Annotated in this window: 692 protein-coding genes, 9 tRNA genes, 2 pseudogenes and 2 riboswitches (1 of these 705 only partly in view); of the genes and pseudogenes, 300 read left to right on the top strand and 403 right to left on the bottom strand. The window is 44.9% G+C overall.

The annotated features are described in order from the left end of the window. Together FLA_RS07850 and FLA_RS07845 are read left to right on the top strand one after the other, a co-directional pair. Positions 1–1,050, top strand: the 3' portion of a protein-coding gene (locus FLA_RS07850; protein ID WP_076381271.1) for a PKD domain-containing protein. The gene continues 3,717 nt to the left of window position 1, outside the view; 1,050 of the gene's 4,767 nt are visible here — the last part of the coding sequence; its start codon lies beyond the left edge, outside the window; the stop codon is at positions 1,048–1,050. A gap of 39 nt (positions 1,051–1,089) precedes the next feature. After that, the gene (locus FLA_RS07845) at positions 1,090–2,115 is read left to right on the top strand and encodes a PorP/SprF family type IX secretion system membrane protein (RefSeq protein WP_076381272.1); all 1,026 of its coding nucleotides are present in this window, start codon (positions 1,090–1,092) and stop codon (positions 2,113–2,115) included. Positions 2,116–2,120: 5 nt separating this feature from the next. On the opposite strand, the gene FLA_RS07840 is transcribed toward FLA_RS07845, so the two are convergent. Together FLA_RS07840 and proB are read right to left on the bottom strand one after the other, a co-directional pair. Continuing rightward, positions 2,121–3,362, bottom strand: coding sequence for a glutamate-5-semialdehyde dehydrogenase (locus FLA_RS07840; RefSeq protein ID WP_076381273.1), 1,242 nt, complete (start codon positions 3,360–3,362; stop codon positions 2,121–2,123). 15 nt (positions 3,363–3,377) lie between these two features. Further along, positions 3,378–4,412 (bottom strand): glutamate 5-kinase, encoded by a 1,035-nt coding sequence (proB, locus tag FLA_RS07835; protein ID WP_076381274.1) that lies wholly within the window; start codon positions 4,410–4,412, stop codon positions 3,378–3,380. 338 nt (positions 4,413–4,750) lie between these two features. On the opposite strand from proB, the gene FLA_RS07830 reads away from it, so the two are divergent. Both FLA_RS07830 and FLA_RS07825 read left to right on the top strand, forming a co-directional pair. Then, positions 4,751–5,791 carry a sensor histidine kinase gene (locus FLA_RS07830; protein WP_076381275.1) on the top strand — a complete coding sequence of 347 codons (1,041 nt, stop codon included), beginning with the start codon at positions 4,751–4,753 and terminating at the stop codon, positions 5,789–5,791. 22 nt (positions 5,792–5,813) lie between these two features. After that, complete coding sequence (locus tag FLA_RS07825; protein ID WP_076381276.1) at positions 5,814–6,587, top strand: helix-turn-helix transcriptional regulator; 774 nt, start codon at positions 5,814–5,816, stop codon at positions 6,585–6,587. A gap of 90 nt (positions 6,588–6,677) precedes the next feature. Here the strand turns inward: FLA_RS07825 and FLA_RS07820 are convergent, their stop codons facing one another. Further along, the gene (locus tag FLA_RS07820) at positions 6,678–8,438 is read right to left on the bottom strand and encodes a cytochrome-c peroxidase (protein WP_197705872.1); all 1,761 of its coding nucleotides are present in this window, start codon (positions 8,436–8,438) and stop codon (positions 6,678–6,680) included. Between the two features lie 90 nt (positions 8,439–8,528). Continuing rightward, entirely contained in the window at positions 8,529–10,097 is a 1,569-nt protein-coding gene (locus FLA_RS07815) for a purple acid phosphatase family protein (RefSeq protein WP_076381277.1), read from the bottom strand. A 169-nt stretch (positions 10,098–10,266) separates the two neighbouring features. Between FLA_RS07815 and FLA_RS07810 the strand changes: the two genes are divergently transcribed. Next, on the top strand, positions 10,267–11,214 hold the full coding sequence (locus tag FLA_RS07810; protein WP_076381278.1) for a GlxA family transcriptional regulator: 948 nt from the start codon (positions 10,267–10,269) through the stop codon (positions 11,212–11,214). Between the two features lie 219 nt (positions 11,215–11,433). On the opposite strand, the gene FLA_RS07805 is transcribed toward FLA_RS07810, so the two are convergent. From FLA_RS07805 to FLA_RS07795, 3 genes are read right to left on the bottom strand one after another with little or no spacing between them, the layout of a single operon-like run. Beyond that, a complete protein-coding gene (locus FLA_RS07805) occupies positions 11,434–12,201 on the bottom strand; it encodes a lysophospholipid acyltransferase family protein (protein ID WP_076381279.1) in 768 nt (255 codons plus the stop codon). A gap of 17 nt (positions 12,202–12,218) precedes the next feature. Then, the gene (locus FLA_RS07800) at positions 12,219–13,040 is read right to left on the bottom strand and encodes an SAM hydrolase/SAM-dependent halogenase family protein (RefSeq protein WP_076381280.1); all 822 of its coding nucleotides are present in this window, start codon (positions 13,038–13,040) and stop codon (positions 12,219–12,221) included. Between the two features lie 18 nt (positions 13,041–13,058). Then, complete coding sequence (locus FLA_RS07795) at positions 13,059–13,865, bottom strand: SDR family oxidoreductase (protein ID WP_076381281.1); 807 nt, start codon at positions 13,863–13,865, stop codon at positions 13,059–13,061. Between the two features lie 177 nt (positions 13,866–14,042). Between FLA_RS07795 and FLA_RS07790 the strand changes: the two genes are divergently transcribed. After that, a tRNA-Lys gene (locus FLA_RS07790) sits at positions 14,043–14,115 on the top strand. Between the two features lie 125 nt (positions 14,116–14,240). On the opposite strand, the gene FLA_RS07785 is transcribed toward FLA_RS07790, so the two are convergent. The 6 genes from FLA_RS07785 to FLA_RS07760 all read right to left on the bottom strand — a co-directional run bounded on the left by FLA_RS07785 (position 14,241) and on the right by FLA_RS07760 (position 18,970). Beyond that, positions 14,241–15,182 (bottom strand): hypothetical protein, encoded by a 942-nt coding sequence (locus FLA_RS07785; RefSeq protein ID WP_076381282.1) that lies wholly within the window; start codon positions 15,180–15,182, stop codon positions 14,241–14,243. A gap of 236 nt (positions 15,183–15,418) precedes the next feature. Beyond that, entirely contained in the window at positions 15,419–17,077 is a 1,659-nt protein-coding gene (locus FLA_RS07780) for a M56 family metallopeptidase (protein WP_076381283.1), read from the bottom strand. Between the two features lie 14 nt (positions 17,078–17,091). Continuing rightward, the gene (locus tag FLA_RS07775) at positions 17,092–17,493 is read right to left on the bottom strand and encodes a BlaI/MecI/CopY family transcriptional regulator (RefSeq protein WP_076381284.1); all 402 of its coding nucleotides are present in this window, start codon (positions 17,491–17,493) and stop codon (positions 17,092–17,094) included. 345 nt (positions 17,494–17,838) lie between these two features. Beyond that, positions 17,839–17,911: transfer RNA gene (locus tag FLA_RS07770), tRNA-Lys, on the bottom strand. Positions 17,912–17,969: 58 nt separating this feature from the next. After that, positions 17,970–18,042, bottom strand: a tRNA-Lys gene (locus FLA_RS07765). 229 nt (positions 18,043–18,271) lie between these two features. After that, positions 18,272–18,970: an Imm43 family immunity protein gene (locus FLA_RS07760; protein WP_076381285.1), complete on the bottom strand. Its 699-nt coding sequence runs from the start codon at positions 18,968–18,970 to the stop codon at positions 18,272–18,274. Between the two features lie 247 nt (positions 18,971–19,217). Here FLA_RS07760 and FLA_RS07755 point away from each other — a divergent pair, with 247 nt between their 5' ends. After that, complete coding sequence (locus tag FLA_RS07755) at positions 19,218–19,436, top strand: hypothetical protein (RefSeq protein ID WP_076381286.1); 219 nt, start codon at positions 19,218–19,220, stop codon at positions 19,434–19,436. Positions 19,437–19,441: 5 nt separating this feature from the next. Here the strand turns inward: FLA_RS07755 and FLA_RS07750 are convergent, their stop codons facing one another. Further along, the gene (locus FLA_RS07750) at positions 19,442–19,924 is read right to left on the bottom strand and encodes a GNAT family N-acetyltransferase (protein ID WP_231940406.1); all 483 of its coding nucleotides are present in this window, start codon (positions 19,922–19,924) and stop codon (positions 19,442–19,444) included. Between the two features lie 137 nt (positions 19,925–20,061). Then, positions 20,062–20,134 (bottom strand) — tRNA-Lys (locus FLA_RS07745). A 106-nt stretch (positions 20,135–20,240) separates the two neighbouring features. Here FLA_RS07745 and FLA_RS07740 point away from each other — a divergent pair. Next, positions 20,241–20,900, top strand: a complete 660-nt coding sequence (locus FLA_RS07740; protein ID WP_144264116.1) for a hypothetical protein — start codon at positions 20,241–20,243, stop codon at positions 20,898–20,900. Here FLA_RS07740 and FLA_RS07735 read toward each other — a convergent pair. Further along, positions 20,897–21,121 (bottom strand): hypothetical protein, encoded by a 225-nt coding sequence (locus FLA_RS07735; protein ID WP_076381289.1) that lies wholly within the window; start codon positions 21,119–21,121, stop codon positions 20,897–20,899. The two genes, FLA_RS07740 and FLA_RS07735, sit on opposite strands and share 4 nt — an antisense overlap. Before the next feature lie 567 nt (positions 21,122–21,688). Between FLA_RS07735 and FLA_RS07730 the strand changes: the two genes are divergently transcribed. Together FLA_RS07730 and FLA_RS07725 are read left to right on the top strand one after the other, a co-directional pair. Next, positions 21,689–23,704: a sugar phosphate nucleotidyltransferase gene (locus FLA_RS07730; RefSeq protein ID WP_076381290.1), complete on the top strand. Its 2,016-nt coding sequence runs from the start codon at positions 21,689–21,691 to the stop codon at positions 23,702–23,704. 35 nt (positions 23,705–23,739) lie between these two features. Continuing rightward, positions 23,740–24,732 (top strand): glycosyltransferase, encoded by a 993-nt coding sequence (locus FLA_RS07725; protein ID WP_076381291.1) that lies wholly within the window; start codon positions 23,740–23,742, stop codon positions 24,730–24,732. A 227-nt stretch (positions 24,733–24,959) separates the two neighbouring features. On the opposite strand, the gene FLA_RS31400 is transcribed toward FLA_RS07725, so the two are convergent. Next, on the bottom strand, positions 24,960–25,115 hold the full coding sequence (locus FLA_RS31400; protein ID WP_159445160.1) for a hypothetical protein: 156 nt from the start codon (positions 25,113–25,115) through the stop codon (positions 24,960–24,962). A 267-nt stretch (positions 25,116–25,382) separates the two neighbouring features. Here FLA_RS31400 and FLA_RS07720 point away from each other — a divergent pair, with 267 nt between their 5' ends. The 10 genes from FLA_RS07720 to FLA_RS07675 are packed head-to-tail and all read left to right on the top strand — an operon-like array spanning position 25,383 to position 37,350. Then, on the top strand, positions 25,383–26,801 hold the full coding sequence (locus FLA_RS07720) for an oligosaccharide flippase family protein (protein ID WP_076381292.1): 1,419 nt from the start codon (positions 25,383–25,385) through the stop codon (positions 26,799–26,801). Between the two features lie 42 nt (positions 26,802–26,843). After that, entirely contained in the window at positions 26,844–28,472 is a 1,629-nt protein-coding gene (locus FLA_RS07715) for a hypothetical protein (RefSeq protein WP_076381293.1), read from the top strand. After that, positions 28,460–29,410 carry a glycosyltransferase family 2 protein gene (locus tag FLA_RS07710; protein ID WP_076381294.1) on the top strand — a complete coding sequence of 317 codons (951 nt, stop codon included), beginning with the start codon at positions 28,460–28,462 and terminating at the stop codon, positions 29,408–29,410. The genes FLA_RS07715 and FLA_RS07710 overlap by 13 nt, the downstream gene beginning before the upstream one ends. A 1-nt stretch (position 29,411) precedes the next feature. Beyond that, a complete protein-coding gene (locus FLA_RS07705; RefSeq protein WP_076381295.1) occupies positions 29,412–30,566 on the top strand; it encodes a glycosyltransferase family 4 protein in 1,155 nt (384 codons plus the stop codon). Beyond that, on the top strand, positions 30,520–31,665 hold the full coding sequence (locus FLA_RS07700) for a DUF1972 domain-containing protein (RefSeq protein WP_076381296.1): 1,146 nt from the start codon (positions 30,520–30,522) through the stop codon (positions 31,663–31,665). Before FLA_RS07705 ends, FLA_RS07700 begins: the two co-directional genes overlap by 47 nt. Further along, positions 31,625–32,872 carry an O-antigen ligase family protein gene (locus FLA_RS07695; RefSeq protein ID WP_076381297.1) on the top strand — a complete coding sequence of 416 codons (1,248 nt, stop codon included), beginning with the start codon at positions 31,625–31,627 and terminating at the stop codon, positions 32,870–32,872. The genes FLA_RS07700 and FLA_RS07695 overlap by 41 nt, the downstream gene beginning before the upstream one ends. After that, positions 32,865–33,821 carry a nucleotidyltransferase domain-containing protein gene (locus FLA_RS07690; protein WP_076381298.1) on the top strand — a complete coding sequence of 319 codons (957 nt, stop codon included), beginning with the start codon at positions 32,865–32,867 and terminating at the stop codon, positions 33,819–33,821. The genes FLA_RS07695 and FLA_RS07690 overlap by 8 nt, the downstream gene beginning before the upstream one ends. A gap of 4 nt (positions 33,822–33,825) precedes the next feature. Then, positions 33,826–34,599 carry a glycosyltransferase family 2 protein gene (locus tag FLA_RS07685; protein WP_159445161.1) on the top strand — a complete coding sequence of 258 codons (774 nt, stop codon included), beginning with the start codon at positions 33,826–33,828 and terminating at the stop codon, positions 34,597–34,599. Continuing rightward, complete coding sequence (locus tag FLA_RS07680; RefSeq protein ID WP_076381300.1) at positions 34,596–36,242, top strand: ATP-binding cassette domain-containing protein; 1,647 nt, start codon at positions 34,596–34,598, stop codon at positions 36,240–36,242. Before FLA_RS07685 ends, FLA_RS07680 begins: the two co-directional genes overlap by 4 nt. A gap of 1 nt (position 36,243) precedes the next feature. Then, a complete protein-coding gene (locus FLA_RS07675; protein ID WP_076381301.1) occupies positions 36,244–37,350 on the top strand; it encodes a glycosyltransferase family 4 protein in 1,107 nt (368 codons plus the stop codon). On the opposite strand, the gene FLA_RS07670 is transcribed toward FLA_RS07675, so the two are convergent. Beyond that, positions 37,277–38,308: a glycosyltransferase family 9 protein gene (locus FLA_RS07670; protein ID WP_076381302.1), complete on the bottom strand. Its 1,032-nt coding sequence runs from the start codon at positions 38,306–38,308 to the stop codon at positions 37,277–37,279. The genes FLA_RS07675 and FLA_RS07670 overlap by 74 nt on opposite strands. Beyond that, positions 38,305–39,471, bottom strand: coding sequence for an amidohydrolase family protein (locus FLA_RS07665; protein WP_076381303.1), 1,167 nt, complete (start codon positions 39,469–39,471; stop codon positions 38,305–38,307). The genes FLA_RS07670 and FLA_RS07665 overlap by 4 nt, the downstream gene beginning before the upstream one ends. A 140-nt stretch (positions 39,472–39,611) precedes the next feature. Between FLA_RS07665 and FLA_RS07660 the strand changes: the two genes are divergently transcribed. From FLA_RS07660 to FLA_RS07650, 3 genes are read left to right on the top strand one after another with little or no spacing between them, the layout of a single operon-like run. After that, positions 39,612–40,370, top strand: a complete 759-nt coding sequence (locus FLA_RS07660) for a class I SAM-dependent methyltransferase (protein WP_076381304.1) — start codon at positions 39,612–39,614, stop codon at positions 40,368–40,370. Positions 40,371–40,381: 11 nt separating this feature from the next. Further along, positions 40,382–41,857: a B12-binding domain-containing radical SAM protein gene (locus tag FLA_RS07655; protein WP_076381337.1), complete on the top strand. Its 1,476-nt coding sequence runs from the start codon at positions 40,382–40,384 to the stop codon at positions 41,855–41,857. An 8-nt stretch (positions 41,858–41,865) separates the two neighbouring features. Continuing rightward, complete coding sequence (locus FLA_RS07650) at positions 41,866–42,678, top strand: class I SAM-dependent methyltransferase (RefSeq protein WP_076381305.1); 813 nt, start codon at positions 41,866–41,868, stop codon at positions 42,676–42,678. A 75-nt stretch (positions 42,679–42,753) separates the two neighbouring features. Here the strand turns inward: FLA_RS07650 and FLA_RS07645 are convergent, their stop codons facing one another. After that, positions 42,754–43,452 (bottom strand): nitroreductase family protein, encoded by a 699-nt coding sequence (locus FLA_RS07645; RefSeq protein WP_076381306.1) that lies wholly within the window; start codon positions 43,450–43,452, stop codon positions 42,754–42,756. Between the two features lie 115 nt (positions 43,453–43,567). Here FLA_RS07645 and FLA_RS07640 point away from each other — a divergent pair, with 115 nt between their 5' ends. Further along, complete coding sequence (locus tag FLA_RS07640) at positions 43,568–43,969, top strand: winged helix-turn-helix transcriptional regulator (RefSeq protein ID WP_076381307.1); 402 nt, start codon at positions 43,568–43,570, stop codon at positions 43,967–43,969. Between the two features lie 181 nt (positions 43,970–44,150). Further along, complete coding sequence (locus FLA_RS07635) at positions 44,151–44,507, top strand: hypothetical protein (protein WP_076381308.1); 357 nt, start codon at positions 44,151–44,153, stop codon at positions 44,505–44,507. On the opposite strand, the gene FLA_RS07630 is transcribed toward FLA_RS07635, so the two are convergent. After that, complete coding sequence (locus FLA_RS07630; protein WP_076381309.1) at positions 44,500–45,072, bottom strand: helix-turn-helix domain-containing protein; 573 nt, start codon at positions 45,070–45,072, stop codon at positions 44,500–44,502. The genes FLA_RS07635 and FLA_RS07630 overlap by 8 nt on opposite strands. 22 nt (positions 45,073–45,094) lie before the next feature. Next, positions 45,095–45,373 carry a hypothetical protein gene (locus FLA_RS07625; protein WP_076381310.1) on the bottom strand — a complete coding sequence of 93 codons (279 nt, stop codon included), beginning with the start codon at positions 45,371–45,373 and terminating at the stop codon, positions 45,095–45,097. Between the two features lie 137 nt (positions 45,374–45,510). Here FLA_RS07625 and FLA_RS07620 point away from each other — a divergent pair, with 137 nt between their 5' ends. The 4 genes from FLA_RS07620 to FLA_RS07605 all read left to right on the top strand — a co-directional run bounded on the left by FLA_RS07620 (position 45,511) and on the right by FLA_RS07605 (position 48,868). Continuing rightward, a complete protein-coding gene (locus FLA_RS07620) occupies positions 45,511–46,212 on the top strand; it encodes a hypothetical protein (RefSeq protein ID WP_076381311.1) in 702 nt (233 codons plus the stop codon). A gap of 98 nt (positions 46,213–46,310) precedes the next feature. Then, the gene (locus FLA_RS07615; protein ID WP_197705871.1) at positions 46,311–47,135 is read left to right on the top strand and encodes a hypothetical protein; all 825 of its coding nucleotides are present in this window, start codon (positions 46,311–46,313) and stop codon (positions 47,133–47,135) included. Between the two features lie 378 nt (positions 47,136–47,513). After that, the gene (locus tag FLA_RS07610; RefSeq protein WP_076383029.1) at positions 47,514–47,912 is read left to right on the top strand and encodes a hypothetical protein; all 399 of its coding nucleotides are present in this window, start codon (positions 47,514–47,516) and stop codon (positions 47,910–47,912) included. Beyond that, positions 47,909–48,868 (top strand): IS3 family transposase, encoded by a 960-nt coding sequence (locus tag FLA_RS07605; protein WP_096510712.1) that lies wholly within the window; start codon positions 47,909–47,911, stop codon positions 48,866–48,868. Before FLA_RS07610 ends, FLA_RS07605 begins: the two co-directional genes overlap by 4 nt. Positions 48,869–49,096: 228 nt before the next feature. Here the strand turns inward: FLA_RS07605 and FLA_RS31125 are convergent, their stop codons facing one another. Then, positions 49,097–49,462, bottom strand: coding sequence for a hypothetical protein (locus FLA_RS31125; RefSeq protein WP_148666362.1), 366 nt, complete (start codon positions 49,460–49,462; stop codon positions 49,097–49,099). Positions 49,463–49,894: 432 nt separating this feature from the next. On the opposite strand from FLA_RS31125, the gene FLA_RS07595 reads away from it, so the two are divergent. Further along, positions 49,895–50,515: a hypothetical protein gene (locus FLA_RS07595; RefSeq protein ID WP_076379862.1), complete on the top strand. Its 621-nt coding sequence runs from the start codon at positions 49,895–49,897 to the stop codon at positions 50,513–50,515. A gap of 125 nt (positions 50,516–50,640) precedes the next feature. Here the strand turns inward: FLA_RS07595 and FLA_RS07590 are convergent, their stop codons facing one another. The 5 genes from FLA_RS07590 to FLA_RS07570 are packed head-to-tail and all read right to left on the bottom strand — an operon-like array spanning position 50,641 to position 60,872. Then, a complete protein-coding gene (locus FLA_RS07590) occupies positions 50,641–53,922 on the bottom strand; it encodes a DUF6055 domain-containing protein (protein ID WP_076379863.1) in 3,282 nt (1,093 codons plus the stop codon). A 19-nt stretch (positions 53,923–53,941) separates the two neighbouring features. Next, positions 53,942–54,931 (bottom strand): hypothetical protein, encoded by a 990-nt coding sequence (locus FLA_RS07585; RefSeq protein WP_076379864.1) that lies wholly within the window; start codon positions 54,929–54,931, stop codon positions 53,942–53,944. Positions 54,932–54,966: 35 nt separating this feature from the next. Continuing rightward, a complete protein-coding gene (locus FLA_RS07580) occupies positions 54,967–56,064 on the bottom strand; it encodes a DUF4859 domain-containing protein (protein ID WP_084206283.1) in 1,098 nt (365 codons plus the stop codon). A gap of 27 nt (positions 56,065–56,091) precedes the next feature. Beyond that, positions 56,092–57,615: a RagB/SusD family nutrient uptake outer membrane protein gene (locus FLA_RS07575; RefSeq protein WP_076379866.1), complete on the bottom strand. Its 1,524-nt coding sequence runs from the start codon at positions 57,613–57,615 to the stop codon at positions 56,092–56,094. Between the two features lie 35 nt (positions 57,616–57,650). Next, a complete protein-coding gene (locus FLA_RS07570; RefSeq protein WP_197705870.1) occupies positions 57,651–60,872 on the bottom strand; it encodes a SusC/RagA family TonB-linked outer membrane protein in 3,222 nt (1,073 codons plus the stop codon). Between the two features lie 294 nt (positions 60,873–61,166). Between FLA_RS07570 and FLA_RS07565 the strand changes: the two genes are divergently transcribed. Together FLA_RS07565 and FLA_RS07560 are read left to right on the top strand one after the other, a co-directional pair. After that, positions 61,167–62,564 (top strand): family 43 glycosylhydrolase, encoded by a 1,398-nt coding sequence (locus FLA_RS07565; protein WP_231940405.1) that lies wholly within the window; start codon positions 61,167–61,169, stop codon positions 62,562–62,564. An 84-nt stretch (positions 62,565–62,648) separates the two neighbouring features. Further along, entirely contained in the window at positions 62,649–63,461 is an 813-nt protein-coding gene (locus FLA_RS07560; RefSeq protein ID WP_084206284.1) for an ATP-grasp domain-containing protein, read from the top strand. 69 nt (positions 63,462–63,530) lie between these two features. Here FLA_RS07560 and FLA_RS07555 read toward each other — a convergent pair whose 3' ends face one another. The 6 genes from FLA_RS07555 to FLA_RS07530 form a co-directional block, all read right to left on the bottom strand. After that, positions 63,531–64,604: a hypothetical protein gene (locus FLA_RS07555; protein ID WP_076379869.1), complete on the bottom strand. Its 1,074-nt coding sequence runs from the start codon at positions 64,602–64,604 to the stop codon at positions 63,531–63,533. A 17-nt stretch (positions 64,605–64,621) separates the two neighbouring features. After that, positions 64,622–65,569 carry a putative zinc-binding metallopeptidase gene (locus FLA_RS07550; protein ID WP_076379870.1) on the bottom strand — a complete coding sequence of 316 codons (948 nt, stop codon included), beginning with the start codon at positions 65,567–65,569 and terminating at the stop codon, positions 64,622–64,624. A gap of 28 nt (positions 65,570–65,597) precedes the next feature. After that, positions 65,598–67,046: a RagB/SusD family nutrient uptake outer membrane protein gene (locus FLA_RS07545; RefSeq protein WP_076379871.1), complete on the bottom strand. Its 1,449-nt coding sequence runs from the start codon at positions 67,044–67,046 to the stop codon at positions 65,598–65,600. Between the two features lie 24 nt (positions 67,047–67,070). Continuing rightward, on the bottom strand, positions 67,071–70,745 hold the full coding sequence (locus FLA_RS07540; protein WP_084206285.1) for a SusC/RagA family TonB-linked outer membrane protein: 3,675 nt from the start codon (positions 70,743–70,745) through the stop codon (positions 67,071–67,073). A 135-nt stretch (positions 70,746–70,880) separates the two neighbouring features. After that, positions 70,881–71,999, bottom strand: coding sequence for a FecR family protein (locus FLA_RS07535; protein ID WP_076379873.1), 1,119 nt, complete (start codon positions 71,997–71,999; stop codon positions 70,881–70,883). A gap of 68 nt (positions 72,000–72,067) precedes the next feature. Next, on the bottom strand, positions 72,068–72,652 hold the full coding sequence (locus FLA_RS07530) for an RNA polymerase sigma factor (RefSeq protein WP_076379874.1): 585 nt from the start codon (positions 72,650–72,652) through the stop codon (positions 72,068–72,070). A 238-nt stretch (positions 72,653–72,890) separates the two neighbouring features. Here FLA_RS07530 and FLA_RS07525 point away from each other — a divergent pair, with 238 nt between their 5' ends. The 10 genes from FLA_RS07525 to FLA_RS07480 all read left to right on the top strand — a co-directional run bounded on the left by FLA_RS07525 (position 72,891) and on the right by FLA_RS07480 (position 84,405). Next, the gene (locus FLA_RS07525) at positions 72,891–73,931 is read left to right on the top strand and encodes a sensor histidine kinase (protein WP_076379875.1); all 1,041 of its coding nucleotides are present in this window, start codon (positions 72,891–72,893) and stop codon (positions 73,929–73,931) included. Continuing rightward, the gene (locus FLA_RS07520; RefSeq protein ID WP_076379876.1) at positions 73,906–74,670 is read left to right on the top strand and encodes a LytR/AlgR family response regulator transcription factor; all 765 of its coding nucleotides are present in this window, start codon (positions 73,906–73,908) and stop codon (positions 74,668–74,670) included. Before FLA_RS07525 ends, FLA_RS07520 begins: the two co-directional genes overlap by 26 nt. Before the next feature lie 177 nt (positions 74,671–74,847). Beyond that, on the top strand, positions 74,848–76,107 hold the full coding sequence (locus FLA_RS07515) for a TolC family protein (RefSeq protein WP_197705869.1): 1,260 nt from the start codon (positions 74,848–74,850) through the stop codon (positions 76,105–76,107). 8 nt (positions 76,108–76,115) lie between these two features. Continuing rightward, on the top strand, positions 76,116–77,177 hold the full coding sequence (locus tag FLA_RS07510; protein ID WP_076379878.1) for an efflux RND transporter periplasmic adaptor subunit: 1,062 nt from the start codon (positions 76,116–76,118) through the stop codon (positions 77,175–77,177). Positions 77,178–77,185: 8 nt separating this feature from the next. Beyond that, on the top strand, positions 77,186–80,302 hold the full coding sequence (locus FLA_RS07505) for an efflux RND transporter permease subunit (RefSeq protein WP_076379879.1): 3,117 nt from the start codon (positions 77,186–77,188) through the stop codon (positions 80,300–80,302). 1 nt (position 80,303) lies between these two features. Continuing rightward, positions 80,304–81,245 (top strand): DUF6268 family outer membrane beta-barrel protein, encoded by a 942-nt coding sequence (locus tag FLA_RS07500; RefSeq protein WP_076379880.1) that lies wholly within the window; start codon positions 80,304–80,306, stop codon positions 81,243–81,245. Positions 81,246–81,490: 245 nt separating this feature from the next. Further along, positions 81,491–82,564: an SDR family oxidoreductase gene (locus tag FLA_RS07495; protein WP_076379881.1), complete on the top strand. Its 1,074-nt coding sequence runs from the start codon at positions 81,491–81,493 to the stop codon at positions 82,562–82,564. Positions 82,565–82,773: 209 nt separating this feature from the next. Beyond that, positions 82,774–83,355, top strand: a complete 582-nt coding sequence (locus FLA_RS07490; RefSeq protein ID WP_076379882.1) for a Crp/Fnr family transcriptional regulator — start codon at positions 82,774–82,776, stop codon at positions 83,353–83,355. 192 nt (positions 83,356–83,547) lie between these two features. Continuing rightward, positions 83,548–83,868 (top strand): RNA recognition motif domain-containing protein, encoded by a 321-nt coding sequence (locus FLA_RS07485; RefSeq protein ID WP_076379883.1) that lies wholly within the window; start codon positions 83,548–83,550, stop codon positions 83,866–83,868. An 81-nt stretch (positions 83,869–83,949) separates the two neighbouring features. Then, complete coding sequence (locus FLA_RS07480) at positions 83,950–84,405, top strand: cold-shock protein (RefSeq protein WP_076379884.1); 456 nt, start codon at positions 83,950–83,952, stop codon at positions 84,403–84,405. Here FLA_RS07480 and FLA_RS07475 read toward each other — a convergent pair whose 3' ends face one another. From FLA_RS07475 to FLA_RS07460, 4 genes are read right to left on the bottom strand one after another with little or no spacing between them, the layout of a single operon-like run. After that, positions 84,406–85,470 carry a 3-oxoacyl-ACP synthase III family protein gene (locus tag FLA_RS07475; protein WP_076379885.1) on the bottom strand — a complete coding sequence of 355 codons (1,065 nt, stop codon included), beginning with the start codon at positions 85,468–85,470 and terminating at the stop codon, positions 84,406–84,408. Between the two features lie 10 nt (positions 85,471–85,480). After that, positions 85,481–85,777, bottom strand: a complete 297-nt coding sequence (locus FLA_RS07470) for a hypothetical protein (protein ID WP_076379886.1) — start codon at positions 85,775–85,777, stop codon at positions 85,481–85,483. Positions 85,778–85,801: 24 nt separating this feature from the next. Further along, positions 85,802–86,077 (bottom strand): hypothetical protein, encoded by a 276-nt coding sequence (locus tag FLA_RS07465; RefSeq protein ID WP_076379887.1) that lies wholly within the window; start codon positions 86,075–86,077, stop codon positions 85,802–85,804. Positions 86,078–86,131: 54 nt separating this feature from the next. After that, on the bottom strand, positions 86,132–86,407 hold the full coding sequence (locus FLA_RS07460; protein ID WP_076379888.1) for an RNA recognition motif domain-containing protein: 276 nt from the start codon (positions 86,405–86,407) through the stop codon (positions 86,132–86,134). 332 nt (positions 86,408–86,739) lie between these two features. Here FLA_RS07460 and FLA_RS07455 point away from each other — a divergent pair, with 332 nt between their 5' ends. The 11 genes from FLA_RS07455 to FLA_RS07405 all read left to right on the top strand — a co-directional run bounded on the left by FLA_RS07455 (position 86,740) and on the right by FLA_RS07405 (position 97,539). Then, positions 86,740–87,483: an NUDIX hydrolase gene (locus tag FLA_RS07455; RefSeq protein ID WP_076379889.1), complete on the top strand. Its 744-nt coding sequence runs from the start codon at positions 86,740–86,742 to the stop codon at positions 87,481–87,483. A 219-nt stretch (positions 87,484–87,702) separates the two neighbouring features. Continuing rightward, positions 87,703–89,382: a GMC oxidoreductase gene (locus FLA_RS07450; RefSeq protein ID WP_076379890.1), complete on the top strand. Its 1,680-nt coding sequence runs from the start codon at positions 87,703–87,705 to the stop codon at positions 89,380–89,382. 24 nt (positions 89,383–89,406) lie between these two features. Further along, the gene (locus tag FLA_RS07445; RefSeq protein ID WP_076379891.1) at positions 89,407–89,979 is read left to right on the top strand and encodes a gluconate 2-dehydrogenase subunit 3 family protein; all 573 of its coding nucleotides are present in this window, start codon (positions 89,407–89,409) and stop codon (positions 89,977–89,979) included. 11 nt (positions 89,980–89,990) lie between these two features. After that, positions 89,991–91,145, top strand: coding sequence for a Gfo/Idh/MocA family protein (locus FLA_RS07440; RefSeq protein WP_317043530.1), 1,155 nt, complete (start codon positions 89,991–89,993; stop codon positions 91,143–91,145). Between the two features lie 3 nt (positions 91,146–91,148). After that, positions 91,149–92,204: a sugar phosphate isomerase/epimerase family protein gene (locus FLA_RS07435; protein WP_076379893.1), complete on the top strand. Its 1,056-nt coding sequence runs from the start codon at positions 91,149–91,151 to the stop codon at positions 92,202–92,204. A 15-nt stretch (positions 92,205–92,219) separates the two neighbouring features. Next, positions 92,220–92,657, top strand: a complete 438-nt coding sequence (locus tag FLA_RS07430; protein WP_076379894.1) for a c-type cytochrome — start codon at positions 92,220–92,222, stop codon at positions 92,655–92,657. A 7-nt stretch (positions 92,658–92,664) separates the two neighbouring features. After that, positions 92,665–93,918 (top strand): nucleoside permease, encoded by a 1,254-nt coding sequence (locus FLA_RS07425; protein ID WP_076379895.1) that lies wholly within the window; start codon positions 92,665–92,667, stop codon positions 93,916–93,918. A 20-nt stretch (positions 93,919–93,938) separates the two neighbouring features. Then, the gene (locus FLA_RS07420) at positions 93,939–94,823 is read left to right on the top strand and encodes a hydroxypyruvate isomerase family protein (RefSeq protein WP_076379896.1); all 885 of its coding nucleotides are present in this window, start codon (positions 93,939–93,941) and stop codon (positions 94,821–94,823) included. A gap of 33 nt (positions 94,824–94,856) precedes the next feature. Continuing rightward, positions 94,857–95,729: a sugar phosphate isomerase/epimerase family protein gene (locus tag FLA_RS07415; protein ID WP_076379897.1), complete on the top strand. Its 873-nt coding sequence runs from the start codon at positions 94,857–94,859 to the stop codon at positions 95,727–95,729. 17 nt (positions 95,730–95,746) lie between these two features. Next, complete coding sequence (locus FLA_RS07410) at positions 95,747–96,523, top strand: 3-keto-disaccharide hydrolase (RefSeq protein ID WP_076379898.1); 777 nt, start codon at positions 95,747–95,749, stop codon at positions 96,521–96,523. Between the two features lie 191 nt (positions 96,524–96,714). After that, entirely contained in the window at positions 96,715–97,539 is an 825-nt protein-coding gene (locus tag FLA_RS07405) for an aldo/keto reductase (protein WP_076380203.1), read from the top strand. Between the two features lie 91 nt (positions 97,540–97,630). Here the strand turns inward: FLA_RS07405 and FLA_RS07400 are convergent, their stop codons facing one another. Beyond that, complete coding sequence (locus tag FLA_RS07400; RefSeq protein ID WP_076379899.1) at positions 97,631–99,928, bottom strand: family 78 glycoside hydrolase catalytic domain; 2,298 nt, start codon at positions 99,926–99,928, stop codon at positions 97,631–97,633. A gap of 619 nt (positions 99,929–100,547) precedes the next feature. On the opposite strand from FLA_RS07400, the gene FLA_RS07390 reads away from it, so the two are divergent. The 5 genes from FLA_RS07390 (at position 100,548) to FLA_RS07370 (ending at position 106,000) form a co-directional block, all read left to right on the top strand. Beyond that, positions 100,548–101,321: a class I SAM-dependent methyltransferase gene (locus tag FLA_RS07390; RefSeq protein ID WP_076379901.1), complete on the top strand. Its 774-nt coding sequence runs from the start codon at positions 100,548–100,550 to the stop codon at positions 101,319–101,321. Between the two features lie 498 nt (positions 101,322–101,819). Further along, on the top strand, positions 101,820–103,067 hold the full coding sequence (locus tag FLA_RS07385) for a hypothetical protein (RefSeq protein WP_076379902.1): 1,248 nt from the start codon (positions 101,820–101,822) through the stop codon (positions 103,065–103,067). A gap of 22 nt (positions 103,068–103,089) precedes the next feature. After that, entirely contained in the window at positions 103,090–103,521 is a 432-nt protein-coding gene (locus FLA_RS07380; RefSeq protein WP_084206286.1) for a Rieske 2Fe-2S domain-containing protein, read from the top strand. Between the two features lie 7 nt (positions 103,522–103,528). Continuing rightward, on the top strand, positions 103,529–104,614 hold the full coding sequence (locus FLA_RS07375) for an imelysin family protein (RefSeq protein ID WP_084206287.1): 1,086 nt from the start codon (positions 103,529–103,531) through the stop codon (positions 104,612–104,614). Positions 104,615–104,635: 21 nt separating this feature from the next. After that, a complete protein-coding gene (locus FLA_RS07370; protein ID WP_076379905.1) occupies positions 104,636–106,000 on the top strand; it encodes a di-heme oxidoreductase family protein in 1,365 nt (454 codons plus the stop codon). 101 nt (positions 106,001–106,101) lie between these two features. Here FLA_RS07370 and FLA_RS07365 read toward each other — a convergent pair whose 3' ends face one another. After that, on the bottom strand, positions 106,102–107,109 hold the full coding sequence (locus tag FLA_RS07365; RefSeq protein ID WP_076379906.1) for a YncE family protein: 1,008 nt from the start codon (positions 107,107–107,109) through the stop codon (positions 106,102–106,104). 197 nt (positions 107,110–107,306) lie between these two features. Here FLA_RS07365 and FLA_RS31940 point away from each other — a divergent pair, with 197 nt between their 5' ends. The 6 genes from FLA_RS31940 (at position 107,307) to FLA_RS07340 (ending at position 113,518) form a co-directional block, all read left to right on the top strand. Next, positions 107,307–107,441 carry a hypothetical protein gene (locus FLA_RS31940; RefSeq protein WP_262495963.1) on the top strand — a complete coding sequence of 45 codons (135 nt, stop codon included), beginning with the start codon at positions 107,307–107,309 and terminating at the stop codon, positions 107,439–107,441. A gap of 117 nt (positions 107,442–107,558) precedes the next feature. Then, complete coding sequence (locus tag FLA_RS07360; protein WP_076379907.1) at positions 107,559–108,239, top strand: response regulator transcription factor; 681 nt, start codon at positions 107,559–107,561, stop codon at positions 108,237–108,239. A gap of 103 nt (positions 108,240–108,342) precedes the next feature. Then, entirely contained in the window at positions 108,343–109,038 is a 696-nt protein-coding gene (locus FLA_RS07355; protein ID WP_076379908.1) for a phosphatase PAP2 family protein, read from the top strand. Positions 109,039–109,105: 67 nt separating this feature from the next. Beyond that, on the top strand, positions 109,106–111,577 hold the full coding sequence (locus tag FLA_RS07350) for a TonB-dependent receptor domain-containing protein (RefSeq protein ID WP_076379909.1): 2,472 nt from the start codon (positions 109,106–109,108) through the stop codon (positions 111,575–111,577). A gap of 61 nt (positions 111,578–111,638) precedes the next feature. Continuing rightward, entirely contained in the window at positions 111,639–112,223 is a 585-nt protein-coding gene (locus FLA_RS07345; protein WP_076379910.1) for an HD domain-containing protein, read from the top strand. Positions 112,224–112,237: 14 nt separating this feature from the next. Next, positions 112,238–113,518 carry a sensor histidine kinase gene (locus FLA_RS07340; protein WP_076379911.1) on the top strand — a complete coding sequence of 427 codons (1,281 nt, stop codon included), beginning with the start codon at positions 112,238–112,240 and terminating at the stop codon, positions 113,516–113,518. Here FLA_RS07340 and FLA_RS07335 read toward each other — a convergent pair. Together FLA_RS07335 and FLA_RS07330 are read right to left on the bottom strand one after the other, a co-directional pair. Then, entirely contained in the window at positions 113,508–114,539 is a 1,032-nt protein-coding gene (locus FLA_RS07335) for a sulfite exporter TauE/SafE family protein (RefSeq protein ID WP_076379912.1), read from the bottom strand. The two genes, FLA_RS07340 and FLA_RS07335, sit on opposite strands and share 11 nt — an antisense overlap. Positions 114,540–114,619: 80 nt before the next feature. After that, positions 114,620–115,468, bottom strand: a complete 849-nt coding sequence (locus FLA_RS07330) for a helix-turn-helix transcriptional regulator (protein WP_076379913.1) — start codon at positions 115,466–115,468, stop codon at positions 114,620–114,622. A gap of 137 nt (positions 115,469–115,605) precedes the next feature. Between FLA_RS07330 and FLA_RS07325 the strand changes: the two genes are divergently transcribed. From FLA_RS07325 to FLA_RS07310, 4 genes are all read left to right on the top strand, one after another. Continuing rightward, positions 115,606–115,986 carry a MauE/DoxX family redox-associated membrane protein gene (locus FLA_RS07325; RefSeq protein WP_076379914.1) on the top strand — a complete coding sequence of 127 codons (381 nt, stop codon included), beginning with the start codon at positions 115,606–115,608 and terminating at the stop codon, positions 115,984–115,986. A 192-nt stretch (positions 115,987–116,178) separates the two neighbouring features. Continuing rightward, a complete protein-coding gene (locus tag FLA_RS07320) occupies positions 116,179–117,186 on the top strand; it encodes a sensor histidine kinase (protein WP_159445118.1) in 1,008 nt (335 codons plus the stop codon). After that, a complete protein-coding gene (locus FLA_RS07315; RefSeq protein WP_076379916.1) occupies positions 117,161–117,928 on the top strand; it encodes a LytR/AlgR family response regulator transcription factor in 768 nt (255 codons plus the stop codon). Before FLA_RS07320 ends, FLA_RS07315 begins: the two co-directional genes overlap by 26 nt. Positions 117,929–118,059: 131 nt before the next feature. Then, entirely contained in the window at positions 118,060–119,082 is a 1,023-nt protein-coding gene (locus FLA_RS07310; protein ID WP_144264057.1) for a DUF6268 family outer membrane beta-barrel protein, read from the top strand. Positions 119,083–119,444: 362 nt separating this feature from the next. Here FLA_RS07310 and FLA_RS07305 read toward each other — a convergent pair whose 3' ends face one another. Then, positions 119,445–121,220, bottom strand: a complete 1,776-nt coding sequence (locus tag FLA_RS07305) for a hypothetical protein (protein ID WP_076379918.1) — start codon at positions 121,218–121,220, stop codon at positions 119,445–119,447. Positions 121,221–121,470: 250 nt separating this feature from the next. On the opposite strand from FLA_RS07305, the gene FLA_RS07300 reads away from it, so the two are divergent. Further along, positions 121,471–121,902 (top strand): hypothetical protein, encoded by a 432-nt coding sequence (locus FLA_RS07300; RefSeq protein ID WP_076379919.1) that lies wholly within the window; start codon positions 121,471–121,473, stop codon positions 121,900–121,902. 285 nt (positions 121,903–122,187) lie between these two features. Here FLA_RS07300 and FLA_RS31395 read toward each other — a convergent pair whose 3' ends face one another. The 5 genes from FLA_RS31395 to FLA_RS07280 all read right to left on the bottom strand — a co-directional run bounded on the left by FLA_RS31395 (position 122,188) and on the right by FLA_RS07280 (position 125,220). Next, positions 122,188–122,337, bottom strand: a complete 150-nt coding sequence (locus tag FLA_RS31395) for a hypothetical protein (RefSeq protein WP_159445119.1) — start codon at positions 122,335–122,337, stop codon at positions 122,188–122,190. Further along, complete coding sequence (locus FLA_RS07295) at positions 122,330–122,587, bottom strand: hypothetical protein (RefSeq protein WP_076379920.1); 258 nt, start codon at positions 122,585–122,587, stop codon at positions 122,330–122,332. Before FLA_RS07295 ends, FLA_RS31395 begins: the two co-directional genes overlap by 8 nt. Positions 122,588–122,591: 4 nt before the next feature. Then, positions 122,592–122,990 carry a DUF5675 family protein gene (locus tag FLA_RS07290; RefSeq protein ID WP_076379921.1) on the bottom strand — a complete coding sequence of 133 codons (399 nt, stop codon included), beginning with the start codon at positions 122,988–122,990 and terminating at the stop codon, positions 122,592–122,594. Between the two features lie 12 nt (positions 122,991–123,002). Continuing rightward, a complete protein-coding gene (locus FLA_RS07285) occupies positions 123,003–123,626 on the bottom strand; it encodes a hypothetical protein (RefSeq protein WP_076379922.1) in 624 nt (207 codons plus the stop codon). Positions 123,627–124,023: 397 nt separating this feature from the next. Further along, the gene (locus FLA_RS07280; protein ID WP_076379923.1) at positions 124,024–125,220 is read right to left on the bottom strand and encodes a hypothetical protein; all 1,197 of its coding nucleotides are present in this window, start codon (positions 125,218–125,220) and stop codon (positions 124,024–124,026) included. Between the two features lie 732 nt (positions 125,221–125,952). Between FLA_RS07280 and FLA_RS07275 the strand changes: the two genes are divergently transcribed. After that, on the top strand, positions 125,953–126,387 hold the full coding sequence (locus FLA_RS07275; protein WP_076379924.1) for a hypothetical protein: 435 nt from the start codon (positions 125,953–125,955) through the stop codon (positions 126,385–126,387). 96 nt (positions 126,388–126,483) lie between these two features. Here the strand turns inward: FLA_RS07275 and rpiA are convergent, their stop codons facing one another. Continuing rightward, a complete protein-coding gene (gene rpiA / locus FLA_RS07270) occupies positions 126,484–127,173 on the bottom strand; it encodes a ribose 5-phosphate isomerase A (protein ID WP_076379925.1) in 690 nt (229 codons plus the stop codon). 117 nt (positions 127,174–127,290) lie between these two features. Here rpiA and FLA_RS07265 point away from each other — a divergent pair, with 117 nt between their 5' ends. Further along, positions 127,291–128,271, top strand: a complete 981-nt coding sequence (locus FLA_RS07265; RefSeq protein ID WP_076379926.1) for a CobW family GTP-binding protein — start codon at positions 127,291–127,293, stop codon at positions 128,269–128,271. A 206-nt stretch (positions 128,272–128,477) separates the two neighbouring features. Here FLA_RS07265 and FLA_RS31390 read toward each other — a convergent pair whose 3' ends face one another. From FLA_RS31390 to FLA_RS07225, 10 genes are all read right to left on the bottom strand, one after another. Then, positions 128,478–128,642: a hypothetical protein gene (locus FLA_RS31390; RefSeq protein ID WP_159445120.1), complete on the bottom strand. Its 165-nt coding sequence runs from the start codon at positions 128,640–128,642 to the stop codon at positions 128,478–128,480. Between the two features lie 10 nt (positions 128,643–128,652). Continuing rightward, positions 128,653–128,934 (bottom strand): DUF6934 family protein, encoded by a 282-nt coding sequence (locus tag FLA_RS07260; protein WP_096510824.1) that lies wholly within the window; start codon positions 128,932–128,934, stop codon positions 128,653–128,655. Continuing rightward, positions 128,895–129,110, bottom strand: coding sequence for a DUF6934 family protein (locus FLA_RS32035; RefSeq protein WP_084206289.1), 216 nt, complete (start codon positions 129,108–129,110; stop codon positions 128,895–128,897). Before FLA_RS32035 ends, FLA_RS07260 begins: the two co-directional genes overlap by 40 nt. Before the next feature lie 248 nt (positions 129,111–129,358). Continuing rightward, positions 129,359–138,031 carry a hypothetical protein gene (locus FLA_RS07255; RefSeq protein ID WP_076379927.1) on the bottom strand — a complete coding sequence of 2,891 codons (8,673 nt, stop codon included), beginning with the start codon at positions 138,029–138,031 and terminating at the stop codon, positions 129,359–129,361. Positions 138,032–138,089: 58 nt separating this feature from the next. Next, positions 138,090–139,286 carry a ComEC/Rec2 family competence protein gene (locus tag FLA_RS07250; protein WP_076379928.1) on the bottom strand — a complete coding sequence of 399 codons (1,197 nt, stop codon included), beginning with the start codon at positions 139,284–139,286 and terminating at the stop codon, positions 138,090–138,092. Positions 139,287–139,304: 18 nt separating this feature from the next. Further along, positions 139,305–142,775, bottom strand: coding sequence for a hypothetical protein (locus FLA_RS07245; protein ID WP_076379929.1), 3,471 nt, complete (start codon positions 142,773–142,775; stop codon positions 139,305–139,307). Between the two features lie 103 nt (positions 142,776–142,878). After that, positions 142,879–143,601, bottom strand: a complete 723-nt coding sequence (locus tag FLA_RS07240) for a hypothetical protein (protein WP_076379930.1) — start codon at positions 143,599–143,601, stop codon at positions 142,879–142,881. 249 nt (positions 143,602–143,850) lie between these two features. Then, positions 143,851–144,084 (bottom strand): response regulator transcription factor, encoded by a 234-nt coding sequence (locus FLA_RS07235; RefSeq protein ID WP_076379931.1) that lies wholly within the window; start codon positions 144,082–144,084, stop codon positions 143,851–143,853. Between the two features lie 169 nt (positions 144,085–144,253). After that, positions 144,254–146,668: a sugar-binding domain-containing protein gene (locus FLA_RS07230; protein ID WP_076379932.1), complete on the bottom strand. Its 2,415-nt coding sequence runs from the start codon at positions 146,666–146,668 to the stop codon at positions 144,254–144,256. A gap of 244 nt (positions 146,669–146,912) precedes the next feature. Next, complete coding sequence (locus tag FLA_RS07225; protein ID WP_076379933.1) at positions 146,913–147,230, bottom strand: rhodanese-like domain-containing protein; 318 nt, start codon at positions 147,228–147,230, stop codon at positions 146,913–146,915. Between the two features lie 278 nt (positions 147,231–147,508). Between FLA_RS07225 and FLA_RS07220 the strand changes: the two genes are divergently transcribed. Continuing rightward, a complete protein-coding gene (locus FLA_RS07220; protein ID WP_144264058.1) occupies positions 147,509–148,042 on the top strand; it encodes a hypothetical protein in 534 nt (177 codons plus the stop codon). A gap of 61 nt (positions 148,043–148,103) precedes the next feature. On the opposite strand, the gene FLA_RS07215 is transcribed toward FLA_RS07220, so the two are convergent. Further along, entirely contained in the window at positions 148,104–149,012 is a 909-nt protein-coding gene (locus FLA_RS07215; RefSeq protein ID WP_076379935.1) for an EamA family transporter, read from the bottom strand. A 319-nt stretch (positions 149,013–149,331) separates the two neighbouring features. Here FLA_RS07215 and FLA_RS07210 point away from each other — a divergent pair, with 319 nt between their 5' ends. Continuing rightward, positions 149,332–149,688, top strand: a complete 357-nt coding sequence (locus FLA_RS07210) for a hypothetical protein (protein ID WP_076379936.1) — start codon at positions 149,332–149,334, stop codon at positions 149,686–149,688. Positions 149,689–149,705: 17 nt separating this feature from the next. Here the strand turns inward: FLA_RS07210 and FLA_RS07205 are convergent, their stop codons facing one another. Then, on the bottom strand, positions 149,706–150,680 hold the full coding sequence (locus tag FLA_RS07205; protein WP_144264059.1) for a DUF6454 family protein: 975 nt from the start codon (positions 150,678–150,680) through the stop codon (positions 149,706–149,708). A 115-nt stretch (positions 150,681–150,795) separates the two neighbouring features. Further along, a complete protein-coding gene (locus FLA_RS07200; protein WP_076379937.1) occupies positions 150,796–151,686 on the bottom strand; it encodes an alpha/beta fold hydrolase in 891 nt (296 codons plus the stop codon). 91 nt (positions 151,687–151,777) lie between these two features. On the opposite strand from FLA_RS07200, the gene FLA_RS07195 reads away from it, so the two are divergent. Continuing rightward, positions 151,778–152,137 (top strand): MerR family DNA-binding protein, encoded by a 360-nt coding sequence (locus FLA_RS07195; protein ID WP_076380205.1) that lies wholly within the window; start codon positions 151,778–151,780, stop codon positions 152,135–152,137. A 38-nt stretch (positions 152,138–152,175) separates the two neighbouring features. Here FLA_RS07195 and FLA_RS07190 read toward each other — a convergent pair whose 3' ends face one another. The 7 genes from FLA_RS07190 to FLA_RS07160 all read right to left on the bottom strand — a co-directional run bounded on the left by FLA_RS07190 (position 152,176) and on the right by FLA_RS07160 (position 158,385). Next, complete coding sequence (locus FLA_RS07190) at positions 152,176–153,201, bottom strand: threonine aldolase family protein (RefSeq protein ID WP_076379938.1); 1,026 nt, start codon at positions 153,199–153,201, stop codon at positions 152,176–152,178. Positions 153,202–153,450: 249 nt separating this feature from the next. Beyond that, positions 153,451–153,789: a hypothetical protein gene (locus tag FLA_RS07185; RefSeq protein WP_096510820.1), complete on the bottom strand. Its 339-nt coding sequence runs from the start codon at positions 153,787–153,789 to the stop codon at positions 153,451–153,453. 40 nt (positions 153,790–153,829) lie between these two features. Next, positions 153,830–154,393 carry a DUF4274 domain-containing protein gene (locus tag FLA_RS07180; RefSeq protein WP_076379940.1) on the bottom strand — a complete coding sequence of 188 codons (564 nt, stop codon included), beginning with the start codon at positions 154,391–154,393 and terminating at the stop codon, positions 153,830–153,832. Between the two features lie 16 nt (positions 154,394–154,409). Continuing rightward, complete coding sequence (locus tag FLA_RS07175) at positions 154,410–154,904, bottom strand: hypothetical protein (protein WP_096510818.1); 495 nt, start codon at positions 154,902–154,904, stop codon at positions 154,410–154,412. 240 nt (positions 154,905–155,144) lie between these two features. Then, the gene (locus tag FLA_RS07170) at positions 155,145–155,819 is read right to left on the bottom strand and encodes a GDSL-type esterase/lipase family protein (RefSeq protein WP_076379942.1); all 675 of its coding nucleotides are present in this window, start codon (positions 155,817–155,819) and stop codon (positions 155,145–155,147) included. Between the two features lie 40 nt (positions 155,820–155,859). Continuing rightward, positions 155,860–157,221 (bottom strand): endonuclease/exonuclease/phosphatase family protein, encoded by a 1,362-nt coding sequence (locus FLA_RS07165; protein ID WP_076379943.1) that lies wholly within the window; start codon positions 157,219–157,221, stop codon positions 155,860–155,862. A 27-nt stretch (positions 157,222–157,248) separates the two neighbouring features. Then, complete coding sequence (locus tag FLA_RS07160) at positions 157,249–158,385, bottom strand: FecR family protein (RefSeq protein ID WP_076379944.1); 1,137 nt, start codon at positions 158,383–158,385, stop codon at positions 157,249–157,251. A gap of 180 nt (positions 158,386–158,565) precedes the next feature. Between FLA_RS07160 and FLA_RS07155 the strand changes: the two genes are divergently transcribed. Next, positions 158,566–159,108 carry an RNA polymerase sigma factor gene (locus tag FLA_RS07155; RefSeq protein WP_076379945.1) on the top strand — a complete coding sequence of 181 codons (543 nt, stop codon included), beginning with the start codon at positions 158,566–158,568 and terminating at the stop codon, positions 159,106–159,108. A gap of 141 nt (positions 159,109–159,249) precedes the next feature. Here the strand turns inward: FLA_RS07155 and FLA_RS07150 are convergent, their stop codons facing one another. The 10 genes from FLA_RS07150 to FLA_RS07105 all read right to left on the bottom strand — a co-directional run bounded on the left by FLA_RS07150 (position 159,250) and on the right by FLA_RS07105 (position 176,621). Continuing rightward, positions 159,250–160,578 (bottom strand): DUF5689 domain-containing protein, encoded by a 1,329-nt coding sequence (locus FLA_RS07150; protein ID WP_076379946.1) that lies wholly within the window; start codon positions 160,576–160,578, stop codon positions 159,250–159,252. Positions 160,579–160,608: 30 nt separating this feature from the next. Further along, positions 160,609–162,042 (bottom strand): SusD/RagB family nutrient-binding outer membrane lipoprotein, encoded by a 1,434-nt coding sequence (locus FLA_RS07145; protein WP_076379947.1) that lies wholly within the window; start codon positions 162,040–162,042, stop codon positions 160,609–160,611. Between the two features lie 15 nt (positions 162,043–162,057). Further along, positions 162,058–165,525, bottom strand: coding sequence for a SusC/RagA family TonB-linked outer membrane protein (locus FLA_RS07140; protein WP_084206294.1), 3,468 nt, complete (start codon positions 165,523–165,525; stop codon positions 162,058–162,060). A 181-nt stretch (positions 165,526–165,706) separates the two neighbouring features. Then, positions 165,707–166,627: a DUF1684 domain-containing protein gene (locus FLA_RS07135; protein ID WP_084206295.1), complete on the bottom strand. Its 921-nt coding sequence runs from the start codon at positions 166,625–166,627 to the stop codon at positions 165,707–165,709. After that, a complete protein-coding gene (locus tag FLA_RS07130; RefSeq protein WP_076379949.1) occupies positions 166,620–168,062 on the bottom strand; it encodes a RagB/SusD family nutrient uptake outer membrane protein in 1,443 nt (480 codons plus the stop codon). The genes FLA_RS07135 and FLA_RS07130 overlap by 8 nt, the downstream gene beginning before the upstream one ends. Before the next feature lie 18 nt (positions 168,063–168,080). Beyond that, positions 168,081–171,254 carry a SusC/RagA family TonB-linked outer membrane protein gene (locus FLA_RS07125; protein ID WP_076380207.1) on the bottom strand — a complete coding sequence of 1,058 codons (3,174 nt, stop codon included), beginning with the start codon at positions 171,252–171,254 and terminating at the stop codon, positions 168,081–168,083. Positions 171,255–171,885: 631 nt separating this feature from the next. Next, complete coding sequence (locus tag FLA_RS07120; protein ID WP_076379950.1) at positions 171,886–172,557, bottom strand: peroxiredoxin; 672 nt, start codon at positions 172,555–172,557, stop codon at positions 171,886–171,888. 121 nt (positions 172,558–172,678) lie between these two features. After that, positions 172,679–175,252 carry a PIG-L family deacetylase gene (locus tag FLA_RS07115; RefSeq protein WP_076379951.1) on the bottom strand — a complete coding sequence of 858 codons (2,574 nt, stop codon included), beginning with the start codon at positions 175,250–175,252 and terminating at the stop codon, positions 172,679–172,681. 55 nt (positions 175,253–175,307) lie between these two features. Next, positions 175,308–175,820, bottom strand: a complete 513-nt coding sequence (locus FLA_RS07110) for a DinB family protein (protein ID WP_076379952.1) — start codon at positions 175,818–175,820, stop codon at positions 175,308–175,310. A 24-nt stretch (positions 175,821–175,844) separates the two neighbouring features. Continuing rightward, a complete protein-coding gene (locus FLA_RS07105; protein WP_076379953.1) occupies positions 175,845–176,621 on the bottom strand; it encodes a DeoR/GlpR family DNA-binding transcription regulator in 777 nt (258 codons plus the stop codon). Positions 176,622–176,765: 144 nt separating this feature from the next. Between FLA_RS07105 and FLA_RS07100 the strand changes: the two genes are divergently transcribed. From FLA_RS07100 to FLA_RS07055, 10 genes are all read left to right on the top strand, one after another. Beyond that, complete coding sequence (locus FLA_RS07100) at positions 176,766–178,334, top strand: glycerol-3-phosphate dehydrogenase/oxidase (protein WP_076379954.1); 1,569 nt, start codon at positions 176,766–176,768, stop codon at positions 178,332–178,334. A 36-nt stretch (positions 178,335–178,370) separates the two neighbouring features. Beyond that, positions 178,371–179,873 carry a glycerol kinase GlpK gene (gene glpK, locus FLA_RS07095; protein ID WP_076379955.1) on the top strand — a complete coding sequence of 501 codons (1,503 nt, stop codon included), beginning with the start codon at positions 178,371–178,373 and terminating at the stop codon, positions 179,871–179,873. Positions 179,874–179,911: 38 nt separating this feature from the next. Next, the gene (locus FLA_RS07090; RefSeq protein WP_317043531.1) at positions 179,912–180,643 is read left to right on the top strand and encodes an MIP/aquaporin family protein; all 732 of its coding nucleotides are present in this window, start codon (positions 179,912–179,914) and stop codon (positions 180,641–180,643) included. A 65-nt stretch (positions 180,644–180,708) separates the two neighbouring features. Beyond that, positions 180,709–181,500: a hypothetical protein gene (locus tag FLA_RS07085; RefSeq protein WP_084206297.1), complete on the top strand. Its 792-nt coding sequence runs from the start codon at positions 180,709–180,711 to the stop codon at positions 181,498–181,500. Positions 181,501–181,644: 144 nt separating this feature from the next. After that, the gene (locus tag FLA_RS07080; RefSeq protein WP_076379957.1) at positions 181,645–182,109 is read left to right on the top strand and encodes a hypothetical protein; all 465 of its coding nucleotides are present in this window, start codon (positions 181,645–181,647) and stop codon (positions 182,107–182,109) included. A 21-nt stretch (positions 182,110–182,130) separates the two neighbouring features. Continuing rightward, complete coding sequence (locus tag FLA_RS07075) at positions 182,131–183,879, top strand: hypothetical protein (protein WP_076379958.1); 1,749 nt, start codon at positions 182,131–182,133, stop codon at positions 183,877–183,879. Between the two features lie 10 nt (positions 183,880–183,889). Then, the gene (locus FLA_RS07070) at positions 183,890–184,078 is read left to right on the top strand and encodes a hypothetical protein (protein ID WP_076379959.1); all 189 of its coding nucleotides are present in this window, start codon (positions 183,890–183,892) and stop codon (positions 184,076–184,078) included. A gap of 2 nt (positions 184,079–184,080) precedes the next feature. After that, the gene (locus tag FLA_RS07065; protein WP_076379960.1) at positions 184,081–184,608 is read left to right on the top strand and encodes a hypothetical protein; all 528 of its coding nucleotides are present in this window, start codon (positions 184,081–184,083) and stop codon (positions 184,606–184,608) included. A gap of 2 nt (positions 184,609–184,610) precedes the next feature. Further along, positions 184,611–186,161, top strand: a complete 1,551-nt coding sequence (locus FLA_RS07060; RefSeq protein ID WP_076379961.1) for an ATP-binding protein — start codon at positions 184,611–184,613, stop codon at positions 186,159–186,161. 317 nt (positions 186,162–186,478) lie between these two features. Further along, positions 186,479–186,667, top strand: a complete 189-nt coding sequence (locus FLA_RS07055) for a hypothetical protein (protein WP_144264060.1) — start codon at positions 186,479–186,481, stop codon at positions 186,665–186,667. A gap of 136 nt (positions 186,668–186,803) precedes the next feature. Here FLA_RS07055 and FLA_RS07050 read toward each other — a convergent pair whose 3' ends face one another. Then, positions 186,804–187,562, bottom strand: a complete 759-nt coding sequence (locus FLA_RS07050) for a hypothetical protein (RefSeq protein WP_096510812.1) — start codon at positions 187,560–187,562, stop codon at positions 186,804–186,806. A 357-nt stretch (positions 187,563–187,919) separates the two neighbouring features. On the opposite strand from FLA_RS07050, the gene FLA_RS07045 reads away from it, so the two are divergent. After that, positions 187,920–189,221 carry a Glu/Leu/Phe/Val family dehydrogenase gene (locus FLA_RS07045; protein ID WP_076379964.1) on the top strand — a complete coding sequence of 434 codons (1,302 nt, stop codon included), beginning with the start codon at positions 187,920–187,922 and terminating at the stop codon, positions 189,219–189,221. 99 nt (positions 189,222–189,320) lie between these two features. Here FLA_RS07045 and FLA_RS07040 read toward each other — a convergent pair whose 3' ends face one another. The 7 genes from FLA_RS07040 to FLA_RS07010 are packed head-to-tail and all read right to left on the bottom strand — an operon-like array spanning position 189,321 to position 204,407. Continuing rightward, positions 189,321–191,048 (bottom strand): RagB/SusD family nutrient uptake outer membrane protein, encoded by a 1,728-nt coding sequence (locus tag FLA_RS07040; protein WP_231940404.1) that lies wholly within the window; start codon positions 191,046–191,048, stop codon positions 189,321–189,323. 20 nt (positions 191,049–191,068) lie between these two features. Continuing rightward, positions 191,069–194,209 carry a SusC/RagA family TonB-linked outer membrane protein gene (locus FLA_RS07035; protein WP_076379965.1) on the bottom strand — a complete coding sequence of 1,047 codons (3,141 nt, stop codon included), beginning with the start codon at positions 194,207–194,209 and terminating at the stop codon, positions 191,069–191,071. Positions 194,210–194,234: 25 nt separating this feature from the next. Then, positions 194,235–195,617: a fasciclin domain-containing protein gene (locus FLA_RS07030; RefSeq protein ID WP_076379966.1), complete on the bottom strand. Its 1,383-nt coding sequence runs from the start codon at positions 195,615–195,617 to the stop codon at positions 194,235–194,237. 9 nt (positions 195,618–195,626) lie between these two features. Beyond that, a complete protein-coding gene (locus FLA_RS07025) occupies positions 195,627–197,123 on the bottom strand; it encodes a RagB/SusD family nutrient uptake outer membrane protein (protein WP_076379967.1) in 1,497 nt (498 codons plus the stop codon). A gap of 19 nt (positions 197,124–197,142) precedes the next feature. Then, a complete protein-coding gene (locus FLA_RS07020; protein ID WP_076379968.1) occupies positions 197,143–200,439 on the bottom strand; it encodes a SusC/RagA family TonB-linked outer membrane protein in 3,297 nt (1,098 codons plus the stop codon). A 20-nt stretch (positions 200,440–200,459) separates the two neighbouring features. Further along, entirely contained in the window at positions 200,460–202,703 is a 2,244-nt protein-coding gene (locus FLA_RS07015; RefSeq protein WP_076379969.1) for a fasciclin domain-containing protein, read from the bottom strand. A 33-nt stretch (positions 202,704–202,736) separates the two neighbouring features. Continuing rightward, positions 202,737–204,407, bottom strand: coding sequence for a fasciclin domain-containing protein (locus tag FLA_RS07010; RefSeq protein WP_076380210.1), 1,671 nt, complete (start codon positions 204,405–204,407; stop codon positions 202,737–202,739). A 579-nt stretch (positions 204,408–204,986) separates the two neighbouring features. Between FLA_RS07010 and FLA_RS07005 the strand changes: the two genes are divergently transcribed. Continuing rightward, on the top strand, positions 204,987–205,343 hold the full coding sequence (locus FLA_RS07005) for a DUF1622 domain-containing protein (protein ID WP_076379970.1): 357 nt from the start codon (positions 204,987–204,989) through the stop codon (positions 205,341–205,343). Positions 205,344–205,366: 23 nt separating this feature from the next. On the opposite strand, the gene FLA_RS07000 is transcribed toward FLA_RS07005, so the two are convergent. Then, entirely contained in the window at positions 205,367–206,050 is a 684-nt protein-coding gene (locus tag FLA_RS07000; RefSeq protein ID WP_076379971.1) for a hypothetical protein, read from the bottom strand. Positions 206,051–206,203: 153 nt separating this feature from the next. Between FLA_RS07000 and FLA_RS06995 the strand changes: the two genes are divergently transcribed. Together FLA_RS06995 and FLA_RS06990 are read left to right on the top strand one after the other, a co-directional pair. Continuing rightward, positions 206,204–206,644 carry a YqgE/AlgH family protein gene (locus FLA_RS06995; protein WP_076379972.1) on the top strand — a complete coding sequence of 147 codons (441 nt, stop codon included), beginning with the start codon at positions 206,204–206,206 and terminating at the stop codon, positions 206,642–206,644. A gap of 202 nt (positions 206,645–206,846) precedes the next feature. Next, a complete protein-coding gene (locus FLA_RS06990; protein ID WP_076379973.1) occupies positions 206,847–207,956 on the top strand; it encodes a pectate lyase family protein in 1,110 nt (369 codons plus the stop codon). A 102-nt stretch (positions 207,957–208,058) separates the two neighbouring features. On the opposite strand, the gene FLA_RS06985 is transcribed toward FLA_RS06990, so the two are convergent. From FLA_RS06985 to FLA_RS06970, 4 genes are read right to left on the bottom strand one after another with little or no spacing between them, the layout of a single operon-like run. Then, positions 208,059–210,056 (bottom strand): alpha-L-arabinofuranosidase C-terminal domain-containing protein, encoded by a 1,998-nt coding sequence (locus FLA_RS06985; protein ID WP_076380211.1) that lies wholly within the window; start codon positions 210,054–210,056, stop codon positions 208,059–208,061. Positions 210,057–210,091: 35 nt separating this feature from the next. Then, positions 210,092–211,570: an arabinan endo-1,5-alpha-L-arabinosidase gene (locus FLA_RS06980; protein ID WP_076379974.1), complete on the bottom strand. Its 1,479-nt coding sequence runs from the start codon at positions 211,568–211,570 to the stop codon at positions 210,092–210,094. Positions 211,571–211,602: 32 nt separating this feature from the next. Next, positions 211,603–213,153, bottom strand: a complete 1,551-nt coding sequence (locus FLA_RS06975) for a RagB/SusD family nutrient uptake outer membrane protein (RefSeq protein WP_076379975.1) — start codon at positions 213,151–213,153, stop codon at positions 211,603–211,605. A 27-nt stretch (positions 213,154–213,180) separates the two neighbouring features. After that, positions 213,181–216,261, bottom strand: a complete 3,081-nt coding sequence (locus tag FLA_RS06970; RefSeq protein WP_076379976.1) for a SusC/RagA family TonB-linked outer membrane protein — start codon at positions 216,259–216,261, stop codon at positions 213,181–213,183. Positions 216,262–216,524: 263 nt separating this feature from the next. Between FLA_RS06970 and FLA_RS06965 the strand changes: the two genes are divergently transcribed. Beyond that, positions 216,525–219,686 carry a ligand-binding sensor domain-containing protein gene (locus tag FLA_RS06965; protein WP_096510808.1) on the top strand — a complete coding sequence of 1,054 codons (3,162 nt, stop codon included), beginning with the start codon at positions 216,525–216,527 and terminating at the stop codon, positions 219,684–219,686. A 19-nt stretch (positions 219,687–219,705) separates the two neighbouring features. Next, the gene (locus FLA_RS06960; protein WP_084206300.1) at positions 219,706–220,482 is read left to right on the top strand and encodes a response regulator transcription factor; all 777 of its coding nucleotides are present in this window, start codon (positions 219,706–219,708) and stop codon (positions 220,480–220,482) included. A gap of 19 nt (positions 220,483–220,501) precedes the next feature. Here FLA_RS06960 and FLA_RS06955 read toward each other — a convergent pair whose 3' ends face one another. Both FLA_RS06955 and FLA_RS06950 read right to left on the bottom strand, forming a co-directional pair. Further along, positions 220,502–221,803 (bottom strand): PI-PLC domain-containing protein, encoded by a 1,302-nt coding sequence (locus FLA_RS06955; RefSeq protein ID WP_076379977.1) that lies wholly within the window; start codon positions 221,801–221,803, stop codon positions 220,502–220,504. Between the two features lie 129 nt (positions 221,804–221,932). Further along, the gene (locus FLA_RS06950; RefSeq protein ID WP_076379978.1) at positions 221,933–222,814 is read right to left on the bottom strand and encodes an STM4504/CBY_0614 family protein; all 882 of its coding nucleotides are present in this window, start codon (positions 222,812–222,814) and stop codon (positions 221,933–221,935) included. Positions 222,815–223,086: 272 nt separating this feature from the next. Here FLA_RS06950 and FLA_RS06945 point away from each other — a divergent pair, with 272 nt between their 5' ends. The 3 genes from FLA_RS06945 (at position 223,087) to FLA_RS06935 (ending at position 228,483) form a co-directional block, all read left to right on the top strand. Beyond that, complete coding sequence (locus FLA_RS06945; RefSeq protein ID WP_076379979.1) at positions 223,087–225,843, top strand: TonB-dependent receptor domain-containing protein; 2,757 nt, start codon at positions 223,087–223,089, stop codon at positions 225,841–225,843. 43 nt (positions 225,844–225,886) lie between these two features. Further along, complete coding sequence (locus FLA_RS06940; protein ID WP_076379980.1) at positions 225,887–227,422, top strand: hypothetical protein; 1,536 nt, start codon at positions 225,887–225,889, stop codon at positions 227,420–227,422. A 68-nt stretch (positions 227,423–227,490) separates the two neighbouring features. Next, complete coding sequence (locus FLA_RS06935; RefSeq protein WP_144264061.1) at positions 227,491–228,483, top strand: hypothetical protein; 993 nt, start codon at positions 227,491–227,493, stop codon at positions 228,481–228,483. Between the two features lie 58 nt (positions 228,484–228,541). Here the strand turns inward: FLA_RS06935 and FLA_RS06930 are convergent, their stop codons facing one another. After that, entirely contained in the window at positions 228,542–229,357 is an 816-nt protein-coding gene (locus tag FLA_RS06930) for a hypothetical protein (RefSeq protein ID WP_076379982.1), read from the bottom strand. Between the two features lie 273 nt (positions 229,358–229,630). On the opposite strand from FLA_RS06930, the gene FLA_RS31385 reads away from it, so the two are divergent. Continuing rightward, positions 229,631–229,783, top strand: a complete 153-nt coding sequence (locus FLA_RS31385; RefSeq protein ID WP_159445121.1) for a hypothetical protein — start codon at positions 229,631–229,633, stop codon at positions 229,781–229,783. Positions 229,784–230,152: 369 nt separating this feature from the next. After that, the gene (locus tag FLA_RS06925) at positions 230,153–230,518 is read left to right on the top strand and encodes a SnoaL-like domain-containing protein (protein WP_076379983.1); all 366 of its coding nucleotides are present in this window, start codon (positions 230,153–230,155) and stop codon (positions 230,516–230,518) included. 145 nt (positions 230,519–230,663) lie between these two features. On the opposite strand, the gene FLA_RS06920 is transcribed toward FLA_RS06925, so the two are convergent. The 3 genes from FLA_RS06920 to FLA_RS06910 all read right to left on the bottom strand — a co-directional run bounded on the left by FLA_RS06920 (position 230,664) and on the right by FLA_RS06910 (position 233,908). After that, the gene (locus FLA_RS06920) at positions 230,664–232,088 is read right to left on the bottom strand and encodes an aldehyde dehydrogenase family protein (RefSeq protein WP_076379984.1); all 1,425 of its coding nucleotides are present in this window, start codon (positions 232,086–232,088) and stop codon (positions 230,664–230,666) included. 201 nt (positions 232,089–232,289) lie between these two features. After that, entirely contained in the window at positions 232,290–233,267 is a 978-nt protein-coding gene (bioB, locus tag FLA_RS06915; RefSeq protein ID WP_076379985.1) for a biotin synthase BioB, read from the bottom strand. Positions 233,268–233,284: 17 nt separating this feature from the next. Beyond that, on the bottom strand, positions 233,285–233,908 hold the full coding sequence (locus FLA_RS06910) for a hypothetical protein (RefSeq protein WP_076379986.1): 624 nt from the start codon (positions 233,906–233,908) through the stop codon (positions 233,285–233,287). Positions 233,909–233,968: 60 nt separating this feature from the next. Between FLA_RS06910 and FLA_RS06905 the strand changes: the two genes are divergently transcribed. Continuing rightward, positions 233,969–235,480, top strand: a complete 1,512-nt coding sequence (locus FLA_RS06905) for an aminotransferase-like domain-containing protein (RefSeq protein WP_076379987.1) — start codon at positions 233,969–233,971, stop codon at positions 235,478–235,480. 136 nt (positions 235,481–235,616) lie between these two features. Here the strand turns inward: FLA_RS06905 and FLA_RS06900 are convergent, their stop codons facing one another. The 3 genes from FLA_RS06900 to FLA_RS06890 all read right to left on the bottom strand — a co-directional run bounded on the left by FLA_RS06900 (position 235,617) and on the right by FLA_RS06890 (position 237,601). Further along, positions 235,617–236,267 carry an HD domain-containing protein gene (locus tag FLA_RS06900; RefSeq protein WP_076379988.1) on the bottom strand — a complete coding sequence of 217 codons (651 nt, stop codon included), beginning with the start codon at positions 236,265–236,267 and terminating at the stop codon, positions 235,617–235,619. Between the two features lie 67 nt (positions 236,268–236,334). Next, positions 236,335–237,198 (bottom strand): AraC family transcriptional regulator, encoded by an 864-nt coding sequence (locus FLA_RS06895; protein ID WP_076379989.1) that lies wholly within the window; start codon positions 237,196–237,198, stop codon positions 236,335–236,337. Positions 237,199–237,226: 28 nt separating this feature from the next. Next, positions 237,227–237,601 (bottom strand): Rid family detoxifying hydrolase, encoded by a 375-nt coding sequence (locus FLA_RS06890; protein WP_076379990.1) that lies wholly within the window; start codon positions 237,599–237,601, stop codon positions 237,227–237,229. A 132-nt stretch (positions 237,602–237,733) separates the two neighbouring features. On the opposite strand from FLA_RS06890, the gene FLA_RS06885 reads away from it, so the two are divergent. Further along, on the top strand, positions 237,734–239,161 hold the full coding sequence (locus tag FLA_RS06885) for an aminotransferase-like domain-containing protein (protein ID WP_144264062.1): 1,428 nt from the start codon (positions 237,734–237,736) through the stop codon (positions 239,159–239,161). 52 nt (positions 239,162–239,213) lie between these two features. Continuing rightward, positions 239,214–240,401 (top strand): aminotransferase class V-fold PLP-dependent enzyme, encoded by a 1,188-nt coding sequence (locus FLA_RS06880; RefSeq protein WP_076379992.1) that lies wholly within the window; start codon positions 239,214–239,216, stop codon positions 240,399–240,401. 163 nt (positions 240,402–240,564) lie between these two features. On the opposite strand, the gene FLA_RS06875 is transcribed toward FLA_RS06880, so the two are convergent. The 26 genes from FLA_RS06875 to FLA_RS06750 all read right to left on the bottom strand — a co-directional run bounded on the left by FLA_RS06875 (position 240,565) and on the right by FLA_RS06750 (position 282,867). After that, entirely contained in the window at positions 240,565–243,381 is a 2,817-nt protein-coding gene (locus FLA_RS06875) for a M16 family metallopeptidase (protein ID WP_076379993.1), read from the bottom strand. A gap of 3 nt (positions 243,382–243,384) precedes the next feature. Next, positions 243,385–245,460, bottom strand: coding sequence for a TlpA disulfide reductase family protein (locus FLA_RS06870; protein ID WP_076379994.1), 2,076 nt, complete (start codon positions 245,458–245,460; stop codon positions 243,385–243,387). A gap of 39 nt (positions 245,461–245,499) precedes the next feature. Next, the gene (locus FLA_RS06865; protein WP_076379995.1) at positions 245,500–246,903 is read right to left on the bottom strand and encodes a RagB/SusD family nutrient uptake outer membrane protein; all 1,404 of its coding nucleotides are present in this window, start codon (positions 246,901–246,903) and stop codon (positions 245,500–245,502) included. Positions 246,904–246,905: 2 nt separating this feature from the next. Then, on the bottom strand, positions 246,906–250,247 hold the full coding sequence (locus tag FLA_RS06860) for a SusC/RagA family TonB-linked outer membrane protein (protein WP_159445122.1): 3,342 nt from the start codon (positions 250,245–250,247) through the stop codon (positions 246,906–246,908). Positions 250,248–250,545: 298 nt separating this feature from the next. Then, a complete protein-coding gene (locus FLA_RS06855; protein ID WP_076379997.1) occupies positions 250,546–251,760 on the bottom strand; it encodes a FecR family protein in 1,215 nt (404 codons plus the stop codon). Between the two features lie 96 nt (positions 251,761–251,856). Continuing rightward, on the bottom strand, positions 251,857–252,453 hold the full coding sequence (locus FLA_RS06850; protein WP_076380212.1) for an RNA polymerase sigma factor: 597 nt from the start codon (positions 252,451–252,453) through the stop codon (positions 251,857–251,859). A gap of 187 nt (positions 252,454–252,640) precedes the next feature. After that, the gene (locus FLA_RS06845) at positions 252,641–253,723 is read right to left on the bottom strand and encodes an alpha/beta hydrolase family protein (RefSeq protein ID WP_076379998.1); all 1,083 of its coding nucleotides are present in this window, start codon (positions 253,721–253,723) and stop codon (positions 252,641–252,643) included. Next, positions 253,724–255,742, bottom strand: coding sequence for a TlpA family protein disulfide reductase (locus FLA_RS06840; protein WP_076379999.1), 2,019 nt, complete (start codon positions 255,740–255,742; stop codon positions 253,724–253,726). 11 nt (positions 255,743–255,753) lie between these two features. Then, on the bottom strand, positions 255,754–257,130 hold the full coding sequence (locus FLA_RS06835) for a RagB/SusD family nutrient uptake outer membrane protein (protein ID WP_076380000.1): 1,377 nt from the start codon (positions 257,128–257,130) through the stop codon (positions 255,754–255,756). A gap of 9 nt (positions 257,131–257,139) precedes the next feature. After that, positions 257,140–260,688, bottom strand: a complete 3,549-nt coding sequence (locus tag FLA_RS06830; RefSeq protein WP_084206305.1) for a SusC/RagA family TonB-linked outer membrane protein — start codon at positions 260,686–260,688, stop codon at positions 257,140–257,142. A gap of 30 nt (positions 260,689–260,718) precedes the next feature. Next, the gene (locus tag FLA_RS06825) at positions 260,719–261,756 is read right to left on the bottom strand and encodes a FecR family protein (RefSeq protein WP_076380002.1); all 1,038 of its coding nucleotides are present in this window, start codon (positions 261,754–261,756) and stop codon (positions 260,719–260,721) included. A gap of 69 nt (positions 261,757–261,825) precedes the next feature. Further along, positions 261,826–262,434, bottom strand: coding sequence for an RNA polymerase sigma factor (locus FLA_RS06820; RefSeq protein WP_076380003.1), 609 nt, complete (start codon positions 262,432–262,434; stop codon positions 261,826–261,828). 197 nt (positions 262,435–262,631) lie between these two features. Next, a complete protein-coding gene (locus FLA_RS06815; RefSeq protein WP_076380004.1) occupies positions 262,632–263,789 on the bottom strand; it encodes an FAD-dependent oxidoreductase in 1,158 nt (385 codons plus the stop codon). Positions 263,790–263,857: 68 nt separating this feature from the next. Beyond that, entirely contained in the window at positions 263,858–264,622 is a 765-nt protein-coding gene (locus FLA_RS06810) for a helix-turn-helix domain-containing protein (RefSeq protein WP_076380005.1), read from the bottom strand. Positions 264,623–264,807: 185 nt separating this feature from the next. Then, positions 264,808–266,880 (bottom strand): S9 family peptidase, encoded by a 2,073-nt coding sequence (locus FLA_RS06805; protein ID WP_197705867.1) that lies wholly within the window; start codon positions 266,878–266,880, stop codon positions 264,808–264,810. Continuing rightward, the gene (locus FLA_RS06800; RefSeq protein ID WP_076380007.1) at positions 266,837–267,964 is read right to left on the bottom strand and encodes a thioredoxin family protein; all 1,128 of its coding nucleotides are present in this window, start codon (positions 267,962–267,964) and stop codon (positions 266,837–266,839) included. Before FLA_RS06800 ends, FLA_RS06805 begins: the two co-directional genes overlap by 44 nt. A 12-nt stretch (positions 267,965–267,976) precedes the next feature. Further along, on the bottom strand, positions 267,977–270,322 hold the full coding sequence (locus tag FLA_RS06795) for a zinc-dependent metalloprotease (RefSeq protein WP_144264065.1): 2,346 nt from the start codon (positions 270,320–270,322) through the stop codon (positions 267,977–267,979). A gap of 18 nt (positions 270,323–270,340) precedes the next feature. Further along, positions 270,341–272,776 (bottom strand): zinc-dependent metalloprotease, encoded by a 2,436-nt coding sequence (locus FLA_RS06790; RefSeq protein WP_076380009.1) that lies wholly within the window; start codon positions 272,774–272,776, stop codon positions 270,341–270,343. A 25-nt stretch (positions 272,777–272,801) separates the two neighbouring features. Then, positions 272,802–273,746: a hypothetical protein gene (locus FLA_RS06785; RefSeq protein ID WP_076380010.1), complete on the bottom strand. Its 945-nt coding sequence runs from the start codon at positions 273,744–273,746 to the stop codon at positions 272,802–272,804. A 29-nt stretch (positions 273,747–273,775) separates the two neighbouring features. Further along, a complete protein-coding gene (locus FLA_RS06780; protein WP_076380011.1) occupies positions 273,776–275,266 on the bottom strand; it encodes a RagB/SusD family nutrient uptake outer membrane protein in 1,491 nt (496 codons plus the stop codon). 11 nt (positions 275,267–275,277) lie between these two features. Beyond that, positions 275,278–278,856, bottom strand: a complete 3,579-nt coding sequence (locus FLA_RS06775) for a SusC/RagA family TonB-linked outer membrane protein (RefSeq protein ID WP_197705866.1) — start codon at positions 278,854–278,856, stop codon at positions 275,278–275,280. A gap of 231 nt (positions 278,857–279,087) precedes the next feature. Then, on the bottom strand, positions 279,088–280,323 hold the full coding sequence (locus tag FLA_RS06770) for a FecR family protein (RefSeq protein WP_076380012.1): 1,236 nt from the start codon (positions 280,321–280,323) through the stop codon (positions 279,088–279,090). A 49-nt stretch (positions 280,324–280,372) separates the two neighbouring features. Beyond that, entirely contained in the window at positions 280,373–281,059 is a 687-nt protein-coding gene (locus tag FLA_RS06765; protein WP_076380013.1) for an RNA polymerase sigma factor, read from the bottom strand. Between the two features lie 70 nt (positions 281,060–281,129). After that, positions 281,130–281,519, bottom strand: a complete 390-nt coding sequence (gene tssD / locus FLA_RS06760) for a type VI secretion system tube protein TssD (protein WP_076380014.1) — start codon at positions 281,517–281,519, stop codon at positions 281,130–281,132. 118 nt (positions 281,520–281,637) lie between these two features. Beyond that, entirely contained in the window at positions 281,638–282,033 is a 396-nt protein-coding gene (gene tssD, locus FLA_RS06755) for a type VI secretion system tube protein TssD (RefSeq protein ID WP_076380015.1), read from the bottom strand. A gap of 93 nt (positions 282,034–282,126) precedes the next feature. Next, positions 282,127–282,867 carry a response regulator transcription factor gene (locus tag FLA_RS06750; protein WP_076380016.1) on the bottom strand — a complete coding sequence of 247 codons (741 nt, stop codon included), beginning with the start codon at positions 282,865–282,867 and terminating at the stop codon, positions 282,127–282,129. A 196-nt stretch (positions 282,868–283,063) separates the two neighbouring features. Between FLA_RS06750 and tssO (FLA_RS06745) the strand changes: the two genes are divergently transcribed. From tssO (FLA_RS06745) to FLA_RS06685, 13 genes are read left to right on the top strand one after another with little or no spacing between them, the layout of a single operon-like run. Continuing rightward, positions 283,064–283,573, top strand: a complete 510-nt coding sequence (gene tssO, locus FLA_RS06745; RefSeq protein ID WP_076380017.1) for a type VI secretion system TssO — start codon at positions 283,064–283,066, stop codon at positions 283,571–283,573. A 26-nt stretch (positions 283,574–283,599) separates the two neighbouring features. Then, complete coding sequence (tssO, locus tag FLA_RS06740; protein WP_076380018.1) at positions 283,600–284,124, top strand: type VI secretion system TssO; 525 nt, start codon at positions 283,600–283,602, stop codon at positions 284,122–284,124. Positions 284,125–284,181: 57 nt separating this feature from the next. Beyond that, complete coding sequence (locus FLA_RS06735) at positions 284,182–285,087, top strand: PKD domain-containing protein (protein WP_076380019.1); 906 nt, start codon at positions 284,182–284,184, stop codon at positions 285,085–285,087. 25 nt (positions 285,088–285,112) lie between these two features. Further along, entirely contained in the window at positions 285,113–287,524 is a 2,412-nt protein-coding gene (gene tssR / locus FLA_RS06730; RefSeq protein ID WP_076380020.1) for a type VI secretion system protein TssR domain-containing protein, read from the top strand. 27 nt (positions 287,525–287,551) lie between these two features. Continuing rightward, positions 287,552–290,029 (top strand): ATP-dependent Clp protease ATP-binding subunit, encoded by a 2,478-nt coding sequence (locus tag FLA_RS06725; protein WP_076380021.1) that lies wholly within the window; start codon positions 287,552–287,554, stop codon positions 290,027–290,029. Positions 290,030–290,039: 10 nt separating this feature from the next. After that, entirely contained in the window at positions 290,040–290,897 is an 858-nt protein-coding gene (locus FLA_RS06720) for a lytic transglycosylase domain-containing protein (protein ID WP_076380022.1), read from the top strand. A gap of 9 nt (positions 290,898–290,906) precedes the next feature. After that, positions 290,907–291,347 (top strand): GPW/gp25 family protein, encoded by a 441-nt coding sequence (locus tag FLA_RS06715; protein WP_076380023.1) that lies wholly within the window; start codon positions 290,907–290,909, stop codon positions 291,345–291,347. Positions 291,348–291,375: 28 nt separating this feature from the next. Next, positions 291,376–293,259 carry a type VI secretion system baseplate subunit TssF gene (locus tag FLA_RS06710; protein WP_076380024.1) on the top strand — a complete coding sequence of 628 codons (1,884 nt, stop codon included), beginning with the start codon at positions 291,376–291,378 and terminating at the stop codon, positions 293,257–293,259. A gap of 3 nt (positions 293,260–293,262) precedes the next feature. After that, on the top strand, positions 293,263–294,195 hold the full coding sequence (locus tag FLA_RS06705) for a type VI secretion system baseplate subunit TssG (RefSeq protein ID WP_076380025.1): 933 nt from the start codon (positions 293,263–293,265) through the stop codon (positions 294,193–294,195). A 3-nt stretch (positions 294,196–294,198) separates the two neighbouring features. After that, positions 294,199–295,098 (top strand): TssN family type VI secretion system protein, encoded by a 900-nt coding sequence (locus tag FLA_RS06700; protein ID WP_076380026.1) that lies wholly within the window; start codon positions 294,199–294,201, stop codon positions 295,096–295,098. Positions 295,099–295,137: 39 nt separating this feature from the next. Continuing rightward, positions 295,138–296,274 (top strand): hypothetical protein, encoded by a 1,137-nt coding sequence (locus FLA_RS06695; RefSeq protein WP_076380027.1) that lies wholly within the window; start codon positions 295,138–295,140, stop codon positions 296,272–296,274. Positions 296,275–296,320: 46 nt separating this feature from the next. Beyond that, positions 296,321–296,914 (top strand): type VI secretion system contractile sheath small subunit, encoded by a 594-nt coding sequence (locus tag FLA_RS06690; RefSeq protein WP_231940403.1) that lies wholly within the window; start codon positions 296,321–296,323, stop codon positions 296,912–296,914. 38 nt (positions 296,915–296,952) lie between these two features. Next, on the top strand, positions 296,953–298,302 hold the full coding sequence (locus tag FLA_RS06685; protein WP_076380028.1) for a DUF5458 family protein: 1,350 nt from the start codon (positions 296,953–296,955) through the stop codon (positions 298,300–298,302). 112 nt (positions 298,303–298,414) lie between these two features. Here the strand turns inward: FLA_RS06685 and FLA_RS06680 are convergent, their stop codons facing one another. Further along, positions 298,415–299,287 (bottom strand): alpha/beta hydrolase, encoded by an 873-nt coding sequence (locus tag FLA_RS06680; RefSeq protein ID WP_076380029.1) that lies wholly within the window; start codon positions 299,285–299,287, stop codon positions 298,415–298,417. Between the two features lie 205 nt (positions 299,288–299,492). On the opposite strand from FLA_RS06680, the gene FLA_RS06675 reads away from it, so the two are divergent. The 3 genes from FLA_RS06675 (at position 299,493) to FLA_RS06665 (ending at position 301,288) form a co-directional block, all read left to right on the top strand. Continuing rightward, positions 299,493–299,708, top strand: coding sequence for a hypothetical protein (locus FLA_RS06675; protein ID WP_076380030.1), 216 nt, complete (start codon positions 299,493–299,495; stop codon positions 299,706–299,708). A 210-nt stretch (positions 299,709–299,918) separates the two neighbouring features. Continuing rightward, on the top strand, positions 299,919–300,368 hold the full coding sequence (locus FLA_RS06670) for a KTSC domain-containing protein (RefSeq protein ID WP_076380031.1): 450 nt from the start codon (positions 299,919–299,921) through the stop codon (positions 300,366–300,368). Positions 300,369–300,496: 128 nt separating this feature from the next. Further along, positions 300,497–301,288: a glucose 1-dehydrogenase gene (locus FLA_RS06665; protein WP_076380032.1), complete on the top strand. Its 792-nt coding sequence runs from the start codon at positions 300,497–300,499 to the stop codon at positions 301,286–301,288. Positions 301,289–301,409: 121 nt separating this feature from the next. Here FLA_RS06665 and FLA_RS06660 read toward each other — a convergent pair whose 3' ends face one another. After that, a complete protein-coding gene (locus FLA_RS06660) occupies positions 301,410–302,414 on the bottom strand; it encodes a family 43 glycosylhydrolase (RefSeq protein ID WP_076380033.1) in 1,005 nt (334 codons plus the stop codon). A gap of 88 nt (positions 302,415–302,502) precedes the next feature. Here FLA_RS06660 and FLA_RS06655 point away from each other — a divergent pair, with 88 nt between their 5' ends. The 4 genes from FLA_RS06655 to FLA_RS06640 are packed head-to-tail and all read left to right on the top strand — an operon-like array spanning position 302,503 to position 305,615. Beyond that, on the top strand, positions 302,503–302,916 hold the full coding sequence (locus FLA_RS06655) for an EamA family transporter (protein WP_076380034.1): 414 nt from the start codon (positions 302,503–302,505) through the stop codon (positions 302,914–302,916). Between the two features lie 13 nt (positions 302,917–302,929). Next, entirely contained in the window at positions 302,930–303,607 is a 678-nt protein-coding gene (locus FLA_RS06650) for a response regulator transcription factor (RefSeq protein ID WP_076380035.1), read from the top strand. Continuing rightward, positions 303,604–304,866, top strand: a complete 1,263-nt coding sequence (locus FLA_RS06645; RefSeq protein WP_076380036.1) for a sensor histidine kinase — start codon at positions 303,604–303,606, stop codon at positions 304,864–304,866. The genes FLA_RS06650 and FLA_RS06645 overlap by 4 nt, the downstream gene beginning before the upstream one ends. Before the next feature lie 23 nt (positions 304,867–304,889). Next, positions 304,890–305,615, top strand: a complete 726-nt coding sequence (locus FLA_RS06640; RefSeq protein WP_076380037.1) for a hypothetical protein — start codon at positions 304,890–304,892, stop codon at positions 305,613–305,615. Positions 305,616–305,619: 4 nt separating this feature from the next. Here FLA_RS06640 and FLA_RS06635 read toward each other — a convergent pair whose 3' ends face one another. The 9 genes from FLA_RS06635 to FLA_RS06595 form a co-directional block, all read right to left on the bottom strand. Beyond that, a complete protein-coding gene (locus FLA_RS06635) occupies positions 305,620–306,435 on the bottom strand; it encodes a DJ-1/PfpI/YhbO family deglycase/protease (protein ID WP_084206308.1) in 816 nt (271 codons plus the stop codon). 32 nt (positions 306,436–306,467) lie between these two features. After that, positions 306,468–307,190 (bottom strand): putative quinol monooxygenase, encoded by a 723-nt coding sequence (locus FLA_RS06630; protein ID WP_159445123.1) that lies wholly within the window; start codon positions 307,188–307,190, stop codon positions 306,468–306,470. 48 nt (positions 307,191–307,238) lie between these two features. Then, the gene (locus FLA_RS06625) at positions 307,239–308,051 is read right to left on the bottom strand and encodes an alpha/beta fold hydrolase (RefSeq protein WP_076380039.1); all 813 of its coding nucleotides are present in this window, start codon (positions 308,049–308,051) and stop codon (positions 307,239–307,241) included. A 38-nt stretch (positions 308,052–308,089) separates the two neighbouring features. After that, positions 308,090–308,677: a carboxymuconolactone decarboxylase family protein gene (locus tag FLA_RS06620; protein ID WP_076380040.1), complete on the bottom strand. Its 588-nt coding sequence runs from the start codon at positions 308,675–308,677 to the stop codon at positions 308,090–308,092. A gap of 3 nt (positions 308,678–308,680) precedes the next feature. Beyond that, on the bottom strand, positions 308,681–309,262 hold the full coding sequence (locus FLA_RS06615) for a cupin domain-containing protein (protein WP_076380041.1): 582 nt from the start codon (positions 309,260–309,262) through the stop codon (positions 308,681–308,683). 10 nt (positions 309,263–309,272) lie between these two features. Continuing rightward, positions 309,273–309,494 (bottom strand): 2TM domain-containing protein, encoded by a 222-nt coding sequence (locus tag FLA_RS06610; RefSeq protein ID WP_076380042.1) that lies wholly within the window; start codon positions 309,492–309,494, stop codon positions 309,273–309,275. A 198-nt stretch (positions 309,495–309,692) separates the two neighbouring features. After that, entirely contained in the window at positions 309,693–311,654 is a 1,962-nt protein-coding gene (locus FLA_RS06605; protein ID WP_076380216.1) for a sigma 54-interacting response regulator, read from the bottom strand. Between the two features lie 13 nt (positions 311,655–311,667). Continuing rightward, positions 311,668–314,163 carry a histidine kinase dimerization/phosphoacceptor domain -containing protein gene (locus FLA_RS06600; protein ID WP_076380043.1) on the bottom strand — a complete coding sequence of 832 codons (2,496 nt, stop codon included), beginning with the start codon at positions 314,161–314,163 and terminating at the stop codon, positions 311,668–311,670. 424 nt (positions 314,164–314,587) lie between these two features. Further along, a complete protein-coding gene (locus tag FLA_RS06595) occupies positions 314,588–317,014 on the bottom strand; it encodes a TonB-dependent receptor (RefSeq protein WP_076380044.1) in 2,427 nt (808 codons plus the stop codon). Positions 317,015–317,378: 364 nt separating this feature from the next. Here FLA_RS06595 and FLA_RS06590 point away from each other — a divergent pair, with 364 nt between their 5' ends. Then, positions 317,379–318,107, top strand: coding sequence for a phosphatase PAP2 family protein (locus FLA_RS06590; RefSeq protein WP_076380045.1), 729 nt, complete (start codon positions 317,379–317,381; stop codon positions 318,105–318,107). A 19-nt stretch (positions 318,108–318,126) separates the two neighbouring features. Here the strand turns inward: FLA_RS06590 and FLA_RS06585 are convergent, their stop codons facing one another. Next, a complete protein-coding gene (locus FLA_RS06585) occupies positions 318,127–319,440 on the bottom strand; it encodes an acetylxylan esterase (protein WP_076380046.1) in 1,314 nt (437 codons plus the stop codon). 136 nt (positions 319,441–319,576) lie between these two features. Between FLA_RS06585 and FLA_RS06580 the strand changes: the two genes are divergently transcribed. Further along, entirely contained in the window at positions 319,577–320,482 is a 906-nt protein-coding gene (locus tag FLA_RS06580; RefSeq protein WP_076380047.1) for an RpnC/YadD family protein, read from the top strand. Positions 320,483–320,579: 97 nt separating this feature from the next. Here FLA_RS06580 and FLA_RS06575 read toward each other — a convergent pair whose 3' ends face one another. The 12 genes from FLA_RS06575 to FLA_RS06520 all read right to left on the bottom strand — a co-directional run bounded on the left by FLA_RS06575 (position 320,580) and on the right by FLA_RS06520 (position 340,218). Then, complete coding sequence (locus FLA_RS06575) at positions 320,580–321,848, bottom strand: pepsin/retropepsin-like aspartic protease family protein (RefSeq protein WP_159445124.1); 1,269 nt, start codon at positions 321,846–321,848, stop codon at positions 320,580–320,582. Positions 321,849–321,965: 117 nt separating this feature from the next. Further along, the gene (locus FLA_RS06570; protein ID WP_076380049.1) at positions 321,966–325,526 is read right to left on the bottom strand and encodes a glycosyl hydrolase; all 3,561 of its coding nucleotides are present in this window, start codon (positions 325,524–325,526) and stop codon (positions 321,966–321,968) included. Positions 325,527–325,696: 170 nt separating this feature from the next. Next, the gene (locus FLA_RS06565) at positions 325,697–326,575 is read right to left on the bottom strand and encodes an SH3 domain-containing protein (protein ID WP_084206311.1); all 879 of its coding nucleotides are present in this window, start codon (positions 326,573–326,575) and stop codon (positions 325,697–325,699) included. A gap of 48 nt (positions 326,576–326,623) precedes the next feature. After that, entirely contained in the window at positions 326,624–328,030 is a 1,407-nt protein-coding gene (locus tag FLA_RS06560; RefSeq protein WP_076380051.1) for an MATE family efflux transporter, read from the bottom strand. 19 nt (positions 328,031–328,049) lie between these two features. After that, complete coding sequence (locus tag FLA_RS06555) at positions 328,050–329,369, bottom strand: lysine N(6)-hydroxylase/L-ornithine N(5)-oxygenase family protein (RefSeq protein WP_076380052.1); 1,320 nt, start codon at positions 329,367–329,369, stop codon at positions 328,050–328,052. An 18-nt stretch (positions 329,370–329,387) separates the two neighbouring features. Next, the gene (locus FLA_RS06550; RefSeq protein ID WP_076380053.1) at positions 329,388–331,523 is read right to left on the bottom strand and encodes a prolyl oligopeptidase family serine peptidase; all 2,136 of its coding nucleotides are present in this window, start codon (positions 331,521–331,523) and stop codon (positions 329,388–329,390) included. Beyond that, on the bottom strand, positions 331,520–333,349 hold the full coding sequence (locus tag FLA_RS06545) for an IucA/IucC family protein (protein ID WP_076380054.1): 1,830 nt from the start codon (positions 333,347–333,349) through the stop codon (positions 331,520–331,522). Before FLA_RS06545 ends, FLA_RS06550 begins: the two co-directional genes overlap by 4 nt. 32 nt (positions 333,350–333,381) lie before the next feature. Further along, positions 333,382–335,217: an IucA/IucC family protein gene (locus FLA_RS06540; RefSeq protein ID WP_076380055.1), complete on the bottom strand. Its 1,836-nt coding sequence runs from the start codon at positions 335,215–335,217 to the stop codon at positions 333,382–333,384. 21 nt (positions 335,218–335,238) lie between these two features. Then, positions 335,239–336,786, bottom strand: a complete 1,548-nt coding sequence (locus FLA_RS06535) for a pyridoxal phosphate-dependent decarboxylase family protein (RefSeq protein WP_076380056.1) — start codon at positions 336,784–336,786, stop codon at positions 335,239–335,241. A 14-nt stretch (positions 336,787–336,800) separates the two neighbouring features. Further along, on the bottom strand, positions 336,801–337,988 hold the full coding sequence (locus FLA_RS31380; RefSeq protein WP_084206312.1) for a GNAT family N-acetyltransferase: 1,188 nt from the start codon (positions 337,986–337,988) through the stop codon (positions 336,801–336,803). 13 nt (positions 337,989–338,001) lie between these two features. After that, on the bottom strand, positions 338,002–339,129 hold the full coding sequence (locus FLA_RS06525; protein WP_076380057.1) for a Fe(II)-2OG oxygenase family protein: 1,128 nt from the start codon (positions 339,127–339,129) through the stop codon (positions 338,002–338,004). 117 nt (positions 339,130–339,246) lie between these two features. Further along, positions 339,247–340,218 (bottom strand): helix-turn-helix transcriptional regulator, encoded by a 972-nt coding sequence (locus FLA_RS06520; protein ID WP_076380058.1) that lies wholly within the window; start codon positions 340,216–340,218, stop codon positions 339,247–339,249. Positions 340,219–340,594: 376 nt separating this feature from the next. On the opposite strand from FLA_RS06520, the gene FLA_RS06515 reads away from it, so the two are divergent. Beyond that, positions 340,595–342,991: a TonB-dependent receptor gene (locus FLA_RS06515; protein WP_076380059.1), complete on the top strand. Its 2,397-nt coding sequence runs from the start codon at positions 340,595–340,597 to the stop codon at positions 342,989–342,991. A gap of 78 nt (positions 342,992–343,069) precedes the next feature. Here FLA_RS06515 and FLA_RS06510 read toward each other — a convergent pair whose 3' ends face one another. Further along, positions 343,070–343,633: a Crp/Fnr family transcriptional regulator gene (locus FLA_RS06510; RefSeq protein WP_076380060.1), complete on the bottom strand. Its 564-nt coding sequence runs from the start codon at positions 343,631–343,633 to the stop codon at positions 343,070–343,072. A 116-nt stretch (positions 343,634–343,749) separates the two neighbouring features. Between FLA_RS06510 and FLA_RS06505 the strand changes: the two genes are divergently transcribed. Together FLA_RS06505 and FLA_RS06500 are read left to right on the top strand one after the other, a co-directional pair. Next, positions 343,750–344,496 carry a type 1 glutamine amidotransferase domain-containing protein gene (locus tag FLA_RS06505; protein WP_076380061.1) on the top strand — a complete coding sequence of 249 codons (747 nt, stop codon included), beginning with the start codon at positions 343,750–343,752 and terminating at the stop codon, positions 344,494–344,496. Positions 344,497–344,604: 108 nt separating this feature from the next. Continuing rightward, positions 344,605–345,648, top strand: coding sequence for a tetratricopeptide repeat protein (locus tag FLA_RS06500; protein WP_096510802.1), 1,044 nt, complete (start codon positions 344,605–344,607; stop codon positions 345,646–345,648). A gap of 79 nt (positions 345,649–345,727) precedes the next feature. On the opposite strand, the gene FLA_RS06495 is transcribed toward FLA_RS06500, so the two are convergent. The 3 genes from FLA_RS06495 to FLA_RS31375 all read right to left on the bottom strand — a co-directional run bounded on the left by FLA_RS06495 (position 345,728) and on the right by FLA_RS31375 (position 347,402). After that, complete coding sequence (locus tag FLA_RS06495) at positions 345,728–346,366, bottom strand: peptidase associated/transthyretin-like domain-containing protein (RefSeq protein ID WP_197705865.1); 639 nt, start codon at positions 346,364–346,366, stop codon at positions 345,728–345,730. Between the two features lie 114 nt (positions 346,367–346,480). After that, complete coding sequence (locus tag FLA_RS06490) at positions 346,481–346,897, bottom strand: hypothetical protein (protein ID WP_144264066.1); 417 nt, start codon at positions 346,895–346,897, stop codon at positions 346,481–346,483. Positions 346,898–347,249: 352 nt separating this feature from the next. Next, on the bottom strand, positions 347,250–347,402 hold the full coding sequence (locus tag FLA_RS31375; protein WP_159445125.1) for a hypothetical protein: 153 nt from the start codon (positions 347,400–347,402) through the stop codon (positions 347,250–347,252). A gap of 90 nt (positions 347,403–347,492) precedes the next feature. On the opposite strand from FLA_RS31375, the gene FLA_RS06485 reads away from it, so the two are divergent. The 8 genes from FLA_RS06485 to FLA_RS06450 all read left to right on the top strand — a co-directional run bounded on the left by FLA_RS06485 (position 347,493) and on the right by FLA_RS06450 (position 360,337). After that, on the top strand, positions 347,493–349,487 hold the full coding sequence (locus tag FLA_RS06485; protein ID WP_159445126.1) for a sensor histidine kinase: 1,995 nt from the start codon (positions 347,493–347,495) through the stop codon (positions 349,485–349,487). Further along, a complete protein-coding gene (locus FLA_RS06480) occupies positions 349,474–350,115 on the top strand; it encodes a response regulator transcription factor (RefSeq protein WP_076380064.1) in 642 nt (213 codons plus the stop codon). The genes FLA_RS06485 and FLA_RS06480 overlap by 14 nt, the downstream gene beginning before the upstream one ends. Before the next feature lie 784 nt (positions 350,116–350,899). Next, entirely contained in the window at positions 350,900–351,694 is a 795-nt protein-coding gene (locus tag FLA_RS06475) for an MBL fold metallo-hydrolase (RefSeq protein WP_197705864.1), read from the top strand. A 178-nt stretch (positions 351,695–351,872) separates the two neighbouring features. Beyond that, positions 351,873–354,701 carry an outer membrane beta-barrel protein gene (locus tag FLA_RS06470; protein WP_076380065.1) on the top strand — a complete coding sequence of 943 codons (2,829 nt, stop codon included), beginning with the start codon at positions 351,873–351,875 and terminating at the stop codon, positions 354,699–354,701. 104 nt (positions 354,702–354,805) lie between these two features. Next, positions 354,806–356,203 carry a 3' terminal RNA ribose 2'-O-methyltransferase Hen1 gene (locus FLA_RS06465; RefSeq protein ID WP_076380066.1) on the top strand — a complete coding sequence of 466 codons (1,398 nt, stop codon included), beginning with the start codon at positions 354,806–354,808 and terminating at the stop codon, positions 356,201–356,203. Positions 356,204–356,205: 2 nt separating this feature from the next. After that, positions 356,206–358,749: a polynucleotide kinase-phosphatase gene (locus FLA_RS06460; RefSeq protein ID WP_076380067.1), complete on the top strand. Its 2,544-nt coding sequence runs from the start codon at positions 356,206–356,208 to the stop codon at positions 358,747–358,749. Positions 358,750–358,876: 127 nt separating this feature from the next. Beyond that, complete coding sequence (locus FLA_RS06455) at positions 358,877–359,455, top strand: TetR/AcrR family transcriptional regulator (RefSeq protein WP_076380068.1); 579 nt, start codon at positions 358,877–358,879, stop codon at positions 359,453–359,455. A gap of 96 nt (positions 359,456–359,551) precedes the next feature. Continuing rightward, positions 359,552–360,337 carry an SDR family oxidoreductase gene (locus FLA_RS06450; protein WP_076380069.1) on the top strand — a complete coding sequence of 262 codons (786 nt, stop codon included), beginning with the start codon at positions 359,552–359,554 and terminating at the stop codon, positions 360,335–360,337. An 84-nt stretch (positions 360,338–360,421) separates the two neighbouring features. Here FLA_RS06450 and FLA_RS06445 read toward each other — a convergent pair whose 3' ends face one another. Both FLA_RS06445 and FLA_RS06440 read right to left on the bottom strand, forming a co-directional pair. Beyond that, positions 360,422–362,698: an InlB B-repeat-containing protein gene (locus FLA_RS06445; RefSeq protein WP_076380070.1), complete on the bottom strand. Its 2,277-nt coding sequence runs from the start codon at positions 362,696–362,698 to the stop codon at positions 360,422–360,424. 116 nt (positions 362,699–362,814) lie between these two features. After that, positions 362,815–365,127, bottom strand: a complete 2,313-nt coding sequence (locus FLA_RS06440) for a T9SS type A sorting domain-containing protein (protein ID WP_076380071.1) — start codon at positions 365,125–365,127, stop codon at positions 362,815–362,817. A 525-nt stretch (positions 365,128–365,652) separates the two neighbouring features. Between FLA_RS06440 and FLA_RS06430 the strand changes: the two genes are divergently transcribed. Continuing rightward, the gene (locus FLA_RS06430) at positions 365,653–366,420 is read left to right on the top strand and encodes a helix-turn-helix domain-containing protein (protein ID WP_076380072.1); all 768 of its coding nucleotides are present in this window, start codon (positions 365,653–365,655) and stop codon (positions 366,418–366,420) included. A gap of 164 nt (positions 366,421–366,584) precedes the next feature. Further along, positions 366,585–367,463 carry a hypothetical protein gene (locus FLA_RS06425; protein WP_096510798.1) on the top strand — a complete coding sequence of 293 codons (879 nt, stop codon included), beginning with the start codon at positions 366,585–366,587 and terminating at the stop codon, positions 367,461–367,463. Positions 367,464–367,471: 8 nt separating this feature from the next. On the opposite strand, the gene FLA_RS06420 is transcribed toward FLA_RS06425, so the two are convergent. Next, positions 367,472–369,103 (bottom strand): carboxylesterase/lipase family protein, encoded by a 1,632-nt coding sequence (locus tag FLA_RS06420; RefSeq protein WP_076380074.1) that lies wholly within the window; start codon positions 369,101–369,103, stop codon positions 367,472–367,474. 136 nt (positions 369,104–369,239) lie between these two features. Here FLA_RS06420 and FLA_RS06415 point away from each other — a divergent pair, with 136 nt between their 5' ends. After that, complete coding sequence (locus FLA_RS06415) at positions 369,240–370,583, top strand: lipopolysaccharide biosynthesis protein (RefSeq protein WP_076380075.1); 1,344 nt, start codon at positions 369,240–369,242, stop codon at positions 370,581–370,583. Here FLA_RS06415 and FLA_RS06410 read toward each other — a convergent pair. Genes FLA_RS06410 through FLA_RS06400 form a run of 3 tightly spaced genes read right to left on the bottom strand, consistent with a single transcriptional unit; the run spans position 370,570 to position 381,760 of the window. Further along, a complete protein-coding gene (locus FLA_RS06410; protein WP_144264067.1) occupies positions 370,570–371,280 on the bottom strand; it encodes a 4'-phosphopantetheinyl transferase family protein in 711 nt (236 codons plus the stop codon). The two genes, FLA_RS06415 and FLA_RS06410, sit on opposite strands and share 14 nt — an antisense overlap. Continuing rightward, positions 371,255–375,280, bottom strand: a complete 4,026-nt coding sequence (locus FLA_RS06405; RefSeq protein ID WP_076380077.1) for a non-ribosomal peptide synthetase — start codon at positions 375,278–375,280, stop codon at positions 371,255–371,257. The genes FLA_RS06410 and FLA_RS06405 overlap by 26 nt, the downstream gene beginning before the upstream one ends. A gap of 12 nt (positions 375,281–375,292) precedes the next feature. After that, a complete protein-coding gene (locus FLA_RS06400) occupies positions 375,293–381,760 on the bottom strand; it encodes a type I polyketide synthase (RefSeq protein ID WP_076380078.1) in 6,468 nt (2,155 codons plus the stop codon). A 616-nt stretch (positions 381,761–382,376) separates the two neighbouring features. Here FLA_RS06400 and FLA_RS06390 point away from each other — a divergent pair. Continuing rightward, positions 382,377–383,576: a GTP-binding protein gene (locus tag FLA_RS06390; RefSeq protein ID WP_076380080.1), complete on the top strand. Its 1,200-nt coding sequence runs from the start codon at positions 382,377–382,379 to the stop codon at positions 383,574–383,576. A gap of 77 nt (positions 383,577–383,653) precedes the next feature. Here FLA_RS06390 and dctA read toward each other — a convergent pair whose 3' ends face one another. The 7 genes from dctA to FLA_RS06355 form a co-directional block, all read right to left on the bottom strand. Continuing rightward, the gene (gene dctA / locus FLA_RS06385; RefSeq protein WP_076380081.1) at positions 383,654–384,901 is read right to left on the bottom strand and encodes a C4-dicarboxylate transporter DctA; all 1,248 of its coding nucleotides are present in this window, start codon (positions 384,899–384,901) and stop codon (positions 383,654–383,656) included. 132 nt (positions 384,902–385,033) lie between these two features. Further along, positions 385,034–386,281 (bottom strand): DUF2264 domain-containing protein, encoded by a 1,248-nt coding sequence (locus FLA_RS06380; protein WP_076380082.1) that lies wholly within the window; start codon positions 386,279–386,281, stop codon positions 385,034–385,036. 67 nt (positions 386,282–386,348) lie between these two features. Further along, positions 386,349–387,479: a hypothetical protein gene (locus FLA_RS06375; protein ID WP_076380083.1), complete on the bottom strand. Its 1,131-nt coding sequence runs from the start codon at positions 387,477–387,479 to the stop codon at positions 386,349–386,351. Continuing rightward, positions 387,476–388,108, bottom strand: a complete 633-nt coding sequence (locus FLA_RS06370; RefSeq protein ID WP_076380084.1) for an ABC transporter ATP-binding protein — start codon at positions 388,106–388,108, stop codon at positions 387,476–387,478. Before FLA_RS06370 ends, FLA_RS06375 begins: the two co-directional genes overlap by 4 nt. Positions 388,109–388,291: 183 nt before the next feature. Beyond that, the gene (locus tag FLA_RS06365) at positions 388,292–390,877 is read right to left on the bottom strand and encodes an alpha-L-arabinofuranosidase C-terminal domain-containing protein (protein WP_076380085.1); all 2,586 of its coding nucleotides are present in this window, start codon (positions 390,875–390,877) and stop codon (positions 388,292–388,294) included. 91 nt (positions 390,878–390,968) lie between these two features. Then, positions 390,969–391,955 (bottom strand): family 43 glycosylhydrolase, encoded by a 987-nt coding sequence (locus FLA_RS06360; protein ID WP_076380086.1) that lies wholly within the window; start codon positions 391,953–391,955, stop codon positions 390,969–390,971. 2 nt (positions 391,956–391,957) lie between these two features. After that, positions 391,958–393,751: an alpha-L-fucosidase gene (locus tag FLA_RS06355; protein ID WP_197705863.1), complete on the bottom strand. Its 1,794-nt coding sequence runs from the start codon at positions 393,749–393,751 to the stop codon at positions 391,958–391,960. Positions 393,752–394,467: 716 nt separating this feature from the next. On the opposite strand from FLA_RS06355, the gene FLA_RS06345 reads away from it, so the two are divergent. Beyond that, a complete protein-coding gene (locus FLA_RS06345; protein WP_076380088.1) occupies positions 394,468–394,674 on the top strand; it encodes a hypothetical protein in 207 nt (68 codons plus the stop codon). A 13-nt stretch (positions 394,675–394,687) separates the two neighbouring features. Here FLA_RS06345 and FLA_RS06340 read toward each other — a convergent pair whose 3' ends face one another. Beyond that, a complete protein-coding gene (locus tag FLA_RS06340) occupies positions 394,688–395,125 on the bottom strand; it encodes an SRPBCC family protein (RefSeq protein ID WP_076380089.1) in 438 nt (145 codons plus the stop codon). A gap of 133 nt (positions 395,126–395,258) precedes the next feature. Continuing rightward, a complete protein-coding gene (locus tag FLA_RS06335; protein ID WP_076380222.1) occupies positions 395,259–395,660 on the bottom strand; it encodes a DUF4870 domain-containing protein in 402 nt (133 codons plus the stop codon). A 177-nt stretch (positions 395,661–395,837) separates the two neighbouring features. On the opposite strand from FLA_RS06335, the gene FLA_RS06330 reads away from it, so the two are divergent. Next, entirely contained in the window at positions 395,838–397,148 is a 1,311-nt protein-coding gene (locus FLA_RS06330) for an amidohydrolase (RefSeq protein ID WP_076380090.1), read from the top strand. A gap of 798 nt (positions 397,149–397,946) precedes the next feature. After that, positions 397,947–398,204 (top strand): DUF6520 family protein, encoded by a 258-nt coding sequence (locus tag FLA_RS06325; RefSeq protein WP_076380091.1) that lies wholly within the window; start codon positions 397,947–397,949, stop codon positions 398,202–398,204. Between the two features lie 49 nt (positions 398,205–398,253). Here FLA_RS06325 and FLA_RS06320 read toward each other — a convergent pair whose 3' ends face one another. The 6 genes from FLA_RS06320 to FLA_RS06295 all read right to left on the bottom strand — a co-directional run bounded on the left by FLA_RS06320 (position 398,254) and on the right by FLA_RS06295 (position 407,695). Next, complete coding sequence (locus FLA_RS06320) at positions 398,254–399,624, bottom strand: RagB/SusD family nutrient uptake outer membrane protein (RefSeq protein ID WP_084206314.1); 1,371 nt, start codon at positions 399,622–399,624, stop codon at positions 398,254–398,256. A gap of 4 nt (positions 399,625–399,628) precedes the next feature. Next, positions 399,629–403,096 (bottom strand): SusC/RagA family TonB-linked outer membrane protein, encoded by a 3,468-nt coding sequence (locus FLA_RS06315; protein WP_076380093.1) that lies wholly within the window; start codon positions 403,094–403,096, stop codon positions 399,629–399,631. A gap of 153 nt (positions 403,097–403,249) precedes the next feature. Next, positions 403,250–404,203 (bottom strand): FecR family protein, encoded by a 954-nt coding sequence (locus FLA_RS06310; protein WP_159445127.1) that lies wholly within the window; start codon positions 404,201–404,203, stop codon positions 403,250–403,252. A gap of 205 nt (positions 404,204–404,408) precedes the next feature. Then, positions 404,409–404,843, bottom strand: a complete 435-nt coding sequence (locus FLA_RS06305; protein WP_076380095.1) for a MauE/DoxX family redox-associated membrane protein — start codon at positions 404,841–404,843, stop codon at positions 404,409–404,411. Positions 404,844–404,975: 132 nt separating this feature from the next. Beyond that, positions 404,976–406,673: a ribonucleoside-diphosphate reductase subunit alpha gene (locus FLA_RS06300; RefSeq protein WP_076380096.1), complete on the bottom strand. Its 1,698-nt coding sequence runs from the start codon at positions 406,671–406,673 to the stop codon at positions 404,976–404,978. A gap of 47 nt (positions 406,674–406,720) precedes the next feature. Continuing rightward, the gene (locus FLA_RS06295) at positions 406,721–407,695 is read right to left on the bottom strand and encodes a ribonucleotide-diphosphate reductase subunit beta (RefSeq protein ID WP_076380097.1); all 975 of its coding nucleotides are present in this window, start codon (positions 407,693–407,695) and stop codon (positions 406,721–406,723) included. Between the two features lie 757 nt (positions 407,696–408,452). Here FLA_RS06295 and FLA_RS06285 point away from each other — a divergent pair. Further along, positions 408,453–408,908 carry a YhcH/YjgK/YiaL family protein gene (locus tag FLA_RS06285; RefSeq protein WP_076380099.1) on the top strand — a complete coding sequence of 152 codons (456 nt, stop codon included), beginning with the start codon at positions 408,453–408,455 and terminating at the stop codon, positions 408,906–408,908. 94 nt (positions 408,909–409,002) lie between these two features. Here FLA_RS06285 and FLA_RS06280 read toward each other — a convergent pair whose 3' ends face one another. The 7 genes from FLA_RS06280 to FLA_RS06250 form a co-directional block, all read right to left on the bottom strand. After that, a complete protein-coding gene (locus FLA_RS06280) occupies positions 409,003–413,274 on the bottom strand; it encodes a hybrid sensor histidine kinase/response regulator transcription factor (protein WP_159445128.1) in 4,272 nt (1,423 codons plus the stop codon). Between the two features lie 180 nt (positions 413,275–413,454). Then, complete coding sequence (locus FLA_RS06275) at positions 413,455–415,620, bottom strand: hypothetical protein (RefSeq protein WP_231940402.1); 2,166 nt, start codon at positions 415,618–415,620, stop codon at positions 413,455–413,457. Positions 415,621–415,640: 20 nt separating this feature from the next. Continuing rightward, complete coding sequence (locus tag FLA_RS06270; RefSeq protein WP_076380102.1) at positions 415,641–416,978, bottom strand: glycoside hydrolase family 28 protein; 1,338 nt, start codon at positions 416,976–416,978, stop codon at positions 415,641–415,643. 81 nt (positions 416,979–417,059) lie between these two features. Continuing rightward, positions 417,060–418,877, bottom strand: coding sequence for a RagB/SusD family nutrient uptake outer membrane protein (locus FLA_RS06265; protein WP_076380103.1), 1,818 nt, complete (start codon positions 418,875–418,877; stop codon positions 417,060–417,062). A 12-nt stretch (positions 418,878–418,889) separates the two neighbouring features. Then, entirely contained in the window at positions 418,890–422,114 is a 3,225-nt protein-coding gene (locus FLA_RS06260) for a SusC/RagA family TonB-linked outer membrane protein (RefSeq protein WP_076380104.1), read from the bottom strand. A gap of 524 nt (positions 422,115–422,638) precedes the next feature. Then, entirely contained in the window at positions 422,639–422,962 is a 324-nt protein-coding gene (locus FLA_RS06255; protein WP_076380105.1) for a nuclear transport factor 2 family protein, read from the bottom strand. A gap of 16 nt (positions 422,963–422,978) precedes the next feature. Continuing rightward, positions 422,979–423,761, bottom strand: coding sequence for an SDR family oxidoreductase (locus FLA_RS06250; protein ID WP_076380106.1), 783 nt, complete (start codon positions 423,759–423,761; stop codon positions 422,979–422,981). 134 nt (positions 423,762–423,895) lie between these two features. On the opposite strand from FLA_RS06250, the gene FLA_RS06245 reads away from it, so the two are divergent. The 10 genes from FLA_RS06245 to murB all read left to right on the top strand — a co-directional run bounded on the left by FLA_RS06245 (position 423,896) and on the right by murB (position 434,097). Then, positions 423,896–424,261 carry a winged helix-turn-helix transcriptional regulator gene (locus FLA_RS06245; protein ID WP_076380107.1) on the top strand — a complete coding sequence of 122 codons (366 nt, stop codon included), beginning with the start codon at positions 423,896–423,898 and terminating at the stop codon, positions 424,259–424,261. 213 nt (positions 424,262–424,474) lie between these two features. Next, on the top strand, positions 424,475–425,110 hold the full coding sequence (locus FLA_RS06240; RefSeq protein WP_076380108.1) for an NAD(P)-dependent oxidoreductase: 636 nt from the start codon (positions 424,475–424,477) through the stop codon (positions 425,108–425,110). A 168-nt stretch (positions 425,111–425,278) separates the two neighbouring features. Further along, complete coding sequence (locus tag FLA_RS06235) at positions 425,279–425,797, top strand: hypothetical protein (RefSeq protein WP_231940401.1); 519 nt, start codon at positions 425,279–425,281, stop codon at positions 425,795–425,797. Positions 425,798–425,851: 54 nt separating this feature from the next. Then, positions 425,852–426,706, top strand: a complete 855-nt coding sequence (locus FLA_RS06230) for a DUF4846 domain-containing protein (protein WP_076380110.1) — start codon at positions 425,852–425,854, stop codon at positions 426,704–426,706. A 54-nt stretch (positions 426,707–426,760) separates the two neighbouring features. Further along, entirely contained in the window at positions 426,761–427,480 is a 720-nt protein-coding gene (locus FLA_RS06225) for a hypothetical protein (RefSeq protein WP_096510792.1), read from the top strand. After that, on the top strand, positions 427,480–427,959 hold the full coding sequence (locus FLA_RS06220; protein ID WP_076380112.1) for a DUF2062 domain-containing protein: 480 nt from the start codon (positions 427,480–427,482) through the stop codon (positions 427,957–427,959). The genes FLA_RS06225 and FLA_RS06220 overlap by 1 nt, the downstream gene beginning before the upstream one ends. Before the next feature lie 50 nt (positions 427,960–428,009). Further along, the gene (gene dusB, locus FLA_RS06215; RefSeq protein WP_076380113.1) at positions 428,010–429,047 is read left to right on the top strand and encodes a tRNA dihydrouridine synthase DusB; all 1,038 of its coding nucleotides are present in this window, start codon (positions 428,010–428,012) and stop codon (positions 429,045–429,047) included. A 36-nt stretch (positions 429,048–429,083) separates the two neighbouring features. Continuing rightward, a riboswitch (Fluoride riboswitch) is annotated at positions 429,084–429,153 on the top strand. Positions 429,154–429,189: 36 nt separating this feature from the next. Further along, positions 429,190–430,512, top strand: coding sequence for a voltage-gated chloride channel family protein (locus FLA_RS06210; RefSeq protein ID WP_076380114.1), 1,323 nt, complete (start codon positions 429,190–429,192; stop codon positions 430,510–430,512). A 24-nt stretch (positions 430,513–430,536) separates the two neighbouring features. Further along, on the top strand, positions 430,537–433,032 hold the full coding sequence (gene priA / locus FLA_RS06205; RefSeq protein ID WP_076380115.1) for a replication restart helicase PriA: 2,496 nt from the start codon (positions 430,537–430,539) through the stop codon (positions 433,030–433,032). A gap of 21 nt (positions 433,033–433,053) precedes the next feature. Then, on the top strand, positions 433,054–434,097 hold the full coding sequence (gene murB / locus FLA_RS06200) for a UDP-N-acetylmuramate dehydrogenase (RefSeq protein ID WP_076380223.1): 1,044 nt from the start codon (positions 433,054–433,056) through the stop codon (positions 434,095–434,097). Here murB and FLA_RS06195 read toward each other — a convergent pair. From FLA_RS06195 to FLA_RS06185, 3 genes are all read right to left on the bottom strand, one after another. Beyond that, positions 434,094–435,635: a sigma 54-interacting transcriptional regulator gene (locus tag FLA_RS06195; protein ID WP_076380116.1), complete on the bottom strand. Its 1,542-nt coding sequence runs from the start codon at positions 435,633–435,635 to the stop codon at positions 434,094–434,096. The genes murB and FLA_RS06195 overlap by 4 nt on opposite strands. 45 nt (positions 435,636–435,680) lie before the next feature. Then, on the bottom strand, positions 435,681–436,778 hold the full coding sequence (locus FLA_RS06190) for a vWA domain-containing protein (RefSeq protein ID WP_076380117.1): 1,098 nt from the start codon (positions 436,776–436,778) through the stop codon (positions 435,681–435,683). A gap of 117 nt (positions 436,779–436,895) precedes the next feature. Then, a complete protein-coding gene (locus FLA_RS06185; protein ID WP_076380224.1) occupies positions 436,896–440,177 on the bottom strand; it encodes a glycosyltransferase family 117 protein in 3,282 nt (1,093 codons plus the stop codon). A gap of 189 nt (positions 440,178–440,366) precedes the next feature. On the opposite strand from FLA_RS06185, the gene mtaB reads away from it, so the two are divergent. The 3 genes from mtaB (at position 440,367) to FLA_RS06170 (ending at position 442,469) form a co-directional block, all read left to right on the top strand. After that, positions 440,367–441,641: a tRNA (N(6)-L-threonylcarbamoyladenosine(37)-C(2))-methylthiotransferase MtaB gene (gene mtaB / locus FLA_RS06180; protein ID WP_076380118.1), complete on the top strand. Its 1,275-nt coding sequence runs from the start codon at positions 440,367–440,369 to the stop codon at positions 441,639–441,641. A gap of 222 nt (positions 441,642–441,863) precedes the next feature. Then, complete coding sequence (locus FLA_RS06175; protein ID WP_076380119.1) at positions 441,864–442,133, top strand: hypothetical protein; 270 nt, start codon at positions 441,864–441,866, stop codon at positions 442,131–442,133. A gap of 45 nt (positions 442,134–442,178) precedes the next feature. Then, a complete protein-coding gene (locus tag FLA_RS06170) occupies positions 442,179–442,469 on the top strand; it encodes a hypothetical protein (protein WP_076380120.1) in 291 nt (96 codons plus the stop codon). Positions 442,470–442,492: 23 nt separating this feature from the next. Here the strand turns inward: FLA_RS06170 and carA are convergent, their stop codons facing one another. The 13 genes from carA to FLA_RS06105 form a co-directional block, all read right to left on the bottom strand. Further along, positions 442,493–443,587: a glutamine-hydrolyzing carbamoyl-phosphate synthase small subunit gene (gene carA, locus FLA_RS06165; protein WP_076380225.1), complete on the bottom strand. Its 1,095-nt coding sequence runs from the start codon at positions 443,585–443,587 to the stop codon at positions 442,493–442,495. Between the two features lie 146 nt (positions 443,588–443,733). After that, positions 443,734–444,252, bottom strand: a complete 519-nt coding sequence (gene rplQ, locus FLA_RS06160) for a 50S ribosomal protein L17 (RefSeq protein WP_076380121.1) — start codon at positions 444,250–444,252, stop codon at positions 443,734–443,736. A 74-nt stretch (positions 444,253–444,326) separates the two neighbouring features. Beyond that, positions 444,327–445,325 (bottom strand): DNA-directed RNA polymerase subunit alpha, encoded by a 999-nt coding sequence (locus tag FLA_RS06155; protein WP_076380122.1) that lies wholly within the window; start codon positions 445,323–445,325, stop codon positions 444,327–444,329. A 49-nt stretch (positions 445,326–445,374) separates the two neighbouring features. Beyond that, a complete protein-coding gene (gene rpsD, locus FLA_RS06150) occupies positions 445,375–445,980 on the bottom strand; it encodes a 30S ribosomal protein S4 (protein WP_076380123.1) in 606 nt (201 codons plus the stop codon). Positions 445,981–446,119: 139 nt separating this feature from the next. Next, positions 446,120–446,521 (bottom strand): 30S ribosomal protein S11, encoded by a 402-nt coding sequence (rpsK, locus tag FLA_RS06145; protein ID WP_076380124.1) that lies wholly within the window; start codon positions 446,519–446,521, stop codon positions 446,120–446,122. Between the two features lie 146 nt (positions 446,522–446,667). Then, the gene (gene rpsM / locus FLA_RS06140; RefSeq protein ID WP_076380125.1) at positions 446,668–447,048 is read right to left on the bottom strand and encodes a 30S ribosomal protein S13; all 381 of its coding nucleotides are present in this window, start codon (positions 447,046–447,048) and stop codon (positions 446,668–446,670) included. Between the two features lie 31 nt (positions 447,049–447,079). Then, positions 447,080–447,196, bottom strand: a complete 117-nt coding sequence (gene ykgO, locus FLA_RS06135; RefSeq protein ID WP_076380126.1) for a type B 50S ribosomal protein L36 — start codon at positions 447,194–447,196, stop codon at positions 447,080–447,082. A 6-nt stretch (positions 447,197–447,202) separates the two neighbouring features. Continuing rightward, positions 447,203–447,361, bottom strand: coding sequence for a translation initiation factor IF-1 (gene infA / locus FLA_RS06130; protein ID WP_432803738.1), 159 nt, complete (start codon positions 447,359–447,361; stop codon positions 447,203–447,205). Positions 447,362–447,534: 173 nt separating this feature from the next. Continuing rightward, positions 447,535–450,366 carry a TolB family protein gene (locus tag FLA_RS06125; protein WP_076380128.1) on the bottom strand — a complete coding sequence of 944 codons (2,832 nt, stop codon included), beginning with the start codon at positions 450,364–450,366 and terminating at the stop codon, positions 447,535–447,537. A gap of 29 nt (positions 450,367–450,395) precedes the next feature. Next, entirely contained in the window at positions 450,396–464,591 is a 14,196-nt protein-coding gene (locus FLA_RS06120; protein WP_076380129.1) for an Ig-like domain-containing protein, read from the bottom strand. Between the two features lie 192 nt (positions 464,592–464,783). Next, positions 464,784–465,191 (bottom strand): hypothetical protein, encoded by a 408-nt coding sequence (locus FLA_RS06115; protein ID WP_076380130.1) that lies wholly within the window; start codon positions 465,189–465,191, stop codon positions 464,784–464,786. 69 nt (positions 465,192–465,260) lie between these two features. After that, a complete protein-coding gene (locus FLA_RS06110) occupies positions 465,261–466,262 on the bottom strand; it encodes an aldo/keto reductase (protein WP_076380131.1) in 1,002 nt (333 codons plus the stop codon). A 145-nt stretch (positions 466,263–466,407) separates the two neighbouring features. Beyond that, the gene (locus FLA_RS06105; RefSeq protein WP_076380132.1) at positions 466,408–467,565 is read right to left on the bottom strand and encodes a homogentisate 1,2-dioxygenase; all 1,158 of its coding nucleotides are present in this window, start codon (positions 467,563–467,565) and stop codon (positions 466,408–466,410) included. A gap of 185 nt (positions 467,566–467,750) precedes the next feature. Between FLA_RS06105 and FLA_RS06100 the strand changes: the two genes are divergently transcribed. Together FLA_RS06100 and FLA_RS06095 are read left to right on the top strand one after the other, a co-directional pair. Next, positions 467,751–468,158: an NUDIX hydrolase gene (locus FLA_RS06100; RefSeq protein ID WP_076380133.1), complete on the top strand. Its 408-nt coding sequence runs from the start codon at positions 467,751–467,753 to the stop codon at positions 468,156–468,158. Positions 468,159–468,165: 7 nt separating this feature from the next. Continuing rightward, positions 468,166–468,660, top strand: coding sequence for a metallophosphoesterase family protein (locus FLA_RS06095; protein WP_076380134.1), 495 nt, complete (start codon positions 468,166–468,168; stop codon positions 468,658–468,660). Between the two features lie 196 nt (positions 468,661–468,856). Here FLA_RS06095 and FLA_RS06090 read toward each other — a convergent pair whose 3' ends face one another. Further along, positions 468,857–470,521 (bottom strand): M28 family metallopeptidase, encoded by a 1,665-nt coding sequence (locus tag FLA_RS06090; protein WP_076380135.1) that lies wholly within the window; start codon positions 470,519–470,521, stop codon positions 468,857–468,859. Between the two features lie 361 nt (positions 470,522–470,882). Here FLA_RS06090 and FLA_RS06085 point away from each other — a divergent pair, with 361 nt between their 5' ends. Further along, complete coding sequence (locus FLA_RS06085; RefSeq protein WP_170022673.1) at positions 470,883–471,383, top strand: hypothetical protein; 501 nt, start codon at positions 470,883–470,885, stop codon at positions 471,381–471,383. A 77-nt stretch (positions 471,384–471,460) separates the two neighbouring features. Here FLA_RS06085 and FLA_RS06080 read toward each other — a convergent pair whose 3' ends face one another. The 3 genes from FLA_RS06080 to FLA_RS06070 all read right to left on the bottom strand — a co-directional run bounded on the left by FLA_RS06080 (position 471,461) and on the right by FLA_RS06070 (position 475,761). After that, a complete protein-coding gene (locus FLA_RS06080; protein ID WP_076380137.1) occupies positions 471,461–472,216 on the bottom strand; it encodes an SDR family NAD(P)-dependent oxidoreductase in 756 nt (251 codons plus the stop codon). 100 nt (positions 472,217–472,316) lie between these two features. Beyond that, a complete protein-coding gene (locus tag FLA_RS06075) occupies positions 472,317–475,199 on the bottom strand; it encodes a DEAD/DEAH box helicase (RefSeq protein WP_076380138.1) in 2,883 nt (960 codons plus the stop codon). Positions 475,200–475,293: 94 nt separating this feature from the next. After that, the gene (locus FLA_RS06070; RefSeq protein WP_076380226.1) at positions 475,294–475,761 is read right to left on the bottom strand and encodes a hypothetical protein; all 468 of its coding nucleotides are present in this window, start codon (positions 475,759–475,761) and stop codon (positions 475,294–475,296) included. 114 nt (positions 475,762–475,875) lie between these two features. On the opposite strand from FLA_RS06070, the gene FLA_RS06065 reads away from it, so the two are divergent. From FLA_RS06065 to FLA_RS31370, 7 genes are all read left to right on the top strand, one after another. Further along, positions 475,876–476,703 (top strand): tetratricopeptide repeat protein, encoded by an 828-nt coding sequence (locus FLA_RS06065; RefSeq protein ID WP_076380139.1) that lies wholly within the window; start codon positions 475,876–475,878, stop codon positions 476,701–476,703. Between the two features lie 25 nt (positions 476,704–476,728). Beyond that, complete coding sequence (rpe, locus tag FLA_RS06060) at positions 476,729–477,376, top strand: ribulose-phosphate 3-epimerase (RefSeq protein WP_076380140.1); 648 nt, start codon at positions 476,729–476,731, stop codon at positions 477,374–477,376. A gap of 183 nt (positions 477,377–477,559) precedes the next feature. Further along, positions 477,560–478,531 (top strand): PhoH family protein, encoded by a 972-nt coding sequence (locus FLA_RS06055; protein ID WP_076380141.1) that lies wholly within the window; start codon positions 477,560–477,562, stop codon positions 478,529–478,531. A 145-nt stretch (positions 478,532–478,676) separates the two neighbouring features. Then, on the top strand, positions 478,677–479,015 hold the full coding sequence (locus FLA_RS06050) for a nuclear transport factor 2 family protein (RefSeq protein WP_076380142.1): 339 nt from the start codon (positions 478,677–478,679) through the stop codon (positions 479,013–479,015). Beyond that, entirely contained in the window at positions 479,016–479,438 is a 423-nt protein-coding gene (locus FLA_RS06045) for a DUF4878 domain-containing protein (protein WP_084206318.1), read from the top strand. It abuts the gene before it with no gap. A gap of 86 nt (positions 479,439–479,524) precedes the next feature. Then, positions 479,525–480,067, top strand: a complete 543-nt coding sequence (locus FLA_RS06040; RefSeq protein ID WP_076380143.1) for an inorganic diphosphatase — start codon at positions 479,525–479,527, stop codon at positions 480,065–480,067. Between the two features lie 45 nt (positions 480,068–480,112). Next, positions 480,113–480,274, top strand: coding sequence for a hypothetical protein (locus FLA_RS31370; protein WP_159445129.1), 162 nt, complete (start codon positions 480,113–480,115; stop codon positions 480,272–480,274). A 200-nt stretch (positions 480,275–480,474) separates the two neighbouring features. Here FLA_RS31370 and FLA_RS06035 read toward each other — a convergent pair whose 3' ends face one another. Further along, positions 480,475–480,693, bottom strand: a complete 219-nt coding sequence (locus FLA_RS06035) for a hypothetical protein (protein WP_076380144.1) — start codon at positions 480,691–480,693, stop codon at positions 480,475–480,477. Between the two features lie 498 nt (positions 480,694–481,191). On the opposite strand from FLA_RS06035, the gene FLA_RS06030 reads away from it, so the two are divergent. Beyond that, the gene (locus tag FLA_RS06030; protein ID WP_076380145.1) at positions 481,192–483,855 is read left to right on the top strand and encodes a DUF6055 domain-containing protein; all 2,664 of its coding nucleotides are present in this window, start codon (positions 481,192–481,194) and stop codon (positions 483,853–483,855) included. A gap of 55 nt (positions 483,856–483,910) precedes the next feature. Here the strand turns inward: FLA_RS06030 and FLA_RS06025 are convergent, their stop codons facing one another. Next, entirely contained in the window at positions 483,911–484,666 is a 756-nt protein-coding gene (locus FLA_RS06025; protein ID WP_076380146.1) for a C40 family peptidase, read from the bottom strand. 72 nt (positions 484,667–484,738) lie between these two features. Here FLA_RS06025 and FLA_RS06020 point away from each other — a divergent pair, with 72 nt between their 5' ends. Both FLA_RS06020 and FLA_RS06015 read left to right on the top strand, forming a co-directional pair. Beyond that, positions 484,739–485,401, top strand: coding sequence for an RNA polymerase sigma factor (locus FLA_RS06020; protein WP_231940400.1), 663 nt, complete (start codon positions 484,739–484,741; stop codon positions 485,399–485,401). After that, on the top strand, positions 485,398–485,775 hold the full coding sequence (locus FLA_RS06015; protein ID WP_076380147.1) for a hypothetical protein: 378 nt from the start codon (positions 485,398–485,400) through the stop codon (positions 485,773–485,775). Before FLA_RS06020 ends, FLA_RS06015 begins: the two co-directional genes overlap by 4 nt. A 4-nt stretch (positions 485,776–485,779) precedes the next feature. Here FLA_RS06015 and FLA_RS06010 read toward each other — a convergent pair whose 3' ends face one another. The 3 genes from FLA_RS06010 to FLA_RS06000 all read right to left on the bottom strand — a co-directional run bounded on the left by FLA_RS06010 (position 485,780) and on the right by FLA_RS06000 (position 488,460). Then, positions 485,780–486,253, bottom strand: coding sequence for a nucleoside deaminase (locus FLA_RS06010; RefSeq protein WP_076380229.1), 474 nt, complete (start codon positions 486,251–486,253; stop codon positions 485,780–485,782). 95 nt (positions 486,254–486,348) lie between these two features. Further along, entirely contained in the window at positions 486,349–487,602 is a 1,254-nt protein-coding gene (gene metK / locus FLA_RS06005) for a methionine adenosyltransferase (RefSeq protein WP_076380148.1), read from the bottom strand. Positions 487,603–487,641: 39 nt separating this feature from the next. After that, positions 487,642–488,460: a glycogen/starch synthase gene (locus FLA_RS06000; RefSeq protein WP_076380149.1), complete on the bottom strand. Its 819-nt coding sequence runs from the start codon at positions 488,458–488,460 to the stop codon at positions 487,642–487,644. A gap of 77 nt (positions 488,461–488,537) precedes the next feature. On the opposite strand from FLA_RS06000, the gene panC reads away from it, so the two are divergent. The 9 genes from panC to FLA_RS05955 all read left to right on the top strand — a co-directional run bounded on the left by panC (position 488,538) and on the right by FLA_RS05955 (position 497,127). Further along, positions 488,538–489,395, top strand: coding sequence for a pantoate--beta-alanine ligase (gene panC, locus FLA_RS05995; RefSeq protein ID WP_076380150.1), 858 nt, complete (start codon positions 488,538–488,540; stop codon positions 489,393–489,395). A gap of 13 nt (positions 489,396–489,408) precedes the next feature. Further along, positions 489,409–489,753, top strand: a complete 345-nt coding sequence (gene panD, locus FLA_RS05990; protein ID WP_076380151.1) for an aspartate 1-decarboxylase — start codon at positions 489,409–489,411, stop codon at positions 489,751–489,753. 64 nt (positions 489,754–489,817) lie between these two features. Next, entirely contained in the window at positions 489,818–490,840 is a 1,023-nt protein-coding gene (locus FLA_RS05985; RefSeq protein ID WP_076380152.1) for a lysylphosphatidylglycerol synthase transmembrane domain-containing protein, read from the top strand. Next, the gene (gene rfaE2 / locus FLA_RS05980) at positions 490,812–491,309 is read left to right on the top strand and encodes a D-glycero-beta-D-manno-heptose 1-phosphate adenylyltransferase (RefSeq protein WP_076380153.1); all 498 of its coding nucleotides are present in this window, start codon (positions 490,812–490,814) and stop codon (positions 491,307–491,309) included. The genes FLA_RS05985 and rfaE2 overlap by 29 nt, the downstream gene beginning before the upstream one ends. Positions 491,310–491,387: 78 nt before the next feature. Beyond that, positions 491,388–493,475 carry a polyphosphate kinase 1 gene (gene ppk1, locus FLA_RS05975; RefSeq protein WP_076380154.1) on the top strand — a complete coding sequence of 696 codons (2,088 nt, stop codon included), beginning with the start codon at positions 491,388–491,390 and terminating at the stop codon, positions 493,473–493,475. Further along, positions 493,456–494,355, top strand: coding sequence for a Ppx/GppA phosphatase family protein (locus tag FLA_RS05970; RefSeq protein ID WP_076380155.1), 900 nt, complete (start codon positions 493,456–493,458; stop codon positions 494,353–494,355). Before ppk1 ends, FLA_RS05970 begins: the two co-directional genes overlap by 20 nt. 55 nt (positions 494,356–494,410) lie before the next feature. Continuing rightward, complete coding sequence (gene panB, locus FLA_RS05965; RefSeq protein WP_076380156.1) at positions 494,411–495,226, top strand: 3-methyl-2-oxobutanoate hydroxymethyltransferase; 816 nt, start codon at positions 494,411–494,413, stop codon at positions 495,224–495,226. Positions 495,227–495,596: 370 nt separating this feature from the next. After that, positions 495,597–496,430, top strand: coding sequence for a sensor histidine kinase (locus FLA_RS05960; protein ID WP_159445130.1), 834 nt, complete (start codon positions 495,597–495,599; stop codon positions 496,428–496,430). A gap of 1 nt (position 496,431) precedes the next feature. Beyond that, complete coding sequence (locus FLA_RS05955; protein WP_076380158.1) at positions 496,432–497,127, top strand: LytR/AlgR family response regulator transcription factor; 696 nt, start codon at positions 496,432–496,434, stop codon at positions 497,125–497,127. A gap of 66 nt (positions 497,128–497,193) precedes the next feature. On the opposite strand, the gene FLA_RS05950 is transcribed toward FLA_RS05955, so the two are convergent. Beyond that, positions 497,194–498,246: a S41 family peptidase gene (locus tag FLA_RS05950; RefSeq protein WP_084206319.1), complete on the bottom strand. Its 1,053-nt coding sequence runs from the start codon at positions 498,244–498,246 to the stop codon at positions 497,194–497,196. Positions 498,247–498,456: 210 nt separating this feature from the next. On the opposite strand from FLA_RS05950, the gene amaB reads away from it, so the two are divergent. The 3 genes from amaB to FLA_RS05935 all read left to right on the top strand — a co-directional run bounded on the left by amaB (position 498,457) and on the right by FLA_RS05935 (position 502,323). Beyond that, a complete protein-coding gene (amaB, locus tag FLA_RS05945) occupies positions 498,457–499,983 on the top strand; it encodes an L-piperidine-6-carboxylate dehydrogenase (RefSeq protein ID WP_076380160.1) in 1,527 nt (508 codons plus the stop codon). Positions 499,984–500,098: 115 nt separating this feature from the next. Further along, the gene (locus tag FLA_RS05940; RefSeq protein ID WP_076380161.1) at positions 500,099–501,802 is read left to right on the top strand and encodes a S8 family peptidase; all 1,704 of its coding nucleotides are present in this window, start codon (positions 500,099–500,101) and stop codon (positions 501,800–501,802) included. 8 nt (positions 501,803–501,810) lie between these two features. Further along, positions 501,811–502,323, top strand: coding sequence for a DinB family protein (locus FLA_RS05935; protein WP_076380162.1), 513 nt, complete (start codon positions 501,811–501,813; stop codon positions 502,321–502,323). An 89-nt stretch (positions 502,324–502,412) separates the two neighbouring features. On the opposite strand, the gene FLA_RS05930 is transcribed toward FLA_RS05935, so the two are convergent. Next, a complete protein-coding gene (locus FLA_RS05930; protein ID WP_096510786.1) occupies positions 502,413–502,958 on the bottom strand; it encodes a hypothetical protein in 546 nt (181 codons plus the stop codon). A gap of 111 nt (positions 502,959–503,069) precedes the next feature. Continuing rightward, positions 503,070–505,238, bottom strand: coding sequence for a prolyl oligopeptidase family serine peptidase (locus FLA_RS05925; RefSeq protein ID WP_197705862.1), 2,169 nt, complete (start codon positions 505,236–505,238; stop codon positions 503,070–503,072). Between the two features lie 230 nt (positions 505,239–505,468). On the opposite strand from FLA_RS05925, the gene pfkA reads away from it, so the two are divergent. From pfkA to FLA_RS05910, 3 genes are all read left to right on the top strand, one after another. Next, positions 505,469–506,452, top strand: coding sequence for a 6-phosphofructokinase (gene pfkA, locus FLA_RS05920; RefSeq protein WP_076380165.1), 984 nt, complete (start codon positions 505,469–505,471; stop codon positions 506,450–506,452). An 11-nt stretch (positions 506,453–506,463) separates the two neighbouring features. Next, entirely contained in the window at positions 506,464–507,960 is a 1,497-nt protein-coding gene (pyk, locus tag FLA_RS05915; protein WP_076380166.1) for a pyruvate kinase, read from the top strand. Between the two features lie 132 nt (positions 507,961–508,092). Beyond that, positions 508,093–509,970 carry a CocE/NonD family hydrolase gene (locus FLA_RS05910; RefSeq protein ID WP_076380167.1) on the top strand — a complete coding sequence of 626 codons (1,878 nt, stop codon included), beginning with the start codon at positions 508,093–508,095 and terminating at the stop codon, positions 509,968–509,970. Between the two features lie 239 nt (positions 509,971–510,209). On the opposite strand, the gene FLA_RS05905 is transcribed toward FLA_RS05910, so the two are convergent. Continuing rightward, positions 510,210–510,866, bottom strand: coding sequence for a metal-dependent transcriptional regulator (locus tag FLA_RS05905; RefSeq protein ID WP_076380168.1), 657 nt, complete (start codon positions 510,864–510,866; stop codon positions 510,210–510,212). Positions 510,867–511,009: 143 nt separating this feature from the next. Between FLA_RS05905 and FLA_RS05900 the strand changes: the two genes are divergently transcribed. The 6 genes from FLA_RS05900 to galB all read left to right on the top strand — a co-directional run bounded on the left by FLA_RS05900 (position 511,010) and on the right by galB (position 523,085). Beyond that, entirely contained in the window at positions 511,010–513,049 is a 2,040-nt protein-coding gene (locus tag FLA_RS05900) for a TonB-dependent receptor plug domain-containing protein (RefSeq protein ID WP_076380169.1), read from the top strand. Between the two features lie 323 nt (positions 513,050–513,372). Beyond that, positions 513,373–515,961 (top strand): PKD domain-containing protein, encoded by a 2,589-nt coding sequence (locus FLA_RS05895; protein ID WP_144264068.1) that lies wholly within the window; start codon positions 513,373–513,375, stop codon positions 515,959–515,961. Between the two features lie 92 nt (positions 515,962–516,053). Beyond that, the gene (locus tag FLA_RS05890; RefSeq protein WP_076380171.1) at positions 516,054–518,699 is read left to right on the top strand and encodes a TonB-dependent receptor; all 2,646 of its coding nucleotides are present in this window, start codon (positions 516,054–516,056) and stop codon (positions 518,697–518,699) included. A 61-nt stretch (positions 518,700–518,760) separates the two neighbouring features. Then, the gene (locus FLA_RS05885) at positions 518,761–519,831 is read left to right on the top strand and encodes a sensor histidine kinase (protein WP_076380172.1); all 1,071 of its coding nucleotides are present in this window, start codon (positions 518,761–518,763) and stop codon (positions 519,829–519,831) included. After that, on the top strand, positions 519,809–520,540 hold the full coding sequence (locus FLA_RS05880) for a LytR/AlgR family response regulator transcription factor (protein WP_076380173.1): 732 nt from the start codon (positions 519,809–519,811) through the stop codon (positions 520,538–520,540). Before FLA_RS05885 ends, FLA_RS05880 begins: the two co-directional genes overlap by 23 nt. 88 nt (positions 520,541–520,628) lie before the next feature. Further along, positions 520,629–523,085: a beta-galactosidase GalB gene (galB, locus tag FLA_RS05875; protein ID WP_231940399.1), complete on the top strand. Its 2,457-nt coding sequence runs from the start codon at positions 520,629–520,631 to the stop codon at positions 523,083–523,085. A 204-nt stretch (positions 523,086–523,289) separates the two neighbouring features. On the opposite strand, the gene FLA_RS05870 is transcribed toward galB, so the two are convergent. The 3 genes from FLA_RS05870 to FLA_RS05860 all read right to left on the bottom strand — a co-directional run bounded on the left by FLA_RS05870 (position 523,290) and on the right by FLA_RS05860 (position 526,706). Further along, entirely contained in the window at positions 523,290–523,628 is a 339-nt protein-coding gene (locus tag FLA_RS05870) for a HigA family addiction module antitoxin (RefSeq protein WP_076380174.1), read from the bottom strand. Positions 523,629–523,670: 42 nt separating this feature from the next. After that, the gene (locus FLA_RS05865) at positions 523,671–523,949 is read right to left on the bottom strand and encodes a type II toxin-antitoxin system RelE/ParE family toxin (RefSeq protein WP_076380175.1); all 279 of its coding nucleotides are present in this window, start codon (positions 523,947–523,949) and stop codon (positions 523,671–523,673) included. 138 nt (positions 523,950–524,087) lie between these two features. Then, positions 524,088–526,706: a T9SS type A sorting domain-containing protein gene (locus FLA_RS05860; protein WP_144264069.1), complete on the bottom strand. Its 2,619-nt coding sequence runs from the start codon at positions 526,704–526,706 to the stop codon at positions 524,088–524,090. A 759-nt stretch (positions 526,707–527,465) separates the two neighbouring features. Here FLA_RS05860 and FLA_RS05855 point away from each other — a divergent pair. Further along, positions 527,466–527,864, top strand: coding sequence for a hypothetical protein (locus FLA_RS05855; RefSeq protein ID WP_144264070.1), 399 nt, complete (start codon positions 527,466–527,468; stop codon positions 527,862–527,864). 213 nt (positions 527,865–528,077) lie between these two features. Here FLA_RS05855 and FLA_RS05850 read toward each other — a convergent pair whose 3' ends face one another. From FLA_RS05850 to FLA_RS05725, 26 genes are all read right to left on the bottom strand, one after another. Next, a complete protein-coding gene (locus FLA_RS05850; RefSeq protein ID WP_076380178.1) occupies positions 528,078–530,900 on the bottom strand; it encodes a glycoside hydrolase family 95 protein in 2,823 nt (940 codons plus the stop codon). Positions 530,901–530,930: 30 nt separating this feature from the next. Then, a complete protein-coding gene (locus FLA_RS05845; RefSeq protein ID WP_076380179.1) occupies positions 530,931–531,923 on the bottom strand; it encodes an alpha/beta hydrolase family protein in 993 nt (330 codons plus the stop codon). Continuing rightward, positions 531,923–533,497 carry an MGH1-like glycoside hydrolase domain-containing protein gene (locus FLA_RS05840; RefSeq protein ID WP_076380180.1) on the bottom strand — a complete coding sequence of 525 codons (1,575 nt, stop codon included), beginning with the start codon at positions 533,495–533,497 and terminating at the stop codon, positions 531,923–531,925. The genes FLA_RS05845 and FLA_RS05840 overlap by 1 nt, the downstream gene beginning before the upstream one ends. Positions 533,498–533,520: 23 nt before the next feature. Further along, positions 533,521–536,271 (bottom strand): alpha-d-galacturonidase, encoded by a 2,751-nt coding sequence (locus tag FLA_RS05835; RefSeq protein ID WP_076380181.1) that lies wholly within the window; start codon positions 536,269–536,271, stop codon positions 533,521–533,523. A gap of 93 nt (positions 536,272–536,364) precedes the next feature. Next, positions 536,365–538,338 carry a sensor histidine kinase gene (locus tag FLA_RS05830; protein ID WP_076380182.1) on the bottom strand — a complete coding sequence of 658 codons (1,974 nt, stop codon included), beginning with the start codon at positions 538,336–538,338 and terminating at the stop codon, positions 536,365–536,367. A 78-nt stretch (positions 538,339–538,416) separates the two neighbouring features. Then, positions 538,417–542,016, bottom strand: coding sequence for a malectin domain-containing carbohydrate-binding protein (locus FLA_RS05825; RefSeq protein WP_084206320.1), 3,600 nt, complete (start codon positions 542,014–542,016; stop codon positions 538,417–538,419). Between the two features lie 9 nt (positions 542,017–542,025). Next, on the bottom strand, positions 542,026–545,283 hold the full coding sequence (locus tag FLA_RS05820; protein ID WP_197705861.1) for a glycoside hydrolase family 2 TIM barrel-domain containing protein: 3,258 nt from the start codon (positions 545,281–545,283) through the stop codon (positions 542,026–542,028). 8 nt (positions 545,284–545,291) lie between these two features. Beyond that, a complete protein-coding gene (locus FLA_RS05815; protein WP_076380232.1) occupies positions 545,292–547,307 on the bottom strand; it encodes an aceric acid hydrolase in 2,016 nt (671 codons plus the stop codon). A gap of 27 nt (positions 547,308–547,334) precedes the next feature. After that, positions 547,335–549,479 carry an alpha-L-rhamnosidase-related protein gene (locus FLA_RS05810; protein ID WP_231940398.1) on the bottom strand — a complete coding sequence of 715 codons (2,145 nt, stop codon included), beginning with the start codon at positions 549,477–549,479 and terminating at the stop codon, positions 547,335–547,337. Positions 549,480–549,515: 36 nt separating this feature from the next. Continuing rightward, complete coding sequence (locus FLA_RS05805; RefSeq protein ID WP_076380185.1) at positions 549,516–551,111, bottom strand: SLC5 family protein; 1,596 nt, start codon at positions 551,109–551,111, stop codon at positions 549,516–549,518. Between the two features lie 37 nt (positions 551,112–551,148). Further along, entirely contained in the window at positions 551,149–552,246 is a 1,098-nt protein-coding gene (locus FLA_RS05800) for a Gfo/Idh/MocA family protein (RefSeq protein ID WP_076380186.1), read from the bottom strand. 35 nt (positions 552,247–552,281) lie between these two features. Next, positions 552,282–554,822, bottom strand: coding sequence for an L-rhamnose mutarotase (locus FLA_RS05795; protein ID WP_076380187.1), 2,541 nt, complete (start codon positions 554,820–554,822; stop codon positions 552,282–552,284). Positions 554,823–554,833: 11 nt separating this feature from the next. Further along, positions 554,834–555,709, bottom strand: coding sequence for a sugar phosphate isomerase/epimerase family protein (locus tag FLA_RS05790; RefSeq protein WP_076380188.1), 876 nt, complete (start codon positions 555,707–555,709; stop codon positions 554,834–554,836). A 3-nt stretch (positions 555,710–555,712) separates the two neighbouring features. Continuing rightward, positions 555,713–557,104 carry an alpha/beta hydrolase family protein gene (locus tag FLA_RS05785; protein WP_076380189.1) on the bottom strand — a complete coding sequence of 464 codons (1,392 nt, stop codon included), beginning with the start codon at positions 557,102–557,104 and terminating at the stop codon, positions 555,713–555,715. Next, complete coding sequence (locus FLA_RS05780) at positions 557,091–560,882, bottom strand: family 78 glycoside hydrolase catalytic domain (RefSeq protein WP_076380190.1); 3,792 nt, start codon at positions 560,880–560,882, stop codon at positions 557,091–557,093. The genes FLA_RS05785 and FLA_RS05780 overlap by 14 nt, the downstream gene beginning before the upstream one ends. Positions 560,883–560,901: 19 nt before the next feature. Then, positions 560,902–563,670, bottom strand: a complete 2,769-nt coding sequence (locus tag FLA_RS05775; protein ID WP_076380191.1) for a glycoside hydrolase family 2 — start codon at positions 563,668–563,670, stop codon at positions 560,902–560,904. 16 nt (positions 563,671–563,686) lie between these two features. Then, positions 563,687–565,516, bottom strand: coding sequence for a sialidase/neuraminidase family protein (locus FLA_RS05770; RefSeq protein WP_076380192.1), 1,830 nt, complete (start codon positions 565,514–565,516; stop codon positions 563,687–563,689). Positions 565,517–565,537: 21 nt separating this feature from the next. Beyond that, complete coding sequence (locus tag FLA_RS05765; protein ID WP_076380193.1) at positions 565,538–566,296, bottom strand: SGNH/GDSL hydrolase family protein; 759 nt, start codon at positions 566,294–566,296, stop codon at positions 565,538–565,540. Positions 566,297–566,326: 30 nt separating this feature from the next. Then, on the bottom strand, positions 566,327–567,247 hold the full coding sequence (locus tag FLA_RS05760) for a glycoside hydrolase family 43 protein (RefSeq protein ID WP_076380194.1): 921 nt from the start codon (positions 567,245–567,247) through the stop codon (positions 566,327–566,329). A gap of 27 nt (positions 567,248–567,274) precedes the next feature. Next, positions 567,275–568,645: a glycoside hydrolase family 140 protein gene (locus tag FLA_RS05755; protein WP_076380195.1), complete on the bottom strand. Its 1,371-nt coding sequence runs from the start codon at positions 568,643–568,645 to the stop codon at positions 567,275–567,277. A 4-nt stretch (positions 568,646–568,649) separates the two neighbouring features. Then, positions 568,650–571,745, bottom strand: a complete 3,096-nt coding sequence (locus tag FLA_RS05750; protein WP_076380196.1) for a DUF6298 domain-containing protein — start codon at positions 571,743–571,745, stop codon at positions 568,650–568,652. A gap of 70 nt (positions 571,746–571,815) precedes the next feature. Then, positions 571,816–573,465 (bottom strand): polysaccharide lyase, encoded by a 1,650-nt coding sequence (locus tag FLA_RS05745; RefSeq protein WP_076380197.1) that lies wholly within the window; start codon positions 573,463–573,465, stop codon positions 571,816–571,818. Positions 573,466–573,508: 43 nt separating this feature from the next. After that, positions 573,509–575,335, bottom strand: coding sequence for a RagB/SusD family nutrient uptake outer membrane protein (locus tag FLA_RS05740; protein WP_076380198.1), 1,827 nt, complete (start codon positions 575,333–575,335; stop codon positions 573,509–573,511). Positions 575,336–575,353: 18 nt separating this feature from the next. Then, positions 575,354–578,506, bottom strand: a complete 3,153-nt coding sequence (locus FLA_RS05735) for a SusC/RagA family TonB-linked outer membrane protein (RefSeq protein ID WP_076380233.1) — start codon at positions 578,504–578,506, stop codon at positions 575,354–575,356. 141 nt (positions 578,507–578,647) lie between these two features. Beyond that, a complete protein-coding gene (locus FLA_RS05730) occupies positions 578,648–579,316 on the bottom strand; it encodes a DUF3826 domain-containing protein (protein WP_197705860.1) in 669 nt (222 codons plus the stop codon). Positions 579,317–579,556: 240 nt separating this feature from the next. Further along, on the bottom strand, positions 579,557–582,334 hold the full coding sequence (locus FLA_RS05725; RefSeq protein ID WP_076380200.1) for a family 78 glycoside hydrolase catalytic domain: 2,778 nt from the start codon (positions 582,332–582,334) through the stop codon (positions 579,557–579,559). 138 nt (positions 582,335–582,472) lie between these two features. Here FLA_RS05725 and FLA_RS05720 point away from each other — a divergent pair, with 138 nt between their 5' ends. The 4 genes from FLA_RS05720 to FLA_RS31120 all read left to right on the top strand — a co-directional run bounded on the left by FLA_RS05720 (position 582,473) and on the right by FLA_RS31120 (position 585,425). Beyond that, on the top strand, positions 582,473–583,381 hold the full coding sequence (locus FLA_RS05720) for an AraC family transcriptional regulator (protein WP_076380201.1): 909 nt from the start codon (positions 582,473–582,475) through the stop codon (positions 583,379–583,381). A 100-nt stretch (positions 583,382–583,481) separates the two neighbouring features. Next, entirely contained in the window at positions 583,482–583,880 is a 399-nt protein-coding gene (locus FLA_RS05715) for a hypothetical protein (protein WP_076383029.1), read from the top strand. Then, on the top strand, positions 583,877–584,836 hold the full coding sequence (locus FLA_RS05710; protein WP_096510712.1) for an IS3 family transposase: 960 nt from the start codon (positions 583,877–583,879) through the stop codon (positions 584,834–584,836). Before FLA_RS05715 ends, FLA_RS05710 begins: the two co-directional genes overlap by 4 nt. A 262-nt stretch (positions 584,837–585,098) precedes the next feature. Then, the gene (locus FLA_RS31120; protein WP_144264186.1) at positions 585,099–585,425 is read left to right on the top strand and encodes a hypothetical protein; all 327 of its coding nucleotides are present in this window, start codon (positions 585,099–585,101) and stop codon (positions 585,423–585,425) included. Between the two features lie 65 nt (positions 585,426–585,490). Here the strand turns inward: FLA_RS31120 and FLA_RS05700 are convergent, their stop codons facing one another. Then, complete coding sequence (locus tag FLA_RS05700; RefSeq protein ID WP_144264187.1) at positions 585,491–586,627, bottom strand: hypothetical protein; 1,137 nt, start codon at positions 586,625–586,627, stop codon at positions 585,491–585,493. A 475-nt stretch (positions 586,628–587,102) separates the two neighbouring features. On the opposite strand from FLA_RS05700, the gene FLA_RS05695 reads away from it, so the two are divergent. Beyond that, positions 587,103–587,636, top strand: a complete 534-nt coding sequence (locus FLA_RS05695) for a hypothetical protein (RefSeq protein WP_076382577.1) — start codon at positions 587,103–587,105, stop codon at positions 587,634–587,636. Positions 587,637–587,834: 198 nt separating this feature from the next. Here FLA_RS05695 and FLA_RS05690 read toward each other — a convergent pair whose 3' ends face one another. From FLA_RS05690 to FLA_RS05655, 8 genes are all read right to left on the bottom strand, one after another. Then, positions 587,835–588,071: a hypothetical protein gene (locus tag FLA_RS05690; protein WP_076382578.1), complete on the bottom strand. Its 237-nt coding sequence runs from the start codon at positions 588,069–588,071 to the stop codon at positions 587,835–587,837. Positions 588,072–588,144: 73 nt separating this feature from the next. Then, complete coding sequence (locus FLA_RS05685) at positions 588,145–589,152, bottom strand: Gfo/Idh/MocA family protein (RefSeq protein WP_076382579.1); 1,008 nt, start codon at positions 589,150–589,152, stop codon at positions 588,145–588,147. Positions 589,153–589,188: 36 nt separating this feature from the next. Next, positions 589,189–590,217, bottom strand: a complete 1,029-nt coding sequence (locus FLA_RS05680) for an L-rhamnose/proton symporter RhaT (protein ID WP_076382580.1) — start codon at positions 590,215–590,217, stop codon at positions 589,189–589,191. Between the two features lies 1 nt (position 590,218). Then, entirely contained in the window at positions 590,219–591,064 is an 846-nt protein-coding gene (locus FLA_RS05675) for an amidohydrolase family protein (protein WP_076382581.1), read from the bottom strand. A 50-nt stretch (positions 591,065–591,114) separates the two neighbouring features. Then, positions 591,115–592,260, bottom strand: coding sequence for a CaiB/BaiF CoA transferase family protein (locus FLA_RS05670; RefSeq protein ID WP_076382582.1), 1,146 nt, complete (start codon positions 592,258–592,260; stop codon positions 591,115–591,117). Further along, positions 592,260–593,417 (bottom strand): CaiB/BaiF CoA transferase family protein, encoded by a 1,158-nt coding sequence (locus FLA_RS05665; protein ID WP_076382583.1) that lies wholly within the window; start codon positions 593,415–593,417, stop codon positions 592,260–592,262. Before FLA_RS05665 ends, FLA_RS05670 begins: the two co-directional genes overlap by 1 nt. Further along, the gene (locus FLA_RS05660; protein WP_076382584.1) at positions 593,414–594,586 is read right to left on the bottom strand and encodes an ABC transporter substrate-binding protein; all 1,173 of its coding nucleotides are present in this window, start codon (positions 594,584–594,586) and stop codon (positions 593,414–593,416) included. The genes FLA_RS05665 and FLA_RS05660 overlap by 4 nt, the downstream gene beginning before the upstream one ends. A 14-nt stretch (positions 594,587–594,600) precedes the next feature. Further along, positions 594,601–595,038, bottom strand: a complete 438-nt coding sequence (locus FLA_RS05655; protein WP_076382585.1) for a MaoC family dehydratase — start codon at positions 595,036–595,038, stop codon at positions 594,601–594,603. A 252-nt stretch (positions 595,039–595,290) separates the two neighbouring features. Between FLA_RS05655 and FLA_RS05650 the strand changes: the two genes are divergently transcribed. Further along, positions 595,291–597,681 carry an ABC transporter permease gene (locus FLA_RS05650; protein WP_144264188.1) on the top strand — a complete coding sequence of 797 codons (2,391 nt, stop codon included), beginning with the start codon at positions 595,291–595,293 and terminating at the stop codon, positions 597,679–597,681. Between the two features lie 4 nt (positions 597,682–597,685). Here FLA_RS05650 and FLA_RS05645 read toward each other — a convergent pair whose 3' ends face one another. Then, positions 597,686–599,992, bottom strand: coding sequence for a DUF5703 domain-containing protein (locus FLA_RS05645; RefSeq protein ID WP_076382587.1), 2,307 nt, complete (start codon positions 599,990–599,992; stop codon positions 597,686–597,688). 6 nt (positions 599,993–599,998) lie between these two features. After that, positions 599,999–601,120, bottom strand: coding sequence for a glycoside hydrolase family protein (locus FLA_RS05640; RefSeq protein ID WP_076382588.1), 1,122 nt, complete (start codon positions 601,118–601,120; stop codon positions 599,999–600,001). Between the two features lie 103 nt (positions 601,121–601,223). On the opposite strand from FLA_RS05640, the gene FLA_RS05635 reads away from it, so the two are divergent. Further along, positions 601,224–601,646 (top strand): hypothetical protein, encoded by a 423-nt coding sequence (locus tag FLA_RS05635; RefSeq protein WP_076382589.1) that lies wholly within the window; start codon positions 601,224–601,226, stop codon positions 601,644–601,646. A 151-nt stretch (positions 601,647–601,797) separates the two neighbouring features. Beyond that, on the top strand, positions 601,798–604,212 hold the full coding sequence (locus FLA_RS05630) for an ABC transporter permease (RefSeq protein ID WP_084206545.1): 2,415 nt from the start codon (positions 601,798–601,800) through the stop codon (positions 604,210–604,212). Positions 604,213–604,319: 107 nt separating this feature from the next. On the opposite strand, the gene FLA_RS05625 is transcribed toward FLA_RS05630, so the two are convergent. From FLA_RS05625 to FLA_RS05565, 13 genes are all read right to left on the bottom strand, one after another. Next, entirely contained in the window at positions 604,320–606,695 is a 2,376-nt protein-coding gene (locus FLA_RS05625) for a glycoside hydrolase family 2 TIM barrel-domain containing protein (RefSeq protein WP_084206553.1), read from the bottom strand. 13 nt (positions 606,696–606,708) lie between these two features. Beyond that, the gene (locus FLA_RS05620) at positions 606,709–609,978 is read right to left on the bottom strand and encodes a glycosyl hydrolase (RefSeq protein WP_076382591.1); all 3,270 of its coding nucleotides are present in this window, start codon (positions 609,976–609,978) and stop codon (positions 606,709–606,711) included. 116 nt (positions 609,979–610,094) lie between these two features. After that, complete coding sequence (locus FLA_RS05615; protein WP_076382592.1) at positions 610,095–610,748, bottom strand: TenA family protein; 654 nt, start codon at positions 610,746–610,748, stop codon at positions 610,095–610,097. Beyond that, a complete protein-coding gene (gene thiD / locus FLA_RS05610; RefSeq protein WP_076382668.1) occupies positions 610,735–611,568 on the bottom strand; it encodes a bifunctional hydroxymethylpyrimidine kinase/phosphomethylpyrimidine kinase in 834 nt (277 codons plus the stop codon). Before thiD ends, FLA_RS05615 begins: the two co-directional genes overlap by 14 nt. Positions 611,569–611,645: 77 nt before the next feature. After that, positions 611,646–612,281, bottom strand: coding sequence for a thiamine phosphate synthase (gene thiE / locus FLA_RS05605; RefSeq protein ID WP_076382593.1), 636 nt, complete (start codon positions 612,279–612,281; stop codon positions 611,646–611,648). Further along, positions 612,268–613,083 (bottom strand): hydroxyethylthiazole kinase, encoded by an 816-nt coding sequence (gene thiM, locus FLA_RS05600; protein WP_076382594.1) that lies wholly within the window; start codon positions 613,081–613,083, stop codon positions 612,268–612,270. Before thiM ends, thiE begins: the two co-directional genes overlap by 14 nt. Before the next feature lie 52 nt (positions 613,084–613,135). Beyond that, a riboswitch (TPP riboswitch) is annotated at positions 613,136–613,230 on the bottom strand. Positions 613,231–613,366: 136 nt separating this feature from the next. Beyond that, positions 613,367–613,774, bottom strand: a complete 408-nt coding sequence (locus tag FLA_RS05595; RefSeq protein ID WP_076382595.1) for a hypothetical protein — start codon at positions 613,772–613,774, stop codon at positions 613,367–613,369. Positions 613,775–613,803: 29 nt separating this feature from the next. After that, on the bottom strand, positions 613,804–614,334 hold the full coding sequence (locus FLA_RS05590; RefSeq protein WP_076382596.1) for a YceI family protein: 531 nt from the start codon (positions 614,332–614,334) through the stop codon (positions 613,804–613,806). 84 nt (positions 614,335–614,418) lie between these two features. After that, a complete protein-coding gene (locus FLA_RS05585; protein WP_076382597.1) occupies positions 614,419–614,988 on the bottom strand; it encodes a YceI family protein in 570 nt (189 codons plus the stop codon). Positions 614,989–615,114: 126 nt separating this feature from the next. Next, entirely contained in the window at positions 615,115–616,248 is a 1,134-nt protein-coding gene (locus tag FLA_RS05580) for a DUF1624 domain-containing protein (protein ID WP_076382598.1), read from the bottom strand. A 63-nt stretch (positions 616,249–616,311) separates the two neighbouring features. After that, positions 616,312–618,870, bottom strand: a complete 2,559-nt coding sequence (locus tag FLA_RS05575; protein ID WP_076382599.1) for a zinc-dependent metalloprotease — start codon at positions 618,868–618,870, stop codon at positions 616,312–616,314. A gap of 310 nt (positions 618,871–619,180) precedes the next feature. Further along, the gene (locus FLA_RS05570) at positions 619,181–619,408 is read right to left on the bottom strand and encodes a hypothetical protein (protein WP_076382600.1); all 228 of its coding nucleotides are present in this window, start codon (positions 619,406–619,408) and stop codon (positions 619,181–619,183) included. An 87-nt stretch (positions 619,409–619,495) separates the two neighbouring features. Continuing rightward, positions 619,496–620,074: a nitroreductase family protein gene (locus FLA_RS05565; RefSeq protein WP_076382601.1), complete on the bottom strand. Its 579-nt coding sequence runs from the start codon at positions 620,072–620,074 to the stop codon at positions 619,496–619,498. A 482-nt stretch (positions 620,075–620,556) separates the two neighbouring features. On the opposite strand from FLA_RS05565, the gene FLA_RS05560 reads away from it, so the two are divergent. From FLA_RS05560 to FLA_RS05515, 10 genes are all read left to right on the top strand, one after another. Next, on the top strand, positions 620,557–621,426 hold the full coding sequence (locus FLA_RS05560; RefSeq protein ID WP_076382602.1) for a phytanoyl-CoA dioxygenase family protein: 870 nt from the start codon (positions 620,557–620,559) through the stop codon (positions 621,424–621,426). A 21-nt stretch (positions 621,427–621,447) separates the two neighbouring features. Then, positions 621,448–622,290: an SDR family NAD(P)-dependent oxidoreductase gene (locus tag FLA_RS05555; RefSeq protein WP_076382603.1), complete on the top strand. Its 843-nt coding sequence runs from the start codon at positions 621,448–621,450 to the stop codon at positions 622,288–622,290. 51 nt (positions 622,291–622,341) lie between these two features. After that, positions 622,342–622,902, top strand: a complete 561-nt coding sequence (locus tag FLA_RS05550; RefSeq protein WP_076382604.1) for a sigma-70 family RNA polymerase sigma factor — start codon at positions 622,342–622,344, stop codon at positions 622,900–622,902. A 53-nt stretch (positions 622,903–622,955) separates the two neighbouring features. Then, a complete protein-coding gene (locus FLA_RS05545; RefSeq protein WP_076382605.1) occupies positions 622,956–624,137 on the top strand; it encodes a FecR family protein in 1,182 nt (393 codons plus the stop codon). A gap of 235 nt (positions 624,138–624,372) precedes the next feature. After that, complete coding sequence (locus tag FLA_RS05540) at positions 624,373–627,723, top strand: SusC/RagA family TonB-linked outer membrane protein (protein ID WP_084206554.1); 3,351 nt, start codon at positions 624,373–624,375, stop codon at positions 627,721–627,723. Positions 627,724–627,741: 18 nt separating this feature from the next. Beyond that, complete coding sequence (locus FLA_RS05535; protein WP_076382606.1) at positions 627,742–629,223, top strand: RagB/SusD family nutrient uptake outer membrane protein; 1,482 nt, start codon at positions 627,742–627,744, stop codon at positions 629,221–629,223. Between the two features lie 16 nt (positions 629,224–629,239). Further along, positions 629,240–630,049 (top strand): DUF4843 domain-containing protein, encoded by an 810-nt coding sequence (locus tag FLA_RS05530; protein WP_159445198.1) that lies wholly within the window; start codon positions 629,240–629,242, stop codon positions 630,047–630,049. Between the two features lie 6 nt (positions 630,050–630,055). Continuing rightward, a complete protein-coding gene (locus tag FLA_RS05525) occupies positions 630,056–631,480 on the top strand; it encodes a PKD-like family lipoprotein (protein WP_076382608.1) in 1,425 nt (474 codons plus the stop codon). Between the two features lie 19 nt (positions 631,481–631,499). Continuing rightward, positions 631,500–633,152, top strand: coding sequence for a PKD domain-containing protein (locus FLA_RS05520; RefSeq protein WP_076382609.1), 1,653 nt, complete (start codon positions 631,500–631,502; stop codon positions 633,150–633,152). Between the two features lie 7 nt (positions 633,153–633,159). Then, positions 633,160–634,293, top strand: a complete 1,134-nt coding sequence (locus FLA_RS05515) for a TlpA disulfide reductase family protein (RefSeq protein WP_076382610.1) — start codon at positions 633,160–633,162, stop codon at positions 634,291–634,293. A gap of 79 nt (positions 634,294–634,372) precedes the next feature. Here the strand turns inward: FLA_RS05515 and FLA_RS05510 are convergent, their stop codons facing one another. From FLA_RS05510 to FLA_RS05500, 3 genes are all read right to left on the bottom strand, one after another. Next, the gene (locus tag FLA_RS05510) at positions 634,373–635,704 is read right to left on the bottom strand and encodes a sensor histidine kinase (RefSeq protein ID WP_076382611.1); all 1,332 of its coding nucleotides are present in this window, start codon (positions 635,702–635,704) and stop codon (positions 634,373–634,375) included. Positions 635,705–635,859: 155 nt separating this feature from the next. Continuing rightward, the gene (locus FLA_RS31935; protein ID WP_076382612.1) at positions 635,860–636,423 is read right to left on the bottom strand and encodes an RNA recognition motif domain-containing protein; all 564 of its coding nucleotides are present in this window, start codon (positions 636,421–636,423) and stop codon (positions 635,860–635,862) included. Between the two features lie 134 nt (positions 636,424–636,557). Then, positions 636,558–637,517, bottom strand: coding sequence for an NUMOD1 domain-containing DNA-binding protein (locus tag FLA_RS05500; protein WP_076382613.1), 960 nt, complete (start codon positions 637,515–637,517; stop codon positions 636,558–636,560). A 982-nt stretch (positions 637,518–638,499) separates the two neighbouring features. On the opposite strand from FLA_RS05500, the gene FLA_RS05490 reads away from it, so the two are divergent. Continuing rightward, positions 638,500–639,396 carry a pirin family protein gene (locus tag FLA_RS05490; protein ID WP_076382614.1) on the top strand — a complete coding sequence of 299 codons (897 nt, stop codon included), beginning with the start codon at positions 638,500–638,502 and terminating at the stop codon, positions 639,394–639,396. Next, entirely contained in the window at positions 639,396–639,881 is a 486-nt protein-coding gene (locus FLA_RS05485) for a GNAT family N-acetyltransferase (RefSeq protein WP_076382615.1), read from the top strand. Before FLA_RS05490 ends, FLA_RS05485 begins: the two co-directional genes overlap by 1 nt. Positions 639,882–639,884: 3 nt before the next feature. Here the strand turns inward: FLA_RS05485 and FLA_RS05480 are convergent, their stop codons facing one another. After that, a complete protein-coding gene (locus FLA_RS05480; RefSeq protein ID WP_076382616.1) occupies positions 639,885–641,171 on the bottom strand; it encodes a WG repeat-containing protein in 1,287 nt (428 codons plus the stop codon). Positions 641,172–641,321: 150 nt separating this feature from the next. On the opposite strand from FLA_RS05480, the gene FLA_RS05475 reads away from it, so the two are divergent. Next, on the top strand, positions 641,322–641,720 hold the full coding sequence (locus tag FLA_RS05475; protein ID WP_076382617.1) for an OsmC family protein: 399 nt from the start codon (positions 641,322–641,324) through the stop codon (positions 641,718–641,720). Between the two features lie 106 nt (positions 641,721–641,826). Here FLA_RS05475 and FLA_RS05470 read toward each other — a convergent pair whose 3' ends face one another. From FLA_RS05470 to FLA_RS05415, 12 genes are all read right to left on the bottom strand, one after another. Continuing rightward, the gene (locus tag FLA_RS05470; protein ID WP_076382670.1) at positions 641,827–643,971 is read right to left on the bottom strand and encodes a glycoside hydrolase family 97 protein; all 2,145 of its coding nucleotides are present in this window, start codon (positions 643,969–643,971) and stop codon (positions 641,827–641,829) included. A 300-nt stretch (positions 643,972–644,271) separates the two neighbouring features. Beyond that, positions 644,272–646,728: a zinc-dependent metalloprotease gene (locus tag FLA_RS05465; RefSeq protein ID WP_076382618.1), complete on the bottom strand. Its 2,457-nt coding sequence runs from the start codon at positions 646,726–646,728 to the stop codon at positions 644,272–644,274. 31 nt (positions 646,729–646,759) lie between these two features. Continuing rightward, a complete protein-coding gene (locus FLA_RS05460; RefSeq protein WP_076382619.1) occupies positions 646,760–648,193 on the bottom strand; it encodes a RagB/SusD family nutrient uptake outer membrane protein in 1,434 nt (477 codons plus the stop codon). Positions 648,194–648,210: 17 nt separating this feature from the next. Continuing rightward, positions 648,211–651,882 carry a SusC/RagA family TonB-linked outer membrane protein gene (locus FLA_RS05455; RefSeq protein WP_076382620.1) on the bottom strand — a complete coding sequence of 1,224 codons (3,672 nt, stop codon included), beginning with the start codon at positions 651,880–651,882 and terminating at the stop codon, positions 648,211–648,213. 111 nt (positions 651,883–651,993) lie between these two features. Then, positions 651,994–653,190, bottom strand: a complete 1,197-nt coding sequence (locus tag FLA_RS05450; protein WP_076382621.1) for a FecR family protein — start codon at positions 653,188–653,190, stop codon at positions 651,994–651,996. 68 nt (positions 653,191–653,258) lie between these two features. Then, positions 653,259–653,828 carry an RNA polymerase sigma factor gene (locus tag FLA_RS05445; protein ID WP_076382622.1) on the bottom strand — a complete coding sequence of 190 codons (570 nt, stop codon included), beginning with the start codon at positions 653,826–653,828 and terminating at the stop codon, positions 653,259–653,261. 164 nt (positions 653,829–653,992) lie between these two features. Then, positions 653,993–654,895: a helix-turn-helix domain-containing protein gene (locus tag FLA_RS05440; protein WP_076382623.1), complete on the bottom strand. Its 903-nt coding sequence runs from the start codon at positions 654,893–654,895 to the stop codon at positions 653,993–653,995. 145 nt (positions 654,896–655,040) lie between these two features. Next, the gene (locus tag FLA_RS05435) at positions 655,041–656,051 is read right to left on the bottom strand and encodes a GntR family transcriptional regulator (protein ID WP_096510774.1); all 1,011 of its coding nucleotides are present in this window, start codon (positions 656,049–656,051) and stop codon (positions 655,041–655,043) included. Positions 656,052–656,258: 207 nt separating this feature from the next. Continuing rightward, on the bottom strand, positions 656,259–658,103 hold the full coding sequence (locus FLA_RS05430) for a M1 family metallopeptidase (protein WP_076382624.1): 1,845 nt from the start codon (positions 658,101–658,103) through the stop codon (positions 656,259–656,261). 27 nt (positions 658,104–658,130) lie between these two features. Continuing rightward, positions 658,131–658,829, bottom strand: coding sequence for a GNAT family N-acetyltransferase (locus tag FLA_RS05425; protein WP_076382625.1), 699 nt, complete (start codon positions 658,827–658,829; stop codon positions 658,131–658,133). Between the two features lie 97 nt (positions 658,830–658,926). Then, complete coding sequence (locus FLA_RS05420; protein WP_076382626.1) at positions 658,927–659,352, bottom strand: organic hydroperoxide resistance protein; 426 nt, start codon at positions 659,350–659,352, stop codon at positions 658,927–658,929. A gap of 10 nt (positions 659,353–659,362) precedes the next feature. Then, positions 659,363–659,836 carry a MarR family winged helix-turn-helix transcriptional regulator gene (locus FLA_RS05415; RefSeq protein WP_076382627.1) on the bottom strand — a complete coding sequence of 158 codons (474 nt, stop codon included), beginning with the start codon at positions 659,834–659,836 and terminating at the stop codon, positions 659,363–659,365. A gap of 206 nt (positions 659,837–660,042) precedes the next feature. Between FLA_RS05415 and FLA_RS05410 the strand changes: the two genes are divergently transcribed. The 7 genes from FLA_RS05410 to FLA_RS05375 all read left to right on the top strand — a co-directional run bounded on the left by FLA_RS05410 (position 660,043) and on the right by FLA_RS05375 (position 672,874). Beyond that, on the top strand, positions 660,043–660,516 hold the full coding sequence (locus tag FLA_RS05410; RefSeq protein WP_076382628.1) for a carboxymuconolactone decarboxylase family protein: 474 nt from the start codon (positions 660,043–660,045) through the stop codon (positions 660,514–660,516). A 27-nt stretch (positions 660,517–660,543) separates the two neighbouring features. After that, positions 660,544–660,888, top strand: a complete 345-nt coding sequence (locus FLA_RS05405) for a YciI family protein (RefSeq protein ID WP_076382629.1) — start codon at positions 660,544–660,546, stop codon at positions 660,886–660,888. A 53-nt stretch (positions 660,889–660,941) separates the two neighbouring features. Next, positions 660,942–662,177, top strand: a complete 1,236-nt coding sequence (locus FLA_RS05400) for an RNA polymerase sigma factor (RefSeq protein WP_076382672.1) — start codon at positions 660,942–660,944, stop codon at positions 662,175–662,177. Positions 662,178–662,432: 255 nt separating this feature from the next. Then, a complete protein-coding gene (locus tag FLA_RS05395; protein WP_159445199.1) occupies positions 662,433–667,880 on the top strand; it encodes a beta strand repeat-containing protein in 5,448 nt (1,815 codons plus the stop codon). Between the two features lie 118 nt (positions 667,881–667,998). Continuing rightward, positions 667,999–671,160: a histidine kinase dimerization/phosphoacceptor domain -containing protein gene (locus FLA_RS05390; RefSeq protein ID WP_076382631.1), complete on the top strand. Its 3,162-nt coding sequence runs from the start codon at positions 667,999–668,001 to the stop codon at positions 671,158–671,160. 6 nt (positions 671,161–671,166) lie between these two features. Next, positions 671,167–671,904 carry a LytR/AlgR family response regulator transcription factor gene (locus tag FLA_RS05385; protein ID WP_076382632.1) on the top strand — a complete coding sequence of 246 codons (738 nt, stop codon included), beginning with the start codon at positions 671,167–671,169 and terminating at the stop codon, positions 671,902–671,904. Between the two features lie 325 nt (positions 671,905–672,229). After that, positions 672,230–672,874, top strand: a complete 645-nt coding sequence (locus FLA_RS05375; protein ID WP_076382634.1) for a Crp/Fnr family transcriptional regulator — start codon at positions 672,230–672,232, stop codon at positions 672,872–672,874. 367 nt (positions 672,875–673,241) lie between these two features. Here the strand turns inward: FLA_RS05375 and FLA_RS05370 are convergent, their stop codons facing one another. The 6 genes from FLA_RS05370 to FLA_RS05345 all read right to left on the bottom strand — a co-directional run bounded on the left by FLA_RS05370 (position 673,242) and on the right by FLA_RS05345 (position 682,795). Further along, the gene (locus FLA_RS05370; protein ID WP_076382635.1) at positions 673,242–674,918 is read right to left on the bottom strand and encodes an RNA-directed DNA polymerase; all 1,677 of its coding nucleotides are present in this window, start codon (positions 674,916–674,918) and stop codon (positions 673,242–673,244) included. Between the two features lie 532 nt (positions 674,919–675,450). After that, positions 675,451–676,965, bottom strand: coding sequence for a TIR domain-containing protein (locus FLA_RS05365; protein ID WP_076382636.1), 1,515 nt, complete (start codon positions 676,963–676,965; stop codon positions 675,451–675,453). A gap of 131 nt (positions 676,966–677,096) precedes the next feature. After that, complete coding sequence (locus tag FLA_RS05360) at positions 677,097–677,495, bottom strand: hypothetical protein (RefSeq protein WP_076382673.1); 399 nt, start codon at positions 677,493–677,495, stop codon at positions 677,097–677,099. Positions 677,496–677,506: 11 nt separating this feature from the next. Beyond that, complete coding sequence (locus tag FLA_RS05355; RefSeq protein WP_076382637.1) at positions 677,507–678,043, bottom strand: toll/interleukin-1 receptor domain-containing protein; 537 nt, start codon at positions 678,041–678,043, stop codon at positions 677,507–677,509. A 152-nt stretch (positions 678,044–678,195) separates the two neighbouring features. Then, positions 678,196–682,245, bottom strand: coding sequence for a leucine-rich repeat domain-containing protein (locus FLA_RS05350; RefSeq protein WP_076382638.1), 4,050 nt, complete (start codon positions 682,243–682,245; stop codon positions 678,196–678,198). Positions 682,246–682,360: 115 nt separating this feature from the next. Beyond that, complete coding sequence (locus FLA_RS05345) at positions 682,361–682,795, bottom strand: helix-turn-helix transcriptional regulator (RefSeq protein ID WP_076382639.1); 435 nt, start codon at positions 682,793–682,795, stop codon at positions 682,361–682,363. A gap of 259 nt (positions 682,796–683,054) precedes the next feature. Between FLA_RS05345 and FLA_RS05340 the strand changes: the two genes are divergently transcribed. From FLA_RS05340 to FLA_RS32030, 11 genes and pseudogenes are all read left to right on the top strand, one after another. After that, positions 683,055–683,798, top strand: a complete 744-nt coding sequence (locus tag FLA_RS05340) for a sensor histidine kinase (RefSeq protein ID WP_076382640.1) — start codon at positions 683,055–683,057, stop codon at positions 683,796–683,798. Positions 683,799–683,886: 88 nt separating this feature from the next. Further along, complete coding sequence (locus FLA_RS05335; RefSeq protein WP_231940397.1) at positions 683,887–684,747, top strand: HEPN domain-containing protein; 861 nt, start codon at positions 683,887–683,889, stop codon at positions 684,745–684,747. Next, complete coding sequence (locus tag FLA_RS05330; protein WP_076382642.1) at positions 684,731–685,006, top strand: helix-turn-helix domain-containing protein; 276 nt, start codon at positions 684,731–684,733, stop codon at positions 685,004–685,006. Before FLA_RS05335 ends, FLA_RS05330 begins: the two co-directional genes overlap by 17 nt. A 63-nt stretch (positions 685,007–685,069) precedes the next feature. Then, positions 685,070–685,855, top strand: coding sequence for a hypothetical protein (locus FLA_RS05325; RefSeq protein ID WP_076382643.1), 786 nt, complete (start codon positions 685,070–685,072; stop codon positions 685,853–685,855). A gap of 205 nt (positions 685,856–686,060) precedes the next feature. Continuing rightward, positions 686,061–686,429, top strand: coding sequence for a hypothetical protein (locus FLA_RS05320; RefSeq protein ID WP_076382644.1), 369 nt, complete (start codon positions 686,061–686,063; stop codon positions 686,427–686,429). A 23-nt stretch (positions 686,430–686,452) separates the two neighbouring features. Then, on the top strand, positions 686,453–686,716 hold the full coding sequence (locus tag FLA_RS05315) for a hypothetical protein (protein WP_076382645.1): 264 nt from the start codon (positions 686,453–686,455) through the stop codon (positions 686,714–686,716). Positions 686,717–686,780: 64 nt separating this feature from the next. After that, complete coding sequence (locus FLA_RS05310) at positions 686,781–687,431, top strand: hypothetical protein (protein ID WP_144264190.1); 651 nt, start codon at positions 686,781–686,783, stop codon at positions 687,429–687,431. Positions 687,432–687,467: 36 nt separating this feature from the next. Beyond that, entirely contained in the window at positions 687,468–687,719 is a 252-nt protein-coding gene (locus FLA_RS05305; RefSeq protein WP_076382647.1) for a hypothetical protein, read from the top strand. A gap of 79 nt (positions 687,720–687,798) precedes the next feature. After that, on the top strand, positions 687,799–688,026 hold the full coding sequence (locus FLA_RS05300; RefSeq protein ID WP_076382648.1) for a hypothetical protein: 228 nt from the start codon (positions 687,799–687,801) through the stop codon (positions 688,024–688,026). Between the two features lie 7 nt (positions 688,027–688,033). After that, positions 688,034–688,315, top strand: a complete 282-nt coding sequence (locus FLA_RS05295) for a hypothetical protein (RefSeq protein WP_076382649.1) — start codon at positions 688,034–688,036, stop codon at positions 688,313–688,315. Beyond that, positions 688,284–689,180, top strand: a pseudogene (locus FLA_RS32030) (recombinase family protein); the annotation flags it as partial. The gene FLA_RS05295 and the pseudogene FLA_RS32030, both read left to right, overlap by 32 nt. A 616-nt stretch (positions 689,181–689,796) precedes the next feature. Here the strand turns inward: FLA_RS32030 and FLA_RS05285 are convergent. Next, a tRNA-Arg gene (locus FLA_RS05285) sits at positions 689,797–689,870 on the bottom strand. 25 nt (positions 689,871–689,895) lie between these two features. On the opposite strand from FLA_RS05285, the gene FLA_RS05280 reads away from it, so the two are divergent. From FLA_RS05280 to FLA_RS05265, 4 genes are all read left to right on the top strand, one after another. Next, positions 689,896–690,210: a hypothetical protein gene (locus FLA_RS05280; protein ID WP_144264191.1), complete on the top strand. Its 315-nt coding sequence runs from the start codon at positions 689,896–689,898 to the stop codon at positions 690,208–690,210. Then, on the top strand, positions 690,204–690,557 hold the full coding sequence (locus tag FLA_RS05275) for a VOC family protein (RefSeq protein ID WP_084206550.1): 354 nt from the start codon (positions 690,204–690,206) through the stop codon (positions 690,555–690,557). Before FLA_RS05280 ends, FLA_RS05275 begins: the two co-directional genes overlap by 7 nt. A gap of 236 nt (positions 690,558–690,793) precedes the next feature. Beyond that, positions 690,794–691,987, top strand: coding sequence for a THUMP domain-containing class I SAM-dependent RNA methyltransferase (locus tag FLA_RS05270; RefSeq protein WP_076382651.1), 1,194 nt, complete (start codon positions 690,794–690,796; stop codon positions 691,985–691,987). A 153-nt stretch (positions 691,988–692,140) separates the two neighbouring features. Beyond that, positions 692,141–692,797 carry a hypothetical protein gene (locus FLA_RS05265; protein ID WP_096510772.1) on the top strand — a complete coding sequence of 219 codons (657 nt, stop codon included), beginning with the start codon at positions 692,141–692,143 and terminating at the stop codon, positions 692,795–692,797. A 14-nt stretch (positions 692,798–692,811) separates the two neighbouring features. Here the strand turns inward: FLA_RS05265 and FLA_RS05260 are convergent, their stop codons facing one another. After that, positions 692,812–694,026 carry a PepSY-associated TM helix domain-containing protein gene (locus FLA_RS05260; RefSeq protein ID WP_076382653.1) on the bottom strand — a complete coding sequence of 405 codons (1,215 nt, stop codon included), beginning with the start codon at positions 694,024–694,026 and terminating at the stop codon, positions 692,812–692,814. A 199-nt stretch (positions 694,027–694,225) separates the two neighbouring features. Here FLA_RS05260 and FLA_RS31930 point away from each other — a divergent pair, with 199 nt between their 5' ends. From FLA_RS31930 to FLA_RS05235, 6 genes are all read left to right on the top strand, one after another. Continuing rightward, positions 694,226–694,351, top strand: coding sequence for a hypothetical protein (locus FLA_RS31930; protein WP_262496041.1), 126 nt, complete (start codon positions 694,226–694,228; stop codon positions 694,349–694,351). Between the two features lie 160 nt (positions 694,352–694,511). Continuing rightward, complete coding sequence (locus FLA_RS05255) at positions 694,512–696,575, top strand: TonB-dependent receptor plug domain-containing protein (RefSeq protein ID WP_076382654.1); 2,064 nt, start codon at positions 694,512–694,514, stop codon at positions 696,573–696,575. A gap of 18 nt (positions 696,576–696,593) precedes the next feature. After that, positions 696,594–697,679, top strand: a complete 1,086-nt coding sequence (locus FLA_RS05250) for an HmuY family protein (RefSeq protein ID WP_076382655.1) — start codon at positions 696,594–696,596, stop codon at positions 697,677–697,679. 107 nt (positions 697,680–697,786) lie between these two features. Continuing rightward, positions 697,787–698,599, top strand: coding sequence for a heme/hemin ABC transporter substrate-binding protein (locus FLA_RS05245; RefSeq protein ID WP_076382656.1), 813 nt, complete (start codon positions 697,787–697,789; stop codon positions 698,597–698,599). 3 nt (positions 698,600–698,602) lie between these two features. Further along, complete coding sequence (locus tag FLA_RS05240) at positions 698,603–699,655, top strand: FecCD family ABC transporter permease (protein ID WP_076382657.1); 1,053 nt, start codon at positions 698,603–698,605, stop codon at positions 699,653–699,655. After that, a complete protein-coding gene (locus FLA_RS05235) occupies positions 699,652–700,464 on the top strand; it encodes a heme ABC transporter ATP-binding protein (protein ID WP_076382658.1) in 813 nt (270 codons plus the stop codon). Before FLA_RS05240 ends, FLA_RS05235 begins: the two co-directional genes overlap by 4 nt. Here FLA_RS05235 and FLA_RS05230 read toward each other — a convergent pair. Together FLA_RS05230 and aroQ are read right to left on the bottom strand one after the other, a co-directional pair. After that, positions 700,439–701,119: a toxin-antitoxin system YwqK family antitoxin gene (locus FLA_RS05230; RefSeq protein WP_076382659.1), complete on the bottom strand. Its 681-nt coding sequence runs from the start codon at positions 701,117–701,119 to the stop codon at positions 700,439–700,441. The two genes, FLA_RS05235 and FLA_RS05230, sit on opposite strands and share 26 nt — an antisense overlap. A 31-nt stretch (positions 701,120–701,150) precedes the next feature. Next, entirely contained in the window at positions 701,151–701,597 is a 447-nt protein-coding gene (gene aroQ / locus FLA_RS05225; protein WP_231940396.1) for a type II 3-dehydroquinate dehydratase, read from the bottom strand. A gap of 136 nt (positions 701,598–701,733) precedes the next feature. Here aroQ and FLA_RS05220 point away from each other — a divergent pair. Continuing rightward, positions 701,734–701,808, top strand: a tRNA-Val gene (locus tag FLA_RS05220). A gap of 56 nt (positions 701,809–701,864) precedes the next feature. Here FLA_RS05220 and FLA_RS05215 read toward each other — a convergent pair. The 5 genes from FLA_RS05215 to FLA_RS05195 all read right to left on the bottom strand — a co-directional run bounded on the left by FLA_RS05215 (position 701,865) and on the right by FLA_RS05195 (position 708,886). Further along, complete coding sequence (locus FLA_RS05215) at positions 701,865–702,470, bottom strand: TetR/AcrR family transcriptional regulator (RefSeq protein ID WP_076382660.1); 606 nt, start codon at positions 702,468–702,470, stop codon at positions 701,865–701,867. Positions 702,471–702,646: 176 nt separating this feature from the next. Next, on the bottom strand, positions 702,647–705,751 hold the full coding sequence (locus FLA_RS05210; RefSeq protein WP_076382661.1) for an efflux RND transporter permease subunit: 3,105 nt from the start codon (positions 705,749–705,751) through the stop codon (positions 702,647–702,649). A gap of 12 nt (positions 705,752–705,763) precedes the next feature. After that, positions 705,764–706,783 carry an efflux RND transporter periplasmic adaptor subunit gene (locus tag FLA_RS05205; RefSeq protein WP_231940395.1) on the bottom strand — a complete coding sequence of 340 codons (1,020 nt, stop codon included), beginning with the start codon at positions 706,781–706,783 and terminating at the stop codon, positions 705,764–705,766. Positions 706,784–706,843: 60 nt separating this feature from the next. After that, on the bottom strand, positions 706,844–708,205 hold the full coding sequence (locus FLA_RS05200; protein WP_084206551.1) for a TolC family protein: 1,362 nt from the start codon (positions 708,203–708,205) through the stop codon (positions 706,844–706,846). A 54-nt stretch (positions 708,206–708,259) separates the two neighbouring features. Beyond that, on the bottom strand, positions 708,260–708,886 hold the full coding sequence (locus tag FLA_RS05195; protein WP_144264193.1) for a TetR/AcrR family transcriptional regulator: 627 nt from the start codon (positions 708,884–708,886) through the stop codon (positions 708,260–708,262). 205 nt (positions 708,887–709,091) lie between these two features. Here FLA_RS05195 and FLA_RS05190 point away from each other — a divergent pair, with 205 nt between their 5' ends. Continuing rightward, on the top strand, positions 709,092–709,370 hold the full coding sequence (locus FLA_RS05190; RefSeq protein WP_076382664.1) for a Rossmann-fold NAD(P)-binding domain-containing protein: 279 nt from the start codon (positions 709,092–709,094) through the stop codon (positions 709,368–709,370). Positions 709,371–709,638: 268 nt separating this feature from the next. Beyond that, on the top strand, positions 709,639–710,616 hold the full coding sequence (locus FLA_RS05185) for an alpha/beta hydrolase (RefSeq protein WP_231940394.1): 978 nt from the start codon (positions 709,639–709,641) through the stop codon (positions 710,614–710,616). Between the two features lie 199 nt (positions 710,617–710,815). Here FLA_RS05185 and FLA_RS05180 read toward each other — a convergent pair whose 3' ends face one another. After that, positions 710,816–711,481: a hypothetical protein gene (locus FLA_RS05180; protein WP_076382665.1), complete on the bottom strand. Its 666-nt coding sequence runs from the start codon at positions 711,479–711,481 to the stop codon at positions 710,816–710,818. Positions 711,482–711,934: 453 nt separating this feature from the next. Then, entirely contained in the window at positions 711,935–712,420 is a 486-nt protein-coding gene (locus tag FLA_RS05175; protein WP_096510770.1) for a hypothetical protein, read from the bottom strand. Between the two features lie 423 nt (positions 712,421–712,843). Here FLA_RS05175 and FLA_RS05165 point away from each other — a divergent pair, with 423 nt between their 5' ends. Both FLA_RS05165 and FLA_RS05160 read left to right on the top strand, forming a co-directional pair. Then, positions 712,844–713,542 carry a hypothetical protein gene (locus FLA_RS05165; protein ID WP_096510766.1) on the top strand — a complete coding sequence of 233 codons (699 nt, stop codon included), beginning with the start codon at positions 712,844–712,846 and terminating at the stop codon, positions 713,540–713,542. Positions 713,543–714,243: 701 nt separating this feature from the next. Beyond that, positions 714,244–714,867, top strand: a complete 624-nt coding sequence (locus FLA_RS05160; protein ID WP_076383027.1) for a hypothetical protein — start codon at positions 714,244–714,246, stop codon at positions 714,865–714,867. A 55-nt stretch (positions 714,868–714,922) separates the two neighbouring features. Here the strand turns inward: FLA_RS05160 and FLA_RS05155 are convergent, their stop codons facing one another. From FLA_RS05155 to FLA_RS05115, 9 genes are all read right to left on the bottom strand, one after another. Next, positions 714,923–715,336 carry a hypothetical protein gene (locus tag FLA_RS05155; RefSeq protein WP_076382301.1) on the bottom strand — a complete coding sequence of 138 codons (414 nt, stop codon included), beginning with the start codon at positions 715,334–715,336 and terminating at the stop codon, positions 714,923–714,925. A 51-nt stretch (positions 715,337–715,387) separates the two neighbouring features. Then, positions 715,388–716,509: a TlpA family protein disulfide reductase gene (locus FLA_RS05150; RefSeq protein ID WP_076382302.1), complete on the bottom strand. Its 1,122-nt coding sequence runs from the start codon at positions 716,507–716,509 to the stop codon at positions 715,388–715,390. Further along, positions 716,506–717,888: a RagB/SusD family nutrient uptake outer membrane protein gene (locus FLA_RS05145; protein ID WP_076382303.1), complete on the bottom strand. Its 1,383-nt coding sequence runs from the start codon at positions 717,886–717,888 to the stop codon at positions 716,506–716,508. Before FLA_RS05145 ends, FLA_RS05150 begins: the two co-directional genes overlap by 4 nt. A 12-nt stretch (positions 717,889–717,900) precedes the next feature. Further along, positions 717,901–721,149 carry a SusC/RagA family TonB-linked outer membrane protein gene (locus FLA_RS05140; protein WP_076382304.1) on the bottom strand — a complete coding sequence of 1,083 codons (3,249 nt, stop codon included), beginning with the start codon at positions 721,147–721,149 and terminating at the stop codon, positions 717,901–717,903. A 239-nt stretch (positions 721,150–721,388) separates the two neighbouring features. Beyond that, the gene (locus tag FLA_RS05135; protein ID WP_076382305.1) at positions 721,389–722,564 is read right to left on the bottom strand and encodes a FecR family protein; all 1,176 of its coding nucleotides are present in this window, start codon (positions 722,562–722,564) and stop codon (positions 721,389–721,391) included. A gap of 72 nt (positions 722,565–722,636) precedes the next feature. Next, complete coding sequence (locus FLA_RS05130; RefSeq protein WP_076382306.1) at positions 722,637–723,233, bottom strand: RNA polymerase sigma factor; 597 nt, start codon at positions 723,231–723,233, stop codon at positions 722,637–722,639. A 117-nt stretch (positions 723,234–723,350) separates the two neighbouring features. Further along, positions 723,351–725,738, bottom strand: coding sequence for a histidine kinase dimerization/phosphoacceptor domain -containing protein (locus FLA_RS05125; protein WP_076382307.1), 2,388 nt, complete (start codon positions 725,736–725,738; stop codon positions 723,351–723,353). A gap of 156 nt (positions 725,739–725,894) precedes the next feature. After that, positions 725,895–726,791 (bottom strand): LysR family transcriptional regulator, encoded by an 897-nt coding sequence (locus tag FLA_RS05120; protein WP_076382308.1) that lies wholly within the window; start codon positions 726,789–726,791, stop codon positions 725,895–725,897. A gap of 218 nt (positions 726,792–727,009) precedes the next feature. Next, a complete protein-coding gene (locus tag FLA_RS05115) occupies positions 727,010–728,962 on the bottom strand; it encodes a sigma 54-interacting response regulator (RefSeq protein ID WP_076382437.1) in 1,953 nt (650 codons plus the stop codon). A gap of 200 nt (positions 728,963–729,162) precedes the next feature. On the opposite strand from FLA_RS05115, the gene FLA_RS05110 reads away from it, so the two are divergent. Beyond that, the gene (locus FLA_RS05110) at positions 729,163–729,804 is read left to right on the top strand and encodes a putative quinol monooxygenase (RefSeq protein WP_084206510.1); all 642 of its coding nucleotides are present in this window, start codon (positions 729,163–729,165) and stop codon (positions 729,802–729,804) included. Here FLA_RS05110 and FLA_RS05105 read toward each other — a convergent pair. Further along, positions 729,782–730,591 carry an alpha/beta fold hydrolase gene (locus FLA_RS05105; RefSeq protein ID WP_076382438.1) on the bottom strand — a complete coding sequence of 270 codons (810 nt, stop codon included), beginning with the start codon at positions 730,589–730,591 and terminating at the stop codon, positions 729,782–729,784. The genes FLA_RS05110 and FLA_RS05105 overlap by 23 nt on opposite strands. Positions 730,592–730,793: 202 nt before the next feature. Here FLA_RS05105 and FLA_RS05100 point away from each other — a divergent pair, with 202 nt between their 5' ends. The 4 genes from FLA_RS05100 to FLA_RS05085 are packed head-to-tail and all read left to right on the top strand — an operon-like array spanning position 730,794 to position 733,571. Beyond that, positions 730,794–731,750, top strand: coding sequence for an alpha/beta fold hydrolase (locus tag FLA_RS05100; RefSeq protein WP_084206511.1), 957 nt, complete (start codon positions 730,794–730,796; stop codon positions 731,748–731,750). 21 nt (positions 731,751–731,771) lie between these two features. Then, a complete protein-coding gene (locus FLA_RS05095) occupies positions 731,772–732,389 on the top strand; it encodes a pyridoxamine 5'-phosphate oxidase family protein (protein WP_076382310.1) in 618 nt (205 codons plus the stop codon). Beyond that, on the top strand, positions 732,386–732,829 hold the full coding sequence (locus FLA_RS05090) for a DMT family transporter (protein ID WP_076382311.1): 444 nt from the start codon (positions 732,386–732,388) through the stop codon (positions 732,827–732,829). Before FLA_RS05095 ends, FLA_RS05090 begins: the two co-directional genes overlap by 4 nt. 46 nt (positions 732,830–732,875) lie before the next feature. After that, complete coding sequence (locus FLA_RS05085) at positions 732,876–733,571, top strand: hydrolase (protein WP_231940393.1); 696 nt, start codon at positions 732,876–732,878, stop codon at positions 733,569–733,571. A gap of 87 nt (positions 733,572–733,658) precedes the next feature. Here the strand turns inward: FLA_RS05085 and FLA_RS05080 are convergent, their stop codons facing one another. Continuing rightward, the gene (locus FLA_RS05080; RefSeq protein WP_076382312.1) at positions 733,659–734,702 is read right to left on the bottom strand and encodes a proline iminopeptidase-family hydrolase; all 1,044 of its coding nucleotides are present in this window, start codon (positions 734,700–734,702) and stop codon (positions 733,659–733,661) included. 170 nt (positions 734,703–734,872) lie between these two features. Between FLA_RS05080 and FLA_RS05075 the strand changes: the two genes are divergently transcribed. Beyond that, complete coding sequence (locus FLA_RS05075; RefSeq protein ID WP_076382313.1) at positions 734,873–735,727, top strand: alpha/beta fold hydrolase; 855 nt, start codon at positions 734,873–734,875, stop codon at positions 735,725–735,727. Positions 735,728–736,021: 294 nt separating this feature from the next. Here FLA_RS05075 and FLA_RS05070 read toward each other — a convergent pair whose 3' ends face one another. The 5 genes from FLA_RS05070 to FLA_RS05050 all read right to left on the bottom strand — a co-directional run bounded on the left by FLA_RS05070 (position 736,022) and on the right by FLA_RS05050 (position 744,315). Continuing rightward, positions 736,022–737,155, bottom strand: a complete 1,134-nt coding sequence (locus FLA_RS05070; RefSeq protein ID WP_084206513.1) for a redoxin family protein — start codon at positions 737,153–737,155, stop codon at positions 736,022–736,024. A gap of 126 nt (positions 737,156–737,281) precedes the next feature. Then, positions 737,282–738,748 (bottom strand): RagB/SusD family nutrient uptake outer membrane protein, encoded by a 1,467-nt coding sequence (locus FLA_RS05065; protein ID WP_076382315.1) that lies wholly within the window; start codon positions 738,746–738,748, stop codon positions 737,282–737,284. Between the two features lie 22 nt (positions 738,749–738,770). Then, on the bottom strand, positions 738,771–742,226 hold the full coding sequence (locus FLA_RS05060; protein ID WP_076382316.1) for a SusC/RagA family TonB-linked outer membrane protein: 3,456 nt from the start codon (positions 742,224–742,226) through the stop codon (positions 738,771–738,773). Between the two features lie 221 nt (positions 742,227–742,447). Then, positions 742,448–743,680 (bottom strand): FecR family protein, encoded by a 1,233-nt coding sequence (locus FLA_RS05055; protein ID WP_076382317.1) that lies wholly within the window; start codon positions 743,678–743,680, stop codon positions 742,448–742,450. Positions 743,681–743,751: 71 nt separating this feature from the next. Next, positions 743,752–744,315, bottom strand: coding sequence for a sigma-70 family RNA polymerase sigma factor (locus tag FLA_RS05050; RefSeq protein ID WP_159445189.1), 564 nt, complete (start codon positions 744,313–744,315; stop codon positions 743,752–743,754). A gap of 346 nt (positions 744,316–744,661) precedes the next feature. On the opposite strand from FLA_RS05050, the gene FLA_RS05045 reads away from it, so the two are divergent. The 3 genes from FLA_RS05045 to FLA_RS05035 all read left to right on the top strand — a co-directional run bounded on the left by FLA_RS05045 (position 744,662) and on the right by FLA_RS05035 (position 750,377). Continuing rightward, positions 744,662–745,249 (top strand): RNA polymerase sigma factor, encoded by a 588-nt coding sequence (locus tag FLA_RS05045; protein WP_084206515.1) that lies wholly within the window; start codon positions 744,662–744,664, stop codon positions 745,247–745,249. Between the two features lie 555 nt (positions 745,250–745,804). Then, positions 745,805–747,496, top strand: coding sequence for a hypothetical protein (locus tag FLA_RS05040; protein ID WP_076382320.1), 1,692 nt, complete (start codon positions 745,805–745,807; stop codon positions 747,494–747,496). A 28-nt stretch (positions 747,497–747,524) separates the two neighbouring features. After that, positions 747,525–750,377 (top strand): glycoside hydrolase family 31 protein, encoded by a 2,853-nt coding sequence (locus FLA_RS05035; RefSeq protein WP_076382321.1) that lies wholly within the window; start codon positions 747,525–747,527, stop codon positions 750,375–750,377. 145 nt (positions 750,378–750,522) lie between these two features. On the opposite strand, the gene FLA_RS05030 is transcribed toward FLA_RS05035, so the two are convergent. From FLA_RS05030 to FLA_RS05025, 3 genes and pseudogenes are all read right to left on the bottom strand, one after another. Further along, on the bottom strand, positions 750,523–751,146 hold the full coding sequence (locus FLA_RS05030) for a DJ-1/PfpI family protein (RefSeq protein ID WP_076382440.1): 624 nt from the start codon (positions 751,144–751,146) through the stop codon (positions 750,523–750,525). 21 nt (positions 751,147–751,167) lie between these two features. Next, a pseudogene (locus tag FLA_RS32025) lies at positions 751,168–751,287 on the bottom strand (hypothetical protein); the annotation flags it as partial. Between the two features lie 75 nt (positions 751,288–751,362). Further along, positions 751,363–752,298 carry a GlxA family transcriptional regulator gene (locus tag FLA_RS05025; RefSeq protein ID WP_076382322.1) on the bottom strand — a complete coding sequence of 312 codons (936 nt, stop codon included), beginning with the start codon at positions 752,296–752,298 and terminating at the stop codon, positions 751,363–751,365. Between the two features lie 309 nt (positions 752,299–752,607). On the opposite strand from FLA_RS05025, the gene FLA_RS05020 reads away from it, so the two are divergent. Beyond that, on the top strand, positions 752,608–753,072 hold the full coding sequence (locus tag FLA_RS05020) for a Crp/Fnr family transcriptional regulator (protein ID WP_231940392.1): 465 nt from the start codon (positions 752,608–752,610) through the stop codon (positions 753,070–753,072). A gap of 52 nt (positions 753,073–753,124) precedes the next feature. On the opposite strand, the gene FLA_RS05015 is transcribed toward FLA_RS05020, so the two are convergent. After that, positions 753,125–753,922 carry an alpha/beta hydrolase family esterase gene (locus FLA_RS05015; RefSeq protein ID WP_076382323.1) on the bottom strand — a complete coding sequence of 266 codons (798 nt, stop codon included), beginning with the start codon at positions 753,920–753,922 and terminating at the stop codon, positions 753,125–753,127. A 252-nt stretch (positions 753,923–754,174) separates the two neighbouring features. Here FLA_RS05015 and FLA_RS05010 point away from each other — a divergent pair, with 252 nt between their 5' ends. The 3 genes from FLA_RS05010 to FLA_RS05000 all read left to right on the top strand — a co-directional run bounded on the left by FLA_RS05010 (position 754,175) and on the right by FLA_RS05000 (position 756,784). Continuing rightward, positions 754,175–754,963, top strand: a complete 789-nt coding sequence (locus tag FLA_RS05010) for a PKD domain-containing protein (protein ID WP_084206517.1) — start codon at positions 754,175–754,177, stop codon at positions 754,961–754,963. A gap of 143 nt (positions 754,964–755,106) precedes the next feature. Further along, on the top strand, positions 755,107–755,847 hold the full coding sequence (locus FLA_RS05005; RefSeq protein ID WP_096510760.1) for an SDR family oxidoreductase: 741 nt from the start codon (positions 755,107–755,109) through the stop codon (positions 755,845–755,847). 19 nt (positions 755,848–755,866) lie between these two features. Then, positions 755,867–756,784 carry a helix-turn-helix domain-containing protein gene (locus FLA_RS05000; RefSeq protein WP_076382325.1) on the top strand — a complete coding sequence of 306 codons (918 nt, stop codon included), beginning with the start codon at positions 755,867–755,869 and terminating at the stop codon, positions 756,782–756,784. A gap of 83 nt (positions 756,785–756,867) precedes the next feature. Here FLA_RS05000 and FLA_RS04995 read toward each other — a convergent pair whose 3' ends face one another. Then, positions 756,868–758,082, bottom strand: coding sequence for an aldo/keto reductase (locus FLA_RS04995; RefSeq protein WP_231940391.1), 1,215 nt, complete (start codon positions 758,080–758,082; stop codon positions 756,868–756,870). 107 nt (positions 758,083–758,189) lie between these two features. Between FLA_RS04995 and FLA_RS04990 the strand changes: the two genes are divergently transcribed. Then, on the top strand, positions 758,190–758,996 hold the full coding sequence (locus tag FLA_RS04990; RefSeq protein ID WP_076382326.1) for a DUF5984 family protein: 807 nt from the start codon (positions 758,190–758,192) through the stop codon (positions 758,994–758,996). Positions 758,997–759,148: 152 nt separating this feature from the next. Here FLA_RS04990 and FLA_RS04985 read toward each other — a convergent pair whose 3' ends face one another. Then, positions 759,149–761,956 carry a bifunctional aconitate hydratase 2/2-methylisocitrate dehydratase gene (locus tag FLA_RS04985; RefSeq protein ID WP_076382327.1) on the bottom strand — a complete coding sequence of 936 codons (2,808 nt, stop codon included), beginning with the start codon at positions 761,954–761,956 and terminating at the stop codon, positions 759,149–759,151. 404 nt (positions 761,957–762,360) lie between these two features. Between FLA_RS04985 and FLA_RS04980 the strand changes: the two genes are divergently transcribed. Further along, entirely contained in the window at positions 762,361–762,876 is a 516-nt protein-coding gene (locus tag FLA_RS04980) for a DUF3347 domain-containing protein (protein ID WP_084206518.1), read from the top strand. A gap of 74 nt (positions 762,877–762,950) precedes the next feature. Here FLA_RS04980 and FLA_RS04975 read toward each other — a convergent pair whose 3' ends face one another. The 12 genes from FLA_RS04975 to FLA_RS04920 all read right to left on the bottom strand — a co-directional run bounded on the left by FLA_RS04975 (position 762,951) and on the right by FLA_RS04920 (position 776,215). After that, positions 762,951–763,106: an acyltransferase gene (locus FLA_RS04975; RefSeq protein WP_197705859.1), complete on the bottom strand. Its 156-nt coding sequence runs from the start codon at positions 763,104–763,106 to the stop codon at positions 762,951–762,953. Positions 763,107–763,290: 184 nt separating this feature from the next. After that, a complete protein-coding gene (locus FLA_RS04970) occupies positions 763,291–763,905 on the bottom strand; it encodes a Crp/Fnr family transcriptional regulator (RefSeq protein WP_076382329.1) in 615 nt (204 codons plus the stop codon). Between the two features lie 16 nt (positions 763,906–763,921). Beyond that, a complete protein-coding gene (locus tag FLA_RS04965; RefSeq protein ID WP_076382330.1) occupies positions 763,922–764,635 on the bottom strand; it encodes an alpha/beta fold hydrolase in 714 nt (237 codons plus the stop codon). 192 nt (positions 764,636–764,827) lie between these two features. Continuing rightward, positions 764,828–765,019 (bottom strand): hypothetical protein, encoded by a 192-nt coding sequence (locus FLA_RS04960; protein WP_076382331.1) that lies wholly within the window; start codon positions 765,017–765,019, stop codon positions 764,828–764,830. Positions 765,020–765,028: 9 nt separating this feature from the next. Next, the gene (locus tag FLA_RS04955) at positions 765,029–766,426 is read right to left on the bottom strand and encodes a TlpA family protein disulfide reductase (RefSeq protein WP_076382332.1); all 1,398 of its coding nucleotides are present in this window, start codon (positions 766,424–766,426) and stop codon (positions 765,029–765,031) included. Between the two features lie 14 nt (positions 766,427–766,440). Beyond that, on the bottom strand, positions 766,441–768,054 hold the full coding sequence (locus FLA_RS04950) for a PKD-like family lipoprotein (protein WP_159445191.1): 1,614 nt from the start codon (positions 768,052–768,054) through the stop codon (positions 766,441–766,443). A 22-nt stretch (positions 768,055–768,076) separates the two neighbouring features. Further along, positions 768,077–768,859 (bottom strand): DUF4843 domain-containing protein, encoded by a 783-nt coding sequence (locus tag FLA_RS04945; RefSeq protein ID WP_076382334.1) that lies wholly within the window; start codon positions 768,857–768,859, stop codon positions 768,077–768,079. 37 nt (positions 768,860–768,896) lie between these two features. Beyond that, the gene (locus FLA_RS04940) at positions 768,897–770,321 is read right to left on the bottom strand and encodes a RagB/SusD family nutrient uptake outer membrane protein (protein ID WP_076382335.1); all 1,425 of its coding nucleotides are present in this window, start codon (positions 770,319–770,321) and stop codon (positions 768,897–768,899) included. Between the two features lie 11 nt (positions 770,322–770,332). Beyond that, complete coding sequence (locus FLA_RS04935) at positions 770,333–773,647, bottom strand: SusC/RagA family TonB-linked outer membrane protein (RefSeq protein WP_084206520.1); 3,315 nt, start codon at positions 773,645–773,647, stop codon at positions 770,333–770,335. A 54-nt stretch (positions 773,648–773,701) separates the two neighbouring features. Next, complete coding sequence (locus tag FLA_RS04930) at positions 773,702–774,886, bottom strand: FecR family protein (RefSeq protein WP_084206521.1); 1,185 nt, start codon at positions 774,884–774,886, stop codon at positions 773,702–773,704. A gap of 107 nt (positions 774,887–774,993) precedes the next feature. Next, positions 774,994–775,566, bottom strand: coding sequence for an RNA polymerase sigma factor (locus tag FLA_RS04925; RefSeq protein ID WP_159445192.1), 573 nt, complete (start codon positions 775,564–775,566; stop codon positions 774,994–774,996). A gap of 184 nt (positions 775,567–775,750) precedes the next feature. Then, positions 775,751–776,215 carry a hypothetical protein gene (locus FLA_RS04920; RefSeq protein ID WP_096510756.1) on the bottom strand — a complete coding sequence of 155 codons (465 nt, stop codon included), beginning with the start codon at positions 776,213–776,215 and terminating at the stop codon, positions 775,751–775,753. A 915-nt stretch (positions 776,216–777,130) separates the two neighbouring features. Between FLA_RS04920 and FLA_RS04915 the strand changes: the two genes are divergently transcribed. The 3 genes from FLA_RS04915 (at position 777,131) to FLA_RS04905 (ending at position 779,134) form a co-directional block, all read left to right on the top strand. After that, positions 777,131–777,712, top strand: a complete 582-nt coding sequence (locus FLA_RS04915) for a Crp/Fnr family transcriptional regulator (protein ID WP_076382444.1) — start codon at positions 777,131–777,133, stop codon at positions 777,710–777,712. Positions 777,713–777,791: 79 nt separating this feature from the next. Further along, the gene (locus FLA_RS04910) at positions 777,792–778,157 is read left to right on the top strand and encodes a DoxX family protein (RefSeq protein WP_076382340.1); all 366 of its coding nucleotides are present in this window, start codon (positions 777,792–777,794) and stop codon (positions 778,155–778,157) included. A 2-nt stretch (positions 778,158–778,159) separates the two neighbouring features. Next, positions 778,160–779,134 carry a quinone oxidoreductase family protein gene (locus FLA_RS04905; RefSeq protein WP_076382341.1) on the top strand — a complete coding sequence of 325 codons (975 nt, stop codon included), beginning with the start codon at positions 778,160–778,162 and terminating at the stop codon, positions 779,132–779,134. A gap of 92 nt (positions 779,135–779,226) precedes the next feature. Here FLA_RS04905 and FLA_RS04900 read toward each other — a convergent pair whose 3' ends face one another. The 4 genes from FLA_RS04900 to FLA_RS04885 all read right to left on the bottom strand — a co-directional run bounded on the left by FLA_RS04900 (position 779,227) and on the right by FLA_RS04885 (position 785,084). Then, positions 779,227–782,394, bottom strand: coding sequence for a glycoside hydrolase family 2 TIM barrel-domain containing protein (locus tag FLA_RS04900; RefSeq protein ID WP_084206522.1), 3,168 nt, complete (start codon positions 782,392–782,394; stop codon positions 779,227–779,229). Positions 782,395–782,516: 122 nt separating this feature from the next. Then, a complete protein-coding gene (locus tag FLA_RS04895; protein WP_076382342.1) occupies positions 782,517–783,080 on the bottom strand; it encodes a cysteine hydrolase family protein in 564 nt (187 codons plus the stop codon). A gap of 13 nt (positions 783,081–783,093) precedes the next feature. Further along, positions 783,094–784,350, bottom strand: coding sequence for an MFS transporter (locus FLA_RS04890; protein ID WP_076382343.1), 1,257 nt, complete (start codon positions 784,348–784,350; stop codon positions 783,094–783,096). Positions 784,351–784,424: 74 nt separating this feature from the next. Then, the gene (locus FLA_RS04885; RefSeq protein WP_197705858.1) at positions 784,425–785,084 is read right to left on the bottom strand and encodes a TetR/AcrR family transcriptional regulator; all 660 of its coding nucleotides are present in this window, start codon (positions 785,082–785,084) and stop codon (positions 784,425–784,427) included. Positions 785,085–785,233: 149 nt separating this feature from the next. On the opposite strand from FLA_RS04885, the gene FLA_RS04880 reads away from it, so the two are divergent. Beyond that, complete coding sequence (locus FLA_RS04880; RefSeq protein WP_076382345.1) at positions 785,234–786,118, top strand: DMT family transporter; 885 nt, start codon at positions 785,234–785,236, stop codon at positions 786,116–786,118. Positions 786,119–786,248: 130 nt separating this feature from the next. On the opposite strand, the gene FLA_RS04875 is transcribed toward FLA_RS04880, so the two are convergent. The 18 genes from FLA_RS04875 to FLA_RS04790 all read right to left on the bottom strand — a co-directional run bounded on the left by FLA_RS04875 (position 786,249) and on the right by FLA_RS04790 (position 810,936). Further along, on the bottom strand, positions 786,249–787,430 hold the full coding sequence (locus FLA_RS04875; RefSeq protein WP_076382346.1) for a metallophosphoesterase family protein: 1,182 nt from the start codon (positions 787,428–787,430) through the stop codon (positions 786,249–786,251). Positions 787,431–787,686: 256 nt separating this feature from the next. Then, positions 787,687–788,025, bottom strand: coding sequence for a hypothetical protein (locus FLA_RS04870; RefSeq protein ID WP_076382347.1), 339 nt, complete (start codon positions 788,023–788,025; stop codon positions 787,687–787,689). A 404-nt stretch (positions 788,026–788,429) separates the two neighbouring features. After that, positions 788,430–789,431, bottom strand: a complete 1,002-nt coding sequence (locus FLA_RS04865; protein WP_076382348.1) for an NADP-dependent oxidoreductase — start codon at positions 789,429–789,431, stop codon at positions 788,430–788,432. A 29-nt stretch (positions 789,432–789,460) separates the two neighbouring features. Beyond that, positions 789,461–790,228, bottom strand: coding sequence for an SDR family oxidoreductase (locus FLA_RS04860; RefSeq protein WP_076382349.1), 768 nt, complete (start codon positions 790,226–790,228; stop codon positions 789,461–789,463). An 8-nt stretch (positions 790,229–790,236) separates the two neighbouring features. Then, positions 790,237–791,049 (bottom strand): SDR family NAD(P)-dependent oxidoreductase, encoded by an 813-nt coding sequence (locus tag FLA_RS04855; RefSeq protein ID WP_076382350.1) that lies wholly within the window; start codon positions 791,047–791,049, stop codon positions 790,237–790,239. Positions 791,050–791,190: 141 nt separating this feature from the next. Next, positions 791,191–791,781 carry a TetR/AcrR family transcriptional regulator gene (locus tag FLA_RS04850; RefSeq protein WP_076382351.1) on the bottom strand — a complete coding sequence of 197 codons (591 nt, stop codon included), beginning with the start codon at positions 791,779–791,781 and terminating at the stop codon, positions 791,191–791,193. A gap of 317 nt (positions 791,782–792,098) precedes the next feature. Then, a complete protein-coding gene (locus FLA_RS04845) occupies positions 792,099–793,883 on the bottom strand; it encodes an FG-GAP-like repeat-containing protein (protein WP_159445193.1) in 1,785 nt (594 codons plus the stop codon). A gap of 6 nt (positions 793,884–793,889) precedes the next feature. Continuing rightward, positions 793,890–795,434 carry a RagB/SusD family nutrient uptake outer membrane protein gene (locus tag FLA_RS04840; protein WP_076382353.1) on the bottom strand — a complete coding sequence of 515 codons (1,545 nt, stop codon included), beginning with the start codon at positions 795,432–795,434 and terminating at the stop codon, positions 793,890–793,892. A gap of 18 nt (positions 795,435–795,452) precedes the next feature. Continuing rightward, on the bottom strand, positions 795,453–798,803 hold the full coding sequence (locus FLA_RS04835) for a SusC/RagA family TonB-linked outer membrane protein (RefSeq protein ID WP_076382354.1): 3,351 nt from the start codon (positions 798,801–798,803) through the stop codon (positions 795,453–795,455). A 234-nt stretch (positions 798,804–799,037) separates the two neighbouring features. After that, positions 799,038–800,048, bottom strand: coding sequence for a FecR family protein (locus FLA_RS04830; RefSeq protein WP_076382355.1), 1,011 nt, complete (start codon positions 800,046–800,048; stop codon positions 799,038–799,040). 81 nt (positions 800,049–800,129) lie between these two features. Beyond that, a complete protein-coding gene (locus tag FLA_RS04825; RefSeq protein ID WP_076382356.1) occupies positions 800,130–800,720 on the bottom strand; it encodes an RNA polymerase sigma-70 factor in 591 nt (196 codons plus the stop codon). A 103-nt stretch (positions 800,721–800,823) separates the two neighbouring features. Then, entirely contained in the window at positions 800,824–801,549 is a 726-nt protein-coding gene (locus tag FLA_RS04820; protein ID WP_076382357.1) for a DUF7003 family protein, read from the bottom strand. Positions 801,550–801,586: 37 nt separating this feature from the next. Continuing rightward, on the bottom strand, positions 801,587–802,021 hold the full coding sequence (locus FLA_RS04815; RefSeq protein WP_076382358.1) for a hypothetical protein: 435 nt from the start codon (positions 802,019–802,021) through the stop codon (positions 801,587–801,589). Between the two features lie 158 nt (positions 802,022–802,179). Next, on the bottom strand, positions 802,180–807,027 hold the full coding sequence (locus FLA_RS04810; protein ID WP_197705857.1) for a DNA repair ATPase: 4,848 nt from the start codon (positions 807,025–807,027) through the stop codon (positions 802,180–802,182). A gap of 3 nt (positions 807,028–807,030) precedes the next feature. After that, positions 807,031–809,061 (bottom strand): flotillin family protein, encoded by a 2,031-nt coding sequence (locus FLA_RS04805; RefSeq protein ID WP_076382359.1) that lies wholly within the window; start codon positions 809,059–809,061, stop codon positions 807,031–807,033. A gap of 68 nt (positions 809,062–809,129) precedes the next feature. Further along, positions 809,130–809,807, bottom strand: a complete 678-nt coding sequence (locus tag FLA_RS04800) for an OB-fold-containig protein (RefSeq protein WP_076382360.1) — start codon at positions 809,805–809,807, stop codon at positions 809,130–809,132. 3 nt (positions 809,808–809,810) lie between these two features. Continuing rightward, the gene (locus FLA_RS04795; RefSeq protein WP_076382361.1) at positions 809,811–810,524 is read right to left on the bottom strand and encodes a PspA/IM30 family protein; all 714 of its coding nucleotides are present in this window, start codon (positions 810,522–810,524) and stop codon (positions 809,811–809,813) included. A gap of 13 nt (positions 810,525–810,537) precedes the next feature. After that, the gene (locus FLA_RS04790) at positions 810,538–810,936 is read right to left on the bottom strand and encodes a YbjN domain-containing protein (protein ID WP_076382362.1); all 399 of its coding nucleotides are present in this window, start codon (positions 810,934–810,936) and stop codon (positions 810,538–810,540) included. A 97-nt stretch (positions 810,937–811,033) separates the two neighbouring features. Between FLA_RS04790 and FLA_RS04785 the strand changes: the two genes are divergently transcribed. Then, entirely contained in the window at positions 811,034–811,711 is a 678-nt protein-coding gene (locus FLA_RS04785; RefSeq protein ID WP_076382363.1) for a helix-turn-helix domain-containing protein, read from the top strand. 132 nt (positions 811,712–811,843) lie between these two features. After that, positions 811,844–812,584, top strand: a complete 741-nt coding sequence (locus tag FLA_RS04780) for a type 1 glutamine amidotransferase (RefSeq protein WP_076382364.1) — start codon at positions 811,844–811,846, stop codon at positions 812,582–812,584. Here FLA_RS04780 and FLA_RS04775 read toward each other — a convergent pair. From FLA_RS04775 to FLA_RS04760, 4 genes are all read right to left on the bottom strand, one after another. Beyond that, complete coding sequence (locus FLA_RS04775; protein WP_076382365.1) at positions 812,581–813,297, bottom strand: AAA family ATPase; 717 nt, start codon at positions 813,295–813,297, stop codon at positions 812,581–812,583. The two genes, FLA_RS04780 and FLA_RS04775, sit on opposite strands and share 4 nt — an antisense overlap. Before the next feature lie 57 nt (positions 813,298–813,354). Then, positions 813,355–814,128 (bottom strand): polysaccharide deacetylase family protein, encoded by a 774-nt coding sequence (locus FLA_RS04770; RefSeq protein ID WP_084206523.1) that lies wholly within the window; start codon positions 814,126–814,128, stop codon positions 813,355–813,357. 63 nt (positions 814,129–814,191) lie between these two features. Beyond that, a complete protein-coding gene (locus tag FLA_RS04765) occupies positions 814,192–814,824 on the bottom strand; it encodes an MgtC/SapB family protein (protein ID WP_076382367.1) in 633 nt (210 codons plus the stop codon). Positions 814,825–814,876: 52 nt separating this feature from the next. Beyond that, complete coding sequence (locus FLA_RS04760; RefSeq protein WP_076382368.1) at positions 814,877–816,049, bottom strand: FAD-dependent oxidoreductase; 1,173 nt, start codon at positions 816,047–816,049, stop codon at positions 814,877–814,879. Positions 816,050–816,128: 79 nt separating this feature from the next. Here FLA_RS04760 and FLA_RS04755 point away from each other — a divergent pair, with 79 nt between their 5' ends. After that, entirely contained in the window at positions 816,129–817,085 is a 957-nt protein-coding gene (locus FLA_RS04755) for a helix-turn-helix transcriptional regulator (RefSeq protein WP_076382369.1), read from the top strand. Between the two features lie 98 nt (positions 817,086–817,183). Here FLA_RS04755 and FLA_RS04750 read toward each other — a convergent pair whose 3' ends face one another. From FLA_RS04750 to FLA_RS04715, 8 genes are all read right to left on the bottom strand, one after another. Next, positions 817,184–819,199 carry a DUF2207 domain-containing protein gene (locus FLA_RS04750; protein WP_076382370.1) on the bottom strand — a complete coding sequence of 672 codons (2,016 nt, stop codon included), beginning with the start codon at positions 819,197–819,199 and terminating at the stop codon, positions 817,184–817,186. 11 nt (positions 819,200–819,210) lie between these two features. Then, on the bottom strand, positions 819,211–819,768 hold the full coding sequence (locus FLA_RS04745; protein ID WP_076382371.1) for a LemA family protein: 558 nt from the start codon (positions 819,766–819,768) through the stop codon (positions 819,211–819,213). 134 nt (positions 819,769–819,902) lie between these two features. After that, positions 819,903–820,265, bottom strand: coding sequence for a hypothetical protein (locus FLA_RS04740; RefSeq protein WP_076382372.1), 363 nt, complete (start codon positions 820,263–820,265; stop codon positions 819,903–819,905). A gap of 40 nt (positions 820,266–820,305) precedes the next feature. After that, positions 820,306–821,214 carry a helix-turn-helix domain-containing protein gene (locus FLA_RS04735; protein WP_076382373.1) on the bottom strand — a complete coding sequence of 303 codons (909 nt, stop codon included), beginning with the start codon at positions 821,212–821,214 and terminating at the stop codon, positions 820,306–820,308. A gap of 10 nt (positions 821,215–821,224) precedes the next feature. Further along, on the bottom strand, positions 821,225–822,136 hold the full coding sequence (locus tag FLA_RS04730) for an alpha/beta hydrolase (RefSeq protein WP_076382447.1): 912 nt from the start codon (positions 822,134–822,136) through the stop codon (positions 821,225–821,227). A 161-nt stretch (positions 822,137–822,297) separates the two neighbouring features. Beyond that, complete coding sequence (locus tag FLA_RS04725; RefSeq protein ID WP_159445194.1) at positions 822,298–823,437, bottom strand: TlpA disulfide reductase family protein; 1,140 nt, start codon at positions 823,435–823,437, stop codon at positions 822,298–822,300. A gap of 31 nt (positions 823,438–823,468) precedes the next feature. Beyond that, entirely contained in the window at positions 823,469–824,875 is a 1,407-nt protein-coding gene (locus tag FLA_RS04720; RefSeq protein WP_084206525.1) for a RagB/SusD family nutrient uptake outer membrane protein, read from the bottom strand. An 11-nt stretch (positions 824,876–824,886) separates the two neighbouring features. Continuing rightward, complete coding sequence (locus tag FLA_RS04715) at positions 824,887–828,246, bottom strand: SusC/RagA family TonB-linked outer membrane protein (protein ID WP_159445195.1); 3,360 nt, start codon at positions 828,244–828,246, stop codon at positions 824,887–824,889. 370 nt (positions 828,247–828,616) lie between these two features. Here FLA_RS04715 and FLA_RS04710 point away from each other — a divergent pair, with 370 nt between their 5' ends. Together FLA_RS04710 and FLA_RS04705 are read left to right on the top strand one after the other, a co-directional pair. Beyond that, positions 828,617–829,162 (top strand): RNA polymerase sigma-70 factor, encoded by a 546-nt coding sequence (locus FLA_RS04710; RefSeq protein ID WP_076382376.1) that lies wholly within the window; start codon positions 828,617–828,619, stop codon positions 829,160–829,162. A gap of 42 nt (positions 829,163–829,204) precedes the next feature. Continuing rightward, a complete protein-coding gene (locus tag FLA_RS04705) occupies positions 829,205–830,347 on the top strand; it encodes a FecR family protein (protein ID WP_076382377.1) in 1,143 nt (380 codons plus the stop codon). Between the two features lie 45 nt (positions 830,348–830,392). On the opposite strand, the gene FLA_RS04700 is transcribed toward FLA_RS04705, so the two are convergent. From FLA_RS04700 to FLA_RS04630, 16 genes are all read right to left on the bottom strand, one after another. Then, positions 830,393–831,436 carry a FecR family protein gene (locus FLA_RS04700; RefSeq protein ID WP_076382378.1) on the bottom strand — a complete coding sequence of 348 codons (1,044 nt, stop codon included), beginning with the start codon at positions 831,434–831,436 and terminating at the stop codon, positions 830,393–830,395. A gap of 12 nt (positions 831,437–831,448) precedes the next feature. Continuing rightward, the gene (locus FLA_RS04695; protein WP_076382379.1) at positions 831,449–832,084 is read right to left on the bottom strand and encodes an RNA polymerase sigma factor; all 636 of its coding nucleotides are present in this window, start codon (positions 832,082–832,084) and stop codon (positions 831,449–831,451) included. A gap of 49 nt (positions 832,085–832,133) precedes the next feature. Further along, on the bottom strand, positions 832,134–832,328 hold the full coding sequence (locus tag FLA_RS04690) for a response regulator transcription factor (protein WP_159445196.1): 195 nt from the start codon (positions 832,326–832,328) through the stop codon (positions 832,134–832,136). 57 nt (positions 832,329–832,385) lie between these two features. Then, the gene (locus FLA_RS04685) at positions 832,386–834,182 is read right to left on the bottom strand and encodes an OmpA family protein (RefSeq protein WP_076382381.1); all 1,797 of its coding nucleotides are present in this window, start codon (positions 834,180–834,182) and stop codon (positions 832,386–832,388) included. 9 nt (positions 834,183–834,191) lie between these two features. After that, complete coding sequence (locus tag FLA_RS04680; protein WP_076382382.1) at positions 834,192–835,193, bottom strand: PorP/SprF family type IX secretion system membrane protein; 1,002 nt, start codon at positions 835,191–835,193, stop codon at positions 834,192–834,194. 22 nt (positions 835,194–835,215) lie between these two features. Beyond that, positions 835,216–838,560, bottom strand: coding sequence for a PKD domain-containing protein (locus tag FLA_RS04675; protein WP_076382383.1), 3,345 nt, complete (start codon positions 838,558–838,560; stop codon positions 835,216–835,218). A gap of 7 nt (positions 838,561–838,567) precedes the next feature. Then, positions 838,568–846,634, bottom strand: a complete 8,067-nt coding sequence (locus FLA_RS04670; protein ID WP_076382384.1) for a right-handed parallel beta-helix repeat-containing protein — start codon at positions 846,632–846,634, stop codon at positions 838,568–838,570. A gap of 469 nt (positions 846,635–847,103) precedes the next feature. Then, a tRNA-Pro gene (locus FLA_RS31115) sits at positions 847,104–847,179 on the bottom strand. A 196-nt stretch (positions 847,180–847,375) separates the two neighbouring features. Next, positions 847,376–847,451: transfer RNA gene (locus FLA_RS31110), tRNA-Pro, on the bottom strand. Positions 847,452–847,792: 341 nt separating this feature from the next. Next, the gene (locus FLA_RS04660; protein ID WP_076382449.1) at positions 847,793–848,350 is read right to left on the bottom strand and encodes a cysteine hydrolase family protein; all 558 of its coding nucleotides are present in this window, start codon (positions 848,348–848,350) and stop codon (positions 847,793–847,795) included. 41 nt (positions 848,351–848,391) lie between these two features. Next, a complete protein-coding gene (locus tag FLA_RS04655; RefSeq protein WP_231940390.1) occupies positions 848,392–849,999 on the bottom strand; it encodes a GH39 family glycosyl hydrolase in 1,608 nt (535 codons plus the stop codon). Between the two features lie 63 nt (positions 850,000–850,062). Beyond that, a complete protein-coding gene (locus FLA_RS04650; RefSeq protein WP_076382385.1) occupies positions 850,063–852,801 on the bottom strand; it encodes an outer membrane beta-barrel protein in 2,739 nt (912 codons plus the stop codon). A 164-nt stretch (positions 852,802–852,965) separates the two neighbouring features. After that, positions 852,966–854,951, bottom strand: a complete 1,986-nt coding sequence (locus FLA_RS04645; RefSeq protein WP_076382386.1) for an OmpA family protein — start codon at positions 854,949–854,951, stop codon at positions 852,966–852,968. A 51-nt stretch (positions 854,952–855,002) separates the two neighbouring features. Further along, complete coding sequence (locus FLA_RS04640) at positions 855,003–856,025, bottom strand: PorP/SprF family type IX secretion system membrane protein (protein ID WP_076382387.1); 1,023 nt, start codon at positions 856,023–856,025, stop codon at positions 855,003–855,005. A 41-nt stretch (positions 856,026–856,066) separates the two neighbouring features. Further along, positions 856,067–860,227, bottom strand: a complete 4,161-nt coding sequence (locus tag FLA_RS04635) for a PKD domain-containing protein (protein ID WP_076382388.1) — start codon at positions 860,225–860,227, stop codon at positions 856,067–856,069. Positions 860,228–860,330: 103 nt separating this feature from the next. Then, a complete protein-coding gene (locus tag FLA_RS04630) occupies positions 860,331–873,587 on the bottom strand; it encodes an Ig-like domain-containing protein (protein ID WP_144264174.1) in 13,257 nt (4,418 codons plus the stop codon). 507 nt (positions 873,588–874,094) lie between these two features. Between FLA_RS04630 and FLA_RS04620 the strand changes: the two genes are divergently transcribed. The 7 genes from FLA_RS04620 to FLA_RS04590 all read left to right on the top strand — a co-directional run bounded on the left by FLA_RS04620 (position 874,095) and on the right by FLA_RS04590 (position 885,572). After that, positions 874,095–876,143, top strand: a complete 2,049-nt coding sequence (locus FLA_RS04620; RefSeq protein WP_076382390.1) for a tetratricopeptide repeat-containing sensor histidine kinase — start codon at positions 874,095–874,097, stop codon at positions 876,141–876,143. 9 nt (positions 876,144–876,152) lie between these two features. Beyond that, on the top strand, positions 876,153–876,785 hold the full coding sequence (locus tag FLA_RS04615) for a response regulator (protein ID WP_076382391.1): 633 nt from the start codon (positions 876,153–876,155) through the stop codon (positions 876,783–876,785). Positions 876,786–876,939: 154 nt separating this feature from the next. Beyond that, positions 876,940–880,116, top strand: a complete 3,177-nt coding sequence (locus FLA_RS04610; protein ID WP_076382392.1) for a SusC/RagA family TonB-linked outer membrane protein — start codon at positions 876,940–876,942, stop codon at positions 880,114–880,116. 20 nt (positions 880,117–880,136) lie between these two features. Continuing rightward, positions 880,137–881,981, top strand: a complete 1,845-nt coding sequence (locus tag FLA_RS04605; RefSeq protein ID WP_076382393.1) for a RagB/SusD family nutrient uptake outer membrane protein — start codon at positions 880,137–880,139, stop codon at positions 881,979–881,981. Positions 881,982–882,017: 36 nt separating this feature from the next. Beyond that, positions 882,018–882,956 (top strand): hypothetical protein, encoded by a 939-nt coding sequence (locus FLA_RS04600; RefSeq protein ID WP_076382394.1) that lies wholly within the window; start codon positions 882,018–882,020, stop codon positions 882,954–882,956. A gap of 148 nt (positions 882,957–883,104) precedes the next feature. Then, positions 883,105–885,222 (top strand): penicillin-binding protein 2, encoded by a 2,118-nt coding sequence (gene mrdA / locus FLA_RS04595; RefSeq protein WP_076382395.1) that lies wholly within the window; start codon positions 883,105–883,107, stop codon positions 885,220–885,222. Between the two features lie 74 nt (positions 885,223–885,296). After that, positions 885,297–885,572 (top strand): hypothetical protein, encoded by a 276-nt coding sequence (locus FLA_RS04590; RefSeq protein ID WP_076382396.1) that lies wholly within the window; start codon positions 885,297–885,299, stop codon positions 885,570–885,572. On the opposite strand, the gene FLA_RS04585 is transcribed toward FLA_RS04590, so the two are convergent. After that, positions 885,526–886,419 (bottom strand): alpha/beta fold hydrolase, encoded by an 894-nt coding sequence (locus FLA_RS04585; RefSeq protein ID WP_084206527.1) that lies wholly within the window; start codon positions 886,417–886,419, stop codon positions 885,526–885,528. The genes FLA_RS04590 and FLA_RS04585 overlap by 47 nt on opposite strands. A gap of 96 nt (positions 886,420–886,515) precedes the next feature. On the opposite strand from FLA_RS04585, the gene FLA_RS04580 reads away from it, so the two are divergent. After that, positions 886,516–886,956 carry an HD domain-containing protein gene (locus FLA_RS04580; protein WP_076382398.1) on the top strand — a complete coding sequence of 147 codons (441 nt, stop codon included), beginning with the start codon at positions 886,516–886,518 and terminating at the stop codon, positions 886,954–886,956. A gap of 5 nt (positions 886,957–886,961) precedes the next feature. Here FLA_RS04580 and FLA_RS04575 read toward each other — a convergent pair whose 3' ends face one another. Then, positions 886,962–887,543 carry a hypothetical protein gene (locus FLA_RS04575; protein ID WP_076382399.1) on the bottom strand — a complete coding sequence of 194 codons (582 nt, stop codon included), beginning with the start codon at positions 887,541–887,543 and terminating at the stop codon, positions 886,962–886,964. Positions 887,544–887,698: 155 nt separating this feature from the next. Between FLA_RS04575 and FLA_RS04570 the strand changes: the two genes are divergently transcribed. Further along, positions 887,699–887,773, top strand: a tRNA-Val gene (locus tag FLA_RS04570). On the opposite strand, the gene FLA_RS32020 is transcribed toward FLA_RS04570, so the two are convergent. From FLA_RS32020 to FLA_RS04530, 7 genes are all read right to left on the bottom strand, one after another. Then, positions 887,733–889,220 (bottom strand): recombinase family protein, encoded by a 1,488-nt coding sequence (locus tag FLA_RS32020; protein ID WP_394337496.1) that lies wholly within the window; start codon positions 889,218–889,220, stop codon positions 887,733–887,735. The two genes, FLA_RS04570 and FLA_RS32020, sit on opposite strands and share 41 nt — an antisense overlap. A gap of 116 nt (positions 889,221–889,336) precedes the next feature. Continuing rightward, entirely contained in the window at positions 889,337–889,612 is a 276-nt protein-coding gene (locus tag FLA_RS04560) for a hypothetical protein (RefSeq protein WP_076382400.1), read from the bottom strand. 291 nt (positions 889,613–889,903) lie between these two features. Continuing rightward, positions 889,904–890,311, bottom strand: a complete 408-nt coding sequence (locus FLA_RS04555; protein ID WP_076382401.1) for a hypothetical protein — start codon at positions 890,309–890,311, stop codon at positions 889,904–889,906. 383 nt (positions 890,312–890,694) lie between these two features. Further along, positions 890,695–890,949: a hypothetical protein gene (locus tag FLA_RS04545; protein WP_076382403.1), complete on the bottom strand. Its 255-nt coding sequence runs from the start codon at positions 890,947–890,949 to the stop codon at positions 890,695–890,697. Continuing rightward, positions 890,946–891,161: a hypothetical protein gene (locus FLA_RS04540; RefSeq protein ID WP_076382404.1), complete on the bottom strand. Its 216-nt coding sequence runs from the start codon at positions 891,159–891,161 to the stop codon at positions 890,946–890,948. Before FLA_RS04540 ends, FLA_RS04545 begins: the two co-directional genes overlap by 4 nt. A gap of 12 nt (positions 891,162–891,173) precedes the next feature. After that, entirely contained in the window at positions 891,174–891,536 is a 363-nt protein-coding gene (locus FLA_RS04535) for a hypothetical protein (RefSeq protein ID WP_076382405.1), read from the bottom strand. Positions 891,537–891,546: 10 nt separating this feature from the next. Further along, complete coding sequence (locus tag FLA_RS04530; protein ID WP_076382406.1) at positions 891,547–892,449, bottom strand: HEPN domain-containing protein; 903 nt, start codon at positions 892,447–892,449, stop codon at positions 891,547–891,549. A 506-nt stretch (positions 892,450–892,955) separates the two neighbouring features. On the opposite strand from FLA_RS04530, the gene FLA_RS04525 reads away from it, so the two are divergent. Further along, the gene (locus FLA_RS04525) at positions 892,956–893,210 is read left to right on the top strand and encodes a helix-turn-helix domain-containing protein (RefSeq protein WP_076382407.1); all 255 of its coding nucleotides are present in this window, start codon (positions 892,956–892,958) and stop codon (positions 893,208–893,210) included. Positions 893,211–893,334: 124 nt separating this feature from the next. Here the strand turns inward: FLA_RS04525 and FLA_RS04520 are convergent, their stop codons facing one another. After that, positions 893,335–893,982, bottom strand: coding sequence for a TetR/AcrR family transcriptional regulator (locus FLA_RS04520; RefSeq protein ID WP_144264175.1), 648 nt, complete (start codon positions 893,980–893,982; stop codon positions 893,335–893,337). 147 nt (positions 893,983–894,129) lie between these two features. Here FLA_RS04520 and FLA_RS04515 point away from each other — a divergent pair, with 147 nt between their 5' ends. From FLA_RS04515 to FLA_RS04480, 8 genes are all read left to right on the top strand, one after another. Then, positions 894,130–894,747: a Crp/Fnr family transcriptional regulator gene (locus tag FLA_RS04515; RefSeq protein WP_076382409.1), complete on the top strand. Its 618-nt coding sequence runs from the start codon at positions 894,130–894,132 to the stop codon at positions 894,745–894,747. A 120-nt stretch (positions 894,748–894,867) separates the two neighbouring features. Next, entirely contained in the window at positions 894,868–895,188 is a 321-nt protein-coding gene (locus FLA_RS04510; RefSeq protein ID WP_076382410.1) for a DUF1330 domain-containing protein, read from the top strand. A gap of 11 nt (positions 895,189–895,199) precedes the next feature. Further along, positions 895,200–895,946, top strand: a complete 747-nt coding sequence (locus FLA_RS04505) for an SDR family oxidoreductase (protein ID WP_076382411.1) — start codon at positions 895,200–895,202, stop codon at positions 895,944–895,946. Between the two features lie 32 nt (positions 895,947–895,978). After that, entirely contained in the window at positions 895,979–896,845 is an 867-nt protein-coding gene (locus FLA_RS04500) for an enoyl-CoA hydratase/isomerase family protein (RefSeq protein WP_076382412.1), read from the top strand. Positions 896,846–896,873: 28 nt separating this feature from the next. After that, positions 896,874–897,305 carry an OsmC family peroxiredoxin gene (locus FLA_RS04495; protein WP_076382413.1) on the top strand — a complete coding sequence of 144 codons (432 nt, stop codon included), beginning with the start codon at positions 896,874–896,876 and terminating at the stop codon, positions 897,303–897,305. A gap of 25 nt (positions 897,306–897,330) precedes the next feature. Next, entirely contained in the window at positions 897,331–897,951 is a 621-nt protein-coding gene (locus FLA_RS04490) for an isochorismatase family cysteine hydrolase (protein ID WP_076382452.1), read from the top strand. Between the two features lie 14 nt (positions 897,952–897,965). Continuing rightward, entirely contained in the window at positions 897,966–898,712 is a 747-nt protein-coding gene (locus FLA_RS04485; protein ID WP_076382414.1) for an SDR family NAD(P)-dependent oxidoreductase, read from the top strand. 102 nt (positions 898,713–898,814) lie between these two features. Then, on the top strand, positions 898,815–899,609 hold the full coding sequence (locus FLA_RS04480) for an alpha/beta fold hydrolase (RefSeq protein WP_084206528.1): 795 nt from the start codon (positions 898,815–898,817) through the stop codon (positions 899,607–899,609). 149 nt (positions 899,610–899,758) lie between these two features. Here the strand turns inward: FLA_RS04480 and FLA_RS04470 are convergent, their stop codons facing one another. Next, on the bottom strand, positions 899,759–900,610 hold the full coding sequence (locus FLA_RS04470; protein WP_076382415.1) for an SDR family oxidoreductase: 852 nt from the start codon (positions 900,608–900,610) through the stop codon (positions 899,759–899,761). A 142-nt stretch (positions 900,611–900,752) separates the two neighbouring features. On the opposite strand from FLA_RS04470, the gene FLA_RS04465 reads away from it, so the two are divergent. After that, the gene (locus FLA_RS04465) at positions 900,753–901,118 is read left to right on the top strand and encodes a winged helix-turn-helix transcriptional regulator (RefSeq protein WP_076382416.1); all 366 of its coding nucleotides are present in this window, start codon (positions 900,753–900,755) and stop codon (positions 901,116–901,118) included. Positions 901,119–901,188: 70 nt separating this feature from the next. Here FLA_RS04465 and FLA_RS04460 read toward each other — a convergent pair whose 3' ends face one another. Both FLA_RS04460 and FLA_RS04455 read right to left on the bottom strand, forming a co-directional pair. Further along, entirely contained in the window at positions 901,189–901,638 is a 450-nt protein-coding gene (locus tag FLA_RS04460) for a peroxiredoxin (protein ID WP_076382417.1), read from the bottom strand. Between the two features lie 23 nt (positions 901,639–901,661). Further along, a complete protein-coding gene (locus FLA_RS04455) occupies positions 901,662–902,474 on the bottom strand; it encodes an alpha/beta fold hydrolase (RefSeq protein WP_076382418.1) in 813 nt (270 codons plus the stop codon). Positions 902,475–902,610: 136 nt separating this feature from the next. Here FLA_RS04455 and FLA_RS04450 point away from each other — a divergent pair, with 136 nt between their 5' ends. Then, positions 902,611–903,216, top strand: coding sequence for a Crp/Fnr family transcriptional regulator (locus FLA_RS04450; RefSeq protein ID WP_076382419.1), 606 nt, complete (start codon positions 902,611–902,613; stop codon positions 903,214–903,216). Between the two features lie 39 nt (positions 903,217–903,255). Here FLA_RS04450 and FLA_RS04445 read toward each other — a convergent pair whose 3' ends face one another. Next, on the bottom strand, positions 903,256–903,660 hold the full coding sequence (locus tag FLA_RS04445; RefSeq protein ID WP_084206529.1) for a hypothetical protein: 405 nt from the start codon (positions 903,658–903,660) through the stop codon (positions 903,256–903,258). Continuing rightward, positions 903,657–904,307 carry a TetR/AcrR family transcriptional regulator gene (locus tag FLA_RS04440; protein ID WP_231940389.1) on the bottom strand — a complete coding sequence of 217 codons (651 nt, stop codon included), beginning with the start codon at positions 904,305–904,307 and terminating at the stop codon, positions 903,657–903,659. The genes FLA_RS04445 and FLA_RS04440 overlap by 4 nt, the downstream gene beginning before the upstream one ends. A gap of 172 nt (positions 904,308–904,479) precedes the next feature. Here FLA_RS04440 and FLA_RS04435 point away from each other — a divergent pair, with 172 nt between their 5' ends. The 3 genes from FLA_RS04435 to FLA_RS04425 are packed head-to-tail and all read left to right on the top strand — an operon-like array spanning position 904,480 to position 906,979. Next, positions 904,480–905,409, top strand: a complete 930-nt coding sequence (locus FLA_RS04435; RefSeq protein ID WP_084206530.1) for an alpha/beta fold hydrolase — start codon at positions 904,480–904,482, stop codon at positions 905,407–905,409. An 18-nt stretch (positions 905,410–905,427) separates the two neighbouring features. After that, the gene (locus tag FLA_RS04430; RefSeq protein ID WP_076382421.1) at positions 905,428–906,294 is read left to right on the top strand and encodes an alpha/beta fold hydrolase; all 867 of its coding nucleotides are present in this window, start codon (positions 905,428–905,430) and stop codon (positions 906,292–906,294) included. Between the two features lie 4 nt (positions 906,295–906,298). Beyond that, complete coding sequence (locus FLA_RS04425; RefSeq protein WP_076382456.1) at positions 906,299–906,979, top strand: metal-dependent hydrolase; 681 nt, start codon at positions 906,299–906,301, stop codon at positions 906,977–906,979. A gap of 91 nt (positions 906,980–907,070) precedes the next feature. On the opposite strand, the gene FLA_RS04420 is transcribed toward FLA_RS04425, so the two are convergent. Continuing rightward, positions 907,071–907,946 carry an NmrA family NAD(P)-binding protein gene (locus tag FLA_RS04420; protein ID WP_076382422.1) on the bottom strand — a complete coding sequence of 292 codons (876 nt, stop codon included), beginning with the start codon at positions 907,944–907,946 and terminating at the stop codon, positions 907,071–907,073. A gap of 272 nt (positions 907,947–908,218) precedes the next feature. Between FLA_RS04420 and FLA_RS04415 the strand changes: the two genes are divergently transcribed. Continuing rightward, on the top strand, positions 908,219–908,824 hold the full coding sequence (locus FLA_RS04415) for a TetR/AcrR family transcriptional regulator (protein WP_076382423.1): 606 nt from the start codon (positions 908,219–908,221) through the stop codon (positions 908,822–908,824). 198 nt (positions 908,825–909,022) lie between these two features. Here the strand turns inward: FLA_RS04415 and FLA_RS04410 are convergent, their stop codons facing one another. Then, a complete protein-coding gene (locus FLA_RS04410; RefSeq protein WP_084206531.1) occupies positions 909,023–910,543 on the bottom strand; it encodes a catalase in 1,521 nt (506 codons plus the stop codon). Between the two features lie 217 nt (positions 910,544–910,760). Between FLA_RS04410 and FLA_RS04405 the strand changes: the two genes are divergently transcribed. After that, a complete protein-coding gene (locus tag FLA_RS04405; RefSeq protein WP_076382424.1) occupies positions 910,761–911,246 on the top strand; it encodes an ankyrin repeat domain-containing protein in 486 nt (161 codons plus the stop codon). Positions 911,247–911,273: 27 nt separating this feature from the next. Next, the gene (locus tag FLA_RS04400) at positions 911,274–911,759 is read left to right on the top strand and encodes an ankyrin repeat domain-containing protein (protein WP_076382425.1); all 486 of its coding nucleotides are present in this window, start codon (positions 911,274–911,276) and stop codon (positions 911,757–911,759) included. Between the two features lie 43 nt (positions 911,760–911,802). On the opposite strand, the gene FLA_RS04395 is transcribed toward FLA_RS04400, so the two are convergent. The 3 genes from FLA_RS04395 to FLA_RS04385 form a co-directional block, all read right to left on the bottom strand. Further along, positions 911,803–912,720, bottom strand: coding sequence for a hydrogen peroxide-inducible genes activator (locus FLA_RS04395; protein ID WP_076382426.1), 918 nt, complete (start codon positions 912,718–912,720; stop codon positions 911,803–911,805). 100 nt (positions 912,721–912,820) lie between these two features. Then, entirely contained in the window at positions 912,821–913,471 is a 651-nt protein-coding gene (locus FLA_RS04390) for an HD domain-containing protein (RefSeq protein WP_084206532.1), read from the bottom strand. Between the two features lie 90 nt (positions 913,472–913,561). After that, positions 913,562–914,431, bottom strand: coding sequence for an AraC family transcriptional regulator (locus FLA_RS04385; RefSeq protein ID WP_076382427.1), 870 nt, complete (start codon positions 914,429–914,431; stop codon positions 913,562–913,564). A gap of 355 nt (positions 914,432–914,786) precedes the next feature. Between FLA_RS04385 and FLA_RS04380 the strand changes: the two genes are divergently transcribed. Both FLA_RS04380 and FLA_RS04375 read left to right on the top strand, forming a co-directional pair. Further along, positions 914,787–915,434, top strand: a complete 648-nt coding sequence (locus tag FLA_RS04380; protein WP_076382428.1) for a putative polyvalent protein kinase domain-containing protein — start codon at positions 914,787–914,789, stop codon at positions 915,432–915,434. A gap of 62 nt (positions 915,435–915,496) precedes the next feature. Then, a complete protein-coding gene (locus FLA_RS04375) occupies positions 915,497–915,931 on the top strand; it encodes a hypothetical protein (RefSeq protein ID WP_076382429.1) in 435 nt (144 codons plus the stop codon). 713 nt (positions 915,932–916,644) lie between these two features. On the opposite strand, the gene FLA_RS04370 is transcribed toward FLA_RS04375, so the two are convergent. Next, positions 916,645–917,022, bottom strand: coding sequence for a winged helix-turn-helix transcriptional regulator (locus FLA_RS04370; RefSeq protein ID WP_076382431.1), 378 nt, complete (start codon positions 917,020–917,022; stop codon positions 916,645–916,647). 104 nt (positions 917,023–917,126) lie between these two features. On the opposite strand from FLA_RS04370, the gene FLA_RS04365 reads away from it, so the two are divergent. The 6 genes from FLA_RS04365 to FLA_RS04340 all read left to right on the top strand — a co-directional run bounded on the left by FLA_RS04365 (position 917,127) and on the right by FLA_RS04340 (position 922,565). Continuing rightward, positions 917,127–917,879, top strand: coding sequence for an SDR family NAD(P)-dependent oxidoreductase (locus FLA_RS04365; RefSeq protein ID WP_076382432.1), 753 nt, complete (start codon positions 917,127–917,129; stop codon positions 917,877–917,879). Positions 917,880–917,941: 62 nt separating this feature from the next. Further along, entirely contained in the window at positions 917,942–918,565 is a 624-nt protein-coding gene (locus FLA_RS04360) for an NADPH-dependent F420 reductase (protein WP_076382433.1), read from the top strand. A 197-nt stretch (positions 918,566–918,762) separates the two neighbouring features. Continuing rightward, the gene (locus FLA_RS04355) at positions 918,763–919,347 is read left to right on the top strand and encodes a Crp/Fnr family transcriptional regulator (RefSeq protein ID WP_076382434.1); all 585 of its coding nucleotides are present in this window, start codon (positions 918,763–918,765) and stop codon (positions 919,345–919,347) included. Between the two features lie 450 nt (positions 919,348–919,797). Further along, positions 919,798–920,556, top strand: a complete 759-nt coding sequence (locus tag FLA_RS04350; RefSeq protein WP_076382435.1) for an SDR family NAD(P)-dependent oxidoreductase — start codon at positions 919,798–919,800, stop codon at positions 920,554–920,556. Positions 920,557–920,756: 200 nt separating this feature from the next. Beyond that, positions 920,757–921,308 (top strand): hypothetical protein, encoded by a 552-nt coding sequence (locus FLA_RS04345; RefSeq protein WP_076382436.1) that lies wholly within the window; start codon positions 920,757–920,759, stop codon positions 921,306–921,308. 45 nt (positions 921,309–921,353) lie between these two features. Then, positions 921,354–922,565, top strand: a complete 1,212-nt coding sequence (locus FLA_RS04340) for a hypothetical protein (protein ID WP_096510740.1) — start codon at positions 921,354–921,356, stop codon at positions 922,563–922,565. Positions 922,566–922,746: the final 181 nt, after the last annotated feature.

Here is a 922,746-nt window from a genome sequence, read left to right as displayed (position 1 = left end):
ATCAACGAACATGGTTGTATAGGTACGGCGCAACATACCGTTACCGTGTTATCCCTGCCCGCATTGGATGCAGGAAGTGACACTTCTATCTGCCTGGGCCAGCCGTTAACCCTGCAACCGTCAGGCGCTGATAAGTATGTATGGACCAGCAAAGCCACTATCAGCTGTAACACCTGTGCCACTGCTGTTACACAACCCACCAGCGGCACACGTTACTACCTCAAAGGCAGCAGTGCTTTTGGCTGTGTATCGTACGACTCGCTATTTGTAGATGTGAAACAGCCTGCCCAACTGATGCGCATGGCTGCCGATACTTTATGTACCGGCGAAAGCGCCCAGCTGCAAACCTCCGGTGCGGAAACTTACCAGTGGTTTCCGGCCAAAGGTTTAAACAATGCCCATATCCCCAACCCGGTAGCTTCACCTGCCGAAACCACTACCTATACGGTCATTGGTCGCGATACTAAAAATTGTTTCTCCGATTCACAATCAGTGGTAATAAAAGTATATCCCATACCACAGTTTACAATAGTAGACAGCGTACACAATGTAAACGTAGGCTATCCCGATACCCTGCAAACCATCAACTCAGCTGACATTACCCGTTGGCGATGGGTTCCGGCTACAGGTTTAAGTTGTGCCACCTGCCCTAACCCGGTAGTGTTAAGCAAACAGGATATCACCTATGTAGCCCACGCTTATAATGATGGCGGTTGCACCTCGCAGGACGAAGTAACCGTACACGTACTATGCAACGGGATAAACGTGTTTATGCCTAACACCTTTTCCCCCAACAGCGATGGCATGAACGATCAGTTTTATCCACGCGGCAGAGGTTTGTACAACATACGCGCCCTGCGCATTTTCAACCGCTGGGGGCAGCCCATGTTTGAAAAGCTGAACTTCCTTGCCAACACAGCATCTTACGGCTGGGATGGCACCTATGGCGGTCAACCGGCACAGTCGGGCGTGTATGTATATGTAATGGAAATAGAGTGCGACAATGGCACCGTAATGACTTATAAAGGCAATGTGGCATTGCTTCGATAATAATAACCAACTAAACACTAGTAAACCGTGAAAGTGACAATGAAGAAGAATATAACTTTAGTAGTACTGCTAATAAGCTCGATATTATCGGCAAAGGCGCAGGATGTGCATTTTAGCCAGTTTTTCGAAGCGCCTATATTACGTAACCCCGCCCTGGCTGGTTTGTTCGATGGCGACTACCGTATACAAGCTTTGTACCGCACACAGTGGGGCAATGTTACCGTGCCCTATAAAACCGGCTCGTTAAGCGCAGAATACAAAGCCCCCATTGGCAACAATAACGATTTTATTACCTACGGGCTGCAACTGTTATACGATAAAGCAGGTACGGTAAACTTCACTACCACCCATATATTACCGGCCATCAATTACCATAAATCACTCAGCGACGATAAAACCAAATACCTCTCACTGGGTGTTACCGGCGGCTTTATACAACAAAGCATCGACCGCAGCAAAATGACCACCAACAACCAATATGATGGTTTCGGCTGGAACCCTGCCGTATCCGACGGCGAAACGCTGGCAGCCAACAGCTATCACCATTGGGATGGTGGTATAGGTATGTCGTTCAACTCTTCTATCAACGGCAATCCTGCCGATAACTATTATATCGGTATTGCTTACCAGCATATTAACCGTCCTAAGAATTCGTTCTATAAAAACCCGCTGATTGAGCTGAATGCCAAATGGGAATTCACTTCTGGTGTAAGATTCTCTATGGATGAAAAGCAGTTTTTTACCATGTATGGTAACTACAGCAGACAAGGCACCTATTCCGAAACATTAGTGGGCGCATTGTATGGTTATAATCTGGGAGATGATATAGAAAAGCCCGACTACACGGTGCAGTTTGGCGCAATGATGCGCTTAAAGGATGCTATTATCCCTATGGTAAAGCTGGATCACAAACCGTATTCTGTAACCTTTAGCTACGATGCCAACACATCTACACTGGCTACAGGAGCAGGTAAGCCCAATGCGTTTGAAATATCGCTTACGCTTACCGGCTTCACCAATGCCAGCAACAGCACCTTACAGGCTATCACCTGCCCTCGATTCTAGTATAATTAACGGGTTTGACCGTTGCCGGTTATCATCCATTTTTCGGTAACCAGCTTTTCCAGGGCAAACGGACCACGGGCGTGCAGCTTTTGGGTAGAGATACCAATTTCTGCCCCCAGCCCAAACTCTTCTCCATCTGTAAAGCGGGTAGAAGCATTGGAATACACGGCCGCAGCATCTACCTCCTGCATAAAGCGGCGGCACTGCTTTTTGTTTTCAGAAACAATGGCTTCGGAATGGCGGGTAGAGTGTTCCTGGATGTGTAATAAAGCTTCGTCTAAATCCTTTACCACTTTCACAGCGCAACGCAGGCTTTGAAACTCGGTATCGAAATGTTCAGGAGTGGCTTTTTGTAAATGTTTGTAGCCTTTCAGTAGTTTATAGGCAGCTGCATCTGCAAACACTTCCACACCATACTTTTCCAGCTGTGGCTGCACGGCTGTTAAAAAGGCGGGAGCCACCGCTGCATCTACCAGCAACGTGTCTGCTGCATTACAAACGGATGGGCGCGATACTTTGGCATTCACCGCAATGTTTATCGCCTTGGTAATATCTGCCTCTTTTTCAACGTATACATGACAAACGCCTGCACCAGTTTCAATAACAGGCACCTGGCTGTTTTTACGCACAAACTCAATTAACGAAGCCGAACCACGCGGAATGAGCACATCAATATAACGGGTAGCTGTAAACAGCTCCTGCACCACTTCCCTTTCCGAAGGCAACAGGCTTACACAATCCGGATCAATACCATTTTCCTGCAATGCCTGCTTGATCAGTTTAATAGCTGCTTTGTTGGTGTTGTCGGCTTCGCTGCTGCCTTTCAGCAAACAGCCATTACGGCTGCGGATGCATAAAGCAGCAATATCAAACGTAACATTGGGGCGCGATTCATAAATAGCGCCTACCACGCCCAAAGGCACTGCTACTTTTTCCAGTAACAGCTTATTAGGCAACACTTTTTTCTCCAGCACTTTTCCGGCTGGGTCTGGCAAACGGCTGATGTTACGCACTGCATTGGCAATAGCCTTAATGCGTTGTTCGTTCAGCAACAACCGGTCGTTACGCGGGTTATTGGGGTCTTGTTTAGCCAGGTCTTTCTCATTGGCTTTTATCAGCACTTTGCTGTTTTGCACCAATAAACCGGACAGTAGGCGTAAAGCGTCTTTTATCTGTTTTTCGCTGGCTCTGCGTATATGCACAGCCGCTTTGTACGTTTTTATAATAAGAGGTTCTACCTTTTTCATTACAAGCAGTTTAGTTTAAAACACAACAATATCATCCGCATGGGCGGCTATCACATTTTTCTTAGCTACACTTTCCATAATAGCAGCAGTGCCCAGCTTCACCTTGGCCACCCCTATAATAGTACTTTCTTCATCCATCAGCTGCACTACTTCCCCTGCGGTAAACTTACCCTGTAAAGAAGTAATGCCCACGGTAAGCAGGCTGCGGCGCTGATGCAATGCTTTGGCAGCACCTTTATCAACGAATATGCTACCCAACGTAATAGATCCGCTGGCTAACCATTTCTGACGAGCTTTCAGGTTGCTGTTCTGCGCTTTAAAGGTAGTACCGCTGCGGCCTTCCAGGGCAGCTGTTAACGGCGCTTTACCACTCAGGCCACAGATAACCACCTTTATACCCAGCGAGCTTGCCAGGCGTGTAAACGTAAGTTTGGAAGTCATGCCGCCTAATCCCAGGCTGCTTTTATCCGTGCTTACATAGCCCAGTATGGTATTGTCTATTTTTTCAACGTAAGGGATGATGTTCTTTTCTCCATCCATAAAGCCACCGGCCGAGGTACCTATCACCAGCGTTTCTGCATCAAAGCCTATGGCTATTAAAGTAGCCAGCTCATCGTTATCCGAAAACTTCAACTCCACCGTGCTTACCAGGTCATTTTCGTTTACAATAGGCAGAATGCCGTTTTGCCAGAAGGCCGCAAACGTATCTTTCAACTGTAAAAACTGTTGCCTGTTGCTAAAATGATGACGCTCGCACAAGGCCTGCGCCACAGGGATATTATATTTGGAAAAGAATTTCTGATACAGGAGAATAAGAATAGGATTGCCCACAGCCGCAGCCGCTTTACGCTCGGTAATGCTGCCCTTGTAATGCTGAATATAAGCCTTGCCGCTGCCTACCGCCCCGCTGGAAACCAGCACAATTCTATATTGTTCGCTCAATGCTGCAATGCCGGCAGCTACTTTTTGCACCACCGGTCGGCTGATGGTTCCATCGCTTCCGGTTATCACTGCTGTTCCTAATTTAATAACTAATACAGGCTTTTGCATGCAACAAAAATAACATCTGCAACTGATAATTGTATGGATGCAAGCGTACGCGAAGAATAAAGGCGGAGAAAACGCGTACATACGATAAAAAACCATATATGGTTTGCCATGAACACTACTAAAAAAACATTCTGTTCCTTGCTGTCAACTGGCTTTATTTTTGGTTACATTCGGCTGATTCTTAACATGAAAATCCGTATCCGATGAAAAAGACTTCACTCCTCCCAAGGCGACGTGTGCCTTATTAATCCACACACTCAACGCACCCTGCTTCATACTAACCATCATTCTTACCCGTACCACAAAGTGTTCCGTAACACGGAACAGGAGATAATCGTATGAAGACTACAATACACCAATTAATCCGCAAAAACATCCCGCAAATTGATGCTTACACCCCTACCGACAATGTAAGAGAATGGGTCATCAGCATTAAAGCAGCTATTGTAACAGAACAACAGAAACCGATAGGGTTAATTACCACGGTAGACATTGCCAAAAAGCAATGCCTGCGGCTAATAGATTGTCTGGTGCCCAAACCCTTTGTGCAACCGCAACACACGGTGCAGGATGTATTACAGATCATGAAACTATCCGGGTTTCCGGCCCTGCCTGTTCATAACGAAAACAGCGAGATCACCGGTGCCGTTTTTATTGAAGACATTGTACAATTCCTGTATCAGAGAACCGAACAGCAGCAGGCCGTAGTGCAAACCATGGCGCACGATTTAAAAAGTCCGCTGGCCAATATCAGCAGCATTAACGAGCTGTTGCAGCAAAACGACAGCCCTATAGAAGAGAATAAAGAGCTACTCAACTTTGTAAGCCTTTCGGTGGATCTGGCCCGCGAAATTATCAACGACTTACTATTAAGCGAAAAACTGGAAACAGACGACCTGGTGCTGATTCCGCTGGAGGTAAATGAATTTATACAATCCTGTTTACCGCCGCTCAAGGGGCTGCTCACCCGCAAAAACATAACCCTGCATACTTTATCTCTCCCCGCTCCCCGCTACTTTATGGGCGATAGGGTAAAGCTGCACCGGGTAATACACAACCTGCTGTCCAACGCTGTTAAATACAGTAGCAGCAATAGCTTTATTCAACTCTCCTGTCATGAGTCGGAGAATAGCTTTACCGTTACTATTTCCGATAACGGCATTGGCATACCTGCTGATTTGAAGCAATATGTATTTGATAAGTTTTCCCGCGCCCGCCGGGCAGGCACAGCCGGCGAAGGATCTACCGGGCTGGGCATGTACATTACTAAGGAAATCATTAAAATGCACAAAGGAGAAATCAGTTTTATAAGCGAAGAAAACAGGGGAACCACCTTCTCCATAAGGCTACCATTCAACCCATTTACTGCGCCTTTTTGAGGTAAAACAGTACATTTGAGGTATGAACCGGATTGACCGACTATTTGCCATTTTAACAACTTTGCAATCAAAGAAATTTGTAACGGCCGACTTCATTGCCGAAAAGTTTTCTATGAGTGTAAGAACCGTGTACAGGGATATTAAAGCCCTGGGCGAAACCGGCATCCCTATTAGTTTTGAACAAGGTAAAGGATACTTTATTGTACAGGGCTATTTTTTGCCCCCGGTATCCTTTACCAATGAAGAAGCCAATGCCCTGCTGTTGATGGAAGCCATCACCAATCGCTTTGGTGATAAATCGGTTCAAAAGCATTATGCCAGCGCCCTGAATAAGGTAAAAGCCGTATTAAGAGGAACGCAAAAAGACAAGCTGGAACAACTGGAGGACAATATTGCCACCTGGTCACCCTGTGGTAGTAGCAACGACTTTTCGTGGCTTACAGAAATACAAAGCGCCATTACCAGCAAAACCGTACTGGAAATGGAATACCAGAACCTCGCCGGCACCGTTAGCAAACGCAACGTAGAAGTGATAGGTCTGATATTTTACTCCCTCAACTGGCATCTCATAGCCTGGTGCTGGATGCGCAACGAGTATCGTGATTTCAGGGCCAGTCGTATATTACGACTGCGCACCACCACTGCTCCTTTCCGGAAAAACGACCATATTGAACTGCAACAATACATGCGCCAGATGGAAGACGAATACAAGGCTGTAGCCAATAGCGGCCAGTATGCCGGCCACCCAAACGCTAACACTGCCAATAACCCTCAAATGCAGGCTCAAAACACATAACCCGTAATGAGATAATTCACTATTAACTAAACATTACTATTGAACTTTACCTAAAGCCCTCCCGCAGCTTGTTTCCAGTAAACTTTGCCCTTACCGGGGTGTCTTATATGCGGGTATTGTTTTGTTGCTATCCGTCAACGCTTCCATAAACGCCACCAGCGCTTTCTTCTCCGCATCTGTTAAATGCAAAGGCGTTGTAGCCAGCGTTTGGGTTTCAGTGGGCACACCAAGGCCTTCTCCACCTCCTTTATCATAAAATTCTATCACCGATTCCAGCGTAGGAAAACGGCCGTTATGCATATAAGGCCCCGTAACCGCCGCATTGCGCACCGTAGGTGTTTTAAAGGCCTGTTTATAAAACGAAATAGGAAATACATCGTATCTGCCATTATCTGTATCTGCTATAGCCGCAGTGGCAGCATCGGTAGCTGTGGTGCCCAGCACTTCAAATTCAGTGAGCTGGTATAATGGCGGGGTAAGCCCATTAAACAAGGGAGCGAAATGACAGGAGCCACACTGCGCCTTGCCCATAAACAAATTAAAGCCCCATTGCTGGTTAGCGGTTAATGCGGTGGTGTCTCCCTGGATATATCTGTCAAATGGCGAATTAAAAGGCGCTAATGTACGTACATAGGCCGCGATAGCCCTCGCAGCTTTATCCATAGTAATATCACCGCTTTCTGCCGGAAAAGCCTTTTTAAACGACTTTTGCCATACCCCTTTCTTTTGCAAACGTTGCATAGCCACCAATGTATCGGCATTCATTTCTGCCTTGCTCAACATCACTGCCCGCACCTGCTTTTCCAGGCTACTTGCCCTGCCATCCCAAAACTGTGCATGCTGATAGCCGGAATACAATAATGTAGGAGTATTGCGCGGCAATTCGCCACGGCCATCAACAGTTTGGCTGCGCGCCAGACCATCGGCAAAATAGGCATCAGGCTTATGGCAGCTTATACAGCTTCGTTGCTGATTACCAGATAAAGCATTCTCTGCAAACAGCTGCCGGCCTAAACTCACCAACGCGCTGTCCATTACTACTTTGTTGCTATCAAACGCAGTGATATCCAATGCATCTGCACTAAACAAATGAGAAGCTTTATAACTCAACGCTGAAATACTGTGCATATTGTTACCACTGGCAGCAATCATCACACCTAAACAACGCTGTAAAGGCAGCAGGTAACAACGCAGTAAATACAGCCGGTTAAAACTATCAAAGTCAACCGGTGTATGTAAATAGCGGATAGCCCCTTTTACATAGTAAGCCACACTATCGCTATACGGCACTTTATTTTCTGTAAACGGTAGCAGGTTATGTTCAAAAGCAGTTAAAGCCTCGGCTGCTTCTGCCACACCCGACTTCAGTAAGGGGGCATCATACCCCGAAATATGCAGGGCAATTACCCGCACCAGTTCCAGCCGCATACTTTCCAGTAACTGTGCATCACTTGCTTTAAAGCCATATAATAAAGAGGATAAAGCACTGGCCGAACTACTCACCAGCTCAGCCTGCTCATTCAGTTCTTTCCGGTGCAGCCACACGCTATCCTCGTATAATAACGCTTCTATTACCTGCAAACCTGCGGGATGCTGGTATTCCATATAAGGCTCTTCAATCTCATACTTGGGAGGGGCATTGTACACCGTGCTTTCACTAAAAAAGAAGTACGCAAGAAAATACTCTATCCTTTTATAATACAGCCGGCATTGCACCAATGCTTTACGTGCGGCAATCACACTGTTCGAATCTTCATTTACCAGTAATACTTTCTGGTAGAGGTCGCCGGCAGCGGTGGCAAAACTGTCAGCCTGCAGCCGGAAATGAAAAACGGCCCTATCAACAGCCATGGAAGGCGTTGAAGGGGCCGTGGTTAGTGCTAGACTAGCAACCAGAAATCCTATAACTATAAAAAACTTCACAAGATTGCGCATCACTCATCACTTTTCCAGGATCACCTCAATAGTATCTTTCAAACAGCCGTTATCATCTGTAACTGTGTATACAGTTTTAGACGCGGTAGGCTTCACCGTTATGCTTTTAGTAGTTTCACTGCTTTTGCTCCAGTGGTAATTACCGGTAACATAAGAAGCGGTTAATGTAACACTTTCGCCACGCTTTGCTTTTACTACAGAACGTTTATTTACGTTCTTCATCATAGTAAAATGATCACGCTGCACCCCATCTGCACAAATCCATTTCATATCCAAACGGTTGCCTTGTACTTCCAGTACGGCAGCACCACCATCGGTAGCATTGGAATAAAACATGGCATCATGCGGAAAGCTTTTTTCCATACCGCCCAGTTGCCCGGCCGATCCGCTCACCACGTAAACGGTACCATTGCCATGTAAGGAGTCTTTGATATAAGGACAGGAATTAGCACTACCATCAAACAAAGCGGAAGAACTGCTTACATTGTGCTTAGCCGCATTAAACGTAGTTTCCATACCGTAGTTGCCTTCCATTAAACGCGACCTTTCATACACATGGCTATGGCCACATAAAATAAGGTCCACATTATAACGCTCTAATATGCGGATAAAATTCTCTCTTATCTTCACCAGTTCATCTTCTGTGTCCGAGTTGTGCGAGCCCATGGTGTAAGGCGGATGATGCCAGTAAGCTACTACCCAACCCTTGTTGGCATTGGCTTCCAGATCTTTCTTCACCCACTGCACCTGCGGCCCCAATGTATCATACAAACGGTATTCGTTGGCCTCTTTACCATAGGAGTCCAGCGATAAAAAGTGCACGTTACCTACATCAAAAGAGTAGAAAGCCTGTGTATGTGAAGGCACACCACCCGCTTCTGCTTCCGTAGGCATGGAAAAATTCTTGTAATAATCTATCGCGTGTGTTCTCTGTGCCGATTCTGTCGCTGCCGGAAAATCCACATCATGATAATCGTGGTTGCCCGGTGAAGGATACACAGGATAACGCTTTAACAGGTCATCCTTATATATATTAAAGAACTTCGCCTGAAACTCGGCATCCGTTCCATTGTAATAAGCATTATCACCCAGCAAAATCCAGGCATCCATATACTGCTCGCCTAAGTATTGCAAAAACTGATTTTTTACATTCCGTTGGTTTACCGAGTTGTTGCCACAATCGCCAAACACACCAATGCGGTAAAAGCTTTCCTTGCCTGCTTCCGGCAATGTATAAAAATAGGTATCTGCTCCACCTTGCAACGTGTCGTTAAAACTGCCTATGCTGTAGTAGTACCTGGTATGCGGCGTTAAGTTGCGCAGGGTAACAATATGTTCTGTTGTTAAGGTAGAATCATCTGTAAGTTTATCCAGCTTGCCGGCTGCTGCCCCAAAACGCACCCTGCTTCTGCACGATACATCGGTTCGCCAACGCACCATTATACTTGTTTCTGTAGCTACCTGTAAATAAGGCCCACGCACCAATCCATTGGGCACCGAAGCTTTTCTCTGTCCATGTGCAGCTCCTGTAATCGCCATAATGCCACTTAACAGCGGCCATATCCGTTTCAACATTGGGGGAGAATTTTGGCGAAGGACATGGATTTGGGGTATATTCTATTCAAAGCTATGTTATTAAATCATTAATCCATATTTGATAGATATAAATTATTGAAACGGCATGTAAAAGATGTTATTTATCTAAAAATAGCTAATTTGTCATTGTCTAAAACATTCGCTTCATATGATACATCTAGCCGTAGCCCAGCCATGCGAAAACCGTTTATTAAGCACCGCGTCTATTATTGACGTTTTTGAATCGGTGAACTGGTTATACCAACAACAAGGGCATCCCCCGTTTTTTCATATAGAGATGGTAGATGAAAGCCAGCTTGCTTCGGGTATACAATACCAGCTTATTCTGCTGCCTGCTTTTGGCATGATACCAATAGCTGATGCGCTGCAGGCCAACCAGCAGTTTATACCCTGGCTACAACAACAATATGCGCAGGGTGCAGCTATTGGTAGCTTTTGTAGCGGGGCCTTTCTGCTGGCTGCATCCGGCCTGCTTAATGGCAAAAAGGCCACTACCCATGTGATGTATGCCGATGCCTTACAAAACAGCTTTCCCGAAATAAAGCTATGTCCCGAAGCAGTGGTTACACACGATAGCAATGTGTATACCAGTGGCGGCGCTACCTGTAGCTTTCATCTGATGTTGCACCTGTTAGAGAAATATTGCGGCAGGCCCATTGCTGTGCAGATAGCCAAACTATTTTCTATTGATATGGACCGCAACCAACAGGCATATTTCTCCGGCTTCCAGCCCAGTAAAAGCCATTCAGATAGCCTGGTAAAAGAAGCCCAGCAGGAAATTGAAAGTAAGTACATGGAAATAGCCACCATCGATGGCATGGTGAAGAATATGCCTGTTAGTCCGCGCAACTTCATGCGCCGTTTTAAGCAAGCTACCGGCATTACCCCCATCAATTACCTGCAAAACACACGTATTGAAGCTGCCCGTAATTTGCTGGAACATACCAATGATAGCATTACAGACATTATGTATAGTGTGGGCTATGGCGATATGAAATCTTTCCGCATCCTTTTTACACGCATCACCGGCCTTTCGCCCAAAGCATACCGCGAAAAGTATGCACTCACCACCCAGGCGGCTGTGTATGCGGATTAAAAGTGCGGTAACACATTGATAGACAGAAGAACGTCACTTATGGATAAAAAAAAGCCGGAAGAGTAGAAACAATTCCGGGGTATATACATGAGAAAACTAAACACTTTTGATAGGAATCCAACTTCCTAGTGTTATAAAGACGTTCGAACCCCCAAAAAGGGCTATCGAAAATCTACCTTTTTGTTTTTTTTAACATTTCAGGGGTTCCACCCCTGAAATTCAGGTAGCCTGTTGGGTAGAAACATCTTTATAATGGCGGTATCTGCGCATGCCTGCGTCCATAATACCATGCACTTTATTGCGTAACATAGACACATCTGCCATCGTTAAACCGGTAACATCCACTTCTTCCAGGAAAACGGTTCTGTTTTTACCTGGTGTTAGCTCCAGTAAACCGCGATAATGCAAACGGTCAATTGCATCAACAAACAATATGGGCTTAATAGGAGTTTGCGTTTCTATGGCAATACGAAAAGCGCCATCGAAAAAATTCTTTAATGGATGCGGGGTTTCATTAAAAGTACCCTCCGGGAAAATAAACACTGAAATTCCACTATGCACAGCTGCCTTTAAATGCAGCATACTTTCTGCCCGGCGTTTGGCACTACTTCTATCTACCAGTATCACCGCCATGCGGTAAATAATGCCAAACACGGGATATTTTACCATTTCAGCTTTTCCCAGCACCCGCATAGGTTGGTGAATACACCGTACCGCACAGGGGATATCCATATAACTACTGTGATTGGCTACAAATATGTGCTGACGCTTTTTGTCGTGCGGCGCCTCATACACTTCTTTATGGCGAATACCGGTTATTATATACCAAAGCCTTCCCCACCACCGGCATAAAAAATACACTACCGGCCCGCCACGTTGTTTACCTAGTAAAGCAGTGAGTAACACCAGTGGCAACACCACTATCATCAATAGTACAAACCAGAGCAGCGCCCAAACAGAATAGATATATTGTAAAAAACGCCGCATATACAGTAGGGTTGTTGTTATTCAAAAAAGATACGTACCGTCTGGTAAAACCATTTATTGTGAAGTGTAGCATGTTTAGCCGTTTCTGAAAAGCCCTGCAAACCAAACAGGCCCGCCACGTTACCTTTGTTGATAGCTATTTCCAGGTAACCGGCCGAGTTAAACCAGGCCAGCTTTTCGCCTGCGGCCACCGAAGCATAGTTGCGGCTTAGCGTATCAATCATCTCATTACGGGTAAACACTATCTTAAACTTACGTCCTTTCCGCTGTTCTTCAAATTCCTGCTGCGTAATGTTCACCACTACGTTCTCAAAGTTGTCAATAAAAATAATCTGTCCTTCCATCCAGTCAGGCCCAACGGTAGCACGTAACGGATACTTTTCTTCCATCTTCACACGCGGATCGCCAATTTGCGGCAATGCAGCCCCTTTCATCAGCAGCCCCAATGCAGCCGCCAGCGACTGGGTTATTTGCAACACGCCCATACTGCTTTGCTGCTCTATCGGAACGGCCACTATGTCTGCAGGTTTGGCCCCTGTTATCAGTGTAAGTATACCGTTATCAGGGCAGGCAATATATTGGTTGTTATGCGATGCCACCAGCATATGATCCGGATGGGTATCAAAAAGGTTTACCAGCAATATATGTATAGTGCCGGCAGGATAATATTTATAGGCATTGCCACATATATACGCAGCCTGCAGATAATTGAAGGGCGATAAACAGTGTGTTATGTCCACAATATTGCAGGAAGGATCAGCAGTTAATAACTGTCCTTTAATAGCACCAACAATGTAATCATTCTGGCCTATGTCTGTTGTAAGCGTGATAATGGGCATGCGTTAGCTATGGTACAATTACTTTACCAGTTTGCCTTCCTTGTAATAGAATTTTCTTACCAGCTTATCAGCCAACGCCGGAAAAAAGCGATTCATAAATACCGCCTGTTTGCCGGTGCCTGTAAGCACCAATGTTCTTTTGCGCTTTTCAATGGCCTGTAAAATGTAACCAGCACACTCTTCCGCTGTCATCATCTTGCCTTCATCCATCAGGCCCTCACCCATGGGTTTGGCATCTTCGTTCAATGCTGCATTGCGTATGTTGGAAGCAGTAAAGCCCGGACACACCCATATTACATTCACTCCCGACTCCATCAGTTCGGTACGCAATGCTTCCATCCAGCCATTCACGGCAAACTTAGAAGCCGAGTAACCGCTACGACCCGGCAGGCCACGGTAACCCGCTACAGAAGAAATACCCACTATAGAGCCTTTCTGCTGTAATATGTAAGGCAGTGCAAACTTGGTGCAGTATACGGTGCCCCAGAAGTTAACGTCCATCACCTTGCGCAGGGTTTCCAGATCTGTTTCTGCAAATAAACCGCGCATGCTAATGCCGGCGTTGTTCACTAATATATCAATAGTGCCGTACAGCTTCACTACTTTATCAATAAAAGTGTGACAATCCTGCTCGCTGCTAACATCGGCCTGGTAAATGAATAATGGTTTGTTGGGATTCAAGGTTTGCAACTGATACAGCTTATCATAGTTTCTGCTGCAGGTAGCTACTTTAGCACCCTGCTGTAACAAAGACTCCACTAAGGCCCTGCCTATTCCTTCCGAACCTCCTGTTACCACCACTACTTTATTTTGTAATGAACTCATGATATGTGCTTATGGTTATACGCACAAAAATAAACACTTCACGCATCTAACTGTATGAAAGACAAGAAGAGAAGAGAAAAAATATTTTGAGATAAATTTGGAAGGAATACAAATACTCCTATCTTTGCACTCCCAATTACGGAACACATCACTGCAAAGTGATAAAGTAATCAGGAAGATTTGGTAGCTCAGTTGGTAGAGCAATACACTTTTAATGTATGGGTCCTGGGTTCGAGTCCCAGCCGAATCACAAAAGGCGCTGAAACAGCGCCTTTCTCGTTTTTATACCTATCCGCAAAACCAGGTCGCCCATAAGGCACGCCCGGGATCATGTACAAAAGCTGCGGGACTGAATAAAAATCAGAGACAACTCCTTTAACGATCACCTCCTATTTTCACTTGCGTACTCATACCATTCACGCTATAACTCAACCCACCTTTCACTAAACGACTATATTTTGCCTGATACTTTTTAGCCACACTATCGGGCTGCTTCACACCATTCAACGTCATTTCATTGTTGTTCAGCGTAAGTTCATGCAGTTCTTTTTTATCGGCTATCAACCTATCACTTACAAGATCGCTTCTAAGATCCTCCAACAACTGCCTGTCTGCTTCCGCCTGTGCACGATCTTTATCTGCCTGCACACGATCCAGCTTCGCCTGTTCCCTATCCTTTGACGCCTGTACCCTGTCCTTATCTGCCTGAACACGATCAAGAGCGGCCCGCTGCCGGTCTTTTTCCACCTGCGCCCTATCTCTATCAACCTGCTGACGATCTTTTTCTGCCTGTTCGCGATTCAACTTTGCCTGCTCTATGTTTTTCACGGCCTGTTCCTGATCTTTTTCTGCCTGTATACGATCAAGCTCCGCCTGCTCCCTGTCTTTCTCTGCCTGTAGCTTATCCAATTCCGCCTGCTGCCTGTCCTTGTCAGCCTGCACCCTGTCTTTTGCAGCCTGCTGTCTATCTTTCTCCGCCTGCACCCGATCCTTATCAGCTTGCTTCCTATCCTCCTCCGCCTGTATACGATCACGCTTCAACTGCTCACGCACCTCTTTAACAAACGAATCATATTCACTCCATTTCTCTTCCGGAACCACCACACCATCCACCTTCAACGAGGTGAGCTTATCATTCACAAACTCAAGCTGCCACACCTTCCCGTCCTTATCGATAGAGATTTGCTCTTTACCGGCATTGGCATCCCTGCCGTATTGAGTTACTGTACGAACTTTTGTTCGCTGCGCCTGCAATGTCATTGAAAACACCAGGCACGCAGCCAGCATAAAGCCATGTTTTAAATGGAATCGTTTCATCTTAATAATAATTTTAAATTTTATAAATAATACCAGGCCGCACAGACAATAAACCTTCTGCTACCACCGGGGTTGTAAAAAAAAAATGAACAGAACAGGCAAAACACACCCTGTTACAGATGATTACTGTAAAAAAATCAACACATAATTATTGGTTTTAGAATAGTAATGGCAATAACCCGCCAGCCGCGCCATAGCACAGCATTCAACGCTTCTGATAAATAAAAGAAATTGTATTACAAATGCGAAGTAATCTCGCGATCTTTCATAGCCTGCAGCCTGTCTTTTTCAGCATTTGCGCGATCCCTGTCCGCCTGCACACGATCTCTATCTGCTTGCGCACGGTCTTTATCCGCCTGTATGCGATCTTTTTCCGCCTGTAACCTGTCCAGCTTTGCCTGCTCACAGTCTCTTGCAGCCTGTTGGCGATCTTTAGCAGCTTGCACCCTATCCCGTTCCGCCTGCACTTTATCCATTTCCGCCAGCAGCCTGTTCCTTTCCGCTTGCACAGCATTCAACATTACCTGCTGCCTGTCTTTTCCCGCCTGAGTTTGATCCAACTTCCGTAACTCTTGCTGACATAATACCTCTTCTTTAATAGCAGCCCTCTTATACTCCAATTTCTCCCGGACAACACTCAACACCACCGCTTCAACAACAGTCGCCCCGCTTCGCGTAGCCACAGGCCCGGTAACCACCACATTACCAACCGGCTGTTTCGTTGCCACAAACCCTCGCTTTTCCTCCTTTGTAAACAACGTTGTATTATCATCTGAAACCACTGACATCAACTCCGGCTGCATAGCAACACTATTCACATCATCAGATACAACACCTCGCCTGCTCAACACCTCACTTTCCACACTCCGCAGCTGCGCAATAGCCGCCACTAACAAAGCAAACGATAACAACAGCACACCAGCCACGCAAAACATCTTTTCTCCCGCTGCCAGCGATTGATTTTTATTATCAATAATGCGACTTACCCTATGCAACAACTGGTTCTTTTTACCAGGAAAAGCCACGGCTGCACCAGGCCCACTCATAGCATGTTCTTTAAAACGAATCAACGCTTCTATAAACCCTCTTTTGTTACCTGTTTGCTCCAACGCTACATCATCACAACAATGCTCCCGCTCATCCCGCAACAAAGCAGACACCCACAAGAAACCCGGATTAAAAAAGAACACCGTTTCACTTACTACCTGCAACAGGTTCACCAGGTAATCACACCTGCGTATATGTGCCAGTTCATGCAACAACACCGCTTCTACTTGCTCAACAGGCAACCCGGCCAACAATCCCACCGGCATCAGCACCACCGGTTTCAAATGCCCTATTACCATAGGAACCTTAACCCATGCCGATTCCAGCAACCGGATACGCCCTTTAATATGCAGCTGACCGCAAAGCACCGTAAAGCGCTCCTGCCAGTCAATCGCAATTTGTGTATACCGATACTTTGTCCTCTGCAAATACCTCACCCCCTGCACCATCTTTACACTACGCCAAACAAAGAATACCGCCCATATCAACACCAGCCAGAAAGCATGAGCAGAGATAAAATCCACACTCACTACCACCCACCCCTGAACAGATGATAAGTACACCCACCCCGAGGCATTGTGCCCTATAGTTTCTGCCAGCGGCACTATGGCATGAGCCGCACCGCTTAACTCATGAATAAAAGTGCAGCCACACGCTATTATAAAAAGCCCCAGCAATGCAAGCACAACCGCATACCTTACACGAGCCACCCCTCTTTTACTCAGCTGCATCCAAACAGCCGCCACAATAGCCAGCAACAATCCCTGCCACAGCGAATGTATCAGCATCCAGCTAAAAGCCTGCAAAAGCCGGTCACCTATAATAGAGAGGTTTACACACAATCGCATAATTATACGTTTGATTATTTACTGTCCATCTTTTTCAATAACTCCTTTACCTTGTCAATTTCTTCCGGCGAAGTTTTGTCATTGCCCAGCAAAGCCACTATCAGATCAGCCGGCGACCCGTTATACATAGAGTCCACAAAGCGGTTCAACATAGTGCTTTTGATCCTCTTTTCTTCCAGCACAGCACTATACACATGCTTCATACTACTCTCATCACGATCCAACATTCCCTTTTCCTTCATCACCTGCATCAGCTTTAAGGTGCTGGTATATATTACCGCTTCTTTCTGCTCGTTCAGTTTATCATGTACAAAACGAACCGTTGAAGGACCATACTGCCACAACACCTGCAACACATCCAACTCCCCTTTTGTAGGCACCACTTCAACAGATGTATCTTTCTTAAACAAACTCATAAACTAAAGGTACGTAAAAAAACGTACGTTAAAAATACAAGGTTCATTTTTTCTAAAAAAACTTGTACCACCTTCATTCTCAGACTCAAAAACCAAACACCCTTGATCCTTAAACCTACCTGAAACACAAAAGGCGCCAGTAATAGCGCCTTTTGTGTTCACCTGACAGGCAAACACCACCTTCACCAAACAAAAACATCACTCTTACCAACCAGCCAGACACACTACCACTTGATATAGCAACAAGGGCAGAGACGGGATCATGTACAAAAGTTATGGAGTCAGAGAAGAGAACATAACCAGCAGATAGATAAAATAAAAAAGGCGCTACTACTAGCGCCTTTGTGATTCGGCTGGGACTCGAACCCAGGACCCATACATTAAAAGTGTATTGCTCTACCAACTGAGCTACCAAATCGAACCTATATATTTTTGTGAACTGTAGAACAAAAACCGCTTACGCTATTCTTGTTTTGTGATTCGGCTGGGACTCGAACCCAGGACCCATACATTAAAAGTGTATTGCTCTACCAACTGAGCTACCAAATCATTCCGTTCATCTTAATTCCGAAGAATATTTTTCTGAAACGGAGTGCAAATGTATAAGTTTATAACATTCCACCCAAAGTTTTTTCAAAATACTTTGATAATGATTAACTTCTGAAGATTATACCACCTGCTGAAACCTACCCTATACAGCAAGCTTTATTGCAAGCGGTACAACATCCCTGCCGTACAACAACACAATGAAAACATAGAGAACTGCACAAAGCATTCCTCAACGCTGCTTATAATCATTCATTGCCGGCAATACATCCCACTTATACTGGTTGTTGAATACAAAAGGGAAGTCTGCTACTTTGTATATTTCCGGGCTGATAAACTGCGTCAATATAACATCCTTTACCTGTTGTGTAAACACCAGTGTATTGTTGTAACAAAATTCAAACAACACAAAAAGCCCCTTACCTTCCACAGGCGCTTTTAACTGCATGTTCGGGTAAAGAAAAAAGTCTTTAAAGCCTGCAGCACGCTTTCGCGTTTCTACCGGCCAATTCAACAACTGATCATCAAATTTTCCAAACCGCAAAGCATGGTAACCCTGGTTTGCCAGAGAATGGCCTTGTATATCCACTATATGCAGTAACGCCTTTTCGTAATAATCAGCAGTTACTCCCTGTTCCTCCATAAAGCTCAAAAACCGGCCGGATACCAGCTTCACATAATAACCGTAATCAAAATAATCAAAGTGTATAGCAGGATATTTTTTAGTAACCACCAGGTACATCTCTTCCGGAAACTGATGTGTGCCTGTTGGCGGAAAAGACATAGTATGATGATTGAATGTTTTCCAGGCCTGATCCGGCATTTTTGTAGCACTCTTTGCATCATATGAAGACTTCAACACCGTATCTTCTTTCAATGGATAACCCGATGGCAATTGTGTTCTGTTAAACCAGATAAATAAGTCTTCCATTGTTGGTTCCTGTTTTATAGGTTACATTCTGCGGCTATCCGATAGCACTATTGATGACAGATGATAAACAGCAAATGGTAAAAATTGTTTTGACAGCAAGCTTCTGTTCCGGCAACGCTCCACTGTTCAGCCCCTGAATTGGATGCATGAAAGCCCATTTTGTCCAGTTCACAACCAACCTGCTTCCTGCCGGCATAAAATCACCGAATATTGTACTCCATATCATTACCTTATAACCATTGCCAACATGATACTGATATATTATACGAATATCAACACCAGGCAAGATCACTCCAAACTGAAAGCAATACTCGACCCTATAGATGGTATAGAAGATTGGCATGTTGACCTGGAAGATTGCGACAAAGTATTACGTATTATAAGTGCCGGCGACCTTTCGCAGCATATCAGTCAGTTATTGCCCACACTCGGTTTCACTGGCACCCTCATGTTAAAAAGCGAATAGCAACCTTACGCCTTTGCCGGGTTATGGATAATATATTTAGCCACGCTGTTTTTATCTTCCTGCTTCACCATGTGATTACGTACCAATACCCGTTCAGAACCTTTATTATCCACATGACACTCTGCAAAAATGGAAGCAAGTGCCAACTTTTCAAACCCAAAACGTATCACTGCTTCCACCGCTTCAGTGGTGATACCCTGCCCCCAAAAAGGCTCTCCTATCCAGTAACCTATTTCCGCAACACTGCCAGTACCGTTCAGGTGAAGACTCACTTCCCCTACCAGTTCTTCCGGTTCTGCGTCCCGGAATATCATGGCAAAAACATAGTGACTCTTTTTTACAAAACCCTGGTACACATAGCTTAACCTATGCACTGCATGATACTCCAGGTAAGGATAAGGAAAGTTGACAATATTGTCGGTTATGTGGGGGTTGTTGACATACTTCAACAAGGCAGGCAAATCGTCTGTGTGCAATTGCCTTAACATTAACCGCTGGGTGTATAATACGGGAAAAGTACTGGCCATGCTCAAAGATCAGGATAGTAAGGTTTATTTGCGCAAATATTTCCTGGTAACTCTTCCCCACCGGGCAATAAAAAAGGCACTGATAACAGCGCCTTTTGTGATTCGGCTGGGACTCGAACCCAGGACCCATACATTAAAAGTGTATTGCTCTACCAACTGAGCTACCAAATCGTCGGGGTGCAAATGTAGGGGTTTGATTGCAATAAGCAAAAGGAAAACTAAAACTATGCAGCAGATTTTCCTAGATTTGTGTAACAACATCCCTAACCATTCTTACATGAAAAAATTAGCCCTGATAGGCCGCATCACACAAATTGCCCTGATAGTAGTCGTTTGCTTACTCTGTTACAAAACTCAATGTAATAAGCCAGCCCCCACGCAGGATAACCCCAAACCGGAAAAAACAGCGGAAGCCTCCCCCTTTTTTAAGCCGGACGAACTTCTAACCTTTCAGCTGAAAGATGGCAGTTACCGCGCAGCCATTTGCACACAGGTAAGGCTTGTGGGAGCAGAATGGATGTACGACCTGGTAATGACCACTTACACAGGCGCCACCAAAGCAACCTATCCTAACATGTTACACAGTTTTGTTGCAGGTAAACTGGTTCCATCAGAACATAATACAGATAGCCTGCTTGCCATGCAGCCCACTATTGGCGAGATATGGAAATACGCCGGAAAACGCAACCTGCTATTCACTTTACGTTATCATGCTGTAGCACATAACGAACTGGCTACTTTCAAAGATAAATTTGAAGTGACAGGTAAACTGCCCGTTAAAGACAGCTTTAAAAAGCAAGTCAGCTATAGCAGGGAATACTCTTTTAAAGATTTCGAAGAAGTGTTTACAGATACGGATAGCTACATGAAGCTTTTGGAAGAACAAAAATACCCGGTCCATCTCATTTGCCAAACAGGCGACTACTGCGGTGGCTAACTCTCCAGCTCATCCCACCAGAAAGTATCATCGCTGTTAGCCTGTCCGGTTGCAACAGTAGAAGCCGCAGATCCACCGGAAAAAGAACCTGTAGCAGAAGATACTTCGGCCTGCAGACTTTGTACCAGGCGAGCTATCAATGCCAGTCGGGTGCTTACATCCAGGTGTTTTAAAAGCTCCCAGTAGCTTTCTATAATATTTTCGTTCTGAGTGGATTCCATTACAAGCACAATATTAGCACAATTGCTGGCTTTTCCCTTTGCACATTGGTACTTTCTCTATCTGCCATTGCTTATATTTAAAAAATAACCATGAGATTTCCAATACTTTCTAACATCACTACCAATACGATTCGTCCCAAAAACATTACCCCATTCAAAAACAAAGAAACCGTTGCGTTCTGATTATGATCAAAGTTATTATACTTTACGTAGCCTGCGATTCGTCTGTTTTCTAACCACTGATAGTTTTACTCACTACCTAACCTGCATCTGTTGTTAAGTAGTTGACCGTTCTTCATATGATCTTTTTCCTACGCACGAAATTGGCATCTTTATCAGTTTTGTTGTAACTGCTTCTTTTATCGCTTATTACTTTTGCCGCTGCTCATACTTTGTCATCTGAACAAACATAAGGCAATGGTAACTGCTGGCACAGCCACCCGCATTGCATTTTACACACCTGTGCATTTTACTCACACCCCCCTTATTTAAATGAAAAAAGCCAAAACAAAATAGATTATTTTCATATATATTCGCAATTTACCCTTGCACCCACTCAACTGATCTATGTCATTTACTATTTCATCCGAACTCGTGATACTTATTGTAGCAGGAGGCACTGGAACAAGACTTTGGCCTATAAGCACTGCTAAAAGTCCCAAGCAATTCACGCGCCTCATTGCAGAAAAAACAATGTTACAGCTGACCGTACAACGGGTAACAGACATTGTCCCCTTTCACAGGATATTTGTATCTACAGCTGCGGAATATGTTCACCTGGTAAAGCAACAGCTGCCTGAACTTCCTTTTGAAAATATTATAGTAGAGCCCGATGCAAGAGACACTGCTCCTGCTATCGGATACGCCTCTGTCTTTATCAGGAAAAAAGTACCAGGCGCTACTGTAGTATTGCTGGCATCAGACCAGCATATCAGCCCCGTTACACAATTCCAGGAAAGCATTCAGGAAGCCGCCTTTATAGCCAGGCAAGGAAAATACCTTGTTAGTGTGGGCATAGCCCCTACCTACGGCCATACCGGCTATGGTTATATGCAATGCGGTGCAACTGCCCCCTTTTCAGAAAAAGCTTTTTATGGTCTGGCATATATTGAAAAGCCCGATCAGAAAACCGCAGATGAATTTGTAGCAGCCAGACAATACCTGTGGAATACTAATATTTTCAGCTGGACAGTTGACAATATCCTGGACGCTTTTAACACCTATCAGCCACAGGAATATCAGGTTTTGCAGGAAATAGAAAGGAGAATGGATACCCTTTCTATAAACGAGCTGGAAACGCTATACAATCAGCTCACTAAAATTTCAATTGATTATTCCGTTTTAGAGAAGATACAACCTGAAGATTCTTTACAGCACATTTTTCTCAGAGCTCAGATGGAATGGAGCGATGTGGGCAGCTACGAAGAACTGTCAAAAATGCTTCAGCAGGATGATGCTCAAAACAGAATCAAAGGCGCCATTACCACATCTGAAACCACGCGCTGCCTGCTAATGACAGAAGCCCCTTACGAGCTGATAACAGAAGGAATAACAGACCTGACGGTAGTAGTAAACAGCAACGGCGACATTCTTGTTATGCCTGCAAATTCGAAAAAGAAAATAAAAGAAATCATCCAGGCAAAAGAAACAAGATTTGCCGCCAATCCTGCATCCCAAAAACAACCTGTTCTTTTTGATTGCGAAAACATCATTGTTCAGATCAATGAAAACAAAACTGTTTTAATGACAGATGTAAAAGATCTTTGGATAAGAGAAAGCAATCACAAAATTTATGTACACTCTTTTAAGCAACCAGACATACCCGCTATTCTTCAAAAAAGCAGGCACTATGTAATCAATAATATCAACATAAGAATAGTAAAAGACTATATCTTATTAAGCAACCTCGCCGTAGATGCACTCGTCAATGAAATTACCCAGGCTATTGCTAAATATCAGAAAGCTGTAATAGTACTGTCTGCCGGGGGCACACCGGAAGGAGTATATCAGTTACTCATCAATAATTACAAACACCGGTTAGATTGGAGTAAAGTGGTTCTTTTTCAAATGGATGAATACTTAGGCTTATCAGATAACCATCCACTAAGCTATGCCTTCTTCCTGAAAAAGAAAATCATAGAACCATTAGGTATCCGGGAATATTATTTACTGAACAACGATAACACCAGCTATCTCGAAAATTATGAGCAGGCCATCAGAAAGGCAAATGGTATAGATGTTATATTGCATGGCATAGGCCACAACGGCCACATCGGCTTTAATGAACCCGGCTCCGCTTTTGATTCAAAAACAAGAGTAGTCGCATTAAGCGATAGTACCATCGAAGCCAATAGTCGCTTTTTTGACTGTCGCTCACAGGTTCCTGTAAAAGGCATTACGCTTGGACTGGATATCATTTCCCAGGCCAAAAAAACCATTCTGATTGCATCAGGAAAAGGCAAAAAACAAGCTGTAAAAAGTGCTGTTCAGGACTCTATGAATGAAGCTATTCCGGCATCTATATTACAAGGCTGTTCAAACGTCACATATGTTTTAGACGAAGAAACATGGGTAGATAATTAATTTTTCCATTTACATAACTAACTAAAAGCCACACTATGAAAGCAGTCAGACTCATTTTCCGAAAACCGTTTCCAACCGCCTATAGTATTGAATATTTATTCAATCAGCTACATAAAGAGTTTATACAAACAGGTATACCCGTTAAAGGGGAAACCTTACCTCATTATAGCAAAGGCCTGTTACCCAGACTAAAAAATCTTCTGTCACTATTTAAACACAAAAACGAAATTGTGCATGTAACCGGTGATGTACATTATGCCTTACTGGGTGCACTACGAAGCAAAAGAATGTTAACCATGCACGATGTTGCTTTTATAGGTCGCACCAAAGGCATTGCCCGGCTTATATACAAATGGCTATGGGTAAAAATCCCTGTGGCTCTGGCCCATAAAGTGGTAGTTATTTCTGAAGAAGTAAAAACAGATTTACTGGAACATGTTACCATTAAACCCGGCAAACTTGCGGTAGTCACCAACTTCATAGATGACATTTATCAACCTGTTGAACGAAAGTTTAATGCAGAAAAGCCCCGCATACTGCAAATAGGAACCGCTTATAATAAAAACGTAAACCGCCTTATTCGCGCGCTGGAAAACCTGCCCGTAACACTTGTAATTATAGGAAAACATAATAGTGAAATAAAAGAGCTGTTATTGCAGTGTAAAATAGACTACATCTGGCTTTCCGGACTTACCCTTCAGGAAGTACACGCCGAATATCTGAAAGCAGACATCCTCACCTATGTTTCCCTTAAAGAAGGTTTTGGAATGCCTATCCTGGAGGCCCAAAGCACAGGCCTCCCCCTGGTAACCAGCAATTGTTCAGCGATGCCCGATGTAGCAGGTCAGGGCGCAGTATTTGTTGATCCGTATAATGTTGACTCTATAAGATCCGGCATAGTTACGGTTATAAAAGACAATGCACTCCGTGAAAAAAATACTTCACTGGCCTACTTAAATGTCAGAAGATACTCCCGGGAAAGGGTGGTGGCAGACTATATGGAGATATACAAAGAATTATCAGCATAAAAACGCCTTCCTAACTATACCAGGAAGCAAGCATAAAAACAACTCTTATGCCTGCTTCCTATTCATAAAATCAAAAAGGGCAAAGGAAATAAGAAAAAGGAATGCTAACCGGCTAATCTTCCAGCTCATCCCACCAGAAAGCATCATCCTTTCCGGTTTGCCCTTTTATTACAGCAGAAGCGCCCGAAGAATTATCACCTGAAAACATTCATAAACAATAAGACATTTTATTTCAACAATCCCAGCTTCTTCATCTCTTCCAATAGTTTATCTGGTATGGGGCGACATGCACAGTATTTTCTATGCGCCAAATGCCACTTCATCCTCTCTTCTTTAGTAGCGGGCTGCGGCATCGGATGTTTTAAATGCCATTCTTTATTCATAAGTATTCATTGTAAACATATTAGCGAATGAACCGGTTAGTACAGCAGTAAAGATAAATACACTCATCTCCATATGTAATGACTGCCATCACCTGTTTCACTGATACACATTAAAAAGCCCTTCTATTCACCCCAAAGCATAAACACCTATTATTCCTCCACCAGTCATCTCAACCGCAAGCCAAGGAATATTTTTCTCCCCTCCCAGGCAACCACGCTGCACTATATACGTATACACTATACACAACCTGGCCGCTATATACTATCATGCAAAAAAAACTGTTCAAAAACATTTCAGCCAATATCCTGCAACAAATAGCTAATCAGCTGTTTAGCCTGGTGATATTCTATGTTTTGTCCAGGCAGTTAAGCAAACCCGGTTTTGGGCAGCTCAATGGCTGCCTGGCATTGCTGTTGATATGTTTCAGCATTCTCTCTTTCGGGCTAGACCAGCTTACAGTGAAAAAAATAGCTGCTGGCGAATCACCCTCTACTATAGTATCTCTTTATATGATACATATACTGGGTATGGGCGCACTTTTCTATAGCCTGCTGGCGATGATATGGCTGCTGTTTCCCGCACAGCCTTTGCTGCCGGTTATTTTCCTCCTTAGCCTGGGTAAGTTTCAATCATTTATAGCTACTCCTTATAAACAAGTAACTGCAGGACGCGAGCAGTTTTCAACACTGGCAGGCATGTCTATTGTATCCAACGTGGTAAAAGGCATTGCACTGGTAATAGCACAAGCCTTGCACAGCATTCAGCTGCACACCGTAATAGTATTGTTTATCCTGGGCGATACGGCAGAACTATTATGCACCCTATATCTATATCATCGCCATAGCATACAATCCATCCGGTTTGTTCCTGATAAAAAAGCCTATAGCCTTCTGCTACGCGAAGCCCTGCCACAATTAGGCATTGTCATCTGTACCGCTATCTTATCACGGTTCGACTGGTTATTGCTGGGGATAGCCGTATCAGATACACAATTGGCTGAATACAGCTTTGCCTATAAAGTATACGAGATTATCACGCTTCCACTGTTGGCTATTGCCCCTTTGTTAATTCCACGCTTTGTACAACACTATCAGCAGCAGCGCAAAGATCTTTCTGGTATTTATGCCATACTGCGCCTGGAAATGCTGATCGCTTCTTTCCTTATCGTTATCACCAATATGCTGTGGACGCCATTGGTAGACCTGGTAACCGCCGGCAAGTACGGCGCCGTCAACAGCAATACTATACTCATTCTCACCTTCTGTACACCTTTACTATATGTATCCAACGTTTTGTGGACAAGTGGTTTTGCGCAACATCGCCTGCAAGGCCTGCTGGCGGTAATAGCCATTACCTGTGCAGTAAATATAGCAGGCAACTGCCTGCTGATACCACTATTGCAAAAAGAAGGTGCAGCACTCGCCTGCCTGTTGTCACTACTGGTGCAAACAGTACTGTATTTCCGCCAGGATAGGCAAATACGGTTTGCGCGGGTAAGCTATGCCATCGTGTGCCACCCATTGTGTGCGCTCACCTCCATTATACTGGTGCGGCTAACCCCGCTTGCTTTTATACCGGCTTTAGCCGCAGCTATAATACTATACATACTGCTGGCAAGCCTGTGTGGATTGCGAACGAAGAAAGAGTTTTCACTAGTGTCACATTTTTTGACGGCCGATACCTGAACTAAACCAGCAGGCTCCGGCCATTACCTATATTAACTATACATGCATCGTATACAAACTTATATCCGGCAATGGCTTCAGCAGGTAGATGGTAAATTGCTCCTGTTTTTATTGCTATTGATGAATGTAAAGCTGGTGATAAAGCTGGCAGCACTGGCATTTATCTATTGTGTACGGCCCGATTTCCGTTTCCGGTTTGGTTATATCAAAGAAGGCATGCCCCCTTTCTACCTGTATATAATAGGCATTGCCTGCATAGACTTACTGCTGTATAAAGGCTTCGCCAACACACATTATCTGGTGGCATTTGCCATTGCCATCGGCTTTTGGGCTGCGTGTATACTGGCAGTGCATCAGTTACAGCTGGCAGTAAAAATGAACACCACTACGGTATTACACAACACCCTGATAGCCTTCTTTACCATTAACGCACTGGTTTCCTTTGCACAAATCGCCATCATTATGCTGGACGCAGGCGTAATCAATCCTTACCGCTTCCAGGGAATGTACCAGAAGTATTTTATCAGCACAGGCGACCGTATCAAAGGCATCTCGTTCGATACTTCTACCACTAATGCCGTTATCAGCGCTGCAGGCGTTATATACAGCCTATACCGGCGTAAGGCCCTGCTAACGTTACTATGTATGGTAAGTGTACTGCTTGCCTGCAGCAACTTCACCTGCCTGATGCTGATAGTGGTGTTATTGTACTGCTTTATTGCGGCCAGCGACCGCGCTCAAAAAAGCATCATTATTTGTTGCTGTACACTCGTGATCATTTTTATGGTGAAGGTATCTCCGCAAAACGATGATTACGCACTCAAATTGATACGTAAAATAACCACTGGTAGCAGCAAGGCACCCGCTATAACTTCCGATACTGTAACAGACACGATACCTCCTACTGAAGAGCAACAAAGGATGTCCTTTGCCAAACATTACCTCGATAGCATCAGCCAGCTGATAGCACGGCAACAGCTGCCAAAAAGCACATCCACCGTCACCACACAGGCAGCCATAACACCCTTGTTTGTGGCCCGGCCCGAAATACCACAACCCAGTATTCACTCGCAACCGTTTCAACGCATAAGAGATACAGCCACTATCCTTCAAAAAACATTGCTTACTTATATAAAGCAACATCCCAATGACAATGCACTTAACAATGATAGCACGTACCATTTACCGGGCAAGCTGCTTGCCTTCCAACAAACCTGGCAATACTTTCAGGCACACCCCGGCAGATTACTCACTGGTTGCGGCCCTGCCAACTTCTCGTCTAAACTGGCTTTTCGCGCTACCGCGCTAAACATTGCAGGCAGCTATCCCGCCAGCCTGTCTTACAGCCATCCCGATTTCAGAAGTCATCACCTGGCCATACACCTGGGTTTCTTTAGCAAAGATGCCGAGTTGCACTCCATAGCCAATACACCCAATGCCGTTTACAACCAGGTAATAGGCGAATATGGCATAGCTGGCTTGTTGGTGTTTATCACCGGCTATGTATGGTTCTGGGCCAGACGCTATCGCATTCTCAGCTTTGGCATTCCCATACTGTTATTAACAGCAGGAGTGTTGTTAATGGATTACTGGTTTGAACAATTATCCGTTCTGTTCGTGATAGAGCTATTGCTTTTCGTGGATATAAAAGAAAACGTATGCACCCGGTAAAAGTAACTGTATTAATGCCTGCCTATAATGCAGCACCTTATATAGGGGCAGCCATTGCTTCGGTGCTGTCCCAAACCATGCCGCATTTTGAACTATTGATAGTGAACGACGGGTCTACCGATAACACCACAGCAGTTATTCAATCTTTTAACGACACCCGCATCCGGCTTATTTACCAACCGAACAGTGGCGTAGCCGCTGCCTTAAACAAAGGCCTGTCATTAGCCCGGGGAGAATATATCGCCCGTTTTGATGCAGATGATATTTGCCAGCCCAACCGGCTACAGCAACAAATGACTTACCTGGATGCACATCCTGATTATGTGATCACCGGCAGCGATGCAGAGTACATTTCCGAACAGGGCGAGTACCTGTGCTACTACTCCTGCCATGCACATTCCAATGATGCTATTAAGCAACACCTGCATACCAGCTGCCCCTTTACACATTCCAGTGTCATGTACCGCAGGCAGGCAGTGTTACAATGTGGCGGTTACCCGGTTTTAGCCATGAATATGGAAGACCACCTGTTGTGGGTAAAACTAAGCTCAGCAGGCAAGTTTTATAATTTCCCTGCCCCACTTATCCAGGTGCGGTTTAACCCCGCATCTGTTACTATCGATGAAAAGTGGCGGGGACGGCGGTTTCGCGTGTTAAAGTATGGCATATTACAACGGGGCGTTATCACCGCTGCTGAAGGTGCAGAACTCACCGGCATAGTACAAAAGCAAAACGCCACTGCCAGCATACGGCACGGGGCTTATTTTGCCTTATGCGGCAAAAAGCTGCTGCTCAACAATCACATGCCTGTAAAAGCCAGAAGCTATATCCGCAAAGCCATTCAATCTGCCCCCTTCCGGCTCGATAACTATGCACTGTTTGTTATCAGCTATTTTCCAGAGAAATACATTCAATGGTTGAATAAAAAAATGAATTAGTATGATACGTTACCTGTATCCCCCTATGCCTTTGCGTATAGCGCTGATAGCCCGATCCACTTTATACCGGGTACCTGGTGGCGACACTATACAAATACAACAAACTGCCCGTTTGCTCAACGCGTCCGGGATTAAAGCAGATATCTGCTTAACCCATGAAAAGATTACGTATAACCGGTACGATCTGTTACATTTTTTCAATATCACCCGGCCGGCAGATATTCTCTATCACATTAACAAAACCCCGCAACGCTTTATAGTATCTACCATCCATATCGATTACCGGGAGTATGACAGTATTTACCGCAAAGGCTTATCTGGCTTTATCCTGCGCATGCTGCCTGCACATGGTTCGGAATATATCAAAACACTGTTACGCCGTTTAAAAGGACAAGATCAATGGAAAGGCTGGCAATTTGTGTGGAAGGGGCAATACAAAACTATTCAGGAAATACTGCGCCGCGCTGCCATTGTGCTGCCCAATTCCTATTCCGAATACACACGACTTGCTAAAACCTACCACTTGCAGCCGGCATACAAAGTAATACCCAACGGTATCGACCCACAGCTATTTCAATACAACCCCCAAATTGCCAAAGACCCAAACCTGGTTATTTGTGTAGCAAGAATAGAAGGTATTAAAAACCAACTTACCCTTATACAGGCTTTAAACAATACAAAATATAAGCTGCTGCTCATTGGTTCGCCTTCGCCCAACCAGCAGGAATATTATATGCGCTGCCGCAAAGCAGCGGCCAGCAATATTCGTTTCATCAACAACCTTTCCCAACAGGAGTTACTGCAGTTTTATCAGCAGGCATCTATCCACATATTACCCAGCTGGTTCGAAACCACGGGGCTTAGTTCGCTCGAAGCGGCCGCCATGGGTTGCAAAGTCATCATCACTGATAAAGGCGATGCTAAAGAATACTTTCGCTCACTGGCCGGCTATTGTAACCCCCAATCGCCCGAAAGCATGTATGCAGCTATTGAAGCAGCAGCGGCGCAACCTTACGACAATACATTAAGAAATAAAATATTATCTAATTATATCTGGCAAGAGGCAACCGATGCCACTGTTGATGCGTATAAAGAAGTAATACAGTCTTATGAAGCTACGCATCGGCATTCTTGGCACAAGAGGTATACCCAATAACTATGGCGGGTTCGAACAAATATCGGCCTACCTTGCTAAAGGGCTGGTACAGCTTGGACACCACGTAACCGTATACAACTCACACAAACACCCCTACTCCTGTTCAGAATGGAACGGTGTGCAAATAATACATTGCTACGATCCCGAATACCTCATTGGCACTGCAGGCCAGTTCATTTACGACTTCAACTGCATCCGGGATGCGCGCAAACGCAATTTTGATATTGTATTATTCATGGGTTATACCAGTAGCTCGGTATGGGGCTGGATGAACCCACGCAACAGCATTATCATTTCCAACATGGATGGCCTGGAATGGAAGCGTTCTAAATATTCCCGGCCGGTACAGCATTTCCTGCGTTATGCCGAAAAGCTGGCTGTTCGTTACAGCCACGCCCATATAGCCGATTCACTGGCTATCAAAACCTACCTGAACCATAAATACCAGATCACTCCAACTTATATTCCCTATGGAGCCGAAATACTCACACAAATAGATGAAAGCGTGTACGACGAGTTACACCTGGTGAAAGAAGACTATTTTTTACTCATTGCCCGCATGGAACCGGAAAACAATATAGAAATGATTTTATCCGGTTTTCAAAGCAGCACCACCCACAAACAAATGGTGGTGGTTGGCAATACCGATAATAATTATGGTAAATACCTGGTACACCAATTCCGCAGCGATAAACGTATCCGCTTTGCAGGTCCCGTGTTTAACCTGGCCAAACTGCATGCGTTGCGTTCTGCTGCCTGCGTATACTTTCACGGGCACAGCGTAGGTGGCACCAACCCTTCCCTGCTGGAAGCAATGGCCAGCCATACTTTTATAGCAGCACACAATAACGCTTTCAACAAAAGCATACTGGAAGCAGATGCCACCTATTTTGACACGAGCGAAGATATCCGGGAAATTATCATGTACAACAATGAGCAGCACAGCAGAAGACAGGCCGTGCAAAACAATTTCCGGAAAATTATGAGCAAGTATAACTGGGAGCATATTGTTAACCGGTACGAGCATTTCATTCTATCATGTTGTAATACCACTATTCATGAACAGCCTGTTGCGCATAAACGATACGCTACCAAATAAAATCAGCTACTTCCTGCTGCTGCTGTTCCTGGCGTACCTGCCCTTCGACAGGTTTTACGCCGAACTCATGCTCATCAGCTTTGGCATACACACGCTTATACAGGTGCGTGACTTACGCTGGCGTCAATTGCCCATAGGCGTTCTGTTGCAGTTGCAACTGGTGTTTCTGCTGGGCGTGCTATGTCTGCTCTATTCACATTACCGGTCAGACGGCATTAACCAACTAGGCAAACAAATGGCCATATTGCTATTCCCTATTTTATTTGCCATTACCACTATCGACATCAGCCAGTATAAAGAAAAACTATTAAAAGGCTTTTCGCTCACTTGTGTGTTCACTATTCTGTACTTATATATCGATGCTGTTAAAACTATCGTGGTTACGGGCCTGCCCCTGTCTTCTCTTTTCAGTAAAGCATTTATCAATCATAATTTTTCACAACCTATCGATTTGCATGCCACCTACCTGTCCATGTACGCCTGCCTTTCTTTTACCTACCTGTTGCAGCAGTTGCTGCATACCAGGCAACGCTTACATCAGTTGCTGTACCTGGCAGCCTGTTGTCTGTTAATGGCGGGCATGATACAACTGGCATCCAACGCAGTGCTAATAGCTGCCTTTATCATTATCAACAGCCTGCTACTACTGGCATGGCCCACCAAACAAAAAACCTTTGTACGCCTGCTTACCAGTTTATCAGTAACAGCGGTAATACTGGCAGCTATGTATGCAACACCTGGCATCCGCAACCGCTTTTTCCTCCATTTTAAGCAGGAGTTCGCTACAAAAAATTACGAACCGGTAATACCTGAGCCACGCGCGGCCCGTTGGCAATCGGCCCTTACAGCTATTCAACAAGCTCCCTTGCTGGGCTATGGAACGGGTTCAGAAACCGCCATATTGAAACAACAGTATTATAAAGACAAGCTATACATTGCTTATTACGATGAGCTGAATACACACAACCAATACCTGAGTCTTGCCATTCATTTTGGCTGCCTGGGCCTGCTGTTGTTTGTATGCATATTGAGCGCTAGTTTTCTTACCGCTATCCGCCGGAAAGAGTTAGTATTCCTGGGTTTCCTGATCATCATCACCATCACGTCTTTTTCAGAAAACATACTGTCTGTAAACAAAGGGATCTTTTTCTTTAGTTTCTTCTATCCCCTATTTCTAATACCTGCCAACACACAAAAGCATGCCTGAGGTAAAAGAAGACATATTAACCACGCTTACGTATTTCGATAACTTCCGTTATCCGCTCACAGCTGCCGAAATTCTGTCCTTTTTGCCCAACATCTGTAGCAGGGCCACCTTAGAAATACACCTGGCAGCATTGCTGCAAACAGGTACTGTTTTCCAGGTACAGGGCTACTATAGCCTGTGCAACGATGCAGGTATGGTGCAACGCAGAATCACCGGCTACCAGAAAGCCATGCCCCTGATACGCACAGCAGAGAAGATAGCCGGCCTGTTATCCGCCTTTCCCTATGTAAGAGGCGTGGCCATATCGGGCTCCCTATCCAAAGGCTATGCAGATGAGCATTCCGATATAGATTTCTTTATCATCACTGCCGGCAACCGTTTGTGGCTGGCACGCACGTTTACACATATTGCTAAAAAAATCAGTTTCCTGCTTCATAAGCAGCACCTGTTTTGTATGAACTATTATATAGATGAGTATTACCCCGAAATAGTAGAACAGAACATTTTTACGGCTACAGAAGTAGTAACACTGATGCCTGTAAAAGGCATGGCTGCATTTATAGTATTTAACCAGGCCAATGGCTGGGCACGCCGTTTTTTGCCCAACCATCCTTTACCTGCGGTGCCTACTAAAATGCTCCGCCACAATCTGCTGGCACGGGGTATTGAAAAATTACTCAACAGCACTATTGCCGACTGGCTCGATAACCGGCTTATGCTACTCACTGAAAAACGTTGGACAGCCAAAAAGCAAGCCGGCAAGCGCGACGATCATGGTAGGGTAATGAGCATGCACTCGGGCAAACATTACTCCAAGCCCGACCCCACTTTTTTCCAGGAAAAACTCATGAACAACTATCGCCAGCGTGCCCGGGAAATTATACGTAAAGCACAGCCGCACTGGATGGCAGCTATACATCCCGATGCTACAGAACCTTATAACTCCTGATACTATGCTACCCTTATCCGTTGTTATCATTACCAAAAACGAGAGCGCTCATATACAGGAGTGCATACGCTCGGCACAAGCTATTACCAGCGATATAGTAGTGGTTGATTCGGGCAGCACCGATAACACCCCCGCCCTGGCAACAGCAGCCGGTGCAACGGTCATCACTACCGGGTGGGAAAGCTATGCCGCCGCCCGTAACAAAGGAGCAGCCCATGCGCATAATAACTGGATTCTGGCAATGGATGCAGATGAGCGCATTACCAGCGACATAATAGCGGGCCTGCGGCAGCTATCCCTGCAGCAGCCGGCGTATATGGTCTATGGCTGGAAAAGAGTAAATTTTTTTGGAGATAAAAAGATACGTTTTGGCAACTGGGGTCACGATACCGTATACCGCCTGTATAACCGGCAAAACACGCGTTGGCCTGATGTGCCGGTACATGAAACATTAGCAGCCACCCGCATGGTAAAACGGTTGCTGCCCGGCACCTTGTTGCACTATACCGTAAGCGATACGGAAGAATGCGCGGCCAAAGCCATGCGTTATGCCCTGCTCAGCGCTCAAAAATATAACAGCCGGCACCTGAAGCCCAGCTACCTCAAAAAAACACTGTCCCCCCTGTTTAATTTTATAGCCTGTTACATTTTCCGGCTTGGCTTTCTCGATGGCCGGGAAGGTTTTATCATAGCCTTATACACCAGCTACTATTCGTGGCTAAAATGCTTTTATCATCAACTGCTGTACAACGGCAGCCAACCACCTGTAATAGTATGACAGCCTTGCAACCGGCTTTTTACCGCAAGCTCTTCAAGGGCATTTATCACATTCTGCTACCAGGCGAGCAAAAACGCTTTCGCCTGCTAACAGCATTCAACCTGTTCATCAGTGTGTTGGATATTGCCGCTATAGCCCTGCTATTTATCATCATCCGGTGGTATACCACCCACTGGATACTACCTGCCGTATGGCCTGCACTAGTGTTGCTGGCCTGCTTCCTGGCCAAAAGCATCAGCGGCTATTTATTTTACCAGGCGCAATACCGTTTTGCCTTTTCCGTATCAGCCCGTTTATCTGCCACCCTGCTCGAAAACTTTATGGAAGGGGAATATGACAACTACACACAGCACGACACTGCTGAGTTTGTACGCCGCATTGTATACGCACCGGTAGAGTTTGCACAGTTTATTTTATCCGGTGCTCAACAGCTGATCACCGAATGGCTGCTCATTGCCCTGTCTGTGGCTGCTTTGTTATGGTACAATGGCAAACTACTGGCCATCGTGTTTTTCACCCTTTCCCCTGCCGTTATCGCCTTGTATTACATCACTAAAAAAAAACTGTCAGGTATACGCCGCCATATTAAAACCGTGAACGAAAACGCCCTGCAATATTTGCACGAAGCCCTGCACGGCTATGTAGAAAGCAATATCTATGGCCGCAATACCTTTTTCACACAACGCTATGCCGGCAAGCAACAAACAGTAAATACCTATATCGCCAACCTGCAAATAACACAGGGCCTGCCCACCCGCTTCTTCGAAGTATTTGCTGTACTGGGCATGTGCCTGTTAATACTAGCCGGTAAGACCACCAGCCCCGGGCATGCCGGCGACGTCCTAACACTGGGCGCTTTTGTGGCGGCCACCTATAAAATTATCCCGGGCATTTCGCGGGTCATGAACCTTACCGCGCAAATGAATACCTATCAATATGTGTTAAATGAACTTGCCGGGCAAACAACACAAAAACAGGCTACTACTACCACACCTTTCTTAACGCCTGTTATCTCTATCGAAGCCCGGCAACTTTCCTTTGCCTATACCACACATACCGCATTTCACGCCCTCAACTTTACCCTGCGTACAGGACAGTTAAGAGGCATCAGCGCACCATCAGGTAAAGGCAAAACCACTTTATTGCATGTACTCCTCGGCTTTCTTACCCCGCAATCGGGCCATGTGTTACTGAACGGACAACCCACTACAGCAGCAGAACGCAAAGCCTGCTGGCAGCAGGTGGCCTATGTAAAGCAGGAACCCTTGCTACTGCACACTTCCCTGCTCAATAATATTGTATTGTTTGAACAAGCATATAAAGAAGAAAAGCTGCAACAGGTGTTACAGGTAACCGGTTTGCTGCCCATGCTTCAACAGCACCCGGAAGGCATACACCAGGTGATTGCCGAGCATGGCCGCAACATCAGCGGCGGACAACGGCAACGCATAGCCATTGCCCGCGCCCTGTATAAAGAAGCAGGCATACTGTTGCTGGACGAGCCCTTTAACGAACTGGACGAGGCTTCGGAAACACTGCTGCTTCAACACTTACAACAACTGGCACGGCAGGGAAAAATGGTAGTGCTTATCACACACAACAGTCAAAGCCTTTCCTATTGCGATAACGTCATAACCCTGTAGCATGTATAACGGCAAAACCATAGTAATACTATCCCCTGCCTTTCCTGCCAACGAAGCAGATAGCGTTTGGGTACCTTCGAAGCAGTTGTTCGTTAAAATGCTGCAACGCCAAAATCCGCAAAGCCGCATTATAGTACTGGCATTTAATTACCCGCATCATACACACACCTATCAATGGCATGGGGCAACCGTTATTCCCTTTGCTATGATGCCGCATAGCAAACTGCAACGATGGCGTCGCTGGGCAAAAGTGTGGTTTACTCTACAACAACTGCACCGGCAGCACACCATAGCAGGTATTATCAGTTTTTGGTGTGGCGAGTGTGCGCTGATAGGCAGCTACTTTGGCAAATGGAAACATATACCACACCGCTGCTGGGTATCGGGGCAGGATGCCCGCGCAGGCAATTACCTGGTAAAATGGATCAGGCCACAACCAGAGGAACTGGTACCCATATCCGACTTCCTGGTAGATGAATTTGAAAAGCACCATGCCATACGGCCACGTTATATGGTGCCTATTGGCATTGATCCGGAAGCATTTCCTTCCATGCCTGCCAAACGGGATATTGACATACTGGGTGCAGGCTCGCTCATTCCCCTGAAACGTTACGATCTGTTTATACATCTGATCAAAAACCTGTCCTGCACCTTTCCGCATATTAAAGCAGTGATCTGTGGTGGCGGGGCTGAATACGATGCCTTGCAGCAGTTGATTCAATCCCTACAACTGCAACAGCATATCACCCTGCTGGGCGAGCAATCGCACGCTACAGTGCTGCAACTCATGCACCGCAGCAAAATACTATTGCACACCTCCTCTTATGAAGGCTTTGGAAACGTGTTGCTGGAATCGCTGTATGCAGGTTGCCGCGTAGCCAGTTTTGTACAGCCCGTGTATCAAAAAGTTACCAACTGGCATATTGCCACCGACGAAACGCACATGCAGGATATCCTGCACCAGCTGCTGCAACAAACTCCCGCCATATACGAAAGAGTATTGGTATACCGTATGGAAGACAATGTAAAAGCTTTTATGCGCCTGCTGTTGCAGCAGCCACCAGCGCCAGTGCCGCCGCCAGCACCTGTTCAGGAGTATAACGGGTAAGGCAGGGCGTATTGCCATGCAGGCATTGCTCCCGCATGCAACTGCCACAAGGCAAATCGCCGGAATGCAACAACAGGCTATGCCTGCCTAATGGGGCCGACCAATCACTTCGGGTGGAGCCAAACAAAGCCAGCGTAGCAATTCCTTGTACCCACGACATATGCATCAGTCCCGAATCTTCTGTTAACGTCAGCCTCACCTGCTGCAACAAAGCAAATGCTTCAACCGGCGTAGTTTTCGATACCAGGTTAATCAACCGCCCACCCAGTTGCCGTTGAAAAAAAGTAGCCTTCTCAGCCACCAATGGCACCCCTATTACCAGGAATTGAGTTTGTGGAAAATGTTGTAACCATTGCCGGGCAAAAGAAACATAATTCTCCACCGGCCAATGGCGCGTAGCAAAAGCACCTGCGGGGTTCAACACTACCAGCCCCGAAACGCCATCCCATCCGTTACGGCGTAATAAACCTGCGGTATCCACGGGCTCACGTAAACACAAATGAAACGCAGCAGCATGGTTACCTAACCCTACCGCTGCAATGGTGTTCTGATTTCGCAGCCCTGCCGATATAGGCGATAGCCTGTCAAACTCTGTCCAGGCCCGGGGCCGCAATACGAGCCTTACCATACGGCTTAGCTTGTTGTTTTGTAAATCCAACACCACATCATAACGGCGCAGCATCAGGCGGGGCAGTAAAAAAATGGCATATAAAAACTGTCGCTTAAACACCCTGCCACCCCCAATAGCAAACACCCTGTTAAATAAATGCAGGTGCTGTGGTATAGCAGCTACTTCCTGCCGGGTAAGCAAATCCAGCTGTGTACCTGGCGGCAAACTATCGCGCAATGCCTGTAAATAAGGCAGGGTAATTACCAGGTCGCCCATTGCCTGCAGGCGAATAGCCAGCACACGCTTAGGCGGCACAGATCGTTTCCATATGCGGGCTTTATGGTTCATGATACCAGGTCTATTGGAAAAGAAATATCCGCGTAATATTGCCGGATGCCGGTAAGCAAAGCAGGCACATCTCCCCATACATACTTACCCGTATTGGCAGTAAACACTTTGCTGTACTCTTGCAAATGCGCCTGTTGCCATGTTAGCTGCGGCAACAATGCTTCATCAAACAACACTATCCTCCCGTCTTTCACCACCAATGCTATATCCTGCGGCTCAATGGCAAAAAACGCATCAGGCCCCGGCTCCTGCCCCTCTTTCATCTTCACCACTACCAGGTCGGCCACCGCGCCGGGTGTTAGCATCCCCTTACCAGGCAGTCCCCACACCTCCGCAGGCGCACGCCATACACTCCGCATCAATTCAGCATCGGTAAGCATCCCTGTGCGCCGGGCCATACGCAAATGCTCCCATATACTCCAATGGGCACTCACGGTAGAATCTGTTCCAAACAATACAGCCGTTTCTCTTTTTAAACTATCTATAGCAGCAGTGGCACCCAGTAAAAACTCGTTAGAATCCGGACACCACACCAAGGCAGCAAATGCGCGCGCCTGCTGTGGCTGCATAGCCACGCCATGCACGCCTATCAACTTCCTGTGCAGGATATTCCATTGCATCAGCCGGTCTATCTCCTGCCTGCTGCCTGCATCCGTTCCTTCCCCTACATGTATCACAAAAGGATGCGCCGGTAAAAAAGGATTGTTCAGCTTGTAACGCCAGCGCTTTTCCAGCTGTACAGAATGCAGGGAGTGGCAATGTGTAAACACATCCATCACCGGTGAAGGCACTTGCAGGCTTTCTCCATGATGCACCACAGTGGTTACACCATTCAAAAGGTTTTTATAAACACCCCATTGCGTGCGCATAGCCTTGGGCACCGCCAGTACAGCCGCTATGGTTGCTTTGTTATGAATATGAATGTCTTCGCCCCAGGCCACATAGTTCGGATACAAACGATTGCCCAGCCGTGGAAAGAGATTGAAATGTAAATGATCGTGTGAGTTGATCAAACCCGGAAAAACAAGATGGTGATGAAAATGCAGCTGCGGCACACCCGCCGCAGCTGGCATACCGGCAGATGTGATACCCGCAACAAGGCCCTGCGCCAGCGTGATATTCACCCGCCTGCCATCTATTGTATACACTTGCTGTAACACCATCTTAACTACGATATTAGGGCATTTACGGCATGTACATCCTACTATACAAGTGTTTTGTAACTATATTTTTTTTCACGTATTACCAAGGCAACCATCCGCATTTTTAACCGTATCTAATAAGTTGGAAGTGTTATATACGCATGAATTCAACCAACTACCATAAGCAGAATGGCGTGTTTTGCCGGAAGGCGCTTACACTGGCCGGCGATTTTGAGCAGTCCTATGTTTCTGTACGCGCACAGGAACAAAGACTATACCCCGATGCAGTATTGCGGCAACTGCCACAACTGCCCCACACACATGCAGCCGGTAAAGAGTGGCAGATAAGAAAACAATCATCCCGTAACCTGCTGCGGTATTGCTACCGGCAACAGGCCCGGCAAATATTGGAAATAGGCTGTGGCAACGGCTGGCTCAGTCACCAGTTCAGCACCCTTCCACAGGCCGAGGTAATTGGTATGGATATTAATTTCACAGAACTACAACAGGCTGCAAGGGTATTTGCCAAACCCAATCTCTCTTTTGTATACGATGTATTTACCGCCAATTTCCTACCCTACCGGCAATTTGATGTTATTGTGTTTGCCGCTTCTATACAATACTTTCCTTCGCTGCACGGCATATTACCTGTTGCCCTGCAAAAGCTGGCGCCAGGCGGCTCCCTGCACATTACCGACACTTATTTTTATGCTTCTGCCGCCGCACAGCAACAGGCTATTCACAACACAAAAGACTATTATCATCAACTGGGACACCCACACATGAGCAACTATTATCATCACCATACACTGGCCGATCTGCAACCTTATCATTACCAGGTAAAGCAACATGCACCCACCTGGCTGCGCAGGTTGAAAAAACAAACCACCGCTTTTCCCTGGATCATCATTACCCCATGAACACAAACAATATGAGCCTATCCTCTACCATATTATTTACTCATTCTTATTTTCTCCGGTTCGATCCCAAACAGTGGAAAACAGGGCAGCCTTATGCGCCACTGGGCACCTTATATGCCGCCGCGCTATTGCGTGAAGCGGGCTACCCGGTAGCCCTGTTCGATACCATGTTTGCCACCAGCGCCGAAGAAATAACACCAGCTATTACACAGCACCGCCCCCGCTTTCTGGTTATTTACGACGATGGCTTTAATTACCTTACTAAAATGTGCCTGACCAATATGCGGGAAGCAGCTTTTCGCATGATGCAGTTAGGAAAGGAGAAGGGTTGCACGGTAATAGTTGCCAGCTCAGATGCCACCGACCACTACGAAGCTTACCTGCAGGCAGGCGCCGACTTCGTGCTGCCGGGCGAAGCAGAACACACTCTGCTGGAACTGGTACAGGCTATTGAGCAACAGCAAACCGATTATCATACTATACACGGGTTGGCGTATCAACAACAGCAACAGGTGCTGAAAACTCCACCCCGGAATGTATTAAAGTTTTTAGATGGCCTGCCTTTCCCGGCCTGGGACCTCGTAAACATCGCACCCTACCGCAACATGTGGCTACAACATGCTGGGTACTTTTCTATCAACATGGCCACCACAAGGGGCTGCCCCTTTAAATGTAACTGGTGCGCAAAGCCTATTTACGGTAACCGTTACAACAGCCGCAGTCCTGAGAATGTGATACAGGAGATACAGCTATTGAAAGAACGTTTTCAGTTTGATCATATCTGGTTTTGTGACGACATTTTTGGCCTGAAACCCGGATGGGTAAACACCTTTGCACAGCTGACAGCCACTGCCGGGCTTACTTTTCGTTATAAGATACAGTCCCGTGCCGATTTGCTGGAAGAAAACTATATACAAGACCTCGCACGAAGCGGCTGCGACAACATATGGATAGGCGCCGAAAGTGGTTCTCAGCAAATACTGGATGCTATGGATAAAGGCACTACTATAGCACAAATACGCAGCGCCACAAAGCTGATACGCCAATACGGCATGCATCCATCCTTCTTTATACAATTCGGTTACCTGGGTGAAACCAGGCAGGATATTCAGCAAACCATTCACATGATCAATGAGCTGTTGCCATCCAGCATTGGCATATCCGTATCCTACCCCTTGCCCGGCACCCGCTTTCACGAGAAGGTAAAAACCCAGCTTACCTTAAAAAGCAACTGGACCCATTCTGATGAAATGGCGCTAATGTTTCGCAATACCTATGCACCTGCATTTTACAAACACTTGCATAAGTATGTACACCATACCTACCAGCAACACCTGGTGGCTCATACGCTGGCTTCTACCCTTCAACGCCCCGCGCAGCTACGCCCCAGGCATGTAAAAAAAGTTATGCAGCTGCTATACTTGCTGCCTGCCACCTTTTTTGCCAAAATAAAACTGAACCGGCTACAAAAACTGCCTAACGCTTAACTCATTGTATGCAGCAAACAATACACAAAACCCCGGCACAGCATGCATTTAATAAGCAGTCTGCAATATTCGATCATATTTATACACCCAACCTTATTATTCAATACAAGCGACAGGCCGTACGCGATCATATGGCAGCTTACCTGGCCCCACACAGTCATATACTGGAATTGAATGCCGGCACGGGGGAAGATGCCACCTATTTTGCGCAGCAGGGGCATAGCGTACATGCCACAGACATTGCAGAAGACATGCAACAAGTGCTGCGCGAAAAGGTGCAGGCACGGGGGCTTACCCACCAGGTAAGCCAGGAAATATGTTCTTATACCAGCCTGAACAACCTGCAACAGCAAGGCCCTTATGATGCTATCTTCTCCAATTTCGCGGGACTGAACTGCACCGGCCAGCTGCATCAGGTATTGTCATCCTTCTCCCCTTTATTAAAACCGGGTGGACTGGTTACCCTGGTAATTATGCCACGTTTTTGTCTGTGGGAGGTACTGCTGTTATTAAAAGGAAAGTGGCGTACAGCCTTCCGCCGCTTCAAAGGCAAAAATGGCGTGCCAGCACGTGTAGAAGGTATTGACTTTACCTGTTGGTATTACCCGCCCCGGTTTATACAAGGCTGTTTACAGGAAGAATTCGAACTGCTGCAAACAGAAGGCTTGTGCACCATTGTACCGCCTTCTTACCTCAACACCTTTCCGGTAAAATATCCCAGGTTATATCAACAATTGATAAAATGGGAAAAACGCTATAAGCACACATGGCCCTGGCGGCTAATAGGCGATTACTATATCATCAGCCTGCGCAAAAAGTAACACATGCCGGTGTTTAAGGGCTGTTCACTATACCAAACACACAAAAGGCGCTAGAGTCAGCGCCTTTTGCATTATTTACTTCTGTGTAAAACTATCCAATGATTGTGTCACCGGTAAATCGACCATATCTGCTGCATCTGTTATTGTCATCTCTGTAACAAAAGCTTCTTTGGGTGTTCGCACTTTTTTCATATTCACCAGCCAGTCGTTCTCTGCTTCCCGGTAGCCTAAAGGCAGTAGCACTGTACTTTTATACCCTGTACCTTTTAACTGTAACAGCTCATCCATCTTATCCGGCAAAAAGCCTTCAATAGGCGTTGCGTCCACCTTCTGTTCTGCGGCGGCCGCAATAGCCATCGCAAACGAAATATAACTCTGCTTGGAGGCATGGTGAGCCTGCCACTCCCGACCTAACGGACCATACAGGTTTAAGATAATCTCTTTATAACCGTCCATCGTATTATGTGGCAAACTCCGTTCGTCCATCATATGATTAAACACCTGGCTCACCCGTTCCTCACTATAGCCATCCCAGGCCACAAACACCAGCAGATGCGAGCAATCTGTAATCTGGCTTTGATTATAGGCAATGCCTTTTATTTTCTCCAGCAAAGCCTTATCAGTGATCACGATAATCTTATACTGCTGCAAACCCGAAGAAGAAGGTGCCAAACGGGCTGCTTCCAAAATATAATCCAGCTTTTCCTGCGGCACTTTAGCTCCGTTCATTTTCTTCGTAGCATAACGCCATTGCAAATCATCCAATAAGCTCATATTGTTCTAATTTTTTACAAAGCTAATCACGGTTGCCGCAATCCAGTAACTTCGTAACCAAAACCAGTAGTGACATCTGAGGTATCCAAGTGACAAAAAAGTAACCTGATAACGTATGCAGAAATCTAATTCCATATATCCCGGTGACAGTGATTGTGTAAGAAAAGTAAGGGCCATTGATGATACCATACACATACTCAGTGGCAAATGGAAAGTAGCTATTATATCCCATCTCTGCTTTAAACAAATGCGGTATTCCGAGCTGCTGAAAGATATTAACGGCATAGCCGGCAAGGTACTGAGCAGGGAACTGAAAGACCTGGAAATGAACGGCCTTATTATACGGGAAGTTACGGCAGGCAGCCCCGTATCGGTCACTTATGCCATATCAGAATACGGAAAAACATTAAAGGAGTTAACAGATGCCATGGCAGCCTGGGGCTTGCAGCATAGGGAAAGGATATTTAAACTACACAAAGCAGAGGTGGCCGAAGCCTGCTTTAACACCAATGTCTGAACAGGTTGTCCCCCTCGTCCCCGCCAGCATGTAAGGTGTATTCAATGGACGAATGTAAGATGGCGTATAAATTCAGGTCTGTCTTTTGTACTATAGTAAGTGATCATAATAACACACATTAGGCATGAAATACCTGAATCCATTTCAACACGCAAATCAACATCTTAGCACCCGTTTGAAAATGAACCACTTATACGTAGCGGAAAGCAACACCTGTTCCAGCATCAACAATGATTACTACCATACCCTGCTTTTATTGCGCGACGATTTGCGCTGTCAGCCACAGGATATGATAGCATTGCGGCTTTTACTAACACGCATTTGTAGCACTTTTGCCACATGTTTGCATGCCGATCAGCCCATGAGTCTACAGATTTTACTAAAAACAGAATTTGCAAAGTTGCAGAACACCTATCAACAACTGGATAGCGCCGTGAACCCGGCTGAAAGGCAGAAAATAGTGCACACCTTCCTGGAATCAGTAGATGATGTACTGGTTATTTTAGAGCAGCGCTATATGGAGGTTTCCGTTAATTAAACGATTGCCTGAACTCCAATGGCGATAAATTAGTTTTGGATTTAAACAACTTGCTAAACGACTGGGAATGTTCAAATCCCAGCCGGTAGGCTATTTCACTTATCGATAAGCTGGTAGCAGAAAGCTGTTCTTTGGCTTTTTCAATCAGCTTTTCATGTATGTGTTGCTGTGTGGTTAAGCCTGTAAGCGCTTTAAGCAATCCACTTAAATAATCAGGCGACATATGCAGTTGTTGTGCCAGATACCCTACGGTAAGTAAGCCTTGTTGCCCCAGTTCCTCACCATCAAAATAAGCATTCAGCAGGCCATTGAGCCTGTCTAATACCTGGTGACTGGTTATCCGTCGCGTCATAAACTGACGCTGATAAAACCGCTCAGAATAACTAAGCAGCGATTCCAGTTGTGTGATGATAATATCATGGCTGAACCTATCCATATTATCACTACATTCCTGCCGGATGTTGTTGATAATCTGAGTAAGTACCAGTTCTTCTTTATCAGAAAGAAACAAAGCTTCATTCACCGAGTAATCAAAGAATTCGAAATCTGGTATTGTTGTAGCCATAAACGGATACAGTGCTGTACTATCAGTTTTTAGGCAACCGTTTATTATCCAGTCCTGTTTTATAGATATCATCAAACTTGCCTTTAATCCACTGCACCTGCCCTGCCGTCATCACCTCCGGTGCAATAACGTATTGGCCAGTGTGCACATCCAGTATAATAATGCCTTTCTCCCCCATTTTAGTTTCGTAACGTCCCGTGTCAATAGTAGTTTGCTGAGCACTAAAGCTAAAAGCGGCAACAATAATAATAGCTACCACAGCGCCGGCAATAGCCGACCTCACGTCAATCTGTATTTTCATATGTCATTTTGATTTATAGAATCTAATATACCTATCTATTACATAGCAATAATATCCCATACATACCTCTAACCTATTTTAACATACAGATAGCACATTTACATTATTTCACCGAAATTTGGCCCACATTTACACGTATGACATCCATATCCGACCCAGGTTATCAGGCAACCAAAAAGATTATGCAGGGCAAAGAAGTGATGAACCCGCACTTTCAACCATTAGCTGAATGGATAAAAGAAACCTATGGCGTACAGCCCATCAATATACTCTATGAAAATATAGAAGACGGCCTGGTACAACAATTAGCAATTTGGTTTGAACATAAAAAAACAGAAGCACATTTTTTGAACAAAGACGGCTATTCGTTCGATAAAAACAAAATCAAAGCCATCACCCAAAAGTTTCAGCAACTCCTGCGCGAACAAGGTCTGGAAAAGAAAAAAGACCAGCCAGATACATGGGAAAGCATCCGCGAATACCTTACAGAAGAAGTATTGATCACTTATAACTATTTTGATAAGCTGGCTATAACAGAAGCGAATGAAGCCATTACCACAGCACAGGTAAAACAGCTGGAGCAACAATTGAGTGCAGAAGGCTTGTGGCAGATTTCCCGGTTGTATGGTTCCACTACGTTTTTTGCACACACGCAACAACAGGTAAAAGATTTTACCGACAACGGAACCTGGAAACGTTGGGGCGACACCTGGTTTGCATTGTTACAACAGCAGGATGAATTTGGGTATATTAAGCGGGATAAGCTTTATCTGGTGCTGGATAGTAAGGAGAACTTTATGGATAATTACGAGGGGAAGTGGTATTACTATTATAAATAAGAGATATAAAAGAAAACGCTCCTTACCTGGGGCGTTTTCTTTTTCATATGCTTTATGGAAAATCCCACGTCCTGCATCTGTGATAAAAATACCATTTTATGTATAGAATGTTATGGTGCGCTTTCCTGCTTATGAACTGTTGCTCAGGCACCTCTCAACCTCCTGAACCCCAACCCTCCGTTCTGGTTTCATCAAACCCTAATATCGCCTTTGATTCGTCTTATCAGTATATCCATGTATTTGTTGCCCTGTGCGATAATAAATACCAGGGCATTGTACCTGTTCCGCCAGCTATCGGAAACGGGCAAAGCCCCAGTTCTAATCTATATTGGGGATGCGACTATGGCATCCTCACCTATTTCAGAAAAAGCAAAGAGTGGACAATGGTGAGAAAATATAGAGTAGACAGCCTGCGGCTGGAACGGGCGATTTTTAGGCATGCGAAAGAAAAGTATTACCTGGTGGCAGATGCCTATGACGGAAAACACATTAAGCAATGCACAGTTGATTTCTTAAAAAGCTGTGCCGGCCTGCAAAAAGATACTATTCAGACAAAAGAAAGGGTATTGGGCATCAATGGAAATGCCCGGCTACTTGCCTATATAGGTCATGACGGATTAATGGACTTTAGATTGAACCAGCATTTTCAAAACACAGATAGCGTTAAGCGCGACGCCATCATACTAGCCTGTATCAGTAGAAATTATTTCACTCCTCATCTCCGCCCTACGCAGGTGCGTCCACTTGTGTGGACCACCGGGCTCATGTGCCCGGAAGCGTATACACTGCATGATGCACTAAGTAGCTATATACGTAACGAAACTGCCGAAGCCATCAGAAGCAGTGCAGCGAAGGCCTATGCCACATTCCAGAAATGCAGTGAAAAAGCAGCCAGGGCTTTGCTGGTAACCGGATGGCAATAATATTATTGATTCAATAGCAACTACAAGCATATAAAAGACATACTGAGTAACTATTATAACCAGTGCCTGGAAGGATTATTTAAGCTAGAAGAAAAAGATACACGGCTGCCTAAACAAAAAGCAAATACAACATACGCTGGCAAGCTTAAACCCTAACGTAACCAACTCCAATTATCATCAAACCAGCCGTTACCAGTAACCAGATTGCTGGCAACAGCTTTATCCATCATCTTTTCTAACCCTGCATTTTCTTTACTCCACGTTTACCGACACGCTTTACAAAATAACCCCACCCATCAATATATAAAGGTGGATTTTGCTACAGTGTGTCTCGTCCTGAAATAGCTTGACAGTTAAGAGCCTAAATCTGAAAAGAAGATGGCTAAAAACAGTCAGATCAAGAGTTTTAAAAACGTAATTGGGGTGAAGCTGAGTGATGATCCCCGTATCAATCATTACGAAGTAAGTTTTCGGCGCTGGCTGGCGCGTGAGATTCATTATGGACGCGTTAGCGTAGCTCAGGCAACGGTTGAATTGAGTATAAGCGACACACAGATTCGTTTGATTTGTAAGCAATATCCTCCTGAGGTAGTAACTTTACCTGCAATGACTGAAGCGGAAAAAAAGAAGCTGGAAGAATTAGAGAAGCAGGTAAAACTGCTTCAAAAGCAGCTTGAACACGCTGAGATCAAGAATATTGCCCTCGAAACGCTCATTGATGTAGCGGAAAATGATCTCAAAATTCCCATCCGAAAAAAGCCTGGTGCCAAACAGTGAACCTGCTTACAGAACTGCACCCTCATATTGGGGTAGGTCAGTTTTGTACAGTGTTTGGCAAGACCCGTCAAGCCTGGTATTATGCTACACGCACCCAGGCTGAGCAGGAAATGACAGATTCTATTGTAGTAAAAATGGTGAAAGAAATACGGGAGGAACAACCTCGCTTGGGTACCCGTAAGCTCTACTATCTGTTGGAACCTCAGCTACAGGCGCATGGAATTAAAATGGGCCGTGATGCTCTATTTGATATGCTGGAACGCTATGACCTGCTTATCCGTCATCGCAGACGGCGTGCTATTACCACCGATAGCAACCATCCTTACCGTAAATATGATAACTTAATACAGCACTTGATATTAACAGGTAAAAATCAACTTTGGGTTAGTGATATTACCTATCTGCGAGTATCAGAAGGCTTTTGCTACCTGAGTCTTGTAACTGATGCTTTTAGTCGTAAAATAGTTGGCTACCGCCTGTGGCCTAATCTGGCAGCGCGTGGAAGCATAGAAGCGCTAAACATGGCTTTAAATGAACAGCAGCCTGGGCGGAACATGCTCATACACCATTCTGATCGCGGTGTACAATACTGCTGTTCTGATTATGTTGGACAGTTGCAAAACTATCAGATCAATATTAGTATGAGTCATAAAGGAGATCCCTATCAGAATGCAATAGCAGAGCGGGTTAACGGTATTCTAAAGCATGAATATAGTCTTAATAAAGAGTTTGAAGATCTAGTTCAGGCCACCAAAGCTGTACAGGCTGCCGTAAACTTATACAACAGCCGCAGACCCCATGATAGTTTAAGTTATCTGACGCCGGACCAGGCACATGAACTAACCGGAATAATCAAAAGGAACTGGCGGACTTACAGTAAGCATATTATTAAGAATCAGGACTTAGAAGTAAGCAACGTAGGATTAGGGAAGCTCTGTAACGCCAAACAGGATTAAGTTTATCATAAACAGGACTAAGCGCAAGCCTGTTAAGGAAGCCCGGATGAGCTGGCTGGAACGTAACAAAAAACAGGATTTTGAGAATCCTGTTTTTGACAGCAGGTTTATGCGCTCATCCTGACAGATCAGGATAGGATCACTGAGACCCCTGTAAACTGATGTTAGAATTAAATTTTATCTTGCAACAACTACTTATTATTAACTGCTCTCTACTGTCAAGTTTTTTTAGGACGGGTCAGTGGGGATCAGCCCCATTACTGTGGTGATGAATTTAGTTACTGTGGGGCTCATCCCCACTACTATGGCGATGAATTTAGCTACTGTGGGGCTCATCCCCACTACTATGGCGATGAATTTAGCTACTGTGGCGATCATCCCCACTACTATAGTGATGAATTTAGCTACTGTGGCGATCATCCCCACTACTATGGGGATGAATTTAGCTACTGTGGCGATCATCCCCACTACTATGGGGATGAATTTAGCTACTGTGGCGATCATCCCCACTACTATGGGGATGAATTTAGCTACTGTGGCGATCATCCCCACTACTATGGGGATGAGTCTGGCTACTGTGGGGATGATCCCCACAGTAAAAAAAGTGCCCCAAAAGCATTTACAAATACATAATATGTTCGCTGTATCTCTTGTACAGTATGAGTTTCAGAAAAAAACATGGGTCTAACCTGTACAAATTATATTTTTAAAAAACCGTACACAATTGATTATCACTCCACATAAAACACATTCGCTATATCTTCTAACTTTCTTTTTTACTATTTTAAAATGATTTTTCCGCGCCAGCACTGCGTTTGAGGCCAACACACCTGTGACACAGGTTTTGTACATTTTTCATCTCTCCGCAATTTTACATCGTCAACAGCGGCAAACAAACAGAACGGCCGTTCGCCCTTAATAAGCTTACCTGTTTAACCGGTTACTGCGCAGCAAAACAGGGAAAGCTTAGGAAGGGATCAAAGTCCGCCGCGCCATTTATTAAAATATTGAAAAAGTAAAATAATTATGAAATCATATACCTATTTCGTTCCTACTATTGATGCACAAGCCAGTGTTTGGGCAGGCAACGTAAATGAAACCGTAACCACTGTAGGCCCTCAGTTAGGCCTGACTGCAACGGAAGTATCCGAAGTGCAAGCAGCAGCCATGAGTTATAAAACATCTGTGGAATTAGTGGAAGCCAAAAAACGCGAGCTGGAAAATGCAGTAGCAGCTAAAAACCAGAGTCGCAAAACAGATGTACAGGTAATTGCGCGATACGCTGCACGTATGAAAACCCACAAGGATTACACAGATGCATTAGGTGGCGCTTTAGGCATTGTAGGAACTGTAACCTCCGTAGATCCAAAAGACCTTCGCCCTACCATTACTCCCCGGGTATTCCCCGGACAAGTGGAAATTAGCTTTAACCTCCAGCAAATGGTAAGCATTAGCATTTACAGCCGCCTTAAAGGCACCAACGGCTGGGAAAAGCTGGGTAATGATAAAACTTCTCCCTATATCGATGCACGTCCGCTTTCAGTAGCTCATCAGGCAGAAATAAGGGAATATTCTGCCCGCTATTTCGACGGCAAGGAAGATGTGGGAGAAATGAGTGCTATTGAAACCGTAGTATTTGGCGGTTAAAAATCACACATGCACATTACTGAACAAAGGGCTCAGGTAATAAACCCATAGCCCCTGGCAGACAAAATAAAATCCCCTTGCGGCAAAGCAAGGGGATTTTTTATATCATAAACCCAGGGGAAGGCTTAACGCACTACTACCATAGAAGCGGTATACTTGTTACTGTTGCGGGTAACTACCTGCACATAATACATACCCGCATGCAAAGCACTCACATTCACCTCTTCCGATACTGCACCGGCAGCCAATGCTTTGGTAAAAACAGTGCTTCCTTTACTATCATATATCAGTATGTTCCCTCCTGTTACAACAGGAAAGGTAAGATGCACGATTCCACTGGCAGGGTTGGGCGATACATGTAAGGTGGTATAGTTGCCCTCTTCTGTGCTGGTAGCAACTGCAGGTAATACGGTAACCTTTATAGAATCCTCAGCCGCTTTTTGTTTATTATCCGTAGCACGCAAAGCAAACCGGTACACACCCTCCTGCAAATTGCGAACCGTGGTAGATAAGCTACCAGGGGTAACAATATAGCATCGGGCATCACCAGCCACCCGGTACCACCGTACAGAATCAATATATCCATCTGCATCACTGGCCGTTGCCCACAGGGTTAGATAATTTACCGGTAACGTAACTGTTATGCCGGAATCTACTGCAACCACCGGCGCATCGTTGGGTTGCAACACATATACCGTTATCCTTGCCGTGCTTTTAGTGCCGGTGTTATCTGTGGCTGTTAATGCAAACACATAGGTGCCATATACCAAACCGGTAACCGTTGTGCCGGCTTCTGTAGCCGCCGCAAAGGCATAACTATCCGGGCCAGATACCTTTTTCCAGCTATAAGCCACTACTGTACCATCCGGATCACTCGCTACGGCATGCAGCGAAACGCTGTTAACAGGCAGCTGTACGGTAATGGAATTGGTGTCCAAAATAATCACAGGTGGTAAAGAAGCCTTCCCTACGCTATCGCCACACGCCACCACTTTAGCAAACGACATAGTAGCATCATCAAACGCCGTGTATGCCTGGTTCACATCCGTGTTCACCGGTGAGTTATCCAAGCCATCACACTCCGTGCGGGTGTTGGTGCCATCTGTAATGCCTAAACACTGCAGGTAGGTTCCCTTAGCACAGGTACCTCCTATTTCTGCATCACCGCCTATTTTAATGTTACCAGATAAACTGGTAGAACCGGTAGAGAAAGCATTACCATACACTTTGGCTCCGCCTGACAAATTATTGTATTGCAGAAAAGCGCCTTCACTTACCGAAGCACTATCTGATACTTTAGAATAATAAACAGTAGCAGCGCCGCCAATAACAGCCTTGCCCGAAATGGCGCTGTTACCACCCACTATAGCAAAATCTTTCACTACCGCATTACCTGATAAGGTTACATCATCTCTCACCTCTGCACGGCCTTCAACACGTGCGTTGCCGGTAACCCTGGCACGGTCCAGTACAAAAGCACCGGGTGCCACATAAGAAGTAGCATCTACCTTAGCCGTGCTGGCTACCCAGCCGCCGCCGTTGGCATGTCTGGCACCTGTAAGGCCGGTGGTATCGGCACTTCTAAACCCTTTTTCATAACCCTGCGGCACCGCCCCTTGCAGTTGTATGTCCCAGGCATACCGGTAAATTTTTGGAAAGCCGGGTTCAAACAAAGTACTCTTTTGAAAGTGCATTTGCGTAGGTGCCCCCATTACTACCAGGTAGGTTTCGGAGGTGTTGGCGGGTAGCTTGTATATGATCTCAGCGGCGTCCTCTTTATAGAAGTCACTAAATACAGAATTGCCGGTGGTGGAATCTACTGTTACAAAAGCATAACGCCAGCCGGAGGAAGCATTGGCATCCACATGCCCTTTAAACTTCATATACACATAAGGCTGCTGGCAGCCATCTTCCGCCTGCGGATACAGCCGTACGATATTAAAGCCAAACTGTTGTGGCGCCTGGTTATCGGGGATAGCAAAATGCCCCTCGCCCAGTGAATCTAGTAGAACAGTTTTTCTAAATTTCCACACCCTGTCTAATGATTTTTCAGAAGCCACCAGGTAGTTTTTATTAGAGAAATCCCATTTCACGCTTTTTGCCGCATACCGCATCATGTAATCGCTAAACGCAGTCTGATCCATGCCCAGCAGGCGCTTAGCCACTTCCAGTGGTGTTTCTGCTGCCGTGGCATTGGCTTCCCGCCACAGGCGCGAAACGAAGTCGATACCATAATCATCCTTAAACTGTTGCAGAAAGTAAAACTGTGCGTAATGCTTACGGCCCGATCCTAAAAAGTAGCTGGATAAGTTAATAGCCCTGGGCATATCGGCTGCGGTAGCAAACGTGGGGTAACGCTGAAAGGCCATGAAATTGGCATGCGTTTCCCAAAAGAAGCCGGAGTTAGTATTGGTGTATCCATGCCCCGGATACATTACCGTAATCATCGATTGAATGGTGTGCGTAAACTCATGCGTAGCTGTCCAGGCATTGTCTTTGAATACACCGGGATCAACCCACATAGCGGGGGCCTGGTTTTCGTAATTACCACCATAGGCCCAGCCGGTATACAATCCATCGCGCCAGGTGTTATTCATTACTATTATCAGTTTGTATTTAGCCCACTGGCCGGCATCTGGTATTATCTTCATGGAGTCCATCAGAAAATCATACACGGCTTCCATGGAGTCCAGAATCTTTTGCGGCTCAAAACGTAAGGCGGTATTCGTGGCCTGCGTAGGATCATTACCTGCCAGTGGCCCCCAGAATACCACACAGTTGGGAGATTGCTTCATTCTGTTGGTAGAATCCCATTGAATGTTATTAGCCGCTATTTTCCACTCATTGGGGATGTAAATGGTTTTGCCTGTGGCAGGCGCAGCCGATGAAATACCATAAAACTGTAGCTGCGTGAAAGTGATGAATGTTTTTGTATTGAGCAGGCGCACATACTTATAACTGTTGAGATTGCTGATGGCAAACTCCTGCCAGTAACTGTTGGTAACAGTACCTACCGTAGCCAGATCTACCGGGTTGGTAAATAAAGAATCCTGCGAAGCCTGAAACTTAGCTCCTTCCAGGTATTGATACATCCAGCTACTCCAGGTAGTGTCGCCACTACCCGATACAGCATACTCCTGCCGGGGCAAAACCCGGATCTTTGTTATCTGTGCAGGTGCCGCTAACGCCAACCCTATCCAGGGCATGTTACTGGCATCGCCTGTGTTAAAATCCACCTGGTTACCCATAGTGGCGATGCCGTTAAAAGCCAGTACCGGCTGGCTATCGCCCCAGCCATCGCCTTTACCCGCCATGCTGCCATACCCCGTGCCTGTTAACAGCTGCTGTGCCTGTGTGCTTACAAAACCCGCCATTAACAGTGCCCATAAAAACCCGATTTTAATCATATAGAAATAGTTTAGGGATTTATCGGTGTGTAATAGTATTCAGGTGAGCTGTTACATAATAAGTACCACTGGTAATACCATAAGTAAGTGAAGTCATACTTTTTACCACATTTGTTTCAGTGGTGTTAAATATCTGGTAGTCTAAGCGGCAGCTAACATCAGGTAAAGTTTGCCCGTTATCCAGTAACACATTGGTGTAATAAGGAAAGGCTAAACCCGAATAAGGCAGTTGTTGCACTAATGTTGAATCGGTAAGCACCAAAGGATAGTACGGTGCCCAGTTATGTAAGGTTGGTAAACTGGTTGACCAGGCTTTTACTTCCCCGTTTTTAGGGTTAAAAGCTTTTCCGTTCTTATCAACAAACTTGTATACAATAGCAGCCTGCTCGGTACCACTTACATATTGCACATCCACCGGGCAATTGGCATCATTATCCCACCCCTGCAACACAGTAGTTTTGGTAACATCCCATATTTGCACACGACGCCAGTTGATTTTATAAGGCTCAGCAACAGGTTTAATAGTTATCTGGCAGGCATCTTTCAGGTATTTCTCACCGTTGATATTAGATACCACCAGGTCCATATTATACGTTCCCGCAGGTACGTAAGTGGTTGCAGCCGTAAACTGCAAACGCCCGCCAATATCTGCAATATTGAAAGGACGCACCAGGCTGTCGTTCAGCTTGGCGTTGAACAACGCCAGTGTAGAATCGGTATAATCGAGTGTGCCTTTAAACGTTTTAATAGAACGCGGTGTGCGCAATATGCTATCCGCATCGTTACCATCTGCATCGCGCAAAGCAGCCAGTTCCACATGCAAAGGCGCAGAAGAACCGTTCAGTACCAACGAGCCCGAAACAGCGGTAACCCCCTGTTGTACTTCAAACGGATTTACCGTGTAAAAAATATCATCGCTCAGATAACCGCGCACTTTTTTTTGACACGCTATGCCTGCCAACAGCATAACGGATATTCCCATCACTTTTTTTATAGTAAGCTTACGCATATAGTAGCCGTTTTAAATGTTAACTGATAGTAGCACTATACAAGTGTTACATGAATGGTGATAATCACCGATAATACAGTTCCGTTAGACTTGGTATAGGCAATCACCTGCTTCAACGTATAGGTGTCGCCCACTTTAGCGTGATCGGGATATTGCCCCACATTCACGATAAAAGTACCCGGTGTAAATTCTGCAAAAAGATAAGCGTCATCGCCCCAGTTAGCCACATAGCCATTTTTATCAAACCAAAAGCCAGGAGCATTGGCAGTATAACCGCTGTTTAAATTACCATTAGGCTCTAACGCATAATATTTCCAGTCGGCATTTCCGGCATTGATCATATCTCCAATAGTAGCGGCATCTACGCCAAAGAAACCGGCTATTTTATCCGATTCCAGTTGCACCGGCGATAAGGTATAATCAGTACTGCTCTGCGTCACGTTTACATTGTACAACAAATCCAGTTCGGTAGGCAATTTGTCACCTATCAGGTTTAACGCTGCGTTATTCACCAGCACATTCAAATTGGTACCCGTGGCTGTTTTAATGCCCGTGGTCTGGCATTTGAGTATAGCATCGGTTTCGTCATTGGCAGGAGCATCGGGACTACCATCTAATACACCGTTTATTTTAACATACTGCAAGGTGTAATAAGTAAAGGTGGTGGTAGCCACATAGTACGAAGATGCCAGCTTGGAAATGCCCACTTCAGTACCTGCCCAGTTTTCGTGCGTTTGTACCGTGGTAGTAGCATTATCCAATGTAAGCGAAGCATCCGCAAACATGTACTGCGTTAAAAATTTGGAATTGATCTTTGCATATAAATCTTCTAACGTAACAATGTTATTCGCGCTCATAACCCGTTGTATGGCATAATCAGTAGGTGCGAAAAAAGAACCTGCCTTATTCACAGAATCCTTCAGCCCAAAATGATCTACAATTAGCAGCAGGGTGTCAAAATAGTGATACGCATTCGCTGCCAGGTAATCGTAGGTGCTTAGCGAAGTATTGGCCGAAGCCAGTCCGCCATCTGTGCGGTAACTGTCCTTTTTGCATGAAGCCAGGCTTAGCATTACTACCAATACTCCCATCCAGAAACGAAAGCTGCCTGCTGTATATATTCTCATTTTCATTGTATCAAGTTGTGGTGAACAAAAATGCTAGTTGGTTAACAGTTGCTGCCAGTAAGGCGTTTGCTTTAACCCGGTGTTGGTAATCATTAAAGAAGGATCTACCGGCCAATAATATTTCCCTTTCAGAAACTCAGCATGAGTGATAAATAAAAATTTACTCACACCGGTTAAGCGTTCATTACGCACCAGGTCGTAATACCTGCTTCCTTCCAGAAACAACTCCCGGCCTCTTTCAGCCGTTACAGAATCAATCAGGGCAGTTCTTCCGGCTATATCTGCTACCTGAAACTCCTTCACACCGGCACGGCTTCTTACCTTGTTAATATCGGCAACTGCCGCACCGTAGTCCGGCGCCGCTGCCGCAGCATTGGCTTCTGCACGCAACAGGTATATATCTGCCAGCCTGAACACCACAATATTATTCTTCGACAAATAATAGGTAACATTATTCGCCAACACAGTAGAAATATTAGAATACTTGGTGCAATAGTAAAACTTGTTAGAACCGGAGTTTACATACGTGAACTCACTTACATACCTTTTATCCGTGGTATCGGAAAACAACTGTCCCAGCATATTGGCGCTGATTTGCCAGTTAGGAGTAGCTATGTTAGGCAAATAAGGAGTAGCCAATGTAAACTTGGCAATACTACCATCTGCATCCGTGCTCATAGCTTCGGTGGGAGCACTTTGCGCTATTTCAAAAATACTCTCGGCAGATTGGCCGCTGTATATGGATGGATAGCTGGCTCCGTTTACCAATGCATATCCTCCATGCAGGATCACCGAATCGCAAGCCATGCGGCAACTGTCGTAAGCGCCTTTCCAGGCATAGATATGCGCCAGCAAAGTAAACACGGCACCTTTATCGGCACGCACCGCGCGATCGGCAGCAATTCCGTCTTTATAATCCAGCCATTTACGGGCATCGTTTAAATCACTGATAGCAGCCTGCAACACCTTTTCCTGTGCCACACGCGGATCGCTGGTAATAGCCGAAATATCATCCTGGTAAGTAGTATCCAGTGGCACATCGCCCCATACACGGCTCATATAGAAATAATTAAAGGCACGGCAAAACTTAGCTTCGGCCAGGTACTTGTTTCTACGGGCTTGCTGCTCTTTGCGGGTATCCCCGGCAAAAGCTTCATCCGGCATCTGTTGCAGATAATGGATACAACGGTTGCTTTGCTGAACAGAAGTATAAAAAGGAGTCCACACCCTCAATTTCAACTTGGGATCTCCCGTAGCAGCATAAGACACCGAAATGGCCCAGTTAACCGAGTACATGTTTTTATAATCACCATTAGCCACATCCCCCCAATAGTCAGTAGGCAAATCGCCATAGGTATAAAAAGAACAGGCTGCATTAAAAGCCGACCGTATCAACGAATAGCAACCCGCTACCTGCGAATTAGCATCATCGTCCGATTTCCAGGAAGTAGGGTCTGTAACGGCACTTACAGGCTCCTGGTCCAAAAACTTATTACAGGCGGTGCAGTGCATCACCACAGCCAGCAACAGGTAGTAATATATATTTCTCCGTTTCATTGTAGCAATTTTTAAATGAGTGCAGGTAAGTGTTTTTACAAATCGACATTTAACCCTACAATTGTTTTTACACTGGTAGGATACGTAACGTTGCTCGATCCTGTGGTATAATCAAACACCGTAGGATCAACCAGCGCTTTAGACTGTCTGAACGTATGCACGTTGTTGACAGAAGCATACACACGAATACGCCTTACATGTAAACGATTCGCCAACTGGTTAGGCAATATATAACCCGCCGTTATCTGCTGAATTTTCAAATACCCGCCTTTGTTTAAGAAATAGTCCCGGGCCACATTCCAGGGGTCCTGCGCAGTGCTGCCAGTGCCATACACCAGGCGTGGATACGTGGTTTGATCGCCGCTGGTTTGCCAGAACTGGTTGAGCATATTACTGTATACACCTGCCGGGCCAGCCACGCTGCCCCAGGCTGAGTAAGCACCACTACCATTTAAAGCATCAGAAAAAGTACCATTGATTAAATAATTACCCAGCGAATAATTGGCGAATATCGAAAGGCTGAAACCTTTATAGGAAAACGTGTTGGTAAAACCACCGGTAACACGCGGCATAGCACTTTTACCCGTATTTACTTTATCATCCAGGTTGATATTATAATCACCATTCTGATCTATTATTTTACTATCCCCGGCGTGCATGGTCGAGCCCATATAAGTCATCTTTTTACCGGTGATAGGGTCAGTAGGCACATCGGCTTCCGTAGCATACACACCACTGGTAATATAATCGCGGTAGGTAAACAACGGCTCGCCCATAGAAAGCGTTTTTTGCCACCACGATTCACCATATAACAAATCCTGTCCCCCATTGGGCAAACGCGTAATAAACCCATCGTTGAAAGAGATATTAAAGTTGGTATTCCACTGGAAATCCGATTTAGGCCCCATGTTGTTGGTGTTTACCGAAATTTCTAAGCCACGGTTAGTTAAATCGGCATAGTTACCGGAATAGTAAGCATACCCCGTGGTAGCTCCTGCCGGAATCATCCATAAATATTTATCTTTTGAATCTTTTTGATACCAGTCCACTACAAAGTTCACCCTGTTGTTAAACATAGACCAGTCCACACCTATATCCAGCTGCGGGTAACGCTCCCAGCGCACATCATTGCTCGATTTGGTAGCGCTGCTGCTATACCAGTTACCAAACGGATAGGGCGACACCACCGTAGTGCCATTATAGGTAGAGGGCGTTCCGGTTAAATAAGGACTTGTGGCCGTGCCACCCAGCGAACCTGTGGTGGCTCCGTAAAAGCCCGCATCAGCATATAACTGCTGGTACTTGGCATACCACGAACCAGGATCTTGCCCGGTAACGCCATAGCTGGCGCGTATTTTAAATGTATTCACCACCTTTTTCAAAGGCTCGAAAAATGCTTCATCTGCCACATTCCATCCTGCCGATACGGCATAGAAAGTACCCCAGCGATGATCGCGGCTGTAGATAGAGCTGGCATCCCTTCTTAACGAACCCGCCAGCATGTATTTGCCTTTGTAATCGTAATCGAAACGGCCATAATACGATTGCGTGGTTTTGGTTTGAATAGAAGAATACGTATTCAGATTAGCGCCTGCAGGAACCGTTTGCAGCGTATACACGCCCGATACATTGATACCCGCCGCAGAACTGCTGGTGTAGTACTGCTTTGCCTGGTAAGCCGAAAAACCACCCACCAGCGCAAGGTTATGATTGCCTATGTGCTTAAAATATTGCGCGTAGGTTTCCCAGGTCCAGTTAGGGTTGGACGCAGAAATATCATAAGCCACATTCTGAATACCATTCAACTCTTTGGGCGAAAAATACGCGTATTTGTCTATCGTGTTATTCATACCATACACCGTTGTCAGTGACAGATCGCGGGTGATGGTATCCGTCAGGCGCACACTGGTATTGTATAAGAACAGGTTGTTATCATCAAACCGGTTGCCCTTCCCGGAATATAATTCCACCAGCTTTTGCGACAGCTGGGCCAAAGAAGTAGGAAACACCCAGGAGGTGAACAAATACGGGTTACCCGCAATGCCAGCACCGTGATTACGTCGCTCCTTTGACATTTGCAGCGTTAAGCCTACCGACATTTTAGGGGCAGGGTTCAACTGCAAATCCAGGTTGGGCGCTATACGGTCAATACCATACCCACGCACAGCCCCCTGCTCGTTGTAGTGGTTAATGCCAAAGCGATAGTTATTTTTATTATCAAAGCCACCCGCCACAGTTAACTCTTCATTGTTCAGGTAAGTAGCTTCCCGTAACAACATACCCTGCCAGTCTACACTATTATTAAATGCCGGGTTTAAACTATCGGTTAGTTGAATGGGAATATTACCATTGTAAATATCTCCATAGCCCAACTGGCTGTTTAATAACTGTAGCTTGGCCCCACGCTCGGCATTACCCGTAATTACCGACATAAGCCTGGGTGAGGTAACCAGCCCCCCATACGCATTGAAACTCACCTGCGGACGGTTGGAAGGTGCACGGCGGGTTTTTACAATAATTACCCCGTTACCACCCCGGGCACCATAAATGGCAGCTGCCGAAGCATCTTTTAATACATCAATCGTTTCAATATCGTTGGGGTTAATCAGGCTTAACGGGTTAGCCAGCGAGTACGAGCCCACCATGTTATTCAAATCAAATATTACTCCATCTATCACATACAAAGGCTGGGTATTACCCCCATTGGCGTTGCCATAGTCTACGTTGGTAGAACCCCGTATAATAATATTGGTTTTAGCCCCCGGTTCGCCCGAACTGGACTGCACACTTACGTTAGGTATGCGGCCTTCCAACATGGCATCAAAACTTACGGCAGGCGTGTTTTTAATAACATCACCGCTTAAAGAAGAAATAGCGCCTGTTACCTTCTTGCGCGATTGGGTGCCATAGCCCACAATCACCACATCATCCAAAGCAGCGGATGCCTGTGTTAACACAATTTTACCCAGCTTATCTACCGCAACAGATAATGGTTTATACCCTACGTAGTTTACCTTAATACTTTTTAGGGTACTAAGCACATCAATAGTAAAGTCGCCATTTTTGTCGGTCTGGGCCAGGTGCTTACCGTTCCCGTCCTGTATGGTGGCCCCGATAACCGGTGCGCCATTGGCTTCCTGAACGTGCCCTGTCAGTTTTCTTTTTTCCTGTGCCTGGGATGCCAGCATGAGAAAGCATAGACATAGCGAGATAAAGCATGTTTTCGCCATGCCTGTAATAGGTTGTACCCGTCGCATAAACAGTCAGTTTTTAATAAATAATAGTTTCAAGCAATCGATTAAGCCGTTTAATATGTAAACCGCATTTTAGTAAAACTATTTATTAAAAAAAAACCAACTGCACTATTATTTAACAGATGCTAATTATAAATTAACTAAAAAATATCTCCGGCAATTATAGTTTAAACTTTGTGCCAATTCTCCGATCTATTCCCCAAAGAACCGGTTTCACTTCCAAACCTGCCTGGCAACACTTGCAGGTTTGAGCGTGAATAGCCTGATTACCAATACAATTTTAAAAACATTCCTACATTGGCAAAACGAATTGCGCCGCTTACGCTTGTCTTATTATTGTTTATGCAACCTGCCTTTGCACAAGCTCCCGGAAAATACAATGCTATCTATTCAGGCACGCCATGGCTGGATGACAAGGGCAATGCCGTAAGCGCCCACGGTGCTAATATTATTAAAGAAAAGAACAGGTATTACCTGTTTGGCGAACGGCACAGTGATACCAGTAATGCCTTTGTGGGTTTTAACTGCTATTCTTCCCCCGACCTTATTAACTGGACCTTTGAATCCATAGCCCTGCCACAGCAACCATCCGGCAAATTAGGCCCTAACAGGGTGGGCGAACGTGCTAAAGTAATGAAGTGCCCCGCTACTGGCGAATTTATCATGTATATGCACGTAGATACCATCGGCTATAAAGATCAGTTTGTAGGCTATGCCACGGCCAAACGCATTACCGGCCCCTATCTATTTAAAGGCCCCCTGCTGTTCAACGGCAAGCCCATCAAAAAATGGGATATGGGCACCTTTCAGGATAAAGATGGCACTGGATATGTGTTGCTGCATGGCGGCGACATTTATAAACTGAGTAACGATTTCACCTCGGTTACCGAACAGGTAAATAAAGCCATGGAACGCGGCTTTGAATCGCCCGCTATATTCCGCAAAGACAGCCTGTACTATTTCCTGGGCTCGCACCTCACCGGCTGGGAACGTAACGATAATTACTATTTCACCTCCCGTTCACTCAGCGGTCCCTGGACACAGCGAGGAACTTTTGCACCTGCCGGCACCCTTACCTGGAATTCGCAAACCACTTTTGTGCTACCCATTGAAAGTGAGCAAGATACCCTGTATATGTTTATGGGCGATCGCTGGTCGTATCCCAAACAAGCTTCTGCCGCCACTTATGTATGGCAGCCCTTTACCGTACAGGGCGATTCTTTATTCCTTCCGCAATACCTGCCCGCCTGGAAGCCCGGAGCCAGCAACAGCGCCGTAACAGCCCTGCCCATCACCGGTGAAACCATCCAGGCCGCCGACCAAAAAATCGCCTATACAGGAGAATGGAAGCAAGACACCTTAGCTGTGCGCAGCGCTGCCATAAAAGGCAACACCTTTACCACAACCTTTACAGGCACACGTATATTATTATATAGCCTGGCACGGCCCGATGGTGGCTATGCCGGCATAACCCTACGCAACAGTAAAGACAAGCAAATACTGCATGCAACGGTTGACATGTATTCTCAATACCCCACCTCTACCCTTTCTTTTGCCAGCCCATCGCTACCGCGCGGCACCTATACTTTACAGGTAACGGTGTTAGGAGAAAACTGGTATTGGACAGATAAACGTAATGGCCGAACGGGCAGCAAAGGCTATAACATCAGTGTAGAAAAGATAATAGTAGAATAAAGCCCCCCGATACACGCACAGGTAAATCCCCTTGCAACAAGCGAGGGGATTTCTTATTTTGCGCACAAATGGGCCTGATTATTCATGACAACATATAACCACATTCAATGGGTGGTACAGCGCAATCTCACCAGCCACGAAGACTATTCACACCTGCACAATAGTTGTGTTGCCCTGGGTATTCCTTTTATCGGGCTGGACATTATTCCTTTCACCCACGCCCTACCCGATTTTGATAAGCAAAAAAGGTCTGTTATATATGGCTCAACCACCTTCAACAGGCTGGCTTATGAAGACCAACAGTTGAAACCCGGATTATTTTTTGATGAAGCATCCTTTTCCATTCAAAACTACCTGTATCACTGGGGAAGCCATATGCTTAATCACAGCGCCACCGTTACCACGTTTCGTGAACTATTCCTCAATGCTAACTGGCCTGGCGACAAGCAATTGTTTATACGTCCGGATGATGACAGTAAATCATTTTCTGGTGGTGTAAAACGTTTTGATGAACTCACCACCTGGTACCAGCAGTTAACACAGACCGAAGATACCGGGCTAACACCCGATACTAAGATTGTAGTAGCCCAACCCTGGAATATCGCCTGTGAATGGCGGTTATGGATGGTTAATAAAAAGATGGTAGCCGCATCGCAATACCGCCGGTATTTTAAACTCAGTAAGCAGGAAGGCTGCCCACCCGAAGTGCAGGCATTTGCCGAAGCCAGAGCCCTGGAATACACCCCGCACGATATATTTGTAATGGACATATGCCAGTGCGGTGATGGCTATTATATTGTAGAATGCGGCAGCATGAACGGCGCTGGATTTTACCATGCCCGCATACATGATATTGTAAGGAATGTATCGGACTATTTTGCGGCACAAGAGGCATAAACATCAACTACACTAAATAAAAAAGCCGGACAAATGCCCGGCTTTGCAATATAACCACAACCTACATTTCTAGCTTTTAATAAACTCCACCACTTTACCATCCAACTCGCCAGTGCTGTTAACACCCGCCAGCGACACCAGTACCGTTCCAACAGGAACGGTGTTTACATCGCCTGAATAAGCAGATTTTACCACGTAGAAGTTAGAAGCTTTTAAAGCTGCCGGAACGTTGGCAGTACTACTTACCAGGCTAAAACCAAACTGTGCAGCGCCAGGAATAAACTGTTGACCGTAGAAGCTGTAAAACAGGCTTAAACCGGTATATCCGGCAGGCACAGCTACCGTAGCGCCATTGGCTTTGATAGAGCAATTGCCTATACGCAAACTGGCTTCCGGAACAAACAGGTTAGAACCCGCTGCAAACAAAGCAGTGGAATTGGTAGCTGCTGAGTATAAAGAAGTCTCCTTATTGGTATTGCTGGTATAATAACCATTTAAATCAATCTTTTCCGGTGCAAAAGAGAAAATGCGGAAATCAAAGTCCAATACCCCTTCCTGCTTCAACAAGGGAAACAGTTCGGTATTGGTAAACGTAAGGCTCAACTGTACCGGTCCGTTGACATTATAGCGAAATCCCTTTTCAGCATCCGCAATATAAATGGGATTAAAATACTGAAAGTTAGGTAACACATACTTTGTATAAGTAACCAGCGAGGCATTCGCTGTGTTATTGAAAAGCAGGTCGCGCAGGTACCAGTCTGGGTAGCCGTTAAAAATATCCGCTAACTGAGAAGCCAGATCCTCCGTATCTACATCCAGTTTACCCGTGGCTATGGCTGCCACCAACTGATCGTAGGTTGATTTTTTGAAGATGGCTAGCGCATCTGCAGTAGAGTCTTTTCTAAATTTAGTCACAAAGCCCATCGACTCATCATTAAACTGTTCTGAACCGAGGGTCATAGGCCATACCCATTCTTTGTTTTCTGCACTGATAATATCAAAAGTGGCCTTAATATCCTTCTGTATGGTGTGCTCCTCTGGTGGCACCGTATTATCTACTTTCTTCTCGCAGGCACTGAATGTAGCCAACACCAGGCTTGCTACCAGCAACGCTTTGCTCCATTTATATATCTTGATTGTCATGGTAATTGCATTTAGTGTTATTCGTATTTTCTTTTCAGCAATAGCAACCTGTCTTTTACCGATTGCTGGTTCAGGTAGGCCTTTAACTTATCGATAGGTATTTTCAGCTTGTCAAAATACTTTGTTACCAGCCTGTACTTTTCAATGGTAGCCGGGTTGGTCAGGTACACACTGTTTAACACACTCTGCGATTTCCATATGATCGTTTGCACGTAGGTGGCAAAGTCTTCATGCTCATTTTGCATACCATAAGGGATAAAGAAGCCTTTGGCTATAGCTTGTGTCAGTGATACTGACTTATACTGATCACTACCTCTCAGATATTCTTTGCGGGCAGGCACTTCAAAACCATCCGGTATCTGGTGTTTGCTATCCAGGTAATGGGTGTATTCGTGATACACAAACCCTACCAAACCTGCATCGGCAGGAAAACTGCTGGGTGCCTGATCGTAAATAGCAGTGAAGTAATCCGCATCCGCATCTGCTCCTTTGGCACGCAATACCTGGCCAAAAGAACTAAGTCCTCCCAGGGTTAAACGGTTAGGCTGAATGTTACCTGCCTGGCCTGCCGTGCTTTCGCCAAAACTTTCACTACCTCCGTAGTTAATACCACTACCTATTAACATGATGGTTACCGGCGTTTCTTTTACACTGGTAATGCCAGGACCGGAAACGGTATCCATCGCTTTAAAAAACAATTCATCTACCAGCTCTATATAAGGCAATACATCTTCCTCTTTAGCAGGGTCGGCCACTACGTTAGGGGCAAATGCATAACGGTTCCATTCATATTCAAACAATACACCGTATTTATCAAACATTTCTTTACGCTTGCGGCCAAGTTCTGTGCTTTCGTCAAAAGTGGGTGCAGGCTCTACCTCTGCTGATAGTTTTGCTTCTGTTTTCCGGCATCCTACGCTGGCTGTAAGCAGCAGCAGGGATAACAGGCAGTATTTATAGTTCATACGTTATTATTTATAGTGTTGGTAATGGTTAATTTAATCCCATGTTACGGGTTATTTCTTCCAGCGGCAGCTTAATCACATAGTCCTCTGCCTTACTTACGGTATAAGTGCCTGAGCGACCCAGGTGCGATACGGCAATGTTATGCCTGCGTATATCAAACCAACGCATGCCCTCACTGCTAAAGCGAATGCGCTTAATCAGCAACAACATATCAATAGCTGGTTTGCGGGTAGTAAGGCCTGCCAGCTGGCTTTTCTTATTATTCCCCTCGGCAGTGGTAAATGTTTGATTATCTATCAGCAAGCTCAGGTCGGCAATAGCAACGCTGTTCATACCATTGTTCTTTTCAATAGAAGCCTCTGCCCTGTTAAAGTACACTTCATCCGCTGTTAACAAAGGCAGGTTGAAGTTGCGGGTAGAACTGTTGAAGAACTTACCAAACTTCTGAGGTACATAATCCCGGAACAAAGGACTGGTTTGAATGATATAGTTATTAGTGGGATCGGCACTGTTAGCCTGCATTAACTGCAACGCAGGGTAAGGATAAAAGCCATGAAAGAAATAGGCAATTAACTGGTAAGTGTTGCTACCCATTAAAATATCCGATTTGTTAGCCGGATCAAAATATAAGCCGGAATAAGCCGCATAGTCTGTATTTTCTGTACGTAATTTTCTTACGTTCAGCACAGATGGTCTGCGGTCAATAAGCATATTAGAGTATTTAATACAGTTGTCCCAATCTTTCTTGTTCAGGTATACCCTGCTTAACAAAGCCAGCACCGCATCTACACCAAATGAGAAAGGATCACCATCTACATCCTCCTCCTGTAACAGACTGTAAGCCTGCAACAGGTCGTCTTCTATTACATCATATAGTTTAGCAACAGTGGTAGTGGCATAGGGCACTATAGCTTCCCCGTTGTACTTTTCTATAAAAGGCACCGCCACATCTGTTGCAGCAGTAGAAGCATTATACTGTTTAGCAAATAAGCTCACCAGCATATAATTACAATAAGCACGTATCGCTTTTGCCCTGCCCAGTATCACTTTAACACGCGCTTCATCCTGTGCATTCCTGCTAGGGTAGGCTTTGGCCCTGTCTATTACCAGCAATGAATTAACCATGCAATAGTAATACCTTCTGAATGCCGTTACCGGGTTAAAACCGGATGACAGATACTGGTTAGACGAAATATTCTCCCGGTTACAGGCAAACTCAAAAATAGGCAGTAAGGCATCGGTAGCCGATGCTACTATATGGCCCGACAAGTCGCGGAAGACATAATCATCTGTCATCAGATCGGTAAAATGATGATCGGAATAAGGCAGGTTGGAGTTCAACACCTTTTCCATATCCGGCAATGTTTGTATCAGTGTACGGTTATCTACCGGTTCTTCCAGGAATTTGTTACAGGAAGTAGCACCTGTTGCCAGCAGTAGCACAAGCGCGATATATTGTATGTATTTACTTTTCATTCTTGAACAATTTAGAAACTGCTATTAAAAAGTGGCTGCCAGGTTAAAGGTGATAGACTTTACAGGCGGCGTGTTTAAACCCGTTAACAATGTTTCAGGATCCATACCATTTAATTTGCCGGAAGCAAATACAGCCAGGTTACTCACTTCTACACCCAATGCCAGGTTTTGCATATGCAGCCTTTTAGCAATTTTGCCCAGGTTATATTGTGCAGTAACGTTTCTTAAACGCAGGTAAGAAGCGTTAATAGTACGTATATCACTCATGTTATAAGCTGAGAAAATAGAAGCATTAAAATAGCCCTGGTTGTTGTAGTCGTTAATGTCTTCCTGTAAAATCAGTCTTGGAATATTGGTAAACTTTTCGTTGCCGGTAGCCTTCCAGCGATACGCATAATCACCTGGTGAATTCAAATCATCCCGGTACAGGCTGGTGATAGTACCACCACGGTAAAAGTCAGCCTTACGTACCACATGCCCTGCATTGAACACAAACGAAACACCAATGGTAAGATTCTTATACATGAAATTGTTAGAGAAACCACCGGAGTATAAAGGATCACGACTACCCTGGTATTCTACATTGGTTAAATCCCTGTCGCTATCCACAAAAGAACGCACTACTGTGTTTTTAGAATTATAATAAGTAGGTAAACCTCTTGTGTCCAGTCCCGCAAAACGGAAAGAATACAAACCTGTTAACGGACGGTTTTGCAAAGCAAAGCCAGAAGAAACCGCAGCATTAAACACCGAAGGGTTGTTGCCCTGGTAATCGCTCACTACCGTATTTTTAGAATAACCTACGTTAAACTGACCTGACCATTTTACATTGCCCACCAGTGTAACCGGACGCACGGTAACAGATACCTCATATCCTTCATTCCTCATATCGGCCCAGTTAAACAATTTGTTAACAAAGCCGGAAGAAGGCTGTACCGGACGTAAGCCCACCAGGTCGAAGTTAGAGCGGCGGTAATAGCTTAAGCTAATATCAAAATGCTTATACAGGTTGAAATCAACACCACCGCTGATAGAATACTCTTTCTCAAATTCCAGTGCAGAGTTTTCTGCTTCCACCACTGTTACACCGGTAGAATTATAACCCGGATACTGGCGAATCAGATTTTCGTAATAAGCCAACAGGTCAGGGCCTCTTAAACCCGCGTTACCCCGTAAACCATAGTTGGCACGGATGCGCATGTCGTTGATAGGATTGTGCTCCCCTTTCATAAAGTCTTCACGGCTGATGTTCCAGGCAAGCCCTACGGACCAGGTGGGTAAAAAGCGCTTGCGCGAAGCGGCACCCGATACGTTAGTGGCATCGTTACGTAAAAAACCATCTAACACGTATTTACCTTTATAGGTGTAAGCCATAGTAGAGAAAAACGATACAGCATTACGCTGAAACTCGGTAACATAGGCAGAAGTACCCTGCAACAGGTTACGGCCATTGTACATGCGCAATTCATCGGATGGCAGTGAAGTACTTACCAGCAGGCGCTCATAAGCCAGCGGTGCAGAAGCAAATGTTTTGCTTTCGCTTCTGTAACCATAGTTACGGGCAAAATTCGTGTTCTGTTTATTCTGGGTAATTTCCATACCACCAAATAACTCCACACGATGATCGTGTTTGTCCAGCGCAATCCATTCTAACTGCCCACGCAGTGTGTAAAAACGGGAAGAAGCAGTTTCCCTGTCCAGGATACCCCCTTCCGGCAGCACTACCCCGGGCAGTTCGTAAGAAGGTGCATCAGGACTCTTATACAAACGCTCGCTATTTTCACGCAACCTGAAATCACTTACTCTAAACTGGCCTGCATAGTTGGAATACTCCGTTTGAATTTCGTCGATAGTAGATTCTGAATAACGGGTATTGAATAAAGTGGTCAGTTTCAGTTTAGGCAACACCTGGTAGTTCAGGTTTAACTGTGCCGTAAAATCATTGTTATTTAAATGGATATAGTTATTATCTATTTCTTCCAGGATATTAAAATCGGCATATCCTTTTTTGTAATACTCATATTTACCATCGGCAGCATAAGGCTTCATAGCACGGCTGGCATCCCTGGCATATGTAAACGGGTTTACCTGTGTACCAGCGTTATTCTGGCCGCGTCTGGCGTACTTGATCATAATCTCCGCCGAAAAGTCTTTTGTCACCTTCATAGTGTTTACCAGGTTGGCTGTTAAGCGTTTGGTATTCTCGCCACGCATTCTGCCCGGATCGCCATAATAACTGAAAGATAAACGGGTGGCGTTTTTTTCGCCGCCGTTGCTCACACTTACCGAATGCTGCTGCATCAACGAGTTCTTATACACCACATCAAACCAATCAGTATTCTCTACTTTCAAATCCCTTACCGCTTCCCTGAATTGCTGGTTAGTCAGTTCACGCCTGTTATACAAGTCTAATGTTTTAGAGTAAGCACCAGTAGTGCTGGCCGTAAAGTTCATCAGGCTGTTCTGATAAACCTGGAACAACTCCTCGTTCAGTTCAATCTGATCCTTGGAGTTCAATACATCAAAATCGCGGATGCTGGGTTTCAGGCTATACGTAGTGTTTAAGGTATAGTTTACACGGGTAGGCTGGTTGCTTTTAGGGCGTTTGGTGTTTACCACAATTACCCCGTTCACTGAGCGGGTACCGTACATAGCTGTAGCAGTAGCATCTTTTAACACGGTAATATCTTCAATATCATCCGGGTTTACGCTACTTAAAGCACTGGCCAGCAGGTTACGGGCGTTACCACCATATAACTCAGAAGGTACAATGTTCAGCGGCGCTTCTAAAGGCACACCATCCAATACCCAAAGCGGTTCGTTAATACCGGAGATAGACGAACTGCCACGCACACGTATTTTAGGAGCCGTACCAAAGGTGGAAGAAGTGTTTTCAATAGCTACACCCGCCACCTGGCCTTGTAACATTTTATCTAAAGTGCCTAAGCTGGCCTGTTTAATGTTATCTACTTTCACGGTAGTGATAGCCCCGGTTACATTACCACGCTTGATAGTTTTATAACCCGTTACCACTGCTTCGTCCAGCGCTTTTACTTCTTTTTCAACAGTAATAGTAACAGGGCCTGCAGATTTCACCACATATTCCCTGGGTTTAAAACCCGTTACCGCAATCAGCAGCACCGATCCCTCGGCAACACTTTTCAGGGTAAACTCCCCTTTTTCATCCGTTACGGTTCCGCGGCGGGTAGTTTTCAGCATTACACTGGCGCCATGTACAGGCACTCCGTTATCATCTACCACAAGCCCCTTCACATCTATATCGGCAGTATAGCGGCTTTGCAAGCTTTGCGCTTGCTGGGCTTCTGCCGCTTCCTTTAGTTGCTTTTCCGTTATAAAAATGGTCTTCTCTTCAATATTGAATTTTAAAGGCTGATTGGCCAATGCCATATTCAACACTTCTATCAGTGGCTTTTCCTTCACTTCAATAGCAATAGGGCCAGCCTTATCAATCAGCTCTTTCCTGTATACCACCACATAACCTGTTTGTGTTTCAATGGCGTTAAACAGTTGACGCAATACCTGTCCTTTGCCGCTGAACGTTACGTTTTGCGAAAACGTGCGGGCATTTACCTGTAAACAAACCATCAGTAGAAAAAAGGCAGTTAGCTTCATAGTGATCAGCATTTTTTGCAGGGCGCAACTATTAATGTTGCGCCGTAGTAGAGCAATGAGCGTCATTTGTGTTAGTTATGGTTAAAAATTGCAGTTATTATTTCTCTTGTTCTCCGGCTGTGTTCCCGGGCAATGTTTGTTTGTATAGCTTCTTAGTATTTTTCAGGTTCTCCTTATCTCATAAAAAATTGGTTTAATAAATTACAGAATAATAAGTGTATGATTATCCAGGCGGTATTGCACGCCCGATTCTTTTAAAAATTGCAGCACGCGCGACAGGTTTACCGATTGGTTCAGGCGGCCTTCAAACTCTATCTGCGGTATGTGGGTTTCGTACTTTATTTCTATATCGTACCAGCGCGACAATCGTTGCATCATTTCGCGAAAAGGCACATTGGTTAAATTAAAATAACCTGCCTGCCAGGCCATCACCTCATCGGCATTCACCTCTTTTACCTCCATTGTTCCATTGGCTGCCACCTGGGCCTGTTGTGCCGGCTCCAGCACCTGCGACACATTGCCTGCGCGGCTGGTTACCCGCACCCTGCCTTCACGCAAAGTGGTTTTTACCAGGCTGTCATCATTATAACTGTTTACATTAAACTGCGTACCCAACACAGTTACGGTTTGCCCGTTACAGCTTACTTCAAAAGGCTTGCTGGCCGATAAAGTGGTTACTTCAAAATACACCTCGCCGGTGATACTCACTTTACGGGCATGCCCGTTAAACACAGCCGGATAAGTAATGGAAGAAGCTGTGTTTAGCCAGGCACGTGAGCCATCGGGCAATACCACCTGGAATTGCTTGCCACGGGTAGTGCTGATGGTGTATGACGCGGCAGGTAAAGCTTTACCGCGGGTGGTTGAGGGTATTGTGTTATGATTGCTGTCCAGCGGCACCTGTTTGCCATCCGGTAATGTAAGAATAGCGCCATTGCCGCCCGGGCGAATATCTTCCGATAAAGCCGTGCGGTCAATTACGTGATCACGATTGATGGCAAGTAATAATCCCAATGCCAGTAAAAACAGCAAACTGGCCGCAGCCCACCACCATTTGCGGCCCACCAGGGGGAAGGAGACTGTGCGCTTTTCATCACGCCGTTGTTGCGCCAGGAATTTCCGGGTGGCTTCCACCTTTTCCGGCAGCAGATCCAACTCTTCGCCGGCCGTATGCCACGCATCCTCTGTCAGTTGCTGCAATAAGGGTTGCAGCTCTTCCTGCATCGATAATGCGGCCAGCTCCTGTTTCTCTAACGGAGACAATTTTCCTTGCAGATGTTGTTGAAATAAAGCAGTTAGTTTTGCCGTAGCAGATACCATGTGTTACATGTTTCGGTAACATATGACGCCGGTGGAAAAAAAAGGTAGTAGTGAAAAAGCCGATTTTTTTAAAAATTTATCAGCAGCGCTATCAAAATGCCATAACGGCCGCGAATTTCTTCCCGCAATATGCGCACGGCAATGCCCATATGCTTTTTAACGGTAAGCACCGAAATATCCAGCTTACGCGCAATTTCTTCCTGTTTCAGGCCTGCTTCCTTGCTTAACAGGAACACAGCCCGCTGCTGTGGGCTCAGTTGGTTTACCAGTTCGAGAATTTGCGCCCTCACCTCTTTAGATAAAAATATTTGTTCCGGATGGGCAGTTTCGGGGGAGGTTTCTTTTTTCAGCTCGGCCATAATCAGCTCTTCCCGGGCCATGCTGCGAAAACCCGAATAGGCGTAGTTATGTGCCATCCGGTGCAGGTAGGCGTTAAAATTTTCTACGTGGCCCAGCCTGGTGCGGTCTTTCCATATTTTTAAAAAGATATCCTGTATAGCATCCTCGGCCAGCTCAGCCGATCCTGTTACTTTAATAATATAGGTATATATGCGGCGCCTGTAGGCATCAAACAACTGCGCAAAAGCTTCTTCGTCGCCTTCCGCCATTTGCTGTAGCCAATGTTTAGTAATATCCAACGCGCCTTTATTCACAGTTAGTAATAGTTTTTCATAGCAATCTGTAGAATGATTGCTGTAAGTTAAGGAACCATTCCGATGTTGAAACAGGGTTGGTAAACAAATAAAAAACAAAATACATAAATGGCCCTAATTATTGGATGAAAGGCATATGTAAACAGGCTTCGGCCAGTATTTGTCCGTTTTAGGCAACAATGTGTCCGTTTAGGGCATACCCCGAAAAAGACGGACGTAATTCGCGTAATTTTACAGCATGGGCAGGAATATACTTATCCGGAAATTAATACTTGCATCCGTTATCACCTCTTTCATACTATCGGGTTATGCGTTTTCATTTATTAATGTGTTTAAGTTAGGCACCTCGGCCAATTACGAATCGGTAATTACGGTATTCATCAGAACTCTGCTGATATCAGGTATTAATATATGGACGTTCCTGCGCTTCACCGGCCATAGCGAAAAGAAGAACCAGGTATTGCGCCTGGTGGTAGGTTTTCTGCTTTGCATAGGCTTGTTTATGCTTACCGAACCCCTGGCCCACCGTTTTTATAGCCATGAAAAAATCCCCTGGCAACTAAGCAGCGCTATTCCCAGCATATTACTACAGTCCCTCATGCAATTTCCTATCATATCCTCTATACATGAGATAGTGATACTGGAACATGAAAAAACAAAGGCACGTATAGAAAACTCCCTGTTAAAACAATCGCAACTGGAATCGGCCAATCAGCTACTCAGACAGCAGATACATCCGCATTTTTTATTCAATGCACTGAGTATGATGAAAAGCCTGTATAAAAAAGATGTGCATGCTGGTGAAGCTTATCTTACGCACCTGGTAAGCTTTATGCGCGCCTCTCTCACCGACAGCCAGCACCAGGTAGCGCGCCTGAAAGATGAGGTAAAGCTTTGTGAAGATTATATTATTATGCAGAAGATACGCTTTGATAATGCACTGCACTGCCAGGTGAGCATACCGGAAGCTGTTCAGCAATCCGGTGCAGTACCAGGGTTTTCACTGCAATCGTTGATTGAAAATGCCATAAAACATAATGAAGCCACCGAATATGCACCGCTACGCATTACCGTGGAGTATCATGATGGCTGGCTTACGATAGAAAACAACCTGCAATTAAAACCACAACTGGATACCCCTAGCAGGAAAGGATTGAAAAACCTGATAGAGCGCTATCAGTTATTATCCGGCGATCCGGTGCCTATGCACCAGGAAAACGGCCTGTTCACCGTACAAATAAAAGTACTTCCTTATGAAGATTATCATCATAGAAGATGAGAAATTAACAGCCAAAGACCTGGCAGATACTATTCTGCAATGCCAGCCCAATGCCAGCATACTAACCATACTTCCCTCCGTCAGGGAAGCTATAGCGTATTTAAACAAAGATATAAACGCCGACCTTATTTTCTCGGACATACAGTTGGGTGATGGCCTTAGCTTTGAAATATTTGCACAGGTGTCGCTGAACATACCGGTGGTATTCTGTACCGCCTTTGATGCCTATGCCCTGGAAGCTTTTAAAGCCAATGGCATTGATTATATACTCAAGCCCTTTACTACAGAAAGCGTTGCCGAAGCCTTACAAAAATATCATGCATTAAAAGAAAAGCTTTCTGCGCCTGCCGTAAACTATGCCGATTTAAAGCAATTGCTGGGCAGTAAAAAAGACCTGGATACTACCGCTATTCTCATTTATCATAAAGACCAGATATTTCCTGTAAACCTGCGCGACATAGCCTATTTCTATCTCAAAAGCAGCACCGTATATGTAAACACATTCGACGGCCGGCAAATGACCACCACTAAAAGTATGGACGAACTCAGCCGGTTAGCCGAGCCTTTATTCTTTCGCGCCAACCGCCAGTTCCTGGTCAACCGTAAAGCCATACAAAATGCCAGCAACTACCTGTCGCGCAAGCTATCTGTTACACTCACCGTAGACACTCCGGAAACCATCACCGTGAGCAAAGAAAAGATGTCGGGTTTTCTCGAATGGCTAACCACCGACTACTAATGTGAAAGCGTACCGCTTCTTTCCGTACGCTTCTTTCACTATTTTGTCCGTTTCGTAGTAAAAGCGTTAGCCGCCAGCAAGGCTAACACGCAGCTTTGCTGCATGAAACGACCTCTTCTTTATTTATCACTGTTTCTATACATCCCCTTTTCAGGCAAAGCGCAGAAAACATGGAATATGAAAGACTGTATCGCCTTTGGTCTTTCCAACCACCGCAGCATAAGGGTATATGAAAATGAGAAACGCGCATCGGAACAAAAAGCCCGGGAAGCACTGGCAGATTACCTGCCTAAAATAGAGGCCACCGGCGGACTGGCAGATAACATTAAGCCACAGGTGAGCATTATTCCCGCCGGCCTGTTCGGCCCCACTGACACGAAGGTAGCATTTACCAAACGCTACAACACCACTGCCCAGGTAGAGCTGAACCAAACCATTTACGACCAGGCTGCCATCACGGGCCTTCAAGCCAGTAAGTACAATAAAAAGAATGCAGACGTTAACATACAGCACAACGAAGAAAGCATCATATACAATATCAGCAATGCCTACCAGCAGGTGCATATTTACCAGTTGCAGCTACAGTTGTTGCACGCCAACGAATACACCTATAGCGAGCAGTTAAAGATTGCTAACCTGGGGGTTGATAAAGGTGTTACTGCGGAAGTGGATCGCAATAAGATACAGGTAAATTACAACAACACCCTGTCGCAAATAAACGTAGCGGAGAAGAATTTATCCCTGGCCAGCACCCAGCTGAAAAACGAAATGGGTTACGCATTAAACGATGTACTCACCATTGACACACTCGCATCTGCCGAAGTAATACCCGTGCTGAATGCGCAAACGGCCGACACCTTTCGTGTACAAAACCGTACCGACTACCAGGCATCTGAAATAGAAGCTGCACTACTGGATATCAGCGCCCGGCAAAAAAACGGCAGCAAGCTACCTACCCTGTCTTTTTACGCACGTTATGGCGCCAATGGCTTTGGCGACAAACTGGGCCAATCGTTCAGCAGTTTTAATGCCCTATCTGTTATCGGCCTTAATCTGAAAATTCCCCTGTTCAATGGCTTTAAAAAGAACGCCCAGTATGCACAGGCGCGCATCGAATACCAGAATGCGCAGGAGAATATGAAAATAGATGCCGATAAATACCGGGTGGAATATGAGAATGCCAAAACCACCCTGTTAAAGGCAGCTGTGAACGTTCAAAACGACTATCGCAATATTGAGCTGGCAAAGTCGGTGTTTAAAAGCACCGATCTGCAATACCAGAAAGGCGTTACAGACCTTACCGACTGGCTGAACTCGCAAAACTCGTTACGCGAAGCGCAGAACAATTTTCTCAACTCGCTTTACAGCTTTTACACTGCGCAACTGGACCTGGAAAAAGCCAACGGCACACTTAAAAACTATTATAACGCCTTATAGAATCTGATATGAAAAAAACATTGATCACGGTTAGCCTGTTGTTGCTTGCCATCCTGTTTATCATCTTCCGGCTGGCCGGCAACAAAAAAGAACTGGATAGCCGCAAAGCACAAAAAGATACTACTGCAGTAGCTATCCCCGTAAAAATAGCAGCTGCCATTACTGATACCCTTACTGTTAACATAGAAAAAACCGGCAACATCTCCGCTTTTAAAGAAGCCAAGGTACTGGCAGGCAAAAGCGGCAACATTACCCACATGTATTTTGAACTGGGCAATCATATAGCACAGGGCAAACTACTGGCCGTTACAGATAACAGCGCCACACTGATAGACATTGAAAAAGCAGCCGCCAACAAAACCAAACTGGCTGGCGATGTGCAAACCTATAAAGAGCTGCTGGAAGGTAAAGCCACTACCGCACAAAAAGTAAAAGACCTGGAACAGCAATACAGTGATGCCGCCAGCCAGGAAGCCACCTACCGCAAACAGTTTGACGATGCCAACATCAAAGCTCCTATCGGCGGCATTATACAAACAAAAGATGTGGAAACAGGCGCTTATGTAAATGCAGGTGCACAAATAGCCACTATTGTCAATACCGAAAAAGTAAAAGTGCAGGTAAACCTTTCTGAAATGGAAGTGTACAAAGTAAAGCAAGGACAGCAAGTGCAGCTGACAGCAGCCGTGTATCCGCAGCATACGTTTACCGGCATCATCACCTTTATCAGCCCCACGGCCGATGCGGCACACAACTATCTTACCGAAATAACCCTGCCCAACAACACCGGCAGCTTTGCGCTGTTACCCGGCACTTTTGTAAAAGTGGTGTTTGCCGGTAATAGCAGCCGTGCGGCACTTACTATACCGCGCGAAGCCATCACCGGCAGTTTCAGTGATGCCAGCGTTTTTCTTATCCGCAACAACCGCGTAACCCTTCGTAAAATTCAAACAGGCGAACAACTGGATGAAAAGATAGAAGTAACAGGCGGACTGGCAGCAGGCGACCAGGTGATTATATCCGGCCAGATTAATTTGAAGGAAGGCGCCCTTATTCGTGTATCCCAATAAAATACAGCATGTCCATTACCGAAATAGCCGTTAAACGGCCGCTTTTAATCACTGTTATATTCAGCGTGTTGATATTGTTTGGAATACAATGTTATTTCAAACTCAACTACAACCTGTTACCCAAAATACAGGTGAACACCGTTACCATAAGTACTGTGTATCCCGGTGCAGCAGTAACAGAAGTAGAAACCTCCGTTACTAAAAAACTGGAAGACATACTGGCTTCTGTAGAAGGGCTGGACCAGATCAATGCCACCTCGCAGCAAGGCGTGAGCGTAGTAACCGTAACGTTAAAGCCCGAGATGAACGTAGATGATGCAGAACGCGACATCCAGCGTAAAATTGACCAAAGCATCAACGACCTGCCCACTACCGCCGACAAGCCCCTGGTGAAAAAAGTAAACCTGGAAGAAACACCGGTGATACAGGCCGGCATCACAGCCAACATGGATGCCCGTGACTTGTATAACCTGGTAGATAAGCAAATGAAACCTGCCCTGCAAAATGTGCCGGGCGTGGGCCAGCTGAACATTATAGGTGGCGATGAAAGACAGATACAGGTAAACATCCGGCAGGATAAACTCAATGCCTACCACATAGGCATTGAACAATTGACACAAGCTATTACCAATGCCAACCAGTCGTTCCCGGCGGGTAGCCTGGAAACAGATAAATCACTGCTATCTATTCATTACGATGCCAATATTGTGTCCGTAGAAGAATTGCGCAACCTTATCATTTACACAGATGATAAAGGCGGAACGGTATACCTGAAAGATATAGCCAGCATCAGCGATGCCAGCGTCGATGCCACTGCCGTCAATGCTATTAACGGCACCCCTTCTATAGGTATACAGGTAATTAAACAGAGCGATGCCAATGCCGTTAACCTCAGCAAAGCAGTAAAAGCAAAGTTTAGCGAGCTGGAAACACAATACGCTACCAAAGGCATACATTTTACCATCTCAGCCGATCAAAGCACCTATACCCTTTCAGCAGCCAATGCAGTAATGGAAGACCTGGGGTTGGCCATACTGATTGTAGGCGTGGTAATGCTGGCTTTCCTGCACAGCGTACGCAGCTCTATGTTTGTGCTGATAGCCCTGCCTTCGTCTATCATTCCCACTTTTATTGCCATGTACTTCTGCGGCTTTTCTTTAAACCTGATGTCGCTGATGGCCATGTCGCTGGTAGTAGGCATTCTGGTAGATGATTCCATAGTAGTACTGGAAAATATTTACCGCCACCTGGAAATGGGTAAAGACAGAAGGATAGCCGCACTGGAAGGACGGAACGAAATAGGTTTTACGGCACTGGCCATTACACTGGTAGACGTGGTAGTGTTTTTGCCACTGGCCCTATCCGGTGGTATTATCGGCGCTATACTGAAAGAGTTTTCGCTGGTGGTGGTATTCTCTACCCTCATGAGCCTTTTTGTATCCTTTACCATTACACCTTTATTGGCCAGTCGTTTTGGCCGCTTAGAACACCTGAACAAAGGCAACTTATGGGGCAGAATGAACCTGGGCTTTGAAGCCTTTATCACCGGGCTAAAAAACGACTACGGTAAAATGCTGGCCTTCCTGCTAGGCAAAAAACGTTGGTTATTATCCGGCGTTATTATACTGTTGATAGGCTCTTTTATGTTACTGGCAAAAGGGTTTATAGGCGCTGCCTTTATTCCCGTATCCGATCAGGGCCAGTTGTTGATTAAACTGGAAACAGCCCCCGGCACTGCTTTGTACCAGACCAATATGGTTACGCGTGAAGCTGAACAAATGATTCGCAAACACCCCGAAGTAATCAACACCTTTGCCAGCGTGGGTTTTGTAGCCGGTACGGTGGCAGGCTCTTCCGGTAACAGCAACCAGGCCGAAATATCGGTTACCATCGTAAACAGGGAACAACGCAGTGTATCTTCTGATGAATTTGGTATTCAACTGCAAAAACAACTGAGTCAAACACTGGCTGGTGTAAAAGTAAGCGCTGCATCCACCTCTATCAGTGGCAACAGTTCTGCCGCTCCTATACAAATAGCTATTGAAGGCACCGATATGGAAAAGGTGCGCCAGGTAGCCAATACGTATAAAAACATCATAAGCTCTATTCCCGGCACCCAATCGGTAGAGCTATCGGTAAAAGATCCTAAACCAGAAATATCCCTGCACCTGCATCGCGATAAAATGATGCTGCTGGGCATTGACGCCCGTAAAGTAGGATCGGCTTTACAGAATGCTTTCAATGGTGACGACAATGGTAAGTTTCGCGAGCAAGGCAATGAATACCCGCTGATGATACGCTTTGAAGCCAGCAACCGCGCCACACTGGAAGATATACGCCGCTTATCTTTCAGTCCCCCGCAAGGTGGCAATGTAACCTTAGATCAGTTTGCGGATGTATACCTCAGTACTGGCGAAACCGTGCTGCAACGCAGAAACCGGTTAAGCAATATCACCGTTAACAGTAACGTGGTAGGTCGCCCTACCGGCAGCGTGGCAGATGATATTAAAAAACAACTGGCCACCGTAACCATACCCGAGGGTATACACTACGAATTCCTGGGCGATACCAAAAACCAGCAAGACGCCTTTGGCAGCCTGGGCATGGCGCTGCTTACCGCCATTCTGCTGGTTTACCTGATTATGGTGGCTTTGTATGAAAATGCGGTCTATCCCTTTGTGGTGTTGTTTTCCATCCCTGTGGCATTGATCGGCTCCCTGCTGGCACTGGCCCTGACTATGGAAACGCTGAACATCTTTTCCATCATCGGCATCATTATGCTGCTGGGTCTGGTATCTAAAAATGCAATCCTGATTGTAGACTTTACCAACCAGTTAAAAGCAGAAGGGAAGCCTGTTCACGAAGCCCTGGTAGAAGCCGGCAAAGAGCGTATGCGCCCCATCCTGATGACAACGCTGGCTATGATATTAGGTATGCTTCCCATAGCACTGGCCAATGGTGCAGGATCGGAAATTAAAAACGGGATGGCATGGGTGATCATTGGGGGCCTTACCAGCTCTATGATCCTTACCCTGTTTGTAGTGCCGGCCATGTACCTCATCATTGACAGGCTCATTCACCGTAAGAAAAAAACACAGCAGTCCCTCACCACACAAACCACCTGATATGAAACAGACATTTCTGTTTATTCTTACCGTAATCTCGGTTCGTAGTTATTCTCAAACCACCACCAGCGACTCGCTCAGCAAACGCCTGAGCCAGCCCCTTACCACTGCCGCGCCCCTATTGGGCGGCGTGAATGTATCTTACCTGGTTTCGGCACCCGGAACAGATAACAACACCTTTACCATGAACCAGGCCGTTGTGGATGTAAGCACCCCTATTTATCGCGCCATGAAAACCAAACACCCCCTGTTTATTAAAACAGGGTTGCGCTACCAGGGTTTATACCTCAATGGCGAAAAGCAGATTGGCATTGATAATTTCCATTCGTTTACTATTCCTGTGTTCATGACCTATGTGTTCAACCGAAACACCAACCTCACCGTGCTGGCCAATGCAGGGGTAGGCTCTGATTTTCGTGGCGACCTGAATGCAGAAGACATTTACTACACAGCCGGCATGCGCTTTGGTTTTCGCCAGTCGAAAAACTTCCGGATAGGTGTAACCCTCATTTATTCCAAAAGCTATGCAGGCACCAACCTACTTCCCTTACCGGATATTGACTGGACTATTAGCAAACACTGGCGCTTAGAAGCCTTTATCCCTTTCCGCACCTCTCTTAAATATAAGTTCAACGAACACCAGACACTAGCCTTTACACAAGGCTTTCAAACAGGCAACTTTCGCGTGCATGACTATACCGGCACTGGCAAGTACTTACAGTTGCAGGGGGTTACCACCGGTCTTATGTATGACCACACCTTTAACAGGCGCTGGAACATCTACCTGATTGCAGGCATGGCCGTTAGTCAAAAGCTGCAAACATTTACCAACGACCAGCAATTAGGCTTGAATCAATTCTCTAAAATGAATGACCGCATTCCTACAGTATCGTACGAAAAAGGCGGCATTGTGGGACAGGCAGGTATTAATTATAAGTTTTAACAGCATGCTTTCTTCGCAAGCTGCTTACAGTAAAAAGCCGGAATATTTTTCCGGCTTTTTACTGTCACATTAAGCTATCCAACTACTTTAAAACGAGTCACTATACCAATAAGTGTTTCCCTGGTAAACAGCCATTACGCTTGATCCAGATCAAGCCTATTTATTGCCACAGATCAACCCCGGCCAGTAAAAGCGGAGATAATTTTGAACCCGTTTTTCAGTGTTTCATTAAAACATACACCGTCATGAGCAACAACAACATAGCCCTGGTAGTAGGCGCCAGTGGCATTACAGGAAGCAATCTTGCCGATCTGCTGGTAAGCAATGGCTGGCAAACCTATGGCTTGTCCAGAAATGCCGGCCTTAACAGTAACGGCGTAATACCCGTAGCCGCCAACCTGCTGGATGTAGCATCCCTGCAAAAAGGATTGGACAACATACATCCCACCCATGTGTTCTTTACCACCTGGATGCGTAACGATACCGAAGCAGAGAACATTCGTATAAACAGTGCGCTGGTGCGCAACCTGCTGGATGTATTATCTCCTAACAAATCCGTAAAGCATGTGGCTCTGGTAACCGGTTTAAAACATTATCTCGGCCCCTTTGAAGCATATGCCCAAGCAGGCACCCTGCCACAAACGCCCGTGCGGGAAGAGCATCCCCGCCTGCCGCTGGATAACTTTTATTACGCGCAGGAAGATGAAGTATACGCCGCCGCCAAACGCGATGGCTTTACGTGGAGCATTCACCGCCCGCATACCGTAATAGGGAAAGCCATAGGCAATGCCATGAATATGGGTAGCACCCTGGCTGTATATGCCAGCATTTGCAAACAGCAAAACCTGCCTTTTGTATGGCCCGGTTCGGAAGCGCAATGGAATGGTATTTCGGACGTAACAGACGCCCGGATATTAGCAGAACAGTTACTATGGGCAGCCACCACCCCAGCCGCACAGAATGAAGCCTTTAACATTGCCAATGGCGATGTATTCCGGTGGAACTGGTTATGGTACCAGATAGCGCAATGGTTTGGCATAGAAGCAGCAGGCTATCAGGGAACCATTCACCCACTGGAGGAAACGATGAAAGACTATAAAGACCTATGGCAAAACATAGCAACAGCGAATGGATTACAGGAAACAGATATCAACCGGCTGACTTCTGCATGGCACACCGATCTGGATTTAGGGCGTCCGCTGGAAGTAATGACAGATATGAGTAAAAGCAGGAAGCTGGGCTTTACCGGCTATAAAAGCACGCGGGATACCTTCTTTGAACTGTTTGAACAAATGCGCAGCGAAAGGCTGATACCATAAATATCGGGGCTTACAGCATTGTAGAGCAGATAAATCATACTTGTAAAACAATGCACCCTCTAATGCCTGCAAACACTTATCCTGTTTGCAGGCATTTTACTATACGCAGTTACCAGCATGCTTTACCAATGAACCCGGAAGTAATTTTTATTAAATTGCACCAAAGAACCATCGTTTAACAGCATTCGTGCATGCCAGCGTAACAACATATGTTCGACTTTCTTTTTACTCATATTGAAACTAAAACCACTTTAACAGAACAGGATAAAGAAGCTGTACCATCCTTTTTCACTGTAAAGAAATTTAGACGGAAACAGTTTTTGCTACAGGAAGGCGAAGTGTGCAAACAGCTAAGCTTTATTGTAAAAGGATTAATCAAAACCTACAACGTAGATGAAAAAGGGGAAGACCACATCAATATGTTTGGCTGGGAAGGATGGTGGATCTCTGACTTTTATAGTTTCCTGCGTGGCACCCCCGCCCTGTTAAATATAGAAGCAATAGAACCTACTGAGATACTGGCCATTACCTTAGACAACTATGAAGCCATGCTGGCTAAAGTGCCTATTATGGAGCGTTATTTCCGTATCTTATACCAGAACAGCATACTTACTAAAGAACGCAGGCTCATGAGCACTATCACGCACACCGCCGAAGAAAAATACCTGCAGCTGCAGCAACAGCATCCCGAAATGTTGCAACGGATACCACAAAACCTGATAGCTTCCTACCTTGGGCTGGCTCCTGAAACCATCAGCAGAATTAAACGGAATATCGCAGATAAAAAATAAGCGGGGCAATACAGATTCCTGCACCCCTGCCTGTTTTTTCAAAATAAAAAGCCTACTTCTAATAAATATTCATTACATTTGCTAAGTATTTATTTTTTGAGCCTCGCATCGACATCATCTTAAGTCTTCTCTAATAGTCGCACACAGCTGGTCAATCATTGCTTTACTCAGTATTATTTTAATTTTTTTTGTATGAAAATTTACGTTTCAAACCTGGACTTTAGTGTTCAGAATGAAGATTTGCATGAAGCTTTTTCCGCCTATGGCAATGTTACTTCCGCAAATATTATTAACGACAGAGAAACCGGCCGCAGCAGAGGTTTTGGTTTTGTGGAAATGGAAAACAAGGCAGAAGCAGAAGCAGCTATCAGCAATCTGAATGAAACTTCCCTGAACGGTAGAAACATCAGAGCAGCCGAAGCACAGGATAAACCAAAATCATCTAATGGTGGTGGTGGATTCAGAGGTGGCAACGGCGGTGGCGGTGGCTATTCTCGCAACAATAAATGGTAATCCATATATAATGCAAACAAGCCCCGTATTGTTCTTTACAGAATAGTACGGGGTTTTGTATTATTCACTTAACAATTCAATATGGCAAAATCGCAAGACACATTTACTAAAAGAGAAAGAGAAAGACAGCGTCTTAAAAAACAAATGGACAAGAAAGACAAGATGCTGGAACGAAAAACCAATAAGGAGAAAGGAAAAAGCCTGGAAGACATGTTGGCTTATGTAGATGAAAATGGCAACCTGGCCGACAAACCAGCCGATCCACGCAAAAAGCAGGTATTCAGAAAAGAAGACATGATGATTGCCATTCCTAAAATGGAAGATATACCGGTTGACTTATTGAGAACAGGCACTATCACCTTCTTCAACTACGATAAAGGTTTTGGCTTTATTACCGATCACGTTTCGCAGGAAAGCATTTTTGTGCATACATCAGAACTTACATTCAATGCACGCGAAAACGATAAGGTTCAGTTTAATATAGGAAAAGGCCCCAAAGGACCTGTTGCTACAAATGTGGAAGCATTTAAACCTTAATTATTTTACATACCTGTAACAAACGGCGTTAATATTCATACCCGCGCCTACTGAAGCAAACAGCACCACATCGCCATTTTCCAGTTTGTGTTGCTGATAGTAATCATGGACTACCATATCATATAATGTAGGTATGGTAGCCACAGAGCTATTTCCCAGGTCGTGAATATTCATAGGCATGCTATTTTCAGGCGCCTCCATATTGTACAGGCGGAAAAAAGCATCCAGGATGGCTTCATCCATTTTTTCATTTGCCTGGTGAATAAATACCTTTTTAATATCTGTGATAGCTACACCGCTTTTATCTACACAAGCCTTCATAGCCAGCGGCACATGCTTTAGTGCATATTCATACACTTTTCTTCCTTTCATTTTCAGTTGCAGGGTTTGAGAACAGGCTTCGGGATGATTACCAGGCGCCATTTGCAAATACCCCAGCTCTTCCTGGCAATGACTTAACGCATTACTGGCCAGTACCCCGCCTTCGGTTTGTATATATTCCAATACGGCTGCTCCGGCCCCATCACTAAAAATCATACTATCCCTGTCGAAAGGATCATATACCCGCGATAAAGTTTCGGCGCCAATAATAAGCGCACTACGGGACATTCCTGCTTTAAAAAAAGCGTCGGCCTGCATTAACGCCATCAGCCATCCGGGACAACCAAACAAAACATCAAAGGCAATGCAGGAAGCATTTTTAATACCTAACGCATATTTTACGCGGCTGGCCAGTGCAGGCACAGTGTCTGCTTGCCGGTTGCCATGCGAAACATCGCCGAAATTATGCGCCACAATAATCAAATCAAGCGCTTCCCTGTCTATCTGGCTATTTACAATGGCTCGCTCAGCTGCAATGGTAGCCAGATCAGAAGCGTTCATGCCATTATCGGCATACCTTCTCTCTTTAATGCCTGTAATAGCTTCAAACTTATCTATTACCACCTTCTTATCCTGCTTAATCTGCAATTTGTCCTCTGCAAAAAAATCCTGTTCTATAAAATCATTATTGGTCACTACCCGCTCAGGAATATAGCTACCGGTTCCTGTAATTACTGTATTCATCTTAACATTTTTAAACGTCCAGGCGATATTTAAATCTAAATTCGCCCAGGTAACGATCTATGTGCACGGTTACGGCCTTCCGAAGCAGAAACACGTCGTACATGTTATTATATTGTTCTATCATTGAAAAGGCAGCTGTTTCCAGGCTGCTTTTTAACAATTCCACATACATAGCATGCAGTTGTATATATTCATTTTCATGCCTGCACCTTCCTAAATCCATTTCAAACCTTTCACATACATTAAAAAAACTTTTCTGCGCTGCTACGTTAAACTCAATATTAATTTGTTCAATATCTTTTTTCATATACAGCTGAATTGCACCGTTAAACTATTCAAGCACAAGTGCTTCAAGACCCGTTTCTTTTCCGTAAAAGTGAAAAGTACAACCATCGGCATGCGCACAATCTATACGCAGGTCGCTTTCTAAAAACACACCGGGCGAAATACTGATGTAGCAACTACCGCTTTCTTCATAAATAAAAAAAGGCACCGAAGCACACCTGTCAATAATTAATCCCCTGGCATCGAACCGGAATTTTTTTGTTCCGTTTTTTTCATAAAAGCTTCTGCTGCTAAGAAGCGCATAAGTATCAGCTACAGTCATCCATCAGAATTGTAAAATAAAAGGAAGCCCATGATTCACTTCCTTTTATTACTGTTAATAGAAAGTTTTATCGCGTCGTGGACGCTCTTCCCTTGGCCTGGCTTCATTTACCTGAATGGTACGGCCTGCCAGTGTAAAGCCATTTAATTCTTTAATAGCAGTTTCAGCTTCCTGCTGCTCCGGCATTTCAACAAATGCAAAGCCACGGCTTTGATTGGTAAATTTATCCGTAACAATGTTTACTGAAGCCACTTTTCCATACTGGGAAAACTGTTTTACTAATTCATCGGTATCTACACCGAAGCTCAAATTGGAAACGTAAATATTCATCCCGTAAGTTTTAATGGGAGAAAAAAGGATCTGAGACGAAAAGCAGGAGGTAAGGAAGGATAAACAGATTAGCGCGAATCGTTCACTACAAGATGCTGATATACTCAAATGATATCCCATTAAAGATAGCGTAATTAAATGGGAAGCCGTATTATTTATTTAACTGATGCATCTGCCCCGCTCAGTCACCGGCCTGTTTCAGCTATAGCAGCACACTGGCCATAGCTAATAATCGCAAAAAAAAGTAAGCTTACTGTCATATTCCTGCATTCACCCGCCATGCAATTGCCCTGCTGTTGTTGCTTCCATTCTTTTTTCATTTATTTTGTACCATGACAATTGCAGACTTATTCGAGCAAGGCAGTAACCGTGCATATGAAATTTGTGTTCCTCACATTTCCATAGACTGTGTGGTGTTCGGATTTCACGAGTCATCCCTGAAAGTGTTATTACTGAAAATGAAGGGTGTGGATAAATGGGGCCTGCCCGGCGGCTATATGAAAAAGAACGAGGACATACACGAAGCCGCCAGCCGCATCTTAAAAGCAAGAACAGGGGCACCACAAATATTCCTGGAACAGTTTAAAGTGTTTAGCGAAATAGGCCGCTCCGAAGGCGATTTCAGCCATTTACCCAAACACTTCTGGCAACGCCAGCGCTTTATTTCCATTGGTTTTTACGCCCTGGTAAACTATGAAGAGATTAAACCACGCGTAGATAAAATATCCGAACAATGTGAATGGTGCAACGTGGATGAACTGCCCGAGCTGATGATGGACCACCACACCATATTCACCAGCGCCCTGGAAACCCTGCGTAAAAACCTCAATAACAGCCCGATAGGTTTTAACCTGCTGCCCAAAGAATTTACCATGCCGCAATTGCAACGCCTGTACGAAGTGATACTGGGCAAATCACTGCACCGTGGCAACTTCCAGCGCAAAATGCACAGCTACGATATACTGGTAAAACAAAGCGATAGCAATACCAGCAACAGCCGCTCTCCTATTGTATACAGCTTTGACATGGCCAAATACAACGAAGCCCTTCGCTACGGCCTGCAACAAAATTTCTAATGTTAAATCTGAAAAAAAATTTGGATATAAAATATCATTCCATGAGATTTGTCTCAAAATGAGACAGTGGCACTGACTCTCATCCTATGACGAAAACTATACGATTGCATTGACCATAGCCTGACTTCATTTGCCACTACCCCATTTATTTCCTGAGAATAACTAACGCAGCTTTTGCCGGCTGTAAACAAGTTGCTGTCATTAAATAAATCATCCAACATGGCAAATAACACGTACGACGCTATTGTTGTAGGCTCTGGCATTTCCGGTGGCTGGGCCGCTAAAGAACTAACTGAAAAAGGGTTAAAGACTTTATTACTGGAACGTGGACGTAACATTGAACACATCAAGGATTACGTAAACGCGAATAAAGAACCCTGGGACTACGAACACCGCGGCGGGCATACCAAAAAAATGGAAGAAGCCTATCCCGTACTCAAACGCGATTATCCGTTAAACGAAACCAACCTCGACTACTGGGTAGACGAAAAAGAAAGCCCGTACATTGAAGCCAAACGCTTTGACTGGTTCAGGGGTTATCACGTAGGCGGCCGCTCACTGATGTGGGGCCGGCAAAGCTATCGCTGGCACAATATCGACTTTGAAGCCAACGCCAAAGATGGTCACGGTATTGACTGGCCTATCCGCTATGCCGATCTGGCCCCCTGGTATAGCTATGTAGAAAAGTTTGCAGGCATTTCGGGCAACCGGGATGGTGTGGACATTCTACCCGATGGCGAGTTTCTCCCCCCTATGGAAATGAACATAGTGGAAAAAGATGTAGCCGCCCGTATTAAAGAATATTACAAAGGCACCCGCCACATGATCATTGGCCGCACCGCCAATATTACCGTACAACACGAAGGCCGGGTGAATTGTCAATACCGGAACAAATGCTGGCTGGGATGCCCGTTTGGCGCGTACTTCAGCACACAGTCCTCTACCCTGCCCGCTGCTACCAAAACAGGCAACCTTACCGTTCGCCCCTGGAGCATTGTAACACGGGTATTGTATGATAAAAACACAAAGAAGGCTACCGGCGTAGAAGTACTGGATGCAGAAACCAATAAAACATACGAATACTACGCTAAGGTTATTTTTCTCAACGCTTCTACCATCAACACGGCTGCCATACTCATGCGCAGCGCCACCGACATATGGCCCGAAGGCTTAGGCAGCAGCAGTGGCGAACTGGGACATAACCTGATGGACCATCACCTGGGCGTAGGCGCTTCCGGCTGGGTAGAAGGTTATGAAGATAAATACTACTACGGCCGCCGGGCCAATGGTATTTACATACCCCGCTTCCGCAACCTGAACGGAGATAAACGCGATTACCTGCGTGGCTTTGGCTACCAGGGTGGTGCCAGCCGCGACAGGTGGAGCCGGGATATTGCCGAACTGAACATTGGTGGTGATTTCAAAGATGCCCTGAGCGAACCCGGACGCTGGAGCATGGGCATGGGGGGCTTTGGTGAAGTACTACCCTATCACGACAACCGCATATACCTGGATAAGGCGAAGAAAGATAAATGGGGTTTGCCTGTTCCTGTCATTGATGCCGAAGCAAAAGAGAATGAGTTGAAGATGCGGATAGATATGATGAACGATGCCGCAGAAATACTCACTGCTGCCGGTGTAAAAGATGTGCATACGTATAACAACGAAGCCATACTGGGTCGCGGCATTCACGAAATGGGCACTGCCCGCATGGGTAAAGACCCTAAAACCTCGGTACTGAATAAATGGAACCAGGTATGGGATGCGCAAAACGTATATATCACCGATGGATCGGCCATGACATCCGCAGCCTGCCAGAATCCTTCTCTTACCTATATGGCCATGACTGCCCGCGCAGCAGACCATGCGGTATCAGAGCTGAAAAAATTAAATATCTGATCATTCTTCTTTAACCATACAACTATGAACAGAAGAGAAGCATTGAGCCGGGTAGCCGTGTTGGTAGGCGGCTCCATCATAGGCGCAGAATTCTTTTTATCGGGCTGTAAAAACCACGGCACCGTTAACACAGAGAATTTGTTTGAAAAAGACACCATTGCTTTTTTAAACGAAGCAGGCGAAACCATCTTACCGCAAACAACCACGCCAGGCGCTAAAGCGGCCGATGTAGGCAGCTTTATGGCTGTGATGGTGCGCGATTGTTACAGCGATAAAGACCAGGAAACATTTAAAAAAGGCTTGACCCAACTCAACAACAGCTGTAAAGAAAAATACAAAAAAGACTTTATGGATGCCAGTAAGGAGCAACGCCTGGAGTTGTTGACCCAACTGGATAAAGAAGCGAAAGAATACAATAAGAACAAGAAAAAAGACGAGCCCAACCACTACTTCACTATGATAAAGCAACTTACACTGCTGGGTTTCTTTACATCAGAAGTAGGTTGTAAGCAAGCCCTGCGTTACGTGCCGGTACCCGGCAAGTACGATGGCAACTATCCGTATAAAAAAGGCGATAAGGCCTGGGCTTTAGCATAAAAGAGATGACTATGAAACTACGATTAGGAATGATAGGCGGTGGCCCCGGTGCATTTATAGGTGCAGTACATCGTATTGCTGCACGTATAGATGATGATTACCAGCTGGTGTGCGGCGCTTTTAGCAGTGATGCCGCCAAATCAAAAGCCATGGGTGCTACCCTTGGCCTGGAAGAAACACGCACCTACGGCAGTTACGAGGAATTGATAGCACACGAGCTACAGTTACCCGAACAGCAACGCGCACAGGTAATCAGTATAGTAACCCCTAATCACCTGCATTTTCAGCCAGCTAAACTGGCATTGAAAAACGGGTTTCATGTAATACTGGACAAACCCGCCACCTTTTCACTCGAAGAAGCGCTTGCGCTGAAAGCAGTGATGCAAGCCAGCGGCAAACAGCTTTGCCTTACGCATACCTACACGGGCTACCCGATGGTGAAAGAAGCACGCAGGCTGGTAGCCACAGGTGCTATAGGCAAGGTGCGTAAAATATATGTACAGTATGCACAAGGCTGGTTAAGCCAGCTGGAAGAAGGCACCGGCAACAAACAGGCCGCGTGGCGCACCGACCCTTCTAAAAGTGGCATCGCCGGCGCTATGGGCGATATAGGCACACATGCTTTTAACCTGGCCGAATATGTGAGCGGTTGCAGCCTGTCGCACCTTTGCGCCGATATCAATACCGTAGTAGCAGGCCGCCAGCTGGATGATGATGGCGCTGTGCTGCTGAAGTTTGAAGGCGGTGCCAGCGGCGTGCTGGTGGCCACCCAAATAGCCACCGGCGCAGAGAACAATATACAGGTAAGTATATACGGCGAGAAAGGCGGCCTGGAATGGCAGCAGAATAACGCCAACTCACTCACTGTACGCTGGCCCGATAAACCGGCTGAAACATGGCGTACCGGCGGCAGCTACACCAGCAGTGTAGCCACGCACAACACACGCACACCTGCCGGACACCCTGAAGGATACCTGGAAGCATTTGCTAACCTCTACCACAATTTTGCGTTAACCATTCGCGCAGCATTGGCCAACCAAACAGCATCTGCCGAAGCACTGGACTATCCCGGCATAGAAGAAGGCATACGGGGCATGGCATTTATTGAGCATGTCATCACTTCCGGTAAAAGTGATATTAAATGGACCCCATTCATAATTGATTAATCTATGGTAACAATTAAAGGCCCTGCGCTATTCATAGCCCAGTTTATAGGAGATGAAGCGCCATTTAACAGTTTATCATCCATAGCAGGCTGGGCTGCCAGCCTGGGTTATAAAGGATTGCAGATACCTACCAACGATGCTCGCTTCATTGATTTGCAAAAGGCTGCCGAAAGCAAAACCTATGCAGAGGAAATAAAAGGCATTGTACAGGAATACGGCCTGGAAATAACCGAGCTATCCACCCATTTACAGGGCCAACTGGTAGCCGTGCATCCCGCATACGACGATTTGTTCGATGCCTTTGCACCAGCCGCTTATCAACGCAACCCGGCCGCACGCCAGCAATGGGCCGTGCAGCAGCTGCGTTACGCCGCCAAAGCTTCCCAAAATCTGGGCCTTAGCGCCAGCGCAACTTTCAGCGGTGCGCTGGCATGGCCCTTTATGTATCCCTGGCCACAACGGCCCGCAGGGCTGGTAGAAACCACCTTTAACGAACTGGCCAAAAGATGGCTGCCCATTTTGAACTATTATGATGAATGCGGTATTGACCTGTGTTATGAAATACACGCCGGTGAAGACCTGCACGATGGCAGCAGCTACGAACTATTCCTGGATAAGGTGAACCAGCACACACGCGCTAACCTGCTGTACGATCCTTCGCATTTTGTGTTGCAGTGCCTGGATTACCTGGAGTATATAGACATCTACCACAGCCGCATTAAAATGATGCATGTAAAAGATGCAGAGTTTAACCCCACGGGTAGGCAGGGCGTATATGGCGGTTACCAAAGCTGGCTCAACCGCGCAGGCCGCTTCCGCTCACTGGGCGATGGGCAGGTGGATTTTAAATCGGTATTCAGCAAACTGGCCCAATATGATTTTCCCGGCTGGGCCGTGCTGGAATGGGAATGCGCTTTAAAACACCCGGAAGACAGTGTACGGGAAGGCGCACCTTTTATTAAAAATCATATTATTCGCGTAACCGATCACCCCTTTGACGACTTTGCCGCCGCTGGCGTTGATCAAACATTACAACGAAAGATATTAGGTATTCAATAACCGTAATTGCGCAAGATGAAACAAACAGGAACAATAGCATTGATCGCATTTACCTGCGCAGCCCTGGTGGCTTGCGGAGGTTCTTCTTCCAATTTGCCTGGCGCCGATAGCGCTTCTGCTAACGATAAAGCAGCCGTGGCACAAAATACCAATGCCGCGCAGGACACTGCCGGCAAACTGGGCACAGAAAACCAGGGCGGGAACGCTCCCAGGGCAGTAGAACTGATGGCTCAATCGGATTGCTTATCTTGTCATAAGGTACGTGAGAAACTGGTAGGCCCCTCCTATGAGGAAATATCGAAAAAATATACCACTGCGGATATAGACACACTGGCTTCTAAAATTATCAAAGGCGGGCAGGGAAGTTTCGGGCAAGTGCCTATGACACCACACCCCGCCCTTTCAACGGATGATGCCAAAGCAATGGTGAAGTACATACTCTCTATAAAATAACGTTGCCATGACAATTGCCATTAAAACCAAACTTTCTACCATGATGTTCCTGGAGTTTTTTATCTGGGGCGCTTGGTTTGTTACACTAGGCACTTACCTTTTTAACAACCTGAAAACCAATGCTACTGACGTAGGAGTAGCTTACCTGACACAAGCCATCGGCGCTATTGTTGCCCCGTTTATCATCGGGTTAATAGCAGACCGTTTTTTTAGCGCCCAAAAAATACTGGGTGTGCTGCACCTGGCAGGTGCAGCCCTGTTATGGCTGATGCCCACCGCCGGCAACTTTGCCGGTTTTTACCCTTATGTGCTACTGTATATGATCGTATACATGCCCACGCTGGCGTTGGTAAACTCTATTTCTTTCCGGCAAATGGCCGACCCCGGGAAAGAGTTTCCTCCTATTCGCGTACTGGGCACCCTTGGCTGGATTATAGCAGGTTTTGCCATCGGATACATGGGCTGGGAAAAAAGCGGCACGCTGGATCTTACTTTTAAAACCGCCGCTGTTGCTTCGCTGATGCTGGGTGTGTTCAGCTTTACGCTACCCGACACCCCCCCTTTAAAGAAAAACACAAAAACATCTGTAAGTGAAATACTGGGCCTGGACGCCATTCGCTTACTGAAAAATAAATCGTACCGCACCTTCTTCGTGGCTTCTGTAGCCATCTGCATCCCCTTGGCTTTCTATTATAATTTCACCAATCCTTTTTTAAACGAGGTAGGCATGAAAGGTGCCGCTGGTAAACAGGCATTCGGACAGGTTTCTGAATTACTGTTTATGGCCCTGATGCCCTTGTTCTTTTCCCGGCTGGGTGTAAAGAAAATGCTGGCCATAGGTATGCTGGCCTGGGTGTTGCGCTATGTATGCTTTGCCTACGGTAATGCCGATGCCAATTACTGGATGCTGATAGCAGGCATTGTACTGCACGGCATCTGTTATGATTTCTTCTTTGTAACCGGGCAGATATATACCGACAACCTTGCCGGCAGCCAGTTTAAAAGCGCCGCACAGGGCTTTATTACATTAGCCACCTATGGGGTAGGCATGTTTATAGGCTTTTCCATATCAGGCCCTATAGTAGATAAACATAAAATTGGCGATGTTCACCAGTGGACACCTATATGGCTGATACCTGCTGCCATTGCTGCAGTAGTATTGGTGTTATTTCTGTTAGGCTTCCGCGATCAGCCGGCTGCTACTGAACACAATCAGGCCAGCAAAGGCACATCGCAAAACCTGCATCCCGAAATCTCGTAACAACAGATAATTGTTTTTGTATGAAATGGAACCGGAGAACCGCTATTAAAAACCTGCTGGGTGGCACAGCTGCCTTATCTACAGGCAATTTATTAAGTGCCTACACGCAGGATAACCCATCAGCTAATACCACCATGACCTTAAAAGGAAACATCAACCACTCCGCCTGCCGCTGGTGCTACAGCGACATACCCCTGGATGCCTTTTGTGCCGGCGCTAAAGACATAGGCTTAAAAGGCATTGACCTGGTAGGCCCCAAAGAATGGGACACCCTGAAAAAGTACGGCCTGCATTCCACCATGTGCAACGGTGCTGAAATAAACCTGGTAGATGGCTTCAACGAAAAAAGCAATCACGACACTTTAGTAAAGCAATATTCCGAAATGATACCGCTGGTAGCCAAAGCAGGCTACACCAACCTTATTTGTTTCAGCGGCAACAAGCGCCACCTCAGTGATGAAGAAGGCTGGCAAAACTGCGTTACCGGTTTGCAAAAAATAATACACCTGGCCGAAAAGCACAACGTGGTGCTGGTAATGGAGCTGCTCAACAGCAAACTCAACCATAAAGACTACCAGTGCGACCGCACCTGGTGGGGCGCTGAACTTTGCCAGAAGGTGGGATCGGAAAACTTTAAACTGCTATACGATATTTACCATATGCAGATAGATGAAGGTGATGTGATCACCAACATCCGCCAATTTCACCAGCACATTGCCCATTATCATACCGGCGGTGTACCCGGCAGGCATGAAATTGACGAATCGCAGGAACTTTACTACCCTGCCATTATGCGGGCTATAGTAGCAACAGGCTTTAAAGGCTATGTGGCACAGGAGTTTATACCACAGGCTACAGATAAAATGGCATCTCTGCGCAAGTGTGTGCAGCTATGCGACATTTAATAACATTGTATTATCCATTAACGATTGTTTATTATGATAACCAGGAGAAACTTTTTAACAAAAGCCGGTTTATTGGGTGCCGGCGTTATTTTAGCCCCTCAATTAGCACATGCAAAAACAAAATCTGTGGCAGGCTTACAACTATATACCTTACGCGAACAACTACCCAAAGATGTAAAAGGTGTAATAGCCAAAGTGGCTGCCGCCGGTTACAACGAGGTAGAATTATACGGCTTTAGCAAAGCCAATGGCTTCTGGGGCCTGAGCGCCACTGAGCTGAAACAACTGTTAAAAGCACATGGTTTAAAAGCACCGAGCGGACACTACAACATGGACCAACTGTTAAGCACCGGCTCACTGGAAGAAGTAGATGCCGCTATAGAAGCCTCTAAAACACTGGGCCATCAATATGTTACCCTGCCTTATGTGAATGCTAAATTCCGCCAGACAGCAGCTGATTTACAATCTATTGCCGCCAAAGTAAACACCGCCGCCGAAAGGATTAAAAAGGCCGGTTTAAAGATGGCTTATCATAACCACGATTTTGAATTTGAACAAATTGGTGGCACTTCCCTGTATCAGGTGTTGTTAAAAGAAACAGACGCCTCCTTAGTAGATTTTGAAATGGATTTATATTGGGTGGTACGCGCCGGACAAGACCCCATCAGCTGGTTTAAAAAACATCCCGGCCGCTTTACCATGGTGCATGTAAAAGACATGGATAAAGCCGACAACAAGCTGAACACGGAAGTAGGCAAAGGACAGGTGGATTTTAAAAGCATTTTCAAAGAAGCGAAGCTGGCAGGCATTCAACACTATATCATTGAGCAGGAGAATTTTAAAATAGATCCTTATGCCAGCATTACAGAAAGCTGCCGCTATTTAAAAAACGTATTATTAGCATAAACCAACAGCAGCCCCGTATGAAAATTCCATTGTTGATAACAGTTATACTGGCAGGCAATATCTGTTGCTCACAGGCACAGCAGCCAGCCAAACCGGAAGACACAGAAGTGTGGCAACCTGTTCCCCCCAAAGTAGCCCCCGGTGCAGCAACGGTAACCACTGCCCCATCGGATGCGATTATCCTGTTCAATGGCAAAGACCTTTCGGAATGGGTATCCAATAAAGACCGCACCCAACCCGCCGGATGGGTAGTAAAAGACAGCATCATCACCGTTAACAAAGCCGCTGGCAATATTGAAACCAAACGCCTGTTCCGCAACTACCAGTTGCATATAGAATGGCGTGTACCCGCCAACATTACCGGCGAAGGGCAGGCACGCGGCAACAGCGGTTTGTTCCTGGCTTCCCTGGGGCAAGGCGATCCCGGTTATGAGTTACAGATACTCGACTCTTATGCCAACAGCACCTATGTAAACGGTATGGCAGGCAGCATTTATAAACAACATCCACCACTGGCCAACCCTTCCCGTAAACCCGGCGAATGGCAAACCTATGATGTTATCTGGACTGCCCCCGTATTTAAACAGGATGCCACCTTACAATCACCGGCAAACATCACCGTATTCTTTAACGGCATACTGGTGCAAAACCATCAAACACTGGAAGGCCCCACACAGTATATTGGCAAGCCCGCTTATACCCAGGCGCATGGCGCGGCCCCAATTAAACTACAGGCACATGGCGATAAAAGTGAGCCCATCAGTTTCCGGAATATCTGGGTAAGGGAGTTATAATAACACATAGTAGTGATAGTTAGATAGCAGCAGCCGGCATTGTATATGCCGGCTGTTTTTATTTGCCGCACACATCTCCTCTCCTGCTTCTTGTAAAAACCGGAATGTTTGTTAATTTACATTCCATCCTGGCACACTACACCTGTATCAGGTGCCGGGCAGCAACCTTCATCACTTCAATTGATCTTATCATGCTTGAACGCACAATTCCTTCCAGTGGCGAAAAAATTCCTGTAATTGGCTTAGGCACCTGGCAAACCTTTGATGTATCCGGCCAGGCAGAACTGGAAAACTGCACAAAAGTACTGCATGCGTGGGATGTACATGGTGGAAGGCTGATAGACAGTTCACCAATGTATGGTAAAGCAGAAGCAGCCATAGGAACAGTAACCAGTAATGCCCCCTTACGCGACAACTATTTTTATGCCACCAAGGTTTGGACAACAGGCCTGCAACAAGGCATCCAACAAATGCAACAATCTTTTGACAGGATGGGTCGTAAAACAGTTGACCTGATGCAGATTCACAACCTGGTAGACTGGAAAGCGCACCTGCCCCAGCTGCGTAAAATGAAAGAAGAAGGTACCATTCGTTACATAGGCATTACCCATTACCGCGATAGCAGCCATAAAGAGCTGGCCAACATACTGAACTCAGAACATGACATTGACTTTGTGCAATTCAACTACTCCCTGTTTAACCGGCATGCCGAAGAATACCTGTTACAAACAGCGATGCACAACCAGGTAGCCACGCTCATCAACCGCCCCTTTGGCGAAGGCAGTATGTTACAAACCGTCCAAAACAAAACCCTGCCGCCCTGGGCCATAGAACAGGATATTACTACCTGGCCCGGCTTTATACTCAAATACATTATATCCCACCCCGCTGTAACCTGCGTAATACCGGCTACCAATAAAAGCCAGCATGCAGCTTCCAACGCATTGGCAGGCAGCGATTTTATACCAAATGAAGCTTTTCGTAAGAAGATGGTAGATTATATTAAAGGGATATAAGTCACATCCCTGATAACGGGCATGCAACAACAGGAATACCGGAATGCATAGCCCATGCAATAGCAATAAGACCATGCATTCTCATACCAACTTATTCAAAATGATGTTTGCCCGATTTTACCTCCGCCATTTTTATCACGGAGCCCTTTACATCTGGCACATACACTGTAGCGGTGGTATTTTCCGGCACTTCCACGTCCAATACTACATGATTGCTTTCTATACGCCAATGCACACTTACGCTACCATATTGCGTTTGCAGGCCGGCCTTACAATAGGTTAGGCCACCACCCGGCTGCGGCTTGATGATGATTTTTTTATAACCCGGTGCGCTGCTGTCTGTGTTAATACCCGCCATCACACGGTACATCCAGTCGCCAATAGCACCATACGCATAGTGATTGAAAGAGTTCATTCTTTCGGTTTGAAACGAGCCATCGGTTTTAATACCATCCCAACGCTCCCAGATAGTAGTAGCTCCTTTTTTCACCGGGTATAACCAGGAAGGAAACGTTTCCTGTAACAATAACTGGTAAGCCACATCTGTATAACCAAAACGGCTTAATACATGACACAGGTAAGGCGTTCCCAGGAAACCTGTAGTAAGATGGTTGCTATAAGCCCGTATATTATCCACCAGGTATCTGGCAGCCGTTGGCCGCAACTGCTCCGGCAACAGATCAAACTCCAGCGCCAGCACATAAGCGGTTTGTGTATTGCTTACCAGCCTTCCGCTGGCAGTTACATACTCGCGGTTAAAGGCCGCTTTAATACGGCTGAGTAACGCTTCATACTTTTTCACATCTTCCGTTTTACCCAGCACCGAGGCAGCATTGGAAAGCAACTGCGTAGAATAAGCGTAAAAACACTGGGCAATCTGGTATTTATCCGTGATGGCATCCGAACCATCATCATCAGGCGAGCGATAACTTAGCCAATCTCCAAAATGACCGCCTTTGTTCCATAGATCATCATTACTGTTAAGGGTCATATAATCTACCCAGCCTTTCATACTGGTATACTGGTTTTCCAACACCTGTTTATCTCCATACACCAGGTACATGTTCCAGGGTATAATGGTAGCTACATCGCCCCAGCCAGCCGAACTTCCATAGTAGCCAATACAGTTAGGCACCACCCAGGGCACACCACCATCAGCACGCTGATCGGCTGCTACATCTTTCAGCCATTTACTAAAGAACTTCTTTACATCAAAGTTAAAAGCAGCTGTTCGGAAAAATACCTGCGCATCTCCTGTCCACCCCAATCGTTCATCGCGTTGTGGACAATCCGTAGGAACATCCAGGAAGTTGCCCCGCTGGCCCCATTGTATATTATGCTGTAACTGGTTCAGCAACGGGTTGGAGCATTCAAAAAAGCCGGTGGGCTTCATATCAGAATATAAGGCTACCGCTGTAAAGTCGTCCGGGTTTAATTCACCAGGATAGCCTTCTACTGCGATATAGCGAAAGCCGAAATAAGTAAAATGCGGTTCTAACAACTCTTCCCCTGTGCCAGCAAGTGTATAGGTGGCAGTGGCCTGTGCTGAGCGCAGGTTTTCGGTATAGAAGTTACCTGCCTTGTCCAATACCTCTGCGTGACGAATAGTAATAACACTACCCGCTTTACCTCTTGCTTTTACCATAACCCAACCAGTAAGGTTTTGTCCAAAATCAATCACCTTCTCTCCTTTGGGCGTGGTGATGATGGGAAGGGGCTTAAAAGTCTCGTGTCTGGTAATCAATTCATTTTCTGTAGCGATAATATTATCATAAGGATAGTTAGTTATCCGAACGGGCTTATCATATACAGCCTGCACTCTTGCATCTACTGTTTCCCCGGCATAAATTTCAGCAGAACGGATAGGCCCTTCTGAACATGCCCAGCTACTGTCAGAACAGATGATATCCTTTTTGCCGTTTTGATAAGTAATTTCCAGCTGACAAAGCAAAGCAAGGCTTTTCCCATAACGATCCCTATGTGCGTTAAAACCCATAGCTCCCCTATACCAGCCATCGCCCAGGCACACATTCCATGCGTTTGCGCCCGTTTTTACTAACGACGTTACATCATACTCCTGGTATTGCAGCCGTTTGTTGTAGCTGGTCCAGCCCGGTGTTAGATAAGCCTGGCCTATACGCTGCCTGTTCACCTGCCCTTCATATAACCCCCGGCTGGTAATATATACACGGGCACTCTTCACCTTCTTATTCAGGATGAAGGCTTTATGAAAATAGATAGCTGGCCGGTGAACACTATCCTCCGGGTACCCTGCTTCTATCCACCGGGCTTTCCAGGTAACTACCGGCTGTGCATAAAGGCTACAGCCTATACATAACAGGCCAAACAGGTAAAGGATTTGTGTACGGAGGGTGGAAGCAAGTTTCATTAGCAATAAGCAATTAAAATGAATGATAATAAATATAATAATTATTCACCACGTTAACACGATAACTTTATATAAAACAAGCCGGCGCGCAACAGGATAGCTGGTTCAACAATTTCTCTGAAAGCAAACAAGCTTCCTAAAAGCTTATCAGTACTATTTCCTAAAGAAAACAAAAAACCCACCTTTTCAATGGACTTTTATTGTTTTATCGTCTCCACTATTGTATTTTTGCCCCGCACATTACCGTAAGTCACCTGTACTTTTATATAAGGGCACGGTATAACAAGGTTGTATATGATATATATGTTCCGCTTTATTCTATATCCCATTACAGGTTGCCTGCCCGCGCAGCACCGATGTTGAACGTACAACAACCCATGCAAGCTTTATACACCTTTTCAGCGCCTGCAATGCAGCAGGTGGCTATTACCTTTTACATCCATGGAATGGTCATATTAAAACAGGCAATTCTTGCTATAATAAACAATAACTTCGCGGCCCGGACATTGGACCGCCAAAGTGACCAAGGAGCAAAACGCTATTTAAACACAACGCGTAATAAAGCTGGCAACAACTTATTAAGCGCAAAGGAATCATTTACATCGAAAAAGAGATTATTATGGTAGAGGAGATCACATACAATTCCATATCCCGCTTTTCTAACCGCGCGGAAAACTATATGAAGTACAGGCCGGGTTATCCCGAAGCCCTGGTACCATTCCTGGAAACAAGATTTGCCCTTCCGGAATCTGCATCCGTAGCAGATATAGGATCAGGCACCGGCTTGTTTGGTGAGTTGCTGTTGAAAAAAGGATATGCAGTTACCGGTGTGGAACCCAACGTGGAAATGGCAGAAGCAGCAGAAGCCAAGCTGAGTAAATATTCCGCATTCACCAGCCTGCGCAACCGGGCCGAAGAAACTGCCCTGCCTGCACAATCGCAGGACCTTATCACCGTGGCCCAGGCTTTCCATTGGCTGGACCCCATTGCTACCAAAGAAGAGTTTCGCCGTATACTGAAACCAGGTGGCCACGTGGTGCTGGCCTGGAATATACCGCAGGTAGATACGCCTTTTATGACCCGCTACCTGCAATTAAAAGACGAATATAAAGGCGAAGAGAAGATGCCGGAAAAAATTAACGAATACGCTATTTCCGATTTCTTCCTGCCCGGTGGTTTTGAAACAGCTATCTTCCCCAACACACAAACGTTGGATTTTGAAGGTCTGAAAGGACAGCTATTGTCCTCTTCGTATATTCCCCTGCCTGGTCACCCATCCTATCAGCAAATGATCAATTCCCTGATTCAATTGTTCATAGCCTGCAACGAAAGCGGTTTTGTACACATGAAATTCAATACCGTATTGTATTGGAACAGTGGCACTGATTTTTAATAACAATCCCTGCAAAGTATAGTTGTAATTGTACTTTGCAGGGATCACTATCTGGCAGCATTGCTCCCTCCAACTACCCCTGCATTCAGCGGATAACTTCATCCCTCCTCACACTGCCCGCTACATCTGCTTTAACATGGCTTCTTTCCACCTATTGTGAAAACAGTAAAAAATAGAATTCAATAAAGTGTTTATATTGAATTCAACAGAACAGAGATCCCTTACCTATATAAATATAGATTCAGAGAAAGAATACCCATAAAAAAAATGATATTTATCAGCATCTCTCTTTTCCGGTTTAGCAGCCCCTTTATACGGCTCATCCATCCCCTCATTCTTACAATAAATCCATAACAATCAATTCTAAAGACTTTCTGAAGATTCGCCATTTATCCATATCGAGATCCGGAAAATTAAAAGAATAATTTATTCCCGATATGGTAAAACCGGGCCTTCTCCCTACCGCTAATTTTGCGCCCTACTACTATAAGACAAGACATGCAAAAGATAACAGGTTGTTTCATTACTGCCTGCCTGGCTTTTTCTGTATCTACCCAGGCCCAGTATCGAACACAAGCCCAGCAATTGGTGATGACCAATGAAGACTCGCTCAACGCCGGCCTTAATAAAAACAAAACAGTGGTTTCCGGTTACGGAAGCGCCTATTACCAACGCAACAACAACCTTTCTGTGGCCAGAGCCAGCCTGGAACGGGCGGTTTTGTTTGTAGGCCACCAGTTTAACCGTAAAATCTCGTTCTTCTCCGAGCTGGAATTTGAAAATGCCAAAGTAACTGCGGGCGAAAGCGGCGCGGGAGAAATTGCGATGGAGCAGGCATTTTTAAAATTCAACCTCAATCCCAAACAATATATAGTGGCGGGCCTTTTTGTACCCCGCATAGGTATATTAAACGAAAACCACCTGCCCGTAAACTTTAACGGCGTGGAAAGAACCCAGGTAGAAACCTATGTGATACCCGCCACCTGGCGCGAGGTAGGTGTAGGCTTTTATGGTTCAGCCAACCGCATGCCCATTAACTATAGCGTGGCGTTGGTCAATGGTTTAAACAGCGCCGGGCTGGAACACTCCACCGGTTTAATGGGCGCACGTGCCGAAGGCAGCTATGCCCTGGCCAATAACCTGGCACTAACCGCTTCTTTACAATACAATCCCGGTAATTTTAAATTCCAGGTATCCGGCTATATGGGCGGTACGGTAGGCTTATCGCAACGCGCTGCCGACAGTCTGAACGTAGGCCTGAAAGGGGGCACTTTTGGTACACCGGTATATCTTACCGAAGGCAATATGCAATGGTCTAACCACGGCCTTTCTTTCAAAGCACTGGCCGTATATGTATCCTACCCCGATGCACATAAAATTTACCAGGCATACGGTAAAGACATTGCATCGGCCATGTATGGCGCTTATGCCGAAGTGGGTTACGACTGGCTGTATCGCCGTCACAAGCAGGATCAGTTTATCACCTTTGTACGTACCGAGCGGCTGGACCTTAATTCCACCCTCCCCAACGGCCAGAAAGACCGCTACGATGGCACATTACAGCAAACGCATGTAATAGCCGGCTTTAGCTACCTGCCTGTTCCTAACGTGGTAGTGAAAGCAGATGTGCGGTTTGTACATACCGGTAAGCAAAACGAAGCCTTGATTGTGAACCCACCACCTAACGCTTTACCTTATCAGCAAAACAACCAGCTCATTAACCTGGGCATCGGTTATTCTTTCTGATATACTATTTAAATATACCGTTATGCAGCGCAGAGACTTTTTAAAATCATCCTGCCGGGTTTGTTTGCTGGGAGCCGCTGGTTACCTCACACATACGTTAGCCGGTTGCAGCCCTGCCACTTACCAGGTAACCAAAACACCGGTAGTGAACAATACCGTGAGTTTACCCGTGGCATTGTTTGCGCAGTCATCCTTACAAATTGTAAGGCCCGCAGGTACTTATTTTGATATCGCTGTACGCAAAAAAGAAGATGGCACCTATAGCGCTTTATTGCTGCAATGCACCCACCAGGAAAACGGATTGCAGGTAACCGGCAATGGCTATGTGTGCAGTGAGCATGGCAGCACTTTTACCAAAGAAGGCAAAGTAACCAAAGGCCCTGCCGAAGAAGCTTTAACACAATACCCGACATCCGTTAACCAGGATGCTATCATTATCTATTTAAAGAAATAACACTTTTATGAAACAATTGAGCATGGGAATATGCCTGGCTACATTAGTGCTGGCATCGTCCTGCAAGAAATCAGATGACACCAGCACCACTACCGACTTCACCACCCTGGAACAACAGGTGTTGAGCGATTTCACCGCCAAGGTGGCTGTAAAAAGCTACCTGGATTTAAAAACAGCTGCAGCCAATCTGAACACTTCCCTGGTGGCATTAAATAGTTCAGCCACAGAAGCCAACCTTACCACAGCCCGCACCAACTGGAAAGCATTGCGCCTGGTATGGGAACAGTGCGAAGGCTTTTTGATAGGCCCTGTAGAAGACAACGACTACGATCCCAGCATGGATACCTGGCCTACAGATTACACACAGATGGATGCTGTACTGGCCGACAACAGCAAAACTTTAAGCCTGGCAGAAATACAGGGTTACGACGATGCTTTAAAAGGTTTTCACCCGATTGAGTATATCATCTTTGGCAACCACGGCGACCGTAAGGCAACCGATATCACTGCCCGCCAAAAGCAATACATGTTAAGCCTGAGCGCCGATGTAGTAAACATCTGTAACAATTTGTACGACAGCTGGACCACCGGCGCAGACAACTTTGCTGCACAGGTAGCTACACCTTCTGCCAACGGCAAATACAAAACCCGTAAAGAAGTATTTTCTGCCCTGGTAGACAATGGCCTTATCGGTATTTGTGATGAAGTAGGCGGCGGTAAAATGCTGGAACCTTTTGAACAAAAAGCCCCGGAAAAAGTAGAATCACCTTACTCCGGTAACTCTACCATCGACTTCAAAAACAACATTATTGGCATCCAGAATGTATATATTGGCATTAATGGCAGCACTGGTTTAAATGTACTGATCGCTGCTAAAAACAAAGACCTGGATAACCGTATACAAGCCAGTCTTACAGCTGCTATCAACTCATTCGACAACATTAAAGGATATTATGAAGATGCGATCCTGAACCAGTCTGCCGCCATCAATCAAACGATGACCCTGCTGGTGAGCGAAAACGCAGCTGATAAGTCGCTGAAATCAACGTTATCAGAACTGGACGCCTTTATCCTGCAATACATTAAAGATTAATTACCCTTTCTTACTCGTCTCATGAAAAAGTTGTTTGTACTCAGCGCCCTTATTATACTGGTAACCTTATTCACCATGTGTAACAAAGCAGGTTTGTTCCCCGACAGCGGGTACGACGACCGGCTGAGTGGTGGTGCAGCAACAGTTTTTGATGAAACGTCCAAAGCCTTCACGCATTCGTTCGATGGTTTAAGCGAACGCAATGCAAGGGTGCATGGTATAGGAGATGGTGATTTTTCTCAAACATTCGTATCCAGCCCGGCACCATTGTTTGGCGGGCTGGGTCCGGTGTTTAACAATGTATCCTGTATATCCTGCCACCACAATGATGGTAAAGGCACCCCTACTGCCGGCGACATACGTTCATCGCTGCTATTCAGAACCAGCTTACCCGGCATGGATGAAAACGGTGGCCCCGTAGCAGTACCCGGCTTTGGTTTGCAATTGCAGGACAGGGCATTGATTAATGTACAACCAGAAGTAAAAATAAATATCAGTTATGCCGATTCATTAGTCACCTACCCTGATGGTAGCGTGGCAACCCTTCGTAAACCTTCCTATACCGTAGCCAGCTCGTACATACCCTTGCCTGCCGGCTACATGCTATCCCCACGCCTGGCGCCACCGGTATTTGGCGCGGGTTTGCTGGAAAGTATTCCAGACCAGACCATCACTGATTATGCGGATGAAAACGACGCCAATGGCGATGGCATCAGCGGCAAACCTAACTATGTGTACAACCCCGCTACCGGCAAAAAAGAGCTGGGTCGCTTTGGTTTAAAAGCCAATACCTCTACCCTGCTTACCCAGGTAGCCGCCGCTTACCAGCAGGATATGGGAATTACCAGCTACCTGTTTCCTAAAGAAAGCGTATATGGTCAATCGCAGGCCGATCAGCTTACCGATGATCCTGAGTTACCCGATACGGTATTGCGTTATGTTACTTATTACGTACAAACACTGGCTGTGCCTGCCCGCCGTAGTGTAAACGAAAACAGGGGTGGCGAACAATTATTTATACAGGTGAATTGCGCCAGTTGCCACAGACAAACCATACAAACCGATGCCAATGTAGCGATACAAATGGGCACACAACGTATTCATCCCTACACCGACCTGCTGCTGCATGACATGGGCAGTGCCTTATCTGACGGACGGCCCGACTTCCTGGCCACCGGCAACGAATGGCGTACCATGCCTTTATGGGGCATCGGGCTATTTGAAAAAACCAATGGCATACCTTACTACCTCCACGATGGTCGCGCACGTACTATAGAAGAAGCCATTCTATGGCATGGCGGCGAAGCCACTAAAGCCAAACAGCAATACATGCAGCTTTCCAAAGCCGACCGTAACCAGCTGTTAAACTTCCTCAAAACCCTGTAGCTATCCATAACCTGCCAGCATTTTCTGGCAGGCTGCAACAAAATCTGTCTCCAAAAGGAGACAGATAAACGATAGATATGGAAACATTAGTTATATCAATTCTATCTGGCAGAACCATAGACAGCCACACCAAACGTGCCTTGCTGTATAGTCCCATCTTTTATTTCAGCACCACTCAGAAAAATCTGGTGAGTATTTCCACTGTATGCCAAAGTTTTCATACCTGGCCGTGTTTGTAAAGTCTGTATTACTTTGTAGCTGTCAGCACCATCCTGTTGAATAATGCTGGCATTACCTTCCCCATTAGAAGTAATGATCAGTTTCAGCTCTTTTTCATACACTACCCCATCTACCTTCCCGCCAATAGGCAACTCATCAACCTGATTACCGGTAGCCGCATCCAGCACAAGCAGGTTGCGGCTTTCTTTACAGGCTACAAATAGTCTGCCCGTAGAGTTATCAATAGTAATACCGGTAGGTGCCACTCCCGTTTTCAGCGCGTAACGGCGCACAATTTTAGCCAGTTTTACATCAATCACCACTACTTCATTTTTATCTTCCAGGTTGTTGAATATAAGCCCCTTGTCATCTGGTACTGCAAACTCAGGTTTCCCCCCCAGTTCGATAGTACCTGTTTCTGTGTTGGTATGAGGATCGATAATAGAAACGCTGTGCGAATCGCCGCAGAAAGCATAGATCTTATCAGATACTTTATCAAAAATCACGCAATCTGGCTTTACACCACTCACCTTAATAGTTTTAATCACTTGGAAAGTATTGTAATCAAATACAGTTACAGTATTGACAGTACCGTTGGTAATATACCCTTTCTCCAAAGCTTTTACCAGGGCAACACCATGCACGCCGTTTAGGCTGTCAATCTCTCCTATTTGTTTACCCGTATTCAGGTCCACTACATGTACTCTATCAAAATGCGATACAAACAAACGCTTTTGTTCATCATCTATTTTCAGGTAATCCCACTTACCATCCCCCGATAAACTTATTTTCTTCACCAGTTGATAAGCAGGTGTATCTATTTGTGCCTCTGTAGTACCTGCTATCAGTAATGCTATCACTAATAGCACTTTCGCTTTTACTCGCTTCATATAATTATTAGTATTAAAATTTAGTATTCATTTGTTGCAAGCTAACGGGTCAATATTGAAGACATTTTGAATTTTGAATCATAAAACTGTTTGTTAATATTCTTATAACCTATAAATAATACAACAGCAACATACCCTGTAATTCAATTTTCCCACAGAATCGACAGTTAGGTTTGCTTCATTTTCAATACTGATGCATGAAAAAGAAGTTACTATTTCTGATTGTGACAGCCGCAGGCATCACTTTCGAAGCATCTGCTCAAACACCACCTGCCGCCATAAAAGCAGGTTTCGAAAAAGGTGGTAAAGAATTTTCTGCCAGAAGTGAATAAAAAAGACCTGTTATTTGACGCCAACGGCAAGTTTATCAAAGCCGTATCAGAAAAAAAAGACTAACATTTAATGGCCGGGTACAGGAAAAATTCAGAATTTGCCATAACATTTACCTTATGAAATTGCTGATTGTAGAAGACGAAAAAGAACTGGCAGATAGCATTAAAGCTTATCTGAGCAGCGAGCATTTTCTTTGCGAAGCCGTTCACGATTACCATTCAGCCCTGGAAAAGCTGGAAGTATTCGATTATGCCTGCATTATATTAGACATTGGTTTGCCTGGTGGCAGCGGCCTGCAACTGCTGAAAACCCTGAAAGCCGACGGCAAATCCGACGGTGTGCTTATTATTTCTGCCAAAGATTCTACCGACGATAAAGTACTGGGCCTGAAATCGGGTGCCGATGATTACCTGGCCAAGCCTTTTCACCTTTCCGAGCTGGGCGCACGGGTAGATGCCATTATACGCCGCAAAGTATTTAACGGCAACAGCATCCTGCAACTCGATCACCTCACTATTGACCTGCACAGTAAAACACTGATGAAGGATGAGGTACCTATCGATCTAACCCGCAAAGAATACGACCTGCTATTGTATTTCATCAGCAATAAAAACAAGGTTATTTCCAAAGACTCTATTATTGAACATTTGTATGGCGATGATATGAGCCTGCCGGATAACTTCGACTTTTTATACGCCCACATCAAAAACCTGCGTAAAAAACTGCAGCAGGCAGGTTGCCCCGATTATATTAAAGCCGTTTACGGCATGGGCTATAAGTTTGCCATTCCTACCTGATAAGTGCTGCAAACTGTTGTATAAAAGCTAAAAAAAGAACGGAAAATCCTTGCAAACCACGGAATTTCAGATTCTCTTCAGAATCTCCGGCTAGGTTTATCCTATGTCACGTAAACACTACCTCCTGTGGCTATTGGTAACTGTATCCAATGCCCCTGCACTTATTGCACAAAATAACGATTCCACCCGATTGTATACCCCCAAAGCCACCACGGTAATTATACCCGCGGCTATGGCAGTTTACGGCTTCACCGCCATGCACGTGTCGCGCCTGCAGCAATGGAGCTATAATGTACACCAGGGCGTTTCGCAAATCAATCCGGCCAACCATGTAAGCGTAGATAATTATTTGCAATGGGCGCCTGCCGTGGCCGTATATAGCCTTAACCTGGCTGGTGTAAAGGGCGCACATAATTTTAAAGACAGAACCCTGCTGTTTGGCATGGCTACTTTGTTACAGGGGGGCGCATCCTTTGCTATAAAAGATGCTACGCACGAAAACAGGCCCGACAACAGCAACCTGATGTCGTTTCCATCCGGCCATACTTCCACCGCTTTTGCCAACGCAGAGTTTTTACGCATGGAATACAAAGATGTATCGCCCTGGTATGGTATTGCGGGTTACGCCGCGGCGGCCACTACCGGCTACCTGCGCCTGTATAACGATAAACATTGGTTACATGATGTAATAGCCGGTGCGGGCATTGGCATCCTTTCTACACAGGCAGCTTACTTCCTGTATCCCCGTATTCAAAAAATGCTTAGCCGGCACAAGCACAGCCCGGCTGCTTCTTACTAAAACAGGCAGAGCAATTCAAAATGTCTACAGATTGCCCTGCTAGTTTTACCCGACTAAAATAATACTCATGAATCTTTTCCTACGCCTGACCCTTTGTTGCATCATGCTGGCAGCAAGCTATGCTAATGCACAAACCAACCCGGCGGGTACCGCCATCACTGGTAACGTGATGGATAAAGACCAACAGCAAGCCATAGCAGCCGCAACAGTAACACTTTATAAAAACAACAATAAAACCAGTATTGCCAGCATTACCACTAAAGCCAATGGCGCTTTTACGCTACCGGTAGCGGGCAGTGGCCTGTATAAGGTGTCTGTTACCTACATAGGCTATGCATCTTTAATAATGGACAGCATAGTGGTTAAAGCAGGTCAGCAAGTGGCACTGGGTAATATATTACTGGTTAAACAGATCAGCGATTTACAAGGCGTAACCATTGTAGCCAGCAGACCACTGGTAGAGAACAAAATAGACAAAGTGGTGTTTAATGCCGAAAAGGATGTTACTTCACAAGGCGGCAGCGCTATTGATATATTAAGAAAGGTGCCACAGGTAAATGTGGATATTAACGGTAATGTGGAATTACAGGGCAATGCCAATATCCGTTTTTTAATCAACGGCAAGCCTTCCAGTTCTTTTGGCAACAGCCTGGCCGATGCCCTGGCTTCTATACCTGCCAGCCAGATTAAAAGCATTGAAGCCATTACCAGCCCCGGCGCTAAATACGATGCACAGGGCACCGGCGGCATTATCAACATTATTTTAAAAGACAACAGGTTGCGTGGCATTAACGGCACTGTAAATGGTTCGGCCGGCACCCGTTTCGAATCCGGTTCGGTAAACCTCAACTATCGCCAGGGCAACTGGGGGTTGAGCGGTTTCTTTAACGCCAATGCGCAACTCAGTTCCCGCACGCCTTCTTACCAGGATCGCACCTCGTACGATACTATTTCTAAAAACTATACCCGCCTTGTTCAGGATGGCAGCAGCGACTTTACCAGGCACAGTTATCAAACCGGGTTAAGTTTTGACTGGAGTCCCGGCAAAAAAGACAATATCACTGCTTCCTTCGGCTACAGCTATTTTGGCAACGCATTGGGGGGGATTACTGCACAACAACAAATGACTACGGATGCCAGCGCTAATCTACTGTCTACCGTAAATACCACCCGTTATTCCAACAGCCGCTCGCATAACAACTCCTTCGACTGGAGTGCAGGTTACCAGAAAAAGCTGCGTAAAGAGGGCCAGGAACTGAACGTGTTATACAGCGCCAGTTTTGGCACACCGCAAAACAGTTACCTACTCAGCCAGAACTATACCGGGCAACCCACCCCTTATACCGGCTCATTCAGCAATAACCCGGGTACCGACCATGAGCATAACCTGAGCATAGATTACACACATCCCCTTAGCGATAAAGTATCTCTGGAAACAGGTGTTAAAACCGTATGGCAGCATATTAACAGCTCTTCTGCCATCAACAACCTGGCGGCTAACGGGCATGATTATGCCTACGACCCCAGCCAGTCGTACCAGTTAGGTTACGACATGAAAGTATATGCAGGTTATGTTTCAGCTTCCTTTCCCCTGTTTAACTACCTCGATGTAAAAGCAGGAGCCCGTTTTGAACATACAGCATTGCAGATTGACTTTCCTAACACCACTATCCCCTCCTACAACACCCTGGTGCCCAGCATTGCTTTTATACGCCACATCAGCGATAAAAAGTTTGTAAAACTTACCTATAGCCGCAGGCTGGAACGTCCGGAATATAAGGAGTTAAACCCCTTTATCAACCGCAGCGATCCGTATAACTTCACCACCGGCAACCCGTTGCTGAAACCTGAAATAGGCAATAATTTTGAACTGGGCTATGGTCTTACCTTTCCCAAAGGCGGCAATATTTACTTAGCAGTGGTGGAACGCATCAACACCAACGACTTAAAGCCATACACCCTGTTTTATCCCACTTATACTGTGGGAGATTCTGTATACACCAATGTATCGGTTACCAACCGTCAGAACATTGGTAAGGAATATAATACCGGCCTTATGTTATCCGGCTCAGTACCTGTTACCAGGCAGTTTAACCTTCGCGGTAACGTAATGGTGTTCCAGAGAAGGGTAGTAAACAACCTGCCTAACGGCAATATAGCCAATGGCACCAACTACCGCTTTAACCTGAATGGCAGCTACACATTGCCTAAAGACCTGATAGTAGAAGCGTTTGGTAATTATAATTCCAGCATTAATACCATCCAGGGTAAACGTCCGCAATCATTAACGTATACACTGGCACTGCGTAAACAGTTCTGGAACAAAAACGCCAGCATCGGCCTTACGGCTACTAATCCATTCAGCAGGTACGTGTCGCAGGTAATTACCATTAACAGCCTTAATTACCTGGCTTATAACACTACCTGGATTCCTTACCGTTCTTTCGGCATCAGCTTCCTGTATAAGTTTGGCAAGCTGGAATTTAAGAAAAGCAAAGACGACAATAACAACTTTATACAAAACATGCCCGGCACTTAATGGCCGGGCTTAGCGCTTTGCTGTTTAGTATTTTTTTAGAATTGAATGTTACTTTGCTTCTATGACCAGAAAAGACCTTAACGATATCAGTATCTATATTGGTTCATTGTTTATGATGAACACACCTCCTTTCCTGGTATACCATAATATACAGCATACCGAAGAGGTGGTAAAGTATGTTACTGAAATTGCAGACCATTATCAGCTGAACACAGAAGACCGTTTTATAGTACTGGCCGCAGCCTGGTTTCATGATATAGGGCATTTATTTATACTGGAAGGGCATGAACAGAAAAGCGTGGAAGTGATGCGCCAGTACTTTGCTGAAACCGAAGAAAGGGTTGAAACCATACAGGCTATTGCTGGCTGCATTATGGCCACCCGCATGCCTACTAATCCGCAGAATTTCCAGGAATCTATCCTTTGCGATGCAGACATTTACCACCTGGGCACCGACCAGTTTTTTATATCCGACAAAAAGGTGAAAAAAGAAATGGAGCTGCGCACCTGTAAAAAGTTTACAGACTGGACACAGCACAGCATACAGTTTTTACGCGCACAACGTTATTTTACAGGCTATTGCAGGCAGCTACTGGAAAAAGGAATAGAAAATAACATAGAGATCCTGAAAAATATGCTTAATTAGCAGTATCGTACCATATGAAGCTGTTAACCAGATATAGCCGTATTAATATTACCCTTATGGGGTGCATCTTTCTGCTGGCCAGTGTTGCTTTCTATTTTGCCTTATACACGATACTACTCAATGAAGTAAATGAAAGCCTGGATGTGACCCGTGATAAAATTACCGGGTATGTAAAGGAACACAACGCACTTCCGGAAAACATGGCCGAGCGTAGCGATGATTTAATGGTTTCTTATACTCCCATCAGTGAAAAGAAAGTATTTAAAAAGAAGGAACGAACCATTAACCTGTTTAACCAATACGAACATAAAGATGAATTATACCGCCAGGCAAGGTTTTGTGTAAAAGCAGGCGATACGTATTACGAAGTATCGATAGCCCGGCCTTTGGAAGGAACTAAAAACCTGTTACGCAATATTGCCGCCATTACCATACTCACCTTATTCCTGATAGCGCTGGCTACTACACTGGCCAACCGCATTATCTTTCAAAAGTTATGGAAGCCTTTTTACGAAGCGCTGGAAGGGCTCAAGAGCTACAAAATTGGTTCTGCTACCCCCTTCAGCCTGCCCCCCAGCAACACCGATGAATTTACCATTATGAATGCGGCTATGGAGCATGCCATGAACAAAGCCGGCAACGATTATTTAACACTGAAGGAGTTTACCGAAAACGCTTCGCACGAAATGCAAACGCCGCTGGCCATTATACGCTCGAAGCTGGACCTGCTGGCGCAGGAATCTGATTTTTCAGAAAAACAAAGCGAACTGCTGCAAAGCACACAAAGCAGCATCAGCCGCCTGTCTAAACTCAATAAATCATTACTGCTGCTGGCGAAGATAGAGAACCAGCAGTTTGACCAGGTAGTATCTATTCAGCTGGATGAAAAGGTGCAGGATAAGATAAACCTGTTTAAAGAGATATGGAACAGTAACAACATTACGGTTTCGGCTTCACTGTCACCAGCCGTAGTGCAAATGGATAACAGCCTTTGCGATATACTGCTCAACAACCTGCTATCCAATGCCATTAACCACAACTATTCCAATGGCAGCATTAAAATAACACTAACGTCTGGCCTGCTGTCTATCACCAATACCAGCCATGCCCCTGAAGCCAATCAACAACAATTGTTCAAACGCTTTTATAAAGCACAAACCAGCAGCACGCACCACGGGCTGGGGCTTTCCATTGTAAAAGAAATATGCGACCTAAGCCATATCGGTATAAGCTATAGTTATCAAAACAACCAACACACCTTTACCCTTCAATGGGCAGCGCCTGCTATTGGTTAATATCATATTTCACTACTTTCTTATCCTCTATTACATATAACTCGTAGTAATGCTTTCTAAAGCCAAACACTTCTTCTATCATATACCGTTTACTTCCCTGTGTTAACAGTGTTACCAGCTCCTGCACCGCTACAGGTACTTCGTTAAACGACACCTTCCGCTCCAGTTCAAACCCTTCGTCGTATTCCAGCTCCAATACAAAACTACTCTGGTTCCATTGCACGGTAGCCTCATGCCCGCCGGTAACAGGCGAAAAGCTTAGCACCAGGTGATTGCTGTCGCTGATATGTCTTACGGCCGAGCCAAACATCAGCACACCACTCAACACCATCGCCACATATCCTATCTTCTGAAATAACGTTTCGCTTAAAAAAGTCAGTACTTTTTTCGTAGCCAGCGATGCCAGTATGGCCGCCACAGAAAGCAACACTCCATATAACAACACACGGGAAGTCAACAACCCGAAAGATGCGTATAAAAAAAGCTTTATCAAATGCAGCAGCAATTCATTGGCTGCCCGGGTAGCAATGATTTCATCTTTATGCAGATTACGGGTTAAATAAAACCGGTTAAACAATAAACCCACCGCCCCGGTTAATCCGGAAATAAACCCGGTTAACGCACCTATCACAGCCACCCCGGCCATATGCTTTTCCCGCACCGCTACAGGCTTTGCTTTCTTCCTGAAAATCATAGGCAGGTTGGTAAGCAGGTATATGCCTATCAGCATTTCTACATACACCGGGTTTAAATACACCAGCAGCTTTGCCCCCAACCATACGGCAGGGATAGCAGGCGGAATAAACCAGGCCACCATTTTCCAGCGGATATTTTTCCAGAATACAATAATGCGCGAAACGGAATTGGTGGCTGTGCCCAGGGTTAAGGCAGCCGGCACTTCGGCTGTGGGCAAAATAACGCCCAACGTAGGTATCAGTAAAAAACTGGCTCCGCCACCACAAATGGCGCTTAGTATAAAAGCAAGGAACGATACAAGGAAGATAAGTATGGATATCAGCATAGCAACGCAAAGTAGCCGCCGATTCTGAAGACAAACTGTATAAGCGCACCGGGCTTGCTTTTCAAAGGCAGTACAGTGGCTTACTTATAAATTTTACTGGGCGAAATGCCGTATTGTTTTTTATAGATATAGGAGAAATGCGAAAGCTGGCTGTACCCAATGAGCTTGGAAGTTTCCCCAATCGTTTTACCCGCCTTTAATAAAGCTTCGGCTTTTTCCATTCTCTTTTTATGATAATACTTATGAATGGTGGTGCCCGTTAGTTTTTTAAACGCCACCTTCAACGTGGTTTCGTTGGTACCTAATTCTTCCGCTAAAGAAACAATGGTGTAATCCACCTTGTCCGGCAACCTGTCCAGGTATTTCCGCGCTTTTTCGGCCAGCGTCAGGTTTCTGTGTTTCAGCTGCACCTCGGGCAGCGGAAGCGACTGCAGGTGCATAACATAAGCCCAAATGCGCATTACATTGGCCTTTACCAGCAGGTTATACACCTGCTTTGCATAAGCACCTGCCAGCAGCATTTCATAAAAGGGCTCTTTTATCAGCTGATCGGCCACCAGTGGCTCCTGCAACAATGCGGCCGGTACATCTGCCAGCACCAGTTGCTGCAGGCGGGCGGTGAGTGAAGCATCCTGTCTCGTTAATTTCAGTAACCATTCCACAGAAAACTGTATCACAAATAATTCCACCTTACCTGGCCGGATAGCCCGTAAGCGCCCTTGCATGCAGGGCAGATATAGCACGGTAAAACGGTTAGGTTTATCTATTACGATAGTTTGTTCATTGTTTTCCAGCATTAGCCCGGGCCCTGTCACACACACCAGCAACAGCAGTGGCCTATGCACATCTGCCGCATAGCTCCACTCCTCGTTTACCGTTTCTTTCAGGTATTGAATAAGTAATTGATCTTTCGAATACAGTTCTATCATACCACTCTGTGAGCTGGTAAAATTCTATTTCGATTCTAAAAACATTCTAAAGCACCCGGCCTGGAAAAAATTTTTGAGAAACCAACCGATTGCACGTAAATTAACAACTGATTGCTTTAACATATAAAACTCTCACTATGAAAGCTAAAATTCTGTTTGTACTATGCCTGTTAATGGGCCTTATGTTTATGAATGCGGGGCTGGATAAATTTTTACACTATATGCCCATGCCTAAAGAAATGCCGGAAAAAATGATGAAAGCAATGGCCGCCTTTAACGAAATTGGCTGGCTGATTCCTTTGGTGGGCTTTGCCGAAATACTCGGCGGGTTATTGCTGATATTTAAAAGAACCCGGGCATTAGGTGCAGTAGTGCTGGTTCCATTGCTAACAGGTATCCTGTTTGCCAACATCAGTATGGCTCCATCCGGCTTGCCTATTGTATGCATCCTTATAGCCATCCTTATTTGGGCAATCGCAGATAACTGGAAAAAATACCTGCCTATGGTAAGCAAATAACAGCGCTACCTGTTTCTTACATAGAATACCGGCAAAGCCTTTCGTTACAAAAGGCTTTGCTGTCCTCTCCCGCCGCCCGATGTCCATTCAGGGGCTATATTGTCCACTTCGGCTTTCACCAGGCACAAAGCCAGGTAACGTAACTACCTTTACACGATGGAAAAAAGGCTTCCGGTTAGAAATTTAATCCGTATGAACGTTCTGCTTACGATCATTGTAAGCATAACGGTGTTTTTATTCCTGTTGTTAAGTCAGCCGTTCTACCTGTCTGTATTTTACCTGTTCACCGCTTTAATTATCATTTCCCTGGTAGGTTTTGTAAACCTGTACCTGCTTGTTTTTTTTCAGCGTCGCTTTGAGCAGTCTAAAACCCAGGCAAATACTATCCGCTATATTGCCAGTTATGCCGCCAGCACGTTGGTATACCTAGCCATGTGGCCGCTATTTGCCTGGAGAGCGCATTTATCGTGGACCAGCATTCCTTTGCATCAACTGCTTACCTTTCTTATTTCCAATGTAATGATCAACACCTTTGTGCTGTTGATGCAGGACTATGTAATAGTAACCAGCCAGAAAATACGCTCCGACCTGGAGATTGCCCATTTAAAAACAGCGCAGGCAGAAGCAGCCAACCTGTTGTTAAAGCAGCAGATACATCCCCACTTTCTGTTTAACGCGTTAAACACCTTAAAAACCTTGTATAAGAAAGACCAGAAAAACGGGGAAACCTACCTGCTGCACCTCGCTAATTTTTTACGGGCTTCTGTATCTACCCACACTGAGCGACTTTCCAGTGTAGACGAAGAAATAGCCATTTTAAAAGATTATGTAGAAATGCAGCTGATCCGTTTTAAAGGTGCTTTTGAATGCACTATTAACATACCAGCGCACACTTATCACAGCTGTGCACTGCCTACCTTTTCGCTGCAACCATTGGTAGAAAATGCCATTAAACATAACGAGGTTACCAACGAGCAGCCTTTAGCCGTTTCCATTGTACAAAAAGAAGATTACATTATCGTATCTAACAACCTGCAACGCAAAAGCGTTCGGGAAATATCTACCGGTAACGGATTGGCTAATTTATCAGAACGTTACAAGTTGCTTTCCGGTGAGGATATCCTTATCCGGGAAGATGCGGAAGTGTTTTCCGTAAGCATTAAACTATTACCATATGAACATAGTAATTATAGAAGATGAAAGATTGGTAGCAGAAGACCTGGAAGAAAGCATTACTTCTATTGTACAGGAACCCACTGTTATTACACAGTTACATAGTGTAAAAGAAGCCGTAAAGTATTTTAAAAGTCATCCTGCCCCCGACCTTATTTTCAGCGATATACAGCTGGGCGATGGGTTGAGCTTTGACATATTTGAACAGGTGCCTGTTACCGCACCGGTTATATTCTGCACCGCATTTGACGAATATGCCATTACGGCTTTTCGCACCAATAGCATCGACTATATACTCAAGCCTTATTCAGTTGCAGCTATAGAAGCTGCCCTTCTTAAATACCAGCAGTTTAAAGAGGTGTTCACCCCTCCACAGGCCGCCAGTTACAAAGAGCTGATACACCTGTTACATACACAGCAGGCAAGCACTGCCAACACCTCGGTGCTGGTGCATTTCCAGGACAAGATCATTCCTGTTAAAACAGAAGACATTGCCCTTTTTTACCTGGAGAAAGAAGTGATACACCTGCGCACTTTCAACGGCAAAATCTACTTCCCCAATAAAAACCTGGAAGAGCTGGAAAAGGCCACCGGATTCCAATTTTTCCGGGCCAACCGGCAGGTATTGATCAGCCGTAAAGCCATTATTGACGCCAGCAGCTTTTTCTCCCGTAAGCTGTCACTAAACCTTACCATTGAATTTCCGGAACGCATTACCGTAAGCAAAAACCGCATTCCTGCCTTCCTGGAATGGTTAAGTAAATCATAGACGTTTGTAGCGCTTTGCCCTGTACTTTCAGTTGGCATTAGGAACACTGAGGTTGGATTTTGTCCCTTTCGGTTTGTTTTAGCTTGACAGCCATTGCCCTGCACAGCAACTTTGCAGCATCAAATGTATCAATGATGACTACTATAGCTAAAACTTCCGTATTCTCTATCTTTTTCGCCGCCCTGGCAATCACCCGTGTGCAGGCTCAAACCGGCACCACTATCGACCAAACCTCTGTAGCGGATTCATTAAGAAACGAAGGCATGACCAAGGCCGCTATTATGAATCCCTTGCTGCGGCAGATAACCATGTCGGGCGATTACATCAGCAAAAGCAAATTCCATACAGATGTGAATGGCAAACAGGTACTGGAAGGTAAAATGGAACAATACCGCACCGCATCACTTTTTAATATCCCCGTGGTAAGATGGAACAAAAACACGGTAGGCCTTTCGGTACTTACCTTACAGCAGATAGCCCATTTTAGCGAGGTAAACAATGCAACCACCTCTTTGAATAAAGAACAACTGAACTATAATAAATTAACCGTAGGGGTTACTGCTTCTTTTTCCCGGATAGACTCTTTATTTGGCGTGCCTGTATATTATACGGCGGCCGTAACAGGTACTTCCAGCGATGTGCAATCGGTAAAGAAAATGAGTTATCTGGCCGGCGCGGTTTTTACGTTGAAACAAACGCGTAATACCCGTGTATCCCTGGGCGGCATGTTAAACATAGATCCTTCTCTCAACATCCCCTTTCTGCCTGTAATAGGCTACTGGCACCAGTTTAACAACGGACTGGAAATAGATATTAACCTGCCTTCGCGTTTAGCATTGAAGCAACCCCTGGCCCGCAGATTATGGCTAAGCGCTGGCACTAACATTACCGGTAATATCTCCTTCTTCAATGATCAGACGTATGTGGGCATTCCCAACAACGTGAACTACTCCAGCATGGAACTGAAAACCGGGTTAGGGCTGGAATACCTGATAAGTAAGAAAATAATGATAGGCATCAATGGCGGCATTTTCAGCAACCTGAAAAGCAGGGCTTTTGATAAAGATAAAAAGGCGACTGATTATTTTATGGAAAGCAGGTTTGGCGCAGTTCCCTACGCCAACCTCACCGTATCGGTACTGCCTTTCCTGTAATCATTGCAAAGCCTGTAACATATGAATTTGGGCGCCATACCGGTATCGGCCGTTGGTGCGTCCCAGGGTGTCTCCCTGGGATTTTTTATGATATTTCTTTCAGGTATTATTAAGCTTACTGATACAGCAGGCACAACATAGGTTAAAAAGAAATTATAACTACAGCAAAGATTTCGTGGTAATAAAAAACGTTCTACTTTTATATTGCAAAGCACGATAAGCAGCTTCGCAAACAAAGAAAAAGATTTTAATTACCTTATTATAAACTAGGTGTTTTTCATAGGTTAGCAAACGGCCCGCCTTGTCTAAGGCCTGGGCTTATTTTTTTTCAGCCAACCCAAATAGTTTGGATAATATTTTCTTTATTTAGGCTTGGTATCCCATTTATAGCCACCCGATCCTTTTACGGCAGAGTCTGACTTCGTACCAAATCCCGCTATATGCAAAGTGTCTTTATCCACCCAGGCAAAAGCTATCGCGGTGCCGCCTTCCACATGCTGATGTTTCACTTTACGGTTATTAATCTGTTCTGTTTGATTGGTACCGTAACTACTACCAAACCCGTGTGTAAGTACGTTATCAACAGTACCTAAGATATCCGAATCACTATTAATAAATTCTTCCAGCGTAGTAGTTTCGTATGTAATTACTACTGCCGGACCAGCAGCCGCTGCTTTTTTACCAGGTACAAAATCGGGTTGCTTTAATTCATGCAACAATCTCTTATACTGCTTCCTTTCTATATATAAGCTATCCAGCACAACATCTATTCTTCGGATTAATCCCTTATGCCGGGCAGTAAATGGCGCAGCAATGCCTAGTGAACGTTTCATCAATCCCAGCTGAGTACCTATATCCGCAGTATAAATATTCTTTTGGCCTGAGTCTCCTCCATCTTCATGGGCCTTCTCAACTCCATCTGCGCGAAGCGCTTCACCCCCTTCTTCCTTATCATCATCCGAATCCGGCTCACTATCATCTCCCTCATCTGAAATATCATCCACCAAACTACTCGCATCTCCAGCCCCCTCTTTGCCTTTAAGGCCGTTTTCTTTTAATTTCTTTAGCCGGTCTTTTTCTTCCTGCTTTTTCTTTAGTTTCTCCTCTTGCTTCTGCTGTCGCTTTAGCGCTTCTGCTTCCTGTTTTAGAGCAAGTTCCTGCCCGTACACCTTCATAAACGCCGTATCCTTATTCATAATTCTAAGCACATTGGTACCAATACCCGGCTGATGTTCGCCTGCCAGCATTCCCGTAATCATTCCATTCAACGTACCTCTTACCGTATCACGTGAAATATTATCAGCGATATACTTTCTGGCTTCCTTAAAAATTTCGGGGGTCCCTTTTTCATTCCGGGCAATAATATGTAATACATCTATCAGGCAATTACCATCTGCAATAGCTTTTTTTCCTTCCCTAAACCGGTTACCATCTCCATCTATATATTTCCCGGCCACATCACTTACCAGATTGATGTAATGATTCCCCCCTGTAAACAATGCATATCCCTGCCTTCCGCCATTGCCATAATTTAAACCATTAGCATTGATCAACCGCAATTTATCCGCTCGTATCACACCACTATCTACATACACAGTGGCACTCACTCCCCACCTGTTAGCTAACAGGTTACCCTCTCCTTCCTGCAAATAAGCATCCTTTCTTAAATCTGCAATATGACTCAATTCCAGCCCTGTGGTTACTTTCGGGGTCATATTCTCCTTGTTGTCCCCCTGTGTTACCCTCTCTGGTTCAACAGCCATGTAATCCAGTGTACTTTGATACATCCTGCGTAAATAAGGTGCCACCCATGGCAATAAAAAGGAACCTATCATTATTGGCCACCGGTAAGAAGAGGATAAAAATTCGTAGTAAATCATCGCCTCATACACACTCACCGGTATTACTCCCATAATACACTTGATCGCGGCAGAACGCTCTAACTGCACCGGTCCATTGGCCGCAGATATGCCTGTTTTATTTCCGGACTGGTGCGACGTCTTTAAATATTGAGGAAATAACTGAATAGGATTTACTCCTGGCTTCTTTTGTTCCAGCAACTGCATAGGGTTCGATGAATATACGCCCGGCTGATTATCAGCCGCCCTGGCAATTGTAGTAGATTCACTTTGCTTCATCTGTGTTTTTTATGAAAAGAGTGCTATAAATGTAAACATTTTTAACCTGCCCCTATACTACCCTTTCAGCCTGTTCGTTTGATACATTACCGCACAGAAACTGTTCGCTTCCGTTACAACTGCTCTTTACCGACACCACCTCATCAAAAATGATTATCAATCACTTACAATTGGTACAGCGGTTTGGCACTCCGTTGGACTTATCTGTTATGTAATCGCAAAACACAACATCATTATAAAAATTACAATTATGAAAAAGTTTATCATCGCCGCCATCACCTTTATCACTTTAGCTACTACTGCCTTTGCAGCAGACAACAACAGCCACGTAGCCAGCCTGTTTAAAGCAGCTTATCCCAACGCAACCAACGTGCATTATAAATCCATAGGGGAAGTGGTAAGCATCAGCTTTGTTGACAACGGTAACAACATGCAGGCTTTTTATAACGAGGGCGAGCAGATAGCCATTAGCCGCACCATCAGCCTGCAGCAATTGCCCTCCCGCGCCATCACCGCTTTACAAAACAGATTTAACGGATATGCAACAACAGAAGTGATTGAACTGGATCATAACATAGAAGGTACTTCTTACTATGTATCACTGGAAACCAGCAGCCAGAAAGTAGTAGCGCAAGTGAGTGTAAACGGAGAAGTAAGCCTCTTTAAAAAATCAGCTAAATAAACAAGTGATTTATCTGTATAATAACTATGCCGGCAGAATGACTGCCGGCATTTTCTTTCAGTAATTCTTAAGCTTACTGATGAAGCCGGCCTAACATAGATTAAAAAGAAATTATAACTACAGCAATGATTTCATCGTAATAAAAAACGTTCTACTTTTATATCGCAAAGCACGGTAAGCGGCTTCGCAAACAAAGAAAAGATATCAATTACCTTATTATAAACTAGGTGTTTTTCATAGGTTAGCAAACGGCCCGCCTTGTCTAAGGCCTGGGCTTATTTTTTTCTAGCCAAATAGCTTTGTAGTATCTCCTATCTTCAAAAACTTTTGCTGCACCTGTTCCGGAAAACGCGCATCCAGCTCTGCCCATTGCGCAGCAAAAAGCCACCCCGAAAGGTGGCTGTTATTATTATGTTCAACCATTTTGCTATTCATCCAGCTGTTTAGCAGCCTGTAACACTGCATTATCCACGGTGGTTTGACTTACTGCCGATAGCACACCACCTGCCACTGCCAGGTATTTTGCTATCTGTATTACAATATGAGGCAACACATCTGTAGCGGCTATGATAACCGCGCTAACGGCCATCAACGTCAACCCTATTGCACGCAGCTTTTTAAAAAAGGAAGGCGTTGGCGCTTTGATACGCTGTAAAAGCGTTAATAACTGATTATAGAACTTCATTTTTTTAGATTGTGGTAATAGTTAATAAAACACTTTTGTTATTATCCAATGCATGGTACACCATTAGCACTAACGGCTGAAACGCAGCCCTGGACAAATTACCGCAGCCCGGTCCGGTGATGGTGGTAACCGGCGCAATACATCCCTGCAATTGCAGCAGGGCATTGTTAGCGGGATGAATCAGGATAAGGCTTCTGCCTTTTACTCCCTGCACATGCAGGTGGCTCTTAAATTTATCGCTGAAACGTTTCACCAACCGGTAAGTGCCTTCGGGTATGCAGGAGACACAGGTTTTGTTTTGCAGCCACGGCAATTCAATAGTATAACAAAACAACCGGCCATCCACATACAGGTTACCATTGGTGCCATTGGCATAGTAGGTACGTTGTAATATTAGTTGCATCTGTACAGTTTTTTAACCTCCGTAAGTAACTTCTATTATATCACTGGCATACCCCACATCCTGCCGGCCATTAAAGTAAAGTGCCTGGTATTCGCGGGTTTCCGGTTGGTTGGCCACCATTAAAGGGCGCACATCTTCAAACGGCGATTCATAATCGTTGCCCAGCCTGTCCCATCCGTTAGAACCTTTAATTCGGCTGTAAATGGTAATACAATTCATCAGCTGCAGGTTAAATGTAATCAGCACTTTGCCGGGGTATACCGCTGCTTTAATATCAGGTTTCAGCAACAAAGGATCTACCACCTGAGAGGTGCTGTTCAATCCCAGTTCGCTACCTATGCTGGCTTTATAGCCAGGCAGGTTCTTCAGGCGATTTACCAGCACCATAATACCCTTCAGGTTTATCTTTTTCAGTTCATCCCTTTCTGTCAAAGCATTCTTTAACTCATTCCGCTTTATTTCCGCCAGGTTAATGGCACCTATCAGCGCCGTAAGAAATGTTTCCAGTTCGGTAATTTCTGTTGCTGGCATACCAGCGGCTGCACCCGCTGTTCCTATTTTCTCTTTCAGGTTGGTTAACCATAGTAATAATAAACCTTCTTGTTGCGGTATAAAATGCACATGCTTCTTTATCATGTCTTTTGTTTTATGTAATAAAAAATGTAAGTGTTGGCATCTGCTGTTTGTAACCCTCCCCTGCCGCTTTATGCGCAATAACCGGAAGCGAAGCAGGAAAAGGCGAACGGCCGTTCTTTGTGTAACATGCAGCGCCTGTTGACGATGTAAAAAGACATAGAATGCTACAGCTCTGCAAACGGCATACTGCCGGCAGCATAGCTGTAATGCAGTGCAGACAAGGAAATAAATTTTTATATTATTTTATGCGGGAGCGCAACAAAGACGACAAGCATACGTGCATAGGCGTTCCGCAAGGCTTGCAGGCATTTTCCTGGCTATAAATACCCTGACTGCACCTTCCATAAAGAAACAGGAAGGCCAAAATTCAACTATTAACCAAACACTTATACATACACTACTCTTTTTTAGCACGCATACTGCGGCTATTGAGATAGCTTTTGCTGTCTTGCACCAGCCGTGAAAGTTTTGTATGAGTAGGAAAGGAAAGTTGTTTAGCCAGGTTATTTACATGATCGGCTTTGGGTGGCTCTTTCGTATCAGAAAACCTGCTTACCAGCAACAGGGTGCGCAATATGGCTATAAAATCTTTGTTCTTAAACACCTCACACTCCTTCCACATCTTGCAAAAAGCGGCAAACTCCCGGGTAGACATATTCCATACCAGTGGTTCAAAGCTGGGCATGCCGGCAGTGGCAGAAGCTGCATCCCAGGCAACCTGCTCCAGGTGACTGTAGTAATCTTTCAGCTTTTTATAACGCTTTTTCTTCATCTTCCGTGCCGACTTCCCGCCCGGCAACAAGGCTCCCTTATAAGTGAACAAACCTGATTTCACCATTTTCAACTGCCGTTCCAGATGTGCTATTTTTTTATTGTTGGACATATCAGCCAGTTCCGCATCCAACTGCTGCTCGTGCAGGAACAGAATCTCCGGATGATTAAAATTATGATCCAGTAACAACTGCACAATTTCATCGTCGGACTTTGCCTGGCGTATAGCCTGCTCCAGCACGGGAAATATATGCTGGATATACTCTAATACTTCATAGGTAAAATCGCGTGTATCCCTGCCATATAGTATTTTTTTCATGGGCATCAGTACCGCATCGGCAGTAGTTTTATCTCTTCCTTTCCAGTATTGCGCCAATGAATGCAACCTGCGACACAAGCCCATCTTTTCCTTTGCCAATTGTATATCCGGCACCTTTAGGCTGCGACAACCCGCAGCATCCAGTTTTTTCCTGACATCATCAAAGCAATCCTGCAAAAGCAGCATCAGCGACGAATACAGCTGAGAGGTAGCATAGCAGGAAGGATAATGTTTTCTGTAGCTGTACAAATGGTCTAAACATTCAACCAGAACTGTACAGACTTCGGATAGCTTTATCTGTTTTTCGGAATGGTCTCTGCTATCCATCAGCCGGGTAGCTAATTGCATCTGCAAATAAAGAACAGCCAGCTTCATATAGGCATGCAGTTCGGTACGTGTGTGTTGAAGACTATTAGGGTGCGACTTACACAGGGTAGCCAGTTTTAATTGAGCCAGCGCGCACCCAGCAGCGTCAAAAGGCGCGCAAAGTAATGTCAAAGGCATAGCGATCTATTCGGTTATTAATAGCGGCACTTCACAGTAATAAGCAGTTATAGGATAAATGGCAAGGGAAAGGGAGAACACTTTTTATAAGAGTGCAGATAAATATACATATTCCGGGATAATAACTGCACAAAGATACCTCCAGGGAAATACATTAAATAAATCATTATAAATACAATACGCCCAACACTATTTACCCCCTGGCCCACTCACCGCGTAATTTCCAATAGCTATTGGACCCCGTCCAGCAGACACTGCACAGCTTCCAACAGCTATTGGACCGCACCCAGCAGACACTGCATGGCTTTCAATAGCTATTGGACCGCATCCAGCATGCACCGCACGGCTTCCAATAGCTATTGGACCACGTCCAGCAGACACTGCACGGCTTCCAATAGCTATTGGACCGCGTCCAACAGACGCTGCTCAGTTTCCAATAGCTATTGGACCACATCCAACAGACGCTGCTCAGTTTCCAATAGCTATTGGAAAGCAAGCAAACTGATGCTGTACCCTAAAATAAGCCCATACTATTGAGCCCAATGACGCAAGTTTGTCTGTCTGATACATTACCGCACAGAGACTGTTCGCTTCCGTTACAACAGCATCTCCATACCCAATCTCATTCACAATTGATTATCAAACACTTACAACTGGCATAGCGGTTTGGCATTGCGTTGGCCTTATTACTACTGAAAACGAAAAAACAACATCATTATAAAAATTACTATTATGAAAAAGTTCATCATCGCCGCCATCACCGTTATCACTTTAGCTACTTCTGCCTTTGCTGCCGACAATAACGACAGCCGTGTTATCAACCAGTTTAAAACTGCCTATCCGGGTGCCACCAACGTTCACTATAAAACTATAGGTGAACTGGTAAGCATCAGCTTTGTTATGGATAGCACTAACATGCAGGCTTTCTATAATGAAGGGGAACTGGTAGCTACCAGCCGTACTATCAGTTACCAACAGCTGCCCTTACGCGCTATTACTACTTTACAAAGCAAGTACAACGGATATACCACTACAGAAGTGATTGAACTGGATCACAACACAGAAGGTTCTTCCTATTATGTATCACTGGAAACCAACAACCAGAAAGTAGTGGTAAAAGTGACTACAAGCGGAGACGTAAGTGTATTTAAAAAATCAACTAAATAATCAGTATCTCATTTTTTAACGCAAACAGCGCCGGCAGGAAAACTGCCGGCGCTGTTTGTATATGTAAGCAAAGCTTTCCAGGCTAGTAAAGCCTTATCAAAACCGCGAAGCCTGCAATACCTTTACATCACCATAGCTTGCTACAATGGCTTTGGATGCCATTTTGTAAAACAAAGAATGATCCACCACACCCGGCAGCATTTTTAAGCGATCTAGTTCATCCAACCCGGGCAGTACCGGAAAACGGGCTTCTAACAACACATTGTTTCTTGCAGTAAGCACAGGCGCCCCTTCTGCTGTTAGGCGAAAAGTAAGCTCCACGCCAGGAAACATTTTGCCAATAGTGGACTTCACTTTTTGCTGCGCTGCCGGAAGCACTTCCAGTACTAGTGGAAAATGTAAGGTCAGCACATCTACCAGTTTGGAATCATCTGCCAGCAATATAAAATCGGTAGCCATAGATGCCAGTATCTTTTCATCGGTATGAATGCCACCACCGCTTTTCCAGGCATACAATCTTTGATCCAGCTGGTCGCACCCATCAAAGTATACATCCACCTGATCGTGATGGGCGGTGTCGTCTACACGAAGTGCGTTATCTATTAACAACCGGGTGGTTCCGGCCGATGCAGATAAAAAAACAAGCGATTCCGCCAACTCCCTGTCCACCGCAAGAAATTCTACCAGGTAGGCAATGGTTGTACCCGCCCCCAATCCTACCGTCATCCCCTTCTGTATCCATTCGCAGGCAGCCTGCGCCGCTATTTTTCGTACATCCTTCGTCATATCCTGTAAAAGTAAAAAGTTTACTGCAACAACCTGGCAAACAATCCCCCTCCCACTATTGCAACATCATTGCATAAGATATATTACCTTCGCAGCATACGAACACAATACCTGTGTATGATAACAGAAACAAGAATTCCCATTACTATATTAACCGGCTTCCTGGGCAGTGGTAAAACCACTTTACTCAACCAGCTGTTAGAAGACAAAAAGGATAAGAAGATAGCGGTGATTGAAAACGAATTTGCATCTTATGCGTTTGATGCCGATTTGCTCGAGAATAAAGCAGAAGCTATCCGCACCATCAGCTCAGGCTGTATTTGCTGCACGCAAAGCGGCGCTTTAACCGAAGCGGTGTTACAAATGGCAGAAAGCCCGGAAGGCTACGATCACATTATCATTGAAGCAACCGGTGTAGCCGATCCTGCGGGTGTGGCAGGCAGCTTACTGGATGAAATGGTACAGCAACACTGTTATATGGATGCGGTGATTTGTATGGTTGATGTGCAACACATTGAACGTTTGCTGGAAGAAACAGAAGAAGCCGGACGCCAGATAGCTTTTTCAGATGTATTACTACTTAGCAGAACAGATATTCCCGAAGCAGCGGCGCGCAAAAGCGAAGTAACCGCTTTGCTCACTTCCATTAACCCGCTGGCCGCTATACATGACTGTGATTTTGGGGTGGTGAAGGATTGTGATATATGGCAGCTGTTTGCTTACAGAACGGATAAGATGGTGCAGACTACCGAGCAGGTGTTTCAACAAGCCCGTCAACCACACGAAAAAATAAAGGCACTCACTTTCACCCTGGATGAGCCGGTGGTATTTTCGGCACTCAATTTTCTGCTACACTCCCTGGAAGATGTATTTGGCAACAACCTGTACCGGATTAAAGGGTTTGTATATGGCGATAACATACCCAACCGGATGATTATACAATCCGTTGCCGGCACACATTGCTGGATAGCTGGCGCGCCCTGGAAGGAAGAGGAACCCCGCCAAACGCGGCTGGTGTTCATTGGTAAAAACCTGCAGCGGGCTACATTGGAAAAATACATTAACACCTGTATTATACCAGACGAGCAGGAAATATAAACACGCGGTTATACAAACACAAAAGCCGGGCTTACCTACGTGTACAAACAAAAACAGCATTTATACTTTTACGTACAAATGCTGTTAAATATGTTACTGAATCGCTTGTATTATATTAATGCTTTGGCTGCCGTCTGGTATGAAAAAAGCTGTTCGCTATTTAATGTTGATTGCATAATGGTGTTTTTATATTTCTGTAATATAACTTACTTAGGAAGTGACTTCATATTGGAAAGCATCTCATTGACTTTCGCCAATTTTTCAGAAGCCAAAACCTTGCTTCCATGCTTTTCTTTCAAAGCAGGATCAATCGTGAGATTTATTCCCAGCGATTTAGCATAATCAATGATTTCTTGTTTTTTGTCCTTCATACAAGCAAATTTAAACTTTTTTCCTTTTCACAAGAAAGCCGAAATAGTCTAATCCCTTTTGAAAGGGTAGAATAACATAGGATTCCATGTCTTTCAGCAACCCATATATATGAAATTCAGTTGATAACTCCACTAAATTCACTGAAATTGCCATCCTGTACAACCGGGTTCTCTGTGCAGTACTACCGGTAAAAACCACCTGTTTGCCAGGATGTTCCTTGAAAAAAAGCGTAGTAGCATACACCACCGTTGCTAAAATCTTATCCCTGTCTTTATTATCATCAACAGCCATATCATCAATACTCCTATCAGCCTTAAATTACCAAAGGATAAATTGTACGTATCAGGCTGAGAAGTATGTACAAACTGAATCGCCTTTTTAATTTCTCCTTTAGGCCCAACACTTACAAATTCAAATTCCAGAAAATCAGGGGAAACAATTACATCATTGTATTTCTCATATTGCATGTGCTTTTTACTATTACGTGAATGAATGAGCTTTCACAACTAAGATATTTCTATAGCACCTGGCTCCCCTGTTCATTTTGTTCAGAGTCTCATTCTAATTTTGCTCTTTAAACTCCTTTCTAACGCTTAATAACGCCTCTGTGTAATTAACAAGGCTAACGGGGGAGGCTTTTTCCAACTGAATGATTAAGTTGTTAAACTATAGCCCCCCCCTCAATTATCACTGCCCGGCTTTTTCACCTATATACTTACAGTATCGCTGTTAATGGCAAATTAAACTCCCTGCTTAACAAAGGCAGGTTGCTGCCAAAGGCAGAATACACCTGTAAACTGAATGTCCATTGTGCCGTTACAGAAACCGGCGCATGCGCGTTCAGCCAAAGTTGCATACTGGCTGCCAGCATATTGGCAAATGCTGCACCCTTGTCTGCTATTGTTACCGTATAAGGCGGCAACAGTAACACAGGAATACTTACCATCAGCCCACTCGTTCCCATCTGGTATTCATACATACACTCCACCTTTACGGTCAGTGAAGTAAGATCGGTGATGTGTACCGTAAGCGCATTGGCCCAAGCCAATAACTGATCCGGCAATGAACGTTGTTGCGGCAGCGTACCATCCGATGAAGGTATAGACGCGATATTAATAACAGCATCCAGCGAGAACAACGGCTGATAAATGGAATAGAACATAACCAATGGCGTCTGGTACACAAACAGTGGATTGGTGGTTTGCCATTCTGTAGTAGAACCTTTTACCAACAGCAGATCCAGGTTTCTCTTTAACTGCAACCCCGCTACTGCATTCTGGGTTTCGAATACATCCAGCGATTGCAAAGTGGCGCTACGGCCAGGCACTACATTCCGGTTACTATACAATAAAGGAGTTTGATCTGCCTGACTGATATAAGTATAACTGGTGGTATTGCCCACAGTGCTGGCAATCCTGTCATATCCTGCAATATCTACCAGGGGCACCAGTTCACGCGTGTTAGACTTATCCGGTGTAACATTAATGATCAACGGTGGTTGTGGCAACTGCACATTCTCCGTTTCTTCTACCGTATACTTCAATACCACTTTTGCCAGCACATCCGTTCCCGCTTTTACCTTTACCCACTCTTTCGTTACAGAAGGTTTAAAAGGGTTCACCTGGTTGGCACTCAGCTTCCAGGCATTGCCAATAATATTCAGAATGGATACAAATGCATTTACTGCATTGGCTGCGTAAGCCGAGTTACCATCCCCTGCTGCTTTTACATTCACCAGGTAAGCGTCAAAATCGCTGCTTAACTGCGGATACATGGCTGTAAACTGCACCAGTGCCTGGTTCAGGTTTAACGCTGCGTTATTATTATGCAGCGCTGATCTGTCAGGTGGTGTTACATTAAACTGCACTTGCATCACCGTAGTGTCCTGTGCGGCAGCCGGTGCCTGGTAGGTATAAACATAATCCCAGCTTCTGGCCACCGATACGGGGTCTGGTGTATTGGCCGCAACCAGTGATGGATAATTGCCTGACTGACCGGTAACATAGGGTGAGAATGGATACGCCTTTAAAGGAACCGGTATGCTCATTTCTCCCGCACTGGTATAGGTAACCGGTAATGTTTGCGGTATCAGCAACAACAACCACGAAGAAGCCAGGTAACCATCAATACCTTCTACCTGCTCATACTGCCACTCTATATGCGACACCTCAAAATTCACCGCAGAGAAATCGGCGCTTTGCGATTGGCTGTTGTCGATCCGGAACATAAAGGTTAACCAGGAGTCGCCCGCAGCCACCGGTAATTTGGCAGCCGAGAACACAGCGTTCTGCTCGGTACTGCTTTGCTCCCCCGGCTCAAACACACCCGACACTTTACCATACAGCCTTGGAGCCGCGCCTTCGAATGGCGGATCGGTATTTAACCCACCCCAGCACGATTGTACCGACACAGGCCGTTGCACCGCCGCAGAATATTCATAGGCGGCAGACAACTGGATAAGCAATTGCTGATACCATTTTTGCTGTGCATTATTAAAGCCATTGGCATCTGGTGTATCCGAAGGCTCAATAATATAATCTACCATGCCCGCAATCGCTTCTGCTATCAGCTGTTTGGCATCCAGCACCTTTTGCAGGCTGGTACCATTATCCAGTAAAAAGGCAGGTACGGCATAAGCAGGACTTAAAAACTTATCAATGGCTTCCAGCAATTGCAGGCACCAGTTATCCAGGTCGATAGACGTGAAATTAGTAGTTACGCCCTGCGCTTGCGGGTTAAAAGGCACACCTGTTTGATAGCCTATTACCGGCGCACTGATATTTTGTAAAGAAGTAGCCAATGGTATAGGCGCCAGGTAATGCGCTGTATCCTGCTGATAGCTGATGCTGATACCTTGCTTGCCTGCAGTATCAAAACGAACAATCCATACAGGCGCAGCGGCAACCGGATCGCTCGATGCCGTAGTAACATTGGTAGCTGTAGCCACCTTATATACAACAGAAGAAGCCGGGTTGTTAAACGCCGCTTCAAATGTTTGCGCAAAATACAGCAGGGAAGCATCGCCACTGGCAGCACTTTGCATATAAGGCTGCACAGGCGTTACAGCAGAAGCCACCCCAGCCACGCTGGCAAAATCAGGATCTACATTTTGAGTGCGGCTGATAGTGATAGCGGCCGCCAATGCGAAAATATATTGATAGCTGGTAACATTTGCAGGGTCTATCGTTTGAGCTAATACATAACTGCCGGGAGCCGCAGGTGGCGTTGCACCCTGGGCCACTGCATACAGGTAGTCCACCACCGGTGTTACAAACTGTTGCAATAACTGTGTAATGTTTACCGGCTGCACCACACCCGCCGGAAGCGCTGCGGTAGCATTTACTGAAACAGTCCAGGTCATTTGTATATCTGCACTATGGCTTAACTGAAACCATAACCTGGCCCAGGTAATGACATCTGCTGCCGCATTCTCTTTCGAGCTTTGATCGCCCTGTGCATACCTGCCGGTATTAAACACAAAGGATACGTTACAAACAGGGTTAACAGTTCCATCGCCTGCAAACTGATAAGAAACAGATGCAGAAGGCCATTGAGATACCGCCACAATATTATCCGTATACAACACAGGAATATTCAGCTTTTCTTTATCTGCAGGCAGCGGCAGGGTATTACCAAACATATCCTGCCAGTTCAGCAACAACGTAGCTGTTGTGCCAATGCCCGCGTAAGGGTCTGTGATGTTCCATTTATTGGCAATACCCGCTACAAAGCTATTATAGGGCATAATACCCGTATAATGCCACAAACCATCCTCTGTTACCGTTTGCCTGTCCTGCGTATTATCGCCATCTACAGGGCCCGACGGAAGCAGGTTCTGGTATAATGGATTGGCAGGTAAGCTTACACCCAGCAGGTTAAACTGGTTGCCCAGGTAAATGCCATCTTCTGTTATAGAAGGTGGGGTATCAGGATCGGCTGGTGGCGTATATTCACCGGGGTTGGCCCGCTTCAACACATAACCAATATTCCCCTGCAACATCATCGACGATCGTAACATAAACGAAGCCGACTGCGCATATACCGATGTGTTATTATAGTTAATAGCATCACCAATAACCATGCTGTTTAAAAACGGCTGTGCCACAAAACTGTTATAGGTAATTAACAGCTCCAGTTTAGCTGAATTATTGCCATCGAACAGCGCATCCGGCAATCCGGCATTGCCTGCCGCCACATCATTGTAGTATAAATAAAAACCACCTGAACGCACAATACTGCACTCCCATAACAAGGTAACAAAGTCAGCAAAAGTGTTGAGGGTATTAGAAGGCGCGACAACGTCGCCCAAAGCCACTTTATTCAGCATAAACCCTTGCTCCGGATTGGTTTCGGTAGAAAGGTTGGCCTGCACTATGGCAATAGCTACCTTATCAGGCGGCATTGTAGTATTGCTGGCAGCCGATACATAGCCACCCTTGCTGTTAGTAGTAGGGTCTGGCTGATATAACAACTGTACCTGACCGCTAAAGCCCTTGCCTGCTGCACTGTTCAGGTAAGCCACCAGGCTTTCGAGAAAATGTACGCCGGTATCATCGGCTCCTGTAAGGTTGTACATGTTGCCCTGCAATGGCGAGGTGATGACATTGCCAGCCGTAACCTTCTGCACCGTTACTGCAACCGTAGTAGCCCATACATAATTGTTCACCGCCACTGGTTTAGGATCTGCTACCGTAGTATCTAAATACTGCACAGTAAATACAGGAGCAGCACCCTGGTAAGCAGCCAGTTCATTCTGTAAATGAGAAGGCAGTTTCAGTATATAAGGCTGGTTGGCTTCACCCGCAAAATAATCACCGGGATATTGCCACAGGGCAGGGCTGCCCAGGGTAAAGGATTGTTGTCCATCGTAATATACCGGTGCAGGTGCCGGATAACCAGGCTGAATAGCCGCAGCCAGAGTTGCAGCTGCAGTATCTGTTATGCGCGTCATTTCGGTGCTGCTGATCACCACGGGTAATGCAGTGGCTTTCGCGTCTTTATTAAAGCTGATCCAGTTAGTACTTTCTGCTTTTTGTAACGTTACACTAAATGCATCCTTACCGGCCTGTAGGGCCGGGATAGTAAACTGTTGGCCGGTAAGCACATACAATGGCTCAATAGCTCCACTGGCCGCCACCGGTGGTGTTGGTAAACGCAAACCATGCAGCAGGAACCGGGAAGCCATACCGGAAAGACTGATAATATTGCCCGGTGTGCAAACGTTGTTCAACAAATCGCCAATATTAACAGAAGTCACCTGTTGGCCATTGACATAATCCAGTGCCTGCCGGATCATTTGCTTGCCTACCAGGTTGATAAAATCAGTAAAGAAGAAGGTAGCCATTGACAGGTTGGTTTCTATAGCCACCCCGCTGTTGTCTACCGATGATAAACAGGCCGCATCATTCACAGTGGCAGTGTTGCTGCTGTAATTCGCGTTCAGCATGTTCAGAATGGCGGTAACATCCCCAATATAGTTCTGTGTACCCGTCATGTTGGTGGTAGCAAAATCTGCATTGGCTACTGTATTACCATTCAACGTTGCCTGCAATTGTAAATCAGGCATAGGTGGAAATACAGCTGCATTCAAAGTAGTATCGGTATCCTGCGCTACTGCCGAGATATTAATGGTAGTGCCGGCGCCATCTGTAAAGTAAGCCTGTAAAAATCCTTTTACATCGTAGCCATTCGTGATGGGATTATTATAATTGAAAGGTGCCTGGTTATCTTGCTGGTTGTTAAACACGCACATTAAGGCGGTTAACTGCTGCACAGTCACCTCCTGTGCAATCAGCTGGCTGTACGTAGTATGAGCGGTTCCGCTGTTTACAATAGCGTTCACACACCAGGCCAGCACCCCTCTTGCCAGGCTGCCTAACGAACTGTTATCCACGGTAGCCGTTGCCGCCGGCGCATCAATGTACAGCATGGCTACATATTGTGCTGCTGTGGCATTCGCAGCTCCTTCGCCAATAGTAAGATGGGGTATAAAATACAACTGCATGGCGGGTGCCGCAGCCAAACCACTGTCGTATTGCAAAGGTTGCCATACCAGTTTGTACGTTTCATTATCCGCTAACACCAGTGCCGCCGCACCACTACCCACACATGGGTTGTTCCATAAAGCCTGGTTCCAGGTATCGGTTCCTATGCTGAACGAAGCGCTGATGGTAGCACTGAAACTGAGCGAAATGGATATTTTAAATAAGCCGAGGTTAATACGCACCGTAAGCCTGATGGTTACACCCGCCTGGAAATTGATAGGAATAGCACGATGGCTTTCTATTACCAGTGTGGCATAGATATAAGCCAATATATCAAACTGGGCCGAGATGATAGCAAAGTTCACCTGCCCGTAAATATGCCCTACAATGCCCACAGTGGCAGAAAAGCGGTAATAAGTGGCTGTTTTACTGCTATCTGCATAGCAGGTATAAAAGCCTAATACCCCTTCAAATATACCCACCACGGTAAGAGACAAACCAGCTGATAAAATACCGGCTTCAATGGTTTTGCCCACGCCCAGCGACAAGCCCAAACCGGCTACTATTACGGGATTGAACTGCCCATATTGGGTTACCGGCACGCTGGTAGAAGTGGCACCGCTAAGCATGCCAAAATAGAATCCTCCGTATCCCACAAACGGGAATACCTGTATGCTGAAAGAGCGGGAAAAATCGGTGATGCTGGCAGGAAAACCAAAGTCAACGTAGAAGTTGCCATTGGTATACACCTGCACCAATACATTGGGCAGGGTAATAGACACCTCTCCTAATTCAATATGCCTGAATTCATCGGGCAATTGCAGAATCACCTGGTACATGCCAATGGTGTCGGTGATTTTTTTATAGAGTATTTCAAAATCTAGCCCGGCAAAATAAGTAGCTCCGTTGGCTATGCCAATGCGCAAACCATACAGATCAGGATCGTCAAACACAAACTGTAGCTGGTAAAACTTCGCCACTGTAAAATCAGCGGCTATCATCCAGCTGTTATTGGCATTAAACACCAGTGTACCTGTTGTGGGGGTAGCAGGTGTTTGTTTTACCGGCACCGTATTACCTCCCTGATCGGGTGGCGCTAAGTATTTTTCGTAGTTGGCCAATGCCGCCTGTACTTTATTTACCTTATCCAACCCTGTAAGCGATACATGCTGCCCCAACGCCAGAAACTTCAGATCAAACAGGTCGCTACCCGAGCCCGGAACGGCTGGTGGCGACTGGCTGGCCGCATCCCATTTAGGTATTGGCTTACCATCCAGGTAACTTCCTTCCAGCTGCACATTCACCTGCGAGTTGTTTTCTACCGATACAGACAGTCCCGTAATATTGATAAAGAACAGCTTGATAGGTGATGATAAGTTATATTTGAGAGAAACCGTTTTGCTGGTAAGGTTAATACTTAATTCCAGCCCTTTTAAAGAGATGGAGTTGAGCAGGCTCCAGGGATCGGGTAAAGAAAAATCCTGCGAAGGATCTATTTCATTGATCAGCGCCGTTAATATTCCTCCCAACGTCCAGTCACCACCTTTGGCAGTGATGGTATCCGACTTACTATCGTATACAAAACTAAAGCCTTGCCACTCCAATCCTAATGAATAGGTGTTGGTAGTGGTAAAGGCATAAGTAACTTTAAAGGATATGCCAAACACATCCATCGTTAGCCCTATACTACCACTGGTGCCGCCATTATAGGTAACAGAAAAATCGGCCACTGCGTTAATGGCAGGTAACACACCAAAAGTAGTGTTCCAGTTGCCCACGGTAGTGCCGCTTACAGTATACGTAGTTTGCTGAGTAGCTGGGTTTGACACCACGCCCATGCTCAAAGCAGTAATATTTAACGTATCCAAACCTAAAGCCGAATCGGGATTCACCTCGCTGCCAATCAGCTTTTGCGCCAGCTTTATCACATTAATAACCGAACCCGGCGCCAGCGCTGCATTAAAACTCCACGGTCCTCCTTTGGCATAAGCCGCAGCCAGATTCAACACCACATCATCCGGTAGCAATATCTGGCCGGCAGCCGACACACTTAACGGTGGAGGGGATGGCAAGGATGCACCCGGAATATACACCTGCAGCATGGGGTTGGCTATACCAAAGCTTTGGTCTATAATCCACCAGGTAGCATTCACCGCTACCGAAAAGGTGATATAAGATAATTGTAAAGAGCTGGGGTTAAAGGAAATAGTAAAGTAGTTGAGTGCAAGCGTATTGCCCGCTACCGCTGCCGGCAAATTTAAAGAACCTGCATCTATCCCACCGGGTAGCTTATTAAATACAGACACGTTTTTCAAATCCACTTCTCCGTAGGCATTCAACACCCAATCTGCATTACCCGGGGGGATGCTCATGTTAATGCTCAGATTGGTGGTGCTGTCTGTAGGGTCTATTTGAAAATTACCATAAATAAAAGTGCTGATGCTTCTGCTGGCCGAAATGAAAGGGTCTTGCACAGTAATATTGACACCGGCACTGGTTATGGTGAATATAGGCTTATCAGCTGGTCCTACTGGCCAGTTATTACAGCCTATCTGTGCCGCAATTTTTTGAATAGAGAACGAGCCTGCTGATTGTGTAAAATTAATTTGTAACGCTACCAGGCCAAAGCCCCCTACTCCGGACAATCCCGGAGGAAGCTGACTAAACACATTGGTGCCTGCCAGCAAGGTGCTGATGTCGCCCAGGTTTATTAACGTAGCGCCCTGGGCAGCACTTAAACCAATACTCCACACTGGTGTAGCTAAGGTGCTGGTGGGTATGGTAACTGTGATGTTCACCTGTTTGCCTGAGCTGGTATTGGGTAACAGAAAGTTACCTGTAATACCCAGCGAGCTACTTCCACCGGCGCTGGTAGTTAACGCTATACCAATGCCTGTAAGGCTAATACCAATATCAGGTAACAAGGCAGGCCAACTTTCTGTACTGGTTTGTAAACTAACACTTAAAGTAGCATAGCCACCTTTGGGCGGATTAGAAGCTCCTAAAAGTGTTACATTGGGTAAAGCAATGGAAGGTAGCGAGGGGTTGGTAGCAATGAGCCCCAATGTATTTAACTGGGTAATATTCAGAGAAGACAATGTGCCTGAAAATTGTGCAGTTCGGGTAGTTGCCTCTTCCCCTGTTAGTTGCAACATAAAATCGGGCACTGTACCATTATAGAGTGTGGCCGTACCTTTTATAAACAAGGTGGTTCCGGTAATATAAATATCATTGGCAGGCGTTGTTTTATCTACCTGAACAGGAATCTGCGTTACTTTAGCAGCCTGTAGCACCTGTGCATAACAATCACTTTGTATAATACTGTTATCCAGCTGAAGCTGTCCCCCTGCGGAAGAAGCTTTTGCTATCAGGTTTTGCTTAATTTGTTCAAGTGTATTGGCCACGAATCTTTATTTAGAAGTAAAGTAGAATGAATGCTTTCAGAACGCGCAGATGGTTTCATTAATGCGCCTTATCACAGGTGATTGTTACCGGGCTGCTCCACAGACCAAGTGTTAAATTAGTTTTATCACGGCGGGCCTGGGTGGCAGTGAAAGTATGGTTGTTATTAAAAGTGTTTCTATCCACCTTTAAAACCACATCATTATAGGCAGTAACTGTTCCGGTAGAATAAACTGCAATGTTAGATCCGTTTATTTTGGGGAGTTCCGATTTCAGATAGGTATAGAAGAAGTAACTATTATTACCTAAAATATCATTTCTGGCTTTAATTCTTTCCAGTGTTTCTTTACCTGGCAATCTAGTTCCGCTAAAAGAGCGCAAGGCAGAAGGAGTAACCGTCAATGTGGGTTTGGTGTAAAAAACAAAGGTGGGATTGGTGCTATGCGCACTGCCATGATGCGTGGCTTTATATCCGCAAAAGTGAAAATTAGCATCATTCTGGCCCCGGAAGTAATTAACCAGTGGCGTTTCCAAATCGGCATAAGGCGCCCCACCACCAATATCACCGCCTGTAAAATATTTAAACTGCCCCATTTTTAATAAAAAAGAATAAGAATTATCATTCTCATTATAGCCACTCCCAGGCGCTATTCTATTGGGCGATCCGCTCACATTTCTATTGCCTGTAAGTGATACAAAACTGATATCTCCAAATCCAGTAGTATCAAACACCAGGTTTTGGCTGGTATCGAGGTTAATCCACTGTTTCACTTGAAGCGTTCCTACCGCCCCTTCCACAAATGACGCATAACTACTCACCACCTTGCTGGAAGGAATAACAGGCGAAGGATCATTTTGTATAATAGCAGCCGAATCGGCAGCCGAATAACAATCTTCAATATTACCTATTTCACCCGCAGCCCGGTCAATGATATAATCCACCGTCCATCCATTATCCTCCATCTTCTCCAACACCCGCTCCATACCACCTATATGATCGCTATGCAAATGCGACACAATTACAAAGTCAATGTGCTTTATCAGATAAGTGCTGCAAACCTTAAAAACAGCATCCCCCTTGGATTTGCTATTGCCTGCATCAATTAATATGGAGATAGCTTTCGCTTTTGCCCTGCTGCTGAAAATAATAAGGGTAGCATCTCCCTGCCCTACACCTATATGATGAATCATTACACTTTGGGCACGTGTACCAATGCCTGCTAAAAGCAGTACCAGGATAAAAAATATTTTTCTCATACAAATAGATGGGTGTTATCAGGATTTAGGTTTCTGTAAATAACCGGTATACCATCCCACGCTTTGCGGCTGTGCCGGACCATTGGGATTACCGAAAAGGAAAAAGTTGACATTACCACCCGGCGGAAAAGAAAGGCTGAGTAGTTTTAAAGCAATATTGTTAATCTTCATGAGATAAGCAGTGCCATTAGCATCATTACCACCATCGCTATCTGCCACCACCAGCTGAATGCTGCCTATATTTACTTTTATCACTCCCTGTAGGCTAAAGAATGGTGCTTGCGGATTTACACCTGGTAATTTTAACGCTGCTGTTGCACCTGTGCCGCCCACATTCCATACCGCCAGGAAAGTAGTATTAAAGCCCAGCGCGCCGGTTAAATCGCCCAGGGTACCCATATTCAGGTTATACTGTAGTGCATACCATCTAGTGCCTACCGCCTGCTTTTGTTGTAAAGAAGGTAGCTGCACATTCAAATAGCCCAGCGAAGCAGGTGTGGGCGAATAATCGCTGCTGAGTATGCCGGTTAACTGTATGGGAAACTTACTTACCAGGCTATTGCTGCGCGCATAGCTTTGCGCAGGATCAAAAGCCATTTGTGAAATGTCAAATGTAAAAGTGGTAGCCTGCGGCGCTGCCAGTGGAAAAGACAAATCAATGTACATGTTGGTAAAAGCCAGCCCCTGCCCTGCTACAACAGCATCCACTTCACTACCAAATGAAAGCAGGTCGAACCCCGTAAGGCTGTTAAAATCAATAAAACCATTCAGCGAAAAAACCGAGTTCACGGTTTGATTTTGCGATGCTTCCGCGGCTACCAGTGTATTGAAACTGGCCCCCGCAATCTGGATGTTATTGATAATAGCGCTATTGGCATTCAGTATATAATTGCTGGAACTTCCCGTTTGCCCGGACGATGGTGGAATACTATTAAACGTGTACACCGGCGCACCGTTATGATCTTCATAACTGCCCTGGAAAATCACCAGGTTTTGCCGGTTATCCTGTTGAATGCTTTCTCCAAACAGCTTATTAATGGTCATGGCCAGGTAACTGCCATAGTTAGTGATCTTCGAGTTTTCAAACAACACTTTTAAAGAAAGCACCTTAAACACATAATCTGCCGAAGTGTCGATGGGCGCTTGTTGCTGGTAGTCGGATATAGAATAGTTGAACGATTGAAAAATGACATCTTCGTAATCAATCAACCCAAACAGGGAACTATTCTGCTGCATGTTCAGGCTACCACCGGAGAGCAATACATTATTCAGATCAATACCAAAGTGATGGGCGTTAAAGCGGGTAAGATCAATACCGGCAAGCAATCCCTGTAATTGCTCCGGAAAATCGCCCAGATCAATATTCACATTCAACCCTATAATCCCCTGCCATTCCGGGTTGGTTGCGATGTTGGCAAATTTGGCATAATCATTATCATTATTTACCTGGAACCGGTTTACGCCGCTGCTGATATAGCCTTGCAGCCACGAAACCAGGTTATTCAAACTGCCGCTGTCTGCTGTGTAATTAAAATCATCCCGCATAGTCCATTGCTGCGGGGTTTGCACCAACTCAGACAGGCTTACGCCTTTCATGAATTTAAAGATCAGTACGTTATTAAAAATGCCATTAGGATTAGCCGTGGGTATATTAAATAGAAACGGCCATCCTTCTATCGACATTTCATTCCCGTTATTCTTCGTAAACGAATCTGACGTTTCCTGGTTAATGCACGACATTACCAGGAACAGCTGATTGGTTTGAAATGCGGATTGCAATAAAGGCTGCAGGTTAGAAAACTGCAGGGAGTAAGGCACTTTTGTAAGCTTGCCGTTCACCATTTCCTCCACCAGGTTGGCCGCCAGTTGCAGCAAAGTCCACTGGTTGTTACTGGTATCTACGTTGATATACAACCCCTGCGGGCTTGTTGTTTGCAATATCGAACCTGTTGATGGCCCAGGGCCATTAACAGGGGCAGGTGGCCCCGCACTTAACATATCCTGCTGCAAATACCATTTGCGCACCGGGCCAACAATCTGCTGTTCCAGCAACTGACAGTTGGCTACATCATTCTGCACACCACCATAAGGTACAAAAGGAACCGTGATGGAAGTATTAGCAGAGGATAGCGTAAAAGAAGAAGGATAAAAGCCTAATACCGGTTCTGTAGAGGTTTTAAACACATCCTGATTCAAGGCATATAAAGAAGCACCATGTGGCTGTGAAATATATTGAATATTGGGCGATGCATTGTTGAGGAGCATTGCCCAGGAAGTGGTATACTGATTAGTAAGTAAGGTGGAGGGATTTCCGGAAACACTGCTTGTTCCGGAAAAAGGATATAAAGGGGCATAGGCGGGCTTTTTAGAGATAAAGCGTATAGTATCTCCTGTACCAGCAGCCACCTGCGGTGTAACCGTAAAATACTCGGTACCGTTTACACCACATAATAAGTTATAGTTCAGTGCATTGGTTACACCGGGTAGTTGCACTGTAAAATCACCTTCCGGTGAAAATATAAAATTGGTAGTCAGCGTGGCGTTTACAGCCGAGGGGGTAATAACAAGCCGGGCTGGCAATGCAGTTCCGGCATTCACCACCGGCTGCAGGTTGGCCGATATGCCAAAACTATTCATATAATTAGACGCAATAATGGTACTGCCACCACCCAGGTTGGCGCCCGTAAAGGCAAAATAAGTTCTGCGCGAAGCATAAGCATCTGTATTTGTGCAGCTACCCGACGCACAAGGATCAAACACTATATTGTATACATCCGAGGGATCTATACATACAGTAAAACCTATAGAAATATCGTCAGCATCTTCCTCAACAAAAGGTAGCCATTGACCTACCAGCTCTCCGTTCGCGTTGGTATATAAAAACTGGAATCCCCATTGCAGGTATCCATCCAGGGAAGACAACCCGATATAACTGGTAAAATTCACCGTTCCTTTATCAGGCCCGGAAAATGCCAGCGTGCCATAGGTAGCAGACGTGGCTTCTAACGAAGCCTGGTTGCCACTCAGTTGTATTAGTGCACCTGATGTTCCTCCATCAAATTCAAGCACTGTGCCATTTACCGACAATCCCATGCCGCTTTGTATTACCAAAGTAAGGTTGGTACCCAGTACAAAATTAGCAGCAGAATTAGTGGAAGATCCATCATTAGAGAGGGAAAAATAACTACAGGTATCAGCAGTAATATTTTCCGGGTCGTTGAGCCAGATAAACGCACGGGAGCTGCCTACCACATTTATAACAGCTGCAATAAATGTTGCCGCATTAGCAGCCGTGAGTTTGGGTGTAATGGTAGAAAAAACAAAAATACTATTGTAGCTGCCGGTGTTAATCAAGGCATCATTCAGGCCAATAGACGACACATCCACATTATCACCCGGAATTACCAACCCTGCAAATCCCCTGTCGCCGGGCTGCTGTTGTCCTGTATAGAGATTAAAGTCGGTAAACGCTTTCTGAAAGTAGTCCATAGGAATATTGAGAGCCTTTATGCGATAAAATAGCTTCCTTACCTATGCTTACAATAAGTATAGGTAAGGAAGTGGATAAACAGAGAACAGTGTTCCCGTATTATTAAGAAGTAAATTGAAGAGTACAGGCCATAGCCGTTTGTAAGCTACCAATGCCGCCCTTTACCCATCCTGTCATAAACAATGCTACAGAATACAGGGTACCTCTTTGAATTTGAATATTGTTAAATAACAACGGGCCACCTACTGCCGTGTTAGAAGTGATTTGAGAATAAGCAGTAGGAGCCAATGAATAGCTGGGGTTATTGCCTACCCACAAACCAGCCCATGCACCATTGTTGCCGGGAGTTAATCCATTAGGCACGTTATAGTCGATAGAGATATAGTTAGATTCTACATCATTTAAAATAAGGCTGGGCGATGCGTTGGTATATCCGGAACCAGCAGTAGGAATAAAAGCAGTGGCACAAATGTTGGCATAGGTTTGCGCCGGCGCTGTTGCCACTGCACCTACACCATATCCTACTACATAAGAAGTATTTACCAGTATTTGAGCAGGAATGATCAAGCTACCGGAAGAATTGCCATTTACATTGGCAGAAGCCACGACAGGAGTAGTTGCACCAAAAGGAAAATCAGGCGTTGGTGATTGGTAAATAGCAATAAAGTTTTTATTGGCGCCAGGGTTGTTATTAATTAAACCATTGTAACTGATACCAACCTGGTTGCCTGTTACAGAGTTAATGGTAATGCTGGTGGTTGCCTGGGTAGAAGGTGGTAAATAACCCAATTTCCTTTCTTCCAAAACGGTTGTTACGTCGCTCATTTTTTTACAATTTTATATCAATAAATAAATTTTGTTTACGCTACTGTTCAGGTATATCCACGAGAATGCCCTCCCATTCCAGGATCTTTGAAAACAGTATATCAAAAACATGGAAGAGATGTATTCTAAAGAATAGAATAATCTGTAGCAGAGATGACGCATTAAAAGTAGAACTGACCGGCAGCCTGTGCAATACTTCAATTGCAGTATTTATGCAGTATATATGCAGTAGTACAACTGCCTTGCAGTTTATACCAGTTGGCTTACATCATTCCTTAATGCAAATAGTATTAAGCCACCGGTACTGTGTTGCCCGGTGCGGTTGAGTATATTCTGGTGGTGTGTTCTCACAGTGTTAAAGCTGATATTAAGGCTATTGGCTATTTCCTTATCAGTTTTTCCTTCTACAATCATTCGCAAAATCTGAAGTTGCCGTCTGCTTAACAAGTGATAGATGGAGGGGGCATCAATAATCTGTTTCACGGTGTTAAATAGTTTAATTTTTATGCAAAGTTTCTTCTTGTTTAAAGTTGACATAACAGGTATAACAAATATATCTAACTATAACAATAGCCCCCATACCGGAAAACCGGTAATATTAGCGCATTCTTATACGTGCATTTTCAAGTACTTTCATCACCGAAAACCCTGATCAATAGCTGCTTTTCACCGTTAGCTCTGTTGTTTTCAATCCCTCTCCTTCTACTTTTAGCCGGATAGCACCCGCAGTAGTTTTACTTTTTATCACCACCATGGCACGGCCATGCCATGCTTTTCGTGTGTTAGCCACGTATAAACATATATCCTTCAAATCGCCGTTATCTACACCGGCAATTTCGCCCGGCCCTGTAATGGTAAAATTCAATTGATGCGAAGCGTTAGGTTGTAGCACACCCTGTTTATCTTTTATCTCTACTGTTACATAAGACAGATCATGTCCGTTGGCATGAATCACCTTGCGATCGGCCACTGCTGTAATCATTGCTGCCTTATCTGCCGTGCGCAGTAGCACCGGGTTTACTTCCTTACCGTTCTCTATCCCTACTGCCTTTAACACTCCGGACGTATAAGGTACTGGTATCACCGCCTTATATTCCTGCTCTTTACCGGTAGGCTTTTCTGCCACCAACTGGTTATTCAGATACAGGCGAACAGCCGGGTACCGGGAATAGATCTCTACCTCTACAGGCTTGTTTTCATAACCAGGCCATGTCCAGCTTTCCCAGGTAGGCCATACCGCCCATAAAGTGGTTTTAATAACTCCTTTGTGTGGATTAGGCTCTTTTACTGCCATGTATAGCTTTTCCTTATTGTTATACAGCATATCGCGATAATGCGATATGGGCTTTCGCCAGCCGGTTACATCAATATCGCCACAATAGGCACCGTGCCAGGGGTAGAATTCTTTTTCCCAATGCTCCCCTGCCGGCTCGCCCGGGTAATAATAACGGCCTATACCCGATTCGCCCAGGTAGTCCATCGCGGTCCATACAAAATCACCAATGATATAAGGATATTGCTGCACCATGTTCCAGCAAAAGAATGCATCCTTTGGATAAGATTCTGTTTGCATGATAATACGGGAAGGCACACGGGCATGATCAGCCAGTGCACGATGCAACTGGTAGTTATATCCCCCTACATCATGTGCGGCAAACAGGGTATCAAACATCTCCCAGTTTTTATCCCAGGTGGTCATGGCCGAGGTAACAGGCCGGGTAGTATCAATGGCTTTTACAGCCTGCGAAAGCCGGCGGGCAGTGGTTACGGCTTCCGGCTTTTTACGCTCTATAATTTCGTTGCCAATGCTCCAGCAAATAATAGAAGGATGATTGCGGTCGCGCAGTACCATCGACTGCACATCCTGTTCGCTCCACTCATCAAAGTACAGGGAATAATCGTATTTATTCTTGCTTTCACGCCAGCCATCAAAAGCTTCGTCTATCACCAGCAGGCCCAGTTTGTCGCAAGCATTCAAAAAGGCTTCCGAAGGTGGGTTATGCGCTGTTCTTACGGCATTAAAGCCCGCGGCTTTCAACAATTCCGCTTTGCGTTCTTCTGCCCGGTCGTAAGCAGCAGCTCCAAGGCATCCATTATCGTGATGCACACAGCCACCATTGAGTTTAATCGTTTTACCATTCAGCTGAAAGCCATTTTGCGTGGTAAACTGTAAGGAGCGTATACCAAAAACAATTGTTTGTGCATCTATAGCTTTTCCGCCTTTATTCACCTGCACACGGGCCTGGTATAATACCGGCGTTTCCGGCTGCCACAAACGCGGCTTTATTACCTGCACCTCTTGCGTTATCGTTTGTTGCGCATGTGGTGGCAACTCCAGCAGTGTTTTTGTTTTTACCGATTGTTGTTGCTGTTTACCCAGCACCTGTGTTACTACTTCCAGCTTTTCGGCAACATCGCTTTCGTTCTTCACCAACGTTTTCACCACCACCTTTGCGTGGACGTCAGTTACTTCCGGAGTTGTTACCCCTATCCCCCACTGTGCAATATGCACCGGGTTGGTAATGGTAAGCCACACATGCCTGTAAATGCCAGAGCCACTGTACCAGCGGCTGTTAATCTGGTCTGCATTATTTACCCGTACTGCCAACAAATTGACTGCATTGCTTTGGAGATAAGGAGTAAGATCGTAATAGAAAGCAGTATAGCCATAAGGATGTTTACCCAACGATTTACCATTGATAAACACTTCGGCATTCATATATACCCCCTCAAAGTAAATAGCAACTTTTTTCCCTTTCCAGGAAGCAGGTACAGTAAATGCTTTACGATACCAGCCTATACCTGCCGGAAAATACCCGCCGGCGCCTTTCATCGGGTTATCCGGGGAGGTTTGCCCTGCAATACTCCAGTCGTGCGGTATATTCAGGTGTAACCACTCTTTATCGTTATACCCCGGTAATGCGGCTTCCGGGTCGTCTGCCAGCGCAAATTTCCAGCTATTATCCCATAAAACAGAACGTTCATTGCTGGCAACAACCGGCTGAGCTACAATAGCAGCGATAGAAGTGAACAGGCAAAAGCAAACCAATATGGATTTGGAAAACATGATTCAAGGTTTTGGCAATCGTATACATGTCATTACAACATCTAATATAAATTAAATAGCATACATGGGCTTCATTGGGGGTATACTTATTATTTATCTATTCCTGGCGTAACAACTCTAATGAACTTAATACAGGATACTATGCACGCCTGTTCATTTTGTTCAGGTTCACAACCGGTTATCCCATATCATACTTATAACTGATTACAACAGGTTGCACAAAACCTTTCCTGACGCCCGTTATTTACCCCTGTGCCAAACCCGCTTCTACCTGCTTCCAGGTTTTGCCATCCACTACGTTGGAAAAACCATACTGTTCCAATAGCTTTTTGGCCATCCGGCTTCGGCCTCCACTCTGGCAAAAAACAATAATGTTTTTTTGATGGGTTAGTGCAGACAGCTCAGTTTCCAGGTGATCCAGAGGGATATTTACAGAATCCTTTACATGCCCGGCATTATACTCTCCGGCAGTTCTTACATCTACCAATAAAGCCCCCTCTTGTATCAGAGGAACGATGTTTGTTTCCGGAGCTTTGCCCAGAAGTTTTTTAAGGAAATTCATATGTTGTTCAATTGTGTTTTAGCATGTGTTTAAATGCTTTCAACAGCAGGCACAACAAAGATGAGCAGTACCGCACAGGTAAAAAATGACATTAGTCATCATTGCTACTTATTTATCACCTACACTAATAACAGTTGTTAGTAGCCTTTCTGTTTCCATTCCGGGGCAAAGGCGTAGCTAAAAACTACTAATTTCCACACAAAGCATCCATTTATTTATTAATCATAAAAACATCCCTATACCTTAGCCACATTATCAATCAACCAAACTAATAAAGGATGAAGACACTTTCACTAACTGCTTTACTTTCAGTGGCAACACTTTTATCATTATCCTCCTGTTCCAACAAAAAGAAAGATGCCGTTACACCAGCGGTAACGCCTAACGTATTCACTTACGACTCTACCAGTTACACAATAGACAAAGGCTATTTTGTAATACAACACGATGAAACAAAAGACATTGACTATGGTGTTATCCGTCTGTCTTCCCGCAATTTGAGTGAGCTGGCCGGTGGTTCTACTGCCATCACGCATATGCTGGATATTCAATATACACCCACTACCATTGTAACGGGTACCTTTACGTTTAAAGATACCGCTGATGCCAGCTTTAATAAAAGCAGTAATTTCTTTGGCAGCTCGGCCATATTCAACCTGTTTACCGAAAATACCATAGGTTTAAATGCCCTTGCCCCCAGCACCGTAACCATTAGCAAAGAGGGAGAGAATTATAAAATAGTGTATGACCTTACTGTAAGGGAGAATAAAAAGGTTACAGGCACCTTTGTGGGCGCGCTTATTACAGAATAGTTTGTAAAAAGTAAGTGGAGCATTTACTCCACTTACTTTTGGTTACTATATCTAAAAGTTTTCAACTAAAAGGAATTACCCTATTCGTCACCCTTAGTTTAACATAGTTCATTGCTGTTATTGCCACAAGCATTATCGCAATTCCTATTATCTGCACGATATTTAAAGCCTCGCCCAGTACAACATAAGCGCATAAAACCGCCACAGGAAACTCTACCGTCATCAGTATAGCGCTTGTACCTGCACCTATTTTAGGAATTCCCACAGAGAAAAGCGCTGTAGGAATAGTAGTGCCGGCGACTGCCAGAAAGATAGCCCATAATAGAAACTCCTGATTCAAGTAATTACCGGCAACAATAGTTCTGAGATTGACAAGGAAAATCAGCGACGATGAACCTAGCATAATAACCGTGCTTTTCATTTGCCATTTCACTTCTTTTCCCATCCTGCTATTGGCAACGATATACAAGGCATACGTAAAGGAGGTTGCCAATGCCAGCACAATCCCTTTCCACGAAACAGAAAACACATTTGCATGAGTCAACTCCCCTGCCAACACAGTACCAGCCAGTATAAACGCTACTGTAATACATTCAACAGCGCCCGGCTTTTTACGAAAGAACAACCACTCCAGCAGCATGCTTATCCAGGTAAACTGCATCAGGATTACAATAGCTAAAGATGCTGAAATATAACTGACCGACTGATAATAAAGGAAATTGGTTAATCCAATACAACCGCCGGCTAATAGCAGAAAGCCGCCACTCTTTGATGTCATTTTCCTGTAATCAGTTCCGGAAAGTGTGAAGAGGGAATATCCTCCTAATAGCAGTGCCGCTATAAAAGCCTGATAAAACGCGATTTCAGCTGCATGGTATCCTTTAGCATAGGATTGTTTTACAAACGAGGACATTGTTCCATACATGGCTCCGCCCAGCAAAACCATAAAAGCATATCTAAACTTGTTCATTATTCAAGATTGTAAAATAGTAAAATGATAACCACCGTATTACACGAGACTAAACAACCTTGAACAGACTGAAAAAAACAAAAGGAACCTTCTCCCGCAGGCATGCAGGAAATAAAAGTGACTGATACAATCCGGTTATTTAGCCCTTAAGCTACCGGAGGAGGTGTGTTGGCAGAAAATAGATGACGCATTTGCATTTGTTTAATAGACTACTAATATAAAGAAAACTCAGCACTTTACATACCATGCTGATGCGGCAATCCCAAACCACATATCCCTATTAGTTGTATTTTTATCAAACACTGCTAAAAAGCTCATATTGAACACATTCTATACATACCATTTAAGACCTGGCTACGGTTCGGACAAACTACTGCTGGAGTTTTTTATTAATAACCCGGACTCCGGGTTTGAAAAAGACCTGCTAGACACATTACAGGAAATTCGTCCTAACATTGAACACGTAGACGATATGTGGATGAATGATGAGATATTGCTCACTATATCCTGTGATAAGGGTACCTTTTTATATTCAAAAGACATTTGGGGCTTCGCATTCATTATGGCAGAACAAAACCAGCCTTGCATTATAGCCATTGATGCCATATTGAATAAAAGCCCCCTGTTTCAAAAAGAAGAAGTGGACTACGCAATCTATAAAACGCCACGTAACTGATCACTTCCACTATCCCATCACGCTTCAAAAATATAAATGGTGGAATCGTTATCATCGGGCATGAAATAAGCGCGCACCTTCTCTTCCGCCAGTTCAAAGAAACTGGGATTTTGACTGATGACAGCACCAGTAGCAGGTGACCATATATTCAACGGCACCTGGTGAACAGGTAGATGTGTAGTAGCATTTACAATGTCAAATCCACCAATGATAACCGGTGTACTATCCTGTTTTTTAAATGCAGCTAATCCTGTAAATAATATTTCATTCCCACCCAGGTATTGATTGTCCTGGTAATCGATATAATGAGAAGGGTTGACAATTGCTGCATTGCGATGCGGCGGGGCAGGAAGCTCCGGAATACCCTTCGCATCCAGCTGCCATTGGTAAAAGCGGCGCGATCCCCAACTGATAGCGTGCAGCGCATTCGTATGCGGATTACGCAGAATACCACCAATATGATCCTGCCAACGGAACACCTCCTGCAATTGCATAGATGCCACATCAAAGCGATAGATGATAGACTGACTGTCGGGGCGATATTCTGCCGCGGCAATCCAGATATGGCTGCCGTCAAAATCGATGCCGCTGGGATGATACATAGTACCTTCTCCAATGGGAATATCAGCCAGCAGATGCCCACTGGCATCCATACGAAAGAGATGGCCTTTCCCCTTTCGCCAGTCGAAAGTTTCACCGGCGGCAGGCCGTTGCACCTCCACTGATGACACCCAGAAATCATCCCCAATCTTTACCATGCCCTGCGGATGAAAGGTTTTAAACTGAACTTTTACCTGACCAGCAGGCTGCCATGCGGTGGCGCGGGTGATGGATTGCAACCGTTGGCTCAGTGGTGAGGATGTTGCTTGCGGAGCTGCTGCTTTGGATTGTGCCAATACCTGAGCAGGCAGTACGGAAGAAAGACAAAGCGTTCCTGCGGGAATCAGGGATTTTCTGAGAAAACTCCTTCTGTCAAATTGGTTCTCACTCATGGAAAGCAAAGCTATCAGGAATCGAGCGATCCGTCGATGCCGGTTTATTATGAAAACATTACCCTTCCATCAAAGCAAACACCATCATTTGCCCTTACACACAGCTGCCATCATCTTATCCTAAAAACTGCATCATCCATTCTGCCACCTTCCCTGGTTGTTCGGCAAGCATAAAATGCCCGCTATCCTCTATTTTATTCATATTTACCTCTTTGGCCCATTTAGCCAGCCCGCTTTGTAACATACCATAGCTACCACTACATGCTATTCCCAGTACGGGGATATTCATAGCTGCATAGCTTTTACTATCCTGTATATCCTGTGTAAACGCCTGGTACCAGGCATTAGAAGCTCTTATCCCATCGGGGCTGTCATAAGCCTGACAATAAACAGCTTTATCAAACTCATTCATGCTATCCGGGTTCTTTAGCAATGCTTTAAATATCCAATCCATCACCAGGTGCATCCTTCCGGCTAAAAGAGATTCCGGCAGTGCTTTTACCTGGTTAAAAGCAAGCCACCAGGGATAGGTATAATCCAAACCCGGTATAGGTAACATGGGCAACTGGTACATACTTTCATCGGGATGCGGTGTATCCAGCATGATTAATTTCTCTGTTGCCTGGGGATAAGTAGCAGCAAAGCTAAACGATACATGAGCGCCGATATCATGCCCGCAAATGCCTATTTTACCAAGGTTCAATTGTTGCACCAATCCATAAATATCCTTTGCCATATTCTTCTTATCGTAACCATCCAAAGGCTTTTCAGAACTTCCCATGCCCCTCACATCCACCACTATTACTCTATATTTTGCTGACAGAACAGGCATTACTTTATGATACGCCCACCAGGTTTCCGGCCATCCGGGAATTAATACCAAAGGGGCGCCCTCCCCACCTTCTACGTAATGCAACCTGGTTCCATTCGTTTCTATATAATTGTTACTAAACCCGGGAAGCTGTTTTATCAATTCCTGATCTGAATATATGTCACTGGCTTTCATAAAATATTCGCTTGAGGGGCCAAACTTAAATAATACTTTTGGCTCCGAAAACCATACAGTATACTACATAGTTTACATATTTATTTTTATAATGAAACTTATTCATCAACTTTCCAAAGAAACAGGCATTCCGATAGGCACTATACGCTTTTATGAAAAATCCGGTCTTATCAACGGGGAGAAAAAGGCAGAGATCACCACCAATAATTACTTGTATTATGGCGAGGATGTAACAGACAAACTACGGTTTATACAAATGGCTAAAGCTGTAGGGTTTACGTTGAACGAAATTAAAGAGGTGATTGATGTATGGTACTTGAAAAAGATAAGCAAGAAAGCCCAGATAGATGTGTTAGAAAAAAAGCTGCTACAGATTGATGAGAAAATACAGGAGCTGAAAGCCATGAAGCAGCAAATTGCCATTTGCATGAAAAACATCCAAAATCGTTAACGCTGCGCTATTATACAACAGCGCAGCGTTGGCATTTATCAGGAACGTGTCATTACTGGCAAGTCGTTCAGAAACAGTTGTACCATTTCTTCTGTAGTGGCCCAGCTGGTTACCAAACGAACAGCAGAGCTGCCATTACCCAGCTTCTTCCAGGTATAGAATGCATACTTTTCCCGCAACGTATCAATGACTGTATCAGGTAGTATGGGAAAAATCTGGTTGGTTGTGGAGGTAGTGAAAAAAGAAAAGCCTGCCTGTTGAATACCTGCTGTTAATATTGCAGCCATGTTATTCATGTGCGCCCCAATGGCCATGTACCTATCCTCTTTAAAAAGTTCAATAAACTGTATTCCTAACAAGCGGCCCTTTGCCAATAACGCACCTCGCATTTTTAAATGAAAAGCAAAATTCTCCTGTAAGGCTGGATTATTAATCACAATCGCTTCTCCAATCAAAGCTCCGTTCTTGGTACCACCAATATAAAAAGCGTCTGTATATAAGGCAAGATCTTCAAAAGTGATATCACCCGCCTGTAATCCGGAAGCCAAACGCGCGCCATCCATATACAAATACAGATTCTTGCTTTTACAGTAATTCCAAAGCGCCACTAACTCTTGTTTAAGATAATGTGTACCCAGCTCAGTAGAGTTAGAAATATATACCATGCGCGGCAGAGTCATGTGTATAGGGTCATTCACATCAACAATAGAAGCCACATCCGCAGGTGTCACCTTCCCATCCATACACTCCACTGTTTCCACTTTATGCCCTGTGGCTTCAATAGCTCCTGTTTCATGCACATTAATGTGCCCTGAGGTTGCCGCTATAACAGATTCATAAGGCCGTAAAACGGACGAAATGAACACCAGGTTAGCTTGTGTACCACCCGATACCAGGTGAACCGCAGCCCTGGGGTTATTCATTTTCTGCTGAATAAGTTGTGCTGCCTGCAAAGAATATTCATCTTCTCCATAACCAGCCTGTTGCTTGTTATTCGTATCAACCAGCGCCTGCAAAATAGCCGGATGCGCCCCTTCGCTATAGTCGTTTTTAAAACTGATCATATCTTACCTGATTATGAGCTAATGATTTTTGCAAAAATAGAGTAGAACCGCCAGTTTGTGGCACAAGCGAATCACTGACCAGCATCTGCTGGTTGCCATTCGGTTATAGCAGGCAAATTCTGACATCCGCTTTCCCCGGCCTGCCCATAAACAAACATACCCAGACCTCTCAGCCTGGGTATGTTATTACTTTATCGTTTGCACTATAGCTACCATCAGGCAGCACATGAACCGGTGTTATGGCAAATATTATCCCGCATATTGCTTATACAACTGGGATATACGCTCGCTTCCCTGCTCTTTGCCCACAAACAAGGGGCGAAATTTTGATTCTGCATCCGCCAGTTTTAATATAATCTCATTTACTTCATCGTAGTAATGCAGCTTCTGAATTTCTTTTGTTAAACGGTTGGTCATACCCTCTTCCAGCACCTGCCTTACAATGGCTACCCTGTTTTTTAGTTGCTGATATTTGCTAAGGTTGCCTGTAAATATGCTGTCCATGGTAATTCCCTTTGCCTGCGTCCAGGCCAGCAGCTTTTCGTAAACAATAGCCGCAAAATTATCTATACCGGGTTGTTTTTTCATTGCCATTCATTTAACGTAACCGTAAACTAACGAATATTTTTTAATCATCCGCTTCTTCGTCATCTCCGTCAGTATCATACAACTCCAACAATTCGTCCAACTGGGCAGTTAATTCGGGGGGCATACCTTCTTCAAAACCCATCGGTTCTTCTACCTGCTCCCCTTCTATTTTTCGGTACATTTCGGCAGGCAGTTCGCGCACGGCCGGTATATCCAGGTATTCCTTCGCCCATATGGTCCCGCTTTCATCTTCTACATTCGGATCGAAAGCAAAGCAGGCATTGGGATAAAAACCGCTCAGATACTTCGCTTCTATATAGTTTACCGTTTCATATCCCTTTACCAGCGAAGTGTGGCCCAAAGCATCTTCTTTGTTTGTATACTGACACCAGTAACGTGGCCCAAACCGCCAGTATATCATTAACACGGTTCCTTTGTCTGTAGCAGGGTTATCAATAAGCCAGTGCAGGAAAGGACTATCACTATCCCAGTTCCATTCCATAGCCATCTGGTGCCACAGGCGAGGGTTACCCTTTTCAGCAAAAGCCACTACTCTTTCACTGATCATAGCATCCAGCTGTTCTTCGGTAATTTGTTTTTTCATAGTAATAGATAAAGCGTTAATATTTCAGTACCTGTTGAAGTTTGGCCAGTAACTGTAACTCATAAGCATATTCCTGCTGCATGGTTTCACTTAAAGCAGCACCGCTTTTTAGCAGACTGAGTACGTATATCGGATCTTCTGTTTTCAAATAATAAATACCGGTAAGCAGGGCGCCCGCCAGCTGTGCAAGCCGTTGCCTGTAATCATCGGTGTTTTTAATTTTCCGGGAAACCCTGGTGTGCATCTGGTCTATGGTAAGCTGATAATGATCTACCTGGCCATAGGGTCTATTATAAAGATCTGCCGCAGCTGCATTCAGTAAAACCATTATGCCATCTACCTCCTCCCCAAAAATCTTATATATTTTATGCGTGTGCACCACTTCGGCCATTGGAGTATACAAGTTTTCTATAATAGCGTAAGACAACGCCATTAATCGCTGGGGCTGTAAGCCGGCATAATCTTTTGCCAGCATTTCTGTATACTCAAAAAAGTGAAGTGTTCTTCCCATAATAGCGCTGACAGGTTTAGCTAAGTCTGCAAAAAACAAGCCGTTTCCATAAAGCCCATGCTCGTCTGTAAATCATTCATTTTCAAACAATTTCACCTGGTACAGGGAAAGATACTTTTTAAAATGCAGCCCTCTATATATTCTCTTCTGGCAACAAATGCATGACTGCCTGCACTCCGCAAAATAAAAAAGCACAAAGGCGCTGTTTCCAGCGCCTTTGTGCAATAAAATCCCCGGTATTTATAAAGCGTTATACTCCTTCAACACCGCTGCCCAACGCTTGTAGCCTTCGGCAGTTAAATGCAGTCCGTCATAAGTATATTTATCTACCAGCTTATCGCTGTTGTTTAAAAATTTCGGATACAGATCAATCAACTCTACTTGCTCTTCTTTAGCCAGTTTGCGCAGGTTTTCGTTGATGCGCAATATCTTTTCATCCTTATTGTAATGCGCCGCGTGTTTTGCAAAATCTTTGTTCACGGGCAGTAATGTTTGCAGGTATATTTTAGTAGCGGGAGAATGTGCCTTAATATACTGCACCATTCTTTTATGATTGGCTGAGGTTACAGAATCAGGTATGCCCCTGGCCACATCGTTAATCCCAATCAATATAAACACTTTAGCAGGCTGCCCTTCTGTTACCTCATCCAGCCTGTTTAATACTCCAAACGTAATATCTCCCGAAATGCCCCTGTTGCGTACATTAGGGTTTCCCAGCAGTTCCTGCCACTCTACACCCGCGGTGATACTGTTGCCTAAAAAGATAATATCATTTTTAGAGTTGGGAAACATTCTGAACTGTGCCAGGCGAAGATCGTAACTGGGTGGCCTGTAAGTACTGTCCCAGTTGATATTTTGTGCATGACCATTCGCAATGGCCAACAGCAGAATAATGATACTGTTTATAATTTTCATACTCTATGGTTTATTGAATTATCATCGATGCTGTTTACTATTAATATTTAAACACGGCAAAATCATCTACACTTAAACGGCCGTTCTTAATGTTGGCATCCACCTTGTCCGATCCCAGGCCCAGTTTGTTAATGCGAAATCTTACCGGCCCCTGTATGCTTACGGGAAACATGGCCACTTCCTTGCTGCGCTTGTTTTCTGCTACAATAGCATTACCGGTTTGCTGCCAGCTTTTGCCTTTGTCGGTGGAATATTCCAGCGCCCAAACACAGGCAGGATCGGCCTTGGCCGCATAAGAGCTATACGCGATAGTAACTTTGGAGGCTCCCTCTGCTAAATCAAAATCCATTTGCAGGTAGGCTGAGGAGGTGTTATTACCTAAAAAACGGGCGGCACAAGCACCACTGCTGGGTACATCATTAGCCGTGTTTTGTATTACACAGTTGTCCAATATCCAATCGCCTGTTTTCATGGTAATGCCGGCACGGTCGTATTTTAGTTTTTCAGGTGCACTGTCAAAATCTTCCGGGAAAGAAGGATACAGCTTCGCATTCTCATCTACCTTTTTCAGTTGCAGATTTACCAGCACCGGAAAATGATCAGACGGAAACTTACTGCCGTCGTACCTGTCTTTTCCTAAACGATAGCTTTCTACAGCAAAGGCATCGGAAACAAAAATGTGATCAATGCGGTCTGTTCTATGGCGTGCAGTATCAAAACCATTAAAAGTACCTGTGTTCCCATCCTGTAGGTCGGCAGCAATGTCATGCGCATTTTTAAAACCGGTATACTGGGCAAAACCGGTATAAGCTACATCTTTCGGATGCATGTTTAAATCGCCGGAAAGAATCACCGGTGAATTCCCTGCTATCCTGGCTATTTGCAGAAAAACCAGGTCGATGCTTTTTTTACGCGCCTCTGCCCCTTTATGGTCAAAATGTGTGTTAAAGAAGTAAAAGGTAAAACCCGTTTGTTTATCAGCCAGCTCGGCCCAGCTGCAAACACGCTCCAGCTTGGCATCCCAGCCCTTGCTTACCACTTCGGGCGTGGCTGATAACCAGAAATTGCCCGATTGCAGTAAGGTGAATTTATCCCGCTTATACCAGATGGCAGAATGTTCTCCCTCCCTGCCGCCATTACGCCCCAGACCACTGTACTCATAATCGGGCAGCACGCGCAACAGATCGGACAACTGGTGAAACAATCCTTCCTGCGTACCAAACACATCCAGGTTGGCTTGTGTTACCAGCGCAGCAATATGCGGGTAACGTTTGGTCCAGGGATTTTCTTTGGCATCGCCTGCATTATCATAACGGAGATTATAAGAAGCAATATGCAGGTTTTGGGCAAAACCATTTGCTACAGCCAGCCATAAGGCTGCTGCTACCAATAACTTTTTCATATTTGAGTGAATTAAATAGCGGGTGGATTATTGAAAGTGAACTACGCCGTCTTTTAAAGTAGAATGAATATTATCACTAAGCTCCAGGTTTTCGAGGAACACCTGTAAAGGCTGATTTTTTAACAGCGCGCCGCTGAACATTTTATTTTCCAATTCTGGCTTATCAAACTGCACGCGTGTTTTAAACCACCTCGACAGTATACCCGATAAGTTTTGCAAAGGCACCTCATGAAAATAATAAGCGCCCTCCAACCATGACAAAGTTGCTGCTACATCAAAACTATATGTGGTGAAGCTGCTATCAGTAAACACCACTTCCTGACCTGGTTGCAACACCGTGTTTCCTTTAGCGCTGGTGGCACGTACCGAACCACTTACCAATGATGTTCTGGCTTGCCCCGGCTCATACGTGTTTATGTTAAAGCTGGTACCCAGCACCTGTATATCTGATTTTGCAGTGTGCACAATAAAAGGAGATTGCGCATCATGGGCTATATCAAAAAAAGCTTCTCCTTCGATATATACTTCGCGCTTGCCAACGGCAAATTCCAACGGAAATTGAATGCGGGTGCCCGAATTCAGTTTTATCACCGAACCGTCTACCAGCGTTACTTTATAGGTAAGCATATCCGGCACCAGCAATGTTTGCCATCCTGATACGTCAGCCTTGGTGCTATGCACCAGCATGCTGCTGTCGGTAAGCGATAACCTGGCTTCTCCCACCATCACTTCCTGGTTTTGAGCGGTAGTAAGGTTAACAATATCTCCCTGTTCAGTTTGCATTACAATGCTATCGTCGGGCCATTGTTTGGCACGGGCAAAAAAGTCGTTCCGGGAAGTTTTTTCGGCAGGATGAGAAAATACATATCCCAGCACCGCCAATCCAGCCAGGCAGGCAGCTGCTGCCATAGCTATAATGCGGTAATACCGCTTTTTGCGAACGGTTACCGGCTGTAATCGCAGCCAGGCTTCGGCAGCATTATCCAGGTTAAAATGTTTGGCTTCCACGGCAGCTGAAATTTTTGCCTGCATCTGCTCCCACTGCGCACGAACATCTGGTTCCGTTTCAATAAGCTTGTCTATAATGGCTGCGTCATCAGCATCAATAATCCCGGTTAATTTTTCAGTTAGCAACCTGCTGATATACGCCTTACTGTCTTCCATCCACTTCCGTTTTTTAATAAGACAAGTATACATCTAAAAACAGGTGAACGGATGATAAATATTTTTCAAAATATGTGTCAGTTATGTTTGCGGCGCAAACTGATAACTATTACATAACATTAGTTCTTTGATATTATTTTGAAAATTTGCTTTTCGTAAACACAATCCAATATTGGTTGCATGATGCAGGCTATAAATGACACGCACTTGCTGGAGGACTTTAAGAGGGGAAATGTTCAGGCGTTTGAGCAGGTGTTCACCTGTTATTATAGCACATTGAAAACAGCGGCTTTTTTATTACTGGATGATGAACAGGACGCTGAGGATATTGTACAACAGCTTTTTGAGGATATCTGGACTAAAGAGCTGTATAAGAACATTGACATTTCGGTAAAAGCCTACCTGCACACTGCTGTGCGCAATAAGTGCCTTAACTTCCTGGAAAAAAGGAAGGTATATGAAAGGCAAAAGAACAACTACGCAGAAAACCTGCCTGTAGAGGGCGTTGTTGACAGCACCGGCGATGCCGGCTTACCCGATCATATGCACAACGCGTTAAAAGAACTGCCACCACAACGCCAGGCAGCCTTTAAACTGGTGTACATGGAAGAAAGAAGCTATAAAGATGCTGCCGGCGAAATGGGCATCTCCGTAAACTCATTAAAAACCCACCTTAAAATGGGCCTGCGCTTTTTACGCAACGCACTGGAAAAAGCTTATTAAGTACATTCAGCATTTTCACCTCACTATTCGCAACAAAGGACTTCTACCCCAAACCGACTATCTTACCATAAACTACCAACTATTAACTAAAAAAGCAGGTGCTATAAACACCTGCTTTTTAATTGGGGGATGGAAAGCTATTTATTGAATAATGCCGGTAAGCGATAAGCTGTTGGTGTTAACACCCGAAGCATACCTGCCTATAGCAAAAGTGCCGGAACCTACATTACTAAAGCCCCATATATACAGGCGCAACGTAATAGTAGTGCCCGGAGGAACATTTTGCAAACCTGGCGTTTCTGACAAATCAACCGGCGCCTGGTCTACCCCATCTACCGTGCTGGTAAACATAATATCACTGCTGCCTATATCAGTAAAATTAGTGCTGTCCAGGCTATACGTCCAGCGGTACACATTGGCACCAGCTGCACTACGACGCATGCGGGCTGTGATAGAATTCAGGGAAATATTTTCATCCGTGCTGGCCTTTACCCTAAACTGCAGGTAAGAATTATAGGTATTGGCATCGTCGCGGGTTTTAATGATATAAGCGGCGTTGGACGAAAAACCCCTGGCCAATGCAGAACTATTTAAACCACTGCCCCTTGTTAAGGCAGGCGCTACCAGTGACGGACTTACCGTAGTAGCTGTAAAAGATAACTCGTTGCCTAAAGCCGCAGGAGTGGTCAGCTGCCATCCGGCAATAACACTCACTGCTTTTACATCTTCCAGGGTTCTTATCAGCAAACGTTTGCTGGCCCATACATTGGTATTCTCTCCATCGCTGTTATAAAAGGAAGGGATAGCAATAAACGTACCCATAGCTGGTACACTGTCGTTGGCCCAGGAGGTAGCAGGTTCTGTATGCAACATCACGGTAGAAACAGCCGAAACATCGGAAAGAAACTTATCACCCACATACTTATCAGTAGGCCCGGGAACCGGGTTTAAAGAAGCGTTCACCACCCTTACCAGGGTAGCTTCATAACTTTCAAAAGCAGCCGACAGCTGTACCAGTGTTACAATCACCGGCTTTACCGTTTTGCCGGTGCCTACGGTTTGAATGCTATCCGGATGAATGCCGGTTAATACCAGGGTTCCTAACTGGTTGGTAAGCGTATCCCCCGTAATACTGATCAACAGAGAATCGCCGGTAGCGTATTGCAAAGCCTGGCTCTGCGTTAACGACAGGGTGATGCCTTTTTTCCCGTCCTGTATTACCACATAGCCTGGTACAAAGTTACCCGAGGTGGGATTGGAAATAACCGTACCCGTAATTTTATAATGCTTCATCACCACTGCAGTATCTCCATACGCCTTACGCAGGGTATCAATGGAAATAGTGCTGCCGGGCACCCCCAGGTTAGAGGGATCGGCCACCACTTTCACCGGTGTATCCGAATCTTTTTTACATGCCTGTATAGAAAACAATGCCAGCAGGAAGGTATATAGCAGAAAATACTTTTTCATAAAGGATTTGCTTGTTAAGTTGAATTGATATTATGGCTGCCACCAGAGTTTAGTAGTGAGTGCATCGCCGCCCATATTGATAACTGCCTGCTGGTAGTTTTCGGCATTAGTGCTTTGCACCAGCAGCGGATAAGGAATACGGCGTGGATACTCTTTATCTTTAGTTGCATTACCCCGTGGTAAAACAGGATAACCGGTTCTTCTTATTTCGGCCCATTGCTGCATATCGTTAAAGAACAGTGCATAATATTTTTGCAGCATTACTTGCGGAATAGTGCCATTATAAGCTACCCCTGCCCTGCTTAAATAATCGGAAGGCGTAGAAAGACCCCAGTAAGAGAATGACCCCTTAATACCGTTTTCGTAAGCGGTTTTAGCATCACCGCTGGTGTACCCTCTTAATATTGCTTCGGCGCGTATAAACTCCACTTCGGCATATTGCATAATTTGTCCGGTTAAAGAAGAACTCTTTAAATCCAGCAATAACACAGAGGTAGGTATGTCTGTAATGGAATCTGTTTCGGCACGGGTAAAGCCACTGGGCATGCCAACATACTGCCCGCTGGTAGGCGCACACCATTTAGCTAAACGTGTATCGTTCCAGGCATTTAGTGTATCTATAAAAAACTTACCCATAGCCCTGTTGCCATTCCAGTCTACATTACGGGCGTTAAAGTATGGGTTAAGGAAGGTGCCCGTGTTGGTGTAACGAACTGCCGCGCTTTCAGTAGCAGCAGTAAACACAGGATATTTACCAGGATTGGAAAGGATCAGATTAATTTGAGCACGCGCTTCGGCCGACTTAGCCGAAATACGCATCAGCAAACGCAAACGCAGTGAATTGCCCAGCTTTTTCCAGGTGGTAGTTCCTGTGGTGCTGTCCTGCGCATTGTACATAAAATCACTTCCTATCTCCATTTTAGCGGCGGTATTAAACATGTTATTCGCCGTATCCAGCTTGTTTACCAGGTCCTGGTAAATTTCATCCTGCCTGTCAAATTTATTACGCAGCTGGTATTCCGGATAACCTTTCAAAGCCTGGTAATAAGGAATATCCCCATAAGTATCCACCAGGTTTTCAAACAGCCACGCCCACAACACTAAAGAGATGGCTTCGCAGTTTACATATTTATCGCGCTGGGCAGCCAGGCGCATGTCTTTTACGTTTTTTAAAATAGCGTAGTAATTTTCCCAGCTATAATCGTACTCCGTAGTACGGATTAAATAACGCTGTGTTTCGCGGGTATCGGAGGAGTATACCGTAACCTGCGTAAGCTCATTGTTGGTAAACAATGCCTGGCGCATACCCGCATTAGCGCCATCATACAATATTTCGTTTAAGAAATAACCCGCCGCTGTATTTTTCAGTGCTTCCGGATCGGAATAAACGGTGTCAAAGTTTTTGGTGCACGCGCCCAAAGAAAGCGCTACGGGAACCAGTAATAAAAGGATATATTTTTTCATTGCCGTAAATGCTTTTTAGAAGTTAAGTTTCACATTCATGCCCATAGTTCTGGTAGAAGGGAACTGCCCTGTTTCAAAACCTGGTATAATAGTGTTGTTATCCAACGTAGCTGTTTCAGGATCATATAAAGGGAATTTGGTCCATACAAACAGATCTCTGCCATATACTCCAATAGAACCGCCCTGTATAAACTTCAGGCCTTTACCTGCAAACCATTTTTTAGGTAAGGTATACTGCAGGGTAGCTTCGCGTAGTTTTACAAACCCGGCGCTGTAGAGATTGTTTTCTACCACATCCCTGTTATACAAGGCATCGTAGTATTTAGACACATCGGCTGCTGCCACTGTGTTGGTTACATATTTACCATCTACCAGCATCACGCCTTTGCCCACAATAGGTGCATCGCGGCCCGGCAATGATTCTTTCAACTTACCCTGCTCCATAGCTACTGCATGGCTCAGTGAATACATCACACCTCCTACACGGCAATCGAACAGTACGTTTAATGAAATATTTTTATAGGTGAACATGTTGGCTAAACCACCACGCCAGTCAGGCGCTGTATTACCCAGCAATTTGGTATCGGTAGTTTGCTTCGCTAAACCATCTTCAAAAATCACCTGGCCATCAGGACTACGCTGTACACCAATACCATACAAATCGCCTAAAGGACGACCCTCATGCGCTTCCAGCGTACCACGTGCACCTTCATTCAACACCATACTACCACCTACGGCATCTGTTAATTTCAACACTTTATTGCGGTTCAATGCCCAGTTGGCGGTAACCTGCCAGTTAAAGTTTTTAACTACTACCGGAGAACCTTTCAGCATCACTTCCACACCCTGGTTATTCACCTGTCCAATGTTCATTAACACCTTGGCATACCCCACAGATGCATCGGTAGGCGCTTTGATGATCTGGTCTTTAGTAACCTGATGGTAATAAGTAACATCAATGTTGATACGGTTATTGAACAAAGCCCACTGTGTGCCAATTTCGTAAGCGATGTTACGTTGCGGTTTTAAATCGGGGTTAGGTATCAGCACCGGGTTGGTAGCCGTACCAGATATAGCGCCCGACTCAAAAGTGCTTTCCAGGGCATAAGTGCCCAGTGGCGCATCATAACCCGTGCTGGCAAACGATGCTCTTACTTTAACCAGGTTTATAAACTTAGGCATGTTAAACAACTCGTTTAAACTGGCTGCAGTAGACACCGACGGGTAAAAATAGCTGCGGTTTTTAACCGGCAAGCTGCTGCTCCAGTCGTTACGCGCAGTGATATCCATAAACAAAGCATTGCGCCAGGCCAGGTTTACAAAGCCGTAAGTACTATTTACGAATTTGGTATTTCTTTCCGACTGCACTTTATAAGCACCACTGGAGTTGGCCAGGTTATAGACACCCGGCGCTGCCAGGTTATCGGCCATCTGGTTGGTAAAGTACCTTCTTTCATTACGCAGGTTACCACCCACACTGGCAGTGACATTCAGGTCGTGCGCTGCTTTGGTTACATATTTCAACAGGAAATCGTTGTTGTTCTCGGCATTAAACACGGTTTGCTGACGGTACATACCATTCTGAAACTTCTGTGTGTTTTTAGGACGGCGCTGGTTACGGAACTCATACCCCATATCCAGTGAAGAGCGCATCATCAGGCTTAATTTGCTGGTGATCTTTGCATCCAGCGTTACGTTACCGGTTACATTGTGCCTGGTAGAAGCATTGATCATTTCACGGGCAATTACATAAGGGTTATCAATGAGTGTACTGAAAGGATGTACTTGTGCCACCTGTTCCTGTCCCGGCTGCCAGTAGGGGTAATACCAGCCAAGATCAATATTAGGCGACTGGAATAACGTAAAGTAAGAGATTGACTGGTTGTTATAACCTACGTTAGGCAGGTTATCAGCACGCTTATTCGTGTAGTTCATTTTTGCGCTGAGGTTAAAGGTATTGCTCAGCTTAGTGCTACCCGAAAAAGCTACTGTATAACGGTTATAGCCTGTACCGGGTAAAATCCAGTCGTTGCGCATACTGGTTAAACTCAGACGCATGTTTCCATTATCATTACCACCACTGACAGAAGCAGAGTTGGTAAACGTTACCCCATTTTGAAAGAAATCTTTCCGGTTATTTAAATAAGGCTTCCAGGGCACGCGCTCAGCCCTGGCACCTGTTACAGGATCGATAGGTGAGTTATACTGGTAATAGCTCTGCCCCTGAAATTTTGGTCCCCATGCGCTGCTGGTATTGGAAGTACTGGCACCATCAGTAGAAGTGCCATAAGAATAGTAAGAAGCGTTAGACAAGCCCTGACCATATTCATACTGAAAATCGGGCCAGCGGTTAATCTGATCAACAGCAATATTAGAACTGAAGCTAACACCCAGTCCTTTTTTGTTTTTACTGCCCGATTTGGTGGTAATGATAATAGCACCCTGCGAGGCACGCGAACCATATAAAGCCGCTGCCGCCGGTCCTTTCAGCACGTTGAACGATTCTATATCATCGGGGTTGATATCCGTTAAAGCACTTCCAAAATCGATAGGACTGTCGGTATCCTGGTAGCTGCTGCTACCTGTGCCACTGAAACGGGTGCTGATAGGCACTCCATCCACTACTATTAAAGCCCCATCAGACTGCACATCCAGGATGCTTTCGCCCCGCAGGATAACACGGCTCGATCCCATAGGACCGCCCGACTTGGTTAGGTTTAAACCTGCTACCTTGCCTGATAAAGCGTTGATAACACCATTGGTAGGCGCATCAGATCCGGCCGAACCATCCAGTTTTTGCGTACTATAGCCTAAACTCTTTTCTTCTCTTTTAATACCTAAAGCCGTTACTACCACTTCATCCAGCACCCTGGCTGTATGCTTAAGGGTAATGTTCATTTTACCGTTGGCGTTAGGCATTATAAAAGCCGTTTCGTACCCCAGGGCGCTCACCTTCAAAATATTATTTTCATTGATATTGCTGATGGTGAATTCCCCTGCTGCATTGGTAATAGCCTGTTTACCACTATTGCCCGCATGAACAGCAACTCCCGGCAGTAATTCCCCTTTAGCATCACGCACCAGCCCCGTTACCGTAATGCTGCCTTTGGCTGCCGGCGTGTTTTTAGTATCAGGGGCTTTGCCGCCTTCCTTTCTTTGAAAAATGATAAAACCATTTTTATAGGCATAGGCTACTTTTTTTTCTTTCACAATCGTTTCCAGTATTTCGTTCAACGACATGCGGCCACCTTTCAGGGTTATTTTCTCTTTGTCGTTCAACACATCTTTACTGTAAAAGATATTGGTGCCGGCAGAAGCTTTTATCAGCTTAAAAAGCTCTTCCAGCGTTATTTCGTTTTTGGGTACAGTTACCCAGGCCGTTTTATCGGGCTGCTGGGCGTAAGATGCAACAGAAGTGAGAAGCGCTACAGTCAGCAAACAATAAGTAAGACAGACTGCTATCTTCCTGCTACAAGAAATCATAGTCGGTTTGTTTTAGGTAATTGATGATTACTACCTAAAGACAGACCTCTGTTTCAAAACGGGTGAAGCACCCTAACAAGCAATTGCGGAATCGTTTAATGGTAACATTAAGTTAATAATAAGATAACAGCACGCTCACAAGCGAAAAAAAAGCCCCGTCATTTCTAACGGGGCTGCTGCATTAATGATGTGCATGAAAGTCTTTCTCTCCTGCCAGTATTTCCACTGGCAACACGTTCGACTCGGGCGGCAACGGACAAGTAGCATAATCAGTAAACACACAAGGCGGATTGATGGCCTTGTTAAAGTCTATATAAGTAACCCCTTTGTCATCGGCCTTCTCTACAGTAAGAAAACGACCGGAAGCGTAGGTTTGCTCGCCGCTGGTTTTATCGCCGAACACAATAAAATAACCAGCTCTTGATTCACTTACAATGTCCAGTGTATATTGTTTACCTCCAATGGTAAACGAAAGCTTACCTACCGGCTTATTATCAAACGACTGACCTATCTTATTTTTAAAAGAAACAAAGCCATCGTCATCTGCGGCAGGCTGAAAAGTAGCTTTTAGTTTCCAGCTGGTGCTTACCGGAAAACGGGGCACGCCCTTAAACGCCTGTAAAGCAGGGCTGTGATTATCCCATATGCGAAGGCCATATTTATCCTGGCGTTTGATAATGATCCACTTAAAACCATCAATAGTAAAGGTAACCGGCTTACGGTCGCTTTCGCCTACGATAAAACTACTATCAGCACTGGCAAGGTTAGCTACTTTAATACTGCCGGAAGTTTGGTGAAAAACTACCTTTCCTTTAGTCAGCGTATAGCTACCGCCCTGTGCCAGGGGAAAGTTTTTAGGCAATACGATATCACTTTTACTATCTGCCCCGAAAGTGTTGGTTCCTTCTTTCAACCAGTGTAACCCCACCAGGCTTAACCAGCCATCTTCACGCTTCAATTCTTCTTCCCTTTCGTGATGCCATCTGTCAAGGCCATTTACATACTGTGTATCAGCAACATTTTGCGAAAAGCCCTTTATGCTTACCAGCAAAGCCAGCAGTGCCAGGGTATACTTTGTTTTTTGTAATAGATGCTTAATCATGTAATAATGTGTTGGTTGTTAATTCGCCACTTGGTAACGGGAATATATAGTTAGATGCAGAAGAGCTTACCGCAGCGGACTGCAGACTGGCATCTCCTTTAGCAGGAATAGTTTGTAAGTTACGCAATAGGTCGTTAGAACGGAAACCTTCGCCCAGCAGTTCAATACGGCGTTCTTTTAAGATAGTGCTCACCAGTGCATCAGCAGTACCAATTTGCGCATCCGTAAAAGTATAGGAAGCATCAGAACGGCTATGCACCGCTTTTAACAGGTTTTGTGCCAGGGTAAGACTGCCTTTTTTAGCCGCTGCTTCTGCATAATTCAACAACACTTCTGCATAGCGGATAACAGGGATATAATCCACATAAGGGCTTGATTTTGCATACTTCTTCAGGTAATACTTGCTGCCGCTAAGACTAAGAAAGTCGCGACGCGCATCGGTGCTTCCCCACTGGCTATCACCAAATATGCCCGCAGCATTCAGGTAATACTCTTTGTTGATATAATAGATATACCCAATAGCCGACTGACCGCTTAAAGAACTGGAAGAAGTCATAGGCATAGAAAAGATTGATTCTGTAGTAACATAGTTGCTGGAAAACAGGGTAGCAATGCTACTTTGTAAAGCATGCTGCACACCTGTAGTAGTTTTAAACGGCGCACTGGTTTGCGGCACCAGCTTCACTGCTTCGGCAATTGTTTTATCATAATCGCCCTTATTCAGATACACTCTTGTTTTAAGTGCAATGGCCGTGCTTTTGTGGGCGCGCGTGGTATTAAGCAGATCAGAAGAATATACCTGTGGCAGGCCGGCTTCGGCACTGTCGAGATCGGTAATTATTTGCTGATAAATAGCTGCCACAGAGCTGGCAGCCAGGTCGTTATTACCCGAACTGAGTTCAGCCTGCAAACGCAGAGGCAATCCCCTGGAAGCACCGGCATCGGCATTATAAGGTTTGGAATACAGCGTAATCAGGCTAAAGTAACTCAGTGCCCTGGCAAAACGGGCCTCTGCCACATATTGCTTTTTCAACGAATCCGTAATAACACCCGATACCCCATTTAAACCGCTGATTAAGATGTTGGCATCATTCACTACTGCATAAGCTGCAGTCCACACATAGTTAACATCGTTGGAACCAGAGGTGTTAGAGTTGCCCCAGGTTTCATAACCGGTATATAAACTAGCAGTGATATTAAGAAATTCCTCGCCCCGCACATCCTGGAACAACAGGTAACGGCCACCATACAGATTAGCTGCTTTTAAATCGCCATACATGCCATTTACCAGTCCCTCAATACGCTTTGCGGTACTAAAAATGGAAGAAGAACTTAAACTGGCTTCCGGCGTAGTGTCCAGTAATGATTTGTTACAGCTGCTAACCACCGCCACTAAGGGTAATAAAAAAGTATATATATGTTTACGGTACTTCATGATAGTCTCTTTAAAAGATTAAAAACTGGCGTTAAATCCGAAGGTGAACGTTCTGCCTAAACCAACAGAGTTTCTTTCCACACCAATGCTGGTATTGCTGTTACCGTTAGAAGATGACTCCGGATCGGTTCCTGTATACTTGGTAATAATGAAGGCATTGGTAACCTGTGCATACAAACGCAGGGAGGTTATTTTAGCACCTTTTAAAAACTGACCGTTAAAACGATAACCCAGGGCTACGTTTTGCAAACGCAGGAAATCAGCTTTTTCTACGTTGGCCGAAACCGGGAAGGAAGAACCATTAGAAATAAGATCCCCATACACCACACGCGGCACATCTGTTACCTGGCCTTTGGTAGTCCAGCGGTTTAATACTTCTGTAGCATTGTTGTAAGCAGATTGTTCGCGCAAGGTACCCTTGGAGCCGTTCATTACATAGTTGCCGCCAGAGTAAGTGAAATTCAGGTTCAGGTCTAAGCTGCCATAAGTAAAGCTGTTGCTGATACCACCATACCACTTAGGCAACGCGTTAGCCAGCAGGTAATAATCAGACGAGCTGATAGCTGCTGCTGTTGTACCATCCAGGTAGGTCCAGTTGCTTTGTCCACTGGCCACTACCGAACTATATTGCACTTTTTCGCCTTTAGCATTGATAAAGATTCTTCTGCCGTTATCAGGATTTACGCCCGCAGTTTTAGCACCGTACAAGCTACTGATAGAATACCCTACACGTGTTACGTTGTTAGAGTTAGCAGTAGTGTGGGTATATCCCACTACATCGGCATTGCCATTAGCCAGTTCTGTTACCTTGTTTACGATATGTGTATAGTTTACCGCTACGTTCCAGCCAAACTTCTTCTTTTGTATTACCTGGGCATTGATACCTACTTCTATACCACGGTTATACATAGAGCCTACGTTTTGCAGAATGGAACTGTTAGGAATGCCACGGGAAGGCGCCTGCGGAGAATTTAAGATTAACCCGTTTACATTGTTATTGAAATAGGTAACCTCTACCTGGGCCAGGTTGTTTAATACAGACAACTCAGCACCTACGTTTGTTTGCAAACTGGTTTCCCATTTCAGGTTGGCGTTGCCTACCTGGCTTAAATTCCAGGTAGAAGCAGTACCATATAAGCTGGCACTATATAAACTCATAGCAGCGTAGTTGCTGGACAAATTACCATTACCTACCCTACCCCAGCTTCCTTTCAACTTTACACCGGTAAGAATACGGCTCAGTTTCAGCTTCTGATAAAAGTCTTCTTTAGACAGTTGCCAGCCTAATGAAAAACCACCAAAGTTGCCATATTTATTGCCGGCCGCTAAAGCAGAGTTGCCATCACGCCTGAAATTGGCCGATACAAAGTATTTTCTGGCAAAATCGTAATTCACACGTCCGAAAGAAGAGATAAAAGCACTGGTACCCATAGAGTTGCCTGAAGCCGCCACATTGGTCCAGCCACCCTGGTAATATTGAAAATAGTTGTCAGATGCTACAGAAGCCGCTGCACCCCAGGCATTATTTTTAATCTGCTGCTCATCTACACCTGCCAGCACAGATATATTATGATCGTGCCAGTTATAAGTGAAGTTGACGTTATTGGTCCAGTCCCAGTTATTAATAGAAGTAGACACATTGGTAGCGCCACCACCGGTAGAATAGGCCGAAGAACCGATATCAGAACTTAACCAGGTTTGGTTTTCGATTTTAGAGCGGTCTACAGAATACAGCGAGTTAAACTCAAAGTGCTTGAGAAAACGAACGGTAGCACCTACATTCCCGATGAAATGGTCCGTTTCGCTGGTGTAACGGCTGTACTGAAATAAGGCCAGCGGGTTATACAAGGTAAGTGTAGCGTTGTTATTCCCCATTCCGATAGCACCACTGCTACTTAAATTAAACGAGCCGTCGGGATTATAAGCCGCTACATTCGGTGGCAAGGCCGTAGCCAGCCTGGCCGCGCCTATCAGCAACTGCGCTGTGTTAGGCAAAGAACCGGTATTGTATGATTTATTGAACGTATGGTTGTAGTTACCACCTGCTTTTAATTTTAACCACGGCGTTACTGCATGATCGATATTAAAGCGGATGGCTTCGCGTTTGAAGTTATTACCTACCAGGAAGCCATCCTGATCGGAAACGTTGGCCGACAGAAAATAGTTGGTCTTCTCCGTAGCACCAGAAACATCTATATTGAAGTTTTTAGACAATGCAGTTTTGTATACGTAATCGTCCCATTTGGTATCTACAACAGAACTATCCGCATTGTAAGAAGGCAAGAATAAAGGAGTATAAGAAGCTGCATTCCCTGCCAGATCTTTAGCGTTATACACTGCTTCATTTTTAATAGTCATATACTGCTGCGCATTCAGCACCTTAGGCTGACGTGTTGCATTGGTAACACCCACCCAGCCATTAAAATTGGTAACAGCCTGACCTTTCTTGCCACGCTTAGTGGTAATCACCATTACACCAGCAGCGGCACGTGAACCATAAATAGCCGTAGAAGCTGCATCTTTCAGAATGTCGATAGACTGAATATCCTGTGGATTAATATCTCCCAACGGGTTATTTACCACGTTGGTATTGGTAGATACGTTGCCCGTGTTTAAAGGAATACCATCTACTACTATTAAAGGATAAGAGCTTAATGAGATGGAGTTAATGCCCCTGATACGGATAACGGGTGGATTATTTAATACACCATTAGGTAATGAAATGCTTACACCCGCTGCCTTACCGGATAAAGCCTGATCAAAGCTCTGCACTGGTACATCTTTGATTACATCTCCATTAATATGTGCAATAGAGCCGGTTACATCACTCTTAGCCTGCTTACCATATCCTACCACTACTACATCTGACAAACCGGCAATATCCCCACTTAACACAATAGACGCCGGAGAAGCACTAACACTAACCCCCGCGGCTTTGTAGCCTACAATGCTGGCGTTAACAATAACCGGGAAGGCCGGTATTCTTTTGCTGAAATGCCCTTTGCTATCTGTAAGCACTCTTCCGGCAACGCCATTTACTAATATAGTAACCCCTTCTAACGGCTTACCCGTTGCGCTATCGGTAATAATACCCTCCAGCACCTGCTCATTCTTTTTATCCTGTGCCTGTAACGAAAGCGAAAAGGCTCCCAGGAATAAAAACAAAAAGCATGTAGTTAGTTTTCTCTGCATATCTATTGGTTTGGATTTGTTAAACAGTGCGGCGGCTTCACAACAAGGCATACCTCTTCCATGGAAGTGTTGCACCGCTTTTTTGAACACTTCAGAAAATACAATACATGGCCAGGAAGCTGTTGTTACAGCTTCGGCTTACATTACAACCACCTCAATCTTTGTTTGGAATTACAGGGCAGGTAACGGAATTACGTCTTGGTACTTACAACAACTCATCTGCATAGGGATAGTATGGATTTTAATAACCTACTTATTACGTGGACAAATATAGGACATATTTAACAGCCGCCAAAAATCCGGCACATTTTATTCCACCTAGTTTATAGGGTAATAAAAAATACAACAACAACCTCAAACAACTGTTAGTCAACTAATTCACAGGATATATTTGAACTACATATATCAGATATATCATTAACTATATTATAAAATCCGTTAAAATCACCTGCCAACAGGGCTTTATTCCAGACAATCAGAAGCTTTACTCCCCTCTCTGATGATAAAGAAAATAGTGGAGAACGTTCTATTGGCAACACCTGGAAAGACAAACGGGCCTGCTTACGCAAACCCGTTTGTTATAGGTAATAAAATTTTATAAAACAGTTAAGCAGACTGCTGAAATTTCATATTAGTTATTAGATGTAGCGGGTTGCGCAACAATACGCAGGTAAGGCTTAACGGTTTTCCAGCCATCAGGATACTTTTCTTTGGCTTCAGCATCAGAAACAGCAGGAACAATAATTACATCTTCCCCGTTTTGCCAGTTCACAGGCGTAGCCACTTTATGTGCAGCCGTTAATTGCATAGAATCCAGCACACGCAGTATTTCATTGAAATTGCGCCCTGTGGTCATTGGATAAGTCAACTGTAGTTTTATTCTTTTATCCGGACCTACCACAAACACAGAACGCACAGTTTGGTTGGTAGCGGCAGTTCTGCCTTCTGACGTACCTGCTTCTTCTTCCGGCAACATCTCGTACAGTTTGGCAATAGCCAGTGTAGGATCTCCTATCATAGGATAGTTGACAGCAGCCCCCTGGGTTTCTTCAATATCTTTTTCCCAGATCAGATGACTTTCTACCGGATCAACACTTAACCCAATGATTTTGCAGTTGCGTTTGATAAATTCCTGCTCAATACGGGCCATATATCCCAACTCGGTAGTACATACAGGAGTAAAATCTTTAGGATGCGAAAACAACATGGCCCATCCTTCTCCTATCCATTCATGAAACCGGATAGTTCCTTTGGTAGTGTCGGCAGTGAAATCAGGGGCAATGCTGTTTAAACGTAAGCTCATGGCGTTTGTATTTTTATGATGATAGATTATTTGAACATCACAAAAATGCAAAACGTCCAACTGCAATCCTGTAACATTTGTTACAACGGGCTGTAATAAATGTTACAAATCCTTCAACAGCTTAATTGCCCGGCCACGCAATTAAATTAGCAAGCAGTTTATAAGCCATAGCACGCCCCTCGGCTAACTGGCTACTCAAATTCAGGGAGGAGTAAATAAAATTACCGCGCCCATACACTGCCCGCAACAAACTTCCCCTGGTAGATTTGTTTTCCGGATTGCGTGAAAGCGTTATACACGATACAAAAGCAGGATCGTAAGACACAGCTGCAAAACGGCACACATCCTGCCCAAAACTACTCCACTCTTCCGCCGTAATACTGTTGGGAGCCTGCATAGTAGGCAATACTTCGGGCTGTACAGATACCTTACCATCCTTGTTATTGATTCTGAACGGCGCAGAAGTTAATAAAAAAGGCCTGGTGAGCTGCACAGCCACATCCTGCCCCTGCACAATACAATTGCCACCTTCCTGCACATACAAAAGCAAACTATCATAGGAACGCCCCAGGTACGCTTCGGGAGCATCTAATTGCGAGCCTATTACAATAGCATCCAACTGCCGTAAAGTATCCATAGTAAAATCAGTATCTTCCAGCACTTTCACAGTAAACCCCATTTGCTGTAAGGCATACACTATCCTGTCTTCTTTAGAAGAAACAAAACCTATGCGATTACCCCTGGTGTTAATCTCATCTGGTATCAGGCGGCACATCTCCCGGAGATAATAACCCGTTTCAGGAATATACCCATAGCGGATGGTACGCAATAAAGAGTTGTAATTGTTTTTAACACTGTCCAGTTCCAGCACAATAGAAGCACCCAGCATTCGATTCACTTTCTCCCCTTTTGTAAACACCTCACCCTGCACAGGGATATTCACCTGCCGCACTTCACCTGCCACAAAATCCATCAACGTATCTTTCTCAAATAACAGATTGCCTTTTTGTCCGGTCGCCTTAGCCCCATCCACCGAAACACCATACCCCAGCCTGCCCAGCTTAATAGTTGTTTTCACCTGCTTTTGTGTAAAGTAGCTTTTGAAGTATACAATGGCAGATGGATTTTTAGTATACTCATTACCCGGCTTTACATGAATTAAAATATTATCCGGCTTCAATGAAACTGTAAGAGGTAAAATCGTGCGTACCAGTTCGGGTAATCTTTCCTGATATTGCATGGATAGTTGCCCGGAATCCCTGCTGTATTCCACCTGCAGGTTTATCGAAAATTCCTCCTCTCCAATTCTCAATACAAACTGCCCGGGAAACGCCGGCATATTATCAGGCCGCCCTTTCATGAGCCAGTCATCATTCGTGTACATATAATACTCCGAAGACATCGGCTTCTTTAACCAGTAAGGCTGATACGCCTCGGTATACACAGGCACTTTTATTTCGGCTGTAAAACTACGGGTAGTATACTGTGGCAATTCTATGTCAATAGCAGAATCTATTGCCTGGCAGCGGATGCGAGACAGGGATACAGGATACGGACTGTTTTTTCGAATAGCAAAACGCAACGGTAGCTGCCTGCCTGTTACCGCATATCTTTCAGAAGAAGTGATCACAGCTTTAATACCCAGCATGGTAAACAACGCCTGCTGAACCTCCTGCAATTTTCTCCCTTTCCACCCGGCCGTATCTGCCCGCATCACTTTGAACCGGCTATATAATCGCAATAAAGGTTCCACAGCCACTTCGGGACTGATAAAGTTGAAATGTTGTACCATGCTATCCAGCAACGGAATTACATTTCCCGTTGCATAACTGCTTATTCTCGCCAGCGACACATCTATCCCATCCATCATATCTGCACAGTTGTTATCACCGGCAATCACGCGTAAATATTGTACGGGCACATTCAGCAATGAATCGTTTCCTCCTATGCTGCGTTGCTGACCATTGCTATACCGGGCAACATCTGTAATACTCAGGCCTGATATGGCACTATATTGTTCCGGATTAAAGGCAATAGCGTGTGTGCTATCCGCCGTTGTACACAACATACGCTTTACCTGCCAGGGCTTTACTCCTAAATCAAACTGCTCAGCATACTTACTGGTATCAGCGGCCTGTGCAAATGCATCCTGCATTAGCTTTCCCAACACACGGCTACGGGCATCAGGTTTATCAACATCATTTACTGAGAAGGAAGTAATAATAATATCGGGTTTAAACTGGCGAATCATTCCAACCACTTCTTTGGTAAGCTTAGGCATATCCCAGCCTTTTATCACCTCCCCCTCGCTTTCCACCCAGCCAAAATCAACAGCACTGGTAAAAAAGATTTCCGTTTTATCCATACTGGCGGCTGCGATGGCTTCCAGCGCATGCACCAGTCCCAGCTCCTGCCCCTGTTCTGTACTCACCCGGTTTTTAATACCCTCCCCCCGGGTAACACTTAAAAAACCGGTGCGCAAATGTTTGTGTTGGCGCAGGTAAGCCAGTAAAGCGGCATTCCTGTCGGCAGGCGTTGCACCTACCAGTAACACACTGCCTGCTGTTTTTATATCCTGCAACGATGCATATATATCTGTGCTTTTATAACGGGAATACTGAGCAGCTGCATAGGGCAACCGGCATACAATAAATAGGCAGACCGCTATAACGGCTACCCTGGCAACATTCTTCATGATAAGCAGTTGTTTAGGGTGATTTTCCTTTACGGGAAGCAGTAAATTACTTATTTTATAAATATCTTTCCTCTATTACATTTTTATGATGCAGGGCATGTCCTATAGCAATATACCCCAAGGCCCGGCCTGTGATAGCACCATTCACACCATTGCCTTTAAACATTTGCTGCTGCTCGGTAGCATATTCAAATATCTTTTTCATACCGGCACGTACAATTTTAAACTCCTCCAATAAGTCGGCCATTGTTCTGCCTGCCGTACTGGTATTGCTGGCAAACAAATCTTCATCCATCGGGTATAATGGTGTAAAACTATCACCCCTTACACATACTATAGCCCGGTAAGAGTATCCCCTTTCTGTATCTATCAAATGCAACAACACATCTTTAATAGTCCATTTCCCCGGCGCATACCGGTAATCATGTTTTGCTTCATCAATGGAAGCAAAGAATTCAGCCATCACATGGGTATAACTATCCCATATGGGCAACAGATCGGTGGTGGTTACCAACTGAATGTATTTACTATACACTTCCGGGAACTCACTGTTATCAGGCCGTTGCATATTGGTTCATTTTTAAAATGCCATTTACACAATAGTTAATTCCACACCCGCCTGTTCAATTTTTTCACGCGAAGCATGGGTTATTTCATCATCGGTAATAATCTGGTCTATCTCCGACAGATCGCAGATTTTACCAAAGCCCTTTTTACCAAACTTAGATGAATCGGTAAGAATCACCGTTTTCTGCGCTGCATTAATCATCACTTCGTTCAACTGGGCTTCCATCATATTGGAAGTAGAACAACCATACTCAGCATCTATACCATCCACCCCCAGGAACAGCGTTTTAAAAGAGAGCCGGCGCAGCATATCTTCTGCATAAGGCCCCACCACCGAAGTGGACGACTGGCGTATGATACCACCTAGTTGTATAATTTCTGTATTAGGCCGCTCGCGCAATACCATAGCTACGTTCATAGCCGAAGTAACCACGGTTAAATGCTCAGTAGTGTTATGCGCTAATGCCTCGGCCAGTTGCAATACCGTAGTACCAGAGGCTATTAATATAGCATCTTCCGGAGCCACCAATGCCGCAGCCGCTTCTCCTATACGTTTTTTCTGGTCGGTGCGAATACCACTTTTGATATTCACGTTCACGTCCATAATATAGGGGTTGCTTTTGGTGATGATACCGTGGGAGCGATATAATAGTTTTTTGCTCTCCAGCACTTTCAAATCCTTTCGAATAGTTACAGGCGAAACATTCAGCTCGTCCGACAAATCGGACACTTTTACCACTTCCTCCTTATTCAGCTTGTTTAAAATATAGCTATGGCGCTGCGCCATTGATTCGATTTGCATATGACAACCTTTTCCTTTTAGTGCTTAGGTAAAGATAACTAAAAGAAAGAAAAGCCGGTTTTGTCTTAAAGGAATGCCAATTTCATCAGTTTTATTTGTTTCGTATTGTTTCGAATAATTACTTTTGGTTTTAAATTGTTTCATATGAATAGGAAATCCTCCCTCTTGCAACTGGAAACTACTACCGAATGGGATGTCATCATTATTGGGGGCGGGGCTACCGGGTTAGGCGCAGCAATGGATGCCGCTTCCCGTGGATTTAAAACCCTGCTTACCGAGCAGGCCGATTTTGCCAAAGGCACTTCCAGCAAAGCTACCAAACTGGTGCATGGCGGGGTGCGTTACATGGCGCAAGGCGATTTAGGACTGGTAAGAGAAGCTTGTTTTGAAAGAGGCAAACTGCTGCAAAACGCCCCACACCTCACGCGCAATACTAGTTTCGTAATTCCTAACTACTCCTGGTTCGACAATATCAAATATACCGTTGGTTTAAAATTTTACGATTTCCTGGCAGGTAAGCTTAGCCTGGGTAAATCGCGCTATATCTCTGTACGTCATACCCTGGAAAAGCTGCCCAACATTAAAAAGGAAGGCTTGAAAGGAGGTGTAGAATACCACGACGGCCAGTTTGACGATGCCCGACTGGCGCTGAACGTAGCCCAGACCGCAGCAGAAAAAGGAGCCTGTGTTTTGAATTATTTCAAGGTAACGGGCCTGCTGAAGGGTGGCAATGGAAAGATCACCGGTATTAAAGCGAAAGATATCGAAACCGGAAAAGAATACGAAGCGAAAGGAAAAGTGGTGATTAATGCCACCGGTGTGTACGTAGATAATGTGCTGCAAATGGACAAACCTAATGCTCCACACTTTGTGCGTCCCAGCCAGGGCGTGCACCTTACCCTGGACAGATCGTTTTTACCAGGTGAAGCTGCCCTTATGATCCCTAAAACGGATGATGGCCGCGTACTGTTTGCCGTTCCGTGGCATAATAAACTGATTGTAGGTACTACCGATACCCTGCGTGAAGTTCCGGAACTGGAACCCCGCGCACTGGAAGAAGAGATCAATTTTATATTGAATACCGCCACACGTTACCTGGTTAAAAAACCTACCCGTACGGATGTACTGGCGGTGTTTGCCGGCCTTCGTCCGCTGGCCGCCCCACAAGGCGAAGGCAAAAGCACCAAGGAAATATCCCGCAGCCATAAGATCATGGTATCTGACAGCGGCTTAATTACCATCATTGGTGGTAAATGGACCACCTTCCGCCGCATGGCGCAGGATACTATTGACAAAGCCATACAGGTAGCCAGCCTGCCTGCTAATGCCTGCGTTACTGCCGACATGCCTATACATGGTTATGATACAACCGTAGATCATCATAACGAAATGCATGTATATGGCTCTGATATCAGATCATTAAAAGCCCTGGAAGCTGCCGAACCAGCTTTACAAGCTCCTTTGCTGGACAACTATCCTTTTACATTAGCCAATGTGGTGTTTGCCGTGCGTGATGAAATGGCCTTGCACGTAGAAGATGTGTTGTCGCGCCGTATAAGACTGTTGCTGTTAGACTCGAAAGCAGCCGTAGCAATAGCCCCCCGTGTAGCAGCCGCTATGGCCGCTGAGCTGGGAAAAGATGAACAATGGATAGAAAAGGAAATAAAAGACTTTACAGAACTGGCCACTAAGTACGAAATGGAATTTTTCTAATAGCACAATTTTTTAACCATTAATAACGATTGTAACATGAGCAACAGTCAAAAATTCATCCTTGCGCTGGATCAGGGCACTACCAGTTCACGTGCCATCATCTACAACCACGCAGGTGAAATTGTAGCAGCATCTCAGAAAGATTTTGAACAGCACTTTCCTCAACCAGGATGGGTAGAACATGACCCTAATGAAATATGGTCTACTCAATCGTCGGTAGCCGCCGAAGCCATTGCCAAGGCTAATATTACCGGGCTAGACATCGCCGCCATTGGTATTACCAACCAGCGCGAAACCACTATTGTATGGGACCGCGCCACCGGTACGCCTATTTACAATGCCATTGTATGGCAGGACAGGCGCACTGCCCAGTATTGCGATGAGCTGAAAGCAAAAGGTTACGAAGACATGATACGTTCTAAAACCGGCCTGGTGATAGACTCGTATTTCTGCGCCACCAAAATAAAATGGATCCTGGACAAGGTAAGCGGCGCACGCGAGCGCGCAGAAAAAGGCGAACTGTGTTTTGGAACCGTAGATAGCTGGCTGGTGTGGAAGTTTACCCGTGGTAAAATGCACATTACCGATGTAAGCAACGCCTCACGTACCCTGTTGTTTAACATCAACACCATGAGTTGGGATGAAGAGCTGCTGAATCTGTTTGGTGTTCCTAAAGAAATGCTACCCGAAGTAAAAGAAAGCAGTGAAGTATATGGCGAAACAGCCACTACCCTGTTCTCTACCAAAATACCTATCGCTGGTATTGCAGGCGACCAGCAGGCAGCCCTGTTTGGACAAATGTGTGTAGAAGAAGGCATGGCTAAAAACACTTACGGCACCGGATGCTTTCTGCTACTGAACATTGGCGACAAACCTATCCTTAGCAAGAATAACCTGGTAACTACCGTTGCCTGGAAAATCAATGGCAAAACCACCTATGCTTTAGAAGGCAGTGTGTTTGTAGGCGGTGCAGCCATCCAATGGTTACGTGACGGTTTGGAAATTATACATACCTCCGCAGAAAGCGAAGCACTATCCGCTTCTGTAGAAGACAATGGCGGCGTTTACTTTGTGCCTGCACTGACCGGCCTGGGCGCTCCTTACTGGGATCAATATGCACGTGGCGCTATCCTCGGCATTACCCGCGGCACTACTAAAGCACATATTGCCAAAGCGGCTTTACAGGGCATCGCCTTCCAGGTATATGACCTTATCAACAGCATGGAATCAGACACCGGCATGAAGAACCTGGAGTTACGTGTAGATGGCGGCGCAGTAGCCAACAATGCACTGATGCAGTTTCAGGCCGATATACTGCGCAGCGAAGTAGTGCGTCCGAAAATACTCGAAACCACTTCACTGGGAGCAGCTTACCTGGCAGGTTTGGCAGTGGGCTTCTGGAACAACATAGAAGAAACCAAAAGCCAGTGGAGTAAAGAGAAAGTGTTTAATCCGGAAATGGAAGAAGCGAAAGCAAACGATTTATTAAAATACTGGAAAAAAGCTGTTGGCAGAGCGCAATCATGGGTTGAGGAGTAGTAACGATTGCACATTTTTAACCACTAAAATCTTGTTATATGATGTCCCCCATCGCTGCCGAAGTTATCGGCACAGCCATACTTATTCTGCTAGGCGGAGGCGTATGCTCTAACGTTTCATTAAATAAATCATTCGGCCAGAATTCTGGCTGGATAGTAATCACTTTTGGTTGGGCGCTGGCCGTTTTTGCAGGCGTGGTAATAGCCGGGCCTGTAAGCGGCGCACACCTGAACCCCGCTGTAACGGTAGGGTTAGCCATAACCGGTAAATTTGCCTGGGCGCAGGTACCGGCGTTTATAGCAGCCCAGCTGGCAGGCGCTTTTATAGGCGCCATGCTCAACTACCTGATGTACAAAAAACACTTTGATGCCACCAGCGACAGACCCGATGCGCAACTGGGCGTTTTTTGCACCGGCCCCGCTATTAAAAACACGCCGTTGAATATACTGAGCGAAGTGATAGGCACTTTTGTGCTGGTATACTGTGTGCTACATTTCTCTAGCCCGCAAATAGCAGAGGGTGCCGAAATAGGCATGGGTTCCATAGGCGCACTACCCGTAACATTTATTGTATTAGCTATTGGTTTATCATTAGGTGGTACCACCGGCTATGCCATTAACCCCGCACGTGACCTGGCGCCAAGACTGGTACACTACCTCGTGCCTATGCAGGGTAAAGGCAGCAGTAACTGGAGTTATGCCTGGATCCCCGTAGTTGGTCCGGTATTAGGCGCTATCGTTGCTGCGATAATTTACCTGCAGATAGGCTAACATACAAACAATCCAATATTCATTTATTCTTACCTAAGCATTATAGTCATCTAACACAGTTTCATATGAAAACCAGTATCTATATGCGTACCCTGTTAGGGGTGGCCAGTGCGCTCTTTGCCTACACTGTAGCAAACGCACAAACCGACACAACGACTAAACATACAGACAGTACCGTTATTTCTCCCTTATACTTTCACAGCCAGTTAAAAAGCATGCACCTGTGGCGTGGCCTGGCTGTTACCAACACAGCCACTCTGGCAATTGACGGTGGCATCAGCACCCGCGATCAAAAGCTGAAAGCAGGTATATGGGGTGGCTATGGTTTAACAGGCGTGTACAAAGAGTTTGATTATTATGTAGCATACTCACCGTTGAAGAACTTAACCTTTGCCGTGTGGGATATTTATAACTACTCCACCGATGCCACCTGGAACAACCATAACTTCTTTGATTACAAAGACAGCACCAGCGGACATTTTATAGATGTATCGGCCAACTGGAAAGTCTCTGAAAAACTGCCATTGACCTTATATTGGGCCACTGTAGTGCACGGTCGTGATCGGGGCGTTCTGAACCAGAAAAACCTGTACTCTACGTATGTACAGGCATCTTACCCGGTAGTGCAAAATAAGAATGTAAACTTTGACCTGATTGTGGGCGGCGCATTTGCCTTCCGTCATGATGAAGGCTATAAGAACAATTTTTACGGTCCTAATGACGGTTTTACCAACATAGGCTTCAAACTTACCCGTGTGCTGGAACTGGGTAAATATAAAATACCCGTATCTGCCCAACCCAGCTGGAACCCTGTTCGTAAAGCAGGCAATATACAACTGGCGGTGGACCTGTTTTAATCAACATCTGCTGATACAGCATAAGCCCGGCATGCACTTACCGCATGCCGGGCTTATGCTTTTGCTAAATACCACAGCTTGCCAATTTCCGGGAAAATTGTATATTTCGTCTCCATTTGTGTAGAAAAGTCTTATTAAAAAAGAATGGCACGACTTATACTAAATACCGAAAATCAGCAGTTTGATCTCAACAAACAGCAAACTACTGCCGGCAGCGCTTCCAACCCACGCGCGTTGCTCAGAAACCGCTCGAAAAAATACATGGATCTTATCGCGGGTTTAGATACGCATAATTTAACAGATACCAAAGGAATGGCCCTACTGATGAACGCCATACAGGAAGAATTTGGTACCGCTGAATTAGGCAACTGGCCACTGGGCATTGTAGCTAAGTGCTTTTTAGGCCATCCTTACGAGGTACACACCTACGACCTCAGCGCCAGCCAGATTTTACATCACTACAAGGTGGGCGAACCACTACCCGATCAGTTTGAAAAAGCAAGAACATTGGCTAAGCACAATGCCTATGCACTTGTAGAGGTATACAAAGATTACGTAATACTGATAAGAGAAGATGGCTCTGCCAGCACCACTTCCGCAGCACTCTAAACTAAAACAATACTATTTTCTATGTCAGATCGACTCATATCAAGCGCCGACATTAGCGGTATCGAATACAAACTTCGCCAACTTGATTCTAACCTGGACCGGGTAACCAACAACATTAGTCATGTTCGTACAGAAGTAGGTGGCGTGTTAAACGAGGTGGGTACCCTGAACCAAAGACAGGCACAACTGGCAGCAGACCTGAATCAACTGGCTGCCGCTTTTTCCGACTTTGTTAAAAATGATGGTAAACAAAAATCGTTACAGCTGGCAGAAACAAGGCAAGGCAACCTCAAGCAGGATCTGGAAATAAAATTCGGCTATTATGGCGAAGTGCGCAGAATGGCCACAGGTATATTACAAGGCGTAGACACCGGTATTGTAAGCGATGGCACACTACGTGCAACCACGGAAGAAGTGATGCTGAAAGCACCTGGCTACTGGCTGGCTCCCGCTTTAATAACAGTCGCATCCTGGATCAGGAACGACAAAGCCACTGCCGATAAAGCACTCAACGAAAGCTTACGAAGGGATGATTATAAAACCACCCTGTTCTTTATGCTGGTAATGCGCCGGCTTAACAGGTACGAGGCCAGCCTGCAATGGTTGAACAGATATTTTATGCATCAAAACCCGTACAACCTCGACAGGGAATTCGTTATTATACTGGAAGCGGTAACTACAGGCGTTTTCCCTCCTGCTGCCCGCCAACTGATGATGAAGAATGCCAAAAGCTGGCTTGCCCAACTTACACAGTCCGGCGATTATATCAACGATCAAAAAGCGCAATGGCTGCAGTTCTTCCACGCCAAAGCCCCGGTTGTAAGCGGTAAATACCCACTACTGGAGCAATTCTGCAACAACTGGACAGCACTGGAAACTTACTTACAAACAGTAAGCGCACACGAACCTATACAGGCACATTTCAAAAATGTAATAGGCGCATCCACTGATTTATCCAAAGCCATAAAAGTGCAACTGGATGAAATTTTGTCGATGCTGGTAACCAATTTTGATGATGAAGAATTGCCACTTCAGCAACAAGTGCGGCTGAACGAACTGATTATTGACATGGATGGTGATAAAGCGGCTGCACAATCCGTGATGGACGCAGAAAAACATATCTTCCAGGAAAAGGTAGATTTTTTACAGCTGCTTACCAATGCCGCCTTTAACCCGGCTAAAGCAGGTGCTTCTAAAGTAACACAGGCATTGGCTGTATCTATCAGCCAGCCCTGGATTGTAGAAGCGCATGACACCTTTACCGCCAACAGCAGAAACAGCATTCCTAACCTGATTGTATACAATATTGACGGCTTTACCGCCGGCACACAGGATGGCAGTGATGAAGAGTCGCTGTTAGGGCAGCACGAAGGCTATTGGACCAATGTACTCAAAGCAGAATTGGCTAAAGCACCATACCCAACCAGTAATGTTATCCTCGGCGGATTGATAATTGCATTGGGTGCAGGCCTGCTGATCGTAAACCCAATAGTAGGTGTATTAGCAGCAGGTGTAGGTATCTGGCTGGTGTTAAATACACTTAATAAGCACAAAAAAACCATCCAGCAAATCAAAGACAGTACTGCCAACAGGGAGCAAAAATCAAAAGAAGTGTTGAGAGGTTGTATCGCTGAAACAGTGGACTACAGAAAAGAATGCGCCCGGGAAGATGCCAAGGCAGAAGTAGTAAGAGCATTGCTCACTTCTATTACGCCGGAAGATTTTTCCAGTGTTTCTAAAGATACCCGTAACATTTTAACCACTAACTAATCATCCTACTATGAATACAATTCTTTTTAACAATAACGAGCAGCAACGCGACAATAGTAATACCCCTGATAAAAACAAGCAGGCAAAGCCTAACCTGTTTCAGGGTCGCACAGAAACCGAAACACAGGCAGCCAGCTTTCCCAACTGGGACATAGTGCCGCCTAACCAGTTCATCAATCCCAGGATTAAACCGCAATAAGCATGGCTATCACAACCTATGCACAGTGGACAGATGCGCTGGAACGCTTTTCTAATGGCGACAATGCGGTGCTTGCTGAGTTCAACAGCGGGAGTTTTTCGCTGGATGCAGGCACAGCACAACGCTTTTATATAAGAGTGGAGGAAGCCTACAGAAACAGGAAGAAAGTATGGGTAAATTCTTTCCAACGCGCTTTTCATACGCAAACCATTGCCAGTGAAAATGAATTGGGAATAACCTTAAACAACAGCAGGAAAAACATGATACCACTGGTTTCATTTGTAACTGCCAAAGGACTTCCGGAGGATTTAAAGAATACGTTATATAAAGACCTGTGCGAATTTGTAGCAGAAGTAAAAAAAACACTAACAGATAACATTGTAAAGAATAATAAAAGCAGTGACAGGTTGTTGATGGTATTGCATGGATTTGACTTTATGAGCATCATAACGGCAGAAACCAGCAGCGACCCCACTCCTTTACAACAGAATAACGTACCACCTGCCACCGGGAGAAAAATTATATTTTAACTATGGCCAACAAAGCAGAATTTAAAACGTCGCTGCTAAGGATGTTTCGCGCCAGAATACCTTTCATCAGCATCCGCAGCATAGAACGCACCAGGGTATTAGAGGTAGTGCAACAACTCGCAGAAGAAATAAACATCCCCATATACGCACACAGCTTATCCCACGGCACCATTGATATCAAAACACGGAAGCCTGTAAACGACGATCGCTCTGTTGCAGGCGGGATTGACTTTGCTGTGCAGAATATGTCGCAAAGACAAAACCTGACATTTGTTTTCAATGAGGTAAGCGACATAGAAGACGACAATGTAGTATCCCGTCATATTTACGACTGTGTAGTGCAGTCCATAGAGCGGGGCGGTAGCATTTGCGTCATCACCACCAAAAGCGTATGGTCGCAACTGCAGCGCCTGGGCATGACATTAACGCTGGATGCACCCAATGAAGAAGAAATGCTGGAAGTGGTGAAAGAATGTGTTACCCCCTACAAAGGATCTATTCCTATTGACTGGGAAGAAAGCGATTTTAAAATGGCTGCCACCGTTTTATCCAACATGACCAAAATTGAAGCGGAAAACGTGCTGGCCACCCAGATGGCTAAAGGCTCATTGACCAAAGACGACATCAAAGAACTCAGCCAGGCTAAAGACAAATTGTTCAACGATATATCCGGCCTGGAAAAAGTAAAAATAGACGCCAGCACGCTTTCTGTTGCCGGACTAGATGGTTTGCAGCAATGGCTAAGCACCCAACAGCAACTGCTAACCGCCGATTTAAAAGCCCGCAAGCTGCGCCCACCCAGAGGCATGTTACTGGTAGGCGTTCCCGGCTGCGGCAAATCGCTATCCGCCAAATTCGTTGCCGCTTCCTGGAATTTACCGCTATATCGCTTAGACTTTGCTTCCATCCAGGGCATGTATGTAGGCCAGAGCGAAAACAGGCTGAAAGAAGCCTTTGCATCGGCCGACAACGCTGCCCCCTGTGTACTGTGGATTGATGAAATAGAAAAGGGCTTAGCGGCCAATGCCAGCGATTCTTCGGGTGTTACCACCCGGATGGTAGGCCAATTCCTTTTCTGGCTACAGGAAAGCAATGCCAAGGTATTTGTAGTAGCTACCGCCAACGACGTAACCAAACTACCACCTGAACTGCTGCGAAAAGGCAGGTTTGATGAGTTGTTTTTTGTGGACTTACCAGCTCCACAGGAACGAAAGGACATCATTAACCTGTATATCAAGAGAAACCTGCTGCCACCACCTTCCACCTTTACACTGGACAAGCTCGTTGACATATCAGAAGGCTTTGCAGGTTCAGACCTCGAAGGCGCGGTGCGCGATGTGGCTATACAAGCAGTCATTCGCGGAGACGCTGCTATTGACGATAGCCTATTCGAAAAATGCTTTCAGAACATAGTGCCTTTAAGCAAAACCAGTCCGGAAAGAATTGAAGCCATCAGAGCCTGGGGCCGCGAAAGAGCAGTCCCCGCATCTGGCTTAACGTGGAGTAATATCCCCAATGACAAAGCGACCAGTAAACGCTCTATCATCATTTAAATATTACAGGCACCTGTGCAATAAAAACATTGCACAGGTGCCTTTTGGCTTCCGTTACTATATGAAGTAACTGTTAATATTTTCTAATCGCCCCCCAATTCTTTCCAGCACAACCTAACCCGTAAAACACACTGTTTATCTAGCCTTCAACCACATCCATCTATACAATTGCCTTATTTTATTGTTCCTCCTGCTGGCACCACTTTTGTCTAACGATACTACATAAGATGAATTTTACACAGTATGGTAGTATCTTGTTGCACAACAACCCTGTACCCCACTCTGTAGATATTATAACCAACTATTCAACAATGCATATGAAACAGATTCTGATTTATATGGGGGCCTTGGCATTGTGCCTTGCTATGTTTTGGTGGAAGTCTCCGCAAAAGAGCATTTATACTCAGCCAGATGCGCCAGATACCTCATTTGCTCAATCCGGCAGTAAAGCCATTAATGAAGATTTAGCGGAGCAAAAAACGGATTCAGTACCTATAATTGAGTAGTCTGCTGATGGTCTTTCACCTGATGCCCCCTACGCATCGCCCACAAAACCGCCGGTGATAAAAACTAGTGGCAAAAATTGACACCGCTGACAGGCGGCTAATATACCCGTTACAGGAGGTGACCTCTTATAGCTGCCTATTTCTTCACCCAAAACATACTATCTCTAAACTCTAACAGATCATAACGGAAGGAAAAGCCTCCTTCATCTGTAGCTATTGGCATTCGAACTAACCTTCCGCTATCCATTACCTCTATCATGGGAATTTCTTCACGCTTCAGTTTAGATATATCAAATTCTACCAACCAATTGCTTTTATTACCAGGAAACACCTTTTTACGCAGCAATTTCTGCCCATCAATAGCCAAGGCCGATAGTTGTTGCCAGGACAAAAGCGCGCTGCCTTGTCCCGTACCGTATGCTATATATAAGGTTTCTTTCCCTGCCGGAAAACTGTATAAAGTATCGTAAAAGATTAAACTACTGCTGTTCTCTTCCCCAAACAAATGCTCGTTGTCTTGTACCATTTGAGTCTGCAAACTTCCATCAGCTGTGTAAAAAAGGGCCATTGATTCAAACCATTTCAAAGTTCCTCCCAGATGAGTGTTCCAGGAAACCAGACAAAGCTTTTTGTCAGCAGATACAACTATCGATATATCCCCATTATAAATGGTATCAGGCAATAAAAATAACTGTTTACTATGCTGCCGGATAATGTCATATACTTTTTCATTCTCTGTCACTGCAGAGTCAGGATATTCTTTAAGCAGGCTATCAACACGCAAATAATTACGGTCCATTGCTTCAAAAAACGCATTACTAACTTTAGCTTTTTTAGCTGGGTTACAACTGAATAACAGGTAAAATAAGAGCGTTAAGGTTGATAGGTATTTCATACTACTCAATTTACCAATCAATACAGATAAAACAAAATATAAGCAGCCAATCAATAGCACTTTCAGCTCATACGACACGTCATTGCCCAATAGTACATTCCGGTCATACCAGTAGCAATTTTCAACCCCTCTTTTCCCTTTAACAAAACTTATCCGGACAATTAACCCTACTAATTTGGTAGTGTAATAATTTTTATTCTATTTTCGCACTACCAATGAACAACAAGTCCTTTTATATGACATCCGCATTTACAGCTGTTTACTACCGCTGCTGTTGTTGTTGCTAATAACTACACTTACGTTTGACTTGTTTTTATATACCGTACTACTTATCATTTATTCAGGAAAAATCAATATATGACTAATACTCAGCATACAGCAATGTACACCCCTACTACCCCATACGATTCTATGCTGGCCCGCTTTAACAAGGCCGCCGGGCTGCTACAGCTTAGTGAAGAAACAAGAGAAAAGCTGCGTAGACCCGCCAAGCAAATTTTACTCAACTTCTCTATTACTATGGATAATGGCCAGGAAAAGAACTTTGAAGGATACCGTGTTATTCACTCCACTATACTAGGTCCCTCTAAAGGTGGCATCCGCTACGATACAGGAGTGAATATCCACGAAGTAAAAGCGCTGGCCGCCTGGATGACATGGAAATCGGCCCTGGCAGGCATTCCCTTTGGAGGAGCCAAAGGAGGCATTGTATGCGATCCCCAGAAACTATCTAAATCAGAACTTGAAAAATTAACCCGTGCCTATACACAGGCACTGGCCGATACCTTTGGTCCGCATAAAGATGTACCCGCCCCCGATATGGGCACCGGTCCCGACGAAATGGGCTGGCTGATGGATGAATTCTCCCTGCAACATGGTAAAACCATCCATGCGGTAGTTACCGGCAAACACCTGCATTCCGGCGGCTCGCTGGGGCGCGTAGAAGCAACAGGCAAGGGAGTAAGTATTATTACCCTGCTGGCCCTGGAAAAGCGCAATAAAAGGCCCTCTAAAACAAACGTGGCCATCCAGGGCTTTGGTAATGTAGGCATGCACACGGCACTGTTCCTATGGGAAAAAGGCGTGAAAGTGGTTGCCGTAAGCGATGTAGACACTGCCCTGTTCAATCCCGAGGGATTTAATGTGCCTGACCTTATTGCTTATGCACAACGCAACGACAAGTCTATTTATGGCTATTACGATGCCTACCAGATACTACATGAAGAGCTGCTTACACTGCCGGTGGATGTGCTGATACCTGCCGCAAAAGAAGATGTGATCACTGCCGGCAATGCCGCACTCATTAAAGCCCCGATTATTATAGAAGCCGCCAATGGCCCTGTGTCTGCCGATGCCGACAGAATTTTACAGGAAAAGAACACGTTGGTTGTGCCAGATATACTGGCTAATGCAGGAGGTGTAACCGTTTCTTATTTTGAATGGCTGCAAAACACCTTGCACGAATCGTGGGATATAAACCGCGTCAACGAGCGGCTGGCTGCTATCCTCGAAAAAAGCTTTAGTGAAGTATACCAGGCAGCAGGCGAATTAAACGAAACATTAAGAACCGCAGCTTACTACCTTGCTGTAAAAAGAGTAGTAGCAGGACAACAACTAACAGCAGTGCTAGATAAAGAAACACCTCCCGCCCATAACTAGTACTAACAGGTTTAATAGAACAATAAGCAAAAGGGTGTACCGTTTACCGATACACCCTTTTCTATTATCTAAGCCTTACTAAAAGCCTGTTATTTCTTTTTACCAGTTGAAGGGCAAATACCAGTTAGCCTTATTCAGCAATCTTGCTTTTACTTCACTGGCGTGTGCATTCCCCTCCAGTTGCAACTTAGTCCCCACCTTCTCTGCCAGGAAAGAAGCATCATTTTTACGCAGGGCAATACGCAACAGATCGGGCCAGCGATTGCCCTCAAAAGCCAATTCCAGTGCACTTTCGTTTACAATAGCCTCTTCCAGCGCTTCCGCCTGCTGTTGCAAACCGGTGCTTAACGGAGTGAGGTAAGCACGGCCACGAATACCACCATTCCGGTGCCAGGGGCCGCGGAAATAGGGAGCCGTACCATAACGTCCATCAAAATTGTAAGGCGCTGGCTCAAAGGTTTGCTGCAAGTTGGTTTTATCGGTAACACTGGCATTATCGTAAGCAGTAGCTATGCCCTGGTTTAATAAAGCCCAGGCAACTTTTCCTTCCCCATCCCTGTTAGCCGCTTCGGCATAATGCAAATGCACCTGCGCTGCACGGTACAGAAACCAGTTACCGGTTTTCTCCAGTGGCGTAAGTAAGCTATAGTTATAACTATATTTCATTACCACTGGCCGGCCTGAAGAAGTATCTATACTAAACAGTTTACGGGCGTCAAAAGGAAATCCATTGTTCTGCACCTGACTGTTCCAGTTACGAATAACAGCACGGGAAGGCTTCAGCAAATAACTGCCGCCATCTGCCGCAAACAGGTTAATAAACGGATTCTCTGGTGCAAAGCTCTTGCTAAAAGGCAATACCCAAATCCACTCCTCATTCCACAAGGCATCCTGCGAACGAATGAACATCGACTTCCAGCCTTGTGCAGCATTATTAATCAACGATTGCAAGTCCTGCTCGCGATAACGGATATACCCTACCGCCAGATCATTATTATTCGCAACATCTGCATACCGGATTTTATAAGTATTAAACTGTTCATCCGTATTGGTACTGTTTGCCCCTGTTTCCATTACTGCACGATACGTGGTAGCCGCCTTGCGATAGTCGCCGTTCCATAAATACAGATCACCCAGTACACATAAACGGTTAATAAAAAACTTTTGCGTAGCATACCCATCCACTGTAGTTACCAGGCTACTGCCGCTGGGGTATATATCCAGCACAGGAAGCTGCTCCGTAAAAGCAATTAACTGTTGTAGTAAAGTAGCAAAAGGCACCCTGGGATAAGCAGCACTATTTTTAATATCATTGACATTTTCCGGGGCAGTAGTGATATAAGGTACTTCGCCAAAATGAATACCCAGCTGCAGATACAACCAGGAACGTAATGCGCCGATATCAGAATAGCGGGCATTATAATCCGCCTGTGTAATCTTTTTATCCTCCAGCATCACACCCAGGTTCTTCAATACATCGTTACAATTAAAAATCACCTGGTAAAAAGAACGCGGATCAGCATATTTATTACCCGCTACCACTGCATGCTCGTTCAGCTGTTGCAGGCTGGTATCGGCATTCTCTGTTACCGTGATCAGGTCACCCCTTAACTCGTTCAGCACCACATATTGCTCAGCCAACGTTTCCAGCTTACCATAGATACCAATAATAGCCGCATCAGCGTCATAAATATTCCGGTACATCTGCGATTCGTCCAGTGTTGTTTCGGGCAAAACCTCAAACGTTTTTTTGCACGAAAACAAGAGCAGTGCAGCGGCCGGTAATATCCCCCTGGTAAAATTCCTGATCGTTAAATAGTTCATCATGATATTGATTACATTTGATATTACAGCCCTACACGCACACCCAGCTGCAACGATTTATAAATAGGTTCCAGGCCTGTATCCACTCCTTTTGAAAACACGCTGTTATTGGCACTAAACTCCGGATCATAGCCCAGATAATGGGTAAAGGTGAACAGGTTATTACCGGTTACATACACCCTGGCATACTGCAACCATTTTACACCCACCGGTATATCATAAGTAAGTGACACCGTACGCAGCCTTATATAACTTCCGTCCTCTATCCACCGGTCGCTAAAGCGGCTGTTACCCACCGGATCTCCCCAGGTGGCTTTAGGTACATCCGTTATATGCCCGTTCCCGCGCCAGCGACCTGCTACGCGCAGGGTTTGGTTATTGGTACCTGAACCCGCTTCCAGCACCGAACGATTATAATTGTATACATCGTTACCGATGCTATACGTAAACTGGGCATCCAGTGTAAACCTTTTCCATTTCAAAGAGGTAAAAAAGCTACCAAACCAATCAGGGTTAGGATTGCCAATCACCTCCCTGTCGTTATCATTAATCTGTTTATTATTATCATTATCTGTAAAGCGCACATCTCCACCAGTAAAAGGCGTTACTACTCCCTTCGCATTGGTTACTGCATATCCATCCTGCGCCGCTGCCGCATTTGTAGTATACACGCCCCTGGTTTTATATCCGTAAAACAGGTTGGCAGCGCTCCCCTCACGCGTGATATAACCGGCACCCGCATAATTATTGATAATAGCCGCACCCGCCAGCCTGGTAACGCGGTTGTTATACTTACCTACCGTAGCACCAATATCCCATACCAATGGCCCATTTAACGCACGAACATTCACCGCAGCTTCAAAGCCTGTGGTTTGCATCTGCGCATGGTTGCTCACTGTAAAATCTACACCTGAAACTGCCGCAGCCGGCTCATAGGTAAGTAAATGACTGGTTGTATTACGATACACATCCACACTCAGTTGCACACGTTCCTGCAACAATGCCGCATCTATACCGGCATTCAACTTCGTTACCTTCTCCCACTGCAACGCCGGGTTAGGAATGTTACCCCTTACCAGCCCCTGCATTCCCAGGAGGTTTTGCGATACATAGTATTTACGGCTTGTATAATTGCCAATATCATCATTCCCAACTGCTCCGGCACTTACACGCAGTTTCAGCAACTCTATCCAATGCAAAGGAGCCAGCCAGTTTTCAGAGGATAGCAGCCATGAAACGCCGGCAGCAGGAAATAACGCCACCTTATTGCCACCTACAGACAATGCTCCCGGAATATCCCTGCCAAAACGGGATGAAATGTCCCCGGCCAGGGAAGCCGTTACAAAATACTTATCGTTAAAACCATAATCAACCGTTGCATAGTTGTTTAACCAACGCCACTTACCAATATCTCCACCGGTACTGCGCAAAGCATTTACACCCGTGCCAATACTTACCATATCATCAGTGGCGGAGTTATAGCCCTGTATGTAATCTTCCTCTACAGTACTTTGCTGATAACGGAACCCCACAGCAGCAGTTATTTTATGCCTGTTAGCAATACGGGTAGTGTATTGCACACGGGTATCATTATACAACGAAAACAAACGTACTACCCTGCTACCCAAACGACTATCCGCAACAGCATTAGACAACGTATCATTAGCCACACCTTTACGCGGAATAAACAGGTTTTCCCTTACTTTATCATAGGTGATGCTGGTGGTAGAAGCCAGCTTAAAATGACTATCAAAAGTATATTCGGCATTAATCAGCCCCAGGAAACGATAATTTTTATCGGTTTGCTTAGCATTATCAATCAATGCTACAGGATTACTTACATTAAATACATCCGTTTCGGCCAGGTTGGGTGATTGCTGTCCTTTATCATTTATCTCCTGTACTGATAAGAAAGGAGCTTTCACCAACGCCAGGTACAAAGGATTCGTTTTAGCACTCAACCCCTGCGCCTGCAAGCGCTGCTCGTTATACGAAAAAGCAAGGCTGGTAGTAGCCATAAGCTTGCGGGTAAGATTTAAATCGGCATTAAACCGGGCCTGGTAAGCAGTAAGACTGGTGTTACGGGTAACAGGCTGTGTTTTAGCATACCCCAGTGACAAAGCATACCGGGCTATATCATCCCCACCGGTTACTTTCAGATAATAGTTTTGCTGCACACCTTTCTGCAACACTTTTTTTTGCCAGTCTGTATTATTATGATACCGGAAATAATCAGCTGAAGACGCATCATCCTTCATATAAGGTAATGCCTGTATCTGCGCATCACTGTAGCCAGCTGTTTTCAACAGATCAGACAAATAAACCCGGTAATCACCGGCCTGCATCACCGGTAAAGCAGCAGGCTGAAAATTAATACCACTATAAGCAGCAAAGTCCATATGTGTTGCCAGGCTTTTAGCATGTGCGGTTGTAATGAACAATACACCATTAGCCGCCTTACTACCATAAGTAGTTACCGCATCTTTTACCAGCGTAATGTTATCAATATCCTTTACATTAATATTCTGCAAAGGGTTGTGGCTATGACCTCCAATGAATGAATTGCCATAACTGGCATTGTCATAAATAACACCATCCACTACTATCAAGGGCTGATTGGTGGCATATAAAGAAGTAAAACCACGCACCAGCAAATCGGCGCCTATACCCGGTGTACCCGAGCGGCGGGTTGCCTGTAGTCCGGCAATACGTCCCTGCAGATAGCTATCTGCTGTTTCATTATTCAGCTGCCAGCCACCCTGCACGTTAGCCAGCGCTACTGCCTGCGTGCTCCTGTTCAATGGTTTATTGCCGGCAGGAAAAGAAGCTTCATCATATAAGGAAGCAAAACCTTCCTCATACAATACTGCGTTTACCTGGCTATGACCCTTTAAGGGCAATTCTTTGTACTGGTATCCGGCCCCGCTAACAATCAATGTAACATTATAATCCGGCACCCTCAGCGTAAACCCGCCCTTATCATCCGTAAGCGTTACCACCTGGTCTTGCCAGGCCACATTTACACCGGCCAGCGGCTTCCGGGTTAAAGCATCGGTAAGCGTTCCTGTAACAGTAACCAGGGAATCCGCTTTTTGCGCCACTGCCCGGCTACCCATTATCAGCAACAGCAGTAACCATACTATTTTTTGTATTCGAGCGTACATGTCTTTTCTTTTATAAGAAGTAAGTTTATTCAGTAACAGGCACCAGCTTCAGGTAGTCCAGCGTTAAAGTGTTTTGTCCTGTGGTAGCCGTGTTGGCTGCTACCAGGTAAATGGTATTATTGCCATACCGGGTAGTAGTATATTCACCCAGATATACCTCATCATAATTATTCAGGGTAACTGTAGTATAAGGCAGGCTCACTGTTTCCCAGTTATTAAACGCTATCCGTTGCTGAAAAGTAATGGTCTGGCTATCGTAATTGCCCGCTACAGCGCGCCAGTACACCTTATACTTAGCAGCAGGCACCTGCTTAACAGAGTAATAGATATAAAATTGCGCCACCTGGTACCCGTAGGCCATGATATCATTATAGGTATTACCCGCTGCATCCGCTTTAGAGCGATAAAATATGTTCGCATACTTATCCGTACGGCTAAAGCCCGATGGGCTTTCCCCTTGTACTACAATAGCCGGAAACTGATCCTGCAAACGGAACGGGATATTACCTATCACATGTACATATCCGTTACTGGCTTTATAGGAAGCAGTGATAGCAGCCTTATTAACAGGCACCTTCACACCTGAAACAGACACCAGCGTATCAGGCAAATCTGTAGCAGCATAAGCACCTTTCACTACCAGGTTCTTTGCCAATGCCCATTGCGTCAGGGCCAATGTATAAGCTGCGCTGTCTGTGGCAAAAAAAGGTTGCAGGCGCTGCAATTGCAGGTTCCAGCCTTCATCAGCCAGTATAAAAAAGGTAAACTTGCCGGCTTCCTCATTCACAGCCGTTTTATCAGTGTATGTATTAGCCACATAAGCAACACCGGTTGAATCTGTAGCACTGTAATCCAATGAATGCAGGTAATCCTTCTGGGCAGAGGATGTAGTGGCCAGATACTCCCATATGCTCAACCGGGGAGTAACATATCTATCTATTACATGCAACACCCCATTAGAGGCATACTCATCTGCCTGTTCAATGTTGGCCTCTTCAAAACCTGTAGCCGTAAACACCTGGTATTTTCCGTTTAAAGTAGCGATGGATAAGGCTACGGTTGCTGCCCCTGTTGTATACGATTGGTTACTGATATGCCCTGCCACAAAACGGCGTAAAGCAGCAGAATCGTTTATCAGCGAAGCGTCGAGGTTTTGCAACGCTGTATTATCAGGCGCCCACACCGTGTAGCTTTTTGAACCGGCAATTACTTTGTCGTAACCTGACTTCACCAGCAACTCATAAAACCGGCTAATACCGGCATTAGTGCTAACGTGCACAGCAAGGTTACTGGTAAGCCCAGGAAGACTTACCGCATTATGGTCATCCCAATTTTTGCTACAGGCAGTAAAACCGGCTACTAATGCCAGTAACACATAATGCAGTTTATTCAAGATTCTCTTATTCATTGTTACTGGCTATTGGTAAAAAGTATTTTGTTTCAAACTACTGTTGCGCTGTAGTTCTGTTTCGGCAATAGGGAAATAATGGCTGTTATAATCCCTGTATTTATTCAGGGCCGACTGCTGCCTGTCTGCCGGGACGGCAGCAGCTACCATATTCAACAAAATCTCCAGCCGGGCATAGTTATTACGTTTGGCATTACGCAGTACATCATACCAACGCTTACCCTCAAAAGCAAACTCACGCGCCCTTTCTTCCAGTATATAAGTGGTTATTTCATCTGTATCGGCAGCGTCCGGGTTGCGGGCTGTAGCGTCCAGAGCCCCTGCCCTGTCACGGATCACCTGTACCAGGTCCAACGCTTCCTGGCCGCGGTTTACCTGGGCCAGTGCTTCGGCTTTCATCAGCAACACATCGGCATATCTGTAAATGATCCAATGCGCATACGAATCGCCCTGCGCCCGCGCCGTGGCATAGTTAAACCCTACATATTTCCAGATAGTGTTATCGCTGGTGCGCACAGCGGTAGCCGCGCCACGGATATCCACCTTGGTTTCATCATCATAATCAATGGTATACACATCCTCCATCACACGTTCCGATGCCACATAACGCCTTTTAGTGGTGGTGAACATGCTGTAAAAAGGATTTAACTTCTGCGCATCAAACTGAAATTCAAAAATGCCTTCACTGGAATTGCCCGTATAATACAGCGTAGAAAAGAAACCGCTGTTACCGCTTACCAGTGAATAATTTTTACTGTCAATCACTTTATCACAATAAGCGATAGCATTAGTATAATCTTCCAGCCACAGGTACACATCGGCCATAATGGTTTGTACTGTATTTTTAGTAATGCGCCCGGTATTATACTGTTTGGTGCCATAGGTTTCCTTTATTTTGGTTTCAGCAGTCTGCAGGTCTGTCAACACCTGTTGCAACACCTGTTTTTGCGTGCTTTTAGCAATAGGTCTTATATCCTCATCCGTAGAAGTAGAAGTCAATTTCAATGGCACATCGCCAAAGCTGCGGGCCAGGTAAAAATATAGCAGGCTGCGTAAGGCAAGCGCCTCCCCTATATACCCGTTCAGCTGCTCCTGCGTAAACGTATTATCCGTTTCCAGTACATCCGGCGCATCATCCAGCACAGTGTTGCAATAGTTAATGGTGCGGTATAAAGCGCGCCAGCTTACCAAGGAATTAGTAGACAGCAAATTCACATTGATCACTTCCGTTTCTTCATTCGTAATGCCCGCACCTGCGGCAACCAGGTCGGCACGCAGCTCGCCCCACAAAAAAAGGTATTCCGCCAGCGCCTTATCGGTAACGCCTGAGGGGCTGCCCAGCAGGGAAGAATAACAACCTATCACAGCTGCTTCTACCTGTTCCTTCGTTTTCCAGAACTCCTGGCGCACCACGCCATCCTGCGGCTTCTGGTCAAGCCATTTATTGCACGATGTAGAAATCAGTGCCGCCAGCAATATTGTAACGCTATAGATCGCTTTTTTCATACTGTTTTATTTATCCTCCTTAAAAACCAGCCGCAATGCCTATAGTATAAGTCTTTACAGGCGGCGTCATAGAATTGTCCACTACGGTAGAAAATGGCCCTGATATTTTGGTAGTCACCTCCGGATCCTGCCCGGTGTAGCGGGTAAGCGTAAACAGGTTTTCTCCTGTCACATATACACTAAAGCTTTTCAGACCCAGCTTTTTCAGTTGGTCTTTAGTACAGTTATACCGTACTGTAAGTGTACGCCATCTTAAAAACGATCCATCTTCCACATACCGGCTGCTGCCCAACCAGTTATAACCGGCGTTATACAAAGCACGGGGCACATCCGTAACATCCCCTTCATTACGCCAGCGGCGCAGCACTGCTGTACTCTGGTTATCATAACCATACATATTGGTAGTAGACATACGCGTGCCATTGATCAGATCGTAACCGGTACGAAAACTGAAGAAAGCTGAAACACGCCAGTTGCTTTTATACGATACAGAAGGACCAAATCCACCGGTAAAGCGCGGATTACCATTACCCAGGTACACTATATCCCTGTAATCGATATTGCCATCGTGGTTAACATCTTCATAAGCAGCATCACCCGGTTGAAAGACATAATCCACAGAAGGATAATTAAAACGTGTATACACCGTTTCTCCATTCAAACCCGTAATGGGCTTATTGGAAGCATCACTTGCCACAGTAGCTTCTTTATCCTTGTACACACCTTTGTAACGGTATCCATAAAACGATCCGAAAGGATTATTCTCCTGCAGGTAGCTTTTATATACGCCATTTGATGCGGCCGACTTAGCGCTTTCGCGTGGATACATAGGCGAGATATACCGTATCACGTTTTCGTTATGGGCGAGATTGAAGTTGAAATCTACCTGCCACACTTTGTTCTTCACCACAGTAGTGTTCAAACTTATTTCCCAGCCCTGGTTATCCATAGTGCCAGCATTCATATCAATAGCATCATATCCTGTAGTAGTAGCCACCTGCAAGCCGGAATAGATCATATTCTTCGTACGGTTGCGATATACCTCAGCGGTAAGCACAATACGGCTTTTCAACAGGCTGATATCCAAACCCAGGTTCTGCCCTATTACCGTTTCCCATTTCAGGTTGGTGAGCTCAATATTCTGAGAATACACACCCGACAATCCCATATAAGTCCAGTCAAAATTGCCGTAGGTATTATAGAAGGTATAATCTTTCCGCGGCGCATTCCCGCTCTGTCCGTAACTGGCGCGCACGCTCAGGTCGTTGATAAAAGTAAAGTGCTTCATAAAAGGCTCACCTGATATACGCCACCTGGCAGATAAAGAAGGAAACAATCCATAACGGTTGGCAGGGCCAAAACGGGAATTACCATCCCCGCGAATGCCTGCATTGATAATATACCGGTCTAAAAAACTATACTGCGCATTCAGTAAAGCACCTACCGAGCGGGTACTGGTATTGGCAGAACTGGCAATCAATTCATCATTCTGTGTACGGGAGGGTACAGCGGGGTCTTGCAGATTGGAAGAGGCCGTGTTAGAAGTCATCACCTGCTGGTCTATATAACGGTAATCATTCGTTTGCAACATCAGCTGGGCCTGTAAAGTGTGCGACTCCGGTAAATGCGGAGAATAGATAAGACTGTTTTTGGTTTGCACATTATACGCATCAAAATCAGCATCAGAAGCTCTGTTCACCGATGTTTCCGTTACGGGCCTTCCGGTAGCAATCTGCGGCAAAAAGGTATTTACCTTACTGGTATTAATATCAAACTGTACATCCGAGTTTAACAATAACACACCAGGCACAATGCTGTACTGCACCGAAAAATGTGGCGTTACCCTTTCGCCCAGTTGTACATTTTTAGCACTGCGGGCCATCGCCACAGGATTATACGTTCCTTTTATACGACCATTGGCATCGTAGTAAAAGTAGCCCTGCACGTTACTCGCCGGCGAAAAGTAATTAGGTGTTTTATTACCGTACTCGTCATATTCATAAATGCTCATATTGGGCATTTTAGTATAGGCCACGGCCCTCACGCCCACATCGTTAGAACCGGTGAACAATTGGTTATTATCCACATGCGTATAGGCAATATCCGTACGAAAACGTAAACGGTCGCTTACCGTATAATCCAGGTTAATACGTGTAGTAATCCGTTGCAGGCTGGTGCCGATGGTGGTACCGGTTTGGTTAAAATACCCCAGCGAAGCAAAATACTTAGCCCTGGCACCACCACCCGATACAGAGATATTATGATCGTGCAACAACCCCTTTTGCGTAATAGCATCTACCCAGTTGGTATTATTACTATAGTTATAATACCAGTATGGGTCACGCTTATTATAATTAAACTCTTTAATGGTTTGCGGCATAGGCTTGCCCGTGCCATTATTGTACTCTTCCGGAATTAACGTGGAATACTGATCGCCGTTAAGTAACGGCACCGAACCAGGCTGCACCGCTAACGATCCTTTAAAAGTATACGTAATCACAGGCTTTCCCACAGCCCCCCGTTTGGTAGTAATGATAAGTACACCATTAGCAGCCCGAGAGCCCCACACAGCCGTAGAGGCCGCATCCTTTAATATGGTAATGTCCTTAATGTCGGAAGGTGCAATGTTCAGTAATTGCGCAAAACCCTGATCATCCGAAGTGGCAAAATTAAACCCATCAGGAATGGTCACCTCATAAGGCATACCATCTACCACCACCAGCGGATCACTACCGGCACTGATAGAAGAAGTACCCCTGATGCGAATCTGCATCCCTTTACCCGGATCACCGGAAGTAGCAGCAATATCCACCCCACTCAACCGCCCCTGCAATGCCTGATCTATCGAAGCGGCCTGCATTTCTTCCAGCTCTTTAGCACTGATAGAAGTTACTGCCGTTGTTTTATTACGGTCGCTGATGTTTAACCCTGTACCATTATTAATGGTTTTCTGACTGCTGATAATCACCTCATCCAGGTGGTTATCTCCCGGCTCCAGCGTTACACTTATCTTCGTTTTGCCACTAATGCTTTGAATAAAGGTTTTAAAACCAATACCTGAAAAAGAGATCTTATGATTGGAAGCGCCGGAGGTTTTCAATGCGTAGTTACCATCTGCATCTGTTTCCGTTCCGGCTATCGCCCTGTTGGCTCCATCCAGCTCCACCACCGAAACGCCACTCACAGCGCGTTGGTTACGATCCGTTACCGTGCCACGGATTACCACAGGGTCTTGCTTTGCCTGTGCATGGACAACAGAAGCTACCGCTGTTAACAACAGCAGCCATAAACCGGTTATTGTAAAAATCTGTTTCATAATTATAGGAATACCGGTGGTTAATAAATGTATTTTAAGTAATTATCAATCTGATGTATCACCGTTCTGCTGGATAATACATTACTGGCAGCCGGAACGATGTAAGCACTCACACCGGCGCTTACCGCATCGGTAACACCCAGGCTACCCGGCGTATTGGTTATTTTCAACGACACCGTTTCGGCAGCAGCATTCTTCAGCAACGTTTCAAACGCACCCTCTTTCTTTCCATCGGCCACTATCGACGCTTTTGCCAGAATATGGTATTGTAAAAAGCGCGTTACCTTTTCTATATCCTCTGCCGCAGCAGGTGCATACGTGGGCGTTAACACAGCGCCACTACCTGTTCCCGGCAACCATCCGTTGTTCACTGCATTTTGAATAGCCGCATTAGTAGGAATTAACAACGTGTAAAACACACCGGCCTGAATACCTTCAATAGCACCGGTAGTAGCATTATATATTTTGCTGTTCTTTAAAAACTGGAAAAAGGCATAATAAGGATCGGCACTGGTGGCAGCATATTTTTCAATATGCTTTCCCATATTCAGCTCGGTAAAGGTTAACACTCCGTTGCTATAATAGGCAACACCATTGCTTGCTGTTTTAACTGAGTCTAACGCCAGCGTTTGCGCCTGCACATTGGAATTATCCTGCGTGCCTGCCGAAAAAATCCTGTTATTTTGATAACGTATATATTCTCCATCATAGGTTTCCAGTATCCCTTCGCCCGACAAGTCCACCGTTTCATTGTAGGCCAATGGCACAATGTGCGTACTTAATATGCGCTTTAAGCGTGTTACCGCATCTCCCCCGATAGTGACCGTTCCACCGGCAGGTGTATACTGAAATGTACTATTGGCATCATTCCAATCGTATCCTGCCTGTTTTAACGCCTGGTCTGAAACCAGGAACAACAGGTAACGCAGGTTAGGATTGGTTACTGATAGCTTCAGCTCCAGGTTCAGCGCCTTCGTCAATAAGGAATAGGAAGGATGGAGATAAGCTTTCCCATATACAGAATGAAACACATTGGCTTCCTGCACTTTGGTAGTACCATAAAACAATCCATTACTTAATACCTGCTTATCGCTGATATCAACAGCCGCATCAAAACGGGCCTCTTCGTTCAGCGTGTTTACGGTTGCTTTAAATTTAGAAGGCCATACTGTTGTATTCCACATATGCGCATTCAAAAAATCAGTGATCACACCCAGCGGCAGTTGATCTATGGATTTTACCGGGTAATATTCCAGTAACACATTTTGTACATAATTCTTCACTACCTCATTTGTTGGCACAAACAAAGTCCAACCATCACTTTGCCCATCGTTATCCTGTAACTTTAAAAAATTCTCGTTATTAGGTGCAAAAGCAAGTGAAGCATTATAATATTTGGTATACACCTGGTCAGCAGAACCGCTTAATACCTGGTATAAATGGGTCACATCCGTATTAGGCGAGTAAGCCACCATAAAACGGTCGAGAATTTTCTTAAATTCACTGTATTGGGGCTTTGAAGCCAGGTACCTGTCCAGCGATAAAAGCGGCTGTATCACTTTGTTTACTTCATGCACCATACCATTCTCCGCCACTATATCACTGTTTACCACTGCCGCACCTGCCACATTAAAGCCGGTGTAAGTAGTATTCGGATAGAAATAGTTATAATCATACGCATCCAGCTTTTTGCTGTTCATATAACCGGGCAGAAAATAAGGCAGGTATTTGTTATTATAATCCCCGCTTACATAGTTAACAGAAGAAGCAGTGCTGTTACGGTTATTGGCCACTACTTTAGCAGCCACCCCATTTACCGTATCCGTATACACAAAATCGTAGTAGGCTGTGCGGCGCTTAAAAGCTACATCCGCCAGCAAACCAGCATTGGATTGATAGTCATCCAGCTTGTCTTTCTTAAAAGCGTTATACACCAATGCATATTCTACTATGCTGGAAACAGTAGCAGAATCCAGCTTGCTTACTTCAGATACATGCTGCTCTTTTAAAAACGCATTCACCGCATCGTCATTAGGGGCAAACAAAGTCCAGTAACCGGCCTGGCTTAGTACACTTTTATACCCTGCCCGGTCTATCATTTGTAAAAACAAGGTAAAATTGCCGCGACTTTGTAATTGCTGGTAAATAGGATTGGCCAGATTATCGGGCCTTCCATAATACTCATCGAAGGCCTTTTTGCGGCAGGCAGCAAACAACAGTATCACTGCCAGTATGCGCGCAGCAGCTGGTGCAAATAGTTTCATGTCCAGATAAATTAATTCCTGTGTAGTAAAATATTATTGATAGGTGGCGGTGCCGTCCCGTTGAAAACGGGGCCATTTCTGTTCCTGGTCTGCAGGAATAAAATGCACCATGTCCAGGTTAAATGTATTGGCCGATCCGCTTTCATTCGTAAGCGCCACAAACTTCAGCTTATGCCTGTCGCTGGTAGCAATATCCACCACACCTACCAGCTTACCTATATGATTGGCATTGGTAGAAGGCGTTACCACAAAACGTTTTACCCCGGTGGCCTCCGCATTGTCATCATCCAATGTAGTAGGGTAATACACACTTACATCCACCAGTTTGGAAAGCGGCTGGTCATCCACCAACACCTGTATCGTTTGCGCCCGGGCTCTCCTGAAGCAGATCCAGACTTTATATTTTCCTTTCACCAGGAAAGGTGTGGTAAATTCCACCCATTGCGTAACAGCAGTACGCATGTACCAGGTAAGAAAATCGTAATAACAATAATAATCTGTGCTGGTAGTAGCAGTTACGTTATACTTGATAGTACCTCCCTGCCACTTGATACCACTAAACTGGGCAGGGTCAGAAAACTCAGCTACCTGCCCTGGTTTACGAAACACCGATACCAGCTGTCTTATCTCCGGCTGGTCAGCAACATCCCAATACACCGCTGCAGGCTTACGCACCTTTATCTGCAGGTTGCCTGTAGCGGCATGCAGGGCACCATTCGTAGCTATATAGTCGCTATTGGTTCTGTCAAGTGCAATCCCTGGCTCTGTTACTCCGTTAAACACATCTTCATTCAATAGCACAGTCTGGTTATCCAGCTTGGCAGTCACCACTTCCAGCGGTGCCAATGTGGTATGTGAAGGTGCGCTGATAATATCTGCCAGAAATTTAATACCAGTTAATATATGATAAGCAATATATAAATGAAGGCTGTCTGCATGATCGCGTGGGTTACCCGTATTGGAATACTGCGCTTTTAACGCCGCATAATCCGCAATACCAATCGCTTTAAACACCGCATCTGTTTGTGCAATTACGGTAAGCCACTGCCGGGTGGTATCTATAATATTGCTGGTGTTGAGTGTATCGTAATAGCCGGTTTCTTTCAATGCTTGTGTAAATATGCTGTAATCGCTGTTTTGCTCCAGTTGCTGCGCCAATGTTAACGTTGCAGGTTCCAGCACCTGGTCTATTACATGTATAATGCCATTACCAGTAACAATATTACCCTGTAATAACTTCGCCTGGCGGTTAATAATGTAGCCGGCCACTCCGTCACTTACCCCTACACTGGTAGTTAAAAACTGGCCGTACACATTAATATTAGGCAACTTGCCGTCTGTAAACACACTGGTAGTGAGCGTATCCTTAATCAGGTGAAAACGCACTACATCGCGCAACACGCTGGAATCAATATCGTTTACACTGGATTTCCCCTTTTTTAACAGCCAGGCTTTTACAGCAGTATTGGTGGGGGCAAACACCGTATAAGCCCCGTAGGCATTTAAATAACCGGCTGCCCCGGCCCTGCTTATGATAGTATAGAAATCAGAGAAATCGGCGGGATCATTCCTGAGGTAGTCCGCAATATTAGCGTCGGAAGTTGTGGCAATGGTAAAATCTGTTTTTTTACAGCCGGCAATAGCCAGTGCAAAAAACACCACCATGAAAACATGGCTTCTTTTAAGCAGCTTGTTTTTTAACATAATAGGCGATTTAGGCTTTATCAGCAAACGAAAACGGATTAACAACACCATAGTCCAAAAACTACAGTAACAATTAACGGTTTAATACATTTATCAGATGGCCTACAAACGTCAGAATGACAAAAACAGCAGTTAGTAAAGGTTTCAGAAGATATTATTTTTCTGCTCCTCGCTTAGTTAGTCTACTAATTACGTGGGCAAATATAGAATCACATATTATTCGCACCAAATAATCGGCGCTTTATTTCCTACTATTTTTGTAGTGTAATAAAAATCACACACTAATTACGAAGAAATAAAAGTTCAGCGCTATAGCATTTACACAACGCAGCACATTAAAAAACAACAGTATACCGTAAAACAAAACATTCCATCAAAACAAAAGCAGTAACCACCACCACTTCTTTTATGCGCCCCCCTCAGCAAGTATCAATACTATATAAGCACTTTTCAAAATTTACGAAATAACGGCAATACGCATCTACCACCCAAGCGATCAAACAGCTCATTATCAACCACTTACTATCCGGCTCATCCTTTGTAATACCCAACACCTTATTCACTCAATCATTCAATTATATGGATCTGTTTATTCATAACCTGGTACACTGGCTTCGATTTGCATTGGAAATAATGGGCGCTTTGGCTATTGCTGTTGGCACCGGCATGTCGCTATATCAATTTATACAAGCCTGGTTTAATCGCAAGCATACAGACTTTAACCAGGTGCGTCTTTTGTTTGCACGTTACCTGGCATTGGCTTTGGAGTTTCAGCTGGGAGCAGACATACTGTCTACAGCCATTGCGCCCAACTGGGAAGAGATTGGAAAACTGGGGGCTATTGCCATTATAAGAACAGGGTTAAACTATTTTCTGTTCAAAGAAATAAACGAACAGCAAAAGCCGGAGGATAAAGAAGTGCAACCCAAGAACTAATGGCAGTTTATAATAGTGCCCACTCAGGCACGTGTTCGTTTAAAGCTACAATTGAAAAAAGGCAATACACGTTTGCCTATCCGGTTAATCAAACCTATCTGTACCAGTTGCCCTTCTTTGCAATTATTAAACAGGGCTATCTGCAATCCACGGCCCCGGGCAACCTTGTTACGGATACCGGCAATCATCACACCGGAAAAGCTATGATGCAGGTTCACAAATCCCGAAATCTCCAGCCCCTGAACGCTGCCAGCCATAGATATACAACCATTCAGCTGTATACCACGCATCTTTGCCTGCAAAAACATACCTCCACCGCTAATAGCCAAACCATTTATCACTACTCCCTCTATCGTGCTGTCTACATAGTACTTTGGCCCCCTGAAAGGATCTTTTCCGCCCTTACTACTATCCGGAACAGATCGCATAAAAGTGCCAGGCACTGCGTAAAAGGAAAGAAACAGTCCTAAAGGAGATAAATCAACCGAACAACCATGTATTCTTAGCGAGTCTGCCATACCAATGGGCATAGCCATCGCCCCTAATGCAATACCATTCACCGTAGTATTCTTAGATACCGGTGTAGTCCAGGCTATATTGCGGATATGCATAGCGCTGTCTTTTGCTTTTTCCTGCGCAGCAACAGTGGATAAAGCCGACAATACTGTAAAAAAGAGTATGGTAATGAAACGGTTAGTATTCTTCAAGGAATGGAGTTTACATCTAATATAAAACAATTCACACAAATGGATAAATCGATCCCTTCTCATGATAACAGCACGCTACCTGTTGCACTATATGTAAAACATTGCTTTTATATTTGACCTGGCAATACATTGCTCCGTACTAATCTTACTATTATGAATGCAGGTACATTTTTAAACAGTACTGAATTACTGAACGACAGTTTTTTTGAAAAGGCCATTATCTGCCTTACAGAGTATGATACCAAAGGAGCCATGGGCTTTGTAATCAACAAGCCCTTCCCCCGCAAGTTCAACGAACTACAGGAGTTTAAAAAGAGCCTTCCCTTTCCATTGTATGATGGTGGCCCGGTAGATAGGGAACATCTTTTTTTTCTGCACCAGCGCCCTGATCTTATTACCGGAGGCACGCATGTGGTAAACAATATTTACCTGGGCGGTGATTTTAAAGAAGCCGTACGATTGATCAACCATCACCTGATCAGTGAAAAAGACATTAAACTGTTTATAGGCTACTGTGGCTGGGACTATATGGAGCTGGATGAAGAAGTGAAAGAAGGCAGCTGGCTGGAATCCTCTATAGGCGAAGTATTCTAATGCATAGAGAAAGTGTACATTTTCAGGATATGTGCACTTTCTTACCTAATCTGTTAGCTATTCTTATAGTTTCCTATCCAACACCCCGCATGTTACAGTGCTATCTGCTACTTTCGCTCACCTTTATAAACGTAAAGCGCCTATATCATGCCCATGTTAACCTTTCATCCATTTACATTTAGAAAAACAAGTTAACCATTCCATGAAAAATCGTATCATGTACACGGCAGCAATAGCTGCTGTAATGGCCGTGCTGGCCCTGGCCTGTAAAAAAAGTGCCACTACCGAAACTACCCCATTAGAGAGACAAGACCTGCAAGCCACCAGTGCCGCAGCAGCTACCTGCACTGCACCAGGCTGGGCTTCGCAAAACGGAGGTACTACAGGAGGTGGCAGTGCTACCGCCACTGTGGTAACCACTTATGCCGCATTAAAGTCAGCTATTACCAGCTCCAGTGTGAAAGTAATACAGGTAAATGGCACCATTACCATCCCTTCCGGTGGAAGGATCTCTTTCCAGGATCAGTCTGATAAAACCATCTTTGGCAGCGCCGGCGCGAAACTGGTATCTGCCGATCAAACCAAAGACAATTCCGGTATCATTTATATCAAGCGTTGCACCAATATCATTATCCGCAACCTGATATTTGAAGGCCCCGGCGCTTATGATACAGATGGCTGGGACAATGCCACGCTGGATGCCTGCAAAAATGTGTGGGTAGACCATTGCGAATTCAGAGATGGTGTTGATGGCAACTTCGACATCAAAAACACCTCCAATTACATTACCGTTTCTTATACCAAATTCACTTATTTAAAAGCCCCTAAAGCAGGCGGATCAGGCGGTTCGGACGATCACCGCTTTTCTGATCTCATTGGATCCAGCGATGGCGCTACTGCCGACAGAGGAACTTTAAGCATCACCTTTGCACGTTGCTGGTGGGCATCCGGTTGCGTAGCACGTATGCCACGTGTACGTTTTGGCAAAGTGCATATAGTAAACAGTTTATTCAACAGCACAGCCAGCAAAAGCTGCGTGCAGGCCGGCTTTGAAGCCAACCTGTTAATTGAGGCCAATGTTTTTGAAAGCGTAAAAAATCCTATCGACCTGATGGATAACAATTCTACCGCTGTTCAATCTAAAAACAACCTGTTCACCAGCGTTACAGGTACCAGTGCCGGTAATGGAGTTACTGCCTTTACGCCTCCTTACAGCATTACCACTTTAGGTAACTCCTCTGTAAAATCAACGGTTACTGCTTCTACCGGTGCAGGCGCTACCTTATCAGGCAATACCTGCTCATCGTTTTAACAGTACAAAATTGCATGGGTATATATAGCGAAAAGGCTGTCTTCCGATGAAGACAGCCTTCTTTTTTAACCAGCGTAAAGACAGAGAAAAAAACAGATACAGCTAACGCGCCCCCATTGACAGTTTAATAACAGAAAACGTGTATGGCGCTGCAGTATAGTGCAACTTGTTTTTACCGGATAGTGTTACCTGGCTGGTAACAGGGCTAACAGCTGCAGGATTATCAAACGAATTGATCGTATACAAATCCTGGCTACCCAGTACCGTAAGCACTGCATTTTTACTTAATCCGGCAGCCCCTTCCACCACTATATCTTTTGTTTGCGGGGTGGCTGAAGCATTTACTATTTTAAGAATTATCTCTTTCGTGTTTTTATCTACTACAGCAGAAGCATACAGGCTATCCTGCCCTTTCAGTGCTTCTCCATTTACCAGGGCAGGCACTACAGAAGTGCCCTTGTTCAGGCTATACAACTGCTGCACATAATAGCTTGGGGTGCCATAGCTTTGCAGGTTGTTTACCCAGATAAGATCCGGCGTCCATTGCCATCCCTCGCTATGGGCAAATAATGGTGCGTAAGAAGCCATATGCACTACCGCAGCATTACGCTCCAGGCCCGTCATAAACGCAGCTTCCGCCAGGGCAGCCTGCCAGTTGTTCTGCCTTTTGCCATCTACTACCCTGTCGCTATGTCCGGCATATTCACCACCAAAAATCTTTGTCCCCTTGCGCGGATAGTTATCATAACGGCCTGCATTGGAAAGAAACCACGAAGGACTGCGATAGTAGTGCTCATCTATCACATCTGCATTCGCTGCTCTCAGGTTCGTATTGAGGTAATCAAAACGTTGTCCGTCAGGATCAGTACCGCTGCTGTTCACAATAATAAAATCAGGATACTTAGCCTTAATAGCTTTCGTAAACAAAGCCAGCCTTTCCAGGTATTGCGGCCCCCAGTTTTCATTGCCTACACCCATCATCTTTAAATGAAAAGGTGCAGGGTGCCCCATTTCAGCACGCTTTTTACCCCAGGTGGAATTTACATCGCCATTGGCAAATTCTATCAGGTCCAGCGCGTCCTGGATATAAGGGTCCAGCTGATCCATAGGTACCAGCTCGGCTGAATTAAACTGACAGGCCATGCCACAGTTGAGGATGGGCAAAGGCGAAGCGCCAATATCATCCGCCAATTGAAAATATTCAAAGAACCCTACTCCAAACGACTGGAAGTAATCCGGTGCTGCACGATGTGGAAATTCAAAGTTCCAGCGGTTAATGATCAATTGCCTTTCTTCTACCGGCCCAATGGTTTTCTTCCATTGATAACGTTGGCTTAAATCAAAGCCTTCCACAATACAACCACCGGGAAAACGAATAAAACCAGGTTTCATATCCGCCAGCTTCTGCACCATATCGGCACGCAATCCACCGGGGCGTCCCTTCCAGGTATCGGAAGGAAACAGGGAAACCATGTCTATATCTATGCTGCCGTTACCCTTAAAAGCCACACGCAGGCTTCCTTTAGATGCGCTATCGGTAGCCGTAAAACTTACAGCTGCTTTTTGCCAGTTGTTGCCGGCAACATCTACAGGCACTACCGCCGTACCAATTACTTTACCCGTTGTGTTCAACAGTTCCAATGTAATGCTGATACCCGCTGCCGGCTTACGATATAGTACAGAGAAATCGTACCGCAGGTTCTTTTTAATCCCCATGCCCCTGAACCCTTCATTGGTTACGGACAAATGTGTGTCGTTGCTATTTTTAGTCACACGCAGATAGCGAGGGTTAGCCGTGTTCTGCTCCAAACGGTTTAGTACCTGTAAAGCGCTTTCGTCAAAAAAATCCTGCTCTGCTTTCCAGCCCATCAGCGGCCTTGAAAATTCAAAGGAGCGGTTCTTCACTAACTCCGCATACAAACCACCATCTGCCCCCAGGTTAATATCTTCAAAAAACACACCCCACATGGTAGGCTGCACATCCGATACTATCTGGCTTGCTTTTACAACAATAGGTGCAGATTGCTGGGCCTGTACATAGCCTGTTGCTGTAAGGCAGGCAGCCAGCAATGCTTTTTTATACAACTTCGTCCTTTTCATTTTTTCCATGTTGTTCCGTGTTTTCCTTCACACAATTATTTTTTCTTAGCCCAGATAACCGTTCCACCGCCATTATATCCTGTTAATACGATGGTGGATGTTTTCTTGCTTTCCCAGTCCCGCTCACGCGATACATGCAGTTTGTCAACAAACTGGCCCTTATTCCAGTGCAACTCCAGCCAGGGAGCCTTATAGGTCCAGGTATTATTCGCATCGCCATTAATTTTACCATCCGCATTCAGCGTACTGTTAAAGGCTACAGAATACTGTGGGTCTTGTTGCTCCTGCTCATAACCGGGCACCACCGTATAACCTAATACAATCTGATCATAATCTCCTGCTACTTCAGCAGCAGTTACTTCGTTGTCCGGTACATTAGCATAACGCTCCGGCGATACCAGCGGCCATCCGTCGGGCGTCCAGAAAATTTTTCGCACGTGCATGACCATATAGGCTCTGTTCACCGCAGGCCGGCCCTGGTGTGCCATAAAGAAATTTCCAGTACCATCCGCAAATACAGCGCAGTGTGCCGTACCAGCCCATCCACCATGATCAGTGAATTTGTAGGGAGCCACAATCATAGGACCATTATCGGCCTGGTTATCCACGTCTACCCCATTCCAATCCAGGAAAGGCCCATCGGGCTTATCAGAGCGGAATACCCTTACGTTGTATTTAGTGCTTAACCAGTCGTAGGATACAAACAGGTAATATTTTTGTGTAGCAGGGTTGTAAATGATTTCAGCCCCTTCCAGGTTACCATTGTACTTACCGTTGGTAATGCCGCGACGCACAATACGCTTACCTTTATCTCCAGTGCTGGCGGCCAGCCCTGTAGCGGGATTCAGCTTTACTTCAAATAAGCCATCCCAGGCCGAACCATATACCATCCAATGCTCACCCGCCGGTGTTACCACCACGGTAGGATCTATGGCATTGGTACCGGGATAACCATCCGTAGAAGTTACTGCCAGACCTTTTTCCGTCCACGGGCCTTCGGGCGATGTAGCAGTAGCCAACCCTATGGCACTTACACGAAAGGCAGTGGACGCCAGTGAATAATACAGGCGGTATTCGCTACCCACCTTCATAATGTAAGGTGCCCATAAACCACTGTTAGGCGTGCCACCATTGGAAGTAATAAACTGTGAGCCCATAGCAGGCAGCCCTTTAAAAGCCCATCCCACAAACTCCCAATCTACCAGGTCTTTTGATTTTCGCACCTGTATACCGGCCTGCGGAGAAGCGCCAAAAGCCACATCTGTACTATAAGCGTAATACCAGTCGCCCGCTTTTATCACCGAAGGGTCGTGTACGTTATAAGGCCCCCACTGATAGCTCATCGCCAGAGAAGCAACATCTTCATAAGTGTCGTTAATATTATTAATATTAAACGGTATATGCACTACAGGAGGGTCCTGCATATTCAAATCGTCAAACGCATTCTTCCTACAGCTTGTCAAAAGCAACACCGTGCTTGCTATAGAGATATATTTTTTAACAGCAATATTCATACTTCGTTATTTGCAGGGTACTACAAGCCTTGTTAATTGGCCGGATTAGGTTCCAGGTATTTATTCGTATCCAATTCTGCCTGTGGTATAGGCAGGTATTCTTTGCCCGACTTCCAGGTAGTAAAGTCATTATCATGCGTTTTCAGCTCAGCCAGCTTAGTAGCATCATACAGCCATCCCCAGCGGATAATATCATTAATACGGATAGATTCAATAGCAAATTCCAATGCCCTTTCATGTGCAATCTGGTCGCGCATCTGTCCCTGGCTTAAACCGGGCTTTGTAGTGGCCAGGTCTGGCAACTTAGCCCTGTTACGTACCTGCTGAATAAAAGGATAGGCTTCCGAAGTGCGTGTTAACTCATTCAAAGCTTCTGCGTGCATTAACAACACATCTGCATAACGCAGTACACGGTAGTTGATGCCAGAGTTTTCCTGGTCATCATTACCTGGCCAGCTTAATCCATCATGTGTATACTTACGCGGATATATAGCTGTTTGCGCAAAAGGCCAGGCATTGCCATACACAGTAGTAGCGTTATCACCAGGCTCATACGAAGCGATGGTGGCCAGCAAACGTGGATCGCTTTTTCCATCGGTAGTAGCTTCTTTCTTAAACTCGTTATAAATCCAGCGGCTGGGTAAAAAGTCAGAGTAACCATAGCCATCCATGGCATACGTGCGACCGGTGCTGCTTACCTGTTTCCAGTTGGCATTGGGTTCGCCGCCATAATTCATTACAGTTCCTCCTACCTGGTCGGGTTGTCCAAACTGCACTTCAAACAACGATTCTGCGTTGTTTTCATTGATCTCTTTAAAGTTATCCCTGTAATTGGCCATCAGCGAATAAGCGCCGTAAGTGCCACCAATAATAGCCTGGAATTCATCTGCGGCCGCCTGCCAGTTTTTGCGGTACAGATAAGCTTTACCAAGCATGCCTGCTGCGCCACCACGGGTAGCGCGGCCCAGCTGACCTGCATCCACGCCACTAATACCTGCATAGGTGTTGGGCAACCTTTCCTTAGCCGCTTTAAAGTCATTTACAATCTGATCCCACAATACCTCCTCTTTGGCCGTTGGCGCAAAAAACTCTTCAGAAGAAGCCGGCGGAGTTGTGATCACAGGCACTTTTTTAAACATACAGGCCAGGTTAAAATAGGCCAGCCCTCTTAAAAAATAAGCCTGTCCCAGCAAACGCTTTTTCAACTCTTCATCCATGGTAATACCAGGTACATTCGCCAGCACCTGGTTGGCACGCCAGATAATCTGAAAATGCCCACCCCATACCCAGGCTACCGGACCAGATGTAGAAGGGATAATAAAAGCCCCCACCTGCACCAGGTCGCCCCAGGGACTATCACCGTAAAAATCATCTCCCCTGCCATCATTTAACGCCGGATACATACGCATGTAGGTACCATCCTGTATCAGGCTGTTGTAAATAGCATTGGTGCCGGCAACTGCATCATTGGCATTACGCCAGTACACAGCAATAGTAGGTACATTGGGGTTATCCAGTTCCAGCTGCTTGCTGCAACTGCTGGCCAGTAAAGCGAGAGATATATAACAGAATATTTTTTTCATATGCTTTTTTTGCAATGGTGAATGAAACTAGAACGAAGCCTGCACGCCAAACATAATTACACGCGGCGTAGGATAAGAACCTGCATCGTAACCCGGTTCCCATACACGTGATTGTGCGTAATCAGGGTTAAAGCTCTTATACGCCTGGAAGGTGTACACGTTTTGCGCAGTTACATACACACGCAGGCTGCCAACAGCATTACCTGTGAGTTTTTTAGGCAGTGTATACCCCAATGAAAGCGTATTAATGCGCAGGTAATCTCCTTTCTGTAACCAGCCCTTACGGTCACTGTCGCGTCCGTTTTGGTTAGGATCATTCGCCACCAGCCTGCTGTATTCGTTATTAGGATTTTCCGGGGTCCAGCGCTTCAGTGCATCTTCGTGGTAGTTAATGTAGTCAGTAGTGTGCATCAGAGAGCGGTAAAGGCCGCTGTTGATAAGAAAACCACCACTACCCGAAGCAAACAGGGTAAAGTCAAAACCCTTGTAAGCAGCAGTAAAGTTTACACCATAGTAATACTTAGGTAATGCACGGCCTAGTGTAGTGCGGTCATACGCATCAATAACACCATCCGGTTTGCCGTTAGGCCCACTCAGATCTTTAAATTTGAAATCTCCGGGCGCTGTGGCAGCATTCTGAAAAGGGCTATTGGCAATCTGATCCTGGCTTTGGAATATACCATCTGTTACCCAGCCATAGTGCTGCCCCATCGTTTCTCCCACTTTGGTAATAAAACCACCCACTATACGTTGCGATTCGTTGCCACCCAGTTGTAACACCTTGTTGGATAAGGTAGTAAAGTTGGCCCCGATATCAAAAGTAAAATTGCCATTGCGTTTATGGTAAGTAGCAGTAACCTCCATACCATAGTTACGTAAAGAAGCTGCGTTGGTTAATACCGTAGTGTTGGTAGCCCCTACCGAAGCAGGAATAGGCACATCTACCAGCAGGTCGGTTGATTTATTGTTATAGTATTCTGCAGAAAAATCCAGGGCACCGCCCATCAAGGTAGCATCCACACCAAAGTTGGTAGTGGTTTTTGTTTCCCAGCGGATATTCGGATCAACCACGGATGTCTGTAAACCACCCACTACACGCGTGCCACCAAAGCTATATACAATGTTAGGGTTCAGATAAGCCAGGTAACCATAGTTGCGGATATTGGCATTACCCAGCTGTCCCCAGCCACCTCTTATTTTTAAATCGCTGATAAAAGAAGGCATTTTAATAAACTCCTCGTTGCTAATGCGCCATCCTGCCGAAATGCCCGGGAATACACCATATTTGTTTCCGGGAGCAAAGCGGGAAGAACCATCGCGACGAATATTGGCAGTAAGCAAATATTTATTAGCATAACTATAATTCAACCTGCCAAACTCACCAAAGAAACTATACTCATCTTTATAACCGCTGGTGGTTTTGTTATCACCATTATCCAGAACAGTATAATTGGGATCTACGTTTTCGGCATGTGAATAACGGTTCAGCGTACTGTTCTTCGTATAGCTGGTACCCGCTACAACATTCACAGTATGTTTGCCTGCAGTCAAATCGTAAGTAAGGAAGTTTTCAAATAAGCCATTGGTATAGGTTCTGGAATTATCGTCCAGGCGGCTAATACCCTGTTTAAAGAAGAAGCCCAGGTCAAACGTTGGCTGATACAGAAAGTCGCGGGCAATGGTTTTATCATAACTCACATTTATCTTGTATTTCAGGCTGTGATGCTTCAGTTTCAGCAATTGCGCTTCTGCCCATGCTACCCCAAACGTACGATCTACCTCGGTAAAGTTGGTAAACATACTATTCACCGCTACCACGTTTAAAGAAATCGCCCTTTGCAAATCGCTTTGCGTACCACCATAGCCATTAGGCATGGTAGGGTCGTAAATCTTCATAGTAGGAATATTGATCACCAGGTCATTGATCAATGGAGGTCTGCCACCCGTAAGCACATCTGTACGATACGTCAGCGTATTCTCTTTAGAGTGCGTATAAGACAGCGATTGCCCGAATTTAAAAATACCTTTCTCCTGGGTGGAATTGAAACGCGCAGTATAACGGGTATAGTCAGGACCATTCCCCACAAAGTTACCTTCCTGTTTATAGTAATCCAGCGAAGCGTTATAAGTAACATTGGCGCCACCGCCACTCAGGTTCAGGTTGTGGTTCATACGATGCCCTGTTTTCATGGCTTCTTTTTGCCAATCCACATCTACATCATTAATGTATTTAGGGTTCTGCGGGTCGTTGGCAGGCGCCACCGTCTGGCCACCATTAATCTGCGATTCGTTGTTCAGCATCTGGTAGCCTACCCTGTTGGCCACCGGTATTTTCCTGGGCACACGGTCAAAACCATAGTAACCGGCATACTCCACTTTTAACGGCGCATTCTTTTTACCCTGGCGGGTAGTGATGATCACAACACCATTAGCTCCGGTAGCGCCGTAAATAGCCGCTGCCGTACCATCTTTTAATATCTGTATCGATTCTATATCGTTAGGGCTAAAATCCCTGGGCGGGTTCAGTAACATTACACCATCTACCACATACAGTGGCGTTTGATCGCCAAAGGAAGTAGTACCCCGTATCTTAATCACCGGCATAGCGCCGGGTTGTCCGTCACTGGTAACATTAATACCGGAGGTTCTGCCCTGCAACATCTGGCCCACATCACTGGTAGCCACTTTTTTCATTTCTTTAGGGCTTACCACGGAAACAGACCCCGTAAGGTCTTTTTTGCGTTGGGCACCATAACCTACTACTACCACATCTTCCAGCGCTTCCGCCTTTTGTGCCAGCGAAACCGTAATAGCAGTAGCATCTTCCACCGCAATTTCCTTATCCGCATAACCTACACTACTAATCAACAGCGTTTGCCCCTTAGCAGCAGCAATGCTAAAATGGCCCAGCTCATCCGTTACCACACTTCTTTTAGTACCTTTTACGGTTACAGTGGCCGACGCTACAGCATCTCCCTTATCATTGGTAACCGTACCGGCTATTTTACCGGCACCCTGTGCCAGCGTTACAGCAGGCAGCAATAGCAGGCAGGCGCACAGCCAGCATACCAGTTGTTTCATTCTTCGTTGTACAATGGATTCATTCATATGGCAGTTCTTTAAACGTTTATGTAGCGTAAGGCAAAGCAGCAAGCATAAAATAGAGTATAAAGCAATCGCTCTGGCAAACCTACTGAATATACAATGGCAAAATTCTCTGTAAAACTGCAAGGTTCTGTTCATTCCGGCACATCGTTCCGTATCATTCTTTCTGCCAATCTTCTCATACCCTACCCAGCCCCCCTCTTTCCCGCAACAGAAAACAGTATATTCGTACAAACGATTGTCATTTACAATAACAGGTGAAGCCCTTGAAACAGCAACAATATATCTGCCTGGTGGCCATGCTTTTATCCGCAGTTTTTTGCACTGCACAGCAGTATAATTTTAAACACTACCAGGTAGAAAACGGGCTTAGCAACAATGCTGTGATCTGTATGTTGCAGGATAGCAGTCATTATATGTGGATGGGCACCAAAGATGGATTGAACCGTTTCGACGGCTACCGGTTTAAGGTATTTCGCCACAATGTAAAAAGCAATACCAGCATAGGCAGCAATTTTATACATTGCTTACAGGAAGATAAACGCGGCATTTTATGGATAGGCACCGATAAAGGCATTTACCGTTACAACGCCATCCTGGAAAGTTTTGAATTACTGTCCACACAGATTACAGGTGTTATCTCCGAAATAAAATCAGACACTGCTAACAACCTGTGGTTTTTAATGAACAAAACCCTGTACCAGTTTCAGCCGGCACAATACAAACTGGTGTGGTTTGATCCGGAACGCTTTGGCTTCTTTACCTCCTTTACTATACTACCCAATGGCTATTTATGCCTGGGCACACCCGAAGGCATGGCAAAATTGTATCATCCCACACAACGTACTATCAGCAGCATAGACATGTTTGCTCATTCACAACCGGTGAACTCGCACTGGATAGAACGTATTTACCACATCAACAACAACACTATTTTCATAGGCACTTCTAACCAGGGAGCCAAGCTGTTATCACTGGATACCCGCACCTATACGGATATACTTACCCGTGGCAATAATACCGATCTGTTTGTCAGAAACTTTTTGCAGGTATCAGACAGCACCGTATGGATAGCTTCGGAATCAGGCATACTGGTATACAACCTGCGTAGTCAACATTTCACCCCCTTGCAAAAAGCTTATAACAATCCCTTCTCTTTGTCAGATAACGCGGTGTATTCTTTTTGCAAAGACAAAGAAGGCGGCATATGGGCCGGTACCTATTTTGGCGGGGCTAATTACTGCGCCATGCTGGATGCGCCGTTTCAAAAGCTGTTTCCCATGCCCAACCAAAACTCGCTCAGCGGCAATGTGGTGCGTGAAATAACTGCCGATGCTTACCATCATATATGGATAGGCACAGAAGATGCCGGTTTAAACCGGCTGGACCGCACCACGGGCAAACTTACCAGCTACCAGCCCGATGGCCGCAAAGGCAGTATTGCCTATACCAATATTCACGGTCTGCTGGCCGATAGCAACCGGCTATGGATCGGCACTTTTGAACATGGACTGGATGTGATGGATATACCCAGCGAACGTATTGTTGCCCACTATTCTAAAGACACAGAAACCGGTAGCCTGCAAAGCAACTTTATTCATTGCCTTACCAAAACCCGGCAGGGCGATGTGCTGGTGGGCACCACAATAGGAGCTTATCGCTTTAACAGGGCCGCACAGCAGTTTATCCCGCTTCCCTTTATGCCGGTGAATAACTGGTACTCTTTTATCAAAGAAACTACCGATGGCACTATATGGGCTGCCACCTATGGCAATGGCATACGTTACTACAACCCCGGCAGCAAACAAGGCGGCAATATCACCTGGCGGCCCGGTGTTGCAGGCAGCCTGCCTGATAACCGGGTGAACAGTCTATTCGAAGATTCCCGCCATCGCCTGTGGTTTGCCACCGAAAGCGGCCTGTGCCTGTGGAATAGCAAAGACAGCAGCTTTCGCATATATACTGTAGCCGAAGGATTACCTGCCGATTACACACTGAGCATATTGGAAGACGGCAAACAAAACATATGGGTAAGCACTTCCAAAGGTTTAGCTATGTTATCAGCCACCACCGGCCAGTTTACCGTTTACACCACCGCCAATGGCCTGCTCAGCGATCAGTTTAACTTTAACTCTGCCTATAAAGACAATAACGGCACTATGTATATGGGCAGCGTGAAGGGATTAATGCTATTTCAGCCAGATGCTTTTACCGATAACCCTTATGTGCCTCCTGTGTTTATAACAGGTATACAGGTGTTTAACCAGGAACTACAGATTGGAGAAAAAAATTCCCCTCTCCAAAAATCGATCAGCTATACCAGCAGCATCCGTCTGCCCTACGATCAATCTACCATCAGCATTGATTTTGCCGCATTGGGCTTCTCTGCCCCGGAAATGATTGCCTACGCCTATCGCATGAAGGGCCTGGAAGAAGATTGGGTATACCTTACCAAAAACCGGAAAGCCTTTTTTACCCGCTTAAAGCCCGGACACTATGTATTTGAAGTAAAAGCAGCCACCAGCAATGGCCGGTGGAGCCACACACCCACCAGCCTGGAAATAAACATACTGCCGCCTTGGTGGGCTACCAATTGGGCTTACTTCTTTTACATTGTACTGTCTGCCGCCGCGCTGGTATACATACTGCAACTCTATCATAACTATACCGAAGACAAAAACAAACGAAAATATGAGCAGCTGGAAGCCGCTAAAGAAAAAGAAAGGTTTGCTTCCCAGATGGAGTTTTATACCAATGTAGCCCATGAAATAAAAACACCCTTGTCGTTAATAAAAGGCCCGCTGGAAAAGGTAATGAAGAAAACCGGCGATAATGCAGACATCGCCAATTACCTCGGCATTATGGACCGTAACACTAACCGGCTCATAGACCTCACCAACCAGCTGCTTGATTTTCGCCAAACCGAAATCAACGGCTTCAAGCTTAATTTTATTCAAATTAACATCAGCACTTTATTAGCAGAAACCTTCACCAGCTTTCGCCCTATAGCCGAAGAAAGAGGGCTACGCTACCATTTGCAAAGCCCGCCTAATTCTATACAGGCATACATTGATACCGATGTTTTCAAAAAAATCATATACAACCTGTTTAGCAATGCCATTAAATATGCCGGCAAACAAGTAATTGTAACGCTGCAACCTGTGCAGGAAAATGATGTATTCTTTACCATCCATTTTCAAAACGACGGTTTTACCATACCGGAAGAAATGCGTGAAAAGATATTTGAACCCTTCTTTCGTATCAAAGAAACAGCCGGGCAGCAGGGTTCCGGCATTGGCCTTCCCCTATCACGCTCACTGGCACAGTTGCATGGCGGCTCTATAGTGGTAAATACCACGGCATCGGGTGGCAATGTATTCTCGTTGCAATTACCTTTACATCAGCAAAACGAAACAACACCGCTATAAAACCACTAACTCCACACACATGCGCGCAACGATATTACTGGTAGAAGACAATAAGGAAATGCTGGATTTTGTGGCCGATGACCTGTCGGAAAAATACCATGTACTCAAAGCTATTCATGGTAAACAAGCCCTGGAAATATTGAAGGATGAATCCGTGCAGATCATCATCTCCGATGTAATGATGCCCGTAATGGATGGCTTTGAATTCTGCCGCACCGTTAAAAGCAGTTTTGAATACAGCCATATCCCGGTGATACTACTTACCGCACGCACCGCCCTGCAATCGAAAATAGAAGGTCTGGAACTGGGGGCCGATGCGTACATAGAAAAACCTTTTTCACCCGAATACCTGCATGTGCAAATAGCCAACCTGCTTAAAAACAGGGATAAGCTGAAAGAATACTTTGCACAGTCTCCCTTGATTCATATTAAAAGTATTGCCCACTCCCGGTCAGACGAACTGTTTCTGGAAAAACTGAATGAGGTAATCTGTAACAATATAGAAGACGAAGAGCTGGACGTAGAAAAACTGGCGCGCATTATGGCTATGAGCCGCCCTACACTGTACCGCAAAATCAAATCCATCTCTAACCTTACCGCTAACGAGTTAATCAACGTAACACGCTTAAAAAAAGCGGCCGAGTTACTGGCCGCTGATGATTATAAAATTTATGAAGTAGCTACTATGGTGGGCTTTGGATCGCAAACCACCTTTGGAAGAAGCTTTCTGAAACAGTTTGGTATGTCGCCATCGGCTTATCAGCAGAATGTGCGGGGGAATGTTACGGAAGAATAAAACCTGACCATATAACAAATCAATGACGCGAAAAAGCAAAAGCCACGTCTGTTACACCATATCCTTTTTGTGTACGGCAGCTATATCCAAATGCAAAACCCATTTTAGAATGCACATGCCGGTTCTCACTATGATGCATCTCCGGCACATTATATTTACTAAGCCAACCGCTCCATTTACCTGATACCTCATAGCGCAAATTAGCAATCCCCTTACCAGGTACATTATACACCTCTATCCTGCTAACACCATCCCCTTTACCACGTCTGCCATTAATTTTAGAAATCCCTTTCTTTTCATCCGACTCTACAGTTAACTCTACAAAAAACAAGGCAGTTTCAGGATCGGGAACCATATCTATAATATAACCATCCCAATCATTCTGCCCTTCCCATTGATAGGATGTGGCCGCAAAATTTTTGCAGAGGGTAAGTGCCTTGCTGGCAATGATAGGATCTTTGGAATTATTAGGCCCCGGAGCATTGGGATTTAAAACATTAGCATCTTTCCAATCGATGGTGTTTAATGAAATAAAGTTGGGATAACGGCCACCAAACCTGAATGCAAATGACTGTGCATGTTCTATAATCAAAAACGGATCATTGTTTTTGTCCTCCTCTCCCCTACTTACCGGATCGTTGCTGAAATGATTCATAAAAGTATAAGGGTTTTGATAGTCAGAATCAACAGGATCATCTCTAAGATCCACCCAGGTAGTCATTTCAACCGAAGGAGTTCCGTATTTATTCTCCGCAAACACACGGTACATTTCCGGAAACAGATCCTGCTCACCCTCATCTGGCGTTTTTTCAATAAAAGCAAACAAACGCTCCCCATTTATAGCAAGCCTATCCAGGGTATAGTTCATCGCTGCTATCTGTTTTGCCTTCCCACTTATATAACAATCAATTTCCTGTAACGATTTATCCAGGTCGGCCAGAGCACAATCCTGCTTCTTTGATTCAGGACCTGGTAAATAGCTTTCAAAAAACAACGCAACCACTTCGGTCGGATTCGCTTCCAGCCAGCTTTTGATCTCTTCCTTCAGCGGTTCCCAATCATTATAGCTGTCGCCATTGACATTATGCTTCAGATACAAGGAGTGATTACTACCCGGATGTATATCCAATGCCAGGCCCCGCACTCCATGATCTAACAGTTGAGTTACCGATCGTACCTGGTTAGGCGGATTTTGTTTGATATTCCAGCCATTATGTGCCACCAGCCATCGTTGTTGAAGAATATTACCATTATAGTTATTAATATGGGCATAAGGTAAGTTGCCCTGTATCTGTGTAGCGTCATCAGGTTTTGCTTTCAAACTAGTATGTTTTAGACGCTAAATATATAATGGTTATAACTATCTAAAGGCCCTCATCATCAAAAACTCAAAAGAATACCGGTTTACCGTGATGCCTTTTTGCTATAGGTATACATCACGTTAATTGTTCTACAATTGTTCCTCTTCCAACATACCCACCAGCAATTTTATCACTGTAGCCGTCATATCTACCGAAAAAGTAGCCTGCGAAGGTTTTACAAAACGATTCTCTAACAATAACGAAAGCGCCAATAAACTGCCCCGCATAGCATCAGGAAGCAGATAGCGTTGATACAACTTATCTATCAGTTCTTCCATGCCTTCCTCCTGCGCATACACAACATCCCTTATTTCACACACTTTCTGTAAAGTCTTTTTATATGCTTTTGCAGCAGCTGCAATACATTCCGGGTAATTACCTTTTTTCAGGTAATGATGTGCATTTATAAACAACGCGTTTACGGCAGCAAACTTCGGCTTGTCTAAAAGCAGGAATACCGGTTTAGCCACTTCTTCATACAGCCAGTTATTATCTATGCGGATAATGTATCCTTCCATAAAACGATACCCGATGCAATGCTCCTGAAACCGGTCGTTTAAATCTACTACTGCCTGTTCGGGAGAATAGGTATATACAAGTTCTTTTCGTTTATTCAAAAGCTGCTCCCTGCCAATGCTTCTGAAACACAGTTCTATGATGTCTACCACCCTATCGTCAAACATCTGGTTTAACATATAGGTGGTGATATTATGGAGTGTAGGCCCGGCACCTTCATACATAGGCTGGTAAGGATCGGGCTGGTTTAATTTCAGCAGGCCATGCTCGTACAACAACGCTTCTTCCACTTCCGGCCATACATGCGTATCACTCCACTCTTCCATGCCGTTTTTCCTGCAAAATGCCTGTAGTATATGCACCACCTGTATACGGCAAACGCGCGGTATGCTATGGTTTACAGCTGCGCACGGCGGCTTCTGGGTTTTTGAATAGATATCGGATACCGTTCTCATTACACAGTTTTAGGGTATAAAATGATTTTTCTTTCTTACGGAATACAACAAGCAACTATCCGGGATACAGTGGGGTAAAAAACTGTGAATGACGGGTTTTTATGGAAGACGGTGCGAATATATGCCCCTTACTACATCCTGCATTGTCCTTCATATTAACTTATTGTAAACACCGTTAAATAATTGTAACGGAATTATCATCCTATTATTAAATGCACCCAATGATGTTACACCGATGGGCTTCTTAGGATTCCTTTGCACAAAATTTTTCTATGCAGCGTTTTCGCTCTATTATCTGCTTATTCTTACTCACCCTTTCCCTTTCTGGCTTAGCGCAGGTACGCAGCTATAGCATTAAAGGAATTATTAAGGATGCTGTTACCGGCGAAATATTAACCGGTGCTACCCTTCAATTAGGCAATAGTAAAACCAATACACAGCTCGACGGCGCGTTTACATTTAAGAACGTATTACCAGGCACTTACCGCCTTACCTGTCACTATGTGGGATATGCTGATAAAGACACTACTATTACCGTAAACAGCGATATGAACCTGAGACTGCAGGCAGATAACGTTTCAGCAACCTTATCGCATGTTACTGTAAACGGCAGAAGAAATGTGGAAACAGATGCTTTCGCCCGCAAAACAGAAAAAAATGCAGTAGGTGTAATGAACGTAGTATCGGCCAATGCCATTCAGCAATCGCCTGATGTAACCATTGCCAACGTACTGCAAAGGGTTTCCGGTGTATCACTGGAACGCGGCACTAACGGCGAAGGCCGTTATGCTATTATCCGCGGTATGGACCAGCGCTATAACTATACACTGGTGAACGGCATTAAAATACCCAGCCCGGATAATAAATTCCGTTATGTACCTATGGATATTTTCCCTTCCGACCTGGTAGAAAGAGTGGAACTACACAAAACCCTTACACCCGATATGGAAGGGGATGCTATTGGTGGTGCAGTGAACATGGTGATGAAGAACGCACCTGCTAACGGTTTGTACCTGAAAGCCAGCGCTTCTGCCGGCCTTAGCCAAAACCTGCTGGATAACGGTTACGATAAATTTGATGTAAGCGCGGTAAGAAAAAAATCGTTGTATCAGCAGTATGGCCCTGATTATAATGCTACACCAGGCGATTTTAGCCGCGACAACTATAACTACACACACACCTCTGCACCTGTGAACAGCTTTGCTACATTGGCCATAGGCAACCGCTTTCTGAACAAGAAATTGGGGGTAATGCTGGGCGCTTCTTACCAGAACGTTTATAAAGGATATAACAGCCTATACATTCCTGCCGAATCTTTAGGCACGGATGGCACTTTTATAATGAAACATGTAAACGTAAGGAAGTATTCCAGCCATTTAACCAGAACAGGAGGAAGTCTGAAACTGGATTATTCTATCAACCCTAACCACACTATCAGCCTGTATAACCTGTATGTAAACCTGAAAGAGGCACAGGCCCGTCAAACCAACGATACCCTGGCTACCACCCCAAGAACCATTGGAACCGGGCAGGTTTGGTATTATGGAAGATCTAAATACCAGGATCAAACTATTTACAACTCTACTTTACAAGGTAACCACAAGTTTAACAACGGTCTGTCACTGGATTGGTCTGCGGTATACTCCAAAGCCACTAACAACCTGCCTGACTATGGCGAGTATGAATATGATGGTGGTGTATATGAAGACCACAGTTTACGTGATAACGTTATTATGAACTTTAAACGCGACTGGTGGCATAACAGCGACCGCGATTTAGCTGGTTATCTGAACCTGCACTATTCTTCTTCTCTAAATAATATCCCTTATACTGCCAGCATTGGTGGACTATACAGGGATAAAAAACGTGAAACACTTTACGACAGCTATACGCTTACTCCTGTTATTGTAAACAGCCAGGCCCAATTATGGAATGGCATTTACAATTTCAACTGGAACGTTCAAAACCCAAAAGGTTCTTTTGAAAGCGCCAACAACTACACCTCGTTTGAGAAAATAAAAGCAGCATACGGCATGGTGAAGTTTAAGGTGAACAAACTGGAAACCGTGGCAGGTGTGCGCATGGAAAATACGAACCAAGGCTACAATACTAATTTACCGGTTACTGTTGAGGGTAAATCAGCGACTTATAACTACACCGACATATTACCTAGCGTTAACTTCAAATATCTGCTCAACAGCAATGCCAACCTGCGCCTTGTATATTATTCTGCCGTTAACCGCCCGGGCTTCTTTGAACCCGTTCCTTACTCTATTGCAGGGGATGATTTTGACGAACATGGCAATTATAATTTACAACATGCAACCGCACAGAACGTAGATGTGCGCTACGAAGTATTCACCCAGTCTAACGGTCAGTTTATGATTGGTGGTTTTTATAAACACATCAATAACGCTATTGAATACGGATTTGATTTTAACGGCACACAAACACAAACAGCTTACCGTCCAGGCAACTATGGCAATGCCCGTAACCTGGGTGCAGAAGTGGTAGTAGAAAAATACGTAGGCAACTTTGGTATCAGAGCCAACTATACCTACACCAACTCTTCCATCTCTTCCCCCAAAAGACAGCCCTATTTAGATGAAAACACAGCTGCAAAATCACGTATAGTCAATGAAAAACGCCCGTTACAAGGCCAATCGGCACACCTGGCTAATGCAGCAATCTTATATAAAAACACAAAATCAGGAACCGAGTTCCAGTTTAACTGGCAATTAACCGGTAAACGAATAGCACTGGTTTCACCTTATTATGGCATGGACTATTGGATGAAAGCCATGCATGTATTCGATGCTTCTGCCGAGCAAAAGATGAGCAAGCACATATACCTGTTTGCCAAAGTACAAAACCTGTTTAACAATAAATACGAAGTATACATTAACAAACAGCCCACCAACATAGCAGTAATACCTTTTCAGAATATAGCAAGCGGTAAAACACTCAGCCAGTCTACACAAACAGGCAGAACTTACCAATTGGGCATTCGTTTCGATCTCAATAAATAATTACCACTTAACAAGTTATTCTTTTTAAAAACAAACACATACAATGAAAAGAAGTTTCGTAAGAATCAGCTTTCTGGCATTTGCTTCAGCTGGCCTGTTCGCATGCGGCAAATCAGGCGATGGAGCTAACGTATCCAAGCCCTTAACTGTAATTGGCCAGGCTATTTCCAGCGACACCCTGCCTTTAAAAGACGGAAGCGGCAATGCTATTCCTTTGAAAGGAACCATGCTGTCTGGCAAGACATATCACATAATGTCAAACGTGTCTATCAACGCAGGCGACACCCTTTATGTGCAGCCAGGTGTAACTGTGTTAGTACATGGTAATGGCGCTCAGGGCACCAGCCCTATGTTCCTGGTAAATGGCACTATCATCAGTGATGGTACTAAAGACCAACCTAACACTTTTACCGTTTATGAAACTGCTACTACCCCTAAATCAAACAGCAGCTATACAACAGATGCATCTACCGATCCTGCCTATAAAGGTTACTGGAGTGGCTTTCAGGGCACTACCACCTGTAATTTAATGGCATTCCGCTGGACACATATTGAATATACCGGCGGCCCTTATGGCGCTAACAACACTTTATTCGGCAAAGCAGAACCAGGCGATCCAACTCCTACTATCTATATGGCTCCTACAGGTGCTGCTTATGGCAAACTGATTGTAGAAGACTCCTGGTTATTCGGAAGTCTGGACGACTGTATCGGTAAATGTCAGCACGTATACGTGAGCCTGATGAGAAACACCCTGAACAAATTGGGTGGTCAAGGTGGCGAAGGTATCAACCTGAAAAATGATGTATATGGTGATATGGCTTACAACTTCTGTTATGGTGTTGCTACCAACGGTTTAAAAACTGCAGGTATTGACGGTTCTTCTACCGTGGTGAACATTTACAACAATACACTGGTTAATTGTGGTTTCCGTCAGAAAAAAGCAACACGTAACGGTTCTATCAACACAGAAACCAATGCTGGTGGTTTTATCTACAATAACATCATCGTTAACTGTAAGCAAGGTTTACGTATTACTTTTAGCTCTGAAAAAGGTCTGAAAAGCGATACCCTTAACACTTCTTACAACAACAACCTTACTTACGTTGGTAACAGCGTAAAAAGCGGTAACGACTACCTGATGTTGTATATTGAGCCTAAGCAGTTCACTAAAAAGCAGTCTAACGACATCAACGGTTATGTAAACGGAGCGGATTCTTCTAACGGAGTAAACCTGGGTAGCAACGTAGTAGATACTACTAAATACAATCCACAATTCAGAAACTACGATGTAGTAACTAACAGTAAAGGAACTTCTTACCTTAACTCAGTAATTCCTACTGGTGCAGATTTTCACCTGTCCTCTTCTTCACAGGCAGCTAATGCAGGTGTTTACAGAAGCGGTACAGGTGTTAACGCCTATCCTTCTAAGCCTGCAGCTAAATTATTAGTTCAATATGGCTTCCCTATGACTTTGTTAGCTAACACCGGCGGTGTAGATGCAGCGAATATCACTATTCCTAACAAAGACCTGGGTGCGTTCCCTTCAGACGGAACCGGTAACCAGCACACTTATTAATTATCTTATTTAGAAGATAGAAAAGGGAGAACGACTTCGTTCTCCTTTTTCTTACAAGCATGTTTGAAATGAAGAAATTAACACTACTAGCCGGCGCATGCTGGATACTTTGCATGGCCTGTTCCAAATCGAACAGCAAACCAGACGAAATCACTACCCCTCCCATAGACACTACCCCGCCCGTTGTTACCCCTACCGATACCACACCAAGCACTAAGTATGATATTACCCAGCTAAACAACACCCTTCTTTTTGAAACCACCCCTGTTATAACCGTTATGGCCAGGCAGGATTATAACGAACTTTCGGGCGCAGCGGCCAGCCAGTTGAATGCAGGTATTTTATACATGCACAACGATGCTAAAAACTCGCCTGTTATTATTACCAATGCCAAAGGGGAAGACCTGGGAAGGATTGTGCTGGATAATGTATCTACCACTAATCCCGAAGATATTTGTGTAGGCCCCGGCCCTGTAAGTGGTAAAACTTATATATACCTGGCAGACATAGGCGACAACAAAAGCACGCGCACCTCTATCACTGTATACCGTTTTGAAGAACCGGTAATCACCGGCCCCAATGCCCAAACAGAAATACATATCACCGCCACAGCAGCTATCGCGTTGAAATATCCATCGTATGCTTACAACGCCGAAGCCCTGCTGGTTGATCCTATTACTAAAGATCTTTTCATCGCCACTAAAGAAATATACAAAAGCACTATATACAAAGCAGCGTATCCGCAGTCTACCACCAGCACTACTACGCTGGTATCTGTAGTAAAAACGCCTTTCGACCTGCTTACATCCGGCGACATTTCGGCCAACGGCTCAGAAATACTGTTGCGCAACAAAAGCCAGATATGGTACTGGAAGCGCGACACTACTAAAAGCATCGCTGAAACTTTATTAACTGCTCCGGAAATGGCCCCTTACGCCGGTAACGAACACCAGGGCGAAGGCATTTGCTTTGCAGCCGACAACACAGGTTATTATACCAACACTGAAATAAGAGATTATTCCGGTGCGGTATCCAATATATCTTTCTATAAAAGAAAATAACCCATCACAACAAAAGGCGCTTCAACAGCGCCTTTTGTGCTATAAGGTATCGTTACTGTTACGGTAATTGAACTGATGCAGATATGGGTCCGCCCCCACTGAAAAAGCCTTGCCAGTAACCACCCTGCCCGTTATTTATAGCCACCTCTATTGTTCTCTCCGGAATAGACGATACAATAAGCTGCGTTTGAGTAACAACTGTAGCCACTGCAAAATCATCAGCCTGTATCGTCCCGCCGCCCACAACACTTCCGTTAATTAACACAGAATAGTTTTGATCAATGACATATAGCTGCCCCTTATGAAATGAAATTGTCAATTGCAGCGTAGTCTGGCTGGGGTTACCTGCACCACCATTACTGGTATACACAAACGGGTAATTAATGTAAGTAGCAGAATCGTAATCTGTTGTATTGGTATCGTGATTGCTGATCTCCACATCCATCTTAAAATCATATCCGCCCGTAGGATTATTAAAAGGAATATCATAGGTATAGCAAACCCTTTCAAATTCATCAGTAGCCCCATCTGTATAGGATAGCAAACCTGTGGCAGAAGGATAGGAAGCGCTACTTAATAAATTATCATAAAACCATGCTCCACCACCCAGCCAACTACCATCCCAACCTCTGTATCGCAGGGAAAGAATATTGGAATGTTTTGGTTTTAACAGCGCAACACTCAAACTGTTAACTCCCTGCGATATTTGCAGAATTTGCGGCGTATATTTCATTTCGCGCAAAGCTGAATGTGTGTTTCCTTGCGGGGCTTTAACTGTTGTAGCCGCTCCCGGCTGATCTCCTTCTTTTTTACAGGAGGGTAATAAAGCAATGAAAATAAGAGCAAACAGGATAGCGTGTAGGTATTTCATCATTGTTCAGGTTTTGGTTATGGCAATAAAAACAATATAATAAAATTCTATTGCATCTCCTATACGCCGGATCAAGCCTAAAAAACACCTCCATTTCTCCCACCTGCCGGCTCCTTCGTGCGTACTGCTGAGTCATTCGTCCGTACGGATGAGTCATTCATCCCATGGGATGGGCCATCCATCCGTACGGATGAGCGTTCAGGAAGTAAAAATGACTCCCTGCTTCGTACATTTTGCTTGTTGGTCAGTACTACGCCATGCTTCTATTGAGCGGTTTTGTCTCCACTTTTTACCTTCCGGGCCTTCATCCGTACGCACGAATCACTCAGCAAAACGGATGAGTCATCGGGCAGAACACACGAGACTCCCATCCTATGGGAGCAAACGCCCGGCGTTACGCACGAAGGAGCCGGCAGGTGGGATGAATGACTGCTCCGTACTGCCGGGAGACTTCTCCCATGGGAGCAGACGCCCGGCAGTACACACGAATGACTCAGCAGGTGGGATGGATGAGTCATCCGTACTGCCGAGTGATTCCTACCATGGGAGCAAACGCCCGGCAGTACGCACCAATGACTCAGCAGGTAGGATGAATGAGCCATCCGTACTTCCCGGCCATCCATCCTATGGGACCGGCAACTCGTCCGTACGGATGAGTCATGGGAAAGTAGTTTTCTGTCCTATATGCCCCTTTTTTGAATAAAAAAACTTCAATTCCCCCAAAACACACTGCCATAGGGTTGTCACTTCTCCTGCCCAACTTCGCACTACAACAATTATTGAAGCCAAAAAGATAGTATGACAACACAACAAATTGCCGATCGTTATTATGAGCTGGCCAACAAAAGCCAGTGGGTAGAAATTCTGGACGAGTTGCACGACGACAACGCCACCTGCCAGGAGCCGGAAAAGGTAGCCGCTATGGGCGTGCCCGTAATCACCAGCGGCAAGGAAGCCATTAAAGCCAAAGGTGCGGCCAACAGAACAAGAATTGAAGCCATACACAGCCAATCGTGCAGCGAACCATTGGTAGCAGGCGATTTTTTCACCGTAGTGCTGAAAAGAGATCTCACCTTTAAAGAGAAGCCCCGTACACAATTGGAAGAGATTGGTGTGTATCATGTGAAGAATGGCAAAATTGTTTCAGAACAGTTCTTCTATTAACCTACCGGATAACAGCCGCAAACCGGCACCGTTGCTAAGAGGCTAAAACACAAAGAGGGCGAAACTATATATCAGCTTCGCCCTCTTATAATGTATAATGCTCATGATTATATACATCATATTAAGCATTCACAACACACGGCAACTAATGTGTAGCAGTCAATATCACTTTGGGTTCCAACTGTGCTTCTAACCCGAATATCCCCCCTTCACGACCAATACCAGACTGCTTAAAACCTCCAAAGGGCGCATCCATATCATGCCATAGTGTATTGATCAATACCCTGCCGGCATTGATTTGCGCAGCAATGCGGTTGGCCCTTTCGGAGTTGGTAGAACTGATATAAGCCTGTAAACCATATTCCGTATCGTTAGCCATGGCTATTGCTTCTTCTTCTGTTTCGTAGGTAAGCACACTCAGTACCGGGCCAAAAATTTCTTCCTTCACAATGAGCATATCTGCTGTTGCATTTACAAACACAGTGGGCTTTACAAAAAAGCCTTTTTCCAGTCCTTCCGGTTTGCCTTCGCCACCTACCAGCAATTCCGCGCCACTCTGTATTCCGGAACGTATGTAATGTTGAATACGGTCGTACTGTTTCTGGCTGGCCATCGGGCCAATTTGTGTGTCCGGGTTAACAGGCAATCCTACTTTCAGCGCATTCACGGTGGCTTTCAGCATAGGTTTTATTGTTTCCAATAAATGAGCAGGCACCAGCAAACGTGAACCTGCCACACAGGCCTGGCCGCTGTTTTGAAAACAGGCATTGATAGCATACGGGATAGCCTTTTCCAGATCGGCATCATCCAGGATAATATGCGGCGATTTACCACTCAGCTCCAGGGTTAAACGCTTCATGGTATCCACTGCTTTGGTGGCGATGATCTTACCCACCACACTAGACCCCGTGAAGCTGATTCTGGCAACAGCAGCATGGGTAGCCAGCACAGGCCCCATTACATCTCCCCTGCCATTCACCACGTTTATCACACCTGCCGGCAAACCAGCTGCATCAAAGGCTTCGGTCAGTATCTGCGTTTGCAGGCAACTCATTTCACTGGGTTTAATCACCGTAGTACAACCAGTAGCCACTGCGGCCGCCAGCTTCACACAGATAGAAGCGGTATTGGCATTCCATGCCGTCATAATAGCGGTTACTCCAATGGGTGTCATTACTAATGTTGACTTTCCTATCGGGCGCTCAAAAGCATAATCAGATAATATATTTTTGAATTGCAGGAATATATCTGCGGCGTAGCGGTTAGACCATTCTGCCCGTTGTGGAGTAGCGCCATACTCATCCATCGTTACCCTTTTTAAATCATCCATTCGTTGCATTACTGCATCATACAGCTGCTGTAAATACCTTTTGCGATCTTCTATGCTACTTACAGAAAAAGCAGGGAACGATTGGCGGGCCGCTTCAATGGCTTTGCGCACATCTTCTTCGTTGCCTAAAACAGCTTCTCCTATGTGTCCACCATTAGCCGGGTTGATGATCGCTGTTGTTTCTGTACCAACGGAAGCCACAAACTGTCCATTGATATATTGCTTCTCTATCCTTATCATTTTATTTGTTTTTTGATAAGTCAAAGTTAGAAAGCGTATCAAAGGAGCACTTTGTTATACAGCTCAAACTTAGTTTGGTGAAAAGCTCACAATAAACACAGGTGGGAGGGTAACATAAATGATAGCGAAGCAATGCGGAAATAGGAGTTGACACAAAAGAAAAGTCTCCTGTGTTTGTAAAAAACAGGAGACTTCTTTTGTTTATGATACTACTGGTTGCTGCTTTACCAGCGGCTTCAATCCCAGGTTCTGGAACATCTGCATATCTTCCGACACACCCGGGTTAGGTGTGGTTAATAAGGTTTCCCGCTCACCGGTAAAGATGGAGTTGGCACCGGCCATAAAACACCAGGCCTGTTCTGTTTCGGTCATTTCAATTCTTCCGGCGCTCAAACGCACCATGGCTCCCGGCATTACTATACGGGCAGTGGCAATCATGCGCACCATATCCCATACATCCACTTTCGGGTTGTTCTCTAAGGGTGTGCCTTTTACCCTTGCCAGTGCATTAATAGGCACTGATTCCGGATGCTTTTCCATGGTAGCCAATGTAGTAAGCATGGCAATACGGTCGGCGTGCGTTTCCCCTAAACCAATGATGCCGCCGGAACAAACAGTGATGCCTGCTTTACGCACATGCCCAATGGTGTTAATGCGGTCGTCAAAATTGCGGGTGCTGATCACTTCGTTGTAATACTCTTCCGAAGTATCCAGGTTGTGGTTATAGGCGTGCAAACCAGCTTCTTTCAGTCGCACCGCCTGGCTTTCTGTAAGCATACCCAGGGTACAGCATACTTCCAGCCCCATATCATTCACGCCCTTTACCATATCAATGACGCGGTCAAAGTCGCGGTTATCACGCACTTCGCGCCACGCTGCAGCCATACAAAAGCGGGTAGCACCATTGTTTTTGGCTTTCTCCGCATGCTTCATTACCACATCTGTTGGCAGCAAAGCCTGCACTTTAATATCGGTATGATAACGGGCTGCCTGCGAACAGTAAGAGCAATCTTCCGTGCAGCCACCTGTTTTAATAGATAACAACGTAGCTACTTCTACTTCATTAGGCCGCTGCCATTCGCGGTGTATAGTGGCAGCCTGGTGTACCAGCTCCAGCAGAGGCTGGTTGTAAATAGCCTGAATTTCTTCTTTTGTCCAATCGTGCCTTTTGGTTTTCATGATTTGTTAGTTATAATCTACACTATCGCATACCTGTTTATCTCCTGGTGCAATACAGCCACCCAGGCAGTATATAATTGTTCTTCTATCGCCAGCACATCCTTTGCATACTTTTCCCAATCCGGAGCAAAGCCTTCCAGCTGTTTAATCATCTCTTCCAGGTGCCCTTCTTCTTCCAGTATAATAGACTTCACCATCACCTTCTGGTTGTTACGGGTTAACACCTCCTGGTAAACCGGGTACAACATATCTGCACGCACTTCAATAGCATAGGTAACAAACAGGTAGGCCGCATACTTTAAACCTGTTGGTGATAACTGAAAATGCTTTTTCAGGTATTTACAGGTTTGTATATCCAGCTGATGCAAAAAATGACGGGTATATACCGGAGCCAGCAGATCAGCTGCCGCATACCCTTCGCAAAAAGGTACCTCCAGTTTGGTGATCTGTTTTTTCAGGTAGTAAGCATGCCGGTGTTCTTCGGCAGCATGTTTTAACTGGATAATGGACACCTCTTCCGCATGCTCACAAGCCGATATTTTACGGGCACCGGCATTCTCCATAAAAGAAAGCGTATTCAGCCACCTGGCATGCATACGGGGTATTTCTACGATATTTTGAAGCAAATCTCCAAGCTCCATAGCTGTTTTTACCAAATGTAGTACCTTGCCGGACCACCAAAGGGTACCAGTTTTGATATTATGACTAGTCCGGCTGAAATACCTTACAAAAGCCTGGTGCAGATAAACCGGGATGCCAACATGCCGGTGTACCGGCAGATTGCCGACCAGCTGATAGCCGCCATACAACGCGGGCACCTGGTAGCCGGGTTAAAACTACCCGGCACCCGGGCTTTTAGCCAGCTGCTGACAGTACACCGCAATACTATCGTAGCCGTGTATGAAGAGCTGGAAGTGCAGGGCTGGGTAAAAACCCTGCCCAACAAAGGCACTGTAGTACTGCCCGGTATGCAGCAGCGTCCGGTAAAAATTTTGCCGCATCAGCAGGCAGCCGTAACCGCCCATCCGGCAGCCATCTCCCCTATTGCCGCCGCCCGCTACCCCGGTGCTACCGGTTATACTTTCCGGCAAACCAATATTTTAGACAATCCATTCGAATACTCTGATTGTGAATATGTTTTCAATGACGGCATGCCCGACACCCGGCTGCTGCAAATTGACAACCTCTCACAATGGTACAGCGCCAACCTGAAACGTAAATCCAACCAGAAAAAGCTGGCCGGCTACAACCAGGATGGCAGCGAATACTTCAAAGCCAATCTGTGCAATTACCTCAATCTCTCCCGTGGCCTGCACATCTCCGGCAAAAATCTGTTGATCACCCGCAGCACTGAAATGAGCGTGTACATCACCTCACGCATCCTGTTATCCGAAGGCGACCTGGTGCTGGTAGGCGAACTCAGCTATTTCTCTATGAATATGATCTTTCAGAAAAATGGTGCTCATATTCAAACCATTCCTGTTGATAATGAAGGCATTGATGTAGACAGTGTACAACAAATATGTGAGCATCAGCAGGTAAGGATGATTTACATTACCCCGCACCACCATTACCCCACCACGGTAACACTCAGCGCCCAACGCCGGATGCGCCTGCTGCAACTGGCTGCACAATATGGGTTTGTGATACTGGAAGATGATTATGACTACGATTTCCACTACAATAAAGCCCCCATGCTGCCCCTGCTGAGCGCAGATACCGCCGGTATGGTCGTATATACCGGCTCTTTTGGCAAATCGCTGGCTCCCGGCTTTCGCACCGGCTTTATAGTTGCCCCGGAAAACCTGATGACCGAAATGCGTAAATACCTGGGTATTATAGACCGGCAGGGCGATATATTGATGGAACAGGCACTGGGCCAGATGATACAGGAAGGCGAGATACACCGCTACCTGCGTAAATCGATGAAAGTATACCAGGAACGGCGCGACAACTTTGCGGCCCTGCTGCAACAGCATCTGCCTGAAGATGTGGATTTCACTATTCCTTCCGGTGGCCTGGCCTTTTGGTTACGCTGGAAAAAACGGCCTAACCTGCTGCAACTGAGCAAACGTTGTGCTCAAAACAACCTGTTTATTCCTAAAACTTTACTGTATCAAACGCAATCGATGGCAGCCATGCGTGTAGGGTTTGGACATTTAACACCAGAAGAGATGAATACCTGTATTCAAATCATCCGTCAGCATCTCTGACGAATCCCCCAGGCCTGCGTTGACGAATATCGCATGTACCTAAGGCAGGAATATACCCGCCTCTCAACACTGGAATGCACCTATCCCCAATGCAAAAAACCGGATCGCTCCGGTTTGCCTGCAACAACTTTATTCTTTATTCATTCCAGGGCGAGTGCAGGATACAATCACAAAAGTTCTTCCGCTGAAAATTCGGAATCATATACGCACACACATCGGCCTTAATATTCCCGAAAGTGGTGTCCGTTTTATGTTCAAAGCCACGGAAGAATGCAGGGATAATCCTGTTTTTAAAATCATCCCTGGGAAAAGCAGCTACAATCTCGTTTCGGTTAGCTGCACTCAAATGCTCATAGCCCTCTCCCATCACATCCAAACCAACACCCGAATACAACAAAGCCACCTCTGCTTCTTTATGTTCCGCCACGCCAATAGTTGTATGCAGGGCAATAGCATCCCATACCAGCTGTAACGATTCCTTCGGCAATCCATGTCCTTTCATAAAGTCGCGTGCCGCATTCGCGCCGTCTACTTCAAAACGCTTGTCGGGACTGCTATAATGCGGCACCAGGCCCAGATCGTGAAACACGGCACTGATGTATAATAATTCAGCATCGTGCGCCACCTGGTTACGCCGGGCATTTAACGATGCAAACACAAACACACGCAGGGAATGATTATAGATAAACGGGGTGCCATGCTCCAGCAACAACTCTGTTGCCTGTGTGGCAATGCTGCTATCAGGAATAGAAATACCTGCTACTGATTTTACTTTGTTTACAGACATCTTCAATAATTATTTGCCTGTAAAATTAGCCGGGCCCCATAGGCGGGTCAATGTGAAAAACGGCGAATCACCTGCCAATTTTTACAAAACGCTCGCGGAACTCGTTGGCCGAAACACCCGTATTCTTTTTGAAGAAATGACTGAACTGGTCGGGCGTGGAAAAGTTCAACTGAAAAGCAATTTCCTTTACCGCTTTAGCCGAAAACTGCAAAGCTCTTTTTGCTTCGGCTATCAGCTGCCCGTTAATAATATCCTTTGCGCCCCTTCCACCACATTGTTTACACAAATCTGTTAACCTTCGTGCCGTAACACCCAGCATATCTGCATAAGCAGCCACTTCGTGGGTAGAAGAATAATGCTTACTCACCAGCCCGGTAAACTGCCGGAACAACTGGCTTTCATAACTGTCGGTACCACTTACCAAAGCTGCCTGAATATTGGCAATTTTAATCATGATAATTTTCAGATAAGCCGCCAAAGCATCCGGCTTATTAATGTAGTCGCCCAGGTGATACTCACGCAATAACGCCTGGAACAATAAGATCAATTCACGTTCATCTGCAGGGTGCACCGACAATTGCTGATTAGCAGCGGCGTTATTAAACAATACCGCTTTGCAGTTACTGGCACTGGCAGGCGCTTTTTCCCAAAAGCAATCGCCAAACGACAATTCATAGCCCGTAATAACGCTGCCGGGTGCAAAGGCAAACACCTGCCCTTTAGCCAGCAAAAACAACTCGTTACCTTTCAATGGCCAGGTAGTGTCATCTACCACCAATGTACCCTGTGCTTCGCTTAATAAAAAGATACGGTTGTACACAATCCTACAGGCGTCTTCCATGCCCACGGTAGCCTGCTCATGATAACAAACAGCAAATGAATCCTGTATCTCTTTATCCGTTTGAATAGTGCCATACTCCTTCCACTTCATACCTGTTATTTAGCATAGCTAAGGTACATCAGTTGGCCGCAATGGCTGCAATTTCTATATGCGCCTTCCTGGGCAACTCCTTCACCCCAATGCAAACCCGCGCCGGAAAAGCATCTGTGAAATAACCGGCATAAATATCATTCACCACTGCATAATCATCCATCGAGGTAAGATAAATAGTAACACTGGTCAGGCGCTGGTAATGCAACTGGTACTTCGCCAGCACAGCCCCCAGATTATCCATTACCTGTTTTACCTCTGCTTCAAAGCTGTCAGTTACTAATTCACCCGTAACAGGATGCACCCCTACCAGCCCCGATATATACCAGGCATTATTTGCAAACACGGCATCCCTGAATGGTAAAGCAGCTCCGGCGGCAACCGGCTTTCCTTTTTCTATCATACTGTCATTGTTTTGGCTAACAAACCTCCTTATTTTCATAGCACTGCCCCTGGTACAGATGCTGCATATATCACTGTAACAGATACAACAACACCCATTTTTTGCGTACTTTACCCAACAGAACCCGGTTATATGAGAGAACCTGCTTACATAGGCCTGGCCAATAAAATTGCCGGCATGATTGATAAAGGCATTTACAAAGCCGAAGACAAACTGCCTTCTTTACGCAGCCTGCATAAAGAGAACGGATTAAGCATAGGTACCGTATTGCAGGCATTCAACCACCTGGCGGATCAGGGACTGATTACCGCATACGAAAAATCAGGCTACTTTGTAAACCCGCACAAAGCACCTAAACTGCCGGTGCCACAACCTGTTGCCCCCTCTTTGTCTACCAGAAGTGTTCATATAGACCAGCTGTTGCAAAAGCTGGCGCGGGAAAGCACCAGCAGAAACTTTGTTTCCTTTGCCGGGGCATTACCTGATGACAGGCTACTCCCTTTCAATGGCATAAAGCGCGCCATACAACAAACCTCGCGTGACATCAGCGGCGATTACCTGAGAATGGAAACACGGCAGGGCAATGCACTGCTACGTGCTGAAATAGCCAAACGTTCTTTCTTATGGAAGGGGGCTATACATGCCGACGAACTCATTATCACTAATGGGGCCACCGAAGCCATATTATGTGCGCTACAGGCGGTTACTAAACCCGGCGACACCGTGCTGGTACAAGACCCTTGTTATTATGGCATTATGCAGATACTGGAATGCCTGCATCTGAAAATAGCCACCATCCCCTCCCATCCCGAAACAGGTATAACTATAGAAGACTTTACCAATGCCTGCCAACAGCTGGCGGTAAAGGCCTGTATTCTGGTAAGCAATTACAACAACCCAGATGGCGCCGTTATCAGTACCGATATCAAAAAACAACTGGCGGCCTATGCCAATACGCAACAGCTGCCTATTATTGAAGACGACCTGTATGGCGAACTATTTTTTACCGGTAGCCGCCCCGATACCATTAAAGCCTACGATACCGATGGCTGGGTTCTATATTGCAGTTCCTTTACCAAAACACTGGTTCCCGGGTTTCGCATCGGCTGGTGCGCAGGTGGCAGGTTTACCTATGAAATAACACGTATTAAATCCATGCACAACGGTGCTACTTCTAATTTCAGTCAGCGCGTAATACAGCTTTTGTTGTCTTCCGGCAGTTACGACAGGCACCTGCATCAATACCGCCGCGCCCTGCACCACAACCTGGTAAAAACCACCCGCATCATTGAACAGCATTTTCCACCCGGCACACGCATCACCAGCCCCACAGGCGGCCTGGTGCTATGGCTGGAACTACCAGACACCATCCACACTTCCCAATGCCAGGATATTGCTTTTCAGCACCATATCACCTATACGCCCGGCGAACTGTTTTCTTCCAAAGGCGACTATACCCAATACCTGCGCATTAGTCTGGGCAATTTTTGGGAGCCCAGGATAGAAAAAGCATTGATTACACTGGGCGGACTCCTGAACCAGTCATCTGTTACAGTATAATATCCTGTTTCTGTATCTGTTCCCATACCATCTGTTATAGTTTCTTTGATGTATGATTACAGCAAACGAACTCACACAATACAGGGAAGCTACCAGCGGCACCCGGCAAATCATACACTTCAATAACGCAGGCGCCTCACTGCCACCCGATATAGTGGTAAATACCGTAACAGACTACCTGAGAGAAGAAGCGCTGGCAGGTGGTTACGAAACAGAATACAAATACCAGCACCAGCTGGAAGAAACCTACACGCTCATTGCCCGGCTAATCAACGCGCAGGCCAATGAAATAGCCATTGTAGAAAATGCCAGCACCGCCTGGGGCTATGCTTTCAACGGCATACGTTTTAAAAAAGGCGATGTGGTCATTACCTCAGAAATGGAATATATCACCAACCTGCTGGGCTTTCTGCACCTGAAACAAACCCACGGCATTGAAATACAGGTAATACCTAACGATGAGCAGGGCCACTTTCCACTGCACCAGCTGGAAGCTGCCATTACACCTGCCACCCGGTTAATTGCCATTACGCATATCCCCTCTACCGCAGGTACTGTGTTGCCCATAGAAGAGATAGGTAGCATTGCCCGCAAACACGGCATTTTATACCTGGTAGATGCCTGCCAAACCGCAGGACATATACCTATTGACGTAACAAAAATTCAATGTGATATACTATCTGTTACGGGTAGAAAATACCTGCGCGCTCCCCGTGGCACCGGCTTTTTATATGTTAGAGAAGAAGTACAGGACCAGCTGGATGTAATGCTGATTGATGGACATACCGCCACCCTTATCAGCGAACATGCGTATGAACTAAGGCAGGACGGCAGACGTTTTGAACTATACGAGAAAAGCCGCGCACTGGCATTGGGCCTGGGTAAAGCCGTAGCGTATGCATTGGAAATAGGTGTAGACCGCATCTGGCAACGCATTCAATTACTGGCTGGCATCATGCGCGCTCAGTTAAAAAACATACCCGGTGTTACCGTTCATGACATAGGCCCTGTGCAATGCGGCATTATTACTTTTTCAGTAGCAGGTATAGATAGCCAAAACATTAAAACACAACTGGCGCAGCAACACATCAACGTATCGGTAGGGCTGTCCAAATCTACCCTGCTGTATATGAACAAACACCAGCTCATCAGCGTAGTGAGGGCTTCTGTACACTACTATAACACCGAAGAAGAAATAGCCGCCCTTTGCCAGGCGCTCATTAACATTATACGGGCATAATGCCCAAACAGTGCCTGTAACAATATGGATTATGGTAGCGCCTGCTGCACCATTGCGCAGTAACAGCATCACTTATCCTGGTGATAACTATAAAAAAATAAACCCTCAACAGCAGCTTTATGAAGCCGCCGCCGAGGGTTTTCACTTTCACCACTACAACAAACTATTGCTTTTCGGGCAACGACACCAGGCGTATATAGTTATTCCCTCCCAGGTAATCTTTAGCCGCCTGCTGTACCTTTTGCACGGTAACAGCATCCAGCAGCTTACCCTTATTATAAATAGCACCCAATGGCTCATTGTTCTGGTATTGACTATTGATATAATTAATCCAGAAGCCATTTGATTCTAAAGCCGTTTTCAACGAAGCGCGGCTTTCCGCTTTGTACTTATCCAGGTTCACCTCTTCAGGGCCATTCAGCTTCAGTTTATTAATTTCATCCAGTGCAGAAGCTATCAGCTTATCTACATTCGCCGGCGCACAGCCAAAGCCAATGGTAAACGCATAACGCCCGGCAGGATACTTGTTAAAATTAACATCTGCGTTAGGTGTATACACCCCTCCTTCTTCTTCGCGCAAACGCTCCAGCAAACGCAGGTTTATCACCTTGGCCAATGCCTGTAACGTACTGTTATTTTCTTCACTGAACTGGTAATCGCCGCTAAACACCAAACGCACAGTAGCCTTATCTTCCTTACCACTGTATACATTCCTTTCAATCACGCCCGCAGGGATATGAATGCCCAGGTCACGCGCTTCTTCGTGCTTGTGTGTAGCAGGCAATGAACCCAGGTAGGTTTCCAGCAAAGGCTTTAACACCGCTGTATCCACACTGCCTACAAACAGGAATGTGAAGTTGCTGGCATCGGCAAAACGCTCTTTATAAATAGCATATGCCCTGTCCAGGTTAATCTGGTCAATCTTTTCCAATGTAGGCCCGGTACGGCGTACGTTGTAATTACCCAATACTGCATTCACGGTATCGTTATAAATGCTGGATGGATCGCTGGCACGGTTAGCCAGGCTACCTTTTAAACGGGTAATGATATTCTGGAACAGATCTGCATCTTTACGGGGAGCTGTATAAAACAGGTACACCAGTTGCAACATGGTTTCCAGCTCAGCAGGCGCAGCACTGCCATTAAAGCCCTGTGTGCGGTCAGAGATAAAAGGCGCTACATTCAGTTGCTTACCACTCAGATATTTATCTAACTGTTGGCTATTATAGTCTCCTACGCCACCTGCATCAATAATACCTGGTGCATATACCGCCGACTGGTAATCGGCATCACTATATAAAGAAGTGCCGCCCGGCGCAAAGGCCGTAAACCCAATTTCATTGTTCTTAAATGTGGTAGGTTTTACCAGCACCGTTACCCCATTGCTAAGGGTATATTTGGTAACTCCTACTTCTGTTATCTGCTCCGTACGGGTAATTTTACCGGCAGCAGGTTTGGCAGCCAGCAAAGGCTTATCTGCTACTACATCTTTATAGGCATCCATCGGCTCCTGCTCTACTGTATGCAACCAGCCATTTACAGTAGCTTCATCCGGCAGCTTCGCCTTATCTTTTTGTGGTGCCATGATAATGATATCACGGTCTGTGTTTTTACTGTAGGTTTTCAATACTGCATTAATATCTGCCACAGCAATACCGGGCACTATCGCATTCACCAGCTGATACTCTTTATCCAGCCCCGGCACTGCCGTACCTGCTAAAAAGTATTGCATGTATTGTTTCACATATACATCCGACCCTGTTTTATTTTTCTCTTTCCACGCGGCAGCCATTTTGCTCAGGTAATCCTGCTTAGCCCTGTCCAGCTCTGCCTGCGTAAAGCCCAAACGTTTTGCACGTTCCAGCTCCCGCCACACCGCTTTTACGCCGGTTTCCAATCCACCACTGGCTACACCCGCACTGGCGCCGAATATCTGCAGGCCACCCAAAAAGCCCTGTAAGCCCGCGCCCCCTTTTAAGAAAGGAGGATTGGCCTGTTTGCCTAACTCACTGTAGCGTTGACTCAGCATCATGTTAAACAACATCTCTACAATGCTGTTGCGATAATCCGCTTCGGTAACAACAGGCTTTTGCTCAAACTTGGAAACTATTTCAATAGAAGTACTGGGCATTTCCGGATCAGTCACCACCAGGAACTGGTTTTTACCCGTAAGCGGTATGGTATACTTCACGCGCTTCTTTTCTTTCTTAGGATTCACCAGCGTGCTAAAACGGGCCTTAATCACCTGCTCCATTTCATTCACATCAATATCCCCCACCACAATCAAAGCCTGTAAATCGGGGCGATACCAATCGTGATAAAACTCCCGCAATGTTTCCGGCTTGCTGAATTTCAGCACCGTATCAATACCAATAGGCATTCTATCCGCATAACGGGAATGGTTCATGATCACCGGAAAAAACTGCTGCATCATCCTGTCCTGCGCGCCTTTTTTCAAACGCTTCTCTTCCAGTATCACCCCTCTTTCCTTATCAATTTCAGCAGCATCCAGGGTGGCTTCCTGTGCCCATTCACGCATAATAGTAAGACCATTGTCCAGCAGTTCTTTATTATCTGTTGGCAAAGGCAGCTGGTATACGGTTTCGTCGTACGATGTATAGGCATTTAAATCGGCCCCAAAACGTACACCCGATTTTTGCAGGTAGTTCACCAGTTCATTCTTAGGGAAATGCGTGGTGCCGTTAAAGCTCATATGCTCTATAAAATGCGCCAGACCGCGCTGCTCTTCTGTTTCCAGTATAGCACCTGCTTTATTTACCAGGTATAACGTTACGCGCTTTTTAGGCTCTTCGTTATGCCTGATATAATAGGTAAATCCGTTAGGCAGCTTACCCGTGCGCACCGCAGTGTCCAGGGGTAAGGCCTTATGGCCCTTTTGCGCCTGCGCGCCCAGGGCAGCTAATGTGTAACCGGCAGTAAATAGCAGCGCCGGCCGGCTTAACCAATGTATTACGTTCATTCCTTATTGTTTATTTGCACTCAATGAAGCCGACTGTTTTGTCTCTCCTTCTTTCTTCAATAGTTCCACCACATAACTGATCTCTTCCGCCAGTGCAATATGGTTATCGTTACCAGCACTGCTCCACCAACGGATAACACCGTTCTGATCTATAATCACTTTTTCAGGAATGCCATTAAAATGCAGTACCTTTTTAAAGTCCTGGTAAGCCTGATCCAGCTGTTGTGTGCTGTCGTTTTTGTTATCATACAACACTCTGAAATCGTACTTCTTAGCGGTGATAAAAGAATCGATCATACGCTTATAACGCGGGCTTTGCTCCAGGGTGGCAATAAAGTAAAACGCTACATCCTTATCGTTCTTATATCGCTCAACCGCCAGCTGCATGCCCGGCATCGCTGCTTTACAAGGATAGCACCAGGTAGCCCAGAAATCCAGCACCACTATCTTACCCTTCTGTGCTTCCAGCGTTACAGTGGCCCCTTTGGTATCTTTCAGGCTCAGCGCAGGCGCTGCCGCCTTCATCATGGCTTTGCGTATATTAGCATGTTCCCTTTCCGTACCTTCTTTCGACTTCATAGCCACCACATAAGCAGGAAATGCTTTTTCATCACCCTTGTTTTTCCCGTAATCAGCTTTCAGCACTTTCATCATATCACCTGTAAACTCGTTGGCATACACTGCCGCCTTTACATAGGCCACCGCTTCCTGCTCTTTTTTATCGTGCATTAACAGTTTCACATACAAATCGTTAAACGGAGTGCTGCTATAACCAATACTCTCGTGCAGCATAGGATAAAACGTACCCGCTTCGGCATAATCACCCGCTTCGTATAACAGTTTGGCATAGTTAGTAAATACCAGCCGTTGCTGGTTCATATAAACAGCAGGCCATTCAGAAGCAGCATAAATGCCACGGCCCGAAACAGCCGCATCCGTGTTATATAATCTAGAGAGCATATTTTTCATATATGCTTTACCTATGTCATACGCCTGTGCCTCAGTAATAGGTGGCTCTGTCTGATGAAATGGAAATTCTACATAATGCAGGTACAGGTAGGCCAATAAATTCATCGGGGCCTGGTCGGCCATTTTTTTCAAACCTTCCAGATCTTTCTTCCGGAATAAAGTAATGCCTTCAAAATTAAAGTTGTTGGCAAAATAACTGTTACCCCAAACAGGATTACTATAATCAGCAAAAGGATAGGTATTATCAGGATACGTTTGCAAAAAGCTGTACCATTTTTGCAAATGCTCTTCCGCGTTCATGTTCAGGGCTATCTTATTAATCTCTTCCTCCCTGGCCGCCAAACCAGTGGGATACTTAGACAGTATTATTTTCAATACAGAATCAGACGAAGGTCTGTTATGCAATACACTCTGATACACCCTCTTTACAGTTAACATTTCCTTTTCACTTACATCCGGCAGCTCCATAATTTCAGACGCCCCTGCACGCAAGATAGAATCCGTTTTCTCCGGTGTAAAAAAAGCAGCAAACGTGGTAGCTATTTCATAAAACAAATGCCTTCTTACCTGTACGTTTGCCCACTCTTTACCAAGGTATAAACCCACAGCAAACCGGGCCTCAAATAACGACTCCGGGCTAACAATATCTAACATCATGGCATCAGCCTGCGGGCGGCGCATCAGCGCATACTCCGAATAAGCACCCGGGGCTAACTGCCCGCTGTTGTCGTGAATTAAAACAACATAAGGCCATTTATTCCCTCTGTCAATACTATCCCCCGTATAAAAGCGACAGCACAACAAAGAAGCCCCTTCGGGTACCAGCTTAGCACCCACCCACGCCGTATCAGTTTTAGTCATGGGCAGGTCAACTCCCTGCCAGGTAAAATTTTTAAAGAAATAAATATACCCTTTCACGTTAGAGGCAGGAACGCGGGGCCTGTACACAGCACGAAAGGTATCGCCCTGGTTCACTACAGGAACAGTCCACGAAAACACAGGCGGCTCCTGCGGTTGCTGTTGCTGCGGCTGCTGTGCCGCTGCATTAAGGCATGCGAGTGTTAATATACCACCCGCCAGCAGGCGGATGGTACGTACAGATGTGATCATGTTCACGAAATGCTATTTAAATATGGATAATGCTACCTGTTAGGGATTAGGAGTTAAATTAGGATTACCCTGTAATTCATTATAGGGTATTGGAAACAAAGCATAGGAGGATTTCCAGCCTGTTTTTTCTGCCCCCAGCACGGCATCTATTGTACCGGTACGCTTCAAGTCAAAATAACGATGGCCCCACTCGCCAAACAACTCAACCCTACGCTCCTGCATAATTACAGTTGCAGCTGTTTCCAGCGAAGAGATAGAAACATTGCCCAGGCCTGCACGACTGCGAATGCTGTTAACATCCTTTTCTGCATCCGTATAGTTACCCTCATGCGCCCTGGCCTCTGCCCTTACCAGGTACAGCTCTGCCAAACGCAGCGGCGTATGCGCTTCATGTGGGTTAGCCACTGTAACTGCTGAGTTACGCACCAGTTTAAATTTATAAGGATAAGTGTAGGTAACACCACCTACCGTGTTAGATTTCAGCCACTGACTCTTACGCTTATCACCTGTTTCAAAAGCATTGTTCATCCAGGTAGTTACAAAAAATGTAGGCGCTGATAAAGCAGAAAGTGGCACATATGCATTGCCCTGCGCAGTTTCATCCCCTTTAATGGTAGAAGGCACCTGCCAGATGGCTTCGCGGCTGTTTATCAGAAAAGTACTGTCCAGGTTAGTAACCAGTCCATAATTACCACCTATCACCTCTGTAGCCGCAGCTTCCGCCTGCGCCCATTGCTTACGGTATAAATACACCCTTGCCAGGAAAGCCTTTACAGCATATTTATTCACCCTGTATTTAGTAAGCGGTAGCGGATCTGTTTGCAAACGCTGGTAAGCATCTTCCAGGTCGGCTACCACCTGCTGATTGATAGCAGCGGTATCGGCCCTGGGCAGTAATGCAGTAACCCGGTAATCGGTAACCAGGCAAAGCGGCACACCGCCATATAGGTTCATCATCGTAAAATGAAACCAGGCACGTAAAAACTTCGCTTCTCCAATAAGCCTGTTCTTCAGCGCATCATTGATACCTGTGCTGGCATTCACCCCTTCTATCACCGCATTGGCCTGGTAAATAAACTTATAGGCCGGCGTCCACAAATAATTTTGATTGTACACATTCGTAACAGTAATGCTATTAGCTGCAAACTCCTTGTAGGCAGTGATATAAGATACCGCATCATACTCATCGGCCACCATACCCGCAAAAGTGCCTGAAGCCTCATTACCTATGCTTAGCGAGCTGCTGGACTGCCCTATCATACCGATATAAATACCTGTAATGGCTGCAGTAGCATCTGCACTATCTGCAAAAACCTGCGCAGGGCTGATAGTATCCGGTGAGGAAGGAATATCAGAAAACTTCTTACATGAAGCAGCCAGCAGCGCAATTGCTGCACAAACAGCAATGGCTTTACGGCTTATATTTTGATGTAAATACTGCATAATTAAAAGTTGAATTGTAACCCGGTAGAAATTGATTTTAACGGAGGAATACCATAGTAGTTCTGCGTTTCAGGATCATGCCCCTTATACCCTGTTATTACAAACAGGTTTTGCGCATTTACATATACACGGCAACTGCTCATTTTTACCTTCTTCAAAAAGCCCCCATCTAAACTATAGCTGATACCTAAAGTTTTAAAACGGATATAAGAAGCATCACTGTAGGCAAAATCAGACAGCTTTGCATACGTTTGCGTAGTATTGGCAGTAACCGAAGCCCCAAATGCCAACTGGCTGAATTTCTGGTAAGTGGCTTTATCCCCTTGCTTTGTCCAGTTATTCATCACTTCTACAGGCATATTCACCATAGTACCCGGTGTATAACCTAACGAATAAATAAAGTTGGGTCCCATCTGCTTTCTGAACTCCAGGAACATATCCACCTGAAATTTCTTATAGGTAAACGTGTTGCGGAAACCACCAAAATAACGGGTATCCAGGTTGCCCAATATAAACCGGTTATCACCATTCAACGCGCTGGGCGAAGATGTTTTGCTACCGCCTTTGGTATTGAATTGATACAAACCGGTAGTATCATTGATACCCGCATAGCTGTACCCCTGTATAGTGCTGGTAGATTTGCCCAACACGTACATGTTCGCATAATTAGAAGCAGCCAGTCCCGGAAATGCTACCAGCTTATTGCTCGGAACAGTTACATTCAAAGCGGTTTTCCAGTTGAAATTTTTATTCTTAACCGGCGAAGCACCCACCGTAAACTCCCATCCGCTGTTCTGTATCACGGCCTGAAAATTAGTAGTTACCGTAGTAAAACCCGTTTGTGATGGCAACTTATATTGTACCAGCTGATCACTGGTGCGGTTACGATACCAGGTAATACCCAATAAAATTTTATCACCCCACAAACCAGCATCCAGTCCTGCTTCCAGCTTCTTTGTTGTGCTCCAGCTGTAGTCAGGATTATCTGGGTTTTGCGGCGCATAGCCCAGGCTGCCGTTATATATGTTGTTGGCACTGATGATTTTCCAGTTAGAATAATATTGGTAATTATTTACGTTATCATCACCCGTAATACCAAAACTGCCACGCAGTTTACCAAAGCTCAGCACAGGCAATGCCTTTTTCACAAAAGCTTCCTCCGAGAATATCCATCCCGCCCCTACAGCGCCAAACTTCGCGTTACGTCTGTTTTTAATAAACCTGCTGCTGCCATCCATCCTGCCCGTAAGGTTTACAATATAACGGGTATTATATACATAGTTAATGCGGCCGAAAGCAGCACTATACTTATAAGGATTATATGCTTCATCCAATGTAATAACACCGGCCGACTTAATAGAATTTAACAACAGGTCGTTAATAAAACCAGTACCTACCAGCGTGGTTCTGTTACTGGTCATTTTCTGGAAAGTCATACCTGCCAGCACATCCAGCTTACCATTCCCTATTTTACGGTTATAATTCAGTTGCGGCTCTATATTCCAGGTATAACTGCTGCTGTTGTTTTTGGAAGCAACAGCGTCACGGCCAAAAGCGTAAGGACTTTGCGACATCAAAGGAAATTTCCGGTACTCAGTTCCCGTAAACAAACTATACCCTAAGGCTGTTTTAAAAGTAAGCCCTGACAGAATACGGTAATTCAAAGTCAGGTTCAGCAACAGGTTTTGCGAACCCACATTAGCCGTTTGATACAGATAGGCATAAGGGTTTTGAAAACTGGTGGAAATGTTATTAGAAGTAATACCCTTAAACACCCATGCCAGCGACCCGTCTGCATTCAGCAGATCAGGAAAGTTAGGCGGCAAGGTAAACGCAGAGGAAATACCGGGTCCGCCAGGTAAATTATTACGGTTATAAGAGTAGCCCGAAGTAAGATCTACCGTAAAACGCCTGTCTGTAGACTGATGATGAATAGTGGCGTTAAACGACATACGGTCGTTAATAAAACTGCCGGGAAAATTAGTACCTTCCCTGCCATAACCAACCCCCATTGAAAAAGTGTTGGAGGAAGAGCCTCCAGATAAAAACAGGCTGGCATTCAGCGAACCGGCAGTTTCCCCATATAAATCATGTAAAAAATCAGTGTTCTTTGCAGAGTCAAACACCAGCAGGTCCGGTGCATAGTTACTGCCAACATTCAGGCCCGGCGTTTGGTTATCATTGATAAAAGCCTGCTTACGCATTTGTAAATATTGTGCAGTATTCATCAAAGGCATGGTGCGGCTTAACCGGCTAAACCCCGTTGCAATATTGCCCGTTAAAGAAGGTTTACCCGCGGCCGCTTTGCGGGTAGTGATCAAAATCACACCGTTAGCGCCCCTGGCACCATATATAGCCGTAGCATCTGCATCTTTCAGCACCTCTATACTTTCAATATCCGCCGGGTTAATATTCGCCAGCGGACTTAAGCCTGGCACACTGTTAGCATCAGCAGCATTTTGTAAAAAGTTAAATGAATTATTCTGCGGTGCAAAAGGCACTCCATCAATAATGATAAAAGGATTATCCAGCGGCTTGCTACCAGGTGTAGAACCAACGGTATTCTGGCCTCTTATCTGTAGTTTAACAGCCGATCCCGACAACCCGCTTTGCGTGGTAACCAACAAACCAGGCACACGGCCTTCCAGTGCAGAAAGCGGGTTAAACACAGGTTGCGATTGAATATCTTCTTTACTTACTTTAGAAATAGAACCCACATTAAAACGCTTGGTAGTAGTACCGTACGCCTGCACTATCGTTTCATCCAGCGGGTTAGTACTGCTTTTTAAAATCACGATCATTTCCCTGCCACGGTCTTTCCAGGGCGAAACCACTTTTGTTTCATACCCCGTAAAAGATACCACCAGTAACACATCTTCACTCGCATTCCTCAATATAAACGCACCCCGGGCATCCGACTGCACAGCCGCTTTAGCTCCTTTAATCATCACGGTGGCACCTACCAGCGGGTTGCCGGCAGAGTCGTACACCACCCCTTTAATATCCGTAGGCGGAGGCGGGGTATATTCCTCTATCACCGCAGCAGACTTCTCTTTCCGGCTTATTAATATCGTTTTACCCTGGATGGTATACTCTAAACGGTCATCTTTAAAACAGGCACGCAGCAGTTCTGTTATGCTCACATCCTTTACCGCCACACTCACTTTCTTCACCTGCCCCAGGCTGGCATAATCAAAAAACACTACATAGCCGGTTTGCTTCTCAATAGCAGCAAACACCTGTTCTACCGATACATCTTTGCCGGTAAAGCTTACCTTTTGGGTAATGCCTTTAGCGCACACATGTAAAGAGGCCACGAGTAATAAAATAGCTGTTATCCTCATAATTCTCAGCAGTTTTTGCCAGGACGCAGATGGTATACCAACGGCCTGAACACCTGACAATGATTTGGGAGCGAAACGACAAAGCGATGCCCCGTAAAAGTAAAATCGCATACTTTCGTACTAGTTTTGGGAGTCAATAAAAATTGTACTGATTTCGAGTCGGTAACATTCTAAGACGGCCATAACATGTACCGGTTTCCGATTGCCGTCGGTTGCCGGTTTTTTATTGCCATCCAGCAGTAGTCTGGTTTTACGTTCTGTTCATGTTTTTTATGCTTGTGGTTTGAATAATCTATCCTTAAGGAAGTACCGTAAGATGACGGCCCTCTACTTTACAATGCACTTTACTTGTTTCCAGCATTTTCAACACTGCCGATAAAGGCAGGTTGCGTTCCAGCTTGCCACCAAACTCACGCTGTGGCACCGCTCCTGCATAACTCACTTCTATATCGTACCAGCGCTCCAGCTGCCTCATTACATCCGGCACACTGGCATGATCGAACAAAAAATATCCTTTCGTCCAGGCTATGAATTGTTCTGCATGTACATCCCTAACCTGCAACATGCCACCTGCATTGCCGGTAGCCTGCTGACCAGGCTCCAGTATATAACTGGACTGCTTTAACTGCGAGTTGCGTATTTTCACCAGCACACTGCCTTGCAGCAACGTAGTGCGTGCTATGCTTTCGTTGGTATAGGCATTCATATTAAAGCTGGTACCCAGCACCGTAACCTGTTGCTGCGGCGTGGTTACCACAAAAGGCGCATTGGATTTAGCTGCTACTTCAAAATATACTTCACCGGTAACAGACACATTACGCTCCTTACCCGTAAAACTTACCGGGTACTCTATACTGGATGCTGCGTTTAACCAGGCCGTAGTGCCATCCGGCAATACCAGTTTATACTGCCTGCCACGTGGTGTGGTAAGCGTGTTCATCAGTGGCTGCCCCACCGGCGCATTGGCAGCTACACCCGGGGCTTTTCCACCATAACTGATCACGCCATCCCGTTTGGTTATGCTGGCGTTGGCCTGGGTGGCAATGTTGCCGTTGGCAGCGCTATCCAGCACCACCTTGCTACCATCTGCCAGTGTTAGCACTGCCCCACTACTGCCGGGCTGAATATCTTTTGCCGCCGCAATAACGGGCGGGGTTTTCTGTTGTGGTGTCTTTGTCCAAACCCATATACCGCCGGCGGCTACCAGCAAAATAGCTGCTACTGCCCACCAGCGGCGTCTGATCAAGGGTATAGGGGAAGGTGACAATCCAACTTTATTTTCAGTTGCAGGAGAAGCAACAATAGTATCGTACATACCCTCCCAGTTTACCGGGTACAACGGTTCTTCCGGCTGCAGACTGCTCCACTGCTGCTGCAACGCACTGTGCAGCAGCTGGTCGTTTTCTGCCTCGCGCACATACTGCATCAGCTCGTCCATTTCCTGGCGGCTGCAGCTGTTGCCGGCAAATTGTTGCATTAAAAATGTTACCCGTTCCGGTCCTGTTTGGTTCATAAGCATGTATTGAAAGGCTGCACACCGCCCTTCTATATATAATGACGGGCGGCGCAAAAAAATGTCATGACGAAATCCAAAAAAGTTTTAAAAAAGTTATAACTGGTTGAAAACGATTGCAAAAGCAATGGCCAGGGTTACGTTATGCTGTTGCAGGTAGGTTCGCACCTGCAATAATACATCTGACATAATATTCCGCACCGTACCCTCACTCAATTGCAAGCGTTGCGCAATTTCGCGGGTGGATAATCCTTCATAACGACTCAGGTGAAATACCGATCTTTTCTGGGCCGAAAGGCGGCTGAGGGCCGTATCTATCAGCCGGCGCACTTCATTCATCTGCAATTGCTCTTCCGTGCTGTTCTGGGCTTCCGAAATCTGTTTCCATACCTTTTCCAGCATGGCATTTTCGTTAGCCACCTTGCGCAGGTAATCGATACACCGGTTGCGCGCCATAAAAAAAAGGTAACCGGCCGGGTTTTCTACCGTAGTGAGGTTGGTACGGTAAGTCCAGAAACGCATAAAAACATCCTGCACCAGCTCTTCTGTAACATGTGCTGTTTTGGTAAAACGGAATATAAAAGTGTAGAGTTTGTTCCGGTTGCTTTCGAAAAACTCCCGGAAAGCCGCTTCATCCCCCGCCGCAATTAAATGCAACAGCGCCGACTCGTTATATGCAGGAGGTATTGACAACAGGGAAAATGATTTTCTCAATGGCAAATGTACAATAATACATTTTGTCAGCCACAAGCCCCTGTTACCGGCGTTGTATCTATGCGGCAACCTGTTATACATTCCCCCTCCCTGCCTGCCCATGAAAAAGCCCTGCCGCCACCAGGCAACAGGGCTTGTATTGTACCCGTTCCGCAGCCGGAAGCGGTTAAAACTTTTGCTGTATCCAGGATACAATGGTATCCAGCGCCATCGGCGAAAATTCTGTTTTCAGTTGTGGGTATTCGTATAAATCGCATTTTTGACAAGCAAGGAACAAATGGTTTACACCCGGTATTACCACCGTGGTTACATCATGATTACCGCCTGCGGCAATATACTGTTTCCAGTTTTCCAGGTTTTCCTTGCAAGCCACCAGGATATCCTTATCTCCATTCAATGCCAGCACAGGTACTTTTACCTGCGCCATTACTTTAGCAGCATTGTAGCTGATAAAATAACGATACCATGGTCCGATAGCTTTGGCTATATAGCTATAATAAGGAAACCGGAAATGATCAAACTCTATGTGTAGCGATTCGAAATAGATACTGTCTTTATGTTTCCATGTAAAGTAGGTTTCCAAAAGCTTCGCTTCCATGTTGGCAGAATCGGCATACTGCAATGCGGTTCTAAACATAAGCGAATCAATTTCATTAGAACGTTTCTTATCATAATCCGGCAAGGCCGATCCATTGACAATATCCTCGTTCTGCTTTATCTGCGAATCGTAACCACCCATAGCCAGGCCTGCCAAACCTACCAGGAAATGTACATCACTGCTTTGTGCTGCCGCAATACACATAGCTGCTCCACCTTCGCTATGGCCCATCAACCCTATTTTAACGGCATCGATCTCTTTCCGTGTTTTCAGGTAAGCCACCGCAGCCAGTGCATCGGCTGCAAAATCACCCGTGGTAGCTGTTGCGTACTCGCCCGTAGTGCTGCCCACGCCCCTGTCATCTACACGCAGCACAGCAATGCCTCTCTCTCCTAAATAATGGGCAATAGTGCTGAACATTTTATGACCGCCCATATCACCATCCTGGTTTTGCGGGCCAGTGCCCGACAATATCACCACTGCTGCACAAGGTTTGCCTGTTACAGGCAGGCTAAGCGTGCCACCAAAAGAAACAGACTTGTCCCCATTCGCAAAGCGCACGCTATCTTCTTTATATTTCGTAAGCTGTGCCTGGCTTACACCTATACCACCGAACAGCACCATAGCCAGCGCTATATATATCCTTCGCATTTACTTCGCTTTTTTAGTCAGTTCAATCAGTTCCACCATTTCATCGGCTAATGCACTGGCACTGCCTTTATATCCTACCGTAATAAAACGCACATGCCCTTTCTTATCTATGATCAGCTTTTGTGGTATCCCTGATATATGAAACAGCTTACACACCCTTTCAAACACTTCTCCGGTATGCTTGCCATCCGTCATAGGGTTATCAAACAATACCTGGAAAGGGAAATTATTTTTAGTAAGATATTGCGCAATCTGCTGCTTATAATTTTTACCTGGTTCTTCCGTGTCTACAAAATAAAACACCACATCTTTATCATTCTTATACTTTTCCACAGCCAGGTTCATTCCCGGAAAAGAAGCCTTACAAGGCACACACCAGGTAGCCCAGAAATCAAGCACTACCACTTTGCCTTTTAAAGACTGCTGGGTTACCACCTTGTTATTTCCATCACGCATGGTCCATGCAAGCATAGGCACATCTATCATTTCATTGTCGGCATCATTGCTTTTAGAAGCAGCTGCATTTTTCAGTGACTGCAGATACTGATCAAATCCTTCCTCCGAACCATGCACCTTTAGATAGCTTTGCTTTAACAGATCTATCATTGCAGGTGAAGCCTGGTTTTCGTACATGCTTTTGATCAGCGCATCATTCACTTCTTTATCCTGCCCGTTCTTTTGCAGGGCCAACACATAAGCATCATTTAAATCAGCTTTTTTAAAATGCTGTGCCTCCTGTGCCATACGCGCATAAAGCAATGCCTCTGCATAGCGTCCTGTGCTGTTGCATATTTCTACATGCGCAAACAACATTGGCTTAGCCACACCGGCAAAAAAATCATTTTCAAAACGACTTTTCCATTCCCGGGCTGTCATCCAGCTAAATATTGCAGTCTGTTCACCGGCAAACTGCTCCATATGTGTTACCAGCTTTTTAGAATAAGGATACAGGAAACTATCACTCAAATCCTTTCGGGCATGCGCCACATCTATTAAACGGTAATACACGTTAATAGTAGTAACATAAGGTAATTGATCTATGTACTTGTCGGCAGCAGTATAATTCTTATTCATGGCACCAAACAAAATGGTAGCCAGGTAAGCGGTATTATAGTCAATCCTGTTAGCCTCATCCAACCACTCCATTCTTTCGCTGTAAGGATATTTAGCCAGGAAAGTATCGGCCATGGCTGCTCTTTTCGGAAAATCCTTCTCGTTAAAAAAGCGACGATAGTAAGCCAGTTTTTGTAATACATTGTTGGGGAAACGGGTATTCAGCAACATCTCCACCGAATCTTTCCTTACAGCGTCTTTCAATAGCTGTGCAGTAATATACCATGCCTTGGCAAGATCTTCCTGCGAAGCATCGGCACGGGTGAGAAAACGTAGTGCCGCGTTTATTTCAGGCAATTTTTCCATTCCATAAGCAGCATACAAAGACCTGGTATAAGGAATTACAAAAACCGATCTGTCTGCTGCCGTTGTAGTAGGCTTTTTCAATTCCATCGTTAACCAGTAAGCCGTAACGGTATCTCCAATAGCATGGCTACCGTCAACATAACCATCAATTGCATAGCCATATCCCGGCGAGCGTAGCAGGCCCCAGGCAGCATAGGCACAGCGCGCATTCAGTCCCGGGTGTGTGGCATCGCTCAACAGGTAACCATAAGTGAGATTGTTGTTATTATCCACCGAATCGCCTGCCTGAAATTTGAAAGTAACAAAAGCCCAATCATCTTTTGTGGCACAAACGCCTTTCCATTTATTATCCCCTGCTGAATCTATTGTCAGATCAATTCCTTTCCATTGGTAAGTGGCATTGGAAAAATAATATACTATACAGGCAATATCCCGCTTACCCTCCAGCGGCGTACCGGCCGCATCGTATGTAAAAGCAAATGAGGTACCGGCAGGGATTACGTCCGGCGTAAATGTCAGGTTTTTATATTGGGCATAGGATACCGGCATCATCGCCAATAACAAACAGCACAATAACAGCTTCACTTTACAATAATTCATTTTTATTCTCTTTATCTTGGATTTTGTACCAGGTTGGTATTAAAACTAAAGTAGTAATCTGCTATAGGAAACACATAGCGGTTGCTACCCGGAGCCAATGTATATGTAACCCCATTAAAATTGCGGGTAATGGTTTTGGCAAAACGCGCCTCTTTGTTCAAACGTTTCAGATCATTCCATCTGAAACCACGGCAAAACAGTTCCCTTCTACGCTCATCCAGCACCTTACGCAAAGCCTCATCGGCATTGGCAGCCGTTTCAGCCACATAATCCGCGGCAGCAAAACGTTTTACACGCAGCGCATTCACCAGGTCCATCGCAGGTGAAGCCTGCCCTTTTCTCGCTACACATTCCGCTTTTATCAGCATCACCTCCGGCACCGTAACGCCACAGTTACGCGCCTGTGGATAGCTGCTGAAATAATCTACCAGGTACATCCTGCCTGTATAAGAAGGATCTGCGTAAGCATTGGCATCACCTGTATATACCTGGTAGCGCAAATCGGCAGTACCCAAAAGGTTGGCCATTTCATCACTTAACCGTAAAATAGCCGGAGCATATGCCATGCTTGCGTTCGCAAACTTGGTTAATATAACTTCCGGATTATCTGTAGCCCTCGGTATGTTTCCGTTGAGCGTATTCATATCCAGCACCGCGTTTTTAATGGCCAGCGTGCTATCTGCATAAGTAATGGCATCGGTATAGTTGCCCATATCCAGGCTAACGCGGGCCAGCAAAGCAAAAGCCGCGGCACGGGTAGGAAAGGTATTGAGCTGTGTGGTTCTGCTCAGCAAGGGCGCCGCCTGTTTTAAATCTTCCACAATGCGACTGTACACCGCCTGAACAGAAGCGCGCGGTTCGCCCGATTCGGTAGCTGCCTTCAATAGCAAAGGCACTCCTAAATCAGTAGCAGCAGTAGCGGAATCATAAGCCTTACCGTATGCTTTTACCAGCGTCAGATAGGCGTCAGCCCTGTGAACCAGGGCCTCGCCGTAAATCTGATTTTTCTCTGTACTCGTTCCGTTATTACTACCCATCACCCCTTCCAGCACTGTATTGCAGTTATACACAATAGTATACATGCCATTCCAGTTATAATCCTGCGAGCTGGCGTCATACATTTTTTCTGCCCAGGTATAGTAATTATTATAAGGCGTATAATTAGCAAGGCTTTGCTGTTGCGCAAGGTCCACAAAATCTACATCATCTGATGCCAGATCATTGTAACCATCTCCAAAATTCAGCGTAGAAGCCTGGTTCATGATATACCGGTAATTCTCCGTTTCACTGGGAATCAGCTGCCCTTTCGTGCGAATGTCTACATACTTCTGACAACCGGCAGCCAGTAAAGCCGTGATGATATATATGGAAAGAGATACTTTTTTCATACGTACTGTTTAAAAGTTTGCATTAATAGAAAAAGAATACAATGGTGTAGGCGCCAGGCGTAAACCAGTACCTGTTGAACCAACCTGGAAGTCAGGATCTATACCTTCCTTGTTCTTACGCCATATAAGGCCCAGGTTGCGCACCACACCTTGTACATTCACGTTTTTCATACCCAGTTTTTTAAACAGGTTATCAGGCAGGTTATACCCCAGCGACACCTGTTGCAGGCGTATATAACCGCCGGGAAGCACGTTCAGATCAGAATAAGTATAACGCAGATAGCTGGTATAAGTGATGCCACCTAAGCCCGGTACATTGGTAAAAGCTTCATCTCCCGCCTGTTTCCATCTTTTGGCAATATCGCCATTCAGGCTATACGCCACCGTAGAGCGGCTTACATATAATGGAACCGAGTTTTTCAAAAACACATATCCCAGGCGGTAAGTTAACTGCGCCCCCAGCGTAAAATTGCCTACACGTAAGTTTTGATTAATACTACCAAAATACTTAGGTGTAGTAGTTCCTGCATATTTGAGATCGTTGATATCGGTAAGACTTTGTGCAGAAGTTACTTTATTGTTCTTTTGATCATATACCACGCTCTGCCCTTTATTATCCAACCCTGCAAAACGATACACAAACAGGTAAGTGGTAGGATATCCTTTAATATAACCCGCCCCGATAGGACTATTGGCAATACCCACCGGAATTCCATAACGGTTATCAGTGATAGTATTTTTGTTATAGGCATAGGTTACAGTAACACTCCACGACAGGTTTTTCTTACTGATAATATTACCGGTTAAAGAGCCTTCAAAACCTTTGGCATCCAGCGTGGCAGTGTTCCTGTTCAGCTGACTGAAACCCAGCGTAGGATCGGTATTAAAATTGGCAAACAGGTCTTTACCATGTTTAGCATAATATTCAAACGACCCCGTGATGCGTTGATTTAAAAAGGCGAAATCAGTTCCAATATTGAATGTGCTGGTTGTTTCCCATCTCAACTCCGGGTTAGCGGGCGAAACAATAAAAGCAGTGGGGTAATTCGTTACATAATCATTACTTCCAAAAGCTATAGTAGCTTCGGGATGCGCTGTACGATCTATATTACCGCTAATGCCATAGGTAGCCCTCAATGTTAATCCGGATACCCACTTCGCCTGCTGCATAAAGCTTTCACGCAGCACGTTCCAGCTGGCGCCAGAACTCCAGAAAGGCTTTGAGCGGTATTTTACATCTAAACCAAAGTTGTTGTAATCATCAAACCGCACGCTACCAGATACCGTATACTTCCCTTTGAAGGTATAAGCTGCATTGGAAAAATATGACAGGAACCTTCTTTGCTGATCGGAATAACCGCTTGCCAACGGCGCATTAAGATCATAGCCGTACATAGAAGCGTAGGTGGTAGGCACCGCCACCCTCCTTTGCGCATAATCATTCCAGCCATAAGCCAGGTCGGGGGAAATAACATCATACGTTTGTCTTATCTCCGAACCGGCAATCATGTTCAGTTCATGATCATAGCCCAGCTTTCCCGAATAGGTAAGCTGCCCTCTTAAACTATAGTTATTACGTGTGTTTTGCTGCAGACTTAAAATACCACCCTTGGGCACATTCATGGTAGCCACATCCGTGCCGGCATCATAAGAAGTACCCTGGTTCATAAAATCACGGGCAGCAAACGTGTACTCGTTTTGAAAATTGCGCGAATTACTAAACGATTTTTCTATAGAATACAACACATTAGCCGTTAACCCCTTTACCAAAGGCACCGGAGCCGTTACACTAAAATTACCTGTCAGGTTGGTTTCCTTGATCGTGTTGTCCATATTCTGTTGCTCCTGCAGGTAGTTGTACCGGTAATCCAGATACCCCCTGCTTATAAGCTTATCACTAAACGCCTGGTTAAACTTCTGGTAATAACCTATACCATTACCATCCGCATCTACCACATGATCGTAAGGCATAAAAGGTAACGAACGGTTTACCAGCGCACTCAATCCAATGCTGTTATAAGCGGCGTTCACGAACGACAAACGAACATTAGAGCTAAAGTCAATGACCTTCGCTATTTTAAAGGTTTGATTAGACGTAAGTGTGATACGGCTGGTAGCAGAACCTTTTAAATTTGTTTGCTCCCTGGCATAAGAAGCGGAGGTAAAGAACGAATAAGCATTACCGCCACCGTTTACCGACAAATTATAGCTTTGCGTATTAGGCGCACTCATAAAATACTTCCCGAATTCATTATAATTAGTAGAAGCACCTAAAGCAGCCAGTTGCTGGTTTAATTGATCCTGCGTTATTTCTCCACGCTTTGCCCGCTGCAACAAACTCATTCCCTGGCTAATACCCGGCGCAAAATCGTTGGCAGAATAGTCTATCACCAGGTTCTTATCTACCAGTTCCTTTTCAAAATCCAGCATTTGCGCCGAAGTAAGCAGGTGCTGATTATTCAATACTGATTTGGGCGCCCATCCTACGTTAGAGTTAAAACTGATGCCTGTTTTCTGGTTCAGCCGGCCCTTCTTCGTCTGTATCACAATCACGCCATTGGTAGCCCTGATGCCCCATATAGAAGCTGCAGCCGCATCTTTCAACACAGTTACCTGCTCCACATCATTGGGGTTTAAAGTACGCAAATCCACCTCGGCCGGAAACCCGTCAATCACCACCAACGGGTATTGATCTGCATTCAGCGTGCTGGTACCTCTCACCTTCATGGTATAAATGCCTGCTTTAGCCGCAGGATCAGGACTGATCAGATTACCACCATAAGCCATAGTATTATCCCCGTTCAGCATAGTGAGCATCAGCCCCGGCACCTGCGTTTCTAAACGCTGTAATATGTTTGGCGTAGGCGTTTGCTCCAGCTGCTTGCTGCTTACCACACTAAACGAACCTGTAGCCCGTTCTTTGGGTAATTGCTGCAACCCCGTAGACACCACCACCACTTCACTTAAAGAAGCAGATTCAGAAAATAAAATCACATTCGCTTCACCCGAAGCGCCCACCGGCACATGCTGTGTAAGCTTGCCTATATAAGAAATGCCCAGTGTGTTAATACCCTCCGGAATATACATACGGTAAGCGCCATCACCCGCACTCACGGTAGCTACGCGTGCGCCATCGGCCACTACAGTAGCGCCCTCTACAGGCTTACCGCTTTCGTCTGTTATCTTGCCATACACCAACCTGGTTTGCGGGGTGGCACCGGCAGGCGCTTCCAGCTTTTCGGTAGTGCTTTTCTTGCTTTTTATAATGGTGTAATGTGTTTTATCCACAAACAAAAACAGGTAGTTGCGTGGATACAATAGTTCTTTCAACACTTCGCCTATCTCACGTTGTGTGTTGGCAGGCACTTCAAAGCGCACCGCAGGCTCTTTGTCAAACAGGTTATCTTCGTAAATAAAACTGGTGCCATATAACGCCCCTATTTTATCCAGGGCCATCTTAAACGGCATCTCCTTATTCTGGCCATACGCCTGTAAAAACAGGCTATTGCCCAACAGCAGTAGTGCGGGTATTAATATACCCTGTAACATTCTCTTCATAAGCGTGTAAATAAAAAATTCTAACAATGATTATTTATCGGTAATAAGCAGCGTATTCCCCTGCTGTTCTATGTTCACATCCAGTATGTTTTGTAATACGAAAAAGAGATTGCTGATATCTTTAACGGGCACACTGCCACGTATTTTACGCGTAAGTATAGCGGGGTTCTTCACCACTACTTTATAACCATATTCATCTTCCAGCATTTCCACAATGTCTTTTACACCGGTACCTTCCAGTATTAAAGTCTGTTGCTTCCAGGCGCTGGCCTTGTTTACACTGGCAGCCTGTTTAACGGCCTGTGCAGGTGCTGCTTCGTTATAGACATATTGCTCGCCCGGCAACAGGTACACAGGTGCTTGCGTGGCATTGGCAAAATCAATACGCAGCCGGCCCTGGCGCAGTGTTACCGCTGTTTGTCCCCTGCGGCTGCGTACATTGAATTCAGTACCCAGCACAGTAATAGTAAGCTTGTTCACATGCACCCGGAACGAGTCGGCCATGGTAGTTTTACCCGGCACCGCCACATGCTTCACTTTAAAATCGGCTTCCCCGGTAAGCTCCACTTCGCGGGAGCGGGCAGCATTCCACAGCCGGGAGTAAGCAATGCTGGAATGGCGGTTTAACATAATCTCCGATTCGTCGGGCATATTCACCATGGCCTGGCTGCCAAAACCGGTTTTTACTTCACGCGTAGTATGTAAAAACGCTTCATACCCTGCATAGCACAATACCAGTAAAACAGCGGCGGCGGCCAGCAGCGGTTTCCACCTGCGTAATAACAACACAGGTACGCGATGCTTTTTATCAATGCTATTGGCGGTAATCTGCTGCCACAACCATTCCTTTCTATCTGCCAGGGCAGGTGCAGTTTCCTGTGCACCCAGTGCTATGGCCAATTCCCGGGCGCGCTGTATATCGGCTTGTTTTTCAGGAAAAGCAGCTAGTACAGCAGCCCACTCCTGCCCATTCCACTCGTTCGGATATTGCGCCCAACGGATAAAAGCGTCGTCGCCTAAAAAGTCGGCAACCCGGTACTGGCTGTATTTTTGAAGATTTTCGTCCATGCTACTAATAACAAGGACACAGGGTAGAAAATGTTTACCCCACGAAATGAATTATTTTTTGAAAAAATTTTATCCCCTGTAACGTAACGGTTGGGAAACCAGCAGATACAATACCAGCAACATAAAATTGCCCATCTGCTCTTTCAGGGTATCAATAGCGCGGTACATGAGCTTGTAGGTGCCTTTTACGGTGATGCCCATAATATCGGCGATCTCGTCATAACTTAAATTCTCATAATATTTAAGATAGATGACCTCCCGTTGCCTGGCATTCATATTTTGCAGGGCCTTGTGTAGTTGCTGCTGTAGTTGCAGCATTCTTTCTTTACTGATAAGGTCCGATTCCGGACTTAAAGTAAAAGAGAAATGATAGTCGTCTTCCCCATCCTTTAAGGGCACAAATACTTTGGCGCTTTGCAGCTGCCGCAGCAATACCCGGCGAAAACTTACATACAGATAGTTTTTAACGGAAATTGCCGCATCTATACGATCCCTGTTTTGCCATAGTTTTACAAACAAATCCTGCACGGCATGCTCCACATATTGGGCATCTCCCGTAAACCGGTGTCCATAATTGATCAAACCAGGATAATAAATATCATATAGTTGCCGGAACGCGTCCGCATCACCTTCCCTGTAAGCATTCCACAGTAAAATTTCCTCTGTATCAGATTTCATTGCAGAAAGGGGTTACAACAAGAATGTTACCCCAATATTAATACAATAATCACATCCCCCGGGTAAAAAAATGGCTGCACCTCAGCAGATGCAGCCCTGTAATTAATAAGGATAATGGACAAAAAAACGGGGACTCAATATCTATGCTGCCACGACTGGCATATTATAAAGACGTACGAAACAGAAAAAAGGACCCGTCAATTGCCAAATATTTTTATAATTTTTTTCAGCGCTCCCTCCGCATGCATCCAGCGGGTATTTTCCAACGATTCCCGCGCCTTTTCACCCGCCCTTGCACGCATGGCTTTTTCATACGCCCCAATAGCTGTTACTACATCCCCATACACATTACTGGTTAAACATTCACTTAATTCTAATGCGTCCTGCATAGCCATATTCACCCCTTCACCGGCAAAGGGCGGCATCAGGTGCGCCGCATCGCCTAACAAAGTAATATCGGGTTGAGCTTCCCAATATTGATCTACCGGCATGCAGTTGATAGGCCGGGGTACAAAAGGCACGGCAGCATTTTCAAACAACTCCTGCCATACTCCTTCCCACCCGGTAAAGTTTTTCGTAAACCAGGCATGTACCGATGCTTTATTAGAAAAATCAATCCCACTGTTTCCTATCTCCCCTTCTTCCATAGGCAGGCTCACATAAAACGTAACGCTACCATCGCCTTTGGAGCTTAGTATAATACACTTATCACCCTCAAAAGCAAACACCTTTCCGCCTTGTAATAAAGTACTTGCCTGTGGTGCTGCTGTTGCGGCATCATATACACTGCCTTCTACTGCTGTAACGCCGGAGTAAAATGGTGGTATAGGCGTAACCAGTGCACGCAGTTTAGAATTTGCGCCATCGGCTGCTATAATAATATCTGCGGTTGCCGTAGTGCCATTTTCAAATTGCAGCAACCAGCCTTGTGGTGTTCTTTGCTGCGATAACAAACGGCTATCCCACACAATGGTGCCCGGTGTTAAAGATTGAATCAGCAAATCCCGCAAAGGGCCACGATCTATTTCCGGCCTGAAATATTCACTACCAAAATTTTCCTCTGGCTTATGCGCATGATCCTCCCAGGCAATGTTTCCTTTTGCATCTGTAACCCTTGTTTTATCTGCTCCCGGCCTGAAGTACTGTTTAAACGCATCCATTAAACCCGCCTGTTCCAATGCTTTCAGGCCCGATTCTTCGTGCAGGTCTAACGTAGCACCTTGCTGCCTTACCCCGGCGTTCACATCCCTTTCATACACCTGCACGTTAGCACCCTTTAACTGTAAAAGCCTGGCCAGTGTTAAGCCACCTGGTCCACCACCTATAATGGCTATTTTTTTGTTTTCTATTATCATGATTGCCGTTTATATATATGCCTGTGCAGATGACCCACACAAAACATATTTGGTTTGATAACACAAAACTACTGGCGGGTAAGAGGGGAAAATTGTATAAATCGGTCGTTTGGGTTCTTGTATAACTCACCGGGAGTAACACCTGATAAACGTTTAATTTCTTTGATGAAGTGGGCCTGGTCGGTAAAGTTTTGTTCCGGGTACAGTCTGCCCTCGGCTATCTGTTGAAAGGAAGCCCGGAAGCGAAGGATATTGCAATAGGTTTTTAACGATATGCCAAACCTGTCAGTAAAATAACGGTTAATCTGCCGGCTGCTCCAGAATACCTGGTCGGCCAGCTCCTGCACGCCTATATCTCCTTTTGAAGCATATAATAATTGAAACAGTTGGTCTTTCCGGCTATCCGTTTGCAGTGTTACCTGCTTTCGTATCTGCTGTGTGGCTTTGCGGCAAAAAGCATCAAAATTTCCCAGGTCGGCTTCTGTAAAATCCCAGAAACCCGCCGGCAGTTCACGGGCAGCATCTACAATATCTGCAATGCTGGTATGCAATACATATTCAATAGCAGGCAGGTTAAAGCTGATGGCAAACATAAGCCTGCCCGGCATAATAGCCGTAATATCCGGCTGGCTACCCAGGCCCATCAGCATGATATCAAAAGGCTCATTAGTGCCACGGGAAAGAAACAGATCTACCCGCCCATCGGGTAACACCACAATTTCTTTAGACTCAGCGGTGGTGTTGTACAGCATCCAGAAGCTATCCACCCAAGGCAACAGGCCTGCCTCCGGATAAACCACACTATAGTTAATATCGTGTAACACCTGCACCATTTACCCGTTCAAGATAAAACAATTTCCACTATCCATCCGGCAAAGGCACCGGGCAGTATTGTTAACGCTACCGCCCCGGCAAAACAGCTGTAAAAAAATAGCTGCACCTGATACAGATGCAGCTACCTGACAATAATACCGTTTGCATTCTTTTACAATAAAGGACCACGTTACAGCATTATCTATTACTGTAACAGATGCTTTGCAAAAAACGATCTCAATCTCTTTTCATAATAGGTTTTATATACCCCTTCGTACGTATGCGACTGGCCGGGTAACAACAGCAGGTCAAAATCTTTCCCGGCATGTATTAAAGCATCAGCCATACGCATAGTATGGGCAGGGTTTACATTGGCATCCGATTCACCCGCTACCAGCATCAGGCTGCCTTTAATATTCGCAGCCAGGCTTTGATTGTTGGTATAAGGCTTATCAAAGCCCTGGTAAACCTCACCCCAGGTGCGGTTATAAATTTTATTATCGTGGTTACCGGAAGAAGCTACGCCGGCTTTGTAAAAATCAGGATACGTTCCCATAGCCGCCACTGTCATCATACCACCACCGGAGTGGCCGAAAATCCCTACCCGGTTCAGGTCTATATAAGCAAACCGGCTGCCCAGTTGCTCCAGGCCATACTTATCGTCTTCCAGTGCATAGTCACGCAAATTACCATGTCCATATTTATAATAAGCTGCATTGCGTATAGGTGAGTTACCTCTGTGCCCCATACATACTACAATAAAGCCCATTTGCGCCAGCGCCGTGTTGTTATAACGGTCTGTTACCGTAAATTCGCTCCATACCGTTTCTATCTGCGGACCAGGATACACCTGCGATATCACGGGATACTTTTTGGTAGAATCAAAATTAAAAGGCTTCCACATCAGGCCATATAAATCTGTAACACCATCTTTTGCTTTCACTATAAAAGGCTCCGGCGCTTTCCAGCCATAGGCATACAGTTTAGAAACGTCTGCTTTAAAAAATTCCATCATCAGCTCGCCCTTCATATTTCTTACCACGCTGCCTGGGGGCATATCTATGCGGGAATAGTTATCTATGAGGTAATCCAGCTTAGGAGATAAAAACACGTGGTGCGTAGCGTTTTCAGGCGTTAACAACGTAAAACCGGTGCCATCAAAATTCACTTTGTATAAGAAGGAATAATAAGGGTTCCTTTCTTTTTCCCTGCCATAACCATACAAATACACACAACGCTTTACCGTATCGGTAGCACAAAGCTTACCTGCCGTCCAGTTACCCTGCGTCAATGCATTCAACAAACGGCCTTCGCGGTTGTAATGATAATATTGTCCCCAGCCTGTTCTGTCGCTCCACCAGAAAATATCACGGCCTTCATTTACAATCACTACCTGGAACATATCTTCATTAATCACCGGTTTGCTTTCTTCATGAATCACTACACGTAGTACTCCCGTTGTCATATTCACGGCACACAGCTCCATTTCGTCGCGCGTTCTTTTCCGGCGTATCAGAAACATTTCTTCCCCCGGCTGTTTAGTAGTAATCAATTGCACTTCCTGATCGGGCCAGCGGGTAAGGTTCACTTTATACAATGAATCGGCTGTGGTACTGCCTATATACATTTCGTATTGTGTAACAGCGGTATCCATAGGCCATTCATACTTGTAAGTATTGATGTATGGCCTGCCATAGAACAGCGAGTTTAACACCGTCATAGTACCCACCTTCCTGGAATCTTTTCGTAGCATGCAAAAGTGCCGGGAATCTCTCGACCATACTGCATCTGTGATCATATGCCCCTTCATATCATCCCGGTCGGCCACAGAAGCAAAAGAATGATACACTTCCCCGGTATGCGTAAGCTGGCGAAAGGAAGAATCATTTCTTTTCATCAGGTAAAGATTGTGTTGTTCGGCATACAACTCCCACAAGGTATCGGGCGACACATCCGAATGGAATACCTTTTTAAAAGGTCCACCTTCCGGAACTTTACTCAGCAACGTCTTCGTTTTAGCCCGTGGGTCTACCATGTAATACACATCCTTCTTCTCACCTGGCAATGCTTGCCGGTACCAGAAGCTACTATCACCTTTCACAAAAAAAGGAACCTGTTGCAGGCTACCCGCCAGCTCCTGCAAATGCGATGCTTCGTATTTTTCTGCCGCAGCGTAATCAGGCTGTTGGGCTACTGCCCTGCCCGCTGTCAGTAACAACAACAGGCATACAGCTTTACTTTGCACGTGCTTCCAGCTCTTTTTGCTTATACTGTTCACAACTATGAATTAAATAAGGATTAGTAGATGTTTTCTCAATCTTATCTGCAATAACACCGAAGCCCTCATATTTATACCCCTTCACAGATAAAAGACCAAAAATAAAGTCGAACACGACATGCTGATTTGCCTCAGAGAACTTGTCTACATGATCGGCCAGCAATTGAGTGGCCTGGTTGTATTGCTTGTTCACCACCGCTTCTGAAATATCCATCCACGTAAGCAACTGGTCTTTATCAGGCATTTGTGTAGCGGCTATCTGCTTCCGGTATTTTGCCATATCAGCCACTTTATAATTATCGTTTAAATGGCTTTTATAGGCACCGCTCAAATACACACCCATCGTTTTACGATACACTGCTCCCAGCTTTTTATCGATCGTATCCTTGCTGATATGGACAGTAAATTCTTTCCAGTGGTTAGCCAGATAATCAAAATTACCACTACCTGCTTCGCTCAGGTACAACGCATACCTGTTCTCGCCAAACAGGAACCAGTTTTCGGGCAGGGTTTTATCGGCAGCGCTCAGTTGCTTCATATAATCTGCATTCAGCGCTTTAGCAGGTGCTATTTCCATCAGCCGTATCTTCTGCTGAATGTACCGGCGCATCAATGCAGGGGAACGATCTCCCTCATCATACAATCCGTTCAATATCGCCACTTCATTAAAAGGGTTTTGCCCCCCTTTAACTTTAGCCATAAATTCCCCGGCCAGCATACCACCTACAAACTTATATACCAGGTTGCCATCCTTATCAATCAGCAAATAAGAAGGATAAGCGCCTATTCTATATTTCTTACCCAGCGCCACCGCTTCGCCCTTTTCCATATCCATTTTCAGATTGATAAAGGTTTTGTTGAAATAGTCTGCTACGCTATCCACTGTAAACACATTTGCCTCCATATGCTTACAGGGAATACACCAGGTAGTGTAGCAGTCTACAAACACCAGCTGGTTGGTTAAAGCGGCTTTTTTACAAGCCGCTTCCAGGGTGAGGGTATCAAAAACAATTTTCCGGTTCTGCGCTTTCAGCTGACTGGCTGCCAGCAGCAGTACCAGTGTGGCTTTTAGTATTTTTTTCATAAACGTTGCTGTTTAAATAGGCTTTTTCAGGTAATCTTTTTCAATGCTATTCATCATCAGCTGATAACGCATTCTCACCTGGGCGTTCTGATGCGTTTTAGCAAGTCTTTGGATATTTTTAATGGTACGACTGGTATAAAAATGCAATACATCCGTTACATCATTCAAACCCGTGGTAATAGAAGCCTTACCTGCAATCTGCACCAGGTTAGACACAAATGTGCGTTGCATTTCCAGGTTATAATCATCAGGTGTAAAAGCCGCATTAAAATCTTTAAATACCACATGATCCAGCTGTGCAAACAAATCCGAAGCTGTATAAGCAGCGCTGCCCATCGCGTTTTCAGCTGCCACCAGCCTGTCCAGCACTTCCGGGCTGATCAGTTTGTTCAGCACACTGCCCGCCATACGCAAAAAGGTATCGCGGATGGCCTCTTTACCCAGACTTTGCAGCCGTTTGCTGCTCATCCATTCAGGCACCCCATTCAACGCATAGTTACTTATAAACGCAAATGCCTGCTGCTGTTGTTGCTTACTAACATAAAGCACAGGCACTTCATTATATCCCTTTAACACCGGCATATCAGAAATGCCGCCGATATAAGCCGCTGCATTTTTCACATACGTATCATACGTATTGAACATAGCATAACTTAATTTCTTAAACACCATCCAATCTTCATCAGGCACCTGCATCTTACCTGTAATGCTCTCCAGCTGCGGATATAAAACAGACAGATTCTTCATCCCCAGTTCGCCTGCTGCCACCTGGTCGTTGCTCAAATCATCAGACAATGTCAACGGATCGTTCTTAGAAGCAGGTACATAACGTAAAGCCTTATTGGCAAAAGCAACCTGCTGCAAAGCCTGGCGCGCCTGCGCATCATTGGCAAACACATGGTAAGCCCAACCTATGGCCAGCGAATCGTAAGAAGAGATACCGGCTATTAAAGAGGATACCGGCAACTGATCGCCTGGCTGTGCTACATAGTTAAAAGCAATATCATCCGAAACAGAAGCGGTGATACCAAATCGCTTCACAAAGTCAGCATTCCTCAGCTCACTTACACTGTACGCTGTACTTCCCGCCAGGTTATTTTCCATACCCAGCACTTTAGCAAACTGATGCAACACTACCCACTGCATCAGCTCTCCTTTCAGCGATACATCATCCAGGTTGCTTACCACCCGTTTATCCAATAAACCACAGGCTGTAAAATACCGCTGCATTAATGTTTCTATTGCCCCCTCATTGATATTGATCCTGCCAGTTAATATCTCTCCATTACGCGGATCATTGATCACCTCCGCATCCACCTTTGAAGAAGTGTTCACCCATTTAATCAAAATATTGCCATACAATAAACGATTATCTGACTCATCTGCACTGATGGTTAACACATTTTTGAAACCTGCTGCTGCAAACGCCTGGTTCCACTGCTCTACTGCCTTGCGTATATAAGGCATAAACAACACGGGCGTTTGTGGATCTATATACACCTTCACAGGCACAGCCGCATCTACCGGTTTCCCTTGTGCATAAGCGGCGCTATCTTCCGGCTTCACAGCTATGTTCCATTTCTTAATCAGCTTTACATTCCTTACATTATAGGGCGTTTTACCAAAATCCTTATAAGCTACTGTGGCAAATCCAATACGCGGATCGGCCATACGCGTTTTCATAGAACGGTGTAAACGCTGAAACGTAAGGTTTACCAGGAAAGCGCTTGCCACCTCCTGCTTTCCACCCGTCTGGTTCAGCTCATCTGTTTGTGTTCTCAGCACCGTAAAAGTTACCGCATCTTTAGAAGCCCTTACCGCCTGTATACCCGAACGCATAGGGTCCGGATGACTTAAAGGACTAAAATCACGGAACGAAAAAAAACTTCCCCCTTGCTGCAGGTTTTGGGTAAGCTCAATAATATAACTGGCCGAATCTTTACCCATGGCCTCAATCTTCACCACAAAGCTCACCGGCACCAGGTTACTCAATTGTAGCAGTGGCTCCAGATCCTGGTTATATTCCGGCGACACCGCATCGTTATACTCCTGGCGTGTTACATTCAAATGCCCGCCATCTCCCGTGCTAAAACGTACTACACCCGATGAAGGTGCAATCATTTCTGATTGTCCACGGGCTATATCACCCAGCACCAGGATATCCTTCTCCAATGCATCGGCCTTAATTTCCATGAAGTAGCGGTTGCTGTCCTGGTAAACAGTAAACACACCTGGTGTCACCTTCATACTGGCTTTATAAAACTTACTGAAAGGCATTGGCCCATCAAAAGCATACAGCTTGCCGCCGGACAGCAACAGGCCCATAAACGCACCCATAACAAATCTCTTCTTATTCACGGTATATAATAATTTCGGTTATTTCAACATTCCTTCCCTGGAACCTTGCTTAAATATGGTTATCAAATCAGCTATAGCCCGGTAGTGTGCGGCAGTAAGCATGTGTTTATTGGTGGCAGCGGCAGCCCTGGTAGTAGCTGCAATAGCATCCAGCAACTGGTTTATCTGCACACTTACATCAAAAGGCACCGCTATATTATTCGCATGGCGTAATACGCTGTTCACAAAAGCTCCCTGTACAAAACGGTCAAATTCTGATACCGGTTTACCATCCTTTACTTTACCATAAATGGCAGCATACAACTCGTTAAAAAACTCATGAGTGGTATAAGAAGAATCGCCTGTCTCCTTCTTATTAAAGTCGATAAAATAATAGCGGGAAAACAACCTGCCTATCAAATCTTCATAAGGACCAGCTATATCTGTATAAAAATCAAATCCTGTTTTGGCTTTCAATCCCACAGGATATAACCACGGCTGCTCTTTCAGCAAAAACTCTTTCAAATAAGCCACCGCCTCTTTTTGCTGCGCCCTGCCTACCGCCACAAAGTTCAGGCGGTTTTCACTGCGCAAAGCCTGGTCATTAAAAGCACCACCAATATTGCGCATCACATGCTGCATATAGTTGTAATACCGTCCTTCCACTGCACGGTGCATAGAACGTAACTGTGTATAATCCTGCTCTTTATCATTCACCCAGCTTTCCAGGTTTGCCATGGTGCGCTTCAGGTTCTGTATGCCCAGCCGGCTGGCCTTCATGCTGTTATCACCCACATCTTCCGATTGCACACGCGGGTCGTACAAATTCCCCTCATCCATATAAAACATCCGCGGATCTTTACGTTTTCCCGAAACCCATTGCTTCAGATAAGCAGCTTCTGCATTTGTGCTGGCATATTCCGGCAGATAACGGTATCCCCATTCAATAGCAAAATCGTCATACACACCCACACCCGGAAACAGATCATCCTGCTGCATGCCATCTTCAGGTTGTGCCACATAATTAAAACGCATATAGTCCATTACCGAAGGCCCAAAGCCATGCGCACGCACATACTCCGGCTTACGGATACTGTCAATACTATAGGTAGAACTACCTGCAAAATCGTGACGTAAACCAATGGTGTGTCCTACCTCATGCGTAATTACGTTTTTCATCATCTTCCCTATCACATCCTGTTGCATCGGCACATTGTGCGCACCAGTATCCACAGCCGCACACATACTGAAATACCAGCGTTGCAGCAAATTGAGTACGTTATGAAACACCGCAATATGCGAACTCAGTATCTCTCCCGAACGCGGATCTACCACCTCAGGGCCATAAGCATTGGCCATTTCAGAAGGCTTATAAGAAATGAAGGAATATCGCGCATCTTCCATACTAAACAGTGAATCCTCTGCCCGCGTAGGTGCCAGCTTACCTATAATAGCATTCTTAAAACCTACCTTCTCAAAGCTGCGCTGCCAGGCATTTACCCCGCTGATCACATAAGGAATGAGGTAAGCAGGCATATTCCTGTCTACATAAAACACAATAGGTTTCACCGGCTCTACAAGCTCACCACGCAAATACTTCTGCACATCCTCCGGCTTAGGCTCCAGCCTCCACCGGTTAGCAATAGCTGCCAGCTCTACCTGTTGCGGGTTCTTATCATAGTTATACAGAACAGTGGCAAAATAGCCCACACGTGCATCGGACAACCGGGCCCTCATAGGCTTTTCCGGAAGCAAAAACCACGAAGCGCCCACCTCCCACATAGTAGGATTATTCACGGGCTTCTCTGCCGGCGGTTGTCCCGGAGGTGCATCACCACTGGTAGCAGGCGCTTCCGCATAGCTTTTCAGAGTACGGAATACAATGTTGCCCTCAAAACAACTTACTCCCAACACCTTCGATTTCTCTGGCTCATAAGAACCCAGCTTCAGCTCGTCCTTTGCTCCCTTTAAAGAAAGCAAATCACTGTCTGCCTCCAATAATTCTGTCAGATCAATCAGCGAACTGGTATCCGTAGCTGCTTTTACCGGGAAAGATAAGTAGGCCGGCAACAGTCCTGCCTTCAATATCTTGTAATAAATATTGCTGGAATCCGTTGCCTGTGTAAATACAGGTGTGGTAATCTCCAGCCGGTGGCCCGCTGCTTTTCTAAACCGGATCACCCGATCGTTCACCGCATCACCTGCAAAGCCAAAACGCATATTGGGGTTACGCTTACGCTGGGCCGATCCGCGGATAATGGTAATACTGGTTAAAATATCCCTTTCCATTAACCGGTCAGGTACCTCCACAAAATATTTTCCGTCCTGCACATACACGTTAAACATGCCCTTATAAGCTTTGCTGCCGGCTTTCACAAAATCCTTCACGGCAGGCATCGCTTTTTCCCCCTGTGCCTGCACAAATACAGGCACACTGAGGAGGGCCGTTATCAACAGCCATTTTTTTCTTATCATAAATCTTTTTCTTAATTAAAATCTCTTATTGCCCCTTAGCCGCATTCCCTATCTTCTGAAGGTCTACTCCATATTCGTTGATGAAATAATTACGCACCAGGTTATACCGCAGCTTTATTTTACCATTGGAATCCTTTGTTGTGTTTAACATCCCCTTAGGGGTCATATCCGTATTAGCGGTAGAAGTTTTTAGTTCAGTTTCCGAATACGTAACCATTGCCAGCATATACGCATTCCAATCAGCCTGCACCGACAGGGTATTGTAATAGGTAAGAATAATCCCTCTGCTATAAGCCAACGCCTGCGAATTAATTGTTCCGGTGTAAGAAGCCGATCCGGTAAAGGCAGCAATAGGCGCAGAAGCAGAACGTCCGGCAATGCTTTTAATAAACTCACTGTTCACACGTGCCAGAAAATTCCTTTTATCCGTAGCAGTAAACGTGCTGATAGTATCCCTGCCATACCCTATGGCAATGTTATCGTAGCTGTAATAAGCACCGATAGGCTTCACTCCTTTTGCATACGCAAAAGTGGGCGTAAACACATAAGTAGCATAGATAGAATCCAGCTTACCACATAGGAAAATTTTCGACGGCAAAAACTTGTGTAGGAAAGTATCGGTATAATAATTAAACCACTGTTGCTGAACCAGGTCCAGTTGTGCATTAATATAATCAGTATTAGCCAGCGTATACTCAGCACCGGTGCTCCAAAAACCTGCGCTACTGGCTACCGGTTTGGTATTAGCCGTGGGGGTCCAGTACATATCCCTGTCAATAAACTGGTACAGGAAGTAACTGCCATACTTTTGAAAATAATTTACAATACGGGTATCAAAATCATGATTTCCCTGTGGTAAAGTAAAGGCGTTGGAAATACCGGAAGGAGTTGTGTCAGCCGTTTCTTTACTACAGCCTGGCAGCAAGCCGCCAAGCAACAGCATTCCGGCAATAGCTATATATAATTTCATTTTTTTCGTTTTAAAGTAAAAAACTAATCTTAACGTGGGTTTTGTACCAGCTGGTCGTTATTATTCATAGCGGTGTAAGGAATAGGTAACGCATACAGGTTACTGTTAGCCGCCAGTGTAGAAGTAACAGCCAGTCCATCCGTACCCGTAAAAACATGGGTCACAGACAGTCCCCAGCGCTTAATATCTACCCAGCGAAATCCTTCTTCCAGGCACAATTCTCTCCTGCGCTCGTTCTGGCAAAAACTAAACAGGGCGTTACCATCGCTGATATCCACATTCGCATAAGCCGTATTTCTGTTATCATAACGACTGGCACGTAGAGTGTTTAAATCAGCCAAAGCCTGTGTACGGTCTGCCGCATCTCCTTTACTCAGGAAACGCTTACTCAAAGCTTCGGCACGGTTCAGATACAGTTCTGCCACACGCAAGCCCGAGGCACCATACACAGCATTCGCTGTATATTTAGCCGCATAATAAGGGCCGCCATTGCTCAGGGAAAAAAAGATCTTATAACGCAGATCTCCAAAATTGGCAGTGCTGGTTTGCTGATCATATAACTGCGCCAATGAAGAAGAAACGGAATAAGGAGGAGTTTGGGAATACAGACTCGGGAAATAAGTAGTGGCAACGGTAGAGTTACCAAAAGCCCAGATAATTTCTGCGTTAACAATATTATACAAACCCGTATTCGCCACCACACCGCTGGTATTAATAAAACTGGTAAATGGAGTGAGATTGGGGTTTTGTTCCAGCGCCTTTGAGCTGTATTCTACCACTTTATCCCAATTTCCTTTATACAGGTATAAACGTGATAATAAAGTCCATGCAGCCACATTCCCTACCCGGAATATAGTAGCAGGTGTATAATTATCGTTCAGCAAAGTGGCCGCCGTTAACAGGTCACTCTCAATTTGCCCGTACACTTCCTCCAGCGTATTACGCCCCACGCCACCATCTTTTACTTTAGAAGTCAACACCAATGGCACACCTAACGCCTTTGCAGGGTCAATATCCGTGCGTGTATAAGGCTGTGCGTAAGCCGTTACCAGCCGCAGATAATAGTATGCTCTTAAAAACAGGCACTGTCCTTTAATGGCATTTCTTTCTTTATCAGTTCCTTTCACGCCATCCAGGTAATCCATTACTACATTACAGCCTTTTATCTTGCCATAACAAATACTATACACATCTGTACCCGAGGCTATACTACTGGTAGCATCAAACATAGTAACATCGTATTTAAACATAGGCCTGCCGGCTTCCAATGCAGTTAAATATCCCGACACGAAATTACCGGTGCCGTCTTTTGCAGGACCGTTACACATCACATCATCTGTCAAAAGATCAAAGTTATCCATAACGGTCTGCCGGGGATAAGCATCTGAGTACATCAGTGAAGACAGTTCATCCGTAGTGCCGGGCCTGATTTCATCCTGACTGTATTCCTCCAGGAATTTCTTACAAGACCCTAAAGCCAGGCTAAAAAAAAGGATACTATATAAAGTGATTTTTCTCATACTTTTTGTCTTTAGAAGCTAACATTAATATTGCAGCTATAGGTTCTGGTACGCGGTTGACCACCGGTAGCCACTTCGGGATCAATACCCCTGAATCCTTTGCTGTTAATAGAAAACACATTGGAAACACCCGCACCTATATTCACCGTTTTACAAAAAATCTTACGGGCTACTTTACTATTCAGCATATAAGTAAGGTTAATGTTATTACAACGCAGGTTGGATGCATTCACCACTCTATCAGTGCTGTTATTATACATTTCATAGGGGTTCACATAGGTTTTGCCATTGGGCAGCAGTACGTTGGCCACCGATTTATCAGGCAAGCCCGGCACTGTAGCGTTTGAACTTCCAGGCACCCATCTATCCAATATGTTGCGTGACAAATTCTGATATTCAGAAGGCAGATCGTTAACAGTCGTATACAGAGGAGCCAGAAACTTCTTCCCACCTAACTGCAGGTAAAAGCTGGTACCTAATGTAAACATTTTATAACGGAAGTTCATCCCTATACCGGATGTAAAATCAGGATCGGCTTTACCCATATACTGCATGTAAGTGGTAGGATCATTCACCACATCTGCCCCCTGTTTATAACTCAGGTCAATCATGGGCTGTCCGTTTGTCTGGTCTATCCCTTTATAACGGAAAGCATAAAAACCGGTTACTGCCGCCCCGTCTTTCAATAAATTACCTGAAACAGCCGTTTGATAAGTATTCAGTTGGCTCACTCCCACCTTTGTTACCTTGTTGGTGTTTTTAGAAGTATTCACACTCATGGACCAGGTAAAGTTTTTGGTACGTACCGGCACAAAAGCAGCGGTTAACTCATACCCGGTGTTATTCATAGAACCACCATTCACCAGCATAGAGGCCACACCATATTCCACAGGCACATTCAGCGAAGTAATCATATCCTTACCACGCTTGGTATAATACTCTGCACTCACCTGCACCTTGTTATTAAACAGGCTCAGATCCAATCCCAGGTTCACACTCAGGTTCTGCTCCCAACGAAGATCGCCATAAGGTAATTTCGAAATGGTTAACAGGTAATCACCTGTGTAAGGATCTACAGCCGGTGTATTATCTGCATTAGAAGACAATTTCACGATCAGATCGGGGCTTGCACCTGCAGCAATGTTACGCTGGTAACCCACCGAAGCCCTGGCACTTAAAGTAGTAAGCCAGTAGCTGGATTGAAACCATTTTTCGTTGGCAATGTTCCAGCGCACACCACCTGCATATACCGGGTTAAACTTTTCATTGGTAAACTGACCAAAACGGTTGCTACGATCTGTTCTTACACTAAAGTTTGCTACATAACGGTTATCATAACTATAACTACCCGTAAGGTACATACCCATATTATTAGAAAGATTGTCGGTAACCTTAGGATTGATATTTGCAGGTGTAAGCAGGCTGTTGGCAGAAGAAATACCGGAATTGGTAACCGTTACCGGAACATATGCAAAGCTTTTACCCCTGTCAGGCAAATAGCCATATTGAGTAACCTGGAAACCATTATAGCGTGAGCTCTGCAGTTCGTGTCCAAACATAAAGCCTATCACATGCTTCTGACGAAACACTTTACTATAAGAAATACTGTTACGCCAGTTCCAGGCGTTGCTGGTAGAGGTCATTTCATTTAACTCACCACCGCTTGGCAACCTGCTGCCGGCATAGGCGGCATCCGTTGCTTTTACAGTTCCGTAGTCAGAGTAACGTAAAGTAGATGCTACATAGTTAGAACGCTCTGTAGCATACGTTTCCCCATTGGTAGAAATAGAGTTATAACTGAACAACGTTTGAAACTTAAGCCCTGGAATAATTTCATAATTGGCTTCCAGCACCGCGTTAGCCGAAAGTACTTTATTGGTATTGCCTGTATTGTCACGCTCATTCACTGCATTATACAAATACCCCTTTGTGCTTTTATAGTAAGCCAGGCTACCATCTGCATTATAAGCAGGAAGAATACGGTTAATAGTAGAAGCATAACCATAAGCATCAAACTGGTAAAACCCGTTCGTTCTTTTAGAAGAAGCCGACAAACGCGACGAAATAGTTAGTTTATTCGATATACGGCTCATCACAGATACGTTGGCGCTATACCCCTTTGTATCGTTGCCAATAGCCGTACCCGCCGAAGTATTGTAGCCTAAGGAAGTATAATAGGAAGTATTATTGCTACCGCCCGAAATACTGATAGTATGGTTAGTACTGAAAGGCTTTCTGAACAGGATATCAAACCAATCTGTATTCTGCGCCTCCATTGCAGCCACCTTTGCATCAAACTCTTCTGCGCTAATTGTTTTCTTATACAAATAATCATTCAATGCGCCTGCATAACCAATATCATTACCAGCCGAAGAAGCGATCAGCCCGCGGCTGTATATTTCACGCGAAACTGCCACACGCTCTTTCGAGCTCATCATGTTCAGCTTATTGTAGTTCACCTTATCCGTTACACTGAAAGATGTGCTGTAATTAATATTTGCCGGGCCGCTGCGTCCACGTTTGGTGGTAATAACAATAACACCATTCGCAGCTTTCACACCGTAAATAGCGGTAGCTGCTGCATCCTTCAACACGGTAATATCTTCAATATCATTAGGATTCAACCAGTTGATAGAGTTACCTACGAAATTGCGGATATAATCAAAATTATCTTTAGTAATGCCTCCTGAAGTATTCAGCTCCTGTGCCTTAAACGGTAAAGGGTCTTGCTGAATAATTCCATCTACCACCCACACCGGGTCCTGCGAGCCACTCAGTGTACTTACACCACGCACCACCGTACGCTGGCGAACACCTGTTAAACCGGAAGTGTTTTGAATAACCACACCAGCCAGCTTGCCCTGCAATGCCTGCTCCAGTGTGTTCACTCCATTCAGGTATAAACTCTTTCCACTCACCGTGGCAGCAGAACCAATAAAACTGCTTTTGGACAAAATCTGATAACCTGTATTCACTTCCAGCACTACATCTGACAAATTATCTACTTTAGGTACCAGTTTCAGCGTTACTGAATGCACACCGTTCACCACCTGGTAATTGACGGTTTCATGGCCTATTAACGTAATCACCAGCACATCGCCTGGCAACGCTTCTATTACAAACCTGCCCTTTACATCTGTAGAAGTGATTTTATTTTTGCCGCGTACACTTACCGAAACACCGGACAGGGCATAGCCTGCCGTATCGGTGATATACCCCTTTATTTCATGATCTTCGGGGGCAGCAGCCAATGGCAGCTCTTCCAGCACACCTGCATAGTTGTTGGTATGCTGCTCCTGCTTGCGCACCAGCAATATGGTTTTGTCTTCAATACGAAAGGTAAAAGACTGCCCTTTCAGTGCCACACCCAAAAACTGCTCCAGCGGCATGTTGGTGGCTGAAACTGAAACAGGTTTGCCTTCGGCCAGCAGATTTTTGTTATAAAAAACCACATAACCCGTTTGCTGTTTTATTTCCGCAAACAATTCCTTCAGCGATACCTCTTTCTTCGAAAGGGTTACTGTCTGGGCCAGGCCCGCAGCCTGTACCTGGATAAATGCTACTGTAAGTAATAGTACAGTTAGTTTCATGACTAACAGAGTTTTGGCAGGAAGTGATAGCCAGGTTGGCAGCGGCATAAGCACACGCCTTCCCCTACTGCTTCCAATTGCAGTTTTTTGCATAATTTGCATTCTGTTTTGGTTGTTTAGAAATGGTTCACAACACCTCTTTTATCATCCTTAACTATTCGCCGGAAGCGGGCCTAATCGCTTCCGGTTTTTTATTAAGGTGATGTTGCTGTATAGCTAGTTTTAGTTTTTCTACTTGATAATTACAAGTTTCCTTCCCTGTTCCACCCTGAATTTCAAATCAGCCTCGGTCAACATTTTCAATAATCCGTCAAAGCTCACATTCCTGCTGATTTCGCCGCCAAAAGGTATTTCAGGTATACCATTCTCATATACCACTTCTATATCATACCAGCGTTCCAGCTGCTGCATCGCTTCCTGCAGGCTTAACCCGTCAAAATTGAACAGGCCGTTTTTCCACGCCAGTATCTTATCTGTATTTACGTTAGAATATACCGTTATAGACTTATTCAGGTTGGCCGGCATGTACTCCGCAGTAACTACTGCCTGTTGCATAGGCTTCAATACTACACTGTTTTGCACTGTTGCGGTTTGTGCATGATAGTTGTCCAGCACCCGCACGCTGCCCTGCAACAAGGTAGTACGCCACAGCTCGTTGGCATAAGCACTGACATTAAACGCAGTACCCAGCACTTCCACCGCAGCCTTACCGGCAATACTTACCTTAAAAGGTATATGTGCATCCTGGGCTACTTCAAAATACGCTTCGCCCGTTAACTCCACCAGCCTTTCCCTTCCCGCAAAAGCCGTAGGATAGCGCAACTGGCTGCCAGAGTTCATCCAAACCCTTGTACCGTCCGGCAAGGTTAATTGAAACTGGCGCCCCCGGGGCGTTTGCATGGTATTAAACAACATAGCACCGGTAGTGGTATTTGCGCCATTATAAGATAACTTACCGTTCTCCAACAGCACTTTTGTTCCATTTTCCGTGGCTATCACACCCGCATTACCCAGGCTGTCCAGCACTACTTTACGGCCATCAGCCAGTATAAGAATAGCGCCCTGTTGCCCTGGCTGTATATTTTCTTTAACTGCCGCTGTTACCACCTGTTGCGACCCCGCGTGCTGCCGTTTCATCCATAAGTAAGCACCCGAAGCCATTACCAGCAAGGCCGCCGCAGCTGCCCATTTTCTCCAGCCGGCAAAATTCCCCTGGCGCACCACAGCCGGCTGCTGCATACGCATAGCCTGCCATTGCTGCACCAGCTCTGCCTTCTGCGTGGCATCCATCCCTACAAAGCCTTTGCTTGCCGGGGTTTCACCTGCCAGTCCTTCCGCCACAAAATCCAGCTGCTCACCCTCTGCGGCATCTATATATGCCAGTAAAGTGCTTACTTCCGCAGGAGTTGCCTCGTTGTGCAGGTATTTATGCCAAAGCTGTTCTATTTGTTCTTTTGGTATTTGCATGATCCTATATCTATATAAAACGACAAAAAAAGAAGCCAGGACTATCAGGTTATAAAAAAAAGTAGAAAAAAATCAGCAGCACGTCGCCATGCTCCTGTAAAAAGGTGCGTAAGGTGTGCAGGGCGCTCACCATCTGGTTACGTACGGTATTTTTGGAGATGTGTAAAGCAGCAGCAATTTCGTCGTAACTCAGCCCCTCCTGCTTCATTTCAAAAATGCGCCGGCGTTGGGCAGGCAGGCTTTCAATAGCCTGTTGTAATAATTTACGGGTAGTTTCCAGATCAACGTTTTCCGCTGCGGTATTCAATACAGGCGATTGTTGTTGCTGCTGTATAATATATTGTGCTTTTAGCTCCCGCTTATTGCGGCGTATCCAGTCAATGGATCTGTTTTGCGCCATCCGGTTGAGGTAAGCTACCGGGTTGTCCAGTTGCGCAAATACTGCGCGGGCCAGCCAAACCTGCAGCCATACATCCTGCACCAGTTCCTGCGCCCAGTGGTCATTTTTGGTAATGCGTAATATATAAGAGTACAGCCTGTCACTATGGGCCAGCATGAAATCAGCAAAAGCGCGCTCGTTCCCTGCCGCTACCTGTAACAGCTGCTCTTTTTGTTCGTATGTGATATTATTGGTAGACACCATCAACGCTTCTCCAACCTGCAAACTAGCCGAAAAAGTTGATTTGCGTATGAAAACACAGATAGCCGGAAAGAAAAAACGCCCTTTTACAGGCATTTTAACGTTCCACCATTTTTCTGATGTGTAACTCTATAAATACTAACACTGCTTAGTGTAAGCAGGTGGTTTATTTCTTAAACTCGATACCATCAAAGCTGATAGCATTGGCGCTGATGACCAGCGAACTTACCAGGCTACCGGCATTATGCTTATCGCCGTCAAACACATTATCAAACTGCACACAGTAGGCATCTTTAAACTCCAGCAACTGGTGCGTACCCGTGCTGCTGTTCACTTCAAAAAAACGAACCGATCCGCTCTTCTTTTCATCGGGCGTGATCATCCACTGGATAATATCTTTAGGGGCAGGTTCTTCCAGTATAATGGTGATAATACCACCCAGCACCTGCGCATGCGGCGAGCCATCGGGCTTAATATTTTGTTTATAGTTGAAAGAGCAGTGTCTTACATTATACACGGTTCCTTCTATCGTTAATGCTGCTTTATATGAGCTCATGGTATTTGTTTTGAAAGAATGTGCGGGAATAGCCAACGCACCACAAACTTCTTCCCGCAACAGGAACACTTATTGCAGGAAGAAGCAGGTACACTATAATTTTGTGTAAGGAATGCGCTTAGGATGGCCAACAACCATTATACTGAGCACCTCCGTAAGAAATGCTTTCAGCACTCACTACAAAGCTGATGTGCATGCTGTGTGAATTCACGGCATCAAATTTAACTTCATGCCAGATAACATAGCCATTCTCCCAGCCTAACTCAATGAGTTTACCTTCTTCATTAGATTTGTTAAAAGTGATAGCACCTTTGGTGGGCTTGAACTTAGCATTGAGCATGCTTTCGAGAATATCGCTCTTTTCAGTAGCTTCTACTACTACTTTAATGGTAGCGTTAGATGGATCAGAAGCTACACGACCAGAGGCATCGCTGGTACGTGCTACATTGTAATTAACGTCCAGAACTTTGTAGTCACTACCGCCATTGAATTTCAGACTTGCGTTGTACGCCATAATAAATAGATTAAAAATTAAAAAGTAAACAAGATTAGATATATTATATTTAATAACCAAACAATTTACAAATTGTCGTATATATACGACCCACTACACAATACTATGCATCCCCTCCGCAATAGGTGTAAAGATGCTACTGGTATCACATCTTCCGTTTTTACCCACCTCGCAATACAGCTTACATACCCCCTTATTAAAGGCATAAGCAGCAAGCCCGATACGATTACTCACTTCCAGCTTTTTAATCAGCCTTTCTATATAAGTGTCAATGGTTCGTTTACTTAAAGCAAGCGACGATGCTACCTCATGATTGGTAGCCCCTTCTGCGATCAATGCCAGTATTTTTAATTCTACCGGCTTCAATGCTTCAGTGGGTGATTCTTTCTTGCGGCCCGAGATAATAGACAGGGTTCTGTTTTGCCAGTGCTGCAGGTAAGCCTTATACTCTGCATCTTCTTTTTGCATGGGATCATCAATGTAACGCGTAATAAAATCAATACTACGTTCGCAATACATCACATTATTCCATTGAAACAACATATCGGCCATATCTGGCTGATACGTGCTGCTGTAAGCAATGATATTCACTTCTTCACTTACATTTTTAATAAGCCTTACGGCTTCCATACCACTAATAAAAGGGGTATACAAATCAATAACCAGGCAGCTGGTATCATTTACGTTATACAGTTCTAATAACTTACCGCCGTCGGGCGCACAAAAGGAAATCTGATGCTGGGGATCTTTAATTATCTCATCTTTTAAGGCGTTTACAAAATTAGCATCATCATCGGCAATGCCGATGGTTAAGGGTAGCTCTCTGTTTTTCATCGTTTTCTGGTTTTTCCAAGGGATTGTTGAACAATTACAGCGGGGTTAGGTTAATTCCGGGATAAACGTAAAGAGTTTTTCATTAACAAGCAATTTTTTTATTTGCACAAACTTTGTATAAATAGTCGTATTTATACGATTGTTTAATATACATGTTCTGCCTAAGTTTGTCCGCAATACAACATAACCACACCACATGAGGCCAGTTAATTATGAAAACATCAAGAATAAAACCCTTATTTTCTGGGGGTACTTTATATTATTGATTATATGTGCATTTGTTCCTGTATTACTATTCTTTAAAAGCTACAACGTTCAAAAACAATATATAGCCGATGATATACTCGCTTGCAAAAAAGTATTGAACAAGCAGATAGTATTACATAATAAAGTAGATTCACTATACTCCTTAATGCAGATGCTGAATGCCAACCAGGTAAGAAGCGATTTATTCCTAGAAAAATATATAGCAGATAATAAAAAAGATATTACTAGAATTATAGATGCAGATAGCGCAGCTTTCCAACACTACTCTTTACTGCTTACAGAAGTAGACAAAATGTTGATGCTAAAAGATAGTATACGCAATATTGTAGACAGAGAGCAGCTGGCCTTAAAAGATTTATCAGATTGCATTAAGTTTACCCGGAAAATACAAAACGACTTAACCTACGACCCACAACGGAATTTTTCATCAGCCCGATAGCCATCACCCCCTAAACCTACACCAACATGGAAGCACACATTTCAATGGAACAGAAAGAAAGACAGCAGCACTTTATATACCTGTTGTTGTTAACGCTTTGCGGCGTGGTACTTCTTTCGGTAATATTCCTGAGAAAAATGGATTCGCCCTTTAAAAATGATATGGCTTTTGAAATGTATTTACTGGAAGAACACCAGCATTTCAATGCCCGCCAGCAGGATATTGCCCCTTTTATGTCTAAAACCTTCGACAAAATAGAAGTGCTGCCTATAAGCCAGCTACAGGGCTTTTCTGAAACCGACATTACCAATAGCATAGCCGATATAGCAAGCATTACCGAAAACAAACAAATCACCGACATACGCAAAGAGAACTACGGCCAGATAGCTCTTTTTTATAAGATGTACTTTGCCGATAAGAAGATTGCATTTGCCAAATTGCAAAACATTACACAATATGAAAAACAATACACCGAGTGCAGCATTGGCTTTAAGGAGAAAGAGCAACAGCTGTCACAAAAAAACGCAGCCATAGCAGCGCGTAGCAACTAACCTTGCTATCCGTTTGTATTCCCCTTTTTCAACTCACTCTAACCACCCACCCCTTTCATGGATTTTATCCAAAAAAACAAGAAAAACATTGTTGCCCTCACTGTCATTTTATTATTATTGACAGCAGGTCTTTTCGCGTGGCTTCAAAAGAAGGTTATTCACAGCGATAACGATATAGCAGCAACCGTATATCCTTTAAAATTATCCGTAGGCGACACTTTATACTTTGCCGATAACACCCCGTTTGCCACCCATAAAAGATGGAGCTTTGGTGATGGCTCTATGGCCGTTTCCGATAGCGGCACCTACCGCTACAGCAAACCCGGCTATTACCAGGTATCGTTGCTGATTAACGGCCAGTATTCCCGAATCATGAACGTGCAGGTGCTGGAAAAACCGGAAGAAACCGATTTATCCGATTCGCTGGTCAGCGTTAACGCGCCGCATGTAGGTATGCAGTTTGAAAACATTGTTTTCCGCAGCAAAGCGTTGAATGCAACCGCCTACCGGTGGAAGTTTGGAGAGTCGGGCAATATTGATTCCAAAGATCCCTTAGCCATTTACGCCTACCAGCAACCCGGCGACTACACCGTACTGTTGTATACCAACACTACCGAATACCCCGTACTGCATAAGATTACAATACTACCTGCATTTAAAACCGTAAACGATTCTATTTCCTTAGACAACACCTACGAAAAAATAGACAACGATTTTAAAACGCATTTGCAGTTAATAGCCAACGGCAGCAGTTTTAATGCTAATTACAACTACCTGCTCGCTACCTATCTGTGTCAGAACGAAAAGGCCATTATTAAAGTCAACGGAAGTAAGGTCAACGATTTTAATAGCTACTGCCTGGGATTGCAGTTTGACAAAGGCATTACCATTTTTAATGTGAAATGTGGTTTTGACGATAACCAGAAATGCGTAAAAAAAGTAGAGATACAACAAGGCAAGTAATAGCCGTATTGATAAAGCGATAGACATGAACATTGCCCGCCCTTTTATCTGCCTGAGTTTACTGGCAACCTGGATGTTGTCTGGCTGTGCCTTGCTGCAAAGCAAACAGATCAAGGTAAAGAAAACGCCTGCAGATAGCCATTATACCACCTTAAACAATTACACGTTATTGAACGGCTATCCTTACCAGCGCGACTGGTGGATTGCCTTTTCGGACCGTGAACTGAATACCACCTGCATAAGCCCTACCAATAACATGCCCCTGAAAAAGATGGGCTTTATGGATGCGGCTTACATTGTAGAAGAGAACGCACAATATGTAAAGCTGCTGCAATACAGTGCAGATATAGACCTTGCCAATAACAAAGGCCGTTTGCCCCGTAAAACCGCTAAAACAACCGGGTGGATTAAAAAAGATAAATTATTACTGTGGCAGGTAGCCCTGCCGGATAACAGCAGCCGCTTTACCGCTAAAGCTATTATACATTTAAGTGGCCGTGATATACTGGCCAATGCCAACCGGTATGTACTGGGCGATTCTATGATATTATTCAGCTCGCCCTCTTTACAAACTCCCAACGGCATTCACATTGCCCCGGGCTCACTGGTATACCTGTACAAACAATCAGAAGATAAAAAAAGCTTCCTGATAGGTAAAGAGCCTTCTATTACTGTAGAAACCGCCAAACAGAATATGCTGGGCTGGATTAATAAAGACGCCATCAGCATCTGGGGCACCAACAGCGCTTTCAGCTTTAACCCCGAAGCGCTTACAGCCGATAGCACAGGACTACTGTATGCCAACCAGGATGTAGCCCTGTCACAAAAAGGCAAGCCCTTGTTTACCAGTTCGGAAATACCCGGCAGAACCTTTTTCGAAAACATTCACCCGGTACAAAACAGGCCGCTGCTGGGCGACTCCACCATACAAACGGGTTACCTCGAAAACATCATGGATTATTCCAAAAACAGTGTATACAATGTATTGGGTAACCCTATCACCTACCACCAGTATTTGCAGATTATGAAAAACTTCCGGCAAATAAATGTGGTGTTTGTGCTGGATGCTTCTGTAAACAACCGCATGTATTTTCCGTTAGCCAAATCGATTATACAAGACCTGCAAATGTATTTCGACACCGCCACACAGGTAAAGAACTACCGCTTTGGCGCTGTTACTTATAAATACAACAAATGCCGCCTGGACACCTTTCAAAATGTGTTTGGCCTTACCCACAATTTTACCGATGTAGAATACTATCTCGATCAGAAGCTGAACCTGGCCACCTGTTCGGATGAAAATATTTACCAGCCTTTGTACCGCGGCTTGTCCGACGCCTGTAACCTGTTGATGCCGTACAAGAACGAAACCAACATGATCATTGTAATAGGCACTACCGGCAACGGCAATATTGAAGATCGCTTTACCATGGGCAACACCATTAACAAGCTCACACAGGTACGCGCCCGTTTGTTGATGTTTCAAAGCCTGAGCAAACGCAACGATGCCTATAACGACTTTGTACTGGATGCCGAAAAACTGGTAACCAGCTCTGCCGCCAATATTGCTGAATTAAAGAAAGAAATGCTGGTAGATATCAATGATGTGATCTACAACCCTTCCTATAGTATGCGCACGGGCGATTCCGGCATTTACACCATGGACTACCCCCGCAAAAGCATGACACAGGGGATGGTATTGTTTCCGAAAAAAGGCGAAATAATGCCTGCCGGTGTATTGAAAAATTACTTTGACACCTTGCTGATGCAGGTAGCCAGTGACAACAACATCACGGGCACTAAGCTGAAAGAATATTTTTATACCATCGGCGTTAAAAGCACCAGTTTAAAACCTGCCTTTGCCAGCTACGCCAGCAACCTGCAACTAAGCACCGGGTTTACCCGTGCCTTTGCCGGAGCCAAAAACAATTATTTTATACCAGCGTATACCCTGCCTGTGAACAATGACCGCAACACACCTTTCCTGCTTAACTACGGCGTGTTGTTATCAGAAACGGAATACGATAAGCTGATGGATCAGTTTTATACGATCTATAGCATTACGGCAGCCAGCGAAAACTTCAATGCCAAAAAGGCCTGCCGCAGATACAAGACATACGTGCAGGAGTATGTGAAAGTAAATAAGATAACACCACCTTTTAATATTAAGCGAATGACGCTGGCGCAAAATCTGTACCTGTATACCGGTTTTATTTCTGCCGATTCGTTATTTAATACCACGCCGTTGCGCAAATTGAAAAAACGAAATCCGGAAACAGTACTGCGCGTGTTCAACAGTTTTAAATATGCAGCCGATGCCATGCAGGACAACAAAAACAGCAGTAACGTAAAATTCAATAACAACAATATCTTTTACTATTACCTGAACCAGCAGCAAATGCCGCAAGGTGTTTACCAAAAAGAAGAAACTGAATAAAAGCGAGTAATTTATAAAAACACTTTCATGAATATCCTATTTGCCAACGACACCGTAAAAGAAGTACTCCACATAGCACAGGCTATTGCCCGTGAAAACTACCATGCTACCTATGGGGCTCCGCACCTGCTGCGCGCCTTAATGCACAAAGAAACCGGGCTGCACGATTTTTTACATTCCCTGGAAAAAGATCCTGCCTACTTTATCGAATGGGCGGAAGTAAGAATGGAAGACTTCCCTTCTACCATGTCGTTGCCCGAAACCATAGAGCAAGCTCCTGAAATAGAAGATATACTGGAAGAAGCAGATGATATACGTGTAAAGCTGGGACTGGATGAAGTTACCGCCCTGTGCGTGCTCACTGCCCTGGTTAAACCCCACGTAGTGTTTACACCTGCACAGTTAAAATCGCTGCCCTTACGCGAAGGCGAAATTATAGCCAGCCTGAAAGGCACCAGCGAAAACAACGCCACTCCACTGAATGGTGTTAACGGTAAATCGGAACAACATTATGGATCCGATAGCGCGCTGCATAAATATTGTGTAAACAAAACCGCACTGGCTCAAAGCAAAACAATTGACCCTATCATTGGCCGCGAGAAAGAAACCCGCATGCTGATAGAAGTATTGGGCCGTCGTAACAAACCCAACGTTATTATCACCGGCGAACCGGGTGTAGGTAAAACTGCCCTGGTAGATGGTTTGGCGTATGAAATCATTGCCGGCAATGTGCCATTGCATATACAACACGCCGTGCTGCTGGAACTGGACATGGGTACGCTGATGGCCGGCGCTTCTTATAAAGGCGAAGTAGAAGACCGCCTGAAAAAGATTATCACCGAACTGAAAAAGCTGGACAAAGCCATCCTGTTCATTGACGAAATACACCAGCTTCTGGACAGCAAAGGGGCCTTAGGCAGCGGCACCGCCAACCTGTTGAAGCCCGAGCTGGCAAGAGGTGCTATTACGGTGATTGGCGCCACCACCAGCGAAGAGCATAGAAAAATTATAGAGCCTGACCAGGCATTCAGCAGAAGGTTTGAAGTACTGGCCATTTACGAGCCGGATGCTGACACCTGCTATAAAATGATAGAATTCCTGATTCCCCGTTACGAAGCACATCATCATATTAAAATTGCACCAGACGCTATTGCAGAATGTGTACGCCTTTCTAAAAGATACCTGAAAGAAAAGTGCTTGCCCGATGCAGCATTGGATCTGCTGGACAGAACCATGTCGGCCATTCGCATGCTCGACGAAACCTCTGCCAAAGAATTGCAGCAATGGAAAGACAAATACGAAGCCCTCAAAGCTGAAAGTAACGAAGGGGAACAGGCTTCTTTAAGAGATTACAAATGGCACTACCAGCTGTTGCAGAATATGGTAAGTCCTATTTTGTGGGGCAGCCTGCAGGAGCAGCCTGATATCAGCGCCATAGAAAGTGTTGCCGAGCTGCAACAACTTACCGAAAAAACCTTTGCCGAACTGGATACCTTAAAAGAGATCAAAAGAGATACGGTGGGCAAGCAGGAGCTGGCAGCAGTAATGGCGGCCAAAACCAATATCCCTATTGGCAAAATACAGGCGAAAGAAAAGGAAAAACTACTGAACATGGAAACCGCGCTGCAACGCCGTGTAGTGGGTCAGGATCATGCTTTAAAAGTGCTGAGCGATGCCATTGTACAAAGCAGAAGCGGTATTCATAAACCCGGCCAGCCTATCGGTTCCTTCTTCTTACTGGGCCCAACCGGTACCGGTAAAACAGAACTGGCCAAGTCTATTGCCGAGTTGCTGTTCAATGATGAAAAAGCCATGATCCGCTTTGATATGTCTGAGTTTAAAGAAGAGCATTCCGCAGCGTTGTTATACGGTGCTCCTCCCGGCTATGTAGGCTATGAAGAAGGTGGTATGCTGGTGAACAAAATTCGCCGTCAGCCTTATTCTGTGGTGCTGTTCGACGAAATTGAAAAAGCACATCCTTCTGTATTTGATGTGTTTTTACAAATTATGGATGAAGGCAAGGTAACAGATAAGCTGGGCAAAGAAGGTGATTTCAGCAATGCCCTTATACTGTTTACTTCCAATATAGGCAGCCAGTTTATAGTAGAGAAGTTTGAACAGCAGGTTATCCCTACTTCACGCGAGCTGATGGATATAATGGCCCGCAACTTCCGCCCGGAGTTCCTGGCCCGTATTACAGAAATACTTCCATTTGCACCTGTCAATGAAGCCATGGCCGTAAACATATTCAACATACAGCTGACTTCCCTGCTAAACCCGCTGCACCGCCTGGGCATTGCGTTAAACATTACCGATGATGCCCGCAAACAACTGGCATTAAGCGGATTCTCTCCACAGTACGGTGCCAGACAAATCAGCGGCGTTATCCGTTCGCAACTTAGCCGGCCTATATCCAGGATGATAGTGAATGAAGAAGTACAGAAAGGCCATACCATAGTGGTATCGCTGGATGCGGAAGGACAATTACAATGGAACGTACAATAAGCACCATAACATGACTACACTTTTTTCCTATAGTAAACAATTACTGGCAGCCACCTTTTTCCTGGTAGCTGCGGAAAAAGTGTGCGCCGCTACTATAGACACCACCGACCGTAGAATTGCCTGGTACAAAGCAACCGTAGCAGGCAATGCAGGTACTATTCGCTTTGTGGAGTATGCCCTGCAACTGCATGGCATACCCAAAGCCCTGCGTAACCTGGCGTTGATCGAGTCTGATTTTATTGTTAGTACCCTTTCCAGCGCCAACGCAGCAGGCATCTGGCAAATAACGCCAGATGTAGCCAAAGACTATGGTTTAAAAACCAGCAAGGTGAACGACGAGCGGTACGATGTATACAAAAGCACCTATATGGCTTGCCGTAACCTGAACGATCTGTACCAGCTATATAAAAACTGGCTGATTGTAATAGCCGCTTACAACTGTGGGCAGGGCCGGGTGAACAAAGCCATGGCAAGGGCAGGCAGCAGAAAGTATAGTGATTTTTACAGGTATCTGCCGGATGAAACCATACTGCATGTATATAAGTTTATGATGGCCTGCTACGCTACCAATGAATGGCTTTTTTGTGAACAGGAAAGAATAGCAGCATCCGCAGGTACTACAGCACCCACGCATGTGCAGGACAGAAACCCGGATATAGCGGTGGTAACGGTTAGCGCCGGTTACAAATTAAAAGTAATAGCCAACGGCCTGCAATTGCCGCTGGAAGTGTTGCAGTTATTGAACCCGTCATTTGAGAAAGAGCTGTTACAACGTGGCGAAACCCAATTACAATTACCTATTGATAAAATGCCTGATTTTTTAATTACCCAAAACCAGGTATTAAAAACATCACTCGAAACCGAATAAAAAAACACTATGGCAACCTCTGGCAACTATAAACTACCCTTTAACCCCAGCACGCTGTTTTCGGCTACGGGGTTTATAGAATCATGCAGTCAGGAAGAAAGCATTGCACAAAACCTGATGTTGCTGATCACCACCAAACAGGGCGAAAACCGGTTCGATCGCTTCTATGGCAATGCCGTATGGGATATCGACTTTGAAAACGCCAAATCGGAAGGGGAATGGGAAAGGATATTCCGCCAGAGCATGGAAGAGTGCATTCTGAAATACGAACCCCGTTTAAGCAATGCCGAAGTAAAAGTGCGCATCTCTTACCTGGAGCAGTCGAATGCTAAAAAAGCCACCGTGATAAAGAAGAAAGCCAGCATTCACATACAAGCCATATTAAGTGATAGCCGCGAGATATACCAGTTTGCCACAGAAATATTTTTAAGCCCTTTATCCGTAGACTAACAGCAACCCCCTTTTAAAAAACACACGCATGAGCCAGGTAGTGAACAGATACTCTAAAGAAACGATCAAGGCACGTATGTTGCAGAACGCCGCCACTTTATGGGGCGTAAAAAACGAGCGCGCACTGGACCCTTTTGTGAAAATGCTGATTGAAGCGTTTAGCACCGAAATGTTTAAGGTAAGCAACGAGGTAAGCAATATGCAGGCCCGTTTGCTGGAAAAAGTAGCCCGCCTGCTCACCCCTTCTATCTATACCATTCCACAACCCGCACATGCCATTGTGCATGCGCAACCACTGGAAGCCGCCAACATACTCAATAACGAACACGAGTTCTCCTACTCTATTCAGCTGGCGGCCAAAGCCAAAGGCCAAAGCGCTATACAGATAGATTTAAAATATACCCCGGTGGATGCTGTAAAACTGCTAAACACCAATATTACCGCCATGCTGGCCGGCAACAGCTGTTACCTGTTTGATAAAAAGATGAATAAAACGGCGCTGAAAAAATGGAAGCAGGCGCCTGCTAAAAATGGGGAGATGTGGCTGGCGCTGGATATGAGCCAGCTGAAGCAGGATATGCCGCATGAAATAGCCCTGTATTTCTCCAACCCCGCTTTTGAACACCTGGACTGGCTATATACCTTATTGCCTTATATAACCATTGACCTGGGCAATCACCCACTGACAGTGGAGCCTGATATCAGGTATCATTCGCAAACCGAGCAACAAGGCTACGAAGGTATTTTTAATGAATACAATATCCAGAAAAGGGTAACCGATAATATCAAAAACATTTACCGGCAGCAGTTCATTACCATAAAAGGGTTTCCCGAACAAACCGAAGAATACCTCCAAACACTGCCAGCCTTTTTACAGGAGCATTTTGACCAGGGCGATACAAAGAAATTCTTCCCCGGTCAGTACTTCTGGTTAAAGCTCAAGTTTCCGCCACAGTACACTTTTGAAGTGCTGGAGCAGTTTACGGTGTGCACCAATGCCTTCCCGGTATTTAACCGTAAATGGAAGCAGCTGGACTATTCGTTAAATCTTACCGGCAATAACATACCCTTATCGCTGGAGCCTGGCGAACATTTCCTGTCGGTACATAACGTACAGGACAACAACGGTACCAGCTATACCGAAATACCTTACTCTGCCAGCAACAACCTGCAAAAAGGTTTATACTCTGTGCGCAAAGGGGGCATGGAAAGGTTTGATGAAAGAAATGCACTGGATATGGTCAACTACCTGCTGGAACTGATACGGGACGAGGTATCTGCTTTTGGCAGCATGAAAACCGGTAACGTGGTAAAGCCGGTAAATGAGATGGTGGCGCAGATGAAAAAACTGGAACAGGTGGTAGCTTCTGTATCCAACACCACACGTGAGTTATCCAGTTATGTGATCACCGAGCCACGCAATGGCGTAACGCAGGTAAACGTAAGCTACTGGGTAACGCATTGCCGCCTGGGCAACGATTTGCGTGCATCGGAAGAATTAAAGGCCGATAGCGCTACGCCTTTGCAAAATGGCAAAGTGCTGCTGCTTACCAACACCCGTGGCGGCGAAACGCCCCAGCAGGGAACCGATACCATTAATGCTTATCGTTATGCATTAACCTCACGCGACAGGCTGGTGACCATACAGGACATTAAAAACTTTTGCCTGTATGAACTCAGGGATGATATTAAGGATATCACTATTAAAAAAGGCATTGCCCACAGCGCCAAGCCCAAAGAAGGCTTTGTGAGAACCACGGACATTTTTATCACCCTGCAAAACTATGAAGCTTATCCTGAACATTACTGGAAAGCAAAAGAACGGGAGCTGATTCAAAAGATTGATGCACGCGCGGTAGATGGCATTTTACGCCGGGTATTTTTTATTACCGATCAACCCACCTCTTTATAACCTATGCAGGAAGAATTAGACATACCGAGGTTTATCAACCACCTGCACACCGATTTTAAAGCAGAGGTGGTGGCTGCTTCGCTGATGCAATATTTTGATTCGGCCGAAGCTATCTATATAAAACGGTTGGGTGGCAGCGAGCGTGCAGCCAAGAAGGATATTGCCCGTGTACGCGATGGCTATTTCGATTCCACACCCGGCGAACTGGTGATTGAAACCCACCGCGATAGTATATATGATTATATGCCCGAAGGCATATTCCATAAACCTACTTTAGGTGGCATACATAAATCCACCGAAGAAATTGTATCGGCCATTCGCAAACAGCGCAAGCAGGAAGCAGAAAGCCGTATGTTCTTTGGCCCTTTTGAACAGGAAGCCGCTTTTACCGAAATGATGGCAGCACACCTGGAACAGCGCATGGATAACAAAGGCATGTACGACGATCTGTTAAACGTGCTGTCCGATCTGTGGCCCCTGCTGCAACAGCTGGATAAAGAAAACGCCAAGGTGTTCATTTACCTGCTACCCTTTTTTTACATGACCACCGGCAATAAAAAATGGTTTGTAAAAACATTACAGTCCTTGCTGGGCTATCCCGTTACCATACAGGATGTGCCCAACATGGAAAATGTAGATCATATCAAAAACCAGCTATCCCTGCAAAAAAAGCAACTGGGCATCAGCACCGTGTTATGTGGCAGCCATTATGATGGCAACCGGAACTGGGAAATAACCATTGGCCCGGTAGATTCCGGCGCTGCGCACGATTTTTTACCCAACAGCCGATTAAACAAACTACTGCAGGCCATCTACGAAAGCTTTGTGCCGGAAGGCGTACAGGTGGTGCAAAAAATGATTATCAGCCCTACTGCATTTTTCACAGGCAAAAACAATACTCAACCCGGTTATTTAGGATATACCACATTCTTATAAAGTATGATAACATTAAAAGCCATATTTCTTAACTACTTACTGGTTCCATTGGTAGCAGTGCTATTGGCTGCCCTGATGGCTTATGTAAAGAAGAAAAACAAGATATTAAAAAACAAAACGCTGATACTGTACCTGCTGCTGGCCAGCCTGGTGCTGGCATTACCCGGTATTGGCGGTTTGGCAGGGAATACCTTCAGCCCTTATTGGTACCTGTTTGCACAACTGTTATATCTATGCCTGGGCATTTACCACATACGCCTGATGGCGCATTATTTCAAACGCACGGGCACCGATAAAAAAAGCAATGTGTATGCTATCTTATTCGAGCTTCTGCTTACCATCATGTGCCTGCTACTGGGCAGTTACCTGTTCACCCTCCTGTTTAACTGGCTAAGCCCTTACAAAGGCTATGGACTAACTGCATCCACTTCTCTGTGCATCTTTATCATGCCATTGATATTCAACTATACCTATACCCGCTTTCTGGCTATTCCTTTTGCCATTTACAAAGTATGGCAGTATACGCCCGGTGTGACAGCAGGCTTTGAAAACAGGGACCTGGGTACGCTGATGCTGGTAAACCTGGAACTGACTAAAACCCCGGTAGACGGCCACCGTTTTGCCATCAAAGCCAAATCGCCACAGAATCTGCCATTAGGCGAATGGATGAACCGGGTGATTGAAGATTTCAACCTCAAAAATCCTACAGAACCTATTCAAACCACCAGCGACACCGGTGAAGAGCATGGATGGATCTTTTATGTAAAGCCCTCCTTCTTTCATATGCGCCGCTACCTGGATTACGAAAAATCTGTAGCCGACAACAAGCTATCCGAGAAGAACATCGTGATCTGTAAAAGAGTGATCAGGCACGAAGAAGAAAAAGTGATATCAGTAGTATAAACACCTATCAAAAAATATTTAAAACGGTAAACATTCTGTATGATAAGATCCTTACAACATCCGTCCGTTAACTGGGTAGATGGCATGCAAATTTCGGAAACGCACTACACAGCGCAGGAAAGATACATTTCTGACTCGCTGCGGGATGTCACCTCTTTTAAAATCAACAGGTATAATTACGGCCTGTTACCCGCAGAAGGTATAGATTCGGAAAACAGCATCTTTGATATTTACGCCACTGCCACTAACGACGTACAGCTGAACATTAAAAAATGCCACGCTGTTACTGCTGCCGGCTATAGAATTGATATAGAAAACCTGCCGGTGAACATCAATTCCCTGTCGGGTATGGTGCTGGGCGAAATGCAGCAAAGCTATTACGTAATTATTACCGTTAACCCCTTTGAGCGTATCCCTACGGGCGACTTTGATCCGGAAGAGATACCTCCCCGCCACCTTTTTGTAAAACCGCATTATCATATACAACTGGTGCCTGTTACCGCCGTTAACAGCGACCACACTGCCGGTAACTACCTGGTTGCGGGCAAGGTGGTGTTCAGCAACGGTATTATCAGTGCCGACGCCTCTTTTGTACCACCCTGCACCAGCATAGACAGCCACCCCGCCCTGTTAAAGCATTATCACGACTGCATTAAATACATGGCGCTGCTGCAACAGTATGCTACCGCTATCCTGCGCAAAAGCAACCATAAAAGCCAGCACCCGGTTATTACCCGTTGTGTGGCCGATATATGCCGTGTAATGTTAAGCCAGATAAGCAGCAACTATTTTCAGCTGCGTAACATGGCTTCGCAACTACCACCCGTGCATTTCATCAGCAGCTTTGCCAACCTGGCCCACAGCCTGTATATCTGTATCGATACCATGCAGGATGCGGAAAAGGAAATAACACTGAACTATTGTTTTGAGTGGAGCAACATTGCCCCACACGTGCTGATGAAATCGTTATCATCTACCGTGGAAATCAACTACAACCATTACCGCATTGGCGATTACATGAAAACCATACAGGACATGCTGCTGAACCTGCACACCATTTGGGAAAAGCTCAGCAACCTGGAATACATAGGCCAGCAGCGCGAAAACATCATTGTTCAGGAAGAAGCCATTACACAAACCGTTAAAACCAATAAAGGCTGGAGCCCTTTTGATTAAAAGCGGCCGGCAGTGGTAATTACACACATTCACCTAAAAAAACACAATGAGTTACCCCTTTTATGCTGCATTCAGAAAAGTAAGAAGAATGCTGGGCTTTGTGCCAAGAGCGCCGGATGAAAAGGTAGTTGAAAAAGAAGAAGAAAAACAAAACATATCCATTTCAATTAATAATCAAAATACAGATACCATGTCAATGTTTAATTACGGAGTAGGTGGCAACGAAGTAAAAGTAGATGCCAACGAAGCCATCCAGGACATCCAGGAAAACAAAACCCTATTAGCGGCCAAATTAACAGGCGACGATCCTGTTACGCCTGAAATCATCACCGGTTTACGCACCGTGGAAGATGTGTTCCGCTATTTCCGTCCTTCTATTGAAGTAGAGCATGAAACTGCCGACGGACAGTCCAGGAAAGAAGAATTCAACTTCAAAAACCTGGGTGACTTTACTCCACAGGGCATCACGCAGCAAAGTACTTATCTGAAAGAAATGAGTTTACAGCAAGAGCAGTACAACACCATTATCCGCCAGATTAAAACCAACAAAGTACTGCGTGCTTTATTAGAAAATGCAGAAAGCAAAGAAGCATTTATTAAAGCATTAAAAGCAGTAGCAACCGAATTACAATCCGCTTAATCCTTACACCAATACATAACCATTAAAAAACGCATTCTATGGCAAAAGCACAAGGTGCAACATCCGTTGCAGAACATAAAGGACAGGCAGCCGGCACGGCCGAACTTCACCCACTGGCTAAACTGGGAGGTTTCGACTTTCTGGAATCGGTAGTAGAAGGTTTGGCTAACCTTAACCCCGAGCGTAAAGCCAGGAAACAGATTTTCCTGACGGATAAAGAAAAGCAGGGCGAAAGAAAGGCACTGGCCCAAAAAATAAACCTGTGGCTGGAACTGCTGGAAAGCGCGGAAAGCACCGACCAGATGATTGACCACTGCAAAAAGCAGGCAGATCAGGCAAAAACATCTTTACAAAAGAACCTGAAAAACACACTGGACGCCACCCGCGAACTGGAAACTTCTTACAGAACCGTTGCACAGTTTTACAAGAATACCGAACTGGACAAAGTGCCTAACGTAAACATTGTAAACGCATCGCTGGAGCAAATGACCGACCTGGATAACCCTATCTTCATTGATGCTATCTGGGCGGAGTTTAAACAAAACTACGACCGTCTTGATCTGAGAGACAACTACGCCATTTTTGCACTGCCCGGCTATTTAGGCTCTAACAAAGTGGTAGAAAAATGGGCTAAAATCTGTAACGAGAACAAAGTAATGCTGGTTACCGATTTTGCTAACCTGGATAAACCAGATGACGTTATTGACATGTTTGCTGCTGCAAACCTGGCTGGTGGCGAATTACACCGCAGTAATGTTATTATGACCTGTAACTGGTTAATTGGCCGCGGCAAAGCAGAAGAACTGGGCGAGGAAGAAGATGTATGTGTTCCTCCTTCTACTTCACTGGCTGGTAAAATCTACAAAACATTAATGTCGCAGGTTGCTGCCGGTAAAAAGTTCGGCGGCATGAACGAAGTAGACGCTGTACGCTTTGACCTGAAGAAAAGCGAGATTTCGCACCTGGAAAAAGTAGGCCTGGTACCCATGGTAAATGAGTATGGCAAAATCATGGCCTTCTCTGCCAAAACACTGTTTAACGGTGATAACATTGGCTTACAAACCTATTCTGTAGTACGTGTGTTTGACTATGTAACCAAAGTATTGCTCGACTTCCTGAACAGACGTGCGTTTGAAAACTGGAACTCTAAAAACGAAGACAACCTGCGTATGCAGATTGTACAGTTCCTCGACAGCATTAAAGGACCAGACAAACTGATTGAGAAGTTCAAAATTACCCGTTTTGAGCAGGACAGGGTGAAGAAAGACCAGGTATGGCTGGATATTCGTTTAACGCCTTATTTCCCTGCCAAAAGCTTTGTAATTAAGATGGACGGCCATAAAGGTGATGATGGCAACGCCTGGAATGCCGACTACGAGCAAGAGTAATCACAGTTCATCTATAGCTATAATAAAAGCCGTCTCCTATCAGCATGGAGGCGGCTTTTGCATGTAAGTTGTACAAAACCTACTGTTGGTTTACCAGATGCCACTCTATTTTCTAGTGTTGCGGTAATGGCGCAGCGTACATCCATTTCAGCGCATTGTTAATAGCCTGGTGGGCGCTGGTAGCATGATCTTCTTCCGGCAGATAATCGAAGTACACCGAAACCGCTTTGCTACGGGAGTTCTTTATCTTTTCTGCCAGCAAATTTGCATCTACCTCCATCACATGTGGTGTAGCGGTAGGCGCTAAACCCTCTTTACCTACTCCGATATACACAGCCGTTTTTTGCGTAAAGCTATCCTGTAGCATGGCAGAAGGTTGCGACAATAACGATCCGTTGTCCCACCAGATACTGGGGCTAACAATAATGTATTTATTAAAAAGCCCAGGCTGTTTTAATAATACCTCTGTAGCCAGTAATCCGCCCAGCGATTGCCCTATGATGGTGCGGTTAGCGTTGGTTTTATACTTCTTCTCTATAAAAGGCTGCAGCTCTTTGGCTATAAAGTCAATAAACTTATCAGAATGCCCCGTGGTAGGAAAACGCTTTTTATCGGCTTCAATGGTGGTAGGGAAAGTAAAATCCCTTCGTCTGTCTACCGTTGCAATGCCTACGACAATAGATTTAGGTGCCCGGTTCACCCATTCAAAACTATTGAACTGGTAAAGGCCCACTACATGAATAAAGTCTTCATCGGCCGATCCGTCCAGCAAATACGTAACCGGGTAACTAACAGAGTCCCTGGGGTTATAGCCTTCGGGGAGGTAAATATTCAATATCCTTTTTTCGTTCAGCACCCGGGAATCTATTTCATCCACTACACCCAGTACAAAAGGTTTGCTACCTGCAGCGGGCTTCGGATTTTGGGGTTGTGCAAAAGAAGGTAGTGATAAGCAAGTGAATAACAGTGCAGTAGTCCATTTCATTGTCTCAAGATGTTTGCTCTAAAGTAGGTGTTTACACGAATTTTCAGCAATGATACAGCAGGTTATATGGCTATACTGTGGAACAATCTGCGCGCTACTGTAGTAATTTCTACTCCTTTAACATCTGATTAACACACCATACTAAGCTGGAACAAAATTTAAGCGTTATTCAAAAGAACAATTATTGGTAACTAAATAATGTGTTATGAAAAACCAGAAAACAAAATCGCCGCAGGTAAAAGACAGGCACCTGGATGTGCCGGCCGAAGCCAACCGCGATAAGCATGTACGCTTTACAGAAGAGCCGGTAGAGGTGTTTCCGGATGTAAACACCTTAGAACCAATGAGCAAAGAAGATAAAAAAAGACGGGACCAATGGATAGCGGGAGTAGAAGAAGGCAAGCAAATGCGGGAAAAATAAAGCGTAACCTGTTACCACATTACTTTTAATACGGCCGGAAAATGCCTCAAAAAGCCCGGCCGTATTTTACAAACTCTTCTTCCACAACGAAATATCTCCCTCCCCACAGGTCGTTTTCCGTTACATGCAGTCAATAAATCCTTCCTTACCGGGTTAAATTATCCTTAGCAACTTTCTTGTTGCCCGTAACCGTTGTACCTTGCACCCTCCATGAAAAGAATTAGTAATTACAGAAAGCTGTTAAACGTAACACAGGATACCGATTTGAAAGAGCTCAAATCCGTATACCGGAACCTGATGAAAGAGTGGCACCCGGATAAATTCAACGATAATGAAGAAGCAAAACTGGAAGCAGAAGAAAAAAGTAAGGAATTGATCAAAGCCTACCATTTTCTGGTAAGCATAGCGCCGGAAACCATAGAACAGGCTTTACCGGAGTATACCGCTACCATATCTTCTTCACAGGTAATGGACTTTAAATACGAGAAGCAGATATTAACCATTCAGTTTGTAGATGGCAGCAGCTACGAATATTTTGGCGTTCAAAAGAACACATATGTTAAATTATGTCAGACCGATATTCCCGACAGGTTCTGCCGCAGGCATATTTACCACGAGTACATTTACCGTAAAGTAAGCAAAGCCAGCGAAGAAGCGTAAGCAATTCGCTGGTATAGAGCCCCTTACGTTACCGTTTCTTAACATAACGTTATCCCCTTTTGCACAACAATCTTTTGCCCTAAGCTGTTACTATTTGCGACAGGATATTTTTTCTAAAACGAATAGTTATGAAAAGCTTAGATCAAAAAGTGATACTCATTACCGGTGCCGGTATGGGTTTAGGATTAGCCACAGCAAAAGAAGCCGCCGCCAGGGGCGCTAAACTGGTGCTGGTAGATTACAATGAGGAAGCCCTGCAACAGGCGAAAGCGGAGATTACCAAAGAACAGGCAGGCGCAGCCGTAGTTATTGTAAAAGCAGACACGTCAAAGGAAGAAGAGGTAAAGAACTACGTAAACGTAGCCATCAAGGAATTTGGGCAGATAGACGGTTTTTATAATAACGCCGGTATTGAAGGCAAACAGGCTCCCTTAATAGAATACGACCTCGATATTTTCAGGAAAGTGGTGGATATTAACCTTATGGGCGTTTATTACGGCTTGCGATATATTCTACCGCACATGAAAGAAAAAGGCTATGGCCGCGTGGTGAACGTAGCTTCTGTAGGTGGTATCCGGGGTGTAATGAATCAAACGCCTTATGTGGCCACTAAACACGCTGTTACGGGTATTACCAAGAATGTGGCACTGGAATACGGGCAGTTTGGCATTACCGCCAACGCCATCGCTCCGGGTGCCATTCTTACCCCGATGGTAGCCGGCGCTTTTAAGCAGGTGAATCCGCAAGACCCGAAGGCAGCCGAAGCAGAATATGCGAAGGCCAACCCTACCAAAAGGCTGGGTAAGCCGGAAGAGGTGGCTAAAGTGGTTTGCTTTCTGTTATCGGAAGATTGCAGCTATGTAAGTGGTCAGGTCATTGCCATTGATGGCGGCCAGAGCAACAGCTACGGAAATGTATAAATAAGCAGCATTTTTACAGCATATAAAAATCCCCCTGAAGATAAATCAGGAGGATTTTTATTGCAGGTATATACCGCCATTTATACTTGAAACGCTGTTTTAGTGTCAGGAAGCCGGCTTGCTAAAAAAATGGTTCTTTTATTATCCGCTTGAATTTTACCGGTTTCACTTTCTCAAACACATTTACCGGTAATATATGTCCCGTACTATCAAAACGCATAGGAGAAATACAGGTTTCACGGTTATAGCCGTTACCACCTGGAATAATAAACCGGTGATAAGCAATATACCATTCATCCCTGCCTGGTACCCTCAACACCGAATGATGTCCTGCTCCTTTTACCACACCTTTGCCCTTTAATATAGTAGGATTCTCCGCCTTTACAAACGGCCCCATAGGGGAAGAAGAAGTAGCATAGGCAATAGAATAACGTGGGTCTCGGGTATCGTACTCCGACCACATCAGGTAATACACGCCCTTTCTTTTGATCACAAATGAACCTTCATTATAGCCCTGTGGCTTAAAAGACACTATAGCACTGGTGTCGTAGCTAATCATATCCTCATTCAGCTTTACTACATTACACATGCCCTGCCCCCAATACAGATAGGCAGCGCCATCATCATCTACAAACACCATGGGGTCTATCATCTGGCCACGACGGGAACCTTTGGCCACTAAAGGCTTGTTCAGCACTTCTTTAAACGGCCCGGCAGGCTTATCAGCCACCGCAACACCTATGTTTACGTCCGCCGAAAAATAGTAGTAATACTTGCCATTTTTACGGGCAATAGCCGGTGCCCAGGCCCTGGCTTTGGCATACGATACATCTTTAGGTAAGTCCAGTATCACTCCTTCATTTTGCCAGCTCACTAAGTCAGAACTGCTCCAGCAGGTAAAATTGGTACCCATCCATCCTTCCGTACCATCCGTGGTAGGATACAGGTAAAATCTGTTACCAAATGCGGCAATATGCGGGTCGGCATAAGCACCGGGTAATACCGGTGGTGGCGCATGCAGGGTATCGGTGGAATCTATAGCCTGAAAAGCAAACAGGCAGGGCGTAAAAGCAAGGGTTGACAGCAGCAGCAACACTGCCGGCATGAATATCTTCTTATCATTCATTTATGCAATATAAAGCAAAAATATATCTTCAGAATTTCTTCAGATTCACACGTCAATATTGACCTTTTTACATTGCAAATATTAGAATATGTGGTGGATATATGCACTGTTGTCGGCACTGTTTGCAGCTCTTACCGCTGTTTTTGCGAAAAAAGGTGTTCAGCATATTGATAGCGACCTGGCCACCGCCATCCGAACTGTTATAATAGTGATCATAGCCTGGGGCATTGTAATGGCCAAAGGGGCAACCCAGCACCTTGGAACCCTTACCCGGCAAAACTGGCTGTTTCTGATTTTATCAGGAGGCGGCACCGGGTTATCGTGGATATTTTATTTCAGAGCGCTGCAAGTGGGCAAGGTATCGCAGGTGGCGCCGGTAGATAAAATGAGCGTGGCTATTGCCATATTACTATCTGTGTTGTTTTTAGGCGAAGTACTTACCTGGAAGATGGCAGCAGGCGCTTTGCTGATTATTGCGGGCACATTGGTACTTATTCTGTAATTTAATAACAGGTATGAAGCTATTACTGGTAGAAGATGAGCCGGCGTTGCTGGATGAACTGGAAACATATCTGGGTGAACAGGGGCATTTATGCGAGCGGGCGGCAACATTTCACGAGGCGGAAGACAAGATATTGCTATACCATTACGATATGGTGATACTGGACATTACCCTGCCCGGCGGCAGCGGTTTGTCAATATTAAAGCTATTGAAAGATAAAGACCTGCAGGCCGGCGTGCTTATCCTGTCTGCCAAAGATTCTTTAACCGATAAACTGGCCGGGCTGGAATTAGGGGCCGATGACTATCTAACCAAGCCATTTTATATGGAAGAGCTGAATGCCCGCATCAATGCGTTTCAGCGCCGCACTTCCTTTTCGGGCAGCAACATTATCACAGCCGATGCGTTGCAAATAGATACACAAGCTAAAGAAGTTACCTGTAACGGCCGTAAAATAAACCTTACCAAAAAAGAATACGAACTATTACTATACTTCCTGGTAAACAGAAAACGTGTAGTAAGCAAGGAATCTATTGCCGCGCATTTATGGGGCGACAACTACGACATGACTGGTAGCTATGATATCATATACACCCATACCATGAACCTACGTAAAAAAATAAGCAAGTTTACGGGGGAAGATTATATAGAAACAGTATATGGTATGGGCTATAAATGGATTGACAGATGAAACTGCTGCACACCACTATACGCAGCTTTTTGCTGGTAACACTCGCCATACTTACCGTTACGGGCATTGCCCTTTATCTGGTGCTGCGCACACAGATTAAAAATGAAATCTACGAACAGCTGAACCTGCAAACAGAGATGATTGCCCGGGAAATTAGCCAGGGCAAGGCGATTGCTTATCCGCTGGTAGGCGTAGAAAAACTCACCAACAATGCTTCGCAGCAGCGTATACAGGGCGATTCTGTCATATACGATATTGTAACGCATGAAAAAGAAGATTACGAATACCTGTCTACCGTTAAAATCATCAACAATCATACCTACCGGATAACGGTAATGACCACTTTTATTGGATGGAATCAGTATTACAGCACTATTTTTTACCTGTTGCTGGCGTCAGTGTTCTTATTTACCATAGCCGGTATTATTATGAACCTGGTCATCAGCCGTAAAATATGGAAACCTTTCTTCTTAAATCTACAGGCGCTACGTAACTACTCGCTCAGCAATCCCGACAAACTACAGCTGCACCCTTCGGGCATTACCGAATTTACCGAAATGCAGCAAACACTGGAAGACCTCACCGAAAGAAGTAAGCGTGAATACCTGTCGCTACGGGAGTTCACCGAAAACGCTTCGCACGAAATTCAAACACCTTTAGGCATTATACAATCCAAGCTGGACCGCATGAGCCAGCTGCCTGTAAGCGAAGAAATGGCCCGGTACATTGTGCAGGCAAAAGCGGGTGTAGAAAGGCTTAGAAAAATGAATAAAAGCCTGCTGCTGTTAGCCAAGCTGGATAACAACGCTTATACCGGCAAAGAACTGCTGCCCCTGCATGACATTATCAACGACCACCTGGAACAAATGGAAGATCTGTTTGCAGGTAAAAACATCACCATTACCGTACAGGCTACTCCATGCAGCATACGCTCGCACCGTTACCTGGCAGAGGTATGTTTATCCAACCTGCTGGCCAATGCCCTGCACTATACACCGGAAGGCGGTTCCTTAACCATTATTCTGCAACCTCATGCGCTGTTGCTATGCAACACCGGCGCTCCCCTCTCCTTCCCTGCCGTTCAACTGTTCGACCGGTTTAAGAAAGGCGAACAACATATGCTTACCAATGGGCTGGGATTGTCTATTGTGCAACAGATATGCCTGCTGAATCATTGGAGCATTCATTATAACTACCTGCAAGGCCAGCATGAGTTTCGCATACTGTTTCCCCTGCTGCCGTCAACCACAAATAACTAGCTTTACATTTTTAAATACATCCCATGCAAATCCGATCTTCTCTGATAGCCCTGTTATTGTTCAGCATTCTGCCCGTAGTAAGCAAAGCCCACGGTTATTGGCTGGACCTGCACGGCACCGGCAAAATCAACGATACCCTGCACATACAAATATGTTTTGGCGAAATTGATGATTATAATGTACGGCATAGAGAAACCGGGCCTGAACTGGCCTATACCGGCAATTTTCAGCTAACCATTATCAACAGCAAGGGACAACGCACACCGCTTACCTTGCAGCCACGTAAAGACTGCTGGGAAGCTTATTATGTACCTAAAGAAACGGGCACTTACCAGGTAATAGGCACCAACAGCACATTGCCCGTAGTAGACCGGTCGGCCACCGGCGGCATTAATGTACGCCCTATGGAATACCTGTGCAGTGCTTTCCAGGTAGGCAGCACAGAAGCTGTTACTACTCCTGCCCAGTTTCTGGATATTGTAACCAGCCAACGCAACGGTTTAACCGTGGTAAAAGCCTTTCAAAACAACCAGCCCGCAGCAGCAGGCACTAAGCTAAGAGTATTTAACCCCGGTAACTGGGAAAAACAGCTTACCCTGAACAAACAGGGTGAAGCTGTTTTTGCCGCTACTGATAAAGGCCTGTACATTATACGCCAGGATTGGAACGATAACAAAGCAGGCACCTACCAGGGTGTATCGTATACCACCACCCGTTACCGTTGTAATTACTGTTTGTGGATGTGGTAGTTGTTTACTTTTTAATTAACCAGCTTTCTACCGCCCTGGAAAAGTCGGCAACATCAATAGGATGCCTGCTGGTAATAAGGTTGCCATCTGTTACTACAGGTTGATCTGATACAATACCACCCGCGTTTTTCAAATCAACCTGTATGTTCCAGTACCCCGTCAGCTTCTTACCTTTCAGAATATCAGCAGACGCTAAAACAACAGGTGCATGACAAATAGCAGCGATCAGCTTTCCTGATTGATTGAAGTCACGGATAAATTGAATCACATCCTTATCGTTCCGGAGATTATCCGGGTTCCAGGCGCCGCCGGGTATAAAAGCCGCATCATAATCGCTTACTTTTATCTGATCGGCAGTACGGTCAAATTTTATCCAGCCTACCGGCTGCAGATACTGTATAGCCATGATATGTGTTTTTGACATTTCCGGATACATCAGACCATACCTTTCCGGTGCAGGATTATACTTAGGTGCAACAATATCTACCTGCGCCCCCAGCTGTTTAAAATACCATACAGGCCCCAGTAATTCTATTTCTTCGAAACCATCTGCGGCAATAACCGCTATCTTTTTTCCTTTTAACACCGTGGTATCCGCTACCGGGGTAAAAAAGAATGCACGCAAGGCTTCATTGCCGGGAGCATTTAACAGTTGAGATACAGGCATATTCACCACCACTGCGGGCGATGCCAATTGATTCAATACCGAAAGTTCATGACTAGTCATTGTCTTTGTTTTTATAGTAACCTGTGCTGTTGCATTCAATAGTGTAAAAGCACTTACAATACCAGCCAGCACGGTCTGATGAATACATTTCATTTCATTGATTTTTTTATGGTGATGCACTATTGTTATTTACTGAATGGCGCAAATCGTATCAACCTGTGAAGCCCGGCCTGGAAAGGTTGTTTTTTAATACTGCTGTTGAGATAGTCTATTACAGGTTGTATGGGCGGAAAACGGAGATGATACTGGAAAGCATCTTCGTTCCTGAACTTTTCGTAGGTAACGAACTGCGTACTGTCGTCCTGCAGTTGCGAAAGCTGGTAATTGATAACGCCAGGCTCACTTCTGAATTGCGGCATAGCAGTATGGTATACTTCCTTAAACCGGCCCTCGGTTCCCTCCTGGCTATCCACAAATAACATGATAGTTACAGGTGTATCCTTCTCTCCTGGCTCCCTTCTCCATGCTTCTTTGGAAAGCGGTTCCAGGTCTTTTACATACATGGTTTTAACAGGTTGCGCCAATTCCTTTTCAAACAGTTTTTTTACAGGAGTAAACTTTGCGCTGTTTTTCATTTTCTCCAGTTCTGTTTCACTGCTCCATCTTTCTATCACCCATAACACCTCCGGGCTTCCTTCTTCATAATAAGCTTCTGCCATAATGTTATGGGCATTGTCAACAGCGCTGTTCACATACGCACTGAGTAATTTACGAAATTGATCACCGTGATCTTTTTTCACTTCCAATCGAGTTAATACAACTACCTGCTCCATTCTGTTTGTTTTTTGCACTTTTACAGATATGCTGCCCAGCAGCATGCACCATGCGAATATTATATGCGCTGTCATTGTGAATAGCATTTAATGGGATAAGCTTGTTTACGATACAGGCTATTGCTATTGTGCAGCCTTTATTAACAAGTCAGCAACAGCATGTGGTTGTGCCAGAAAAGGCGAATGACTGGTGTTAATAGTATATACCTTATCAATGCCGGCAGCTGCTATCATCCGGTTCTGCATAGCCGGAGAAATCACTATATCCTGTAATGTTTTGATATATACTTTATTCACTGAACCAAAATTCGCTTTAGTAAGCGTAACCTTGCTGGTAAACGGAATTGCCGGCTCTGCGCGGTAATTAGCCAGCAACAGGCTTTTGATGGCAGGTGTGCCATCATTGATAAAGAGATACGTAAGGCTGTCGTGTTTTACATCCAGCGTTAACTGGTTGGCAGAAGGTATCAGCAACGGCCCCAGTCGAGAAGCGGAATCTGAATAAGCAAGATCGGTAAGCGCCTGCCCGGTTGCAGGCAGGAAAGCCCCTATGTAAACCAGTTTGCCTATTTTATGGGGTATTTTTTCTGCCACACCGGAAATTACCATTCCGCCCATACTATGCCCTACCAGGATAACATTACTGTCGGCCTGTGCAATGGCATCTATCACTTTATCCCTGTATACATCAAGGCTCAGCTGATACACTGCTGTAGAATCAGTGCCATGCCCCGGCAGCTTTACTACTATTACCTTGTTCCCGCTTTTAACAAGATCGGCCTGTACAGAATCCCATACATACGAAGCCTGCCAGGCGCCATGTACCAGCACATAAGTTTTAGGCGTGCCTGCGGGTGGCTTTTCATTACCGGCACATGCGGCCAGCATTGCAATAATTGCTGCTATACACAACATCCGCACAATTGACGTTTTCATTATTGTTTTTTTTAGCTGATTTTTAAAGTGGATATCCCTTAAGAGAAAGCCCTCATATCGCTGCCATGTTCAGGCACTGGCATATCAAATCCGTTTAGGATGGTGGCTATCAGACAATACCCTGCAATAAGAAAGAAGAGCTCTGCCACAGCATCCTGCCCCAGCAACAGAACAGCCCGCTTATAAGTAGCATCCGGCACCACACGCCCGGCCACCAGCACACGCGCAATAGTATGCGCAATAGCTTCCTGTTCGCTTAAACCATCAGGATGGTTGCCTGCTACAAGCGATGCTATAATATCGGGAGCTATACCAAAAGCTTCGGCCATTATTTCGTGGGCATACAGCTCGAAACGGGCACTAAAAGCGGCCCCTACAGTGAGTATGGCCACTTCCCGTACACGTTTATCTAATGTGGCATGCATATCAAGCGCCCGGAGAAAACTTAACGCCGGTATACCAAACTGCGGATAATGCAACATGGCCGGGAAAGGCCCCAGCAATGCACCAGTTGCATCTATCATGGTAACCTGGCTTTGGCTTCGTCCTATAAGGTTGGCAATTTCATCATGCACCGGACGAATTTCTTTATCCAGCGTATCCGGAGGTAATGGTTGAATACGCATGTTTTAGTTTTTAGGATGTACTACTTCATCGGTAAACGCTCCGTCGATCAGGATAAACACCATACGGCAAATGTTGCCGGAGCGGTTGGCCCAGGCATGATTGGTACCATTTTGCACAATAATATCCCCCGCCCGGATAATCGCTTCTTCCTTATCCAGCACCAATGTTATTTCGCCTTCCAGTACAATGCCATAATCCACTGTTTTAGTACGGTGCATCAATGGGTGTGGCGCCGCCTCGTTAGAGGTGGAAGCTTTTTCATCCCCCATTGATTTGAATTTAGCTGCCGCATCTGCGCCGGTAAGTTTTTGAATCTCTTCTCCTTCCGGTGGAAATTCAATCACCCGTATACGGGTGCCGTTTTTAGGAGGGGGCAATACCAGCCCATTTTCACCAGGCTCTACCGGCTGCGCATAAATCAATGCCGGCGTTTCCAATGTATGCCATACTTCAAAAAAGGTAGGTCCGCCTGGCCCGCCCACCAGTTGCGTATGTGTAGGTGGCGCATCAGAAATAAGAATGGCGTTACCTGCTGCATCATGCCCGGTTACAATACGTCTGAATGTTTTTTGTTGCTGATTCATAGGTGTGTTTTTAATTATTCTTTGGTTTTTTAAAAACAAACACACCCAGGTAATGAAAAAGCACACCGATGCCCCAGGCTATGGTAGACCATAACGGCCAGGGATAGCTTCTGCTGGTAAAGTACCATACTATCCACATAACAGGTATAGCAAGCACGAAAACAAGGAAATGGATTCTGAAACCTTTTTTAGAATCGACGGTAGCTTCGTTCCATTGCGTTTGATAGGTCATACAATTAGTTTAGATATACGTTTACTATTTGTATGCCATCCGGCAACAACAGGCGCATTCAGGGGTAGGCTATTATGTAACCTGCTGGAATTAAAGGCAATATAAACCGCAGCTTGCTATACCGAAGAATAGTAGCCTAAGCGTGCCCTCCGAAAGTATCGGAGTTTCTTTATTTATATCCGATAATCTCGGAGTGGGTTAATTAAAATCCTGCTTCTTTATATTCAGTTTGGCCATTTTAGATTCAAGAGTGGTAGGTTTGATGTTTAATAACTCTGCGGCACCATTCACTCCACGTATACGCCCTTTTGTTTTTTGAAGAACGGAAGCGATATAGGCTCTTTCTGTTTCCTGCTGCACATGCCTTACCTCATCAAAGGTGTGGATGCCCGGTTTTTCGTTGCTATCAACAATAGCCGGCGAAAACTCCCGCATTAACTGCAATTTTGTTCTGCCATCATTCAAAACAACAGACTGCTCTATCACATTCTCCAGTTCGCGAATATTGCCAGGCCAACTATATGCGTGTATCTTTTGAAGCATAGCGTCTGCAATGCCATGAAAAGGCTTATTGAATGCCTTACAAAATTTATTACCAAAAAATACAGATAGTGCTTCTATATCTGTTTTACGCTCACGCAGTGGCGGCAACGTTATGGGAAACACATTCAGCCGATAATACAAATCAAGCCGGAACCTGCCTTCGGCTACTTCCTTTTCCAGGTCACGGTTAGTGGCCGTTACAATACGAACATTGACTTTCACAGGCACACTGCCACCAACATGCTCAATCTCCCTTTCCTGTAAAACCCGTAATAATTTCACTTGTATGGCCAATGGCAGCTCACCAATCTCATCTAAAAAAATAGTTCCGTTATCTGCCAGCTCAAACTTTCCTTTGCGCTTTTCAATAGCCCCTGTAAAAGCACCTTTTTCATGGCCAAACAACTCCGACTCTACCAATGTTACCGGAATAGCCGCACAGTTCACTTTAATGAACGGGCCTTTGTTCCTGTTGGAAAGCGCATGGATAGATTCGGCCACCTTTTCTTTACCCGTACCGCTCTCTCCCAGTATCAGCACAGAGGTACTATAAGGAGCCACCTGCGTTGCCAGATCTAATGCAGCTAATAAAAGATGATGATTACCAATAATGCTTTTGAAACCGGGACAAAATGCAGCATCCGCCTGCTCCTCACCTGGCGGAACGGACAGCTTATTATATTCAGGCACCGATGTTTCGTAATAGATTATTTTTTCCGACAGGTTTGCCAGCCATGTTTTTATCCGGTTTAGAAAGGCGATATGGCTTTGGTTATATATACCGGGCTGCCTGCTATAGAAAAAATAATGAATGGACAAGCCATAACCCGCAGCAACCGGGAATACCAGGTATGTATCCAATCGCAAACCGTCTAACAACATTCTTTGCAACGAATGGTTGCCGGAATTATCTACTGATTTTTCGCTGTTATAAATACCAGCATCTCTATCCGCATGACTATTTTCGATAACACTATACAAGGCGTCTTTATGCAAACCAGTGATGGTGATTAATTCTTTTTCACCAATCAACTGGTATTCATCAAACCCAACACGTAAATAGCCTATATCACTAAACTTTTCTGTATTCAGTGGCCTTACTCCTGCTGCGATAAAATCAAACGGGATAAAAGATTGAATAACCCCGGCCAGCTTCCGTATTTTTTGTTGTACATCCCCCTCTTCCTTATTGATTTCTGTGAGCTTTATTTGCAAACGCTCTTCATTACGCAATTTCGATTCAAGGCTGTGCGTATGACGATACCAGGCAATATCCAATGCAATCAACAGGTCTTTTTCCCGGAATGGTTTCACTAAAAAACCATAAGGCTCCGTAGCCTTTGCTTCTTCCAGCACTTTTTGATTGGAGTTGGCAGACAAATAAATGAATGCAATATTTTCGTGCTTTAACTTCCTGGCAAGGGCAATTCCCGAGCGCTTTCCATTTAACCGGATATCCAGGATAACCAGGTCGGGAGTTTGCTTTTGCAAATACTCCTCCGCCTCTTCGGCTGAGGCAGCAATACCTGTTATAGCATAGCCCGCCTGCGTTAATATTAATTGCAGGTCATTGGCTACTACAAATTCATCTTCAACAATAAGCAATTTTTTATTCATGGTAATTTGCTGCTTAAGAATGAACGAATGTAACATCTACACTCTGCTTACTCACTACGGCAAATCTGATTGTTACACTTAAACCATTATCACTTACAATAGTAATATTACCTTTTAACTGCTTTACCAGTCCACGCACCAGGTTAATTCCAAGAGATGGATGCGCCATCAGATCAAATCCACCCGGCAAGCCTACGCCATTATCTGAAATATGAAGCTGTATGTACTCATCATCGTCATGTTGTAAATGAATACCAATAATGCCCTTCCGCTCACCAGGAAATGCGTATTTGATGGCATTTACAAAACATTCATTGATGATAAGCCCCAGCGGAACAGCTTGTGATACATCCAGCTCCAGCTCTTCCACCTGCTGTTCAAACACTATGTGGCCGCTGTTAATAAAACTGTCTTGTAAGTAAGTTACCAGGTCATCAATATATCCCTGCATAGCAATGGACGATACATTTTCAGCCTGGTAAAGCTTTTGATGAATCAACGACATCGCCTGCATGCGCCGCAAACTATCTTTTATCGCCAACACAGCAGCATCATTATTAAGATAGGCAGTTTGCGAGTTCAGCAGGCTTGTCACCATTTGAAGATTATTTTTTACCCGGTGATGCACCTCTTTAATAAGCCATTCTTTTTCTTTCAATAATATATCCTGTTGGATATTCAATGCTTCCAGGTAACTATTCTTACGATCTAATTCTTTTCGCTGTGCTTCCAGCTTACGGTTAGTTTTATGCTTTATCAGGTAACGGTTGTATAATAACCCTACAATGATCAGTAATAGAGCCACACAGGCAAGCGTAATATTCCTTGTCCTGTTGGCTTGCTGCACTCCAATACGCTGTAATTGGTTTTGCGTGTTAAGCGTTTCAATATTTTTTTCTCTTTTAGCGGCTTCGTACTGCACCCTTAACTCTTCCATTTGCCAACTTTTGGTTTCATTGAAAATGGAATCACTCAGCTGTTTGTGCCTGAGCAAATGTTGCATGGCCGAAGCATAATTACCCATACCGGAATCGGCTCTGTACAACATCAGGTGAATATCTTTGGCCACTGCCAGCGCATGAGCCGCATCCGTATCCAGCGCCCTTTGTAAATAAACGGCCGCTTTTCCGTATTGCAACTTACCTATAAAGTACCTGCCTATTTCGTAATACACATCGGTAGTGATTTCATTGTTGCCCTGTAGCTGGCCAGACAATTTTATCAATTCAAGATAATATCTGTCGGCCTGCCGTTCTTCTTTTACTGCATGATAGCAATACGCTAAAGAACCTGTAAGGCAAGCCACTGCATACACACCAATGGGCTTGCTTTTTGCCCTGATATCGAGAATATACACCAAAGCATCTTTTTCCCTTTTTACTTTTATAAGCTCCCTTGCAAAAAAGCCGGCATCCCTGAATATGTGCACGTTGTTATCATCTTTAAAACTCCGCTCTCTAAGCGTTTTTGCATACCACTCTACACTTTTGTCTGGCTGGCCCGATTCCCTGTACATATTGGCAAGGCGGCTGTAAAAAGTAAGCGCCGAAGTAGAATCATGTGTTGCCTCCATGTATTCCACCGCCTTTAATCCATAAAATATGCACTTATTAAAATCACCCTTATAGCGGCAGGTTACCGCCAGCAGATCGTATATATAATGCAGATCCCGGTATCCGATTGCTTTATAACGCTCCAGCACCTCCAGCAATTCTGTTTCAGCTGCATCCAGCTTACCATTCACCAGGTGTATATCGGCTATCGTTTTTAACACCCATGCCGTCCTTTCAAGGTTTCCGCTTGTTTTATACAGCGCATACATTTTTTCAAAACAATAAAGCCTGGTAACGCCTGTTTTCTCATGCAACGGAATCAACGTTGCCAGTTCGTGCCACAATAGTGCTTCTGTTTCTTCATTACCGGCAGTACTGATTTTGCTGATGGCTTCCAGGTATAACTTTTTGCTTTGCTGCCAACCATCGGTAATATAGGCATGCATGGCCCTGATATGTATACGTTCACCCTGCCACTTTTCTGATAAGTGAATCAGGGCTATTTTATTGGCCTGCTCTAAAAAAAGCACCGAGCTATCCAGGTCTTTTTTAGTTCTGTCTGTATGAAACAGGTAATGCCGGGCTAATATAATCAGTAACCGGAAACGAGTGGAATCGTGCAACGCCTCTAACAGGTTAAGTGCATTTTTCATTTCACTTTTCCTGATAAAGGCGTCGCCTTTTAATAAAAGTGCTTCATTCACTCCGTTTTCATATTGTAAAGACCGGCTTAATTGAAGCGCTGTTTCTGCGAAATAAGAAGCACTGTCCAACTGCGTTCGTGGGTTACCCGTTTTAAACAGGTAATATTCCCTCAACAGGTAATATTTACCCGCCCTTAGCAATAGATGCACACGATCATTGTCGGCACTCGCCTTTCGAAGCTGCCATAACATTTGTGCATCCTCATTACTGTTTACCTGGGAAAATGACAATAGCGGAACAACCAACCACATAAAAATAGCGGGAAGTGTATAAAGGACCGGTTTTTTACAGTATCGCATCTGGTAAACAATCACTTATTTACTGGTTTATGAATAGTTCTATTATTTACTGATATCTTCTGTACTATTTTCTATTCTTTTTTCAGGCTGACTGAACGGCGATTTCAGCGTTAACGGGCAATTTCGGGAAATCCATCGTATTAAATTAGCACAAAAAATAAACTTTTCTTTACACATTTAAAAATTAGTACAACTAAGTCAGCTGCTTCTTATGAATGCAGCTGTGTTACAAATACCTACATCTTATTTACAAAACCCATAACAATTGATTTGCTGCACGCAGCTACTCCGGAATGCACAGCACAATAAATTCGGACAACAAAAAAGGTCGCTTCCTATGCAGAAGCGACCTTTTCTAATAGCCTGTAAAATGATATTAAAACTTCAATGTTAAGCTACCCAAAAACTTAGCCGGGTTTTGAGGAGTTAAACGAATGCTCCATGCTTTTTCGCTGGTGATATTATCTACTTTAAAGCCAATACGGAATTTAGGCTGATCGTAGAAGATAGTAGCATCCAGTAAAGTATAAGACGGGATAATTAATTTGCTTTTATAGGTATTGGTTTGATAGCTCATGCTACCAGCGTTGCCACCAAAGCCGGCACCAAAGCCTTTCAGATTACCACCAGGTATGCGATAGCTGATCCACAAATTGTAGGTATGCTCAGGACCTGATAAAGCAGGGCGTAATCCATTTACAGTAGAATCAGCCTTCGTTAACTTACTGTTGTTATAAGCATAACCTGCCACAATGTTCAATCCATTCACAGGGTTAGCAGTGATATCCACTTCTACACCTTTGCTTACCTGGGTACCATCCTGTATCTGATAACCGTTGTTAGCATTGGCAGCTACCGTATCAGTACGCAGGATATCCTTCACACGAATATTGTAATAACTTACAGTAGCCACCAATTTATGATCCAACACATCTGCCTTTACACCAAACTCAAGCTGGTTACCATGCTCCGGTTTAAAGGCAACGCCTTCAAAAGAAGCGCCACTCCTGTTATAAAACCCATTCAGGTAGTTACCGAATAAAGACACATGATTTTTGTAGATCTCATACACCATACCTAACTTATGAGATAAAGAGGTTTGTCCATAAGGACCTGCCTGTGTGCCACTGGTACCTAAACCACCGCTGGTAAGTCCGGAAGTAACATTATACACACCTTTATACTGATAACGATCTACCCGTAAACTAGCCATTACCAACCAACGGTCTGTGATATTAAACACATCAGACACATAAGCAGCATAGGTATTATCACCAGCATTCTCTTTACGCAATGCAGTAGATGAAGTAACTCTGCTGGCGATAGAATCTATCTTATAGCGCGATATCCTGTAATCTAACGGAGGATTCACAAAATTAATAGTAGGGGTACTTACCGTAGTACGGTCAAAATCATTAAAGTTGTTATAGTAATCCAACCCTGCCACAATACGGTTACGAAATTTACCCAGCTTAAAATCGCCGATAAAGTTTTGCTGAATATCGGTAGCAATAAAGTTGGTATATCCTGTAATAACGTTACCACGCAATGTAGAATCAGTAACACCGTTCAATGCAGTGATATAACCATTAATAGAAGAACGTGCACGGGAAACAACAGTTTGTGAAGTCCAGCTTTCAGATATCTTATAATTGAACTGCGCAAATATGTTCAGCATCTGTGTGCTATAAGTGATATCATTGCCCATAAACGTTTTGTTGTAAGGGAATTTCATGTCAACAATAGATTGCACCTTACCAGTTGCAGCCGGATTAAAACGCACTACAGAAGTACCTTTTGCCTGTCCATATTCTATATCCAGTAACATAGACAAACGGTCAGAGATCTGGTACGAAAAGCTGGGTGCCAGGCTCAGGTTATTGGTAAAACCCTGATCCTGAAAGCTTCTGTCGAAAGTGGTAGCGCCATTAAAGCGCAACAATGCCGTTTTATCTGCATTCACCGGAGTGTTTACATCAAATGCAAGCCTGTTGTAGTTCCAGCTGCCACCTGTATAGCCTACTTCCACACCGGTACCGTTATAAGGCTTTTTGGTTACACGGTTAAACAAACCACCATAACTGCTGGAAATGTTAGTTCCGAATAAAGCAGAAGAAGGGCCTTTAATGGCTTCAAATTTTTCCAGGTTGGCCACATCTATATTAGAAAAAGCAGCACCCGCCACACCATTACGGGCGTTAGGTTCAGTTTCAAAACCACGGGAGCGGAAAGTAACACGTCCCTGGTTAGCAATCATAGGAATGCCGGCACCCGGTACGCTTTTAGCCACGCTACCTAAGTCCACCGCCATTTGCTCCTGTATCAGTTCTTTAGAAACCGAGTTATATACCTGTGGGTTTTCCAGGTTTTTCAATGGCATACGCGCCACGTATACACTTTCCTTTTTCGCAAATCTGTTTACGCTGTTCACCACCCTTACTTCCTGCAGCGCCTGGATATTTTCTTTGGTAAGCTGGTAACTGTTGGTAACTACTTCGCCCACTGTTATCTCTACCGGAATATCAATTTCTTTAGCTCCCAGCAGCTGAATGCGCAGGGTATATTTTCCAGGCAAAACATGATCTAGTCTGTATTCACCGGTCATACTGGTAAGGGTGCCTCTTTTCAGCTCTACCAACGAAACAGAAATCAGTTCCATGGGCAAACTGTCTACGGATAAAATGCGACCTGTAATGCTTCCTGTATTTTCTACGGTTTGTAATTTTTCTCTGGTCTGGGCCGATAATAGTACGGGGGTACTGAGTAAGGCTGCCAAACAGCAGCCGGTTAATAAACGTAACATGTGGATTATTTTAAATACCTGTTGTAAAACAGGCACGCAAAGCAACGCAAACCTTAACGCCGCTCTTTGCGATATGCGGAGAAGCATTTACTAAATGAGGAAAAAGGGAAGAAATCCCAAACCGCCTTAAGGCTTAATTATCAAGACTTTCTGGAGCAAAAAACAACCTGTAGCACCTTTCGTGGTTAACCAAGCGGAGTGCATCTGCCCGGTATTTACACCTCATTCCTCCGTAAAAGCCACCACTATCAGCGTGCCGGAGCCGCGCACCTACCGGCTGTAAATACCCTTAGAATCGGCTTAAAAGCCCCTTAACCGCCCATTGATCGTGTTTTTCTTCCGAATTACAGGTTATGTTTACGTTATGATAAGATCATTCATTACTGGCCTGGCTTTTTTAACAGCTACCCTCCCGGCTACCTTGAACGCTCAATCAGCGATAGTTCCGGATTCAGGCAAAACCCATTTTGCCATTAAACCTACCCTATTGGTACCCATGGCAATGGTAGGCTATGGCTTTGCTGCTTTACACACTCCTGTATTTAAAAATTGGAATACCGATGTACATGGCCGCTTAGCCAACATGAACATAGAACAACATATACACGTAGATAATTATTTACAATGGACGCCCGCTGCTGCCGTTTATGCATTAAACCTGGCCGGTATTAAAGGACGCAACAACTTTACCAACAGAACTTTCCTGTTTGGTATTGCCACCCTGATACAGGGCGCTACCATCCATTCCTTAAAAAGAATGACCCAGGAAACAAGGCCCGATTATTCCAACAAGCTCTCCTTCCCTTCCGGCCATACAGCCACGGCTTTTGCCAGTGCCGAATTTATGCGCATGGAATATAAAGATGTATCGCCCTGGTATGGCATAGCCGGCTATGCAGTAGCTGCCACCACCGGCTATTTAAGAATGTATAACAATAAACACTGGTTAAGCGATGTAGTAACGGGTGCAGGAATCGGCATCTTATCTACACAGGCTTCTTACTTTTTATATCCTAAAGTGGTAAAGCTGTTGCAGAAAAAGCAAACGGTTTCTCCCTATATCAATGATCCTGCTGCAATGGCAATGAACTAAAAACAGTTCAAGAACCTGGTTAAGGTTGTTTTGGGGCGCTATCTAAGCCCAGTTGTTGCTTTACCCAGGCCATAGAAGTCTCGTTGGTTTCCGGAAACCGCCAATGCCCCGAAATAGGCGTTAGCACTATATTCTTAGGCGCTTTTACCGAATTCACCGCCGCAAACACGGAGGTAGGTGGCACGGTATTATCATTATATCCCCAGGAATAAAAACCTGGTACCGTTATCTGTTTGGCAAAATTCACCACATCGTAATAACTCAGGGTGCGCAGTTTTTCCGGCTTGTTGTTTTGCTGCTGGTTAGCCTGCGACAGTAAATGCGGCCATCCACCTGCACGATTATGTAAGTATCCCGTAATATCACACAAAGCAGGATAAAAGCTTACCAGGCATTTCACCCGCTTATCCAGTGCTGCCGTAACAATAGCCAAAGCGCCACCCTGGCTGCCACCTGCTACTGCTACGTTTTTACCATCAAACTCAGGCAGGCTGCACAAAAAGTCTATTGCCCGCACACAACCGAGGTATACGCTTTTATAATAGTAATTATCCCTGTCATCCAGCTGGTTCCACCAATAATTACCAAAAGCATTGCTGATATTAGCATAGGTTTCATTATCCAGCAAAGGTGAAATACCATGTATTTCTATACTCAGCGAGATAAAGCCCTGGTTGGCATAAGCCATACCCGGACTCACAGGCTTTACACCTGCCCCTGGCGGTTCCAGTATTACCGGGTATTTACCAGCTGCTTTGGGTTTACACAAAAAGCCATATAAGCGCTGTCCCTTTTTGTAGTTCTGTATATTCACCAGGTAAACATCTACCGTTCCGGTACTTTTTTCAGGCAGATAGGTCAATAGGGCGTCCATTGGCACTTTAGCCGCTGCCGCCTTTGCCGCATCCCAAAACTGCACAAAGTCGTCTGGCATATTAACCGTAGGCGCTATCTTTTCCGGCGAATAAGCCACCTTAATTTCTCCGGAATATTGTTTTCCGTTCACAGTAGCCTTTACTACCAGCTGCCGGAAGCCCGGCTCCTTTGTAGTGCCTAAAGCAATCCTTCCCGTACCGTTTGCCCAGGTAGCTGTTTCCTTCTTTTCAGCCGGCAGCATTTCCATACCTGTTTGATAGTCCACCTTCACACCACTTACCGGAACGCCATACTGTAGCACACTTACATTGATAAAAGCATTTTCATTCACCGTATAATTCCAGTTGGCATGATCGGGCGTGAACACAAAGTCTACCATTTTTAAAGGCGCGGCCGTTTGCGCTTTTAAAGCACATGCAAAGCAAACCGCTGCTACCATCAACAAATATTTCTTCATATAACAATGCATTAATCTATGATGCTTTAAAAATATAGCATCCGTTTATTATATAAACAGCAATTAGCGGAAACGATTGCGCATAACAGATTGTATCGTTTTTTTCCTTTACCGGCTATTTCTATTTTCAGTAGCTATGAATAAGGATGACGCCCTATGGAAAAGCATATTGGAACATGTGTTTGACGATTTCCTGCGTTTCTTTTTTAAAGAAGCAGACACCTTGTTTGATATGCAAAGAGAATTTCAATACCTGGATAAAGAGCTGGAACAACTGTTTCCGGCCGATACCAGCAATACACCCCGGTTTGTTGACAAACTGGTAAAAGTATATACCAAAGAAGGTAAAGACAAATGGATTCTCGTGCATGTAGAAGTGCAGGGATACGATGACAAGCATTTCGCTAAACGTATGTTCACTTACTTCTACCGTATACTGGACAAATACGACAAGCCCGTAACCGCAGTTGCTATTTTTACGGATGGCAATAAAAGGTTTATACCATCCGCCTATTGCTATGAATTTCTAGGAACTAAAAACACTTTTGAGTTTAATACCTATAAGATCATAGAGCAGGATGAGCAACAGTTATCAGAAGACGAGAACCCGTTTGCCACTATAGTTTTAACCGTTCTACTGGCATTAAAAAAACAAAAAGGCAATGACGAGAATTTATTCCGCCTGAAATACGCCCTGGCCAAAAGCCTGTTGCAAAAACAAATACCCAGGAAAAAAATTGATAAACTATTGATTTTCCTGCAGTTTTATGTCCATTTTGCCAATCCGGACTATAATATTAAATTTGATGAGGCAATTGAGGTATTAACCAACAACGCAAAGACAATGGGAATCAGAGAATTTGTACTCGATAGAGCCGAAAAAGTTGGCTTTGAAAAAGGACGTGTACAAGAGCGTCAGGAATTGAAGCATGCCTTTGTAGCTAATTTATTAGCGGTAGGCCAGTTCACCAATGCACAAATAGCTGATCTAGCCTACACCACACAAGAATACGTGGAAGAAGTAAAGAAGTCACTACAGTAATTCACTACTATATTTTAATAATAGAAGCCAACCAAAAGGTCAGCGCTTCTATTAAAAAAGGGTTCGCCAACGCGAACCCTTTTTTAATCCAATCATATTATCTGAAATACACCTGCCCTTTCTTAAAATTAACAGCCGTAGTATAACACTTCAAAAACTCTGTCCCCAATAACCCATCCAGCGGCAGGCGTTCTGCATCGTTGCTATAGCTCATATTATTAGGAGTGATCAGCGAAAGCATATCGGTAAAAGGTAGCTTACCAATAGTAGCCTTTTTCAGATGCGCCTGTGTAACCGGTGTAGACACACCTTCCTGCCCTACCATAGAGGTTTGATTAAACTGATCCATGTAAGGCGTAAGCGCCGCCTGGTTCTTATCAAAGAACACGTTATTGGCAGCACCGCAATCAATACCCATATTGTAAGTACGGTCACCTACATTCATTTGCACAATGGGGATATGGCGTCGCATAGTAAATGCAGCAGTAGCCTTTGCAGCGGGCGCCTTATAAGAAGTGCTTACATAATTGCCTGCACTGTCTGTTTTTACCAGGAACAGCTTTTCGGCCTTCATATCAAACTGCACTTCAAAATCTTTGATAATACTATAACCAATGGAACCCAGGTAAGGCATAGATGCATCTCCTAAATCCACAATGTTATCAGGCATTACCATCACACCAAAACTGCGCAGCTGCATGGCCCCTAAACTAAATACATTCACCTTGCGCATCAACACATCTTGCATAGCGCCATTGATGCCCGTAACGCCACCGGAATTCTCAGGCATTGGCATCAGTGAATCCTGAAAATACTGCTGGTTCAATATCATTTCCGGCGATCCGGTATCCAGCAGAAAAAAGCCATTGCGGCCATCCAGTTGCCCCTCTACATAAATAAGACCATTGAGGTATACAAAAGGAATAGTAAGCGTATCTGGCGCTTCCAATACCCTTACAGGCGCTTTGGGCTTAGCAGGCCCACCAATAGTGGCATTTTTAATGATATTCAACTCATGTATACGGCCTGTTTTACCAATAACAAAGTCAGGCGCGCCCGGCTTACCGGTCTGGTACATCATTTCTATCCGCACGCGGGTAAAATCACCTTCCGGCTCTATGCTCTTTATTTTATAGGAACTGATGGCAGGAAACTTCTCCAATATAGCGGGAATCAACCGGTCGTTCATCCCTTTGGGCAAGCCACTGATATTACAACTATCTTCCAGCAAAGGAAGCAATAACGCTGATTCATGTGTTTGCAATGCCTTAAACAGGCTGTCTGCCATCCGGCTTTCCCGGGGTTGCTGGGCATATAAACTGCCACCGCTTACCACCGCCAGACACATCACCAAAAACTTTCTCATAAACATCTACAGGGGTTTTACTTTGTAAATAAAAAGTGCGCCATGTCACCTATTCTTAGACACAGAAAGGCGCACTTTTTACCCCATGAAGACGGATAAATTAGGAAACAAGGGGGGCTATAAGCCCCTCTGTTTAACAATTTTTTCTGTTTTCACCTGTTTACCATTACTCACCTGCACATAATAAATACCGGCAGGCAACTGCTCCAACCCTATTATAGTAGTGCTGCTTTGAATACGTGCACTTTTTACCAGCTGGCCCGACGCATTGTATACACGCACCAGGGCATTATTTTGCACCACCGGCAACTGAACGGTTATTCTGTCCGTGGCCGGATTAGGATATATCTGCAAAGGCAATCCGCCATCTGTTACTACCCGCGCCATACTTACCTCACCCGAAAGTGAAGCCGCAGCTATACTTCTGGTCACATCTATAGTTGCAGAATATATATACTGATCCAGCGAACGGTTATAGGCTTTTACCCGGTAGGTGGCCTTGGTATAAGTGGTATCGGCAAACGTAAGATCACTGGCATATACATAACCTGTATAGGTGCTTACTCCTACAAAACCTGTGTCCACCCCGTCAATCTTCCGTTCCAGTATGTATTGGCCGCCCAGCTCGCCATTGATATCATGAAAGCGAAGTGTAATGGTAGTATAAGTAGTGGTATTGCTGATGGTATCTATATTGGGAGCCACCAGCTTCCAGTTATGTACAAAAGCCGTCTGCGGCGAATAGGCAAAATTGGATGGATTAGCGGCATAATACCTGCCAGCCAGCGTTAATGTATCAGCCAGCACCATGGCACGCTTATCGGTCACCCAGTCGTATATAGCATACCGCTCAATAAACGAGGTGGTATCCAACACCTGCAATATGCCCTTCATATCATTGTATTGTTTTAAAAACTGTGCAGCCGTATCGGTAGGCCAGGATTCCGTTGTCCAGTTAGCTCCGTTATTCCACTCTGTAATCCATAACGGCCGTTTCACCTGGTCGTATACGCTTTTTAAACGGCTGTACCAGGTTTGCGGTGTAAGGCCACCCCAGTAACAATGTATAGCTACATAATCAACCCGGTAGTTCAGCGCATCTGTTTTAGCCAGGAAAGAAGTAACCCAGCCATTGAACGGATCTGATGGCGCAGGCGATCCCACACGATATCCCGATTTCATCAGATCGGGCCACTGTCTTACCGCTTCATCTACCGACATATTCGCCTGGTCGGGACGGTCAGGCTCATTAAAGCCCAGCAAATGATTCACACCCGGCTTACTGTTAATAGCCGACCAGGCAGGCCATCCCCCGTTTTGCCGTATAGCCACATAGTTATAATCGCTGGTAGTAGCGCCGCCAATATTCCAGTCGTAATACCAGGTGCCGTTCAATAACACCAACGGCGTACCACCCCCCGCTTTTCCTTTTTTGCTCACCCAGTCCCAGGCAAACACCCTGATAAAAGACACAGAAGTATCTAACCCCGCAGGCATAGCATTGACCACCAGGTCACTGTCATTGGCTACAAACACCCTGCTATATCCCGTGCCATCCGGGTTATTGGCCAGCGTGGCCATATAACCTCTCTGTAATTTAAAAGAGCGTATACTATTATCCCATGCAGCCAGACTATTGTAATACGTATTAATAGCATAACTAGCAGTGCTGCCTGATAAACCCGGTTGCGTATATACTTGTAAAGCAGCCTGTGAAGCAACATTCCCATTGGGAATAATAGCGGTACCATTTTTATAAGGCGCAATGCGTACGTTCGCATTACCCACAGCAGATACACCATTGATACTTACTTTACTGAGCCAGTTGCTTACAACAACAGAAGGTTTTATATTATCGAAGAACAGCCAGGCATTATCTGCATTCAGCTGAACAGTGGAATTGACCAATGGAGAATACGCACCGGTTACATGCAGATCTGTTTTTCCCGGCACAATAAAGTTGGTGTTGAAAGAAGGCAATACCGATACCATACTGCCCGTAACCGTTATATTCTCCGGCGTTTGCGTAACCAGTGCGGCCGGGGCATACGCGCCATCTTCGTAGGTAGCCGAAGTAATTTCCATGTTCACAGCGCCGGTAATGTAATTCTTCCCTAACACAAAGCGTGGCGTGGCTGCATATTTGGTGAGCGACAATTCACCTACTGTAAACAAACCCCAGTCGCCGGTAAAAGTGAGATAGTATACCCCCGTTTCCTGCGAGGTAAATAAAAATTTCTCTTTGGTAAGCTCCTTCGTTCCGTTGGTAGCAAACACGTGCAATGCCAGCCTGTTTGCGGCAGCCGTGGTTTTACCAATTCCTGCGGTGATGGTTCTGCTGCCCGTAGCATTGGAGTAATAAGCATGCAACATAGAGAATTCGTAAGTGGTATTGGCTTCCAGCACTACCGGATACGTATAACAGGCGCTTTGATAGGCGCTGTTATCCCAGCGCAAAAACAATAGCCGGCCATTGTACGTAGCACCATTATAGTTATGTGTGTTTACACTGGAACTTACATCCGTATAACGTACACCACTGGTGCCATTGGCAGTATTAAACAAAGAAGTGGTAGTACCATTATAAGCCCAGCTGTAATTGCCCGGTGTACCTGCATTGTTAGGCGCAATGCCTGCCCAGTTGGGCACCAGGTTACCGGGTGCATTTTTGTTTAACGATAATTCACCTATGGTAAACAATCCCCAGTTACCGGTGAAGCTCAGGTAATACTGGCCTGCTTCCTGTGAGGTAAATACAAAACTTTCCCTTACCAGATCTTTGGTGGCGCTGGCAGTAAACACATGCGTGGCCAGCCTGTCGGCCGCCGCTGTTGTTTTGCCTATGCCTGCTGTAATAGCTGTGCCACCGGTAGCATTGGAAAAATAGGCAAACAACATAGAAAAATCGTAGGTAGTATTCGCTTCCAGCATTACCGGCAGGGTATAGCAGGTGCTTTGTATATCGCTGCCATCCCATCTTAGAAACAATAATCTTCCGTTATAGGTGGTGCCATTATACGTGTGCGTGTTTACACTGGCGCTTACATCCATGTAACGCACACCACTGGTACTGTTAGCGGTTGTAAACAAACCCGTATTAGCAATGCCGTTATAAGCCCATCCATAACTATCGGGCGCACCGGTAAAATTACCGGTAACACCTGCCCATCCCGGCGCGAGGTTAGACCCCGGCAAATACAAATTGCTTACGTCTGCTTCTACGCCCCCTACAATATCTTTAATAGTGGTAAGCGGCTGAGATTGAATATAAGCGCCGTTCTGGTAAATATGTGCCGTATCGCTCTGCACAGCAATACGGATGGTATGTTGCTGTGCTGCTTTTGACACCGTAACAGGTGTAACCGCATTTAAAGAAGAGGCTTCTTTCAGATGAGCCGCATCCAGCGAAAGCCGGAAACCCTGGATACCAGCGTTACGCGCTTCTATATCCAGCCCCCGCCCAACAGCGGCATTTACTTTAGCTACCAGCTCCAGCGTGTAGTTGCGGGGAATAGCAAACAACTTTAGCAAGGTATCGGCTTGTGTGCCGTTGGTGAAAGAGCGGGAGCCGGATAAGGTTTGACTTAACGAAGCCTTTACCGCCAAATTCGGCTGCGCTAACAGACTGGTACACAAAAGAAAACAGAAAGCAATTACAATCGGTACATGTTTTTTCATACGAATGGTTATATGCAATGAATAGAATTATGGCAGCAGTAAATTAACATGCCATTTCAACAGCTACCGGGGTGTAGCCCGTAAAATAAGAGGGGTAAACTGGTAACCACCAGCCAATAAAAAGCCCCTGCAACATGTGCTGCAAGGGCTTTTTACTAAAATGTCTTTTTTTATAGTTTCACCGCTGTTTTTCCGTCCCAGCTATATACTTCTTTCGATTTTGTTTTTTTAGTTTTAGGTTCTCCTGTTTTTTTATCTATTTCCTCCAGCACCTCTTCATCTTCTATCACCTTAATAATTTTACCAGGTTGCCCGCCTTTTTCAGAAGGAAAAAACAATTCTTCTCCATGATAAAAAGCGCCGGCATCACTTTCCACCATTTTGCCAGGCAAAGGCAAAAAGCCAGTTCCCGTCCAGCCAAAATAAACATAGTCGGTAGGAATGCCACAGGCTTCTCCGCTAAACATCATTCTTACTATATCGGTAACGCCTTCCAGCCCCATACCGCCTAAAGACTTGAATTCAGTATAAGAGGCTTCTGATGAACTTTTCAGCTCCCACGAGGTGGCGCCTAATAGCTTATTTACAGAATCCAGCACCTTTACCTTCATATAACAGGCAGGCCCCATATCCTTATCTGCATTGGGTATCACATGATCTACACCGTAGAGAAACTGTTTGCCGCTACGCTTAGCACTTCCCAGCGCCAGCAATCCTTTCCAGATATATCCTTCCTGGCTTACGCTATTATTCAAATAACGTACTTTAACCCAGGGAGCCGCAAATCCGCTGATCTTTTGTACAGACTCTTCTTTTACAAAAACCACTTTAGTACCACCCGGCACTACTCCCATTTTAGAAGCTGTGGTAGAAGGGAAAGACCGAACATATGCCGTATCTGCAAAAACGGTTACACTATCACCTTCCGGAAACTGGTACATAGTGGCCGGCCACACCACCTCTTCCAACTCCTGTGCACATAAAGCAGTGGTAGTAAAGAAGCTGAGCAGCAAAACGAAGCAATGTTTAGGGAAATTATTCTTTTTCATAGGCTACAAATATAGAACGAAGCCCACAACATCTCTCAAAAAACAGGTTTACAGCTTCCCCGTCTTCCACCTGCCTTTTTTAAACAAAAAAATACAGGTAATGGCCAGCGCAATTTCAGAAACCAGGATAGCCCCGAATATACCCCGCGAACCCGCTCCCCACGTAATACCCCATAAGTAAGCCAGTGGCAATTGTATCACGTAAAACATGCCCACGTATAATAACGACACCATATGCACATGCCCGGCTGCATTCAGCGAACGGGAAATGACCATTGTATAACCAAAAAAGAAAAAGGCAATAGCCATACATCGCAGATAGAGTACCGTGTTTTGCAGCACATCTGCATCACTGGTAAAAAAGCCTGCAATCGGGTAGGTAAACAGCAGCAACCCTATAGCCACTACTCCCAAAAAGCATACATTAAACAGTCCCGTTTTCCATACACTTTGCTCGGCCCTTTGCAGCAAACCTGCGCCAATGTTTTGCCCGGTTAGCACACCTGCCGCATTAGCGATGCCCCAGGCGGGTAAAGTGGCACAGATGATAATGCGGTCAGCGATAATATAACCGGTTAACGCAGCATTACCCAGATGCGCCACTATCCCCATCATCAGTAACCAGCTACTGGAAGGAATCAGGTACTGTAATGTTCCGGCTATACCCAGCTTTCCCATTTTGCGCATAATGCCCCAATCGGGACGGAACCAGGAAGCATTGGTATGCCACAACAGGCGTTGCCTGCTCAAATACCAACCCTGGTACGCCACAGCAATGCCATTACCCACCACATTACCTATAGCCGCCCCCGTTAAGCCCAGCGCAGGCACAGGCCCTAACCCAAAAATCAATATCCCTCCTAACACCGCATTTATCGAAAAAGTAAGCAGCAACACCCGCATGGCCATAGCTGCATCCCCCAATCCTCTGAACACTCCGTTCATTAACACCCGCAGTATCATAAACAACAGGCAGCCAAAACGGATGCGGGCATAGGTACCGCCTTCCTGTATAAGCGTATCAGATGCACCTATCCAGTGCAGCAGGGTTTTATTACCATATAAAGCCAGCGTGCTTAATACAACAGCTACAGCCATGCCCACGTAAATAGCCTGTATGGCCGTTGCCCCTGCCTGTAAAGGCTGTTTCTCTCCGGTACGCCGGGCCACCAGCGAAGTGGCCGCTATATTTAACCCCACAGGAACAGAATATATAATAAGAATAACCGAACTGATCATGCCGGATATAGCGATAGCATTAGTGCCCAGCCTGCTTACATATAACAGGTCTACAATCACAAACAACGATTCCACTACCAGCTCCAGCATGGCAGGCAATGCCAGCAAAAAAGCGGCCCTGGACACACTGCTGGTGGTAAAATTTCTTTCCTTGCCCAATACAGCTACCTTACACAACTGCATTACCGAGCGTGTTCTAACAATCACCGGGTTCATATATCATTTTAAAAGAGAACTAACTTAATACCAGCTGCTCTAACGATGCCGTAACACCTGCCACACCAAAATCCTGGTAAGCAATGCGTTCATCTATCACATATACCTCCCTTCCTGCAACCGCATTAATGATCCAGGAGTTGCGATGCGCGCCCAGGCTCAGATCCGGCGTAGTAAAACCATGTGTATGGGTTTCAGCGTTCTGTACAAATATGCTGTTGTTATCTACATCCACCGTGTAGTTACGATGCACGTTCAGCAGCCCATCCGATGTGCGGCGTATACGGTGTTCAATACCCGCAATGCAACCTGGTGTGTGATATTTATATCCTGTAGCCATCAGCACCGCAGGGGCCGTATGTGAGAATTCTTTCTGCTGCTGCACCTGTTTCAGTAAAAGCGTGTATAGCCCGTCCTGTTGCTGTGCTATAGCCTGTAATTCACAGTTGCTTCTCAACTCCACCGGCAACAACACACCTCCTACCGTCATCTCGTACAAGGCATCATAAATCTGGTCTATCAGGCTGCCATTAATGCCTTTGGATAAGGAGCTTTGCGTAGTGAGTATTTCTGCCTTTTTTGCTGCTGATAAACGATGGAAATAACTGATATAATCCGGCGAACTGATTTCAAGGGTAAGCTTGGAATGCTCCATCGGGAAAAAGCGGTCTGACCGGGTAAACCAATGCAGGCGAAAACCATTTTTCGTTTCGGGTAGCAAATCGTAGAATATTTCAGCGGCACTTTGTCCCGAACCAATAATGGTTAATGCCCCTTTTTGCAAAAGCGCGGGTTTGTTAGGCAAATACTCCGAGGAATGAATAACACCCGGCAGCACCTCCCTGTTAACAAAAGCAGGTAATACCGGTTGCGTTCCCGTACCCAGCACTAGTTTTTGTGCATAATAGGTTTGTACCAAACCAGTATGTGTATGCTTTACGGTAACTACATACAGCCCTTCTTCATAACTGATACCCGTTACACGATGACTGAAACGGCAGCTGTTTAACTGGCTGGCCACCCATTTGCAATACACATTGTATTCACGACGCAACATGTAAAAATCGTGACGGATTAAAAACCGGTACAGCCTGCCCGTTTGTTTTAAAAAATTCAGAAAACTATAACGGCTGGTAGGATCGGCCATAGTTACCAGGTCGGTACCCATAAACGGATCCTGCAAAGTGGTATTTTGCAGCATTAAGCCCGCATGCCAGTCAAACTCATCTGTCTGGTCAAAGAACAAAGCACTCACATCTGTAACCGGTTCCAGCAAAGCGGCCAGCCCCAGGTTAAAAGGTCCTATACCAATACCTATAATAGAATAGATCTTTTGCATATACACGATAATTAATGATTAATGAAAGTCCATACCTAAATTCCTGAAAACAAAACTCCACACATCCGTCGCTTCTTCTATCTGCTTATGCGTGGGCTTACCGGGTCCATGTCCCGAACGGCTGTCAATGCGTATAAATACAGGATTATCCCCTTGTTGGTTAGCCTGCAACGCAGCAGCAAACTTGTAAGAGTGACCCGGCACCACCGTATCGTCATGGTCGGCCGTAGTGATAAAAGTAGCCGGGTGAATACCTGGCCGGATATTATGCAGGGGTGAATAGCGGACCAGGTAACGAAACTGAGCTTCCTTATCACTGGTACCATATTCCTCGGCCCAACTGGCTCCGATAGTAAACTTATGGTAACGCAGCATATCCTGCATACCTACAGCCGGCAGCGCCACCTTAAACAAATCGGGCCGTTGATTACTACAGGCAGCCACCATTACCGCCCCCGTGCTTTGCCCCGAAATAGCAATACGCCCAGGCTGGGTATACCCTTCTTTTACCAAGTATTCCGTAGCTGCTATACAATCGTCAAACACATGTTGCTTGTTCTGCCGCATACCTCCCTGATGCCAGGCTTCACCATACTCATTACCACCACGCAGGGCCGGCTGTGCATATACACCTCCCTGTTCCAGGAACATCATAATAGCCACATGAAAGAAGGGGGTAAGATTGCGCTTAAACCCACCATGCCCTAACACAAAAGCAGGGTGAGATGCATCCAGCAGCATCCCTTTTTTATGCACAATGAACATGGGCACACGGGTGCTATCTTTAGAGGTACAGAACACCCGCTTTATTACATAGTCATTGGCATCTATATCCAGCCGGGGCTGGCTGTATACAGCCGACTGCCCGTTGGTCATCACATACAGGTATATAGCAGGCGGCGTTACACAATTGGTAAACGTATAAAACAAGGCAGTATCCCTTTTTCCCGCAGCAAAACCACTGGCAGTGCCAATAGCAGGCAAAGCTACTGCACCCACCTTGCTGCCGCTATAGGTATACTGGTGAATAACCGAACTGGCATCCTGCAAGTACTGCAACCACATAAAGCCACCACCGGTTTCAATATTCACCAGCGATTCTTTTTGCTCCGGCACCACCAGCTTCCACAAAGAAGGTTGCGGCTGGTGTGGATGCATCAATACCACTTTATTAGCAGGTGCATCCCTGTCGGTTTGCAGCAACAGGTCACCTCCTGCGTTATCAATAATAATATTATGATGATTGTAATCGCTCACCAGCGTATCTATAGGCGAATGGGGCACCGATAAATCCTGGCAAAACAACGCGTTACCTGTTGAGCTGTTCAATTTATACCCCAGGAAAGAACCTTTTACTGCGCATATGATCAGAAAACGTTCATCTTCTGTAACAGAAGCGCCCACACTCACCTTGCTGTCGGAGCCATCTGTAAACACCAGCGAGTCTGTTTCCTGGCTGCTGCCCAAATGGTGATAATAAATGGCATTGCCGGTATTACGTGCAAACAGTTCGTGCCCTTTTTCCGGTGCAGGATAACGGCTATAATAAAAGCCGTTGCCTTTCCATGCCGCCCTCGGAAACTTTACCCATTGCAGCATATCAGGCAGCCGTGTTCGGTTGGTGACATCCAGCACATACATCCTGTTCCAATCCGATCCGCCTTCTGCTACTGCATAGGCAATGTACCTTTTATCAGCCGAAGCCCCCAGCATGGTTACAGCCACCGTGCCATCTGCCGAAAAAGTGTTGGGGTCCAGCAGTACTTCCTCTTTGCCAACCAGGCCTTTTTTAAGATACCATACATTCTGGTTCTGTAAACCGTTGTTGCGACTGAACAAATAATACTCCCCCATTTTTACAGGTGGCGTCTCACGGGTATAATTCCATTTACGGGTTAAATAAGCCCGTATCTTTTCCCGGAAAGGAATAGTGGCCAGATAATCCTGCGTAGCAGCATTCTGTTGCGCTATCCATTGCCGGGTAAGGGCTATGGTATCATTTTCCAGCCAACGGTAAGGATCGTAAATGGTAGTATCAAAATACCGGTCGGCCACGGTATCCTTTACCGCAACCGGGTATTTCCACAGCGGCTGTGCTGCCGTGTGCACATACCCGCAAACAGCTATCCATACTAAGACTATGCACTTTTTCATTTCCGGAATCCGTTTAAAGCCTCCTGGTTAAAAACAGCTACCGGGTTTGTCATCGCCCCCGTGGTGGGCACATCAAAAGGATTATCCCTGTTACGCAGTTTACGGTTATCCAGTATTTGCATCCTGTTTAAACCATCCGGTGTAATCAGCGGCTCAAACAAATGGTACTGCGTAAACTTTTCGTGTAAATGCGGATGTTGTTGCTGGTATTCGTGTATACAGTCTGCCACCGCTTTCCAAAACCGGTCTTCTGCATAGTCGCCCTGTTCGTGCAGGATGGCTGCAATAAAGCGGAAGATAGAATCGAACACCTGCGTAAGCACAGGACGTGTTTTTAATTCTTCCGGCACTGTTACCCTTATCCGTTGCGCTTTCTCCGGTAACACAACAGACTCATTCATCACAGACACCTCTTCTCCAATGTCTTTCATAATGGCCCGTACCGGCACATGCTTATCCATCACCAGCACCAGGTTTTCGCCATGCGGCATAAACACCGTATCGTGGGCATAAAACCAATGTAACAAGGGTTTGAGATAGCAATGCAGGTATTGTTTTACCCACGCATCCGCTTCCCATCCCGATGCCTTTATCAACTCAGGTAATAAAGCATCGCCCTCTGTATCTATATGCAGTAATGCTGCCATAGTCATTAACTGTTGCCCCGGCTGTAGCTTACTCATAGGACTTTCGCGCCACAGGGCAGCCAGCATTTTTTTATAGGGACTATCTTCCTGCAAAGCCGCTTCGTAATGCTTGTTGGTATACCCCATAGTAGCCACTTCCCGTAAAACGCAAAAACCACATTGCTTCAAATAGCCATCGCTTTCTGTCACGGCATATACCCACTCATTAATTGCCGGCGTAGTGCGCATAAAGTAGGGTGATAAAATGCGCACATACCCCATATTCAATATACCCAGCGCCGTTTTTACATAATATTTGTTCGCATCACTAAGGTTAAAGAAGGTGCGGATAGACTGTTGCGGCTGGTACAGATCGTTACCTGCTCCCAGGCAAACCATATAACCATTGGCTATATCCTGTGTAAATAAAGTGATGAGCTTATTATACCACTGCCAGGGATGCACCGGCATAAAAAAGTATTCTTCTGCAGACAGGCCCTTCTCTTTCAGGATAGCTTCAAAAGTCTGTATGGTATCACTACCCAGTTCCTGGGCTATCACCTGCTGATAGGTAAGCCCGGCAATAGCTGTAAACTCAGCACGGCTATGATGTGCTGCTATCCATAATAATGGCAATGGCCCCGCCGCTTCCGGTGCATACCGGCTATAATCCTGTGCATCAAACCCTACCCGCCCGTTGTTGGGAATAAAACGCGGGTGCCCTGTCATAGTACGTTCTATTTCCTGGTAACCGGCATGCACCAGCATGGCCGATGATTGCGTATTATGGGTAAGAATATAAGCACTGCCATATAAAGTACCGGCCACTTCTTCCAGGTATACGGGTAACATAGCATCACTAATACCTATCATATCATTGAACTCAATCATAAACTGCAAAGCATCCGGCAAAGCGGTATCGCCGTTGGCTATTTTAACAATAGAATCGATATCAATGTGCCAGTGATGCAAGCTCAACACCCGTGCATGAAAATGATACTCCACCGCTTTTCCATTGGCCTTGAGCACATAGGTATTCCACCCATCTTTTTCACCGGTAAGCTGTGGCTGCAGAATTTGTTCATGCGCAAATTCTGCTATCATTTTTTTAATCAGTAACCGGGTGGCTTTCTGCCACACAGCCGGTTGTATATGTGCCAGCCCGTTTTGCTGCGCAAGAGCACTGGTAAGTATTTCCATTACATTTTTGTTTATTCGGTGAAAGCATACAACTATACAACAGCAGGCTCTGACTGCTGTACAAAGGCGGCCATTGGATTGGTGAGCATGCCTGCAAACTGCTGACTTTTAAAAGGATTATACATATGATCTACCATCTTGCGGTTATTGCGCAATTGCAGCCTGTTTAAACAGGTTTTAATAATTTCAGGAGCAAACAGGTTAAAGCGTTCAAACTTATCCTGTAATTGTGGGTACTGCCGCTGATAGTCCAATATACATTCCGCGGCCAGCTGCCAGAACTCCTCTTCCGGAAAATCAGCATGCTCTACCAGTATATTGTTTAAAAAGCGGAAGAAACAATCGAATATTTGCGTGAAGATAGACAGGATGCGCAACTCGTCCGGCACCTCCATATAAATCTGCTTCACGTTATCCGGTAATGCCACGGCTTTACTCAGCACCGCAATCTCTTCTCCTATATCTTTCATAATAGCCCCAACGGGGACATTGTTTTCCAATATCAGTATCAGGTTTTCGCCATGCGGCATAAAACGCATATCGTGGTAGTAATAACAATGCAATAAGGGACTTACATAACATTGCAGGTATTTACGTATCCAGCTGGCAACAGATAAACCCGATGAACGGATAAGTGCAGGCAGCAAGGCATCACCATAGCTATCCACATGCAGCAAGGCTGCCATTGTAATGATACGTTGTCCTGGCTGTAGCACCGATTGCGGACTTTCGCGCCACAAAGCAGATAGCATTCCATTAAAAGAGGTATTGTCATCCCTTACCACACTGGCATAATCGGGATTGGTATATCCTGCTGCCGCCACTTCTTGCAGCACTACAAATCCTTTTTCACGCAGGTAGGCGTCCTGCTTTACTACATTGCCCACCCACTCACTGATAGCGGGAGAAGTGCAGGCAAAGCTGGCATGCAGGCCCCGCATAAAGCCCATGTTTAAAATAGATAAAGCTGTTTTTACATACCGCTTACCTGGCGAGCTGACATTGTAAAAAGTGCGGATAGATTGCTGCGGCAGGTATTGATCGGGCGCATATCCCAGGTATACCAGTTTATCTGCGGCAATATCACCGGCAAACAACAGCGCCAGTTTATTAAACCACTGCCAGGGATGTACCGGTATAAAATAATAGGCATGTACATCCAGCCCTTTATCCAGTAATACCTGTTTAAAAGCTGTAAGTGTAGCCCCATCCAGCTCGTTCTGTACCAGCGCTTCGTAAGGCAGATCTGTTACCCCTGCATACTGTGCGCGGCTGTTATGTGCTGCCAGCCACAACAACCGTAACGGGTCAGCGGCTTCCGGCGCATAAACCCGGTAATCACTCGCATCAAACCCCATACGGCCGTTATTGGCAACAAAGCAGGGATGACCTGCCATCATAGCCTGTTCCGTTTGCTGGTAGTCGGCCCGGGTAAGCTCCTCCGCAGTAAGGGTGTTATAGGTGTGCATATAGGCACTGCCACAAAGCGTACTGTTCACCTCTTCCAGGTAAACAGGCAACACCGTTTCTGTAATGCCCAGTGTTGTTTTAAACTCAATGATAAAGCTGAGTGAATCTAATGGTTCACTATGGCCGTTCACCATTTTCTGTATAGAAGCCGTATCAATATACCACTGATCCAAAGCCAGCTTCTTTGCCCTGAAATGATATTCAATAGCAGCATTATCGGCGGGTAATACATAATACCCCCACCCATCCTTGCTATGTTCCAGCCGGGGTGTTACCAGCAGCTCGTGTGCAAACTCACTGATTACTTTGCGTAAATGCAGGCGGTTCACCTTACTCCATACAGCCGGCTGTAAATGTGCCACAGACTGCAGGGCAGATACTTGTATGTTCGGTTTCATGTTTGTTCTATTATGTAAGGATTAACTGTTAAGGGTAGCGAGATAAGATTGGCAATAAGCCGCGCCATGCCTTTTTACAATAGATAAAATATCGTGTATATGCTCCAGGGTAGTAAGCGGGTTTAACAAGGTAAACTTGAGATAAAACTCGCCATTTACACGCGTACCGGCCACAATGGCCTTGCCTTCCTGGAACATCTCTTTCTTAATATGCTGGTTTAATGCATCGCCCACCTGGTAAGCCCGGATAGCTGCCGGATGATAACGAAACACCAGTGCGCTGATATCCGAATAACAAAGCAATTCAAAATCATTATCGGCAGCAATCACATCCGCCGTAGCAGCCGTTGTTTCAATAATGGTATCAATATAAGCACCCAGCTTTTGCTTGCCCATCATACGCAGTGTACACCATAGCTTCAGTGCATCAAAACGGCGGGTACTTTGTGTAATAGTTTTATCAATCTGGTTCAGCCCCGCAAACTCATTCTCTTCCGGGTTCAGGTAATCGGCATGATGGGTGATCAGGTTCAGGTAATGATGATGCTTTACCAGCAAAGCACTGCTGCTGATAGGCTGAAAGAATGCTTTATGATAATCGGTAGTAACAGAATTCGCCTGCTCGATACCTTGTAACAGGTGGCGATATTTATGGGTAAGTAACAACCCGCAACCATACGCAGCATCTACATGAAACCACATATTGTATTTACCTGCCAGTTTGCCTATAGCATCCAGCGGATCTATATTACCAAAATCGGTAGTGCCGGCAGTAGCCACCACCCCCACAGGAATATTACCATTTTTCAACTCCTGCTGAATAGCCTTTTCCAGCAAGGTGGCATCCATCCGGAATGCCGCATCCGTACCCACGCGGATCAACGCCTTTTCACCCAGCCCCATCAACGAAATGGTGTTCTGCAAGCTAAAGTGCGACATTTCCGAAACAAAGAACCGGAAACGGCTGGCTTCTGCCGGCAGCCCCTCTTTACGGATGTTATGTTGCAGGTAAGTAGTAGCATAATAATCCCTTGCCAGCAACATGCCCATCAGGTTACTCTGCGAGCCGCCTGCGGTAAACACTCCATCTGCATCTGTACCAAAACCTATTTCGTTACACGTCCATTGTACCAGCTTTTGCTCCATCAACGTACCGCCCGCACTTTGATCCCAGGTATCCTGCGAGGAGTTGATAGCGGCAATCAGCACTTCTGCTGCTAAGGCAGGTATTACTACCGGGCAGTTTAAATGCGCAATGTAATGCGGCAGGTGAAAAGCAGTGGCATGATCCACATACAAACGCTTTACCTCTGCAAACAGTTGGGCATAACTTTCTAACGGTGTATCAAACGCTACCTCTGCAAACAAAGCCCGTAGCTGGGCAGGAGTAACGCCACTAAAAGGCTGGGTATTGTTTTCCAGGAAAGCAGTTACCACTCCCCTGGCGCTTTCCATAGCCTGGTAATATTCGTTACTGGCGCCTTCGTAAAAAATATCTTTATAATCCTTTGCCTGCTGTGTAGTATATACCGGCAAAGCAGTAGTGGTATCAATAGTATTAAAATTCATATCTTTTTTATTATTTAATGAAGAATAGTGGATGCCGCAGCCTGCCGGTGTTGCCTGTATTGCTCGCGTGTACAAAAAGCCAGGTAGGCCTGTTTTTGTGGCAGCTGCACCGCCTGGTGATATTCAAAACCCACACGGCGGGTAAGCACATGCATTTTATCGTTGCACACATCCGGTTCTACAATCAGCCGCTTCACTTGGCTGTTCTGCAGCATATAATCCATGATGGTACATAGTATATGATAAGTAAACCCGTGAATAGGCGTTTCTACGGGAGCCACCAGCAAATGCAATCCATAATCGCCTTCCTGTGCATCATAATACCCGGCAATAGGATCTTTCATCACATGATAACTTTCCCATAAAAAAGCCGGCTGGTTATTATAAAATCCCATATAGGCGTTAGAATGTGGCGCCTGTGTAATAGCCATGTAACTGGCTTTTACCTGCTCCGGCGTGGTTTGCTGCATTTGCCAGTACTTCGCATAATCGCGGTTTACCCAATCGTGAATCAAGGGAATATCCTGTTCTATCTGTAGGGGCCTGAAAGAGAAGGTGCCCCATCCCTGCCACTGTTGACTATACAGCAGATCGTGCACTTCCGGCTTGTTTCTGGCAATTGCATATTGCTCGCGGGTACAAAAGGCCAGGTAAGCCTGTTTATGCGGCAGATCAATCATCTGCTGATACGCAAATCCTGCCCGTTTATTCAATACATGAATTTTTTCATTCCTGATATCCGGCTCTACCACCAAACGCTCGATAGCAGCATTGGATAGCATAAAATCGATGATTACCGTAAACACCTGCCAGGTAAAATGGCGTATAGGTGCATCGGCCGGGGCTACCAGTATATGAAAACCATAATCACCAGGCCGAACATCATAGTACTTGCCCAAGGGGTCGTTCATTACCCAGTAGCACTCCAGCAAAAACGCCGGTTTGTTTTCATAAAAGCCCATAAAAACCTGCGTGTGCCGGGTTTCTGTAATAGCCACATAGGCGGCTTTCACTTCTTCCGGGGTAGTGTTCTGCATTTGCCAGTATTGTGCATAACTTCTGTTTACCCAGTTATGGATAACAGCAATATCTTCTGCTATACGCAGGGGTCGCAAATGAAAAGCGCCATAACCGGGTGGTTGTTTTTTAAATACAATCCCGTCTTTATCATAGCCTGTTAAAGGAGACAATACTTTTTGCATACGATAAACAGGATTAATTTTGAACAGAAGTATACACCTTGCCGTAATGTTCTTCCATCACCAGGTAAGGATTATAGGGATGGGCCACCTGCTGAATATGCAACAGGCTGGTTTTACTCATCATACGCAGCATCATTCTTCTTTCGCAGGGTACCATGTTACCGCCTTCATTTCTGAAACCGGCAGTAAAAGCACTCCTGCCATGTGCACACAGATGATTGTTTACAAAAATCAGGTCGCCCGATTCCGGGATAAAATCACAGTAAATCAATTCGCGAGCTTCCTTCCAGAAAGCTTTTAAATGTTCCATAGCACCGGCACTTTGCCCTGCTTCGGTATTATAAATCTGCTCCGCCGCATCAAAACGTATAAAAGGCGCTTTACTGTTGCCATACAACACAGAAGTAGTGATTCCTTCCCCTATGGCTTCCTGCCCGGCATAATTGGCATCTTTGGGACAGGTATAAATAGGCGCAAACAAAGGCTGTAATACGGCAGCATCCTGCTGATGACTGCGAATAGAATATAACATAGAAGGTACCTGCTCTTCATTACGCAGGTACAGAAAGCTTAAAAAGTCGGCCGCGTTAAACAAAAAAGCGTCTTCGGTATGTACAAACAGTTCGGTTTTAGAACCCGATCCTGTTTGCGACCAGGCCATACCGGCATCCGGTATAATGGCATGTAATAAACCACCGCCTTTGCGTTGTGCATAATACTGCACCGGCTTGGAAGGCACTGCCCCATGCAGTAATGATGAAATAAAACCGTATTCCACTATACGCTCCTTGTCCATCTCGCGCCAGCTGGCGGGAGTAGCACCCAATGCTTCGTGGTCTACTTCTATCAACCCCTTTAACACCACCGCCCCATACTGACGGGCCGAAAAATCGGTACCCAGCCTGTTCAGCAACCGTACAATGCGTTCCGGCAACAACCGGAAGGCATTCATGTGCAGGGCTGCTATATAGTCTGCACGTTCATAACTGCCATACTTTCTTTTTAAATATTTACCAATACTGGTAATTTCCTCCCTTTCATCAGCAGTTATCTGGATGATGGCAGGTGCTAAAGGTGGTTGTGTAATAAGATCGCTTACTGACTGCGGTTCGTTTACCGAGGTTAGAAGAAGACTTTCCATGGGATCAATTGATGAGGTGTTTGAAATATATCCAGCTATTATCGACTGCAAAGCTGATTACTATTCAACTCCCCTGACGGTGAAAAGCCTACCACTCCCGGTATTTTTACCCCTGCCCTATTTAGCAATCTGGTTAGGGCTGATACTGAAATACTTTTTAAAGGCACGGGTAAAATGCACTGCATGTTTGTACCCCATCATAAAAGCAGTACCCGACACATTATGTCCTTCCAGCAACAGCTTACGGGCGTTTTCCATTTTAGCATCCTGTATAAACCCATACACCGTAGTGCCAAATACTTCTTTAAAGTGGCGTTTTAAATAAGAATCGTTGGTACCTACCTGTTGCGCCAGGTCCAGCAAAGAATAGGTTTTAGTAAAATCGGATAAAATAATATCCTTTACCAGGTGCATTTTTTCAATATCCCGCTGTTTCAAACGCAATGGCCGGGTGGTATGGCTACCTGTTATGCTCATTTGCTTTTCATAGGCACCCAGTTCCAGGGCCAGCAACTCCCCTACCTTGCTTTTAATATACAACTGCTTGTACCTGCCCTCTAACGGGCAATACAATATGTCGTATAATATACTATTGCTTTTAGCCTTAATAAGCTGACTGGTATCGTTCATCACCATTGACTTTTTCTGTTGCAGGCTTTGCTGTAATCTGCCATATAACGGATGATCTTCCGATAAATAATACAACATCAGATCAGGATTAATGGTAAGTTCAAACATTTCTATTTGTTCGCCTGCCTGCCAGGTAAGATGAATGGGCTCAGGCGCCAGGAACAGGTAATTATATTCCTGCTTTTTTAAACAGATCAGCTCCTGCATACCATTCCGTATACGGTAGCATTTTGTACCGTGTATGGTATAACTCAGTTGTATTCCTGGCAATGCGTTTTCAATAATCACCTTGCCTGGTTCGGCAGCAACAATTTTATAATACCGGATATGTATGCCATCGGGCGTTGCCAGTTCATAAAACGTATTAGAGTCATTGCTTTTACCTGCCGGCCTGCGCGTTGTTGTTGTTGTTGCTGCAGCCCTTCTTCCGCATTCACGTACATCCGAATCACCAAACATAACATCTATTTTATCATAAGTTTTTTGAATGTCCTCAAGCCCCTAAACGGTGTTTATAATTCTTATTACGGGATAGTGTTAGTTAGCTATACAAACACATATAACCTTTTTATCAGGTTATTTATAATAAAGGCAACTGAGAACGAGTAAATGGCCATTCGATATTAGTAAAAGGTTCTAATAGTATTCCCGAATTCACCTGATATGGTATACATTTTACCGTAATTGGTATGAGGGGTTTATAACCAGTTAAAAACCAATGTTTAAACAAAAATGAAAATATTATTTATTCCACTTTTCCCAAACTTTTTTCCCGATTACGTAAATGGATAAAATATCCCTCTAATACTTTCGCGCCGAATACAAGATTAACATTATGAAACTGTTTACCTCTAAGCGCCAACGCTTTTATACAAGAGCGTTGCAAAGCTTTATTTTACTCGCACTCTTCTTTGTTCCCATGTTATTAAACGCTGCTCCTCCTACAAGAGGTGTTATTACCGGTAAAGTTGTTACCAATGATGGGCAGCCGGCACAGTTCGCCACCATTATACTGGATGATAAAAAAACAATACATGTTAATAAAGATGGGGTTTACCGCATTGAAAACCTGGAAGCGGGCACCTATAACATTGCCGTAAGCTTTGCCGGTCAGGAACCACAAACCAAAACCGTGGAGGTAAAAACCGGCGAAACGGCAACAGCCGATTTCGCCCTGACCATCAGCGCTCAAAACTTAAATGAAGTAGTAATTATAGGTAGCAAATACTCCGTAGCCGCCCGCAAAAAAAGCAGCACCGCTTCGCGTCTGCCTTTAAATTACCTGGAAAATCCACAATCGTACAGCGTAATTGATAAAGAGCTTATTGGCGAACAAATGGCTATCACCCTGGAAGAATCTTTCCGTAATGTGCCTGGCGCCGTTCCTGCAAAAACAGGTGGCGGAATGCCCGCTTTTGCTTCCCGTGGCTTTTATAATACCGAGAACCTGAGAAACGGCATGGCTACCAACCTGAAAACTGGTATTGACCTGGCTTCGGTAGAACGTGTAGAAGCAGTAAAAGGCCCTTCTTCTACTTTATTCGGCGGCCCTATGGTAGCATTTGGCGGCCTGGTAAACTATATAACCAAAAAGCCTTACCAGAAATTTGGCGGCGAAGTATCCTACACTGCCGGCAGCTTTGAATTAAATCGTCTGGCAGCGGATATTAATACCCCACTGAATGACGATAAAACAGTGTTATTCCGTATTAACCTGGCAGCGCAGAACAAAAACGATTTCCAGGATCAGGGTTATGGTTCTACGCTGGTGGTATCTCCCTCTATTACCTACCTGGTAAACGATAAGCTGACTTTTCACTTTGATGCAGACATTCAAACGTTTAAAGGCACCAACAACACTGCCTGGACCACCACCAGCGGCGTAAAAGCCACTTCCCTGGACCAACTGAAACTGGATTTCAAACGCTCTTTAATAGACAACTCTTTTGTAAGCAATCAATACTCCAAAAGCTATATTGTACAGGCCGAATATAAAATGTCTGAACACTGGACTTCACAAACCAATTTTAGCAGCAGCTCTGGTGGTTATAACGATCTGAATTATTTTTATCAGTTCTGGACTTCTGACAGCACCGTTGCCAGAAACGTAGACGTGTTTGCGCCTGATAAAACAAACAGAACAGAAATTCAGCAAAACTTTATCGGCGATTTCCATATTGGCCGATTCCGTAACCGTGTAGTAATTGGATTAGATTACCTCTCTCAATATCGTAGCTATAAATACCGCCGCGAGTTAATGGATGTGGTAAATATCAACCAGCCTATTCCCAGCATAAGAAAAGAACAACTGGACGACAGGTTATCACAAAACAGCGCTTTGGCCAGCAATGCCACTTCCCGTTATAAATATTATGCTGCTTATATTTCAGACGTATTTAATATCAGCGAGCAATTAATGGTAATGGCCAGCCTGCGCGCTGATAGAATTAACAGCCAGGGCACCTACAACTGGTTAACCCAGGTGATTACTCCTAATACCAACTATAACCAGGCGGCACTTTCTCCTAAATTAGGTATTGTGTACCAGCCGGTAAAAGATAAGGTGGCCTTATTTGCCAACTACATGAGCGGCTTTAATACCCAAACTCCTGCTCTTAATTCAGATGGCACTGTGGTGTCGGCCAAGCCTAAATATGGCAATCAGTGGGAAGGCGGTGTAAAGCTGGACCTGTTACAAAACAAGTTAAGCGCCACTATCAGCTATTACAATATTGGTGTTAAAAACGCAATGCGTTTATTTACCCAGGATAGCAAAAGCTTTTACGCTTACGATGGCGAAGCCAAAAGCAAAGGTGTAGAAGCAGAAGTAATAGGCAACCCCTTTGCCGGTTTTAACTTTGTAGCAGGCTATGGCTTTAACGAGAATTCTATTACAAAAGCAGCCTCTAATGTAGGCAAAAGCAACATTGGCACTCCTAAGCACGTTGGTAACTTCTGGGCCAGCTATGCCTTATTGAATGGTGGATTAAAAGGTCTGGGCTTTGGTGCCGGTGCCATGTATTCGGCAGAAGCTTATGTAGATGCAGCTAACACCGTTACCATGCCCGCTTACACCGTTATTGACGCCACTGTATTTTACAATGTGCAACAGTTTCATTTAGGTTTCAAAGCCAACAACATTGCCAATAAAAAATACTGGGTAAGTGATGGCTTTTATTCACACCCAATGGCTACTACCAATTTCCTGGCTACTATTGCGTATAAGTTTTAGTAACAAATTGAATACATAAAAAGAGGGCGTTTTCTATTTTTGTAGAAGACGCCCTCTTTTTATGTGTTATTGTTGATATTATATCTGCAACCTGCTTAAGGTTTCCCTGGACACACCCAGGTAAGCTGCAATCATTGATTTAGGCACCCGTTGAAACAACGAAGGATATTGCTCCAGCAATTGTTTATAACGTGATAAGGTATCATTTTGCAGCAAGGCCATCACCCGCTTTTGTGTATGCAAAAAGCCCGAAGTAACCTTTAAACGGGCAAAACGTTCAAACTTCGGCATCTCTTCATATAGTTTATTCCTGTCCTGCTGGCTCAGGCACAACAACTCTACATCCTCTAAACATTGAATGGTATAAATAGCCCTTTCACCAGTTTGATAAGCCTGGTAATCAGAAACCCACCAGTTTTCCATGGCAAACTGCAAAATGTATTCTTTGCCATCATTATCTATAGTGAATGTTTTGAGTAATCCCTTTTCCACAAAATATTCCAGGTATACCGCATCGCCCGGCTGAATGATGATAGCGTGCTTTTTGAACTTTTTCACCTGAAAATGCGATAAGATATAATCAAACTCCGCATTTGTTAACTCAATAAATTCCTCAAATTGCTTTCTGAGGCCGCTACTCATACTGCTTTATTTAGCTGCTAAAATAGCCCATATCTGTGATGTACATCACACCAAATCTGTGACACACCTCCTTCCCCTGCTGGCACGCAGTATCTAGCTTTGTGAAAAATCAGGTTATGAAATATTTAGTTGTATTACTGGCATTACTTACCCAACAGGCATTTGGTCAAACCACCCCTAAAAAAGTACTGTTTGTAGTCACCTCTTTCAGCGAGGTAAAAAACGTAGGCAAAACCGGCATCTGGCTGGAAGAGCTTACCACCCCTTATTACTTATTAACCGCACAAGGCATACAGGTAACTATCGCTTCTCCTAAAGGCGGCCAGGCCCCCATCGATCCCAGAAGCACTTCGGAAAGTTTTCTGACGCCATCGGCTAAAAAATTCTTAGGCGATTCTGCCGCACAGGAGCAACTGAAACATACCATTGCACTGAAAAGCGTAAAAGCAGCAGATTATGATGCTATTTTCTACCCCGGTGGCCACGGCCCTATGTGGGATTTACCACAAAATGCGACTTCCATTGCGCTGATACAAACCTTTGCAGCACAACACAAACCGGTAGCCCTGGTGTGTCATGCCCCCGCAGCATTGAAAAATGTAAAAGCTGCCAATGGCGACTACCTGGTAAAAGGTAAAAAAGTGGCCGGTTTTACCAACAGTGAAGAAAAAGCTGGTGGCGCTATTGCCATGACTCCCTTTTCACTGGAAGACATGCTGAAAGAGCATGGCGCACAATATGAAAAAGGCAACGACTGGCAGCCTTTTGCGGTACAGGACGGTTTATTGATCACCGGTCAAAACCCCGCTTCTGCTGAGCTGGTAGCTGAAAAAATACTGGCAGCCCTGGCAGCAGGTAAATAAATATCCGCCAATAGCATAGCAACAAAAGCCAGCCGTATAGCAACGGCTGGCTTTTGTATGTATATATAGCACTTTTGTTTAATTTAGGTGTCAGATAACTTATAAAACATGAAACCCTTTTTCCTGTTAGCATTGACCTTTTGCATACAACCGGTGCTTGCCCAACAGCAATCACTGCCACTCTCTATCAATCTTACTGATGAGGTCAGAATGGCAAAAGTATTTGACACAGACACTACCCGTTTTGTAAGCGCCGCCGAAACCCAGAATAAAACCGGAATTTTCATCATTTACAAAAAAAGCGATACGCTTTCTTTCAAGCATTCTTACTTTGTTAATGGAGACGCTTATGACGATGGACATATCAGACAAGGCATTGCCTATTATGCAAAAACAGCCGGTACATACAGGCTGCAATTTGCTAATGCACGCGCCTTGTTTTGCGAAGGTTGTAACAACCTGCATTATTGTGAAGTAAAAGAACATAAAGACACCATTACAGTGCAGCAATCCTGGGGACCGCACGCCTTTAACCGCATAGAGTATTACCGTTTTTTATACACTAAAAACAGTATCCGCTGGCCACTTTTAGATGTTACCCTATCCAGCAGCTACGCACATGACACAGAGCCTGACGCCAACACATATACTTTATACAAACCCTCTTCCGGTGTAAACATGAGCAATTATGATGCAGAGACAATAGGCGACACTGATACGGCTCACCTGGCTTTTCAACAATCCCTTTTCTTTAAATCGAATAAATACAAGGCACTGCTGGATAGCCTGTACAAACTTCCTCAAAGTAGCTTTCCCTATTTATACCGCCTGTTTTCTGCGGAAGATGCAGACGAGTTTATCACAGAAGATATTACCACTAAAACCGTTAAAGATGCTAATGAGATCGGCTATTTTTTCGAGCAGGCCAACAACCTGCCTGCGGCCGAAGTGTTTTTAACAAAGGTGATAAAGACATTTCCTAAAAGAGAAGTAGCCTATTTTAACCTGGGCGATGTGTATGTAAAAAAGGGGATGAAGAAAGAAGCAGCCAACCAATACGCTATTTATATGAAGCTGATGAATGAAAGAGGTTTGCAGCAAAAAATACCACAACGGCTTATTGATTTTGTAAGCGATCCTAAAAACCAATAAGCACCAGCCACACTTGCTTACATCAGCACACAACAAAGCCGCTTCACACTGAAGCGGCTTTGTTTATACAGCAACTATTTTATTTCAGCTTCACTTCCACTACCTGCCCATCATTATCTACATCTACAAACTTCTCCAGTAAATCGGAATGATCGGTGGTATATAATTCACGGGAATAATAATTGGTAGTTCCATAACCATTATAACCGCTACCTGTATACCGGTCGTAATATCCGCTGGAATACCAGCCCAGCACACCCTGAATATAATATTTACCCGGCTTCATTTTAGGAAAAGTAAACTCACCGGTGCTATTGGTAACAGCTTCCAGCCTGAAACGATAGGCATCGGGCGACAAGTACACAAACTTTAATTTCTTCGGATTCTGCTTTTTTCTTAAATCCAGGTATTCCAGTAAATAAGGCGTTACAGGAAACAACACTACTTTTATTTTATTGGCATAAATACGCTTGCCGGTTCTGCCATAAATAGTTTTGTTCGGGCGCGTAAACGCCACTCCTTTAATAGTACCATTACCCTCCTGCAGCGCGTACCTGGCAGCAACGGTATCAAAAGTACCTTTAGGCCATAAACGAATAGTATCATCCCTCTCTTTTTGCACATATTGCGCTTTCAACTGTGCTGCTGTCATCAGCATACAACATGCTACCATCAACGGCAGCATCACTCTTTTTATACGTTTCATTCCGGGTTTCATATTGCTATTGTTTCATTGTTTCATGATTATATAGCGGTGGTTATTAAACCTACAAAGGAACTGTAACTACTGTTACAGTTCCTGGTACGCTAATAATGCCTCCTGCTTTCCTTATTATTTACAAATTTTTTGATCTATGCTATAGCTTTTATAAGCGTTGCCAGCTCCATAGTCAACCAGCAGTTTAGTAGAAGTAGTGCTACCCGCGCTTAAACTTGATACAGTAAGCAAATTTTCTTCTGTATACACTTTATCACTGGTTGTAGTAGCAGAAACCTTTACATAAACAGGCCTATGGCCTTTTTGAATATCAAAATCTTCACTGGAAGTATTCTTCACATCATAAGTGATAATTACAGAATGCGAACTTGGTAAGTCTTCTACCACGGGGTTACTCAGTTCCAGTTTATCCGCAAAACATGCCCCATCTGTAGTAGCAACGTCATCATTACTTTTGGAACAGCCTGATAATACGGCAATAGCAAGCATAGGTAATACGGCCCAAGCCCTGATAGTCTTCATAGTCATCATATTTATTGGTTTACTAAAAATCAAAAACGTGCGGCAGGGTGTCAGGTTGCTTATATGTTAGCAAAAGTACCGGCATGGCTGCCGTTACACAATACCATTATTCTACCGTTTTTTTCTACCATATTGATGGTAGAAATTTCATTTTAGCCTACCAGTGAAGACAAAAAGCCTGCCATTTTTTTAACATATGTAATAATGTGATTCACTCCCACATTATGGAAGTCATGTCACCAAGGGCAGCATAAAATGAATGCTACTCAATGACAACCAAGCTTTCAATACGCTCGAAGTGCTTTTTATTAAGAGTGGCAAAGGGAAGGATTGATCAATATAATGGAAGCATCAACCAGTATTATTTTGTTTGCCATTGATTAATGTACACTCTGGTTTTCTCTATTTCAGCAAGTTGCTTTTCCGAAAAGGTAGGTGCTGACAATAGAAATTCTTCCAGTTCTGTCAACTGTTTTGTATCCTGTTTACTCTTGTCTGCTTCTTCTTGCTGCATATTTCAAACTTACTAAATTTTAACATGCCTGCACACATGATGTAGTCAGCCCATCCTCCACTTTATTTTTTTATGCTTATTTTAGTGCATATGAGGCTATTGTTTGGATCACTGCTGTTGCTGGCAACAACAGCTACCACAGGCAAGGCACAGCAATCCGTGCCACTAAATGAAAACGCATACTCCGACAGCCTGGGCCACGTGCTGCAACACGCCGTAAACGACAGCACCAGGGCCAGGGTTAACTTTCAACTCAGTGAATACTGGCGGGGTAAAGACACAGCTAAAAGCGCTGCTTTTCTGGAAACAGGTCGTGCGCTAAGCAGCTCGTCCCCTTATGTAAAAGCATTGTATCCTTTTTACCTGGGGCAGTTGTACTTTGCTTCTAACACCGCTAAGGCTGCCGATGCTTTTTTACAGGCGCAACAGGCACTGGCTGCCTTTACCACACGGGAAGCATACTTGTATCAGTCCATGTCGTGGTTTAACTATGGCATTATGCTGCGCAACGAAAAAGGCGATGATTTTGTGGTAAACACCTGGTTAAATAAAGCTATTCCGCTGGCAGAAAAAGCAGGCAACGATGAAAAGATAGCCCACTTTTATACGCAACTGGCCACCCTGCTGATGAACAATGCACGTTTTGATAAAGCAGAAACCTACAACAACAAAGCCATTACGCTGCTGGAAACCAAACATCCTAGCTCATCCAGCTTATTGTTTGCTTACTTATCCGCTGCCAGCAATAACATCTATAACAAAAAGCCTTCGGAAGCCCGGGTATGTCTGGATAAGGCATGGAAGCTGCTGGCCCCCTATCCGCAATCTGTAAACCTTCCCAACTACTATTATAACGAAGCATTATACTACACCACTGTAAATGAGTTTGACAGTGCTATGACCAGCTTAAACAAAGGCATTGCCATGGCCAAACAACTCAACCAGCAACAGCTGTTACAGATGCTGGTGTTTAGAAAGTATAACATACTGCTGGAATCCAAGCAATACGGACCAGCGCGCGCGCTGCTGATGGAACTGATGCAGGAAGGCACGCTCACCAAAGAGGTAAATAACCGTAAAATGATATACCAGCACCTGGCTGCTGTAAACGCCAGCCTGGGCGATATGCGGGAAGCCTATAACTGGAGCCAGCAATACAGCAAACTAAGCGACAGCCTTAGCGAAAGCAAACTGCAAAAGAACATACAGGAGCTGGAAATAAAATACAATAAGGCCGAAGACGAAAAGAAGATTGCTGCCCTGGATGCCGCCAAAACCAAAGCCACCCTATCTGCCCATAACCAACGTTTAATGAACTGGTTACTGGGTATAGCTTCTTTACTGTTACTGGCTATTGCCAGCTTTGCGATGCTCCTGTATCGCAACAATAAAAAACTGGCAAAACAAAAAGAGCTGAATTACCTGCAACAGCTCAGGGATGCCGAACAACAAAAACAGATACAGATAGGCCAGGCTTTATTACAGGGCGAAGAGAATGAGCGGGAACGGATAGCACGTGATTTACACGATGGATTAGGAGGCATGCTGGCAGGCATTAAACTGAACCTGAGCACCTTACCCGGATCGCCAGCCACCAGCCACAACGAGCTGCATAAGATTATTTCACAGATAGACCATTCCTCTACCGAACTGCGCCGCATTGCACATAATATGATGCCGGAAGCCTTGCTTTCCTATGGACTGGCAGCTGCTTTATACGACTTATGCGATTCCCTTTCCAGCGATCAACTCAGCATCTCTTTCCAGCCCTTTGGCCTGAGTACGCAACTGCCCAAAGGCATACAGGTAACCATATACCGTATTGTGCAGGAAATGCTGTCGAATGCAATGAAGCACGCCCACGCTACCCATATTGTAATACAATGCTCACAAAACCAAAACATCTTATTAATCACCGCGGAAGACAATGGCAAGGGTTTTGACATGAGCCTGATTGGTCGCACCAAAGGCATAGGACTTACCAATATTAAAAAGCGGGTAGAATACCTGCAGGGTAAAATGGAAATTATAGCCGCCATTAATGAAGGCACCACTATAAACATAGAACTGAATGTTGCAGGATAGCACCCTTATTTCACTGGCTATTGTAGATGATCATCCCGTAGTATTGCAGGGATTGGAAAGCTTTTTCCGGAAAGAAAAGCATATTAGCATTGCCGGCACTTTTACCACCGGCAACGATTTTTTGCAATTCCTGTCCGGCCATGCGGTGCAGGTAGTGCTGCTGGACATTACCCTGCCCGATATTCACGGCGCTGAACTCTGCAAAAAAATTAAACAGCTATCACCTGCCACCTGCGTGCTGGCATTCAGCAACCACAGCGAGCGCCCGTTGATTATGCAAATGCTGCAAAACGGAGCCAGTGGTTATTTGTTGAAAAATGTGGCCTCCGAAGAGTTTTTGAAATGCATAGAAGAAGCATTAGACGGACAGGTAACTTTTAGCACCGAAGTAAAAAAAATCATGGCCCGGCCCAACACCAGTGCACTCAAAACCATTCCTCCTTTAACCAAAAGAGAAAAGCAGATACTGCAATTGATAGCGGAAGGCAAAACCAACCCCGAAATAGCCAACCAGCTATCTCTGAGCATACTTACCATAGAAACCCACCGCAGAAACCTGATGCAAAAATTTGCGGTAAAAAACGCCGCTGCTTTAATTACAGAAGCCGTACAGCATCAATTGCTATAATCAGGCACGCCACATTGATATACAGCCGTTCACTCCCCTTCCAACGCTCTTTAAAAAAGAGCGTACCGACAACTATTCTGCCTTTTTGGGTTCTATTGAGTCTATTCAGAAAACCGGAGCCACTTACGGGAAAAATATTCGTGCTGACGGAGATTCCGTTCGAACGGACGAAGCATATGTATGAGCAAACAGAATTTCCGTTCGTACGGACAGACATTCTGCTTGGCCGTACACGTCTTTGGTCTGGCCGCGCATACACTCCGTTTGCGCAAACATCTTCCCTGTACGCACATACCGAAATTCCGTTGGAGCGTACAACAAAAGGGTTTGCACGTACTGAAGTCCCGTTTGGTCGTACATACACCCGGTTCTTACGAATACTTTTTCTGTATGGCCATACGGAGGTTCCGTTCGTTCGAACGGAACCTCCGTCAGCACGAATATTTTTTCCGTAAGTGCTTTTTTGCCGTCTGTCTAATCTGTTAACAAACCCGTAAACACGGACAGCAGCTATTGCAGAAATACATTTTTATTCGTCAGCCCTCCCCTCTTTTCTGTCAGCCCGGTTGCACTTCCCGACATGTCGGTGTATGATGGATTACATGTGATTGTCAAACGCACGAACAGACGGGCTGCACCTGGGGGCACAGGAAGCGGCAGACTATTCGCAGTATTTCAAAAATCAGCTGGGCAACCTTACCACCATGAAATAACAGTTACTGCCTGCAAAAATCCCGGCCAGGGCTATTAAATCCCTCGCGGATTCTGTAACTTACAGGAAACAGTGAATGTGATCAGCACAGGTAAGGTAGCCTGCAGCATACAACTGCTGCGCAATGCAACGATTGTGATACGGATAGGTAACACTACCTTACTGGTAGATCCCATGTTGTCTGCCAAAGGCGCGATGGACCCCGTGCCCAATGCCGGCAACGATATTCGTATTCCCACCACCAACCTCCCTCTGAGCGATACAGAACTGGACCACCTGTTACAGGAAGTGGATGCCGTGCTGATCACCCACACTCACCGCGACCATTGGGATGTGGCAGCCCAGAAACGTTTGGATAAACAAAAACAGATCTTTTGCCAGCCAGCTGATGTGCAAAAAATAAAAGACCAGGGCTTTTCACAAGTCACCGCTATTGAAACATCCCTGGAATGGAACCAGTTTACCCTTTACAGAACCGGCGGCCAACATGGCACCAGCGAAATAGGTAAAGTAATGGGGCCGGTATCGGGCTTTGTTATTCAACACCAACACTGCACACTATATATTGCAGGCGACACTATCTGGTGTGATGAAGTAGCAGACGCCCTGCAAACCTATAAGCCACAAACCACGATATTGAATAGCGGCGGTGCCGCCTTTACTACCGGCGGCCCTATTATTATGACAGCCGAAGATGTGCAAAAGGTACTGGAACACTCCCCGCACACCCGTGTTATTGCCGTACACATGGAAGCCTTAAACCACTGCTGGCTTACCCGTAAAGAACTGGCATCCTTTCTTACCACGGAGGGGTTGCTGCAAAAAGTATCTATCCCCGTTGACGGCAAAACCATTCAAATCAGCTGATATTTCTGCGTAAGGCCGAAACATTTTTCCCTGTTTCACCGTTTTTTATTCGCATTTCGCAGTATAATCCGCCTGATTTGCAGCATCAGTACGACAGCCCTCGTACCTTTCTTTAAACCGGTCATAACTTTGTCAGTCAAACGCAGAACTTATACCCGGTACAACTTAATTAACTATTATGATCAAACGCATTGCCGCGTTACTATTAACGACAGTTTGCTTTTCATACCCCTTTGCCCAAACACCCGGAAACGGCAGTGTGAAGGGCAGCCTGAAAGACACAGTGCTGATGCAAACACTCAAAGAAGCCACTGTGAGTGTTTTACACAAAACCGACTCTACTGTAGTGGTAGAGGAATTGAGTGCAGCCGATGGCACCTTTCGCATACAGAATTTACCCTGGGGCACCTATCTGCTACGTGTAAGCTTCCAGAGCTATGTCAGCAGCTTTACTTCCTTTACCATCAACGACACAAAAACCACATTTGATGCAGGCACTCTTTACCTCAAGCCCGATTTCAATAACCTGGGTAACGTGGTAGTGCAGGCCTCCCCTATCATTGTAAAAAAAGATACGGTAGAGTACAACGCATCTATGTTTAAAACCAAGCCCAACGCGGTGGCCGAAGACCTGCTGAAAAAACTTCCTGGCGTACAGGTAGATCAGGCTGGTAACGTAACCGCACAGGGCGAAACCGTAAAAAGAATATTGGTAGATGGCAAGCGCTTTTTTGGTGATGACCCTAAAATGGCTACCCGCAACCTGCCACCAGATGTAATTGATAAAATACAGGTATTTGACGATCAGAGCGATCAAAGCAAGTTCACCGGCTTTGACGATGGTAACCGTGTAAAAACCATCAACATCACTACCAAAAAAGATAAACGCAAAGGTTATTTTGGCAAGATGGTAGCTGGTGCAGGCACCAACGAAAATTACGATCTGAGTGTAAACCTGCACCGTTTTGATGGCGACCGCCAGATATCCATACTGGGTCAGGGCAACGACATCAACAAACAAAACTTTACCATCCAGGACGTGCTGGGTTCACAAGGTGGCAGCAGACGTGGCGGTGGCAACGGCGGTGGTAGCACTACCAGCAGTCCCGGCATTACCACGGTATGGGCCGGCGGCGGTAATTACCGCGATACCTGGGGTAAAACGGAAGCATCCGGATCGTACTTCTATAATAGCCAGCATGTTAGCACACAACAGCAAAGCGTTACCAAAAACATTTCTAACGCAGATACCACGCTGTTTAATGGCGACAGGGGTTCGTCCAGCATACAAAACAACCGTAACCACCGGATTGCTTTTAACCTGGAAACACAGTTCGACAGCAGCAACTCGCTGGTGTTTCGTCCCAATGGCTCTTTTCAAACCACTACGCCTAACAGCACTTCACATAGTGTAACTACCGATTACAAAGGAGATACCGTAAACCAGTCTGTTTCCAGAAGCAATGGTTATAACACTGGCTACAGCTTCAACAATATATCGTTACAGCTCAGACACAAGTTTAAGAAAAAGGCCAGAACCCTTTCCCTGGACTTGAATGGCAGCGCTGCCGCTAACAACGGCTATGGTAATTACTATGCCATCAACAGCAAATACAGACAAGGCCTTATTGATACTCTGAACCAGTATTATACCGATTCATTCCATTCTTACAGCTTTAGCCCAACGATATCGTATACCGAGCCTATTGCTAAAAACATGATACTGGAGTTGAACTATAACTTTGCTTATAATTATAATAAGAACATAAACAACACTTACGAGTACGACAATACCAGTAAGGGCTTTACCCGTTATGATAGCTTGTTCAGTAACTCTTACGAGTTTGCATCCCACTCTAACAGGTTTACCTTAAACTATCGCATTCAAAACACGAAATGGAATGCCAGCTTTGGTTCGGGCTTACAATTCATGAGCTTTGACAATACCAATACCACCAAGCATATTGAAGTATCGCAAAAGTTTGTAAACTTTACCCCGCAGGCCAATTTCCAGTATAATTTTACCAGAAGCAACTCGCTCAAGATTTTCTATAATGGCCGAACCGGTAACCCCTCTGCTACACAATTGCAACCCCTTACCACCACCAGCGACAGTTTAAACTTCCAGATAGGTAACCCGGCGTTAAAACCACAGTTTACCCATAACGTGCGGTTTATGTATAACAACTTTGACCCGGTTACACAAAGGGTGATTTTTGCTACTATTAATGCCAGCACCACCGTTAACGACATTCAAAACTCAGTGGTAGTGAACAATGCTACCGGTGGACGCACCAGCACTTATGTAAACCTGGGCGGCACCTATAGCATCAGCGGTTATTTAAACTATGGGTTCACGTTAAAGAAACCTAAATCTAACCTGAACTTTGTTACCAACTTCAACTACTCGCAAAGCCAGTCGTTGCTGAACAATGCTTCCCGTTATACCCGCACCACTTCTATAGGCGAAACACCTTCGTGGACCACGAACCTGAAAGAAAACCTGGACATTAACTTCAACGCACCTTTCACGTATTATATCAGCAGCAGTGCCGGTAACAGCGTACGTTACTTTACACAGGCATTTTCAACCGAGCTTACCGCCTACACCAAAAGCGGCTGGCTGGTAGCCTTCAATTTCGACTATACTTATTACGGCGGTAACAGGGGCGGCTACAATACCAGTGTTCCTATTTTCAGCCCTTCCATAGCCAAACAGATATTCAAGAAGAAAGACGGCGAAATACGCCTGAGTGTGTTTGACCTGTTCGATCAAAACCAAACGGTACAAACCAACGCTTCTATTACCCAAATCACCAACAGTCAAACCAACTTATTAACGCGTTACGTGATGCTTACCTTCACCTACAACCTCAACAATTTTGCAGGCGCCAAACAAAAACGCATGCCTGGAATGTTTGGCCCCGGCCCTGATGGCGATGGTGGCGGTGGCAGAAGAGGTGGTGGCGGATTCCGCGGCGGTGGCGGCGGAGGAAGAGGTTTTTAAGATAACTACAGCAGCAGGCGTTTCAGTGAAACGCCTGCTTTGTTTACTACGCAAATACACTGCACACATCTGCCCGCATCTTTGTAAAAATTGACAAGGCCAGTATGTTATTAACCGTATCAACCACCCGTTACCCTGCTACCGATTTAAGCTATATGCTGCACAAGCATCCGGCTAAAGTGCAGCAAACAGAGATTAAAAACGGGGTGGCACATATTTTTTACCCTGCCGCTACTGATGAGTGCTGCACTTGCGCGCTGCTGCTGGATATTGATCCCGTGGCGTTGGTGCGTGGTGATAACCCGGGTAACCGGGGCGATGCGTTTGCCCTGGAACAATATGTAAATGACCGCCCCTACACCTCTTCTTCCCTTATGAGCACTGCTATTGCACGCGCCTTTAGCACGGCCCTGAATGGTAAATGTAAAGACAAGCCCGAACTGGTACCCGTGCCTATGCCTTTCACTGCTACCGTGGCAGTGGTGCCGGTAAGAGGTGGCAGGCAATTGCTGGAAAAACTGTTTTTACCCCTGGGCTATACCTTACACGCAGAACAGCATATACTGGATGCACAGTTTCCGGAATGGGGCGATAGCCGCTATTTTACCATTACACTGTCCAATACCATCACCTTACAGGCTTTGCTTACTCATTTGTATGTACTCATTCCTGTGCTGGATAATGACAAACATTACTGGGTGAGTGAGGAAGAAGTGCAGAAGTTGCTGGACAAAGGAAAAGGCTGGCTGGAAACACACCCGGAAAAAGACCTGATTGTGCGCCGTTACCTGAAACACCAGACATCCCTGATGCAGGGCGCGCTGGATCAGTTGATGAACGAAGAGCAACCCGCGCCAGGAACAGAAACAGAGCCCCGGGAAACACCCAAAATACGCTTGCACGATGTGCGTTTACAAACCGTGTGCGACACCTTACTGCAATCAGGCGCTACCAGTGTGGCAGATATGGGCTGTGGCGAAGGCAAGCTGTTAAAGCTATTACTGAAACAGCAGCAGTTTACCCGCATTGCGGGTGTGGATGTATCGGTGCGCAGCCTGGAAATTGCAGCGGATAAACTGAAACTGGATAAGCTGCCGGAAAAGCAAAGGAACCGTATGCAGCTACTGCAAGGGTCGGTGATTTATCGCGACAGGCGATTAGATGGTTACGACGCTGCCGCACTGGTAGAAGTGATTGAACACCTGGAACCAGACCGTTTACCGGCGTTGATGCAAAACCTGTTTGGCGTAATGGCTCCTGCTACTGTACTGATTACCACTCCCAATAAAGACTGGAACAGTACGTTTACAGAAGACACTACTAAAATGCGGCACAGCGACCACCGTTTTGAGTGGACAAGAGCAGAGTTTACCCATTGGTGTACACAGGTGTGTGACGCTTATGCTTATCACTACACCCTGCATGCGCTGGGAGAAGAAACAGAACAGGCCGGTGCGCCTTCGCAGATGGCAGTATTTACCAAACAACCCTTAGAAGCCTGATCATGACTATACAAATACCTGAATTAGCCTTAGTAATACTGGCAGGCGCTTCCAGCTCCGGCAAAAGCAGCTTTGCCCGCCAATGGTTTCAGCCTTCCGAGGTGGTAAGCAGTGATGCCTGCCGTGCTATGGTAAGTAATGATGAAAACAGCATGGAAGCCTCGGCCGATGCCTTCGACCTCCTGTATTACATAGTGGGTAAACGCTTAAAGCGGGGATTGCTTACCGTAGTAGATGCCACCAATGTAAGGCCGGAAGACCGTAAACGACTGGTGCAACTGGCCCGGGAATATTATGTAATGCCCGTTGCGCTGGTATTGAACATGCGTGACAGGGTTTGCCTGGAAAGAAACAAGCTGCGCACCGACAGACAGATACCCCCACACGCCATTATCGGGCATGTGAACCAGTTAAGAAGAGGACTAGGTAAACTGCGACTGGAAGGATTTAAAAAAGTTTATGAATGGAATACGCCGGAACAGGTAGCCGCCATTACTGCCCTAGAACGTGTGGCGTTATGGACGAATAAAACCAGCGAAACAGGTCCATTTGATATTATAGGTGATGTACATGGCTGTTACGATGAATTATGCAGCTTGCTGGTTACCCTTGGGTATTCCGTAGATAAAGATGCATACAAAGTAAGCGTACACAACAATAGAAAGCTGGTGTTTATAGGTGACCTGGTTGACAGGGGGCCCAACTCTCCTGCTGTGCTGAAGCTGGTAATGCAGGCGGTGCAGGACGGAGCTGCTTTGTGCGTGCCGGGCAACCATGATATAAAACTGTTGAAATGGTTACAGGGCAAGAACGTGCAGTTAACTCACGGACTCGAAGCCACAACTTCCCAACTGGCTACAGAAACAGAGGAATTTAAACAAAAACTGGCTGCGTTTCTGGATGGTTTGATAAGCCACTATGTGTTAGATGGCGGCAAACTGGTGGTAGCGCATGCCGGGTTAAAAGAAAATATGCAGGGCCGTGGCGCAGCCCCGGTAAGAGACTTTTGCCTGTATGGAGAAACCACAGGCGAAACCGACGAGTTTGGTTTACCCGTGCGCTTTAACTGGGCCCTTGAATACCGTGGCCAAGCTACCGTAGTATATGGGCACACTCCTGTGGTAAAAGCGGAATGGCTGAACAATACTATAGATATAGATACTGGCTGTGTATTCGGCGGCAAGCTTACAGCTCTGCGTTATCCTGAGCGGGAACTGGTAAGTGTGAATGCCTTACAAACTTATGTTACACCCACACGCCCACTGCAATTAACACCGGAAGCCATAAGCCTGCAACAGTTGCATGATGCCTTGCCGGATATAGCAGACATCATAGGTAAACAACAGATACATACCCGGTTGTTACAAGGCGTTACTATTCGCGAAGGACATTCTGCGGCAGCACTGGAAGTAATGAGTCGGTATGCGGTGAACCCGCAATGGCTTATCTACCTGCCACCCACTATGTCACCTTCCGAAACCAGCAACCTGCCGGATTATCTGGAACACCCCGAAGAAGCCTGGCAGTATTACCAGAACAACGGAGTAACCCAGGTGATTTGTGAAGAAAAACATATGGGTTCAAGAGCAGTAGTGATAATATGCAAAAACAAGGATGTAGTAAAAGAACGGTTTGGCATCACTGATAACAGCATAGGCATTTGCTACACACGTACCGGCCGGGCATTTTTTACAGACAAAGCCACAGAACAGGCTTTTCTGCAAATGGTGCAGACAGTGCTGACAGAAAGGGATTTCTGGACCAAGTTTGATACAGACTGGGTATGCCTGGATACGGAGCTAATGCCCTGGAGCGCCAAGGCCCAGGCATTGCTACAACAACAGTATGCTGCTACGGGAGCAGCAGCGCGTAATGGATTACAGCAGGCGGTATCCGCCTTACAACAGGCAGGCAACAACCCTGATATACTATCATTACTGAACCAGTACACTGAACGGGCCACCCTGAGCAAGCAGTTTACCGCTGCTTATGGCCGCTATTGCTGGGAAGTGAAATCGCTGAACGATTACAAACTGGCACCGTTTCATATACTGGCAACAGAAGGCCGCACTTATTTTGACAAAACGCATGAGTGGCATATGCAGGAGATAGCAAAATTCTGCGGAGGAGAAGGCAACCCCATGATAGCTACCAACTATACCGTAATAACACTGGAAAACGCTGCTGAGCGGGAAGCAGCTACTGCATGGTGGCTGCAACTTACCGCAGCAGGCGGTGAAGGCATGGTGGTTAAACCGATGGACTACATAGTACAAGGTAAAAGGGGATTGATACAGCCTGCCGTTAAAATAAGAGGTACAGAATACCTGCGCATTATTTATGGCGCCGAATACACCCGTGCCGATAACCTGAAAAGGCTGAAAAAACGTGGCCTGCAAGCTAAACGTTCCATGGCCCTGCGCGAATTTGCTTTAGGTGTGGAAGCCATAGAAAGCTTTGTGGCCCGGCATCCGTTGCGAAAAATACACCAATGCGTAACAGGCGTGCTGGCACTGGAAAGCGAACCAGTTGATCCACGGTTGTAAATCACCCATTTAGCAGGCGTTTCATTCGTGAAGCGCCTGCTGGTTTTTAGAGGCCAAATAAAAAAGGCACCACTATCTGAATCATTTGTTTCAGAATTAAACTATGTTTGCATCAGAATAAGAAATCATGGCAAGGAATGTTGAGTTTGATGAAGAAGGAGCCATCCAGAAAGCAATGGAAGTTTTTTGGAAGAAGGGCTATAATGGCTCTTCGCTACGCGACCTTACCGATGCCATGAAAATCAATAGCAGTAGCCTTTATAATACTATTGGAGATAAACAGGAACTATTTGTAAGGTGCGTACAGTATTACACCGATATCCGTAAAAAAGACTTTCAGCAACGGCTAACAGCCACCTCTTCTCCATTAAGTATATTAATCAATTACATCAACGATGCCGTTAAAGTGATCATTAACGGAGAAGAAAGCTGCATGGCTATTAAAGCCGCTTTTGAAGTTGGCCCCAACGACGAGCGGATAAAAGACATACTCAAAGCAGACAACGACTACTCCTACCAGTTTTTATACAAGCTGATTAAAGCAGCGATGGACCAGGGCGAAATAGCATCAGACGAAGATCCTAAACTGCTGGCTGATTACTTCAACAGCACCTGGATAGGATGGAACGAATCGTTTATCCTGCATAGAGATCCCGCCAAAATAAAGAAGATGGCGCAGTACTTCATTAAGCAACTCACTAAGTAAAAAAATTTCACTCATTCTGAAACATACATTTCAAAATACCATTACATACAACCAGCTACAATTCTGAAACAAACAATTCAAAATAAAACACACAACATGCAAACTTTTAACACAAGCCTTCAGGGCAAAAGAGCATTGGTAACAGGCGGTACTAAAGGCATTGGAAAAGCAATTGCCGACGAGTTGGCACAGGCAGGCGCACAAGTGATTGTTACAGCAAGAAATCATCCGGGAGAAGGCAATACAGCCCATCATTTCATTGCGGCTGACTTAACACAAGCCGCTGATGTAGCTCAACTTGTCAATGAAATCAATACAAAGTTTGACGGCATTGATATTCTCATCAACAATGTAGGTGGCCTTACCGCGCCGGGCGGCGGTTTCAGCACTTTAACCGACGAACATTGGGAGAATGAGTTGCAGCTGAATTTAATAGCAGCCACCCGTTTAGACAGGACACTGTTACCTAAAATGCTGGAACAAAAAAGCGGCGTTATCATCCATATCTCTTCCGTAGCAGGAAAGCTACCTTTATGGAATCTGAACATGGCCTATGCGGTATCCAAAGCAGCGTTAAACAGCTACAGTAAAGCATTAGCAACAGAAACTGCCAGCAAAGGCGTGCGGGTATTAACGGTAGCGCCGGGAGCAACCAAAACTCCACCTATGGAAAAGTTTATCCAGGACTTTGCTACCGCTTCGGGCATATCCCTGGAAGAAGGTTATCAGCAACTGCTTAACCAGGTGGGTGGCATACCTATGGGCAGAATGGCAGCACCGGAAGAAGTAGCATCACTGGTACACTTCCTGGTTTCACCGGCAGCAGCTTATCTTACCGGTACCAGCTATGCTATTGATGGCGGTACGCTTCCTGTAGTATAAGCATTGACGAAACAGAAAGAGGTTGTTACTATCTACAGCAATAATAGATAGAACAACCTCTTAACTATACAACAAGCAATATTATTATTGTTTCAATAACTGCGTAGTAGCTTTCAACCCTCCTCCATCTATGCGGATAAAGTAAGCGCCTGCACTTAACGCACCACAACCAAAGCCCACTTTGTTCAGGCCGGCAGGGAACGATTTATTCGCTATCACCTGTACCAGCTGTCCATTAGCATTATACAACTGCACTGCTATCACACCCGCTTTGCGGGTGGTAAACTGCACCGTAGCGTAATTATTGGCCGGGTTAGGATACACACCCAGCGAAGCATTGCTACCACTTTCTTCTTTTAAAGAAGGCGCAGCAGATACCACAGCAGACAAACTACCAATAGAAGCACTGCACGAGGCAGCAGTAGGACTGGTCCCGGTAACTTCTAACCAGTCTATAATAGCAAACTCTGCCGAGGCTGTTGTTTCCAGGCGTATCACATTTACACCGGCTGATAAAGCGGCTGTTACCGCTCCGGTGGTGGTCCAGGTAGTCCATGCACCTGTAGCCGGGAAGCTGATAGAAGATACAGCCGTACTGCCATTTACCAGCAGGCGGGCAGTGTAAGAACCATTAGTGGTACCATGCGCATAGCGCCATACAAAAGAATAAGTACCCGCCGCAGGCACACTTACATAATAGTTAATGCCCTTGGAAGCCGAGTTACTTAAATTGATATAATAACCACCATCAGCGCCGCTGTAGGTATTTTGCCTGCTGCCATCTGCCCCGCAATAACCTGATACAGAACTGGCTGCATCATCAATACGTAACGTGTTACCACCACCGGTAGAAGTAGCTGTGAAGTTGGCGGTTACAGAAGTGTTGGCAGTAACTACTACACTTACTGTAGCAGAAGTGCCGCTGGCTCCCCCACTCCAGCTGCTGAACGTGTAACCACTGGCGGGTGTTGCAGTTAAAGTAACCGTTCTGCCGGAAGTATAAGAAGCAGAATCCGGGCTCCTGGTGATAGTACCACCATTGGAAGGTGATGCTGTAGTTGTAAGCGTATAGGTAACCGGTGTGGTGCCACCGCCGCCAGTAGAACCACCATATTCTTTGGCGCCGATATCAGGTGCTGAACCACTGTAGGTAATACCCGAAGCAGTAACACCTGCATTAATTAAGTCACTGGTGCTTACCAGCGATAAAAAGTTACCGGTATTAGGACTGCCATCCGTGTTTTTGGTAACAGAAGGGGTAAGCGTAACAAAATCGGCGCTGCTTACTACCAGGCTGCCACTATTGGTGCTTACATTGTTTTTCCACCATACATTGCTGGTGCCTACATCTGTGCCATTGCTTTTATCGCTGGAACCTGCATTATACGAAAGATTATTACGGAAAGTAGCCGTGCTGCCTGTTCTGAAATTAAAGTTAGATTCTGCATTATTGTAGCTGGTGTTATTGCTTACTTCAATATTACCCGGGTTATCATTATCGGTAAAGCCATGATGTCCGTTGTTAAAAGCGATACAACGACGTACAATATGGTTTACGGCAATGCCCGAGCCACCCAGCTTAAAACCATTTTTATCGCCGGAGCCGGAAGTTGAGCCCGTGCTTAAAGTACCGTTACCGTAAGAAACACAGTTTTCTAATGTTACAGGGCCAATAGGGCCGGTTTCAGATTTAGCGTAAAAGTCCCATCCATCATCAATGTTGTTATGTGAAATACATCCGCGAAACACATTGCCTGTGCCGCAGGTTAACTTGGCAGCAAAGCCATCTGCATTTTCATTGCCTGCATCCTGGTTGTCAAAAGCCTCACAATTCAATACCAGGTTGTTGGAAGGCCAGGTGCTTAAAGTGGCATTAGTGGTTTTGTAACGGCTTAACTGCAAACCACTATCATGGTTTTTACTGAAAATGCATTTTTCAATAGTGTTGCCATTACCAGATAACAACATACCATTATCACCTGCACCCGTAATAGTAAGGCCGGTGACATGCCAGTAATCGCCATCCAATACAAAGCCCCTGTTGGCATCGGCCACCGCCTGGCCCGAAAAATCCAGCACCGGCACTTCGCCATTATAGGCCGTAATGTTTTTGTTGGCAGATGCGGTGCCATTATTGGTGTCGTCAATAATAGCGGAAGCGGAATAAGAATAGGTTCCGCCACGCATGTAAATAGTTCCCCCGGCCGTTACCGTAGTAATGGCCACCGCTAGTGTTGTTGGGGCTGAAATAGAAGTTCCGGAATTGGAAGCACTTCCCGAAGGAGATACATACAGGGTGGTTTGTGCATACGTTAGACTGCTGCTAACCAGGCAGCAGACAACAAGCAATCGTAGTTTCATTTTAGGTTATTTGCTACAAAATATTCCACACGTTTTCGCAAAACGAATAAACATATGTAAATATTTATGCAAACGATAGGCGCACAAGTGTTCCTGTATAAGGTTTATAAGTTCCCTCAGTACTTCAACACGCCCCGGCTTACCCGCTCATTGCTTTGTCGTATTTCTACTAAGTACATGCCCGCAGCAACATCTGTAAAGTTCAGGTTGGTACGTAATACCTGGTCGGGCTTGGCATAAGTGCTTCTCTTAATCAACCTTCCTGTAAAATCATACACACTAATGTCTACCGCACTTTTCTTGTCGTTGTTCAATACTACATTCAGCAGGTTAGTGGTAGGGTTAGGGTACAGTTGCAGCGATGCCAGCAGCGTGTCTATCGGTGCGGTAACCACGGTATCTCCGGGCAATGCTCTTTTGCCACCAGGAATGGCAAAAATGGGTGTTTCAGAAATCTGTAACGAAACACGACCGGAGGAAGGCACCGTAACACGCTTTACTGTCATGCTGTCTTTGCCAACTGTAGGAGTGTACACATTTACATAACCTGCCTCACCTACATTTAAAGAATAGGTAGCAACGGTATTATTTTGTGTAGGCATCATTAACGCATATGCATTTTGTCCGTTCAACGCATAGCGATCTACAATCGGGCTGTTGTTCATCGTTTCCTGGTAAATATATTGTCCCAGCAATTTATTCGTCTGATACAGGAAATCGGCGGATGGGCGGCGTGTACGGTTGTCATTAATTAAACCGGACGATGCAAACTGAATACCGCTGTTGGCATTATCATCATACATCATATAAAAGAACACCCGGTCTATCCCCAAACGGTTATAGAGTAACGCCGTTCTTAAAATCCAGTCGGCCTGCGTTTCTTGTGTATTCTTATTGCCAATAGCTACGGTATGAAAAGGGCTGCCGCTGTTTAAATCATATCCCGCTTCTGTAACCCATACCGGCATATCGTAAGCATAGTCATGCGCCAGCTGCAAAAACCTTTTGGCTGCTGCTACCGCACCCGAACCTTCCGGGGCTATGCCCACTGTGCCTGCAGCATTATTGGAATAAAAGTGATAGTTGATGATATCCCAGCATAAATCTACCTTACCATCTTTCTTATAACCGCGAAACTCTTTACACCAATCTACCATACCCTTTACAAAATCAGCGTCCGGCCCGGCCAAACCGGCCATTACCACCTGCATGGTAGAGTCGGCAGTTTTCACCCCTACATCTGCCCCCAGGGTATGCTTATGTCCATCATAAAAAGCCGATAAGTTAGCGGCATACTCACGCCCGGTCTGGTACCCCTTGCGGCCTACCCAGGGCTTATTGCGTTCGTTATCGCACTCGATATAGGTAATATAGTTGAGCCCCTTTCTAATTTTATTGGGAGGATCAAAGTTCCAGCGGGTAGTAGCATCAATTTTCATTAAAGCATCCGGCACTTTGGTATTGCGCCCGTAACGCGCTGCATATTGAAAAGCCACCTTCGCCTGTAAGATATAAGAAGCCGGGTTTGAAAAATCAGCACCATAAGGCACCGGCACGTTCTCTGAATTCTGATCGGCCGAAGGGTAGGTAGCTACCAGCCAGGTAGGTAACTGTTTAAGATCGGCCAGCACTTCAATGCCATCTTTTTTACAACGCCAGTAAATAGTATCATAGTTCCAGCCACCGCTATGGCAGGGATTGAATGTGTAACCTCCTTGCTTGGATTCCAGTTTTTCCCAGTCCATATAATGACGAACACCGGTAAAGCTTTTTACCATGTTCATATCCTTTTCACTGATCACAGAAGGGTCGGCAGCATTTTCAAAGTTCCACTCAAACGCATTCACCCCAAAACCCTGCTTCATGCGAATTTGCTTAGGCTTATAGGCCGAAACAGCTTTGGTAGAAGATTTATAAGTACCATATAATTCCAATTCGGAAGGATAAGCCCAGTAAGTAGTTAACACCAGGTAGCGTGGGTTATGTATGGTGCTGTCCAGTTTAAAAATGTTATCACCTGCCTGGTAAGTACGGTTAGGATAAGGACCCACCCACTGCATGTAACCGCTGCCGGTGAAAGTGGCCATAGGAATGCGTTTCCAGTCGGCAGTAATCACACTCAAAGTAGTAGGCTGGTCGGTGTTTATGCCCACTCCGTCGAACATTTTAATACTATCTATATTGATTATCTCATCATCGGCAATAGGATAATACGAATCCCATTGGTTTAATACCTTGCCCCAACCCGTTTGTATCACTTCATTGGTGATGCCGTTAGACAGGCCGCCCAAACCACTGGTGGTATTTACCAGCTGGTACCATCGGGAGGAGTCCATAGGAATTTTGCCACTTTTAAAACCGGTAGTCTGCGCAGTTAAACAGGTGCCTACCAATAAGGAGTACACTACAAGTAGTATAATTTTTTTCATAATTTTCCAGGAATAAGCGTTGAGTTACCATGAAATCAATAGTTCGTTTTTTAAAGTAAAGGTTGGTTAGAACTAACACGTGGCAGCAATCTCAAAACTTATAACTGTAACGTCCTTCCGGGAAATAGCGTTTTGGCTGAAAATCCATTTGTCCGAATTATCCGTAAATAAAGCAACCCACTCCCAACATCCACCGCAAATTGCCTTAGTTACTCCTCTCCTTTTAATAATATACAACTTTATAAGTTGCGGTACAAGGAACAAATTGCAGACCAAAATCATAAAAAAAGGAATAAATAATTAACACCCTGAATAAAAGCAATCTATTTATATACTTTTTTTATTAAATCATCTTTTGCTGCCCTAACACATTCAAACAAACATAATATCAGCTGCTTCAACGGGCTTCTCAACAAAGTACCACATCGCCACCTGCCTGCTGCTGCTACCTATAAATAAGTATTTATCACTCCATCCCTTTCCACGGGCAAACAATAGGATAAATGATATTGTATATTATTTATCATGCATACCTCGCTACTGCAACAGCCATTCAACCCCGACCCTGTTTTCAGTTATCTGACACAGGGCCGCCTTACGGTGCTTACCGGAACACAAACCTGGCACATTCACGCGGGCGAATATATATTATATACCAGGAATCAACTGGCAAAATATCTGCCCCCGATAAACGCATCCGACGAAATACAGGCTATCACTCTTGTATTAAAACAAAACATACTGCAACAATATGCACGGGAAAATAACATTACCGTAATCCATAATGAGCAAGCCAATGCTATTATACCCATTACCCCCAATGTGTTACTGCAATATTTTATTCAAAAGCTATCGCCCGGTCTTCCCATTCAACACCCGGAATATGCCCACTATCCCGAAGCCACCATTCAGGAACTGCTGTTTTTATTGCTGAGAACAGATGCCGCCTTACAAAACATCCTGTTTAATTTTAGCAAACCCGCCAAAGCCAACCTCCACCTTTTTATGCAACGCCACTTTAGGTTTAATGCCAGCATACAACAATTCAGCTATCTTACCGGCCGAAGCCTTACCGCCTTTAAACGGGACTTTGTAGCCGCCTTTGGACAACCACCCGGACGCTGGTTATTGGAAAAACGCTTAACAGAAGCCTATGATCTTATTACTGTTCAACACCTGAAACCAACAGATGTATGCTGGTATGTGGGCTTTGAAGACCTTTCCCACTTTTCTTTTGCTTTTAAAAAGAAATATGGCATATCGCCCAGCCAGGCTAAAAAGAGAAGTGAGTAGCAACTGTTTATACATAGCTATAAATCACTAGCTTACTTTGCCCGCCTTGCTGGATATTTATCCCTATTTTTAAGCAACTACACATTACCAACACTACTGCTACACGCCTTTCCCGGGAGCTGCGCAAGTAATATTCAATTGTATACATACTTTAATATCACCAGATGAAGCAAGTGTATTTGTTAACTATGATATGCCTGTTAGGCAGTGGCTGTATTTCTACCCAAAAAGCAGGCAGCGGCCTAAGTGAAGGTTTTGGCAGTAAGGCAAGCCTGATTAGTAAAAACCTGGTACTGGGCCTTGACTCCGGGTTGGCAGCATCCACACTGCGTGCGCAGCTTTGCGCCACCATCGATTCTGTAATTACCGTGGCTGGTATTAGCACCAATAAGAATATAAGCCGGCTGTTAGATTCGGTACTGAGCAAAAACTGGTCGGCGCTGGTGCAGCAACTGGTAGAAGATGTGTCTGGCAAACAGCTGCGTCAAAACCTGGAGAACATACGCGAAGCCCTGATAGGCGCAAAAACCAGGGAAGATGTGCAGGCTATTCTCAACACCCTGCTAAGCGACACTAATACTAATAAAATTATACGGTTAAAAAACGAACTGCTGGGCGAAACCACCGCCCGGCAAATGGGTATGCTTACCGATACGCTGATGGCGCATATTATACCACGCCTGAACAATGAGATCACCGACTCTACCTTGCACAAGCTATCGCGCTTTTTGAACCAGGATGTACAACGCAGCATTGACACCAACTTATCGGTAGTGCAGAAATATGCCGATTGGTTTTTAGCGGGCCTGGCCCTGGTGGCCGCTTTTATCATTACATTGGTATGGCAGAACCGGCAAAAGTACCTGAAACTCACTACCCTGCTGGCAGCACAGGTAAATGCCATACCCGACCAGAAAACGTACGACCTGCTTACCGCCCGCATTAAAGCCAGCGCCGCCAACGCCGGCGTAGAACCTACTTTGCGAACGGTGCTGCAGGAAAACAATTTATTGAACACCAACAGCTGGAAGCCGTTAGAATAACTGCTTCCCTATTTGCCTGCCGCCTGTTCATCCATAAACAGGTAACGATCGCGGTGCTGTTCCGCCGCTGCAGCAGACTGCACATTGATATGCATTACCTGCACCGGTGTTTGGCTGGTAGCTATAGGCCACGCAGGCAATCCTTTGCCGTTGGGGTTTCCTGTTTTAATAAAATTGGCAAAATAAGCCTGCATCACCTGGGAGATGGCATAATCTTCTTTCGTCCACGCATACACCTTATTGGTAGCCAGGTTGCCCATCGCATATTCAATTTCAGCGCTATGCACCGCACCACGGGCAGGTGGCGGCTTTACAGCAGTAGTGCTCTTTTGAACACCACCCGCCAGGCCCGGCACCACATTACCCATAGCAGACACCATTTCGGGCCTTGCCCGCTCATAGATGTATCTGTAAACAGGTTTATTGCTGGTATTGATATGTACATTACTCCATTTCCAGGTACTAAACCCGATGAAACGATCGCCGGCCAGATCATCGGCTGCAGCTATCACTTCATCGTCTGTAGTAGCTTTATACAATTTCAGCACATCCGTGGCCTTGTTGCCATACAAACGCTGCACTGCTTTTTCGTAGTTTTCTTTGGTAGGCTTTTCCTGCCCCAATATCATCTGATGCCCCATCTCCAGGTTATTCCAGCCCACCAGCAAAGGCACCTGGGCCTGCTGCCCTTCATCATACATAGCATAGGGACTAGTGGGGAAAAAGTAGCGATCTACCACACTGGAAAAACGGAACACTCCAAACTGCGCAGCAGCCTGCAACAAAGCATCTGCCGGCATCGCCCGTAAATCTTCCAGCGAATTTTTACCCGCAGCAGTGGCAAACTCAGCGCCGGTATGCTCTCCTTCCTGTAGCGATACGGCACGCAGGGTACCCAGTAAAGAGCCACTTTCGCCTATGGCTCCTGCAATGAAATCGCGCGACAAAGGAGAAATCATCTGGGCGCTGACCGATACAGAACCTGCGGATTCGCCCGCTATGGTTACCCGTTTAGGATCGCCCCCAAAAGCAGCGATATTATCATGTACCCACTGCAAAGCAGCGGCCTGATCCAGCAAACCATAGTTGCCCGAAGCATGGTAAGGCGCTTCTGTAGATAACTCGCTATGTGCCAGAAAGCCAAACACCCCCAGGCGATAGTTGACCGTTAAAGCCACTATCCCCTGCCGGGCCATGCTCTCGCCATCATACCGCGGCTCACTGGCATCTCCCGCTACAAAACCGCCACCATAGAAGTATACCAACACGGGCAATAACGCCTTTCCCTTAGCAGGTGCAGGTGCCCATACATTTAGATATAAACAGTCTTCACTGGCACTGTCTGCACGTGAATTCATATCGCCAAACACATTGGTTTGCATGGGCTTGGGTGCAAACTTCTTTGCCATACGCACTCCTTCCCAGTTTGCTGCCGCAGCCGGGGCTTTCCAGCGCAAAGCGCCTACCGGGGGAGCAGCAAAAGGAACACCTTTAAACGCGTGTATCCCGCTTTTTTCCAACACACCTTCTATTATACCATTGGCTGTTTTTACCTGCGGAGCACTTTGTGCGACATGCTGAGCAACAACAGGCATTGCGCCATGCAGTAACAGGCAAGCAATAACGATATGGATTCTCATGATCAAATTTTAAAAAAGTACACTATGAAGGTACCGGAAACTGAACTTACTACGTCAACATTTATGACAATCCACCCGAAATAAACTTATCTTTACTTTATTCCAAACTCGAAAACAACCCATCGCAAGCGCTGACATGAAACTGAAGCAACTAGGGAAAAAATTTAATAACATACATTTTTTATCCCTGCTAACCAATGGTTCTGTTGCTGCACTTGGCGTAATAAGCAATGCTCTTTTATGCAGGGCTTTATCTTTAAACGACCGGGGTGAATGGCTTGTTTTTTTAACTACTTTTCTTACAGTAGACAGCCTGCGATCCGGCTTTCTTACTACCGCCTTTATTAAGTTTTATGCCGGGGCCGAAAAAGAAAAGGCAGACCGCGTTGCCGGTTCCAGCTGGTTTATTGCGCTGGTAATTACCTTAGGTATTTGCATCATCAACATCCCTACCTGGTTTATTGCCGGCCATATAAAAGACACAGGCCTATCCTTGTTTTTTAAATGGGTGGGCATTAATATGCTGGTTAGTCTTCCCTACTTTATGGCCATTTGCCTGTTGCAGGCACAGGCCCGGTTTGATAAACTGTTACGATTACGGCTATTTAACATCATCTGCTTTATTGCATTTATACTGATATTATATTTTGCCAATCTCAGCACCACTCAGTATACCATCTATGCCTATATGCTTTCATTTGCTATCAGCAGCATGGTAGCGTTGCTTACAGGCTGGAGCCAGGTACAAACCTTTTCTAAAAAAAGCAGGGAGCATATACTGGAGCTGTATCATTTTGGTAAGTTCTCTGTAGGCACTATTGTTAGCGCCAATATGTTCTGGACCATAGAAACCTACATTGTCCGCTACTTTCTTGGACCTGCTGCACTGGCGGTGCTGGATATTGGCGTAAAGCTGCTGGAAATTATAGAGATACCCCTACGCAGTTTTGCAGCTTCCGGCATGCCGCTTTTATCTGCCGCTTATAACAACAACGACCCGCAGCAGGTGCTTACCACCATGAAAAAGATGATAGGCATGCTCACCGTTATTATGGTGCCTGTAATATTGGTAACCATTGTATTTGCTGAAATTCCTATTTCACTGTTAGGTGGTGGAAAATATGTACATACCGAAGCAGTGAACCTTTTCCGGATATTCCTGGTGTTGTGCCTGCTGTTTCCTGCCGACAGGTATATGGCTTTAACGCTGGATGCCATTCATAAACCAAGGGTTAACTTTTACAAGGCGCTGGTAATGCTGGCTGTGATAGTAATAGCAGATATTATTGGCATTCAACTTACCGGCAATATCTATGGCATTGCCTATGCATCGCCTTTTCCTATTATCATCGCCATTCTCATCAGCTATTACCATATTCAAAAGTATACACCTTTCCGCTTCTGGGATATTTACCGTTTCGGATACCAGGAAACTTGGAAAAACCTGGAGGTGATTAAAAAAAGATTTACGAAATCGTAAAGTCCAGCGCAGCAGCTACTCCGGCTTTGCCAGTGCAGGCAATAGCAGCCGTATGCCGGCCATCTACAGCAAAGCAGGTAACACTATCATTCTGTAGCATATTTTCACGCCAGAGTTCACCGGCTACGCCTGCTCCCTCCTTTTTAAACCAGGCTTCCTTTGCCGTCCATAACCGGTAAAACTGTTCCAGGCTATTACTGCTTTGCTCTATATAAGCAATCTCCTGGGGATGAAAAGTAGCTGGCAGCATATTTCTGTAAGAGAAATGGTTATTGATAAACTCCACATCCACCCCTACCGGCAAGGCAGAGAAAGCCAGCACCACCCAATTACCGGAATGGGATACATTAAAACTTACAGGCAGCTCGGTAAAAGGCTTTTCCGCTCCCTGCTGTTGCACTACCACCTTATTAGCAGGTACATTCGCAAACTTCGCCAGCAGTAGTTTTAAAGCCACCCGCCCCACGGTAAACCGCTGATAATCGTCCAGCTTTCTATACCGCGCAGCGCGCGCCTGCTCCTTATCTGTAAGCAGGTATTCAAACTTATCGCAGGCTACAAAACTATCCGACACATTTACCCGAAACACATATGCCTGCCCGGTAAGCGACCGCACAGGCATGTGTAACCGAAAGCCCTGCCAATGCAATATGCTAATATCAGCACCGCTTTTACCCATTGCTTTCTGCGGTTTCAATGGCTTTTTCCAGCACCGCCACAAACTTTACTTCATTCGGATGCTCAATAAATGTTTTATGATCGCCGGGCAAATCGTGAATAAACAAACCTCCTTTGGCAAAAGGCTTCCAGCCCATATACATCGGATCATCCAGGTAGTACAGTTTCTTTTTCACCTTAAACAGGTGAATGGCTTTATGATAAGGCGCTAAGCGATATTCCAGGTAAGCACGATCATACTCTTCATATATTTTTTCCTGGAACGATTGATCGGCCGTAATCATCTTCTCCTCTGTACCCCCCATCAGCAGCTTCTGAAAGCGTCCTTTAATACTCTTCAACTGGTAAAGGATGGTATCCTGGGGGTAGCGGAAAAACGACCCCGCAAAGAATAATATTTTCGGAAACTGGCGCAACACTTTTTTCACCAGTTGCATCTTGCGGCTGTCGAACAAAGCCACATTATCTACATAAGTATCTATCATACCCAGCATCGTTACCTTCTTACCAATCGCTTCCAGCTGCCGGCTCATTTCCAGTGCAATCATCCCACCCAGCGAATAGCCTAAAAAGATATAAGGCCCATCGGGGTTTTGCTGGCGCATATCTGCTATATAACGTGCTGCCACATCTTCAATAGAAGTGATTTCCGGATCGGTGCCATCCAACCCCAGCGCCTGTATGCCATACAAAGGCCTGTCGGGCGCAAAGTTTTTAATAATGGAATGAAACATCAGCACGTTTAAGCCCGAGCCATGTATGATATACACCGGCGTTTTGCTACCGGTAGATTTAATAGGCACCAGCGAAGTCCACTGCACCGCTACATCCTTTTCTTCTATCAGGCTGGCCAGCTTAGCAATAGTTTCATGTTCAAACAAAGTGGCAATAGGCAGGCGCACACCTGTTTCTTTTTCAATACGTACCATTACCGACACAGCTGTTAAAGAATGGCCACCCAGTTCAAAAAAGTCGTCGTGTATACTTACCTTATCCAGCTGCAACAAGTCTTTCCAGATCTCCGCCAACAGCTTCTGTTCTTTTGTTTCCGGCAACACCATCACCCGCTGGTGGTGTTGATGTAGCTGTTGCAGCGCTATAGCACCCAATTGCTTTTTATCGGTTTTGCCATTGGGGCTTAACGGTATTTCTGTCACACGTATCACTTGCTGTGGCACCATGTAAGCAGGCAATAAAGCCTGTAATTGCTCTTTCCATTGCGCCGCCTTTATGTCAAAATCGGCATCAGTTAAGCCTTGTACTACTACAAAGGCCACCAGCTTCACTTCTTCCGCTCCTGCCTGCACGGCATGCACTACCGCTTCTCTTACCCCCGGCATACCCAGCAAATGATATTCTACCTCTTCCGGCTCAATTCTATACCCTCTTATTTTTATTTGCTGATCACTGCGTCCCAGGCATTGAATTTCGGCATGTGGCAACAGCTTGCCCAGATCGCCGGTTTTATACAGCTTGCCATTGGTGCTGGTAAGTGTGTTAGTAATAAACCTTTCTGCGGTAAGCTTCGATTTATTGATATATCCCCTGGCTACTCCTTCCCCTCCTATATAAATCTCCCCTATACTGCCGGGAGGTACCGGCTGCATATTGGCATCCAGTATAAACACCTGCGTGTTTTGCACGGGCTTGCCTATGGTAATAATTTCATCTTCCTGGTGTACGCGCTTGGCAGTAGCATAGATAGCTGTTTCGGTAGGGCCATACATATTCCACACCTCCTCACAACGCACCAGCAGCTCACGCGCCAGGTGCAGTGATAAGGCTTCACCCCCGGTAATGATTTTGATAGGCAAAGACTTTTCCCATCCTGCTTCTATCAACATTTTCCAGGTAGCGGGTGTGGCCTGCATCATACTGATGTTTTCCTGTTCCATTACCTGCAGCAATGCACGGCCATCTTTGGCCATATCTGCATTGGCCAGCACTATCTCGGCCCCTGCCAGCAAGGTTAGAAACAGCTCTACATAAGCAATATCAAAAGAGATACTGGTAATGGCCAGCAGTTTATCGGCTGCTGTGATACCGGGGCTTTTTAACATGCCCGTGAACAGGTTTACCACATTGCGATGCGTAACTTCTACGCCCTTGGGTTGCCCGGTGCTGCCGGAGGTATGTAAAATATAAATGAGTTCATTACCCGCGTAAGGCACTACCGGTGCAGTAGCAGCATACAATTCCTTATCCGCAAACAGCTCTTCCGTCAGCAATAACTTCAAAGCATCGTATTGCGCTGCATATTTCTGTGATGTGATCATCAGCTGTGCCGCCACATCACCCAACACATAGCGCGTTCTGGATACCGGATAAGAAGGATCTAACGGTAAAAAAACAGCTCCGGCCTTCATAATCGCCAGCAGCGTAATCACCAGTTCCGGCGTTCTGTCCAGCGAAATCCCTATTCTATCCCCGGGCTTCACCCCGTTGGCTATCAACGCATGCGCCAGCTGATTACTCGCAGTGAGCACCTCCTGGTAAGTAATATTCTTCCCGGCATAACGAATAGCCGTTTTAGGTAAATGCTGTTCGGCAGCTGCACTGATCAATTCATGCAACGCTTTCTCTTTAGGATAAGACTTCCCGGTTTCATTCATCCTGCCCGACACTTCGTTGCCCACCGCCTTATCTGTAGCAGAAAGCGCCTTTAACGGTATGGCAGGGTTTTCTACAATCTGTTGTAATATCCTTTCAAAGGTTTCGTGAAACTGTTGTATGGTGCGGGGCTTAAACAACTGTGTGTTATAGCTCCACTCCACGGTAATCTTATCGTTGTTACCGCTGATGTTTACAAACACCTCAAAGGTTTCGTACTCCCGGGGAAAGCTGGTAAGCCGGTGCTGCAACCCTTCCAACTGCACATCATTATCCAACCCCAGATCTACGTTAAACACTACCGGAACCAGGGTTACCCGCGATGAATCGCGCGGGATATTCAACGCCTTGAGCAGGCTGCCAAATGTAATATGCTGATGCTCGTAAGCTTCCAGAATTTCGGACCTCCTCTTTTGCAGATATGCAGCAAACGTGAGGTCGCCATTCAATGAACTGCGCAAAGGAAGCAGGTTTACACAATGGCCCACCAGCCCGGTATTGCCGGTGCTGGATTGCCCGGCAGCCGGTAATCCCAGCACAATATCTGTTTGTCCGGTTACCTTATACAGGAATAACTCAAACGATACCAGCAAGGTGGTAATAAAGCTGGTACCATGTTTTTTACCGGTTTCTTTCAATGCATGAGTTAAGGCCGCAGGCAGGCCATGGTCATCCCTACGACTTTTATAACTGCGCTTTGCAGGCCGCGGAAAATCGGTAGGCATATCCAGTTCGGGCAAAGGAGCCTTAAACTGCTGCAGCCAGAAGTTGCGAATCTGTTGCTGCTGCGGACCATTCGCTGCTTCCATTTCGGTTTTGGCATAGGGCAGCATTTGCGGCGCAGGCAACAGGTTGGTGGCAGTGCCTTTTACGGCTGCGGAATACAGCTTACCCAAATCCTGCAGGATAACACCTACACTCCAGCCATCGCCAATGATATGATGTATGTTGATAATAAGCTGATGCTTTGCTTCACCCAGCTTTACCAGGTGAAACAACAATAAGGGGCCATTTAGTAAATCAAAAGTGGTAGCTGCATTTTGTAAGGCTATGTCTTTAACCACCTCCTGCTGTTTACCAGCAGGCATGTCCGATAAATCTACATGCACTATCGGCACCTTGCTAAATGCATATACAAATACATATTCACCATTGGCACTGATAGAAGACCGTAAGGCTTCATGCCTTTTAAATAATTGCTGAATAGCTTCTTCCAGCAGCGCCACCTGTAAAGTACCGGTAAGTAACAGGGCAAAGCATTCGTTATAGGCACGGTTGGCATCAGCACCACCTATCAGCGTAGATAAATAAATTTCTTTTTGAGATTCATTGGTAAAGCCAACCTTCTCAATTTCCGGCCCTCTTAGCGGGTCGTAGGCAACAGGGTTAAATTGTACGTTTCCAGTCATGTGTAAAAGTGCTTATGCTTCAACAATTTGTAAATACTTACCGGGCGCTTTAGGATCGGCCATAAACCAGGCCGGATTGCCCTCTGCATCCTTACCCAAACGGGCCTGCGGATGCGGGGCCACCTCAAAATCGGCGACGCTTTCTTTTGCCTGTGTATCCTCAGTGGCATATGCAGGAATCAGTTTCACCGCTTTTAACACCTTCACGCTCTCTTCAAATTGCTGAATAATCGTATCTACATCGCCCAACGTATGAGCAGTAGTAATAAAACAAGGAAAACCATCCCATATATGAATACCTCTTTCCCGCATCAGCGTAAACACCAATTCACTATAGGGATATTCTTCATGAAACTTCAACTTCCACAAAGAACCAAAGTTTACTGCGTATATGGGCAACTGGTATTGTTTGCCTATTTTATTCAAGGCATTGGCCAGATAGGCCGTTAACTTATTCAGGTTCTCTTGCAAAGATGGCCCCGCCTGCTTCATGTGCTCCAGGGAAGCAATACCCGCCGCCAATGCCAGTGGATGACGCACAAAAGTACCGGCAAAATAAGTAACGCCTGCTTCAGGCACCGAATCATCGCCATACTGCCAGAAACCACCATCCAGCGCATCCATATATTGCTTTTTACCGGCAATAGCACCAATAGGCATGCCACCACCCACCACCTTACCATAGGTGGCTACATCAGCCTGTATACCAAAGATGGCCTGTGCGCCACCAGGGTGGGCACGAAAGCCGGTGATCACTTCATCCCATATAAGCACGGTACCTGCTTCGGCAGTTATCTTTCTTATCTCCTTTAAAAACGCTACGGGCTGAAACTCCGGCCGCCGGCTTTGTACCGGCTCTACCAGCACGGCAGCCAGTTCATGCGCACGCTCTTTGATAATTTGTAAGCTTTTATCTGTACCATAGTCCAGTATCAGCATATTCTGCACGGCTTCCGGTGTAATGCCCGGTGCAGCCGGAAAGCTTTTTAATTTTTGTGTACCGCGTATGATCACTTCGTCATTAATACCATGATAGCTACCTGTGAAGGCTACTATCAGCGAACGGCCCGTTACCGTTCTGGCAATACGCATAGCGCCCAGCACCGCTTCCGAACCGGTATTACATAAAGCCGCACGGTCAAAGCCCGTAAACTCGCAAATAAGCTTAGCCAGCGTACCGGCATGCGCATGCTGCGGTCCTAACTCATAGCCACGCTCTACCTGGTCCAGTACCGCTTTCTTTAAAAAGTCGGGCTGAAAACCAAACATGCTGGAGCCAAATCCATTCAGCGCATCTATATATTCGTTGCCATCCAGATCCCACAAATGACACCCCTTGCTTTTATGGATCACGATGGAATACACCAGCTCTTTGGTAAGCGGTTTAAAACCAGTTACCACACGCGGGTCGGCCATATGCGCCCGGTTTTGCTGTGTATATTCTTTGCTCGATTTTGTTTTAGTGTTATAGCTTTTAATAAGCGCCTGCAAAAACGCCTGTTGCTGGGCGTTTAAAGCAGTGGACTGCTTCTCAATTCGTGCAGCTGCACCAAAAGGCTTTTTCAACTCTACTGCTTCCGCAGCTGTAATGTCGGCAATATCAGGCACCTTCACCGGCACTACCGCAGCAGCTCCCGGACTTTGCAGGGCAGCTACCTGCCGGGTTAAATCGCCCAGCTGTTTCATAATCATATCCAGCGGCGAACCGGTGGCGGCAGTGGTAGCAACAGGCGTTTCTGTTACCGCATAAGCACTGGCAGGCAATTGCTTGTCCAGGTACTTAGCCAGCTGTTCTACATTCGGGAAAGCATCATTCAGCTGTTTAAACGAAATGGGTAGCTTAAATTCTTTTTGCAGGCTGATAGCCACCTGTGTTAAAAGCAAAGAATCCATCCCCAGCTCAATAAACGAACTGTTATGCTCCGTTTCTCCAATGGTGACTCCCGAAGCATTCTCCAGGATCTCCTTAATTTTTTTAACCAGGATCTCTTTTCTGTTCATGGGTTGTTGCAATACAGGGTTAACAATGGCGGTTTCCTCTGGTATAGTAGTGGTAAGAGATACCTGTGTGGGTGCAGCATTTACCCAGTACCTCTTTTTATCAAAAGCATAAGTGGGTAGCGATATCCTGGCCCGCAGCTGATGACCATATACCGCTTTCCAATCAGGCGTAACACCTAGTTTCCATAACTGGGCCAGCGCTTGTAGCAAACCGCCGTAAGCATTTACCGGTTCTTCTGACTGCTCTAAGCCCGCTATCGCTTTTACAGGCTTACCCGCCATAATCTGGAAGGTTAAGGTAGATAACGTTTTACCCGGCCCCACTTCCAGCATCACCAGTGGTTGCTGTGCAGCTGCAAAATCAATGGCAGCAGCAAATTGCACCGTAGCCCGCATATGACTGGCCCAGTAATCAACACTGGTGGCCTGCTCATCTGTTAACCAGCTGCCCGTTACCGTGCTTACCACCGGCTTGCGTGGTACCTGCAGCGATACCCTGGCTATAATCTCTTTAAAAGCAGGCACCGCTTCATCCATCATATAAGAATGAAACGCGTGGCTGGTATGTAACTGTTTATATAATATACCTTGTTTTTCCAGTTGTTTGGCATAAGCGCCCACTGCATCGAAAGTACCTGCCAGCACACATAAGCCAGGCGCATTAAGTGCCGCCACGCTAATGTTATCCGGCAAGGTAAGCGTGTCAACAGCTGCTCTTACACTCAGCATAGCCCCTTGTGGTAAACAGCTGATCAATCGGCCCCTGGCTGCAATCAGCTGTAAAGCATCTGCCAGGCTAAACACACCTGCCAGGTGGGCCGCCACAAATTCACCTACACTATGGCCCACATACACTGCCGGCACAATGCCCCAGCTCATCCACAACTTTGCCAGTGCATATTCTGTAACAAACAGCGCCGGTTGTGTATAGTAAGTATTCGTAAGGGCGTAAATATCTTTCAGCTGGTAAATGATACTTCGGATGTCTTCCCCCATAATATCCTGCAGCAAAACAGCACACTCATCCACCGCCTGTTGAAACACGGGTTCGCGGTCGTAAATGGCTTTGCCCATATTATTAAACTGCGCTCCTTGTCCGGGAAATAAAAAAGCGACCTCCATCGCCTTCGCAGGCACTTCCACCGCTGGCAACTCCTCGCTTAACTGTCTCATAGCATCCGCAGTGCTGGTAGCCACCAGGGTTTGCCTGAAAGGCAGTGTTTCCCGCGTGGTTTGCAAGGTATAGGCGATATCTCCTATACCTGCCTGCGGATTATGCGCAATAAAATCTTTCAGCTTGCCGGCATATAAATGTGCACTGTTGGCCGATTTAGCCGACCAGCTGAACAAAGCAGCATCCGGCTGCTTTAACAATGGAATGCTATTATGTGGGTATTCCTGTAATATCACATGCACATTGGTACCACCCACCCCGAATGAACTCACTCCTGCCAAACGCTCTCCTTCGCTTTTCCAGTGCGTTAAAGCAGCATTCACATAAAAAGGACTATTCCCGAAATCAATTTCCGGATTGGGGGTGTTATAGTGGATAGAAGGCGGCAATTGCTGATGGTATAACGCAAAGGCCGTTTTAATAATACCCGCCACACCTGCCGCATGCGTCAAATGCCCGATATTACTTTTTACAGACCCAATAGCACAGTATTGCTTTTTATCAGTGTTACCATAAGCCAGCTTCAATCCCTCTATTTCTATCGGGTCGCCAATAGGCGTAGCCGTACCATGCGCTTCTACATAACTGATTTTATCAGGTGTTACACCGGCATCGCCCAATGCGGCGGCAATAGCGCCTGCCTGCCCGGCCGCATCCGGTGCGGTAAAGCTTGTTTTTTCGCCGCCATCGTTGTTAATGCCCACTCCTTTAATAACCGCATAGATGGTATCTCCTGCCTGTATAGCCTGCTCCAGCGGCCGTAACAGCACCACACCGGCGCCATCGCTGAATACAGTACCACTGGCCTGCGCATCAAACGTGCGGGTGTGCCCGTCGCTGCTGAACATAGCCCCTTCCTGGTGCAATTGCCCGCTGTTTACAGGCACTGTAATGCTCACACCTCCTGCCAGCGCCAGGCTGCACTGCCCGTTACGCAAAGCCTCCACCGCCTGGGCAATAGCCAGCAACGAAGTGGAACAGGCCGAGAATACACTTACCGCAGGCCCTTTTAAATTCAGGTGATAAGCCGTGCGGCTGGATAAATATTCTTTTTCATTCAGCGTGCTTACCTGCAGGCTTCCTACCTGGTTAATCTTTTGCGGATTGGTAAGCACATTGTTGATAAAGTAGGTATTACTTCCACTACCGGCATACACCCCAATAAGCCCGTTATATATGCCCGGCAGGTAGCCTGTGCTTTCCAATGCTTCCCGCGCTATTTCCAGGAAGATGCGCTGCTGTGGATCCATCAGCTCTGCCAGCTTGGGCGATAAGCCCCAGAAAGCCGGATCGAATGCATCCACCTCATTCACAACCCCTCTGGCTTTTACATAACCCGGCATTTGTTTTAGCTCGCTGTCAATAGAAGCATCCAGCTCTTCTTCTGTAAAAAAACGGATACCTTCCTTGCCTGCCAATAACATATTCCAGAAAGCTTGTGCTGAATCAGCGCCAGGCACACGGCAGCTCATGCCAATGATGGCGATATCTCCGTTTGAGGCAGGCTTGTTAGGGGAATAGGCGGGCAGCTGCGTGGTTTTTATAGCACCAGTGAGATAAGCTGCGATGCCGCTGATAGTAGGATATTGATAAAGCTTTGTAATAGGCAGCTGTATATTATGCTGCTTTAAAGCAATGATTGTTTTTTGCGCCAGCAGGGAATTACCCCCCAATTCAAAAAAACTGTCTTCTGCACCAATGGCATTCAACTGCAACACTTCTTCCCAAACACCGGCAATGGTTTGTTCCAGCTCAGAAACAGGTTGGCGAAAAGCCACATCCAGCTCGGGTCTTTTCAGCTCGGGCTTTGGCAATGCTTTCTTATCTACTTTACCGCTGGAAGTTCTGGGAAAAGTATCCAGCCACACAAACGCAGCAGGAATCATATACTCCGGCAATTTATCGGCCAATGCGGTTCTTACTTGTGCGGTAGTGGTAGGGGTACCGTTCGACAACAGGTAAGCCACCAGCTGCTTATTCCCCGGCACATCTTCCCTGGCTATTACCACAGCGCTTTGCGCCACACCCAGCACATTCAACGCCACCTCTACCTCTGCCAGTTCTATCCGGTAACCTCTTATTTTCACCTGGTCATCTGCCCTTCCTAAAAACTCAATATTGCCATCCGGCAGGTAACGCGCATGATCCCCTGAACGATAAATAGCTATTTCGCCCTTTACAGGGTGTTTCCAGCGGGTAAATTTTTGTTGGGTTAACTCCGGCTTGTTCAGATATCCTTTACCCAAACAGGCGCCTGCTATGCACAATTCGCCCACCTCACCATCGGGCAGCAGGCCATCTTTTTCATCCAGTATGTATATCTCTGTATTGTCAATAGGTTTACCAATGGTAGGTAAAGCCGGCCATTGCGCAGTATCGCCTTCCAGACGTAGCTCTGTTACTACATGACATTCTGTAGGACCATACTGATTGTATAATACGCAACCAGGCAGGTGTTGAAAGAAGCTGCGTACCTGCTCTGTGATCTTTAACTGTTCACCTGCCGTCATCACCTCGCGTAAAGAAGCGGGATATAAATGGCTGCTGACAGCGGTTTCGGCCAGCAACTGCAAGGCTACAAAGGGCAGGAATATCCTGTTCACCTGTTTTTCATCTATCAACTGTAACAGGCTATCCGGGTCTAAACGCAAATCGTCATGGATAAGCACCAGCTCCCCCCCTGAAATTAAGGTGGCAAATATTTCCTGGAATGATACATCAAAGCTCAGCGGAGCAAATTGCAGGGTTTTGTTTCCCACGCCCGCCACAGAATGTTGTTGCTGCCATAACAGTAAATTATATAAAGCACTATGCCCCATACAAACACCCTTGGGCTTTCCTGTTGAACCGGAAGTATACAGTATGTAAGCAATATCTGTAGTTACCTGCTCGCCTGTTTCCCGGCTGTTCTCAGGCCTTTGCAAACCCAGTGAAGCAAACAGTTCTTCTTCTTCCTCATCGCATAAGCAATACTTTGTTCCCGAATCGGCAATCTGCTGCGCAAGTCTGCTGGCAGGATAAGCAGGATCGAGCGGCATATAAGCCTTACCAGACTGCAACACTGCTAACACCCGAATAATCATATCTATGCTTCGGGTAGTGCTTACACCAATAATAGGATCAGATAAAGAAGTGAGGAAGTGCGCTGTTTTTGCTACCGCTGTATCTAACTGAGCATAGGTCAGGTGTTTTCCCTGGGAGGAAATGGCAACAGCTGTGGGATGGCTGGCAACCTGTTTTTTCAGAAGCTCGTACACATTCACTACAGTACTGGGCACAACGATTCTTTCCGTGCGGATGCTCATAAGGGAATGGGATTTAAAGTTATTACAATAATAAACCTTATCCCGCAAAGTAGGGAAAAATTGAGCTTAAATGATGAGTAAAATAGGCTTAAAAAAGGAACTCCCGTAGACACAGGTGTTCGTAGTTATTCTATAAATCAAAAAAGGTAACGATACTTATTAAGTATCTTATATGTTTAAGAACATTACTCTTTCACTGCTAGACTGGCAAATAACAATAGAAGTTCAACCTTCTTCATGCGCACCCTGCCAGATAATGATGCAAATTATAAACACCTGTAGACAGCTGACCCATTTTGGCCGTATTTAATTACGAAACCGATTTCGTAATTGCTACCTGCATCGGCTATTGGCAAGCGCTCTAACGCATTACCACTAACGGTTTTCAGGCACCTCACCCACAACATCTGCCATAAACATCCATTAACACCAACGCCTATAACCCTTACTACGTAAGGGTTATAACACACTTTACCTGGCGCATCCTCTTGCTTATTTATTATCCACAAGCAATAAAAACGCGCACTCCGTTTTGCAACTCTTTTGCAAATATCCATATTTTCGCAACTCAATTGCAAATAAAAATTATCGTAAACAATTTCCAAAACTGGTTTATATGATCAAACAGTTGCCCGTTACCGTGTTAAGTGGCTTTTTAGGAGCCGGTAAAACCACCTTACTCAATCACGTACTGCACAATAAAGAAGGGTTGCGTGTAGCCGTGATTGTAAATGACATGAGTGAAGTGAACATAGATGCCCAGCTGGTAAAAAACGAAAACACCCTGAGCCGCACAGAAGAAAAGCTGGTGGAACTAAGCAATGGCTGCATTTGCTGCACTTTGCGGGAAGACCTGTTACAGGAAGTTGCTAAACTGGCTACCGAAAACCGGTTCGATTACCTGTTGATAGAAAGCTCCGGCATTAGCGAACCTTTGCCTGTAGCGCAAACCTTTACCTTTCACGATGTAAGCAAAGGCATTGATCTTGGCCGCATGAGCAGGCTGGACACACTGGTTACCGTGGTAGACTGTTTCAACTTTATCAAAGACTACAGCAGCATAGATTCTCTGCAAGACCGGCAGGCTACTGACATGACTGACGATTACCGTACATTGGTAAACCTGCTTACCGACCAGGTAGAGTTTGCCAACGTGATATTGCTAAACAAAACCGACCTGGTAACGCCGCAGGAAGTGAACATGCTAACCGCCATGATTCGCAAGTTGAATGCAGAAGCCCGCATAGTATCCACTTCCTTTGGCAAAGTACCGCTGGATACTATTATCAACACCGGCTTGTTCGACTTTGACAAAACCAGCCAGAGCGCCGGTTGGATAGCAGAAATGAACAAGGAACACCACACACCCGAAACAGAAGAATACGGTATCAGCAGTTTTGTATTCCGCAGCCGCCGCCCCTTTCACCCCGAACGTTTCTGGCACTATATCAACACCGGCTGGCACGCCAATATTATCAGAAGCAAAGGTCTGTTCTGGCTGGCATCCCGCCCCGATGACGCCATCAACTTTAGCCAGGCAGGTGGTAGCCTGCGCGCCGAAAATGCCGGTGTATGGTGGTGTAGCATGCCCTACCAGCAACGCATTCAATACGCCGCCTTCCTCGAAAACCAGGAAGCCATTGAAGCCCAATGGAGCAAAACCTTTGGCGACCGGATGAACGAGCTGGTGATTATTGGCCAGGAAATGAACAAAGGTGCTATTGTAACAGAGTTGGAAGCCTGCCTGTGCAATGCCGCAGAAGTAGAAGATATGCAAACAGGCCATGCCTTTAAAGATGCCTTTCCGGTGTTTTAACGGGGCTGCATTAGCATGTTTATAAGAATAGCCAATAGCATGAAAATGTATAACAGTATGGAATAGCCGCCGCCATGCTAAACAGCAGCAGCCGGCGCAATAGCCGCCTGGTATTGCTGCTCGTCAAACTCATTCTCACTTTTAGCAATCACCACCGTAGCAATGCCATTGCCAATCATATTGGTAATGGCCCTTGCTTCCGACATAAACCGGTCTACCCCTATCAAAATAGCCGCATTATCAGCAGAAAGAATGTGCATGGCAGCCAGCGTAGAGGTTAACACAATAAAGCCGCTACCGGTAACACCCGCAGCCCCTTTGGAAGTAACCATCAGTATAGCCATAGCCGTAAGCTGTTGCCCAAAGCTCAGTGGCACATTGTATACCTGTGTTAAAAACACCAGGGCAATAGCCAGATAGATAGAAGTACCATCCAGGTTAAAAGAATAGCCTGTTGGAATCACCAACCCTACTACCGACCGGGAGCAGCCGAACTTCTCCATTTTGTTAATCATATTGGGCAATACTGATTCAGACGAAGAAGTACCCAATACAATCAATATCTCCTGGCGGATATATTTCAGGTATTGCCACAGGCTGAACTTATAAATGCGGCATACCAGGTTCAGTACCCCAAAAATGAACACGCCACAGGTAATGTATACCGTAAGCATCACTTTACCCATAGGCAGTAAAGTGCCTAAGCCATGCTTTCCTATGGTGAAGGCCATTCCACCGAAAGCCCCGATAGGCGCAAACTTCATGACCACCTTCATCATATTGAACAGCACCTGTGATATCTTCTCAAACGTGCTTATTAACGATTCTCCCTTCCCGCCCAGCTTACTTACGCCATATCCAAAAAGAATGGCAAAAAAGAGAATCTGTAAAATATCTCCCCGGGTGAAAGACTCGAATATATTAGAAGGCACTATATGCGTAAAAAACTCCACCCAGTTCATTTCTTTAGCCGCCGCAGTGGCAGTGGATTTCGCTGCCTGCGCCAAAGGCTTTACGCCATTTCCAGGCTTCAGTACATTGGCCACCACCAGCCCTATCAAAATAGCCAGCGTAGTAATCACTTCAAAATACAATAATGCCTTTCCTCCTACCCGGCCCACTTTCTTTATATCGCTCATACGCGCAATACCCAGTACAATAGTAAAAAAGATCACCGGCACAATCAACATGCTTATCATACTGATAAACGTACTGCTGATCAGTTTTGCATAATCGGCAAACGCGGGAAAATACGCGCCTGCAATAATACCTGCTGTAATGGCCACTAATACCTGGAAAGTAAGGTTAGAGGAAAGTTTCTTCATGCGCTAAATATAAAAATATTTACTACAAAAAATGGCAAACCCGAGATAATGGAACATTCCCAGCCAATATTCCCAAAAACAAAGGGCGATGCTCAACAGCACCGCCCTTTGCTTTTACATACCGGATTTACCTTAACGTAAATCCACGCTGTGATCATTATGAAAATCCTCCCCGCCCCATATTTTTTGCGCACTCCATAAAGCTGGCGGATCGGCCCAGAAAGCATCCGTTGCCGGTAAGCCTAATGGCAGGAATATATTACTACAGATATACAGGCTGCCCTGGTTGTTATAAAAATCGGCCAGATCGGGCTGTGAGCCATGTAAACCAATTGTTAACCAGCCATCTTTATAAGTAGCAGGGCTTTCGAGCGTTTTTTTAATCACTGCCGTTAACGCACAACGCACCTGTGCGGGGCTTAACTGTGCGGGTAATTTCTTACGCCAGGCCATATCTGCCAGATGTTGAAAAGCGGCGCCACGGTAAACAATAGAGCGGCCGGTAGCCGGGTAACTGCCATCGGTATTGATCAGGCGTTCCTGTATAATCGCATAACGCTCATTACGCTTTTTAATTTTCTCGGTCATCTCGGCATAGGTATTCCCTTTCTTGCCTACAATCTCTGTAATCGCAGCCAGGTAAGGATGTATCACATAGCTGTTGTAATAGTCATAAGCATAATGTTCTCCATCGCTATACATGCCATCGCCTACATACCATTGCTCCAGCTGACGCAACGCATAATCTACACGCATCACATCCCATTCATAGCCATACTGGCAAAGAAAGGCTTCATTCATAGCCGAGAACAGTAACCAGTTGGAAAACACCGGCCGGAAACGACGGGTGGTTTTAATAGAAGCTACCAGCAAATCGCGCTGCTTTTGTGGCAAATGCTCCCAAAGCCAGGGCGCGCGCACAAAAGCGTAGGCTACATAGGAAGCATCTACCAGTTGCTGACCGGCAATATCAAACCGCATAAAATCGCGCTTAGAACTATCCAACGCATTGGTAATCCCTTCAATAGCCCATTGGCGATATTGGTTACGTAAAGCCACCTCAGCCGCATCTCCGCCGTCTAATTGTAACCAGGGCGCAATACCACTTAAAGCGCGGCCCAGCACTTCTACATACATCACTTTTACACGGCTTTCCTTATTATCGATACGGATGGAGGTTACCTGCGGCATCGCTATTCGTAAACTATCATGCGCCAGGCTACGCAACACGGGGCTTACCATTTTATCCAGCTGGCCCAGCCAGTACTGGCGATCGGTTTGCTGTTCGGCAACAGGCTGTTTTTTCTTCTGCGCCTGCACCACAGTTACCGGGTAATACAATAACACAACTACAACAAGCAGTAACGTTTTTACTTTCATAGAATTATGGCATTCGTTTATTATATGTTCAAATTAGTGCATTTGAATCACATAACAGTAGCCATTTTTACATTCTATGTACATGTGCGCCTGCCGGCTGAAAGCGGTAATAAAACCGGTTGAAAATACCCCACGCTGCTACAAAACCCAGCACACACAAATAAGGCAGGCCAGAGCAGATTAAGAAACCGGCATACACAAAGAAAAGATACAGCAACACTTTCAGGTATTGCCGGGCGCTGAACGAGCGCACAAATGCAATACTATTCATCAGCAGCAGTAAACTATAAACAGCCAGATTACTCCATATGGCATCTGCCACATGCAAATGCACAGGCGTTAATTGCAGCACTGTTATCATTTCCGGCAACAGCAGCACCGCATAAACACTACAATACTGTGCCCATTTTTTCCCTAACGATACCGGCATAGAGCGGTAAAAAAACAGGTGGGTTTCTTCAAACTCACGCAACCGGTGAATAATAATGCCATTGGCAAAAACGCCAAACAGGAAGAACAAAAAGGGAAAGCTGAAATCGTAGCTGGCCTCCGTGTTATTGCGGGCTATTAAAAACAACACTCCACAACTGTATACTTTAATGCTCAGCCACAACACCTTTTGCTTTTCCAGCACCTGCTGCAATAGCATAAAGGGATAACGGGAAAGCAGGCTGCGCCCTAATCGCAAACCCGCAGCAGCTTTATGGGTGGCGGGATGATGCAACCGGTAAACCCATACCACTGCATTGCCCCCGGCTAATAACAGCAAATACCCCCATACAACACCGGTGGCTGGCAGATGATGACTATGCCAGCCCACATACACTACAAATAAGCCATACAGGAACAAAGGCAATAACAATAACAGCGAAACGCCCATAAACAGCAGCATTTGCCTTGCAAGAGGTTTACAGCGGTATATATGCACAAAGGCATAGTCCTGCCTTTGCAGCAATGCAGCTACAAAGCCTGCACATTTACGTGCATATAGCAACCAGGCAACAAACACCAGCAACATAAAGCTGATACCGGTAAGCATGCCCAGCGTAAGGGAATAATGATATTCAAACAGCCCTGCCCCATCTACCACATTAACCACGCAAAACATCACAGTAATCAAAAAGAAGAACAACGACATATTCTCTTTATAAAAAGGCGCCACCAGCGACTTTCTTAACAGGCGAAATGGGTAACTCATACTTCCATCAGGTTATAGTGATGAACAATCATTTCCTTTACCGGCAGGGTTACATGCGCAGGTAGTTGCTGGTGCGAACTCATTAAAAACAAGGTGCCCGACCGCTTTTGCGCTTCCAGTATATAATTGCTTACTACCGTTACAGTAGCGGCATCCAGTGTAATCAACGGCTCGTCCAATATTACCAGCGGTGTATTACACAAAAAGGCCAGTAGCAACGACAATTTCTTGGTCATCCCTGCCGAATAGCTTCCTATGGTATGGTGAATGTAAGCGCCCATATCCAGCGCGTCGGTTAAGGTAGTTAACAACTGTGGGGTAGCTGTTTTATAAATATCCAGGTATAATCTCACCAGTTCTGTGCCTTTTAAAAAAGGAGGATATAAGGGTTCGGCTTCGGCCCAGCTGATCAGGTTTCGATAAGCTACCGGGTTATGCTTCAAACTTATTCCCTGGCAGGCGATATCACCCTCAAAAGGGATCAGTCCGGCTACCATTTTCAGCAACGTGGTTTTCCCTGCCCCGTTGGCTCCTTTTATCCAGTATAATCCGCTGTGTAGTTCTAAAGCAGGAATATCTATTACCAGCTGCTGCGGATACATCTTTTTAACATCCTTCAGGTGAAGCATATATAAAACAGGTTTTAGTAACAGGCTTACCGGTAAAAGCTGTTGTGGTGAATGTTATATTGGTATGCAGATACTTCAAAACATTACAGCCGCTTTTAAATTCTTACAGGCAGGCGCATTAAAAAAGGTGTTTCAGTAAACTGAAACACCTTTTACATCAGGCTTATTTACCCTGGTATGGTTCTATTTGGTTTTAATACGGATAACAGTAAATGAATATGCAGGTAAGCTGGTTACAAACTGTTCGCCTACCGTGCAGGTGCTTTCCACCGGCTTACATACCTTATCGGCTGGTTTACCTGTTAATACGGTTTTTACCGCCTGTGTATTGGCTATCGACACACCTTTCAGGTTAGTAGCAGCGTTCACTGTAACAGGCAGCAGGTTCACCATTTTCACAATCACATCACCGCTGGCAGCATCCTTTACCACAGATATGGCCACACGCTTTTTCACATTATCCTGACCATTGTTTACCGCCACCTCTGCCGGTAAATAACTGGTGCCACTATTTATACCATACAGCTTTTGCACTTCATATCCCACGGTGGTTTTAACCGTAGTGTTATTAAAATAGATAAGATCGGGGCTCCATTGCGTATGCCCTTCCTTAGCCAGTAAAGGCGCATAGGAAGCCATGCTTACCACATCGCCGTTTCTTTCTACAGCAGTCAAGTAGATAGCTTCGGCAAGGGCTGTTTCCAGGTTATTAGGCCGGCCCGGTAAATGCGCCGCATATTCGCCCAGGTACACCTTCGATTTATTGCGGTCGTACGCATCATAAAAGTTTTGGTTATTAATAAACCATCCGGGCGTTTGATAATAATGTTCATCTACCATTGGCACCCGCAGCTTAGAAGCAATATCCCATCCTTCTTTATAATCGGTTCCTTCAAAGAAAGGTCCTACGGTACCTATTACGGTAATTTCAGGATGCTTTGCCCTCACCGCCTTGTAAATAAGGGTGAAACGCTCTTCAAACACATCTGAGATCAAATCTTCATTACCAATGCCGATATATTTTAAATGAAATGGTTCGGGATGTCCGGCTTCGGCCCGCTTTTTACCCCAGAAGGTAGTAGGCGCACCATTGGCATACTCTATCAGATCAATCACATCCTGTATATACGCATCCATTTCGTTTAAAGGAATGCCCTCTTGCTGGCCGCCGCCGTGTGCGCTGGAACCAGAGTTTTGACAGGGCACGCCTGCTGCTAACACAGGCACCGGCTCTGCACCCATATCTTCACAAAAACGGAAATATTCAAAATACCCCAGGCCCATACTCTGGTGGTAGTTCCAGAGATTACGTTGTGGCTTACGGGCTTCTAAAGGTCCGATAGAATTTTTCCAGCGATAGATATTATCTATGCCATCACCATGCGCTACACAACCACCGGGAAAGCGCACAAAGCGCGGATGTATATCTGCAACAGCCTGCGCCAGATCGGCACGTAAGCCATTCTTCCGGCCTTTGAAAGTACGTGCCGGAAACAGCGACACCATATCCAGGTGTATGCTGTTGACCATGGGCTGAATATACAGTTGTGCATTGGCAGCACTGCCCGAAGCCGTAAGCGTAGCGCTCACCTGCTTCCACGCCCCGCTGCGCACTTCTGCTACCGCCTGCGCTATAACCTTATCGCCATCTATCAGCTGTACCAGCACTTTCGCGCTTTTACCCGCTTCCTGCCTGGCAAAAAAGGATACATGGTATTGCGCTCCCTGGGTAACCGCCATACCATCAAACCCGGCATTCACTACACCACCGCCATTGCTACCACCCGTAACTACCGCATAGTGCGGGTTATTAGGATGAATAGGACGAACTGTGTCAATAGCAAACTGAACACCATTGCCTTTTACTTTCCAGGAGTGTGTGCTGTTCCAGGTAGAATCACGGCCTTGCTTATCGCCAGGGGCATATTCAAAGTCGCGGTTCTGCACCAGCTCTGCATACAAACCACCATCCGCAGCGTAATTAATATCTTCAAAGAAAACACCCAGTAAAGTGTTGCTGATAGGCTTAGCCAGCTCTGCATGCACCTGAATACCTGCATCCACAGGCTTTAAACCTGCAAAACGTACCGAATCCTGCAAAGTGGTTTCTGCGTTTTGCAAACGTTGATATTCTTTTAACTGATAGTTCTGTATTAGTTTTTCTACCACCGGCCAGGCTACGCGGTGTACCTGCCCTGTTACATTACCTGCCGGTAAAGCAAGGCTAACGCTTTTATCTGCATAGGCTGCTGCACTTACTTCTTTGGCAGCACTATAGGTGGCGAGATTTTTAGAAGTTACCTGGTAATATTTACCACCGCTGGTATAGGTAATAACATAAGTGGCCTGCTGTGCATCGTAGGCAATCACCGGCTTTAATACAGTATTACCCTTGCTTACTTCCGGATAGCTTTGTCTGCCCCAGTATACCAAGTCTTTGGTAGATACACCGGCAAAACGGGGCTCTTTGTCATTCAAACTCCACACACATTGCCAGGTGCCATCCGGCCCCTGTAACAGGTAAGGCGTGATCATCCTTTTTTCCGATCCCCAGCGACCATAATCGCTTTGTACATATCCAAACTCATTTCCAATAGCAAGCCAGTGCACATTATCGCGGCTCCAGGCAAAATGCAAACCGTTGTGATTGTTGTTTTTGGCAGTGGCATAAGAAAAAAGATATACCGAATCCGGCTCGTTTTTCTTAGGGGCCGCCTGCCCGGCTTTTACTAAGAAAAGCCCCAAAAGGAACAGGGGAATTTTTTTCATATCGATTGGACGCTTTATAATGGAGCGAATCTAATTATTTTCAGTGTCATAAATACACTTATCATAGTAGAATGGGGTAAAATCGTTGTTTTTACTTTTGCTCCAGGTATTCCCAGGTGCCTTTTTTTACATTCAGTTTCCAGGGTTTAGGCTCGGGCAACCACAGTTTTTCGCCGCTCATTTCCACCGGCATCCATAAATAACGCGAATCCCATTGTGTGGCAGGACGCCACTGATCGGCCATGAAAATAACCGTAGTGGAATCTTTGCCTTCTACTTTTAGCAATAAGGTAGACTGCGATTGATAGGTATTGGTAGCAGGTGGGGCAATATCTTTAAAATCTGACCAGGGACCTGCCAACGATGCGGCGGTAGCATATTTATTAGGGTTAGGTTTCCAACCTGTTAAGGCAGAACCGATAGCATAATACAACCCCTTATAATGCACAATAGCCCCTCCTTCCAGTGGCGCGTGTATAAAACTGATCTGCTTATCCACCTCCCTATAATCTGCCGAAAGACTGGCTATATAAAAACCTTTAGAGGGGCGGCTTTCAAATATGAGGTAAGGCGTGCCATCATCATCGATAAACTGACCAATATCCCTGCTTTCCAAACCCAGGGGGCGAAAGCTTTTCACATAACTAAACGGGCCGCCAGGCTTATCACTCACCGCCACACCTACCCGGGCAAACTTATAGTTGTGATTATCCAGGTGAAAATACATGACATACTTTTTAGCAGCCTTATGATAAAACACTTTAGGCCTTTCCAGTATCCAATGCGCCCCCAGGTTTTCGGGATCGGTAAGCTTTAGCACATCCCCCATGAATGTCCAATGCGTAAGATCTTTTGACGAATACCCGCTTACATACCGGAAGCCGGTATCCAGCCCCTGTGCACGCTCTTCTCCATACCAGTAATAAGTATCGGCCACTTTAATAATGCCGCCACCATGCGCCTGTATATGGTTACCCTTTGTATCGGGCCACACTTCGCCGGGGTGAATGCCTTGTTGCTGGGCGCATAACGATTTACAAACAACAAACACACAAGCAAGCAATACGTTTTTGTTCATGATCAGATAGTTTTAGTTTTTATACGGAAGCAAACTGCTGTTTTAGCATGTGTAGCAGCCGGAAAGGTAATATGCAACGCATCCCCTGCCTGTTTCCATTGCACAGGGTGCGGATAACCTAATAACTCTACGGCTTGTATATTTTCCGGTAACAGGTGGGCATCCCAACCCAGCGAAGTAATGGCCAGCTTAGTACCTGCTTTGGGCACCGTCATGCAATACACATATACATTCCCATCTTTGCCTTCTGTAAACCGTATATCCGTGGGTGCAAACACAAACTCAGCCTGCTTCTTTCCCAGGTTGCCCGATGGCAGCACACGCAGGCTATCCTTACCTTCTCCTATTTTTTTCCAGGCCTTGCTGCCATAAATACCATCCCCGTTAATAGTCATCCATTTGCCAATATCCGTCAGCATACGTTCACATTCCGGAGCCAGCGAACCATCCGGACGAATAGGAATGCTTACTGCATAACAACCATCGCGCGATACACATTCCAGTAAGAAACGGATCACCGCATCGGCACTATACACAAAGCCAGGACCATAATACCAATCGCCCAACGCATTCTCGCCTATCCAGGGCTGATCGGTTTTAATCGTTTTTGGAAACTTACCTTCAAAGGTGGTGACCACCCCTTTTCTACCAGCCGGGTGAAACTTCACCACACTAAACACATCAGTCTTACCACGCAAACGCAAAGCCTGATTGTAGTAAGAAGCTACTACCCGCTGGGCGGCATCACACTTATACCCTGTACCACTTTTAAAACCACTGAAAGGTTGTGTGCTGTTTCCATCGGTATAAATAAAATCAGGATCGTATTTGTTAATAGCATCCAGCATACGCAGCGCCCAGTTATTGGCGTACCAATGGGCATAGGTAAGATGCTGCGTAAAAATGCCTTTTAACGGTGCATAGCGCGATTCGCCTATGCCTTTGTATTCACGCATATTAGGCCCATAAAGCATGCGCAGATCATACGGCGCCCACCAGGCACTGGTATCTCTTCGTGCTGTGAGTGCACCATCGTATGGTATTCCGGCATACTTCCCTGCCGAATCGCTGCGGTAAGCCGATTCCCACCACCACCAGGTATACTCGTGGTGAAAAGTGATGCCATAGTGCATATCAGCTGCCCGCACTGCGGTAGCCCATTCATTCAGCAAATCGCGCTTAGGCCCTATATTCACAGAGTTCCAGGGCTGATAGGCAGAGTTCCATAAATCATAGTTATCATGATGCACCCCTTGTATAAACAAAAAACGAGCGCCGGCATCGTGATATGTTTTCACCAGTTTTGCGGGATTATAGTGCACGGGGTTCCAGGTTTTCAGCAGGTCTTTATAACCATGCTCCGGCGTAGCAGGGTGCCCATCATCACGCACATGATTGGCATAAGACGCTTCCCCTTCTACATACATCCTGCGGGCATACCAATCGCCGCTTAAGCCGGAAGCCTGCGGGCCAAAATGCACCCAGATACCAAACTTCGCTTCCCGCAACCAATCGGGGTATTGCGGGTAATGATCGTTGATAGATTGCCAGGTAGGTTCAAAAGGACCAGTAGCTATCGGAAAATCCATTTTTACTTCGGGGAAAGAATCCGGGTTGCCCATAGCTACCGACCTTTCCGGTGCCACAACATTAAAAGAAGGAAGGGGGGAAGGCGGTGGCAATTCCAGTTTTTGAGCAGTTCCATACAAACCTGTCAGATTCAGTACAACAAACAATATCCTTTTCATTACAATGGGTCCCTTTCGTTTTCTAAAAGCGTTATCCGCTTTCTTCATTTTTGACAAATTGAATGTAGGACTTTTACATATACCATTGGTTTAATGTGTTTGCACCCGCACCACCCTGGTAAAATACCTCCCCTGGCCGCCCCCCTGTTGTTACGTTACCCTTTTCCGCCCCTTCTTTATACTATGGTTATTATAGAAATTTTGTGACTACGTGTTTTTCATAGGTTAGCTAAGCCCCTCTGTTTTCACAAAGGGGCTCTTTTTTATGCTGAATAGCTCGCACAGGCAATATAATTATGCGTATATTAACAATCATTAGCAAGAATAATTCATCCAAACAGCTGAGTTATCGGGTAAAATGGACTTTATTTTTTCGCCAGAGAGTTGGTGGAAATGCCCGGAGAGTTGTGGCATTTGCCCAGAGAGTTCCCTGAAATGGCCAGAAGGTTGGAGAATTTGCCGCAAGAGTTCATGGATTTGCCCAATAAGTTGGTGAACGTGTTTGGCAAGCTCTGTGATAAGTCCAGAAAACGGGTCCGGCAAATGCCGGAACATTCTGGAAAGTCTGGTGAGTACTGGCATCTTATTCAAGTACTTTCCGGAATGATGCCAGTACTTTTGGAAGTCTTCAAAAAGTTCTTCTGGTAAATGCCAGAACTTCCGCGGCAGTTGCACGTACTGACTGGAAGTATGCTACAACCTACTGACCAGAAATTTGAATGAACTAATTTTCATTACTTTGCTCCCCTAAAGAATTTTGTAGTATGGAAGGCAAGCTGGAAGCGCATTATGAAAACAGGGTTTATTTTTTTACCATCGTTAGCAAGAAAGCAGACGAAGTAGCTATTATGATGTATGGCACCTCCTATATTCTGGTGAAAGTGAACGGAGAATGGCGCAACAAAATCGGCAATAAAATGAACCTGGTACCAGGATTAGTAGATGCAGTAATTGTAGCTGCCAATCCATAACCAGGCAAATGTATCAGGCCTCAGCCAGTTCTTTCAGTTTAGCAAGCGCCTGGGGCCATTTTTCATTAAACATAGCTGCAAATTCCGGAGCAATATCCATTTCAATCAGTAACCTGGTATCGCTGCCCTCACTTTGTAACGTATAGTTTTCCTGGGCTCCTGCCCATTGTTTTACTCTTTCACTTTCTGTGTCTTCTACTCCGTTAATAATCTCTCCCTTATGTTCTATGGACATATACTCCGACGCAATGCTTTCTACAATTTGAGCAATCATTCCATCGCCTTTCGCATCCAGGAATAACACCTTACTTCCCTTTTTCCAATCCGTTTCGGCACGCGAACCGGCGGCAAAGGGCGCTGTCCATAATGGGTAGGTAGCAGGATTCCACAGTATATCCCATACTTTCTCCCGCTTTGCATGAATGTTGACGGTAAATTGTTCTTTGCTCATATGATAGCTTTTATACAAAGCTATTCCTTGCCTGCAACAACAACAGCGTGCAAAAAAGACGTTTTCGAGGGAGAACAGGACAAAAAAACCGGGCATTTTTAATACCCGGTTCACTTCTATCTGACCACTACCATTACCTTACAAAACGATAGCTAAAAGGATATTTGTACAACTCGCCATTATTAGCCCGAATGCCCGCCACAATAGCCAATACCCAGCCTATTACATTGATAATGGACAATACTGTTAATAACCCAAACCCACTACCGAAAGCAAGAAAAGGCGCGCCCCAGAAAACATGATATCCTACCGTGCTGGCCAGCACAAATTTTACAATCACATTCACAATAAATAAAGTCAGCTGAAAGTTAAAAGCTGCTTTTCCGTGTTCATCAATCTCAGGCAGTTCATTCTTCTTCAACTGCCATACAATCAAAGGGCCTAATACATTACCCGGCCAGAAAAAAAAGCCGGCAAGTGCAGCCAGGTGACACAACATAGACCATCTGTGTACCTGTTGTTCTCGTGCATCCATATGGTTGTAGATTTTGTTGAGGTACCTAATATAACTAAAATAATGCGAATTACTGCCTTCTCCCTGCACACCCCTCCCTGCTTATTTCAGCAGGCCGGCACAAAACCTACCATATAAATAGACTTACAAAACATTGTATGTTTGCACCCGGGTAACACATGGCCCTTTTTACATTTTATGAAAAAAACGCTGCTTCTTGTTTTACTGTTATGCCACATAACAGCCTATAGTCAAATAGATTCCGTAACCATTAACCAACTGATTGCCAACGTAGAAAAGAAAGTAATTGCCTGGCGTAGGGATATACACGAACATCCTGAATTAGGTAACCAGGAAGTGCGTACAGCAGCATTAATAGCCCGGCACTTGCAACAACTGGGACTGGAAGTAAAAGCCGGGGTAGCTAAAACAGGTGTGGTAGGCATTTTAAAGGGCGGATTACCCGGCCCCGTTGTGGCCTTACGTGCCGATATGGATGCCCTGCCTGTAACTGAAAAGCCGCATGTGCCTTTTGCATCTACCGTAACCACCCTGTACAATAACCAGCAAACAGGTGTTATGCATGCCTGCGGACATGATGCCCATGTAGCTATTTTAATGGGTGTAGCCGAAGTACTGTCCGCCGTAAAAAAGCAACTCCATGGTACGGTTACCTTTATTTTCCAGCCAGCGGAAGAAGGCGGCCCTGCCGGTGAAGAAGCGGGCGCCAAACTGATGGTAAAAGAAGGAGTAATGGACCATCCTAAGGTAGATGTGGTATTCGGGTTGCATATGGCTGCACTTACCGAAGTGGGGAAGATCACCTACCGCCCGGGTGGCACCATGGCCAGCGCCTGCGATATGAAAATTACGGTTACAGGTAAGTCCAGCCACGGCGCTTATCCTTGGGCTTCTGTTGACCCCATTGTAGTGGCTTCACAAATAGTGGGCAACCTGCAAACCATTGTAAGCCGCAATTTAAATGTAACAGAAAATGCAGGCGTAGTAACCATTGGCAGCATCAACGGCGGTAATCGTTTTAACATCATTCCCGAAAAAGTAGAGATGATGGGCACTGTAAGAGCTTTAAGTCCGGAGGATGAAAAAATGATGTATGAAAAAATACGTCTTATCACGGCCAAAACCGCTGAACTGAACGGAGCTACTGCTGTAGCGGAGGTGCCTTATAAAATATATAACCCGGTTACCTGGAATGATATCACCCTCACCAACACCATGCTATCTTCTTTACGCAAATCGGCAGGAGATACCAATGTGGTGATGGTACCCGCACAAACCATTGCCGAAGATTTTTCGTGGTACGCTCAAAAAGCCCCTGCCTTGTTTATATTTTTAGGCGCTTTACCACCAGGTACTGATCCTAAAAAAGCAGCTCCACACCATACCGCTGATTTCTTTATCGATGAAAACAGTTTTAAAACAGGGATTAAAGCCATGGTGAACCTGGCTATTGATTATACACAAACTATTACCACACCTTCCCACTAATAATCCAAAATAGCATTGAGTGATGCAGGAGCATGCGTGAAGGAGTTTTTGTCTTGCGTAAAAAGTTTTACGTCGCGTGAAAAATTGTACGAATGATGTGGTACAAGTTCAATGTAATACTGCAATTGTATTCCGTTATGCTTATAGTTCTTTCTGCAAATTACCAATAGTTTCTAATGGTATCATAGACAGCTATAGTAACCGAAACAGCCTGCCAACATTGACTCATTATATCCCCGATGAAGTATACATATACGGCGCTACATAAGTATTTACAATACACCAACAAGCCAATACTCACAATCGTTAGCGGACTGATCATAAATCATAAAATGTGAATAACATTTTATGATTTATGCAATCCTTTATTGATAATGTGCCGTAGTTGTAGTATCTTTCGTCTAGTCTATACAGTAACAATTTCTCTCTCCGGATTACTTACCAACTGACTTATATCTAAAATCCTTTTTCCAAAGAAAGACCAATGCTAAGTGTTTAAAATTGGTGATAATGAGAAAGAATCTGGTCCCTGCTGAGGTTTCTACAAACCTTATTATGTCATTGCTATTCTATGTAGTTCCCGAACACTCAAAAATACGCTGGCGAACCTAGGGTTCTCCTATCCGTATTTTCTTCAAGCTTTATAAGGTCTGAAGCATATCAGGCTCTAAAAGTCTATGTGCACTATATCCTAAGGGTATAGATAGTAATGCTATGCCCTTATTACAATATTAACCCTGCAGCAACATACAGCTGCAACACATTTTTACCTTTTGCTCATTTTAAACTTGTAACATTATGAAGAAGATGAAAGTAACTTTCATGTTGGTAGCCGTATGTCTTGGTATTGGCGGAGCCTTTGCCAGTAAGAAATTTAACGCTGCATGTATTGATAACCAGCAGTACATCTACGTTTCAGGGGTCGGTTATATGGAAGTATATCCTGCAACTTATATATGCGCCAGCAATAGCTCAGCAATCTGCACCTATTACAAATCTAATATCGCTCCTGTAACATACACTATTTGTGTGTACGGAATCTATACAACACAATAGCTCTAATTACAAAGAGGGTTTGCTTATATAAGCAAACCCTCTTCTCATTTTAATCTCTTATGTTTTGGGGAATTCCTGTTTTGCTTATCACATCAGGTGGTATGGGCAATGTATATAAGTTACTGTTAGGCGGTAATTTGTGTATATTCCCATTAATGATTCGTATGGGTTCTATTTTAGCACCTTCCATATTCAGTCTTCGTAAGTCTATCCATCTTAATCCACGCATCACTAACTCTTTTCTTCGCTCTGTTAAAATAAATTTCAATACTTCTTCAACGGTAGATAGCGCAGGCGGCGGCCATAAATTATTCACATACCTGTTACGCATTAACCAGTTCATGTCATCCATAGCTTTTTCTGTATAATGCAAACGGGCATTACATTCTGCCCGATTGAGCACCATTTCATCAACAGCCAGACCAGTATACAAACGAGCAACTCCACCATCATAAAAATTCTTACGTCTTATTTTACCAGAACCAGTGGAAAAGAAAATAGCTTTTCGTAAATCAGACACTTCATACGATGCATACAAGCTGGAATCAATAATAGCTTCGCCCAATACCGGAAGTATAGACGACATGGTAGGTGCAGCAAAGTAAGCATTGTATATATTCTCAGGACTGTCTACTGCAAAAGGCAGAAATGCTCCGGCATTTACAGAGTTATAATCAATAAGAGAACCAAACAACTGCAAACTACTATCCGCATACTTACCAGCATCTTCATACCTCCGCATAGATAAGTATACACGGGATAGCAAAGCAAAGGCCGCAGCCCTGGAAGGCCTGTTGGTGTATTTATCCGGAATGGTCTGTGAAAGTAATTTACTGGCACTTTTCAAATCTGTAATAATCTGTTGATAGGTTTGCTCAACAGTAGATCTGACTGTGGTGCTGGTTACATCTGGTTCAAAACGTAAAGGAATTCCCAAAGCCACATTCGCAGTTATACTATCATATACCGGGGCAAAAATCTGGGCCAGATTAAAAAAGGCAAAACATCTTTTAAATAAAGCAGTGCCGCGGGTATTTTTCCATAATGTAATACCTGCATCAGCGCTCAATTGCTCCAGCCCTTTCAACACCACATTGCAATTCAACACTTGTGCATAAGGCGCATTCCAATCATACACTTCGCCATTGCCTTCGTAAATATCTTTAGCCCAGATATACGCATTCCTTTCTAAAACAGACCGCTTGTTCCAGTAATCAGACACAAAATAGTAGTCATCTGCCGACAATTCAGACAACATAGGAGATTGATCCATTACATTTTCGTTATCCAACAAAGACCAGAATGCTTCGTAAGTGGTGGGAGTAACGATAGTACTAATAGGTTTCTCGTTCAGCAAATCTTTTCTGCACCCCACCCATAACAGAACAGCGCCTATAAACAAAATGGAAGTCCTCTTCATACAACTAAAAATTTACAGTTACACCTAAAGAAATCGCTTTTGCAGGTGGAATAATTTTAAAGCCATCAACAGGAATATAATCAGGATCTATATTACTATGATTAGCCCGCCAAAGTATCCCAATATTACTTATCATGCAGGACACCTTCAGTGAAGTAAATGGCATCTGACGATTGAATTTATCCCACTTGTATGATAGAGCCACATCTTGCCAACGAACATGTGCGCCACTTTCAACAAGATCTTCAGAGTAGAGATATACCAGATCGCGCTCATTGTTAGAAGGATAGATTAACGAAGGCACCCTTGTAATCATTTCATCACCTGGCTTTTGCCAACGTTTAGCATAATCTGGATGGCCTAAAGACAACCCTGCAAATACTTTGGAGTAACTCATACTATTTCTTCTAAAGAAATAACCTCCTTTATAAGTGATTAATGCAGAAATGGAAATGTTCTTCCATGTTATAGCGTTTCTGATACTTCCAAATACAGTAGGTATTCCAGAACCATGATAACGCAATCCTTTAAAATCCGTAGACTGAAGAATCATGTTATAGTCCGTACTTTTACTGCCCTCAATATCTCCTATGGGATCGCCCTGCTCATTCAGTCCCTTGTATTTGAAACTAAATACGGAATACAAAGGGTACCCTTCTACCGGATTCAGCACACCATTAGCCAAGGCATCTTTTACCTGCACTTTATCCCTATTATATTTCACTACCCGATCTTTTACAAACGAGAGCAGCAAACTGGTTGACCATTGCACACTCCCTTTCACATTGTCGCTGTTAATAACAATGTCGCACCCCTTGGTTTTCATACTACCGAAGTTGCCCATATACTTTGCAACTCCTATTGTTGGATCGGTGATATCAGGAGCCAACAGGCGGTTGCCGGTTTTCCAATAGTATTCAATGCTACCATACACACGCCCCTTTAAAACACTGAAATCAACGCCTGCATTTACAATATGTATCTTTTCCCATCCTAAATCAGGATTAGCAGGGTTAGCTATTGAGCCAATAATTTCACCAAACCTGTTAGGAGTGATAGATTGCGTAGAAGTGGTATAGGCAGAAATGGTGGTGTTGATATTACCGCAATACCCATTAGAGACTCTCAGCTTTAAGAAGTCTATGTAACTTGTATCAAAAAAGTCTTCCCTACTCACTATCCATGCTACTCCGGCAGACCACAAAGGCACTCCCTTTCTGTTAAAAGCAACACCAAACAAATTAGATTCATCAAACCGGACACTTCCATTTACCGTGTACTTTCCTAAATATGTATAAGATGCATTTCCATAGTAAGAAAAAAAGTTGTTGTCTATACGTGCATTATCGGAATTTGCTGGAATAAATCGCGGCGTCTGGGTTGCAAAATCGGGGTATTGCGAATTGTAATCTACCTGTCTGCTGGCTTGTGTTTCCGGATTATATCCATATAACCTGTTTGCCCGTTTAGTCACATCCAAAATTCTAACATCGTACCCACCAATCGCGCTAAATTCACTGCCAGAAGGCTTTTTCAGCGCATAGGATAGCATTGTCCGGATGTTATGTGAGTTATACGAGAAATTCACCAAATCAGCAATCCCGCCTAAAGGCACAGGCCGGGTAACTGCTCCTGTATTTTTATCTATCTGGGTAAATGAATTAATTAAATTCCTGGTATAGAACATTTTATCACTCATATAGTTATTAGCAACAGATTGCCCATAACTATATTGATAACCTACATTTGCTGTAAACCCCTTCCCTATTTTATATTTTAACTGCAGGTTAGCCCTATATTCGTTCGCAACCGTAGAGTTATCACTATTACGTAAGTCATCTAACGGCCTGTATTGCCAATTTAATAACGGTCCCTTACTTGTATCAAGCGAATCAATATAAGATTGCCTGTAAGCAACAGGCAAAGCCAAAGGATTTTCCTTGTCATCCGCCATCTTCAAATAAGGATACTGAAAAGGGCCACCATCATTATTATTCAACATAAAATTCCGGGCAAAGAACAAACTGGTGTTTATTTCTAACTTTCGTCGAAAAAGGCAGTTCGTGTTATTTTCAGTGATAGTGAACCGGTTCATACTATTTCTCACCAGTGGTGATACATTCCTATCAAATCCTATAGAGAAATAATGTTTCATATCCTCACTTCCTCCGACAATACTCAGGTTATATTGTTGATTTACGCCACGGTGATAAAAGTATCTCTCCAAACCTTTTCTAAAATCGTTACCCGCCAGTTCATCCAACAACAAAGCAGAATCAGTAGAAGTTATTTTGTTGCGAGCTCTTTGCGCCAGTATAGCTACTGCCGGAGACAGATAACTGTAATTATTGGAGGTATAATCATAAGCGCCCATATTAAATAGGTTCGCCTCCATATTTATGTAATCCTTTGAACTAAGAATAGGTGCATAATATAGATCCGGATTGCCATTTACCGTAATATTAGACATCAACGACGCCCTTATCGGCTGTTTATATCTCCCTTTCTTAGTGGTATACACAATTACTCCATTACCGCTTAAAGAACCCCATATGCTGGCAGCAGCTGCATCCTTGAGCACATCTACTGCTTCTATATCAGCTGGGTTTATATTGGCCAGATCGCCATCATAGGGAAAATTATCTACCACCACCAGTGGCAATGGATTGGAATTAATAGTGCTTCTTCCGCGAATAGAATAAACAGCTTCGTTAGCCGAGCTCACATTCAGTATATTTCTGTTCACAATAAAACCAGGCACCAGCCAATCCATATGATCAATTACGCCGGTAGCTATCTTCCTTTGAAACAACTCCTTATCCACAATTGACACAGATCCGGATATCCGTTCTCTTTTCACTGATTCGTAACCGGTGTTCACAGTAACGGTATCAAGAGCAATCCGTTTATCATATCGTAAAATAATAGGGCCTGCATCTATTTCCTCCAGTTTTCTCCGATAAGGCAAATAGCCTACGCAGGTAATTTTTATAATGGTTTCAGCAGGGAGATTTTTTAATTGAAAAAGCCCCTTCGCATCGGCCGTTTTCCTAATATCCGATTCTTCAATAGCAATGGTGGCTCCTTCTAAAATATCTCCGTCTTCATTCAACACTCTACGGGAGAAAACGGGAATCACCTGTGGCACGGCGCCTTTACCTTTATTAACCGTTTCTGTTCCGTCGTATTTGTCTTTGATAAAAACCTGATGCTTATCATTCATTACAAATTCCAAGTCAGTATCTGTTAATAAGATACCTAGCCATCCACCTACTGTATTGGCCTTGTATGGAATTCTTCCAATACGGTAACCTTTTACCGCAGACTGTTCATATTGAAACTTGTACAGTGTTGCTTTATCTTTTAAAAGCTCCAATGCTTTACTTAATGGGCCACTGGAAAATCGAATAGCGTATGTAGTAGTATCTATTTTCTGAGTTTGTGCGTGAGCACTCAGGCCTAACACATTCATAAATACAAGAATTAGAATCCGCCTATACATTTTACAGTTTGTTAGCCGGGGATCAGCCAACAATAACCTGAGTATTATATTGTGGGATTTCACTTGGATAGTTTTGCTGATTATTAAAAGTGAACTTTGCTTGAAATGCATATACCTTGGGCTTTAAAGCTGGGTAAATACTACTTCGTTTCCGTTTATACTATAGCTTACACTGATGATCTCCGAAAGCGTGTCAACAATCTCTTTTAATGATTCCGTTCCGTCAAAACTGCTGGTGACATTTATATGGGCAAGCTCCGTTGGTTGAAACACAAAATGAACATTAAATCGTTTGGCAAACAGGTCCGTAATGCTTTGTAAGGGCTTATCCCGAAATAACAAGTCCTTACCCAACCATTCAATAGTTTCATTTGCAGATATTACTTTGGTGGTGAAAGCATATGTGTTGGTATTTACTTTAATTTGATTATTAGCAGTAAGCACACCTAATACCCGCTGCCCTCCTTCTACCCTTACCTTACCCGATTGCACGGTAACGGTTATCTCTTTTTCTCCCTTATAGGCCTTTACATCCAACCTGGTACCTAACACGGTAATGGTAAGGCCATCGGCAGCGTGTATTAAAAAAGGACTGGCAGCGTTGGGGCTGATAGTAAAGTAAGCCCGGCCCTTCAATTCCACTTCCCGCAATCGCCCGGAAAATTCTTCCGGATAAGCTAATGTGCTACCCGCTTCCAATATAATGCTGCTGGAATCCGGCAAAGAAATATACGTATCCGTTTTACTCTTTTTCACAACTGTCATTGCCGGTTTGTCCGAAGAAGAAATAGATACATTCCTATACAAGTAAAAGCAGAAGCACACATGCAGTATCAATATCATTCCTATCTGGAAGAATGCAGAATGAATCAGTTTGGTTTTAACAGGCAACAAGGGCGTTTCTTCCGGATGTGGCAAATGTGCGTTTCCAGCAAGAAAATGATTCCAGGCATCCTCGCCACCTGCCTCCCTTATTAATGCAAGCATCTCCTTTATCTCCTCAGGATGTGCTTTATTTTGAAGGAACAAAGCCAGCAACCTGGCCAGTTCCTTATCATTATCTATGTATTTATTCATTATTTCATAAGGCATTTATGGTCTTGGTTCTTTAATAGGAATTGGATAGCTATACACAGAGGATAGAGCGTATTCTGCATATCAGCTGAATGGGGCATAACCAAGATAATAAAATTTATCGCACAATTAAAATATAATGCTCAAACTATTATATTTCAATTGTTGCTACATCCCTATACATAAATAAAAGTGAGATATCAGGCTTTCATAACACTGGAGCGGGAATTTTTACGTTTCGCGTTAATAATAAACCCAATCCGGCTATTAACATAAAGAATATATTAAATACCAGGTGTTGCGGCCACGTGAGGGTGTTAATAACACCGCCGCATCCGCACGGAACGTACGCAAAAAAATGAGCTAATATAAAAGCAGCATATAAGGTAAAAACAAGCATTAAACCAAAGGCCCCCCACAAACCCAGCTTGCGGGTTTTGCTAAACAGTAAGCATAGGGCAAACACTACTTCTAATATAGGAATCAGCCACATCAGAATTCTCGCCAGCCATTTGGGAATGGGCTGGTTCATCATATCATGCCGTAACGCATGTACATTTAAAAACTTGGAAATACTGGCATACATAAACAGGAAAATGAGAAGTGAACAAATCACTTCAATGGTGAGCAGTTTTTTAGTCATTGCATGGGGTTTTCTTAAAATTAGCAGTAAACTAATGTACAGTTCCCCCTCTGAATAAAATGAACAGCATAACGTAATAAAAAAGGCCGCTCCTGGTAGAGCGGCCTTGTAAAGTATATAGTAACAAAGCTATTACGCTTCGCAGCTTTTACAGTTTACCAGGTTGGTAACCATTTCCTTGCTCACGCTCTGGCTACGTTGGTAATACAGCGTTTTAACACCTAATTTCCAGGCTTCGATCAATAACCTGTTCACATCCTTCACCGGTAAATTGCTGGGGATATTCAGGTTTAAACTTTGTGCCTGATCAATATATTGTTGGCGGATAGAAGCTTGCTGAATAATTTCCAGCTGGCTTATTTCCTTAAAGGTTTTAAACACTTCTTTTTCGTTCTCTGACAGCTCTGCAATATGCTGTACACTACCATGGTTTAACATGATATCCCTCCAGGTATCTTCATTGTCAATACCACGCTCTTCCAGCAATGCTTTCAGGTATTTATTCTTACGCATAAAGTTACCCTTGCTTAAACCGGCTTTGTAGTAGTTGCTGCTAAACGGCTCAATACCAGGAGAGGTTTGTCCCAGGATAGCAGAAGACGAAGTGGTAGGTGCAATAGCCATCAAAGTAGTATTTCTACGACCATAGCCTTTTAACAGTTCCGGCTCGCCATAAATCCAGGCCAGTTCTTTGGTAGCTTTTTCTGCTTTATCAGAGATGTCTTTAAATATTCTGGAAGTCAGTTGCTTAGCCTGTAAACCTTCAAAAGGCACCATGTTCTTTTGCAGGTAAGAATGCCAGCCTAACACACCTAAACCTAAAGCACGGTGTCTTTTAGCAAAACGGTTGGCATTGGCCAGGTAATAGTTGTCTTCTGTTTTTACAATAAACTCCTGCAGCACCGCATCCAGGAAAAACACCGCCAGTTTTACGGCATCAGTATCTTTCCATTCATCATACAGCTCCAGGTTCATAGAACTCAGGCAACAGATAAATGATTCGTCTTCAGAAGAAGGCAAGGCAATCTCTGAACACAGGTTGCTCGCATGAATAGTAAGGTTATTGTCTTTATAAACCTGTGGCTTATTACGGTTGATATTGTCGGTAAAGAAGATATACGGCAATCCTTTTTGCTGACGGCTTTCCAGCACTTTAGCCCAGATCTGCCTTTTCTTCATATCCCCATCAATCATATCCTGCATCCAGTAATCCGGCACACAAACGCCAAAGAACAGGTTTTGAATAGGATGGCCAATATCTTTAATAGCCAGGAATTCTTCTATATCTGCATGATCAATATCCATGTAACCCGCAAAAGCGCCACGGCGAACACCTCCTTGCGAAATAGTGTCCATAGCCGTATCAAACAGCTTCATAAAGCTTACAGCGCCACTGCTTTTACCGTTGTCGCTTACCGCACTGCCCCGCTCACGCAATGATCCAAAATAAGCAGAGGTACCACCACCTATTTTAGTTTGCATGATCACTTCACCCAACTTATGCGTAATTCCCTCAATATTATCAGGAACGTGTACGTTAAAACAAGAAATAGGTAAACCACGTTCGGTACCCATGTTAGCCCAGATAGGTGAGCTTAAGCTCATCCATCCTCTTTCCACCATCTCCACAAAAGCCTCTTTCAGTTCAGGCTTGTACAGGCGCTGTGCAGCAGCCGTACAAATTCTGTCAATGGCTCCCTCTACCGTTTCACCTTTCAGCAAATAACCTCTGTTCAATATTTGCTCACTCTCCGAATTCTTCCACCAGAGCTTTTCGTGTTCGTACTTTTCTTTTACTCCGGGAAGCTGATCTAATACGGGTATTTCCATAACAATAGCTTTACTTTAATCCTTTTAACAATCAATTTCTTCTACTTCTAAAATAAGTCCAGGGCTGAGATACTCTTATCGTGCTTGGTATAATCTACCGGACGCTTTGCAAAGAAATCGTCCAGGCTATTGGCAAAAACCTCTTCTTCAAACCACACCATAGGCTTGTATTCTTCAGCTGTGATGTTGAAAATAGCAGGCATATTAATCTTACGCAGGCTGTCATCAGCCCGGTATTTCATAAAATTCAGCAGGTCTTGTCTATTGATAATATCAATATCCCCCTTGCCAAATATCCAGTCAATGATTTTACTTTCTATTTCAATAGAAGTTTTTACCAGTTCAGTGATCTTCTTATTGGTTTCTTCGTTAAAAATGTCAGGATACTCTTCCCTTATTTTGTTGATCAGGTAAATACCCGCATTCGCATGAATTTGCTCATCTACCGAAGTCCAGGCAATGATATTACTTACATTCTTCATTAAACCCTTGAAACGGGTAAACGACAATATAATGGCAAACTGACTAAACAAACTCACGTTCTCAATCAGGATAGAGAATAAAATGAGGGAAATGGTATATTCCTGCTTATCGGTTGATTTAGCGTTGCTTAATGCATTGGACAGGTAATCAATACGCTCCCTGATCACGGGAATGTCCAGCAATTTTTCAAACTCATTGTTATATCCTAACACCTCTAACAGGCGGGAATAAGCCTCGGAATGGCGGAATTCACACTCTGCAAAAGTAGAACCCAGGCCGTTCATTTCCGGCTTTGGCAAATGTTGATACAGGTTACCCCAGAACGATTTCACCGCCACCTCAATCTGTGCAATAGCCAGCAGACTGTTCTTGACAGCATTTCTCTCCTGATCGTCCAGGTGAGAATGAAAATCCTGTGTATCAGCCGTAAAATCCACCTCCGCATGCACCCAAAACGACTTATTGATCGCTTCTGTAAACTGCAACACCTCAGGGTATTCAAATGGCTTATACTGCAACCTTTTATCAAAAATGCCCATAATTTGTTATTTAAAAATTAATCCGGAATTCCTACACCCGGCCGTGAAATTGCCTATCATTTTCGTCCGAAACAGAATACAAAAATGAAGCAGAAGTATCATTTGTGTGCAATAAACAAATTCACACCTTGTGGAAAGAAAAGGTGAATAATGTGAAGATGCAGTGTAGACAAACCTTAGCGACGAATTGACTTTTTCAGAAACGCTGCATGAAGATTTTGAAAAAGTTCACCCATCTTTTGAAGGAATTTTCCAAACGAAACATCTCCTTTTTTTCAACATGCCGGGAACGTTTGCGCAAATAGCGACTCTGACTGGATTATTACAATAAAACAATATATGGGGAATATCCCACCCAAAATCAAAATGGGGAATTGGGTATTTTAAAAATAGTACGACCAACAAACATAGATACAAATGCAGGCCAACAGGTGCACAATGGCCGGCCCAACATGTGGTTTACCTCTTTTACACGCTCTCACCACCTGGGCTACAAACAATAAAGGGCTACAAAAAGACAGAAACAGCAGCAATAACACTCCTAAGCTAGGTGTATGTGGGTTATGGGGTGCCAATTTTTCAGACAGAAAAATCACCAGCCCAATTACTACATAAAACAGTACAGTTACCAGGGTATTTCTAAGGTTGTTACTCATAATCCCGAATGTAAATAAAACATCACCTGTAATTCCCACGGCAGACATAATAGGATGCTAAAATTGAATATCTTGTACCCCTTACCATTTATTAAATCGACATGATACTCGACTCTTTATCAAACGCACAACGTTATTATTGCCTGGGCCCCAAATTTGTAAAAGCCTTCCAATACCTGGAACAAACCGATTTTTCGACCCTGGCCAAAGGCAAATACGAAATTGACGGTACTGACATTTTTGCTATCGTGAATGAATATGATACCATTGACGTAACCGGCGAACAGATGGAAGCACACAAAAAGTACATCGACATCCAGTATATGGTAACTGGGGAAGAATTAATAGGCCACGATTTTCTGCAACAGCAAACGCCTTCCAAAGCCTACGATGAAGAAAAAGACTTTATGCTGTTTGGAGAAAAGCCCTCTTTCTTCACCCGCCTGGCTCAAAACCATTTTGCCGTGTTCTTCCCTACCGATTTGCATATGCCTAACCTGAGAGTGGCAGAAGCTATTCCGGTGAAAAAGATTGTGATGAAAGTGAGTGTATCTTAAGCTCTTTGTCAACAACAGGCGATGGCAACAGTGCATCCCTGAAAGTCTGACACACATAAAAATGCCCCCGGAGTTTACACTGCCGGGGGCATTTTTATGCCTTTTTCGTTTTCATATAATCAGAAGGCGATACTTGGTACTTCTCTTTGAAACAAGTACTGAAATACTTCGGATTACTAAACCCGGTTAAATAAGCCACCTCTGAAATATTATGTTCACCGGTATCGAGGTATTGCTTAGCACGTTGTAACCGCATGTCCCGTACAAACTCCATGGGTGTTAAAGTGGTCAGGCTTTTAAATTTCTTGTAGAAGTTGGTACGGCTAAGCGCCATGGTTTCTGCTACGGTATCAATATTGAAATCCGGGTGATCCATGTTCGCTTCTACCACCTGTATCAGGTTTTTCAAAAAGAGTTCATCCTTATTGGTAATTACAGGCGGCTCCGGGTTAAACTCCACCTTTTTCTTTTTCTCCATCAATGCTTCAAATAATTGCCTGCGTTGTTGCAGCAGGTTGTTGATGGAAGCAATTAAGAAATCGTTGTGGAAAGGTTTAGTGATATAGTAATCAGCGCCATACCGCAGCCCTTCAATCTGGCTTTCTACAGAATACCTGGCAGATAACAATACTACGGGAATATGACTGGTGTTGACATCATGCTTTATTTTATCCAGCATTTGAATGCCATCCATGTTAGGCATCATAATATCACTTACAATTAAGTCAGGTAGCAGGTGAAGCGCTTTCCGCAAGCCTTCTTCCCCATCATGCGCTGTTTCTACCCGGTAATGCGCACTCAGTTGTGCTTTGATAAAAGCACGCAACTCGTCATTATCTTCTACCAGCAACACCAAAGCAGCTTCCTCACCGGGTAATGCATCGTTATCTACAGCTGCCGGCAGTAGTTGCTGTTGACCAGGTACCCCAACTGCTGTCATAGAAGTATCCACCTTACCCGCATTGGCAGTTTCCTGTTTATCAGCATTGGTTTTCAATGTTACACTCACGGTCAATCCCCCATCCGCATTATTCTCTGCCCATATCTTTCCACCATGCAGCAGTATGAATTCGCGGGAAAGCGCCAGCCCGATGCCTGTGCCTTTCAATGCCCTGTTTTTCACATTGTCGCCTTCCTGGAAAAGCTCAAAAATGGCCTCCAGCTTTTCTGCCGGCACACCACATCCCTGGTCGTAAACGGCAATAGAAAAGCTTTGCTCTTCGGCAATAGATTGAATATATATTTTGATAAACTTTTGTTCGGGAGTAAACTTGATAGCGTTGCCAATGAGGTTATAAATAACCACATCCAGCTTCTCTGCATCTACCGTAACAAAAAGCTCGTTCACATCAGCAACTACTTCCAGTTGAATATGTTTAACCTTCGCCGCTTCTGTAAAATACGCGCTTACTTTTTTTACAAAATCAACAATCTCCACTCTCGACAAATGAATAACCGCCTTTTCACTTTGCACTTTTCGCAGATCCAGCAACTGGTTCACAAAACGTACCATCCTGTCTGCATTCTTTCGCGACACCTCCAGATAAGCATGCAACTCCGGCGAAAGCTGTGCCTGTTTCGACAGCTGTTCCAGCGGACTCACAATCAAGGTAAGCGGCGTTCTTAACTCGTGCGATACATTGGTAAAAAAGTTCATCTTCAATGCCGCCAGCTTTTGCTCTACTTCCACCTTGTTACGCAGGTGCATCATTGCCAGCGCATAGCGCCACACAACATAGGTTAACGCACCGGCCACAATAGCGTATAACAAATAAGCCCACCACGTTTTCCACCAGGGGCGGTGAATAGTAATGGCCAGCTGTTTAAAAGGCGTATTGGAATACAGATCGGCGCTCAACGCTTTCACCTCAAATACATAATGCCCCGGAGGAAGATTGGTATACGTAGCCTTGCGCACCTGCCAATCGTTATGCCAGGTAGTATCAAAGCCATTTAAACGATACGCAAAGCCTTGCTGATCGCCACTGCCACGATGATCCAGCAGTGCATAATAAATGCTGATGCTGTTTTGATTATAAGGCAACGTCAGCTCCGAAACATAATTCACATCTTCTTTCAGCAACCGGTCATTCGCTTTAGGCCCTACCTCATCGTTATTGATCTGCAAGGCAGTAAATGCGATGTTGGCTGCCACACGTCCTCCATTGATCAGGCTGGGATCGAAAGACAGGTAGCCCATAGTAGTACCGAAAAACAAACGCCTGCCTGTTTGCTGCCTGGCAACAGATGCTTCTGAAAACGCCGCCCGTGTGGGCAGGCCATCATGAGAATCGTAATTTCTAAAAACCTGGGTTTGTGGGTTAAACCTGGAAAGACCATTTTCGGTAGCCAGCCAGAAATTACCATCCGCATCTTCCGTACAACTCAGCACATAATTGTTAGGCATGCCATCCCGGGTGGTGTAGTTACGAAAACGCAGGTCCTGTAAAGGCTTGTTGCCCATAGCCTGACAAAAACCACCGCCGGATGTTGCCAGCCACATCCTGTTTTGCCGGTCACGGTAAATAAAAATAATATCATTATTACCCAGACTTCCCATATCGCCTGGTATTACGTTATACACTTTGTATTGATGAATAAGTGCATCCTGCACATGCGCATCCACCACCAGCAAACCACTGGTAGTAGCTATCCAGATATTCCCGTCTTTATCCGCGCACATATTCCGGATGTTCTGAAAATTGCCCCGGGAATGATTGGTAACAGCGGTGGTAAGATGGGTAAATTTTGTTTTCCCGTCCCGCTCCTCTGCCCATGCCAAACCATTGTCCAGCGAACCAATCCATATACGCCCGTTATTGTCTTCCAGCAAAGTATGAATCTGATTACAAGGCAGGCTGTCTGGTAATTCTTTATGTGCGGCAAAATGAGTGAGCTGAAACTTCGTTTGCTCCTGGTTTAGGGGAGTGGCTTTAAACAGTCCATTTCCTTTAGCGCCCATCCAGATGTTGCCCCTGCTATCCTGCACAATAGCATAAATGCCTTCTAACCCGCCGGCAGGTTCGTTTACAAACAATCCTTTTACAGGTATGCCATTCTGTGTTACTACCAGGTTGCCCCGTTTCATTCCCAGCCACAAACGGTTATGGGTATCGCAAAACATGCCCCTTACCTCATGGGCAATATTCGGATGTTCGGGGTTGGTAAAAAGCAGCTGCTGAAAATGATTATTCTGTGTAACAATCTTCACCACACCACCCTGGTTAGTGGTCAGCCACAAGATGCCGGCCTTATCATAGTAATGATCTGTTACATTGTCTGGCAGCGGGTAACTGGTACCATCGGATGTGGTGACCGTATACTCCGGTGTTTTGCTGGCAGGATTGATATGCGCCAGACCGCCCCCTTTCATATTCACCCATACAGCGCCTGCCGGATCTTCCAGCAACCAGAAATACCGGCTGTTCATATCGGTATCAGGCACCTTGTCGGAATGCTGTGAAAACAATTGAAAGGAATGACTCAGCGGATCAAAGCGGATAGCACCTGACTTTTCCGGCTCCACCCACACACCGCCTGCCTGATCTTCGTACAGGGAGGAAAGATTTTCTACAGGATGATAGGTGTCTTTGCTCACCTGCTGATCGCTGAGATGAAAGGTGATGATTTCACCCAGCGAAGAACTGGCATACAACACATTTTGCTTTTTGGAACAAAGCAATGCATTAATGCGGCCTGTGGTAGCGTGATGACTGCTGAACGAACGTTGCTTTTTATCAAACACCAGCAGGTTGCCTTCTGCCGTACCAAAGTAGATATACTCTTTCTCTTCCTGGTAAGCGGTAAGGTTGCTACCGGCAGTAATGCCTGTAGCAACTGTTTTGCTAATGGTATAGTTACCTGCAGTGGATGGTTCCAGACAAACAAGCCCACCTTGTGTGCCAATCCACACACGGTTGTCCTTATCTATATTAAAGAAGTGAATGCTATCGGAAGGTAAGTGGTATTCCGCTGCTCCTTCCTGATGATATTGAAACACCTGCTCTTTGGAAAAGGAAGCCTGGGAAATACAAAAGATGCCGGCGTTTTTAGTGAGCAACCAAACCCACCCACCGCCGGCATAAAGAATGTTATTAAATTCAATGGAACGTTTAGTATCGTGCCGGATGATAGTAGACAGTGGTAAAAATTGTTCTGTCTTCTTATCAAACCGGTAAATCTGGTAATCATATGCCTGTATCCATAAATGATCGCACTGATCTTCTACAATACGCCCTATCCTGCTGTTTCTTAATTGATATTGATCAGCAGCACCAGGCTTAAAGGTTACAAAGGAGTGACCATCAAAACGGTTAATGCCATCCCAGGTTCCCAGCCACATAAACCCTTCACGGTCTTTAACCATGCAGTTTACGCGGCGGTGGGAAAGCCCCTGCTCCGTGGAGTAATTTTCTATTTTATAGGTAGGTTGCCCATAATCCTTTATTACAAGAAAAAACAGAAAACAGAGACAGCAAACAACACGCTTAGTAGCCATATTCATATTAGACAAGTGCGTCAAATGTAGCCAGATTCTTACCAATTACTAGGGCATTTTTTTCAGTCCCTCCCACTTCACTTTCCAGGTGCCATCTTTAGGTATACCCGGTAATGCGGCAGAACCTTCATAACCCGCCACCATCATAGATACCGCCGAAAGTAAACCACCATTACCCGGCATATACAGGGTTAACCGGTTCTCCTGGTAGTTATGTCCGTTTTTCAGGTAGGTATTGGTTTTAACCGGCATAAACAAGGCGTCCATTGCCTTATCAGGCAAGCCCAGCCTGGTGGCCGTCATAGCAGTCATCGGGAAGTCCCAGCCCCAGGTATCCGCCCAGGTCCAGGTATTCCATACCAGGTCAAACGTCCGGCGCATGGTAGCAGTGTCCAGCGAACGGCTTTTGGGTAACACCCCATAGGCAGCTAACACACTGGGATGATCTGTTTTATATTCCGGATTGGTGTAAGAATCGGTGGCACTTTCTGCAGCCAAGTATACACTGTCCTGCACGGGCAAAGGCGACAAGCCTGCCAGCACTTCATCCCACTTTTTATTGCGGGGTAAGCCCAGCCGCTCACGCCACTGCTGCGCTGTTTCTAAGCCCCAGCGCCAGTATACCAGCTCATAAGTAGGGTTAAAGGTGCTTTCTGCTTTAAAACGCTCCTGTGCAGGAATCAATCCCTTACCCAATATGTAGCGCTTTGTTTCTTTATCGTAGTAGGCAAAAGAAGCCATGAAGTCGGCAGTAGCAAACAACAGGTCTTTGTATTTACGTAATGTAGCGCTGTCTTTCCTGTTGCGATAAATCAGTTCGGCAAAATAGATATAATGCGGCTGTTGCCATATCAGGAAGGCGCCTACAGAAGAAGGCACTTCCTCACCGGTGTTTTCCACCACCTTCTGCCAGCGAATACCTTCATAACCCTGGCGTTTAGCAATTCCCTTTGCAAAGGGGGCCACTTTTGCATACCAGGTCATTACTTTTTCCAGGTATTCTGTTCTTCCCCATAATGGGTAATGCGTCAGGTGCCAGTAAGGCATTTCCAGGTGCGCTTTACCATACCAGCTGTTATATGTTAACCCGGTTTCCTGCGGCGGGCAGGTGCCTGCTTCCTGCACCTTCATCAGGTATTGCGATAATACAATTCTTCTTTCCAGCTCTGGGGCACGGGCATTGGTGCTTCCGGTAAAATCCACTACCCCCCCTTTTGTCCAGAATGTAAGTAGTTCTTTCTCACTGGAAGCTTTGGTAAGCGCAAAAGAGAAAGCGGTGTTTGTTTTACGAGGTGTAAACAAACAGGTGAATTCAAATACCGCACTGTTCTTATCAGGCGTGATCAAAAAATCATGTGGCGCTCTTTCTGCTATAACGGCTTTGGTTTTCCAGGTAAACCCCGCAAAGTAATCTGCTGTTTGCAACCGGTGCCTGATCCATGCACCATTGGCATTACTGCTTTGAATAGTAGAAGTATGGTTAGCCACATGCGTATAGTTGGTGCCATAATCGGCCCATTCTCCTGTAGGATAAGGCAATTGCAAACGTACCTTTAACCTGCCCTCCTGTAACAAAGCAGACTGCACACGGGCAGCGATCACATCTTCTTTACCATGACAGTAGGTACTTACCGTTACCGGCACGCCTTCCACACTGAATTGGCTTTGTATTTCACCGGTCCAGGGATTCAGCTCCTGGTGAATATTTTGCAAGTCCTCTATAGATACAAGTGTACCATCTTTCTTTACTATTTCAAACCCGAGGTTACCCAGTTGCAGGCGGTGCGGGTTGGCACGAAACCAGTCAGCAGCCTGTTTATTACGGCCACCCACCGAACTCCATTGTACCAGGTAAGTGATATCCCGACCATTCAGATGATAGGCTTTCAAGGCTTCTTCGCGTTTGTACCCCGCAGTATCCGTAAAGCTATTCCAGCCCCACTCCGATTGCGTACCCAACGGCACACCTTTCTGGTACACACGCGGAAAAGTCTGTAACCCGGTAACATCCGCTGTAAAAGCAAACTTGCCATTACCCACTGTAAGGGATGCCAATGTATCTACCGAGGTGTTAATTACCTTATGCCGCTCTACCAGTTCTTTACGGTTAATAGCAGATTGAGCGAATACCTGGCTGGTTACCACCAAAGAAGTAATCCCTGCCATCATGGCCATTTTCCAATGATACGTTTTCAACGACGGTACTATTTTCATGCCTGTGATCTCTTTCAGTGTTATTGATTCGTTTTTGCTACGGATGTCTTAGGCGCTGGTGCAGTAAGCGCTTTACCATTTACTTTCACGTTTTTAAACCGCAGGTTCTGTACATCTCCTACCTGCATATCTGTGGTTTTAAATTGCACATCCACATCCTGCACCAGTATATCTTTAATTGCTGCCTGCTCATGACCGGTAATCTGCCCCAGCGAAGCACCGGAACCATGTACATTGGAAATTTTTATATTTCGTACCAAAGCCCTGGGCGCCGGTTGTCCCTTCAAATCAAAATATTGTGTCCAGGGCGATACCTTGAAAATATCATGGGCATCTATCATGGTAATATCATTCATCGTAATATTCTCGTACTGCTGCGGCGTATCGGGACGAAGCTTTAAACGCAAAACCGTAGGGCCCAGTGTGGTACAGCGTTGCACAACTACATTACGCACAATAGTGGCTTCGCTTCCAAACGTAACAATCCCGCCACCTGCTTCAAATATACAGTCACTGATCTCTATTCTTTCCACAGGCGAACCGCCTTTATCTTCCATCGCTAAAGGCCCTTTCGATCCTTTCAGGGCAATACAATCATCCCCTACTGAAAAGAAACAATGGCGAATAGCAATATCCTGCGAGCAGTCTACATCCATGCCATCCGAACTGGGTGCATGATGATAAGGCTTAGGACCAGAGGGTGCCTGAAAACGGCAGTATTCCACCACTACATGCTGGCAACGGTACATATGTAAATTCCAGAAACCCGAATTCAGATAGGTAACTCCACTGATGTGGATGTCTGTCGAGTTTTGGAGAAAAGTAAGCCGGGGACGTTCTACATTTAAATTGGTAGTTCCTTTATCTGCATTGCGTCTGTCATAAAACTCTTTCCAGAAAGGTGCACCGCTACCGTCCAGTGTTCCGGGTCCGGTAATGCGTAAATGATGCACGCTGTCGCCATTGATCAAGGCAGCCCTCCAGGGTTCAAAATGGCCCTCAATACGGGTGTTGATTTTGGGATAATCGTTAATATCTGTAGAGCCCTTTAATACCGCCCCTTCCAGAAATTCTATATTCACCCCGGGTTTCAGAAATAACGAACCGCTCATAAATATGCCTTTGGGCAATACCAGCGTTCCGCCGCCATTGTTGGCACAGGCATCAATAGCAGCCTGTATAAAGGTGGTATTCAGTGTTTTACTGTCACCTATAGCACCATAATCCGTAATTACATAGCGGCTTGTTGCTGTATAGCATGCCACTGTAGTAACCATATCTTTTTGCATTTTCGCCACCGCGTCTGTTCCTGTTATCACACCTAATGCACATAATACAAGCAATCGGTTCTTTCTCATTTGTAATAATTTCACGGGTCTCATGTGATAAATAACAACAGAAGGCCATTGTTATGGCCTTCTGTTGTACAATATAATCAATTAATATTTCGGATGCTGCTGGCCTGCTAAACCAGGGTTGATATCGATAAGAGAAGTAGCCAATGGCAGTATCTCTACCTTTTCACGCTCCAATCCACGGAATAAATTTTGAATCAGTGCATTGTTAGCTTCCAGTGCGCCTTGTGAGAACAAGGTTACGTTACCACCGCTATGCATGCGAAGCACTACGTTACCAGCCTGAGCCAGTGTAGTAGAATCTTCCGGACTAAGCACATTGTAGCCAGTGTAAGGCACAGAAACAACAGGATCCTGGAAGCTGGTAGCTTTATCGCGTTTGTATACCCTGTAACGGTCAATATTAGCATAAGCACCGGTTACATTGGCCATATCGTTCAGGTTCTGTTTGGTTTGCGTAAGGGTTTCATACAGAATGCCCCAACGTGCCAGATCGGTACGACGGAGCGATTCAAAACCAAATTCCAGTTTACGCTCCAGGATAATCGCATTGCGGAACCCGGCGTAATCAGAAGGAGTAGTGCCTATTTTAGAAGCATCACCGCCATATCCGCGTTTACGCACCTCCTCAAAAGCCGCTTTGGCTTCGGCAGTAGGTCCGTTGTTATATTCATTCAACGCTTCGGCATACATAAGCAACACATCTGAGTAGCGCAGTACAGGCCAGTCAATATCGCGTTTGTCTGTACCAGTACCGGTAGTGGCCATCCAGTTCACCCTGTACTTGCCAATGGTGTTGCTGGAATAAGCATTCATGTCCCTGCCGTTATCGGAGTTAATTAAGTAGTTACAGATGGTAACGTCACGGCGCTGATCGCCTTCTCCAAAATCAAACCAATAGGTAGGTGTAACCGCCATGGCAGGTTGTGCTTTTGCATACATGCTGTTTACGTGCGAGTATATACCGTTGGTATAACCGGTTACAGAACCATTGCTGCTGGTGCCCCACTGGCCAAACAGTAACATACATTCATTATCATACTTACCGGTAACCAGGTTGCGGAATACCGTTTCAAACTTAGGCAGTAAGGCGTTTTCACCGCTGCCCATTGCCTTTTGACAGGCATCAGCAGCAATACCATACAATTCTTTGATACGTCCCACATCACTACGCTGTGCAATTTTGCACGAAGACGCTGCATAGGTGTTCAAATCCCAACGCAGTGAATAGCCAGCTGCATACAGCGCTACACGCGCCAGCATGCCCAAAGCTGCATTTTTAGTAAAACGTTCTGTGGTAGGCACCAAACCGGCACTTTTCCAGGGCAGCAATTCCACCGCCTTCTGTAAATCACTCACACATCCATCGTAAATGGTATCACGGCTTACACGTGATGAAGTAAACTGGTTGGTTTCTCCCACCGGCAGTGTGCTGTAGGGCACATCACCAAAATAACGTACCAGGTTCAGATAGTTCATAGCTCTGATAGCATATGCTTCACCCAGCAACATATTCCATTTTGTTTTATCCGCATCAGCAACAGTCATGCCCTGCAATCCCTTGATAGCCACGTTTACATATTCTATGCTTGCATACATAGCCGTGTAAGTAGAGGTGGGTGAAATAGAAGGAGTATACACATAGTTAGCCACCTGATTTTTACTGTTGGTGGTTCCTTCTGTGCTCATACACTCATCTGTTCCCATGCCCAGCTGGTAATACATTTCGCGGTTAAAGGTTTGTGAGTAGGCGCCTACCACCACCATTTCTGCACGGCCAACTGATTCAAAAATCGTTTCACTGTCGTATTTGTTGATGGATGGCTGATCCAGGAACTTTTTGCACGAAGCCAGCGATAGCGCTGCAAAAGCGACTGTTGTCAGGATATATATCTTCTTCATGATTAATCAGAATTAAAGTGAAATGTTTACACCAAAAACCACGCTTTTAGATACCGGGTAAGCCGAATTATCAACACCCTGCGTTGTAGCGTTACCATTGGCAGATACCGCCGGATCGTAACCTTTGTATTTAGTGAATGTGTGAATGTTATTAAGCGTACAATATACCCTTGCCTTGCTTAGGTGAATAGTAGACATTACACTTTTAGGTAAGTTATACCCCAGTGTAATAGTGCTTAAACGCAGAAAAGAAGCATCTTCCAGGTAATAATCAATAGGATCGCTGATCGCAATTTTGTTATCACCATGCAGGCTCCACACCGCTTTAGGATCATTCTGCTGTGGGTTCAGCGCAGCCAGACGTTGCAGATCGGTTGTTTCCTTACCAGTAGCAGGATCAATCAGCGTAAAGCGGCTGTTCATAGCTGTAAGGGTGTTCTGGTTAGGCAGGTAGGGGCCGATAAAACGCTGAGTATTGGCGTTAAACACTTTACCACCTACAGCAAAGTTCATAAACACCGTAAAATCAAAACCGGAATAGTTGAAAGTGTTGGTCATACCACCCTGGAATTTAGGTTGTGCATTACCAATTACAGTACGATCATCCGTATTCCATGTAGGGTTACCCGCTGCATCTTTAGCACCAGCAGTAGGTATATATTTCACATCACCAGGTTTCACATTAGCCGGCTTTACAGAAGCAGCCCGTGCTACCCCATCTTTCAGCAGATAAGTACCATCTGCATTCTGCGTAAAATCAGCAGTAGTGTATATACCACCATAGTTGTAGCCATAAAACTGACCTATTGGCTGTCCTACTTTTATCAGGAAGCTGGCGCCACCGGCAGAAGTAATCCATTGATCCTGACCACCAATACCATACAGTTTCATCACTTTAGACCTGTTAAAAGAAACATTCACATTGGTTTTCCACTTGAATTTAGGAGTACTGATGTTATTGCTTCCTAACACCAGCTCTATACCACGGTTGCGGATAGCACCAATATTCTGATACTGTGATTTGTAGCCTGCAGAAGGTGGAATACCTACCTCAACCAGCAGATCGCTTGATTCATTATTATATAAGTCCATAGAGAATGTAAATCTTCTTTTCAGAAACTCTACATCCACACCAATGTTGGTTGATTTAATGGTTTCCCATTTTATATTGGGATTACCCAGGCGTGTACCTGGCGTAAGGGTAGGGAAATTAGCTTTGTTAATAGCATAGCTACCACCACTATAGCCCGTGGTATAATAACCACCATCAATAGCATTGTTACCAGCAGTACCGTAACCTACGCGCAGTTTTAAATCTGTCACCAGGTTTTGGCTTCTCATAAATGCCTCTTCCGAAATACGCCACGCGGCAGATAAAGATGGAAAATATCCCCATTTATTATTAACGCCGAACTTACTGGAACCATCCGCACGTAAAGAAGCATTCACAATCAAACGGTCGTCAAAATTGTACGAAGCCCTGGTAAAGAAAGAAGCCAGCGTAGTACGATCAATGCCATTAGTACCCTCATTTTTAACGTTGCCTTTAGTCAGCGACACATCATTCAAACCAAAGTTATTTACCGGGAAACCGTAGTACGAGTTAAACTGGTTTTGTGTTTGAGAATAATAAGCTTCCTGACCTAACAACAAGTTTACTTTATGCTTATCATAAGTATGTCCCCAGTTAACGGTATTCGTTATCTGCCAGGTATATTTTTCACTGTTCTCGCGCGTACCCCAAGGACCCAGGTTTGCTAATGCTGTACGTGTACGGCCATCGTCAAAATAATCCTCACGCTCCTGTTGCCATAGATAGCTGCCCAGGGTGCGGAACTTGATATCTTTAGTAATACCTAAATCCAACCCGGTATTCAGATAGAACTGGCGGGTATAATTAGTTTGTGTTACCGCATCATTGGTAATGATAGGGTTATTGATATCATACTGCGAATCGTATTTCAACATATCGTTGCCTATATCAGAATTCACCAGTTGATCGTTGGTATAACGTATACCACCTGTAGGTGCCTGCAACAGCGTCAGCTTTAACGCACCGCCCATAGAACCACCGCCATTCACACGGGTTTCCATATAGTCGGTGTTGAAGTTCACTTTCGCATTCTTTGCTACCTCGTGCTCCAGTTTCAATCGCAAACCATTACGATTATAATCGTGCTTAGCAAAAATGCCCTTCTGGCCGGTATTGTTATAGCTGAATAAAAAGTTCGTTTTTTCATTACCACCACCTACACTCAGGTTGTGGTTCTGGCTGGTAGTGCTACCACCAAAAACCTGATCTTGCCAATCTACACCACGTTTGTTGCCGTAAGCAGTATCAATGTAATTATAGGCGTTGGTGTAAAAGTTTGGATCAGTGATACTACCACCAAAATAGTTTGCCCAGTTGGCAATAGAACCTCCCAGCTGTTGCAACTCATATTGGTATCTCACATAATCCTTCACCCCCAGCATAGGCAGTTTTTTACCCAGGCGCTCCTGGCCATAATAACCATTGTAGTTTACCTGCGTTTTGCCTTTTTTACCCGATCTGGTGGTGATCAGAATTACACCGTTAGAACCGCGCGCACCATAAATAGAAGTAGCAGAAGCATCTTTCAGCACATCAATCGTTTGAATGTCGTTGATATCAATCTGGCGCAAAGCGTCATCCATCTGAAACCCATCCACAATGTACAATGGAGTTGTTGATTGTGTAATAGAAGCACCACCACGAATTACAATGTTAACGGGCGCTCCCGGAGCGCCACTTTGCGTAACCACGTTTACACCAGCCGCCTTACCGGTCAATGCCTGTGCTGCGGTTGTTACGGGAGCCATTTTCAAATCATCACCGGTAACCGATACCGAAGAACCGGTTACTTCCTTACGCTTTACCGCGGTATAACCAATAGATACCACAATTGTATCCATTACATTGGCGCTGGATTCCATTTGCATGTCCAGTACCTCACCGGCAACCGCTGCATCTACAGCTTTATAGCCGATGTAAGAGAACGTTAATGTAACAGCTCCACTGGCAGGAATAGTTACCTGGTATTTACCTACCGCGTTGGTTTCCGCTCCTTTTGTACCGTTTTTCACTTTCACTGTTACACCAGGTAGCGGCGCACCACTCCCCTTATCGGTGACTACACCAGTCACCGTCCGGGTTTGTGCCACGGCGGCACCGACCCCAAAAAACAGCAAAATGAGCAGGAGATAAATTCTTCTCATAATTTAATTTTTAATTAGCTGGCTGGCAAAGCATGCAGTTGTCCTGGGCTGTTACCAGCTTGGTTTTGACCTTATTTAATATGGATGGAGGATTGTGTGCGTTATGGTTGCAAACTCCTGCTACTGCCGGCAGGCAGGCATTGAACATGCGGAATTACCGGAACGGCAAAAATTGGGGGTATTACTCTTCGTTTCATATAGCCTCGTGTTTACGTTGGTTTAAGGGGAAGGTTTTAATAGCAATCATTCAATCATTGTCATCACTTTTCTTCAGACGATTGTAGGTGTAAAACTACAAGCAGAGGGCACCCTTAAGGGTTCCAATTCGTACAGAAAGGGTTCGATTTTGTACATACCTCAAAAAATAAAACTGAAAACCAATCAGTTACAAAAAACAATAGTTTCCAGTAGTCCAGGACATTCAACAAAAAAGGGGTATCTCAAAAGTAAAAAGAGGGTCTCTTATCTTGAGCCCCCCTTTTGCTTTTTGCACTTCAAGAAGCGCTATGCATTTTATTATACAACTAGCTCGTTACTTTCAAAGTTTGAATAAGTCCATCTTTTATATCAAAATGAAATTTTAAGATAATTGGACTTCCATCAAATGTTCCTGAACACTCTGCAGATAAAACGCTGGTTTTACCTTCCTGTGTTATTGACAGTGGCTTCATTACCGATTTGTACTTTTTATTTGATTCGTCGATCCACTCCTGGATAACCCTCCTTCCAGTATGCGTTTTTCCTTCGTCAAACACAACAGCTGTTTCAGAAAAACAGTTAGCATAAGCCAGACTGTCGAATTGGTTTTGAGCTGTTACTAAGTCAGCTATTACTTTTGGTAAATTCATAATTTGTTATTGGCTATTAAATGGTGGGTAGTGTGCCGCCATCGATGACGAATTCTGTCCCTGTTAAATAGTTGGCTCTCGGAGAAACCAGAAAACCAACCAGTTCAGCTACTTCTTCAGGCTCTGCTGGTCTTCCGAAGGGTATTCCACCCAAGGCATCCATAACGCTTTGTTGAGCCTCCTCAATAGAACAATTTGAACTCTGGGCAATCCGTTCCAAAAAGTATTTGACATTTTCCGTCCTGATCCATCCCGGAGAAACTGTCAGTACCCGCACCCCTTTAGAAGTCACCTCTTTCGATAATCCTTTGCTGTAATTGATCAGGCCAGCCTTGGCTGCCGCATAGGGAAGCGTTGCATCATATAAGGGAAGCCGCCCCTGGATAGAAGCAATGTGAATGATCACCCCGCTTTTTTGTTCCAGCATTTGCGGTAAAAATCCACGGTCTAATCTCACCGGTGCCAACAGGTTTGTTTGCAAGGTTTTCTCCCAGTCTTTATCGGTTAAAACCGCAAAACCACCGCCCGGAGTTTCCGACGCTCCCAGGTTGTTTACAAGGATGTCGAGTTTTTTGTGTTTTGATAAAACTTCGTCCACCACTTTTTTTGTGCCTGATTCCGTACTCAAATCTGCTGAAATAAAATGCAGGTTTCCGGCTAAATTTTCAGCTGCATTTCTTGCGGTAATGATAACAGTTGCACCAGCTTGTAGCAGCCTTTCTGCAATTGCCCTTCCAGCTCCCTTTGTACCTCCTGTTACCAGGGCAATTTTTCCATTTAACTCATTGCTGTAATTCATATTCTTTTCTTTTTAAAATTGATACTGCAAAATTCAGACGTATGAGCTGCTAAAACAATTACGGATAATCGAATCGCATAGGGATAAATTTGTCCCATACTGTATGAGTAAGAACATTAGGCTAATTTTATACGATGCGCGAAAGAAAGGTTCCTTTAAATTTGAATTGCGGCCTTGACCTGATAGGCGAGGTTTTGTATGGTAAATGGAAGATCCGGTTACTTTGGTTTATTAACGAAGGGCACAAACGTCCGAGTGAATTACAAAGAAAGATCCCGGATGCCTCACGAAGAGTGTTGAATGTACAGTTAAACGAACTTGAAGCTCACGACTTAATTGAAAAGAAAATTTTCGCAGTGGTTCCTCCAAAAGTGGAATATTCTTTGACCCCTTTTGGAAAAACAATAATTCCTATCATCGGGGCTTTAGGTAAATGGGGCGATGAAAATGAGAACAGGTTACGTGATCTTATTCTAAATAACAAAATAAGTGATCAATAACTCCCGCACCCTTACCTGCACATTCAGGATATAGCTACTGTCAATTTTAATATCATAACAAAAAAGAATGCTATCCTTTTAAAACGTAATTTCATCTCATTAAACGCTATTAGTAAAATATCCCGGTTCTTCTGCGCACCTTTCTTACAGGGCGTACCTCCTTTCCCGTTCGTGGAAAGGATAGTATATTATTTTACTCATTAATAGCAGTTTATGTCATCAACAATAGCCGTTATAGGCGCTACCGGAAAATCAGGACAATACCTGGTTAAAACACTTTTACAACAAGGGTATACACTTCGCCTGTTACTGCGCACACCCGAAAAGTTTACACAGCATCATCCATTGGTATCCATATATAAAGGAGATGTAACAGATGCTAAAGATGTATTGGCATTGGTAAAAGGATGTAGTGCCATCATCAGCACATTAGGCCAGCCCCAAAATCAGCCACCTGTTTTTAGCACAGCAGCCAGCAATATCATCAAAGCCATGCATACGCACCATATTCAGCGATATATTGCCGTAACAGGATTAAGTATTGATATTCCCGGCGACAAAAAAAGCACGCACATTACGCAGCTTTCGCAATGGATGCAGCAAACCTATCCTGCCATTATAGCTGATAAACAAAAGGAATATCAAACACTGGCCAACAGTGCTATTGACTGGACCTTAGTGCGCCTGCCTGTAATAGAACAAACAGAGGCTCGCTATAATATGGCAGTGAGCTTATATGATTGCCCCGGAGAAAAGATCAGCGCTACCGATCTGGCTTTTTTTCTCATAGAACAGTTATACAACAAACAATATATTGGTAAAGCACCGTTTATTGCCAACGTATCATAAACCTGTAAAATGGCCACCTAACTATCCATTAGGGGTGGCCATATTTTTAATATCTCCCATACTATAGAAAACGTCTTACCGAAACATCCACCCACTGCACGCAAAAAATACAGTCGCTTCCGGAAATAATGCGGGCTGTTATTATTCTTCAGCAAACCTTCCGGCCTGTTGAAGAATAATAACATAAAAGCCTGCAAAACACCTACATTAGTATTTACTATGACACGGGAGGAACAAATTGCGTTTAAACACAGCCTGAAACAATACTGCGAAGAGCAGCTGACACAACGCATTCAAGCCATACAGGAGAAAATTGAACAGGCCCAGCAAAGCGCCAACAGCGAAGAAAAAAGTTCTGCCGGCGATAAGTACGAAACATCCCGTGCCATGAACCACCTGGAAAAAGATATGCATAGCCGCCAGCTGGCACAAAATACGCAGGAAATGGCAGCACTGCATGCCGTCAACACCAGCAACATATACGCTGCCCCTGCAAGCGGCGCGTATATCCAATGTAAAGACTTCTCTTTTTTCATAGCCATTGGGTTGGGTAAAAGAGCCATCAACGGTCAAACCATCTTCTTCCTTTCTGCCGATGCACCCATTACCCGCCAGCTATTACAAAAGAAAGCAGGCGATACTTTCCTCTTCAATAATGCCCATGTACAGATAGAAGGTATTTTTTAAAAGAATGTGTATGGAATATTCAGGCTACTGCATCTAACAGGAAAAGCCAATAATATGAGATACCTGTTTATTCCTATGCTGCTCATAGGCAGTAGTGCTTTTATGCTTATTCATCACCACACCAAACAAATAGCCCCTCCTCCCAAAATAATACAACAAACCAAGCCCCTTTCAACCATTCACGATATTCCACTACCCGAAGGCTTTGTACGCATATCTCAACCCGAAGGCTCGTTTGGTGCTTACCTGCGCCGGTTACCCTTGAAAGCAGATAAAACAGTGTACCTATATAATGGAACCAAAAAAGCCAATCAAACCGCACAGTTTGCCGTACTGGATATTCCTGTTGGCAATAAAGACTTACAACAATGTGCCGATGCGGTTATGCGCATCTATGCCGAATACCAGTATTCCCGTAAACAATATCACCGCATTGCCTTTAGTTCGCTCGATGGCACCAGCATGGACTTTACCAGCTGGATGAAAGGCTACCGCTTTTATGAAAAGCATAATAAGCTACAGAAACAACTCAACGCCACTCCCTGCAGCACACACACCTGCCTGAACAATTACCTGCAAACCGTATTTGCCTATGCCAGCACTCTTTCGCTTAATAGCGACCTGGTTCCGGTTACCGAAGGATGGAATAGTATTCAACCCGGTTATGTATTTATTAAAGGCGGCTCGCCCGGTCATGCAGTTCTGGTAACTGATGTAGCCTGGAATCCCGCTACCGGCCAAAAAATATTTCTGCTGGCACAAAGCTATATGCCCGCACAGGAGATTCATATTTTGCAAAACCCGGGCATACACAACTCACCCTGGTACCTTGTTGAAACCACTAATAGCAAACTATACACACCAGAGTGGATATTTGATATACAGCAACTTAAAAAATTTCCGGCCTGATTCAAACCTCAAACAATCAATTACCCGTATGTGCTGGTATACAAAATCAACCCGATGACACAACTTCGCATGTTATGGATAAGTATACTGGCAAATGCAATACCGGCCTTCGTTTCAGCACAAGTCAATACAAAAACAGATGCCTACACTGGCTATGCTTATAAGCCAGGAACACAAAGCCTGGTGTATAAAGAGCAAAACACAGAAAAATACATTAACAATAAACATACAGAAACACAAACCAGCTATTACAGCCAGTCTAATCAGCTGATAGCTACACGTACACTGGATTTCAGCAATTCACTTTACACGCCTTCTTTTAAAACAGAAGACCTTCGCACAGGCTATATGGAAGGCGTAGCGGTTACCGGCTACCAGGCACGTATGTTTGTTCGTAAAGACAAAACAGCTTCCATCAAAGAAAAGGTAATCACGCTGAATGCTCCTATGGTAATAGATGGTGGCTTTAACCAGTTTATTAAAGATCATTGGAGCCAGCTGATGCAAAACCAGGCCGTAGTGTTCAATTTTGTAGTACCCGCACGATTAAACTACTATAACCTGCGCGCCTGTAAAATAGCCGCCACATCCACCGAAGTAAAAATAAGAATAGAACCTAACAGCGCCTTATTGCGCTGGATAGCACCCCCTATTATTGTTAACTATAACATCCTTACCAGGCGTATTACCAACTACGAAGGCAAATCGAATATCACAGATGATGAGGGCAGCAATTCCGTGGTAACATTAGTATACCCAGATAAAGGCCCTTAATGAAAACTTTCCTGCAAACAAAACTGGTTACTCCCTTACTTGCCCTGTTAAAACAGGGAGTAACACCAGGCAAACTAGCCCTGGCAGTAAGCCTCGGCATTACCATTGCCACCATCCCCGTTTTTGGAGCCACTACGCTGGTTTGCCTGGCAGTTATTCCGCTGTTCCGGCTTAACCCGGGCGCCATTTTATTGGTAAACCAGTTTGCCTATCCGCTTCAATTTATACTATACATTCCCCTTATCCGCGCCGGGGAGTGGTTGTTTCATAAAAAAGCCCTGTTACTTTCCGTGTCGCAGGTGTTTCAGTTGTTTAAATCCAACCTGCTCCGGGCCATTAGCACACTTTGGTGGTCAACCCTATACGCATTAATCGCCTGGTTGCTGGTAGCCATACCACTTACCTGGCTGTTATACAGCCTGTTAACTCCGTTGTTTGTTAAAATTAAACGGGCAGGTACTCCTTCCGGTACACAATAGCAATAAAACCAGAATACAATTTTACCTTTGCACACTTATTCATAGTCATAGTGGTAAAGATTGATAACATAGAACTGCCGGATTTCCCCCTTTTACTCGCCCCCATGGAAGATGTAACCGATCCGCCATTCCGGGCCGTTTGTAAAGACAATGGTGCAGATCTGCTGTATACCGAATTCATTTCCTGCGCCGGCCTTATACGCGATGCTATCAAGATGCGCAGGAAGCTGGATATCTTTGATTATGAACAACCTATAGGCATACAATTGTTTGGCGGCGATGAAGAAAGCATTGCTATAGCTTCCCGTATTGTAGAAACCACCAACCCCGATCTGCTGGATATCAACTACGGCTGCCCGGTAAAAAAGGTAGCAGGTAAAGGAGCAGGAGCAGGTGTGTTAAAAGACCTGGACCTGATGGTGCGTCTTACCGATTCCTGTGTAAAAGCCACCCGCCTGCCCGTAACCGTAAAAACACGGTTGGGTTGGGATGAAGACAGCAAAAACATTGAAGAGGTGGCAGAAAGGCTGCAGGACGTGGGCATTAAAGCCCTCACCATTCACGGCCGCACCCGCAGCCAGATGTATAAAGGCGAAGCAGACTGGACCTTAATTGGTAAAATCAAAAACAATCCCCGCATTCATATCCCCATCTTTGGCAACGGTGATATCGACAGCCCGCAAAAAGCGCTGGAATATAAAAACCGCTATGGTGTAGATGGCATTATGATAGGCCGTGCCACGATAGGTTATCCGTGGATATTCCGCGAGATAAAACACTACCTGCAAACCGGCGAAATGCCACCTGCCCCTACCGTAGAAGAACGCGTGGCAGTATGCCGTAAACACCTGCGCAAGTCGCTGGAATGGAAAGGCCCTGTAACAGGTATTTTTGAAATGCGACAGCAATATTCCAAATACCTCAAAGGCATTCCTAACATGAAAGAATACCGCAACAGGCTGGTGGTATTAACCGAACCGGAAGAGATAGAAGCGGTGTTAGACGAAATACTGGTTACCTGCCAGGGCTTTGAAATGGAATACGCTCCTATCGAACTCATTAACTACCACGAAAACTGTCCTTTATAGTATTTATTGTGGCTCATTGCGCAATGGAGCCTACCTTCGCAGTAAGGCGATGGTGCTCCGCCTTATCAACCGCCCTAACCAGAGGGACGATGGCGCCTGCAATAACAATAAACTATTTATTGAACAGTAAACATTTGCAGACGTGTTAAAAAAGCTACTCTTACATTCCCTGGCATTACTCCTTTTATCCGCAATCACCGGCTCTGTTATCGCCTTGTTTTTATGGTTACTGGATACGGTAACCCACTTCCGCTTTCAACATCCCTGGCTGTTATATCTGCTGCCCCTGGGTGGCATACTGGTATATTACCTCTACCAGCTATGGGGCAAAAACAGTGAAAAAGGCAATAACCTTATTATAGAAGAAATACATGCTCCGGGTGGAGGCGTTCCCCGTCGCATGGCTCCGCTGGTGCTGGCAGGCACTATCATTACCCACTTATTCGGTGGCTCAGCCGGCCGTGAAGGCACTGCCGTACAAATAGGTGGCAGCACCGCATCCCTGGTAAGCCAATGGTTTAGCAACCATGTCATTAATAAACAGGTGTTACTAATGGCCGGTATTGCAGCGGGTTTCGGTGCTGTGTTTGGCACTCCCTTCGCCGGCACCATCTTCGCTGTGGAAGTGCTGGCGCTGGGCAGCTTTACCTTTAGTCCATTGATACCTTGCCTGGTAGCAGCATTCCTGGCAGATTTTGTATGCTCGCTATACCATATCCACCACACCCATTACCATATATCTTCCATAGTCACACGTATCAACGGCTGGCTCATATTCAAAGTAGCGGGCGCAGGCATCCTGTTCGGTTTCACCGCTTTCCTGTTTGCTGAGCTTACCCACGGATTCAAATACCTGTTTCAACGCATACCGGTAAAATGGCTGATACCAGCCGTGGGTGGTGTTATGATTATTGCGCTTACCTGGCTGTTGCAAACCGACGATTACCTGGGGCTGGGGGTGCAAAAACCACCCAAAGTAACCGGAATCTCTATTGTCGGAGCATTTGGCCCCGCCCACGCCCCCTGGCTCAGCTGGTGGTGGAAGCTGTTGTTTACCGCTATCACTTTATCCTGTGGCATGAAAGGTGGCGAAGTAACTCCCTTGTTCTTTATCGGGGCTACCCTGGGCAGCGTACTGGGCAGTCTTCTCGGCGTGCCGGTAGATCTCATGGCCGCACTCGGTTTTATTGCTGTATTTGCCGGTGCTACCAACACCCCCATCGCCTGCACCATCATGGGCATAGAACTCTTTGGCCCGTATTATACCTTTTACTTTGCCATTGCCTGTGGTGCAGCCTACCTCAGCAGTGGCCATATCAGCATCTATTCCAGCCAACAGATACAACATCCCAAACTGTTTAACAGGCGCAGGCACGGACACGAAACCTCAATGGCAGCCGGCTTCCAGCGACGCAGGCAGTTTACGGCCAAATACATCAGCACATTAAAGCAATTGCTGCGTTAACAGCCGTATCTTAGCCCATTAATCATGAATACTCATTCTCCCAATCAGTTATTCACCAATCACACCTATACCCTGTTTGCAGAGGTACTTATTCCTCTTGCCCTGCCTAAAAACTTTACCTGGGCAGTGCCCGATCATTTGAAGGAAGCAGTACAACCTGGTATACGTGTAGAGGTAGTATTGGGAAAGAATAAAAAATACGCCGGCCTGGTAAAAAAAACGTTTACCGAAAAGCCCGAAGCATTTAATCCCAAACCCATTCTCAATGTGCTGGACGATGTGCCGTTACTGCACCCCGAGCAATTAGCTTTCTGGGAATGGATTGCCGACTATTACATGTGTACCGAAGGCGAAGTAATGCAGGCCGCCATCCCTTCCAACCTCAAACTCAGCAGCGAAACCGTACTGATGTGGAACGACAGCTATGAGGATGAAATGATAGAGCTGGACGATGAGGAGTTTATGGTAGCCGAAGCCCTCAACCTGAAAAAGGAACTGCGCCTGAATGAGGTACAACAAATACTGGACGCTTCCCATGTATACCCTGTTATCAAACGCCTGATAGAAAAACAGGTATGCCTGGTATGGGAAGAACTGAAAGAGAAGTACAAGGAGAAAAAAGAGACCTATGTTATTCTGCAACCCGCCTATCATAAAGAAGAAGCGCTGGCCGATTTGCTGAATAACTGGCAACAGTACAAGGCACCTAAGCAAATGGAGTTGCTGATGGCTTATATACACCTGCAACGTACACAAGGCGAAGTATCCCAACCAGAGCTGTTAAAGAAATCAGGCGCCACCGCTGCACAGTTAAAAGGGCTGGTAGAAAAAAATATACTTCGTACCGAAAAGCGCGCAGTGGATCGCATCGGCTCTTTGCCCAAAGATGTTATCATTGATTTTGAACTGTCGCCCCTGCAGCAACAGGCGGCAGAGAAGATTGAAACATTGTTCGATGAAAAACAGGTATGCCTGCTGCATGGCGTAACCGCCAGTGGCAAAACACAGGTATACGTAAAACTCATCGAAGCCTTTATACGCAAGGGCAAGCAGGTACTATACATGCTGCCCGAAATAGCTTTAACCACACAAATCATACGCCGCCTGCAAAAGCATTTTGGCGGTAACATCTCTATCTATCATTCCAAATTCAACCCCAACGAACGGGTAGAAATATGGAATAAGGTAAAAAGCGGGGAAGCCCGTATTGTACTGGGCGCACGCTCTGCCGTGTTCCTGCCCTTTCGCGATCTGGGTTTGATCATTGCCGATGAAGAGCATGACTCCTCCTATAAGCAGCAGGAGCCAGCACCACGCTACCACGCACGGGATGCCGCTATCTATTACGCATCCCTGTTTCAGGCAAAGGTATTACTCGGCTCTGCCACCCCTTCCATAGAAAGCTATACCAATGCACAGCAAGGCAAATACGGCCTGGTACAGCTGATGGAACGCTATGGCAATGTAGCCATGCCGCAAATTGAAATAGTAGATGTAAAAAGAGTGATCAAAAAAGATCATTCCAAAGTAATGCTCACGCCCGAACTGCACCAGGCTATCACACAGTCGCTGCACGATAAAAAACAGATCATTCTGTTCCAGAACCGGCGCGGCTATTCACCTTACCAGATATGCGGCGTATGCGGTTGGATACCCCAGTGTAAAAACTGTGATGTAACCCTCACCTATCATAAGTCTAAAAACAAACTGGCCTGTCACTACTGTGGCACTACCTACCCGGTAATATACACCTGTTCTGCCTGTGGCAGCAACCGCTTTATTCAGAAGAACTTTGGCACCGAAAAGATCGAGGAAATGATTACAGAAGCTTTTCCCGATGCCAGAACAGCCCGTATGGATTATGATAGCGTAAAAGGCAAGCACGATCACGACAACCTGATTAAACTGTTTGAACAACAGAAAATAGACATCCTGGTAGGCACCCAGATGGTGGTTAAAGGCCTGGACTTTGAACACGTAAACCTCGTAGGCATTTTAGATGCAGATGGCATTTTAAACTTTGCCGATTTTCGCGTGAACGAACGCGCTTACCAGCTGATGGAACAAGTAAGCGGCCGCGCAGGCCGTAAAGACGGGCTGGGTAAAGTAATGATACAGGTAAGCAATACCGAACATCCGGTACTCGGCTTTGTGCAGCAACACAACTACCAGCAACTGTTTCAATACGAAATGGAAAACAGGCAACGCTTCTTCTATCCACCGTTTGCCCGTATTATACAGGTGATTTTTAAACACAAGGACCAGCTGATTGCCGAAGAAGCCGCACAGCATATGGTCAATGGCCTGAAAAAAGATTTTGGCCCTTACGTATTCGGCCCCGCCAACCCCGTAGTCAACCGCATCCGTAACCAATACCTTTCCGAGCTGCTGATAAAGCTGCCCCGGAAAGCGCCGTTAATACAGCAATGCAAGCTACAGATAGCGCAACAGATCACTATCATCAACGCTACCAAAAGATACAGCAGCGTGCACATCATACCCGATATTGACCCTGTGTAAACTATAAACACATTCATGATCATGCTTACATCATCTATACAGGAAAACAAAGAATTAAAGCCTTTCAACACCTTTGGCATTGCTGCCACCGCACGCTATTTTGCAGCATTCAGCACTGTTGAACAACTGAAAGAATTACTGATTTATAGCCACCAGGCAGGCCAGCAAAACCTGCTGGTGCTGGGCGGTGGCAGCAACATGCTGTTCACCCAAAACTATAACGGGCTGGTAATTAAAAACGAACTCAAAGGCATTGAGCTGGTAAAAGAGGATGCAAACCATTACTACATCAAAGCCTGGGGCGGCGAAAACTGGCACCGGTTTGTACAATACTGTATACAACACAATTACGCAGGCCTGGAAAACCTCAGCCTTATTCCCGGTTGTGTAGGCGCTTCGCCCATGCAAAACATTGGCGCGTATGGCGTAGAGATAAAAGACGTGTGCGAATCGCTGGAAGCACTGCATATCGAAAGTCAATCGGTAGTTACCTTTCACCATACCGAGTGCAACTTCGGCTACCGCGAAAGTGTTTTCAAAAACAAATACAAAGGCCAGTTTATTATACTCAATGTTACCTATCGCCTGAACAAGCAACCTGTGTATCATACCTCCTATGGTGCTATTGAACAGGAGCTGGCAGCTATGGGTTCACAACAGTTAAACATTGCAGCCATTGCACAGGCCGTTATCAACATCCGCAGCAGCAAACTGCCCAACCCCGCGGAAGTGGGTAATGCTGGTAGCTTTTTCAAAAACCCAACTATACCGCAAACACAATTCCGGGCATTGCAACAGCAACACGCCACTATACCGCACTATGCAGTAGCGCCCGATAGCAATGGGCAGGCATGGGAAAAGATACCGGCCGCCTGGTTAATAGAACAATGCGGATGGAAAGGATATCGTAAAGGAGATGCAGGCTGCCACAGTAAACAACCATTGGTGCTGGTAAACTATGCCAACGCTACAGGCAATGAAATATTCCAGCTGTCAGAAGAAATTATTTCCAGCGTAAACCAACAGTTTGGTATTACGCTGGAAAGAGAAGTAAATATTATCTAGTTCAGATCGTCTTCGGTCAAATCGTCCTCTTCAAAGTTCATTTGGCCGAAGTTCATCATACTGCCAATCAGGTCTTTAAACTGGATACGGCCATCAATCACCTTCTTGCTTATTAGTGAATAAGCAGAAAGGCCATGCAGCACAAACTCCATCAGCAAAGCCCCTTCTTTCTCATTGGCCTGCGGGAAAAAGCGCTTCACAAAAGCATACAAACCATCTACCTGGTATAAGGCTGCAATCTTCTCCGCATCTTTCATATCCACCAGCACATCAATAGAATTACCACTGTCAAACCAGTTGATAATGCTTCTGTAAGGGTTTTCCTCTACTTTGGCTTCCTGCGATTTTTTGCCGGTAGGCTTTTTCTTCTTCACCTTTTCCGGATCGGGGAAGTAGGTCACAAACTGCGAGCGGATAGCCCTGTCCAGCAGGTTCACAGCCACCTGGTACGGACCTTCCTGCTCCCCTTCATACACCAGCTCAATTTTACCAGTAATGGCAGGGATAATGCCCACCAGGTCACTGATCCATATCTGTGTTTTCGGTTCGTTGTGAATAATAGCCCTGCGCTCGGCACTGCTCACGGCGTTCTCGTAAGCCGCAATAGTAAGGCGGGCGCTTACCCCACTCTTCTTATCTACGTATTCATTACTCCTTGCTTCAAAAGCCACCTGCTCAATCAAACGCTTCACCAGGTCACTTATATCAATAACATCCTGCTGCTCTGGTAAAATATCCGCTTCCTGCTCTGTAATAGACAGCGCCGTTTCTATCGTTTTGGGATAGTGCGTTAAAATCTGGCTTTCAATACGGTCTTTTAAAGGTGTTACAATGCTGCCACGGTTGGTATAATCTTCCGGGTTGGCCGTAAACACAAACTGTATATCCAGCGGCATACGCAGCTTAAAGCCCCGTATCTGTATATCGCCCTCCTGTAAAATATTAAACAGCGACACCTGTATGCGCGCCTGCAAATCGGGCAGCTCGTTAATCACAAATATGCCACGGTTGCTACGCGGGATAATGCCGTAGTGAATTACCTGCTCATCTGCAAAACTCAAACGCAGGTTAGCCGCCTTAATAGGATCCACATCCCCTATCAAATCCGCTACACTCACATCCGGCGTAGCCAGCTTCTCGCCATAACGCTCGCTCCGGTGCCACCAGGTAACCGGTGTTGCATCGCCATACTCCGCTATCAGATCCCTGGAGTACTTACTTAACGGACGTAAGGGATCGTCATTTACCTCGCTACCTGCCACCACAGGCACATACTCGTCCAGCAACTCCACCATCTGGCGCGCCATACGTGTTTTAGCCTGTCCGCGAAGGCCCAGGTACAGAATATTATGACGGCTTAACAAAGCACGCTCTGTATCAGGAATAACGGTATCCTCATACCCCATAATCCCTGTAAAAGGATTTTCCTTGTTCTTTATGCGGGTGATCAGGTTTTTCCTGATCTCTTCCTTTACACTTAAAGGCTTATACCCACTCTTCTTCAGCTCTCCTAAAGTTGTAATCTTCGCTATGTTCATTCAATTATCTTTTTCAGCAATGCTAAAATATCAGGCGTGCAAACGTTAATACAGGGTCTTACGCTTACCACTTTCAAAATCTTTGAAAATAAAAGACCCCAGTTTATCCAGTGAAGCAAAAAAGGCCTTCCCGTGGTTCATCTCTGTAAACTCATTTACAAAGCTTTGCAGGTAAGGGTCTGAAGCGATCATAAACGTGGTAATAGGTATTTTCAGTTTTTTGCACTGGGCGGCCAGGTTAATACAACGGTTGGTTATTTTCCGGTCCAGTCCAAAACTGTTTTTATAATAACGGCCACCCACCTTTAAACAGGTAGGCTTACCATCGGTGATCATAAATATCTGCTTGTTCGCATTTTTTCTCCTGCGCAAAATATCCATGGCCAGCTCCAGCCCTGCCACCGTGTTGGTATGATAAGGTCCTACCTGTAAATAGGGAAGGTCTTTAATGGCCACCGGCCACGCATCATTACCAAACACCACAATATCCAGTGTGTCTTTAGGATACCGGGTAGTGATCAGTTCGCTCAAAGCCATAGCCACCTTCTTCGCAGGGGTAATACGGTCTTCGCCATACAGGATCATGGAATGCGAAATATCAATCATCAGCACAGTAGAAGTCTGCACCTTCAAATCGGTTTCCCGGATCTGCAGGTCGTCTTCGTGCATATGGAAAGCTTCAACACCGTGGTTAATCTGCGCATTACGGATGCTTTCCGTAAAATCAATCTGCTCCAGCATATCGCCAAAGCGAAAAGGACGTAAATCCGGACTCGCTTCATCGCCCCCACCCGGTTTAAAAGTAGTATGGTCGCCCTGTTTGCTTTTTTTCAGTTTCCCGAAAATCTCTTCCAGGCTTTGCTTCCGTATACTTTGTTCCGATTTGGGAGTAATCACCATGCGGCCATCATTAGTATCATCCTTGATGTAACCATTATTTCGGAGGTCATCAATGAAGTCCCCCATACCATACTCCTGATCTGTTAATTGATACTGCTTGTCCAGCTCATTCATCCACTGCAGTGCTTCTGCTACATCTCCGCTGGTGTACGTTAACAGCTGCATAAAAACATCCAGCAGCTGTTCAAAACGGGTCTTACCATTCGCACGGGGATCAAAATGTTCAAATCTGTGCCCTAACATGACTGTAATCTACAAAAAAATAAAGTAATAGTTGCAACAACGCTTCGTTAAGAAACCATAACATAAAAAAAGGCCTGCAAAACGCAGGCCTTCTCTTTATAAGCTAAATACTTATGATTATTGGGGAACAGAATCAGGATTAGCCAATGTTTTCGGACCCTCAGGGCCTCCTATACCAGCGCCTTCTTTTTTACCGGTATACATTTGCTCCATCTGTTTCAGGTCGTTCAGCATGCTTTCTGTATTACGTCTGTCGTAATCCATATTTTCTGCTTTCACACCGCTAAGGCCGTTGTAAAATTTCAGTTGCTGCTGTAAATCGGTACGCACGCTCTTTAACACTTTCGCTGCCAGTTCGGTATCTTCTGCACGATAAGCGCTTTCCAGAAATATCATAGACAAGCGGTTATGTTCGTTACCTCTTGACACCATACCGTAAGGAAAGTTGCCACTCAGCATCATATCGTCTATTTTCTTCAACACTTCACGTGCTTCCGGCTTCCTGTTTTTGAAAGAAAGATCTAAAGCCAGCTCAGCATAAGCACGACGGATTGTGTTCAGGTGTCTGCGGTTTTCTTCGTCGAAATAAACACCAGGAATATTCGCGCTGCCATATCTGAACTTGTTCATCAGCTTATCCTTCATCGATTCAGTGTTGATATAGCTGTTCTGAACAGGAATTAAACGGTACGTTAAACCATCCTTACGCAGGTACTGACCAAATCCTAACTCACCATACTGGTTAGTAAAGTAAATAGGACGCTTCCACTTGTTCGCAGCAATTACGTTCAGTAATGCCAGGTCGTTCTTCATTAAACCATTCTTAGGAATATCAAAACGCAGTTCAGAAACCACACTGTCATTGGCGTTTACAGTACCATTGGTTCTTACCACATTCTGATCTACCGGAACAGATACTTTATGAACAGGGAATGAATTATACATATCACCACCACCGCGGTTCACCATTTTATTAGGATCATCACTACCTACATAATTCTTCATCATGTCGTACAGGTCGTAATAACGGTTTTCCGGAATGCTGCTCTTAGGCTGGAACATCACGTAGTCACGTTTTCTGCCCTCGATCTGATCAGCAGTGAAAATAACATCGATCGGGTCGCTGCTATTCACCTTGTTACGCAACTGGTTAATATACCAGTCAATACCCAATAAGCTGGTGTTAATCACACGGATATCCGGGCGCACACCTTCTACTTCCTGGGCATACCACAGCGGGTAAGTATCATTATCACCAAAAGTGAATACAATGGCGTTGGTATCACAGCTGTTCAGGTAGTCTTTTGCCAGATCAGGAGCCAGTAATTTCTTGCTTCTGTCATGGTCATCCCACTCTTGCTGCGCCATCACAGCAGGTACTGCCAGCAAACAAACCACAGTAGCCAGGCTTGCAGCCATGCTCTGGTTCACCGCTTTAGTCAACCACTCCTGCACCTTCAGCACTCCCAAACCAATCCAGATAGCAAAGGCGTAGAACGAACCCACATAGGCGTAGTCACGCTCACGTGGCTGGTAACCAGCCTGGTTCAGGTACACTACTATCGCAAAACCGGTAAAGAAGAACAACAGCATAGTAACCAGTGCATCATCACCACGTTTTCTGAAGTGGAAGAATAAGCCCAGTAAACCTAAAATCAAAGGCAACGCAAACAAGCGATTGTGCGCCTTGTTATTCTTCATGCTGTCTGGCATCAGGCTCTGATCGCCATACATAATATTATCAATGAAACCAATACCGGTGATCCAGTTACCATCGCGCACGTTACCTGCAAACACACCCTGCACATCGTTTTGCTTACCACTAAAGTTCCACAGGAAGTAACGCAGATACATGAAGTAATTCTGGTATCCTGCGAAATAACGGATGTTATCCAGGAAATCCGGAGCACGCTCATAAGTACCATCTTTGTTTTTACCAATACCCATAAAATAGGCGTAGTAATCAGCATGTCCCTGGTCATTGCTGGCATCCCACATACGCGGAAACACCATTTTATCTTCCGGAGCATACACATACTTCATATCCTTGCCAATGGTAACATACTTACCATCTGCTCTCTGGTATTTGGTAGCACCTTCTTTATAATCAACAGGCTGAGCTGTGAATTTCTGACCATATAACAGCGGGAAATCACCATACTGCTCACGCCCCAGGTAACCCACAAGGCTCATCGGGTTATCCACGTTATACATGTCAATAGAAGGATCGGCACTACTTCTGATCATGGTAGTTACATAAGTGCTATACCCCAGCAGGGTAAAGATCATACACCAGATACCTAAACGCAGGTAAGCCCAGCCCTTTTTGTTGGCATAACGCAGCATAAACCACGCAAACACGCCTACCAGTATAAAGAAGAAAATAAAACCGGAAGAAAAAGGAAGACCTAAAGAGTTTACAAAGAAGATATCAAAGTAACCCGCCGCCTTCACAGAATACTGGATCACTGCCACCTGTACCACGCCGGTAAGCACACAGGCAATGATAAAGAAGATATAAGTACCACCAGCGTATTCTTTAGTCTTGGGATTCAGTTTCTCTACCAGGTATAACAAACCAATGGCAACAGCAGCGCCCAGAATTACCAGGCCAGCCATTGTGCTATCGGCAGCTACACCGCGTTCACTATTCGCTTCCGATTGGCCAGCCGCAAAAGCCAGCACAAAGGCAGCAACGCCGCCTATAATAGTAAACCACATAAAATACTTACGCAGCTGAGTATAGTTGAACGAACTTCTTCTGCGGAAATAGTACACCATTACAATCGCAGGGATGTTCAGCAAGCTCAACAAGTGAACACCTATAGATAAGCCAATGGCAAAAAAGATAAACACAATCCAGCGGTCAGCACCCGGCTCATCGGCCTGTGCATCCCACTTCAATATAGCCCAGAATACCAGCGCAGTAAAGAAAGAGGACATAGCGTACACCTCACCTTCTACAGCACTGTACCAGAATGAATCGGAAAAGGTATAAGCCAGTGCACCTACAGCGCCTGCGCCCATAATACCGATCAGTTGTGCAGTAGTTAATTCTTTGGCAGCATCTACTACTTTACCAACAACAATTTTGCGGGCAAAGTGTGTAATAGACCAAAACAGGAATAAAATAGTAAAACCACTGGCCAGCGCACTCATCATGTTAACGCCTTTGGCAGCCATATCAGGCTTATCGCCAAACAACACTATAAATATTCTGCCCAGCAAAACAAATAAAGGCGCCCCTGGCGGGTGCGGAATCTGTACTTTAAAACAGCTACTTACAAACTCGCCGCAGTCCCATAAACTGCCGGCAGCTTCTGCTGTCAAAATGTAAACGATACAGGCTATAGCGCAAACCACCCAGCCTGTTACATTATTAACCCTTTTAAAATTCATACCGGTTTTGGTTTTTTTAAAGACTGGCAAACCTAACGTAAAACCATCAAATTTGAAAATAGGAATCAAATTTTGACAAAACCACAATATTCTCCCTAAACAAGGCACAGTTCAACGGGTTAGTGATTCAATAGAACAGCTATACAACCAGTAGCCACCATTGGCCCTTTACACGTATCTTTGCCGGCTATGGAAAAGAGGCGTTCAGTAGCATTTCACACATTAGGTTGTAAACTCAATTTCTCCGAAACCTCCACCCTTTCCCGTATGCTGGAAAAGGATGGCTTTGAGAAAAAGGAATTTGACGACACGGCCGACGTGTACGTGATCAACACCTGTTCTGTTACCGACAACGCCGATAAAGAATGCCGCCAGCTGGTGCGCCGTATTCAGCGCCGTGCTCCCGAAAGCATGGTGGTGATCACCGGCTGTTACGCACAGCTGAAACCCAAAGAAATATCCGAAATTCCTGGGGTAGACCTGGTGCTGGGCGCTGCCGAAAAATTCAATATAGGCTCCCATATCCGTGAGCTGGTAAAAGGCGATTCTGCCAAAATCAGCAGCTGCGATATTGAAGAAGTAAGCGGTTTTAACGCCTCCTACTCTTTAAACGACCGCACCCGCACTTTCCTGAAAGTACAGGATGGCTGCGACTACACCTGCTCGTTCTGCACCATTCCCATGGCACGTGGTAAAAGCCGTAGCGACAGTATTGAAAACGTGCTGCGTCACGCTCACGACCTGGCTACCAGTGGTGTAAAAGAGATTGTGCTTACCGGCGTAAACCTGGGCGATTTTGGCAAAGGCCCTGATGGTAATAAAAAGAACGAAGAAGACTTTTTCGACCTGGTAAAAGCCCTGGATAAAGTAGAAGGTATAGACCGCTATCGCATCTCTTCTATCGAGCCCAACCTGCTTACTAATGATATCATTGAATTTGTGGCCAACAGCGACAAATTCATGCCTCACTTCCACATCCCGTTACAAAGCGGCAGCAACAAAATACTGGGCCTGATGCGCCGCCGGTATAAAAGAGAGCTGTATGCCGATCGTGTGGGTTTAATCAAGCAATTGATGCCCCATTGCGCTATAGGTGTAGACGTCATTGTAGGCTTCCCCGGAGAAACGGAGGAAGAATTCAAAGAAACATTCGATTTCCTGCATTCCCTGGATGTAAGCTACCTGCACGTATTTACCTATTCCGAACGCGCCAACACACAAGCCTTGCAAATAACCCCTGTAGTGCCTGTAAACGTGCGTAATGACCGCAATAAATCCCTCCGCAACCTGTCTTACATGAAAATGCAGTATTTCACTGCACAACATGCGGGAGAAAACAGGAAAGTGCTGTTTGAAGGGCACGAAAAAGAGGGCATGATGGAAGGTTATACCGATAACTACATCCGCATTACCACCCCCTTCCGCCAGGAATGGGCCAATCAGGTAATTGACTGGAAAATATAGCAGCTTATAACATATAACCCGTTATAAATAAACGCCTTACAAGGCAGCTTATAAATTTTGCGGTTCCCTAACATGAAACAAAGGAACCGCATCCTATTTTTCCCTACTTTTGTTTTACCCGTTACTACTAACTCTATATTTACTATCCCATTAGTTCTCAACTACCCGTTAAGTTCTGACCAAGCATTTTGTTTTTGATTTTTTAAAGAAAAGGAGTAGATTATGTTTTCGTATGCTTTGTTAGAGCCAGGATGTTATTATTTGATCCAGGAACAGGAAAATGCGCCCGTTACTATGGTACATATTCATGTAGTATCTGACTACTGTATGTATGTGCACAGGTATGGCGAAACTGAAGAAATGGTATGGAAGAAAAAATCCGATCCTATTTTCGACATCATAGAACTGTTAAGCGACCATGTAGTGAAAGACTGGCAGGAAGTATATAATAGTACAGAAGGTACTTATGATTATGAAGAAGGAGAAGATTAACCTTTGACCGGCACTGATAATCGATAAAGAAAGGAGAAAGAAGATATGAAAAAATTCCAGGCTGTAATTCACTTTACGATGGACGACTCATTTATGAATCTTATTCCATCACATCGTACCTACATTAATTATTTAATCAACAAAAAGATAGTAGACAGCTATGCGGTGAGTATGGAGTCCCGTACGGTATGGATCACTATCAATGCAGAATCTAAAACCGAAGCAGATAAATACCTGGCAAAATCTCCATTATACAGGTATTGGAGCTATCATATTGAAGAACTGGTGGTATACGATGGCCAGTTATTCAGATTACCAACAGTCCAGTATAATTAATACCGGACTGTTGGTTTTATTTTTTACTTCATCAGTGCAATAAAGTCATCAAACAGGTAACGGCTGTCAAATGGACCAGGAGTGCTTTCAGGGTGGTATTGTACACTAAAAGCAGGCTTGTTCTTGATTCTGATACCCTCAATTGACTCATCGTTCAGGTTTACGTGTGTTACTTCCACGTTAGGATGTTTCCTAACCGCTTCCGGATCAACACCAAAACCATGGTTTTGAGTAGTAATTTCAGATTTGCCTGTTACCAGGTTCTTTACAGGGTGGTTTAAACCTCTGTGACCATGGTGCATTTTAAAAGTAGGAATATCATTAGCCAGTGCCAGCAGCTGGTGTCCCAGGCAAATACCAAACACAGGTTTATTTTCATTCAGAATTCCTTTCAGGGTTTCTACCGCATAAGGCATAGCTGCCGGATCGCCAGGGCCATTAGAAATAAAGTAACCATTCGGGTTAAACTCTTTCAAACGGCTTAAAGGCGTTTTAGCAGGGTGTACACGCACATGCGCTCCCCTGTCTACCAGGCACTGTAAAATGTTCCTCTTTACACCAAAATCCAGTACGGCTACTTTTAAGGATGCATTTACATCACCCAGCTCGTACTCTTCTTTTGTGCTCACTTCACTCGCCAGCTCCAGGCCATCCATATTAGGCACTTCCGCCAATTTGGCTTTCAGTTGCTCTACATCGGTAATTTCTGAAGAGATGATACAGTTCATAGCTCCTTTAGTACGGATATGCGCTACCAGCGCCCTCGTATCCACATCTTCAATCGCTACTATATTGTGTTTCTTTAAATAAGCATCCAGCGAATCGGTAGCCTGGTAGCGTGAATAACGCTCTTCCAGGTTACGGCCAATCAGGCCTCTGATCTTCACACTGTCACTTTCCACATCTGTAATATTCACGCCATAGTTACCAGTGTGTACATTGTTCATAATCAACACCTGCCCTGAGTAACTAGGGTCAGTGAACACTTCCTGATAACCAGTCATTCCGGTATTAAAACAAATCTCTCCGGTAGCAGAACCTACTGCACCAAAAGATTTACCAAAGAATACATGACCATCTTCTAATAATAAAACAGCTACTTTTTGTGTCTGTGTCATTTTTATACCAGTAATTTTTTGCAAAGAAAACATTTAATTGTTGTAAAACCTCATTCAAGGCAAAACAGGCTACAACTCACCCGTTTGCAAAAAAGGCAAAACCGATAAACGATTTTGCCTTTTTCAATGTTAAAAGAGCTTCATTATTATTCTGCGTCTTTTGTTTCAGTTGTTTCTTCAGTAGATGAAACTTCAGTTGCTTCGTCAGCAGCTTTTTTCTTGCCACCACCGCTTGAACGACGTGTTTTCTTAGCTGGTTCAGCAGCTTTAGATACGGTTTTACCGTACACTTCGTTAAAGTCAACCAGTTCAATCATAGCTGTTTCCGCATTATCACCCACACGAATACCTAATTTGATGATACGTGTGTAACCACCCGGCCGGCCGGCTACTTTAGGGGCAACTACTGTAAACAATTCTTTTACAGCAGATTTGTCCTGCAGATAGCTGAACACAATACGGTGATTGTGGCTGATTTCCAGAGCTGTTGCGTTTTTCTTTGTCTTAGTGATCAAAGGTTCAACGTAAGTTCTCAAAGCTTTAGCCTTAGCTAAAGTGGTAACAATACGTTTGTGCTCAATCAGCTGGCTGGCTAAATTTGCCAGTAATGCTTCCCTGTGCGCTTTCTTACGACCCAGGTTGTTGATTTTGTCTCCGTGACGCATGGCTTATTTGTTTTATGGTCTGTACCGTGCCAGGAATTACAGACCCAGTTATAAACGTGAAACGTTTTAAAATACTAGTCCAGGTTATCTAAACCCAGTTTGCTCAAATCCATACCGAAGTGTAAACCTCTTTCAGTAAGAACCTGCTCAATCTCACTTAAAGACTTCTGACCGAAGTTTCTGAACTTCATCAGGTCTTCCTGCTCATACTGTACCAGCTCACTTAACGAGTTGATTTTAGCAGCTTTCAAACAGTTGAAAGCACGAACAGACAGATCTAAATCTTCTAAAGGAGTTTTCAGCACTTTTCTTAACTGCAGCACTTGCTCGTCAACAACATCTTCTTTTTTGTCTTCCTTGTTGTCGAAAGTGATGTTTTCATCAGTGATGATCATCAGGTGCTGAATCAGAATACGTGAAGCTTGTTTAACAGCTTCCTCAGGGTGGATAGTACCATCAGTAGCCACGTCCAGGATCAGTTTCTCATAATCCGTTCTTTGCTCTACACGATAGTTTTCAATAGCATACTTCACATTTTTGATGGGAGTATGGATTGAATCGATAGGAATATACCCGAATGGAGCGTCTTTTACTTTGTTTTCCTCTGCAGGAACGTAACCACGGCCTTTAGCTACTGTTAACTCTACATCCAGCTTGGAAGTGCTGTCCATAGTACAGATAACCAGCTCGGGGTTCATCACCTGGAAGCTTTGAGTACCTTCTCCAATGTTCGCCGCTGTGAATTCAGTTTTGCCTTTAATGCTCAGGGTAATTTTTTCCTGTGCAATGTCGTGCTCAACATTCTTCTTAAAACGAACCTGTTTCAGGTTCAGGATAATTTCTGTAACGTCTTCGGTAACACCTTTGATAGTAGCAAATTCATGGTCTACACCATCAATTTTGATACCCACAATAGCGTAACCTTCAAGACTGCTCAGCAACACCCTGCGCAAAGCGTTTCCTATCGTTAAGCCATAACCTGGCTCAAGAGGACGGAATTCAAATTGTCCTTCAAAATCATTAGCTTTCTGCAGAACGATTTTGTCTGGCTTTTGGAAGTTTAAAATGGCCATTTTATACTCCGGGTTTTAATTTTTTGCGAATAGGTGAAATCAATCACGATTACTTAGAATACAATTCGACAATCAGTTGTTCTTTGATGTTCTCAGGAACACTTTCTCTGTCAGGATATGTAATGAAAGTACCGGTTTTTTCGGTATCATTCCAATCCAACCAACTGAATTTAGGGTTTTTACCGCGGATCTGGCTAGTTAATGAAGTGTTGTTTTCGCTCTTCTCTTTGAAACCAACTTTGTCGCCGGCTTTCAGTTGGAAAGAAGGAATGTTTACTACTTCACCATTTACAGTGATATGCTTATGGCTTACCAGCTGGCGGGCAGCAGGACGTGAAGGTGCAATACCTAAACGGAATACAGTGTTGTCTAATCTTGCTTCTAACAGCTTAATCAGATTTTCACCGGTTACACCTTTCAGGCGGGCGGCTTCTTCAAATGTGTTACGGAACTGACGTTCTAACACACCGTAAGTATATTTCGCTTTTTGTTTTTCTCTTAACTGTAAAGCGTATTCGCCTAAGCTTTTACGCTTGCGGGCAGCACCATGCTGACCGGGAGGGTTACTGTTTTTAGTTAACCATTTACCATTGCCCAGGATAGGCTCACCGAAAATACGGCTGATCTTTGTTTTAGGTCCGTTGTAACGTGCCATTGTTGTGTTATTTGCGATTTTTTAGTGTCGGCGTTTCATCTGTAAAAATCTAAAATAAATGAAACACCCTTGGATAGAAAATATAAAGATGTGCTACGCAAAACTGTTCATTCTGCGTAGCACATACAAAAGATATATGTTAAACCCTTCTTTTCTTCGGAGGGCGACAACCATTGTGTGGTAAAGGTGTACAATCTTTGATCATGGCAACCTCAATTCCTGATTGAGATAATGCGCGGATCGCACCTTCACGGCCCGAACCAGGTCCTTTCACATACACATCTACTTTTCTTAAGCCAGCTTCCAGGGCTACTTTAGCAGCATCCTGAGCAGCAGTCTGGGCTGCATACGGAGTGTTCTTTTTAGAACCTCTGAAACCCATTTTACCTGCTGATGACCAGCTGATAACCTGTCCGGTTTTATTGGTCAATGCAATGATTACATTGTTAAAGGTAGCACTGATATGCGCATCGCCATAGGCGTCTACTTTTACTACTCTTTTTTTCGCAGCTGCTTTCGCGCTGTTCTGAGCTTTAGCCATAACTTGTTTTTGAGGTAATCTTCTGAAATTGTAGCCCCTGCTTTTCCCGAAGGAACTATCCGGCGGCTTGGTATAAAACTTTCAAAGAAACAATTCCGGTTTTCCCTTTACAGATGAATTCCGGACAAAGAATCAGTAATTGCTTACTATTTCTTAGGTGCCTTTTTCTTACCGGCAACTGTTTTACGCTTACCTTTTCTAGTACGGCTATTGGTACGTGTACGCTGACCACGAAGAGGTAAACCTTTACGGTGACGGAGACCACGGTAACAAGCGATATCCAGCAAACGCTTGATGCTCATTTGCACCTCGCTACGCAGAGCGCCTTCTACCTTAAATTCGCTATTGATAATGTTACGAATAGCTGTCTGTTCGTCATCGTTCCACTCATGTACCTTCTTATTCCAGTCAATTGCTGCCTTGGTTAAGATGTACTGGGCTGTGGTACGACCAATACCGAAAATATAGGTCAAGCCTATTTCGCCTCTTTTATTCTTTGGTAAGTCTATACCGGCAATACGAGCCATGTTTATATACTATTTTAGATGTACGATTGAATTATCCCTGACGTTGCTTGTAGCGGGGGTTCTTCTTGTTAATGATGTACAATTTGCCCTTTCTGCGTACAATTTTGCAGTCGGCGCTACGTTTTTTAACTGATGCTCTAACTTTCATGATCAATTATTTATACCTGAATATAATTCTACCTCTTGATAAATCATATGGACTCATTTCAACCCCTACCTTATCGCCCGGTAGAATTCTGATGTAATGCATCCTCATCTTTCCGGAAATGGTTGCCAGTATTTCGTGGCCATTTTCTAGTTTCACCCTGAACATTGCGTTGCTCAGAGCTTCTAAAATAACACCATCTTGTTTGATCAATGATTGTTTAGACATATGATTTTTGGGAGCGCAAAGATAGAATTTTGCAATGAAATAAAGAAATAATTAGAGACATTTTTCGTTTCCCTCGAAAAATTCCCCTTTAACGGTCGCAAATATAGGCCTTATCACCTTCCAAACAGGTTCACCGGCCAGATAATTTCCCACCTGCCCGAATTTTTAACCCCAGTGTATTCCGCATTCAACAGGTGGCTATACCGGAATCCAAAGGTCACATCCTCCTGGTTCCACCACTTGGTGTCAAAGTAAATTTCGGCCCCGGTACTGGCAAAATGAGTAGTAGTACCATAACGTAAACTTCTGCCACCGGTAATGTCATAAAACAGGTTGGCACGTACACGTTTAAAATATACCACCTGCGCCAGCCCCCAGTCGGGTAAGCACAACGGCAAATGATAATTCACGCCCAGCTTCCACATTCTGGGATAACTAACTCCCTGATAACCACGTGAAAAAGGAAAGTTACTTTCAAAAACAATCCCATTGGTATAATTGGTAACCATCGTATCCCTTCCCTGGTAGGCTCCGTTTAAAACAATGCTGTGCGAAGCTCCAATACCAGGCAGATACAGGTAGCCGTTGGCCAGCCATTGCTGCCCTTTTAACGAGGGGTTCAGCACATTTCTGTATTGCAACAATAACGAATGCGCCCAATGCGGATAAATTTGCCGGGCCGCTGTTTGTATCTGGGAAGAATAACGAATGCGGCTTTCCAGGTAGGTGGCAGTGGGCCACGGAATCAGTAGCTTCTCCCCTATGCCCGTCCACTGCCTGTCCAGCAAATTAAACGAAGAGGATAAGGTTACATACCGGTACTGCTTTCCGCCCGACAGGTTCAGCGGCAATTGCAGGCCCGCATTCACATTGCTTTCCTGCCAGTAAAAAGAGGTATCTCTATTATAATAGGTATTCCGGTTCCAGGTATGGCTGGCCCCGATAAAAGGCTGTACATACCAGCCACCATATACGCCTGTGTATCCTGCCTTATGAAACCCTTCTGTGCGATTATACTGGTAATACAGCTGGCTTTGCAGCGTATTCAGCACATTTTCCCCATAAATGGTGAACTTAAAATCCGGGTCGTCATAATCCGGCTGCCAACTGTGCAGGTTCAGCAAACGGAAAGATTTATGATAGCGTGTAACGGGATATTTGCTGGAAGTAACTCCGGATAAAGTATTGTTAAACAAAGAATTATTCACCCTGTTCACATACAACTCTTCCAGGGTGTCGGCAGCGGCAACAGGTTGCCATTGGGCGGCAACCGCCCCCAGCCGAAAACCAGAACTGGTAAATACCGAACTTACTACCTGCCCGTTAGCCCCCATAGCCGCCTGGTACAAACCGGTACGATGGCTGGCCACCCGGTAATGTTTTCCGGCGCTTTCTACATAAGCCCATATTTCATCCTTCCCATCATTGCTGCAAGTGTATAACAACGTATCGCCCTGCACCACCGGGTAGCTCAAAATACGGTTAGCATAAGGAAGCACCGGCGTAATGTCACCACCGGCAACAGCCTGGCGCTGAATGGCCATCCTGCCTGCCTTATCCCGCTCTATCCAGTATACAAAACGGTCGTCGCCCGAAAACTTGGGAAAAGAATACACCTTCCCGTTTTCTCCCTCCACACTACGCAGCACCTTCCCGTCTGCATCCAGCCATACCAGGCTCGATTGCTGCATTTCCGAATAAGCCGTAGCCACCACCTGCCCGCCATCATGCGAAATATCAGGCGAAAAATACCTTCCCTTATGGGTAAGGCGGCGCGTTTCCCCGTTTTTCACATCCAGCACATGAATATCGCTATACTCCTTATTACCCCACCGTAAATCCGCTTCATACCCGGCATAGGCAATCCGGTCATTATTATAAGAGAAGTAGTCATCATATGCAATGTCCCGCACGGCTATTTTCTCTTCCCGGCCATCGGGCTGCAGGCGGTAAAAACCAGGAATATGTGTGTTGGAGTTTTTTAAAGCAATAACACTACCATCACCAGCCAGGTAAGGAAACTGGTAATTGACCACATTACGCGGTTCTGTATTCGTTACCCATTTTACCGAACTGTCTGGCTCTACCTTCCACTGTTGCTGGTAATACTCCATAGCCTGTTGCACAAACTGCCGGTAAGAAACACCGGTATGCTTTTTCAGCGCTCCCTGAAATGGGTACAAAAGCGGCTTAAACCGCACCGCGTCCTGGGTCACACGCAGCCATAAACTGTCGCCGTATTTCTCCCGGCCATATGCTACCAGCAAATACCCTAAACGGTAATGATCGGGCACAAAGTCCCTGTACGATCCATTGCGCAGTTTCATGTAGCTGTAATCACGTCCTTCGTAAAACAGCGACTTATAGCCATTAAAAAAGTAAGGTAACCGTCCCCTGCCCTGTTTGCTCAGCAAGGTTTCGTTGTAAACAGCATCCCCTTCAAAAAACCAGTTGGGCACTGCCGCTGAATTGGCTAAATCCTGACCGTCCTGACCAAATAAAAAAGACATGAGCCGTGAAAGCCCATGTCTGAAATTACTGTATTGTTCAATATGTCTGTATTCGTGAATAGCCAGGTTATCTGCCCAGCTTTGCGCCCCCAGCTCCAGTGCACTTTGTGGCGGCATCAGGAAAAACTCACTACGATAAGGACTTAACCCTACATACCCGTTAGAATAAGTTGTTCCGCTTTGCAGCACAATGCTCACCTTACGCTTCAACCCGCCCAAAGTGGCCGAGTTAGTAAGCTGCATATGGTGCGTAAGCGCAGCTACCCGTTGTGCAACACTGTCCAGTCCTTCTGGAAACACAATACGAACCGTATCCGTATTAATCTGTTTCCAGCGTAACGAAGCAGCATTGCCACCAAATACCTGCGCCCGCACATCCTCATTCAAAAAAAGAACTAATACTATTACTACCAACAACCGGTTGAAAATATTCATACTTGGCCTTTGTTGGATGAAAATAATGATTATCTCATCACTTCAATCCAACCGGCTATTGGTTTTTCCTTCAGGCTTTCTCCATCGTTCAGGTAAATCAGGTAATAATAAGTAGCAGCCGGAACATAAGAGCCGTTGTACTTACCATCCCATGGTTCATTATACCCTTTGCTCACGAATAACTTGGTACCCCAACGGTTATACACCTCTACCCTGCTGTTCGGATACTTGCTTAATCCCGGGATATTCCAGTTATCATTAAAGCCGTCACCGTTTGGCGAGAAGGAGTTCGGAATACGGAAGCGCAGCACCGTTACATCCACCGTATCCACCGCCTTACATCCGTAGCTGTTTACAGCAGAAAGGATATAAGAGGTGTTGATTTCAGGACTTACAGTAGGCATCAATGTATTGTAGTTTAACAGTGTATCGCCCGGTAAACTCCAGGTATAGCTGGTATAGTTTCCGGCAATGCTACCGTCTAAACGTGTGTTGGCACCTGCATACATGGTTTTATCCGGACCTGCATTTACACCCGGCATCGGGTACACTTTGAAGGATATAGACTTGGCGTCGGCACAACCTTCGCTCGATGTATACGTATAAGTGATCACGTAAGTACCTGCTGCAATAGTAGGTGTAAATAAACCATCTGCTGTTACACTCGCACCGCTGAACACACCAGAACCCGCAATACCTGTTACTTCATTAGCAGGAATTTTGAATGGTGATACGCTCTGACACACATCTTCCACTGGCGGAACGGCTACAGCCGGACTCTTCTTCACTGCAAATTCTACGCTGTCTTTAATAGCACATCCACTCTTACTTACCACCACATATACTTTCAGGGTAGTGCCTGTTATTGGTTTAATTACCATTTCCTGACCCGTTCCGGTTACACCAGGTCCCTGCCATATATAAGTAGATAACGGCAGGCTGGAGATCGCTTTCACCCATACAGAACCATTTTCACAGGCAATGCTGCTGCGCTGGATAGATACCGATGGATAAGTATTTACCTGAACCGCTACCACTTTGGTGTTAGACAAACAACCATCTTTCTCTGCTACCAGGCTATATTTACCTGTATTGGAAGTGGTTACATTGGTAATAGTAAAGCCTGGCTGGTTGCTGCTGAATCCTGCCGGACCAGTCCATGCATACCTGTCGGCACCTATATCAGAACTGGCAGTCAACACAATGCTCTGTCCAATACACACACTCGTATCACCTGCTACCGTTAAGCCTGGTAATGGCTTCACTACCTGGTTATAGGTTACCGGCACTGATGAACAGTAATCTTTGGTAGCTACCAGTGTATACACGCCGCCTTCGCTCACTTTTGCACCCGCAATAATAAACTCACTGCCGGTAGCTGTTTTACCTGCCGGAGTAGTCCATACAAACGTAGATCCGGTAAGGGTAGAACTACCACTCAGCACCACTTTCGATTCTGCACAGGCAGTGTCGCCGCTGATAGCAGCTACAGGTAAAGGTTTCACCGTCAGCGTTACCGGTTGGGTAAAGCTACAGCTGTTACTTACCAGCGTATAATTATATACTACCTCTATTGGGGCGGTAGTGGTATTGGTTAATGTTTCAGAGATATTACCGTTTCCGCTGGCAGCCACATTAGGCACACCGGCTACTACCGCACGGCTCCAGTTAAAGCTGGTTCCCTGGGTTTCGCTGGTAGCAGTATAGTTAAACGTACCTCCGCTACAAATGCGCTCTGTACCCGCACTGGACAACAATGGAGAAGGATTCACCAGAATCTTGAACGATTTGGCAACACCCTTACAACCATAAGCTACCGGTGTAACAGTCACCACAGACGAATCAGGATGTTCGCCACGGTTAATAGCCGTGAACGAAGAAATAGTACCTGTTCCGCTGGCAGCAAGGCCAATTCTGGTGTTCGTGTTCACCCAGGTATAGCTGGTGCCCGGCACTGAACTTTGTAAAGGCACTTCAGTTGTTACGGTGTTATTACACAATACCTGCGTTCCAATGTCGCCAATTCTGGCAACCGGCACCGTCAGCACACCCGCGTTGGAAGTATCTGTTGGCGCACAGGTACCGCTTACTATACATCTGTAAGCATAACCCGTCATCGCTTCTGTTGCGCCTGCAATGCTATAAGTAGCCGCATTGGCGCCAGAGATGGCAATAAAGCCAAGGCCATCTTTTCTATCCAGCTGCCACAGGTAAGTGATGTTTCCTGATCCGGAAGCAGTAACGCTGAAGGAAGCAGTACCATTTTCACACACAATGGCATCTTTAGGATCGCTGATGATTTTCGGTGCGGCATTTACAGTAAGTACGATAGCGTTAGAGAATACCTCCGCACAATCATTGCTTACCACACACCTGTATTGATAACCGCTCATGTCCAGCGTTACAACAGGCAGTGTGATAGAAGAAGAAGTAGCACCTGCTATATTCACAAAGCCACCGCCCTTGTTATCATTCACCTGCCACTGATATTTAATATTATCACCCGTAGCTACTAAACTAAAGCCGGTAGCACGTCCCTCACAAATGCTGCTTACCCCTTTAGGCTGAGTAGTAATTACAGGCAAGGTTTTTATACCCACATTAGCCGGTTTCGCAGCTACTGCCGCAATTTCACACAAATTCGTTCCTTTCACCGTTACATAGTAAGTAGTAGCAGCAGTAATAGCACCGGTATTATATACCTCGCTGGTGCTACTTTGCAGCGGCTGGCCGCCTGGTTGCAAATACCAGGTATAAACAGGGTTTTGTACACCTGTGCTGGTAGCCGTTAATGCCGCGCTGGTGCCGCTACATACCGTAGTATCTTTTACAGCTATGTTTGCGCTGGTCGCATATTCTTTTACCACCACCTGGGCAACACCGCCTCTATTCGCTTCATTGAAACAAAGCTGATCGTTACTTACACTTACATAGTAAGTAGCATTGGCCGTAAGCACAGGAGTAGTATAAGTAGCGCCCTCAGCCAACAGGTTGGTTAAGGCTGCATTGCTGTACCACTTAAAGGCAGCCCCTGGTAAGTTGCTCTTAGCGGTAAGGGTAGCGCTGCTTCCGGTACAGATGCTGTCTGGCGCAACACTTACGTTGGCAGCAGTAGCATAATCGTTCACTTTCACAATAGCTGTAACTCCCGTATTCGCTTTGTTATTACACTTGTCAATATTGCTTACACTTACATAATAGATAGCGTGCGTAGCCAGTGCAGGGGTTGTAAAGCTTGCCCCTGTACCAACCGCATTGGTCAGTGCTGCATCTGTATACCAGGTAAACGTTGGATTAGCCAGGCTGCTCGATGCCGTTAACGTAGCAGTAGCACCCTTACAGGTAGTATCCGTTACTACCTTCAGGTCTGCACCGGTAGCGTAGCTGTTCACCCTTACATCCACTACTGTAGCAGCATTGGCCTGGTTATTACACTTATCAACGTTACTTACGCTAACATAGTAAGTAGTGTTAGCCGTTAAGGCCGGAGTTACATAGGTAACCCCCACTCCCACCTGGTTAGTCAGTGCTGCGTTGCTGTACCATTTAATAGTAGCAGCAGGCAGGCTGGTAGCAGCCGTTAAAGTAGCCGTATTACCTGTACAAATAGTATCCGGTAAAGCATTTACATCAGCTGTGGTAGCATATTCTTTCACTTTCACCGTAACTGCTGTTCCGGTATTAGGCAGGTTATTACATTTATCCACGTTGCGCACACTTACATAATAAGTAGTGCCCGCAGTAAGCACAGGTGTGGTATAGGTAACACCCGTAGCTACAGAATCAGTCAGTGCAGCATTGCTGTACCAGGTAAAGGTGGGGTTGCCCAGGCTGCTGCTGGCTTTCACCGTAGCAGTACTTCCTGTACAAATGGTATCAGCCAGGGCACTTACATCAGCGCCGGTAGCATATTCATTCACCTTCACCACAACTGGTTTACCTGTATTGGCCAGGTTGTTACACTTATCCAGGTTTTTAACACTTACATAGTAGGTGGTACCGGCAGCTAACACAGGAGTGTTATAAACTGGTCCCGCACCTACAGAGTCTGTCAGGGCAGCATTGCCATACCAGGTAAACACCGGTGCAGCCAGTGTGCTGCTGGCAATTAAAGTAGCCGCACTTCCTGTACAAACCGTATCTGCAACTACTGCAATATCAGCAGCAGTAGCAAATTCATTCACTTTTACAACAACCGATGCTCCACTATTGGCCAGGTTTTTACATTTATCAACATTGCTTACACTTACATAATAAGTAGTGTTGCTGGCAAGTACAGGCGTGGTATAAGTGGCACCGGTACCCACTACATTGGTTAAGGCAGCGTTACTGTACCAGGTAAAGGCAGGGTTGGCCAGGTTGCTGGTAGCTGTTAACACAGCAGCAGCGCCTTTACAAACCGTATCAGCAGCCACCGTAATATCGGCAGCAACCGCATATTCATTCACTTTTACCACAGCAACAGCACCGGCATTAGCCAGGTTATTACACTTATCAGCATTGCCTACACTTACATAGTAAGTGGTTTCATTACTCAGTACAGGAGTTACATAAGTAGCACCAGTACCCACCGAATCAGTTAGTGCAGCATTGCTGTACCATTTAAAGATGGGACTTGTCAAACTGCTTGAAGCAGTAAGTGTAGCCTGCGTATTCTTACAAACCGTATCTGTAACCACACTTACATCAGCAGTAGTAGCAAATTCTTTCACTTTTACTGCAACAGCAGTTCCGGCATTGGCCAGGTTGTTACACCTGTCAATATTACTTACACTTACATAGTAAGTAGTACCTGCTGTTAATACAGGCGTAGTATAGGTAGCGCCGGTGGTAATAGAATCGGTTAAAGCAGCATCCCTGTACCAGGTAAAGGTTGGGTTGGCAAGGTTACTGGTAGCTTTTACAATAGCCTGGCTACCGGTACAAATATCCGCTGCACTCGCGCTTACATTTGCGCTGGTAGCATATTCGTTCACCTTTACCAGTACCACTTTTCCTGTATTAGCCAGGTTGCGGCACTTATCGTAATTACTTACACCTATATAATAAACAGTGCCAGCCGTTAATACCGGTGTGGTGTAAGTAGCACCGGTACCTACAGAATCGGTTAATCCTGCATTAGTATACCAGGTAAACACAGCCGCATCCAGTGCACTGCTGGCCGTAAGCGTAGCAGTAGTACCTTTACAGATCGTATCATTGGCCGCTACTACATCCACTGCCACCGCATAAGTATTCACCTTCACCGCAACAGCCAGTGCTGTATTAGGCAGGTTATTACATTTATCCGCATTATTCACACTTACATAATAAGTAGTTCCTGCAGTAAGTACCGGAGTAATATAAGTAGCACCGGTAAACACTCTGTTGCTTAAAGCTGCATCGGTATACCAGTTAAAACTGGCATTAGCCAGGCTGCTGGTAGCCGTAAGCGTAGCCTTGCTGCCGGTACAGATAGTATCTGGCAGGGCAGTTACATCAGTCGCCGTGGCATACTCCTTCACTTTTACCGTTACCGGAGTGCCTGCATTGGCCTGATTATTACATTTATCCACGTTGCGCACACTTACATAATAAGTGATGCCGGCAGAAAGTACAGGGCTGGTATAAGTAGCACCCGTACCAATAGAATCAGATAAAGCAGCATCGCTGTACCAGGTAAAAGCAGGATTGGCAAGGCTGCTGGTAGCTTTCACTACCGCCTGGCTTCCTGTACAAATATCTGCAGCGGTAGCATTTACATCAGCCGAAGTAGCATATTCATTCACCTTTACCACTACCGGCTTACCGGTGTTGGCCAGGTTATTACATCTGTCAATATTACTTACACTTACATAATAAGTAGTACCTGCGGTAAGCACAGGAGAATTGTAAGTAGCACCGCTGGCAACCGAATCGGTTAAAGCAGCATTACTGTACCAGGTAAAGGTTGGGTTAACCAGCGTACTGTTAGCAGATAAAACAGCAGATGAGCCTGTACAAACAGTATCTGTTGTTACGGTGATGTTAGCCGCAGTAGCATAGGCATTCACCTTTACTATTACCGGAGTAGCTTTAGTGGCCTGGTTATTACATTTATCCGCATTGCTTACACTTACATAATAAATAGCATCACTGGTAAGTGCAGGTGTTACAAAAACAGCACCGGTTTCCACAGAATCGGCTAAGCCGGCACTCTTATACCACTTAAACGTTGGAGCATCTAAACTGCTGCTGGCAGTAAGCGTAGCAGCGCTACCCGTACAAACCGTGTCAGTAACAGCCGTTACATCTGCCGAAGTAGCATAAGGTTTCACCTTCACTTCCGCAACAGCACCCGCATTCGCCTCATTCTTACACTTATCTGCGTTGCTTACACTTACATAGTAGTTTTTGCTGGTAGTAAGCACAGGTGTTGTATAAGTAGCACCAATACCCACCGAATCGGTTAAAGCTGCGTTGGTATACCATTTAAAAGTAGGAGCAGATAAACTGCTGGTAGCTCTCAGCACAGTAGCAGAACCCGTACAAATAGCTGCACTGGTTACCGTTACATCTGCCGCAGTAGCATACTCTTTTACTTTTACAGTTACTACACCTCCCGTATTAGCCAGGTTGCTACACTTGTTCACATTGCGCACACTCACATAGTAAGCAGTACCTGCGGTTAACACAGACGTAGTATAAGAGGCACCCGTTCCCACAGAATCGGTTAAAGCTGCATCGGTGTACCACGTAAATGCAGCACCGGCTAAAGCACTGGTAGCCTTTAACACAGCTGTGCTGCCAGTACAAATATCACTGGCGGTAGCCACAACATCTGTAGCAGTAGCATATGGGTTTACTTTTACAACTACCGGCGTGCCTGTATTAGCCAGGTTATAACATTTATCAGCATTGCTTACACTTACATAATAAGTAGTGTTGCCGGTAAGTGCAGGAGTACTATAGGTAGCACCGGTTCCGATAGAATCCGTTAACGCAGCATTGCTGTACCAGGTAAACATTGCCGAAGACAGGCTGCTGGCAGCACTTACCACCGCTGTACTACCTGTACAAACGGTATCAGGTGTAGTAATAGCATCGGCCGCAGTAGCGTAAGGTTTTACCTTCACAGTTACTACTGCACCTGTATTGGCCAGATTACTACACTTATCAGCATTGCTTACACTTACATAATAAGTAGTATTCACGTTCAGCGCAGAAGTAACATACGTATCACCAATTCCTACCTGAACTGTCATGGTGGCATTACTGAACCATTTAAAGCTGGCGCCCGCTAAACTGCTGGTAGCAGTAAGTTTAGCAATGGTGCCTTTACAAATATCCTCAGCCGTAGCAGTAATATCGGCAGCAGTAGCATACTTTTTCACTTTAACAGTTACAGCAGCTCCGTTACCGGCCTGGTTGCTACATACGCTGGTATTGCTTACACTTACATAATAAGTACTGTCTGCATTCAGCACGTTGGTGATATACTTCGCCCCTACTCCTACCGAATCGGTTAAAGCAGCATCGCGATACCACTTAAATGTTACACCCGTTAAATTGCTGGTAGCAGTGATAGCAGCTTTTGTGCCTTCACAAACTTCAACAGGTGCAATAGAGATATTGGCTGGAGTAGCATATTCTTTTACGGTTACCGTTACCGCTCTGCCGGTATTAGCCAGGTTGTTACATTTATCAACGTTGGTCACACTTACATAATAAGTGGTATTGGCAGTTAACGCGGAAGTAGTATAAGTAGCACCGGTTCCGATAGAATCCGTTAATGCAGCATTACGATACCAGGTAAAGGTTGGATTGGCCAGGGTGCTTTTTGCAGTAATCAGTGCATTGCTTCCTGTACAAATATCCGCCACTGTAGCAGTTACATCCGCAGCAATAGCAAAACTGTTTACTTTTACCTGTACCGCCTTACCATTGCCGGATAAATTAGCACACTTATCTGCGTTGCTTACACCTACATAATAGGTAGTAGTAGCAGTAAGACCCGAAACCGTAAAGGTTTCACCAACACCAACAGAATCGGTCAAGGTTGCGCTCTTATACCATTTAATAAGCGGAGAATTCAGTGAACTGCTGGCAGAAAGCACCGCAGTACCACCGGAACAAATAGTATCAGGTATAGCAGTAATATCACCTGCCACCGCATAATCTTTCACTTTCACAGTTACAGCAGTACCATTATTGGCCAGGTTGGCACACTTCTCGGCACCGCTTACACTTACATAATAAGTAGTGTTGCCAGATAATACAGGAGTAGTATAAGTAGCATTTGTAGCCACCAGGGTGGTTAAGGCTGCATTGCTGTACCATTTGTAAACTGCATTGGTAAGTGTGCTGCTGGCAGATAACACAGCAGTAGTATTCTTACAAATTTCTGCCGGGTTGGCTGTAATATCAGCAGCAGTTGCATAAGGTAACACCTTAGCCACTGCCACCGCACCTGTATTGGCAAGGTTGCCACAGGTATTGGCATTGCTTACACTTATATAATAGGTACTGTCACCCTTCAGCACAGGAGTAACAAAGCTGGCACCTGTTCCTACTGAATCCGTTAAAGCAGCATCACGGTACCACTTGATAGTAGCACTGCTCAGGTTACTGCTGGCAGATAAAGTAGCTTTTGTGTCCATACAAACCGTTGCACCGGTAGCTGTAATGTTAGCAGCGGTAGCATATGGTTTTACTTTTACGGTTACTAAAGCACCGGCATTGGCTTTATTATCACACTTGGCAGTACTGCTCACTTTTACATAATAGGTCTGTGCAGCAGTTAAAGCGGCAGTAGTATAAGTAGCACCGGTTCCAATAGAATCGGTTAAAGCTGCATTGGAATACCAGGTAAACACTGGTGAAGCCAGTGAACTTTTCGCACTTAATACCGAAGCATTTCCGGAACACACATCAGTAGCGGTAGCAGTAATATCTGCCGCTACTGCATAATCTTTGGTAATCACCGTTACCGTAGCTGCTGCACCACTTTTGTTACTACATACATCCGCATTGCTTACGGTAACATAATAGGTGGTATTGGCCGATAAAGCCGGAGTAGTAACAGTAGCACCGGTACCTAACAGGCTGGTAAGCGTTGCATTGGTATACCAGTTAAATATAGGATTATCAAGCGTGCTGCTGGCATTCAGCGTAGCACTGGTTCCCTTACAAATATCAGCAGCTGTGGCAGTAATATCCGCCGCAGTAGCATAGCGTTTTACAATAACATCTACCGCTTTGCCTGTGCTGGTTACGTTCGCACACATTTCCGTACCACTTACGGTTACATAATAAGTACGGTTAGCGGTTAAAGCAGCAGTAGTATAGCTTGCTCCGGTGTACAATAAACTGGCAGTAGATAAAGAAGCATCACTATACCACTTGTAAACAGGTGACGTAAGTGTGCTGGCGGCAGTTAAAGTTGCCGTGCTGCCCGAACAGATGCTGGCTCCCGAAGCGGTAATATCCGCAGCAGTAGCAAATGGTTTTATAGTAACAACAACAGAATCGGCAGCACCTGGCTGGTTACTACATTTAGCGCTGCTGCTTACTGTTACATAATAAGTAGTATTAGCAGTTAAAGCAGGAGTAGTATAACTGGTTCCGGTTGCCACCTGGTTGGTTAAAGCAGCATCGGTGTACCATTTAAAGGTGGCACCGGTAAGTGTTGAACTACTTACAGTTAAGGCCGCAGTAGTACCGGAACAAATGCTGGCATTGGTGGTATTAATGTCTGCCGTAGTTGCATAAGGTTTTACAGTTACCGTAGCAGATGCACCGGCATTGGCCTGGTTGGCACATTTGGCCGAATTACTTACACTTACGTAATAAGTAGTATTGGCTGTTAAACCAGGAGTAGTATAAGTGGCGCCGGTTCCGATAGAATCGGTTAAAGCTGCATTACTGTACCATTTAAACACAGCACCCGACAGGCTGCTGGTGGCAGTTACAGTAGAAGCATCACCTGTACAAACAGCTGGTGCCGAAGCACTTACATCGGCAGTAGTTGCATAGTCTTTTACCTTCACCGTAACAGAAGCACCAGTATTGGTTTTATTCGCACATACATCTGTTCCGCTAACACTTACATAATAAGTAGTATTGGCGCTGATGGCTGCAGGTGTAAAAGGAGATCCTGTACCCAGGAAAGTAGTCAACGCTGCATTGCTATACCAGTTAAACACAGCACCGGTTACAGAACTGGTTGCGGTAAGTGTAGGAGCAGTGCTCTTACAAATATCAGCAGCAGCAGCCGTAATATCAGCTGCTGTAGCATAACGCTTTACAGTAACCGTAACAGGCTTACCTGTATTTGCCGCGTTGGCACAGGTAGCCGTATTACTTACCGTTACATAATAAGTTTTATCTGCCGTTAAAGCAGCCGTGCCATAAGTTGCGCCGGTATATAGTAAACTGGCTGTAGATAAAGAAGCATCACTGTACCACCTGAAAACCGGTGAAGCCATTGTGCTGCTGGCGGTTAAAGCGGCCGTACTGCCAGAACAAATGCTGGCGCCGGAAGCCGTTATATCCCCATCGGTAGCCACTGGCTTGATGGTAACCACCACAGAATCGGCAGCGCCGGGCTGGTTACTACATTTAGCACTGCTGCTCACCGTTACATAATAAGTGGTATTGGCTGTTAAAGCAGGAGTAGTATAACTGGTGCCCGTTGCCACCTGGTTGGTTAAAGCAGCATCGGTGTACCACTTAAACGTGGCGCCTGTAAGCGTTGAGCTGCTTACAGTTAAAGCAGCAGCAGTTGCACCAGGACAGATGCTGGCATTGGTGGTATTAATATCAGCGGCAGTTGCATAAGGCTTTACAGTTACCGTTGCAGATGCACCGGCATTGGCCTGATTGGCGCACTTAGCCGAATTGCTTACACTTACATAATAAGTAGTGTTGGCTGTTAAAGCAGGAGTGGTATAAGTGGTGCCGGTTGCAATAGAATCGGTTAAGGCAGCGTTGCTATACCATTTAATCACAGCGCCCGACAGGCTGCTGGTGGCAGTTATGGTAGACGCATCGCCCGAACAAACAGCTGGTGCCGAAGCACTTACATCGGCAGTGGTGGCATAATCCTTCACTTTCACCGTAACAGAAGCACCGGTATTGGTTTTATTGGCGCACACATCTGTTCCACTAACACTTACATAATAAGTGGTATTGGCACTGATGGCAGCAGGAGAAAAAGGCGATCCGGTACCCAGGAAAGTAGTCAACGCTGCATTGCTATACCAGTTAAACACCGCTCCGGTAACAGAACTGGTTGCAGTAAGCACAGGTGCAGTGCCCTTACAAATATCTTCCGCAGTAGCGGTGATATCGGCTGCAGTGGCATAACGTTTTACAGTAACCGCTACCGCTTTACCCGTATTGGCCGCGTTGGCACAGGTAGCTGTATTGCTTACGGTTACATAATAAGTTTTATCAGCCGACAAAGCAGCTGTTGTATAAGAAGCACCAGTTGCTAAAAACGTAGCAAGACTGGCATCGCTATACCAGTTAAAAACAGGAGAAGCCAACGAACTGCTGGCTGTTAAGGTAGCTGTAGAATTCACACACACTTTAGCATCTCCGGCATTAATATCTGCAGCGGTTGCGTAAGGTTTCACAGTCACTACTACAGAATCTCCGGCACCGGCCTGATTACTACACTTCAAGCTATTACTTACGGTTACATAATAAGTAGTAGTAGCCGTTAAAGCAGTAGCTGTATAAGAAGTGCCTGTTCCAATAGAATCAGTCAGTCCTTTATCCCTGTACCATTTAAACACAGGAGAGGTTAAAGCGCTGCTCACCGATAAAGTGGCCGAAGCTCCGGAACAAATGCTGGTGTTGGTGGTAGTGATATCCGCCTCAGTAGCAAACTGTTTCACTTTTGCAACTACACTGCCGCCGGCATTAGCTTTGTTGGCACACTTATCTGCATTACTTACACTTATATAATAGGTAGTATTCGCATTTAAGGCCGGGGTGTTATAAGAAGCGCCCGTTGCCAGTAAGTTGGTTAAAGCCGCGTCACTATACCATTGAAAAGTAGGATTGGCCAGCGAACTGGTTGCCTTTAAAGTGGCACTACTTCCAATACACACATCAGCCGCTGTTGCAGACACATCCGCAGCAGTGGCATTTGTTTTTTCCACCACTTTCACCGGCATAGGAGTAGAAGTACATCCATTGGCATTGGTACCTATAATATAATAAGTGCCAACTGGTGCAGCTGTAGGAGTGGCATATTGTACACCCGATGTAGGATCAGTGTAATAACCGAAAGTGATACCCGCCGTGCTTCCTGCTACAATAGCAGGTTTGGTGATATCTACTTTTTCACCCACACACACAGCAGCCGGATTAGTAATTACTACTGTAGGCGTATCATTAATAGTAACCCTTACAGAGTCTATATTAGATAAACATCCCGCAGCGCTTTTGCCCTGGATATAATACCAGCCGCTTACGGCAATTTTTTTAGGATTGGCTACAGTGGTAGTGGCAGTGCGGTTGGTATAATAATAAAGCGTCATACCAGCAGTGCTACCTGCGGTAATGCTGTCGGCTGTGATATTCACCGTGCTGGGCACACACACAGGTTTAGGTGTAGCCGCCACTTTTAGTTTAGGAGTAGGATGCACCACAATAGTAAACTGGCGTGGTATACCATCACAATCATTGGCCCGGGGAACCACCGACACGTGTGCATACTGAATAGTATCTGTTGGGTTTACCGCGTAAAACGAAGGTATATTACCTGTTCCGCCAGCTGCTAACCCAATACTGGTATTATCATTGGCCCATTCAAACACACTATTATTTACCGTACTGGTAAATTTCAGATCACCGGTATAGGTTCCGTTACAAAACACCGTATCGTTAGGCGGCGTAACCGTTGGCGAAATAGCGTAGTTTGAGAAATAACCATAGCTACCTCCCACCCCGCTTTTACCATATATAATACCAGCGTGGAATTTTACATTCAGACTACTGGTGATTTTACCAAATGATCCGTTAGGATAAATGGCAGTACTTAAAGGCACACGCGCATACTTCCAGGCAGTGGTTCCGGTAATGCTGGCAAAATTAGAAGCAGCAATAGCAGTAGTACCTGCTGTAGTGGTAATAGAAAAACTGGATTCAATGCCCGGACTCACCGGCACTAACAACATCAGGTAACAATCATAGGTACCTGGCCTTACAATACCCACCACTTTTGAACCTATACACGCACCCAAAGGCGGCAACACGGCATAACTCAATTCACAACCAATACCTGATACGTGCATAACAGATACCGCTTTGTCGGACTTAATATATACAGGCGCACCACTAAAGGCGTACTCTTCAGATTGTCCTTTATTCAGAGTTTTCCAAACAGTAGTGCTACCATTTAAATACACCTTTGTATTATCTTCTGTAGCCATTACGCATATACGATCGTAAGGCGATTCGTCAATATAACCATGCACAGCTGCATACTCTGTTCCAAAAATGGTTACAGGCACCAGCTGGTCCCCTCCCGCATCACTACAACCTCCCAGGTTCACAAAGTCATCCACCACTGTTACCGCAATGGGTTTGTTAGAAACAACTGTACTGCTGCCAAGGTGGTCATCTACCGTTTGGCCCGATGCCCGGCAACAATAAGTTTGTCCTTTATTCAAAGTAACATTGAAAGCAACGTTAGCCGCATGCCCGTCAATAGCACGTGATGGCGTAATGGTTACTACGGTATTGTCTTCCGTTGCTACGATATCAAAAGCATTATAGGCTTTACGCGTACCATTGTCGGCCGTGTTGTTAAAACGCCATCGCTGACCAGGTATATAAAAAGCGGTACCCAATGAGTTCACCCCCTTTAACGCGTAAATCTCCGGATTTCGTTCCGAAGACTCATCGTAATAAGCGGTGATCATCTGGGAGGCTTCAATTTTAATACCCCGGTTTAAAATAGTGTTCGAAGCACTATCCACCAACATCGACTTAAAGTCGGTAAGGCGTATACTGCTTACACTACCAGCGGCTATCGTAGCGGTTATCGGTGTAAACGCAGGGTTAGCAGGACAATATACTTTTATTGTCGCAGCAATTCCTACCGGCATTACACGTATATATATCGGCGTATCGCGTCGATCGCCTCCTATAACGTGTGGAGCTGCAAACCAGAATGCTGTGTCAGTTTGCGCCTCCGCTGGTAAAAAATTCGATAACACAAACAGCAATAATAAAACTACTCTTGTGCGCATAGGTTTTTCTCAAGGATTGTGGTAAGGGGATTTATATATCGGGTCGAAGATAGAGGGCGAAAGATGAAAAAGCAAATAAAATGTGAAATATATTTATATTAAAAACTTTATATACCTTAAATAAAAACAGGATACAAACGACATAGCCTAAGCCATGTAGCTTGTATCCTGCATGCAAGATAGACTACATTATTAAACCATCACTTCCCTTGTTAAAGGGATCTTAGTCATCTGTAAATAATGATTTTGAAGCTGGTGAACATAATGCACATCAGGGTGTGTGCGCTGATCTTCGCGATACCAGATTTCCAACGCAGAAAACTGGTCGGGAGCCGGTATCCACAACCGAAACGATCCCTTTTTATATTTTACAGAGCCGTTAGACTGTACTTCTTTGGTAAAGTTAAGCCACGATAAACTTTCATCAGTAATGGAAATAGGATGAACGTGTTCAGGAGCATACCAGAATTCCTGCACATCTGTTTCTACCCCCACCAACCGGGCCGAATGGTCCAGTCCGGTAACTTCTCCCATACGTCTTTGTCCTTCATATTCGGCAATTACAAAATCGCCTGGTTGCATTTCGTTAAACTTGATCATATAGCATTGTTTTTATTGTACAGTAATTTACTGAATTCTGTACAATATTCCTGCCATACGCCCGCAGGCCTAGGAAGGTTTAACAAGCTCCAGTTGGGCCAAACGGTCGTTGATAAACATAATTTCTTCCGGTTTTAACACCACTTCCGCAGCTTTGGCGTTTTGAATGGCTTGTTCGGCATTCCTGGCCCCCACTAACGCCACGGTAATACCAGGTTGTTGAATGGTCCAGGCTATTACCAGCTGTGCCAGGGTAGCGCCCTTGCTTTCGGCCAGCGGTTTTATACCAGATAAAAAAGCATTGATACGGGAAATATTTTCATCAGTATAAAAACGATTGCCCGCACGGGTGTCGCCATCGTTAAACACATGCCCCGGTTTTATTTTACCGGTGAGCAAACCACGTTGTAAAGGACTGTAAGCAATAATCGCTTTATTATGTTGCCGGGTATACGGCACCAGTTCTTTTTCAATATCCCGCAGCACCATACTATAAGGCACCTGGTTAGCAGCCAGCGATACTACTTTTTCTGCTGCCTTCATTTCATCGGCTGTATAGTTACACACGCCGCCCGCTTTTATTTTACCCTGCTGCTGCAACAGTGCAATAGCTTCCATGGTTTCTTCTATCGGCGTGGTTTTGTCCGACCAGTGAATCTGGAACAGATCAATATAATCAGTACCTAAACGGCGCAAACAGTTTTCACATTCCTCTATTACACTTTCTTTACCGGCATAGCGGTACATATCAATAGGATTACCCGCATTATCTGTGCTGTTAAAAAAGAATTCCCCTTTCTTCACATCCCAGCGTAACCCGTATTTGGTTAATATCTGTACCTTATCACGGGGTATTTGCTGCAAAGCTTCCCCTATAATTTCTTCACTTAACCCCTGCCCGTAAGCAGGTGCCGTGTCAAAAGAAGTAACACCATTATCATATGAAGCCAGAATAGCTTCCAAAGCATCCTTTCTCTCCGCTCCTCCCCACATCCAGCCACCAATAGCCCATGCACCAAACGTAATAGCACTTACTTTCACATCACTTGTTCCCAGTATCCTGTATTCCATAACTATTGATTTTATTACATAACTAATTCAGCCAGTGCAATAAACAAAATATCCTGCACATAACCATGTGCAGGACATTCTATCATTCACTAATAATATGCTGGTTTCTGATTAAAAACTTTCAACTAATAGCTTCCAACTGTCGTTAATCCATCCAACTCATCGTATAGCCTTCATTTTCTATTGCCAGTGCCTGAACGGTCAGTTGCAGCGGATGAAAAGTATCGATCATTACCGCCAGTTCGCGGGTTTCTTTAGCGCCGATGCTCTTTTCCACCGTACCTGGGTGCGGACCATGCGGTATGCCCCCAGGATGTAACGTTATCATACCTTTGGTAACATGCTTCCGGCTCATAAAATCGCCATCCACATAATACAACACCTCATCACTATCTATATTACTATGGTTATAAGGCGCAGGAATACTCTGCGGATGATAATCATATAACCGTGGTACAAAACTGCACACTACAAAATTATGCGCTTCAAAAGTCTGATGCACCGGTGGTGGCTGATGTACACGGCCTGTAATAGGTTCAAAATCATGAATACTGAAGGCAAAAGGATAACAGCATCCATCCCAGCCTATTACATCAAAAGGATGATAAGCATAATGGATATGATACATCCTTCCTTTTTTCTTTGTCTTAATCACATAATCGCCTTTTAAGTCGTTGGTAAGCAAATGTTGCGGCGCACGTATATCGCGCTCGCAATAAGGCGAATGCTCCAGCAACTGACCATTTTTGCTCTTATATCTGTCAGGAAAACGGATGGGACTAAAACTTTCTACAATCAGCAACCGGTTATTGATGTTATTAAACTCCAGTTGATAAATAGTGCCGCGTGGAATAACCAGATAATCGCCATATTCAAAAGGAATCACTCCATACTGCGTTAACAACTGCCCGCTGCCTTCATGCACAAATAGCATTTCATCGGCATCGGCATTCTTATAAAAATACTTCGATAAACTTTGCGTAGGCGCTGCCAGTGAAATATGACAGTCGTTGTTTACCAGCACTGGCACCCTGCTTTTTAAATAATCGGTTTGAGGAGCTATTTTAAACCCCTCAAAACTCCGGTGCTTCAACATCTTTTCCTCAGCAATCTGCGGCATTACATCATAAGGCTCTTCTGTTTCTATAATGGCAGTAGGTGGATGACAATGGTATAATAAAGAATAATCGCTGCTGAACCCTTCGGTACTAAATAATTGTTCAGCATATAAAGAACCGTCCGGACGACGGAACTGGGTATGACGTTTATGGGGAATAGCTCCCAGCTTGTGATAATAAGGCATAGCAAAACAGGTTTGAAATAATAAAAAATAACCAACACTAAACAGAAGCAGAGAAATGGGAAAGCGCAAGCGTCACAAGCAGAAAAAAATATTTCCATCTGCGCTTATCAATCCAGTAGGTAAAATTCCGGAAGAATGGCATAAACTTGCAATCGTTCCGCTAAAGATACAATATTTGCACTATTATGAGCAAAATGATTCAATGTGCAGGGCTAATTGTAGTAAAGGAAAGAAAGCTGCTGCTCGCTTTCAGTAACAACAAACAGGCATGGTACCTGCCCGGAGGAAAAATAGATGCAGGAGAAACGGCAGTGGCAGGTATGCAACGCGAAATACAGGAAGAACTGAATATCCATATTCCCGAAAATGAGCTTATCTCCTACTACCATATTACTGCTCCGGCTTTTGGCGAACAGGATGTTACCATGCAGCAACAATGCTTTCTGCACCACCTGAGCCAAACACCAAAACCTGCTGCCGAAATTGGCGACTTACGTTATTTTACCTTAAACGATTATCAACAACAACAGCATCAGGTGGTAGGTGTATTGATGGCATTTGAAAAATTACAACAGGATAAACTGGTAGATTAAATCAGCTATGACACGTATAGGATTAATTTCAGACACACATGATTTCCTGGATCAGGCGGTATTCAGGCACTTTGCCCACTGCGATGAAATATGGCATGCAGGGGATTTTGGTACAGCTGCCATACCCGAAGCATTAAAAGCATTTAAACCGCTGAAAGGTGTTTACGGTAATATTGACGGAGCGGATATTGACAAAAAAGCATTTCCCGAAAAACTCATTTTTACCTGCGAACAGGTGAAGGTATATATGCAGCACATTGGCGGCTACCCTGGCAAATATGCACCCGGTGTAAAAGACACTATTCTGCAACAACAACCCAACTTATTCATCAGCGGCCATTCGCACATTTTAAAAATCATGTTCGATCCTAAGCTGCAATGCCTGCACATGAATCCCGGGGCAGCTGGTAAACAAGGCTGGCAAAAAGTGCGCACCCTTATCCGTTTTGCCATCGACGGAAAAGAAATCAAAAATTGTGAAGTAATTGAACTGGAAGATTAAATAACCAACCCGGGCTGTAAACAATCCATCCAATAGCTGGTTCAGTTTTCAGGGGAATGTTAACAGCCCTCACAGTTGGCCTTCTAAGCGTTTAGGGGAAGGGGGCTTTACACAGTCACAAATAAACGTCATTTGTACAAGTAAGACAACCCGTTAAAACACGGTATTTTAAGGGGGTTACCCCCCTAAATTACCACTAATTTCCCCCTACCTGCTGCTTATCGCGGATAGCTTTAAATTCAGATCCTTCTTTCCACTTGGGAAAACTGCTTTCATTACTGAGTTTATACCCTACATTAAACAATAAACGTGCGTCTTCTACCATACCCGAAAAATCCCACGAAGGGTTGTATTCATCCTTAGGCGAGTGATAAATGTGCTTATTGTAATTTTCTCCCTGGGCCCTGCCCCAGCCACCTTCGTGCGTAGTGGAAATAATACCATTCTCGATATACAACGCAGGTATTCCCACTTTGGCAAAATTGAAATGATCACTTCTGAAATACCAGCCGCCCGAAGGGTCAGGCTCGCCATGCACCATACGGCCCTGTATGCCTGCCATATCCACTGCATACTTATCCAGCTCACTTTGTCCATAACCAACCACCCCAATATCCTGCATACGGCCAAAAGGCTGTAATACATCCATGTTGATATCTGCTACCGTTTTGGTTACGGGAAAAACGGGATGCATAGTATAATACTCACTGCCCAGCAGGCCCTGCTCTTCACTGGTTACCGATAAAAACAATACCGAACGGGAGGGCTTTTTAGCCGCTTTGGAAAAGGCAGTAGCTATTTCCAGCAACGCAGCCGTGCCCGAAGCATTATCAACTGCCCCATTGTAAATAGAATCGCCGTTAATCGCTTCTCCCTTGCCAAAATGATCCCAGTGGGCAGAATAGATAACCACCTCATCCTTGCGGTCAGTACCCGGTAATAAAGCCAAAACGTTATGTGACGTAGATTTCTTTAATTCATTGTTCACCACCAGCGACGTGGTTACACCCAGGTCTACCGGTTTAAACCCTTTTTGCCCGGCCTGCTTCAACAAATCAGGCGAAACACCTGCCAGCTGAAACAGTTTGGCAGCCGACTCTGTAGTGATCCAGCCTTCTACCACAGCCCTGGACATATTATCATCTGCCGTTTGCAGGTACAGCTTCGATTTGCTCCAGCTGCTACGCACTACCGTCCAGCCATAGCTCGCAGGCTTGGTGTCGTGTATAATGATAATACCCGAAGCCCCCTGGCGCGCCGCTTCTTCAAACTTGTAGGTCCAGCGTCCGTAATAGGTCATACGCCTGCCTTTAAACAGGCTACTGTCTACAAAACCCGGATCATTCACCATCACCAGCACTGTTTTACCTTTTACATCCAACCCGGCATAATCATTCCAGTTGTACTCAGGTGCTACTATACCATATCCAGCAAACACTACCGGTGAATTAGCAATAGACACCTGCTCTTTTACCCTGCGGGTAGCCGCTACATAATCATCGAGATAATTTAGTGAAAGGGAACCGGTTTTGCCCGTAAACACCAACGGACCAGCAGGCTTGGAATGAATTTCCACCATCGGCACATCCTGCACATAACTGCTGCCGTTGCCCGGCTGCAGCCCTAATGCTTTAAACTGGGCCGACAAGTAGTCGATCGTTTTCTCTTCTCCTGCCGTAAAAGGCTTTCTTCCTTCAAAAGAGTCAGAGGCCAGCACTTGAATATGCCTGGCAAAACTGGTGTCATTAATAGCCAGCGCTGCCGTGGTATCCAGTCCCTTAACCGCTTCATCCAGGTCGGAATTACAGGCGCCTAATAAAAACAATGCTGCACTCCAGGCAGCCCATTTACGTTCATTCATAAAGGAGTGTGGTATTTAGATTCTCATGCAAAAATTGAAAAGTAAAAGTTCGGGCATTTTACTTACCTGGCCAAACTATCCGCTATAACACTTCCCCCAGCACGTATTCAACACACCCGCCCTTCATCACTGTTCGTCTGCTTAAAGGCAATACTCGCAGTCTTTATAACAGTAGAAACCCTAAATCATATTTTTAAATCATATACCTTTACGCCCTCAACCAAACTCGTAAAAAATGAAAAAAAATGCTCTCCTAGGCGCAATTTTCGTTGTAGCCGCTTTCGCTTCTTGTAAAAAAGAATCAGATTCAACAGATAATTCTTCTGCTGCAGCTTTATTTGGTAGCTGGAAATTTATTGGAATGAACGCCAAAACCACTGCCGATCTAACCGTAACTTCTCCTGCTACCAACGAAAAATTACAAACTATTACTACCTCACAGTACACCACCAGCGATAACGTGGGTACTATGGTATTTAGCGCCGACAAAATAGACAGTAAAGGAATTGGCTATACAGCCTATGGCACCATAAATGTAACAGGTTACTATAACGGAGCATACGATCCGGATCAATCAATCGACAACATGGAGTTTTCACAAGCGGTAGATCCCACCACTGTCAGTTATGCTTATCAGGCAGTAGGTAGCGACTCCCTTTATCTTTCTTCAGGCGCGCTAGTAAATGTTACCGATGGAACTACAACTGTTGGAGGAGGAGCCAGTGGCTGCAAATACACTATAAAAAACGATACATTAAGCATCATTAGCCGTTCAAATGTTAACCAGAATTCAACCTCCAGCGGTATAACCTATAAAGCTTTAGGTACAGTATATGCTGAAATGAAACTGGTAAAAGAATAAGCTTTACCTACAAACTGATAAATAAAAGGCCCCGGTTTACTGTAAACCGGGGCCTTTTATTTATATAAAGTCAGATTCTATCTGGCCAGATAACCGCCATCCACTGCATAATAAGTAGCCGTTACAAAAGAAGCCTTATCACTGGTTAACCATATAACCAGCTCCGCTACCTCTTCCGGCTCGCCTAACCGGCCTATCGGGTGCAAAGGTACCAATGCATCTTCCAGACTGCTGTCAGGACTTTCCTTTAACAAAGGCGTTTTAATAAAACCCGGGCCTACCGCGTTGATACGAATGCCTTTGGTACCATATTCAATACCGGCAGTTTTAGTAAGCCCTACCACCCCATGCTTGGCTGCTACATAGGCCGATGAATTGGCAAAACCAGCCTGGCCTAATATAGAAGCCATGTTTACAATACTTCCGCCACCATTGGCCAGCATCGCTTCAATTTCGTACTTCATACAATAAAACACACTGTTCAGGTTAATGTTAATCACCTTATTCCAGTTGTTAATATCCACATCACCCACCAGGTTACTCTCCCCTGCAATACCAGCATTATTACAAGCCACATCCAGCTTACCGTATTGCTTCACCGTTTCTTTTACCAAACGCTCACAATCCGTAGCGTTACCTACATCTGCCTTTATAAAAAAGGCGTCTCCTCCTTTTCCTTTAATCTCTTCTACTACCGCCTGTCCATGTGCTTCGTTAATGTCCGACACTACTACTTTTGCGCCCTGTGCGGCATATAATAAAGCTGTTGATTTGCCTATTCCAGATCCTGCCCCGGTAACCAATGCTACCTTTCCGTCAAATTGCTTTTCCATGTGATTCAGTTTTACGTTCTACAATGCTTCAATTACAAGCAAAGGTAAATTTCGTTCACTAAACAGGTCAGTATCCGCCTTTTTTAACACAATCTTTATACTAGCTGAACAGGTAGGCCACGTCTTCCTCGGTAAGCGATTTCACAAAACTATCTCCCTCTTCCTCCGTTACCAGCGCCCCTGCCAAGGCATGTTTTTGCTGCTGTAATTGTATAATACGCTCCTCAATGGTGTCTTTACATATCATTTTATAGGCAAATACATTCTTCGTTTGTCCAATCCGGTGCGCCCGGTCAATAGCCTGCTGCTGCACCGCTGTATTCCACCACGGGTCGAATAAAAATACGTAATCCGCTGCGGTAAGGTTTAAACCGGCATTACCCGCCTTTAAGCTGATTAAAAAGATGTTCACTTTATTACCAGGTTCCTGGAAAGCATTCGCCATTTCGGCCCGCTGTGCCGGTGGTGTAGAACCATCAAAATGATAATACGCCAGCCCACGCTCCTTACAGCCATCCGCCAGTAACCGTAACATGGAAGCAAACTGCGAAAACACCAGCACCTTATGATCTTTCAGGTTATTGCTCAACTCCTCCATCAACAGGTCGGTTTTCACACTCTCCGTACAATTTTTACGGTCATTCTCCGGAAGCAACAAAGGACTGTTACACAGTTGGCGCAAACGCAACATTCCCTGCAATAAAGCCAGCGTGCTTTTGCCCAGGCCATCCTTGGCAATGTCCATAAACACACTGCTTTTAATGCTCTCTTTAATCTCGTCGTACAAAGCCTTTTGTGCCGGCTCCATATTACACCACATCACCATCTCTGTTTTCGGTGGCAGATCGCTGGCCACCTGCTGCTTGGTACGGCGTAAGATAAAGGGCGAGGTAAGCTTATGCAAAGCCTTGATCTTTACCTCATCCTGGTTGCGGTCAATAGCATCGGCATATTCCCGCTTAAAAAATTCGCGGTTACCAAACATGCCCGGCAACAAAAAGTTCATCTGTGCATACAGGTCAAACGTATTGTTCATTACCGGCGTACCGCTTAGTGCAATGCCAAACGAAGCCTGTAACCTGCTTACCGCACGCGTTATCTGTGCGGAAGGATTTTTAATATGATGACTCTCATCCAATGCTACCACCGCAAAAGACATCGTGCTCAGTTCTTCAATATCTGCCCGCAAAGTGCCGTAGCTGGTAATTACCACCTGGTGTTGTTTTTTCATCACCAGCGGTGTGTTACGGCTATTGCCATAATGCACCAGCGTTTTCAAATGGGGCGCAAACTTATTCAATTCCTGTTGCCAGTTAAACAACAACGAAGAAGGGCATACGATCAAATGCACCGCCTTCTCCTGCAAATGCGATTGCTGAGCCAGAAAAGTGATGGTTTGCAAGGTTTTACCCAACCCCATATCATCTGCCAGGCAAGCGCCTGCACCGGCTTCTGCCAGCAGGCTCAGCCATTCATATCCTTTTTGCTGATACGGGCGTAAAGTAGCCTTCAAACCCGCAGGCACATCATAAATTAAACCGTCGTCTTTCTGCCACAGTTCCCATTTCTCCCACCATGGTTTGGGAATCACCTGCTTCAACACCTGGGTATCTTCCGTAGCCTGCTGCTCGCAAAAAGCCAGCCAGCGCGATACCGTAACCATATTCTTCGCCACCTTACCATGGCGCAGCAGCGTACTGTAACGCTGCAACCATTCATCATCGAGCACCCCCAGCGAAGTATCTTTTAACAACACCATATGCTGGCGTATAAACAGCTGCTTCTGCAACTCTACCAACGAAATCTCTTCTTTGCCAAAGCTTACTGACATTTGCAGCGTAACCGCATTGGCTTCTTCTTTTACAATAGTAGCCGTAGTAGCCACTTTAAAAGTGGAATACCGGAAATGCTGCAACATATCCATGCCCACCACCTGCACATCCAGTTCCAGCAGGCGATGGTATACTTTTAAAAACCATTGTTTTTTACGCGCTTCATCAAATGTGATGTGGTAGTAACCATTCTTCTGATTAGGAAAACTTTCATGCAAACTTTCCAGTAATTGCAAAAAGGCCTCTTCCTGTGCCCTATCCCGCACTACCTGGAAAACCTTGCCATCACGGCTCACTTCCATCGTTTCTTTAAACGCTCCTTCCACACTAAACTCGTCATACAACCATTGCGGCGTTATCACCAGGTAAGAAGGATGTATTTCACTCAGCACAATCCTGTTTTGCGGCACCACCTTCACCTCATCCCCTGCAAACAGGTTGTTACGCCTTACGGTATACTCCCCTTCCAGCTTGGCTAAAATATGTTGCGCAAAAGCCTGTGGCGTTTTATTATACAAACGCTCCGGCTTTTGTTCCAGCCATTGCAAAGTGGTGTAATCCGTATGGGTAAGCAGGTAGTATTCCCCTTCCCTTTCCAGTAAAAAACGGCTGCGTTTATATTCCGACAAAGGGTGTGCGCCACCGCTTACAAATACAGAACAATTCAGTTGTAATTCCCCTTCCTCACTCCTGCTCACTTCAAACTGCAGCATGGGCCTTAACCCACTGAAATTACAAGGCGAAGTTTTGAAATTGCCGTTCTCCATCTCTACCTTATGATACCATTTTACCTGGGCCGCCTGCGCCTTCAACGGCTCAAACAACTCCTGCAAACGGCGCACAGCCGCATGCTGGTAAAAAGTATCAAAATCACTTTCCGGCTTTAGTTTGTTATAACGCTCTTTCAACTGCTCTTTCAACTCCTTAATACCTTCCCGCGTAAAGCCCGGCAAGGCTTCCTTCGCAGGTTTGGATAAATGCGGGTAATATTCCTTCACCTCAGCAGCATCTGTTTTACAGGGTATATATTCCACCTTGCTGCCTTCGTATTTGATAATATGTAACGATTCCAGCACCTGCTGATAATCGCCCAGCAAACGATGAGGCGATAACAACAACACTGTTTTATGATCATTTTGTTTTACAGCCATATATCAGATAGTAAGTACGCTATTAGAAAAAATCAAAAGGAGGCAAATGTAAAACATTGCCTCCTTTTGATGAACGTATTTTAAATTTCAGTGATTAGTGCATGCCCGGAAACCAGCCACGGCCAGCACCCACGATTTCACGGAAAGGCCATGGAATAGTAGCCAATATAATAATCAATGCAATGGTAAACATCCACGCCGCTTTCTTATGTTTGGCAGCATCGGTAATATTCTTTTTAGCCACACCTTTACCAATAGTAATCAGCACGATGGCAATGATCATTCCTACCGGGTGTTCTATCAGGAAAAAGCGCCAGAAGCTGTTCTTCATAACATTCTCCCCTGCCGGTACATTCACCCAGCCGTATCTGCCCCAGATTACCTGAATCAAACCTATTAACAAGGTAATATGCGCAGCTATCATCAGAAACAGTCCCAGTTTTTTATCTCCGGCGGTATAAGGCTTCTGTGCATTGGCAAAATGCCTTACAATGTTCACAATCAGTAACACTAAAATAACCCAGCGTAAAAAACTATGTAAGTGTAGTAATCCGGTATTCATATCATCTTTGGTTTGTGGGGGCAAAGTAACCGCAGAAACAACAAAGTACCAAAACACGCCCTTTTTCTCTTTCCTGCCCGTTTTTGCATTTTGATTTTTTACTTTTGAGCTTCTATGATCAGGATAATGAATTACGGATTAAGTATAGCAGTAGCCGGAATAACGCTATTTGCCAGTTGTAAAGACAAAAGCAACAACAACGATAAAGATACAGCAACCAGCAGCAGAAAAGAACTGTCGCCCGAAGCACAAAGCCTGGTAAGTTTATTAAAACTACGCCCCGATAGCGCCGGATTGCGTTTAAAGCTGGCCGTGATGTACGATAGTGCCGCCTGGTACCCCGAAGCGCTGGCCCAGATGGATAGCCTTATTAAAAAAGATAGTCTCAACTATGGCCTGTGGTATTCCAAAGCACAGGTATGGGAGCACTCCGGTGATACCGCCCGTGCTATCAAAGACTATGAGCGCGCCCTGCACATTTACCCCGCCCCCGAAGCCATGTTATCGCTGGCAAGCCTGATGGCCGAAAATAAAAACCCACAAACATTGGCTGTAATAGACAATGTAAACCACATGCGCTTAGGCCGCGAATACGATGCGCACTGTGCTTTTATATCGGGAGTATATTATGCCCGCACCGGCGACACCACCAATGCTATTAAACAGTTGAATAACTGCCTGGCTGCCAATTACACCTATATGGAGGCTTATATAGAAAAAGGCCTGGTATATTTCGATCACCAGCAATACGATAAAGCGCTGGACGTTTTTAAATTTGCCTCTTCTATCAACACGCTTTATGCCGATGCCTACTACTATCAGGCACGCGCCTACGAAATGATGAATAAAAAAGACAGCGCCGTACTGCGCTTTAAACAGGCATTAAGCCTGGATAAAGGCATGAAAGAAGCACGTGAAAAAATTCAGCAGCTCGAAAAATAAGTGCACACACTTTAAAACTTGTTATATGGCTATTATCGCACCTTCCTTCCTGGCATCCGACTTTCTCCGTTTAGGAGAAGAATGCAAAATGGTAAATGAAAGCGAAGCTGAATGGTTACACCTCGATATCATGGATGGAAGGTTTGTGCCCAATATCAGCTTTGGTTTACCCGTGGTAGAACAAATACGCACCGCCACCAGCAAAGTGCTGGATGTGCACCTGATGATAGTGGAACCAGAAAAATACACCGAAGCATTCAAGGCAGCCGGAGCCGACAGGCTGAGCGTGCATATAGAAGCCTGCCCCCACCTGCACCGTAACATTCAGCAGATTAAACAACTGGGAATGAAGGCAGGTGTGGCAATAAATCCTCATACTCCCATTGCTATGTTACACGATATTATCGGCGACATTGACACGGTGCTGATTATGAGTGTAAACCCGGGCTTTGGCGGACAAAAATTTATTCCCCATACGCTTACACGTATCAGGCAGTTAAAACAAATGATCACCGAAGGAAACCACGATGTACTTATTGAAATAGATGGCGGTGTAACAGCGCAGAATGCAGCAGAGATCATTAAAGCAGGGGCCGATGTGTTAGTGGCAGGAAGTAATGTATTCAAATCGTCTGACCCTAAAAAAGCCATACACGACCTTGCTAGAATATAGCGAAAAAAGCGCAGAAAGCCATACACATATTCAGCACAGTTGTTAATAATTTAATTAGCATTTGGTACGTTTTTAGGGTAAGTTTGAGTAGACATGAATGAGTACATGTCTAAAACGTGGCAATCACCGGCAGTTCCCTTGAAAGTACCCAGAGGCCGAATTTATCACTTAAAGCTTTGCACCTTGACAGAAGCAATCATTAACCTCGACTCCGTAAATCCGATTGAATTTTTCGGTGTTAACAATCGTAAGCTTGACCTGCTAAAAAAGAAATTCCCTTTGTTAAAAATTTTATCACGAGGTACACAAATAAAACTAAGTGGTGCACCTGAACACATTGAAACGGCAAAGGAAAAAATTGACCTGATCGTTCAATACATGGAACGAAACGGAGGGCTTACAGAAAACTATTTTGAACAGATTTTAGGAGGCGACGACGCCGAAACCATCGACAACTTTGTTGATAAAAATCCCAACGACATCCTTGTATTTGGCCCTAACGGCAAAACCGTTCGTGCACGCACTGCCAACCAGAAAAGAATGGTGCTGGCAGCCGACCGTAACGACATTGTGTTTGCCATAGGCCCTGCCGGTACAGGTAAAACCTATACCGCCGTTGCACTCGCAGTTCGCGCATTGAAGAACAAAGTGGTGAAAAAGATCATTTTAACCCGTCCGGCGGTAGAAGCAGGTGAAAGCCTTGGTTTTCTGCCCGGCGATTTAAAAGAAAAGATCGATCCGTATCTGCGTCCTTTATACGATGCGCTGGATGATATGATCCCGGCCGATAAACTGGGCTATTACATGAGTACCCGTACTATTGAAATAGCTCCCCTGGCCTACATGCGCGGTCGTACATTAGACAATGCTTTTATCATTTTGGATGAAGCGCAGAACGCCAACGATCTGCAGATAAAAATGTTCCTCACCCGTATTGGTGCTAATGCAAAAGCATTGATCACCGGCGACCCCACACAAATTGACTTACCTAAAAACCAGCGCAGTGGCCTGGAAAAAGCAAGTCGTATCCTTCGTAACATCGAGGGCATTGCCCATATTGAGCTGGACGAAGAAGATGTGGTACGTCACCGCCTGGTAAAAGCCATCATCAGAGCCTACGAGAAAGAAAAGGAAAAAGAAGGACCTAATTTCTAGTGATAGAGGAAAAGTAAAACGAAAAAGCCGGTAAGTGTAATTACCGGCTTTTTGACTTAATAAGTATTCTTACTATCTTGCCACCTTTCTTATGCAATCAACTCTAAGGTTTAAAACCGCCCTTCTGTTCCCGGCAGCTATCTTCATGATGCTGCTACTTCTTATTCGTTGTAGTCCTTCTGCGGATAGCCCTTCCGAGGCTGCCAGGTTATTTTTTACCGCCTTCCAGGAAAAGAATTATGCTAAGGCAAAAAAATATGCCACCCGTCAAAGCGCCGAAATGCTCACCCTTTTAGGCAATTTGGGCGAAAAGTTGACCACTTCCAGCAAGGAAGCAGCCAATTTTACCACAAAAACACTAAAAGAATCAGAGTCAACTGCCACAGTTCAGGTAGTTTTGCCCGATAATAGAAAAGCAACCATTATGCAGCTGGAAAAAGAAAACGGCAAGTGGAAAGTTGCTTTTGATAAAAGCCTGGATTAAATGAAAACAAACGTGTTGAAACGGATGACAGTATGGCTGCTACCCGTGTTATTACTGGCAGCATGCGGCGGCAAACAGCATAATTACCCCCAAGCAGAAAACTCACTCGATGCGGCCAGGGAGTTTATAGATGGCTATCTCAAAGGCGATTTTGATAAAGCCCTGTTTTATATGGCAAAAGACAGCGCCAACCTGCAAAACCTGCAGAAAATGCAAATTGCGTATACCAGCAAAAGCGCCAACGATAAAAAGCAATACAAACAGGCTTCCATTATCATTAACCAGGTAGAAGCGCTGGACGACTCTACTGACATCATAAATTATAAAAACTCATTCGACCGCATAGCACGAAAAGTGAAAGTAATTAAGGCCCCCGGGGGCTGGTTAGTAGACTTTAAGTATACTATTAGCGGAAATATTTAACAAAAACAAGGGGGTATCGGCAAAAAAATGGCGGATCAGACCGTTTAGCCATTACCTTTGCCACCTCAAATAACATTAAGATTCTTATGATGAATGTTCTACATCCCTGGCATGGCGTACCATACGGAGAATCAGCTCCTGAAATTGTTAATGCTATTATTGAAATCCCGGAAGGTTCCAGGGCTAAATACGAGATTGACAAGGCTAGCGGTCTGTTAAAACTCGACAGGGTTATCTATTCATCTTTCCACTACCCTGTTAACTATGGCTTTATCCCGCAAACGTATGGTGATGACAAAGATCCGTTGGATATCCTGGTAATCACTTCTTTGCCTGTACAGCCTTTAACCCTTATCGAAGCCAAAGTATTAGGTGTAATGCAAATGGTAGATGGTGGTGATGCGGATGATAAAATCATTGCGGTAGCTGCTAAAGACCCAAGCGTTAACCACTACAATTCTTTCGATGAGTTACCTCCGCATTTCTTCAGCGAACTGCGTCACTTCTTCGAAGAATACAAAAGGTTAGAAAACAAAACCGTAAAAGTAGAAGACTTTGGTGATATGGCTATGGCACACGGCATTGTAAAAGATGCTATCGAAGCTTATAAAAAGCTCATTGCCAAATAAGCATATTAAAACTTTCTTACTTACTTTTGCTAAAATTTTGAAAGAATGGAAGCTCAACAATCAACCGGCAAATATTGGTTCCTGTTTTTTTTCTGGTTAGCAATCTTAATTGTGTTGCTTTTTGTTTACCGTGAGTTTTTCTGGTTAGCATTACCTGGAGCAGTGACTTATTTCAGCAGAGCAATGAATCTGATTGATTTCAAATAATATATTTTTCTTCCAAAGAAAAGGGTGTACTGGAAACAGTGCACCCTTTTTTATTTTGCCGGTGTCACTTACGGAAAAAATATTCGTACCAACGGAGGTCCTGTCTGATCAGACGGAACCATTGCATGGCCCAACCAAAGTACTGTATGGTCAGACGGTGGCCTGGTATGCCCATACAGTACTTTGGTTTGATCAAACAATCACCCCGTTTGCAAGAATATTTTTTCCGTAGAAACAAACCAGTCTGCTGTTTGCCCGGACGGAATACCTGTAGGGTCAAACCAAAGTGCTACTCTACCGTACCACCCTCCTGTTTGCTCAAATACTTTTTCCGTTTGGCCATACAGCTGTTCCGTTTGCCCCTCCGGTTTTTCCGTCAGCACCAACGGAAATTCCGTCAGCACGAATATTTTTTCCATAAGCGCTTTTTACGCTTCTATCCTCTCTGTTCTATCACTGGTTAGCACCGCTCTGCACTATAGCAGCAATATATTTTCCTTCATCAACGCAGCATTCTTTTTCGTAAAACCTACTGCGTTACCCCTCCTTGCTGCAAAAAAAACGATCCGTTCAACGCCCGTCACCATCCTTATCCATCGGGGATGGGGCGCAAGCCCGGATTGTTTTACAGACATCCCTTACCTGCTTCGTCATCAAAAAACAAACAGTAAGGATAATTTACTGCAAATACAGAGTAATTTCTAAGAATAGGTTATAAACTAAACAGAATACTTTACAGATAGCAATTGCTGCCAATACACTAACACACTATTCCACACCAAAACACCCAAAACGTAATAACAAAACAACATAGAACCATCTTGTCATGCCTGTCCGTAACAGGTCAGGCAAACGCGCACCAACGTGCGTTATCAAACATTTATTAACCAGGCTTAAACACCCTTCAAGTCAGCTTTATGAAACACAAAATTGTACAATTACTGGTACTACTACTATTGTCATGCACATCCCTCTTCGCCAAAACCGTGTATATACCCACACAGTTTAGCACAGCGCCCTGGAACGAATGGGCGCCCAATTACAAATACGAATCCACCAACTTTGTCATCTTCTGGGGTGCAAAAGTGGGCGCAAATCCCACCACTTATTCCGATGCCAACCTGCGCTTCGATCCCGCTGCTATAGCCAGCTATCTCGAAGCCAGTTTCAGCTATTACATCAACACAGTAGGTTTCCACGATAACAGTGGCAAGCTGGGACTTTATAAAATAATAGTGGTGATGAACGAAACCTACAACGGTGCCGGCGGCCCTACAGGTTGGGCATTCGGTGGCGCTTATGATGAAATGATCGGCGCTTTATGGATTCATCCCAATGCCACCCGCGATCCATATGTGATTGCACATGAACTGGCACACTCCCTGCAAAATCAAAACCGGATAGACTTTAAACCCGGCGGTAACCAGGGCGGTTTCAACAACTACGAGCCTGCAGGCTATTTCTGGGAAACACATGCCAACTACATGCGCTGCCTGCAATATCCCACTGTTGCCAGCGATGATCTGCCACGCTGGTTAATGACACGCCAGTATTATATCGGTTCTACCCGCCATCACTACAGCACCTTTAAATGGCTCATGAACATACAGCAAAACTATGGCGGTATCAACACCGTTAACCGTTTATGGAGAGAGTCTGTAGCCAACGAAGTGCCTACCGAAACCTGGCGCAGAATAAGCGGCTGGACACAAGCCCAGTTAAACGACGCCATGTACGACTATGCAAAACGGGAAGTAAACTGCGATTATCCCGCTCAAAGTTTCGGAGCGGATATGCGCGACCAGCTGAACATTTATAAAACCAGCGCCGCCGAAAACCATTGGCTATGGCGGCAATACACTATCCTTACCCAGATAAGCGCCACCACCAACCGCTATATCGTTCCTAAAAACATGGCTCCGCAAGATCAGGGTATCAATATCATTCCACTCTACCCCAACTGTGCATCCAATACCGTGCACGTTAAATTCAAAGGCCATACCGAAGTAAATGGGCAGGCTGGCTGGCGATGGGGTTTTGTAGAAGTATTAGCCAATGGCACTACCAGTGTATATGGCGCCACCCAAAGCTCCAGCGATAGTGAAGCCACCTATACACTCACCGCATCCACCTCTAAATTATACCTGGTGGTAATGGGCGCCCCCACCGCTAAACATGATTATGTATGGGAACCAGGCTGGCCCAGGCAATACAGATATCCTTACGAACTGCGCATTGAAAATGCATTACCCGAAGGATACCAAAGCACCTTCCGCGCCGACGTAAAAGCCTTGTACGCAGGTCATACACATACCAATGGCGGCGGCTGGGTAGCCAATAGCGCAACTGTAGCATCTACGGTATATGTAGGCCCCAAAGCCATAGTAGTAGGTTCTTCCAACCTCTCCGGCACTGTTCGTGTAGAAGGCACTGCGCGCCTGGAAAGCGTAACCGCATCCAGCACCGTAGTGTTCAGTGGCGATTGTAATGTGTATGGCGGCACCTACTCCGGTTCGGCCCAGATAACAGATGGCGCCGTACTTACCAACTGCACCATATCGGGCAATACCATCTGCCGCGATAACGCCTGGGCATGGGGCACTACATATGGTGGCACCGGCGTGGTACTGGGTGGTGATGTGGAAATAGGCAATTGCTCAACAGCAGGCTATTACCTGCAAACACCGCACACCAATAACGGTCGTGCAGAATGTGATGGCAAAGGCGCATCCGATGCCTCCAACACAGATATCAATACCACTTACAGCAATTTTACCGATGCCCAGATGAGCTGGACAGCTATAGGCTGTAGCACAGGCGGCACTACCACCAGCAACATAGCGCCACTAGCCAATGCAACCACCTCTTATGTGTCGTCGTGGGAAACCTTAAGCGCTGTAAACGATGGCTATACACCTGCCAATTCTAATGATAAAACGCATGGCGCATACGGTAACTGGAACAATCCCAATTCTACACAATGGGTACAATACGACTGGACACAACCTTACCAGATCTCTTCTACAGAAGTATATTGGTTTGATGATGCCGGCGGCGTATTAACACCCACTACTGCCAGCATTCAGTACTGGAACAGTACCACCGCTGCCTGGGTTACACTAGGCAGTGTGCCACGCGTAAAAGATGCCAACAACGTACTTACCATCACACCGGTGCAAACCAGCCGCCTGCGGGTAAGTATGCTCAACACCACACAATCTACCGGCATACTCGAATGGCGTGTATTAGGCATCCCTGTAACATCACTATCCGCAGCCACTACAATGGCAACACCAGTAGTTACAGATAACAACACTGTCAAAGCCACACAGGCCATAGCCATCTATCCCAACCCGGCACGTGCTACCTGCACCATTCAGCTCAATGGCTTTACCGAAAAAGAAAACGTAACCCTGGCCATATATGATATGCAGGGCAAGGAAGTATTCAGGAACATATTAGGCGCCAGGCGCCAGTATACCCTGGTTGCCAACCGGCTGGCTGGCAATAGCAGCATGTATATAGTAAAAGCAATAGGCCGCAGCAAAGCAGTAAGTCAAAAACTGGTATTGGTGCAATAGCCGCACATTTCTATAATGCAAAAAAGCCTTACTACATCAGTAAGGCTTTTTTATATTATTTCATTCTTTTAATCACTCTTAACTTATGCGTTCTCACTCCCGTATCCGAATTCACAATCCCCTGGTTATCGATCTTATCAATACGCACACGGCCCGAAGCATGGATGATCTCTGCATTGTTCAGCATAATACCCACATGCGTAATGCGCCCCTCTTCATTATCAAAATAAGCCAGATTGCCACACTGTGCTTCCTGTAAAAAGTCCACTACTTCGCCCTGTGTAGCCTGTTGCGAAGCATCACGCAGCAACCGCACGCCCATCATCTTCATCACCTGCTGGGTAAAACCACTGCAATCAATACCAAACGAACTTCTGCCGCCCCATAAATAAGGCACGTTCAGGTAAGGCAAAGCCAGTTGCTTTACCGCCTGTTCTGAAAAAGCCTGCACCGGCAAAAAGCCGGGCACATAAGTAATCGTATAATGATCCCATTGATAAACCGTTTCTGTAGCATACACAGGAGTAGCGATGGAAAAAGGCACTGCGGTATTATTGATAACAGCTGCATACTCCCTGCTGCTATAACCAGCCACCGGCAACAAAGTAGCCGCTTCGGTTACCCCGGTAAGCTGACTGGCCTGGCACCAGCCTTCATAGTTGTCATATAAGGTAACCAGCTTCACAAAATCTTTGGTAGTTTCTACCACACGGGCAAACTCGCCAAACAACAACTGGCTCACCATTTCACTTCTATGACTTGCCTCTGCGCGTAAGGGGGCGGCCGCAACAATACAGGCTACAAAGCTCATTTGCCAAAATTTTACCGGGAAGTTATGGAATAATAAAGCAGCCGCATCTTATATAAGTAAAATGTTTGCCATATGGCAGCTATATTTGCCGTTGAGCCAGGCAGGGGCCCGCTTTCGATCACTTACCCTACCCGGTTCAGTACAGACGAACCCAACCACCAGATGAACAGAGAGAACACAGACCATATCAGTGATCAGGAACTACTAGAGCGTTTCTACTCCACCAGAAATAACCAATGGCTGGGTATTTTGTTACAACGGTATACCATGCTGCTGCTGGGTGTGTGCATGAAGTATCTGAAAAACGAAGAAGAAGCCCGCGACAGTGTACAGCAGATATTTTTAAAAGCTATTACCGAACTGCAGAAATACCAGGTAACCTATATTAAAAGCTGGTTGTATATGATTGCCAAAAACCACTGCTTAATGAAGCTGCGGGATAAAACAGGCAAGGCAACCAAAGAGATAACGGAAACCATGCCCCTGAGCGCTCCTGAAAATGCGCTTACCGAGCTGGCCGAAAAAGAGGAAGTACTGAACCTGGTAGAAGCATCCATGAACGAACTCAACGAAGAACAAAAAACCTGTGTAACTTTATTTTATCTGCAAAAGAACTCCTATAACGAGGTAAGCGAAAAAACAGGGTTTAGCCTGTTGCAGGTAAAAAGCTTTATACAGAATGGCAAACGCAATCTCAGGTTATTGGTAGAACAGAAATTGAAAAAGAAATCATGAGGAACTTTGAAGATATATTAGCAGATGAGCAGGACGACCTGAACGACGAGGAACTATTGAAGTACCTGGAAGGACAGTTAGATGCTGCCCAACAGCACAACGTTGAAAAGAAGATGGCGGATTCTGCATTCCTCAATGACGCTATGGAAGGCCTTGCCAGCTTCCCCTCAAAAAAACAACTGAAAGCACAGGTAAAGCACTTAAATAAAGGCCTGCAAAATCAGCTGGATACACGCAAGCAAAGAAAAGAGAAAAGGAAAATAAAAGACCTTCCCTGGATTCTGGTGGCGGCAGTCATCATCCTGCTGTTATGTGTATTAGGCTATACCGTTTTACACCTGTATCACCACCATTTTACGCTAAAAGGCCGGTAATGGATTAGTATTCCTTTTTATCGGCTTTGATCATCCATTCCTCAAACACAGAAAAAGCATGATCGCGGCAAAGGCAACTGGTAGCAATTTTTCGCGACTCTACAGGTAAAGGCAGCTCTTCATATATAAAGGCATCATCAAAGCCTGCCGTAGCAGCATCATAACGCGTATTGGCAAAATACAACTTAGCCGGACGGGCCCAGTAAATAGCCCCCAAACACATAGGACAAGGCTCGCACGAAGTATATATCTCACAACCATCCAGCTGAAACACCCCCAGATTTTTACACGCATCCCGTATAGCCACCACTTCGGCATGTGCCGTAGGATCATTAGTAGAGGTTACCTGGTTCCATCCCCGCCCAACAATCGTATCGCCTTTTACAATCACACAACCAAACGGACCACCCTCCCCATTCAACATTCCCTGTCTGCTCAGCGCAATGGCTTCCAGCATAAACTGTTCTTCTCTTGTCATGATATAAAGATAAAAAAAGGGCATCAGGAAAATTTACATTCCTGATGCCCTTTATATTTTAATCACTGGTAGGGTTACCAGCAATACTTCAAGTATTATTTAATACCGAAAGCCTTTTTCACCTGCGGAACAAAGTCCAGTTTTTCCCAGGTAAACAGTTCTACTTTCTTCTTGATAACCTTGCCATCTGGTCCTTTAAACTCTTTCTCCACTACTTCATTCTTACGACCCATGTGACCGTAAGCAGCAGTTTCGCTGTAAATAGGGTTACGCAGTTTCAGGCGTTGCTCGATAAAGTAAGGACGCATATCAAAAATGCCTTCTACTAATTTCGCAATCTGACCATCGGTTTTCTTCACTTTGGCAGTACCGTAAGTATTTACATAAATACTGGTGGGTTTAGCTACACCAATAGCGTAAGAAACCTGTACCAGCACCTCATCACAAACACCGGCAGCTACCAGGTTTTTAGCAATGTGGCGGGTAGCGTATGCGGCAGAACGGTCAACCTTGCTCGGGTCTTTACCGCTGAAAGCACCACCACCGTGTGCACCTTTACCACCGTAAGTATCCACAATAATTTTACGACCAGTTAAACCAGTGTCGCCGTGTGGGCCACCAATTACAAACTTGCCGGTAGGGTTAATATGGAATTTGATTTTGTCGTTAAACAGGTGAGCGTATTTCTTATAACGCGCTTTCACACGTGGAATAAGAATACCGATGATGTCTTTTTTAATTTTAGCCAGCATTTTTGCATCTTCTGCAAAATCATCGTGTTGGGTAGAAATTACAATAGCATCAATGCGGATAGGCTTGTTATTATCATCATACTCCAGCGTTACCTGGCTTTTAGCATCAGGACGCAGGTATTTGATTTCTTTATTCTCTCTGCGTAATGCAGCCAGTTCTAATAATAATTTGTGAGCCAGGTCTAATGCCAGTGGCATGTAGTCAGCTGTTTCGTTGGTAGCATAACCAAACATCATACCCTGGTCGCCAGCACCCTGCTCTTCTTTCTTCTTCTTATCTACACCCTGGTTAATATCGCCAGACTGTTCGTGAATAGCAGAAAGAATACCACAGCTGTTAGCCTCAAACATATATTCGCTTTTGGTATAACCTATTTTGCGAATTACACCACGGGCAATATCCTGTACATCCAGGTAAGCTTTAGACTTCACTTCACCTGCCAGTACAACCTGTCCGGTAGTTACTAATGTTTCACACGCTACTTTACTGGTAGGATCAAAAGCCATGAAGTTATCAATCAGGGCGTCTGATATCTGATCGGCAATTTTATCCGGATGTCCTTCAGACACACTTTCGGATGTAAAAAGATAAGGCATCTTCTTTGAATTTAATGGTCGGCAAATATAGTAGGTAAATTACTTACCCGCAAGATCATTGTATAATTCCTGGTACTCAGCAAAATCGCTGTCCCAGCCTTTAAAAGGTATGATTTTCTTGCCCTTTACTTTGCTGAATTCGTCCAGCAGAGATTGCTCTACATTGTCCGAACCAAAAGTAACAGCATCAGCATGTAAAGCACCACCTCTGAATAATGCGGTATTGTTAGCTTCCTTATAAGCTTCCAGGTCTTTGTCCTTTATGTTGGCATGGATGTTTGCTTTTTCAGCAAAATCTTCACCCAGCGAATCGGTGAACGTGTTAGACCCGATAGTATAAATCACCTTGCTTTGCGAAAAAACAGGTTCTTTTTTATAAGCAGTTTTCAAATACATAGGAATCAGACCTGTCATCCAGCCACTGCAATGGATCACGTCCGGAGGCCAGCCAAATTTTTTCACTGTTTCTAACGCACCCTTGCAAAAGAAAATGGTACGTAAACCATTGTCTTCAAACCACTCTTCGTTGTCTTCTGTAAAAATTTGCTTGCGCTTGAAAAAATCCTCATTGTCCAGGAAATAAACCTGTAAACGGGCATTGGGTAATGAGGCAACTTTGATCTGTAAGGGATAATCATCATTGTCTACCGACACGTTGATACCCGAAAGACGAACTACTTCATGTAAACGATGCCTTCTCTCGTTAATTACTCCAAAACGAGGCATAATACATCTTACTTCTAACCCGCTGTCGTTGCTTTTTATAGCCAGTTTGTTCACTATTTCAGCAAATTCAGTCAGCTCCAGGTAAGGAGACATTTCCGTGGCTATGAATAAAATTCTTTTCTTTGTTGACATTCTTAGGCAGAATTTAGGCTTAAACCCTTTAAAAATTAGGGGGCAAAGGTACTAAAAACAGTGGAAATAGCAGTCAAATGATCCTTTTTAAACAAATTAGCCAGTTGCAGCAAGCACTTGCAGCGGCCAGAAACGAGAACAAAAGCATTGGTTTTGTGCCTACTATGGGCGCTTTACACCAGGGACACCTCTCATTAATAGCACAAAGCAAACGGGAAAACGATATTACAGTTTGTAGCATATTTGTGAATCCCACCCAGTTCAACGATCCAAAAGATTTTGAAAAGTACCCCATTACCACTGCACAGGACATTCAACTGTCCGAACAGGCAGGGCTGGATATACTATTCATGCCCACCGTGGATGAAATGTATCCCAACGGGCAGCAGTTAGCCACCCCTTACCCCCTGGGCCGGATAGAAACCCTGCTGGAAGGCGCTTTTCGTCCCGGACATTTTCAGGGAGTTTGTCAGGTAGTGCACCATTTGTTGAACATTGTACAGCCTGATGCCATTGTTATGGGTCAGAAAGATTACCAGCAGTGCATGGTAATTAGTAAGCTGCTGGAAATAACCGGCCTGCCTACCCAACTAAAACTTGGTGCTACCCTGCGCGAAACCGATGGATTGGCCATGAGCAGCCGTAATGTGCGCCTTTCGCCCGAAGCCAGGCAAAAAGCCACCGCCATCTACAAAAGTTTAACAGAAATCAGCCAACACATAACAAAAAAAGATATTATCACTTTAGAAGAAGAAGCCACCAGCTTTTTGCTGAAAAATGGCTTTGACAAGGTAGATTATATCAGTATTGCAGATGCTGTTACCCTGGAACCTGTTACAAAACCAGTAAAAGATCAGCAACTGGTGGTGCTGGTGGCAGCATTTATTGACAACGTGCGCCTGATTGATAATTTGTTATTTAGTTTTTCGTCATAACTTTGCGCCCGCGATGCAAATAGAAGTATTAAAATCCAAAGTGCACAGGGCTGTTCTTACAGAGGCCAATTTGAATTATGTAGGTAGTTTAACATTAGATGAAGAACTGATGGAAGCCGCCAATATGATTGAGAATGAAAAGATTCAGGTGGTGAACGTCAACAATGGCGAACGCATTGAAACCTATCTTATCAAAGGTAAAAGAGGCAGTGGAACCTGTTGTTTAAACGGCCCGGCAGCACGTAAAGGCGCAGTCGGTGATATCATCATCATCATCTCTTACGCCACTATGGACTTTGAAGCCGCCAAAACCTGGAAACCCGCAATTGTGTTTCCAAAAGACGGAAACAAACTATAGTAAAATATTCAGATTTTATATAAACTATCTTAGGTAAATTGCTGTAAACACCACGCTTACAGTAATGAAACGGATAACCCTTTATATAATTAAATACTTAGTAGGCTTTGGTATTGCCCTGTTTTTTGTCTGGTGGTCGGTACATTCACTCACCGCTGCCGACACAGCCGATATCAAAGCCGCTTTATTAAAAGCCCGTTTCTGGCTGCTTTTACCTGTTTTTGCCGTTCTTATCGCCAGCCACTGGTTTCGCGCCCGACGCTGGAAACAACTTATACAACCATTAGGCTACACACCCACTACCGCACAATTGCTTTGCGGCCTGCTTATCGGCTATATTGCCAACCAGTTAATTCCGCGGGCAGGTGAAATTATTCGCTGCACCTCCGTGGCAAAAGCCGCACAAATACCCACAGAAAAACTCATTGGCACCCTGGTAGCCGAACGCGCCTTCGACATCCTGTGCCTGGCCATTATAACCACCGCTACCGTGCTGTTGGAATATCAGCACATGGAAACTTATTTCATCGAATTATACAACAGGGCCGGCCACAGCATAGTAAACGGAGGAAACGGTCGCTGGTGGTGGCTGTTGGGAATAGCCATAGTCATTTTATCGCTGGTATGGGTCTGGCGCCGGGTAAAGCACCACCATAAAACAGCGCACCTGGTAAAAAGTGTGATGAAAGGATTAGCAGAAGGGCTTAGAAGTATTCAGCGGCTGGAAAATAAACCCCTGTTCCTGCTCAACACCCTGTTGATATGGACCTGCTATATTTTTTCTACCTGGATTGGCTGCTGGGCCTTGCAGGAAACGGCGCACCTGCCCGTAACTACTGCCCTGGCCATGCTTATCTTCGGTTCACTGGGCATAATGGTTACGCCCGGTGGGCTGGGCGCCTACCCTATCATTATTCAAAAAACCCTCAGCTTTTATGGATTAAGTGAAAACATTGGACGCGCCAGCGGGTGGATATTATGGACTGCACAATTTATCTTTACAATGGTAACAGGAACAATAGCCTGGATTATGATACATCACTTAAAACAAAGAATGAATGAGAAACGCAGCACACATCCCGCATAAAATTACCACATTAAGCAAGCTGCAACACCTGATAGCTGGTTGGCGTGTACTGGGTAAAACAATCGCATTTACCAATGGTTGCTTTGACATACTGCACGAAGGCCACATATTTTCCCTGTCGCAGGCAGCCTCCGAAGCAGATATTTTAATAGTAGGTGTAAACAGTGATGCCAGCACCAAACGGTTAAAAGGACCTACCCGCCCGGTGAACAATGAGCAAAGCCGTGCGTTATTACTTGCCTCCCTGGTAATGACCGATGCCGTGGTAGTGTTTGAAGAAGATACTCCTTTTAACCTCATCACCGCTATTATGCCCGATGTGCTGGTAAAAGGTGGCGACTACACCATTGAGCAGATTGTAGGCGCTAAAGAAGTCCTTGCTAATGGCGGCAGGGTAGTGATTAACCCTATTGTAGAAGGATTTTCCACTACCGGGTTAATTGAGTTGATACAGAAGCAAAAAGCATAACACCTAAAAAAAGGATTGTTAAAAACTTAACATGGCAACACCCCAGCCTTGTTTATTTTAGCACCCCATCATAACCGTATGAGCAAAAAGAATCTGCAGGCCAGAGATATCAGTTGGCTTAGTTTTAATGCCCGCGTTTTACAGGAAGCAAATGACCCTACTGTTCCTTTAAAACAAAGGATCCGTTTTTTAGGCATCCATTCCAACAACCTGGATGAATTTTTCCGGGTACGTGTGGCCACCCTCAGAAGAATGATAGAACTGGGCGGCAAGAAAGGAAACATGCACCTCGAAGACAACCCACAGGCTATCCTGGACCAGATTCAAATGACCGTACTGCAACAGCAAAACGAGTTTAACCGCATTTGGGAAGATATACTCAAACAACTGAATAAGGAAAAAGTATACCTGACCAACGAACAAAACCTGAATAAAGAACAGCAGGAGTTTGTGAAAAACTTTTTCGATGAATCGGTAAGGGCCAACATTATTCCCCTGTTGATTGAAAGCCTGCCCCAGCTGCCTTATCTGCGTGATAAGAGTATTTACCTGGGTGTGGTAATGCGTAAAACAGCATCGGCTTACGACCAGAAATATTCATTGATTGAAATCCCCAGCAAGGTAGTGGGCCGCTTTGTACAGCTGCCCTCCCCTCCCGGCGAACACCATATTATATTGCTGGAAGATGTGATCAGGTTTAACCTGCCTTATATCTTCTCCTATTTCGGATACGATCATTTCGATGCTCATATTTTTAAAGTAACCAAAGACGCAGAAATAGACATCGACAACGATGTATCTACGTCCTTTGTACAAAAGATAGAAAAGGGCCTCAAAAACAGGCGTAAGGGCAAACCTGTTCGCTTCCTGTATGATAAGGAAATGGATGCCGGCCTGCTCGAATACCTTATACGCCGTTTAAACCTCAGCCGAAGAGACAACATTATACCTGGTGGCCGTATCCACAACTTCCGGCACTTTATGGATTTCCCCGATGTATTCAAGGCACAGAAAAAAGAAAGAGTTCCCTTTACACATCCCGATTTACAAAAAGCACAACGGGTAACAGAAGTAATACTGCAGAAAGATGTAATGCTGCATTTACCCTACCATAGCTTTGGCTCGGTAATAGACCTGCTGCGCGAGGCAGCGATGGACCCCGATGTAACTACCATTAAAATAACTGCCTACCGCCTGGCTCCTGCTTCCCGTGTGATCAACGCGCTGATTAACGCAGCACGTAACGGTAAAGAAGTAGTAGTAATGCTGGAACTGCGCGCACGCTTCGATGAAGAAAACAACCTGGAATGGAAAGAAGTGCTGGAAGAAGAAGGCGTAAAAGTATTAATAGGCGTTGCCAACCTCAAAGTACACGCTAAGTTGTGTGTGATTAAGAAAAAACAAGGCACCCGCATTATCCAGTATGGCTTCGTAAGCACCGGAAACCTTAACGAAAAAACAGCCCGTGTATATGCCGATCACTGCCTGCTTACCAGCAACCGTAGCGTAATGGCCGATATCAACCGCATTTTCAAATACCTCGAAAATCCCAAAACCACTATACAGCACCTGCGCAACTGCAACACGCTACTCGTGTGCCCCAACGCCATGCGTAAAAGACTGATAGCGATGATTGACAGGGAAATTAAAACGGCCAAAACCAAAAAAACAGCAAAGATCTATATCAAACTCAACTCTCTCAGCGATGAGTTATTGATTAATAAACTATACGAGGCTGCAACAGCAGGTGTTGAACTCAACATCATTGTTCGCAGCATCTTCTGTCCCAAAACCGACCAGCGCCGGTTTAAGCAACCCATACATGCTGTAAGCATTATCGATGAATATCTCGAACATGCCCGCGTACTCATCTTTCACAACGGCGGTAAAGAAAAGATGTATATCTCTTCTGCCGACTGGATGGTGCGCAACCTCGACCACCGTATAGAAGCCGCAGTACCTATTCTGCAACCCGCTATACAGAAAGAATTAAAAGATATCATTAACATACAACTGGCTGATAATGTTAAAGCACGCTGGCTGGATGACGAGCTATCTAATAACTATGTAATTTCGGGCGACGAAAAAAAGATCAGGTCACAGATAGAAACCTATCAATACCTTTATCAAAAAACCGGAAAGCATAGTGAAGCTAGCAGCCATTGACATAGGAAGTAATGCTGCCCGTCTGCTGATTGTAGAAGTGGTAGAAAAAGAAAAAGGCGATACTCAGTTTAATAAATTAAACCTGGTGCGGGTTCCCCTGCGGCTGGGTTTTGATGTGTTTGAAAAAGGCGAAATAAGCAGTCATAAAACCAATATGATACTGCAAACCATGAAAGCCTATAGCCATTTACTGAAAGTGTATGAGGTAGACCATGTAAAAGCCTGTGCCACCAGCGCCATGCGCGACGCTACCAATGCAGTAGATATCATTCACCAGGTAAAACTGGAAACAGGTATCGAAATAAAGGTGATTTCAGGTAATGAAGAAGCTTCTTTTATCTATGAAAACCATATTGCCGAAAACCTCGATCGCGAGCATTCCTACCTGTATATAGATGTAGGTGGTGGCAGCACTGAGCTTACCTTCTTTTCCGATAACAGGCTCAAATACAAAGAATCTTTTAACATTGGCACCATTCGCCTGCTCAAAAACCAGGTAGAAGAAAGCCAGTGGCAGGAAATGAAAGAGCATCTGAAGCTCAATACCAAAAGCCCCTGGCCTATCACCGCCATTGGTTCAGGTGGTAACATCAACAAAGTATTCTCCCTCAGCAAGAAAAAAGAAGGCAAACCCCTTACTTCCGACCTGCTGCGCGACTATTACAAAGAGCTGTCCAGCGTTTCCCTCGACGAAAGAATGCGCCTGTACAAGTTGCGTGAAGACCGGGCCGACGTTATTATTCCCGCCCTCCAGATTTATATCAACATCATGCGATGGGCAGATATTGACGAAATATATGTGCCTAAAATTGGCCTGGCCGATGGTCTTATACAAATACTCTACAACGAAATAAGCAAAGCCACCTGGTTAACACAATGATAATTTCTCTTACTTTGCGGCGTTGAAACGTGTATAAATCACTTAATACGCAGCAATGTCAGTAAACAAAGAGATTAAAAAAGTTACCACAAACACATTGCAGAAGATGAAAGCCAATGGAGAAAAAATTTCCATGTTAACGGCTTACGACTTCTCTTTTGCTAAACTGTTTGATGAAGCAGGCTTAGAGGTAATACTGGTAGGCGACAGCGCAAGCAATGTAATGGCCGGGCACGAAACCACCCTGCCTATTACACTCGATCAGATGATTTACCATGCCCAATCCGTTATCCGCGGCACCCACAGGGCACTGGTAATTGTAGACCTTCCGTTCGGTTCGTACCAGGGAAACAGTGAAGTAGCGCTGGCATCCGCCATACGCATTATGAAAGAAACCGGGGCGCACGGATTGAAAATTGAAGGCGGTGAAGAAATTGAAGACAGTGTAAAAAAAATCGTATCTGCCGGCATTCCTGTAATGGGGCACCTGGGCCTTACTCCACAGAGTATTTACCAGTTTGGCACCTACAACGTGCGTGCTAAAGAAGAAGCAGAAGCCAATAAACTGAAAAAAGACGCATTAATACTACAAAACGCAGGTTGTTTTGGCGTGGTGCTGGAAAAAATACCTGCCTCCTTAGCTAAAGAAGTAACCGAAAGCCTGACTATACCCACCATTGGTATTGGAGCTGGCGGATATTGTGACGGGCAGGTGCTGGTAATGCACGACATGCTGGGTATTAACAGCGAGTTTAAGCCCCGCTTTCTCAGGCAATACCTGAACCTGGCCGAGAATATTAAAGGAGCTGTACAACAGTATATCGCTGATGTTAAATCAAACGATTTCCCTAATGAAAAGGAATCTTACTAAAAATTACCACCGATAAAATCACCGGTATTATCTAAATTCAGGGAATACTGGAAATTATTGTAATTAAGTTTGTTTACCACCCCTATTATTCAGGTGCATTCACCGGGAAACAGGGGTGGCTTTTAATATTAACACATTGGTATTAGCACGTAAAAACTTAGCGGCACAACTCGCACTCAATATTGCAGCATGGGCTATATTCTTCATGTTGCCCTTCGTTTTTTTATACTATAATCCCAAATCAACACCCTCTCCCCTCTCCAGCCCCCGGTTTGTAAACTCACTGATCACCTCCAACATTATATTAATAATTTTTTATTATCTAAACAGGTGGTGGCTCATCCCCAACCTGCTGGCTAAGAAAAAAACATTGATATATATTGTATCAGTGGCTCTTTACCTCATTGTGTACCTGGCAATACTGTACCTTATATTCATTAAAGCCCCTGAAACACAAAAATATATACACGACCAGCTGGCAAAAAACCCAAAATTCAAGCTCAACTACCGTTTTATATGGCCTGGCCCGGTTACCTTATTTATGCTCACCTTTGTAGTAAGCAGTAGCTCCAAAGTAATAGAACAATGGTTTCAGGCCGAAGAAAATCGCCTGGAAGTTACCCGCCAGCAACTGCAAACAGAGCTGTCGCTGCTAAAATCGCAGGTGAACCCCCACTTCCTGTTTAATACATTAAACAGTATCTATTCCCTGTCCGTTACCAACAGCGATAAAACGCCGGATGCGGTAATGAAACTATCGCGCATTATGCGCTACACCCTCGAAGAGTCGCAAAACGATGAAGTGCCGTTGCAGGACGAAATAGATTTTGCCAGAAGCTATATTGATTTACAGAAATTACGGTTAACCGATAAAGTACATATCAATTTCGCCACAGCCGGCGAAGTGGAAAATGTAATTGTAGCCCCTTTATTGTTCATCCCTTTCATAGAAAATGCCTTCAAATACGGCATCAGCACCCACCATCCTTCAGCAATTGACATAAACTTACAGGTAGATAACAACCAGGTAACCTTTACGTGTGTTAATGATATAGTGCCCGTGTCGCACAAACACGAAGGCACCGGAACAGGTATTGTTAACACCCAGCGCAGGCTGGATATGTTATACCCTGGTAAACATACTTTAACCATTGAATCTAACCCGCAGCAATACAAAGTACTGCTGGTTATAAAAGTGAAGTAATATGAGATGTGTAGCAATAGATGATGAGCCACTGGCATTGCAGTTAGTACAGGGATATGCCCGTAAAACCGGGGAATTAGAGGTAGTGGCCACCTTTACCGATGCCGTAAAAGCAAAAGAATACCTGCAGCAGAACGAAGTGGATCTGCTGTTCCTGGATATACAAATGCCCGATATTAACGGGCTGGAACTATTCACCAGCCTGGAAAACAAACCCCTGGTAATATTCACCACCGCGTTTGGACAATATGCAGCCGAAGGCTTTAACCTCGATGCAGTGGACTACCTGGTAAAACCGTTCGATTACGAGCGCTTTCTCAAAGCCGTTACCAAAGCCAAAGAGCTGATAGAATACCGTCAGAACAGGGAGATAAATGAAGGCTACCTGTTTGTGAAACACAACTATCAGTGGAATAAAATATATTTTAAAGATATAGACCTTATTGAAGCATTAGACGATTATATCAAACTATACCTTTCACCCAAGCCCATACTGGTGCACATGAGCATGAAAGCAGTGGCCGAAAAGCTGCCGCCTACCAAGTTTGTACGCGTGCACCGCTCGTACATTGTGCCTGTAGAAAAAGTAGATGGCTGGAACAAAAACTCCATACGCATAGGCGACAAAACCATACCGGTAAGTTATACCTACCAGAAACAGGTGCAGGAATTACTGCAAAAACGCATGGAAGGATAATTGAACACTAAGTATAACAACAAGGCCAGGCGCAAAACAGCACCTGGCCTTGTTGTTATATACACACTACAACCGGCTTACCCGGTCCATTAAAGAAGCTATATTCATTCCCTTTACAGGCATTTCAATATCCGGCTTTAATACATTCTCCCCTCCTGTTCCTGCCGGCCTGATCCATTCTTTCACACCAAAACGCAACTGCAATTTTAACACCGGGGTAGTAGTATTATACAATTCCCCAAAATGTGTAGGATGTCCCGATGCAGGCGTGGTTCCAATCAATGTAGCCAGGTGATTGTCTTTCACCAGGGTAGCAAAAATAATAGCGCTCGAAAACGTACCATCCCCCACCATTACATACACTTTTCCATTAAATGTATAAGCGCCCGGTGCAGGCCGTATAGTATCCGATGGCAGATGCAATATCTTGCCGGGCGACAACTGCATATAACGTTCTTCCGGCTTAAAACCCCAGCTATCCAGTAGCCGTGCATATTCGTCACTCCTTCGCCAGTTACAGGAATAATCCAGGTAGGGCTTTGTATAAAAATGTTCAATGATCATTTCGCCCAGTGCAGAATTTCCCCCGCTATTCTCACTAACATCTATCACCAGTTTATTCAGCTTATCCAGATGTATCTGGTAAAAAATGGAATCCAGCACCGCACCATACCGCGCAGTCTCCTGCTGGCTCCAGCTATCAAAAGATCCGGCATACAAATAACCTGTTTTACCATAAACAGCATAGCGAAGCTGTTCTGCAGCAGACTGCCTGGCATTACCAGACGTTGCCGAACCGGAAACCTTTGTTGCAGCCGCTACATCCAGGTGGGCATGCTCATCTCCCAATAACGCTATAACTGCGCTCATCCGTTTTACAAATTCCTCAGCCGTTAAAGAGTCTTTACATTCTTTTTCCAGCTTTGAAAACAATTGTTCCCAGGAAGCCTTATTATGCAAGGCAAAAGGATTAGCCTGCACATTCAACAACTGGTATTGAATATATAGTAAATCTATTCGCAAAGCTTCGGGAGAATACTTCTTTGCAGAATGTGCCGGCTGCCCGCAAACCACCAGGCCGGCTAACCAGGCGGGTACCATAAATAGTAGTTTTCTCATAACAGTATAGAATTGAATCTGGCAATGAAACGAAATACACCTCAGAATGTTACAGGGAAATAATACTTATTATACTTTTTACAGTTTAATAACCCTTTGCTAATACGGTATATTTTACAGAAATTCGCTTCAACCCACAGGAATGCAAATGCATTTTTAAACTCTTACATAGATAAATACATCATCACAACACCAGAAAACAAGCAAATAATGAAAGAGATTTTAGCACAATTAGGGATCAAAGACCATAATAATGGAACATCAACCGGAAACGAATGGCTTCCTTCAAACGGTGGCGTGCTGGAATCTTTTTCACCTGTAAATGGCCAACCCATTGCCACCGTACAGACTACCGATGCAGCTGCCTACGCACAGGTAGTGGCAACAGCCCAACAGGCATTTTTGCAATGGCGCACCATACCTGCCCCTAAACGTGGCGAAATTGTACGCCAGATGGGCGACGCTCTGCGAACCCATAAAACCGCATTAGGCAAACTGGTAAGCTACGAAATGGGTAAAAGCCTGCAGGAAGGCTATGGCGAGGTACAGGAAATGATAGACATCTGCGATTTTGCGGTGGGATTGTCGCGCCAGTTATATGGCCTTACCATGCACAGCGAACGCCCCTTACATAGAATGTACGAACAATGGCACCCCCTGGGTGTGGTTGGTATCATCTCTGCCTTCAACTTTCCGGTAGCCGTATGGAGCTGGAACAGTGCACTGGCCTGGGTTTGCGGTAACGTATGTATCTGGAAGCCCAGCGAAAAAACGCCGCTGTGTGCCATCGCCGTACAAAACATTATATCAGAAGTATTTAAAAATAACCATGTTCCCGAAGGCGTATGCTGCCTGGTGCAGGGCGGCCGCGAACTGGGCGAACAACTGGCTGCTGACGAACGCGTAGCACTGGTTTCCGCCACCGGCTCTACCCGTATGGGCAAAGCCGTAGCACAATCAGTAGCAGCCCGCTTAGGCCGTTCGTTACTGGAATTAGGCGGCAACAACGCCATTATTATATCCGAACATGCCGATTTAGGCATTGCACTACCTGGTTGTGTATTTGGCGCAGTAGGCACCGCCGGACAACGCTGCACCACCACACGCCGCCTGATTATACACGAAAGCGTATACGAAGCTTTTAAAGCAAAACTGGTAAAAGCCTACGGTCAGCTGCGTATTGGCGACCCGCTCAACGAACACAACCACGTAGGCCCCTTGATAGATAAAGATGCCGTGCAAAACTATCTCACTGCCATTGATCAATGTAAACAACAGGGTGGTCGCTTTGCAGTAGAAGGTGGCGTATTGGAAGGTGCAGGCTACGAAAGCGGCTGCTATGTAAAACCCTGCATTGCCGAGGTAGACAGCCAGCTGCCCGTTGTACAGCACGAAACCTTTGCTCCCATCCTGTATTTACTGAAATACAAAACCATTGACGAAGCCATTAACTTGCAAAACAGTGTACCACAGGGCCTTTCGTCTTCTATTATGACACTGAACCTGCGCGAAGCAGAGCAATTCCTGTCTTACGCCGGAAGCGATTGTGGTATTGCCAACGTGAACATAGGCACCAGCGGAGCCGAAATAGGTGGCGCCTTTGGCGGGGAAAAAGAAACCGGTGGTGGCCGCGAAAGTGGCTCCGAAGCCTGGAAAGCCTATATGCGGCGCCAGACCAATACCATCAACTATAGCACACAACTACCTCTGGCACAGGGAATTAAATTTGACTTATAACTCCACCAATAATTAATAATTTCATAAAATCGGGAAATTAGCGCCCCCCTTATATTAAGTGATCGATATTTGTAATTATATTGAGTTTTTATAATTTATTCCCGGCAGTGCACACATGAGATGTATAGTGAGAAAATACGGTTTTGCAGCATTCACCTGTTTTATATGGGCTGGCACCGTACAGGGGCAAAACAACCTGAAAGGTTGGCACCTGAAAGATTTGCAGCAGGATGGTTTTTATGGCATCAGCATTACCAACGCATACACTTTCCTGAAAGATAAAAAAAGTACGCCCGTTATTGTGGCGGTGATCGACTCAGGCGTAGATACTACGCAGGAAGATTTAAAAGCTATTTTATGGCATAACCCCAAAGAAATACCGGGCAATGGCATAGATGACGATGGCAACGGGTATGTGGATGATGTATACGGATGGAACTTCCTGGGTAATAAAGACGGGAATAACCTGAAAAAGGCTTCCGACGAAAAAACAAGACTGTACCACCGTTATAAAAACAAGTTCTCAGGCACCAGCATTAACGAAGACAGCCTTCCAGGTACCGAAAAAGCCACTTACGAACTGTGGGCCAAAGCCGCTAAGGAAATGTCGGCCAACAGCGAAGAACAAGCCGAGCTGATGTTTGTGGAAATGGCGCTGAAAGCACTGAAAAAGCACGAGAAAACCTTACAGGATGCCATGGGTAAAACAGAATTTACCTGCGAACAGCTGGAGAAATTCCAACCCGCTACCTCCCCTGTAAAAGCAGCCAAATTAGGCTACCTCACCAGCTTAAAACTGTTTGGCTTTGAAGGCGACGACAGCAACACCCTCATTCTTTCTCAGCTGTCCGAATACGCCGAAGGCAAAAAAGAATCACTGGAAGCAAGAGACGTTCCCCCACCCGACTACCGCGAAAAAGTAATTAAAGACGATTATTATAATATCAATGACCGCTTTTACGGCAATGCAGATGTAATGGGTCCTAACCCCTTACATGGCACACACGTGAGCGGTATTATAGCCGCCGACCGCACCAACAACGTTGGCACAGAAGGAGTAGCGGATAATGTAAGGATAATGATGGTACGCGCTATCCCTGATGGCGATGAATACGATAAAGACGTGGCACTGGCTATCAAATACGCTGTAGACAACGGTGCCCGGGTTATTAATATGAGCTTTGGTAAAGCCTTCTCGCCCGAGAAAAAATGGGTGGACGAAGCGGTACAATATGCCGAAACCAAAGACGTATTAATTGTACACGCAGCCGGCAACGAATCTACCAACCTGGATGAAAACGACAACTTCCCCAATGCCGATTTACAGGAATTTGGAAAGCGTGCCGATAACTTCATTACGGTGGGGGCCAGTAGCGACCCGCATATTGGCGATGGCAAACTGATAGCAGACTTTAGCAACTATGGTAAAACCAATGTAGACATATTCGCCCCTGGCGTAAAAATATACTCTACGCTACCCGGGAAAAGTGAATATGGCTTTTTAAAAGGTACCAGCATGGCTTCACCTGTTGTTACCGGTGTAGCCGCATTAATACGTTCTTATTACCCTGATTTATCTGCCCGCCAGGTAAAATACGCTATAGAAAAATCAGCTGCACCTTGCGTCGATTCCACCATTCGTATTATAAAGCCCGGCACCAAAGAAGCCGTACCCATGGCCACCCTATGCGAAACAGGCGGTATGATAAATGCGTTTGCCGCATTACAGATTGCAGCCACCCTGCAACCGGAAATAAAAGAAAAAAAGAAGATCGTTTTACCAAAAGCCACCTTCAAAAACAGCAAGCCCACTAAATAAAACCATACATGGCCAAACCCGCTAACGGTATTTATTATGCACCCTTCCAGGAAGCATATATCAGCAAAGTAAACAGTGATACTGTGCCCGCCATGGTAAGCGATTACACCGGCACTATTACCACCTTTTACAATGCGTTGCCCGAAGCCAAACAGGATTACGCCTATGCACAAGACAAGTGGACAGTAAAAGACGTGTTACAACACGTGATTGATACCGAAAGGATATTAAGCTACCGGGTATTACGCATAGCCCGCAACGACCAAACACCGATACCGGGTTTTGAAGAAAACGACTATGCTATAACAGCCAACGCCGGCAGCAGAAGCCTGGATGCTTTAAAAGAAGAGTTCACAGCCTTGCGCAAATCAACCGACCTGTTGTTATTGTCCATTACCGAAGAGCAGTTTAACAACACAGGCACTTCCAACAACACAAAAACATCTGCGAATGCATTGGCCTTTATCATATACGGCCACTTATTACATCACAAAGAAATATTGGAGCAACGGTATTTGTAGGTAATAACTACAAGTCCGTTTGTATCATATGAAAAAAGGTTGTTCCTGCTGAGGAACAACCTTTTTTCATATTCAGGAAATACAGTGAATTAGTCCGTATTCTTTTTAATAACCGAAAAGGCAACAGGACCTGTATAAGTTCCTTTTATAGCAATTTTATCTGCAGTAACAAAGTTGTACGTGATAGTATAGATGCCGTTATTAACAGCAACAACTATAGAACTACCATCTGCGCTAGGATACCAATTAGTCTTGGTATGACGATCTATAGAAAAATTGGTTTGTACTCCGGCAGTGAAATAATTTTTCTTAGGGTCATAATTTGCCCCATCCTCACTATTGTCATAAGTGAAAGTACCTGCAGTAAGCGTTGTGTCTTCAAAGTTTACGACAAGCATGTTAATAGCAGCAGAATCCTTTTGATTTACAAGTCTGACATAGTCATGATTACCAATTGTCAGCATTACCTTTTTACCACTAACCGTAAATACAGCCGTATCAGTAGCATAAGTAATGCCATTCATAGTAAAGCTTCCGCTCTGGGTAGCTGCCGCAGGAGCGTCATCGCTTTTTTTACACGCAACAAAAGAAAGGGCAGCAAATGCCATTGCCGCCATGGGTTTAAGGATGTTCATAAAGGATTATTTTATAGCGCACAAAGTAAATATTCGGGTTATTCACAAAAAAAAGAAGGTTGTCCTGTTTTATAAAACAGGACAACCTTTTTATCGATGAATAGCAATAATTTACTGCTGTTTAAACGTCATTCCCAGATTATACATCACAAAGCTCCAGATATCTGTAGCCTCATCAATCTGTTTGCTGGTAGGCTTACCCGCGCCATGCCCCGCTTTGCTGTCAATACGTATCAGCGTAGGATTAGCACAACCCTGACTTTCCTGTAAAGTAGCCGCAAACTTAAAAGAGTGTGCAGGCACTACCCTGTCGTCATGATCTGCGGTAGTTACCAGCGTAGCAGGATAACAGATTCCCTTTTTCAGGTTATGTAAAGGCGAATAACCGTACAGGTTCTTAAAATCATCTGCGTTCTTTTCTGCATTGCCATATTCTACTGCCCAGCCCCAGCCTACAGTGAACTTATGAAAACGCAGCATATCCATTACTCCCACCTGCGGAATAGCTACCTTAAACAGGTCGGGCCGTTGCGTCATCACCGCGCCTACCAGTAAGCCACCGTTACTACCACCACGCACCGCAATCTTCTCTTTATTGGTATACTTGTTCTCAATTAACCATTCAGCAGAAGCAATCAGGTCGTTAAATACATTCTGCTTGTTTTGCAACATACCCGCTTTATGCCAGCTTTCACCATACTCACTGCCACCACGTAAACACACTTGTGCATACACACCACCTTGTTCCATAAAGAACACATTGGAAATACTGAACGCAGGTGTCATAGCTATATTAAAACCGCCATAGCCATATAGCAGCACCGGGTTATTACCATCCAGCTGCAAGCCTTTCTTATAGGTTAAAAACACAGGCACTTTAGCACCATCCTTAGAAGTTACAAACACCTGCTTTGTTTCAAAATTCTCAGGCACAAACTTCGCTTCCGTTTTACGGAATACCTCAGAAGTACCGGTAGAAATTTCATAACGGAAAATAGTAGGCGGATAGTTAAAAGAAGTAAACGTATAAAAGAAATCCTTATCACTTAATTCACCACCAAAGCCAGAAGCAGTACCAATACCAGGCAATGTAATTTCACGCACCAGCTTGCCGCCATAGCTATATTGATACACTTTGGTAGCAGCATCTTTTAAGTAGCTCGCAAACAGGTAACCACCACCGGTGCTTACACTTTGTAAAGCTTCCGGCTTTTCTGGTATAACGGTTTTCCAGTTTTCCTTACGGTTATCTGCCGGATCAATCAGCACCACCTTAAAGTTAGGCGCACCATCATTTGTTTTCACCAATATCTTATTCACCGAATTATCAATTACATCCGGTTCGGTATCAAAACCCTCAATTAATACGGTAAATTTCAAAGCACCTTTTGAAGCAGGCGCCTTTTTAGCACCACCATAGCTGGAAGTAGCATCCGCTGCCGGAGCATTATCACGCGAAGCTTCTAATGCCTTGGCCTGCCACAGATCGGTAAACAATACTTCTCCCCCACTGGTACCTTCACTCACTTGTATAAACAGGTAACGGTCATCTTCTGTAACACCCGCACCAAAATAGCGTAGTGGATGCTCATTATCTTCAAATACCAGTATATCCTTGCTTTGCGGCGTACCTATCTTATGATAATATACCTTCTGAAACTGGTTCTGTTTGCTTAACATACTTTTTTCATCCGGCTTCGGATAACGGCTATAGAAAAAGCCACCATCTCCTTTCCACGCAAAACTGCTGAACTTGATATATTCAATCTTTTCTGTAAGCAGCTGGCGCGTTTCTGTATTCATGATATAGCCCGTTTGCCAGTCGCTACCCGACTGAGCCACCGTATAAGCCATATACTTACCATTCTTTGAAAAAGAAAGCGCCCCTAAAGCAGCTGTACCATCAGCCGATAAGCTATTAGGATCCAGAAATAGTTCCTGCACGCCATTCAGCCCTTCCTGCCTGTATAAAACACTCTGATTCTGTAATCCGTTATTCTTATAGAAATAATAATATTTCCCCTTTTTGAAGGGAGAAGAATATTTAGGGTAATTCCATAGTGCTTCCAAACGTTGTTTTACCTGGTTGCGAAACGGGATCTTCGATAAATAATCGTTTGTTACTGTGTTTTGCTCCTTTACCCACTGCTTCGTTAAATCGCTGTTATCGTCTTCCAGCCAGCGATACGGGTCGTTTACCTTTGTACCAAAATAGTCATCTGATTGTTCTGATTTTTTGGTGGCGGGGTATTGTAACTGAGCGTTAGTTTGTTGAATCATACATGAAAAAAGAGTAGCAATGAACCAATACTTTTTTTGCATTTAAGTTGTTTTTGCAGCCACAAGTTTACGGAAACTATGCCACCTGCAAAGATTCTTATCTTTGCACTTTGGGTCGCATTTAGCAAATCGTTACTTTTGAGACTTCGGAAACGTTACCGTAGAAATTTTACCAAAATTTTGCCTGCTTTATTGAAAAATTATTTAAAGAGACAATTGATTGTTGCACAATGTCGAATAAAGTTACAAAAATTGGGGTGTTAACATCAGGTGGTGACGCCCCCGGAATGAACGCTGCTATCAGAGCGGTAGCCAGAACAGGAATTTACTACGGTCTGGAAGTGTATGGAATTATGAGAGGGTATAGTGGGATGATCGATGACGACATCTTTCACATGAGCACCCGATCGGTTGCCAACATTATACAAAGAGGTGGCACCATCTTAAAAACCGCACGAAGTAAAGAATTCCGCGAGTACGAAGGCCGTCAGAAAGCCTACGAGAATCTGAAAAAAAGAGGTATTGATGGTCTGGTGGTAATTGGCGGTGACGGTAGCTTCCGTGGCGCTCAGAAGTTCAGCACCGAGTTCGACATCCCTTGTATTGGATTACCCGGTACTATTGACAAAGACATTGCCGGCACCGATTTCACCATCGGTTTCGATACCGCAGTGAATACTGCCGTAGAAGCCATTGACAAAATACGTGATACCGCCGATGCACACGACCGTTTGTTTGTTGTGGAAGTAATGGGTCGCGATGCCGGTTACATTGCCCTGCACAGCGGTTTGGCTACAGGTGCAGAATGTGTGTTAATACCAGAAACACGTACCAATATCGAAGACCTCATTCAGCAATTAACAGAAAAGGAAAAGCGTAAAAAGCTGGTAAACCTGGTTGTTGTGGCCGAAGGCGATGAATTAGGTGGTGGTAACGAAGTAGGTAGAATATTAAAAGAAAGACTGCCTAACATGGATATACGTGTATCTATATTAGGTCACATACAACGTGGTGGTTCTCCTACCTGCTTAGACAGAATCCTGTCAAGCCGTATGGGTTACCATGCCGTTGAAAGCCTGATGACGGGCCGCCATAACGTAATGGTGGGCATCATCGATGATAAAATGCATTATGTGCCTTTGGATACTGCTGTTAAGGAAAAACAGAGCTTTACATCGGATTGGCTGAAAATCATTAAAATATTAGCAAGTTAAATAGTAGAACAATGTCAAACAACGTAGACAGTTACCTGCAGAAGCAATTAGAGAAGCAGGCCGTAACAGAATCGGCATTTCATCGCACCAAGATAGTTGCTACCGTAGGCCCCGCCTGTGATACTTATGATAAACTACTGGAACTGGTAAAGGCCGGTGTAAACGTTTTTCGCCTGAACTTTTCGCATGGAACCCACGAGGATAAAGCCAGTATTATTCAGCACATCCTCAAAATCAATGAAACAGAAAAGCAGAACATCTCCATCCTGGCCGACTTACAAGGCCCCAAGCTTCGCGTAGGTGAAATCCAGAACGGCTCGCTGGAAATTAAAACCGGTGACATCCTCACTTTTACTTCTAAAGAAAAAGTAGTAGGCACCAAAGAAAAGATTTACGTTTCTTACCCTAACCTGCACGAAGATGTGAAGGTGGGCGACAAAATATTAATCGACGACGGTAAGCTGGAAGTAGTGGTAATTGAAATCACTAAAGAAGGTGACGTAAAAGTAGCAGTTACCTATGGTGGTAACCTGTTACCTAAAAAAGGCGTTAACCTGCCTGATACCGCTATCTCTTTACCGGCATTGACCGAAAAAGATATCGTTGATCTGGAATTTATCCTGGGTCAGCAGGTAGATTGGCTGGCACTGTCTTTCGTAAGAAAATCACAGGACATCATTGACCTGAAAAAAAGACTGGCTGACAGAAACAGTACTTTAAAAGTAATCGCTAAAATAGAAATGCCATCCGCAATGGCTGATATCCGCGCTATCATCCGCGAATCAGACGCCGTGATGGTTGCCCGTGGCGATTTGGGTGTGGAACTGCCTGTAGAAAAAGTACCTATGGCGCAGCGTGATATCATCCGCAAATCTATCCACAGAGCGAAGCCTGTAATCGTAGCTACCCAAATGATGGAAAGCATGATCACCGGTATCAAACCAAACCGTAGCGAAATCACCGACGTGGCTAACGCTGTACTGGAAGGTGCCGATGCGGTAATGTTAAGCGCTGAAACCGCTGCGGGCAAACACCCTGCACTGGTAGTAGAAACCATGCGCAAGATCATTATGGAAGTGGAAAGAACCGAGTACCGTTACGACAGGGAAGAAGATCTGAAACCACAACCACACTCCCCTAACTTCTTAAGTGATGCTATTTGCTACAACGCATGTAACATGTCTAAAGACGTAAAAGCAGACGCGTTAGTAGGTATGACACAAAGCGGTTACACAGGCTTCGTATTAAGTAGCTACCGTCCACGTTCTCCTTTATTCATCTTTACCAAATCAAAAAGCCTGGTAAACCAGTTAAGCTTAAGCTGGGGTGTTCGCGCTTTCTATTATGATAGAGAGCAGGATCTGGATACTATTGTAGACGATCAGATCAAAATTTTACGCGAAGGCGGCTTTATTAAAGCTGGAGACACTGTAATCAACACTGGTTCTACACCAGTTCATTTACACCTGCCTACCAACGTATTAAAGATCACTAAGGTACCTGAGTAGTCAATACTTTACCGATATACAAAAAATCCGGCCTCCTGCCGGATTTTTTGCTTTACCTCCCCTATTCCCGCCATTAATACTTTATCCCTTTTATGATCTTTATTATCTTACCGTAATAAACCAGATATATTCATGAACAACCGGAAACTATTACTGCTATTGCTGTTATTCACACAGCTAAAAACATTTGCCCAGAATGAAGACTCTGCATGGTTCAGAAACAACTACATTAAACTGGAGCAATACATTCCCATGCGGGATGGCATACAACTGTTCACCTCCATCTACATTCCCAAAGACAATGCAGAACAGCATCCCATATTAATGACCCGTACACCGTATTCCTGCGCCCCCTACGGCTCAAAACAATACAAAAACTACTGGTCTAACCATTACAAAGATTATTTGAAAGAAGGCTATATCCTTGTTACACAGGACGTCCGCGGCAGATGGATGAGCCAGGGCACCTTTGTAGACGTTCGTCCTTTCAATCCCGATAAAAAAGCCCCCACTGACATAGACGAGGCCTCCGATACCTACGACACTATCGACTGGCTGGTAAAAAACATCAGCGGCAACAATGGTAAAGTAGGCATATTCGGCATTTCTTATCCCGGCTTCTACTCTACCATGGGCGCTTTAAGCAAGCACCCGGCATTAAAAGCAGTAAGCCCGCAGGCACCGGTAACCGACTGGTTTGTGGGGGACGACTTCCACCACAACGGTGCATTTTGTCTCATGGATGCTTTTAACTTCTATTCCTCTTTTGGCAAACCACGTCCCGTGCCTACCACTAAAGGACCAGAAGGTTTCCCCTTCCCAACAGAAGACAGTTACGACTTTTACCTGCGCACCGGTGCGTTATCGCATTTTGCCGGCTTAATGGGTGATAGCATCGCGTTCTGGAAAGATTTATACAGCCATCCCACCTACGACAGCTGGTGGCAGGCACGCAACCCACGCACCCATACAGGCGTAATCAACGACAGCACCGCTACCCTGTTAGTAGGTGGCTTATTTGACGCAGAAGATTGCTTTGGCGCATGGAGCACCTACAAAGCCATAGAAAACAAAGCCAAAAACAACAATAAACTGGTAATGGGCCCCTGGTTTCACGGCCAATGGGCACGCGGCGATGGAGCCAATCTGGGTAATGTGCAGTTTGGCAGCAAAACCAGCGAATGGTACGCCGCCAACCTGGAGCATCCTTTTTTCAACTATTACCTGAAAGGCCAGGGCCGTATAGACGGTATTAAAGAAGCCAATATCTTTTTCACCGGCGAAAATACCTGGAAGCAACTGCCCCAGTGGCCACCAGCCGGCGTACAGGAAGCAAGCTTGTACCTGCAGCCTAAAGGTGGTTTACAATGGACCAAACCTACAGCTGCCAGCTCCTTTACCGATTATGTAAGCGACCCGTCTAAACCGGTTCCCTATACAGAAGATGTTCTTTTCAGAAGAACCCGCGAATATATGACTGACGATCAGCGCTTTGCTTCCCGCAGGCCCGACGTATTAGTATTTACCACCGAAGCCCTTACCGAAGATGTAACGCTGGCCGGCCCGCTTACCGCCGATTTACAGGTAAGCATCAGCACTACCGATGCCGATTTTGTGGTAAAACTGATAGATGTATTCCCCGATAAATTCACTTATAAAGACACAGAAGGATACTTACCAGAAAACTATATCATGAATGGTTACCAGATGCTGGTACGTGGCGAAATAATGCGCGGCCGCTTCCGCAACAGCCTGTCTAAACCAGAGCCATTTGTACCCGGCAAAATCACCTCGGTGAAATATACCTTACCCGATGTAGCCCATACCTTTAAAAAAGGCCACCGCATTATGGTACAGGTGCAAAGCTCCTGGTTCCCTATTATGGATAGAAACCCACAGCAGTTTATAGATATCTACCATTGTAAAGACGAAGACTTTAAAAAGTCTGCTATTAAAATTTATCACGACGCCGCCCACCCCAGCAAAATCGTTTTGCCGGTGGTGAAATAACACAGGCTACGGTTACAGATACCCAAAAGGGGAATCGCTTTTTATCGCGATTCCCCTTTTTTATTACAGGTAGCAATTTGTTCGTTTTGTAGCAATAGGTAGCAAATTGTGCTTATTTACTCCCTGCCAGCTATATGCTTTAAGCATGCCTGCCGTATGGATGATGTATGGATAATACATGGCAGATATATGAAAACAGGCAATTTGCAGGAAACTACCCCTGTAAAGCCCTTAATCAGCTATAGCATCTCACCCAGCAAGCGTTCCGTAACGGTACTACTCAGCACCACAGACGTATTTTTACCATAACTCACCGTCATGCTGCCGTCAAAAGGCTCAATGGCCTTTATCTTAATCTTGATTCCCAAACGTAATTCCCTGCCATTCAGGTAAGTAAGGAATTCGGTAGAAGATTCAATCACTGCTGCCAGCGTTATAGTATCTCCCACCTTACAGTTGCTTAGCTTCTGATAGTTACGCCACACTAACTTGCCACTTTTATCCGGTATAGGCGAACCATGCGGGTCTACCTTAGGATAACCCAGCAACACATCCATTTTATCAAAGAAAGCGGCGCTTTGGATATGCTCAATCTGTTCAGCGATCTCATGCACCTCTTCCCAGCCAAAACCCATTTTCTCTACCAGGAACATTTCGGTAAGGCGGTGTTTGCGAATGATCAGTCCTGCTTCTTTCCGCCCCTTCTCCGTTAGCCGTAACGGCTTATAACTTTCATAATGCACCAGCTTTTTCTCAGCCAGCTTCTTCATCATGCTGTTAACGGTAGGCATCTTAATTTCCAACCGTTTAGATAATTCATTTACACCAACTTCCCCCTTGTCATCGGCTAGTGAAAACAAGGCTTTCAGGTAATTTTCTTCTGTTAGTGAGTTCATTACACAAAAATAAGGTAAACAATTGCTACTTCCGAAATGCGACTTCCCGGCAACAGGACGCAGCGCAAAAGATAGAATCAACAAATTAATTTTGTTAGACACAACTAACTTTATATTTTCACCATATAAACTACATAGATAAAATGACAAAACATACATATATCACCCTTACACTGCTGTGCATCACCTCTTTTGTCCGATCGCAGGCCCCATCTCAGGCAGACACACTGGCCGCTAAAACCGACCTGGACGAAATGGTGGTAACCGGCACGATGAAGCTTACCCGCCGCACCGATAGCCCTATTCCGGTAGAAGTAGTAACACACCAGTTCTTTCGCAAAAACCCAGCTCCCTGCCTGTTTGAATCGGTAGGCATGATCAATGGTGTACAGCCACAACTTAACTGCAACGTGTGCAATACCGGCGACATACATATCAACGGCATGGAAGGCCCCTATACCATGGTACTGATAGATGGCATGCCCATTGTAAGCAGCCTGTCTACCGTATACGGCCTTAGTGGCATTCCTAATAGTATTGTAGACAGGGTAGAGATAGTAAAAGGCCCTGCTTCTTCACTCTACGGCTCAGAAGCCATGGGCGGCATTATCAACATCATTACTAAAAACCCTGAAAAAGCGCCCCGCATCAGCGCCGATGTTTTCACCACCAGCTGGCTGGAGCATAATATAGACCTGGGCAGTAAATTCCGGCTTGCTAAAGCCAGCATATTGGCCGGCGTTAACTACTTCAACTACCAGCACCCGCAGGATAAAAACGGGGACGGTTTTACAGATGTAACCCTGCAAAACCGATTGTCAGTATTCAATAAATGGAAGTTCCAACGAAAAGAAAACCGCGAAGCCAGCATAGCAGCACGCTACGTAACCGAAGACAGATGGGGTGGTCAAATGAACTGGAGCAAAAAATGGAGTGGCAGCGACAGCGTTTACGGTGAAAGCATTAACACCAACCGCTGGGAATTCATCAGCATGTACCAGCTTCCCGTAAAAGAAAAGATCATGCTGCAATTATCCTGGAACTGGCACAGGCAAAACAGCTGGTACGGTATTCATCCCTACAATGCCATACAAAGGGTAGCCTTTGCACAGGCCTATTGGGATAAACAGTTTGGCCTGTTTCATAACTTCCTTTTGGGAGCCACTTACCGCTACACCTACTACGATGATAACACACCCGGCACCAGCAATGCCAATGGCAGCAACAACCCCATGAAAACACCTTTACCGGGTGTGTTTATACAGGATGAATGGAGCTTTCGCCCGCACCACACCCTGCTGGCTGGCTACCGTTATGATTACGACAATGTACACGGCCATATACACTCCCCACGCGTTGCCTACAAATGGTCGCCCAACAGCAACCATACTGTACGCGCCAGCTTTGGCACAGGCTTTCGCGTAGTGAACCTTTTTACCGAAGACCACTCGGCCCTTACAGGAGCCCGGGAAGTAGTAATAGCAGAAGCCCTGCGCCCCGAACGCTCTTACAACAGCAATCTTAACTACGTACACAAAATACGCCTGCAACGCACTACTATTAACCTCGATATCACGGGCTTTTACTCTTATTTCACCAATAAGATCATAGGCGACTTCGATACCGATCCCTCCAAAATTATTTACCAGAACCTGCACGGATACGCCATTTCACGCGGTATCTCTTTAAATACAGATATCACCTTGCCGGTTCCGTTAAAAATAATAGCAGGTGTTACCTTCATGAATGTTTACCAGATACAGGATAACAACGGCAAGCAGGATAAGATACAACAACTGCACGCCCCCAAATGGTCGGGCAACCTGGTAGCCACTTATACCTTCCCGCATGCCTTTATTGTAGATATCACAGCCAAATGCAACGGCCCTATGCGTTTACCGGTATTCCCCAACGACTACCGGCCGGAATACTCACCCTGGTATTGCCTGGCTAATATTCAGCTCACAAAGAAGTTCAGCAATACATTGGAAGTATACGGAGGGATAAAAAACCTGTTCAACTTTATTCCCTCTTATGCATTGATGCGCCCGTTCGATCCTTTTGATAAATATGTAAACGACCCCGTTAACAACCCATACGGCTACACCTTTGAAACCAGCTATAACTATGCGCCCATGCAGGGCATGAAAGCATTTGCAGGCATACGTTATACTTTTCAGTAATCTTTACTTTTCGTATTGCGTAAACGCATTTCCAATATTGGTAAAGTAAAAAGTCGGAAACCAACCACCTTTACCTCGCAACACATCGTTAGTTTTCTCATATAAGCAGTTAGTTTTGGTACAGCCCGGGGTATTCACTCCGGGCTATTCCGTAAACACCCTTCCCCACAGCAGCACAAGATAATCGTTACAATACCCTATTTTATCGGTATATTAGATACAGTTAATTGCTTTCACTTTCTAATCCTTAAAGTAACCCTACTTTTAGTACACATATATAATTATATATAGTGAATACTGTAAGAAAATCCTGCAACTGCAAATTGACCATTCTTGTATTGTTTCTCCTTTGTATGCCCGGCGGCCTGCTGCTGGCGCGACACGGAAAAGGCGGGGCTTTATTGTATGAATACCTCGGTGTTGGCTCATCAACCGGCACGTCCAAATACAAGATCACCGTACAACACTATGTAAACTGCGATCGCATATCAGACGAGCCCAGCAGTGTGTACCTGGGCTTTTTTATAGCAAGCACCAATGCTTATGTAAAAACAGTAACCATCAGCCGCACCAGCGCTACCAACATTACCAAAACCAGCTTTAACTCCTGCATCAATCCCGTTCCTACCGTGTGTTTTTACCTGGTTACCTATGTAACCACCGTTGAACTCACTGATAATGATGGCGGATACATCCTGGCAGAGCAGGAATGCTGCCGCGCCAGCAGCTTGCTCAATATCAGTAACCCATCCAATACAGGGTTCACCAATTTTAATACTATCCCCGGTAAAATCAACAATATCTCCTATAGCCAGAACAGCAGCCCCACACTGGTGTTTAAAGACACAGCCGTTATCTGCTATAGTTCTCATTTCACCATCGACTTTGGCGCTACAGATGTAGATGGCGATTCCCTGTCGTATGCCTTCTGCTCAGGCAAAGCCACCAGTGGCAGCGACCGCCAACCCAATCCTCCTGCCAATCCGCCCTATACAGATATTACTTACACCTCCGGCTATTCCGGCGCTGCCCCATTAGGCAGCAATGTAACCATCGACAGCAAAACCGGCATCATCTCCGGAACAGCTCCCGCTACCACAGGCGATTACGCCGTAACCGTATGTATTTACGAATACAGAAGCGGCGTGCTCATCAACAGCACTAAAAAAGAAGTACTGGTAACCGTAGCCAACTGTAGCCTAACCGCTGCTACACTGGACGTTTCCTATATCAATTGTGATAATTTTGATTTTACTTTTCAAAACCAATCCACCGCTTCCAACATCAATCAATATGCCTGGGACTTTGGCGTAACCACCATTACCACCGATACATCCAGCCAACCCACACCATCTTATACTTATCCCGATACCGGCACCTATACGCTCAAACTGCGGGTAAGCACCTCCAGCGGCTGTACCGACTCTACCACCTCTACCATTAAAGTATACCCCGGCTTCACACCCGACTTTACCTATACCGGCAGATGTTACTTGCTACCCTTCCAGTTTACCGACGCCACCTATGCTAAATACGGCAGCGTAAACAGTTGGTCATGGTCGTTTGGCGATGGCAACTCAGCTACCACACAAAACCCATCACACACGTATTCCTCAGCAGCTACACGCACCGTTACCCTGCTGGTAGGCACCAGCAAAGGCTGTAGTGGCACGGCAAGTAAAACAGTGGTGGCAGATGAAAAGCCCACATTAACCCTTCCTTTCCACGATACACTTATATGCAGTATAGACACCCTTCCCTTGCTGGCATATGGTACCGGCACCTGGTCATGGTCGCCCAATTACAACATCATCAATCCTAACACCAGCAATCCGCTGGTATATCCAAAAGACACGGCCGTGTATGTAGTAACCCTGTCACAGAACGGCTGCGTGAATGCCGATTCCATTACCGTGAACGTATTGGATTTTATTACTGTAAAACTGCCATCCGACACCACCGTTTGCGCCACAGACAGCTTTACCCTTAGCCCGGTAAGCTATGCCCTGCAATACCTGTGGTCGCCGTCTACCGGGCTCAGCAGCAGCACCGTAAAATATCCTGTAGCATCCCCCGCCAGCGATATAACTTACCATGTAACCGCCAACCTGGGCAAATGCCAGGATGCCACCTCTATAAACATTCACCTGGTACCCTATCCACAGGTAAGCGTTACCGGCGATACCACTATCTGTTTTGGCAAAACCACCACTTTGCACGGCACCATCACCGCTTCCTCATTCAGCTGGTCGCCCACCAACAGCATGCTGTACCCGACCACGTTAAACCCTATCGTAGGGCCGTCCGCCACTACCTACTATATCCTTACCGCTTACGACACACTGGGTTGCCCTAAACCATCGCGCGACACCGCTATCGTAACCGTTATACCCAAAATACCAGCTAACGCAGGCAATGATACCAGTGTAGTAGCCGGCCAACCACTGCAATTACTGGCTTCCGGTGGTGTTTACTACCAATGGTCGCCGTCTACCGGCTTATCCAGTACCAGCATCGCCAACCCCATTGCCATACTCAGCGGAAGCGAAGATTCGGTCACCTATACCGTTCGCGTATCCAGCATAGAAGGCTGTTATGCAGATGATTATGTAAAAGTGAAGATCTATCGCACCCCGCCCGATATTTTTGTACCTACCGGCTTTACCCCTAACGCGGATGGCCGTAACGATGTACTGAAACCCATACTGGTGGGCATTAAAACTTTCAGCTATTTCCGGGTATACAATCGTTGGGGCCAGCTGTTATACCAAACCAGCGCTATTGGCAGTGGATGGGATGGCACTGCTTCGGGCAACCAGCAGCCTTCCGGCACCTATGTGTTTGTAACTGAGGGAATTGATTACACCGGAAAAGCCATTCTGCGCAAGGGAACAACGGTATTAATCAGGTAAAATACTACCGTTCATCCTTTCGCAGCATTCTTTTATCAGTTCGCAGCAGGTGTTTCGTCATAACATAACAGCACAGGTAGCTTTGTGCTGTTATGAAAAAACTTATACTCTTATTGCACATTCTTTTAGTAGCAGGCGCCCTTTCCGCCCAGATGCCCAAGATGCCTGCTTTGACCGTGCACCTCTACGGAAAAATTACTGATAGCTTAGGCAAAGCGGTAAACGGCGCTTCTGTAGTGCTGTTGCAACAACAAAAAGATTCTGCCACAGGCAAAAACAAAGATATTTTACTGAAAGGCGCCATCACCAAATCTTCCGGCGAATTCAACTTTGAAGACCTGTCTGTAAAAGGACCACTTACCCTCAAAGTAGAAGCTACCGGTTTTGTAGTATGGCAGGAAAGAGTAGCCTTAATGCCGGCAGGCCTTCCCGGAGGTCAGGGCGGTAACACGCCTCCTGCTGGCATGCAGGGTGCTCCCACAGGTGGTATGCCCGGCGGCATGGCCGGCATGTCAATGCCCACTATCGAAAAAGATATGGGTAAAATCAGCCTTATCAGCAGCAACAACACGCTGGAAGGTGTGGTAGTGACCAGCTCCGCCAAGCCACTAATGCAATTAGACCTCGATAAAAAAGTATTCAACGTGGAAAAGAACATCGTCAGCAACGGCGGTACCGCTTTAGACGTAATGAAAAACGTTCCTTCTGTGAACGTGGATATCGATGGTAACGTAAGCCTTCGCAATAGCTCCCCCCAATTGTATATTGATGGTAGACCAACCACACTTACCCTGGATCAGATACCAGCTGCCACCATCGAAAGTGTGGAGGTCATTACCAACCCTTCTGCCAAATATGACGCAGGCGGCGGCGGTGCAGGTATTTTAAACATCGTGCTGAAAAAAGACCGTAAAGTAGGCTATAATGGCAATGTACGCGCTGGCGTGGACAGCCGTGGCGGAACTAACACCGGCCTGGACTTTAACGTAAGGCAAGGCAAGTTTAACTTCAATGCCAGTGGTATGATGAACAGGATGCGTGACCGTACAACCGGTACCACCGACCGTTTAAACCTCAGCACCACACCACAAACTTCCGTGTACCAGTCTAACGTAGACAAAAACATCGGTACCATGATGTTTGGTAAAGTAGGGCTGGATTACTTCATGAACAACAAAACCACATTCTCTTTTGAAGGCGTGCGTGTGCATGGTGAGTTTAAACCACAGGGCGTGCTGGACATCAGCACCGACAGCCTGTACAGTGGTGGTACCACCAACTCATTCAGCCAGCGTAACTCCAACACCAACCGTGTATTCAATGGTGGCGGGTTAAAACTGAGCATGAAGCACCTGTTTAGCAAAGAAGGGGAAGAATGGACAGCCGATGCCAACCTGTTTGGTGGTAAAAACACCAACAACTCGTTATACGTAACAGACTATTACAGCAAAGGCCTGGGAAGTGATATACTGAACACCGCCCGCCAGCAAACCATTGGCTCCGGTAAAGACAGGTTTTATACCTTCCAGACCGATTACGTAAAACCATTAAGCAGCAACACCAAACTGGAAGCCGGTTTACGTGCACAATTGCAACACATCGAAAACTCCACCTATAACTACAGGTACAGCGATGCAGATGGCAAATACAATGTTATCAGCAATGCCAGCACCAACTACAAAAACAACCAGAATGTATATGCCGCTTACGTATCTGTAAAAAGCAGCATCAAAAACTTTGGTTACCAGGTAGGCCTGCGTGCAGAACGTTCTAACTACGATGGCGACCTGCTTACCACCGGCGAACATTTCTCTAACAAATACCCGGTAAGCCTGTTCCCTTCTATCTTCTTAAGCCAGAAGTTAAAGAACGACCAGCAGATTCAGTTAAGTGTTACGCGCCGCATCAACAGGCCTAACTTCTTCCAGCTGATTCCGTTTACCGATTATTCCGATAGCTTAAACATTACAAGAGGTAATCCCAACCTGGTGCCTGAGTTCACCACCTCTTTTGAATTATCGTATATCAAAAACTTTAACCGTACCACTACTTTCCTGGCGTCGGCTTATTACAAGCATACCACCAACCTTATCACCCGTTATATAGACACAGCTATCAACGCGGTATCGGGTAACCAGGATTTAATTAATACCTACATCAATGCCACCTCCAGCCATACCGCTGGTGCAGAGCTTACCTTAACCAACAACTTTACCAAATGGTGGGATGCAAGCACTAACATCAATATTTATAATTCTAAAATAAACCCGGCAGCGAACGTTACCGCTCAGGACGCCTTGTGGAGCTGGTTTGGTAAAATGAACCATAACTTCAAGCTACCCGCCAACTTCACCTTCCAGTTAACAGGCATGTACCAGTCTAAAACCAACCTGCCTACCAACGACAACAAAAACAACATGGGAGGTCCTCCGGGACAAGGTGCACAAACCGCTTCACAGGGTTATATCAAATCATTCTATAGCATAGATGCAGCAGTGAAGAAAACATTCCTGAAAAACAACGCCGCTTCTGTATCGTTAAGCATCAGTGATATTTTCAGATCACGTCGTACCGATCAGTATTCAGAAAGTGATTATTTTACACAATACTATAGCCGCCTGCGTAACCCGCAGCTGGTGAGATTGAACTTTACATATCGCTTTGGCAAAATGGACGTTTCGTTATTCAAACGCAAGAACATGAATAGCGAGAGCATGCAAACACAGGGTATGCAATAATAAAAAAAGCACAGGATAAGAAACAGCAATAGCTTATCCTGTGCTTATAAAAAGACACTACATGAAACCGTCTTTAGAAAATAAATGGTTGAAAATAGCAGTCCATGTAGCCGCATGGATTTTGGTATTTTCGTTACCTTACCTGCTCAGGCATTCCTACGACAATGCGCGCCCCAACGGCCACCAGCCGCCTCCCTTTACTTTATTCACTGCCTTTATAGACCTTACCTGGATAGGCTTGTTTTACCTGAACACAGAAGTGCTTGTACCCCTGCTTACCAATAAAAGAAAAGTAACTTTATTTATTGTTTCCCAGCTTGTCGCTTTCGCTGCCATATTGCTACTGCATTATTTCATGTTCACTTGTTGTTTTGAATTCAAAGACCATGAAAAGCGTCCGTTCAACATTCTCATCTTTATCGATTTCAATATTGTATTGTTTATCCTTGATGTGGCAGCCAGCATAGCCTACCGCATGATAGCCGATAAATTCCGTGCTGAAGACCTGGAAAAAGAAAAACAGAAAGAGAATCTCAAAACCGAGCTATCCTTCCTGCGCTCACAAATCAGCCCACACTTCATGTTTAACGTGCTCAACAACATTGTTGCCCTGGTACGTTTGAAGTCAGAAAAACTGGAACCGACTATATTTAAACTCTCTTCCTTAATGCGGTATATGCTGTACCAGTCAGACGAAAAAAAAGTGCCGCTGAAAAAGGAAATTGAATACCTTCAAAGCTATATCGACCTGCAGCAACTGCGCTATGGCGATAAAGTAGGTGTAAACGTTGCCATCAATGTACCCGATGGACAATTGGAGATAGAGCCCATGCTTCTGATCCCATTTGTAGAAAACGCATTCAAACATGGCACCACCTATATCACCAGCCCGCAAATTGAAATAGAAATGCTGGTAAAGAACAGGATGCTGTATTTTATGGTCAGCAACAAATTCAGCAGTAATAAAGACGAAACCAAAGACGATACATCAGGCATAGGCCTTACCAATGTACAACGGCGGTTAAAACTTTTATACGGTGCAGACCACGAGCTGCACATACTGGAAAAAGATGGTTGGTTTTCTGTTTCACTACAATTAAAATTGCACGATGTTACAATGTATAGCAATTGACGATGAGCCACTGGCACTTGCCCTGTTAGAAGATTACATTAGCAAAGTGCCCTATTTACACCTGGTAGCCAAATGCTCCGATGCCTTTGAAGCCACCAAAGTAATGCAGGAGCATGAAATAGATCTCATTTTTGCCGACATACAAATGCCCGGCCTTACCGGTATTCAGTTTATACAAAGCCTGCCTACCAAACCCATGGTCATATTCATCACCGCTTACGAAAAGTTTGCACTGGATGGCTATAGCCTGGATGTGGTAGACTACCTGCTAAAGCCGGTAGAAATGGACCGCTTTGTAAAAGCATGTAACAAAGCCAACGAACTGTACCAGCTAAAGCATGCTTCCAAGCCTGCCGCCGCCACAGCCAGCAGCGCCCAACCAGCCCCTACCTACTTTTTCGTAAACGCCGATTACAGCCTGGTAAAAGTGCAGTTTAACGATATCACCTGGATAGAAGGCCTGCGCGACTATGTTAAAATTCATCTCAAAAGCACCGCCAAGCCACTGATTGTACGCTCCGGCATCCGTGCTATTGAACAGGAACTGCCTGCCAGCAACTTCCTGCGGGTGCATAAATCATTCATTGTTTCTATTGACAGCATTACCTCCATTCGTAAAAACAGCGTGTTTATCAACGAAATGGAAATTCCCGTAGGAGCCGTTTACCGCGAAGCCATAGACAAATTAACCGGCAAAACCGGCGCATAAAGGTTAAAATATTTCTACATCCCCCTAATAAAAGCATCTTCCTATTCGGAAAGATGCTTTTATTTTGACATCTAACGTACAATTTACTATGATGCAAAAAGGACGCTTATTAGGACTTGCGCTATGTTGCTGTGCCATGCACACCTCATTTGCACAGGTACGCTACGAAATGTTACTGGAAAAGAACTGGAAATTTACCAAAGGCGATGTAAGTAATGCAGCAGAGCAACAGTTCAACGATGCAGCGTGGCAAACCGTTACCGTTCCCCACGACTGGGCCATTTACGGTCCGTTTGGACAGGACAACGACAAACAAAACGTAGCCATTACCCAAAACGGAGAAAAAGCAGCGAGTGTAAAATCCGGCCGTACCGGAGGCCTGCCTTTCATTGGCACCGGCTGGTACCGCACTCACTTTACTGTTCCGCAGTTCGGTGCCGGTAAAAAAGTAAGTATCATTTTCGACGGCGCTATGAGCAATGCCGTAGTATATGTAAATGGCCAGAAAGCCGGTAACTGGGCTTACGGCTACAACTCTTTCCACCTGGATGTAACCAAACTCCTTCTTCCCGGTAAAGAGAATACCCTGGCAGTACGTTTGGAAAACCAGTCAGAATCTTCCCGCTGGTATCCCGGCGCAGGTTTATACAGAAATGTACACGTAGTTGTAACAGACGATATTCATATCCCGGTATGGGGCACTTACGTTACCACGCCTGTAATAGAAAACGGTTTTGCCAAAGTAAACCTGAAAACACAGGTAGAAATCCCCGGCAACACTTTTAAACCATTAGTACTGGTTACCGAAATCAGGGACAACAAAGGCCAGGTAGTATCTAAAGCCAGCAACAACCTCACCACTTTAGACCAATTCCAGTTCAGCCAGGACTTCGGCGTTGATAAACCCGAATTATGGTCGCCCGAAACTCCTACCCTGTACACAGCAGTTTCCAAACTGTACGATGGCCAGGAGCTGAAAGACGAATACACTACCACTTTCGGTATCCGCACTATCAAATATGAAGCGGTAAAAGGCTTCTCCCTAAACGGACAGGTACGCAAGTTCAAAGGCGTTTGTAACCACCACGATCTGGGCCCACTGGGTGCAGCTATCAACGTGAGTGCCCTGCGCCGCCAGCTGGAAATATTAAAAGATATGGGTTGCGATGCCATACGTACCTCGCACAACATGCCCGCACCGGAACTGATGCAACTGTGTGATGAATTAGGCTTTATGGTAATGGCAGAATCATTCGACGAATGGAAAACCCCTAAAGTAAAACACGGCTACAGCCAATACTTCTCCGAGTGGGCCGAAAAAGATATTGTAAACCTGGTACATTCCAACCGCAACCACCCCAGCGTAATCATGTGGAGCATCGGCAACGAAGTTCCCGACCAGGGCGCACCCGGCGGCAACAAACTGGCTAAATGGCTGCAGGACATCTGCCACCGTGAAGACCCTACCCGCCCCGTAACAGTAGGTATGGACCGTATTGACGACGCCATCACTAAAAACTTCGCTGCCGTATTAGACATTGCAGGCTTCAACTACAAGCCACACCGCTACGCCGAAGCCAACAGCAAATTACCACAAGGTTTTATCATGGGCACCGAAACCGCTTCAACCATCAGCTCAAGAGGGGTATATAAATTCCCGGTAGAAAAGAAGCAGGTGACTGCCGATGCCGATAACCAATGCTCTTCTTACGATTTAAACTATTGTTACTGGAGCCAGGTTCCGGATGATGAATTTGTAAAACAGGACGATTTACAATATGTAATAGGTGAGTTTGTATGGACAGGCTTCGACTACTTAGGCGAACCTACCCCTTACGACGAAAAATGGCCTTCTCACAGTTCTTACTTCGGCATTGTAGATCTGGCCGGTATTCCTAAAGACAGGTTCTACCTCTACCGCAGCAGATGGAACCCAACACAACAAACTTTACACATCCTGCCACACTGGACATGGCCTGGTCGTGAAGGACAGATAACCCCTGTGTTCGTTTACACCAACTATCCTTCTGCCGAGTTATTTGTAAACGGCAAAAGCGCCGGCAAACGCACCAAAGACACTACCACCAACCAAAGCCGTTACCGCTTAATGTGGAACGATGTGGTATATCAACCCGGTTCCTTACGCGTGGTAGCTTACGACGCTAATGGCAAAGCAATAGCAGAAGAAACTGTTACCACCGCAGGCAAACCACACCACGTAGAACTGGTACCTGAGAAAAAAACAATCAAAGCAGATGGCAAAGAACTGGCCTTCTTCACTGCTAAAGTAGTAGATGCCAAAGGCAATCTTTGCCCTGATGCTGATAACCTGTTACAGTTCACCGTAAAAGGCGCTGGCACCTACCGCGCAGTAGCCAACGGCGACGCCGCTAACACCGAACTGTTCCACCTTCCTCAAATGCATGTTTTCAAAGGCATGTTAACCGTAATTGCCCAATCTACCGAAGAAGCCGGCAACCTTACCATGGAAGTAAAAGCAGCAGGCATTAAAGGCGCATCTGCCACTGTTACCACCACTAAGTAACTATACACTACCATAATAAAAAAGGGTGACTCAAATAATATTGAGCCACCCTTTTTCTATTAAATCACTCTTTACCTCATCCAATAAAAGCAAAGCTTTTTAGTCCTGTTTGTCTTATTTCAGCCTGATCACACACCACCTGATCTCCTCCCCCGCTCCTTTTCACCATCACCTCTTCCCACAACTTACAACTTCTCCTAAAACCTAAACCCTCGCCATCACACGTGCTTCCAAAGCTGCCGTTTGCGCCTTTGCTCCGGAATAATGATGAATATCCTTCAACACCACCTTCTTCCCTGCATGCCACAGATCAAACCCCTGCTGCATATTCAACCACAATTCGGGGGTAGTTCCAAAAGCCTTTGCCAAACGCAACGCCATTTCTGCGCTTACACCCGAATGCTCGTTAATAAGCAAAGAAACCGTTCTACGGGCAACCCCGATATTGCCGGCCAGCTCGGTAACACTTAACCCCAGTGGCTCTAAATACATTTCTCTTAACATTGCACCCGGATGCACCGGTGCCATTCCTCTTTTTAACATAAGTAACCTGGTTCACTTGTATTCCGTCACCTACGGTTTTCACTAATGATAATCATCGTAATTGATCAGGTACACATCACCATCTTCAAACTTGAAAAAGATACGATAGTTACCGGTTACTGTAATTGACCAGTATCCTTTCAAATCACCTTTTAGCTGGTGCAGCCCCGACCCGGGAAAATTTACATCTTCTACAACCACCGCACAATCTAATAGCACAAGTATGTTTCTTATTTTACCTATTTGCGCCGGCGGCAGCTTTGACCCGTCATTTTTGGTCCAGAGCAACTTTAACCCTTTGTGCTGAATGCCTGTTATCATACATTTAGCTTTACAAATGTAACACGTTATGTTACAAGTTACAAATTATTTTTCCTCTTTTTAAAAAGCCCGCCCGGGACCGGGCAGGCCATTTAACATGAAAAACTGGCTGCTTAGTAAACAAACTTAAAACCCAGGTTAATTCTTCAATACGTTAGCAGACGCCATCTTATCTCCTTTATCAGATATTAATTCAATGATATACATACCAGCAGCATAACCACTTAAATCCAATTCATCTTTCTGCGTTTCACTGCTATGCCATATCCGTTTCTTCTGTAGCTCCGCACCGGCATTATTGCGCACGATGGCATATACATACTGATCAACATAGCCCGTAAACACAATAAACAACTTCCCGGCTGTAGGATTAGGATAAGTCATCAGTGTAACCGGCACATTCGCCTGCGTTACCGCAATGGTGTTAGACGTGATCAAACAACCTTCTGTGCTGGTAATAGTGCAATTATAAGCACCTGTATGGGCCGCATCCACCTTATAGGAAGCCGTATGCGCATCGGCCACTATTTCACCGTTCCTCAGCCACTGCATAGCGCCTGTAGCATCTGTTACAGTAGCAGTAAGCGTTACAGCACCATTTTCACTAAGAGCAGTACTACCTCCCGCAACAATGGTTACCTTACCAGCCGCTTTAGCAATAATGGTAAAGCTGGTAGTCACACTATCCGCTCCACCATGTGCTGTTCCGCCATTATCTTTTACAGTAACAGTAACCAATGCCTGTCCGGCTGTACTGTCCTTCACCTTGTAACGCAACACCGTAGTACCGTCAGATTCCCTTATCACCAGCAATTGTGCAAACAGGGATGGATTATTGGTGCTCACCGCTACGGTTACACATTCATCTTCCCCTTCCGGCCCGCAGGTAATACCGGTAAGCGGCAAGGTCTGGTAACCCGCATTTTCACACACTGTCTGATTTGCTACCGCATCAATGGTAGGCGGTTCATTCAGATTATACACCTTCACCACCAATGAAGTATCGATATATCGGTTTTGCATAGTAGCCCGTACCCGCACATGATATTCCTTTTGCTGTTCATAATCCAACAAAGCAGCGGTTTGCAGACTATCCTTCCCTATACTAAACAAACTGTTATCTGCATCACCAGCGCCCGCCACAAGGGTATATACTGCACCTGCATTACCCGATGCCAGTGATAATTTTCCGGCAAGCGTTCCCACCGGCTTGTTCTCAAATAAACTATCATGCGCAAAACGCACTGTATCATCCAATGCCACTTCCCGTAATAACACCATCACCTCTTCCGGAGCCGAAGTATTACTACCATCCCCTACAGTCACCATTAATTGAAAACCGGCATACGCCTGATCGTGCAATACCGATTCATTCGCTACCGCCAGCTCACCGGTAGCACCGTTTACGGCAAAAGCACCGCTTACATTCCCCTGCACAATAGTCCAGTTTTGCAAAGTAGTGCCCACAGGCCCGCGCGCAGTACCTTTCAGCGTACCTACTATTGTTCCAGCATTACTAAACCTGTCAGCAGTAAAGCTTTGCATAGGAGTTACTACAGGAGCCACTGCATTAATAGTCAGGCTGCGTATGGCAGCCAGTGTAGCGCCACTGGACGGAAGCGTTACATTGGCAGCCGTAGCCATTGCATTCTGAATAGTACCATTGTTCAGCTTCAAAGCAGCGGGCGATAAATAATCCAGCCGCACAGCAGTATCGCCCGGCTTCACTGTATACAGAAAAGTAAGCGCACTTCCGCAGGAACCGGTCACATACACAGCCCTGCTACTATCCTTACCCACATTTAACTGCAAATAAGGAACGCCCGCAGTAGGGTTCACAATTACATTCTTATTAAAATATACCACAATATTAATCTCATCCCCTGCCTTATACACGCCATCAGGCATAGTAGACGCCACCGCTATTACCCGTGGCGCACTGGTATCCGGCTGCTCCGTCACAGAAGTATCTGTATTTTCAGCCGGCAATTCAATCAATGGAGGTAGTCGCCACGTAGGCGCTGTGGAAGTCAGTGAAAAAGTATTATTCCAGTTGGCATTATTGTTAATCATAGCACGTAAAGCAGCGGCGCTAGCATTATACCCTCCTTTGTAATACCCGGCTGTGGTAATTTTTTGTATGGTAACAGCCGGATCAGTAACCCACACCCCGCAGGTGCTGCATAAAGCAGCGGGATACACTGAAAACTCACTGGAACCGGTAGCCACACTACCCACATCCCAGCCCTGTGCAGTGGTATTAGCCGTTTTGAAGAAGTGTAACCCAGCCACCAAAATATCCGGCGAAGGCCAGGTGCCCGTATAAGCAAACAACTGATCACCTGTAGTAGCCAGATCAAAAGATCCTGATAACCTTGTAATCGAACCTTTATCCACCGTGATACTAGTACCTGCCACAACTCTTACCTGCTCACCATATCGCAAATGCTGCGTAGCAGTCCATTTCAACACACCTTCCCCGCCAGCCCTGCCAATTCCCGTAGGCAGCCAGCCATTATCCGTAAAGTACACTTCCGTCCCGGTATCAAAACCCGACGACTTCAAAACCATAAAGGAAAAGGTATCAGCAGCAGGTGCCTGCCTGGATACATAACCGGTAAATGCAATATCTCCGGCTGATAAAGGAGTTTGTGCACGAAGCACAGAAGACGCAAGCAAAAAAAGAACAATCAATAAAAACTTTTCATATAGCATACAACCATGCCTTCTCAGGCAAACACCGTATAGTGTTTTCATAAGTAGTCGTTTGGATTACGGATTAACTAATTTTAAAAATCGGTGCGAATATAAAAGACTTAACAAACAACATAACGACAATTTAAATTTTTATCTATTCTAATTTTTCTATATCATATACACGCACGCAATGATTATTATGTAAAATATTATACAATATACAAATATCACACCCCACTCCACAGCAACAGAAATAACACTTCGCACCTATGCCATTCCTTCCCAATAAAGCCAACAAACAATCCCGCGATACAAAAACTATCCACCACAAACTTCATCACCTTCCACAAAAACAACCTTAACAATAATTATTTGAATAAACAATACACCATCCAAAAAGCACAACCACCTCCATTCACAAAGCGCACCTATTCACCTTACAACCACTAATACGTTACATCAAAAAACAAACACTCACTCAACTAAAACAAAACGTTCCTGCAACACACCTGCCTATTCCCTCAGCACTATTAGAAATTCATTAGAACACAGCCGCCACAATACTTTAAACACACCCAACCGCAACACCAAACCAGCTTACAACTAACAGTTCACCCGCCCATTCCCCGACGTTTAGCTATAAAAAACCGATAGAGTTAACAGTTTTAACAACCAGCAAAAACAAGCATTTTATGCGCACTTTATATGCAAAAACAAGAGATTAAAAATGGAATGTTACACAAATGTTATAACTACCTTTGGGATGTAATTTTTCTGTTCTTTAAACGTCTTATAAGTGGTGATTTAAAACAACCAGTTATGAAGAAGATACTGATTATAATGCTCACACTAGGGATAGTGTCCGGAGCATCCGCTCAACGTCATGGCGGGGGCGGTATTAGGGGAGGATATGGTGGCGGTACAAGAGTAATAGTATCAGCCGGTGGTTATTACCCTTTCGGGGCATATTATGGTTTTGGAATGCCGTGGGGCTATGGATGGGGTTACCCGTATGGAAACGGATATGGCACCGCTTACAGACCTTCCAGACTTGATATGCAAATCGAAGATATTAAGCACGATTACTCTGATAAAATCGCATCTGCACGTATGGACCAGGGGTTAACGCGTAAAGAAAAAAGATACCAGGTAAAAGCGTTAAAAAGAGAACGTGACAATACCATCTTTGAAGCAAAAAAGAATTACTATAAAAAGTAAACCCGTTTTTCAGCAATGGTTCTTTTCGGATTAGAACAAACAAGGCGCAGAATATCTGCGCCTTTGTTATAACTATTCCTTTGTAAATCAATCATTTTAATACAAAATCTCCTAATATCTCCTGCACAAACTGCAACTTACAATTCCTTCTGGCTGCACCTTATTTTTACCAGTACAGGCAAAACCAGACTCTATTATTATCATTCCACCTATCTAATCCCAACGAACTATATAAGTACCTCCGCTCGTAACCGGCAAGCTCCGGTGCTGACCCTTATACACCAGCCTGCAAATACCTGTTACCAACGAACGCACCTGTACCTGCTGCAAATGACCATCTATCCAATTGAAATTCAATTCAAAACCTCCTCTTGCACGAATTCCTTTCACACTTCCTTCAGATAAAGCCGTTGGTAAAGCAGGCAATAATTCAATCTCTTCTCCTTCACTTTGCACCAGCATCTCTGCCAAACCCGCCGCACCACCAAAGTTGCCGTCAATCTGGAATGGCGGATGCGCGTCAAACAAATTCTGATACACTCCGCCCTGCTCTACTCCATTATGTTCGGCCGGGGTTAACAAATGTGATAACATCAGCATAGCATGATCTCCCTCATGCAATCGCGCCCATAAATTCACCTTCCACGCCAGACTCCAGCCTGTACCTCCATCCCCGCGATACAATAAGGATCGTCTTGCAGCCCGGTACAAATCAGGTGTTTGTGGAGTTATCTCCTTTCCGGGATACAATGCCCATAAATGAGATACATGTCTGTGCGTATTAGAGGTATCATCCTTATCCTGCATCCATTCCTGCAATTGTCCGTATTTCCCCACCTGATTAGGCGCTATCTTCCCGCAGGTAGTCGCCCATTGCAACACCTGCTCCTTATCTACCTGCAATACAGCCGCCGCAGCAATACAATTACGGTATAAATCCCTGATGATCTGGTGATCCATAGCAGGGCCAGCTACCAACCCACCTTGCTCTGGAGAATTAGAGGGCGTGCTTATTAACCATCCTGTTGCACTATCCTTCACTAAAAAATGATCAAAAAACAAAGCAGCAGATTTCATTACCGGGTAATACACCTTTAAAAAAGCCTTATCCAGCGTAAACTGGTAATGATCCCAGATATGATGACATAGCCATGCTGCACCAGTAACCCATATACCATGATTAGAAGCATTAATAGGAGCTGTTCCACGCCACAAATCCGTATTATGATGCAACACCCAGCCTGGTGCGCCATAATGCGCAGCAGCAGTAGCCTTACCCGCCACACTCAATTCCTTTATCATCTCAAACAAAGGCCTGCTACAATCCGATAAATGCAACAGATCTACCGGCCAGTAATTCATTTGTAAATTAATATTGGTAGTATACTTACTGCCCCAGGGTGGCGTTAGCAAATCATTCCATATCCCCTGCAGGTTAGCTGCCTGTCCACCTGCACGTGAAGAAGAAATAAGCAGGTAACGGCCATACTGCATATACAAACTCAATAATCCCGCATCAGTAGCAGGCGTAAATTGCCGTATACGTTCATCCGTAGGTAACTCAGTTCTGTTATGTGCTCCCAATGATATGGCAAAAGGCGAAAAGTAATCTTTGTAATCCCGCACATGCTTTACTTTCATAGCAGTATAGCTCAAATTCACCAACGCCCGCATCCGTTGCGCACATATAGCATCCGGGTTACCCGACACATCCTGGTAATTCTTATAGTTTGTTGCGGCTGCCAGGTAAAAAAACACTTCATCCGCGCCTGTTACCACCAGCTCATTTTGTTGCACATGTACCTTACCTCCCTTCGCCCGCACCTTTAAATAAGCCACACCATGCAAGGCTCCATTCTTCACCTGCACCTGTAAGCGCAATGTGCTATCATTCAAGCGTTGCACCTGGCAATCTTTATGCGCAGCCCCTAATACACCAGCAACAGAAACAGCCGCATGCTTATCTGCTGCCACACGCAACACCATTATTTTATCAGCAGCACTCGCAAAATAAGTGCGCGTATAACCAACACCATTAGCCGAATACTTTACTTCTGCAAGCGCATTGGCAATGTCTAAAGTTCTTGTATAGCCCGTCACATTCCCCATACCCGGAAAACGCAGGAACAAGTCACCAAAAGGCTGATAACTACCTTGATACTGTGGATAAGCAGGTGGGCTATCATCCTGCACAAAATATCGCCACTCCAGCGACAAAGCAATACCCTCCGAAGCCTTCATCCCCTCCGGATATACAGTAAATATCCGCTCATCGTTCTTCACTCCCGCAAAACCACCTTTATCATAGAAGTTAATTACCTGTATGGCTATATCATTCACTCCCTCTTTTACCGCACCAGCGGCTATAGTATATACTCTTTTATTAGTCCCCCCTTCTCCACTACCTACCAACCCACCATTGACATAAGTAAAATCAATATCTCTTATCTTACCCAAAGCCAGCACCAGGTTCCTGCCCTTCCAGGCTGCCGGCAATTCAAACCCTGTTCTAAACCAAACAGCACCATCCAGCCCCTCCAGCCCAGCCGCTTCCCAACCATTCAACACCGGCAAACGCATCTTCTTCCATGTATGCACATCTACACCTGGCATAGCCAAACTTGTGTCCTGCCTTACTTTTTGCAACCAGCTCTTTTTCTGCACCGCATATACATGATCATCTATATCCTTCAAGCCCATAAAATGTTCGCCTGCCAATGCTTCGGCTTGCTGTTGTTTACCTGCGGCCAGCAAGGAACGAATAGGTTGCAAATACTCCACAGCACCTTCACGTGCATAAGCACGTGGCCTGCCCGTCCATAGAGTAGCTTCATTAAACTGAATATGCTCTTCCTGCACACCTCCATATACCATTCCGCCTATGGAGCCATTGCCAATAGGAAGCGCTTCCGTCCACTTTGTTGCAGGCTGTTTATACCATAACAGCAGGCTGCTATCCTGTTGTGCAACAACCGGCATACTCCCCAGTAATGCACCTGCAACAAACACTTTATGAAAACGGAAACAAGCAAGCATATAATCGTTTAGTTTTATTATCAATAATTTCTACTGCTGCAACAACCATGCACACCACTCATTCGCCACCTTATCCCAGTTAAACACTTCATAGTTGATACTACCATCCTTACGCACAGGAAAATAGTTATGCTCTGTGCCTATATATACTTTGTAAGTAAAGTTTTTCTTATGCCGGCGAATGCTTTCCAGCCGCCAGTAATCATTTCCATAGGCTGAATGATCTTTAGAACCATAACTCACCAGCACCGGCATTTTCAATCCATCCAACAAGTGCATCAATGGATGCGAAAAACTATAAGTGGTTTGATAACTATCCATACCGGTATACCCCGTATCTGTAGGATTATCTGCAATCTTCTCCCAAAGCGCAAACGTTTTTTCTCCTTCACCCGCCGTATCCGTTTCTGTATCCCTGCCCATACGAACCATACTCATGATCCTTCCCAATGGATTACCGCCTGAATAAATCAGCTGGGTTACTTTTTTATCTTTAGCCGCCAGGTTAGCTGCTATACAAGCCCCTTCCGAATGTCCGGCAATCACCAGCTTACCCGTTGCCACCCAGGGTTGCTTCTCTAAAAAACGAAGCACATATTCATCGCGTTGCACATAATAATCCAGGTGATTATTTCTCCGGTAAGTATCCGGTAATCTCCCTGTAGAATCCAGGTATACAAAATTATCTCCCAGTTGCTTTTTCCCTGCCTGCAAAGGCACACCTGGCTTTCCTGCAATTACCAGGTGATAATACTGTGAAAGACTGTCTGTATTAAACGGAAATACACCATACATTCCATCATCATCATATTTCAATAAAGGCTGCGCCATACTCCCCTGGCAAAAGAAAAATAAGGGCTTCTTCACCTGCTCTTCTCCTTTTTTGCTTTTTACGAGAATATGCACTGTATCGCCTTTATACACTGTTTGCACCAGGCGGCAGCCATAGGCTTCTACGGGTTTATCCTGGGCGCAGGCAACACTAAAACTTAATAACGCAAGAACAAAAGACAGTAGTTTCATTAAATAGTAGCTTTCAATGCATTCAATTTAACACTTTGCGCCACTTTTTTACCATTCACCCACAATTGAAATCCTTTTCCTTTGTTAAAATGCGTTCCTGTTTTATCCCAGATGATGGTGAGTATTTTACCATGATAAGCCACCTTATCCAAACAAAACCAATCCCACGCACCTTCCGGCAATAATGGAGCTACTACCACCGTGTTTCCCTCCGCTGGTTTCAGGCCTACTAAATCACTGATAACCAGGTCAGCAAAGCCCGAGTGATTATAAAAGCTGCTGCGCTCATTATCTCCCTTTAACCAATACCCTGTTTTTTCATCCTGGTATTCGCCAATATAAGCATCCCCGTTCTTCTGATGTGATAAAGCATAGGTATGCATCGCCTGCAAAAAGGCAGCTGCACCCGGCACGGTTGCATCCTTTTTATAATTATTCAGCAGGTTAGAAAATGCTTTTAATGTTTGCGTAGAAGCAAAAGGCCAGACAGCACCATCCCATTCACAGGAATGTCCGGTACCATGTGTTCTGAAACCCGGATGCCTTCTTTCGGCCGTGGTTAATCCCCACGGAGCCCAAAAGCCGGCGGTATCTGTTAATTGCTTCCAGGCAGCAGTATATTTCCCGTTGTTGGCAGGCAGGTTAAAATACCAGGGAATAAAACCGATCGCTTCCCGTGCATCCGACAAACCACCTTTCTCTAAACGGGTTTTAAAAAACTCCGCTTTATCATCCCACAAGCTATCCTGTATCAACTTACGTAAGTCGATAGCTTTTGCTTCGTACTGCTTGTGTAACTGATCTTCCTTCAACAACTTACCCATCTGCGCCATAGCCACTGCATTACCATACATATAACTGTTAATGCTTGGGCGCATATTCTTTACCTTTCTGCCACCGCTGATACTTTCTTCCATCGCATCCTTTACATCATACTGCCAGAACAAGCCGCTGGACAATAAACGTTCTTTCTCCCAGTTTACATATTCGGTATCCATATCATGGTAAAGCGAACGAACCAGGCGAATATCCTGCTGCACTTTGTACAACTGGTACACTGCATCTTCCACCCATCCGCTAAACCCATGCAAACGGGGCGCTTTAAAGGTTTTATCCAATTGCAACCAGAAACGTACATACTGATTGATATACTGCGTATCCAGCAGCCAGCGTCCTTCATAAATATGATGCCCCAACGCGCTGCTTACAGAATTGTGTTTACCGGCATGTTTCACCGGTGTAATAAACTCCGTGAATATAAAGCCGTCCGGCGTTTGCTTCAAATGCTTGCGAAACGTCCACCAGCGGTAGTAATATATTTTTTCTATCACACTATCCGGGCAAACAAACAAAGGCACGTTGGCCGATAAAAACTCCAACGCCTTTGCATCCGGAATATAGTTCTGCACATCCTGCGTATCAATTGCATTAAACCGGTTTACATACTGCTCCAAAGCAATGGTGGTGAGCAACGCCCCTTTCCTTTGCTGGGCTAAGCCGGATAAGCTTCCCCCTGACAATCCTACCAGCAAAGCAATTATCAATATAGCACGTGTCCTGTTTACAGGTTTCATACAATCGTTTTTATAATATTCTCTTATTCAAATAACCAATCCAGTTCTAACTTAGTTACACCCGGCACCAGTCCTGCATCATATGCTTTCACCAGTTGCCCTTCCTTCACAAACCCCAGCACCATCACTGCGCCTTTACCTAAGACCAGCGTATGCGTACCAGGTTTAAAGGAATAGCTATGTACATTCACAGCCGGAAAGCCTGTTATCACTATACCATTGGCAATCTTCGTTTCGGCCTGACCATAATCGTTGGCACTGGCATTGGTTTCCAGCTCCGGCTCGCCCAGCATGCCCGGGCCTTTTTTATTAAAAAAACCTACCAGCAATTGCACCGGCTGCTCTGTTGTAAAGGTAATGGTAGTGCCTTCCTTCATCTGTTGCGCTTTATTAAAACGCAACCCCGTTAACGATACCAGCTCAGGCGCATAGTTTTTAATCACCGACATAGTATCACTAAACATCTGCTGCCCTACGGCAAACGCATAAGTACCTTCTGTTTTGCTGAGCACTGTAACATTCGCGGCTTCCAGCAATGGCTTCTTACCGGCGCCTGCTGCCACCGCTACCGGATGACGCAAGGAATCTATATTATGTTTGAAAACAGCCAGCTCTTTCTGATAAAAAGGCAATAGCTCTACCCATGTTTTATTCTTACCATTATCACCACCAATAGGAATTTTACGCTGCGCCGTTTGCATGCTATTGGCATAACGATAAGCCCCCTTTGTTATATCTGCCAAAGTGCTATAATAAACAACACTCTTTTCCAGGTGCGGCAATGCACTATCCAGGTCACTTAACTGTTTGGAATATTTATAGCGTAACACCCAAAGGGCCGCCTGTGCTTTCTCTGCAAAACAATTGGCAAGTGCACGATAACAATACATATCGTTTTTAATGCGTGCAAACTCCGCCTTATTACTGCTCACTGCCAATGCAGCAGCATCAATAGCCTGCACCGCTTTTTCTCCGTGCGCTATCACCTGTTGTATAATATCCACCGGAGTTTCACCCATATGCTTTTCCTGCTTCCATTCTTTCTCTGCATACTCAATCAGCATCTCGCCTTCCGGTCCTTCTGAGTTATACAATAAAGTAAACAACCCAAAGCGGAACGGATTAATCAGCTGGTTCATAAACATACCCAGCGTTAAGGTTTGCCTGTTGCCATCTGTAATACCAAAGCGTCTTAACAACTTGGGAGCAATCTCACCCGCTTCTTCATACGCGGTGAGTATCGATTTTCCGGCGGCTGCATTGGCACCAAACTGACCACCCAGCAAGCCACTCCAATACGCAACCTCCGCTTCCCTGCTACGGTTGCAGTTCCAGGCATAACGCGCCCATTCTTTATACCATAACCAATCACGCTCAATTTGTAATAAACGAGGAGTGGCACTATCTGCAGCGTAAGGCCAATCCCAGTAAGAAGACTCCGGATACAAATGCAACGCATTACCATTGTGTACGCTGTGCATGGCCTGTACGCTCTTTTGTATAAAATCAGCGCTACCATAACGAAAAGGCTCCAGGTTTGCGAGTATATGAACATTCTCTATTTGCACAGGCGCTGCCTTACTTAAAGTACGATGCAACTCCGCCCACGGGCCACGCGGCTGGTAAGTAGTTAATGCTTCCCCATTATATTTGGCTTCGGTATATAAGTTCTTGTATAAAGGCGTAGCTGCCTTCATCACTTCCGGCGCATCGGTATCATGTGCGCGCAATACAATAGGAGGTTCCTCTGTTTTCCCCAGCAACTTCAACCCGTCCTTTACACCGGGTATAATCGTTTTGGTAAACCATTCTATATCATCATTGCCCACGCCTTCCATAGCTTCCCCCAACGCCACCATCAAACCAACGTTCGGATACTTCTCTACAAAAGCAGCAATAGACTTACGTGTATAATCAGCAATCACAGGAATAATAGGCCTTTCCCTGTCCTGCGTTTTCATATGATGATATTCTGCAAATGGCTTCGATACGATAATGTTATAAAACATCTGTATCACCCATATGCCGCGCTTATCAGCTTCGGTGGTGAGAAAACGGTATATCTCTTCATTCTTTTTAAAAGTAGCTTCATCTACCTCTACTGCATAAGGATAATCTTTCAGCTTCACCAGCGAAGCAAACGGATGCCCGTTCCACAGATATAATGAGTTCATGCGGTTAGCCACCATAGAATCCAGGTAGCTGATCCATAACTGCTTATCATATAACCAGGGAAATGTTTCAGGCGTATAAGGATATTCATACACCGTGCGGCCCGGCAGGTAATAAGGCTTTTGCAGGCCTACACAGGCACCACGCAATACCATCTGGGGTTTATCTGTTACATGGATAGCAGCAGGTAACACACCAACCGCCTGTATTCTATCGGCAAGTTCCATACAGCCATATAAAACACCCGAAGCAGCACTGCCACTAATAGCAATAGTATTACCGGAGCTACGTATAGCAAACCCTTCTTTGCCATATGCTGTATCTCCGGCAGCCGGCCATCCTTTGGTAGTTTTTTGTAAAATATTATCACCCTGTAAACCGGCAATAATGTATCGCTGTCCCTTTTTAAAAGCAGCAGAAGAAGTAATCTCTGCCTGGTACCCGGCTTTTTGCAATGCCGCCACCAGTTTTTCGGCCCCAAACCGTATTCTTACATGACTTTGCTGCGGAATTACCACGGTAACCCTTTCCGGAAAAGGCTTAAAACCACTTACTAAACAATAGAGAAAAAATACGATCAGTGAATTGTAGAATCTGCTCATGGCCGCCCTCGTTAGTGCAATTTAAATAGTGAAGGTATAGGCACACCCACCGGCGAACAATGTCACATCTTTCTGTAATAATGGATCATCTTACTATTTGCAAACAGGCAGGCTAAAGTAAAAATACGCACCCTCATTCAGCTCAGATTTCACCTTTAAAATCCCTCCGTTCGCCTCAATAAACTCTTTACACAACTTAATCCCCATGCCCGTACCTTTTTCATGACTGGTACCCTGCCGGGAATAAAAACTTCCGGCATCCATCAAACGGTTCACATCTTCCTGCGTCATTCCCACTCCCGTATCTGCCACATACAACTCTACCCGGCCACTATCCAGGCTCCATGCGGCTCCCGCCGTTACTTCACCGCCTGCATGCGTAAACTTAATGGCATTATGCAACAGGTTTAATAACACCAGCCGCAACTGGCCAATATCTGCATGCACACACACACCTTCCACTACAGTAGCAGTGAGTACAATATTCTTTTTCTTCGCAGCCACCCGGTTATCATTCAATACCTCCTGTACCAGCTGTTTCAGGTCTATCGATTCTGCCTTTGGCTCAATTTTATCCATCTGGGTAAGCGACCAGTGAAGAATATTATCCATCGTAAACGCTATGCGGTTCAGTTCCGTATCAATCTCTTTTTGCAGTTTGCCCAACCGCTCCGTACTGTTATTGCCCGATTGAGCCTGCTCCATCAACCAGCGCAGGTTACTGACAGGTGTTTTAAAATCGTGTGACACTATGCCCAGTAACTGGTTCTTCACCGCATTACCTGCCGAAAGCCTTTCCATAGCATCCTGCAATTCGCTGGTACGCTCCTTCACCTGCTGCTCCAGCAATACATTGTGCTGGGTAATCAGGTGAATGGTTTCCCGTTTTAGCAGAAGATAGCGGAAACCCAGCGTAAACGACAACAGTATCACTTCCACACCCGACCCTATAGAAATAGCCTGCAATGTCCAGGTCTGCACTTTAAACAGCCCCAGCACCGATGCCGCAAAAAACACGATTACCAACAGCAAAATGCTCCAGGCCAATAAAAAGTAAAAAGCAGGCTTATATTTTTTCTGGTAAACACTAATTGACAGTATAATAATTAGTATGGGTGTAACCAGACTGAGTATTTCTTCCTGGTGAATAGCCGCCGCCCGGTGCCCCGTAAAACAGGTAATAAGCGTAATACACATAAACCAATTGATCACCTGTAAAACCTTTGTAAGCTTAGGCGCATATATCTTACCCTTTAAAAATGAAATGGCAAAGCTGATCCCGAACATATAAGCAATAGCCACCAGGCTAACCCCATATTGACAGATAAAATCAGCCACACCCTGCCCCATAAACACCCGTAACCCGCGCAGGTACAACAACACATATGCACCCAGCGCCGACAAATAACCTATGTAATACAAATAGCTTCTTTCCTTTACCCAACGATATAGCGACAGGTTATAAAAAAATAAAGCCAGTATAATGCCGCCATATATCAATTCTGCGCCATACATTCTCACATAACTACCCCAAAGTCCCTCTGCCGTTACAGCCGTAAGCGGTATAATCACCGAATTGCCTGACCGTACCCGCAGCCAGAATTCCAACGGCTTGCCCGAACTATCCGGCGCAGGCAGTAAAAAACTATATCCCGCCGCCGGAAAGGCATTGCGCTCCAAAGGCCGGTGACTACCCGCTTCCACGGTATGCAGCCGCCCCTTGTGATAATAAAATAAATCAACCGTATCAATATTGGAATATTCCAGCAGCAGGTAAGCATTGCTGCCAGAGGTGTTGGCTACAGCACCGTGTATCCATACAACACCATTCAAAAAGCCATAAGAAAGTATTTTTTCGCCTGTGCGAACAAACTTATCCGCGTAAAAGGGCTCACGTACTGATTCCAGTTTCAACTGACCACTGTAATCAATAAAGCTTTCGGTAAAAGGCATGCCCAGCACATTATTCTGCTGTTGCGTAAGCTGTATTACCTGCACGTCACGAGCCTGTATCACTGCAAACGGAAAAAATAAAGCAAAGCAAAGTAAAGCTGTCTTTATGGGCATATTGTGTTACTAACATACGCCTTTTACCAAAACATATGCCGTTTTGCCCCTTAATTTGAAATTAAAGGTCCGGTTCGGTTATTGAACCTCCAACTTGTCCAGAAACAAGGCCCCTTCTTTCACCGGAACAAGCTGTATCATATATACACCAGCATTAATATTTGTGCCCGTGGTCGTATAAAAAGTCTTCCATTTAGTATCTGCCGGAGCAAAAAACACCTTATCATGCCGCATCAACGTACCATCTGCCTGGCGGATGGTCAACCACACAGGCTCCTGGGCATTGCTTCCTGTACGATACCGTAGACGTAATTCGTAAGTATCCCCCACGCCTACCGTAATTTTCCAGGCAGCTGTATCTGTGGTTTCCCGTAAGGGAATGTACCCTTTGCCAGTAAAACCCTTGATAGTACTATCCAGCCGCTTGCCTTGCCGCACTGCATCAGTGGCCAGGTAAGTAGTTACCGGTCTTTTAATCTTTTCTGCTTTCTCATAAGCCGAGGGGTAATGCACAATTACCGTGTACATCTCTGCTTCGTCACGAAACGCTTTTCCGTTCTCCCACAGCGAATCAGGCATATTTACCAGGTCGTATTTGCCACCAGTACTCAAACGTGTAGACTTTTTCAATAAACGGAACACTGTTCCACCGTGTGCATCACTCACCAGCGAATCAGCTACAGGCTGGTATTGTTTCATCCATGAAGGCAAAGAGTCTATACGTTTATCCACAGCAAGATAAATGTCAGCTGGCTTTTGCAATCTTAATACCGCTGCTGCATCAACACGCTGCTTATCCCGGGAAACAGTTTGCACCCATTCATCACCAAACAGGTAAGATGGAATGTAATGAAAGCGAACCGAATCATCAGCATACTGTAAATCACCTTTATCCAGCCAGTTCCTCCTTCGCCACTCATCAGGCCTGCTCCACGTATCATCAGGAATCATGGTAGGCACCAGATATTGCTCATTTGTAGCTGCTATAGCGATAGCCGCTATCACAGCTTGTGAAGATTGTACTCCCGGAAAACTGATAGAGATTCCTTCCTTATCTTTTACATTCACTTCTACTACCTTTTTCACAACCGTATTTATCCCTGCCTCCTTCCATATATCCAGGTTTTTAATCACAGTTTTTCCATTTACAGCTACATCAAACACACGCCATTTACTACAATCCATTCCTCCTCCTGTACCATACCAGGGTTCTGTAAAATAAAGCTCTATACGATACCTGCCAGGTGCAGCCCAGAAGTTATAATACAAACTATCCCGCCCATAACGGCAGGTTTGAAACAAAGGCCAATCTTTACTATTTACAACAGCATCAAAACTATGTCGCTGGCTGGCTTGCATTCCTGTCATTCCATCAAAACCATTTCCCCACGATTGACTTACAAACAGCCCCCTTCCACCATCCAGAAATGACTGATCCCCTATCCATTCATTCCCATTTACATCTGTATAGTCAGCTCCACCACAATTCACACGATACCTGTAATAATATCCCTTAGCCGGCTGCGTAATGTTCACCGACTTCTTATACAGTGCCTCAAAATGAGGCGCCTTAGGCAAATGCAGCAATACGATATGATCCTGCGCCACTGGCTTGCCATTCACATATCCCTGCGCATACAGCACATTATATTGCACCGGCACATCATCCCACTGAAAGTGACTGCCTATACCACCACGCTTTCTTTTACCCAGTGATACCTGGTGCTCCATATCATTGAATAACTCTACTTCATCACAATTAGAATACACGGTAATACCACTTTTCACACCCGGCGTTAACCATCGCTCCGGCCAGGTATGGGATACGATATATACCATAGGCTGCGTGGCTGGTGATGTAAAATTGGCCCGGTACATATAAAAAGCATCCGTAGGCTCGCCCCATATAGTAAACAGGCCCTTGTTGTTCACAGGCCCCACTTTATCTATATACCTGTATCCTTCATCCGGCTGTACACGGCCGGGGTTATCATGCGAATACAATAACCAATGAAAATGACCGGTAGTAAAGGCTTTCACCGAATCTGCCAACCGCACTTTCATTTCCATTAACTGCGTCATGCGGTCTTCACTCAATGGCCCTTTCTGATCAAAACACCCCTCCGTATGCATATCAATACTACGCCACGCGCCGTATTCACCCACTAATCCCTGCTTCATCAAATCACTACCATAATCGGCAGGATCACCACCATAGGTACCTGTCCAGTTCTGCAGCACATTCCAATCTGTACCTGTTCCGCCGTTGCAGGTGGTGATCAGGCGTTGTGTACTGGCGGTTTTATCCATATCGCGAATGATATCCGAACACTCACGGGCAAAGCTTTCCGGCAGGGTACTTTCATTTTCCAGCCCCCATAATATAATAGAAGGACTATTCCACCGCTCCCTGATCCAATCGCGCATCAGCGTTTTAAAGTTGTGAGCAAACTCCGGTAAATCAAACCAGATATGCGCCGAAAACTGGGGCCACCATAATATACCCAGGCTATCCCAGTATTGCTGATAACGCAGGTTATGCGGCTGATGCGCATCACGAAAAGCATTGAAACCCGCAGCTTTTACCTGCATGGCACGTGCATAAACTTCCGTAGCCGTAAAAGCATGACTATTGCCTAATAGATGTTCATACTCAGCAGTACCATTCAAAAACACAGGCTTCCCATTCAGTAGTAACTGTTTATTCCCTGCCGCATCTGTAAGCCATTGCACATACCGGTATCCAAACTTTGCATCCAGTGCGTCTTTTACCACACCCTTTTCTATCACCCGAACCGTAGCCTTATACAAATAAGGTCTTTCCGGACACCACAACACTGTTTTATCTACCTGCGTAGCCGTTTGCACGGTTTTGGTTTCACCGGCCGCTAACTGAACCTGTTGCTGCCACGTGAACACTTTACGGTTTACGCTATCTGTAATCACCGCTTCCACCGTTACGGCATGTGATTGTTTACTGTAATTCTTTATTTCCGCAGTAAGGTTCCCTTTCGATACACCATTGGCTTTAATAGCGCTATCACTCCATACATGTATACCAAAAGGTTCTACACGCACTGCATCTGTAGCTACCAGATGCACCGGCCTGAAAATACCCATCGGTTGCGATCCTTCCGAAAAACCCTGCTCTTCCGAGCAACCACCGCACACCCAGGGTAAGGTTCTGATAAAGCCCGGATGGTCTGCTTTTACTGCAATGGTATTTAGTTTACCCAATTGAGCCGCCTCCGTTATGTCTATTGTAAAGGAAGTACGGCCGCCTGCATGACTGCCCACTTGTTTACCATTCACCCATACGGTAGCAAATGAGTTCACCCCTTCAAACCAAAGAAACAATTGCTTACCGGCATAAGAAGGGTCTATCACCAAAGTTTTACGATACCAGGCATATCCATGCCGGTTACCATGCTTTAACTGCCGGTAGCCTTCGTATTTGTCCCAGGTATGTGGCACACTTACCACTGCCCATTGTGCATCTTTAAAACCAGTGGCTTCAAACCCCTTCCAGGCATCGGCATCACTGTTATGCGCTGTAGTGCGCCAGCCGTCTTCCAGCAGCACATCCCTGCGCAGGCCTTGTGCTGCGGCAGTAGAACAGTACAATGCCGCCACCAGCAACACACTACAATACCAACGTTGTATACAAACACGAATCATCTTATTCAATTATGGTTTCTCTACCAGGGGCGACAAGTAAAAACGATACCGGTAATCCCTGGCTGGCACCTGGTATTGCTCCAGCGGCTGGGCCACATCGCTCCAACTATCATTACCGCCCACGCCCATTTGTACCAGGTCTATGTTTAATGTAATATACCCCGCATCACGCAAATCTGTAGTATGTTTTGAAGCAGCTATATTCTCCTCGGTATAGGGCCATGCGCTCATACTTAACAGGCTATCCGCTATCACCATTACACCACTCTGCTTCTTTTCGTTCAACAGCATCATCCAGCGCACATCTGTTCTGTTACCGTTTTCCTGTGGCACTACATAAGGCTCCATAAAATCAGACAGGTTACTGTGATAGATACCGGCGTCAAAACCATAACGCCTGTCAATGTAATTCTCATACAATCCCCTGCCATACCACGAGATACTATCAAAACTGCGCGGTATGCCACATTGCATACCCACTTTGGGTATATGTGGCAATGCTGTATCGGCATGCAGGGTGTAATCTACTTTTACCAACCCGCTTCCATCAATAGTATATACCACTGTAACCTGCGCGCTGTCGTGCAGTAAAGTATATTTACTTTCTATAACGTGGTTACCTTGTTTATTCTTACTATGACTGATACCAGACAGCTTCATATCCGTATGAAACCAGGAATATAATTTTTTATGCGTTTTCCAGCCACGCTTGTCATTATCCGTTTGCGGACGGGTGAAATGCGGCAATAAAGGCGCTTTTAAACGCTCTGCACCTTCATACACCATAGAGAATAAGCCGCCATTCTTTTTGGAAAAGCCTAACTGCACCTTCTTGCCTTTAATCAATATATCATCGGCAGTTTCTGTATAGTCCAGCGAAGTAGCATCAGAGAAAGTCAGCCAACGTGCAGCAGGCCGCGTCAGCGAAAATTGATTGGCAGCCACTTCATAACCAGCCGCAGCCCAGGGTTTATTTTCCTTTTGTAAGAAATGAATATCACATAAAAACTCCCCATCATTATACAATCCGGCGGGATATAGAGAAGAGACATGAATAACCGTATCCCGCCCTGCGGCTACCATCATTACGGGCAAGGTATCCACCTTTACGGCCTTTCCTTCTTTCAGTATACGCACATACACGGTATACCTGCTCAGCGATACACTGCTATGGCGGTTATGAATCTTTATTAATCCCTGCACGCTGTCAGTCATCGTACATTCCACCGGCTGAAATACCCGCTTACATTCATACATCGGCGCTTTAGGTCTGCCCAAAGCATCTACAATTCCCTTGATGGTAAAGTTGTCAAAATACTTTTCACCAAAATCACCACCATACGCATAATAGGGCCTGCCCGCTGAATCTATCTTTTCCAAACCCTGGTCTTTATATTCCCAGATACAACCGCCTATTACACGCGGCGTATTGCGAAACACATCCCAGAACTCTTTCAGGTTACCTACCGAGTTGCCCATTGCATGCGCATACTCCACAAAGAAAATAGGACGCGTATCTCCGTTGTTCTGATTGGCCAGTAAAGTAGGCGTATAAATACCGGGATACATACGGCTTACGATATCTACATAATACTGATCTCGTGGATTTTGTAAACGATGCGAATGGTCATTGGTTTTAGGATAACGCGGATCGCCCAACGGAATATACCCTTCCAACTGATGACTGCCCATTCCCGGCTCGTAATGCACCGGACGGGTAATATCAAAATCGTGCACCCACGCAGCCATAGCCGCATGGTTAGGTCCACGCCCGGCTTCATTACCCAGGCTCCAGATAATTACACTTGGGTGGTTCTTATCCCGCATTACCATACGCGTTACACGTTCCATATAAGCATGTGTCCATTCCGGGTCATTGCTAAGCTTGCCACCCAGGCCATGCGTTTCATGGTTGGCTTCATCAATTACCAGTATACCATATTCATCACACAGATCGTAGAAATACGGATCTAAAGGGTAATGACTGGTACGTATGCAGTTGAAATTAAAACGTTTGATCGTTTGCACATCCTGCAATATATCATCCCGTGTTAAGGCTTTACCTCTCGTGGGATGATGGTCAGGCCTGTTTACCCCATACAGGTACGTTTCTTTGCCGTTAATCAGCAGCTTGCTGTTCACCGGCGAAAACTCAATGCTTCTGAAACCCACCTTGCAACTCTTCACTTCCAGTATATGACCAGTACTGTCCTCCAATGATACCGTCAATGTATACAAGTTAGGCGTTTCATCACTCCATTTATCGGGATGCGGAATAGTAGTTTCCAGCAAACCGAATTTCACGTTATCCAAACGGGGATATATTTCATTTACAATAGCATTGGCATCCTTTGTTAAAGGAGCAGCCAGCACTGCCTTTCCCTGCTTATCAAACAACTGCGCTTTTACCGTATAGCCTCTTACCGGCTTACCGGTATAGTTATCTAAGCGTGGACGAATGCTCAGCACCGCATCATTATACTGCTTATCCAGTTTCGCCTGCCAATGCAAATCAGCAATACGCAAAGGCGGTTCGGCCAACAGCATTACTTCGCGCTGTATACCGCTTAAACGCCAGTGATCCTGGTCTTCCAGGTACGAGCCATCGCTCCAGCGAATTACCTGTACCGATATACTATTTTCCCCTGCACGTAAGTAAGGGGTAACGTTAAACTCAGAAGGTAAGAAACTATCCTCACCGTATCCGGCAAACTTACCGTTCACCCATACTTTAAAGGCAGAGCTTACGCCACCAAAATGCAGGGTGATATTCATGCCCTTCCAGCTGGCAGGCAACGTAAAGCTGCGCTGATAACTGCCCACTGCATTGTAATCTTTGGGAATATTGGGCGGATCTACGGGGCGAAAAGGATATACCGCGCTTTTATAAATAGGCTTATCATATCCCTGCATTTCCCAGTTGGCAGGCACCGGAATCTTCTTCCAGCCTTTCACCTTGCTTTTATAAAAATCAACGGGCGCATCTGCCGGTTTGATAGCAAAGGAAAAATCCCAGTCGCCATTCAACAACAACATCCTGCCACTGGCAGCACGATCCCCTTTCAACGCCGAAGCCACATCGGCATACGAATAAGCCGTAGCACGACTTCTGTCGCGGTTAATACTGGTTACCAGCGGGTTTTCCCAGGGCTCGGCCGCATATACACCCGGCACCGGCGGCACCGCAGCAGGCAAGCCATCCACGGTTTGTGCCATACCAGCCAACGACGCAAAAACACTCAACAGACATACAGATAAATAGCGCATACATTCCATTATTTTACAACCGGCATCCACACCGTCATATCATCATACCCCCTGTTATTCCAGGCGTAATAAGGTATCAGTTTTATAGTAACAGTTTTATCCGCCGCCTGTAAAGGACGGTACAGGATATTATTCCAGTTGTTATGAGTAGTTAACCGGGCCTGCCCCTCCAGTGCCATCACCTCGCTGTTATCAATTTTCACCGGCACCGGTTTCAGCACAATATCCGAAGGTAGCGATACCTGAAAGATATCCTGTCCTGGTAAGTCTGCCGCTTCCAGGCAATACACCAACGGACCACGCTTTACCACCACCTGGTTACGGGCTTCTTCTACCATGGGGTTGGCTTCCAGCAAAGTAGCAGGCATATCCAGCACCAGGGCTATTACATCCCCTTTTTTCCATTGACGCGTAACAGTAGCATAGCTACCGCTTTCCAACGCCGTATTTACCGGCTGGCCATTTACCTGTAATTGCGCCTTACCACACCATCCCGGTATACGCAGATGTATAGCAGTGCTTTTGGCAGGCGCCTGCTGAATAGTAATATGGATATTGCCATCCCAGGGATAGCCTGTTACCTGTTCCAGTTGTAGAGCAGATCCATCTGCCAGTTTAGTTTGCAATTGGTTGCTACCATACATATCTACATACAAGCCATCTTTGGCCACACTATACATATAGCTGCTTACTTCTGCAATAGTACGTACCGTATTAGGCGGGCAACAGTTAGATAAAGCGATATAAGGCTTACGGCTACCCTCCCATCTTAAATGATAAGGATAATCCTTACTCACTGCCAGCGGATTGGTATAACAATAATCATTACCGTTTACGCTTACCCCGCTTAACACACTGTTATATAAAGTAAGCTCCACCACATCTGCATACCGGGCATCGCCGGTTAGCTGTAACATGCGGCGGTTCCATAACACACTGCCAATATTGGCGCAGGTTTCATTGTAGGCGCTCAGGTTAGGCAGCTGGTAGTTTTTACCATAAGCCTGGTGTATACGCTGCACCGTATCCGGATTGTACGAAATACCATCCACCGATACCCCATCGTATAAAGCTCCGCAACCACCTGTTACATATAATTTCCGGTTTACAATATCCTCCCACAACAACTGCAACGTATGCAGCAAAGCAGTATCACCTGTTTCGGCATATACATCAGCCACACCCGCCAGCAGGTAGTTGGCACGTACAGCATGCCCTACCACCCGTTTCATATCACGAAAAGGCACGCGGTCAGAATTATCATCTGTTCCCTCCGTCATACCGCGTATATCAATCAGCTTTTTAGCCAACTGCAAATACTTTACTTCTCCTGTAGTACGGTACATCTCTATCACCCCCATATAGTGCGATGGACAAATAGCATTACGCGCCTGCTGCGGAGTAGCCTTTGTATAAAAAGCGATCAGGAAATCAGTTGCCTTTTTAGCAATGTTCAGTAAGCTTGTTTTGCCGGTAGCACGGTAGTGTACACAGGCTGCCGTCATCAGGTGGCCGAAGTTGTATGCTTCAAAACTCAGCTTATCATCAAACATCTCCCGTTTACCGGTTTGCTGTTGTTCTATGATAGACTTTGTATATACATACCCATCTTTACGCTGCGCCTTTCCTATTACCGCAATTGCCTTATCCATCATACTGTCCAGCTTGCGGTCTTTAGTGGCTGCGTACATAGCTGCTACCGCTTCCAGGGTTTTATAAAAATCACCATCATGGAAGGAAGGCCCCTTAAACGAACCCGTATCCAACCCGGCAGCTATTTCAAAGTTTTTAAAGGAATGACATAATTCTGCATCATTATAGGTATGCCACAAATGTGGCACCATTGAATCTCTGCACACCGCAAAACGCTCTGCCCAAAAACCACTGGTCCATTGCACACTGCCCATATCAACACTTGTTCTGCTGGCATAAGGGCTGGCACTGGTGTTTACCAGCGAATGCTGTTGTGCCTGTGTGCTCACAGTGGCACCAACTAACACGCCTATCAACAATAACTTTTTCATACCATTCATAAGTTCGTTCCTGCACTATTACAATGCCGTATAAGTAATACGGTATGCTTTGTTTTTTTCAATCGTTACTTCATACTGCTGGCCGCTCTTTAACACGGCTGTACCATTGCTCACCACCGGTTTGGTTTTACTGTTCAACAGTAATTTACCCGTACCTGTAGCTGATTGCACCTTTATTTCCTTAGCGCTGCAATACACATGTATATTACCGCCAGGCACAGGCACATCACCTTCCATCCACTGTAAACCGCCCAATACCGGCGTAATGGTGTAGGTATCGTAACCCGCCGTTACCGGCGTAACGCCTAAATAGTATTTACCCAACAGGTATATCGGGCTGGCTCCCCAGGCATGACATAAGCTTTTGCCAAAAGGACGGCCATACATCGCATAATGCTCTGCTCCTTTCTTAGCCGGGTTGTATTCTTCCCAAAACGAAGTAGCGCCCAATTTCAACATCCCGCCCCAATAGTTTTTCATTTCCTGCAACACGTAGTTCTGCTCCCCTAACGCACATAATGCTTCCAGTTCATAAAAGCGCATATATGGCGTAGTAATAGCAGGCACGTTGTTGTTCAGCAACACCTGTTTTTTCACCCCCTGCTTCTGATCATTGTTGAGATAGTTGAAAAAGATCGCAAACATATTGGCGTAGCGTGTAACATGATCGGTAGGCTGGCCGTTAATGCGGCTATGTACCAACGCCTGCTTCTCTGTATTCCAATACCAGTTAAACAGTTTGGTTTTTACATCTGCCGCCAGCTGGTTATAAGTATCCTTGTGTTTTGCGTCATTAGCTATCTCTGCACACAGCGCCATGGTTTCCAGGCTGCGGCAAAACAGTAATTGTTCAAAACTTACTTCTCCCTGCTTGCTTAAACCATCGGCCCAGTCAATAAATATCCAGTCGCCCGACAAACCTTCCATCAAACCATCTTTATTCCTGCGGCCCAGGCAATACTCCATCAGCGATTGCATACGTGGGTAACACTGTTTAATAAAGCTGCTGTCGCCTGTATAGCGGTAGTAATCATAAATGCCCATGAACCAGTAAAACGTATAATCCATAATGGTATTGATATGACTGCTTACCGGGTCTTTGCCACGCTGTGCCAGTAATGTACGTTTTACGGTAGGCTCATCAAAATACAGGTAGTAGTTCATCAGGTAGCTTTGATAAGCATCCCCGCTCCATACCCAACGGTCGCGTTTAATACCATCTATAAAAAACTCGCGGGTGTTCAGGTGCAAGGTATACTTCGCTACATCGTAAATGCGGTTGATCTCCTCATCCGAACAACGAAAGTTACCCTTCTCCTGTACAGTAGAATACTCATACAACATAGAAACCGAATCGTAACTTACTCCCGCAGCAGCATTTACCTGCACATACCGGAAAGCCTTGCTTAAAGGCAGTACAGAATCACGGGCAGGTGCATTTTGCAGTTCCAGCCTGTCCAGCGTTTCGCAACTTTCTGTAGCCATGGCTTCTTCACGCGATTCTCCATAATACAACGACAACCCACCAGTTCCTTTCAGGCCATGTATCTTAATAAAACCAAAAGTTTCTTTTCCAAAATCCAGTACCTCCCCTTGTGATAGTTTCTCTTTACGCACGGCAGAAGCAGGTGTTACCTGTAAACGGAAAGCAGAAGGCGGTTGCAGCGGATTGTTAAAACCACCCGAAGCAGCAGGTAACCAAACCGTACCGGACTGGTCCGATACCTTACCAGTAGCATCAATCCATTCTTTATCTTCAAACGTCACCTTCCAGCTGGTATCTGTTACCAGTGTTTTCCCTTTCAGGTAAATAGCGGGTACACGGTCCTGGCAAAACACTTTCATATCCAGCACATGTTTACCCGCAGGTAAGGTAACCTGCGAAGGTTTGCCTGGTAACAGTTTAGTATCCAGTTTTACGTTATACTCCCCTTCTACATACACCGATACGTCTTCCGGTGCAGTCAGGTTAAATGTTTTATGAAAATTGATCAGGATATAATGGTTATCCAGTTTCCAGAAAGGCGGAAAAAAAGAACCGCGTTCTGTGCGCCTGTTCTGCATTTTATTGCTCAACCAGATATCAAAATCGCCCGGATACCATATCCATGTGGCTTCCTGCGCCGCCACGGCACTTACGCCGCCGGCTAACAACAGAATCATTGCAAATCGTTTCACTATCAGCATGCTATCGTTCTTTTAATGTCCACTAAAAACTATATATAATAAAATCATCACTATAATCAGTAAGGTCCAAGCCCATTTCACACGCGGCGTTGTTTTTTCCGGCTGCACTTCAGCAGCTCCCTGCTGCTCCTGGTATACCTGCCCGTTTTTATCCAGCAGCGAAACCACTACTGCCGCCAGCAGCAACACCACAAACAACAAAAAAGACAATACCAGGTAATGTGGCCAGGAATGATACCTGTCCGGCGGAAACACCCACAGGTATAACACGCCGGTTCCCAGGCTAAAAGCCGATCCCGCCGATAACACCATGTTCACCGCCAAACGGGTGGTGCGTTTCCAGAATACCGACAGTAAGAACACCACCGATAAAGGCGGCGCAATAAAGCCCAGTACCGACTGGAACACATCAAATAGTTTTATGCCTTTAATGCTGTCAATAGCCAGCGCTATCAGCACTGCTATGATACACCCCACGGCTATGCTGATACGCCCCATGCGTATCATTTCTTTATCGGTAGCTTGCGGACGGTATTTTTTCACATACACATCCATCGTAAACACCGTACTCAACGAGTTTAAGGAAGAACCTATAGTGCCTACCAGTACGGCAATCAGCACTACAATTACCAGCCCGTTCATACCCGGAGGAAATAAACTGGTTACCATAGTCATATACGCTTCATCTGCATTGGCCAGGTTGGGAAACAGCGCAAAACACAAAATGCCCGGCAGGATAAACAAAGGCAGTGATAATATTTTCAGCCAGCCTATAAAGTTCACCCCCAGCTGCCCCTGTTGCAGGTTACGCGCCCCCAGCACCGATTGCACCATTGCCTGATCGGTACAGAAAAAAGCCACTGCGGCTACCGGGTACCCCAGCAGTATCGCATACCAGGGATATTTTTCATCGCTGGCAGGATGTATAAGATTCCAGTAACCGGAAGGCACTTTATGATATAAGGCGCTGAAACCACCTACTTTGTTCAAACCTATGATCGTTAAAGTAAGCGATACGCCTATCAGCAATATCATCTGAAACACATTCACTTTGGCAATAGCCCTTAGCCCGCCTGCAAAAGCAAACAAACCCGCAAACGCCACCAGCACTATCACCGATTGCCACATGGGTATATCCAGTATCTGCCTTACCAAAAAACCACCGGCAAATAAACCCAGCGATAGCCACGATATCAGTATTTTAATCAGCGCATACCAGGCCAGTATGTTCTGTGTAGAACTGCCATAACGCTTACCCATAAACTCCGGCATGGTGCTTACACGGCTGGCCAGGTACCGGGGCGCAAACACCACCGCCAGTAAAAACAGAAACACAAATGCATACCAGTCAAAATTAATAGCCACAATACCCGTGCTATAGCCAATACTGGCAAAGGCCAGCAACATGGAAGGCCCTACGTTGGTACCCCACATATTAAAACCAATGCTGGACCACCCCAGCGATTTACTGGCCAGGAATAAAGTACCTTCCTTTTTACGGGCAGCCTCACTGGCGCGGTATCCTATCAGTAGCAGCACCAACAGGTATACCACAACTATTGTATAGTCCAGTGCAGTAAGGCGTTGTATAATGTTATTGAGTTGCATGTGTTCTTAAAGCAATCGTTAGTGAATAAACAGTGCGTTATGGCAAAACAGCGGCACCCTGTAACAACTCCGGTGTTAGATCGTGCGCTTTCAGTATGTCGGCAATTTTCACAGGTGTGCCTGTTTTCAGGCTTTTATCCATCGCCTGTAACAAAGCAATCGTGCCTATCCCTTCTTTAATATCCGGGTAGGCGGTAGTATTATTTTCAATACTGTCTGCAAAATATTCCAGGTAGTTCTGGTATTCTCCGGCATGATGGCTTTTGCCTTCAAAGCGGAAATAATGTTTCAGCTTATGCTCCCAGGTAACGATCTGCTCTTCACCGGTGTTGGTAGTTACGGCATAACGCAAATCCATGTAGTCGCCCTGGCTGCATCCTTCCGTCCCTCTTAATATACAGCTCATTTCACTGTCACGGGTAACAGGCTGCACCGGTCCGGTATAAGCGCCGCTTACGCGCGCCACACGGCCATCTTTCGATTTAAAGATAAAGTGCATGGTATCTTCATGCTTCAAACCACCTTTTCTGCCATTGCTGCTTAACATGCCATAACCCATTACTTCTTCTATATCAGGCAGGTACCAGCGTATAAAATCAACCGGGTGACTTAACCCACCATATAACCATTTAAAACTGCTTTCCAGCGACCAGGGCTTTTCTAAAAACCAGCGATGATCGGCATGATAATAGGCTTCTACCGTAATCAGCTCACCAATAATACCCGCTTCGTAATCTGCACGCTGCCGTTTCATGGGTTCAAAAAAGCGGGAGCTTTGCCCTATGAATACTTTTTTGCCGGTTGCTTCGCTCAAAGCCAGCAATTCCTGTGCTTTGGATAAATCGTCAATAAACGGTTTGGTGCATACTACATGCTTGCCATGCTGCAATGCCATTGTCACATGCTGTGCATGCAGGTGATCGGGCGTATAAATAGCAATTACATCTATTTCTTTATCATCCAGCATATCCTGGTAACTGGTGGTGTAGCTATGAAAATCAAATTCTTTGGCACGCTGCTTACACAGCTCTTCGTTACGGTCGCATACCGTTTTTAAACGAAACTTTTTGCTGTTCAACGCGGCAGACATCGTGCTTCTGCCCTCCCCTAATCCCAGTATACCTATGTTTAACATAATCGCTTATTTATATGCTATCAAAATATGGTGTCTTATTTCAACTCCACCCACACTTCACCGGGCGCTGTTCCGGCAATACCTTCCTGGTATTTTTTCATCAGCGTATTCCACTCCACCACGCGCGGGTTATTCTCTGTTGTTTTAGGATTTAAATTATCCAGCTTCTCCCCTTTGGGTATGCTTATCACCAACATCAGCTGGCGGCCATTCCTGTACAATAACAACTGCTGAAAGCGGGCATGGCAAAACCCTTTGGCCAGCTCCGGCCACTGACTGTATTGCGTGGCATGGTATTGCAGGTATTGCTGTTGCAAGGCTGTATCTGCCACCAGGTTAGCTGTTAAGAGGGTATGTTCCCATTCTTCCGCTACTGTTGTGCTATCGCATTTACTACGGTCAAACACATAAAAGCAACTATCGTATAATGTCACTGTTGCATCTGGCACAGCCTTTTTCAACAATGCCACTACCTCATGGGCATTGGGCATTACCGCAAACACCACATAATGGTTTTTCCATTGCTGCAATCCATCGTAATGTGCTGCATGCCTGTTCAGTACTTCCTGTATGCGGTGGGCATATTGCTTCGTGGCTTTGGGTGTTACCATTTCTATAATTACCGGCTTTTCTGCTATAGCCCTTTGCGTTACAGTAGGCGAATAGCTATTAATCAATACACGGTTATCCACCAGGGCTTGATTACACAGCAATGACCGGTAAGCAGGTTGCAGGCCAGCCAGTTGCTTTACACTATCTGTCACCTGCGGGCCATTGTTAAACCAATTATTGTTAGGACCGTTGGCATTCTGCAAAAACTTCTTTGCCGGGCACCAGTTATTATTCACCGTATAATATGCCGTGCCTTCATCTGAATACAAGTAAAACCAGTGTGCAGGCAAATGCGCGTACGGCGCTTTATAAATACTGTCGATATAGTTTTCACTGATCACCGATCCGGGCTGCGCCGATAAAGTATAGATAGCAGCCACATCATACATATGCCTGCCGTAATGATGTATTTTATTACGCAGCACCCGGTTGTTCTGCATCACGTTTACCGTGCGTGTCCAGCCCCAGCCTACACTAATGCCGGAGTAGCTTACCTCACTTACTTCGTTATGCTCAATGGTTATATTCTTCACATACCCGGCGCTAATGCCCAGTGTACCCCAGTCTTCATTGGTTACATCTGTTACCAGGTTATTGTTGATGTTGGTATAGCTGCACACTTCGCGGTTATCTACCGGCAGGTATGGCAAATGCGTTTCAAAGGGTTCATCTGAGTATACGCCCACCTGTATGCCTGTGCCACCAATATCACTGAATACGTTACCGGTAATGTCATCCTGCCGGGTACCTCTTTTATAGTCCAGCCCTGTAGAAGCCAGGTGCCTGAAACGGCAACCTTCAAAGCGGGTATCATGCGCAAACATGACTTCGGCAGCCGCCGGAGGCCTTCCTATCCATGCCTGATTTTCCAATCCTTTTTTATCCGGCGTACCAGGCACTTTCAGCTTATAGGCATCCAGCATATACATGCCTGCCTGCAAAGGCACATGCCCTTGTAAAGAAGGACGTAACCAGCTGGTATGTTCAAATGCAATACCCTTAAACTGTACATAACCAACCGGATTATCGATAGTGCCACTCACTTTTACCAGTGTTTCCTGTACGGGTGCTACCACTTCCTGTGTCAGCAGGTTTTCATCTGCCCTGGGCCAGTAATACAATTGCCCGGCAGCCACATCCAGGTACCATTCTCCCGGCTCATCTAAAAACTGTATCGCATTGGTGAGATAAAAAGCAGAATTACCCGTGTGGGTCGATTGCCACGGAGCCGGCCAGGGATGTTCGTTTTGTACAATGCTTTCCGGTTGTTCAAAAGACAGTTTAGTACTATCCCCTTGTACCAGCATCGCTTTTACACGCAGATTGGCTATAGCCCACCACTGATGTATCAGCATTTCCACACCTGCTGCCTGTTGCAGGGAGGGCGTAGCCGGTGTAGGTATCCAGCATTCTCCGGTAGCATGGTTCCACGATATAATACGACACATACTATCTCCATTACTATACCGTGCGCGGGTAGCTTTACGGTTGTTCACCCACAGCTGCCTGAACAGCAATGAAACTCCCCCGGTAGCTGGCACAGGCGCCACCCACACTTTACCTTTAGCAACAGCAGGAAGGCCCGCAGGTGTTTGCTGTGCACGTTTCCAGCCGTTGATAGTGATACCGCCACTGATGATGGGCTGCTCACCAGCTGCCGCTTCTATAATGGTAGGACTTTCGGGTGTACCCGAATCTTCCGGCCGAATCAGCACCGGATCGTATAAGCGGTAAGTGCCGCCCTGTACAATAATATGAATGCCGCCCTGCACACCACTGTTATGCAATCGCCGCCATTCTCTTGCCAGCCGCAAAGCAGCCTGCAAAGTGGCTTTGGGATGCCCGGCAGTGCCATCGTAAGTATCATTTCCCTGTATGCTCACAAAAATGTCTGCGGCATCTGCGTGTAGGGCAGATGCCAGCAAAACATAAATAGCCAGCAACAGAAAACATCGTTTATTCATATGGCAATACTTTATTTTTTGCCTGATTGAAATATCTTTTTCAGGTAGGCGGTATTAGCACCGTAGTTACCTTTTACATCTTTCGGTTTAGAAGCATCGCGGGAACGTTCAATCACCAGCCAGCCGCTCCACTTCATCTTATCCAGTACCTTCTTCACTTTCACCATATCAATTTGCGCATCGTTCTGTAACCAAACACTATCCTTGTTGGTACAGTGTATCATGCAAATGCGGTCTTTGCCCAATATGGTCAGCTCTTTATACAGATCGCGTCCTTCCTTTAAAGGATTAGAGAAATTGAAATAGATTTTAATACCGGGTGAGTTGATTTCTTTTAACAGCCGCACTTCTTCCGATGCAGTCAGTGCGGTTTCAATGCCAATTACCACACCCGCTTTTTCCGCCATAGCGCCGGCCACTTTTAAACGGGCCACTACCGAATCGCGCACTTCCGGGTTCTTACGCAAATCGCATTGTACCCCCAATGGCAGGAAAGCTACTTTTACATTCATCAGTTGCATAGAGGTGATACAGTCCTGTATAGATTGTATATACTCTGTACGGTTGCAGAACGACTGGGCATAATACCCGGTCATAGCCAGTGAAAATATCTCTACCTTTTCTTCTTTGGCTTTATTGATAAACTCCTGGCGCAGCGAGTCTACCAACAGCTTGTTATCAAACGTAGGCCGGTTGCCCAGGCCGCCTAAATCAATTTCCACACCATCTGCACCCAGCTGGCGGGTTAAGGTGATAGCACCTACCTTCTGGCGCTTCAACAGCATTAAATCAATTAATCCTACCTTATAGCGCTGTGCACCGGCATCGGCCGCAGCCATTACCAGTAACAGGCCTAACAGCAATACATTCTTCTTATATAGCATCATCGTTTATTTAGTATTCCATATTTTTTCCAGCTGCGCAAAACCATGAATAGCATTGGCCGGAAGTTGCTCGCCTTTATCGCCAAACACATACAATGCCTGCTCTTTCTCAATGGTCAGTGTGCTTTCATCTATGTTACCGGCAGCATCCTGTATAGCATTCAGTTGCAGGCCCAGATGCTTTGCCATAAAGCGGTATACAGCGGTGCGCTTGTTAATGCCAAAATCGTGTCCCTCAGCAGGCAGGTGAACGTTCTCCACCTGGCCGCTTTGCTGGTAATAACCATATATTTTTTGCAGGTAGGGAAAATCATGCTCCGGCATTTTATCTGTCCAGTCTTTACCATCACTTACCACCAGTTGCGGACGTGGAGCGGTCATAGCAGCAATTTCCACGTTATCGGTACGGTTACCACAGCTATGTATAGGCATACCACTTTCACAAGGGCAGCCACCATAGAAATAAGAACTTAACGAAACCACCGGCGCACTTACTTTAATACGGTTGTCTATAGCCGCCATCAACACGGTGTGACTGCCAGCGCCTGAGCCACCTGTAATAGCCACCCGTGCCGTATCAGCATCTTTTAATTGTAACAGGTAATCGAGTATGCGTATAGAGCCTAACACCTGCACACTCATGGCCAGGCTTCTGCGGTGATCTTCCTGGGCAAATTGTAATAACGATTCGCCCCAGGCAAACAGATCATAGCTGAAAGCCATAGCGCCCATCCTGGCCAGCGCTGCACAGCGATACTGGCAATCGGGCCGATAACGTTGTTTTTCCCAATGCCCATCGGGATTCAGTATCACCGGTATCTTTCCTTTATACTTAGCCGGTTTGTATAACGATCCGTTGATGTATACACCCGGTAATATTTCAATAGCAATGTTGCGTACAGTGTAGCCATTAAACTTACGCTCAGCAGTGACGATCGGCTGCGATTTTGGCGCTGCCGGTAATGGCTGTAGTTGTAAAGCTTCCAGCAAGCAAGGTTGCAAAACACTTTTACGCTGCTCCCACTCTTCGCGGTTGTGGTATTGCGCGGCCAGCCTGTCTAGTTCCGCCCATCCATCAGCCACCGTCCAGCGGTAATACTCGTATACGCTGAGCTTATATAGTTTGTCCTTTTCTTTTTTCACTTTTAAATCCAGCGGCGCAAGCACATTGTCCAACGTGGCTTCTACATCATTGCGAAAACGCCAGTCGGCATAAGTAACCCATTTGCCCGCTACCAGGCTATCTGCATATTTAATCCTTACCCCGTATTGGGTTTCAATAGTAGCCAGCACCTCGCGCAAGGTTCTTTTATAACCTGCATCTGTATTCTGTTGCGCATAGGCATTACCCAGCAACAACATTCCAGCGGCCACCCATATCGTTCTAAGGTTCTTCATGTGATGCATTTGTGGCAGGTGAAATTGCAGCACCCGGCCATTGCTCGTTAATAATCTCTTTCATTTCCAGTTTAGCCGGATCAATTTTTACATATTTAATCCGCTCCCTGCGCCAGGTGTACACGATATGCACCATACCATCGGCCGATTGCATTACACTGGGATAAGAATACTGGCTCACCGGTGAATCTTCCAGCACCAGCGATGCATACCAGGTTTTGCCATCTTTTGACAACGCTACGTTTAACGGCGTTCTGGGCCCTTTCCCATTCGATAAAGACGCATCAGGTTTTACGTGGTTGTATACCAGCAGTTGCCTGCCATCTTTTAAGGTAATGGCATCTGTGCCGGAATTGTTGTTAGGCAAATGGATCAGTTTCATTTCGCCCCAGGTTTTGCCCCCATCACTGCTCCACGCTTCGGCAATGCTTCTGTTGCGGGTTCTGCACAATATCTGTAAGCGGCCATCTGCATAATGCAGTATGCTGGGCTGTATAGCGTTAATGGTTTTGCCATCATTCAATGGCCCTATCTTATTCCAGGTTTTACCTTCATCGGTAGTAGTTTCAAAATGTACACGCCAGCCGTTTCCTTCCGTGCTGGATGGGCAAATGAGCACATTACCCACCTGCACCGGTTTATTTTTAATAGGGCCCAGGAATCCTTCTGGCAAAGCTTCCGGGCTGCTCCAGCTGATACCATTATCCTTTGAGCGAATCATCCATCCTTTCCAGTTAGCCACTTTGTTGCCTATTTTATAAAACAACAGCAAATCGCCGTGCGGCACCTGGTATAACACCGGGTTGTAACAGGCAATACGCACGCTGTCATTTACCACACCATTGGCTACCGATACAGGAGTGGTCCATTGGCCATTCACCAGGCGGCTGGTATATATCTCTACGTCTTTATTGCCTTCCTTCGTTCCGCCAAACCATGCTGCAATCAAACCTTTAGGCGTTTCCGCTATCGTAGAAGAATGACTTTCGGGAAAAGGAGATTGACTAAAGATGAATTCATCTGTTACAATACCTTTTTTCCATAACAAGGCAGAAGAGAAATGATAGCTACCCGAAGCCACGCTATACACAGCCGTGCGCCCTTCCATGCGTAAAAAGCGAACACCAGCAGCTTTGGCAGCAGGTTTCCCGCCTTCTGTTACACCTGCACTGTCGTTAGCAGGTATATACAATGTCGCTTGTGTGTTAGCAGGAATAGTCACCTGCCAGTTAAACAGGTCTTCTTTCTTTTGCCAGTTGCTTACGATGGCACCGTTTACGCTTTGGTAGCTGGCGTTTACATAAGTAAGTCCATCCATATTCTCCGGCTTCATAACAATAGAACGAAAGCCGGCGCCGGCAGATTGAATGCCGCCGGCATTTTCAAACAACCACACCAGTAAATCGCCCAGCAACATCACATGGTTTTGTGAGTTCATCTGTGGGTCGGCAGTGTTGCCATTCCACAACTCCCATATGGTAGAAGCGCCATTCTCTGTCATGTAACCCCAGCTGGGATAAGTTTTATTGGAAGCCAGTGTATAAGCAATATCTGAACGCTGAAAGCGGGTTAAACCACGCATCAGGTATTGAATGCCTATTACCCCTGTGCTCACATGCATGTGATTGGTAATTTTTACAGTATTGTACAGGCTGTTAAACACACCCTCTTCCAGCTCGGCCGGCACCATGCCATAATACAAAGGCAGCAGGTTGGCAGTAGCCGTGTTATTATCATAGCATTTCTGCTGTGCACGGTAAAAGGTGGTATGAAAAGCTTTTTTTACAGAATCGGCCAGTGTGGCAAAACCCACTACATCTTCCTGCTGTCCTGCCAGCTTTGCAAACTGCTGCATATATTGCAACATCTGGTAGTAAGTAGCAGTAGCTATAAGGGTTCCATTGGTGTTGCGCAGGGAATCGCGCGAGCGGATCATGTGTAAATCTTCCGGCGGCACGCACCAATCGCCATACTTATCTTTTGTAAGCAGGTAGTTTTTCAGGTACTTGCCTTGCATATAGCGCATCCACTTTTTCATAGAAGCGTAATGCTTTACTATCGGCTGTGCATTGCCATACTGCTTGTATAACATATCCGCTACCATCAGGTATGTGCCCGGCCAGGTAACGTTGTCTGAGTAATAGTTCCAGTAAGCCGGAGCCACATCGGGTATAGCACCTTCTGCGGTTTGCGCGTCTTCAATATCATCCAGCCATTTGGCATACAGGTTTCCGTTACCAAACAAAAAGCTTTCGCCTAATGCACCGGTAGCACGGTCGCCCAGCCAGGGCTGGCGCTCGTTCCGTTGCGGACAATCTACCGGCATGCCTTTATAGTTGGAAGCAATGCCCCACCAGGCGTTACGGATAATTTTATTGATAATGGTATCTGAGGTTTGCAGCTGACCTGTAGTTTCCAGCGCATCATACACTAACTGTCCTTCAAAATTATCAGCAGCAGGTTTGCCGGGGAAACCGGTTACCTCTACATAACGAAATCCCTGGTACACAAATGCCGGATGCCAGGTTTCTACTCCACCCCCTTTCAGGGTGTAGGTGTTGGTAGCTCTGGCATCACGCAGGTTGGCGGTATATAAATTACCATTCGGCTGCAGGCTTTCCGCAAAACGCATGGTAACCTTATCGCCTTGCTTACCCTGCACTTTCATTTGTAACCATCCTGCAAAGTTTTGTCCCATGTCCAGTATATAACCATTGGCGCTGGGGCGTATAGATACGGGTTTCAACGTTTTCATCACCCGCATAGGCTCGCTCACCTGTGCTTTTAACACACCACCGGGCGCAGCTACCAGTTGAACCGGCATCCATCCTTCGGCAACACTGGCCAATGCCAGTGACCTTTTACCGGTAAGCGCTTTATTGGCGTCGTATGTTTCGCCATCATATTCGTTATTGCTACGTATGGGGCCATCTGCGTTCAGCTTCCAGCTACCATCACTTATCACCGTTTCCCTGGTGCCATCTGTATAAGTCAACTCCAGCTGAAACAACAGCTTAGGATAACCGAACGTATTAATTTTAGCAGGCTTATAGTTCTGGCGCATGGTAAAAAAGCGGCCATTACCTAATGCTACCATAATATCCTGCTTAGGCTGCTGCATCAGGGCTGTTACATCATAACTGTTATATAAAACAGCCTTCCGGTAATCGGTAGGCGCAGGTGATAATACCTGGCTGCCAACTTTGTTGCCATTCATGTATAATTCGTATAAGCCAACACCTGCTATATAGGCTACGGCCTGTTTTACTTTTTTGGTATGTGTAAATACTTTACCTGCATAACGCGCACTTAAACGCGACCACTGGCTTACACTATCCCAGGCAAAGGCCGAATCCATGCCTATCCATTTCGCTTTCCATTGTGCCGGTTGCAGGCTGTTTAACCAGTAAGCAGGTTCACTCCATCCCGTAACGCCTTTATTGGTATATACTTTTACTTTCCAGTAGCAATAGCTGTTGGCAGCCAAAGCTTTTCCTGCATAGCTTACCCAGGCATTTTGCGTACTGCTTACTTTGCCCGATTGCCACAGATCGCCTGCATTGGCAGCCAGCTTTTCGCGGGAAGAAGCGGCAATAATTTCATAGGCAGTTTGCTGCACATCACGCTGTGTGCTGCTCAGTTGCCAGCTGATGCGCGGCTGTTGTGCATCTACTCCTACCGGATTTTCCAGCATTTCGCAACGCAAATGATGCACCTGCACCTGTGCGGTAGCAGTAAGGCATACTAAACATGTTATGGCAATTAATAAGGCTTTCATCGTTAATGTACTTCCTGGTTTACGGTTTTTCGGTAAAATCAAAATACAATACCATATTCAGCGCACGCGCTGGTTCTTTTTCATAGTCGTACATGATATTCTTCATGCCCATAGGGCCGGTAGTTTCGCGTTTCTGCGTTTTGGTGCCTACACCGGATATGCCCTGCATAAATGAAATATCGCCATCGGGAAATACATATTGCAGGTTCTTCCACGTGTCTTTAGGATCATCTTTTACCACAGGGGTAAACAAACGCAAAAACACATCTTCCGTTTCGGTTACTACGGTAAAGGCGCGGCCTTTTGTATGAAAACGACACCAGTACATATTGGCGTGATACCCTTTAAACTCCGGGTATTGAAAAGGCGCTTCACCGGTTTCAGCACTGTTGTAGTCTTTATGCCATACATCCAGCATACCACCTTTTAAACGGTTTTTCCAAACACGGTAAGGACCTTTACCCAGGTAGTCAACCGAAACCATCTCCTTTTCCGGAAAGGAGAAGTTTACCCCAATGAAATCGGTAAAATAAGCCCCGGGGAAATAATGGATGTTCATCTTTATCCAGCCCGATGGGTATATTGTCCATTCCAATGTGTTATAACTATTAGCACGATCAAATACAGAACGTATGACTACAGTATCTCCTTTTTGAGTAGCCGTAAAACCTGCAAAATTGGTTACCCCCTGTTGCACAATAGGGCCATTGCTTAATAATATCTTTCCTGCGGCATTGCTTACCTGCTGTAATAAACCGGTGCGTTTATGAAACAAGGCCTGCACCCCATTAGCAGCAACCTGGAATGCGCTGTCTGTTTCGGTGAGCTGCACAGCTCCTGCACCGCTGGTGGTTATTTTGCGCTGCGCAATTACATTGGGCAATGCTACCGGGAAGCTCCACGTAAATAACTCATGGTTGGTAGCATCAAAAGCAGTTACATACAACACATCATATGCTGTCCAGCCGGCAGGTAATGCTAACTGTAATTGTCCATGCGCTGATGGTGATATATCCGGTGCAACAGCCGTACCTGTTAATTCCTTACCACCATTGGTTTGCTTTAATTTCCAGGTAAAACGGCACTGGTTCATATTAGTATAGAAATACCTGTTTTCAATAGTGAGCTTACCATCAAATGCAGCCGTAATGTCTTTAGGTTCTATATGTACGGGACACCATATCTCTTTTACGGTAAAATAGCTGCCTTCTTTTTCATGGTATGGGCCTACTAAACCATCAGGCCCGTGGTTGTCGTCGGTATCTATCACTCCGTTCTTATCTGTACGCACTACACCTTCATCTGCAAAGTCCCATAAAAATCCACCGGCGCTTAACGGGTTATGCCACATGGCTTCCCAGTAGTCATCCAGTCCTGCCCCATGCCCACCATCATACATGCCGTGTAAAAACTCGGTAGGCATTACTATCTGGTGGCCATGATCGTAATGGCCTATACCATAACTATAATCGCGGTAGTGTTGTGTTTCAAAACCGCTGAACGATTCCCAGGGATGTATCACCGGGCGTTGCTGCATATCCAGTTGTGTGAACACGGCATCCAGATCGAAGTTGTGCCCCCCTTCGTTGCCGTTGGCCCAGAAGATGATACTTGGATGGTTACGATCGTGGGCTATCATTTCTTTCAGTAAAGATCTGCCTGTAGGGGTATCATAATGTCCATGCCAGCCCGCCAGTTCGTCCATTACAAACAAACCGAGTGAATCGCACATATCCAGGAAATGACCATCCGGCGGATAATGACTCATCCTTACCGCATTCATGTTCATATCCTTCATCATCAGCACATCATCAATGCTCAGTTGCTTACTGGTGGTTCTGCCGGTAGTAGGCCAGAAGGAATGACGGTTCACGCCTTTCATTTTCACCTTCACACCATTCACATATATACCATCCCGCAGTTTTACTTCTACTGTTCTAAAGCCAAAGCGTTGCTGTATAGTATGCACAACTTTGTCGCCCTGATATAAGGTAAACACAGCGTTATATAAATGAGGGGTTTCGCAGTTCCATAATAAAGGCTGCTGAAAATGGCTATTCATTGCCACCGTTGCATCTTTCCCGTTTACCGGCACCGTAACCACATCGCCATAAGCTTTGCCTGCCAGCGTATACAGCTGCACGGTTACTTTATCTGCCGCACCTGCTGTTTGCACTTTAGCCACAAAGCTGCCATCTGCTTTGGCATCAATAGCCACGCCGGCTATATGTTGCTGTGGCAATGCTTCGAGGTATACCGGGCGAAAGATGCCGCCAAACAACCAGAAATCTGCCTTACGCTCGGCTGCATTTACTGATGCATTGGCTGAATGTTTGGCTACCGTTACTTCCAGCTGGTTGCTACGGTTATATTGTAATAAAGTAGTGATATCGTAAGAGAAAGCATAAAATGCACCTTCATGCACTTTACCTGCCAGGCGGCCGTTTACCTTCACTTCGGCGTCAGTCATCACCCCTTCAAAAACCAGGTTTATCTTTTTATGCTTCCAGCCGGCAGGTACGGTAAATGCATATTTATACATTCCTTTTTCCTTGCCGCGTGCACTGTCTTTGGAAAAGCCATAATCGTATTTGCCATAGCCTTGTAACTCCCAGCACGAAGGCACGGCAATGCTACCCCACTTACCCGCATTGCGTCCACCGGTGCAGTAAAACTGCCAGTTCACCGTGTTATCGCTACCGGTGCCTGATAAATACTGCCGTTGCGTTTCCTGCGCCTGCAGTAACGTAATAGCACTTACACATATCGTAACAAACAAACCCTTCATGTAAACAATGCTTTCGTTATTGAACTTTCAACGAGTGAATAAAATAAGCCGCTTCTTTATCAATGGCCCCTGCATTGGGTAAATCATAATTTTGATCAGTTGGTGTGTCCGAATCCGGAAAACGCCTGATACTGCCGGTTCTGAACACAATACGCTGAATGTTTTCCAGCGGTGCAAAAAACAGGTTGGCCCCACCTTCTGTTTTACCGTTAATGTTCACGGTATAAAAACGGGTAGCCGTATTAATCACTACCTGTATATCCAGCTTCTCGCCTGCTTTATATTTAGTAATGCGTTTAAAGCGATAGCCTGCTTTGGTTACCAGTTCTCCGGCCGAATCCAGTATCATACGAATACCAGCATTGCCTTTTCCATCTACAAACTCTATTTCCAGCGCACCATAATTATCCTGTTGCGCGGTGATGCTAAAGCTGGCCGTTAATGCTGTGGAAGCAGGTATTACACGCTCCGCCTTACCAAAGTCAAAAGGATCTTTGTCGCGCAACGCCAGCACGTTGGCACCTTTCTGCTGCTCTATGGCCACGGGCGCCCATAAAGGGCTGTATATATTCCACTCATCCAGTGCAGTGGCTGCATTCATTGTACTGAAATCATCTGCCGGAAACTGCGTTGCTTTCTCCCTCACCGGCGCAGGTATAGAAGCTGCCCAGATATCTTCTTTATTCATACTGTAGGTAACCCAAAAACGCTTGCCTGGCGGTACGCCATCCCCTTCCTGTATACCACGCACATATTGCGGGCCATACGATTTATAGTTACCGCCATAACGCATGGAAGTGATTTCGCCATTTACCAGCAACAGGTTTTTATAATTCAACCCATTGTCACTTACAGATATAGCCAGCGGCCAGCGAAACTCAGAAGGATTATATACAGTAGCGTATTTACCATCTGGTGTACGCTGTCCCCATATTTTAGCATTGGCATTTACAAAGCCCGGTGCGCGCAACGGGTTATATACCCAGCTTTTACCTTCGTTGGTGCTGATGCTGGTCAACGCATATTTCCACAGGCCCACCACTTTGCCATCGGGTAAATGATAATAGCAAAATGCTTTGTATTGCTTTTTTAAAGGAATCAGCGGATCATTCCTGTCTCCCTCTTCCACCCATTGCTGCATCATCAGCGGGGTAGCCAGCAGCTCGTTACAGGCTTCTACAAAACCTTTGTCTTTGCTGGAAGTATAAAAAGGATAAGAAGTATTTTGTTGATTGAACGCATGGTTGTAGCGGATAAAGTAGATAGGACCGTAAGTACCATCTGCTTTTATTTCCCGCACTACCCTGCCTATGCCATTGCCATCGTTGGGGTCGTCTTTAGCGTCCAGTGTAATACCATAAAAAGCCAACGCCAGTAAACGCTTGTTTTTAGCGGTGTAAAAACCAATGCGCTGGTGCATGGTGGCATACAGATCTTTAGCCACGCCGGCAACACCTTCTTTGGTAGTGCCATCGGGCACTTTATAAGGTGGAAAAATGACCACTGGTTTGTTCCAGTGGTAACCATCTTTAGAAGTAACCAGTAATGTCTGTCCGGGCGGCACATGCTCACCAACGGGGTCGCTCAGATATTCCAGGTAAAATGTATTGTTCCAGTAAGCAAGCATAGGGGCATGGTTATAAGTCCAGCCCTGTCCGTCAGTAAGTTCGGGATGTTCCCGGCTGGCGCGCATCACCTGTATGTTGTGCACACCTATGGCGGGGCTCAGTTGCCCGTGATGATAATCTACATTACTTAATACCGATCCTGTATAACGCACGGTATCCTGTGCGGTGGCACTTAAAGAAGATACGGTAATCAATGCTATGGTAAACAAACGCTTCATATGGACTTTTTAAATAAACACCTACTTCACCGCTTCCAGCCAGGCCTGCGACATCAGTTGAGCGCCCGCCAGGGAAGGATGCACCCCATCTGCTGTCCAGTACGAACCCGGTGCTTTTTCCAATGCTTTATTAAATACGGTTTGATAAGGAATAAACACGGCATCATACGCTTTGGCCAGATCGGCCGCTACCTGCCTGTAGTCGTTAAATGCAGGAAACCAGGCATCGGTAACCGCTTTTACATTGTTTACGGCAAAGGGTTCACCAATAATCAGTTCTACGTTGGGCAGCTTTTCGCGGGTGCGTTTCAGCAATGCATCGTAATCGTTACGATAGGTATCAACAGTGCCTTTATAGCCATTTACCAGCGTGTGCCAGTAATCGTTCACTCCCACCAGTATGCTTACAACGCGGGGTTTAATATCCAGGCAATCGGCATCCCAGCGTTCGGCCAGCTGGTATACTTTATTACCGCTGATGCCCCTGTTATAAATGCTCAGGTTATCGCCTGCATGTTGTAATAATAGCTGTGCAGTTGCCGCAACAGCGTATCCCCTGCCCAGCGCCACGGAGCTATTGGCTTCTTTGTCGTCTTTTTTGCGACCTGCATCGGTGATAGAATCACCCTGAAACAGGATCACATCATTTTTTTGAATACTGATCTTCCTGGCCTTTTTTCCGCCTGCATATGCATTGGAAACAATAGCGGGCATACTTACTGCCGCTACCGATCCTAAAGAAAGCTGCCTGATAAATTTTCTTCTGCTGTTCTCTAACATATCATTCGTTTTAGTATTCTTTAAATTAGGCTATTTGTGTAACCCCTGCTGTATTTGTTTCAGCGTTTTACGGTTAATTTCACAAATAGTTCCGTGCTTGTGCCCTTCCGGCACGTGTATGCGGTCGGCAGCATTGGTAAAATGCACAAAATCGGTAGTAGCTACGGCTCCAAAGTTCTTTTGCCCGTAAGCATCGTAATAAATCAGCCACTCTTTACCGGTGTTCACCACAGCAGGTCCTTCTGTTAATTTAGCGGTAAATGGCTGTGATACATTCGTATACGGGCCTAACACCTGGTTGCTGAATGCTACTTTTATATCTCTTTCCGGGCGTGTATTGTCTTTCAGCACCAGCACATATTTACCGGTAGCCTGCTTTACAATTACCGCATCGATGACACTAAAGCCCGGATCTAAAAACAACCGGGTGGGTGTAAACGTTACAAAGTCTTTAGTGGTGGTGCAATACATGCGGTGGTTGTTCTTTTCTTCTTCCTCGCCTTTGGGAAAACGATTGGGAATAGTAGAAGCCCATATAATTACATAACGCGCACTGTCTGCATCATAAAACAATTCCGGCGCCCATACGTTCACCGTTTCCGGTTCATGTTCCATTACGGGTATAAAACGCTGTTCGCTCCAGTGTACCAGGTCGGTAGAGCTGGCATAGCCAAAACCCTTATCACCGCGCCAGCTGCTGGTCCACACCAGGTGAAACACACCATCCGGCCCTTGTACCATAGAGGGGTCGCGCATTACTTTCTGTGCACCTACATTGGGATGCAATAAGGTAGTATCAAAATCGGTCCAATGCCTGCCATCATAGCTATACAACATGCGCAAACCTTCTGTGGCAGGCTCATGAAAAGAGGTAAATACATAGGCTCTTTTCTGTGCACTGCACGAGGTAAGTAATAAAACAATAAACAGGTATAGCGTTGTTTTCTTCATGAATGTGTTGCTTCGAAAATGGTACCGTTAATCTGTACTGTCTAAAACCAATACCCAATCGTTTCCTGCTGCGGGCTCACCCGGAGGGTCAAAGGTTTTAGTGGCAGTATTGGCATACGTTTCAATAGCGATGTACTCCCCATTGCGTGGGTTATACCACTGTGCTTTAATAGTGTTGCCTTGTATTTTACCCGGCGCAATAGTAATGTTGCGACCGGTATAGGTATAAACAAAAGCATATTTTTTACCACGCGTAGCGGCCAGGTAATTATAACGCTCGCCCTGCGTGCCTTCTGCAATTAAAGTAGCATCGGGCACGCGCTCCAGGTAAGGACGCGATAACAGTAACTGTTTAATATGTATCATTTGCGATGCGCCGGGATTGTTAATGGCATCAAACCAGTAATCCCTGGCACCATAAGCACCGGTTTCGGTTTCATCGGCCTTGCGCATCTGCATTACCGCGTTGTTGCCATAGGTATAACCGCACCCACCGGCAAACACGCTCCAGTAACCATAACGGCGCACATCACCGGCATTCCATTTAGCGGCCAGTGTATCGTGTAAACCATGTGGTATATTTTCGTAAATGGGTTCTGCGTCAAAAGAAGGTTTCGCTGGTTGCAGTTTAAAATCGCGCTGTACATACTTCCAGTTGTCTTCCCCATAATGCCATTCCCCTCTGGAAGTATCCTGACTATAATCGCGGTGGCCCGATTGAAACACGTTAAAGCTTAACCAGCTTTGGTTATGAAACCAGGCAGAGGAAGAATAACGGCCACGCGGGTGAAAAGTAACCAGGTGGTTTTTATCCAGCTGGTATAAGGTGCTGCCAATCGTGTTCCATACCTGTATAGAATCGCTGCCTTTGATATCGCCGCCATTCATCCAGATAATATTGCTGAAGCCTTTATAACGGTTGGCCAGGAAGGTAGCATAGGTTTTAGCCTGTTTACTGTTTACCAGCCCGCCCTTTACATCGCTGCCCCAAACAGGCACCATAGCTACGTATATGCCCCGGCTTTCTGCTGCCTTTACAATGTAATCGACATGCTGCCAGTAATCATGTTCTTTTTTTATCAGCGGGCGGGCTACGTTTTTGCCCACCAATGCCGAATCGCCATACACATTCTTTGCTTTCACGGTATGCAGCACCATGGCTTGTATTACGTTAAAGCCTTTGGCCTTTCTGTCTTCCAGGTATTGCACCGCTTCCTCCCTTGTTAGTTTGGAAAACAACAGCCAACCGGTATCGCCCAGCCAGAAGAAAGGATCACCATCTGCGGTTAACAGGTAGCGGTGATTGGCCGATACTTTTAAACCGGGTAATGCCTGGGCTTTTACGCCACCCATAGCCAGCAGTAAACAGCAACAAAAAAAGGTATATACTTTATTCATCTGATTATACTTTATTCACCCAGGCAATAGCATTGGCCTTAGGCGCCTGTAATTGTATCACCGATCCACCTTTCACTTTTTCTTCTTTCCCTTCCACAGCACCGGTGCGTGCGTTTATCCAGCGTATTACAAAATTGCCCTGTACACCTGTAAGGTTTAAGGAAGGTGCAGCTGTAGCTCCTGTAGTATACAGGATATAGGTTTTACCAGGTTGTGTTAACCAGTAACAACCACTTTCTCCTGTGGTAGTATCTGCCGGCAAAGTAGCGGAAGCAGCTGCCAGGAAAGCGCTGTTCACCGCCGGTATATTACACAGCGAGCCACCGGCCATAAAAGCGGCCCAGCCAAAAGCATCGTAGCCATCACCGGAATACATCACGGCTTTACCCGGATATTGTTTACGGTATTCGCTTACTGCACGGTACACCTGCTCAAACGAACTTCTTTTGGGCTTTAACAAACGCGCCCACTGGCGTGGAGCCAGGTTGCGCCCGCCTTCGGGTGCATACGACTTGCCATCAAACTGGTAGTGCCAGTAACGGATATCAATAAGGTTCACCGTTTTCGCACGTGCAGCATCCTGTAAAATAGCATCCTGCACATCTTTGGTGGTGCTTAAACCTACCACTACTGTTTTACCCGTTTCTGTTTCCCATTCCTGTATTATATCTATCCAGAATTGCACAAAGTGAAGCGGGCCTGTAAATTCTGCCCCTATCAGTTGCACTACTCCATTATTAGCGGCAAAGTTGTTCAGGCACTGGCGTATATAAGCACGATGTAGTTTGCGACGTTCGGGGTTGCTGATGTCGTAAAACTGCTCGGCCATAAAAATGCGCTTATCACCTGCATAAGGCACCGGCTCCGGAAAGCCTGTGTTGTTAACGTTATTCGCTGTGCGCCATGGAAAATCGGCATAGTGGGCACCCGCTTCTATAATGTTGTGCTGGAAATAGTTTTCATGTATCAGCACCAGGCCTTTTTCATCTGCCAGGTTTGCATACTGTTGTAAACGGCCCCAGTAAAATTTATTATACTTTGTTAGATCGTATTTGCTTAAACCATCCCAGGCGCTTCCCTGTCCGCTGCGTGCAAAAGGCAGTTCATAAAACGGGGGCCATACTTCGCCATCAATACGGCGTATACGTTCATGATCATCCCTCCTGCGCTCGTACCACAAACCATAATTATGATCCAGTGCAATCATGCCGGTGGCCTTCATGCTGTCGGTCATATCATCCAGGTTATCGGTTAAGCCGGTGCCGGTGCGGCCAGGTACAAAACGGGTAATATGCGGTTTGGCTTCCGGCAACCCATGTGGGCGCACACTGCCATTCCACCAGGGCACTTCGCGCCGGATACCCGTTAACACATTACTGCCACGTACCAGCCAGCCATTGCTCACCTGCATGATACCTGCTGCTGTTATGATATTAGCTGCCGGCACCCCTACCTGTTCAATGGTTTTAACGCCATTGTTGCTTGTAGGTAAGGGTACTCTGGTAGCTGCTTGTTCTATAAATTCACGGAGCGTTTTACGGGGTTGTACCGCCTGCGCTGTCAGCTCTGCCGCCACTTCTACAGAAGGACTGCTGGAAGCTTCTGTTTCCACCGGCAGCAACCATGTGCGTGCTGCCACCTCACTGCCCAGCCTGTCGGCCAGCTGTGCGTAGTATAAGCTACGTGGATGAATGCTTTCGTTAGAATTATCCCAGTAACCATCGCCCGAAAACTGCGCCCAGGTTCCAAACGCCCAGTTTTGGGCACCTGGCGGACGGTAACAATCTACCCGTGCAGCACTGCATTGCCAGAACACACTGTTGGCAGCTGCCCATCCTGCACCTTGCCCGTCCTGTCCGCGGTTTTTATAGCTTAACGCTTCACCGTCTACATTTACAATATCAAACAATACACCCGAAGCCCAGCTGTCTATGCCTCCACTAAAACTAAAGGGCAAATGCGACTCGCACTGCACAAAGGCATTAGGGCCTGCCGCACAATACCCGGTAGCAAAATCGTGATAACCGTATTCTGCATATAAACGCTGAAACAAACACTGCTGTCCGGAAGTAAAGAAGGTATAACGGCGTTGTCCGCCTATTTCAGAAACCGGCTGTAATGACTGCGCATCTTCTACCGTAACATGGCTGCCTGTTTCCTGTATAGCCACTGCCGATCCGGCAAAGTGCTCAAACACCATTTGCCTTACCCAGATATCCGTAGCATTTTCTATCACAATAGCCATCCAGCGATGGTCTTCGTCTTTACTATTAGCAGCATCATACTCCGAACGCAGGCGCAGGTTTTCTACACCTGACTGGCTGATGCGCCCCTGCCAGCTATAAGCCGCAACGGTGCCACCACCATAAGTAGTATCCAATGCAGTAGTGATAGGTGCATCCAGTTGCAGTTCATTTCCTTTTACACCGGTAACGGTTCTGTCCCACTGCAGGTTACGCTGGCCGGGTTTCCATCCCAGCGAGGTAATGCCCCCGCCAAAATGATCAGTACCCAGTTGCTCTATCCAGGCAGCGGTACAAGGGCGTTGTATCACCACCTTATCCCCTGCTTTAAAACTACCTGCATCGGCCACCTGCAGGCTCATGGCATTTACCGGCACATACACACTGGTAACGGCATGACTGCTTTGTAAACGGCGGTTATTCACTCCTCCCACGGTAATCAACGTTTGCCGGGTATAACCGGCTCCCAGCAGCACCGTGCCATTGGCACCGGAACCGCTGCCACGTAATACCACGCCGGAAGCTTTGATAGCCAGGCCGCCTTCTATACGGTATTCACCTGCCTGTAACAGCACAGCGCCACGTATTCCCTGTTTATCTGCTGGTAAAGCAGCTACATAATCCAATGCTGCCTGTATGCGACGGGTGTTATCCCCTTTGGCAACAGGCACCACTACCCTCACGGGTGCAACGGGCACAGATACACTGCCGCCCATATAGCCACTGTACGAGAAATCAGGTATACGATTACCCTGCTCATCGGCAGTATAAACAAGCCTGCCACCGGCTCCTAAGGATACTGGTGGCAGGGGTTTAACCGGCTTCTTTTGTTGCGCGTTCCCTGCAACGGGCATCATGGCTGATGTACAACACGCAACAAAACAAATCGTATATAGATATTTTATTCTATTCAACACATCCGGATTTTTACTTCTTAGCTTTAGCAGCAGGTGTAACAGTTGCTACATCTACTACACTGTTTAAAAACTCTTCTATGTTCGTATATCCATTCCCTTTTTTGCTCAGCTGCGAAGCATCTGCTGCATTGTTAGGGTTTAAGCCGTTCTTTGTTTCCCAGCTATCAGGAATACCGTCGTTATCACTGTCTTTATAAGGAGTGCCTTTGTATTCAGGATAACCACCAACCTGCGCTACGTCTGTAATAATGCCTATTTTATAAGAATCGATAGGCATTCTGCGATGCTTGAATTGTGTTTCAGGCAGTTTCACATTTTCAGTAGGCTCAATTTTACCGGTAGTAACCTGTTTTACAATACGAAGGTCAACGGCATCTCTTTTAGGCAATGTAGCGCCTGCATTCTGTAAAACATAGGCCCTGGCCTCCAATGTAGGCAGAATGGTCATTTCAGGCATCGGCAATGGTTTGTTCCATTTCATAGCCGCGGTGTATTCTCCTGCATTTGGCAATTCCTCTACCTGCACACCACCATTCCAGTTGTCTTTGGTTACAGCATCATTGCCTTCTACAATATTACCATGCACATAAACACGGCCATATACCCGGTACTTCAATTTGCTACGACCGCTTTCTGGTTTTAATATACGGTGACCAATGTTGCTATTGGTAGGCGTAGCCGGACCTGGTTTGTAGTAGTTGTTAATGATATTATACATAGCTGTGTAATCACCACCATCGGTAGAACGGTGTACCCAGTTAAACACTACGTTGTTGGCAAAGTTGAAAATACCGTTCCATCCGATAGAGGGGTTACGGCCTGCATTATCTGCCCACAGGCTGCGGATAAAGGCACAGTTTTCGCCACCCAGTGTGCTACCGAAAGCATGGTTCCAGGTATCCAGTGCTTCTGAGAAGATAGAGTTTTGTATAGTAATATTTACTGTAGGTAATTTCTCTTCTGTTTTACCCGTGCTATCGTTATACATGTGACGGTACATACTCATGTCTTCATCTAAACCCCAGCTGGCGCTTACGTGATCAATCATGATATTACCTACCGGGTTGCCACCAATAGCATCATCCCTGCGGCCTACATTGGTTTCCCCTCTGCGGAAGCGCATGTAACGCACAATTACATCGTGGGTGTTAATCCACACCGTTTCACCTGCAATACAAACACCATCACCTGGTGCCGTTTGTCCTTCAATAGTGATATAAGGAGCGCGGATAATTAATGGACTGTTGATACGAATAATACCTGATACATTGAATACAATAGTTCTGGCACCGCCTTGTTCACAAGCCCAGCGTAAGCTACCGGGGCCATCATCGTTTAAGTTGGTAACTACAATCACTTTACCGCCACGGCCACCGAAACTGTATTTGCCACCACCTTCCGCACCTGGGAATGCTGGTATCTCTGCCTGTGGTAAATCAACCGGACGGGAAGCCCAGGGAATATAAGGCCTTCCGTGCCTGGCTTCTTCCTGTATAATAGGATACGCTATTTGCCATGCCGAATCGGAATGCTTAGTAGCAGCGTTCATTAAAGAATCTGACCATTTCTGTATATCCGGTGGTATGGAAGGATACTGCGCCCGGGTTACAGAAGTAAGGCCCAGCAAGCCAACAGCAAACAACACTGATTTACCTCTCATATTATTCTTCTTTAATTCTTAGACTAATAATTTATTCTATAGTTTATTGCAGTGGGTTAAAATTTCCACCCCAATTGTTGTTTTGCACCAGGTTAGGATTGTTGTTAATAGCATCCTGTGGTATTGGGAAAAAGTAATAAGTACTTTGCCAGTTGATAGCATACTTGGTATCGAGTGAAGCAGGAGCCAATGTGAAATAGTTAGTATACATATCATCCAGGTTCAGTTTATCGCGATAGTTGGCACTGTTTGGATCGGCCAGCTCTGTGAAGGTGGGTATGCCTGCACCTGTTTTTAAAGTGATCACCATTTTATTCCTGCGCTTACCATTCAAGGTGCTTTCTATCAGTTTCCATCTTCTTAAATCCCAGAAACGCTTGCCTTCAAAAGCCTGCTCTATCTGGCGTTCGTATAAGATAGCACTAAATAAGCCGGCACGGTCTAAGCCTGATGTAAGGCCATAGAACCCATCACCCGCTTCAATACCCGCTCTTTTTCTGATGGCCACTAAACCAGCGTAACCTTCATCACTGGTACCCAGCTTATTAATACCCACTGCACTTTCTGCCAGGTTCAACAACACTTCTGCATAACGAATTTCCATCCAGTCTGTACCTGCATATTGTGCAGTGCTGGCAGTACCGCTTGTAGTAATCGCTTTCTTTAAATAAAAACCGGTGTTGCTGGCTTTGTTTTCAGAGGTAACGGTGGCGTTGTTACTGTTTTTATAGAAGTATGTCCACAAACGGTAAGTGGTAATACCGTTAATGCTCCAGGTGCTGCCATTGTAACCAATGGTGCTGTTAAAGCGTGGATCACGGTTTTTATAAAATAACTGATCGGAGTAGGTATAAGTAGCAGATGCACCAGGCGCTTTACCATCTTTCATAGGATACGCTTTTACCAACTCCCACGAAGGCTGATTAGAACCTCCACCAGTGCCTAAGTAAGAAGGACGGGTAGAGTTATCATAAGAATTATTCTTTTTAGTCTGATCGCCGGTAGCAGTATTATAACCGGTTACCATTACTGCTTCTGGGTTATTCACCTCTGTAAACCACATGTCGTTGTAAGAAGCGAACAGGCCAAAACCATTGGCATCCAGTAAAGTTTTTGCCTGCAGGTTAGCATCATAAGCTGCCTGCCATCTTTCCTGTAAATCGTTAGGATTAAACTGCGGGCTGGCATAGGTTAATAATACACGGCCTTTGAATGCAGCTGCTGCACCACTGGTAATACGGCCCCAATCGCTGGTGGCAGTATATTTACCCGGCAGGTATTTGATAGCTGTATCCAGGTCGGATACAATTTGTTTGATACATTCTGCGGTGGTGTTACGTGGCAGTAATGCATCCATTTTAGCTTCATTACCTACTGCTTCTAATGGCGTAAGCACCAATGGAACGCCACCGTAAATGCGCACCAGGTCGAAATAACGCCATGCCCTGAAAAACAGCGCCTGTGCATTATAGGTATTAATAGTGTATTGCTCTAATGGAGAAGCGTTCATATCGCGGAGAAACATGTTGATGGTTCTGATTTTACCATAGTTGTTTCCCTTATCCAATGCAGTACCATAATCCTTTACATCTGTATTGGTAATAGTACCTTCAAAGTATTTCGATTCGCCGTATGACTCATCACTTAAATTACCATTCAAACCATTCAAATCACCAATACCGGTACCACCGCCCCAGGTAGGAAGGTTGTTTTCGTATATGTTGTCCAGGTTCAGTTTGGCTATAGCGCTGTCGTTAAAGATCAGATCACCGGGTACGGTTTTCAAATCCGTTTTATCCATTACTTTATTACAACCAGCCAGGGCCAGTATACCTACCAAAGAACCTATTATAATGTTACTCTTTTTCATTTCAATCGTTTTTACCGGTTAGAAACCTAAGTTTAAGCCTAATGAATAACCTTTCAGCACTGGATACGCATCGTAGTTGCTGAGGTTAGAACGGTAGCTGAACGGATTATAGAAGTTAAACGGATTGGTAGCAATAAAGAATACTCTTGCACCACCATTTAAGCCCGCTTTTTTAGTCCATTGCGATGGCACCGCGTAAGACAGGTTCAGGTTGGTTACACCGAATGTAAAGCCGTTTTTCAACCAGAAATCACTCGCCACATTGTAGTTGTCTTTATAGTAAGGACTTGGCATAGAAGCATTCGGATTGTCTGGCGTCCAGTGGTCGGCCCAAAACTCAGGACGGTTGGAGGTAGCTGTACCTTGTGTGCGTGCACCGCTTTCTACAGCGGCTTTACCACCAAAGCTATAGTTCATCAACACATTCAGGCTAACTGTTTTATAAGTAACACCCCAGTTAATACCACCCGCATAGTGGTTGCTTGATTTAGGAGCAATATAATCCAGATCATCCGCAGTGATTTTTCCATCAGGTTTGGTGTATACACCATCTACTTTCGGACCTCTTACATCCTGATAATTGAGCATACCAGGTTTTGGCGCAGCACCAAAAATAGTGTAGCCGGGATGTGCAACCAGGTATTCATCTACCTGGGCCTGTGTTCTGAACATGCCTGCATAACGGTAGCCCAGCACGCCCATGTCGCTTGATCTTCCGGTTTGATCCAGGTAAGTACCCAGGTTACCCACAGGCACATCTGCAATCAACACTTTGTTATCACTCCATGACAGGAAGGCATTCACGTTATACGACCAGTCTTTGTTGATCTTATCTTTCCAGGTGGCAGAAATTTCATAACCAAAGCTGTTGGTTTTTGCATAGTTCTCAGGAGGAACCGCTGCACCAATCAGCAAGGATACAGAAGAAGTAAGGCTTGCCAGCTGATTATACCTGTGATCGAAGAATCCATCTACAGAAACACTCAGCCTGTTATCCAGAAAACGGGTATCAATACCACCGTTGATTTTGGTATCAGAATCCCATTTAATACCGCCGTTGGCAATAGCCGTGTTGGCCAATACCGCTAAACCTCTGTCCTGGTTACCACCAAACACAGGTGCTTTACCGGTTTGAATGACATAGTTCACTAAGTATTGATACGCTCTGGTGTTATCGCTACCCAGTAAACCAACCGATCCACGCAGTTTTAAATAATCCACTGATTTTACATTCCTGCGAAAGAAGCCTTCTTCGGAGATAACCCAGCCTAAACTTAAAGAAGGAAAATAACCCCAGCGGTTTTGCGGTGCAAAGTTGGCACTGGCATCTCCCCTGTAAGTAAGTTCTGCCAGGTATTTACCGGCATAGTTATAGTTCACGCGGCCTATATATGCTAAACGACCGCTTTCACTTTGTGTTTCATCTGTAGTGTTGGTACCGGTAGCATAGTTCATGTTAGGTAAGCCACCTACAATAACGCCCTCGCGCATGGCATTTACCTGGTCGGTGCTGGTTTCGCTTTGTTCGTAAGCAGCCAACACAGTAATCTGGTGTTTACCAAACCTGCGATCGTAAGTAAGTACACCGTTCAGTTGATATACATCTGTGTAACCGGGGCTTATCCTTACTCTGTCGCCGTTGTTCAATTGTATAGTACGGTTAACAGTACCGCCATAAATGTGTTTGTGATCTCCTAACATAGAAAACTCATACACATTGTACTTGGTACCATATTGTTTACCAAAAGTATTGGCCAGGTTTTTATTGAAGTTTAATGCAGCTTTCAATCCTTTTATAAAAGGCACTTCATAGCTTAACTGCCCCTGGAAGTTTAGACCCGTGTTTTTAGTTTGGGTAAAGTTGCCGGAGTTTTGAATAGCAAAGAAGTGATAGTTATCAATGGTAGAGTTAGTAGCGGTAGTTAACAACACCGGCTTGCCATCTACATAAGGAGGATTAAAGCGGGAAGTAGTAGTTAAGGTTTTCCAGTCGTTATCCAGTGCTTCACCACCTTGTTTGGAAAATACCTGTTTGTTCTCATCCAGACTACCACTTAATGATAAGCCCAGTTTTAAACCATTAGCCACCCTGATGTCAGAGCTGGCCCTGAAAGTATACCTGTTATAACGTGTACCGGAGAAATTACCATCCTGGGTATTGTATGTTAAACCGGCAAAATAAGTAGCCTTGTCCGAACCACCGCTTACGTTAATGGTCTGTCTCATCTGGCTGGCTTTTTTCCAGGCCATATCTAACCAGTTATAATCATGCGCCTGAAAATAGGCCAGTTCATCGGCAGTGTAGATAGAAGGATCATCTGCATTTTTACCGGCTGCATAGTTTAAATCGTTCAGGTAAATAGCCTGCTGGTAGCCGCTCATCATTTTAGGTTTAGCCACCGCATCTGTTATACCATACGAACCACTATAGGAAATAGCAGCCTGACCTGATTTACCGCGCTTGGTTTTAACAATGATAACGCCGTTAGCGCCACGTATACCATAAATAGCAGCGGCTGCATCTTTCAATACAGTAATGCTTTCTACTTCGGTGGCATCCAGTAACGCAAAGTCGTTAGGCTCGCGCATGATGTCATCTATAATATACAATGGGTTGGTAGATCCACCATCTTTAGAAAAGAAGATAGGGTTACGTACCGATATGGTGGCAGGTTGGCCGGGACGGCTGTAACCTCCTGAAACCTGCACCCCCGGCATCTGGCCTTTAATAGCTTCGGCCAGGTTACCCGCTGGTATGTCCTGTATGCTTTTCATTTCTACGGTAGCCACTGCACCTGTTAAGTGCGAGCGTTTTTGTGTACCATAGCCCACCACAATTACTTCGTCCAAACTGGTATCGGTAGTCGATAGCTTTACATCCAGTGTGCTTTTGCCGCCTACATTAATTTCCTGCTTGGCCATGCCCACGAATGAAAACACCAATACAGCACTATCGTTGGGAACGGAAATGCTGTAGCTACCATCTGATTTTGTTTTGGTAGAAGTCCGTGATCCCTTTACCTGCACCGTAGCATTATCTAAAGGATCGCCTTTTTCATTAGTGATTTTACCTGTGATAATGTGATCAGGTGCGTTAAAATGCCTTGCATAACCGGGGAGACAGCTGAACAAGAGCAGCTGTACTGCAAAGACAAGCAATAACTTTTTCATAAATGCAAATTGAATCATTATGTAACAAGCGGCCCTATAGCCACTCATTCACTTTTTAAGGATATTGTTTTACGGAGGGCCGAAACTAGAGCAATTGCCAACCGTATAAAATGGGAAATTTCGTTAACTTACTGGATTATATTACAATGATGCGCCACGTGCTTTTATTCTCTTTTGCCACTCCTCTCCTTCTTTTTTTATATCTATTCCCGCAGCGGATAAGTAGTTGTTGATACGGCCCTTGTACTTGCCAAACCATTCATGCTTTTTCTTAGATGTTTCGGCATCCATTGCATGCTCACGTGCTTCTGTTAACCAGATGAGTATTTGTTTCTTTTGCGCTTCGGTAAGATTAGGCAGCATATCCATATAAGCATTGTAGGTATTGGGCAATACGTTATAGGTCATCCCGTTCTTTACTTTATCTACCTGGTCGGCAGTTAACAGTGCGGCTAATTTTGACACGTATTGCTTGTGCAGTTCTTCTGTTTGCTCTGCCGCTTCTGACTGGATGGTTTTTACACGCAGGTCGAGCATGCCCTTATCTTCAATGGTACGCTTGGCAGTGCTGATGCCCGAATCACGCTGCGTTTGGATATTGTTTAAGGAGAAGTATTGCTGCGCAATAACCTGTTGCACGTCGTTTGCTTTGGCAGCATCGGTAACATGTAAGGAGGTTACAATTTTGGCAGCGCGTTCGTTTATCACTCTTAAGTAGGCTGTATCTTCATCGTTGCGGGCAAACAAAGGCATCGTTACGGTAAAAAGGCAGCATAACATCGTTATAGAGGTCTTCAGCAATCGTTGCATAAATTATTATTAGTTTCTGGCTTTACAATGATAAAATTATCGTTACCCGAAACGGGCAACAATGTCAGATTCTATTATTATGATGGAACATTTTACTATTTCACAAAGTTTTCCGGCCGCACATTTTCCGCATAATATTTCACCGATTATTTCCAGTCACTAGCCGTACAAACACAATATTCCATCACAGCGACAGATCTGCCTTTTGCTGATATGCCGTTGCAAGATACCGCTTATTGCTTATAATTTGCTGATTTCCAGCTTATGCAGGCCCGATCCCAGCGCTATCTTCACCACACCTTTTCCACTGCGCACCACTTGTTGTAGCGCTTTTCCGTTTTGTAATATCTTACCACCAGCCGGAACGGGCACATATACCGTTGCGGAAGCATTACCCGGAATGTCAAAATCAAATACCACACCTGCACTATTTTGCTGCCAGCCACTGGTTACAGGACCATATACACTCTGGTAGGTAGCTTTTGCATGATCGATGCCATTTACCAGCTGCGGACGTATTACCAGCTGCTGATAACCTGTAGCGCTTTCTTCCTGGTTAATGCCGGCCAGGCCTGCATAAAACCATTCCATAATATGCCCCAGCATCAGGTGGTTATTGGATACTTCTTTTAACGCCTGCCACGATTCGGTAAGCGCTGTAGCGCCCTTTTTCAACTGGTAGCCATAGCCGGGCACATCATCGCGGTTGTTCATTTCATACAGCAGTTGGGAAGCCCCACCCTCCTGCAATGCCTGCACCAGGAAATGAAAGCCGATATCCCCGGCAGTGAGCTTGCCGCCACCGGCCTGGATAGAGTCTACCAAATTATTGAAAACAAAGGTTTTATGCGCTTCATCTACCAGTCCCACGCACAAAGGCATAGCCATTGCCGTTTGGCTGCCGGTGGAATACACATGCGTAGCGGCATTATAAAAGCGGGTGTTAAAGGCAGTTTTAATAGCAGCCGCCTGCTGTACATAGCCAGTGGCCTCGCCGGTGTTTTTTAATAAAGCAGCCACTTTGCTTAATAAAGCCACATCGTAATAATAAATGGCGGTGGCAGTAAGTGCTTTAGGGGTGAGTTGGGCTACGCCCGGCCTTTGCGGTCCCAGGTCGTACCAGTCGCCCAATCCATAATCCAGTATTTGTTTATCCGCCCTGCTTTGCAGGTAAGCCACATATTTTTTCATCATAGGATACGCCTGTCGCAACAAAGCTGTGTCACCATACCATTTATATACCAGCCACGGCACAATCACGCTGGCGCTGCCCCATTCCGGCGAGTCTCTGAAACCGAAACCATGATCATCAAAAAACACGTATTCCGGGGTGATATCCGGCACAATACCTTCCGGGGTTTGTGCATCCATCATATCCCACACCAGTTTCTTATATAAGTGATATACATTGATATTGTGTTGTATAGAACCTCCCATGAGGTAATCCTGTTCCAGCCAGCTTAGCTTTTCCCGGTGCGGGCAATCCGTGGCCACACTTTGCACATTGCTTTTAATGGCCCATTGTATCAATGTATCAATGCGATTGAACAAGGGGTTGCTACAGCTGAAACTTCCCGAAGCCGGCGCGCCATTGCTGGTGTGCAGCATGGTTAAGCCTGTTACCGTGGGCAGTTCGGTTACACTGGTAGCGCTGTCGGGCAACACTTCTACCTGCACATAGCGGAAACCATAGTAACTAAACCGCGGACGCCAGGTTTCTTCTCCATCGCCTTTTAAAGTATATAAGAAATAATACGGCTTGCCGGTGGCTTTTTGATTCGCCAATCCATCTTCCAGCAGTAGTTCGGCAGGGGTTAACTTTACAGCCTGGCCTTTTTTGCCCTTTACTTTCAGCTCTACAATACCGGAAGCATTTTGCCCGAAATCGTATACCGCTATGCCTGGTGCAGGTTGCTGTATGGTGCGCACCGCTAATTCCTGCTTTACAGTTACCGGGTAATCATTCTCGGCCTGGAGTATACCCCTGGGTGCAGTTACCTGTAAAGCAGGTTTCCATTTGGCTTCTGTAAAACCAGGCTTATCCCATCCCTGCTGTTCTAAACGGGCGTCGTACTCTTCACCGCTGTACATGCTGCTGTAGGTTATAGCTGAAGGCGCTGTTTTCCAGTCCGGACCAGACACTATCACATCCTGTGTACCATCTGTATAGGTTATCTGTATTTTACACAGCAACTTAGGCATGCCATAAGCCGTTAACAGTTTAAAATACTTTTCCCGGTTAATATAGTAAAAGCCTGTGCCTACAATAACGCCAACGGCATTTTTGCCTTGCGTGATCCTATTGGTAATATCGTAAGTATTGTACAGGCAACGTTTATCGTAAAATGTCCAGCCTGGTGTTAAAAAGCCGGTTCCCACTTTAGCACCATTTACATTCATTTCATACTGGCCTAGTCCGCTTACAAAAGCCAGCGCCTGTGCTACCCGTTTGGTGGCCGCGAATTCCTTGCGAAACAAAGGAATGGTAGCCCGCTTTACCACACGGCCTGCGGGTATTTTCTTTTTATCGGGGGAATGCACACCAGGCACAACCCGCATACTATCTTCCAGATCTTCAAAACCAATCCATCGGGCATTACTCCAATCCTGCATATCAAACAATGCAGTAGTGAATTTTGCGACCTGGCTCCAGGCCGACACGCCGCCGTTTTTATCCCACACACGCACCTGCCAGTAATACGTATGGCCGGGTAATAGTTTTTTTCCTTTATATATAAAGTTTACCGATGCACGTGTGGCAACCTTACCACTATTCCATACATCGGCTTTGCCTTCTGATAACAAACCTGGGTTTTCGGCCACCAGCACCTGGCAGGCCTGCTGGACTATATTACTACGCTGCGAAAGCAGTTGCCAGCCAAAAACGGGGCTTTCAGCGCCTATGCCTACGGGATTGGTAAAATATTCGCACGTTAATTGTTGTACCTGTACGGGCTGTGCAGAAAGGACGGATACAAAAAAAACATTCACAATGGCAGAAACAATTCTATACTTCATCTGGTTTTTCGTTAGTTTTAAACCTTGATTGGGCCGCTCAAAATACAGTTTAATCAGAATCTAACTGTCATGCCGCCTGCAAAAAAATAGTGATAACGATTGCGGAAATAGTATTATTTCCCTGCTTCAAAGTGCTTTATGGAAGAGAACAAAAAAGGACGCTCGCATAAAAACGTATGGTATGGTCAGGGACGCCAGCGTATTGAAATTCCTAAACCCGTATTGAAATCAAGAGTACACTCCAACCCCTGGTTACAACAATTACATATTTGCGGCTTAGGTTATTATCCCAAAGCCAACGGGCATTATACTTATCGTAAAAAGGGCTTGCCCGAAAACTTCCTGTTCTATTGCATCGATGGTAAAGGCTGGTATAAACTGGGCGATAAACAATTTAAAGTAAGCGCTAACGAATTTTTTATACTGCCACAAAACGTAGAGCATTCCTACGGCAGCGATGAAGACAACCCCTGGACCATTTACTGGGTACACTTTGGCGGCAATTACCTGCCAGAGTTCAACAACATGCATGCTACACGGGAATGTATGAAGCCTACGTATATTAAAAGCAACGAAGATATATTTACTTTATTCACCCGTATATATAAGACACTGGAACTTGGTTACAGTACCGATAACCTGATGTTTGCCAATATGTGTTTGTCGCACTTTATTACATTATTTATATATAATGCCAAACACACTACACAAATACCGCACGACAGCACAGACTGTATTGACAGCGCTATCGTGTTTATGCAGGAACATATCAGTGATAATATTACATTGAACGAACTATGCCAGCATTATAATTATTCTCCCTCCCGCTTCTCCGGCCTGTTTAAACAGAAAACCGGCTACGCCCCTATCGATTATTTTATACAAATGAAAATGCAGAAAGCGAGTCAGCAATTAGCGCTCAGCAATCGCTCTATCAAGGATATTGCACTAAGCATGGGCTTTGATGATCCCTATTATTTCAGCAGACGCTTCCGGAAGATTATTGGCGTGCCCCCTACTACGTACAGGAGCATGCGGCAGGAATAATACAGCTGTAGCGATCCTCCCCACTCCTGTAGCGGCAAGTTTGGCACTGTGTCTCGTCCTGAAATAGCTTGACAGTTAAGAGCCTAAATCTGAAAAGAAGATGGCTAAAAACAGTCAGATCAAGAGTTTTAAAAACGTAATTGGGGTGAAGCTGAGTGATGATCCCCGTATCAATCATTACGAAGTAAGTTTTCGGCGCTGGCTGGCGCGTGAGATTCATTATGGACGCGTTAGCGTAGCTCAGGCAACGGTTGAATTGAGTATAAGCGACACACAGATTCGTTTGATTTGTAAGCAATATCCTCCTGAGGTAGTAACTTTACCTGCAATGACTGAAGCGGAAAAAAAGAAGCTGGAAGAATTAGAGAAGCAGGTAAAACTGCTTCAAAAGCAGCTTGAACACGCTGAGATCAAGAATATTGCCCTCGAAACGCTCATTGATGTAGCGGAAAATGATCTCAAAATTCCCATCCGAAAAAAGCCTGGTGCCAAACAGTGAACCTGCTTACAGAACTGCACCCTCATATTGGGGTAGGTCAGTTTTGTACAGTGTTTGGCAAGACCCGTCAAGCCTGGTATTATGCTACACGCACCCAGGCTGAGCAGGAAATGACAGATTCTATTGTAGTAAAAATGGTGAAAGAAATACGGGAGGAACAACCTCGCTTGGGTACCCGTAAGCTCTACTATCTGTTGGAACCTCAGCTACAGGCGCATGGAATTAAAATGGGCCGTGATGCTCTATTTGATATGCTGGAACGCTATGACCTGCTTATCCGTCATCGCAGACGGCGTGCTATTACCACCGATAGCAACCATCCTTACCGTAAATATGATAACTTAATACAGCACTTGATATTAACAGGTAAAAATCAACTTTGGGTTAGTGATATTACCTATCTGCGAGTATCAGAAGGCTTTTGCTACCTGAGTCTTGTAACTGATGCTTTTAGTCGTAAAATAGTTGGCTACCGCCTGTGGCCTAATCTGGCAGCGCGTGGAAGCATAGAAGCGCTAAACATGGCTTTAAATGAACAGCAGCCTGGGCGGAACATGCTCATACACCATTCTGATCGCGGTGTACAATACTGCTGTTCTGATTATGTTGGACAGTTGCAAAACTATCAGATCAATATTAGTATGAGTCATAAAGGAGATCCCTATCAGAATGCAATAGCAGAGCGGGTTAACGGTATTCTAAAGCATGAATATAGTCTTAATAAAGAGTTTGAAGATCTAGTTCAGGCCACCAAAGCTGTACAGGCTGCCGTAAACTTATACAACAGCCGCAGACCCCATGATAGTTTAAGTTATCTGACGCCGGACCAGGCACATGAACTAACCGGAATAATCAAAAGGAACTGGCGGACTTACAGTAAGCATATTATTAAGAATCAGGACTTAGAAGTAAGCAACGTAGGATTAGGGAAGCTCTGTAACGCCAAACAGGATTAAGTTTATCATAAACAGGACTAAGCGCAAGCCTGTTAAGGAAGCCCGGATGAGCTGGCTGGAACGTAACAAAAAACAGGATTTTGAGAATCCTGTTTTTGACAGCAGGTTTATGCGCTCATCCTGACAGATCAGGATAGGATCACTGAGACCCCTGTAAACTGATGTTAGAATTAAATTTTATCTTGCAACAACTACTTATTATTAACTGCTCTCTACTGTCAAGTTTTTTTAGGACGGGTCAGTGGGGCTCATCCCCACTGCTATGGCGATGAGTCTGGCAGCTATGGGGCTTATCCCCATTACTGTAGCGATGAGTTTAGCAGCTATGGGACTCATCCCCACTACTGTAGCGATGAATTTAGCAGCTATGGGGATCATCCAAGCTACTGTGGCGATGAGTTTAGCAGCTATGGGACTCATCCAAGCTACTGTGGCGATGAGTTTAGCAGCTATGGGACTCATCCAAGCTACTGTGGCGATGAGTTTAGCAACTATGGGGATCATCCCCACTACTATGGCGATGAGTCTGGCTACTGTGGGGATCATCCCCACAGTAGCTTGGATGATCCCCACAGTAAATTTCAAATGACCAAAAGTCGCTAAACCAACCTCCAAAGCACTGACAATGAATTTGATAGCTCGCAAAGCCGGCCATCAGTAAATTTCACCCGTTTCAATATCTACCCGGTGTAAGGCATCCAGCGTATACTTGGGATTTTTGTGTCCGGCAAATAACTCTACCAGCATGGGCTGAAAACCCAGGGGCGCTCCATCACTATTATAAGGCTTTGTGGTAAAGCGCAACAACGATTTGGAGATCCCATAGAACTCGAACCCGTTTTGAATACGTATAAGTGGAAAATAAAACCCGGCAGATTGTATCCAGAAACGACTTCCATCAGAAAATCCAAAAACATCTTTACTAAAAACCTGGTTTTGATGAGAATCCCATAACGTTTTTACATTGTCCTTTTCTTCCCGTACAGTAAAATTTCCGGGTAAAGCAGGGGCATTGTTTTTCCACTCTTCAAACGAAGTATAAATTCCTTTTGTAAACCCGGTAAATGACAATAACCTATGTACATTGGCAGGGTTTGCATATCGCTCCTGTAATTGGGAAAATGTATACTTCTTTCTTTGTATAATCCGGTTAAAATCAGCACTGTTTAGTTTCAGGGATATAAGTTCCGTCATTTCTTCCAACGCATAGCTCATTGCTTTTTCTACCTCTATCTCTTCTAATTCTATTAAATAAGAAGAGTCGATACGTAAAGCAGGACAATAGTCTTCTGCCTGCTTGTAATAACACTCCAGCTCCACTTTCAAACGCATTAAAGCATGCTTCTTGCCCATTTTCCCTTCCCAAAGCGTATCTATTTCGGAAATCATACATTTCTTAATAAAACAATGAAAACTACCTTCTGCACTATCGGAGATCTGCGGATGAAAATACTCCGACAAAAACGTGGTATATTCCATAGCAAGCCCGTGAGCAGGCTTTAGTTTATTTGATTTAACATCAGCACCATTCCAATGAAATGGCCTTGCTTTGAAAGCAAAACAAACATAGGAAGTATCCAGCCTTACATCATAAGCATGCATAGACTTTATGGGCAATAACGACGAGTATTCAGACTGCCTGGTGGTTTTTAATTTACCATCCATCACTTTTATCCTGGAAAGTTTAAGACTATCGTCTTTATACTTTTTATAATCCTGTGACAAGGCTGCTGTACAAACCAGCAATAATAGAAGATGTAATAATGTGTTTTTTAAGAGTCTCTTTTTCATAAACAGCTGTAAACGATAAAGCCCAAATGTAAAACATCTAGGCTTTATCAGGATTGTTCCTTAAAGGTTCAGGGTTGTTGATAGAGCAAAGAAAGGAATTTCCCTGAATAGCATTGGCGTGAAAAATCACGGTACCCAACGTTTTTTTTAGCCGAAATACCCCATTTTGCTCCATTTTAACAACCAGAACTCAATTCAGCGTTAGTTTCCTAGTGCAAAACCACTACTTACAGATACATAATAGATAACATGATATATTACTCATTCTTCAATATACCACTTGTAACCAATCAACTCCACTTTACTCCATTGCATATAACCGCAACCACACACTAGCACCTTTTTAGAGGTAAACCACTATATTTTATCGTTGGAAATACTCATTTTTGCCGATTAACTGAAAAAATACTGCTTATTATTCCTACACCACACATATTAAATATATCTTCATACCCAAACCATATAACTAATACTTATGAAGTTCGTGAAGACCTTAGCTTTTGTGGCTTTAGTGGCTACTTCTTTTGTAGCCTGTAAGAAAAATGATGAAACGCCGGCTCCAACCGCTCCGGTACTTGGATCACTGACCTATAATAGCAAAACTTATCAATTAGATTCAGCTTCTGCTGTATTATTTCCAAGTCAGGGTTATACAGTGCTTTTTTTATCCAATGTAGGATTTTTGAAGATTTATAATGAAGATCCAAGCCAAAAATACCATGATGTAAACATTTACTTTGCATCATCTGGCCTGGTTGCAGGTACTTTTACCTTCAATAACGACAGTGCTACATTTAACGCGGCTAAAAACTTTTTCGCAGCCTACGTTGATTTAGACTATGATGTTAAAACAGACACTGGAACTTCTTTAGAAGCTACCAGCGGTACAGTTACCATTACCAAAACGGATGACACTACTTATTCTATTACTTATGAACTCGTAATGGATGATGGTAAAAAAATCACCGGCTCTTTCAAAGGCGTTCCTAATGGCTACCGTTTAGGATAGTCACTAATGATATTATTTAAAGAAAAGCCATCTCCTGCGAGATGGCTTTTCTTTTGTTATTAAGTGCGAACTACGCTTCAATATTTTTATGCAAATCATCCGGATTTCTTCTGTTATCCCAATAAGTTTTACTTCCGTTATGTTTGATCCAATACTCGAGTATTTCCCGTCTTGCTTTCTTAGCAGTTTCAGTCCAAACTATCCGTTTAACCATTCTTGCTCTTCCCGGTTTAACTCTTCATCAGAAATCAACCTACCATTCTTTATGTCCTCCATGCTACCATGCAGCATTTCCTTTTGGCGAGGACTAATATTGAAAGTAGTTTTTTCCAGATCAACCATACCAATCAGATCATTGATCTTTTCCAATAAGGCAACGTCCTGTATGGAAATTACCTTATCTGAGATGTTGTATGTAAGTGGATCTACAGCCATGAATCGCAATATTTTCAAATTTAAGTTACGAAATAAACAGCAAGAATCCAATTAACTGATAATCAATACATAGCTACACATTACTTTTATACGCCTGCTCCACGCACTCCATCGTATAAATAGCATCTTCCACTGAATTATCCGGCTTTGCTATTTTGCCCTCCACAGCAAGCATCATTTGTTCCATGGAACCAACAAATGCATGTGGAAACCAGCTGCCCTCTATAGCTACTGTTTGCCATTCAGCAGGCTGCCCTTCGGTTAACTGAATGTATTCAAAACGGTCAGGTATACCATGCGGATAATTGATCAATGAGCCTAGCGTGGCTTTGATGGCCCCTTTTGTGCCCTCGAATTTTACGTAAGCATGTTGATTATGCAGGCCAAAATTATGGCCATGGTTGGTGAGGATGTTGGCCCGCAACCAATCGCCATAATCCATAATAATATTACTACGCACCGATGCCAGCTGTGGCATGGAAGGATGTTTGGTGGTTTTGGCCAATATACCGGTGGGATTGCCAAAGAAAGAACGCACCAGGTCGATATAATGAATGCTATGGTATAATATTTCTACGCGCGGGCTTTGATACAGGAAATCCCACAAATGCCAGGGCGTGTATACGTTTACATTCACTTCAATATCACACAGTTCGCCTATAGTGCCGGCGTTAATTAACTCGCGGGCAGCTTTGATAAAGGGAGCGTACCGCAGCTGAAAATTCACCCCGGCCCTTTGTTGCTTTTGCCGGGTAATGGTCAGTATTTCCTGTGCTTCTTCCAGGTTATTGCCCATGGGTTTTTGCAGCAGTACATTGGCTTTTTCCGGAAGCTGTTGCAGCACCTGCAGCATGGCTGTGGCCGGAAGGGCCACATCATAAATAGCATTACCAGGGGCATGCTGTATCAATTGTTGCAGCGAATCAAATACATGGGGAATAGCAAAGCGGGCAGCGGTGGCTGTAGCTTTGGATAAGTCTTTGTCATAGATGCCTGCCACCTCATATCCTGCCAGCCGGTAAGCCGGCAAATGCGCATCATTCACAATACCTCCTGCACCTATCACATAAATGGGAACCATACAGCTAATCGTTTATTCTGATCTTCTTCTAAAAAACTATGATAATGAGTTTCCATAGCTGATAACCAGCACGGAAACCACCAATATAACCAAAGCCAATGCCAAAACCTGCCGCATGCGGTTGTTAGCGCCTGCCCATTCTTTTAATAGTAAACCGGCTACTGTGCTAAACAGCACCAGCATAATCATATGTATAGCCCAGCTGCTGAATTTATATTCTCCCATGTTCACATGTCCCAGGCCGTAAAAAAAGAACTGCCCGTACCATAACAACCCGGTAAGCATGGCCATGGCATAATACACCCACAAACGGTCGGGTATAGCGCGGTACTGCTTCCAGGTATGTTGTTTATTATGTAAGAACAAACAATATAAAGCGGAGGTAACAAAAGCGCCGGAGTTAGCAAACAGGTATACAATGTTTATCTGAAAATCACCCGCTCCATAACGCGCTGCAATATCTGCCATAGGTTGCGCATTGGCCAGCGCAAAACCGTACACCGCTGATAGCAAGCCCGCCAGCAAACAGATAGGCAATCCTTTTGACAGTGAAAAGGTACTTTTTGCAGGCTGCTCACCGGCCGCTATAAACTTTTCTTTATAGCGACCAGCCAATCCGCACAGTGCAATACCGGCTACACCAATAGCCATGCCCAGCATAATGTAAGCAGCTCCCTGTTGTTTCCATACACCAGCCAGCTGCCCCGTTAACAGCGGAGGTATGATGGTACCGAGGATACAGGATAATCCTACAGAAATAGCATATGTGAGTGAAAAGCCTACATAACGTATAGCAATGCCAAAGGCGGTTCCGCCAATGCCATAAGCCATACCAAAGGCAAATGTTTTCAGCATTAATTCCGTGGGTATTTCGCGCAGTACCTCTGTTAAAGAAGGAATGGTAAGCAATGCGCCCACTATAGGCAACAATAGCCAGCATACAAACGCCTGGGCCAGCCAGAACGTTTGCCACGACCATTGCGTGGCTCTTTTTTGCGGCGTATAACAGAGGGCCGCCGACGACGCGCCTATAGCATGCAAAATCACTCCTGTTATTACGCTCATATTACAAGTTATAAAATCGTTGTGCGTTTGTGTAAGCCAGTTTTTGTTGTGCTGCTTCTCCCGCAGTTTGTTGTAAAGCTTTGCGGTATTTATGCCAGGTATCGGCATAGCTGCCCGCCAGTAACGACACCGGCCAATCTCCTCCTAAAAAACACCGGTCTTCCCCAAAATGCTCCAGTACAAAAGCGATATAGGGTTGAATATCTTCTGCCTGCCAGTGCGGGTTTTGAGCAGTAGTTCCCAGCCCTGATATTTTTATATAGAACTGTTCATTTGCTGCCGCCTGCTGCATCAGTTGCCCCCAGCGTCCAAACTTTTCTTTGCTGGCTACAGGTGGCTGATTCATATGATCAAACACCATACGCAGGCCCGGCACCCGTGCCGCTACTTCCAGTGCCGTTTCTATATGTTGTGGCAATACTCCCACCACATCATAAGGCAGGCCATATTTCACCAGCACTTTCAGGCTGTTTATCACACTGCTTTGCAACAACCATTGTGCATCTGCTTCGTCATGTATTAAATGACGTATACCCTTGAAATAAGTTTGATGGCTATAATACGCTTCCAGTAACTTTTCGGTAAGTGCTGTATTGGTAAGGGGCAACCAACCTACCACACCTGTTATCCAGGGTGTAGCTGCCGCCACCTGCAACATCCAGTCTGTATCACGTATATCGCAGGCCGCCTGCACCAATATGCCTTCTGTAACACCTGCTTCCTGTATCTGTGGAGTAAGTTCTTCTATATTATAGTTGCGATGAAGTAGGGAAGTATCATTTTTCAACCAGTCGTAAGAAGCCTGTTGCAAATTCCATACATGGATATGTGTATCAATACATTTCAAGGGCGTGACAATCGTTATGAAAAGCTAATATATACCAATATTTTAATTTATCATACAAGCCCGAATTGTTTTTCTATCTGGAGATTGTGTTCGCCCAGCAAAGGCGCTCCTTTATCGGAAGTAAGCAAGCCGCCATCCATATGTATAGGGCAACGCGTAGTTTTTACCGTAAGCCCATTGCTGGTTTTCACCTGCAATTCCATGTCCAGCGTCTGATAGCCCTCCTGCTGCAATAACGCATCGTAATCCATTACCCTGGCGCACCAGATATCAGCAGGCTCCAATATACTCATCCAGTAATCAGCTGTTTGTGTAAGCAGATGACTGGCCAGTAGTTTTTTAATTTCATCGCGGCGGGTGAACCATTCTGCCGGATTCGCAAAATCAGCCAACGGCTGGCACTCCAGCAGCTGCCCCAGTTGCAGGATATTACCCATAGCCAACGCCAGGAATCCCTCTCCTGTTTGATAAATACCATATGGCGCGCCCAGGTAGGCATGTCCGCCATTGACCTCGCTGCGTACCGGCAACTGCCCACCATCGTTATAATAACAGGTAAGCACTTCAAACTGGTAGTCCAGTGCGCTTTCCATCATACTTACCTGCACCAATGCACCTTCGCCTGTTACCGTGCGTTGATATAATGCCGCCAGTATACCCTGCGCTATTTGTGTACCGGCCAGAATATCTACTACCGACACGCCCATAGGTGTTGGCCCCTGGGTGCTGTTATTACTTAACCAGGCTAAACCGGACAGTGATTGCACCAGCAAATCCTGTCCCGGCAATCCTTTCCACGGCCCTTCTTCGCCATAACCGCTTATTTCGGCATATACAATCTGCGGGTTAATGGCTTTTACGGTTTCATAATCTAAACCCAGGCGACTCATTACACCGGGGCGAAAATTATGCAGCATCACATCAGCCTTTGCCAGCAGCTGCTTTATCCGTTGTAAGCCCGCTTCTTCTTTTAAGTCCACCGCATAGCTTTGCTTGTTGCGGTTAATGGTATGAAATATAGTTGATTCTCCTTCTATTACCACATCCGATACATACAGGTAGCGCCCTATATCGCCCATTCCTGGCTTTTCTATCTTTATCACCTGTGCGCCCATATCGGCCAGGCGTAAGCTGGCAGAAGGCCCTGATAAAAACTGGCTGAAATCTACAATAACAATATCCTGCAATGGTTTCATCAGGCGGTGGTTGTGGTTAAAAATTCCCGGGTTATTTGTTTGTTATGCTCTCCTACTACCGGCCCCGGTGTAGTGGAATACAGCTTCTGGCCATTGATGCGAATAGGGCAACGGGTAGTAATTACCTGGGTGCCATCTTTCATACGCAATGCCTGTTCCATCTGCAGGCGGCGATAGCCATCCTGCTGCGACAGTTGTTGCCAGTTCAATACTTCCATAGCCCACAGGCCTGCTGCATGTAGCTGCTGTTGCCAATAGGAAGCTGTATTAGTAAGCAAATGTTTGGCTATACATTCTTTTATTTCATCTCTTTTGCTAAAAGCATCCTGCGGACCGTATTGCAGCAGATCGTTACACTGCACTGCTTTCGCCACTTGTTGCAGATCGTTCATAGCAATGGCTATATAACCGGCATCTGTAGCATAAATACCATAAGGAGCGCTTAACAGCGGATGTCCGTTATTGATGTTGCTACGCTGCGGCTGTTTGCCACTGGCATAGTAGGTTGTTAACAGTTCAAATTGAAAATCGAGCAACGATTCCAGCAAGCTGATCTCTACAAAAGCTCCCTGCCCTGTTTTGCTGCGGCGGATTAATGCTGCCAGTATACCCTGTACCAGTTGCGCACCGCATAGGGTGTCGCCAATAGATAAGCCAAAAGGCACCGGGCCGTTTACCGCATCGCCGGTGGTATAAGTAAGCCCGCTCATGGATTGCAGCAGCAAATCCTGCCCCGGTCTGTTTTTCCAGGGACCACGCTTGCCATAGCCGCTTATTTCGGCATAGATGACACGTGGATTAATAGCCTGTACTTCGGCAAAGCTAAGACCCGCTTTTTCCATTACACCCGGCCGGAAATTATGCGTAATCACATCTGCCTGTGCTATCAGCTGCTTTACCTTTTCCAGGTCATCGGCATTTTTTAAATCGGCGGCAAAGCTTTCTTTATTGCGGTTGATAGTATGAAACAACAAGCTGCTGCCATCGGCAGCCCATAAGTTTTTTATAGACAACTTACGCCCCGCTTCTCCTGTTCCCGGACGCTCTATCTTAATTACCCTTGCTCCCAGATCGGCCAGACGCAAGCCGGCTGAAGGGCCGGACAAGTACTGACTGAACTCTAAAACAATTAATCCTTTCAGCGGCAATGCACTCATAATGACAACTTAAATAATTTATTATGGCTGAAGCTATTTACATACATATCGTTGATTTGCTCCAGCACCACTTCGGGGTTTCCGCCATATTGCAGGTAAGCCTGTAAAGGATCGCCTGCATGATCCTGAAAATGAAGATACCCATTATAGCGGGGTCGCATATACCCTCTTTGCATAGTGGGCAATACTGCATGAAAAAAATTATTTGTTAACTGGTTAGCCGCTTCATTCTGCCATGCCTGTAAATGCCCCGGCTGTCCGCCATGCTGCACATAGAAGGTAGATTGAAAAGAAGGCGACACCACTTTTTCGGCATATTGTACTGCCAGTTTAGCGTGCTGCGAATACACAGAAACAGCGATACCCGTACCACCAATAGTGCTACGCAGCAGCCCCGTTTTACCAAACGATACCAGGTCGGTATAGGTGAGTAATTTACTGGCATATCCTTCCCGCGCATAGTTAGAGTAACCGTATGCAAACGGGCAGTACCAGTATTTGTCGCCGGTGCTCATGGCTTCTGCTACGGCAATAGGATTGTAACGGAACATTTCCTTAGGTAGCAGTGAATAAAACTCACGCATGGTTTCCAGCACCCTTACACCGGTAGGGGTATCAATTACTTCCTGCGTATCCTGGAACGGTTCGCGGCCATGCGCCAGGCAAAACATATAAAAATTCATCAACAGATCAATAGGAATGGCCGGAGCGGCTACACGCCCCATGCGTGCCAGACGCAACACCTCTTCCCAGGTAGTGGGAACAGGCACTTCGTTCTTTTGCAACAGGTCGGCCCGGTAACTGGCAGCCGGAGTAGCGGCATCAATAGCCAACGCCCACTGATGCCCGTTAACGTTATAGCTTTCATGCGATTGCCCTACAGAATACTCTGCCTGGTTGGCCAGGTATTCTTTGCTCAGGTACCTGTCTAAAGGAAGCACACACCTGGCATCGGCAGCAAACCCCACCCAGGGATGATCTATGATAAGCAGATCGTATTGCCTGATCAGGTTTTCAATAGGCTGATCGGCAAATTCCTGCAATGTTCTTTTCTTCCAGATCACTTCCACATCGGGATGCAATTCATTAAAACGTTGTGAGGCGGCTAGCAATGGTGTTATCCCCCTGCTATGCCCCCATGTAATTCCTTTTAATACTATTTTGGGCATTGCACTTATTTTGGTTATTTTTTTTGAGCCAGTAAAATGTGTTCACAAACCATTACTGTTTCTTTTCGCTGATTAAACGCTTCTACCAGTTCGGTAACCAGTCCAAACCCGGGCTTCTTATGATCCTTCAGGTCTTTAATAGTTACTTTTACCGTAATCGTATCCCCTATAAACACCGGTTTTATAAAACGCAGCCGCTCATAACCATAGGTCATAGCCACTTCATTAATAGCACCTGCCGTTAAGCCTACTGCCACACTGAATATAAGGGTACCATGCGCCATCCGCTGTCCAAAGGGTTGGGCTTTACACCATTCCGCATCCATATGGTGCGGAAAAAAATCGCCGGTTTGTCCGGCATGAATCACAATATCAGTTTCGGTTATAGTGCGCCCATAGGTTTCCCGTGTTTCTTCCAACACGAAATCGTCGAAGTATTTCCTTACCATCATACAGCAATCAATTGTATAGTTTCCTGCTACTAATGTCTTACAGAATGCAGGCGTGTACAATACACAATTCATTCATTTTAATGGATTATTTTATCAAACCACTTAAACAAGTGGTTAATTCCGTGCAACGGGTGTAATAAAAGCGAACAACAGGCAGTGGGTACAGAGCAGCAATAGCCTGATTGTGAAACAATTGTACATCTGGCACGTTTTGCGGTGTATTTCAGACTGTTATCCACCAAAAAAGGCATTATGCAATCTATCTATTTTAAAACCGCCTGGCGCAACCTTTGGAAAAAGAAATTTTATACCGGTATTAACCTGCTGGGCCTGTCTATTGCTTCTGCCGCGTTTTTGTTGTTGATCTGCTATGTAACCTTTGAACGCAGCTATGAAAACTTTCATCAGCAGGCTAACAATATATACAGGGTAACACTTAACTTATATAAGGGATCGGAATTTGTGGTTACAGATTGTGAAACCCACCCTCCCCTGGCTGCTGCTTTAAAAAACCAGATGCCCGAAGTGCGCGATGTTGTACGTATACAAAACCTGGGCACCAGCGAATTAAAAGGCACCGATAAACCCTTGTTAAGCAGTAAAGCTTTTGCAGCAGACCCATCGGTATTTTCTATTTTCAGTTATCACCTGTTAAAAGGTAATCCCCTGACTGCACTTGCTGCCCCCAACCAGGTGGTGATAACAGAAAGCATGGCTAAAAAGCTGTATGGCAATGCGAATGTAATAGGTAAGTCATTGTTGCTGAATGGCACACCCACTGCCATTACCGGCGTGTTGGAAAACGTTCCGGCCAACACCCACCTCAGGTTTGACCTTCTGTTATCGTTTCCTACACTTGTAGAAAAAGGATTTGACCTGAACAGCTGGGATGGCAATAATAACTATACCTACCTGTTAATGCAACCTAATACCAACCTGGCGCAGTTTAACAGCAAGCTGAAAGCATTTTCACTGAACCAGAAACAAATACACGACAGAATTTTTACGGCAGAACCTATTACCGACATTCACCTGTATTCGCATAAAACCTTTGAGCCGGATGTAAATGGCAATGCTAAAACTGTCAATTATTTATTCCTCATCGCCATTCTTATTTTAGTTATCGGTTCGGCCAACTATATCAATTTAACCACTGCCCGCTCCGGCGAAAAGCAAAAAGAATCAGGCATCAGGCGCATACTTGGTTCAACCCGCACTGGGCTGGCAGGTTTGTTTTTTACCGAGTCTTTTATTATTAACCTGCTGGCCATAGCAGGTGCGCTGATACTGGTAAAACTGGCTACTCCGTTATACGCTTCTATTGCCGGTTACGATACAGCACATACGTTATTCCGCTCTCATGCTTTTTGGATAGCACTCATTTTATTGTTTGTATTAAACAATGTGCTTTCTGGTTTGTACCCTGCCTTTGTTTTATCTAAAGTAAAAGCTGTAGTGGTAACACAACGCAGCTTTACCAGTGCCTTACAAGGCAACCTGCTTCGCAAGACACTGGTAGTTGCCCAGTTTGCCATTGCCATTATTGTATTTACCTCATCTGTTATTATTTACCAGCAGTTATATTTTGTAAAGCACCAGCAACTAGGTATGAATATAAACCAGGTGCTTACCATAAAAGGGCCAGACTTAACAGGGAACGACTCGTTAAACGATTTACGCACACAGGTATTTAAAAATGAACTGGCAAAAATTCCCGGGGTTGCAGCGGTATCGATGACCAATTCTTTACCTGGCCTTCCTCTTTCTTCTTTAAGCACCCAAACGGGGGTAAGACGTTGGGAAGAAACAAGATCGCCTGGCTACAACTATTACCTGTATTCATTTGACGCAGATTTTATTCCCTTGCTGGATATGCAAATGGCCGCGGGCGAAAACTTTGTAAAAGGATTGGATAATAAAGGAAAAGTCATTATTAATGAAACGGCCTGTAGCAGGCTGGGCTTTGCTTCTGCCGCAAGCGCTATTGGCAGAAAAATAAGGGCCAATGGCCAGGAAAAAACGGTAGCAGGGGTGGTAAAAGATTATCACCAGCAATCGTTGAAAGAAGCGCACCTGCCTATGATACACTGGTTTTCCAATGGCAATCCCGGCTTCTTTGCCTTGAAGTTACAGAGTGCCGATATGCCTAAGATACTGGCCCATGTGCAACAGGCCTGGGCCAGCAGCTTTGCCGATCATGTGTTTGATTATGCTTTTTTGGATGATACTTTTAACCAGCAATACAAAGAAGATGTGCAGTTTGGCAAAATGATCAACCTTTTTGCGGCACTCACTTTACTCATTACCTGCTTAGGCCTGCTAGGGCTTACCACCTTTAACACCGCCAGGCGTACCCGCGAAATAGGCGTTCGTAAAGTATTGGGCGCCTCTGCACAAAGCATTGTTACCCTGTTGTCGAAAGACTTCCTGCAGTTGATATTAATAGCCATTGTTATAGCCATTCCGGCCAGCTGGCTGGCCATGAACAAGTGGCTGCAAAACTTTACTTATAAAATACATATCAGCTGGTGGGTATTTGCTTTCACAGGCATACTTACCATAGCATTAGCCCTGCTTACCATCAGCCTGCAATCGATAAAAGCAGCTATGGCCAACCCGGCTAAGAGTTTAAAAACGGAGTAGCAGCTTAATGCTGTTGCCATACGATTACATCTGCCCTCCTGCTTTCCGGCGTTACTTTCAGTTGCTGCACTGTGCCATTGACCACGGTGGCTTCTACGGTGGTGTTATAAGGCGCATGCAATTTAAAACTGGCATTCCAGCTGGCGGGCCATGCAGGTAATAAGTATATTTTTTTACCATCGGTTTGCATCAGCATTTCCTGCAAACCAATCATACCCGATCCGCCCCAGTTTTGATCCGGCGTCCAGTCAAAACCCGGCCCCCAGAAAGCCGGGAAGCGGTGTGGCCCGTTAGCCAGTTTCAACAGGTTATACTGTGCTGCTTCTGCTGTTAATCCCAGTCGGGCAGCGAAAATATTATACTGCCGCCAGCCTACATGACTGCGGTATTTAATTACCTGCGGATCGTATTTCCAGGTGTTGATAGCTGTATCTAAGCCAGGCTTGCCTATTCCAAACAAACCCCAGGGATATACCGGGTATAGCTGCGGCGCTTCGGAATTTTGCACCCGTTGCCACAATTGGGCGGGGGATAATGTGGTATGTCCCTCACACTCCCTGAACGGGATAGGCGGTATCCGTTTTAACATAGCTGCCCACTTATCGCGCTGTGGTGGAGAAAGGTAATGTTGTGGCAACTCCTGCATGCGGGAAAGCACCACTGTTAATGCCGAAATAACCGTAGTGGAGTTATACGTCATTTTATAGGTTTCTGCAGCCGAGCCTGGATAAAACACATAGTGCCCTTCTTCATCAAACGCTTTCGCGCCCAGCTTCTTAGCCAGGTATTGGTAGTGCTCGTCATAAAAAGTTAAACAGCTTTCTATGAGCGGAATATAAGCAGTAATATCTTTTCCGGCATATCGCTCGGCTTCCAGTATCATCAAACAGAACTCGAAAGAAGTTTCCCACAGATATTCCAGCCAGGCATTGTATTCCATACCTGCATCATAACCTGCCGGGCGTTTGATACCGTACTCTGCAATATTGGGCAAACCAAAGTTTTCCATCTGCTCGGTAAAGCTGGCCCCGTTGTGGCCCCAGTACACGTGCGTGCGCAGTTCGGCATTGTGCAATGCATTCCTGTAAAAATCAAACTGCGACGGCATCATATCTATATCGCCACTTTTTAGCATGGGGAAATACACCAGTCGCTGATTTTGAGCAGTCATGGTGCCACCACCCCACAAACGAAAATCAGCATTGTAACGGTACTGCTCATTGGCATACTTTGCATCAAACGTAAACAAGCCACCATTAGACTTGGTAGGATAAGCACCGTAAGCATTGCACCCCAGCATATAACGAAACAGCTGGTAATTGCGCCCCATTGCCTGCACACTGTCATTATCACTATCTATATAGATATAACTTCTGTTCCAGAACTGTTTCCACCAGGCTGCGGTTTGGGCCTGCGCTGTTTTTCGTTGCCTTTCTGCATCCGCAGCAATCTGCTGCAAGCCGGTTTTCCACGCATCCAATGTAGATGTTTGCCCCACATGCAGGCCCAGCTCTATTTCGGTGTTTCGTAATTTCCTGTTGCTTTTTAATATCCAGGCGCTATAGGTGGCGCTATCATTTGTTACCAGCAAGTTGCCCGCTGCCTGCATATTACGCCCCTTCATATAACCGCCAAATGTGCGGTTCCTTACCGGGTTCCAAAGGCTATCCTTTACGGCGTTCAGCTGCTCCATCTTCACCGTATAATCAAAGATGTTTTCCACATCATTCCTGTTGCGATGATAAAACAACACTTCATCGCCTTCAAAGGCTATTGCATCCTTATAGGTGATCACCGAAAATTTCTGTGGGAATTTGTAAGAACTGGCGCGGAGCTCTTTATCAGCCATTGCACGATCCTGGTAACGCCAGTTTTCATACACCGCGTTCACCTCTGCTGCTTCTTTACTGTTAATGGCAACATGCACTACCGGCCTGTATACATCCACCCATATATGAATAGTAGTGTTGCTTCCTGTAATTTGTATGCTGCCATCCTGTAAACGTAATTGTTGTGTAAGGTCTTTTGCACGAAAAGGCATAGAAGATAGCGACACCCGCACCCGCCCTAATTTAAGCATGGTGTTATTTTCATCAAAGGCACCGCTGCGGGCAATGTAAAAACACAAAGCATCCTCTTCTATCCATACGTTTAAACCAATATCGCCACCACCACAGGGCATGGACTCAGAGGAGTTGCCACCCGGTTTATGTTGCCAGGTAACATTGTACCGGGATATATCATTAGCCTGCTGACACCATGCGGTTACAGCCGTAAAAGTAAGTATGCAAAAAAGCCATGCCTGTTTCATGCCCGGTTATTGAACAAACTGTAAAGTACTTTTTCCCAGATCGGCAGAAGTAGCCACTGCAATACCGCGCTGATCTTTATTGTTTACCGCGCAGTAGAAATGATATACTACGCCGTTATACTTTACTACAAATGATTTATGGGCAAATTTACGATCGTAATCTTCCGAAGAATGCACCAGGTCATCCCCCTCCCAATCTGTCCAGTTTACCAGGTTGTACGAGCAGGCAAAACGGTTAAAAGCATCCTTCCGGCCTTTCCAGAAAGCACCAAAATAAAACATCACCCATACATCGTTGATCTTACGAATAACGGGGTCGCCGGTAATTCCCTGCGAATGATGTACTACCGGCTCTGTTTCAAAACGCTGCCAGTGTTCCATATCGTCCGATACGGCCATACCTATACGTTCGTACCATCTTGTTTTGATATTATTGGCAGCAGAATCGCCGTTGGCATTATAATACATTACAAACGGATGGCCGGTGGTTTTGGCCTTATCCCATATAACCGTGCTTTTAAACAGCTTGCGGTTTTCCCACCATCTTACGGTAGAATCGGTAGCGGTTAAAATGGGGGAAGGCAAACGCTGCCACTCCTTACCACGTAACAAGTTCTTTTGGGGTGTATAAGCAATGCCCAAAGCCAGCGGCCCGGCTTCATAGCCTTTTACATTACCGGCAAAGTACGACATCCAGTATTTTTGCTGATAGGTTTGTAAAGCATAACTGCCATTCCATTCATACTCCTGCAAAGAAGGATAGCCAGCCTTATGCACCCCATCCCATTGTGTGCTGTCGGAGAAAGATAAGATACGCGTTCCCGCACTCCAGTGCAGCAGGTCTTTGCTGGTAGATTGCCAGGTTTCATACCCTGTGCCATCAAAAATAACATAGGTCATATACCAGAGATTACCCTGCCTGAACACGCTGGGACAATCCATCTTTTTGTTATTGTTATCGGGAACCAGTACCAGTCCGTACTTATAAGGTGTTTTCACCTCCTGGTACACCTGTTGCATTACCGCCTGGGGTACCGTAGTAGCTTTTGTATTATTCTGCGCCGTAGATTCTGTTATTACCAGTGCACCCAGTAAGGCCACTGCAAGCATCGTGTGTAACCTGTTCATACCTCGTAAAAATAGCATAATAAGCCCGGCGTACAATGGGAGGTTTTACTATGATAATGGATTATTTTGTTATAACTTTAAAGTAAACACCTAAAATTCCAATATGTCTAAGCATGCTTCGATTCACTTGCACACCGCTGCCATAGATTATACAGTTTACAATAAAGCTTTGCAGTTGTTGATACAGAACGGATGGAACATTAACCGGCATGAAGTTTTTGCCGTTATTGCGGAAGGCGCACTGGACTGGGAGGGCGAAAGCCATGAAAACGTAGAATCCCTGTTTACCCGGTTACAACGTGGCATTGAACAAAATCATCCTACCGCTATCGACCTCGTTTACACCGGCACCCAGGCAGGCCTGAGCCTTTGCTATGTAAACCCCAACGAACTGCGGCTGGACCTTACGGATGAAGTGCCTAAAATACCCATAGCTGATTTGCCGGATTATACCTGGTACCTGGAACGGCTGATACCTGTGTTTCCTTTATTGCATCACCCAAAAGTTACCTGCACTTACGAATAAGCCAGCTGCTATTCTGCCCCTTTTATAACCGAACGCTTTTTGTATTAAAAGCGTACACCGCCACTGCACACTATCCACCCAACAACCTCTATATCAATACTTTGCAAAAGGGCATATTACTGGTAGTAAAAGCTGTATTGTAAATAGGCAGATGATGTTACAGAACCACCTCAAAACAGCCGTGCGCAATTTGTGGAAGCATAAGCTTACCACCCTGATCAATGTTTCCGGGCTGGCCATTGGCATCAGCGCTGCCCTTATCATATACTTATATGTTCAAAAAGAACTCACTTTTGACACGTATGAGCCCTCTCGTAACCATATTTACCGCATAGTATCCACAGGCCCGGGCTGGCACTCACAAGGCACGCCCTCTCCTATGCACCAGGTAACTACTTCACTCACAGGAGTAGAAACGGTTTCCGGCTTTTTTCTCTACGATGGATGGCAGAATAAAGTAGCTATCCCCTCTGCTAACCAGCTTCCACCAACCGTATTTACAATGGAAGATGCGCCTGTTTTTGCAGATGGGAACTATTTCAGCATCTTTCCCCGTCAATGGCTTTTTGGCAATGCCACAGCGAGCCTTCACTCTCCCGGCCAGGCTGTGCTTACCGAAAGCAAAGCGCAACTATACTTTCCCGGTGTGGCTTTGCAGGATGTGATAGGCAGAACGATTGTATTTAACGACACGGTTACTGCTGTTGTTTCGGGTATAGTAAAAGACCTGACAGCCAACAGCGATTTTAATCATAAAGCCTTTCTTTCCCTGTCCACTATCCCTCACAGCAACCTGCAGACTTTTTTTAACTGGAACGACTGGACAACCATCAACTATATATCGCAGGTAATGATACGCCTGCTGCCTGGCACTACGCCAGAAAAAGTAAATGAGCAACTGGCTGCCATTGCGCAAGCACACAAAACAGGCGATAAGTATGCGGATGAGTCGCGCTACCTGCTGCAACCTTTATCAGATATTCATTTTAATCCTGATTACGATGGACACACCAGCAAGCAAACACTCCGCAACCTGGTGTTGCTGGGCATTTTTCTATTACTGTTGGGTGCTATTAATTTTATTAATCTATCAACGGCTCAGTCTATCTTTCGTGCCAAAGAAATTGGTGTTCGCAAAACATTAGGCAGTTCTAAAAAGCAACTGATCTTTCAGTTTTTAACCGAAACACTGGCGCTTACCTTACTGGCTGTTATCATTTCCTATATACTATCTCCCTTCCTGTTAAAAGCCTTATCCCTGTTGCTGGAAGAAGAGTTATCCTTTGGCAGTCTTAACCAGCCACACATATTATTGTTTTTGCTGGCATTGACAGTGGTAGAAACAATAGCGGCCGGCTTATACCCTGCATTAGTGCTCACCCATTTTAAACCGGTGAACGTACTGAAAAATCATATCAATGCTATTGGCCACAGCCGGGGCTCGTGGCAACGAAAAACGTTGACCGTATTCCAGTTTGTGATAGCACAGATATTTATGATTGGTACACTGGTAGTGCAGCAACAGGTAAAATATTCTATTCAAAAAGATGTAGGCTTTAGAAAAGAGGCTGTTGTATACGGCAACCTTCCGTTTCAGCACAACAACCCCGACAGCAGACACCTGTTGTTTCGCGACAGGCTGCGCAAAATACCAGGTGTGGAAGCGGTCAGTGTTAGCAATCAATCACCCGCTTTTATAGGAAACATGAGCAACCGTTTCACCTTTGCCCGGGGAGCGGAAATAAAAGATCTGCTGATTGATATTCGCTGCGGAGATACCGGCTATTTAAACCTGTACCATATTCCATTGATAGCAGGCCGCAATGTATTACCTACGGATACCGCTACAGAATATGTAGTAAATGAAACCATGACCCGCATCATGGGCTTTGCCCATCCGCAGGATGCTATAGGCAAGTATTTGAACAACACTTATCCTATAGTAGGTGTTATGCGCGATTTTGATGTAAGCTCGGTACGGGTGGGTAAGAAGCCAGTGCTGTTCTTTTCCGAGCCTGGCCATGCCAGTACTATTAATATTGCCTTGCAAGGCACAGCTGCCACTCAGCAAAAAACGATGGCTACTATTCAGCAGGCCTTTAAAGAACTATATCCTGATGCCGATTTCGAATATCGTTTTATGGATGCCAGGATTGCGAACTTTTATAAAGCAGAACGCAGGATATCCCAGATACTCACCTGGTCAACCGCTGTTTCTGTGCTTATCAGTTGCCTGGGTTTACTGGGGCTGGTAATGTTCACCGCCAACCAACGCACACGCGAAATAGGCATTCGCAAAGTATTGGGAGCATCTGTATTACAGATCATATCCCTGTTATCGCGCGACTTTGTAAAACTGGTGGCTATTGCCTTTGTAATAGCAGTACCTATTGCTTGGATAAGCACTTATAAATGGTTGGAGAACTATGCTAGCCATACACAACCCGGCTGGTGGCTTTTTGCTATAAGTGGCATATTAATGCTGTCTGTGGCATTGCTGATATTGAGTGTGCGGGCAGGAAAGGCAGCTATTGCCAACCCGGTTAAAAGCTTACGGTCGGAATAACAGTTCGCATAGAGTCTGCACCCATACCTGGCGCGCATAAAAAATCACCGCTGACAATCAGCGGTGATTTTGCTTATACTTATCAGTTAAAAAATTACCGGCTCATTTTAGCGTACAACTATTGTTGCTACTCCCTCCTGTACACCAGCGCCTTTGGCCCGGATAGTAACCAATCCTTTCTGTCTTCCAGCCTGGATCACCACCTGGCACCTACCCCGCCATGCTTTGCGCTGTGGTTGTTGAAAGCTTTCCAAGCTGGCGGGATTGGCATTAGACACAGCCACAATGGTGGCAGGGCCTTCTATACTAAAATGGAGCGCATTATCTGCCTGTGTGTGCCGGACACCCTTAGCATCGGTAAGCTCCACAGTGATATAGCTCAAATCCTGGTTGTTGGCCATGATGGTGTCCCTATCAGCAGTTAAACGCAGGGATGTTACCTCACCCGCCGTTTGCAACAGGCTTTCTGCCACTTTTACCCCGGCGGTATATCCTACTGCTTTTAACACACCCGGCCGGTAAGCTACCTGCCAGCTGGCTTCAAGATGATGACTGGTATCAGTGGCCTTTTTACCAAGTGACTGATCATTTAAAAACAATTCTACTTCCTCGCAGGAAGAATAAGCAGCAACAGTAAGCAGGCTATCTTTAAAACGATCCCATTGCCAGCTATCCTGCACATCTTTCCAATCCCATTTGCTCCACACTTCCGGCTTGGGGTTCACCTGCGGAAAGCTACGTACCGGGCATTCCACAAACAGCGACAACTGGTTGGGTTTCCATACGGCATCGCGGTAATACGATTGCGGACGTTTCCAGCCACAGATATCTATATCGCCACAATAAGCCAGATTCCAGGGATAGAAGTTTTTATTCTGCGGATAACCCAGCCAGCCAATGCTGGCTTCGCCAATATGATCAAAAGCCGTCCACACAAAATCGCCTATCACCCAGCTATGCTTCTGCACTTCGCGCCAGTATTCAAATGCTTCTTTTGCAAACGATTCGGTAGCAAACATTACCCGTTGCGGTAAACGCTGGTGATCGTATTCATATTTATCACGTGCATAGTTATAGCCTGCAATATCCAGCGAAGCAATAAAAGGATCTTCATTCTCTTCAATGCCATTCACCCCACAGGTTACAGGCCTTGTGTTATCGATGCTTCTGATATGATCGGCCAGCATTTTAGCCACCATCACCACCTCTGGTTTGTCCCGGTTCGGAATTTCGTTACCTGTGCTCCACATCACAATAGAAGGATGATTACGATCGCGGTACAGCATGCTTTCTACATCCCGCTGCCACCAGTCTTTAAAGTATAAATGATAATCCTGTTTGTTCTTTTTATCTCCCCACATATCAAAGGCTTCATCTATCACCAGCATGCCCTCCCTGTCGCAGGCGTCTAAAAATGCAGGTGAAGGTGGGTTATGCGAGCAGCGGATGGCATTAAAACCACTGGCTTTTAACAACTGAACCCGGCGTTCTTCTGCCCTGTCCAATGCTTTAGCCCCCAATGCGCCATTATCATGATGTACACAACCACCTTGCAACTTTATCATTTTGCCATTTACGCAAAAACCTTTTACTGCATCGTAAGTAATAGAACGTATGCCCACCGGGATAGTAGAAGCATCTGTTCGCTGGCCATTCAGCAGCACTTCTGTTACTGCGGTATACAATACAGGGTTATCTGTATTCCACAACTGCGGGTGTTGCACCGGCACCTGCAAAGAGAACACCTGTTTGCCTTCATTCGCAATTCGTTGTGTTATGGTGGCTTTACCTGCCACCTTGCGATCGGGAGCATATAAGGTGGCAACCACCTGCACCTGGCTGGCTTTAGCCGTTTTATTGATAACATCCACTTTTACAGCTACGGTAGCATTTTCCGCGGAAACCTGCGGCGTAGTAATCACCGTGCCCCACTGTGCAATATGCACGGGAGCGGCCGCACGCAACCACACATGGCGATAGATGCCTGAACCACTATACCAGCGACTGTTTTTACCTTCATTGTTCACCCGCACAGCCAGCACGTTTTCACCTGCTTTTACTTTACCCGCCAGGTTAAACCAGAAGGAAGTATATCCATAAGGATGGCAACCTAAATGCACCCCGTTCAGCCATACATCGGCATTCATATATACACCATCAAATTGCAGGTATAACTGTTTATGTATATCCGTAGCATTGACAGTAAATCTTTTCCGGTACCAGCCTGTTCCGCCTGTAGTAAAACCGCCGCTTACGCCACTGATTGCATCCGGCGAAAAAGGCGAGCCCGTACCCGGCAAGTCTTCCATACTCCAGTCGTGTGGCAGGTTCAGCGTTCGCCAGCTTTTATCGTTTAGCTTAGGTTCCTGTGCATTAGCTGTATCCCCCCGGTAAAACAACCACCCTTCATCAAACAATGCGTTGTTTTGTGCCTGTGCAACCGAAGCAGTGAGAATAGCGAATAGGTAAATAATTTTTTTCATAATGGAAGTCATCTTATCGTTCTTGTACAATAGTTACCGGACCCAGCAAACCAGCTTGTTGCAAAGGCTTGCCTTCGAGCCGGTAAGGGGCCGTAGTCCATGTTCTTTGCTGTTGTTGTGGTAAAGCATGATCGCCTATTAACCGGTTAGCCCAGGTGTTGGTTACTTTTATTGTCACTTTATTTTCTCCCGGCCTGATTGCCCGGGTAATGTTTACACTATAAGGCGCCGTCCAGGTAATACCGCAAGGTACTCCGTTTACTGCTACCTCTGCCAGGTTAGCCACGTTACCCAAAGACAGCATGACTTTACTCTTCCCCTCAGAAGGTTGCCAGTTAAACTGCATTTCGTAATTAGCTGTACCTGAATAATAACGGATAGCATCTACTTTGTTCTCTGTCCAGCTTTCCAGTTGTGGCATAGCTACCGGCCCTAACGGACCACCGGAAGCGGTATCAAAATTAACACGCCACATACCCTGTATATGTTGCACGGTATCTGTTAAAGGCCAGTTAAGCCCTGCGTTGGATTGCTGCTGGCTGGTGGGTTGCTGGTACACAATAAACAACGATCCATTCGGTGGCAACTGCACCGGAACAGTTGTGTAGGCTCCGGCAGAGTACCATTCACGGGCCACCATCGTATCCCCCGTTACCGGGTTCCACAGTTCAGGCACTTTACCTATGATGCGTGCAGACACTTCAACAGTACGGGTAGCGCTATCCTGATTGGCTATAAAATAGATATCAAAATCTTTCCCTTTTCTATGCGTCCAGGCAATATTGTTTGCTGCAGCACCATGTGCATCCTGTATCACTACATCCCTTATTACACCCACCGAATCAAAAGTGCTGCCGTAGTACGGTGTACGTATTACCCGCAATCCCTGCCTTTCCATCTCTTCTACCTTGCGCAAGGCGGCAGGCGATAACAGGTGTATGCCTGGTGTTCTGCTATCCGCCACCGGTAACACCAGTAAGCCATATTCAGCACCACCTTTCAGCACCATGTGTTTATTGCGTACAGTGGAATAGTTAAGCAAAGCATCTTCGTTAAAAGAATCATAGGCATAGCCATGTAAGGGATCTATCCAGTTTTCGGGATCGGCCATATTAGCGCTATGACTTACGCCATCGGGCTTTATACGTAAAGGCTCACCCACATTGGCCAGTCGTTCCTTTTCCTGCTGTACCCTGCCAGCTCCCATAATGCCCGGTAAAGTACTTACCAGTCTGTCGGGCAACACGGCTCTCCGGGGCAGTTCGCTACCAGTAAACACCGCCACATCCACCACTGGTTTTCCCATTTGCAATAACGCCTGGCAACGGCTGGCATAAGCCACCCATTCGCGGCCTGGCTTCCACCAGGTTTGATCGCGCTGGAAATAAAGTCCTACGCCATCCAGCGTCATTCCGGGTTTCCGGTCTGTCCACGGGTTATGCATAAACACATGATACACCAGGCGGTTTACGCCCAGGGCATAATTTCTGTCCTGCAATGTTTTCAGCATACCCGGATGTTCGTTCCAGGTCATACGCAGGGTGGTAAATCCTTCGGCCTGTATAATGTTCTTACCATAGATATGCGCCCCTGAAATAGCATCCAGCATATCATTAGGCTTGTCGTGTGTAGGGCTGTTTAACCAAAACTCGCCCATAGGCACATCTACCTGGCTATAGTGCAGCATGCCGTCACTCATCATAGTAGGCGCTACACTTTCTGCTGTAAAAGAACAGCCGTTTGCATGCGCCAGGGTGGCCAGTGTGCTGTAGAATATATCTTTTACCAGCTCGCTGATAGTAAGCCGTATATCGTATAAAACCTGTTCGCTTTTAGCAATGCTTTCAACGGGTATGCCCACCATTACCGGCAGGTAAGGCAGCAAATCGTATCCCCTGCGACGACGAAATTCATCACGGAACACGGGCGACCAGTTTTGACTGCCGCATTCCCAGCTATCTACATGAAACATATTTAACACACGGGGGGCTAAAGGCCCTGCCTTGCGCAATGCTTCTCCAAACCATTTATCAAACTGCAAGGCCACTGTTTCCCGGTTAAACTTATCGCATTCCAGCCCGCTGCCTGCACCGCCTGTAGCATTGGTATGCCCCGTAGAAGTATGTCCTATACGCAGTATGCACCAGTTGCCGGCAAGCACTTTCCAGGTCAGCTTGCCGTTTTTCATAAAGGAGGTCAGCGCTACCATTTTATTCAATGGCACCGCTGCCGCATCTGTTAATTGTGCAGTGGTGGTGCGTGCACTGATGCGCCATGCTGCACCGCTTTTGCCCTCATATTGGTGCAAACGCGGTGCGGAGGATAACTGTATTTCTTTCAGCTTTAAAGAGGGTTTCCACTTGGCAGCATCCAGATCTTCCGATCCCGGTTCAGAACCTTTTTTGCTGTAGATAAAACGGAAGTATTTAGCAGTAACAGCAGGAATGGCATGCGTTACAGGCGCATCCCCATCCTGCCAGCCATGACGGGGAGATTCCAGGCGCGTAGCCCGTTTAAAATGAATACCATCATCACTCACTTCCACTATCAGCCGGTGCGCCTGGTAATTGGTGCCATTGGAAGTGATGGTGATAGAGCGGCAGGTAAAGGGCTGTTTAAAAGCATACTGAATCCAGCAGCTATCATTACTGCCTATGGTTTTGGTATTGCCGGGCTTTACCAGCACAGCAGCATCTGTATTAGGCAAACTGGTGGTAACTTCTGGTACTGTTGTTTGGGTATTTATGCCCTCGCCTGCGGGTGCAGGAAAGGCCACCACCGCTATATCTTTATAATACCCTTTGTACGATTCGGGAACGGGTAAAGTATCCTGAAATAAGGTGCCGCCATGGACAATCTTCTCACTCACCACCACTTTTTGCATAGACAATTCCGGGGTAATCCAGGGCCCTCCTGCCAAAGCAAAGCCATCACTTACGTGCATGCCTAGTTTTAGCCCCAGCCGGTCGGCTTCTTTCATAGCAAATTGTACCATGCCCCACCACTCTGGTGTAAGCTGCTCCGCCGCAGGCGTAAACAAAGGAGGATTAGTGGCCCCCTTAATACTCATGAGATAAGCACCGCCTATGCCGGCTGCTTTCATCGCTTCCAGATCGGCCGTAATGCCCGCACGGGAAACACCGGCCTGCATCCAATACCAGAATACCCAGGGTATGGCTGCCGGTGGAGGTTGTTGAAAATGCTGGTATAAAGAAGGAGAATTTACCTGCTGGCCCTGTACCGAAGCGGTACACAACAGCAATGGAAGCAATATCTTTTTCATCAATGGCATAGCCAAAAATACAATGTGACATTAAAAAAAGTCACATTGTATAGAAATAACCTGGCGGAGATAACACGCATTAGATGGATTATCTTACAACGCACTTATACAATGGCTTATACAGGCCATTGCTCCCTGTTCCAGGCACTGTGCCAGAACATCCACTCCATGCGGGAAGCCATTATAAATGCTTCTGTCATTTGTTGTTGCTGTGCAGGTGTGCAGGCTGCTGCGGCTGCATCACATATATCAATAGCTTTTTGCACGGTAATGCCAAAATCTTCTCCGGCGTAGGTATCAATCCAGTCCTGGTAAGGATTGTTCTCCCTTACCTGGTGTGCATAGATGTAATCACCCACTGCCTTGTATATCCAGAAACAAGGCAATACAGCCGCCATAGCCACCTCTACCTGCTGTAAAGCAGCGGTGGCATACAGGTATTGTGTATATAACAAACAGCCGGGCGATGCCACTGGCTTTTCCGGTATCTGCAGCTGGCTGAAAAAGCCGGCATGCAAAGCCTGTTCTACCACTATGGCCCCTTCTGCAAAACGTATAAAGTCCAGCGATTGCTGTGTACGTGGCGCACGTGCTGCTATTAAGGCCAGCACCTTGCTAAAAGCATCCAGGTACACCGCATCCTGCCCGATATAAAAGGCAAAACGGTCTTTTGTTAAACTGCCATTCATCAGCTCCTGGTTAAAGGGTAACTGAACAATCTTTTCAAACAAAGGCGTTATTTGCTGCCAGGCCTGTTTACTCCACTGCATACTTTTGTAATTTGATAGGATCAAAAAAATGATTTACCGGGCCACTGCCATTACCCACCACTACATCCTTCCCTTCTTCAATGGCTTTAGCTATATAAGCCTTCGCCTGCATTACCGACTCCAGCAGGGTATTACCCAAAGCCAGGTAAGATGCTATTGCCGACGACAAAGTACAACCTGTGCCGTGCACATTATTGCTTGCTATACGGGGCGCTTCCAACGCCAATAACATTCCGTTTGCTTCGCAATACACATCATATACCTTTTCACCAGGCAAATGCCCGCCTTTTAACAATACAGCTTTGCTGCCATGTTGTAAAAGTTCGTCTGCTGCCTCTTCCATATCCCGCACCGATTCCAGTTTTCGCCCGCATAATACCGCCGCTTCATCCAGGTTAGGGGTAATGATGGCGGCCAGTGGAAACAACCGCTCTTTGAGTATAGCAATGGTTTCGTCTTCTATGAGCTTATGCCCGCTGGTTGAAATCATTACAGGGTCCAGCACTATGGGCACCTGCGGATAAGCCTGTAAGGTTGCTGCCAACGCCAGTGCCAGTTCTTTGCTATGCACCATCCCTATTTTAATAGCAACTGGTTGTATATCATCCATTACCGCTTTCACCTGTGCACATACTATATCAACCGGTATAGCATGTATGCCGCTTACCCCCAGGGTATTTTGCACGGTTACAGCAGTAATGGCAGATGCTGCATAGCACCCCAGCGAACTGATGGTTTTAATATCAGCCTGTATGCCGGCACCACCACCACTATCCGATCCGGCAATGGTAAGTACAGGCGCATATTTGTATACATTCATATGATCTGTTTGAAATAAACGCATTTGAGGATGTCAAATGCTTTGGTAAACAATTGACTTTGATGGGTGAATACAGCCTATGATTTATGTTGAATGATCTTTTCCCGTAATGCTTCCGCAGCTTTGGCAGGTGAAGCAGCCGAACAAATAGCAGACACTACCGCCAGGCAATCTGCCCCCGCTTGTATAATGGCGCCTGCATTGTCTGCAGAGATATTGCCAATAGCCACCAGCGGTTTACCTGTTAATTGCCGGATGCGTGCTACCCCTTCCAGCCCCCATTCAGTAACTGTATCCGTTTTAGTGGTGGTAGAAAATACGGGACTCAGCGCCAGGTAATCTGCAACGGCTGCATGAGCAGTACCCAACTGTGCTTCATACTCAATGGAGTAGCCAAGAATGGCGGTATCATTCCATTTGCTGCGTACTGTTACCGGCGGCATATCACTGTTACCCACATGTATTCCATGCGCATCAGCCGCAATAGCTACCGGCAGGTTATCATTAATAATTAAGGGAACATTGTATTTATCCAGCAAAGCTTTTAACCTGCACGCACGGGTGATAAAAGCCGCTGAGTCCATCTGCTTTTCCCTTAACTGTACAATGTCCACTCCGCCTTTCACCGCTTCCTCCACCACCCATAACAGATCGCGTCCCAGGCAGGCGTTTTCGTCGGTAACCAGGTACAGATGATAATCAAAAGGATTCATGCGTGCTCAGCTTTACATGGTTTACAAAAGCTTCTTCTGATAAATTATATAAAGCATCAATAAAGTGCATTTGTAACGATCCGGGGCCATCTGATTTAGCAGCAGCAATTTCACCCGCTACGCCCATTACTGCCATAGCTGCAATAGCCGCATCTTTATAATGCCCATCGGCCACTGCACAAAAAGCGCCGGTAATAGCCGAAGCAGTACAGCCCAGGCCGGTTACACGCGTCATTAAAGCATGACCATTACTTACTCCTGTAATAGTGTTGTTGTAAACAATGAAATCCGTTTCGCCAGATACACATACCACCGTATTAAAAGATGCGCTCACCGCTTGCGCAGCTTGTAAAGCCTGCTCGCTGCTGTGGGTGCTATCTACACCCTTGGTAGCAGAAACGGTATTGGCCAGTGATAAAATTTCGGAAGCGTTACCCCGGATAACAGCGGGCGAACCTGCCTGCAACAACTGGTGTAACACCTGGTTACGGTATTGGGAAGCGCCCGCACCTACGGGGTCCAGCACCCAGGGCTTTTGCAATTGTTGCGCCTGCCCGATGGCTTTTAACATGCTGGTTACCCAATAACTATCCAGGGTGCCGATATTCACCACCAACGCTCCGGCTATGTTTACCATATCTTCCATTTCTTCATGCGCATGGGCCATTACCGGCGAAGCACCCACTGCCAGCAGCGCATTGGCAGTATTATTCATTACTACATAGTTGGTAATGTTATGCACCAGCGGGGCATTATTGCGCACAGCCAACACCTTGTGCCATAGTTGCAGCGGTTGTATCATTTTTTACACAGATTTAGAGATAAAAGGAGTGGGCAAACGGCAGCAGAATACAGGAAGAATCATAGCTTTTCCCTACGACGGTACTAACCGTATCAGGTAACAAGGGTATGATCTCAGTCCTCTGCCAGGACACCCCTAAAGCACTTGCAAGTTATAGGAAAATATTGAAAACAGGCAACAATGAAAATGGAGGAAGGTAACAGGTAAGCAGGTAGTAAGTTGGAAGTTGGTAACCGGTAATTGCTACAGGTAACCAACTCACAACCATTTCCCGGCAATAGTGCTATTCAGCAGCTTTAGCCGGGAAAAAAAGAGGTTTTAAAGTAAACCAGGCCAAAGCCGGGAAAAAGTGCATAGGCACAGTAAGGCCAATCAGCAGCGCCGGATCATCTTCTGATGTTGGCGGCAGTGAAAAAGATAAAATTTTAAGAATGCTGGCAAAAGACAGTACCACAAAAATGAGGTTGAATACAATCTCCCCTTTGCTCTTTAAAATTTTAATAGTAAGCCAGTAGCCAACAGCTGCCAGCAAACCACCTATCAGTGAGCCAATAAAAATATTGGAGGTTTTAACCACCGTAGCAAAATCGGTAGCAGTAGCTTCGAGGTACACCTGTTTCTGATATAACCACGATGCCACCCCTGCCAGCAACCCCGCTATAATACCTAATAATAGTGATCTTATAAACATATTGAAGTGTTAACGTGGAATGGAGATAATTACTTAACAACCGGGATGGTTACTTCAATTTTAACCGCCTCATCTACTTCACCACCTTTTTTACCTACATTAAAATCACTTCTGTTAATGCTGAAAGAACCTGCAAAGGTGCCTGCATTACCAGCTGCTTTAAAAGTAAATGGCAGGGAAACTTCTTTCTTCACTCCTTTTATTTCCAGTGTACCGGTAGCGGTAAAACCAGCGCCACTTTTCACAATTTTAGAAGAGGTAAATTTAATTTGGGGATACTTAGTTGCATCAAACCATTCCGCTTCTTTGGCGTGCTTGTTTTGTAAAGCATTACCGGTGTTGATAGAAGCTACATCAATAGCAATATCAAATTTAGACTGAGCGGGATTTGCTGCGTCAAACGCAATAGTGCCGGTTAATTTTTTAAATATGCCGTTTACATTGGAGTTAGAAAAAACTACAGAATACTTATCCGCAATGTTCCAGTTTTGAATAGCAGTAAAAGAAAACATCGCAACAAGTGTAACAACTGCACCAGCAGTTAAAAGCATCTTTTTCATGAGTGCGTAAAATTAATGGTGAAAAACAAAGCCTTCTTTTCTGGCAACGGGTACCATAAAAGAAGGCTTCATTATAAAAATAAATTAGTTTTTAGTAAACTCGCCGTTAGCCAGCAGTTGAACTTCATCGCTCAACATAGCTTCAGGAAAACCTGGGGCAATACCAAAATCAGAACGTTTGAAAGAGCCGGTGAAACGGAAACCAGCTACAGTTTTTTTGCTCATTGGGTTAGTTACATTACCATTGTAAACAACGTCTAAAGTAACAGGCTTGGTTACACCATGGAAAGTAAGGTCACCAACCAGTTTGTACTGCTTGCCAGATACTTTCTTGAAAGAAGTGCTTTTGAAAGTCAGCTTAGGATATTTAGCTGCATCCAGAACATCCGCACTTTTCACATGCTCGTCTCTTTTTTCAATGTCGGTGTTGATGGTGTTAACATCTGCAGAAATTTCAAACACGGCATCAGAGAAATCTTCTTTAGAAGAAGTGATAGAAGCTTCAAAGCTTTTGAAGTTACCTTCAAACTGAGAAATAGTCATGTGGGTAATACCAAAACCTAATCTTGAATGCGCTTTATCAACGCTCCATGTTTGTGCAAAAGACGCTGCTGAAATAAGCAGGGTAGAAAGTGCAACTGCAATTTTTTTCATACTTCTTGTTTTGTTCTTTTATGGATTGCTTAAATGCCGGAAATTATTCCGGATAGCAAAGGTATTTTATATCAGGTAACTTTTATAGCAGGTAACCTGTAGTATAGCACCCTTAGCTTGTTAAAACTACAAATAACTTAACCACCAATCGTTACGTTTTGCCTTAAATTTCATGTACCACTTGCATGGAAAATATAATATGATTACCACAAATAACCACACCCCGTACACTACCGGCAAACCAAAACCCGTCCATTGTTCAGCACTATGCACACCTGTTAACACCGCTGCCAGGTAACCCAGACTTCGCGCCAGGTATAAATGCAACAGGTAATAAAAGAAGGGCACGCGACCAAAAACCAACGCCGGATTACTGGCTTTTACCTGTACACTATCAATCGCGGAAAGCACTATCAATGCTGGGCCTAATGTTATTAACAGATAATCCAGTGAAGGTGGGTACTTGGAAACATTTATAAATGATAACACCGTTTTCCATCCTTCATTATATACAACTCTTGGCACCAGATCGCCATATATATTCACCCACCTTATCACCACAAAAAGTAACAAAGCACCACATCCCGCACGTAATAAAATACGCTTTCTTACCACTGCTTCCTGTTTATACAAACCACCGCCCCAATACCCCAGCGCCATCACTCCTACCCATGGTATTAAAGGATATAGCAAATACAATTTCCTATCATAGGATAAGTTAATAATAGCGCTTTCATGCAATGCTTTCCAAAACCAGCTGCCACTGCCCATGCTTGCTGCCCGTATAGGGTCCAGTAAATTATGTCCCGCTATCAGCAGTAATCCAAAACAACCTACATACAAAGGCTTAACATAGATCAAGGCTGCCAGTATGATCATACTCCAGCCTATTACCCATATGACTCCCAGCACTAAAAAATGCATGCTGATATCAAAACTCCAGCCTATGTTCACCAGCGTTATTTCTGCAAATACCAGCCACAAACCACGGGTAAGCAAAAAGCGGCTCTGCGCCGCCTTTGATTTGCCTTTCGACAATCCCAGGTAAATGCTCACCCCGGAAAGGAACACAAATACAGGAGCACAATAATGCGTAATAAAACGGGTAAAAAATAAAGGAATGTTTGTTTGAGAAAGATCGGTAGGATCGTAATGCACATTGGTAAAGAAATCCCGCACATGGTCCAGCGCCATAATAACCATTACAATACCCCGTAAGATATCGATGGATTGTATCCGTTGTTTTGGTTGCTCTTGCATCCTTAAATATAAAAAAGGGAAGGCATTTGCCTTCCCTTTTCTTATTAATTCAGCATTAAAACACTATTTTTTAGTATCCAGCGCTGCTGTTAAGCGGTCGGCCACATCCTGCAGGTGCAGGCGTGAAGCGGCATCAGTAGTAGCAGGGATAGCTGCTTTTACTTCTGATAACAACAGTCTGGCCTGGCCTTTCAGAATCGCGTTAACGTCTGTAATAGCAGCCACATTCATCTGTGGTCTTTGCATAGGCATGCCCTGTGGAGCAGCTGCTGGAACAGGAGATAAAGCACTTTCCAGTTCACCTACAAACATTCTCTGTAAATCTCTGCGATAAACAGTGATCGTTTTATGAGAAGCCAGTTCGCTCCAGATACCTTTTCTTAAATCAGTCAGCATTTCAGTAGCAGTATACGCTTGTGCACCACTATTGGCTTCAAACTGGATTAATTTGTATAAAGTATTAGCGCTCATCAGTTTTCCAAGGGCGCCTTGTTGTAAACCAGCCACTACAGAAATACCACTCAGGCCGGTTTGTGCAAAAATGTTCTTGTTCAACAACCACTCAGGAGTAGCGAAAACCTGCTGCTGTAAAAACTGCATCGCTTCTTTCTGTGTTGCTTTAGATACATACTCATACACATCACCACCTTGTTCAACTGACTTAGGAGTGGTCATGATACCACCAATATTTCTGGTAACGTGTCCAATAAAGCGGTTAAACTCACCGGCCACCTCGTTATACATCGTTTTCAGATCGTCATAACCTTCGTTGGCTTCTTTGGTCCACTCAGGCAGCTGCACCAAAATACGCTGTAAGTTTTTAATGCCATAAGTGCTGGCTTTCATAGCATTGTCACCTAAATCTTCGCTCTGGCAACGTGGATCGTTAGGATCAGATTCAGTACCAAACCATAAACGCTTATTAGCATTCAGGCGCTCAATGATCCATTTGTTGCTCCATGCTGCTTCATCAGCACCGGTAGCAAATTCAGGCTTCCATTTGTAACCCCACTCAATAGCCCACATATCATAATCACCAATACGAGGGAAAATGCCTTTTTGGCTAATACCATCTTCCGGCTGTGCCACATAGTTGAAACGGGCATAATCCATAATAGAAGGCGTATGACCATTGGCTTCTACAAATGCTTTATCTCTCAGTTTTTCAACAGGAACGGTAGAAGAAGAACCAAAGTTGTGACGTAAGCCCAGGGTGTGACCAATTTCGTGAGAAGACACAAAACGGATCAGCTGGCCCATCAGCTCATCATCAAACTGCATTTTACGTGCTTTAGGATCAATAGCCGCTGCCTGAACCATGTACCAGTTGTGTACCAGGCTCATTACGTTATGATACCAGTTAACGTGTGTTTCAATGATTTCACCACTGCGAGGGTCGTGTACGTGCGGACCGCTGGCGTTTGGAATATCAGATGGTTTGTAAATGATTACGTTATGACGTGCATCTTCCAGGCTGAAAGTAGAGTCATTGGTAGGCGCTTCTTTTGCAATGATTGCATTTTTGAAACCTGCTTTTTCAAAAGCTGCCTGCCAGTCGTTTACACCAGCAATCAGGTATGGTACCCATTTTTTAGGCGTAGCGGGATCAATGTAATACACGATAGGCTCTTTAGGCTCTACCAGTTCACCACGCTTATATTTTTCTACATCTTCTGCTTTAGGCTCCAGTTTCCAACGGGTAATCATGCTTATCTTCTTCACCCCTTGTGGATTAGCATCGAAATCGGTATAACCGGTAGCAAAATAACCTACGCGACTATCGAAATAACGAGCCTTGGCAGGCACTTTAGGCAATAATACCATAGAGGTATTCAGCTCGTAAGTAGCCGGACCAGAACCGCCACCCATCATAGGGTTAGCCGCCATTTTGCCGTAAGTTTTTACTGTTTTTATTTCCACGTTCATAGGAAATGCCTTGATATCCTGCACATAAGAACGTTCAGGAGCCATCATACCCAGTGAAAGCGCTTTTTTAACACCTGCATCAAAGAAGAAAATCTCATTATCGCCACCGATGTATTCTGTAACATCAATAACAGAAGCTCCTTTACGGGAAGTGGAGTCTGTATTCACTGCTTTAATATCAAAAGCAGCCGCTAATGGCTGAAGGTTACTGTTTAATACAGAACGGTACATGCCATTTTTAGAAGAATCGCTACTGTATTCCATAAAAGAAATCAACTTCAGGAAAATCCTGTTGTTGGGTCCTTTCTCAAAACGGATCACATTATCGTTAATCTGATCACCACCATACCCCATCATAGAAGCACGACCACCCGCTGCCGCCCTGGTAATACGGCTAACCAGCAAAATGTCGCGATCCAGGATAGAATCGGCCAGTTCAAAAAAGTAGCGGTCTTCTACCTTGTGCACCTTAAACATACCGCTTTGAGTAATAGCCTTGGAAGTAATTACTTCTTTGTACGGTTTAGGGCCCTGAGAAGCTCCTGGAGGACGCATGCCGCCACCGGGTGCCCCCATCATAGCCGGGTTCGCCTGTTTTTTAGTGGTGTCCTGCACCGGAACAGACTTTTTGCGCTGAGCGGTAGCAGCTACGCTAATACCCAGGCAAACAGAAAAGATCAAATAAGACTTACGCATAATGGAAACTTGAGATTTAATCTGTATCTATAAACAATAATGGTTTAAAAATTGGGGAAGGAAACCTCTGCAACTCAATAAAGGGTTGAATGTAGCCTTAACAGGCAATGCGCATTGCACTCGTTTGTTGGTAAATGGTTTACCGGGGTAGTCTGGTTGCAAAAATTCTCTGTTTCTTGTTCAAAAATAGGGTTTGGGCATTATCGAACCCATTCCTCTTCGGTTATAAAGACGATTAAACAGGCGGACAGTCCTACAACAAAGCGGGAATTAAGAATTCATTAACGTTTTAACCGGCAGCCGAAGAGGCCTATAACAGGTACTTCAACACATTTTTACGGTAAGCAGTCATTTCTTCCAGATTTGTAAAGGTGTCAAACCTGTTTTGGTTACCGGCGGCATCTACCCGCACCAGCACCACCTGCCCTCCCCGTACAATATTCACTTTAGCGCGCTGTAAAATTTCTTCCAGCCCAGCCACATCTTTAATCATTTGCAGCTCTTCTATCTGGCTTACATTAATAATATAATCTTCCATAATACGTTTATACTGAAGCAACAAATATAACAAAAGCCGGTTTACGAGGTAACCGGCTTTACTATATATAGATCATGCCTGTATAACTTATATCAGCTCCAGCACTTCTTTACGGGTTACTGTGTTAACAAAGGTTTCTGATAAAGAACGGGCAGGCGTTACCTGTAAAGAAACGGCACCTACTGCCTGCAAACCCTGCACGGGTAAATGAAGCACCTGGTTAAAACCGGCTATATCTATTTCTTCTACAAAGGCGGTAACATTTACCTGTGCAGCTGCTTTCAACAAATTTTGTACAGCAATATCTGCCTGTTTGGCCGCCCACTTCTTCCCTTCTTCATTCAATTTAGAAACAGCGCGTATCACATTTTTCTTATCCTCTCTTAATAAAGCAGGAGAAGCATGCCTGGCTGTAGCTATATCTGAAATATACGCATCAATTTTTTCTTCGCTGATAATAGACCATATGGCAAATACTATATAGTAAGATTCTTCCACACTCACCTTCTCTCTTTTAATGAAAGGCAGCAGCGTTTTTTTAACAGCGTTATCTTTTACTACCAATATTTTCAAAGGCTGCAAACCATAAGAATCAGCCAGTCGTTGTGCGGCATTCAGTACAAAATCAATCTTACCATTTTGGTTTTTCGTAGATGTTAAAAGCATAATAAATATTATTACAGATGAATGAATAAAATGCTACCTTTAAATACTTCACTGTTCCATCCATTCTTACACCTCGCACCCCACCATCATTTCAACTCATCACTACCCGGATTAACAGCATAACAAAAATACAGGGAAAAATAATAGTCCACTATTTTAGTAGATTTATTTTTTATTCCCGGTAAACACTTCTACATTTGTTTCAGAAACTGATTAGATCACTTAAAATGCCGCTATGAGATTGTATAGAACTGCTCCAATTGGCAAAGGAGACTTTATTGCGTCAGATACGCCGGAATGTATTCCTTCAAATTATATGCCCGCCTTTCAGCAAGCCCGTTGCTGTTGTTGTATGTAAGCCTTCTCCTGGCCTTACAGGCCATTCACTACATTATTTATGACCATTTCTTAACTACAGCCTTTGCTGTATAACAGTTGCTTTGTGCAAACTGTTGTGGCATGGCTATGAAAATATTACAAGTATGAAAAAGATTATACAGCCTGTGTTTCAGTTAGAGAACCAACTCAGCAACGAACAAATCAGTTTCTTCCGGCAATATGGCTTTCTACATGTTAAAAACTTTGTAGATAAACAAACCGTTACCGATTTTCTTACAGAAGTAAACAACGTTCAATCGCAACTACTGGCAAGCAACACACAAAAGATCAATGGCATTCCGCTGAAGTTTGGCAAAGATACAGATGGCAGCACCATTATACAGCGCCTGGCCTTTACCTCCCAATACAGCAGCAGGCTTAGCCATTTTTTAAAAGATCAACGGCTGAAATCCCTGTTACAACTACTGTCGCCTTATGAAGGCCGCATTGGCGAAAATGAAAAAGACGGCCTGGTAGTAAATCATTATATCAATACAGAGAACAGCCAGTTTAGTCAAATGGGCTGGCATACAGATAGTCCGAGGGATTTATTTTTAGGTTCACGCATACTGCCTATGCTGAATGTGGGTTTACACCTGGATGATTGCGCTGCCGCCAACGGCGGGCTGCGTGTATTAGCAGGCACACATGAGCAAAGCCTGTTTAAACTACTCTTCCGCAAAAAATATTTCATTGATAATAAAGCGGATAAAAACGAAACAAGCTTTGATATAGAAGCAGGTGACCTCACCATCCACGACGGCCGTTTATGGCATCGCGTACAACAATCGGTGCTATTTGGAGAAGCAAGCCGCCGCAGGGTAATGTATATCCCCTTCGTCACCGGAGCCTACCAGGTAAAACATGCTAACAGTCCTACGCCATTTTATCATAAATTGGCACAGTTTAAACCTGGTAGTCTTGCTGCACGCCTGACATTTGCAGGATTTAAACCTAAAAAGCTATCTGTTTAAACATATAAAAAAGCTATCATCATGTCTTTTGCATTAGTTACCGGAGCAGCCAAAGGAATAGGCAGGGCCATTGCCGCTCAACTGGCTAAAAAACAGTACCATTTATTGCTGGTGGATATAGATAATGAAAACCTTGCCCAAACGGCAGCGGCCTTAACACAGCAATATGCCATACAGGTATATCATCTTCACCTCGACCTTTCTGCTCCTGATGCTATGGAACGATTAACCATCTTTACCAGTCCTTATCACCAGCACCTGTCTGTTGTGGTAAGTAATGCCGGCTATGGTTTAAATGGGGCGTTTGAACAACTAACACTGGCAGAGCAGTTAAACATTATTGATGTGAATATTAAAGCACAGGTATCTATATCGCATGCTTACCTGCCGGTATTGCGCGCGCAAACAGTAGGCTACCTGTTAAACCTGGGAAGTACCACCGCTTACCAAACTGTTCCCTATCTGAACATATACGCAGCCAGCAAAGCATTTGCGGTATCTTTTACACGCGGGCTCCGCTACGAATTACGCAATTCCAACGTAAGCGTAAGCTGCCTTAGCCCTGGCAGCACTGATACCGATTTCGTAAACCGGGCGCGTATGGGTGACTCCATTAAGAAAACAGCAGAGCGGTTTAATATGACTGCAGAAAAAGTCGCTGAAATAGCCATAAAAGGTCTATTCAAAGGCAAAGCAGAGATCCTGCCCGGTTTTCTTAACAAGCTGAATGCATTCCTTCCTAAATTTTTTCCTAAAACACTCGTAGAAAAAATTGCGGGAAACATATATGAACCTAAAACATCCGTAGTTAAAGCACCGGCGCATTTTACAACTGCCGTGCACGGAAAGGTATCCACTGAATGAAATGAACTTTTGTAAATTACTTTTTATCGTAAATTGATGCGGAATCACATCATGACAACGCATCCACAATATTCTAAAGAAGAACTGGTTTTACTGCTGCGCAGCGGCAATGAACATGCGTTCAATCAAATCTATACCCTTTACTGGCGTAAGCTTTATGCGCTGGCTTATCAGCGCCTGCGCAACAAACAAGCAGCAGAAGATGTGGTACAGGAAGTGCTGGCCGGTGTATGGCAGCGCCGTACCACATCCCTTATTAATAACCTGGAAGCCTACCTGGCTACTGCAACCCGCTATGCTGTTATACGGCAGTTAGGAAAAGAACACGCCGTTACCACCGAAACAGAGCAGGCATCAGACCTTACCACTGACGAAATGCACGACACCCGCTTATTGTGGCATACGCTGCAAAAAGAAATTCATAAACTTCCCGAAAAATGCAGGCTGGTTTTTCAATACAGCCGCGAGCTTGGCTTAACCAATAAGGAAATCGCCGACTCACTGGACATTTCACAAAAAGCTGTGGAAAAGCACATTACCAAAGCTATTCGCGCCTTACGCGATCATCTGAAACTTTTTTCTTTCTACGTAATAAAAATATTTTCTTTCTGAGGTAGGGTAACCTTTTCATTGCTGTACAAGTATTAGTATAGACCATCACTAACATGCAGCAATGGAATAAAGCCGCCCTTAGCAGGCTGGCCAATAAATATATACAGGGTACCGCCACCGAAGCAGAGATTAAAGAGCTGCAACAATGGTATCATGCTTTTGACGAAAACGACCTTACCGTAATTGTGCCTGCCGAATCGGAGGAGGAAGAAGCTATTACCGAAGCCCGGATGCGCCAAAGGTTACAGGACATCATACATACACCTGCCATCCCTGCCACCCGCCGTTATAAATGGATCAGTTATGCAGCTGCTGCTGCGCTACTCACCGCTATTGGCTGCATTGTATTTTATATCAATAAACACGTTGCCCCACCCAGCTTACAGAAAAAAGAGCTGGCCGGTAAGCCCACATCAACTGTTCAACCAGGTGGGAATAAAGCAACGCTTACACTGGCAGATGGTAGAATAATAGTACTGGACAACAAACAAAAGGATACTATCGGTAATCAGAATGGCTCGCTTATTATTAAACTCAATAACGGCCGGCTGGCTTATCAACCACACGATATACCTGCAGGCATACCTCTACTGCCTGCATACAATACTATTACTACACCTAAAGGAGGGCAGTACCAGGTAACCTTACCAGATGGTAGCATAGTATGGCTTAACGCCTCCTCCTCGCTCCGCTTCCCGGCTACTTTCAATGGAAAGGTTCGTGAAGTAAACTTAACAGGGGAAGCATGTTTTGAAATAGCCCCTAATGCCACTATGCCTTTTATAGTGAAAACACATAACCTGCAGGTGAATGTTTTAGGCACTTTATTTAATGTAATGGCCTATGCAGATGAACCCGCCATCAAAACCACTTTAATCTCTGGTAAAGTGGGTATCAATACCGGCAATGGGGTAGCAGATAAAATACTCAAACCTGGTCAGCAGGCTTTGTTGCCGCCCGGCGTGGATATGAAAATTATCAGTGACGTTGATGTAGAAGAGGTGTTGGCCTGGAAGAACGGTCGGTTCCGATTTCAGGAAGCAGACGCCAAAGCAGTGCTTCGCCAGATTGGACGTTGGTACGATATAGAAGTAGCCTACGCCGGTGATGTACCCAACGAAAAATTCACAGGCGAAATACCACGTAACAGCAGCATAGAAGAAGTGATTACCATATTAAAACTCAGCAATATCCGCTGTTCGCTAAGTGACAGAACCTTAATTGTAAAACCCTGACCCTTTTCATTTAATAACCAAACTAACATACAAACTATGGTAACATAACAATTACTCCATAGGTAATGCACAAAAAAACCGGCAGCACTGCCATGCTACCGGCGAAATGGGCTTAACCTTTTTAAGCGCTTTGAAACTGCTTTATTAAACCCAACTTGTTAAAAGTATGAATTTTACCACTCTTTACAAAGCTGTGGCCAGGCCCCGGTGTGTGAAGTCCAAAACTATGCTGGTTATGCAATTAACAGCTGTATTGCTATTGACCTGTTGCCTGCAGGTGGCAGGCGCTGCCGTAGCACAGAAAGTAACACTATCTGAAAACAACGCATCACTCAAAAAGGTATTAAATGCCATTAAAAAGCAAACAGGTTATGCTTTCTTTTTAAATGAGCAAATTGTGGAAAAGGGGCAACCTGTTACCATCGACGTGCAAAACATGCCGTTGGAACAGGTGTTGAATCAGTGTTTTCAAAACCAGCCCCTCACTTATCATATTGTAAACAAAACCATCGTAGTCAGTGCCAAAACAGAACGGAATGCCACCTTTCTGTTACAAGCAGCCACTCCCCCCGTGGTTGTTTCCGGCAAAGTAACGGATGGTGTAAACAACGCTCCTGTTGAAAGTGCTACCATCACAGTAAAGGGCACTAAAAAACGTACGGTTACTAACAAAGAAGGGAATTTCACTATTGATGCCGAACCGGGCAGCATACTTGTAATAAGTTTTGTAGGTTTTGAAAACCGCGAAATAGCTATTACCGATGCCCGCTTCCTCTCCATTGCGCTTACCCCTAAAGCAAAAGAAGCGCCGCTGGACGATGTAGTGATCACAGGTTTTCAACGCATCAGGAAAGAAAGCTTTACAGGAACGGCTATTAGTGTATCAGGCGAGGATCTGAAAAAAATGAATCCGCAAAATATCCTGCAAAGCATACAGGTTTTTGATCCCTCTTTTAAAATAGTGCAGAACAATGTACTGGGCTCTAACCCCAATCGCTTACCTGTAATCAACGTAAGAGGTAACACCGCTATTCCTACTGGTAGCAATGAGGTGTTAAGCAGAAGCAATCTCACCGGCAACACTAACCTGCCCACTTTTATATTGGATGGTTACGAAGTAAGCCTGGAAAAAGTATACGATCTGGATATTAACCGGGTACAGTCCATCACTTTGTTAAAAGACGCGGCCGCTACAGCCATTTATGGCTCCCGTGCTGCTAATGGCGTACTGGTGATTACCACCATTCCACCCCAGGAAGGCAAACTGCAGTTATCCTATAACTACGAGTTAAACCCTACCACACCGGACCTGAGCGATTACCACGTACTGAATGCAGCAGACAAGCTGGAATACGAACGCCTGGCGGGCCTGTACGATGCCAATAAAAATCAGGCACTGACACAATCACAGCTAGACCGCCTGTACTACTCTAAAAAAGAAAACGTAGTAGGCGGCGTGAATACTTACTGGTTATCACAACCATTGCAAACAGGGTTTGGCCAGAAACATTCTGCCTATTTAGAAGGAGGTAATAAATCTATCCGCTACGGTCTTGAGTTACGCTACCATACTATGCCGGGCGTTATGAAAGGATCGGAAAGAAACCGGTATAGTGCCGGAATGAATCTTTCCTATAGCCCCGACAACCGTTTTATTTTTAAAAACACACTCACCGTAACACAGGTAGATACAAAAGAATCGCCCTATGGCAACTTTGCGGATTATGTAAAAACAAACCCTTACTACGCCAAAACCGATTCTGTCGGCAATACTGTACGTGAGCTGGAAACCTGGCAAAGACGTGAAGGCGCTAACATGGCTATTGAAAACTTCACCATGTTAAATCCCATGTACAATGCTACCCTGAAAAGCTTTATCAAATCGGCATACCTGGAATTGATCGACGCATTCTCCGCTGAGTGGAACATCAACAAATCATTAAGACTCCGTGGCCAGTTAAGTGTAAACAAAACCAAGTATACAGCCGACGATTTTGCATCTCCACTGGCCAATGAATTTTACTATTATAGCACCAATGATTACAAACTGAAAGGACGTTACATCTATAACACTTCGGATATGACAAGTGTAGATGGCAACCTGCTGGTGAGCTATAACAAACAAGCCGGCAATCATTTTATCAACTTTACTGCAGGCAGTAATTTCAGAACCTCCAATACAGACAATAAAGGTTTTACTGCTGTAGGCTTTACCAATGACCGTTTTTCTAACATAGGCTATGCAGGCAGCTACCCGGATGGCAGTACGCCCCAAAGCAGTCACCCGCAAACCCGCCTGGCCAGCGTGCTGGCATCGGTTAACTACACCTTTGCCAACAAATACCTGATGGACCTTAGCTACAGGCTGGATGGCTCATCCACCTTTGGTAAAGATCAACGAATGGCTCCTTTTGGCTCCATAGGCCTGGGCTGGAACCTCCACAAAGAAAAATTCTTCCACAACACATCTGTTAGCCAGTTAAAAATCAGGGCCAGCACCGGCATCACCGGTTCTGTTTCTTTCCCTCCTTTCATGGGCATTACCAGCTATAACTATTATACCAACCAATGGTATGCTACCGGCATTGGTGCATCCGTATCTTCATTAGGTAACGACGAGCTGAAATGGCAAAAAACGACCAACTACGATGCAGGTTTTGATCTTGGATTATTCAATGACAAAATCTTTATATCCCCCCGCTATTACTACAAATACACGAAAGGCTTATTATCTAATATTATACTGGCGCCTTCTACAGGCAGCACCGGCAAAATGGCCAACTTAGGAGATATGCAAAATACCGGATGGGAAGTGAACATTAAAGCCACCGTATTTAAGAACAACAAATGGAACGTAGGGATATTCACCAACCTCACCGGCAACAAAAACAAGATTGTAAAAATTTCCAACTCGCTGAAAAAGTACAACGACAAAGCGGATGCAGCACAAGAGTCTGACGACTACAAAGGTGTTCCCTTACTGCGTTATAATGAAGGGCAAAGCACCGATGCTATTTACGCAGTAAGATCGTTAGGCATAGACCCGGAGAATGGCAAAGAATTGTTTTTAAAGCGCAATGGCCAAACTACCTATGAATGGGATGTAAAAGACATTCTTCCTATTATAGATGCCACGCCTAAAGCTTATGGCTATTTTGGAGCCAGCGCTGCTTATAAAAACTTCCTGGTAACTGCCACTTTCTATACCCGTTTTGGCGGTTACGATTACAACCAGACACTTGTTGACCGCATTGAGAATGCCGATCCACGCTACAATGTAGACCAACGTGTATTTGATGAAAAATGGAAAAAACCAGGTGACCATACTTTCTATAAAAACATTTCCGATCTGGGGCAAACACAAACCAGCTCCCGCTTTATTCAAAAAGACAATGTAATAGAGTTAAGCAGCCTGTATGCTTCCTACGATTTCAACAAAGTGGTGATTTCCAGACTGGGTATGAAAACCCTTCGCCTGGCAGTTACTATGAATGATATCTGGCGTTGGGGCTCTGTAAAGCTGGAAAGAGGATTGGAATATCCATTTGCCAGAAACCTCACCTTTTCTCTTCAAACCAGGTTTTAACATTTAAAGAAGTAGTGTATGAAAAAATATTGGATAGCGCTGGTAGCTACCAGCATACTGTTAGGCTCGTGCAATAAATGGCTGGATATACAACCCGAAGCCCAGGTTTCGGAAGATCAGCTGTTTTCTACAGAAGAAGGCTTTGAAGAAAGCCTGAATGGCATTTACACCAGGTGTATACAAACAGATATTTACGGCGAAGAGCTAACATTTGGCTTACCCGAAGTACTGGCGCAAAACTATACGCTGTATAGTTTTAATGGCCTGGCTCCCGAGCTGGACTACTCGGAAGATGTGATTTACAACTTTACCAATTCCCGCTTTATTGCCCGGAAAGACAAAATATGGCAAGGGCTTTACAATGCTATTGGCAACTGTAACCTATTGCTGAAAAACCTGGAACTAAAGAAAACTCTTTTTACCCCCAGCCGGTATGCCTTATTAAAAGGCGAAGCCCTGGGTTTAAGAGGTTATCTACACTTTGATGCTTTGCGTTTATTTGCACCCTCCTATACCAGTAACCCTGTTGCCAAGGCTATCCCTTATGTGGTAACTTTTACCGATGCCCCTACCCCACTTTCTACCGTTTCGGAAACGTTGGATAAAATAGTAACCGATTTAAAAGAAGCCAAGGCTTTACTGGCACCAGTAGATTCTATTGCTAAAGCTTCTTACGTGGTAGGTTACGAATCAGACCCTACAGTTACTGAAAACAGCGCCCCCTTCCTGTTTCTTCAAAACAGAAGAAACCGCATGAACTACTATGCCGTGTGTGGCAGCCTGGCAAGAGTATACCTGTATAAAGATGATAAAATCAATGCCGCACTGAATGCCCAGGAAATAATTGATGCTAAAAAATTCCCCTGGACAACCAAAGCAGACTTTATCAACTCTAATGCAGCTTTAAAAGACCGTATCAACTATAAAGAAGTAATGTTTGGCTGGCCTATTCCCAAACAGGAAGAAAACCTTGTTAAACGCTTCAAGGTTTTTACTTTCAGCAAAACAGACGGCGATATTTTATACGAATACCCGGGCATTGCCGCAGAAGATAACCGTTATAAAGAATGGCTGCTGCTCAATAGCACCAACAGTACTTACGAGCTGCAGAAATATGTGCGCAACCAGAACGCCAAAACAGATGATGCCACCACCAACCGGCACCCACTTACTGCACCGGCAATACGGTTAAGTGAAATGTATTATATCCTTGCTGAATGCACTTATGATACCGATCCCACTAAAGCCAATGCCTTGGTGGATTCTGTACGTTATCACAGAGGTATAGGCATCCCTTTCACTGCCAGCAGCAAAGCCGAGTTTTTAGATGGCCTGGTGCGCGAAGCCCGGAAAGAGTTGTATGCAGAGGGGCAGATCTTCTATATGTACAAACGCCTGAACAAATCTATCATAGGTCCTGCCGGGAGAATATACCCTGCCGGCTATAACATTTTTGTACTGCCCCTGCCTAACGATGAAATTGAATATGGTGGCAGATAACTATAAAAGCACAATCATGAAAAAAATATTCTTTGTACTACTTTTTATACAGCCTCTGTTTTTTTCCTGTAAAAAAGCAGATGAGCTGCTATATGACAGCGCAGACAATATCTGCTTCAACTTTCTGGAAAAGCAAAAAGACAGTATCATTTACACCTTCGCCTATACACCGGAGAAGGCGTTTGATACCATATTTCTGCCTGTTCGCATTTCCGGACTACAGCGCCCGTTTGACCGCAAATTTGTGTTAACAGTAATGCAGGACTCCTCTACTGCACAGGAGGGCCTGCACTACGAAGCATTGAAAGATTATTATATCATGCCGGCCGATACCGGCAAAACAAAGGTTCCGCTGATCATTTACAACAAAGACGCTGCCTTAATAGAAAACTCTGTAAGCATTCGCCTGCTATTGCAAAGCAGCGGTGACTTTGGAGCAAATATTCTAACAGCCATAAAAGGCAAGGTGGTATTCTCTGCCACCCTGGAACGTCCGGACTGGTGGGGCTCCTGGCCCTTAGGTACCTATTCCCGCACCAAGCACCAGTTGTTTATTATAGCTACCGGCGTAACTACACTTACTACCAGTGGCCTGGATGCGCCTAAAAACCTGTACCTGGTAAGTCTGCTTACCTCTTTATTAAATGATCCATTTACCTGGGTAAAACGCAACAGCGATAAAGGCTATGTTATTGAAGCCCTTGCAGGCAGCAACGACTACTACTTCTATAGCACCTCTAACCCTGCTAAAAAGTTCCTGTACCGGAAAGATGATGCAGGCGCAGGCTACCACTTTATTGATGAAAAAGGTTTACTGATAAACTAAGAAACCATGAAAAGAATTCACATACTCACCTTTTTGCTGCTGGCTGCTTTTATTACCAGCTCATGCTATAAAGACAAAGGAAACTATACCTACAGCAAACCCGAAGCTCCGGCTATTAACAACCTGGATACTTTGTATTATGCAGTGGTAGGCGACAGTTTAGTTATCGATCCTAAAGTAACTATAGGTAATGCTGCCCATCTTTCCCTGGAGTGGAAAATAGGCGGCCCAGATCTGGAAAGTGACCTTGTATATACAGGCGATCAACTGCGTATCATATTCAGCCTGGGGGCTACGCATTATGATGGACATCTTACCATTACCAACAACGATAATGGCATGAAGTACTTCAAAGACTTTTCTATACAGGGCAGAACCGATTTTAGCACCGGCACCACCGTATTAAGTAAGGAAAATGGTATTACCCAGCTTTCTTTTATTAAAAACGATGGCAGTATCAGGCCCAGAATTTATGAAGCATTAAACGGAGCAGCATTGCCCAATAACCCCACGCGCCTGCTGGGCTTAATAAAGGAGAACATTGTACCCCGTGCTGTTACCAGCTATTGGATCATTACCAATGATGGTGTAAATGGTGGTGTTCAAGTTGACGCCAACAACCTCAAGAAAATTAAAACACTGGCCAACAATTATTTCGATCCACCATCCAGCCTTACCGTAAACAACCTGGAAGACAATACTTCCGGCACATTACAAGGTGTGATTGATGGCAAATTTGTTTGGGGGTACGATCTCACCTGGAACCAGGCGCCTATCTATGGCATGTTTGGCGTACCGCTGGAAGGTGATTACCAGCTATCTCCGTGGTTCATTTATAATAATGCCGCTACACCATTTTATATAGGGTATGATGTTAATACCAAAAGCTTTTTACGAATTAACCTGTATGGCACACCTGTATTTTTTGGCACCAACTACGAGAGCATTGACACCGCAGGAGCCTTCGACCCTAAAAACGTAGGACTGGATCTGATTCATATGAAGCAGATCAACAACAATTACTGCTACGCTTTTGGTAAGGATGCATCCGGCACTTTATATGAACTGCGTTTTGTAGTCAATTTTAATGGTCCGTTCACTTTTACCACCAATTATAAAAGAGCCTTTAAACAACCTGAATTGATTACCGCCAACACCAAATGGCAAAGCACCGACGACCGCATCTTTTATTTCAGCAGCGGCACTAAAGTGTACCGCTACAATCCCGAAAGTCAGACTATACAACCCCTCGCTGCTGATTTTGGTAGCAAAGAGGTGTCTATGTTAAAGCTGTTAAACCAGAATACACTGGTGGCAGGTATTGATAACAAACTGCTGTACCTGGATATACAAACCGGCAGCAGCGGCAACATTATAAAAACCATAGAAGGCATTCCCGGCACTCCCATTGACATTTACCAGAGAGATTAAACCCACCTAATATAATAATATGAAAAAACAAGTATGGTATACAGCATTGGCCACCCTTTCCATTATCACCGCTACAGCCACCGGCTGTAACAAAAAAGAAGCGGTAGATAGTGGCAGTCAAAAGGCGCCAACAGCTGATTTTAACTTTACCATAGGCGCCAACACAGCCCTTCCCGTTTCGGTACAGTTTACCAACACCTCTAAAAATGCCACTTCGTACAGCTGGGACTTTGGCGACGGCACCACTGCCACCACGGCCGATGTACAACACACCTATAAAGCAGGCGGTAGTTTAAAAGTAAAGCTGATTGCTTACAACAACTTTGGCAAAGACAGCATGATGAAAGAACTGGGCATTGCCGGCGGTGAAGAATCGCCGGTAGCCTGGCAGGAACACTGGGGCGAACATGCACAGCTGGTAAAAAGGATGTATGTAAGCAACAACGTGGCGGTGTATTATGATGACGATGTGAACCGTGTAGTTACCTGGCCTTTTGATTTTTTTGACAATGTATGGTCCTATACCAAAAGAGTATATGGTGATTTTGGTAAAAACATCAGCAAGGACGATCGTTTATACGTGATCCTGCACACCGATAAATACTATGGCGGCCACCCCGCTGGTTATGTAGATGATAGCCACGATTACCGCAACGTCATTGACCTTGGAGCCAGTGGCGGTAAAAATGCCTGGGTGGATAAGGCAGGCTGGAACATTGGGGCATCTGTTCATGAAATAGGCCACATTGTAGAAGGTTGCAGCTACGGCGTAAAAGAGTCGCCCGCTTTTGATATATGGGGCGATAGCAAATGGGCGGAGATATTTGTATACGATGTGTTTAAAGGTGTAGGTCTTACTACAGAAGCAGCCAGCACGTATGATGAGTGCATGAACATTTCTGATACTTACCCTACTGCCGGATCACAATGGTTTCGCGATTGGTTTTATCCCATCTATAGCAAGTATGGTGAATCAAAAGCACTGGCAAAGTTCTTCCAGCTGTTATCTCAATACTTCCCTAAATCAAAATTCGACGCTGTTTACCTCTACGACAGGCGTATGAATATGGGCGAGTTTATTCACTTCTACAGCGGCGCAGCTGGCACCAACCTGCAACCACTGGCAGCCAAAGCCTTTGGCTGGAACAGTGACTGGACCACGCAATTAAATAATGCCCGATCCGCTTACGCTTCCATCACCTATTCCGGTAGCGGCGATGCATTGGTAATACCAGGTGCAGATGTCAATATCACTACCAGCAGCACCTTCACTGTCAGCCAGGAAAATGCGGGCGGCGCCACTGCTTCGGAAGGAAGTAACCAATTGCTGGATAACAACGCTGATACTAAATTTTCAGCCGGCTTTACCTCAGGCTTCACCTTTAACTTCCAATTAAAGAGTGCAGCAGCGGTTAACTCCTATACACTTACCTCTGGCGATGGCGATAGCAGCAACGATCCTAAAACATGGACTTTTGAAGCTTCTAACAATGGCAACAGCTGGACAAAGCTGGATGAACAAACCACACAATGGTTCCCCGGCCGCAAGCAGTTTCGCCGTTTCCGGTTCAGCAATACCAACACATACCAATATTACCGCCTGGTGGTGAACAGCACCCGTGGCAGCAGCAATATTCAATTATCAGAAACAGGCATCTGGAAAACCAATTAACAATTAAATGAAAAAACAGCTTTTAACACCCCTGGCGCTGCTTCCCTTATTGGTAGCAGCCCAGGCTCCCAATTTCACCGTAACGGGAAAAATAGGCCACTTAAATGCGCCTGCAAAGGTATATTTCGATTATATGGACGACGGTAAAAGCAAAAGTGATTCTGCCTTTGTAAAAGATGGCGCATTCCGCTTTACCGGGCATACCTCTCCCTACTCGTATGTACGTATGGGTCTGTCTCATGATGGCAGCGGCAAACAACGGGCGGTATATGGTGGTGATGTTATTTATTTCTACATGGGAAAAGAGAAGGTAAAAATTCAATCGGCCGACTCGCTGATACATGCTACTATCAGCGGCTCTAAGGTGAATGAAGAATACAATGCTTATAACCGGTTCATCGGCGGCACTATTATGGAGCTTACCAAAGCCGTAAACATTGCCTTTTCCAGCGGCACAGCAGCGCAGCAAAAAGATACCGCCTATTTCCAGACTATTGACAAGCAATATCGCCAGAACATAGCCAACCGTGCCACTAAGCAAATTGAATTTGCGCAGCAGTATCCCAATAGTTATTTCAGCGTTATTGCCCTTTCCGAAGCAGGCGGCATGAAAGGAGTAAGCAGTGTAGAAACATTATACAACAACCTGAGTGAAGAATTACGTAACACCGATCCAGGTAAGGAACTGGCGCAACGTATTAATGCAGCACACACCATTGTAGAAGGCGCCACTGCGCCTGCATTTACTCAAAACAATATCAACGGCCAACCGGTAACATTAAACAGCTATCGTGGCAAATATGTGTTACTGGAATTCTGGGCCAGCTGGTGCTCGCCCTGCCGCGCCGAAAATCCTAACCTGCGCAAACAATACGCACAGTATAAAGACAAAGGCTTTGAAGTGCTGGGCGTGTCGCTGGATGATGATAAGCAGAAATGGGCACAGGCCATTGAAGCTGATCAACTCCCCTGGACACATGTATCAGATTTGAAAGGATGGAATAATGAAGTAGGAAGACTATACGGAATAAGGGCTGTACCTGCCAGCTTTCTGCTAAACCCGGAAGGAAAAATTATCGGGATTAATCTGCGGGGCGAAACACTCAATAATAAACTGGCCACCATTTGGCCACAGGAATAAAAACGACAAACGTTGCCAACCTGTTAAACACCCATTTTTTATAACAGGAACAACCTCAGCAGTTGTTCCTGTTTTTTATTTATACAGGCAATGCCACATAAAAGGCACTCCCTTTGTTAATTACCGAATCTACCCATATCTCGCCTTCCTGCAACAGCACAAACTCTTTACAAAGATGTAAGCCAATACCGCTGCCTTTTTCATTACCGGTGCCATAGCTGGGTGATAATTGCAGTGTAAACAGGTTTTGAATCTGCTGATCGGTCATACCCACACCCGTATCCCTGATGGTAATAATACCTCTGCCGTCTTCCGTAACATGTTCAATATGAATTTCACCAGAAACGGGTGTAAACTTAATAGCGTTCTGTACCAGGTTACGCACAATCAGTTCCAGCATATCCATGTCGGCAGTAACTGCAAAGTCTTCATGCACCTTCACGTTCATCTTTACCTGCTTTTTAGCTGCAAACAGCTGCTGGGCTAACACAACTTTATCTACTACAGGTTTTACCTGCACCTTACCCAGATTTACCCGTACACCGCCTTTTAACTGCCCGCTCGACCATGCCTGCAGGTTGTTAAACATATCCAGCGTGTTTTTAGCCAATTCATACAGCTCACGTTGCAATTGCATCCGTTCTGTCTCTTCCAGCGGAAAATCGTTAATCAGCTCGTTTAAACTTACTGCTACTGCCAGGGGAGTACGCAAATCGTGCGAAACCACAGAAAACAATTTGGTTTTCTCCTGGTTCAGTTTTTCCAGCTGGGCATTCTTTACCAATATCTCCCGATGCTGTTGTTCAATTTTAGCGGCATACTCGTCTACTATATTCTTCTTACGCAGGTAGTTTTTACGCAGGTAATTGGTAATCCAGTAAATACCTACCAGAATTACCAGGTAGCTCACTACCAGGTCTATAAAGTAATCTTTACGTGTACCATAGGTGTCTGGTACCCATTCCGGCTTAAAGTACTCGATAAGCATTAACATGGGTATTACCAGAAAATGCGCAATAAACCATACAAAATGCCAACGATTAGCCGAAAAGGCAATCAGCAACTGGAAGGTGAGGAAAAACAAAAAGATGGTAGGCCCTTTACTGCCCGAGTTAAAGAAGAACAATGCAGCCATTGCTATATAGCTTACTATAGCGTAACATATAATGCTGACAGAATACTGTTTTCTAAACCGGGAAAAGTAATAAAACACCAGCTGCAAGGTGATTAGCAATATCAAAGAAACAGCAATATTGCCAAGCCCCATGGCCAGGTTAAATGGTAAAAACACCAGCAATATCATAAGGGTGATAATGCCAATGGTATTAAAAGCAATGTTTGCTTTTGAGAAAGAGGGTCTGGTTCCGATGAGCCAGTGCCACAGGTTGGTAAGTGTTGTAGTTATCTGCAAGGATCAGGTTGTATAGGGTGATGAACTATGAAGATCTAAAAATAAGCTAAATAATCAACAAACACCCTAGTTCAAGGGAACATCGGCGCACAATAAAAAAGGACAAAAGAGTACGCAAATACGCTTTTGTCCTTCGGTATAAAATGTTGTGAAAATTAGTATCTGCGTCCACCACCGCCGCCGCCGTAACGATCATTATCGCCACCACGGTCACGGTCTCCACCGCCACCATTGCCGCCACGGTATCCACCGCCGCCGCCTTCTCCACTTCCACCACGGTAACCACCGCCTTCACCACCACGGTCACGGTATCCACCGCCACCACCACCATCGCCACCGCGATATCCACCGCCGCCGCCATTGCCGCCACGGTAACCACCGCCGCCGCCATTACCACCACGGTATCCACCGCCGCCGCCGCTACCACCACGGTAACCGCCGCCGCCTTCTCCACGGTCACGGCCACCGCCGCCACCTTGTTGTGCTTCCGCTTCTTTAACAGACATTTTTTTGCCTTTTAATCCGGCGCCATCCAGGGTTTCAATGGCTTGACGGGCGTCGTTGCTATCTGGCATGTCAACAAAACCAAATCCTCTGCTCTTTCCCGTTTCTCTATCCAATACCACTTTGGCAGAGGTAACATCGCCGTATAATTCGAACATTTCTTTTAAATCCACATCATCAAAATCATAGGTAAGACCTGCTACAAAAAGCTTCATGCTAAAATATTTAATATAGTAAAATTACAAGAACTCCCGCCAATACCATCAATATTGCGGCAAATGTTTTTAAGAAAAAAAACGCCCTACGTTACTTATTGGCAGTAAATCGGTTAGGCGCTTTTTTCAGCCTCTTAATTGGCTATTGAAAACAATACTTTTTCCCTGTGGTGGCCTAGTTTCCATAAAAAACCACCTGCATGCCGGGTAATCCCTTTTAAATGGGTAGTAATGCTTTTATGCGAGATTTTGGCCTTTTTAGCCGCCTCCGATAAAGCACTGTACCAGGCTAAGGGATTGCCCTCCAAATCAAACTGGGTTACTTTACGTCCCTGTTTTTCTTTGTAAGAACGCTGCCTGCGTTTTTCATGTTCGTGCACCTCTTTCAGGTTAATTTTATTGCCATCTCCATAACGCCAGTAAAATCCGCCAGCCTTACTGGCGGGGCGTTTTACCGCTTTGGAAATGTTGCCGTAAGAAATACCCGTAGTACGGTAGGCATCCATAATACTGGGATAAGTTTTCATCCACAAACCCGAGCCGTCGTACTGCGAAATCATCAGAGATGTTTTTTCCCTGGAAGCATTTACAATTTCCAGCAGCTTGTACTTGTCGGTTTGCAGATGACTTAGCTGGCGTCCGGTATCGTAAGGACGTTGTGCCTTTTCACTCAGGCTTACCAGCAACAAATTTTCGGGCCTTAGATCAAGCCCGTTGCCGTTTTTAGTGGTTACATTAACGGTGGCGTCTTTCAGGTTAAACGTCTGTACAAAACAGTGGTAAACCAACCGGGCAACCTGGAAAGAGTACTTTACATTACGCAATTGCAATACCACCTGCAGGCGGTAAGTCCAGTCATGGCAGCGCATGTTGCGGTCTTTGTTTACCTGGGCTTTTCTTATTTTGGCAGGCAATGTATACATTCCCCCCTGAGCATCAACAACCTGGCGGGCAACGCGTTTAATGCGGCCACAATTGGATACCAGGAAATCGCCACTCAAGCCAGGAATTTCTTTCCAGACCTCACCCGGTCTGTCTTCAAGACAATCGTCTTTGTAAGCAGGAACAGCAGTCGTAGGTTTTTCATTAATCATAGCAAGGATATTCAATAATAAAATTTACGAAGAATATCCAATAACAAATAAAATTATTTATTTATTTTTCAAAAAACCCTCATTTGTCCCCGGTGTTCCCTGCATCCGCTTCCTTATCCGGCTTAACGAAGGCCCTTGAATCCCCAGAAAAGAAGCAATATGGTACAACGGAATTGTATTAAATATATCAGGATGATGTTCCATTAACTGTAAATAACGTTCTTCCGGACTCTTAAATAAATAATTTTCCGTATGATTCATTACTATATTAAAGGCCAATTCTGCAACAAGGCGTCCAAAATGCTCCCATTGGTGAGAATTTCGATATAATTCGTTCAGATGATTAATATGTATATAATAGTAGCATCTGTCATGCACTCTATATAATAATTACAGGGCGTTTGCGTTAAAAAGCTTTTATAAGCAGCAATAATTTGACGTGGTGTAAAAAAGAGTATATTTTTCTCTTCTCCATTCTCTTCATTTACGTGATAACTCCGGAATACACCGTCTATAATAAATCCTAAATGCTTGCACACATTCTTATATTCATTATAAAACTCTCCCTTTTGTACTGCTTTACCTGCCAGAAAGGAACACTGACTTCAAAAGCAGGTGCATCAATTCCTGCAAAGTCGTGTAAAGTCTGTTGTAAAAGTTCAAATTCAGTCATATTAACCAGCTTATAGTAAATAATAGTAGTTGTGTGCCAAATATAATCAATAGCAATCCTATTATATTTATGGCCTCTCAGCCTTTCTTCATACGCTATACCGGCATACTTCTACCGGAAAACAGGGACAAAACTATGAAGCATGGATGTATATGTAAATGGTTGCGGGTATTGCATACAACAACCCATAACCAAAATGCCAGGGTGAGGTTGCATTCTTGTAAAGGTTGGGCTATTAGTTGTATAATAGATACCAAAAATAGAGAATGCAGTCATTTCTCTTACCTTTATTGCCATAAAGCCTTTATAATGTCACATATAGATTTGATTATTGAAGAACGCCCTGCCGATATAGGCAACTTCCTCGTAGGCAGGCTTTTACCTTTCCGCGGTAAAAGAATGGTAGGCCCTTTTATTTTTATAGATCATATGGGACCGGTCAGGCTCGACGACCATCATAACATGGATATTGGACCTCATCCACATATCGGCCTTTCTACTCTCACCTACCTGTTCGAAGGCAACATTATGCATAAGGATACCTTAGGAACCGAAGTAGAAGTAAAAGCCGGCGAAGTAAACTGGATGACTGCCGGTAAAGGCATCGTTCACAGTGAAAGAACCCCTGATTATCTGCGACATTCAGATAAACCTTTACATGGGTTGCAGATATGGGTAGCAATGCCAAAAGAACTGGAGCAGATGCACCCTGAATTTTATCATGTAAGCAAAGAAGATATACCAACCTGGGAAAAGGATAGCGTATCTTATAAACTGATAGCAGGCAGCGCTTTAGGCCACAACTCCCCCGTTCCGGTATATAGTAAATTGTTTCTGTTGGAAATAAAAAGCACCACCCGCCAAACCATACAGGTTGGCCATGAATTATTTGGCGAAGCAGGCATGTACATTTTAGAAGGAAGTGTAGAAAGTGAGGGTAATGTGTACGAGCCTAAACGCATACTGGTAGCAAAAGACAGCAGCCTGTGCCAGTTTACCATGGAAGCCGGCACCACCATCTATCTTTTTGGCGGCGAACCATTCCCGGAAGAAAGGTATATCTACTGGAACTTTGTATCCAGCAGCCTTGACATTATTGAAAAAGCCAAGGAAGACTGGAAGACACAACGCTTCCCCACTATACCCGGCGAAACAGGATATATTCCCCTGCCCGAAGCAAATCCGTTAGTAAAGCAGAAAAAGTGATGACGATACAACAACTTAACAACTCCCATAGCCAGCAGATAGTAAATTTGATATTGCCCATTCAGCAAATTGAATTCAATGTGCCTATTACATTGGAAAAACAACAGGATCTTCTGGATATAGAAAAGCATTATATAGGCCCCGGAGGCAATTTCTGGGGTGTTATCCATGATAATGAAGTGGTAGGCACCATTGCACTCATTGCCACCGGGCACAACGCAGGCGCCATCAGAAAAATGTTTGTGAAAAAAGAATTCCGGGGAAAAGAGTTAGGTATAGCGCAGCAGCTATTAGATGAGTTGCTGCGTTATTGCCAGCAAAACAATATCACCGACCTGTACCTGGGCACCGTAGAAATACTAAAAGCCGCACACCGGTTTTACGAGCGCAACGGCTTTCAGAAAATTAGTAAAGAAGATTTACCGGATTATTTTCCATTCATGCAGCCTGATACCATTTTCTATCATCTGCATATGCAGGCATAATTCTTATTCAACTACGCCTGGGATATATAAGGTTCCGTTTTCTTCATCCATATATCCTTTTTTACCATCAGGCATTTCCACCAGGAAAGCACTCAGGCTGATAACGTTTTTAATTACCTGCTTTAAAACCGGCTTTTTCACTTCTATTAAGGTAGAAGTTCTTACAAGGCCGGTTTTGCCGTTTAAAGAAGTGTATACCCAGTAACGGCTGCGTTCACAATCAATGCTATCATAATTAAAAGCCAGCAGCACTTTACCTGTAGCATCAATAATACCGGCTTTACCCTCTTTCACCGCCATTAATTTAGCCGACCCTTTGTTGGTTTTCCTGTACTCAATAGGTTTCAATTGCGAATAGCCTGTCAGTTCCAGTGTTTCCGCCGCGCTTTTATCATTATAGTCCATATAACGGGTGGTCACTTTCCAACTGTCATCACTTACCTTCTCTACCGATAATCCGTTAGCTCTGTCTTCCGCTTTTAAAGAGGTATTCACCATAATAGAACCTCCCGGTTCGGGTGTTTCCATATGCTTTACCAGTGTTGTACGTGCTTGTGTCGCAGGCTTTTTAGGTTTGGCAGCAGCTATCCTCGCCTTTACTATTGAACTGTCTGCCAGCAACACAGCACCGGTTTCGTCCATTGTATAAATAATGCCGGATGCCGCAGTCGCTTTCACTTCTTTCTTACTGCTGAACACATCCCATTCCAGTTGCTCATATTCCACAGGTAACACAAGTTTGCCCGATGCCACTTCTAATACACCGTGTTTATTACCTGTTACCACATCCACCATACCCGTCCAGCCGCCGCCCATAAACTCAACATTGTCATATTCGGGCTGCACTGCCATAGCATCTGTGGCTACATTATATACGCCTACCTTATCACCTATCTTCACTGCATAAAAGGCCTGCTGACAACCGCAATAGGATAATATGCGGGTAAAAGCCTTGCTACCTGCCAGCTTACCGGTTTTAATGCTCAATAACACCTCTTCTCCGCCAGCAGTGGTGGCTTTTATTTCAGCCGCCCCTTTTATCATTTCCAATTGAGTATAGGTATCAGGGAAAATAACAGCGCCGGAAGTAGTTGACACATTTTTACTGTGTCCCAGCTTTAACACACCACCTCTTTCGCAGATAATGGTATCAAATTGAGGAGCAATCACTACTTCTTTTCGTTCATTAGCTACCCCCCAGGCAGTTTTGTCAAAATAAGGATAGAATCGGGTTTGGGCTTTGGCAGATACACCAATACATAATAAGGGCAGAAAAACACGTAGTTTCATATACAGTTGTTAGGTGTGGGTTGAATTTGCACGAAAATAGGAAGTTCAGACACACTTACACAAACATGTTGCAACACCTGTTATAACTTTTTTTAGTTTTACTATCAACAGAGTAGAACTACTCATATAAAACCGGATAAATTATACAAGATGACACAGATAAGCGCCACTATTGGCACCGAATTGTATAGAATGCAGATACAAACCGCCACTAACGCCCTGATAGCAGATGAACCTGAGGAACTGGGCGGGCAAGACCTGGGATTTTCTCCTGCCGACCTGCTGGCTGCTTCTTTGGGAGCCTGTACCTGCGCTACCCTGCGCATGTATGCCGATAAAAAAGGCTGGGATTTAACAGATGTGCAGGCTGATGTAACTTTTGAGCGCGATTTTGCCAATAACCAGTCACATTTCACCCGTACTATTACGCTTACGGGCAACCTGGACGAAGAACAGCGGCAACGGCTACTGACTATAGCCAATAACTGTTTTATCCATAAAACGCTCACCAATCCTATTGATATAGCCACCAGCTTAAGCCCTTTATAGGGCTTTTTTATGTCATTGACCAAATGTTCGCAAGGCTTGTATTATTATAAAACGAAAGGGAGTGAGGTACAAACCTCACTCCCTTTAACATCACAATCAACCAGACCTATTTTAACGGCTTCAAACCTTTTAAAGCATTTGCATCCGTAACTTCTATTACACTGATAGCATAACCACCACCTGGTGCGCACAACAGTGACAAGTCAGATTTGTTGGTTACTATTCCTTTGCGGATAGTATACGCCTGCGGATTTTTCTCGTAGTGCGCATCTTTTGCATCGCTGTAAACAGTAGCTATATACTTTTTACCTTCATCCAGGTATTTAAAATCAATTTTAGAAGTACGTCCGTTTTCATCACAAGTGCTGCCGATAAACCAGTTGTTGGTACCTTTTGCTTTACGGGCATAGGTAATGTAATCACCCGGTTCTGCTTCCAGTACTTTAGAATCGTCCCAATCTACCGCCACATCTTTAATAAACTGGAAAGCATCTAAAAACTTATTATAGTTCTCGGGCAAATCAGCCGCCATCTGGAAAGGGCTGTACATAGTTACATACAACGCCAGTTGACGGGTTAATGTACTGCGTACCCATGAATTATTATTAGGATTAATAGCATTGATCCTGGTTTGGAAAATACCAGGTGTATAATCCATGGGGCCGCCCATTAAACGCGTGAAAGGCAGGATGGTAGTATGATCGGGGTTGTTACCACCAAATGATTCATACTCTGTACCACGTGCACTTTCCTGTGCCAGAAGGTTAGGATAAGTACGTGATAAACCTGTCATGTGAACGCTTTCGTGTGCATCCACCATAATTTTATACTTGGCAGCTTTATCAATGGCATACAGGTAGTGGTTTACCAGCCATTGACCATAATGGTGTTCACCGCGAGGTATCATGTTGCCCACGTACCCGCTTTTTACAGCGTTATAACCATTGGCCACCATAAACTTGTAAGCAGTATCCATATGACGCTCGTAATTGCGGATAGAGCCGGAAGTTTCGTGGTGCATGATAATTTTTACACCCTTGCTGGCAGCATAACGGTGCAGCTCCTGCACATCAAAATCAGGATAAGGCGTTACAAAATCAAACACATAGTCTTTGGTTTTACCAAACCAGTCTTCCCAGCCTTCGTTCCAGCCTTCTACCAGCACACCGCCAAAACCATGTTTTGCCGCAAAATCAATATACTCTTTTACGTGTGCAGTGGTAGCACCATGCGTTCCATTCGGAGGCAATTTAGAATAGTCTGTAATACCTAATTGTACGTTTTCAATATTGGTATAACTCCAGGTGCTTTTACCGGTGATCATTTCCCACCATACACCAATGTATTTAATAGGCTTTACCCAGCTATCAGCATCTTTTACTGTAGCAGGATCATTCAGGTTCAGTATCAGCTTACTTTCCAGAATGTCTCCGGCTTTATCGCTCACCACCACTGTTCTCCAGGGAGATAAGCAAGGAGCCTGTAAATAGCCTTTGTCCCCTACAGCATCCGGAGTAAGCACTGATTCCAGCACCATGTTCTTATCATCCAGGTTCAGGTTTAAAGCAGCATAGTTTATCAGGGCTGCCTCATGAATATTGATATACAAACCATCTTTGCTTTTCATCATCAGCGGCGTTTGCACACCGGTAGGTGAAAAAGTAGTTTGAGAACAGTTGGGTGTAACCGCCTCTTTCATTTTACCTCTTACCTCAGATAAGTTAGAGGTTACATAGCTATATTCTTCGGTATCAAAATCGCCTGGAATCCAAAAGGTTTTATGATCACCTGCCAGGGCAAACTGTGTTTTTTCTTCTTTAATTACAAAGTAATCCAGCTTTTTCTGTTGCGGAAATTCGTAACGGAAACCCAAACCATCGTTAAACAAACGAAAACGGATTACAATAAAACGGTCAGTAGAAGTCTGGTGCAAACGAACAGCAAGCTCGTTGTAATTATTACGAATTTGCTTCACCTCACCCCAAACCGGGCTCCAGGTTTCATCAAACGTAGCCGTTTTAGCTTCTGCTACTTCAAAACTGTCCAGCAACGAGGTGCTGTTTTTCAACTCCAGACCTAAATGACTGGGCTTAATCACCTCTTTGCCTTTATAGGTTAAAGAATAGGCAGGCACTCCCTGCGATTGCAACGTAAACTTCAACACAAAGTTTTTGTCGGGCGACGTTACATCCTGTGCCTTCACCAACGTGCATAGAAAACAAATACAAACTAAAAGAATCGTTTTGCGCATTTTATAAGGTTTAAATATAGCAATGTGGGATAACGATATTATGGGGTAAGAATTATTCATTATGGCAACTCAATAGCAATGTGTAATAACTACACAAATATAGAGCGTGTGAAGAATATGAAACGCCTTTTTACAAAAAAAATAGACAACCCGCCATTATATACCGTTGTTTTAGAAACACTTACACATAAAAACCTGAAACAAAAAAGCATTTCCGGCACTATGGAAAACAAAAAAGGCCATCCATAAAAAATGGATGGCCCCGGAAATTGGATTTTAACCCGACTTACATACAGCACACTACTTAGCTGCGTTAGTCAGTATTTTATTGATCTGGGTAATCAGTTCTTTCTTATGTTCTGCCTGTATAGCACTGGCTGCCGGCATTGTTGTAAGTTCATTTTTTAGCTGTACCAGGTGCATTTTGGCGTAAATACGGGCATCGCTTCTTTCGGCATTGGTAAGCATTTTGCCTTCCTCAATGCTTTTAGGCTTCAGAATCATTGCCAGCCTTTCTATATATATCCGCTGAATATTCCGCTGATAAGCATCCAATTCAGCATTACCTGACAAAGGTTTCCAGGCCATCTTCTTTATTTCGTTCAGGTATTCTGTAACAGTGAATGCGTCTTTGTTAGCAAAGGAAGCTTGTAAAACATTATACAATAAACCCGGGTTTAGTAATGTATTCAGGAAATTATTCTGCAGGTTGCCAATTTCTTCCATGGCATTCAGTTTGATCTTATTGCTAATAGCAGCAGGATACAACCATAAAGGTGGCTGCATCACTTGACGCCCCATAAAATCGATAGCTGCTTTTATACGCTCCTTCGGTATGTATTCATACACATTGCCTGCCTCTTCCGTACTTTTCTGTGTCACATACATACCCCCTCCGAGATTTTTCATTACATGAGTAACGTATAGCAGGTACTGCGCGCTGGCACGTTTGTAAATCCTTTGCAGATTGTTATACATATCCCCCTCCTCAGCAGTCCATTCCGGAAGCAAAGGCATAATACGCTTTAAGTTTTCAATACCATAGTCACTGGCTTTGACCGCATTGTCACTCAAATCTTCTGTTTGTGAACGCGGATCTTCCCCCTTGCCTTCCCCCCCAAACCATAAACGCGGATTTGTTTTCAAACTGTCAATAATCCATTTGTTCAGTACCATTCTGTCGGCATACTCATCCGGGGTATTAAATATGTTTTTATAGCCCCATTGAATAGCCCACTTGTCGTACATGCCAATGCGTGGATAGATGCCTGCTTTGCCAATATTATCCTGTGGTTGCGCCACATAGTTAAAACGAGCATAGTCCATAATAGAAACGGTATGGCCATTGGCTTCTACCCACGCTTTATCACGTAGTTTTTCTACGGGTGTCTGGCTGCTGGCGCCCATGTTATGACGCAGGCCCAGTGAATGTCCTACTTCGTGCGAACTCACAAAACGAATCAAATCTCCCATCAGCTCATCATCAAACTCCATCTTGCGCGCCCTGGGGTCTATTGCCCCTGCCTGAATCATGTACCAGTCGTGTACCAGCTTCATCACATTATGATACCAGCCTACATGACTCTCTATTATTTCGCCGCTGCGCGGATCACTGATGCGGGGGCCATAAGCATTAGCCGTTTCAGAGGCGAAATAACGGATCACCGAAAAGCGGGCATCTTCCATACTCATGGTAGAATCCTGCTCCGGCCATTCTTTAGCCACAATCGCATTTTTAAAACCTGCCTGTTCAAATGCCTTTTGCCAGTCGTTTACACCAGCTATCAGGTAAGGACGCCATTTTTTAGGCGTTGCAGGGTCTATATAATAAACAATTTGCTTCTTCGGTTCTACCAGTTCGCCTCGTTTGTACTTTTCCAGGTCTTCTTCGCGCGGTTCCAGGCGATAACGCTGTATGGTAGAAAAGTCTTTCGTGCTTTGTGCATTGTCGTCAAACAATATATACTTGTTGGCAAAGTATCCTACCCTTTCATCAAACAAACGTTTACGCATAGGTTCTTTGGGCAACAGCACCATAGAGGTATTCAATTCAAAAGTAAGTGCACCGGCTGCGCTACCTGCAGGAGTGGCAGAAGAGGATGTAGTGTACGTTTTAGTAGTGCGCACCTCAATGTTAATAGGATAACTGCGGATAGAATGGATGAAAGTACGGTCATCTGCCAGTCCGCCCAGTTTGATTTCCGATTTTTCTTCTGCCTGAAAAGACACCACACTGTTGTCTTTTCTAAAAAAGTCGGTTATTTCTATTACAACATTGCCATTGGCTGGATTAATCGCTTTAATATCAAAAGCAGCCGCAATAGGTTTTACGTTTGCAGTTTGTACTGCTTTATATAAAGCCTCTGTGGAATCTTTAGTAGCTACGTAAAAAAGATCTACACGCAAGAACACCTTATTCTGGGCTCCCTTTTCAAAATACAGGGTTTGCTCATTCACTTTTTCACCACCATATAACTTCAAATGCTCCGGGGTTGCTACATAACGGGTAACAGTAAGTATATCCCTGTTGAACAGGGAATCGGGAATTTCAAAGAAATATTTGTTATCAACCAGGTGCACTGTAAACATGCCCGGACGACTTATTGCTCCTTTGGTAATTACCTTGTCATACGCCTGTATACCCGATGCAGCAGGCTTGCTCACCACTGCCGAATCTTTGGTTACTACTTTAGTTTTGTCCTGCGCGCCTGCCTGTATAGCTGCCGTTAATGCAGCCAGTGCCATTACTTTTTTCATGAAAGCGAATCCTGTTTAGGAAACACCACCCTTACCAGGGCAGTGTTTCGTCTGTATTAATCGTTAATGAAGTATTCTTTTTCAACACATCCTGAGAAAAAGGAATTACATATAACTTAGAGTTAGGAGGTAATTTGTAGGTAACCTGCGGCACAGAAGTACTTACCAATGGAAATTTACGTTCTACTGTTTTGGCATATTCTGCATCCAGGTTATAACGTTTCAGATCAAAGAAACGGTTATAACCGAACATCAGTTCTTTCCTGCGCTCCGTAATGATAAAGTCCATTGTTTCCTTTATAGTAGCAGGAGTAGCCAATGTTGCTTCCGCTACATCGCTTATACGCTTCACGCGCAAAGCATTCAAATATTTCATAGCATCCTCCAACTCTCCCAATCGTGCATAAGCTTCAGCAAGTGTCAGATATACCTCCGGCACCTGTATACCTACTGTTGGACGGAAAAAAGAAGTATACTTTACTTTCCAGTAAGCTGCTTTAGCTGCTACATCCAGAAATGTAGTGCTTGTAGTATCGAAAAAATATTTAAAACGTGTATCATTTCCACTAAACAATGCTCTTAACTCCGGGCTAATCATAAAAGTATAAGCACTGGACATTTCCGTATAACCATTCACATACATGTAACTAAGTGTTTCCGGGTTGCTACCCGCAGGCATCAACACAGTGGTGGGACCGCCCGCCTTGGTATAAGCCACTAAATCCAAAAGACTACTATTATATGACAAAGCTTTTAAAGCAGCGTCTTTGGCTTTTTGCCATTCCCTTTTAAACAAATGTACCTTCGCTTTAAAAGCCCATGCAAACGCAAGGGAAGGATGGTATACATCTTTGGGTGTAACCTGCAGATAAGGTAACGCTTCATCGAGATCTTTCTCAATAAAGGCATACACCTCTGCAACAGTAGATTTTACAGGCTTGGCTTCTATATCATATTTGTCCATAATACAAATACCACCATCCGTAGCCGCCGTAGCAGAATAAGGTCGTGCAAAAACGTTTACCAGGATAAAATGATCAAACGCACGCAATACCTGTGCCTCCGCCTTTGCCAGTTTTTTCACAGACTCTTCGCCCTCACTTTCATCTACCAGCGAATAAACCATATTCCACCGGTTAATATACTTATAGGCCTGGTTATACAAAGAAGACGCAGTTAAATAATTCACCCTGCTTTCAGAGCTATCAAAATAAAAACTTATAGTCATTATGCCTTTAGTAAGACTTAATATACTGCTTTCCTTAAGATAGTTTTCATCATTCAGATATTGAATATTGCCACTGATAGGATACCCTCTGTTAGGCAAACTTAACAGGTTATAATAATCAGAAGCTGATGTTATTATTGACTTACCGGTAGGAGTAAGATCAAGATATTTTTTACAAGACATTGCAGGTATAGTAAGCAATGCAAGAACAATATAATAAGCTAAATTCTTTTTCATTAGTCTCATTTTAAGCATTAGAGTGTAAGGGATGCTCCAAACAAAAAGGTTTTGGAAGTAGGAACACTTCTTGTTCCTGAACTCAGACTATAAGTTTCAGGATCAATGTCATTTCCTACAGCTGACCACAACCAAAGGTTGTTTGCCTGTGCTGTAAACTTCACGCCTTTCATATGTAATTGTCTGCAAACCTGCACAGGCAATGTATATGACAAGGAAATATTGCGTAAACGCACGAAGCTTGCGCTGGCTATATTCACATCAGAATACCTGTAATATTGGGATAAATTACCTGCGGCAGATGTGCTGGCAGTAGTAGGATAATCAATCTGTAAACGAAGGCCATCAGGATTAGATTCACTCCATCTGTTCGCTATAGCCCTGTCTGTTTGATCATATCCATCTAAGGAAACTACATCCTTTCTCAATTTATGCCCACCATAAAAAGCGAACAAAGCATTTAACTGGAAACCTTTGTAAAAAACTCCTTGTTGAAAAGAACCATTAAACACAGGAATAAATGTACCTACACGGCTGATAGCGCTAACACTGGAAATTTGCTTTACAGTAGGGGTACCATCTGTGGCAAAGGTTACATTATTGGTTCCTTTCTCATCGTAAAATGTGGGATAGCCATTCGTAATATTTGCAAACTTATAAGCATATACTGAGTTATAAGGGGTATTAGCCTCGTAGTATACGGTAGGAGAACCAATTCTGTCATAAGCGCTGGTAGTAATGGCCCCGGTAGTTACTACATTACTTTTGTTAAATGCAATAATGAAAGTAGAGGTTAAAACCAGGTCTTTCTTTTTTAACCAGTCTGAACCAATTTTCACTTCAATTCCTTTGTTAGATATAATACCATTATTGATTCTCATGGAAGAAGCGCCTACAGTGGGGTCCAATGCTACCGTAGCAAATAAATCACTTCCTCTTTTAACATAATAATCAATACTACCAGTTAATTTATTATGAAAAAGGGTATAATCCAACCCCAGGTTGGTAGTAGTAGTTTTTTCCCAACGTAATTTAGGGTTAGGCAAATCAGATATATCTGTGTATTGCAGCCCAGTATACAACTTATCGCTTTTTGCAGCACCTACAATGAAAGGTGAAGAGGATCTGTCTACACTACCTGCTATACCATACGTAACTCTTACTTTTAAATAATCAACCCAGTGAATACGTCTCATAAACTCTTCCTGGGTAACGTTCCAGCCACCACCTGCCGACCACATCGGGCGATAGCGATACTTGGGATCGGTGCCAAACAAGTCAGCCTGGTCTACTCTTACACTACCGGTAAGGTTATATTTCCCGTCAAAAGTATAACCAGCATTACCATACATAGAGAAGAAGCGATGAATAGTTTGATCGTAGTTGGCAGGAATATAAGAGGCGCGACTTGTACCATATAAAAAAGTGTTAATACCAGTTACACTAATAGTATTCCAGTCTACTGTTGTGGAAGCGAGTGTTACAGGATTAAAGCCGTACAGAACAGAAGTATTGCCTGTATTACTGGCTGACTCTCTTATTTCAGTACCTACCAGTGCAGTAATGTCGCTGTTTTTTCCAGCCGTATTAAACTGCTTGAAATAATTCAACTGATTTCTGAAAGTATAATTCCTTGACGTAGGGTTCAAGCGTGTTAATCTGGCTCCATCCGGTATGGCATGGTTCCAGGTAAGAGCCGTGCTGTTATAATAAGTATACCTGTTATACAGCATCCGCATTACATAAGAATCAGCTTCATCATAAGTGGTTTCTTCCGTTTTATTCGTTTCGTACTGAAGCTTCATATTATACGAAAAACCAGCTGGTAGTTTAACGTTAATGTCTGTAAACGCTCTTAAACGTAAGGCTTTGGTTTTAGTAAGTCCTTTACCTATTTCATCCAGCAAGTTGAACCTTGTATTTTTAAAATTACTGCTGGTAGCAAGGTAAGCTGCAATATTAGAATTGAGCGCATCACTGGTTTTAATGTAATCAGCGTATACCTTTTTACCACTGGCATCTTCCATTGCCGCGTAACGTGGCTGTATCATGTAATCATTGTAACTGGTATTGGTTTCAACAGCATCCGTATAGTATCCATTTATACCTACAGTGGCACTTAACCATTTTACCGGGGTAAAAGTATTTTTCAGATACAGGTTAACATTATCATTTTTATTATAAATAGTACGTAACTGATTGCCTTCGTAGTTGATAGAAAAATAGGAGTTATTTTTATCAGTAGCTGAGCTTACAGCAAGATTATAACGTCGTTTCACTTCGTTACGCCACACTTTCTGTGTATACTCATTTATAAAATCATTATTTCTCCATTGACTCAATGTGCTATCAACCTGCGCACTGGTTACTTTACCATCATTCTGCTTACGATACAAATCATATAGAGGGGAGTAGTAACTAATGCTGTTATTTAGCTTTCCAGCATTATCAATATAGCCAAATGAATTAAAAAATTCAGAAGTAGTACCGGAATATGCTTTTCTCTTGAAATTATATACATCAGTTTCATAATCCAGCATTTGTCCGGTAGTAGCATAATGCATTTTATCCATATCAGGCTTAGTGCTGATAAAATAATCAGCATTAATACTTACCTGGGTGCTACCCTTGTTTGCCCGCTTGGTAGTAATAACCAACACACCGTTTGCCGCAACAGCACCATAAATAGAGGTAGCAGCGGCATCTTTCAATAAAGTAACAGATTCTACATCATAAATATTGATGCTGTTTAAATCACCGCCCGTAGGCAATCCATCAATTACCAGTAAGGGCTGCGTACCTACTTCCTGAGAAAAGGTGCCTACCCCTCTTAACAAAGGCTGTCCGCGATACATGCTCAACCCTGCTGCTTTGCCTTCCAATGCGCTGGAAAGGTTTGTATTCAGCTGTGTATTCAGTTCTGCATTAGTCACTTTCGCAGCCGCTGCGGTACTGCGCTCCCTGGTTACCACCTGGAAACCGTTGTTTACCACTGAAATATCATCCAGTGATTTCACATCAGCCGTCATCGCAACATTGATAGTCATTGTTACATTATCGTTTGCAACAGAGGCATTTACACCAGCAGGCAAAGTACTTCCATCAGTGCAGCAGGCCGCTATAGACACAGTACTTTTTAAATAACCTAAATGATTAAACGTTATAGTAGAAATTTTCTTTACATCTTCCAGTTCAAAATTTCCTTTTACATCTGTAGCAATGCCAAAAGAAGAATTGTCCAGTGAAACAGAAACACCGGATAAAGGTTTGCCATTCTCATCTACTACCTTACCACGCACTTTAAAAATACGCATCATGGCCATGCCGCTGTGGTCCATTTTAGAATGGTCCATCTTGGAATGGTCAACCCCTTTTTTAATAAATATGGTCTTGTTTTCAATCGTGTAGGAAAGGGTGTTACCTGCCAGAATTTTATCCAGGAATTCTTTTAAGGGCATCGCGTGCGCCTCAATGGTTACCGGGTTGGCCTTGCTTAACAGGTCGGGGTTAAACATTACTGAATAACCGGTCTGCTGCTTGATAACACCTAATAATTTTTCAACGGATACTTTATCACCCGTGTAGTTAATGGTTTGCGCCATGCCCACTACACCTGCCAGCATCGCTGCTATAAACAGCCCCAGCATTTTGGTAGTAAACGTTCGCTTCAACAAAAAACAATGTGCCATACTTGCAACAGTTTTGGTTAAATAAATTAATTGCGGGATTGACATAGGTATCACACCCGGCGCTACATCACATAGTGCCGATCCTTGTTTTTAAGCTATTTAAGGATGGTGTTACTTAGAATCTGAACTCACCAGCAGCTTCCTGCCCTCGATGGTAAACCTTACCCCCATGTTGTCCAGACCTTTAATCATTTGCATTAAACTAAGTGTGCGTTCCATTTCACCGGTGAATACAGCGTTGGGTATGCCATCAACATACACCACTTCTACATCGTACCAGCGTGATAATTGACGCATCACTTCTTCTATGCCAGTTCTCTCTTTAAAATAAAAACTACCGTTTTTCCAGGCAATGGCCTGTTCTGTGTCTGCATGCTTCACTACTGTAATGCCTGCTGTATTGCCGGCAGGTATTTTAGCAGCTTGTCCGGGTTTCAACACCTTGCTGTCGTTATTAGCCGATATACGCACCGCACCTTGTAACAGTGTAGTTTGCATACCTGCTTCGTCCGCATAAGCATTTACGTTAAACTGCGTACCCAGCACTTCCACCTCAGCCTGGTTGTTCACCTTTACCTTAAAAGGCCGGTTAACAGCTCCTGTACCGGTTTTCGCTACTTCAAAATAAGCTTCCCCTGTTACAGAAACCACCCTGTCTTTCCCGGTAAATGCGGTGGGAAAAGTTAACGAGCTGGCAGCGTTCAACCAAACATTCGTACCATCCTGTAAGGCAATTACAAACTGTCTGCCCCTAGGCGTGGTAATCGTGTTGCTGCCTGTTGCTGTAGCGCTTCCGGCAGCCTGCTGATAAGCCAGCTGGCCATTTTTCAACACCACCTGCGTGCCCTGCTGTGTAGTAATTACTCCGTTAGGCATACTGTCCAGTACCATTGTGCTACCATCCGCCAGTGTGAGTATAGCACCTGCTTTGCCTGGTGCAATATCCTGCACTTTCACCTTTGCAGTGGGTACCTGTTGTTGCCTGGTTTGCGTTTGCCATATATAGCCACCTGCGCACAGCAGCAATATAACAGCGGCAGCAGCCCACCAGTAATTACGGGACCGGAGTGTTCGAACAGGCGTTGCGGAATGTTCTGCAGCAATACGTTGTTGTATTTTTTGCAGTAGTTGTGCTTCGTGAACCGCTTCACTAACAGCCAGCTCAGCTGGTACAGTTACGGCAGCATCCTGCTCCTGGCTGTACCACTGCTCCAGTATTTGTCTTTCCTCAGCTGTAATAGTGCCGGTAGACCATTTATGGGCCAGTTCGTTGTAATAGCTGTTAGTATAATGGGTTTGCTCAGACACAGATAGTCGGTTTTATATTACAAGTATGAATGGAAGATGCTAACCCTTACGCCATTGAAAAAAATATTTTACAACGACAGTAAGTAGGTGAATAACAGTTTAAAACCACCCCGCAGCCGCTTCAGGGCCTTGGTCATTTGCGATTCCACCGTTTTTTCTGAAATAGATAGTTTTTCGGCAATTTCTTTATTAGAATAGCCTTCCTCCCTGCTTAACTGGTAAACCAGCCGGCATTTATCGGGAAGCTGCAACGTAATATCATATAATTGTTGTAGTAATTGTTTGCTGTGCAGCTCTTCTTCGGGAGTAATGGTTTGAATATCAGGCTGCGCATAAGCGGCGTGGTGTTGCTCCTGCCGGTGTTTTTTACTCATGAAAGTATACACCTGGAACTTAACGGCAGCGGCCAGGTACGATTTCAGGGAAATATCTATACGCAACTCTCTTCTGCGACGCCACAAATCGGCAAATACTTCCTGTACCATTTCCTCTGCATCCACTGCACTGCCCAGCTTATTAGCTGCCACAGAAAACAATAACCGCCAGTATTGATGGTAAATCTCAGTAAAGGCCGCTTCGTTGTCCAGGGCCAGTTGATGCAATAGTTCCTGCTCGTTATTTGTTTGCTTTGTAAACACTAAAGCATTCGGGTTATCAATGATTAAAGGACAAATTTAACCAAAAAGCCTTTAAGGTGGGGCACTTTCCCTTAAACACTCCTCCACCAACCTGTTACATACTAATAACTTACAATAGATAATACGTATGAATAAAACCTATTTATCTATTATTATGCCTGTAATTATGCCAGTTCTTTTTTAAAACAGGTGAAGTTTACCCCTGTTTTTGATTTGAAGTATTTGCTAAAATGCGCCACATTATCAAATCCCAGGTAGTAGGATATTTCCTTCATACTACGATTAGCGTAAATCAATTGCCGTTTGGCCTCGTTAATAATTAACAGTTGTATCTGATAACTCGCCGTTAAGCCGGTAATGTTTTTCACAGCTGTATTCAGATAGTTGGGGGTAACATTTAGTTCAGCCGCATAATCTGCCACTTTTTTCCGTGTTAAAAAATGCTCCCGTGCCATTGCCAGAAATTGCTGAACCAATGCCGCTTCCCTGGTTACCACTACTTCTGCCACTGCTTCATGCAATTGCCGGGTAATATATATCAGCATCAGGTTTACCAGCCCACTGGTAATTTCTGTACGTAACTGTAAATCATGCTGTAACTCTTTTCTAATGCTGGCAATCACCATTTCCAGCAGTCTGAGCATTTCTCCCTTAACCTGCATATTCACCAAACACCTGCTAAACTGCGCCTTACGCCAAATGCTTTCCATATCGGCACCACTATTAGCCAGGTATAGAAAATCGGGCGAAAAACGGATATAATAGCCTTTTTCCACCAACTGTAGCTGGTAATGCCGTTGTTGCCCCGGCACCAGCACATACAATTGCTGCGCATTCAAATGCCCCGTTTTACCATCTGCATACACCATGCCCTCGCCTTCCAGGCACCATACCAATTCAAAATGTTGTAAAAGCTGCTTTTCTACTAATTTATAGGCTGCATCAGCTGCAGTTTCCAGTTTTCTGATTTCAAAATGCTGGTGTAAATGCCCGGGCGGGGCGGTATCAACAATAGTGGCCGTGGATGATATATTTGGTAAAGAAGCATTGGCGGTGTGGCTGTACATAATAACATCGGATTTCACCTGGTAAAAAACAATTCCGATGCCATCTCCATAACATTTGATTTACAGCCAGTTATAAAATAGCAAACTTTTTGCAACTACGATATTTCGTAAAAAACTGAAACCGCTGTTGAAATGCTGCTATCTTTCAGAGAGACGCCCGGCGGATCATTCTAAAGGGGTTACGCACCTGTGCAATAGTATTATTCAGTAATAATTCTGCTGCCGTTTTACCCATCTGCTCAAAATCGGTGGTAATCACTGTAATATCCAGCAATTCTTTTAATACAGTTTCATTAAAGGAAATGATCCCCATATCCGCACCTGGTTTTAGCGCAGTATGTTTCACCTGTTTAATAATCTCGGCCATATCCTTTTCTGTAATGAAGATATATACGGTGCCGCGCACCAGCTGCATGCCATTTACCTCATGTACTACCTGGAATTTCTTTTTCGACGTATGACAATACTCTTCTATACCACTGATAATTTCCACAGGGTGGTTGCTATCTGAAGGAAACACAATAGTAATGGCCTTGTATTTTTTTAATAGATCATTAGCCGATAACAGGGCTTCATAAATATCCTTTTTAAAATCCTGATACACTGTTTTAACTCCCTTCAACTCAGGCACTTTTTTATCCAGTAACAACAGTTTATCGGCAGGTATCTCCCGAATAATATCCAATATTTTCTTCTTAGGCTCTTTTTTATCAAAATGCGGCATCAGCACATAATGATGATAATTGCCTGCCGTGCTGGAGATAATTTCCTTTAACAGGCCTGCATTATAATGATGAACCTGCAGGTCTACAGCTGCCTTATCTCCCACTGTTTCCAGGAATCCATAATATACTTCCTTTTTATAGCTGCTTAACTTGTTAAATATCAGCAGAATCTTTTTGCGAACATTGGCCTTCCCCGATACAAAATATCCTTTATTGCGCACACTGATAATATAACCGGCTGCTTTTAGCTCTTTATAGGCTTTTTCTACCGTATCCCGGGCTACTTTATAGCGGGCACTAAACTCGTTGATGGATAATAATATCTGCCCCTGCTGCAGTTCATCATTATCAATTTGCATCGCAATATGCCTGGCTATTTGTTTGGGCAGCGGTATCCTGTCTGCACTGCTGAAGAGGGTATGATTCATCATGGCTTTATGGTGGCAAATCGTTTAAAGACAATATTTATTCATTTATCGGTTAAATATTGCCTGTTACACTAAAATACTAAATTATATGCAGCCTTTTTGCGCTTGTTGTTTTTACACTTAAAAAGGCAAAAAAGACCGATTACATAACAGTACAATTGTTAGCATTTCCATAAATCCGACTGTGTTTCAATCCTTTCCTGGTGGGCGCTAAGGTTGCACCCACTCATTATCTGCTTTGTTATAATCCGACACATGTAAATCGCCTAATACAACTTTGGCCACCTTTTTCACCGCAGGAAAACTAAGCGTAGTAACACTGTCCTTTTCCCAGCAGGCTATCGTTTTTCTCACTACCCATGTGCTGCCATCTGCATAAGTAACAGTAGCCACCACCGGCACCGGTTTCCCCCCTGTGTTTTTCACAGTAATCGTAGCCTGTTTGTTCTTCTGTGTCAGTTTTTGCAGGGTAATATCCGCATAACCATTATCAAAGAACCAGCGCTTCCAAAACCAGTTCAGGTCTTTGCCCGAGCCTGTGTTCATGCAATTGAAAAAATCAAAAGGCATAGGGTGCTTACCATGCCATTGCTGAATATAGTAGTGCAGCCCTTTCAAAAACAAACTGTCGCCCAGCATTTCCTTTACATATAAATACGCCATGGCGGGCTTGGCATATGCATTCAGGAAATAAGAAGTTTCGTCATTCTGCGTAGATAGCTGCGCAATTGGTACATCCGATTCAGTTCCTCCCAACGAGCTATAAGCGCCAATACCATAATCATCTTTATTGGCAGTGTCTATCATGGGCGATATCAGCCATTCTCCAATGGTAGCCCAGCCTTCATCCATCCAGCCATATTTGGTTTCATTAATACCCATGTAAAAAGGGAACATGGTATGAAATATTTCATGATCTGTCAGCTCTATACAACTGGCTTTATCCTTTACCGGGTTATCATTCACCATCATGGGATATTCCATCTGATCCAGCCCGTCAAAAATAGTTTCGTGCGGATAAGGAAAAGGCCATTTAGGAAAACGGTAGCTCATGGCATCCACTGTTTGTCGCGCATAATCAATCACCTCAAAAAAATCGGCATGTATGGGATTAAACGCTACATCTACCCGGGTGCGTCTTTGTGTAGCTGCATCCACTACCAGGCTGGTGCTATGCCACATATAATGATTGCTGGTAGCAAATACAAAATCAGTTACATCATCCGCTTCAAACTTCCAGGTGTTTTCATGTGCAGGAGTAATACTACCTGCTTTAATATCTGCACTATCTATTACGGTAATAATATCGTTGCTTATCTCTGCTTTATCCAGCCGCTGTTTAATAACAGGCGATAATACCTCTGCACTGTTCTGCAAGTTGCCTGTAGCCCACACCACGTACTGTGCAGGCACGGTAACAGAAGCATTGAAATGACAAAAATCGTTATAAAACTCTTCTGTACCGGTATAAGCAATTTTGTTCCAGCCGTCTATATCGTCATACACCGCAATACGTGGAAAAAAATAAGCCACAAAGCACGAACCACTATCCACTTCGCCCGTGCGCATATGCGAATGCTTGTTTAATGTATAAGAAAACTGCACGGCTACATGCAAGGTATCTTTAGGCTTACACCGGTTAATACCCAGCGACATATTGGTACCATCTATTCTAAATTTCTTATCTTCTCCATTTACCTTCAATTGTTTAATTTCCACGCCTTCTGTGGCATCTGCCGGTAAAATGCGGGAATCACGCGCACTACCCTGCTGGTAATAGTTGGGATACAGCTTAAATAATAATCGCTGTAATGTATCAGGACTGTTATTGACATAAGCAATTTCTTCTTTGCCGGTGATGATACGGGTGGCAGGATTGAATTGAACATCAATACGATAATCCGCCCTGTTTTGCCAGTATTTCGTACCCGGTTGCCCCGAAGCAGAGCGCGTTCCCTGCGTGTAGGTTTTCTGAATGTTTAAAGGAACCGGTAGCTGGGCATGCAGGTTGCCACATGCCAGGCTGATAATAATAACAAGCGTAACTATTTTCATAAATTAAATATACACCGCTTCGACAATTTATTGCATACGTCTGAACACCCAGGCCGTTATTTCACTTCGTATGCCAAAGCCCAGTTTCTCGTATAAACGGATGGCACCCGAATTTTCCTTTTTTACATGCAAAAACGGGAGACACCCCTGTGCCACAATTCTTTTCATCTGTTCCCGTATCAGCATACCGGCATAACCTTTCCCTAAATGATCCGGATGTGTACACACCGCACTTACTTCTATATAAGGACGTGGCTGCATCCGCCAGCCCGCCATTGCCACCAGCTGCTTCTCCCGGTAAATGCCTGTATAACTGCCAAAATCAATGGTATTGCTGTTAAATGGCCCAGGGTTGGTTAATTTGGTAAGTTCCAACATATCGGACACATGTTCTGTTTCCAGTTCTATAAATCCTTCTCCGGCCTGTATATATGCTTCGGGATTGTTACACACCATCTGGAATAAAGGCATCTCCAGCGTAACTTTCCATGGAGCGGGAAAATCCACCTTTTCCGATGCAAACAAAATAAACGCCCTGTCTTCCGGCGCCATTTCATTCAGCAATGCAAAACCAGCTGCGGTATTTTCACGCATGCCCACAAAAGGCGAAACAGAAAGATCAAAATATTTCACCCTGTCATTACCGAAAGACAACAAAGCATTGCCTGTATTCAGGGCATTCCAGATGGGATTATCTAATAGAGGAACGTTAGCGCTTGTACTCATTTCAATAGGATATATGTGTGTGTTGACACGCAAAGATAGTAATCAAAAAAATAGCCACTGCTTTACAGTGGCTATCTGCTATCCTTTCCACCTATTATTATGCCTGGTTAGTTACCTGCAGGGTTACTTCTACATTACCACGGGTAGCATTGGAATAAGGACAAACCCCATGCGCCTTCTCTACCAGTTCTTTAGCCAGTTGCTCGCTCACCCCTGGCACATTTACCTGTAAGGTAACCGCCAGTCCAAAACCGCCCGCTTCGTTTTTACCTATACTCACGGCAGCATTTACCGTGGTAACGCCTGCTTCTACTTTTTGTGTACGTATCACCAGGCTCAAAGCGCTGTCAAAACAAGCAGCATAACCCGCCGCAAACAATTGTTCCGGGTTGGTAGCACCACCAGGGCCACCCAATTCTTTAGGCATCTTTACATCCAGGTTCAGCAAACCGTCTGAGCTTTCTACATGTCCGTTTCTGCCACCTGTTGCTTTAGCATGCGCAGTGTATATTACTTCTAACATAAAATGGTATTTAATCCTGTGTAATTTGTGTAAGCATTTTATATAACAGCTCCCTCAGCTGCTTCAACTCCCCCTCTTCCATACCGGTGTTACAAACCAGCCTTTCAGGTACCGTTTTCGCTTTCTGTTTCAGTTTTTTTCCCGCTGCCGTCAATGATATATTTACCACCCGCTCATCCTCACTGCTTCTTACCCTCGCTACCCATCCCTTCTCCTCCATTCTTTTTAACAGTGGTGTTAAAGTACCACTATCCAGTAACAGAATATCCCCCAATTGCCTTACTGTTATCTCCTGATGCTCCCACAACACCATCATTACCAGGTATTGCGGATACGTTAAATCCAACTCTTCCAGCAAAGGTCTGTACAAGGCTGTCATCTGCCGGGAGGCGGCATATAAGGGGAAACATATCTGATTTTCCAGTTTCAGCAAATCCATATTGATCAGGTTCGATAGCACAAAATTAGATTGTGCACAATTCATTTCAAAATAAATTTATTATTACTCCCAATTCCATCCCGGCCATACCAGTAACCATCATTTACTCAAACTCCAATTGCTTTGTGCCTAAAACATGGCCGCAATGCTAAAACTTTTTTTAAAAATTTCCTGTCCCAGCTGTCCAATTCATCCCTACTCAGTACTTGTTATAGTGTAATCAATCATATTTCACTACTAAATACAACAAAATGGAACCAAGAATGAATGTGCACGCTATAGGCGGCAACCTGATGAAAGCTATGTATCAACTGGGCATTTACCTATCCAAATCATCTGTGGAGCAGCGTATTTTACACCTGATCTATTACCGGGTATCGCAGATAAATGGCTGCGCTTTTTGCCTGGATATGCACTCAAAAGATTTACTGACTATGGGTGAAACAGCGCAACGGCTGTTATTGCTGGACGCCTGGCGCGAAGTGCCTTTTTATACCGACCGCGAACGTGCCGCCTTTGCCTGGGTAGAAGCCGTAACCACGCTTCCCAACAAACAAGTACCCGACCAGGTATATCAACAGGCGCGCGAACAGTTTTCCGAAGAAGAATTACTGGATCTTACCGCGGCTACTATTGCCATCAATGGTTATAACCGCTTAAATATCGCCTTCCAGGTGCCAGGCGGCAGTTATGTACCCGGGCAATTTGCAGCAAAAACGGCGTAACTTTCTTCACTATTTAACAATGATACCATGAAAGACTTTGTATTACTATTTCGCCAGCCGGGTATTGACGCCAGCCGTTTTACTCCACAGGAAATGGAAACATATATAAAAAGGTGGGACGACTGGATTGGCGGTATTGCTGCACAAGGCCGGTTGAACGGTAGCCGGAAAAGACTTACCCAGGAAGGCAAAGTATTAAAAGCCGGCGGCGTTATCACCGATGGACCATTTGTAGAAATAAAAGAAAGACTGGGTGGCCTTATCATTGTCAAGGCCGAAAGCCTGGAAGAAGCCACCACCCTGGCACATGGCTGCCCTGCACTGGACCTCAATGGCAGTGTAGAAATACGCCCGGTAATGGATGAACATTGATAGCACACTATAACACCCGCTGCTTTTAACAGAAGCGGGTGTTTACCTATATTATGCAGGAAAATACATTGTATTTAAAGGAGTTGTTTCAACAGGAGTTTGTGAAAATGGTAGCCGTTATCAGTAAACAATTCGGCTTACAGTATATTGAAACAGCGGAAGACATTGTTAGTGATACTTTTTTACAGGCTACGGAAACCTGGACCAACAAAGGCATGCCCGAGAATCCTGCCGCCTGGTTATATACGGTAGCCAAACGCAAAACGCTGTATCATTTTCGCCGCAATAACATATATACCCGCAAAGTGCTGCCGGCTATTACAAACAAAGAAGAAAGTATTGTTCCTAAAGAGGATATAAATTTTTCACCCCAGCATATTAAAGACAGCCAGTTGCAAATGCTGTTTGCCATTTGCACACCCGCCATCGCCAGTGAAGCGCAAATTGGCCTTGCCCTGCGCATTCTTTGTGGTTTTGGTATCGATGAAATAGCAGAAGCCTTTTTATCCAATAAGGAAGCCATTAACAAAAGATTGTTTCGCGCCAAAGAAAAACTACGTACCGAACAGGTAAGTATGGAAATGCCGCCCGAAAAAGAGTTACCCGAACGCCTGCAGAATGTACTGCACATCATTTACCTGTTATTTAATGAAGGCTATTTTTCGCAAACACAAAACGAAGTGCTGCGCAAAGACCTGTGCTTTGAAGCACTGCGCTTAGGCCTGCTATTGACTGACTATGCCGCCACCAATCAACCCGAAACCAATGCCCTCATCGCCCTCATGTGCTTTCACGCATCCCGTTTTACGGCCCGGCAGGCCGGTAATGATTTGCCGGTTTTATACGAACAACAGGACATTAGCCTTTGGGATACCCGCTTAATACACCAGGGCATGCTGTTTTTGCATAACAGCGCCAGCGGCAATACCATCAGCCCCTACCACCTCGAAGCCCGCATTGCCTATTGGCATTGCCACCCCGACAACACACCCGGCAAATGGCAACAAATACTGTCCTTATACAACGAATTGTTATTTATGAACTACTCTCCCAGCGCAGCATTGAACAGAACCTATGCACTTTATAAAGCCGATGGCTGGGAGGTGGCATTGAAGGAAGCGGAAAAACTGCAATTGATAAATAATCATTTTTACTCTATGCTACTGGGCGAATTATACACCCATAGCAACCTGCCTAAAGCCATACAGTATTTTGAAGAAGCCCGCATGCTGGCCAAAACAGTTACCGAAAAACGACATATACAGCAAAGGATAGCACAACTAACCTAACCCTCAACATTTGCTTTTTCTGTATATATGCAAAAGCCTTTAGCGCTAAAAGGGGGGGCCTTCGCTCATATTTTCTGTTACTTGTAACAAATGTTACAAGAAGCTTTCATGGCGTACAGCACATTTGCGGTTTAAATATATACGCTGATGTCTGTCTTTCACTTTTTTTATTCATCCCACGGTAAGGCGTTTCGTCCCATTTATTTGGACGGGCTTTGTTATCGCGGCAATTTCGCGCCCGATAATATATCCCCTATGCCCATGCCCAGACTACTACTATTATTAGCTTTTTTATTGATTGGTGTAACCACTACCCTCAATGCCCAGATTAACACCTGGACGGGTAGCATCAACGGCGACTGGAATACAGCCGGCAACTGGACAGGCGGTGTACCGGATGCCAATGATACTGTATATATAGATCCCGGTCCCAATTACCCTTCAGTGTCTACGGCCAACGCTGTTGCCAAATCAATAACGGTATGGGAGAATGCCCTATTCGTTATTACAGCCAACGGTAGCCTTACTATCAACGGCTCTGTAGGATTTGGTTTACGCAACCGGGGCGTTACACAAAACTTCGGTACACTCATTATCGCCGCCACCGGCTATGAAGGTGTATATAATGAAGCTTCTTTTACTAACAAGGCGGGCGGGAAGATCTTCGTTGACCAGTCAGGCAATAATTCGGGGATTACGAATTTTACCAAGGGAGGATTTACCAACGCAGGTACTATTACCATCGGCGCCACTGTTACTACCGGACAGTTTGGTTTTTCTAACTTTGGTAACGTTAGCAACCAGGCTGGTGGACAGATTAATATAGAGCGTACTACGGAGGCTGCGTTGAGCAATATTACCGGTACTTTTAGTAATGAAGGAGGAATTACCATTGGAAACCATACTTCTTGTGGACTATATGGGATCTCAAGTATCTCGACCTTTTACAATTATGCGGGAGGCCAGATCCGTATCGACAGTGTAACCAACTACGCCATTTATAGTAGCTCCTCCTTTACTAATGGCGGGGGCATTACCATTGGAGCCAATGCCGCTTCCGGACAAAATGGAATTCATACTATCGGTGTCTTTAACAACAATGCAGGCGGACAAATCAGTATTGACAGGGTAACAAACATAGGTTTCTATACCAATAGCGTTAACACCGTTACCAATCGGGGCACCATTACCATAGGCGCTGTAAGTGCCGGCAATACCTTCAACACAGGCATGTCCCTTAATAGCAATTTCAACAATGATGGCGGACAAATCAACATTGACCGCGTCAATCAGGCTATCTATATAAATGCATCCACATTAACTAATTCCGGCACTATCACCGTTGGCGCATCCAGTAAGGCAGCGGCCTTGCTAAACTGTACTACTAATGGTTATTTCAGTAATAATTTAGGCGGTGTAGTAAAAGGTTCGGGTAGTATTACTGCAAGCGGGTATATGTGCAACGGCGGCACGCTGGCGCCTGGAACCCCCATCGGTATCATTACTTTTGATGCCAATGAAAGCCTGAACCCCGACACATTGGCCATTGACATCAACAGTTCCGGAGTGGCTGGCATCCATTACGATCAGTTAGTGGTAAATGGTACAGCCACAATGGGCGGTACATTGGCGCTCTCTGTTAACTACACTCCTGCACCGGGTGATCAGATAACGATTATCAGTGCCAATGCTGTTTCAGGCACCTTTGCCACAGTAAAAGGACTTTCTACAGGATGGGATTTATTGTATAAATCGAACGCCGTGGTATTATCGTATGCCACCACTAATACCTGGACCGGCGCTATAAGCACCGCCTGGGAAAACCCGGGCAACTGGACCGTGGGTGTACCTGTAGGAGTGGCCACCGTAACTATTCCCGATGTAACTAACGATCCGGTGATTAGTACCAGCAACGCTGCTGTTGCATCCCTCCTCATACAGCCCGGCGCCTCACTCACGCTCACCAATACAGGTGCATTAACCATCAATGGCGCTTCGGGCCAGGGTCTGTACAATAAGGGTACTGTGCAAAACAACGGAACTATTAACATAGGCAATACCACCGCTACCGGCGCCAATGGCCTTATCAACGAAGCAACCTTTAACAACAATACAGGAGCGCACATCCACATTGACCGGGTGTCTAACAGCGGAATATTCAATAAAGGCGGCACCTTTATCAATACAGGTGCCATTACTATTGGCTCCAATGCCACCGTGGGGCTGTATGGCATCGTAAACGCAGGCGCATTCAATAATAACTCAGGCGCGCAGCTCGTAATTGACCAGGCCACTACCGCTGCTATCTCCAATCCGGCCGGTAATACTTTTACCAATGCAGGTGCCATTACTATCGGCGGCACTGCTGCTACAGGCCAGTATGGCATCAGCAACACAGGTACTTTTAATAACAATACCGGAGGGGCACTTGTCATTGACCGGGTATCCGTAACTGCTTTGCTGAATGCTGCCAGCACCAGCGTGTGTAGCAATGCAGGCACTATTATCATTGGCGCCACTGCCGCCGTGGGCACATATGGTATCAGTAACAATGGTACTTTTACCCACACAGCCGGACAGGTGGCTATAGACCGGGCTACTACGGCTGCGTTGTACAATAATACCGGCAGCACTTTTACCAATACTGCCAATATCACCATTGGGGCCAATGCCGCATCGGGATTGTATGGCATTCAGAACTACGCCAGCTTTAACAATAACACCGGTAGCCAGCTTAACATTGATCAGGTTACCACCACTGCCATCTATCATACCACGGGTACCTTTACCAACGCCGCAACGATTACCATTGGCGCTACTGCCGCTTCCGGCACAGAAGGCATCGGCAACTACAGCACTTTTAACAACAATACAGGCGCACAGATCCATATTAACCGTGTAACTACGGCCATCACGGCCGGCGCCGGCACATGCAGCAATGCCGGAACTATTACCATCGGCTCCATTACCAACGTAGCTACCTTATTAAATACTACCGGCACCGGTACATTCAGTAACGCTACAGGCGGTTTATTAAAAGGCGCAGGCAGCATAGCGGCAGCGCGGTTTGCAGATAACGGAGGCACCCTGATGCCAGGTAGCGCTATCGGCACTATAACCTTGAATGCCAGCGAAACCTTAACCAAAGGAACTATTGCAGTGGAAGTAAATGGCTCCGGTACAGCCGGCACCAACTTTGACCAGTTAGTGGTGAATGGCACAGCAACACTGGGTGGCACACTTCAGGTAACTATTAACTATACCCCTACGTCCGGAGATCAGATAAAGATTCTGAGCGCAACCACCGTTACCGGCACCTTTGCTACCGTAACAGGACTACCTGATGGCTGGCAGATAGCTTATCAATCAAATGCAGTTGTACTAAATTATACCCTTCATACAAACTGGACAGGCGCTGTGAGTACAGCATGGAATACTGCCGGTAACTGGACAAAAGGTGTACCTACTGCTGATGCCCTTGCCAGCATTCCCGATGTAACCAACGATCCGGTGATCAGCACTACTAATGCAGTGGTAAAAAATATTACTATACAAAGCGGCGGTTTATTAACGATTGCCCCTGCCGGCGTACTTACTATTAACGGCCTGCAGGATCAGAGCTTGTACAACCAGGGTACGGTGCAGAATAACGGTACCATTAACCTGGGCAATGCCACCGCCACGGGTGCCAATGCCATTGTAAATGAAGCCTCTTTTAATAACAATACAGGCGCCCATATCAATATCGATCGCTTTTCCAACTGCGGGTTGTTCAATAGCGGCGGTACTTTAACGAACGAGGGTACAATCACCATTGGCGCCAATGCCATTGCGGGGCTGTATGGCATTGTAAACTCAGGCACTTTCAATAACAATTCGGGGGCGCAGCTCCTGATTGACCAGGTAACCACAGCGGCCATCTCCAATCCGGCCGGTAATACCCTTTCCAATGCAGGTGTTATTACCATCGGAGGCACAGCCGCTGCCGGACAATATGGAATTAACAACAGTGGCACTGTCAACAACAATGCAGGCAGCGCCATCTATGTCGATAGAACAACTGCAGACGCCATCTCGAATGCCTACGGTAGCGCCTTTACCAATGCCGGAACGGTTACTATTGGGGCGAAAGATTCTATAGGCGGGAGCGGTTTTTCCAATACCGGAGCAACTACAAATACCACAACAGGCGTGATTATAATTGACCGCACTGCCTTTGGAGGGTTTTATAACAATACCGGCGCCGGCAAGCTCATTAATACCGGCCGCCTTACCATTGGCGGCATAGCCTCCGTAGGCATCTATGGCATCAGAAACTACGGAACGCTTACCAATACAGGGGGGCAGATCAGTATAGACCGGGTTACTGGCGACGCATTGAACAATTACCCTGTCAGCAACGTCACCAATACGGGGGTAATTTCCATCGGCGCCAATGCCCCCGCCGGCGCAAACGGTATTTATAACCAGGGAATTTTTATCAATAATGCTGGCGGGCAAATCAATATTGACCAGGTTACCGCTAACGGCATCTACAATGCAACACATTTCTCCACCAGTTTCAACAACCAGGGTACCATTGCAATTGGTTTATTGAGCACCGGCAATACCATTAACTATGGTATTAATATTGAGAAGGTCTTTAACAACAATGCAGGCGGGCAAATTACTATTGAACGGGTAAATAGTGCATTCATAACCAATACCGAAACCTTCAGCAATGCGGGGAATATTACTATCGGCGCTACAACAAGTGTAGCCGCCCTGCTGGTGGGCACCGGTACCGGCACACTCAGTAATAACACGGGCGGCCTGTTAAAAAGCGCAGGCAGTGTAGCTGCTGCCCGGTATGTAAATAACGGCGGCACCCTGGCGCCGGGCGCACCTGTAGGCACCTTTGCGTTTGATGCTGCTGAAGCCTTTACCAACAATACCCTGGCCATTGAAATAAAAGGCGAAGGCACACCCGGTATTGACTTTGACCAGGTAACGGTAAATGGTACTGCTACCTTAGGCGGCAACCTTACTATTGACACGCTCGATGGCTTTACACTGGTAGCCGGGCAATCGTTTGTAATTGTTACCGCTGCTTCCATAGCCGACACCTTTGCTACTGTAACCTGGCCTGCCGGCGTTACAGGAACAGTAACCTATTCTGCTACTACAGCTACGTTACATGTTTTGTCGCCACTGCCGTTTACCCTGGTTGAGTTTACCGGTCAGGCAGTGAATAACAAAGTGTTACTGAAATGGCAATCGGCCAATGAAAAAAATACAGCCTCCTTTACCATAGAGCGCAGTGCAGATAGCACCAGCTTTACTACTATTGGTACGGTGGCTGCTATGGGCAGCGGTGCACACAGCTATTCCTTTACAGATAATACCCCACTCAACGGCAATAACTATTATCGCCTTAAAATGATAGATTTGAATGGCCGCTTCACCTATAGCCGCCTGGTAACAGTAAAGTTTAACACCAACGGCGATGTACAGATTGCACCGGTACCGGCCGATAACTATGTGATGTTAACCATTAACGATGCCTCGCTGATGGGGCAGCGTGCACTGGTATACAATACAGCAGGTGTAGCTGTAGCTAATGTGGTGCTCAGTAGCAGTACCCGCATCGGTATCACCGGCTGGCCATCGGGTGTGTATTTTGTTAGAACGACTAAAGGCACTTATCGGTTTATCAAACTATAGATACATCAGGCGTATGTAAGAGGACTGCCCCGGAAACCGGGGCAGTTTTTTTTGTGAATTTGAATTTTGATGTTTTCATTTGCACATTCTCCTATTTGCTCATTAGTACATTGTTCTCATGCGTTCCTTTCTGGCCACCATCATTCTTGCAGCGTCACTCCTCCATTATATCCGGGCAAATGCGCAAGGCGGCCCCGGCACCCATAATGCCGATTATATCATTAGCAAAAGATTCCTTTCCATTGAAGATGGACTGGCTTCACATGAAGTATTCTGTGGCGTGCAGGACAACCGCGGCTTTCTATGGTTTGGCACCCGCAACGGACTCAACCGCTACGATGGTAAAAACTGCCTGTTATTTACCCGCCAGCGCAACAACCTGCAACACAATAAAGTAGTGCAACTTGCCAGGGACGACAACAACAACCTGTTCATTGAATATGGTAGCAATGGGTTTCAACTCACCACCAATGGCATGGTAGATGTAATAAATACGATTACACATAAAATACAATCCTTAACAGCCGCCTTCCCCAACCTGCCGTTTAAAGAACAGGATATCTACTGGATAGCTAACGATGGCACCGGTGAAGTAAATTTTCTTACCGCCTGGCCCTTCAGACTATGGAAATACTCCACTGAAAAAGGTTTTACGTTGCGCTATGAGGTCAAAGACTGGGTAACCAAAGATTCCTTGTCCTACAGCGCCTGGCGTAGTAGCGGGCCGCTTTGTCTGTTTGCTAATGGCAACGCATTGCTTAAATTAAATAACCAGTTAACCCAATACCTGGTATCCCATAATACAGTAACTCCCTTCCTGCAAAAAGAGGTGTTACGATCGCTACCCATTGGTTTTAACAGTGAGGGTAACCTTTTAATTACCTACAATACGGCTACCGATGTAGATCACTTTGCTGTAGGAAAACTAACATCTGAAAAAAGGCTGGAAACGGGGGAAGATTGGGCAAAGTATAGTTTGCAGAGCGTGAAGGGAAGATACTGGTTTCAGGCAGCCAGTGCTGTAAATGGCAATGCCTGCGTTTTCTATATCCCTACCGATGCGTTATACCTGTGGCATGAAGAAGCTTATTTACGGATCGTAGACAGATCGGAACTAAAAGCATTTGAAAACCTGTTCCTGTACCAGCTATTGCCCGACAATCAGGGCAACCTGTGGTTGTGTACTTCGCATGGTGTTATTCAGTTAAAAACAGAAAAAAAACGCTTTAAACAATACTTCACCATTGCCCAGCAAAGTAAGGAACCCAATAGCCAGGCGCGTGGTATCTATTCCGATACCACAGGTACAGTAATGGCCAATATATGGCAGCATCATTTCCGGCAACAGGAGAAGAGCATCTCTGCCATTAAAAACGACCATATCATGTATGCCCTTGCCTGGCATAACAATGCTTTGTATAGCGGTGGTTTTGACCTGTTCCGTTACCATGAAAGCAACAATACCCTGAAGCCCTTGCCTGGTGGCATAGGTACGGAAATATGGTCGATGTATTCTTACAACGATAGCCTATTGCTATTGGGCAGAAGCAATGGTTTTTACCTGTACAATTCGCGCAGCGGTCAGTTTGATTCGCTCACGCATTATCTGGCACCCGGCCAGGAGGCCAGGTTTGTTTACCGCTTCTTTAAACGCCATGCCGATACCGTTTGGGCAGTGGCTGAAAACGGGGTGTATACCCTCACCCGTAACAAAGAACAATTTGATATCGCTAAATATCAGTCAGACTTTATAAACGGATTAAGCCTGCTGGATGCTTATGCCGATAATAACAACCAGTATTGGCTGGCTACCAATGGAGAAGGCTTGTATGTATCGGATCTTACCGCCAGCAAAGTGCAGCAATTCAATATTGCCAGTGGTTTGCCATCCGATGTGATTTATCGCATAGAGTCTGATGCCTATGGCAACCTGTGGATGAGCTCTGATAACGGACTGATCCGTTTTAATAAAAAAACATTTGCCACCGCTACCTATACTATCGCCGATGGCATTGCGCACAATGAATTTAACCGGACATCTTCCTTTAAGGCCAGTGATGGCCGGCTTTTCTTTGGTGGTATAGATGGCATTAATGAATTGAATCCCATCAATTTTATAAAAGACAGTACTACTTTTAAGGTGCCTCTACGGGTAATTGCCCTGCACCAGTTTATTGCTTCAAAAAACGAACTGGTCAATAAAACAACGGAGCTGCTTACTACCAACCGCATTACCCTGGAGCCGGGGGATAAATTTTTTACACTGGAATTTCAATTGCTGGATTTTGAAAAAAATGCTACGCACCGCTATGCTTATAAAATTGAGGGTTTCGACAAAGACTGGAATTACATCAGCGAAAATTCTATCCGTATCAGTGGCGTGCCTTACGGAACATTTGTGCTACAGGTAAAAGCGCAAAACAATGAGGGGGCCTGGAGCCAGAGCGAGTTGCATATTGTATTGGAAGTAAAAAAGCCATTCTATTTGCAGGGATGGTTTATGGGTTTAATGCTGGTGCTATTGATCTGGAGCATTGTATGGGTGATCAGATGGCGAACAAAAAAATTAGCCTTAGACAAGCGAACGCTGGAACTAATGGTGAGCGAGCGTACTGACCTGTTGAAAAAAGCGATTACCAGACAGGAAACCCTGTTGCTGGAAAAAGATGTATTGATGAAAGAGATTCATCATCGTGTAAAAAACAATTTACAGGTTATCTCGGGCCTGCTGGAACTACAAAGCAGGAACCTTGACAATGAAACCGCCAAAGCTGCTTTGATGGAAGGCAGGAACCGGGTGCAAAGCATTGCCCTCATACACCAGAACCTATACCAGTTCGAAAGCCTGAGCGCCATTGAACTGGGCCGTTTTGTGAATGATCTTTACCGCCAGGTTGCCACCTTGTACAAAAAGCAAAAGGAAATACCGGTACATGTAAACGTACCGTTGCTATATCTGGATATAGACTCTGCCGTGCCGCTGGGACTGATTCTGAATGAGCTATTGTCGAACTCATTCAAGTATGCTTTTAACGGGCTGGAACAAGGAGAAATAACTATCACTATCAGGATAATAACAGAAGGTAAATACCAGTTAATCTACTTTGATAATGGCCCTGGTTTGCCGGTTGATTTTGACTTGTATAAAGCATCTACACTGGGTATTCAGTTGATCAACGATCTGAGCCGGCAAATTGGTGGCAATGTGCAATATGACAATAAAATGGCGCAGTTTACTATTAACTTTACCAACCGGAACCTGCGCAAAACAGCAGATTAAACCATCATGTCGGCTTTAAAAATAGGCGTTGTTGAAGATGAATTGGTAATAGCAAGAACGATCATTGGCACCCTGCACGAATTGGGCTATACCCATTGCGGACCGGCTATTAATTATACCGAGGCTATCGACCTGCTTGAGCATCAAAAGCCCGACCTGTTATTGCTGGATATTCAACTGGCTGGTAAAAAAGACGGCTTTGATGTAGCCCAACAACTGAATGAGCGCTACCCAATGCCCTTTATTTTTCTCACAGCCAACAGCGATGCAGAAACAATAGACCAGGCAAAAAAGGTAAAACCACATGCCTACATTGTAAAACCCTTTACCAAAGAAGAATTGTTCGCTGCCATTGAGATTGCCTTTAGCAATTTTGCCAACAGCTTCCCTGCTGGTAAAACGGCTGCCCCCACTGCATTACATGATAAAGACCATTTGTTTGTAAAAGATGGTCATACCTATAAAAAGATTTACCTGCATGAGATCCTGTACCTGGAAAGCGATGCCAATTACGTATCCGTTCACCTGCAGTTGCAAAAAAAGGTAATGATCCGCACCACCATCAACGCCCTGATAGAACAGATCAACAGCAAAAACTTCCTACGTGTACACCGAAGCTACTCGGTTAATATCGAAAAGATCGTTCATGTTCATCCATCAGAAATTGTGCTGCAGGGCGCTACCGTTCCCATTGGTAAATTGTACCGGGAAGAACTTTTTAAAGCGCTTGGGATCAGGGAATAGTCTATTTCCCATCTTTAATCCCATCCCAATGCGTTTCGTCCCATTTATTTTTTGCCCTTTTTAATCCTTCCCATTTTTGCCCGACTTATGGCACTGCTTGACCTCGATAAGATCATTGTGCACCGAACTATAACGGGCATTCGCTGCAATAGCTGCGAGGGTAACCTGGTTCGGGTAAAAATGTCTTTTACTGCAAGGATGGTGAAGCTTTTGTTTCTGGGCAGGCTCAAACCTGCCAACTACGAGTGCGAGCATTGCAAAAAACGGTATGTGCTGTTATGATAGTACAAGTTAACAATCACTTCATTATAAATATTTATCTGCAATGGTAGACCAGTCATTGGATTACAAAACAAAATTTGCGAAGTTTTTTGAACCGGCACTCCTGGCCGAACTGGAAGAAAAAGCAATGATTGTGGAAGTGAACAGCGGCGATGTGATGCTGAACATAGGACAGGCGATCAGGGCTATTCCGCTGCTGGCCAGCGGTGCCATAAAAGTTAGCCGCATCAGCGACGAAGGACAGGAACTTTTGCTGTATTATGTAAAGGAAGGAGAAAGCTGCGCCATGACCTTTAATTGCAGTATGTTAGCGCAAACAAGCGTAATTAAAGGCACCGCGGAAGAAGACAGTGTATTGGTGTGTGTGCCGGTGGCATTGATGGAACAGTGGATGGTTAAATTTCCCTCGTGGAAGAAGTATGTAATGACTACCATATTAAACCGCTTTACTGAAATGATCAAATCCATTGATGAAGTGGCGTTCAAAAAAATGGACGAGCGGCTTGCCAACTACCTGAAAGAAAAATCAAGTATCAGCGGTTCTTCTGTAATCAATCTTACGCACCAGCAAATAGCTGATGAACTGGGTACCAACCGCGTGGTGATTTCGCGGCTGTTGAAGAAGCTGGAGAATGAAAAGAAGTTGCTTATCTACAACAAGCAGATAAAATTATTGAAGCATTTGTAAAGGGGTAACTAAAAAATCCTGATCGGCTGCAACCAGACTTCCAATAGGGGCCACGCAGCCGAAGAATCCCCAACTATTTCATTGGATCCCGTTTATGGGGGAGGTGAGGCTGGCAAGGTCTCTTTTGCCAGTTTGGAGACATAAAAAAAGAGGCTATCTTTCGATAACCTCTTTCTGTGTGACCCCGGAGGGGATATTTTCCAACCGGTTTTATGAGGATTTGAAGGCATTGTATAACTTAAATCGATTGATCGTCAGTTAGTTATCTTAACTCTTTTAGAAGGGATCAAGAGTGGTTGAGTTGTTATTGGCCCGGCCGACACCTTTTTATCTATTGAAATTTAATTGTAGCCTTACATACTTAGTCTTAATCTTCCCAATCAAGATCTTCGTCCTTGGGCCTTTTAATTTTTTTACGAAGACGATCAGCCATTGAGCGAAAATCATGATCTCCTTCATCGTCTTCTTCGTGGGTCGAGCGATATTTTTCTAATGATGTCGATTTGGATGCAACCCTAATACTAGACAGGTCTAAATTTTGATCTGCATTGTAAAACCTAACTTTATGTTTCTTTAGTAATTTAAAGAAAGGGTTTTCTTGGATATATTCTGTCTCTGGTTTTAGTAAACCACTAACACAAGCTTCGTAAGCTAGTAACCAGTGCTCAGAATATAAGTTTTCAGCAGTCAATAGCATTTTCCACTCAGATGTATCAAGTCCATGAGGAATCAAAAGATGATTTTGTAGGTCTAGTGCCGTTAATATAACCACGTCATTACTAGAATTACTTAACTCTCTAGCTGCACTTTCTGAAACTACAATCTCCAATTCTTTAATAAACCACAGTGTCCAAACTATCTCAAAATGATTTTCTAATCTTAGATGATACAGCAGATAGTCATTTAGGATATCTTCAATGACATCCATATTCAATTCATATCCTTCCTTTTTATGACTCAAAAAGATTTTAACAACATAAGGTAATACTTTGGGTTCTACTTGTAGTGACTTTAAAAGGAAAGATTCTAAAATTGGCCAATTCTCCTCTCTAAAAACAGTAGCTGCCATCTTAGAAATACTATAAGCTAATATAGACTCATCAGGATATTTTTCACTGTAATGAAAACATAAATCAAAGTAGGCTATGATGTCTTTCGTCTGTAGTATCTTTTTATTGCTAAATTTAAATTGACGCAACCGATTATACCACTCACTTTCGATAATTTCAGGTAACAATATAACCTTCTCTTTGGCTTGATTTAAATCCAATTCTATATCACGCAGCAGTTTTTGTATAAGTGAACGAGCTTTTTCTAAGCCAGCTAAATCTTTAAAATATAGAGAATAATCGTCTACAACCCTTATGCCTTCCAATACTCCCAGCTCTCTGGATAGCTCGCGATCTATATAGGCTACAATAATCTCCGAAATAATTCGGCTAATGTCAGGTCCGACGGGTATTCCCATCGTTTGTCCATCTTGCATATTTCTCACAAACCAGTCAAGTTTATTACCCAACAAACCATGAGGATCGCGGTTGCTCTTTGCTAGAGCTTTAGTGTGTAATACCCAAGGAATACTATGTGTATAAATATTGCCATAGAATTTTAGTATATCAACCTTTAATAAATATTTGTGACCAGTTGATCGTAATATCCTTTCATTAGTAATTCTGTCGTATGACGGCTGGGCAATTGCCCTCTCTGTATCAACGCTATATCGCAAAGGAGAAAGGGAAATGCTAGAACCTTCTGTAAAGGATATAATATCACTCCATTTCTCAGAAATGAAATCTGAGAACCATATATAATGCAGTGGATTGGGAAGTGCCAAGGTACGACGATAAGCTCGTATCTTAGGAGTTGAGAAAGGGACTACTTTAAAAATGATCGCCTTTTTCTTCTTGCTACTCCCAGTTTCAATAGGATATTCATCCGGGTTATCCAGCACATCTTTTATGACTTTCCCCAAATCCTTTGTGTTAAATGGGGGAGGTAGTTCCTCTGGAAAAAAACCTTTTGTAACAAGCTTGCTAGTTTTCATACATATAAATAAATATATAGTAAATTATATTTTTATAACAATTAAATAAACAAACAAATCATTTGATTATTCCCCCTATCATCTGGAGAAGTTTTACTTTTTTGCTATTTACAAATCCTGAAAACACTTGTAAGAAATGAGAAGGGAGTGGCTCGAAAACAACAATTTACACAGTAAGCTTATAAAGTTTGTGGATTAACCAATGAGTCCTTTGAGAATAAAGGGAGGTAAATGTTAATAAAATGGCTATTGATACTATTTTTCAGAGAATTTCTTACACAAAATGTAAAGTCGCTGGTAGTCTTATTAATCATTGCCCTTTCGTTAAGTTGTTAGTTAAAAAATATTGCCCGTGGGAACCTTTTTAAGCAGTTTGTGAATTTGTCTCATGATAAACACTCTTAAATACTTAGACTTTACTATTATTAATTACAATGTTAGCTTTTATACTTTATGTGCCCGCTTTCCTTAAAACCTAGTCGCTCTAACCATAGAAAAGTCAACATATACTTAACTATCCTCATTTAGAGTCTTACTCTCCGTCATCACTTTTTAAGTCTTTATTTTCATAGCGCCTTTCTGATATTTTTTCAACAAGGCTATCACAGATTAGCCCAGCTTGTTTATCTATATCTACGTTTTTTTCATATGTAATTCCCCCATATTTCCTCGATTCATCAAACATGCCTGGAGGGCAATCAGAATACCATATTGGAATAATTGAATTATTTCCAAAACGGTGCTTGAAATTATCTGATTCAAACTTAGTCCAAACTTTTCTAGGATAACTGCAACTCAATAGTGTAACTACATATACAGCCTGTGATGAATAAATAGGTCCTAAGTAATCTTCAACGTTCTCTGCTAGAATTCTTGTTTGTTCATTTTTATCATAAAAAACGGCTATTTGCTTTTCACTTAATAAATTAAATATTTTCTCTGCTAATTCGCGATCTTCACCTGCAAAGGATAAGGCAAAGTCATATGGTGTTTCAAATCTGAATCCAATGTAACCAATCCGGCTCGAAAATTTATCCCACAATAAATTTCTAATGTAGAACATGAATTTCGGATCTTCCACTGTTAATGTTCTTGAATTGGCATCGTAGTGTATAACCTTTTGAATATGTTCACTTTGGTTTATTAATGTCTCTAGGTGGCCTTTAGTAACAACTTGGGAGACACTTAGCTTATGTTCAGGATATGCTCTCATAATATCATCCATTTGAATTGTCCAGTCTTCAGACTTTGATAACCAAAATAGTAAATGGAGGTATGGTGCTCTTCCTTCACGAATCAATCGCGTTCCTGTTGCAAAGTCTTTAGCAGGAGAATAAAAGGCTCGGTCGTACTCATTAAGTACTTTATCTTTCATTAATTCAATACTAGTTTTGATCTCAACAACATTTTCATTATCTCGTTCCAGTGCTCCAGCCATTGTACAGAGAACACTACATAGATTTTGAACAATATGAAATCCGCCTTTTGAAAGATCTATTAGCTCTTTTTTGGTATTAATCCTAATGTTAAGCGCTTCTTCGCCCAATTGAATTAGTTCCTCAATTTTAGAATCAGAGTTACGCTCGAACCTAATAGTATCAATTCTGTTGTTTAGATCGTTCGCCATGTTAACTAACGAATTGCCAGCCTTGTTAATTCCAATGAGAATTAGCTTATCATTTTCCCTTTCCTCATCGGCTAATATTTTCAAAAAATCTGCTAAGCGTAGTTTTAACGTTTCATCCAATACGTGAAAGTCATCAACTATTACAGTTCCCATATCCCTAAATTCCGGGATTATTGCAATCATCTCTAAATCCTCTCGTTTTCTGGCAGATAATGAAACCACTTGTTTATACTGACCTGTTTCTTCGATTGCTTTTTGAATGCACGTTGTCTTACCTATACCAGAAGGTCCTTCAACAATTATACCGCGACCTTTAGTCCTTAAAGCAACAATTATATCATTGTATTCACTTGGCTTTACAAAAGTATATGTTGGTATACCTGACTTCTTGAAAACGTCTTGTAAGTAAACTTTTGTCATATGACTTATTTAAACATCTTGCTATTCTTGAGATGTCTCATTGAACGTTTTTTTCATGATTCCATCTTTAGAACATAGAGAAAACTATAGGCAGTGTAATTGCGCGTTTTTTAGGTAAAATAACTTTAATATTATTTAATGTATGAAGCTGCAATTATTGATGCTGTTAATACAACTGGATAAAATAATATTAAAGTTGTAGAAAGCCCGGACAAAAGAAATCCGTTCCTGCCTCCTTCGTAGTTACTAGTATCCATAGAAAAATCAATTTGCGGTTCATTTAAAGTCCTAACATAGTTGTATAGGCTTCTATATCTACGCTCAGTGCTTACAAAAAAAGCATCCATTACCCAAAATAGTACTGTAACAAAGGGTGGGAACCAAAGGAATTTTGTATTCGCATCCTTTTCTGAAAGGACGAAAATTGCTCCTACAAGGGTGACAAGCCAACCTTTGATCATAAACGAGTTAACATTCATTCTCGTTATTGTCAATTGAATAAATTCAAGATGTTTAATTTTATTTTCCATGTTAAGCAAATTTACAGGGTTAACCATTTTTCTAAAGAAATTTCTTTTCCATCTGGATAATGAATATAGTATTTGTTGTTAATGTTATTTGCATTTTCCATTCTTTGCAAAGTTGGGTATATTTGAATATACTCCTCGCCTTTATACCCCGTGTAGTCTTTTTTTATAGGAAAAACGGCTATGTGATCTATGTACTTATGAGCATCTCCAAACCCTAATTCCCAATTGCACCACTTTGATTGAATTGCAGCTTCGGTAGCTATCAGGATAAATTTATATGATTTGATAATTTTACTTTTTAACTTAGTGGCTGTTTCGCCACAAGTTGTGGCTGGCATTTGATCATCCTCCCAGTCAACGTATCCAATAAATCCATTTCTCTCTAACAAGTTTTTAAGCCTGAAAACATAATCTTCCTCTTCATGCTTATGTGAAATGAAAATCATTTTATTGTTTCCTTCAAGTAGGTGATGTATTTTCTCCAACAATACCGCAGTTCTTTCATTGGATTTAGTCTCGCTTTTAAATTGACTTTCTGTAACTATCATTTGTTAGAAGGCAGTTTTATCAATAGTAGAATAAGTATATATTCGAAAGCAACACGCTTGTATCATTCCCTCTATAGTATTCAATGTGTTAATATCGATTAGAATTTTAAATACCAGCTCTCTAATGACGACATTGAACGAATGAAGATAAATTAAAACCCTGTGTTTTGAAATCTCATGCTTTGATCATCCGAAGCTATTCTCTCGAAATACATTCTTATTTCAGATGTTACAATTTCATGATCATTCTCAGGATTTAAGTCACTCTCAATTACTTTTCTAACAATGTGAGATATTAAATGCCATGCAGTTAATTGGTTAGGAAAATCTACTACAGGCTTCAGTGTGTACGGAAGAGTTGTAAACCTTGATAAATTATACTTTCCATTTCTTTGGAAATGATACGGCACTAGCAAAATGGGAATTATCTTAACTGATTGATCCTTCTCCCATCTGTCAATAGCATATTTTATTTCTTTTTGTTTTACATATTTTGTAGACATTAAATTTTCACTAACCATGAAAAAAATAATATCAGCCTCGGAAAACCTTTTGCCTATTTCCTCATCCCAATCGCTACCTGGCATCAATTCAGAGCAATACCAAGGAGTATCAATCAACTCGTCGTCATAAAGTGGGATCAGATAATCTTTGAATTTGTTGATAAGTTTAAGGTCTTTCTTTGAATAAGAGATAACTACTTTTTTCCTTCTTTTTAATTCTTTGTTTGTAAATGGCTGAAAAGGAAACGCCGAAGTAAACTTTGAGTTTTCTGTAAAAGTACGTTCATTAGTTAATTCCCAGGAGTTTATCAATAGTACATTGTCTTCATTACATAAGTCTTGATATTTGATAAAATTCTTGTTGTTTAAAGTAATATAAAGATCCAACGGGCGACAAGCTTCTCGCTCAAATAAAAGTTCGCAATTGTTCAACTGTTTGTAAATTTCACTGTTGGGTGAGAAATAATCTTTTTGAAGTAGTCCTCTTGTAAAGGCTGTGAAATTGCTAATGTCTGGCATATCAAGATCCCAATATAAACCTAGTAAACTAAAAAAGAGATATTTCATAATATCTGAATTTTCTCTTTCAGACAGCCCTTTTTTCGATGAGAAGTGAGTTCGGATTTCCAAATTCTGGAAGTCAATGCTGATTAATACTACGGTACTATCCTCCAAAATAAACAGTAACTGATCTCGCCAAAAAATCTTTTTTTCTGGTAGTTTTCCAAAAAAGCAAATGGCCTGATTAATTAATCCAAATGGAATAAAATGTAGAAATTTTAAGATAAATTTCGGTTCTCCAATGCTGAATGTCAATAGATTAAATTCCGCATTGGACTCAGATGATAAGGGTAAAAAGTTAGGAATAATAAATTCTATACCATTTATTCCAAATTGATGTTCAAATATTACTTTTTGATATTTTAATAGCTGGATAACTGCTGGAGAATATTCAGCTAAATCTTCGGGTGATAGTCTTCCTCCATCCTTTTTTTTCGCTTTTGACAAAATAGTCTCATGGACGTAGTTCACCAATGCAGCTGGGTTTAGCCATACGCAATTAGGTAGCATATCTTTATAATAAAGAATGAGACCTTGCTTGTGAAGTTGATCCAAGTCTTCTTGTAAAAAATCGTGGTTATCTTGTTCTGGTCGTTTGTAATAAGGGGTAAAATAATCTAAAGATCTACTTTCAAATCCTTCTGCACGGCTCTGATTTAAAATGAAAATTAGAAAGTCGATGAACCAACTAGGTCTTTTTGTTTTCAATTTCCTCTCTTCTATTAAGTCTTGAATAGAGTGCCTTAAATACTCTAGTGCATGCTTGTTTTTTTGATCTTGAAGTGAAAATGAATCATCTCTTTGTTGTGTAGTTTTTAGTGACACATAGAATTGATTGTCTATAAAATGATTGGGGTTAGAGTAGCTTTTTCTTGGAGATTCGTCTGCATGTGTCTGAATAAGCAATACGGGATCTGAGCCGATAAAAAACTTTTCGTCTTCCAAATACTTTTTTTGACTCATCCAATATTCAATAGAAAAGTCTTGTGTTAGGAAATTTTGTGTATCTAATCTTTGGGTGTTGAAATTAAATGTCGCATTCCATAAAATTAAATATGCAGCTCCTCCACTAAGAAATGCACGATAAATGCCATGATAATAATCCTGTCCGCCAAAGTCAAAAAAGATGGCTTCAGGTAAAGAAGTTGTTGTGTTTTTTCCAAATTTTTCAATTTGAAGAATGTGCGTTGATGCTACAGTTTCGTTAAAGTGACCATTTAGAATAAATTTCATTAAAGAGGTCTTCCCGCTTGCATGGTTACCTAGTAGTAGTAGTTTTGCAGGTAGTTCTACGGGAATTTGTTCTGCTTCAAGTTCTCTTAGTAAAATATTACGTAAAGCAGAGAGATGATTTTCTGTTTCCTTTAAGATAAGCTCGCTTCGTTTTACATACGGATTATTGTCAGCTTTAAGATAATTTAATTTTGTAAGTTGTAATATTTGTTCAAATCGGATAATGTTATTATTACTAATATCGAGAAAAGTGATGTTCTTTAACTTTCTTAATGGACTAATTGAACTTATTCTATTAAATGACAAGTTTAAATTCACTAGATTAACTAGGGCTTCCAAGGTTTTAATTTCTTCAATCTTATTATTGGCAAGATCAAGAGCCTGTAACTTTAAGAGGTTCTGTAAAAAATGAATGTCTTTAATATTGCAACTTCTAGCGACTAGCTTCTTTAGGATTGTTAATGATTTTAAGAAATCTAATGATTGGATTGTGTTATTACTAACATCCAAAACTTCTAACTGCTTCATTTTTTCTAAAAAGGAAAAATCGACAACATTGCCAAAGTTAATTGACAAGGAAGTTAATTTGGGGAACTTTAAAAAAAAGCTAGTATTGTAGATATTACATTTGTGGAATCTAAAATTTTTTATGGTTTTTAGGGCTACTAAATCTTCACCCTCTCTAATATTAACGTTGCTAAGAGTTAAACTAATTATTTCATCATGAACATTTAATAAATAGGCTCCCTTCTCTAGCTTTATTCTGAGCCTTTCTTCTAAAAAATGAATGGTTTGGGGTTTTTCTAAGTTAGTTAGTTGATCGATTGTTAAGTACCTTCCTGAAAACAATTTCTTAATCTGTTCGAAGTCGGATACTTTCAGTACACTGACTATTACAGGTATGTGCTTTTTGTTATTGAAGCATCGGTTATATACTTCTGCGACCTCTGTTACGGAAAGACCGCCAGCCCCGGTACCCAATAAAGGAAGATTTAATCCAAAAACATTTTCACTTAATAGAGGAGTTGTTAAAATAATATTAGATAGAGTGTCGCATATTTTTACAATAACATTCGCATTAGATACGTTTCTATTGACCGAATAAGCATATCCGGCAAATACAGGTTCAGGTGAATTATCTATTTTATATAAAACCACCTCTCCTAGGCTTGCTGTTGTAGGGGCTGGGATTCCCATTTCCGATGCTCTAGATCTGACGTTAGCCGAAAATTCCCCATTAGTTTCAGCAGGCAATATGATTACATTGGCTTTTCTTAACGCTTCAGAATCCATCATGTCGCCATGCCTAAACTCTATATTGCCAGCTTGTAAAACCTGTATCTGATTGATATCTTCATCCCTATACCTATTTATTTCTATTTCACAATTTAACTTAAATGAAGACTCATCTGCCCAAGCGAAAAACTGAAAAAATCTCATTTCTCTTTTAATAGGAACTGATGTTTCAAAATAGTTCATATTTTCACTACTTACTGAAAGGTGTAGTAGCTCTGCGTGAGAATCATAGCTGAATACCCAAGAGATCTTTGATTCACTTTCGTAATCTTCCGATCTATATAATAGATGGTCATAGCCTTTAATATTATATTGCGCGAGATGAAGTCGATACGGAAAATCCCAAACACCTTCGTGCCATTCTCCTACGCCTAGATGGATATCAATATTTTCGTTTAAAAAGTCGGGAGATTGGTATCTGTCAGCTGGCTGATTGAATTTTATTTCTCCTTTTGTCGATAGTCTTATGCCAAATCGCCAAAAACTACTAAAGGGCGAAATATTAACGGTATAGTTAAAGTTGTTAAGTATGTAAGGGGTACCAGGAAAAATTACATCATTTCCGATAATGGTATCGGTATTTTCAAATACGTAAGCAATTCTCTCCATCTGCAAAAAGACTTTTTAATTATGTAACTGAGTGTTAATTTCAAAAGTGGGTCACCGTTCAGGGAAATTAAAAAGCCATCTAATATTAGATGGCCTTAATACATTGATTAATTTTCTATTTTCTTTTATCTGCTAATATCTTTTCTAACAAAGCAATCTTTTCATCTTTTTCTTTCAGCAGCGCAGCATTTAGCTTCTTTATTTCGTCAACAGCTTCTACCCATTTATCGAGAGCATTAAAGGTGCAGTTGTAAGCAATGCCAACTTCATTGACCTTATTGTAGGATGCTCCTTCATAATTGTTTTGTATATTATAAATCTGAGCTTCTTCATTAAAATTCTTAATAGCATCAACCGGTACTTTTAGCGTTTTAGCAATCTGTTCGAGCTGTTCCGGTTCAATTGTTTCTTTAGTTTCTAATAAAGAAACACTTTGCTGGCTAATATTAAGAGCGTCAGCTAATACTTCCTGTTTAATATGCAGGATTTCTCTAAGGCGTTTTACTGCGCGTCCTTGGTGTACTTTTTCAGGCATACTGGTAGTAATCATATCAACAAATATATTGAAAACGAATAATTTGGTAATATACTAAGTTTCGATTGGTATGGTACAAGTGCTTATTCCAACAAACCTATCGGTAAAATACAACTAATTTTTGTTAACGCACAGGTAACCTTGGTAAGCTACGGGAAGCGGCTATGGTAATTTACTACCCGAATCAAGTGCTTGACAATAGCCTAATAGTAGAATACAACTAGATCCTTTTGTTGGGCTACAGCTACGCTTCACACCATAAAACCTACCATGTATGCCAGAAACATCAAAAAACAACTCCTTATCGCCACATTCACTTGTTGCCGTACCCACCGGAGGAAATACCTCTAACCACACCATAGAACTGTTTCTCGGCATGTTTGCCCATGAACTACGTGCCCAGATAGCCGGCACTGTTCAGGCTTGCCTGTTTATAAGGGACGGCGAGAAAAGGGACGATTTTCTCCAGGCAATAGAAACAACCACCCTGGAAACTCTGCATGTCTTAGATAATATGCTTGATACCGTAAAAATTCATAACGGTAAGCTGAATATTACTGTTATATATGCCCCATTTTGTTTCAAAACATGGATTGTTACTCTGATAAGCACCTTTAAAGCGAGTGCCACCCAACAGAAAAAAAGCATCAGCCTGACATTTGACCCATCATTGGAAAATGCAACTATCACTTCTGACGAGGTAAAGCTGGGGCAAATCGTTCAAAACCTGCTCTCCAATGCCCTTAAATTCAGCCACCGCGAAACGACTATCCAGGTTAAATGCTACAAAATGACCACAGGTATAACTATTCAGGTCATAAATGATGGTATTGGCATCCCGCCGGAAAAGGCAGAACGGCTGTTTATGCCCTATGAACAGCTAGACAAGGGATTTGCTGGTGCCGGTCTGGGATTATACCTCAGTAATCTATATGCCCAGGCTTTAAGAGGTAGCCTAACCGTAATTAGCCACCAGGGCAATACCGTTTTTACCCTATTTGTACCCGTTTACCGTTAAATTATATCCTCTAACTACAATGAAAACGTTACCCATGTGCAATGACCTGCTACATCTTTCTAAAGAACAAATCCTCCAATTGTCCACTTTGATCCAGAAAATAGTGAAACTGATACAGCCGGAATTAATACTCTGTTTAGGCTACCGGACTACTATTATGCAGGACTGGAGTTGTTTCTGGGAAGAAGTCGGCTATCTGGATACGGAATTTCCAACCACATACGACCTGTTGATACTTATCAGCGAGAGCGAAAAAAGGCCGGAATATGAGCTTGTCCAGTTAATAGAACAACAGGCGACTGCTTTGGCTTGCGACATCACCTGTATGGTGCAACAATTCACAACTTTCCAGGAAGGGGTGGAAAAAGGTTACCGTTTTGACACTGCCGTTTACCGTAAAGCGGCATCTGTATATAGCAGTGGCAGGTTGCTTTCACCTGTACTTCCACTAGAATTAACTATTCAGGAAATCAAAAACAAGATAGAAGCTCATTGGGGACAGTGCTCTACTACAGCAAAACGTTTTCTCAAAGCAGCTACCGACTGCCAACGGGATAACTGGCCGGAGCAGGCGGTTTTTAACTTACATCAATCTGCCCAACATTCCTGTATGGCTATGTTGCGGGTATTGACCGGTTATAGATCCACCTCACATAATCTTTCCCGGTTACTGGCATTAATCGAAAATTGCAGTTATCAGCCTTCTACCATTTTTCCCTGCTTTACCAAAGAAGAAAAAGAGCTATTTAACCTGCTAAACCGTGCTTATTCAGAAGCTCGTTATAAGGAAGACTATACAATACCGGCTGAAAAAGTAGCTATTTTAATGGGCAGGGTAAAGGAATTATTGAATACCGCCGAACAGCTTTACCTCCAAAAGGTACAGGAACTGGACAAGCAACTGGCGTTAACCTTCCCCATACAAGTAAACTATGAGAAAGCCCCTTAGTCCGAAGATACAACGCAAGCTAAAGCAACATCTTGCTATTGTAGGCCGGAACCTGCACACACTACGTAAGGCACGTAAAGAAAGTCTAAAAACTGTGGGCAGCCAGATACATATGGCTTCTACAACACTTAGCCGTATGGAAAAGGGATTGTACAATTTTAAACTCGAAAAATTGTGGCAGCTATCTAAGTATTACGGTGTGGAAGTGGACGATATTTTATTTAAGGGCTTTCCTGATGGCAAAAAACAGAACAAGTAATACCTAACAAATAGATTAAATTAGAGTATGCCCACGAAAGAACCCGCTTTACACCCGTCACGTATGCAAGTTGTCCCTTTGCTGGCACAGCAGTTTGTGAAAGATTATGATGCTATAATGGAAGAATATCAGCCTGCCGAACAGCTTGCTATTACAGAACATTTATTACAGTTACTGAATCTTGCCCGGCAGGAGGAGATTACTACGGATATGTTCTGGCATCAATACAGAGAACGGGAAGAGGTTCTGTTAAGTCGTTATGGTAAAAAGCTAAAGCCTTATATCGAAAAGCGGTTTCAGGTTTATTTCTATTATACGGAGGTGCTGGTTGAGAAAGCCGTTTATTCAACAGGAGTATATAATAGCCTGCCCCCGGCAGAACAGGGCTTAACGGTAAACGAAATAGGTCAGTTCCTGCAAGTCTGCCATAATGTTCTGGATAGAGCGAGGTATCATTTGTACTTAAAGGCCGAACCAGAGAGCCAGGGTGTGTCTGCAATTGTCTTATCCCTATCTGCCGAAGAACTAGATAAAGAAGCTACCCGCTACCGCCAGCTTTTAACAATATACTATCTGCTAAAAGCTGGGTTTGGTATAGGGCATCGGAATAACGGAAATATTAGTGATGTGGTAAGGTTGGCGCACCTGTTGACTGGCGTAAAATTGACCAATCTGCAAAATTCAGACATCTACAAGAAGTATTCAAAAATGCCCGATCATAAAACAGGGGAACAACTGGTGGCTGATCTGAAATATATACGACCATTTTTTGCCGCTTTGCAATTGCAAAATGCGCTTGCCATTATTGATAACGATATTCAGGCCGAAACCAAGCGATTCAAGAAGTAAACAGCCCATTAATAAAGCATTTCATTGCTGCCTTACCGTTTTACGCCTGCCCGTTTAACGATAAACTCTATTTAAGGAAACTTTTTTTGAAACATAGGTACCCCTATAGGGGGATACCAGCCCTTCTTGCGGCCATAGCTTTGCATATATAACGGTAAGCGCAATGCCGCATTATCGTTTACCGCTAAACATAACATGCAGGCTTATGCAAACAGGAACAACAAAGGAAGCTTCTATTTCCGGTACAACACCCGTACACGAATCTGCGCAGGGCAAGGAAACGAAATCAACTGAAACTGCACCGAAAGATTGGTTAAATCAGTTATCAGGTGTGATGCCAGAAGGCAAAGAGGGAATGAAACAGATTTATCAATTGCTATCGAATCCCCTTATAGTAATTGCCGGCTTGTGTTTATTGGCTTACTGGTTGTTTACACAGAAACAACAGCAGTCCAGTAACCCGAAATCAGAACGTTTGAGGAAACAGGTTAAAAAAATAAAGAAGCGGTATAAGCAGCAGCAATTGAGTACCACAACCAATAACGCCACGACAGGAATATCAGTCATAGATTAATCCTATACGTTAACACCTATCACATGCAAAAAACAACTCAACAACAAAGCAGTTCCCATACTATCCCTATAGATGTATTTCTGGAGGTGGTACATATTCTGCTGGACAATAACCTTAGCTGGCAAGTAGAAGGCATTAATGACCGGGAAGGTAGCTTGTTAATACAGATAAGCCAGCAGACTGGATTGTCTAAACATCAAAAGGCTATGGAAAACATCAAAGGCATACTGAGCGACTATGGCTATTACGTCAAAGGGACACCGCTAGATGCCACCTACGAAATGTAAATCGGCACCTTTATCATCAACTCATACGTTCATGTCAACCACTTGTCAATACTGCGGAAAAGCCATGCAAGCTCAAAGAAGTACTCGGAAATATTGTAGTGACAATTGTAAACAACTGTCGTTTTATAAACGCAATGGCTTGCTGCTGGCAGGAATAGAAAGTGCAGAAGAAACGGATTTATTGGCTCCACTACAGGAGCAAGAAGAGGCAGCAATTGTTGCCCAACCTGTTAAAGAATCACTGAAAGACAAAGAAGAATATGAGCACATCTACTCTTCTCTTATTAATGAGATAGATGATTGCCTAAACAGTGGGCATCTGGTTATGTTTCAACATCCACAACAATACTGGAGCAGTTATACGCTTCCTACCGTAAAGTGGGTCAGCATCCGGTTACGCTGCCTGTTGGAGAATCTGATTAGATTAAGCAATCTACCCGCCGTCAACTATGCAACGTTAGATGCGCTCAAAGAAGCATTCAATAATATCCTGGCTTCTGCTGAGTTTAGAAAGTTACCAGCCAGTTATCCTTATTCCAACACTATTAAGGAACTGGCTCAAAAGATAACAATAACAGCTAAGGCGGTAACTCCCCACCAAAACACTCGCTTACGCTTAACACGTGCCCGCAAAGCGTCACTGATAGCGTGCCGGTTTACGCTGGCTGGTATGGTGCCGCTGGCAAAATTTAGTGATCTTAACTTTAAAGAATAAGCATTTTCAATCTTAAACATTTAAAACAACAATGTTATGAACACCATTATCACTAAAAAAGAAATCCATGTTCCTGTAGATGTATTGATACAGGTATCTGATGTGTTTTTAAGAGAGGATATTACCAATACGATAATCGGAACAGAAGAAGCGGATCACGCTATTGTTTTTGAAGTGGAATATGAAAAGGGGCAAAGGGATGCCATTCATGAGGTAGAGGATATTATTTCAGACTACCATGAAAATGATGAGGAAGAGGAGGATGACGATGATGAGGACGAAGATTAACCCCTTTTACAGCTACCATCACAACCACTATAAACAGTGATGGTAGCTTTCCTTCAAAACTCACCCTAAACAATGTTCTATGAAAGTAATCACAGCGTCTATTCAAACTGCGGAAGCCTATGTGAAATACACAGATGTAATCAACCCTAAAAAAGAGCCTTTAACTATTTGCAGATTAGTGGTTTTTCCTGGCTTGGGGCATTATGCTAATGCAGAACTGGCTCAAATTATTCAACCTTTTGAACTGTTAGCCAATGAATTATTAGACAAATCTGTAACAAGTATAAAAGGTGTACATTTTAAATGAAGCTCCTATGAAATCAAAAGTGATAAAGCTGCCCAGATGGAGTGAAAATGAACCACACCTGACAAATGATGAATCAAGGATCTCCATTGCTAAATGCCGCCAAATATTAGAGGAAGAAGGCGAAGAATTGAGTGATGAAGATATTCTGAAAATCAGAGATTTCTTTTACCGGCTAGCTGCTATAGGATTGGAAGAGTATCAATATAGTAAACAGCACGCCAGATTAATTTACCTGGAACAACATAAAATAACCGAAAATGAAAAAGGCGATTATTTACGTGCGGGTTAGTACGGATGAACAAAGTGAAAAGGGCTATAGTTTACAACACCAGGAGGAGCGCATAAAGCAATACTGCCAGCATAATAATATTGAGGTGGTAGGCTTTTACAAGGAAGACTATTCCGCTAAATCATTTGAAAGGCCAGCATTCAACGAACTGTTGGCATTTTTAAAAAAGGGCAAAGGTGTAGCCAACTTATTGCTTTTTCTGAAATGGGATAGGTTTAGCCGTAATGCTGGTGATGCTTATATGATGATTAGCCGGTTAAATAAATTGGGTGTAGAACCACAGGCGATTGAACAGCCGCTTGATCTGTGCATACCGGAAAATAAGATTATGCTGGCTTTCTATCTGGCAGCACCAGAAGTAGAAAATGATCGCCGTTCGCTCAATACTATTGCCGGTATGCGTAGGGCTATGAAAGACGGGCGGCATGTAACAGGCGCTCCTAAAGGCTATAAAAACGCCCGTAATGAATTAAATAAGCCGGTGATTATTCACAACAGCAAAACTGCCCCGGTGGTAAAATGGGTGTTTGAGGAAGTGGCCAGAGGTGTACTTACTGTGAAAGATGTTTGGAGGGCCGCGAGAAAGCAGGGATTAGATATAGGGAGAAGCAACATCTGGTATCTGCTACGCAATCCTATTTACTACGGTAAGATATTTATACCGGCATACAAAGATGAAGAAGCGGTATTGGTTCCCGGTCTGCATGAGCCTATTATCAGTGAAGCGCTATTTTATGAAGTGCAGGATATTTTAGATGGCAAAAAAAGAAAATCAGTATCCAGGCACTCGGCAAGAGAAGAATACCCTTTACGCGGCTTTTTAGAATGTCCGCGCTGTGGCCGTAATCTAACCGGTAGTGCTTCTAAAGGTAATGGCGGCATTTATTACTATTATCATTGTGGGTTTGGATGCAAGGAACGTTTAAAGGCAGAAGATGCTAATAGCGCCTTTATTAAAGAATTAGCCAAAGTAACTATCCGGGATAAGTATATCACGCTGTTTGAAGCAGTAATGGAAGATCATTATCAGAAAGCCTGTAAGAATGAAGGCAACATGGCCGTTGAAATACAAGCTGAAATAGATAAAAACCGGCTTCGGATTAAGAATGCCCAACAGCTTATGTTGGATGGCGAATTAAGCGCAACGGATTACCGGGAAATGAAAGGAAGGTATGAGCCAGCGATAGAGCAATTAGAGCGTAAAAAACGGGAATTATCGCAGATAGGCAGCAACCTGATGGACTATGTAAAGGGAGCGGCAGACCTGCTTCGGAATCTGCCCAGGTATTATCAAAGTTCTTCTTTGCCGGTAAAACAGAAGATCATTGGTTCGATATATACCGGTAAATTAATTTTTGAAAAAAATGAATATCGAACCACAGAATTAAATGAGGTGGTAGATGTGATACGCAAGCTGGGCGCGGGTTCTGGCGGGGCAAAAAAAAGACTGGCTTCCGATTATGGAAGCCAGTCCGACTGGGTGACCCCTTCAGGATTCAAACCTGAAACCTTCTCATCCGTAGTGAGATGCTCTATTCAGTTGAGCTAAGGAGCCGTTTCCAACCGGCGTTTTGCGTTGATTGGAGTGCAAATATAGGGCGATTTTTAATACTGCAAAAATTTTACTCATTTTTTTCAAAAAAATGTTGAGTGCCACTCACTTACAATTTTCATTTGGGCTTTTCAAGGCTTTGGCAGTCATTTGTAGAATGAATCCTAAACCACTGTTTTTAGCTTTAGCAGCTATCGTATATTCTGTTGCCGGCATAAGCCAGCATCTTTTTTGTGCTTTTATCTATAAAGATGGCAAAGCGCTGGTGTTTTTATCCAATGACGCCGATAAAGAAAAGTACTTCCACAAAATGAAGAAAACCTTTTATTCTGTGAAATGGTAAAAAATATAAAGCTACTGGTAATAAGAACGGCCGATATGAAACGGCTGGTTGATTTTTATAGTCTGCTGGGGCTGGAATTTCAGTACCACCAGCATGGAAACGCTCCTTATCATTATTCTGCTTATATAGGGCCGGCAGTACTGGAAATATATCCATTGAAGAAAGGGCAGACAGAAGCGGATAAGCAGCTGCGATTGGGATTAGAAGTGGATAATTTTAATGAAGTAGTTCAGGAGCTTTTGTTGCATAGTGTTTCGTTTACAGAGCCAGCAGCTACCGATTTTGGATATATGACCATTATAACTGACCCGGATGGCAGGAAAGTGGAATTATACAAAAGCGAATAGGTTAAACCGTTGCTTATTTTGATGGAGAAAAGTAACAAGTGGAGAAGGCCAGTCCGCCTCCAACATTGCTGAAAAAGGAATCGTCATGTCCTGAAATGATTACTCCGCAACTTTTTGCGCATCGCTTTCTTTGTTTTTACGCTTGCAAGTCACGCATATTAGCGGAATTTCGATACGGTTGTTTTTATTTTCCTCCCATTTTGCTATTACCAGTCTGAAATTCTGCATTTTGCAGCATGAACATATACACCACACCAGGAAATGTTACCATCAGTTGCCATAAGTGGACTATGCCTTATTTGGAACAAGAAGTAAAGGAGCTTGGCTTTGACCTGATAGATACTTTTGTTACCGGTGTAAAATTAAAAGCAACGGTGAACGAATGTATCAGGCTTAACCTAAACCTCCGTTGTGCCAGCCAGGTGCTGTATAGTCTTCAATCCTTTGAAGCATATAATGCTGATGATGTATATAATAACATGATCCACTATCCTTGGGAAAATATCCTACCCGATGGTGGTTACTTTTCCATTACCAGCAATGTTAGCAACGACAGCATCAACAACAATATGTACGCCAACCTACGCCTGAAGGATGCCATCATAGACAGGCTGCGCGACAAAAAAGGAACACGTCCTTCTACAGGTGCTGCTTTAACAGGTGCTGTGATTCATTTGTTTTGGAAAAATGAGAACGCTGAAGTCTTTGTTGATACCTCCGGCGATTCACTGGCCCGTCATGGATACCGTAAAATACCTGGTCAGGCGCCGATGCTGGAATCACTGGCAGCTGCCACTATTTTTGCTTCCCGCTGGGACAGAGTGAGTCCTTTTGTAAACCCCATGTGCGGTTCCGGTACTATTGCTATTGAAGCTGCCATGATTGCCACAAACCGCAGGCCGGGTTTGTTCAGAACCAACTATGCTTTTATGCACCTGCTGGGTTATGACGAGCAGGTATACCTGCAGGAAGACGCCCGGCTGGAAGAGCAGATCAAAGAAATACCAGGCCTTCGTATTATCGCTACCGACTATAGCGCCAAAGCTATTGAGAACGCCCGTAAGAATGCAGTGGCGGCCGGCGTGGGTAACCTGATTGAATTTGCCATTTGTGATTTTGCTGATACAACTGTACCACAAAATGTACCCGGCGTCTTTTTTGTGAATCCTGAATACGGAGCGCGGTTGGGAGAAATTGCAGAGCTGGAAAAAACATATAGCCGGATCGGTGACTTTATGAAACAAAAATGTCGTGGCTATTTTGGCTATGTATTTACCGGCAACCTCGAACTTGCGAAGAAGATAGGCCTGAAAGCAACACGGCGTATAGAGTTTTATAACAGTACTATTGACTGTCGCCTGCTGGAATATGAGTTGTACAGTGGTACTCGTTCTGCATCAAAAGAAGTAGTTACCCCGCCTGCTAATTAGTCAGGTTGCGCTGAGCTCTCCCCTTTCCACCACCTATTCTAAATACATTAAACGAATAATTAATAAGATGATGAGAAGAATTCTATTTATAACTAACGAATCCATGTTTATGGAATTTCATCTTTCATTGCATCCTACTATAAAAATACCATTATGTCAACCTCTCCCATCCATATCCCCCATCCGTGCCATGAAGACTGGAATAAAATGCAACAACGCGAACAGGGCCGTCACTGCCTTTCCTGCTGTAAAACAGTAGTAGACTTTACAGGATGGGAAACAGAAGCCATTTCAACCTATTTACAGGCAAATGCAGGCCATAAAGTATGCGGCCGGTTTACCGCTCAGCAACTGGCACCAGCAGCAGAAAGTCCTTCCACCCACACACTGGTAAAACATATTGAGGAATCCAACCTGTCATTTCTGAAAAAAATTGCAGCTGTTATCATTACAGTATTTGCGCTAACTGCCACCTCTTGCAATACCACTCCTACAACAGGTCAGATAGTACCAGACTCCCTGCATGCAAACACGAAAGACACGATAGCTGTTATACAGGATCCAATAATGGGGGATATAAGACCCATCCCGCCCAGCGATACCGCGGCCCATATTTGCCAACCCATAGCGGATATACAGGATGCACCCCTACCCCATCTATCAATGCTCCCTTGCCACCTGAAATCATTATGGGTGAACCCGCTGTTCCAGACAGTATCAGTGCGCAATGGGACACCGCCCAACATCAATAAGCATAAAAAAGGGCCGATAAGAATATCAGCCCTGTTACTTTTTTATAATCCACCTTAATAGTCCAATAGTTATTATGCCATCCCGGTGTTTAACCGTGACGACACCGGAGTAGTCTTGTTTTGCCTGTGAGATGACTTATTACGTCTACCCCACCACAACATTACCCCTGTTACAGGAAGGCTCGCCGCAATTAAACTGGCAATAAAAGCCAGTATCTTGCCCGGCAGCCCGGCAATAGCACCTACATGTATATCGTAGTTCATGCCGGTTAATTTTTCACCCCTGTTTTTGTCTTTTGCATTTGCTATGTGCAGCAGCTTGCCGGAATACTGATCAAACTGCATGGCATCATAATCGTAAAATATTTCTTTACCACGATAACAATACAAATCGATAGTTGCACCATGGGCTACAACAGGATTTAGTCCTATCCTCTCCACTTCTGGTCTTTCCTGCCAGGCTTTGGCCATGGCTATATCCATAGGATTGCTAGTGGCGACTACTGTTGAATCAACAGAAGTAATTGTTTTTTGCTCCGGATAAGCACTGGTTCCTGCGGCCACGGTATACACTGCTTTATTAAACCATTGAAAAGCCCATGTTAAACCCGTAAGCGCCAGTACTAAACCTATCAATAATGCATAAAACCCAAACACACTATGCAAATCATAATTAACCCTTCGCCATCTGGCATCCCATTTAACCGAAAAGCGTTGCTTAGCATTTGCTTTATTCCATTTTTTAGGCCACCAAAGCACCAAACCTGTTATCAGCAGCACCACAAAAATCATTGTACTCCATCCTACTATTTGCTGTCCGTAAACATCATTCAGCAACAGGCCCCAATGAAGGCTTTTGATGATAACAAAAAAATCGTATTTATAATCCGTTACCCCGGCTACCTTGCCCGTATATGGATTCAGGTGTACACTGCGGTAATTTTTTATTGTATTCATCGCCCAGAATGCTTTGGAATCGCCGGCTTCATAAGCCATAAACTCCCAGGTACGATCAGGCTGCTTGTAAGCAGTAACAAAATTAATTGCCGCCGAATCGCCCATCGCCTTTTTAGCATTAGACAGTAACACACTTACAGGCAACGCATGTGCACTCTTCGGCACTGCTACAAAAAGCCTGTCCTTATGTACTACCTCCGTTATCTCTTTCTGAAAAGCAAAAATGCAACCGGTAATCGCCACCACAAACACCACCAGTCCGGAAATAAACCCTAACCACAGGTGCGCCTGATGAATCCAGTATTTAATATTTCTTTTCTTCTTTTGCATTCGCAAATAAAAAACTAAAATCCCAAAGTAAAGCCAACGGCGAATACTCCACTTTTATCGGCCAACAAACCATGCGTTGCAATACCAACCATCATCATTTGTGATTACAAAGTTCCTATAACACACCTGTATTAATTTATACTATCAGGAAAAGCACTTACGCAATGAGGAAAACTGCCGCAAAAACAAAAAAAGCAGGATGAGAACACCCCGCTTTAAATTGATGATAGTGATAGATTATACTACAAAAGATAGTTATAATGCAAAGGTGCGGCAACAAGCACAAGCTACTGTTACAGAATCGGGAAATGCGTTTACGGAATGAGGAAAAGGGTGTTTTTCCGATTTCGTAACCAGATTTACGCATTTAATAAATTCCCCTACCAACCAGCTCCTACTTTTGCATTCACATTTACTCGCTACGCACTCTTCTGGTGCACTGTTTCTGCACGACAATATTTCAGCTTTAGACAAACTAAGTATATATGCACATATATGGTGGGGTATGGCGTGCGCTTACTGTAAGCGTAGCCGCTTTAACGACAGGAATTGTAAACGCATCGGCACAGAATCATAAAGACTCTGCTTCCCATTTACAGGAGGTAGTGGTTACAGGACAGTATATACCCCAATCACTTCGCAACTCTGTATATAAAGTAAGAGTGATTAACCAGCAACGCATACAAATGCGCGGTGCCACAGATATAGCCGGCGTATTAAATAATGAACTGGGCGTTCGCTTTTCTACTGACTATACATTAGGTGAAACAGACATTAGCTTAATGGGATTGGGTGGTCAGCGTGTAAAAATTTTACTGGATGGCATTCCCCTGGTCGATCGCGACGCGGCACGTCAAAGCCTTAGCCAGATTGACATTAACAGTGTAGAACGTATTGAAATTGTAGAAGGCCCTATGAGTGTGGTGTATGGTACCGATGCTATGGCAGGTGTTATCAATATCATCACACGCAAAAACAAAGCACTCAAACAATCCTTGCTGGTTACTGCGCGCGTGCAGGAAGAAACCATGGGCAACACCTACGCTCCTTTCACCGATAAAGGCATTCACAACGAAAACGTAAGTGTTAACTGGCAACGTGGTAAATGGAATGTTTCCGGATATGTTACCCGAAATGATATTGGTGGATGGAACGATAGTTTACCTTATCCATCCAAAGTCTCCAAACCCAAAAAACAATGGATGGGAGGCGGAAGCTTCGGATATCAGCATAAAGGATTCTCTGCCTGGTATAGATTAGATTACCTGCACGAAGAATTGTTTTCAGCAGGCGCCATGTCCGAAAGCAGTTATATAGGCTTTGATCAATACTATATTACTCATCGCTACACACACCAGCTGCAAACCGATTGGCAGCTGAACCCTCAATTAAAGCTGAATACCTCCCTGTCTTACCAGAATTATCAAAGAAATACAGCATCTTATTCTATAGACTATCGTGCCCAAACAAAAACTGTTGCAGAAGGGGATGGATACTGGGATATCTCACGTTTCAAAGCCTGGTTTTTCCGTAGCACTGCGCAATGGTTTATTTCAGACAAAGTATCTGTTCAACCGGGCATCGAATTTAAAAACGACAAAGGTGATGGCCAACGTATCAACGGCCACCCTTCTATTACAGACTATTCCGTGTTTGCATCTGCAGAAATTAAACCTGCTGCAGCACTTACCATACGTCCGGGTGTACGTTTAAGCAAAAACTCTGTTTACGATGCCCCGCCGGTTATTCCATCTATCAACACACGCCTGGCACTGAGCGAACAACTGGATGTACGCCTTTCCTATGCTAAAGGTTTTCGTGCACCTGCATTAAGAGAACTCTATTTTCTGTTCAACGATGCCAGTCACAATATCATAGGCAATCCTGATCTGAAAGCAGAATACTCCAATAGCTTCATGGGGTCAGTCAATTGGCATAACAAAACAAGCGCACCTATACAGTTTAATAGCGCATTATCCGTTTTCTATAACACCTACAAGGATTTTATAGATTATGCATATGACTACTCCACCTCCCCTGTTTCTACCACCTACATTAACGTAAGTAAATACAAAACCACTGGCGGCACTTTAGAGAATACAATCACCTGGAAGCAACTTACTGCTACTGCAGGCTTTTCTTATATAGGCCGTTACAATCAGTATAAAGAAAATGACCAATCACTGCCAGAATTTACATGGACGCCTGAAGTAAATAGCAACATCAGCTATTCATTCACTAAATTAAAAGCACAGTTAGGCATTTTCTATAAATATACCGGAGCATTACCCACCTACGCTATTAACAGCAACAACGGTGAAATATACCTTTCTAAAATATATGCTTACCATTGGGCAGACGTTACAGCTACCAAACAAATATTCAAATACCTGTCTTTGCAGGCTGGCATTAAAAACCTGTTCGGCGTTAAACGTGTAGCCAATTCATCCCTGGATGTTGGGCAGGCGCATAGTACAGGCGGCCCCGTATTAACAGGCTTCGGACGCAGCTATTTCGCAGGACTCAATTTTCGTTTTTCAAAAAATTAATATTCCAAATAAGATCTCATGAAAAGAAATCTCCTATCCTTTGCATTATTAGCCGGCCTTTCGGCATCCGTATTTTCTTGCAGTAAAGACGATACCACATCAGCCCCGGTTATTCCTCCTTCAGATGGCGATACCGCTTATGTATTAAACGGTATTATCAGCACGGAAGCCGGATCTGTAGCAGGCAACTCTGTATTCCTTGATTTTAGCACCGCCACCCAAACGCCAATAGCCAGAACAAGCTGGGACCTCGGCTTTTATACCGGCAATGATTTCCGTGTTATTATCAACAATACCACTGGCGCTACCGCTAAAGCATTAACTAAAACGGATATTACCGCAGTAACCACTGCTGACACTACCGGATTTAAAACTACTTTGCAATTAGGCATGGGCTTAGGCACCTTCAGCATTGTAGACAACGTAGAAGGAAACCTGGACAGCACTGTTATTGCACAGATTTCTGCTACTGAAGCCAACAACTATGTATATATTATAAGGCCTACTAACGGTTCTGCATCAGCCGAAAAAGACTGGTATAAAGTAAAAATTACCCGTAGCGGCAGCGATTACCAGTTACAATATGCAAAACTGTCTGAAACTACTATCAAAACCATTACCATCAGCAAAGATGCTAACTACAATTTCAAGTATGTATCTTTCGATAATAATGCTATTGCAAGCGTGGAACCAGCCAAAGCAGCATGGGATTTAGAGTGGACATATACCACCTACAAATCCGGCACTATCCCTTATCCATTTGCCGACTTTGTATATATCAATAACCAGGCTGGTGTAACCGCAGCAGAACTGGTGTATGCCAATGCAGATGCACGTAATACCGCTTACACCAACTATACTGATAGTAGTATTGCTTCTACCACTTTCAGCAATAGCAAAACCGCAATAGCCGACAAATGGCGCGTTGCCAGTGCTCCTCCCGGATCTGGTTTGGTAGTAGGCGTTAGAACAGATCGCTTCTATGTAATTAAAGACGCAGCCGGCAACGTATACAAACTGAAGTTTATCAGCTTTATTACACAAGATGGTGGCACCCGCGGTAAACCTAAAGTTGAATTCAAACTGGTTAAAAAAGGTTCTTAATAAAAAGTTTTCACTGAAGCTAACAAGCGAGTAAATGTTACAGTTTCAGTACACCCCGGCCTCGTTTTCACGGGGCCGGCTTTTTAATCATACATCATTCATTACATATGAAAAAATTACTATTAACCGCAGTTATTACACTCAGCACGCTGGCCACGCAGGCACAGCAACGTATTGTATCCTTAAATGGCGCTATCAGTGAAATACTTTGCGCCCTGGATGCCGCACCACAAATCGTGGGCGTAGATGTTACCAGCAATTACCCGGAAGTATTAAAAAGCAAAACCAAAGTAGGCCACAACCGCAACATCTCTGCCGAGGGCGTATTGTCATTACAGCCCACCATGGTCATCACCTTCGACAACCAGTTAAATTCTCAGTTACTGGAGCAGCTAAAAGCAGCCAAAGTAAACACCGTTATCCTCAAGCAAGACCTGAGCGTTGCAGGCACCCGCAAACTGATAGCAGAGGTAGCCGCCGCTATTGGCCAGCCCGCCAAAGCCGTTGCCTTGCAAAAAACCTTTGACAAACAAATGGCAGCTGTTAAAACAACCGCCCTGCATAAAAAAGTATTATTCATTTACGCCCGAGGCGCAGGCGCCATGCAGGTAAGTGGCACCGGCACTTCTATAGACAAAATGATTACCCTGGCAGGTGGCGAAAATGCGATGACCAGCTTTAGCGATTTCAAACCACTGTCATCTGAAGCATTAGTAGCTGCTAACCCTGATGTAATACTGATGTTCGACAGCGGCCTGGGCAGCATTGGCGGCGCGGATGGCTTAATAAAAATGCCGGGCGTAGCACAAACCAACGCCGGTAAAAACAAAAAAGTAATAAGTATGGATGGAGAACTGCTCAGCGGCTTCAGCATCCGTTTACCACAGGCTATACAGGAACTCTATAACAAACTGAAATAAAACATGCGTCAATCAATAGTACGTCCGGTATTAATACTGCTATTATTAGCCAGCATCGTCTTTTCCTCCGGGATGGGCGCTATGCATATCCCCCCTATGCAGGTAATAGCTATCATAGCAGATGCACTTGGCATTCACCTACCCATCCCTTTTAACGAAGGCATGGCTAACGTGTTATTACAAATACGACTGCCCCGTGTTTGCCTGGGCGTATTAATTGGCGCAGGACTAGCCACCGCAGGAGCTTCCCTGCAAGGCCTGTTCCGCAATCCACTGGCCGATGCCCGTTTAATAGGTGTATCGTCCGGCGCCTCCCTGTTTGCAGTGTTGGTGATAGCCGTATTGCCTGCTATACCTGCATTGGCCAATCATACTATCAGTAAACACTATTTGTTAAACGCGGCCACCTTCACCGGAGCCTGTTCAGCGTCCATACTGGTGTTCCGCATTTCCCGGTCGGGCAGTAAAACCCTTACCACTACCATGCTACTGGCTGGCATGGGCATCAGCACATTATGCGAAGCGTTTATTGGTTTAATTATCTCCACCGCCAACAATGAAGAGTTGCGTAACATCACCTTCTGGACATTAGGCAGCCTGGGCGGTGCCAACTGGAATGTAGTACTCTCTCTTACCCCTTTTATCCTGCTGCCGCTGATACTGCTGCCCCGTACATCCAAATCGCTCAACGCCTACTCTCTTGGCGAAGCAGAGGCCATGCACATGGGCATTAATGTAAGGCGCTTAAAAAACACAGTCCTCATTCTTTCCACACTTTCTGTAGGCGCTTGCGTATCGGTAGCAGGCATCATTGGTTTTGTAGGTCTGATAGTGCCGCATATACTGCGTGGCATTTCCGGCAGCGACCATCGCTCTTTACTACCCAATAGCGCCCTTTTAGGAGCCACCCTGCTTACGCTGGCCGACACCCTTAGCCGTACCGTAATAGCACCGGCAGAGATGCCTATTGGCATTATTACGGCCCTGCTGGGTACCCCACTGTTTATAGCATTATTATTGAAACAGAAAAAAGTGATTAAAAACTGGGCATCATGATGCGTGTTAACAATATATCTTTTAAAGCCGGCAACCGGTCTATCCTCAGTAACCTATCATTTGAGTTGCGTACAGGTGAAATAACCGTGGTATTAGGCCCTAACGGAGCCGGGAAATCTACCCTGCTGCGTTTACTGGCCGGAGAAATGAAACCTCATAGCGGCGACATTTATTTCGATAACCAGCCCATGCATAAGATATCTCCTGCCGCACTGGCCCGGCAACGTGCCGTGCTTACACAACAATACGCCATCAGCCTGCCCTTTATCTGCGAAGAAGTGGTGATGATGGGCCGTTATCCGCATTTCAGCAACATCCCAACAGCACAGGATGCAGATATTGTAACCGCTGCCATGGACGATATGGAAGTTACCCACTTAAGAAGCCGCCCATTCCAAACCCTGTCTGGAGGCGAGCAACAGCGTGTACAGGTAGCCCGTGTGCTGGCACAGCTATGGAACCCCACCAATGACAATAAGTATAAGCTATTACTGCTGGATGAACCTACCAGCAGCATGGACATACTACACCAGCAAATGCTGCTAACCAAAGCCAGACAACTGGCCCAACAGCAATATGCGGTGCTACTGGTGCTGCACGACCTTAACCTGGCCGCTCAGTTTGCCCACCATATTTTGTTATTACAGAATGGAAAACTGCTGGCAGATGGGTCTGCCAGCGAAGTGTTACAACCGCACACCATTCAAAAGGCATACGGTATAGAAGTAAGTATTTTACAAAGCGAAGCGCACGATCATCCTATTATCGTGCCGGTGAGCAAGGTTAATACCCCACTCTGCCTTCCCTGACCTTATATTTCTTTTTGCCTGAATTCTTTTTATCGAAGTCAGCCACCTCTTTAGGCTTATTCTCGTCGCTCAGCTTTTTACGGATTTGCATAGCAGAATCGGAAGCCGTGTTAGCGGATAAATATTTCTTATTCGGATCTTCCAGTGTACCCAGAAAATAATTTTCTGTTTTAGCTACCATACCGGAAGAAGGATCATAAAACTGCCATCTGCCATGTTTTACGGTGCTGCCTTCTACCTTAATCACCTTCATCTGCACTTTATAAGGATCAATAGGATCAGGTACTTCAATGGTATCGTATGGATTTTCGGGGTTGGTAGCTTTCCAGCTTTCTTCCCGCAACAGCCCCTGTATAGTAAAATAACGCGATACACCGTCTTTGTTACCCCAGCGATAACTTTCCAGGGCAATAATATCTCCGTTCAGGTTATAGCAACGCCAAACCCCTTCTTTCTTGTCATTTCTATACACGCCCTCTTCTTCATAACCCGGTTCTCCACGTAGCGCATCCACATGCACTACCCACTTGCCCTGCTTATGATCCTGTTTATCTACACAGTTTAAGGTATCACCTTTAGCGCCAATGCGGTATACCTTGCATTGTCCTATAGCCCAGGTGGGCGCAAAAACCAATAAAAACAACAGCCATTTCATAGTTTATCGTCTTTTAAGAGATTGAATATTGTTATGCATAGCTAAATACGCCACCGGCATTCGCCACCAGCCAATGCACCGCCAGCTCATAACCTTTCATGCCCAACCCGCAAATAGTGCCCTTTGCCTTGGCCGACACATGTGATATTTTGCGGAACTCCTCACGCGCATGAACATTGCTGATGTGCACCTCAATAACCGGGGCAGTAATAGCTGCTATAGCATCCCCTATCGCCACCGAAGTATGGGTATAAGCGGCCGGATTTATTACAACACCCGCATATTCAAAGCCTACGCGCTGTAATTCGTTCACCAGCTCCCCTTCTACATTACTTTGAAAATAGCTGAATTCCACGCCTGGAAAAAGCGGTTTCAACTGCTCGTAAAAAGCTTCAAAACTTTTATCTCCGTAAATACCTGGCTCCCTGGTGCCCAGTAAATTCAAATTAGGACCGTTGATAATAGCTATTTTCATCATACAAACCTAAGCGATAACCTCTTAAACGCATATCAACGGGTAGGTATTATTTGAAAAAAGAAATTTGGAAGAAATAAATCAATTCCTATATTTGCAACCCGAAACGCACGAAGCCTTACGGTTTCAAGCAAAAAAAGGGAGCATAGCTCAGTTGGTTTAGAGCATCTGCCTTACAAGCAGAGGGTCCGCGGTTCGAGCCCGTGTGCTCCCACAGATAAAGCCTCAACAAATGTTGAGGCTTTCTTATTTTCAGCCAGGCGCTGCCTGCTACGCTTTCACTACTTCCGCCACTACAATATTCCTGATGGTACTCACCAACACCTGCCTGCTAAACGCATCGGCAGTACCCCTATTCAAAAAATGTAAAGCAATGAGGCCATGTGTAACCGACCAGCAGGCATGAAATTTACAGGCCGCATTTTCATCACCTCCGTGAGAAGCAAGCATTGCCTTGCTGATGACGGGAGTAACCACCTCAGCTATACGCGCGGCCTCATCTGCCTCAAAAGGATTATTTCTGCATGAAGCTCCAACACCAAACATAAGCTGGTAAAAAGCCGTTTCCTCCAACGCAAACTGCCAGTAAGCCAACCACATTTTTTCCAGTTGTGCTACCGGCGTAACCACGCTCCTGGCTTCTATCTGCATAGAACGCGACAACTTCAGAAACCCCAGTTGGCTAAGCGCATGCAACAAGTCTTCTTTACAACTGAAATAAGCATAAATAACAGGTGGTGTATAATCAATCATCTCTGCAATCTTACGCATACTAACCGCCTGCCAGCCACTGGTGCGCACTATACTCAGCGCCGCATCAATAATCTGAAGCCTGGCTGTTTCTCTTTGTTGCTTTCTTTTTTCTATGTTATTCATATGCTACTTATTAAAAGAGATATGACTTTATGAAAGATAGAGAGGCCACTGACGGCATTTCAACAACGCTCACCTTCCACACGTCCGCAGCGCCCCTCTATTAGCCTTTTTGTTTCAGTTAGCCGTCCAATGTATATTGAAAAGCATTACTTAGCCCAGCTATTCTTATGCATTCCCTATGCATGCTGTATATCTACATCTGGCTTTATTTCACCACCCTCCACATAGCCATCGTTATTTTCCAGGTTCGGTGGAATTAGTTTATACATCACCGGTGTAACAATCCGGGATAAAATGGTGGAGCTGATTAAGCCACCAATTAATACTATAGCCAATGGTGCAATTTGCGGATTGGGGTTAAAGGCCAGCGGTATTAAACCACAGATAGCGGTAATGGAAGTAAGTACCACCGGTAAAAACCGTGTTTCGCCTGCAATGCCAATCGCTTTATCGATACTATACCCCTGTAACCGCAGCTGGTTGGTAAAATCAACCAGTAACAACGAGTTTTTCACCTGGATGCCGGAAAGCCCGATAAAGCCTATGATAGACACCAACGATACGGGATAGCCCGTCATTAACAGCGCCGCTACACCACCGAATATGCCTAATGGAATAATAGACAGCACAATAATAATTCCTTTAAAGGTTTTAAATTGTAACAGCAGGATACCTACAAACAAGAAATTACTCAACAGAATCACTGACAGGAAATTGCCGCCCAGGGTATCGCCTTCGGTTTCTTTTTCGCCTGACAACTTATAATAATACCCGCGCGGCATTTTCAATTTATCCAGTTGGGGTATAATATCTTTTAACACATCATTGGCCAACACATGCTCTTTAGTTAATGAGGTCACTTTCACAAACCTGGATTTGTTAAAGTGATTGATGGCTGTTGGTGAGGTTTCAAATGAAATGGTAGCTACCTGGTTTAAGGCAATGGGCACTCCATTCACATTATTTACATACAGGTTTTTAAAGGCATCCAGGTTGGCATACTTATCCCTGCTTACCGTTACAATGACATTACGGGAGTCGCCACGGTCATCAATATAATCACCCACCGGTAAACCGGAAACTGCCAGCCGTACCATCTTATCAATATCCCCGGTAAACAAGCCCAGCGTGCGGGCCTTTTCTTTATTGATAACAATTCTGATATCTGTTTTATACGTATTCAATTCATTATTCACATACACCGTACCGGGATGTTTACGTAACAAACTGTCTACCTGGAAAGAAAGTCCTCTCAATACTGTCAGGTCTTCGCCAAACAACCTGATAACGATATTTGCTTCAATGGGTGGTCCCTGTTCAAAATCTTTCACTTCCACTTTCGCATAAGGGAAGTTCACAAACCTGCCACGCAGCTCTTTTATCAGTTCTGTTTTTTCAACAGGCGTGGCATGATCGGCCAATTGCACCAATACCTGCGCAAAGTCTGGTTTAATATCCTGTTGGTGAACGTTGTAATAAATCTGCGGGTTTCCCTTACCCACGTTGGTAGTATAATAAGTAATTTCCTTGTGCTTGCTTAATTCAGCTTCTACCAGTTTTGCCGCACGGTTGCTTTCTTCTATATTGGCCTGTAGCGGCATTTTCAGATTCACCAAAAACATAGGCTTTTCAGAAGTAGGAAACAATTTGAAACCTGTTTTTGAAAAAAGCATGAACCCGGCCATACTGATAGCTATAGAAACCAGGATGGTTAATTTAGGCCACTTCAATGCCGCAGGCATAATACGCTTGTAAGACCAGGTGAGCAATTTTTGCAGGTAGCGTAAAAAAATATTACCCTCGCCGTGCGCATGTGTTTTTAACATACGGCTGCCTAAAAAAGGTACCAATGTTAATGCCACCACCATAGAGGCCAGTACACTGGTGATAATAGCCATGGGCAAGCTACGCACAAACTCACCCGCTGTGTCCGGTAAAAAGGCCAGGGGTAAAAAGGCGATAATCAGGGTGGCCGTACAACCAATTACTGCCGCGCCAATCTGTTGCGTTCCTTTCAATATCGCCTCTTTTTTAGAATGCCCCTCCCGCAGCCATCGCTCTATATTCTCTACCACTACAATACTATCATCCACCAACAAACCGAGCGCTACCACCAGCCCTACAATGCTTAACTGGTTTAAGGAAAAACCAAACAGGTTCATGGTAATTAAACCAAGCGCCAGCGATAAAGGAATAGCAATCATCACAATCAGGGATGCCCTGATGCCCAGTGGCAATAAAGTAATCAGCACCAGTACAATAGCCAGTGTAAAATCAAATCCTAAATGCCCCAGCCGTTGCGATACCATATTGGCCTGGTCAAAGTTTTTAATCATACTGATATTAGCAGGCAAACTGCCGGCAAAATCGTCCAGGATGGGCTGATACTCTTCCTTCACGGCAGCGATATTTACCCCATCTTTCAGCGCCGCATTTACCAACACGCAGCGATGGCCGTTAATACGCGTAATATGCGCTACCGTTTCCGCCTTGTATGTTACATGCGCCACATCTTTCAGGTAGATGATTTTGTTATTGCCATTATAGATAACGGTATTGGCTACATCTTCCGCATTTTTGAATTTACCGCTGGTTTTCACGTTAAATACCTTGGTATCGAGATGTATGCTACCACCAGGAATGTCTGCCGCCTCACTTTGCAAACTACCCAGTACCAACTCCATGGGTATATGTAACTGGGCCAGTTTATCTACCTGTATATCCACCCGTATCTGCTGTTCCGGCATACCGGCATACTCCACCTTTTTTAACTTGGTCAGTTTTTCCAGGCGGGTTTTTAGTATATCCGCTTCATCCCGTAATGCCTTTACAGAAGCATTATCTGATACCAGGGCCACCTGTAGTATATTCACATCAGAAGCTGATATCTTCTCTACTTTAATCAGATGAATATCTTTAGGCAGTCCGCTATTGCGCAGGGCATTTACTTCGGTAGACAGCTCCTGGTATTTATTATCTACATCTACCCCATACTTAAACTTAGGCTGTATTACCGCTACCCCATCTTCTATAGTGGTTAACAGCTTTTCTATATCATCCATCTGGAACACTTTGTTCTCAATGGGTTTTACCACCTGGTCTTGTATATCCTGCGGACTGGTGCCGGGATAGATAACCGTTATCAGGTATTCAGGCGGATGAGTAGTGGGATCTTCAGACCGTGGCATGGTGAACAGGGTAAGAAACCCTACTACCGCTACCAGAAGAAAAATCACCAACGTAAATTGATAGTTCTTTACCGAAAAATTTGTCAGTTTCATTACGCTATAGCATTAACGGGTGATTTTAATAATGGATTGCTCATTCAGGAACGCACTGTTAGACACCACAATGGTATCTGTATTGCTAATACCGGAAAGCACATATGCCTGGTGATTATCGAAGCCGGAAAGCACTACAGGTCTGCGTTTAACGCTGTTACTGCCGGCGGGAGTAAATACAAAGGCATTATCGCCATCCACTTCTACCAGGGCATCGTATGGTATTACCACTACATTGTCGGCTTTTTTGGTATGAATCACTGCTTTACCAAACATACCTACGGCAGGCTGTGTGTTATGAAGGGTGATTTTTAACTCCACCTGGAAGGCCCCCGCCGCCCGGTCTGATGCCTGCGACTTACGAAACACAAACGCATCAAAAGCCTGACCGGGATAACCATCGAGAATAACCGTACCTTTTTGTCCCAGGTTAATGGCCGCCCATTCCCTGTCAGTTACCCCCACCTTCAGTAAGTAGTTACTGTTTCCGGCAGCTTCGTTAATCAATAGTACCGGGCTTCCAGCGCCCACCACTTCACCTTCGTTGGCAACCTTCTGTGTAACAAAGCCATCAGCCGCTGCATAAATGCGCGAATAACGCTCGTTAAACGCTACTGCTTCTTTGCCCCGCTCTGCTATATCCAAAGCGGTTTTGGTATTTTGCAATTGTTCCAATGTATATACACTGTCTTTATACAAACTAACCGCCCGGTTGTAATCTCTTTGCGCCTTTTCTGCATTCAGGTTGGATTGAGATAACCCTGCGCCTATTTCCGTTGCGTTCAACGTTGCCAGCAAATCTCCCTTATGAAAAAAACGGCCTTCTTCTACATATATCTTAGTGATAACCCCGCCTATTTTAAAAGAATACTGGGCCGTATTCTCCGTAGTAACCAACCCCGTGGCATTGATAGTATCGGGAAGCGACAGGGAGGATATAGCGGCAATTTTAACAGGAATAATATCCGATTCGCCCGTTTGTTTTGTCCCTTCCTTTTTTTCGCCGCAGGAAAAAAATACTATGGAAGACATGGTTAGGAATGGATAGAATAAATAAATCCTTTTCATGGTAATTCAATTAATGATAAATATTTATTGTATGATGAACCCGGCAGTGGCGCGCTCAATAGCTGCATGCGCTATCCACATATCGTATAAAGAGATATTGGTTTGTAAACGGGCATTGATTAACTGATTCTGTGCATCCAGTAACTCTATATAAATGGCAAGGCCCTCTTTATACAGTTTCATCTCATCGCCATAATATGTTTGCGCAGTACGCTGCTGTGTAACTGCTGCCTGGTACTGAGCTAACGAGCTTTCCCATTCGTGCTGGCGTACACTCAGTTCTGTTTGCAATTGTATTTTTACATAATCCGTTTGCGCAGCTATGCTTTTTTGATCGGCTACGGCCTGCTTTATTTTATAGGTATTTCTGCCAAAAGAAAACAGGTTCCATTCCAGGCTAACGCCAAACAGGTAATACCGGCTATCGCTGTTAAACTTCCAGTCGAACTCCTGCGAACCCAGGTCTAAAAAAGTGCTTATTTTAGGCGTGAGGTAAGATTTGGCTAACCCGGTTACATTATTATTAATAGCAGCAGCTGTTGTTAACTTAGCCAGTTCTTCCCTTTTGTCCACTCCCTGGTCTGACAGGTTTTGCGTGGGCGGCAGCGAAAAAGAGACATCAATGATAATGCTATCTGTCAGCGTTTTGTTTAATAAAAAGTTGAAGTAATTTTTTGCAGATTCTTTGCTGGCAATAGCAGAAGTAAGTGAAGCATTGATACGCGACACCTCGTTTTCACTACGCAGTACAGCTGTTCTGTTGGCCTTCTCGTTTTTTAGCAACGCATTATTCACACGTAACCCTTCATTCACCAGCTCCAGCGAAGATTGGTAGATAGCCACCGCATTCATCGCCTTCAGGTACTGGTAATAAGCTGTTTTAATCTCTTTTACCAATTCCCGTTTATACAGCAGTATTTCTTCTTTCTGTAAATCCAGCTGCTGGCTTTTGATTCGCTTGTTGTAGTTCAATTCAGCATTCAACAACGGTAAAGAAGTACGGAAATGTGCATCGTAAAAGTTATCAGGGTTTAACAGCACCTTCTGATTGGCCACTTGCGGAAAAGCATGACTACCTGTTAACTGGTTTAAAGAGGAATACACATTGTTTAATAAATCTCCCAAAGGCAAGCCTATTGTACGCCCTCCCTGCGCTTTTGTATAGGAAGTATTAAAAGTTACACTGGGAAGAAACAGGCTCTTCGCCTCTTTTAAAGCATAGATATTTTTTTCCAGGATAAACCCCTGTTGCTGTATGCTTTTGTTAGAGGCAATGCCCTGCTCTATATAATTGTCCAGGGAACTTTGGGCTTTCGAAGTTGTTGTTAACAACAAGCCACAGGTACCAGCATACGCTGCCCTAATGATAAACTTATTCAGTCTCATTTCAATCGCTGTTTTATTTTTGATCAGTGTTCAATAACAGGATAAAAAAAAGGGTTACCCCTTTTCCAGCAGCGCTACAAAGCATTCGTAGCCGTGCTGCATCAGTTCTTCGTTGGTTTTACTTACGAAACTGCTGGTACGGTCTTTACAAAAAAGCGCGCAGATGCCATGTATAGCCGACAATACCATAAACGTGAGGTATTCAATATCCATGCCTGTAAAACGCCCCTTGGCCTGGCACTCCGTTAATACTCCTGCCAGGAAACTAATAGCCTCCTGTGCTATCTTAAATCCCTCCACTGCAGGATTAACCGGCTCTTCTACAATAAACATCAGGTTATAATAATCCCGGTGTTGCTGGGCAAATTCTATAAAATTTAGCCCAATCGCTTTTAAACGCTCAAAAGGGTCTGCTACTTTTGCCAATACCGCCATGCGGCTCATTAACAGGCGAAAGCCCTCTTTATGTAATTCGTGGAAAATTTCAGATTTGTCTTTAAAATAAAAGTAAAGGGAGCCAGGGCTATAATTGATCTCATTTGCAATGTTCCGTATACTGGTTTGCTCATACCCTTTTTCCAGGAACACCTTTCGGGCAGCATCCAGTATAAGCTTGGCCATCTCCAGTTTCTCTTTCTGCTTCCTTTCCGATATACCCATGGGAATTACTTTAATTTCCACACAAAGATATTGAACAGCGTTTAATAAACAAACATTATTTAAACACCGTTCAAAAAAAAAAAAAAATAGTAACAAGCAAGATCTTACTACACATCTTTCGTAATCCAATAAAATGAAGCCATATCTTTTCTAAATGGATGATAATAAGCTCATGTTTCGTAAATAAGTGTTAGAATAAATTGTTTTATTAAGCAGGAAAAACAATATGGCCAGGGTAAAGGGTGAGACTGAAAATGATTTACAAAAGCTCCGCTTCTCATCTTTTTATGCATTCCGTCCCTTCTTATTGACGCCAACAAAAGGCCTTACACATACGCACGGTTTTTATCGTTTTATCAAATGGTTTTTCCCGCTGGGAAGATGGCTGTACCCAAAAGGATTTTGCACCCTGCAAGAGCTGGGACGAGCTATGATTGTAGTATGTAGTGTGGGGCATGCATCATTCAATATTGAAGTAAAAGATATTGTTCAATTGGCTCGATGAAGGAAAACAAGCCTGCTTATCTCCACTCAAACTGTGAAGGACTATCAGGGAAATAAGTGTTAGTAAAACGGAAATTCGTGTTAAAAGACTGCCATACACCCCATCTACTTTTGTGTAAGAAAAAGAATAGCAACATACTTCTTTCAAATTAACTGCCTTCAGTAAAAAATAAGGCTGTTGTCAAACTTAAAAAATTATGAAACGTTCACTCAAAAAATTACTTTCTGTAGCTACTGTAATGTCGGCTACAGCTTTCAACACGAATACTATGGCACAGGTAATTGACCCTGCAAAAGATCCAAACGTCGAAAGCCATGTTAAAGGATTTCTGAAAGCAGTAAATGCCGCCACCCCTATGCCGGTTGAGCAAATGCCAATTGACAAAGCCAGGGCAACCTATGCGTATGCCACTTCCGTTGGTGACAAGCCAGATATTTCGGGGGTTGAAATAACAGAAAAGATGATACAGGAAGATGGCCTCAGTGTAAAACTGCATATTGTACGTCCGGCCAATGTTAAAAATGATATTCCTGCATTCATGTACTTTCATGGGGGTATCTGGTTCATGGGCGACTTTGACTCCCATAAAACTTTGTTACGCGACTTGGTTGTACAATCCGGAATAGCTGCAGTATTTGTTGACTTTACAAGAACACCCGACGCACATTATCCGCAGCAAAATAACGAAGCCTATGCCGCCACCAAATGGATTGCAGCACACGGAAAGGAAGTCATGATTGACGGCAGCAAACTTGCAGTTGCAGGCAACAGCGTAGGAGGTAATATGGCTACTGTAGTAGCCCTAATGGCCAAAGAAAAAAAAGGGCCTCAGTTAAAACTTCAGGTGTTAATATCCCCTGTCACTGATGCCAATTTCAACACGGCATCATACAAACAATTTGCCAATGGCCGTTTTTTAACCAGGGGCCTCATGATGAAAGGTTGGGATTTATACATCAAAGATCCGGCTCAGAGAAAAGAAGTTTATGCTTCACCATTACAGGCCTCTGCTGATCAGTTAAAAGGGTTGCCGCCTGCATTAGTTATTACGGAGGAGAATGACGTACTGCGGGATGAAGGAGAAGCCTACGCCAGAAAGCTTGATGAAGCGGGTGTTTATACGATCTCTACGCGATACAATGGTATGATCCATGATTTTGTGATTATTAACTCACTTCAACCTGTACCATCCACTATTGTTGCCATTCAGCAAATAGCCTCTGTATTAAAGGCATTTGTTCGATAATCCCGATAAGGGGAAACACCGTTACGAGTGGCCGATCCTATAACTTCAAACTACAGAGACAGAGACAGAAACAATCAATAACAGCATTTTAGACTACATTAAACCATAAAAAGGCAGGAGGCCATTGAGAGCCTCCTGCCTAGTTATAATATTCCGTATCAGTGCCCATTAAACAATGGGGACCTTTAAAACTGTTCATTTATAATTTAGAAACTGATAAATTTCTGAAAAAACCTTCAGTTCCGTTTTCTACCCAAAATCCAATGCCCCCTGCAACATCTCCTCCTAGTTTCAGATCGTTCACCACAAGTGCAGGCTGCAGTTGGCCATTTAAGTAAAGCATTGCCTGCGCATTCTGAATAAACACTTTTACCCGAATCCATTTATCCAACTCCATATCAGCATAAGATTCATATTTTTCAGGTGCTTCTCTGCGCAACCTGTCAAACTTATAATCCGGATAGGAGAAATATTGTGTAGAATGATTACGCCTGATCTGATTTAATACCCGGGCATTTGCCGGCCTGAGATAAAAGCTTTCAAATTGCTTGTTATCCTGCGCTATCCTAAAAGCAATACCTATAAAACCTCGTGCAGAATCTGAAGCTCCTGGCAGCAATCTGCTTAGTAACTCAAATTCAATTACACCGTTTTTCAATTCTACCCCTTTTATTTTCACATAAGTAGGTTCATCCGCCCCCTTTACTAAAGAATCTTTTACAACCCTTACCACTCCTTTTCCCATTGATTTTTCAAAAGAAAAGCCAACCTGACAGCTTTCTGTATTTTCTTTAGTCAACTCAATATTCTGCGCCAATAGAGTAGAAGTAAAAAAAAGGCTAAATGCAAGGATTTTAAATTTCATGATAATATGCATTTATGAATAAGTCCAAATATAATTAACGAACAGGTACATGTAAAAACGCTTCCTCCCTTTATTGGGACATTACCTTAATAACAGCGAATTTGCACATCCCTGGTTAGGTAATATTAACGCCGTAAACCTAAACAACTTCGATAAACCCCTCAAAAAGCTTATTAACATATCATTCTATAGATTCAGCATCTTGCAGATCTCCTCAAAATCCTCCAAAAAGTTCGATATTTCCCCGCTCCCCTCCACAGATAAAGCCTCAACAAATGTTGAGGCTTTCTTATTTTCAGCCAGGCGCTGCCTGCTACGCTTTCACTACTTCGGATCAAGACGATTTGTTGGGGGATATTGATTACTATGCATAAAGTCTGGATAGTCTAAAAGCCAGATTGGGGAAACCCTCCAATTAGGGGAGAAGTTAAAATCTAGGCAATGACCGCATTGTCATTGCGGAGGATTGGTGATATTGGTGCACTTTGGCACATCGTGCGCCGATATCTGGACGGCATATTGATGGGCGACATCAAGATCTTTCCAAACCCCATTCTTTTTCTCGATGATAATCGTGTAATCGTTTTGGGGAAACTCTTTCCATTCGCCCCAGCCTTTGCTATGTCGACGGTCCAAAGGCACGTTTTGTCCATAAACTGTAAAAGATCTGAAAGAAGCGGCATTCAGTGTGATCGTACCGCGAAACGTGTAGCCGTTATTTTTCTCAACTGTACTGAGCTCAGCAGCCTTGAGCTTCCAAGTCAGCCCCTTGATCTCATAGATCTGATAGCTGCCGACCGACCTATCTGCAATATTTCCATCCCTGGTCCACGAATAGGCCACGCCTGTCTTGCAGTCGGTCCGGAAGTATTTTTGGACTACTTTAATGGCCTGCTGTTCGGGGGTAATTTTCTGTGCATGGCCTGTTCTGCAGAGCATGAATAGAAGCAGTAAAAAAAATAGTTTTATGATGACCGCATATACGGGCCTTACCGATATCATAGGTAGCCGGAACTTCCTCTCAAAGGAATATATTGACAAGATATGTGGCAATGGGATCATTTTTCGGGCCATATTGGGAGGCGATTAATTTTTAAGAAAGATAACTTTTCAAATCCAGAAATGCAAGCACCTCCCTGGCAGGCAAAAAGCAAATCTGGACAAAAAATGAAATTAGCTCTAGGTAACGTTCCCGGAACCAAATAAATGATGCGACAGAAATGCCAGGTACAAAAAGAATCAGGAGAACAGCAATTAGAGGACCAAACCAGCTGGCGATTAGGAAGATGGACCAATAGATATTAGTAAACAAGCCGTGGCAATAAGCTGTTGCGTGCCATATTACGGGCGGTACATACATTCGTGCATCACAGTGTACCCGAACAACGTAGCAAGGAGCGGGTTGACTATATTAATACATTGCTTCATAATCTTAAATTATGGAACCGTGCAAAGGGCGCGCAGGAACAGCTGTTTGAAATTGCCATTGCCATGAACCTCAATTGCAGACGTTTACTGCATTACATGGCCACTGAAGCCGGCATGCAAATTCATGCAGCGCAAAGCGGGGCAGACAAACTTGCCTGTATAGGCCGGTTGCGTAAACAATACCTGCAGGCCTTAACCACTACCAGGTGGCAACCAGCTACCTGCGGCGGCTATAGCCAGGAAACCGATGCTGTGGCTATACATATAGAAGAATGGTTGAATCGCCAGGCCAATCTGGCCAGTGAAGAAATAAAAGCCGACCGGGAAGAGCTGGACCGAGCCGAGATGCGGGAGAACGGTATATTTTTCAGCGTTTTTGTACGCATGCTGGTAGTGGCGGGCTTTACCAAACTGAGAAAATTTGCCCCTGTATTACGCATTTTAAGCAAGGTGGTTTCTTTTCCGCGTGCCGAAATGCCCAGTGCAGAAAACCTGGTAACGATGGCCAGCAAACGGGTTTCTGCAACTACCATCCGTAAGCTGGAGGCGTTATTAGACGAATGTGGGCTGATACTACGAAAAATAAAACGCAACGGCGGCAGGTTTCCGGACGACCTGCATACGGAAGAATAACACTTTACGCCCCCATATACTAACGGATGAGCGCTTCGTCCTAACGTACGAGCTGCTCGCTCGTTAGGACGAGGCATGGGAAAGCACTTCCGGGCATCCGGGGCGTGCTTTTTTTGTGCCCCTACCATCTGCCAGGCCACTGATTCCTGCAAGCCAAACACATATCCTAACGGACGAGCAACTTATCCGTTAGGACGAGCTGCTTGCGCTATAGGGCGAGTTGCCCGGCACAACAGACGAGCAGCTCGTCCTATAGAGCAAGACGCCCATCCTATAGGACGAGGCATGGGAAAGCTCCTTTTTTTATAAGCAAGCAGGCACACTAAAAAACGGTTTTTGAAACAAAAACCCTTACTACCACTGCATTTGCGGGGCAAAACCTGTGTTACACCTGTGTTTCGTTAGCCAGACACAACATCACAACCAGCTGTATATGAGCCAATTGCGCAGTTTCTAAAGTTTTTTACCGTTTTCGTTTCCACAAAATAAAAAGTTTTTTTTCCGCGTCCCCACTGCGTTTGAGCCCAACACACCTGTGACACAGGTTTTATGCTCTTCACCCCCTTTTGCAATTTTACATCGCAGCTCACCCTCCACTACGTTTCGTTCACCGGTAACTGCGCAGGAGCCAGAACAGTAGAGGGGATCAATAAAAAAGAGCGGCAACAACAATTATTAGTTAATAAACAAAAACACATTTTATGAAAAAACAGTATATCCATTTTGTTCCTAAAGCCGATGCAAAAAAAATAGTATGGGGCAGTAATTTAAAAGAAAAGGCCAGCGTGATAGGCCCCCAACTGGGCCTGAGCACTCAGCAGGTAACAGAGCTGGAAACGGCCTCAGATACCCTGGTAACAGCCATAACCGGTACCGAGGTAAAGCGTAAAGACTTTGAAGAGTCCGTAAAGGCCAGGAACAAAACAGTGCAGGATTCCATACAGGTAATCATCAGGCTGGCAGCACAAATGAAATCCAATGAAAACTACCAGGATTCGCTGGGCAGTGCGCTCGGAATTGTAGGCAGCACCCGAATCTTCGACCTAAAGGAGATAAAACCAATCATTAAGGCCACAGCTTATTCCGGCAGGGTGGATATTACCTTTAACCTGCAGGTGATGAAATGTATTACCATTTACAGCCGTATTAAGGGTACCTACGGTTGGGAAAAACTGGGTAACGATTATGAATCGCCTTACCAGGATACCCGCCCACTTGCTGTGCCCCAGCAGGCAGAGATACGCGAGTATATGGCGTTTTATTTTAACGGAAGAGAAGATATAGGGCAGCCGAGTGATATTGTATCGGCGGTGTATGGAGGATAGATAGCATGGAGGAGAAGCCTCAACGAAAGTTGGGGCTTTCTTCATTAGCAGCCCCTCATCCACCATATAAAATTGCCGCAAGCACAGCTATTAACACTATCAATGCAAGCACCGGTGAATAGATAGATACCCTGTCTTTTTTAGCAATATTATAAAGTAATAGTCCAGAACTCACGCTAAGAGAAACGATCAACACACAAGTAACAATAGTAAGTATTGCTGAAACAATGCCGTAAGTTTCATTACCTTCTACAAAAAAAAGACTGAACGGATTATAGAGAAGCGCACAGATCAACATAATATTCAGCACAAACGTAACAAGAACTGTTAAAGGTTTAAACAGGTCTTTTATTTTAGACAACATAATATCGGTCATATCTAATAATTTAAACATTTCGCTTATTAAAAGCATCGAAAAAACAGGTTCAATAACTTCAGAAATCTCCCCAATCAATGGGAAATAAATCATCCGTTGGGTAACCAAATTTTTCAACCAATTCTCTCTCCGGAAAAACTAGCCTTAAGGTTGGGCAGCTGTATGCAAAAACAACTGTTGCAATAGCTTAGGTATGGCACTGTTTTCTTCAAAACCTATATCTTTTCCAATAATCTTTCCTTCTGGGCTGAGGAGATAAGTGGTTGGCACCGCTACTACAGCAAACCCTTGCAGAGATACATTGCGGGTATCCAATGCCTGCGGCCAGGGTAGTTTTTCTTCCTGCACCGCCTGCTGCCATTTTACCTTGCTTTTGTCAATAGATATGCTGAGTATTTCGAAAGGATACTGGCGGTAGGTGTCGTATAGCGAACGCATAAACGGAAAAGACTGCCTGCATGGCCCACACCAGCTGGCCCAGAAATCTATTAGCACATATTTGCCTTTCAGCTGGCTAAGGGCTATTTCTTTACCATCAGGCCCAGGTAAGCTGAAATCTGCTACCGTAGCGCCTGTTACGCCATTCTTCAACCCATTCAGGTAGGCGTTTATCTGTTTGCCTGGCTCAGATGCCTGCATAGCTGGGCTTAGCAGCTGGTATATACGCTGTAGCACCTTAGCCGAAAGCCGGCTCCTGCTATTACCCAGCGTTACTACAAAACTGAATTTTCCACCATTCCCGTGCGCCGCTTCCAACAACAATCCGGAAAGTTTTTCCTGGTATACAGAATCAAATACTTTTCTTTTGGCTTCGTAGCCTGGTTCATTTTCCTGCACCCAGGGCTGTACAGCTGCGGCTGCCTTACCGGCTGCTACCCCCAGCTTTTCAAATTGCACAAATTCTATAGCAGAGGGCATTTCTTTAATAATACACCTGCTCATACCCTTGTCCAATGCAACACTATCCATCACTATGATGCCTGCACGGTCTATCACCAGTACAGCAGAGCGGTACATCTTTCTTACTTCTTCATCATACGCACTATGCAGTATGGCTATAATGGGCTGCTTAAAAGGCACCTGGAAAGTAAACACCCCGTTTTTGATGATAGCCGTGTCTTCACCAATGCCTTCACCGGATAGATATACTTTATCCAGTTGGGTGTCTGGCCCTGTTACATAACCTTTAATGGTCACAGTTTGCTGGGCAAAACCTGCCGCTGCTGTTAGCAGCAGGCAGGATAATATAGTAATTGGCTTTATCATTTGTAACCTTCATTTTGGTCGTCCGCCATAGCGGGGTTGTTATTTAATTGTACCTGCGGTATGGGATATAAGGCCCATTCGGGTTTCCAGCTACCGCCCTTTGCCTGGCATACAGCAGGCATTACCGTGTTTACCAGGCCGGTGCGCTTCAAATCCAGCCAGCGGTGGCCCCATTCTACAAACAACTCCACACGGCGCTCCTGCATAATACGGTCCAGGCATTCCGGTTGGGTCAGGTTCTCCGGCAGTTGCCCCAACCCTGCCCGTTGCCTGAGCACATCAACATCATCGGCTGCTGTTTCTACCTGCTGCTGCCTGGCCCTGGCTTCTGCTCTTATCAGGTACTGCTCGGCCAGTCGCATTACTATGGAGTATTCCGGTGTACCGGTGGATGTGTTGGTTTTATACTTCCATGCGTATTGATAGCTTACTGCACTACCTGCAGGTGTAATGGTGCCTATCCATTTTGTTTTTCTCAGATCGTCTGTCTCAAACGCATTGTATAGAAAAGAGCTGATGCTTACCCTGCCGGTGCTGCCAGCTGGCACACCTCTGAGTATATAGTTGAGTGCTTCTGCCGAGTAAGTAAGAAAAGAGCTATTGGGACTAAACTGCCAGATGGCTTCTTTGCTGGCACGCAGAAAGGCATTGTCAATAGATTCTATACCATAGTCGCTGGTATTGCTGATAACTGCCGTGGCAGCATCTTCTGCGTTCTTCCATTCTTCGTGATACAGGTACAGCCTGGCCAGCAAAGCGGTAGCTACGGCTTTGTTTACACGCACACGCTCTGCTGTAGGGTATGCTACAGAAAGGTAGCTCTGCGCCAGCTTCAGGTCGCGTATCATGGCAGGATATACAGAGTCTTTGGCAGATACCCGTGTTATAACTGAGTTTACCTTATAGTCTGGTGTGGTAATGTAGGGAATGTTGCCAAAATAATTCGTCAGGTAAAAATGGCAGAACACGCGCAGAAACAATGCTTCTCCTATCAGCTGGCGCTTATCAGCCTCCTTTACAGCAGGTGACTGCTGCAACTGGTCTATCAGGTTATTGGCCTGATAGATATGCCCATAGTATACGCTCCAAAAATCATTATTAATAGAGGCATTTAATGAGTTGGTGTAGTACCTGGATATAGGTGATGAATAACTGATCAGCTCATCTGCCGATAAACCGGGCATGGTGGTGGTATTAACTGTTCGGTAGCCTTCGAGGCTCGCGTAAATACCCATCAGTACTGCGGTGGCCGTTTTACTATCGCTGAATACAATAGAGGCCACTGTTTGTGTTCTGGGTTCGCCTGCATCTATCAGTTTTTTGCAGGCAGAAGCAGCACACAGTAGCAAAAGAAAAGAAGAATATAGAATGCGTTTCATAATACCTGGTTTTTAAAATGAACATTGAATACCTGCTACAATAGAGCGCATAGGCGGCACACTGCCCGATCCCGTTTCCGGATCGTTGTCTTTAAAGCTGGTAAAGGTGAAGAGGTTTTGTGCATTGAGGTAGATGCGCGCGCCCTTACTGTGCAGGCTGTGCAGCGCATTGGCAGGCAGCTGCCAGGCCAGCGATGCATTCTTTACCCGCATAAAGGAGCCGCCTGTATAAGCCCTCTCACTCATTTGTACATAATAGCCTGCCAGGTAAGCATCTGTAGCCGTGTTCTGTGTAAAGCGTTGTACATTGGTATGGTCGCCCGGCTTTTGCCAGCGATCCATTACAGCTACATTATAGTTACCTATGCCACCGGCGGGGCTAGGCGTTACAGTAAGGTTATCAAAAGTTGTTTTTCGTACATACTGCATATCTATCGTCAGCTGCCAGGCGCCATACCGCCAGGTGTTGGTAAAGCCGGCAAATAGTTTACGGTCGATATTTACAAGCGATTGCTGGTCGGTATTGGGTGTTGGCGCACTGGTGGGCTTGCCGTCTTTATCAGCAAATACATAAGTGCCGGTAGCAGCATCTACGCCCAGGTATTTAAATACTTTTTGCACACTTAGCGGCTGCCCTATTACATACTGGCTGGCATAGCTAGAGCTAGCCAGGTTGGGAAACGCCAGCAGCTTATTGCGCGGTATAGTAAGCGTAAGCGCACTATTCCAGCTGAATTTACTGTTGCTTACATTCACAGTGTTTAGGGTAAACTCCCATCCGTTGTTACCTATCAGTGCCGGAAAATTGCGCAGAATGCTGTTAAAACCTGTGGTAGGCGGCAGTGAATAGTTCACCAGCTGTGAAGAGCTGCGGTTGTTAAACCAGCTTACGTTCAGCAACACACGGTCTTTCCAGAAGCCCATATCCAGGCCTATTTCATACTTGCGTGTGGTTTCCCAGCTATAATCGGGATTATATAAGGCCACAGGCGATATAGCTGCTATGCCATTGTAGGTAAAGCCTGAGAAAACAGCAAGCCCGCCGGGTGCGGCAATGGTAGTACCACCATAGGTACTCAGATATTTATAATCGCCAATCTGATCATTGCCGGTTACGCCCATAGAAGCGCGCAGTTTGCCAAAGCTGAGCCAAGGCATTTTAATAAAGTTTTCTTCGCTGAATATCCATCCCGCACCTATTGCACCAAAGTTGCCAAACTGGCGGCCCGGGCCAAATCGGCTGGATCCATCCCTTCTGGCAGTAAGGTTAAGCAGGTATTTATCCTGGTAGCTATAGTTGAGACGGGCAAACAACGCTGCGTATTTATAGTTGGAATAGCCCGGCGTTACTGTTACGCTGGCAGCAGTAGCATAGTTTTCCAGCATAGCCTCAGAGCTGTAGTTGTTGGCGCGTATGGCCGAGCTGTTCTGTTGCAGTTGCTGCCAGGTGGCACCCACCAGCACCGCAAGACGCCCCCGGCCAATGGTGCGCACATATTCCAGCTGTGGCTCTACCTGCCAGTTGTTGGTAAGTATAGAAATAAAATTGCCGATACCCGAACTAAGCCCTAACTGTGGAGACAGGGTGGCCAGCGGACTGATAGATACTGATTGTTTGTTTTGATCGGTATAGCCAAAGTTGGTTTTGAGGGTAAGGCCACGCGCCAGTTGATAGCTAATGGCCAGGCTGGCGAGGAGGTTTTTATCGCCCGTGCGGTTGGGTTGGGCAAATTTAGCATAAGGGTTGGACATGTTTTCAATGAAGTTGAAAGAGCCATCTGCATTTTTCAATTCAGGCAAATTGGGTGGCAGGGAAAAGGCAAAATAAGAGATATCTCCCCCACTGGCGTAGTTGCTTTTGATATCGCTGTAATTGGCGCTAAGCGTTACTCTGAACTTACGGTCTACACTGGTTTGGCTAAAGTTGGCATGCAGCGAAGGCCGCTGAAAGTAAAAATTATCTGCGGGCAGTGGCGGCGTTTCGCGGTGAAAGCCGGCACCTATATGAAAAGTAGTTTGATTGTTGCCACCAGCCATAGACAGTTGTGCATCGGTAATGGAAGCGCCTTGTTTCAGCATTACATCCTGCCAGTTGGTATAACGGTTTACGTCTGCCCCTACACCATAGCCGTTCAGGTCAGGCGCTGTAAGTGTAGTGGGCGTTTCTCCGTCATTTTTAAATGCCTCACGCCGCATTTCCAGGTATTGTTCTGTATTCAGAAATTTGCCCGCCTGTGTGTACCGGCTATAACCTGCTGATACATTGGCATTCACACGCGTTTGCCCCGCTTTGCCTTTTTTGGTAGTGATGAGTATGACACCATTGGCACCACGCGAACCGTAGATAGCAGTGGCATCTGCATCTTTTAACACGCTAATGCTTTCAATATTGTCAGGGCCTATGGCAATAAAAGGGTTGATGCCAGCAGTATAATCATCCGCACCTGCTACCTGCACCCCATCTACCAGAAACAAAGGGGTGCTGCCACTGGCCAGGCTGTTGGTGCCACGTATCTCTACCTTTGCGTAGCCAGAACCTGCCAGCCCGTTGGCCTGGGTTATCACCAGCCCGGGTACATTTGATTGTAATGCCTGTAGCACATCAGCTACAGGCTGCCGCTCTATGGTTTCAGCTTTTACAGTAGTTACAGAACCTACATTGCGCCGCTCGGTGGTAGTGCCATAGGCTACAATTTTTACTTCATCCAGCTTGCTTAAGGAAGGCTGCAAACGTGCAATAAGCAACTGTGCACCTGTTACCGTTACCTCGTCAGGTACATAACCTACCAGGGCTATCAGCAACCTGTCTCCTGCTCTTACCTGGCTTAGCTGAAACCTGCCATTGGCGGCTGTACTGGCGCTTAGCTTAGTGCTGCCCTTTACGGTTACACTAGCGCCTTCTACCGGCGCGCCACTGCTGTCTGTAACAAGGCCGGTAACAGTAATAAGCGTATCAGGCACTGATGTTTCTTCCAGGGTATGCGCTTCGGGCACCTTTCTTTTCAGAAATATTTTTTTGTCGTCTGTTATTGTATATGTTATAGGCAGCTCTTTCAGGCACAGGTCTAATACTTCCTTTACTGTTTTGTTTTTTACATCAACAGATAAGAGCTTCAGCCCTTTCAACAGGTTTCTGTCAAAATTGAAGCCGTAGCCAGTCTGGTCTTCTATAGATTGCAGTACACGCTCCAATGATATGTTTTTTGCCTGCAGGGTTACTGTCTGGCTCAGTACATTAGCCTGTGTTGCCGATAATGCCATAAAAAGCAGGACACAGAGTAATTTTAATCGCATAAGCATCTTTTTAGGCAGTACATTGCCATGAACGAATAAGATCATAAATTCGTTTAGTTTTGGGTTTACTGAAAATGATTGTAAGAGATTCATCAAAGGAACCCGTAACATCTACCGTTTCGGGGCGGAATCCGAAACGGCTTTTTTATATGCTACCCGGGTCGTTTACACTCGCTTCATGTTTTGTTTTTTGGTAATTAAATAATTTACTCTTTCACTATCAGGCGGCGCTGCACTAACTCAAAACGGATATTGCTGTTGCGCAGTACTTCCAATGTGGTTTCCAGTGGCTGATCGCGCGAATAGTTTATCCATAGTTCCTGATCCGGCACTTTGCCTTCATACTCCACTGTTATATTATACCATCTGGCTATTGCTTTCAAAAAGTCCTTTGCAGGCACAGACCGGTAGAAAAACCTGTTGTTTTTCCAGGCTGTTACCTCATTCAAATTCACCTGCTGCACCACCATTGCTGCATCTGTTTTTAACAATGCCTGCTGCCCCGGCACCAGCTGTACCAGTGTGGCCGCAGATGCGTGCAGGTCCGACACCTGTATGCTGCCTGTAGCCAATGTAATGCTGCTGACCGCATCATCATTATAGGCAGATACGTTAAGGCCGGTACCTAATACTGCTACTTTTGCCTGCTGCGTAACTATATAGAAAGGTTGGTTTTTAGCAGGTACAACTTCCAGGTAAGCTTCACCCGTTACCCGTATGGTACGCTCCCTGCCGTTAAAGGCAGAGGGAAATTCGATGGACGATGCTGCATTCAGCCATACCTGCGTACCATCCGGCAATGCCAGCCGGAATTGTTTACCGGCAGGCGTGGTAAGCGTATGAATAGCACTAGCCGTTCCTGCCGTAGCAGCATTGTATATCAGCTGGTTATTATTTAACACCAGGGTACTGCCGTTGTCGGTGGCAATCTGCCCGTTACCCATACTATCCAATACCAGCCTGCGGCCATCTGATAGCGTGAGTATAGCACCCGGTTTGCCTGGCACTATAGCACCGGCGCTGGCGGCGCTACGCCCGTTGTTTGTGGCTGTGCGGGTTGGTATCACCAGCCATAATGCCACAGACAGTGCACATAGCGCTGCTGCTATGCCTATCACCCATAGCCTACGCGCAGCAGGTTTAGGCATGGGCATGACTGTTGCAGAACCGGCAGCTATGCTATTCTGTAAACGAACCCACTCCGCGGCAGCTTCCCCGCCTGCCTGCAAGGCAGGGTTGGTATAGGCTTCCAGCAACAACTGATCCAGCTCCTCGGTTTCTTCTGCCGCCTGTACATGTGTTCTTAAAGCCTTCAGTTGCGAAGGCTGCAGCCTGCCCTGTAGGTATTGCTGAAACAGTTGCCGGAAGTTGGGTGCAGGCATATTATTCGTTTATTCAGTATAATGACGGAAGAAAAGCAGCTGTCAATACAAAATCCGTAAAAAAAAGGAAAATTATTTCCGCGATATAAAAAGAATGAACAACAATGTGAGGCTGTCGGAATGATTGGATAGCTGCTCTCTAATCTCTGCCAGCGCACGGGTTATGTAGGTACGGGAGGAATGAACAGATATGCCCAGTTGCTGTGCTATTTCATCGTGCGACAAGCCTTCATACCGGCTCAGGCGAAACACTTCTTTGGTTTTGTCTGGCAGTGTGTTTACTGCCGCCGCCAGGGCTTCTTCCAATTCCCTGTATTCCAGCTTTTGCTGAGCCGTGGTATCAGATGAGGTAAAGAATTGTATCAGGTAGTCTACATTATCAGCGTTGAACACTTTCTTGCGCTGATAATCAATTACCAGGTTGCGGGATGAGGTGTACAGGTAGGCAGCCACATTGCTCACCTCTGCCAGCTTTGTCCTGTTTTCCCACAGCTTCAGAAAAAGATCCTGTGCCAGGTCTTTTGCCTGCTCCGGAGATTTGGTCAGGTGCAGGCTGGTACCATACACCTGCGGCCAATAGTGCATAAACAGCGCTTTAAAAGCTGCTTCGCTTCCTGCCGCCGCCTGTTGCAGCAGCTCTTTTTCGTTATGTAACGTTGCATTCTCCACTCTATTGACCTACCCGGCCGGCTTAAGCCATCAAAGAAATGCTTTTTTAGTGTGCCTTGCAAGTTCGCATTGGTAATAATTGACGGCACAGCAGGCCGACCTTCGCAAATTTCCCGCTTACAACGGTTTCACTTCGGCTTTACCAACGGTAAGGTTGGCAACAATATGTGCAACAGTTATCTTCAGCCCGTTTGTATTAGCAATATGTAACTCAGCCTGCAGTTGTTGCGCTAACCCTTTGATCAGTTGAAAGCCCATGGAACTGGCCTGATCAAAGTCGAAGTCATGGCTTAATCCCCGGCCGTTATCGGCCACTACCAGGTCGTATTTATGGGCGCCTTTAGCCTTCAAACTAATATCGATCTTACCCGGTTGTCCTTCGGAGAAGGCATGCTTCATGGAATTGGTAACGGCTTCGTTGATGATGAGGCCCAACGGTACCGCTTCTCCCACGTTGAAAACAGTAGGATCGATATCCATGTTCACATGAACGCTCTGGTGTATATTAAAGCTATCCTGTAGGTAATCTACCAGTTCCGGGATATAGCTGGTCATATCAATGGTTTTGGAATCTTCCGTCTGGTAAAGCTTTTGATGAATCAGTGACATGGAAAAAATACGGGACTGGGAGTGCCTTATGGCATCACGTGCATCGTCCTGCAGGTAAGCAGCCTGAAACTCCAACAGGTTATCGATGATGTGCAGATTGTTCTTCACGCGATGGTGCATTTCCTTGAGCAACCATATTTTATCTTTCACCAGCTCCTGCAACTGATCGTTCTTTTCAGTGATCACCTTGTTGGACTTTAGCTTTGTCAGAAACAGCCAGCATAACAAACTTACGATAACGAACAGCAGCGCTATCACCACATAAGTGATCTTTTTCTTTACCTCTGCCTGTTTAATAGCCGCCTGTTGCAGCGTATAGTTTTTTTCGATCACTTCCGCGTTCTTTGCTTTCAGTTCCAGGGCAGTGAGGGTAATCTTGTCTTTCTGGCTCAACAGGGCTGCCTGTTCCAGCTCTGCGTCTTTCAGCAATGCAGCCTGCCTCATTTTTTCAGCTGTGTAGTTCAGGGTCCGGATATTTTCTTCTTTGGTGCGAAGGGTATCTTCCTTACGCCGTGTTTTGTATTGGACTTCCAGTTCATCAGCGAGCTTTACTTTGGCTATTGTAAAGATAGAATCGGATGTGGTCTTGCTTCTGAGCAGGTAATCGTAAGCGCTTTTGTGGTTGTCCAGGGCAGCCTCGCAACTAGCTATGTAAGAAAGGGTATTGGCCATATACACATAGGTTTCAAGCTGTCCATTTTTTTCAGCGACCTTGAATGCAACCAGCGCCTGCTCAAACCTCTTGCTTTGATAATAGCACACCCCCAGGTTGTAATACATAGCACCGATGCTTGTATGCACCAACTCTGCATACCGGATGGCTTCCAGGTAATTCGTCTCGGCAAGCCCATATTCTTTCCTTTCCTGGTAGCTTTTTGCCAGAACGGAATGATAAAAAATTTTATCATTATCTGTTTCCGGCGGGCACTGTTGCTGAAACTTTTGCACATAGGGCAGAATCTCATCCTGGCGGCCCATCTTTCTCAGACCGTCGCAATACCGGTCAAGTGTAACGTAAAGGTCTACAAACCCCTTATACTTATGTGGCGCTGCCAGCAGGTATCCGCGATACCGTATAACCCCTTCAGGCTTATTCTGTGAGGCATACAGATTTGCCAGGTTCAGGTATAAATTGCTCATATCCTGATTGGTGGTACTGGCATTCACCGCTTTTTCTGCCAATATTCCGTATTGCGTGGCTTTATAAAAATTGTTTTCTAAACTATACATGCCACACATGCGGCTGTACAAACGAACCTTGGAAAGGCCGCCGAGACTATCGCTAAACTTCAGCGCGATAAAAAAATATTTTTCTGAAAGGTCTGGCAGGCGCAGGTTCCTATAAAATAAAGCAACTTGTTCTACTATCTGCGACATCATGCCGGGCAGCAACCTGGTCCTGTACGACAGCTTCAGCGCCTGTTGCATATAATAGGCTCCGGAATCAATCCAGAGACGCGGAGGCGACTCTGACAATCCGAGGTTTAAATTGAACATGGTCAGCACCATCAACGCCTTAAGCCGTATGCTGTCCTGCATGGCAGGAAACAATTTCTGTGCTGCCGTATAATCCCTGCCCTCGGTGTGTATCATGGAGGTGAGCAACAGCGCTTCCTGTTGAAAAAAGGCACTTTTCATTTGCCTGCCCAGGTCAGTCACCTGACGGGCATACTGAAGAGCGGTATCAAGATCCTCTTTTTCCCCATTGGGTTTGTAGAGGTGCTTATAGCCAATATTTAAAAGTATGGTGGCCCTCTGTGTATTGGATGAGCTTTTCTTCAACTGTTCCAGCAGACCGGAGAGGCTGCCGAGCACCCGGTTTTCTCCAGGCAGGTATTGGCCATAGCCAGCTACGAAAAAACAGGCCAGGGCCAACAACAAGGTTGCTTTTTTCATAATGCCAATTTAGGGCGTCTGTACTAAGTTTCCAATTTGGTTCATTCAGGTCAATGAATAGATCAACTGACTCGTCCTATAATAGCTACGTTCTCAGTCCTGTACAGCTTTTGATAAAGCAGGGAGTATACGGACGCAAAACCTTTGGTAGTAGCTTTAATACCAGTTACTGGCCAAAATTTGTTCCAGTTGCCGGATCTCATTGGAGTATATCGTCTTTTTTCGTTTGCCGAAATGCAGGATGTTTTCCACGTACGGACTTCCCTCCCATGCCAGCTTTACCAATTGAAGCGCCAACTCCTTTTTGGCAAGGAAATCCGGTATTACAGCGAAACCTTTGCCATTACTCAGGCAACGTAGTATAGAAGAGAAATTAGGCACTATATAATTGGGCTTCAGATCTGGCAGGCAACCAAAATTCGCCATCCAGAAATGCTGAAGATGCTCCATATCAGCCGCTGTAGTGTACCAGATCTGCGCTTTCAACCATTCCCTGATGGCCATTCTTTCATCGGCTAATAGCAGCGCATCCAATGTTATGGTATCTGTTTCATTGCCACAGATCAGGATAATCCGCTCTTTTGTAAAAGGTATATATTCCAGGTTGCTCTGATTTCCTTTTTGAGGGGTCAATATCAGGTCAAGCTTTCCCGTATCCAATTCCTGTACTATCTGCCGGTATTCTCCAAACCGCAGTACCAGGTTGAAAGGCAATTCTGCAAGGTGCTCTTCCAGCGAATATTTAAATATTTCAAGCCCCATACCTACACTAATCGTAGGCTTGTCCACCTTGGAATTTCGGTGAAAAGACTCTTCCGCTGCTTCCAGTTGATGAATAGGCTCTATTATACAATTATACAGGATGGTGCCCCGTTCTGTAGGCAGCATCTTCCTGGCTACACGTTCAAACAGGCGGTAGCCTGTATACGCTTCCAGCGAATTTAAGTGCACACTTACACCGGGTTGAGAAATAAAGAGCAGTTGCGCTGCTGTAGACAGGTTTCCTGTTTCGTAAACGGCTTTAAATGTTCTGAACCATTCCAAATTCAACATGGTGTAAGATTTTTAAGGTGACTGTTGCTGAACAGCCCACATCAAACCATTTGAATGCCATTTATCAACAAACAACATAATAATAAAAACCAAAATATACAAAACAATGAAAACAAACTACCTGTAGACAAAAAAGGATAAAACAGTATGATACAGAAATTAAAGTACACTCCGAAAATATCGGAGTTCGCAATTGCAACCCCACTATATTTTCGGGGTTACAGATCTTCCCGTCTGATATTCAGCCTGATCATTTTAGATTCCAGTGTCGTAGGCTTGATATCCATTAATTGTGCCGCCCCATTTACACCACGGACACGGCCATCTGCTTTTCTGAGTATCGAAATAATGTATTCCCGCTCGGTTTCATCCTTAGCGGTCTTCACATCTTCCAATGTTTTAATCACCTTTGAAACAGGTAAAGCATTCCTGTCTGTAAGCTTTCGTTTCAGTTCTAATTTCGATTGACCATCGTTGAGAACGGCCGACTGTTCGATAACGTTCTCCAGTTCCCTGATATTTCCCGGCCAGTGATAAGCCGTCATCTCTTCCATCATAGAGGCAGCAATACCGTAAAACGGTTTATTAAACTCCCTGCAATACTTCTCCGCAAAATAAACAGCCAGCTCTTTTATATCACTTTTACGCTCTTTCAATGAAGGCAATGTAATAGGAAAAACATTGAGGCGGTAATACAGATCAAGCCGAAAATTCCCTTCAGCAATCGCCTTCTCAAGATTACGGTTTGTAGCAGCTACCACCCGAACATTTACTTTTATAAGCGAATTACCGCCTACGCATTGAATTTCCTTTTCCTGTAAAAAACGCAGAATCTTTACCTGCATTTCCAGGGAAAGCTCTCCAATCTCATCCAGAAAAATCGTTCCTCCCTCAGCCTGTTCAAATTTTCCTTTTCTTTTTTCTATGGCGCCAGTGAATGCGCCTTTTTCGTGACCAAACAATTCCGACTCTATTAACGTAGCCGGAATAGCAGCACAATTTACTTTTATGTAGGGGGCATTTTTTCTTGGCGATAATAAATGAATGGCCTGGGCTAGTTTTTCTTTTCCGGTACCACTTTCTCCAAGAATTAATACGGATGTATTGTAAGGAGCAACCTGGGCAGCAAGATCCAACGCGCTCAGCAGTAAATGATGATTACCAATAACACCCCGGAACTCCGGATAATTCACCGATGCTCCCTGCTGGTTTCTTATAACACCCACCTTTTGTATCAAACCTGGCGTAGCTGCTCCGTAAATTATTTTTTCAGCCAATGCCACTAAACAGGTTCTCAAATCGTTGAGTAAAGCAATATGCTCATTGGTATGGATATGCTGCTGACGACTATAAAAAAAATAGTGAAAGAATTGCCCATTGCTTAAAACAACAGGAAACACCAGATAGGATTGTAAACTGAACGTTTCGGTCAATGTTTTTTGAAGAGAAGGAATATTCGCCTTCTCTCTGGCTGATTCACTGTTATAAATGATTGTATTGATATCCGTATGAGTGTTTGCGAGAATAACAGACAACGCTGTTTTCTTCAAATTGGTAATGGCAAGCAATGCTGTTTCCTCAATAAACTGGTATTCATCAAACCCGATACGCAAATATCCCTTATCGTTAAATTGTGCTGTATTAAGAGGTCTGCTACCAGACATCATAAGATCGAAGGGTATATAAGACTGCATAATTCTGGCCATCTTCAGCAATTGTTGCTGACCATCTATATTTTCTTCACTGATGGCTGTTAGTTGCTTCTGTAAAAGTGTTTCCTGGTTTGTTTTTGTTTCAATACTATTAACATAACGATACCAGGCAATATCTAACATGATCAATAAGTCTTTTTTCCTGAATGGCTTCACCAGGAATCCATATGGCTCTGTTGCCTTTGCCTCTTCCAATACCCTTTGACTTGAATTGGCCGACAGGTATATAAATACGATACGTTTCGATTGTAGCTTCCGGGCAATATCAATACCGGAGCGTTCCCCCTGTAAGCTGATATCAAGCAAAACAATATCAGGCAGTTTTTTTTGTAAATACGCTTCCGCCTCGTCGGCAGAGGTAGCTATACCAATTATTTCATAATCGGATCGCAGTAATACCAGCCTTAAATTACTTGCTACAATAAATTCATCTTCTACAATAAGTACCTTTTTCTTCATGACAGTAGCTATTATATTAAAATAATCGCACATAACAAAACTACGCTTCACTAAGTTTTTAAAATAAAAAAAACACCCTCTTTGCGCCCTTTCCTTATTAAAATAATACTTGTCACTATTACTGTGCTAATTTCTCTGCCGCACAATTAATCAGCAACTTTACCCGTCAGGCACAATGGGCCTTCTTAATCTCTACTGCAATGAAAATGCAACAAACATGGAAAACATCCATAATGGTGTTAACCCAATATCATGTAAAAACTGCCTGGCAGAACAGGTTTCTGGAAGTATTGGACGAGTATGTGCGTATTGCTGCCACGAAGGAGGGAAACATAATGTCAGCCGCCTATTATGAAAGAGGTGATGCGTGTATCATGTGGATTGTAGAAAGATGGAGCAGTCATACCTTCTATAAGCAAAATAAAAAGAGCACCGACGCAAAGGCCGTCGGTGCTTTCACAAAGATGGGCTTATCATCGCCACCTGAAACTACTTTTGTAAAAGAACTGGAGTCGTTTTCCAAAGAAGTAAACCAGGATGCGTTAACCATTATGCTGTTTATAGACGTAAAGGCCGGCACTGAAAAACAATTCATATCCATCAACCGTAACCTGGCACCAGTGTTACAGGAAGCTCCCGGTGTACTATTTTATCAGCTTAGCCAGGTAATTAACAACAAAACCAGGTTTGTAGTGTGTAAGCAATTCCGCGACTGGGATACATTCCGGTATCACCTGCAGGAGCCGGCGCTTCAACCTGTATTAATATTCCTGCAAACGTCTATAAAAGAACCGCCCTTTGAAAAAGGGTATCATCACCTTATTCCTTTTGCGCCGCAGTAAGAATCACTTCAGCAACTTTTTCAGGTTTTGAAAGCATGGCTACGTGACTTGCAGCAAGGTGATAGGTGGTGGCATGAATGTTCTCTGCCATTTCGGTTTCCAACTGTGGCGATATCATATGATCATTATCCGACACGATGAAATAACTTGGCTTGTTTTTCCATGCAGGATTTGACACTTTGGCGCCTATAGTACTAACATGAAAACGCCCTTGTCCTGCTGCAATAATCTTTGCCTCCTGCTGTGGAAGATCCTGTGCAAAATGGTTGATAACCGTTTCTTCTTTAAGCCGGATATAACCATCCGTTACGATCGGGTCTGCTAACCCCGGCACATTAGGAATTTTTCTTGCTTCGTGCGCATCCCTGCTAATGCTTTCCACACTCTGCCCCTCTCCCGGCGCATAAGCCGCTACATACACCAATGATTTTACTTTTTCGTTATTACCAGCCTGGGTAATAACTACACCTCCCCATGAATGCCCTACCAATATCACCTTTCCCGGAGCCTCTGCTATCGCGCGTTCCACAAAGGCCACATCATCGTTTAAGGAGGTTAGTGGGTTTTGAACAGCCATTACCCGGTATCCTTTTTTCTGCAAAATGGGTATCACTTTATTCCAGGATGAACCATCAGCAAAAGCGCCATGAACCAGTACGATCGTTGGCTTGTCGCTTTCATTAGAAGACATCACTTTTTTAGGGGCGTTTACGAAGGACATAACGGACAAGCTCATAGCCGCCAGCGCCGTTCCGGTTATTCCTGCTACTAAATACTTTGCATTCATAATGTTTACATTAATAATAGTTATAAAAATATTACAGTATAAAATTGAGCAACTAACCATCATCAAACAAATAACCTGGTTGAATGATCCTCTTAAAATTTTAATAGACACCTGCACAGCTATTACATTTTTGATACTACTGATTACTACAGTGATTTTATAAATCAAGTGAATGATGAGAGTTTTGTTGAAAACAAACACAATGAAGAACAAAACACACTACCATGTAGTAAAGATTAATGGAGTAGATATTTTCTACAGAGAAGCAGGGCCAGCAGATGCACCCGTATTATTCTTGTTGCATGGCTATCCAACATCATCGCATATGTACCGCAACCTGATCAATGATCTGTCAGATAAGTATCACCTGATTGCCCCGGACTATCCCGGTTACGGCAGAAGCGAGCAACCTCTTATGGCCGATTTTGAATACAGTTTTGCCAACTATGCCAAAATCATGGAAGCATTGCTGGAGCACCTCAACATTGAAAAGTTTAGTGTATACCTGATGGACTATGGCGCTCCCGTTGGCTGGACTATTGCCTCTAAACATCCCGACAGGATAGAAACAATTATTGTACAAAATGGCTGTTGCTATGAAGAAGGATTAGAAACCTTTTGGGACCCTATTAAAGCCCTTTGGAAAAATCGTAATGATCAGGATGCCATCAAGGCTTGCCAGGCATTTCATAGCCCCGATGGTTTGAAATGGCAATACACCCATCATGTGCCGGATGCCAGTGTTATATCACCCGACAACTGGGAGGTTGACTTACGGCATCTACAACGCCCCGAAAATGATGACATACAAATTCAACTCTTTTACGATTACCAGAATAACGTAAAACAGTACCCCAAATGGCAGGAATACCTGCGCACAAAAAATCCTGAAATGTTAATTGTATATGGTAAAGACGATTACATTTTTCCCGGCGTTGGCGCAGAAGCATTTAAAAAAGATGTAAAGAATCTTGAATTCCATTTATATCCAACAGGGCATTTCGCGCTCGAAAGTTTTGGCGATGAAATCACAACCACCATCCGGAACTTCTTAGACAGGAAAGTAGGTAAAGACGTAGTTATACCTGACGAGTGCGGCGATTCGCTCTGGGATAAGGTTTTGGCGCAAGACCCCGGTAAGGATACTGCGCATGCCTGATTATAATAAAAGCAATGTTAAATGGCAATGAATTATGCATCCCTGGCATTTACAGATGCGGTGAAAGACATGCAGGAAAAACTAGGCAGCCGTAAAAGCTATGCCCGTCATGAAAAGAGAAGTGAGGTGGATGGCATGACGGAGCAGGAGATTGTTTTTATCTCAGGGCAAGATAGTTTTTACATAGCCACCATTGGTGAAAATGGCTATCCCTATATACAACATAGAGGAGGCCCCAGGGGATTTATTAAAGTGCTGGACACAAAACGATTGGGCATTATTGATTTTAAAGGGAATGGCCAATACATTACTGTGGGCAACCTGGCTACCAATAACAACGTGTCGTTGATCATGGTCGATTATCCGACAAGAGCAAGATTGAAATTATACGCCAAAGCCAGGATCGTTGAACTCGAAGACGATCCTGCGCTGTATGCACAACTTGACCTGGAGGAGTATCAGTTTCGCCCGGAAAGAATGATGGTATTTGAGATAGCCGCCTACGATTGGAACTGTCCGCAACACATAACACCCCGGTACACCATGGAGGAGATCAATAAAGCCTTTGCATCACAGCATGAATACATTGCACAATTGGAAGCAGAAATAGAAAAAATAAAACAAAAAACAAAACCATGAGAATAGTCTGGCTACTGCTGATCTTCTTATGCGGCACCCTGTTACCTGTACAGGGTGGCCTTAATGCAAAGCTCGCCAAGTCATTGGCGAGCCCTCTATACGCCTCTATGATCTGTTTTATGGTAGGCGCAATCGCTATGGCAATTTATATCCCCTTCACCAAAGAAACGCTTTCCTGGCAACTGTTGAAGGGCAGTTCTATTACTTCCATAACAGGCGGCGGTATCATTGGCGCTTTGTTTATTACCGCAAGCATGATGGCACTTCCTAAATTAGGCATGGCGCTTACGTTTGGATTGGTAGTAGCCGGCCAGGTGATCATCTCCGTATTACTAGATCATTATAACATCCTGGTGGCAGTACCACACCCTATCAATGTATGGCGTGGCCTGGGTGTGCTATTGATCATTGCAGGAGTTGCTATTGTAGAAAAGTTTTAAGAAACCAAACAAACAATTTATACACGCTCCATTAAAAGTTCCAATAATGAGAAAGACAATTCAATCGATGGCCACCCTATTTATGATGGCAGCCATTTCCGTACAGGGCTATTCCCAAAAACCTTCTTCAGAACTATTAACACCCACCAATCATGCATTGGTGCTGGTAGATCACCAAAGTCAGATGGGTTTTGCTACAAAGAATATCAGCATTACCGAATTGCGTAGTAATGCAGCAATTGTAGCTGGTTCATCCAAAATATTCAACATACCCACCGTGGTAACTACTGTTGCAGCCAAATCCTTTAGCGGTCCTGTTTTTAGTGAAATAACAGAATTCTATCCCGCTACTGGTTATATCAACAGAACCACGATGAATTGCTGGGAAGATGTAAATGCGCACAAAGCCATCACCGCCAAAAATCAAAAGAAACTCATTTTTGCCGGGTTATGGACAAGTGTGTGTATAGTAGGGCCGGCTTTATCAGCTAAGGCAGATGGTTATGATGTATACGTAATTACCGATGCCTGCGGCGACGTTAGCAAAGAGGCGCACGACATGGCGATTAGCAGGATGATACAGGCCGGTGTAAAACCAATGACAGCCATGCAATACATACTGGAACTGCAACGCGACTGGGCCAGAAGTGAAACCTATAAAGGCGTAACCGATCTTATTAAAAAATATGGTGGCGCCTATGGCATCGGCATTCAATATGCACATGAGATGCTAAAACACTAATTTTTATTATGTTTTTACCGGTGTAACCCTTCAGGCAGCGTTTTAGTTAAAAGCCTTCGGATATATCCGAAGGCTTTTAACTATATATTAAGGGGTATTATTCACCTCCTTTATAAAATGGATAACGCCGTTCATGTAAAATGACTGCTGATCGTACATGCTGAGGTGGCTACCATTGGCACAGTATAAAAACTGTCCATGCTGTACTTGCTGGCTCATCCACTTGATATGTTCAGGATCCATTTCGTCATATTTTGCACCTATAAACAGTGCAGGTATTGTAATATCTTTTAATCGGGTGCTTATATCCCAGTTGCGTAAACTGCCAATAATACCTAATTCACTGGGGCCTTGTAAAGCCATATAATAAGGTGCATTCAATTTACCAAGCGCCCTGTTAAGAGGCTCAGGCCATTGTTCCAATGGCATGCGGCAAATATGCTGCGCATAAAAATTCTTCATCACAAGCTCCATATATTTCGGATTGCCATAATCGTTTCTGGCAGAGATAGCATTGATGGTATCCATCTCAACCTTCGGTATTTCTTTCACCAGCACTTGTTGAATATAGCGGTTAAACTCCTGGCCGCTTGCTACCATGTTCGATACAATGATCGCCTTCAGGTGCCGTTGGTATTTCGCAGCGTACTCCATAGCTAATAAACCACCCCACGAATGACCAAACAGATAAAAGTTTTCTTTATCCAGGTGTAGTGCCTGCCTTACCAGCTCCAACTCCTCCACAGCACTGGCTACATTGTAGCGGCTGCTATCACCCGGTTTGTCACTGTTGCCATTACCCATTTCATCATAATAATAAAACTCAATTCCCTGACCAGGGAAATAGCTTTCAAACACTTCCAGGTAATCGTGAGGAAAACCAGGTCCGCCAGACAATAGCATCACTTTTATGTTGGGATTATTACCAATGCGTTTTGTCCATACATGGAATACGCCTTTACGAGTAGTGATGGGTACCATCTTAGCGCCGCCTGTTTGTACAGTAGTTGTATCTGTAACAAAATAGTCAGCCGTACCATTGCTCTCTTTACCCGGAGCCGAACAGCTAGCCAATAGCACCAGCCATAACATAGACGCTATCACTGCCGTCTTTTTTTTTAAATACATCATGTTGTGTGTTTTATTTCACAACAAAACTCTGCAATCTTTTAACACAATGACGATGATGGAAAGGGCAGGATCAATTAAAAAACTGATAGGTTCTATAACATAAGTTATTTACCTGATCACACCCTTTTGCTCACTTTTGATGGATCAATCAGGTCATAACAATTATTATTATGAAAGAGCAAATACTTTACAAAACAGCAGCAATAGATGGGCTAGAAATTTTTTATCGTGAAGCCGGAACTGCAGAACGCCCGCTATTATTGTTACTACATGGCTTCCCTTCTTCGTCGCATATGTACAGAGATCTTATTGCTGATCTATCCGAAGCATACCATATTATAGCTCCTGACTACCCGGGGTTTGGTCAAAGCAGCATGCCTGGCATAAAGCAGTTCTCGTATACATTCGACAATTTATCAGTTATCATGGAACGCTTTATTGATCACCTGCAACTCAGGGATATCAACCTATATATCCAGGATTACGGTGGTCCTATAGGGTTACGGATTGCCACCCGCCGTCCGCAACTGATTCAGTCATTGATCATACAAAATGCCAATGCCTATAATGAAGGGCTAGGAGACGCACTGGAGCCATTGATTACCTACATTCAACAACCTGATGCAGCGCATGAGCAAGCAGCCCGCTTTTTTCTCACGTTGGAAGCTACCCGATGGTTATACCTGAATGGCGCTCATGATCAGGCCCGGATAAGCCCGGATAGTTATATAACCGATCAATACTATCTCGACCGCGCAGGCAACGATGAAATACAACTGGCGCTTTTCCTCGATTATGGCAACAACCTGGCGCTGTACGATGAATGGCATGCGTATTTCAAAAAGCACCAGCCTAAAACAATGGTAGTATGGGGGAAAAACGATGCGCTGTTTATAGCTCCAGGCGGAGAAGCTTATAGAAAAGACCTGCCCAATGCAGAGATCATTCAAATTGATGGGGGCCACTTTTTACTGGAAGAGCATCACGCTTATGTTGCCGGATTGATAAACCGCTTTATTTCCTGATAGAAAATGGCAGGAGCTGACAACTGCAACAGGTCGCTACAATTCAAAAACCTCATTTCCCCTGCTGATCTGTTGCTTTTTATAATTAAAGGTATGCCGGTAAATCTGGTACGTTATCGGTTGCACCAAAACCTAGGTGCACCCTCCAAAAAGCTCGACTAAATATTTAAATTTTCCCGAATCCTATGTGAACACACTTCGTTCGGAGGATAAAGAAAGCCAGGCAAATTGTGTTTGCCCGGCTATTCCTGTTCCATGTTGGAGAAGAATATCTCACCCCCTAATTAAAAAATACTATTTCAATTTAGACTTATACTCACTTAAAACCTTTTCATATCCTTTGATAGTATCATCCATGATGAACCCAATAAACTTTTTATCCTTTATAGCCTGTTTACCTTCGGCAATGGCCTTCTCCTGGTTTTCAACTGCTTTTTTGTAATCCTCCATATTCGCATACAACATGGCCTTGTTCTCATATACCATCGACGTCGGCATCTGTGGGTTGCTCAGCAGTGATTCCCACGACTCCAGGGCATACTCATATAAATCGTATGGCAGCCCCTTTTTCTTAGCAATAACTGCTGCAACAGAACCCACATACCCCGGGCCGGATTTTTGCCATTCTTTCACAAAGGCCAAGGCAGTATCCGGACGAACTTCGAGCAGGGCCATAAATTTGAAAAAGCCAAAAGTTCCCTTAAAGTCAGGAGCCGCAATACTTCCGGAATCTAATATTTGCATGGCCAGATCATACTTTTTATCTGCTATCGCCTTTTCATAAGAATCGTAATATTTCTTATAAATACCAGCAATAGAATCAGACTTAGCCTGCCTTGCTTCAGTTTCCTTTTTAGTAGCCACCGGATCATAGTGACCGCTGTTTACCAGCTCTACTATAGAGTCTAGTTCAATGGGGTGCCCTATCCAAAGAATTACACTGTCTTTCACAATGAAAGTACAAGGTATTCCATCCTGACCTGCCGCCTTCATCCATTTATTACCCATGAACTGATCTTTACTATCCGTAACCACATTGAATCCCATATTTTCTCCCATTCCTTTTACAAACTTTGTAATCTTAGGCCAGGTAGATTCGTAGGAATTTTTTCCATGGCTACTTTCCCAGATATTAACCGCAATAACAGTTGCATCCTGCTTATGTTTTTTTGCAAACTCCGACAGGTGCGGCATGGATGCGATACATGGCCCACACCAGGTAGCCCAAAATTCAAACAAGTACAGATGGCCTTTTTCAAATTTTTTAACTGGCGCCCCTTTTAAACACAACCCGTATTTAAATGCAGGCACTCTATCACCTATACCTAAATTGGCTTTATTTTCCTGTGCAGACAATTTTGCGTTCAACACAAGCAACATTACACATGCCAGTATACACTTCCCTGGCTTCATTAAATTTTGAGACATTCTTATATTTTTTAAAATTCCTGAATAGAGTTAAAAGGCAATAGGATATACCCACATGAATCTGTCATACATTCATGTGTTGAATTACACTTACCTTGTTACGATATGGTTCTGTTGACTAAATACTTACTGATTAGGTATTGCAAATACAACATTATTATCTGTAGGCTGAATAGTAAGAGCAACACCGTTGTAATCTGCTGCATCTCTGGTCATAGGAAGTCCGTTACGGAAATAATCAAAGCTGCAATGTCCCTCAAATGCAAGTTCCATGCGTCTCTCTTTCAGGATAGCATCCAGCACAGCCGCATCTGCCAGATTATCCACTTCTGTTCCAGAAAGACCGGCACGCTGATGAATCAGTTTCAAATCAGCCTTTGCATTACTTACGTTATTCAGTTTGGCATAAGCCTCTGATCGGTTCAGATACACTTCCGCCAGCCGAAAGTAAATACAAGGCGCCAGCGTAGTACCGCCCTGATTCAGGCAAAGCCATTTGGTAGTTTCCACTTTTCCGGAAGCTGTATTAACTTTAAAAAACGTGCTGCGGAGGTCAATGGATGTATATAAAGATTTCAACTCTGCCGATGGAACAAATATTGCTCCCAACCCATCTGAAGGGTAATAATGATATAATAAACCGATTGGACTACCACCGGTAGTTGTATTATCATAAGCAAAGATGATCTCCTTATTGGAAGCGAATACAGAACGGCCAAGTGCTCCCGTTTCATCATCCCCCAACATATTGATATAATCTGTTCCCTGTAAAAGGTCATATTTGCCACTGGTTTGCGCTATAACACTATCTGCATAGGTAATCGCCAGTTGATTGGAAGCGGCGTCAGGACTGTCTATTGAACCTCCCATATACAGGTATACCCTTGACAACAACGCCCAGGCTGACGCGGTGCTTGCAAACGAATTGGTTTTAGTTACAGGGGCTTTCATAAGCTCTGCTGCTGATTTGAGTTCACTGACAATAAATGCATACAAATTCTTTACAGAAGAACGGGCAGGTATATCAGTTATGTCCGTACTTGTTTTCAGCGGAACAGCCAGATCCTGTGCGTTGGCCTGGTAGTAGGGCTTTCCGTAAATACGAACCAGATTGAAATATGTAAAGGCACGCAGAAATCTGTTCTCCCCTTCCGCATAAGTCACCTTATTCCTGTCCGCTTCTGTCAGTGAAGCAAATGTGGATGTCTTAAATTCCTGAATACCTTCCAGGGTTAAATTAGCACTTATAATCAACTGGTACGATCCACGGTAAAAATCAGCGCTGGAACCAGCTGCAAGCCCTGTACTATTTCTGAAGTAGAAAGCGTCTGTATACTGACCTACCGGCGCCCAATCCTGCAGTGTTACATTATCTCCCCTGTTTTCGCAAAGATCCTGTAAAACCATGCTGTAATAGATTCTATCACTGCCATTGAGGTAAGTATAGTTACCAACGGTTGTTTCTACAATGCCCGCCACAGACGAAAGTTCTCCCTTCTGATCAATTTTAGTCAGCGGACGTATTTCATCGATTTGCTTGTTGCATCCGGTTAAAAGAAATATAATCAGTATAAGTATTATGCAATGTTTCATTTTATAAGCTTTTGCTTGAATGCTAAAAAATAACCTGAACTCCGAATACATATCGGCGTGGAGCGCCAAGGCCAGCGCCAACAGAATTGCCGAAACTTTGGGCTTCTCCTACAGAAGGGCCTTCAGGGTCAGCAGCCAGCAAATTTTTCGAATACACTGTCCAGAGATTATCCGCACTTACATACAGCGTCATTCCGCTAATCCTTAATTTATTTGTCATGAAAGAAGACAGCTCATATCCCAGACGTATACTCCTAAGACGTGCGTGACTTCCATCGTGCATGGATTTGGACGAAGCATAATAAGAAGTGTTGGAATGGTAATACAACATAGGTTCGGTGGCATCTGCCTGCCCAGGTTGTGTCCATACTTTCTGATTGCTTCTGAAAGCCAGCTGAGTCACTGAGGGAATATAGCTACCTTGCTGAAAACTAGAATTGTAATCATTCACAATATATTTGAATGCATACGTTATCAGTACATTCAGAGAAAACTGCTTATAGGTAAAAGTATTGGTCAATCCTCCAAAATAGCGCGGACGAAAACTACCCAGTGTCTGAAATTGTCTTGGATCACTTTGGCCACCCACTTCTGCTACTGTGTTCACATATTGCTTTCCGGCTATATTACCTTTTTCATCAAATAGCAGTTTTTCAAACAATGGCTTGCCAGTCTGCGCATCAACCCCCGAATATCTGATGGCTTTCATCGCATTAATATCTTCTCCTTTGTACAAATAATAGGTACCTGTAGAATACCCCTGCTTAAGAGAATCATCTGCTACTTTTATAATACTATTAGTATTATAACTGATATTGAAAGACGATGTCCATTGAAAATTTTTATTGCGCACATTGGTTGAATTGATAAGCAGTTCTATACCGCGATTACGTACGGCAGCTACATTACGCCATTGGGTTCGGAAACCTGCTACTGCCGGCAGTGTTACCTTTTGCAAAAGATCTCTGGAATCGCGGTTATAAAAATCAACTGATGCATTGAAACGATTCCACAATCCTACATCTAATCCCGTACTTACTGTGCGGGTTACCTCCCAACGCAGGCTGGGGTTGCCTAAAATCGCAATTGTAGAGGCTGCCTGCCCGCCATAAATGCTTCCGGGCTGATACAGGGTTTGTGTAAGAAAGTTATCCCCTAACTGGGAGCCACTGGTGCCATAGTTAGCCCGTAATTTCAGGTTGTTTATAGCTTTGCAACTTTTCAGAAATTGCTCTTCACTTAAAACCCAGGCACCTCCGGTAGAAAAGAAAGTGCCATAACGCTGATCCCTTCCGAAGTTGCTGGATGCATCCGTACGAACAGATGCGCTAACGCTATATCTTCTTTTAAAAGTATAAGCTGCTTCACCAAATACTGAATAAACCGCCTGCTGCTCCTTACCACCATCCAGATTTCCTGCTTTTGTAGATGGAATACCGTAGGAAGAAAGATCAAACGATCCACCCAGCTGTCCGGCAAGGGTAATTACCGGATAACCGGCAGGAACATGATTTACATTCACCAGCATATCCTCTGCTGTAGTTTTGCCATATTCCATTGCCGCAAGGGCTGTAATACTATGTTCTCCGAAACTCTTCCGCATGTTCAGCTGATTGGAAGTAAGAAAAGAATACAGATAACTGGTATTGGTACCCAGGAAGCCCTGTGATGACCAAAATTGCCCCGATCCTGTAAACGATCTTACATCGTAGTAAGTTTCATTTTTAGAATAATTCAGGTTACCACTATTGGTGGTGGAAAAGGTGAGCCAATCTGTGATCTTATATTGTAACCGGATACTCCCGAATAACAATTGCGAACGCAGGCGGTTGAAGTTATACTGATTTTCAAACAAGGGGTTTGCGCGCTGTTGTGTGGCACCATTCACCTTGTATAAAAGATAAGGTTTCAAAGATCCATCTGCATTATATGGATTGGCCCAGGGAAATAAATAAAGCAGTGGGGCAGCGTTCAATCCTACATCCCGGTTACCATCATTCATGATCCCATTAATAGATACGTTTAACTGTAGGCGGTCGGTAACATTACTGGTCAGATTCAGGCGCAATGAACCTCGTTTCAGCCGGTTGTTTACTCCTGTGGACTGCTCATCGTAATAAGTTCCGCCAACGTAATATTTTGTGCGATCATTACCACCGCTGGCAGACAGGTCTACCTGACGGTTGCTGCTGTTAACAAAGGCATAATCCTGCCAGTTGAATTCGTTTGCCAAATCTGCCTGAGAAGGCAGCCGGTAATTCAGGTAAGCTTCTGCGGTAGGATACTGTGCTGATAATGCCGCTTCGTTTATCTGATAATCCTGTGTATAATATTCTTTCTGAAGATTATATAATTCCCGGCCGTTCAGGTACCTGACAGGACCACGGTTCGGATGGTTCAGGCCATATTTAATTTCTGCTGTTATCCGTGATTTAACGCCTGCCCCTTTTTTGGTAGTTACCACCAGTACGCCAGCTGCAGCGCGTGAGCCATAAATAGCAGTAGCCGCTGCATCCTTTAATACGCTGATATTATCTATCTCCTGTGGAGACACCACATCTTTCAGGTTCTGGTTAGGAAGAATTACGCCATCAAGCACAATCAGGGGCCCGTAATTGAGTTTGGGCATCACATATTCATTCACCTGGTCAACCCCCACTCCTGCAATACTACTCTGACCTCTTACAAAAATCTGTCCGCCGCTACTGGTAGGGTCTCCCGCATTCTGCTCCGATATATATAATCCTGTTGCCAGCCCCTTGAGCATAGAAACCGGATCGGATGTCATAATGCCTTTCCTGAACTGCTCACCAGATATAGTCTGTATTGCACCGGTAATCTCACCAGGTTTCTTCTGGGTATACCCTACAGTCACCACCACTTCTGCCACTTCCTCTGCCGCCGGTTTAAGACTGATATTCAAAAAAACATCGCTTCCAGACACGAGTAAATCCCTGGAAGTACCCTGGCAGCCCAAGCTGCTTATGGATAGCTTGTAATTGCCGGGTGCAACTTCAGGGAGCGTAAAGTTTCCGTTCTCATCTGCAGATACTCCACGTCCACCAGGAGCCAGTGTAATGGAGGCGCCTGCCAAAGGCTTGTCTCCACAAATCACTTTACCTTTTATATCTGCCAGCCCATCTGGATTTCCTGTGGCAGGCACTTCCCCCTTGGCGGCACTGCTCTTTTTGGATTTCAATCTGATCACTAATCCATTGATGTCATAAGCCAGAGGTAAATCCTTTAAGCATTTATCCAACACTTCCTGTACAGAGGCATCTTTAACACTGATCGTAACCGCCGGTAAGCCCACAATCAGATTTTCGTTGTATATAACAGAAACGCCTGCCTGCTTGGATATCTCATCCAACACCCTGGATAAAGAAGCCTGCTTTAAATTAAGACTGATCTTTTGTGAATGAACTTTTGTTGTCAGTTGTAAAAACAACAGCAATAAAAGAAATTTTGCAATTCTCATAATACAAAGCGATTTTGGTTGAAGAGGTATGTTTTAAAAATACCCGGTAAATTGTATAACAGTCAGTCATTAATATATCCTTCCAATACATAGCCCACACTCACCTATATCCATGGTAATACCATTGGCACCATTGCGATTACCTGGTCTTTAAAACCTTTTATGAGTATCAGGTGTTGAAGTTTTGACGGCCTGTTTATTTTCAGCAGGCCATAGCTGAATTATGGCAACACAATCACACGACGTCCTTCCATCTTAAAATGCCCAACCCCATTGCCTTCCAGAAGACTAAGCAATGCTGCAAGATCAAGTTTGCGGCTTATCCTTCCACCATACTTACTGTAAATATCTTTGCGCTGAAACACTATATCCACGTCATACCATCTGGCAACCTCCCGCATGAGAGTTTGTATATCTGTATGGCTGAACTGAAAAAAACCCAACTTCCAGGCAACCACACTTTCTACATTTGCCAATCTGTTAACAGCAAGATCTCCGGCTGCCGTAAGAACTGCCTGCTCTCCGGGCTGCAATTGCTCAACAGCCTTCCCTTTTTCCACCATCACCGCACCTTCTACAAGTGTGGCCCTGCTGCTGCTTTCATCACTGTAAGCCATAATATCAAAGGCAGTCCCCAATGCTGTTACAGTCATACCATTCACAGCTACAGTAAAAGGCTTCTCTTTACCTGCTGCCACTTCAAAGTAAGCCTGTCCTTGTAATTCCACATGCCGCTCCTTTCCAACAAAGGCTGCAGGATAACGTATTGATGATACCGCATTAAGCCATACACTGGTTCCATCGGGCAGCAACAGGTGAAACATGCCGCCTTTGCCGGTGGAAAGCGTATTCCAACTCAACTCTTTCTCTGTACCCGTTCCATCCTGATAGGCTACCTGGCCATCTTTATAATTCACCTGAATATCTGCTCCCTGTATCACATTACCCGAAGTACCACTATCCAGCGTAATACGTTGCCCATTTGCAAGCGTAAGCATAGCCTTGTTGCCTGCGGGAAGTATCAATGCCTGACCTGTAATTTCTTTTGTTGTTTCCTTCCGGTTCAGAAGCCAGAGCGCCACCAGCATCAGCGGTATTATGGTAGCTGCAGCTATCCATCGGTAGGGTATCCGCCTCCCTGGCGGCACTATATCTGCCGTTGCATCATTTATATCAGGTAATTTATTAAAATATTTTTTATTAAAAGCGCTTCGTGCTGCTTCCATTCCGGATTCCGCTACAGCATACAGCCTGCTTATTTCCTGGTAAAAATCCTTATCATTTATTTTATCCTTCCAATCCGTATGTTCATTTCTTTCTAACAACCAGCTCTCCAGCTCTTGCCTCTCCTGCACATCCAATGCACCCAACTTCTCTTTGGCCACCAGCGCAGCAATACGTGCCAATGCAGCAAACTGATCTTCCTGATTCTGGTCATCGGAAATTTGTAACATATTAATAAGACAATTAGGATGATGTAAATTTGATCTCGGGACTAAAAAAAATCACTTTATTTTTATGATTACTATTGAGAAGCATAAAATATCAGCAGCAACAGCAGGATTTTCCCTTTCAATAACTTTGCAGCCCTCCCCTTCTGGTGACTGACAGCTGAAGGCGAGATATTGAGCTTTTTTGCTATATCATTTGTGGATTGGCCTTCCAGCACCAGTTCTGTCACTTTGCGACATTCAGGAGGCAAGGCTTGAACAGCTTCCTTTAACTGCCTGATTGTTTCGGCATAAAATAGATTCTCAAAAAAGCTGTCATCTGACAGTTCTCTGTTATCTGTATACATGCCGCTGGTTACAGCATCTATTCCATTTTGCCGCTTGAGATAATTGAAAGTGGTATTCTTTGTACTAATATATAAGTAAGCATTGAGATCTTTAATTTCCGGTAAACGGTCACGCCCGTCCCATACGCGGAGAAAAACATCGGAAACGATGTCTGCAGCAACTGTTTCCGATTTTGATAACCGGAAAGCTACCAGGTATAAAGCCGGGTAAAGCAGTCTGTACAACTGGTCGAATGCAGCATGATTTCCTACTGCAATTTCTTTTGCCAGTTCCGATTCCTTGTATTTCATGATAACTCTGCTCCTTTCCTGGTTTTCAAGAACATAGTGTAGCCCATAAAGGCTATGATCTGGTTTGTAATATATTACAGTCTGCCAGCCATTGGCAAACGTATTCACAGTTAATTTTACTATTAAAACTGAATAAAGGTACATATTCATGCATTAAATTTCAAAGCCGGAGCCAACGGGCAACCTTACAATACCCAGGCAGCTGGCTGCATTTAAGAATTTCTTTCAATCGCTTTCTCTCCAGAAATATCCCATATACCTGTTTAATTTTTCCGGCTTTGTAACTCATGTCACTTTTCTAGTCCTTGCGCTTAACTAGATTGCAGTAACCTAAAACCAGAACTACGTGAACAAGTCAGTGTCCAACGATAGCCTGTTGTGGGAACAGGTACGCAACGGCAATGAGAAGGCTTTTGAAACCCTCTATTACAGATATCATCATTTTCTATTGCAGACTACTGAAGGTGTAGTAAAAGACCCGGATGCAGCTGCAGAGCTCGTACAACAGCTTTTTGTAAAGCTGTGGACCAACCGGTCAGCCATTCGCATCAGCAACAACCTGAAAGGGTACTTGTGCAGAATGCGGCAAAACCTACTATATGACATCCATAAGCGCAGTGGCAGCACGCAACGCTACTATAATGAACAGTTGGAGCAGCCGGCACTGTCTTATACACATGTGGAAGAACGACTGAATGCGCGCATGCATCTGGAGGAAGTTAAAAAACAACTACTAAAATTATCACCACGTAAACGTATCGTTTATCAACTGGTAAAAATGGAGGGGTTGAGTTGTGAAGCTGTGGCAGCACAATTTTCTATCAATAAAAGGACGGTTCGCAATCAGGCATCGGAAGCGGCAATGGAAATCTCTTCTTTTATCAGACAAACGGAACGCAGGGTGCAGCCACACACCAGCAACTTCAACATTTGACAAGACGTGGAAGCTTCTGTTAGTCGCAAATAAAGCAAGTGACAACATCTTCTTTTGAATAAAAGTTCAGATAGAAAGCATGCTAATTCAGCTGCTGGTCTCTAAAAACATTAGGAGGTACGCCAACCTCTTTAACAGCCTTCAAGAATTCTGTATCACAACGGGTGGCATTAATCATGCTATTTATATAATAAATAAAAATATTTTTTACGTCCTATTTTACAACTGATTTTAAACTTTCTGTCTCAGATTAAAATGCAACTGAGCAGATTTAATATTTATAACTTAACCACCCAAGCATTCCCTTAAACCCAATACAGCACCATATTTCGAACAAGTTCACCACACAACATCAACGCATCAACATCGAAAAATAACTGAAAACCGGTATTGCACTTCTTATTCATACATTGTACCTTGTCCATCGTCAGGGATAATTATTTACAAAAAAAGGTACATGTATATACTATCCCAACCCCTTCCCTATTACAGGCAGCCTATCAACACCACTTTCTATAGTGCTGTCATATTTTGGTAGAACAAAAACCATCATATATGTTAACTTTTTTTTACCAACGTAAGAAAACAGCGCTAGCAAGCCTGTTAATTATTGCCGGCCTCACCGCCTCTCTCTGGGCCTGTCGTTCGCAGAACACCGCCTCTTCCGAACCAGATGCCGATCCGGAAGCAGGAGAAAGCTATTTACATATTACCAAACTTTCTCCGGATGCACCGTATGACGTTGACACTGCGCTGGAGCATAAACTTATTGATGCCGGACAATTTGACGAAACTAATCGCCTGTTTGATGTATGGGCATGGGAAACGTTCATTGCTTTAAACTGGCCCCTGGAAGCAGACGGCAAACCCAAATCAAGCATCAGTGATGAGGGTAAAAGAAAATGGGAATTCTGGAAAGAATCGTTTGAAGTATTTAAAGATGATGGCAGCAAACCTACCGTATGGAATGGTAAAAAAGAACTGTCGGGAAAATTGAGTGCACTGGTAAAAAGACCTGCAATGGAAGACACACTCATTTTATTCCGCACAAGCGCTTTATCCGGCCTGGTAGCAAAAACCACCAAAAAAGGACACCATGTATTTGTAAGAGATTCTGCCGATGAGGTAAACCAGGCATTTACTTCTCCCATATGGGATCAGCATGGTAACGAAGTTCGTTACGAAATAAGAATGGGCCGCCAGGAAGTTGAATACATTGTGCAGAATGAACTGTATAATATTGACGGACAGGTGAAGTTCAGCAAAGCCGGCAATAAGGTAACCTTTCCGTCGGGGGATGTTACCAAAGAAGGAAGCATTGAACTGAAACTGGCCTGGAAAATACTGGTGAAAGATGTAGACGATCCCAACAGATATTTATCTAAACCAGCTTATGTATACGAACGTGATGGTTCCTTTCACCTGGCGTATGTAGGCCTGATAGGAATGCACATCAGCGCTAAAACCGTATCTTCTCCACAATGGATGTGGGCCACTTTTGAACAGATAGATAACCTGGAAACCAACCCACTGGAAAAAGTAAAAGGCAAACCCTTACAACCTTCTTTCTACGATCCATCGAGCCTCTCTCCGGTAAACCTGATACCGGACACTACTGCTAAAGTGATTAAAAACCAGATACAACGCGTGTTACCAATACCTGGTGCAACCGCTGCATTAAACAAACAGGTGCGCGCACTGCTTAAAACCAATAAATCATTCTTACAATACTATCAGCTCATAGGCACTCAATGGCCTACACGCCCCTCTGCCGCTCCCTACAGCGATACTACCGTTTATAAACTACCTGATGCAGTAGTGAACAAGGCTGGTGGCTACCCTACCCCTACCTACCTTACAAATATGATAATGGAAACCTACTTCCAGGGGGCAACCACTTCCGGCAGTAATCCGCTGAGCGCAGAAGAAGTAGTGGCCATTCAAAAGGCATTGATGACAAACCCGGTTAACAAAGCGCCCACCACCGGTACCACCTACAATTACATGATAGGTAATGAACCTGCATTTTACCAGATGCCCAACTTCCCGAAGAATAAGGATATCAGTAATACACACACTGTAATTTTCGGTACAGAAAGCTGTGTAGGCTGCCACTCTTCCGCAGGCATAGCCAGCGACATTATAAAAACCTCCGGCAATACCGATTCAGTAGTATATAACACCGCTACTGCTGCGGGCGATTTTGAATGGCTGCTGCAATTGAAAGCTCACAGAAAGCGTCCATAACACATTATAAATCACATAAACCTTATCTATGAGCAATTACAGTTTTGTTCAGGTAAACCAGTTCCAGGCCAACGCGCCTGGCTGGAACACCATTGGCAACGTAAACTGGCAACAGCCAGACACCAACACCTTCCTGCTTACCAACAGCAGTGATTTTCAGGTACAGCTATCCTTTCTCTCTAACACCACTTTCCGAATACGCTTTAATCCTGTTAGCTCACCTGACTATTCTGTTAACCGCTCTTATGCCGTAGTGAATTATCAGCTGGGCACAGTTACAGTGTCTGCCACTGAACTTCCCGACAATGGCGGCACTTTACTGCTCGATACCGGAAATATCCAGGTGAAAGTCGGGCTCGCACCTTTTGGATTTGCTGTATATAATGGAACACAGCTGATTACAGAAACACAGCTGGGCACCAACGCCATCTACAGCAATCAGGCTATTGCCTGTATTATGAATTCGCCGGAGGAAGAAGTTTATTACGGATTGGGAGAAAAAGCGGGCAGCAATATTCAGAAGAATGAGTACACGTATACCTTTTTCAACTATGACAACTTCACCTATAACGACCAAACGACTGTACCCGGCCAGAATGTTGTGCCTCCGGGCAATCAGGGAGGTCCGCTAAACCCCTCCGGCCCATTATACAACTCCATTCCGTTTCTGCTGGCGGTAGGCACGCAAAGCCTTTACAGCTACGGCATTTTTTTCGATAATACAGCACAGTCTTATTTCAATATGGGCTGTAGCGATTATTCGGATATGGATGGTAAATATTACTTCGGAGCGCTGTACGGTGAGCTGGATTTTTACGTAATAACAGGCGTAGCAGATGATACGCACAATGTTGCTACCAGTGTAATTGACCAGTACACGCAGCTGACCGGCCGTGCTGCCATGCCGCCGCAGTATGCACTGGGTTACCATCAGGGATGCTATGGCTACTGGGATAGCACAAAGCTCACGTATGCCGCGCAGCAATACCGCAATAACCAGATACCGATTGACGGGCTTCATATAGATGTGGATTTTCAGGACAATTACCGCACTTTCACTATCAGTAATGTAAAATTTCCTGATGCAAAAGCAATGTTCGACAATCTGCACAGTATGGGCTTTGTTTGCAGCACCAACATAACCGGCATTGTATCTGCTAACCCGCTGGACGAAAACGGAAGTACTGCCACCCCCTACCCTACGCGCGACACCCTGCTCAATCTTAACCAGCAGAACGCACCCGAATCGACCTACAAACCGGATGCCCCCGTACAACCATTTATCTTTAACACACGTGCCGGAGAAGCACCGTCACCTTTAATATTTCTTGCAAATGAAAATTACGGTACCAACTCGCCCACAAACCCTAACATCAACCCCTACCAGCAATACTATCCTACCCCCGCCTCACCGCAGGGAAGTGAACAGCTGGGTACCTATGGTTTTTACAGCAATATGTGCGACCCCGAAGTACAGGTCTGGTGGGGATTACAATATCAATACCTGCTGGAAACCGGCATAGATATGATTTGGCAGGATATGACAGATCCTGCTGTTGTGCCTAATGAAGACAATGACTGCGATGATAAAACACTGCCGCTGGATCTGATGCGGTATGATTACGTAACGCAGCAATACCAGCCCGAAGCTGTGATTCATAATACTTTTGCTATCAATCTGGTAAAAGCCACTTACAACGGTTTAACTACCCTCAAAAGCAGCGAAGGTTTTAAAGGCATGTACAATTACCAGAAAAGGAATTTTATCATTTCCCGCGGCGGCTATGCCGGCGTTCAACGTTATGCCGGTATATGGACGGGCGATTCCGCTTCCAGCTGGGATTTTCTTTCCATCAACATACCTGAAGTGCTCAACATAGGCATATCAGGCCTGCCCATATCCGGCTGTGATGTAGGCGGCTTTGCCAACGGCCCCGGCAGTGTTAATATAGGCATTAACAACCAGAATGCGGTAAGCATTACCGATCCGGAACTGTATGTACGCTGGATGAACTGCGCTGCCTTCCTGCCATGGTACCGCAATCACTACGATGGTTATACCAAATCGTTTCAGGAACCCTATGCCTATGGCGATCCTTACATGAGCTACTGCCGAACCTACATTAACATGCGCTACCAGCTGATTCAGCTGTTTTACGACACCATGTATGAATGCACGCAAAACGGCAAACCCATTTCACGGGCACTGTTTCTGAACGATATTACAGACCCGAACGTATTCGGTATAAGCGATGAATTCTATGTAGGAAAAGACCTACTCATTGCCCCCGTTATTACACAGGGCGCTACCAGCCGTAACGTATACCTGCCCGCAGGCAGCAACTGGTATGTGTTTGATATTGCAGGTGGACAACTCAGCGCGCCAAACACAGGAGGGCAAAACATTAACTGGTACGTTCCATTGGGCCTTGTACCTATCTATGTACGCGAAGGCGCTATTATACCTGTAAGAGGGCTACAGCAATACACCAGCCAGCTGGAGGTAAACCCGATACACTTTTTCATATATCCCGGCGCCAACAGTACGTATACACTATATCTGGATGACAAAACCACCACCGGAAATCTGGCACCAAAGCCGGTATACAGAACCACAGTTGTTACTACCAGTAATTTGACCAATAAAAGAGACATCACCTTTCAGCGAACATACGATAATTACTCACCGGCAGAATCAAACTTCTTTGTGGAACTGTACGGCTACACCACCGCACCTTCGGCTATTACTATCAACGGATTACCCGTACCGGCAGTAAACGGCGAACAGCTTAACAGTTATTACTACGATAGTACATCAGAGAAAGTGATCATTAACGTGGCAGACAATAACAGCAGTATTGTTATCAGCGTTACCAGCTAAGGAATAGTCCCTGAGACCGTAAAACCGGTCTCAGGGCTTCTTATATACGCTTTTTAGCCATGCGCTTGCAATAAAGATAATTATTTACCAACCGATGACCTTACTACTGATCATAGCGTGACACTAATTAGATTTCAGCTTTATATCATGGCTGCCCTACCACCAGTCCCTGGTTAGGTACATACTTATCATATTCCATATGTTTGGCTACTTCCATTGCTGCTTTTTGTCCTTTTAGTTTTGCCACCAGGTGCAAAGCACCGTCTATACCTGCAGAAATGCCTGCAGTAGTGATTACCCTTCCATTATCCACATACCTTACATTTTCCAGCACTTTGGCATTGCGCACCTGCTGCTGCAAGCTCCCGATGCTACGATGAAAAGTAGTTACGGTGAGATTGTCCAATATACCTGCTTTGCCCAGGATAAACGCACCTGTGCAAACAGAAAAATAGCTTTGGGTAGTTTTATCACGCGATTGTATCCACCTGATCACTTCCGGATCATTGGCTGCCACATCATCATTGCCGCCAAAAACAGCGAATATATCTGCCGGAGGAGCGTCGGCTATGCTGTAGTCAGGTATTATTTTCAGTATACGCTGAGAAAGTAAAGGCTCTTTCTTTTTAGCAACCGTAAATATGTGAAAACCGGCGTAAGAAAATACTTCCATCGGTCCGGCAAAGTCAAGCACTTCTACCCCGTCATACAGGAAGAAGCAAATACTCATTTGCTGGCTCTTTAGAGAGTCCTTATTGATAAGTTTCATACCACAATCAGGACAATTGCCCGGGAGATGAAATACCAGGCTATCACAGGCGCCACAGGGAGGGCAGATATAAACAGGCGGCTGGGGCTGCGCGCATGCAAGCAAGGGAACGAACAGCAAAAAGAGAATCAGTTGTTTCATGGTGTATTGCTTTTCTGCAAAGCTAGCTACAGCCACTCATGCCTCCGGGACAACTACCCTATAAATCCGGACAATCTATTGCCCTCCGGAAGGGGAGATACTTTCTTTTTTAAGCAAATGCAACAGCTGATTAGACCCTTTAAAGCCACACTCTCTGGCAACTGATTCCATTTTATGACCCGCTCTCAATAATTGCTGTGCCTTTTCCAGGCGTAGTTGTTGTATATATTGACCTATAGAACTGCCAGTAGCTTTTTTAAACAGGCGGGTAATGTTTCGCGGGCTTACATATACCAGTGCAGCCAGTGCTTCTATGGTTATTTTCTGATGCAGGTGGCAGGCTATATAATCCTGCACCTGATGTATCGTATGACTTACATGCTGCCTGTTTTGCAGATATACGCTATGTTGCGATTCTGTGCCGTTTCTGCGAATGTACACTACCATATCTTTAGCCACCGTGTACGCAAATTCAGCTCCATGCTGCTCTTCTACCAGAAAAAGCGCCAGATCAATACCCGTGGCAATACCTGCACTGGTATATATTCTATCGCTTTTTACAAACAATTTATTTTCCAGCACGGTAAGCTCCGGAAACTGCTGTTGTAAAGTGTGGGTATAAGCCCAATGCGTTGTACAACTGCGCCCTTGTAACAAGCCTGCCGCCGCCAGGGCAAAGGCCGCCGTACAAACAGAACAGATAACAGCACCCGCATCAGCCGCGGCCTGTAGCCAGGGTATCCATAATGCATCATCAGCACGCTGAAAGCGGGAAAGATCCATCCCGGCCACTACTACAATATCATCACCGGTAATCGTTACCGAGTGGAGCGGAGCTATAGCGGCAAAGCCAATACCGGCAGAGGCGCCCGGATGGGAATAAGGCGACACATAATGAAGTTCATAAGGCTTGCCACAGCAACCAGATTCATAAAACACCGTTACAGGACCTGCCAGATCTAGCAGATGCACCCCGTCAAACAGCAGAAAAATTACTCGTGTGGGTTTCATCCTGCTAAATTAAAAGGTTATGAACAGGAAGCCGGCATAATCTCTATATCACAGTTGTGCGAAAGGCAAAAACAACGAAGGTGCCAGCTTATGCAAGCACCTCTGTTTACCAATAGTTATTTACATATCTCAAAAACAGGAGACACCTTCTTTGCTTTCACTAATATCCAATATGCCACTCTCTTTAATAGCAGGCCGATGCTGCTCAATTGCAGCCCATACTACATTAGCTTAATTTCTCCAGCGGGAAACGAAAAGAGGAGGATAGTAGCCGTTCTTCAGCAAAAGACAATACCTAAAGGCACCTGTTTGTTACAAGCCGGTCAGATATGCCGGTACATTTATTTCGTCAATTATGGTTGCCTGCGCACCTTCTATTTAAACGAATCAGGTGTGGAACAAAACGTGTTACTACATCCGGAAAACTGGTGGGTATCAGATCTTGCCAGCTTTTCCGGTAAAAGAAAATCTAAATACAACATAGGGGCCCTGGAAAAAACAGAAGTCATCTTCTTCAGCCATGAACAACTGGAACAATTGTTTACAGAGATCCCTAAACTGGAAAGCTTTTTCCGTATACTATACCAGAATGCACTGGTCTTTTATCAAAACAGGCTGCTGACTATATTAACCCAATCTGCCGAAGAGCGGTTCCGTATATTCCGGAAACTTTACCCGCACCTGGAGCAACGTATTCCACAAAAGCATATAGCCTCGTTACTGGGTATGACTCCTGTTTTTTTAAGCATGCTAAGAAAGCGGCACCTGCCCTAAAAAATGAGAAAAAGGAGTACAGTTTGTAGAAGTTTAGCACACCCTCCCTCCACTAATGAGAAGAAGCACTTTTGAAGAATTTAACCACTACAGCATCCGTCTCCCGTGGATAAACATGCCCTCCTGCGTGAAGATATAAAACAGTGAGCATGTGGATGGCCGAAGGATACATGGTGGCAGATTCTGCAAAAGGTTGCCCCTGCATATTGCACTCGTTCAGTTTTAATAAACTACTGAACATCATTTTTTGCCAGGCAGGCTTTACCAACAGATCATTTTCTCCCATGATGTGCATAACAGGCTTGGGTTTCAGCATCTTGTTAAATTTGAAGGCAACACCTGCCGAGGGGGCTACCGCTGCCAGGGAATCGCCCCGCATGGCCCATAGCAGATAAGTAAAACTACCTCCGTTGGAATGCCCGGTAACGTATACCTGCTTTTTGTCTACCTTATACTCCTCTGTCAGGGAACGGTACATTTCATCAAAGAAATGAATATCACGGTCGTTGCTGTCACCAGGCGCCTGCTGCCAACCAGAATAGTTACCGGCCCGATCCACCAGTTGTCCGGGCGTTTTCAAGCCCTGGGGCGCTATCACAATAGACTCCGGCCAGAGCTTTTCAAAATCGTGATTGCGAAGTATTTCCTGCATATTTCCACCATGGCCATGAAACAGGAAGATAACTGGCGTTGGACGGCTTTTTGCGGAAACCGGAATGTACACCAGCGCTTCCCGGGCAACCCCATTCACCTCCCATTGTTTAACTGCTGTAACGCCTGTTTCCTGCGCGTTTACCACACCTGGAAATAAAAGAAACAGTACCAGTGTAATTTTACTAATTGAGTTCATTGGATATTTTTAACTGACCTTCTGTATAGCTACGATGAAATTTCTATTCTGTGTTTAAAATTACCATTCAAACTTTCACACCAGCTTCTAAACGCAGGTGAAGCTGTAAAATCCGGGGGTAAACCTTTCACCGGTATCCATATGGCTGCACAGCTGCGAAATGACCTGATGAAACATGATAGCGAGGCTAACAATTTAACACATCATTTATATTAATTACGTATTTTTAAATACCATCTGAAATTCACTTTTATGCGCCTTTCACACACGCTACCTGTTTTATTGATAGTTATACTATCTTCCTGCCATAAAGACAAAATAGTAATTCCAACAGCAGCCTTTTCGTTCAGGGGCGACACCGCTTCTATATTACGAATTGCCACGTATGACACCTGTACATTGTTTAACAGCTCTATTAATGCAGACTCCTCGTACTGGGACCTGGGCAATGGCGTTGTTACAAAAGAGCCAAAAGCAATATTAACCTACGATACCTCCGGTACTTACCAGGTGAAGTTGACTGTAAAGAGCAGTGACGGACACACAGCATCGCAAATCAAGACCGTAAAAGTGCTGGACCGCGTTCTGAAAAAAATTGTGATCAACAAAGTGTATTGGGATACCATACCTAATCATATTCCTAATTTTAACGCCGTATGGCCCACCACCCCAACCGCAGATATATTTGTACAAATACAGCAATACAACAATGGTGATTCTATTGTTCCCTATAGTGGCATTTTATACAATTCCCCTATACTATATAAAAGCCCGGTTGTGAACAACGTTTCCTGCAACACCAATCAAACAATAGAAATTCCTGTTGCAAACAGGGTGGTTATTGATAAAAAACTGATTACCAGCTGGAGTTTCACTATTAGCTTAATGGCTACTGATAAAAACGGAACCACTTATAGTCTGCTCATGAATAAGGCAAGCGGTGTCTCTTATGGCATTATCAAAGAAGACTTAGCCAATAACGAGTTTAAGGTAAACTGTAATTTATTTTCCGCGCTGGAGCTGGATTGCGACTTTGAATAATGCCGGCCGATAAACAGATGAAAGCTGCCCCCTTATTATACTAAAGAACCTCCTTCGCCAACCTGACTACAACAAGTACCAATAGGGCTACTTTTTACAAGCGTACAGGAAGGAGCTTTGCTGCTGAACAAACCAGATTACATATGCAGCATATTCAAGGGAAAGTAGTTGCCATAACCGGGGCAAGTGAAGGTATCGGTAAATCCATAGCTATACAATTAGCGAAAAATGGGGCAAAAATTGTTTTAGGCGCAAGAAATGCCGGGCAGCTGAAACGCATAGCGGAAGACATCAGGAATAACGGTGGCGAAGCTATTTTTGTAAAAATAGATGTAAGTAATAAAAGCGATCTGGTTCAATTCGTAAATGCAGCTGTTGATCAGTATGGCAGGCTGGATGTCATCGTAAACAATGCAGGTGTTGCCAGCATCAGCCGTATCGACGACTTAGATACAGACGGCTGGGATGCTATGATCGATGTGAATGTAAAAGGTGTTTTGTATGGAATGGCAGCAGCAATTCCCGTTTTCAGGAAACAGCAAACCGGGCATATCGTAAATATCATTTCTACAGCAGGTATAAAAATTGTACCAACCCAGGGAGTTTATGCAGGTACTAAAAACGCTGTCCGTACCATTTCAGAAGCATTCCGCCAGGAGTCGGATGGCTCTATACGCATCACCGGCATTTCACCAGGGTATATTAAAACCGATTTTGCCACTAAAAGTGTAAACACAGACGATATGCGGGCAACAGCACATCATGCAGTAGAACAAATGGCTATAAGCCCCGATGCGGTAGCAAATGCAGTAATATATGCAGTGAGCCAGCCAGCAGATGTAGAAATAGGCGATATTATCATTCGTCCTGCGAAACAACAATAATGAATGTAATTTGAGAAAAATGCAACAGAAGCCAGACACTCATTGTATCAATAATATATCCCAGCTTATGCGTGAACTGGGGCTTCCCGCCCCGTTACACCCACTTGTTGCATTTGTGAACTATAAAGAGGTACCGCTGGAAACGCTGGAAAAGGGCAAAAAGATAAGCATTGATTTTTATAAAATATCCTTTAAGCCTTCCTTTAAGGGACATACAAGATACGGGCAGGGTTATTACGATTTTGAAGAAGGTGGACTGGCCTTTCTAAAACCTAAACAAGTTGTTTTTACACCGGAAGATACCGATAGCTATACCGGCTACGCATTATACTTTCATCCCGATTTTGTTCGAAACTATCCATTGGGTAAATCCCTGCATCAATATGGATTCTTCTCCTATGATGTTGCCGAAGCGTTGTTTTTGTCTGCAAAGGAGAAAGAGATCATTGAGCATTTATTTCAGGCGATAGCCAATGAATTAAAAACCAATATAGACCAGTTCAGCCAGGACGTACTGGTTTCGCAGATTGAATTATTACTGAATTACAGTAATCGCTTTTACAACCGTCAATTTCTTACAAGAAAAGCGGTCAATCATGAAATTATCGCTTCTTTAGATCAGCTGCTCAACACGTATTTTGATCAAAACAGCGGCTTAAAGAAAGGGCTGCCTACGGTAACCTACATTAGTGCATCCCTGCATGTATCCCAGCGTTACCTGAGTGATATGCTGCGTTCTTTAACAGGCCTGAACACACAACAATATATCCAGAACACAGTGATAGAAAAAGCTAAGGAACAACTATCTGCCACTTCCCTATCCGTTAGTGAAATTGCTTATACATTGGGCTTTGAGCATCCGCAATCATTCAGCAAGCTGTTTAAAATAAAAACCAACCAAAGCCCTTTGGAGTTTAGAGCCGCCTTTAACCCCTGAACTGATCCGTGTAATGCTTACCCAATTCCTCTCCTCTTTTTTATTTCAACAAACGCTTCTGCTATACCGGAATGCACGTTCCTCTATTTTTCTATTGTGGACATATCCCCTGCTGAATACCTTTCACCCACAGCAGATATATTTTTTAATCTCTCCACCTGCTCACTACTCAGCACAACACTATCAGCTGCACTATTTTCTTCCACCCGGTTAACACGTTTTGTACCCGGAATAGGTGCAATATCTTCACCTTGCGCCAGTAACCATGCCAGGGCTACCTGTCCCGGAGTAGCATTCACTTCGGTTGCAACAGCTTTTACCTCCTCCACCGTTTGTAGATTATGTGTAAAGTTTTCTGCCGAAAACCGCGGGTTGCTCTTTCTCCAATCGTCATCTGAAATTTGTTCACGAGAAGTGATGGTGCCTGTAAGAAAACCACGCCCCAGCGGCGAATAAGGAACTAACCCAATGCCAAGCTCTCTTAACAAAGGAAGTATGGCCAACTCCAGATCACGCGCCCAAAGCGAGTACTCGCTTTGCAAAGCAGTAATGGGGTGAACAGCATGTGCGCGACGGATAGTTTCAACGCCCGCTTCCGATAATCCGATATGTTTTATCTTTCCTTCTGCTATCAGTTGGGCTAAAGCTCCTATGGTATCCTCTATAGGTGTTTTCGGATCTACACGATGTTGATAATACAGATCAATATAATCTGTACCAAGCCTTTTCAAAGAACCCTCTACCGCTTTACGTATGTTCTCAGGCTTGCTATCTATTACACCCGCACCTCCTCCGGCATGAGAAACAAGCCCAAATTTTGTTGCAATGACCACCTGGCTTCTACGGCCTTTTATGGCTTGCCCTACCAATTCTTCATTCATATACGGGCCGTATATTTCAGCAGTATCAATATGAGTGACGCCCATTTCAATGGCACGATGAATAGTACGGATAGACTCCTCATCATTACGCTCCGTAGGACTATAATAAGCCGACATAGACATTGCCCCAAGACCAATACGCGAAACCTCAAGCCCCCCAATTGTAATGTATTTCATATTGTATTCATTTTTAGTAACTGTATTCAATGAGTCGTTATTGATGCAACCACTATTCCCTACTAACAACCCTTCCGGGTTTACAAAGTTCACCATGTACAACAGAAAAACATTACGGAAAACAAAGAGAAAATTATAAAATTCAAAGATGAGTAACACTCTTAATGCCTGTATTGGACTGCTATCGACCACTGCACCAGGCAGTATAGCCAACAATTGTCCCCCTGCTCCATTATACAAATAGGGGACTTTTTTGCGTCCAAACCAACGCATGGAGGGTCATACAGCTCCACCACCACTATCATTTTTTTACACTAACTTGCCAATACTCTGACTTTTAATTACATATGGCACTTATTAATTTCAAACTCAAACATCCGGCCAACATCATTCCCTGGGGCGATGCTCCTGATACCAGCATGGATTGGTTTGGACTCACGGATGGTGAATATTGGCTGGATGTAAACAAAGCCACTCTTTATGAATATACCCGGGAAGTATTATCCGGTAACCACGTCAACGACTCTTGTTATGTCGATTACCCAATAGCCCGCTTACTGGAAGACTGGACAAGCATATTTGAATCCATTGCCGAACCTGTTCCGGATGCCTTTTACACCATTGCACAGAGCAATAACTATCTATACAGGTTTTATGAAGCAGCTCAGAATTGGTTCGATAACCTGTCGCAAGATCCTTCCATTGATGCCAATGCCCATTACGATAGTTACGACAAAGCCATTGAATGGATATATAGCAGAACACTTACCGCTATGCACTTAACAAGCGGACCGGGCATCAGTTTTTTCAGAAACAGGAATAACATTTCTATTGTCTGGAAAGCAGACCACCTCACAGAGAACAACATTCCCGTATGGACAGCTCAGGACGGGGAAGTGGCAATGGAATATGCAACATTCATCCATGAAATAGAAGATTTTGGCCACCGCTTCTTTACGGCAATGGATGCACAGGTTCAGATAGCAGTAGAAAAAAACTGGGGCACTACCCAAGTCAATAAAGAACGATTAATACAGGAACAGCAGGAAAGAAGGGCTGGATTTCAACAGAAATTATCCATCTTAAACGGCCAGCCCACTAAACATACAGAGTGGAATGTAATCAACTCGATGATAACAAAAATGTTTAGTTAGATAATCAGGCAATTGAAAGCTTCAGTTTAAAAACTATTGCTTCCAGGCTTTTGAATGCACCCCAGGCTTCACCGGGCAAAACAAAAAAGGCTATACAATCCAGGAATCGGATGTATAGCCTTTTATAAAAAGCTTTATAATAAAGTAAAGTGCTAGTAAGACAGACTGTCTTTGCGCACTGCACCCGAAGTTAAGTTCTTCAGCGGAGGAGCAAACTTAGTCAGATCGATACCTACTACTGCCGCTTTATATTCTTCCACATTCGGAATTCTTCCCAGAATAGCAGAAAGAACTACTACTGGTGTAGATGCCAGCAGTGATTCGCCTTTTTTACGGTCAGAATCTTCCACCACCCTACCCTGGAACAAACGGGTAGAGGTAGCCATTACCGTATCGCCTTTAGCTGCTTTTTCCTGGTTGCCCATACAAAGGTTACAACCCGGACGCTCCAGGTACATCATGTTTTCATATTCAGTACGTGCTGCGCCTTTCGGAGCTGCATCGTTGAATTCAAAACCAGAGTACTTCTGTAATATTTCCCAATCACCCTCAGCCTGCAGTTCATCAATAATGTTGTAAGTAGGAGCTGCTACTACCAGTGGTGCATGGAATGCCACTTTACCTTGTTGCTTTTCCAGGTTTTTGAGCATTTGAGAAACAATTTTCAAATCACCCTTGTGCACCATACAGGAGCCCACAAAACCAAGATCTACTTTTTTATCGCCACCATAGTAAGAAAGTTCACGGATGGTATCGTGCGTATATCTTTTAGAAACGTCGCCATTATTAACGTCAGGGTCAGCGATCATGGGCTCATCAATCACATCCAGATCAATTACCACTTCTGCGTAATACTTCGCATTTTCATCTGGTGTTAAAGCTGGTTTTTCGCCAGATTTAATCTCAGCTATTCTCTTATCCGCTTTATTAATCAAGCCCTGAAGCACTTGTCTGCTGTTATCCATGCCCTTGTCAATCATAATCTGGATTCTGCCTTTCGCAATTTCCAGTGATTGAATCAGGGTATCATCTTCTGAAATACAGATAGAAGCTTTTGCTTTCATCTCTGCAGTCCAGTCAGTAAATGTGAAAGCCTGGTCAGAAGGCAGTGTACCAATGTGCACTTCAATAATTCTGCCCTGGAAAACGTTTTCACCACCAAATTTCTGCAGCATCTGCGCTTGCGTAGCATGCACCACGTCACGGAAGTCCATATGCTCCTTCATTTGGCCTTTGAAGGTTACTTTCACTGATTCCGGAATAGGCATAGATGCTTCACCGGTAGCCAGCGCCAGCGCAACGGTACCAGAGTCAGCGCCAAAAGCAACACCTTTCGACATCCTGGTGTGTGAGTCACCACCAATAATGATAGCCCACTCATCAATCGTGATATCGTTCAGTACTTTGTGAATTACATCCGTCATAGAATGATATTCGCCTTTAGGATCACGGGCAGTGATCAATCCGAAATCATTCATAAACTTCATCAGTTTAGGAATATTAGCCTGTGCTTTCTTATCCCATACAGAAGCGGTGTGACAACCAGACTGGTAAGCACCGTCCACAATAGGAGAAATGACAGTAGCCGCCATAGATTCCAGCTCCTGGGCAGTCATCAAACCGGTGGTATCCTGAGAACCTACAATGTTCACTTCTACACGTACATCCGAACCGGCATGTAATATTTTACCTGGAGTAGTTCCAACAGCATTTTTGTTAAATATCTTTTCTACTGCTGTTAAACCTTGTCCTTCGTTGGAAATTTCTTTTGACGGAGCAAATACCGGCGTAGGCTCAATACCTAAAATTTTCGCTGCCACTGTCTGTATTTTCTTACCAAATACAATAGCATACGATCCACCCGCCCTGATAAATTCTTTTTTCTGTGGAGTGAGTGCCTTTGCAAGGTCAATCAGTTCCTGCTCACCATTATCGTTATAAAGTTTCTTGGTTTTGGTATTGATGGTAAATACAGTGCCGGTAGCCACTGAATATACCTGCTCCAGGATAGGTTCGCCATTTTCATTGCGAACTACCTTGCCATTTTCGTCTACTTTTTTCACCCAGTTCTTCAGGTCAACACCTATACCGCCGGTAACATCAACAGTGGTAAGGAAAATGGGAGAAATACCGTTTGTGCCACCTACAATAGGCGCAATATTCACAAATGGCACATAAGGACTTGCCTGTTTGCCGGTCCAAAGCGCTACGTTATTTACGCCTGACATTCTGGATGAACCTACACCCATGGTGCCTTTTTCCGCAATCAGCATCACGCTTTTGTCGGGATGCTGCGCCTGTAATGCCTTAATTTCGGCTTGTGCCTGCGGAGTGATCATACATTGACCATGCAGTTCACGGTCACTCCTGGAGTGTGCCTGGTTACCCGGAGAAAGTAAGTCGGTAGAAATATCGCCCTCACCTGCAATAAACGTTACTACCTTAATTTCTTCCGGCACCTCGGGTAATGTGGTAAAAAACTCCGCCTTCGCATAGCTTTCCAGGATATCTCTTGCGATGGGATTTTCGCTTTTGAACGCTTCTTTCAAGCGGTCTGTGTCGGCATCATACAGGAAAACCTGCGTTTTCAACACTTTGGCAGCTTCCTGGGCAATAGCAATATCATTACCCAAAGCCAGGTCCAGCAATACTTCAATAGAAGGTCCGCCCTTCATGTGTGATAGTAACTCAAATGCAAAAGCAGGTGTAATTTCTTCCACCTTAGCGGTACCCAGAATAATTTCCTTTAAAAACTGAGCCTTTACGCCAGCAGCACTGGTAGTACCCGGCAGTACGTTATAAATAAAGAAATTGAGAGAATCTTTCCTGTATACATTACCGGTATCTCTGATTTGTTCGATGATTTCACTGAGTAATTCGGCACCATCAATCGGTTTGGGATGTAATTCCTGACCTCTTCTTTCTTCAATTTCTTTAAGGTATTCGTTATAACGGCTCATACAATAATCTTTTGGGATCTAGGGCGCAAAGGTAATTAATGTCGATAATATTACACAGCGATCTAAAGAAGATTCCATGCAGCACCAAATACCACTTGAATGCGGGGGTTAAAAATTAACAACCGTAAGTTTTATTTTAACAGCAAGCCATTCATGCGTGAAGAAAAGGTGAAAAAAGCGACCGCCAGTTAAGTGATGTATTGTACCTGGATGAACAGCCTTTTACGCTCTGCCTTTAACAATGAATACAGCCTTTTACAGCTTACTGCCAACAGGCTTTTGTGAAGTTTTACCGTACGGTTAATGCGGCAAAAGACATTGCTCCACTTTAACATTTCCTTACCATACATTTCATCAGGGTTTCACAGGCGTTTACAGACATGTAAAGCACACAAAGCAATAATATGAGCAATAGAGTACTCCTCGCCTTTCTGTTAATTCTGTCAGCAAGGCTATCTGCCCAAACCACGCACACGCCTGTGGAAGAAGCGATGAAAACATATTTGTCGTTAAAAGAAAACCTGGTGGCTTCTGATTCTGTAAACGCAGCATCCAATGCAAAATTGCTGAGCGAGGCCATAGGCAAATTGCGCATAAAAAAAGCAAACGCCCTTATGCTGGACACTTTAAGTAATGTACGCAACGAAGCGATGGAAATAGCGAAGAACATCAGTGAAACACAAAGTATCAAAGTGCAAAGGAAAAGCCTGGCTGCTTTGTCCGTTAAATGCTGGTATTGGTTGCAGCACCAGCCACAGCCTGCATTTACCATATTCGAGCAACGTTGTCCTATGACAGGTGAAGTATGGCTTAGCAGCGAAGAAACCATCAAAAATCCCTACTATCCACGCAACATGCTTACCTGCGGCGAAGTGATTAACCAAACCGGAGAAGCAAAAGCACCCCGCACGCTACTATAATACCCCCAATAAAAAAGCCCCCTCTGCAAAGAAGGGGTTTATCTTTTCTTTTAGTAGCTACACGATTATTTGTCTCACACCTTCACCCAGTCCTGCAACTCAAAATCATATTGCTTAATCACCTTCGCAGGATTACCTACCGCTATGGAATAAGGCGGAATATCTTTAGTTACTACTGCCCCGGCAGCTATTACGCTATGACAGCCAATAGTTACGCCGCAGGTGATCACCGCAATTGAGGATGGGCAGTGATGTATTTTTTCAATGACATCATGAGACGGATACGTTAAAACAGCATTAACAAGTTTTCATTTATTACCATACTTTTCAAAGTACAGAAGTCTCGATGATGCAAGAAACAAGCCAGAAATTATCACAAAAAAAGCCTCTCCATAGCGAAGAAGCTTTTGATCGCTAAGGGCAACCCCAGGCATTCTGATTATCCAGATCTTCTGCTACTAACAGCCGTGCACGGCTTAAAGCTTCCCGGCTGGTAAACAGGTACCGGGAAATATTGGTTAAAGATATCTTTTGAATCAGCATTGGACGATGCTTTAACAAAAACTTATATCGTTCTAAAGGACTTTTTAAGGATAAGATATACTGATGCTCTGCCTGCTGTTGCATAATATCCTGGTATAGCTGAATATTCACATGCAATATGCTCAAATGCAGGTCGTACAAGGGTTGCAGCTTCTTGATATTAAAGCGTAGTATCACTGAATCTTCCAGGGCAGTAATATTCTGATAAGAAGGTTTATTATTATTAAAACTTACACAATTGGTCAAAAAATCATCCGCAAAGCTAAACTTCATAATTTTCTCAGCACCATCCTCTGCATGAAAGCTGTATTTGAACTGGCCCGATAACACAAAAGCTGCATTCCGGGCCACGGTACCTACCCGCAAAAAATGTTCGCCTTTCCGTATATACCGCACAGTAGCCAGCTGATCCAGCAGCTGCCATTCTTCCAAAGAAACCTGCGGATACCTTTCAATTAATCGTTGATAGTAAGGTGGTAGCGTCATAGTCGCAAATATCTGATTAATTAGTTTTTTGTACGCGTAAATAAGAAGAAAGCACAGCATTAAAGTGGTCAGGCTTTTCCATCATGGGAACATGGCCACATTCGTCAAACACCGTCAAATGCGCATGGGGCAATAGGTCTGCGAATTCATAGGCTACATGCACCGGCGTTACCTTGTCCTCTTTTCCCCATATCAGCCATACCGGAACTTCGATACCAGGTAGTAGATCTGCTACATAATTACGTTGTGCCGATTTGGCCATACGAATAGTACACAAACATTTGGCACTATCGGTAGTTACTTCCATCACTTCCAACACCAGCTCTTCCGTAGCCATAGCAGGGTTATAAAAGGTATAGGCCACCCGCTCCCGGATGTAATCATACGAACTACGCCGTGGAAAGGCTCCTATATTAGTATTTTCATACAAACCCGAACTACCGGTTAATACCAGCTCTTTTACCTTATCGCCATGCAATGAAGCATATAGTATAGCTACATGCCCCCCTAAAGAATTACCAATGAGAATTACATCTTTTAAACAATGCTGCTGTATATAATTATCCAGAAAGGAGGTCAGATACAGCAATTGATCTGCCTTTGGGGGCGAATCAAATATCGGCAATGCTGGTACATGAATGTCATAAGAGGTCTTAAAATGGTCAATGACCGTTTCCCAGTTACTTAGCCGCCCAAAAAGCCCATGCAGTAAAATCATGGATTGTTTCATACTATCAATTTGAAACAAAAGTATCCGGGTAGCTATTGGGAAGATGTGATTACAATCACAAACGCTTTTACATGGTTGCTTTTATACCGGGATGCTCTTTTGCAACGGACCTTAATAAAAAATCCCCCAATATGCCAGGCATATTGGGGGTATTCAAAATACGGTTGCTTATCCGGCAACCCTGCCATAAAGCTAATGCCCCCATCCGGAAACAGAACTCATTACCTGGAGCAAGCCTTTGTGGCTGCTATCCGGTTCCTGAATATAGGGCTGGCAGGTTTCATATAATACCCCTACCAGCTGTGTCACTGTTTCCCATGCAAACATACCAGGCATCAACACCAGCGATGTACCTATGGAAGCTACATGCAGAAAGATATTCATAAGAAGATATTATTTTGTTGCCAGTGTTTTACGCAGCAGGAGTTTTAATTCGGCATTGGAAGGCCGTGGCGCATCAATAGATACAATATTGCCTTTGGTATCGAATAACATAAAACGCGGAATCGCTTTTATACCATAGAAGCTGGCTATATCACTTTGAAATCCGCCAGCAAACAACTGAATGCCACCCAGGTGATTGGTTTTTACAAAATCAAGCCACTTACGCTTGTCTTTCACTTCATCTACAGAGATGCTTACGAATGCCACGTTCTCATTGGCAAACTCCTCTTCTACTTTGGCCAGGTGAGGTAATTCTGCCTTACAGGGGCCGCACCAGGTTGCCCACAGGTCCAGATACACCACTTTTCCGGCAAGGTCTTTTCTCAGCGAATAGAAACGGCCGGCAGTATCCGGGTAATTAAACTCATGCCCTGCAGTACCGGCTTTAAAAGTACTTACGCCTTTCAACGCTTTCGTATACTTCTCGTTCAGCCGGCCCGTAGCAAAGAATGACTTTAACGGCGCTATGGCCTGTTCTATACCCTCCGGCGTTTTATAGCTGCCCAGGGTAGAAGCTACATATAAAGCTTTCAGTGTATCGTTACAAACTACTTCATACAATTTGTCTTTATCTGCTATTTTCGCGACGCTGTCTTTCCCTATAAACATATGCATAACATATAAAGAAATCAGCTTGGCACCATCCCCGTTTTCCAGTAAAGCAGCATCGCAATACATACCGGGATGAAAGGTTTGAGCATAGTAAGCCGGGTATTGACTTTTAACCGGATGCTTTGTTCTGAGACTGTAGATAAGCGACAGCGAAGCTATTTGCAGGTCGGCATCAATAAGCCTTGCCAGGTAGCTGCCAAAAGCTTTATCCGTGTCCACTAACTCTTTCTTCATTTGCTCCGCCACCGGCAACAGTTTTTCAAAGGCCGGAAAAAAAGTGGCATACGTAGCAGTATCACCCAAAGGATACAGCGCCAGGCGATACACTTTATCAGATGCACGTTGCCATTTGTCCAGCATCCTTTCTTCCCGGCTGCCGCCAGTTACAAAAGCGCTGTCGGCTTTTGCAGACAGATCCACTTCTATATGATCTCCTGGTTTTATGTACAGGCGGGTATAAGACCTCCCACGTTCCGGCTCGGCAGAAGCCGATAAATAATACAACCCCTCTTTCGGATTATTCAGAGCAAAGGCATACTCCCCTTCTGTGTTAATAGCTACTGATGCAAACGATTCGCGGACACCTTCTAAAGTACTGTACAAATAAAGGTTTTTAATAGCAGGCGAAAGTGAAGTCATACGGCCCGAAATCACTGCTATTTTAGCATTCCCCTGCGCCATAGCTGCAGCACTTATCCACAATGCCGCAGCGGCACTTATTACATGTTTCTTCATTTTTTATATCCGGTTTATAAAATCTGTAAATAATTCACATCTACCACTTTACCCATACCTGTAAATGGCGTAAAGTATTCTGTTACACCCGTTGCCAGCGCACCGGGTTTTAAGAAATGTACCTCACCGGAGTTATCGGGGTTGGCCTTATCATACATACCCAGTATCATGCTATAACCCACCGGAAACCACCGGGTACCGTTATTCAGGAAGGTAGCAGTAGTGGGCGGGTACAGGTACAAACGTTCTGTTTTTAACATGGATACCAATTTACCGCCCAGGTTCATGGCCACCTTCACTACATTGTTATCCATATCGTATTCATACAGGTTACCACCGCTGGTATAAAACAGGTAACCATACTGCTGATCAATAGCAAAATGATCGGCCTTATCTATACCGGTTAATATAGTGGTGACATCAGTAAGGGATAATGGGGTTACCGTACCTGTATTAGTAAATGTTAACCGGGCCAGGTAATAATTGCTGGCAGCGGTATCCTTTAAAATGGCCACCGCCTGACCACTATAAGCCGTTGTCCATCCCATCCATACCAGGTCTTTTTGTACCTGGTCCGGATCAAAAGCACCGCTGGGATAACTGATCTTTGTACAGTTCTTGCTGGAATAACTTCCGCCAAACCGCACAAACCGTCTGTTCAACGTATCAAAAAAGATACTGTAAAATGCACTGCTGTTATACGTTACGGCCATGTAATTGGAAACAGGAAACGTACTGCCCGTGCTTAGCTTGTTAACAGGGGTGTTATAATAAACACCGCCTGTATAGGAATAGGTATACACATCGTGGTTATATATGGCCATAGATTGGGAGGCACTGGAAGGGTAGATATACTCAGCCCTCGGCGGCGTAGGCAGCACACATTCGTTCCGGAAAACATATTTTTGACTATTCCAGGTAAAACCATCGGTAATGTTCAGCTTTTGCGTTCCCTCGCTGGTATTGATATACTCATACACTTTTGCGGTAGTGTTTACATAATCCCTGTTATTATAACTGGTAAGCGACAGAGGTTTGCCCGGCAGTCGCAAATAACTGTATTGACCGGCCACATCACCAATTAATTGGTTTACCCTGGAATAATGTTTGGGGTAAGTGTTCCAGGCGCCGGAAGAATCCTGGAAGTAATCCAGTTGTGTGCTGTCGCCCACCTGGCTTAATACAAACCACCCGTATTTGACTAAGCTACCCTCTACGGTGAGCTTTATATTTTTAATCCACGCCACACCCGTACTTTTTTGGGTTACCTTATAATACAAGTCATAACTGCCCACTTTTAAAGTGATGTTTCTATCCAGGTTGCGGGTGGTATCCAATATAATCCGCCTTTCCTCTGCAGTTGTTGCAAAGCCATTATAAGCAATCCATTGATAAGAGAACTGGCTGGCAGCAGTATCCAGCAAACCCAATGAGCTGGAAAACGTAGGAAACTGTGCCGGGTTACCACCAATAGAAATAGTGATAGCTGAGGCAAGGCCCCCGATGTGCAGGGTATCCACCTCCGAATAAGAATAATTACCCAGGTCTTTCCTGCACGATGTGGCTGTTACCAGTATATAAAGAAGCGCTGTTAAGCCACTTCCTAAAAATAGCTTTCTGTACATCATTTTATTAAGTTTAAGGTGCTGTCTATGCATAAACACCCATAGTTATTTCATTACCATTTTCATCATAATAGATACGTCCGGCTAACTTTTCATTGGCCAGCCAGTTTTTCATATAAGCGGCCCAGCCAGAAAACAACCCGATAGACGGGGTGCTGCCACTATCATAAAAAACAGCAGAAGACAAGCCCAGCACGGCCATCATCAACTGTACCTTAGTTAATGAATAAGCCCCCATATATCCCACCACCGTTGACTTATACGAACCGGTCCAGAGGTAAGAAACGCCCGCAATATCATTGCAGGTTATCCTGCACTGTAGCAGCGAAACAGAGTCAGAACCGCTATAATAATAAGGGATGGCTGTATTAAAACTGGCATTGGAAACCAGTTTTATATCTACATGAAGCGTGGTATCTTTTAACTGTGCCGTTCTGTGTAAAATCAGCATCAATGTATCCTGTACCCTACCCGCCCTTACCACAGGCGCCCGGTAAAAATCAAAATCAATTCCCTCCGTCATCGTACTGGTATCAGCAAACTGCACCGCATACGTTCTGTCACTATCACTGGGCGAACCCGTTACATAAATGGGAAAACTGATTATGGAATCTGTTACATTAGCAGCCAGGTAACCAAAAGAAATAACATTTACCGTAACAGCCGCTTTAGCATAGTTATCAGAAAAATAAATACTGCTGCCTAACTTCGCTTCGTCAAATTTCAGCAGCTCTTTTTTGGTACATCCTGCCATTACCAATGGCAACACTACCATTATAAACAGTGTATAGTATATTTTTTTACGCATAGCTTTTCATTTATAAAAACTGAATAAATAACCCTGATTACCGGCCTGTACTTTCCGCATCAGGAATGGGCAATACATATTCGGTTAATGCAACGGCAGCTTTGCCGCTGGTTACATTGGGCGATGCTATAGAGGTGGCGCCGGTTCGCTTATAATAATACCATAGCTGACCTTCGCCGTAAAACTCTTTCTGATACTCTTTTGCTAATTCGCTGCCCAGCAGGGAATAATCACTCACATCTGAAGCCAGCCCCCTGTTGTGGCGTACCTTATTCAGGTAGTCCAGCGCACTATTCATATCTGTTTCGCACTCCGCTGCGATATAATACATTTCGGAAGTGCGCATCAACGGAATAGCAAAACGGGCGTGATAAGAAGAATCGCTATCCGCATCCGAAATATCCTTGTATTTAACAAAGGTTCTGAACGATACGCTGCCCGATGTAGGATAAGGCCAGCTATATACATACCGGTAATCGGCCATGTTCCCTTCAAATATTTTGTCTACCTGGTTTTCTTCACCGGTGGCCAGTATAAGAGAGGACGACAGGTCGGATGAAAAGATCTTATCATGAGTATCATACAGGCTGCTGTTAAATACGTTGAAGATGGTTTCAGAAAAAAACTTCCTGTCGGGGTTGTCGCTATTGGTAAGTTTAGACAAAGTGATCCAGGCAAATTTATCCTGTGCCTCAATCACCGTTCTGGCTGCCGCCAATGCCTTTTCTTTATCACCTATCCATTGATATACCCGGGCTTCCAGCGCCTTTACCGCATAGTAATTGAACCGGTAATTATTCAGGTTGGCAATGCTGTTGCTGGTGAGAATAGGGTCGTTAGCCAGATAACTTTCAGCACTATCCAGGTCGGCCTGAATTTTACCGATCACTTCCTCTGCAGTGAGTATGTTCTGCGTTTGGCCATCATAGCTGGTGTAATAAGGAATGGCCAACTTACTGGTGGTAACACTGCTGTACACAGGCCCGAACAACCTTAGCAGGTCAAAATGCATAAACGCACGCAGTCCGTAAGCAGCACCATAATATTGGCGTAAGGTGGTTGCGTCCACATGCCGGGCGCCATATTTATCCAAATTGGTAATAAAAAGATTGACATTACCAATGGTAGTATACATTTTAGACCATATGCCGGCAATATTACTTTTTACACTGGAAGTGGTATACGACCGGCTGCTATAATAATAATAATAAGCATCAACAGCCGTTAGTTCATAATACCGTTGTGCAAACAGGTCCAGTTTATCCAGAGTAAGGTTTCTTCCATAAATACGGTCATCTGCCATTTGCAGGTATATGCCGTTCATTACATCTCCTATGGCAGCGGCCGAGGAATACATTTGTTCGTCGGTAGAGGAATCTTCCGGTTGCACCTGCAGCCATTTTTTACAGGAACCCAAAGAAAACAATATGAACAGGAACACAAGCAGTTTTACTAATCTCATTGTACACAGTTTTATTTAAAGGTGGCGCTAACACTCAGCGAAACAGATCGGGCATAGGGGTAATCAATACCTCTTTCGCGCCGGATGGTGCTCAGGCGAAAAATATCGTTCATATAACCCGTTACCCGGATGCTGGAAAACAAAGCAGAACCGGTTACCCAACGTGTTCTGCTAAAATCATATCCCATAGAACACGACTCCAGCGACAAGGTATTTTCCCGCTGGATAAACCGGGAGGAAATGGGCGTTGTAGATGTAAGCGAAATAGCTTTAAACTGCGACTGATCGCCCGGTTTTTTCCAACGACTGTACAGCGCCCTTTTATCTACGTTATTATTGATCACGTCTGATAAGGAAAGATTTTCTACTTTATCATATAAGGCAGTATTCATCTGGTCCTGGTGGTAGAGATAACGGAACACCAGGCTTACGGAAAATCCTTTCCACAACACACTATTAGTAATGGTACCCTGTAACAGCGGGCGGCTGTTGCCCACTTTCACGATATCGGCCGAACGGTAATCGAAGGTGCGGGTTTTGCCATCTTTTTTCAGAAACACCTCACTGCCGGTAGCAGGATCAATGCCCAGCGACTGAACAGCCCATATATCATCCGGCGCATAGCCATCCTTATACCGCTGCAGCGACCCCGTGCTGTATAGGGTATCATTTAAACTTTTTAACAGGTTTCCAAAATGGCTATACTGCTGCGTGTAGTACGAACCGGTTAAACGAATAAACCACGATATACCCTGTTGCGGTTGATAAACAGGCGCATAAGAAACAGTACCATCAATCCCTTTCACATTCAACCGGCCAGCATTTTGCGGCCTGATAGCCACCCCGTTGGAAGTGGGTACGTTTATCGATACCACCAGCGGATCGGTTAATTTTCGGTAGCCGTTCAGGTTAATACTCATCCTGCCCTTCATAAACCCGGCATCAATACCTATGCTGGTTTGGTAAGTAGTTTGCCATTTCAGGTCGGGGTTACCTAACGAACTTACTGCTACCCCTCCGCCGCTATAATTATAGCTATCCATATAAGAATAAGTAGTAATGGAGGTATAGGAAGAAAAGCCCTGGTTCCCTGTAACACCATAGTTGGCACGCAAGCGCAACAGGTTAATCCAACCCAGCTGCTGCACTATTTTCTCGTTACCCAGGTTCCAGCTCGCCCCTATGGAATAGAAAGGAGAATACACGTTGTTTTTACCAAATGCAGTAGACCCATCATAGTTAAAAGCCACGTCTATGGCATAACGCATGTCGTAACTATACGAAGCGGTATTGACAAAAGAGTTTCTGCGGGTAACCGATTTTACATAACCGGGGCTGCTGCCTTCTGCATACCCATATGCCTGCGAAAGTTTGCCATTGCTGGAAGTAGGAAACCCTACTGCGGTAAAGGAATTAGACGAGTTTTCTGTATTGCTGATTTCTACGCGGGTGTTCACGTTTACCATATGCTTGCGAAAAGTTCGCGCATAGCTTAACATGGCATTGCCTGTATAAGAAAAGTTGTTCGCCTGGTAAAAACGGTAGCTTCCTTTTTTCAGGTAATTTACATCAGCATACTTTGTATGGCGCGGCGAGGTAAAATCATCCGTGCCCGAAACATTTTTACTCACCTGCACATTACCCTGTAACCGGAAGCTTTTGCTAAGCGTATAATTCATTTGCAGGTTATTGGTAATACCCCACCTTTTCGATTTATCGAAATTGTTGATAGAAGAATTATACAGAGGATTTACAATCTTGTTAGATCCATATCTCCACAGATACATAGAGTCTGCACTGGTCCTGGTGTAATAAGGATTGGTGTTTACCCAGGTGCGGAAAGAATCGTAAGGCGACTCAGTGGCATTATACCCGTTAATAGACAGGTTATTATTTACCGACAGCTTAGCTGTTCGGTAAGTAGTGTTTATACGGGCCGTCCACTCATCATTACCCGAACCAATCATTACACCATTTGCTTTTTTATAGCTGCCGCCGGCATTAAACAGCAGCGTTCCCGTGCCGCCTTCCACATACAAACTATGCCGTTGCGAAGTAGCGGTTTGTAATGGCGTGCTTAGCCAGTAGGTGTTTACGCCACGTTGCACATCCTGCAAATGCTTAGTGTACATGGGATCGTAATAACTGCTTTGCAGAAATAAAGTAGAAGTGGGCGAACCATATACTCCCGCCAGCTGTTCAAACTGTAGCTTCTCTGCTGCATTCATCATATTGTAACCAGAGAGATCGGGAAAATCAAAATTCCAGTCCGTGTTGTAACTCATCCTTACCTTATCGGCTTTGGGTTTTACCGTTTCAATAACGATAACACCATTAGAGGCACGCGAACCATAAATAGCCGTAGAAGCCGCATCTTTCAGTATGGTAATAGAAGCCAGGCGGTTCATGTCAAGGTTCATTACTGTACGCAGGTCTGTTTCAAAATTGTCCAGTATCAGCAACGGCTGGTTTACATCGTTGGAGAATTCATTCTGTAAAGAAGAAGAGGTAATACTGGTGGTACCCCGCAGGTTAATAGTAGGCAGCACGTTGGGGTTAGAACCCTGTGCATTGTTTTCCTGCAAAAGAAAAGAAGGGTCCAGAGATTTTAAAGCAGCCACCACATTGGTATTAGCGATCATTTTCAAATCCTGCCCGGTATAGGTGGCCGTAGCACCGGAAAAGGTCTTCCTGTTAAAGGTCATCATCCCTGTTACTACCACGTCGCTGATACGCGAAACACTATCCCTTAACTTCACCAGTATATTTTTCTGCGCGCCATACAATACCGATGCAGGATAATAGCCCATAGAACCTACATCAATATAATCCCCTTTCATTAACACCTGCTTCATCACAAAGCGGCCATCCGAACTGGTAATTGCTTTTACATTGCTGCTTCTCACAGCCACCACGGCACCGGCAATACCATTGCCCACGCTGTCTACCACAGTGCCTGTCAACAACACCGAGTCGCTGCCCTCCAGGCCATTATACTGCTTTAAAACACCGTCTTTTCTTTTAATGGCTACGGTTTGCTCAATAATCTTATAAGTGAGCGGCTGTTCCTTAAATACAGCTTCCAGTGCGACGGGCAAATCAACACCCGATAAACGAACGGTTACCGGCTTACCATAGCCCAGGTCCTGCTCGTTATAAAAGAACAATACATGCGCCTGTTTCTCAATTTCTTTAATGGCATGCTTCAATGTACTTCTTTCCAGCGAAAGGGTAATTCTGGCAGGTAGAGACTGCGCCAGTACGCAGCATTGTGCCAGATAAAAGACAATGAAAAGGCAAAGACTTTTCAAGAATAGTCTCCTCATTTTAGTTTTGGTTTAATAGATCAATAAATTTACTACCCTGCGGTAGCCAGCAGCTTACCTGCTTTTACTTTCAGTACTCGTTACTTTTATTTCGTTAGGGCTAATAATCTCAAATTGGCAGTTGCCGGAAGTTTCCAGCACTTCCAACATGGCATTGAGGTTGGCAGCACGCGACAAACCACCACTAAAGGCACCTTTTACATTAGCGCCTATATCAAACTTTACATTATACCAATCTCCCACGCTACGAAGGATATCTTTGATATCTGAATTATAGAAAAGAAAATATCCCTGCTCCCAGGCCACGGCACTTTTAATTTCATCGGCATTGTTCAATATGGCCACGCTGGTTGGTTTTGGCAATACAATAGCCTGCTGGTTGGCAGTGATGGTTTTAGTATCTATTACCTGCGTATGTGCATTGTTCAGCGAAATTACCTTGGCGGCCCCTTCTATCACCGTAGTTACTACCTGCGTTGCCTGCCCCTCATAGGCCTGAATATTAAAACGGGTGCCAATGTCTTCTACAATAGCATTGCCCACATGAACACGGAAGGGCAGTTGTTCATTGTGCACTACATTAAAAAATGCTTCGCCTGATAATTGAAGCGTCCGTTGCTGCAGGTAGTTTTGCGCCAGCCGCAGTTCACTGGCCACGTTCAGTTTCACTACAGTATTATCGGGCAAGGTCAGCTGCAAAAACTTGCCTTTAGGGGTAATAATAGCAATAGCGGATGTATCAGAAAAGTGATTACCTACGCTGTTAATAACAATACCATCGCCCGATTTACGAAAACTGAGGTTACCAATAACAGTAGCGGCATCGCCGGCCAGGTCTTCAATCTTCACCATTTTATCCTGCTGCATGGCTATAAAGCCACCATTGGTGGCCGCTTTGCGGCTAACCCGGTGCCCATTGTTATATGCCATTGTTGTGGCTGCATGTTTGCTCCATTGATAATAGCCTATGCCCAGCAATGCTACAACACCCACCAACACCGCCACCCTGGATAGCCTGCCAAAAGAAAATATCCTCGCAGGCCGGGTTGTCTTTTCCCGGTTCATAGCCGCTTCTATCTGCACCCACATGGCATACTCTATTGCGTTGCGGTTGTACGACGGGTAGCTTTCCGTGTTCTGCACTTTTTCAAACCAGGCATCCACCAATTGCTTTTCCGCTTCTGAGGCAGTGTTATTTAAATACTTTTCAATGTAGTCTTCCAGCTCCATTTCCTTCATTTTAAGAATGCATCTTATCTATAAGTGACATCAAAAAGAAAGTAGTGGTATAAAAAAGAAAACTTTTTTATACCACTACTTATAATCGTATGAAAACCTTTGCAGGCCTAGTGTTTTGGAAAAAAAATAAAAAAGTAGAGGAACAGGAAAGTAGAACCCTGAATTTTAGAACGCAGGATCTTTAACGCATAATAGATCTGTTTACGAACGGTTTCCTCAGAAATGCCCAGCTGGCTGGCAATTTCCTTGTAAGAAAGCTGCTCCTCACGGCTAAGCCTGAAAATCAGGCGCATTCTTTCAGGCATATCCTCATTCAGGCAGGTGGCAATTTGTTTGTCCAATTCTTTTACTTCCAGGGAAATGGCAGCGGGGGTTGTATCGGGGATGGCATTGGCAAACAGTTGGATAAACTCTTTTCGCCGCGCGCTGTTTTGAATATGGCGTAGTGTAATATACCGGGCACTGGAAAACAGGTACCCTCTTACCGAGCTTTGTATTTCCAGCTCTTTTCTTCTGTTCCAGATAGAGATAAACAACTCCTGTACAATGTCCTGCGCTTCCTCTGAGTCTTTCATCACTTTCAGCACATACACAAAAATCTCCTCCCAGTAGGCGGCATACATCTCCTTTAAAGAAGAGGGATCATCCGCCTTCAATCTCCTGACTAATTCATATTCCAATCCGGTTTCCAATGGATTTTACTTCTTTATACTGAATGATAAACAAATTCCCTCTAATAGAGAATTTGCCGCAACAGGTGCCTAAAATTATGAGTTTATTGATTCCACCCACTTTTTCTTCGGCAATTCCCTGCTTCTCCTGTAGTAGAAAATGCTTTCATTTTGGCAACACAGACTGGCTAACTCAGGATACTTTATGTTCGTACCGGCGTGTTGTAAAATAAGCAATACCCCACCAGGCTATGCCCCCTGCCATCACAGGCAGCAAACAACCCACCAGGCTTGCAAGCCATAACTCGGCAGTAGTAAAAGTACTCCACGAAGCCACCCGGTCATCGAAAATCATTGTATCTATCACTGCCCAGCTTATCATCAGCAATAACAGCGTAGTGGCGATAAAAAGCCCGTTCTGCACACGCAGGTAACCAAACACCAACAGCAGGCCTGTTAAGGGAACCAGGGCCAGGGTACTATAACTCAATAAATCGCTTTCCAGGCTACAGGTTAAACAGGCCGACGATGGCTGTGCTTTCAGGTAATGTACAGCCACATAACCCTGCAAAAAGGTGAGCACGGCCCCTGAAAATAATAATATAAAACACCTGCTCATTTTTTGCATAGCGATATAAGTATAGTATTTGTGTTTCACGGCATATGATTTTCAACAGGTTATGGCGACGAAAGTAAACAAATAAAGTATTATTCCCCTGCTATCATACGTAAGCATACACTATTCCTTAAATTGCTTTACGAACAACCGGGATATGCGCTTCCCCCCTGCTCTTTATAGATTATAGATATTATAGAGCCACCTTAGTAATTTATGTTAAACACAGCCCAAACGATGAATAATACTTGCAGTACAACCGGACAATATTCACTACCACCCAGGTAAACTTCCCGGCTCAAGCGCAAAGCTTCTCCCCTTACCTCATCAAATCACCAGCTCAACCGGAAGCCTCCCTTCTTACCTGGGGAAAACTGCCGTTACCTATTACACTGTTTACCTGGCATATCTCATTATTCATCCGGAGTGCTGCAATACTTATGCAACGCATTGCAGCATTGCACTACCACATGGCAGTATTCCCCTGCCAGACTACATCATATACATAGCACACTGCCATATGCATCCGTAATGTGGTAATATCCCTTTATCATGTTGTAACATTTGCATAAAGCATTGGCATGCCTCATTGGCACATTATCCTATTCATCTGCCCTATTGCAACACTTACATAGCACGTAGCAATACACGTCTATCGCACAGCAACATTCCCGCATCATGCTGCGACATTTGCCCGATGTATTGCAATACCTACTTCCTGCCTTGCAATATCCCTGTGATATGCAGAAGTAATTTCATAGCATACACCAGTATTCCATTGCAACACAGCAGCATTCCATTGGCATGCTGGCACATTCTCCTGGTGCAGAGTAACACTCCAATACTCCACGGCAATTTTCCAGTGCTATGCTACCATATGCACAAATCCCACGGTAAGATACCTGCATGTATTTGCGAGGTTTTGTACATTTGATGAACACTTTGCAACCTGCAAACATGTTTGAACAATTCAAAAATACTTTCCAGGCGCTGGATGCTAAAAAATGGGATGAATATACCAGTTACTTCACTAAAATAAAAGTACCTGCTAAAACAACGCTGTTACAGGAAGGAGCAGTTCCTAAAAAGCTTTTTCTCATTGAAACAGGTTGCCTGCGGGCTTATTTTAACAATAACGGTAAAGATGTTACTACCCAGTTCTTTTTTGAAAACAATATGATTGCTTCTATTGAAAGCTTTCAAAAAAGCACACCCAGCCCCATTACTATTGAAGCTATTGAACCCAGCACCGTATGGTGGATACACAAAAAAGACGTGAACACTATTGTGCAGGAAATCACCGCCATCCCCTCCCTGAGAGATAGGTTTATCAATGCCATCTTTGAACGCACCTACGACTACATGCACCATTTCGTTGCCGTTATCCGGGATACGCCCCGGCAGCGTTACCAGAACCTGATACAGGAAAGACCGCAAATAGTGCAGCGTGTTCCGCAACATTATATCGCTTCTTATTTAGGCATCACCACCGTTCACCTCAGCCGCATTAAAAGTAAGATGGCCAAAGAAAAACCGTAGTACTGCCATTTGATAACAAATGTTATCGTCCGCCCCTGCCCCGCTGTTTAGTTTTGACTTGTAATTAAGACAAAGCAACATGAAAAAGCAGCAAATTATTTATTGGAGCGCAACGGGCCTGTTCTGCCTTTGGATGATAGCCAACGCTTACGCCTACCTTACCTCAGCACAAGCCCAAGCCCTTTGTACACATTTTGGATTTCCCGGTTATTTCAGGATAGAATTGGCGATAGCTAAAATAGCAGGCGTAATAGCACTGCTGCTACCCATCATCCCTGCCCGGCTAAAAGAATGGGCCTATACCGGCTTTACCATCACCGTTATTTCAGGTTTTATTGCCCATCTCTGTTCGGGTGATTCACTGCCCGCTTCGCTATCTGCCCTGGTGGCTTTAGCAATCTTATTCACTTCTTATTATCAATATCATCATTTTAAAAGCATATAACAATGAAAGCAGTTGTATTATTTCCGCAAAATCAGGCTCCTCAATATATCAACAACTTTCCGGAGCCTGTTGCCAGTAACGAAAACCAACTGGTACTATCTGTAAAAGCCGCTGCTATTAAAAACCTGGATAAGGCAAGGGCCAGCGGCAAACATTATTCTACTCAAGGCGATATACAACAGGCCAAAGTAATTGGTGGCGATGGTGTGGGCATTTTAGCTGATGGCACAAGAGTATTTGCTTTGGGTGTTACAGGTATGGTAGCAGAAAAAGCCATTGTAGAAAAGAATAAAACAATAGCACTACCCGAGGGCATAGATGACGCTACCGCTGCCGCTTTGCCCAATGCAGTAGCCGGCTCGGCAATGGCACTGCGTTTCAGAGCCGCTATGCAGGCAGGAGAAACCGTACTCATTAATGGCGCCACAGGTTTTACAGGCGTTATAGCGGTGCAGATTGCCCGGCATTATGGCGCTAAAAAAATTATAGTAACGGGCAGAAATGAACAAACCCTGCAATCCCTGCTACAACTGGGCGCAGATGAAATAGTATCACTGAAACAGAGTGAGGAAAACATTACGGCACAACTGAAACAAATACATACCGTTACACCTATTGATATTATTATTGATTATTTATGGGGGCGTTCTGCCGAATTGCTACTGGAGGTATTAAAAGGCACCGGCACCTTTACACATAAAACCCGTTTTGTTTCTATTGGCGCTGTAACAGGCGATACTATTCAATTGTCTGCAGAAACAATCAGAAGTGTGGATCTGCAATTATCCGGCTCCGGCCTGGGTAGCTGGAGCAGGGCAGAATTTCAGCAATTGTTTACAGACATCATACCTGAAATGTTTCAACTGGCGGCAGATCACCAGCTACAGGCAGATACCGTAAACATTCGATTAGAAGAACTGGAATCCCTGTGGCAAACAACAGATACAGACGGCAAAAGATTAGTGGTCATCATTTAATCGCCGGAAGGCATACCACCATCAAAAACGGGAACAGGCCATTCGATACCTGTTCCCGTTTTCACCTTCTTACTACCTATTCTTGCAGCCTGTTACAAAGGCTCTATCATATAACTATACCGGTAATTACCATAAGGCAACAGATATTGTTGCAGTGGCATAGCACCCCAGCTGTCAATACCGCCCACCCCCATTTGTTTACCATCTATATTCAGTTGTGTTTGCTCGCGCTTTACCAGGTTGGCGGCATGACGCTGGTTACGTTTGGCTCCATTATCCAGGTCGCTGTCAAAAAAATGCAAAGCACTGATGCTTAAAAGTGAATCGCTATATACACGCAATCCCCTGCCCTGCTTATTGATGATATGCCACCAACGCACCTCGGTTTTGTTACCTGTTTCCTGTGGCACCACATAAGGAAAGTATTGCGCATCCACCGTTTGCTGATAAATACCTACCTGTGCCGCAAAATTCCTGTCGGCGTAGTTTTCCTGTGGACCTCTTCCATAATAATGCACGTACTCAAACCCTTTGGGCAATATCCAATGCATTCCAAACCTGGGCATTACTGCTACTTTCACCGAAGTATCTGCACTGGCTTCCAGCCATTGCTGCACCAGCATTTTACCAGCAGCATTGAACTCATAACGAATATGCAGGGTGGCTTTTACAGCAGGCAGCTGGTAGCTGGCCTGCACTATAGCCAATCCGTTACGCAGCGTATCTGTTATCCCTGATAACACCTGCTGTTGCGTGGCTTGCTTCCATGCCTGTAATTTCACAGGCGTTTTGGCGCCGTAATCATTATCTGTAGGGGCACGCCAGAAATTGGGCGTAACCGCATAGGCCGTGTCCAGCAAAGCAGCTCCCCGGCTATTATATTCACACAGCTTACCGGTAGCCTTATCAAAAGCCACTGTAAGCTTATTGCCACTAAACTGTAGTTTACCAGGCAACTCCTTGCGTGTAATAGTACCGGCGCTTTGCACCACCACCATTACCGGCTGCGCCACCTGCACAGGCAACTGCTCGGTAGCCACTACCCAGCCAGCAGGCACCAGCGGCTGCGCTGTTGTGGTACTATATGCCAGGTTCAGGAACGCTTCGCCTGTGGTGGGTTTGTTATAAGGCAGGTGCAGGGTAACATACTGTTGAGGAGCCACCTGCCAATCCTTCACCTCACCGCTTTGCACCTTTTTGCCATCTACTACCAACTCCCATTGCAACGCTATCCCTTTTATAGCTGTAAAAAACCTTTCATTATAAATGGTAATAGAATCAGTTCCCGATAAGCGGGTATGTATATCCTGGTATACCTTTTTCATTTCCCAGGCATGTGGGTATGGCGTGCGGTTGGCATAGAAAATACCTTTGGCAGTAAAGTTCCAGTCGGTAACCGCTTCTTCCGGCTCATAGTCGCCACCATAGGTGTATACTGTATCCCCCTTGCTGTTCGGGCGTTGAAAACTCTGGTCTACAAAATCCCAGATATAGCCACCCTGGAAATGCTTTTTGTTATTGCGTATCACTTTCCAGTAATCGGTGAAATTGCCCAGCGAGTTACCCATAGCATGCGCATATTCCACCAGCACAAAAGGACGCACCGGCTGCGGGTTGTTCTTCACATACTCCACCATAGCACCCGGCGATGTATACATCGGGTTAATCACATCCGAATTCCACTCCCAGGTAAGGCGGCGATAATCGGCCACCGCCCTTTCGTATTGCACAGGTCTGCTGCTATCGCGCTGCTTCATCCACAGATAGCAGGAATAAAAGTTATACCCGTTACCCGCTTCATTTCCCATGCTCCATATAATAATAGAAGGATGATTCTTATCTCTTTCCATCATACGCTGCACACGCAACAGATGGGCTGTAACCCAAGTGGGACGATTAGCCATTGTGCGCGTAATATCATAACCCATACCATGCGATTCAATATTGGCTTCATCTATAACGTACAATCCATATTCATCACATAGCTCCAGCCAGGTTTCACTATTGGGATAATGCGAGCATCTGACAGCATTGATATTGAATTGCTTCATCAGTTGTATATCCTTAATCATGGCTTCGCGGGAAATGACATGTCCGGTTTGCGGATCGGTTTCATGCCGGTTCACGCCTTTGATTAAAATAGGCTGGCCATTCACCAGCAACATGCCATCCTTAATAGCTATCGTGCGAAAGCCGGTTTGCTGTGTAGTGGTTTCCAGCAGGCGACCACCGGCATCCCGGATACTGATGCTTACCTGGTATAACTCCGGCGTTTCCGCTGTCCATAATAACGGCGCTTTTACCGGTAATGCGCAATGCAAGCGGGCCGAATCAAATGCACGGGTAATAGCCGCTATCTGTTTCCCCGCTTTCCATAACACTATCTCAGCCTTCATCCCCTGCTGTGGCGGTTGGTTCAGCAGGCAATGCACCTGCAGGATGGCATCTTTATAAGCTGCGTCCAGTTCTGGCTGTAGTTCTACATCATACAAATGCACGGGATTGCGCGCCACCAGAAAGCAACTACGCTCAATACCACTGATACGCCACATATCCTGGTCTTCCAGGTAGTTGCCATCGCACCAGCGCATTACCTTCAATGTTACCAGGTTCTTTCCCTTGTGCAGGTAAGGGGTAATATCAAATTCAGAAGGCAGCTTGCTATCCTCTCCATATCCCACATAAGCCCCGTTTACCCATACACTCAGGTTAGACTTGGCCGCACCAATATGCAACACCACCTGTTTGCCATTCCAGTTAGCCGGAATCTCTACTTCTCGGCGATATACCGCCGTAGGATCAAAACTAAGCGGCACCGCCGGGGGCGTCAACTGCTTCATCAGATACCTGAATTCAAAACCATCAGTGGTATAAATGGGAAATCCATAGCCATTCAGTTCCCAGTTACCTGGCACAGGGAATAAAGGCCATTGAGTATCGTTAAAGCTGTTTTTTTCAAAACCGGCCGGTAATTCGTCCGGCTTGTTCACATAATAAAACCGCCAGGGGCCATCCAGGGAAAGATAATTTTCCGACTCCCGCCAGTTACCCTTTGTAGCTTTGGCTTCACTTTCATAACTGTAAAAGGTAGCATGCATGGGCAGCCGGTGCTCCTCGGCAATGGTTTCATCGAGCCAGGGCACTCCCCGGCGTGCAGTTGTGGTATCCTGGTAACGTTTCTCCTGGTGCTGCGCCTGTAAGGTCGGGGTTAAGGCAAGCAGCGCCAGCAGCACTATCAACAAATGGCAATTCCTCTTCATGCGGTGTATTCTTTTACTCACACAAAATAAAGCAGGACAGCTGCCCCCAAAGGGGGGTATTTTAATCAATTAACAGGGGGAAAACTCCTCTTATCCCCGGCATCCTCCGCATAGGGGATATTTTATACACCAGCTATCCATTCTTCCACAGTAACCACGTCGGCCTGGCGTGGAAATATCCGGGTATTTAAAAACTGGTGCACTTCCTCTTCCCTGTCGGCACAGCCATCGCCCAACACCGTAATACGGTAATCTTTATCGGCCGCTTCGCGCAAAGTAGATAATACCACCCCGCTGGTAGCAATACCTGTTAACACCAGGTGCTGAATTTGAAAAGCACGCAATACCACTTCCAGGTCGCTGCCGGTAAAAGCACTTACCCGGCGCTTTACCACCACACATTCGTTTTCCTGTGGCGCCACGCTGGGGTGTATGGCCGTAAACTCAGCCGGGGTAATATTGGCAAACATGGGTTTGCTGGCCATAAACCCTTTGTTATTCGCGCTTATCTCCGGCGCTCCGGCCCTGAAACCCACCACCACATAAATCACCGATATGTTATTGCTGCGGGCGCTTTCTATAGCCTGTGCCACCTTACCGGTAAGTGTGGCTGCTTCCGGTATCATACCCAACATAGCTGTTTGCATGTCCATTACTAATAAAGCAGTGTTGCTGTTGTTGCTCATTGTATTGTCTGTTTTATGATGATTGTTGAATGGTGCCGCTGTCATCGGCAGCAGAAGCGTGTTGCCGGAGGTGCCGGGAGAATACGCCTGCTATGGCCACAGCAATGCCCCCCTGCACCAGCATGGTAAACGGCGCAGACAGGCTTTGAGAAACAGCCCCGGCCAGCAAACTCCCTAAGGGCAACATGCCAAAATAAGCCATGGCTATATAGCTCATTACCCGGCCCCGCATAGGTGCCGCTGCTTCCATTTGTATAATGGTGATACTAACCGTCATAGGCGTAAGCGAAGCCAACCCGATGACCACCGCAAAAGGAATGGCCGCATAAAAAGATGTACAACGGGAAAAGCCGATCAGCCCCACACCTAACACGCCAATGCTTATCAAGAGAATACGGGTAAGATTGGCGCTTTTGTGTAAAGAAGCCAGGTAAAAACTGGCCACTATCGATCCCAACCCCACTGCACTGGCTATATACCCAAAAGTGAGGGCATCCCCTGTAAAAATCACTTTGGCAAAAACCGGCATCAGCGTGTCATACGGCAACACCAGCAGCCCCATGCACATGGTAAAAATAATGATGATGCCTATGCGCGGCGTTTGCCGCAAATACCGGAACCCTTCTGCCAACTCAGTAACCGCTTTCTTTTTAGTAGCAGGCGGCACAAAAGCAGGTAGCTTCATCAGTAACAGCGAGGTGATCACCGCCAGAAAACTTACTGCGTTTAATGTAAAACAGGTATGTGCGCCAAACGTTTGCAACACAATACCCGACAAAGCCGGGCCTATTAACCGGGCAATGTTTACCATGGCCGAGTTCAATGCCAGCGCGTTGCTGATGTCTTCTTTATTATGCACCAACTCGTGCACCATCGGTTGCCGGGCCGGTGTATCAAACGCATTCACAACGCCCAGCAATACACTTAACGCCAGAATTTGCCATACCGCATACTGATGTGTAAGGGTAAGAATAGCCAGCAATACCGATTGCAGCAAGGAAACAGTTTGCGTAATCAATAATATAGTACGCCGGTTATAACGATCAGAAACTATACCCCCTAACAACGAAAACAAAAAGGAAGGAAACTGCTGTGCAAACACCGCCAGCCCTAACATATAAGCCGAGTGCGTAATGGAATACACCACCCAGCTCACCGCTGTACGCTGCATCCAGGTACCTATTTGCGAAATAGATTGCCCGCAAAAAAACAATGCATAATTTCTGTTACGGAAAGCCCGGAAGGCGTTCCTGGTTTCTACTTGAGTCATAAATAATATCATCGTCGCTTTTACAATTCGACACTTTTTGATAAAATGTCGAAAACAAAGCAAAAAAATGTTCCTTACCGAAGACGTAGCATGGTCATCTGCACCAGCACATCAATAGCCTGCTCAATACGCGCCAAACTGCTATCCACCATCATCTCCCGCTTAAACCCACGCAATGTGCTGGCAAACACAAATAAAATCATGTCCTGCTCTTTAGCGTCCAGCGTTGCCACTTCTCCCTGGGCTGTGCCCTGTTTCAACACCTTGCTTAACAAAGCTGCTTCTTCCTTCCTGATCTTTTTCTGAATAGCCACCTTCTTTTGAGCATATTGCGGCATTTCATCCGGATGCATGCCCGTTTCCAGCGCATCGAAGAAAGACTTCTTTTTACGGGAAATTTTGGTTTTGGTAACACCATACGTACGCAGCTTTTGCTCCACCGTAGTGGCCTGCTCTACCGCACGCGCAAGTTCTGCCATAATATCGCTGATTTCAGCGTCCATCACCGCATCAAATACTTCATCCTTATTCTTGTAGTAGTAATACAAGGAACTTCTACCCTTGCCAATAGCCTTCGCCACATCATCCATCGTTACCTTCTGATAACCATGCTTTTGAAACAGCTGCTGCGCCGCCTGCAAAATCTGCTGCTGCATCAAATCTTCTTTTATCGCATTGGTGGCTGACATGAAAGTGTTGCTTGTAGAGTACAAAGGTACATTCATTTTCGACATACAAACAAATTTTGTCGAAAAGTGAATCACTGATATTCCGGGCAAAAAAAGATAAACCACCCAAGTACACCTCCAAAAACCGGCGCTTTACCTGTACATTCACCCGTACAAATCCAGGTAATTGTTCAACTGGCATAATAAAATCCAATATGAATAATAAGGTAAAAGGATATTTGCTGGCTATATTCTCGGCCATTTTTTACGGCCTGATCCCTTTATTTATGCTACCCCTCAAAGCCATACACTTTTCGGTAGACCTTACTTTATTTTATCGCTTCTTCATTTCCGCCCTGGTGCTGCTGGGCTATATCGTTTATACAAAGAAAGCCCTGAAAGTCAACAGTCGCGAACTGATTATTCTGGGCGCGTTAGGTAGCTTATTTGCATTCAGCTCAGAATTGTTATTCATGGGGTACGACCTGCTTTCTCCCGGCATCGCCTCTACCCTGTTGTTTGTTTACCCGATTATGGTGGCGCTGATCATGGCTTTCTTTTTCCAGGAAAAATTAACCAGGCTAACCGTGCTATCCTTGTTCATTACCCTGTGCGGCATATTTGCCCTTAGCATCAAAGACGCCAATTTTCATATCAATGTGGCCGGCCTGGTAGTAGCACTTTTATGCGCCCTGTGTTATGCTATTTACATTGTGGCGGTAAACAAAGCCAAACTACAGGTACCAGGCATCACTATATCGTTTTACTCTATGTTGTTTTCTGCCCTATTTTATCTGTGTAAAGTGCTGGTGCTACATTCTTTTATAGTGCCCGGTGCAGGCACCTTATTGCACATTACGCTATTTGGTTTGATTACCTGTGTGGGTTCTATTACAGCTTTGGTGTATGCCATTAAGTTGATTGGTTCTACCCCTACTTCTATTATGGGAGCTGTGGAGCCGGTTACGGCGGTAGCCATTAGCGTATTGCTGTTCCAGGAACCATTTACGGGAGCTTTACTAGCAGGGATTGTGTTGATTTTGACGGGGGTGCTGATTAGTATTATTGCGGATAGTAAGAAGGAAACAGCAGCGCATTGAACCTAACAGCATGTTTCTTTTTCCTTATTTACTTGCAATGGTTCTGTAGATCCTGAACAACATGAATAGCAAAGGCCGGTTCCTCTTTTAAAGAAGAACCGGCCTTTTTCTATTATTAAAAAATCTCCTCTTACTTCAAAGAAATAGTACACGTCTTCCCCCACTGAATAGCTGCACCAGCAGTAGCAGTTGGGTTCCAGTAACACTCCCTCATAGTAAGCACTTGCTTTTGCGTATCCAATGCACCAAAATGGAAAGTCAACTTGGTTTCGTCTGTGGCAGACACTACCCCTTTCATGGGCGAGTCAGCACCAACGGTTGGCAGGGAAATATCGCTATCCGGACCAGCATAAGTGTAGTACTTGCTTTCGTGCACATGTCCATGCAAATACGCTTTGATGTTGGTATGCTTTTTCAGAAAAGCTACAAATGCTCTTTGCTCAATAGCATCAGAACCGGTAGAAGAACTACCATCTTTCAGGTGCTCGTCTAATACGTTATCAAACTTATCAGTGGCATTAATAGAATGATCGCCGTTAGGATTGGTAAAGTGGTTGGTTACTACAGCTGGCTGATCGTGCGCTACAATGATCACCGGTGTGGTAGATGCTATGGCTTGCAGGTCTTTCTCCATCCAGATACGTACGCTGGAATCAGGCCACATTTGAATAAAGCAAAAATGCACACCACCAATTTCTCTTGAATAGTTAATGCGATCGTTGTTATAATTATAGTTAGCAGCTGTTTTAGTGGTGGTATTAAACATCAGGTTGTAAATACCTGCCATAGAAGTAGCATCCGTTAATGGATTCATGGTGGCATAATAGCCGATAGTATTAGATACATCATGGTTACCAGGCACCATCAGCAATTCTGCATTTTGCCCGTTACCATTTTTAACAGTAAGGCTTTGCAGGTAGTCTGTTTTAAACTGATCCCACGAAGCAGCGGCTGTTTGCACGCTGGCACTGGTTTCCATTCTGTTAGCAATATCGCCACCTTCCAGGATATAATCTACTGTGTTAATTTTTAAACCAGCGTTTACACCACTGTCGGCAGGCAGTGTCATTCCAGGCAAGGTGTTCATTTGCGCCACCATCGCTGCGTTCACTACATGCGCGTCTACCTTTGTTTTACCCTGGAATGCGGCACGGGTTAAACCATAGTGCGCATCTGAAGTAAACACAAACTGAACAGAAGCAGGCATGTTTCCTTCTACAGATTTTTCGTCTTTTTTACATCCTACACCAGCCATAGCAGCCACCAGGGGTAGCGCCAGCAAAGCCTTACGGGAAATCAATGATTTTGTCATGGGTCTATCGTTTATTAAATAAAAACAAAACAGAAGGCAGATGATTACAGGAATTTACCAGCAGCTAAACAAATGATGCCCGAACAGCCCACAATACAGATGAATAAGCAGGTTAGTAAGCCAGAATACATCCTTTCCATTTTGTGCAAAGGAACCGAAGAAGCATTGCCAAGTAGCAACACCAAACACATTTAATGATTGGTTTACAATTCGGTTATAATTATTTAATGCAACGATTTAAACGATTTTCATCATCTTACCCGCGTCTCGCTTTATAAAACTGCGACACTTTACCATTTCCGCCGCCTTTTCCTACCAGCATTTCCTGGAAGCGTTTGTGCTTATCTGCAACAGCAACAATAATGGAACTCACTTCATCAAAATAATCCATCCTTCTCATACTACTCTTCGTTCCTGCCGACATACCTTCTTCCAATATCCGCGCTACCAGCTCTATTCTTTTCTTCACCTGCTGATACCGCGATACCTCACCGGGAAAAATACTTTGCAGCAGCACTCCCGTTCTTTGGCACCAGGCGGCTATTTCATCAAAAACCATCACAGCATAAGTATCGATACCCGTTTTCTTTTTCATAGCAGTCAATCCCCCGTTTAGTTTTCAAACCGTTAATAACGGTATAAAAACAGTACAAACGTTTTGCCCGGCTATGAAACAGATAATATATGTGGATGACTCCCTATTTCCTGTTAACTCTTTCCGCCGCTATCTATATCTGCACCTGTTTAAGGGAGACACTTTTTCTGCTTTAATCACATGTAAACCTATCACCATCATAAATATTTAATAAACAGCACTTTAGATAGTAAATTTCATTTAACATACTCATATTATAAGTGGGTTTACTAAGTAGTTGGTTTGCAAACGGATTGCCAGTAGCGGGGTTGATTTTGTGAATGGAAAAATTGGTTAACCATGTCAATTACCTATGCTATTCGTATCCAATCCAAACGATAGTTATTTAACAAGCAGGCGCATTATTATTTTAGTTTAACAACTACTTTTCCTTTAGCCCGGCCGCTTTCCACGTAGGTAATAGCTTCCTTGATTTCCGAAAAAGGGTACACTTTGTCCATAACGGGCTTAATAATGCCGGAATGAATCAACGCTGTGATTTCCGTCAACTGATTTCCGTTGGCCTTCATGAATAGAAATGAAAAACCAACATTGAGCTTCCGGGCTTTCCTTCTTGTGGCGGCGCTTAGAATGCGGATTAACAATTTTACAAACCCCGGAACTCCAGCTTCTTTTGCGAAATCCGGGTCTGGCGGTCCGGAGATAGAAATGAGTTTTCCGCCGGGTTTTAATACACGCAGCGATTTTTCAAGCGTTTTTGCATCCTGACTATGTAAAACGAGATCATAGTCGCTCAGGACCCTCTCAAAATCATCTTTCTTATAGTCGATAACAACGTCTGCGCCGAGGCTTTTAACAAGCGCTGTATTGCCTGCACTGGTAGTTGTAGCCACGGTGGCGCCCATGTACCTGGCCAGTTGAATGGCAAATGTACCTACGCCACCGGAACCTGCCTGTATGAACACTTTTTGACCTTTCTTAAGGTTGCCTTTTTGTATCAATGCCTGCCAGGCAGTTAAACCAACAAGTGGAATGGCTGCCGCTTCTTCCATCGAAAGATTTTTCGGTTTAAGCGCCAGGTCTTTTTCTTTTACTGCAATAAATTCTGCGAACGTTCCTATCCGGTAATCTGCAGGTCTCGAATACACCTCATCTCCCACTTTAAATTTCTGTACGGCAGGCCCTACTTTGGTGACCACTCCGGCCACGTCATGTCCTAAAATAAAGGGAGTTTTGTAGGTTAAAAGAATTTTGAACTCACCACTTCTGATCTTTGAATCAAGCAGGTTAATACCGGCAGCGTGTACCTCTACCAATACCTCATCGGCTTGGGGTTCTGGTGCCGGCATCTGACCTATATGACCACCGTCCTTCTTTGTGTACTTATCTATGATAAATGCTTTCATTTTTTTATTTTTAAAGTTGAGATAAATAATTAAGGCATCAATAGTCTATAATTCTTCTTAGGGTTGACCAGATTGAAAGTTAATCCCGGAAAAAAACGGTTAAGAATGTAAACTGCTTTAGTATCACCAACACGGATAGTGGGTTGATCATTTTCAAGTCCTGCAATTAGTGCCTTTACCATTTTTTCAGAGGTCATTTTCTTATCCTTCCTGTCAGCTGTCATTTCGGTAGCGACAAGCGGCGGCAGAACTTCAAACACTTTCACTTTACTATCCAGGAGTTGCAGGTGTTTCCTTAACGCCCGCGTGTAAAACTGTAATGCCACTTTAGACGCCGAATAAGTAGCTTCCAGAATCGCAGGTACATAACTAAGCAGAGAGGTTGTATTAATGATGGCGCTTTCTTTGCGGGCTTTCAGCATATCCATGAAAAGGTTGTTGAGCCGGATCACTGCCAGGTAATTGACGTTGATTTCATACGCAGCATCTGCAAAATGCTGGTCAGTCGCTATTCCGAGGTTAATGGGGGCTGTTAATACGCCCGCATTGTTATACAGAATATCTATACCGCCCAATTGTTGTATCTGGTTGAAAAGCTTTTGCGCATCGTCCTCATCTGATACATCACTTTTAATAGCTGTTATTGTCGGATATAGTCGCTTAGCCTCGTCTAATTTAATCTGGTTTCTGCCAGTGATAATCACCCTGGCTCCGTTGTTTAAAAATTGTTTTGCAGCTTCTAATCCGATACCAGATGCGCCTCCCGTGATAAGTACCGTTTTTCCTTTTAGTTGCATTGTTTATTCTATTTTGAAGCGTTAATAGATTTTAGAATGGATTTCTCGAAAACCTTATAGGCAAAATGCTGAAGCAGTAGCACAATAGATGCTCCTTTTCCCACAGGGTAACTGAATTTCGGATTACTTTCCCTCACCGTTCGTAATAAAGTATTGATAACAGGGGTAGGTTCCGGCGCATCATCAAATGTCTTCCGGGTATATGCGATAATCTTTTCACGGAACTGATCGTAGTCTCCCATCGTACCTTCTGCAACAGTTGCACTTTCACCGATATTGGTTTTAAAACTCATCGGCTCAACCATAACAACCTTGATATTGAACTGGCTCAGTTCAAACCGAAGTGACTTAAAGTAACCTTCGAGGGCATGTTTGGATGCTGCGTAATAGGAAACATTCGGAAGACCTACTAAGCCCAGAAGCGAACCAATCGTGATTATTTTCCCATGTTTTTGTTCCCGGAAATAAGGCAACAACTCGTTGGTTAATCTGATCGTTCCCCAAAAGTTCGTTTCAAATTGCTGCTTACCAAACTCAATAGGCGTTTCCTCGGCAAGGCCGTTTACCAGATATCCTGCATTATTGATCAGCACATCCAGCTGTTTGATATGACCGAACAGCTGCTTGCCAAATGACGCTATGGATTGGGGATCATCCAGGTCCATTTGCAACAACTTAAAAGGTAATTTTCCCTGGTGCTTTTCCGGATTACGGCTTGTGCCAATGACTTCGTAGCCATTTTCGTGTAACCTGCTGGCAACAAGCAGTCCAATGCCCGATGATGCACCTGTTACCAGTACCGTTTTTTTATCTGATTTCATGATTCTTATTTTATACCTTTTAGTATATTTTTAATGCTGCAAAAGGATTTTCTTTACTATTGAGATAACACGGAAAAGATGTTTGATGGTATCGAAAGCAACATAATATACTTTTTGGTATATTTATTGGCAATAAAAAAGCTAGCTTGCATAGCTTTCCAATTCCATTTTAAGGCTTTTGATTAACCCTGACATAGGCTTAGCTGTGTTCATGGCCCTGCACAATACAACACCTCCTTCTACGGCAGATACTGCCTTAAATGCATACACCACCGGATCAAGATCAGCAGAAAATTCACCAGCCTGTATACCTTCATTAAGTATGCTCACAAAAATGTTCTGCCCGTTTCGGATAACACCTGCGATTTTGTCTTTGATAGCCGGAAAATTATCATCGGATTCCACAGCAATGTTAAATATGGGGCACCCGCCTTTAAGATAAGTATTCAGAGGGTCTTTATAGAAGTCAAGAAAGGCGAATACCTTAGCCTTAGCAGTTTTACCTTTACTGATAGTAGACCTCATTTTTTCGACATTTTTTTCGAGCATGTGTTCAACGACCTGAAGAGCCAGATCCTCCTTGCTTTCGAAATGGCCGTAAAGGCAGCCCTTAGTCAGCTTTGCAGCATCCAGCACATCATCTATGTTGGCACCCGAAATCCCCTTCTGGTTAAAAATGGGCGCAGCTGTCTCCAAAATAAATTGTTTTGTTCTTTCTGCTTTTGTCAACATCACTAGTAAATTGAAGGTCAAAAATAAACTAAAAAGTTTATTAACATATACCTTCAGGTATATTTATATTTTCATTATATACAAAAAACAGTTGTATTGTTTGCTAATTGATGATATGCTACGCGTTTTAGTCAATGGGAATCAGAGTGGTACAATTCCTTTACTTTTGATGTATTGAAAAGCTTTGGATCATCATGAATTAAGAGCAGCGGGCAAATCAAGCCCAACAAAAAAGCCTTACATTTCTGCAAGGCTTTTTTGTTGGGGGAAGCACACGGGTTCCCCCTCTGCTTGTAAGGCAGATGCCTTTAACCAATCTATTGAGTTACTTTTCCCAACATCCGCACTCCCGGCAGCACATTCAACAGCTCCTGCACATTCCCCTCTCCTGCTTCTATCACCATTCCATCCTGCACATAAATCTTTCCCTGCCTGTATACCGCAGGCAATGTCTTACCCCCCTTGTGGTAGTTACCCGGCACGGGTATATCACCTGCCTGCCCAAACTTCACCGGTGCTTTAAAGTTAATCAGCCATTCGTTGGTAGCAGGCCTGTACACCGCCATCTCTGCGCGGCCATCGCCATCGTAGTCACCGGGTACCGGAATATCACCGGGGGTATGTTTTACTTCCAGTGGGATATTGCCCAGGCTGGTTTGCCATAAAGAGTTATCGGTTCTGAAAACACCAACATCCAGTATACCATCGCCATCGTAATCAGCAGGTACCGGCACACTGTTTTTATGACCAAAGCGAATGCTATCCATGCCGTCAATATACCAGGTGAGTGTAGCAGGGCGATAAACAGCCACATCAGCAAAACCATCGCCATCCCAATCGCCACATACCGGTATATCACCGGGGTTGCCCAGGGTGACTACTTTACCGCTTTGCAGGTAGAACTTACCTGCTGAGGGGCGGAATACGGCCAGGTCTGTTTTGCCATCACCATCGTAATCAGCAGGCGCGGCTATGTCACCGGGTTCACCAAAGTGTTGCTGGGGTTGGCCGGCAATTTTCCAGTCGCCGTTGGCAAAGAACGACACGTCTGTTACCTGGTCGTTATTATAATCCAGGAAACGGGATACCGTGGTATGATGCAGCCAGGGTAAGGTGAATTGGCTATCTGCATCGGTTTCTTCTTCGCCGGTAAAGGGTGAGAAGGTGCGTACGCGGATGAGGTCTTTCGACGGGGAAAAACTCATCAGGCGCATCAGGCCGTGACCACCTTGGGGCCGGCTTTGGTAATCGGATAAAAAGGTTTTAATCACATTACCGGCATAGCCATCCTGACGGTAACCTTCGCCGTTATCACCTACGTGGCCGCATAAGGTGATCATCACGTTGGGATAGCTTTTCAGGCGATCGAATACACGCTTGCCTTGTTTAGAGAAAGGCGGAAAACCTTTCTCGTTGGTACCGGCAGTTTTGTTGAAATGAATGATAGAATGACTTACCAGTATCGCTTTGCGGTCGCTGTATTTTTCCAGTACACCAGCAGCCCAGCGGTTAAGGCCTTCTATATTTTCATCGTAGGAGTCATATTCAAAATACAGCACCAGCAGCTTCATCCCTGCTACCGTAAGTAAATCGTAATGGCTATCATTATCATTGCCATAATGACCACCATACCATTGCTTGCCTTTGAAATGCGCTACGCCGAAGTATTTGTTATACTGGTCTGTTTTGCCTGTTACCGGGAACTGACTTTTAGTTTGATCGTGGTTGCCTACCGCCAGGCCATAGGGAATACCTTGCGGGTAGCCGGGCAAGGGCTTTTCCAGGCGATACATGGCCTCCGAAGCATTTACCCACTCCTGTGGAATCTTCTCTCCGTCATCACTGATATCCCCCAGCTGTATCACGTATTGAATACGCTCTTTCGCAGCATTTTTTACAATCCAGTCTGTTTGGGCATAGAACATCTCCTTTTTGCCACCGTTCTTTTCTGCGGTATAATATTGCGTATCAGGCAATACTACAATACTAAACTCCTCCTCATTATTGGCAGCCGCAGTGTGCTGCGCCTGCACTGTGCCCTGCAGTTGCAGGGCCAGCAGAAAGCAGAGTGCTTTCTGAAAACTATTTGTTATCTTTTTCATACGCATTTAAAAATAACCATCATTCTGTTTAATCTTAATATTCAGGCCCACTTCATTCTGCGGTATCGGAAAAACCAGGTTATGTGCATCTATTACATACGCATCGGATGATAGGTAAGTAAGCTGCTGCCTGATTTTCTTACCAAAATCATTAATCACGGTCAATGCCTTTCCGGCACGCAGCAGATCGGTCCAGCGGTGGTTTTCAAAAGCCAGCTCTACACGGCGCTCATGAAAAATAGTATCGCGTAGGATGTCTATATCTGTGTTTTGTATAGCCGTAAGTCCTGCCCTGGCGCGCACCCTGTTCAGAGGAATTAAGGCTTCACCGGGTCTGCTTTGCTCATTCAAAGCTTCTGCCAGCAACAGCAGGGCATCGGCGTAACGATAGATAGGAAAATTATCGCTGGAACCGGTAGTGGCTACTAATGGGGCATGCAGGTATTTTTTGATATAAGGCACACCGGTTTTACCCGTAGCAGGCGTATAGTTGATCACACTTTTAACAGCAGAATAGGCAAAATAACTGCTGACATCATAAGTACCTTCTGCTATGCCAATAGAAGCATCTAAACGCTTATCATTAGGCTCAAAGCTTTGTATCAGATCTGTACTGGGTGTGTTCCAGCCACCGGAACCTGTGTTATCAATAGTAATGCCTGTGAGTAATTTGGTGTCCTTACTGCGGGGAAGGAAATGAAACGACAACACATTAGGCGTAGCCCCCGTCATGGTACCACCTAAAAACTGTATTTCAAACAAACTCTCCTTGCTGTTTTTATTCGCAGGCAAAAACGCATCGGCATAGTTAGCATTTAAATCGTAGCCCATGCCGGGCAAGGTATTCAGCAATGCTTCCGCCTCGGCCCATTTCTTTTGCTGGCAATACACTTCGGCCAGTAAGATAGTAGCAGAACCTTTGGTGGCTTCCCCTGTTTGTGGAAACTTACCCGGGGCAGCCAGTTCACTCACCGCGTCTTTGGCATCAGCCACTACCTGTGTGTAGACTTCCTCCGCCGTAGAGCGGGCTTTAAACGCATCTTCGGCAGTAGTTACTTCTTCTAAAAACAAAGGCACCCCGCCATATAAGCGTACCAGTTTAAAATAATTCAACGCACGTAAAAACTTCGCCTGCCCATCAATACCCGCTTTAACGCTGTCGGCTATCGCTGCCGTTTTTAAACGGGAGATAATGATATTGGCACGCGAAATACCCGTGTAGCTATGCTGCCATGTAGCAGCAGCATAGGAATTAGTAGAAGTGTTAACAAAATCAGATATATTTTCCCTTTCTACAAAGGCAGTACCTCGGTTACCCGGAATAGGCTGATACACGGTATTATCAGAGTGCATTTCGGAAGTAAAGTAATCGTTGATCAGCACATCACGCAAAGGTGCATAAGCCGCAACCAGTGCCGCACGAAACTGTGTTTCCGTTTTGTAATAAGAAGCATCGGTATACGAATCCTTCGGGGTAAGCTCAATAAAGCTTTTAGAGCAGGAGCTGGCTACAATGGCCAGGAATGCTGCCGGTATCAATATCTTTTTCATTATAATAGCCAATAATGATTATTTGAATGTGGTAATAAAGCCAATAGAAAATGTACGTGGGATGGGATATGCATTTTCGTCAATGCCCACACCCGCCGTAGGATCAGATCCGCCTACATTTATTTCAGGGTTCATACCTGAATAGCGTGACCATACAAACGCCTGCTGCACAGAAGCGTATACCCTTACTTTGTTAATCATACCACCTTTTACAGGCAGTGTATAACCCAGCGAAATATTCTTGGCGGTGAGGTAAGAGCCGCTTTCTATCCATTGGGAGTTTACCTGGCGGCCCATGGCAGTGGTACCGGTTTTAGTTCTCGGATACATGCCTGAGCCTGGATTTTCCAGCGAACGCCAATGATCCAGTGCTGCCACTTCCAGGTTACGCGATCCGTCCATATTGGTACGGTAAGCCCATTTAGCCGCATTTAAAATTTTACCCCCTGCCGAAAACGACATATCAATATTAAAATCAAAGTTTTTATAGGTAAAGCTGTTGACCATGCCACCTGTAAAAGTAGGGGTAGGATCGCCAATAAATGTGCGGTCGTTTACATCATCAATATTACCATCCCCACTCAGGTCTTTTACCTTAATGGTTCCTATATCAGAGTTCCCGTTCGGCTTGGCAGTGGTGCTCAGGTATTTGGGTGAATTAGCCAGATCAGCTGCATCGCGATACAAACCATCAAACACAAAACCATAGAACTCACCCAGGTGATGCCCCACCTGTTGACGGTAATAATCAGAAGAGACAGTTGTGTTACGACGGATATAGCCCGGATCTACCAGGTTGGTAATCAGGTTACGATCAAACGACACAATCAGCCGGGTGTTCCACTTCAGATCGCCCACCAGGTTTTTAGTAGAGATACTGAATTCATGGCCCCACATTTTCAATGCACCCACATTATACAATATCTGGCTAAAGCCTGAAGAAGTAGGTATAGCACGCTGCTGAATCAATCCATCGGTAAGCTTATGGTAATAATCATACGTAAGGCTGATACGGTTGTTCAACAGGGCTACATCTATACCAAAGTCCAGTTGCTTATTACGCTCCCAACGCAAATCGGCATTCGGGAGGCGGTTAATCGTCTGTCCCTGTGTAACCGTGTTATTATAGTTGTAATAGTAAGTGCCGATAGTAGCCTGCGCATCATAGTTACCCGGGAAGTTATTATTACCGGTAACACCAAAGCTACCGCGCAGTTTCAGGAAATCTATAGCGGTTACAGTTTGCATAAACGCTTCTTCACTGATAACCCAGCCGGCTGATACAGAAGGGAAAATACCCCACTGTTTGTTAATACCAAACCGAGAAGAACCATCGTTACGGAAAGCGGCTGATAACAGATATCTGTTTTTAAAGCTGTAGTTAAAACGACCGATGTAAGACAACATAGAAAAATCACCCGCTCCGCTGCCACCGGTAATGCTGGTAGCAGCACTGAGGTAAGGAATATCATCACTGGTATATCCTAAACCGGTAAGTGTATTGCTATAAGTACTGAACTTCTGTGCTGAATAGCCTGCCAGCGCTTCTATATGATGATCTGTAGCAATGGTTTTATCATACACCAGGTTGGCTTCTGCCGTCCACGAACCATTGTCTATTGCTGAGCTGGTGCCCGTAGTTTGTCCCTGCGTTCCCGTTACCAGACCTGATTGAAAATACTTGCGGGTTTCATTGCCCTTATCGATACCCAGGTTGGTTTTCAAACTCAGGCCTTTAAAAAACTCGTAGTTCAGGTAGCCATTGGCCAGTATACGCGTGGTATAATAATCATCGTTGGTAAGGTTAAAAGTAGCCAGCGGATTAATATATGATACCATACCCGGAGAAGTTACGTTGCGGGCATAACTGCCATCTGCATTGTAGGGCGAGAGCAATGGACTGGCTTCAAAGAAACGTTCAAAATAACCGCCTACCCCATCCGTAGATAACCGGTTGTTATGATCAACGCGATAGCTGGGAGCCAGGTTAAACCCTACACGCAGCTTATTGTTTTCACTGGTAAAATCCTGGTTAAAACGCAGGGAGAACAAACGGGTGCCGGTATTGATAATAACCCCCTGCTGCTCCTGGTAGCCAGCTATCAAAGTAGAAGCGGAATGCTCTCTGGCGCTTCTTACACTGAGATCGTAGCTTTGAATAGGCGCGGCACGTGTTAACAGTTTAAACCAGTTAGTTCCTTCGCCATACTGATCCGGGTTATCATAAGCTGCTTTATAATCAGCCGCTACCGTGTAACCAGGCTCATACAATAAACCATCTTCCATGCGTTGCTTCATATAAGTAGCAAACTCATGGGCATTCATCATGCGCGGCAGTTTATTAGTAGGAATCTTCTGAACACCATAGTAAGCAGAAAATTCCACTTTGGCATCGCCCGGTTTAGCATGCTTGGTAGTAATCAGCACCACTCCATTCGCTGCACGCGAACCATATAAAGCAGTAGCAGAAGCATCTTTTAAAAAACTAAAGCTTTCTATTTCAGCCGGATTGATATTATTAATGCTGCCGGTAATGGGCAATCCATCTATCACAAACAATGGCTGGTTGCTGGAATAAAAAGAAGCCGCGCCACGAATAACAAAGCCCATACCACGCCCCGGCTGTCCGCTGGTTTGTGCTACCTGCACACCAGCTACCTTGCCCTGTAACTGCTGCGCAAACTGCATTACCGGCATATCCTGCATCGGACCGGCATCTACCGCAGCAACTGAACCGGTAATGTTACGCAAGCGTTGCTTGCCATAGCTTACTACCACTTCTGTTAACAGGTTATTAGCAGGCTTTAACGTTATATCCATGGTAACGGTTTTACCTTCTTCTACCAACACCCTGTCCACCTGCCTTTGATACGATACATAGGTATATTCTACTGTATAAGTGCCGGGTTTAAGCGTTATGATATAACTACCATTTACATCGGTTTGTATGGTTTGATTCAGCTCCACAATACGCACCCCTGCCCCTGCCAATGCATTCCCTTTTTCGTCGCGGATAACACCGGTTAATTTACCTGACACCACCCTGCGTTCACGGGCATCAATCACAACATACCCTTCCAATGTACGATAAGCCAGATCGGTAGAATCCAGCACCCTATCCAGCAATGCCTGCACGCTGATGCCGTTACTTTGAAAGGTGATTTTTTTGTCTTCGGCCAGCATCAGCTTTTCCGGCAGAATAAACCGGATGCCGCTTTGACGCTGAATTTCCAGCAGGCTTTCTTTAATACCCGCCTGGTGAAACTGAACCGAAACTACTTTGCTGAGATCCTGGCCATGCGTATCCTTTGCCATCGACAGACTCAACAGGGTAAATTGGGCAATCATCAGTAAATAGGAAACTCTCATGATAAACCTTGTTGTAGGAGACAATTTTTTTTGCATACATTCGTGTACTTATGGTTCGTGGGGGATAACCCCGAATTCGTAATTAACATCAGGAGTCAGGACAAAAGCCTGTCTCTGTGTTATCACTGCAGCCCCGTCGTCCAAAACCTGGCAGCAGCGAAAAACACATTACCGGGCTTCCCGCATGGGAAGCTTTTTTTATACTATCTCTTCTATAGCTTCATATACTTTTTATTAATGAATAATAATTTGCTTGTCTTCTATGGTGTATCTGAAATGTGCAGCCGATGCCAGCAGTTTAAACACTTTTTCGGGCGGCGCACTGGCATCCAGTATCAGCGTTAGTTTCTCTTTTGCTTTGGCCTTTTTAGTAAAAACGATCTCTTTATTGTACCAACGTTCCAGCACGGTGGTGATGGCTTCCAGTGATTGATTATTAAAGCTTAAACGCGCCTCTTTCCAGGCAGTTACTTCATTGGCGGGCACCCGGTCTTTCCACGATTGCCCCTCATAACAAACAGCCCGCTCACCCTGCGCCAGCACAGCCACCGGCCTGCTACCCGTAGCCGTCACTTCCTCTACACGCACCTTACCCGTAGCTACCTGCACAGTAAAAGGCACTCCTGCAAAAGCTTCTATTTTAAAGGAGGTACCCAGCACCTGTGTTTGCCATTGCTGGCTATGTACAATAAAAGGCTTTTGCTTATCAGCTCCTATTTCAAAAAAAGCTTCTCCTGTTAAATATATTTCGCGGGTTGTCGCTTCAAACTTTTGTGGAAAACGTAAGGAGCTTCCAGCCCCCAGATATACTACACTACTATTGGCCAGTATTATTTTAGCACGCTGCCCGTTATGGTTTACTTTCTCTATCCAGGCTAATTGCGGAGGTGCTGCTATTTGCCTGCGTTGCAGCAGCAAAAACACCAGGCCGGTCAACGCCACCCCTGCCCATATAGCCGCCTGCTTTAACCAGCGCATGTTACGCACCGGAGCCGGCTGCTCACTCGCTGGGGCAATACCTGCCTGTTCATAAAACCGTTGGCGCCAGGCCTCACTTTGCGGATGTATAGTGGCATCTGCTTCAAAGGTTACCCGATCGCCCGCTTCCCGTTGTTCCAGCCATTGGTTCAGCAATGCTTCCGATTCCGGCTTTTGTAAAAACACCTGCACCTCCCGCCTTTCCTGGCCGGTACAGTTACCGGAATAATATTTTTCCAATAACTCCGGCGTTATCTGTATTGACATGCTGTATGAATAAATAATCTGCTTCTACCTGATAAGGGAACAGAATAACAAAGGAGGGCTAATGCCGGGGGAAATATATTTTTAGCGTAACAATAGCAGCATACCCAATGGCAACAGGATATGACTATACTGATCCATCTGCTCGCGGAAATGACTTAGAGATGCTTTGATATGATTTTTTACGGTGTTGACAGAAAGATCAAGCTTGCTGGCTATTTCTGCATGCGACAGGTTGCCCTCGCGGCTCATAGCAAACACCAGCCGGCGCTGCGGACTTAATTGGGAAAGGCTATTGATATACTGCTGTTCCAGCTCTTTATGTTGTAACAACTGATCGGCATGCTCCGTGGCAAAACGGGCATCGTTTTCTACTTCTTCCATCGATGCAGCTGCCAGCGCCTTTTTGCGTAACACTTTGATAGTGGCATTTTTTACTGCACGAAACACATAGCTGTTAAACTCGCCTTCTATAGAAAGCTCCTGCCGTTTGTTCCATATCCACAGCAGCACATCCATCATCGCCTCTTCGGCCATGTGTTCATCTTTTACGTAGCTGAGCGCATACTGATATAACTTACCGGAATACCTGTCGAACAACACATTAAAGGCCTGTATGCGATCCTGCGCACATGCTGCCAATAACTCTTTGTCCGACCAAAGTTGATATTCCATAGAATATGGACCGCTCCCTTTTGATCGTCAAAACTAAAAACGGCAGAAGAACTTCGGTACTATCCTGTGTTAAGTGATTATTAACAAGAAGAAAAACAAATTGCTACAAAGTTCCCCCCACAGGCCAGTTTGTCCAATGATTATTAGCAGGTTTCGTAGGTTGATACAATTCCACATCTCCCTTTTCCAGCATATGGGCCAACATTTGAAAAGTTTCATTTTCAGAAGGTTTTTCGCCGGCTGCCAGATCGTTATGATACCAGTTATCCATTCTTACCATCAATGGCAGATCGTCCGGAATTCTACTTCTGATCTCTTCCTCCAGCGCCAAAAACTCCTCTTCATAGTCTACGTTTATAGCACGTACAAATTCCCATATCTTAACTTCAGGTGCATTTGCCAGCTGCACGCCACGGCTGGTATAATATTCCGGGTCATGAGAAACAGGCACCTTTTTGCCATTTAATAGCATAGAGCCCACAGCCGGGTTCAGCGCATCCCCGGTAAAGGTTTCGCCCTCATCGCTATCACTGGTAAAGGTAAACATGTTGAAGTTTTGCATTCCAGGCTCAAAAGGCAAACAGTTGCCAAAGAAATAAAGGCAATTTTCAATTCCACCATGCCCTCTCATACGGTAATGATACCCCACCACCTCTATCAGCAACACCCACCTGGCGGCATCTCCATATACTGACAGGCGCGAGTTAGCCGGATAAATGTAACCGTTATCTAACACAGGATAATTAAATTCAGCAGCACACGCATCTAATTGTTTTAAGATACTTTGGGCAGAAAAAGATGAATCAGTTTTTGTATTGGTCGGTTGCATATAAAAGTTTGGCTGTCTTTATCAATATTAGATTTGTTTAGTCATCAACATGTTTCATGCTCCAATTGCCATCTAACGAGTTAGACAGGATGTTTCCGTTTCTATCCACTTCTTTATTGCTCATAATCTCCCATTCACCTTTAAATAAACCCTCTTCAAAGTAACCCGTATAGTGTATTTCATGAGAAGGCTTCTGCGGATACTCAATTACATTGCCGTTATAATCAATAGACCAAGCACAAGCATATTTCTTAATAAAACTAATAAGGTTACCTTCAATAAATCCTTCTATAGTTGCAGGTTGCTTCATTGGATATACTTTAGGGTCGTCAATACAATAACCTTTTAAAATTCCCCTTTCCAGTGTAAGAGAAATTTCGAAGGCAGTAGATACACCATGATACGCCGGACCATACCCTTCTCCATAAGTATATTTGCCATGCCATGTGCCGGAGAAAAAAGAATCGCTCATTTGTTTAGAGTTGTTTTAAGCAAGGCAATTTAAGGCAAAAAACAAACTTAGCATCCTCACAATACTACACAGCCCCATTCCGTCAAAGATGAAATACTATCATTGCAAGCATAAAAAAACCTCAGCATATAGCTGAGGTACTCTTATTCATCATCAAATTAACTACTTGCCTTACTAATCGCCTTCGCTATCGCTTCCAGGTGCTGGTTAAAAGCACTGAGCTGCAACAACATCTGACCAGAAGTATCATTGGCTTCCATGCCGCTGAACTGGTTGTTTTTGCGGAAGATGTCTTTAATCTGGTTCCACCGCACGGCTTCTTCCGGAGTAAGGAAACCGGCTATTTCTTTCAACTTCAGCAGGTTGGCTTCGGCATCAGAAGTAAGCGTTTGCGATTCGCCTTCGTAATGCGAGCGAACTAAGGTGTTCACTTCTTCTGCATTCATCAGCGGCACCACTTTGCCTGCCAGCTTGTTCATGTTCCGGTACGATCCCTGTAATTTAAAACCGGGTTCTACACGGTACGCATCTTTCATCGCTGCACTGGCAATATATTCGCGGTTGGCTTTTATTACAATATCACGGATATACAAGATGCTTTTTAACACCGCAATAGCATCATCTATCTCCTGGCGGTTATAATTACCTTCCAGTTCGGGCAGCATGTCACTGCTGCTTTCTACATAGGTGACCAGTTTATACAAATCGTCGAAGCTGCGACCGGCAATGCGTTGCAAATAAGCATTCTCTGCTACGGCATTCTCTACCAGGCTCAGGTTAAACAAATAACCCGATGCACCAATTACATCGCCCAGGTTATATACGTCGGCACGGTTGGCCAGCATGTCTGGAATTTTAAACTGCTCGCCACTTTCGGTGTAAGGGTTACCCGCCATCACTACGCAAAAGCGCTTGCCGCGTAAGTCGTAGGTTTTACTGTCGCCTTCAAATATGCCATCCATCTTACGCTGTCCATCGGCCAGCGAAATAAACTTCTGTAAAAACTCCGGATTACAGTGTTGTATGTCATCCACATACAACATCACGTTATCGGCCATTTCAAACGCTAGGTTAATCTTTTTCAGCTCTTCCCTGGCGCCGGAGGTGGTAGCCTCCATCGGATCGATAGAGGTGATGTGATGCCCGATGGTAGGGCCATTGATCTTCACAAAATGCAGGCCCATGGTTTTGGCCAGGTATTCCATCAGCGTGGTTTTACCATAACCCGGCGGCGATAACAGCAGCAACATGCCCATGCGGGCCGTGCGCTTATCATCCCCCGCCGCGCCAATCTGCTTGGCCAGGTTTGCGCCTATCAAAGGAAAATACACTTCGTTAATCAACCGGTTACGCACAAACGAGCTTAACACCTTGGGCTCAAACTCTCTTATCTTCAACTGCTGACGATAGCTTTGCACCAGCTGCTCTTTCTGTTGATTAAAAGCACTGTAAGCCGGCACTACCAACTGATTATATTCACGCAGTTTTTGAATGAACGCATGATAGCGAAGCGTATACTTACCCTCCTGTATCACTGCATGACTACCTTTTAATCCTTCCAGCAACAGCTCGTCAGAAGCAGGCCTTTCCTGGTAAGAGTGATGCGTAAACAGCAACAAACAAACCGCTTCTTCTACATACTGTTTGTCTATTGCCACCTGTTGCGCCTGTACAAAGGCCAGCAACCAGTTTTGTATGATATGAAAACGCTCGGCAGTATCAAAAGCAGGATTCTTCAACTCCTGCTGAAACAGGTCTGTACGTTTCTTCTCCTGTAAAAACGCGGTGAATTGCTTTTTCAGCTGCAACGCCTGCTGGCTACAGGTAAAATGCTGAGCCCCTGAAAATTCCAGGTACAGGTAACCCGCAACCTCTTCTGCGGTAACGGTTGCATGCGTGGTGGGTACATTGCGGTACTGTGCGGCAATCTCATTTTCTACAAAAGCATTCTGCCTGCTTTCGGGGAAGCTTTCTTTAATAGCATGGGCAGCGGAAATCAGTTGCAGTAATTTATTCCGCACACCCTCCTCCAGCTGAAACCAGAATAGCTGCGCCGCCACACGCACCGCCGGTGCATACTGTAGAATACCCAGCGCTTCCTGTAGCGTCATCAACGCCTCGTATATACGTATAGCATCGGTGTTATGCACGCCTTTTAAATAAGCCGCTGCATAATCCCGTTCTGTTTTATCGTTGATAAAAGCTTCATAGCCCCACTGCGCATCCTGCTGCACGCGTTCCTGCAAAGCCTGGTAAGCCAGGTATTCCGCACGGTATACCGTGTTGTTTTCTGCAATCAGTTCCTGCTCCCAGATACTGCGGTACTGGTACAGTGCTTCTGCGGTTACCTGCTTGTAAAAGCTGGTGCCGATAAGGTGGTAGAATAACTGATCGTTCCGGCGCACAATGGTTAAATCCAGCACCTGCCTGCTTACCACAAACTTGTGCGTGCCCAGGGCAATGATGTTCTGGCCATCTGCAAACAAGTCCGTTTTATCCTTCAGGTTACGCAAAGCAGTTTCCCGCGATACCTTCACCAGGTTTTCCAGGTTTTCGGCCTTCGCCACATCCCCCAGCTCTTTCAGCTCTTCTACCAGGTTGCGCACCTTGTCAATCATCATATCGGTAGAAAAGAAAGCATAGATGCTTTCCTTGCTATCGAAGCTCTGCGCTTTGTTCTCTATGTTCTTCAACACCCTGATGCCTATCTGCTCCAGCGAAGAAGTGCGTTTGTTAATCATTGCAATCAGCAGTTCTTTTTTGCCGTTGAAAGCTTTCAGCACTTCATCCCGTTTATCAGCAATCTTCAACACAAACTCTTCAAAGTCGGCAAACTTGCTTTCCAGCTCTTCTATCTGCACACTGATCTTCGTAAGATAATCCTCACACTTTTCAGGCGAGGTAGCAAAGTCGAGAAAGTTCACTACGCTTTGATCCAGCAGGGTCATCTGCGCATAAAACTCACCGGTTTGCTCTTTGGTGCGCAGTACGGAAATAGCACGCGCCAGCTCAGCCTTTACTTCATTGAGACTGGCAAATATCAGTGACACCTTTTCCACTATCCGCGTGGTTTGTGTGGTGTCTTCTATCTTCAGGCTGTTGAGTATATCAATGAGCATTTCCAGTTCACCGGCAATGCCCTTTACTGCTGCTTCTATGGCCTGCGCATCAATGACCTTGGTTACTGCCGCCACCGCCTGCTTTTGCGTTACCACCCGGGCCTCATAAGGCGCCATAGCTTCCTCTTTCAGCAAAAACTGAATGGTATCCTGCGACAGGCTAATGTTATACTGCTGCAGGGTTTCTTTTAAGCCGTTTACAGCATCCGCATCTATATACTTTACATTCAGCAGGTCTAGCACCGCGCCCTGCATGCTGCGTGTTTGCGATAACAGGCCCACCAGCTGGTCCAGTGAAGTAACCACGGTGTTCTTAATGTCAAACACCAGCTTGTTCACCCGCTCCTGCATTGCAGCCAGCACATCCCGCGCATGCTTGCGCTGTGCCTGCACTTTGGCAAACTCGTCTATAGCCGTGTTTGCTATATCCCGTATCTGCAATAAAGGAGTGGCTATATCAAAAGTTTCGGATTGCTTTATCCAGAAATAGGAATCAACAATATCACCGGTTCTTTTATAGATATCTTCATACAGCCCTTCGTAACTGTCTTCCTTTTGCAACAGCTGAATCACCTCCTGGCTTTCGCTCATGGCGTTCACGATGTCTTTGTTGCCAATTTTGTACAGCACGTTGCTGCTCATAGCCGCATTTTCCTGCAACACCAGTGTGTAAGGCGTTTGCCATATCTGCACCTGGTGATGCCTTACCGCTTCCTGCTCCGATTTAAAATACACCAGCATGCCATCATCAAACACCGTAAACCCGCTACAGATGATAGGCGTTTCTACCTGCTGCACAATCATGTTGTACGACATCAGCACGTAGGTGTTGGTTACCTTCTGGTAAAACACATACAAAAAGTCTTCCCCGTTGGGCGAAGCAATGCTTTGCACAAACTCTAAACCGGTAATATCCGATTCAAAAATCTTGCACTCACCATTTTGCAGGTAATAACCATTCGAAAAAATAACACCCTGGTTATCGGGCAGTAAAACGCCGGCATCCAGCAACCGGGCAATAGGCAGCGCCTGCTTCGTGCGCACGTTGAAAATATAGCTGCGGAAGTCCTCCTGGTAGGGCTTTATTTTAATGGCAATGAGATTGCCCAGATCGGCATAGTAATATTCCGCATCATCCAGCTGCTGGTCTTTATTCAGCACCGGCTCGGAAAAAATGCCCTGCCCGGTATCGGTATTGTTCTCAATTTTGAAAGTAATATCGCCATGCACCGCTTCAATAAACACTTTATCCAGTACCGAAATATGCGGGTGCGCCCCCAGGCGACGATGGCTTAAATCGGTTTTCACCCATTCAAAATCGTGCTGCGGCGCTTTCCTTACTTCGTGTACACTGCGATCATCTACATATACCAGCTGATTGTTTTTAATCAACCATTTAAAAGCCTTCCGGTCGTCAGGACTTTTACTGGTTTGAAAAATCATGTACAGGAAGTTTTCCGTTTTTACAAACCGGGCAAAAATAGAATCGCGGTAATACTTATACAGGTTGGTAAAATCGGTAACAAAGCCGGCATCTTCTATCAGCGTTAAAGGCTGTGGCTCAAAATGATCGCCGGTAAACTGGTAAATGCTGAACACATCACTGAGCCTGATATCTTCCCGTAAACCAAAGTGAACATTATAGGCAAAGAGGGTAAGATTGCCAAAGGCCATAATGCCCCTGGCAATACCATTATTTTCTGTGGTGATGCGCTGGTTAGCCACCAGCTGAAACCCCGAAGAGCTGAATATCTCTTTACGGGCCGCATTCAGCTTAGCCAGGCGCTGCGCCAGTTCCAGGCGCTGACCGGCTAAGCGGTTACGGATAATTTCATACGTTCCTGAATCCAGTACGTCTTTTGTGTTTTTTTCAGTTTCCGCCATCATTCGTTACAGCTTTTTATTAGACAGGCCCAGGTTGCCGGCCATACTGGCCAGTTGTGATAACAAGGAGCGGTCTTCCTCATCTGCACTGTTCTGCTGCATCTTCAGGATCAGACTGGATATGGTCAGGTTTTTAATATCGTTGGTAGAGATGTTATACTTACCAGCAAAGTCGCGGATACGTTCCAGCAAATCGCCTTTACCAGCGCTATCACCTATTAAAGCATTCTTAATCTGCGTAGCGTTTTCACTTTCATTAATCAGACGATCAAAGCCTTTGGCATTAGACACCTGGTTAACAATATTTTGAAAGAACATCGTTTCTCCACCTACAATATCAATTCTGGCAGAACGTAATGCTTCTGACAATACATCGGCCTGTGCATCGGCAATATCTTTCTGAATGTTGATCTGCGCCAGTGCAATGTCTTTATCCTTCTGCAGCAACAATTTGAATTCTTCGTGCGACTTGCCCACGGCATCCAGCTTTTTCATTGCCTCTGCTTTCTCTTCAATACCCACCGCTTCTGCCAGCGCTTTCTCTTTGGTTACCTCGGCCTGATTTAAGCCCTCTTTACGTTTAGCATCTGCTATTTTTTCAATCACCGATGCATCTGCTGTACCCTGTCTTTCGGTAGCTTCTGCCTTGGCAATCATTACCTCTGCTTCAGATAAACCAGAAGCTGCATCTTCCCGCGCCTTCGCTTCGGCCAGCACTTTACGTGCTTCTGCATCTTTCACCGCCGCTTCTTTCTTCGCTTCTGCATCAATCAGCAATTGCTTCGCTTTTTCTTCTGCTGCTTTCTTCTCTGCTTCTGCCTGCTTTACAGTAAAGATTAATTTTTCTTCTGCCTGGCGACTGGCCTGTGTAATACCCACCGTTTTTTCACGCTCTACCGCACGGAAGGCTTCCAGGTCTTTTACGCCCTGCTGTTCTTCTACCACACCTTTCTCCAAACGAACGCGCTCTTTAATCACATCCTGGATATTCTTACGCTCTACCTCTACGGTCTTCTCTTTCTCTATCTGGGCCAGTGTTACAATCTTTTCCCTTTCTGTAGCTTCCAGTGCACGATCCTTTTCTACACGTTCAGTTTCCACTGCATCAGTTCTTTGCTTGTTCTTCTCGGCAATAATAATCTGGCGCAGCTTGTTCTCTTCCTGTACAGCCAGCGATTCATCGGTTTTTATCTTAACCGTTTGAGCTTTCAAACGCTCTTCCTCCCGCACTTTCACAATCTCTGCATTTTCACGGGCGCGGATATTATCAATTTCACGCTTCTGCTTTTCTTCTTTCTCCGCCATCTGCCTGTCCAACTCTAATATGGCCTCGCGTGCTTCTACATCCTGCTTCTTAATCATCTTCTCCTCTTCCCGCCTGATGAGGTTGGCCTTGATATTCTGCTCAGCAGTTAACTCGGTAATCTTTTTAATACCCTGCGAGTCCAGGATATTCTGTGCACTGAGATATTTTATCTCCGTTTGCTCCAGGTAATCAATCGCACAGTCATCCAGGATATAACCATTTAAATCGGTACCAATAATGTCCAGAATTTCCGTTCTGAATTCCCGGCGCGCCTCGTACAATTCAATAAAATCAAATTTCTTACCCACTGTTTTCAGGGCTTCTGAAAACTTGGCTTCAAACAGATTGCGTAAAGTATCTGTATCAGAAGCTCTTTCTGTACCAATAATCTGGGCCACGTTTAACACATCATCAATGTTTTTGTTTACACGCACAAAAAAGGCCACTTTAATATCTGCGCGGATATTGTCTTTACAAATCAGACCTTCATTTTCCAAACGGTCAATCTGCAGTTTTTTTACAGAGATGTCCATGATCTCCATCTTATGCAAAATAGGTACCACGTACATACCCTTGTTAAAAGCCACTTTGCCGCCACCTACGCCGGTGCGCACAATTGCCTTGCCTTGTGGTATCTTTTTGTAAAATGTGGCGAATGCAAACAGGACAATAAATAGTAGAAAAACAATGCCTCCAAGAATCAGTAAAGAAATGCCGCCTAACGCTCCCATTGTGTTGTTGAGTTTAAGGTTTAATGAAAATAGTTGTGTGTGTGTGTGTAAGTAGCAATACGATATTGCTACACTATGTTGTTTAAAGTGATTTCAGGTATTACCAGGTAATATTTTTTATCCTCCGATTCACCTGCCAGCGTAACCTCTGCATTAAAAGCAATCGGTTCGCCTGTTTTGCTTTTAACCATCACGCGTATCAGGTCGCTTTTTACATACAACTCTGCCGCACCAATCGTGCTGCCCTGTATGGTAGAACGCATTTTAGCCGTGCGCCCCATTAAATCATATCCTTCTTCACCGTTATACCCCATCAGGTTGTACAGTTTTACCAGTGGCTTAGTGGCAAACCGGGTAAGGATAAACGCCACCACCAGCACCGGCAGTAATATAAAAACCGACTTCCACCCCCAGCTGGCCAAACCCAGCAATAAAGAGGAAACCAGCGTGATAATCCAGGCAATGAACTTAAAGGTAGAATACACTACCATAAAAGGCATTTTTCCCACGTTCACAAAATCCAGCAGGTCATGAAAAAACGATCCGCCATCCGGCTCATGCACATCTGTATCCGTATCGGTATCCAGGTCGGCCCCATGCGTATGTAAATCGGCCTCCACATCATGATCGCCAAAAAGACCATGGGCCATAAACGTAAACACCCAATACACTGCTGTTATGCCGGTGAGCACCGTCATAATAGCGTTACTTAAGGGATGAAACAGCAGTTCTACCAATTCAGACATAGTTTAGGATGGGTTGTCATTAATACCAAGCTTTTCTTTAATCGCTTTCAGATCCTTTTCAATAGAAAAAGAATCGTCCTTCAAGATATTATTTAATTCGCTTTGCAAACTGTTTTTACTGTGTGCAATTTCGCCATAGGCCATAGATAAGGCTTCCTGGTCTTCCACTTTGGCCCGCATGCGTTCCAGCATAGCAATAGTACCATTGGTATCCAGCTGCGCCAGTTGCTTGTTCACCTGCTGGGTAGCCGTGCTCACTTTTACGCGCATTTTTAAGGTGCGCAGCTCTTTCTCCCATTTTTCCAGGTTCTCTTTCAGCACCTCGGTGTTGCGCAGCATTTCCTGCGAGGAGTTTTGCAACGCCAACACCTGCACGCCCAGCTCTTCCGACTCGGCATAATATTTACGTCTGAGCGAAAGCGCCTCGCGGGCCAGTTGCTCGGCTTTTACAATATCTACCTGCCCCGTCTGGGCTTTTTGCATCACCAGCACTGCTTTTTCGGCATAGCCCAGCGATTCTTTTTCGCACGCTGCCTGCTCGTTTTCGGTACGTATGGCCAATGCACGCACACTGGCATAAGCCTCTGTGGCATCCGCCAGGTCTTTCCGCAATTCACGCAACCCCTGCTCCGTCATTTTAATGGGGTCTTCCATTTTTTCCACTGCGGCATGTATCTCAGCCTGGCCAATTCTGAAAAGTCTTTTGAAAATATTCATAGCTGAACCGGGTTTACAATTTTGAAAAATCAATGATGTGCTGCGCATATTCGCTCAGCAACAGTCCCAATGAATTAATAGCCCCTTCAAACTCGTTAAAATCAATGTTCTCCAGCTGCATGGTATAGCGGAACAACACCTTATTCCCCTCTTCGTTGATTACAAAGGCGCCATGTATGGTGTCCCTGTTTTTTTGCAGCAGCTTTTTAAACATCTCCATATGGTCTGCCTTAAAAGAAAACAGGAACTGCTCCATAATCAATATAGGCGGGGCAATGCCCAGTATTAAATTATGAATGCCATCTGCCTGGTTATCAATTTTCAGTATCCCGTTCTGCTCATCCTTATACACAATTTTACACTGCAGCCGGGACGCAAACGCTTCTATGGTATCAATAAAATTCTGCTGCATTACTTTTTATTCTCTTAACAAACGTACAAAACAGCTGCAATAATTGCAAAAATAAATAGCAACTCAGATAAAAATAATTGCAGTTATATTTGCAGTGATGACCAAGATAGGAGCCAATATTAAAAAGGTGCGTACTACAAAAGGCTTAAGCCAGCAGGCTTTTGCTGACTTATTTGAGTTAACGCGCGGCAACATTTCTTCTTACGAGGAAAACAGGGCCGAACCGCGCATAGAAACCGTCATCCGAATTGCCAATTATTTTTGCATTCCGCTGGATCATTTTATCACTGGCAATATCACCATCAACGAAATTCTGAAGTTTAATGGCGACAAGCTCATTGAAGAGAAAAACCACATTATTAAACTACAGTTACGCGAGGTTCCTTTTATCAACGACAATATTTACCTGAAATGCAGCCACCAGGAACTGGCTTTTAATGACTGGGGCGCTTTTCCCCGGCTGGTGCTGCCCGAACCCCACAACAGCAACCTCGTTGCTCTTACTTTTAACAACAATATCCCGCATCATTCCTCCCTGCCCCACTACCAGATGAATGATGTATTGGTTTTTGAAGAAGTGACCCAGCAAAACGTACACTTGTGCCAGCACAAAACCGGCCTGTACACCGGGGAAAAAGAAATGATACTGGGCCGCTACGAAATACAACAAACACAGATTGACCTGGTGCTGAACGACTTTAAAGCCCTGCGCTTTCAGTTTAAGCACCCTATGACTTTCTGGAAGCTGTTTGCGGTATATCAACATACGTTGTAATAATAAAGCCCTGAACAACGTTGCGGCTTTGCAGCTTCCCGGAAACCAATGCCAAAAAGCCTACGGCTGTATTGCATTTAAAAACCCGAAAACAACCGTATATACCTAATTTGCAGGATACAACACGATCACATGCACCTGCACTTTATTATACATGAGCTATTTGAAGCACCCGGCGCTTACGAAAACTGGGCTACCAAACACCACTATACCGTAACTTATTCCCGTGTGTATGCAGGTGATCCCCTTCCGGCTTCCATCCAACCTATAGACCTGCTTATTGTAATGGGAGGACCACAAAGCCCCCATACCACCCAGGCAGAATGCCCGCATTTTGATGCTGCTGCAGAAATGAACATCATACAGCAATATGTAGCAGCAGGTAAAGCAGTAATAGGCGTATGCCTTGGCGCTCAACTCATTGGAGAAGCATTGGGAGGAACAGTGGAGCATAGCCCCGAAAAAGAAATAGGTGTATTCCCGGTTAGCTTAACAGAAGCAGGAAAACAGAACAGCAAGTTTCAACACTTTCCCAGCACTTTTGCATCGGGTCACTGGCATAGTGATATGCCCGGTTTAACACCTGATAGTACTGTTATAGCTTATAGTGAAGGATGCCCCCGCCAGATAGTGGAATTCAGCAACCTGGTATATGGCCTGCAATGTCATATGGAATTTACACCGGAATTAGTGGAGTTGCTGATAACACATTCTGCCAATGACTTTACTACACCAGGCACTTATTCCTATGTGCAAAAGCCGGAGCAAATTCGCAACTCCCCCTATAATGAGATGAACCAATTATTATTCGGCTTCCTGGACCAATTAGTGCTGGAATATCAAAGTATTCATGAAAAATCGGGAGACGTTTAATTTACAGGAACACCCTGTTCCAGCTCTTCAATAATCCTTTTTTTCATAGCGGTATGAATATAATCGCGCACCTCGGCATAGGAAATGTCATACTTCCTATGCAGCTGCTGCATATGCTCCGGAAAAGGCTCCAGTATTTTATCGTAATAAGCATCCAGCAATTCCCGGTTGGGCAAGTCGTACTTTATCTTCAGCTGAAACCTTCTTAGTAAGGCCGTATCAATCATTTCATAGTGGTTAGTGGCAGCTATTAACAGGCAATCGGCCGGCATATAATCCATCTCCTGTATCAGGGAGTTCACCAGTCTGCGCATTTCGCCCACATCCTTATCATCATCGCTGCGTTGCTTACCTAACAGATCAAATTCATCCAGGAACAACACCGCTTTCAACCGGGCAGCCTGATCGAACAAGGCCTTTAAGTTTTTGGCAGTATCTCCAATGCGGGCCGACACCACATTACTCAGGTTCACAATCATGATCTGCTTTTTTAAAGCAGTGGCAATGCCTTTTGCCGTAGTGGTTTTACCACAACCCGTGTGGCCATGCAACAAAATTTTATTGTCAATGTGCAAGCCATACTTCTTCAACTCGTTCAGGTAGGTATGCTCCTTTAACACCTGCACTAAAGCTGCTTTATTTTCGGCACTAAAAAACAGATCTTCAAAAGCCACACTTACTTTCTCCTGGATAGTAAGCTCGTAAACGTTCATCAACATATTGCGATACACTCAATGGTACGGGGCAAAAATACTATAAGCGTTTAGCTTTTACGGATAAAACCTGATATGTTCAAACACGTAATTATTATGCTGTTTTAACCGGTCAATCAATTGCTTCAGCTCGCTCTCCTCCCATTTTTTCTGAAACATTTCATCGTGTATCAATAGCACAATATGCCCCGGTGTAAATGTTTTACCACTTTCCAACATAGTTACAAGAGACTTCTCTATAGCATCTACCGACTCCACAGGTGTACCATTGGAAGCGTGGTGCTGCCATTCCAGGTCCCAGCCATATAACTTATACCCATTTGCCGCCAGCAAATCAGCAGCGCTTTTTCCGCTAACGCCATCATCCCTCTTTCGTCCATTCACCCTCCACATATTTCTACCGGGCATCCTTACTATTTTATACCGCAAGCCCAGTAACTGTTCGTTTTTCTGAATATCAGCAAGCACCCCCTGCGGGTTGTTGTAAAACAGGGAATACTTATCATGTGCATGGGTAAAGCTGTGGTTATAGGCTTCTACAAAAGGGTTTTGTTCATACATTTTATAGTATTGCCCCAACTGTTTACTCTTTTCGGCATGCTCCCCCACAATAAACACGCTTACTTTTAATCTTTCAGCTAATATTACCGAATCAATATTCTCACTGCCATTTAATGGACCATCGTCAAATGTGAGATAGATATACTTCAGCGGCAACGCCTGTTTTACCGGCTGAGCCATCGCAAACCGTTTGGAGAAAGTAGCAACAGATATTACTATCAGCAATAACATCAAAACAGGCGGAGTTATCTTAGTGAGGACGGATTTCATTTTTACAGTTTTTTAGTATACCACTGAATTAACTAAACTGAATATACCTATTTTCAGGATAGGCTATTGCTCAAAACGCAGCACACGCGCATCTTTCATTAATTGAACCGCCAGTTGCCTGTGCCGCCGCTCATGCCCTTCTACATGCCATACCAGCCACAAACAATCTCCTTCCTTCGTTTGCTTGATCAGCTTAAAGCGTACCTGACCTGCGTGGATAATCCGCTCAAAATAATCCAGTGCCTCCGGGCTATAGCTGCATTTTAAAGAATAGGTTTTAGCCTGGTTCAATTTATCAATCAACGTTTCCCAGGAATGCAGTACAGCCAACACCGCCAATATCAGCAGGCTGGCAGCTCCCGCAGCCAGGTAATACCCGCCACCAATGCCCATACCCACAGCCGCTACCGACCAGATGGTGGCGGCAGTAGTAATACCCTGCACCCTGTTGTTGCTTTCTTTGAAAATAACACCTGCCCCCAGAAAGCCAATACCCGTAACAATATTGGCCGCTATCCTGTCAGGATTGCTAACCCCACCAATTCCCATAGACATGATGGTAAAAAAGCAGGAACCCATCGAAATCATAATCATGGTTCTAAACCCCGCCGACTTGCTGCGGTACTCTCTTTCCGCTCCCACTAAACCACCCCACAGGGCAGCCAGCAAAAAACGGAATACAATCTCGATATCCATATGGTAAGTTTGTTGGTACCAAATTAGAGCAAATTTGGAAACGAACCAGCTATCACTTTACCCCGGCAAAAAGCGCTAACAAATACTGCAGATTATCATCCGAATGCATTCCTGTCGTAGTCTCTAATATTTCCTCCGTGATAACCGCCATACGTTGCAACATCTTTGCCTCATACCCCGCTATGGCTTGCTGCATGGTATCGTGCTTCTCAACACAGAGCGACTCGTATAAATCCACCGTATCGGCAAGCGCCTGGTTAGCGCCTTCCCCACCATAAGCAGGCACCCTATGGGCTGCGTCCCCTATGATAGTAAGATTGGGAAGCGATGGCCAATGCTGATTCACAGGAAAATGATACCAGGGACGGGGAGCAATAGTAAGCGCATCAGAAGCAAAAAGCTCGCTCCATTCCGGACTCCAATCCGCAAACTCTTTTGCAAACCAGGCAGCTACAGCTTGTTTATCTGTTACATCCAAACCTGATTGTTCCAGCCAGTTCTCCGGCGCTTTCCATCCAATTAAAAAGAGTAGTGTACCATCGCCTTTGGTTATAAACTTCACGGTTTTACCACCACCTAACGCAAACAGGCTGCCACCGTTTACCAGCTGCCATAACCTTGGCGCATTCACAGCGGCGTTTTCAATGTATCCTTCCAGGTCTGTTACACCTGAATATACCGGAGGAATGGTTGTGATATACTTCCTCACTTTAGAATTAGCACCATCTGCGGCAATCACAAGGTCAGCATAGACACTGATACCATTTTCAAACTGTAAATTCCATCCTTCTCCGGAGGGAGCCATTTCAACAAACCTGGCATCCCAAACGATGCTCTCTTCAGGCAAGGCAGCTATCAGCATATCACGCAAGGGGCCACGATCTATCTCCGGGCGAAAAAGCGGATCACCAAAGGTTCTATTCTCCTCCTCACCACTCAGTAACACCTGCATCTGGCTATCTACTATCACGGATTTGTCCGCACCGGGACGATACAGTTTCTTAAACTCCTCCATCAGGCCTGCTGCTTCCATCGCTTTCAAGCCTGTATCGTAATGCAAATCCAGTGTAGAACCTTGCTGGCGTACATAGCGGTTCACATCCCTTTCATATACTTTTACCTGCACACCCTGGCGTTGTAAAAGCCTGCCTAATGTTAATCCTGCCGGGCCACCACCAATGATGGCCACCTGTTTATTGACTAGTAACCTATTTATTGTATTCATTCTATGATTGCTTAGTGACACAAAATTCCATATACCTTTACGATTAAAATAGTCCTCCTTAGTCAAAAAACAGTCGTAAATGAAAATAACCGTTAAAGGACCGGGCATTATGCGGGATTTCGCCAGGGCTATCGGCGCCACTATCCGCGGACGTTTTGTACATATCCCTAAAAACAAAGGCGCAGGTTATATGACAGGTTTTTCATGGGGAGACGACCTGCGTATGATGATCCGCTATTATCATCTGAAAGAAGATATATTCATTGAATGGACAAGAGAATACATAGAAGAGCAGGAATATATAGCCATACAGCTAAGCGGCATTTTTCCCTCACTCACACACCCTGACGAACCACTATCATCAGAGCAGTCCTACGTATTAATTTGCAGGCAAACCGTATCCTCCGTTATCAATATGCCTTCCCATACTATGTTTGGAAGTGTAACCATAGCTATCTCCCGCCAATACCTGAATCAACTCTTTGGACATATCCAGCACCCGGTAGTAGCCAGTGTTCTGGAAGCGAAGGATAACTTTATATTGGAAACAAGTCTCTCTTCAGCCATCATACACACAGCCGGTGAAATGCTGCACCCACCTGTGCCGGAAAGCCTCGAAAGCCATTTTTACAAACTGAAATGTGAAGAGCTGCTGTGCCATATTATAGCAATATTGATGCAACGTGAAGCGTTGCCTGTAAGTGCAATGCACATGCAAGACATCAAGGCCATTTACGCTATTAAATTGCATTTACAATCACACATGGACGAACCACCCCATATCGCCTCGCTGGCACAGGAAGCGGGTATGAGCGAACCCAAATTACGCAAGCTGTTCAGGCAAACTTTTGGTAAAGGTGTTTTTGAATATTACCAGGCTGGACGTATGCAGAAAGCCGCCCAGTTATTAAGAGAGCAAAGGCTTACGGTGTCTGAGGTGGGCTATCAGCTAGGCTTTACCAACCTTAGCCATTTTGCCAGGGTGTTTGAGCAACACTTTGGAGTGAAGCCGAAGAAATATTCAGCGGTCGTTTAATTAAAACAACCTGAAACTTCATCCAACAATGTTCAATGAAATTTCAGGTTGTATACTGAAGAATAAAACGTTACTATAATTTTTTAAGATTTCAGTGGCTACCAGCCACCACCTCCTCCGCCTCCGCCACCACCGCCGGAACTACCACCTCCACTGCTGCCACTGCTCCAGCTGCTGCTACCACTACTACTGCTGCCGCTGCTGCCACTGCTTCTTCCGGAATCAGGACTAGTACCCGCACTGGCGAGCGAGCGGTTAAGCGACCCCGGCAAAGTTCTGGAAAGGGCCGTATAAGGCTCCTGGCCAGTATACCAGTCAGGATTATACCCTGCTGCTGCCAGCACACCTTCAAACTTTTGCCCCCACTGACTTTCCAGATCCAGCGCTATAGCATACGGAAGTAATTGTTCAAACAACTCCGGCGTATGCTCCGGAGGGGTTACTATATTCAGCCTGCGTTCCTCCGCAGCTTCCAGGTACATCCGGAACCCAGCTATGGCCGCTTTCGCTTCAACCCCTTTTTCGGTATAAGCAGGTATCAATATCCAATAAAAGACATAAGCCACCATTACTATCAGCAGTAATGCCATAGAAACGATGCTGATACCTTTGAATAAAAAGAACAGGAATGCAGCACACATGACTATAAAAGGCAGGGAGAAAATAAGCAGGAAAATACCCTCCAGCTTGCCACCACCCCGCACCAGCAGGCGTATGCCAAAGAAGAACATAGCCAGAAATCCTGCACAGAACGGCAGCAGGAATAGCATGGGCAACATAACAGTCCATCCCTCTGTCAGCACCAGGTATGCTACCAGCCACACCAGCATGCGCCAGGTGCCCTGCCACCATGCTTTCCAGTTAGGGGTATAATACTCTTTTATATCCACTTGGTCTTTCAGCGACTGTTCAAAGTCTTTCCAGGCCTTGCTGAATTTATAGTGGTTACCATTGGTAGTCCGGATGCTTTTGCCGGAGCCACCCAGCAGCGGTGTGTATACCGCCTTTTCTTCTTTTGAAAGCACCTCCGTATCGGCAGATCCTTTTACTAATCTATATACATATTTATCCTCTTCATCTTCCTGGATACGGATGACTTTTTTCACTGCCATATGTATCACTGCAGCGGTATGGCCTTTCGCATCTATTTTTCTTTTGTACACATACCGCATCATAGCAGGCGACCAGCGGAATGGTGGAGTAAACATGGGTACCAACACCCGCTCCCGGGCATCGCGCCCCACCCTGTTCCACCGGGCGTAAAAAAAGTACAGCAGGTACAACATACCCACTATGCCCAGCACCAGGCCGCCTTCGTCCCGAAGCTGCTCCCAAAAGCCAGGTGGCGGCGGACGCTGTATTAATCCTTTTTGCCAGGCCACCGCAGCCGTTAAACCCTCCTGTGGCGCCAGCGCTTTATTACTGTAGAATACCGGCGTACCATCTGCATCCGGACGCATGGTACAGTCGCTTGCTTTAGAACCACTTTCACCAGTATAACAGGCACTCTGTTTCAGCACAGCGCCAGGTGGCATATGAAAGCGGGCAGCGGCCCCTTGTATTTCATAAGCCCATTCGTTACCGGTAATATTCCAGTACAGCTCATCATAGTTGTCAAAAAAACCTACATGCCCCCGGCTGGTATAAGTGATGGTATAGGTGTATTTACCCGGCTCCAGGTATACATCGCTGCTTCCGCAGTAGATAACGAAGTTGCCGTCTTTTTCTTTAGTATGATAACTTTCGGTTTCCCCGTCACGCAATACCTCTTTCACTTCAATGTCGATACGTTTTTTACGTCCCGACCGTTCGGCACGAAACAGGGGTATGCTACGAAAAATACCGCGCCGTATCTGATCCTGATTGGCATATACCCGTATGGTTTCGGTCACAGTAACCCAACCGGCGGTATCAATATTTATATCGGAATAAAAAAACAGGATCCGTTCAGCAGTATTCTCATTGGAAGTATCGCCATATACAGGTACTGCCGGAACAGCAAGCGGCACACGGCCAGATGCATCCACAACATCCGCAACAGAATCAGTTGCAACATCCTGGGCATGGGTAGTGGCGCTCACAAACAGCGCCAGAAAGAGTAAAAGTCTTTTCATGGGTATGGTTATCAGAATGAAACCCGCGGCGCATCGCGGTGGGCTACATTATCTATTTCAAAGAATACGCCCTTTTTAAAACCAGCGGAATTAGCAATAATATTGGAAGGAAAAGCCTCCACCAATACGTTGTTATCGCGTACGGTAGCATTATAATAACGCCGCGCCCGTTCCAGTTCGGTTTCCACGCCGGCAATATCGGCCTGTAACTGTTGAAAATTGGCGCTGGCCTTTAAATCGGGATAATTCTCTGCCACGGCAAACAAACTGCCAATAGCGCGGGTAACGGCTTGTTCTGCTACCTGCTTTTCTTCCACACTGCCGGTTTGCATGGCACGTGTGCGCAAAGCGGTTACCTCCTGCAATAGCTTGCTTTCATGGGCTGCATAACCTTTTACAGTTTCTACCAGGTTAGGTAACAGATCGTAGCGCTTTTTCAGTAGTACATCAATACCACTCCAACCCTCCTGCATATAGTTTCGGGCACGTACCAGGCGATTGTAGAGCGATATTACCCAAACGAGCAGTAATACCAGTACGCCTGCAATAATCCATGTTATATTTTCCATAGAGTGGGTTTCAGTTGTAAAATACTGATGTCAGCACGTGGCAAATATAGAGCCATTTTGCATATGACACTAGCAACTAAACCAATCCACACATTACCGCAGTAACCTGTTAAAGCAGGAAACAGGCCAAACTACTATGGAGCACCGCTGCTTTTCTGTATCCAATATAAAAAAGCGAAAACACCTGCAACTACTAATTCAATCAACAGCCACATCATTTGCTTTGCAAAGAACCCATCCAGCAAAGATCCAAACAACCTGGCCATAATGATACCAATCGTCAAGGCGAATAACATTGCCCATAGCGTTAATTTCCAATCAACCCATTGCTGATGGAAAACCAGGAAAATTCCCAACCCGATGAGAATGCCCCATTTAACTCTCTTCTCAATCATCTCATAACCGGTTAATTGTTCAGGAGAAGCACTTATCCACTCAGTCATATAAGTAAGGATGAAGCCACCAATGATAAGGATGATAGCTGAAAGCTTTAGCATACATGAAACTGTTGCATTAAATAATAACCAGAATAGTGTTTCAACTGAAGGAAGATCTGAATTCCAGTGGCGTTACATTCGTTTTATTCTTAAATAGCTTATTAAAGCTTTGCGAATGCTCAAAGCCCAGTTCATAGGCAATTTCACTAACTGAAAGATGAGTAGTGGTCAATCTTTCCTTTGCTTTTTCAATCAGCTTTTCGTGAATAAGCTGTTGCGTATTTTGTCCGGTTAAAACACGGGCCATATCACTTAAATACCGCTGAGATACCTTTAATTGTTCTGCCAAATCCTTCACTGCCGGTAAGCCATGGTGCATGGCTTTGTTTTCATCGAAATAATTATTAAGTAACTGATCTAACCGGCTTAATAAATCGCAGTTGACTGGTTTCCTGGTAATGAATTGCCGTTGATAAAAGCGATTGCAGTAGTTTAACAGTAAGTCAATTTGCGATAGAACAATCTCCTGAGTTACCATATCAATATGCGCACACTCCCGTTCCATTTTGCCAAACAGATCCAGCATATCCTGCTCTTCCTGCACAGAAAGATGCAATGCCTCGCTTATGGAATAATCAAAGTAGCCAAAGGTGAGTATCTTATGTGCTAATGGATGTTGCAATAAAAAATCGGGATGCAGTAACAATACATATCCACTCCCTATTTCTTTTTGCCGGTCATCTGCCAGCATCACATGCGACTGTAACTGCCTGGGCGCAGTAAAGCTCATCACGCCCTTGTCAAAATCATAATAGCTTTGACCATACTTACTTTTGGCCTGAACATTTCTTTTCAGAGAAATGGTGTAAAAATTCAAAAAGAAACCTTCCCAAACCACATTCTGCACCGGACGTATATCTTCTACATGCACCACGCTTACCAAAGGGTGTAGCGGATCGGGCAAAGACAACAATCTATGAAATTGTGATATGGAATTAATCGTTTGCATAGATGCTAATTTACGCCAAAAGATATGCTTTATAAAAAGGGATCAATTGTGCCAGCGCTTCGCTCATAGCAGCAGGCTGGTCGTATAAATCGTAATGACTGGCCCCTTTTACCACGTGTATTTTCTTGTTGACTGAGGCAGCTTTGTTAAACAATTCAAAACCATCCCGGTAAGAACCGAAAGCCCCTACTTTATCACCCACAATCACCATTAACGGCTGCGTCAGTAAAAACTCGGCCAGGTGAAAAGCGTCAAAAGTGATCAGATTGGCTAAACTCGTGAAGCGTAATTTATTACAGGAGGCAAGATGTTGTCCACGCGGCGTTCTGTAATAATCTATAGCACCCAGCATATCCAATTCATCCATACCGGCTTGCTTCGCATCCTCTACCGAAGCAGGAGTCCAGTTGGTAATCAAAGCATCCGCTCCGTTTGCTTCGGCTGTGCGCTGAGCAGATACAGTTTCCAGCGTTTGCAAAAATGCCCCCTCACGGAAAGCACGGCTGGCATTGGTACCCACTACCGTTCCTACAGCTTTAATACGTCGCTCAGTAAGCGCAGCATTAGCCGCATAGCCGCCACCGGCACAAATACCCAACACGCCAATGCGGTTATTGTCAACATAATCCAACGTTGTTAAATAATCTACTGCGCAACGGATATCTTCTACACGGGTAGCGGGATCTTCCAGGTAACGGGGGTTGCCTCCGCTTTCGCCCTGAAAGGATGCATCAAATGCGATGGCTACAAATCCTTCAAGGGCAAGTTTGGCAGCATATAATCCGGCGGTCTGCTCTTTAACGCTGCTGCCCGGATGCACACACACAATGGCTGCATATTTTTTTGAAGCATCAAAACCCTCTGGCAAATGAAGATTGGCAGCTACCTGCCAATCCCTATTGCTAAACGTTACTTTTTTCATAGTACCTTCTTTAAAAGTGGATGGTACAAAGTTAGAACCACAATATTCCATAGCTGTTGCCAATCTGGTAGTTCTTGTAGCCGATTTGGCTGAAATGAAAAGGCGCCTCATTTATTGGAGACGCCCTTTTTGGATTATGGATTTAAAAACGGGGAACAATTTTAGAGAAGCAATGCTTTCAGCTTTTGAGCCAATGCTTCTCCATGAAGATTTATAGCTACAATTTTACCATCCGGGTCAATCAGAAAATTCTGCGGTATGGCAGTGATACCATATTGTACAGCAGGGCTATCTTTCTGCTGCTTCAAATCCCACACATTCGTCCACACCAATCCATCATGTTCAACAGCCTTCAGCCAGGCTTCCCTGCCATTCTCTTTATCCAGTGAAACACCCAGCACCTCAAAGTTTTTACCCGAATAGGTTTTGTAAGCGGCCACCACTGCCGGGTTTTCCATGCGGCACGGCCCGCACCAGCTGGCCCAAAAGTCGAGTAATACATACTTTCCTCTGAAGGCGGAAAGTTGTACCTGTTTCCCTTTGGTATCCGGCAAACTAAAATCGGGGGCTATTTTACCAATAGTAACAGCATGCATTCTTTCGAACATCTTTTCGTAAAGCTGTGCAGAAGGCAGCGCTCTTATTTGCGGTGCCAGTTGATGATATAACTTTTCCAGCGAGTCGTTCATCACATAACCTGCGTAACGGCTAAAAGCAAGGAGGCCCACCGGGCTTGCCAGATGCGATTCCATAAAAGACCGGTAGCTCACCTCACGCTCTACATTGCTGATACTGTCCAGTTGCATTCGCAACCGTTTTGTTGTAGCGGTATCTGCTTTGCTGGCGCGGATAGCGGCCCAAACAGGATCAATGTTATTTTCCCGAAAAGCACGTATGCTGCTGACAAAACTGTTGTAATGCTGCACATAGGAAGAGCTGGTTGTACATTGCGCATTGCGCAATGAATCGATGGCGTTGATAGATGAAAGGCCGGGAGCCAGGTAAAACTGGAAAGTATTTTTATAAGTAAACTCAAACGGTTTTACGGTATCAGGCACCAGCTTCTTTACAGTTAGGGTAGCCAGCGCCGGCTCGTCCAGCATCCCTTTAAAAGAGAAGGCACCATTCACCATGTTAACGGAATCGGATATTCTTTTATTTCCCTGCGAATATTGCAGCACCACGGTTCCGGCTTCCGGAAAATGAATAACACGGCCTTCAATAGCAAAGTGCCCCGTTAACGTTTGTGAGCGGGCCTGAAATACGCCAACAATAACTATGAACAAAAAAAGCCTTCGCACAACGGATTTTTTCAGCTTTAGCATAAATCTATTATTTATAACCATCATTTTGAGTAAGGTTATGATTGTTGTTGATTTCAGTGAGAGGTATCGGATACAGCGCCGCATTACTGGTCCAGCTGGTTTTAACAGCACCCAAAACAGCATCTGCCCTTTTCGTTCTTTTCAGATCCAGCCAGCGATGCCCATATTCATTCATTAGCTCCAGCCTCCGCTCTTTTTCTATTAATAGTTTTACCTCTTCTGTTGTAGAAGCAGAAACGTTTCCCAGTCCCGCCCTTGCGCGAATCACATTAATATCGTCCAGCGCTCCGCTGATGTTATTGTTTCCATTCCGGGCCTCTGCACGAACCAGGTATTGTTCGCCCAGGCGCAGGAAAGTAACATACTCCGCAGCTGTAATGGTAGCAGAACCTCTCTGCTTGTATTTATAGGGATAGTAATAGGTATTGGCACCCACTTTTTGCACGCCCACCCAGTTAGCCAGCCGTTTATCGCCGGTTTCAAAGGCGTTAACAAAACTGGCGGGAATAGCATAATAAGGAATTGAATTATTCAACAGCTGAAAATAGTTACCCTCACTGGTATAACCGGGTGTACTGGACGGTACCAGCTGAAATATAGCCTCGGTATTGTTCTTTACAAAAAGACCTCCCAGGCTGGCGGCAGGCAATAAACCGTACAACGATGTGGCACTAAGCACCGAATCGGCATAGGCTTCTGCTGCTACCGTATTGCCATTGTATAAATATACCCGGGCCAGTAAGGCCATGGCCCCGTAAGCATTCACACGTGTGCGTTCACCACCGGCATACACATAATCCTTACGTAATAGATTTTTTGCCTCTAACAAATCCAAAATGATCTGATTATACACCGTTGCCACTTCACTACGACTCACCGTATTGTTTTTCATGGCATCGGTAGAAGTAATCAAGGGCACTTTTCCCCATAAATTGGTAAGATAAAAATGGCAGAAGGCTCTTAAAAATTTACATTCTCCTATTACATTATTCTTCAGGGAATCTGTGAGCACGCCTTTTGCACTGTTTTGCACGCCCTCTATAATACTGTTGGCCTGGTAAATGGTTTCATAGAAACCCGCCCATTGATTTAATACATTGAAGTCGTTTACCGACAGTGTATTGTATACAAAACCATCATAGTCCGTACCCGTAGGATACACCATCTCATCCGCACTCATAGCTGCACAGGCGGTGAGGCCGGTTTGCAAATCAAACGAGTTGCTAACCGCCAGCGTAGCATACATACCCGCAACAGCGCTTTTAAGTGTAGCATTGTTGGTATATACCACTCCGGAACTTAGCTGATTATTAGGCGCCGGCACATCTGTAAATTTTTTACAACTGAATAAGCAGCCTGCTGTAATAATAACAACAAAGCATTTTATAAAATATTTTATCACAATAGCGTTCATACCATCAATTTTTAGAATGAAAATTTAGCACCGGCAGTAATGGTTCTTAAAGGTGGCATAAAGCTGCTTCCGCTTTCCGGGTCAAATCCTTTATAGCCGCTTACCGTAAACAGGTTCTGCCCTCTCACATACACCTGTGCGGAGGCCATTTTCATTTTCGATAGCCACTTGCTGTTCAGGGTATAGGAAAGAGAAATATTTTTTAAGCGTGCATAAGCCGCATTGCTTAATACAGCATCAGACTGGAGGTATTTCACAAAGCTCAGGTAGGCCGATCCTTCGGCATAAGTGCCAGTTCTGGTAGCTATTTTTCCATTGGTTTCTTTAAACAGATCGTATACCCCACTGTACATATTTACTACATTGTAGCCAGGCACGCTGGCAGTAGCCATAATACCCTTCTTCATCACATGCCCTACAAACTGTACAAAAACATCCAGCTGAAAGCCTTTGTACGAAAAACTGTTATTCAATCCCCCGTAGTAGTCAGGGTTTGTTTTTCCCAGGTATACATAATCGCCCGATCCGCCGTTTTCTGCAGGATACCCCTCTGTATACAGATTGGTACCATTTTTATTGGCATCTACAAAAGCAGGCAACTGTGTGGTTTTATCAACGCCTGCATACTTAAACCCGTATAAAGCACTCATGGATCTTCCTATTACACGGGAATAGTAATAACTGGTGTTCTCAAAATTGTCAAAACGCGTAAGCTTACTATCTGCAAACGTGATATTGAAACTGGTAGTCCAGCTAAAATTCCTGCGCTGTATATTTTTAGTGGTAAGGGTAAACTCTGTTCCCTTTTGTTCAATAGTAGCAGGCAGGTTGGCTGTATAGGATGCGAAGCCGGTTACGGATGTAAGAGGGGCGCTTACCAATGGATTGGAAGTGATGTTCCTGAACCAGGCGCCGGATACCAGTACACGATCGTTGAAAAAGCCCAGATCCATCGCTATTTCCAGCTTCTTATTCACTTCCCATTTCAGGTTGGGGTTCGCTATTCTACTGGGTACAATTGCAGACACTCCATTGTAAGTATTGGAACTGGTAGAATAGGTATCCATATATTCATAGTTACCTATCTGATCATTACCGGTTGAACCATAGCTGGCCCTTAACTTCCCAAAGCTGATGGCACGCAGGTATTGCTTCATATATTTTTCATCAGAAAATACCCATGCCCCGCCCACAGAGGCAAAACTGCCATAGCGGTTGTTGATGCCAAAGCGTGAAGAAGCATCCCAGCGATAGTTTACATTCACAATGTATTTGCTTTGCCAGTTATAGTTAGCCCTGCCAAAGAATGACTGGTACTTGTAATCTGAATAAAACGTATACAGGGTGCGCGTACCGGCAGCCTGCGGATTGGTAAGCAAGGCATCGGAGGTATAGTTGGTGCCCACCATATAATAAGGCTGGTTATAAGTAGTACCCTGGAAGGTGGCACCGCCCAATACGTTTATCTTACCCTTTCCAATATTCCTGGTATAGTCTGCCTGCGGTTCAATATTCCATACCTCTGATATATTTTCCTGGAAATAGGCAGACGGCAGTGTAGTGGTAAACGGATTAATCCCCTTTGAGTATACATAGTTCTGCGCATTGGTGGTGATTTTATTATACGATGAGTTTAACCGGATATTTAAACCTGTAACAGGACTATATTTCAGGTTAACCGCACCTATCATATTACTGTTTTTGGCAGTATAGGTTTGATATTGATACTTCAACGGATTTTCGAAAGAGAAACTGCTGCTGTACCAATATAAGTTGCCGGTAGAATCGTATAAGGGAAAGTTAGGCGCAATGGTAAACATATAGGCTGCCATATCTGACGATTGAAATACCCGCCCGATATTGGCAGTTTTATCCCATACCAGTGAATTGGAAATAGTAGCTGTAAACTTCCTGTCCAGGCTGGTGTGTTCAATGCTAAAATGTACTGCCCCGCGCTGGTAATAATTATCACCAGGCAACACATTGGTTTCGCGGTGCCAGGTGCCACTTAATAAAAAATTAGTTTGCTGGTTACCGCCTGAAAAGCCTACAGAGGCATCTGTAACATGTGCAGTATTGCCAATGAGTAACTTCTGAAAATCGGTAGTTTGTTTATGCGTGGTATCCCACACCAGCAGGTCTGGCGCTAATGCAGTAGTAGGCGTTGCGTTGGAATTAGCAAAAGCAGCCCGTCGTATTTCCAGGTATTGTGAAAGGTTTAGCGGCTTTACCCGGTGTATATCGGCTATGCCGGTGATACCATGACTTATATTCACATCTACCCTGGTTTTGCCCGCCTTTCCTTTTTTAGTAGTAATAAGCACAACACCGTTTGAACCACGGCTTCCGTAAATGGCAGTGGCATCGGCATCCTTCAATACGCTGATGGTTTCAATATCGGCGGGGTTGATGGCATTTAAAGGACTGCTGCCATAGGCGGGCTTTAAATAGCCACTGGTATTGCCGCCGGCTGTGTTAATAGCCTCTGAAAGATAAGGCACTCCGTCTACTATATAAAGCGGGTTGGTTCCCGACAGCAAAGAGCCTACGCCCCTGATCTGTACAGATATAGCACCACCTGGCGCACCACTGGTTTCGGTAATCAACACCCCTGGTACACGGCCCGATAAGGCCTGAAGCGGGTTACTTACCGGCTGTTGCTCTATCTCTTTGGAAGAAACAGATGAAACGTTACCGGTACTTACTCTGCGCGAAGTAGTACCATAAGCGATGATTTGCACATCATCCAGTGGCGACACAGAAACTTTCAGCAGTATATTCAGCTTTTCGCCGGTTACTTTTACCAGCTGAGACTCATAGCCAACATAAGAAACAATCAATACATCACCGGAACGGGCTGCTATGGAAAATACGCCGTTCTCGTCAGTAGTAGCAGATGCATTGCCATTTTTCACTTTCACCGTAGCATCCCGTAATGGCTTTCCGTCCTGCGCGAGTATAACACCGGTAACCAAACCGGGTGCCGCCTGCAGCATATTTGCCAGCTGCTCTTCACTCACAGACGGTTGTTGCGCCGGTGCCGCCTGCTTACCCGCTTTCTGAACGCGGATAATATTTTCACGGATATTCCAGTCCAGCGACATATCACGCAGCAACGCATCCAGCACTTCTGCCACCTTCCTGTTTTTTACAGATATGCTTACTTTCCGGTTCTTTAACACACCTGTGTTTTCAAACATAATAACCACTTCTGCACTGTGTTCAATTGCCGCAAAAACTTCCTGGATAGGAGCATTACTAAAATCCAGTGAAATGCGTTTTTGCTCATACCCCTGTCCAAAACCAGGAGCAGCCTGCAACACCTGTGCAGTAAGTAATACAATTGTGAATAATAAAATGCCGGTTCTCATAATGAATGGAATGCACGGATGTGCAGCTGTTGATTGCATAAAGCTGCCAATACAAAAAATGCCTTTTTTTTGCATAAATTGCAGTAGTTTGAAATTGAAGAAATGAATGTTTCAAGCAGTACCCCCCGGAAGCTGTCCAGGCGAAGAGGGGTATTTTTATTCTCTTTACGGATCGTTGCAGATAGTCATATTTTGCCCAGTTAGTATTGCGTTTTGTATGTTTTACATCCCCTTACACTATAACAGACGACCCACCAGCAGTTTACCTCTAACCGGTTCCGTGCTTTTTTTAAAACTTTTTAGATTGCCCTTATCTTTGACCATACAATCCACTGCAAAATCACTTCTATACAGCTGTTAATTTCCTATAGTGCCTGATGAAAATGTAGACTATACTATTTTGCTGCAAAGGTTACAAGCGCACAACCTGCCTGCTTTTGAGCAGTTGTACAGGCATATGCGCAACAGACTATATATATACGCACTTTCTATTCTGAAAGATGAAGCAGCCGCACAGGATATTGTACAGGAGCTTTTTCTTACGATGTGGGAAGGAAGACAATTTGAGCATATTCATACCGGACTGGTGCCTTACCTGGTGAAAGCCGTTCGAAACAGAAGCCTGGATTATCTGAAAAAAGAACAGACCAGGGATAAAATACGCCATGAACTGGCTTTACTGGACAGTGGACAAATAACCTCGGCAGATAAACTGACTACCCTGGAGCTGAGAGCAGAGCTGGAGAACGCTGTTTCGCGGCTTCCCCCCATGCCTGCCAAAGTGTTTCAACTGCATTATATAGAAAAATTAAGCTATACAGAAATTGCTGACAAACTAAACATAAGTACCAGTACGGTGAGCAATCACATGGTAAAAGGACTAAAACTATTAAGAGCGTATTTAAAAAATAATTAGCCTGCGGGTAGTGACTTTACGTGACCAAACAGTCTTTAGATTATGATGGAACAACTCAACGAAGAAGAAATATTTCTTTTACTGGGCAAAGCCTCCGGAAGCCTGCTTCCCGGAGAAGAAGCATTGCTGGAAGAGTTGTTTCGTAATTCACCGGCAGCAACAACTGCCTACCAGCAGCTTTTAGAGAACCTGAAGGAGGCTGGCTCCGGGAAAGAAGGAACCATTCCCTTACCCCATTGGCGGGAGCTGACCACAGAAATAACCAATAATGCCCACCCAACAACCACAACAGTGAAGAAGCTGTTCTCCTGGAAATGGGCAGCAGCTGCTGCCAGTATCCTTGTTATAGCAGCTGGCGTATTCCTGTACAGCCATTATAGCAACCGCAAATCATCCATTGCACAGGGTGCCGCTCCGGCCATTGAGCTGCAACTGGCAGATGGCAGTGTTATTAACCTGAGCCGGCAGCAGGGCACTATTGAAACCGGCAGCATAGCATTGAATAACCGGAATAAAACACTTGCTTATGCTGCAAAAGGCAATGCGGCAGCAGGTACTAACCGGTTAACTGTTCCGGTTGGACTGGATTACAAAATCACACTTTCCGACGGCACAGAAATATGGCTGAACTCCGCAACAAGCCTTCAGTTCCCGGCTGTTTTTACCGGCAACACACGAGAGATAACCGTAGATGGGGAGGCATATCTGAACGTAGCCCCCAACGCACAATCGCCTTTCCTGGTTCACTTACCCGGCAGCACTGTGCGGGTAATGGGCACAGCATTCAACATCAATTCATACGATAGCGGCATTACAAAAATTGCATTGGTAAACGGCGCAGTGCAAGTTCAGTCGGGTACTGCATTAAAAGTATTGTCGCCTGGCAAACAGGCTACCTGTAGCGGTGGACAGGAAATTACAGAAACTGCTTTTGATGAAAGAACCGTATTAGGCTGGCGCAAAGGTTTGTTCTACTTTAATAATGCCCCCCTTTCTGAAATAAGTAAAGTATTGCCGCGCTGGTTTAATATTACCGTGGTGATAGATGATCGCTCCCTGTTAAACAGGAGATTTACCGGGGTAATTAACAGGAACCACCCCATCCATCTCTTCCTGGAAGATCTCAAAGTTATTTCAGGCATTCATGGCAGTGTGGATGCCAATGGCCGTCTTCATTTTCAATAGAAGTGTTAAACACGCCGCGTCGTTTCAGCCCAAAACACATCCATCTTAATTCCTGCCTGCCAGGGAATCGAATAATTGTTTTTTTGATGCTTCATCCAAGCGGGCAGAATCCTGCAGGAAACCCTCATTTTTCCAATGTAAAGCCTGCTTATCATTGGCTATAAAAGAAAGCCTATTCGTTTTCCTGTTTATTTCCAGCTTTTGCCCGGCAGTCACTTCTTTTACCTCATGGGCTGTAATATATACTTTCACTTTTCCTTCCAGTACTGCAACAGTAGCTACGGCCTCATTAGGGTAAGCTTTAATACTGAAACGGCCACCCTGTGCCACAAAATTGATATTTCCGGCACGTATGTGAAACAATTGTCCCGCTACTTCATTCACTTCAAAATAAGCTTCCCCCTTTAGGTCAAGCAGTCTTCGGGCAACGCCCTGGAAAGAAACAGGGTACTTTAAAGTGGACGCCGCATTCATCCACACCTGCGAACCATCGGCCATAGTAAGCTGAAATCTGCCACCAGCCGGAGTGCCCACAATGCTAAAGCCACCTTGCTTTTCAATTTTGGCCAGTAGCTCTTTTTCCTGCTGCACCTGTTGTGTAAAGCTATCAGCTGCAGGCGGAATATTCCAAAGACTATCTGCTACAGCACTGCCCGAGATAGCAGGCGTATCATTTCCTTTTTTTACCAAAGCACCTGCCTCTGCCGGATGTTTTACTTCATTGCCCGGAAACAGATAACCCGAAGCTACCATCAGCAATCCTATTACCGCTGTAGCCGACCATAGCCCGGCGCGCATATTACCATAGGAAGGGTTAAACGGTACGGCTGGCCGGGGTATGTTATGCGCTTTTTCCACTACAGCAGCAGTAAACGATGGTATATCCATCTGGTGCAGCTGTTTTAACTGCCCCGTTACAAACTGCCTGTCACGCAATTGTATATACAATTGCTCATTGGCTGCCGATTGTTGCCGCCACTGGCTCAGCATCTTATCTTCACTAACTGTAAGCAGCTCTCCCTGTTCCAGTTTGTAAATCAACCGGGCTAATTCCCTCCCCTGGTTTATATAGTTGTAATTCTCTTCCAATTGGAATATTTATTATTTTTTGTACTGTATCCAGTAAAGCATCATTAACAGAACAACAGTATGTCGCTTCAATATCTCTTTCAGTTTTTTAAAAAGCTCCCCCTTCCTGTTTTTTACAGTCTGATAAGGAATGTTACAAGCCTTCGCAATCTCTTCAGGGCCTAATCCTTTTTCAAAACTTAAATAAAAAATTTCCTTTGTCTTTTCCGGCAGCTTATCTACCACACTATATATCATACCTAAATATTCTGCCATTACCATATGCCGCATCACTTCCTCTTCTCCTACCTCATCCCAAACATCCTCTACCTGCTTTTCCTGCTGTCTGCGGCGTTTTTTGTTATAATTAATGCAGGCATTGCGCACCGACACATACAAATACTTCCTGATGCTATGCAACGATAAAAAGCTGCCTTCATGCTCCCAGAACCTGATATATACATCCTGGAGAATATCCATAGCCATAAAAGGTTCGTGCAGCACTTTACAGGCAAAGCCAAGCAAGCCGGGTGTAAACAATTCCGTAATCGCCACCAGCACATCCGGATTACCATCCGCAAGTCCACGTAAAATTGCCTGTTCATCAAAATGTTCATTAACTCCCTGCACAAATACTACTTTATATGTCAGGTAATATACTTCATTCATACAAAGTAGCCAAAGCCTGCTACAAAGAAGTCGCCCCCTCTGCAACACGCTATATCAGCCGTTCTTCCACAGCTTTCTTCACCATGCAAACCGTGTTTTTGGCTAACAGCTTTTTACGGATATTGATTCTATGGTTTTCTACTGTTCTTTTGCTCAGGTACAATTCACAGGCAATTTGAACAGAAGTAAGTCCGCTTGCCACCAACTTTAATACTTCCCGCTCTCTTGAAGAAAGCTTTCTCACAGCAATATTGCTTTCAGCATTGACCATATATTCTAAAGTATAATGAAAAAATGATTGTTATCTCCTGAGTATCGTAAATTCTGTACGGCGGTTCAGCTTTCGTCCTTCGGGATTATCGCTGCCATCCGCATTTTTATTAGGCGCTACCGGCTTTTGCGCACCATATCCCCTGGCCACCAGTTGCACCGGGTTAATACCTTTTTTAATAATATAATCAATACAACTTTGAGCGCGTGACAGTGACAACTGCAGGTTATACTCGTCTGAACCGATGTTATCGGTATGCCCGGAAATTTCTATAATCATAAGAGTATTCACCTTCAGCATCTGCACCAGTGAATCCAGCGAAGCATGTGAACCCGGGGCCAGGTCTGCTTTACCATATACATAATACACATTACTTAATATCCCATTTACAGGTAGCTCCGGAGCCGGTACATGAATAGTATCCGGTTTACGAGGCTTATCCTCCGTAACAACCGTTGCGGCCACAGGTGGTGAAGGCCATTGCCTGCTTACGGTAAACAATTCTAAACAACAGGCAGCTGCCCGGTCGGATGCAATCCATGCTTCTGTCCATCCCTTTTGCTCCCGGCTGCGAATGGTAAAATATACATCGTCCTTTACAGAGTTTACAGGATAGCCCATATTTACCGGCGCTTCAAAACTGCCCGGCACGCCTTTGCTGCTGTATAAGTCCATCCCGCCCATACCTATATGGCCATTACTGGAAAATACCAGCTCCCCCTCTGATTGGTTATAATAAGGCGCCTGCTCATCATACGCCGTATTCACCTGCTTACCTGCATTTAACGGTGTTCCTATCCTGCCTGTATCATCAATGCTCACATACCAGATATCAAAACCCCCTTCCCCACCCAAACGGTTACTGGAAAAGTATAAAAAACGTCCATCCGGTGTGATAAAAGGCTGTCGTGCGCTATACCCTTGCACGTTCACCTGCCCCAACAATGGAACAGGGCTGCTCCACTGCCCGTTAACTTTACGACTGTTGTAGATGGCGGTTCCGGCTTTATCCTGCCTGCTCCAGGCAGTAAAATATATACTGTTACCATCAGCGCTTACCGTAGCAGGCCCTTGCTCTGTAGCACTACCAGGTGCTGCCATCCACGGTTGAAGCTGTTCCGCTTCTGCGCCATTAACCTGCATGGTATATAAACGGTTCTGATGCATACCTCCTGCACTATCGGCAAGCCGGGTGCTGGTAAGCAATAAGGTATTGGCATCCAGCCAGGAAGGGGCATAAAAAGCACCACCACTATTCAGTAAACCGCTTTGCCTGGTAATATGCAACTCTTTTGCTCCTCCCTTTTGCAGTGCCTCCTGCGCAAAATGCAGGCTGGCAAGCTCCCGTTCAGCCATTGCGGCATATTCATCTTTTACTGTATAATTTTTTAAAAACAAAGCAAACATCGAATCAGCCTTGCTATAGTTGCCCATTGCACGCAACTGTTGCGCCCAGCGCAAGGCAGCCAATGGATACGCGCTGCCATATAGCTGATGAACGCTACGGTAAGCATTCTCCGCTTTTTCTGTATACCGCAACTGCCGGTAGCTTTCTGCCAGCATCCATTGCGCTTTCTGCTGATTGCCCGGTTTGCGGTTATGCGCAACCACAGCCGGTTGAGGTGTATAGGGCTCATAGCCAGCCCCTGTACCACCTTTACTATACAGGTACTTCTCGTAATAACCGGCGGCAGAAGCATAGTCTGCCTTTTCGTAATAGTCATCGCCCGCTTTCAGGTAATCATACACAAATTGCGTACGTCCCCAGCTTAATAACAGGCAGCAGCTGCCGGTAAGTAAACCAGCTTTCTTCCAGATCGTTAACATAGTTCAGTTTTATAAACCCGGACAAACAAAGTCCAGCTGAGGTGTAGTAATTTTTTTTCTTCCGATAAAGGATAACGTTATTTCAAAACTATTGGCCTTACCCGCCACTTTCCCCAGGTCAGAACGGTTCACATCATAGCAGGCTCCCAATATCCAGCCTTTATGCGTAAAGCCTATATAGGGCGCTATCGCATCATTCCACCGGTAATGCACACCGCCCATTACAGTGATGTTGTCGCTGGTTTTATATTGCGCGTATACTCCCGTCATCTTTTCAGCCGCATTTCCCTGCCTGCTGTATAATAACTGGGGCAGCAGGCTCCAGGCCTCATCCAGGTTAAAGCGCACACCGCCATGCAATGTATAACGCACAGGTATTTTTGCTTTGGCATCTGAACTAAACTGATCGGACGGGCCGTTCATGTGCGACACAGAAAAACCAGCAAACACATTGGCTTTTTTATCAGGAGTAGCATCAAAATACATGGCACCGGCACCGGCATCAAAAGAACCGGCAGAGGTGCGTGTTAAAGTGGCCGCCGATACGGAGCCGGGATTATATCCCGTAATGGTATTCCACTGGTCGCCAAACGTTAGCTTGGAACGGTCAAAACGGCGCTGCATTAATCCAAACTGAAGCCCCAGGTGCAGACGGTGCATGCCTTCTTTACCAAAACGCACCCCCGTATAAGCCACATTGCCATAAGCGGTGGTATAAGAATAGCCCGCATCTCCTGCCGTTTGCCTTAGCAAACTGACACCGGCATTGATGTTTTTCTCCGTTGTAAATTCGCCGGAAACGCCACTGGTGGTAAAAGGGGTAGCAAGGTTGCCCCACTGGCTGCGATAAATACCCGATACCCGGTAAGCACCATCAAAAGCCCCCGTCAACGCCGGGTTAAGCCACGAAGGATAAATGTAGTACTGCGAAAAATGCGGATCTACCTGGGCATGCAAACGCCCGCAAATCAACACCAGCAGATACATACCTAAACAATATTTTTTTCTCATTTCAGCAGTTTTAGCTTTGATATTATTTGATAATAGTTACCGCTCCGGTTAACGGCCCTTTCTCCGATCCTGTTTGTATCACGTAGTAATAAGTACCTGCGGGAAGCGGCTTTCCGGCAGAGGTGCCATTCCACGGTACTGCATATCCCTGCGATGTATACACCTGTTGCCCGTAACGGTTAAACACAGTGATGCGTGCGCCAGGAGTGGCATCCAGGTAGGGAATTTCCCACACGTCGTGCACCCCGTCACCGTTAGGCGAAAAAGCATTGGGCGGCTCTATCGCACGCAGTAGTTTTATATGCACCGAATCGGTTGCTGTACAATTAAACTCTCCGGTGGCAGTGAGGTAATAGGTAATATCGTCCGTTACTGTTACAGAAGGTTGTAACTCAGTAGTACTGCTTAAGCCGATGGAAGGGTACCATTGAAAAGTATAAGCGCCGGCACTGGACACTGCTGCCAGTTTTACTGCCGCACCTGTTTTTGCCATAATATCATTACCGGCTTCTATCACTGGCTGGCGATATACCACCACCCCTTTCGACCCCGGGAAAGAACGGCAACCTTTACTGCTGGTAACCTGCAACATGGCAGTATAATCACCTGCATTGCGATATACCAATGACACCTCCCCGCCACTGGCCGTGCTGCCATCCCCTAACGACCATTGCCGCTGATTAATAACATCCCCTTCTACCGTACTGGCATCCCTGAACACTACAGGCATACCCTGGCATAATTGTTCCGGCTGCACGGAAAAGGCAACAACAGGGCGATGATTAAAACGGTTTAATAACTGTGTATACGCTGTACTGCAACCATAAGCAGACGTTGCAGTAAGCTCAACAGGATAACTTCCTGCCGCCACATACAAATGGGTTGCGTTCACTTCAGTACTCACAGGAGTACCATCCCCAAAACTCCATTGATAAGACAGCGCACTATTATCTGCTATTGTAGTTTTATTCGTGAACAGTGCTTTGCCACCTGGTAAACATACCGTGTCCGGCAACGCAAACTTTACTTCAGGAACAGGCTGTACCTCCAATATATGCGTAACAGGCACACTTTTACACCCATCTGCATTTACCGCCGTAACAGTTGCATGATACGTTCCATATTGGTCATAAGCATATTCAAAAGAGCTGGCGTCATTACGAACAAATAAATGCCCATCCCCCATATTCCAGTTCCAGGCAGTTACCTCTTCCGCACCTGTTGCCGCCTCTGCTGCAATAGCAACATTCCTCCCTTCACATAGTTTACCGGTATAGGTATAGGCTATTTCAGGTGCTGCTATGGTGGTTACATTTTTATCTGCATCTGCCACGCATCCGTCTGCCGTTACAATACTCAAACGTATGGTGTGACTACCTGCTTTATTCAATACTTTCTTCACCGCTATACCTTTGGTAAGCGCCGTATCATTAAAAGTCCACATCCATTGCTTAATAGTATAAGCATGCTGCTCTACCTCCTCTCCCTGCATATACAGCGTGTCTGTTGCGCAAGGTGTTGGCTGAGCTATTTCAAAAGCAGCTTCCGGCTTCTCCTTCACTACAATGGTAACCTCAAAGTTTTCACTGCCATCACAACGGTCAATTTCCGAGCTGTAACAGGTAACAGGAAGCACATAGGTTCCGGTAGCCGAAAATGAATACACACCCGGCAACCGGTAGCGGTAATACGTACCGGCTTTTACTGCGGTAAGCTCCTGATACACCGGGTTGGTTTGTGTTACATCAGCCGAAGGAGTTAACACAGCAGACAATGCACTCAGCTTCCAGTAAATAGACGAAGGCTGATAAGGCAACATTACCGACACCTCTACCGGCGTACCCGCACAGGTAAACGCATGGCTTTTTACCGATGAATCTGCCTGGTTGTGTATATAGCCATAAGCATTGAGGCTGTTAATATTAGTACCTGCATTGTAACCGTAGCTTTCTTCTGACCCAAGTCCATAAGTAATAGCCGTAAATGCAGAATCACTTTGCACCAGGCATTGCCCCGGCGCATCTGCGGGATAAGCAGCAAAACCCGTCCAGCGGTACACTACTACAGAATAATCTGCCGACTGCGGATGCTTATAGGTATAACGGTTTGCTGCCGGAAGGGAGCTTAACGCCACCCCGTCAATAGTTAAGGAAGACAAACCTGTGCCTCTGTCAGGCACAATCAGCGTGAGATAGTTAAACAAAATACCTTCGCGGTTATTTCTGAAAAAACCGATGTTGTTAATGCCCTGCTCAACCGGGCTTATATAAATCATTTCCGGATCGCCCACACCAGCCCCCATACACGCTGTGCCCCCTGTCATAAACTGGGCCACCATCACAGGCCTGTCGGCTTCTATTATATCTGCCGTATTACTTTCAAAATAATAACACCGGTTGCTGATACCGGTAAGCACTTTGCCATTCCGCTTCACTACCGTATTCACATCATTCACCAGCACCTTATAGGCATTGGTCATAAAATAACTGGCAGCTGTTGAACGTGAGGTGGGCGCTGTAAAGTATTTTTTACCCCATGCCCGTATGGGAAACAACTGCTGATTATCATTATCCCCACCTCCTTTGCCGCAGGAAAAAGGATTACTGGTTCGGCTGCTGCCCGCAAATGCAGCAACCGGGTAACATTCGCCGCTGGCGTTGGCAACAGAACGAATGGTAGTACCCGTCAACTCCAAAGCCGACAGGCCATTAGAAGGGTTAGCCCCCACCATCTGGTATATCTCTCCTTTTTGCAAGGTTACCTGCACCACCTGACCTGCCGCATACCCGCTTCGTGTAGCAACGGAAGGCACAATTTCAATCCTGGTATCATTGTGCTGCGCCACTACATACAGCCATGAGAAGCAATTATTCTGATATACCTGGCCACTGTTAATAGCCACATACGAATACCCCCAGGTTTCTACAGGCAACAACATGGTTGCCCCGGACGACTTTTTACCAAAGGTGTGTGCATAAGCAACAATAGGCACATCACTATGTATATTGATGCCTCTTTCAAAAATGCCCTCACTACCGGTGCCGCCATAGGAAGGCGGTAAAGTAAACAGGCGGCAATCGTAAATGCTGCTGTTCTTAGGCATATACTCCGAAGCAATAACACGGTTGGCAGGAATATGATAACTACGTGTCCAGCTGGTACCATTAATAGACACCGTTACATTCGCCTCCTCTTCCGCACTGAAATACAACACCATTTCCTGGCTATCATCCTGCCCCGGCTCCATAAACTGGTGATGCCCGTAACCGACCCAGAAATCTTTTCCCCGGTTACTCAGGTCCTGTGCATGACCGCTGTTGACCAGCCATGCACAGGCAATACTTAGTATTTTTAAATATCTCTTCATTCAATAACTACCTGATAAGGTTAACCGCACCTTTTTTGGTAACGTGTTTTCCATTGGTTAAAGTAATATCTGCTACATAGATGTACACCCCCGTAGGTTGCAGCTTGCCCTTGAAACTGCCATCCCATCCTTCAGTTACATTGCGGGTTTCAAACACCTTCTCTCCCCACTGGTTAAAAATGAGTAAGCGAATGTGCTGTATCATATTACCATAGATGCGGAAGTACCTTGTTTCAGCAGGCCCGGCACTGTTAGGTGCAAGCGAGTTAGGCGCAAATACCTCTTCCTGCATAGTAGTAGCACTAACCGGTGCAGACTCCGCAGCCGTACAACTTCCTAAAACCCTTACTTTCAATGTGATGGTTTCTCCCAGCGACAAGCCGGTTACCGTATGACTAAGTCCTGTGGCACCTGTGGAAGGTGTGATCCACGTAATGCCATTATCTATACTCACTTCATACCCCGTAGCACCCGTTACAGCCATCCAGCTAAAACGGATAGAATCCTTTCCTGCACCACTTGCTACCACAACAGGCACTTGTAACGAAGGCAGTACATAAGCCATTATTTTGGTTCTGGAAGCACTCAGGCATCCGTTCCAGTTGCTCTCTATCCAATAATATACAGGTGCGGTAACATTTACCAGGGTCCATTCCTCGCCTGTATGCGCCACATTACCAGCCGCTGCGGCATCATACCAGTTATATTCCACACCCGCCACAGGGCTTTCCAGTGTAAAGGTGGCATCATTACCTGTGCACACACCTACCGAATCCGGCACCACTACAGCATCCGGACCAGCCCCTACGGTTACAGGCTTTAACGTATCTGCTATACATCCCACACTATCCGTAACCTGCAGGGTAACATCATAAGCGCCCCTGTCCGCATAATTGTACACAGTATCTTTAGCAGCAGACACGGCACCCGGCAAGCCAAAGTTCCATGCCCAGCCAGCCACACCCACCGTATCAGCTATATTGGACGATCCACTGAATTTCACCTGCTTACCTTCACAGTTATCACTTACTGCAAAATCAACAGTAACCGGCCCCACTACTTTTACAGCAATCAACGTTGTAAGTCTTGAATTACACCCTTCCACATCCGGATGTGTAATATGTACGGGTATTGTATAGTCGCCCGCTTCTGTAAACACATAGTCAGTACCTGTGTTGTATTCATAATAGGTAATGCCATTTACAGTAGTGGTATGGGATGGAACCGGATTACTCTGCACTATATTGTCATTAGGTGTTAACCCGGCAACGGCCTTTAACTCCCACTCCAGCAACACCGGTTGCACAGTTGTTATCAATTGTAAACGCAATGGCGTAGACACACAGGTATAAGTATTCTTTATGTCCGGCAGCGGGTTATGTATGTTAGAGAAACTACCCTGCGCAAGCTGGTTCTTCACTAATGTTCCGGCATTATACCCGTAGGTTTCTTCCACGCCCATACCGTAGGTAATGGCAGTAAACGGCTGCTCACTTTTTACAAAGGTTTGCGCATTTTCAGGATCCCATCTCTTCACTACTACTTTATATCCCGGCATGCCCGGATGATCTGTTACATAATCAACAGTATTACTGCCATCAATTACCAGGGAAGCAACTCCGGCTTCCGGTATAATAAGCGTCAGGTATTGCACGTTAATCTGCTCACGCGCATTGCGGTACAATGCCACTTCCTTAATACCCTGCTCCAGCGGACTCAGGTAAATCATTTCAGGATCGCCATCACCTACATAGGTACAACTGCTGTTAAACATGGTAGGCATAAACTGGGCTACCATCACCGGCTTATCTGCTTCAATATAATCAGGCTGAGACGATGCAAACTGGTAATAAAGATTATCTACCAGATCGGTAAGCACCACGCCATTTCTTTTAACTACGGTAGCCTTATCTTTCACCACCACTTTGTAAATGCTGGTATTAAACAACGCAGCATTAGTAGAAGCCGATGTAGGTGCTGTTAAATAACGGCGTCCCCAGGCACGGTATGGAAAATTCTGTTGTATCAGGTTATCGCCGCCCAGTGTGGGTGATATATTTCCACAACCAATGGTAGTACGACTGCTACCCGAGAACACAGCTACAGGAAAACATCTTCCATTAGCATTGGCCACCGCCTTTATCCTGCTGCCTGTTACATCATATCCTTCACTGGCATTTATTAAAGCACCCATCACCTGGTACACCTGCCCTTTGTTTAACTGCACCGTAAACGTTTCCCCGGCTTTATGGCCGCCTACAGTATTTTTAGCGGGTGTTATTTCCACCACCGTACTGTCGTAAGCCGCTACCACATAAAACCACGAATAAGAACCGCTTGCATAATATTGCTTAGAAGCAAGTGCATAATATTCATAGCCATAAGTACCTTCCGGTAATAACATGGTAGCACCGGAATTGGCCGAACCATAGATATGCGCAAAAGCTGTTACCGGCACATCACTCTCAATTAAAATACCCCTCTCAGAAAGCCCTTCATCCAGCAGGCGTGCATCCCTTATCCCAACTTTGGGTATCAGATCAGAAACAGCTACTGTTCCCGGCGCTACCGTATAACTCTTCTTCCAGTCTGTACCATTCACCTGTATCGTTACATGGGCTTCCTTATCCGCTGCCCCTACATAAATGAGCATTTCCTGGTTGTTTTGCGTACCAAAACTCTGGTTATGACCATATGCCACCCAAAAACGCGTGCCCCGGTTACTGCTGTCAGATGCACTGATCACTACAGGTGGCAGCGTTACTTTCTCATCTTTTAAACCCGTTATCTTATGCAACTCCTGCATACCCGTTGCAGTAATCATTTCCAATGCAGGTGCCACACTGCTGCCCGCCTGCACATCCCATGCACCGGCAGCATTGGTTTTGCCCATACGGATATTCGCAGCACTGGCAATAAGTCCCTGCCATGATGGAATATATACCTGGCGCAGTGCATAGGGGCTATACCCTGAACCATCTACCGTAAAAGCAGTATAGAAATACATGTATTGCTGCCCGCTTACCGTGCCTTCCGGCGCAACACCTGAATACCTTCTTGCCTCTACAGAGGCAGGCACAGTAGCCCCCCAGGTAATAACACTTACCGTATCGGTACCCAAGGTAAACACCTGTGTTGCATTAGCCTGCGGTGTTGCCGGCTGGGCCTTTAACACAACCGGAACAGAAGAAGGCGTAAACTCGTACGCACCTAAATCAGGTACGCCTTCTTCCAATGTTACCGGACGGGTAACATTGTTACCATCCACACTGTTTTCCGGCACCTGCACCCCACGGCCATGTATAGCCCATACCTCCGGCGAGGTAACATCCGGTGCCAGGGTTTCTTCACTGCCAAAAGCAGGTTTATATACCAGCGAATGTATGTCCCACTGCGAGCTGTCGCGCCATTGTGCCAGCGACAATTCAGCCCCCAGGTTACGCACTACAGTATTTTTTCCGGTATAAAAGAGATTATAATCGCTATAGATAAAATAATCACTGGCATTAATCTCCGCCGCTACCTGCCCACCTGTAGCAGAGAAAATGTTATTCTTCATAACAAGCCTGCCGGTATTACTGTAAATATGATTAAACAGTGCGGCTACTGCTTTAACAGAGGCAGAAGTGTTGTGTACGGAGTTATTATAATAGCTTATACTGGTATTCATTTCATTGTAAATACCTAAAGAGCTGTCTGCTGTAGTGCCTACAGAAACGGTGTTATTAGCCACCTTATAGTAGGTATTATTGTAACTAAACAGGCCCGTTACCGTGCTGCTGTTACTATTCATTACAATATGGTTGCCATGCACATACCCCATTGAAAGCTGTGTAGCCTGTGCATTTTTAACCGCAATACCATATGCCCTGGAAGCAGTGTTGGTGATACGGATGGAGTTTTGTTCAATACGACTTAAAGAGTCGCAGTTATCTATTAATAAACCATACACCAGGGGCGACAATACCCCCTGCTTTGTAAGAATGTTATTATTTACCACCAGGTGCGTAATATTAGCTGCATAAACACCCTGCCGGTAATCGTTCGATACCTCATTGGCCGTGATGGCAAACCTGCTGGCTGCATATACCCGGCCAGACAAGTAAATACCGGTGGCCCCGTTGGTGATTGTATTTTTTATCAACCTGTTTTCCGTACCACTTAAATCGGTACCATATATACCAGCCTGGGTAGTGTCAGCACCGGTATAAGCAGGCAGTTGAATGGTACAACCTGTAATACTATCATAAGAAGAAGCAGCTGTTATTACCACACCCCTGATATAAGCAGTGCCCAACGCTGTCAGTTTTATATTCTTAAAGCTGATAAAGCTGGCAGTATCCAGTAACAACACATAGTTTCTGGCAGAGGTACCGGCAAAACTGAGGGTCACGGATGAAGCATTATTATCTGCACTCATAAAGGTTACCGTAGCCGCTGCCGAAGCACCCGGTATTTTAGGTATACGCACCTGCTCGTTATACAAACCGGGCGCCACCAGGAAGCGTACACTCCCTTCAATACCACACTGCATGGCCGCCACCGCATTGGCAAAGCTGGTAAAGTTAGTAGCAGAAGCAGCGATAGTTGCATCAATGGTATAATCACCTGCCATCAGGCCTGCGTTCAGCTGCACCTTCACCGGTGTAGAATAAGCGATACCTGTTCCGCATAATACCACCGCCCTGAAATAAGAGGCGGTGGACGCCAGTTCGTGGGTAAAAGTGGGTTGATATAGAGTATCGGAAATGTCTGTATAAGTAACATTTTCCGCTGCTGCCCTTTGCCAGATATAACGCTGATGGCCACCCGTACTGTTACCGGTTAAGCTCAACAGCACTTTTTGTCCCATACAAATACCGGAAGCAACAGATACCTGCGAAGCACCTGCAACAGGCGGATCGATACAGCCTGGTATCGAAAACTCATAAGCCCCAACATCAGGTGTGGTAGTGCTTCTTACAGCACCTGTAAAATCGACGGTTATGCCAACAGGTGTGCCGGTGTTATCTATATAACCCTGTAAAGGCACAAAATTAGCATCAGCCGCATTGGTATATAGCGGATCCAGGGAAGTAGAATGTGCATCCTGCGTGGTTTCACGCCTCCATTGCGCCAGATCGGCCTTACTGCTGGATGCGTAACCATAGAATGAACCACCCGAAGCACCCTGCACATAAATGTTATTATAGTCAGACACATAAGTGGCCGAGGTGGAATTCACATACACTCCATACCTGTTACCGGTACCCCCACGGGTAATGCTAACAATATTATTTTTAAAATTAATTAATTTAGAAGCGCTTCCTGCAATATATAAGCCATAGGTAGCAGTAGCGCTGGCATTAGACTTGTAATCCAGCGATACCGTATTATGATAAAAGTTTACATTGTTGGCAATGTTCACATACAACCCGTAAGCAATACCCAACCCGTTAAAATTATACAACAGGTTATTGGTAACAACGGCAGGTTGGGCCGTAGCCGTATTGGATGCCACTAAAACGCCATAGGTATCGCCGGTAACAGTGGCTGCCGCATCAAAAGTGTTGTGTATTTTATTACCGTTCACCAGCAGATTATCACTCACATAATACGCATATACACCTATAAAAGAACTTACCCCGCTTCTGCCGGCACGGCTGATGTCATTACCTGCCAGCATTGCATCACGCGTATTTCCTGAAAAAATACCGATATAATAAAAATCCTTTATCACATTGTTTAACACGCGGTTGCCTATTGTTGGCGCAGCGGTTGAACTCATTAAACTGATACCATAATACCCACCGGTAATACTGTTCCCTTCTATTACATTTCCATCACAGCCCGGCGCATTGGCATCGGTAGAGTTGGTAGCCGAAGCACTGATAACGATGCCGCTGTAATTACCGGAACTGCTGCTTACATCCGCCAGGATAGTACAGCCATGAATAGTGTTGCTATCCGAGCCATTCGTTATAAATATACCCCACCCGTAACCCCCTCCTACGGCATCCACCACCAGGCTGTCGAACGTTACATAATCGGCGCCGTTTAGCGCAATCACCCCCCTGTTATAGTTATCGTTCGATGCAAATTGGATGCGATTGCCGTTTCCTTTAAACGTAATGGTATTAATAGCCGATGCGCCTGGTATAGAATCCAGTATCAGCTGCTCGTTATAAGGGCCGCTATTTGCTTTTACCGTAAAAACTACCGGCCCCGAAATGCCGCAGGCAATAGCCGCCTTTGCTTCATTAAAACTGGTGAAATTACCCGAACCTCCTTTGTCTATCACGTAATTGCCACCGGGAAACGCCGGATGCACCAGCAACTTTACAGGTGCCGCATAAGCCGTATTTCCACCACAGCTTACCATTACGCGGTAATACAACGTAGTGGTGGCCTGTATAGCCATTTCCGGTGTTTGCCGCGCAGTGCCAACATTATAATAGCCACTGGTTTCATTGACAGAAGCCTGCCACTGAAATGTTTGCGACACCCCGACAGAACTGTTCACTATATTAAAAGCAACCGGTGCATTCTCACATACTTCCGTAGCCGATGCCAGCACCGTACCTGCTACAGTAGCTGCACTACAGGCGGGTATAGCAAACTCATAAGCGCCCATATCGGGTGTAGTGCTGCTTCGCACATTGCCAGCAATATCGTCCGTTACCAGGCCCGCATATCCTTTATTATCCAAAGCCGCATTGCGCGGTACCAGGTTATTGACAGAGAGGTCGGTAAAAGAGGGATCAACCGAAACAGAATGTGCATCCTGCCCGGTTGCCTGCCAATCGGACAAGGTGCTTCTTGCACTGCCACTGTAGCCAATATTGTTCGCCCCCTTATTGGAATATACATACAAATTATTATAATCACTTTCCACGGCACTGACAGAAGAAGCCAGGAATACAGCATATTTAGCCGTGTTGCTGCTTCTGGTAACAGCAACGTTATTATTCATGAACTGCACCCCCAAAGTAGTGCCATCCAGGTAAAAACCATGCACTGCGTAATTTGTAGATGCCCCATCTATGTGAATAGTGTTATTGTAAAACAACGCATAGTCACTTGAATAATTATAAATACCGTAGGCATCACCGCTATTATTCACCTGGCAAATCAGGTTATTGTACACCCTGTTCTCCAGGTTGCGGTAAGCATCGGCCGACAGGAAGTAAATGCCATAAAAACCGTTGGTGGTAACCGGATTACCCGCAGCAGGGCTAAAGATGCGGTTACGCGATATGGTTAGCCTTGTATTGAGATTGGTTACATAAATACCGAAGAAATAACCAATACCCGTACGTGTAGGGCGGCTGATGCTATTGCTATCTACCAGTATATTAGATGCACCGCTTATATACATACCGCCATAATAAAAATCGCTGAAAGTATTTCTGCGCACAATATTGTTCTGGTTAGCCACATCGGTGTTACCCACCATGGTTAATCCGTAATAGCCGCCCGTTACTGCATTATCCTCAAAAACATTCCCATCACAACTTGCCACCCCTTCTAATGTAGCACTGGTAGGGCTGGAACTTAGCACAATGCCCGCATAAGACGTCAATGAGCCGCCGGGGTTAATAGTGATAGTACATTTACGGAAAGAATTGGAATCGGCATTATTCAGCAGCTGTACACCATACGCCATTAAACTGCCCGTAGCCTGTATTTTCAGGTTGTTGAACTGCACATGATCTGCCCCGTTTAGCTTTACAGTGGCACGCTCGGTGTTCACAGAGGCCGCATACGTAAGGGTATTGCCATTTCCATTAAAGGTAATGGTGTTTACCTGTGATGCGCCCGCTATCTGTGGTATAATCACCTGCTCGTTATACACTGCATTGGCAGAAGCTACGTTAAACACCACAGGCGCATTAAGTGTACCACAGGATAAAGCCGCAACAGCCTCTGTAAATGTTTGATAATTAGTACCGCCTGTAGCTAACGACTGGTTAATAGTAAAAGTTCCACCTGTAATACAACCACCCGGCTGCGCCCGTGCCGTTAATTGACAGAGCACAAACGACAGCAATAGCAGGCCGTACCTGCCGGCAGGTGTAAATTTGCAATTTCTCATACTTGTTTTATAACAGTTAGTTTGTGCGAATACCTGTTGCCTATACGCTGTATAAGCATGGTCAGCCGCATGTCAGTTATTTGGTTTTCAGTAGCTACATATTATATAACAACCTGCAAACACCAGAGTACCAAAAAAAGGTAACCTTTTAATAAAAAGATTTCCGGCACCTGCCAAAAGGCGTAGCACTATATATAATTAAACGAATGAGCAGAGAGATTGTACTCATTCAAACAGCAGATTTATACAAAAACTACAGCTTTACTGCAAACACACCCCCATTCCGGCCTGAACCTGGCTTTATGGCCTTCCTGATGAGTCGGGGAATATTACCCTTAAACTACCAGCACCATTTTTAACCAGTGGTACAGAGTGGTTACGATCCACTTCCTGCAGTTTTTCAAACTGCCGCTTCTACCAAGTTAGCTTCTGTACCTTTTACTACATCTGCGTTTCACTACGCATACTGTAGAGTAGACTGGACTCGAACCAGCATACCCTTCCTTCCAAAGGAAGACGGAGTTACCATTTCCCGACACTACTCTATACATGGGTGACTGGCGGGATTCGAACCCTGAACTCCTGAACCACAATCAGGCGTTTTACCCTTAAACTACCAGCACCATTTTAACCAGTGGTACAGAGTGGTTACGATCCACTTCCTGCAGTTTTTCAAACTGCCGCTTCTACCAAGTTAGCTTCTGTACCTTTTACTACACATGCGTTTCACTACGCATATTGTAGAGTAGACTGGACTCGAACCAGCATACCCTTCCCTCCTAAGGAAGACGGAGTTACCATTTCCCGACACTACTCTAAACAAAAAGCCCCGGTATATCCGGGGCTTTACAATGTTGTTATCTATATAATAAGATCAACTACATAATAAGCCCCTCCCTGTGATAAACGGGAAAAACGGAACATGTGGCATATGTATAAAATGAGTCATAGATATATGATTTACTAAAGTATTATAAATAAAAAACCCCGGATAAACCGGGGCTGTAATATTGTGTCAGTCTGTATTTGAACTACATACACAACAAGCCCCTACCAATGGTAAACGGGAAGTGCGGTATATGTATGTTTGCTTTCATGACACAAAAGTGGAACTAATATTTGAAACAAAAAAATATTTCAAAAAATATATTATAAAAATCAGCTCTCCTCCCAATGTGCTACTGTTATCACTTCCGCCTGCATAGGCAACACTTTTTCTACTAACACGCTATGCAACGCATCATCATAATCAGCACAGGCATCTGACAACACCGTTATAAGATAATCTTTGTCAGCAGCCTCACGCGAAGTAGACAAAACCACTCCACTGGTAGCAACACCTGACAGAATCAGATGCGACACACCCAAAGAGCGCAATACCACTTCCAGATCGCTTCCTGTAAAAGCACTCATTCGTTTTTTAGTAATAATAATATCATTTTCCAGTGGAGCAATCTGTTGGTCAATCTTCATCAACTCTCCCATATCCCCTTGTATTGCCCTGGCCTTACTGGCACCAAACACTTTATTTTGCGTGCTCACCTCTGGCATGCCAGGCCTGAATCCTACAGTAATATATAATACAGGGATATTACGTAAACGGGCCACAGATATGGCTTTTTGCACCCCCTTGATAAGATTGTTGTAATCTGTTACCCTGCCCAGCACCGCTGTTTGCATATCCATTACCAGCAATGCACTGTTTGTATTATTCATAAGAAATATTTTTCCATTCCATAAATTCCTGTCCGGCACTATCACTTCTTTTTTAACGTAAACAGCCATACATCATTCGTTAGCATCGTAAACGTTCCACCCGCAGCAGTGCCGTTTTTTACAATAATAGTGGAATTTTCTACTACTTCATCCTTGCTTTTATCTTTCAATATCGCAACCTGTTGTTTGCTTAATTGCTGTGGCACACCCATATCCAGGTAAGCAGTATAAGCATCGTTAGCACGATAGCCTGTTTTATATCCCTTCCATTCGTATGCTCCGTCCGGCAGGTGCTTAAAAGTCAGCACAAAGCGGCCTTTTTTATCAGCAGGCAAATCTTTACTAAAGTATTGCTGGTTATTGATGCTATCAGGCGGCGGACTATTAGTGAAGTCCCACAACAACACTTGTATTTCTCCCGATTCATTTTTACTGGCCCAGGAGGCTGTATCCGTATCATCGCTATATAATTCCTGGTTCCCCATTCTGTTCAGGTATTGATAAGCATAATAAGCAGGCTTAAGAATATCCTGGTAATTGACAAGCCCAAAGCCTCCATGAAAAGGCGTGTTACGTGGGCCGGCTTCTTCAAAAATATCTGTGAATGTCCAGTAAGAAAGCGAGTTGGCTGCATTGCCCGTTTTATGAATCTTATCCAGTATATAGGCAGCTTCATGATAGCTGTCGTGTATGGGATCGGCAGGCGTATAGCTGGAACTCCATTCGGTATAGTGTAGTTCCAGATGAGGTAAGGCAGATTCGGCTATTATCTTTTTCACACGTTGCACATCGCCATAAATGGCCTGTTCGTTTTTACTCAACACCGTACCACGACTTCCGTTTTCATCTAAAAAGCCCTGATCTACTCCATAGGTATGCGTGCTTACAAAATCAACCGGCACTTGATGCTGTACACAATAGTGTATGAATTCTTTTATCCAGCCATTACCTGCAGTGGCAGGCCCACCTACTTTAAAAGCAGCGGATACGGACTTTATGGCTTTGGCTGCGTAGTTATATAACTGATAATACTCCGCTTCATCACCTGTCCAGAAAGCATCTTTTAAATTAGGCTCGTTCCATACTTCAAAGTACCAATGCTTTACTTCTTCTTCGCCATAACGCTCCACCCAATGCTGCGTTAAGGCGCGAATAAGCCCCGCCCATTTATCATAATTTTTGGGTGGTGTTACATTGCCCCGCCACCAGAAGATGGTTTTATTACCACTGGCCAGCGCCTGCGGCATAAAACCCAGCTCTACAAAGGGACGAATATGAATACTGAGCAGGAAATCGTACAATTCATCTATATACTGCCAGTTATATACCGGGTTGCCTGCCCGGTCTTCACTATATACTCCCATATCGTCATGCAACAGCCCATGCATCCGTATATAACGAAAGCCCAGTTGTTCTTTTACCTGTGTAAGCTGCCGCTGCCAGTCGGCACGCAGACCTTCATTAGCCCTGCCTGCTCCTACGCACTCATTAAATACTTTTGGGAATACCCCCTTTACCTTTTGAACATCTACCGTAATAAACCGGTAAGGAGGGATACCAGGTTGCGAAAATGCTGTATTGGCAGCAACACTCCAAAGAGTGATCAGTAGTAATAACCTTGCTTTTGCAGAGGAGAGGTGTATATACAAAATATGGCAATTTTTCAATTGCCATAAATATAATCAATATCCATAATTTATTAAAAACGCATTCTATCCCCTGCCAAAAGGATTGGCTCCGGATGCCATACCCGCTTTTTTCAAACCGGGATACAACCTGAAATCATATACCAGGCTCAGCAACAACATGCGCTGTAACTGGTTGGTCTGGCTGGTATAAATGTAGTTGCTTGCGGCGCTTTGTGTATAGTTACGGTTGGTATTCAGCAGGTCAAATCCACTTAAACGCAACTGCCATCTTTGCTTGGCAAATAAACGTTTAAAAATAGCGGCATTGAGAACACCTGACGATTGCGATGGCAACAGGCCGGAAGTACCCTGGTGCATCCATGAATAAGTACCCTGTATATTAATACCCAATGGCAGTTCGTAACTCACGTTTACGGTAGCGTTCTGGCTCCAGCTTTGGGTGTTACTTCCGGGTGTTACTGTATACTGGTAGCCGGAGTAATCTACCCCGCCACGCAGCTCTCCAATAAACTTATCAGTAATGCCATAGTTCAGCTTCAGTGTTTGCCCCCAGGTAATACTGCTGGTAACATTGTCTTCGCCATTTATAATGCCGGCATCGTGACCGTAACGGAGATGTGTAGATACACTGCCACTGTTTTTAGTGCCTTGTTTATTACCCAGCCCAAAACTGTAAGAAGCGGTAGAACCCAGGTGATACGTTCCATTTACGTTAATATATTGCTGTTGCTGCACACCACCACTTAACAACGTAGTGGAGGCAACAATCTGGTTTTGTGTAACATCGCCCTGCAACGACAGCATAATACCTCTGAAGTTTTTCATGCTGTATGAGTTCAGGTAAGCACTCATGCTATGATTAAACGATTGCTTCAGATCGGGATTACCCACTGTTTCCAGTAAAGGATTCGTAATATCTTTTAACGGTTGCAGCTGCTCAATGGAAGGTGCTGTACTGGCTCCATTATAATTAAACGATAAGCTTTTGCCTTTACCCAGGTTAAAGTTTATCAGGGCGCGGGGGAAAATGTTGGTAAAGTTTTGTTTGATATGCCTGTCGGGCGTAAAATTGAGGTTATCCAGCGTGTTATACTGCCAGCCTAATCCAATCTGATAGTTCATCGTTTTGTTGTTCATACCATAACTACCTTCAATTTTATGGCTCGAATTCCGGTTATTAAACCGGTTAGTGGTTATATCGCTGGGTTTATCATATTTGCCGGTGGTGCTGTCAAAATCAAAGCTGTTTTTATCACTCTTTTGCAGCTGAGTGTTAAAGCTGTAGGTAAATGATACGTTATGTCCTTTAGCCAGCGGCTCCGTATACATTACAGAAGCGCCATATCCGCTACCATCCACACTTTGTGTGTACTGCTGGTTGGTTACTTGCTTTAATAACGCATTCCCCGATGAATCATAACTGTTTAACACAGTAAACAAACTACCGGGACTGCTGCTGGTTTGGATAGATTGCTGAACAGACAACTGCAACGATCTGCCCTGTTTGGCAAAACGGTGCCGCCAATCTAACTGGTTATTAAGATTAAAAGATTTTTGCGTTGTCTTATTATCCGTTTGTGTGCGGCTACCTAAATAACTGTAACCGTTATTTAACAGGTTTTGTGTGGCTGCCGTATCCTGACTTAAATTGGTGCTGTTTTGAACAGACACACTGGTGTTCAATTGAAACTGGTTCATACTATCCGCATCATAGGTAAGCATCACATGGCCGGGATAGTTGTAGTTTTTATTCACGCTTTGCCCCAACCTGTTTTCCTGCAAACTGGAATCGCTGAAGAAAGTACGCCGGCTGGTATTCTGTAACACATCCAGCCTTTGTCCATTGCCACTTAACGAAGCACCTACCGTTAATTTTTTACCCCATTTCTCCCGGTAGTTAATATCCAGGCTGCCTGTGGTTTGGATACCATTTTGCGAACCCAGGTTTTTGCTTTCTACTCCCAGGAAGCGGTTATTAATATTATTGAGTTTACCCGATGCAGTTAACATGCGCTCCCCTCCCAGCTTGGTAGTTTGCCCACCTGCTGCATAACTGGTTCCCTGCCCTTTACTGGCATAGGCATTCCCAAACCAGGCCTGATCCATTCCCTTCTTCGTTTTCAGGTTCAATGTTTTGGTATTGCTGCTTTCTTTTACTCCACTGAACTTTGCCCTGTCTGATTGTGTACCGAAGGCTTCAATAGAAGAAATCATTTCAGCAGGTAAACTATTGGCTTGTTTAATATCACTTAAAAACAGGTCTTTCCCATTCACCGTAATCTTATCTATCTTCTGTCCCTGCATGGTAATATTACCATCCTTATCAATTTCTATCCCCGGCAGTTTACGCAACAGATCTTCAAACTGCGCATTCGGACGTACTGCAAAGGCATCTGCATGAAACACCACCGTATCGCCTTTTACCGAAATAGGTTTAGGTGTAGCCTTTACCACCACGCCATCCAGTTCATTACCCGCAATGCCCAAAACGACATCTACGTTCAGCGCAGCTGAGTCGCCTTTTTTTACTACCAGTGCAATGGTGTCATTATTATAACCTGCCGCCACAATTACCAGGCGGTAACTCCCCTCGGGTACCTGGCCAAATACAAAACCATCGGCGCCTGAGCGGGTATGCAGCAATGCCTTTTTACTTTCTTTTATCAGCAGGAATATATCAGCGCCTTCAATCACCGATTTGGAGGTGCTATCTTTTATAGTACCCTTTACGGTGGGAAATTGCGCCCACAAAGCCGCAGGTGCTATTACAGATATCAATAGGAGTAGGATGAACTTTTTCATGACTTTTTGCCACCGGATTGGCAATTTTTACCGGCGGGGCGAAGATGAAGAGAAAAACTCTCCCACTACGAAAACAAGTGTAGTTAATTTGTTAAACTTCCCCGTTATCCGCATAAAAAAAGAGGAAAATCGCTTTTCCTCTTTAACATTTGACATCCAAACCCTTATTTCAACACTTTCATTTCGGTACGCCTGTTTTTCTCCCTTCCGGCCGGGTTATCCGTTCCATCATCATATGTATTAGGCGCAACGGGTACGGTAGCACCATATCCTTTGGCAGTAAGACGGTTTTTATCAATGCCCTTACCTACGAGATATGCCACCACATTGGCCGCACGTGCTTCACTCAACTTCTGGTTCAATTCATCCGAACCTTTATTATCTGTATGCCCTCCAATCTCTACATGTATATCAGGGTGCTTATTTAAGAAAGCCACTACATCGTCCAGCGAAGCAAAAGATTTTTCCAGGATCTCAGCTTTGTTAAACTCATAATATACGTTGTTTAACACCTGCACCTCATTAATCACCTCCGGTTCTTTCTGCATGCATACGGGCACACTTACCAGGCTGTCGGCATCGGCATCGGCCGGAAGCTGCAACGCAGCAGCGGTAGTGTAATAACCCTTTAAAGCAGCCATACTGCTCAGGGGAAGGGACTGCTTTACAGCAAACGCATAACTACCATCAGCACTGGTAACGCCCGTATATATTTTCTCATGAGTAACCGTATCTATCACTTCCACTGCTACCCCTGCCAGCGGAATCCTGGTATCACAAGCCACCACCTGCCCCACTACCAGCTTCATAGGATTCGCCTTTTGCAACTGAAACAATTCCATACAGCACACATCTGCCCTGTCTGAGCTTAACACCACTTTTTCCAATATGCGCTTGCCGGTGCTATAGCTGGTAAAGTACATATCGTTTTTTACCGAGTTAACCGGGTAGCCAAAGTTTTGCGGCTCGGCCCAGCTGCCGGGTGCGCCTTTAGTATAAAAAAGATCGTAACCGCCCATACCTGTGCGGCCATCTGTGGCAAAAACCAGTGTAGCGGAAGACGCATGATAATAAGGCGCCTGTTCATTACCGGTGGTATTAATGTTATCGCCCATGTTCACCGTGCTTAATGGTTTACCGGCTGCATCCAGCTCGGCCATCCACAAATCGAAACCACCCAGGCCACCGGCCCTGTCGCTGGCATATAACAAATGCCTGCCATCGGGCATAACAAACGGCTGCTGGGTATTGGCCCCACGTACATTAATAACGGAATCCAACGCTACCGGGCTGCTCCAGGCATCACCTGCTACTCCCCCCGTTTTCTTACTCACATAGATAGCGGCTGATTTCTGATGATTGCTTACCGACCAGCGGGTAAGATACAGCGTGCTGCCATCGGCACTGATTGCCGCCGCTCCTTCGTGCAACTGACTCACCGGTATATTAGCCCTGCTTACTGCACCTACTCCTTCTTCTGTAAAACTGGCTTCGTATAAATGATTCACGTGTGCTTTGTTTTTTTCCGCAGCACTATCTGCCCAGGTAGCGGTAAACAACAACGTATTACTGCTTAACTGCACCGGAGCATAACTGGCGCCGGTTTTGCCTTCATACAAAGTATGCACTGCATATCCCTTGGTTTCTTTACGTAATTGCTCCTGTATAAACACCAGGTTGCGTACTTCACGTTGCGCAGCCTGGCTGTAATGATCTTTTTGCTGGTAAGTATTTAAAAAGCGATGCAGGGCATTTTCCGCTTCTTCATATTTGCCCAATGCTCTTTCGCAGGTAGCATAATGATATTGCGCCAACGGAAACCTGACATCATTTTCGGCCACCTTCTTATAAAGGGGCGCCGCCTTTTCATAATTCTTCAGCAAGCGCCAGCTTTCGGCCAACTGGTAAATCAGCTGCTGGCTGTCTTTAGGTAATGGCTGGGGCTTGACAGCAGTATAGGCGTACGGATCAAAACCATCTGCTGTTTTACTTTTGCCATACAGGCTTTTTTCATAATACTCCACTGCCGAAGCATAATCACCTTTCGCAAAATAACTATCTGCAGCTTTGCGATAATCGGAACTGAACTGCGCCTGTGCAACAGTGCCGCACAGCAACACCACCGAGGCCGCAACCGTTATCTTTCGCATATGTAATGATAGAAACATGTGTATATAAATTATTTAAGTACAACCAATACGTTACAAAGCAGGACATACAAATTCCACCTCAGGCGCTTTCACTTTTTTCTTACCCACAAACGTTAACGACACTTCAAAGCTGTTGGTACCCCCCACCATTTTACCCAGGTCGCTCGTGTTAACATCATAGCTTACACTCAGTACCAGGTTGTTATGTGTTACACCCGCATACAGCGACACCGCATCCTGGAAGCGGTAGTTAACACCAAACAATACATCGGTAGCTACTGCCGCTTTTAACTGCGCGTAGGTACCCAGCACTTTTTCTTCGGCATTGCCCTGACGCAGATAAATAGCATTGGGCGTAAGCGATATACGATCTGACAACGCCAGTTTCACACCGCCGTGCACCACATAACGTACCGGCATTTTTTCATTCAATACTGCTCCAAACCTGTTTTCAGGCCTGTTGATATGCGATGCAGAAACACCACCAAACACATTGGCTTTTTTACCCGGTGTGGCATCGTAATACAACACCCCTGCTCCCGCATCGAAAGAAGTAGCCGAGGGATTGGTGATAGCATCGCGCGATGGCTGCAAGCCACCGGTTACCGGGTTCCACTGATCAACAAACACCAGTTTGGAAGGATTAAACTTACGTTGTATCATCCCTGCCTGTAAACCTATTGACACACGTTGAAAATCGCCTTTGCCAAACCGGATGCCCGTGTAAGCCACGTTACCATAGGCAGTGGTATAGTTATACCCCCCATCACCAGCCGCCTGGTTTACCACGCTTACACCAGCATTCAGATTCTTATTTGTATTAAAATCCAATGCAGCCCCTTTAGTAGAAAAAGCACTGGACACATTACTCCATTGATTGCGGTAGATGGCCGCCGCACGATAGTCGCCATCAAACACACCCGTTAACGCCGGGTTTAACCAGGCAGGATACACATAGTATTGTGTAAAGTGCGGATCAACCTGGGCATAGCCTTTGCCTGCCGGCGCCAGCAAAGAAGCTACCAGCACGCAGCTCACTGCTATCAACAACTTTTTTCTGCTTTGCTTTCTCATTGCGTCAGTTTATTAGTATACATGAAATAAATGAATGGTTGTTAACGGATAATGGTAATGCTGCCTGTTAACGGCGCAGAACCATCGCCTAATCTTATTACATAGTAGTAAGTTCCCACAGGTACATCCCTGCCATTTATCTTACCATTCCACGGTACCTGGTAACCCTTCTGTTCCAGCATTTTTTGTCCGTAACGGTTAAACACCTGCACCACACAATCCGCATAATCAGACAAATTCGCTATCTCCCATTTATCATTGATATTATCGCCATTAGGTGTAAAGGCATTGGGCACCACTACTATCTTCAATACTTTTACCGTTAATGAATCGGTAGCTGTGCAGGAGTAGTCCCCTACAGCAGTTAAACGATAAGTAGCATCCCTGTTCACCACCAGCTTTGGCTGCAATACAGATGCGTTGGATAAATCAGCCGCAGGCGTCCAGCTAAATGCGAAGGACGACGAGTTGGAAGTGGCTTCAAATTGTATCTGCGTACCTTCCTGCACCGCAAACGATTTACCGGCATCTATCTGTGGTTGCGGATGCACTACCACTTGTTTAGATACCGTAGCCGTACAGGATGCATTATTGGTAACAGTTAACTGAACCGTGTAAGTACGGGCATTGTTATATAATTTTTCTACCACCTTACCTGCCACATCAGGCCCATTGTCACCCAGGTTCCAGCTCCGCTTCGCAATACCGTCTGCAGGCGTACTTGCATCGGTTAAAGTTACCGGCGTACCCTCACACACCTGCTCCGGAGCAATGGTAAATGCTGCTACCGGCCTGGCATAAAAATCATTTACACTTTTAGTAGTAGTGCTTACACAACCATAGGAAGAAGTGGCGGTAAGCACCACTGCGTAGGTTCCGGCAGTGGCATAGGTATGCGATGGCGCTTTAGTAGTTACTGTAGCCGTGCCATCGCCAAAATTCCAAACATAATTCAGGGTACTGTTATCGGCCACGGTGCTGGTATTAACAAACGCCGCATCCCCCGGCAAACATATTTTTACAGGTGCCGTAAAATCGGCCACCGGTAACGGATGCACACTTACCTTTTGCGTATCGGGTAAGCTGCGGCATCCCTGGCTGCTCACCGTAGCCAGCACCACATTATAATTACCGGCACTGGCATAAGGCACATCAAACGCATTGCCATTATTATACACTACAGAAGTACCATTGCCCAACTGCCAGTTCCAGCTGTAAATGCCAGCTGTAGCAGCTGGTACTATGTGCACCTGTTCGCCCAAACAAACACTACTGGTAGCCGTAAAGGAAGCCAGCGGGCGGGCGTATACTTCTATAGCAGATGTTTTAGTTACGGTACAACCTCCTGCTGCGGTGTAGCTATAGCTGATGGTGTGCACACCCGGACCAGCAGTGGCGGGCGTGAAGGTACCATCTGTCGCTACTCCATTGCCGCTATACGTACCTCCTGTAACCACACTACCATTAACAGTAGCAATAGCAATTGAATAGGCTGCTGCATTTTCACACACCGCCGTTAATGCCGGGAAGTTTACCACCGGCATTACACTAAACGTGGCTTTAATAACGGTATCGGTAATACACCCCTGCGAAGAAGTAGCACGATAGCTTATCTGGTAACTGTTGGCCGCATACACATGCGAAGGGCTGGCTACTGTAGCCGTGTTAGGATTGGCCGGTGTAGCAGTAGCATCACCAAAATTCCAGGCATGTGCAGTAATGGTTTGACCATCAGGCGTAGCAGTGTTGTTGGTAAACTGCACTACCCCATCAGCCGGTAAACAGCCTGCCGGATACGTGATATCAATAACAGGTTTACTATAAATAGCCACCACTTTACGCGCAGTATCACTTACACAAAGCTTACTCACCCCTGTTACCAGCTTCACTTCATAACTACCCGGCTTATTGTACAATACCTTTTGCACACCGGCAGCGGTGGCTGTACTGTCTTTACCGTTGGCAAAGTTCCAGTAGTATTTATTAATTACAGCTGAACCTGCATAAGCAGCCGACGGGGTTAAAGTAATCTCACTTCCCTCACAGGCCGAAGCGGGCGCTGCCGTTACAGATGCAGTTGGCACTGCATACAGACTTACCTGTTTAGCCACCTCGGCCACACAACCCTCTTCCGAAACCACCCGGAGCGTAACCGTATTACTTCCCGCAGCAGACAATATTTTACTGGTGTCTTTACTGTGACTAACGCTTCCATCCGGGAATGTCCACAACCATTGCTGAATATTAGATAAAGAGGTAGCAGCCGGCCCCGTCAGGAAAGTAGTATCTTTCACACACCCTGTTGTATTAGCGATAGTAAAGTCTGCCACCGGTTTCGCTTTCACTTCAAAACCCATGTAAAACTCCTCGGTATTATTACAATAGTCGGTTAAGGATGGGCTGGTAGCCAGCACCTGCACATAAAACGTACCTGCCTTATTAAAGGTATACGTGCCGGGCAATGTGTATTTATAATACAGTACACCATTATTGGTAACCGTTCCTTTATAAGCAGTGGAAGCCGGATCTAATGTAACATCCAGGTTAGGCATAATATCAAAACCCAGTGCACTCAGCTTCCACACCAGTTTGGTTACCTGGTAACGAAGCAATATAGATAACTCTACCGGCGAACCTTCACAGGTATAAGCATGGCTGTTTTTACCTCCATTTGTGGTATCGCTGCTGTTATGCAAATTTCGGATACCATTCAGATTATTAAGATAGGTACCGGCATTATAGGCATAGCTTTCTGCACCACCCAAACCGTACGTGATACCTGTAAATGCCGAATCGCATGTAACGGTACATTGCGCTTTGGCGGCAGGCCACGATTTCACTACCACCGTGTAACCCGGTGTAGCATGCGGAAAAGTAGTATAGGTAGTAGAACCATCTATACGCAAAGAACCTACCCCTTTGGTAGGCACTACCAGCGTAAGATAGTTGATCACAATACTTTCTTTATCATTTCTGTAAAAGCCCACGCGGGTAATGGCTTGCTCCATCGGGCTGAGATATACCATTTCCGGATCGCCCAGGCCTGTTCCACAACCGTTACCCATGCTCATAAACTGCCCTACCATAATAGGCTTATCAGCTATGATAGAATCCATGGTATTGCTTTTATAACGATAATATTTGTTCTTGATCAATCCGGTTAACACCACTCCATTACGCCTTACTACAGTGGTGGGGTCGCGTACCAGCACTTTATATACACAGGTTTGCAACTGGGTAGGAGAACCTGCAGCACTGTTGGCTGATGAAAAAGGAACAGTTAAATACCGTTTGCCCCAGGTTTGTTCGGGAAACAGTTGCTGAATATCATTATCACGTCCGCTACCCGTTCCGCACTCTGTTTGCTCACCTGCCGTACGACCACTGCCAGCAAACACCGCAACGGTATGACATTCGCCATCCGGCCCTGCTATACTTTGCACGGTGGTGCCGGTAAGCTCAGGCCCATCACCGGTGGCACAATCGCTTTGCGCTACCACCTGGTATATCTGGCCTTTTTGTAACAAAACATCAAATGTTTGACCTGCCGGCTTTCCTAAACGGGTAGCCACCGATGGCGTAATACGCACCATCGTGTTATTCTCTTTGGCTATCACATACATCCAGGAATATGACATAGAAGCATCTCTTTGCTCCGAGTTCATAGAAGTGTAATTATGTCCCCAGGCCGTTACCGGCAACAACATGGTAGCTCCCGAAGCCACGCTGCCATATATATGCGCATAAGCCACAATAGGCTTGGTACTTACAATATGAATTCCTTTTTTTCTAAACAATCCTTCCCCACCCGTTCCTGCCGGTGGCGGATCGGTGATCAGCCTGGCATCATAGTTAGGATTGGTGCCGCTTTGCGTAGCATTGTTAATGCCCTTGGGTATTATTTCGGTGCTGATAACGGTATTAGCCGGAATATTATATACTTTCTCATAAGCACTGTTGTTAAAAGGCCCTACCGAACTGCTATCCAACGTTACGGTTACCGTACAGGCTTCCTCTGCGCTCAGGTATATCACCATGTTCATGCTATTGGTAGGTGTACCCGATCCATCACAATTGCTTTCCATATACTGATGGTGCCCATACCCTACCCAAAACTCCAGCCCTTTATTGGTAACGTTTTGAGCTATACCTGAATACCAGGCAAACAAGGCTATAATAAGAATAATGATTTTACACTTCATAACAGGTATTTAGCATCCATATTCAGCTTATGTAATATTCCGGGCGCTGCTATTGGCATAACAGCCACCCGGAATAATTTTATTTATTGAAATACAAGAGGTGTTACCTGATGAGGTTAATGGCCCCTTTCTTCTGCACCGTTTCACCGTTTATCAACAGTATCTGCGCCACGTACATATACACACCGGATGGTTGCAGTTTGCCTTTATACCTGCCATCCCATACCACATGCGCACCATTCGCATCCATTACAGGGTTTACAGTTTCGGCCAGTTTCTCGCCCCACTGGTTAAACACCATAAACTTCATTTCCTTAATCGCATATCCCTGTATGATAAACACATCGTTAATACCATCTCCGTTAGGTGTAAACGCATTACCTACAAACACATCATTGGTGGTAGTTTTTTCCGTAACAGCATCCGATACACTCAGCTGACAAGCTGTTACACCCAATGCACGCACCAATATCGTTACTTCGGTAAATGGAGTTAATCCTTCTATCACATGTGTGGTGCCTGTAGCTCCGGAGCTTGGCGTTATCCAGGTAGTGCCGCCGTCAATACTCACTTCATATCCTGTAGCACCTGAAACCGCCGTCCACGTAAACGTTATGGAGATAGGCGTACTGGTTCCGGAAACCACTGGCTTATCCAGCTGGTTAACCCCATATACCGTTACCTTTTTGCGCGATACACTGGCACATGATCCCGCACTAACTCCTTCTACATAATAAGTAGCCGGTAATGGCGTGCTGGCGCTGGTGGTAAAGCTCAGACCTGTGTGCACTAACGTACCCCCTGTTGCTGCATCGTACCAGTTATAGGTAATATCCGCAGCCACACTGTCAACCGTAAAGGTGGTAGTATCGCCCGCACAAACCGGGATACTGTCTTTAGTCACTACTGGCACTGGTCTTGGTTTCACCACTACATACTTGGTAGTATCCGACACACAACCATCTGCCGTAACTCCCCTTAAGGTAACCGCAAAGGAATCGGCCCCGTTAAACACATGTTTCTGAATTTGTCCTGTAGCAGTGGCATTGCCCGGGAACGTCCATTGCCATTCGCTTAATGCAATACCATTGGCCGTAATCACATCACCGGTAAGTGTTACCTCCGATCCTTCACAACCCACCGTAACACCACCCGGGAACACGACACTGAAATCTGTTTCAGGCGCAGGTAATATCTGTAAGGTTACCACCCCTGTTTCTATGCCGGAACATTTTTCAATCAGCGGCGAAGTATACGACACAGGTACGTTGATAATACCGGTAGTATCTATTATAAACTGCTGTTTCACTGTATAAGCATAGTAGGTAACCCCTTCTACCGTTACCGTATCAACCGGCACAGGATTGTTTTGCACACTATCTACTGCAGGCGACAACTTAGGCACCTTGCTAAACTGCCACGTCAGGGTTTCCGGTGCTATTGGCAACAGGATGGTCATATTAAACGGCGCTCCCTTACAGGTATAATCAGTAGGATTAGCCCCTGTGTTAAAGCTGGTGTTTACTGTACTGAGATTATTCAGGTTTTTCACCAGTGTACCAATGTTATAACCATAGCTTTCCGCACTACCCACACCATATACCATACCGGTGAAAGGCATATCACTTTCTACCACACTGGAACCGGCACCCGCTTCCCACTTCTTGGTCACTATCGAGTAGCCTGGCAAATGCGGATGGGTATATACATATCGGTCTGCCGCAGGATAGGCCAGGTAGTTTACTTTATCTATTTTCAGCGTAGCTAAACCTTCTGTAGGTATCACCAACGTGATAAAGTTGTTTTCAATAGAATACCTGTCGTTGCGGTAAAACTGCGATCTCTTCACCGCCTGCTGTACCGGGCTGATATAGAACATTTCCGGATCACTATATCCTATCACACCACACACTCCGGATGAAGTCATATACTGCGCCACCATCACTGGTTTATCCGATTCTATATACTCCCCTTCTGAACTTTCAAACTGGTAATATTTATTATTGATCAATTCTGTTTTAGCGATAGGCGTGCCATTACGCTTCACTATCGTTGCCGTGTCTTTTACCATTACGCGGTAGATATTCAGCATCAGGTAAGACGCTGACGGACCATCCTGCATAGAAGTAGGCGCTGTAGCATACTTGGTACCCCATGCCTGGTACGGGAATATCTGCTGAATAATGTAATCACCATTGCCGCCGGTAGTGGTTCCGCAACCAATAGCCGTTCTGGTGCTGCCCGCAAACACACCGATAGGGAAACATTCACCGGCATCGTTACTAATGGATTTTACATAGCTACCGGTTAAATCCTGTCCTTCCGCACCACTTAACACACCACCCAGCACCTGGTAAGCATCCCCCTTATTCAGTTTCACCAGGTAACTTCCGTTAGGCCGCGTGCCACCATTTTTCGTCCAGCCATTTAAAGTAGGCTTCGACGGATTGATCTCTACCCAGGTGTTATCGTGCTGCGCCACCACGTGGAAGGCAGAAGCAGAACCTGATGTAGAATAATACTGCCTGGAGCTTAAGGTGTAGTATTCATATCCCCACACTGCCGTTGGCATTAACAGGGTAGCTCCGGAGTTGGTAGATTCAAATACGTGCGCATAAGCAACAATAGGCACATCACTCACAATATGAATTCCCTGCTTCTGATACAGCCCCTCTGTAAACAAGCGTGCATCGTTTGGATTAGTCGTAGGCATATCATCACTGGTAATAGCAGAGTTTGCAGGTACATAGTAGTTTCTTACCCACGGCGTGCCGTTACTTCCCTCTATTGTAATGGTTACATTAGCCGGCTCGTCACCTGCACCCATATATATTTTCATGGTCTGATAACCACCATCAGGACCTGTAAATCCATTACTGCGCTGATAACCTACCCAGAAATCCCTGCCACGGTTAGAGCTGCTGTCTTCCGCTACCGGCTGCGCATAAGCATTGATTAACCCGGTAAAGCGATCCATATACAACATAGCGTTCTGACTGATCTCTTTTTTACGGATGTCTACTGTGCTGGCAGCGCCTACCACCCATGCATTGGCAGCAGTGGTACGGCCCATGCCTATGCGGTTTTGATCAGCCACCGATCCCTGCCATGAATCCACATAATATAATTGTGCATTGTATTTCTGATCATTGCTGCCTGTTACTTCCACCTGTGTATAGAAATACATAGAATCCATACCAGCTGGCAAGCCTTGTGGCACCACACCGGAATACCTTCTTACGCTTACTCCTGTTGGCACTGCATTATCCCAGGCAATACGCATTACCGTATCAGTACCGTAGGTAAATACCTGTGTAGTATTAGGTACAGGCACCGCCGGTGTGGCTGACAGTACTGTTGGTACTGTTTGTGGATAAAACTCGTAAGCTCCCAGGTCTGGCACACCCAGCGCACGCTCTTCTATCCTCACATTATTATCATAATCGTAGTTATTACCTTTTATCTGAACACCACGACCATGCATTGCCCACACATCCGGGTTGTTGATATCCGGACGCAGCGTACTGCTGTTGGCAAAGGCCGGTTCGTAGCTGATAGAGCTGGCATCCCAGTTCCAGGTATTCTTCCACTCGGCCAGTGTGGCAAAAGTAGTCACAGTGCCCGAGCTTACTTCTACCAGCGAAGTGCCACTGGTATACTCCATATTATAGTCACCATTAAACAGCGCCGGGTTATTTACAAAAAGCGCCTTGCCCCCTCCTTTGTTAGAGAAGATGTTGTTTCTCACATCTAACGCAGTGCTGGCAGTTTGAGTAAAATAACCCGGATAACCTCTGGTACCAGTTGTTGTAATGTTACTGCTGTTGTTATAATAGTTCACAACGCCGGTGTTATTAAGGCTGTATAAGCCATACACCAGGTTACCACCGCTGTTAATGGCCGACACGTTGTTCACCACCTGCACACCTGCCGAAGCAGAAACGGTGATGCCGTATATATTAGCCGTGTTATTACTATCGGCCATTACGCGGTTACCAGCTACCACGGCGGTGTTAGACACCATAGAAGAACGGGTGTTCAGTATATAAATACCATTTACCGAAGCGCTGGTTACCTGGTTAATATGCACCTGGTTGCCCCTTACCTGCAGCGCCGTATCGGCATAGCTGGTAGAGATACCCGAAGCATTGGAAGACATCACCCCTTTCAAAGTTACCGTGTTATTAGTAATAGCCAGGCTGTTGGCAAAGGCGGCATAAATACCCGCTACATACGTACCCACCACCTGGTTACTATCTATCACATGCAGTTTACCGCTTAACAAGGTAGCCGAAGTGCCGGCAAAATAAATACCGTAAGCACCGTTGCTGATAGCATTGCCTTTCAGCACCAGCTTATTACCCTTGTTGCCATTTACATAAATACCGGCAGTAGCATTCGTAGTGGTAGTTACAGCAGGCGCCACAATGGTATTACCCACTATGCTGTCAGCCGCCGCACCATTCACAACATCCACTGCACGGCCATAATCGGTGCTTTGTGCAGTAATGGTCAGGTTTTTAAAGATGAAGTTTTGTGTACTGTCAAAACGCAGCGTATAGTTTTTAGCAGCTGTTCCTGCAAAGCTCAGGTTTGCAGAAGATGCAACACCATTTTCACTTTGGAAAGTAACGGTGTTAGCAGCAGAAGTACCTGCTACATAAGGAATCAGCAACTGTTCGTTATACACACCATTGGTACCTGGCAGTACATTAATCACCACTTTACCACCTACACCACAACCCATGGCTTGTACGGCACTGTTAAACGACTGGAAGTTACCACCAGCCACCCCCGGCACATAAGTAGCCGGCGCACTGCTATTGATGGTATAAGTGCCAGCTGGCATAATATTGTTTAAACCAATCTGTATCACATTGGTATACTCCGTAGCGGTTTCGCACACCACTTTCGCACGGTAATAGCTATTGATAGTGGTTACTGTATCGTATGCAGGACTATATTGTACCTGGCTGATAGCCTTCCAGTTATTAGTACCATCAGGCGAAGCTTCCCACTGGAATGTGATAGAGCCCAGTGGTGAATGTCCTGTAATATCCAGTTGTACCGGCTTCTCCAGACACAATCCACTGGCAGGCGATAAGATAGCCGTACCGGGCACCAATGGATTAGCACACAATGCTGCATTGAATTCATACGCCCCTATATCCGGTTTGGTGGTACTACGCACCGCGTTTTCTATATCGCTGGCCACATTCAGCGGCAAGCCCATATCATTAATATATACCAGCTGCGGCTTAAAGTTGCCGGTGGCAGAATCGGTATATAACGGATTACCTGTTACAGAGTTGGTATCCTGCCCGGTAGCAGCCTTCAGCTGATCTACCGTTACCAGGTTCACTGCATTATAAAATCCTGTATAGGCGTTAATGCCTTTAATGTAATAATCGTTTTTATTAGCTTCTATTTCACTGGCAGTAGTGTTGCGGTACATACCATATTTATTACCGGCACCACCTCGGGTAACGGTTACAATATTGTTCTTAAACCGCAAACCTGTTGCCACACCTGATTGATAAAAGCCGGTTGTTACGGCAGTAACTTTTAATGTATCATCTAACGCAATGGTATTATGATAGTAGAATACATTATCAGCACTCAGGTTATAGAAACCATATTGTGCACCACTGCCCCCCAGATTGTATACCAGGTTGTTCACTACCGTATCTTCATTACCTACCGACGCATCCTGCGAGTTATGATATATTGCATAACTGGTTGCAGTAGCTGCAGGCGTTGCTGCCAGGAAGCGGGTGAAGCGGTTTTTACGTATCACCAAACGGTTACTTACCGCATCGGTAACGTAAATACCATATATAGAAGCAGGGTTTGTAGTGCGGGCACTTCTGGTGAAAGTGTTCCCCTCTACCACCGTATTAGCAGTACCCACCACATACATGCCCTGCGTATAGAAATCTTTAATAGTGTTGCCGGCAAACCGGTTGTTGTTAATATAGCTGGCCACCGCAGTACCACCCACTACGGTAATACCATAGTTACCACCAGTAATGGTGTTGTTTTCAAACAGGTTGGCATCACACAATGTGTTACCGGTAGTTACCGCAGCAGATGCACTGGCGTTGATAACCACACCTGCAAAATTGGAAGTAGTGCCTGTTACCGATGTTTTAATAGTGTTATTGCGGAAGGTGTTGGAATCGGCATTGTTTAACAATTGCACACCATAACCATAGGTACCTGTTCCGGCATCTATTACCAGGTTATCGAATGTAATGTGATCCGCGCCATTCAGCGTAATCACTGCCCTGTCGGTAGAGGTGCTGCTGTTGGCAGTGATGGTGTTGCCATTACCATTAAAGGTAATGGTGTTAATAGCAGTAACACCTGCAATGCTGTCCAGCGCCAGTTTCTCGTTATAAGGGCCGGTGTTGGCAGCCACGTTAAACACAATCGGTCCACCTGTGATACCGCAACCCATAGCGGTTTTAGCATCGGCAAAAGAAGCAAAGTTGCCACCTGCTTTACCAGGCACATAATCTGTAGCCAGGGTTTTATTAATAGTGTAAGTACCACCCGGCATAGCAGGGCTCACTATCAGCTGCACCGTATCGCTATATACCGTGTTGGTGCCACAGCTGGCCACTACACGATAGTATAAGGTGGTATCTGAGTTAATTACCGTATCGGCGGCCAGCATAGGTTTACCCATGTTTTCAAAGGCGCCGGTGAGTGTTTTAGCAGTTTGCCACTGAAAGGTTTGCCCCTCGCCATAAGCCCTGATATCCATGCTCAGGTATACCTTTTTGTTCTGACACACACTTGCCGGCGCAATCAGCACCTTACCATTTACTGGTGGCACGCTACAAGGTGGTGGTGTAAATTCATATGCACCAATATCCGGGGTACTAGCACTTCTAACCACATTCACAATATCATTGGTTACCCCTACAAACGCACCTTTATTGTTCAGGCCGGCATTACCTGGCGTATAGTTACCATTAGCGGCATCAACAAACGAAGGAATGCTGGAAACCGATGCACGCTCCATACCATTACCCACAGCCGTTACCCAATCACTTAAACGCGCCTGGCTGGCTCCATAATACCCCACGGCATTGGTACCTGCTATAGAACTGATATAATAGTCGTTGTAATCCATTGCCAGCGGCAGAATACCGCCCAGGTAAATACAATGCTTGGTACCGGTTCCTGCTGCGCTAATAGCAATCAGGTTATTGGCAAATATTAACCCTGTAGCAGTAGTGGTTTGATAAAAGCCACGATTAGTAGCCGTAGAAGTAGTGCTTTCATTATCCAGCACAACAGTGTTATGATAATAATATGCATAATCCGAACCGGTGTTGGCTATGCCATAGGCAGCGCCCGCACCATTCACACCATAGATAAGGTTATTGCTTACCGTGTTTTCGTTATAGGTGCTGCCACCGGTAGATCCATCCGAATTATTAAAGTAAATACCATAGAAGGCATCGGTGCTGGAGGTAGCATTACCAAATGGATTGAAAATGCGGTTACGCGTTATATAACAACCTGTATTTTTCTGGGCAGTAAAGTAAATACCCTTAAACTCTGTTACCGTAGTACGGTTAGGACGACTGATACTGTTGCTGTCGATAATAGTACCATAACTACCCGCCACATAAATACCGGTAGCATAGAAGTCCATAATAGTATTACCCATAAACCGGTTGCGCCCGTTACCACCGTTGGTAAAGGTGGCAGCCAGGGTAATACCATAATAACCGCCATTAATTTTATTGTATTCAAAATTATTATCATCACTCAACACAATGCCTGTGCCCACAGGATCGGTTTCCGACCCGCTGATAACAATACCTGCATATTGATCAGAGGTAGAAGTTTGCAATGCATTGATCACACATCTTCTTACCGTGTTAGAATCTGAATTAGCTGTTAATTGCACACCGTAAGCATAATCGCCAGAACGGGCATCTATTACCAGGCTGTCGAAAATAACATGCTTCGATCCCTTCAGTTTAATCACCGCTCTTTCACTGCCGTTGGTAGAAGCAAAACGGATAGTGTTGCCATTACCATTGAATGTAATAGTGTTCACAGCAGAAACGCCCTGCACATACTCCATCACCAGTTGCTCGTTATAAGGCCCGGTTCCCGGTGCCACATTAAACACTACAGGACCATTGATACCACAACGCAGGAAGTTATAAGCATCGTTAAACGACTGGAAGCGGGTAGGTGTAGCAGGCTGCGTTTTATCGATGGTAAAGGTACCAGACACCAGTGTTGGCGTAGTTACCCTCACCGCTGTGGAAGGCACACTGTTGGTGCCGCAGGTGTACACAATACGGTAGTAGGTAGAAACACCCTGGGTGGTAGTGAGCGAGCGGTTGGTAGCAGTTGCGATATTATTCCAATTGGTATTATCGGCAGAAGACTGCCACTGGTAGGTTTGTCCATAACCGGTAACACCACCATTAATAGATAAAGTGAATGGCACATTTAAACACGCCGGGTCAACCGAAGAAACTACTGTGCCGGGTACCGGCGGTGTAGTACAAGGAATAGCCACATATTCGTAGGCTCCCATATCCGGAGTAGTAACACTACGTGCAGCCTGGTTAATATCATTCGATACCCCCAGGGCTGTACCCAGGTTATCCAGCAGGTTGCTCATAGGCTTATAATCACCCTGCGATTTATCCAGGTATTCCGGATCAAACACTACAGAATGCGCATCCTTGCTGGTACCATTTTGCCAGTCTATCAGGTCTTTGTAATCTGTACTATTAGAGTACCCTGTATAGTTGTTGCTGGAGTCAGCTTTGAAATAGTTGTTATAATCTATCGTTACTACACTGGCAGAAGTAGCCAGGTATATACCATAGTTTTTACCGGTTCCACCACGCGACAACGTAATAATGTTGTTTTTAAATTCCACATTGCTGGCAGTGGACGACTGGTAAAAACCATAGGTAGATGCATCTGATGTATTCTTGGTATTATCCAATGATAAAGTATTGTGATAATAGCGGGTATTAGGAGATCCTGAATTATAGAAAGCATAGACAGTGCCGGCACCGTTGAAATCGTACATCAGATTGTTGGCGAATACCGTAGCCGAATCGGCCTTTGCATTGGTGCTGGCGATATAAATACCATACTGAGTGCTGGTGTTCGTTTTACTGGCGCCCATAGTATTAAATATCCTGTTACGCACCACAGAATCCATAATATTATCACTACCCACACGAATACCATAGAACAGGCTTACATCAGAACGATTAGGTCTGCTGATGCTGTTGCCCTCAATAATAGCATGGCCGGTATATAATATATAGATACCATAGTAATAGAAGTCTTTCACCGTGTTGTTCACAAAACGGTTATGGTAAATATTACTACCCGAGCCACCCACCAGCGTCATACCGTAATAGCCACCGGTAATGGAATTATTGGCAAACACGTTGCCATCACAGGCAGTTGTACCAGTGGTGGTAGCAGAAGTAGCCGAAGCACTGATTACCACACCCGCATAGTTAGAAGAGGTGGAAGCAGTAGTTATATTAATAGTACACTTTCTTACAATGTTAGAATCTGCATCATTGAGCAGCTGCACACCAAAGCCATATTCAGCGCTGGTTGATCCGGTAGCATTAATGATCAGGCTATCAAAAATAACATGATCGGCTCCGTTCAGTTTAATTACCGCCCGTTCGTTGCTGTTAGTGCTTTTGTAAGTAAGCGCTGCACCATTGCCATTAAAAGTAATCGTGTTTACAGCCGATGCTCCAGGCACTGGCTGCATAATTAACTGCTCGTTATAAGGCACACTACCAGGCGCTACATTAAATACTACCGGGCCATTAATGCCACACTTAATATAATCGTAGGCATCTTTAAACGTAGTAAAGTTGGTTGCAGAAGCCGGTTGCGTATTATCAATAGAATAAGTACCCGACACTATACCCGGAGAAGTTACTTTCACCGGAGCAGCCACTCCCGCAAGTCCGCCGTTGGCACAGGTTACTATATACCTGTAGTAAGTGGTTACCTGCTGAGAAGTATCCACATGGTCAGATACTTTGCCATTAATATTAGTCCAGGTATTGTTGTCGGCTGAAGTTTGCCACTGATAGGTTAATCCACTGGCCGTGCTAACACCCGACACATCCAATGCAAATGCTTCGGACGGACACGCATACAGTTTGGTGCTGGTGGTGGTACCTGCTACCGGTGTTCCGGCACATGGCACAGCGGCATCTATCTGTATTAAATAATCTTCCGTCTCACCATATGTATAAGAAAGACAAGGCACCAGGCTGGTTCCGGAATATCCTTCTGCCAGTATTACACGCATAGTGGTAATACCTGCCGTTGCCGAAAGTGGTATTTTAAATTTACCACTAATGGTGCGTGGCCCCAGGGTAAGCGCATCTTCTACAAATACCTTTTCATCAGGATCATTAAAATCACCATCCCTGTTATAGTCAATCCATATAGCCACTGCAGCCGAATAATAGGTAGAAGGCGTACAATCATCCTGGTCTACACTAAACGTAGCACTGGCTCCTTGCGTTACATGCGTTAGCACGCCCTTATCCTGGAAGTTGGAATACCGGTTTAATACCGATCCTACCCCAGTTGCAGGCGTGGTACAATCCGATGCATTTTTAACCCCATTCAAGGTAACACCGAATATTTCCGTGTCAATGGTAGAGCTGGGCACCGCAGAGCAATAGATATAAGTAGCCGACACCTTCAATGTGTCGGAAACAGCCATATTACCACCACAGGTAACCAGGCAACGGTAAAAAGCACTATCCTGCATTTGTGTGGTAGTAAGCCTTGCCACAGTGGCGCCACTGATATTCGTAAACGTGATATGGTCTAATGAAATTTGCCATTGATAGGTTTGCCCCGTTCCGGAACTGCCATTTTTCAGGCTTAATGAAAAGGGTGTATTAACACCTACCGACGATGGCCCCGATACCTTACCTGGTAATGGTGGCGTCACACACACATTCACGGTATTTTCATATGCCCCCAGGTCAGGTACAACATCACTACGGGTAGCTCCGTTAATGTCGGTAGTAACACCCACCGCATCGCCCAGGTTGTTAAACGCAGCTGCGTTGCCTGGTAAATAAATACCGGCAGCCGCCTGGGTAAATTGCGGATCAACCGAAACAGAGCCGCCATCTAATCCTGATGCAGCCTGCCAATCGGCCAGCGAAGTATAGGTTCCATCTATATACCCTACTGCATAATTGCTGCCGGAAGCCACGTATAGATTATTATAGTCACTCGCCAGCGTTGTACCGGAAAATATATACACCGCATAATTGCTGCCGGTACCGCCACGGGTAACACTAATGATGTTATTTTTCAACTCAACCCCATCTGCCGTAAAGCTTTCATAATACCCGCGAGTTATATTCGATGAAGTATTAGCTGTGTTATCCAGCGATATTGTATTATGATAGAAATGGGAATAAGGTGCATCGTATTCATACAATGCATAAATAGATCCCGCACCGTTTATGTCGTACACGAGATTGTTGGCTACCAGGTTAGGCGCTATAGCTGTGCCGGAAGTAAAAGATAAATAAATACCATATACAGCTGCTGTAGAAGTATTGTCGGCACCGGTAGGATTGAATAGCCTGTTTTTAATTACCTGCGCCCCTACAGTACCATCACCCAGGTATATGCCATAAAAAGTAGATAAAGAAGTACGATCGGGACGGCTGATGCTGTTGCCTTCTATCACAGCATTAGAAATATAATACGCATATATACCATAGAAATAAAAGTCTTTCACCTGGTTATTCACAAAACGGTTCGCCTCTATCAGGCTTCCGAAACCACCCACCATCGTCATGCCATAATAACCACCCACTACCGTGTTGCCAATAATGAGGTTGCCGTCGCAAAGCGTGCTACCCGAAGTGGTGGCCGATGCCGCAGAGGCATTGATTACAACACCGGAGTAGTTGGAAGAAGTGCTTGAGGTAGTTACATTAATGGAACAGTTACGGATAATGTTGGAATCGGCGTTATTAATCAATTGTACTCCAAAACCATATTGAGAACTGGAAGTACCTGTTGCATTAATAATAAGACTATCTATAATTACATGATCGGCTCCATTGAGCTTTAACACCGCACGTTCGTTAGTATTGGAAGAAGCAAAGGACAGCGTATTGCCATTGCCTTTAAAAGTAATAGTGTTGATAACCGACGCTCCCAGTATTTCCGGAATAATCACCTGCTCGTTATACACCGGCCCGCCAGGCGTTACATTAAACACCACCGGACCAGTAATACCGCAACTTAATGCCGCCACCGCATCGGCAAACGAAGTGTAATTGGTGCCATTGGTAGGGCTGGATGCATCAATAGTGTAGGTACCACCTGCCAAACCTGCCGTACCGTTTACACTTACCGTATCGGAGTATTGTGTATTGCCGCTACAGGTTACTGCTGCGCGGTAATATTGCACGCCGGCAACAGCTACTGTAGAATAACTGGCTGTGTTACCCGCCGTGCTGATATCAGCATAAGGCCCCGCAGCAGCGGCAGCCGATTGCCAGGTAATAGTAAGACCGGTACCGTAATTGTTACCGGTTAAAGACAATAATAACGGACTGCCTGCACACAGCTTTGTAGCCGATACCGAAGCTTTGCCCGGCACAGGCGGCGTTGTACACGGCCCCGGCGCTGTATAAGTGATGCGAATATTAGGCCGGTATTTATAATCCGTTACCGTTCCATTCAGCGTAGCCCCTAAGCTGGCTACCCCTACTATTTTATCGGCAGTGCCGGTAGTATACTGCCACGCAAAATTATCAGTGGCCCCTCCACTGCCTGCCATAGAAGTTTCTGTAGCTATCTCCAGCGCTTTGCCGGTATACACAAACGGTGTAATACTCCAGCTTACCCAGCCTGCTGCCGAAGGCACATTAAAAGAAGTGCTGCTGTATACCTGGGTGTGCGTGGTTTGTATGCCCGCCCAGGTAGCTGTAGTAGCTAATGTAGTATTAGTAGTATTGGCCATCAGCATAGCATGCGTGGTGGTATTTGCTGTAAAGTTGGCTACATTGGTTTTATTGAAAGCTACCGCAGTAATGATGGCACCGTTAGGAATGCCAGCTGCCGCCATCTCTGCTTCTGTAAACACCATATCACAGCGCGAAGCGGAAGTGGTGGAAGTAGAGGAATAGCGGTACACAGGTCCATACAGCGTGTTAGCAGGAACACTTGTTCCTGCACCTATCTGTACAGTATTCTGCGCCATACTGAATGATGCACTTAGCATCATTGCCATTAATAATAATCTTTTTCTGAATGTTCGGCCGGTGTAAAGCTGTGTCATGCAAACCAATAGTTATAGATAAACAGTTAATTAAAGTACAGGCAATAGCATATACCCCGGGCTTTATAGCAAACCCGGCGCATGCAATACATCAATGTAAACAAACTGTTAAGGGCATAGCTTCGCCAGCAGCACGGTTAGCGTACAGACACAAGCAGGTATAGCAAGGCCTGGCCCATACGTAATGCACTTTACACAGTAACCCTTATGTTGTTACATGGTATTTGTTAGCTAGAAGAATTCGTTTGTTTCATTACATTGTTTTTCTCATAATCAAAATAAACATAGCGTCTGTTATAGCTAGCAGGGCAAACGCTGAAAGTCAGTTTCAGTCAATATCTCAAAAGCAGTGTACATTTCCATCCTACACATCCAAAATTAAGTTTATGATTCTTTATAAACACTAGGGTAAACATCGGTTTTTATATATCCCCTTAAAATATATTACCTCTCTCCTATCATTTACGATATAAGCATCACTTAACTTTATAGCATATACAACTGCATATGTGGGATAGATTTCATTTAAGTGTATCTGGAGTATTTACACTCATCGTTATTGTATTGCTGTTATCCAACGCCCCGGTGGCATTAGCCCAGAAGCATCCGGAATACATTACCCAGTTATCTAACGAAACCTTATACACCGACACCAATGCCATTAAACAGGCTATTAAAGAAGCACGCACATTAGAAGACGACTATTTAGATAGCGCCATCAACAAGCTGCGGGTAGCGTTGAAAAGCAGTTTCCGTCTCAAATACAACAAAGGCATATTTGCATGCCTTACAGATATGGGTGTTATTTTCCACATACACAACCAGAATGCAAAATCTATTGATGTACTAAAGCAGGCGCTTCCCTATTGCGATACCAGCAAGCAGGGGCGCACCTGGCTGTTGAACACCTACCTGGCTATTGGTTACAGGTATGAGTTCATTGACATGAAAGATTCGGCAGGTAATTACTACTATAAAGCGCTGGATGCAATAGAACATTATCATATTGACAATGTGAACGCCTTAACAAAAACCTATTTCCAGATTATTTTCTTTTGGCTGAATATGGCAGAGGATACGGAGAAGCCTTTGTACACCGACAAATATATTAATACTGCCGTGGCCTATCTGAACAAGGCCGAGCAACAAGTATTATCTGATAACAAGATTGCACTATGCAGAATTACGTTGAGCAAAGGCAACATACATTATATGAAACGCGAGCTGAAAGATGCGCGGGTTTACTACCGGCGCTTTTTACAGCTGGCTGCCCTGCCCGAAGCCAAAGACCTGTCTTCTTTTATTACCCAAACCTATGCACAACTATCGCGTACCTATTTAGATGAGCAGATTGTAGACAGCGCTTTGTATTACGCACAAAAAGCAGTGCAACATTTTAAAGAGAACGGCGCGAAGGATACCGCCCTGCTTATTGGCGCTTTATATTACCAGGGTGAGGCCTATATACAACAAAAGAAATACGCCAGGGCTATCAGCGTTATCACACCGGCTTTAACCATAGCTAAAACACAACCGCTTTCGCGACAGTATCACGGCCACCATTTATTATCGATGGCTTACCAGGCAATGGGCAACTATAAAGCAGCGTGGGAACATCAGAAAGCCTATTCCAATGTTATTGACAGTTTAAGCCAGGAAAGAAATTTACGGTCTATAAGCCAGATGGAAATAAAATACGAAGTAGCAGAAAGAGATAAAGAGCTGGCCCGGCGTGAACTGACCATTAACAGCCGGGACAATAAAATTAAAACCCAGCGGCTATGGCTGTATGTGACCATTGCGGTTGCTATTTCTATACTGCTTATACATATTCTTTTGTTCCGCCAGATTATACACAAGCAACGCATTGCCGCCCTGCGCATGCAACAGGAAAAAGAAATGGCCTTGTTGCAGGCCATGATTGAAGGCGAAGAAAAAGAACGTCTCAGAATTGCCAATGAGCTGCACGATGGCATTGGCGGTTTGCTGGGCACTATTTATATGCAGCTGGGTGCAGCCATTAAAGCGCATCATTTGCAAAACGATGCAGCCTTTACCGAGGTATTGCAGATGCAGGAAAACGCTTATGAAGAATTACGTAAGGTGGCACACAATTTTATGCCGGACATATTACAGCAGGAAGGACTGGAAGTAGCTACCCGCGTTTTTTGCAACCGCGTTCGCAACACAGACGCTATTGATATTAACTACGAAGTGGTGGGCGACATTCCCCGGTTCCGCCCCAGCCTGGAACTGGCATCTTATCGAATTATACAGGAGCTGACACATAATATCTTAAAACATGCAAATGCCAGTGAAGCATTAATACAACTGGCCTATATAGGCAATTGCCTGAGTGTAACAGTAGAAGACAATGGCATAGGCATACAGGGCACCCCTGGCGGCAATAAAACCGGAATGGGCATTCACACGATTCAGGATAGAATTAAAAAAATGGGCGGAAGGTTTGATTTGGTTAGCTCTAAAAACAATGGCACCAGCATTAACCTGCATTTTGTAATTACAGAAGCCGACTTGATTTTGTCAAAAAACTAACCAATACATATGATCAATGTTATTATCACTGACGACCATCCGGTAGTATCTAACGGTCTTAAAAACATGTTGCAGAAACAACAGCACATTACCGTTACTGCCGTATTTGCTAATGCCACCGACCTGGTAGCCAACATCAGAAAAACACCAGTGGATGTTTTAATACTGGACATGAAGTTACCCGATGGCAACGGGTACGATACCTGTTGCACCGTGCTAAAGTTTGCACCCAAAACCCGGGTGCTGGTATTTAGCAATAACGACACCGTTTACCAGATTAATAAAATGATGCAGGCAGGCTGTATGGGCTATTTACCCAAAAACGCCGATGACAGCATGATTGTAAAAGCGATTGAAAGCGTATATGAAGGGCAGCGCTTTTTATCGCCTTCGCTGGAAAACGCTTTATTGGAAGAGCATCTTCGTTCTAAAAACAAAAACCAGAAAACCACATTAACCAAACGCGAGAAAGAAGTACTGGAGTTAATTGTAAAAGAATACACTAACCAGGAAATTGCTAACCAGCTTTTTTTAAGTTTATCTACTATTGAATTTCACCGGAATAGCCTATTGCAAAAACTCAATGTTAAAAACACCGCAGGCCTTGTAAGAGTAGCCATCCAGGCAGGATTGATATCATAACACCATTATAGCGCAGCAGCAGGTTGTAGGATCTGTTACAGCAGAATAGCAAAATTGTCCATCACTTTGAAGGAATATGTCATTGTGTGGCTACCCTTCTCCGTGCTATTTTAGCTTAACTTTTAATTAACGATTGCAAAATTCTCGATTGCTTATGAAGACAAGCTTGCTTGTAATAGGCATGGCCATTTGCGCCGCCTACCCTGCTGTTTCGCATGCCCAGGTACCCCTAGATACGCTTCGCACTAAAACAGTTCAAGGATATAAATCAAAAACCATCACCGGCCGCGTTACTGACGAAAAAGGCGCTGCGCTGGAACACGCCGTAGTTCAGGCAAAAGGCACGGGTGTAAGAACACTTACACAAGACAATGGCAGTTTTAAAATAACGATGCCAGATAGTGTAAAAACCATTTCCATCTCGCACATCAATATGAAGTTTGCAGAGATAAACATTAGCAATCAAAGCAATATGTCTATCACCATGCAGCCGATGGAAACTACTTTAAACGATCTGATTGTAGTGGGTTACGGCACCAAAAAGAAATCGGATGTATTAGGTGCTGTAGCTTCTATTAAAGCCGATATATTGGAAGATATTCCGGTAGCGAATATGGGATCGGCCCTGCGGGACCGTTTACCCGGCGTAGGTGTAAGCATAGCATCTGGTAAACCTGGTGCAGCCACCACACTTACTATCCGTAACTCCACCATTTTCGCCGGCGCTTCCAACGTAGGCGTTACCGCCGATCCACTGTATGTGATTGATGGCATTACCGTTACCAAACAGGATTTTGACAACCTGGATGCAAGCCTGGTAGAAAGCCTTACCTTTTTAAAAGACGCAGCTGCCGCTATTTATGGTGCTTCGGGCGCTAAAGGTGTAGTGCTGGTAACTACCCGTAAAGGCCGGCCCGGTAAAACACGCATCAGCTATTCCGGTTACTTTGGCACTTCTACCGAAGCCATCAAACCTAAAACCATGAGTGCTTATGAGCATGCTAAAATGCTCAACGATGGTTACGAGCTGAACAACACACAGATAGCTTCCCGCTTTTCACAGGCCGACCTGGATTACCTGAAAACCAATCCTTACCAGAGCTGGTACGATCAGATATGGAAATCAGGCACCTTAAACCGCCATACCATCAATGTATCGGGCGGTACGGAAAAGGTTACCTTCTTTGCCGGTGGCAACTACTACGATGAAAAAGGCAACTATGGCGATATCTCTATTAAAAAGTATGGCATCCGTTCGGGCATGACTGCCAAGGTAACCGATGAAATTACCGCTACTGTAATGGTGGCGATGGATTACTCCAAAGATTACCGCGGCACTTACAAAACAGCGAATGGCGAAACGGATGATGTTTCTATCCGTGCCTTGTACCTGACTCCTAAATGGGTGCCACTGACTATTGACGGCAAGCCCGTTAACTGGAGCGGCCCCAACCCTCCCGGCGCTTACAACCCGGTGGGCATGCAGAATTCAGGCAACTATACCTGGAACACTACCCAGGGCTTAAACCTGAACGCTACATTGGAATACCGGCCCAAATACCTGAAAGGGTTAATAGGTAAGTTCCAGTATGGCAAACTGAACAGGAACGGTTTTCACAAAGAATACTATCCCAACTATACCGTATACAACTTTGTACGCACCGGCCAAAACCTGCTGCTGTACAGCAATACACCTACCACCTCGCCCACTTCCAAAGCAGCCAGCGCCGATCAGTTAGGCACCAGCACGCTTACTGCCAGCAGCTACCAGATCATTGCGTCACTGGCTTACTCCAAGCATTTCAAAAACCAGGACTTTGATATCATGGGTGCGATGGACCAGAGCGAAGGCAACTCCATGGAATCGTTCATTTACAAAAACGGGCAGATCATATCCGGTGTAGATGAATTCTGGGCTTTCAACAATGCTACTGCTGTTATCCGTAACCCGAGTTACACCAACAGCGCTAAAAGATCATTCCTGGGCAGGATGAATTACACCCTGTTCAGCAAATACTACCTGGAAGTGATAGCCCGTTACGATGCCTCTTCCAACTTTGCACCCGGTAACAGGTGGGGCCTGTTTCCTTCTGTAGGTATCGGCTGGAAAATAAGCGACGAGAAGTTCTTTAGTGATAACATCACCTTTATCAACTTTTTAAAACTGCGCGCCAACTATGGCCTGGTAGGTGAAGACAGGGTGAATGCACGTTTATGGCAATCGCGTTACACACAAACCACCGGTGCATTACTGGGAACAACCTCCGGCAACGGCCTGGATCCCAACATCGCTCCTAACCCCGATATCACCTGGGAAAAGGCCCGCACCATTAACGTAGGCTTAGATGCCTCTGTGTTAAACAACAGACTTACCATAGGTATTGACTTGTACAGACGCCAGAACTACGATGGCTTTGACAAGCTGGAAAACGGTGCGCTGCCTGCCACTACCGGCATTAACACCGCCGTGGTAAACTATGGCCGCAGCACTACCTGGGGATCTGAATTCAGCATTGGCTACCGTGGAGTAATTAATAAAGACTGGGGCTTTAGCACCGATGTTAACTTCGGTTTCAGCAACGGCGTACTGGAACAGGCTTACTACAACGCATTATATATAGGCACTTATGGCAACAACGAACTGGGTTTGATGGTGGGCCGTAACCCTCAGAAATACAACAGCAGCAACTTTGGCTATATCTCTAAAGGCATATTACGTACACAGGCCGAGGTAGATGCCCTGCTGGCCAAAAACCCTAACTATAAAATTGGCGGTGCTAAACCCCAGGTAGGTTTCTTAAACTTTGAAGATATTAACGGTGATGGTCAGATCAACGACCTGGATGTTACTACCATGTTTAACAGAACCACTACTGTAATAGGCTTTGGTATCACTTTAGGCGTTACCTACAAAACCTTTAAACTAAGCACTAACATTAACCTGGCAGTAGGCGGTAAGAAGTTTGTAGATGGCGAAGCGAAAAAAGTACCTACTACCACCCAGAACGCTCCTTCTTTCTGGAACGACCACTGGACACCGGACAATCCGAATGCCAAATACCCACGTGCAGATGCACCACTGGCAAAAGAGAACTCTACCTTCTGGGCGCTGAATGGCACACAATGCAGAATCAACAACATGACGCTGAGTTATGCCGTGCCTAAACCACTGGCCGAACGCCTGGGCATTCCGGAACTGCGTGCTTTTGTAACAGGCACCAACTTATGGACGATTATTAACCCGTTCAAGTATAAAGATCCTTACACATCCAACTTTGCCGATTATCCAACGCTGCGTACCATCTCTTTGGGCATTAACGCAACTTTTTAAGAATGCTTGTATAAAAACATATGAAAATGAAACTGAGCAATACAATTATAAAAACCATTACTGCTGCTACTTTATGTGGTGCAGTATTGACAGGCTGTAAGAAAAACTTCTTTGACCTTCCCGATCAGAACGGTATTGATTCGCGTATCTGGAATGATGCCGGTGCAGTAGGACAGTTTCTGGACAGAGGATACGACCTGATGATGCCCAGCTGGCCCGCTCCCGGAACCATTCATTATACCTCTGACGAACTCAACAATGCCAACACTACTTTTTTATATGGCCAGTTAACCGATAATAGTGTTACCGATGTAGCTACCTCTAACAGCATCACTGCCAGCCGGTATTTTGATATACGCCGTTGTAACGTAGGTATAGATGGCATTAACGGCGGCACATTGGACGACGCTACAAAAACAAAACTGAAAGGCCAGTTCTTTTTCCTGCGGGCGCAAACTTACTTTAACCTGGTAAGGCTATATGGTGGTGTGCCTCTGGTAATGCACGCACAGGCCATTGAGTCAGACGATTTAAATGTGCCACGAGCCAAAACCAGTGTTTGTATCGATTCTATTGTACGCGATCTGGACTCTGCTGCAGCTTACCTGCCTACAACCTGGCCGGCGGCTGACAGAGGGCGTGTTACACAGGCAGCTGCCTTATGCTTAAAAGGCAAGGTGCTGATGTATTGGGCCAGCCCGCAGTTTAACCCTACCAATATTGGCAGCCGTTGGGAAAACGCTTATAAAGCCTGCCGCGCCGCTTACGATACCTGCGTAGCGCAAGGTTTTGCCTTATACCCTACTTATGCCAACATCTTTGTTGACGAATCTGTTACCAACAAAGAATCGATTATTATACGTGTATATGATGCTACCTCGGTTAGTCCTGGTCGCGGCACCAACACAGAATACATTACCCGTCCACGTTCAGAAACCACGGCACAGGCAGGTGGCGGCTCTAACCAGCCCACTTTAAACCTGGTAAAAGCCTATACCATGAAAGATGGAGTACCTATCAGCAAATCTGCCGATTACGATGCCACCTTGTTCTGGCTGAACAGAGACCCTCGCTTTGCCGCATCTATTGCCTATAACGGTTGCACCTGGCCATTAAGCGGCAACACCTCCCGCAAACAATGGAGCTATACAGGTGTGCTGGAAGAAGCTTCGGGCCTTACAGCTACCGGCTTTTATTGCCGTAAAATATGTAACCCTACCATAAATGCTGCTCAAACACAATACAACAGCAACTCCGGTGGTGGTAGCGGTATGGACTGGATTGAAATGCGCCTGGCAGAAGTGATTATGAACGTAGCTGAATGCGCCAACGAAACCAGCCGTTTAAGTGAAGCCAAAGACATGGTAAGGCTTATTCGTATAAGAGCAGGCATTAGTGCAGGCTCACAGGATTATGGCCTGTCACTGGCGCCCGACCAAACCACTATGCGCGACCTGATCATGAACGAAAGAATGGTAGAATTTGCCATGGAAGGAAAACGTTATCACGATTTAAGAAGAACCAGGCGTTTACACCTGTTAACAGGTACTACCCGTAATGGCATTAAGTGGGATGCTAAAGATCCGTATGTATCAGGCAGACCTAAAACTCCGGTTGCCGGCAAAATATACCTGGATTCTATATACGCTTCCGGTATACGCCCAAGAGATACGGCCAACCTGAATAATCTTTCTGTATATACCAAAATGTTCACGCCTTCAGAAATATCGCTGGATGCTACACAGGCCATCAGCATACCCGAACTGTACTACTTCTATCCATTGAACACCTTTTTCAGGCAAAGCAGTTACCTGATTGAGCAAACCATTGGCTGGCCAGGCGGCTCCTTCGATCCTTTACAATAATTGCTATTCATTCTGTATACCAAAAAGATTATTACAATGAAATATTCCATCCTATTATTCACTGCACTCACCGCCATCACCCTGGGTATGGTGGGCTGCTCGAAAAAAGTAGATACGGTAGATACCTATTACATAACAGTTAACTTCAATAACAGCGGTGCAAAATACCTTACCGGCAATATAGAAGTAAATCCTAAAGACAGCATTTACTTCGACTTTACCGTGCATTCTGATAAAGAAGACATGGACATTATTGAGATTCAAAAGAACGGTGTGAAGTTCGATACTATGCAGGTAAGAGGCGCCGATAAAAGAAACTTTGCCGGTGTAAAAAAATACATGGCCGATAGCGCAGCCGGCGATAACAGTTACCGTATTGCTGCCCGAAACGCCGCCGGTAAGTTTTTAGGATACGGTGGTAAAATTATTAAGGTTACCACTAAGCCCGATTTCAATTATTACACGTACCGTTTTCTGTATGTACCCGATTCGGTAAACAAAACCAATAAATGCTATTTCGCCAGCAGCACGGGTATGGCGTATAACTATACCGAAGCCACCACCAATTCGGCCCTGATTGACTTCGGATATTACTACGACACCTCCAACAGCACCTCTTCCAATCCCCCCAAATTCACTATTTACGCACCCAGTGTTAGCCTGTTTGATCCTTACGATCTTAGCAGCTGGACAAGGAATGCCACCACTTTTAAACTCAGTACCACCAATTTTACCAGCACCCTAACCTCATTATCGGCCATTAAGGCAGCATACAATGCGGGCACCAACCCCGCCTCTCCTAACAGGTTCCGCACATCTGACCGTCCATCAGGGTCACGCACCAATCTTACCGGCGCTGTGATTATGTTTAAAACAGCGGCTGGTAAATACGGAGCTATCAATGTAAACTTTACAGCAGATAGCCTGTCCCGCAAAGAATCATACATTAATATAGACGTGAAAGTTGAAAAATAGCAAATAACCAATTCCCCGGTAGTATTTTTAACCCCGCCCTCCTGCTGCAACAGGAGGGCTTTTTGTATCCGGCTTTGGCACCAGAATTGACCAGTAGTAGAAAAAAAGATATCTTTATACTACTTACTCACTTATCACCCAAAAAACAATGCCGGTTTACAATCAGTCTCGTAGCAGAATTGTTCAGATTATTTTCATTGTAGTATTCGTAGTGATTCTTGGGCAGTTACTGCACCTGCAGTTTTTCTCGTCCAGCTATCGCATGCAGGCCGAAAACAATGCCCGTTTCCGGAAAGTGATTTATCCGGACAGGGGACTTATTTACGACCGGAAAGAGAAAGCTATATTAGGGAACACTATCATGTACGACCTGGTGGTAACTCCCGGTGAAATCAAAGGCACCGACACGTTTGCTCTTTGTAAAATACTGGGCATTGACACAGCTGAGTTTAAAAAACGCATTGTAGGCGCCATTATTAAAAACAGTACCTACAAACCCAGCGTATTTGAACCACTGTTAAGCGCCGAACTATTTGCCAAGCTAAACGAGAACATGTATAAGTTTCCCGGCTTTATACTATCTGACCGTCCGGTGCGTGACTATCCTTTTGCCGCCGCCGCCAACATACTGGGTTATACCGGCGAGGTGGATACCAACTTTTTAAAACGCCATAAAGAAGAGGGATACGAGATGGGTGATTATGCGGGTATGACCGGCCTGGAGCGTACCTATGAAAGAGTACTGATGGGCACCCGTGGTATCAACTACCTCACCCGTGATAACCGCAGCCGTATACAGGGTAAATACGAAAACGGAGAATACGACACTGCCGCTACTGCCGGCAAAAGCCTGTATTCCAGCATTGATATAGAACTACAGGAACTGGGTGAGAAATTAATGGGGAATAAAGTGGGCAGTATTGTGGCTATCGACCCTAAAACCGGTGGTATATTATGTATGGTCAGCAGCCCTACCTATAATCCCAACCTGCTTACGGGTAGCCAGCGCCGCAAACACTTTTCCGAACTCTATCGCGATCCGCGCCTTCCTTTGATTAACCGTGCTGTAAATGGTATGTATTCTCCCGGTTCTACCTTTAAAACGGTAGTGGGCATCATTGGTCTTACCGAAGGGGTAATAGATGAGAACTTTACTATTTCGTGCAGCGGGGCCTTCTATGGCTGCGGTACCGGCAAGCCTAAATGTTTGGATAAAGGTACTTTCAACCTTACCGGTGCCATCGCCCATAGTGATAACACCTATTTTGCCACCGTATTTAAACGCATTCTTGATCAATCCCGTTATGGCGATGCCGACAGCTCGCTGCAAGTGTTTAACAGGTACGCCTACAGCTTTGGCCTGGGCAAAAAGCTGGGGGTAGATATTCCTTCTGAAAAACCGGGCAACATACCCACACCTACCTACTACCAGAAAATATTCGGACCCAAATGGGTTTCGTGTAACATCATATCCAACGCCATTGGGCAGGGTGAGGTGCAAACCACCATTACACAGCTGGCTAACGTAATGGCCCTGATCGCTAATAAAGGCTGGTATTACACACCACACCTGATTGATAGCATTGAAGGGGGCGACCAGTATCACTTGCTGGACAACTATCGTGTAAAACACGGCATCAGCCATGTGCCCGAAGAAGTATTCAACTCGGTGCATAACGGCATGCAGGGTGTTATGGAATACGGTACCGGCCAGTATGCACAGGTGCCCGGCATAGTAGTATGTGGCAAAACCGGTACGGTAGAAAACTACCTGCGTGGGGTGAAGCAGAAAGACCACGCCTTTTTTGGCGCTTTTGCCCCGCGCGACAATCCACGTATTGCCATTGCGGTAATGTGTGAAAATGCGGGTTTTGGTTCTTCTTCCGCCGCCCCTATTGCCAGCCTGATGATAGAAAAGTATCTGAATGATTCTATTGCCGGCAAAGAGCGTAAAGACAAAGCAGAGGCACTTGCCAAGTTAAACCTGATACCAGAACGTATGCGCCGTGCTATGGATAGCCTGGCACGCCTTACCCGCACCAAAGACAGTATAGCACAGGTGAAAGCACAAAAAGCAATGGCCGATACCTTAACGATGGAAGAGCCTACCGAAGGCGAAACCGGCATAACCAACACCATGCCGGCAGATAGCAACAGGCCGGCTAAAAAAGATACCAGCAAAAAACGCACACAGGCGCCACCAGCTATATTGCCACCGCAAAAACCAAAGCCTAAACCGGCTGTTCCGGCAACAAGAACCATTTGATAAGAATACCGATACTAAAAAGCCCCGTATAGGGCTTTTTAGTATTTTGCCTGCCCCCCCCAAACCCAACTGTTGTGGAAAACCAGGATATCATAGCAGAAAACTATCAAAAAATGTTTACCGGCGAGCTTTTATACCTTGCTAAAACCCCGTCCGAATTACAACCCGAAGCTGTAGTGCAGCTTCAAAAAGAACTTCTGTCGCGCAACCTAACAAAAGAAACCCTGGCGCTATCTAATCATCTGGCCCGTCTTGCCTCTTCCGAAGTCATCACTGAAAATATCCAGTCTGAAATCAATAGCATTACCGGCCTTTTACCCGGTGCAGCATATCCAGTATGCTGTTGCTGATACGCTCTTTTTCGTCAAAAGCAATCAGGTGCCCCCTGTTAGGAATCAGTTGTACATTGAGATAAGGAGCGTTTACCAGCTTTTCGCGTGCAAAAGCAGCATTGGTGGTATATACCAGCTGATCTTCAGCCCCCTGTAGGTAATTCACCGGCACATGAATATTCTGCCATAAAGGCAACATCTTTTCCAGCTCGTGGGGATGCGCTATTTTTTCGGCATTGGCCGTTTGCAGCATGCGGGGTATGGCCCAGTGAAAAGGCCAATGCTCTATCATAGGTGTAAACCAGTATGTTTTTTCCTGGTAGGGCGCCAGCGCAGGCCCCAGCAATACTAACCCATCCACCAGTTTGGGGTAATCCATCGTAATACGGCAGGCAATGGCTGTGCCATAAGAAGCCGCCACCAGCACCACCGGGTGATGCAGTTGCTGTAAACTATCCAGTATGGGACGGATAATAGCTGCCTGCTGCTGTATAGATGTTAAAGGCTGCGCCAGTCCGGAATAACCATACCCCGGCCGGTCTACCGCAAACATGCGGGCTTCCTTCAGCAAAAGACTATCCACCAGGTATTCGCGGTAATATGTACTGGAACTGGGGGCGCCATGTATGAACAAAACAGTAGCACTGGTATCCTGGCCGGTGGAAATGTACCGCACTTCCCGGTTTTGCTTTTGAAAGTATTGAATGCGCACAGGCACATGCTTTTGGGCAAACCACTGCTGTATCTCCTGGTCGTTCATCCTAAACTGCACCAGACGATCAAATACCAATAGCACTGCCAGCAACAGCACGCCGCCTATCAGCCCTACTCCCAATAAAAATTTAAAAAGCTTGCGCCACATCATAATTACCAAACTAATACAAAAACCTCAAATACAACCACCTCTACCCCATTGCATTTACGTTAAAATCTTAATTTTAAGTTGGTTAAACAGCTAACAATGACATTAGAACGAGCTATTGAAATTGCCGTATCCGCCCACCACGGTCAAAAAGACAAATTTGGTGCCCCTTATATCGGCCACGTATTACGGGTAATGAATATGGGTATTACGGAGGAGGAAAAGATATGTGGCGTATTGCACGATGTGGTAGAAGACACCCCCTGGACATTTGAACAACTGGCAGCCGAAGGCCTTTCCCCGGAAATAATAGAAGGATTAAAGGGAGTGACCAAACTATCGGAAAACGAAGACTACGATCATTTTATACAGCGCACCCTGCAAAACCCATTGTCGTGCACAGTAAAAATGCACGACCTTACCGATAATATGGACATACGCCGCCTGCCAGAGGTGACCGAAAAAGATGTGGCACGCCTGAATAAATACCTGCGCGCTTACAGGCTAATAGCAGCAGCGCAAATAAAAGTTTCCCATTAAAGGTGCTATCCTGCCCACCATCCGATTTTTACATCATTAAATTCTTCTTCCGGCAAAAACAGGATGTTATTGCTGCTGTCTTTGACTATTAAATCCCGTACCACCACAGATATACTCCCTACCCCGTCTATCTTAACTGTTTTGGTAACCATTAAACGCCCACTAACTGCAGTGAAAACAACGGGCTTAATCTCTCTATCCTCCCAAAGCGGGTCTGTATCACTACAAATACGACTGATATAGTCATTATTAGCAGGATATTTTCTCAAATACGCTTCAATTCCCTTTGTAGTACTATCCCACTGTACATACTTTAAAAGAGGCATATCATCAAACCTACACTCTACCACCAGTTCATATTGCTTATCCAATGATTTCTTTTGTAATACCTCCTTTGCGCAACCGTCTACAAACGAGTTAGTATCGAATTGATAACATTTTCCTGCCCTCTTGTAATGAGCCTGCATAGTATCCATAGTACCAACAGAATCTGCTTTACTGGCTTTTGACGCATCCTGATGTGTGCCTGTGTTGCAACTTCCCAAACAAGTAAAAAGGAGGGTAAAAACGGTAAAGGAATATTTCATTAATACAAGGGTTTACAGTGTAGTAGGCTTACAATTAGTTCACGCCGCTAAAATCACTTTTTTTGAAATATGGTAAAAAGAATTTGGCAGAAATAAAACGAATCCTATATTTGCAACCCGAAACGCACGAAGCCATACGGTTTCAAGCAAAAAAAGGGAGCATAGCTCAGTTGGTTTAGAGCATCTGCCTTACAAGCAGAGGGTCCGCGGTTCGAGCCCGTGTGCTCCCACAGAAACGGGAACAATGCAATTAAACGTGTTGTTCCCGTTTTCATTTTCTGCCAGAACCCGCGCGTGGAGCGCCATTCCGTCAAACACTTCATTATTTCTCGCGGTTCGATATGTGTCATTTTTCCTGTTATAGAAGATTCCATCCGGATAGGCGAGATATTGAAGCTTTTGCTTATCGGCATATTTCCCAGAATCCCATGTGGACGCGAGGTTTGACGCATAATCAATAATTACATCCACACATTTTTCGAGGTTCGAGGTCCTGGTTTTGCATAAAGCCAAAGCTTTCCTTAATTCCTCCAACTCCTTTCCATATTTCAGCTTATACTCGTCATACATCTCCCTGTCAATTTCCTCCAACGCGAACCTTTCCCGGAACCTTGCCAGCCTTTTTTCCATTTCTGCGACCTGCGATTCCAACTGCTGTCGGACTACATGACTTTCCTTTGTTTCCTGGTTATAAGTCGCAATAACCTGTGTTTTTATTATCTCCCTGCAATCTTCGTTTACACACAACGTTAACTCAGAAAGCATGGTTTTAAATGCCGCATGAACTGCATCAGCCCTTTTATTACATCCGCAGCCAATAGTGCTGCATTTATAGTAGTACTGTTGATTTTTATAAGCTTTATAGGCAGTAAGAGATTTGCCACAGGTTTCGCACTTTAGAAACCGCCTTAAAGGCACTAATTCGTTTTCCGGTTGAAGATTATACCCCTGATGCCCGTCAGCCAATATGCCATTAACACGCAGAAACATTTCCCTTGAAACAATCTTTTCTTGTTTTCCCTCTACTACGCGCCCATCCAGCATATTATGTACGATTAGCCCACAATAAAAAGGATTACGCAAAAAATCTGTTATCCGCTGATTGGGTAGCTTTAGCCCTAGCAGGGCTAACTGCTCGCGCACTTCTTCATTCGTTAACCCTTGCGCTTTTAAGTGGAAGCCTTTACCTAGCAGCTTACCCACTTTATTGGCCACAAATTCCCTTTTACCATCCTTTTTCACCACATCATAGCCCAATGGCGGGTTAGTACACCAAATACCCATCAATAGCTTTTCCTTAGTACCAGCCATGCACTTTTCACGCCTTAACTGATTATCGTACTCACTAAATATAAACTGGATATTTTGTTGCAAGCTCCCGCTCGTAGTAGTCGCGTCTGTAGGTTGCGTAACAGCAAACAATACAATGCCTTGCTTTTTTAGTTGATCGGTGATATACATAGCATTCGTCCCCGAACGACTAAACCGATCAACACTATACACAATGATATAACCTATGCGCTCTTTACTCTTTTTAACAAAAGCCAGCATTTTATTAAACTCTCTCCTTTCATCTGTTTTCGCACTTTCATATGTACCACCAAAGTATCCCATGATCTGCAACCCGTTTTTATTGGCATATTGCTGACACATCTTTCGCTGGGTTTCCAGGCTCATATTATTATCCGCCTGTTCTTTCGTTGACACGCGGGTGTAGATTACACAGTTGCTGGTTCGCAGAGCTTGCAGTTTCTTTCCTTTTCCAAAGGATTCAAACAATATTAAATCTTTACTCATGCTACATTTTGTTTAGGGGAGTTATCTGATAGGTTAAATACTTTTGCTTCTTCCTCCTGCTGCTTTTCATAAAACATACTGTATCCTATTTGGGTAAATGTTTTTATAGTGGATATGAGCTGCACTACTTGTTCATCAGAATAATACTGAAAAGTGGGCAGCGCTTTTACTTCTGCTGGCGTAACATCATGTATTCTGGTTAGCAAATCAGGGGAGAATGTTGCCCTCTCTTGTTCTCTTCCAGAAACTAATTTGACTGCTTGTTTCTTCATAGTTTGGTTTTAGGGTGTAAACAAAAACACAAAGCTACAGCGGTCGAAAAGGGCACTTTACCAGTTTGGGCACAAATAGGCTAACATTTGCCAAACAATTCCTGAATTTCCCTCACATTCCCTGATTGGGCATATTTTGGATCGTAACGGCACTTTTAAATACACATTCATTACAGATTGATTACCGAACGATTTCAAAACGATTTCCGAATGAAAACATATTAATACGAATTAAAATCACAACGAATTCCTAACCATTTCTCCATACCTAACCGTAATAAACACCTTCATTCACAACCATTTTTTGTGAATTACCAACCTGGTTAATCCTGTATCCATCGTTAACACACTAAACGAAACAATTGCTGGCTCCCAGTCAACGCCCCAGTCAAGGGGATTGGGCGAGAACCAGCAAATAGCACCAATTAAATAAACAAAAAAGCCTACAGCAAAATGTATATACAATATCTGGCGAATGCTTTTCCGCTTTTTCTTCATACTATTCAGCAAAAACATACAAATGAGTAAGTGAATAAACAAAATGGCAAACAGAATGCTCATTGCCAGCATGTATATATCTATTAGCCGATGATAATAGATAGCAAAGAATAAGTAATGCATTACATAAGATATCAGGGCAATAACAATAAGCCGTTTTGCCTTCAACCAGATAAACATTACCAGCACTTCTATTAACATAACCTAGTTTACTTGCAGGGACTTATGTAGATAATTACGAAATACATCCTCCCCCTTTTTATTTATCAACTCTTTCAAGGCCCTGTAGGAATGATGACATAGCATTTCTACCTTCCTGTCACAATCGCAAGAAACGACAAGATGATTGTCGTCAAACTTCACTTTCATGATAAAATGGATACTCCCATTGGAATGTTTGAACTGAACGACATGAGGAGCTATATCAAACAGGGTTATAGTGTCTAAATGCCAATGCTTAAAATGCCTCGTATAGCTATCTATATGACACTTTAAAGTAGTGGTGTCTATTTCTCCCTCATATGTAAGTGGTATCCAGTATGGCTCACGGGAATTACGTAAATCATCTGAATTGATACGTTTAGTCATGGCTTTTGATTTAACTTAATAATCCTGTTATTGATACGATTGAGCGTTAAGAGAAAGCCAACTAATTGCTCAAAAAAGGAAAGCATATCACTAATTTCTTTACCAGTATCTATCTCTCCCCGGAAATAAACAAATGCAGTAAATAGCTCCCACAACTCCTTTTTGCTTTTCTTATACTCATTGTTTAAAAAGAAGGAGCGCACATCTGATTCCATTTTTTCTAATAGTTTCTCATGTTGTGTATTTTTCATAATAAACCATTTTGAGTTTTATACTTATCAATATCATCCCGAAAGAAAAGCACCGTTGCTATCATGATGGCAAAATTTGGCGGTTCCTCTTCCATCCTATCCAGATCTACATGTTCTATGTATAACTGAAGCACAGCTTTAGGACAAATGCGGAGCATATCACATAGCAATGCCATTTCGGCTTCTATCCGAAGGGTAAATTCCTTTTCCATAAATTTTAGGGATTAATCAAAAATCAGGTTAAACCAATCCGCAATGAGTTGTTTATACAGCAGTTTTTTATCTTCCGGGCTTCTGTCTGACGATCTTAAAGAAGCTATCTTTTGAAAGAAGCTCATTGAAATTTGAGCCCTTATAGTATCATTCTTTAAAAGTGCACCATCAGCCTCAAGATTATGGAAGGATAGTCTAATAAATTCGCCGGATAGTTTAGCGCTGCTTTTATTAAACTCTTGTAAATAGCCTTCTATAGTAACGCTATTGATAAACTTTTGTAGCGCCGCCTCCGGCGTAGTTCCAGCAACCTCACACGCATGACAAAAACTCTCAGTTAGCTGAAATTTTGCTTTTATATGAATTGATTTCATAAGGTGAGATTTAACTGTTAACTACTACAGCTGATAAAGTGCTAGATTCATTACGAAGCTTTTCCTGCCATCTTTCTTTATGCCATTGATAGACCGATTCAGCATCCTTGATAAGCTGTTTCACTCTACCATATATAACACCTGCCATTTCTTTCGACACAGTGTAGTCTTTATTATACCTCGCATCTCCATAACTATACCGGAGTACTGAAAAGATTTCTTTCTCCTCAGCAGTATTGGCGGGAAACAATTTGGCGGCATCCAAACCCACTTGTTGTAAAAGTTTGATAATCCTGTAGGTATTATGCAATGAGTGACGATAACCAACGATAGAAAGAAGAAGGGCGGCAGCTATTTGTTCAATACTCTGATGAAGTAAAAAAACACAATATTCAAAGTTTTGCTGACCTTTATAAAACCCCGCTCCTTTTAAAAAGTCTATAGCTTTTTTATGAAGCCGTTCCCAATCATTTTCGGCTACAAGCACCCAATCCGCTAGTTCAATGTTTACAGCGGATTGAAACAATAGCTGATCTGTACTATCATAAAGTGGCAGACCTTTTCTCTGAATATTAACAAAGAACCTATTACCAATAAGAATAGCTTCATTTACGGTATTCAATCTGTAGATAATGAATGTTGCCGAAATATACTCGTTCTCCTGCTTATCAAGAATATCCAGTATCTCATGTATAAGCCATTTACATTCTTCCTTTAATATTAATAGCAGGTCGCATTCTAAATGATAATTACTATTTCCATCATTGAAGAAGCAGCCTAGACTTGTTTTACTTTTTAACCTGGAGCCGTAGCAGATGATTTTGTCAGTGGGTATTTCAGTCTTTACATTAAGTACAAACTGATCCAACTCCATTTTTTGATTTGGGGTAAGGTGTTCTAATGTGTTTAACATACAAAAGGATTACCTAAGCATAGATTTTCTATGCTAGTTACCGTGAAACAATAAGGTGATTATGTAATTAACCCACGTGAAGAACAGTCCATCTTTAGGACAAAAAAGGCGTGGGTTAGTCCTTATTCAACTGAAGGGCTACGACACCCTATACGGAAATAAGAACGCCCACGCGTAACGTGAGCGATTTACCTTATTCCAGCCGTAATTGAAAGGTCGTAGTTTTCAGTTGCAGGAATTAAAGCAAACACGCTTTAAATATTTTAGAACTCGCAAAATACATTCTTATGGCGAATTACACTTGCCTTTCATGCTCCTTGATTTTTGACAAACAATTTCTTTTCCCATAGCTAATATACAAATAAGTTTATGAAATACATACTGTATATTATTTTATACAACTTAAAGATTATTAAAAATACACTCAATCTGTTGATTAATAAACCTTTGTTTATTAGCATTTGATGTAATAATTCAATATTTCATTAGCTTTAATTTCTAGAATTATGGCTAAGTCATCATCAAATATTAAAAAAGCAGGAGCAAGGGTAAAAATTAATAGAATAAAGGCTGTATTGCTTGAACTGGATGTATCTCAAAAAGATTTGGCAGAAAAAATTGGTCTCAGTTTAAATTCAGTAGCAAGATTTTGCAATAATCATGGCCAACCTACCTTATCTAATTTAAGAAAGATAGCATTGGCTTTAGAAGTTAATATCCAAACATTATTGGAGCCTACTCCTGAGAAAAAGACAAACTAACACAACATCTAATATTACAAACCACTACAAATTTTCACACGTGGCAAAAAATAGCTTGGATGTAACCTACTTAAACTCGCGCTTATCAAATCAGGAAGGTATTATGCGCTTCATTTAAGTAAGATTATTCTGTTTCAAAGGTCTTCAGCTCCGCCTTGATACTTTTTATAATTGCCTGCATCGGTTGCACATTTCCGATGACACGGCTGATGAGGATCCCCCCCTGTATGGAAGCAAACATCTTGTAAGCAAATTCATCTGCCTGTAATCGTTTACTAAACTCCCCTGACCTGATACCTTCTTTTAAAATAACCGTAAAATATTTTTGCGCAGCAAGCATATTGGCTTTCAGCTTTTCTTTGATGACGGGGTTATTGTCATCCGCTTCTGCCGCAAGATTCAGGATAGGGCAACCTCCTTCAATGAAAGTATCCAGCGGGTCCTTATTAAATTTCAGGTAGGCATAGATCTTGCTCTTTGCCGTCTGCTCTCTCGATACTACGGAGATCACCTGGTCATCATTTTTTTTCAATAAATAATCGACCGCTTCATAACAAAGCGCGTCTTTATTGTCAAAATAATTATACAGGCAACCCCGGGCCACCTGTGAAGCTTCCAGCACACTATCCACGGTCGTGCCCTCCACTCCTTTTTTATTCAATATAATAGAAGCTTTTTCTATGATCATTTGTTTTGTCCTTTCCGCTTTCCCCATCTTTCCCGGCTTTGATATAACCCAAATATAGATGTAATCGCCTGTTTTTTTTGTCAAAGCTACCACGTTTATCAACCGGAAAGGTTACCATAGGATAATATCCGGCCGGCGGGTACCGCGTACAAAAATACCAAAATAGACGAAATTGTCTATTTTTGACAGGATTTACCATATCCGTATTTACGCACTCCAAATCAGTATACCATGACAGATGCATCCTTCTGTGAGCCACTTTTAAAGAACCTGAAAAACATTGCAGCGATTGACCTGGAATCCGAAGACATTATTATAGCCAGGTCCCAGGAGATAGTAATACCCAAAGGACAGGTGATCCTGAGAGAAGGCACCGTATCCAGGTATTGCTATTTTATTGTATCCGGAAAAGCCCGCTCCTATTATACAGACCCGGACAAAGCCACCACGACCTGGTTGTTTCATTTCAACGAACCTTTCAGCAATGCAAAAAATTTATTTATCAATGACTACAAAAGCTTTCTCACAGGACTTCCTGCAACACTTACCATTGAAACACTTACCGAAGTAACGGCCATCCGGTGGAGCTATGATAACTTTGAGTACATGTGCAAACACATACCCGTGTTTGAGAAATTAATGCGCAAACTGAACGAAGCCTTTTTTATTGTGATGTATGACAGGATCTCTTCCTTATTAACCTTGTCTGCTGCGGAGCGTTATAAAAAACTCCTACTGGAAGAACCCCACTTGATCAATATGTTCTCCAACTACTACCTCGCATCTTATCTTCACGTGACACCACAATCCCTCAGCAGGATAAAAAGCAAATGCCTTGGCAGGGCTTAATTTATTACCATAGGTTCATAAATCTCTTGTAGCATCCGGATAATTTTGTTTTTGCAAACACGCCAAAAAATAGACAATATCGTCTATTTCATACATGTTTGCTAAACTTCTATTCGCACAATGTCAGCCTATCTCATTTTCATTCTCGAACAGGCAACCGATACAGAAGAGCTGAGCATTTATACAGAAATGGTGCCGCGTACGCTGATCGGATACAACATTAAAATCCTGACAGAAGCCCGTGGACATTCTGTACTGGAGGGGCCATCTATCCTTGGGGGAATGATACTGGAATTCCCTTCCCTGGAAGCTGCGCAGGAATGGTATAACAGCGCGGAATATCAGGCGGCAGCACTTCACCGGTTTAAAGGGGCTAATACAACGGTATTATTGATGGAAGGGATACCTGGCATTACAAACGAAGCATACGTTCATTTATAATAATCATCAAAATGGAAATTTCAAACAAAACCGTACTGATTACGGGAGGTGGTTCCGGCATTGGCCTGGAAACAGCCAGGTTGCTGAACAAGCGTGGTAACAAAGTGCTGATCATCGGAAGAAATGCGGACAGGTTACGCAATGCAGCCAGAGGGCTGGACAATGTACATACATTCTCCTGTGACATCACCAAAGGCGAAGAGGTGAAAAAATTAACCGACAAAATAACGAATGAGTTTGAGAACCTCAGTATCGTTATGAATAATGCGGCGCAGAGTTATGTATACTCGCATGGGAATGGTATCAATGCCTTTGAAAAAGCCAGCGAAGAGATGCTGACAAACTACCTGGCTGTGATCCGGTTAAATGAAAGCCTGCTGCCCATACTTACTTTGCAAAAAGAGGCAGCTATTATCAATGTCACCTCACTGGTATCCATAACCCCCGTAACCGTGATACCCACTTATTCTGATACCAAGGCAGCTCTGCACTCCTATACACTGGCGCTGAGACATTCCCTGGCAAAAAACACACCGGTAAAAGTATTTGAGTTACTGCCGCCTTTAGTAGATACGGAATTCTCTAAGGCCATTGGCGGAGCTGAAAATGGTATTCCTGCGGTTGTCGTAGCAGAGCAGTTACTGGAAGGTATTCAAAAGGATGAACCTGAAATTTATGTAGGTCAGACAAAAGACTTTCGTTCATTTTTCTTCAGCGATCCCCAGGGTGCATTTCAAATGCTCAATCCTACCCACTAGTATTTCATTGAACACAATTAAAATAAGCATTCATGGCTATTACAAGCACACCGTTATCTATTGAAAAAATGGATAACGCTCCACTGATCATCACCAAGCACAGTGCCGCTTTCTGGCGGGTAACATTAGACAATCCACCTATCAACCTGATGGGACCGGATATGATTGCAGGGCTTCAGCGATTGATGGATATCGTGGAAACAGATAAAGCATTAAAAGTAATCGTATTTGACAGCGCGCACAAGGACTACTTTGTTTCCCACTTCGATGTGTTACGGGGAGCAGAAGTGCCCATGGTGTCCGGGAAGCTGGGGGTACAGCAGTGGGTGGATGTATCGAACAGGCTACATAATGCCGGTGTCATTAGTATCGCCTCTATTCGTGGCCGGGTTCGTGGCATCGGTTCTGAATTCATACTGGCCTGCGATATGCGTTTTGCCAGCAAAGAGCAGGCTATTTTTGGCCACCTGGAAGTAGGTATGGGGCTTTTACCAGGCGGCGGTGCCGCGGAATACCTGCCTTTACTATCCGGCTATGCACGCGCATTGGAAATCGCGGTCAGCGCAGACGACTATGACGCCGATACAGCTGCTGTCTATGGCTGGATTAACAGGGCTTTCCCGGATAAACAACTGGATGCTTTTGTAAATAACCTGGCAACGCGGATCAGTGGGTTTGAATTACCGGCATTGCAGGCCACAAAAACCATCCTGCTGCAACGCGCAGGCGGCCGCCCTGATCCATTTGAGATACAGGAATCCACCAACAAATTTTTTGAACTGTACCAACGCCCGGAAGCACAGGCATTGCTGGCCAAATTGATGGAAAAAGGTTTCCAGACCGATAGTGATACCGAATACCGGCTGGGACATCATTTAGGGTTGCTTGCCGGCGAATAAATTTCATTCAACATTCAAATCTGATCACATGAACTTAACAGGCATCTCTACCTGGAAAGGTAGCTGGAAGAAAGGGAATGGTACCCTCTCCACACAAACACGTATTTTGGAAGCTGTTCCGGTAAGTTATAGCAGCCGTTTTGAGCATGCACCGGGGGCTATCCCGGAAGAATTGCTCGCTGCGGCGCATGCAGCCTGCTACAACCAGGCATTAGCGAATATTGCCGGTCAGAACCAGCTGGAAACGACAAGTATCAACACCACGGTGAACCTGGATCTTGGATTTGATGACGCGGGAAGACCGGAAATAAAAAGTATACACTTCAACGTGGAAGCGGCTATTCCAGGAGCATCCGAACAACAGTTTCAAACTTTTGCGGAGGGTGCCAGGGTCGGTTGCGCTATTTCCAAGATCATTAAGCTACCAACAACCATCAATGCCCGGTTACTTCCCGGCTAATGCATTTCATCATTTAATACTTCACATGAATCCTATCAATTATCCCAGGGACAAATCCGCGCTGGTGTTGGTCGATGTACTGAACGACTTCCTCGCAGAAGACGGTAAGCTGCACGAACAGATTAAACCGATGGTGGATAAAATGGACCTGAAAGCGAATCTGGAAAGGTTATTAGCGGGTACGCGGTCTGCGGGTATTCCCGTAGTATACGCACCACATGGCCTTGATGCATCCACCTTTACTGATTTCCCTTATGTACTTCCCCGGATGCAGTGGGGCAAAGCGAACCAAGTCTTTTGGAAAGGTAGTAAAGGAGCCGATTTTTACGATCCTTTACGTCCGTTGGAGGGAGAGTTTATTGCACAACGGCATCATCTCTACAATGCATTTATCAACACCGATCTGGATGTACATCTCCGGTCGAAAGGGATAGAAAAGCTGGTATTTGCCGGGCTGACATCCCAGACATGCGTGGAAGGTACAGGCAGGTATGCATTGGAAGCAGGGTACCATGTAACCTTCCTCACAGATGGTGTAGCTGAGTTTACCGAGAAGGCCCAGGAAGCAGCTATTGAGATATCCTACCCTGCCTTCGGACATGAGGTGCTGACAATCTCCGCATTCCTGGAAGCACTTGAACAATAAAAAATCATTGAACTATGTCATCATTAACAAGCAAGGTTGCCTTGGTTACAGGGGGCAGCCGCGGCATCGGTGCGGCTATTGTACAAAAATTAGCGGCAGAAGGTGCGAGTATTGCCTTTACTTATGTGAATTCCGCTGAGAAGGCGAACGCCATTGTAAAGGAATTGGAAAAGGCAGGAACAAAAGCATTGGCCATTCAGGCGGATAGCTCCCTTCAAAAGGATGTGGCAGCAGCTGTCGCACAGACAGCTCAACATTTTGGCAGGCTCGACATCCTGGTAAATAATGCAGCGGTATTTGTCATCGGCCCAATAGAAGATGCAGATAAAAATACAGCGCAATACGACCGGCAGATTGATATCAATATACGCTCTATAGCTACGGCCATCCGGGAAGCAGCAAAGTATATCAGCGATAACGGAAGAATCATCACCATCAGCTCCGCAGTGGCTAATTATGTGGGCACGGCTCATCTGACAGACTATGCAGCTACCAAAGCAGCAGCTTCTTCGTACAGCCGGGGCTATGCACATGACCTGGGAAAAAGAGGGATCACCGTAAACGCGGTACAACCCGGACCGGTGGATACAGATATGAACCCGGACAGCGGGGCTTTTGCGGACGCGATGCGTTCCAAAACAGCGCTCGGCCGGTATGGCAAGGCAGAAGAAATCGCAGCCCTGGTCGGCTTTCTCGCAGGACCGGATGCTGCCTATATCACAGGAGCCAGTATCACTATCGATGGCGGACTTTCTGCCTGAGTCCCTTTACCAATTAGGTTTTTGATTCCAAAGGGATTTTAACCTGGGTTAAATAAATCAGGCATACACATTTTTAGTTTTGATCTCACAAACAAAATAATCATGAAAGCGATTTATGTAGCATTCGTTCTTTGCCTGGTAGGCCACTATAGCTTTTCTCAACAGGCAGCATCAAAAATACCTGCTACCATAGTCCTGGTACATGGAGCCTGGAGTGATTCAACCGCATGGAACGCAATAACCCCGGTACTCAGGGACAAGGGACATACCGTTATAAACGTAAACCTGCCTGGCCACGGAGCGGATAACACCTCCCCGGCAAACATCAGTATGCGGCTATACGTGGACGAGGTTAAAAAGGCGATCGGCAATCGTACAGACATTGTATTAGTGGGACATAGTATGGCCGGTGTGATCATCAGCCAGGTAGCAGAAGAGATACCTGCACAGGTAAAAGAACTGGTGTATCTCGCTGCTTTCCTGCCGCAAGATGGTCAGAGCTTACTATCGCTGGCGCAAAACGACAAGGATGCTCACCTGGGTAAATATCTGACTGTAGATAAAGAGCATGGATTGGCTATTGTCAGCAAAGAAGGTATTACAGATGCTTTTCTGCAGGACACTCCTGGAAATATAGTCGATTTTGTGATCGCCCATTGGAAAGCGGAGCCATTAGCACCGTTGGCAACACCGGTTACACTTACAAATGCCAATTTTGGCAGTATCCGGAAAGCCTATATCCATACAACGGAAGACCATGCAGTAAGCTATAGCGCACAAATACAGATGGTAAAAGCCACACCGGTAAAAAAAACGTATACGCTTCACAGCAGTCATACGCCTTTCCTCTCCGTTCCGGCTAAGCTGGCAGATATCCTTCTCCAGGAATCCAGGTAAAAGCTTCCTTCCTGAGAAGCCTGCCATAACTATAAAAAAACAGCGGGTGTGCTATCACACCCGCCTTGTTTTTACCAGGGGAAGTAAACAGTAAACAAACACAGACAGCAAAATCATCACCCTGGTAAGTATCTCTATCAGGCCGTTCTTTAAAAACCATATTGCACCATCCAATGCGCAGCAGCAGCGATCGTTGCTTCATTGTACGCAATATCTGCCCCATTCGCAGCAGGATCCACCGGGTTACGCAGCGGGCGCTTACCCGCTTTCATTTCTATCAGCGCGAGGATCTTGTCTGCTACCAGTTGCGGATCCGGTTTCTGTTCTTCGAGTATTTTACCAAACACTTGCTGGATATGCTGCTGCATGTCTGCGATGTCCTGTCCATAGCTTTCTGCGATACCGGCACGGTCTGCATTCAGCCCCTGTTTTCCCCAGATATCTGTCAGGAAAGCACCCGGCTCTATCAGCACCGTTTCAATGCCCTGTGTAGACAACTCCGCATGGGACGCTTCCACCAATGCTTCTACCGCAAACTTACTGGCGTTATAAGGGGCCTGTAGTGGGGGCGATACCCTGCCCACAGAGCTGGAGATGTTAATGATCAGCCCTTCCTTCCGGGCACGCATACCCGGCAACACTTCGTTATTCACCCGCAGGATACCAAAGACATTCGTTTCAAATACCCGCTTTACCTGTTCTATAGAAAAGGCTTCCAGCACACCACCACTGTACACACCCGCATTGTTGATCAATATATCGATCCGGCCATACCGCGACAGGATGCCGCTGATCGCCTGCTGCACAGAAGTATCATCCGTCACATCCATATCCACCACCTCCGCTATACCCTGTTCCCGCAGCTTACCGGCAGCAGGTTGATTGTACCCTTTACTATGCCGCATCGTTGCTACTACTGTATATCCTTTTCCTGCCAGCGTAATAGCAGTCAGCATCCCGAAGCCGCTGCTGCTACCCGTAATCACTACTACCTTTTTCATATCAGATTTTTTATTAGTCTTTCGTGACACAAAGGAAAGGTTTTCACGAACTTAGCCGGGTGATGGCCCCTAACAAAGCGGGCACCTTTTGGTAACCAAAGGAAAAAACAGGGAACCATCCGGTAACCATAGCAGGTAAGATATGAGACAGGTACATGAAAACTCCGCGCACTGTGGCGTGATAAGATCGGTGAACTATATCGGTGGCAAATGGAAAGTGTTGATACTACTGGTACTCTCCAAAGGAACGGTGCGCTACGGCAAGCTGCATGCGCTGTTGCAGACCATCTCTAAAAAGGTATTGACAGAAGCTTTAAAAGAACTGGAAGAAGATGGACTGATCATCCGTACCTATTACCAGGAGAAGCCGCCCCGTGTAGAATATGCCCTCAGCGAAGCAGGCCTACAGGTTTTACCGGTACTGGAAGCCTTACGCAACTTTGGTAACGGTTTCCCGGAACTACTCCCCACCAGCAGCAAAGCGCATTGCTATGAAGCCACCGCGTAAGACAGGCAGCAATAAAAAACCTGTAAGTTTTTTAAAGACTTACAGGTTTAAGTAGAGCAATGCAGGATGCTTACTGCCCCTGCAGAAATGCCAGCACCTTCTGTGGATGAGCATCCCCTTTGAGAAAAGCCCGGTAGGTATATTCGACCTTTCCCTGCTCATCGATCAGGAAGGTTTCCCTGCCCGTCAGGAATAACCAGGGTTGGATGCCAAACGCTTTCAGCACCTTATTACCCGGGTCACTCAGTAAAGTGAAAGGCAGCCGGTTCTTTTCTGCAAAAGCTTTATGACTGGCAGAAGAGCCCGCGTTAATACCAATCACCAGTATCCCCTTGTCCATAAACTCCTGGAAGCTGTCCCGGAAAGCACAGGCTTCTTTCGTGCAGACCGCGCTTTCATCCTTGGGATAGAAGTACAGGACTATTTTATCTCCCCGGTGATCTTTCATAGAGAAAGGATTGTTATACTGATCCCGCAGCGTAAAATCAGGTACGTGATCTCCTGCTTGTAATGTGGCCATGATAGAATGGTTGAGGTGAATTATTATTGTGCCAGTTGCTCCAGTGCGATACTGACAGAATCCGGCTTGGATAAGAAAGGTGAATGACTCGTGTTCAGCTGATAGGTCTTTGTAATACCTCCTGCGGCGATCATACGGTCTTGCAGCGACGGTGACACCACATGATCCTGTAGGGTTTTAATGTACACTTTTTCCAGCCTGCCGTAGTTACCGGCTGTTAACGTTACGGGGTTGGAAAAAGGAATCCCTGGTTCTGCCCGGTAATTCGCCAATACCGCCGCTTTTACTTTTTCGGAGCCATCCTGTATGAAGATATTGGCCAGTTCTTCGCGTACGACATCAAGCGTGACAAAATCGGGAGACGGACGTAGCGAAGTGCGTAACTGGGAGTCGGCATCGGTGTTGGCGAGGTCCAGCAGTGATTGTCCATTCTGCGGTAAGTAGGCGCCGATATATATCAGCTTTTCTATACGCTCCGGTACTTTCTCTCCCACTGCGGAGATCACCATGCCCCCCAGGCTATGCCCCACCAGGATGACTTTCCCACTTACGCCATCCAGGGCTTTGATCACTTTATCCTGGTAGACATTCAGTGTGAGGGATGCCGGTGCCGTAGTATCCGCACCATGGCCCGGTAATGCCACTACCACTACCTTCGCACCATCTTTCTCCAGGCGGATGCGGACAGAATCCCATACATACGGTGCCTGCCACGCGCCATGTACCAGTACATAGGTCTTCGCGGGTGGCGCTTCTGCCTTGTCATCCTTACTGCAAGCCATCAATACTATCCCTCCTGTCAGTGCTGCCCATATCAGCTGTCTCATTTTTTTCATGTAACGTGTTTTTTTGGTAACACAAAACTATTCCCCCGCCTGCGGCAAGATTTTAACCCGGGTTAAAATAAAGACGACAGATATTTATAATACCATTCGGTATATTTACCAATCAAAATACATCAACCGCACAGTTATGGAAGATCTCTCCCCTATGCAGCAACTGGAAATCTATATACAAGGTATGTCCGGCATGAGCCCGGAAGCTTTTGAACTTTCCGTACCCTACTGGCAGCTGAAAACCTATAAAAAAGGGGAGTTTTACAATGAATACAAAAACGTATGCCGACACCTGGGCTTTGTGCTCAGCGGCATTTTCCGTATTTATAAGTATGAGGAGTTAAAGCAAACCGAAAAGAACATGTTGTTTTTTACCTCCGGCCAGCTCATGACCTCTTATCGTAGTTTCCTCAACCAGGTTGCCTGTGAATATTTCACAGAATCGATGACTGCATCTGAAGTATTATACATCCATCACGAACAGCTGCAACAGCTGTATAAGGAATCGCACGAATGGGAACGGTTCGGCAGGATTTATACAGAGCGGGTACTGGATGGTTTATTGCATCATACCGAAACCCAGCTATTCCTGACACCGGAAGAACGGTACACCATGCTACTGCAACAACATCCGGACGTGGCCAGCAACGTGCCACTCTATCATATTGCTTCTTACCTGGGTATAGAAGGGCCTTCGCTAAGCAGGATACGGAAAAGAATGCAGCAGGCTGCGGCTAAATAAAAGGCAGGGGTGTCCTCCTCCATACAGTAAAAAATAGCTTTAGAACGGCAACTTCCACAGGTCCGCAGGGACCAGGTCTTTCAGTTGTTCGTACATCGCGTCTCTAAACAACTCCGCTACCGGCAAGGGTTTGAAGGCGACGGAACGGTATTGTATCTTCCCATCCGCATTGTCCCGGATCAGCTCGAAGCTGGTGAGCTGGTGGCCTTCGATCTCTCCTTCCCAGATCAGCACAGTCTCTGCGCCGTCCCGGAACTCCCTTATAAAACGACCGTTGCGTACTTTACTGGAAGTGAACATCACGCCGGCAACCAGATCCTTACCCCGGAGTTCTTTCGTGAAGATCGGGCTGGAGAAGACAACATCGTCTGCCAGCAGGGCTTTCAGTCCTTCTAAGGTCGCGCCGGGCGTTTCTCTGAATTGTCGGAATGGATGTATTGTCATTTGTGTTTTTTATTATTGGGTTTGTTTTTGGCGGTGGCCGATGGTACCGCTGCTTCCACCTCGTCTTTCATCAGTTGCACGAGTAATTTCATCTGCGAAATATCCTTCGTCACCCGGGAGACCAGGATGCCGCCTTCTATCATCGCATAGGCTTTTACCACGAAGACTTTATAGTCCCAGTCTTTGCTAAACTCACCCGCCTTAATGCCGGCCTTCAGGATATCCAGCATACCCTGCTGTACGGCGCAGATCGTCTCATTCACCTTATCGCGTATCACCGGGCTCGTATCGTCTGCTTCCATACCGAAGTTCATCATCGGGCAGCCCCCCTGCACAGGCGGGTTCAACGGGTCACTCAGGTAGTCCAGCAGACCAAAGAACTTATCTTTTGCACTGCTGTACTTCTGTGCTTCTGTGGTGATTTTTTCCTGGAATTGGTTCAGGTTCCAGTCGACCGCGCAATGCGACAGTTCTTCCATATCCTTAAAATGCACATACAGGCTGCCCCTGGCTAGCCCCGTCACCTGCATCACATCGGTGACCGCTGTACCCGAAACACCCCGTGTATTGAACAAAGGAGCGCTCTTTTCTATGATCACCTGCCTGGTCTTTTCTGCTTTACTCATAGCTGTCTTTTGACAAGGCAAAAATAAAATGAACAATCATTCATTTTTGTCATAAAAATGTCATTTTCAAAAAGATTCAACAAAATGAACAATCGTTCATTATACATTTGCTTCCGTAAAGCCGGCCAGCAATACCATTTCAACAACAAGGCCGGCAGCCTGATCAGCTGCCGGTTATTTTAAACAATATGTCATGGAAAGAAAGGATTTTCTGAAGAACAGCGTACTGGCTTCGGTGGGTCTGACCCTGCTTCCGAAATCGAACCTGCTGGCGGCAAATACCAGTACTTCGGCGCAGTCCGTACCTACCCAATTCATCAAAGCAGGGAATACTTCGTTCGCCTACCGCCGTTATGGGAAGAAAAAAGGGCTTCCCCTCGTATTTACGAATTACCTGACCGGTACCATGGATAACTGGGACCCGGCAGTGATAGATGGGTTTGCCCGGGAACGGGAAGTCATCATTTTCGATAATGCCGGCGTGGCTTCGTCTGACGGACAAACACCTGATACCATCCAGGCCATGGCCAAAGATGCGGTTGCTTTTATCGATGCCCTGGGGCTGAAAGAGATTCACCTGCTGGGATTTTCTATCGGCGGCATGGTCGCGCAGCAAATCACGGTGGACAGGCCCGACCTGGTGAAGAAACTCATACTGATTGGTACCGGTCCGCGTGGTGGAGAGCGGATGGAGGATTATTCGCCGGAAGTATGGGCCTTGTTTAAAAAGCAATACCCGCAGCCGGATGAGTTGCTGCTCGATACGTTTTTCACACCGACCAAAGAAAGCCAGCAGGCTGGTTGGGCTTATCTCAAACGTATACGAGCACGGTCACAGAAGGAACCATCGCTGACAGACAAGGTAGTTCCCGCGCAACTGGCGGCCATCTTTGGATGGGGCAAAAAGAAACCAGGTAGTTTTGAATATCTTCAACAGATGCAGCTGCCGGTGCTCATAGTACACGGGGACCAGGATATCATCTGTCCTACTGTGAATGGGGTGATCCTGAAGGAACAGTTACCCAACGCTTCGTTGATTGTGTACCCCGATGCCAACCATGCGCCGCATTACCAATACCCGGCCTTGTTCTTACAACAGGCCCTTCATTTTTTAAATAGTTAATTCTTAAAAATATACGTCATGCAACCATATACGCATAATACCGTTCCTACGCAGTTTATCCAGGCAGGTAATACCCGCTATGCTTACCGCCGGTTCGGAAAGACCGGTCAACATCTTCCCCTGGTGTTCTTTCAGCATTTTACCGGAACACTCGACAACTGGGACCCGGCGGTGCTGGATCTCTTATCAGAAGAAAGGGAAGTAATCATCTTCAACAATAAAGGCATCGCCAGTACAGATGGAGAGCCACCGCATACCATTGCGGAGATTGCGCATGATGCCATTGCTTTTATCGATGCTTTGGGTTTGAAACAAATAGATCTCTTCGGTTTTTCTATGGGCAGCTTTGTAGCGCAACAGGTGGCTGTGAACCGCCCCAATCTGGTGCGTAAGATCATCCTGGTAGGTTCAGGACCCCGTGGTGGTGTGGATCTCGAAACCTTCTCTCCTGCCGTATGGGCTTTGTTCGATAAGCCCTATGCGCAGCCTGACGAACTGTTGCTTGATACCTTCTTTGCACCGACAGACAGTAGCCAGGCAGCGGGCCGCCTGTTCCTAGATCGCATCCGCGCCCGCGAAGACCGCGACGCACCTATCAGTGACAAAGTGATACCCGCACAGCTGGCAGCCATCGGGGAATGGGGTAAAAAGCAGGAAGGCTCTTTCCAATACCTGGAAAAGATTACACATCCGGTATTGGTAGTAACCGGTAAAGAAGACATCATCTTCCCAACCGTCAATTCCTACCTGCTGCAACAGAACCTGCCAGATGCGCAATTATTGTTGTATCCTGATTCCAACCACGGTTCACATTACCAGTTCCACACGCATTTTGTAACACAGGTGAAGCTGTTTCTGAACCATGGCCTGCACCCGGAAAACTAATACCATGCAATTACACTATTATGGGCATTCCTGTTTTTCGGTAACCATCGGCAAACAGACGTTGTTATTTGACCCTTTTATTTCCGGCAATGAACTGGCACAACATATTTCCCTGGCGACTGTACAAGCCGACTATATCCTCGTATCTCATGGTCACTATGATCATATGCAGGATGTGGTGGAACTGGCACGGTTGACGGGGGCTACCGTGATCGCCGGGTGGGAACTCTATCAATACTTCAGTAAGCAGGGTGTGGCACACCTGCAACCACTGAATCCCGGAGGGGAACTATCGCTGCCTTTTGGTATCGTAAAAGCCTTTCCCGCCTGGCATTCCAGCAGCCTGCCGGATGGTACCTATGCCGGGATGGCTGCAGGATTCGTGGTAAAGTCAGGCGAAGGCAACTTCTATTACAGCGGTGACACCGCCTTGTCTAAAGATATGTCACTGGTGGCCGACTGGACTGCTATCGACTTTGCGGTACTCCCTATCGGTGGCGCATTGACCATGGGCTATACAGATGCTATGATAGCCGCAGAACTCGTGCAGACCACGCAGGTCGTGGGCGTTCACTACGACACCTTTGGCTTTATCCGGATCGACAAAGGAGAAGCCACTGCCAGTTTTGAAGCAGCCGGTATAGCACTTCACCTACCTGGGATCGGGGAATCCATCACTTTCTAAACGATATAAAACCGGTGGGTTCTATCTACCGGCCCGACACTAAAAAAGCTGCCATTGCGCAGCTTTTTTAGTGTATATCCTTCTGCTAGTCTTATTCAAAGTAAGACCGGTTCTTCCGGATAAACTCTCGGATACCCATCGGCTCCCGGCCGGTAATATCCTGTACCGCTGTATTGGTCCCCGCAAACAAACCATCCCGGCAATCCTGCGCCACATTCGAGATGTGCTGGATAAAATGCGGATGATAACCCAGCGCCGCTGCCTGTTGCTGGTAGGTCTCGATACTGATCGCATCGTAGACAATGGGACGCCCCAGTTCTTCAGAAAGAATATCCGCCAGCTCCTGCACTTTGTACTCCACAGGCCCGAACAGCGGGTATATCTTACTGGCATGCTTTGCGGAATCCAGTAATAAAGAGACAATCACACGTCCCTGATCTTCCGCAGCAATCGGCGCATATCGGCCTTCCCCGAATGGTAATACCACTTTATCCTGGGCCTTGATCGAATCACTGTAGATCAGCCACTCCGCAAAGAATGTCGGACGGATATGTGTCACCTCCAGGCCGGATAAATCCAGCATCCGCTCTGCCATCCAGTGATCCTGCGCCGCATTGCTTTTAGCGTCTCTCCGTGCAGAGATCTGCGACATGTTCACCACATTTCGTACACCCGCTTCCCGTGCTGCCTGGATAAAGTACGCTGTTCCGGTCAATATACCCGGCGTCAGGATCGGGTAGATATAGTACACACTCCTGATCCCCTGTAACGCACGGCTCACCGCATGGAAATCCAGCAGATCCCCCTGCACCACTTCCACACCCAGCTGCTCCAGTTTCGCGGAACGCTCATCGATCTTATGCACCAATGCTCTTACCGCAACACCTCTTTCCCGCAAACCCGGAATCACCTGGCTCGCTGTGTAACCAGTCGCTCCCGTTACCAGCACTTTTCCCTGATACTCCATAAAACGTAATTATAATGAATGAATAAAAAGCGACCAACAATATACCGATCGGTATATTCTAAGACATAAAAAAAGGGCTCCCTGTACCCGGCATGGCAACACGATCTGTGTACTATCTTTTACCAACACACTATAACACGCTTCCATAGTTCTTTCGTTACAACTGAACAACAAATATATTTTAAATACCTTTTGGTATATTTTTAATTTTATTTTTATTTTAGAAAAGCTCCGCAATACTTTTCCAATAAAGCCATGCCGTATATTTGCAGATGGACAAGTCCCTCTCTAAAGCAGAACGCACCCGGCAATTCATTATAGAAACCGCTTCTCCCCTTTTTAATAAGAAAGGATATGAAGGCACTTCCATGTCTGATATCACGGAAGCAACCGGCCTGACCAAAGGCAGTATCTACGGGAACTTTGCCAACAAGGAAGAGATCGCCATCGCCGTGTATGATTATAACACGGACAAAATACTCCGGCATATCGGCCAGCGGATCGCAGCAGAAACAAAGTATTACGATAAGCTACTCGTGTATACGAAAATATATGACCAGGTAGCAGGTAAGGTATTCCCGGATGGCGGTTGTCCTATTCTCAATACCTGTGTAGATGCAGATGATACCAATCCTGCACTGAAACAACGTGCTGCCAGAACCATACAACAATGGAAAAAGCAAATCACAGACTTAGTCGAAGCGGGTATCCAGGCCGGTGAGTTTACTGCTGACATTGATCCCGCCCAACTCGCCTTGTCTATGATTGCATTGATAGAAGGCGGAGTGATGATTTATAAGATTACCCATAGCGCCACCAGCCTGGACAAAATCCTGCAAACAGTGGAACAGCTATTGAAAGGGATCAAAAAACGGTAAACAATACATCGTTGGTCTGTATGTGGAAGGAAATCACCCGTCCTATGATAAACCCTATATACTGATCACCTGCATAACCATTGGTCGCGCAGCTTCGCGCTTATCCGGTGACAATAAAAGAAACAGGGACCACCGGCAACAGTCTCATACCATTGTCAGCAGTCCACGCATTCCAGGAGTCGCTATCTCCCTATACTATCAGGCACCTTGCTTCTTCACCGCAAGGGCAGCTTCCACACGCCTGCCATAATCCGCATCGGCTTCATAGAAATAACCAAGCATTTTCTGCTGGATATCTTCCCGCGCCTCTATTAACGTAGCAGCCAGGTTGTTCACCAGTTCCACACGCTCCCATTCCTCGAAACTGCGATAGCGTTCTCCGGCCTGCTGAAAATTGTTTGTCCTGTCTATGGATTGCTGTACCACTTTGGCCGCAGCATAGGACGGCTCATAAGGCACATGTGTTCGCGGTGCTTCCACCAGCCCGTTTAAACTGGAGGGCTCGTAGTTGACATGCGGGTTGGCACCTACGGCCTGGTCTACCCGGAAGGTCATACTGCCATCGCGCTGGTTCGTGGCAACGTGGTTCCGCGCAGCGTTGATCGGTAACTGCAGGTAATTAGGCCCTACACGGTAGCGCTGGGTATCGGAATAGGAAAAAGTACGGCCGATCAGCATCTTATCATCTGAAAAATCAAGCCCGTCCACCAGCACACCAGGACCGAAAGCGGATTGTTCCACCTCTGCGAAATAATTGGCCGGGTTGCGATCCAGTGTCATCTTACCAATGGGATACCAGGGGAAAAGATCCCGTGGCCAGATCTTTGTATCATCCAGTGGATCAAAGTCCAGCTCGGGATGTGCATCATCACTCATGATCTGTACACATAACTCCCACTGCGGGTAATTCCCTGCCGCTATCGCATCGTATAAGTCCTGTGTCGCATGGTTAAAATTCGTGGCCTGTATGGCATTGGCTTCGGCTTGTGTCAGGTTCTTCACACCTGCCAGCGGCTCCCAATGGTACTTGACCAGTACTGCTTCGCCTTCGGCATTCACCCACTTGTATGTATTCACACCGGAGCCCTGCATCTGCCGGTAGTTCGCAGGGATACCCCAGGGCGAAAACAGCCAGGTGATCATATGCAACACTTCGGGAGAGTTGCTGAAAAAATCCATCACCCTGCCGCCATCCTGGCGGTTGTGTACCGGGTCTGGTTTGAGTGCATGAATAAAATCAGGGAACTTAATAGCATCCCGTATAAAAAACACTTTCAGGTTATTCCCTACCAGGTCCCACACGCCATCTTCCGTATAAAACTTTACGGCAAAGCCCCTTGGATCACGCAGTGTCTCCGGTGAGTGGCCACCATGTATCACCGTAGAGAATCGTACAAACAAAGGCGTCTGTTTCCCCGGTTGCTGGAACAACTTCGCCCGCGTATACTTACTGATCGGTTCATTGCCAACCGTACCATACGCTTCAAAATAACCATGGGCCCCTGCTCCACGTGCATGCACCACACGCTCCGGTACACGTTCCCGGTCGAAGTGGGCGATCTTTTCCAGGAACTGGTAGTTTTCCAGTACCGCCGGTCCCCGGTTGCCCAACGTACGCATACTCTGGTTATTATGTACCGGGTGGCCCTGCCGGGTAGTTAATACCGCTCCTGATGCCTGTGTACCTGCCAATGTCTTCTGCTCCTTCTCCTGGTTCATATGTATGTATTTTATGTAATGATTCGATGGGACAAAACTAAAAGGGTGGTTACCCCGCACAAACAGAATAAGTAAATAAGATCAGCGATAGGTTTTACCTATCGGTCACCATCCGCCATGCGATAGACAAATCCTATTGCCCATGTTATTATTCTATATCGTTACCATCCCCCTGGCAGGATACTACTTTTGTCCCGTTACATTCAAAACAAACACGATGACTATTTTTGAAGCAGCACGCAGCGGGGATTTATCCGCTTTACAAACATTCATAGCAGCCGGCGATATCAACAGGCAGGACGAACGCGGCTCTACCGCATTGATCCTGGCCAGCTATTACAACCAGGCCGCAGCAGTATCATTACTCTTACAGGCACATGCAGCGATGGAGCTGAAAGACACCTATGGCAATACAGCCCTGATGGGAGCCGCCTTTAAAGGATACCTGGAAATCGTAGAACTCCTGTTGTTCCATGGTGCATCGATGCATACCGAAAATAAAAGCGGCGCTACGGCATTGACCTACGCTGCTACCTTTGGCCGTGATGCTATTGCACAGTTATTACTTCATTACGGAGCCGCATCCGGCAAGAAAGGGATCAGTGATCGCATCAGGCTGATCGGTACTTTTGTGAACACGGGCATCAAGGAAACCATCAAACACGTTTTCCCACGTAGCAGGCATACCCCTACAGCACAATAATCTTTCAATTTCAAAATCATCAATCGTATGGATATTTTCGACGCTGCAAGGTCAAATGAAGTGACCGCATTACGTTCCTTCATCGATGCAGGACAGATCAACAGCATAGACGCCCGTGGTTCATCGCCACTGATCATAGCAGGTTATTATGGTCACCTGGAAGCCGTAAATTGTTTATTACAATATGGTGCAGATACAGAAATAAAAGACAGCATGGGAAATACCGCCCTGATGGGTGTTTGTTTCAAAGGCTATCTCGCAGTAGCGGCAGCATTGTGTGAACAGGGAGCAGTGATAGACCATCCCAATGGCAATGGCGCAACCGCACTGACATTCGCCGCTACATTCGGGCAGAATGAGATCATCCGGTTACTCCTGCATAAAGGAGCTAATCCCCTCCACCGGGATCATTTTGGAAAGAACCCGGTGGACTATGCCTTACTTCAGGGCAATGCGGCCGGTTATGAAATGCTGGCACGGGCAGCCAATGAGCGGATAGGCATCCCACAATAGCACGCCCGGCTAAAACCAGCTAATACAGGCTGGCTGGAACGGCTTATTCTGCATCCGCCGGCAGGCGACCTTCCACCGCTGCCAGCACCTGCTCCTTCAACGCCCCAATCAGCATACGTTTAAGGAAAGAACGTTGCGTGACAAGACAGATACTCCTCCTGGGTTCTGGTGCTGTGAAAGGACGAACCCGGTCTTGTTGTGCTGGCGTGAGATCGAGGATCGCCAGTTCCGGCAGGATCGTGATTCCATCGTTTTCTTCTACCATCTTTTTCAACGTTTCTATGCTGCCGGTTTTATACTCATAGTGTGATGGTTGCCGATGCCTGTCCCGCAACTGGCAGAAATTCAGCACCTGGTCACGCATACAATGCCCTTCGTCCAGCAACCAAAGATCTTCAACGTTGATATCCTTAGGATCGATACGTTCGTCCTGCTCTCGTTTCCCCGGATCGCCTATATACGCGATAAACCGTTCAGAGAACAGTTCCTGCAACACCAGCTGTGCATCATCGATAGGTGCAGATACAATACCACAATCCAGCTGCCCTGTTTTTACCTGTTGCAGTATAGCATCCGTAGTTTGTTCCCAGATCACCAGCTTTACCTGCGGATAGTATTGTTTAAAAGGGGACAGGATACGTGGCAGAATATAAGGAGAGACCGTGGGAATAATACCCACCCGCAGTTCTCCCTGTAATGCCTGTTCCTGTTCCTCTACCAACTCTTTTATTTTATGAAACTCACCAAGCGTAATCCTGGCCTGTTCCAGCAATACTACTCCCATAGGTGTAGGTACAATGGGCTGTTTGGCACGCTCAAACAATTTTATCCCCAACTCTTCTTCCAGCTTTTGTATCTGCATACTCAGTGTAGGCTGGGATACAAAACAGTTTTTAGCAGCCACATTGAAGTTGCGGTGCGTATCCACCGCTATAATGTATTCTAATTGTGTAATGGTCATACCTGCTCAATTTAAAGAAAAAGCTACCTACAGGCAGCTTTTTCTGATGATCCGGAAACACCGGGCCTGCAATCCTACATGTCACTGTCATCCGTTATACTTATTCAGACCACGGCGAATGCAGGATGCAATCACAGAAGTTTTTGCGCTGGAAGTTCGGCAGCATAAACGCACAGACATCCGCTTTGATATTGCCGAAGGTCGTTTCTGTTTTATGCGCAAAGCCGCCAAAAAACGTTGGAATGATCCGGTTCTTAAAGTCATTCCTCGGAAAAGCTTCTACGATCTCCTCTCTATGTACAGTACTCAAATGTTCATACCCTTCTCCCATCACATCCAGGCCTACCCCGCTATACATCAGCGCAACCTCGTTCTCCTTGTGCTCGGCAATACCTATCGTAGTATGCAGGGCAATCGTATCCCATACCAGCTGCAATTTGTCTTGCGGGACGCCATGGGTTTTCAGGAAATCCCGCGCTGCATTAGCACCATCCACTTCAAAACGAAGATCGGGGCTGCTGTAATGCGGTACGAGCCCCAGGTCATGAAAGACCGATGCCACATATAATAACTCCGTATCATGAGCCAGTTGTTTCCGCTGTGCATTCAGAGACGAAAAAAGGAATACCCGGAGGGAGTGGTTATAGATAAACTCTGTACCATGTTCCAGCAGCAGCTCTGTGGCTTGCGTGGCAATAGCGCTATCGGGGATGGTAATACCCGCTACTTTCTTCCTGTGATTCACTGACATATCTGATAATTTTTGTCAAAGCTAGCTAGGTGTGATGCCCCGGGGAATAGCAATACATACGTTTGACATGTCAGAATTGACGTGCGGCTATTATTGGCCGATACTGATGAATTGGCTGCGGTAGCTGGCCGGAGAAAAATGGGTGTTCTTTTTGAAGAAGTGACTAAACTGTTCTGGGGAGCTAAAGTTCAGGAGATAGGCGATTTCTTTGACTGGACTAGCACTAAACTGCAGTGCCCGCTTCGCCTCCGCTACAATTTGTCCGGTGATGAGTTCTTTAGCGCTGTTACGACAACAACGTCTGCACAGATCGCTCAACCGCCGTGGTGCGACACCTAGCATTTCAGCATAATCGCTGACCTCATGGAGTTGTTTATATTGGGCGCTGAGCAGATCCAGGAACTTCCTGTATAACACGTAATCTTGGCTGTCGAAGGTCGCTTCTTCCGTCATCCTTACGTTGGCCAATTTGATCATAATGATCTTCAGGTATGCCGCCATGGCGTCCACCTGGTTGTTGTAAGCAGGAGCTTCATATTCTCTCAGCAAGGCCTGGAATAACAACTGCAACTCCTGTAACTCATTCTCCTCTGGTTGCAGGCACTGGTTCACAGCAGCATTATTGAAGAGCACCGCCTTACAATTGCTAGCACTGGCAGGCGCTTTTTCCCAAAAACAATCACCAAAACAAATTACATAGCCCGTAACAACAGAAGAAGCTTTAAATATATAAATCTGTCCTTTAGCTAACAGGAATACTTCTTCACCATGAACTTCAAAAGTACCGCCATCCACAGTTATGGAACCTCTTCCCTTCTCTACTAACAATATGCGATGATAACTTAACCGGCCCGGAAAGTCGCTGTTCATTGCACGATTATCCAATCGCTCTATCGAAAACGAATTATTAATGGTAGATTCCCTAAATATATTAAGAGGAGCACTCAATCCTAACGGCATTTTCACAAAAGTAGAAAATTTCAGAAATAGTAATTTCTGTCACCATTAGATTCAACAAAAGCATTGCAGCTAATACAGCAGTTAGGGCTCATTCAGAACCAAAAATGGAATAACCGCTTTCTTTTACATTAAAAAGCCCATTATAGCCTATGTTTTATTGTAAATAACACCTTCATCGCCTTTTTATAATCCAAAGGACCAAAATAGTAATAAGCATGAAAAAAGATTCAATTTTGAACAAATCAGCTCAAAATCCTCCAAAAAGTTCGATATTTCCCCGCTTCCCTCCACAAACAAAGCCTCAACGAAAGTTGAGGCTTCTTTATTTTCTGCCATTTCATTATTTTTGTTAAAAATGATTTCAAATGAAGTCAGAAGAGAAATACAAAATATCGTTCGAGGATTTATCCAGGAAGGGGAAAGAAATACTTGCTCAACAACCAGAAACCTCCTATGCGGAAGCTTTGGCACAAGTCCAACTATTAAAAGCAACTTCGCAAGTAACTCAATCATCAAAGAAAGGGAAGATAAATTCCTAAGAGAGTGGGCTACAAGTTCTGGCCTCTGGTATCCAACGCTACCAGAAGGCAGCCTATATCTCGCAGAAGGCGGCGAATCAAAAGTCTACTTCGCCGAGGACAGAAAGCACGTTATCAAAGTGAATGACGCCGGATACTACCAAAGATGGACTGAGTATTTTAATAGTCTGGTTCTTCATAATTTATTTTTCCCTCAAACAGAATATTCATTGTTAGGCTTTTCTGAAAACGCCAAAGGACTAGTTGCTATTCTTCAACAGCCCTATATAAGAGGCGGGCATGCCAACCTTGCCGACATTGAATCTTTATTGAATTACAATGACTTTTTTAAAACAAAAAAGCAAGACTATTATAATCAAACATTAGGCATTGCTTTGGAAGATATGCATGATGAAAATGTCGTTGCAAAAGATGAAACCCTGTTCTTTATAGATACCATTTTCTATATTTTAGAAGTGCAATAGTAGTTTTACCACTATTGCTTATCAATAGCTTACTCAGGATTAAACAAGATTATATTTTAATAATGAAATTATTCAACCTATTCAAACCTAAAAGCCGAATTCAGGTAACAACAGACTTAGGGATATTTACACTGTTAAATAACAAAACACAACCGATCTGGTCTACGCTAAAGGAAAACAGACTTCTATCCGTTCATGGCACATTAACAGAACCGGCACCTGACCAATTAAGCTTTATTAAACAGCTGGATAACGAGTTGAAAAAACTCGATGCAGCTATCACAGCTAAATTTATTGAGCTTTTTACCGAAAGTAATCTTACTGCAGAATTTACGCATTGGCATCAACGGTTTACTTTAACAGCTGTTGCGGTGGAAGTCATTATTAAAGAAAAAGTTAGCTGGAGCATTACTTTTGAAGATCATCAAGATAGCTTTGCACATTTTAATCTCTATATAAAAGACAATAAAGTAATAGACCTTTCAATAGACACTTAACCAACACTCTGACTATAAAATCCATCGTTTTTATCTCCAGCCAAAACCAGCACTTTTACCCCTATTTTGGACGCAGATAAAATCCTATACTCAGCCAAAACAACACTTCCCCAACTTATTTGAACGTAAAAAAATAGAAGTCCATCATATCCAAGAAGACAATTATGGCCTCCCAACACTCCTACCCTTTAAAATTTAACAGATTACAGATCGCCTCAAAATCCTCCAAAAAGTTCGATTTTTCCCCGCTTCCCTCCACAGATAAAGCCTCAACAGAAATGTTGGGGCTTTTCTGATTTTAAAATATCCCACCTCTATAATCATTTGACATCCACATTAGAATTCGACCATAGTTTAAAATTTCAGACTGTCTGAATTTTCAAATCATGAGAGATTTAAAAATTACAGCTAATCAACATCACGCCGATTCGCAAACAATTAGCAAACAAACCAGTGCCAAACCACATTTGAACGTCAAAACGGAATTGAAAGGGCTATCATTATAAAGGTAGAATTAACCAAAGTATTGAGTGTAAAAACAGATTAAAATAGGTTAAAGCAATTAGCTTTTTATGTTATCAGTTGATTCCATCCACCAATTGATAACATAAAAAGTACAACCCGCTGACAAATATTTTCAATAAGGTAAATGTGCTTTTAACAGTGGCTCTTGTTCAATACTTCCTTTGCTCGCTTCGTGTTAACAAAGAACGTCACTCAACCGAGATTGGACATTTTTTCCCGACAATTTTCTCTCGATGTACAATTCCCCAATCTGCAAGATTGCTGATAATGGTTTGCAGTGTATTGCCGTGCTCCGTAAGTTCATATTGAACCGTTATAGGTTGCGTGTCTAAAACGGTTCGTTTGATCAATTGGTTTATTTCTAATTCCTTCAATTCTTTGCTCAACATTCTGTTGGAAACTCCTTCTATATCATTCAGTATGTCTGAAAATCGCCTTTTACCATAACAGCAAATAGACGAGATAATAGCAATCTTCCATTTCCCATTTAATGCGTCCATTGAATCCTGTACGGCCCTCATTCTTTGCTTTTGGTCCTTTTGGAACTCTTCTATCTTACACCCCATAATGTTACTTAGTTACACTTGTGTTACTGTTATTTTTCAGCACAAAGTTACTAAAAGTAACTTCACCAATCTAGCTTTGTCATTCAATCATTAAAAAAGGAATAATGAGCAGATTAAAAAACAAAGTAGCAGTTATCACAGGTGGTAATAGTGGCATTGGATTTGGCATTGCGCAGGAATTTAAAAGTGAGGGTGCTAAAGGAGTTATTGTCGGCAGAAATCAGGAAACTTTAAATAGTGCTGTGGCTCAGCTTGGAGATAATTTTATAGCCATAAATGCCGATATTACTAAAGTCGCTGATCTGGAAAGAGTGTTTAAGGAAACCACTGAAAGGTTTGGTCAGATAGATGTGATCGTAGCTAACGCGGGTGGTGGAACCGTAGGAACTGTGGCAACTTTGGGCGAAGCAGACTTTGACAAGACAATTGATCTAAACCTAAAAAGTGTTTACTTCACTGTTAATAAAGCGCTGCCTTATATAAATGATGGCAGTTCTATTATCCTTATCGGGTCAAATGCAGCGCACCGTGCATACCCGAATTTTACGCTGTACGGTGCTGCTAAAGCGGCTGTGATTTTTTTTGCAAAAGCATTTTCAAGCGATCTTTTGCATCGAAAGATCAGGGTAAATGTGATTACACCGGGCACAACAGATACACCTGCATTTGAAAAGTTTGTTCCATTAGAACAAATTGAAGGCATAAAAAAACACTTTGCAAGTGAAATGCCGATAGGCCGGATCGGGCAACCATCTGACATTGGTAAAACAGCGGTTTTCCTTGCTTCTGACGACTCTTCTTTCATGCTTGGTGCCGAACTCCTTGTTGATGGCGGTATGACCTATTTAGCTAAATAATCCATCTTACCATGGCGCTGGTTTATAAACCACGTCATATTAATCATTAAAATATTTTCAAAATGAGTAAATCAGAAAACAATATAGCAAGCTACGCGATTATCGGCTTCGGCAAAATTGGCCGAGCACTTGCAAAAGCGTTTGCCCGCAACGGTATTAAAGTATCAATCGCAACCACACGCAACCCGGAAAGCTTTGCACCCGATGCAGCCACGATAGGCACTGAGATCATTCCCACAACACTTGCAGAGGCCGTCAAAGCGGACGTCATCTTTTTGGCGGTGCGTTTTGAATCGCACCCGGATGTCGCAAAGATGCTGTCCACATGGCAGGGAAAAACCATAGTCGATGTAACCAATGCTTACGGCGTACCTCCTGAGGAGCTGGGCGGACAGCCTTCTTCCAAATTCGTCGCGCAGGCATTCACTGGAGGGAAACTGGTTAAAGGCTTCAATCATTTGGGCGCAGCCATTCTTGACCAGAATCCGGCCGTAAATGGTGGCAGAAGAGTCGTATTCTTGGCGAGCGATGATGAAGGCGCAGCAGCGGAGATTGGTGTGTTGGCGGAAAATCTCGGCTTTTCACCAATCAAACTTGGTGGCCTTTCGGAAGGTGGACTGCTTGTGCAGGCACGCGGAAACACTTGGGGTCAACTGATCTTTAAGGATTTGGTCAAGTTCGACTAACGAATTTTGATCGCAAATGTAGACTCGTTCAAAAGTTGTAAACTGCTAACTGTAACAAAACCAATAATCCGCTAAAACAATGATTTTTAGCGGATTATTTTATTAATAGGCAAATATCACACAGGCAATACGACTAAATATACATTAGTCATTTAGCAGCAGCTTGAGTAAATTGCGCATAATTAGATACTTGAACGATGTCCAATTTTGAAGCGTTTTTCGATTATATTCAAAAAATATCAGGCAAATTTCTATCAGACGATGATAAGCATTTATTGACCGCACATTTCAAACCCAGAAAACTCCGAAAACGGCAATACTTTCTACAGGAAGGAGACGTGTGCAAATATATCGGGTTCATTGTAAAAGGGTCGGCCAGAACCTTTACAGTAGATGAAAAAGGACATGAACGCATACTAAAATTGTCTGTGGAAAATTGGTGGCTGACAGATTTTGAAAGCTTTTACCTATTAACGCCTAGCCGCTTTAATATTGAAGCGCTGGAAGAATTGGAGATACTGCAATCAACCAACGCGGAAATTGAAGAGTATCTTAAGAAGATACCTGCTTTTTCTGCGATGTCGAATGTAATCAGTCAAAACAACACCATTGCAACCCAAAAAAGAATGCAGGCTATTAACTATTCAGCTGAAGAGCGCTACGAGGAATTCGTCAGTAATTATCCTCATTTCCTACAGCGGTTCCCGCAAAATATGATTGCTTCATATCTTGGTTTATCCTCTGAAACTTTGAGCAGGATAAAGAAAAACGCTTTAAAATAACCCCTTTGGCAATTTAAGGCTTCGCTATCATTACAAATGGGCCTGCTAAAATGAATCGCCTGGAAGATATTCTCTCTCCCTGATAAAATGGCATCCGATTGATTGGTATTTGGATTGACAAAGGTAGCTGTCTCCTACTTCTACCTATACTCCTATTGTTACTTGCCAATTTTACACTTCCCCCGGATGAGAAAAAGTAGTCAGCAATGGAATATATGCCGTTGCGGTTGTTCTGGAATTCTACATCTTGACTTTTAACCGCTTTATTAATTAGCTGTATTATAATGAGCTACCGAATTGTCTTGATTTAAGTCACCACTTCGACCTGACATTTATCGTGTGTATTTGATGATCCGTGTCACCATGCAGTTCGTTAACATGCACCAATTTTGAAGTGTAATTCAGAGCGGAAAAAACCGTAGAGCTTGAACATAATTAATAATAGAAATCATGAGTAGATTAGAAAACAAGGTAGCGGTAGTTACTGGTGCTTCCAAAGGAATAGGTGCAGCTATCGCCAAACACTTTGCTGCCGCAGGTGCAAAGGTTGTTGTAAATTATGCTTCCAGTAAAGAAGGAGCGGAAAAAGTGGTTAAAGTGATAACCGACAATGGTGGTACGGCCATTGCGGTACAGGCCGATATATCGAAGGCAGCCGATGTGGCCAGGTTGTTTAAAGAAACAGAGAGCGCTTTCGGAGCACTGGACATTTTGGTAAATAATGCAGTATCTCAGGGATATGCACCGATTGAACTCATTTCGGAAGAAGACTTTCATCAAAGTTTCAATGTTAACGTGTTAGGGCCAATACTGACTATCCAGTCAGCTTTGAAACTTTTCGGCGATAAGGGTGGAAACATCATAAATATCAGTTCAGGTGCAAGTAAATACCCTCTTCAAAATGCCTCATTATACTCTTCAACTAAAGCGGCACTGGATGCCTTCACAATTGCTTTATCTAAGGAGTTAGGTATTAAAAACGTTCGTATAAATTCTATTTTACCGGGCGCAACGGAAACGGAAGGTGCAGTCAGCGCGGGCGTCACTGTAGGCAGTGAGTACGAAAAGATGTTTGTCGAAAAAACACCGCTGGGCCGTAGAGGTCAGCCTGCCGATATTGCAAAAGCAGCAGTATTTCTGGCATCCGATGATGCAGCATGGATCACTGGTGAGCAAATTTCCGTATCAGGTGGTATGTACGGCTTTTAAAATCGTAATCCCCAAAATGACTCAAAAGGAAATACCACTACTATGAAATTAATGAATCATACAGCCCGTACATATTGTTTTTTTGAAAAGTAGCGCTACAGAATAATTATATACGATTACTCATTATATTCGTTGTATTCCATTATCCTTTTGAACGGCCGTTCACCCAATAGTTAAACGAATAAATAAGTTTTTTATCTATGTATGAGGAAACGGAGGAGTTTAAAGAGTACATAAAAGCCTATCAGGAGCTGCTGCATTCTGTATTACAGGTACGGTTTCCCTGGAAGGAGTCGCCGGAAGATTTTCTGGCACTGGTGCTACTCACCTATAAAGCGGCCATTACAGGCCCCGCTCCCCTACTTACGGAAGAAGAAAAGGCCGCCGGTATTACTTTACCGGATATAGACACTATTGCTGCTGTATTGGAAGAATGGTTGCAGATCCGCTATCAATCCTATAAAGACTTTCAGGATCTGAAACAGAACGGACAACCTTCCGACACGCTATTTAATGAAAAGTCGATAAGAAGCGCGCGGCATAAAAGAAAAGACTTCCTGGTAGCCCAGGCTACCAGGCACGCGGCTGGCATTGTTTTTTCTCCGGATACCAAACAGCCCCACCCCATTACCCAGCTATGGGCAGAAGCGTTTATGCATAAGCTTACAGAACGCATAAAGCCTCACGATAATGACCTTTGTGAAATTGTGCTTGCCGATAATATTCATAAAGGGGCTTTTATGGCTATTTAATGTTATACCGTACCGTCAACCATTAACAGTATTCACTTGCCAACTATGACGAATGCAATTTTAGGGCAGGAAGCATCTCAGTTGCACCACCTTCATCCGGGCCCGCTTACAGAACTTACACAGGTGTTTTACGACCTTGGTAAATATACACATGCCCCCTTGCTATACAATCCGGAGGCTTTGGCACAACGCATTACCACACTTGTTACAGAATGTATTGATAGCATCCAGGTGTCGCATAAAGATATTACTCCTGAAACAAGAGCCCTACATACCAGCCGGTGCCATATAGTAGCCAAGCTGGCAGCTATGGTAAAGCTTTCTCCGCAGTTAAAATACTATCCGGAGGTAGTATATCACGCGATTACGGAAAGGATAGAATTTCTCTGTTTAACTTTTCACCGGCTGTTATACCGTTTTTTTGCGGCCGATTATCAGCTGCCGGAAAGTTATGTAAAAATGGAAGTAAGCAATGCCCGTATGCAATACCAGCGGCTACTGCAACAGTATCCTGGCAATAAGCTGTTGCGTGCCATATTACGGGCGGTACATACATTCGTGCATCACAGTGTACCCGAACAACGTAGTAAGGAGCGGGTTGACTATATTAATACATTGCTTCATAATCTTAAATTATGGAACCGTGCAAAGGGCGCGCATGAACAGCTGTTTGAAATTGCCATTGCCATGAACCTCAATTGCAGACGATTACTGCATTACATGGCCACTGAAGCCGGCATGCAAATTCATGCAGCGCAAAGCGGGGCAAACAAACTTGCCTGTATAGGCCGGTTGCGTAAACAATACCTGCAGGCCTTAACCACTACCAGGTGGCAACCAGCTACCTGCGGCGGCTATAGCCAGGAAACCGATGCTGTGGCTATACATATAGAAGAATGGTTGAATCGCCAGGCCAATCTGACCAGTGAAGAAATAAAAGCCGACCGGGAAGAGCTGGACCGAGCCGAGATGCGGGAGAACGGTATATTTTTCAGCGTTTTTGTACGCATGCTGGTAGTGGCTGGCTTTACCAAACTGAGAAAATTTGCCCCTGTATTACGCATTTTAAGCAAGGTGGTTTCTTTTCCGCGTGCCGAAATGCCCAGTGCAGAAAACCTGGTAACGATGGCCAGCAACCGGGTTTCTGCAACTACCATCCGTAAGCTGGAGGCGTTATTAGACGAATGTGGGCTGATACTACGAAAAATAAAACGCAACGGCGGCAGGTTTCCGGACGATCTGCATACGGAAGAATAACACTTTACGCCCCCATATACTAACGGATGAGCGCTTCGTCCTAACGTACGAGCTGCTCGCTCGTTAGGACGAGGCATGGGAAAGCACTTCCGGGCATCCGGGGCGTGCTTTTTTTGTGCCCCTACCATCTGCCAGGCCACTGATTCCTGCAAGCCAAACACATATCCTAACGGACGAGCAA

Origin of the sequence: Filimonas lacunae, assembly GCF_002355595.1 — a bacterium.
GTDB lineage: Bacteria > Bacteroidota > Bacteroidia > Chitinophagales > Chitinophagaceae > Filimonas > Filimonas lacunae.
Note: the sequence above shows the minus strand (reverse complement) of the source record. Positions and strands in the feature narration are given on the sequence as shown.

Excerpts from the sequence above, each read along its gene's own strand:
- FLA_RS05110 (WP_084206510.1), top strand. The coding sequence starts at position 729,163 with ATGAAAATGCAACAAACATGGAAAACATCCATAATGGTGTTAACCCAA.
- FLA_RS04360 (WP_076382433.1), top strand. The coding sequence starts at position 917,942 with ATGAGTAAATCAGAAAACAATATAGCAAGCTACGCGATTATCGGCTTC.
- FLA_RS06510 (WP_076380060.1), bottom strand. The coding sequence starts at position 343,633 with ATGAGTAGCGGCCTCAGAAAGCAATTTGAGGAATTTATTGAGTTAACA.
- FLA_RS07120 (WP_076379950.1), bottom strand. The coding sequence starts at position 172,557 with ATGAGCTTACGTTTAAACAGCATTGCCCCTGATTTCACTGCCGACACT.
- FLA_RS06640 (WP_076380037.1), top strand. The coding sequence starts at position 304,890 with ATGCAAATCCGATCTTCTCTGATAGCCCTGTTATTGTTCAGCATTCTG.
- FLA_RS31395 (WP_159445119.1), bottom strand. The coding sequence starts at position 122,337 with ATGAATAGCAAAATGGTTGAACATAATAATAACAGCCACCTTTCGGGG.
- FLA_RS04985 (WP_076382327.1), bottom strand. The coding sequence starts at position 761,956 with ATGAGCCGTTATAACGAATACCTTAAAGAAATTGAAGAAAGAAGAGGT.
- FLA_RS06065 (WP_076380139.1), top strand. The coding sequence starts at position 475,876 with ATGATCAGGATAATGAATTACGGATTAAGTATAGCAGTAGCCGGAATA.
- FLA_RS06405 (WP_076380077.1), bottom strand. The coding sequence starts at position 375,280 with ATGACTGGAAACGTACAATTTAACCCTGTTGCCTACGACCCGCTAAGA.
- FLA_RS06545 (WP_076380054.1), bottom strand. The coding sequence starts at position 333,349 with ATGGAAATACTTACCAGTGCTCTTGCGCAGCAAAACGGGCTGGCACAT.
- FLA_RS05015 (WP_076382323.1), bottom strand. The coding sequence starts at position 753,922 with ATGAACTCAATTAGTAAAATTACACTGGTACTGTTTCTTTTATTTCCA.
- FLA_RS04370 (WP_076382431.1), bottom strand. The coding sequence starts at position 917,022 with ATGGGGTGTAAGATAGAAGAGTTCCAAAAGGACCAAAAGCAAAGAATG.
- FLA_RS05325 (WP_076382643.1), top strand. The coding sequence starts at position 685,070 with ATGCAAGTTGTCCCTTTGCTGGCACAGCAGTTTGTGAAAGATTATGAT.
- FLA_RS06315 (WP_076380093.1), bottom strand. The coding sequence starts at position 403,096 with ATGAATGTGTTAGGCCTGAGTGCTCACGCACAAACTCAGAAAATAGAT.
- FLA_RS06865 (WP_076379995.1), bottom strand. The coding sequence starts at position 246,903 with ATGCAGTATTTACATCAAAATATAAGCCGTAAAGCCATTGCTGTTTGT.
- FLA_RS07185 (WP_096510820.1), bottom strand. The coding sequence starts at position 153,789 with ATGAAAAAACAACCCGGTATAGATAATTTTGCGGCTATTGTTTACGAA.
- FLA_RS05210 (WP_076382661.1), bottom strand. The coding sequence starts at position 705,751 with ATGAAACTGACAAATTTTTCGGTAAAGAACTATCAATTTACGTTGGTG.
- FLA_RS05055 (WP_076382317.1), bottom strand. The coding sequence starts at position 743,680 with ATGTTACAAATTTCCGATGACCAGAATCAGGAAGATCAGTTTGCTGCA.
- FLA_RS06340 (WP_076380089.1), bottom strand. The coding sequence starts at position 395,125 with ATGAGCAAAGAACAATTTACCGTCAACATTCATGCAAAGCGGGAGAAA.
- FLA_RS07625 (WP_076381310.1), bottom strand. The coding sequence starts at position 45,373 with ATGAAAATACAGATTGACGTGAGGTCGGCTATTGCCGGCGCTGTGGTA.
- FLA_RS06450 (WP_076380069.1), top strand. The coding sequence starts at position 359,552 with ATGCAAACTTTTAACACAAGCCTTCAGGGCAAAAGAGCATTGGTAACA.
- FLA_RS07635 (WP_076381308.1), top strand. The coding sequence starts at position 44,151 with ATGAACCACTTATACGTAGCGGAAAGCAACACCTGTTCCAGCATCAAC.
- FLA_RS06420 (WP_076380074.1), bottom strand. The coding sequence starts at position 369,103 with ATGAGAATCCATATCGTTATTGCTTGCCTGTTACTGCATGGCGCAATG.
- rpe (WP_076380140.1), top strand. The coding sequence starts at position 476,729 with ATGGCTATTATCGCACCTTCCTTCCTGGCATCCGACTTTCTCCGTTTA.
- FLA_RS07390 (WP_076379901.1), top strand. The coding sequence starts at position 100,548 with ATGGTAGAGGAGATCACATACAATTCCATATCCCGCTTTTCTAACCGC.
- FLA_RS05665 (WP_076382583.1), bottom strand. The coding sequence starts at position 593,417 with ATGAGTGCATTGCCGCTGAAAGGATTAATTGTTTTAGAGTTCAGTCAG.
- FLA_RS04685 (WP_076382381.1), bottom strand. The coding sequence starts at position 834,182 with ATGTTAACGATCTGGAAGAAAGCTGGTTTACTTACCGGCAGCTGCTGC.
- FLA_RS05095 (WP_076382310.1), top strand. The coding sequence starts at position 731,772 with ATGGCAATGAATTATGCATCCCTGGCATTTACAGATGCGGTGAAAGAC.
- FLA_RS05625 (WP_084206553.1), bottom strand. The coding sequence starts at position 606,695 with ATGAAAAAAATTATTTACCTATTCGCTATTCTCACTGCTTCGGTTGCA.
- FLA_RS04825 (WP_076382356.1), bottom strand. The coding sequence starts at position 800,720 with ATGGAATATCAACTTTGGTCGGACAAAGAGTTATTGGCAGCATGTGCG.
- FLA_RS07195 (WP_076380205.1), top strand. The coding sequence starts at position 151,778 with ATGAAACTTATTCATCAACTTTCCAAAGAAACAGGCATTCCGATAGGC.
- FLA_RS07560 (WP_084206284.1), top strand. The coding sequence starts at position 62,649 with ATGACAACATATAACCACATTCAATGGGTGGTACAGCGCAATCTCACC.
- FLA_RS06905 (WP_076379987.1), top strand. The coding sequence starts at position 233,969 with ATGACTAGTCCGGCTGAAATACCTTACAAAAGCCTGGTGCAGATAAAC.
- FLA_RS07740 (WP_144264116.1), top strand. The coding sequence starts at position 20,241 with ATGAAAAAATTAGCCCTGATAGGCCGCATCACACAAATTGCCCTGATA.
- FLA_RS07240 (WP_076379930.1), bottom strand. The coding sequence starts at position 143,601 with ATGAGCGACGTAACAACCGTTTTGGAAGAAAGGAAATTGGGTTATTTA.
- FLA_RS06750 (WP_076380016.1), bottom strand. The coding sequence starts at position 282,867 with ATGAAAAACAGAGAGCTACCCTTAACCATCGGCATTGCCGATGATGAT.
- FLA_RS05300 (WP_076382648.1), top strand. The coding sequence starts at position 687,799 with ATGAAAGTAATCACAGCGTCTATTCAAACTGCGGAAGCCTATGTGAAA.
- FLA_RS05535 (WP_076382606.1), top strand. The coding sequence starts at position 627,742 with ATGAAAAAATATTGGATAGCGCTGGTAGCTACCAGCATACTGTTAGGC.
- FLA_RS05735 (WP_076380233.1), bottom strand. The coding sequence starts at position 578,506 with ATGAAAAAGTTATTGCTTGTCTTTGCAGTACAGCTGCTCTTGTTCAGC.
- FLA_RS07335 (WP_076379912.1), bottom strand. The coding sequence starts at position 114,539 with ATGCTGATATCCATACTTATCTTCCTTGTATCGTTCCTTGCTTTTATA.
- FLA_RS04670 (WP_076382384.1), bottom strand. The coding sequence starts at position 846,634 with ATGAGAAATTGCAAATTTACACCTGCCGGCAGGTACGGCCTGCTATTG.
- pyk (WP_076380166.1), top strand. The coding sequence starts at position 506,464 with ATGTCAAACAACGTAGACAGTTACCTGCAGAAGCAATTAGAGAAGCAG.
- FLA_RS07830 (WP_076381275.1), top strand. The coding sequence starts at position 4,751 with ATGAAGACTACAATACACCAATTAATCCGCAAAAACATCCCGCAAATT.
- FLA_RS05925 (WP_197705862.1), bottom strand. The coding sequence starts at position 505,238 with ATGATTCAACAAACTAACGCTCAGTTACAATACCCCGCCACCAAAAAA.
- FLA_RS05230 (WP_076382659.1), bottom strand. The coding sequence starts at position 701,119 with ATGAAATGGCTGTTGTTTTTATTGGTTTTTGCGCCCACCTGGGCTATA.
- FLA_RS07245 (WP_076379929.1), bottom strand. The coding sequence starts at position 142,775 with ATGGACTACTTTCAGAAAGCGTTTACCGACTTTAATCTCTATACAGGA.
- FLA_RS05430 (WP_076382624.1), bottom strand. The coding sequence starts at position 658,103 with ATGAAAATAGTTACGCTTGTTATTATTATCAGCCTGGCATGTGGCAAC.
- FLA_RS04990 (WP_076382326.1), top strand. The coding sequence starts at position 758,190 with ATGGCACTTATTAATTTCAAACTCAAACATCCGGCCAACATCATTCCC.
- FLA_RS06465 (WP_076380066.1), top strand. The coding sequence starts at position 354,806 with ATGTTATTAACCGTATCAACCACCCGTTACCCTGCTACCGATTTAAGC.
- FLA_RS06030 (WP_076380145.1), top strand. The coding sequence starts at position 481,192 with ATGAAACACAAAATTGTACAATTACTGGTACTACTACTATTGTCATGC.
- FLA_RS05385 (WP_076382632.1), top strand. The coding sequence starts at position 671,167 with ATGTCGGCTTTAAAAATAGGCGTTGTTGAAGATGAATTGGTAATAGCA.
- FLA_RS07415 (WP_076379897.1), top strand. The coding sequence starts at position 94,857 with ATGATAACCAGGAGAAACTTTTTAACAAAAGCCGGTTTATTGGGTGCC.
- FLA_RS07065 (WP_076379960.1), top strand. The coding sequence starts at position 184,081 with ATGGCTATCACAACCTATGCACAGTGGACAGATGCGCTGGAACGCTTT.
- thiM (WP_076382594.1), bottom strand. The coding sequence starts at position 613,083 with ATGATACAACCGCTGCAACTATGGCACAAGGTGTTGGCTGTGCGCAAT.
- FLA_RS04960 (WP_076382331.1), bottom strand. The coding sequence starts at position 765,019 with ATGAATATCTTTCTGCATGTAGCTTCCATAGGTACATCGCTGGTGTTG.
- FLA_RS06725 (WP_076380021.1), top strand. The coding sequence starts at position 287,552 with ATGAATATCCTATTTGCCAACGACACCGTAAAAGAAGTACTCCACATA.
- FLA_RS07695 (WP_076381297.1), top strand. The coding sequence starts at position 31,625 with ATGAACAGCCTGTTGCGCATAAACGATACGCTACCAAATAAAATCAGC.
- FLA_RS04845 (WP_159445193.1), bottom strand. The coding sequence starts at position 793,883 with ATGAAAAAGATAACAAATAGTTTTCAGAAAGCACTCTGCTTTCTGCTG.
- FLA_RS04835 (WP_076382354.1), bottom strand. The coding sequence starts at position 798,803 with ATGAGAGTTTCCTATTTACTGATGATTGCCCAATTTACCCTGTTGAGT.
- FLA_RS04425 (WP_076382456.1), top strand. The coding sequence starts at position 906,299 with ATGCAATTACACTATTATGGGCATTCCTGTTTTTCGGTAACCATCGGC.
- FLA_RS06430 (WP_076380072.1), top strand. The coding sequence starts at position 365,653 with ATGCATACCTCGCTACTGCAACAGCCATTCAACCCCGACCCTGTTTTC.
- FLA_RS05890 (WP_076380171.1), top strand. The coding sequence starts at position 516,054 with ATGAAAAAACTTATACTCTTATTGCACATTCTTTTAGTAGCAGGCGCC.
- FLA_RS06570 (WP_076380049.1), bottom strand. The coding sequence starts at position 325,526 with ATGAAAAAACATGTACCGATTGTAATTGCTTTCTGTTTTCTTTTGTGT.
- rpsD (WP_076380123.1), bottom strand. The coding sequence starts at position 445,980 with ATGGCACGTTACAACGGACCTAAAACAAAGATCAGCCGTATTTTCGGT.
- FLA_RS06280 (WP_159445128.1), bottom strand. The coding sequence starts at position 413,274 with ATGGTTAAAGACCGTGAAGGGTTTATGTGGCTGGGAACCTGGGATGGC.
- FLA_RS05680 (WP_076382580.1), bottom strand. The coding sequence starts at position 590,217 with ATGAGCGTAATAACAGGAGTGATTTTGCATGCTATAGGCGCGTCGTCG.
- FLA_RS05575 (WP_076382599.1), bottom strand. The coding sequence starts at position 618,870 with ATGCGTAAGTCTTATTTGATCTTTTCTGTTTGCCTGGGTATTAGCGTA.
- FLA_RS07655 (WP_076381337.1), top strand. The coding sequence starts at position 40,382 with ATGAGCCTATCCTCTACCATATTATTTACTCATTCTTATTTTCTCCGG.
- FLA_RS06825 (WP_076380002.1), bottom strand. The coding sequence starts at position 261,756 with ATGGACGAAAATCTTCAAAAATACAGCCAGTACCGGGTTGCCGACTTT.
- tssO (WP_076380017.1), top strand. The coding sequence starts at position 283,064 with ATGAGGCCAGTTAATTATGAAAACATCAAGAATAAAACCCTTATTTTC.
- galB (WP_231940399.1), top strand. The coding sequence starts at position 520,629 with ATGATGCAAAAAGGACGCTTATTAGGACTTGCGCTATGTTGCTGTGCC.
- FLA_RS06655 (WP_076380034.1), top strand. The coding sequence starts at position 302,503 with ATGTGGTGGATATATGCACTGTTGTCGGCACTGTTTGCAGCTCTTACC.
- FLA_RS05940 (WP_076380161.1), top strand. The coding sequence starts at position 500,099 with ATGAGATGTATAGTGAGAAAATACGGTTTTGCAGCATTCACCTGTTTT.
- FLA_RS06550 (WP_076380053.1), bottom strand. The coding sequence starts at position 331,523 with ATGAAAAAGTGCATAGTCTTAGTATGGATAGCTGTTTGCGGGTATGTG.
- thiD (WP_076382668.1), bottom strand. The coding sequence starts at position 611,568 with ATGAATGTATACAAATATGCGCCTGTACTTACCATTGCCGGATCGGAT.
- FLA_RS07515 (WP_197705869.1), top strand. The coding sequence starts at position 74,848 with ATGAAAGACTGTATCGCCTTTGGTCTTTCCAACCACCGCAGCATAAGG.
- FLA_RS06830 (WP_084206305.1), bottom strand. The coding sequence starts at position 260,688 with ATGAAGAGAATGTTACAGGGTATATTAATACCCGCACTACTGCTGTTG.
- FLA_RS05150 (WP_076382302.1), bottom strand. The coding sequence starts at position 716,509 with ATGATAAAGCCAATTACTATATTATCCTGCCTGCTGCTAACAGCAGCG.
- FLA_RS06460 (WP_076380067.1), top strand. The coding sequence starts at position 356,206 with ATGACTATACAAATACCTGAATTAGCCTTAGTAATACTGGCAGGCGCT.
- FLA_RS05355 (WP_076382637.1), bottom strand. The coding sequence starts at position 678,043 with ATGATAGTTACAGAAAGTCAATTTAAAAGCGAGACTAAATCCAATGAA.
- FLA_RS07450 (WP_076379890.1), top strand. The coding sequence starts at position 87,703 with ATGGCAAATAACACGTACGACGCTATTGTTGTAGGCTCTGGCATTTCC.
- FLA_RS05530 (WP_159445198.1), top strand. The coding sequence starts at position 629,240 with ATGAAAAAAATATTCTTTGTACTACTTTTTATACAGCCTCTGTTTTTT.
- FLA_RS05155 (WP_076382301.1), bottom strand. The coding sequence starts at position 715,336 with ATGATTTATTTCCCATTGATTGGGGAGATTTCTGAAGTTATTGAACCT.
- FLA_RS06780 (WP_076380011.1), bottom strand. The coding sequence starts at position 275,266 with ATGAGAAAAATCACTTTATATAGTATCCTTTTTTTTAGCCTGGCTTTA.
- FLA_RS05030 (WP_076382440.1), bottom strand. The coding sequence starts at position 751,146 with ATGAAACTTATCAATAAGGACTCTCTAAAGAGCCAGCAAATGAGTATT.
- FLA_RS07845 (WP_076381272.1), top strand. The coding sequence starts at position 1,090 with ATGAAGAAGAATATAACTTTAGTAGTACTGCTAATAAGCTCGATATTA.
- FLA_RS04485 (WP_076382414.1), top strand. The coding sequence starts at position 897,966 with ATGTCATCATTAACAAGCAAGGTTGCCTTGGTTACAGGGGGCAGCCGC.
- FLA_RS07135 (WP_084206295.1), bottom strand. The coding sequence starts at position 166,627 with ATGATTAAGCATCTATTACAAAAAACAAAGTATACCCTGGCACTGCTG.
- FLA_RS05135 (WP_076382305.1), bottom strand. The coding sequence starts at position 722,564 with ATGCCTGCACCCAACTTCCGGCAACTGTTTCAGCAATACCTACAGGGC.
- FLA_RS05560 (WP_076382602.1), top strand. The coding sequence starts at position 620,557 with ATGAAAAAGATTATACAGCCTGTGTTTCAGTTAGAGAACCAACTCAGC.
- FLA_RS06400 (WP_076380078.1), bottom strand. The coding sequence starts at position 381,760 with ATGAGCATCCGCACGGAAAGAATCGTTGTGCCCAGTACTGTAGTGAAT.
- FLA_RS07225 (WP_076379933.1), bottom strand. The coding sequence starts at position 147,230 with ATGAATTTCCTTAAAAAACTTCTGGGCAAAGCTCCGGAAACAAACATC.
- FLA_RS05565 (WP_076382601.1), bottom strand. The coding sequence starts at position 620,074 with ATGCTTTTAACATCTACGAAAAACCAAAATGGTAAGATTGATTTTGTA.
- FLA_RS07070 (WP_076379959.1), top strand. The coding sequence starts at position 183,890 with ATGAATACAATTCTTTTTAACAATAACGAGCAGCAACGCGACAATAGT.
- rpsK (WP_076380124.1), bottom strand. The coding sequence starts at position 446,521 with ATGGCTAAAGCTCAGAACAGCGCGAAAGCAGCTGCGAAAAAAAGAGTA.
- FLA_RS05910 (WP_076380167.1), top strand. The coding sequence starts at position 508,093 with ATGAACAACCGGAAACTATTACTGCTATTGCTGTTATTCACACAGCTA.
- FLA_RS05805 (WP_076380185.1), bottom strand. The coding sequence starts at position 551,111 with ATGCAACTCAATAACATTATACAACGCCTTACTGCACTGGACTATACA.
- FLA_RS06245 (WP_076380107.1), top strand. The coding sequence starts at position 423,896 with ATGCGCGAAAGAAAGGTTCCTTTAAATTTGAATTGCGGCCTTGACCTG.
- FLA_RS07370 (WP_076379905.1), top strand. The coding sequence starts at position 104,636 with ATGAAAAAGTTGTTTGTACTCAGCGCCCTTATTATACTGGTAACCTTA.
- FLA_RS07645 (WP_076381306.1), bottom strand. The coding sequence starts at position 43,452 with ATGAGCTTATTGGATGATTTGCAATGGCGTTATGCTACGAAGAAAATG.
- FLA_RS07060 (WP_076379961.1), top strand. The coding sequence starts at position 184,611 with ATGGCCAACAAAGCAGAATTTAAAACGTCGCTGCTAAGGATGTTTCGC.
- FLA_RS06590 (WP_076380045.1), top strand. The coding sequence starts at position 317,379 with ATGATAAGATCATTCATTACTGGCCTGGCTTTTTTAACAGCTACCCTC.
- bioB (WP_076379985.1), bottom strand. The coding sequence starts at position 233,267 with ATGAAAACCAAAAGGCACGATTGGACAAAAGAAGAAATTCAGGCTATT.
- FLA_RS06535 (WP_076380056.1), bottom strand. The coding sequence starts at position 336,786 with ATGAATTTTAATACTATTGATACCACTACTGCTTTGCCGGTATATACT.
- FLA_RS06940 (WP_076379980.1), top strand. The coding sequence starts at position 225,887 with ATGAAAAGAAGTTTCGTAAGAATCAGCTTTCTGGCATTTGCTTCAGCT.
- FLA_RS07290 (WP_076379921.1), bottom strand. The coding sequence starts at position 122,990 with ATGCAACTAATATTACAACGTACCTACTATGCCAATGGCACCAATGGT.
- FLA_RS06035 (WP_076380144.1), bottom strand. The coding sequence starts at position 480,693 with ATGGAAAAAATATTCGTGCTGACGGAATTTCCGTTGGTGCTGACGGAA.
- FLA_RS07420 (WP_076379896.1), top strand. The coding sequence starts at position 93,939 with ATGAAATGGAACCGGAGAACCGCTATTAAAAACCTGCTGGGTGGCACA.
- FLA_RS07640 (WP_076381307.1), top strand. The coding sequence starts at position 43,568 with ATGCAGAAATCTAATTCCATATATCCCGGTGACAGTGATTGTGTAAGA.
- FLA_RS04730 (WP_076382447.1), bottom strand. The coding sequence starts at position 822,136 with ATGAAAAAAGTAACGTTTAGCAATAGGGATTGGCAGGTAGCTGCCAAT.
- FLA_RS05175 (WP_096510770.1), bottom strand. The coding sequence starts at position 712,420 with ATGCTCTGCAGAACAGGCCATGCACAGAAAATTACCCCCGAACAGCAG.
- FLA_RS07300 (WP_076379919.1), top strand. The coding sequence starts at position 121,471 with ATGAAAAAGTTTATCATCGCCGCCATCACCTTTATCACTTTAGCTACT.
- FLA_RS07375 (WP_084206287.1), top strand. The coding sequence starts at position 103,529 with ATGAAACAATTGAGCATGGGAATATGCCTGGCTACATTAGTGCTGGCA.
- FLA_RS06520 (WP_076380058.1), bottom strand. The coding sequence starts at position 340,218 with ATGTTTGGTGATTCGGATGTACGTGAATGCGGAAGAAGGGCTGCAGCA.
- FLA_RS06070 (WP_076380226.1), bottom strand. The coding sequence starts at position 475,761 with ATGAATACCGGATTACTACACTTACATAGTTTTTTACGCTGGGTTATT.
- FLA_RS05185 (WP_231940394.1), top strand. The coding sequence starts at position 709,639 with ATGGCACAGGTAATTGACCCTGCAAAAGATCCAAACGTCGAAAGCCAT.
- FLA_RS05950 (WP_084206319.1), bottom strand. The coding sequence starts at position 498,246 with ATGAGAAAACTACTATTTATGGTACCCGCCTGGTTAGCCGGCCTGGTG.
- FLA_RS04455 (WP_076382418.1), bottom strand. The coding sequence starts at position 902,474 with ATGAAAAAAATGAGACAGCTGATATGGGCAGCACTGACAGGAGGGATA.
- FLA_RS06390 (WP_076380080.1), top strand. The coding sequence starts at position 382,377 with ATGATCAAACAGTTGCCCGTTACCGTGTTAAGTGGCTTTTTAGGAGCC.
- FLA_RS05690 (WP_076382578.1), bottom strand. The coding sequence starts at position 588,071 with ATGGCTGTAGATCCACTTACATACAACATCTCAGATAAGGTAATTTCC.
- FLA_RS06885 (WP_144264062.1), top strand. The coding sequence starts at position 237,734 with ATGAGAGAACCTGCTTACATAGGCCTGGCCAATAAAATTGCCGGCATG.
- FLA_RS07325 (WP_076379914.1), top strand. The coding sequence starts at position 115,606 with ATGAAAGCTAAAATTCTGTTTGTACTATGCCTGTTAATGGGCCTTATG.
- FLA_RS07155 (WP_076379945.1), top strand. The coding sequence starts at position 158,566 with ATGATGCAGGCTATAAATGACACGCACTTGCTGGAGGACTTTAAGAGG.
- FLA_RS07795 (WP_076381281.1), bottom strand. The coding sequence starts at position 13,865 with ATGAGTTCATTACAAAATAAAGTAGTGGTGGTAACAGGAGGTTCGGAA.
- FLA_RS07150 (WP_076379946.1), bottom strand. The coding sequence starts at position 160,578 with ATGAAAAAGTATTTTCTGCTATATACCTTCCTGCTGGCATTGTTTTCT.
- FLA_RS05615 (WP_076382592.1), bottom strand. The coding sequence starts at position 610,748 with ATGCAGTGGAGTAAACAGGCCTGGCAGCAAATAACGCCTTTGTTTGAA.
- FLA_RS07670 (WP_076381302.1), bottom strand. The coding sequence starts at position 38,308 with ATGAACCATAAAGCCCGCATATGGAAACGATCTGTGCCGCCTAAGCGT.
- FLA_RS05050 (WP_159445189.1), bottom strand. The coding sequence starts at position 744,315 with ATGAAATACAAGGAATCGGAACTGGCAAAAGAAATTGCAGTAGGAAAT.
- FLA_RS05025 (WP_076382322.1), bottom strand. The coding sequence starts at position 752,298 with ATGAAACCCACACGAGTAATTTTTCTGCTGTTTGACGGGGTGCATCTG.
- FLA_RS04950 (WP_159445191.1), bottom strand. The coding sequence starts at position 768,054 with ATGATGTACAGAAAGCTATTTTTAGGAAGTGGCTTAACAGCGCTTCTT.
- aroQ (WP_231940396.1), bottom strand. The coding sequence starts at position 701,597 with ATGATGAAAATAGCTATTATCAACGGTCCTAATTTGAATTTACTGGGC.
- FLA_RS05515 (WP_076382610.1), top strand. The coding sequence starts at position 633,160 with ATGAAAAAACAGCTTTTAACACCCCTGGCGCTGCTTCCCTTATTGGTA.
- FLA_RS07085 (WP_084206297.1), top strand. The coding sequence starts at position 180,709 with ATGAAAACCAGTATCTATATGCGTACCCTGTTAGGGGTGGCCAGTGCG.
- FLA_RS05555 (WP_076382603.1), top strand. The coding sequence starts at position 621,448 with ATGTCTTTTGCATTAGTTACCGGAGCAGCCAAAGGAATAGGCAGGGCC.
- FLA_RS06040 (WP_076380143.1), top strand. The coding sequence starts at position 479,525 with ATGATGAATGTTCTACATCCCTGGCATGGCGTACCATACGGAGAATCA.
- FLA_RS07675 (WP_076381301.1), top strand. The coding sequence starts at position 36,244 with ATGTATAACGGCAAAACCATAGTAATACTATCCCCTGCCTTTCCTGCC.
- FLA_RS06305 (WP_076380095.1), bottom strand. The coding sequence starts at position 404,843 with ATGACTAAAAAACTGCTCACCATTGAAGTGATTTGTTCACTTCTCATT.
- FLA_RS07410 (WP_076379898.1), top strand. The coding sequence starts at position 95,747 with ATGAAAATTCCATTGTTGATAACAGTTATACTGGCAGGCAATATCTGT.
- murB (WP_076380223.1), top strand. The coding sequence starts at position 433,054 with ATGCTTACATCATCTATACAGGAAAACAAAGAATTAAAGCCTTTCAAC.
- FLA_RS07495 (WP_076379881.1), top strand. The coding sequence starts at position 81,491 with ATGAGCAACAACAACATAGCCCTGGTAGTAGGCGCCAGTGGCATTACA.
- FLA_RS07315 (WP_076379916.1), top strand. The coding sequence starts at position 117,161 with ATGAACATAGTAATTATAGAAGATGAAAGATTGGTAGCAGAAGACCTG.
- FLA_RS04865 (WP_076382348.1), bottom strand. The coding sequence starts at position 789,431 with ATGAAAGCATTTATCATAGATAAGTACACAAAGAAGGACGGTGGTCAT.
- FLA_RS06560 (WP_076380051.1), bottom strand. The coding sequence starts at position 328,030 with ATGAACCCGGTGATTGTTAGAACACGCTCGGTAATGCAGTTGTGTAAG.
- FLA_RS05435 (WP_096510774.1), bottom strand. The coding sequence starts at position 656,051 with ATGATGAATCATACCCTCTTCAGCAGTGCAGACAGGATACCGCTGCCC.
- FLA_RS05305 (WP_076382647.1), top strand. The coding sequence starts at position 687,468 with ATGAACACCATTATCACTAAAAAAGAAATCCATGTTCCTGTAGATGTA.
- FLA_RS05360 (WP_076382673.1), bottom strand. The coding sequence starts at position 677,495 with ATGGAAAATAAAATTAAACATCTTGAATTTATTCAATTGACAATAACG.
- FLA_RS06480 (WP_076380064.1), top strand. The coding sequence starts at position 349,474 with ATGTTGCAGGATAGCACCCTTATTTCACTGGCTATTGTAGATGATCAT.
- FLA_RS07480 (WP_076379884.1), top strand. The coding sequence starts at position 83,950 with ATGGCAAAATCGCAAGACACATTTACTAAAAGAGAAAGAGAAAGACAG.
- FLA_RS04580 (WP_076382398.1), top strand. The coding sequence starts at position 886,516 with ATGACATTAGAACGAGCTATTGAAATTGCCGTATCCGCCCACCACGGT.
- FLA_RS06155 (WP_076380122.1), bottom strand. The coding sequence starts at position 445,325 with ATGGCCATTTTAAACTTCCAAAAGCCAGACAAAATCGTTCTGCAGAAA.
- FLA_RS07100 (WP_076379954.1), top strand. The coding sequence starts at position 176,766 with ATGAATAGGAAATCCTCCCTCTTGCAACTGGAAACTACTACCGAATGG.
- FLA_RS06895 (WP_076379989.1), bottom strand. The coding sequence starts at position 237,198 with ATGAAGTGGAAGGAGTATGGCACTATTCAAACGGATAAAGAGATACAG.
- FLA_RS06260 (WP_076380104.1), bottom strand. The coding sequence starts at position 422,114 with ATGAGAAGAATTTATCTCCTGCTCATTTTGCTGTTTTTTGGGGTCGGT.
- FLA_RS05725 (WP_076380200.1), bottom strand. The coding sequence starts at position 582,334 with ATGAAGTATAGAATTGTTTCTGCCATTGTGAATGTTTTTTTTGTATCC.
- tssO (WP_076380018.1), top strand. The coding sequence starts at position 283,600 with ATGGAAGCACACATTTCAATGGAACAGAAAGAAAGACAGCAGCACTTT.
- FLA_RS04695 (WP_076382379.1), bottom strand. The coding sequence starts at position 832,084 with ATGAATGAAGTATATTACCTGACATATAAAGTAGTATTTGTGCAGGGA.
- FLA_RS07320 (WP_159445118.1), top strand. The coding sequence starts at position 116,179 with ATGAACGTTCTGCTTACGATCATTGTAAGCATAACGGTGTTTTTATTC.
- FLA_RS05595 (WP_076382595.1), bottom strand. The coding sequence starts at position 613,774 with ATGTTTATAAGATCACTATTATTAGGTATTATAGCGGGGTTGCTGGCA.
- FLA_RS04870 (WP_076382347.1), bottom strand. The coding sequence starts at position 788,025 with ATGAAAAAGAAAACGGGTATCGATACTTATGCTGTGATGGTTTTTGAT.
- FLA_RS06355 (WP_197705863.1), bottom strand. The coding sequence starts at position 393,751 with ATGAAGAAAGCGGATAACGCTTTTAGAAAACGAAAGGGACCCATTGTA.
- FLA_RS07520 (WP_076379876.1), top strand. The coding sequence starts at position 73,906 with ATGAAGATTATCATCATAGAAGATGAGAAATTAACAGCCAAAGACCTG.
- FLA_RS04905 (WP_076382341.1), top strand. The coding sequence starts at position 778,160 with ATGAAAGCAGTTGTATTATTTCCGCAAAATCAGGCTCCTCAATATATC.
- FLA_RS05755 (WP_076380195.1), bottom strand. The coding sequence starts at position 568,645 with ATGAATAAAGTATATACCTTTTTTTGTTGCTGTTTACTGCTGGCTATG.
- FLA_RS06815 (WP_076380004.1), bottom strand. The coding sequence starts at position 263,789 with ATGATAATAGAAAACAAAAAAATAGCCATTATAGGTGGTGGACCAGGT.
- FLA_RS06610 (WP_076380042.1), bottom strand. The coding sequence starts at position 309,494 with ATGACCTATCAAACGCAATGGAACGAAGCTACCGTCGATTCTAAAAAA.
- FLA_RS05580 (WP_076382598.1), bottom strand. The coding sequence starts at position 616,248 with ATGCAAGAGCAACCAAAACAACGGATACAATCCATCGATATCTTACGG.
- FLA_RS07535 (WP_076379873.1), bottom strand. The coding sequence starts at position 71,999 with ATGGTATCTGCTACGGCAAAACTAACTGCTTTATTTCAACAACATCTG.
- FLA_RS05040 (WP_076382320.1), top strand. The coding sequence starts at position 745,805 with ATGTTAACTTTTTTTTACCAACGTAAGAAAACAGCGCTAGCAAGCCTG.
- FLA_RS05405 (WP_076382629.1), top strand. The coding sequence starts at position 660,544 with ATGAAAGACTTTGTATTACTATTTCGCCAGCCGGGTATTGACGCCAGC.
- mrdA (WP_076382395.1), top strand. The coding sequence starts at position 883,105 with ATGCCGGTTTACAATCAGTCTCGTAGCAGAATTGTTCAGATTATTTTC.
- FLA_RS05860 (WP_144264069.1), bottom strand. The coding sequence starts at position 526,706 with ATGAAAACACTATACGGTGTTTGCCTGAGAAGGCATGGTTGTATGCTA.
- FLA_RS06335 (WP_076380222.1), bottom strand. The coding sequence starts at position 395,660 with ATGGATGCACGAGAACAACAGGTACACAGATGGTCTATGTTGTGTCAC.
- FLA_RS07500 (WP_076379880.1), top strand. The coding sequence starts at position 80,304 with ATGAAACAGACATTTCTGTTTATTCTTACCGTAATCTCGGTTCGTAGT.
- FLA_RS05270 (WP_076382651.1), top strand. The coding sequence starts at position 690,794 with ATGAACATATACACCACACCAGGAAATGTTACCATCAGTTGCCATAAG.
- FLA_RS07035 (WP_076379965.1), bottom strand. The coding sequence starts at position 194,209 with ATGTACGCTCGAATACAAAAAATAGTATGGTTACTGCTGTTGCTGATA.
- FLA_RS07130 (WP_076379949.1), bottom strand. The coding sequence starts at position 168,062 with ATGAAGTACCGTAAACATATATATACTTTTTTATTACCCTTAGTGGCG.
- FLA_RS31370 (WP_159445129.1), top strand. The coding sequence starts at position 480,113 with ATGGAAGCTCAACAATCAACCGGCAAATATTGGTTCCTGTTTTTTTTC.
- FLA_RS07665 (WP_076381303.1), bottom strand. The coding sequence starts at position 39,471 with ATGGTGTTACAGCAAGTGTATACAATAGATGGCAGGCGGGTGAATATC.
- FLA_RS06010 (WP_076380229.1), bottom strand. The coding sequence starts at position 486,253 with ATGACAAGAGAAGAACAGTTTATGCTGGAAGCCATTGCGCTGAGCAGA.
- FLA_RS04445 (WP_084206529.1), bottom strand. The coding sequence starts at position 903,660 with ATGACAATACATCCATTCCGACAATTCAGAGAAACGCCCGGCGCGACC.
- FLA_RS07025 (WP_076379967.1), bottom strand. The coding sequence starts at position 197,123 with ATGAAAAAAGCGATCTATAGCGTTACAATATTGCTGGCGGCACTGATT.
- FLA_RS06190 (WP_076380117.1), bottom strand. The coding sequence starts at position 436,778 with ATGTTAGGGCACAGATTTGAACATTTTGATCCCCGTGCGAATGGTAAG.
- FLA_RS04965 (WP_076382330.1), bottom strand. The coding sequence starts at position 764,635 with ATGAAACAATCCATGATTTTACTGCATGGGCTTTTTGGGCGGCTAAGT.
- FLA_RS04515 (WP_076382409.1), top strand. The coding sequence starts at position 894,130 with ATGACAGATGCATCCTTCTGTGAGCCACTTTTAAAGAACCTGAAAAAC.
- FLA_RS04530 (WP_076382406.1), bottom strand. The coding sequence starts at position 892,449 with ATGTTAAACACATTAGAACACCTTACCCCAAATCAAAAAATGGAGTTG.
- FLA_RS06490 (WP_144264066.1), bottom strand. The coding sequence starts at position 346,897 with ATGATGACTATGAAGACTATCAGGGCTTGGGCCGTATTACCTATGCTT.
- FLA_RS31935 (WP_076382612.1), bottom strand. The coding sequence starts at position 636,423 with ATGAAGCTTTTTGTAGCAGGTCTTACCTATGATTTTGATGATGTGGAT.
- FLA_RS07015 (WP_076379969.1), bottom strand. The coding sequence starts at position 202,703 with ATGAAACTATTTGCACCAGCTGCTGCGCGCATACTGGCAGTGATACTG.
- FLA_RS07430 (WP_076379894.1), top strand. The coding sequence starts at position 92,220 with ATGAAACAAACAGGAACAATAGCATTGATCGCATTTACCTGCGCAGCC.
- FLA_RS06920 (WP_076379984.1), bottom strand. The coding sequence starts at position 232,088 with ATGATAAGGATAGAGAAGCAATATATCAATGGACAGTTTGTGGCTTCC.
- FLA_RS31120 (WP_144264186.1), top strand. The coding sequence starts at position 585,099 with ATGGCGATGAGTCTGGCAGCTATGGGGCTTATCCCCATTACTGTAGCG.
- FLA_RS07010 (WP_076380210.1), bottom strand. The coding sequence starts at position 204,407 with ATGTTAAAAAACAAGCTGCTTAAAAGAAGCCATGTTTTCATGGTGGTG.
- FLA_RS07775 (WP_076381284.1), bottom strand. The coding sequence starts at position 17,493 with ATGAGTTTGTTTAAGAAAGATACATCTGTTGAAGTGGTGCCTACAAAA.
- FLA_RS06120 (WP_076380129.1), bottom strand. The coding sequence starts at position 464,591 with ATGCGCACAAGAGTAGTTTTATTATTGCTGTTTGTGTTATCGAATTTT.
- FLA_RS04380 (WP_076382428.1), top strand. The coding sequence starts at position 914,787 with ATGATTTCAAATGAAGTCAGAAGAGAAATACAAAATATCGTTCGAGGA.
- FLA_RS06330 (WP_076380090.1), top strand. The coding sequence starts at position 395,838 with ATGAAAAAAACGCTGCTTCTTGTTTTACTGTTATGCCACATAACAGCC.
- FLA_RS07205 (WP_144264059.1), bottom strand. The coding sequence starts at position 150,680 with ATGAGTGAGAACCAATTTGACAGAAGGAGTTTTCTCAGAAAATCCCTG.
- FLA_RS06440 (WP_076380071.1), bottom strand. The coding sequence starts at position 365,127 with ATGAAAAAAATTATACTACTTGTAGTGTACTCCTTATTGGTAGGCACC.
- FLA_RS05550 (WP_076382604.1), top strand. The coding sequence starts at position 622,342 with ATGACAACGCATCCACAATATTCTAAAGAAGAACTGGTTTTACTGCTG.
- FLA_RS05455 (WP_076382620.1), bottom strand. The coding sequence starts at position 651,882 with ATGGCACATTGTTTTTTGTTGAAGCGAACGTTTACTACCAAAATGCTG.
- FLA_RS06195 (WP_076380116.1), bottom strand. The coding sequence starts at position 435,635 with ATGAACATAGCGAAGATTACAACTTTAGGAGAGCTGAAGAAGAGTGGG.
- FLA_RS05545 (WP_076382605.1), top strand. The coding sequence starts at position 622,956 with ATGCAGCAATGGAATAAAGCCGCCCTTAGCAGGCTGGCCAATAAATAT.
- FLA_RS04890 (WP_076382343.1), bottom strand. The coding sequence starts at position 784,350 with ATGACTCAAGTAGAAACCAGGAACGCCTTCCGGGCTTTCCGTAACAGA.
- FLA_RS07840 (WP_076381273.1), bottom strand. The coding sequence starts at position 3,362 with ATGAAAAAGGTAGAACCTCTTATTATAAAAACGTACAAAGCGGCTGTG.
- FLA_RS07145 (WP_076379947.1), bottom strand. The coding sequence starts at position 162,042 with ATGAAAAAATATATCCTTTTATTACTGGTTCCCGTAGCGCTTTCTTTG.
- FLA_RS07435 (WP_076379893.1), top strand. The coding sequence starts at position 91,149 with ATGGTAACAATTAAAGGCCCTGCGCTATTCATAGCCCAGTTTATAGGA.
- FLA_RS07175 (WP_096510818.1), bottom strand. The coding sequence starts at position 154,904 with ATGGGAAGAACACTTCACTTTTTTGAGTATACAGAAATGCTGGCAAAA.
- FLA_RS04930 (WP_084206521.1), bottom strand. The coding sequence starts at position 774,886 with ATGAAGGAAATGGAGCTGGAAGACTACATTGAAAAGTATTTAAATAAC.
- FLA_RS04795 (WP_076382361.1), bottom strand. The coding sequence starts at position 810,524 with ATGAATATTTTCAAAAGACTTTTCAGAATTGGCCAGGCTGAGATACAT.
- FLA_RS06325 (WP_076380091.1), top strand. The coding sequence starts at position 397,947 with ATGAAGAAGATGAAAGTAACTTTCATGTTGGTAGCCGTATGTCTTGGT.
- FLA_RS05240 (WP_076382657.1), top strand. The coding sequence starts at position 698,603 with ATGCGTCAATCAATAGTACGTCCGGTATTAATACTGCTATTATTAGCC.
- FLA_RS06680 (WP_076380029.1), bottom strand. The coding sequence starts at position 299,287 with ATGAAATGGACTACTGCACTGTTATTCACTTGCTTATCACTACCTTCT.
- FLA_RS06540 (WP_076380055.1), bottom strand. The coding sequence starts at position 335,217 with ATGAAACCGAACATACAAGTATCTGCCCTGCAGTCTGTGGCACATTTA.
- FLA_RS04615 (WP_076382391.1), top strand. The coding sequence starts at position 876,153 with ATGATCAATGTTATTATCACTGACGACCATCCGGTAGTATCTAACGGT.
- FLA_RS05820 (WP_197705861.1), bottom strand. The coding sequence starts at position 545,283 with ATGCGCTATTTATCTGTATGTCTGTTGAGTGTTTTTGCGTCGTTGGCT.
- FLA_RS04365 (WP_076382432.1), top strand. The coding sequence starts at position 917,127 with ATGAGCAGATTAAAAAACAAAGTAGCAGTTATCACAGGTGGTAATAGT.
- FLA_RS07465 (WP_076379887.1), bottom strand. The coding sequence starts at position 86,077 with ATGACTGTAGCTGATACTTATGCGCTTCTTAGCAGCAGAAGCTTTTAT.
- FLA_RS07160 (WP_076379944.1), bottom strand. The coding sequence starts at position 158,385 with ATGGAAGACAGTAAGGCGTATATCAGCAGGTTGCTAACTGAAAAATTA.
- FLA_RS05790 (WP_076380188.1), bottom strand. The coding sequence starts at position 555,709 with ATGATGCTATATAAGAAGAATGTATTGCTGTTAGGCCTGTTACTGGTA.
- FLA_RS07680 (WP_076381300.1), top strand. The coding sequence starts at position 34,596 with ATGACAGCCTTGCAACCGGCTTTTTACCGCAAGCTCTTCAAGGGCATT.
- FLA_RS04355 (WP_076382434.1), top strand. The coding sequence starts at position 918,763 with ATGTCCAATTTTGAAGCGTTTTTCGATTATATTCAAAAAATATCAGGC.
- FLA_RS07735 (WP_076381289.1), bottom strand. The coding sequence starts at position 21,121 with ATGGAATCCACTCAGAACGAAAATATTATAGAAAGCTACTGGGAGCTT.
- FLA_RS04895 (WP_076382342.1), bottom strand. The coding sequence starts at position 783,080 with ATGAGCAACAACAGCAACACTGCTTTATTAGTAATGGACATGCAAACA.
- FLA_RS07200 (WP_076379937.1), bottom strand. The coding sequence starts at position 151,686 with ATGAAAGCCAGTGACATATATTCAGATCAGGAATTGATAAAACAGCTT.
- amaB (WP_076380160.1), top strand. The coding sequence starts at position 498,457 with ATGAAAGAGATTTTAGCACAATTAGGGATCAAAGACCATAATAATGGA.
- FLA_RS06990 (WP_076379973.1), top strand. The coding sequence starts at position 206,847 with ATGAAAAATCGTATCATGTACACGGCAGCAATAGCTGCTGTAATGGCC.
- FLA_RS05075 (WP_076382313.1), top strand. The coding sequence starts at position 734,873 with ATGAAAGAGCAAATACTTTACAAAACAGCAGCAATAGATGGGCTAGAA.
- FLA_RS05520 (WP_076382609.1), top strand. The coding sequence starts at position 631,500 with ATGAAAAAACAAGTATGGTATACAGCATTGGCCACCCTTTCCATTATC.
- FLA_RS06710 (WP_076380024.1), top strand. The coding sequence starts at position 291,376 with ATGAGCCAGGTAGTGAACAGATACTCTAAAGAAACGATCAAGGCACGT.
- FLA_RS06525 (WP_076380057.1), bottom strand. The coding sequence starts at position 339,129 with ATGGAAAGTCTTCTTCTAACCTCGGTAAACGAACCGCAGTCAGTAAGC.
- FLA_RS06250 (WP_076380106.1), bottom strand. The coding sequence starts at position 423,761 with ATGAATTACAGCAATGAGTTAAATGGAAAAATTGCCCTGGTAACAGGA.
- FLA_RS06790 (WP_076380009.1), bottom strand. The coding sequence starts at position 272,776 with ATGATAAGAAAAAAATGGCTGTTGATAACGGCCCTCCTCAGTGTGCCT.
- FLA_RS07425 (WP_076379895.1), top strand. The coding sequence starts at position 92,665 with ATGACAATTGCCATTAAAACCAAACTTTCTACCATGATGTTCCTGGAG.
- FLA_RS06670 (WP_076380031.1), top strand. The coding sequence starts at position 299,919 with ATGAAAAGAATTAGTAATTACAGAAAGCTGTTAAACGTAACACAGGAT.
- FLA_RS04780 (WP_076382364.1), top strand. The coding sequence starts at position 811,844 with ATGCACCTGCACTTTATTATACATGAGCTATTTGAAGCACCCGGCGCT.
- FLA_RS05460 (WP_076382619.1), bottom strand. The coding sequence starts at position 648,193 with ATGAAAAAGAATTTAGCTTATTATATTGTTCTTGCATTGCTTACTATA.
- FLA_RS06775 (WP_197705866.1), bottom strand. The coding sequence starts at position 278,856 with ATGAAACTAACTGTACTATTACTTACAGTAGCATTTATCCAGGTACAG.
- FLA_RS05795 (WP_076380187.1), bottom strand. The coding sequence starts at position 554,822 with ATGAATAAACGATGTTTTCTGTTGCTGGCTATTTATGTTTTGCTGGCA.
- FLA_RS07230 (WP_076379932.1), bottom strand. The coding sequence starts at position 146,668 with ATGTTTTCCAAATCCATATTGGTTTGCTTTTGCCTGTTCACTTCTATC.
- FLA_RS04600 (WP_076382394.1), top strand. The coding sequence starts at position 882,018 with ATGAAATATTCCATCCTATTATTCACTGCACTCACCGCCATCACCCTG.
- FLA_RS05260 (WP_076382653.1), bottom strand. The coding sequence starts at position 694,026 with ATGCAAAAGAAGAAAAGAAATATTAAATACTGGATTCATCAGGCGCAC.
- FLA_RS07340 (WP_076379911.1), top strand. The coding sequence starts at position 112,238 with ATGAAGCTGTTAACCAGATATAGCCGTATTAATATTACCCTTATGGGG.
- FLA_RS07310 (WP_144264057.1), top strand. The coding sequence starts at position 118,060 with ATGATGACTACTATAGCTAAAACTTCCGTATTCTCTATCTTTTTCGCC.
- FLA_RS07800 (WP_076381280.1), bottom strand. The coding sequence starts at position 13,040 with ATGCCCATTATCACGCTTACAACAGACATAGGCCAGAATGATTACATT.
- FLA_RS06265 (WP_076380103.1), bottom strand. The coding sequence starts at position 418,877 with ATGAAGAAGATATATATCCTGACAACAGTCGCTTTTGCAGCGCTATCG.
- FLA_RS06765 (WP_076380013.1), bottom strand. The coding sequence starts at position 281,059 with ATGCCTGTAAAAGGGCGTTTTTTCTTTCCGGCTATCTGTGTTTTCATA.
- FLA_RS04750 (WP_076382370.1), bottom strand. The coding sequence starts at position 819,199 with ATGAAAAGACTTTTACTCTTTCTGGCGCTGTTTGTGAGCGCCACTACC.
- FLA_RS05190 (WP_076382664.1), top strand. The coding sequence starts at position 709,092 with ATGGCCAGGGTAAAGGGTGAGACTGAAAATGATTTACAAAAGCTCCGC.
- FLA_RS31375 (WP_159445125.1), bottom strand. The coding sequence starts at position 347,402 with ATGCAGCAAGAAGAAGCAGACAAGAGTAAACAGGATACAAAACAGTTG.
- FLA_RS06970 (WP_076379976.1), bottom strand. The coding sequence starts at position 216,261 with ATGAATGAATCCATTGTACAACGAAGAATGAAACAACTGGTATGCTGG.
- FLA_RS07090 (WP_317043531.1), top strand. The coding sequence starts at position 179,912 with ATGATGTCCCCCATCGCTGCCGAAGTTATCGGCACAGCCATACTTATT.
- FLA_RS07585 (WP_076379864.1), bottom strand. The coding sequence starts at position 54,931 with ATGCGTAAGCTTACTATAAAAAAAGTGATGGGAATATCCGTTATGCTG.
- panC (WP_076380150.1), top strand. The coding sequence starts at position 488,538 with ATGATCCTTTTTAAACAAATTAGCCAGTTGCAGCAAGCACTTGCAGCG.
- FLA_RS07705 (WP_076381295.1), top strand. The coding sequence starts at position 29,412 with ATGATACGTTACCTGTATCCCCCTATGCCTTTGCGTATAGCGCTGATA.
- thiE (WP_076382593.1), bottom strand. The coding sequence starts at position 612,281 with ATGAATCCTTTTGATTATCATCTGTACCTGGTTACCGACGAAAACGCC.
- FLA_RS04910 (WP_076382340.1), top strand. The coding sequence starts at position 777,792 with ATGAAAAAGCAGCAAATTATTTATTGGAGCGCAACGGGCCTGTTCTGC.
- FLA_RS05745 (WP_076380197.1), bottom strand. The coding sequence starts at position 573,465 with ATGAGAGGTAAATCAGTGTTGTTTGCTGTTGGCTTGCTGGGCCTTACT.
- FLA_RS04470 (WP_076382415.1), bottom strand. The coding sequence starts at position 900,610 with ATGAAAAAGGTAGTAGTGATTACGGGTAGCAGCAGCGGCTTCGGGATG.
- FLA_RS04450 (WP_076382419.1), top strand. The coding sequence starts at position 902,611 with ATGGAAGATCTCTCCCCTATGCAGCAACTGGAAATCTATATACAAGGT.
- FLA_RS06650 (WP_076380035.1), top strand. The coding sequence starts at position 302,930 with ATGAAGCTATTACTGGTAGAAGATGAGCCGGCGTTGCTGGATGAACTG.
- FLA_RS06585 (WP_076380046.1), bottom strand. The coding sequence starts at position 319,440 with ATGAAGAAATATTTGTTGATGGTAGCAGCGGTTTGCTTTGCATGTGCT.
- FLA_RS05740 (WP_076380198.1), bottom strand. The coding sequence starts at position 575,335 with ATGAAAAAGAGTAACATTATAATAGGTTCTTTGGTAGGTATACTGGCC.
- FLA_RS07265 (WP_076379926.1), top strand. The coding sequence starts at position 127,291 with ATGATAACAGAAACAAGAATTCCCATTACTATATTAACCGGCTTCCTG.
- FLA_RS06445 (WP_076380070.1), bottom strand. The coding sequence starts at position 362,698 with ATGAAACTACGATTGCTTGTTGTCTGCTGCCTGGTTAGCAGCAGTCTA.
- FLA_RS07470 (WP_076379886.1), bottom strand. The coding sequence starts at position 85,777 with ATGAAAAAAGATATTGAACAAATTAATATTGAGTTTAACGTAGCAGCG.
- FLA_RS07005 (WP_076379970.1), top strand. The coding sequence starts at position 204,987 with ATGGATCTGTTTATTCATAACCTGGTACACTGGCTTCGATTTGCATTG.
- FLA_RS05525 (WP_076382608.1), top strand. The coding sequence starts at position 630,056 with ATGAAAAGAATTCACATACTCACCTTTTTGCTGCTGGCTGCTTTTATT.
- FLA_RS05320 (WP_076382644.1), top strand. The coding sequence starts at position 686,061 with ATGCAAACAGGAACAACAAAGGAAGCTTCTATTTCCGGTACAACACCC.
- FLA_RS06935 (WP_144264061.1), top strand. The coding sequence starts at position 227,491 with ATGAAGAAATTAACACTACTAGCCGGCGCATGCTGGATACTTTGCATG.
- FLA_RS06425 (WP_096510798.1), top strand. The coding sequence starts at position 366,585 with ATGAAGCAAGTGTATTTGTTAACTATGATATGCCTGTTAGGCAGTGGC.
- FLA_RS05865 (WP_076380175.1), bottom strand. The coding sequence starts at position 523,949 with ATGATAACAGGCATTCAGCACAAAGGGTTAAAGTTGCTCTGGACCAAA.
- FLA_RS06880 (WP_076379992.1), top strand. The coding sequence starts at position 239,214 with ATGATTACAGCAAACGAACTCACACAATACAGGGAAGCTACCAGCGGC.
- FLA_RS06270 (WP_076380102.1), bottom strand. The coding sequence starts at position 416,978 with ATGAGAAAGAACCGATTGCTTGTATTATGTGCATTAGGTGTGATAACA.
- FLA_RS06890 (WP_076379990.1), bottom strand. The coding sequence starts at position 237,601 with ATGATAGAAAAAGGAAAGCCGGTTGCCGCCGGAGCTGCTTTACCATTC.
- FLA_RS06370 (WP_076380084.1), bottom strand. The coding sequence starts at position 388,108 with ATGCTTCACCTGAAGGATGTTAAAAAGATGTATCCGCAGCAGCTGGTA.
- panD (WP_076380151.1), top strand. The coding sequence starts at position 489,409 with ATGCAAATAGAAGTATTAAAATCCAAAGTGCACAGGGCTGTTCTTACA.
- FLA_RS05830 (WP_076380182.1), bottom strand. The coding sequence starts at position 538,338 with ATGCCCATAAAGACAGCTTTACTTTGCTTTGCTTTATTTTTTCCGTTT.
- FLA_RS06025 (WP_076380146.1), bottom strand. The coding sequence starts at position 484,666 with ATGAGCTTTGTAGCCTGTATTGTTGCGGCCGCCCCCTTACGCGCAGAG.
- FLA_RS06735 (WP_076380019.1), top strand. The coding sequence starts at position 284,182 with ATGGATTTTATCCAAAAAAACAAGAAAAACATTGTTGCCCTCACTGTC.
- FLA_RS06930 (WP_076379982.1), bottom strand. The coding sequence starts at position 229,357 with ATGATGAAATACCTACACGCTATCCTGTTTGCTCTTATTTTCATTGCT.
- FLA_RS05880 (WP_076380173.1), top strand. The coding sequence starts at position 519,809 with ATGTTACAATGTATAGCAATTGACGATGAGCCACTGGCACTTGCCCTG.
- FLA_RS04900 (WP_084206522.1), bottom strand. The coding sequence starts at position 782,394 with ATGAAGAGGAATTGCCATTTGTTGATAGTGCTGCTGGCGCTGCTTGCC.
- dctA (WP_076380081.1), bottom strand. The coding sequence starts at position 384,901 with ATGAAGAAACTTTCCTCTAACCTTACTTTCCAGGTATTAGTGGCCATT.
- FLA_RS07020 (WP_076379968.1), bottom strand. The coding sequence starts at position 200,439 with ATGAAACAGATTTTTACAATAACCGGTTTATGGCTGCTGTTGTTAACA.
- FLA_RS07755 (WP_076381286.1), top strand. The coding sequence starts at position 19,218 with ATGATACTGATATATTATACGAATATCAACACCAGGCAAGATCACTCC.
- FLA_RS05315 (WP_076382645.1), top strand. The coding sequence starts at position 686,453 with ATGCAAAAAACAACTCAACAACAAAGCAGTTCCCATACTATCCCTATA.
- FLA_RS05390 (WP_076382631.1), top strand. The coding sequence starts at position 667,999 with ATGCGTTCCTTTCTGGCCACCATCATTCTTGCAGCGTCACTCCTCCAT.
- FLA_RS05775 (WP_076380191.1), bottom strand. The coding sequence starts at position 563,670 with ATGAAGGGTTTGTTTGTTACGATATGTGTAAGTGCTATTACGTTACTG.
- FLA_RS05340 (WP_076382640.1), top strand. The coding sequence starts at position 683,055 with ATGCCAGAAACATCAAAAAACAACTCCTTATCGCCACATTCACTTGTT.
- FLA_RS06845 (WP_076379998.1), bottom strand. The coding sequence starts at position 253,723 with ATGCGAAGGATATATATAGCGCTGGCTATGGTGCTGTTCGGTGGTATA.
- FLA_RS06020 (WP_231940400.1), top strand. The coding sequence starts at position 484,739 with ATGGCAGCTATATTTGCCGTTGAGCCAGGCAGGGGCCCGCTTTCGATC.
- FLA_RS07115 (WP_076379951.1), bottom strand. The coding sequence starts at position 175,252 with ATGAAGAATGTTGCCAGGGTAGCCGTTATAGCGGTCTGCCTATTTATT.
- FLA_RS05375 (WP_076382634.1), top strand. The coding sequence starts at position 672,230 with ATGGTAGACCAGTCATTGGATTACAAAACAAAATTTGCGAAGTTTTTT.
- FLA_RS06345 (WP_076380088.1), top strand. The coding sequence starts at position 394,468 with ATGGAAGGCAAGCTGGAAGCGCATTATGAAAACAGGGTTTATTTTTTT.
- FLA_RS06515 (WP_076380059.1), top strand. The coding sequence starts at position 340,595 with ATGAAACTGTTTACCTCTAAGCGCCAACGCTTTTATACAAGAGCGTTG.
- FLA_RS07700 (WP_076381296.1), top strand. The coding sequence starts at position 30,520 with ATGAAGCTACGCATCGGCATTCTTGGCACAAGAGGTATACCCAATAAC.
- FLA_RS07590 (WP_076379863.1), bottom strand. The coding sequence starts at position 53,922 with ATGATTAAAATCGGGTTTTTATGGGCACTGTTAATGGCGGGTTTTGTA.
- FLA_RS06615 (WP_076380041.1), bottom strand. The coding sequence starts at position 309,262 with ATGAATCAGCAACAAAAAACATTCAGACGTATTGTAACCGGGCATGAT.
- FLA_RS04735 (WP_076382373.1), bottom strand. The coding sequence starts at position 821,214 with ATGCAAACGATTAATTCCATATCACAATTTCATAGATTGTTGTCTTTG.
- FLA_RS04785 (WP_076382363.1), top strand. The coding sequence starts at position 811,034 with ATGACCAAGATAGGAGCCAATATTAAAAAGGTGCGTACTACAAAAGGC.
- FLA_RS06700 (WP_076380026.1), top strand. The coding sequence starts at position 294,199 with ATGATAACATTAAAAGCCATATTTCTTAACTACTTACTGGTTCCATTG.
- FLA_RS04555 (WP_076382401.1), bottom strand. The coding sequence starts at position 890,311 with ATGTTAATAGAAGTGCTGGTAATGTTTATCTGGTTGAAGGCAAAACGG.
- FLA_RS04970 (WP_076382329.1), bottom strand. The coding sequence starts at position 763,905 with ATGACGCTACCACCTTACTATCAACGATTAATTGAAAGGTATCCGCAG.
- FLA_RS04830 (WP_076382355.1), bottom strand. The coding sequence starts at position 800,048 with ATGTCAATACAGATAACGCCGGAGTTATTGGAAAAATATTATTCCGGT.
- FLA_RS31400 (WP_159445160.1), bottom strand. The coding sequence starts at position 25,115 with ATGAATAAAGAATGGCATTTAAAACATCCGATGCCGCAGCCCGCTACT.
- ppk1 (WP_076380154.1), top strand. The coding sequence starts at position 491,388 with ATGAGCAAAAAGAATCTGCAGGCCAGAGATATCAGTTGGCTTAGTTTT.
- FLA_RS04760 (WP_076382368.1), bottom strand. The coding sequence starts at position 816,049 with ATGAATACAATAAATAGGTTACTAGTCAATAAACAGGTGGCCATCATT.
- FLA_RS06295 (WP_076380097.1), bottom strand. The coding sequence starts at position 407,695 with ATGGGCATTTTTGATAAAAGGTTGCAGTATAAGCCATTTGAATACCCT.
- FLA_RS06695 (WP_076380027.1), top strand. The coding sequence starts at position 295,138 with ATGATAAGATCCTTACAACATCCGTCCGTTAACTGGGTAGATGGCATG.
- FLA_RS04680 (WP_076382382.1), bottom strand. The coding sequence starts at position 835,193 with ATGAGAAAAAAATATTGTTTAGGTATGTATCTGCTGGTGTTGATTTGC.
- FLA_RS05255 (WP_076382654.1), top strand. The coding sequence starts at position 694,512 with ATGCACATATATGGTGGGGTATGGCGTGCGCTTACTGTAAGCGTAGCC.
- FLA_RS05825 (WP_084206320.1), bottom strand. The coding sequence starts at position 542,016 with ATGATTCGTGTTTGTATACAACGTTGGTATTGTAGTGTGTTGCTGGTG.
- FLA_RS06125 (WP_076380128.1), bottom strand. The coding sequence starts at position 450,366 with ATGAATATTTTCAACCGGTTGTTGGTAGTAATAGTATTAGTTCTTTTT.
- FLA_RS04860 (WP_076382349.1), bottom strand. The coding sequence starts at position 790,228 with ATGCAACTAAAAGGAAAAACGGTACTTATCACGGGAGGCGCATCTGGT.
- FLA_RS05985 (WP_076380152.1), top strand. The coding sequence starts at position 489,818 with ATGAAACGGATAACCCTTTATATAATTAAATACTTAGTAGGCTTTGGT.
- FLA_RS06960 (WP_084206300.1), top strand. The coding sequence starts at position 219,706 with ATGCGCGCAACGATATTACTGGTAGAAGACAATAAGGAAATGCTGGAT.
- FLA_RS04765 (WP_076382367.1), bottom strand. The coding sequence starts at position 814,824 with ATGGATATCGAGATTGTATTCCGTTTTTTGCTGGCTGCCCTGTGGGGT.
- FLA_RS07715 (WP_076381293.1), top strand. The coding sequence starts at position 26,844 with ATGCATCGTATACAAACTTATATCCGGCAATGGCTTCAGCAGGTAGAT.
- FLA_RS04410 (WP_084206531.1), bottom strand. The coding sequence starts at position 910,543 with ATGAACCAGGAGAAGGAGCAGAAGACATTGGCAGGTACACAGGCATCA.
- FLA_RS04350 (WP_076382435.1), top strand. The coding sequence starts at position 919,798 with ATGAGTAGATTAGAAAACAAGGTAGCGGTAGTTACTGGTGCTTCCAAA.
- FLA_RS05475 (WP_076382617.1), top strand. The coding sequence starts at position 641,322 with ATGACACAGATAAGCGCCACTATTGGCACCGAATTGTATAGAATGCAG.
- rpiA (WP_076379925.1), bottom strand. The coding sequence starts at position 127,173 with ATGACGAAGGATGTACGAAAAATAGCGGCGCAGGCTGCCTGCGAATGG.
- FLA_RS05465 (WP_076382618.1), bottom strand. The coding sequence starts at position 646,728 with ATGAAAAAAGTAATGGCACTGGCTGCATTAACGGCAGCTATACAGGCA.
- FLA_RS04495 (WP_076382413.1), top strand. The coding sequence starts at position 896,874 with ATGAACTTAACAGGCATCTCTACCTGGAAAGGTAGCTGGAAGAAAGGG.
- FLA_RS05120 (WP_076382308.1), bottom strand. The coding sequence starts at position 726,791 with ATGTTGAATTTGGAATGGTTCAGAACATTTAAAGCCGTTTACGAAACA.
- FLA_RS07075 (WP_076379958.1), top strand. The coding sequence starts at position 182,131 with ATGTCAGATCGACTCATATCAAGCGCCGACATTAGCGGTATCGAATAC.
- FLA_RS06910 (WP_076379986.1), bottom strand. The coding sequence starts at position 233,908 with ATGGAGCTTGGAGATTTGCTTCAAAATATCGTAGAAATACCCCGTATG.
- FLA_RS05630 (WP_084206545.1), top strand. The coding sequence starts at position 601,798 with ATGATGTTACAGAACCACCTCAAAACAGCCGTGCGCAATTTGTGGAAG.
- FLA_RS07080 (WP_076379957.1), top strand. The coding sequence starts at position 181,645 with ATGGCACGACTTATACTAAATACCGAAAATCAGCAGTTTGATCTCAAC.
- FLA_RS32035 (WP_084206289.1), bottom strand. The coding sequence starts at position 129,110 with ATGCAATATGAGAAATACAATGATGTAATTGTTTCCCCTGATTTTCTG.
- FLA_RS07690 (WP_076381298.1), top strand. The coding sequence starts at position 32,865 with ATGCCTGAGGTAAAAGAAGACATATTAACCACGCTTACGTATTTCGAT.
- FLA_RS04620 (WP_076382390.1), top strand. The coding sequence starts at position 874,095 with ATGTGGGATAGATTTCATTTAAGTGTATCTGGAGTATTTACACTCATC.
- FLA_RS07550 (WP_076379870.1), bottom strand. The coding sequence starts at position 65,569 with ATGAACTATAAATACTGCCTGTTATCCCTGCTGCTGCTTACAGCCAGC.
- FLA_RS07355 (WP_076379908.1), top strand. The coding sequence starts at position 108,343 with ATGTCACGTAAACACTACCTCCTGTGGCTATTGGTAACTGTATCCAAT.
- FLA_RS05080 (WP_076382312.1), bottom strand. The coding sequence starts at position 734,702 with ATGATGTATTTAAAAAAAAAGACGGCAGTGATAGCGTCTATGTTATGG.
- FLA_RS07040 (WP_231940404.1), bottom strand. The coding sequence starts at position 191,048 with ATGATGAACTATTTAACGATCAGGAATTTTACCAGGGGGATATTACCG.
- FLA_RS07725 (WP_076381291.1), top strand. The coding sequence starts at position 23,740 with ATGAAAGCAGTCAGACTCATTTTCCGAAAACCGTTTCCAACCGCCTAT.
- FLA_RS07685 (WP_159445161.1), top strand. The coding sequence starts at position 33,826 with ATGCTACCCTTATCCGTTGTTATCATTACCAAAAACGAGAGCGCTCAT.
- FLA_RS06300 (WP_076380096.1), bottom strand. The coding sequence starts at position 406,673 with ATGGAAATACCCGTATTAGATCAGCTTCCCGGAGTAAAAGAAAAGTAC.
- FLA_RS06620 (WP_076380040.1), bottom strand. The coding sequence starts at position 308,677 with ATGCGTATTCAACCATTACCTCCGGATACGCTGGATAAAGAAATTCGT.
- FLA_RS04885 (WP_197705858.1), bottom strand. The coding sequence starts at position 785,084 with ATGTCGAAAATGAATGTACCTTTGTACTCTACAAGCAACACTTTCATG.
- FLA_RS05815 (WP_076380232.1), bottom strand. The coding sequence starts at position 547,307 with ATGAAAAAGTTATTGTTGATAGGCGTGTTAGTTGGTGCCACTGTGAGC.
- FLA_RS04935 (WP_084206520.1), bottom strand. The coding sequence starts at position 773,647 with ATGAGGAGACTATTCTTGAAAAGTCTTTGCCTTTTCATTGTCTTTTAT.
- FLA_RS05635 (WP_076382589.1), top strand. The coding sequence starts at position 601,224 with ATGTCTAAGCATGCTTCGATTCACTTGCACACCGCTGCCATAGATTAT.
- FLA_RS05085 (WP_231940393.1), top strand. The coding sequence starts at position 732,876 with ATGAGAAAGACAATTCAATCGATGGCCACCCTATTTATGATGGCAGCC.
- FLA_RS07730 (WP_076381290.1), top strand. The coding sequence starts at position 21,689 with ATGTCATTTACTATTTCATCCGAACTCGTGATACTTATTGTAGCAGGA.
- FLA_RS07440 (WP_317043530.1), top strand. The coding sequence starts at position 89,991 with ATGAAACTACGATTAGGAATGATAGGCGGTGGCCCCGGTGCATTTATA.
- infA (WP_432803738.1), bottom strand. The coding sequence starts at position 447,361 with ATGTTCAGGGTGAAACTAGAAAATGGCCACGAAATACTGGCAACCATT.
- FLA_RS05485 (WP_076382615.1), top strand. The coding sequence starts at position 639,396 with ATGACGATACAACAACTTAACAACTCCCATAGCCAGCAGATAGTAAAT.
- FLA_RS06660 (WP_076380033.1), bottom strand. The coding sequence starts at position 302,414 with ATGAATGATAAGAAGATATTCATGCCGGCAGTGTTGCTGCTGCTGTCA.
- FLA_RS06095 (WP_076380134.1), top strand. The coding sequence starts at position 468,166 with ATGACACGTATAGGATTAATTTCAGACACACATGATTTCCTGGATCAG.
- FLA_RS05650 (WP_144264188.1), top strand. The coding sequence starts at position 595,291 with ATGCAATCTATCTATTTTAAAACCGCCTGGCGCAACCTTTGGAAAAAG.
- FLA_RS07750 (WP_231940406.1), bottom strand. The coding sequence starts at position 19,924 with ATGTTAAGGCAATTGCACACAGACGATTTGCCTGCCTTGTTGAAGTAT.
- FLA_RS06860 (WP_159445122.1), bottom strand. The coding sequence starts at position 250,247 with ATGAGGATAACAGCTATTTTATTACTCGTGGCCTCTTTACATGTGTGC.
- FLA_RS07400 (WP_076379899.1), bottom strand. The coding sequence starts at position 99,928 with ATGAAACTTGCTTCCACCCTCCGTACACAAATCCTTTACCTGTTTGGC.
- FLA_RS04610 (WP_076382392.1), top strand. The coding sequence starts at position 876,940 with ATGAAGACAAGCTTGCTTGTAATAGGCATGGCCATTTGCGCCGCCTAC.
- FLA_RS05215 (WP_076382660.1), bottom strand. The coding sequence starts at position 702,470 with ATGAATAACATAGAAAAAAGAAAGCAACAAAGAGAAACAGCCAGGCTT.
- FLA_RS06470 (WP_076380065.1), top strand. The coding sequence starts at position 351,873 with ATGATCAAACGCATTGCCGCGTTACTATTAACGACAGTTTGCTTTTCA.
- FLA_RS07380 (WP_084206286.1), top strand. The coding sequence starts at position 103,090 with ATGCAGCGCAGAGACTTTTTAAAATCATCCTGCCGGGTTTGTTTGCTG.
- FLA_RS04945 (WP_076382334.1), bottom strand. The coding sequence starts at position 768,859 with ATGCGTAAAAAAATATACTATACACTGTTTATAATGGTAGTGTTGCCA.
- FLA_RS06605 (WP_076380216.1), bottom strand. The coding sequence starts at position 311,654 with ATGAATAAAAAATTGCTTATTGTTGAAGATGAATTTGTAGTAGCCAAT.
- FLA_RS07280 (WP_076379923.1), bottom strand. The coding sequence starts at position 125,220 with ATGCCTTTGACATTACTTTGCGCGCCTTTTGACGCTGCTGGGTGCGCG.
- FLA_RS06630 (WP_159445123.1), bottom strand. The coding sequence starts at position 307,190 with ATGACAGCGCATATAATATTCGCATGGTGCATGCTGCTGGGCAGCATA.
- FLA_RS04430 (WP_076382421.1), top strand. The coding sequence starts at position 905,428 with ATGCAACCATATACGCATAATACCGTTCCTACGCAGTTTATCCAGGCA.
- FLA_RS04465 (WP_076382416.1), top strand. The coding sequence starts at position 900,753 with ATGAGACAGGTACATGAAAACTCCGCGCACTGTGGCGTGATAAGATCG.
- FLA_RS06050 (WP_076380142.1), top strand. The coding sequence starts at position 478,677 with ATGATGCTGCTACTTCTTATTCGTTGTAGTCCTTCTGCGGATAGCCCT.
- FLA_RS07820 (WP_197705872.1), bottom strand. The coding sequence starts at position 8,438 with ATGGCTGTTGATAGGGCCGTTTTTCATTTCCGGCTGCAGGCTGACAGT.
- FLA_RS04810 (WP_197705857.1), bottom strand. The coding sequence starts at position 807,027 with ATGATGGCGGAAACTGAAAAAAACACAAAAGACGTACTGGATTCAGGA.
- FLA_RS31390 (WP_159445120.1), bottom strand. The coding sequence starts at position 128,642 with ATGAAGGACAAAAAACAAGAAATCATTGATTATGCTAAATCGCTGGGA.
- FLA_RS05140 (WP_076382304.1), bottom strand. The coding sequence starts at position 721,149 with ATGGCATTATCGGCAACACAGGCTAATGTACTGAGCCAGACAGTAACC.
- FLA_RS05685 (WP_076382579.1), bottom strand. The coding sequence starts at position 589,152 with ATGGTTCCCATTTATGTGATAGGTGCAGGAGGTATTGTGAATGATGCG.
- FLA_RS06705 (WP_076380025.1), top strand. The coding sequence starts at position 293,263 with ATGCAGGAAGAATTAGACATACCGAGGTTTATCAACCACCTGCACACC.
- FLA_RS07760 (WP_076381285.1), bottom strand. The coding sequence starts at position 18,970 with ATGGAAGACTTATTTATCTGGTTTAACAGAACACAATTGCCATCGGGT.
- FLA_RS07110 (WP_076379952.1), bottom strand. The coding sequence starts at position 175,820 with ATGCAACGGCCTGATAACAGTGAGTTCCCGGAAGTGTATAGTAAATAC.
- FLA_RS07570 (WP_197705870.1), bottom strand. The coding sequence starts at position 60,872 with ATGCGACGGGTACAACCTATTACAGGCATGGCGAAAACATGCTTTATC.
- FLA_RS07350 (WP_076379909.1), top strand. The coding sequence starts at position 109,106 with ATGAATCTTTTCCTACGCCTGACCCTTTGTTGCATCATGCTGGCAGCA.
- FLA_RS06455 (WP_076380068.1), top strand. The coding sequence starts at position 358,877 with ATGGCAAGGAATGTTGAGTTTGATGAAGAAGGAGCCATCCAGAAAGCA.
- glpK (WP_076379955.1), top strand. The coding sequence starts at position 178,371 with ATGAGCAACAGTCAAAAATTCATCCTTGCGCTGGATCAGGGCACTACC.
- FLA_RS06105 (WP_076380132.1), bottom strand. The coding sequence starts at position 467,565 with ATGCCTTATTATCACAAGCTGGGAGCTATTCCCCATAAACGTCATACC.
- FLA_RS06685 (WP_076380028.1), top strand. The coding sequence starts at position 296,953 with ATGGCAAAAGCACAAGGTGCAACATCCGTTGCAGAACATAAAGGACAG.
- FLA_RS04545 (WP_076382403.1), bottom strand. The coding sequence starts at position 890,949 with ATGAAAAATACACAACATGAGAAACTATTAGAAAAAATGGAATCAGAT.
- FLA_RS05835 (WP_076380181.1), bottom strand. The coding sequence starts at position 536,271 with ATGAGCAGATTCTACAATTCACTGATCGTATTTTTTCTCTATTGTTTA.
- FLA_RS05500 (WP_076382613.1), bottom strand. The coding sequence starts at position 637,517 with ATGATTAATGAAAAACCTACGACTGCTGTTCCTGCTTACAAAGACGAT.
- FLA_RS07360 (WP_076379907.1), top strand. The coding sequence starts at position 107,559 with ATGAAATTGCTGATTGTAGAAGACGAAAAAGAACTGGCAGATAGCATT.
- FLA_RS05955 (WP_076380158.1), top strand. The coding sequence starts at position 496,432 with ATGAGATGTGTAGCAATAGATGATGAGCCACTGGCATTGCAGTTAGTA.
- FLA_RS04850 (WP_076382351.1), bottom strand. The coding sequence starts at position 791,781 with ATGTTGACAAAAGCAGAAAGAACAAAACAATTTATTTTGGAGACAGCT.
- FLA_RS06555 (WP_076380052.1), bottom strand. The coding sequence starts at position 329,369 with ATGCAAAAGATCTATTCTATTATAGGTATTGGTATAGGACCTTTTAAC.
- FLA_RS06085 (WP_170022673.1), top strand. The coding sequence starts at position 470,883 with ATGAACGCCAAAACCACTGCCGATCTAACCGTAACTTCTCCTGCTACC.
- FLA_RS05180 (WP_076382665.1), bottom strand. The coding sequence starts at position 711,481 with ATGAAATTTAAAATCCTTGCATTTAGCCTTTTTTTTACTTCTACTCTA.
- FLA_RS04385 (WP_076382427.1), bottom strand. The coding sequence starts at position 914,431 with ATGCCGTTAGGATTGAGTGCTCCTCTTAATATATTTAGGGAATCTACC.
- FLA_RS05700 (WP_144264187.1), bottom strand. The coding sequence starts at position 586,627 with ATGAAAAAGAGACTCTTAAAAAACACATTATTACATCTTCTATTATTG.
- FLA_RS07490 (WP_076379882.1), top strand. The coding sequence starts at position 82,774 with ATGTTCGACTTTCTTTTTACTCATATTGAAACTAAAACCACTTTAACA.
- FLA_RS04390 (WP_084206532.1), bottom strand. The coding sequence starts at position 913,471 with ATGTCAGTGAATCACAGGAAGAAAGTAGCGGGTATTACCATCCCCGAT.
- FLA_RS06080 (WP_076380137.1), bottom strand. The coding sequence starts at position 472,216 with ATGGAAAAGCAATTTGACGGAAAGGTAGCATTGGTTACCGGGGCAGGA.
- FLA_RS05275 (WP_084206550.1), top strand. The coding sequence starts at position 690,204 with ATGGTAAAAAATATAAAGCTACTGGTAATAAGAACGGCCGATATGAAA.
- FLA_RS06625 (WP_076380039.1), bottom strand. The coding sequence starts at position 308,051 with ATGAAAACGTCAATTGTGCGGATGTTGTGTATAGCAGCAATTATTGCA.
- FLA_RS05070 (WP_084206513.1), bottom strand. The coding sequence starts at position 737,155 with ATGTCTCAAAATTTAATGAAGCCAGGGAAGTGTATACTGGCATGTGTA.
- FLA_RS05295 (WP_076382649.1), top strand. The coding sequence starts at position 688,034 with ATGAAATCAAAAGTGATAAAGCTGCCCAGATGGAGTGAAAATGAACCA.
- pfkA (WP_076380165.1), top strand. The coding sequence starts at position 505,469 with ATGTCGAATAAAGTTACAAAAATTGGGGTGTTAACATCAGGTGGTGAC.
- FLA_RS06720 (WP_076380022.1), top strand. The coding sequence starts at position 290,040 with ATGACTACACTTTTTTCCTATAGTAAACAATTACTGGCAGCCACCTTT.
- FLA_RS05410 (WP_076382628.1), top strand. The coding sequence starts at position 660,043 with ATGGAACCAAGAATGAATGTGCACGCTATAGGCGGCAACCTGATGAAA.
- FLA_RS05440 (WP_076382623.1), bottom strand. The coding sequence starts at position 654,895 with ATGTACAGCCACACCGCCAATGCTTCTTTACCAAATATATCATCCACG.
- FLA_RS07595 (WP_076379862.1), top strand. The coding sequence starts at position 49,895 with ATGAAATCATATACCTATTTCGTTCCTACTATTGATGCACAAGCCAGT.
- FLA_RS05885 (WP_076380172.1), top strand. The coding sequence starts at position 518,761 with ATGAAACCGTCTTTAGAAAATAAATGGTTGAAAATAGCAGTCCATGTA.
- FLA_RS04745 (WP_076382371.1), bottom strand. The coding sequence starts at position 819,768 with ATGGAAAATATAACATGGATTATTGCAGGCGTACTGGTATTACTGCTC.
- FLA_RS06995 (WP_076379972.1), top strand. The coding sequence starts at position 206,204 with ATGAATGCAGGTACATTTTTAAACAGTACTGAATTACTGAACGACAGT.
- FLA_RS06770 (WP_076380012.1), bottom strand. The coding sequence starts at position 280,323 with ATGCAAATACCAAAAGAACAAATAGAACAGCTTTGGCATAAATACCTG.
- FLA_RS06320 (WP_084206314.1), bottom strand. The coding sequence starts at position 399,624 with ATGAAGAGGACTTCCATTTTGTTTATAGGCGCTGTTCTGTTATGGGTG.
- FLA_RS04880 (WP_076382345.1), top strand. The coding sequence starts at position 785,234 with ATGAATAATAAGGTAAAAGGATATTTGCTGGCTATATTCTCGGCCATT.
- FLA_RS05800 (WP_076380186.1), bottom strand. The coding sequence starts at position 552,246 with ATGTTAAACATAGGTATACTGGGATTAGGGGAGGGCAGAAGCACGATG.
- FLA_RS06505 (WP_076380061.1), top strand. The coding sequence starts at position 343,750 with ATGAAATATTTAGTTGTATTACTGGCATTACTTACCCAACAGGCATTT.
- FLA_RS05810 (WP_231940398.1), bottom strand. The coding sequence starts at position 549,479 with ATGATTCTGTTGTTAGCCGGCGGCGTAAGTGCCGTGGCGGCGCAGGAA.
- FLA_RS04535 (WP_076382405.1), bottom strand. The coding sequence starts at position 891,536 with ATGAAATCAATTCATATAAAAGCAAAATTTCAGCTAACTGAGAGTTTT.
- FLA_RS04480 (WP_084206528.1), top strand. The coding sequence starts at position 898,815 with ATGAAAGCGATTTATGTAGCATTCGTTCTTTGCCTGGTAGGCCACTAT.
- FLA_RS05420 (WP_076382626.1), bottom strand. The coding sequence starts at position 659,352 with ATGTTAGAAGTAATATACACTGCGCATGCTAAAGCAACAGGTGGCAGA.
- FLA_RS04525 (WP_076382407.1), top strand. The coding sequence starts at position 892,956 with ATGGCTAAGTCATCATCAAATATTAAAAAAGCAGGAGCAAGGGTAAAA.
- FLA_RS07620 (WP_076381311.1), top strand. The coding sequence starts at position 45,511 with ATGACATCCATATCCGACCCAGGTTATCAGGCAACCAAAAAGATTATG.
- FLA_RS06715 (WP_076380023.1), top strand. The coding sequence starts at position 290,907 with ATGGCAACCTCTGGCAACTATAAACTACCCTTTAACCCCAGCACGCTG.
- FLA_RS04660 (WP_076382449.1), bottom strand. The coding sequence starts at position 848,350 with ATGAATAATACAAACAGTGCATTGCTGGTAATGGATATGCAAACAGCG.
- FLA_RS07125 (WP_076380207.1), bottom strand. The coding sequence starts at position 171,254 with ATGCAGAGAAAACTAACTACATGCTTTTTGTTTTTATTCCTGGGAGCC.
- FLA_RS04405 (WP_076382424.1), top strand. The coding sequence starts at position 910,761 with ATGACTATTTTTGAAGCAGCACGCAGCGGGGATTTATCCGCTTTACAA.
- FLA_RS05365 (WP_076382636.1), bottom strand. The coding sequence starts at position 676,965 with ATGACAAAAGTTTACTTACAAGACGTTTTCAAGAAGTCAGGTATACCA.
- FLA_RS06185 (WP_076380224.1), bottom strand. The coding sequence starts at position 440,177 with ATGAATTTTAAAAGGGTTAATAATGTAACAGGCTGGGTGGTTTGCGCT.
- FLA_RS07630 (WP_076381309.1), bottom strand. The coding sequence starts at position 45,072 with ATGGCTACAACAATACCAGATTTCGAATTCTTTGATTACTCGGTGAAT.
- FLA_RS06635 (WP_084206308.1), bottom strand. The coding sequence starts at position 306,435 with ATGAAATGTATTCATCAGACCGTGCTGGCTGGTATTGTAAGTGCTTTT.
- FLA_RS04375 (WP_076382429.1), top strand. The coding sequence starts at position 915,497 with ATGAAATTATTCAACCTATTCAAACCTAAAAGCCGAATTCAGGTAACA.
- FLA_RS06800 (WP_076380007.1), bottom strand. The coding sequence starts at position 267,964 with ATGAAAAAAATACTAAAAGCCACACTGGTACTGCTGCTGGCAGCCAGT.
- FLA_RS04560 (WP_076382400.1), bottom strand. The coding sequence starts at position 889,612 with ATGAAGAAACAAGCAGTCAAATTAGTTTCTGGAAGAGAACAAGAGAGG.
- FLA_RS04345 (WP_076382436.1), top strand. The coding sequence starts at position 920,757 with ATGTATGAGGAAACGGAGGAGTTTAAAGAGTACATAAAAGCCTATCAG.
- FLA_RS07030 (WP_076379966.1), bottom strand. The coding sequence starts at position 195,617 with ATGAATAAGAGAATCTTGAATAAACTGCATTATGTGTTACTGGCATTA.
- FLA_RS07575 (WP_076379866.1), bottom strand. The coding sequence starts at position 57,615 with ATGAAACGGAGAAATATATATTACTACCTGTTGCTGGCTGTGGTGATG.
- FLA_RS04875 (WP_076382346.1), bottom strand. The coding sequence starts at position 787,430 with ATGACAAAATCATTGATTTCCCGTAAGGCTTTGCTGGCGCTACCCCTG.
- FLA_RS06485 (WP_159445126.1), top strand. The coding sequence starts at position 347,493 with ATGAGGCTATTGTTTGGATCACTGCTGTTGCTGGCAACAACAGCTACC.
- FLA_RS07305 (WP_076379918.1), bottom strand. The coding sequence starts at position 121,220 with ATGAAGCAAAGTGAATCTACTACAATTGCCAGGGCGGCTGATAATCAG.
- FLA_RS04505 (WP_076382411.1), top strand. The coding sequence starts at position 895,200 with ATGGAAATTTCAAACAAAACCGTACTGATTACGGGAGGTGGTTCCGGC.
- FLA_RS07055 (WP_144264060.1), top strand. The coding sequence starts at position 186,479 with ATGAAACAGATTCTGATTTATATGGGGGCCTTGGCATTGTGCCTTGCT.
- FLA_RS06015 (WP_076380147.1), top strand. The coding sequence starts at position 485,398 with ATGAGGAACTTTGAAGATATATTAGCAGATGAGCAGGACGACCTGAAC.
- FLA_RS05350 (WP_076382638.1), bottom strand. The coding sequence starts at position 682,245 with ATGGAGAGAATTGCTTACGTATTTGAAAATACCGATACCATTATCGGA.
- FLA_RS05620 (WP_076382591.1), bottom strand. The coding sequence starts at position 609,978 with ATGAAAAAGATATTGCTTCCATTGCTGTTGTGTACCGCTTCGGTACAG.
- FLA_RS07460 (WP_076379888.1), bottom strand. The coding sequence starts at position 86,407 with ATGAATATTTACGTTTCCAATTTGAGCTTCGGTGTAGATACCGATGAA.
- FLA_RS05730 (WP_197705860.1), bottom strand. The coding sequence starts at position 579,316 with ATGCAACGATTGCTGAAGACCTCTATAACGATGTTATGCTGCCTTTTT.
- FLA_RS31930 (WP_262496041.1), top strand. The coding sequence starts at position 694,226 with ATGAGAACACCCCGCTTTAAATTGATGATAGTGATAGATTATACTACA.
- FLA_RS05760 (WP_076380194.1), bottom strand. The coding sequence starts at position 567,247 with ATGAAGAAAACAACGCTATACCTGTTTATTGTTTTATTACTTACCTCG.
- FLA_RS07720 (WP_076381292.1), top strand. The coding sequence starts at position 25,383 with ATGCAAAAAAAACTGTTCAAAAACATTTCAGCCAATATCCTGCAACAA.
- FLA_RS05845 (WP_076380179.1), bottom strand. The coding sequence starts at position 531,923 with ATGAAACTACTGTCTTTTGTTCTTGCGTTATTAAGTTTTAGTGTTGCC.
- FLA_RS06690 (WP_231940403.1), top strand. The coding sequence starts at position 296,321 with ATGAGTTACCCCTTTTATGCTGCATTCAGAAAAGTAAGAAGAATGCTG.
- FLA_RS05935 (WP_076380162.1), top strand. The coding sequence starts at position 501,811 with ATGGCCAAACCCGCTAACGGTATTTATTATGCACCCTTCCAGGAAGCA.
- FLA_RS04815 (WP_076382358.1), bottom strand. The coding sequence starts at position 802,021 with ATGAGCGATTCTTTTTTCTCCGGCACATGGCATGGCAAATATACTTAT.
- FLA_RS04755 (WP_076382369.1), top strand. The coding sequence starts at position 816,129 with ATGAAAATAACCGTTAAAGGACCGGGCATTATGCGGGATTTCGCCAGG.
- FLA_RS05310 (WP_144264190.1), top strand. The coding sequence starts at position 686,781 with ATGCAAGCTCAAAGAAGTACTCGGAAATATTGTAGTGACAATTGTAAA.
- FLA_RS06075 (WP_076380138.1), bottom strand. The coding sequence starts at position 475,199 with ATGGCTGTAAAACAAAATGATCATAAAACAGTGTTGTTGTTATCGCCT.
- FLA_RS32020 (WP_394337496.1), bottom strand. The coding sequence starts at position 889,220 with ATGAGCCTGGAAACCCAGCGAAAGATGTGTCAGCAATATGCCAATAAA.
- proB (WP_076381274.1), bottom strand. The coding sequence starts at position 4,412 with ATGCAAAAGCCTGTATTAGTTATTAAATTAGGAACAGCAGTGATAACC.
- FLA_RS06945 (WP_076379979.1), top strand. The coding sequence starts at position 223,087 with ATGCAGCGTTTTCGCTCTATTATCTGCTTATTCTTACTCACCCTTTCC.
- FLA_RS07545 (WP_076379871.1), bottom strand. The coding sequence starts at position 67,046 with ATGAAAAGTAAATACATACAATATATCGCGCTTGTGCTACTGCTGGCA.
- FLA_RS06365 (WP_076380085.1), bottom strand. The coding sequence starts at position 390,877 with ATGAAAAAAATTCCCCTGTTCCTTTTGGGGCTTTTCTTAGTAAAAGCC.
- FLA_RS04640 (WP_076382387.1), bottom strand. The coding sequence starts at position 856,025 with ATGAGAAAGCAAAGCAGAAAAAAGTTGTTGATAGCAGTGAGCTGCGTG.
- FLA_RS05035 (WP_076382321.1), top strand. The coding sequence starts at position 747,525 with ATGAGCAATTACAGTTTTGTTCAGGTAAACCAGTTCCAGGCCAACGCG.
- FLA_RS07810 (WP_076381278.1), top strand. The coding sequence starts at position 10,267 with ATGATACATCTAGCCGTAGCCCAGCCATGCGAAAACCGTTTATTAAGC.
- FLA_RS06220 (WP_076380112.1), top strand. The coding sequence starts at position 427,480 with ATGAAAACTTTCCTGCAAACAAAACTGGTTACTCCCTTACTTGCCCTG.
- FLA_RS05265 (WP_096510772.1), top strand. The coding sequence starts at position 692,141 with ATGTCAACCTCTCCCATCCATATCCCCCATCCGTGCCATGAAGACTGG.
- FLA_RS05720 (WP_076380201.1), top strand. The coding sequence starts at position 582,473 with ATGGAAGAGAACAAAAAAGGACGCTCGCATAAAAACGTATGGTATGGT.
- FLA_RS05065 (WP_076382315.1), bottom strand. The coding sequence starts at position 738,748 with ATGAAACATTGCATAATACTTATACTGATTATATTTCTTTTAACCGGA.
- FLA_RS04775 (WP_076382365.1), bottom strand. The coding sequence starts at position 813,297 with ATGAACGTTTACGAGCTTACTATCCAGGAGAAAGTAAGTGTGGCTTTT.
- FLA_RS04740 (WP_076382372.1), bottom strand. The coding sequence starts at position 820,265 with ATGCTAAAGCTTTCAGCTATCATCCTTATCATTGGTGGCTTCATCCTT.
- rfaE2 (WP_076380153.1), top strand. The coding sequence starts at position 490,812 with ATGAGAAACGCAGCACACATCCCGCATAAAATTACCACATTAAGCAAG.
- FLA_RS04340 (WP_096510740.1), top strand. The coding sequence starts at position 921,354 with ATGACGAATGCAATTTTAGGGCAGGAAGCATCTCAGTTGCACCACCTT.
- FLA_RS07615 (WP_197705871.1), top strand. The coding sequence starts at position 46,311 with ATGTATAGAATGTTATGGTGCGCTTTCCTGCTTATGAACTGTTGCTCA.
- FLA_RS05205 (WP_231940395.1), bottom strand. The coding sequence starts at position 706,783 with ATGTCTTCCATAGTATTTTTTTCCTGCGGCGAAAAAAAGGAAGGGACA.
- FLA_RS05245 (WP_076382656.1), top strand. The coding sequence starts at position 697,787 with ATGAAAAAATTACTATTAACCGCAGTTATTACACTCAGCACGCTGGCC.
- tssR (WP_076380020.1), top strand. The coding sequence starts at position 285,113 with ATGAACATTGCCCGCCCTTTTATCTGCCTGAGTTTACTGGCAACCTGG.
- FLA_RS04980 (WP_084206518.1), top strand. The coding sequence starts at position 762,361 with ATGAGCAATAGAGTACTCCTCGCCTTTCTGTTAATTCTGTCAGCAAGG.
- FLA_RS07475 (WP_076379885.1), bottom strand. The coding sequence starts at position 85,470 with ATGAATACAGTAATTACAGGAACCGGTAGCTATATTCCTGAGCGGGTA.
- FLA_RS07365 (WP_076379906.1), bottom strand. The coding sequence starts at position 107,109 with ATGAAGCGAGTAAAAGCGAAAGTGCTATTAGTGATAGCATTACTGATA.
- FLA_RS04635 (WP_076382388.1), bottom strand. The coding sequence starts at position 860,227 with ATGAAGTGTAAAATCATTATTCTTATTATAGCCTTGTTTGCCTGGTAT.
- FLA_RS07555 (WP_076379869.1), bottom strand. The coding sequence starts at position 64,604 with ATGACAATCAAGATATATAAATGGAGCAAAGCGTTGCTGGTAGCAAGC.
- FLA_RS05490 (WP_076382614.1), top strand. The coding sequence starts at position 638,500 with ATGTCACATATAGATTTGATTATTGAAGAACGCCCTGCCGATATAGGC.
- FLA_RS04675 (WP_076382383.1), bottom strand. The coding sequence starts at position 838,560 with ATGAAGAGATATTTAAAAATACTAAGTATTGCCTGTGCATGGCTGGTC.
- FLA_RS07170 (WP_076379942.1), bottom strand. The coding sequence starts at position 155,819 with ATGAAAATTATAAACAGTATCATTATTCTGCTGTTGGCCATTGCGAAT.
- FLA_RS07140 (WP_084206294.1), bottom strand. The coding sequence starts at position 165,525 with ATGATTTCTTGTAGCAGGAAGATAGCAGTCTGTCTTACTTATTGTTTG.
- FLA_RS06285 (WP_076380099.1), top strand. The coding sequence starts at position 408,453 with ATGATACTCGACTCTTTATCAAACGCACAACGTTATTATTGCCTGGGC.
- FLA_RS04630 (WP_144264174.1), bottom strand. The coding sequence starts at position 873,587 with ATGACACAGCTTTACACCGGCCGAACATTCAGAAAAAGATTATTATTA.
- FLA_RS05115 (WP_076382437.1), bottom strand. The coding sequence starts at position 728,962 with ATGAAGAAAAAGGTACTTATTGTAGAAGATGAATTTATTGTAGCAAGT.
- FLA_RS06170 (WP_076380120.1), top strand. The coding sequence starts at position 442,179 with ATGAAAAAATTCCAGGCTGTAATTCACTTTACGATGGACGACTCATTT.
- FLA_RS05585 (WP_076382597.1), bottom strand. The coding sequence starts at position 614,988 with ATGAAAAAAATTGCAGTTGCACTTTCTACCCTGCTTATTTCAGCAGCG.
- FLA_RS06580 (WP_076380047.1), top strand. The coding sequence starts at position 319,577 with ATGAATAAGGATGACGCCCTATGGAAAAGCATATTGGAACATGTGTTT.
- FLA_RS04510 (WP_076382410.1), top strand. The coding sequence starts at position 894,868 with ATGTCAGCCTATCTCATTTTCATTCTCGAACAGGCAACCGATACAGAA.
- FLA_RS04855 (WP_076382350.1), bottom strand. The coding sequence starts at position 791,049 with ATGAAATCAGATAAAAAAACGGTACTGGTAACAGGTGCATCATCGGGC.
- FLA_RS06870 (WP_076379994.1), bottom strand. The coding sequence starts at position 245,460 with ATGATCACATCTGTACGTACCATCCGCCTGCTGGCGGGTGGTATATTA.
- FLA_RS05715 (WP_076383029.1), top strand. The coding sequence starts at position 583,482 with ATGGCTAAAAACAGTCAGATCAAGAGTTTTAAAAACGTAATTGGGGTG.
- FLA_RS07275 (WP_076379924.1), top strand. The coding sequence starts at position 125,953 with ATGAAAAAGTTCATCATCGCCGCCATCACCGTTATCACTTTAGCTACT.
- FLA_RS05870 (WP_076380174.1), bottom strand. The coding sequence starts at position 523,628 with ATGTTAAAAAGAGGAATGGCACCGGTGCATCCGGGTGCAATGTTAAGA.
- FLA_RS07295 (WP_076379920.1), bottom strand. The coding sequence starts at position 122,587 with ATGAAGTTCTATAATCAGTTATTAACGCTTTTACAGCGTATCAAAGCG.
- FLA_RS04705 (WP_076382377.1), top strand. The coding sequence starts at position 829,205 with ATGATGGAACAACTCAACGAAGAAGAAATATTTCTTTTACTGGGCAAA.
- FLA_RS04770 (WP_084206523.1), bottom strand. The coding sequence starts at position 814,128 with ATGAAATCCGTCCTCACTAAGATAACTCCGCCTGTTTTGATGTTATTG.
- FLA_RS07785 (WP_076381282.1), bottom strand. The coding sequence starts at position 15,182 with ATGAAACGATTCCATTTAAAACATGGCTTTATGCTGGCTGCGTGCCTG.
- FLA_RS04585 (WP_084206527.1), bottom strand. The coding sequence starts at position 886,419 with ATGATGTGGCGCAAGCTTTTTAAATTTTTATTGGGAGTAGGGCTGATA.
- FLA_RS05425 (WP_076382625.1), bottom strand. The coding sequence starts at position 658,829 with ATGAGTACAAGCGCTAACGTTCCTCTATTAGATAATCCCATCTGGAAT.
- FLA_RS07505 (WP_076379879.1), top strand. The coding sequence starts at position 77,186 with ATGTCCATTACCGAAATAGCCGTTAAACGGCCGCTTTTAATCACTGTT.
- FLA_RS07510 (WP_076379878.1), top strand. The coding sequence starts at position 76,116 with ATGAAAAAAACATTGATCACGGTTAGCCTGTTGTTGCTTGCCATCCTG.
- FLA_RS05060 (WP_076382316.1), bottom strand. The coding sequence starts at position 742,226 with ATGAGAATTGCAAAATTTCTTTTATTGCTGTTGTTTTTACAACTGACA.
- FLA_RS06310 (WP_159445127.1), bottom strand. The coding sequence starts at position 404,203 with ATGAATAAATACATAGATAATGATAAGGAACTGGCCAGGTTGCTGGCT.
- FLA_RS05765 (WP_076380193.1), bottom strand. The coding sequence starts at position 566,296 with ATGTTAGAGAACAGCAGAAGAAAATTTATCAGGCAGCTTTCTTTAGGA.
- FLA_RS07660 (WP_076381304.1), top strand. The coding sequence starts at position 39,612 with ATGAATTCAACCAACTACCATAAGCAGAATGGCGTGTTTTGCCGGAAG.
- FLA_RS07190 (WP_076379938.1), bottom strand. The coding sequence starts at position 153,201 with ATGATCAGTTTTAAAAACGACTATAGCGAAGGGGCGCATCCGGCTATT.
- FLA_RS06855 (WP_076379997.1), bottom strand. The coding sequence starts at position 251,760 with ATGAACCAAACAGGACCGGAACGGGTAACATTTTTAATGCAACAATTT.
- FLA_RS05005 (WP_096510760.1), top strand. The coding sequence starts at position 755,107 with ATGCAGCATATTCAAGGGAAAGTAGTTGCCATAACCGGGGCAAGTGAA.
- FLA_RS06230 (WP_076380110.1), top strand. The coding sequence starts at position 425,852 with ATGAGATACCTGTTTATTCCTATGCTGCTCATAGGCAGTAGTGCTTTT.
- FLA_RS05570 (WP_076382600.1), bottom strand. The coding sequence starts at position 619,408 with ATGGAAGATTATATTATTAATGTAAGCCAGATAGAAGAGCTGCAAATG.
- FLA_RS06600 (WP_076380043.1), bottom strand. The coding sequence starts at position 314,163 with ATGTGGTTGGTTGTTCCGCTATTGTCATTTTCCCAGGTAAACAGTAAT.
- FLA_RS05655 (WP_076382585.1), bottom strand. The coding sequence starts at position 595,038 with ATGATGGTAAGGAAATACTTCGACGATTTCGTGTTGGAAGAAACACGG.
- FLA_RS04490 (WP_076382452.1), top strand. The coding sequence starts at position 897,331 with ATGAATCCTATCAATTATCCCAGGGACAAATCCGCGCTGGTGTTGGTC.
- FLA_RS05750 (WP_076380196.1), bottom strand. The coding sequence starts at position 571,745 with ATGATGCCCGTTGCAGGGAACGCGCAACAAAAGAAGCCGGTTAAACCC.
- FLA_RS07220 (WP_144264058.1), top strand. The coding sequence starts at position 147,509 with ATGAAGACACTTTCACTAACTGCTTTACTTTCAGTGGCAACACTTTTA.
- FLA_RS07285 (WP_076379922.1), bottom strand. The coding sequence starts at position 123,626 with ATGATAAAGAAGCATGTGCATTTTATACCGCAACAAGAAGGTTTATTA.
- FLA_RS06835 (WP_076380000.1), bottom strand. The coding sequence starts at position 257,130 with ATGAAAAAAGTATCTCTTTCCATATATATCATCACGGCTTTACTGGCT.
- FLA_RS07405 (WP_076380203.1), top strand. The coding sequence starts at position 96,715 with ATGCTTGAACGCACAATTCCTTCCAGTGGCGAAAAAATTCCTGTAATT.
- FLA_RS05785 (WP_076380189.1), bottom strand. The coding sequence starts at position 557,104 with ATGAAGAACCTTAGAACGATATGGGTGGCCGCTGGAATGTTGTTGCTG.
- FLA_RS06255 (WP_076380105.1), bottom strand. The coding sequence starts at position 422,962 with ATGAATTTACCAAAAGTAATAGCTGACTTAGTAACAGCTCAAAACCAA.
- FLA_RS06175 (WP_076380119.1), top strand. The coding sequence starts at position 441,864 with ATGTTTTCGTATGCTTTGTTAGAGCCAGGATGTTATTATTTGATCCAG.
- FLA_RS06785 (WP_076380010.1), bottom strand. The coding sequence starts at position 273,746 with ATGAAATTATATATAGCTATTGCCGGAATGCTGTTGCTTGGCGGCTTG.
- FLA_RS06925 (WP_076379983.1), top strand. The coding sequence starts at position 230,153 with ATGACAACACAACAAATTGCCGATCGTTATTATGAGCTGGCCAACAAA.
- metK (WP_076380148.1), bottom strand. The coding sequence starts at position 487,602 with ATGCCTTATCTTTTTACATCCGAAAGTGTGTCTGAAGGACATCCGGAT.
- FLA_RS06100 (WP_076380133.1), top strand. The coding sequence starts at position 467,751 with ATGAGCAAAATGATTCAATGTGCAGGGCTAATTGTAGTAAAGGAAAGA.
- FLA_RS05590 (WP_076382596.1), bottom strand. The coding sequence starts at position 614,334 with ATGAAAAAGATGCTTTTAACTGCTGGTGCAGTTGTTACACTTGTTGCG.
- FLA_RS07710 (WP_076381294.1), top strand. The coding sequence starts at position 28,460 with ATGCACCCGGTAAAAGTAACTGTATTAATGCCTGCCTATAATGCAGCA.
- FLA_RS06045 (WP_084206318.1), top strand. The coding sequence starts at position 479,016 with ATGAAAACAAACGTGTTGAAACGGATGACAGTATGGCTGCTACCCGTG.
- FLA_RS04435 (WP_084206530.1), top strand. The coding sequence starts at position 904,480 with ATGGAAAGAAAGGATTTTCTGAAGAACAGCGTACTGGCTTCGGTGGGT.
- FLA_RS05145 (WP_076382303.1), bottom strand. The coding sequence starts at position 717,888 with ATGAAACGCATTCTATATTCTTCTTTTCTTTTGCTACTGTGTGCTGCT.
- FLA_RS31380 (WP_084206312.1), bottom strand. The coding sequence starts at position 337,988 with ATGCAAAAAGTATTGTCTCCTTTAACAGGCTATGATAAAGACGGGATT.
- FLA_RS04575 (WP_076382399.1), bottom strand. The coding sequence starts at position 887,543 with ATGAAATATTCCTTTACCGTTTTTACCCTCCTTTTTACTTGTTTGGGA.
- FLA_RS05670 (WP_076382582.1), bottom strand. The coding sequence starts at position 592,260 with ATGAAACCATTGCAGGATATTGTTATTGTAGATTTCAGCCAGTTTTTA.
- FLA_RS04715 (WP_159445195.1), bottom strand. The coding sequence starts at position 828,246 with ATGAGAACCGGCATTTTATTATTCACAATTGTATTACTTACTGCACAG.
- FLA_RS04790 (WP_076382362.1), bottom strand. The coding sequence starts at position 810,936 with ATGCAGCAGAATTTTATTGATACCATAGAAGCGTTTGCGTCCCGGCTG.
- FLA_RS04955 (WP_076382332.1), bottom strand. The coding sequence starts at position 766,426 with ATGAAGAAACATGTAATAAGTGCCGCTGCGGCATTGTGGATAAGTGCT.
- FLA_RS06380 (WP_076380082.1), bottom strand. The coding sequence starts at position 386,281 with ATGAAAGTAAAAACGTTACTGCTTGTTGTAGTTGTGTTATTGTATTAC.
- FLA_RS06500 (WP_096510802.1), top strand. The coding sequence starts at position 344,605 with ATGAAACCCTTTTTCCTGTTAGCATTGACCTTTTGCATACAACCGGTG.
- FLA_RS06820 (WP_076380003.1), bottom strand. The coding sequence starts at position 262,434 with ATGAAATCTGATACAGAGGAAATTTTACTGTGGAATGCTTACAGGGAA.
- FLA_RS05370 (WP_076382635.1), bottom strand. The coding sequence starts at position 674,918 with ATGAAAACTAGCAAGCTTGTTACAAAAGGTTTTTTTCCAGAGGAACTA.
- FLA_RS07045 (WP_076379964.1), top strand. The coding sequence starts at position 187,920 with ATGACTAATACTCAGCATACAGCAATGTACACCCCTACTACCCCATAC.
- FLA_RS07345 (WP_076379910.1), top strand. The coding sequence starts at position 111,639 with ATGACCAGAAAAGACCTTAACGATATCAGTATCTATATTGGTTCATTG.
- ykgO (WP_076380126.1), bottom strand. The coding sequence starts at position 447,196 with ATGAAAGTTAGAGCATCAGTTAAAAAACGTAGCGCCGACTGCAAAATT.
- FLA_RS05125 (WP_076382307.1), bottom strand. The coding sequence starts at position 725,738 with ATGAAAAAAGCAACCTTGTTGTTGGCCCTGGCCTGTTTTTTCGTAGCT.
- FLA_RS06375 (WP_076380083.1), bottom strand. The coding sequence starts at position 387,479 with ATGAGTTACCCATTTCGCCTGTTAAGAAAGTCGCTGGTGGCGCCTTTT.
- FLA_RS07215 (WP_076379935.1), bottom strand. The coding sequence starts at position 149,012 with ATGAACAAGTTTAGATATGCTTTTATGGTTTTGCTGGGCGGAGCCATG.
- FLA_RS04805 (WP_076382359.1), bottom strand. The coding sequence starts at position 809,061 with ATGGGAGCGTTAGGCGGCATTTCTTTACTGATTCTTGGAGGCATTGTT.
- FLA_RS04605 (WP_076382393.1), top strand. The coding sequence starts at position 880,137 with ATGAAAATGAAACTGAGCAATACAATTATAAAAACCATTACTGCTGCT.
- FLA_RS05105 (WP_076382438.1), bottom strand. The coding sequence starts at position 730,591 with ATGAATGCAAAGTATTTAGTAGCAGGAATAACCGGAACGGCGCTGGCG.
- FLA_RS07825 (WP_076381276.1), top strand. The coding sequence starts at position 5,814 with ATGAACCGGATTGACCGACTATTTGCCATTTTAACAACTTTGCAATCA.
- FLA_RS07250 (WP_076379928.1), bottom strand. The coding sequence starts at position 139,286 with ATGAGAAAAATATTTTTTATCCTGGTACTGCTTTTAGCAGGCATTGGT.
- FLA_RS06240 (WP_076380108.1), top strand. The coding sequence starts at position 424,475 with ATGTCATCAACAATAGCCGTTATAGGCGCTACCGGAAAATCAGGACAA.
- FLA_RS04460 (WP_076382417.1), bottom strand. The coding sequence starts at position 901,638 with ATGGCCACATTACAAGCAGGAGATCACGTACCTGATTTTACGCTGCGG.
- FLA_RS06665 (WP_076380032.1), top strand. The coding sequence starts at position 300,497 with ATGAAAAGCTTAGATCAAAAAGTGATACTCATTACCGGTGCCGGTATG.
- FLA_RS07610 (WP_076383029.1), top strand. The coding sequence starts at position 47,514 with ATGGCTAAAAACAGTCAGATCAAGAGTTTTAAAAACGTAATTGGGGTG.
- FLA_RS07815 (WP_076381277.1), bottom strand. The coding sequence starts at position 10,097 with ATGTTGAAACGGATATGGCCGCTGTTAAGTGGCATTATGGCGATTACA.
- FLA_RS05470 (WP_076382670.1), bottom strand. The coding sequence starts at position 643,971 with ATGCGCAAAACGATTCTTTTAGTTTGTATTTGTTTTCTATGCACGTTG.
- FLA_RS05645 (WP_076382587.1), bottom strand. The coding sequence starts at position 599,992 with ATGAAACAGGCATGGCTTTTTTGCATACTTACTTTTACGGCTGTAACC.
- FLA_RS07805 (WP_076381279.1), bottom strand. The coding sequence starts at position 12,201 with ATGCGGCGTTTTTTACAATATATCTATTCTGTTTGGGCGCTGCTCTGG.
- FLA_RS06840 (WP_076379999.1), bottom strand. The coding sequence starts at position 255,742 with ATGAATTATTGTAAAGTGAAGCTGTTATTGTGCTGTTTGTTATTGGCG.
- FLA_RS07385 (WP_076379902.1), top strand. The coding sequence starts at position 101,820 with ATGCAAAAGATAACAGGTTGTTTCATTACTGCCTGCCTGGCTTTTTCT.
- FLA_RS05415 (WP_076382627.1), bottom strand. The coding sequence starts at position 659,836 with ATGAATTGTGCACAATCTAATTTTGTGCTATCGAACCTGATCAATATG.
- FLA_RS07180 (WP_076379940.1), bottom strand. The coding sequence starts at position 154,393 with ATGAAAAAACAAATTACCGAAGAACAGCTGGATGCTATGATCAGTGAA.
- FLA_RS05640 (WP_076382588.1), bottom strand. The coding sequence starts at position 601,120 with ATGAACAGGTTACACACGATGCTTGCAGTGGCCTTACTGGGTGCACTG.
- FLA_RS04940 (WP_076382335.1), bottom strand. The coding sequence starts at position 770,321 with ATGAGATTAGTAAAACTGCTTGTGTTCCTGTTCATATTGTTTTCTTTG.
- FLA_RS05250 (WP_076382655.1), top strand. The coding sequence starts at position 696,594 with ATGAAAAGAAATCTCCTATCCTTTGCATTATTAGCCGGCCTTTCGGCA.
- tssD (WP_076380014.1), bottom strand. The coding sequence starts at position 281,519 with ATGAGCTCATATAAAGCAGCATTAACGATAGAAGGAACCGTGTATAAT.
- FLA_RS07580 (WP_084206283.1), bottom strand. The coding sequence starts at position 56,064 with ATGAAAATGAGAATATATACAGCAGGCAGCTTTCGTTTCTGGATGGGA.
- FLA_RS04650 (WP_076382385.1), bottom strand. The coding sequence starts at position 852,801 with ATGAAAAAGTTCATCCTACTCCTATTGATATCTGTAATAGCACCTGCG.
- FLA_RS06900 (WP_076379988.1), bottom strand. The coding sequence starts at position 236,267 with ATGTCTGTAAACAAAGTAAAATCAGTAGCAGGTATTTCTATTCCTGAT.
- carA (WP_076380225.1), bottom strand. The coding sequence starts at position 443,587 with ATGACACAGACACAAAAAGTAGCTGTTTTATTATTAGAAGATGGTCAT.
- FLA_RS04840 (WP_076382353.1), bottom strand. The coding sequence starts at position 795,434 with ATGAAAAAGATATTGATACCGGCAGCATTCCTGGCCATTGTAGCCAGC.
- FLA_RS04540 (WP_076382404.1), bottom strand. The coding sequence starts at position 891,161 with ATGGAAAAGGAATTTACCCTTCGGATAGAAGCCGAAATGGCATTGCTA.
- FLA_RS07485 (WP_076379883.1), top strand. The coding sequence starts at position 83,548 with ATGAAAATTTACGTTTCAAACCTGGACTTTAGTGTTCAGAATGAAGAT.
- tssD (WP_076380015.1), bottom strand. The coding sequence starts at position 282,033 with ATGGCGTACAACGCAAGTCTGAAATTCAATGGCGGTAGTGACTACAAA.
- FLA_RS05695 (WP_076382577.1), top strand. The coding sequence starts at position 587,103 with ATGAAGTTCGTGAAGACCTTAGCTTTTGTGGCTTTAGTGGCTACTTCT.
- FLA_RS06875 (WP_076379993.1), bottom strand. The coding sequence starts at position 243,381 with ATGAACGTAATACATTGGTTAAGCCGGCCGGCGCTGCTATTTACTGCC.
- FLA_RS07650 (WP_076381305.1), top strand. The coding sequence starts at position 41,866 with ATGCAGCAAACAATACACAAAACCCCGGCACAGCATGCATTTAATAAG.
- FLA_RS06495 (WP_197705865.1), bottom strand. The coding sequence starts at position 346,366 with ATGAAACCCGGAATGAAACGTATAAAAAGAGTGATGCTGCCGTTGATG.
- FLA_RS07540 (WP_084206285.1), bottom strand. The coding sequence starts at position 70,745 with ATGACGCTCATTGCTCTACTACGGCGCAACATTAATAGTTGCGCCCTG.
- FLA_RS06985 (WP_076380211.1), bottom strand. The coding sequence starts at position 210,056 with ATGAAAAGGACGAAGTTGTATAAAAAAGCATTGCTGGCTGCCTGCCTT.
- FLA_RS05905 (WP_076380168.1), bottom strand. The coding sequence starts at position 510,866 with ATGAACTCACTAACAGAAGAAAATTACCTGAAAGCCTTGTTTTCACTA.
- FLA_RS04415 (WP_076382423.1), top strand. The coding sequence starts at position 908,219 with ATGGACAAGTCCCTCTCTAAAGCAGAACGCACCCGGCAATTCATTATA.
- FLA_RS06595 (WP_076380044.1), bottom strand. The coding sequence starts at position 317,014 with ATGTTACGTTTATTAACCGGCTGCTGTTTGGCAGCCTTACTCAGTACC.
- FLA_RS05660 (WP_076382584.1), bottom strand. The coding sequence starts at position 594,586 with ATGCCCAAAATAGTATTAAAAGGAATTACATGGGGGCATAGCAGGGGG.
- FLA_RS04720 (WP_084206525.1), bottom strand. The coding sequence starts at position 824,875 with ATGAACGCTATTGTGATAAAATATTTTATAAAATGCTTTGTTGTTATT.
- FLA_RS05345 (WP_076382639.1), bottom strand. The coding sequence starts at position 682,795 with ATGATTACTACCAGTATGCCTGAAAAAGTACACCAAGGACGCGCAGTA.
- FLA_RS05850 (WP_076380178.1), bottom strand. The coding sequence starts at position 530,900 with ATGCTTGCTTGTTTCCGTTTTCATAAAGTGTTTGTTGCAGGTGCATTA.
- FLA_RS05770 (WP_076380192.1), bottom strand. The coding sequence starts at position 565,516 with ATGAAGCGTTTGTTTACCATAGCATTGATTACCGTATCTTCTTTAAGT.
- FLA_RS04915 (WP_076382444.1), top strand. The coding sequence starts at position 777,131 with ATGTTTGAACAATTCAAAAATACTTTCCAGGCGCTGGATGCTAAAAAA.
- FLA_RS04645 (WP_076382386.1), bottom strand. The coding sequence starts at position 854,951 with ATGCGAAAGATAACGGTTGCGGCCTCGGTGGTGTTGCTGTGCGGCACT.
- FLA_RS05400 (WP_076382672.1), top strand. The coding sequence starts at position 660,942 with ATGCAGGAAAATACATTGTATTTAAAGGAGTTGTTTCAACAGGAGTTT.
- FLA_RS05160 (WP_076383027.1), top strand. The coding sequence starts at position 714,244 with ATGAAAAAACAGTATATCCATTTTGTTCCTAAAGCCGATGCAAAAAAA.
- FLA_RS05780 (WP_076380190.1), bottom strand. The coding sequence starts at position 560,882 with ATGAAAGCCTTATTAATTGCCATAACATGTTTAGTATGCCTTACTGCT.
- panB (WP_076380156.1), top strand. The coding sequence starts at position 494,411 with ATGTCAGTAAACAAAGAGATTAAAAAAGTTACCACAAACACATTGCAG.
- FLA_RS07050 (WP_096510812.1), bottom strand. The coding sequence starts at position 187,562 with ATGAAATACCTATCAACCTTAACGCTCTTATTTTACCTGTTATTCAGT.
- FLA_RS06415 (WP_076380075.1), top strand. The coding sequence starts at position 369,240 with ATGAAACTGAAGCAACTAGGGAAAAAATTTAATAACATACATTTTTTA.
- rpsM (WP_076380125.1), bottom strand. The coding sequence starts at position 447,048 with ATGGCTCGTATTGCCGGTATAGACTTACCAAAGAATAAAAGAGGCGAA.
- rplQ (WP_076380121.1), bottom strand. The coding sequence starts at position 444,252 with ATGCGTCACGGAGACAAAATCAACAACCTGGGTCGTAAGAAAGCGCAC.
- mtaB (WP_076380118.1), top strand. The coding sequence starts at position 440,367 with ATGGAAAAGAGGCGTTCAGTAGCATTTCACACATTAGGTTGTAAACTC.
- FLA_RS04800 (WP_076382360.1), bottom strand. The coding sequence starts at position 809,807 with ATGTCTGAATTGGTAGAACTGCTGTTTCATCCCTTAAGTAACGCTATT.
- FLA_RS07165 (WP_076379943.1), bottom strand. The coding sequence starts at position 157,221 with ATGAAAAAGTTATTGGTAGCAGCAGCCTTATGGCTGGCTGTAGCAAAT.
- FLA_RS04400 (WP_076382425.1), top strand. The coding sequence starts at position 911,274 with ATGGATATTTTCGACGCTGCAAGGTCAAATGAAGTGACCGCATTACGT.
- FLA_RS05010 (WP_084206517.1), top strand. The coding sequence starts at position 754,175 with ATGCGCCTTTCACACACGCTACCTGTTTTATTGATAGTTATACTATCT.
- FLA_RS05840 (WP_076380180.1), bottom strand. The coding sequence starts at position 533,497 with ATGAAACCTGTAAACAGGACACGTGCTATATTGATAATTGCTTTGCTG.
- FLA_RS06675 (WP_076380030.1), top strand. The coding sequence starts at position 299,493 with ATGAAAAACCAGAAAACAAAATCGCCGCAGGTAAAAGACAGGCACCTG.
- FLA_RS06115 (WP_076380130.1), bottom strand. The coding sequence starts at position 465,191 with ATGATCAAGTTTAACGAAATGCAACCAGGCGATTTTGTAATTGCCGAA.
- FLA_RS06090 (WP_076380135.1), bottom strand. The coding sequence starts at position 470,521 with ATGAATGAACGTAAATGGGCTGCCTGGAGTGCAGCATTGTTTTTATTA.
- FLA_RS05100 (WP_084206511.1), top strand. The coding sequence starts at position 730,794 with ATGAAGAACAAAACACACTACCATGTAGTAAAGATTAATGGAGTAGAT.
- FLA_RS07455 (WP_076379889.1), top strand. The coding sequence starts at position 86,740 with ATGACAATTGCAGACTTATTCGAGCAAGGCAGTAACCGTGCATATGAA.
- FLA_RS06950 (WP_076379978.1), bottom strand. The coding sequence starts at position 222,814 with ATGAGAACGGTATCCGATATCTATTCAAAAACCCAGAAGCCGCCGTGC.
- FLA_RS05090 (WP_076382311.1), top strand. The coding sequence starts at position 732,386 with ATGAGAATAGTCTGGCTACTGCTGATCTTCTTATGCGGCACCCTGTTA.
- FLA_RS07525 (WP_076379875.1), top strand. The coding sequence starts at position 72,891 with ATGGGCAGGAATATACTTATCCGGAAATTAATACTTGCATCCGTTATC.
- FLA_RS06810 (WP_076380005.1), bottom strand. The coding sequence starts at position 264,622 with ATGGTGCAGGTGTTACACGATATTAACTATAGTGTGGTTTATCCGGAG.
- FLA_RS31940 (WP_262495963.1), top strand. The coding sequence starts at position 107,307 with ATGAAAAAGAAGTTACTATTTCTGATTGTGACAGCCGCAGGCATCACT.
- FLA_RS05395 (WP_159445199.1), top strand. The coding sequence starts at position 662,433 with ATGCCCATGCCCAGACTACTACTATTATTAGCTTTTTTATTGATTGGT.
- FLA_RS06565 (WP_084206311.1), bottom strand. The coding sequence starts at position 326,575 with ATGAAAAAGAATAATTTCCCTAAACATTGCTTCGTTTTGCTGCTCAGC.
- FLA_RS05855 (WP_144264070.1), top strand. The coding sequence starts at position 527,466 with ATGAAGAAGATACTGATTATAATGCTCACACTAGGGATAGTGTCCGGA.
- FLA_RS06575 (WP_159445124.1), bottom strand. The coding sequence starts at position 321,848 with ATGAGAAAGTTTTTGGTGATGTGTCTGGCGGTGGTAAGCGGTGGCAGT.
- FLA_RS05235 (WP_076382658.1), top strand. The coding sequence starts at position 699,652 with ATGATGCGTGTTAACAATATATCTTTTAAAGCCGGCAACCGGTCTATC.
- FLA_RS06000 (WP_076380149.1), bottom strand. The coding sequence starts at position 488,460 with ATGTCAACAAAGAAAAGAATTTTATTCATAGCCACGGAAATGTCTCCT.
- FLA_RS07330 (WP_076379913.1), bottom strand. The coding sequence starts at position 115,468 with ATGATAGAACTGTATTCGAAAGATCAATTACTTATTCAATACCTGAAA.
- FLA_RS06360 (WP_076380086.1), bottom strand. The coding sequence starts at position 391,955 with ATGAACAAAAACGTATTGCTTGCTTGTGTGTTTGTTGTTTGTAAATCG.
- FLA_RS05900 (WP_076380169.1), top strand. The coding sequence starts at position 511,010 with ATGACAAAACATACATATATCACCCTTACACTGCTGTGCATCACCTCT.
- FLA_RS05000 (WP_076382325.1), top strand. The coding sequence starts at position 755,867 with ATGCAACAGAAGCCAGACACTCATTGTATCAATAATATATCCCAGCTT.
- FLA_RS06275 (WP_231940402.1), bottom strand. The coding sequence starts at position 415,620 with ATGAAAATAGTACCGTCGTTGAAAACGTATCATTGGAAAATGGCCATG.
- FLA_RS06110 (WP_076380131.1), bottom strand. The coding sequence starts at position 466,262 with ATGGAATACAGGATACTGGGAACAAGTGATGTGAAAGTAAGTGCTATT.
- FLA_RS05200 (WP_084206551.1), bottom strand. The coding sequence starts at position 708,205 with ATGAGACTGAATAAGTTTATCATTAGGGCAGCGTATGCTGGTACCTGT.
- FLA_RS04500 (WP_076382412.1), top strand. The coding sequence starts at position 895,979 with ATGGCTATTACAAGCACACCGTTATCTATTGAAAAAATGGATAACGCT.
- FLA_RS06980 (WP_076379974.1), bottom strand. The coding sequence starts at position 211,570 with ATGAATATTGCTGTTAAAAAATATATCTCTATAGCAAGCACGGTGTTG.
- FLA_RS05540 (WP_084206554.1), top strand. The coding sequence starts at position 624,373 with ATGCAATTAACAGCTGTATTGCTATTGACCTGTTGCCTGCAGGTGGCA.
- FLA_RS07780 (WP_076381283.1), bottom strand. The coding sequence starts at position 17,077 with ATGCGATTGTGTGTAAACCTCTCTATTATAGGTGACCGGCTTTTGCAG.
- FLA_RS07105 (WP_076379953.1), bottom strand. The coding sequence starts at position 176,621 with ATGCAAATCGAATCAATGGCGCAGCGCCATAGCTATATTTTAAACAAG.
- FLA_RS05480 (WP_076382616.1), bottom strand. The coding sequence starts at position 641,171 with ATGAAACTACGTGTTTTTCTGCCCTTATTATGTATTGGTGTATCTGCC.
- priA (WP_076380115.1), top strand. The coding sequence starts at position 430,537 with ATGAATACTCATTCTCCCAATCAGTTATTCACCAATCACACCTATACC.
- FLA_RS05930 (WP_096510786.1), bottom strand. The coding sequence starts at position 502,958 with ATGAACATCCTTAAACCCATGGCGGCAATGGCATTTGCTGCCCTTTCT.
- FLA_RS04820 (WP_076382357.1), bottom strand. The coding sequence starts at position 801,549 with ATGCAACCGACCAATACAAAAACTGATTCATCTTTTTCTGCCCAAAGT.
- FLA_RS07445 (WP_076379891.1), top strand. The coding sequence starts at position 89,407 with ATGAACAGAAGAGAAGCATTGAGCCGGGTAGCCGTGTTGGTAGGCGGC.
- FLA_RS06645 (WP_076380036.1), top strand. The coding sequence starts at position 303,604 with ATGAAACTGCTGCACACCACTATACGCAGCTTTTTGCTGGTAACACTC.
- FLA_RS06975 (WP_076379975.1), bottom strand. The coding sequence starts at position 213,153 with ATGAAAAAAATATTCTGTTATATATCTCTCGCTTTACTGGCCAGCAGT.
- FLA_RS06225 (WP_096510792.1), top strand. The coding sequence starts at position 426,761 with ATGACACAACTTCGCATGTTATGGATAAGTATACTGGCAAATGCAATA.
- FLA_RS04395 (WP_076382426.1), bottom strand. The coding sequence starts at position 912,720 with ATGACCATTACACAATTAGAATACATTATAGCGGTGGATACGCACCGC.
- FLA_RS05330 (WP_076382642.1), top strand. The coding sequence starts at position 684,731 with ATGAGAAAGCCCCTTAGTCCGAAGATACAACGCAAGCTAAAGCAACAT.
- FLA_RS04420 (WP_076382422.1), bottom strand. The coding sequence starts at position 907,946 with ATGGAGTATCAGGGAAAAGTGCTGGTAACGGGAGCGACTGGTTACACA.
- FLA_RS07260 (WP_096510824.1), bottom strand. The coding sequence starts at position 128,934 with ATGGCTGTTGATGATAATAAAGACAGGGATAAGATTTTAGCAACGGTG.